Origin of the sequence: Lacinutrix sp. Hel_I_90 (genome assembly GCF_000934685.1) — a bacterium.
Taxonomy (GTDB): Bacteria; Bacteroidota; Bacteroidia; order Flavobacteriales; family Flavobacteriaceae; genus Lacinutrix.
In genome coordinates this window covers 288357-1035000 of record NZ_JYNQ01000001.1, presented here as the reverse complement: position 1 = coordinate 1035000, position 746644 = coordinate 288357, and the positions used below count along the sequence as shown (strand labels likewise).

Here is a 746644-nt window from a genome sequence, read left to right as displayed (position 1 = left end):
CCATGTCCGAGAGGGAAAGAACCCAGACCATCAGCTAAGGTCCCCAAATATATGTTAAGTTGAAAAAACGAGGTTGAACTGCTTTGACAGCTAGGATGTTGGCTTGGAAGCAGCCATTCATTTAAAGAGTGCGTAACAGCTCACTAGTCGAGCGGTTCGGCATGGATAATAATCGGGCATAAACATATTACCGAAGCTATGGACTTATTAATAAGTGGTAGGGGAGCATTGTAGTGGCGTTGAAGGTGTGCTGTGAGGCATGCTGGAGTAGCTACAAAAGAAAATGTAGGCATAAGTAACGATAATGCGGGCGAGAAACCCGCACTCCGAAAGACTAAGGTTTCCTCAGCTATGCTAATCAGCTGAGGGTTAGTCGGGACCTAACGCGAACCCGAAAGGGGTAGTGGATGGACAACAGGTTAATATTCCTGTACCTGCTCTCATTAAAAGTGACGGAGGCGAAAAGTTAGTGCGCACAGACGGAATTGTGCGTTGAAGAGAGTGGTAACACCTCGATAGTACACTAAGACTACGGTCGCGGTGATAATCTAGCAAATCGACTTCCAAGAAAAGCAAGAGAAGCAGCCCGTACCCTAAACCGACACAGGTAGTTGGGATGAGAATTCTAAGGAGCTCGAGAGATTCATGGCTAAGGAACTAGGCAAAATAGACCCGTAACTTCGGGAGAAGGGTCGCCCATCTTCGGATGGGCCGCAGTGAAAAGGTCCAGGCGACTGTTTATCAAAAACACAGGGCTATGCTAAATTGAAAGATGACGTATATGGCCTGACACCTGCCCGGTGCTGGAAGGTTAAGTGGAGTTGTTAGCTTCGGCGAAGCAATCAAATGAAGCCCCAGTAAACGGCGGCCGTAACTATAACGGTCCTAAGGTAGCGAAATTCCTTGTCGGGTAAGTTCCGACCTGCACGAATGGTGCAACGATCTGGACACTGTCTCAGCCATGAGCTCGGTGAAATTGTAGTATCGGTGAAGATGCCGATTACCCGCTGTGGGACGAAAAGACCCCGTGCACCTTTACTATAGCTTAGTATTGGTTTTGGATAAGTAATGTGTAGGATAGGTGGGAGACTTTGAAGCGGCGTCGCTAGGCGTTGTGGAGTCATTGTTGAAATACCACCCTTTGCTTATCTAGAGTCTAACCTTCAATGAAGGGACAGTGCTTGGTGGGTAGTTTGACTGGGGTGGTCGCCTCCAAAAGAGTAACGGAGGCTTCTAAAGGTTCCCTCAGCACGGTTGGTAATCGTGCGTAGAGTGCAATGGCATAAGGGAGCTTGACTGAGAGACCTACAAGTCGATCAGGTACGAAAGTAGAGCATAGTGATCCGGTGGTTCCGTATGGAAGGGCCATCGCTCAAAGGATAAAAGGTACGCCGGGGATAACAGGCTGATCTCCCCCAAGAGCTCACATCGACGGGGGGGTTTGGCACCTCGATGTCGGCTCGTCACATCCTGGGGCTGGAGAAGGTCCCAAGGGTTGGGCTGTTCGCCCATTAAAGTGGCACGCGAGCTGGGTTCAGAACGTCGTGAGACAGTTCGGTCTCTATCTACAGTGGGCGTTAGAAATTTGAGTGGATCTGACTCTAGTACGAGAGGACCGAGTTGGACTAACCTCTGGTGTATCTGTTGTTCCGCCAGGAGCATTGCAGAGTAGCTACGTTGGGAAGGGATAAGCGCTGAAAGCATATAAGCGCGAAACCCACCACAAGATGAGATTTCTTTAAAGGGTCGTAGGAGATTACTACGTTGATAGGTCATAGGTGTAAAGGCAGTAATGTCATAGCCGAGTGATACTAATAACCCATAGGCTTATTGTACGCCTGTTTTTTTATATACTTCGACAAGCTTAGTGCTAGGAAGTAGAGTGCAATACATTATTCTAGTTTTCATGTAAATCACGTATAACGTGCTTTTTTCAATATGTTATTTTATACGGTAAGTAGATTATTTAATATAACTACACACGCCGAAAGAGTTAAGGTGATTATAGCGATGGGGCTCACCTCTTACCATTTCGAACAGAGAAGTTAAGCCCATTTGCGCCGATGGTACTACATTTGTGGGAGAGTAGGTCGTCGCCTTTTTTAGAGAGTCCTAAACATTTAGTTGTTTAGGACTTTTTTTTTGTTTAAACCTTTTTTTTTGGAATCATATCACTAGTAGACGAATACTTATGTGTCCTAACGGTCCTGACAGAAAGAGTACTAAGCTGTTATATTAAAATAGATAATCTTTTTCTATAGTATAAACTGCTTTTAACTGTAAGGCGCTGTTTATATTTAGACTAATGACAAGATTCTTTTAATATTAAAGTTATTCTTTTTAAATTCGTTTTATGAACCGCATTCTCCAATCTACTATACAAACCCTTAATAAAACGCATAAATTATTATCTACGCTTTCTGATGATAAGTATAGTGACACCTCTGTTTCTCCATATTATTCTAGTATAGGTTCGCACATAAGACATATTTATGATTTTTATGATTGTGCTTTGAATGTAGAAGATGGACGTGTTGATTTAACAGCAAGGAAACGCATAGCTTGCATTGAGAACTCTTGTGATTCAGCAATAAAGTATTTTGATACTATTATTAGCCGTTTAAAGGCTGTGGATGTTTTAAATAATAAAGAACTAGTAGTTATTGACGATTTAGGAACAGGAAAGATAGAAATTAATTACACCTACGAGGCTTTATTAGCTCAGGGCAATAGCCACACCATTCATCATTATGCTATCATTAATTATATTTTAGACCGTTTGAACATTACTATTGATGATTCAGATTTTGGTTATAATCCGACAACACCAAAGAAAGTAACTAATCTAAATTAGTTTTATTGTTTTTAAACATGCTGTCAAGAATTGTATTTAGACCTTTAAAGGCAAAATATATGGCAAAGGCACAAGAGAGAATACCTAAAAGTAATAACGGTATATACAAGGGTTTTTCTTGGTTGCTAAAAGCAACATAGATTAAAGTTGGACCTAAAAACATTAATATCAAAGAAATCCCCATTTTTTTCAAGCCTTTTGTTAAGACTTCTTTGTCTGTTCGTTTAGTTTCCATCAGAATGATATGCTTTTATGGAGGCTCTGACATTGTGGTGTTCAGCTAGTAACTTTTTAGCTAATGTTTTATCAATATGTAATTCAGACATGAGCATTTTTACACCTCTGTCTACCAGTTTATGATTACTGAGCTGCATATCCACCATTTTGTTACCCTTAACCTTGCCCAATTGAATCATTACAGACGTTGTTATCATATTAAGTACTAATTTCTGGGCGGTACCTGCCTTCATTCTAGAGCTTCCTGTAACGAATTCTGGACCAACAACAACATCAATTGGGAAAGTAGCGGTTAGCGATAAAGGACTATGTTCGTTACAGCTTATAGAACCTGTTGTTATGTTTTTTGTATTACATGTTTTTAACGCATGTATAACGTAAGGTGTTGTGCCAGATGCGGCAATACCAACCACGACATCTTTATCTGTTATAGTATGGGCTAGTAGATCTTTCCAACCTTGAGTTGTCGAGTCTTCTGCAAATTCGACTGCTTTCCTAATAGCAGTATCTCCACCAGCAATTATACCAATAACTAAGTTATGTGAGACTCCAAATGTTGGAGGGCACTCAGACGCATCTACGATACCTAAACGGCCACTAGTACCGGCACCAATGTAAAACAACCTTCCGCCTGCTTTTAACTTGATTACAATTTGCTCTACCAGTTTTTCAATTTGTGGTAATGCTTTTTCTACCGCTAAAGGCACTATACTATCTTCCTTATTTATGTTTACAAGAAGTTCTTTTATGCTCATCTTTTCTAGATGATTATAATTTGATTCTTGTTCGGTAGTTTTTATAAAACTCATGTATCAAAAATAAGAATTAATCTACAGTTTTAATTATAAAGAATATCTTCAACCTCTATTTTTTTGTCATTTATAAAATCATAGAGAGTAAGTTGTCTTAATATGTAATAATCGCCCCAGAATTTTTCGAGAGAATTTAAATACTGAAGAATAGCTCGATCCCTTTCCTCTAAAGCAATATTTAAATCTGTAATGGTTATTTTATTTAGAATATATCTTTTTTTTGAAATCTCATAACGCTTCATTGAAACTTCTTTCGCTTTTTCAGAAGTGAACAAAAAATCTCTTTGGTTAGACCAGTTTAAAACATGCAAGTATATTTCTTGTTCAAACTCTTGTTTGTCTTGATTTATATTATTGTTAGTTAAATCTAAATTTGCCTCTGCCATTTTTCGTCTGGATTTTGATACACCCCAGTCAAATATTGGAATACCAACAGTAACTCTAACACTTTGTTGTTTGTTAAAGTTGTTGAATAGATTGTTGAAGTCATCTCCATTTTGAGAAATACCAAAATTAGCAGAGATGCCTAGCTCCAATCGATTATTTCCCTTTTGAAACGCTAATTCCTTTTCGGCCTCTAATCGTTTTCTTCTAAATTCGATAACTGCTTTTCTATTTGATTCAGCTTCATTCAATGCTTTGTCTGCATCTACATCAAAAAGTGGTAATTCTTCTGGAACATCAAGCACTATTTCTTCTGTGCTTAATTCTAAATACCGCGCCAAATTTTGAGAGGTTCTTTTTACCTCAATAGTATTTGTAGTCACTGCATTTTTTGAATTTAAAAAGCGCAATTCCATTTGCAATAACTCGTTTTCTGCAATCTTACCAACTTTATATCTGCCTTTTGAAATTTGAAATAAGGTATCTTGATTAGATAAATTAGTTTCGGCAATTTCTAATTGCATTTGTGCTTTAAGCAATTCAAAATAGCGACGGGAAGTACTCACTGATATTTGTTGCATATTTTCTATGAAGTCTCTTTTTGATTCTTCATAGATTAATGGTTCAATTTTCTTATCCCATTTAAACGGGTTATAGAGCATTGAATTTTGAAAATAATTAACCGTAAAAGGAATTACAGAATAGCCTACATTATCATTAAGTCCAAAAAGCTCAACGCGCTCTAGGTTTGTGTTTATAGATAAAGTACCTCCAGTGAAAGGTACGCTTTGTGATATAGATAATCCGCCTTCTATAAGTAATTGGTTTTGGTTTACAAAAATATCTTGTCCCGCATCATTTGTTATTCGTCTAACTGCATTTCTATATTCAGGTAAAACAGCGTTAAGTCTGAGCTCTGGTAGAAAACTGGCTTTGTACCGTTTGAATCTCCAATAATTGGCTTGATTTCTATTGAGATTAATTTTATAATCTGGTGATTTTTTCTTAGCTATTTCTATAGCTTCGGTAAGGGTTAACTTCTTTGACTGAGCATTATTGAATAATGGGAAAATTACAATAATAATGAGTAGAATTTTTTTCATAATTTATTATTCTGATCTTAAAGCTTGAATCGGTCTTTTTTTAGCTGCAGCTTTTGCTGGAAATATTCCAAATACGAGTCCAACAATTACGGCTATAAAGAAAGAAAGCATGATCGAGTTTAGGGTAAGTACGGTTTCTATTCCAGAAAATATTTCGATAAGATAAGCACCAATGATACCCAAAATAATACCTATTATGCCTCCACCAACGCTGATGAGCACAGATTCTGATAAGAATTGCAAAATAACATCTTCTTCTGTTGCTCCAATAGCGCGAATTATTCCTATTTCTTTGGTTCTTTCTAATACTGAAGCTAGCATGATATTCATAATACCGATACCGCCAATTAATAGTGATATTCCTGCAATAATAATTAAAACGATATTAAATATTTGTTTTGTTTTTTGCTGTTGTTTAAGAAGTTGAATAGGGATGGTTATTTCAAAATCTAACACATCATTATGTCTACGTCTAAGCATTTTGCTTAAAACTTCAGCCGTCGCTTTTAGTTCGTTGGTATTTGAAACTTGCACGGTCAGTTTATCTATTTGATGGTAATTACCTCTTGGAATCCTTTTTTTTGGACCATTTTCATTCCTATTTTGAACATCAACCTTATCACTAATTATTTTCCGATCTTTATAACGTACTAAGAAGGTGTTTATGGGGATGTAAACGTCTTCATTTAAGTCTCTTATGCCTAAATTTTCTTGTGATTTATCTGAAATTAATTTCTCTTCAATAACACCAATAACTTGGAGCCAAACGTCTTTAACTTTAATTTGTTTTCCTAGCGCACTTCCACCAGTAAATAGTTTTTTTTCAACTTTTTTCCCCACAATACATACAGGTAAAGCGTTTTTAATTTGATAGTCTGAAAAACTTTTACCACTTTCTAAGTTTATATTTGAAGACTCAAAAAAGGCGGGAGATATGCCAACGAGTTTAACAGAGTTTTGTCTACCATCATTAATAACATAAGTGTTTAAAATGATTTCTGGGCTAACAAGCTTTATACTAGGAATGTTTTTTTGAGCGCTAATAGCGTCTAATATATCAAGGCCTTTAGAAAATCGTTTAGATTCAGTGCTACTAGCGTTTTCATCATTCTCCTCGGCATCCTCATTTTCTTCATCTAATATAGGAGTAACAACAATGTTGTTGACACCTACTAATTCTAATTGTGCTAATATTTCTTTTTCTGCACCATTTCCTATAGCAAGCATCGTAATTACCGAAGCCACACCAAAAATAATTCCTAATGCTGTTAAAAAGGTTCTAACCTTATTGGTTTTAATAAACCAATAAGCTTCACTAAAATTAGATTTTAGTTTTTCTAAAAGTATTTTATCTATCATCTTTATTTTAATAGCTTTATACTTTTATCATCTGAATCTTCTGGTTTATTTAAATAAACAATATCCTCTTTTGCTAATCCTTTCTTTATAATAACAACTTCGTTATTAGATTGACCTAGCTCTACTTGTCTTTTATCGATTGATAATCCTGATTTCACATAGGCATAGCTAATGGAATCATTGGCGAAAACAGCTTCTAAAGGAATCATCAAAACGTCTTCTTGTTTATTGATTAGTATTCTGTTTGATGTCGTCATTCCTGGTCTGATATTCTGGTTGGTTTCATTCAATTTTATTAAAACTTGAAAGAGCTTAATATCAGAGCCTGCTTTAGTTTCTCCTACATTGGCTACATCAGTAACTATGCCATCAAGTTCTATATCAGGAAAGGCATCAAACCCAATTTTTGTAGTCAGTCCTTTTTTTATCTTTCTAATATCAACCTCATTACTGTAGGTTTTTGACTCCATTTTTGTTAAATCCGGTAAACTAGCAATTGCAGGTTCCCATGGCGATATTGTAGAGCCTACTTTCTTTTTAGTACCATTCCATTCTTTTACATAAGTCACCATACCGTCGTCGTCAGAATGAATCGTGAATTCTTTTTGCAAGGTAAATAACTCTTCTATCTGTTTACTAATTTTAGAAACTTCAGTACCTACCTCAATCATTTTGGCATTGGCTTGTCGCTTTTTTATAGAATAATCGGCCTTCTTTTCTCTTAAATCTCTCCCTGTTTTTTTTATTTTATTTTCTAGCGATCTAATAGTAGCGGGTGGTTCGTATATTGAACGCACGAGTTCTAAACTGTCCTCCTCAATATTAAACAACAAATCTTTAATAGAATTACGTTCTTGTTTAAGGGTTAAAGTAGTATCAAGTTGTTGTTGTGTATATTTTGATTGTGCTTTTTCTAGGTTTAATTGAGCTTCATTAATTTTTCCGTTAACTTCTGAAGCATCGAGTTTTCCAATGTAATCTCCTTTTTTTACAATAGTACCTTCAGCTACTAAATCCTGAATTTTTATTTGATAAATATTAAATCTTCTGGCGTTACTAGGACCGTTAATTTTTTTTGAACTTGTAGATTGGGCTTCACCAGAAATATAAACTTCATTTAAAAAGGTTCCTTTTACTACTTTAGCAGTAAGCGAAGCATCTTTTTCGCTGTTGGAATTAAAATAGGAATAAGCGATAATTATAACGACGATTACGCCTATTATATAGGTGATTCTTTTTTTACTCATGTGTTTTGCTTTTTGATTGATGGTCGTCAAAAGTAACCAAAAAAAATAATTGTAAGACGCTCTTTAAGTTAATATCCTCTTAATTATTATTAGTTTGCAATAATCATAATCTAGTATTGACCAGTATAGCATTGAACATTTAAATAAATCACTCAATGATATAGATGTATTCTGTGGCCTGTGATGCTCTAAAATAGCCAAACGGAAAATTATCAGGGTTCGTTACATTAATACAATTGCCGCGAACCGTTGCTGGCTGTACTTCAAAAGGACCACCTCCAGAATTTTCACTTTGCTGCAGTAATAAAAACATGTAGTCGTAGAACTGTTCTGAAATGCCGTAGTTTTTTATTGATAATTCGTGTCCTGATTCAGTATCTCCATTGGAATAGAAAGCAAAAATTTGGTTTCCATTAATGAATTCATCATCATAAACATTTAAGTAAGGATTAGTTTCATGTTCTTCTTTAAACTCAAAGAAATAATAATTCTCTTCATTTGCGGGGTCTGTATAATAGGCTTTTATTTCTATGTCTTCACCAGTAAAGCCACCCTCATTATTTTGTTCTATATAATCTATAGGCGTGACAGAAGTCATCGTTGTTGTTCCTCTATACGATTCGTTTTTATAAAGGATGTTCAATGTATAGGTTTCATTAAGTTCCGGAACAAAATTGAGACAGTCATAGCTACCATCTGAATTGTTATCCAAAAAGTTAAAAACCTGATTGGCTTGATTAGTAACTGTAACGATTGCTCCAGTAGCTGGAGGGATCTGGTTATTGAAAAAAGGGGCAGACTGTGTCAGTTTTATCGTTTGCGTTTCTCCTGAAGTGCCATCGAACCAGTTTAGTGAGGCTTCTATGACTAATCTTGGTAACGCACTAGGGACAGAGACTTCAATGACATCTTCACAAGAAAAAATGAAGACACTAAAGCTAAATATATAGAGTATTTTTTTCATTTTTTTAAAATTTAAAATTATAAGATAGTGATGGAATAATACCAAAAATTGCTAATCGCGTCGCTTCGTTACGACCGGTTTCTTCATTTTGTGCAAAAGAAATGGAGTTTGCATTTTTACGATTATAGAGGTTGTATATACTAAAGACCCAATGGCTTTGCCAGCCTTCTTTTTTTTCTGGTTTTGGGGTGTAAGTAGCAGACACATCTAAGCGATTATAACTTGTTAGTCGTGTAGAATTACGAGCACTATAATTTGGTATGACTATCCCATTATACTCATATTGACCATTTGGATACGTTGTAGGTTGGCCTGTTTGAAAAATAAAGTTCGTATTGGCTTTCCACTTTTTTGAGACATCATAGCTGCTGGTTATAGAAATATCGTGTGTTTTATCATAACCAGTATTGTACCAACTATTATTGTTAATGCCTGTTTCACTTGGGGTTCTCCCTGCTGTCTTTTGTTCAGATTTAGAGAGTGTGTACGCAAGCCAGCCTTTTAAACGGCCTTCATTTTTTCTAAATAATAATTCAAAACCATAAGCTCTTGCTTTTCCGTTTAAAATAACTTGTTCAATAGCATCATTGGCAATTAAATTCGCACCATCTATATAATCAATTCTGTTTTTTACTGTTTTATAATAACTTTCAACCTCTAACGAATAGTCTCCGTCTTTGAAATTTTTAAAATAACCAATAGCATATTGATCTAGCAATTGTGGTTTAATATACTTTCCGCTAGGCGTCCAAACGTCTAGTGGTGTTGGAGAACTTGTATTGGTTAATAAATGTAAGTATTGACTCATTCTGTTATAGCTTGCTTTTACAGAAGAATTTTCAGATAATTGATAAGCCGCTGAAAAGCGGGGTTCTAGATTTATAAATGATTTTATTGTTTCGTTCCTACTAAAGGACGCTGTTCCAATTGGATCTGCACTTTGATAAATTTGAAAATCTTCGTTGAAAAGAACGGCTTTATCATTTTCGTATATATTTAACTCTTTTTGACCTAATCTTAAAAACGAACTTAAGCGTAAACCGTAAGCTAAAGTCAGTTTTTCTGAAACCTTATGTTCTGCATCCACATAAATAGCATTTTCAAAAGCATATTTATCTATTAATTTTCTAGAATTAATTCCCGAAGTTGGAGTCGATGGTTCAATTTCTCCAGGATTAAATTTATAGTAAATGCTATTAAGACCATATTGTAATTTGAACGTGTCACTTAAATAATGTTTTAAATCGTATTTAAAATTGAAATTCTGTATGCCTGAATTCCAATTAAACTCTACGAAATCTAAACTTAAGCCATAGTAGTAATCAGAATAGATTAGTGACATATTTGAAAAGAGTTTGTTAGAAAATAAGTGATTCCATCTAAAATTCACAATGGTATTTCCGTAAGTATTTTTAAAGCTATCGGTTAAATTAAAGACATCACGACCAAAATAGCCAGATAAATAAATAGCATCTTTGTCATTGAGCTCATAGCTTAGTTTCGTGTTTAAATCATAAAAATAAGCGACATTATCTAGGTCAAAAAGGGGTAAGAATAGATGGGCATAACTACTTCTTCCTCCTAAAAGAAAAGCGCCTTTATCTTTTTTAATTGGACCCTCTGCTAATAGTCTGCTAGCGACTAGACCAATACCACCATTCATATGGAAGTCTTTACTATTACCTTCTTTTTGATAGATATCTAAAACAGAAGACACCCGGCCACCATAACGCGCAGGAATTCCGCCTTTATATAATTTTAAATCCTTTATAGCATCAGGATTAAACACTGAAAATAAGCCAAATAAATGTGATGAATTAAACACAGTCGCTTCATCTAACAAAATCAAATTTTGATCTGCAGCACCACCGCGAACATTAAAACCCGAAGAACTTTCGCCTGCGTTGGTAACACCCGGTAATAAAGTAATGGCTTTTATAACATCTGCTTCTCCAAGTACAACGGGAATTTCTTTTATAGTTGCAGAACTTAGCGCATTCACACTCATTTGAGGTTTTCTAATACTGAGTTTTTCGACGTTTTCGGTTAAAATGACTTCTTCTAAACTTTCTGCTGATACTACTAAAGTAAAGTCTTTTTTAGTGTCTTTATTTAGTACTATGGTTTCCGTTTTGGCACTGTATCCCACATAACTTAAAACAATAGTATAGGTGCCTTCAGGCAATGTGATAGAGTAGAAGCCGTATTCGTTAGTGATCGTTCCCGTTTTTTGATTTGGAAACAAAATATTAACACCAATTAACGTTTCGTTACTTTTTTCTTCTTGAATGGTTCCACTTAAAGTGAATTTATCCTGGGCGAAAAGGAAGGTATTACTCAAACAAAGAAAGATGAGCAATAGGAGTTTTGATTGATTCATTTATAGCAATTTTGCAGAGTAAAAATATAAAAAAAGCTCCCGCAATGGGAGCTTTTAACATAACCTTAATGATAAGACTATTAGTTGTTTAAAAGATTGTTTAACGTTGTACTAGGTCTCATGGCAGCATTTACTAACGCTTCTTTAGGTTCATAGTAGCCACCAATATCTACTGATTGACCTTGAATAGCGATTAGCTCACCAATAATTTTTGTTTCATTGTCTTCGAATTTTTTGGCGATTTTGGTAAATTCCGCTCTCAAATCTGCATCTTCATCTTGTTTTGCTAATTCCTGAGCCCAGTATAAACCTAAATAGAAATGGCTACCTCTATTGTCTAACTCACCCGCTTTACGTGAAGGCCCTTTGCTATTTTCTAATAATTTCTCAGTCGCTCTATCTAAAGCATCCCCTAAAATCTTGGCTTTTGGATTGTTATTTGCCTCACTGAAATGTTCTAAAGACACGGCTAGTGCTAAAAACTCACCTAAAGAATCCCAGCGTAAGTGGTTTTCTTGAGTAAACTGCTGTACATGTTTAGGAGCAGAACCACCAGCACCAGTTTCAAATAAACCACCACCATTCATTAATGGAACTATGGATAACATTTTAGCACTGGTTCCAACTTCTAAGATGGGAAATAAATCTGTCAAGTAATCACGTAATACATTACCAGAAACTGAAATGGTATCTTTTCCATCTTTAATACGTTCTAAAGTAAATTCAGTTGCTTTGATAGGAGATAAAATCCTGATATCTAAACCAGTAGTGTCGTGATCTTTTAAATAGGTGTTTACTTTTTTAATTAACTGTGCATCATGTGCTCTGTTTTTGTCTAACCAGAAAATTGCTGGTACTTGAGAAGCTTTAGCTCGTGATACGGCTAATTTTACCCAGTCTTGAATTGGTAAATCTTTTACCTGGCACATTCTCCAAATGTCTCCTGCTTCAACTGTATGTTTAATTAACGTTTTTCCGTTTTCATCTACGACTTCTACTTTTCCATTACCTGTGATCTCGAAGGTCTTATCGTGCGAACCATATTCTTCAGCTTTTTGAGCCATTAAACCAACATTAGGAACAGTTCCCATTGTCGTAGGATCGAAAGCACCGTGTTTTTTACAGAAGTTAATTGTTGCGGCATAAATACCAGCATAACTACTATCTGGAATAACCGCTTTTGTATCCTGAAGCTTTCCTTCGGCATTCCACATTTGTCCCGATGTGCGAATCATTGCTGGCATAGAGGCGTCAATGATAACATCACTTGGTACATGTAAATTTGTAATGCCTCTATCACTATTAACCATTGCTAATTCTGGACCATGCTCTAAAGCGTAGCGAATATCTTCTCTAACGACATCTCGTTTGTCTTCTGGTAAACTACTTAATTTACTTAATAGATTTCCAAAACCGTTTTTGACATCAACACCAATTTTTTCAAATGATTTTCCATGCTTTTCAAATAAATCAGCAAAGAAAACACGAACGGCATGACCAAAAATAATTGGATCACTCACCTTCATCATCGTGGCTTTCATGTGTAGTGAAAATAACACACCTTTATCTAAAGCATCTTCAACTTGTTCTTCTAAAAAGTCAATTAATGCCTTTTTACTCATTATAGTGGCATCTATAATTTCGCCTTCAAGTAAAGGAATTCCTTTTTTTAATAGAACAGTATTTCCTTTTTCGCTAGTAAATTTAATATCTACTGAAGTAGCAGCAGTTAGCGTCAATGACTTTTCATTATTAGCAAAGTCTCCAGCAGTCATCGTTGCCACGTGAGTTTTAGAATTGCTAGACCATTTCCCCATAGAGTGTGGGTGTTTTTTTGCGTAATTTTTTACGGCTTTTGGTGCACGACGGTCAGAGTTTCCTTCACGTAAAACTGGATTTACAGCACTACCTTTAATTTTTTCGTAACGTGTTTTGATATCCTTTTCAACATCATTTTTAGCATCATCTGGATAGTTCGGAATCCCGAAACCTTGTTTTTGTAATTCTTTAATAGCTGCTTTTAATTGCGGAATGGAAGCAGATATATTAGGTAGTTTTATAATGTTCGCCTCAGGTTTTTTCACAAGTTCGCCTAAAAAGGCTAAATCGTCTGATACCTGTTGGTCATCTTTCAAAAAATCTGGAAACGCAGCAAGTATTCTGGCAGCTAGAGAAATATCTTTTGTTTCAATATTAATTCCTGAAGATTCCACAAATGCTTTTACAATTGGCAAAAAAGAACGTGTTGCTAAAGCTGGAGCTTCATCAGTTTTTGTATAAATGATTTTTGGTGTTGTTGACATATGTAATTAGTGTATTTTAATTTGTAAAAACCGAAGCTTTTCGGGACTGCGAATATACAAAAATTCAATACCATATTAAAGCCTATTGCGGTTGTTTTGAAGTTTTGACAGAAGACTCAAGGATTAACTCGAAGTGCGTTTTTATTTTATAGTAATAAACTGATGGAGGGTAGACCAAGCGTGTTTTCTTGGTGAAATTTTAAACCTTTAAGCTGTTAGTTATAAAATTTATTCCCGTGTTTTTTCTGGAGTAAAGTGGGTGCTTTTTTTTAAACACAGGTCATCAATTTTTAAATACGATATAACTTTTGTGTTGCGCTAAAAACCTCCAATAAATAAAATCTAAGAAATCTTGCTAAAACAAAAGCCATAACATAATAGATTAAACTATTGATATTATGGCTTTCTTCGAATTAACATCCTCGTGACCTAGTTAGCTCTCGCTAACGCAATCTAAAACCGAAGTTTTACATCTTTTCAATTCAAGATTAGTTAAATCGATAGTACATTTGGTAACTTTCTAAATGTATAGAACTGATACTGCTACGTACTCTTTATTGTTTTTCTTGATGTTCTATTACGTTTAACTTCGCTTGCACGTTGTTTTTACAATAGAACATTGTTTCTTCGTTTCATAATCACTTTCGATCCTATTACTTTTTCCGAAACTTTCAGTTTTTCAAATTAAAATCTGCAACAGCATATCTTAATTCTACAAACATCATGATTTTACGATAGTCATATATACATATGATATTTCAAAATCTCAAAAAACAATTATTTTAAAGAACGAGTCTTTAAAAAATTAATACAAATCCGAAATTTAACTCGTAACCAACAAAAGTTGTTATTAATTCTTATACTAAGATACATTATAAGTTTCGAAAAACCTATGGTTTTAACATATTAGTTATCAACCGGTTATGAACTAGCATTATTAACAATTGTTGATAATGCCATAAATGTAAAAAGCCTGACTTATTTAAGTCAGGCTTTTCTAATCGTATAATAGCTAAGCGATTATTATCTTCTTGCTTCTTTAATTCTAGCTTTCTTACCAGTAAGACCTCTAAAGTAAAAGATTCTAGCGCGACGTACACTACCTTTCTTGTTTATTTCAATTTTTTGCAATGCAGGTAAATTAACAGGGAAGATACGTTCTACACCAACTGTTCCTGACATTTTTCTAATAGTAAAAGTTTCTGATGTTCCAGAGCCTCTTCTTTGTAATACTACACCTCTAAAGAACTGCACTCTACTTTTTTCACCTTCACGAATTTCGTAGTATACAGTAATTGTATCACCAGCCGAAAATGCTGGAAAGTCTTTTGTTGGTACAAATTCGTCTTGTACAAATTTTATTAAAGATTCCATCTTTATAATTTTTTAGTTTATTAATTCAGAATAACATTCACGTATATCGCCAGAGGTTAGTCCGAAATTGGGTGCAAATATAGTTAATAATGAATAATTAACAATTAATAAGTTCTCTTTTTTTGATGTTACTTGTTGTTTAGACCCACAAGGTATTAAAAACGGTGCTGTAGTATAAAAAGAGTGAGACTTTACTAACTTTTTTATTTCTTATAAGAACCTCGTGAATTTACATTCAGGAGTTGTTATTAATTAAATAAGAATAAGCGCGTAACTAACTCGTAACTATGCTCTTAGCGTCTGGAGCTTATTCTTTAATTCTAATGGGTATATACACTGTTTCCTCAGAGTCGGGAGAGTCCTTTTTGTAGTTATCTCCTAATACGTGAAAATGTGCTCTGTCGTCTAAAACATATTCAGATTTTGGAAACCATTCCCCAAAAATAAACTGCATGAGCTTTGGAAATGCTTCGGCCAACCCTTTATGCATGAAGACAGCATATAAACCACCTCGTAAATTGTAAGAGGTCATCGTTTCTGGAATAGACTCATAGTCTGAAACTTCAACGGTCGCCCATTTCTCAAAGGTTGTATTCGGATTAAATTGAGAAAAATAATTAATAGAATCATAGACTAACACTTCATAAATAGCTGTGTCAACCGTATTAGGAATCTGTCTTCTATTCGGCATAAAGCTAGAAAATAATTCAAAGGTTTTATTTTCGAGCAAAGACATTTCAACGGATTGTCCAACCAATTTCTTGTCTTGAAGTGTTATTATTTTTGGAGCTGAATAAGTATCCATAATTTTGCTAATCTTCGAGTAAATCTGGTCGCCGTTCTTGCGTTCTCTTATACGCTTGTTCTTCACGCCATTTTTCAATTTTAGCCGCATGCCCACTAAATAATACGTCTGGTACTTTGTATCCTTTATAGTCTCTTGGTTTCGTATAAATAGGGGGGGCGAGTAAATTGTCCTGAAAAGAATCGGTTAGGGCAGAGGTTTCATTACCTAAAACACCAGGAATTAATCGAATCACTGCATCACATAATACCGCAGCTCCCAATTCACCACCAGAAAGGACATAATCGCCAATAGAGATTTCTTTGGTGACAAACATATCGCGAACCCGCTGGTCTACCCCTTTATAATGTCCGCAAAGAATAATAATATTTTCTTTTAAAGAGAGCGTGTTAGCAATCCCTTGGTTTAAGGTTGCTCCGTCGGGTGTCATGTAGATCACTTCGTCGTAATCACGTTGTTCTTTTAAGTGAGAGATACATTTGTCTATGGGTTCACAGGTCATTACCATACCTGCACCACCACCAAATTGTGTATCGTCTACAGATTTATAATTATCTGTGGTATAATCCCGTAGGTTATGAAAGTGTACTGAAACTAAATTGGCCTCTATAGCACGCTTTAAAATTGAAGCTTCAAATGGGCTTTTTAATAATTCTGGTAATACCGTGATGATGTCAATTCTCATTATTCTTCTTATTATAAGCATGCAAAGATAATTGAATTGTTTTAAGCATTGTTGAATTCTATTTTTTAAAGGTTTGTTTGATGCTTGAACTAAATTGCTTTTCAATATTGTTTAGCTTCTTTTCGGTATCGTTATTTTGTTTTTCTTTCGCAATGCAATCAAACCCAAAATAGGACCTATCGCTAAAATGGTGTAGATGCCATTTGAGTCAGTAAGCGCTATTATTCTGGTTATAATTTGAATGCTAAATATTGTTATTGAGAAACCAAGGCAATTAACAATTGTAAGAGCAGTACCTTTTAGTTCTGCTGGTGCGTTTTGAGCCACCAGTGCTGATAAAAGGGGTGAGTCTGCAATAACTACCAAGCCCCAAAGCATAAGAAAACCAATAAACAAGCTTTCAAAGTCACTCGCAAATAAGACTGGTGAAATTAAGCAACACCCACATGATAAGAATAGTGCGATATATGCTGTTCGTTTGGTTCCCGCTGTTTGTGCAAGATAGCTTCCTAGTATGCAGGACAAACCACCGATTCCAATTATTAAGAACGATAACATGGGAATATTAAATAGGGTTTGAGGATGTTCAAGACTATATTTTTTTAGCATAAGGGGAACAAATGCCCAAAAGGCATACAGCTCCCACATGTGTCCAAAATAACCGAAAGCTACAGAGCGGAATTCTTGATTGTGAAATATGCTAAAAAAAGCAGATAGATTTGTACGCTGGCTCGATTTTCGGTAGGGACCATCAGGCACCATAATGAACATTAATAAGCCACCTAAAACTGCAAGAGACGAAGTTGCTATCAGTACAGATCTCCAAGGGTATTGGTAAGTCATTTCATTTAGTAAATGTGGAAATGCAGTGCCTAAAACCAATGCGCCAACTAAAAACCCTAGGGGTTTATTAAGTCCTTTCTGATAGTAATCTGCGGCTATTTTCATACCTACTGGGTAGATGCCCGCGAGAAAAAAACCTGTAAAAAAACGAAATAAAAGCAAGCTTATTAAACTGTTACTTTCCCATATTACTGCTAAATTAAATAATGATCCAAGCAGTGCACAGATTAAAAATACTTTTGAAGGTGAATACCGGTCGGCAATAGTGAAAATCGCAAAAATTAGTGTGCCAATAATAAAACCAAATTGTACGGCTGATGTTAAGTGTCCTAAAGCACTTAATTTAAGATTAAAATTTATGGTAAGATCGTTAATTACACCGTTTCCAGCAAACCATAAGGATGTGCAGCAGAATTGAGAGATTACAATTACAGGAACTATTAGCTTAAGGTGTTTCACTTATGGTGTTATTCAATGGTATCCAATGTTTTTTTTAAGTCTCGAAAGTTTGGGATTAAACCAGGTTCGTCTATTTTTTCTCTAGTAAAATAAATAATAAAGCTGCAACTATTCTTTTAATACCTCCAAGCGATTAGCCCGCAGATATAGAAAAAAAGGAAAGGTAAAAGCAATCGCCACTATAAAGGTCAGCGGAATAAGCATCCACCAATATTTAATTTTTAATTGGAGAGATTCGTAAGTCATCCAAACCAAAAAGGTAACAACAACCACAGTGAGGTCTGCCACTATAGATTGTGATGCAAAAGTGGTTTTAGTTTGTGCTATAAAGTTTAATATAGACGTATTGTCTTCCGTTAAATAAAATTGGATATTAAAGTACCAGGTATAAGCAATACCTAGAATAGCCAGAATAAGGTAAGCGTGTTTTAATTTCATAATTTAATAAATGTTTTTATTCCGTAATCAGATAATCTAACAGGGTCACCACTATTATCTAATTGCACTTGAGTATTAGTAAGACGTATAACTACTTGTAAAAAAGATAAATTAAAAAAAAAGAACCATTAACAGGAGAAAAAAGGGAGGCTTCATTTTGAATGATAAGCCTTGTTTTTTCTTTAATAAAACAAGGCTCCAATTAAGAGCCTTTTTTATCTTTGAAATTAAATTTAGAAGTGCCGAACTCCTTAAATAGTGATTTCTTTTTTTCAAGTGTGCATTTATTTTAGATAAAAAATCACAAAATAGATACTTAACACCTTTATTGATTACCACTATTCTTCTGTTTAATTATCTCATCCTGAAGTTGACGTCTCACTTTCTGTTCGCGTTCTAATGCGATGCGACGGTGTTCTTCAAATTCTTCCTCAGTATCTAATAATGTTTTTTTAGCATCACGTGTTATAGCATTGCTGTTTTTAAACTTATACATAAATAATAAAGTTAAAACTAAAAGACCAGCGATGATACTCCACATTAAGCCATTGTACCCCCCTTTGCTCATTTGCATTCCAAATAAAGACATGCTGTCTTTTTCTGTTTTGGTTTTTTCTAATGCACCTTGTGTAGCTGTTAAGCTCGATTTTAATTTTGAGATTTCTTCGTTTTGTTTTCTAACAACGGCTTTGGTCTCATTAAGTGTTTTGTGCACTGCTTTTAGAGAGTCCAGGGTGTTCGCTTTTATTTTTTCAACCCAATTGGCTTTAATAACTTCATAATTCTGACCACGTTCGTCTCTCCAATTTGAAGCCTTGGTCGTTAGATACTCAAACTGACTTTCTATCGAGCCACTATCTAATGATAGCTTGTCCTCTTCCGTTTGTGGGTTTGTTTGCGCTTGTAGTTGTAGCGAAAAAACGACTAAAAATAAAAGTAATGTAGCTTTAATAAAATTCATTTTTTAAAATTGGTTTGTTATCATTCACTGCTAAAGTAAAAAATATTGTTCAGTCTGAATGCATTATATGACAAAAGCCTTACTAAATGTAAGGCTTTTGTATATACGTATGAGATACTGTGTTTGGACTATACTCTAAAATAATTTGAAAAGACCTGCATTTTAGTGGCTATTTACTAAATCACGGCTTTTTAAAATGAGAAATCTTAGATCATTAATAATACGTAAAGCGTCTCACTTTAGCAATATATTTAGCTAATCGAATCACCTGGTGACTGTACCCATATTCATTATCGTACCACACATAAAGAATAGCGTTTTTACCATCTTTACGTACTATCGTTGCTTTACTATCATAAATAGAAGGCGCAGAACAACCAACAATATCGCTGGATACGAGCTCATCGCTCATTTCATATTTAATTTGCTCTACTAAATCCCCTTCTAAAGCATATTTTTTCATTGTTGCATTCATGCTATCAACACTTGCTGTAGACTCTAACTCTAAGTTTAAAATGGCCAAAGAACCATTAGGTACAGGAACACGAATGGCATTAGAGGTTAGTTTGCCTTCAAAAACAGGTAAGGCTTTTGATACGGCTGCGCCTGCTCCAGTTTCTGTAATAACCATGTTTAAAGCTGCAGCACGACCACGACGGTATTTACTATGGAAGTTATCTACCAGATTCTGGTCGTTCGTATAGGCATGAATGGTTTCTAAATGACCGCTTTTTACACCGTAAGTATCTTCAATAGCTTTTAAAACAGGTGTGATGGCATTAGTTGTACACGACGCTGCAGAGAAAATATCAATTTTGTCTGGGTCATTTTCTAAGTGGTTCACCCCGTGAACAATATTTGGAACTCCTTTTCCTGGCGCCGTTAATAACACTTTATGCGCGCCTTTAGAACTTAATAATCTGGTTAGTTCTTCTTTATCTCTAAACACACCAGTATTATCAATAATTAAAGCATTATGAATACCATATTTTGTGTAATCTATCTCTTCTGGCTGGTTTGCCGAAATGATATTTACGGTAGTCCCATTAATAATTAAGGCTTCGTTTTCAAGATCAATACCTACCGTTCCAGAAAAATCACCATGAACAGAATCATTACGTAATAAAGAGGCTCTTTTTTCTAAAACTTTCGCATCTACTTTACCACGGGTAACGATAGCACGTAAACGTAATTGGCTACCTTTTCCTGTACGTGTCATTAATTCACGAGCGACTAAACGACCAATACGACCGAAACCATATAACACCACATCTTTAGGTGTAATGTCCTCGTTTTTGCTTGCCCCTTTTAATTTGTCAGCAACAAAAGAGATGGCATTACTGTATTTTTCTTCTTCTAAATGATACTCGTAGGTTAATTTCCCAATATCCAGTTTTGCAGGTGGAATATCTAATGTTTTAATAGCTTGCGCTATTTCTACAGAGTCAAAAATAGAAATTGGTTTTTGAACAAAGGCACCAGCATATTCATGAAGATTTAAAATTTCGCTGACATTTCTATCAATTAATTGGTTTCTAAAAATTACCAATTCAATAGACTTATCATACCATAAGTCGCTTACAATTTTAATGAATTCAACAGTAGCACGACGTCTGTCGGCTTGAAAGGCTAATTCGCTTTCATAGGTTTCGTTAGTAGACATTTTAAATTATTTAGTGTGTTGTTTAAATTTTTGCAAAAGTATCGTTTTCAAACGTTTTCGTAAAATATTTTTACTAAAAAATAAAAGCACCTTAGATTTCTCTAAAGTGCTTTAGTACATTTTATGTTTTAATTATTACCTAAGTCCGTATCTGTTTACTTGTCCCCTAGAATTTACTAACTCAATACTCAACGGTTGGTACATGTCTCTGGATTTAATAATGTTCTGAACATCTTCAACAGAGTTTACTTTTTTACCGTTTATTGCAGTAATAATATCTCCAGCTTGTACACCTTCATTAGCAAAATACTCAGCGTACCCTCCAGTCAATGCTGTGATTTTTACGCCATTATCTACTTTGTATTTTCTTAAGTCTTTTGGCTTAGCGTTCTTAATAACACCTACATTAGGAAGTGTGAGTGTATTGTTCTTTAATAGAGTGACCTGTGCTTCTTTTTGCACACCATTTCTTAAAAAGTAAACGTTAATAACGTCATTAGGGCGTTTGGTATCGAGATAGCCCCGTAGATCTGAAAATTTGTTAATCGTTACATTATCAATTTTTTTAATAATGTCACCACGTTTTAAACCAGCAGCTTCAGCACCCATATCTTCTTCAACACCATCTACATAAAACCCTTCAGTTTCTCCAATACCTAATTGTTCTGCGAATGCACTGTTTAGAGACCCGCCTTGAACCCCAAGGATGCCATTCTGTACATTACCAAATTCCATAATGTCCTCAACCACTTTACGTGCAATATTACTTGGTACCGCAAAAGAATACCCAATATAAGAACCCGTTTGTGAACTAATCGCCGTATTAATACCTATTAAATCGCCATTAGTATTAACCAAAGCACCACCAGAATTACCTGGATTTACAGCAGCATCGGTTTGAATAAACGATTGGTTGCTTAAACCCGATAAATCTCTTGATTTTGCACTAATAATTCCTGCAGTCACAGTTGAGGTTAAGTTAAAAGGGTTGCCTACGGCTAATACCCATTCCCCAATTTTGGCTTGATCACTATCACCAAAGGTTGTATAGGGTAAATCAGTTTCAGACTCTATTTTTAATAAGGCAATATCCGTTTTTGTGTCTGTACCTATAATTTTAGCGTCTAATGTTCTGTTATCATTAAGAGTAATACTTAATTTGTCAGCCCCGTCAATGACATGGTTATTAGTAATGATGTAGCCATCAGGCGAAATAATCACACCACTTCCTGTGCCTAGTTGTCTGCGTTGTGGTACGCGTCCCATTAATAAATCTTGCATTGTTGGCTGGGCAGTACTTATAGATACATTTTTTACGTGTACTACTGCATCTAATGTTTTTTCTGCAGCTATGGTAAAATCAATACCTTCTGCCGCTGCTAGTGCTGTATGGGTTGTTTTTAAATTAACAGGGGTAAATACAGATTGCGTTTGTTGCTCATTAAAAACAATGGGATCGTCTTTTTCTAAAATGGTTTTATATGCTCCTAGAGTAATTGCTCCTCCTAAAACGGAAACGAAAACCAGCGTTGCTATTTTTTTCATTTAAAATCTTTTTTATATACCCTTACATAAGGGGATTATTAGTTTAGAATTTATAGATTAACTATAAAATTAATTTTTTTATTGCGTTGAAAATTCAACTTTAACGACCTTTTAACATCAAAAATAAACTGTGAAAACACTATATTTGTCCGAAGTAACTCCAAGCAAATGACACATACCTTTTATAAGTATCAAGGCACAGGGAACGACTTCGTTTTTGTAGATAATCGTCAAGGATTATTTAACAAAAAGGATGCCAAGTTAATTGCACATTTGTGTGACCGTCGCTTTGGCATTGGGGCAGATGGATTGATACTATTAGAAAATGACAAAATTGCAGATTTTAAAATGGTCTATTTTAATGCCGATGGCAATGAAAGCACCATGTGTGGTAATGGCGGTCGTTGTATTGTCGCTTTCGCGGAAAGGCTAAACATTATCTCAAAAAACACCACTTTTAACGCTATTGATGGGTTGCATGAAGCTTCGATTACTAACGGTTTTGTGACCCTGAAGATGCAAGATGTTGATAGTATAGAGGCGTTTGACAGTCATGTGTTTTTAAATACGGGTTCACCACATCACGTTACTTTAGTGAATAATTTAAAAGATTTTGATGTAAAAAGTGAAGGTTCAAAAATTAGAAATGGTGAGCGCTATAATGAAGCAGGAAGTAACGTTAATTTTGTACAACAAATGGATAGCGATACTTTTGCTGTTAGAACTTATGAAAGAGGAGTGGAAGATGAAACTTTGTCTTGCGGAACAGGCGTAACAGCAGTAGCATTAGCCATGCACCGTTTGAATAAAACAGAAGCCAAAGAAGTGAATTTAAAGGTTGAAGGCGGCCAATTGAAAGTGTCGTTCGAAGTATCTGAAAATGGCTATAAAAACATTTGGCTCCAAGGGCCAGCAACATTGGTTTTTAAAGGCGAAATAGAATGGTAACATTAAAGGGCGAACACATCTATTTAAGAGCGCTTGAACCTGAAGATTTGGAGTTTGTTTACAGCATTGAAAATGACGAATCCATTTGGGAGTTGAGTAGCACCCAGACCCCATATTCTAAATATCTTATTAAACAGTATTTAGAAAATGCACATGCAGATATTTATGAGGTCAAGCAATTGAGGTTGGTTATTTGTAGTTATGACCATGAGACCTTAGGTATGATTGATGTTTTCGATTTCGATGCAAAAAATAAACGCGCAGGTGTCGGGATCTTAGTAAAAGAAGATGAAAACAGAAATAAAGGGTATGGCCGCGAAGCATTAAAATTAGTTACGAACTATTGCTTTACTCACTTAAATTTACATCAGTTATATTGTAATATTTCTGAAGAGAATAATAACAGTATCAAATTGTTTTCTAATCAAGGTTTTAAATCCATCGGATTAAAAAAAGACTGGAATTTAAACAATGGAGCGTATAAAAACGAATATTTATTTCAACTTATTAAAAATGTACATTAAAAAAATACTTATAGGGATTGTTATTATAGGTCTCGCAGTTGCAGCTTATATTGCTTATTTTGTTTATGGCGCCATGTTAAAGCCTAACACGGCTTTTAATAACGATGAAGCTTACCTTTTAATTCCTACCCACGCTAATTACAGTGAAGTAAGAGGGCAATTGGAGCCTTTATTGATAGATATAGATAAATTTGATGCCTTAGCGGAGCAGAAAAAGTACACCACCAATGTTAAAGCAGGGCGTTACATTATAAAAAAAGGAATGAGTAATAATGATATTATTAATACCATTCGTAGTCAGAACAAACCCATTCGTATTGCTTTTAATAATCAGGAGACTCTAGCAAAATTAGCGGGTCGTATTGCCAGTCAAATAGAAGCAGATAGTGTGTCGCTTATAAAAGCGATGACAGATAAAACGTTTTTAAGTAAAAACGGATTTACAAAAAAAACAGCTTTAGGCATGTACGTTCCTAATAGTTATGAAGTGTACTGGAACACGTCTGCAGAAACTTTTCGTGATAAAATGTTAAAAGAATATGATCGGTTTTGGAATGCGTCACGACTAGCAAAAGCCAAGCAATTAAATTTAACACCAGATGAGGTAATGACCTTGGCGTCTATTGTTCATGAAGAATCTAAACAAGCAAGTGAACAACCTAGAATCGCAGGTGTTTACTTAAACAGAATAAGAATTGGCATGCCTTTGCAAGCAGATCCTACCATTCGTTATGCTGCTTACCAATTACCAAACTACGATGGTGAAATTATCAAAAGGGTATTAAATGTTCATAAAGAGATAGATTCACCTTACAATACCTATAAATACTTAGGCTTACCACCAGGCTTAATTGCCATGCCAGATGTTTCTGCTATTGATGCTGTCTTAAATGCCGAAAAGCATGACTATTTCTATTTTGTGGCAGATGCAAAAAACATAGGCTTTCACAAGTTCTCAAAAACCTTATCACAACATAATGCAAATGCTAGAGCCTACCATAGCTATTTGAATTCGCAAAACATCTATAACTAGGAGTGAAGCAACTTGCAGTATATCTTTTCTTCGGCTTTATTAGCCATGCTGCTTTAGCTCAGCATTCTTTTTTTAAACCAAGCGACACCTTAAATAGTAAGCGGAGAAATGCCGTTGTTATTTCTAAAGCGACCCTTGGTGGTTTAACGCTTTTAGCCTTGAATCAGTTTTGGTATACAGATTATGAGCGCTCTAAGTTTCATACTGTTAATGATAATAGTGACTGGTTACAACTGGATAAGTTAGGTCATACCTTCTCAGCGTATCAATTGGGTAGATTGGGAGCTCAAAGCTTAAGTTGGGCAGGTATAAGTAAAAAAGGCCAATTAATATATGGCGGAACATTAGGCTTTACTTTTTTAACCGCAGTTGAGGTTTTAGATGGTTTTTCAGAAGAATGGGGATTTAGTTGGGGCGATTTTACAGCGAATGCAGCTGGTTCAGGTTTATATATCGGACAAGAATTACTGTGGGAAGAACAGCGTATTGTTATGAAATATTCTTTCCACAGGACCAAATATGCTTCACAACGCCCAGATAAATTAGGTGATGGCTTTTTTGAAGAATTTTTAAAGGACTATAACGGGCAGACTTATTGGCTTTCTGCTAATATGCATGCGTTCTTTAAAAACAGTAAAATTCCTAAATGGCTAAATCTTGCGGTTGGATACGGAGGGGAAGGTTTACTGTCTGGTGAGGCGTCACTTATGATTAATAACGCATTGATAAAACAAAATAGGCAACGTCAATTCTATTTGAGTTTAGACGTAGATTTAACACGGATAAAAACCAATTCGATGTTCTTAAAATCCGTTTTTAGCGTTTTTAACACGATTAAAATACCGTTTCCAACGGTGGAGTTCAACGATAAAAACGGCATAAAGCTACACGCTATCTACTTTTAAGTGTAGTTAAACGATTGATTTTCAGTATTAATAAAATTGTTGTATATTTGCACGGCAAAATTTTAGGCACGCTTTTTGAATATGAGCAGCTTTAAAAAATTGAAAATTATGAACAAAAAGAGTATTGCAAGTTTTTTAGCTTTAGCGTGTACAATTTGTGTTTTAATTGTTGTATCGCTATCAACAAATAAATCTAAAGTGAGCTATGATTTTATGGCTAACTATTCAACTAAAGGTTTGGACTTAGACTATTCTATGTCTTTAGACAAAACTTACGATTTTAGTTTTGATGAAACTGAAACACCTTTTAATCTTCATTTAGGTAAAACCTTTCTAGGTTTTAAAGAGGAACTGGGATTTAAAGAATCTCAAAACAATTATTTCTCGGTTAATACTTATGGTTACTTAGGGAAATACCAATTTGGTAGAAGTACTTTAGAGCTCATTGGTATTAAGGATGCTAAATTATTTCTAAATACACCTGAATTACAAGAGAAAGCATTTGTAGCTAATGCAGAACGTAATAAGTGGGTGTTAAGAAGAGATATCAAGCGTTTTTCTGGAAAATATATTAATGGTATTAAAGTAACAGAGTCGGGTATTTTAGCCGCAGCGCATTTGGCAGGACCTGGTGGTGTGAAAAAATATTTGAGAAGTTATGGCGCGATTGGTTTTGAAGATGGTTATGGCACTTCTATTCGCTCGTACATGAAGCGTTTTTCAGGATTTGACACATCGAACATTAAGCCTAAAAGAAGAGCTAAAGTTTCTATGGACGCTTAATAAGCGTTTTAGTTCTTATGAATAATAAATAACGTTGGTCTTTTATGAAGGTCAACGTTATTTTTTTTCCATTCATTTGCGGTCATCGTCTTGATGTATTCTGTGGGTAACGTAATATCACAAGCTACACAAATTTCTGTATTGCCATTTAAAATACTACATAAATCTTCTAACATTTTATTATTTCTATACGGTGTTTCGATAAATAGTTGCGACTGGTTATAGTCTAATGATAACTTTTCTAAACGTTTTAATTCCTGTTTACGCTCACCTTTATCAATAGGTAAGTAGCCATTAAAAGCAAAACTCTGTCCGTTCATTCCGCTGCTCATCATTGCCATTAAAATGGAAGATGGCCCAACAAGAGGGACAACTTTAATATTGTTTTCATGCGCCAGTTTTACAATTTCTGCACCAGGATCTGCTATGCCTGGACAGCCCGCTTCAGAAATTAAACCAATATCAAAACCGTTCTTGCATGGTTCTAAATAACTCGGTAATTCGTTTGCATCTGTAAACTTATTCAAAGGAAATAGCTTCAATGCAGATTGTTTTTTACCAGAGCTTACTTTCTTGATAAAACGTCTTGCTGTTTTTTCATTTTCAACGATATACGTATCAATACGTTCAATCGTTTTTTTTACGCTTAACGGTAATACATTTAATGGCTCGGTATCTCCTAATGTTGTTGGGATAAGATAAAGCTTTCCAGAATGCTCGCTCATTTAGTTTATGATCAATTTTTTAATAGATTTTACGCCTGTTTTGTCTCGTATTTCAACGAAATATAAACCAGGAGCATAAGTTTTTGTTGCAATAGTAATATTTTCTGTTGAAATAGTATTAATTTTTTTTATTTGTTGTCCAATACTATTTATAATTGAAAGTGATTGTACAGTTTTGAAATTTGACCCAAAATGAATGGTAATTTTGCCATTAGAAGGATTGGGAAACAATTTAAAATGCTCAAGTTGTTCTTCAGCAACACTTAAATTAGGATCTGTTATTTTGTACACACTATTACCACCAACAGCATATAACTCACCATTGCTATCTTCGCCAAAACTTGTCCATGATGCTGTTATATTAGGTGTTTGCCATGCTAAAGACCAGCTGCTTCCCGTAGCTGTCAAGAGGCCTATCTCTTGAGAGCAAAAATCGGCAAAAAAGTATTTTCCAATAAATGCGGGATACATGGTTCCTCTATATAAATAGCCGCCGGTAATTGAACATCTGCCACCAGAATGATCGTACTCTGAAACAGGAGCTATAGTATTGTTAAATATAGGGCAGTTTCCTGAGCTTATATCATAAATATGGTTATCACCCTCATAGCATCTCCAACCGTAATTATCTCCAGGTGTTCCAGAGTTATTAACCCTATTTATTTCTTCATAAGCGTTTTGTCCCACGTCTGCAATCCATAAATCACCAGTCATTTTATCAAAAGAGAACTTCCATGGGTTTCTTAAACCGATGGCATAAATTTCAGGCAAACCTCCAGAACTCGCATAGGGATTATCTCCGGGAATAGTATAAGTAGCTCCGCTAACATCTATACGAAGTATTTTACCTAGTAGTGTATTGGAACTTTGAGCACGATTATTGGGGTCCCCGGCAGAACCGCCATCTCCAGTTGCGATATAGATATAACCATCAGGACCAAAAGCTATTTTGCCTCCATTGTGGTTCGAGAAAGGCTGACTAATAGTCAATAAAACAGTTCCCGTAGTATTCGATATATCTGGATTGGCACTAACCGTGTAACGTGCGATAATAGTATTTGGTTGGCTAGTACTCGTGTTGTCTGTATAACTAACATAAAAGCGTCCAGAGGTTGTATAATCTGGAGCAAAGGCAAGGCCTAACAAGCCGCGTTCTCCTCCAGAGCCTACAAGACCACTTATGTCAAGAAAAGGAGTAGGGTTTATAGAACCATCTGAATTAAGTATTTTAATTAATCCCGCTTGTTCAACAACAAACAATCTGGTGTCACCAGTAGTTCCTGTATTAACAATTTCGGTAGGACTATTTAAACCGACGGCAAAAGAAGTGAGTGCAATAGTTTGAGAAAAACTTAAAGATGTGAAAAGGGACAGTAATACTAAAGAATAGAGGGTTTTCATACTGTGTAGTTTTAGTAAAATTATTGAAAATCAGATATTATAGATACGAATTGATCTACTAATTTAGTTTTTTTGCAATAATAGTACAGGCTTCATCAAGCATTTTATAAACGCTATCAAAGCCAGAATAGCCACCGTGATAAGGGTCTGGCACTTCTAAATTTTTATTGGGATGACTTTCGTTAAGAATCAATTTTACTTTAGCGCTGTCTTCATCATTTCTAGCGAGTTTAACGATGTCTTTAAAGTTAGATTGATCCATAACATAGATGAAATCAAAACTATCGAAATCTTCAATTTGAAATTGTCTGCCGCGTTGCCCTGTAATATTTATGCCATTTTTTGTAGCAACCTCTATTGATCGCTTGTCTGGTAATTCTCCAATGTGATAGTTACTTGTTCCTGCGGAGTCCACTTCAAAACGGTCTTTAGGGAGTTTAGATTCTAAAATACCATGAGCTAGTGGAGAGCGACAGATGTTTCCGAGGCAAACCATGAGTATTTTAGTCATAATTAAAGTGTTTTAGACTGAAAGTTTTTTCGTTAAGTCTTCTACGTATTTTCTAAATTGCTTATCTGTAGAAGATAAGTTATCTACTGTTTTACAGGCGTGTAATACTGTTGCATGATCACGTTTGCCAATTTGAGAACCAATACTCGCTAAAGAAGCCTTTGTGAATTTCTTTGCAAAAAACATGGCTAACTGCCTAGCTTGAACAATATGACGTTTTCTTGTTTTAGATTGCAGCGTATCGACATCCATTTGGAAATAATCTGAAACGATTTTTTGAATATAATCGATAGATACTTCACGCTTGGTATTCTTTACAAACTTTTCTACGACCTGTTTTGCTAATTCAATATTGATTTCTTTTTTATTAAAAGAAGATTGCGCAATTAAAGAAATGATAGCGCCTTCAAGCTCACGAATATTCGTTTTAATATTCTTGGCAACATATTCTATAATATCGTCTGGCATTTCAACACCATCACGATAGAGTTTGTTTTTTAGTATAGAAACACGTGTTTCAAAATCTGGTGTTTGTAATTCGGCTGAAAGTCCCCATTTAAAGCGAGACAATAAGCGTTGTTCGATATCTTGCATATCAACAGGTGCTTTATCACTTGTTAAAATAACCTGCTTACCGTTTTGATGTAAGTGATTAAATATATGGAAGAATACATCTTGAGTACCAGATTTACCTGATAAAAATTGAACATCATCAATAACCAGAACATCAATTAATTGATAGAAATGGATAAAATCATTTCTGTTATTCTTTTTAACCGAATCTATATATTGTTGTGTGAATTTTTCAGCAGAAATATAAAGTACTGTTTTTTCTGGATACTTATCTTTAATATCAACACCAATAGCGTGTGCTAAATGTGTTTTTCCTAAACCGACACCTCCAAAAATTAATAACGGATTAAAAGAAGTACCGCCTGGTTTTGCTGAAACCGCTAAACCAGCACTACGTGCTAAACGGTTAGAGTCACCTTCTAAAAAGTTATCGAAATTATAATTCGGGTTCAGTTGAGATTCTATTTTTACATTGCGTATTCCTGGGATAATAAAAGGATTACGTAATTCTCTGTCTTTATTTTTTAAAGGAACATCAATGTCTTGAGCTTTAACTGAAGAACGATTTGAGCTAGGTATACGCTCTGTAAATGGCTGTTTGTTTCCATACGTGTTTTCCATTTTAATAATGTAAACAAGCTTGGCAGTTTCACCTAATTCTTTGGTAAGTGCAACTTTTAAAATTTTAACATAATGCTCTTCTAACCATTCATAAAAGAACTTGCTTGGTACCTGTACACTTAAAGCATTATCAGTAAGCTTAACTGCAATTATTGGCTCGAACCAGGTTTTGTATGCTTGAGGCTGGATATTGTCTTTTATAAAATTGAGACAGTTATTCCAGACCGATTGCGCAGTAATACTCATTGTTGAATTAAAGTGTTTATCTTAAAATTAGTTATTGTATGTTACATGGAAGCAACAATCATCTCTTTTATAGCGTGGCAAATATGTGAACAAAAAACTTAAAAAAAAAATCATTTACTATTGAATGTTTAGTTTTTTTTCCTCATAATAGATAGCTCAACGAAACTACAAAAAATAAATTAAACAGAACAATGAAAAGGGATGAAATTGAAATAAGAATACGATATGCAGAAACCGATCAGATGGGAGTAGTACATCATGCGAATTACGCATTATATCTGGAAATAGGACGTGTTGAATGGTTGCGTAAACTGGGGTTGTCTTACAAGAAAATGGAAGAAGAAGGGATCGCACTTCCTGTGATTTCACTTCGTGTAAATTATGTGAAACCAATACATTATGATGATCTTATTAAAGTAAAAACACAACTAAAGGAAAGGCCTAGGTCAGTGGTGGAATTTGACTATGAAATAGCGAATGATTTTGGAGAAATTCTGGCAACGGCAAATACTGTTTTGGCATTCATTAATATGAAAACAAATAAACCAACCAGACCACCTAAATATTTCTTAGACGTTTTAGATAGTTAATGCTCTGTTTCTTTAATTTCAACTTTATAAATAGATTCAAAAATATCATGAATGGCTTGAGCGTCGTTTTTTCTAACAGAAATAGTAATCTGGCAATCCAATTCTAATTTTTGGTTTACAATGTTTAGGTTTTTTTCCTTTACCACGCGCATCACTTTATTCATTAAATCGTATTCACAGGTAATTAAATAGTCAATATTTATAGTACGCTCTACAATTTTTGAAGCCTCCAAGGCTAGTTGAGCACCTGTTCTATACGCGTTAATTAATCCGCCAACCCCTAATTTTACGCCACCAAAATAACGAACAACCACGATAAGAATATTGGTAACTTCAAAAGATTGTATTTGGCCATAAATAGGCATGCCGGCACTGTTGCTTGGTTCGCCGTCATCATTGGCACGATAGGCGATGGTTTCTGTTCCTATTTGGTACGCATAACACCAATGCCTAGCCTGATGGTGTTGCTTTTTTAGCGCTTCGATATGCTCTTTTACAACGTCTTCGTTATCAATGGGGAAAGCATACCCAAAAAACTTTGAATTTTTATCTTTAAAAAGTACCTCTTCAGAAGGTTTTAAAATTGTTCTAAAACTATCTTCTTCCATTATGATAAAGTTATTAATACAATTGAAATTACAGCAGTGATAATACCAATCCAGTTTCTAATGCTTAATTTTTCTTTAAAAAAGGTGAGACCAACCAATGTCGACAGCATAACGATAGCAACATTATTTACAGTGAAAATGGTTGAACTTTCAAAATCTTTGATTTGTAAGGCTTTAAGTATCATGTAAATGGAATAGTAGTTTACAATGCCTAAAAGAAAACCTCCATAAACACTTCTTATATCAAATACAAACTCCTTTTGTATGGCTTTAGTGATAAGTATTAGAACGCCAATACAGCCCGCAATGAAAAAGATGGTTGCAGAAAATATAGGGATGCCATCATTGGAAATATAACTTGTTTGTAGATATTTTATAGTGGTATCTATGATTCCTGAGCCCAAGAACAGCAAAATAGGAAGCCATAAATTTTTCAAGCGGATTGTTCCTGTTCTTACTTTTATAGACGTCAAATAGACCGCAATTAAAGCCAGAAGAATTCCAATTCCTTTTTGCCAACCCAGATGCTCTTGGTAGGCATAAAGCCCAAAAACAATAGGAATCACAACACTCATTTTACTAGCGACTGATGCGACCGATAGGCCGCTGCGTTGCGCAGTTAATGCCATAACATTAAAGATCGCAATAAATAAAAAGCCTAAAAAAACAGCGCCAGAAAACCATTTTTGGTTGACTACTTCTAAGGCGTCGAACGTGGTATTTGTGTTTAAAAGACCCGCAATGCAAGCTGCGAAATAGTTGAATACAATAGCCTGTAAGGTGTTGATTCTATATTTGCCAAGAAGGTTAAAAATAACGAATATTAGCGTCGATGCTAGAATACTAAGGAGTAAATAAATCAAAAAAGTTCTTTTTTAATAGTAAATAAATCTATAATGTCTTCTGTTTTAGGATTGTTATTCCAAACATGGAAGTTTAGTTGCTGAGCAGCAAGAATGTTTTCTTTAGTATCATCAATAAATAAACATTCTTCAGGGTTGAGATTGTTTTGTTTTAACACAAACTCAAAAATAGGTGTATTCGGCTTTCTTAAATTAATTTCGTGAGATAAGTAGAATTGGTCAAAGCAATTTTTGAAAGCTTCATAAAACGAGACTTGTTTTTTAATGCAGTTGATGTGAAGCTCATTCGTATTGCTTAATAATATGAGTTTGTACTTTTTTTCTTTCGCTAATGTTTCAATAAAAGTCAGACGTTTTGACGGGAAATCACAAATGATATGATTCCAGGCTTCAATAATGTCTTTTTTTGAAAGTTTCGGGAAGTTGTCACAGTAGAATTCTAAAAATTCTTCGGTAGACAGCAAGCCTTGTTCGTATAATGCGTTTATAGCAACGAGTTCTTCAGAAAGTGCATCCATCTCAAACAAGGCTAAGGCATTTGCCATCGCGCCTTCTTTGTCTAAGTTGATGAATACATCGCCGAAATCGAATATTAGAGTTTTTATTTTTGTCATAGTTATTATTTTAGGATCACATGAAGTGCAGTGGAAGTGTGTTGCGATTTATTTTTCAAAAGCTTTCCACAGCACTCAGGTCGCCCCCTTAAAATCATTTTTATATATTCTTAGTGTATCGTTTAGTAAATGTTCTACAGAAATTAATGCTCCAGAAAATTTTGGTGCTTTAACACCATCTTTAAACTCAATAGAGCCAGAAAAAACTCGGGCTTCATCCCAAAAACCTTCATCTATAAATAGCTGTAATGTTTTTGCCCCACCTTCAATAATTACTGAAGTAATGTTTTTTTGATACAAAGCATTACAAATACTTCTTGCGGTGGTTTCTGTTAACACTATCGTTTGGGCATCATTATTAAAAACAGCAGCCGTTTTTGATAGCATTGCATTTTTGTCTAAAACCACGCGCATTGGGTTTTCTCCAGTCCAATCTCTAACCGTTAAACTGGGGTTGTCAGCCAAAACCGTATTAGTGCCCACTAAAATGGCCTGCTCTTCGGCACGCCATTTGTGAACCAATTGTCTGGAGCGCATATTGGTAATCCATACGGGACTTTGTTGTTCTTTTGTTTTTGGGGCGATAAAACCATCGTTACTTTCTGCCCATTTTAATATAATATAGGGACGTTGTTTATTATGAAACGTAAAAAAACGTTTGTGGAGTGCTTTGCATTCTGCTTCTAAAACGCCTACGGTAACTTTGCATCCAGAAGCGATTAGTTTTTTAATGCCTTTACCAGCGACTTCTGGATTATCATCAATGCAGCCAATAACCACATTTGGAATAGCATTCGCAACAATCAGGTCGCTACAAGGTGGTGTTTTACCATAATGCGAACAGGGTTCGAGGGTGACATAAAGGGTGCTTTTTTTTAAAACCGATTTATCTTTAATAGCATTTATGGCGTTAACTTCGGCATGATTTCCACCAAAAGCACTGGTGTAACCCTCGCTTATTATTTTTCCTTTATAAACAATCACAGCGCCAACCATAGGATTTGGTCGTGTGATCCCTAGGCCATTTTTAGCAATTTCTATGCAGCGCTTTATGTAGTGTTCGTGAGTTGTCAAGTTTATATTTTAATGTGCACCTCTTGAATTTCGTCGACCGTATAGCGATGTGAAAACCCTAAAACGGTATACTTTATTTCACCTATGTATTTTACCTGAACCGCTTTATTTAATACACTATTTAAAAGACTGCTCAAATTATTTAAGTTTAATAATTTTTTAGAAGGAATATGTGCTTGCAACGGAATAGAGAAGGCTTGTCTAGAGGGCACCTCAAAGGATTGTGATGAAACCGTGCCCATGTCAATATCATTAAAACTAACTTTTATGCCTTTAGTTTCTAATTTTCCGCCAATGCGATTCGGATTGTTAAAAAAAGCATCACCACTTATAATTATATAGTCTGAATTAGAGTCCACAACTTCTATATTTTCAATTCTTAAAAACTCTGGTTTTTCCTGAATCTTACAGCTCGTCATTGTAAGTAGAATTGTTGATAAGATTATGCGTATCTTCATCTTTAATTTTTTGGAATTAATGTATCTTCAGCCTCTAAATATGGTGTAAAAATAGTATAATAAAGTGAGTAATAATAATATCCAAATAAGAGAAATTCAAGCTGGTGACAATACGCAAATTGAGGCTGTAATAAGAGCTTGTTTTCCTGAATTTAATATTCCGTTAGAAGGTACTGCTTATGCAGATCCAGAAACGAAACGAATGTTCGAATCGTATCAAAACGATAATGAGGCCTATTTTGTGATTGATGACAACGGCACTCTTTTAGGCGGCGGCGGCGTTAAGGGCTTAACGGATTTTGAAACAAAGGAGGTGTGCGAGATTCAAAAAATGTATTTTTCTCCAAAAGTGAGAGGCCAAGGGTATGGTAAAGCGTTATTTCAAAAATGTATTGAAACTGCTAAAGCTTTGGGGTACAAAAAATGTTATTTAGAATCGGCACCACAGTTAAAAGCCGCCATTCATATTTACGAACAATTTGGCTTTAAACATCTTGATGCACCTTTGGGTAATACAGGACACACGTCTTGTTCGGTTTGGATGATTAAAGACTTATAAAACAAGACCTGTGTTACTAAAAGCGTTAGAACAACTATTTCACAAAGAACTGGATGCTATTTACAGTAAAGAAGAAGTGTCTAGTTTTTTCTTTTTGTGTACCGAGCATTACTATAATATTACGCGTTTACAGCTCGCTCTGGATATCGATTTATTAATTCCAAAAGAAGCGCAACAGCCCATTTTTGAAACATTGGATGCTTTAAAAAAAGAAAAGCCTATTCAGTATATTTTAGGGGAAACCGAATTTTATGGCCTGCCTTTTAAAGTGAATGAAAACACCCTAATACCAAGGCCAGAAACTGAGGAATTAGTAGAGCTCATTTTAGAAACGATAGATTTTGGCGTGTCCTCTATTTTAGACATTGGTACAGGAACAGGTTGCATTGCTATTGCATTAGCAAAACATTTGCCTAAAACTAAGGTTGCTGCTATTGATGTTTCTGCAGAAGCATTAAAAGTAGCAAAGCAAAATGCCGAAATTAACACTGTTGATATTAATTTTATCGAAGCAGATATTTTAAAAATTTGTCATTCTGCATTTGATAAGGAGGCTCCTTTCGATGTCATTGTATCCAATCCACCATACGTTCGAAACTTAGAAAAAGCAGAAATGAATACTAATGTTTTAGATAATGAACCACATTTGGCCTTATTTGTTGAAGATAGTAATCCGTTAATGTTTTACAAAGCAATAACCGAATTTGCAAAACACAATCTAAAACGGGAAGGCATACTGTTTTTTGAAATTAATGAATACCTTGGGAAAGAAACAAAGGGACTAGTAGAAAGCTATGGTTTTAAAAATGTTGAAGTGGTAAGAGATATGTTTGGAAAGGATAGAATGTTAAAAGCAGAGAGATAAAAGAGTGCTGTCTTCATCTAAGTGAAAAAAGCAGTTTTAATTAAAAGAGTAACGATATCGCGGAACCAGTATGAAAAGTATAGCAGTCTTTTGTGGAGCAAGTTTAGGAAATGATGCTTTAATTATTTCTGAAGCCTACCAATTAGGGAAAACTTTAGCCAAAGAAAATATAACGCTCGTTTATGGCGCAGCTAAAATTGGTGTTATGGGACGAGTTGCAGAGGGCACTTTAGATCATAATGGAAAAGTGATAGGTGTAATCCCAGATTTTTTGAAGACTAAAGAGATAGCCAGTAACCTACTTACAGAATTGATAGTGACCAAAAACATGCACGATCGTAAAGTCATTATGTATGAAAAAAGCGACGGGTTTATTATCATGCCCGGAGGGTTTGGAACCCTAGATGAATTTTTTGAAATCACGACTTGGGGACAATTAGGTTTGCATAGTAAACCTATAGGCATTTTAAATACAAATGGGTATTATGATGCTTTAATTGGGCAGAGTAAAGTTATGGTTGAACGTGGTTTTCTAAAACAAGAAAATTTAGAAGCTGTTGTTGTAGATACTACGATTGAAGGCGTGTTAGAGAAAATGAAAAACTTTGAACCACTACCAAAACCTAAGTGGTTGAATACAGAAAGAATATAAGATGAGTGTAAAAGAAACTATAAATAAACTTCGCCAAGAACTTCGTGAACACAACCACAACTATTACGTGCGTGATAATCCTACGATTAGTGATTATGACTTTGATATTAAACTAAAAGAGCTTCAGGCTTTAGAAGAAGCACACCCAGAATTTTACGATGCTAATTCACCAACCTTAAGAGTAGGAGGTGAGGTTACTAAAAACTTTAAAACAGTAGTGCATGAGCATCGCATGTACTCCTTAGATAATTCATATTCTCTGGAAGACTTAAAAGATTGGGAAATTAGAATTAAAAAACTAGTTGACGGCGAAGTTAACTATACTTGTGAGTTAAAATATGATGGGGCTTCCATAAGTTTAACTTATGAAAACGGACGCTTAGTTAGGGCAGTAACCCGTGGTGATGGTTTTCAAGGCGACGAGGTAACTGCAAATATAAAAACGATAAAATCTATTCCTTTGCAATTAAAAGGCGATTACCCACCAAAGTTTGAAATTAGAGGTGAAATTGTTTTGCCTTTTGAGGGGTTTAATAAAATGAACCAAACCCGACTTGCTAATGGAGAGGAACCTTATAAGAACCCAAGAAACACAGCGTCTGGAAGCTTAAAATTACAAGATAGTGCAGAGGTTGCTAAGCGCCCATTAGACTGTTTGTTATATGGATTGGTAGGCGGCGATTTTAAGTTTTCTACACAATTTGAAAGTCTTGAAAAAGCGCGAGAAATGGGTTTTAAAGCTCCAAGAGAAGCGCAATTATGTGGTTCTATTGATGTTGTTTTTCAGTTTATAAACCATTGGGATAAAGCACGGCACCACTTGCCTTATGAAACCGATGGGGTTGTTGTTAAAGTGAATAGTTTATTTCAACAGGAAGAGTTAGGATATACAGCAAAATCCCCACGTTGGGCAATGGCTTATAAATTTAAAGCAGAGCAGGTTTCTACCAAATTAAAAGAAATCACGTATCAGGTGGGGCGAACAGGAGCAATAACTCCTGTTGCCAATTTGGAACCTGTAGAATTGGCAGGAACGATTGTAAAACGGGCGTCTTTACACAATGCAGATCAAATTGAAAAGCTGGATATTAGAGTGAATGACGAAGTGTTTGTTGAAAAAGGAGGTGAGATTATCCCAAAAGTCATTGCGGTAGATTTATCCAAAAGACCAAGGGATTCTAAACCAACGCAATATATTACAGCATGTCCAGAATGCCATACGCCACTAGAACGTTTAGAGGGTGAAGCGAAACATTTTTGCCCGAATGTTAATGGCTGTAACCCGCAAGTTATTGGAAGAATTCAACATTTTATTTCACGTAAAGCTATGGATATTGAAGGTTTAGGAGGAGAAACCGTTGCGCTTTTAGTTAATGAAGGATTGATTACTAATTATGCCGATTTATATAGCCTTACCAAAGAACAGGTTATGCCACTTGAACGTATGGCAGAAAAGAGTGCCGATAATTTAATTCAAGGCATTGAAGCATCAAAACAGATTCCTTTTGAACGTGTTTTGTTTGCTATAGGTATTCGTTTTGTAGGTGAAACGGTTGCAAAGAAACTAGCTAAGCATTATAAAAGTATTGATGCTTTAGCCAATGCATCCGTTGAAAATTTAGAGAAAGTAGATGAGATTGGTGTTAAAATAGCAGAAAGTGTGGTGGCTTTCTTTTCCTTAGAAGCCCATCAATTAGCAATCCAACGTTTAAAAGACTATGGCTTGCAGTTAGCTGTTTCAGATGAAGTTTTAGCGAATCAAACCAATAAATTAGAAGGTAAATCGTTTGTGGTTTCTGGTGTTTTTGAAACAATTTCGCGTGATGAATTGAAAAAGCTAATTGAAAACAACGGCGGTAAAAACGTGGCGTCGATCTCTTCAAAAACTGATTTTGTAGTTGCTGGAGATAAAATAGGACCTAGTAAAAAGGAAAAAGCAGAAAAATTAAAGATACCATTAATTTCAGAAACTGATTTTTTGAAAATTATTACCTGATTTTTTTAACATAATACGATAATTAGACCCTAAAAATTATGTATTGTGTCGATTAAATACTTTTATTTGCGATAAAACGTAATTTTTTTGATTATTTTTACGTAATCCAAATCTAGTGTCTATGAGATTAACAAGTTTACGGTTAGTCACGTTTGTTATTATATTACTAAGTCTTAGCTATTTAATTACTGGTGTTTTATCTCTATATGATATTTCAGAATTAAGCTTTGCTTTAGTATTTCCATTTTTACTGCTGTACTATTTTATTAGAAAGCAATTAAAATTTTCTTTTTTTACAATATTCTTATTGTTTTATACATTGGCAGAAACAACTTTCTTCTATAAGAACTACGTGAGTTTTTCTTATTACTCGGAGATCTTCTATGGTATTTTAGCTTTTTTAGCTTTGCTTGTATTTGTGTTTTTGCAAATAAATTTTAAGGCGTTATTTAAAAAATTTTACGTTCAAATAATTATTCTCATACTATTGGGTGTTTATGTCTTTTATACTTTAGAGCGTATAATGGTATCACACTTTGCTTATGGTCTTAGTATGATAGACTTTGTTATTGATTCAATGTATAATTTGTCTTTTATTTTAGTCCTTATCTTTTCCTTATTAAACTATTTGCAAACAGACTCAAAAAAGAATTTGATTTTATTTCTGTCCTGTGGTTGTCTCGTTTTTTCAGAATTGGTACAGGTGATCTACTTTTTTGCTGATCAGAAAAAAATATTACATATCGTATATTCCTTTTTGTTGATTTCTGGATGCTGTTTAAGTTACTTATTTATTAATATCAAGGACGATAAGTATATCTTAGAATAAATTAGCGCCCTGGTGTGGTTTATGAATAAAACTGCTATAGAATACCAAGTATATTCTAAAAGTTATTAGAATGATGAAAAAAGAATTAAAATGTATACTCATTAGTACGGTAGTCAGCTTGATGATTGTGCTAAGCAGTGTTTTTGGTTTTGAAAAATTCTCAAATTCATTTGAGCTTTTAGTTGTACCAATAATTACAATAATTTATCTGTGGAAAGTAAGGCCGAAGGCGATTAATTTTACTTTTTTTATGGTGTTTTATACTCTAGGTGATTTGGTTTGGATATCAGGGATTGAAGCGAAATACGACTTTTTTTACTATGTAACTAACGGTTTGTTTATTCTAGGTTATGTTTTTTTACTTGTAGAAATCTTTAAAAATATCAATTTTAAAAGGGTGTTAATAGCTCATGGACTTGAGTTTTTTGTTCTTATAGTTCTTTTGATATACATGATGTATGTGTTGATTAAAATCGTTAAACCTGCAACTTTCGTAACAGATTATAAACTTGCTGTTCAAATTTTAGAATTGATTTACAATTCAATATTATTACTTCTTCTTACCAGTTCTGTTTTGTATTACATACAAGATACTACTAAAAAGAATTTAGTGTTTTTTCTTGGTTGTACCCTATTGGTGTTTTCAGAATTGGTGCTTATAGGCTATTACTATATGGTAGATGATATCCGGTTGAGTTATGTATCGACTTCACTCTATATCTTCGGTTTTTTGTTACTCTATTATCAAACACTAATGAAAAAAGAAACAGTACCTTTTGTCTCTAGTTGAATGTATAGGTATTAAAAGAGTGAAAACTGCAATTATAAATAGGAATGATGCTTGTTTTATGATACGCTTTATGGTCTTTTCTTTAAAACTATATTCAAAATAAGCGTGAGATATAGTTACTTTTATTTATTGCTTGTGCCATAATAAACTTGTTAGAGTTACCCCTTATTGGCTACTATTATATTAAAACTGAGCTATCTTCCAGCGGTGTTGTATGTTATCGTTTTTTTTTATTTGATCAATCTCAAATGAAGAATACTACAACACTTTTTCTTACCAAGTAAGTTATTAAAAGAAATGAGAGGATAAAGCTTGCTTTTTCTTGTTAATAAACGATTAAAAAGAGGATGAAAGCCGTTTTTTGACGATTAAATACGATTTTTATCGTTAAATAACATAATTTTAGTATATTTGTTATCCCAAATGTGCCAAATGAAAACGAATAAATTAAAAATAGTATCTGCTATTATAGCGGTATTATGCTGTATATTCTTATATGGTGTGCTCTTTGGTAAAGACACTTTGTCAAACTATTCAAGAGCTTTTATATTACCTTTTTTTGTATACCTCTATTTTTTGGAGTCTGAAACTAAGAGTCGATACTTTGCAGGGTTTCTAATAGCTTGGTCTATTGGGGAGTTAGCAAAAATTTTCGGAAGTTTTGATTACGCTTTATTTTCAAAAGTAAGTAATATGGCTTATATTTTTGGCTATATAAATTTGATAATATATATGTTGAGGAGCATGAAAATAACTGTGCTTTTAGAAAAATTCAAGACGCCAATGGTGGTTTTAGTTGGCTTTGTTTTATATACTATTTTCTTTCTAAATCAAATGATTCTAGCCGATTCGGCGATAGAAGTTTATACGTTCAATTTTTTACTTGAATGTACCTATAATGTCTGCATCTTATTAATATTATCCATTTCACTGCTTAATTATTTATATCATGATTCTAAAAGAGGCTTACTACTCTTTTTAGCCAGTGTTTGTATTGTTTTTTCAGAAATGGTGCAAGTGGCTTATATTTTTGTAGCGGCAGATTATTTACTTAATGTTGTTTATGCGCTATTGCTGGTTACTGGGTTTTACGTGGTGTACGTATACATAGTTTCTAAAATCAATGCGTATTATAAAATACTCTCCTAAAATACTATTCAACTTTTAACGGTCTATATCAAGTTCCAATAAAAACGTACTTGTACTTTATTGTGTGTTTACCAAAGATGTTATACGATTATAGACGTTCCATTTGCGGTTTTGTTTTTTTCAGCATCAAAATAAAAGTCAATACGACCTAAATTAATACCATAACAGCCTACTTGGTTTACTAACACATTGCCACCTTCACTATTTTGTGCAACGGTTGGTTTTGGTAAAAACGTATGCGTGTGTCCTCCAATAATTAAATCGATGTTTTTTGTGGCTTTAGCTAGAGATAAATCAGAGACCTTGTGAGGTGCCTTCTCATAGTTATAGCCGAGATGAGAGAGACAGATGATAAGGTCACAATGCTCTTCTTCTTTTAAGATACGCGTCATGTCTTGAGCTATTTCAATGGGGTCTAAATACTCAGTTTCTTTGTACATGTTCTTATCTACCAAACCATCTAATTTTATACCAAGACCGAAAACACCAATACGAATGCCTTCTTTTATAAATACTTTATAGGGTTTTACATGGGAGTCTAAAACGGTGTTTTTGAACTCGTAATTTGCTGATATAAAATCAAATGTTTTATGAGGAAACTGTGCATATAAGCCATTAATACCATTATCAAAATCATGATTACCAATCGTGGCTGCATCATATTTCATTTTAGACATTAACTTAAATTCCAGTTCACCACCATAATAATTAAAGTAAGGTGTGCCTTGAAAAATATCACCAGCATCTAATAATAAAGTATTAGGGCTTTCGTGGCGAATAGATTCAACCAACGAAGCCCGTCGGGCTACACCTCCTTGATTCGCATTTCGTGCATCATCGGGACCAAAAGGATCGATATGGCTATGCACATCGTTGGTATGTAAAATAGTTATTTTACGTGTTTTAGGATTCATTTCACACGACTGAAAGCCAAATCCGCCAAGGGTAACTAAGGCTGTGGCAGCTGTGGACTGTTGTATAAATATTCTGCGTTTCATCTTAAGAGTTATTTGGCTTTTGTGAATCTGTCGTCAATTTTTGGTCTAATAGTGTCTACTTTTTTAAAGTAATCTAACATGGCATTCCTTATCTTATAATCTAAGTAGTAAACACTGTCGTTTGGATTAAAAAAACGCATTCCGTCGCCGCCATTGTAGAGGTAATCGTTTGTTGCCACATAATAGGTCTTATTTTGATCAATAGGCTTATTGTTGACCAAAGCTTCTTTTATTTTATAGTCCTTATCTAATGTTAAGGTAATGCCTTGAACAGGATGTGGGCGTTTGGCTTCACTTAAATACTGCATCATACTATCTATTTGCTGTCCTTTTATAGCAACAACAACGATGCTGTTTTCAAAGGGCATAACTTCAAAAGCAGTCTTTGTCGTAATATTGCCTTTTGAAATGATAGCCCGAATACCCCCATGATTCAATATAACGGCATCAATGTTTTTGTTCGTTCTTATGTTAAAAATAGGGTTGCCTTCGGTATATACAATATCTGCCATTAAATTGCCTATCGCCGTATTTAAGTCACCATCACTTTTGCTGTAAGTTTTAGGCGCATAAGAAAGTATGGCATTCATATCTTCGTTCAAACGTGCTCTGTATGGCGCAATTATAGAATCATAGTCTTGATCAATTGCAATGGAGTCACTAATAGTGATTTGTTTGCCTTCAATAGCGGTTAGTGTTAACGGCTGCTGTTTACAAGCGTAAAAGCTCAATGCTATTAGGCAGGTAATAATATGATTGAATTTCATTAATTAAACTTATTGTTTTAACGCGTTGTATTTATTATGTTTTGCTACTTTTGTAGAAAGCATAAATATAAATGATTTTCAAAGGATTTAAAGAAAAATCTAATAAAAAGTACATCGATAAAAAATTAAAAAACCGTGTCATATCTCAAGATAACGCGAGGATTAAAAAAGTAGGTGTATTAATTAATAAAGATGAAGCAATAGATGTTAAGTGGTTTGACACTTTAGCGGGCGCTTTAAAAGTAACTCCAAATAATTTTCAATTGATTGTATTTACAAAAGAAAAGAGATCAGAAAATGTCTCTTTTAATAACACATACAATGAAAAAAATATCGGCTGGGGAGGCACAATAAAACACCCCGATTTAGAACGTTTTATTAATACTGCTTTTGATCTTCTCATTAGTTATTACACAGAAGAATCCATTCATTTAAAATTAATCACCACAGCATCAAATGCAAAATTTAAGGTTGGTGTTTTGCAGGAAGATGAGCGATTAAATGATTTGATTATAAAAACAGACTTGAAGGATTATAGCACGTTTGAAACAGAACTTTTAAAATATTTAAAGATTCTAAATAAATTGTAAAATAACGGTGGTCTATTTAAATTTGTTTATTATAAATTTGCCTGAATAACACCTCAATTTGAAAATAAAATAAAAACAAAAAAATGAATAACCCCTTTTTAGGAACAGGAATAGCTATCGTCACACCCTTTAAAAATGATGGAAGTGTTGATCACCATTCATTAGCAAATATTGTTGAATACAATATTGAAAATGGCACCAATTACATTGTTATTTCAGGTACAACTGGAGAAAGTGCAACGATAACAGCAAAAGAGAAAGAGGAGATTATTAAAACGATTTCAGAGACCAATAAGGGGCGTTTGCCATTAGTGTTAGGCATTGGAGGAAACGATACAGCTAAAGTCATACAAGAAATACAAAACACAGATTTGTCTGCGTTTACTGGCATATTATCTGTTTCACCTTACTATAGTAAGCCAACACAAGAGGGAGTGTATCAGCACTTTAAAGCTATAGCAGAGGCGTGCCCAATTTCTATTATACTCTATAATGTTCCAGGCAGAACAGCTTCAAACATGTCGCCAGAAACGACTTTGCGTTTAGCTAAGGATTTTGAAAATATAGTTGCTGTTAAAGAGGCAGGGAATAGCATGTCACAATATTTACATTTATTAAGAGATAAACCAGAAGGTTTTGGGATTATTTCTGGGGATGACGATTTAGTTTTAGGCGTTCTTTTAGCAGGGGGCGATGGTGTAATTTCAGTTATTGGTCAGGCATTACCAAAAGCTTTTTCTAAAATGATTGATTTAGGAAGAGCAGGAAAAGCAAAAGAGGCCTATGCCATTCATTTTAGTTTAATGGAAATTACCAGTTTAATTTTTTCTGAAAATAATCCGTCAGGTGTTAAAGCCGTCTTGCAAGGCTTAAATTTGTGTGGTGATACTGTGCGTTTACCTTTAGTTCCAGCGACTGATTCTCTAAAGGAAAAAATCAGAAGTTTTTTAACGGCGTTTAAAAACAAGTAGGCGAAACGCTTCTCAGGCAAAAAGCAATGTGCCGTTTAAGTTTTTATTAAAAAGTAATGTCTGTTTGTCTTTCAAATTATGTGCGACGTTAAATATTACTTAAAGCAGGCTGTAACTTCAGTGTAAGCTTTATTTTAGCCTGAAATTATATTTTTAATATCCATATTAATAGCGTATTTTTGCATCTTGTTAAAAAATTTATGAAGAAATTACTTATCATCCTTATTATAGCTTTAAGTTTTAGTTCTTGTAACGAATACCAGAAGGCATTGAAGTCTGAAGATGTTGGTCTCAAGTTTAAAAAAGGAGAAGAATTGTATAATGCTGGTAAATATTCGAAAGCAAACCGTTTGTTTGAGCAAATTATACCACAGTATAGAGGGAAGCCTCAGGCAGAAAAGTTAATGTACCTAAATGCTGATGCTACTTACAAGATGGAGCAGTATTATATCTCAGGGTATCATTTTGAACGTTTCGTATCTGCTTATCCAGAAAGTGAAAAGCAAGAAGAAGCACGATTTAAAAGTGCGAAAAGCTATTATCAATTATCACCCGTGTATTCAAAAGATCAGGCAGATACAGTAGTAGCTATAGAAAAGCTTCAGGAGTATATTAATTTATATTCTGAATCTACTAATGTTACGGAGGCTAATGCGTTGGTAAAAGAATTAGATTTTAAATTAGAAAAGAAAGCTTTTGAAATAGCAAAACAGTATAATAGAATTTCAGATTATCAAGCGGCAATGGCCTCAATCGATAATTTTATAATTGATTTTCCAGGAACATCGCTTCGTGAGGAAGCCATGTACATTAAGTTTGATTCTGCTTATCAATTAGCTTCTAAAAGTATAGCGTATAAACAGAAAGCGCGTATAGAAGCAGCAATAGCTTACTATAAAAAGTTTAAAACGTCTTACCCTAATTCTGAATTTTTAGAAGAAGCAACAAATAATTACGAAGACCTTTTAAAGCAATTAGAACAATACAGTACACAAAGTTAATAGTATAAATTATGGATTTAAAAAAGATTGATGCGCCGTTAACAACAACAACGTATAATAGAAATGCAATAGATGAACCAACTGGAAACATCTACGAAGCGATTTCAATTATATCGAGAAGAGCAGAGCAAATTAATTCAGAAATTAAAAAGGAATTAATTGAAAAGTTAGAGGAGTTTGCTACTTACAATGATTCTTTAGAAGAAGTTTTTGAGAACAAAGAGCAAATTGAAGTTTCTAAATTCTATGAAAAATTGCCTAAGCCACATGCTCTAGCAGTTAAAGAATGGTTAGATTCTAAAGTATATTACAGAAATACAGAGGAAGACAACCAAAAATAAGTCTATGTCTATAGTAAGCGGCAAAAATATACTTTTGGGCATTAGTGCTGGTATAGCTGCTTATAAAACAGCCTCATTAGTAAGAGCCTTTATAAAAGCAGGTGCACACGTAAAAGTGGTTATGACACCTGCTTCTAAAGACTTCGTTACACCGCTTACCTTATCTACACTTTCTAAAAATCCTGTGCATTCTTCATTTTATAATGAAGACGATGAAAATGCAGAATGGAACAATCATGTTGAATTAGGTTTATGGGCAGACTATTTAATAGTCGCTCCAGCTACAGCAAATACCTTGTCTAAAATGGCACATGGTACTTGTGATAATTTGTTGTTAGCAACGTATCTCTCAGCAAAATGCCCAGTGTATTTTGCACCAGCGATGGATTTAGACATGTATAAACATCCTTCAACATTACACACTTTTGAAAAGCTTAAAAGCTACGGCAATATCATGATTCCAGCAACCTCTGGTGAATTAGCAAGTGGTTTAGTTGGTGAAGGTCGTTTAGCTGAGCCTGAAGATATTTTGGCTTTCATGGAGGCCGATATTTTAGGTAAATTACCACTTCAAGGAAAAACAATACTTTTAACGGCTGGACCCACTTACGAAGCTATAGATCCAGTACGCTTTATTGGTAATCATTCTAGTGGGAAAATGGGCTTTGAGATTGCAAAAGCTGCCGCGAATTTAGGTGCTAAGGTTATTTTAATTACAGGGCCAACACATCAAAAAGTCAGTCACAGCTTGATTGAAACGATAGCAGTAATAAGTGCGCAAGACATGTATGAGGCAGCGCATCGGTTTTTTGAAAATGTAGATGTCGCTATTTTATCAGCAGCTGTAGCAGACTATAAACCAAAAGAAGTTGCAAGCAGTAAAATAAAAAAGGAGGACACGACGTTAACTTTAGAGCTAGAAAAAACAAAGGATATTCTGGCCTCACTGGGCGCAATAAAAAAACAGCAGCTGTTAGTCGGTTTTGCATTAGAAACCAATAATGAATTGGAATATGCAAAAGGAAAACTTAAAAAGAAGAATTTAGATTTAATTGTATTAAATTCGTTAAATGATAAAGGTGCCGGTTTTAAAACCGATACTAACAAAGTGACTATTATAGATAACAAAGGTAACATGACTGCTTACGAATTAAAATCTAAAACCGAAGTGGCTAAAGATCTGGTAGGCGTTATAATTCAGAAATTAAATGCGTAATACACTTGTACTTTTTCTTTTATTTTTTAGTGTTATTGGTTTCTCTCAGGAGCTAAACTGTAATGTAGTCGTAAACGCACAACTTACAGGTAATGAAAACCTGCAAATTTTTAAAACATTGGAAAACCAATTAACAGAGTTTGTTAATACTACCCAATGGACTAAAAGAAAGTTTAAGCAGCAAGAACGTATTGATTGTAATATTGTAATTAATGTTACTAATCAAAATGGTGAGAATTTTGAAGCGGGAATACAAGTGCAATCTTCAAGACCAGTCTATGGTTCAACTTATAATACTCCTATTTATAATATAAACGACAAAGACTTTAATTTTAGTTACTTAGAGTTTCAAACACTGGTTTACAATGAAAATCAGTTTGAATCTAACTTAATTTCAGTACTAGCTTATCATATTAATATGATATTAGGTATGGATGCTGAATCTTTTGCCCTAGAAGGTGGAGATGATTATTTCAAGCAGGCACAGCGTATTACAAATTACTCACAACAAGAAGGTTTTAAAGGCTGGAAATTAGAAGACGGCTTACAAAGTCGTTTTGCGTTAATCGACAATATTTTATCACCAACATTTGGAGACTTTAGAAAAGTAATGTACAATTACCACAGACGCGGTTTAGACATTATGAGTGAAAATACAAAAGACGGGAAAAACGAAATTGCTTTAGCGTTAGATTTCTTTAAAAAAATGAATGCCAATAGACCTAATTCTTATTTAACCAGAGTTTTTTTTGATGCTAAAGCAGAAGAGATCGAACAAATTTTTTCATCGGGACCTAATGTTGATGTTTCAAATTTAATTGAGTTATTAAATAGAGTGGCGCCAACATACGCTAGCAAATGGCGAAATATTAAATTTTAGGGATAATTAAGCTTTTATTCCGCTGCATACTAAAGACGGCTAATTCAAGGATTATTTTATGCTAACATCATTATCTATTAAAAACTACGCTTTAATCGACCACTTACATGTTGATTTTAATAATGGTTTTACCATAATTACAGGAGAAACTGGCGCGGGAAAGTCTATTTTACTTGGCGGTTTATCATTAATCTTAGGAAAACGTGCCGACTTAAGCAGTCTGCGTGACAAAGAGGCTAAATGTGTTATTGAAGCGCATTTTGACGTTACCAATTATAATTTAAAAGCACTTTTTGAAGCTAACGACATAGACTTTGAGACGCAAACGATTATTCGGCGAGAAATTTTACCTTCTGGAAAATCACGTGCTTTTGTAAATGATTCGCCAGCAAATTTATCAAGTTTACAGGCACTAGGTGAACGATTAATTGATATTCACTCGCAGCATGAAACGCTTCAACTGGTAGATGATGATTTTCAGTTTGAAGTTATTGATGCCTTAGCTGAAAATAACAACGAATTACAAGACTATGCCATTCAGCTTTCAGTTTATAAGAAATTAAAGGGTGAATTAAAGCATCTATTAGATTTCCGAAAAGATGCGATAAAAGAACACGAGTATCACTCTTTTTTACTAAATGAATTAACCCAAGCGAAGTTAAAAGAAGGGGAGCTCGAAGTGTTAGAAGAAGAATATGAGATGCTTAGTAATATTGAAACCATTCAAGAGAAATTAACAGCTTCAAACCAATTATTAAGCGACGAACAAATAGGCGTTATTAATGCATTAACTGAATTAAAAACCGTTTTAAAGCAGCTTGCTAACGTTTCAAATAAGTATGAAGAGCTTTACAATCGTGTCAATAGCAGTCTTATAGAATTAGACGATGTGTTTTCAGAGGTGGAGCGTTTTCAGGAAGATCTTGAGGTAAACCCCAATCGATTAGAAGAAGTAAATGCTAAATTAGCAACATTAAACAACCTTTTTCAAAAGCATGCCGTTACAGATATTTCAAGTCTTATAGAAATAAGAGCGCAATTGGAAGAAAAAGTTTCAGCAACCGAAAATGTGGATTCAGATATCGCTAAGAAAGAAGCAGAGATCAAGGGTGTTAAAGCCAAGCTTGATGCTGTCGCAGGAGCTATTCATACCAAAAGAACAAAAGCAGTTCCAGATTTAAAGCAACAATTAGAACATATTTTATCAAGTTTGGGAATGCCAAATGCACAGTTTGATATTAAATTATCTCTCGATGAAACCTATTATAAAAACGGAAAAGAAGCGTTGTCCTTTTTATTTTCAGCAAATAAAGGCGGTGACTTCAAAACATTAAAAAAAGCAGCCTCGGGAGGTGAGTTGTCTCGTATTATGTTAGCTATAAAATCGATACTCACGAGATACATCAATCTACCAACAATCATGTTCGATGAGATAGATACCGGTGTTTCAGGGGAGATTTCAAATAAAATGGCTGAAATCATGTCGCAAATGAGTACAACAATGCAGGTGTTTAGTATCACACACTTACCACAAATTGCTGCCAAAGGACATACTCATTATAAAGTCTACAAAGAAGATGTTAATAATATAACCACAACCAATCTAATACAATTAAACCATGATGAGCGTATTGTCGAAATTGCTCAAATGTTAGGAGGTATTGACCTTAGCAATTCTGCTTTAGCACATGCCAAGGAATTATTAAACTAAAAAAAATAAAGCTTAAAAGTTTTAAGTTTTATAACTTTGACTTTATAAAATAGTCTCTGTTTGCTATCTTAAAATGTAAATAAAATAAATCAACGAATCAACCAAAAACTATGTCATACAATTTACTAAAAGGAAAAAAAGGAATCATATTTGGAGCCTTAGATGAAAATTCAATTGCCTGGAAAACGGCAGAACGTGTTCACGAAGAGGGAGGAACTTTTGTTCTAACCAATGCACCAGTTGCCATGAGAATGGGACAAATTAATGCCTTAGCAGAAAAAACAGGGTCACAAATTATTCCTGCCGATGCAACGAGTGAAGAAGATATTCAAAACCTTATTGAGCAATCCATGGAAATTTTAGGTGGTAAAATAGATTTCGTTTTACACTCTATAGGGATGTCTATTAATGTTAGAAAAGGAAAGGCTTATACCGATCAAAATTATGCTTGGACTCAGAAAGGAACAGACGTTTCTGCAATGTCTTTCCACAAAGTGATGCAGACCTTATATAAGCAAGATGCTATGAATGAATGGGGAAGTATAGTGGCGCTGACTTATATGGCGGCACAGCGCGTATTTCCTGATTATAATGATATGGCAGATAACAAAGCCTATTTAGAAAGTATTGCACGTAGTTTTGGCTATTTCTTTGGAAGAGATAAAAAAGTAAGAGTGAATACTATTTCCCAATCGCCAACACCTACAACGGCAGGAAGTGGTGTTAAGGGATTTGATGGCTTTTTAGCGTATGCAGAACAAATGTCACCTTTAGGTAACGCTACCGCATTAGATTGTGCTAATTACACTGTGACGCTATTTAGTGATTTAACGAAGCGTGTTACTTTACAAAACTTATATAACGATGGTGGTTTTAGTAATATGGGAGTCAGCGATGCTGTAATGGATGCTTTTGTGGAGTCACAAGAAGGGAAGTAAAACTTAGAACATTAAATTTTAAAGCCTCATTAAGTTATTAATGAGGCTTTTTGTTTTATTGTTTTTTTCGATGTGATCTTTCACCACGGTGTCGCTCCTTAAATTCTTCTATTAATTTTCTTCTAAAAGAACGATCAGCATCCATGAGTTTCAATATTTTTTTTGCCGATAAAATTTCTTTTAGTTCTGTATAGTACTTTTTTTCAAGTTGCTGTTTAGCAAGCTCTAAACTAACTATACCCTCCAGATGCGTTTTGGCTTCAGCCTCCGTTAAGGCATCAATACTTTCAGGTCTTTTAAATTTTGAAGTCGCTCTTAGTTTTTCACGAGCGTCTTCATTAGCATTGTAAACGGGCCAAAATGCTTGTGCTTCTTTCGCCGTTAAATCTAACTGTTCTGTAATATGTGCGATTTTCAGCGCTTTTACTTTTTCTTTATCAGGTCTTTGCGAATAGGCGTTTACCGATATTAATAAAGTTATAATAGGGATAAGTAACTGTTTCATTGGTCTAATTTTTTATTCTGAAAATAGTTCATTTGCTTCTACAGATTCTAAATAAGAATCTAAAGTTTCATCACTAATACTATACTGTATGAATTGGGTTTCGTTTAATTCGCTTTCTGAAAATAAAGCGGCTAATTCACTGACTTCAATTTCATCTAAAATATAATTATCAACCGTTTCGGTATCTAAATCGCTAATAGAAAGTGACGCATTATTAAAAAGGTTAAGATTAAAGAAAAGGATAAGGGCTGCAGCTACACCAGAAAAAAGCAAAAGGTTTTTTTTGTTAAAAAGGGGAATCACTTTAGTGTCTTTCTTGTTTAATCCAAATGCCACGCTTTCAAAGGATTTGAAGTAATCATCTGGAGTTTTAAAGCCAGAATTTGGAGCTATGTCCTTTAGCTTTGCTTCGGCTAAACTAACGGCATCAAAATCTTTAAAGTAGTTTTTAGGTACTTTGAATCCTGAATTTTTATTGTTATGTAATATTTTGTTCTTCATATTTATTTCTCAATAAAGAGGGATACTATTATTAAGACTAAAATTATCTTAAATAGTTTAATTATTTGTTAAATAAGCTTGGATTTTTTTAGTCGCAATATTATAGGATGCTTTTAATGCGCCTTCACTGGTCTCTAAAATCTCAGACATCTCACGGTATTTTAAGTCTTGAAAGTATTTCATGTTAAAAACCAGTTGTTGCTTTTTAGGCAGTGTAGCTATAGCCAGCTGTAATTTTAATTGAATCGCGTCTCCTTCAAAGTACACATCGGCCTGCATATTGTTAATGGCTAGTTGCTGTGCTTCTTCATTTGAAATTTGTTGACGTTTTGCATTCTTATTTATTAAAGTAATCGCTTCATTTGTAGCAATGCGATAGAGCCAGGAATATATTTTACTATCCCCTTTAAACTTATTGATACTTCTGTAAGCTTTTATAAATGTGTTTTGTAATGCATCATCGGCATCATCATGTGATTTAACGATATGTCTTATGTGCCAGTATAAACGTTCTTTGTAAATAGACACAAGTTGGCTAAAGGCACTATCTTTTGTTCCTTTGGATTGTAATTCTTTTAAAAGTTTGGTTTCTGTAGTCACAAAATTAATTTCATATAAGACTCTTTAAATCGCAAAAAGTTTAACAAAGAAAGTTGTTTTTAGTGTTTTTTTTATTAACAGCATATTTTATTGATTATCAAGTCTTTATCTTATAAATAATCGATTAAGTGTTAATAACTACCGTTTAAAAACAATAAATAATTGTTTTATAGTCTTTTTTAGCTTAAGTTTACACCAACGTACATTACTTATGTTGTTAGTCGCCCCAAGTCTAGCAATGAACAAAAAAGGATAAACATAATTGTTTATTCTTTTTTATTTTGGAGTTTAATCAAAGCTTTGCATTTCGACTAGCTTTTTATATGTTCCATTTTTTGCCATAAGCTCATTATGTTTGCCTTGTTCGGCAATCTCACCTTTATGCATGACAATGATTTCATCTGCGTTTTGAATAGTAGATAATCTGTGCGCAATAACAATAGAGGTACGGTTTTTCATCATGTTCTCTAGTGCGATTTGAACTAAGCGTTCGCTTTCTGTATCCAATGCAGAGGTGGCTTCATCGAGCACCATGATTGGCGGGTTTTTAAGAACAGCTCGTGCGATGCTTAAACGTTGTTTTTGTCCTCCAGAAAAATTATTTCCAGCATCACCCACATTTGTTTCTATTCCTTTGGGTAAATCTTTTACAAATTCCCAGGCATTAGCAATTTTAAGTGCCTCGACGACCTCTTCTTCACTGGCCTCTTGCTTCCCAATGAGTAAATTGTTTTTTATTGTGTCATTAAATAGAATAGAGTCTTGGGTAACTAACCCCATAAGGTCACGGAGTGATTTTTTTGTAATATTTCTAATGTCGTTCCCATCAATAGCAATACTGCCTTCATTCACATCATAAAAGCGCGTAAGTAAATTGGCAATGGTGCTTTTTCCACTACCAGATTGCCCTACTAGCGCAACCGTTTTTCCTTTGGGTACTTTTATTGAAAAGTTTTTTAGTACTAAATCATCGTCATACTTAAATGAAATAGTATTGATAGTAATCTCGCTTTTAAATTCATTGAGTTCAAGGGCATTTGGTATGTCTGGCATTGTATCTGCTTCATGTAAAATTTCGAATACGCGATCTGCAGCGGCCATACCATTTTTTACTTTATATGAGGCTTTGCTTATTGCTTTAGCAGGAGTTAATATACCATAGGCAAGTAGCATAAAACCTATAAATGTTGTGCCTTCAATGGTTTTATCTACCAATACTAAAGTACCACCATACCATAATAATATCGCTATCGTTGTAATGCCTAAAAATTCACTAACAGGACCAGCAAGATTATTTCTTAGTCCTATGCTATTAGATAACTTCAATAATCTATCCGCTGAGTTTTTAAAATTATACTTAAAAACAGACTCTGCTGTATAGCTTTTTACTATTTTCAATCCTGTTAAGGTTTCTTCCACTATAGAAATTAGTCTTCCTGATTCTTGTTGGGCTGTTAAGGATTGACTTTTAAGCCTTTTGCCAATCCTAGAAATAACGAATCCAGCGGTAGGAATGAAAACTAAAACAAAAAGAGATAATCGCCAATTTATGTAAAACATCATACCAATAGCAAAAATTACATTTAAAGGCTCCCTCACTATCAATTCTAAAATAATAAATAAAGAGTTTTGCATTTCGCCAATATCTCCTAATATTCTTGCCATTATATCTCCTTTTTGTCTTTTAGAATAGAAGCGTAAGGGTAGATTAATAATGTTATCGTACATGTCATTTCTTAAGTCTGTTAATACGCCATTTTTTAAATACATAACATGTTGACTTGCGAAATACCCAAACAGGTTTTTTAATGCAAATGTGATAATTACCAAAGCGATTACTATAAGTAAAGCAATTTGCTCATCACCATTTTCTAAATAGCCACTTACTTTATAGTTTAGAAGGTCGTTACCATATTTCAGGAAATCTCCAATACCATTCCAAACGGGCTCTTTTTTAACTCTGTTTGTTTTGTCAAACAAAACATCAAGCATGGGGATTAGTGAAACCAAGGAAAGGGTTCCAAATAAAGCATTTAGGATATTGAAAATCACATTTAGAACAACGTGTTTTTTATATTTTTTAATAAAAGGTAGTAACTGAATTAATATTTTTTTCATTTAGTTGAGTTGCATATCTTTTAATATAGCATCAATTTTAGTTTCTAATTGTTGTTCCGTTTTCTCGAAATCTTCTGCAGCATTTAAGGCTGTATTAACACTAATATAGAATTTTATTTTAGGTTCTGTACCACTAGGTCTTAAAGCGATACGAGAACCATCTTCGGTTTCGTAAATTAATACGTTAGATCTTGGAATAGTTATGGTTTTAGTTGCTCCGGTCATTTGATTTTGAGCCGTGGATAATTGGTAGTCCTCAATGCTAATTACTTTAGAGCCATTAACAGTTTTTAAAGGGTTTTCACGGGCGTCTACCATCATTTGTTTAATTTCCTGAGCGCCTTCAATCCCTTTTTTAGTTATAGAAACCAAGCGTTCTTTATAGAGACCATGTTTTACATATAGAGCTATAAGTTCTTTATACATCGAGCTGCCCTTTGCTTTTGCTTGTGCTGCGATTTCGCATGCTAATAATGTGGCGGTATTCGCATCTTTATCACGTACAAAATCACCAACCATATAGCCAAAACTTTCTTCACCACCACCAATGAAATTTTGGTTTGGAAAATCTTTTATCATTTTAGCAATCCACTTAAAACCAGTGAGTCCTATTTTACATTCTACGTTATAGGCTTTAGCTAAAACGCTCATCATAGGGGTAGAAACTATTGTAGAAGCTATAAATTCGTTGTCTTTAATTTTTCCTTTGTCTTTCCATTGTTTTAAAAGAAAATCAGTCATTAATAACATGGTTTGATTTCCGTTTAAAATAATCAGTTCATTGTCCAGATTTCTTACGGCTACTCCTAAACGATCACTGTCAGGATCTGTGCCTATAACAATATCCCCATCTACTTTATTGGCTAAAGCGATAGCCATTTTAAGTGCTTCAGGTTCTTCAGGGTTAGGTGATTTTACTGTAGGAAAATCGCCATCAGGAAGCCGTTGCTCTTCAACAATATTAACGTTACTATATCCCGCACGTTTTAGCGTTTCAGGGATGGTGGTGATAGCCGTGCCGTGTAGAGAAGTAAAAACTACATTTAAATCTTTTCTTGCTTCGGGAGAGGTGTTAAAACTTCCATTTTTTACAGAAGCCTCAATGAAAGCAGTATCTATTTCTTTTCCTATTAAGTGGATTAGATTTTCATTGGCATTGAATTTAATTTCAGAATAATCTAAAGCATTAATTAGAGTAATAATTTCAGTGTCTTGAGGCGGAACAAGTTGACCACCATCTTGCCAATATACTTTATACCCATTATATTCTGGTGGATTGTGAGAAGCTGTTAGAACAATACCGCAATGACAATCTAAATATTTTAAAGCAAATGATAATTCTGGAGTAGGTCGTAGGTCTACAAAAAGATAGACCTCTATATTATTAGCAGAGAATACATCTGCAACGACTTTTGCTAAAGATTTACTATTATGTCTGCAATCGAAAGCTATGGCCACTTTCAGCGTTTGATTGGGAAATACCTGATGCATGTAATTGCTTATACCTTGTGTGTTTTTTCCTAAGGTATATTTATTAATCCTATTGGTACCAATACCCATAATCCCACGCATACCGCCTGTCCCAAATTCGAGATCTTTATAGAAACTTTCCTTTAAGGTGTCTGGATTGCTGCCTATTAACGCTTTTATGTGATCTTGAGTATTTTTATCAAACCCAGGGGTTAACCACGAGTTTACGCGTTCTAATAGTTTTGGTTCAATTTGTATCATAAGCTAATCTATAAAGTGCAAATTTACGTAATAATAAAAAGTGAGGATTATGACTGTGTTAATTTGATTAAAAGTTTAACTCGTCTTTAACCAAATACCGTTTTTTATCTTGTCTGCTGCGTAGAATAATTTCACCTAAAAAACCAGCGACAAAAAACTGTGATCCAATAATCATAGTCGTTAATGCAATATAAAATTGAGGTCTTTGGGTTATCAAGCGTCCCGATTGATGAAAGAAGGCTTTGTTTATACCTAAGTAAGTAGAAAACGCAAAACCGATAGCAAACATGATTACTCCTAAGGCACCAAATAAGTGCATGGGCCGTTTACCAAATCGCGAAATAAACCAAATGGTAATAAGATCTAAAAAGCCGTTTATAAAACGTTCCATTCCAAATTTAGTCTCACCATATTTTCTGGCCTGATGCTGTACAACTTGTTCGCCAATATTTATAAAACCAGCATTTTTTGCCAGTACAGGAATATAACGGTGCATTTCACCATTGACATCAATGTTTTTTACGACATTATTTCTGTAGGCTTTGAGTCCGCAATTAAAATCATTAAGCTTTACACCAGAGGTTTTACGAGCCGCCCAATTAAAGAGTTTAGAGGGGAGGTTTTTCGTGAACTTATTATCGTAGCGTTTCTTCTTCCAGCCAGAGACCAAATCGAAGTGCTCGGTGATGATTTTATTATAAAGCGATGGTATTTCCTCAGGATTATCTTGTAGATCACCATCCATGGTGATTACCACATCACCTTGAGCTTTAGCAAAACCGGCGTGCAAGGCTTGTGATTTTCCAAAATTCTTTAGTAAACGAATGCCTTTTACATTAATATCTTTTTGTGCTAAGGTTTCAATAGTTTTCCATGAGGCATCGGTAGAGCCATCATCAATAAAGATAATTTCATAAGAAAAACGATTGGATTGCATAACGTTTGCAATCCAATCGTGTAATTCTGTGAGTGATTCTTGTTCGTTAAGTAGTGGTATGACTACTGATATGTCCATAGATCTGTTTGAAAATAGATTTCAAATATAAAACTATTCTACGTTTTCTGGGTTTCTTTTCATAATTAAAGCTACGATAAGTCCAATAACTGCCTGTATAATAAGAAATATGGCATTAGATTGGAGTTGTGGTCCTATAGAAAACTGATTTTTTTGTGCTTCCATTTGTTCCAATGCATTTGCAACGGCTTCTTCAGGAGCATTAAAATTGCGCATCATTTGAATGGATGCCTCAATCGTTTTTTCTTTTAACACGATTGCAGCCTCAGGATCTATAAAGTTAAAAATAATAATACTAATAATCATGCTAATAATAATTCCAATGGCAACCGTAATAAAATATGAACTAAAGGCCTCTTTAAAAGTAATGATGCCATTTAAAAGCCTTTTAGATTTAACAGTAGAGATAATGCCAAACACTACAATAACCACAAACATAATAAGACCTAGCCACCATTTGGTTAGCAGTTCGAGATTTAAAGCATAGCCAGATATTGTGACTAATGCCAATAAAATACCTAAATAAAGACCGTAATTTAAAGCATTTGATTTAATTGAAGTTTCCATACTTTTTTTGTTTAGTTGTTTTTTTGGTTTATTTGTTAATTATAAAAGGTTAGTATTCAAATATAGTAAAACGTTACATGTTATTCCGACGAAAGTAGAAATCTTACTTAAAAGTAGGGCCTGAATCCTCTAAAATGAGAGGCAAAAAACAAGGAATCTAAAAAGAGTCTGTAAAAATTATTAAAAAAGTATTGTTGATTTATAAAATTTACTTAAATTTGCACCTCGAAAAACAGAATACAATTAAAGCATTTAGCGATGAAAAAAGATATACATCCAGAAAATTATAGAGTAGTAGCATTTAAAGACATGTCTAATGAAGACGTTTTTTTAACAAAATCTACTGCCAATACAAACGAAACTTTAGAAGTTGAAGGTGTAGAGTATCCATTAGTAAAAATGGAAATTTCAAGAACATCTCACCCGTTTTACACAGGTAAATCTAAATTAATTGATACTGCTGGACGTATTGATAAATTCAAAAACAAATACGCGAAATTCAAAAAATAATTTAGCGTTACATTATATTTTAAGCCTTTCAGTTCTTCTGAAAGGCTTTTTTATTTTCAGTAATTAAGTTACTTTTGAAAAGACAAAGTTTGCGTAAAAATTTTGAATCTTAAACTTTAAATTAAGTATGAATTATATTCTCTTCGATGGGCCATCACGAAACCAATTACTACCGTTCACCTATACAAGACCAGTAGCAGATATACGCGTAGGTATTTTAACCATTCGGGAAAAATGGGAGCGTTTTTTGCAGGCTACAACAACTACGGTTACAGAAGATTATTTAGCAGACAAATGGCCAATGGTAGAGTTAGAGGAGAACGTTATGATTAACGCTTCGTTTTGTCCTTCGGAACTCCTAGTGTCTAAAATTCAAGATTTAAAAGAGAATCAGGCTATTTTTAAAGCGGAAGAGGTTATTGCTTTTTATACTAAAGAATCACAAGAAGAGATTGATTTGTCAACCTATGAGGCTATTGAATTTGAACAGGATTTATTAACTATTGAACATACCTGGGATATATTTGCAAAAAATGGAGAAGCAATAACTCATGATTTTGAGTTGTTAACTAAAGAAAGAACGTCGCAGCCCATTCCAAAATCAAATAATATTATAGCAGGAGAAAATATTTTTTTAGAAGCAGGCGCAACGTTGGAATTTGTAACCCTTAATGCTAGTTCAGGTCCTATTTACATTGGTGCTGATGCTGAAATAATGGAAGGAAGCGTCATTCGCGGTCCTTTTGCATTATGTGAACATGCCACTGTTAAGTTGGCTTCAAAAATTTACGGACCAACAACGGTTGGTCCACATAGTAAAGTGGGCGGAGAGGTTAATAACTCGGTTATTTTTGGTTACTCTAATAAAGGGCACGATGGATTTCTAGGAAATTCGGTTATAGGTGAATGGTGTAATTTAGGGGCAGATACTAATAATTCAAATTTGAAAAATAATTATGCCGAAGTAAGGCTTTGGGATTATGAAACCGAAGGTTTTGCAAAAACAGGTTTGCAGTTTTGTGGCTTAATGATGGGGGATCACAGTAAATGTGGTATTAATACCATGTTTAATACAGGAACTGTTGTTGGTGTGATGGCTAATATTTTTGGTAGTGGTTTTCCACGAAATTTTGTACCAAGTTACAGTTGGGGCGGGAGCTCTGGTTTTACGACCTACCTTACAAAAAAAGCTTTTGAAGTAGTCGAAGTCGTGATGTCGAGACGAAATATGGTGTTTTCTGCTCAAGACAAAGCTATTTTAGAGTTCGTTTTTGAAGCGACTAAACGTTACAGAAGAGAATAGTTGTAACCTTAAAGAAATTAAAAAAACAAATTTGTATTGTAATTTACAGTATCCAAATCTATCTAAAAACTGTATTCATTAGCGGCGGTATTGTTGTTGAAAAATAAGTAAAAGCGGGTGTTAATAACAGCGACGCAGTGCTTGAAAACACTTTGTTAGCGCCAATTATTTTTGAGAGATTATAAGAATTAAAAAATACTCAAAAACTTACAATTATGTCATTTAGTTCTATAAATCAGCAATGCTTTCCTACCTATGTATGATACTAGCCTTATTTAAAAACAAAATAAACTTCGCGATATTATATTTTTCAATTCTATTTATTGATATTGTTGTGAAACTGTATTTAGAAGCAGTGCCATTTAGGTATTTGTCAAAACCTTTGGTAGTAGGTTTGTTGCTTATTTATTATACTTTAAATAATAATGAAACTTCTAAATGGCGTAAGCGTTACTTGTATAGCGCTTTGTTATGTTTTCTTATTGGAGATGTCTTATTCATTACTTACGAAATAACAACATTATACATCACAGCCATGGCACTATTTATAGTTGGAAAGATGTTTTATGCTTTTCGTTTTTCTAATCAACGAGATTTTAGAATAGTCACGCTTATACCCTTATTCAGTATTTGTTTTATATATATGATTGGCATAATGTTGCTTGTAATGAATAGTATAGGAGCTTTTTTTACGCCGATTTTAATCTATTTGTTTGCTAGTTTAATTGTGGTGTTGTTTGCATTTCTTAGAAAAGACGAAGTAATCTATAGAAGTTTTGTTTTAGTTTTAATAGGTGTGGTTATGGCAATTTTTTCAGAGACTATCGTTTTGCTAAAGTCTTTTTACAATCCGAATTTTACGTATCACAACACCTTAATAATGTTATTTTATGGAATATCACAGTATTTTGTTATTCATGGTCTTGTGGAAGAGGTAAAAGTAAAAAGAAAGATTATAACTTCTTAACATGCTTTAATTCTAATAAATTGATAGCGTTATTGCCTAAGCCTGACACCCCTTTTCGTGTAAACCTGACCACTTCATCGTAATATAAAGGTATGATAGGGGTTTCGCTCATAACCAAACTATCCATTTTTGTATAGAGTAGTACTCTTTTTTTTGTATTCGTTTCTGTAAAGGATTGTTTGTATAATGCGTCGTATAATTCATTTTTAAAGTGTGTGTAGTTTGGTCCGTTTGGAGCAAAATTCTCACTATAATATAGCGACAAATAATTTTGGGCATCGGGATAGTCTGCGACCCAACTGGCTCTAAACAAATCTAATTTCCCATTGGCTTTAGCACTTTTAAGCGTAGAAGGAGGGATAACATCTACGGTCACTGTTAAACCTTTTTTTTGAAGTTCACGTTGAATGTATTCACAAAAATTAAGATAATTGCTAGTCGTTGTTATCGTTAGTTCTGGAGTTGTGTTTCCAGATTCCGCTTTGTATTGTGCAATTAAGGCTTTTGCTTTTTCAGGGTCATAATCAAAACCAATAGAAGCATTATAACCTGGTAACCCCTTAGGAATAAAGCCGCCTGTCGCTGGACTGCCAATACCGTTTCTTAAATAGGTCATCATTTTTTGTCTGTCGAATCCATAATTTACAGCTTGTCTCAGTAATTTAGATTGAATTTCACTGGCTTCAGCATCCATAAAAAAAGCAAGGTATTCTGTATTTAAATATGGTCCACGAATCATGTTAATCGCTTTGGTGTATTTGGCACGTAACACACCCTGTGTTGTTAAAATATCATCCTGATAGGAGGCGTCCAAAGAGTTTAAAAAATCTAAGTTGCCTTGTATAAACTGTAAAAATTCGCTTTGTTTATCTGGTAAAAAAGTAATCGCAACAGCTTCTAAATAAGGTAAGGCTGTTCCGTTAGCATCAGTTTCGAAATAATTATGGTTTTTTCGAAGCACCAATTTAATGTTTTCTTCCCATCGTTTTAATTTAAAAGGGCCAGTACCAATAACCTGCGATCTAAAATCACTTCCGTAGTGTTCAACAATTTCTTGAGGTACTACTGAGCAGTATTTCATAGTTAGAAGCCCTAGAAAAGCAGGAAAGGGTTGTCTTAATTTTATATTGAAAACCGAATCATTTTCTGCTGAAAAACCTTCAACCCGATCCATTACCCAACGGCCAGGAGAAGCCACCTGTTTATCGATTAACCGATTCAAACTATAGTCGAAATCTGAAGCTTTTACTGTGCGTGTAGAATCTTTTCCAAATAATGAATGCTTATGAAAAAACACGTCATCTCTAAGGGTGAAAGAGTAGGTGAGTCCGTCTTCAGATATAGACCAGTCTTTTGCTATACAAGGCTGGACGTCTAGCGCTTCATCCATTTGCACTAAGCCATTGAATAGCTGATTAACGGCCCAAATATCTGCATTGTCCTTTGCGAAAGCAGGATCTAAAGAGCCAATATTTTTGTGTTCGTTATATCTAAAAACGTGGTTATCTTTAATTGAATTGTTATCGCTTCCACAAGAAAAAAGAAAAAGGAAACAACAAACTGTTGAAAAACAGTGTTTTAGGTGTTTGCGTTCGTTGTAATTCAATTTCACCATTTTATAATTAAGTTGTAAATTTGCCCTTCCGTAAGAAAATTATATTACGGTAAATATAAAGAGATTTCTGCCTATAGGGAAATGATAAAACTATAAAATGAATAAAAAAGTCGCCTTTTACACGCTGGGATGTAAACTTAATTTTTCTGAAACTTCAACGATTGCCAGAAGTTTTACAGCCGAAGGTTTTGATCGTGTAGATTTTTCTGAACCTGCAGATATTTATGTTATTAATACCTGTTCTGTAACAGAAAATGCCGATAAGCGTTTTAAAACTATAGTAAAGCACGCCCAAAAAGCTAACCCAGAAGCCTTTGTCGCTGCAGTAGGCTGCTATGCGCAATTAAAACCACAAGAGTTGGCAGATGTTAGTGGTGTAGACCTGGTGCTTGGAGCAACTGAAAAATTTAAACTTACGAGCTACCTGAACGATTTATCCAAAAACGATTTTGGTGAAGTACATTCCTGTGATATTGATGATGCCGATTTTTATGTTGGAAGTTATTCTATAGGCGATAGAACACGTGCCTTTTTAAAAGTACAAGATGGTTGCGATTACAAGTGTACCTATTGTACCATTCCATTAGCGCGCGGTATTTCAAGAAGTGATGCGTTAGAAAATGTATTGCAAAATGCCAAGGAAATTTCAGAAAAAGGAATTAAAGAAATTGTATTAACGGGGGTTAATATTGGTGATTATGGTAAAGGTGAATTTGGTAACAAAAAACATGAGCATACTTTTTATGAATTGGTACAGGCCTTAGATGAAGTTGAAGGTATTGAACGGTTACGTATTTCTTCGATAGAACCCAATTTACTAAAGAATGAAACCATCACTTTTGTTGCAAAAAGTAGAACCTTTGTACCACATTTTCATATTCCACTCCAAAGTGGGAGTAATGCTATTTTGAAATTGATGCGTCGTCGTTATATGAGCGAATTGTATGTGGATCGTGTTAATAAAATTAAAGAAGTTATGCCACATGCCTGTATTGGTGTGGATGTAATTGTAGGTTTTCCAGGAGAAACAGAGGACGAGTTTTTGAGGACTTACAATTTTTTAAACGACTTGGATATTTCATATTTGCATGTGTTTACTTATTCTGAAAGAGAAAATACAGCAGCGGCAGAAATGGAGCATGTCGTTCCTAAAAAAATTAGAGCGAAGCGGAGTAAAATGTTACGAGGGTTGAGCGCGAAAAAGCGTCGTGCCTTTTATGAGAATCAAATAGGAAGTTCGAGAACAGTACTTTTTGAAGCAGATAATAAAGAAGGCTATATTCATGGTTTTACAGAAAACTATGTCAAAGTTAAAACCCCATGGAACCCAGAATTAGTAAATACACTTCAAGAAGTCGAATTAACTAAGATTGATGATGATGGTATTGTGCGTTTTAACTTTACAAAAGTAATCGCATAAAAAACTGAATACAAAAGTATTCAGTTTGGTTTTCTTTTAAACTTAAATTCTTAAACCAACAGGCAATAAGCTTTTGTATTGCCTATTGCGTCTAATAAATTTAGCAATTTCTGGACTAGTAGGCACAACACTTAAGGTTTCTCCTTCTTTAATATGTTCTAAAACTAATTTAAGGAATTCTGCTGTGAAATTTTCGTCTTCAATACCTTCAGGGATGATAAGTTTTGTTAAGAAGATTTTTCGCTCTTGAAGAGAGTATTCAATTTTAGCGAAATGATCTTCGGTTTTTAATTCAAATTGACGTAAAAACTCATTGTCAACTAATTCTGCTGCATCAATCATATCATTTATTTTTATTTGTTATTGGCATTCAAAGATAATGCCAACTATTTTATAGCTTTACACTTTGTAAAAGTACGAAAAATTATTAGTTAGAACTTTAAAAACTCTGTTAAATACTTATGAATCAAGAGATAATACACGTTTATTTAATGCCGGGTATGGCCGCTAACCCTTCTATTTTCGATAATATTTCCTTACCAAAAAATCAGTTCCAGCTGCATAAATTACACTGGGAAATACCTATAAAGAACGAATCCTTAGGTGATTACGCCTTGAGAATGACAAAATACATTAAACATGAACAGGTTGTTTTATTAGGGGTTTCTTTTGGCGGGATACTCGTTCAGGAAATGAGTAAGCATATTAAATTACGTAAACTTATTGTTGTTTCAAGTGTAAAAACAAAATATGAATTGCCAAAGCGTTTTAAAATTTTAAAAGCTACTAAAGCCTATAAATTACTGCCAACACAATTAGCAAGTAATCTGGATTTGTTAGCAAAATTCGCTTTTGGAGTGACAATAAAGAAGCGCATTGAGTTATATAAAAAGTTTCTTTCGGTTAATGATAAATATTATTTAGATTGGTCTATTGAGCAAGTCGTTAATTGGAATCAAACCGAAATAATACCTGAAGCTATTCATATTCATGGTGAAAAAGATTTAGTGTTTCCGCATCACTGCTTAGGAGATTGCATCACAATTAAAGGTGGAACACACATTATGATAATAGACAGATTTAAATGGTTTAATAAGAATTTACCACAATTAATTTTAGATTAAATTTATTGACTTTCAGTAAATTATTTCTAATTTTATACAAAACTAGAGGATGATGAAAATTTTAAAGAAAGGATTGATGTTCATTGGCTTGCTTTGCTTGGCGGTCTTATTCATAAATGCGTTTCAACAAACGCCAACAAAAAATAAAATAAACGAAAATTCAGAAAAGACAAAAGAGAACGGTTATAATGTTTATGCACTTGAAGTACCAGATTATTTGAATTTTGCAGGTGAACCTGTGCCCTTAAAAAATCCAGATATTTTAGAACGTATGGATAAGGAATTGTTAGTAAATACGTATTGGCAATCTAATGGTTTATTAATGTTTAAACGTGCTCAAAAGTATTTTCCAATTATTGAACCTATTTTAGCAAAACACGGCATCCCAGATGATTTTAAGTATTTAGCGGTCATTGAAAGCGGACTCACAAATGCGAAATCTCCTGCAGGCGCAAGTGGTTTTTGGCAGATTATGAAGGCTACAGGGCAAGAAAATGGCTTAGAAGTCAATGATAATGTAGATGAACGTTATCATTTAGAAATGGCTACAGAAGTGGCCTGTAAATACCTTAAAAAATCTAAAGAAGAATTAGGCTCATGGACCCTAGCTGCTGCTGCCTATAACGCTGGTAATTATGGTATTTCAAGACGATTGGAAGCTCAAAAAGTAACAGGGTATTACGATTTGCTACTAGGAGAGGAAACCGGTCGCTATGTATTTAGAATTGTTGCTTTAAAAGAGATTTTAACGCACCCTAGTAAATATGGGTTTAACTATAGCGAGAAAGATTTATATTCAATAATACCAACCTACAAAGTACCTGTTGATACCGTAGTTTCTGATTTTGCACAATTTGCAAAAGACTTAGGGATTAATTATAAAATTTTAAAAATTCATAATCCATGGTTGCGAGAAAACGCGTTGAATAATCAATCTAGAAAGAAGTATTATATTGATATTCCTATAAAAGGACACTATCCTTCTCAAGATTAATGCTAGATTTTATACAAGAACATTGGTTTTATGCGGCCTTAATAATCAATTATTTGCTGTCTATCTCGGCAGTTATTACGATTTTATTTCGAAATTCTAATCCTACTAAAACATTAACCTATATTATTGTTTTGGTGTTTTTTCCTTTTTTAGGATTATTAGTTTATTATTTATTTGGACAAGAATATCGAAAGAATAAAATATTTAATAGAAAAAGCGTCTTAAATGAAAAGATTATTAAATCTCTAAATGATGAACTTGAGCTGGACGAAACAGAATTACAAGAATTAGAAGATGATTTTTTACTGGATAAAATAAGACTTGTAAAATTACTTCAGAAGAATGATAAATCGCCACTAACAAAATGTAACTATGTTGAGATTCTAAAAAATGGCGAGGTAAAATTCAAACGCTTGTTTGAAGATTTAAGAGCAGCAGAAAAACACATACATATAGAATACTACATTATAAAAGATGATGATATTGGTAGCGAATTATTAAATATACTCTGTGACAAAGCTAAAGAAGGACTTGAAGTACGTTTAAGTGTAGATGATGTTGGTACTAGTATTTCTGGTGGAATGAAGCGAAAGCTTAAAGATAGTGGTGTCCAGTTTAATTCATTTATGCCAGTGTTGTTTCCAAAGTTTACGGGTAAGATGAATTACCGTGACCATAGAAAAATAGTCGTAATAGATGGTACTGTTGGGTATGTTGGAGGTATTAATGTTTCTGATAATTACGTCAATAAGCCAAATAAAAAAGATTATTGGCGAGATACACATATTCGTCTTGAGGGTGAAGCAGTTATTACGTTGCAAGTTCAGTTTTTAATGAATTGGAATTTTGTTTCAGACTCAAAAACAAAAATTTCTAAAACATATTTTCCAAATAAACCCTGTAAAGGGAATGTTGCTGTACAAATAGCAGCCAGTGGTCCAGATACTGATTGGGCAAATATAATGGACATTATGTTTTCTGCAATTACCACAGCAGATGATTATATCTACATCACAACACCTTATTTTATTCCAAACGATGAAATGATAATGGCATTGCAAATCGCCTCTAAAAGCGGACTGGATGTGCGTGTGCTTATTCCAGACATTAGTGATTCCTGGATGGCTAAATACGCAACCAATTCTTATTTACAACGCTTATTTAACGCTAACATAAAAGTGTATCGCTATACCAAGGGCTTTATTCACGCAAAGACCATGGTTGTTGATGATGTGTTTTCAACGATCGGTACTTCTAACCTAGACTATAGAAGCTTTAACATTAACTTCGAAATTAACGCGGTTATTTATAACACTAAAGTGAGTAAAGATCTAAAAGCGATGTATCTTGAAGATCTTGAAAATGCTACTTTAATGGATCCTGACACTTGGCAGAATCGTTCACAAGTAGATAAAATGAAAGAAGCTTATGCTAAATTATGGGCGCCTTTATTATAATTAAATGAAAATAAAAATGGATTTATAGATGGCATTCCTACTAATAATTATTGGGTTATTCACAGCGTCAGTCACAAGGTACCAGTTTAGCATCCTATCCATTTTAAGTGTGCACTAGTTATAGTAGCCAGTTTTGTGATAGGCTAGGGGATTACTTAGGGATTGAGATTGCTGTTTCTATAAAAGAAACACTCTTAAAAAAAATTTTAGTGTGCTGCTGGCTGGGATAGCAGTAAAGGTGTTTTTTGGTAAATAAACATTACTCTTTATTTTTGTTTCTTACTTCAGGTAAATAATGAGATAGTTAAAAATAAAATCAGCATCAGTTAAGGTCAAATTTAAACAGTTCTATAAAATAAAAAAGCCCACAATAATGGGCTTTTAAAATTTGATGATAATTTCTGTGATTTTGCTTACTTACGAGCACCACGGCGTTGCGCACGCATAGAGCCTCCTTGACCGTAATGTTGGTTAGGCATTTGCGCGCGTTTCATGTTTGCTTTCATTTCTTTAATTTGCTCTTTCAGCATGCCTTGTTTGTCTAATTTTTCGGCATCTTTAATAAGTATCGTCGCTTCCTGCTTTCTGCGCTTAGAAAAAGCAATACCTGCTAAATTAAGTTTTGCCATGGCCATATCCTGATCCATGTTTAAACCAAGTGAAACTGCTTTTTTAAAGAATTTTTCTGCAGCATTCATATCGCTTTGAGAGACCATAATCCCTTGTAAATAATTATAGTAACCTTGTTGCTTGGTTACCAATGCCGTTTCTGGGCTTTTAATTTTATTCAACCATTTTTGTGCACCTGGAAAATCTTGCTTTCTCAATCTTAAAAAAGCGAGTAAAATAAATTCATTTTTAAAGTATAGAAACACAAAGATTAATGACAAGAAAATGAACATGATGCCATTACCTATATTGCCCTCGGTAAATTGCCAAACGGCAAGCGCTATAATTAAGCCAGCGATTATTAATTTAAATACTTTATTATACATTTTAAGACGTTTTTATTAATTATTGAAAACACTAAGTAGTAAATTAGCGTTTAATCAGTTATTTTAGAGTGCAAAGAAACTCATTTTTTCTGAAATAGCAATTGTCAACATCAGGTTTTGTAGTTTGATTTAACCATATTTTATAGTTAAAAGCGACAGTTTTAAGTAGGAAACGAATCAAAACCAAATATTTTTAAAATAAGGTTTGTGAAATAAAAAAGTCGTTGTATATTTGCGCTCAGTTTTAGGGAGTATACTTAAGACTAAAATATAGATAGATTTACAATTCAGATTTTAAAAACATAAGACAATGCCAAAAAGAACGTTTCAGCCATCAAAAAGAAAGAGAAGAAATAAACATGGTTTTAGAGAAAGAATGGCTTCTGCTAATGGTAGAAAAGTATTAGCGCGTAGAAGAGCAAAAGGAAGAAAGAAATTATCTGTTTCAACAGAAACTAGACATAAAAAATAATGATTAACAATTGTTAATATTTTAAAGGCGTTACTTAGGTGTAACGCCTTTTTTTGTATCCAAGATTGACTATTTTTGATAACCGAAAAAAACAAAGAAAAATGCCAAAAAATCCTAAATTAAAATCGATTCTTATTATTGGGTCAGGCCCTATTATTATTGGGCAAGCCTGCGAATTCGATTATTCGGGTACACAAGCTCTAAGATCCTTAAGAGAAGATGGAATTGAAACGATTTTAATCAATTCTAATCCAGCAACAATCATGACAGATCCTTCAATGGCAGATCATGTGTATTTGTTGCCACTTAACACAAAGTCTATTATTAAAATTTTAAAGGAGCATCCACAAATTGATGCCGTTTTGCCAACAATGGGAGGGCAGACTGCTTTAAATCTTTGTATTGAAGCAGATGAAAAAGGAATATGGAAAGACTTTGGTGTTGAAATTATTGGAGTTAATATAGACGCCATTAATATTACTGAAGACAGAGAGAAATTTAGAGAGTTGATGCTTGAAATAGGCATTCCAATGGCACCTCAAGCGACGGCGACTTCTTATTTAAAAGGTAAAGAGATTGCTCAGGAATTTGGATTTCCTTTAATTATTAGAGCGTCGTTTACTTTAGGCGGAGCAGGAGCTTCATTTGTGCATAAGGAAAAAGATTTTGATGAATTATTAACACGTGGATTAGAAATATCTCCTATTCACGAAGTAATGATTGATAAGGCTTTAATAGGCTGGAAAGAATATGAATTAGAGCTACTTAGAGATTCAAATGATAATGTGGTAATAATTTGCTCTATAGAAAATATGGATCCCATTGGAATTCATACAGGAGACTCTATTACCGTTGCTCCAGCGATGACATTAAGTGATACAACCTATCAAAGAATGCGTGATATGGCAATACACATGATGCGTAATATTGGTGATTTTGCAGGGGGGTGTAACGTCCAATTTGCCGTAAGTCCTGATGAAAAAGAAGATATCATTGCTATTGAAATTAATCCACGTGTATCACGCTCTTCGGCATTAGCAAGTAAAGCTACCGGGTATCCTATTGCAAAAATAGCGGCTAAGTTGGCCTTAGGGTATCACTTAGATGAATTACAGAACCAAATTACAAAATCGACTTCAGCTTTATTCGAGCCTACTTTAGATTATGTGATTGTTAAAATTCCACGCTGGAACTTTGATAAATTTGAAGGATCAGACAGAACTTTAGGATTACAAATGAAATCGGTAGGTGAAGTAATGGGAATTGGGCGTTCGTTTCAGGAAGCACTGCACAAAGCCACACAATCGTTGGAAATTAAGCGTAATGGTCTAGGTGCAGATGGAAAAGGCTACAAGAATTACGATCAGATTATTGAAAAACTAACCTATGCGAGCTGGGATCGTGTTTTTGTTATTTACGATGCTATACAAATGGGAATTCCATTAAGTCGTATTCATGAAATCACGAAAATTGACATGTGGTTTTTAAAGCAATATGAAGAGTTATATTTTTTAGAAAAAGAAATTTCAACCTTTAAAATAGATTCCATTCAAAAAGATTTATTGCTGGAAGCTAAGCAAAAAGGGTATGGAGACAGACAAATAGCACACATGTTGGGCTGTTTAGAAAGTCAAGTGTATAATAAAAGAGAAGAACTTGGTGTTAACCGGGTGTATAAACTGGTAGATACTTGTGCTGCAGAATTTGAGGCAAAAACACCGTACTATTATTCAACTTTTGAAAATGATGTTGAAACACCAGACGGTAAGCGCTATGCAGACAACGAAAGTATCGTTACCGATAAGAAAAAAATTATTGTTTTAGGCTCTGGTCCAAACCGAATTGGTCAAGGAATTGAGTTTGACTATTGTTGTGTCCACGGTATTTTAGCAGCTGCAGAATGTGGTTACGAAACCATCATGATTAACTGTAACCCTGAAACCGTTTCTACCGATTTTGATACTGCCGATAAGCTGTATTTTGAACCTGTATTCTGGGAACATATTTACGATATTATCAAGCATGAAAAACCAGAAGGTGTCATCGTACAACTTGGTGGACAAACCGCCCTTAAGTTAGCCGAAAAGCTATCACGCTACGGAATTAAGATTCTAGGGACCAGTTTTGAATCTTTAGATTTAGCTGAAGATAGAGGGAGTTTTTCGAACATATTGAAAGATATTAATATCCCTTATCCAGAATTTGACATTGCAGAAACAGCTGAAGAAGCTTTATTAGTTGCAGACAAATTAGATTTTCCAATTCTGGTTAGGCCCTCTTATGTTTTGGGTGGACAGGGCATGAAAATTGTCATCAATAAAAAAGAATTAGAAGAACATGTTGTCGATTTATTGCGCAGTATTCCAGGAAATAAATTATTGTTAGATCATTATCTAGATGGCGCTATTGAAGCAGAAGCAGATGCCATTTGTGATGGAGAGAACGTTTATATTATTGGTATCATGGAGCATATTGAGCCTTGCGGCATTCACTCTGGAGATAGTAATGCAACATTACCACCTTTTAACCTAGGTAATTTGGTGATGCAACAAATAAGAGACCATACAAAAAAGATTGCCTTAGCATTAAATACAGTCGGTTTAATTAATATACAATTCGCAATTAAAGATGATATTGTTTATATTATAGAAGCGAATCCAAGAGCATCGCGTACGGTACCATTTATTGCTAAAGCTTATGGCGAGCCTTATGTAAATTATGCAACAAAAGTTATGTTAGGCGAGATGAAAGTGACGGATTTTGATTTTAAACCTAAACTTAAGGGCTATGCTATTAAGCAACCGGTTTTCTCATTCGATAAGTTTCATAATGTGAATAAACAATTAGGGCCAGAGATGAAAAGTACTGGAGAGAGTATTTTATTTATAGACGATTTAAAAGACGATGAATTTTACAATCTATACTCACGTCGTAAGATGTATTTGAGTAAGTAAGGCATTAGTTATTAGTTATATAAAAAAGTACAAATGTTCATTTGAATGTTTGTGCTTTTTTTATGTTAAACTGTTAAAAAAGACAACACCACAAATTTTTTTCGTATTTTTATTGAAAACCTACTTATTATGATGAAAAAATTACTCTTTATTTTATTTGTGTTTTTAACATTAGATATGTCTGCGCAAACGATTACAATTGATGCTGAGGATGCTTCAAGTAAACCTCAATTGGATGTGCCCACAAAATTCTCAATATTCCCGAATCCAGGAAAAAATGAATTGAATATTAGCTTACCTTCATTAGCAATTGAAGGCTTGCAATTAGAAGTGTACGATGTTTTAGGTAAAAAGATATACGCAGAAGCATTAAATGCATTAACTTTTAAAATAAACATAGCAAAATGGAATAGTGGTTTTTATTTGGTAAGATTAACGTCATCAAACAAAGCGGTAACACTTACAAAACGTTTTGTAAAATTATAATAGGAAGTATTTAAAAATACACCTACTAAAAGCTACTCTAAAATGGGTGGCTTTTTTTATTGTTTTAGATTACATTTGTGTTATGCAAAGACACTTTTCTTTTATTATTCCTGTATTCAATCGTCCTAACGAAACAAAAGAGCTTTTAGAAAGTTTTGCTAATTTAAAAACGACTTTAGATTTTGAGATTGTTATCGTTGAAGATGGTTCGACCATAACTTCGAAAGCTGTTGTAGCGCAGTACCAGTCTCAATTAAACATTACGTATTATTTTAAAGCAAATTCTGGCCCGGGAAGTTCTAGAAATTATGGGATGCAACAAGCTAAAGGTAATTACTTTATTATTTTGGATAGTGATTGTATTTTGCCTGAAAACTATTTAGACGAAGTTAATAAAGCACTTAATAAAAAATATGTTGATTGCTTTGGTGGTCCAGATGCAGCGCACGACTCTTTTAGTAATCTGCAAAAAGCGATAAACTTTAGTATGACGTCGTTTATTACCACAGGAGGTATTCGAGGAAACAAAAAAAGTGTTGCCAAATTTCAACCACGAAGTTTTAATATGGGACTAAGTAAATTAGCTTTTACTACGACTGGTGGTTTTGGTCGTATTCATCCAGGCGAAGATCCAGATTTGTCCATTCGTTTATGGCGAGAAGGCTTTGAAACAGCAGTGTTTCCTGCGGCTTATGTTTATCATAAACGCCGTATTTCTTGGGCTAAATTTTATACGCAAGTTAATAAGTTCGGGATGGTAAGACCTATTTTAAACAAATGGCATCCAGAGACTAAAAAGCTAACGTATTGGTTTCCTACTTTATTTATTTTAGCAATAATTGCTTCAATTGTATTTGCTGCTTTTGGATATTTGCTGCCATTTTACGCTATAACATTGTACTATGGTATCACTTTTATTCTCGCCTTAATAAGTACTAAAAATATTAGTGTTGCTTTTCAGTCTTTAATAGCTTTATCCATTCAATTTTTAGGTTATGGCTACGGATTTTTGAAATCAACATTTTATATTCATATATTGAATAAAAATCCAGAAAATACTTTTCCAAAGTTATTCTTTAAAGAAAAATAATGAGCAGGCTTTCCAGTAAAATAAAATCACTTTTTAAAAGTAGAAAGATAAATGTTTTTGCATTGTTTTTTATTTTGGCTTTTGGTATTTTAATCTTATCTAAACTTACAGAAGTTTCTACTAATACAGCTAAATTTAAAGTCGATTTACAAAATATTCCAGATGAGTCCATACTGCTTAATGATTCATTAAACTCTTTGAATTTAACCTTGACGACTACTGGGTTTAAATGGCTAAAATATGCCTTTAAGCAACCTAAAGTGGCTATTGATTTTAATAAAGACCTTCGAAAAATTGACACCGGTTATATTTGGTCTAAAACTCAAGGATTTGCTGGAGTGTTAGAGCAGTTTAAAAAAGAGAGTAAAATTGTAAGTATAACACCAGATACTTTATTTTTTACATTTGACATAAATGCTGTAAAATACATTCCTGTAAAAAGTAATATTAATATTAATTTTAGTTTTGGTTATGATACTTTAGAAGGTTTGAAAATAACGCCAGACTCGATAAAAATAATTGGCCCCTCCACTGCACTGTATTATTTAGAAGCCATAGAAACTAAAGAATTCCAGCTAGAGGATGTTAATAAACCTTTTAATGTGACCGTAGGGTTACAAACAGACTCTATTAATTCAAAAATTAAAATAAAGACGAAAGAGGTTTCTGTTAGTGCTGTGGTAGAGAAGTTTAGTGAAGGCACTTTAAATATACCTGTTGAAGTTATAAATGTGCCAAAAAACACGACATTAAACTATTTTCCTAAAAGCGTGAATGTCTCCTTTTATACTAGTTTAAGTGCTTTTAATACTATTTCCGCTAATGATTTTAAAGTCGTATGCGATTATAAAGCCATAAATGAAGATAGTAAATATCTTGAACCAGAGTTGGTTAAAAGACCAGATAATGTTAAAACAACTCGATTGCATCAACAAAAAATTGAATTCATAATTATAGAATGATAACCGTCGCACTTACAGGAGGAATAGGTAGCGGAAAAACCACAGTTGCCAACGTGTTTGCAGCCTTAGGGGTACCCGTTTACATTGCAGATGAAGAAGCTAAAAAGCTGATGAATGCGTCTAAAACAATAAGAAGAAAACTTATCGAGCTGTTTGGGGAAAAAGCGTATGTAAATAACGAATTAAACAGACCTTTTTTAGCCCAAGCTATTTTTAGTAATAAAAATCTGCTTGAACAAATGAATGCCATTGTGCATCCTAAAGTAAAAAAGCACTTTATAAAGTGGAAGGCTAAACAACAAGGTCCCTATATTATTAGTGAGGTTGCTATAGTATTTGAAAATGACACCTATAAAAATTATGACTATATTATTACTGTAACTGCACCAGAAGAAGAAAGAATTGCGCGAGTAATTGCACGTGATCATTCTACTAAAGAAAAAGTTCAGGCTATTATAAATAACCAGTGGAAAGATGCTGAAAAAGTGCGACTTTCAGATTATGTTATTACGAACACCAATCTAGACTCTACAAAAAAACAAGTCCTTAAAATCCATAATCTACTCCTAAACAAAGTTGCTGACGTTTAAATTTTAACATTTTTGTTAATGTAAGGTTAAATGCTCACGCTACTAAATGTTAAAATCTTAATTTTGAACGATGAGTAAGAAAGTTTTTTTCGTACTGGTTATTCTAATGAGTTTATCTCTAATAGGTATTATTTTTGTGCAAGCCTATTACATTAAAAATTCTATAAGTACCAAAGAAGATCAATTTACATTTAACGTAAAAAAGACTTTAAGCTATGTTGCGGAGAATATAGAAAAGGAAGATTTTAGGGATCATGTTATAAAGTTGAAACGGGAAATAGAGTCAGGAAAGGTTATTAAGATTGATACCACTGCGATTTCTAGTTTATACATTAGAGAGTATAATAATGAAACCAACCAGACATCAACATATAGAAATGGTATTTTTGAAGAGAATTATAAAATATCATCAGCGCTCTTTGACATAGGTTTAGATACCACAAGCATTAAAAACATTATTAGGGAAAATGAGGCCAAGGTTTATAAATCGAACTCATTGGATGGGAAATCAGACACCCAACTTGTTGAGTTAGGAGACATTGGTCGTATAGAGGAACTTCAGTTTGAAGCACATTACGATAATTATGCTTTCTTAAACCCGATACACAAAAGGGTTAGTGTAGAAAGAATTAATCGGTTATTAAAGCTCAAATTAATACAGGATGATATTACTGTAGATTATGAATTTGCTATTTATAGTAACGATTTGGCAACAAAAATCAAAACAGAAGATTTTGATTTAAAAGATAAATTAACAGTTAGCGTGCCTTTGTTCCAAAGTAATAGAGATATAAATAATTATCTGTTGATGGTTAATTTTCCAGAAAGGAAACAATTTATTTGGTCTTCGGTTCTTGGGATGTTAACCTTATCATTTGTGTTTACATCAATAATTGTTATTGCTTTTGTTACAGCATTGCAACAAATTATGAAACAGCGTCAAATTTCTGAAATCAAAACAGATTTCATAAATAATATGACACATGAATTTAAAACACCAATAGCAACCATTAATCTCGCTTTAGATTCAATTGTAAATCCAAAAATAATTGATGACAAAGAAAAAGTGATGCGCTATTTGAATATGATACGCGAGGAAAATAAACGTATGCATGCACAAGTAGAAAATGTATTACGAATATCTAAACTTGAAAGAAACGAGCTAAACATTCGTAAGGATAGAGTGCGTTTACACGACTTAGTTGAAGATGCTATCTCTCATGTAGAGTTGATTGTTGAAGACCGGGGAGGACATATAGAAACCAATTTACAAGCCGCAAAGTCTTCTGTGTTAGCTAATGAAACGCATTTTACGAATGTGTTAGTAAATATTTTGGATAATGCTATTAAGTATTCGCCAGAACAACCCAAGATTACGGTTGAAACCTTAAATGTTGGGAACAATATTATCGTAAATATAAAAGATGAAGGTAGCGGCATGAGTAAAGCAGTTTCTAAACGTGTTTTTGAAAAATTTTATAGAGAGCACACAGGGAATGTGCATAACGTAAAAGGGCATGGTTTAGGCTTGGCCTATGTAAAAAGAATAGTAGATGACCATCATGGTCATATATCAGTAGAAAGTGAAAAAGACAAGGGAAGTACATTTACAATAACACTTCCATTAATATCATAAACATTATGGACGAACAACAAAAGAAGATATTATTAGTAGAAGACGATCCAAATTTCGGAACTGTTTTAAAAGATTATTTGATGATGAATGATTATGAAGTGGTGCATGCTAAGAATGGTATGGAAGGCTTCGAGAAGTTCAAAAAAGATGATTACGACTTATGCATCTTAGATGTTATGATGCCCTATAAAGATGGTTTTACGCTAGCAAAAGAAATAAGAGAGAAAAATGCCGATGTGCCTATAATTTTCTTAACGGCGAAAGCCATGAAGGAAGATGTGCTAAAAGGTTATAAAGTAGGAGCAGATGACTATTTAAATAAACCTTTTGATAGTGAAGTTTTATTGATGAAAATCAAAGCGATTATGCAGCGTAAAGCTACAGAAACTGTGGCAGATAGTAAGCAATTCGAATTTAAAATAGGCGGTTTCGACTTAAATTCTAAACTTCGTTTTTTAGTTTATAAAGGAGGTGAACCAACAAAGTTATCTCCAAAAGAAAACGAATTATTACGCTTATTAGCTTTACATGAAAATGACTTAATGCCTAGAGAATTAGCATTAACAAAAATATGGAGAGATGATAATTACTTTACGTCAAGGAGTATGGATGTCTACATTGCTAAACTGAGAAAGTACCTTAAAGTTGATGATAAAGTAGAAATACTTAATATTCACGGGGAAGGCTTTAGATTAGTGGTAAACCCAGAATAAAAAACCACGATTTAAATTGATATGAAAGCCACTGTTTTACAGTGGTTTTTTTATTCTAAACCATTAAATAATAGACTTGATATATTCGATATCACGTGTATTGGTTATGGCGCGCTCTGCATCTACAAGTAAACTTTCTATTTCAACTTCTACAATCTCCAGATAGTTTTTATTGTCGTCCTTGATTATACTTTTTAAATGAAATAGCATAATCAAAAGCTTTTCTACTATAATAACATCATGTTTACAATAGGTTCTTAATTCAGCCATTACTTGAAAAATTAAAACTTTAAAATTTACAGTAGCAACAGAGACATAAGGAATATCGTCTATATAGGCTTGACTTTTATCGTTTTTCTTAATACGTAAGGAAAACAATTGTGATAAATAATCAATCGCATTTAAAGCTGTTCCAGGATCGTTAATGCCAGGAGACATGGCTTTAATAGCCACTTCAGTAATCTGTTTAAAGGCCAAAACATAGTTGTCGGCAATAAGTTCGCTCTTAGAAAAATCAAAGTGCTCGGTTATTTTTTGAATCGTTTCACTGTCTAATTCTTTTTCACTTTTAAAGAGGGTATTGTGTTCAGAAATGAATAGGCCTTTGATAACAACGACATCAATTTTTGTTTCTTTGTCTTTTGCGATTTTAGCAATATTTCCCAAAGAAACATTTTGTAAATAACCAGATTTTTCAGATTTGTATTGGTGCCAAATTTTAGTGTCAGGGAAATCATCTTCACTATATTTTTCATTATCAATTAAATATAGCATTCTACGCTTCGAGATATTAAAAATTTTATCCATAATGTTATTAATTTGTATTTCCTGAGAAATAGAATGGATAAAATAAATAAAAGCAGCGAGGCAATTCACCATAAATAAAATGGCAAATAAGACTGAAAAGCCAGGTAATTGATATTTGTCTCCGTTGGGTTCAATATAAACTAAAATAAAAATACAGTAGAGTATAGTCGCAATATAGAAACCCAGAATGATCTGGTGTCTTCTATTGCTAATTAAACCGGGTAATAAACGTGGTGAGAAGTTGCTTGAGGCTTGATTAAGTAAAATCATTACCATAGAAAAACTAAAAACCATGATTGAGACTAAACCTCCAATAAATGTTGTTAAGAGGATTCGGGCTGTTTCTGTGTTGTTAATAACCAAAGCAGGAACAGTGTCTAAAAGATATTTAGAGACCCCCTTTTCCTCCAGAAAAATCATTATATAGGTAAAGACAAAACCTAAAATAGCTAATAGAGTAGGATAGAATGCAATGTTATCTGTAAGTCTGTATAGTTTTCTTAAAAGGAAAAGTAATTTGTCTTTCATCGTGTTGGTTTTACCACCTTAAAGATAAGATAGTTTAGCTGTAAATTTTAATTCAAAAACGAATTTATTTAGTAAAATGGTAGCTTAAACGATATGTTCTTGAATTTTTTTTATGATCATTTCGTCAGAAGATTCATAATCAAACCATAACGTGTTTTCGTTACGCTTAAACCACGTGAGCTGACGTTTAGCAAAACGGCGTGTATTTTTTTTAATCTCAGAAATCGCAAAATCGAGAGTCCATTTACCATCAAAATAGTTGAATAATTCTTTATAACCCACAGTGTTTAAGGCATTGCGTTCTTTTCTATTGTATAATGATTTTGCCTCTTCTAATTGTCCAGATTCTAACATTAAATCAACACGTTTTTCAATGCGTTCATAAATAATTGAGCGCTCAGCAGTTAGGCCAATCGTTAGTGTTTTAAAAGCTCTGTTATTTTTGTCCTTATTTAAAAAGGACGAATAAGGTAGGTGACTACCAATGCAAACCTCTAAAGCCCGAATAACACGTTGTGGATTGTCTAAAGCAATGGTATTGTATGTTGTAGGATCTAATTGTTTTAGTTGAAGTTGAAGGGCTTCTAAACCATTATTTTCCAATTGAAGATTTAACTGTTCTCTAATGTTTTTGTCGACCTCTGGGAAGTAATCAAGACCTTTTGTTACCGCATCTACGTATAAACCAGAACCGCCTACCATAATAACAATATTATGGGTTTTATGCAATGCTGTTATTTTTTGAACGGCTTCTTTTTCAAACGTGCCAACGTTATATTCCTCCTCAATAGATTTATGTTGAATAAAATGATGCTGTGCTTGAGCTAATTCTTCTGAACTTGGAGCAGCGGTCCCAATTTGCATTTCTTTAAAAAACTGTCTGGAGTCTGCCGAAAGGATTTCCGTATTAAAATGTTGCGCCAATTTTATACTCAAATTAGTTTTTCCAATAGCGGTTGGCCCAACTACAGCAATAAGATATTTATTAGCAGTATTCAAAGACAATTATTCAAGGTGTAGATTGTGGCCACAATTATAGCAATATTCAGCATTGTCTTTATGGTTTTCAGCCAAACAATTTTGACAAGACTGCGTATTAAGTTTTGCCTTTTCAGACTCTTTTTTCTTTGCAGAATCATTACTGCTTTTGGTGTATTCAGCCGATACAATTCCTGTTGGCACCGCAATAATACCATAACCCATAACCATAATTATAGCTGCTATTAATTGACCTAAAGGCGTTTGGGGAGCAATGTCTCCAAAACCCACAGTGGTTAATGTCACGATGCACCAGTAGACGCTTTTAGGAATGTTAGTAAACCCATTCTCTTCTCCTTCTATTAAGTACATTAGTGTTCCAAAAATAATAGCCGCAATAATAACTGCAAATAAAAACACAGAGATTTTTGCACGACTGGCTTTAATGGCGCTTGTTAAATGGTTAGATGCTCCTAAATAACGCGCCAACTTTAAAATTCTAAAAATACGCAGTAAACGCAAGGCTCTCAATGCAACAAGGGCATGAGTTCCCATAAATATTAACGATAAATATTTTGGAACTGTAGATAAGAAATCGACAATACCGTAAAAACTAAAAATGTATTTTAAAGGCTTTTTAACGGTGATTATTCGGGCGATATATTCGATAGTAAATAAAATGGTTACTATCCATTCACCAAGATTTAACCAATAGTGGTATTTTGCATCAATCCAGCTAACGCTTTCAAGCATCACCAATAAGATGCTGGCAAGAATAAAGACTAAAAGTACAATATCAAATAATTTACCTGCAGGCGTATCTGCTTCATAAATAATTTCATGCAGTTTAGATTTCCAGTCTCTTTTGTTATGGTTGTTCATTCTTTCAAAAATACTAAATATAGATTAGTTATTTTTTCTTTAATACAATTAATGCGTTTTTCTGGACTTCAACAATTTTGTTAAAATACGCTTTCAAGTAAGGGTAGAAATTCGAGTTATAAATGGCTTCTGTAAAATTAAATTTTAAAAAAACCATAGCGTGATCTGTGTTTTTAGTCGCATTTAAAATTAATGTACCAGTACCGCCTGGCAATTTGTAAGAGGCGCTTGTAGGAACTTCCGTAATTTCATAAACATCTGGATCAAAATTCAATTTGTAAGAATATAAATAGGTATCTGGGTAACCAAAATCTATAGGGTAAGTGCGTTCTTGTAATTTTAGTGGATTATTATCAAAAAATGTTACTAAAAACGGATTGATATACAAATTGTTTCCAACAAGCTCTGTCTCTTTCTCAAAATTAATTTTTTCTAAAAATGTGTTAGTGTTTTTACTTTCTATAGTAACCTCATGACTTATCATTTTTAGATCTAAGTGAGAGGCTTCATACTTTTTCTTGTATTCTATTGGGTTCTCAAAATAACTTGATTTTTTTTCTATAGAATGATAGCCATTGGTCTGGTAATCCAAATGTCCCGATATCTTGCCTTCATTGTCTAAATTTAGTTCAACAAGGTAGGCCTTAGAGGATTTGGTCGTTGGTTTAATGTCTACCCAATAGCTTCCATCTTCGAAATCAAGAAGTCTTCCATATTGATTAAGCGCTCTAAAGGGTACTTGACCAAAAGTTAAGTAGGGATCTACAGCATCTAATTGGTAGGTTTTACCAGCTATAGTCGCCTGAATTAAAATATAATTAAAGTCGGAAATAACAGGATATATTTTTGTGGGTAAGCCATTGGCTCGGGTAGATATTAATATAGGCGTAACAGCAATATCATTTTCCTTTAGCAAGTTATAAAGTAGAAAATTAATTTCTGAAACATTACCCGTTTTTGTTTTTATGAGGTTCTTAATTGAAATGTCTTTAAAAATCTGAAATTCTTCATTCCAGATATAGTTAGACTGGACAAAAGTATAGATGGCTTTTGCTTTTTCTAAAGGATTATTAATACGCAATATTTCATTGCTCAATAGTTTTTTAACGAGTGACCCTTTTTTTAATTTCTTACCAATATTATCATCATTTTTTAATTCTTTGTCTGTTGTCTTCCACGTTTTTGTAATGTTATTTACAGAGCCATCAAAGCCTTTAACAATTTTAAGCTCGTATTCTATGCGAGATAAGTAGTTGTCTCTGGTAGTCATATAATCTTCCTCAATAAAAGCGGGTAGATCTTTTATCGCATATCTGGCTAAAAGGCAATCTGCATAAGCGCCATTGCCACCATCTACACAATCTTCTTTAATGTCACTTTCGTTAACGACCAGTTTTAAATCACCAACTAATTTAATGTTATACTCATAATTGGCCGGGATACTCGTCTTGTATTCACTGTATAGCTTTGGAATATTGTCCTGAAAACGCCATGACTTGTATTTGTAAATGAAAGGAGAAACTACTTTATAGCTATAAGTAATAACCGAACCGACAGTTACATTAGGCATTGTGAATTTTATGATGGTGTAATTATCATTATAGCGTTCTTCAAAAATTTGGTCTTTGGTTAATTTAGTCTGAGTGGTCTCTCCATTTTTAGTATTGTAGGTTGTGGCTATAATGTCGGCAACGGTTTCTCTTTTAGAGTCACTTCTATAGAGAAAAATAGAAATGGTAGCTTTGTCAAACCCATTTCTATTTAAAATTTTTAGTTTTACTTTTTTCTTAAAAATTAAATCAAAACGATCACCGTCGATATGGCTTTCACCATATTCGTATAATACTAAAGCATTTGCAGTGCTGTCTTTTTCAAAGTGTGTTGTTTCTAAATCGCCTTTTGTAACGGTATAGGTTTCTGAATTGAAAGTGTCTTGACTGAAGCTTATATAGGTTAAAAAGAGTGTGATTAGGGCAAAATATCTTTTCATTATAATTGTATGATTTTTAAGCGTTTATTTTTACGCAAATAGCTTTGAATAATATGCTGTACATCTCTATTATTTTCCATTGGAGTAATAATAGATTTTAAAATTTCAATGTTGTTTAGTTGATAGTTTAAATTAAAAAAACCAAAGCCTTTAAAAATACCATTTTGTATTAATATGGCACTTCGTTCATCAACTTCTCGTCCCTTATCAATAATAACCATATTCTGGTTTTTATAGCTGTACTTGTCTATTAATTGCATAACACGTTGATTGTAGCTCTCAGGGGATTCTTCTTCTACGCATGCACCATAACACTTTTTTACATCGTAATGAAAGCAGCTCGTTTTGGTTTTATACAATCCAGATAATTTTTGACATAACTGGTAATCTTCTACTATTTTTTCAAGAAATTGACGCCCACTTTGTCTGTTACTAAAAGTTGTAATATTCGGTTTTCTTCCATCTGCTTTGTCGATGGTAAGATTTACGTAATTCTTATGGTCGGTAAAACTATACAAAGCATGTGTAAAAACAGACCTGCGTAAAGCCCTGTTAAGTAAAGGTTTGTTCTTCTTTATTTCTTCACTTTCTTTTAATAAGGCTAGTAATTCGTTTCCCGTAGACTCATAAGTTAAAGCGGCTACTTGAAGCTGAATTTTTTTAGATTTACGATCTGTACCCGTAAAATGCTGGTTGACACGTCTTTTTATATTTTTACTTTTGCCAATATAGATGATAGTTCCTTCGGCATTATGAATATAGTATACCCCAGTGATTGAAGGTGTTTCAGCGATTATATCAATTAATTTTGGCTCTAATTGGAGCTTAGGCATTTTCCGTATTGATTGCTGAACGATACTTTTTTCGGTGTCTTTAGAAAGTAATAATTTAAAGAGCTTTACAGTTGCTAAAGCATCACCAGAAGCCCGGTGCCTATCGGTTACAGGAATGCCAAGTGACCGCACTAGTTTACCCAAACTATAGGAGGGTAAATCAGGAATTAAAGCTTTTGAAAGTTCAACGGTACACAAGGTTTCTTTTTCAAATTCAAAACCCAAGCGTTTAAATTCTGTACGTAGAATTCGATTGTCAAATTGCGCATTATGTGCAACTAAAATACAGTCTTGGGTAATCTCTACGATGCGCTTGGCGACTTCATAAAATTTAGGCGCATTACGAAGCATGTGGCTATTAATACCTGTCAGGTTAACTACAAATGGTTGAATGTCGCGTTCCGGATTAACCAAACTGATAAATTGATCGACAACTTCATGACCATCATATTTATAGATTGCAATTTCAGTGATGCCTTCTTCATTATACTTACCACCTGTGGTTTCTATGTCTACAATTGCGTAAATAAATTATATAGTTTAAAAGTTTGTTCGTTTAAAGTTTTTTGTAGCCGAGTAAGGATTGTAAACGGCGACTTAATGTTTTGACTTATCTAGCGCCAAAGATACTACTTCCTAAACGAACCATAGTACTCCCACAAGCGATAGCCAATTTATAATCCCCACTCATGCCCATTGAAACGATTTCTAACTGACAATTGTGAGCGTTAAGTAGCTTTAATTCTTCAAAAACTGTTTTTAAACGCTTGAACTCTTGTGTTACTTGAGACGCATCATCAGTAAAAGTAGCCATGCCCATAACCCCCGTTACTTTTATGTTTTTTAATGCTGAAAAATCCTTTGATTGTAATATATCTGAAGCTTCCTGTGGTGACATTCCAAATTTAGAATCTTCTTCAGCAATTTTTATTTGCAGCAGGCAATCTATAGTTCTGTCATTTTTAAGGGCTTGTTTGTTAATTTCCTTTAGCACTTTAAAGCGCTCCACACCATGAATTAAACCCACAAAAGGCGCCATGTATTTTACCTTGTTGGTTTGTACATGACCAATCATGTGCCATTCAATATCTTTTGGCATAGTTTCGTGCTTCTCTGCCATTTCTTGAATCTTGTTTTCTCCAAAAATGCGCTGACCAGCATCGTAAGCTTCCATTAAGTCACTTACAGGTTTGGTTTTTGAAACGGCTACCAGAGCGACTTTTTCTGGGAGGTGGGATTTAATATTATTTAAATTATTTTTTATGCTCATTTCTTTTCTTCTTTTCTGGTTATTGCGTAATATATAACATAGAGCCAGCTAAATAGGCCATGGATAATGGCAAGTAAAATTGACTTATTTCTATCCCAGGAGGTCACGACTGCTACTACTGATCCTAGACCAACTCCATTTTTAATAATTGTGTTTTGAATGCTTGGAACTTCATTTTGTAGCGCAACACAATCGAAGGCTATTAGAAAAATGGTACAGAAGGATATAATTATTTTTTTCATAGCTAATTAAGTTTAATACGAGGGGTTAAAACTCATAAATAGTGACACCACTTCTTAACTTAGGTTCAATATAGGTGCTTTTTGGTGGCATTTTTAAGCCATCGTCTGCAATCTGTTTCATTTGGTCTATTGTTGCAGGAATCATACCAAAACCAACTTTATAGGCACCACTATCTATGGCGCTTTTTAAATTAACGATGTCTTTTTTGCCACTTAGATAGTGTATTCGTGTATCATTGCGTAGATCTATAATACCAAGAATTGGGTTTAAAATGGTTTGATAGAGTAGTTGCGCGTCCAATGCATCTAAAGAGGTTTTAAATTCATAATTGGTTTTACGCAAATACAACGAATAAAATTCGCCATCTAAATACATGCTAAAGTGATGCGGTTTTGTTGGCTTGTAGGGCATAGTTCCTCTATTTTCAATACGGTACATAGTGTCTAACTGAATAAGAAATTCCTCTTTTGTTAACCCATTTAAATCTTTAACTAAACGATTAAACTCATGAATGCGTAACTCTGTTTCACAAATGAGGTAACTCATAAAGTAGTTATAACTTTCACTACCCTTATGGTTTTTGTTTTCAGCTCTTAAATCGGCACATAATAACTGTGAGGATGAAGACCTGTGGTGACCATCTGCAATATAAAGCGTTTTCATTTTACTAAACGCTTCTGTAATCGTTTTAATATCATCGGGTTTATCAATTGGCCATAAATAGTGTGTGTCTCTATAAGTGGTTGTAAACTCAAATTCTGGTCGTTGTTGTTGCGTTTCCTTTAGAATTTTTGAAACCGTATCATTTTCAGGATAGGTTAGTAGTACAGGTTCCGCATTAAAACCAACCGTTTTGAGATAGTCTTTAAATACAATTTCACGGCTGGAAATCGTGTCTTCGTGTTTTTTAATAATGTCATTCTCATAATCTTCTACACTGGCAGCAGCAACAATACCATTAAAGACTTGATAATCCCGATCTACAATTTTATAAATATAAAAACTTGGTTTTTCATCTTGAGCAAAAATGCTATCCTCTTTAAATTCCTGATAACGGTTTTTTACCAGTTGGTAACGTGCTTCACCAGAAATCTCTTTAGCATATTTATAACCGGGATTAACGATATGCAAAAAGGAAAACGGATTATAATTTAATCGTGCTTCACGTTCCGCTTGCGTATAACTCTGGTAGGAGCGGGAAGCAACCAGACTTACTTTGTCTCGTGTTGGTTTTACCGCGCGAAATGGTTTTATTTGAGCCATATTTTAGTATTCAGTTAGCAGTACTAACGCGAATAGCATTGCTTTGGATTTAAAATCAGCTAATTAATTAGCGTTCCTACTGCAATACTTTCGTTAGTTAATGCTTTAAATTGATTTTCAGATTGAGGCTCAAAGGCAAAAGTGAGCCCTTTTTTATAAACCATAAATCTAGAAATCTTAATATTTTATATGAAATCGGGTTTTTAATGCATTATGAAATTAAAAACGTAATGAGCATTTTACACTATTTAAACTGCTGAGCAACAACCTCTGCTTTCCGACTTGCAGAATAATTATAAAAACCTTCACCAGATTTAACGCCTAATTTTCCAGCACGAACCATATTAACTAATAACGGACATGGTGCATATTTAGGGTTTTTAAAGCCATCGTACATCACGTTTAAAATAGATAAACAAACATCTAGTCCAATAAAATCGGCTAGCTGTAGTGGCCCCATAGGATGCGCCATTCCTAATTTCATTACGGTGTCAATTTCTTCAACCCCAGCAACGCCATTGTATAAGGTTTCAATAGATTCGTTTAGCATTGGCATTAAAATTCTATTCGCTACAAAACCGGGATAATCGTTGACTTCAGTAGGCGTTTTACCTAAGGTCTTAGAGAGTTCCATAATGGTATTGGTTACTTCATCGCTTGTATTGTAACCACGAATAATTTCTACCAATTTCATGATAGGTACAGGATTCATAAAGTGCATACCAATAACCTTATCTGGTCTTGACGTTACTGCGCCTATTTGTGTGATTGAAATAGATGAGGTGTTTGTTGCCAAAATGGTATCTTCTGGACATGCGTCATCTAATTGCTTGAAAATTTTTAGCTTTAAATCTAAATTTTCTGTTGCCGCTTCTACGACTAAACTCGCATATTCTACACCTTCACTTATACTGGTAAAGGTGGTTATATTACCTAAAGTTTTAGATTTATCAGCTTCAGTAATTTTTTCTTTTGAAACCATTCTATCTAAGTTCTTAGAAATAGTTGCGATGCCATTTTTTAACGACTCCTCGCTAATGTCTATAAGTTGTACTTTAAAACCTGATTGTGCAAAAGTATGAGCGATACCATTGCCCATTGTTCCTGCCCCAATTACTGCTACGTTTTTCATAAAATTATTTTTTTATCTGTCCCACGAAGGTGGGCGTCTAATTTTTAGTTCCGCGAAAGCGGAAATCTGTTTAATGTTTATTTTTTATAGAAGCTTTCCGTCTCTAATTTTCTCAGAAAAAAGAAAGCTACATTTCGTTAATTAAGACTGCAAACTGGAGCCTACTTGCTATTTTAAAACTGATCAATTATCATGGTCGCCACACGTAAGGCTTCAGTGCCATCATGAAGAGTTACCACTGGCTTTGTATTAGCATTAATAGCATCTGCAAAGGTTTCTAGCTCATCTAAAATGGCATTATTATCAGAAACCTCTGGATTGTCGAAATAAATTTGTTTTTTAATGCCTTCCGCATTTTGAAGAATCATATCAAAGTCTCCAGGGGTTTTGGGAGCGTCTTTCATTTTTACCACTTCACATTTCTTTTCTAAAAAATCTACAGAAATGTAGGCGTCTTTTTGAAAGAAACGTATTTTTCGCATATTTTTCAAAGAAATGCGACTCGCCGTTAAATTGGCAACACAGCCATTAACAAATTCTATACGTGCATTGGCGATATCTGGTGCATCACTAATTACAGAAACTCCGCTTGCTGAAACACTCTTAACTTTCGATTTAACTACGCTTAATATAATATCGATGTCGTGAATCATTAAATCTAAAACCACAGGAACGTCTGTACCACGTGGATTAAATTCTGCCAGGCGATGCGATTCTATAAACATTGGGCTGTCTAACTGGTCTTTAACCGCTATAAATGCTGGATTAAAACGTTCCACATGACCAACCTGGCCTTTAACGCCGTATTCGGCAACTAAAGTTCTCAAGGTTTCTGCCTCTTCAACCGTGTTTGTTATAGGTTTTTCAATAAAAATATGCTTGCCTTTAGCAATAGCCTGTCTAGCACAATCGTAGTGAGATAGCGTAGGTGTTACAATATCAACCATATCAACAGCTTCAATGAGTGCCTCGATAGAATTGAAGTATTTATAACCAAATTCGGCTTCTACTTTTTTACCATTGTCATCGTCAGCATCATAAAAGCCAACAAGATTATATTTTTCTGACTGGTTAAGCAGTCGTAAGTGAATTTTCCCAAGGTGTCCTGCACCTAAAACTCCAGCGTTTAGCATTTAAATTACGTTTTCAACAAAAATAAGATATTTAAGATAGGATTTTTATGAATTAACATGAATTTTTATATGTTTCTAGTTGAAAAATTAAATCTGAGATATTCCTTTTCAGCTTTAAAGCATTTCAGTATTTTTAACCCACTAAACTTCCTGAATTTTGAAAGACACTTTTAAGCATAAAGGCTTGCGGCAACAATTAGTAAACCTAATAAAAAACAAAGGTATTACCAATGCGAATGTACTTAGAGCTATTGGTAACATTCCACGGCACTTGTTTATGGATTCTGGTTTTTTAGATCATGCGTATCAAGATAAGGCATTTCCTATTGCTGCAGATCAAACCATTTCTCAGCCTTACACAGTGGCTTTTCAAAGCGAATTATTACAAGTTGAAAAAGGCGATAAAGTTTTAGAAATTGGTACGGGTAGTGGCTATCAAACTGCAGTGTTGTGTGAGTTGGGTGCTAAAGTATATAGTATAGAACGGCAACAAGAACTGTTTAAAAAAACAAGTCAATTTCTGCCCAAATTAGGGTACAGAGCAAAAAAACTTATTTTTGGTGATGGCTATAAGGGACTGAAAGAAGAAGCTCCTTTTAAAGGCATTATTGTTACTGCTGGTGCACCTTTTGTGCCAAAACCTTTATTAGCACAATTAGACATTGGTGGTCGTTTGGTCATTCCTGTTGGAGACGATTTACAGATAATGACTCTTTTTGTTAGAAAAGGACCCAAATCGTTTGAGAAAACGGAATTTGGGGAATTTCGTTTTGTGCCACTTTTAGAGGATAAGAATTAGTTTTAGGGCTCGTGCTTTAAAAGCTAAATCCAAACATAAACGCATCATTTAAAAACCCACTTTGGTAAGAGCGCACATAATCTATTCTTAAAAATCTCAATTTCCCCCAGCCAATATTATCTATTCCAACCGAGAACTCATTGTAAGGCTTATTCGTTTTCGTAGCCGCCACATTGGCACCAATAACCAGGTTGAAATTTAACTTGTTCAACAAGGGGATTTTATTCATAATATAGCCATTAAAGCTGTGTTCTAAATGTGCTTCAGCATAATTATTATTGGTGCTCAAACCGTAATAAGACAAGTTCTTAAAGCGCCCCAAATAATTACCATCTGTTGTTATATTGGTTTGATTACCATTAAAATGATGGAAATCCATAAAAGCAATGTTATCTGCATTTGCAAAGACCCCTGCTTTAGTATAATATTTGAAGTTGCCTTTAGTGCCAAGAGAGAGGCTTTGATATAAACGTACTTTAAATAAGTCGAAGTTATAATCACTGGTTGTTGCACCAAACCCTTTTTCGTACCCTAAATAAAGTGTTGGGTATTTGCTGCTGGGCATGTTAAATTTACCATTAGGATAACTAAGATAATCTTGAGCAAAATTTATACGAGACTCTACATTTAGTTTTAAAATATTATGGGTATTAAAAGGCGCTACATTGTAAGCGACAGGATTTAAAGGATTGTTACTTGTATATTGCCGATCTGCTTTCGGACTCCATGCCTGATCTGTAGTATTAAATAACGCTTTTCTACGCTCATAACTCAAATTAGAATACAAGTGAAAGCCATTAAATAATTCTTGAGAATAGTTTATTTTGGCGTAAGATTTGTCGTAGATTTTTAAGAAATTCTTTTCGGCTAATAACGAATAAAAGGAGTTTAGAAGTGGTAAATCACTTAAACTAGGATTAAATTGTTCCGTTTTTATTCCACCAGAAAGACTTAAAATAGGTCTCGTTTTATTGTTGAATTGATAACGTAATGAACCGTCAACGCGCAATCTATCGTCTGCTTCGCCATAATTTACGTTTGTATTTGCTGAAAAACTACGGCTGTAATTTTCATCATATCGTTTTCTGTAATTGAGTTCAACGGTGCTATTAAAACCTTGTACCGTATTAAAACTTGGTTGTGAAATTGGAGAGCTAATATTAAACTGTGTGTTTTTAGCGGAATTCTGGTAACTATAGCCACCTAAAATATTACCAAATTTAAATTTATTATTTGCCCGATCTACAGAATCCAAATAAGGCTGGGATTTTTTAACTAATTGAATACTATCTTTTTTTACATAATCAGTTACTTCCTCTTTAGTTAGTGGTACAGGTCGTTTTGTGTCCCAGTAGATCGAATCTTTTTTATTAGAAAGCTCTTCAAAAGATAAAATTTCTCGGGTAAAGTTTTTTTCTTCAAACTGTGGGTTGAAATCATACTCACTAAACACCCCCGTAAAACGACCGTTGGCTTTGATGCCAAAAATGGCCAGATTAAAATCTAAAGTTTGTGAAATTTTTGCCCAAAGACTATCCGTTTCAGAATACGAAAAGGTTTGTTTGATTGTGAATAAATCTACCGGCGGTACTTGTACTTGCAAGCCCGTAATATTGACATCGACAGCATATAAACTCCATTGGTCTTCTACGATGTAAATGTAACCGCTAAAGGCAGCATCATTTTTTCGTTTTGGTGTTAATTCAATTTTATTAATCAGGTTGCCTTTATCATCATAAAAAACACCATCCAGTTTGTAACGGTAGTAATTAAAGGCATTTGAAGCAATGGGTGATACCGCTTTACCTTCTAAATCAATAGTGTTTTCGTAGAAGTTGTAATTAACATCTCCAGCATTATTAAAGCTAAACCCATTATCATTACCACTTACTTTAGAGGCTATAATTTTTTCTTTTAAACGATTTGGTGCCTGGTGTTCAAGTTTAGAAATGGTTTCAGATAAATAGATGATTCCACTTCGTGTAGAGTCTAATGCGCCACCTAAATCGCCAACCTCTTGGCCCAATATTTTTTCTGGTGCATCTTTAATTTTAATTAAGCCACGCGAGTAGAAGTTTGCCCGAAAGTTTTCAGTTTTCTCTAAATGTTCCTCACGCTTAGCAATGGTGTTTTTTATAATTTGTATTGCTGGGTTTTCTTCAGAATTAATAACCACTTCTTGAAGCGAAATATCCTCTTCAACTAAGGTTGCATTTAAGATAAATGGGAAGCGATCAATACTTACTTTTTTTCGGAGTGTTTTATAGCCCAGGTATTGAAAAACAACAGTGTAATCACCAGTTTTAGTAATGTCTAAAGCGTAATTACCATCTTCATTAGTCGTTGTGCCTATATAGGTGTTGTCTAGATAAACACTAACAAATGGTAGGGCTTCTCCAGTTGTTGAGCTAACATTTCCATTAATTTGTGCAAAAGAAAAAGCGAAAAAAAAGAATACTGTGATTGATGATAAAACGTATTTCATTAGTTGGTTTATTGGTTGTATTATAATAGACGCATTTAATAGTTAAAGGGTTGCCTGCTATTTATCAAACATAAAAATAAATGGCGGTTGCTATTGTTATAACAATCATAAAATTTGTAAAACCCTTATTTTTCTTATGGAAGAAAGAAGCAGACGTTCTTATTTTACAGTAGGGGCTTTTTAGGGAACATTAGAAGTTTTTCTTAATTCTGTCTAAATCACGTTTACTGTCGCTATCTTTTATGCTTTCACGTTTATCGTAAAGTTTTTTTCCTTTTGCTAACGCAATATTAAGCTTGGCATAGCCTTTTTCATTAATAAACAAACGTGTTGGGATGATAGTAAGTCCAGTGTTTTGCACTTCGCGCTCTAGCTTTTTTAATTCCTTTTTATTGAGTAATAACTTGCGCTCTGCTTTTGGTGCGTGATTATAAATATTACCATACAAATATTCCTGAACCGTCATATTAATCACAAAGAGCTCTCCTTTCTCATTAAATTCGCAGAAACTCTCTGCAATAGAAGCTTTACTGGATCGAATGGATTTAATTTCGGTTCCAGTTAAAACAATTCCAGCGGTATAGCTATCTAATAGCTCGTATTGGAACTTTGCTTTCTTGTTAAGGATGTTAATTTTCTTTTGCATAAGTTCCAAAGGTAGATAATTTTGAATAATTTTTATAATAACACCTTGTTAATCCCGTATTTTTACGCTTCAAATTAAAAGTATTAGAATGAAATTGAATCACGCTTTAATCTTCCTGTTTTTAATAATGATTATATCTTGTAGAAATAGTGTGGAAAAACAGCTCACTGCTGAAGAAATAATTGATCAGGCCATTTTAGTTTCTGGTGGAGAAAGAATTGAAAATGCAACAATAAATTTCACTTTTAGAGATAAAACATATAAGGCCAATAGACACTTTGGGCGTTATGAATTAGACCGGTTGTTTTTAGATGAAAAAGATACAATAAGAGATGTTTTAAATAATAATACGTTTGAACGCTATGTAAATTCTAAAAAGGTTGCAGTTTCAGATTCTATTGCCAAGGGCTATAGCAGTTCAGTAAATTCGGTACACTATTTTTCGCTCCTTCCTTACGGTTTAAATGGGAAAGCTGTAAATAAAACGCTATTGGATACTGTTTCTGTTTTGAATAAAAAATACTATAAAATAAAAGTTACTTTTGATAAAGAAAGTGGGGGAGAAGATTTTGAAGACGTTTTTATTTATTGGATAAGCACAGATGCTTTTAACGTAGACTATTTGGCTTACGAATATGCTGTTAATGGTGGAGGAAAGCGTTTTAGAGCGGCTTATAATGCCCGTTTTATAGATAGTATTCGTTTTGTAGATTACAACAATTATAAACCTTTGAATACAGAGGTGAATTTACAAAGTCTGGATAGCCTTTTTGAAGCCAAGCAGTTAAAATTGTTATCAAAAATAGAATTGGAACGTATAAGTGTCACGCATTAATCTTGGCTTATTAACTCCTCTTCAATTACATTGTTTTTTATAGTAACAATGTATAGATTGCTGTATATACGCTCATCGATCTCTTTATATTTATTTTCACCAATAACTTTATTTACAAAGCCAGGGATAGTATTACTATGTCCAACGACTAAAACAGTTTTACCTTTGGTGTCATTTATAAACGCATCATAATCGAGCTTGGCAGGATCATAGATAATAGTTTTTAAGCCTTGAGCATTTGCTGTAGGTTTTGCGGTATTTAGTGTTCTGTTAAAATTAGTAGAATAAACGGCGTTCAGCGTTTTGTTTTTAAAATAATTAGCCAGTCTTTTTGAGCGTTGGTGCCCTTCTTTGGTTAACTTAGGATTGTTACCACCCTTTACGTTTTTTTCGGCATGACGTACAAAATAATAAGTTGTTTTTGTTATGTTCTCTTTTTTGTTCTTAGTTTCAGACTGCGCTTTTCCGCAAGAAAAAGATAATACAATGACGAGTGACAATACCAGTTTATTCATGATTTTTTGTAAGAAATTCTCGAATAAAGATATTAAAAACTTATGGGTTTGTTACCTTTAATGCGAACTTTAAGTTAATAACAAGTAACGATTTTGCTTATTTGGAAGCTTAAAATAGAGGTGCAATTATTTTTAAAAAAAAACTATAAAACACGCTGACAAAAACACTTCAGATTTTAAATTAATTCAGTGAAATTTTATCTTTTTCATTTTCTATATTAATAATGCTATGCACCCATATTATAGCGTCGGTTAAATTGTCAAAAATGTTATAGGGCCTATGGTAGAATTTTTTTTCAAATTCTGCATTCGCTCTCATAGTTTCTGTAGCGGGAATAATGGCCATAGCTACTAGATTATGTATTTTTTCGGCTTCTTTGTACACCATGGGATCAACGGTATAAGAAGCCACTCTGTTAGAGATGTAAGCGATGTTTTTATCTTTGAAATGTTTTGAAATAAGGGTTTTTAATTCTTTATTATGCTCGGGAGTAATCACAACACCTTCTTTAATTTGTTTGATTAAAAAATCATCAAAAATAAAGACTTCGGCATGATTGAGATCGTAATAATGAAACATTCCCATAGTTAATAGTTTTTGCATTAATTAAGGCATTTTATTGATTACTGATTTAAAATTTAAAGTAAATCGAGAATCGTGAAAAGGCTTAAGTTTTTAATTAAATATTTTCAACAACATTATTTTTTAGTGCGATAATATTATGTACCCAAATAATGGCAGCTGATAAATTATCGAAAATCTGATATGGCTTTTTATAGAATTGCCTTTCGTATTTGGCGCTATTACGCATCGCTTTCGTTTTAGGGATAATAGCCATTGCTACTAAATTGGGTATTTGCTCAGTTTCTTTATAAGTCATAGGATCAACAGAATAAGACATCACTCTATTTGAAATGTATGCGATATTTCGATCGTTGAAATGCTTATGGATTAGTGTCTTTAGTTCATCATTGTGATGAGACTTGATGATGGCACCTTCTTTTATTTGATTGATTAAAAAATCATCAAAAATAAAGACTTCTGAGACTTTTAGATTATAATAATGAAACATGCCCATAGTCACTAGCTTTAGTTCTAGTAAGATAATGAAAATAAAATAGATAAAAAAAAGCGACAGCATGTATTTCATTTACACTGTCGCTTTTTCAAACTAACTAACTAAACCTTAATTATGAAAACGTGTCAATTCATGGTTTATTTTGAATTAACAATACTTTATGATTCTTCTAATTTTTCGGTGACCATATCTCCTTGATTTCTAAAGACTAATTGGTTGTCAAACGCATCCAATAGAATAATACTATCTGTACTGACTTTTCCAGATAAAATTTCTTTACTCAACTGATTCAAAACTTCTTTTTGGATCACTCTTTTTACAGGTCTTGCACCATATTCTGGATGGTATCCTTTTTCTGCCAAATAATTTATGGCTTCTGGAGTAGCATCAAAAGTGATGCCTTGCTGTGCAATCATTTTAGTAATACCTTTTAACTGCAAGCCAACAATCTCTTTGATGTTTTCCTTTGTTAAAGGGGTGAACAAAATAGTATCATCTATTCTATTTAAAAACTCAGGTCTCACCGTTTGTTTTAACAGTCCTAAAACATCTACTTTAGCCGCTTCCATGGCGGTTTCAATATCTTTTATGGCGTCAAAACGCTCTTGGATAATTTGACTCCCCATGTTTGAAGTCATAATAATGATGGTGTTTTTAAAATCGGCAACACGTCCTTTATTATCTGTTAAATGGCCTTCATCTAATACTTGCAATAAGATATTGAAAGTATCTGGATGTGCTTTTTCAATTTCATCTAATAAGACTACTGAATAGGGTTTTCTCCTAACAGCCTCAGTTAATTGCCCACCTTCTTCATAGCCAACATATCCTGGAGGCGCGCCTACCAATCTACTTACAGCATGACGTTCTTGGTATTCACTCATGTCGATTCTGGTTAACGCGCTTTCATCGTCAAAAAGATATTCAGCCAATGCTTTCGCTAATTCGGTTTTACCAACGCCTGTAGTTCCTAAAAACAGAAAGGTGCCAATGGGTTTTTGAGGGTTTTGTAAACCGGCTCTAGAACGCCGTACAGCATCACTCACCGCAACAATAGCTTCTTCTTGCCCAACAACACGCTTGTGTAGCTGCGCTTCTAATTTTAAAAGTTTTTCACGGTCACTTTGTAACATTTTGGTCACTGGGATGCCGGTCCATTTTGCAACGACCTCTGCAATGTCCTCATAGGTTACTTCTTCTTTAATTAAAGAGCTTTCAGACTGATTTTCCTGTAGGTTTTTCTGCAGTTTTTCTAATGCTTCTTGGGCTTCTTTAATCTTGCCATAACGTAATTCTGCTACTTTACCATAATCACCATCACGCTCTGCTTTTTCGGCTTCTATTTTAAAGTCCTCAATAGCAGACTTTTTATTCTGAATGTTATCGACTACTTCTTTCTCGCTTTTCCATTTCGCATTTATTTCGTTTCGCTCTTCTTTTAAATTTGCCAAATCATTACGAAGGCTTTTTAATTTCGTTTCATCTTTTTCACGCTTGATTGCTTCAATTTCAATTTCAAGCTGCATGACCTTACGATCTAAGACGTCAAGCTCTTCTGGTTTAGAATTGATTTCCATACGTAATTTAGAAGCAGCTTCATCCATTAAATCAATCGCTTTATCTGGTAAAAAACGATTGGTAATATAACGTTGAGATAATTCTACGGCGCCAATAATTGCTTCGTCTTTAATACGAACTTTGTGGTGTGTTTCATACTTTTCTTTAATACCACGAAGAATAGAAATAGCACTTTCTGTATCTGGTTCATTTACCATTACTTTTTGAAAACGACGCTCAAGAGCTTTATCTTTTTCAAAGTATTTTTGGTATTCATCTAATGTTGTTGCTCCAATGGCACGTAATTCTCCTCTGGCTAGTGCTGGTTTTAAAATATTTGCAGCATCCATGGCGCCTTGTCCGCCACCAGCACCAACTAATGTGTGAATTTCATCAATAAATAGTACGATGTCCCCATCACTATTAGTCACCTCTTTAATGACTGCTTTTAGGCGTTCTTCAAATTCACCTTTAAATTTTGCGCCTGCAATTAAAGCGCCCATGTCGAGTGCGAAAATTTGTTTATCTACTAAGTTTTCTGGAATATCACCATCTACAATTCTATGTGCTAAACCTTCAGCAATAGCTGTTTTTCCAGTACCTGGTTCTCCTACCAAAATAGGATTGTTTTTTGTTCTACGTGATAAAATTTGAAGAATTCTTCTAATTTCCTCATCGCGACCTATAACAGGGTCTAACTTGCCATCTTTAGCTAATTGATTTAAATTCTTTGCATATTTATTAAGCGAATTGTACGTTTCTTCTTGGCTTTGTGAAGTTACACGATCCCCTTGTCTTAACTCGTCTATTGATGCTTTTAAGCCTTTTTCAGTGACACCTTGGTCTTTTAATACCTGAGCAATTTTACTTTTAGATTTGAAAATAGCTAATAGTAAATGTTCAATAGAAACATATTCATCATCCATCTTTTTAGCAAAACTGGAGGCTTCGTTTAAAGTTGTTCCTGTGTCACGAGAAATCATAATCTCTCCACCAGAAACCTTAGGGAAGCTTTCTATTTGTTTGTCTAAAATTTGTTGTAGCATCGGAATATTAACATTCATTTTTTTTAGAAGGAATGGTAATACGTTTTCATCAATTTCAAAAATAGCTTTAAAAAGATGCTCATTTTCTATTTGCTGATGCCCAAAGCCTTGCGCAATCTGTTGTGCGCGTTGTATGGCTTCCTGTGATTTAATTGTATAGTTATTAAAATTCATTTATTTATATTTTATGTATCCTGTTGCGCGAGATATGAATTCTTTTTAATGTTATAGAGTTCGCTTAAAGGGACACTTATTATTATCTTTGTTTGAAAGCTATAGTTCAATTATCTTACCAATACGAACGACAAGACAAAATGACACTTAACTACTAATTATTAGTGACTTTTCGTCAGTTTGTAATGTTTAGAAGAAGTTGCGACTATAAGATACGAATATGTTATTAGTCTTTACAGAAACGACGAATAGAATATATAATTAATTTCCCGCTTTCATGGGGCTAACAAATAAATCAATTTATGTTTAAAAAATTGTTTGGTTCCAAAGAGCCAAAAGAGGAAAAAATACTACCGTGGAAACAATTAACAACGGTAGACCAATTAAAAACTATAGAAGAATTATCAAAAGGCAGAACCCAACTTATTTTTAAACATTCTACGCGATGCGGCATTAGCCGGATGGTAATGAATCAATTTGAGGCGGCCTATGATTTAGATTTAAACGTAGACCTCTATTATTTAGATTTATTAAATTACAGGGACGTTTCTAACGAAAGTGGCTATAAATTTCAGGTCATGCATCAATCACCACAACTTATTGTTGTTAAAAATGGAGTAGTGGTGGCACATGCTAGTCATGGAGCTATAAATGAGTTGGATTTGGAACGGTATGTTTAGATAAAAAAATGCCCAAATTACTTTGGGCATTTTTTAACTAGCGCCTAAAACTGTGGCCTGTTATGATTTCTTTCAGTCTTAGTTTTAAATCTTCACCGGTATCATAAATCATTTGTTCGTTGCTAGGAAATTGAACGCTGCGATTATTTAAATAACCTAGTAAACTCGAGTCTAGAGCCCGTCTGTCTCCTCTTGAGGTCGCATAGAAATGTTCAAAAACATATTCGCTTTCTATCGGAAAGGCTTCAATTAATTGCTTAGTTGAATTGTTTTTAAATTCAACATTACCTAATATTCGGGACACTTTAAATTGACGCGTTTCATAATATTCGCAAGTTACTGTTTTGAATTTGTCGATTTTAATTTTATTACCTAAGCTGTCTTTTAAAACATTTCCATTAGTATCCAAGGCATATTTCCAGCCATCATTTACTTGTGTTTCTTTAAAGATCTCACGTTCCTTAATTTGCTCTGGTGAGATCGCTATGTCACGTAAATTAAAATCCATAGCAAAATCGTAGTTTATTTTACTGTCTTTATTGTTGTGGTATACCGTCCATAAATCGTTTAAACCGTAGGTGCTAAAATTTAATAAGTCATCTTCTAAGCGCTGTGGGATGGATTGTTGTGTTTGGTTTTTCATTGTGACCAGTACAAAATCAGTTCCTTTATCGTGAGCTTCTTGTATGCGATCACGCACATCTTTGTAATCTGCATTAATACGTTCTATATACTCAAAATCATTAAATGCTTTTCGGCAGTCTAACTTATTATTAGAGCTTAGCAACTGCATCGCATTATTATATAGATATTCTGAAGCCTTTATTTTCGCATTTATAATTTGCGACGAGTAGTCCTTAAAGCTTAATTTAACTTCTTTATTTCTAAGGTATAATGGCGTAATTGGTTTGATAGATTCTTGCCTTGCATTTAATTTTGAATACAATTCATAAATCTGCTCAAAATTTGCAGGATTGTTGTCTTTCTTTAAAAAGTTGATGCGCTCTGTGTCTCTTATGACTACTTTTTTATAAGCCTCTTGTAGTAGAATAATGTAATCCGTTTTACGTTTAGCCTCACGATTAACCTCTAATTTTTTTAATGCATTAGTAATGGCTAAGTCATAATTACCTGAACTGAGATTTCTTTCAATGCGTTTTGTACCGCTGCATGCGTTTAGAATTAAAACAGCAAGAAACAATAAAGTAATGTTTTTCATAATAAAGGGCTTTAGATTAGAGGATGTACGGTTCAATTACGATGCCAAAAGTAATATAATACTTCAAAAAAGACTAAAATTATGTTAAAAATATTGATTTTGAGCAGGTTAACATAATTACTGATCTGAAAGTTCTATATGAACTTCTTTATAAAAAGGAATACCACTAGCTGTTAAACCGTTAATAATAAGTTTTAAGCCGTTATGATATCTACGATTTATTGTCAATAAATTATCGGTATTTGGTGTTATCTCAAAATTGGGAATCCAATCGATAGTACTAAAATTATCAATCGCTTTTTGAGAGGTGAAATTAAGCTCAGGCATTTCATATTTATCTTTCTGTATGTTAAAACCAAAAGAGGTTTCATTTTCCTGAATATCTTTATTGTTAAAAGGTTTTGCACTGATATTAGTTTCTTTTTTTGTAACAATATGTAATACACCGTACGGATAAATTGATCCGTAACCCGCACCATTTATATTAAGAACAACGTATTCTATTTCACTGGCAAGTATGAATTGAATAAAAGATAAATCCTGTAAATTTGAACCGTTAAAAACAATAGCTACCGGAATGGTGCTAGGTCCATTAATGCTTTTCGGGCCTCTATCATTTCTTAATATTGGTGTACCATCAGAGGTATAGACAATTGTTGTGCTAGGTAAGGTTTGTAAATAGTCTATTAAATAGTTATTACTAAAACCAGAATCTTCTGGTTTAAATACTCTCGAAGCGTTTAAGCCCAGAATACCATTGTTTCTTATCTTCTGCTTTAGTTCTAATTCTTTTTTCTTTTTATAAACTTCTATATTAACTTCATCTAATGCTTCAGCTTCTGAATATTCAGGAAATGTAGCATTTACAAAATCATTATTAGGCTTTAATTTATTTATACTATCATTTTGTTTAACTAAAGTTTTAAATTCGTTTGTAATTTCAAGTTTTGTGTTAGCACTATAATTAGTATAGGTATTATAGATGAAGAAGGAGGCTTTGTCTGTTTTTCCTTTTTTATTAAGTAATGATAAAGAATACTTAGAAGGATGCATTAAAAGTAACTTATCAAATTTGAAATTGTTTTCAGAATTTATAGTGGTAAAGTCAGTAATGCTGTTTTCATTTGAAGAAAGCATGATTTTAAAGTTTTCTAAATCCTTCTCATCTGTTTGAATTTTTCCATTCAAGCTTAATCCAGACTCATTCTTAAAAGGTAGTGGTTTTCCAGATAAATATTGATATTTGAAAACATTATCTGGGGCTTTTAGCTGCGATAATTCATCAAGATTCTTTCCAAGGGTTGTTCTTTGTGCAATACTTATATCATTCTCTTTTAAATAGGGCTGTAATAGAAAATGAGATACGATATTACTACTATTTTTGTACATAATAGACGCTTCTGGAAGTACCGAAATGCTTAGGTTGGCTTTTTTAAAGGAGCCATATGCATTTAAATTAATAGTTAAAGAATCATCAGTAACTGCAGTATTTGTTATTCTGATATCTAAAGCATTAGGGCTAGGCGTATAAAAAAAGTTCGCTTGCGTTAGTGGTACATTGTTTTCGTTAAATAATGTAAGCGTATTTAAACCGTTAAAGATATTGTCTTTTGAAAAACTAAGTTTATAGCTTTTAGTTTCTTCTTTTAATTTAACCGGAGCAATAGATCTTAAAGAGCCTTCGCGGTGTACAACAGCAAAGGCAATAGTGTTATCTAAGTTTTGATTTGCAATGGCATTGCTATTAATGTTCAATTCAAAAATAACAGATTCATTATTAGAATTCTCTATTTTTTTAATATGAAAGGCTTCGCTTTGCGAAAGTGGTTCTGAAAAATCAAGTTTTTTTAGAGGGATTTCGCTATTTAGATTCACTCCATTTGCGTTTTTTAAATCTATTATCTGTATTGGAAAGACGGCTTGTCTTTTGAAATTATTGTTCCACTGTGTGTCTAATTGTAAATAATAATTCGAAGATTTTAAATCTTTGGGAAGTTCAATTTCTCCATAAGTCTTACCCTTTTCAGCATAGAAAAGCTGAGAAGTTACTAGTTCAAAATTTTCATTATATAAGTTTACGTATACATTTGTGGTTTCAATGAAAGCGGTGTTGCTATCGTCCTCAACAATATAAGCTTTAAACCAAATTTTCTCACCCGAAAAATACACAGTTTTATTAGTATGTAAAAAGAATTTTTCAATTTTAAAGGTGTGAAAATAATCACTATTTACAAGTGTTTCTGCTTTTTGTGTGATGCTTTGCTGGCTAAAACTTTGGCTAGCAAAAAGTACTATTAAAAATAATTTAAGAAATTTCAAAATTAATGATTTTGTATTAAATGTCTTTATTTGACTTTTTTAGGATTAAAAATAGGTAGTAACTTCGTTGAAACTTCTCCAAAACCTATACGTGTCCCGTCTTTTTCGCAGTAGCCTCTCATAATAACAGTATCATTGTCATTAATAAATTTACGCTCTGTGCCATCGGCCATTTTAAGTGGTTTTTCACCCCTCCATGTTAATTCGAGCATTGATCCATAAGAATCTGGTGTAGCACCCGAAATAGTACCACTACCCATCATGTCTCCAGAATTTACAGGACAACCGTTAACCGTGTGATGCGTTAATTGCTGTGCCATAGACCAATACATATATTTAAAGTTTGAGCGACTAACAATTGTTTCCTTGGCTTTTTTAGGCTGAATAGCAACCTCTAAATTTATGTCAAAACTCTTTTTTCCTTTTTGTTGCAGATAGTCTAATTGCTTTTTTAAAGGCTTAGGTCCGGCAACGCGATAAGGCTCTAAAGCATCTAAGGTTACAATCCATGGTGAGATACAAGAGGCAAAATTCTTAGCTAAAAAAGGACCTAAAGGTACGTATTCCCATTTTTGAATATCTCTAGCACTCCAGTCGTTAAACAAGACCAATCCAAAGATGTATTCTTCAGCTTCCTCAATAGGTATTGGTTCACCTATGTCGTTAGCATCGGTGGTAATAAACGCCATTTCTAATTCAAAATCTACTAATTTACTTGGGCCAAAAACGGGTTCTGTAGCATCAGCTGGAAGCGTTTGACCTTGTGGTCTATGCACTGGGATACCAGAAGGAATAATAGACGAACTTCTACCGTGGTACCCCACAGGTATATGCAGCCAATTTGGAAGCAATGCATTTTCAGGATCTCTAAACATGGTTCCTACATTAGTAGCATGCTCTATACTCGAATAAAAATCTGTATAATCACCAATTTGAACAGGCAATTGCATTTCTATTTCATCTAAACGAAATAAAACGACTTCTTTATGTTTTTTGTTACTTTGTAAGGTTTTATTGTCTTCATCAAAGATTTGTGCAATACGATTACGCACTAAGCGCCAAGTTTTACGACCGTCTGCAATGAAATCGTTAAGCGTGTCTTGAAGAAAAATATCATCTGTTAATGGGATGCCGTCAAAATAGCCTAACTGGTGTAAAGCACCTAGATCTATAGCGGTATCCCCAATTCTTGTTCCAATAGTTATAATGTCATCTCGTGTTAAAAAAACACCAAAAGGAATGTTTTGAATTGGGAAATCTGAGTATTTATCGACGTGTAGCCACGATTTTCTATCTGGATTATTTGCAGTTATAGGCATAATTTTTATTTTGATTTATTGTTTAAAGACTTATCAAACCTACATAATTTTTTTTTAAATGAATTGATTTTAAAATTAAATTATAGATAAAATGCTTTGTTTAAAACTAAGGTATAATAGTTAATAACAATTGGTTTAATTTTATTTTTTTTTGAAGAGTTTCATGCGCGTATTTATTATTTTTGAAGATAATTATTTCAATCCTTTATTTATGCAACGCGACGAACAAATATTTGAACTTATCCAAGCAGAAAAAGAACGACAACTTAATGGTTTAGAGCTCATAGCCTCAGAAAACTTTGTAAGTGAACAGGTTATGGAAGCTGCAGGCTCTGTTTTAACTAATAAATATGCTGAAGGTTATCCTGGAAAGCGCTATTATGGTGGCTGTGAAGTCGTTGATGAAGTAGAGCTAATAGCCATAGATCGAGCAAAAACATTGTTTGGTGCTGCTTATGCAAACGTACAACCACATTCAGGAAGTCAGGCAAACACGGCTGTTTATCATGCCTGTTTAAATCCGGGTGATAAAATTTTGGGATTTGACTTATCGCATGGCGGTCATTTAACTCATGGTTCGCCTGTTAATTTTTCGGGTAAATTATACAATCCCGTATTTTATGGCGTAGAAGAGGCAACTGGTGTTTTGAATTATGATAAAATTCAAGAAATTGCAACGCGAGAAAAACCTCAAATGATTATTGCGGGTGCCTCGGCATATTCTAGAGATATCGATTTTAAGCGTTTCCGTGAAATTGCAGATAGTGTTGGAGCCCTTTTATTAGGAGATGTTTCGCATCCTGCAGGATTAATTGCAAAAGGTATTTTAAATGACCCTATTCCGTATTGTCATATTGTGACGACGACGACGCATAAAACACTTCGTGGTCCTAGAGGGGGGATGATTTTAATGGGAAAAGATTTTGAAAACCCTTTCGGGCAAAAATTAAAGAACGGAAACCTAAAAATGATGTCTTCTTTATTAGATTCTGGCGTGTTTCCTGGAAATCAAGGTGGACCATTAGAACATATTATAGCTGCAAAAGCAATTGCTTTTGGTGAAGCATTAACCGATGAGTTCATGCATTACATGTTACAGGTAAAGAAAAATGCTGAAGCCATGGCAAATGCTTTTGTTGAAAAAGGGTATAAAATTATTTCTGGAGGTACAGATAACCATATGATGCTTATAGATTTAAGAAATAAAAAAATTACGGGAAAAGAAGCAGAGCAGGCTTTAGTAAAAGCAGATATTACGGTTAATAAAAACATGGTCCCTTTTGATGATAAATCACCATTTGTTACCTCTGGAATAAGAGTTGGAACGGCAGCAATTACAACACGCGGATTAAAAGAGCATGATATGCAAGGAATTGTTGATCTCATCGACGAAGTTATTACTAACCATGATAATAGTGATGTGTTAGAATCTGTTGCTGTTAAAGTTAACGCAATGATGAGTAATTTACCTCTATTCAACGGGTAATTAACAGTTTATAAGTTAAATTGTGATATTTTTGTTATAAAAATTGTTTTAAAATGTTAAGAATATTTACATTATTAGCGCTTTGCGTATTTACTTTTGGCCATACTCAATTGTCTTTTGAAGATAATGCTACAGCAAAAGGAGTTGGTTATGCTTATGGCGATTCCACTTACGGCGGAGGTGTCTCATTCTGTGACTTTAATGGTGATGGATGGGACGATTTGACCTATTCTACGACAGACGGAGAAACTTTAAAATTCTTCCAAAATAATAATGGGACATTTATGGAAGTAGATTTGGGGATTCCTAATACACATAGGGTAAAACAAGTCCTTTGGGTAGATTATGACAATGATGGCGATAAAGATTTTATGGCTACCAGTATTTCAGATGTCAACAAATATTACAGGAATAATGGTGATATGACTTTTACTGATGTAACTATAACTATAGGTTTTTTTACTGAAAATTTATTTACTTATGGTATTTCATTTGGTGATATAGACAATGATGGAGATTTAGATGCTTTCATTTCAAATCGGGATGATCAGACTTTAAATCAGTATAGTTATTTATACCGAAACAATGGTAATGGAACATTTACTGATATTAGCAGCACAGCAGGTATTTTCTTAGGGAATCAATTATCATTCTGTTCTGCATTTTTTGACTATGATAATGATGGAGATCAGGACATATATGTTGCAAATGATAAAACACCAAATAAAAACAGATTGTATCAAAATAATGGCTCTGGTGTTTTTACAGATGTTTCAGATGATAGTGGGGCAGGGGTAGCGATTGACGCGATGTCAACCACGATTGGCGATTATAATAATGACGGTTGGTTTGATATTTATGTGACGAATACAACAGCAGGAAACTATCATTTTCTTAATAACGGTGATGGTACCTTTACTAATGTAGCGCCAACCATTGGAACCGCTATGGAAAGCATTGCTTGGGGAGCTGTTTTTTTAGATGCAGATAACGATGCCGATTTAGATTTGTATGTAAGTAGCTCTATGACTGGTGCTGTTCCCAACAGACTACCTTCTGCATTTTATGAAAATGATGGCACAGGTAATTATGCGATTCCTTCAAGTGTTGGTTTTGCTAACGATAATAGAAAGAGTTTTTCTAATGCCATAGGTGATTTCAATAATGATGGATTACCAGATATTGTAGTCATGAATGACACAGATAACTACTTTTTATGGGAAAATAAGACTATAAATACTAATAATTACGTAAAGGTGAAATTAGTAGGAGTTGCTAGTAATAAAGATGGTATTGGTTCTAAAATTGAAGTTTCTATTAGTGGTAATAAACAATACAGATATACGCTTGCTGGCGAAGGTTATATTGCTCAAAATTCAGGAACAGAAATGATTGGATTGGGAAGCGCAACGACTTTAGATTATGTTAAAGTAACGTGGCCAAGCGGCACTGAGGATATCCTTAGTAATGTCACTGCTAACCAAACATTAACTATTGTCGAAGGGAGTACTTTGTCTGTAGACTCCTTTGAAAAAGGAAAACTAAGTCTATCTCCTAACCCAACCAATGGAGTAGTATCAATAAATAACTTATCTGATGATTTAAAATTAAAAATCTACACTGTTTTAGGTAAGCAATTAGCTGTTAAAAATTTATCTGCTTCAAGAACTACAGTTGATCTCAGTAGTTATCCAAAAGGTATTTATTTGTTTCAATTGGAAGATGCAAAAGGCAATACGACGACTAAGAAAGTAGTGTTGAAGTAATGCCTAATTTAAAATAGAATAAAAAAGCCCATTCATTTGAATGGGCTTTGTTTATATAGAAACTTTAAAACTATTCAAAAGTAATGTGCTGATAAGCGCCAGCATCAGAAGAAGTCGTTCTATTAACTCCTAAGAGGTCTTGTGGTACTTGAGTTGCGAAAGTTGAATTTCCAATGCCATTGGCATTAGAATTAGCTCCAATAATTAACTCGTTTTCAAAGGGTAATCTAAAATCAGGCCCTTGATTGAATACATTATTTTCGTAACGCGATATATTTGTGAAATCATAATTAGCACCAGTAAAATTATTGTTAGGATCTTCAAAACGCAGTAAACAATTGGTGAATTTGAAATTGAAAACAACGGCATCATCTTGAATCTCATCGATTAAAAACTCAGGATTATCATTGCCGTAAATAATGCAATTATTAAAATTGGCTTCGGTTAAATTGGCTAAAAAGGCAGTGCCTTCTGCATCCAAAACAAAGTTATTAACTAACAGTGCTGGGAATTGCCTAAAGCTACTGTTCCAATAATTTGCAATCGTTGAATGCGTCACATTATATTTACCTCCCAATGTGGCGGCAAAGGATACTTGGCCGGTATTATTAATGACTACATTTTCTGCAAGAATAGAGGTGTTTCTACCTAATATGCCATAGTTTGAAAAATTGTAGACTTGTGAATTTCTAACGGTCAATTTATCTACAGGAGCATCAGCATTACCATCACTTAAAAGACCGATAGTTCCATTTTTAATCGTGGTATAATTAATACTGTTATTGATACTATTTTCAAAAAGCCAAATGGTTCCCCATTGTCCAGGCACATTGGCAAAGGCAGGTTCTAGTCTGTCTCCTTCAAAAATCACTTCGTTTTCTAATAATTCTTGATTTGTACTTAAAGCCCCATTAACTTGTAATGAAGCGTTTTCTGATACTAGTAATCCTGAATTCGCATGAAAATGCACCCGAGCACCAGCCTCTACTGTTAATGTTTCTCCATTAGGTACTGCGGCATAACCATATATTACGTAGGGTTTTTCATTTGTAAAATTTAATTCTGAAGGCAACAATTCGCGCCCTTGAATTTCAGTTTCTACGACTTCTCCATTAATATTAAGCACGAGTGTTTCAATAACACCTGTGGTATTATCACGATCTGGATATATAAATATAGCATCTTTAATTAATGTCACCAATGCTACAGTTTGAAGGTTGCTACCAACATCAAAGTTAATGGTATCGGTATATAAAAATTCATTATTAATTGCCACTTCATCTTCAATATCTACGGTGGTCTCTACAAAAATGAACAGACTGTCTTTGGCTTGAATTTCTACGTTAGTAAACGATTGGCCTGCATTTCCATCTACATTTAGTCTATAACGCGAAGTTTCCCCTCGATTGAGACTAATATTAGGGATCGAGATGTCATTATCACTGCGATTGTATACTTTTAAGTTATAAGTGCTTGAGCCAATATTGGTGAACAACGTATCTAAATAAATGGTGTCTTTAGAAAACTCAAGACTACCTGTGCTTGGGGCAAAATCGAAATCTTTACGACAAGAACTCCATAATAAAAGTAAGGCAAAACAAGAGATAAAATAGAGAGTACGTTTCATATAGGTTATTAGTAAAATCGCTTTAAGCGACTAAAATATAACTTTTGAAAAACTATTTTAGTATGAATTCGAATTAATTCGTTTGAGACTCTTTTTTCGGAACTTTAAAATTTGAAACCATTTTTAAGAAAGAAGGAAGCTGTGTTAGGCTTTAAAAAGTAACCGATTTAAATCAATTTTACCAGGGTATTATAGTTGCTTTAACATTATGAAAAGAGAGCTTTAACTTCTTCTGTAATGCGGGTTGGTTTTTGAGTTTGACTACTCATAAAACACCAGTTCGTTTCTGAAGTCGCCAGAAGCCTGTTTGATGTTTTGTTATACATCTCTACTAGTCGTGTTGAAGTTGCACCATTAGATGAGACAACATATGTTTTTATGAGAATCTTGTCGTTTAAAACAGCGGCTCTTTTATACTGAATGGTATGCGAAACCAATACCCAGAAATAATTTGCTACTATGGTTGTTGAAGCACTTTGTAACCAGTGTGCTTTAGCAATGTCGTTAACCCATTGTACATAACGTACGTTATTGACATGATTGAGTTCGTCAAGATCATCTTTAGTAACGGTTATTGTTTTAGTGAATGTATGCAACTTGTGGTTTTAAATACTAAGATACAGTTTATTCCCTATTTCTAAAAATTGAAGTCATCTTAAAAAGAAGTTGGCCAAGCCTTGTTCTTTTAAGGTTTTTATTTCTAATTTTTTCTCTTTTATCATTTCGTTTTTGTGTTTTTAAGATTTTTTGTTCTTTTCTTTCGTCTTTTTTCTTCCAATTATTATGTCTTTCGGGATAACCAGCAACTATTACTACGCTATTACAATCATGCTCATTAATATTCATTTTAAAATTATATTCTCTTTTTTCTGTTACTGTAGTTTTTTCTGAATGATACCCAATATAAGAGGCCTTTAAAAAGGTGTTTTTACTTACTTTTAATTTAAAAAAACCATCAAAATCACTTTGCGTTTTTTTATCAGTTCCAATAATACAAATGGTCACACCGGGTAATGGTAGACCTGCTTCATCTAAAATAGTTCCAGAAATCACTTTTTCTTTTAAAATAGATTGTGCCATTTTTCCTTTTGCCGGATTAGGGCTAATAGAAGTTTCTTTAATAAGATTATTTTGTCCTTGAGCAGCAGCATTATTTGTTCCTAAAGCGACAAAAGCAAAGAGGGCAGAAGCAGCATATGAGAAATAGTGCCTACTTTCTTTGGCACTGTAAGCTAATTCTCTGTCGAGTTGCGTGCTTTTAAAACGACCACAAACCTGTCCGTTTTTCTTAAAGCTTTTTACAATATACTCGTCTGTTTTATTGGTAAAATCATAAACAGTTTTTTCACAAGCACAACAATATCTTCCTTTTTCATTTGGAGACATGTTATTCCAATCCTCATAGCAAGGCTTTGGTATAGATAAGTGTATGGATGTTCTCATAGTGTTTCGATTTAAAATGTCAAAGCACTTGAAAATAACGGTGAAAAAAAATTAAGGCTGAGTGAACATAGCTTTTGGGTGAGTGAATACTATTTTTCTATGATTTTGACCTCAAAAAGTTTATCCCAACGTTTTCCAGTTACAAAAATGGTTTGAGTCTCTGGATTATAGGCTATGCCATTTAAAACATCTAAGCCTTTATGTTGTGTCACTTCTTTTTTAAGTGGCGAGAAGTCAATTACTGCTTCGGTTGCACCATTTTCAGGATTAATAATAACCACACCATTTTTTTGGTAGATATTGGCGTAAATTTTACCATTAATCCATTCTAGCTCATTAAGCTGGCCTATTTTCCCTTTGTTAGTATAGACTTGAATATGTCCTGTTTCAACCAAACTTTCAGGGTTTAACGTCCAGATCTTTTCTGTTCCATCACTTTTATATAGCAGCCTCCCATCATTACAAATACCCCAGCCTTCTTTGCTTTCTCCATATTTGAAGGTGCTGGTACGCTCAAAAGTATTAGCATTATAAACAAAGCCTTTGCCACTTTGCCAGGTTAGTTGATATATTTTATTATTTAAAACCGTTAAACCTTCACCAAAATACTGACTGGCTAAAGCAACATTTTCTAGTACTTCACCTGTTTTATAATTTACTTTTCGGAGTTTTGATTCTCCTTTTTGTCCAGTGCTTTCATAGAGTTCACCATTGTAAAACTCCAAACCTTGGGTATAAGAAGTAATATCATGAGGATAGGTATTTATAATTTCGTAAGCGAATACTTTAGGAGCCTCATTATTTACAATAGAAATATTTTGAGTTACCGTTTCGGTTTCACCATCATAGTTTACAAGGGCTTTTATTTCTTGCTGTCCTAATTTCACATGGTCTAATGTTGTTGTTTCGGTAATGGTCTCCCCATTTAAAGTATAGGTAACAGATTCAATCTCTAAATCCTTCGGATTTGAAATAGAAAGTACTAATTGTTCATTTAAAGCAATGGTATTATTGGTCGTATTTGTTCTTATATTGAAATTTTTTTGCTTCGCTCCACTACCGCAGTTTGATAAAAAACTGGCTAAAAATATGAGTGTAAGGTATTTAAACATGTTCATGGTATTTACTGTAATTTAAGGCAAGATATTTATTAAAATTCAGTTTAAAAAATCATTGTGATAAATTTAAAACTTTGTATATTTGCACCGGCAAGTCCTACACAACCAGCTCCTGTTGAATCCTCCAGGTCGGGAACGAAGCAAAGGTAAATGGTCGTAGCGGTGTGATGTAGGTAGCTTGCCATTTTTTGTGCCTAAAAGTTAGATTTTAAATTCGAAATCTATTACTATATATTAAGGATTTGTTAGTGGAAACTGGCAAATCTTTTTTGTTTTAATACCTTTTAATGGATTTCATTTTTAATTTTACATTTTTAATTATTCATTTTTATTTATGTCTAAAGTTATTTTAATTACAGGAGGTTCTTCAGGAATTGGGAAATCTATTGGCGAGTATTTAACCAAGTATGGTTTTAAGGTGTATGGTACGAGCCGAAGTCCGGAAAAGTACACGAATCATCCATTTAAAATTGTTGGCTTAGATGTAAAAGATATGAAATCCATTAATAGCGCTGTCGCGGAAGTTATTGCGAAAGAAGGTCAGCTTGATGTTGTTATTAATAACGCCGGAGTAGGCATTACCGGACCAATTGAAGAAATTCCTGAAGCAGAAATTCAACATAACTTTGATACCAATCTTTTCGGACCTATAAAGGTTATAAAAGCTGTTTTACCTCAAATGAGAAAACAAAATTCTGGTTTGATTATTAATATCACCTCAATTGCAGGCTATATGGGCTTACCTTATCGTGGTATTTATAGTGCTAGTAAAGGTGCTTTGGAATTGCTCACAGAAGCCTTCAGAATAGAATTAAAAGATTTCAATATTAATATGACTAATATTGCGCCTGGTGATTTTGCTACAAATATTGCTGCTGGCCGTTTTCATGCACCTTTAAAAGAAGACTCGCCCTATAAAAAATATGGAAGTGTGTTGCAGGATATAGATGATCATGTGAATAAAAGTAGCGATCCTGTGCACGTTTCTAAAATGGTACTTAAAGTCATTAATACTAAAAGACCACGAACACATTATAAAGTAGGTGCTTTTATGCAGAAATTCTCGATTGTATTAAAATTTATATTACCAGATAGAGTGTATGAAAAAATGTTGATTAACCATTATAAACTGTAAGTGTTCACTTTATTGCGAAGAGACATCATGTGTTTTATAAATGTTAATATTATTTCATATCATTTTTTCAGGTAGCTCAAGTTTAATCGTAACTTTGTGCGGCGTGAAGTAAGGTGTTGTTTGTTTTAATGCCTTGTCTTTTTGCCATTAGGCAGGCGTAAAAAAAATAAAACACAACTAAATATAATTAAGATTTCCGTCTTTGCGGAAATTAAAAAACACATTCTTATGAAATTTTTTATTGACACAGCCAATCTTGCACAAATTAAGGAAGCCGAAGATATGGGCATCTTAGACGGTGTAACTACAAACCCATCGCTAATGGCGAAAGAAGGTATTACTGGTACTGATAATATTTTAAAACATTATGTTGCTATTTGCAACCTGGTAGCTGGTGATGTAAGTGCCGAAGTTATTGCTACCGATTTTGAAGGTATGGTTAAAGAAGGTGAAGCTTTAGCAGATTTGCACGAACAGATTGTTGTTAAATTACCAATGATTAAAGATGGTATAAAAGCGTGTAAGTACTTTAGTGATAAAGGAATTAAAACAAATGTGACTTTGGTGTTTTCTCCAGGTCAAGCTTTACTGGCAGCGAAAGCTGGGGCGACTTACGTTTCTCCTTTTATTGGTCGTCTTGATGATATTTCTACCGATGGTTTAAACCTTATTGCAGAAATTAGACACATCTATGATAATTACGCATTTGAAACTCAAATTTTGGCGGCTTCAGTACGTCATACCATGCACATTATCGATTGCGCTAAGTTAGGAGCAGATGTAATGACGGGACCTTTAAGCTCAATTGAAGGGCTGTTAAAGCATCCTTTAACAGATAGTGGCTTAGCTAAATTTTTAGAAGATTACAAGAAAGGTAATTAGGTAAATAAATAGTATAAAAAAAGCCTCAGTAATTTTAGTTACTGAGGCTTTTTTGTGTTTAGTTATTAATTGCGCCTAGTAATTCTTGCTCAAAACGAATATTAGACATCTCTGCTTTTGCATTAATAATATTTCCTTTTTTATCCAACAAAAACACTTTTATTATGGGTTTAATAGATAGTGTTTCTTTTGACTGCTCTGGGGCTACAAAACGGTATTCATTATGATTTCTAACCTCATAACGGTTTAATATTGAAACTTGTTCTTCATAAGTGATGTTATCCAAGTTAATGGAAATAAAATCAACTTCCGGATATTTAATATTTAACTCTTTAATGCGTTTATGAGAATTTATTATGCTGTATTTATTATCCTTAGACCAGAAATACAACACGGTTGGCTTGCTAATAAGATCATTTAAATAAATGTGGTTATCCTCTTTGTCAAGTAACTTAATTTCCGGCATGGCTTGCCCGGGCTTTAATCTTTTATAAGACTCAACAATTCGTGTAGCCTTACTAATATCGTTATTATTAGTGCTTTTTGCTTTGAAAGATTGCAGCATCTCGTCATAATCCTCTGTTTTATTAGAAACACTAATAAAGTGCATCATGGTATTATTTAAGAGAATGTTTTTTATACTTTCATTATTAATTTTCTCATCAATCAAAATCATTTTATCCAAATTATAATCTACCAGTAACTCATCGTAAATTTTATCATCAGAATGTTCAAAATGTTTTTGTAATGCAATGTTGTTAAAATGAAATAGTAGAAAGTTATAATAGATGCCGTAGCCTTTTAAAACGTCGCTATTATAGTCAATGTCTTTGCGATAATCATAAAAATTATCTGGTAAAAGATTAAAGATATCTTTATCAGAATGTCTGTAATTTACTAATGGATATAATTCTTTATGAGAATAGTAAAGATAATTAATATTTGCAGTGGCTATTTTATGAAACAATTTTGAAGTCTTATTTTTGATTTCAAAAGCTTTTAAGTCCCTCAATTTAGAATCTCTGATGGTTCCATATTTTTTATCAAAGGCAATTGGGTCTAAGTTTTTACATGAGCCTATAGTCGTTTTTTCTTCAATTTCATTAATAAGAAACAGATTCATTAAATAATTATTTTCCTTAGCGCCTGTGCCAGTATAAACCAAAGATTCATCAAACTCTAGTGTGTTTAAGCGCAGCATCAAACTATCTTTATCATGTATTAAAACAGATTGCGCTTCTTTTCCGTCAAAAAAATTATAAAGACCTGGTTCAAAATCTTCTAGCTTATATGAAAATTTGTTTTTTTTATCTAAAAAAAGCGTGTCAATAAGCTTTCTAGATTTTCTAAGGACAATATAATCTGAATTAGGATTTATCACTACTCCACCAAAATAGGCCTGATGATCTTGAATATTAGCTTCACTTTCACGTTTGCAGGACACCGTAAATAGGACTATAGAAAGAATGAGATAAATAGGTTTTAATTTCATAAGGAACAAAAGCACATAATTAATCTTAACAAATGTATGTTTTGAAATCATCTGTGCCTGTTAATGCGTTGTTAAATTGCTCATAACATGCGTTAAACTTTTATTTAGCAAGCGCTATACAGAGTTATATAACTGCTTTTGCTTTTGGTTATCAACATTATTTTTTACTTTTGCAAAAAATTAAAATTACGATTCATGTTATCAGTTTCAAACTTATCCGTACAGTTCGGTAAACGTATTCTTTTTGATGAAGTAAACACAACCTTTAATAATGGTAATTGTTACGGAATCATTGGTGCCAATGGTGCAGGGAAGTCTACGTTTTTAAACATTATTTCAGGAAAGCAGGAAGCAAATTCTGGTCACGTTCATTTAGAGCCAGGTAAACGTATGTCGGTTTTAGAACAAAATCACAACAAGCATGATGAAGACACTGTTTTAGAAACAGTTTTAAAAGGTAACCAGCCTTTACACAAATTAAAGACCCAAATTGATGCTCTCTATGCGGATTATACCGATGAAAATGCAGAAAAAATTGGAGAGTTACAAGTGCAATTTGAAGAAATGAATGGTTGGAATGCCGATAGTGATGCAGCAGCAATGTTGTCTAACTTAGGTATTAATGCTGATTTTCATTACACGTTAATGAAAGATTTAGATGGTAAACAAAAAGTACGTGTGCTTTTAGCGCAAGCGTTGTTTGGTAACCCAGACGTGTTAATTATGGATGAGCCTACCAACGATTTAGATTATGAAACGATTGGTTGGTTAGAAAACTTTTTAGCTAATTATGACAATTGTGTGATTGTGGTCTCTCACGACAGACACTTTTTAGATGCGGTTTGTACTCATATTAGTGATATCGATTTTAGTAAGATTACTCATTTTTCGGGTAACTATACGTTTTGGTATGAGTCTTCACAATTAGCAGCAAGACAACATGCGCAACAAAATAAGAAAGCTGAAGACAAGAAGAAAGAATTGGAAGAGTTTATTCGTCGTTTCTCTGCTAACGTAGCAAAAAGTAAACAGGCTACCAGTAGAAAAAAGATGATTGATAAACTTAATATTGAAGGTATTAGAAGAACAAGCCGTCGTTATCCAGCTATTATTTTTGAGCGTGACAGAGAAGCTGGTGATCAAATTTTAAATGTAGAGGGTTTGTCTGCGTCATTAGACGGTGAGGTGCTTTTTAAAGATATCGATTTGAACCTAAATAAAGGAGAAAAAGTAGTGTTGTTTTCTAGAGATTCTAGAGCAACTACAGCCTTCTACGAAATTTTAAATGGTAATATGAAACCAGATGCTGGTAAGTTTGCTTGGGGAGTAACAACAACACAATCCTACTTGCCATTAGATAATAGTAAATTCTTTGAGAATGATTTAACCTTAATCGATTGGTTACGTCAATGGGCACAAACAGAGGAAGAAAGAGAAGAAGTTAATATTCGTGGGTTTCTTGGAAAAATGATTTTTAGTGGAGAAGAAGCTTTTAAAAAATCATCTGTACTCTCTGGAGGAGAAAAAGTGCGTTGTATGTTATCAAGAATGATGATGACCAGAGCAAATGTCCTGCAGTTAGATGAGCCAACAAACCATTTAGATTTGGAAAGTATTACGGCATTTAATAACTCTTTAAAGAATTTTAAAGGAACCGTTTTGTTTACTACACATGATCATGAATTTGCCCAAACGGTAGGTGACAGAGTCGTGGAGCTAACGCCAAATGGTGTAGTAGACCGCCACACGACATTTGACGAGTATATGCAAGACTCAAAACTAAAAGAACTAAGAGATAAAATGTATGCGGTTACTGCGTAAAATAAGTAATTAGTTTTCAGTCACCGTTTACAGAAAAATAAAACCTCAAAAATCTAAGATTTTTGAGGTTTTATTTTTTTACTTAAGTAAGAGAATTGTTTACTTAATTTAAAGACTAAGTGCTAACTGGCTTCCATTTCAGCACGAACCGTCTCTACTATCTTAACAGCTTTGTCGAGCTCGTTTTTATGCACATAAATTTCAGGCATCCCCGCTAAGCTACCGCCAAAACCTGCTAAACGGCCTGATTCTGTTTCGTCCTTAATTATAGGGTTAATACCAATGTCTTGTAATCGTTGATCTATTAGCTGCACTAGAATCGTGTTTCCTGTGTAAATTTTTATATATTCTGAATGTGGCATAATTTTATAGTTTTAATTTATAAGTATTAAGATACGCATAATGTTAATAAAAGTATTCCCATTATCCTGTTAAATTTTATTTTTAAAACCATAGAGATTGGTTTTACGTATATCTGTTAAGTACTTTATTTTTATATAGGTATTATTGTAAGTACAAAACACTTTTGAGCATTGAACAGGTCCGTGGAAATGATTCGTTAATAGAAATGTAGATAAAAAGCAGAATAAAGATTAAGTACAAATTGTTGATACATTAATTCTCCCAAACTAAGCCTACGCCATAAATATGGTAATGAAAAGCGACCGTAACGGTCGCTTTTCTATTAAATGAATACGGCTAATATTATTTGTTGTATTTACTATTCCAAATGGCAGAATTGAAATTCTTACCTTGTGAGAAGGCATAAAAAATAATGACTCCAATCACCGATTTAAACATAAATAAGAACAGTATTAAAAATTTAGAACCGTCCATACTATCTATAAGCATAGAGGCATTAAAAATATAAGTGATAACAAAACTGACTATTACTGCAGTTAATATTAGTGTTTCAAAATTTTTAAACGGCCAAATGAGCCATTTTCTTAAAGGATGTAAATCATGACCCCATTTATGAATGAGGTAATAATAACCATTTCCTATAGGAGCAAACAATAAGGGGTCATCGGGATTTTTTAATTTAAATAACTTGGAAGGCGCCATAATTTTGAAGCCTTGTAGCGTCGTTTCATGTGTTTTTTCTAAAGTTTTAATTTTTGAAATGGCTTCCTGCGGAAAATCATTCTTAAAATATTTCGTGTCTAAAAAACGAAGACGGTAATCAATACATATCGTTTTTATGGTATCGATATGGTAGATGTTACCTGAAGCTAATAAGTCGAAAGTGAACGTGTTGGCCTTAGTTGTGTTTCCAAAAAGTAATTCGGATTCTATTTTAGAATTTTTTTCGTTTTCTAAAGCAAAAACGGCTTCAACCTGTTTTAAAATGGAATCTTCTTTAAAATCAAGTGACTTTCGACGCTTTAATTTTTCTTCAATGTTGGTAGCCTTTAAAATCATAGCCGTTCTTTTTTATAAAAATAAGACATAATGGTTTTAAAAACAAGTGCTTACGTGCTTCTAGTGTGTTCTTTTTTTATTTTGTTTAAAGTTGATTTCCGACCGAATCTCCAGGTTTTATTAGAGATCAATAGTTTCTAGCGAATTTCTAATTTTACAATCTTAAACAAAAAAAACCAACGTTGCAGTTGGCTTTTCCATGCGTTTATTTCAATAAGAACCCTTTAGTTGTTATTAAAATAAGTGTATAATCTATATAAGCCATAACCGATAAAGACTATTGCTAATAATAGTCTGAAATTATTAGATGACGTATCTGGTATAAAAAAATGATTGTAAACGCGATAGGAGCCAAGACCTACAAATGCTATTCCAGCGATTAAACTCCACGTATTTCTACTTTTTGGTTGGTTTTCTATGTTTTTGTTTTCCATAAGTTATCTCAATTCTGCACCTAATTTACTCTCAAAATTGCTTTGTAATTGATGCATCACTTTATCTACAACTTTATCCGTTAGTGTTTTATTTTTATCCTGAAATGTAAAACTTACGGCATAACTCTTTTTGCCAGCTGGTAAGTTTTTGCCTTGGTAGACATCAAAGAGGTTAACGTTTTTAAGCAGTTGTTTTTCAGTTTGCTCCGCAATTTTATTAATGTCATCAAAGGTTATCTTTTCGTCTATTAAAAGTGCAAAATCTCGGCGTACTTCAGGGTATTTAGGAATTGCAGTAAATTTAATTTTATTTCGTTTCGCAACTTCAATGATAGTATCCCAATTAAAATCTGCAAAAAAGACCTCTTGAGAAATACCAAAATGTTTCAAAACTTTTGGTTTTACAATGCCAAAATCGACTAAAACCATTTTTCCTTGTGATAACTGAATACCTTCAGAAAATAGATCATTCTTTACGGCCGCTTCTCTAAAACGATTAATACCTAAGCGTGCCAAAGCACTTTCAACAGTCCCTTTTAAATGGAAAAAAGAAGTGTTTTCACTTTGAGTCGTCCAGCGCTCTTCTGCTTTATTACCTGTAATAAATACCGTTAGGTGCTTATGCTCTTCACGGCTACCGTTATAATCATGATAGGTTTTGCCAAATTCAAAAAACTTTAAATCACTTTTTCTTCGGTTAATATTGTAAGAAATGGCTTCTAAACCTGAGAACAATAACGATTGACGCATCACTGATAAATCATTACTCAATGGGTTTAACATGGTCACATTGTGCGCTTCCTTTAATTGCTCACTTAAAGCAATGTAATTTGGAGTCGTTAATGAGTTCGCCATAATTTCATAGAACCCTTGAGCCACTAATTGATTACCAACAATGTTTTGTAATTTGTAGTCTTCAAACTTTGAAGCGTTAGATATAGAGGCATTTAATTTAGTATTGGTTTCAATATTATTGTAACCATATACACGAAGAATTTCTTCAATAACATCTGCTTCACGCTGTACGTCATTTCTATAGGCAGGTATGGTTAAACCTAAACCAGTTTCTGTGACGTTATTAACTTTAATTTCTAAAGACCATAAAATACTTTTAATGGTTTCTTTTGGTATTTCCTGACCTATAAGTTTAGCCACTTTATCAAATGAAATATGTACTTGAAAGTCTTCAATTTTTGTAGGATACGCATCAGAGATTTCACTGGTAATTTCTCCTCCAGCAACCTCCTGTATCAATAGTACTGCTCTTTTTAAAGCATATTCTGTTATGTTCGGGTCAATACCACGTTCAAATCTAAAAGAAGCATCTGTGTTTAAGGCATGACGTTTCGCTGTTTTACGAACACTTACTGGATTGAAATAAGCACTTTCTAAGAATATATTTATGGTGTTTTCTGAAACTCCCGAATGCATTCCACCAAAAACACCAGCAATACAAAGTGGTTTTTCGGCATCACAAATCATTAAATCATCTTCGTGCAATTCACGTTCAATCCCATCCAAAGTGGTAAATTTTGTACCGCTTTTAAGGGTCTTAACTTCTATTTTATTACCTGAAATTTTATGTGCGTCAAAAGCATGTAACGGCTGCCCTAATTCATGTAAAACATAATTAGTAATATCCACAATATTATTTTTTGGCGATAAGCCAATGGCTTTTAAACGGTGTTGAATCCATGCTGGGGATTCACCAACTTTAACACCTGAAATAGTGACACCACAATAGCGAGGCGCTAACGCTTTGTTTTCAACGTTCACGTCTATTTTTAATGTTCTGTTATTCACATTAAAGGAACTTACAGATGGTGTTATTAATTCTAAATTAATGTCTTTGTGAAGGAAACCTGCTTTTAAATCGCGTGCTACACCAAAATGACTCATGGCATCCGCTCTGTTTGGGGTTAAGCCAATTTCAAATACCTGGTCATTTTCTATTTTAAACAATTGGGCAGCAGGGGTTCCAACAATAGTGTCTTTTGGTAATACCATAATACCCTCGTGAGATTTTCCTAGACCTAACTCATCTTCAGCGCAAATCATACCATGGCTTTCTTCACCACGAATTTTACCTTTCTTTATGGTCCAGGCTTCACCTTCTTCAGTATACAGCGTGGTTCCTATAGTTGCAACAGGTACTTTTTGTCCCGCAGCCACATTTGGTGCACCACAAACAATTTGTACTGTTTCTGTTCCAATATTAACCGTTGTTACTTTTAGCCTGTCTGCATTTTCATGTGGCGTGCAAGTTAAAACTTCACCAACAACAACACCTTCTAATCCACCTTTAACACTTTGGTAGGTCTCTAAACCTTCGACTTCTAAACCTAAATCGGTTAATAATTCGCTGGTTTGTTCTGGTGTCCAATCTATCTTTAAAAACTGCTTGATCCAGTTATATGAAATCTTCATTTATAGCATAATTAAGAGCGCAAAGATAATAATAGTTAAGGGTTCATGAAATTTTAAAATTAGCTTTTATTTTAAAATTAGTTGTTAACAGCTTTTTTGTGTGTAAAACACTTGTTTACAAATAGTTAAGCTCTTGTTGTTATTAAGTTAAATAACACATAACATTAAAATAATAGTAGTCATAGAATATTGCAATATCTTGGTGCAAACAACTGATACACAACTATAACAATGAAAATCAAATTACTTATTTGCTGCCTGTTATTATCTGGAATAACATTCGCACAAGTCCCATCGTATTATAATGATGTAAATCTTTCGCAAAGTGGAACGGTTCTTAAAGACAATTTATCAGTTAAGATTACGAGCACGCACACCACCTTTTTAAGTTACACACCTGGTGTTTGGGAGGCGTTAAAGCAAGCTGATTTAGACCCAAATAATTCAAACAATGTTTTGTTAATTTATGGCTATAGTGATACTGATAATACGTTTAAGACAGATAGAACCAGAAGTAAAGACAGTAACGGGGGTAATATTGGATTATGGAATAGAGAACATAGCTATCCTAAATCCTTAGGGTTGCCAAACTTAGGAACCACTGGTCCTGGAAGTGATGCCCATCATTTACGTGCTAGTGACGTACAGATGAACGCTGACAGAGGCAATAGAAAATATGCAGATGGTAGCGGTAATGCTACAATTACAGCGCAAGGTTATTTTTATCCTGGAGATGAGTGGAAAGGTGATGTTGCACGTATGATGCTATTTATGTACTTGCGCTATGGCGATCGTTGCCTGCCTAAAAATGTTGGAGTAGGTACTGCGATATCTGGTGATGCTAATATGATTAATTTGTTTTTAGATTGGAATGTTGAAGATCCCGTAAATGCTTTCGAAGATCAAAGAAATCAGGTTATCGCAGGAATACAGGGTAACCGGAATCCGTTTATAGATAATCCTGCATTCGCCACTCAAATTTGGGGTGGTCCACAGGCCGAAAATCGATTTGGAACTGGAACTGATGGCGGAACTAGTACAGCTTCAGAATTATTCATTTCTGAATATGTAGAAGGGTCGTCAAATAATAAAGCGATTGAGATTGCTAACTTTACAGGAAATAGTGTTAACCTCTCGGCATATAGTTTAAGAAAACAAACAAATGGCTCTGGTGGTTGGAGTAGTGGTTATGCTTTAATTGGTTCTGTTTCCAATGGAAATGTTTTTGTAGTTGCAAATTCTTATGCTTCTACTGCACTAAAAAATAATGCAGAAGCAATAACGACCAATGCTGCTTTAACTTTTAATGGAAATGATCCTGTTGGACTCTTTAAAAATGGTGTTTTAATAGATATTATTGGAACCTTTAACGGTGGTAGTTCAAACTTTGCTATTAATACAACACTCAGACGAAAACCTAGTGTAGTCGCCCCAACACCGAATTATACCATTTCACAATGGACGCCTTATAATCAGGATACATTTTCAAATGTTGGTTCACATACTGTTGCTACTGGTTCAACAACTCCATCTCTGACTTATTGTAGTACAAAAGGCAATAGTGTTGCAGATGAATATATTGATTTTGTGAGTATTGGAGGCTTCTCAAATAGCTCTGGTGCTAACGGTGGTTATAAAGATAATACAAATTTGGTTGGTAATGTTAACTATGGCTCAAATACCATTGTATTTAGTACGGGATTTTCTGGTCAGGCCTATACTGAGTTTTGGAAAGTATGGATTGATTTCGATAAGAACGGTAGTTTTGAAAGTAGTGAAGCAGTGGTAAGCGGTTCGTCATCGAGTGCGAATAATTTATCTGCAAGCTTCACTATTCCTTCATCAGCACAATCTGGTAGAACACGCATGCGTGTGTCAATGAAATACAACGCAACACCTAGTCCTTGCGAAACCTTTAGTTATGGTGAAGTCGAAGATTATACTTTAAATATTGGTGCTAGTTCTAAAGTATTAGAAGTTATAAAAGGAGATTTAGAGTTGGAAGATGAAGCACCCTTATATGAGGTTAGTCTGTTAGATCAATTCAATGGGTTAGCGGTTAAATTGAAAGATAAAAGGGTAGTTAATTACAGCATTTACAGTGTAGCAGGACGTTTAGTCGCTAAAGGTGTATTTTCACAAAACTTAAAACTCAGTACCTTAGAATCTGGTTTGTATATCATTCTTATTCATGATGGACAGCGTACGATTCAAAAGAAATTTTTAAAGCGGTAAATCTTTTTAATTTAATATCTCACTTAATTGATAGAATAGAGCTTTTATTTAACTATCTTTAATTGTTATAGATATGTTAAAGTTTGATAGCAAAAGGCTAAAAAGAGAACGTAAACGTATCTATAAGGAACAGAATCATTAAAAAAAACTAACTATTTATGAAAAAATTAAATTATGTATTGTTTTTTGCATTAGGATTATTCTTTGCGGGAACTCAGATTGCAGTAGCTCAGGAAGAAGAAAAAGAAGAAACTGTAATTGAAACAGAATCTGTAGAAGTTAAAAAGGTTGTTGCTGCTGATGCTGACACCGAAACAGAAACTACTACAATAACGACAATTAAGACAGAAACTGAAGTTGAGGAAAAGTCTGAAACGCCAGAAAAAGTTAATGGCGAAGGCACCAAAGAAGATTTAGAGGATGATGAATTAGAAGATGATGACAACAACTAGTCAAAAAAGCATCCATTAAGAAAAAAAGATATTGTACCCTCACAATGTCTTTTTTTTTAAAACTTACTTTCCAAGAACTTAAGTTTATTGCTTAACATTATTAAGAATTCTATTGAAAATCAGTTACTTTAAACACTATTAAAACCTTAATATTTATGAAAACAATTTTTAAATTAGCATTAGTCTGCATACTTTTTACAGTAACGTCTTGTAAAGACACAAAACAAGAAGAAGCAGAAACAGAAGCCGCTGTAGAGCAAATTGAAGCCATTGAGGCAGAAACAGAAGAAATTATGGAATCTGTAGAGGAGAATGCCGAAGAACTAAAAGAAGAATTAAACGAACTTGACACCCAATAAATTATGAAAATTATAAACTATAAATTAATAGTGCTGGGACTTTTTGTTCTGGTAAGCTCAGTATCTTTTGCTCAAAATGATATGAAAGACAAAGCAAAAAAGGAAAAAGTTGAAAAAGCACAGAAAGAAGAGCTTAAGGATCTAAAGGAAGATATTAAAGAGGAACGCCAAGAGATCAAGGAAGAAAATAAAGAAATGCGCGAAGCTGTTAAAGAGGAACGCAAAGAAGAACTTGAAGCCATGAAGCAAGACCACAAGGAGGTGAAAGAAAAGATGAAGGATCAGTCTGATGATTATGGAGACGACCTTGATGATGATAATAATGGTAATGCCTATGGGAAGAATAAAGACGGTCTAAAAGGAAAGGAATTTGGGCAATACAGAGCGGCTGAAGCAAAACAAAAAATTGAGCGTGGTAAAGCTAAGATTGAAGACAATAGAAGGCTGATAGATAATGGTAGAAACAAATTGGCAGAAGCTATCGAGCGTTTTGAACTGCAAAAAGAAACTGAAAAGTTAACAGAAGAACAAATACAACAACGTGAAGAACGTTTTAAAAGAGTACAGCAATTATTAACCGAGCATGAGGCTAGAGTGAATAAAGCACAAGAAAAGTTAGTAGAAAAAAACGCGAAACTCTCTCAAGTGTATCAAGTAGAAGAAGAGTAGATTGGTTTATGATTAAACGAATAATAAAAAGACGTTGCGAAAGCAAGGTCTTTTTATTTATTATAGACTATTTATTATTGAGTTAAATTAAAAAAATAATAAAAAAAAATATAAATATAAATTGCGTGCTATTTGTGAGTAAAATAAAGTTAAATTAGTAGCTGTAAAAGGGTTATTACTAATAGTACTAAATATTTTAATTATGAATAAAAGTAGACTAATACAACTATTAATATTATTTTGTATAGCGCCATTTGTGCTTACAAATTGTAGTAAGGATGAAGATAGGACACTACAAATAGCACCAACTTCTAAAGTTTTTGATGGAAACGTCATCCTAAATTCTCAAGCGCAACTTGATGATTTTACTGCCGAAAACTATAATATTATTAGTGGTGACTTAACAATTGGTTTTGATGCCAGTTCTTCTCAAATGTCAGATATTACAAATTTAAGTCAATTTACAGCATTAACCGGAATTGGAGGCAAGTTAAATATATCAAACAATCCTTTGCTACCCAATCTTGAAGGGTTAAATAATTTAAATTTTGTAAGGGGTTTAGAGTTGAGAGTTAATAATATTATAACTTCAATTTTACCATTAAGCAATGTGTTAGCACTTCAATCTCTACAAGTTGAAGATAATGAAGCACTAAAAAACTTAGATGGATTAATTGGTGTTGAAACGATATGGGAGTATGCAGTAATTAGAAGAAATAATTCTATGTTAAACCTTAACGGTCTTGATAATTTAACGACAATTGAAGACGGTATATTGAATATTACAGAAAGTCCGGTTTTAACTAATATTAATGCCTTATCTAGTTTAGAAATGATAGCAGGAGATTTAATTATAAATTACACAGGTCTAACAAGTTTAAATGGACTAGAAAGTTTAGATGTTTTAGAAGGAGATATGTTTTTTCAATTTAATCCAGAATTAAATAATGTGTGTGCTTTAGAAAATTTAGTTATCCAAAATGGTTATTCAGGAGAAATATTTTCTATTGGAAACTTATATGTTGCAAGTGTGCAAGATATTATTGATGGAAATTGCACTAATTAACAATTGAAAGGTTTACAGTCAATAACTATAATTAATATTGAAGGGAGACAACATATACTTACAATTAGAAAAAAAGAATGGCGTCTTGTCGTACTTTTATTTTGCGTAAATTGTCGTTATTTCGACTACTATTTTAAAACAAAACCATGCGATTTATTTTTTTATTCAGTTTGGCAATGCTACTATTTTCTTGTCAAGAAAGAAACACCAAAAAATCTCTGTCTCTAGGTAACTATAGAGCTGAACTACAAGTTAATGATACCGTTGTATTGCCATTCATCTTTAAAGTAAAAGACGCCAATCATTTAACCGTTTTTAATGCTGAAGAACAGATTAAAGTCGATGAAATAACCTATAAAAACGATTCGGTATTCATAGAAATGCCCGTATTTGAAGCTTTATTAGCCGCAAAGATGGAAAACGAAACACTAAACGGAAATTTTATTATTGCGGGTAAAGAAAGAATAATACCTTTTGCAGCAGCGAAAAAAGACACCCGCTTTGATGTTACTTCAAAAGCGGAAGTGAATATTTCTGGAAACTGGGAAACTGTTTTCAGTCCTGACACAGAAGAAGATAAATATAGTGCCAAAGGCATCTTTAAACAAAATGGAAACCTGGTTACAGGTACCTTTAGAACTGAAACTGGTGATTACCGTTTTTTAGAAGGTGTAGTAAACGGAAACCAACTGAAACTCTCAACCTTTGATGGCGCACATGCCTTTTTATTTATTGGTACAGTCACCGATTCTACAATTAACGGCACCTTTTACTCAGGAAACCACTGGAAAGAACCTTTTGTAGCAAAGCGCAATGACACCTATGAATTAGCAAGTGCTGATGATTTAACGTATTTAAAAGAAGGTTACGATAGTTTGGCATTTACCTTTCCTGATGCAAATGGTAATCTGGTCTCATTAAGTGACGCGCGTTTTACAGATAAAGTGGTATTGGTACAAATTATGGGAACCTGGTGCCCTAACTGTTTAGATGAAAGCAAATATTATGCTGAGGTATATAAGCAGTATAAAGACCAAGGTTTAGAAATAGTAGGTTTAGCTTTTGAGTATGCTAGAACCAACGAAAAAGCCTTTGCAAGTATTAAACGTTTGCAAGATAGAGTAGGTATAGAATATCCAATTTTATTAGCGCAAACAGGAACCACTAGTAAAGTAAAAGCACAAGAGAAATTACCGATGTTGAATCATGTATTAAGTTACCCAACGACTGTTTTCGTAGACAAAACAGGAAAAGTGCGTAAGATTCATACTGGTTTTAATGGTCCGGCTACAGGTGAAAAGTTCGTGGAATTTAAGGAGGAATTGAAAAGCTTTGTTAGTACATTGTTAGATGAGTAGGTTTCTGGATAGCGCTTAGCGCTGCCTTGATAACAATCGTATTATTGCTATTTAATAAATGTTAAGTGACTTTAGCGAGCTTGTTTTCTGCCTTTTGGAGCTATTTATTAGGGTTTTAAATAATAAGTTTTGTGCTTGCGCAACATACTATACATGTTATAATTAGTATTAAATATAGTTAGTACTTCTCATTAAGATGCTTTGCCAAATAAGCACTCATACTAAAACAGCCTTGTAGTAAATAGCCCCCAGTTGGTGTGTCCCAATCCAGCATTTCACCAATGCAATATTGATTTTTAATGGATTTTAATTGAAAATACTTGTCTATGGCATTTAGGTGTACACCTCCTGTTGTAGAAATAGCGTCGTTTATTGGTGCTGTATCTGTAATTTCCAGATGAAGATTTTTAATGTGTTGCACAAGCAATGGAGAATTTAAGAACTCTTCTTTTGGTACATAATGTTTTAAAATTGCTATTTGCGTAGTACTTAATTTAAGTGATTTTCTTAATATTTCTGTAGTGTTTCTCAGCGTACTTGCTTGTATTTTTAAAAGTACTTCATCTGCATTTAAAGCGGGTTTTAAATCTATAAAAACAGATGCTTTTTGTTTGTCGTTTAATTCCTTTTTTATCTGCGGACTTAAAGCATAGATAGCATTGCCTTCTAAGCCAAATTGTGTTAGAACAACTTCGCCTTTTTGAGACTTGTTTTGGCAACTAATGGCTATGTTTTTTAACGGTGATCCTTCATGCTTTGAGATAAAATTGGAAGCCCAATTAATGCGATAGGCACAATTTGAAGCTTGAAATGGAACCGTATCAATGCCTTTTGTTTTAAAGGGCTTTAACCAACCACCATCAGAACCTGTGACTTTCCAGCTACTGCCACCAAGAGCAAAAATGATGAGATCAGATTGTATTTCTGTAGTTGTATTAAAAAGAAGCGTGTTGTTTTCGCGCCATCCAGTCCAGGTAAAATTATACTTAATAGTGATATCTTGCTTATTTAAAACTTCTAGTATGGCATTTAAAACTTGAATAGGTTTAATGCCTTTTTCGGGATAGACGCGTTTGCTACTGCCTACATAAGTTGGAATGCCAATTTTGGCGAGCCAATGGCGTAAATCGGTATTGTTAAAGAGGCATAAAGCCTCTTCAATAAAGGGATAAGGTGTATAGCGTTTAATGAGTTGGGTGATAGTTTCAGAATGGGTTAAATTGAAGCCGCCTTTTCCCGCAACCAGAAATTTCCGACCAACCGATTTGTTTTTTTCGTAGATGGTGATATCAAATTTTAAAGGGTCTAGAAAAGCTGCGAGTAGCAATGACGATGGACCACCTCCAATAATTGAAACAGATTTCTTCATAAGGTAATAATACCGATTATTATTTAAAATGAACCTAATAAATTTTTATTATCGTGTAAATACTAATTCAAAGCATAACATGAGATACGCTTTCTTTTATATTGAAATACGGGGGTAATAAAAGCAAACTTAATGCTGTGTTTTAGGCTGTTATTGAATACACTAGTTGGGTTTCATTTTTAATCACAAGTAATTTCACTAAAAGTGGTTGCTCCCGTGGCTTCATTTAGAGTGTACTCTGTTTCTTTAAATAGTATAAATTTATCAATAGCTTGACCAAACGAGCGACCAGAAACTGCCGTGTTATAGATTCCAGGAGCACTAAACACAACATAGATTTGGTGTGCATCATTATCTGAAGTACTTGATTGCCATTTAAAATCAAGGTCGGTACCACTTCTGTATATTTTAAACCAACCGGCAGTCGAAGCACCATTTGGTATAGGTGTTTTTCCTAGTCCTGCAGGATAAACAATACTACCGTTTTCTTTTTCACCGTAGAAATCGTCGGCATCAGGAAATCGTAACCAAGAGTCGTTAGATTCTGTTCCATTTGTACCTTCTTTAACGGCAGAGCGCCAGATAAATCTATAAGTACCTGGATTAGTGATTTTTAATTTAAAGGAAGCCAGTCCGTTTCCAGGAGCACCAAAACTATTAGCTCCAGACCACAACTTATAGCCATTCCCAGTAGCGTTAGAAAGTTCCTCAATTAATGCCCATTCGGTTTCAAATACGGTGTTTTCGAATTCGATAAGCAGTAACGCTTCTTGTTATGAGAACACAAAATTAATAGGCTCATTACTGGTTGCTAGATCTGGATCTGTTTCAGTATTAGTCCCCGTAGTTGTGTCCTTAGGTATGTTATTAGAAGAATCGCTACATGAAAGAATACAGATAAAAAATAAAACAAGGAATACGATTGGTAAGAAAGGCTTTTTCATTTAAAATTGGGGGTTAATTTGGGGATTGGGTATGCAGCTAATTTTATAAATTAAAACGTTACAATAAGATTTAAAGGTGTTATGAAAAAGAAATAGGCTCTGCATTACTGGTAAGGGTGGAGTGCTTATATACCGTTTAATTCTATTATCTCAATGGGATGGTAATTTGATTTTGTTTAGGGTAAAAGTCATCTCCGAAATAGCACCGGTAACCTCATTAATCCTGGAATTTGTAAAATACAGGTAATTCTCAAAAAGACTGAACGTATCTGCCCACTTAATCTCATTCCCTTCAACTAACGTATAAATAAGACCTTCAGGTGTTCTGTATTGTATTTTTTGCTGCTCTAAATCTGCAAAATATAACCGTCCGGTTTGGTCGAAAATCATGCCGTCGGGAGCTCCTGTTTTGGCTACAAAAGATACGTGTTCTTCGATATTGCTTTTATTTGCGGCGCTTAATACCTCTGTACTAATCGCATATAAACTATATCCTGTGAGCGCATGATAATACAGCCTATTGTTTTTAGTATCTAACGCTATACCATCAGAATGCACCGTGTTTTTCCAATTTTTATCACCAAACGTGAGATAGGACATTTCTGCACTGGTAGAGCTATGATCGTTTAATACCCTTTGAGATTTACCCGAATCCATTTCGAGTATTACTAAACCAGCGTGGCCAGAATCTGTAAAATAAATTTTATTATTTTTCTTATCGATACGAAGATCGTTTATATAGGAGTCAGGGTGGAAACTGTTTTTATCAAGAACGTAAGTTTTTATTAACGCGTCAGTACTCAAGTTAAAAACAAAAACCCGAGGCGCGTCTAGAACATTTTTAAATAAAGCACTTCTAGTATCCAAGACGTAAAGATTATTTTCAAAGGCAACAACCGATTGTACACCTACAAATTTATCAGCAAATACAGGTTGTCCAATCTCCCAAGAATTCCAATAGGCATTGGGGTAACTTTCTTTGGTTTTATCTGGTTTGATTTCAATAACAGAATTGGTAACCCCTTTTCTCCATCGTGGAAAGTTTACAAAAACACGTCCCGAATGAGACACAGTAACTCCAGTAACTTGTTGGCCTTTAAATGCAGCAACTTCTATAATTTTTTTAGCAACGCTGTCTGTTTGGGGAACAATGACCGCTTCAGGTTTAGTAGAATACCCTTGTCGGCAAGATCCAGTAAGTAATACTAATGTAAATAATAGGATAATCTGTTTCATGTCGTTGTTGATTATAATAATTAGTCATACGTATGGTATGCTGAGTTTCTATTGAGAATAGGCTCCAGAAGAATAGGTAAGTTCATAACTGTGGGTGTATATTTCAAATACAATTCCAAAAGGATCTTCCACATAACACATTTTAAAGGGCTTTTCATTTGGGTAGTATTCCCTAATAGGCATTCTTTGCTTGCCTCCATAAGAGACTATTTTATCAATTAATGCTTCAATATTAGGGTCTTGTATGCAAAAGTGAAAAAGGCCAGTATTAAAAGGATTGAATTCAGGAGCTTCTTTTACGCCATGAGGAAACGAAAATAATTCGACTCCAATTCCGTCTGAGGTCGAAAGATGTGCAATTTCAAAGCTGTCCCAAGCGTCTCCAAAAACGTCAATACACATTTGTCCGATAGCAGTCTCTTTTTCCTTTTTGACTAGTGATGGGGACATGATAATATACCATCCCATAACTTCTGAATAGAAATTTACAGCTTCTTTGATATTAGGAACAGTGATGCCTATATGTGAAAAAGATTTTGGATAATTTTTTTTAGTCGTCATAGATTTTTATTTAGATTACAAAATTAGGTTAGAGTTGTCCACATCGTAATAACTTACTAAAAAGTAATATACTTACCCAAAAGAGTTAAATTCTGATTTACAGTAAATTAAAAGTAATATTTTGAATAAAGAAATTAATTGTCCCTTAAATTATACGATGAATTTAATTGGTACTAAATGGAAACCATTGGTTTTGTTTCATTTATTAGACGGCGCTTTGCGTTCTGGGATATTACAGAAAAAAGTTCCAGAAATTTCCAATAAAATGTTTACACAAACAGTGAGAGAATTGGAGAAGGACGGTCTTATTTGTCGAAAGGTATATGCTGTTGTTCCACCCAAGGTAGAGTACGCCTTAAGTAAGAGAGGGGAGTCGCTAGAGACTATTTTAAGACGTATGGACCAGTGGGGGTTAGAAGATAATAGAAATTAATCCAATGAGTCGCTGTGCTCTTTAATAGCTTAAATCATTCCCTTGATTTCAAATCCTTTTATGCTCTGATAAACGGGGTCACACCTATTCTCTATTTTATTTCGTAATCATCAATTATATTTCTAATGCCTTCTTGATAAGAAGTCACTTCAAAATCGGGAAATCTATTCTTAAATTTTGATGAATCAAAAATGTTATCGATGGTATAACGCGGAAGTAGCTCTAGTGTTTCTTTGATGTTTTTACTAAAAAGCGACGCTATTTTTAATGTAAAGGAAGGTAATCGGTTATATTTTATAGGTCTACCTAATTGTTTTGAAATTTCTTTCATTATGCCTTTGTAAGTAAGGCGATGGTCGTCACAAGGAAGGTGCCAGGTTTGTCCATAGGTTTCTGGTGTATTTCCAATCAAAGCCATTGCTTTACTGGCATCAGGTGTGTAAATTAAAGTTCGCAACACATCATCTTTCAAAAGCACTTTTGGTTTTTTATCTGCTTTTAACTTTTCAAAAATGAGCGTATTAGTAATACTCTGTGTTTTGTCCGGTCCATAGAATTCAGGTGCTCTGCATATTACAGCCTTAATTTCTTTTGCTTCAATGGCATTCAATAACATTTGAGTAGCTATTTTTTTAGCTTTACCCTTTTTTCCTTCCGATGTTAAAGGTGTCTTTTCTTTTTGAATTTTGGTATCTTGAGGATAGGCATAAGTGTTGTCAAAGTAAACAAGTTTACAATGGTTTACTTTACATCCTGATATTACATTTTGCATAATTTTTGGCCAATCTCTTAGCCAAACTTTAGATTTATAAGGAAGTCCAACAGTTAAATATGCAATTTCAGAATTTTCCAAAGCTTTATTAACATCTTCGGGGTTTAGTAAGTCTCCTTTAAATAAAACATCGTCATGATTAACTTTTTTTGGATGTCGTCCAACTAACTTTATTTCACTTGTGTAATTGGTTCTTAATTCTTTTGCCAATCCTTCTCCAATAATCCCATTTGCTCCTAAAATAACCTGCATAGTCTGTTGTTTTTTTATAACTCCCACTAATCTACTGATAAAAAAGTGTTTCGTTAGTTTTATTCTGCATGAAGACAAGTTAATTTTTAGAATTTGAAATCTAATGATTGTGCGTATTGAATTGAATAGCACTTATTAACACCGTTTTTATTCATGAAAAGCTAGCCTAGATTAGGCTATTGAATTTGTATTAAAACAAACAGTGATATCATGGCTTTATGAGTACTAGTTATGGGCGAATGTCATCTTGGGAGTATTCTTATCCATTTATTAAGCTTATTTATTAATTGGAGCACTTCAGCTAATTTAATGTTTTCAGAAATTAATATTTCGATGAGTTTTTCTATAATCTGCTTAGGCTTGAAGAAAATCTTGATAGGATATTTTAATAAACATGATTTGCTCTGAAACTTGAGTAAAGACTTCATCTTTTGTTATTAGAATCAATTCCAATTATACAATGCCATGTTTTAAAACAGCATAATTTTAATCAATATAGTTGAGATGTAAAATGACTATTTGAGATAATAATTAACAGGACTTAGGTCTGTTTTAATACACCGTTCTTAAAATTTTCTTTTTCTCAATTATAAAAAACAATTCTTTTCCTAGTCTAGGTTTAATAGAATTGTGAGCTTCTTCCATAATTTTGGTATCAAAATAAGGCCTAAAATATTCTAAATACTCTTTTTTACAGCCTCCAAAAGGGGGATGTGTATCATTTAAAGGCACATTAAAAAGTAAGCCGACTACTTTTCCGTATAGATTTAACATTTCAAATGCTCTAGCTGCATAAGCTGGTCTTAGATTAGGATTAATAGCACAGAAAAAGGTTTGTTCTACAATTAAATCGAAAACCATGTCAACATTAAAAAAGTTGTTTTGGATAAGATGAGATGATGGAAATGAAGGGACTCGCGTTTTTAAATTTTCAAGTGCTGTTTTAGATAAGTCTACAACATACACGCTTTTAAAGCCTTTGTTATGAAGGTATTCTGCCTCATAACTATTACCACCTCCTGGAATTAAAATTTTAAGATTCTTATTAGATAATTGATCAAAATAGGCTTTTAAAGGCGGAGAAATCTCTCCTAAATCCCAACCGGTATCACTTGTTTTATATCTATTATCCCAAAAAGATTCGTTTAAATCCATTAGTAAGATCCTGTAATTATATTAATTAATTCGTCTTTTTGAAGTACTCCAGATGGTCTGTAAACTTGCTGTCCTTTTTTAAATAATAATAGTGTTGGTAAACCTTTTGCTTGATACTTTGCGGCTAGTGCTTGATTTAAAATGGGGTTCATCATTTTACATGGGCTACACCACTCACCAAAAAAATCTAATAAAACGGGAGTGTCTTGATTTATTATTTCTAAAAATTCATTCATGTTAGACTTAATTTTCCGGTTTAAAAGTACAGTTCCAAAAACCTTTAACCTCATTTACTTCATAGTCTATAGCTTGGTCTTAAGGATATAAATTATTAGTTTTTTTGTGGGATACCCGTGAGATCCTCAGTGCATTGTATTAGTCGTGATTGGATAATACAGTCTACTTTGATATCCAACGAGCCTACAATTGGTTTTGGTCCTTTGCTGTTTTTAATTATAGTTTAAAATGCCTCCTTTTAAATCATAGATTTCTATAAAACCCATTGCTGCTAATTTATTTGAAGCTTGTTTGCTTCGGCTTCCACTTCTGCAATAAATATAAACAGGTTTTTGTTTGTCTAATTTACTAAATTCTTCATTGAACTCTCCTGAAAAGAAGTCTATGTTTTTTGCGTTTTTTAGGTGTCCAGATTTAAATTCATCTGGCGTTCTAACATCTATTAAATGTGCCTTTTTATTTTCGATTTGTGTTTTAAATTCCATAGGATCTAAAACTTTAATTGCGCTACTTTGAGGTGTCTTAGCACCAAATAATGTTATAAATATTGACATGATTATTATGTATTTCATTTTAATTATTAAAAAATTATTAATGCAAAATTAAAGAATATAAAAATATTGTTTAGTAACCTATGTTACATGAGAAGTAGGTAAGGCTTCCTAAAATAGAGACAATAATAAATGAAGAAAAGAATAATTGATTGGCGTTTTAAAATCCACCAATTTTTAGTAATGCTTTTGAATAATTCTAGCTCATAAAGAATAACCAATAACCAATAATGCAAGTATTTATAATTAACGACCTATAGATTGTATGATTATTAAACCTCTTTCCCTTTTAACATTTTGTTCCAATATAAATAGGGAAGCATGTATTTCTTTAATAGCCATAGTCTCCAATGTTCCTTAGAGCTATCAAAAATCAATAGCTGTTTTAGTTTTGGATCTGGCGTAAATTTCTTAGTATAATCAAATTCTGCCAGAACCATTTTTCCATAACCAGTAATAAATGGACAAGAGGAATACCCATTATATTTCTTTGAGCTCAATTTTTGAAATTCAATTAAATTTATGATATTATTGACTACCACAGGTGCCTGTTTTCTAATGGCAGCTCCCGTTTTGGAAGTAGGAACATTACAAACGTCACCTAAACTAAATATATTCGGGTATTTTTTATGTTGTAGAGAATACGGGTTGACATCCACCCAGCCAGAATCATCCACTAAAGCGGATTTTTTTATAAAATCAGGAGCGGTGTTTGGTGGTACTAAATGAAGCATATCATACTTGATACCTACTAAACCGTCATTCTTAGAAGTCTCTAGCGTAATAGGGTTGTGTTCTTTTGATCTGGACTAACAGTGAACCAAGCTATTTGCTTATCACTTTCAATTTTTTTTAATTCCCAACTAAACCTAATATTGATTTCTTTTCGATCTACAACTTCCATTAGGGTTTTAGCAATTTCAGGAACTGGAAAAATACTGTCTCCTGAAGTTGCAAATACGACTTTAGTTTTACTTTTAACACCCGCTTTTTTGAAATGGTCGTCTGCCAGATACATGATTTTTTTGTGGCGCACCGCCGCATTTATAAGGTTTAGGTGGCTGTGTAAATAGTGCAACACCGCCTTTAAAATTTTTAATAACCTCCCAAGTGTGATTAGGGTTTGTATAGTTGCTACATACAATACCTTTGTCTATCGCTTCTGTTCATCCTTCAACTAGAGTGGTCTCTAATTTTAAACCAGGAGCCACTATCAAATAATCGTATGTAATAGTGTCATTTTCTGCAGTGATAACCGTATTATTCTCAGGCTCAAATGAAATTGCTTTGTCTTTTATCCAGTCTGCTGGAGCAGGGATGATCGCGGTCATGGGCCTTTTTGTTTTTATAGTCGTAAGTCCCTGCACCTACTAATGTCCATGCTGGCTGATACCAGTGCTCTGAAGAGGGTTCAATAATACCAACATGTAATTTTGGGTTTTTTTTGAGGAGACTGCTTGCGGTCATAATACCAGCTGTTCCACCACCGATGACTAGTATTTGATAATGATTTTTCATCTGTCTTTATTTTTATAGTAAGGTGCTTGGTTCTTTGTATTGCGAAAGATTGAATTTGCCTGTCTCTTTGATGGCTTTTATCCCCCCTTTTATATCAATTAAATTATGATACCCCATGGATGCTAGTATCGATGTAAATACCATAGAACGATAACCGCTTTTACAATGCACATAGTAAGTCTTGTTTTTATCTACTTTTTTTATACTATTTTTTAGATAATCTAAAGGAGTATTTATTGCATTATCAATATGTTCACTATTGTATTCGCTGGCTCTACGTACATCCAAGATATTAATGGCCTCGTTTTTTATTCTATTGGCCAAATCTTCGGCAGTTATAGATTTAATGGTTTTAATTTCTTTTCCTGCAGCTTTCCAAGCCTCAATACCGCCTTTTAAATAGCCCAAGGTATTATCAAACCCTATTCTGGCCAAGCGCGTGACCACTTCTTCCTCTTTTTCTTTATCTGAAACAATAAGGAGCGGTGTGGTAATGTCAATGATAGTAGTACCAACCCAATTAGCAAAACTTCCATCTATGCCTATGTTATAAGAGCCTTTGATAAAACCTTTGCTAAAGGTTTGTGCTTCACGAGTGTCTAGAATAATTGTTTTAGGGTCTGTAATGGCTTTTTCAAAAGCATCTATACTCAACGCTTTTGTGCCTTTTTCGACGATGTTATCAATACTCTCGTAGCCACGTATATTCATGAGTACATTTTGTGGAAAATACCCAGGAGGAGGTGTAAGACCAGTAAGAACAGCATCTATAAACTCTTCTTTAGTCATGTCGGCACGTAATGCATAATTTGTTCTTTTTTGATGTCCCAAGGTATCTGTTGTTTCATCACTCATCATTTTTCCACAAGCACTTCCTGCACCATGACCAGGATAAACGATAATAGCGTCATTTAAGGGCATTATTTTATTCCGAAGAGAATCAAACAAAAGAGCCGCCAATTTTTCTTGCGTGAGCTCTGCAATAACTTTCTGTGCAAGATCTGGACGACCAACATCTCCTATAAATAATGTGTCTCCAGAGAAAAGAGAGGTTGCTTCACCGTTTTCATCTATAAGTAAATAACAACTGCTTTCCATTGTATGACCGGGCGTATGGATGAGTTTAATTTTAGCATTACCCAACTTGAATTCCTGACCGTCTTTACCTGAAATAAAATCAAACCCAGTTTCCATTGTGGTTGGACCATAAACAATTTGGGCTCCAGTTTTTTTAGAAAGGTCTATATGGCCAGAAACAAAATCGGCATGAAAATGCGTTTCAAATACATATTTTATTTTTGCGTTTCGGTTGTTAGCCATTTCAATATAAGGAGCTACTTCACGCAATGGATCTATAATAGCAGCCTCACCATTACTTTCTATATAATAGGCACCCTGTGCCAAACAACCGGTATAAATTTGTTCTACTGTCATAATTATTAGTTTGAATTAATTTTACTTAAAGGTATGCCATACTAAAATAAGGCACAGTAACTTAGGTTACAAACCTCGTAAATACTATCACGAAAAAAAATGATAATAGTCAGTCAAAGATTTCATCTGTCTAGAAAGTTCTTGTGAAAAGTAAAAAACATAAAAGAACAGAAACGACCTAGGTTATTTTATGTCTCAACTTTTTAGAATAATTTTATCGTTCACTGTTAATCGATTGTGGAGCATTGCCAATTAGCGTTATCTCTTTAAATCTAGTGAGCAGAATGCAGGATGGCCTATCGCTTATTTTTAAGGATTAAATTTTTAGAGGATAAAATTAAAACGGGAAGCACCCTGTCAGACTATTTCTGACCGTTGTGCTATTGGTTTAGAAAATGATTTATAAAGAGACTATTCAAAAATTACTTAAGGAAGCTTTTCATAATGCTCACTTGTAATTGGCCTACTAACGAAAGCGCGACATCGGCGTTTAGTAAAACTAATCCATAGCCCATTTTAGTGAGTTTGCAATCGTTTATAACGTCATGGTTTCGCTGACTAAAGACAGGCATAAAATGCCTGCGTATTTCTAGACCGGATGATTTTGCTGCTTTGATGGCCTTGAGCACTGCTTTTGAAATCTGCTTGGGAGATAACCCATAATCTAATAAATCGCTGGCGAGATAATGCATTTGCATACTGTAGTAAACATCCCAAAAATTCTCAATAGAATCTATGGGGGTATAGCTGCTCTTATAAATTGAAATTTCCATATTAAGTAGTATTCAAATTATTGTTTAAAGCTTTTTTACGTTATAACAAACATTTTTTTTGAATTTGCTTTTGGGTTTAAAATTGCTTTATTTAAAATACCTGTTTGAAAAGCTTTCTTTTAGATTTTTTTTCACCTCTTTTAAAAGTTTTTCAACGTCCTGAACACTACTGCTTCTTATCTCAGCAATTTCTTCTAACGTAAACTGTTGATTAGTAAACAAATCAAAAATGGTGTGCATTGCTAATGGTAAGTGATGTAGTGCCATATTTATATGACGATTAATTTCTTCTTCACTTAATGTTTTGTCTAATTTTTCAGTCAATTCCTTTTCATTATCCTCTATAAAAACATGATTTAGCGTATAATCATGTTTTTGATATGAACGATCATCTAAGTCTTCGATCATAACAAAATCACCGTCACCATCTGTACTATAATTTTCAAGCATGGCATCCCATTCTGGTTTTGAGTAATCGTCTATGTTCTTAAAGAACAAATTATCAAATTCTTCTTCTACAATAACATCTTCTAATAATTCATTCGTTTTTTTGAATAACCATAAGTAGAAATCGTTTTCTTTTTTAATGGCGTCGATGTGGTCATAGACTTCAATAAAAAGCTGGTCTATAAATTCGTTAGGGTTGTGTTTTCCTTTTGAGAAATGCCCTTTTTTTATCGCTACATTTAACCTTCCGTTGACATACTTTCTAATTTCAGGTATTATTTCGAGGAATTTTTTATTAAAAGTCGCTTTATCATCAGCTTTTTTATGTGTAACAAGTTCCTGAAAGGTGTTTTCAACCAATAGGCGATACTCTTTTTGCTGTTGGTAATAGCTGATAGTGCTTTTCATTTGTTTTTTTATTAAAAGTTAACTTAAAGATGCAATTATCTTAGGCGTGATAAAATGACATTAGTCATAAAGTCTCCAGTTTTTTTAAAGTATTTAAAAGAATAAATAGCTGTAGCTTTTTTTATATGCGTTGCTAACAAAAAGTAGGGGGGTATCATTTCATATTTAATTAATATTTTCAGAATGCAGTCAGCAGATGGATATTGGGGTTGTCGTAGTATTCATAGGAGTTTTTCCTAACTACAGCAACAAACGAACTGCAATAAGCGCTGCACATAATCTTAGTGATGAAAAAAGCGGTTTCCGATTTTTGCACTCGTATTTAAAATTTTGGAAAACGACACTATGGGTCGCAGTTAGCATTGTAAGCACAGGAATAAATTAAAGAAACGTTTATCTAAAAATTGCTATCTTAGATTTTTTCCTAGTTAAACGATACCCTTTGAAAATAGCAGTCCAAACAACAGATCTTGAAAATCTAAAACAAAAAATTTTATCGTATACCCCGGTTGACGATGCTGTATTGCATAAGCAGATGCAATTCTACCAAAGATTAGATTTAAAAAAAGGTGATACCTTGGTAACTCCAGGGCAGTTGGTTCACAACTTTTATTATGTGGCGACAGGCTGTATTTACTATTATAAGCTGGATGAAGGTGAGCAAAAAGTATTGGAATTCTATACTGATGATATTTTTTTTACCGATTTGCCAGCCTATGTAAAGGGTACGCCTTCCAATTATTATCTAAAGGCTTCGGAGGCCACGGTAGTTTATGCTATAAAAAAGGCCGATGCCGAAAATTCCTTTAACAGGTCACACCAGTTGGAGCGTTTTGGACGGCTGTCTATGCAAGAAGCATTTATGAAAATTTTCACGAGGGTAGAACGCCTTAATAGTCGTACCAACGAAGAACGTTATTTGCGATTGTTAGAAAAACGTCCAGATCTTTTTCAGCGCGTGCCGCAATATTTGATAGCGTCCTATTTAGGGCTAACTCCAGTGGGTCTTTCAAAACTTCGGAAACGTTTGGGGAAGGGATAGTTTTTTACGTTTGTGATACTTATGCATAAGGCTTGAAAAACAGTGCCTACCTTTCTGTTGTGAAAGACAATATCCTTATCAGAGCTTGTCATTCCATTTTTATTAAACTAGTTTAATGAGATTCCTAGGAATAAATCCTAACTTGAACCTCATAAACCTTTAAAAGAAATTGTTATGGCCAATACCTATATAGAAATGGAGACCCTCAAGTTTTTATTGTTCAATGTTCACGATCTTAAAAGTGTATTAGAGCAGGAACGCTTTGCGGAATACGACGAGGAGTCTATTACCATGATGCTCGATTCCGTTAAGGATTTTTCAGATAAGGAACTCTATCCTTATTTTCGGGAGATGGATGAAAATCCAGCACACTTTAAGGACGGGGAAATTATTGTTCATCCACAGGTAAATAAGTACATGAAAGCAGGGGGTGAAATGGGGTTTATATCTGGTCCGTTCTCCTATGAAGCCGGTGGCATGCAAATGCCTTCGATGGCAGTAAATGCGTCTGCCTTTATTCAGGAAGCAGCTAATAATCACTTGCCTGGTTACATTGGTCTTACTGTAGGTGCAGCAGAATTGATTGCGCATTTTGGGAATCAATTTCTTAAGGATACCTATGTGCCTAAAATGATTTCCGGTGCTTGGGGAGGTACCATGTGCCTTACCGAACCGCAAGCTGGTAGTTCACTTTCAGATATTGTGACTACTGCCGTGCCTAATGGAGGTTCCTATAAAATAAACGGACAAAAAATATTCATCTCTGGAGGAGACTATAAAGGCGCTGAAAATATCGTGCATCTGGTTTTGGCACGTATCAAAGGAGCGCCGGCAGGAACCAAAGGGATTTCACTTTTTGTCGTGCCAAAGCATCGCCTCGATGACAGCGGTAATTTAGAAGATAACGACGTCACTACGGTTGGCGATTTTCAAAAAATGGGTCAAAAAGGATATTGTACCACACACCTGTTTTTTGGTGATAAAGAAGATTGTACCGGCTGGTTGGTTGGAGAACCCAACCAAGGTCTAAAATATATGTTCCTTATGATGAATGGAGCAAGAATCGCTGTGGGGCGTGGAGCGGCGGCAATTGCTACGGGAGCATATCATGCCTCGGTTAACTATGCTAAAGAAAGACCTCAGGGGCGGGAGCTACAGCAAACAGGTAAAAAAGATGCCTCCCAAGAACAAACCCTTATCATTAATCACCCCGATGTACGCCGCATGCTGCTTTTACAAAAAGTAATCACTGAAGGGGCTTTAAGTCTGGTCTTTCTAACGTCACGGTATCAGGACCTTTCGCAATCACTTCCAGATGTAGAAAGTAGAGCGAAATACAAATTATTGTTGGAAATATTAACGCCGGTAGTGAAAACTTACCCTTCTGAAATGGGGATTACTTCAGTAAATAATGGGGTGCAAGTACTAGGAGGTTATGGTTTTTGTTCCGATTATATTTTACAGCAATATTTAAGAGATATTCGAATATCAGCCATTTATGAAGGCACCACAGGCATACAGTCTCAAGATCTTTTGGGAAGGAAGGTTACCATGGAAAATGGGAAAGCACTGCAATTGCTCTCTGAGGAAATTATGAATACTATCAAAGAAAGTATGGCGTACGAAACGTTGAAACCCTTGGCAGAAAAATTAGAAAGTAAACTCGAGCTAACCCAAGAAGTGCTAAAATCGCTTATGACTTATGCCGCAAAGGGTGATTACCAGCGATTCTTAGCAGACGCAACGCCATTTATGGAATTTTTTAGTACCATTATCATGGCATGGCAGTGGTTAGATATTGGTCGCGAAGCACAAAAAGCATTGCTTTCTGAAGACACCATTTTTAGTACTGAATTCTACGAAAACAAGATTCACGCCATGCAGTTTTATTTTAAATATGAACTTCCAAAGACAACAGGACTTGCAGAACTATTAATGGATAAACAGGCCTTGACTTTAAATTCAGAGAAGCAGGTATTCGCTTGATTTAAAAGAAATTTATTTAACAACCAAGAACCAACATGAGTATAAAATCAAAATTTGACCTTACGGGAAAAGTAGCTATCGTCACGGGATCGAGCAAGGGTATCGGGCTTTCTATAGCCAGAGGGCTTGCCGAAAACGGGGCCAAAGTAGTTATTAGTAGTAGAAAGCAAGACGCTGTTGATGCGGTAGCGAAAGAATTTAAAGACGCTGGTTTGGAAGCCATAGGCATTGAATGTCATATTGGAGACGCTGCCCAAAGGCAACAACTCATAGCCAAAACGATGGAAGCCTATGGGCGAATAGACATCTTAGTTAACAACGCTGCTATAAATCCGTTTTACGGACCATTGGAAGCTGCAGAGGAAGCCGTGTTCGATAAAATCATGAACGTTAACGTTAAGGCGCCTTGGATACTTTCCAATTTAGCACAACCACATATGAAAGCTAATGGTGGTGGGAGTATTATCAATATTGCATCGGTAGAAGGTATTCATCCTGGATTTCGATTAGGACTTTATAGTATGACGAAATCTGCTGTGATCATGCTTTCAAAGAACCAGGCAAAAGAGTGGGGCCGCTATGGTATACGTTCTAATGTGGTCTGTCCCGGATTGATTAAAACAAAATTCAGCGAAAGTTTGTGGTCAGATGATAAATTGGTGACGCAATATACCAGTATAGTACCTTTAAAGAGAGTGGCCGAACCCGATGAAATGGCTGGAATCGTTATGTTACTGGCGTCCGATGCGGGGTCTTATATGACAGGCGGCGTGTATACTGCCGATGGCGGTTATTTAATTTCAGGTTAATAAAAAAGAATTATGAATTTTGACTACAGCGATAAATCGATAGCACTACAAGAAAAATTGAAGGATTTTATGGCAACTCATGTTCTCCCTATTGAAAAGGAGGTGGAGCTATTTCATAAAAATCCTAAAAATACTTGGAAACGTTGGCCTGGTTTGGAAAGCTTAAAACAAAAGGCTAAAGATGCTGGACTCTGGAATGTGTTTTTACCCAGTTCTTATGGCGCACTTAGTGCTGGGCTTTCGAATTTAGAATATGCCCCTTTGGCAGAAATCATGGGGCGTGTTTTATGGTCGTCCGAAATATTTAACTGTAACGCTCCCGACACTGGAAATATGGAGGTGCTTGCCAAATATGGAACTCCAGAACAACAAGAAAAATGGTTGAAGCCTTTAATGAACGGAGACATACGTTCGGCTTTTTTAATGACGGAGCCTGAAGTTGCTTCTTCTGATGCCACTAACATTGAAACCGCTATTGTTTCCGACGGAAATGATTACATCATCAACGGTCGAAAATGGTGGGCTTCTGGTGCTATGGATCCCAATTGTAAAATTGCCATCGTAATGGGTAAGACTGATTTTGATGCACCACGACATGTACAACAGAGTATGATTTTGGTGCCCATGGATACCCCTGGCCTCAAGATTGAAAGAGGGTTAAGTGTTTTTGGATATACAGATTCGCCGGAAGGTCACGCTGAAATCATTTTAAATAATGTTCGCGTCCCTAAAACGAATTTACTCTTAGGTGAGGGTAGCGGTTTTGAAATTGCACAAGGTCGTTTAGGCCCTGGGCGTATTCATCATTGTATGCGGTTGATTGGTATGGCGCAACGTGCTTTAGAAATTATGTCGGAACGCTCAGTACAAAGAAAACCCTTTGGTAGAACTTTGGATACTTATAGTAGTGTGCGACAGGATATCGCCCGTTCTGCTTGTGAGATACAGCAGGCACGTTTGTTAGTGTTATCTGCCGCTGATAAAATGGATAAAGTGGGGAATAAAGAGGCAAAAGATTTAATTGCCATGATAAAAATAGTGACCCCACAAATGGCTTTAAAAGTTATTGATAGAGCCATTCAAATTTTAGGCGGAAAGGGCGTTGGAAGCGATACCCCTTTGGCGCATTTCTTTGCCGCTGCAAGGGTGCTACGTTTGGCTGATGGACCTGATGAAGTTCATATGAGTCAACTGGGAAAAAGCACGATAAACAAGTATATACAAGCGTCTAATGTCTAGCGAAAAAAACTTAAAAGAGGTACGGGAAGGAGAGGAGCTTAATCAGGGTAAGCTTAAGACTTTTATGCTACAACATTCCCTAATCACACAGGAGAATTCAGAAATGACCGTGAAACAATTCACCAATGGCTATTCCAACCTAACCTATCTACTTCAAATTGAAAGCAAAGAATATGTCTTGAGGCGGCCTCCTTTTTCAGCGCCAAAACGCGGGCATGATATGGGACGCGAATTTAAGGTGTTACAGCATTTAAATCCTGTATATGATAAGAGTCCTAAAGTATTTGTCTTTAATGAAGATCCCAAAATTATAGGTGCTCCATTTTATATTATGGAGAAGGTTGACGGAGAGATTTTAACCGCTAAATCTGCGCTTGACAAGCAGGTTTCTCCCGAAGAATTTAAAACGATCTCTGATACTTGGGTTGCTGCTTTTGTAGAATTTCACAATATCGACTATAAGGCTGCGGGACTTTCTGAACTGGGCAGACCAGAAGGGTATGTGGAACGCCAGGTGCATAATTGGGGCAAGCAATATCTGGCCGCAGCAACCGATGAGGTACCAGCAGCACAAAAGGTAATGACATGGATGAGTGAAAATCAACCTAGAAAATATGATCACACCCTAATTCATAACGATTTTAAATATGACAATGTGGTTTTTAAAGATGAGCGCTGGAAGACCATTTCAGCTATTTTAGACTGGGAAATGTGTACGCTTGGAGATCCTATGATGGATTTGGGAACTTCATTGGGGTATTGGACAACGGCAGGTGATCCCGAGTTTATGAAACAGGGGCTGCCGTCTTCAACGATTATGAAAGGCAATCCTTCACGTACTGAAATTGTTCAGCAGTATGCTCTTAAAAGTGCTAGAAATATTGACAATCTCACCTTTTATTATGTTTACGGACTTTTTAAGATTGCGGTAATTGCTCAGCAGATTTATTACCGCTATAAAAATGGCCATACCAGTGATCCCAAGTTTGCGAATTTGAATAAGGCTTCTGCATTATGTTGTAATACCGCTTGGCAGGCCATCCAAAAAAATCAAATAGATAATTTGTACTAACTATGGACGAGCAATACTTTTTGAATATGAACCCAGGGCACGTATCAGACTTTGTAAAGAACACTCCTGAAACCCTTGTTGTCATGCTAAATATGGTAAAATATAAAGCTTTTGTGCCTGAAACGGGAATGACAGGAAAGGAGTCTTACACCGAATATATGCGTCAAGCAACGCCTTTTTTTCTTAAGGCGAATGCGGAAATAGTGTTCTACGGTTCACCCAAACACATGTTAATAGGTCCGGAAGCAGATCCCCTATGGGATGATGTACTCATCGTAAAGTACCATTCTGTTTCTGATTTTATGGCCATGATAAAGGCCGAAGGATATCCTTCAGAATTGAGGACGCAAGCGTTAACCGATTCACGATTAATTCATTGTGCACCTAATAAAAAGAAATAAATCAACCAAAAACGAAAAAATGAACTTTAAAGATAAAGTAGTAGTAATTACAGGTGCTGGTAGTGGTATCGGGGCAGCCACGGCAAAGCTTTTTGGAACGCATGAGGCCAATGTAGTGGTCTCTGATATCAATTTGGAAAATGCAGAAAAAGTAGCAAGTGAAATCCGAGACGCTGGTGGTAAGGCCTCGGCATTAGCAACAGATGTAACCCAGTTCGAGCAGGTGGAGGAATTACTACAAACTGTAATTAAAAAACAGGGTCGCCTGGACGTCATGGTGAACAATGCAGGAATAGGAGGTAAGCACCAAGCAAAGACAGCAGATCATTCCCTTGACGATTGGCATAATGTAATTGCGGTTAATCAAACAGGCGTATTTTATTGCATGAAATTGGCGCTAGAACAGATGCAGAAACAGGGCTATGGTAACATTGTGAATGTTGCTTCTTTAGCGGGCTTAAAGGCTTCAGGAAATAATTTGTCTTATTCCGCTAGTAAATTTGCAGTGGTGGGAATGACAAAATCAGCCGCTTTGGAGTATGGCAGAAAAAACATTCGAATCAATGCGGTGTGTCCCGGGTTTACCCATTCGGCTTTGTTGGAACAATTGCTTTCCGTGAGTCCCGATATGGATGATAAGTTAAAACGCTTTATACCTATGGGCAGGTTCGGGGAGGCGGACGAAATTGCTGAAGCTATTTGCTGGCTGGCCTCTGAAAATTCAAAATTTATCACGGGACAGACCATCACCTTAGACGGCGGAACTTCTTTATAATAATAAATAGAAAAATAAAACAAGATGAATAAACAACAGATATTTAAAAAAAGACCAGTAGGAGCCGCAGATGCGTCTACATGGTCCTTAGAAAAAAATCCTATTCCAGAACTAGAGGAAGGGCAAGTTTTAATAAAGAATCATTATATCTCTCTTGACCCCGCTATGCGTGGTTGGATGAATGAGGGGAAATCATATATAGCACCAGTAGAAATCGGGGCAGTCATGCGCGCAGGTTCAGTTGGCGAGGTTATAAAATCAAAAAATAATCCAACATTCAAGGATGGCGATTTCGTTTCAGGTCATGGCGGGGTTCAACAATATGTGGCGACAGATGGAAAAGGCTATTATAAAGTAGACCCAAAGTTAGCGCCACTTCCCACTTATATTGGCACCTTGGGGATGCCCGGAATGACCGCTTATTTCGGAATTTTGGAAGTAGGAAAAATTAAGGAAGGAGATGTTGTTGTGGTTTCTGGAGCAGCTGGTGCTGTAGGCAGTATTGTTGGACAAATAGCTAAGATAAAAGGATGTAAAGTAATTGGTATCGCAGGTGGTAAAGATAAATGTAAATATGTAGTCGAAGATTTAGGCTTTGATGCGTGCATAGATTATAAAAACGAAAAGGTAAAGGAGCGATTGAAACAAGAATGCCCTAAAGGATTGGATGTTTATTTTGATAATGTTGGAGGCGAGATTTTGGATGCCGCTTTAGGAAGATTACGAATGCACGCAAGAGTTGTTATTTGCGGGGCGATTTCTCAGTACAATAACAAGGAAAATATGAGAGGGCCAGCCAACTATCTTTCTTTATTGGTGAATAGAGCAACCATGCAGGGAATGGTTGTATTTGATTGGGCTGAACGCTATGGAGAAGCGGGTCAGCAAATGGGCAAATGGATGGCTGAAGGCAAGCTGAAAACGCGTGAGGATGTTTATGAGGGCATTGAGAACTTCCCAGAGACTTATAACCGATTGTTTTCTGGTGATAAACTGGGTAAATTGGTATTGAAAGTTATAGAAGATTAATGTCTTGTTAAAGCGTGAAGATTATTTCAAAAACAACAGTGCAAAATATAGAAAATGAGAGCAATACGATGTAATACTTACGGTCCACCGTCCAATTTGAAGTTAGAGGAAATAGCGTCCTTGCATGCTGGTCCAAAGGAAGTTTTGGTACAGGTAAAAGTCTGTGGATTAAATTTTCCGGATACACTAATCATTCAAGGCTTGTATCAATTTAAACCAGAGTTACCATTTACTCCAGGAAGCGATATAGCAGGTGTCGTAAAGGAAGTGGGCGATGGTGTGACCCATTTAAAGGTTGGCGATGCCGTTTTTGGTTTTGTAGCACATGGTGGCTTAGCTGAAGAAGTTATTGTACCAGGAAACGCTTGCTTTCCTAAACCCCCTCAAATGGAGTATCCAGTAGCCGCCTCTTTTATGATGGCTTACGGGACTTCTTATCACGCATTAAAAGATAGGGCAAAGCTAATGAAAGGGGAAACGCTTTTAGTTTTAGGAGCCTCAGGAGGGGTTGGTTTGGCCGCTGTTGAATTGGGCAAATTAATGGGAGCGAAGGTTATTGCGGCGGCGTCTACTCAAGAAAAGCTAGACCTCTGTAAGGCGTATGGTGCAGATGAACTAATCAACTATACCAAACAAGATTTGAAAGCCACTTTAAAAACGCTAACAGAAGGTAAAGGTGTAGATGTCGTTTATGATCCTGTTGGGAGCGATTTTTCTGAGCAGGCACTAAGAGGTATCGCATGGAACGGTCGCTTTTTAGTGGTAGGCTTTGCAGCAGGTACGATTCCTAAGATTCCGTTAAACCTTCCTTTACTGAAAGGCGCTTCGATAGTTGGTGTTTTCTGGGGTGGTTTCGCAATGAAATATCCTAAAGATAATATGGCCAATACCATGACTTTAATGCAATGGCATGCAGAAGGAAAGCTAAAACCACACATTCATAAAATAGTGTCCTTAGAAGCTACTGAAGTAGCTTTAGACGAAATGATGCATAGAAAGGTAAAAGGAAAAATGGTTGTTCAGATTTCATAAATAACAAGCAATAACACTAAAAACAAAAGATATGAGATTAAAAGATAAAATAGCAATCGTTACCGGAGGTTCTCGGGGCATTGGAAAGGCTATTTCCGAACTCTTCGCTAAAGAAGGCGCTACCGTTATTATCATGGATCTTCTTCCACAAGGTCAAGAAGTAGTCGATGGTATAAGTGAATCTGGTGGAACCGCAGAATTTCATAAGGTTTCAGTAACCGACAAATCGGCTGTTGAAAAACTTTTTGAACAGGTGAATTCTAAATACGGGAAAATTGATATCCTAATTAATAATGCTGGGATCACACGGGACCGTACCTTAGAAAAGATGAGTGAGGATGAATTTGATGCCGTTATTGCGGTAAACCTGAAAGGGGTATTTATTTGTACACAAGCGGTAGCGCCTTACATGAAGTCTAAAAATTATGGAAGAATTGTGAGTGCGGCTTCCAATGTGGGTCTACGAGGTAATTTTGGTCAAACCAATTATGCAGCAACCAAAGCAGGTGTGATTGCCATGTCCAAAACGTGGACCATGGAACTTGGTAAATACGGGATAACTGCCAATGCTATAGCACCTGGCTTTACGATGACCGATATGGTTGACAATATTCCAGAAGTACAGTTAGAGGCCATTAAGGCCAGTATCCCTTTAAAAACGGCTGCACAACCCATAGATATCGCCTATGGTTATTTATATCTAGCCTCTGACGAGGCGCGTTTTGTCTCAGGAATTTGTTTAACTATTGATGGCGGAACTTCACGATAAACACTAGAGAAAATGAATAAACTGGTTTTTAACGACTTAAAGGAATTTAGTACCTGCGAAGGGAAAGCACTTCCACCTGGAGCATGGGTTACCATAACCCAGGAAATGATAAATGATTTCGCCAAAGCGACATTGGATTTTCAATGGATACATGTAGATGTGGAAAAGGCAAGGCAACAGTCTCCATTTAAAAAGCCAGTGGCACATGGCTTTATGTCTGTATCCCTATTGTCCAAAATGTTGGGAGACCTTCTGGAAGTTAAATCGGTAAAAATGGGGGTGAATTATGGCTTGAATAATGTTCGTTTTCCAAATGCCGTCTTGGTGGATAGTAAGTTGCGACTGAACGGGAAAGTGACTGCTATTGAGACCTATGCTGAAAACGGTGTTAAAGTCACCTGTCACTGTTCAGTGGAAATTGAAGGTGCTGATAAACCAGCTTGTGTAGCAGAATTTATTAATCTTATGTTTGAATGACCTTTATTCTAATGTTTTAATCCCCTTATTAATTAGAACCCTTTATTTTGTATATTCAGGGTTGTCAAAATAAACCAAACCAATGACCAGACTCTTCGATTTACTAGACCATCAGTTAATAAATAATCCGTTAGAAGCTTCCATTAGTGGAAGAAATTCAAAAGGGCAATGGGAATCCTATAGTACCCAAAAATTAATGGACACTGCCGAAAAAGCGGCAGCAGGATTATTGAAACTAGGACTTGTGCCTGGCGATAAGGTCGCCATTGTAGCCTATAAAAATAGGCCAGAATGGATTGTAATAGACTATGCCATACAACTAGCCGGAATGATTAGTATTCCTTTATATCCTACAATTAGTGTCTCGGAATATGAATATATTTTAAATGAAGCTGAGGTAAAAGCCGCCTTCTGTGGCGGACTGGATTTGTATGCGAAACTATCGGAAACTCAAAAAGCAGTCGCTACATTAAAACACATTTACACCTTTGATGAGGTAAGCGGCAACCCTTTTTGGGAATCAATTTTTGACCCTCAAGGTATTTCAAGCTTAGAGCAGATAAAATCCAATATCAAAGGAGATGATTTGGTAACTATTATCTATACCTCAGGAACAACAGGGAACCCCAAAGGCGTTATGTTAAGCCATGCTAATATTATGCATGTTGTTAAAGCAACCGCGGCATTATTAGTAGCTAAACCCAATGAGAAAGTCCTAAGTTTTCTTCCGCTTTGCCACGTTTATGAACGCGCTGTGTCTTTTTGTTATTGCTATAAGGGTGTTTCGGTGTTTTTCTGTGGAACAGACAATCTTAGTGGACCCGATGGGGATTTGTTGGCAGTACGTCCAGTGGTTTTTACTACAGTGCCGCGATTATTGGAAAAGATTTATGAAGCTATTTACAACAAAGGTTTGGCTCTGGAAGGAACTAAGCGTAAACTATTTTTTTGGGCTTTGGATTTAACCGATGATTACGAGCTAGACCAGCAGTTATCTTTTGTTGAAAAGCTAAAGTGGAAACTGGCCGATACATTAATTTTTAGCAAATGGCGGGCTGCTTTAGGCGGTAATATAAGGCAAATTATTACTGGTGCCGCTCCATGTCCAGTTAAGATATTACGTGTTTTTTGTGCGGCAGGTATCCCTATTAGAGAAGCTTACGGATTAACGGAGACCTCGCCGACGTTAACAGGGAACAGCTTGGAGCCAAATGGGACCATGATGGGAACCGTTGGGTATACCATTGAAGGTGTTTCCTTATTTATTGATACAGAATCTGGCGAGTATAAAGAAGATGAAGGTGAAATTTTGGCTCACGGCCCCAATGTCATGCTCGGGTATTACAAAAAACCAGATAAAAACGACGAGGTATTCCAGATCATTGATGGTAAAAAATGGTTTCGTACAGGCGATATAGGAAAACTAATTAAAGGACCCGATGGCAGGGCGTTTCTTAAGATTACAGATAGGAAGAAAGAATTATTGAAAACCTCAGGCGGAAAGTACGTCGCTCCCGCACCCATTGAAAACCGTATTAAGGAAGAATTTTTGGTTGAACAGTTGATGGTTATAGGGGATAATCAAAAGTTTGTTTCCGCTTTAATTTTACCTTCAGAAGCAGCGCTAAAAAGTTGGTGCCTCCATAAGAAAATGGCGTGGACCACTTTGGAGGAAATGATACTAAATAAAAAGGTAATCCGTAAATATCAGAAAGTCATTGATAGCTATAACCCAGAATTTGGTCATATAGAACAAATAAAGAAATTTAAACTAATAGGCACGCCTTGGCTACCCATTCATGAAGATGGTGCTTTGGCAGAACTAACACCTACCTTAAAACTTAAAAGAAGAGTCATAAGAGAAAAATATAGTGCCGAAATTGCAGCTATTTATAAGGAGGCGTAAAAGCTGTTCGTTAAGGGACATGGTTTGTTGCGTGTTTAGGTAAATAATTTAGCTAAACAGTGTTTAAGTTCTACCCAATAACTTATTTTTTCTATTTCTTAGTAGTCTTATTCTTCAAAATCATGATACAGGGGGACGATAGGTTTTCTGATTCTTTCTCAAGTATGATATTTAAGAAAAATTCTAGCTCAGAAGACTCTGCTTCAGACCAGATGAGCAAATCTGTTTTTTCGCTAATCTTCTGAATAAAAGCTTCGGATGATGCTTTCTCTTTCTCGTAAACTTGATAATCGTGAACAGTAATGTTTACTAAACTCAATTGATTTTCTATGGCGTGTTTTAATTGGGCTTCATTGGAGGATTCGTCATCAGTTTCTGTAAAGAGGATGACTTTTATTCTTACTGATTTGTTAGCGTTAAGATTATAAATAATAGTACTAAGTTTTGTGTTTATCTGAGACAAGTCGAAAATGAGAATTACTAATCGGTGCAGTTCTGCAACTGGCTTTAGTGTCAATATAAACTGAAGTTTTTCTTCCGCAATGATCTGCTTAATTTGAGCTATTATTTCATTGCTGAATATCAGTTTCGAATGAAAAGTGATTTGTTTTTCTTCCAACTGATTTCGAATTTTATCCAACTTCTTTTCTCCTTCCTCTCCAAATTCTTCTTCAGATTGTTCTGAATCACTTTGTTCTGGAGTTTCTTTAAAGCCCAACAGTAGCAATTTGGAAATAGACATAGATTCTAAAATGCCATCTGGTAAATTTTTCTTTTCTTGAGTGATATCTAATGGAATTAGAATGCTTGGATGAAATATATCTGTATCAATATGAGGGGGTTCGGGTGTCTGTAGTTTAAGGTCTTTCTTTCTTACATATAAAAAGTAATAAGCCACAGCAAAAAGTAAAACACTCGAACTAATAAGCATAGATGTTTCTTGCATAAAGAAAATCAAAGTTAAACAACTTACAGCTCCTAATCCTGCCACTATTTTTGCTGCGGGAACGCGGAAAGTAGGAACATACCAAATTGGATTAGTGGTTCTTAATTTTAAAACCGAAAAGCATATTCCCGCATAAATCATGAGATGTAAAATGGAGGCGACTTCTGCAAACACCTCTAATTTACTTCTGATAAGTATAACAGCAATAGGCATTGTAACTAAAATTAAGGCAATGTGTGGTGTGCCAAATCGCTTATTAATTTTACTTGCTTTATGGCTAATTAATTTGTCCTTGCTCAAAGCAAAGACACTGCGCGAGGCACTAATCAGGGATGCGTTGGCACTAGATAGCGTAGCCAACAACCCAGCAAAAATAACTATGATGGCGCCCCAACCACCCAACATTTTTCGGGCGACCTCAATAGTTGCCGTTTCTCCGAATGTTTTTAATTCTTCTTGCGGAAAAGTAACCGTACAAACGATCATAATGAATATATACAAGCTCATGGCAATGAGTACACTGCCAATTAATGCGCGAGGTAAATTTTTACTTGGATTTTTTATTTCTGCTCCTATGTTTGTTACTTGTACAAAGCCGAGATAAGAAGTAAATATTAGGGCTGTTGTTGTAAATATAGAGAGTGTTCCCTCAGGAGCAATTTCTGAAAAAGCGGTAGTGTTGTCTTCTAATCCAAAAAAATCAATAAGACCATAAGTGAATATCAAAACCAAGATAATGGTAAGCGTAATGACCATTAGATTCTGAAGGCGCCCTACTTTTTTGGTTCCAATGATATTAATAAATAAAATAACTAGGGTAAAGCAAAATGCCAAAATTTTTGCACTGGTAGTCCAAGTGATGTTCAATTCTGAAAGGAAGCTTAAAGCATACTCGCCAAAACTTGCCAGATAAAAGGCACAAGCGAAAATCAGTCCAACCCATTGAGAAATTCCTACTATTGTTCCCCAAAAGTTGCCAAAAGACCTAGAAATAAAAAAATAGCCACCTCCACTCTGCGGCATTGCTGTCGCTAGTTCAGCGGTACAAGCTGCTGTAAATAGGGCAATAATTCCCCCTATTAAAAAAGAAATGATTGCTGCAAACCCAGCTTACCCACCCGCTAATCCGGGAAAAACAAAGATACCAGCACCTAACATCGCTCCCAAGCCGATAGAAGTAGCTGAGACTAGCCCAATGGTACGTTTTAATTTATTCGAGTTCAATTTTGATTAATTTTATACGACTTAAGTTAGCATTTTAATGAAAATACTAAATTAGGTTCTAAAAATTAGAAAAGGCAAAAGAGAGCGGACTAAGGTTCTTTAATACGCAGAGACTTTGATCGGGTTAATAGTATACATCTCCGCTTTTTTCTACACAGATTTCGTACAATTTTATGAGGCTTTTAGACCTGGCTTTTAAGTGAGTGAAACGCGTGTAGATTGTCCTTTAAAAAAAACATTTTCTTAGGAATAAAGATATTAAATATTTTGGGACTGACATTAGCTATTTAGTATTTACAGAGTCTAATGGTAATTAGCATCAGTTCAAAAACACGTACTTCAAGATCTGTTAACGCGTTTAGAAACCATTCCAATTAACATTCATGAGTTCTTCTTGTCTGGCCACATATTAGGCAATTCTCCACTAAAACCCATTTGTGGAAGGGCGTCAATACTATTCATCTCGGTTGGAGTTAATTTAAAATCGAACAAATTGCTATTTTCTTCTATTCTTTTGGGTGATTTTGATTTTGGAATGACAATTACTTGGTGTTGAATAATCCATTTTAAGCAAACTTGAGCCACCGTTTTGTGATGTTTTTTAGCAATTTTTTCTAACACGTCATTTCCAAATACTTTTCCTCTTGCCAAAGGAGACCAAGATTCAACGGTTATATTTTGATTTTTGCAGTATTGTACCAGCTCCTGTTGCCAATATCCGGGATGAAATTCAATTTGATTAACAGATGGAAGCACATTGGCCGTTTGAAATAATACTTCTAAATGTTCTTGAAAAAAATTACTTACGCCAATAGATTTTATTTTGCCGTCGGCTTGTAGTTTTTCCATTGCTTTCCAAGTATCAGCATTAGTTTTCTGCCAGTTATCATAATTCTTAGCATTTGCAGGCCAGTGTATTAAATATAAATCGATATAGTCTAGGTCAAGTCTTTTTAAAGAATTTTCAAATTCAACCAGAGTAGATTCGTAACCTAAATTCTCTCGCCATAACTTGGTAGTAATAAAAAGATGTTCTCTTACAACTCCACTAGCTTTGATTCCTTTGCCAACAGTTTCTTCATTTTCATAAACTGCAGCCGTGTCAATTAGAGAATAACCTTTAGAAATAGCAGATGCGACTGATTCTATTCCTTCTGGCCCTGTTAATTTGTAGGTTCCAAATCCTAATGTTGGTATTTTATGTCCGTCATTTAAGGTTAATTGTTGCATAATTTTCAATCCATTTCTTAAATTAATTATTTTTAGAATTGTACTCACGGTCTAGGCGATACTGTGTTTCCGTTACAATCTATACGATTCTTTCAATCCTAGCCTAAAGATAACGAACTACGTTAAATTATGAAAAATGTATACGATAAGGGATGTTGCAGGTCTGGTCTTAATTAATTTTTAAGCAAGGTTATATATTTTTTTTAATACTGTGAAATACCTCCAGACTGACAATCTAGAGCTTCATAACAGCTATAAGTGTACTTATTCGATTAGTTCAACATAGCCAGTTTTAAGCTCGGGGAGATTCGCTAATGAGATATTTACCGTGGCTGATAATTCGTTAAGTGACATTTTTTCGTTTTGCCATCCTAACAGCCCGATAAACAATGATTTCGATAGTTTATACAGTTTCGTCGCGCTCTTCTTGATACTTAATTACTGTTATAAACACCAAGTAAGTAATACAGAGAATACCCGCAAAAAATATAAATGCTGCACCTTAATATATAATGATAGTTATAAAAGCACGCTAAGGAAAAATTAATGAATTTTCACTTGTTTTATCACAGTATTTTATTGTGCTTTAGTGCTTTGCTTGTTCGTTTATTTCCTTAATTTCAAAATAACATCTTTCACAAGCTATTTTTATTCTAGCGAATTTCATAGAGTCGTTATTCCAACCCTCTGTTTTAATTCCCTCTTTTTTGCATTCAGAACACCAAGCTTGGAAATCACACAGCAAACTGAAAATCCGTTATCATTTTTAGAAGTAGGCGAGAACAAGCAATTGCTTATAGCCATTGTTGTGCTTTCGTTATTGTTCTATATCTAAAATATATCTTAATTATTTAAATTTAATCTATTCTATTCTTTTAGCTTTCATTTCTCGTCCTCCTTGAAAAAGGGTTACACTATCTATTTCGCCAGCCTCATTTTTATTAAAGGTTAATTGTGCATCAACGACTTTTAAATAAAATTTATTTTCAGATTTTGGAAATATATCAAATACTGGTTGACCAGTGGCCTGAGTTTTTAATTGATTTCCTTCTCTTGTAACTGTAATAATAAACCCCGGTTGGAGTTCGTATTTACCGACATACGTTTCTAAAACAGTAGGGGATACTTTTATCTCTTTTACCAAATCGCTTATATCATCTCCAAGGGTCTTTAAAGCATCGATAGCGTTTTGATTATTAGGGTTTAATGCTACCGATTTTCTGTAATTTATTATGGCTAGGTCATTGTTACCTAACTTCATTAAACTTTCTCCATAACTATCATAGGCATTCGCTGATTTTGGAAATTCTTTAATAATAAGTTGAAATACTATGTTGGCGTCTTCTACTTTATCAGAACCCATAAGTTGATAACCAATAGTGTTCATTTCACTTTCACTTAAGTAATAAGCATCAGAATCTTTTATGGTATTATATTTAGCTATTCCAGCATCAATACCTTTGTCTTCAATAACAACTAATAACGCATCGGCCACCGATTTTTTAGGCATGTCGTAGTCTTTTCCATGCAAGATGCCTCGAATAGCTCTTGTCATTTCGTTAAGGGGTGCACCACCAGTATTATTTAGAAGGACTACCAAAGATTTATTAGAGGTTGCTCTAGAAATATTAGTATTAAATCCGTTAATACCACCACCATGGCTTATGGTGTAAATACTATCTTTAGAGGCTCCTATTTTATCATATCCCACAACCCAACCATAAGCATAATGAGCTTTACCAAAAGCTGGCACGTAAGGTTTAAAATACAGGGTCATATATACTTCTGGTAAAAGGGTAGACGTATATAAGGCTTGATCCCATTTATAAAGATCTTCAACTGTCGAATACATAGATCCTGCTGCATAAGGAATTGTCATGTCTAAGTATCTCGAATTTATATAAGCACCACCTTGTTTTTCATAACCGGTGGCTCTATTTTTTAGGATGTCACCGTGATTATCATAACCTGTATTATTCATAGCCAGCGGTGTGAAAATTTTATCTTGAAGCATTTGTTCATATGTTTTTCCAGATAACTTTTCAATAATAGCCCCTAGAAGAAAATAGCCCGAATTACTATAACTAAATTTTTCACCAGGGGCAAAATCTAATTCTTTTTCATCAAACTTTTTTACAAACGCTTCAGGGCTATAGGGATTTCGACTTTCCTCTTCCATAAATTTAGGAAATGATGTGTAATTTGGTATTCCTGAAGTATGTGTAAGTAGGTGATGCGTGGTAATAATATCACCAGTTTTTTTGGGATAGTCAGGCAAGTACTTTGAAATAGGTTCTTGTAAATCTAATTTTCCTTCTGCTACTAGTTGTAAAATTAGTAGTGCGGTAAATTGTTTTGTAATAGAGCCTAAGCGATGTTTGGTATTGGGTTTGTTAGGGATATCCCATTCCATATTTGCCATACCAAAGCCTTTCTTATAGATGACTTTGCCTTGATCGGACACTAATACAGAACCATTAAATTTACCATACTCTTCATAAGTACTTAAAAGTTCTTCGATTTGCTCAACTTTCGTTTGAGCAAAACTTATATGGCTTATTAATACTAAAAGAAGTATGAAAAGGCCATTTCTGTGAGTTGGATAATTTAATTTCATAAATTTATTTTTGTTGCTTTTTGTAAGAATATAATGTTAGGGATCATAACTTTTTCATTTGTATCTGTTTTTAATATTACGTAGAATAGTCCAATATCGGACACTTGTCCTTTAATATCAAATTCCTTGTCAATAATAGTAACAGATTGTCCTAATTTAACGGGATGACTTATGAAAATAATTATGGCTGATGATATGTTTGAAAGTATTGACCATTGGGCAACTAATGCAATTCCTACAACGGTAAGAAATGAAGTGATAAAAGTCAAAATATTTGCTTGTTGAACACCCCATATTGCTATAATCACAGTGATGAGAGTCACAAAAATGAATAAATTAATAGACTTTTGTATCGGTCTTATTCTGTATTTTGAATAGTCGTATTTTCTTTGAATTCTTGCGAGTGATTTTATAGACCCAACTCTTAAAATAAAAAAGGAAGCAATTGCAATTATTGTTTCTAAAATTCTAATATCCATAGGGTGTTCTTTTTATTTTTTTAATTGCTGAAATTTCAATTTAGCACGACCGTGTTTCTTTAATGTAAGGCAACTTGGTATTTATGGTTGGTTGTGTTGTGTAGCAACTAAATTAGTAAACAAATACGAACTAGAGAAAAATACGTGAGCATTTCTAAGTAGGAGAGAACCAGGTATGAGAACCCGGTAATTAATTTTATATGGCTTAAGTATGCTACTGGCATTATTTTATTATTTGAGTCAGATAAACAACTCCAACTATCCAGCCAACATAGAGTAGCGTATAAGTTAGCGCGTAAAAAGCTGAAATTCCAATAGCTCCTTGAGTGTCTTTTGATTTATTAAAAACAAACTTCAAGGCTCTAAAGAAAACCCAATAAAGTATTGCTAAAATGATGAGCAGTGAAAACCAAAAAACAGCTTCTAGCACTATTAGTAAAATCACAAATAATATTGACATCGCAATCCATAGTACAATCGATAAGATCAGTCCGCCAATGCCATCTCCACCGTCAATCGAAGGCATATCGATAGGCGATGAAGCACTTCCCGTTAAATCATTAGTTTTAAAATTTCTAAACTTTGGAAAGTTATCAATCAGTCCAATTCCTGCGTAAAGGCCATAGGTCATAAACAAGAATACTGCTGTTGCGATAATTCCGAGTGAAAAATACAAGTTGGACGTCAAACTCCGATTATAATTTATTCCAGTTAGATAGACCGTCAGGATTGTAATTGCAATTACAAGTAATGAAACTATAAAAACAGATTTTCCTTTCAGATAAGTTTGTTTGGCTTTCAAATATGAGTGTTTTGTTTAGCTTGTTGGCAACGTGATGTATATGTTAACTTAAGCTACTAAATTAGTAAACAAATACGGACCAGAGAAAATTCCAAAGAAATTTTTTAAATGAGTACTAGAACTTGAATCAATAAGGGTAAGGAATACCTAAAAACAGTAAACCCACAAGAAAAAAATCTTGTGGGTTTTTATTAAAATGTTAGGTGGTTTGCCAACAACCTATTTAGGTTATAGGGCTCTTACCTGCATTTCGACTGCGTAGTCAGATTCTAATGTAGGAAAACCAGCCACTAGATCAGGAGTAACGACTTTTAACACTAGTGCGTAATAGGTGTTATTAAGCTCAAATACTATTTCATCTTCCAATCTAAGCATTGCTTCGTTATCAAATGGGCGATCTAATTCATCACAATCTCCTATACACATTGGAACTGTTGTTAAAGCTCCATTCGCCTCTGTAAAAGAAAGTTGTACTTTAGCACCCCCTTGTCTAATGCACTTAGCATTCACTGGACAACGACTATCGTTAATCCCAGTAAAAGCGATTCTTACGCTTTCTGTACTGTAACCGCTACGGCTTATGAGTACAACTTGCTTGTTATACCCCATGGTAAAGTAAATGCCTGTATTTGCATTTCTACTATTGGCTTGTTCCTGTGGCGCGTCAATAAGTATTTCTTGGACTTGTTCTTGTGAAACTTCAGTTGGTGATTGAATAGCAATTTCTGACTCTTCACAAGCGGTTAAACAAAGAGTTAAACCTACGATTGATAATAAACGGTTTTTCATGATAATTTTAAATGGTTTGTTTTTTTTAAAATGGTTTGTTTTTTTTAAATAAATCTCGAAATTTATAATATGCCAGTATCGCGCGCTACTAGTACTAAATTCCGCGTGCAAAACTAGAAAAAAAACATAAGATAAACCTAGTCGTTCAACTAAGTTAATGACAGTTTAACCCAGAATTAATCTTATAATAATCTGCTCTTTGTTTTTGGGCAATAGAAGAGATAAAATGTGACCCTCAGATTAGCCAAATAGTGTATGGTTAAAATTTTTTAATAAAACGGTCTTGTCCTTAAATACGGCTCCAGGTTAAAATTGAATTAAGCTAATAAATTACCCGCCTGCCGGACGGGCAGGTATATTCTATTTGGTGTTTTGTAATAGGAAGATAAGTGTAATCTTATTTCGTTTTATAAATTGATTGCATTTTCTTAGCCCTTCCCTTGTGCCACTTTTGAAGCGAGCAAAAAGCCCTAATTATAAGGATACTTTACCTATTTTTTTATATATTGTTGTAAGCTGTTATTTTTGAATGTAATGAAGAATTTTACAGAAAATAGAATAACTTTCTTTATTATATTGTTTTAAATAATGATGCGTACTATTTGTAGTTTTAATGAGATAAAACAGCTCTGATACGGTTTGCTTAATCCTAACAGCTATTAATAAATGGGTATAGATGCATACATAACGCTAGGGGTAATGCTCCTTGCTATGATTCTTTTTATCTCTGAAAGAGTTTCTGTTGATGTTATTTCCCTAGGAATAATAGTCGTACTCGTTTTTAGTGGAGTCATCTCTACTGAACAGGGGGTACATGGTTTTGCTAACGAAGCGGTACTTACCGTAATGGCCATGTTTGTGTTATCAGCCGCTATTATAAAAACCAATGTTATTGAAGGTATTAGTCCAGCAATCACCAGATTCTTGAAAAAGAGTTATGGTGTTTCCATTAGTGGGTTAGCTATTTTAGTGGGAACCATGTCTGCATTTGTAAACAATACACCTGTTGTAGCTACTTTTATTCCGGTAATTAGTAAGTCTGCTAAAAAAGCGGGTATTTCTCCATCGCGGTTTTTAATTCCGCTTTCTTTTGTAGCTATGTTTGGTGGTATGTCTACTCTTATAGGGACTTCCACAAATTTACTGGTAAGTGGAATTTCGGCAGAGAATGGATTGGGTGAATTCTCTATGTTTCTGTTAACACCTTTGGGAATGGTGTTTTCTTTTGTTGGAGTGGTTTATCTAATCCTATTTGGTAAAAAGTTGATACCTGAAAGAGAAGAGCTTGCAGAGGATACGTATCAGAACAAAATTGACAATTTCTTAACAGAAATACGATACACAGCTGCTGCAATTGATGAGAAGCCAACCATTGAAAATGTATTTAATCGGGAGAATAATTATTTAGAAATACTCAGTATAAAACGTGATTCCAATGAAACAGAAGCACCTCAAACAGATTTTGAATTAGAGGAAGGTGATGTCTTGTTGGTCAAGGGGGATATGGAAAAAATTAGGCGCATTCTTAAAAGCGATAATCTCTATATTGTAAATCGTTTTACCGAGAAAAAATTTCCTAATGAAGCGACTAAGCTAATCGAACTTATTCTTCAATCTAATTCTGATATTTTACGAAAAAAAATCAAGGATATTGAATTTTATAAACGATTCACTGCCAATATCTTGGCTATTAGACAACGCGGCGAATTAAAATTTAAAAATCTTGATGATATTGTTCTTAAATCGGGCGATGTACTATTAGTACAAACTGATGAAAAAGGCTACACTTCTTTAATGGAACACCAAAAGGCTGGGGGATCGCCTTTTCTTATTTTTAAAGAAACGCAAATGGGAAAACTCGAAATAAAGAATTTAGTGATTGCTTCACTAACTATTTTGAGTGTTATTTTTTGCGCTACATTAGGCATTGTATCTATTGTAATGGCGGGACTGGCGGGGATTGTTTTTTTAGCTGTAACCAAAGTGATTACGATGGAAGACGCTTATAAAAGTGTAGATTGGCAGGTGATTTTTTTACTAGCTGGGGCTTTAAGTTTGGAGAAAGCCATGAATGAAAGTGGTGTTTCTGAGCTTATAGGGCGTTTGATGGTTGAACATATAGGATCAGAATATGGCCCTTATGTGGTGGTGTCAGTACTTTATTTTCTCACATCTTTACTAACAGGTATTATATCCAATAATGCCGCTGCAGCCTTATTCGCCCCTATTGCAATCGCTATTTCTCAAGGCCTAAATGTTAGTGCCACTCCATTACTCGTAGCTATAGCATTTGCGGGTAGTGCCAGCTTCTATTCACCAATAGGGTATCAAACAAATACGATGGTTTATAGCGCAGGGAATTACAGATTTAGAGATTTTACGTTAATCGGATTGCCTTTAAATATCATATTCTGGATCATTGCAACTATTTTGATTCCAAAATTTTATCCTTTTTAGATTCTTCATTTTCGTTCTCCATATTATTATAATAAACCTCAAGCTTTCTTTTGAGTATTATAAAGCGTGTGGTTCCGAAAACAAATAAAATTAAACTAAAAAAAAATAGAATATAACTAAGCCATTCCAAATCCATGAATTGCTTTAATTCTAAAAAAGCAAATCCAGCGATTACCATATATATTCCTGAGCGCAGATACGCAAACAGTGTTCTTTCGTTTGCAAGTGTCGTTCTTTCTAGGGCTAAATAATCTCTTAAAATTATTGCTTCCCTTTTTTTGAAGCTAGACTTTAAGTGCTTTGTGCCTGTGACTTTTTTAAGTATTTCTTTTTTTGACATAATACGGTTCAATTTAAATCAGATTTTTTGGTTTCTAAATCTTGTTTTGTTCTGAAATTTTAATTTATAATTCCTATTTTTTTTGAATGTACAATGGCATCTTTACTGTCTTTAAAATATAAATACCTAACATTTAAGGTGGCGATATTATTTAATACCGTTTGAACTTTAACCTTGGGTTTTTTAGTGGTTTGACGTATATAAACGGCTTCAATATTCATGGGGAATACTTTGCATATTCGCTCATATAAATAAGGATCTCTTTGAGAATCATCACCGAGTAAAACGTACTTAAGTTCGGGATTGAATGAAATTATTTCTTTAATTTTTTCAAATTTATGATCATGATTGCCGCCTCCCGTAAACAGAAAATCACCGAGTCCCGTTTTAATTTTTTTTAATTTAATGACTGCTTTAGGGAGATTATATTTATTTGCTATAGCAACTATAAATGAATACAGATTCCATTCACTACTAGAGACATAAAAAAACGAATTGAAAAAATGTTCCTTTTTTTGTCCTGCCTTACTGAGTGCTTGATAGTGTTTAGGCACATCATCAAAAATTTTACGCTTGTCTATATTCTGGGTAAGCATCACATAAATTTTTTTAAAAATGTTAGAACTATGAGAGATAAGAAGTGTATCATCAATATCTGAAATAATACCATATCTTCCTGTATGCGGTTTTAAAATTTCACCAGACGAAGTAATATTAAAGTTCTCATGTTTACAAGTCACTGTACAAGGATGCCAACCGCTTTCCAATGGTTTATTGTACGGTATTCTGAAATTAAAGTAGCCATCTTTTAATGTCTTGGTAGTAACAGATAAATCCTGAAATTGTAAGGTTACTATTTCATTGCTTAATGGTTTTATGGTAAACATTTTCAATATAGAAAAAGCATGTTTATAAGCTCTTTTTTCAATACTATACTGGCTTGGAGCCAAGGACTTAAAAACGTGTCCAGAAAGTATTATTTCTGTATCGTTCATATACCCTCTGTAGATACTTATATCTATCTTCATAATAAAGTTTTACTAAAAAAATTGTAATTTTATATGACTAAATATATAGAATTATAGTGAAAAAAAATATTCTCTTAGTTTTAAATCCAACAGCAGGTTCTATTGATGTAGATAGTGTGCTTTCTAAAACCAAATCTTGGTCACAAAAACTTGGATGTAATCTTACAACCTATAAAACCACAGGAGAAAATGATGAGGATAAGATTGAGCAATTACTAAAAAAGGTAACTTATGAGCGCGTAATTGCTGCTGGAGGAGATGGCACCTTAAAAATGGTAGCTTCAGTACTTATAGAAACTCCAATTATACTGGGGATTTTAGCTTGTGGCTCTGCTAACGGATTGGCTACTTCTTTGGCCGTTCCAAAAGATCTGAATGAGCAATTGGAAATAGCGTTCCAGTCCCACCCTAAAACTATTGATACCATTGTAGTTAATGATACATTATGTATACATATTGCAGACGTTGGTATAAATGCAGAGTTAATTTATAATTATGAAAAGTCTAAATCCAGTGGGATGTTAGGATATGCAATACAAGCCATTCCTACTCTGTTTAAATCTCAAGGGCCATACGAGTTTAAAATTTCGCTAAAAGAGAATGTAATAAATAAAAAGGGGATCCTGCTAGCATTCACTAATGCTAAAAAATACGGTACTGGAGCTATGATTAATCCTGACGGAAAAATTAATGATGGTCATTTTGAAGTTATTATTTTTAATAAATTAAGTATTAAGGACATTTTAAAAACTTTTATAAGGCGTTTATCTATTCCAAAAACATCAGTCGAAATCTATACTGCAAAATCGGTTTCGGTGACCTGTAAGGAACCTGTTCCACTTCAAGTTGATGGCGAATTTATTGGCAAATTCAAAAAATTTTCTGCACATATAAAACCTGAGAGTTTAAAAATAGCAATGCATCCGTTTTAAAAACAAATTTTCACATTTAAGAATACAATTTGTTTTGTTAATCATGTCATCTTATGATAAATCACTTTTTTTTCTGATTTAAAATCTCTTGCATTACGCATACAGAGAATATCAGTTATTTTTTTAGATACTTACCTGTTTTTATGGATTCCTCAAAAGGCAATTCCGTGTTATTTCTCATGCCAATTTTTACATTAGTACGTTATAAAATTCGATAGAGTACTTAAAATATTGAGAGATCAAATTCAAGCAGTTATTGTTTCAAAAATATTGTTTTGAGAGGGAAAGATAAGAGCTTTAAAATGAGTAAAAGGTTCTAATATCTAGTATTAGAACCTTTTTTATGTTGTAATAATCAAATGATTAATTAAGTTTCCAAACTTGATTATCGGCCGATGTAACTTGGGAGGTTATGGTAGTTCCTCCTATAGCATATAAAGACCCACCTAATGCTACAAAATTATAATCTCTTGCAGCAATTGGTGTTGTTTGCATGGTTGCGGGAGTCCAATCTATACCATTTTCAGACTCATAATAAGTAGTAGCACTTGACAAATTACTTGGTGGGGGTGTGGCCAGAATTAATTTATCACCAAATTTTACAGTTTTAATAGAAGTGTATCCTCTCTCTGCTGTCATCCAAGTTGTTTCATTATTCCAAGTGATACCATCAGAACTTGTATACAATGTAATCGAATTATCACCACTATCAGCGGAAGGTTCTATAGCAATAAGGTTATTATTTATGGCGCTAACCACAAAACTGTATTTTGATTCAAAACCATGGTTAGCAGTTTCTAAGTCCCAATTTAAACCATCACTACTACTATAGGTTGCGCGTTCATCAGATAAAGGATCAATGCTTGCATTATATCCTGCCACCCTATAGAGTCTACCGTTATGAACAGTCATTTGTATATTGTTGTACTGACTGAATGGTGTTGTTTCAGTCTCTTCTATCCAAGTTACCCCATCAGCTGAGCTAAATATTTTGGAAGAAACAAAACCATCAAATATCCCTCCGTATAACCAGAGTTTATTATTGAAAGTTATTAACTCATGTCCATAAACAGTTCCAGAAAGTGCTCCTTCATAAGTCCAAGTAATACCGTCAGTACTCGACCAAATATCATCAAGGGCTATATCTCCAGCATCTTTTCCTCCAATGATCCAAAGTTTGTCATTAAAAGCAGCCGCAGATGCTTTAATTCTTTTTGGGTAGTCTGCATTTTCAGTTAACTGCATGGTCGTTATTAGTTCTGTAACAAAAGATTGCACTTCGCTTTCGGCTACTAGTGCTCCTTCAATATTTGCTTGTACCTTCCAGTAGTATGTGGTTGCATTCACTAGTGCGTTACTAACGTCAAGGGTAAAAGTTGGATTGGCGCTTTGTATTTCTGATGCTGCTAATGGTAGGTTATCTTGCTCAGTACCAATAAAAATAGAATAATTTACTGTCTGGTCACTGTCGTAGGTTTCCCAGGTAAATTCAGGTAGGAGTTGTACAAGGGTTTCATCTGCTTCCGGAGAGGTTAAGTTGATAGAATTTAAAGTTGGTACGTTTGCGACTTGGTCGTCATCCTTACTACAAGAAAGAATGAGTAAAAAACCAAATAAAATAGCTGTGAAATTTAAAAGTTTCATTTGAAATGAGTTAAGGGTTAATAGCTTAGTGTATTACAAAGCTAAGAAATTCTTATTAAAATCAAAATTTGAGAATGTGCAATATCTTTATTCATACAAATTGGATGTTTAGAATGAATTTTCGTTATAACTATAAACAAACTAAAATTTTGCGTGCTTTACCCACGTAAAAATCTCTTTGAAAGCCTAAACTAATAATGTCTAAAATTAATGAAGAAAAGTGTTGTTTTTTACCTCAGTTCTTTGTTGTAAACAGTGCTTATTAAAATTAGTTATTTAGTTCGTAAAGTAAATCTTCAGTTTTACCATTCTTTAATTTTCGTATTACACTTCCCAATTTATTTTTGAAATTCAAATTGTCCGTTACATAAACAGGACAGCTAATATGTATATTTTCCGTTGTAACATTTACAGGATATTCTTTATCAAATGTCGCATAGGTTATTTCATCCTGAAGCACACCTTCTAAAAATTGGTAACCAGTATCTTTAAACTTATATTCAAAATATATAGAATCAGGTGTATTCGACATAAACACATTGGATTTCGGGTCGTTTACAATCAAATCAGCTGAATCTTTGATGGCAGTTTTAGAATTCTTTAAAAAAAAAGCCAATAGTCTAATCGTGTCTTTTTCGTGTTCTAATTTGTCGGTAATAGAGTCTATTGCACTGCTGCTATCGTATAAAACTAATCCTCGATATGTCTTATTAACTTGAACAGTATCGGCAAAATAAAATTCAAAGTTCGATTTACTACTGTTGGTTATGAAGGCTTTATTTTTAGGTTCATTATTTTCATTGCACGCAAACATTAAAGCCAGAATTATGAATGTTAAATTGTTTAATATGTATTTGAGTTTTCGCATGTCTTGTCCTGAAATACGGCTACAGGTTAAAATTGATTTTTACGCTGATAATTGATATACCATATTAGGTGTTTTATAGTCTAAAGATAAATGTAATCTTATTTCGTTGTATAAATTAATTGCATTTTTTGCAGCTCTCTTTGCGTGAGCCACATTATCAAAGGTTTGGTCTAGGTAGAATTCATCTTTTAAGATCCCATTTACACGTTCTGCCATTGCATTTTCGTAGCAGTGATTTTCTTCAGTCATACTAATGCCTATCTTATTTCTTTTCAATATCTGTGTGTATACATTACTACAATACTGTATTCCTCTATCGGAATGATGTATGAGTCCATTAATACTTCGACTGCGCTCTGTACAGGTGTTTTTAGCCTGATATATGGCCTTATTAAGCGCTCTTACGCATCCTTTAAGTTCTAGGCTATCACTTAGGTCATAACCAACTATTTTTCTAGAGTACATATCTGTTATTAATGCTAGATAACAAAATCCTTTTACGGTTCTAATGTATGTGATATCAGATGCCCAAACTTGATTAGGTCTATTAATTTCTATATCTTTTATAATGTTTTTATACTTGTAAAAACGATGATAAGAGTTGGTTGTTCTAGCACTGGTTTTCTTTCTAAGTGTAAGCATATTGTGCTTTCTAAGGATATTAAATAGGGTGTCTCTGCCCACTTTGATTTTGGCTTTAGTAAACTCATCATCCAATGAAATTTTAAGTTTGCGCACGCCTTCTCTAGGAAGGGATTTACGTTTTTTACTGACTATATTTATAATCTGTTGTTCAAGTTTTAAACGCTTATCAGCTCTAGATTTGTATTTATAATACGCATCACGTTTAAGTCCAAAACAAAGAGTTATAGTCGTTAAAGAAGTAAATCCCTTAGATTTCTCTTTAGCTTTAATTAAGGCTTTATACTTATCTTTTTTTTTAACTCATTGACAGATTTATAGCCTAGGTCTTCAGCTGCTACTTCTAGGTAGGAGTCCAATACCATAGTGTCAAGATCCTTTTTAAGAAGTAGTTTTTTTAGTTGTTCTATTTCTTTTTGAAGTGCTTTAATTCTAGATATTTCGTCTTTAGTTTCCACTTTTACTCTGGTGTTCATTAAGTCTTTACGATTATACTTTTTAATCCACTCATTGACCGTTGTGGGAGCAATTGAGTAGAGTTTACAAAGTTCGCTCTTTGTGTGTTTTCCGATTGTAAGTTCGGCTAAAATTTTTAATTTGAAAGGTTCACTGTAACGTCTAATTACTTTGTCATTTTTGTACATAATGTTTAAAATTATGTAGCCTTTATTCAGGACGGGTCAGCATTGTTTACAACGTGTTTGTGTATGCTTAGTTGCGTGTTTCAGCAACTAATTTAGTAAACAAAAACGAACGCGAGAAAATTCCGAAGGAATTTTCCAAATAAGCACTTACCAAAGCAATTAATTATACACGGCTTAAGTTTACAATTCAATAAATTAGTTACAAAATCAGAAAGAACAAAAGAGAGAATTAAGGTTAATATATACGGTGAAGCTTTTGACTTCGACAACACTGATAATCCTCTCTCTTTTCTACTTTTATCACGTTCAGTTCTGTGAGACACTAGATCTCGTTTTCAAGTTGTTGTGAGTATAGTAGGCTGTTCTTTCATAAATCAGTTCTTATGAATAAATATAAAGAAACTTTTGGAATTGACATTAGTAAAGATGTCTTTGATTGTTATGGTAGTAAAGTTGGTCACTTACAGTTTAAAAACAATGCGGCAGGATTTAAGAAATTTCTTAAGGTATTACCTAAGGATAGTTTAGTGGTGATGGAAGCCACAGGTTACTACCATTGCCTGCTTGCTCAGTTTCTTTACAAAAAAGGAGTTACGGTGTCTGTAGTAAATCCGTTATCGGTAAAACGATTTATACAGATGAGACTCGCCAAAGTGAAAACCGATAGAAGTGATGCCAAAGCGATTTGTGAGTATGGTCAAATCAATGAAGTGCCCCTTTACAATGCCTTAACAGATGTTCAAAGTGAATGTTTGCAACTCTTTAGACTACTGGATAGTTATATAAAGAAGCGTACAGCGACAAAGAACAAGCTCCATGGCGAAGAAGTTCTTGGTATGCCATCAAAGCATGTCTATAGTTCATTAAAAAGAAATCTTAAGCATTTGGAAAAAGAGATTGCAGGAATCGATCAGAAACTGCTAAGCCTTGTAAAGGCAGACCAGCAAAGTCAATTAACTTTATTAACTAGTATTCCAGGAATTGGTCTAAAGACAGCCCTTTTTCTAATAGTAATTACGGATGGTTTTCAGAAGTTTGAGAATGCTTCTCAATTATGCAGTTATGCTGGGATTACACCAACCATAAGAGAGTCCGGCAGTAGTGTGAGAGGTCGCAGTAGGATTAGTAAAGTTGGAAATAGGAAGCTTCGGAATTTATTATTTTTATGTGCATTTAATGCCTGTAAGTGTAACAAAGCTTGCAGAGCGCTTTACGAGCGTATAGTGAACAAAGGGAAAAGCAAAAAACTGGCATTGATTGCTGTAGCCAACAAGTTGCTAAAACAAGCGTTTGCAATAGCTAAATCTGGCAGACCATACGATGAAACTTATGTTTCAGTAATATAGTTTTTGAATTAAAAACCGAGTGAAAAATAAGCGTAGTGGATCAATTAAATGAATCTCTAAGCCTAAACTAATAATGTCTAAAATTAATGAAGAAAAGTGTTGTTTTTTAACTCAGTTCTTTGTTACCTGCTGTTGTTTTTATTAATCTGTTATCAAATCTTCTGGGTAATAGCCGTATAGCATATAAACTTTACCTTTCTCAATTCTAAAATATGGTTCTTTGTAAATATCCTCTAATTTTCTATAGGAATTATAACCTGGGATGGTTATTGGTTCAGCCATTTCAACTTTATGCGGTTGCTTATCACTTTTTCTTTCTGTTAAATCATATTCCTCAAAAATTGGTGATGCCCATTTTCCGTTCTTCATTTTATAAACTGGATGATATTGATACTTTTGATGAATTAAACTGTCACAATATTTTCCAACAAATAAAAGAACATTTTGAAATTCATCATATTTCACTTTTGAAAAATGATCATAAGAAACAAAATTTATATTCTCAGCATTTAAATTATTGGTAAATTTCTCTAAGATTTTATATTTAGATTGAGATTTTGAATCTATCGAAACTGTGTTACAATAGTTTGGTTGGCTTGCAGGACTAACATCTAGTTTTTCTCCAATAAAAATATATAGTTCTGGATTAGTTTCATTACAAGGAATATATTCTACACAAGGTGTCGGTTCTAAAATTACATTAATTGAATCTTGTTGAGAAATAAGTTTAGATACTTTATGAGTTTGTGAAATATATCTATCTCTTGAAAAAACCAAACTGTCATTTAAATCTGCATTAATTGTAAAACTCCCATTACCATCTGAAAAGCATATTAAGTTTTTGTTTTTCCACATTTTTTGATATAAAGAATCAGGGAAATATTCTGGTAATTTCCTTAGAGTATCGTTCAACACAATCATTACGTGACCTCGATTTTCAGAAGTTTTAGCAATTCCTGTTAAATCCACTTTTTGCGAGTAGGTAATTTGAAAACAAAGTATTAAAATTAAGATAAGTGAGTTTTTCATTCGGTTTTTTTGGTAATTGCAGGTAACGGTCTAGTGTATGATTTCGTTGCGTGTTTAAGCACTAAAGTTAGCAAATAAATCACAGATAGAAAGTCCGCGAGGACTTTCGTAAGTAGGCTATAACTAGCAATGAATTATACACATTGTTAGCTACTGTGCTTTTTACGTATTATGGTTAATTTTTACTATCAATTTTCTATTCGGACAAATAATGTAAAAGTCGATATTTCCAACATAAACAGTTCCATCGCTAAAGTCGTGCATATAATATTCATATGCGTAATAATTTCCTTTTTCATTGAGTAAGTCCTCTAATTCGAATTTCAATTCGTCAAGTTCGCTGTGAGCAAAGTCTAAAAACTTTTGCTCTTCTTTATTCAATGGTGTTTTTTTCCAAAATTCCGTTTCCCATTTGTTTCTAAAATCAGAGTTTGGGTAGTTTGTAAAAAAATCAGCGTTTGGTTTTTTAAAATAATTGGCTGTTTTATCATCAATTTCATAAATCCAAATTGAGTATCCATCACCATTAAAATCTCTTTTCGATTCATATTCGTAAATCGATTCTCCAAAATTAAATTCAAAGCCAGTTAATTCAGTATTGTAGCCTTTTTCCTGTACTTTTTCAATTGGTTTCCAGACAAGGTCAGAACCTGGTAATATTCTCCAGAAAAATCCTGGGATTAAAATCAAAATCAGAAGTATTGCTGAAAGTCGATATAGTTTCCGTTTGTTTTTATTCCTAATCGACTTATATATTTTAAATCCGATTATTGGATATGAAATCAAAAAGATTAAGGTTAAAAACAGAAATAATAATATCATCTATGAAGTTTGTTTCAGCATTGTAGCTAACGTTGTTGTGTATGGTTAGTTGCGTGGTTAAGCAACTAATATAGTAAACAAATACGAACCCGAGAAAATTCCGTAGGAATTTTCCAAATAAGCACTTGTCAAAGCAATTAATTATACACGGTGTTATATAGAAACTTCATTAGGTTGCTTCCAATTTCATTGAATCCCTTTATTTATAGGCTTTTATGTGTTTTTATTAAAGTAAATTAATACAGCTAAATGCATCAAAATGCTTGTTTTGTTGTACCTATTGTTGTACCTTAGTACTCGGTTGCACCGCTTTGCATACCTTTAAAGCCAGTACTTTATGTCTTCAATAAAACTAATTTTAAGAAATAACAAAGTAGATAAAGCAGGAGAAGCACCTCTTTATTTAAGAGTTATCAAAGACCGCAAAACTAAATTCATTTCGTTAAGCCTAAAACTAAAGCCAAATGAATGGGATGAAGATAAGCAAAAAGTAAAGAAGAATCATAGTAATTCTACAAGGTTAAACGCTTACATATCTCAAAAGGTTGCGGATGCAAAAGGCGAAATTGCAGACCTTGAAAGAAGAAACCAATCCACAACTGCAAGAAAACTAAAAGAGGCCATTAAGGGTAAACCCTTAACGAACTTTTTTGACTACTCAGATAGCCTTTGTGAAAAGCGTAAAGATACTTTAGCCTATTCAACGTATAAGAATTACAAAACCTATTTAAAGAAATTTGAAAAGTTTGTAGGGCATCGTGAATTAATGTTTGAAGACATTACAGTTACCACCTTAAAAGATTTCGCATCTTATTGCAGTTCTACATTAGGTAATAATAATACAACCATAAATTTCTCTTTAAAAATTATGAAGATAATGTTTAAGGAAGCTCAGAAAGAAGATTTAATACCTTTAGACTTATTTCCTTTCAATAAGTTTACTGTAAAAAAAGATAAGAGCACAAAACGATATTTATCTGCTGAACAATTTCAGGACTTTATAAATTTAGAAGTTTCTAATAAAGACAAAGCACAAGTAATAAAAGATATGTTTATATTTTCAGTTTTTGCAGGTGGTCTAAGATTTGGGGATATGTTAGAACTTAAATGGAAAAATTACGATAAGAAAAGTGGAAGAATAACGAAAATTATCAGAAAAACAAATAGACAGCATAGTGTTAGAATAGGTCAAAAAGCAGTTGAGATATTAGAGAAGTACCGGCAAAAAGACCAGAAGCAAGAAGATATAATTTTCCCTTTTGCAAATATTGATAAAAACTATTTTACAGATAAAGAGCATAGAAATTTAATAACAGGTAGAGCAATAGCATTAAGCAATATGTATTTAAGAAAAATGGGGACACGTTTAGAATTACCTTTCAATTTAAGCTTTCATATTAGCAGACATACATTTGCTACCAGGGCATTAAATAATGGTATGAGAATAGAACACGTATCTAAACTAATGGACCATTCAGATATAGGTATTACTCAAGTCTATGCAAAAATAATAAGTAGTGAGTTAGATAATGCAGTCGATAAATACATCAATTAACTATAATGCTAAATAAACCAATTAACAACATCGTTAAAGAGCATTTTACTAAAATAAGAAATGCTGCAAAACAAAAGGCTAAAATAGATTTTAAACTTAATGTGCTTGAAAAAATTGAAGGATTAGATAACTATCAAAAGTTAGTGTTTTGTGCTAGAGAAGAAGATAGAATAGATAATCTAATAGAAAAAGACCCACATCCTTACTATATTAAAAATACTGATAGTTGGCTACTTTCCCAATTTGCTGCACGTCATTTTTTACTGAATGTAGATGAAACTGAAGAATTTATTCAATCAGTATATTTAGGTGATTATGATAAGTTGATTCATAATAAAATTAAAGTTCTAGGAGAAAAGATACCAAAAGTTACTTACGAAGACTTTTTAAAAGGTGTAAGATGCAAGTATTTTGAAAATTTTGATTCACAATTCAATATAGAAGAAAAAGACTATTACCAAATTGCTGATTGGCAAATGAAGACACTTTTGGATATTGTTGAATATGACACAACTAATATTATAAGAGCGTATCAAAAACATTGTGAAACTTTAGAAAATCCACTTGAATTTATTGAAAATGAATTAGCTATAATTGAGGAAGAATTATCTGAAAATCTAAATGATTCAAGAGTTTTAAAACAAATACTATCAAAACTCTATCTGTACAGAGACTTTGATTTCAGAACTTATGATGATAAATTGTTGTTAGTTAATTTTCCATTGTTTTACAATGATGACAATAATTTAAAAAAATTAAATCCTGTAACACTAAAAGAGCCTTTGCACAAAATGGCTTCTAATAATAAAAGTCTTATTGGTAACGAATATACTATTTTTTACACTTTAGATTTTTTACAGAAATGGATGCAAAAAATTATGAAAGGTCAGTCGTTAGGCACATCTTTCAGATTTATTGACACAGATAAAGAGTTGCAAAAAGCTATTCAAGAAGCAGAGGAAGAAAACCAAGAAATTATAGATGCTATAAATGACTATTGTTTTAATAATGAAGCCAAATCAGATAAACAAATTAAGAAATATTTGAGGGATAAGTTTCAAGAGCAAATAGATGCATACAACAAAGTGCAAGATGATAGAGTGTTTTTCCTTCTTCGTGATGAAAACAAAGAACTTCAAAAAGCAAATGTAAAATTCAATTATATAATAAATGATAAGTTAGAAGAAGTCATAAAGGAAATTAAAACAGCTTATAAAATCCAAAATACAAGTTGGGAGATTACGTTTATTTTTCAAGAACTATTCGACAGTCGGACTATGTATTTTAAAAACGATTCTGGTTCTCATATCATTATTCAATCGTTAATGAATAAAATGGTAGTAGATAAAGAATTATACAATGAGTTACAAGATTCAATGGATACGTTTTTTAAAAGATTCCATCGTGATTCTGTACCCTTAGATATACACTTCATAAATCATAGACAAACATATATTAGAGTGTTTGAGAAATGTATGTCTAGGTTTCAGGAGATATTAGATAATGCAGAACCAAGTAATAAAGTATTGTATATTCAATCAAGATTAAAAGAATTAAAACATCGTGAATTAGAGTTTAGAGCTTTAATTGAAAGACGTGATAATTTTAAAGGTAAAGAGGATAAATATCCAAAACTATTTAAAGACTTTTTATCCATAGAAGCCGAATTTATTAAGGAAACCGCCATCATTGCACCCTTAAACTATTTGCCTACAAACTCTAAAATATTACTTGATAAACCAAAGATTGAAAAATTTGAAGATTTATTATCAATCGAAAAACAAGAATATATACTTAGAATGTTAGAGGATTTAGCAATAACAGTCGATGGTAATTCTGTATTAACCCCAAAAAAGATAGGTGCTATTAGAGGTGTTGTAGAAGCTTTGAGAGAAAAGAAAATTATATCTCATATAGGACTTCATAAACTTTGTGTAATATTTGCCGAAAAAATAAATGCAACAATGAAATCAGAATTGGATGCCTCTAATACATCAGAAGATTATAAAAAGAGTGCAATAGAGTATATAAAAAACAATCCACTACACTAATTTTCGTTAAACATAAGGGTTTTATAAGGGGGTAACAAGGTTACCCTTTTTAGACCCTGTGTCATTTCTCAGATTTGTTGGAGTAATCTAAAAAATATTTCAGCAAATGGAAGCAATTATTTTATCAAAAAACCAGTACAACGAACTTCTAAAGAAAATTGATGAAGTTAAAATCTCATTAGATGAGAAACAAAAAAATCCTAAAGATGTTTTTGTAGACAATCAAGAGTTTTTACAGTTAATGAATATTAGCAAACGCACAGCACAAACTTGGAGAGATGAAGGCGTAGTATCTTTTTCGCAAATAGGCTCAAAAATATACTATCGTATGAGCGATGTAGAAAAACTACTTGAAAAAAACTACAACAAAGCATTCAAAAAAGTAAAAGGTTAATTGTTGTATGATACTATTAAAATAGTAAAGTATTTAGACAAGTTACCTGTAGAAGCCCTTACCAGAGTTCGAGATACATTTATATGGAAAAACTGTCTATGGAAACCACGTTTTAATAATTTTAACGAGGTGGTTTGTTATACTGCCGATTTAAAAAACCTAAAACTTAGGTTAAGGGGAGATGAATTAACCATTACAAACAGTTTGCAAAAGTTTTATATGGGTAATAACTATGAACCATTTACGTATTTACAAGCTGTTGAAGCAGTAAATACCTTAAATACTTGTTTTGGAAATGTATTGCTAGATGCCGAAGTTAAACGTTTAGCAATAGGTACAGTAATTTATGACGTGCCTGAAAACACGTTTCAAAAGTGGCAAGAATACAAAACAATCCAGCCTCAATTTATGTGTAATGGTACTAAAGTTTACGGTGTACATTTTAAAGCTACCAATTACAAAATAAAAGGCTACGATAAAACCTATCAAGTCAAACAAGAAGCAAGAATCGATATTACAAAAAATGTTATACGTTTTGAAATTGAAGCCAATTCAAGATTTATCAATCAAGGAAAAGATAGTGTAGGTATTTATAAGCTATCAGATTTAACCGATTTTTCTAAATTTCAGAAATTAGGGAATCAATTGTTATCTGTATATGGTAAAATCAAAAAAAGAAAACACATAGCTTTTGAAAGTTTAACGCCTGAGCAAATTAAATTAATGGCTACTTATGGAAGTCCTTTTTGGGTAAATGGCTTAAAAAAATACCACAAGCATACACATAAAAAAGAGCGTCAAGCATATTTAAAACTTTTAATAAAACTCAATGATTCTGAAAATGAAAACAATATTTATGAGAAACTTAAAACACAAGTAAATTTCTGTCTAAATAACTGAGTTTTTACAACTTGTAATATACCCTAAAAAAGGGGTAAAAAGTAATTACTGAAATCCTTATTATTAAGTCAGATTATTATTATATTTTTAACATTTTAAAATAGCAGTCTACATACCAATGACCAAAGAGCAACAAATAGAAAATGAATTAATTAGCAGGTTAAGCGATTTAAAATACATTTATCGACCAGATATTCGTGATAAAAATACATTAGAACAAAACTTCAGAGAAAAGTTTGAGAAATTAAACAGAGTAAACTTAACAGATTCAGAGTTTAAAAAACTTAGAGAAGAAATTGTAAATCCTGATGTTTTCAAAGCTTCAAATTATTTAAGAAACACTAATACATTTTCAAGAGAAGATGGGACACCTCTACATTACACACTTGTAAATATTAAAGATTGGTGTAAAAATGACTTTGAAGTTATTAATCAACTTAGAATAAATACAGATAATAGCAACCATCGGTATGATGTTATTTTATTGATAAATGGTGTTCCTGTTGTTCAAATAGAGTTAAAAACTTTGCAGATTAGCCCTAATAGAGCAATGCAACAAATAGTTGAGTATAAAAGTGACCCAGGTAATGGATATACCAACTCATTGATGTGTTTTATGCAACTATTTATAGTTAGTAATAAATCAAGAACGTTTTATTTTGCTAATAACAACCATCAACATTTTGCTTTTAATGCAGATGAACAATTCTTGCCTGTGTACGAATTAGCAAGTGAAGACAATAAAAAAATTAGTCATTTAGACGACTTTGCCGATAAGTTTTTAAAGAAGTGTACGCTTGGTCAAATGATAAGTCGCTATATGGTATTGGTAGCTAGTGAGCAAAAAATGTTAGTAATGCGACCTTACCAAATCTATGCAGTTAAAGCTATAGTAGATTGCATAGACCAAAATAGAGGTAACGGTTATATATGGCATACTACAGGTAGTGGTAAAACGTTAACATCTTTTAAAGCATCAACGTTATTAAAAGAAAATCCAAACATTGAAAAATGTTTATTTGTAGTTGATAGAAAAGATTTAGATAGGCAAACACGAGAGGAATTTAATAAGTTTCAGGAAGGTAGTGTTGAAGAAAATACTAATACAGAAACTTTAGTAAGAAGAATGCTATCAACTGATTATGCGGACAAAGTAATTGTAACAACCATTCAAAAATTAGGTTTAGCACTAAATCAGAATAGTAAACGTAACGTAAAACAAAGGGAAGAAAACAAAGAAACTTATTACGATAGGTTAGCACCTTTAAAAGATAAAAGAGTAGTGTTTATTTTCGATGAATGTCACCGTTCACAATTTGGAGACAATCACGATGCTATTAAAGAGTTTTTTCCAAAAGCACAATTGTTTGGCTTTACAGGAACACCAATTTTTGAAGACAATGCGACGTATAAAACAATTGAAGGTAACGAAGCTTCTTATAAAACTACCACGGATGTTTTTCAACAAGAACTACACTCATATACCATTACTCACGCTATAGAAGATAAAAATGTTTTACGTTTTCACATCGATTATTTCAAGCCTGATGGTGTTGTAAGTATTGGTAGCGATTTACATAAATTGGCAGTAGCAAATGCCATTATCAACAAACACGATAAAGCAACTAACGATAGAAGGTTCAATAGTGTTTTGGCAACTGCTTCAATTAATGATGCAATTCAATATTACGAAGTAATTAAAGAGTTACAAGCTGAATTAATTGCTGAAAACGAAGACTACAAACCGTTAAATATTGCTTGTGTATTCTCACCACCTGCCGAAGGCAATAAGGATATTAAACAATTACAAGAAGATTTAGAGCAAGAAAAGAAAGATAACGAGGTAGAACCAAATAAAAAGAAAGAAGCGTTAATTGCAATCATTTCAGATTATAACAAACAATACGATACAAATCATACCATAACAGAGTTCGATTTGTATTATCAAGATGTTCAGCAACGTATTAAAGACCAAAAGTATTCAAATAAAGACTATCCACATTCTAATAAAATTGATGTAATGATAGTAGTAGATATGCTTTTAACAGGTTTCGATTCTAAATACCTAAACACGCTTTACGTAGATAAAAATTTAAAATATCACGGTTTAATACAAGCCTTTTCACGTACCAATCGTGTAATCAATGATACCAAACCTTATGGTAATATTTTAGACTTTAGGCATCAAGAAGAAGCTGTAGATAAGGCAATGATATTATTCTCTGGAGAAAAAGTAGACAACCCTAAAGAAATTTGGTTAGTAGATGCAGCACCTAAAGTTATTGATAAATACCAAAAAGCAGTAGGTAACTTAAAAGAATTTATGCAATCCAAAGGTCTAGACTGTACACCTTCAGAAGTTACAAATTTAAGAGGAGACGAAGCAAGAGCGGAGTTTATCAATACTTTTAAAGAGGTACAACGTTTAAAAACACAATTAGACCAATATACAGACTTAGAAGAACAACAAACAGAAGTTATTGAAGACTTGTTGCCAATAGATGATTTACGTTCTTTTAAATCGGTGTATTTAGACACAGCAAAACGTTTAAAAGCACAACAAGATAAAGGTGGTGATAATGTACCACCAGAAGTTGAGCAATTGGATTTTGAGTTTGTACTGTTCTCTTCTGCTATCATAGATTACGATTATATCATTGGTTTAATTGCAAAATATACGCAAGACAAACCATCTAAACATAAAATGACACGAGGGCAATTAATTAACCTTTTAAGCTCTAGTGCTAATTTAATTGAGGAACGTGATGATATTATAGAGTACATTAATACGCTAGAAGTAGGTAACGGTTTAACCGAAAAACAAATACGAGAAGGGTATCAAAAATATAAAGATGAAAAGGCTGAAAAAGTTTTAAGAGCCATTTCTGAAAAGCACGGTATAACTACTCAAAGCTTAAAAAGCTTTATTGCTGAGATTATGAACCGTATGCTGTTTGATGGCGAAAAGTTAACCGACTTATTAGCACCTTTAGAATTAGGTTGGAAAGACCGTAGAATTAAAGAATTGGCTCTTATGGAAGACCTAGTGCCATTACTTAACAAATTAGCCCAAGGGCGTGAAATAGCAGGTTTAAACGCTTATGAATAGAAAAGAACAAGTATTACCAGAGATTCGTTTTCCTGAGTTTGAAAATGAGGATAAATGGGAAATTACAACCATCGGTCAAATGGGCACTTTTTATTATGGCAAAAGTGCACCAAAATGGTCTTTATCCAAGGATGCGCCAACACTATGCGTCAGGTATGGTGAGCTTTACACTAAATTTGGAACAATAATTAAAGAAGTATATTCTAGGACTAATATTGACCCAAAAACTTTAAGATTTAGCAAAGGTGGTGAAATTCTAGTGCCTCGTGTAGGAGAAGACCCTTTCGCATTTTCAAATTGTTCGTATTTACCTTTTGCAAACATAGCAATTGGTGAAATGATAAGTGTATATGAAACTGAACAGGATTCTATTTTTTATGCATATTATTTCAATACTTTAAGTAGTCAATTTGCTAAAGTTGTTGAAGGTCAAAATGTGAAAAATTTATATTATGTTAATCTTGAGCCAATAAAAATAGGTAAGCCAAACTCGATAAAGGAACAAAAAAAAATAGCTAGTTGCTTATCATCCCTAGATGAGGTGATTAATGCAGAAACAGAAAAGCTAGAGTTCCTAAGGGAGCATAAAAAAGGTTTATTGCAACAGCTATTTCCAAAAGAAGGAGAAACACAACCCAAATACCGCTTCCCAGAGTTTAAAAATGAAGGAGATTGGCAAGAAACAACATTAGATGCTATTGCAGATTATGCAAATGGTAAAGCTCACGAAAAGGAAATTTCTAAAACGGGAAAATATAAAGTAGTTAACTCTAAATTCATTTCAACAGAAGGAAAAGTTGTAAAATTTAGTGATTCTGTAAATTTAGAGACCAAAATAGGAGATACTTTAATGGTACTAAGCGATATACCAAATGGTAAAGCATTAGCAAAATGTTTTTATGTTGATAAAGATGATACATACACAGTAAATCAACGTATTTGCAAAATAACAACAACAGGTATAAATAACGTTTTTCTCTTTTATCAACTCAATAGAAATAAATACTTTTTACGCTTTGACGATGGTGCTAAACAAACAAATTTAAGAAAAGATGACGTGTTAAATTGTCCAATTTTAAAGCCTACAAACCCAAAAGAACAAGTTAAAATCGCAAATACACTTGTTTCTGCTAATGATTTAATAATAGAACAGAAACAAAAAATAGATAGCTTACAAACTCATAAAAAAGGCTTGTTGCAGCAATTATTTCCTAATATAAATGAAGTTGCGGTATGAGTAAAAAGTTTGAAAAAAACATAAGCGATATTGCCAATCAATTAGTTGGTCTAGAAAAAAATGTAAACCTCATTTATGCTTTTAATGGTACAGGTAAAACAAGGTTATCTGTTGCTTACAAAGATGTAACTAAAACCAATAATGGTGGCAATCATTCAGGTGTATATTATAATGCCTATAGTGAAGATTTATTTAATTGGGATAATGACGAAGATAATAGCGGTGCAGATATAAAGCTTAAAATTGCAAAAAGTAATCTAAATCAATTTCACCCTTTATTAGATGAAATTAACCTACAAGATAAATTAGCATCATATCAACCTAAATTCGATTATAGGTTTGAGTACTTTGAAGATTTAAATGATGGTATCAAATACATTAGGTTTTACAACAAAAAAGAAGATGAGGTTAAAGAAGAAGAAGTTGTAGAACAACCTGAAGACGAAGAACAAAAACCAGAAAAGAAAAAAGAAGAAAAAGAAATACCAATTAAAATTTCAAGAGGTGAAGAACAAATATTCGTTTGGTCATTCTTTTTAGCCTTATTTGAAGTAGAAGGTTGGACTGGCGATGATAACCAATCGACTCACTTTTTTATAGACGACCCTGTTTCCAGTCTTGACGACCATAATATTTTTGTAACAGTATCATCATTAATAGACTTAATTGACCAACATTTCAAAAAAAGAAAAATAATAATTACAACCCATCATATTGGTTTCTTTTCTGTATTGGCAGATTGGTTAACAAGAGGTGAAAAAGCATCACGATACCAACAGCAAGTTGATATTTATAAACTAAAAAACAATAACGGTACTATTGAATTAGTTGGCCCAAGAAAAGAAGTCTTTTTATACCATTTAGAATTATTAAGAGTAATAAAAGAAGCTAAAGATAAAGACGAAATATATGTATATCATTTTGCCTTGTTAAGGCAAATATTAGAAAATATAAGTTCTTTTCTAGGGGTCAGAAACTTTTCTCACGTTTTAAAAGAAGTTGGTTTTTCAGATGCAGAAAAACAAGCTCAAATAGTAAATATTATGGCTCACAATTCAGTTTTCAGATATAAACTTATAGAGCCTGTACCAGATAACAAAAAGCTAATAATAGAAATATTTGACGCTATACAAAAAAAATATAAATTCGTTTTACACGCATAAAATGACAGCACAACAAAAACAATTAGGTAAAACCCTTTGGGATATAGCAGATAATTTAAGAGGAGCAATGAATGCAGATTCCTTTCGCGATTATATGCTTTCATTTCTTTTTTTAAATTATCTATCCGATAATTATGAAACCTCAGTAAAGAAAGAATTAGGTTCAGATTATCCCAAACTAGAGGAAGAAGATAATCGTACACCATTATCCGTTTGGTATCAAGAAAATCCAGAGTTCATTAAAGACTTTGAAAAACAAATGCGTAGAAAAGTGCATTATGTAATTGAGCCAGATTATTTATGGAAAAGTATTGCAGAGTTAGCACGTACACAAGACAGCGAACTATTAATAACCTTACAAAATGGGTTTAAGTACATAGAAAACGAATCATTTGATAATTCTTTTAAAGGCTTATTCTCAGAAATAAATTTAGATTCAGAAAAGCTTGGTAAAAATTATGAAGCTCGTAATAAAAAGCTATGTACCATTATTCAAAAAATTGCTGAGGGTATAGAAGGGTTCGATACAGATACCGATAGTTTGGGTGATGCTTATGAGTATTTAATAGGTCAGTTTGCAGCAGGTTCAGGTAAAAAAGCAGGAGAATTTTATACACCACAACAATTATCCACCATTCTTTCTGAAATTGTAACTTTAGATAGTCAAAACCCAAAAGCAGGTAAAAAGAAAAAAATCAATAGAGTATTAGATTTTGCTTGTGGTTCAGGGTCATTGTTATTAAATGTAAAGAATAAAATAGAAAAAGAAGGCGGTACATTAAGTAGAATATATGGCCAAGAAAAAAATGTAACGACATATAACTTAGCACGTATGAATATGCTCTTGCACGGTGTTAAGGATTCTGAATTTGAAATATTTCACGGTGATACGTTAAAAAATGATTGGGATGTTTTAAATGAAATGAATCCAGCTAAAAAAGTAGAGTTCGATGCTATTGTAGCGAATCCACCTTTTAGTTTACGATGGACACCTAGTGAAACCACAGCAGAAGATTTTCGTTTTAAAAATTATGGTTTAGCACCTAAATCAGCGGCAGATTTTGCATTCTTATTACACGGCTTCCATTTTTTAAGTGATGAGGGAACAATGGCTATAATACTGCCTCACGGAGTTTTATTTAGAGGTGGTGCAGAACAACGTATTCGTACTAAACTATTGAAAGATGGTAATGTAGATACAGTTATTGGATTGCCATCAAATTTATTCTTTTCAACAGGTATTCCTGTGTGTATTTTAGTATTGAAAAAATGTAAAAAAGAAGACGATGTATTGTTTATTAACGCAAGTGGTGATGGGAATTTTGCAAAAGAAAAACGTCAAAACGTTTTACGTAAAAAAGATATAAAGCGTATAGTTGATACATATCAAAACAGACCAGAAATTGAAGAAAGATATGCGCGTAGCGTATCAATGGAAGAAATCGAGAAAAACGATTTTAATCTTAATATTTCTAGATACGTAAGTACAGCTAAACCAGAACCAATCATCAACTTAAAAGAAGTGAATACTAAAATAGTTGATGTAGAAAAAAGAATAAAAGCAAGTAGAGAAGAACATAATGCTTATTTAAAAGAATTAGGTTTAGATACTATTTAAGTTGTAAAATAAATACAGTTAATGTCATAAAATTAACTTAAAAGTGAAATATATTTGTAAATTAACTTATAAGTGAATAACTTTGCACGCATAAAACCATTGTTTAAATATAATAAAGTAGCATATTACTCTGTTGTATTAAACGATAATAAAGAGACCTTGTACGAAGAGTTTGTTAAAAAGCACGAGCTTAAAAACAAAAACAAACTATACCATATTTTAAAATGGTTACAAGTAATTGGGAAAAAGTATGGAGCACAAAATCGTTTTTTCAGAAATGAAGCTTTTACCGCAGATACTTCAGCATTACCACCTGTGGGCAAAGACAAAAAACCGTATTATATTGAAAATGGTAAAAAGAAAAACAACACTTTAAGATTGTATTGTCTACGAGCCAGTGAGGGCGTAGTCTTTTTGTTTAGTGGCGATATTAAAACGGCAAACAAAGCTCAAGACTGTCCAAATGTGATACCACATTTCCTATTGGCTAATCAACTTACAAAAGCAATTGATGAAGCATTTAAAAATAAAGATATAATTTGGAATGAAGATTGTACTTTAATTGAATGTGATAACAACTTTAAACTCTATTATTAATTATGGAATTTCCTAAAAACAACATATTAGACAATTGGTTAGAAACTAATCAAAATACTGAAATAGACAGATTCATTGAAAGAAATTTGGCTATAACAGAAAAGGTATGCGCTGTTTTAAAAGAGCGTGGTATCAAGAAAAAACAATTTGCAGAAATGTTAGGTAAATCACCTTCTGAAGTGTCTAAATGGTTATCTGGTCTGCATAACCTTACTTTAAAGAGTATTACCAAGATGGAAGAGGTTTTAGATATTAACCTTATTAATATTGACCCTATTAAAGAAATAGAATACGTTTATTTAGGCTCTATTCCAGGAGGTAGTATGGAAGATGCAATCAATGGTTATGAAGAAACAAATTATAGCGCAGCAAGTTAATGAGTAATGAAGTTAAAATAGACCCAGAAAAAATACACCTATTTCACATCAACATAGTGGAAAGCTCTATTAAAGACGTATCTCATAAAGGAGAAAACAACTTTAAAATAAATATTGCACAAACCACAATGCATAATTTAAAAGATGAAAGGGTTAAAATAGGGTTGTTTATAGATTTGATACACGATGAAGCATCTTCTAATGCTAAAGCACATTTTGTTTTTGATTTTCATTTTAGAATTGATGGATTAAATCAATATTATAAACTTAAAGAAGATAATTCACCAATATTTACAGGTGTTCTCATAGCAACGCTTTTAGGTGTTAGTTTTTCTACTGCAAGAGGTATAATTTTTGAAAGATTATCCAATACCAATATGCAAGGTATGATTCTACCTGTTGTAGCACCTCAAAAAATGTTATCACTACAAAAGAAAGTGGACTCTAAATAGTGAAAGATTGTGAAGAGTAGTTTGATTAACTTATTATTTGAAGAATACAAGCAAATTTGTTTGTTTGAAGAATTAGAACAGAAAGGTATCGATTTAACTAAAATTACAGTTAATGTATCTGATATAGTTTTTGATTTAATTGGCTTTCCAAAAGATAATACACGGGAGTATGATTTTAATGTACTTAATGGTTTAGAATATAATTCTAAAAACGGAAAATACCCAGATGATGATTTATGTTGCAGAGATTGGCTTTATGACGAGCACTTTGATACAATATCATCTATTGAAAAAAAACAAAAAATTGAGGTAACAGACAAGGGTTTAAAAATGGTAGAGTATGATGATGAAATTTTGATTAAAAAGAAATTAGAAGCATTTGTTGATTGGCTATATTTAGAATATTCAAAAATATAGATGTCTTAATAAATCAATAAATGATAATATATTGGACACAAAACTTATTACTCGTTTATCATATGAACATATCTTTAATGATAACGAATCTATTCAAAACTTAATAAAAAAGGCAGATGTTCTTAAATCATTAGAATTATTAGCTTTACTAAATAAGTACGAATATAAAATACATCGCAATCCAAATTCAGAGGTACGTTTCATTGTTCAAGAATGGTTAAAAGATGTTGATGAATCGATTAAAAAGAAAATTGTAGTATCATTTTTAAAGTTTTCGGAAAAAAATAAAAAAGGTATTGTAAATAATACTGATTTTACTTCCGTATCTATTATAAATCGCATTTCTACATTGCGCTTGTTAGAGATATTTTCATCAAATAGTCCTAACGATATTGTTATAAAAGATGAAAAGGATAATGCACTAATAGTATTCAAATTATATCTACTTGTTAGCGATGAAATATCTAAAAGGCAAGATAAAGTTTTTCGCAAGTACTTCGTTAATAAAAGAACGTCCATTGATGAGATTCATTTTCATTTATTTTTTGGGTTAACACACCCAATTATTAACTCATCACAATCTAAATGGTTAACACCAGAAATTTTTAAATTCTTACTATTTGAAAAATGGTTAAGAACTATGCCACATTACTATTCGATGTCGGAAGATTATTTAAAACAAATTGGTTTAAATAGTTGGTATGAATACTTTAGCGATGTATTTAGTTTAAGTAGAATTAACACGGAATCTCACCGGCTATCAATAAAAGACTATCCTGTTTTAAGTAAAATGTTAAATTATTTTACTTCAAAAAATGATTTTAGTCCGCAATGGTCGGAATTTTTAAACTTAAAGAAGCGGCCTATAATAAAGCTGAATGAAAATGATTATTTGATTTTAGATTTTGAATTTTTATTAAATAAGTTTTTTACAAGTTTATATCACGATTTACTTAATCATAGCAAATCAAAATTTGGTAATAAATTTAGTCAAGATTACAATAGTCTATTTATTGAAGATGTGTTGTTGCATAATACTTTCAAGTGTGCTTTTGGTAATTCTTATATTAAACACTCAGAAATAGAAATTAAGCAACACAATGTTAAAGGGATTCAAAGTTTAGGTTTGCCAGATTACTATATTAGGAATGGTAATAAAGTTTTTTTATTTGAATGTAAAAACTCGTTTATATCTCACGCTAATAAAATTGACCTGAACACTGAAGCGTTGTTAGAGGAAATTGAAACCAAATTTTATAGGATTTCTGAAAGTGAATCAAATAAAAAGAAAGATAAAGCAATTAAACAATTGGTAAAATACATTTTAAATTTACATCAAAATAAATATGCTTTTTTTGATAATATAAAAAACACAAATAATATTGTTTTTTACCCTATACTATTGGTTACCGATTACACTTTATGTTCTTTAGGTTTTAATAAATTATTAAATACTTATTTTGAAAAAGAGATTGAAAGTATAAATCATCAGCTTAAAGGCAAAATTAAATCGCTTACAATTATTCATATTGATGATTTTTTATTTCATAGAGATAGACTTAAAAAACTTGATGGTATAATAATTAAATATCACAATTATCTAAAAAATAAAAATGGTTTTGATGCAATGATTTCATTCACAGATTATTTAGATAATATACTTTTTGATGGTAATCCACCTTTGAAAAAAAAATCAGTTGAACATATTTTAGAAAATTCATTATTGCCTTCAGAATAAAGTCCCCACAACACAAAACCCAGTTTTATCGTACCTCAAAATCCTCTGTCTTTTGTGTTGTTCCGCGCGCCACCGCATAGTTGGTTTTATGTCACAATAGTTGTGTCCAATGCTATAATGGCACATTGCTTTTTTTATTTAAAAGCATCTATTTTAATAAATTAGTACAATAAAAAAGCAAAGAGCCATTGCCAACGCTCTAAACAACTATTCCGCCACAAAACCAACCCAAAGCTAAGTTACATAATAGAAGTTATAGGAGCAAAAATCCTTTCAATGGTTGCCTACGGCGTTTTATTATATTTTTGTCGCTATAACTGCTATTATGTAAAATATCCGCTCATCCAACGCTCACTTCCGAACTATTAACCACATTTTGAACAGGAATTAAAAAGTCGAACATTTAAATGGTTACGTTAATTGAAAGTAATATTAGTTATCTCATTCACCTGCACAAAACCATCGTTAAGTCCAAGTATTCCTTACCTCAAGTCTTTGTTTGTTTCATTTCGCTAAAAAATATTAAAGACCACTTTTCCCCACCACCCAAGAAATAGGATATAAAAAAATAGGTTTAGCATATGTAGTACTACGCCATAGCACATTACTTTTTATCGTACCTCAAAAAAGCAATAAGCTATTGTCTAAAAGTCCTGTATAAGTAGCTTGTTTAAATGCTGTTTTATCAAACAACTATTTAAAACGCTACCCATACAAACGCTTCATCCCACGCTCAAATACGAACTGAAACCTATTTTTTTAAGTGTTAATTCCCCAGAAAAGTTATATTTAGGGTATGAAAAAAATGATTGAAGATTTATTTGATTTATTCTTTCCTCACGATATTGATGATAACGGTAATAAAATTGAAAATCCAGAAGGCGATGATTCTTATTCTACAAAGGTCTTCACAATTATTATGATTATTATAATAGTAATATTAACAGGTATAGTATTAAAATAAAAAAAGGTAGCAAATATATGTGGCTACCTCTGCCAGCCGCACAAGGCAGTAAAGGTCAAGCCCTACGGGTTTTGAATAAAACTTTTTTCACAATATTTCTTCTATTTCATTAAACATTTTAACTCAAAAAACTTTTATCCAAAAACCTTGACAGCCTTACCCACGCCACAATAACTATGGCTATCTTTTTTTCTTTTCAAAAAAAATAATGGTGCGAAGCGTAGCGAAGCAATTTTAAATTGGATAGCTATGTCAACTTTTGAACTAAAAACACACAAATCTGGTCGCACTTACTCGAACCCTCATTTTTTCATCCTAAACAAAGGTCTAAACAGCGGAAAACCGCTCGCAAATCCTTGTCCCAATTGTTTTGTTGTAACCACAAAAACCGAAGAAGCAAAAAACACATTATTCCACCTGTCTATGATGTTGCAAATAGGCGGTTTTTACGCTTATTATTTAAAAGGTAGTGTTATTCCGTTTATCTCAATAGATGATTGCAGAAACACGCTTAAAAAAGGTTTAAAGCAAAATAAAAATTCGGGTTTTGAACTTCAAAAACAAATTAATTTAGTTTCTGTTATCAGTAAAAAAGAAAAAGAACTACAAAATTTCATTGATAAAATGTCAGTTTTAAAGGTGGCATATATTCGTAATTGTTTCAAAGTAATGCAAAGCAAAGAAGCCTAACGCAAAAGCATCATACAAGCCTAAAACAGTAACAAAATGGCATAATATTAGTTATATTAGTAACGAAAATAAGGTTTAAAAGCAATGTCAAATCCGTACCAAGTCCGAACGTGTAATTTTTAAATTGTTTTTATATTATGGGTAAAATAGCTCAAGGAATTTTAGGAGGCTTATCTGGAAAGGTAGGTAACATTGTAGGTGGTAGCTGGAAAGGTATCGACTACATTAGAATTAAGCCATCTAGCGTGGCGAATCCTCGAACAGAGGGACAAGTAAATCAGCGTAATAAATTTACCATTACATTGGAGTATTTGCAAGCGACTAAAGATTTTATCAAAATCGGTTATAAGTCATTTGCGACCAAGAAAACGGAATTTAATGCTGCTATGTCTTATGTGTTAAATAATGCAGTAGGAGGTATTGCACCCAACTTTACGATTGATTATTCTTTAGCTTTATTGAGTAGAGGTCCTTTGTCTGGCATTTTGAATCCTACAACCGATTTAACAACCGCAGGACAAGTAAGTTTTGATTGGGATGATAACTCGGCAGAAGGTAACGCAAATGTAACAGACAAGGCGATGGTATTGGTTTACAATCCAAGCAAAAAAGAATCAATTTCTATTCTTGATGGTGCTGATAGAACTGTAGGTTCGCAAGTGGTTACAATACCAAATACCTATGCAGGAGACACAGTAGAGCTATTTATGGCGTTTGTTTCGGCTGATGGTACACAAGTATCAAATAGTGTGTATTTAGGCTCTGGTACGGCAGCTTAATAACTTTAAGTTTAAATACATATTGAAAACCGTTTCTATTAATTTAGAAGCGGTTTTTTTATGCTTATAGATCACTTATTTATAAGGTTGAAAATGTTATACCTATGTTGTACCTATTTTAATAATATTTATTCAAAGTCAATAGATACAATACATACAGAAGTATATTAATATAACACGGTGTTACCCATCGTTTTTTATTTAAATATTTTTATAAATTGAAAACCTGTTTTTTCACCATCTTACTTGGTATGGATATGTTTCGTATATGGAATTGCCTTCAGATATTGTGTTTCCCATTTCTCCATCTAATTTTGCCTTGGCATATAAAGTTCTAAATTCTTCGATTTTATTTAAGCGTAATAAGCAAATGGATTTATAGTATTCTACATCAGAAAAATTAGGGTTTGATAATAAAGATTTATCGAATATAGCAATGGCTTCTTCCCATTTATTTTGCTCATATTTACTAATACCATAATAAAATAAATCTAAAAAATGTGCTTCTCCCCATTCTTTCTCTTGTTCTTCAATATCTATTTTAAAAATTTCCTCTGCTTTTTTATATTTATTTAGCTGTAAGTTACATAAAGCTATATGAAATTTATAAGTGTGGTCCATAACATATGAATTACCTTCGGTTTCGATGCATTTTTCAAAATCTTTAATAGCATCTTTATATGTTTTAGAAAATATACATTTGATAAAAGCACGGTAACTTAACCATCTTTCTGAATTATAAGTTACTGCTTTATCTAAATATTCCATACCTACTTCATATTTTTTCACTTTAAAATATGGCATTGCTTTTTGTTGCCAAAAATATGCAACAGTACTATCAATTTTTAATCCTTGATTCAAGCAGTTTTGCCATTCTTGCATTTCAAATCTATAATTATAGGTTTTAGCACAATTAGTTACATATTTTTCTATTAATGAGTCCTGTCTATTTTTTTTTGTATCACTAGTTTCTTTTATTGATTTATTTTGGTTCTTGCATTGAAGAAAAAATATGCATAGAAAAAGAATCAATATATTATTTAATTGAATTTTATAATGAGTAAGGAATTGATTCATCAATATTTTTAAAGGTTCAGGTTCAAATGTTGGGTAACGGTTCTGTATATGGTTTGTTGCGTGATTAAGCACCTAATTTAGCAAATAAAAACCGAATAGAAAATTCGCGAGAATTTTCGTAAGTAGGCTAGAACTAGCAATAAATTATATACTTTGTTGGCAGTAGTACTTATTCACTATTTAACCTTTTAAAAACAGAAATAACGACGCTTTGATTTTCGTTATCATCTTTCATAAATGATGTCAAAGCAGGCATTAAACCTAATAAACCACCAAGTATTCCAATTGGTGATGTAATTGTAGCAATAGTAGATAGTAGTGCAATAGTTCCACCACCTGCTCCAGCGATGTTTCCAGCTGATTTAACTGTTGACTTGATTAGTTTTTTATTTTGCTTTTCTATTGCTTCTTTAAGTTTAAGTCTAATAACGTCAATATTTCTGTCTCCTCTCAATGAACCACCTAAAGTTATTGTATTTAGATACTCTGTATAGAAATCTTTTTGTTCGTTTATTATGGAATAATATTCTGACAATGGCTTTTTAAGAGCTACTTTAAATTCCTCTTGATTTAATATTTTTTCAGACAACAATCCTCCCAAAATACCTTCATAAGCAAAAGTTCCTGCATCTTTTCCGATTATCATAGAACTATCAATTTGATTATCTATAATTCTTTTGAAACTTTCATCTGATTCAGCAATTGTATATGGTTGTAGCTTACAATTTTTGGTAATTGATAATATATTTAAAAGGCTAATTAATTCAGGTGTGACTATTGTTTTTTTAGCAACTTTCTTAATAAGTTTTTTGGAATTTTTATTCCAATAAAAAGGTGAAGGTATTATAACAAAGCGACCTTTTTTTGCTAGTTCTAGAGCTAATACAAGATTAGCAGAAGCTTTTCCAAGTAGAACTTTATTAATTTGACTAACTTTTTGGTCTTTTAATATTCTCTCAAATATGTAGTCAATAGCGACAACTCTATCTCCTAATAAATATCCCGTTTTTAATGCTACTTCAAAATTATCAATAAGTCCGAAAAGACCTGATTGAATATTAGAATCGTGACTATTTTGTAAAATCTTAATTGCTGAATCGGAATCTTTCCAAATTGCGGACAAATCATTTTTTAAATTGACTATATCGTCATCTACAACATAATCAGGGAAAAATAAAGCTTGATTATCAAATATTTCTATCTTAAGATGCTTTTTTATTAGCTCTATATAGTTAATTGTAAAATGATTATAGTTCATGAAATTGATATTGACACTCACTTTTAATTAAAGCTTTAATGTCTTTTTTAAACTGTTTTGAGTCTTCCAAATCGAATTTTTCTAAAATATTTTCAACATCTTTCCATCTTCCAAATGTTTTAATTTGAGCTTTTAAAACACAACTTATCAAATCAATATCATTTTCGTAAAAATCATCTGGCTTTTCTCTGAAATTTTTATAAAACAATAGTATTTTTTTTAAGACTTTCTTTGGGATTTTGTTATTGCACATTTTTGCGAAATGGTTCATGTGGTCGTTCCATAGTAAACCTGCCCTTTCATCTATGGATATATAAATGTGATGCCAATAAGACTTCTTACTAATGTCCCATAAATAGCGTAAATAGTCTGCAATATAATCTTCTTGGAATCTTCTAGCATTGACCTTTATTTCTATTTCATCATCGCTCATTGACTCAATTACCTGTTTCGCTACTTCAGGACCATATTCAGCTAGAGAATGGTGAAAATCTTCTGTCCATATTTCACCAATTATAGAATCCTTGATTTTAGAAATATCGTCTTTCATTTGCGGTTAGTTTGTATTACTGCCAACAAAGATATATGATTACTATTAACTATATATCTCTTATATGCGGACTAAGATAACAAATCTTTTATGTCTGTAAAGGAGTTTGTCGCAACATGGGTGTAAATTTCCGTAGTTTTAGTAGAGCTATGTCCTAATAATAACTGAATGTAGCGAATATCTGTGCCACTTTCTAGTAAATGCGTGGCGAAACTATGTCTTAACATGTGTGGTGTTACCCGTTCTCTAATTCCTGCATTTTTAGCTGCGTTAACAACAATTTGTAATACACTAGAGCTACTATATTGATGGTCAGAAATTGGACTTTCAAATAAATAGGTTTTAGGCTTGTACAATTTAAAATAGGTTCTCATGTCATTCAAGACACTTTGGTTAAGAACCGTATAACGGTCTTTGTTGCCTTTGGCGTGTTCGACCCTTATAACCATTCTTTTACTATTAATATCTTTTAGTTTTAATTGTAATAACTCGCTTCTGCGTAAACCAGAAGAATATAACAGACTTACAATACATCTGTGCTTTATGTTGTTCGTATGATTAATTATTGAAATTATTTCTTCCTTCGAAAGTACTTTAGGTAATTTTTTCTCCTTCCTGGGCCTTTCTATTTGATAAAACCTATTGGGCATACCAAGCACCGATTCGTAATAAAATTTAATACTGTTAATAGCGATGTTTATATAAGAATCAGATTTGTTGTCTTGGATCAATTTCAAAATATAATTGCGAACATCATTTTCATTAATTTGAATTAATGCTTTAGAGTAAAAATAGTTTATAAACGTTTCAAAGGCATGAATGTAACTTTTAACCGTATTGTTAGCGTATTTTTTTAATTGCAACTTATCTAAATAGGAGGTAGGACAATGACGAAAATGTTCTGGTACATCCCGTTTTCTAAACCATGTGATATCCATGGGTTCGTTGTTATCATGTATTGGTTTATTGTCAAAAAAGTAATTGCAATTTACCCAAGCAACACCACTAAAAATACTGAAAATCTTGTTAAGATTCTGCTCTGAGTTTATCACGTAAGCCATGTTAAACGCATCACTCCACCTTACGTTAGGAAGTTCTTTAACAAGGGCGTGAATGACCTTGTCTGTATTGAATTGTAGGCCGATATATCTTTTCTCTTTAATTAAAAGATGCTTTAAAGTCACATTTCTACCTTTTTCCATAACGGTTGTTTTGTGCAACTTACTGTATGTAAATGATTTAATCGTATCTTATGCGAATAGAATGCGTATATTATACTGGTAATCTAAAAAAAAAATGAGGATTCATAAAATGTGCCTGTATTGTAATACTGAGTTAACTGGAAGAACCGATAAAAAGTTTTGTGATCCACAATGTAAAAGCGCCTATCAATATCAACAAAGAAAAGAGCAGCCAGAAAACTTTTATAATCGTGTAGACAACCAACTCAAGCGCAATAGAAAAATATTAAAGGAATATAATAAAGGAGGAAAAGTTACCGTCAGAGCCAAAATCTTAAACGCATTAGGCTTCAACCCCAAATTCATCACCCATTATTGGAAAAATGGTAAAGGTGATACCTACCTGTTTGTCTACGAGTATGGGTTTTTAAAAAAGAAAGAACACCATATCGAAAAGTATGTTTTAATTAAATGGCAAGAATACATGGAATAATAGCCCTCTGCACTTTTATATTAAAAACGCATACTAGTCCTCACATTAAATACCCGCGGCATTAAATAATTAGGAATAGCATATTGGCGTTTACTATACACATCCCTTACCCATGTATTGGTTATGGAATTTTGCACATCGAAAACATTAAAAATCTCAAACCCTAGTGATAATGCTTTAAAGGGTTTTTTCCACCCAGAAGCATACTGCTTTTTATCATCTACCACTACAAATTGAAAACCAATATCGGCACGCTTATAATCTGGCAAACGCAATTGGTAATCGTAAGGATCTGCATAACTTGGTGAGCCACCAGGTAAGCCTGTGTTATACACTAAATTTAAATACATTTTAAAGTTAGGTAGGTTTGGCACATAATCTTGAAACAATGCTGCAAATTTTAAACGTTGATCTGTAGGTCTTGCAATATAACCACGGTTGTTTATATTTTCTTCGGTTTTAAGATACCCAAAGCTAAACCAGCTTTCGGTTCCCGGTACAAATTCGCCATTTAAGCGTAAGTCTAAGCCATAGGCATACGCTTCTGCCGAATTGTTGGCGCGATAGCGAATACGTACGTTTTCTACCGTGTACGGATTCACATCACTTAGCTTTTTATAATACGTCTCTGTCGTGAGTTTGAAGGGGCGGTCCCACATCTTAAAACTGTAATCATTGCCTAATACCAAATGAAACGACCGCTGTGCTTTAACATCAGGCTGAACCCTACCGTTAGCACCACGTAATTCTCTATAAAAAGGCGGTTGGTAATACAAACCACTACTAATACGAAACAACATGTCTTTTTCCCAATTGGGTTTTATAGCAAATTGTGCTCTTGGACTAACGACAGTTTGTGTGGCCCCAGTAACCGTAGCATCTTTTACCGTCCAGCTGTGCGATCGTACACCCGCGTTGTACCAAACCTCTGCATCGCCAAGGGTTGCACGCCTGCTCCATTGTAAATAGGCCTGTAAACGGTTTATTTGCGTGTTGTTTCGTGCTTGTACGTTTTGAAAAGCAGTGATAGGAAAACTGTCTGGCTCATAAGGTTCCTGGTTAAAACCTCCAGAGCCTGGCGGATTAATAGAAAATCCTGCCGAATCTATGACTTCCCATTCTATTAAACGATCACGAATGTCTTCATTCGTATATTTAACAGACCATTTTATTTCGTTGTCGTTAAGGTCTGCCGTTCCTTTATGTTCTACCGTTGTAATGAGCGCATCTAAATCGTTTCTTCCATGATTTAATTGGCCGCCAATGCCTTCAGAAAAGGCTACCGCTCCTAAATCTTCATCGCCAATATTACTGTTTACTTCCCCTAAACGGTATTGTGCTAAAATATCAAAATGCTCTTCTTCTGTGGTATGATATGTTGAGGCTACTAAATTAACAGTCACGTTATCATTTACTTGATAACTGCCTTGTAACGCACCAAATAAGGTTTGATAGCTGTCGCGTTCCTGACCGTCATAAAACACTAATAGGGCTAAGGGATTGTCTAACGTTCCAAAATTAGTTTGCCGCGTTTGCGGTTCATAATTATAAGTGTTTAGCGAAGCGTTTCCTAAAAAAGACAATTCAAACCTGTCTGTAAATTGATAGGTTAAATAACTTTGTGCATCTAAAAAACTAGGGTCGTAATTGGTTTCGGTTTCTTTAGCACTTACCAAAAGCGTATTATCACGATACCTTACGCCAGCGATTCCTGTAAACTTAGAATCGTTACTAACCGTTTCAACCGCTATGCTACCGCCAAGTAAGCTTAAATCTGCAGCAATACCAAAAGCGATTGGTTTTTTATAGCTAATGTCTAAAACAGAAGAGAGCTTATCGCCATATTTAGCCTGAAAACCACCAGCCGAGAAATCAACATTCGCAACCAAATCACTATTCACAAAACTCAAACCTTCTTGTTGCCCAGAACGTACTAAAAAGGGTCTGTAAACTTCAATGCCATTAACATACACCAGGTTTTCATCGTAATTTCCACCTCTAACAGAATATTGTGTGCTTAATTCGTTATTGTTATTAACCCCAGGAAGCGATAAAAGAATGTTTTCAACCCCTGGATTCGCGCTTGGAATTTTTCTTAACAGCTCTGGCTCTATAGTCACGATACCTTGAACATCTTTTCGCTTTCTGCCGTTAAGCACCACTGTAGACATTTGCTCGACAGCCATTTTCATTACAGGATTAAACTCAAAGGTTTCTCCGTTTTTTAAATTTACGGTAACACGCACATTTTTGTGCGCAATATGAGAATATACAAGGGTTACATTAGTATTGGCTTCAATAATAAGTTCATAAAAGCCATTCGTATTGGTTTGTGTACCATTAGTAGGCGTTTTTATGTTTACACCCTCTATTGGCAGCGTGTTTTCATCTAAAATAACACCATGTATCGTCGCCGTTTGCGCCAGTGTAAACAAAGGGATAAGGAAAATGAAGAGTTTTAGTGCGTTGGTTTTTGTAATCAATGTTTATCTTTTTAATCGGTGTCAGTCCCGAAATTTCGAGAGCGTATAATTGGAACTAAAATTCGGTTTAGGTAAAATACCTAGCGCAGCTTTCGAAAGCGTATCAATCTAAAAACGAGACCTATTGACTGCAAACCATTTAAAATTTAAGCGACTTATTTTCTGAAAAAAGTCGATTCAAATGTAGTACTATTTCCCACATGATCTGTAACAATTACTTTTAAATTATTTTTAGTAGCACTCACTATGCCATCATTAAAATCGTAAGTTAAGGTCTTTTCCTTATAGTCATATTCCATTAATATCCATTGCCCATTAACAGTAGCGCGATAGTTTGAAACCCCGGTGACGTCATCATCAATTTTCACTTTTAAGAAACGGTATTTACTTAACCAAGAACCGTCTTTAAAGTTCACAGGCACCACAGTTGGAGCCACCGTATCTCTTGCTAAAACGTAAGTTCCTAAATCTTTAGTATTTGTGAACAGTGTATTTCCTTTGCGTTTCGTAGTAGAGTAGCTTGGAAAATTATTCCAGCCCACTAATTCTGCTATATAAAACTGTTTTAAATCTGCCTCGGCATACTTACTAATGTCGTAGCTAATGGTAAAGGTTTTTTTTACTGGGAGCGTGGGTTTATGCAAAATCAAGGTGTCGTTGTTTACATTAAAATACATAAAGAAATTATCGTAAAACGTATCTTTAGGAAAATGAACAGTCACAGAGCCTTCAGCTAAATCTGTAATGTCACGATGTTCAATGTAGTACTGTGTTTTTATTTCTTCTTCAACATCATTTGGTGCCTGCTGGGTTCCTTTTATATTAATGTCAATGCGTGTTTCATTACCTTTAAAATCACCAATGTTTACTTGATATACAGAAGAAGTTCCATCAGTAATAGACAAATACCCCTGATTTATGGTATTGTTATATAGGCTTAACGGATTGTTTTTTTCGAGGAATAACTTCTGAAGCCGTTCTTTATGCTCCTTAAAATGTTCATAATCAATCAAACGATTTAAATGTTTGGTTTCTGCAAATGAAAATCGCCTGAAATCAATTTCAAAATTAGGAAGACCATTATAAAAGGTTGAAATGTTGTAAACGCCATTGTTATTAGCGGCCATATCTTGCCGGTCTACTGTTTCTACGGCAAAGCCAATAGTGCCAAAGGCTTTTAAATCTTCAATTTTATAATCGCCACCTTTTTGTGGAATAAGCCTTAATTTTTGCTTTTTATTCGAACCATTAACGTGAGACTGTTTTCCAATAGGATAGGCATAAACATTAGAAACAATAGGTTTTCTTGTGTCTTTAACGTCTATACCAAAGAGCATAGGGTTAATAGGCCGTTCTTCATTATCACGAATTTCAAAATGCAAATGCGGACCCGAAGAACTTCCGGTATTGCCAGAATAGGCGATAATGTCGTTTTTTTTGATTTTTAAGGCTTCTGTTGTGGGAAACAATTCAATAACAAAGGATTCTTTTTCGTATTGCTGGGCTTTTACATAGGCTTCAATTTCTGGGCTAAAATGTTGTAAATGAGCATAAACACTGGTGTATCCATTAGGGTGTGTTACGTAAAGCGCTTTTCCGTAGCCATAATGTGCCACTTTAATACGGCTCACATAACCATCGGCAATGCCATATACTTTTAAGCCTTCTACACCTTGTGTTTTAATATCTAAGCCAGAGTGAAAATGGTTAGACCGCAACTCAGCAAAGGTTCCGGCCAATACAACAGGAATGTCTAAAGGAGACCCAAAGTACTCCTGTGGATAGGGGTTTTGGGAAAAAAGAGAAGGGCTTAAAAATAAGAATAAAAGGAGTAATCTCATAAAATATAGCGTTATACCAGTTTGGATTTTAAATTTATAGTAATTATTTGAATTATTTTTTATTTAAATGCCATAGAAATCATGAACGTATGAACTCAATAGTAAGATGTCGTTAACTAAAATAGTAATATAGCAAGCGATTTACAGAGAAAAAAGTAACATAATTAGAGGTCCATTTAAAAGCTAAATTAGGATGAGTGCTAAAGTATGTAATTGGTAACAAATAGCAAAGCGAAATCAAATACTGAAGCCTATTTTTTATTTTAAATCAAACCCCTTAAAGTATTTCTCTTTTAATGCGAATGTTTTTATTGGTTATTTAGTGAAACAGGGGTGAGCTGCGCGCTTTGAGAAACAAGAAGGATGTTAACCACACTCGTCTGATTCTCAGAACACAAAAACTATTTTAAAACACACTTTAAATTTTATCAAAAAACAATTGTAAAATAGGTTGCGTTCTGTTAACTTTGTAAGATAAGTATTGATATTTGTAAATGAGTAATATAGAAGCAATTGTAGATGCTCTAGAGAATAAAATTAGTAAAGTATTACACAGTCAGCGTGTTTTAAAGCAAACTAATTTAAAATTAACAGAGGAATTGCAGCTATCCAAACGCACTATTCAAAATCAGGAATTAGCAATAGCGACCTGGCAAGAAAAGTACGAATCGCTCAAGATGGCCAATTCAATACTTGGCAGTGATAACGATAAACGAGAAACTAAACTCAAAATAAACGCGTTAATAAGAGACATAGACCATTGTATTGGTCAACTATCAGAATAACGTAACATAGCATTTATGGCTGAAACGCTTAAAATAAAGCTTTCAATAGCTAATCGGGTCTATCCTTTAAACATTCCTCCAAGCCAGGAAGAAGGATTACGAAAAGCAGCTAAGAAAATTGATGCGATGATAAAACAATTTGAGGAAAGTTATTCTGTGAGAGATAAACAAGATGTTTTAGCAATGTGCGCTTTACAGTTTGCCTCTCAAGTAGAACAGAAAACTATAGAGAAAGAGCAAGTGAGTGACCATGTTGAAGTGAAATTAAAAGCACTTAATGATATGATTCACGACCATTTAAGCTCTTAACATACGTTCTTATAAATAAATTAAAGGTTACTGCCTACATTAATTATTTTTTTTTGATAAACTCAACGTTAATTCTTTAAAAAGGGTGAGTTGAAGTTGTAAAAGCGGGCTGCTAGTGTTAGTTTATTCTAATATCTTGAGCAGATACTTGATCAGCTTGTTAGCCCTAAACTTGTTTTTAAGGAGTTTATACAAAACCAAAATTGATGTAGGCTTTTTTATATTCAAAACTAACTAAAATGGAGAACACAATTTTAATAATTGTTGGAAGTATAGCTATTGGCGCAATCATAGGTTTTATTATTGCTAAATTACTTGAGAGAAATCACGCTTCTAAACTAATAAAAAACGCAAAGAAATCTGCTTCAAATATTTTAAGAGATGCTAAAAATGAAGGAGAAAGTACTAAAAAAGATAAAATTTTACAGGCTAAAGAGAAATTCTTAGAGCTTAAAGCAGAACATGAAAAAGTGATCTTATCTCGTGATAAGAAAATGTCTGAGGCCGAAAAACGAACCCGTGATAAGGAATCTCAGGTGTCTAATGAGTTGGCTAAAAACAAAAAGCTTAATGATAGTCTTGAAGCTAAAGATAAAGATTATAATCACAGATTAGATATTCTGGATAAAAGGCAAGAAGAGTCTGACAGACTGCATAAAAGGCAAATAGAACAATTAGAAGTGATTTCTAGTTTGTCTGCCGAAGAAGCCAAAACACAATTAGTAGAGTCTTTAAAAAGTGAAGCGAAAAGCGATGCCATGTCCTACATTCAGGATACAATGGAAGAAGCAAAACTTACCGCACAACAGGATGCTAAGAAAATTATTATTAACACTATTCAACGTATTGGAACAGAGGAAGCAGTAGATAACTGTGTGTCTGTATTTAATATTGAAAGTGATGACGTTAAAGGGCGCATTATTGGACGTGAAGGAAGAAATATTCGCGCTATTGAGGCGGCAACAGGCGTTGAAATTATAGTGGATGATACTCCAGAAGCTATTATTTTATCCTGTTTCGATTCTGTAAGACGTGAGATTGCACGTTTGTCTTTACATAAATTAGTAACAGACGGAAGAATTCACCCTGCAAGAATTGAAGAGGTTGTAGAAAAAACAACAAAGCAAATTGAGCAAGAAATTATCGAAGTTGGTAAACGTACCGTTATAGATTTAGGAATTCACGGTTTAAACCCCGAACTCATAAAAATGGTAGGACGTATGAAATACCGTTCGTCTTACGGTCAAAACTTATTACAACACTCGCGTGAAGTTGCAAAACTTTGTGGTATTATGGCTGCAGAACTAGGTCTCAATCCAAAGTTAGCAAAACGCGCAGGATTACTACACGATATAGGTAAAGTGCCAGATGCAGAAGCAGATATGGAAACCCCGCATGCTATTTTAGGGATGCAGTGGGCTGAGAAATACGGTGAAAAACCTGAGGTGTGTAATGCTATTGGTGCCCACCACGATGAAATTGAAATGACTTCATTATTATCGCCAATCATTCAGGTTTGTGATGCCATCTCTGGAGCAAGACCAGGCGCAAGACGCCAGGTATTAGACTCTTATATTCAACGTTTAAAAGACCTTGAGGATGTTGCTTTTGGTTTTAACGGAGTAAAGAAAGCCTATGCTATTCAAGCCGGACGTGAATTGCGTGTTATCGTAGAAAGTGAAAAAGTGAATGACCAGAATGCTGCCGATTTATCGTTCAGCATTTCACAAAAAATTCAAACCGATATGACCTATCCTGGACAAGTAAAGGTTACCGTGATTCGTGAAACCAGAGCGGTGAATATAGCGAAGTAAAGCAGGAGATTAAAGAAGTAAATGATATATAAATGAAAGCGCAACGTTAAACCGTGGCGCTTTTTTTAGTTTATTTTATCTACTAAACGGCGTTAGGTCTTTCGCAAAGAATAGGGTAAACGTAGCGCCTACATTAACAGTGCTAGACACTTCTATTTTCCCTCCAAAGGCTTCCATTTGACTTTTTGTTAGATATAAACCAACACCTTCAGCATTCTCATTGTGATGGAAGGTTCTATAAAGCCCAAAAATGTCACTGCCGTATTTTTCTAAATCAATACCCAATCCGTTGTCTTCGATATTTAAAATAGAAAAATCAGTCGTTTCACGTGAGGTTATAGTTATGATTGGTTTTCTTTCCGGATGCCTGTATTTTATAGCATTAGACAATAAATTTTGTATAATACTTTCTAAGTAAGCTGGATTAAAAGATATAGATAAATGAGCGTCAACGCGATTATTTATAATCGCTTGATGTTCTTTAATATCCATATCCAGCAAACGAATGCCTTGTTCAATATACCTTTTAAGAAAAATGTTTTCTGTAGTTATTTTATCTTTAGATTCTACAGAAACAATTTTGGTAAGATTCAAAATGGTATTGCTTAAAGAGTCAGATAAAACATCTAAGACCGTCATGATTTCTTTCTTTTCACTGTCATTATCTGTTTCTCTATAAAAATTTAGTAAACTTTTAAAATTCCCAGAATGTTCTTTAAGATTATGCGTAACAATGTGTGCGAAATTTTTAAGCTTGTTGTTCTGTCCTGTTATTAAACTTAGCGTGTTGTTTATTTTAGTCTCCTTTTCAACAAGTTCTGTAATATCGGTATGGGTGCCAATAACTCTTACCGGAACTCCATTTGAATCACGTTCTATTATTTTACCTTTATCTTGAATCCATTTGTAGCTTCCATCATTACATAATACGCGATGCTTGTTTTGGTAGATAGGGCATAAACCATTTAGATGGTCTTGAAAATCCTGAAAATATTTTTCTTTATCATCTTTGTGAACCCTATCATTCCAATCCTGAGAGTTGGTACCAAAGGTGTTATCATCATCCAGGTAGCCAAGAATGAATTTAGACTCTTTAGAGTAGGAAACAATATCTTCATTGGTCGTATTATCCCAATGCCATACACCAACATTAAAATTCTCAAGTGCAAATTGCCATTTCAGAGTTTCAAAATCATCAATTCTGTTGTGTTTAACACTTGCATTTTTAGACTTCATTAGTGAGGTTATCTGTAAAAGTTTAAGCGGAAATTTTTAAAAGTTCGATAAGATAATATAAATAGCAATATAAAAAGTTTTTTTGTATTCATTATAAGCATGGGGCATCAAATGCTGTCATTTTATAATGGTTTTTTGATTAATTAGTGTGTTCAACCTCATTTAATTTTTTTATTGTCTATAACGATCGTAAATGTTGTTCCAACGTTCACTTCACTTGCAACAGAAATCGTACCACCAAAAGATTCAATTTGATTTTTAATAAGATACAAACCAACACCTTCTGCATCTTCGTTATGATGAAACGTTTTATAAAGCTCAAAAATGTCTTTGCCAAACTTCTTTAAATCGATACCTAAGCCATTATCGCTAAACTTAAATATAATATTGCCATTTGAAAACTGTGAGGTAATTTCCACCACGGGGTTTCTCTCTGGATGCTTATATTTAATGGCATTGGAGATTAAATTTTGAATGATGCTCTCCAAATAGGCCGAATTGTAATAAATGTAAAGCTTTGGGTTTATTTTATTAATAATAGTGGCATTGCTTTCTGTGATAACAACGTCTAATAACTTTAAGGTACTGTCTACAAACTCGCTAACGCAAAGCTTTTCTACATGGGTTTCCTTTTTTGATTGTACAGAAACAATGTGATTTAAATTTTGAATGGTTTTATTTAACGCCGCAGACACCTCTTTGAGATGTACAATTAAGTCTTCTTTTTCTGAATGGCTTTCGGCCTCATCATAAAATTCTAATAGGCTTTCAAAGTTCCCAGAATATTGTTTTAAGTTATGGGTAACAATGTGTGCAAAATTCTTTAACTTATTGTTTTGTTTGGTCGCTATCGTTAGGGCGTTTGCAACTTTAATTTCGTTTTCTATTTCATCTGTAATATCTGTGTGTGTCCCTACAAAATGTATGTAGCCTTCAGTGGTATGATCATTAATTACTTTTCCTTTGTCTAGAATCCATTTATAGGAACCGTTTTTGCACTTTATACGGTGTTTGTTAGTGTATATGGGGGTCAAACCGTTAATATGATCTTGGTAGTCCTGAAAGTATTTTTTACGATCGTCAGGATGTACCCGATCATTCCAATCGTCTAATGAGTCTCCAAAAGCGGGGTCGTCTTCAAAGCCAATAATAGATTTAGATGATTTTGAGAAATAGACGCTGTTGCGTCTTTCATTAAATTCCCAAACGCCAATTTTAGAAATCTCTAAAGCGGCTAGTAACTTTTCCATTTGATTTTGACCTGGTTTTTTCAAATTCGAACATAAAGTCTTCGTTTCACTCATAATTAGTATTATTGTGTGCTTGAAGGGATTCGAATTTTTTGATTAATAGCGCATACAATATACATAAAATATCTTTAAAAGATACATTGTCAACGCTATAAGATGTTGTTATTGCCTTGGATGAAAGTTTTGAATAACCTCCTTTAAGTGCCTTTTGTCTACGTGCATGTAGATTTCTGTAGTAGTGATGCTTTCATGGCCAAGCATGAGTTGTATGGCTCTTAAATCGGCACCATTTTCTAATAAATGTGTTGCAAAAGAATGCCTGAAGGTGTGAGGAGATATGGTTTTGTTTAGGTTTGTTTTTACAGCTAAAGTTTTAATAATAGTAAAAATCATGGCTCTGGTGAGCTGTTTTCCTCTTCTATTTAAAAATAAAGTGTCTTTAAAATCATTAGCTATCTGCATGTGATTTCTAATGTCTTTTCTATACAGGTTGATATATTTTTGAGTGCTTTCAACAATAGGTACAAAACGTTGTTTATCGCCTTTACCTGTGACTTTAATAAACCCTTCCTCAAAAAATAAATCGGAAATTTTTAAGCTTGTTAATTCGCTAACCCGCAAACCACAACCATATAATAGTTCTAAGATTGCACGGTTACGTTCGCCCTGTGGCGTGCTTAAATCGATAGCACTGATTAGTTGGTTGATTTCTGATTCTGATAAAGTATCGGGTAATTTTCGTCCAATTTTTGGCGAGTCTATGGTATCTAACGGATTACTCTCACGGTACACTTCAAAAATTAAGTAATTAAAAAAGCCTTTTAAACCAGATATTAATCGTGATTGCGAACGTGCATTTACCGTTTTAGCAATGGTATAGATAAACTGCTGCACTGTTTCTTTAGTAATAGCAATGGGCGATACGGTAATAGCGTTATCGTCTAGATACGTCATGAGCTTTTTAACGTCATAACTATAGTTATTTATCGAGTTTTCAGATAATCCGCGTTCTATCTTGAGATATAATTGGTAGTCTTTAAGTGCATGTTGCCATTTCATATGCTAAAAATAAAAAAGTCGCTTACAAAATAAGCGACTTTTTTCAATATTTTTAAATAGGCTTAATTTATAAACCAGGATAGTTTTCAGTGATGATATCGATACCATCAATAATCCACCAAACACCTAATCCGCCAAGAGTTAAGATAAAAAGAATGTTCCAACCAATTGGGCTTCCTAAATACCATCTGTGGGCAGCAAAGCCACCTAAAAACAGCCATAAAAGCAAAGCTATAAGCATTTTATCTGCTCGCTTAACCATCACTGCGGGAGAGGTCATTGCCTCGACATCTGAATCGTTAGTAGACACGGTAGTCGTAGATTCTACACTAGTTGTTGCTCTTTTTACGGGAAACGAAGCACTCGCTGTCGTTACAGCCATAAAAAACACTAAAAATGAGAGTAATAGTTTAATTTTCATAGTTAATTGGTTTAAGTTTGTTTATCAATATTAACAATTTAATTTCAGCTATGAAACATATCCTTTCCTTTTTTTTAGTCTTTTGTACTCTTTTATTCGCAACTGCTCAGGAATCTCATGAGTTTGTTGGGGTCATAAAATTAAATGACTCGTCATTAATTTCATTAAAAATAATGCTTAAAGCAGAAGAAGGTAAAATAAGTGGGTATACATTAACCGATCTGGGCGGTGAACATGAAACAAAATCAAGCATTACCGGGTTTTATAATGAAGACGATAACGTTTTAGTTTTTAAAGAACTAGCAACAGTATACACGAAGTCTCCAGTGTCTGAAGCCGATTTTTGTTATATGAATTTCACCTCAGATAACTACAGACTTGGCAAATCTAATAAGCTTACGGGGAAGTTTAAAGGGCTATTTCCAGACAATACCGTCTGTATTAATGGAGAACTCTTATTATCTACTGTAGAGAAATATAATCAACGTGTAGAAAAAGCGACCAAGATGATTGCTAAAACAAAGCGCATTCCAGACAGTGTAAAACAAAACATTAATCTAAGCAAAATGATGGACTCTGTTCAAATGAATGTTTTAAAAAGCAATCAGGTAATGAGTGTGTTTTCCAAATCTAAAACGGTTAGAATTGAAATTTATGACGGCGGTCAGTTAGATGGCGATCGCATTAGCTTGAAAGCAAATGACAAAACACTGTTAACTAATTTTGAAACGAAAGCCCAGCCCAAAGTCTTAAATCTAGAACTAAAAGAAAAGAAAACGGCTTTGGTTTTAACCGCTAACAATACCGGATCTATATCGACTAACACCGCTGTGATTGAAATTTTTGTTGATGGGCAAAAAATAAGGGCTTTATCAAACTTAAAAACCAATGAGTCTACACAAGTGGATTTATATCTTAAACAATAATGTGACAATAAAATAAAAATTGCGCTCTATAGCTAAAAATATGAGCTCATGTCTAAATTGTTTATCATATAAATTATTGATTATCAGATATTTAATTTGTTTTGGTCTTTTGTGCAGATGTTAATGTATTCAAAAGGGAAAACTTTAAATGCGTCATTTCTTCTATCTTTGAATCAAACTTAAAACAACTTATTTATTATGAAAAAATTAATTTTATGCGCAGCAGTAGCTATATTTGGTTTAACGAGTATACATGCGCAAGACAATAGCATGAATAATACGAATGATGGCATTGATTTTGGAATTAAAGCTGGGGTAAACTTCGCAAAACTTACGGGTGACGATGTAGAAGATGCCGATGGCAGAACAGGTATTCATTTTGGAATCGTGGCAGAAATCCCGGTATCAGATGTCTTTTCTATACAACCAGAGGTATTGTATTCACAACAAGGTTTGCAACAAGACTTTGAAGGTGGAGAAAGTAAATTAAAATTAGATTATATTAATGTTCCTGTATTTGCTAAGTTTTATGTGGCTGAAGGATTGGCATTCGAATTTGGACCTCAGTTTGGTTTTAATGTGAGTGCAAAATCTGAATTTCAAATAGAAGGGGCAAGTGGAGAAGAGACGGCATCAATAGAAAGCGATTTAGAAGATTCTGTTGAAGCTTTCGATTTTGGTGCAGGTGCTGGCGTATCTTACAAATTTGACGGCGGAATGTTTTTACAGGCCCGTTATGTTTTAGGATTAACCAGTGTTTATCAAGGCAGTAGCGAAGGTCTTTTTCAAGACGATTTAAATAACTCTAATTTAAGTGTGTCTTTAGGATATAAATTCTAATACTAGCTTAAATGAGTATCATCTAAAACCGAAACTTAATTGTTTCGGTTTTTTCATTACACTAACATCTTATTAGTCAGTGGTTTATCATCTAAAGTGCTATTTTTTTTTTTTTTTACTTGTTTAAAACAATTTTGAATGTTAGATTCGTTATTCAAATCAATAAATGAATTTAAATATGAAAAAATTATTGTTTACTGCTGCAATCGTAGCATTAGGATTTACAACTGTAAATGCACAAGAAGTAAAATTTGGAGTTAAAGCTGGTGTAAACTTAGCCTCTTTATCTGGTGATGACACTGATGATCTAGATGGTCGTACGTCTTTTCACGTTGGAGGTGTTGCAGAAATTATGATTTCTGAAAAATTCTCATTCCAACCAGAATTAATGTATTCATCACAAGGTGCTCAAACTAGCTTTGAAGACGAATTTGAAAAAGAAGAAGGTACAGTGAAACTAGATTACATCAATGTTCCATTAATGGGGAAGTTTTATGTTGCTGAAGGGTTCAGTATCGAAGCAGGTCCACAAATTGGTTTTTTAATGAACGCTGAAGCGGAAGTTGAATATACGAACAAAGAATTTCCTGAATTTAGTGCTTCTGGAACACAAGATATTAAAGATGAAGTTTCAGGAATTGATTTCGGAGTTAACTTTGGTCTTGGTTACAAACTAGAGTCTGGATTAAATTTTGGAGCACGTTATAACTTAGGTTTATCTAATGTTAACGATTATGAGGGATCTGATGATGATAAAGTAAATAATAGTGTGATTCAGGTTTCTGTAGGATTCATGTTCTAATTGAAATTATAAATACAAATAAAAACCGAAGCGCAATGCTTCGGTTTTTTTATGCTTATTTTTTTGCTTTTTTGATTAAATGTTAATTTTTCGTCAGAAGTATCTTATAGTCAGATTCCTATATAAAAGAGGTGTTTTTTTATCTCAATTTGTTTGTGAAATAGGTTTTAAGAGTATAATTTCGTCGCCTCAAATAAAAAAACAAATTTAAATAGTATGAAAAAATTAGTGTTTACAGCTGCAATCGCAGCATTAGGATTTACAAGTGTTAACGCACAAGAAGCGATGTCAACAGGTGGTTTTAATGAAGGAGATGTTTTTATCTCTGGAGCAGTTGGATTTGGTTCTAGTTCTCAAGGCGACAATAGTGAAAATACTTTTACGGTATCACCAAAAGTAGGGTTTTTTGTAAATGACAATATTGCTATTGGAGCTACTGTTGGTTACAGTTCTTACACTGATGAATACCAAACAGTTAATCCTGTTACTTTCGAGGACGTTACAGCTGAAGATAAATTTTCTGTTTTTTCTGCAGGAGTTTTTGGACGTTACTACTTTACACCAGGTAGCCAATTTTCTTTCTTTGGAGAATTAGCTGCTGGTATTACTAGCACTACAGAAGATGATGCCTTTGTTGAGGAAGATTTTAAATCTAATGGTGTAACAGCAGCATTTGCTCCTGGTATTAGCTATTTTGTTTCTGATAACTTCGCTATTGAAGCTGCAGTAGGTGTATTAGGTTACAATACTAATAAAGCTGATGTAGATGGTGCTGAAGCTAGAAATGATTTTAACATTGGTGCTGATTTTTCAAACATTAGCTTTGGTGTAGTATACAAATTCTAATTGGTATTTATACATAATTTAAAAAACCGAAGCCTAAGGCTTCGGTTTTTTTGTTTCTAGATTTAAATACTTTAAACTTAACGTCATAGCATTAGCCCTTTAAAGTGCTTCTTTATTTTCTAGGACAGGACGCATTTAAATCATAATTTCGTCGCCTCAAATAAAAAAACAAATTTAAATAGTATGAAAAAATTAGTATTTGCAGCTGCTATGACAGTATTAGGATTTACAAGTATAAACGCACAAGAAAGAGAAAAAGGTGACATAGAATTAGCACCTTATGTTCAATACACTTCGTCTTTCTTTAATGGAGACAATGCAAATTCAGAGAACTCAAGAAGTTCTGCAAGTTTCGGTGTGAAAGCAGATTATTTCTTTAATGACAGATGGAGTTTACGTTCTGGGATTAATTATGATAGTATGGGAGCTAAAGATAGTTTTGATGAAGCAGAATTAAATTATATTAATATTCCTTTAAATGCTAATTGGCATTTTGGATCTACTAGAAAATGGAATTTAAACTTTGGTGTTACTCCAGGTTTTTTAACAAAAGCTGAATTTAATGGAGTGGATATTAAGGAATTTCAGGAACCTTTTCAATTAGGAATTTCTTATGGTGTTGGTTATAAGTTAGAAGTTTCAAATAGTTTTAGTGTTTTATTTGATTTTCAAGGGTTAGTTGGAGTAACGAATATTAATAAAACAGTCAGCGACGTAACGACATTAAACGCAGGATCTGGTTTTGGAATTGGTGGCGTATTTAAACTTTAAATATTTTAACGGATAAAATATTTTAAAAACCGAAGCGCAATGCTTCGGTTTTTTTATACCATAACTTTTGTATTTTTACAGTATGAAAAAAATCATCATCATTAATGGTCCTAATTTAAATTTATTGGGAAAACGAGAACCAAACCTCTATGGGAACTTATCGTTCACCGATTTTTTTGATGCGGTAAAAGCAAAGTATCCTAAGGTCGCTTTAGAGCATTTTCAATCTAATATTGAAGGTGAGTTAATCACAAAGCTACAGGAAGTGGGGTTTACTTATGATGGCATTATTTTAAATGCGGCGGCCTATACACATACCTCAATAGGTATTGGTGATGCCGTAAAAGCCATTGAAACGCCAGTGGTAGAGGTGCACATCTCTAATACCTTTGGTCGGGAGGCCTTTAGACACGAATCGTTTATCTCTCCAAATGCCAAAGGCGTCATTTTAGGCTTTGGGTTACAGAGTTATGAATTGGCAATTCAAAGTTTCCTTTAGATATAGCTATTATAAAAAGGCTAAGTGTAGCTCCGAATGATCAAAAAAAATGCGATTCAATATTGAATCGCATTTTTTTATAATCTAAATCTAGACGTCGAGTAAGTAGCCCTTCTCTTTAAGAAGGCTTAAATGGGCTATAAGTGAATCACCTCACCATAAGCATCTGCCACGGCTTCCATAACCGCTTCGCTCATTGTTGGGTGCGGGTGTACCGCTTTTAATACTTCATGCCCAGTGGTTTCTAACTTACGTCCTAAAACCGCCTCAGCGATCATATCAGTTACACCAGCACCAATCATGTGGCAACCTAACCATTCGCCATATTTCGCATCAAAAATAACTTTTACAAAGCCATCTTTAGCACCAGAAGCACTTGCCTTTCCAGAAGCCGAGAATGGAAATTTCCCTACTTTAATATCTAAGCCTTGTTCTTTGGCCTGCTTTTCAGTTAATCCTACGCTGGCAATTTCAGGGGATGCATAGGTGCACCCTGGAATATTACCATAGTCTAAGGCTTCCACATGCTGCCCAGCAATTTTTTCTACACATAAAATACCTTCAGCACTCGCCACGTGAGCTAAAGCTTGTCCAGGGGTGACATCTCCAATAGCATAGTAGCCAGGAATGTTGGTTTGATAATAATCATTAACTAAGATTTTATCTCTGTCAACGGCAATACCAACATCTTCTAATCCTATACCTTCAATATTGGTTTTAATACCAACTGCAGATAACACCAAGTCAGCTTCTAATACTTCCTCACCTTTTTTAGTTTTTACAGTCGCTTTTACGCCTTTTCCAGAGGTGTCAACGCTAGTCACTTCTGCGTTAGTCATTATTTTTATACCACTTTTCTTAAAGGAGCGTTCTAATTGTTTAGAGACGTCTTCATCTTCAACAGGTACAATGTTTGGTAAATATTCTACAACGGTTACCTCTGTTCCCATGGCATTATAGAAATAAGCAAACTCCACACCAATAGCACCAGAGCCTACTACAATCATTTTCTTAGGTTGCGTTTTTAAGGTCATGGCTTCACGATAACCAATCACTTTTTCCCCATCTTGTGGTAAGTTAGGTAACTCACGTGAACGTGCACCTGTAGCAATAATAATATGGTCTGCACTATATTCTGTCCCGTCAACAGTAACCTTTTTTCCAGCTTTTAGTTTACCAAAACCATTAATAACGTCAATTTTATTTTTTTTCATTAAAAACTGAACGCCTTTACTCATACCATCGGCCACATTTCGGCTGCGATTAACCACGGCGTCAAAATCCTTATCGTACTCTTTAACTGTTAAACCATAATCGCTGGCATGCTTTAAGTATTCAAAAACCTGAGCAGATTTTAAAAGTGCTTTAGTGGGGATACAACCCCAATTAAGGCAAACACCACCTAAACTTTCTTTTTCAATAATAGCCGTTTTAAAACCTAATTGTGAAGCGCGAATAGCAGTAACATAGCCACCAGGACCACTACCAAGAACAATAATATCGTATTTACTCATTGTGTAATTTTTAGTCGTTTTTAAGAAGCTACGAATTTACGAAACAAAGCTGAAATAATAAATTGATGTTTACTTTTTTATTTGACCACCTGGCTTGGCGGCAGGTAGGAGAACTAAAGGCCCGACTTTCTATTCCCTTTTTTGTAAAGAAAAACAAGGGTTTTAAACAAACGACGCAATGGCGACTTACTACTAAGAGCGTTTCTATATAAAATGAACGCGACATCCTACACACATATTTGAGATCGATTTAATATTTTAAACAAAAATTAAACTTATTTTTGACACACCAAATACGCACTAAAATAGTAAACCATGAGATACATAAATGCTTTTGTTGTTATCCTACTCTTAATAACGTTTTCTTGTAAAGAAGATGCCAAAACCAAAAAATCTACTACCATTACCACTATTTTAAAAGGCGAAGTCATTTATAGACCAACAAGTGATACCCTACTGCTTTTAAAAGCTACCGCTGATGCTAGACAAGACAACCAAGTAGTTGAAATTCCTATAGTAGATGGTAAATTTAATTATAAATTTACTCCAGATGAAAACTTGGCCTATCAACTCATATTTAAGGAGGAACATGCCAAAGGAAGTTGGCAGCCTATTCTGTTTTTTCCTACCAATGGTCAGGTGAATTTTAAATTACATAGTTTAAAAGATTTTTCTAGTAATGCCATTCAAGGCGGAGCGTTAAATAGTATGTATAATGAATTTACGACCACTATTTTAAAACCATTTAATGCTAAAGTAAGAACCAGTAACGCGTCTTACAAAGATGTTCCTTTTAAAGACATGAGCTCTGATGCCTTTTATGCAATAGCCAGTAAATTAAGAAAGGCTTCGCCAGAAGAAAAAAAGGTGATTTATAAAGAAATGAATGCATTAAAAGCGAAAGGATTAGATCGTAGCAAAATAGGAAAAGAAGCCGATGCTAAGTACAATTCATTAGTTGAAAAATATGCTAAAGACAAGTATGATTTTATAACGAAGAACCCTACTATTGTTTCGTATTATTTAGTGATTGAAGATTTAATGAAGGGTATGCAAAGTAGAGCACTACAAAAAGAAACAGTCTATAGTGCCTTCAATACTCTAAAAGAAAAATTTCCAGACCATTCATATACTACTTTGGGAAATAACTTAATGAAAACTTTAAATGAAGTAAAGCCTAGCGGTCAGTAAATTGATTTTTTATGCTGTTTAAAGCTATTTACTTATTAGCGTCGTCAAAGGTCACACTTACCGAATTTACACAATAACGTGTGCCAGTCTCCGTAGGGCCATCGTTAAAAACATGACCTAAATGACCACCGCAATTGGAACACACAATTTCGGTTCTGGTCATGCCTTGCGTTTTATCTAAAACATATTTAACGGTTCCTTTAATGCTTTCATCAAAACTTGGCCAACCGCAATGGGCATCAAATTTACTTGAGCTTTCAAACAATTGCTGCTGGCAGCCTGCGCATTTGTAAATCCCTTCATCAAAATGCATATTATATTTTCCTGTGTGCGGCATTTCGGTGCCTTTCTGTCTCAGAATTCTATATTCTTCATCGGTAAGGAGCTCGCGCCATTCACCTTCAGATTTTTCTACGTTAAAATTACTCATCTTTTTTTGGTATAAAATTTAAAGCGACGCCATTCACACAATGTCTCTTTCCAGTCGTTTCACTTGGACCGTCATTAAACACATGTCCTAAATGTCCGCCACAAGTGCCGCAATGCTCTTCTGTTCGTGCACTGCCTAGATTATAATCTACAGCATAGTCCACATTGCCTTTAATGGCACGGTCAAAACTTGGCCATCCGGTTCCGGAATCAAATTTATGGGCGCTTTCAAATAATGGGGTTTCACAAGCAGCACAAACAAAGGTGCCAGGGCTATATTCTTTGTTTAGAGGGCTTGAAAAAGGCCTTTCGGTTCCCGCTTTTCTTAACACATAATATTCTTGGTCAGAAAGGGCTGCTTTCCACTCCGCATCAGTTTTGCTTACGTCATAAACTTTAGCTTCTTTTTTATCACCTTGAGCCGTTCCATTACAGCTAAATGCGAATGAAATAAGTAAGAGTAATGCAATTTTTTTCATGTTTTTATTTTTCATATTTATGAATATAAAGATAATTCTTTTTAATTTTTTATAGTATATAGGTCGTAACTTTATATGAAAAATAACAATTCGTTTGAAAAAAAAACAGATAAATATTCGTTTTAAAGTACAAAAATGTGTTCTATCGAATGAACACTATTTAATTGGTAAACCCTTAACAATATATTGCTGGAACTTTTTGTAAATTTAAACTCAGATTAATTAAAACCATAAAAAATGAAATTCAAATCAAGTATAACGCTAGTGCTAACTTTACTCGTGTTTTTTTCCTGTGCAACAAATCCGTTTACAGGGCAGTCAACACTAGCCATATTGCCAAATTCACAATTATTTCCAACAGCTTTTGCGCAATACAATCAATTTTTAAATGAAAATAAGGTGATTACTGGCACCACAGAATCAGAAATGATTACCAGAGTTGGGCAGCGTATCGCGGTAGCCTCAGAGCGTTGGTTAAATGCTAACGGTTACCAAGGCTATTTAAACGATTACAAGTGGGAGTATAATTTAGTTAAAGACGAAGCCGTAAATGCATGGTGTATGCCAGGTGGAAAAATTGTGTTTTATACGGGTATCTTACCAGTGGCACAAAATGAAGCGGCTATTGCAGCGATTATGGGTCATGAGGTAGCACACGCATTAGCAAATCACGGGCAGCAACGTATGAGTGCGGGAATGTTACAACAAGTGGCTGCAGTAGGAATGAATGTAGCATTAAAAGACGATAAAAATATAGCGCTCTATAATCAGGCTTTTGGGATAGGATCTCAGGTAGGTCTCATGTTGCCTTTTAGTAGAAGCCATGAAACTGAAGCAGATAGAATAGGGTTAATATTAACAGCTATTGCAGGTTATAATCCAGATGAAGCTGCTAATTTATGGCGACGCATGGGGCAGGCGAGTAACGGTCAAGCGCCACCAGAATTTCTAAGTACACACCCAGCGACAACAACACGTATTGCTAATTTGGAAACTTTGGCGCCAACAGCAAAAGCAGAAGCTAAAAAATATGGTGTTAAATCATTTAGACCAGTTTCTCCATTTTAATAAGGCGTTAACATAAAAATGCTTATTTTCGAAGCCACTCTTAATTAACGAGTGGCTTTTTTATGGAAAATATTCAAAAAGGAAGTAAGAAGCTTCTTAATGCCTGGGCCTTTTACGATTGGGCAAACTCGGTATACACACTTACCATTGCTTCTTCAATCTTTCCTATATTTTATTCTACTTTATTTGCTTCAAAAGAGGATATGGTTACCGCTTTTGGTTTTACTATGAAACCAACGGTTTTAATTTCTATTGTTACCGCTTTTACTTTTTTAGTGGTTGCTTTTTCATCACCAATACTCTCAGGAATTGCAGATTATGTAGGTAACAAAAAGAGTTTTATGAAATTCTTTTGCTACGTGGGCGGTTTTGGGTGCATAGGCTTGTACTGGTTCGATTTAAATCATATACATTTAAGTATTCTCTTTTATTTTATGGGGCTTATTGGGTATTGGGGAAGCCTCGTATTCTACAACTCCTATTTACCAGATATCGCTTTTCCCGAACAACAGGATGGTATTAGTGCTAAAGGCTTTTCTTTAGGCTATATTGGAAGCGTCCTTTTATTGATCTTGAACTTAGCGATGGTTATGAAACCAAATTGGTTTGGATTTGATTTAAGCATTTCCCAAAGTTTACTAGAAAACGGAAGCGAAGCTGAAATTTTAGCTGAAATAAAAAAAGTAAAGAATACAGCTTCTTTTGAAGCTATGAAACTATCTTTTATTACTGTAGGTTTATGGTGGATTCTCTTTAGCCAATACTCCTTTTATATTTTACCAAAAGGGGTTTCCAACGGACATAAGGTATCGAAAGCTGTTATTTTTAATGGTTTTAAAGAATTGAAGTTGGTGTGGAACGAACTGCAAAAAACGCTGCGTTTAAAAGCGTATTTAAAGGCCTTTTTCGTGTTTAGCATGGCGGTACAAACCATCATGCTGATGGCTGTTTATTTTGGTGAAAAAGAAATTTTGTGGGTAGATAATGACGAGAAAACACAAGGCTTGATTGTTAGTATCTTAGTGATTCAATTGGTCGCTATTGTTGGCGCTGTATTAACCTCAAAAGCTTCTGCTGTATTTGGAAACATTAAAACCTTGATTGTGGTCAATGCCGTGTGGATGTGTTTGTGTTTTTATGCTTATTTTATGGAGACACCAATACAATTTTATATTGCTGCTGGATTAGTAGGATTCGTCATGGGTGGCGTACAATCTTTAGCACGGTCAACCTACTCTAAATTTTTACCAGAAACAAAAGACACCACCTCTTACTTTAGTTTTTATGATGTGGCAGAAAAAATTGGTATTGTTATCGGGATGACCATTTTTGCAGTGGTAGACCAAATTAGTACGATGCGTTATGCTATTCTGTTCTTATTTGTTTTCTTTTTTGTGGGAATTATACTCCTTTTTAAGGTTCCAAAAGAAGAGATATCATTATAAAAATAGTATTTTTGGCACCCACCTATAATTAAAATAGTAACAAATGAATAAAATAAAAAATGTCTCACTATTAGTAGTATCACTACTATTAATTACTTTTTTTTCTTGTGAAAATGAGCCGTTAGAAGGTTTTGATTTGGATGCTAATACTACAGTACCCAACAATAGTAATGTTACACCAGTTGTAGGAGAAAATGTTGCTGTTGAAACTTCTACTGGAGACTATTGGCCAGCCCAAGTAGGCTATGTTTGGAACTATAACACCGTTTCTTTCGGAAATACAGAAAGTGAAATAATGGGGACAACAACTTTTGGAAATCAAAATTATTTCGAATACAATAACTTTATGGGGCAATCTGGTTTTTTTGTTAGAAAAGAAGGCAGTAATTATTACGTTGCACAGGACATTACCGGGACTAATATAAATGGCTATACCTTATCTGCTCCAGTAATTGTTATACTATTACTTAAAGATAATTTAGACGTTGGAGAGACTTTTACTCAAGATGTTAATTATACCGTTTCTTATACTCCAGATTCTGGAGTACCAGCTTTTCCAGATCAAAATGTTACAGCGACTTATATTACGGAAATGATAGAACGGGATTTTACTTATACTGTTGGAGGAGTAGATTATGAGGATGTTTTACACATAAACGTTCAATCACTATATTTAGGAAATATTGTTGCCACTTCAGATTATTACTTCGCTAAAGATATAGGTCCAATACATATAGATCAATCTGCTGGTCAAGGTGGTTTTTTAACGTCTTATCAATTTTAAGTTGCTATTAAATTGTTCAGACCTAGATTATTTTAGTTTAATAAAAAAGTAACAAAAAAAACAGAGACGTTAACGTTTCTGTTTTTTTTGTTAGGTAAAGTCTCTAACTAATTACCAATACTCCCAGAGCCTGTAACCTTGGTGTCTTCTCGTTTCGGGTTGCCTTTATATTCTATATCGCCAGAGCCTGTTACACGCGCCATTAAATCACCGTTACAAACCACAGCAACATCACCAGAGCCCGTAACTTTTGCTTCAACATCGTTCGCCTGTAAGTCAAAGCCATGAAAGTCTCCAGAACCGGTGACACTCGCTTTTAAGCTGTTCGTTCTCCCTTTTAAGGTGAGATCGCCAGAACCAGTTACTGAAGCTTCAATAGTACTAGCCTCAATTTCTAATACAATATCACCAGAACCAGAGACACGGGTTTCAAAACGATTAGCAGTTATTTTATCTTTAGTGATAACATCGCCAGAACCAGATAAGGAAACTTTGTTTATGTCTTTAAACGGAATAGTAATTGTAATCGTGTTGTTCCCACTCGGTTTTAAACTAATATTATTTTCGGTTTTTATACTCAATTCATCACCATTAACTTCAGTAGTAATGTATTCTAATAAATTCGCTTCGCCTTCAATAGTAATCTTTCCTTCTTGACCTGCTACTAAAATAAAGTCCATCCACCCCGCACATTTAATGGTATCGTAATCGTTTGTGTTTCTTGTGATGGTAGTCATTTCTCCATTGCCTTTTATTTTTTTATTACCCCAAAGTTGGGCATTTGAAAAAGAGAAGCTAAATAGCGTTATAACTAGAACTAATGTGATTTTAAAATTTTTACTCATAGTGTTTGAGTATTTCTTGTTTTTTGTTGAAGAGTTCATACTGTTTAAGTTTTTTGTTGATTGAAATTATTGATGATTTAATTTTTGTAAAAAGACACACTGCCATACTCTGAATTAATGCGTATCATATTTCCAGAGTTTTGAGTCTTATAATAGCCAGTATAATATTTGTCTGAAGATTCAATGCGTTTTTTGGTATATTCAAAACCGTCTTCATCATTAAGTGCCCCATATTCTAACGCAATATTAAAATCGAAAACCAAGGCAGGGTCGTAACCAATTTTAATGCCTACATAATCTGATTCTATGTTGACATTTTTCACGCCTTTATTTAGTCGGTCAATTTTTATAGAACCGTAGTCGGCATTAATAGCCACGTTTTTATAAATATCACCTAGTCTTAGCGTTAAATAATCACCATTGCCTTGAACGTCATTTGCTTTGTTTATAGTTATGCCGCCGTAATCACAATTATAAGTGATGTTTTCGGCTATTTCAACAACAGACTTTGTGTAATCTGCGATAATGTCTAAATTATTGGTTTTAGATACCGTGAAACCACTGTAATCGGCATTAATCTTTCCGCTTTTTATATATTCAAAATAACAGTTGTTCGAATAATCAAAATTCAAAATATTATTTTCTGCCATGAGTTCCTTAGTGGTAATCTTACCATAATCACAACTTATTTCTGCCCGGCCTTCTAATTTTGCTAAATTAATGTTACCATAATCATTATTTAAATTCACATGATTCGTCATAGGCATTTTTACAATGTAATTAATTTTCATAGTGACATTATTACTGCCACTAGTCCAGCTGCTCCACCAGGATTTGTCTTTGTTTTTAGAGAATTTTGTTACTGCAGAAACAAAGTCAGAAGCATTAGAAAAAGCCACATCAATTTCATCTAATTTTTGTTGTACTTTGTCTTCATCATTTCCGGTCGTCGTGATTTTTATTTCAAAAGCAATCGTATTTTTTTCCCAGGTAACAATATCTAAATTACCATAACTATTATTAATTTTTAAAGTCGCGTCGCTGTTAACATTAAACGCCTTTTTTATCGTTTTTTCTTTTTTGTATTTACCGTCATTTTTCTTAGGGTCAGTAGTATGAGCTACGAGTATTAAAGGTAAAATGAATAGTAATAACAAAACCTTATAGTGTAATGCTAGTTTCATTGTTGTTTTGTTTTAAATTTTTAGTTGTTTCTATGTTTTCAAGTACTGATTTTAGTACATTAATCCGATTCCAAAAGTTATCGATCATGGCGTGAATAACCCGTTTGTCGTTACCGCTTTCAGTAAGATCTGTTTTTAATAATGTGTATTCTTTTTCAAGTGTTTCCATGCGTTTTAAGGCGTCAAGGATAAGTACTTCGGTCCCTGGAGAACGGGCATTATTAATTTTCTCCAATTCTTCACTAATAACAGAAGCAAAAAAACTCTGTGTTTCTGCCATTTCTGGAGACACTCGCGCTAAACCTTCTGGTTGTTGCGTTTTATTGAAATTAAAAGCTAAGGTTACTAATAATAGGAGTGAAGCGGCAATACCAATAATGGGCAAAAAAATATTACGGGTGCTTTTAGTCACTGCTGGCTCATTTTTTTGAGCGGCTAGTTTTTCTAAAAATCGTTTTTCATGACCACTGCTTGGTACTTCAACATCAAAACGATGTTGGTGTTTTTTAAAAAGCTGATGTAATTTGTCGTCTTTCATCTTTAGTTCCGCGAAAGCGGTAATCTTTTAATTCGTATTTTTTTATTTCCGCGAAAGCGAAAAGCGTATTAATTTGATCAAACCATTGTAATAATAGCTGGTACAATAGCGGTCTTGCTTAGCAAACCAAGGTTTGCATTTTTTTTCTTAAACTGTCTTTAGCTCTTGAGATGGTTGTTCTACAATTCGCATTAGACCATTTTAGAATCTCGCTTATTTCTTCATAATCATAGCCTTCAATTAAATGCAAGGTTAAAGCCACACGATAGCTGTCTTTTAATGTTTTCATGGTGTCAATAACTTGTTTCGCCTGAATACTTTTAAATTCGTAATCTTCGGTAAAACCCTCGTGATCTTCTACTTTATAAAGCACATCGTCTAAAGGCACTTCATCAAATTTTGTGCTCTTATTGTAGTGATGGATACTTTTGTTTATCACAATACGTTTTAACCAGGCTCCAAAGGTTTTGATGTCTTTTAAAGCCTTCAATTTTGTAAAGGCTAACAAAAAAGCATCTTGCATCACATCTTCGGCTTCATAACGGTCTTTTACAATTCGCAATGCAGTATTATACATGGCTTTATAATACCTGTTGTAGATTTCCAATTGCGCAAATTGGTTACCTTCTAAACAGAGTGTTATTAATTGTTCGGTATTGTGGTTGGTTAGTGTCAAAAAAATTAATTTCTATTATAAAGATATAGCTTCAATTGATTTGTTACAGTTTTATGAAATTTTTTTTAAAAATTTAAGTTTAAAGCTACTTGTTAAAAGTAAAAAAGGGGGCATAAGCATTTGAAGCCATTATTTTAATTAGTAGCCAAATTCTAAAAACAACACACAATTACGGCTACATGAGAAATATTTCTACTTTTAACTTTTCCTTTTAACAATACAGCTTGGCATATTAATTGAACTTTTACTAATAACGAAAACAGCTTAATTGTTGATAAGGTTTTGTAAATCAATGGTTTTCGAAATAAAAACAGTTTAATTTTACTAAATAGTCTTTATGCACATTTAAAATAAATGACATAATGACGTAATAATATATATGAAGAAATCTAATTTAATTAGTCTAGACAGTTTGTCATTACAGGATTTTGATGAAAATTCAGAATTAATCCCCTTAATGACGCCAGAAGATGAAGAGGAAATAAACAAGGAAGAATTACCTGAGACCTTACCCATATTGTCTTTAAGAAATACCGTGTTGTTTCCAGGTGTGGTAATTCCAATTACTGCCGGGCGAGATAAATCGATCAAATTAATTAACGATGCGAATAATGGTTCTAAGGTTATAGGTGTTGTCTCTCAGAAGGATGAGTCTATAGAAGACCCAAAGGCAGGAGATATTAATACTATTGGTACTGTTGCCCGTATTTTAAAGGTGCTTAAAATGCCTGACGGTAATACAACGGTTATTATTCAAGGTAAGAAACGTTTTAGTGTTGCAGAAGTTATTACCGAAACGCCATACATGAACGCTACAGTACGCGAAGTAGCAGAAGCCAGACCAGCAAAAAAGAATAAAGAATTTAGTGCTATTATTGATTCTATTAAAGATTTAGCGCTTCAAATAATCAAAGATTCGCCTAACATTCCTAGTGAAGCTTCTTTTGCCATTAAGAATATCGAAAGTGATTCGTTTTTAATCAATTTTGTATCTTCTAATATGAATTTACCTGTTGCCGAAAAACAGAAATTATTAGAAACCAATGATTTAAAACAAAGAGCACTTCAAACTCTAAAATATATGAATATGGAGCTTCAAAAACTGGAGCTCAAAAATGATATTCAAAGTAAGGTTCAAACAGATATGAACCAGCAACAACGTGAATACTTTTTAAATCAGCAGCTTAAAACCATTCAAGAAGAATTAGGTAATGGTAATGCAGAGGAATTAGAGGAAATGAAAACGCGTGCAAAAACCAAAAAGTGGGACGATAAAGTTGCTGAACATTTTAAAAAGGAATTAGCAAAAATGCAACGTATGAATCCACAGGTTGCAGAATATTCTATTCAACGTAATTACTTGGATTTGTTTTTAGATTTGCCTTGGAATCAATTCAGTAAGGATAAGTTCGATTTAAAAAGAGCAAAGAGGATTCTTGATAAGGATCATTATGGTTTAGATGATGTGAAAAAGCGTATTATTGAGCATTTAGCAGTCTTAAAATTGCGTAATGACATGAAATCGCCAATCCTTTGTCTACATGGCCCTCCGGGTGTTGGTAAAACCTCTTTGGGTAAATCAATAGCTGAAGCCTTAGGGAGAGAGTATGTGCGTATGTCTTTAGGTGGTTTGCGTGACGAGGCTGAAATTCGCGGTCACCGTAAAACCTATATAGGCGCCATGCCAGGAAGAATTATTCAAAGCTTGAAAAAGGCAGGAACCTCAAACCCTGTTTTTGTTTTAGATGAGATTGATAAATTATCTAATTCTCATCAAGGGGATCCGTCTTCGGCCCTGTTAGAGGTTTTAGACCCTGAGCAAAACAGTGAATTCCATGATAATTTCTTAGAAATGGGCTACGATTTGTCTAAAGTCATGTTTATTGCAACAACTAATAGCTTAAACACCATTCAGCCAGCGTTACTAGATAGAATGGAAATTATTAATGTTACAGGATACACCATTGAAGAGAAAGTAGAGATTGGGAAACAACACCTATTACCAAAGCAATTAAGAGAACACGGATTAGAAGACAAGCATTTAAAATTAGGCAAACCACAAATTGAAAAAATAGTGGAAGGCTATACGCGAGAGTCTGGTGTGCGTAGTCTAGAAAAACAAATTGCTAAAGTCGTGCGTTATGCCGCAATGAATATTGCAATGGAAGAAGAATACAACATTAAAGTGAGTAATAAAGACGTTATAGAAATTTTGGGAAGACCAAGATTAGAACGGGATAAATATGAAAATAATAATGTTGCAGGTGTCGTTACAGGCTTAGCTTGGACACGAGTAGGTGGTGATATTTTATTTATAGAATCCATTCTTACTAAAGGGAAAGGTAATTTAACCATTACCGGTAACTTAGGTAAAGTCATGAAAGAATCTTCTACTATTGCTATGGAATACATAAAATCGAATGCAGAGGAGTTTGGTATTGATCCTAAGGTTTTCGATAATTATAATGTTCATATTCATGTGCCAGAAGGCGCAACACCAAAAGATGGACCAAGTGCAGGAGTCACCATGTTAACCTCTTTAGTCTCTTTATTTACTCAGAAAAAAATAAAGAAAAGTATTGCGATGACAGGAGAAATTACGCTTCGTGGAAAAGTCTTGCCTGTAGGTGGTATTAAAGAGAAAATTTTAGCGGCGAAACGCGCCAAAATTAAAGAGATTTTACTTTGTGAAGACAACCGTCGAGATATAGAAGAGATTAAACCAGAATACTTAAAAGGATTAACTTTTCACTATGTTAGTGATATGAAAGATGTGATCAAGTTTGCGGTAACAGACAAAAAAGTGCAAAACGCTAAAAAACTATAATAATGAAATACCTTTATGTCTTACTATTTAGTTTAACGCTGTGGTGTAGCAATGCTCAAAATACCGATAGCATGGAGGTTACTATAGATGACAGACCTGCAAAACTAAATACTAAAACAGGAAAATTTACATTTACAGATAAAGTGCCAGTTACGAGGCCAGTTGAAAAAACAAAGTCAGTGGCTAACACCAAATTAGTGAAAGGTAATTTACATACTGTTGTCAAAGGCGATACGTTTTATTCTATTTCCACTTTTTATGGTATTAGTATCGCACAATTAAAGTCTCTAAATAATATTACGGACAATAATTTAAAGCTTGGTCAGCAGTTAAAAATTGGCTACTCTCAAAAGGCGCTTATAAGTGATAATAAAACCTGTACTGTAAACAAAGAGGATACCCTCTATAGCATTGCAAAACGCAATAATATATCGGTTTCAGAATTGAAAACCTTAAACAACTTGGAATCAGATGCTATTCATATTGGACAGGTGTTAAAACTGAAATAGCAAGGCTTAAAAGGGTCGTTATAAAAATAAAAAAGGCAGATCTACGTTTTAAGATAGATTTAGTTACTTTTGCAACTTTATGCTAAAAAAAATTGTCCCATTCTGTTGTTTGTTTTTTAGTGCCTATTGCTTTGCGCAGTTAGGAGGACAGTCTACTTACCAATTTCTCAACTTAGTATCTTCTCCAAGGCAAGCCGCATTGGGAGGAAAGGTGTTAACCAATGTTGATTGGGACGTCACACAAGGGCTGTATAATCCCGCGACTATTAATGTGGCTATGGATAACCAATTCGCATTAAATTACACCAGTTATTTAGCAGGGATCTCCTACGGAACAGCAGCCTATGCCTATACCTTAGACCGTCGTAATCAAACCTTTCACACAGGAGTGACTTATATTAATTATGGCGATTTTGCGGGTTATGATGAGAATGGCGTGGCGACCAGCAATTTTTCTGGAGGTGAAGTGGCGCTATCTTTTGGTTATGCGGCACAAATTGGATATTCCGATTTCTATGCCGGCGCTAATTTAAAACTCATTAATTCGTCTTTAGAGCAGTATAATTCCTTTGGCGTTGCTACAGATTTGGCTCTGCTATATAGTAATGAAGCTCTGGATTTTCAAGGGACACTTGTGGTAAGAAATTTGGGAACACAAATCACGACGTATGCAGGACGACAAGAATCCTTACCGCTTGAAATAGATATAGGTCTGTCTCAAACGTTGGAGAATGTTCCCTTACGCTGGCATATAACTTTAGAAAATTTACAACAATGGCCGATAGGGAATCCTAATCCGGCACGCACAACAACCGATTTAGAAGGCAATCAAACCCAAGAAAAAGTGGGGTTTTTAGCCAATGTGGTGCGGCATACTATTTTAGGTGCGGAGCTCTTTCCTGAAAAAGGGTTTAATATTCGTTTAGGTTATAATTTTAGACGCGCTGAAGAGTTGCGTATTGTAGACCAACGTAATTTTTCTGGCCTCTCAGTAGGGTTTTCTGTAAAACTCAATAAAATGCGTTTTAGTTATACGCATGCTAAATACACCGCTGCAGCAAACGCTAACTTCTTTGGTGTTCAGGTGGATTTGAGGTAGGGTTACTCAGTCATTTGCTGAGACATATCATTCATTCATACTTTTCTTTTTTATCTTAACAGTAGTATTTTTGAATTTTATAACTAATGTAAAGTTGAAATGTTTAGTGGCGTTTCTATTTAGTTTTAGTTTGAACATATTCTTTATTCAAGAGGAGAATGAATCAAAACCAACATATGAAATAGTAATGAATGATATGTCTCAGCATATTGCTTTAACCGAATTAAGTGGTAAGAAATGTGTCGCTTTTACTGGGGGTATATAGCAAAGTCTTGTAAATATAGGCTTTATCACTATGGTGGTCTGGATAACTTTAAAAAGAATAACTGAAACAGCATGTTATGGAGAGGAAGAACAAAAACTTTTAGATATTATAATTAACTTTGCACCATAAATTACAGCATGCAAAAAATAACCATAGCCATAGACGGGTTTTCGTCAACAGGAAAAAGTACAGTAGCCAAGCAACTCGCAAAACAGTTAGGGTATATTTATGTAGATACTGGTGCCATGTATCGTGCGGTGACTTTGTTTACCATGCAACACGGGTTTATAGACAACGCGCATTTTGATGTTAATGGATTAGTTGGAAAATTAGGAGAAGTACACATAAGTTTTAAGTTTAATGCTACTTTGGGTTTTGCAGAAGTGTATTTAAACGGTGAAAACGTAGAAAAACAAATTAGAACATTAGAAGTGTCTAATTATGTGAGTAAAGTAGCAGCCATTCCAGAAGTGCGTTACCAGTTGGTAAAACAGCAACAACAAATGGGTAAAGACAAAGGTGTGGTTATGGATGGTCGTGATATTGGGACGGTCGTCTTTCCAAATGCAGAATTAAAAATCTTTATGACCGCCTCTGCAGAAAAGCGTGCTAAAAGACGTTATGATGAGTTGACAGAAAGAGGCGATGCGGTAAACTATGAAGATGTTTTAAAAAACATCCAAGAGCGCGATTATATCGATTCGCACAGAGCAGATTCACCATTAGTTCAGGCCGATGATGCTATCGCGATTGATAATTCCGATTTAACTCCTGAAGTACAATTTGAAAAAATATTACAATTAGTAGAAAAGACGTTTGAGGATTTGGAATAGTGTTCAGGCCTCAGTTTCTAGCCTAGAAAATTATTCGTCCTTACTAGAAACCACAAATAGGAGTCTCATGGTAATCTGTTTAATTCACTTGATAGTCATGAGATTGATCCGCTATGCTCGCCATGACGATTTCATTTTTAGCAACAAAAAAAAGCGAGCCAACCACAAGTCCACTCGCTTTCACAGAATTTCGCAATTTATCCCTACAAATTCGGGATTATTAATTCTTGATCTGGATGAATAACATCTGGGTTTTTTAAAATGTCTGTATTCGCCTTAAAAATTTCATTGTATTTTCCAGCACTACCATAATATTGCTTTGCAATAGCACCTAAAGTGTCGCCGCTTTTTACGGTATGCCTTGCAAAAACACTGGTATCAGCAACCTTAATATCGGCAACGATATCACTAGGTTTGTCTCCGCCAATAGCTTTTATCTTGTCCCAAAGTAAATTTTTTTCATATTGGTTTGCAGCAGTTCCTTTTATGGTTAACACACCATTAGCTTCAGAAACGTCTCCGTTTTTAATGTTTAATTTCTCTCCTAATTCGAGTACAGATTGGTATTTAGCTTTAATCATATTACTATTATTTTAATTTTTAACCTAGAGCTTAAAGATAATCATTAACTAAACAAGTTCACGATTTTGATATTCCAATTTTATAATGATTCGATTACAGATTAGATAAACGGTTAGTTAATATCGCTATAAACCATTTAGATAAGGCGCTAATAGTATTGTTTATCAGAAGTATAAGTTTTTTATATCAAATTAGGGAATATAGTTAAAAAGTAGTATTTTTGCACTCCTTTTTAGCGAATAGTAGGAAGATAAAAAGGGTTAAAACAAATCAAAATCTAACACTTCTGTGATGTTGTCGTTATCACTTCCTTAAAACATACAGAATACAAAACGTAATGTGTTACTGTTTCCATAAAGTGGAAATCTCAAACGGCATTGCTAGAATTATTTAAATGGCTGAAAAAGCAAAAAAAGCAGAAGTTGAAGCTACAGAAGCAACAACAGCAAAAACAAAAGAGGCTCCAGTAGTTTCTGAAGCGCAAGCAAATCCTGAAAAATTCTTAGAAGAATTTAACTGGCACAATTACCAAGAAGGTATTGATGAGGTTGAAGATTCTCAATTAAAAGAATTTGAAAAGCTAGTCTCTGAGAACTTTGTAGATACTTTAGATGACGAAGTTGTAGAAGGAGAAGTAGTACACATGTCAGATCGTGATGTTATTATTGACATCAACGCAAAATCTGAAGGTGTTATTTCTTTAAACGAGTTTCGTTACAATCCAGATTTAAAAGTAGGAGACAAAGTTGAGGTGTTAATTGATGTGCGTGAAGATGCAACAGGTCAATTAGTATTATCTCACCGTAAAGCACGTGTTATCAAGGCTTGGGATCGTGTTAATAATGCACACGATACAGGTGAAATCGTAAATGGTTTCGTTAAATGTAGAACAAAAGGGGGGATGATTGTAGATGTTTTCGGTATCGAAGCATTCTTACCAGGTTCTCAAATTGACGTTAAGCCAATTAGAGATTACGATGTATACGTAAACAAAACTATGGAATTTAAAGTGGTAAAAATTAACCACGAATTTAAAAACGTAGTAGTTTCTCATAAAGCTTTAATTGAAGCTGATATTGAAGAGCAAAAGAAAGAAATTATTGGTCAATTAGAAAAAGGTCAAGTATTAGAAGGTATTGTTAAAAACATTACTTCTTACGGTGTATTCATCGATCTTGGTGGTGTTGACGGATTAGTTCATATTACAGATTTATCTTGGTCAAGAATCAACCATCCAAATGAGATTGTTGAGTTAGATCAGAAATTAAATGTAGTAATCCTTGATTTTGATGAAAACAAATCAAGAATCCAATTGGGTCTTAAGCAATTATCTAAACATCCTTGGGATGCCTTAGGTGAAAACGTTGCTGTAGGAGATAAAGTAAAAGGTAAAGTTGTTGTAATCGCAGATTATGGCGCATTTATTGAAGTTGCAGAAGGTGTTGAAGGTTTAGTTCACGTTTCTGAAATGTCTTGGTCTACGCATTTACGCTCTGCTAATGATTTTGTAAAAGTTGGAGATGAAATCGAAGCACAAATCTTAACGCTAGATAGAGAAGATCGTAAAATGTCATTAGGTATCAAGCAATTATCTGCAGATCCTTGGACAGATATTACAAGTAAATATCCTGTAGGTTCTAAGCACACAGGTATTGTACGTAACTTCACAAACTTTGGTGTTTTTGTTGAATTAGAAGAAGGTATTGATGGCTTAATTTACATCTCAGATTTATCTTGGACTAAGAAAATCAAGCATCCTTCTGAGTTTTGTGCCGTTGGTGATAACTTAGAGGTTGTAGTACTTGAGTTAGATGTAGAAGGACGTAAATTATCTTTAGGTCATAAACAAACAACTGAGAATCCTTGGGATAAGTACGAAACTGAGTTCGCTTTAAATACAACGCACACTGCTGAAATTGCAGAGGTTGTAGACAAAGGCGCAACGATTGAATTTAATGAAGATATCGTAGCATTCGTACCTTCTCGTCACCTTGAAAAAGAAGACGGAAAGATGTTGAAGAAAGGAGATTCTGCAGAATTCAAAATAATTGAATTTAATAAAGAGTTTAAGAGAGTAGTTGCGTCGCATACTGCAATCTTTAAAGCTGAAGAAATGGCAAATGTAAAAGCCGCTGTTGCAAAACAAGCGTCTCAAGCTGCCGAAGCAAAACCAACTTTAGGTGATGCTAATGATGCTTTACAAGCGCTTAAAGATAAAATGGACGGGAAAAAATAATTCCTTAAATTTTTAAATATTGAAAAGCCTCTCAGAAATGAGAGGCTTTTTTGTTTCTAACAAATGTGATAATTTCTAATATTTTGCATTACCTTTGTTTCTCAAATACCCTTACCGCGTATATGAGTCAAAAAGTGTTACTTAATGCCACAGCCATCAATATCATTCTTCATCGTTTGGCTTGCCAATTAATTGAAAATCACAAAGACTTTTCCAACACCGTTTTAATAGGTTTACAGCCCAGAGGTAAGTATTTAGCTAATCGTTTAGCCGAAATGCTTAAAACGGAATACAACATTAAGAATTTACAGCTAGGTCATTTAGATATTACCTTTTATCGTGACGATTTTCGCCGTGGCGATAAAATTCATGAAGCGAATACTACAGAGATAAACTTTATTGTTGAAGATAAAAAAGTGGTGTTTATAGATGATGTTTTATATACAGGAAGAAGCATTCGTGCCGCATTAACAGCCATTCAATCGTTTGGACGACCTAATGAGATTGAATTGTTGACACTCATAGATCGAAGATTTAGTAGACATTTACCGATACAGCCAAATTATCGCGGCAGACAGGTAGATGCTATAAATGAAGAAAAAGTAAAAGTAAATTGGAAAGAAAATGAAGGTGAAGATGCTGTGTATTTAATTAATAGCTAAATGCCAGGTTAAAGAAAGAAAAGAGAAATAATCAATACCTTTAAGCTGTTATCTTGCGTATTACTGTAATAAAAAATGAGTAGCAAGGACAGCTTGTCAAAGTGCTTATAAAACGAATAGCAACAGGCAACTAAAGACTGCCAAAAGAAGACTAGAAAACCATGAGCGAATTAAGTGTCAATCACTTATTAGGAATAAAATACCTTCAAGAAAAAGACATTCAACTTATTTTTGAAACAGCAGATCATTTTAAAGAAGTCATTAACCGACCAATTAAAAAGGTGCCATCGCTTCGTGACATTACTATAGCTAATTTGTTTTTCGAAAATTCCACACGAACAAAACTGTCTTTCGAATTAGCAGAGAAACGCTTGTCTGCAGATGTGATAAACTTTTCAGCAGGACAGTCATCAGTTAAAAAAGGCGAAACCTTAATAGATACGGTAAATAATATCTTATCTATGAAAGTAGATATGGTGGTAATGCGCCACCCAAACCCAGGAGCAAGTGTGTTCTTGTCAAAACATGTGAGTGCAAATATTATTAATGCAGGTGATGGCGCACATGAGCATCCTACACAAGCCTTATTAGACTCCTATTCAATACGAGAACGATTGGGTGATGTTGCTGGAAAAAATGTCGTTATCGTTGGCGATATTTTGCATAGTCGCGTGGCATTGTCAAATATATATGCTTTAAAACTGCAAGGCGCCAATGTTATGGTTTGCGGACCAAAAACCTTATTGCCTAAACACATTGATAAATTAGGGGTTAAAGTTGAAACCAATTTACTTAAAGCCTTACAATGGTGTGATGTAGCCAATATGTTACGCGTTCAAAACGAACGTATGGAAATTAGTTATTTTCCATCAACACGAGAATATACACAACAATTCGGAGTTAATAAAGCACTCTTAGATTCTTTAGATAAAGAAATCACCATCATGCATCCAGGACCAATTAATAGAGGTGTTGAGATTACTAGTGATGTTGCAGATTCTAAACAAGCAATTATTTTAGATCAGGTACAAAATGGTGTAGCTGTTAGAATGGCTGTGATTTATTTATTAGCTTCAAAAATAAAACAATAGATTATGATATTAGATCAAGATGGAAATACTTCTATCATTACTCAGGAAAAAGCAACTATTATTGAATTAGTAAAAAAGATAGAGGCGCTATATCCAAAATTTCAAAAGCATAATATTATTGTGCAATTGTCTTCCTTAGAAAAGGTAGGTTTACAAGATATTATTGAATTTTTACGTCTTTCAAACACGCATCGGGCATCAAAACACTCTTTTGTTATTGTAACCAACACCATTAATGCAAATGAAACACCAGATGAGATTGTTGTAGTGCCAACACTTAAAGAAGCCTATGATATTATAGAAATGGATGAAATGGAGCGTGATTTAGGGTTTTAAAAGTAGCTATAGAAAAGGCTTCTGTTCTTCGTTTTTTTTGTGATTCGGATTAAGAGATATAAATCATTAAAAAACAAATTAACTTTATTTAATGAAACTTAATATTCTAGGTTGCTATAGTGCAACTCCAAGAACTTTTACTAATCCTACAGCTCAGGTATTAGAAATTAAAAATCACCAATTTCTAATCGATTGCGGCGAAGGCACGCAAGTGCAGTTGCGGAGACATAAGATAAAGTTTAATCGTATTAAACATATTTTTATTTCCCATTTACATGGCGATCATTGCTTTGGTTTAGTGGGATTGATTTCGACAATGCGCTTACTCACGCGTGAGGCCGATTTGCATATTTATGCACCAAAAGGTTTAAAAGAAGTGATTACACTTCAAATGAAACTCGCGAATTCATGGACCGATTATCAACTCATTTTTCATGAATTGACAAATACGGGGTCAGAACTTATTTTTGAAGATAATAAAGTAGAAGTATATACGATTCCATTAGATCATCGGGTGTACACAAATGGTTTTCTCTTTAAAGAAAAAGTAGGTGAGCGTAAATTAGACATGAATGCTGTATTAAATGCTGATATTGATGTTGCTTATTATAGAAAAATAAAACAAGGTTTTGATGTTCTAAATAATAAAGGTGAGCGCATTAAAAACGAAACGATTACTAGCCCTCCAGAAAAACCTAAAAGCTACGCGTTTTGTAGCGATACCGCTTATAAGGAAGATATCATTCCGCTCATAACCGGTGTAGATGCTTTATACCATGAATCTACTTTCCTAGAGCAACATGCACTATTGGCACCAAAAACAAAGCATAGCACGGCTAAAGAAGCGGCCAAAATTGCTAGTCAAGCAAATGTTGGAAAGCTAATATTAGGTCATTATTCTACACGTTATGATGATTTAAACCTGTTCAAAGTAGAAGCTAATGAATATTTTGAAAATGTCGAATTGGCTGATGATGGGAAAGTATTCGAATTCTAAAGTGGAAGCCTTAAAATGAATAGGTTTTTAAACCAATCAAGCTAATAATTATTAGAATAGAAACTATAATTGGTGTTCATCTCAATTACTATCATCAATTATTTTAATATAATTCCTCTAAAAAAAGTAAAATCACGTAAATTGTTATATGGAAAAAGACTTAGGGCATTATCGCAAATCATACGAAAAAGGAGAACTCTTACTAAATAATACACCTGATAACCCATTGGAGTTATTTAGAGATTGGTTTTTAGAGGTAGATGCTAGTTTTCCAGAAGATGAAATCAATGCGATGACTATTGCAACGATAGGCTTAGATGGTTTTCCAAAAAGTAGAGTAGTACTCCTTAAAAAATATACGTATGAGGGCTTTATTTTTTATACTAATTATGAAAGTGAAAAAGGTAAAGCCATACAAGCCAATCCCAATGTTTGTCTGTCTTTTTTTTGGGCTGCTGCCGAACGGCAAATCATTATAAAAGGTAAAGCAGAAAAAATAGCTAAGAATTTAAGTGACGGTTATTTTGAATCTCGGCCTAGAGGTAGTCAATTAGGAGCTATCGTTTCTATACAGAGTAGCGTTCTAAAAGATAGAGACGTATTAGAATCTAAATTGCTAATGCTTGAAAAGGAGTTTGAAGGAAAGGCGTTAAAAAGGCCAGAATTTTGGGGAGGCTATATTGTAAAGCCGGTAGAAATGGAATTTTGGCAGGGCAGACCCAACCGATTACATGATCGAATTGATTATAAACTCAATGCAGACTTTGAATGGGTAAAATCGCGATTATCTCCATAACTAAGAGGTTTCGATGAAATATAGTTTTAGCCTGTTCAAATACATATTTTTTTGACCACAAACCTTATTTAATCGATAAAAAGCACTTATTTTCGTTAAAATACATGTATTTCATCGATTTTAACATTTTGTTAACATTATTTTGGAGCTTGCTTGGGTATATTTAAGTCCCCAAACAATGTATCCCTTATGAAAAATGTACTTAACCTTGTGTTAGTTTTCTTTGTACTAATACTTTCGACTTCATGTTCAACCGATAGTGTTGAAGAACTACAGGACACTCCTGCAACCGTTTTTATTCCCGAATCTAAAGCTATTGAAATTGAGATTATAGCACTTATAAATGACTATAGAATGTCTCAAGGTCTTACTGCCTTAAGTGAGCATAATATTGTAAAGTCTCAAGCTTACAAGCATACGGAGTACATGGTTGAAGCAGATAGTGTATCGCATGCCAATTTTTATTCTCGTAAATCTTACTTGGAAAATAATGCTGGAGCCCAATTGGTGACAGAGAATGTTGCCTACGGATTTACAAGTGCGCAAGCTGTTGTAAATGCTTGGATAAATAGTGAAGGGCATAAGCAAAATATTGAAGGTGATTTTACCAATTTCGATGTATCTGCAGAGCAGAGCCCAGAGGGTAAATGGTACTTTACTAATATATTTATTAAAAAATAAAAGTGTGGTTGATTATATTAAAAAAAGCACTTCAATTTGAAGTGCTTTTTTTATAATGTTTTACTTGTACTAATTATAACCAGGATGATAAACGGAATAACAGGAATTATGATTATTCATTATAACCGCTAATGATTATAAATTTAGAACGCCTATTCATCTGATGTTCTTCTTCACTACATTTGACATCATTTTGACAATCATTTATAAGTTGTGATTCGCCATATCCTATGGCACTAACGACTCTATTAGCCAAAACACCTCGACTATATAGATAATCTCGGGTAGCTTTTGCTCTTCTATCTGAGAGTTTCATATTGTATGCGTCTCTTCCACGGCTGTCAGTATGAGATTCAATTTTGATGACCATATTTGGATGTTCTCGCATGACTGCTACAATATTTTCTAATTCGTAAGCAGCATCAGGCCTGATGGTAGATTTATCATAGTTAAAGAAAATAGGATTAATAACAATCTCACTGTCTATAATTAACGGCGTTAAAAATAATTCAAGTTGTATTTCATCACCATTATTTTTGGTGGTTGTCATCTCTCTTTGATCAGGTCTGTAATCCGTTTTCCCCGCTAATATGGTGTATTTTTTTTCACAACCTACGTCTTTAAACTCATAAAACCCATTGGCGTCAGAAGTTACAGTTTCTATAACTTTACCAGACTCATCCATTAATTTAACAGTCACGTCAGCTATAGTTTCAAGCGAGATTTTATCCTTTGTAATGCCTGTAATTAATTGCTTACATTCATATCTGCCAAAGGCATAGATGTCGTCACTACCTTTTCCGCCTTCACGATTAGATGAAAAATAACCGGTATTAGTGTCTGAATCTATGAAAAAGGCAAAATCATCAAAACCACTATTGTAAGGGGCCCCAAGATTTTTTAGGTAAACAGATGTGGTATCCTTTTTATTAATTTTAAGAATATTAGATTCAAAAATGTCTAATAGTCCTAGATTTAAATGCGCGTCTGAAGAAAAATAGAGCGTAGAATCTTTTGCGATAAACGGAAAATTTTCGCGGCCTTCAGTGTTAATTTCTCGACCTAAATTCGTCGGTGTTCCGAAGGTACCATCACTTTTTATGTTAACTTTAAAAATATCTGTTTGGCCAATACTTTCAGGTCTGTCTGAAACAAAATACAGGACCTTACCATCTGGACTTAAAGCTGGTGAGCCATTAGAAAAAGCATCATCGTTAAAAGGTAAATCTGTAATCTCGGTCCATTGACCATTTTTTAAAGTCGCTCGGTAAATTCGTAAATTTGACGTCCCGTCTTTATCATATGCCGCTTTATTCTTTTTATTAAAATTATCTCTTGTAAAATAAAGAGTATTACCGTCGTTACTAACGGTTACAGAGGCTTCATGTAAGTTTGAATTGATATGTTCAGAAACAAGTGAGTGCGCATCACTTACTATTTTTTTACCAGCAATGATTTCAACTTTAGCTTGATGAATGTCAAGAAAAGGTTCTTTATTCCACTGATATAACTTTTTAGGATCTGTTATGGTATCGTTAACTCGGGAAGTAGCGAAGTATAGGATTCCATCTTTTTCAAAACTCCCAAAATCTGCGTATACAGAATTAATCTCAAGGTTTTCAAAATCGACATACACGTGTTCTATAGATTCTAACGCTTCAAATTTTTCGATATCAAAACTATCTTCATCTTTAAAACGTTTGTCATTCTGTTTACGTTCTTTAAAAACTTGAGTCCAAATTTTTGCTTTCTCAAATTGATTTAAGCTGCGAAGTGTTTGTATGTATTTGTATAAATGCTCAGAATCAATATCATCATAATTACTTACTGCTTTCTCATACCAGTAACTCGCTAATTTCACGTTAGAATTATTATAGTAACAATCTCCTAATCTTGAAAGTACATGTGCTGTCGTGTCTCCTTTTTTGAGTACTTCCAAATACAATTCCGTCGCCTGATAATAAGCATAGTCTTTAAAAAACTGATCGGCAACTTTTACCTGTGCCTGAGAATGTACAGCACAAAACATAAAGGATAATATGAATAAAATATTTTTCATTTAGTAACTAAAAGTATCTAGGTGATTTAATTCGTTTTTGAGGTTTGAATATCTCGTACATTAACAGTATTTCGTGAGTACCGCTGGTATAAGGTCTTAAATCTGAGAGAAAATATTCATAGGTGTAACCAATTCGCAATTCTTGTGACACTTGAAAATCTATGAGCCCGCCTAGAGTGGTCGTGTCTTGATTGTATCTATAACCTCCACCTAACCAAAGTTTTTCAAAAAACAGAAAATTGGCATTAATATCAAAAGAGATCGGAGCGCCATTAGTCACTTTTGCTAAAACCGCAGGTTTAAATTTTGTATTTTCACTCAAATTAAAGACATATCCACCAGTTAGGTAATAACCAATACGCTCAAGCGCTAAATAATCTACATTTTCAACCCTGTTTGATAAATTATAATCGGTGTTTAATACTCTTGGTGCAGATAAGCCAACATACCACTTGTTTGTATGCCAAAATAAACCAAGACCTATATTAGGATTCCAACGGCTACTAACATCACTGAAAAAGGGGTCAGAATATACGGCATCATCATCTAAAAAACCAAAGTTGTCTAAATTATAATGAGTTAGACCAGCCTTTAAACCAAATGCTAGTTTTGTTTTTTCTCCGGTATTAATGGTATATGAGAAATCACCATATACAAATACAAAATTCTCGAAGCCAAGTTGATCATTTATAACAGAGAGTCCTAAACCGACTTTTTCGTTTCTCAAAGGGGAATGTATAGAAAGTGTTTGCGTTGTAGGGCCACCTTCTAAGCCAACCCATTGGCTCCTATGCAAGCCAACAACACTTAAGGTTTCTCTACTACCAGCATAAGCGGGGTTTATAGAGATGGTATTAAACATATATTGCGAAAACTGAGGGAGCTGTTGTGCATATGAAAAGGCACAACAAAACAATAGAAAGACAAATATGTAGGACGTGTTTTTTTTCATTAAATTTTATTTTGTTCCAAGATATAATGGTCCGGTCATAGGGTCTAAGCCGCTATCTTTCAAAACAATCACATAGTAATAGGTTCCGTTTGGTAATTTATCAGCACCTCCGAGAGAGGTTTTAATAGAAGAGCCATCCCAGTCGTTTTGATAGTTTTCGCTTTCAAAAATGATACCACCATATCTGTTAAATATTTTTAAATTAATAACGAATCCGCATTTGCTTAAACCTTGTACAGCGAAGAAATCATTATAACCGTCACCATTTGGTGTTATGGCTTTTGAAATTTTAAAGGCTTCAACGCCACAAGGTAAAACTACACAATCATCATTAATATCTATAGTAACTCTTGTTGTTTCTCGGCAAAAGTCCGTGGTCGATACGTAGCTAAATACATAAGCTCCTAATTCAGCCGCTAATGGATCGAAAATTCCATCTGTTATTGTAGTATTGCCTGAAACTATTTCCCAAGTACCAGTAGTATCTGTTTCAGCAGCTAAGTAATCAAATAAGTCAATATTACCATCATCTGTACAGCGCTCATCATTTACTTCTATGACAGTATTTTCATTACTAACATTTAATATTTGTGTATAAACAGCAGTATTCTCACAAGCATCACTTACTGTCCACTCTCTTATTATTTGATAGTCTTCACCATTTTCATTGAATCCATTTGTCTCTTCAAATACGACCAAAATATCTGCTGTACTAGAACAGTTGTCGCTAAACTCCACAGTAGGGATTTCTGGTATTTCAGAACAAACCACATTGATAGTCGTATCTATAGGACTTATTAATTCTGGCGCCGTAGTATCTTCAATAGTAATGGTTTGTACCGCAGTGGTGGTGTTATTACAATCATCAGTTAGTGTCCAAGTTCTGGTAATCACCGTGGTACAGGCATTATTAGCCGTACTATCTGAATAAGTAGCCTCTAAAGTGGTATCACAATTATCAGCTTCAGTAGTCACGTCGCCTGTTAGGCTTAAATCACTAGGATCTTGCTCACAGTTGATAGTAATATCAGCAGGCACCGTAAAGCTTGGCGCTGTAGTATCTTCAATAGTAATGGTTTGTACCGCAGTGGTGGTGTTATTACAATCATCAGTTAGTGTCCAAGTTCTGGTAATCACTGAGGCATTAGCACAAGAACCAGCAGCCGTTGTATCTGAATAAGTAGCCTCTAAAGTCGTATCACAATTATCAGCTTCAGTAGTCACATCACCTGTTAGGCTTAGATCAGTAGGATCTTGCTCACAGTTGATAGTAATATCAGCAGGCACCGTAAAGCTTGGCGCTGTAGTATCTTCAATAGTAATGGTTTGTACTGCAGTGGTGGTGTTATTACAATCATCAGTTAGTGTCCAAGTTCTGGTAATTACTGAGGCGTTAGCACAAGAACCAGCAGCCGTTGCATCTGAATAAGTAGCCTCTAAAGTGGTATCACAATTATCAGCTTCAGTAGTTACATCACCGGTTAGGCTTAAATCACTAGGATCTTGCTCACAGTTGATAGTTATATCAGCAGGCACCGTAAAGCTTGGCGCCGTAGTATCTTCAATAGTAATGGTTTGTACTGCAGTGGTGGTGTTATTACAGTCATCGCTTAGTGTCCAAGTTCTGGTAATCACTGAGGCATTAGCACAAGAACCAGCAGCCGTTGCATCTGAATAAGTAGCTTCTAAAGTGGTATCACAATTATCAGCTTCAGTAGTTACATCACCTGTTAGGCTTAAATCACTAGGATCTTGCTCACAGTTGATAGTAATATCAGCAGGTACCGTAAAGCTTGGCGCTGTAGTATCTTCAATAGTAATGGTTTGTACTGCAGTGGTGGTGTTATTACAGTCATCGCTTAGTGTCCAAGTTCTGGTAATTACTGAGGCATTAGCACAAGAACCAGCAGCTGTTGTATCTGAATAAGTAGCCTCTAAAGTCGTATCACAATTATCAGCTTCAGTAGTTACATCACCGGTTAGACTTAAATCACTAGGATCTTGCTCACAGTTGATTGTTATATCAGCAGGCACCGTAAAGCTTGGCGCCGTAGTATCTTCAATAGTAATGGTTTGTACCGCAGTGGTGGTGTTATTACAATCATCCGTTAGTGTCCAAGTTCTTGTAATCACTGAGGCATTAGCACAAGAACCAGCAGCTGTACTATCTGAATAAGTAGCTTCTAAAGTCGTATCACAATTATCAGCTTCAGTAGTCACGATCAGCCTGTTAGGCTTAAATCACTAGGATCTTGCTCACAGTTGATAGTTATATCAGCAGGCACCGTAAAGCTTGGCGCCGTAGTATCTTCAATAGTAATGGTTTGTACTGCAGTGGTGGTGTTATTACAGTCATCGCTTAGTGTCCAAGTTCTGGTAATTACTGAGGCGTTAGCACAAGAACCAGCAGCTGTACTATCTGAATAAGTAGCCTCTAAAGTGGTATCACAATTATCAGCTTCAGTAGTCACATCACCGGTTAGGCTTAAATCACTAGGATCTTGCTCACAGTTGATAGTAATATCAGCAGGCACCGTAAAGCTTGGCGCTGTAGTATCTTCAATAGTAATGGTTTGTACTGCAGTGGTGGTGTTATTACAATCATCGCTTAGTGTCCAAGTTCTGGTAATTACTGAGGCGTTAGCACAAGAACCAGAAGCTGTACTATCTGAATAAGTAGCCTCTAAAGTGGTATCACAATTATCAGCTTCAGTAGTCACGTCGCCTGTTAGGCTTAAATCACTAGGATCTTGCTCACAGTTGATAGTTATATCAGCAGGCACCGTAAAGCTTGGCGCCGTAGTATCTTCAATAGTAATGGTTTGTACTGCAGTGGTGGTGTTATTACAATCATCGCTTAGTGTCCAAGTTCTGGTAATCACTGAGGCGTTAGCACAAGAACCAGCAGCCGTACTATCTGAGTAAGTAGCCTCTAAAGTGGTATCACAATTATCAGCTTCAGTAGTTACATCACCAGTTAGGCTTAAATCACTAGGATCTTGCTCACAGTTGATAGTTATATCAGCAGGCACCGTAAAGCTTGGCGCCGTAGTATCTTCAATAGTAATGGTTTGTACTGCAGTGGTGGTGTTATTACAATCATCGCTTAGTGTCCAAGTTCTTGTAATTACTGAGGCATTAGCACAAGAACCAGCAGCTGTACTATCTGAATAAGTAGCCTCTAAAGTGGTATCACAATTATCAGCTTCAGTAGTCACGTCGCCTGTTAGGCTTAAATCACTAGGATCTTGCTCACAGTTGATAGTTATATCAGCAGGCACCGTAAAGCTTGGCGCCGTAGTATCTTCAATAGTAATGGTTTGTACCGCAGTGGTGGTGTTATTACAATCATCAGTTAGTGTCCAAGTTCTGGTAATCACTGAGGCATTAGCACAAGAACCAGCAGCTGTACTATCTGAATAAGTAGCCTCTAAAGTCGTATCACAATTATCAGCTTCAGTAGTTACATCACCGGTTAGGCTTAAATCACTAGGATCTTGCTCACAGTTGATAGTTATATCAGCAGGCACCGTAAAGCTTGGCGCCGTAGTATCTTCAATAGTAATGGTTTGTACTGCAGTGGTGGTGTTATTACAGTCATCGCTTAGTGTCCAAGTTCTGGTAATTACTGAGGCGTTAGCACAAGAACCAGCAGCTGTACTATCTGAATAAGTAGCCTCTAAAGTGGTATCACAATTATCAGCTTCAGTAGTCACATCACCGGTTAGGCTTAAATCACTAGGATCTTGCTCACAGTTGATAGTAATATCAGCAGGCACCGTAAAGCTTGGCGCTGTAGTATCTTCAATAGTAATGGTTTGTACTGCAGTGGTGGTGTTATTACAATCATCGCTTAGTGTCCAAGTTCTGGTAATTACTGAGGCGTTAGCACAAGAACCAGAAGCTGTACTATCTGAATAAGTAGCCTCTAAAGTGGTATCACAATTATCAGCTTCAGTAGTTACATCACCTGTTAGGCTTAAATCACTAGGATCTTGCTCACAGTTGATAGTAATATCAGCAGGTACCGTAAAGCTTGGCGCTGTAGTATCTTCAATAGTAATGGTTTGTACTGCAGTGGTGGTGTTATTACAGTCATCGCTTAGTGTCCAAGTTCTGGTAATTACTGAGGCATTAGCACAAGAACCAGCAGCTGTTGTATCTGAATAAGTAGCCTCTAAAGTCGTATCACAATTATCAGCTTCAGTAGTTACATCACCGGTTAGACTTAAATCACTAGGATCTTGCTCACAGTTGATTGTTATATCAGCAGGCACCGTAAAGCTTGGCGCCGTAGTATCTTCAATAGTAATGGTTTGTACCGCAGTGGTGGTGTTATTACAATCATCCGTTAGTGTCCAAGTTCTTGTAATTACTGAGGCACAGGCATTATTAGCCGTACTATCTGAATAAGTAGCTTCTAAAGTGGTATCACAATTATCAGCTTCAGTAGTCACGTCGCCTGTTAGGCTTAAATCACTAGGATCTTGCTCACAGTTGATAGTTATATCAGCAGGCACCGTAAAGCTTGGCGCTGTAGTATCTTCAATAGTAATGGTTTGTACCGCAGTGGTGGTGTTATTACAATCATCAGTTAGTGTCCAAGTTCTGGTAATCACTGAGGCATTAGCACAAGAACCAGCAGCTGTACTATCTGAATAAGTAGCCTCTAAAGTCGTATCACAATTATCAGCTTCAGTAGTTACATCACCGGTTAGGCTTAAATCACTAGGATCTTGCTCACAGTTGATAGTTATATCAGCAGGCACCGTAAAGCTTGGCGCCGTAGTATCTTCAATAGTAATGGTTTGTACTGCAGTGGTGGTGTTATTACAATCATCAGTTAGTGTCCAAGTTCTGGTAATCACTGAGGCATTAGCACAAGAACCAGCAGCCGTTGTATCTGAATAAGTAGCTTCTAAAGTGGTATCACAATTATCAGCTTCAGTAGTCACGTCGCCTGTTAGGCTTAAATCACTAGGATCTTGCTCACAGTTGATAGTTATATCAGCAGGCACCGTAAAGCTTGGCGCTGTAGTATCTTCAATAGTAATGGTTTGTACCGCAGTGGTGGTGTTATTACAATCATCGCTTAGTGTCCAAGTTCTTGTAATTACTGAGGCATTAGCACAAGAACCAGCAGCTGTACTATCTGAATAAGTAGCCTCTAAAGTGGTATCACAATTATCAGCTTCAGTAGTCACGTCGCCTGTTAGGCTTAAATCACTAGGATCTTGCTCACAGTTGATAGTTATATCAGCAGGCACCGTAAAGCTTGGCGCCGTAGTATCTTCAATAGTAATGGTTTGTACCGCAGTGGTGGTGTTATTACAATCATCAGTTAGTGTCCAAGTTCTGGTAATCACTGAGGCATTAGCACAAGAACCAGCAGCTGTACTATCTGAATAAGTAGCCTCTAAAGTCGTATCACAATTATCAGCTTCAGTAGTTACATCACCGGTTAGGCTTAAATCACTAGGATCTTGCTCACAGTTGATAGTTATATCAGCAGGCACCGTAAAGCTTGGCGCCGTAGTATCTTCAATAGTAATGGTTTGTACTGCAGTGGTGGTGTTATTACAGTCATCGCTTAGTGTCCAAGTTCTGGTAATTACTGAGGCGTTAGCACAAGAACCAGCAGCTGTACTATCTGAATAAGTAGCCTCTAAAGTGGTATCACAATTATCAGCTTCAGTAGTCACATCACCGGTTAGGCTTAAATCACTAGGATCTTGCTCACAGTTGATAGTAATATCAGCAGGCACCGTAAAGCTTGGCGCTGTAGTATCTTCAATAGTAATGGTTTGTACTGCAGTGGTGGTGTTATTACAATCATCGCTTAGTGTCCAAGTTCTGGTAATTACTGAGGCGTTAGCACAAGAACCAGAAGCTGTACTATCTGAATAAGTAGCCTCTAAAGTGGTATCACAATTATCAGCTTCAGTAGTCACGTCGCCTGTTAGGCTTAAATCACTAGGATCTTGCTCACAGTTGATAGTTATATCAGCAGGCACCGTAAAGCTTGGCGCCGTAGTATCTTCAATAGTAATGGTTTGTACCGCAGTGGTGGTGTTATTACAATCATCGCTTAGTGTCCAAGTTCTGGTAATCACTGAGGCGTTAGCACAAGAACCAGCAGCCGTACTATCTGAGTAAGTAGCCTCTAAAGTGGTATCACAATTATCAGCTTCAGTAGTTACATCACCAGTTAGGCTTAAATCACTAGGATCTTGCTCACAGTTGATAGTTATATCAGCAGGCACCGTAAAGCTTGGCGCCGTAGTATCTTCAATAGTAATGGTTTGTACTGCAGTGGTGGTGTTATTACAATCATCGCTTAGTGTCCAAGTTCTTGTAATTACTGAGGCACAGGCATTATTAGCCGTACTATCTGAATAAGTAGCCTCTAAAGTGGTATCACAATTATCAGCTTCAGTAGTCACATCACCTGTAAGGCTTAAATCACTAGGATCTTGCTCACAGTTGATAGTTATATCAGCAGGCACCGTAAAGCTTGGCGCTGTAGTATCTTCAATAGTAATGGTTTGTACTGCAGTGGTGGTGTTATTACAATCATCCGTTAGTGTCCAAGTTCTGGTAATCACTGAGGCATTAGCACAAGAACCAGCAGCCGTTGCATCTGAATAAGTAGCTTCTAAAGTGGTATCACAATTATCAGCTTCAGTAGTCACATCACCGGTTAGGCTTAAATCACTAGGATCTTGCTCACAGTTGATAGTAATATCAGCAGGCACCGTAAAGCTTGGCGCCGTAGTATCTTCAATAGTAATGGTTTGTACTGCAGTGGTGGTGTTATTACAGTCATCGCTTAGTGTCCAAGTTCTGGTAATTACTGAGGCATTAGCACAAGAACCAGCAGCTGTACTATCTGAATAAGTAGCCTCTAAAGTGGTATCACAATTATCAGCTTCAGTAGTCACGTCGCCTGTTAGGCTTAAATCACTAGGATCTTGCTCACAGTTGATAGTTATATCAGCAGGCACCGTAAAGCTTGGCGCCGTAGTATCTTCAATAGTAATGGTTTGTACTGCAGTGGTGGTGTTATTACAGTCATCGCTTAGTGTCCAAGTTCTGGTAATTACTGAGGCATTAGCACAAGAACCAGCAGCTGTACTATCTGAATAAGTAGCCTCTAAAGTGGTATCACAATTATCAGCTTCAGTAGTCACGTCGCCTGTTAGGCTTAAATCACTAGGATCTTGCTCACAGTTGATAGTTATATCAGCAGGCACCGTAAAGCTTGGCGCCGTAGTATCTTCAATAGTAATGGTTTGTACCGCAGTGGTGGTGTTATTACAATCATCGCTTAGTGTCCAAGTTCTGGTAATCACTGAGGCATTAGCACAAGAACCAGCAGCCGTTGTATCTGAATAAGTAGCTTCTAAAGTGGTATCACAATTATCAGCTTCAGTAGTCACATCACCTGTAAGGCTTAAATCACTAGGATCTTGCTCACAGTTGATTGTTATATCAGCAGGCACCGTAAAGCTTGGCGCTGTAGTATCTTCAATAGTAATGGTTTGTACTGCAGTGGTGGTGTTATTACAATCATCGCTTAGTGTCCAAGTTCTTGTAATTACTGAGGTACAGGCATTATTAGCCGTAGTATCTGAATAAGTAGCGTCTAAAGTAGTATCACAATTATCAGCTTCAGTAGTCACATCACCTGTTAGGCTTAGATCACTAGGATCTTGCTCACAGTTGATAGTAATATCAGCAGGCACCGTAAAGCTTGGCGCCGTAGTATCTTCGATAGTAATGGTTTGTACTGCAGTGGTGGTGTTATTACAGTCATCGCTTAGTGTCCAAGTTCTGGTAATTACTGAGGTGTTAGCACAAGAACCAGCAGCCGTACTATCTGAATAAGTAGCGTCTAAAGTGGTATCACAATTATCAGCTTCAGTAGTTACATCACCAGTTAGGCTTAAATCACTAGGATCTTGCTCACAGTTGATAGTTATATCAGCAGGCACCGTAAAGCTTGGCGCCGTAGTATCTTCAATAGTTATGGTTTGTACCGCAGTGGTGGTGTTATTACAATCATCGCTTAGTGTCCAAGTTCTGGTAATCACTGAGGCATTAGCACAAGAACCAGCAGCCGTTGCATCTGAATAAGTAGCCTCTAAAGTGGTATCACAATTATCAGCTTCAGTAGTTACATCACCGGTTAGACTTAAATCGCTAGGATCTTGCTCACAGTTGATTGTTATATCAGCAGGCACCGTAAAGCTTGGCGCCGTAGTATCTTCAATAGTAATGGTTTGTACCGCAGTGGTGGTGTTATTACAATCATCCGTTAGTGTCCAAGTTCTTGTAATTACTGAGGCACAGGCATTATTAGCCGTACTATCTGAATAAGTAGCCTCTAAAGTGGTATCACAATTATCAGCTTCAGTAGTCACGTCGCCGGTTAGGCTTAAATCACTAGGATCTTGCTCACAGTTGATAGTAATATCAGCCGGCACCGTAAAGCTTGGCGCCGTAGTATCTTCAATAGTAATGGTTTGTACCGCAGTGGTGGTGTTATTACAATCATCAGTTAGTGTCCAAGTTCTGGTAATCACTGAGGCATTAGCACAAGAACCAGCAGCCGTTGCATCTGAATAAGTAGCTTCTAAAGTGGTATCACAATTATCAGCTTCAGTAGTTACATCACCTGTTAGGCTTAAATCAGTAGGATCTTGCTCACAGTTGATAGTTATATCAGCAGGTACCGTAAAGCTTGGCGCTGTAGTATCTTCAATAGTAATGGTTTGTACCGCAGTGGTGGTGTTATTACAATCATCGCTTAGTGTCCAAGTTCTGGTAATCACTGAGGCACAGGCATTATTAGCCGTACTATCTGAATAAGTAGCCTCTAAAGTGGTATCACAATTATCAGCTTCAGTAGTCACGTCGCCGGTTAGGCTTAAATCACTAGGATCTTGCTCACAGTTGATAGTAATATCAGCCGGCACCGTAAAGCTTGGCGCCGTAGTATCTTCAATAGTAATGGTTTGTACCGCAGTGGTGGTGTTATTACAATCATCAGTTAGTGTCCAAGTTCTGGTAATCACTGAGGCATTAGCACAAGAACCAGCAGCCGTTGCATCTGAATAAGTAGCTTCTAAAGTGGTATCACAATTATCAGCTTCAGTAGTTACATCACCTGTTAGGCTTAAATCAGTAGGATCTTGCTCACAGTTGATAGTTATATCAGCAGGTACCGTAAAGCTTGGCGCTGTAGTATCTTCAATAGTAATGGTTTGTACCGCAGTGGTGGTGTTATTACAATCATCGCTTAGTGTCCAAGTTCTGGTAATCACTGAGGCATTAGCACAAGAACCAGCAGCTGTACTATCTGAATAAGTAGCCTCTAAAGTCGTATCACAATTATCAGCTTCAGTAGTTACATCACCGGTTAGGCTTAGATCAGTAGGATCTTGCTCACAGTTGATAGTAATATCAGCAGGCACCGTAAAGCTAGGCGCTGTAGTATCTTCAATAGTTATGGTTTGTACCGCAGTGGTGGTGTTATTACAATCATCGCTTAGTGTCCAGGTTCTGGTAATCACTGAGGCATTAGCACAAGAACCAGCAGCTGTACTATCTGAATAAGTAGCCTCTAAAGTGGTATCACAATTATCAGCTTCAGTAGTTACATCACCGGTTAGGCTTAAATCACTAGGATCTTGCTCACAGTTGATAGTAATATCAGCAGGTACCGTAAAGCTTGGCGCCGTAGTATCTTCAATAGTAATGGTTTGTACTGCAGTGGTGGTGTTATTACAGTCATCGCTTAGTGTCCAAGTTCTGGTAATTACTGAGGCGTTAGCACAAGAACCAGCAGCCGTACTATCTGAATAAGTAGCGTCTAAAGTGGTATCACAATTATCAGCTTCAGTAGTTACATCACCAGTTAGGCTTAAATCACTAGGATCTTGCTCACAGTTGATAGTTATATCAGCAGGCACCGTAAAGCTTGGCGCCGTAGTATCTTCAATAGTAATGGTTTGTGTATAGTCAGCGATGGTATTACCACAAGCATCAGTAAAGGTCCATGTGTTTGTATAGCTACCATTATTAGAACAAGAACCACTGTCAGGAACAAAAGAGCCTTGAGTTTTTATTGGGGTCAATCCAGAACATGAGGCTACAGGTACTAATGTTTGCGCATTATTTAATGCCGTGGCATCTGAACATTCTACAGTTACATCAAGCGCTCCAGGGGTTGTAATCCAATTTGCGGGAGAAGGATCATTAATTGTAATTACTGTTGGAAGATTGTTTCCAACCTGACAAGCATTTGAAGAATGAGAACTGTCAGTGGTTTGATAAATTGTATTAATTTCTCCATTATAGTATGCTTCAAATTGAAGACCAAACTCATCAATACATCCATTTTCTAAAAAATAGCATTTATCTTTTATTTGCGTTTGAAAATTAATATTTAGTTCTGGATTTCCTATATCAAATATACCATTATCAACATTAAATGTTAAAATATTAGTAAGCGCATCAAAAGTATAAGTTACACCAGAAGGCAGGCCTATAATTGGCTCCACTAATGTTGCCGCAGGATTTATGGTGGTGGTTAATACCACATTTTCGGCATTATCATTTCCAGAATTTGTGATTTCAAGATTGAAATCTAAATTTGTTGGACTTGTTTGTGGCGTTACAGAAGCCGGGGTTCCTGTAAGTATCATGTCTAACACCGGTTTGTATACTTCAACAGAGAGACCTAATAAGTATAGACCATATGTTTCTTGAGTGGATGTTATACGAAAAGTAGCAGAGGTTTGATTGTTACCTATAAGTGAATTGCCACCATTTGATAAAGGGAAAATTGCTGCATCAAATCCTAATGTATTTGTGCTGGCTGGATTTCTATCAGTGAAATTATTGTTACCGTTACTAGGACCTATTGTTATTCTACTGTTAAAAAAATTATCAGCATCTCTTAAAGGTGCATCTAGGTCTACGAAATTATTGGCAACGTTTCTTATTTGCAGTCTATCACCACTAATATCTCTATCACCTTCAAGAGCTCCCATTAAAATATTAGCTCTTACAGCACCATTTGCAACAGTTTGAAAACCATCAAAGAACACATCTACACTGGCAGTAACACTTCTAATATGTGCATAACCATCAAACACCGTTACATTTTTCGGTCTTAAAGAAGGGCTTTGATAAACAACTACCATTTGCCAACCACCTGATGTACCAGTATTAGAACTAGCATGAGAGTTTAAAGCCCCAGTTTTAGCTTCTACGTTTGCTACCTGATATTTCCCAAAGGGGTTGCTTAGATTCTGAACCGAATTAGTAATATCTTTTACACAGATATAGGGATCATTCATAAAATGCGGATTTTCATCACGGCCTCTATAAATAATGTCATCTGCTACTATCGTTGTGTATGCTGTTTGGTTAGGCAGCATTAATTTTACTTCGTTAAAATTCCAATTGGGTTGATTGTCAAGTTCATTACCATTTTGGACATCGCCTTTATCTGCTGCTGCCCAATAGAGAAATACTTTTTCTATAGTTAAACACTGAGCATTAGGTTTTGGATTAGATAAATTTGCGCTACTGGAATTAAATGTGCTGGGATCACTATCAATATCAACATAGACATTATCTGTAAAATCATGATTACCACCTTGTCCATTGTAATCTGTGGTAGCTGTTCTAGATAAAACATTATTAGCAATCATTGTAAAATCACCACTTATGTTTTCGTTGTAGCGCGGAGTGAATGTTGTTTTAACTTGAGCAGATGCAATATTAGCGACAAATGCAAAAAGTATAAATAAAACTAAACTCGAATAATTTTTGGATAAAATTTTCAAATCAATTACTTTTAGTTAATATTGTTATTATCTTGAGTAATTTTTAATGAAATAGCGCTAGGCTTTATTAATACTGAATAAAAAAGGTGTTCAATACGATTCAATAAGGCATAAAATACTAATAGCGAAAGTAATTTCATAACATACTCAATTTGTTTTATTTAATATGCTATTAAATAATTACAGCTTAATTATCTACATTGAAGGGAAGTACATTACATGAACTCAAGTAGGTTAATTTGTAGGGTTGTTAATAGCATTTACAAATGAAACAGTATTTACATATTAATTCAAAAAAAAGAGTTAAATAACTTAAATACTCGTTTAAACGTTTATAATCACACAAAAAACGATAAGATGCAATTAAATGCGACGAAAGGTGTTAAAACGGTCTATTTTGTTAGGCATGCAAAATCTTGTTGGAATAATAATCTACAAGACTTTGATAGACCTATAAAAAAAAGAGGGGTTAAAGATGCGCATTTGGTCTCTAAACATTTAGAAAGTAAAAATATTAAGCCAGAACTTATTTTATGTAGTTCTGCAAAAAGAACAAGGTTAACGGCTGAAATTTTTATAGAAAATTTAGAACTTGATGTAGTTAAAATAGAGTTTATGAAAGCTTTATATGACTTCTCTGGAGAAGGCTTGTTGAACGTTTTAAAATCCTGTGATAATTCAATCGATAAAGTGCTTGTTTTTGGTCATAATTATGCGCTGACGAACTTAGCGAATCAGTTGGGAAGTGTTGCTATAACTAATGTGACTACCTCAGGATTTGTTCAAATAGATTTTAATATAGACCGCTGGGAAAATTTAAAAAAAGGGGAAACAAAATTAATTGTTTTTCCTAAACATTTAAGGTAATACTAACATTCAGGATTTAATTTAATGAGAACAATAGAATATATTTGCTGTAAATATTGTTTTTAATGATTAAAAAATCTAAGGTTAATACCTATATAAATCGAGAGTTAAGTTGGTTACAGTTCAACGAACGTGTTCTTCAAGAAGCTTCAGATGAGACCGTTCCATTAATAGAACGGCTTCGGTTCTTAGGTATTTTTTCTAATAATTTAGATGAGTTTTTTAAAGTAAGATACGCCACAGTAAAGCGTATTGATGAAGCTGGAAGAGGAGGGAAAAGTGAACTTGGTGGTATAAAAGCATCTCAATTGTTAGAAATTATCACTCAGATCGCAATTAAACACCAATCGGCTAGTTTAAAGATTCTTAGCGGCATTCACTCGCAGCTAAAAAAAGAAAATATTTATATTATTAATGAGACTCAAATTTCAAAAAAGCAAAAAGATTTCATTAAGAATTATTTCATTCAAAACATTAGCCCTGCTTTAGTTACCATTATCTTAGATGACGAAATTTCTATTCCTAACCTTAAAGATAGTGCGGCCTATTTGGCAGTAAATATGGAGTTGAACTCTGGCAAAAATCGGTATGCCTTAGTTGAAATTTCTAAAAGTATGGAGCGCTTTGTTGTTTTACCAAAGGAGGATAATAAGCAGTATGTTATATTGGTTGACGACTTGCTACGATACTGTTTACATGACATTTTTAATATCTTCGACTACAAATCGATTACTGCTCATATGATTAAAATTACGCGTGATGCAGAATTGGATTTAGAAAGTGACTTGAGTAAGAGTTTCATGGAAAAAATAAGCGACAGCGTAAAAGATAGACAAGACGGTGAGCCTATTCGTTTTGTTTATGACAAAACCATTGATGAAAAGACGCTCAATTTTTTGATGAATAAAATGGGAATTGAATCTTCAGACAGTATCATTCCTGGAGGGCGATATCATAACCGTCGCGATTACATGAGTTTTCCAAGTTTAGGAAGAACAGATTTATTGTACGATAAAATTCAACCCTTGCCCATAAAAGGATTAAGTTTAGAAACAAGTATTTTTGAGGCTATTGCAAAAAAAGATTACCTGCAATACACACCATATCATACCTTCGCTTATACGGTTAAGTTTTTAAGAGAGGCTGCATTAGATCCCAAGGTAAAAACTATAAAAATCACAATCTATAGGTTGGCACAAATTTCTCAAGTGGCAAGTTCTCTTATTAACGCTGCAATTAATGGAAAGAAAGTAACAGTCTCTATGGAAATACAGGCACGTTTTGATGAGCAAGCTAATATAGAATATGCAGAGCAAATGCAACGGGAAGGTGTACAATTAATATTTGGGGTACAAGGTCTTAAAGTGCATAGTAAAATGTGTATTGTTGAACGCGAAGAAAATAATAGATTAGTGCGTTATGGTTTTATAAGTACAGGAAACTTCAACGAATCTACTGCTAAAGTATATACCGATTATACTCTTTTTACTGCGAATCAAAAAATACTAAAAGACATCAATAAAATTTTCAGTTTCTTCTCTGTAAATTATAAAATCTATAGATATAAGCATATTATTACTTCTCCTCACTATACAAGAAATGTGTTCTTTAATTTAATAGATCAAGAAATAGCAAATAAAATGGCAGGGAAACCCGCGTATATTCATTTAAAAATGAATAGTATCTCAAGCTATAAAATGATTGATAAGTTGTATGAAGCAAGTAGAGCAGGTGTAAAAATAAGAATGGTGGTTCGCGGTATTTGCTGCTTAGTTCCAGGTGTTCCAAATATGAGTGAGAATATAGAAGTGATAAGTATTATTGATAAGTTTTTAGAACATACTAGATTATATACTTTTTGTAACGATAATAAACCAAAAGTGTATATTTCGTCTGCAGATTGGATGACACGAAATATAGAAAACAGAGTAGAGGTGAGTTGCCCGATTTATGATGAAGAAATAAAAGCAGAATTGATAGATACTTTTGAAATTTGTTGGAATGATAATGTGAAAGCAAGAATCTTAGATAAAACTCAAAAAAACAATTACAAAAAGAATAATAAACCAAGAATAAGAACTCAATTTGAGACTTATGAATACTATAAAAACAAGCTAAACTAAATGCTTAAAATTTTAAAATATGCTGCTATAGATATTGGATCCAATGCTGTTAGATTATTGATTTCTAATATTATAGAAGAAAGAGATAAGCCAACTATATTTAGGAAAAGCTCATTAGTTCGCGTGCCTATTCGTTTAGGAGCTGATGTGTTTTTAAATTCTGAAATTTCAACAGAAAACACACAGCGTATGATTGATACCATGCAAGCTTTTGCCTTGTTGATGAAATCGCATCGTGTTGATAAATTTAAAGCCTGTGCCACTTCTGCCATGCGAGAAGCTAGTAATGGAAAGGAAGTGTCTAAGCTCATCTTAAAGAAAACAGGAATTCCTATAGATATCATTGAAGGAGAAGAAGAAGCTGCTATTATTGCGGCGACAGATTTACATGCTTTTATCGATAATAATAAAACCTACTTATATGTAGATGTTGGTGGCGGAAGCTCGGAGTTTAGTGTTATCCATAATGGAGAGAAAGTAGTGTCAAAATCTTTTAAAATAGGAACGGTGCGTTTGCTAAATGATATTGTAAAAAAAGAAACATGGCAAGAGTTAGAAGCATGGATAAAAATGCAAACAAAAGACTATGAAAAGGTTGATGTTATTGGTTCTGGTGGTAACATCAATAAAATTTTTAAAATTTCAGGAAAAGCTATTGGTAAGCCGTTAACCTATTTTTATTTAACGTCTTATTATAATATGCTGCAATCGTATTCCTACGAAGAGCGCATCACGCAGCTAGATTTGAATCAAGATAGAGCAGATGTTATCATTCCTGCGACACGCATTTATTTGTCTGCGATGAAATGGAGTGGCGCAAAGGATATTTATGTTCCAAAAATAGGGCTTGCAGATGGCATCATAAAAAGTGTCTATAATGATACTGTTTTGAGCCATACAAAGTTAAAATAATACACTTTATCTTTTTATTAATTCATTTTTATGAAAATAATATATATTAGCTTGTATTAATTGTCCTATTCTGGCATTAATTATAAATTTATTTTTTATGAAAAAAAATGTACTCATACTTACATTTATTTTATTTTCAATTTATAGCTTTTCCCAAAACGCTCTGTATGGCGTTCGTGCAGGATATAACATTTCTAATTTAGATTTTGAACCAGATGTGCCTGCAGGTATAGAAAACAGACACAGAAACGGAATTGCCGTTGGTTTTTTTTCAGAATACTATGTGTCTGAAAACGTATCTTTTGCTCCGGAAATTCAGTTTTCTGCTGAGGGCGCAAAAGCAGAGTTTCTGCGTATCAATTATATTCAAATGCCCTTATTTTTAAAATATAAAATCACTGAAGTTGTAGCCATAGGTGTTGGGCCGCAAGTGAGTGTAAAAGGTCACGATTATAAAGATGGACAGCAAAATTTGGCTTTTTCAGGTCTTGGCGGTCTAGAATATAGTCTTACTGATAATTTCTTTTTAGATGTTAGATATTCCTATGGATTCACAAATGTATTTGATGACGAAACCAACATAGAAGCTAAAAACACCAATATGCAAATAGGCTTTGGTGTGAAGTTTTAACCAAACCAATAATTACTAACTAAAAAAGCCAATACAACTGTATTGGCCTTTTTTTTGCTATGTATTATGTTTAACCATGAATCGTTTCACTTTTACTCAGATCTTTCATGATTTCTGCTTCAAAATCTAAGAGACTCTGCCATTTTTCGTCTACTTCTTTTCGTTCGCCATATTGTCTTGCAAAGCCTAAAAACATAGTGTAATGATTTGCTTCACTTACCATTAATTTTCTATAAAATTCTGCTAAGTCTTTATCTTCAAGTTCCTCAGACAGTAAACGAAACCGTTCACAGCTTCTGGCTTCAATTAAAGCTGCATATAATAATCTATGTACTAATTGTGTTGTCCTGCTACCACCTTTAGGAAAAAAAGTAATGAGCTTAGCAACATAAGCATCTTTGCGATCACGACCTAAAGTCCAGCCGTTTTCTATAATTAAATCATGAACCATTTTAAAGTGGCTTATTTCTTCTTTAACCAAAGCAACCATTTCCTGTACTAAATCTGTGTATTCAGGAAAGCTTACAATTAACGAAATAGCGGTACTGGTTGCTTTCTGCTCACAGAACGCATGATCTGTTAAAATATCTTCTATGTTTTTTTCTACGATGTTTACCCAACGTGGGTCTGTAGGTAGTTTTAGTCCTAGCATATTAATCTATTTCTGTTAATTGATACCGTCCGCCTCCAAGAGGAAATATTTCCATTATTTTATGTGATTTATGACTGGGTGCATAAAAATTTAAATAAATTACAGGTACGCCATTATAACGTTTGTTTTCCAGAGTTTCAATCCAGACATTCTTTAAATAATAGTTAGATAGTTGTAATCCTGAGGGTATTTTCTTTACCATAACGTCGGCCTTGCTCAATTTGAGATTGAGGATTTCTTCTTGATCTTTTGTAATTACGATTTCTACGTTATTGTCGCGATATATGGTTTTATGCTTTATGGAATCTTTTCTAGATTCCACAACCACATGTCTAGTCGCATCTGTGTACATTTTTAAAGAGACCTTATAGCCATTACTGAAAGTCGTATCATTAAATACTTCAGTATATTTTTCAGGTCTATATATAATTTTCTCAGAAAAAGAATCTAGTAATTTATGCGCCTTCAAAACTTCAGCATTAGTTTTATAGGCGCGATCTCTGCCATCGCAGCTAATAAAAGCAACAGAAAAAAGAAATAACAGGATTAGATATTTATACATAAGGCAAATGTAATACTATTTCGTCATGGCGGGGAGAAATGATGTTGCAAACTGTGTAATTGACCTCAAATTTTGAAGATGACCACGCTACGCTCGCGATGCCAGTTAGATTAATTGTTTTTTAATTGTTTAGTAAGACGCTGTGCCTTTGCGAGAAATAGAATTTATAAATCTAAATCAAATGTCTTGCGAAGCAATTCTATATTCGGATTCTTTTCTTTTAATTTCTCGTACTTTTCTTCTGGTGTATAAGCAAATTTCTTTTGCATTTCTTCATCAACTTCTATCTCAAGCGCGATGTCATAGTTTTTCAAATGCTTACGTAAATACTGAAGTAAATCGAAAGATTGGCGTTCTACTTCTACTTTATTTGTAGCGTTTGGAAAGGTTAAATGTATTGTTGTGCCTTTTAAAGTTGGCGTATCTATAGATAAAATAGCGGCTAGATTCATCTTACCCTCCGCTTCAATGCGCGTTACAAAAGTGCTCCAAACGTCTAAAAGTTCGTCTTGAGAAAAAGGTTCCCTTGGAAGATTTTCTTCGTCTGGTTCATTATCTTTTTGTTGAGCAATATGCTCTTTTTTGGCACGAATGCTACTTAAAGACAAGCCAGATCTTGGTTTTTTATCTGCAGATACAATAAGTTTTGGCTTAGGTTCTGCGGTTTTGGTTGCCGTTGCTAATTCAGGCTTTAGTTCTTTTTCTTCGGAAGGCTTTGCTGTTGTTGGAACCTCCTTTTCTGGACGCTTAACAGGAACTGGGGTGATGCCAATACGCTTAAAATAGGAAGGCGGAATTATGAACCGACTACTATTTTTTTTTTCTCCATCAAAAGTGATAGAGGCAAGCTGCATGAGGCAAAGTTCAACGAGTAAACGTTGGTTTTTACTGGTTTTGTATTTTAAATCGGTCTCATTGGCAAGTTCAATGCCTTTTAACAAAAAGTCCTGGGTGGCTTTTTTAGATTGCTCTAAATATTTTTCTTTGGTTTGTTCTCCAACTTCAAGTAATTCAATAGTTATAGGATTTTTACAAACCAATAAATCTCTAAAATGTGAGGCCAAGCCTGCAATAAAATGATGACCATCAAAACCTTTTGATAGCGTCTCATTAAATTGAATCAATAACTCCGGAATTTTATTTTCTAAGATATGGTCTGTACTCGTAAAGTATGTTTCGTAATCGAGTACATTTAAATTTTCTGTAACGGCTTGTCGCGTGAGCTCTTTTCCTGAAAAGCTAACCACACGATCAAAAATAGATAAGGCATCACGCATAGCGCCATCTGCTTTTTGAGCGATAATATGTAACGCGTCATCTTCAGCAGTAATCCCTTGCTCTTTTGCAATATACTTTAAGTAGTCTTTAGCGTCCTTAACGGTAATACGCTTAAAATCGAAAATCTGACAACGCGATAAAATGGTTGGGATGATTTTATGCTTTTCAGTAGTTGCCAGAATAAAGATACAATGTTTTGGTGGCTCTTCTAGCGTCTTTAAAAAAGCATTAAAGGCCGCTTGAGACAGCATGTGAACCTCATCAATAATATAGACTTTATATTTGCCAACTTGCGGCGGAATACGCACTTGATCTGTTAAACTCCTAATATCATCCACCGAGTTATTAGAAGCGGCATCTAATTCAAAAATGTTAAACGCAAAATCTTCATCACCAGTTTCACTGCCATCGCTATTAATCATTTTAGCGAGAATACGGGCGCAACTGGTTTTACCGACACCACGAGGTCCTGTAAAGAGTAAGGCCTGAGCTAGGTGGTTGTTTTCAATAGCATTCAATAAGGTATTTGTAATAGCCGTTTGCCCAACAACGTCTTTAAACGTTTGCGGGCGGTACTTTCTTGCCGATACTACAAAGTGTTCCAATGTTATTGAATTTATTTCAGCATCTTTTACCTGCTAATTTAATAAGTAACAAAGTTAAAAATTCAGCTTGAATATTTAAAGTATAACCTGTCAATTTATATAGAGTTATCAACATATTTTAAGTTTTTAAAATTTGGATTTATAAGGGTCTTAATTGTACCTTTGTTCTCAAGTAAATCGCCTTATCGCGTCTTATTTATAAGATGAGGAAAGTCCGGACACCGCAGTGCAATTATAGTGGTTAACAGCCACCAGTCGTGAGGCTAGGAAAAGTGCAACAGAAAGTATGTACAGGTCATGCTGTAGTGAAACCAGGTAAACTCTATATGGTGCAATGTCATGTATACTAACGTTTGAGCGTGCACGCGCGATTGTTAGAGGGTAGGCAGCTAAAGTGTGCTGGTAACAGTTCACGTAGATAAATGATAAGGGCTCGCAAGAGTACAGAATCCGGCTTATAGATTTACTTTATTATAGACAAACCCTTTTTGAATGTTCAAAAAGGGTTTTCTATTTCAAATAAGACCACCGTTTTATTCCGTTAATGCTGGTACCTCTTTGTAACCTAATTGTTGGTATAAGGCGAGTCTATCAAAATAAGCATCTTCTTGTACAGCCTTTCCTTCCTCATTAAAGGTCCAGATGCTAAGACCATATAGTTTTATGTTCTTCCCCGTGGCTGGATGCCCCCGATATTCACCTGTATTTATTCCCGTTACGGTCCAATTGGTGTAAACGATATTCCCTACGACTTCAGTATCTGTAATGGCGACATTAAAATTCGGAAAAGCATTTAAAAACGGTTGTCTGTTTGTGCTATCATATTCTTTTTGATTATTAGCAGCTCTTGTTCCATTGGTGTTCCTAATAATATCGGCCGTGGTATTACTATTGAATAACGTTGGGTCATTTGTGTTCCATGAGGCAGCAATGCTCTGTACCGTATTGCGCAGCTCCGTTTCATTTGATGGTTCTTGAATTTCTACCGAATGTTCTGTTTTAGACAAGGCATCTTCATCTCTTTGACAGGATACTATGACTGTGAAGGCGAGCAATAATAAAATTAAATGTTTCATAATATGTGGTTTTTTTAATTGATTTAATGCTAATCAAAACATATATGAAGTACGAAAAGTAAACAGATCACGGAAATTCCTATGTCTCTCTAAGTTAATGAAAATTAATGAATTAAAGTGTAATATTTTATGATTGTATTTCTTTTTAGTAGCGTGTCATGACACATGATTTGACTGTCTGCTCTAATGAAGAAACTATAAATAGAACCTAAAAAAAAGCCATCTAAAAATAGATGGCTTTTGAATCGTTATTAGTTTTAGGTTTAACTAAAATTTATTTGTGTACAGGTTTCAGAATAAACGCGTGACAACACGGCCTGAATCGCTTTGTCTGATGTTTCAGCATTACCAATAATGACACCGTTATCTAAAACGTCACCGTTATCTGCCCAATCAAAGGTTTTATCATCGTTTCCTCTATTAACAATAGTGCGTTTACCATCCTTAATACTTACTCTAAACGACTTATACTCTCTGTTGTACTCAACCCCAGCTGGATAATATGTTTCTGCATTAAAGAAAGAGTCTCCTTTTGAAAACAAGTAACAAACACAGTTACCTATGTCACTAGCTTCAGATACTCTTACCGTGTTATTAAGAATTATTTTCCATTCACCTTGAACCAAGGCAGTAACTAAATTCAATAAAATAGTGCCTTTTTCAGCAATCTTTCCGTCTATTTTTGACTCAAAGTTAATTAGCGCAGATATTGTTCCTGCTCTTTCCTTTTGTGACTCATAAATAATTTCCCCAACAGACATTGTGAAATTGTAATTTTGATTTTTTAAGTTTTCTTCTAATTGATTAGAAAATTGCTCAAAATTTATAGTTGATTTATTTACAACACCAGTCAATCCAACATAAGCAATATTATTTTTATAACTACTGTCAAATAATGATAATACATTGTTTACATCTTTTGTTGCTTCTAGTTCGTTAGAAGCATCAATGTAAGATTTTAATAAGTTTGTTACTTGGTTTTCTTGTGCGGATCCTGTAGAAAATGACAATAAAATTACTGCCATTACTAGCTTTAAAAGAGTAGGGTTTTTCATTTTAGGGAATATTAAGTTGTTTTTTTTTAACTATTAAAAAAGCTAATATATAAAAAGAAAGCTTAATGTGCTGATTAATTATCAGTTTCAAAAAAGCTAAACATATTACCGCCATAACTTTTTGAGTGTTTATAATTTGATAAATGAGATAAATTGGTGTGTTTAGAGTGTTCTATAATTAAAAGGCCTTCTTTTTCTAAAAGATTATTTTCGAAAACTAATTCTGGAATTTTAGAAAATTCCTCAACTGGAAACTCATAGGGAGGATCTGCAAAAATAATGGTGGCTTGCTGTTTTGCGTTTTCAAGAAATTTAAAAACATCACTTTTTATAGTTTGTATTGGCATCTCAAAACTTTCAGCAGTTTCATTAATAAATTTGATACAACCAAAATCTTCGTCAACACACGTGATTTGTTTTGTCCCACGAGAGGCAAATTCATAACTGATATTCCCGGAACCGGCGAACAACTCTAAAACAGAGATAGAATCAAAGTAGTATTGATTGTTTAAGATATTAAATAAGGCTTCCTTAGCCATGTCTGTTGTAGGGCGTATTGGCAGCTTTTTTGGAGCTGTAATTCTCCTACCTTTAAATTCTCCTGAGATGATGCGCATTATAAGCTTTTTAGTAAAGTAAAGTGTGAGTGATTTGCATTGGGTTTTTCCGCGAAAGCGAAAGGATCGTTTCTGTTGCCAAAAGAAATGTTTCTAATATACTTATAAGCTATTTTATATAAAGCATCTGTATCATTTATTTCTCCCAATAGTTGAACGTTAATAGTTTCTGGATTGAGCGACAACTGTTCGGTAGTAAATAGAAGATAGTAAATAAAATCTTCTGGAGTGTCGTATTCGAAAGTGTTGTATAACTTTAGTTCACTGTCTTTAACAGCTACAATCTCAAAATGAGACGGATTAACATGAATGTATAATTTAGATCCACTAGCGTTTTTTTCAGCCAGCATAACAGATTCAATTAAAATAGTAGAGTAGTGCTTATATGTAAAATCGCCAAAATGATCATAAATAAAATTATTAGCATTAACATAAGGCACATAGATATTTACACTATCGTTAAGGGCAATAGTATCATGTGTTATAAAATCTGTTTTTAAAATCTTTGCGTTTAATTTCAAATAATCGGCAATAATATCTTCGTTAAACAAGGGCTTCGGAACTAGAGTAGAAAGCTCGTTAACGTGAATGATGGTTACCGCATTAAAATCCTCATGAAGTATGTTTTCGGTATTAAAAACATGCTTTAAATGGTCTAATAATTCTTGAGGTGTTTGTTTTTTAGAGCTTGGAAAACTCTTGAGGTGTGTTATAGTATTTGATTCTGTATTTAGTATACAAAAAGAAAGTCCATTCAAACTCACTTGAATGGACAACTCTTTAGGATGTGTTTTTGTTTCTATTTTACTTTGGATCATATAATTTTGGCCAGTTGCCATTTATTTTCACTTCTTGCATAGAACCAACGCGAATAGCATCTCCACTAATTTCTTCAACAGAATAAGCTCTGTTTTCAATATTTACATAATCAGGATCCTGATCATGTAAGATGACTGCTTTCTTAACATAAGCTTCGAAAACAGGTAGTTTTTTGTTTCCTCCTTCTTCTTCTTGTATTTTCCCAGCGTTAAGAACAAATTCTGTACCTTCTTTAGCAAAAGGGACATATTGCATTGACTTATAGCGATTTGAGTCTTTAAATAAAGAATCTTTTACTGGAACAAAATTTAATGTGTCTGTAATAGTAATTTCCATTCTGTATTCTATGCCACGATATGCCTTAGTTTTCTCAACATCTATCACACTAGTATCTCTTCTTTCTAAAATTGCAAATTGCCCCTTTTCGATAAAATCAATTAAGCTATCATAGCTTTTGGTATACTTTCCATGGATTTCTTTGTATGCCAATTGAGAGTCTCTAATATCAACTAAATTCTCAATAACCTTCGCATAGCGCTTTTCTTTTTCTTGCTTAAAAAGAATTGGGTTATAAACAGACATAAATGTAAAATATCCTAAAGCTCCAATAAATATCCAAAGTACGATGGTTAAAAAAGGCTTTGCTTTTGAAGGAATAAACTTATCTATTACCCAAACGATACCAACTGTTAGTAGGATAACAACAACTGCAACAATAATTAGTGTAAACATATTTTAATTTTAGTTATATTATAATAAAAAATCTCTCGCAAATCTACACTTTTTTTTTATTCGTAAAAACCAATAAGAGTAAAAATCATCATATCTTTGAATAATTCTTAAATTTTTAAACGCTTTAATGACCTCATCTGAATTTTATTCTCTTATAAAACAGCATTTTCCGTTTGATCCAACCGCAAAACAAGATATATTATTATTACAACTTTCTGAATTTATTTTAGATAAGCGTGCGAATACTATTTTTCTTCTAAAAGGCTATGCAGGTACTGGAAAGACTACTATTATAGGCACTTTAGTTAATAATTTGTGGCAGGCTAAAATGAGTGCCGTATTAATGGCACCAACTGGTCGAGCAGCAAAAGTAATGGCTAATTATTCTAAAAAGGAAGCCTTTACCATTCATAAAAAAATATATTTTCCAAAAAAAGAGCAGGGTGGCGGTGTAAAATTTGTTTTGCAACCCAACAAACATAAAAACACCATTTTTATTGTTGATGAAGCGTCTATGATTCCTGATGCTCCAGGAGACTCTAAAATGTTTGCTAATGGATCGCTATTAGATGATTTAATGCAATACGTGTATCAAGGGCATCAATGTAAATTAATATTAATAGGTGATACCGCACAATTACCGCCAGTAAAATTAGAAATAAGCCCTGCTTTAGATGAAAATGTATTGAGTTTAACCTATAATAAAGAAGTCGCAAAAATGGAACTTGATGAAGTAATGCGACAACAGCAGGATTCAGGAATTTTGGAAAATGCGACACTACTGCGTGAAGCCATTTCTGGTGGTTTTTATGAAAGCTTTAAATTTAATCTTGCCAACTTTAAAGATATTGTACGTTTAATTGATGGAAATGATGTTTTGGATGCCATTAATGATGCGTATAGTACTTTGGGCAATGAAGAAATGGCGCTTATTGTTCGCAGTAACAAACGCGCAAACCTATATAATGAACAAATAAGAAGCCGCATTCTATTTAATGAAAATGAATTGTCTTCTGGCGACTATTTAATGGTCGTTAAAAACAATTATTTTTGGTTGAAACCAACAACAGAAGCTGGGTTTATTGCCAATGGTGATATTGTTGAAGTGCTTGAAATCTTTAGTATAAAGGAATTATATGGTTTTCGCTTTGCGGAAGTGAAGTTGCGCATGGTAGATTATCCTAAAATGACGCCTTTTGAAACCGTACTAATGTTAGATACCATATCTGCCGAAACCCCTTCGCTTCCCTACGAAGATTCCAATCGTTTGTATCAGGAAGTGCAAAAAGACTACGAAGACGAAAAAAGTAATTACAAGAAATTTCTTGCTACTAAAAACAATAAATATTTTAATGCACTACAAGTTAAATTCTCATACGCTATTACCTGTCACAAATCGCAAGGAGGACAGTGGAATACGGTGTTTGTGGAGCAGCCTTATTTACCAGATGGTATTACTAAAGAGTATTTACGTTGGTTGTATACAGCGGTTACAAGAGCAAAAGAGAAGCTTTATTTAATTGGTTTTAAAGATGATTATTTTGAAACGGATGTTTAGTCGTTAAATTACAGCCGTTCTTTTACTATGGTTTTCATATCTTTAGGTTTATTGATTTAAACCCATTAAATACTCTGGTAAACCAAATGACCACAGAAACCATTATTAGTATCTGCTTAGGAATAGGGCTCTCTGCGTCAGTTGGCTTTAGAGTATTTGTGCCTTTATTTGCTTTAAGTATTACCGCTTATTTAGGCGCTTGGGAATTAAACGAATCTTGGCAGTGGATAGGAAGCCTGTCGGCCTTAATTGTTCTTGGTGTAGCGACACTGTTGGAAATCTTCGCGTATTATATTCCATATGTAGATAATCTTTTAGATACTATAGCTATTCCGTTAGCAACGATTGCGGGAATAGCTGTTATGGTATCTACAGTTGCCGATTTAAGTCCCGTAGTCACCTGGGCTTTAGCTATTATCGCTGGAGGTGGAACAGCTGCTGCAGTTGCTGGAACTACTGGAGCCACACGTTTGGCATCAACGGCTTCAACCGGAGGCATAGCAAACCCTGTGGTTTCCACAGTAGAAACGGGGGCAGCAGTTGTAATGTCTGTAATTTCAATTATTCTTCCTTTTGTAGCCATAGTTTTAGTCTTCTTGATTTTATTTCTCTTTTTTAAGATTTATAAAAAGTTTAAAACCACTAAAGCTTAAATTCCTATTTATTATTTCTATTTTTGATACTTAATGTTTTAATTATTACATGAAAATAATCGCAATGATTCCTGCACGTTATAGTGCGTCACGTTTTCCTGGTAAACTTATGCAAGATTTAGGAGGAAAGCCTGTTATTACTCGTACTTACGAGGCAACTGTAGCAACCAATCTCTTTGATGAAGTGATTGTTGTGACCGATAGTGATATTATTTTTAAAGAGATAGCCTCTATAAACGGTAAAGTGATGATGAGCAAAAAAGCCCATGAATGTGGTAGCGATCGCATCGCTGAAGCTGTAGAATTCATGGATGTGGATGTTGTGGTGAATGTTCAAGGTGATGAGCCCTTTACAGAGGTTGATTCGTTAAGGAAACTCATTCGCGTATTTAAAGAAGACACTAAAAAAGAAGTGGATTTAGCCTCTTTAATGGTGCACATTAAAGATTGGGAAGAAATTGAAAACCCAAATACAGTAAAGGTGATTGTAGATCAAAAGAATTTCGCACTTTATTTTTCTCGTAGCCCAATCCCGTTTCCGCGCGATAAAGAAGTTGCTACTAAATATTACAAACATAAAGGTGTTTATGCCTTTAGAAAAGAGGCCTTGCTAGACTTTTACCATTTACCAATGCTTACTTTAGAAGCTTCAGAAAAAATTGAATGTATTCGCTATTTAGAATATGGTAAACGTATTAAAATGGTAGAAACTAATATACAGGGTGTAGAAATTGATACACCTGAAGACTTAGAACGTGCAAAGAAATTGTGGAAGTAAGCTATAAAAACATAAAGGTTATAGGCTTTGATGCAGACGATACCCTTTGGGTAAACGAGACCTATTTTCGTGATGCCGAAGAAGCGTTTGCCAAACTATTAAGCCAATTTGAAACGCCTAATAAAATAGATCAGGAATTGTTTAAAATGGAAATGGAAAACCTTCCAGTCTACGGTTATGGCGTAAAAGGTTTTATCTTGTCTATGGTAGAAATGGCTTTAGAATTGTCCAATAATACGGTTTCTAATTTAACCATAGCTAAGATTTTAGCGATAGGTAAAGACATGATAAACAAACCTGTGGAGTTATTGGATGGTGTAGAAGAGGTGCTGAAAACGTTTTCTAAAGATTACCGATTAATTTTGGTCACAAAAGGCGATTTACTTGACCAGGAACGTAAATTGGAAAAGTCAGGTTTAATTAATTATTTTCATCATATAGAAGTGTTGAGTGATAAAAAAGAAGCCAACTATTCTAAGCTTTTAAAGCATTTAGATATTAAGCCTTCAGAGTTCTTAATGATTGGCAACTCGCTCAAGTCTGATGTTTTGCCTTTAATAAATATTGGCGCAGAAGCAATTCATATTCCTTTTCACACCACTTGGGCACATGAAGAAGTTACAGTGAATAAACAGGACAATAAAACCTTTGCAACGGTTTCCAGTTTAAGAGACACCATACAATTAATCGCTTAAGATATTGAAAACAATTGACTTAAATATCTGGAGTAGAGCATTACATTTTCAGCATTTTAATGCCTTAGCTAGTCCTTACTTGAGGTTCAGCATTCCTTTTAACGTCACTGAGGTCTATGCTTTTGCAAAAAGAGAGGCGAAACGTTTTTTTGCAGCGTGTTTACATGCGGGGCAAAAAGCGATTATTAGCCTGGATAATTTAAGGTATAAAACGGAGAATAAAGAGGTTGTTGATTGTGCGCTGATTCATGCTTCAGCACCTTTATTGAGGGTTTATAAACCCTTTGGTTTTTCATTTACTGAATATGATAATGATCCAGACCAATTAAATTCAGAAAAAAATACAATTGAACGTTCAAACGATTTGTATCCACCACAAAATGGCTTAAATTGCGTGCATTGTTCGGCGATGCCTTGGTTTAAGTTTTCGGGACAAAAAGAATCGGTTTTAAAATCAGTATTTTCAAAATATGAAAAAGCTGAAGAACAATGGGTTATGACTGTTTCAATTAGTTTAAACCATGCATTAGTTGAGAGGTATTACGAGAGTTTATTTCCGGATGCTTTTCAAGAATTTTTAAATGCCAAAGCGCATAAATTTGATTAAATAAATGAGTTTTAGAAATTTTCCAATGGTGTCCAGAGTGATTTTTGGACGAGGTAGTTTTAATCAGCTAGGAGATATTATTTCACCCAAACGATTAAATACCAAAGCCCCATTTATATTTTTTGTTGATGATGTGTTTAAAGGAGATCCTTGGCTAACCTCAAGAATCCCGTTGTCTTATGAAGATAAACTTGTTTATGTCTCTGCAGCAGAAGAACCGAAAACAGATCAAATAGACCAGTTGGTAGAAGAGATTATTTTAAATTTTAAAGAACTCCCCTCTGGAATTATTGGTATTGGTGGCGGAAGCGTACTTGATGTTGCTAAAGCGGTTTCTATTATGCTTACCAATGATGGCGAGGCTAAAGATTATCAAGGTTGGGATCTGGTTAAAAATCCAGCCATTTATCATGTTGGCGTGCCTACTATTTCTGGAACAGGAGCAGAGGTCTCGCGCACAACCATACTTACTGGGCCAGAGCGCAAGCTAGGTATTAATAGTGATTACACCCCTTTTGATCAGGTCGTTTTAGATCCTGAATTAGCTAAAGATGTGCCAAAAGAACAATGGTTTTATACGGGCATGGATTGCTATATACATTGTATAGAGTCACTTAACGGGACCTATTTAAATGCGTTTAGTAAAAGCTATGGAGAAAAAGCATTTGAGTTGTGTAAAGACATTTTTATAGGTAATGGCCTATCAAATGAAGAGGCACAGGATAAACTGATGATGGCGAGTTGGCATGGCGGTATGAGTATCGCCTATTCGCAAGTGGGTGTTGCTCATGCATTAAGTTATGGTTTGGGTTACTTATTAGGAATAAAACACGGTATCGGGAATTGTATCGTTTTTGACCATTTAGAAGCGTATTACCCGGAGGGCGTTAGGCTTTTTAAAGAAATGAAAGCCAAACATGACATTCAATTACCGCTTGGTATTTGTGCCGATTTATCTGATAAAGAGTTTGACACCATGATTGATGTGGCTTTAAGTCTGGAGCCTCTTTGGGAAAATGCCATTGGTAAAAATTGGAAAAAGACCATAACACGTGAAGCTTTAAGAGAATTATACGAGAAAATGTAGTATGCAAAAAATAGCCAAATTTATATATTCTAAACTATTAGGTTGGAAAATTGTTGGCAATACCAATATGTCTATAGACGTCATTAAAAAAGCCGTCATTATTGCTGTGCCGCATACGAGCTGGCATGATTTTTATATTGGTGTTCTACTTCGGAAAGTGATAGGTATAAAAACAAATTTTGTAGGAAAAAAAGAATTGTTCACGTGGCCATTTGGCTATTATTTTAGAGCTATTGGCGGCGTCCCTTTAAATAGAACTAAAAATGAAAATAAAGTAGAAGCCATTGCTAAAGCGTTTGAAAAGCACGACGAATTTAGAATCACTTTTGCTCCTGAAGGTACAAGAAAGAAAGTAGAGCAATGGCGAACAGGCTTTTACTACATTGCGAAAGTTGCAAAAGTCCCGATCATCATGATGACTTTAGACTTTCAGAATAAACAGAATAGGATTTCTGAACCCTTTTACCCAACAGATGACATTGAAGCAGATTTTAGATTCATGTATAATTTCTATAAAGGGGTGGTGGGAAAGATCCCAAAATACAGTTAATCGATGATTTTTGCATTTTGTCGATGATTCACTGTTTTTTTTGAGGACTAAAAATCTACTATGTGTTTTGTCGAAAAATTTACGAAAACGTTGTATTACTTTAAAATTAATATTAAGTTAGTACTGTAATTGAGACAATTACGATGTAGTATCCGGATGAAACATAAAGTAAACTTTACGCCCTAAGTCCCTAAAAAGAAACATTCACCTACTGCGACATTAAAAAGCTATTTCACCTACGAAGTAGCTTTTTACTGTTTAATAACGCTAGTTAGACACAAAATAATAGCTATTCCTCAGTACTTTCCTCCATCGTGTGGTACACATTCTGAACATCGTCATTATCATCTAATTTTTCTAAAAGCTTTTCAACATCGGCTTGTTGTTCTACAGACAAGGCCTTTGTGACTTGCGGAATACGTTCAAATCCAGAAGATAATATTTCTATTTCACGTCTTTCTAATTCTGCCTGAATGGCTCCAAAACTCTCAAATGGGGCATAGATTAATATCCCATCATCGTCTGCAAAGACTTCTTCAGCGCCAAAATCTATAAATTCTAATTCGAGTTCTTCAGGATCCAAACCTTCTGCTTCAATTCTAAAATTACAGGTGTGGTCGAACATGAATACCACAGAACCAGAAACCCCTAGGCTACCGTCGCACTTATTAAAATAGCTACGTACATCTGCTACGGTTCGTGTATTATTATCTGTAGCTGTTTCTACTAAAACAGCAATACCATGCGGTGCATAACCTTCAAAAATGACCTCCTTAAAATCCCCTTGACCCTTTTCACTGGCTTTTTTAATGGCGCGTTCTACATTGTCTTTTGGCATGTTTACAGCCTTAGCATTTTGTATCACTGCACGCAAACGTGAGTTACTCGCTGGATCTGGACCGCCTTCTTTTACCGCCATTACAATGTCCTTTCCTATACGTGTAAAGGCCTTACTCATGGCAGACCAACGTTTCATTTTTCGTGCTTTACGGAATTCAAAAGCTCTTCCCATATATTAACTTATTTTTTTATTTCCGCGACAACGGAAAACGTATTAATTATTACGTCACAAATTTAAAAAAAATCTATGCGGTTTGAAAATGTAAATAACGACTAAAGCCCCTTAGTTTTTAAGTTAACGCATGCCAACATAAACCTTGGGGTAATCAATAGGCTACTCTTCTTCATCTTCTTCCTCAACAATACCTTCAATAGCAAGCGCCAACTTAATATCTTTTAAAGTCACACCACCAGCGTCGTGCGTACTTAAAGTAATGTTTAATACATTATAGGTATTAGACCAATCTGGGTGATGGTTTAAAGCTTCACATTCAAAAGCAATACGACTCATAGCGCTAAAACAATCTTTAAAATTGTTAAACTCATACTCAGTATGTATGGCGTTATCATTGTAATCCCATTCTGGTAATTTCTCTAAGTGTTTTATGATTTCTTTTTCTGATAGTTTAGACATAATAGTTGTTTTATTAATTAATACTTCATTACAAAAAGCGCGTACTCCCGAACGCTTTGGGACTCGCAAGCTGTTTAATTAGCTATAAAAATAAGAATAGTCCTGCTTATTCAAGAGCTTATCACGAATTTTTTTTTAAAATCTAGTGATGATGTAAGCTAAGCATTAAACCTCCAATTCTTTCAAAAGGTCACTACTTTCTAACTGTAAATGTTTAGGTAATTTGTTTTCTTTACTCATTACGGCCAAATAACGATCGTCGTTGGTCGTGTAGACATTTTTGAAAGAGGGTTTTAAAGCTCCTAACTGCGCTGTAATTTCTTTAATAAAATCATCATGATGTACTAAATCGTTACTTCCTAAATGATAAATTCCAGTTTTATTACGATTAATAATATAATGAATTTGCTGTGTTACTTTAGAATCTGTTGTGACGTTCATAATTAAATTAGGAAACACCTCAATAGGTAAGCCTTCTTTTAAAAACGCTTTGATTTCTTTTATTCTTGGCGATTGCGCTCCAAAAACCATAGGTAATCGTATGATGGTCACTAAGCGTTTTGGTAAGCGCAAAAGCATATTTTCTATTTTAATTTTAAAATGACCGTACATGCTGTGGCTTAGTGTTTTATCTAATTCGTAGCTCGGAAATTTACTGTAAGCATCAAAAACGTTTGCTGAGGATAAAAAAATAAGACGTGCATTATTGGCTACTAAATATTCTGTAATATGCGCATGAGCGATAACCTGAGCAGAGAAGTTACCACGAAGGGCAGAGACAATTACCGTAGGTTTTACAGCCTCAAGAATTTCGAAAATATCATCTTCTTCAACATTATATTGAAAATAATGCTGGTTCTTATCAAAGGTATAGTTATCAGTTCTATAGGTACCAAACGTTCGGAAATAGGAGCAGAGTTCTTTATAGATTGCTTCACCTAAAAAACCACTTGCTCCTAAAACGAGAATTCTATTTTTTTTGTCTACTCCTTTTTTCATTAAGTATTAAAACTAAAATAGTTTTAAACTATTGTCACCCTGAGAAACATTTAATGACAATCTAATATAAACCACTAATTCAGGTTTTGACTGTGCTTAAGCAGACCTCAAGATTTAATAGAAATGATTAGCCCTTATAAAAAGGTAATTTTACTACAGTTGCAGGGATAGCATTTTTTCTAATTTGGATGTTAATTTTACTGTTAACATCTGCAAAAACAGTTGGTACATAGCCCAAGCCTATGCCTTTACCTAGCATTGGAGACATGGTTCCAGAGGTTACCACACCAATTTTTTTGCCTTGACCATCTACAATATCATAACCATGACGTGGAATACCACGCGCGTCTATTTCAAAAGCGACTAATTTACGAGCAACACCCTGTGCTTTTTGTTTTGCTAAAGCTTCAGAATTTGTAAAATCTTTGGTGAATTTGGTTACCCAACCTAAACCAGCTTCTAATGGAGACGTTGTATCGTCAATATCGTTTCCGTAAAGACAGTAACCCATTTCCAGACGCAAGGTGTCACGAGCAGCTAAACCAATTGGCTTGGCGCCAGCTTCAGTCACTTTATCCCATATTTGTTTGACATCGCTGTTTTTACAATAGATTTCAAATCCGCCACTTCCGGTATAACCCGTAGCAGAAATAATAACATCTTCTATACCTGCAAAATCACCAACAATAAAGTTATAGAACTTAATTTCTGAGAGATCATGACTTGATAAGGGTTGCATTTTTGTAACGGCATTTGGTCCTTGAATTGCTAGCAAAGAATAGTCTTCAGAGATATCTTTAAGTACCGCACCAACATCATTTTTTGAGCTGATCCAGTTCCAATCCTTTTCAATATTACTGGCATTTACGACTAATAAATACTGTTCTTCATTTAATTTATAAATAAGTAAATCGTCTACAATACCCCCATCATCATTTGGTAAACAAGCATACTGTGCTTTTCCAATAGTTAATTTGGTAGCATCGTTACTAGATACTTTTTGGATTAACGCTAAAGCATGAGGGCCTTCAATTAAAAACTCGCCCATGTGCGATACATCAAAAACACCAACATCCTTTCTAACGGCTTCGTGTTCAATATTTACCCCATCGTATTGTACGGGCATATTATAGCCTGCAAAGGGCACCATTTTTGCACCAAGTGCCTCGTGAGTTGCTGTAAGCGCTGTGTTTTTCATTGAATCGTATTTTTTTTATTTCCGCGAAAGCGAAAAATTTTATAATTAATGTTTTTATACTTTTTTACTGCTGTGTTATTAGAAATCTTTAGAGTACTTCCTAAAATTCTAAAGCAAAAGTATCAAAAATTATCGGGTTGGTTTCAACAATAAAACGATTAAAAATTTGTTAATTTATTTAACGCTTGTGCCTAAACTTCAATTTAATGCTTAATTTTCAGCATCAAAAAATTTGAATCAAAATGAACACGAAATTTTTAGCGCTTATTTTTTTATTTACGGCAGTGGTCTTTGCTCAGGATGGCACACCTACAGATTATCTAAAACCAGAATTTCACAAGAATAGAAGGGCAGCGTTGCGTGCTAAAATACCAGCCAATAGTGTGGCTGTATTTTTTGCAAATCCGGTGAGAAATCGAGCCAATGATGTAGATTATATATACCACCAAGATCCAGATTTTTATTATCTAACCGGTTATAAAGAGCCCAATACGGCTTTAGTTGTTTTTTCTGAAACGCAAACGACTTCTGAGGGTGTAGCGTTTAATGAAATGCTCTTCGTTCAGGAAAAAGATAAACGTGCCGAACAGTGGACCGGTTACCGCTTAGGTATTGCAGGTGCCAAAGAACAACTTGGTTTTGAAATGGTTTTAAATGGAGAAGCTTTTTTAGATTCAGGAATCGATTACGCGAAGTTTGATACCGTTTTCTTTAATAATTTCAATGACGATTATAGAGATTCTGAACGAAATAAAGCCGATTTGTATGATTTGGTTAATACTTTTAAATCGCAAATAGGCTTTGATCCAGATGCACAAGAGTCTGAAATGGTACGACGGGTTAAAATGACCATAAAAGCTACCGATATTGAAAACAGTGCTAATGTCGCTCAAAAAATAGGAGAGATCTATACAGAATATCCAGAGCTGAAGGCCGATGAACATATTTCTAAATATGTGTCTGCCGAAACCAATGCCTTAAGAAAAGAGGTCAAAGAGACTATTATTAAAATAGCGGCAGAACCTAAAAAAAATAATTTAAACACTAGGGGCTTAGCGACTTTTATGGCAGAATTACGACAAGCAAAAACGCCAGAAGAACTGGTGTTGTTAACTAAAGCGGTTCGTATTTCGGCACAAGGTCAAATTGAAGTCATGAAAGCCATGCATCCTGGCATGTCTGAAACAGAAATTCAAGGCGTTCATGAGTTTGTTTACAAAAAGTATGGTAGTGAATATGAAGGCTACCCCAGTATTGTTGGTGCCGGAAATAATGGCTGTGTGTTACACTACATTGAAAACTCAAAAATGAAAGTAGCGAACGATTTGGTGTTAATGGATTTAGGGGCAGAATATCATGGGTATACGGCAGACGTTACGAGAACGATTCCTGCTAATGGGAAATTTAACAAAGAACAGCGCGCGATTTATGATATTGTTTTAGAAGCGCAAGATGCGGGTATTGAAGCTTGCAAAGTAGGTAATGCCTTTTGGGCCAGTAATCAGGCTGCGCAGCAAGTTGTTAATAAAGGCCTAGCAAAATTGGGTATTATTGAAAACGAAAACATGAAGCACAGTTATTTACCGCATGGGGTCTCACATCACATTGGCTTAGATGTCCATGACCCGGGAACTTACGGCCCTTTAGAAGCCAATCAAGTAATAACGGTTGAGCCGGGTATTTATATTCCAGAAGGCAGCCCTTGTGACAAAAAATGGTGGGGCATTGCGGTGCGTATAGAAGACGATATTTTAATTACAGAAAACGGCCCCGTAAATTTATCTGCGGAAGCCCCTCGTCATGCGGATGCTATAGAGGCATTAATGAAGCAAAAGAGTGCGCTAGATGATTTTGTATTGCCTGTTTTGGATTAAGGGATAAAAAATAGGTGGCCCAATCAAGTTTTAAAAGGAGTTGTTCTAATAACACGTAATGATTATTGCGTTGGGCTTTTTGCCACGGTACTATGTTAGCCACTGTTTTATTCTGATCTATTAATAGTATATAAATGAATATTAGAAGGAGCTAACAATTGAATATATAACTAAAGAAACTAAAGAAACAGCAAAACCACCAAAACAAAGAAACTCAATTATATTATATATTTTTGGTCTATAAATCCACTCTAATTCTATTATAGAATGTTCATCGTCCATTAATTTTTGTAAATATTCTTGTTTTTTTTGACGATATTTATCTAATATATGCATCTCGCTATAAAGCAGTATTGCGCCTGAGAAGATACCTAGTGCAAGAGTAGATATTGTTATTACAAAGTAAATCGCGTCGATTTCCGCATTAAATTTATCAGGTTTTAGAGAAACCAATATTCCAATTAATCCAACACTAATTGTTATTATATTTTTTAACCAACTAAAGTATTTAGATTGTCGGTCATCATTTATATCTTTAATCTCTAATAGTCGTTTTTTGATTTTTTCATGTTCCATAAGTGAAAATTTAAGTCAAAATTATAGTAAACAGTTTAGTTCGATTTAGAACGTGTTTTATTTGTGGCTAACGTTTTTGTGTATGATTAGTGGCGTGTTTAAGCACCTAATTTAGCAAACACGCAACTACCTTTTTTTTAGCACTAAACCACAATTATTTTTATACGGTTTTATAAACTGTTATTAATTACTATTCAGAGCATTTTCCAATTCAGACATTCTAAATTTCACTCCCTCGTTAGCTTTATTTGTGATTTCAAGGTCATTACGTAAATATTGTATTTCCGAAATGAGTAATTCTATCGTGTCTTTTAAAGAATTAATTTCATTCGCAAGTTGCCTGTTTTCCATATTTAGTTGTCTTTTTTATTTAAATAATCGTTAACATCATCTTTACCATAAAGAAAGCTAACATTCCTTATTAAATTATCATAGAATACTTGATTTTCGTCATAGTACATTGTCGGTACGTCTAAACTAAAAGTATAGGTGAGATTATTAATAAAAGTTTGATAAACAATAGAAGTATTGCTGTACTCAAAATCTAATTCACGTACTAAATAACTAAACTGTCTTTTTACTGTTTTTCTGTTCTTTATATATGTTTTACTCGCTTCAAAATCTTTTACAGTTGTGTTAAATTGTTTTGGGATTAAAACCTTATAAGGATAATCCATTTGTTCTTTTTGGCTTTGATAGAATTCCCAAACGTCAGGTGTTTTTTCCTTTTCAGAAACTTTAAGTTCAATTACATTTATAGCAAAAGTGATAGCTGAATCTGCTTGGAAAGTTCGAAAGATTGTATGTTCAGAAATACCAGAGTCTGAAGACCAATGGTTAGGTGCGTCAAATGCTACTTTGTATTTGTAGTTAGAATATAAATTATTTATAGAATCAAAATGTTCCGTATGCTCTGGCAATAAATCAGAATCCTTTTGTTCTTTGTATGATTTTTCAAAATCGTCAGTTACGTCAGTTTTCTTTTTATTCTCTTGACAAGAAGCTAATGTGATAGTAAAAAGCAATAGTAAAGTAATGTTTTTCATAGGTAGGTTTTAATGTTCGTTAAGGGACATCCTTTACACAAGTTAAAGATTAGACTTTACACTAAATTAGTTTCTAACCTTGTTGATGTTAACGTCTATGCTATGGATAGTGCGGGAATTAAAAGTAGTAAACTTTCGATTAAGCACTTAGCCAAAACTTTTTATTTTATCTTTTTTGTTCATAAAGCCAAATCAAAAGATTTGGCGGACTTAGTTTAAAGCTCTAAACTTTGGGTTAAGCACTGAAACTCGTATTAATTATAGCCATTGTTGTGCACTGGGTTATTCTTTTTTATCATCATTATCAAATAACTTAAATTGATTTTTTTCAGCCTCTTTTGTTTGTCTGTATTGTTTTCCTTGGGGTGTTTCAACAACTACATTCTCGTAATGCTTTTTAAGAACTGTTACAACAGAAAAAGATGAATTGAAAATTTCTCCAACTTCATTTATTTTTCTTGAAATCTCTAATACACAATCTATGAAAGTCCCATTTTTAAATTCTATACCTTCTGCAATTACAGACTGTTTAAAAACTTGATCTTTCATATAAAAGTCAATAACACCTTGTGCATTTTCATATATTCCTTTCCACTTGTATTTACCCTTTTTTAGAACAGGTGAAATAATTTCTATTGTGGCATTTTCATCAATAATTGATTCTAAATCGTCACTTTCAATTATGAATTTATAAAAGTCAGTTCTTTGAACAAAAATTGGTTCTTCCGCTTTCTGCTTATTTTTCTTAAGTTTTGTTGTTGATATTTTTTTAACCTTCGGGTAGCTATAAAGTTGTTTATAATAATTTGAGAGGTGTTTTAATATTTTAGGATTTGTGTCAATAATCAGATTCAGATTTTCAATAGTTATTTCACTTTGTCTTTCCTTTTCTTTCAGCTCTTTTTTTGCAGCCTTAATATTTAATTTTCTCTCCTCAATACTTAGTTTTAAATCCCGCTTTTCGAGTTTTGTTTTTCGTAATGGAATTCTAGAAAGTGCTTGTGACAATCCCGTTAATAGTAGTGTAATTGGCACTGCATTATCAGAAAGGAAAGTCCATAGTTCGGTCAACCCACCTTCTTCAAAGGCTTCCGTTTCTATCTTAACATCTGTTTCTAATTCTCTTTGAAGTTCATTATAAATTTGAAGCAATTCAAATTCACATCTATTTCTCACAAAAGCATTCATTGTATGAGAATCATCACTTTCATCAAAATAATAATGTAATTCAAGTTTGTTTATTAATGATTCTTCTTCCATTTAGTTTTTTCTGGCTGTGTACAACGTTAAATATATGGCAAGTAGGGCAGAAAACAAGCAATTATTTTCGGTTTAGCTACAAGCCAAATCTTTTTATTTTGTTTTAATTTTTCTTTTTTAATACCAAATTTATTTCATATTTCCCTATGGGGTAATCTAAAAAGATTTGGCGACTTTGTAAATTAAAACTGACCTTTCGATTAAACACTAATCGCCCAATCTGCTATATATAGCTTAAGTTTACAATTCAATAAATTAGTTACAAAATCAGAAAGAACAAAAGAGAGAATTAAGGTTAATATATACGGTGAAGCTTTTGACTTCGACAACACTGATAATCCTCTCTCTTTTCTACTTTTATCACGTTCAGTTCTGTGAGACACTAGATCTCGTTTTCAAGTTGTTGTGAGTATAGTAGGCTGTTCTTTCATAAATCAGTTCTTATGAATAAATATAAAGAAACTTTTGGAATTGACATTAGTAAAGATGTCTTTGATTGTTATGGTAGTAAAGTTGGTCACTTACAGTTTAAAAACAATGCGGCAGGATTTAAGAAATTTCTTAAGGTATTACCTAAGGATAGTTTAGTGGTGATGGAAGCCACAGGTTACTACCATTACCTGCTTGCTCAGTTTCTTTACAAAAAAGGAGTTACGGTGTCTGTAGTAAATCCGTTATCGGTAAAACGATTTATACAGATGAGACTCGCCAAAGTGAAAACCGATAGAAGTGATGCTAAAGCGATTTGTGAGTATGGTCAAATCAATGAAGTGCCCCTTTACAATGCCTTAACAGATGTTCAAAGTGAATGTTTGCAACTCTTTAGACTACTGGATAGTTATATAAAGAAGCGTACAGCGACAAAGAACAAGCTCCATGGCGAAGAAGTTCTTGGTATGCCATCAAAGCATGTCTATAGTTCATTAAAAAGAAATCTTAAGCATTTGGAAAAAGAGATTGCAGGAATCGATCAGAAACTGCTAAGCCTTGTAAAGGCAGACCAGCAAAGTCAATTAACTTTATTAACTAGTATTCCAGGAATTGGTCTAAAGACAGCCCTTTTTCTAATAGTAATTACGGATGGTTTTCAGAAGTTTGAGAATGCTTCTCAATTATGCAGTTATGCTGGGATTACACCAACCATAAGAGAGTCCGGCAGTAGCGTGAGAGGTCGCAGTAGGATTAGTAAAGTTGGAAATAGGAAGCTTCGGAATTTATTATTTTTATGTGCATTTAATGCCTGTAAGTGTAACAAAGCTTGCAGAGCGCTTTACGAGCGTATAGTGAACAAAGGGAAAAGCAAAAAACTGGCATTGATTGCTGTAGCCAACAAGTTGCTAAAACAAGCGTTTGCAATAGCTAAATCTGGCAGACCATACGATGAAACTTATGTTTCAGTAATATAGTTTTTGAATTAAAAACCGAGTGAAAAATAAGCGTAGTGGATCAATTAAATGAATCTCTAAGCCTAAACTAATAATGTCTAAAATTAATGAAGAAAAGTGTTGTTTTTTACCTCAGTTCTTTGTTAGGTGCTGGCCTTTTCCGTATGTTTCTTTCAAGCAAAAACATCCGTTATCAGTTTCTTTATTGTTAAATTTTCTAGTTTAGAAGCGATAGGTGAAACATTGTCTTGATTTAATCTCCAATGCATTCCTTCATTGTATATTATTCCCAAAAGATAATGTGATTCTGGCGATACAATTCCCATTTCTTCTGCTTTTTCTAGTTTACTCCTAGTTTTATGGACTCCAATAAATGCAGTTCTAGCCTCTGGGCTTTGAAGTTTATCATATGCGATTCTTTCAATTTTTAGACGTAATGCTCCGCATACCGCAAAAGGGTCGTAAGGAATATCGGTTAAATAATTTTGGACTTCGTTATTTACGTGGTTTTCAAAATTATCATTTTCTCCCCACAATTCTGGTATGGAAAGCGCTCTAAATTCAGCCCTTTTGTTTATCACTCCTGGGTCGTAATGAAGAAGATATTTAGATACGTCTGCTTTAATCGTTAAATCATCCCTATTTCTCAATAGATTGATTATTCCTTGGGCAACTTGAATATTTGATTTGTTGAGATAATAGACTTTTTGATTACTAAATGTGAAATTCTTAAAGTAATTAGGGTTTAAATGTGTTAAGATTAAAGGATAAATTCTCTTGTTCGCAAGTTTATAATCTTTTATAAATTGAGTAATGTAATATTGTGCAGCTGTAAGATTAGCATCATCTAAATAATCAAATACTTCGTCTATTATTAAAATATTAGCTCCTTTTTTTAAGTGTCTTTTTGCTCTAAATAACATTGATATAAAGGTCAAAATATCTCTTTGACCATTTGAAATATGGATTGCTTGGGGAAATTTTACTACGAGTTTACCAGCAGTTTGACTTGTACTAATATTTCTCCAAGTACAGTTGAAAGTCGTAAGAGTTTCATCAAAACGTTGCTTATCTAAACGATAATTACTAAAAGTACAAGCCGCTTTAAAAGTGTTTGAATTAGTATTATAAAGTGCGGCTATCTGAATGGCAGCTAAATAGCTTTTTGCCTCACAATTATAGCCTATATCAAATTCATTAATTAAATCTCCAATTGTATTAAGATAATTAATTTGTTTTAAGTCATTTAAACAGTTAAGAGAGACCCAGTTATTTAAAACGTTGGCTGTTGCTGTTTCATCTTGAACATTTATACGAGCTATTATTTCATTTAACCTTCTCTGAATTAATAATCCATTAGCACGCTCCAATGCTTGGTAATTTTCACTTAATTTTTCTACTAAAACTAGATTGTTCAAAACTGAGTTTGCGTTTGGAAGAACCTTACCGCAATTGCCAAAAGCATCTTTGCTATTTCTAAAAGAATATCCAAATGGTGTATTGGTTGGAATTCTATCTACTAAGACAACATCTTTTATTTCTAATCTAGCCGTTGCGTTTCCAAATCGAGAGCCGATCCCTTTTGGTTTAGTTAAATTATTTATTACAAAATAATCAAAATGTGAGCTGATTGTATTTGAATTAGTTGTTGCTTCTAAATTCAGAACTGTTTTGTCTTCTTGGACATATTCAATCGCTATTCTTGGCAAATTATTCATATTTTCAGAGTGGAAGTCGTCTTCTGCAAGAATAATCCGATTATTATTCATTGAATTAAATGCAGTAGCCAATGAACTTTTTCCAAATCCATTTGGCGCAACTAATAAGCTTGGTTTATTAGGATAAATTCCGAGGTCAAAGGTTTTTTGTGCAATGCCTTTTATGTTTTCAATTTCAATTATCCTAATCATAAATTTTAGCTGGTTGGTTTTTTCGTCTTGCACCTAACGATCACGGATATGAAAAGTAGCGCTGAAAAAAAGCGATAAATTTCGGATGATACACAAGCCGAATTTTTAAATTTTACTAATTATTTTATTTTTGGCAATTTGTCAAATTTAAAAATTTGGCGACTTCCCAAAAAATGCCCGAACCTTCGTATTAGCGACTACTCGCACTATGTTTTATATACGTTGTTGGCAAATCGTTTTTATTATTCATCCCAAGTTAAAAACCCAATAGAAAGTTTCTTGAATTTGGTATTGAATATAGCTCTTTCAGTTTTCGGGAATTCTGCTAATAGATAATCCAAAGACTCAATATATCTTTCATTGATAATATTATGTTTTACTTCAGCTATCATTTCTAATGCTTGCTCCATTCCAATGTTTCTGCTTATTTTTTGTTGAATGTCAAATTCACACAGTTGAGCTATAAACATTGGAATAAAATCATCTTTAAGCATATTAAATAATTGGATATAATACTCTTTTCCAGATGGTGAAACCCCTCTATTGTATGTCAATCCACGACCTATTCTGCATAGCATAACAGAATGAATAAGATTACGTGCAATTTGATTCGGAATATCAGTTGAATCCTCGAAGTATGTCATAATCTTTTTTATAACAGGTACTTCATTATAGAAATTGTCATATCCAAAATGAGCTTCTCTTAACTCATTTGATAGGTTTTCTAAATTTATTATTCTTTCCGATTTAGTTCTGTATTTATTGCCATTTGCGATTTCAAAAAATTCGCAACCTCTTTTATATTTTTCAGTATGAAGATTATTGTTGTAACCTTCTACCATAATGCCAATTTTGTACTTGATTTCATCTGATGATGCACCCCAAATTATTGGTGTTATTTTAGAAATATTTTTTCTTAAAGTTTGATTACTGTCAGTTGAAACATAAAGGCCAAAAATCGTTCTTAAAATTCTACTACAATGTTGCGATGAAAGGCTAGAAATTTGAGCTTGTATTTTTTGAACCTTTTCATCTTCTATTATTGTGTCTAATTTTTTTAAGTTTTCAATAAATGCTTTAACCTGAATTGCTGAATCAGATGGCATATCTTGCAAAACATCCTGAATACAGGTTTGAAACCAACCCATTAACTCAAAAGCGTTTATTGTATAGTTTGTTGGATGAGAAATCCCAATATCATTTCTCATATCCAAAATATGCGCGAGTTTTTTATAAGTGGTTTCTGTGATTAATTCTAGCTTTTTACACGTGTTCAGAAGAGTGTTATCTTTTAATCCACCTAAATCTTCTTCGGAATTATATAATTCTCTCATTTTTCCTCCAACAGAAGCGTCAAAGAAAATATCGAGACCGTATGTAATAGCCTTATTTCTTAACGCTAAAGTAACTTCGTTCCAAATCGAATTTAGAGCATAATCAAATAATCCAAAACCTGCACCAACTACAAATTTTGATAGATACCTTGCGTCTTTTTTCAAGTCCGCAGGAAGTTTTGATATGTAGTCAGGAAGTGTTTTATTTATTATTCCTCTTTCTTGGTTAGAGGCGATTATATTATCAGAAGGTAAACCTAAATCTGCTAAAAATCCAGTTATCATTTGAACTTGAGTTTCAATGATATTAGATTGGTTATCTGTTACAATTATTTCTTTTTTATCCATTTCGTTTAAATGTTTGCCAACAAAGCTATATAGTTACTATTAACTATACTGAAATATATAGTTAACTAAAAAAAGACAGTAGTGGTTTACAATACTTTTAGTTCTTGCACACACGCTAAGTATTACCAGGCAAAAGGGGGGTGTTTTTATACTCATGGGCTTTGGTATTCTTAATTAACGAAGCTACAGGATTATGCTTACATAACCTATACGTAGAATTACGTATTTTTTTGGGAAGTTATAAACGTGGGTTGATAATTTATTACGGGTAACCGTAATGGGTTGGAATAGGTGGGTAACTAAAAGACGCCTTTCAAGAAAAGCGGGTTTTCTATTAACTATTTGGAAAGCGGAAGCGGGTGTGTAATACGTTGTTAAAACTGGTTTTTGCCGTTGCTAGATTAGGCTTAATAAAAGTACGCTAGTGAAAAATTAATGCATTTTTACTTGTTTTTACTACAGGACTTTGTTGTATGCAGTTACTTTATCAGACGAAATGATTTCATAAACGGATCCACATTTTTATCATCCTTTCCCATATAAGTAACCGTATAAACTCTATTTTCTTTTCTAAATAGTGTTGCTTGAATATGACCTTTTATTCCTTTTTCAATTGCGTTTTGTTTAAGATTTAGGACAAAGTAATGACCACTCAATCCGTGCTGTTCAATTGATTTTTGAAATTCCAATTTAAAAGCTTTATCCATTTTGTTTGAGTAATTAGTTACTCCTTGCGAATAAATTTGCGCGTCAGTCATTGAATTAATCATATATTCAGGGTAATCTAAGTACTCAATAGTAAAAATTTTATTTGGACCTAATGTCGAGCGAAATAAATGGATCTGAAATTTATCAAGTCCGATCTGATTATCAATCGCAGAATAATTCGGTTCTGTAGGGAAGTCAGCTATAAAATTTCCTGGCTTAGAAGCAAATTCTCCGCCTTTTGTTTTATAAATCATTTTATCCTCTTCATTTCCACATGATAGGAAAGTCAGAATTGTTAAAATCAGAAGTAGGTTTTTTGTCATTATCTCATTTTTTAATGTTCGTTAAGATACATAGTTTACACAAGTTTAGTATAAAGTTAGTTGCCGTTGATTAGATCGCTAATTTAGCAAATAAAAACCCAATAGACCCGCGCGAAGCGAACTGGCGAAGCAAAATCTGCGAGACACGAGCAAAAAGGAATGGCACTACTAAAATATTTTTTTTACTCATTGCAATAGTTTTAAACAGTAAAACGTAATCTTCGAATGGTTTTTAAAAATCATTCTAATAGTTCATCTAAAATAACCTGTACATTTTCATTTGAATGACTTGGTGGTGCACAAAACCGGGTATTCAAAAGCATCATGGCAGTATTCCGGGCTTCTGTTTTTATGTTTTCTGGATCATATAGGCCATATTTAAATACCCACATCAGGTAAAGCGCAGCACTGGCATGACCACTACCATTTTCAAAATATGGATCCATATTACCCATGCCGTTGCAATTTACATGTCGAGCATCGGTGGACTCACTATGCCTTACCTCATGCATTAGAAGATATAATGGTTTTATATATTGTGATAAGGAACGAGTGTCAAAAGGAGTTTTACATGCTTCTGGATCTTCTAAAGTTCCACTTTTCCTGATATCCCATACACTAAAATTTCTATGCAACCTTACATCGCCCCCACCTCCAGTGTTGCTGGCACAATCAAGATATAAATAAATATCACTAATGTGCTGTTTTAAATGCTCGTAGAAAGAAATTCCAGATGTGAATGGACTATCCTCTGAAAATCTTTGATGCCTGAGTAAATCAATTTTAGCGATAGCAATAATCTTTGAAGGGTCAGTTGAACTTTGATCAAATGCGAATGTATTGTAAGCTGACCAGCTCTCATCTTCTCCAGGGCGATCTACAAAATGAAACTCAAAATCATTCATTACCCTGTCAATCTCTGCTTGGGAAGGCTCTGCTTGGTAAAGTTCCCATAAATCATTAAATATTCTAATCGAAACAGATTCTGATCTATTATATCCATTAACAGTTATTGTGTGATTTCCAACTGAAAGATGATTTAAAGATAAAGCCGCACTATTCCCCAGAACTCCATCGATACTGGAACTCCATTCCAATTGTGAATCAACTGTTGGATAATCACTGGTTAGAAACGCCTTTAATTCAATTGGTTCATCCTTAACAAATCGTTCATTTTCAATCGCCCCGGTTAACCAAAGTTTTGTTCCTTTATTGTGAAAAACGATATATTCGGTTCTATTTTCGTTTTCAACAGCGCAAATATCATAACCTTTAACACGATCCCCATATTCACCTGTCCCATTGAGAAACTGCATAACATCGTCAGGATCAAATGATTTTTTCCAAAGGAAATTGCTTATTGAATCCTCCGCTGAAGCAAATTGATAGAATATGTAGTATTCGGTATGGCTTCCTTTATGAATTGAGGCAATACGAGCCAATTTAACAGGTCTGGTATAGCTACTTTCCGCATTAAGAAAATTTTTAGCGTCATCCAGGTTAGTTGCCAGTTTCCAACCCCAATTGGTTTTTATTTGCCCTGTTTTATAAAAAATATAGTACTCAGGGTGATTGTTTTTCCAGACCCCACAAATCTTGAAATCCTTAATTTTAGTTGTGTAACGACCCCTAGTATTTACAAAATTATAAGCATCTTCAATAGTGGTTGCAAGTTTCCACCCCCAGCCAGGGTTTGACTCAGAATTTTCACCATTACTATAATGAATAATAAAATCGTAATAATTGTCTTTCCAAACTACACTAATTCGCGCATCCTTTACAGGTTTAGAATAAGCACCTTCGCCATTTAAAAAGTCCATAACATCGTTTGGATTTGGAGATCTTTTCCATCCCCAATGTTCTTCAACATCGCAATTAATTGTCAGAACCAATAGAAGTATAATCATAAGTTGATTGACAATAGATTTGGTTTTCATAATATCTAATTTTATGGATTTAAAATAAATTTACTTAATTTGTTAAACAGATACAACAGTAAAGGCATAGTTAATAAGCTTATTATTAAGTTGTTAACCAATACTTAGTCTCTGTTCCAAAAAGAATCAACGGTGAAATAAAACTACTGCAGGATGTAAATCATCCGTCTGTGGTAAAATGTATTCGCTTTTATCTCATGTCCTTGAGCAATTATATAAACGAATGCTTTTTTATTAGCAGCATCACCTTGTGAAAAGGATTGATGCGAAATATTCATTTCAAGCCGATTACTAATATTTTTATCTTCATTTTATGAGTTCCATTCATTGCAAGATGTTATTTTGCATGCGGCACAACAAAGCTATATAGTTACTATTAACGATATTGAAATATATAGTTAACTAAAAAAAGACAGTAGTGGTTTACAATACTTTTAGTTCTTGCACACACGCTAAGTATTACCAGGCAAAAAGAGGGCATTTTTATACTCATGGGCTTTACTATTCTTAATTAACGAAGCTACAGGATTATGCTTAGCTATCCTATACGTAGAATTACGTATTTTTTTGGGAAGTTATAAACGTGGGTTGATAATTTATTATGGGTAACCGTAATGGGTTGGAATAGGTGGGTAACTAAAAGACGCCTTTCAAGAAAAGCGGGTTTTCTATTAACTATTTGGAAAGCGGAAGCGGGTTTGTAATACGTTGTTAAAACGGGTTTTTGCCATGGCTAAATCAGGCTTACTATAGGATGCTAGTTATAACAGTACGCTAGTAGAAAATCAATGAATTGTTACTTGTTTTTAGCAGGGTAGTTTGTTGTAAGGCGTTTTTATCTGGTTAAAGTTTCCTTTAAAATACCTTCTCCTAAAATTTCAGATTCCCATGTCATAGAGTTGCTTGTTAATTCAGTAATATTATAAATATTTGTTCCCATGTCGGCATCATCAAAAACTATTGTTAATGTATTACCGTCCCTTGACCAATTACCCTGGAAAACTGTTAGTTCTAAATCACCTTCTCCAACAAGAATTAAATATCTAAATTCTGCTCTATTTTCGGCAGACAATAATCGAGTAATACTTTGATTAGTAATTATTTCTCCATTTAATGTAGTTGCACCTACAGTCCAACCTCCAACTACTGATAATTCAGTTTCATTATCGTCATCGTCATTCGAACAAGATGAGAAAATCAGAAGTCCAATAAATAAAGCTAAGAGTAAGTTAAGTTTTTTCATTTGGATAGTTTGGGTTAAATTGTTTACGTCTCGTATATGAAAAGTACCGCCGTACTGCGCTTATGAATTTCCGGATTAACACAAGGCGAATTTTTAAATTTCACTATTTATTTTATTTTTGGGAAATCGTCAAATTTAAAAATTTGGCGACTTCCTAAAAACGCCCTAGCCATAGTGTTAGAAACGACTTGCGCTATTTTTTATATACATTGTTACCACACGTTTTTTATCCGCCATATATTATTGCCAGAAAAATCGGTATGACAATTAGCACAGAAATTATTGCTGGCTTGACCCAACTTCTTTTTCGATATTTAAATTCCTTTCCAATGAATTTATTCCAAAAATATTCGGTTAAAATTCCTGCTCCTGCAAAATTAAATATCAAAGCAAGATTCGTTTTTATATTTAATAAATCTATTATTACAATAGTCGCAACTGTGTATAAAATTCCAAAAATCAAAACTTGAATTCTACCTTTTGAATTATCGGTTTGTTTCATATTATACATCAGCAATACAGCTCCGAAAATTGTAGAAAATATTGCAGAAAAAAGCATAATTACTTTCTTTGAATGCAATTCAGGTGTATTTGGGTCTTCTGTTAAGAAACTTTTCTTTTTTGTTTCTTCAACCACTTTTTTCTGCTGAACTATCTTTTTTTCTTTCGCAGCTTGTATTTCATTTTCAACCGTTTCTATTTTCGTTGTTTTTCCATTTCGTTCTGTCAAAACTTGGATGGATGCAGAAACCGCTTTTTCGTTATATTTTTCTTTATTTTTCAGAATATACTCTAATTCAGAGTTAGTTTTGGTCTGGAATTTTTCAATGTATCTATTCTCGTTCATTGGTTTTCTCAAATGTGTGGCAACAAAGATATATACTTAACTAACAAAAGACAGTAGTTGTTTCCATTAATTTTAGTTCTTGTACACGCGCTATATTACCAGGCAAAAGGAGGGTGTTTTTATACTCATGGGCTTTGCTATTCTATTTAAGGGAAGCTTATACGTTCTCTATGTCCACGAATGGCGATTTTACGACCTTCGTAAACCTATAGCCTGTCCTCCTTATTTGAAGTGACTAATGAATTCTTCCCTGCCACATGCTCTAATTTTCGTGCGCTATTGTCAATTGTGATATTTAAAAGGAAACTAAAAACAATTTATTGAAAATAGGGATAAACGCCATCATTCATTAAATTTTGTACTTTTTTCCGAAGTTTTCTCCGCTTTATCTGACTTATTTGCTCATCATAATCTTCCTGAATATTAATTTTATATGGAGGACTTGAAACGCTGGAAGCAGAAGGTACCCAAATAGAGTGAATGGTAAAAGCAAACTGCATGTTTTCATGGTGTAACTTTACTACAGGTCCTTTTTTTAAGTTGTTGGCATCAAAAAGCCAAATTTCTGAATAGTAAGAATCACCAGTGGACGCATTTGTGCTTTGTCCTACAACAGTGCAAAGAACATATCCATTTAAAGCTTCAGGAACACCCTCCTTAGGCTTGGAAGAAGGAATAAACTGCAAAGACCACATAAAAGTGTTTTCTGCGAAGGAGTAATAATCTGTTACTTCCATACCCGCTGTTTCCACTGTTTGTAATATAAAAGGAGCGCCTTTTTTTGTGAACTCCAGCATCTCTTCAGCTGAATAAATACGATTCCGTTCAGGGCATTCATATAATCGGTAGACAAATTCTGTGAGCATCTTGTCAGACAAACCATAAGCTTGCCAAAAGATATGGGAAATCTTATCTACATTGCAATCCGGAGAAAGCATATCGTGATAGGTATAAAGACCAATACCCCATGTATGAGGTCCCGGATCTTTTTCATCTAAGTTTCCTTCAAGGTGTAAAAACTTTGATTCTTTTTCCAGCACTGCTCTGTTTTTAACATCGATTTTCACCTTGCCTATCCTACTTATATCCATCGCTCCCACTGCTATCAAGCCTACTTTTTGCTCATCCACAGGCAGGCCGGTAGATTTACAGGTGTCATAGTGTCTTATCCATTCAGCAGGGCAGGCACTGCAGTTATGTGCTATATGAAGGGTAACAATATCATTGTCATTGTTATAATCTACTGAAAAATGAACGGTCTCAACAGGCAATATTACCTTATGGGCTTTTACTTCTTTTTTTTCATCAATAAGATCTTTTCTTGGGACTATGTATAAACTTGAATAGTCATTTTGCACCCCACTCAAAAGTTCTCTTAAGAAAGCGTTAAGCTTCTTATTATTAGCAAAGGCATTATTCATTATGACATTTAATGTGAATTTAAAATTGGTATCCGCTAATAATAAATAATCTTTACTGAATCCAATTTGATGCATGTTATGCTCAATTTCAATAGCCGAACCGTCTTCATTTATTATCTTAAATGCTTGAGGTGTGTCTTGACCTTTCCATTTAACAAGGTAAACAGCATCTTCATTGGACAACTTATGACCAACAGACTTTTTATAAATGGTTTTCAGCATTTTCTTGAGGCCTTTTTTCTGTTTAGCTTCGTGGGCATTATAGAAAAAATCATTTACTTCCTCTAGCGCTTTTTCTTTATTCTCATAATTTTTCCACTGGTCAATTCTTTCTTCCAGTTTTTTCTCAAATCCTTCCTTATCTTTCGCCAAAAGATCAAATATTTCAGTGGCGCTCAACAGTCTTTTTGTCGTTTTAGTGAAATTTACGCTAAAAACCTCCCTAGTTTCGGGATCATATACCGGGTGTGCAGTGGTAAGAAACATCGGAAAAGGGTCATATAAAAATGGAGGAGTACCTGATCTCCAAAATTTATTTTTACCTACTGGAGTAATAAGCTTGATGGTTTGCGCATCAAATTCAAAAGGACGCCCTGCATCAAAAGTAGCAAGTAGTCGCAATTGATCATCCTCCGGTGCTCGAAAGGCTGTAATTGCTGTGTTTAACTGATTTCTAGTTCCTAACTTTCTGGACATTCTAGCCAGCCCTTTATTCTTAAAAGCAATTTTAGCATAGGGGTTATCTTTTCCGTTAATTATAGGGCTGGAGGCCAGGTCTGCATAGTAGCAGGGTGGCTTCAATATATTAGTTTTCAGATTTACCTTGCCCTTTTGGGTCATATCAAAACGAAAAACATAACCATCCCCATTGATAACCGGGGAGCCAAATTCCTTATTTAAATCGCCATTAGGTAATTTCTTTTTGTAAGGCAGACCGCCAGAGTTAACTGTGCCAGCACCAGAATTGATAAATACAAAACCCGATAGATCATCAGGTATTTTCCCTTCTCTAACTTTCAAGTTAACATCTAATGATTCTCTAGTTGCTGTTAATAGGTTCTGGTAATTCATGACCTTTAATTTTTTGCTGTTTTAGTGTCTTTAATATTTTTGGCATACTTACGAAATTTTAGCGACTTTTTAGGTCATTCATTCCCCAAACTTAAAACATCCGTTTGCATTAAATCGTAATAGACTGATAGTGTTTGTTTAAATTCACTAACTATTAAATCGAGACAGTGATCAAGAGTGAAGCCAACTTTAATCACGGATGCTTTTTTAATTTTTCCTCGCTTCTGTTTGTCTTTAGCCCACTGCAAAGCGCTATCCTAATTGTTTTTCCAGATATAAAATACGTGACCTAGCCAACCGAAAGGCTTTTCACTAATTATGTTTAAAGACTTTTGACGTTAGCCTATTTTTGAGAACAGAACAGACTATTTCCATAAAGCAAAGTTAAAACTCTCCCAAATCCAAGTTAAATGAGGAAACAAAGCCTGTAATTGGTCTTTTTCTCCTTAACTTATTGTCATGGAAAATATATTAGTAGCAGGTGCAAATGGTACCACAGGAAAACAAATAATAACGCTTTTAATACAATCACAATATTTTAATCCGATTGCAATGGTGCGTGATGAAGCACAATTTAAATCTTTTGAAAACCAAAAGGTAGATGTTGTCATGGCAGATTTAGAAAAAGACGTGTCTCATGTCTTTGAAACAAATAGGATTGACAAAGTCATTTTTGCAGCAGGTTCAGGCGGTAAAAACGTAATAGAAGTAGATCAAAATGGAGCCAAACGCGTGATTCATTCTGCTAAGGAAGCTGGTGTTAAAAAGTTTGTCATGTTAAGTTCTATGGGAGCAGATAATCCTGAAGCTGCAGAGCAATTAGTCGACTATTTAAAAGCAAAACAGAACGCAGATGCCTATTTAAAAGACAGCGGTTTAAATTATACTATCGTGAGACCTGGGGCCCTAAATAATGAGAAGGCAACAGATAAGATTGCGTTAGAAATAAAATTAAACACGGAAGGTGAAATAAGTAGGGCAGACGTCGCACAAACTTTAGTAAGAAGTTTAAATGATGACACAGCCAATAGAAAAACCTTCGAAATTATAAGTGGAGAAACACTTATAGGTAAGGCACTGGATAAAGTTTCTGAGGTAGAAGCCTAAATTAATATCATTTTAAAGCCATTAAAAAAGGCTTAATACGCATAGCCACTTATTTTAGTGGCTATTTTTATGGCTAACACTTATTCTTTTTATTTATAACCCTTTTCGGACTATTTTACTCAACTTTTTAATTTCTCTAAATAGGTATTAATATTTTCAAAATAAAGATCAGGTTGATCTAACCATCCATAATGGCCGCACTTGTCAAGAATGACTAAGTTTGAATTTTGAAGTGCACTTTTTGCTACTTCTGCAGTTTCTCTATCAATGATATCTTGTTTGCCCTGAATGATGAGCACAGGAACTTTAATGTTTTTTAATCCTGCTGTGCAATCAAATGCAATTTCTCTCATGTTTTGCCATACCAGACCATTTATTGTTGCATTACCTTGTGTAAGTCTTTCGGCAACTACAGGAATATTAGATTTATCAAATAAATAGGCTGGAGCCAAAAATGTACCGCGTTTTAATCTTGCCACGTAGGTGGTGTCGCCATTTGCGATTCTACGATTCCAATAACTTAAAGAGTCCCTTTCAGTTTGTGTTAGTCTAGACCTAATATCGATTCTCGAAAAAAGAGCCATTTTGAGCCCCCCTGAAGACGATAAAATAAGCCCTTTTATGCGTTCTGGAAACTTAGAAGCATAATAGGATCCTAGCATGCCTCCAAATGAGTGGCCCAGAACAATCCATTGTTCTAGTTTCAAATGCTTTCTAATGACCTCAATGTCTTCTGCCATGGCATCCATGGTAATGGTTTGAGCATCTATTCTAGTCATTTTAGAACTGCCCGTGCCGCGCTGATCATAGATTATCGCTTTATTTGACTTACCAATAATTTTTGCTAAAGCTTTAAAACCTTCACTATTCATTCCGGGACCCCCATTAATAATTAATATAGGTTGCCCTTTACCGTAAGTCGTTAAATGAATGGTATTATCTCCCGATTTGATGAATTCTTCATGTTGAGAATATATAAAAAGTGACGAAAAAAGCGTCATCACTAGTACTACTGTCGTTTTAGTATTCATAGCATTGTTCTATTAGAACCCTGTGTAAGGCCTTAGTTTAAGCTCTAATTTAGCCTATTATTTTTACTGGCGCAAGTGCTTTTGTATTCTTAACTAACTCAGAACGCAGAAACCAGTTATTTAAGTAAAAACACTTTTAATTCCTCATAGCTACTAATTTTAGTCGCGACTTTGTCTTTACCCATAACGGCCTGAATTTGTGGCGGTAATGCCTGCTTTTCTTCAATCACGGCTTCAACCACTTCTAAAAATTTAGTGGGATGCGCCGTTTCTAGAAACACACAATGTGCCTTAGGATGTTCCTTTAAATAGGCTTTACAACCTAAGTAACCTACAGCGCCGTGTGGATCTGCAACATAATTAAAGGTGTCGTGAAGCTCTTTTAAAGCGGTCCGGGTGGCTTCATCACTAAAACTAAAAGAAGATAAGTTTTCTTTTAAGGCCTTAAAATCATTTTTATAAATTTCTCGAATGCGAATAAAATTACTTGGGTTCCCAACATCCATAGCATTACTAATGGTTTGCACGGATGGTTTTGGGTTGTACACTTCAGTTTTTAAATACTCTGTAACCACGTTATTGTCGTTATTAGAGGCAATAAAGTGCTTAATGGGTAATCCCAGTTGTTGTGCCATCATACCGGCGCACACGTTTCCGAAATTTCCACTTGGTACAGAAAACACGAGGTCTTTATGGGTGTTATGTAACTGCTTGTAAGCAAACATAAAATAAAAGAGTTGCGGTATCCAACGCGCCACATTAATAGAATTTGCAGAGGTGAGTTGCATTTTGCTGGTTAGCGCTTCATCTAAAAATGCACGTTTTACCATATCCTGACAATCGTCAAAGACACCGTCGACTTCTAATGCCGTGATATTTTGTCCTAAAGTGGTTAATTGCTTTTCCTGTATAGCACTCACCTTTCCGCTAGGGTAAAGAATAACGACATTAACCCCTTTTACACCAAGAAATCCGTTAGCAACAGCGCCACCAGTATCTCCAGAAGTCGCCACTAAAACAGTAATTTCGTTAGTGTTGTTTTTATTGAAATAGCCTAAACAACGCGCCATAAATCGGGCGCCAACATCTTTAAAGGCCATGGTTGGCCCGTGAAATAGTTCTAAAGTTGAAATACTGTCATTTAAGGTCACCACAGGAAAATCAAATGACAAGGTGTCTTCAACAATTGTTTTAAGTATGGCTTCAGGAATATCCGGACTCACAAATTGTTTGATTGCTTCAAATGCTATTTCCGAAGCGCTTAGCGTATTGATGTTTTCAAAAAACGATTCTGGTAAGGGTGTAATGCTTTCTGGAAAGTACAGCCCTTTATCTGGCGCTAATCCTTTTATAACAGCGTTTTTAAACGTTGTGTTTGGTGCTTGTTTGTTTAGACTGTAATAGTTCATGTTTGCTTGTGTCTAGCGACTGTGCTCAAGATACACTTGAGCGAAAATCTTTTAATATTATTTTATTTTTCTCGGTGTCATGCTGAGTGTGTCGAAGCCTCTTTTAAATAGTTGCCTCACGTTGTTTAAAATGTATAACGCACGCTTTTTAATCAGTTACATTTAATTACTCTAATCCCTTCCATATTAATCTTAGACACATACACATTAAACTGAATATCTGTTTGAGAATAGACTTTTTTCATTGCATGGGCAACAGCTTCTGCAGCAGCTTTCCCTTTTGATAAGGCAAAAATAGAAGGTCCTGAGCCCGAAATGCCCGCGCCTAAAGCACCAGACTTTATACTTTCGGTTTTTACTTCATTAAAATACGGAATTAATTGGCTTCTGTAAGGCTCAACAATAACATCATGTAAGGACTCACGAATTAAATCATAGTCATTGGTATGCATGGCATGTACTAAGCTCCCCACGTTTGCCCATTGTGTAATGGCGTTCTGTAAATCAACTTGTTTTGGCAGAATAGCTCTGGCTTCCGCTGTTTTTATTTCTATTTCTGGGTGAATGATTGTGGCATACAATGCGGAAGGCGTCGGAATTTCTAAAACCTTTAAAGGCGCGCAAGATTTCACTAAGGTAATTCCTCCAAATATTGCGGGCGCAATATTATCTGCATGTTCGCAGCCACTAGCGAGGGCTTCTCCTTTCATCGCAAAATTTGTGATTTGTGCTTTACTAAACGGTTTGCCTAATAACTCGTTAATGGCCCATACGCTACCCGCAGCACTGGCAGAACTACTGCCAATACCACTGCCGGGTTTTATTTTTTTATAAATTTCGATTTCGAATCCACAATCGGGTTTCGCTACTTCAATTAAGGCTAAAGCTGAGACACCAGCGACATTCTTTTCAGCTTCAAAGGGCAAATCATAACCTTCAATTTTGGTAATGCGAATCCCTTTTTCTTTAGTTTTTCGTATTAGCATTTCATCCCCAATAGTGTCTAAACAAAAACCGAGCACATCGAATCCGCAGGAGACGTTGGCTACCGTTGCTGGTGAAAATATTTTTATTACATTCATATTTATTTTCCGCGATAGCGGTAATCTTATTTTATTATTTTAGGTTTAAGAGATCGCCACCTCGTAAACGCCTCACAATAACCGTTTGTTTTTTGTAGTGAGCGAGGCCTGCCCACTGCGATTTTACACTTAATTATTTCCTACACGAATAATATCTGCAAATAATCCAGAAGCCGTAACATCTGCACCCGCACCAGCACCTTTAATAATCATGGGTTGTTCTGGATAACGCTGGGTATAAAACATGACAATATTATCTTTTCCTTCCAAATTATAAAACGGATGCCCTTGTGGGATTTCCTTTAATCCAACTTTGGCTTGTCCATTATTAAATTCTGCAACATATTTTAATTGGCAGTCTTTAGCTTTGGCAGAAGCATACAATTTTTGAAAATGTGCTTCATCTGAAATTAATGTGCTATAAAAATGAGCTACCGAGTCGCATTCTAAATTAGCTTTCGTTAAAAAGGAGTCGTTGGTAATGTCGTCCAGATTCATTGCTGTTCCACTTTCTCTGGCTAAAATGAGTATTTTTCTAGCCACATCAACACCGCTTAAATCTATTCTTGGATCTGGCTCGGTATACCCTTCAGCTTGTGCTTGCTTCACCACGTCGTGAAACTTTGTAGTATCATTAAAGTTATTAAAGACAAAGTTTAAACTACCAGATAAGACCGCTTGAATCGATGTTATTTTATCCCCAGAAGCCATTAAATTACTCAAGGTGTCGATAACAGGTAGTCCTGCGCCAACATTGGTTTCAAACAAGAAGGACGCATTGTATTCTAAAGCATGCGCTTTAAGGGCGACATAGTTTTCGTAAGTACTTGAACAGGCTATTTTATTACAGGCGACCACAGCAATACTTTCTTTTAAATATCTGGTATATAACTTAGATACTGCTTCATTGGCCGTCACGTCTACAAAAATACTGTTGCGAAGGTTTAAGGCTTTTGCACCATCAAAAAAGCCATCTAAAGTAGCCACTTCACCTTCTTTTAATGTAACTTTCCAGTCTTTTAAATCCAGACCTTCTTCATTAAAAACCATCGTTCGAGAATTAGACAATCCTGCAACACGTAAATTGATTTTTAAATGCTTTTTTAAATACTGTTGCTGTTGTTTTATTTGTTCTACTAAGCGTTCGCCTACATTTCCTACGCCGGTAATAAATACATTAAGTTGTTTGGTATCACTTTCAAAAAAACTTTCATGCAAGCTGTTTAGTGCTTTTTTTACATCTTTTTCTGTAATGACCGCAGAGATATTTCTTTCTGAGGCACCTTGCGCAATCGCACGGATATTAATATTGTTTTTCCCTAACGTACTAAACATTTTACCACTAATACCTTGGTGACTTTTCATTTTGTCACCAATTAAAGCGATAATAGAGAGCTCTTTTTCAACAATGATAGGGTCTATTTTATTTGTCGCTATTTCATATTCAAAGACTTGGTTAATAGCCAATTCGGCAAGGTTGGCATCTTGTACGTCTATACCAAAACAAATAGAATGCTCAGACGAGGCTTGTGTAATTAAAATAATATTAACTTTCTCTTGAGCCAATGTTTCAAACAAACGTTTTGAAAAACCAGGCACGCCCACCATACCATTACCTTGAAGGGTTAATAAAGCAATATTGTTAATATTTGTGATCCCCGTTGCTGTTGAGGATTTCCCATTGCCACCATCTGAAATCAGGGTTCCAACGGCTTTAGGGTCCATCGTGTTTTTAATTTGAATAGGGATTTTTAAATTGAGTACAGGTTGCACCGTTGGCGGATACAATACTTTAGCCCCAAAATGGGATAATTCCATAGCTTCTTGATAGCTAATGCGCTGAATAGGATAGGCCTGCTTTACAAGTTTCGGATTAGTAGTATACATGCCACTAACGTCGGTCCATATTTCCAGTTTCTCCACCTGTAATGCAGCCGCAACAATAGCCGCAGTATAGTCTGAGCCACCACGTCCTAAAGTGGTAATCTCGTTGTTTGTAGATTTTGAAATAAAACCAGGTAGAATGGTAATACTTTGATGGGCATCTTTAAAATACGTACGAATATTTGAGTTTGTAGGTTCAAATTTAACTTCAGCTTTTGTAAAATTTGAATTGGTAATAATAAGCTCTTGCGCATTTTTTCGCGCTGCGCTCATGCTTCTGCTTTTTAGCGTTTCAGCAATAATAAATGATGACAATAGTTCGCCAAAACTTAACAGACGATCAGAGGTTTGAGGTGATAATTCATTGATTAAAAAAATACCATCTAAAAGATTTTTTAATTGCTTGAGCTTTTCTTCTAGAGCATCTGCAACTTTAGTCTCGTTGGTAGGAATTAATTCAGAAAGCATAGTTAAATGTTTATTCTTAATGGCTTTATACTCCTTTTTATAGTCTTTGTTATTGTCCTTTGCTAATTGCCCAGCTTTTAATAACCTATCGGTAATGCCACCAACGGCAGACACCACACAGATCACCTTACTTTGTTTAGCATAGTCTTCTAAAATAGCGATAACTCTATTGATGTTTTTTGAAGAACCAACAGAGGTTCCTCCAAATTTTAATACTTGCATTTGTATTTTATTTTAATCGAAATTAATTTTGAAAAAGTAGCGTAAAAGCTAAAATAAGTGCGGAAGTGAATATAATTAAGAACCCAAAAGGGTCGTCGTAATTATCGTAATAAACGTAAAAACAGCAACGCGTACTTCAATAACTAAAGTTCTATTTAAGGGTGCTATTATCACGTTGTTATTCATTTTTTGTATGTATTACATAGTAAATGTATTACTTTTACGCTAATAACAAAACAAAACCAACATTTTTATAAGATTCTGAATTAAAATGGAATGTATTTCATAATCGAAATAAATAACGCATTAGAAATAAAGATTATTAAATTTTAAAATGAAAATATTCTCCAAAGAACAAATATACGCTGGCGATAAACTTACCGCCGAAAAACAAAAGATTTCTTCAACCGATTTAATGGAGCGTGCGGGAATACAAATTTTTAATTGGCTACACATGCGTATGCAAGGGGCTCAAGTGCCCATTCACGTATTTTGTGGTATTGGTAATAATGGTGGTGATGGACTGGTAGTTGCCAGGCATTTGATTTCGCATGGCTACAATGTAAAGACCTATGTTGTTAACTGCAGTACCAAGCGCTCAAAAGATTTTTTAATTAATTATGATCGGATTAAAAATGTCTCTAACGATTGGCCCAAATTATTAAGTTGTCAAGAAGATTTTGAAGAGATCGTAGTAGATGAAAAGGATATTATTATCGATGCTATTTTTGGAATTGGTATTAACAGACCTGTAGATGATTGGGTAAAGGCACTATTTAATCATTTTAAAACCACTAAGGCTTATACAGTATCTATAGATATTCCTTCTGGCTTGCACACAGATCAAGTACCAGAAGATAAGGAAGCTGTTGTGAATGCAGGGTATACCTTGAGTTTTCAAACACCGAAGTTAGTTTTCTTTTTACCAGAGACAGCGAGATATACCACCCAGTGGGAAGTGTTAGATATAGGTATTGATCCAGAATTTCTATTTACAACACCAACAGAAGCCCAATTGATTGGAAAAAATGAAGTACTTCCTATTTACAAACCACGAGAAAAGTATAGTCATAAAGGTATTTACGGACATAGTTTAGTCATTGGTGGCAGTTACGGAAAAATTGGGGCAGTCACTTTGGCAAGTAGGGCAGCCTTATCTATTGGTGCTGGGAAAGTGACAGCCTATGTTCCAAAATGTGGCTATACGGTGTTACAAACGGCTTTACCTGAAGTGATGGTTATTACTGATCCAGAGGAAGAAAAAATAACAAATATTAGTTTTGATATTGCACCAACCGTTATTGGTTTTGGGGTAGGAGTAGGAACGGATGCTAAAACGATCGCTGCTTTTGAAGCCTTTTTAAAAACCAACAAAACACCTTTAGTCATTGATGCCGATGGGTTAAATATTTTAGCCAAAAAGAAAGCGCTTTTAAAAGCCTTACCAGAACAGACTATTTTAACCCCACATCCTAAAGAGTTGGAGGGCTTAGTAGGTAAGTGGAAGGACGATTTTGATAAACTAAAAAAAACCAAAGCCTTTGCAAAAAAGTATAAACTAATTGTGGTTATAAAAGGCGCAAACACGATAACTATTTTTGAAGATAAACTGTATGTCAATACTACAGGTAATCCTGGTTTGGCAACAGCTGGAAGCGGAGACGTCTTAACGGGAATGATTACAGGAATGCTATCGCAAGGTTACGCCCCTCTAGCGGGTACTATTTTTGCTATTTATTTACATGGGCGGTCTGCCGATTTGTTAATTGAAAATCTAGGGTATCAAAGTTTAATAGCCAGCCACGTTATTGAAGGTATTGGTGAAGCCTACATTGATTTATTTAAACAACCTGAGCAGCCACAAGTAGAAGAAGTGGATGAGGACAGCGATAAAAAAACAAAAACGAGGACAAAGCATTGATCATAAAAAAGAGGCTGTCTAAAAAGACTTTTAAATTTACTTTGTCAGGTTGAGCTTGTCGAAACTAATATTGATTACCAGTAGGTTAAAATATTTCGACAGGCTCAATATGACAATGAACTCGTCTTTTTAGAAAGCCTCTTTTAAATGATAAGAGATGGAAGATTAAATATTTTCTAAACCATTTAATACGTCTCTTAATTTAGGACTAGAAGGTCTTGGTGCATCAGCATCTACAACATTTCCTGCTGGATCAATTAATATGAAACGCGGAATGCCTTGTATCTTAAATTCTTGAACAAAGTCTGATTGCCAACCTTTGTCTGATATAACCTGGATACCACCTAAGTCTTTTTCCTTAATCATGGTTTTCCAACCTTCTTTTGCAGCAGCAGCGTCACGGTCTTTATAACCTCTTCCATCATCGACAGACAGACTTACAAACGCAATGTTTTTATCATGAAATTCTTTTTCAACTTCTTTTAAAGCAGGTATTTCTCTAATACAAGGACCACACCAGGTTGCCCAAACATCTACATAGACGTATTTCCCTTTTAAATCTGACAAAGAGGTTGTGCCTCCTTTTGCATTTTCATAGTTCTCAAAAGTTGGTGCAGGTTGACCAATAAAATCGGCAAATTGCGCAGCTCTCGCTTCAGCAGCCGCTTTATTTCGCTTATAGGCATTAAAAATGCCCTCTTTAAAAGCGTCTAAATTTTTCTTCTCTAGAGAAAACAATGTAGAGTCGATAGTTTTGTTGTTGTCTAAAAACACGGTTAATTTGCTGTGTATTTCTGAAGTAGCCGATTTAAAGGCGTCTTCTTCAAAATCCCAAAGTCCTGGAGGATACAGTGTTTCTTCCATTAAAGCCTTTTTTACTAGATAGTTATTCGTTTCAGCGCCTAAACCTTCATAGGTAATACTTTCATCAAATGCTTTGGTGTCTAGAGTCATCGTCAAGTCATAGCCATTCTTTAAATATAAATTTGTGCTTTCTCCACCATCATAAAAATTATACATCCCAGCGTCTACCTTTAATGTATCTTTAAAAGTACCATCTTCATTTACCGGTATTGTTTTAGAATAGGTTTGTGTTCTTAAAACTATAGAATCACTGTTTTTATCTGTTATTTTTCCAGATAAAGTGACATAATCTTTAGGGGCTTCTTCACATGCTACTATAGCTAAAGCAGCTAGGCATATTAATAGTTTTTTCATCAATTAAAAATTTTTGGTTTGTTCAAAAATAATCGTTTATAATTATATTTATTATGATTTTCATAAATTATTAATATTTCTTGCATATCAATTTACGAATGTTGACTTTTGAGGCTGTATAAATTGATTTATGAATACTACACATTATATATCTTCTGAAGTTTTAGAATTGGCTACTGTTCATGCTATAATAACTGAGCAAAAGCAGTTACAATTATCTGAAGACGCGAAAGAACGTATTATCACTTGTTGCGCTTATTTAGATGAAAAATTAAAAGTCGAAACCAAGCCAATTTATGGCATTAATACAGGTTTTGGGTCTTTATATAATGTCAAAATTTCCAAGGAAAATTTAACAAAACTTCAGGAAAACTTAGTCATGTCTCACGCTTGTGGCACAGGAGATCAAGTGCCGCAAGAGATTGTGAAGCTCATGTTACTTTTAAAGATACAATCGCTTAATTATGGACACTCTGGAAGTCAGTTAGCAACGGTAGAACGTTTAATCGATTTTTACAATCATGATATTCTACCTGTGATTTATACACAAGGTTCACTTGGAGCCTCTGGAGATTTAGCACCTTTAGCGCATTTATCATTGCCTTTAATTGGTAAAGGAAAAGTAAATTATAAGGGCGCGGTTTTGCCTGCGGAAGACGTGCTAAAACAATTCAACTGGTCTCCTATTCAATTACAATCTAAAGAAGGATTAGCCTTATTGAATGGCACACAATTTATGAGTGCTTATGGTATTCACTTGTTATTAAAATCATTTAAACTGTCTTATTTGGCAGATTTGATAGGGAGTGTTTCTATTGATGCTTTTGATGGCAGAATAGAACCCTTTAATGAATTAGTACATTTGGTGCGACCACACAACGGACAACTAAAAACAGCCTCTAGAGTGCGTGAGTTTTTAGAAGGCAGCGAATTAATTACTCAAGAAAAACAACACGTTCAAGATCCGTATTCTTTTCGTTGTATTCCGCAAGTACATGGTGCCACAAAGGACACCTTGAATTTTGTGTTAAAGACCTTTAAAACTGAAATTAATTCGGTAACCGATAATCCTAATATTTTTTCAAAAGACGATGAAATTATCTCTGGTGGAAACTTCCATGGTCAACCCTTAGCATTAGCCTTAGATTATTTAAAAATTGCTATGGCCGAATTGGGTAATATTTCTGAGCGTCGTGTATTCCAACTAGTCTCTGGATTAAGAGGCTTGCCTGCTTTTCTGGTTAATAATCCAGGATTGAATTCTGGGCTTATGATTCCGCAATATACTGCAGCCAGTATTGTGAGTGCTAATAAGCAATTGGCGACACCAGCGAGTGTTGATAGTATTGTATCTAGTAATGGTCAAGAAGATCACGTAAGTATGGGAGCAAACGCCGCAACACAAGCCCATACTTTAATACATAATGTGGAACGTATTTTAGCTATAGAATTACTTAACGCATCACAAGCTTTGGCTTTTAGAGCGCCCTTAAAATCGTCAGTATTTATAGAACAGTTCATAAAAGCCTATAGAGTAGACGTTCCTTTTATTGAAGAAGATGAAGTGCTTCATGATGACATACAAGCGTCTATTGAATTCATTCAGCAACTTAATATAGACATTAAAGAGCTCTTAGATTAAACGGTTTTTAATAAATTTTTAGCCCAATGTTCTGCGGCAATAGTTTCATTAAAAATTTCAAATGGTTTTTCTAAGAAGTTTTTTTCATAATCAGCACTGCTAGCAGCAAAATAATTAAAAGCAACAACCGCAAAGCCTTTAAGCGTTTCAACTTTAGAAGAGTGACTATAAATTGAGGGGTCTACTGAATAAGAATGAATGCGTTCGGTAATGTATACAAACGGTTTGTTTTGAAAATGATTTAATAAAAAGACTGTAATCTCCTTATTTTTTTTGGTACATAAAGTAACACCTTCATTAACGTTACAGATTACATAATCATCAAAAAATCCAATTTTACAAAACTTTAAGTCTGCTATCATTTAACTCCAATTTGGACTACAAAATTAGAATTAAAAACGAGAGCGACATAACAGATGTATTAGTTTTAGACAATAGGTAAAAATCACCTGCCAAAAGATGCTTTTTTAGCTATTTTATAGGTTTAAGGAATAGGTAATGCGTAAAGCTATACACTCTAAATTTAATACCCCACCTTATAATGCTGTGAGATCATGAGCTGTGCTAGTTTTTACTTTGTCTTTCATTGGTTTCAGTGGAAGAATTTCTACAAAATAATAAACGATTGATCCAATGCCAGAGGTGAAGATTAGAACCAGAGTCCACATTAATTTTTTGTTACTGTCATTTTCTGCATTATTATTGGCATGAACAATATAATAGATAAGCAACCCAATAGAGAGCAAACTACTTAACATTATAAGTATAAAAAGTATTGCAAAACTGCTCATAAAAGCCTCAGGAAATACGGCGTCATGATTTTCTGCATTTTGAAATGTACTAAATAAAAAAGCAAAGAAAAAAATAAAATAAGCGATAAGAAAGAGCATAGGGAGGAAGGTGAGAATACCTAACCAGATTTTACGGGTTTTAGACATGGACATTTAATTTATTATTTGACTATAGATTTTTTTCATTGCTGTTGTTTTGGAGCATAAAAAAAGCTTCACTATGTAAATATAATGAAGCTTTTTAAAACGATGTGTTTTATTAATTACGATTCTGCTGGCTTTTCAGCCTTTTCAATAGTAATTTTTATTTCATCACTGTTCTTGTCTAAATCCATTTTAATAACATCACCATCACTAACTTGAGCATTTATAATTTCTTCTGCTAAAGCATCTTCAACATATTTTTGAATTGCTCTTTTTAAAGGGCGTGCACCATACTGCTTATCGAAACCTTTTTCTGCAATATAATCTTTTGCAGCTTTCGTTAATTTAAGAGTGTAGCCTAAACCTGAAATACGCTCTAATAATTTGTCTAACTCAATATCTATGATCTTGTTAATGTCTTCTTTTTCTAAGCTATTAAAAACAACAACGTCATCAATTCTGTTTAAAAATTCTGGTGCAAAAGATTTTTTCAATGCATTTTGAATCACTGCACGGGCATTCGCGTCTTCTTGCGATTTTTGCGAGGCAGTACCAAAGCCCATTCCGGTTCCAAAATCTTTTAGTCTCCTGGCACCAATATTAGAAGTCATTATAATAATGGTATTTCTAAAATCAATTTTTCTACCTAAAGAGTCCGTTAAATAACCATCATCTAAAACTTGTAGTAGCATATTGAATACATCGGGATGCGCTTTTTCAATTTCATCTAGAAGGACTACGGCATAGGGCTTGCGTCTTATTTTCTCTGTCAATTGTCCGCCTTCTTCATAGCCAACGTATCCTGGAGGGGCACCAACTAAACGGGAAATAGCAAATTTCTCCATGTATTCACTCATGTCTATACGAATAAGCGAATCTTCACTATCAAATAATTCACGAGACAGTACTTTGGCTAACTGCGTTTTACCAACACCTGTTTGCCCTAAAAAGATAAACGACCCGATTGGCTTGTTAGGATCTTTAAGTCCCGCACGATTACGCTGAATGGCTTTTACCACTTTAGCAACGGCTTCATCTTGACCAATTACTTTTCCTTTAATAAGTTCTGGTAGTTTAGCTAGTTTGTTGCTTTCGGTCTGTGCAATACGATTAACAGGAACACCGGTCATCATAGAAACAACATCGGCAACATTGTCTTCTGTAACGGTTACTTTATGCAACTTTGTGTCTTCTTCCCATTTTTCTTGGGCGATGGCTAGTTCTTTTTCTAAACGTTTTTCATCATCTCTTAAACGCGCAGCTTCCTCATATTTCTGTTTTTTAACCACAGAATTTTTGGTTGTTTTTACGTCTTCAAGCTTCTTTTCTAATTCTATGATTTGTTTTGGCACATCAATATTAGTAATGTGAACACGTGACCCTGCTTCATCTAAAGCATCAATAGCTTTGTCTGGAAGAAAACGCTCTGTCATGTAACGATTGGTTAGCTTTACGCACGCTTCGATCGCTTCGTCAGTATAAGACACATTGTGATGTTCTTCGTATTTGCTTTTTATATTATTTAATATTTCTATCGTTTCATCAACCGATGTTGGCTCTACAATTACTTTTTGAAAACGACGCTCTAAAGCACCATCTTTTTCTATGTACTGTCTGTACTCATCAAGTGTTGTTGCGCCTACACATTGTATTTCACCTCTGGCTAATGCCGGTTTAAACATGTTTGAGGCATCTAAACTTCCTGTGGCACCACCAGCACCAACAATAGTATGAATTTCATCTATAAAGAGAATCACATCGTCATTCTTTTCTAGTTCGTTCATAACTGCCTTCATACGCTCTTCAAACTGTCCGCGGTACTTGGTTCCTGCCACGAGGCTAGCTAAATCTAGGGTTACGACACGTTTATTGAATAAGATACGTGAAACCTTACGTTTCACGATTCGGTTCGCTAAGCCTTCGGCTATTGCCGATTTACCTACTCCTGGTTCACCAATTAATAAGGGGTTATTTTTCTTTCTACGGGATAGAATTTGAGACACGCGCTCAATTTCCTTGTCACGCCCAACCACAGGATCTAGTTTCCCTTCCTCTGCCATGGCCGTTAAATCGCGCCCAAAGTTATCTAAAACTGGTGTTTTAGACTTCTTATTGCCTTTTCCAGTGGGCGTATTAAAAATGTCTTTGGACTCGTTGCCTTCATTAGCTTGAGAATCATCATCTTGAAATGATTCCGCTTTAGGCTCTATGTAATTATCGTCGTTTGTAATCATAGACTTAAATTGTTCTTTTACGTTATCATAATCGACTTTTAGCTTATTTAAAAGCTTGGTAGTAGGGTCGTTTTCATTTCTTAAAATACATAATAACAAGTGTGCGGTGTTTATTGAAGTACTTTGAAATAATTTCGCTTCTAAAAAAGTAGTTTTTAACGCACGTTCTGCTTGTCTTGTTAAGTGTAAGTTTTTCTTTTCATTAGCGGTTATAGTGACATTAGGGTTTGCCGGACTTAATATTTCAACTTTACGCCTTAAATGATTTAAATCAATATCTAGGGCATTTAATATATTAATTGCTTTCCCATTACCATCTCTTAATAAACCAAGCATTAGGTGTTCAGTGCCAATAAAATCGTGACCTAACCTTAGCGCTTCCTCTTTGCTGTAAGCTATAACATCTTTAACTCTTGGTGAAAAATTATCATCCATAAATTGTTTTCCTTTCTACATTAAATTTACTAAATCATAACATCAATCGCAAAAACTATTCCTTAAATATTATGATTACAGCTAATAGACAAAAAAAACTTTATAAAATCAAAACAATTAACAAGATACTTATTAAGAGAGAACCGCTGTAATTGTTAATAAATACCTTTAAAAAATGAAGCTTAAAGTCCTGCCATCACTAAGAAATAATTATATTAGCACGTTTTGAAATACTTATAAAAACTAAATAATATTTTATATGGCAGAAGGAGAAAAACTGATTCCAATCAATATTGAAGATGAAATGAAATCGGCTTACATTGATTATTCAATGTCAGTCATTGTGTCACGTGCTTTACCAGACGTAAGAGATGGATTAAAGCCAGTTCACAGACGTGTACTTTACGGTATGCATGAACTGGGTGTTAGAGCAAATAGCGCACATAAAAAGTCTGCAAGAATTGTGGGTGAGGTTTTAGGTAAGTATCACCCACACGGTGATACTTCGGTTTATGATGCAATGGTACGTATGGCTCAGGAATGGAGTTTACGTTATATGTTAGTTGATGGTCAAGGTAACTTTGGTTCTGTAGATGGCGATAGTCCAGCAGCCATGCGTTATACAGAAGCAAGAATGCGTAAAATATCTGAGGATATGCTTGCAGATATTGACAAAGAAACTGTAGATCATAAATTAAATTTTGATGATACTTTAGAAGAACCAACCGTTTTACCAACTCGTATTCCTGGGTTGTTAGTGAATGGCGCCTCTGGAATTGCGGTAGGTATGGCTACTAATATGCCACCACATAACTTAACAGAAGTTGTAGATGGCACTATTGCCTATATAGAGAATACAGATATTGAGATAGATGAGCTAATGCAGCACATTAAAGCACCAGATTTTCCTACTGGAGGAACTATTTATGGCTATGATGGTGTAAAGGAAGCTTTTCATACAGGTCGTGGGCGTATTGTTATGAGAGCTAAAACAGTTCTTGAAGACGTTAATGGGCGCGAATGTATTATCGTAAATGAAATTCCATACCAGGTCAATAAAGCAGACATGATTAAAAAGACTGCAGATTTGGTTAATGATAAAAAAATAGAAGGTATTGCTACGATTCGTGATGAATCGGATAGAAACGGGATGCGAATTGTTTATGTGTTAAAGCGTGATGCCATTCCAAATATTGTTCTTAATAAATTATATAAATACACGGCATTACAATCGTCATTTAGTGTTAATAATATTGCCCTGGTTAATGGCCGTCCGCAGTTATTAAACTTAAAAGAACTCATTCATTATTTTGTTGAGCATAGACATGAAGTAGTGGTAAGAAGAACAACTTACGAATTACGTAAGGCGGAAGAACGCGCACACATCTTAGAAGGTTTAATTATTGCTTCAGATAACATAGATGAAGTTATTAAAATTATTAGAGCCTCTTCAAATGCAGATGAAGCACGTGCCAATTTAATAGAACGTTTCAAACTTTCTGAAATACAAGCCAAAGCCATTGTTGAAATGCGTCTACGTCAATTAACAGGACTGGAGCAAGACAAGCTAAGAGGCGAGTATGATGAAATTATGAAAACGATAATTGAATTAAAAGATATCCTCGACAAAAAAGAACGTCGTATGGCTATTATTAAGGAAGAGTTAGTGGTTGTAAGAGATAAATATGGAGACGATAGACGTTCAGTTATTGAATACGCAGGTGGTGATCTAAGTATTGAAGACATGATTCCAGATGAACAAGTCGTAATTACTATTTCTCATGCGGGTTATATTAAGCGTACCTCTTTAACAGAATACAAAACGCAGAATAGAGGAGGTGTAGGACAAAAAGCATCAACAACGCGTAATGAGGATTTCCTAGAACATTTATTTGTTGGAACAAATCACCAATACATGCTATTCTTTACACAAAAAGGAAAATGTTTCTGGATGCGGGTCTATGAAATTCCAGAAGGAAGTAAAACTTCTAAGGGAAGAGCAATTCAAAACCTGATTAATATCGAGCAAGACGATAAAGTGATGGCTTTTATATGTACTCAGGATCTTAAAGATGAAGACTACATTAATAGTCACTACGTTATTATGGCGACTAAGAAAGGTCAGGTTAAAAAGACCTCTTTAGAGCAATATTCTCGTCCAAGAACCAATGGTATTAATGCAATAACCATTAAAGAAGATGATGTTTTATTAGAAGCAAAGTTAACTACTGGTGAAAGTCAAGTGATGTTAGCCTTAAAATCTGGTAAAGCGATTCGTTTTGAAGAAGCAAAAACACGCCCAATGGGACGTAGTGCTTCCGGTGTTAGAGGCATTCGTTTGCAAAATGATAAAACCGATGAGGTTATTGGAATGATTGCTGTAGATGATATGCAGAGTGATATCCTTGTTGTTTCAGAGAATGGTTATGGTAAACGTTCTAGTTTAGAGGACTATAGAATTACTAATCGTGGAGGAAAAGGTGTAAAAACCATTTCAATTACAGAAAAAACAGGTAACTTAGTGTCTATTAAGAATGTAACAGATGAGGATGACTTAATGATCATCAATAAATCAGGTATAGCTATTAGAATGGCTGTTTCCAATTTACGCGTTATGGGTAGAGCGACACAAGGCGTTAAACTTATTAACTTAAAAGGAAAGGATTCTATTGCTGCTGTTGCAAAAGTAATGCATGATGAAGATGAGGTCATCGATGAAAGTCTTGAAGGAGTTGAAGGTGCCGAAAAGACTGATGATTTAGACACTGGCACGACTCTTGATTCTGAATCTGAAGAATAAAAATAAATCATACAAAACAAAAAATTATAATTTAACATGAAAAAACAATTAATTCTCTCACTAGCATTAATGGTAAGCCTTTTTTCTTTTGCTCAAAACAAAGAATTAAGAGTGCTTGAGAAAGCAGTAAAAAATAATAATTATGCTGAAGCTAAAACTGTAGTTTCAGAATTAGAGCCAATGCTTTCATCGATGGACGATAAAAGCAAAGCTAAATTTTATTTAAATAAAGGAAAAGCGTTTTTTGCTAATGGTGCTGGTTCAGCACAAGAGGTAATGGTAGCTGTAGAAAGTCTTGATAGTATATCAGGCAATTCTTATGCAGGTGAAGTAGCCGATTTGAAAAAATTAATGGAAAATGATTTGCTTCAAAAAGCAAATACGTTATTCACAAATAAAAATTTCAAAGAAGCAGAAATGGCCTTTGCTAATTTGTTTGAGGTGGTTCCAACGGATGCTGAATATTTATATTATGCTGCGGTAAGTGCTGTTAGCGGACAAGATTACGATGCGGCATTAAAGCACTATTTAAAACTTAAAGAAATAGGGTATACAGGTGTTAAAATGGAATACTTTGCGGTAAATAAAGAGACTGGTGAAGAAGAAGTAATGGATAAAGAAACAAGAGACTTATATGTTAAAACTGTAAAATCTCATATTACTCCAGGTGTGAGAGAAACAGAATCAAAAGTTCCTGAAATTACAAAAAACATCGCTTTTATATATCTTCAACAAAACAAAACGGAAGAGGCTTTAGCTGCCATTAAAGAAGCAAGAGTTATTGATCCTGATAACTCTGATTTAATTATAACAGAAGCGAATATTCAATACAAGTTAGGGAATACCGAAGAGTATGAGCGCTTAATTAAAGAAGCGACAACTAAAGATCCAAATAATATCGACTTATTATTTAATCTGGGCGTTTTATCTGCAACCTCTGGAAAAATAGAGGATGCAAAAAAATACTATTTAAAAGTGATTTCTTTAGATTCAAAAAATGTTAATGCCTTAACAAATTTAGCGGTTTTAATATTAGATGAAGATAAAGCCATTGTTAAAGAGATGAATGCATTGGGAAATTCTAATGCAGATAACAAACGTTATGATGAACTGATTGCGAAACGTCAAACGGTATACAAAGAAGCGATTCCTTTTTTAGAGGTAGTCGTTAGTAGTGGGAAGGCAGATGCCGATGTCGCAAGAACACTCATGAATATATATTCTGCTGTTGGAGAAGCTTCAAAAGCCAAAGAAATTAAAATAAATTTCGATCTTTAAGACTATTTCAAAAGATAAAAAAAAGCCACTTCAAATTGAAGTGGCTTTTTTTGTGGGGAAAAGCTAAGCAATAATAATAAATGATATATGTTTCGCTTTTAATAGTTTAAAGTTATTACAAAATTAGAACAATCAATTATTTAATTTTATTCTAATCATTTAAATCGTTAATTTTAAGGAAACAAATAACGAAACAGATAGATTATGGATAATAAAAATACTGAAACGTTTGAAATCAACGATTCATCGGCAAGTAAGTGTCCTTTTTTAGGGACTCAAAAGAGAACGGCTGGAGCTGGTGTGAAAAATCGCGATTGGTGGCCTAATGAATTAAAACTAAATATTTTACGTCAAAATGCTCCCAATTCTAATCCAATGGGAGAAGATTTTGATTATGCTAAAGCGTTTAATAGTTTAGATTTTAAAGCATTAAAACAAGATGTACTGAATTTAATGACAGATTCTCAGGATTGGTGGCCAGCAGATTATGGGCATTATGGCGGCTTTATGATTCGTATGGCTTGGCATAGTGCAGGAACCTATAGAATTGGAGATGGTAGAGGTGGAGCAGGGTCTGGAAACCAACGTTTTGCGCCTGTTAACAGTTGGCCTGACAATGGAAATTTGGATAAAGCACGACTACTACTGTGGCCAATAAAGCAAAAATATGGGCGTAATATTTCGTGGGCAGATTTAATGATTTTAGCAGGGAACTGCGCCATAGAATCTATGGGACTTAAAACCTTTGGTTATGCTGGAGGGCGTGAAGATGCTTGGGAACCTGAACAAGATATCTATTGGGGAAGTGAGACGCAATGGGGAGCGAATGAAGAAAGATATGATAATGGTGCATTAGAAAATCCGTTGGCAGCAGTAATGATGGGATGGATTTATGTAAACCCTGAAGGACCAAATGGCAATCCAGATCCAATGGGTTCAGCACATAATGTGAGGGAGACCTTTGGGCGTATGGCTATGAATGATGAAGAAACCGTTGCGCTTGTAGCGGGAGGGCATACCTTTGGTAAAGCGCATGGGGCTGCAGATCCAAATAAACATGTAGGACCAGAACCACACGGTGCACCAATCGAAGAAATGAGCATGGGATGGAAAAATTCATTTGGCTCAGGTGTCTTAGATGATGCTATTACTAGTGGTATTGAAGGTGCATGGACACCAAATCCAAAGCAATGGGATCATGATTATTTTGAGGTGTTATTAAATTACGACTGGGAGTTAACCAAAAGCCCAGCTGGTGCCCACCAATGGACGCCAACTGCCGCATCAAATGCTAGAATGGCACCTAAAGCGGGTGACGCCAATGGAAAACAAGCGTTAATGATGACCACTGCAGATATTGCTTTAAAGACGGATCCAGATTATTTAGAAATATCGAAGCGTTTTCATAAAGATCATAAAGCATTTGAAGATGCTTTTACTCGTGCTTGGTATAAATTAACGCATCGAGATATGGGACCAATTGATCGTTATTTAGGTCCTGAAGTACCAAAAGAAGAATTACTTTGGCAAGACCCAATTCCGAAAGTGAATTATCATCTTAGTGATTCTGATATAGATTCATTAAAGAAAATGATTTTAGCTTCTGGTCTTACTGTGTCTCAATTAGTAACCACAGCGTGGGCGTCTGCTTCTACCTTTAGAGGGTCAGATAAACGTGGAGGAGCTAATGGCGGACGTTTACGTTTAGAACCGCAAAGGAGTTGGGCCGTAAATAATCCAGATGAATTAAAGAGGGTTTTAACTATTTTAGAAGGTATTCAAAGTGAATTTACCGGAACCATTTCTATGGCCGACTTGATGGTCTTGGGTGGAGTTGCAGGAGTAGAAGAAGCTGCTAGCAAGGCAGGCCATTCTGTTAAAGTTCCTTTTACACAAGGTAGAGGTGATGCTTCACAAGAACAAACAGATATTGAAGCTTTTGGCTATTTAGAGCCTTTTGCAGATGGATTTAGAAATTATATCCAACCAGAGATAGACATTGCAGCTGAAGATTTCTTAATAGATCGGGCTAATTTATTAACCTTATCGGTGCCAGAAATGACCGTTTTATTGGGAGGACTACGTGTTCTAGGTGCAAATTATGATGGTTCCAGACATGGTGTGTTTACAGATACTGTTGGAAGTTTAACGAATGATTTCTTTACTAATGTTTTAGATATATCAATAACATGGAAAGCAGCAAACTCAGAAGAAAAGGAGTTTATTGGGCGGAATCGTAAAACGGGAGCTATGAAGTTTTCAGGCACACGAGCAGACTTAATCTTTGGTTCAAATACAGAATTAAGAGCAGTCGCAGAAGTTTATGGCGCAAATGACGGTCAAGACAAGTTTGTTAAGGATTTTGTTGCAGCTTGGACTAAGGTGATGAACTTGGATCGTTTTGATTTGAAATAAATCAAAAGAAGTAACTCAAAATAAATTAAGAAGACCTCACCTTTTTTTAAAGGTGAGGTCTCATAACAACAAAAAAACCACTTCAGTTGAAGTGGTTTTTTATTAAACTATATTTTAATTTATCTAATTTCTATTTATCAATAGCCCCTAATACACGTTTCATAAAATTATTAACGGCATCTTTTTTTGTAGCACCTTCCTTAATCATTTTATTGACTTCTATGGCACCGTACATGTTAGAGATTAGTTCTCCAATAACGTCGAGTTCTTCATCCTTTAAAGAAGGCACTTCTGTTAAAGCTTCCAAGGTTTCAATAGTCTCAACAAGGAAATCTTCGTCATTGTCTTCAATAAATTGTGTTAGGTGTTTTATTACTGGTAATTTCATTGATAAATAAATTTATAATTTCCGTTAAAACAAAAAGCATTTTTTTTATGCTACTTCGTCAACTAATGCTTTTAAAACGTCAAATTTGTTAGTCTGTGTTTGATTTACAAATTTCCCGCCTTTAAATGTTGCAAACGTTGGTAAATTATCAACGGTCGCTAATTGTCTTGATTCAGGAAATTTTTCCGCGTCAGCGATAACAAAGGTTATGTTTTCTAATTCGCCAGCTAATTTCTTAACTTTTGGTTTCATAATACGACAGTTACCACACCAAGTTGCAGAGTATTGCACGACAACAGTGTCGTTCGCAGCAATAATTTCTGATAAGTTGTCTTGACTTAATTCTTGAACCATGATAAATTAGTTTACGTGATTAGCCAAATATTCAGCAGTTCCTAATCTGTTAGCACTCATAGCATCTTTTCCTTCTTCCCAATTTGCAGGACAAACTTCACCTTTTTCTTGAACGTGTGTTAAGGCATCGATAATACGCAAAAACTCATTAACATTTCTACCAATTGGCATGTTGTTTACACCTTCGTGTTGTACAATACCATCTTCATCTATAACATAAGTTGCTCTGTAGGTTACATTGTCACCTTCAACAGTCACAACGCCTGTTTCATCATTGTATGTTTCGTTAGTAATATCTAAGATGCCTAAAGTAGAAGCCAAATTACGGTTAGAATCTGCTAAAATTGGGTAAGTAACACCTTCAATACCACCATTATCTTTTGGAGTGTTTAACCATGCAAAGTGCACTTCTGGTGTATCACAAGAGGCACCAATGACGATCGTATTTCTTTTTTCAAACTCTGCTTTGGCAGCTTCAAAAGCATGCAATTCTGTTGGACAAACAAAAGTGAAATCTTTGGGATACCAGAATAATAATACTTTTTTCTTGTTCTTTTTTGCTTCTTCAAGAACGTTTAATTTAAAGGTATCACCCATCTCGTTCATTGCATCCACATTTAAGTTTGGAAATTGTTTTCCTACTATTGCCATTTTTTAAAATTTTATAATTAATATTTTGTTTTGTAAGGGTACAAAAGTACAGCAGTCCTTAAATAAAATAAGCCTAATAAAATTTTAAAATTTTATTAGGCTATAAGTTTTGATTATAGTAAAATTATAAAGCTATAATTTACAATTATTTAGCTTTCAATTGTCTTATTTTAATATTAAGTGCAGCAAAAAATAATGTGGTAAACGGACTCAGCCAGTTAAAAATAGCATATATGAAATATTCGCCAACGCCAACGCCTAAAACACCACTTTGGTAAGCACCACAAGTATTCCAAGGAATTAAAACAGAGGTTACTGTTCCAGAATCTTCTAATGTACGACTTAGGTTTTCTGGGGCTAAACCGCGATCTTCGTATGCTTTTTTAAACATTTTCCCAGGAATTACTAAGGCTAAATATTGATCTGAAGCGATAACATTTAATCCCAAACAACTCACTACGGTACTGGCAAATAAGCCAAATACTGAGGTTGCTAATTTTAATAACTCTTTAGTAATTCTGGCTAAGGCACCAATAGCATCCATCACGCCGCCAAAAACCATAGCACAACAAATTAGAAAAATGGTCCAAAGCATGCCATTCATTCCGCCAGAACTAAATAAATCATTAAGTTTTTCGTTGTCTGTAATAATGCTCGTGTCTGTTAAAACAGCATTAGTAATTGCGCCTAATTTTGAATCAGCAATACTATTTAGAATATTTGGCTGAAAAACAAAGGCAAAAATAGCAGCTAAAATTACGCCCGTGGCTAAAGCGATTAGGGGCTTAGTTTTAAATAAAATAAGAACGATAACTACTGCAGGTACCGTAAATAGCCAAGGTGTTATATAAAAAGTAGAATCTATCGTCGCTAAAAAGTCACTAATATCAGCACTTCCTTTTGTGTCCACCGTCATACTCATAAACGTGAAAGCAATTAAAGTGATTATTATTGTTGGTACGGTTGTGATGGTCATATAACGAATATGCGTAAATAAATCTGTTCCAGCCATGGCAGGAGCTAAATTTGTAGTGTCACTTAATGGAGACATTTTATCTCCAAAATAAGCCCCAGAAATAACAGCACCAGCTATCATACCAGCTGGAATGCCCAACGCACTACCAATGCCAATTAAAGCTATACCAACGGTTGCAGAAGTTGTCCATGAGCTTCCAGTAGCAATAGAAATAATAGCAGCAATAATGACCGAAGCCGGTAAAAATATAGATGGATTTAATACTTGAAGCCCATAATACACCATTGCGGGTATGATACCACTAACCAACCAGGTTCCCGCTAATGCTCCCACTAAAAAAAGAATCATTATTGGAACAAAAACACTTCTTAAATTTTCCCAGATTTCTTTTAGCATCACACGAAAAGACACTTTGTTTAAAAATCCCCCAATCATGGCCACGCCACCTCCCAATAATAAAATAATTTGATTGGTGTAAGTACCAAACCATTCTTGACCGTCAACAAAAAAGATATTATACGCTAATAACCCCATTAAAATAATAACAGGAACCATAGCCTCCCAGATATTAAGTTCTTTATTATCTCTAATATTTTGGTCTTCAATATCAATTTTCGAAAGGTTTTCGTCTTGCATTTCGGTTTGTTTTTTTAGAATTGTAATGTTACGATTTTACAATAAGCTATGCAAATTCAATAGCTTACTGTAACTTAGCCTTTTATATGGATTCATTAACTCAAATTGTACTCGGGGCGGCTTGCGGTGAAGCGGTTTTAGGAAAAAAATAGGAAATAAGGCATTGCTCTTTGGAGCCATTGGAGGCACTATTCCAGATTTAGATGTTTTTATAGGGAACATTTTATACGGTAATAAAATTGATGCGATGCTTTTTCATCGTGGCTTTATGCATTCCATTTTGTTTTCGGTTTTAGGTGCGTTTCTCTTTGGGTGGCTGGTTTATAAGCTATATAATTCAGGTAAACGCCAAGAAACTACAACACTAAAAGAGTGGATTTTGTTATTCTTTTTAGCCTTATTTACACACCCAATTTTAGATTGTTTCACACCTTATGGTACGCAACTATTTGCTCCCTTTTCAAATTATCGGGTGGCGTTTAATAACATTGCTGTTCTAGACCCCTTGTATACTTTTCCCTTTTTGATTTGTATGTTAGTTTTAATGTGCTACAGAAGAACAGCGACAAAACGAAAACGTTTGCTGCGATTGGGGATAGGTATTAGTTCTGCATATCTGTTACTCACCATTGGAAATAAGTATTATGTAGATTCTGTTTTCGAAAAATCTTTAACTGAAAACTCTATAGAATATACACGCTATAGTGCACAACCTACGCTTTTAAATAATATTTTATGGTATGGTATTGCTGAAACGAAAACAGAGTATCACATCGCATTCTATTCCTTATTAGACGCAGAGCCTCGTTTTTCTGAATGGCAAAAAATTCCAAAAACACGATCGATTTCTAAAGTAGAATTTCAAGACATGAGAGACTTAGCATGGTTTAGTAAAGATTATTTTAATGTTCAGAGAACTTCAGAAAACGAGTACTTATATAATGACTTACGATATCCGTTATTGAAAACAGAAAAAGGTTATGAATCTGTATTTAGTTTTCAGCTTTTCAAAGAGAATGACAGACTTAATATGAAAGATTTTGAGCCCAGGATAGGCAGTTTTGGTGCTGCAATGTCTGAACTATGGCAGCGAATGAAAGGTGTTTAAAAAACAACATATCAAATAGTTATATTATTTTTATTTTACTATAAAGTAAAAATGAATTGACCACATAATTAAAAATTATTATATTGCAACCCTATTAACCCGAACGACCTACAATTATGCCATTCATCGATGAAAACGATCTAGTTGCTATGCATGAGCAAATAGATATTAGTAAAAAAGAACAAAAACAATTTGAAACTAACTTTTACAGAGAGCGCGAAAAAACGCAGACTCTAAAGGATCAACGCAATATTTTTATTGGAATTTCGTCAGTGTTTCTGCTTTTTTTAATTATTGGTATTGCCACATACTTTGCTAGTCCTGCTACTTTAATAAATGAAAGTGCGCTTAAAAAGGATGGATTTAAACTGTATGAAACGGTTAAAATTGACTCATTAGAAACACAACTTGGTAACTATGGCGAAAGTGAAGGCGACACAGCTCTTTTAGCATCTAATAACATTGAGCAGGAAGAGTCGCGAGCTTCGGTAGAAGGTGAGTTTGTTTATGCCGTACAAGTTGGCGCTTTTGAAGAGCGCATGGTATCTACCTATTCTGATTCTTTTTTAAATTTTAAGGAATTTGAAGAAGATGAATTCTACAAGTATTCTATTGGTAGTTTTGACAATCTAGATGAAGCACAACGTTTTAGAAAGGAACTCTTGAGAATAGGTTTTAGAGATGCCTTTATCGCGTCATACGAAAACGGTAAGCGCATCAAGATTGAAGAAGCTTGGTAAAACATTATGTTTATATATATAAAAGGCCAGAACTCTGAGTTCTGGCCTTTTTTATTTAGTTTATAGGAGCTTCTGTTTTTAATGCTCCTATCATTCTTACTTCGTTTTTAATGGTATTAAAGTTAGGGGAATGTTTCGTTACACGTTCAATAAGCTTATTATAAGCGTCTTGGGTGCCATTTCCGTTTACATGAAAAATGAATTTTAATTCCGGAAAACCTGGGTTTATTTTGTCATTTATTCCTAGAAACCCATTCAAATCTAACTCACCATCGATTTCAATTTTTAATTCGTTTATTTCAATATTCATAGCTGTAGCTCCAGCCATGAAAGTTACTGCCATGCAACCCGCTAAACCCCCAAGCATATATTCTGCTGGATTTGGAGCATGGTTAACCCCTAATAATTGAGAAGGCTCGTCTATCATAAACTCAAAATCTCTTATTATTTTATGATGACCTAAAACCATATTCTTGGTACTAACTTTTGTTTTTGTACCGCTTACCCAGTCAAGAGTAATACCATAAGAAGCTCTTCCTTCTGTAGGAATTTCTTTTACTTCATTAGTAAATTCGCTTAGTCCAGCGATGTTAATGTTGTTTAACATACAAGTTCCTTTTTAAATACGTTATTAATTGCTTGTTCAAAATCTAAAATGAGATCTTCAATATCTTCTATACCAACAGATAAACGAATAAGACCTTCGTTTATTCCTATGGTTTTTTGCTGTACTTTAGTTAATGAAGCTTGTGAAGTGTTATAAGGTAGCGAGATTAAACTTTCTACGCCTCCTAAACTAGTGGCTTCTTTTGGTAGTTTTAAGTAACTCAATAATTTATGAGCATTTTCGTTGCCTCCTTGAACCTCAAAGCTAATCATTCCGGAATATTTTCCTTTCATTTGAGATTGCGCCAACTCATATTGATTATGGGAAAGTAATCCAGGATAGTAGACTCTTTTTATGTTTTCATTTGCTTCCAAAAAATAGGCAAGTTGTAGTGCATTGTCATTATGAGTACGCATTCTAAGTGCAAAGGTCTTTAAACTACGCTCTAATAAAAAGCAGGCATGAGGATCCATAGAACCCCCGTTTTTAAGCATTTGAGGCCAAATACTGTCTATTAGTTTACGAGAACCAGAAACGGTTCCTCCAATTAAGTCAGAATGACCATTTAAATATTTTGTTGCAGAGTTAACGACTAAATCAACCCCTAATTCTAAAGGTTTTACATTGTAAGGCGTTAAAAAGGTGTTGTCTATAATTACTCTTAGGTTGTGTTTTTTACCTAAAGCAACTAAGTCCTTTAATGGGGTTATTTTTAGTAAAGGATTTGTTAGCGCTTCAAAATACAACACTTTGGTGTTTTCTTGTATTGCAGCTTCAATAGCCTCTATATTAGTAGGAGAGGTAAAAGTTACCGACATCCCATAACGGTATAGATCTTCATACAAAAAGTTATAGGTTCCTCCGTAAATATCTCTTGAAGAGACCACGTGACTGCCTTTATCTAATAGTGCTAATAGCGTAGACGAAATAGCTGCCATTCCTGAGGAAAATACAATTGAACTTTCGGCATTTTCTAATGAAGATAGTTTTTCTTGAACACTCCATTGTGAAGGGTTCCCGTATCTTGAATAAATCATTTCATCTCTCCCACGCCCTTCATCTATGGCTTTGTAAGACGCTTCATTTAAATAAAATGTAGAACATTGAAAAATGGGTGTCCCTAAGGCTCTGGTAGTTGGGTCGTTGTATTGTCCCGCATGAACAGATTTTGTAGAATCATTAAATTCAGAATAGGAAGCTTTGTGAAGTGTAGGGCCTTTTTCTCTTTTACGCTGTAAATCGTTTAGCCATAGGTTGTTTTTGTTATTCATTTTTTTGACTAGTTAGGTTGAGATTAATTCTTTTATCGTTTCTTTTTGTGCGGTATTTATAGACGGCATCGTTTTTAAAATGTACTGACTTAAATATTTGGCATCATTTTTTACACCGCCAAGTGTGGCGGAGCCTCTGGTATGTAACCATGGTAAGCCTAAATAATATAAGCCTTCTATAGTACTAACCCCTCTGTAGTTTTTTGGGTAGTTATCAGCATCCAATTGTTCATTTTCTATCCATTCAAAATTGGGTTTAAACCCAGTGGCCCAAATAATGTTTTTTATAGAAGAAATAGTTTTTTCTTCAAAAACAATATCATATTTATCGGTATCTAAGGTTCTGCCAACACAATGAATGTTTGGTTTTTTAAACAATTTTTTAACATTGGTTCCTATTACCGGTTGCCGTCCTGATACTAATTTTTTTCCAATCCAAGAATACTTAGTGACCGTTAAAAATCCTATTTTTTTAAACCACCACCATAATGTTTTTCCCAAGATTTCCTGTGGTAATGTTGCTATGTTAGTGGTTCCAGAAAAATAAACAGTTCTATTTGTTTCAGAAATATCTTTAAGAATTTGCACACCAGAATCCCCAGCACCAACCACTAAAGTATCACCATCTTGTAATTGATTCGCATTTTTGTAATACTCGCTGTGAATTTGAAAAATAGGATCGGCAATTTTTGAATGACACGCAGGTATAAATGGTGTATGGAAAGGACCAGTAGATACAATCACATTTTTTGCTTTGTATACGTTACCTTCACTTTTAAGAATAAAGTGACTGCCTTCTTTTTTTAAAGTTATTATTTTTTCATTAAATCTAATAGGAATATCGAAAGTGGAAACGTATTGTTTTAAATAATCTGCAACGTCATATTTGCTTGCATAATGTCCTTTTTTATGAGGAAAAGGGAATCCAGGTAAATTATTAAATTCTGATGGTGTAAATAATTTTAAAGAATCCCAACGCTTTAACCACGGTGCTCCGACTTCAGCATTGGCATCTACAACCAGAAAATCTTGACCTTGTTTTTTTAAATAATAAGCAATCGATAAGCCAGCTTGGCCGCCTCCTATGACAATAAAATCTTTCATTAAATTGATTAATTTTTATCAAAACTATGTTTTAATAGATTATTAGTCAACCATAATGATTAATTTAGGAAAATAAAACTACTATATTTGCTTAATTTAGTTTATTTTAAACTATAATTTGTATTTATTCACGCTTAACAGAAAATTTTTCAAGTATGCAGTTTGATCTTATTGATAAAAAACTAATTACATTATTACAAAAGGACAGTAAAAAAACGAATAAAGAATTGTCTCATGCTTTAGATTTATCAGTAACTGCTGTCTATGAACGTATCAAAAAACTAGAAAAACTAGGGGTTATAGACAAGTATGTGGCATTAGTTAAAAAAGAAAAGGTAAATAAATCATTTGTAGCCTTTTGCCATATTAAACTTACGCAGCATACTCATGATTATGTGGTTAAGTTTGAAAAGGAAGTTACTAATCTTGAAGAAGTTTCAGAATGTTATCATATAAGTGGTGATTATGATTACTTATTAAAGGTTTTAGTGAAAGATATGGAAGCGTTTAGAGACTTTATGGTTAGTAAATTAACAAGTATTAACCACATTGGTAGTACGCATAGCATGTTTATGATTAATGAAGTGAAACACACGACGGCTATTAGTGTATAAAAATAGTATCTTTAGAATATGCAATCAACCGCTTACAAACTCACAGAATTTTTTATACTATTTATTTTAATTCCTGTAAGTTTTGCTATTCCGTTCCCTGTTTGGATTAAAATAGCACTGAGTCTTTTTGGTTTTTTATATGTGGGTTATGTACTATTGCAAGTAGAAAAAATGAAATTTAGAATAGCTCAAGGTTTACACTGGAAATCATTTTTTAAAACAACCCTTATAAAATTGATAGCTATTGCTAGCATTACTACCGTTTTCGTTTATTTTTCAGATCAAGCCAGTCTCTTTCAGGTAGTTTTAAATAAACCAGTACTGTGGCTGGTTTTGCTTTTTATATATGCATTGTTTTCAGTATATCCGCAGGAATTAATTTATCGCACTTTTTATTTTCAGCGGTATGAATCATTATTTACAAACAAAAAATTGCTTATCTTCATTAATGCTACCATCTTTTGTTTAGCACATTTATTTTTTGCAAATATTTTGGTGATTATTCTCACTTTTTTCGGCGGATTATTATTTGCTTTTACGTTCTATAAAACGAAATCAACGCTTTTAGTCACCATCGAGCATGCTATTTATGGCTGCTGGTTATTTACTGTTGGAATGGGGGAGCTGCTTGGTTTTCCTTCTTAAGAAAGAATTTGGTTTTAACAATTTATTTTTTATAAATTTATAGTCCTATCGTTATCAATTTATGAAATATAACCAAATCAAAGATTTTTATAAGTCAATTTTCGAATCTTACGACAACCCTTCGCTTGAAACCCATATCAAAAAAGTAATTGAATTAGATGCCTACTTGCCTTACAGTTCTACTTTTTTTTGTGTGACTAATACACAGGACTTAAAATTTGAATACATCAGTAAAAATTTTAATTCTTGTTTAGGTCTAGACGTCAATGAGCTTAAAGCTAAAGGTATGCGTTATTTCTGGAGTCGAATTCATCCTGAAGATGTCGAATTATGGCTAAGTGCATTAAATGAATTAATGGAGTTTACACTCCATGAAATTCCGGAAAGTAAAAGACAAAATGCCAATTATACCTGGAACTTTAGATTAAAAGATGCAAATGACAATTATGTAAACATTATTCAGAATACCACACCTTTAGCTTTCGATTCAGATATGAAACCCATCATTGGTTTAGCACATTATACCGTTTTGGATGCAATGATTAAAATGCCAATAACAGCAACGGCAAAACTATTAAATGAACAAAAAGAATATGACACCGTCTATTTTAATAACTTTTCTCAAAAGTTATTAAATCATGGGATTAGCAATAGAGAGCGTGATATTGTGCGCTTATTGGTGTTAGATTACTCAAGTAAGGAGATTTCGGAAAAATTGAATATTAGTCCGCATACTGTGGATACACATAGAAGAAATATTTTAAAAAAACTAAAAATTTCCTCAACTGGAGAATTAATAGGTATGTTGAAAATGAACACCCGTTTTTTGTAAGAGTAAAATTACTCAATTTGAGTATTGTCTAGCATTAAGAATTTGGTGAAATTTATAATCGCTATTAATTAACTTTTTTTTATTAAAACAGCCTTTTCGAATAAACACGAGTAGTGTTTATGAATGGGCTGTTTTTTTATATACTTCAATTCTATCATCCTTTTAATAGGTAATAGATTTTCTATGTTTTGATAGGGCTAAAGCCCGTAGTTTTCTGTTTTTACTTCTTAATCAAAAATAAATAGAGTTAAATTTAAATTCTGGAAAGGGTTTAAATCTAAAGCTGGATTTTTAATTGGAATAAGTTATAATTTAGGACGAACTGATAGTAACGATTTAAAATTCATAGCCGATAAGAAGCATAATTCTATGAATCATAATTGTATATTGATGTTGTTTATTGCTGAGCTATTCAAAAAATAGTTAAGTGTCAGGCATTAATAAAAAATCAAAATCGTACTTTTGTAATCGTTTTTAAATTATCAATTTCCACAAAAGCGAAAAAAATATAACATTTATGAGTAAATATGATGTAGCCATTATTGGCTCTGGACCTGGAGGATACGTTGCAGCCATTCGTTGCGCTCAACTAGGCATGAAAACTGCCATTATAGAAAAATATGCGACACTAGGAGGAACCTGCCTTAACGTTGGTTGCATTCCAAGTAAAGCACTTTTAGCCTCTTCACACCATTATGAAGACGCTACTAAACATTTTGAAGAACATGGAATAGAAATTCCTGGTGATATTAAAGTGAATTTAGAAAAGATGATTGGTCGTAAGCAGGCTGTTGTTGATCAAACAACGGGCGGTATCGACTTCTTAATGAAGAAAAACAATATTGACGTATACCAAGGTTTAGGTAGCTTTAAAGATGCGACACATATTATTGTAAAAGGTGAGAAAACGACAGAAATTGAAGCTAAAAATATCATTATAGCAACAGGTTCTAAACCATCAAACTTACCGTTTATTACTTTAGACAAAGAACGTATTATAACGTCTACAGAAGCTTTAAAACTTAAAGAAATACCAAAACACATGATTGTGATTGGTGGCGGTGTTATTGGCCTAGAGTTAGGACAAGTATACAGACGTTTAGGGGCAGAAGTAACCGTAATAGAATATATGGATAGAATTATTCCTACTATGGATGCTGCGCTGTCTAAAGAATTAAATAAAGTCTTTAAGAAGGCAAAATGTAAGATGGAAGTGTCTCACAAGGTGAAATCTGTGGAACGTGTTGGAGATGAAGTTATCGTGAAAGCCGAGAATAAAAAAGGCGAAGTTGTTGAGTTTAAAGGCGATTATTGTTTAGTTTCTGTTGGTCGTCGTCCCTACACTGACGGTTTAAATGCGGAAGCCGCTGGAGTGAAATTAACAGATAAGGGGCAAATAGAAGTTAATGAGCATTTACAAACGAGTATTTCTAATATTTATGCCATTGGCGATGTTGTAAAAGGAGCAATGTTGGCTCATAAAGCAGAAGAAGAGGGTGTTTTTGTAGCTGAAACTTTAGCAGGCCAAAAACCTCATATCGATTATAACTTAATTCCTGGGGTTGTTTACACCTGGCCAGAAGTTGCCGCCGTTGGTAAAACCGAAGAAGAGCTTAAAGAAGCAGGAGCAGACTATAAAGTTGGACAGTTTCCATTTCGAGCTTTAGGTCGTGCCAGAGCAGGAGGCGATTTAGACGGCTTTGTGAAAATCCTAGCCGATAAAAAGACCGATGAAGTATTAGGTGTACATATGATTGGCGCACGTTGTGCAGATTTAATAGCCGAAGCTGTAGTAGCTATGGAATTTAGAGCCTCTGCTGAAGATATTTCACGAATGTCGCATGCACACCCAACCTTTGCTGAAGCCGTAAAAGAAGCCGCTTTAGCAGCAACTGAGGATCGTGCTTTGCATGTTTAAAATTAAAAAGAATTAAAAAATAAGGTTACACTGCACTTGTCGAAGTGTCTAAATACTATTAAAAAGCGAGCCTAATTTAGGCTCGCTTTTTTTAATTATCATTCCTGCATTGGCCGGAATAGTAAATTAATACCTTTCCAAAACCTTTAAAACCTCTTTTTTATAACTTCTACTAATTGGTAAGGCCTTTACTGTAATCGTAATATGTTCATTGGTAAAAGCTGTAATGTGTTTTATAGAAATAATATAGGACCGGTGAATACGCATAAATTGTTGTTTGGGTAATTTGGCTTCAAGGGCACTTATGGTTTCTCGCGTAACGATGGTCTCATTTGGTAAATGAATCTTTATATAATCGCTTAAGCTTTCAACATAAACGATAGCGTTAAAGTCCACTTTTAGCATGCGCCTCTCTGAGCGTACAAACATAAATTGGCTAGCGTCGTCCGTTTTGTTTTCTGTATTTTCATTCGTGTTGTAAACATCAAAATAGGTGTTTACAGCTTTCAATAAGCGGTGAAAGGCTATGGGTTTGAGTAAATAATCTACGGCTTGTAATTCGAAACCTTCTACAGCATAATCACGATACGCTGTTGTGAAAATAACTTTAATATCCTTATTTATTGATTTAGCAAAGGCGATTCCCGAAATCTCAGGCATATTAATATCAAGAAAAATCAAATCTATGCTATGAGCATTAATACAATTAAAAGCTTCAATAGCATTGCTGCAGCTTTTAACTATTTCTATAGTCTCTATTTTAGCCAAATGCGTTGCAATAATTTCTCTTGCTATTGTTTCATCATCAACAATAATACATTTTATTACATTAGACATTTGTTGCTATACTTTTAGTGTTTAAACGCAGAGTTACTTCAAAGAAAGTATCATTTTCTGCGATATTCAGTTTATAATTATCCTCATACAATAATTCGAGACGTTTTTTTATATTATCTAAACCAATACCATGTTGGCTATTTGTAGCCTTATACGAGGTGTTTTTTATGTTGAATAATAGGATCTCGTCGATACAGGATATAGTAATGTCTACCTTAAGTGCTCCATTTTTAATAGCGCCATGTTTAAAACTGTTTTCAACAAACGGCATGAGTAGCATTGGCGATATTTTAGTGGTTTCAGAGCTATGTTCTGAAGAAAAACAAACTTCCAACGTGTCATTAAAGCGTAATTGTTCTAGTGCTATATAGTCTTTTATATGGCTTATTTCTTCAGTTAAACTTACAAAAGGTTTATCTGCTTGATAAAGTAAATAATCTAATAAATTAGAAAGTTTTAATATCATTTCTGGCGTTTCATCAGCTTTCTTTAAGGCGAAACCATACATGGTATTTAAAGTATTGAATAAGAAATGTGGATGAATTTGCATCTTTAAATAATTCAGTTCTTGTTCTTTTAACTTTAACTGCGTTTGCAGAATTTTCTTTTCTAAAAGATTCGTTTTTGTGCTGTTTCTTAAATTTGCCTTTAATAATTTAAAAGCACTAACTATAACAACTATAAGATAAACACTAGTCATTACAAACACCAGGTTTTTAGTTATGGGATTCATTTGGTCGTACTTAAAGTTTGATAAGTATATCAAACTAAAAAAAATAGAGAGCATGATTAAATAAGCAGAAATAATAAGGGTATACACACTATATAACACAAAAAGAAAATACCGTTTAGTAACTAAATAATCGGGTATTAATTTATATATTGAAACGTAAGTAGTAGCAATAGTAATAGGCATTAAGAAAAGAGAAAAAGCGAGTACATTATTAAAATGCGTACTATCGGTTCCGAAAAAATAGGTAAAAAATATAAGCACAGCACACCAGAACAAAATATGCAGGAGTAGCTGACCAAGTTTTTTTAATAAGAATCTCTTTTCTAACATGGTTTGTAAAAGTCTTACAATAATAACATATTTTTGATGGTAATTAACGTTTTATAGACGAATGACCAGTTTAGCAATTGTTTTAGCATTTTGTTTAATCGGTTACTAAAGTGGTAGTCTGTCGCATTTCATTTTTTTGAAAAGCTATTCGGATTAAGTTTGAAGTATCTTAATCAAAACCCGTAACAATTATGAATGTATTATTAGTTTCAAATCGCTTCACAGAGGGTGGACCGTTATTTATGTCACTTATTTTAATCACACTTTTACTCTCTATTTTCTTTATCATTAGAGGTTTCTTAAATTTAAAGAAAGACGAAGTAGTATCCAAAAGAATGTTAAGCTTAGCAACAGATGCTAGTCTTTTGGGTTTAGCGCTTGGTTTTCTAGGCTCTGTATTAGGGCTTATTCAAGCTTTTGATGTCGTACAATCTCTAGGTGATATCGATTCTGGTGTCATGGCTGGAGGACTTAAAGTATCACTGTTAACAGCTACTTTTGGACTTTTTACTTTTGTGATCTCTAGAATTGGTATTTTAATTTTAAGGTGGATTCAAAAAGAATAATATTTTAAAAAAAAAACTAAAAAAAAACTAAAAAAAAAGCGAATCCAAATTTTAGATTCGCTTTTTGTGTATTATATATTTTCTGAAATAAAACAGTTTAAATAGCTTCAATTAAATCTTTAATACGTAACCTTTTACTATAATCAGCATCCTGAGGTTCACGAATAAAGCATTGTGCGCTAATGTTATCCTTTTCTGCCTTATCAATTAAGTGCTTTGCGGTAAACGGCCCATATTCTATAGATTTTTCAATATAATAATATTCATGATTGTGTATGATCGTTCTTGCTTTATTAATGTACTTATTGTGCAGAAATTCAGTTATCGCATGACGCGTGTTTAGTGGTGTTGTACTTTTACTTTCATTAATAAAAACAGCTAATTCGTTAGAACTCCTATCAATATCTAAGGTTAAAATATCATCGTCTCTAAAATTGATTTTGATGACGTTTATTTCATTATTACTTGTAATTCTAATATACTCCGGATTAACATAATGCCAATGGGCTTTGGCAACAGTACCATTTTTTGAAATTGTGAGTGAGTTGTCTAAGAAGAAATTATAAATGGTCTTGGTTTGTTTGATCTCATTTACAAGCACCCAATTATTATTTACCAAGCGACTAGTGAAATCAAAATCGTCTTGATATAAATTATTGTTAGAAAGTATGTTATGGACCGTTTGCATATTTAAATCTAATTAATTAGATTGAACTTTATGTATAAAACGGAAACTTTTAGATAAAGGTATTAAATCTACCGATATTATGCGTAAAAAGTTTAAATACTGGTAGTTATAAGCTTACTTTTTCTTATTTCTTTTATTATAATTCTTGTCACCTTTGGTTTTTGGCTTTTTATATTTAGCCGCAATTTTAAATTTATAAGAGCCCCCTAAATTTTCTTTTGAGTTTTTTTCTGATCGCTCATGAAAAGCAGCACCAGGCTCGTCATCATTTTTTATTCTCTTGTGTGGGTTGTTTCGCTCTCTAATGACTTCACGTTCTTCTTCAATCAATTCTTTCGAAACTTCAACAGATGAGGGGAAATCGAGTAACGGAATTTTCATATCCATTAATGATTCTATGTCTTCTAAAGCCTGTTGTTCTTTTTCAGTAGATAGTACCAAGGCACGACCTTCTCGTTCTGCACGACCTGTTCTACCAATACGGTGCATGTAATTTTCTGGATAGTCTGGTGTGTCAAAATTAATAACGTGCGATACATTATCAATATCTAGTCCACGAGCCATAACATCTGTAGCCACAAGGATTCTATTAAAGCCTTCGCGAAATTGTTCGATACTACGCAATCTATAATTTTGAGTTTTATTAGAGTGAATAACGCAGAGTTCTTCTTTAAATTCTTCCTCTAAAGCTTCAAATAGACGATCGGCCATTTTTTTATAAGCGACGAAAATCAACACTTTATTGTATGTTTCTTCGTCTTGAAGAATGTATTTTAATAAGTTTAGTTTCGTGTAAAAGTTTGGTGCATCATAACGTTCTTGCTTAATGTTTTCTAAAGGTGTCCCAGAAGTTGCAATCGATACTTTTTCTGGTGCGATAAAGAAATCATCTATTAAATACGCCACATCTTTAGTCATCGTTGCAGAGAACATAATATTTTGGCGACGTTCTGGCAGGATATCAAAAATATTAATAAGTTGATGTCTAAAGCCTAAATCTAGCATAACATCTACTTCATCGATAACCAGCTTTTGAATCGCTTTTAGTTGTAACACGCGGCTCAAAGCCAAATCGTATAAACGACCCGGTGTGGCCACTAAAATATCGACACCATTGGCAATAGCCTGTTTTTGTGTATTAATATTTGTGCCACCATAAACCCCTAATACACGGTTATTAATATACTTTGAGAGCTTTTCGATCTCATCAACCACTTGTACCACTAATTCACGGGTGGGTACTAAAACCAAGACCCGTGGGTTTTCCTGTTTAGAAAACGGTAAGTGTTTTAAAATAGGAAGCATATAGGCAAAGGTTTTTCCCGTGCCGGTTTGTGCAATACCAACCATATCCTTACCGCTGGCAACAACGCTAAACGCTTCGGCTTGAATAGGAGTAGGTGTTGTAAACCCTAAGTCGTCAAGCGCATTATATAATGGTGTGTTTAAATTTAAGTCTCTAAAATGAGCCATAACAAATTTTAATTTAGGCTTTAGTTTTGAATGCGAATTAAATCTGATTTATTTCATAAAAGAATAGATATCAGGTTAAAAATCACTGTGCCAATTTTCATGCAAAGGTAAATTTAAAAAACTTAATTCACTGTGTTTTCGTCTTTAAGTGCTACTAATTCTTTTGCCTGTGCTTTCCAATCCGTATTAACAACATCCCAATCACAGACTACTTTATATAAATTTAATTCATGCGCTTGTGTGACTTTGTAATCCACTCTAACTAAGGCCAGATAAGAAGTGTTATCTGCTAAATTTTCATACTCATACTTCAACTCATAAGCATAATACAGTACAGAATCTATTGTGAGTTTTCCTAAAAGAACTCTTTTGTCTGGGTATTCTTCTATAGCTTCTAAATATTGTTTTAGGGATACTCTGGAAAACTCATTTTCATCATAAAATTTCTCTGAAACTTCATTCAATCTATTTGCTTGATGGTAAGCTTTCATCAAATCAAACCTTGTATCTACGCTATCTAACAGAGTGTTTTTTAATTTTCCAGAAAGTTTTAAATGATGTAATACTCTTGTTTCTGCTGTTTTCAATGTCATCCATTTATTCGCATTTAATTTTAGCAATACTTTCGTAAAGTCAGCAATAGTTTTAACGTTTGTTGCTTTAGGAATTTCTTTAAAATATTCGAGATAACTATAGATTAATGAATGCTCACTATAATTGTACTCATCACTGTTTTTTTGTAATTGTATGTAGGATTGAAGATCGGTTTTTGAATCCTTGGTTATTTCATTAAAATAAGTAATAATATCATTTTTATGAGCCGTTTTTAGTATATACTGCGATAGGTCTAGTATTTGCTTGCGATATCTTTTAGACGTATTCAGTTCTGTTAAGGCTTTATAGTTTTCAATAGCCATTGGAATAGAATCGAAAAATGGAGAAAATGTGCTATAATTATAGTAGCTATCTTCTGCCTTTGGAGGATCGCTAAATAATAGTTTTTTGTAAACTTCTAAACTGTTTTTGTCTTTTAAATTTGGTATATTTTGAATGATGTTGCGTTTGGTTTCCTCATCTACACTATAATTAGTATAAATGTTTTCAAGAAGGGGAAGTGTATCAGTAGTGTCAATTCTAATTAACTCATTAACGATATTCTTAATGACAGTGATTCTATTTTCTTCTGAAGCATAGGTTTCATCTATAGCTTTGTAAAGCTGGCTGACGTCGTTTGGGTCAAATTCATAATAATTAAAAGCACCTATGGCCTGTTTAAAAATAATAGAATCCTTTGTTTTAAGGTCCTTTAATAAGCGCGTTGTTTTAGAACTGTAATAATCGAATTTTTTTGTATTGTCTTTAGGGGTATATCCATAAAGAATCTCATTAGTTAATTCACTATTAATGTTTTCTTTAGCGGCAAATACTCCTGTATAAAAAAAAGTATCATGGTCTAACCAAAGGAGATATTTGCTTAAAATACTGTCTTGGGTAGACATAATTGTAAATTCTATGCCATCACTATGCTTTACATTAATTTTTTTATAATCAATTATTGTATCTGTCCATTGCGTAAGTTCCTTTTTATATAAATCGTAAAAGTTATGTAGTGTATCAATTTTAAAATAAGGTTTCAATTTTGAATAACCAAACAAGTACACATCGCCTGTTGATTCATTTTTTGTGTAATGATCTACGGAATTATAAGTGTATTCATCACTGTTATCATAGTTCTCATCTCTTAAAGTACGGGTGTTTTTGAAACTCTTAAACACGAAATCTTCCTTTTCTTGTAAAACAACTTCCTCTTTAAGAAAATCCTTGAATTCAAAACTTTTTAAAAATTTATTATCAGGGTTTGTTTTTTCTCCCGTATCTATTTTTTGAGACAATAATAGATACGTTCTATTTCCTCTAAAAAAAACCTTACAGATACTATGATATAGACCACTAATAAGTAGCTCATATTGTTTGCCAATATAGCCTTCGTGGTAAATAGTTTTTGGTTTACCTATTAATTCTGCTTTACTAGTAAAACTCTCAGACATAGATGCGAAAGCAGCATCCAAATCATTTAGATAATACCCATTTGGTATATCATTATAGCGCATGAGGTACTTTGATCTGTTTTCTGGGTCATACGCCGTATACATTTTAAGGTAATACGGTTCTTCGGCATCTTCATAAGGACTATCAACTTCTTTAGACTTATCTATAGGAGTGTCAGGAAAATCTACAGAAAAGGCACCTTGTCCACTTTCAAAACGCAACCATTTCTTTTTAGTTAAAGGTTCTGGATTGTGAAGTTTGATAGAATTAAAAAACCGTACAGCATTTTCTGAATTTAATTTTTCGATTTTATCTAATACTATAAACTGGTAAAATATCCCGTTCTTGAAGGTGAAAACAAATTTTAATCCCGTTAGGTTAGGATCAGATACCTCTTTCATTTTTAGAATAACTTCGTAACTTTCTACTCCATCAATTGTTATTAATCTTTCTGTTAATACTTCTGCATTGTATCGCTCTGCGGAATTGTCTATGATTCTTTTAAAAAGTATGTCTTTGGTTAATTCTTTCTGTAATCTAAAATCTAAAGCAAAAAAGGAATAATTAGTTTTGGTTGTTAAGTCCGTAAAAACATAAATTTTCAAATTTTTATTTGTCGATTCTAAGCCACTAATTCCAGGGGTCTCAACAGTAAAGCCTAAATCTGTATCTGTAAAAGAATGCCATTTCATTTTACTGTTGTCTATATTATATGTTTTTGAAACACCTGTAAAATTAGCTTCTACAGGTGTTACAGTATAGCCTTTATCACGTAACATTTTAATTAATCCAACCTTACCGGGTAAATGTGCGGCTCCAACAGCAGAAAACACAGAACTGTCTTTCATTTCTTTAATAATACTATTGGTCATGACTATATTTCGTTCTTCCATCTCTTTACCATAACCATTGTAAGGCATAACCATGGTATTAATAGCATTTATATCGCCAGTGATATACACTTTTTTTAGGGCTTCTATTTCAGATAGATAAGTGGATGTATCGTAATGTAATGCCTCCAATAACATCTCACGCTGCCTATCTTCAGTAGCATTTTCAAAATAATTTATTTGTGAATCGATGTCTTCAAGTCCTATTATGTCCTTCTGCATTGTTTTTGCATGTCCCAGCAAATGCATGTCAACAAAAGTTGCTTTATCAGATGCTTTATCATCATCAGGGCTAAGCATCGATATTAATATGTTCGGATCTTTAATCGCTGAAGTTTCAATATCGTAGCCATTAACTTCCTTAAATCGCTTGGCTATTTTAGTGTAATTTTCAGTATTTAACAGTTTCTTAAATTGTAGATAAGCCTTTGTTTTTGTAGGCTTACTAAATAATTTAATCATTAATGAGTCTGGCTGAATTTCTAAAGCAAATTTTTCAGTATTTTCAATGGCGGGCAAAACCGCATCGCTAAAATCAAAAACACGTGCATCGTCAACGTGCATGGTGCCAAATAAATAAGAAGGTTTAAGCTGTTCTTTTCCTTCAATTTTCCACAACAAACTATAATTGGAGCGGTCTTGTGCATTTAGTTTAAAAGTGATAAAAAGAACTAAAGTGAGTATAAAAGTCTGCTTCTTAAGCATAGGTAAGTTTAGAGCCATAAGATTGGGGGTTGTGAAATGTTTCACGTATTAAATAGCTAAAATAATGAGATTCTTCATAAATTTGGACACTTTCAATAATTACTTTTAATTGAGAACACAGCAAACGCATATTTTAAAAAACAGTAAGAGCTTCAAGCAAAGTCTTTTAGCTTGGGCACAACAATTTGATGATGTGGCCTGGTTAGACTCTAATAATTATGCTCAAAATTACTCGAGCTATGATGCCGTTTTAGCTGTCGATGCGCTTACAGCCATAGAAACGGATTATTTTGAAGCTTTTAATAAATTAAAAGAATACCAAACACGTACTAAAGACTGGATTTTTGGTTACTTAACCTATGATTTAAAAAATGATGTTGAGGCTTTAGAATCACATAATTTTGACGGTTTGCATTTTCCAGATTTGTATTTCTTTCAACCTAAAAAGATTTTTTTAATTAAAGGCAATCAGGTTGAAATCTTGTATTTAAATGGTGTTGCAGATGAATTAGAAGGTGATTTAAAAAGTATTAAAAAATTTGAGTCTAATAGTCTTAATAACGACCAAAATTTTGAGAGAAAGGCTGTAGACAATCCTATAAAAATAAAGCTAAGAATTCATAAAGATCAGTATTTTGAAAAAGTGAATGCCATGCTGGCTAACATTCATAGAGGTGATATTTATGAAGCTAATTTTTGTCAGGAATTTTATGCTGAAAATACAACCATAGACCCTCTTGAAACATACAACAAACTCAATACAATTTCTAATACGCCCTTCGCCACATTTTTAAAAATAAGGGATAAATACTTACTATCTGCTTCGCCAGAACGATATATTAGAAAAGAGGGTACAAAAATTATTTCTCAACCTATAAAAGGGACAGCAAAACGTGAGACCGATAGTATTTTGGATAATTTGTTAAAACATGAATTGGCTTTTGATGAAAAAGAGCGTAGTGAAAACGTTATGATTGTTGATTTGGTGAGAAACGACCTGTCTCACACAGCTAAAAAAGGTAGTGTGACTGTTGAAGAACTTTGTAGCGTTTATACTTTCAACCAGGTACATCAAATGATTTCTACTGTCGTTTCAGAAGTGGAAGAAACCATTAATCCTATAGATATCATTAAAACCACATTTCCAATGGGAAGTATGACTGGTGCACCAAAAATTTCAGCCATGCAGATTATTGAAGCACTTGAGGAAACCAAACGTGGTCTCTATTCTGGAGCCGTTGGCTACATTTCTCCTGATAATAATTTTGATTTTAATGTGGTGATTAGAAGTATCTTGTATAACGAAAATGAAAAATATGTATCTTATTCAGTAGGTGGCGCCATTACGTCTAAAAGTGATCCCTTAAAAGAATATGAAGAATGTTTGGTTAAAGCCAAAGCCATGCGAGAGGTTTTGGAGAGTTAATAAGGTTTTGATTACATGGTAAAAGAAAAAGGCAGAAGATAAAAAAGTAACTATGAAAAACACATTCACTTTTAGTATTAGAAATGTAGAGTTATTTGGTCAATACTGGACTCCAGAAACGGCAAAAGGCGTCGTTGTTTTGGTGCATGGTATGGGCGAACACTCTGGCCGCTATGAGGATTCTGTCGTGCCTCATTTATTAAAAAATAACTATGCTGTTGTGGCTTATGATCAATTTGGTCATGGACAATCTCATGGTAAGCGAGGGCATTGCCCCAGCTATGAAGCACTTTTAGAAAGCTTTGAATACGTTATAAATAGAGCTAAATTATTGTTTTCTGATGTGCCAGCATTTCTTTATGGGCATAGTTTAGGTGGTAACGTTGTAATTAATTATGCGATAAGAAAACAACCAGAAGTAAAAGGAATTGTAGCTACAAGTCCGTTTCTACGTTTAGCATTCCAACCACCAAAATGGAAAGTGGCTCTGGGTAAATTAATGCTAAAAATACTACCTTCGATTACTTTACCTAGTGAAATTGAAGAAGCTGCAATTTCAAGTATTCCAAACGAAGTAAAGCGGTATCAAGAAGATCCTTTAATTCACGATAAAATAAGCCCAATGTATCTGTTTCCAGTTATGGAAGCCGGTAAATATGCCATACACAATGCACATAAAATAATGATTCCTACCTTGCTATTTCATGGAAAAGCAGATAGAATTATTGATTACAAAGGTTCTGTAGAGTTTCAAAATAATGCAAAATTGGGGGAAGTACAATTATTTGAAAATGGCTATCACGAATTGCATCACGATATTTATAAAGAAGAAATGCTCCAATCGGTAGTAAAATGGCTAGACAATCTTTAAATTTGCGACATGCAGGACGCTTTTAAAAAACAGATAAATACTAATTTACCATTTTTAAACAAGAGCAGATTGCTTATTGCTATTTCTGGCGGATTGGATAGCGTGGTGTTAGCACAGCTTTGCCATAACGCTAATTTGGATTTTGCTCTGGCGCATTGCAATTTTAATTTAAGAGGAAGTGAAAGCGATGCCGATGAAGCCTTCGTTTTAGACTTAGCTGAAGATTTGGATAGAGAAATCTTTATTCAACATTTTGAGACGGAAAGGTATGCAGAAACGCATAAATTATCCATTCAAATGGCAGCGCGTGAATTGCGATACGAGTGGTTTTATGATTTGGCAGAACAACTCAAATTTGATTACATTCTCACAGCACATCACGCAGATGATAATTTAGAAACCTTACTCATTAACCTAACGCGCGGTACGGGTATCGATGGTTTAACAGGTATCCCAGAGATTAATGGTAAAATTGCACGTCCCTTATTAAAATTTTCTAGAGAAACTTTAGCGTCTTACGCTAAAACCAAACATCTAAAATGGCGTGAAGACAGTAGTAATGCCTCCACTAAATATTTACGTAATAAACTCCGGCATGATGTGATTCCGTTGTTAAAGGAAATCAATCCGAAATTACTCCAAAACATAGACCATACTATTAGTCACCTCAATGATACTGCAGATATTGTTGAAGAGAGTGTGGGTGCAGTTTTAAAACGCGCCATAAAAAGTATGGATGAACACGCGGTAGTGTATGGCGTTCAGGAATTTATAAAACTGAATAACCCTAAAGCCTATTTGTTTGAAGTTTTTAAAAACTATGGATTCTCAGAATGGAATGATATCGAAAACTTATTAAAAGCCCAAAGCGGAAAACAGGTCTTTTCTGCCACTCACAAATTACTAAAAAACAGAGAAACCTTAATTTTAACAGCATTAGTTTCTGAAGCACCTCAGGACGCTATTGTCATTACTTCCGAAGACAAAACAGTAGAAACCACACAAGGGGTTTTAGTTATTGAAGCGGTTGAAACACTCTCGGAACAATCAAAAAATGTAGTCTACGTCGATGCCCAAAAGTTAAAATTTCCTTTAATAGTAAGACATTGGAAAAAAGGTGACTATTTTTGTCCGTTAGGCATGCAAGGCAAGAAGAAACTGAGTAAGTTCTTTAAGGACGAAAAACTATCTTTGTTAGATAAAGAAAAATGTCTGTTATTGTGTTCGCAAGAGGACATCGTTTGGGTTATTAATTATCGGGCAGACGACCGTTTTAAAGTAACCAAGCAAACCCATAAAATGTTAAAAATTAGTATTCAGTAATGAAGTATATCCTAACCTTAGTATTCGTTTTATTTTCTATCAGTTCAATTTCAGCACAAGTTTTAGAGCCTGTAAAATGGAATGTAGCTGTTGAAAAACTGTCTGATACAGAATACAATCTGATTTATACTGCCGATATAAAAGAACATTGGCATTTATATTCCCAAAACTTACCAGAAGGAGGTGCAATTCCAACTGAATTTATCTATGAGTCTTTATTAGAAAGCAACGATTTTAAATTAATAGGTAAAGCAAAAGAGAGTAAGAGTATTACCGAGTATGACATGGTGTTTCAAATGGATCTTACCTATTTTGACAGTGCAGCCACCTTTACCCAAAAAATTGAGCTTTTAAATAGAAGCATCACAGCTATTGAAGCAGAAATTTCTTATCAGGCCTGTGATGATAAAAAGTGTATTTTCGAGAGTGAATTGGTAACGTTTAATTTACCCGCGACGGCTCCTAAAAAACAATCTAACATTATAGATCCTGTAAAATGGACCTCTGAAGCTAAGAAAATTTCGGACACAGAATATGAAATTATTTACACGGGATTAATAGAGGATCATTGGCATTTTTACTCGCAAATAGAAGGAGAAGAGGTGGGGCCAATTCCTACAGCATTTACGTTTAAAGATTCTGAAGATTATGAACTTATAGGCAGTACTTCTGAGTCTAAAACAACCACCGTTTTTGAGCAGGCGTTTCAAATGGAAGTGAGGTATTTTGAAGACCAAGCTATTTTTAAACAACGGTTTAAAATTTTAAATCCGGAATTAAAGAATATTACTGCAGAAGTGTTCTATCAAGCCTGTGATGATGAAAAGTGTTTAGCACCAACAACCTTTGAATTTAATACGTCTTTAGACGGAAAAGCAGAACGCACAGAAATTATTGGTTTAGACGCAGAGAGTCAGGAAAAATCGGAAGCTTTAACCCTTGGCGTCACTGGATGGGATAATTATAAAAAGGAAGATGTTGCTAAGAAAAGTAATTTCACCATTTTCTTTTTAGGCTTTTTAGGAGGCTTAATCGCCTTGTTAACACCTTGTGTGTTTCCTATGATTCCATTAACAGTGTCGTTTTTTACTAAAAGTGCTAGCGATTCTAAAAAAGGCTTAGCCAATTCAATTCTCTATGGCTTCTTTATCTTTTTAATCTACGTTTTACTAAGCATACCCTTCCACGTTTTAGATTCTTTAGATCCAGAAATTCTAAACAATATCTCAACGAATGTCACTTTGAATATTATTTTCTTTGTTATTTTCATCGCCTTTGCCTTTTCGTTTTTTGGGTATTTCGAGCTTACCTTACCGCACTCCTGGAGTGCCGCTTTAGATAATAAAGCAAACAGTATTGGTGGTATTATAGGAATCTTTTTTATGGCAATGACGCTAGCTATTGTGTCGTTTTCTTGTACTGGGCCCATTTTAGGAACCCTATTAGGAAGCTCCCTAACTAGCGATGGTGGTGCGATGCAGTTAACGGCAGGAATGAGTGGCTTTGGTTTAGCACTGGCGTTACCCTTTACACTATTTGCGATGTTTCCAAAATGGTTAAATTCACTGCCAAAATCTGGGGGTTGGTTAAATACAGTAAAAGTAGTACTCGGTTTTATTGAGATTGCACTGGCTTTAAAATTCTTATCGAATGCCGACTTAGTAAAGCATTGGGGTATTTTGCCAAGAGAAGTCTTTATTGGACTGTGGATCATCATAGGAATCGGTTTATTGCTTTATTTATTAGGGAAAATCAAGTTTCCTCACGATGGGCCTTTCAAAAAAATAAGCTTTAGTAAAGGCGCATTTATCTTTTTGGTTTTTGCCTTTGTGGTGTATTTAATTCCAGGATTAACCAATACAAAGTATGCGAATTTGAAACTGTTGAGTGGTTTTCCACCACCCTTACCTTATAGTTTATATGAAAAGGATTCAGAATGTCCGCTAGGTCTAAACTGTTATAAGGATTTAGAGGAAGGTATTGCTGCTGCAAAAGAACAAAATAAACCTATTATGCTCGATTTTACGGGATATGCTTGTGTGAATTGCAGAAAGATGGAAGAGCAGGTTTGGAGTCAAGATAAAATCTATCAAGTTTTAAATGAAAACTATATTATTATCTCATTGTATGTAGATGATAGAAAAGAATTGCCCGAAACAGAGCAATTCAAATATTTAAAAGCGAATGGTTTAGTTAAGAAAATTAAAACTATTGGCGATAAATGGGCAACCTTACAAACGGTGAATTTCCAGAATAATTCGCAACCCTTTTATGTATTATTAAATCATGATATGGAATTGCTAAACCATACCGCAGCTTACACTCCAAATGAAGACGAGTATTTAGAGTGGTTGAAAAAAGGGTTGGAGCATTTTAAGAAGTAAAAATCAACGAATGATCCCCTTAAAATTGAAGACAAAAACGATGTCATTCAAAACGAAGTGGCACCCTTATAATAAAATATTTCGATGTTAACTTCATGATAAGGTGCACTAAAACTAATAATTAATGTCACACTGAGCTTGTCGAAGTGTAATGATATGAAAATCCAAGGCCAAATAGTAGACATACCAAACCAAAGAATATACAAAGGCGAATTAACCATTGCAAATGGTAAAATACAAGCTATTGTTGAAAAAGACCACGAGGTCACGCATTACATTTTGCCAGGTTTTGTAGATGCGCATATCCATATAGAAAGCTCCATGCTCGTACCAAGTGAATTTGCGAAATTAGCGGTGACTCATGGTACGGTTGCGACGGTTTCAGATCCGCACGAAATAGCCAATGTTCTCGGTGTAAAGGGGGTGGAGTTCATGATTGAAAATGGTAAACAAACACCCTTTAAATTCAATTTTGGTGCCCCTTCCTGTGTGCCAGCGACTAGCTTTGAATCAGCAGGAGCTGTCATTGATTCTGATGACATTAAAACCTTAATGGCAAATCCAGATATTAAATATCTGGCGGAGATGATGAATTATCCAGGGGTATTGTTTGATGACGAAGAAGTACTTAAAAAAATAGCATGGGCGAAACAGTATAATAAGCCCGTTGATGGTCATGCACCAGGTTTACGTGGTGCCGATATCACAAAGTACATAGCCGCTGGAATTTCTACAGATCACGAATGCTTTACTTATGAAGAAGCCTTAGAGAAACTTCAAAAAGGAATGAAAGTCATTATTCGCGAAGGTAGTGCAGCCAAAAATTTTGAAGCACTTATAGATTTACTACCAGAACATCACGAAAACATGATGTTTTGTAGTGACGATAAACACCCGGACGATTTGCTCATTGGTCACATTAATCAACTATGTGCGCGAGCAGTTTCAAAAGACATAGACATTTCTAAAATACTTCAAACAGCGTGCATCAATCCCGTGAAACATTATAATTTAGACGTTGGATTGTTGAACGTTGGTGATGCTGCGGACTTTATTATAGTCGAAGATTTAAAAGCCTTTAAAACCTTGCAAACGTATATTGATGGAACCTTGGTTTATGACTTCGGAATAGTAAACATGCCAGAGGTATCTTTCAAAAATCTTAATAATTTCAATTGCGATAAAAAAGACATTTCAGACTTTAGATTTGAATCTTCAGCTGAAAAAATAAGAGTTATTGAATGTCTTGATGGTGAATTGGTAACCAATGAAATTATTACCAACGCTTCCATTGAAAATGGAAACTTAGTTTCTAATACTGAAACCGATGTTCTTAAAATGGTAGTTGTTAACCGGTATAACAATGCACAGCCCGCGATTGCCTTCATCAAAAATTTCGGATTAAAAGAAGGTGCAATAGCTAGTTCTGTTGGTCATGATTCGCATAATATTATTGCCGTAGGAGTCAATGATGCTGCTATTTGTAAAGCGGTAAATGCTATTATCGCCGTTAAAGGAGGCATATGTGCAGTGAATACTTCCGAAGAAAAAACAGTACCATTACCTGTTGCTGGAATCATGAGCGATCAAGATGGTGAAACCATAGGTAGACAATATGCTGAATTGGATACCATGGCAAAACAATTGGGTTGTACGCTAAACGCCCCTTATATGTCGCTTTCTTTTATGGCCTTGTTGGTAATTCCGTCGCTTAAATTGAGTGACAAAGGTCTTTTTAATGGTCAAACATTTAAGTTTACTGCTTTAGAAATTGAATAAAGTAAGGACTAAACATTAAAAAAGTGTCGTAAACCAATTTGAAATAGCCGAGAGTACTTCAGAAACACTATTAATCACAGGAATATCATAGCGAATTCCTTTTCCTATAGAATATGCCACAAAAAGCACATACAAAAGGAGTAGCGCTCTCGCATGAATGCGTCTGATGCCTTTTTGAGCAAATACAAATATAAAAAACACGATTAAAGTCAAAATTAAAAGTAACACCCGCAGTTGACCAACATTTTCAACCGTTTCCGCATTCATTTCAATAGGGCCATAAATAAGCGTAAATAGAAAAAGCGGGAAGCCCAAAGCAAAACAAACATCAAAAATATTACTTCCTAAGGCATTGGCAACGGCATCATCATAATTACCTTTCATGGCATCCTTGTAAGACATAATAGTATCTGGAACACTGGTAGCCGCAGACGCTAATATTACAGACACAAAGTATATAGGCATATTAATGGCCTCACCAAAACTCTCACAAGCTTCTACAAGCCAAAAACAAGCCAAGCTAATAAAAAGTATGGATACAATTAATAAAAGGACTGCTTTTGGCCCATTAATTTTAGAATCCCCCAAGACCGTAGTCGATAAATCTCCTTTAAAAAAGGCCAACACCCGATCACCACCTTCCGCGGTTGCTTCATAATCATTTTCAACTTTACCAGGCCCTTTACTTAATAGCATGTATGCCACATAAACAAAATACAAACACATTAAAATTAAACCGTGCGTCCAATCTAAAGAGGTGCCAGTAATGACAAAAATTAAAGCCAGTTCAGCCAATATTAATGCGATACCATCTCGTAAAATAACTTTTAGCGACACTTCAATCTTAGAGCTGATGCCTTTACCAATGACTACTAAAATCACAACCGCAGGAATAATCATGGCATTAAAAACAGCACTTCCAGCCGTAGTGCCAATACCTCCAGCAAAGCCATCTTTATCTTTTAACACAAATAAAAAGAAGAGTGTGGTGAATAACTCTGGCAGACTACTTCCAACAGCATTAATAGTCGCCCCTTTAATGCCTTCTTTCATGTTGCGCCCCAAGTAATTGGAGGCCATTTCAAAACCATCACAGGCACGCCAAATGATAATACAGGTGATTAATATTAAACCTAAAGAAGAAATAATTGCCATAAATAACTATTTTGATTAACAAATCTAGAAATTTATAAATTAAATAGCGAGTTAAGGATTATTATATTTTTTTTATGAATTATTCAACGTCATGATCATATAAGAGGTGGAGCATAAGGTAAAAGCACTACTACTTTTTGAACATTAACTCCTGAGAGTCCTCAAGTTTTTGTGGCTTAAATGCTGTGAATTAAAAGGTTATCTTTTTAATTTCTCTAACATACCACATTAACTTTATCCTAGCCAGAAACAACCCGATGACCTTACCTAAAAGGGTCATCACAAGTATAAACACAAAGCCTTCCATAAGCGTTCTATAGGGGTGTTCTATAACGTGACCAAATCGCAAAACCAGGTAGAGTATTGACATTATAAAACTAGAAAACATAAATTGAAAACCTGTAGTGCAACCGCAAGCGTGATAGACTTTCTCAACTTTTTCTGACCAATACTGATTATAAGACGCCTTAAGGTTTGGGAAATTAAATGTGATGCGATCAAATGTCGAATTTGAAAGGAGTAACGAAAGCGCTTCTTTATTGGTAATGACGAGATTATTTTCCATTTTCTTGTTGATTAAAGAGTCATCTTATTTTAAATATACACACAGTGCTTACTCCAACGAATAACAGAAATTTGCCAGTTGGTTAGGGTCTGAGGGCTAGAACCTACTGTGGGAAACATTAAATTCGCGCGATTGTCTCTATGAAGTAGGATACAAGCATGGCCCATTTCGTGAGCAATCATGTTTGTAGAGGTACCGCTCTCTGTCATGATATAATTTGTAGAGGCAGCCATACTGCAGCCTCCTTTGCCATCGGGTGTTACATCGTCAACCACGAACACAATAATTTCAGCCCCATAACCTAAGACTCTGCGCCAACCATCTTCAAATTTGCAAAGTGATGTGGCAAGCTCATAAAAAGACCCTTGAATCCACCAGTCGCTAAAAAAGCCTTCAGCATTACAAGGATATTCTAAAGGATTATTCGGCGCGTTTATAGTAGAATTACAAGTACCGGTAAAAATTAAATTCACGTTACATAGCCTATCCATATGCTCAATAGCAGCGTCTAATTGAGGTTGTAGGTCTGCTTGGCTGGCAATAGGTTCCCCGTCGTGGGTAGGTATAATAAGACCAAAATACATTTTCTTTCGCGGTCGAATGCCTAATAGACTTCCAATAAAATCAAATAAGCCAACAATACGCCAAATTATTTCGGTGATCCAATTTAATAGGGTTCTAATGATACCTCCAATTATGGGGATGCTTAAAATAAGATTAACGACAAAAGCAATAACATCTAAAATTAAAGAAATAATTTCACAGATCACTCTAGTGACCCATTTGCCAACGATGACGACTACCCATTTTATGATTTTTACTAATAGAATTTCAATCCAGCAAAACCACTTATTGCAGCAGGCGCACCACCATTTACATCTTCTTCGACTACATCGTTCTTCTGCTCTTTCTTCCCACGTTTCAATAGGTTTTTGGATTTCTTCTTCGACCCATTCTTGTACTTCTCTACATACTCGTCCCATGATAAAAATGTTTTAGTTTAATAATTAATGGTACTAGATAAGTAAAGGTTAACATTGAAATTTGTTTTTAAAGACCTCATGACAAATCGTAATTTCCAAACAAAAAAGGGAAGCTTAAAGCCGTTTCCAGTATCGTTTAAGCTGTGTTGGGTATTCTTATTTATTAAACAGAAACTATTGATAACGCAAATAGGATGTAGTATAACACCTAACACGAATGCTCTTTATTTTAGTAGCTTCGAAGCAAACAGATGTAGAAGGCTATATTAGCGCCATCTTAAGGTTTGTGAATCTTATTTTTAATGGCATAAAGCACTAAGCCCGTTCTACTTCTTATTTTTAGTTTTTCAAATAAACAATCGCGATAACCATCAATTGTTTTTGGACTTCTACACATTTTTTTTGCGATCTGTTTATAGGTTAACTCCGAGCAAATATATTTTAAGAATTTTTTTTCTTGCTCTTTTAGTATTGTTCTTTTAGTACCAATAGCTTTTGTAAAAGAATTGACAAGGATATTAGAGACGCTACTGGTATGATAATAGCCATAAAGCATGACTTCTGTTAAGGCTGTTTCTAGGGTCTTGGTTTCAATTTCTTTAAACAAATAGCTTTTAATTCCCGATTGAAGCATGTCAATTATTGTGGATTCATTTTTTTCATCAGAGAGTGCTATTAAAGAAATAGAAGGATGTTGTTCCCGTATATATTTAACAATGTTAACGTTATAGGACACGGGTATAGGGAAATCAATCAATATTAAGTTGGGTAATGTTGATGAAAATTTCAGTTTATCTATAAGCTCTTTTTCGTTAGAGCAGGTATACATCACATTGAAATTTTTAAACGAATTTATTACGCCAGATAAGGCTTGAGAAAATAAGGTATGATTTTCAACGATAACAACAGAATACGAATCCATAAATAGATCTTAAATTAAAACAATTAATAAAACAAAGTGTTTAAGGAGACTTACTATGTCTTAAAATTAGTGTTTTCCCCCTAATAAAACAAGTTATTACACCATTAAAAACAGGTTATAACACTCTAATACAGGATGTTGATTATTCGTAGTTTTATTACAACGTATCAAGTTATTTTAAAATGGAAGGAGTTTTAATAAGGAAGCATTTGGTGTCAGACGCTACAGTAACGCGATTAACGCTGAGAACAGAATTTGTGGTGCTAGATATACTGCATATTGGCAGTATTCCATCCTGTCTAGAATCTTATATAACTAAAAATGACATCCAATACAAATCCTCTAGTATTCATAGAGACCAGACCGAAATGGATATTGTTTTGGTAAATAATGAAAGTTCTATTAATAATAAAATATTAAAGGCGCTTGATGAGCTTAACCTCATTGTAACCTATACAACTTCATTAAATATAAAAGCAGGGTCAGAGTTTATTCACTTTTCGCTCATTCCTATTTTATTAAAATATTTAGCCAAGATTAAAGGATCTATAAATGTGTTGAATAATAAGGTAAGCACAGATAGCGCGGATATATTTTTGAATAAAGTCACCAAAATTATAGATGAAAATATTGATAACGATACTTTAAACATGCAACAACTAAGCGAGTTGTTGTATATGAGCCGGAGCTCATTGAGTAAAAAGATAAAAAGGCATACCGGATTAAAACCAACAGCATTTATAAATAAATATAAATTAGAAAAGAGTAAACATTTACTCATCGTTACCAATTGGCAGATAAGTCGGATATCTGATGCGTTAGGGTTTAGTTCGCAACAGTATTACTGTCGCTTATTTAAAAAACATTTCCGTGATAATCCAACGCAATTTAGATTGTGCCATAAGGACCAATCGTATAAAGTTGACTCAATACCACAAAAACCATACACAATAATGCAAATCTAAAACCTAATAGATATCTAATTTTATAAAGATGAAATGAGTATAAAAGCATTATCACCAAAGAGAGTGATAAATAGCGAACAATAGGTGACCGTTGAAAATAAATTAATGTAACAGATGAAACCGCATCTTATAATAAAGCTAAATAATCAAGATGAAAACCCAAGGTATGACCATTGGGAGACCTTGATTAATGACAAAAGTAATTTAAGCAAAAGCTTTGTTCCAAATATAGATGCCATTATAAACAAGACCTATAAAATAGATTTTATAGCGTCTCAAAACTATAAATCAAAAAACAAAAAGTGGTCTCCAGAAGAAATAAGGTCGGGATTAGACAGAATTTACAGACTCATTCTTCTCACCAATAATACAACGATTCCTGAGCAGTTAATTGATGATATTTCCTTTTTACCTAATGTCGTTTATGTTAATGAAGGGCAAATTACAACCAGTGACATTCCAAGACAAGAATTAGCCGCCACTCAAAGTTTAAGCTCAAAATACAGCGATAACGCCATTTATTTAAAAGAGGGACATCTTTGGACAAAAGGACATCCAGAGATTAAAATCGCCATTTTAGATACCGGTATTGAAACCAGCCATTTTGAATTTGAAGTACAAGACAGTCAAAATCCAAAATTTAAAGACCACAAAGACTTTGTGAACATCATCGATGGCGCTCAACAGTTTGTTGGTGACTTTTTAGATATGGATGACATCCCAGACGACAAAGTTGGACATGGAACCCACGTCGCAGGAATTATTGGCTCTAAAGGCCATAAAATGCCCATTGGTGTGGCGCCCAATTGCACAATAATACCCATAAAAGTGCTGGGAGCACTAAATGCTAATGGTAAGGTAGTAGGAGCTGGACTCATAGACGATATCAACTCAGGGATTAAATATGCTGTAGATAAAGGAGCAGATGTGATTAATATGAGTTTAGGAATAAAGCATACAGGCGGAGGTTTACCACATAGGGATGTTATTAAATATGCCTTAGATAACGACGTTACCGTAGTCGCTGCTTCTGGAAACGATGGTAAAAAAGACAAATACTACCCGGGCGCTTTGGATTATGTGATTGCCGTAGGCGCATCAGACAATGTTGGTCACGTGGCTCCTTTTTCTACCTATGGCGGACACGTCTCAGTAACGGCACCAGGGGTCAATGTCTATAGCTCTTTCTTAAATAATGGGTATGCCTTGTCCTCTGGAACCTCTCAGGCGTCTCCCTATGTTAGTGGTACGGTAGCCTTATTAAAATCTTTTGCCCATCAAAAAGGGAAAAAAATAAAAAATGACTTAATACGAGACATCGTACAACGCACAACCGATAAATTTAGTAATCAATTTAAAGATGAAAAATCGGGATTTGGAAGAATCAATGTACTAGATGCATTAAAAATGTTAAACTATAACCTGTAAAAAATGTATTATGAATAAAAATGGAACATTATCAGAATCTAGGAGTAGTAAGCTTAAGCTACCAAGTATAAATAATCTAACGTACTACAATCAAATACCTAGAACCAGTGATTTACTAAAATCAAGCCAGTTTTCAATAGATGCTGCGGGCAGTTTATTAATTTCAAAATTCTTTATTTCTCCGGCAACAATGCGCTTTGACGATTTGGTTGAAGAATCATTATTTGAACTCAATAAAATAATAACGAACAAAATGAAGGTGCCTTCAAAAGAAGCATTTTTAAATAAATCTATTCAAGAACTTTTAGAAGAAGACGGCAGTCTTAGGACTAAAACAGATAACGAATTTAAACACTTTATTACCAGTCACGGCCATACGGGAGTGATGACCAAAGTAGCCTCAAGTATCAATAATTCTACAATAGATCAACTCTCGAGAGCCATTTTAACAGAGGAAGGAATTTTTCTGTTTCTAGCTTGTAGAGCCATTATTGGTTATGAAATTTTGGATTGCGAAGGGATTAGCGCAAACATGTTTGAGTCCTTAGACTTAGTAAAATCGTATGTAAACGTTCAATTGGTTGACAAAATCATCAAAAAAGAGAGTCTCGAAGTAAGCAAGAAAGAGGTGAAAATACTGAAAGACAAAATTGAGAATACACGCATTAGTTACTTTCCGGGAGTCCCAGAAAACACGATTGTAGAATTAATAGACGATTTAAAGTCAGGGGGAAAATTATATCAATTAGTCATGAACTTTCTAAATAGTGGTAAAGTGACTTTAGATAGAGCAACGAACAAAGAATCTTTAGCAAAAAAAATGGTGGATTACCTTTTAAAATTAGGGTATAATGAAGATTTTAATCACGAGGAAGAAGAGAGCACAACACAAGAAGAAAACCAATTAGTTCCAGATGAGTTTGAAGCTATAGAAGGGGTGGGGAGTGTTATTAAAAAAGAATTAATAGAAGTGGGGATCATGTCTTTTTCACATTTAGCTTCTTTTGATGAAACAAGCCTTAAAAAAAGATTGAAAAAAGTAAGAGCTAATATTAATTACGGTCAGATACTTGAACAGGCAAAATTTATTGCTAAAGGTCAATTTAGAGAACTACTGGCGTATCAAGATAAATTAAATAAAAGATAAAATTATGAGCACGGAAGCAATTTTATGGCACACGTTAAGTGAAGTTTTAGGTAGTTCTAGTGACGTTTCTAGAGACCCAGTAAAGAACGTTTACTATAATGAAGTTAATGACTTTGATCATGTTAATTCATTTCAATTTTTAGACCCACTTAATTTACCAGGAGGAACCATTAATGTGGTGAATATACAAAACGCAGCATCACTCTATGCTATTATGATTTTAGGTGATGAGATGGGCATTTTTAGAGTGGCAGATAGCATTTTAAAATATGTAACCATGGGTAGGGTTGATGTAGAATCTACAACAACAGCAACAAGACTCTATAATTACATGCAATTAAGAGATAACCGTACGTCTTTTGATGAACGCTCTATGTGGTATAAGCAAGTCTTTGATATTGGAAACGGGAATACGGTGTCAGATATGGTCACCAATGAAAACTTCTTGCCGCTTTGGGAAAATATGATGGGAGAAGTTATTAAATATATTGATAAATACGAAAGTGCAGACGACCCACTACGTGTTTCAAAATCTGGAATTCAACAAGTGATTACAGATCTGCAACACAACCTATCAAGAGCAGCCTCTGGTATGGTTAAGATATTCGTACCAGAGATGTATGCACATCTTGAGGATGCCATTCAAATTATTAATGCAGAAGAATTAAGAGATCAATTAGGTCACGGTATTTCAAGAGACCTCTGGAACATTGTAGAAAGCGTAAGTATGGAGGAGTTTAATTATTTCCCTAACACCTCTTCTTTAAGAACCATTGCCGATTCTGCTAGAAACATCATTTTAGATTTAGCCATCTACAACAAAGCAACATTTAGTGAGGATCAATTCCAAAAATTTGTAAGCAATGTTGAAACCTTTATTATCGCTCAACACCAGTTTCAAAAAAGTACTGAAAGTGGAGACGATGTCGGGCAAAACGGTGATTTTGAAGACACCGAAAAAGAATTTGAATCTATGGAAGAAAATTGGGATTTCTAAACACTAAAATATAAAATTCATGAATAATCCAAAACACATAAAAGAGGTAGCTCGTGATAAAGCTAGAGAAATCCTATCAGGGAACGACACCTTTAAAAACATGTCCATTGAGGACCAAAAAAGAATGTATGTTAATGTGGTAGAAGATCAAATAGATAAACTAAGAAAAAGCAATGGCCATTATCAAGACGACTTTTCTCAGGCTAAAGAGAACTTTCTTGAAAAAGCCACAAGACAGGCAAAAGCAAATCAAACCGCGAACAGGGCTTCTAATTTAATTGATGACTCGCGTCATGAAAAAGGCTTTGAAGAAGGGGTGGATGCTTTTGAAGATTTAGTAGATTCTGTAGATTTTCCAGCATTTGTAAGGGATTTACTTAAATCTGTTTTTGATGCCAACATTTCTGTTATGAAATCTCAAACCGATGATTACATTCGGTTAATGAAGGAAGCGACTTCAGGTTTAGCAAAATTTATTAAGCAAATCGATGACACCACAACCTTCGCTTACTTGGCAGAAAACAAACCAGACGAGTTTAATATTAGCATGGAAGAAGATCCCGAGGGTGGCGAGAAAATGAGTCTTACCGATCCTAAAGGAGAGGCTGTAGACATTGGTGATAATGAAGTTAAAGCCAAAATCATGGATGCCAAAATTAAAATGGCACAAGAGCATCGTGCGGCTTTGAGAGAAATGGTACTTATGGGCTTAACGCGTTTAGTGGTAGATAAAGGAGTGGTTGAAGCTGAGGTTAATTTCGAATTTAAAGGCCAACGTACTGGAGAGAAGAAAGACAAAGCCATAAACAAAACCACGTCTTCCACAGGAACCTCAGGAAGAGCAAGTACTGGTTTAATAGGTAAACTATTTGGAGGCGGCAGTGTAGGTAGCACTAGGAGTAGTCAAACCACGAAATTTAGCGTGTCTTCTGCAAAAAGTACTTCTGAAGATGAGCTGAAAGCAAAATTAAGAGGTTTTGTTAAAATAGAGTTTAAAACAGATTACTTTAAACTAGACAATTTTGCGCAAATGTACGCACCACCTTCAGCTGAAGAAAAACAAGCTGCTTTGCCTGCTGCAACGGCTTAATGATGAAAAAACGTAAAAATGGCATTAGCATTTTTAAAATTTCAAGGTAAAAATAATGGGAACTATACGTTTCAAGCAGATATAGGTACCGCTAAGTATTTTAAATATGTTACGGCATCAAAACAAAAAAAAATAAAAGTCGGAAAAAATGAATTCATTACAGTATTAGACGAAAATAAAAAAGTTTCAAAACTACTTCAGCTTAATGAAGCCATGCAGAAAATTAATAAAGGTAGTTTTCCTTTAACGATACCTGAAACCGAAATTGATGCTGATGCAAAATATGTGCAACTGTATAGCTTTTCAAATAGGCGAAGCAAAGCACCAACAATATCTAATATTATTAGGTTATATCCAATGGTAGGAAGAACCCATAATTTGACCTTTAGTAATTCAATTGAAACAACCATTAAAAACGAGTCTATCATGCAAGAAACGTTAGTTAGAAATAAAGCATTTAATTACCAAGAGCCTAAATTAAGCAAGGTGATGTTTTGGAATGCTATTATTAATGCATTACCAACTATAGTTGAACATGCGGCTCCTGTAATTGGGAGTCTGGTTGGCGGGTCAAATACTAATCAACCAGCAACAAATACCCAGAATAACACAGCAGAAAGCAACAAAACAAGTGAAGTGATAAGTAAGGTCGTTGAGGTTTTAGAAGCGATTTCAAATAATGCTAACCCAACGCCTGCTAATGCTACTTTAGCACCAGCCACAACAACAGAAACTAGTCAAACCTCACAACCAGCAACAAATGGAGCGGTACAACAACCAGCGCAATCCATAGCATCTAGTAGATTAAGCGTTACTTATAGTTTAGAACCAGAAACTGTAATTGGGTTAACGCCAATTTTAGAAAAATTATTTTCGCCAGAAGCCATTTTAGCAATTGGCGATGATCCACAAAAGTTATTTCTAGCCATTAAAGATGCCGTTCAAAAAACAGAAGGCACCAGTACCAGTAATGTTAATAATATAGCCGAAAAAGCACAGAATGGCATTGAAAAGAGCAAAGGGCAACAGTTTTCTGAAGCCAAAGTGGCTCCGGCATTATTAGCAGCATTGCCAGCATTAATGCCGGTAATTGAAAAAGCATTGGATCCCAAGTTAATAGAAGCCGTAGGTAACCAACCCGTAAAACTATTTAAAGCCATTGGAGATGCTGTCTTAAAAATGGATGAACAAGAAATCAAGCATTTAGAAGCGATAAACCCTGGAGTAGATACGGCTGATGATATTGCAAAAATGCTCATTGGGATGAGTATCAATTCATCAATGTATAAAGAAGATATTATAGAGTTTAAGCTATTAAAAAGTTTAAATCTAAATTTTAAAAATACCAAGACCGTTAATTTTAAAAATAAACAACGGGTGCTCTATGCTAAAAACCAACGTATCGCTATTCCTTTTGAAATTACAACCAGTAGTGGGCGGTTAAGTAAAATTCTAAAAAAATCAGTGATTCAAATCCTTATAAAAGATGCAGAAACGATGGCTTTGGTTTTCCGTAAAAACATTAAGTTGGTTAATGTCGATATAAGTATAGACGTTAATGAAGCCTATCTCACTGTAGAAGAAATTAAAGGAATCCCGTGTAATAAAGAACTAAAATTAGAAGTGTCTCATGTTTGGAAATCTAATGAGAATGAAAATATTGGTGTTTTTAAAAGCCATTACATTCATTTTATAGAGAGCTATATTTTTGACAGAATAGGAGAAGAAATTGGAGAACCTATACCATTAAATGATATAAATGTACATAGAAACTATTGGCATAAAATATGGGAAGGTGGTTTTTCTCAAAGTAACAGGTGGCATGTAGAATTTGATTTAAAATACTACTACTTATTAAACACGAAAGCGCAGGACCTTTCAAGACTTGAAACTAAAAAAAGAATTACAGAAGACAATGTAGAACCAGGCCAAGAGCATCCAGGCAGACGTAAAGTGAAAGCAAAATTAAAAAGCGGTACAGAGTTAGGAATGCATGCCATAAATGAGTTGCTGTCTTTGCTTAATCAACCCGTATTAGAGTCATCTATTCTTGAAGTATTAAGTAAAAGTGATATAGAAAAAGTATTCCAGCAAGTCTCGAGAATGAGATTAGAAATGAAAGGTCGCGAAGGGGACACAAGCACATTATGGTCGTATCCAGAAATGTCCTTGTATAAATTACACCTTTCTCAAATTGGGGATGTAGATGCCTATGGGCAGGTGGTTAGTTTAACCCCTATTGAAAAAGTCATTCCTAAACCAAATTTTATACATTTTATAGGAACAACATCAGAACGTTAATATTATGGAAACTAAATTACCAGATTTATCACAAATGTCCTCTAAAACATTAGAGTTGGAAACCGTTTTGGTCAACGGACAAAAATTGCTTTTTGATAAAAAAGTAAAATTAATGCCCGTAGACATAGAAAAACAAAAAGATAAAATAGATTAAAATGGACGATGAAGATTTTATAGCGTTGCATGAATTTATATTAGAAATGGCTAATGTCGATTTCTATCTAACCGAGCATTTTTTAGATGAAGAAATTGTATTAAAACCAAAAAAAATAGAGACCCAAACCCCCGTGCAATTAGCGATAGAGATTGACGAGAATAACGAAGTAAAAATTGGAGCCATTCCTCCAATGTATTATGTAGAAACCACATTTATGCCCGTTTTTCATAATATCAAATTAACTATAGAAACAGAATAATAATGGCTAACGCAAACAGAGCATGGAACTTAGAATCTTTTTTAGATTCGCTTATAGTAGAGCTAGATAAGGCTAGAGAAACGCTGTCTGTTAAAGCCATTAATAAACCATTAACCTATGCGGTGAAAGATGTCAATCTAGAAATGCAATTGTTTCCAAGTTTTGATGGTAATAATGTGAAGTTTGTTACCGCAGAACCTGGACAACAAGGCGCTTCTAAAATTGCCATTCAATTGGGGTCTATTACAGATCAACAAATAAGAAAAACGTCAAAAGAACCCACGAAGTCAGATGATATCTCCATCGATTTAATAGAAGAAATTGATGACGAAACAAAATCAACATTACGAAAAATAGGGGTCACCTCCGTCAATGATTTAGATCAAATTCAAAAAAGTAATGTCGACTTAGAGCAAATAAGTAACAAAAAAACCAATTATGGCAAGTTAGCGAACCTATTACAAAAAGCGAGACGTAATAATTTGCCACCAACCGTAAAAAATGTAAACTTTAATATTAGTAAAAGTGGCTCGTTTATAGTGGTCGAAGGCGATAATCTTGTGGTTGATAAAAAATATTCTCCCGTTGCTGTCTTTAATGGCAAGCTGGCAGAACTGGAAAATGCAGATAATGGAATACTTAATATAAAAGTAAACGAAGAACATATAAATGAAAACGATAATGAACTTATAATTGTCTCAGATCCTTTCACCATCTATAAAATGAAGCTTAATAATAAAAAATAATAGTCATGCTTAAACATAAAAGTTTTATAATTAAGAGTGCCAAAAACCCAAAAACAAGTGTGAGGGCTATGCGTACAGAAACGCCCCATCCATTGGAGCCAGAGCTTGCAACAAATCAACAGGAAAAAGGAACTTCTGGTCATTATGATAAAAACGAAAAAATAGAACTCGTCTTACCACAAAGTTTAAGTTATGACCACGATGATACTACCATGAGTCATGCGCATAGTTATGACTCCCAGCAACAAAAGCAGGCGCAAGAGTCGCCTTTAGATTATGAAGAAGTTTCAGATGAAAACAATGAAGACTACAGTGCGGCAAATGCCTATTTTGAAAAAGAAGATAATTTTGTAAAACAACAGTCTAATGAACAGGCAGATGCCTCTAAAAAGACAAATACGCCAGAGACAGCGACTTCCAATAATGAAGCGGTTGAAGCTCATGATGCGGTTGTGGTAAATTCAGAAGACCTCTTAGATGAGGAGGCCATTCGGGAACAAGATAAAAAATTTGAAGAGGATATTAAGTCGATTTTAACAGGCAAAAAACAATTTGATAAACAACGTGTCGCAAAAGATCCAGAGGAAGCTATAAAAGATAAAAATCATGGGCTATTTGATAAAAATGACAACCAGAAAATTGAAGATAAACTAAAAAATGATCATGCTATTTTTGATAAAATTGCTCAAAGTATGGAAATGGCTAGCTCATACGACTTGGGGTCGATCGCCATGGATAAAAAGTTCGACTTTCTAGAAAAAGAAACAGATAAAGAGTTCACCAAAAAAATTCATGAGTTGCTAGAAGAGGATAAGCCAAAAGACAAGGAGGCTACTGAAAGTAACGAGCGTGTAGTCCATAAGACCGAAAAAAAAGAGGAACCTCCTGAGGATAGTGACAAGATTGAAACTAAAGACTTTTTAAATGATTTAGATAAGTTAAACACCATTGAAGCCAATCATAAAAAAGAAGTTTTAGAGACTTTATCGTCTCAATCTAGTTTCAATAGTACCATAAGTATCAAGCACAGATATTTAAAGAGCAGAGTGTTTGCAGTAAGTGGCAGCACCGTTGAGGTTCAAATTGATTCCAGTTGGACGCCACTTAATTGTTCAACACTTAACGAGTTAAATGTGACATTAACGAGGTCGGTAGATTATTGGCCAGACGATGAAAAGGGCACAAAACAATTTAGAATAGGAGGTCCAGATACTAAAACATGGAATGATTTAGAGTCTGGAAATTATTATCTCACCTTCTTCTTTGTTAATAATACAAACCCTAATTGCGAATTAACTGGTACTATAGCGGTTAAAGCATAAAAAATGAAAGACGTTCAATTAAAATAAATACAGTCATGAGTAATAGATTTTTATTTTTAGAAAAAGAGTTAACAGGTTTCGATGCTAATAACACAAAAAAGAAAGGTTTTATGTCTAAAACCAAGTCTAAGTATTCCACTCAAAAAATTGCGCCTGCAGCAGCGGCAGCCGTGGTTGCAGCCGTTGGTGTTGGCTGGAAAATTTTTGAATTTGGTTGGGCGCAAACTGAAGGCGATATTGACGTTAAACTAGCAAGAATGGAAGGGTCTAAGTTACCTAGTGATGATACCTCCTTTCAAAACAAAGGGGTGTGGCAAAAGAAAACGATACGCGTTTATAAAAAATTCGAAAATTATGCTACTGATGAAATATCTGCAAAATTCGATTTGTCATTTAAATACAATGGCTATGGCGTAGGCTATATAGATATGGATCATGTTGAATCTAACGATGCAATAGGATGGGGTTTAAAAGTTGAAGCAAAATTAATGGCAGATCCTCAGAATTATACCTCAAATAATGGCGGGCAATCCATGTCTATGATTGAAGTGACCTTTAATTATCGTTTTTCTCGATCTATTGGAAGTGATGTAATAAAAATACAACGTTATAAACTATATGGTGACGGCACGGTAATATAAAGCATCGTATAATTTAATAAAAAAGCAATGAGCAATCGATTTCTTCAGTTAGACAAAGATATTAAAACGTTTAAAACGGGTAGTTTTTATGTAAAAACGAAAGCACTACCAACAGCGACTAAACGAAGAAGTCATTTTGAATCGGTGCGGCCAGAATACGCGAGAATGTACCAGCATTTAGTTTTTGGTCAAAATGCAGCAAGGGTAGACCCTAAAACTTTAAAAACAAGCGCTAAAGGCATAGCTTTTATTAAAGAGTGGGAGGGTTTTGTAGAAAACGCCTATAACGATGCACTGGGCTATTGTACCATTGGTTATGGCCATTTGATAGCTAAAAACAAATGTGAAGACATTACGCTGCCTTCCGAGTTTACAGGAGGCATAAGTAAAGTAAAAGCAGACGCGCTGTTTTTAAAACGTTTGCCAAATTTTGAAAAAGCAGTACAAAGAGACATCACTGTGCCCCTTTATCAATACGAGTTTGACGCTTTAGTCAGTCTGCTATTCAATACAGGGTCTAATTTCTTAAATGTTGGAGGCGCTGGAAAAGGAGAAACTAAAATTAAAAAGTACATCAATGCGGGGCACTATGCCAAAGGAGCAGATGAGATGAAAGATGTCACCAACGGAGGACTTTCGGGCTTAGTTAAAAGACGGCTTTCCGAAATCAAATTATTTAAAACAAATGTGTATGATGCCTCTCATTAATATGTAAATCAAAACGCTATGATACGTTATCAAAACATAAATAATTTTTCAAAATCAAAACCAAGACCTAAAGAAGTCATAAAAAAACCACGTCGAGAGAAAACGGCGCTTAATTTTTCGGGGCGAACCCATGCTTTTAATTATTTACCACCAGAAGTAGTTAGGCCGTTTTCTGAAATGGCCACCTATGCTACCCAGCAGTCACTGGGATCATCAGGATTAACATGGCCTGGTGCCACACCAGAACAACTAACGTTTTTAAAACGCGTGTACGACATTAATCTGGCACGGAAAGCCAATCAAACCTTCGTAAACGATGTGCCGGCAAATGAGTTGGCACCTGTAGAAGGCCGCTTTAAATTAAGAACCAATGCGGCACAAGCGGCAATTAATATGTTGCAAGCCATTCGAGCAGAAATCACAAGCGCTGGAAAAAATGTTGAGGTAGGCCTCTCCAGTGCGTACCGCTCAGCCTCCCATCAATTTACAATTTGGAACGACTTAGTTACCAATCAATATTATTCAGCGACAAGAACAGAGCGGGAAGCGCTGCAAGGCGGAGCACATGGTGATGCCGCAGCATCGCATTTAGCAGCATACACCAGAGCACGCATAGCAACACCGGGGTATAGTAATCACAACAATGGCTTAGCCATTGATATAAAAAACATCCAAGACGGGAAATTGTATAGGAATAAAACCAATACACAAGCCACTACGGCATGGAGAACCACCTGGGTGTGGGATTGGTTAGATGCCAATGCAGCGACCTATAACTTTTATCAAAATTTACAAATAGACGAACCTTGGCATTGGGTGTATAGACCAAGTAGTACCGATTTAAGTTTACCCGAAACTTTAAATTTAGGAGAACACGTTCCTAAGGAAAAAGAATTAGATGTCGTGGGACGTATTTCAGGAAAAATTTTAAGAGGAACCCCAGAATTTGATGCTCTGGTTAAAAATGATAATGCGAAAATCATTTTTAAAGATGAAGAGGGCACAGGTGCCGATCGTTACATGACAAGCAAAATGAATGAGAAGCTAAATGCTCTGGCAGATCTCGTGATACAAGAATGGGGTCCTGAAATAAAACTAAGACTTACCGAAGCTTGGGACGAAAATAATGAACATGCCACATCAAGCGTGCATTATGAAGGTCGAGGCGCAGATTTAACGACTAGTGATAGAGATGGTAATAAGTTAGGGCGGTTAGCAGGCCTGGCTGTTTTAGCAGGATTTGATTGGGTGCTGTATGAGGATAAATACCATGTACATGTGTCAATGAAAAAGTAAGGAGTTGTAGGTAACACTAAAGTAAAAAAGAGCTTCTGCACTGTATGTAATCGCATGACTATTAATTCATTGAATTTTCTTACATTTAAGGAAAACTATCAGTTCTATGCTCAAAAAAGTTTATGGCAGTGCTGTTTTTGGTGTCGATGCCACAACCATTACAGTAGAAGTTAATGTTGATTTTGGCATTGGTTATCATTTAGTAGGGCTTCCCGATAATGCCATTAAAGAAAGCAATTATCGCATTGCTGCGGCACTGCAAAATAATGGGTATAAAATTCCAGGAAAAAAGATTACGATTAATATGGCGCCTGCCGACTTAAGAAAAGAAGGCAGTGCGTACGATTTAACCTTAGCCGTTGGTATTTTAGCGGCTTCCAAACAAATTGAAGCAGAAAACATAGAAGACTACCTTATCATGGGCGAGTTGTCTTTAGATGGGAGTTTGCAGCCTATTCGTGGGGCACTACCCATTGCGGTTAAAGCCTTAGAAGAAGGCTATAAAGGCTTTATTTTACCTTCGCAAAATGCTAAAGAAGCTGCTATTGTAGAAGGCTTGAAAGTGTTTGGCATTGATAATATTAAACAAGTCATTAATTTTTTTGATAAAGGAGATCCTATTGAGCAAACCATTATCGACACCAAAGCAGAATTTGAAAAAAACCTCAATTACCCAGAATTTGATTTTAGTGATGTTAAAGGTCAAGAATCCATAAAACGCTGTATGGAAATCGCAGCTGCTGGCGGACATAATATAATATTAGTGGGCCCGCCAGGTGCCGGAAAAACCATGTTAGCGAAACGCTTACCAAGTATTTTACCACCCATGACCTTAGAAGAGGCTTTAGAAACGACAAAGATACATTCTGTAGTAGGGCGTGTAAAGGCCGATACGGGTATTATGGCGCAGCGTCCGTTTCGGTCGCCACACCATACGATTTCTAATGTAGCATTGGTTGGCGGCGGCAGTTACCCACAACCTGGGGAAATTTCTCTATGTCATAATGGGGTGTTGTTTTTAGACGAACTCCCCGAATTTAAGCGGGAAGTTTTAGAAGTTATGCGGCAACCGCTGGAAGATAGAGAAGTGACTATTTCTAGAGCTAAATTTACCGTCACCTATCCGTCCTCATTTATGCTAGTGGCTAGCATGAACCCCAGTCCGAGCGGTTATTTTAACGATCCAGATTCACCAATAACCTCAAGTCCTGCAGAAATGCAACGTTATTTGAGCAAAATTTCTGGCCCATTATTAGACCGTATTGATATTCATATTGAAGTTACCCCCGTGCCTTTCGATAAATTAAGTGAGACACGTAAAGGCGAATCTTCAGTAGAAATTAGACAGCGGGTCACCGCGGCTAGGGTATTGCAAACCGCACGTTTTAATGATTCGACCACCGTGCATTACAACGCGCAAATGAATACCAAACAAATTACAAAACACTGTGCTTTGGATGAGGCCTCTAAAGTTTTATTAAAAACAGCGATGGAACGTTTAAATTTATCGGCAAGAGCGTACGATAGAATTCTTAAGGTATCACGTACTATAGCAGATTTAGAACGGTCTGATGTTATTACCGGCAGTCATATTAGTGAGGCCATTCAATACCGAAGTTTGGATCGTGAGGGGTGGTTGGGGTAGTTTTTGGTTTGAATTAGCAGTAGGTAGTATTTAGTAGATAGTTTTTGTCTCAGTCTCGGTTCTTAGTAGCAGTCATAACCCCATTCAAAATGCAAAGCTTAGAGAAGCTTAACCATAATATTTTTCAATTTAGGAAGGCATATAAAAAGAAAAAAAGGCCAAACCCAACAAAAAGGGTAAGCAAGACATAATTTTAACATTTTTTTCCTACATTTAAAATCTAATTACTAATCAAATTATTCAAACTATGCCTGAACCAAAAGGAATTATTACGGCTGCCGAAGCCAAGAAATTAAGTGACAATTGGAAAAATTTAAGAGCCAGTGAAACCGATAGAGCTGCTGGTCAACCAGACAATTGTTCTTGTTGGTATTCTTTTCAAGATATGCAAGATTTTTTAGACCTAATAAAAGCAGAAAACCCTAATGTAAATGGTGTTCGTTTTTATATGGGGGTTAAAACGTCAGCTGGAGACCCTAAGGGATTAGCTAACATTTTTATGGTGCCAACAACAGAAAAGGATGGTATAAATAGAGATATTCCTAATGCCAGAGGCATGGATAGAGGGGATCTTGGAGATCCACCTCAGTCGGGATACCCTCAGTAAAATTTAAAATGCTAGAGTTTTTATACAAAAATAATAGTTTAATAACTCATGCTATAGAAGCATTAGCAGCAATTATCGGGCTTTTTTGTTTAAAAAAGTTTAAAGGTACTGCTGCTATTTTTTTTATATGGCTACTTGTTTATCTATTTGTAATAAGCACTATTGGTGGATATCCTAAATATTACAATTATTTTGAATTTTTAGAACCATTAAAGACCACTGAATTTAAATCTAATCTTTGGTGGTATACTATTTTTTTTGATGTTTTAGCAGTAATATTTTTCTCAATTATTTATCAAAAAATATTGATAAATAAAAAACAATTACTGCTCGTAAAATACAGCACAATAATTTTTTTAATTCTTTCCATTGGTTCCATTATGATGGAAACTGAAACTTTATTCATTAGTTGTTTTCCTTCCATTTATATTTTAGGGGCTATTATAATTATCTTTTGTTCTGGCTTTTATTTTATTCAAATATTGCAAAATGAATCAATACTTACTTTTTCGAAGTCTCTCTATTTTTATATTAGTGTAGCTATATTTCTATGGTGGTTAATAATAACGCCATTAGTGTTTTATGATAAATATTATATTTTAGAAGATAAAAATTTTATTTTGGTAAAAAGAAGTATTTATATATTCTCAAACATTTTTATGTACTCCACTTTCGCCATTGGTTTAATAGTTTCAAAACCAGAGCACATTAAGGAGTAGTTTTTTTTTAGTACATTTAAAAGGCTATTAATATAATTAACAAACCTTAAAACCAAAAACAAATGAAAAATTTAGGAAGCCTTTTATTGGGTCTTATTATCGGAGCCTTACTTATGTACTTTTTTTTCTGTAGTGGCGTAAAAGCCATGGAGCCAGAAATTATTAAACCCAAAGGGGTTATTACAGCAAAAGAAGCAATGGTGTTGGATGAAGCCTTTAACTCAAGACACACGCTTATTAGTGACTCAATCGTAAAACGTGCAGATAACCGTTCGGCGTGGTGGTCTTTAGAGGACATGCGTAACTATTTAAACTATGCCGAAAACCAAAGTAAAGAATTAGGGTATACTATGGATGGTGTACGCGTGTACTTAGGGGCTTATCCAGATACAACTGTAGATTCTACAACAACCGTGGGGTATACTACGCTATTTATAGCACCCACTTCAAGTGAGGTAGGACTTAAAGGTGGCGCTGGTGCTTCATTTAGAGAAAATGGCGGAGATGTGCCCGGAGGGGATCCTTTGAATGATGGTCACTCTGGTGTCCCACCAAGTGCTACTTATCCACAATAATTAATTTAATTGGAAGATTTTTTCAAAGAAAACTACTATACACTTACAAAAAGTGTAGAACTTATGGCAGTGATTATCGGCTTATTATTTTTTAATAAGTATAAAAGAACCACTGCCATATTCTTTATTTTATTTCTCTGTTATGTAGTAATTTGCGAATTCCTTGCTACTTATACTTTTTATTTAGATAATAAATATTTACATTTTTTAAAAGGAACCTTGTTAGAAAAAAACTTTTGGTGGTCAACTTTATATTGGAAAATAGGAGCTATACTATTTTTTTCTTTTTATTATTACAAAGTTTTAGAATTTCAAAAATTCAGAATTATATTAAAATATTCTTTCTTAATATTTTTAATTTTAGCGTTAACTAAGATAATTTTGAACTGGAATGATTTTTTTAATCGCTCTTTCCCCTTAATAAGCGTCATGGGAGCAATAATTATTATTTTATGTTCTATTTTCTACTTTATAGAAATTTTAAAAAGTGACAAAGTGTTAGATTTTTATAAATCTCTAAATTTTTATATTAGTCTTGCAATATTTATTTGGTGGTTGATTATAACACCTTTAGTATTTTATGACATGTATAATTCTGATAAAGACTGGAATTTTGTCATTCTAAAATGGCAAATTTACTTATTCGCCAACATCTTTATGTATACCACATTTACCATTGGGTTAATTGTGTCTAAACCAGAAAACTCAAATAATGACTAATTTTTTAATACTACTTCAAGAACCACAAGTGTCTACACCGGCAGAGCGTTACTTACTCATTTATATGATAGGAGTATTAGTGGTTGTCACCACACTCGTTATCTTATTTTTTATAGTGTTCCAGAAAAGAAAAAATAAGCTGTTAATAGATAAAATGAAACAGCAACAGGCGTTTGAAGAAGAACTCTCTAACGCACAAACCGAAATACAAGAACAAACCCTTAAAAATATTGGTTGGGAATTACATGATAATGTAGGCCAATTATTAGCTGCCGCCAGTATGCAACTTAATATTTTAAAGCCCCAAATTGGCGAAGAGGTTAAAGATAATTTTGCGGAAGCTTCAGAAACCGTAAAAGCAAGCCTTAAAGAAGTACGTATGTTGTCCCGTTCTTTAAATAATGAAGTGATTTTGAATATTGGTTTTGAGCAATCGATTACCAATGAACTCAACAGATTGAAAAGAATGAAATTTGCTTCTGCAGAATTACTGGTCAAAGGCGAAGTGATCCCGTTTAAGAATAAGAAACACGAAATCATCATCTTTAGAATTTTACAGGAGTTCTTTTCTAATGCCGTAAAGTATTCGCATGCTAAGAGCCTTTCGGTAACACTAAACTATCTAGAAGACACCCTTAATATTATAGCCACAGACGATGGCAAAGGCTTTGATATGGAAACTGTTGTAAAAGGTTCAGGATTATTAAATATGACAAGTCGTGCGGCACTTATAAACACCGCCTATCATTTAACTTCTAAAGTGGATGAAGGGACCCAATTGGAATTAACCTATCCTTTTACATTTGAAGAATAAGTCATCTCGTAACCTGCGCTCCTCTTTTTTTTAAGAGGAGAATGAATTTCAATTTTTTTAAACTGGAAGAAAAAGGCGTTAGTGTTAGTTTAAGCTACTAGTTAAAAATAGCTGGCGCATTTTAGGTTCAAACCATCCGAATGTCATAAATGACATCCACCTTCCTTTTTCTAAAGGAAGGAGCAGGTTGCTTTATGTTTTTGTAGTTAAGTGGTAAAATATGAGTTGACTTCATGTTTTTAGTGCGCACTCTGTTTAATAAAAGATAAGTTTAAGCTATGTCTTAAAATGCGCTTTAATGTCACTAAATACAATAACCAAATTTTCAAATACCATTTTGTTTTCAAACCGAATAACGGTATAGCCCAAAGCTTCCAGAAATTTTGTTCTTTCCAAGTCTCTCTGTTTACTAATACCGTTATTATGGACCTCTCCATCCAGTTCTATAATAAGCTTTTCTTTAGCACAATAGAAATCAACAATGTAATTTTTAATACTATGCTGTCTTGTAAATCTTCTGTTGTGAAATTGTCTTGCTTTTAGGTGTTTCCATAAAAAGGCTTCGGCTGGGGTAAGATTGGCTCGCAATGCAGCACGATAATCCTTTAAATATTTAAGGCTGTGGAGATTTTTGCCTTTCATTACTATTTGTGTATTATAATTTATCTTTAATATACGTTTAAATTCTAAAATAGCTCACGCATTTTAGGTTCAAACCATCCGAATGTCATAAATGACATCCACCTTCCTTTTTCTAAAGGAAGGAGCGGGTATGTTGATGATTATGTGCGAAGTGGTTAACTATAAGTTGATTTCATGTTTTTAGTAAGTGCTCTGATGTGTATTTTGGTTTTTAGTATCATTTGCGTAGTGTAGTTTGTTTTTACGCACATAAATTATAAAATAGCTGACGCATTTTAGGCTCAAAGCACCCACCTTAATTTTTCTAAAGGAAGGAGCAAATACGTTTGTATGTAATAGTAAATCAATGTCAAAGGGATAATCCCAATGTCACGGAGCAGGCGCTCCTCTTTTTTTTAAAGAGAAGAAAAGAGGAGTTAAAATAGTTACAACCACTTCAAAACAGTTCTTACCCATTTTAATTTACCATTATATGGCGCATAACGCACGGGTAAGTCTAACCAATTCGCTTTCTTAACGACAGCTTTTTTATGAGAAAACGTATCGAAAGATAATTTACCATGATAAGCCCCTATACCACTATTGCCAACACCTCCAAAGGGTAATCTGTGATTTACAAAATGAATAACCGTGTCATTAATACAGCCCCCTCCAAAAGAGAATTTGGTAATTAGTTTTTCTGCTTTTTTGTTGTCTGTACTAAAAACGTATAAAGACAAAGGTTTGGCATAGCTGTTTATAATAGCATCGATCTCACTAATATCATCGTAAGAAATAACAGGAAGAATAGGCCCAAAAATCTCGTCTTTCATCACTTCGCAATCTAACTTCGGTTCGTCTATAAGAGTAGGAGCGATGTAGTTGGTTTTTGCATCTGTTTCTCCTCCAATACAACAGTTTTCATTAACCAACATCTTTGCCAAACGGTCAAAATTATTCTGGTTTATAATGCGGGCAAAATCTTCAGAAGCTTTTGGATTATTAGAGTAAGCCTTTTTAATTTCCGTTCGCATGGCTTTATAGAAGGCTTCCTTTTTAGATTGGTGGATTAAAATATAATCTGGAGCAATACAAGTTTGTCCGGCATTCACGAATTTACCCCAAACAATGCGCTTGGCAGTCAGCTGTATATTAGCAGTAGCGTCAATAATACAGGGGTTTTTACCTCCTAACTCTAAAGTAACGGGTGTTAAATGCTTTGCAGCGGCTTTGGCTACTATTTTACCAACGTTTACACTGCCAGTAAAGAAAATATAATCCCATTTTTGAGCGAGGAGTTTTGTTGAGACGTCTACACCACCTTGCACAACGCTAACATGTTCTGGTTTAAATACAGATGTAATAATAGCATTCAATAAGTCTGCAGTATGTGTTGTTAATTCACTAGGTTTCAGAATAACAGTGTTTCCTGCAGCAATAGCCGCAATTAATGGTGCCATAGCCAGTTGGTACGGGTAGTTCCAAGGTGCTATAATGAGTACTGCTCCGTAAGGTTCAGAATACAATCGGTCTGTAGAAGGGAAATTCATTAAAGCCGGCATTACGCGCTTTGGCTTCGCCCAACTATTAATGTTTTTAATGCTAAACTCTAATTCAGATAATACGACTTGCGTCTCTGTTAACACCGATTCAAAAGCGGGTTTTTTGAAATCCTTCTCTAATGCAGAAATAATAGCAGTTTCACGTTTAATTAATTCAGCTTTTAAACGTTTTAAAGCTTGTTTTCTAAAAGAAACAGTTTTGGTTTCATCAGTATTAAAATAGTCTTTTTGCGATTGCAATAATTCAGGAATCATAGTATTAAATTTGGATAGTAAGTTACGATTTCCTGCAAGGTTTTTATAATGCTGTAGGGATTAAATTAGCAAATATTACAAGCAAGCGTCCCAAATAGGATCTTTTGGTAAAGGCGCTGTAATATTTAGAGCCTCATTAGATACCGGGTGAATGAATTGTATGTTTCTAGCGTGTAAACTAATACTGGCATCTTTATTACTACGATCGAAACCATATTTTAGATCTCCTTTTATGGGGCAACCAATACTAGAGAGTTGTGAACGAATTTGATGGTGCCGGCCAGTTTCAAGATTAACTTCCAAGACATAATAGTTATCTAAAGCTTTTAGTGTTTTATAATGCAGAATCGCCTTTTTACTTTCTGGCACTTCTTTACTGTAAGCTGTTGATTTGTTGTTTTTAGGATTCTTACGTAACCAATGTATTAAAGTATCACTGGTCTTCTCAGGCTCATTTTTAACCAAAGCCCAATAGGTTTTAGAAATGTCTTTAGACACAAATAATTTATTTAAACGCGGTAAGGCTTTACTGGTTTTAGAAAAAATAACCAAGCCTGTAGTGGGCCGGTCAAGCCTGTGAACCGTTCCTAAATACACATTCCCAGGTTTATTGTATTTCTCAGCAATGTACTCTTTTACCACATCACTCAAAGGCTTGTCGCCCGTTTTATCCCCTTGTACAATGTCTCCAGCACGCTTGTTTACTACGATGATGTGGTTGTCTTCGTAGATGACCTGAAGGTTGTCTTTAGTGGATAGTATTTTTGATTGCTGGATCACTAGAGGATTAGATTGTTAGATTTTTGAATTATTAAATGGGTGAAGCGCTTAGTTTTGATATGAATTTAGAAGTTACAGTATGAATTGCATAACAAAACAAGCTACTCTTTTTCAAAATTTGTAAACCTTTAAATCGCTGCATACTTTTTGTGTCTTATTCATTGGATTAAGTTCTGAAAACTTAACCAATCTATCGAATTTAACGAATCTAAAAAGCGAACGACTCCAAATTAATATTGTTCGGAGTCATTTGGAAAATCACCACTCTTAACATCTTTGCCATATTGGTTAAACGCCTGGGTCATGTCTTCGTATAAATTCATATAGCGACGTAAAAACCGCGGATTAAATTCGTGCGTCATTCCAATCATGTCATGAGTGACTAGTACTTGGCCGTCAACACCATTACCTGCTCCAATACCAATAACAGGAATAGAGACGCTTTTAGCGACTTCTTCCGCCAGTTTCGCAGGAATTTTTTCTAAAACGATAGCAAAACAACCCGCCCGTTCTAACATTAAGGCATCATCTTTAAGCTGTTGCGCTTCTTCGTCTTCCTTTGCTCTAACGGTATAAGTTCCAAATTTATAGATGGATTGTGGTGTTAAGCCTAAATGTCCCATAACAGGAATACCAGCATTTAAAATACGTTTAATAGAGTCTTTTACTTCACGGCCACCTTCCATTTTTACAGCATGTCCTCCAGATTCTTTCATAATACGAATGGCAGAACGCAAGGCTTCTTTAGGATCACTTTGGTAACTTCCAAAAGGTAAATCTACAACCACTAAAGCACGTTCCGTAGCACGAATAACAGAAGAGGCATGGTAAATCATTTGATCAAGCGTAATGGGTAAGGTGGTCTCGTGACCAGCCATAACGTTACTCGCAGAGTCACCAACTAAAATGACATCAATACCAGCACCATCAACAATTTTTGCCATCGTATAATCATAGGCGGTAAGCATGGAGATTTTTGTGCCTTTGGATTTCATATCGACCAAAGTTTTTACTGTAATTCTTTTATAATCGTTTTTAGCTACTGACATTTAGTTTATTTTAAAATAGAATGTAAAAATACTAAAATAAGAACATAACGAGGGCTTTTATTTGTTTCTAAAAATCAATACCTTACAATAAATTTCGCTTTATGAATTATTATATAACACTCTTATTTCTTGTTTTTTCTGGAAGTGTTTCTGCCCAAACAGTTGCTGAAACAGAAGTAAAACAAACCATTACTACTTTTTTTGAAGGGTTTCATAAACAAGATAGTACTATTATTAAACGTGTTGTTTTTAAAGACATCGTACTTCAGTCTATTGGAAACAACAAAGAAGGACTCCTGCAGCTAGAAACACAGGATTTTTCAGAATTTTTAAAAGCCATTGTTTCCATTCCGAAAGACCAAAAATTTGAAGAAAAACTTTTGAGTTATAACATTCAAATAGATGGAAGCATGGCGCATGTTTGGACTGCGTACGAATTTTGGTACAACGGACAGTTTAGTCATTGTGGCGTGAATTCATTTCATCTGATCAAAGAAAACGACCAGTGGCAGATTTTCTATTTAGTAGATACGCGAAGGCGGGAAGATTGTAAAAATTAATGTAAAGGCCTAGTTTCAGTATTGTTTTGGCAAGTATTGATTAGACCAAGCTACCACAACCGTATATAAGGTCTTGTTTTAACAATCCGACAAACTCACTCTAACGGCCAGACCACCTTCAGAGGTTTCCTTATACTTAGTATTCATATCTTTTGCAGTTTCCCACATGGTATCAATAACTTTGTCTAAAGGTACTTTTACATTCTTAGGATCTGTTCCCAAGGCTAATTCAGCAGCATTTATCGCTTTTATGGCGCCCATAGAGTTTCTTTCTATGCATGGAATCTGAACCAAACCAGCAATAGGATCGCAAGTTAACCCTAAGTGATGTTCCATAGCAATTTCGGCGGCAATCATAACCTGTTCAGGAGAGCCTCCTAATAATTCACATAGTGCGGCAGCTGCCATGGCTGATGATACGCCAATTTCGGCCTGACAGCCTCCCATTGCAGCGCTTATTGTGGCTCCCTTTTTAAAGAGACTCCCAATTTCACTAGCGACCAACAAGAATTTTTTAATATGACTAAAATCAGCGTCATGATTTTCAATCACGAGATAATACATTAAAACAGACGGAATAACACCTGCGCTACCGTTAGTAGGAGCAGTGACTACACGACCTAAAGCAGCATTTACTTCATTCACACTCAAAGCAAAACAACTTACCCATTTTAAAATTTGTCTGAATTTTACTTCGCTTTGTCTAATACTTAGTAGCCAATCTTGAGGGCTACTGTAAGGGGCTTCAATATTTAAACTTTTATGCATATCGAAAGCACGACGCCGTACATTTAAGCCTCCAGGTAAATTGCCTTCCGTATGACAGCCTATAAACATGCACTCTAACATGGTTTGCCAGATTCTGTTTAATTCAAAATCGATATTTTCTTCAGTACGAAGTGATTTTTCATTTTCGTAAACAATTTCAGAAATGGCTTTATTTTCAGCAATACAAAAGGCTAATAACTCAGACGCTTTATCAACGGGAAAGGGGAATTCCTTTTTCAATTCCTTATTTTCTTTATGTACTGTACGTTCTTCTTTTACAACAAAACCACCCCCAATAGAATAGAAGGTTGAACTATGTAAGCATTTTTCATCTGAAAAAGCTTGAAAAGTAAGGCCGTTGGCATGAAAGGGAAGAAATTCTCTATTGAATATTATATCCGTTTTCGGATTAAAACCTATTATTTTTTCGTTGTTTAAAACTAATTTTTGGGTATTATTAACCGAAGCAATAATAATATCAATCGTTTCTGTAGGAATGCGCTCTGGATCTGAGCCACTTAGCCCTAACATAAGTGCTAGGTCTGTCGCGTGTCCTTTTCCAGTTAATGACAATGAACCGTATAGATCAACAGTTACTCGATTAACATCGTTAAAAACGTCTGCATCTTTCAACTCATACAACCAGCGTTCAGCAGCACGCCATGGCCCTAAGGTATGTGAACTAGAAGGCCCTACACCTATCTTTAACATGTCGAAAACCGAAATACATTCCATAATTATTAAAACCTTTTATTGGGGCAAATATACTTTAAGATTTTGAATGATTGTCAATAACTACAAGGTCTTATTAAAGATATTTTAGAATAGAATAATGGGATTAAAAACTAAATTATAGAATCAGAAAAAGAAACTAAAAATAGTTTTATTGCCATACTTTTTTAAAGTTTTAAATGAACAATACAGAGAAATTAAGCCAGAGTATTGTGATCCTTACATCCGTTCTCATATAGCTAAATTTTATAGAATTCAAAGGGATGAAACATCAGACGATGAGTGCTTGCAATGAATTGATATTCTAAGGCCACATAATACAACACAAAAAAACCAGCGCAGTTAACTGTTCTGGTTTTTCTATGGGTATTAATAGTATATACTGCTAAAGTAAATAGCGCATAGCGACTTCATTTTATATTCAAGATAGCATTTATGTGTTATTTTTTCTTGAAACTTTCTACTTTTCTATAGGTCATAACCGATTCAATATCTGAAATATCCAGATTTTTTAATCCATCAACATTATCAGCAGGAACAACAACGATTCTAAAAATTTGATTTTGTGTGTAAGAAGGATCTAGGGTCGCAAAATCGATGGTGCCATCCAAAAACAGTCTAACATCACTTTGTGTGAAATCAAAATTATAGGTCAATATACCAGTATTAAAGAACACATTTTGTGGCGTTAATCTCCAGATGTCTTGGCCATCAATGGTATCCCATAGTATATAAACTAAAGTCACGTCCGAAGGGAAAACTTCAAATCCATATGGTTCGAAAATCTCATAATTGTTAGCGGCGTTAAAATTCACTTCTATTTCAAAAGCACTGGAAACAATAAGGCCGCCATCAGCACCATCAAAACCATCGAAACCATTAAAGCCATCCCTTCCCGGAGGGCCTTGAGGTCCTTCGCAAGACGTTAATAATAAGGCGACTACTGAGATTACTGTTAAAATTCGTTTCATATGAAAATAGTATAAATTGGTTCTAAGATCACATGGAGAATCCATATGATAGTTATAATTGATTTTTTATCTACTCAATTACTGTTTATAAATGTAAACTTATCAAAACTAATACCAAAGTAGCGAAGAGACATAAATAATTTATTAAAATCATAGCTGACATCATGTCACCTTTTTTCTAATGGCATAATCATTGACTTATTCCTACCGTAAATAATAACGAAATATACAGCTGCGAAAGCGGTAAACTAAAACAAATAAAAATTATGAGTAAGATTATTGGAATCGATTTAGGAACTACCAACTCTTGCGTTTCTGTAATGGAAGGTAACGAGCCAGTAGTTATCCCAAATGCAGAGGGGAAAAGAACAACACCATCGGTGATTGCCTTTGTAGAAGGTGGAGAAATTAAAGTTGGAGACCCAGCAAAAAGACAAGCGGTAACAAACCCAACTAAAACAGTTTATTCAATTAAACGTTTTATGGGTAACAAGTATTCTGAGTCTAAAAAAGAAGCAGAACGCGTACCTTATAAAGTAGTAAAAGGAGATAATGACACACCACGTGTTGATATTGATGGTCGTTTATATACGCCACAAGAATTATCTGCAATGATACTTCAAAAAATGAAAAAAACGGCTGAAGATTACTTAGGTACTTCAGTAACTGAAGCAGTAATTACTGTTCCTGCATACTTTAATGATGCACAACGTCAAGCGACTAAAGAAGCTGGTGAAATTGCAGGTTTAAAAGTACGTCGTATTATCAACGAGCCAACAGCTGCAGCTTTAGCTTATGGTATGGACAAAAAAGGAACAGACCAAAAAATCGTTGTATTTGATTTTGGTGGTGGAACACATGATGTTTCTATCCTAGAATTAGGTGATGGTGTTTTTGAAGTATTATCAACAGATGGTGATACGCACTTAGGTGGTGATGATGTTGACCAGAAAATTATTGATTGGTTAGCTGATGAGTTTAATAACGAAGAAGGAATGGATTTAAGAAAAGATCCAATGTCTTTACAACGTATTAAAGAAGCTGCAGAAAAAGCGAAGATTGAATTATCTTCTTCTGAGCAAACAGAAATCAATTTACCATATATCACAGCAACTGCAAGTGGACCAAAACACTTAGTACGCACATTAACACGTTCTAAATTTGAGCAGTTAATAGACGATTTAGTAAAAAGAACAATAGAGCCTTGTCAAACCGCTTTAAAAGCAGCAGGTTTATCAAAATCTGATATTGACCAGATTATATTAGTAGGTGGTTCTACACGTATTCCAGCAGTACAGGAAGCGGTAGAAAAATTCTTTGGAAAAGCACCAAGTAAAGGCGTAAACCCTGATGAAGTTGTTTCTTTAGGTGCAGCGATTCAAGGTGGAGTACTTACAGGAGATGTTAAAGATGTATTACTTTTAGATGTAACACCTTTATCATTAGGTATTGAAACAATGGGTAACGTTATGACGAAACTTATTGAAGCCAATACGACAATTCCAACAAAGAAATCACAAGTATTCTCAACGGCAGCAGACAATCAGCCTTCAGTAGAAATTCACGTATTACAAGGTGAAAGAGCTATGGCTGGCGATAACAAAACGATTGGACGTTTTCACTTAGACGGTATTCCACCAGCACAAAGAGGAACACCTCAAATTGAAGTAACTTTCGATATTGATGCCAACGGAATCATTAAGGTTTCAGCTACAGATAAAGCAACAAACAAGACACAAGATATTCGTATTGAAGCGTCTTCGGGTTTAACTGAAGAAGAAATTAAAGCGATGAAAGCTGATGCTGAAGCAAACGCAGATGCCGATGCAAAAGCAGCAGAAAATGCTAAGAAATTAAACGAAGCAGATTCTATGATTTTCCAAACGGAAAAGCAACTAACTGAATTTGGTGATAAATTATCTGATGATAAGAAAAAAACAATCGAAGATGCTTTAGCTGAATTAAAAACAGCATACGAAACTAAAGATATTGCAGTTATTGAGCCAGCGTTAGAAAAAATTAACGAAGCTTGGAAAGTAGCAAGTGAAGAAATGTACAAAGCACAAGCAGATGCACAAGGTGGAGCACCAGAAGAAGGTGGACCAACAGATGCAGGAGCTGGTGCTAAAGGTCAGGCAGCAAGCGAAAGCGATGTTGAAGACGTAGACTTCGAAGAAGTAAAGTAAGCAGAGAACCAATTTTTCAACAGAAAAATTGAATGAATCGCTTATACTCAGCTTGACTGAGTATCTGTGAAAGTGAAATAAATAATTTAGTGTTTTCATATTAAAAAACGCAATCATTCATTTGATTGCGTTTTTTTTTTGTTTAAACATTTTAGTTATAACTATTGCGTGTGGAAATGTAACAGCTGCTATAAAAGAAAATATAATTGCATATAGTAGTTTTTCTTCCTGGAAAACAAAAATGACTATTGCCATACCAATTAAAGATATTAACCAGTATGGAAAGGCTCTTTTTACGTAAGAAACAACATTTACCTTACTAAATCGCCCATATATAAAGCTAATTTGCTCAAAAAGGGAAGGAATACTATGCCATAGAATAAAATAAATTGCAAACCCCCAAATTAAAGTAGAGACTTTAAATATAAGGGTGAAAACCAACAGGTTAAATGATTCTCTTAGTGCTATAGCTTTAAAAGCTGAAGATTTATAAAAGAGGCGCACGGCGATAAATAATAAAATGTATGCGGTAGCTGCAAAGCTATAAATTATAGTATTATCATTTACAGTATATCTGGTTATCGCTTTAATAACTTCAATGACTTCTGTAGTATTAAATATAAATAATAGCATGAATAGAAACAATCCGTAAACAAAATAATAAGTGTGACTTATTGTTTTTGATACCCCTAACACTTTGCTTTCCCAATGTTGTTCTCCAAAATGATAGGCACTGAATAAAATAAACAAAATAAGGGCTACTAGCGGTATAAAATAAAACAGTGCTACAGCAGAGAATACAGTTAATAAGTAAACGATTAATACTTTTAAAAAGGAATCTTTTTTCTTGTGGTTTGATATCACATTAATTAATAATATGTCATTTGCACCATGTAAAATTCCAAAAGAAAAGATTAACATAAAACCAAGTAATATCTCAAACTCGGCCGGTACTATAGAAGTGATCCATAAACCTAGAAAACTCAGATAAATAAGAATACTGTACAGTTTACTCATTAAAGCTGTTAATTTCTCAAATATAATCCAAATAATTGTTAAGTGTTCATTTATTTTGTTTAATTATTTGTAGATTTGTTTAAACAAAATTAATATTAATTAAACAAAACGGTTATGACAAATTTATTGCTTTTCTTCGAGGGACCTTCAAAACTGGATCCAACAGATTATGTTGGCTTTACATTTTTCGTTGGTTGTATGGCCATGATGGCTGCTTCAGTATTTTTCTTTTTATCATTAAATCAGTTTAATAAAAAATGGAGAACGTCTGTATTAGTTTCGGGACTTATTACGTTTATTGCTGCTGTGCATTACTTTTACATGAGAGACTATTGGTTTGCAAATGTAGAATCTCCAACGTTCTTTAGATATGTAGATTGGATTTTAACCGTACCACTAATGTGTGTGGAATTTTACTTAATACTAAAGGTGGCAGGTGCAAAAACCGGTTTAATGTGGAGACTAATAGTGTTATCTGTTATCATGCTTATAACAGGTTATTTTGGTGAAGCCGTTTTCCCAGGACAAGCCGCACTTTGGGGTGCTATATCTGGAGTGGCCTATTTTGTAATTGTTTATGACATTTGGTTAGGTAGCGCAAAAAAACTTGCGGTTGCTGCTGGAGGAGATATTTTAAAAACACACAAGATCCTGTGTTGGTTTGTACTAGTAGGATGGGCAATCTATCCATTAGGTTATATGTTAGGAACAGAGGGCTGGTATACAAATATATTAGGTACCGGTAGCGTAGATGTTGTCTATAATATCGCGGATGCCATAAATAAAATTGGTTTCGGACTGGTTATTTATGCTCTTGCTGTCAAAAAGAATGAAGTCGTTTAGTTGGTTAGTTAATAGTTCATTCTTTCAAGCGCAATCATTAATTTGATTGCGTTTTTTTAATAGTACATAGGTTAATAAATTAAAGTCCAGATTATTATATGTAATGAGATTAAATTGAAGTAGAGCACTTCATATTACCTTTTTTTGTAAAAAACTATAAATTTATGGGTCTGATACCAATACAGGCTAGTAATTGGTGCATAAGGATATATAGCAAAAATAAAAGATGGGAAGTAATTGTAAACTTACTGTAGTTGATTAAGGTTATAAAAATATTATAATTATTTTGATTGTGCTTTGAATTATATTTCCTCTTTGCTTAAGACTTTTATTAAATAAGACCTATAGCTAGGACCATCAATATATTCATCTTTCAGTTTTTCACGTTTTATTAATATCCTATAAATAAAACCTTCTTGATAATCAAAGCCTTCAATACCATGATGATATGTCCATGCATTCTCCACAATAATGGCATTAGATTGAATACTCAAACATGGATATTCTTCACCTAAAAAATTTATACACGTTGAATATTGTGAGTCTACCCATAAAACTTCCATAGTATTTAAAGAATCATCATCTTTACTGCATGAAGACAATACTATAGATATAAATAATAAATGTATAATTTTTTTCATGTTCTACTTTTAAGAAGTAACTTGTAAGAGATGTGATGTAAATATACGGCATATTTTATTATGCTTGCATAATATTATTATATTTGTAATGTTGTTTTTAAAACTTATCAATAATTTAATCATTTCGTTTAATTAACAAAATTCCTGTTTGTACAGAGCATATATATGAATACTAAACTCACACAACTCCTAAATATTAAATACCCAATAATTCAAGCACCTATGTTTTTGGTCTCTAACGTAGCCATGGTTACCGAAGCTATGAAAGGCGGTATTGCAGGCTGTATTCCTGCCCTTAATTACAGAACATTAGAGGAGTTACGAGCAGCGATACAGGAGCTAAAAGCTAATAAAGTTGAAGGGGGAGCATTTGGTTTCAATTTAATCGTCAATAAATCAAACTTAAAATATAAGGGGCAATTAGAAGTTTTATGCGAAGAAGGTTGCGATTTTATCATAACCTCTTTAGGAAGTCCTGAAGAGACGATTAGACAGGCACATAAAGTAGGGATTAAAGTGTTTTGTGATGTTACCGATTTACGTTTTGCGGAAAAGGTACAGCAATTGGGGGCAGATGCTGCCATTGCGGTTAATAACGAAGCTGGTGGTCACAGAGGTGATTTATCTCCAGAAGAACTCACAAACTTATTGAGTAATAAATTAGATATTCCAGTTATTTCAGCTGGAGGTGTGGGGCATAAGGCCGATATTGACAAAATGTTAAGCTATGGTGCCGATGGGGTTTCAGTTGGAAGTCCTTTTATAGCTTCAATAGAAGCTGGTGTTACCGACGAATATAAACAAGCCTGTGTTGATTACGGTGCAGAAGACATTATTATGACACAACGTATCTCTGGTACGCCATGTACTGTAATAAACACCCCTTATGTTCAGAAAATTGGAACCAAGGAGTCTTGGTTGGAATCGGTACTAAATAAAAATAAAAAATTGAAAAAGTGGGTTAAAATGATTCGTTTTTCAATCGGTATGAAAGCGACAGAAAACGCAGCTAAAACAGCCACTTATAAAACCGTATGGGTTGCTGGACCAAGTATAGAGCACACAAAAGCTATTCTACCAGTTAAAGATATTATCGCTAAATTGGTACATTAAATAGGGTTGTGTAGTTATAAAGCCTATAAGAGTTCAGAGTTCTTAATGTAATGTACGCTACTTTATAATAATTCTTTTAGAGACCGCTTTATTTTCAGAAATAAGATGGACCACATATACTCCGCTCAATTGTGATACGTCAATAGTATTCGTGTTACTTTCAACGGTAGCGTACTTCACTTTTCTTCCAAGCATATCATAAATAGAGACTTCAGTTCTTGTTGTTAGTCCTCTAATATGTATAATAGCTACGGCAGGATTAGGGTAAATGCTAAGTGACGAATCAGTAAATGTAGGAAGGCCTAAAGTTTCTGCTTTAGACCAGATTACGCCTGTTTCTGTTCCCCAAAGATGTTCTGCTAATTCAGGATAGTCTATAAATGGATTTCTATTATTTTGATAAGAATAATAGATGATGTCATTTCTATTTTCTTCCCAGCCATCAACGGGGTCATTGCGGTGCCAATCCATTAGTGTGGACCAAACACCGTGAACGGGGTCATTATTTCCGTTTGGCAGCATCAATTCTGTAGGTTCTAAATCTGGGTAACCGTCCAGACCTTCATAACGAACTACCATATAAAACAACATTCTGGCCACATCGCCTTTAACGGCATCACGCGGCTCAAAAGACCAATCTGAAATATCTAATTGCGAGCCTGTAATAGTCCCCCATTTATCAGTAACATCTTGGCAATTTGTACAATTGTTAAAACTTCGATTGTTTCGTGTGCTATTAGTTGTGTTATCTAAAGGCCGTAAGGCATGAACATCTGTACCGGGTCCTCTGGTAGTTCCAAAGTCTCCACGTGATTTCGCCCAAACATGTTCTCGAGTCCAGCCATTACCAGAGTTATATTCTTGTGCGGCGTCTACTGATACTCCAGAGTAAATAAGTATTACATTATCTGAATTCTCCGGGTCTCTATCGGTGTCTTTTAAAATATCCCAAACATCTGTGTTTGAGCTGGTATAAGTGAACTCGATGTGGCTATCTATTATTTGATTTAATTCAAATTTGAGATTGGCATCGGCTAAATTTTCAGCACTTTCGTAATAGTCTATTGGAATTTGAGCAAAAATTAGGTGGGTAAACAGGAGCACTGTTACCAAAGGGTACTGTAATTTTAGAGTCATATTTGTAGGTTAAAGGGATAATACTCATATGTTTAACTTGGGATGGTAATTATAAGGTAATTTGTAGGGATATACTAAAAAAAATCAAATTATTTATTTCGTATAAGTTAAAAAGTAACTTTAATAGGCTTTCTCTTTTCATTTTTTACACCTTACTTTGTATAATCAACAAAAAAAAACAATGTTGAAAAAAATTGGGTTATTTATAGTTATTATTATTGCAGTGTTTCTTATACTTCTGTATTGGTCATTGTCAAGTACCGATAAAGCATTCAAGACTGTTGAAATTATTGGAATTGATAATATCAAAACGGTAGATTTTAGAGCTTTGGACTCTGTTTTACTTGCAGCAAGTACGCTTTATGAAGCCGGTGAGATTAAACGCCTCATGCAAGGTGAACAATACCGAGAAGCTTGGGAAACACCAATAAAAGTGCCAGTACTGTTTTTAGATTCTCTAAAAGGTGGAGTAGAAATATTAAAACAGGGCGGAGGTAAGCAAACACAGTCTTTGAGATTAAAGTCTGAAAAAGGCGTTGAATATACTATTAGAAGTATAAATAAGGATCCAAAAGCTTTAATACCAGATTTTGCAAAAACCTTAGGTTTAGAAAATATTATTGTAGATGGTATTTCTGCGCAGCACCCTTATGGAGCAGTATTAGCGGCAGAACTAGCAAAACACGCTAGCGTGTTAAGTACACATCCTAAAATCGTGTTTGTTCCAAAACAAAAAGCCCTTGGAAAACACAATAAAAAGTATGGAAACCGTTTGTTTCTTTTGGAGTATGAAACCAATAGCGACGAGAATTGGACAGATTTAAAAAATGTAACAGAGATTATTGCAACAGATGATTTGCAAAAGCTAAAACTAGAGTTTGGAAAAACTATTGCTATAGATACCGCTGCTTTAATTAGAGCCAGATTGTTTGATTTGCTTATTGGAGATTGGGATAGGCATGCCAAGCAATGGGGATGGATAATTCAAAAGCGGAATGGTAATTATTCTGCAATACCAATCCCAGGAGATCGTGATAATGCCTTTTTTAATACTGAAGGTATCATCCCTACACTACTAAGCAACGAAAATATAGTTCCAGAATTACGGCCTTTTACTAAAGAAATTAACTACATGCCGGGCTTAGTATATCCTTTTGATCGCTATTTTTTATATCATATTCCAGAGGTGTTATTTGTAAAAGAAGCTGAAATACTACAGCAGCGATTAACAGACAAAGTTTTAAATGATGCTCTAAAAGTCTGGCCAAAAGAAATTTCAGAATTGGATGGTAAAGCGATAATTGAAAAAATAAAAACAAGACGTGAGGCTCTTATTGAATATGCAAAAGCATTCAAAAAAATTATAGATAAAAAAGGGACTTTAAAGGAACCTTTAAAAGGCTCAAAAACACTTAATTTACCAGATTATCTAATCAGATGTTTTGAATGTGAATAAAGCTGTTACTGATTTTTATTTCTTGATTTAGGAATGTACCAGGCAAGAAATAAGATCAAAATCACAATAAAAATTAAGCCAACTGCAATTTTAAGAAATAGTTTGAAACCATTTTTAAAAGCATCCCCTATTTCAAAAGCATTAGTTGCATGTTTACCATTAGCAAGAGTGCCAGGTGTAAAAATTTGATACCCCAGAGTCTCGTTCATCTTTTTTACTTCTCTGGTATACTCCTTAAATTCCTTTACCGAAATATGATCTTTCTGAGTTTTTAAAAAATATCTTAAATCGATTTCCTTTTTCGTGCTATCGTAATCCACATTCCATTTGTATTGAAATCCAGAAAAATTTATTTCTAATTTTTCTCTTTTTATATCCCATGGCGATTGTAATTTTATTTTTATTCGGTGTTCTTTAGTTGAAGGGAAATACAAGCTTAGTGGGTCTTTTCGTTCTTCTTTAGTTGGTACATAAAGTAATCCCTCAATGGTTGAGGGAGAAAAGTGGGCTGAGATGTACCCTTTCTTTTCTGTCATTGGTCGCCAAAGACTATCAATTTTATAGGCTTCAGTAACTTGAAACTTATTGTCTTCTACATTATCTTGATATTCAGGTTTTTTTGTAGCTTCAATATTAAAGTAATAGTTTGAGTAATAATCAGCATATTCTTTTGCGATAGCGTTAATACTATTATTTTTAAAATAGCTTCTCATAGCGTCCGCTTCACTATCATAATAAGTCGAGGTGACTTTTAAAGTAGCACCTTTACCAATGGCTTCTAAACTATATTCATCATAGATTTCAATTTTATTTTCCGAATCACTAAAAATTTGATCAAAATCTGTGGTCTCTGGTGCTAAGACCAGACCATATTGGTAGTCTGGAAAATAAGTGGTTTTGTATGAACCTCCTTGATTTGTAATTGTAGGATCATAATACAATCCTTTACCAGCCACATCAATAACCTTTACCACACAATGGTCAAAGAAAACGGGAGAAGGTAAAAATTCTGTAATCGTTTCTTTTAATGTGGTATTCACTAACATGGGGTAGGCTTCAATACCCATATTGTTAAGCATCGTGGTCATAAGTAAGCTTTTGTCTTTACAATCTCCAAAACGCTGCTTAAACACCTTGTTTGGAGTGAATGGTTTGTAGGCGCCAATACCATCTTCTAGACCAAGATATCTAATGTCATTTTGTACAAAATTTAAAGTGGCCTTTATTTTTTCGCCTTTTGTCTTATTTTCAGAGACAATATTTTTAATTTTTTTTAGTAAATCGGCGCTTGGTTTTTCATTTATGGTGTAGGTTTTAATTCCCCAATTAACAACCGATTCCCAGGAGTCATAATTGCTAACAAAAACGGTTTGATAGTCTAATTTCCAAGACGGACTATAATCTTCAAATAACACTTTTTCCGTATTCTCATTAACCCACACATACTGATATAACCCATTCATCTTTTTGATGTTTGGCACTTCAGGATTATTAATCCCTTTGTAATTAAGTTCACTATCTGAAAAAATAGTGACTGCAATTTTTCCAACAGGCACATAACTGTCCAGATAGTACACATCAGAAAACTTACCCTTATGAATGGGGTTGAAACCGGCTATGGAGTAGCTATATTCTATAATATCATTGGTACGAACATCTGAAATATTTAGTACAGCAGACATAGAGCCATCGTACAAATGATTTTCAGCATTCGTCTCACGGCGCATCAATTGAAAGTTGTCAGACTGAAATTTATCTATAATTTCCCCATCTCTATTTATAGTTACACTATGAAATTTTAAGGTTTGATAACTGGGGTCGTAGTCAACACTAATACTTGAAGCCTCTTGTATGCCTACGTTATCAAATATTTTGGTTACAAATTGGGTATAACTTACAGCCTTTGGAACATGAACTTGATGATCGTACAATAAGGTAATTGTGCCTTGGGTTAAATCGTCTAAATTTACTTCTGGATCTAGACTGTATTCAATGGTTTCAACCCAGTTAGGAGCAGGTGCTTTTTTAACTTGTGCAATAACACTTTGACAGATAAATAATAGACTAAGAAATAGGGTGGTTTGTTTCACAAAAATGAAAATTTTATAGGATGCAAATGTAGTACTATAATTTTATATTGTTTTGAGGATAAACCTTAAAAGAAAAAACGCTAAAGAATCTATTAATGTAATAAGAGGTGCCGTTCTTTCTGTTATAAACTTTCTGTATTAAAGTAAGATAAAACACTATATTTGCTTCACTAAGGTCGCTTAATAAGCTTTAAAAGGGAATTGTGTTAAAATCACAAGCTGTCGCGCAACTGTAATTAATAATTTCTATTATTAAAAGCCAGATTACTTACCTTAATAAATGTATAGCAATAATGCTTTCGCAAGATGAAGCCTATTGATAGTTTTAGAAGTGTACTATATACCTAAGCTATTTGTGTTTCATGGCAACTGCATTTTAATATGAAACAAATGAAAGACACTTCACTTAGAGCACCACTTAAGAGCTGGGATTTTTATGCGCTATACCTTCAAAGGCAAGCAGAAGAATTTACTAGAAATACTGAAATTGAAATACTCAAAGAGTTTAAAGAAAAGTTTAATTGGTCTTTTGATGTTGAAAAAGCGCTGAAGGAAACGACTTTTGAAGCTATTGTATTAACAAATATAGATCAAGAGATTCAGTGGGTGAATAAAGGATTTATACAAATGACAGGTTATCCTGCCAATTTTTCAAAAGGCAAGCAGCCCAAGTTTTTACAAGGAGAGAATTCTTCAAAAGCCGCTTTAAAAGCAATAAGAGACAATATAAAAAAGGAACTTCATTTTAAAGAGCGTGTAATAAATTACAGAAAGAACGGAGAAGAGTATGTTTGTGATATCGAAATTTTCCCTTTAAAAAATAAAGCGGGCAAAGTCTCTCATTTGTTAGCTTTAGAAAATGAAGTCTACAATTAAGGTGATACCTTATAACAACAAAAAGATATGCTTAGGTTTTCATGGCCAAACTAATGTTAGATAAAACAGTTTCAACCATAGGGATTTTAGCCCATGTAGATGCCGGGAAAACGTCCATTACCGAGTGTCTGTTGCATCATTCAGGGGCAACTGCATCTCTGGGTAGTGTCGATAAAGGTTCAGCGATTACTGATGGGTTAGCAATGGAGAAAAGTAGAGGGATTTCTATCAAAGCGTCAGCCGTTAATTTCTCCTGGAAGCACAACGAGTTTCAGCTGGTAGATACACCAGGGCATGTTGATTTCTCTGCTGAAGTAGATCGATCGCTGTCCATCTTAGATGCTGTAATATTAGTAGTCTCGGCAAAAGAAGGCGTGCAAGCCCATACGCTTAACTTATGGGAGAACTTGAAAGCGCGTAAATTACCTGTCATCATTTTCTTTAATAAAATCGATCGGGAAGGTGTTGATGCGGCGCAGGTTTTTTTAGATTTTCAAAAAGAATTAGACGCTAGCCTTTTCGCTTTGAACGTTCCCGATCTATCTAATCCATACAAACCTGAATTGGTCCCGTTTTCAGCGTGTGCTAACAATTTAAACGCTAGGATTATTGATACATCCCTAGAGAATTTAGCGGACTGTGACGAGCCTTTTCTAGCGCGTTATCTGGAAGGAAACATTACTGATTTAACGCACATTTTAGAAAAAGCAACACAGTACATAAAAACGGGTGCGCTGCATGGGGCTCTCTTTGGAAGTGCTAAGCTAGGAATGGGGATAGCGGATTTGTTAAACAGCATGGAAACGCTAATACCCCAATCTAAAACCTACTTCTCAGCCGCTGCTGCTAAGGTTTTTAAAGTAGAGTACCATGAAAAATTAGGGAGATTGGTGTACATAAAATCTTACGGAGGTCTGCTTAAAACCAAAGACACCATTCGATCTCATCAGCTCGATAAGGACATTAAAATTAATCAGATCTTTAAACCGCAGCTAGGAAACTTAGAGCAATGTGCCGAACTGGGAAAAGGAGAAGTAGGGGTTATCACCACTTCTGATGTCATCCTTTCGGGAGATGTGTTAGGCACTGAAAATCTTGATGATGACTTTTCGAAGATTAGTAATGTGGTCTTGGGGGTAGAAGTAAAAGCAGCTGAAGATAAAAATTATCAAAAATTAGGCGAGGCTTTAGAGATCCTTAATATGGAGGATCCTATGTTAGATTTCAAATGGTATAAGGAAGAAAGAGAGTTTCACTTAAAAATTTTAGGACCCATTCAAACAGAGGTTTTAAAAGATAGCTTAGCCCAAAGATGGGCAATCACCGCAGAATTCCTTAAACCTAAAGTGATTTATAAAGAAACACCTACCGAGGCAGCAGAAGGCTATGTGCGTTACTGGATGCCAAAGCCATGCTGGGCCATTATGACCTTCTTGATAGCGCCGGCACCACTTGGAAGTGGTGTTTCATTTACCTCCAAGGTAAGGACGACTGACATTAGTAATAAATATATTAATGAGGTCAAGCGAGCCATTCCTTGGTCTTTAAAACAAGGCATTAAGGGGTATGAAGTCACTGATTTATCCATTACACTTATAGAAGGTTCTGAACATACGGTACACTCCAACCCTGGAGATTTTCTTTTGGCGACTCCAATGGGCGTGCTCAGAGGATTAAAAAATGCAGGAACAGATCTTTTAGAACCCATGTATGCTTTTGAAATCAAAGCCAATCAGGATTTATTAGGACCGATTTCTAGTGATTTAAACCAAATGAATGCTGAGATAGATGCTCCTGTTTTTGATAATGATTTTTTCATCATTAGTGGAAGAGTTTCGGTCGCTGCTGCCATGGATTATTCTATAAAATTTAACGCAATAACCTCGGGGAAAGGACGTCTTAAACTAACCCTTGATGGCTATAAAAAAACCATTACTACCAATGACAAAGTCAGGAGCTACAAAGGAGTTTCACCTTTAGATGAATCGCAATGGATACTGCATATGCGTGGTGCTTTTAAAGCAGATGAGCGCTAATCCAAATGAAAATGAAAATGCTGTTTCTAGGAAACAAAGTATTCAATTATAAAACAGGAAACTAAATATAGTACACATGGATTTCCCCGTTTCAACGAAGTTCTCAGTTATCTAAAAGACCGCCAAATATAAAATTGGGCGTCCTGCAAGCTAGCCGGTATTTAGACTCTATATCTCTGCTTATGGTGTATTAAGCGTTATGGAAAAACACTTAAAACCCACTAAAAACAGTATTTTTTATCGTATTCCATTCACTCTTCAAAATGCCATAACAACAGGTACTGCGCCTAAATCCATCTTGCATTAGGGTGTCTTTTCTTAAAATACCTTCTAATATTCCTCCAATCTTTTCAACTGCTTTTCTGGATTTAATATTACGTTCATCAATTCGAAATTCAACTTTTTCAAACGCAAGCGTTTCAAATGCGTAGTGCAGCATCAAAAATTTGATGTTTTTATTTAATCCTGTACCTTGAAAGTCTTTTCCCAACCAAGTCCAACCAATATGTAAGACTTTGTTTTTCTCGTTTATTAAGCCAAAACGTGTGCTGCCAGCATACGCTTGTTTTTCATTGTCATAGATTATAAAAGGTATGGTTGTTTTATGGTAATATCCGTCAGTAGCAATTTGTACATAAGCTTTTAGCTTTTCTGGTGTAGCAATTGTATTTGGAGAATAAAAAATAAGATCTTTTTCCTTTGCGATTTCAATGAGATGTTTGTAATTGCTTAAATCTAAAAGGGTGAGTGTTACGCGGTTGTTTTCTAATTGCATTTACCTCTTGGTTTTTAGGATAATTTATAAAAAAATAGTTTCACATTGTATTCAATCGTTCCAGAATTCAGAATTGCTAAATCCACTCTTTCCTTGGAAGAAAAAGGAATTCTAGGTTTGAAAAGTTTCGAAAAAGTCAAGGTCGTGTCTTTGCGATTTTGCGAGAAAATACTAAACCAAACCGTTTATAAAAGCCACATTAACGACGTGTTTTCCATCAAAAGGAATAATCTCTAGGTTTTTCCCAAACAGTTCTTCGGCGCGTTTTGTTTCATGGGTCGCACGTTCTTTATTTATATATTCGTCTTCGGTGCCATAAACCAAAGACACTTTTGCTTTTAAAAATGTAAAATCTTCAGGACGCAATTCTTTGGGAATACCACCAGAATGTAAAACCAAGTGATTACATTGTAATTGTCGTTTAGCAATATAGCGCGCAGCGACACTAACACCTTGAGAATAGCCTAAAACAATTAATGAAGCATTTTTTGGTATGTTTTCAGCCTCTAAAATAGCATCAAAATAATTAAAAATATTTTCAGTTTCTAGATGGGTGTTTTCTTTGGTTAACCAACTGGCACCAACATGTTTAAAATCTTTACCTTGATAATATAAACTTGGCGCTTGAGGGGCAATAACGTAATTTTCTTCAGTATTTAATTGGTTAAAATAACGTATAAAATATTTGCTTAAATAGCCCATGCCATGGCAAACAAGCCATATGTGTTTTGTTTTTTCAGTGCGTGTATTAAGCGTAGAATAGGTTTTTTTAGTAGTAAAAAATATTTCTTTTTGGGTAGAATGCATTGCGCGTATGTTTTGTATTTTTGCACCATAAAAATACAGTAAATACATGAGCATAACTAAAACGGAAGTCTTACAAAAAGCAAATGCAGCATCAAAAAACACCTTAATGGAAACATTAGATATAGAAATTGTGGATTATGGTCATGATTTTTTGGTAGCTAGAATGCCTGTAACACCTAAAGTACATCAGCCAGATGGTGTGTTGCACGGGGGAGCAACGGCAGCTTTGGCAGAAAGCGTAGGCAGTTTTGCCTCTCATATTTTTATTGATACTGAAAAAATGTTTGTTCGCGGACTCGAAATTACAGCCAACCATATAAAAAGTGTTTCAGAAGGGTTTGTATATGCAAAAGCAACCTTTTTACATAAAGGCAGAACCACTCAATTATTAGATATTAGAATTACGGATGCTGATGATAATTTGATTTCTATTTGCCGCTTATCTACTATTTCATTGCCTAAGAAAAAAGCATAGCATGGATTCAGATGATTTTTTTGAAATCGCTAGTGCTCATTTTGAGGATGCCTTACCTTTTGTACTCTACAGTAAACCCCAAACGAGTGTTGTTAAGGGGTTATTTCAAAACGATTCTACTGTGCATACGTCTACAGATCTTAGTGAAAGTGGATTCATATTTGCGCCTTTTAATTCTGACGCGCCAACAATTCTTATTCCTATAAATGAATCACATGCATTTGAAACTGAGTGTTTCACCTCAGACAAGTTAGGCAAGATAGAAACTTATAATAGCAAAGAAACCACAGCTTCAATTGAAGTTAAAGCGTTTCATGTGGAGTTGGTTTCTAAAGCCATTAAAACGATTCACGCTACCGATTTAAAAAAGGTTGTTATTTCAAGAAAGGAAACAGTAAGCCTTGCTAAAGTTAGTCCTATTCAGCTTTTTAAGCGTTTACTCGAAGTCTATACTTCTGCGTTTGTGTATTGCTGGTACCATCCTAAAATAGGGCTGTGGCTTGGTGCTACACCAGAAACGCTATTAAGTGTCGCTAGCAATCGTTTTAAAACGATGGCTTTAGCAGGAACACAAGAATATACCGGGAATGACAATCCACAATGGGGGGGCAAAGAAACTGAAGAACAACAATTGGTTACTGATTATATAGCTGAAAGTCTTAAGCTTTCAGTAAATAATTTAAGTATTGGCACTACTCAAACGATACGAGCGGGAAACCTTTTGCATTTACAAACCATGATTTCGGGGACAATTGATTCAAATTTAAAAACGATTGTGAATGCGTTACATCCCACGCCTGCCGTTTGCGGCTTACCAAAAATAGCGGCAAAGCAATTCATTATCAACAATGAAAATTACAAGCGTGAATTCTATACTGGTTTTTTAGGAGAATTGAATAGTAAAGAGAAAACGACTAGAAACACCAATAGACGTAATGTTGAAAACAGTGTCTATTCATCTGTAAAAACGGTCTCTAATTTATATGTAAACCTAAGGTGCATGCAACTTACAGATGTAAATGCCAGTATTTATGTTGGTGGCGGCATAACCAAAGATTCGAATCCTGAAAGCGAATGGGAGGAAACAGTGAGTAAGTCAGAAACCATGAAAAAAGTATTGTTTTAATTTCTTATATTTTGTGTATTAGAGCACGGTCGAAACCTATATTTTCATTAATTTTGTGTCTTGATGAAACACCCTAAAATCCCACTCGCACAAACGGTTATTCAGCTTTGCAAAGCTAAAAACATACAACATATTGTGCTGTCTCCAGGTAGCAGAAATGCCCCTTTAACCATTGGCTTTACACACGATTCTTTTTTTAACTGTTATAGTATTGTAGATGAACGTTGTGCTGCCTTTTTTGCTTTAGGAACTGCACAACAACTTCAAGAGCCGGTCGCTGTAGTTTGTACCTCAGGGAGTGCTTTACTTAATTATTATCCAGCAGTAGCTGAGGCGTATTACAGTAATATTTCATTGGTGGTTTTAAGTGCAGACCGACCAAAGCATTTAGTGGGTATTGGAGATGGACAAACCATTAACCAGGAGCATGTATATAAAAACCATATCCTGTATTCTGCAAACTTAAAGGAAGATTTAAGTGTTGACAATTGGACGGAAGATGAAGGGTCGGAAATGGAAAAAACGATTCAGCAGACTAATGAAGCACAAATTAATAAAGCGCTAAATATTTCAAGTTCACAAAAAGGCCCTGTTCATATAAATATTCCTTTAAATGAACCCTTGTATGAGCGGGTTGACGCCTTATCTGTCAATCCAAAAGTGATTCCTTTAGCAACAGAAGAAACGCCAGAAATTGATTATGCCCATTTGGCTAAAGACTGGAATGCATCAAAACGAAAGCTGGTTTTGGTAGGTGTTAACGAACCAAATAGGGTTGAACAAAAATATTTAGACCGTTTGGCCCATGACGAAAGTGTTTTGGTAATGACCGAAGCAACGTCTAATATTCACCACAAAAGATTTATTCCAAGCATCGATAAACTAATAGGCGCATTAAATGCTAGTGAGTTTAAAGCTCTTAAACCAGATATTGTCTTAACTTTTGGAGGTTTAATCGTTTCAAAAAAAATTAAAAAATTTTTACGCGAGTATCCGCCAATGCAGCATTGGCATGTGGGAACGCATACGGCGAATGATACTTTTTTCAAATTGAATAAGGTGTTTAAAATGCCTTTGAATACATTTTTTTCTGCGTTTTTACCAAAAACAGAATCCGTTAAGAGTGATTACACTAATTTTTGGCTAAATGAAATGGCGTCCAGACGTGAAAAACACGAAAAGTATATGGCTATGATTCCGTTTAGTGATTTTAAAGCTTTTGATGTTTTATTGAATAGTATGCCAAACGATGTCCAATGTCAAGTTGGTAACAGTTCGGCCATTCGTTATGTTCAGCTATTCGATTTAAATCCAATGGTACAAGTGTTTTGTAATCGTGGGACTAGTGGAATCGATGGCTCAACAAGTACGGCTATTGGCGCAGCATTGGCTTCAAAAAAGCAAACCGTATGTGTTACAGGAGATTTGAGTTTTTTTTACGACAGTAATGCCCTTTGGAATAATCATATTCCCAAAGATTTTAGAATAATAGTTGTTAATAATAATGGCGGCGGAATTTTTAGAATATTACCTGGACATAAAAACACAGAAAATTTCGATACCTATTTTGAGACAACGCACCATTTAAAAGCACAAAAATTATGTGAGTTGTATGATTTTGAATATAGTAGCGCAACTAACGAGAACGAATTAAAGTCTGCCTTCTCAGATTTTTACCACACTAGTAGTCGGCCAAAATTATTAGAGATTTTCACACCTAAAAATGAGAATGACCAGATTCTTCTAAACTACTTTAAATTTATCAAATAGTTGAAAACACACTTGTTGCCAAGTTGTTTTAATGTTAATATTTTCTAAGTATTGAATTTCTTTTTATCAAAAAAGTGTATCTTTAAAATAGATTATTAATTAAAAAACTAAAAATACTATGAGTAAGAGAGACGAGCTTATTGCAAAATATGCGGCAGATTTAAGGGATAAATGTGCTATGAATCCTGAAATGGATTTGTTAACAAAAGTCACTATTGGCTGTGGACCATCTATTTACAATAAAGATTCGGCTACGGTTTCTGGTACTGACCAGTCTGAACTAAATACAGTAAAAAATAATTTCTTAATCAAAAAACTAGGATTAGAGGACAGTGCTGATTTAGATAAGGCTATAGACTCAGTAATTGAAAAATATGGGCGTTCAAATAAAAATAAATACAGAGCAGTAGTATATTATTTACTAACTAAGCACTTTAAAAAAGAATCTGTTTACAAATAAAATAGTTAATTCATATATAAAAGCGTTACAATATAAAGTTGTAACGTTTTTTTTATATAACTACCTTTGTGGCATGATACAAATAGGACAATTCAATACATTAGAAATTCTTAGAGATACTGAACCTGGATTATTTTTGGGTGACCCCGAAGGCAATGAAGTGTTATTACCCAATCGTTATGTACCAGAGTCTTTTGAAATAGGGGATACCCTAGAGGTTTTTATCTATTTGGATAATGACGAGCGTTTGGTGGCCGTCACAGATGAGCCTTATATTATGAATGGTGAGTTTGCCGTATTGCGTTGCAATGAAGTTTCAAATATTGGAGCGTTTTTAGATTGGGGAATGGTAAAAGAATTGCTTTGTCCGTTTAAAGAACAGGCTTTCCCAATGAAAAAAGGAGGGTGGTATTTAGTGCGTTGTTATTTGGATGAAAAGTCAGAACGACTCGTGGCCTCTAGTAAAACAAATCAGTTTTTAGACAATACAGAGCTCACCGTGACAGAATTTGAAGAGGTTGATATTGTGGTTTCGCATCCAAGTGATTTTGGAATGAATGTTATTGTAAATAATTTGCATTCTGGATTGATTTATAAGGATAATATTTTTCAAGAGTTGAGTATAGGCGATAAAATGAAAGCTATCGTTAAAAAGATTAGACCTGGTAACAAGCTAGATATTGCACTTGGGCAAATTGGTTATAGAAACATAGAACCTAATGCAGAGAAAATCATGCAAGAATTAGATAATAATTCTGGATTCTTACCGCTACATGATAAATCGTCGCCTGAAGCAATTAAGGAGAGTCTTGAAATGAGCAAAAAGAACTTTAAAAAGGCGATTGGCTCTTTGTATAAACAAAAGATGATAACAATTGAAAGTGATGGTATTAGAAAAAGCTAATTTTATTTTGCTAAAGCTTTTTCGCTATTAACTTTTAGATTACGCTTTTTAGCCCATTTAATAGCTTGCTTTAAATCTGTAAAGTGTTCAACCTTAGTATTAAGAAATAATTTTTCTAGGGTTGCATTAATCCAACTTCTCTCTGTATAACTTACAATTGCATACCCATTTAATGAATGTTCCTGCTTAAAAAATTTAAGCCAATCTGCTGGATTGACAGAATATTTATTGACCCGATTAGTGATGTAGCAAACAGAAATATCATTTCCATAATGCTTATAAGCAGCTTCAATAACATCTTTAGCCGCTTCCCAATTGTAAGAAACACCTTGATTTATTTCTGCAACGATAAAGTCTTTGAAAAAATAATAATAACCGTATTCAGAAAGGTGAATGTCTTGTACTTCCTCGTTTAAGTTAGCGTCTTTAATTCGCATTAAAAAAATAGGTTTGGTGGTTCAACCAAGATACATACTTTTTGTTATTAATTAATTTTTTTTCGATGAAAGGTCTAAATTAAACTAATAATGTAAAGGCTATTCAATAAGGAGAGTAAGGTGTTTTATAAAAGATGAAGGATAGGTTGCGCTTTAAGCAGAATCCCGTTTTTTTAAAAGCGTATATGACATCCAGGTTTTAGCAGTGTACACATCTGTAAAATTCTCATACTGAACTTTGCAAAAGCGTTTTTCAAGATTCGCATTCATTGTATTAAGTTGACTATGACTCACGACACTATAAAGTTTAAGATTTGGAAGATGACCAAGAAGTTTTCCTAATTCTAAAGGAGAAAAGGAATAGTCATTAATTCTATTTGAAATATATCCGAAACTTTCAGAATCTATATAGAATAATTTTATGGCTTCAAAAAGGGTTTTAGCCGAAACATAATTTAAATGAATGCCTTCGTTTATTTCAGCAACAACTATATCTTTGAAAAAATATAGGGTTCCTATTTCATTTTGAAAGACATCTGATATTTCAGGAACTAAATACGACTCTTTTAAGCTTATTTTTAACATAGTATTACTCATACCATAAATAAAGCTACTTAATTGCTTGAAAAACAATGCTCTGTAACGTTTGCATTGATGTGTGTAATAAGTGGAATAATAGTTTTAAATCTAAAAAAGAACCTAGATTTTTAAAATATCAATCTTTAAAAAACTAATTTTCGGGTATATTTAGTTAACGCAGGCTACCATAATTAAAATGGCTAGGATATAATAAAAAGGAGTTAACAGTTTTATCATATTACATTTAATGAGTAACCCTTACGCACGTTATTGTATCTCTAAAATTTTTTCGTTCACACTAATAAAACCATCATGTAAAGAGTCAGATTTCTCGTATGTAATCGGACAAAATAGCTTTTCAACACCCGCATTCATTTCATCAGCATGTTTATAAGTTATCGTCAAAAATTCCTTTAAATTTTCTAGCATGCCTACAAAAACAGGAAAGTCTAGTGGTTCAATTGAAAAAGAGTTTACTCTGTTAGAGATATAACCAAACGGCTTTTTATTACCGTAAAACTCTGAAATTGCAATTAAATAATCATTAGCCGTTTCTAAACACAAATGTTTTCCTTCATGAATCTCAGAAATAACAAGGTTTTCAAAGAAATACAAATCTCCCATTTCGAAATGCTGCGCTTCTATAATGCTTGACTTAAGATTACTTTCTATCGTTTTCATTTTGAGAGGGCGCTAATTAATTACGTTGCAAATTTAAGAAGTGTTAAGATCAATTATATTATAATTTTATAAACAAATTACCGATTAAAAGTAAATGCGATCGACTAACCGATGTTAAAATTAATGAAACGTCTATTTTTATACTGTTTTTCTATTCCAATAGTTTTAAAATAAGGCTAATTTTAGTAATAAGCAAGACATTTTAATACGAGCTAATTTCCTTAAAATCATGTGGTTTTAAAACTCTTGTTTTTTTCACAAGACTTCTATCCGTCAGACTTAATTTTTATTAAGTTAAAAAATCATGAGATAATATAGAATGGATACAGCCAATTTGCTTATTTTTAACGCTGATTAATACATTTATATGAGTGAGATTAAATGGGTGAAAGCCAAAGACTACGAAGACATAACGTACAATAAGTGTAATGGCGTGGCTAGAATAGCATTTAACAGACCTAATGTTAGAAATGCTTTTAGACCAAAGACGACCAAAGAATTATATGATGCTTTTTACGATGCTCAAGAAGATACAACTATTGGCGCTGTTTTATTATCTGCTGAAGGCCCATCAACAAAAGACGGTGTCTATTCTTTTTGCTCTGGTGGCGATCAAAAAGCCAGAGGACATCAAGGGTATGTTGGAGACGATGGCTATCATAGACTAAATATTTTAGAGGTACAACGCTTAATTAGGTTTATGCCTAAAGCAGTTATTGCTGTTGTTCCGGGCTGGGCAGTTGGTGGCGGACATAGTTTACATGTTGTTTGTGACTTAACACTAGCGAGTAAAGAACATGCCATTTTTAAACAAACAGACGCAGATGTGACGAGTTTTGACGGTGGTTATGGTTCTGCTTATTTAGCAAAAATGGTAGGTCAGAAAAGAGCACGTGAGATTTTTTTCTTAGGAAGAAATTACTCTGCGCAAGAGGCTTATGAAATGGGTATGGTAAATGCGGTTATTCCTCACGACGACTTAGAAAGCACAGCCTATGAGTGGGCTCAGGAAATACTCGCTAAATCACCAACGTCAATAAGAATGTTGAAATTTGCAATGAATCTAACCGATGATGGTATGGTAGGACAACAAGTCTTTGCTGGTGAGGCAACGCGATTGGCTTATATGACAGATGAGGCGAAAGAAGGTCGTGATGCGTTTTTAGAAAAACGTAAACCGAATTTTCCAAAACAGTGGATTCCTTAATAGTGCCATGAATAAAAACGTTTCGAATTGGTTATCTGCAATACGCTTAAGAACCTTACCACTATCTATTTCAGGAATCATTATCGCCGCTTGTTTAGCCGAATATAATGGTGTTTTTAATTGGTTAATATTTGTGCTAGCCATAGCTGCAACTATAAGCTATCAAATATTATCAAACCTAGCTAATGATCTAGGTGATGCAGAAAAAGGAACAGATAACGAAGATAGAATAGGGCCTATGCGAGCCATACAGAGTGGCAATATCTCGCATAAAGAAATGTTGGATGCTATAAAAATTAATATTCTAATATGTATTGGTTTAACGATTGCACTTATACTTTCTGCTTTTGGATCTAAACACCTCTCTTTAGCCTTAGCCTTCTTTTTTATTGCTTTTTTATGTGTGATTGCAGCTTTAAAATATACCATGGGGAGTAATGCCTATGGCTACAAAGCCCATGGTGATTTTTACGTTTTTATTTTTTTTGGATTAGTAAGCGTTATAGGTTGTTATGTACTGTTTGCAAAGCAAGTTGATCATGTGGTGGTATTACCAGCCATAACCATTGGTTTATTAAGTACAGCAGTTCTTAACCTCAATAATATGAGGGATATTGAAGGGGATACTAAAGCAAATAAAATTACAATAGCTGTTAAATTAGGAAGGGCTAAAGCTAAAATATATCACTATTTTCTAGTGATTGCCGCAATAATTTGTTCTTTGCTTTTTGGTATGCTGTATTATGTGTCACCATATAACCTGTTATTTTTTATCGCTTATATTCCCTTAGTACTGCATTTAAAACGCGTCAAAGAGATTAAAAATTTAAAGGATTTTGATCCTGAATTAAAAAAATTAGCGCTATCAACAGTATTGTTAGCGCTATTATTAGGTATCGGACATATCCTTTAGGATTTGTTTTTAAGCCATTCATTTTTAAGGTCTTCAGACAGTTTACCTGTGCCGTCATGTTTCCAGCCTGGTGGTTTTATTAAGTATAGCATTCTGCTAGAGAGAGACTGTTTTCTAGAAAGAACGTCTTTGAACATGCTAAACCATTCGTAAAAAGCAATTTTAAAGAGGTTATAAGTTTTTATGTTTACGACTAAACCATAAACGACTTTTTCATTTTCTAATTCTTGTTGGAATGTTCTAAATAACTTATCCCAGATAATAAAAATGCCAGCATGATTTCTGTCTAAGTATATCGGGTTGCTGCCGTGATGTACGCGATGATGAGAGGGTGTATTCATAATAGCTTCAAACCATTTTGGCATCTTGTTTATGGTTTCTGTATGAATCCAAAATTGATAAATAAGACTTATAGACATTTGAAGTATAATCATGCCAGGATGAAATCCTAAAAAAGGTAACCATAACCAAAAGATAAAGGTGTAGAACCCACCAGACCAAGTTTGACGTAAAGCGGTACTTAAATTATAGCTTTCTGAGGAGTGGTGAACCACATGAGACGCCCAAAATAATCTGCATTCATGAGATATGCGGTGAAACCAATAATAACTAAAATCATCTAAAAAGAGAAGTAAAACAAAACTCCACCAAGTTATAGGAATAGTAAAAATTCTAAAATTAGTATAAATATAAAAAAAGGCAATTAATACGATTGTTTTCGTTAGAAAACCTAATAATACGTTGCCAATACCCATAGAAATTGAAGTAAAAGCATCTTTTGTTTTATACGTTTTTTGTTTACGCTTATACAACACGTAAATCTCTAAAACTATTGACGCCACAAAAAAGGGAATGGCGTATAAAATAATATTTGGTAACTCTTGCATTTTGGATATAAATTGAATCACAAATTACAAAATAAATTAAGTATTTTTGATAAAAATTTATGAAAGCCTACTATCACAAATATATTCTAGAATTTAAAAAGCCAAGCGGTACGTCTCGAGGCATTTTAAAAACAAAAGAAACGTGGTTTATTGTGCTAAATTTTGAAGGGAAAAGCGGCATAGGTGAGTGCGGTATTCTTAGAGGATTATCTATAGACGACAGACCCGATTACGAAAAACAACTGGCATATACATGTGAAAATATAGATAATGGATTAGTCTTCTTACTAGCTAAAAACATTGAATTTCCTAGCATACAAATAGGTCTTGAAATGGCTTTTAAGTCTTTAGAAGCTAAAGACGATTTTGTTTTATTCCCTTCTGAATTTACAACGGGAAATGATTTTATTCCTATTAATGGACTGATTTGGATGGGCACTGAAACCTACATGAAACAGCAGATTAAGGAAAAAATTGAAGCTGGTTTTAGATGCATAAAACTAAAAATAGGAGCTATAGATTTTGAAACAGAACTGAATTTACTAAAGGGCATTCGGAAGGAATTTAGTGAAAAAGATGTTGAATTACGGGTCGATGCCAATGGTGCTTTTAGCGCAGATAGTGCTTTAGAGAAGTTAAAGCGTTTAGCAGATTTTCAATTGCATTCTATTGAGCAGCCAATACATTCAAAACAACACGAAGCAATGGCTAAGTTATGTGATGCTACCCCTTTACCTATCGCTTTGGATGAAGAATTAATTGGTGTTTTTGCAGCCCATGAAAAGCAACAATTATTAGAGACCATAAAACCACAGTACATTATTTTAAAACCAAGCTTTATTGGTGGTTTTCACGGTAGTGATTGTTGGATAGACATTGCCGAAAAACAAAATATAAATTGGTGGATTACAAGTGCTTTAGAAAGTAATGTTGGCTTAAATGCAATAGCCCAATACACCTATTTAAAACAAAATAAAATGCCGCAAGGTCTGGGTACTGGTAGTTTATTTACCAATAATTTTGACTCACCTTTAGAAGTAAAAAATGGTGCGCTACAATACACTAAACAAAAATGGAATTTTAACTTATAAACTATGAATTACATACAACAGGCATTCAACTATAAACATGATTTTTGGCGTTATTTAGTGGGCTCTTTATTAGTGTTTATTGCTTCAGCTATCGGGCAAATCCCATTTACTATAGCTGTGTTTTATAAAGCATTTAAGGAAGGTAAAGAGTTAACGGCCCTGAATCCAAATGACATAATGGGAGTATTAGAGCCTAATTTAAACCTCTTCTTATTGCTTATTTCTTTTGCTTTTGGTTTGGCGGGCCTGTTTATCATTGTAAAAACGCTTCATAAGCAAACGATAGTCTCATTAACCACAGCTAGAACTAAAATTGATTGGAAACGCATTTGGTTTGCCTTCTTTTTTTGGGGGATTATTTCTTCAGGCTTGGTATTAGTAGACTATTTTTTGAACCCTGCAGGTTACGAATATAATTTTGAATTCAATAGATTTATCATTTTAGCTGTTATTGCTATTCTTTTAATACCTATACAAACCAGTTTAGAAGAATATATTTTTAGAGGGTATTTAATGCAAGGGTTTGGTATGCTTGCAAAGAATAGATGGTTTCCATTAATTCTAACCTCGCTTATTTTTGGAATGCTCCATATTGCAAATCCAGAAGTAGAAAAGCTAGGCTATTCAATAATGATCTACTACATAGGAACAGGCCTATTTCTAGGGGTTATTACACTTATGGATGAAGGCATGGAGTTAGCTCTAGGGTTTCATGCCGCAAACAACTTGTTTACGGCACTCTTAGTCACAGCAAACTGGACTGCGTTTCAAACCCATTCTATATTAAAAGATACGGCAGAACCTTCTTTAGAGTTTATTGATTTGGTTTTACCCGTATTTATTATTTTTCCATTATTACTTTTAATCTTTGGAAAAGTTTACAAATGGACCAACTGGAAAGATAAATTATTTGGGAAAATTGAAGACCCTGCAAGTAAAACGTATTAAACTGAAGATTATAAAATATTAGATTAGTGATACCAGCATTTAATAAAGTTCATAATAGATTTAAACTCAACGGAACTCATTTTAGTTTTGAACAACTAAAGGAAGTGGCTTACAGTTATGTTAAAGAAGGCCAGGATTTTGAACAACACATTGGTCAATTTTTATTGGACTGGCAAGACAACAATTCTGTTATACAGATTAAAACTTCTGGTTCAACGGGCACGCCAAAAACTATAGAAATGCCCAAACAAGCCATGGTCAATAGCGCGATTGCTACCGGTGATTATTTCAAATTACAACCAGGCGATACGGCTTTACTTTGTTTGCCAGCGCATTATATTGCTGGAAAAATGATGCTCGTTAGAGCCATGATCTTGGGTTTGGAAATAGACGCTATAGAACCAAAATCTAAATTAATCATAGATTTAGAAAAACAGTATGATTTTGCTGCCATGGTGCCACTACAACTAGAGCAAACGATAGAGCAGATTTATAATATTAAACAAATTATTATTGGTGGCGCAAAAGTTTCAAATGATTTACTACTTAAAACACAAAAACTTAAAACTAAGGTTTACGAAACTTATGGTATGACAGAAACCGTATCACATGTAGCAGTTAAACAAATCAATCATTTAGAAAAGAGAGAGGTCCCTTTGTTTAAAACCTTAGCTACTATTTCAATAAAACAGGATAAAAGAAATTGCCTGATTGTTGAAGCACCTCAGCTTACAAAAGAAAAAATAATAACCAATGATATTGTCAAATTACATTCAGGTACCACTTTTGAATGGCTTGGTAGAATTGATACTATTATTAATTCAGGAGGCGTTAAAGTACATCCAGAGCAAATAGAAAGTCAGTTAGCTTCTAAAATTAAGTCTCGGTTTTTTATTGCTTCAGAAACAGATAAAATACTGGGAGAACGTATTGTTCTTATAGTTGAAGGTGAGGAAGGCAGTGTTGATGCTTCAGTATTTACTCCATTAAGTAAGCATGAGCGACCGAAAGAAATTTACTATATAAAACCATTTTTTGAAACGGAATCAGGGAAGATTCAACGTAAAAAAACATTAGAACGACTTAAAAAGTAGTATTGAGGCATTAAAAATAGCTTTTACTCACCCAAACGACTCTTTTACTCAACGAAAGTCTACTTTCACTCATTTTTCGTACTTTTATAAGGAAGCGCTTTATACTTTTATGGGAACTTAAAAATCAAAAATTATGAAAACTATTTTACAATTATTACTTATTTCCAGCTTCACATTAAGCGGCTTGGCACAAAACCATGTATCTCAAGAAAAAGAGAGTATTTCGGGCATTGTAGTAGACGAGGATGGTAATCCCTTTCCAAATGTAAGTGTCGTGGTAAACGGTGAGGAGAATGGAACGGAAACAGGACCATTTGGGAATTATTCAATCAGCGCCAGTGTTGGGGAAACACTGGTATTTTCATTTAATGGTTACCAAAGTAGTACGGCTAAAATTTTAAGTGTTGAGCCCATAAACATAAACATGCAACGCGCTGCACCAAAAGAAGGAGAAGTGGTGTCTCTTGCCATGGGGCTAAATAAGAAAAAAGACAGAATTGGTTATGGTTATAAGGAAGTAAATAGCGAACTCATTACTCAAGCTAATAACCCAAGTGCATTACAAAGTTTAGATGGAAAGGTGAGTGGTGTAGATGTTATCTCATCAAATAATGGCGGAGCATCAAGTATACGATTTAGAGGTTCTCGTTCATTAAAAGGTAATAGTGACGCGCTAATTGTCATAGACGGAACTATTTCTAGTTATTCTTTTTTAGAGTCGTTAGATCCTAATTTAATTGAATCTATGACGGTTTTAAAAGGAGCAAGTGGTGCTGCTTTATACGGTAGTCAAGGTAGTAATGGTGTGGTGGTTGTAAAGACTAAAAAAGGGACGACAAGTGTTAAACAAACAAAAGCAATTTCAAAGCCTAAGCCACTGTATTATAAAGAAAAATTAAAAGTAGATATTAAAACTGTTAAACCAGATTACATAGAAGCACTATCTAATTCAAATTCAAATGATGCGGCTTTCACGATCTATGCTAAGCAAAGAGAAAACTATAAAAATAATGCCTCGTACTATATAGATGTTTATAATTATTTTAAAGCCCGCAAAGGAGAGGAGTACACAAGAAAAATTTTAGACGATGTAATAAAATTCGAAATGAATAATTTTGAAATGCTTAAAGGATTAGCATTTCAATTAGAGGCGAATAAAGAGTATAATTTAGCAAGTTCACTATACAAACGTTTAGTACTTTTAGAGCCAGAGGTAGCACAGTCTTATTTAGATTTAGCTAGTATTTATGAAAAAGTAGATAAACCACAAAAAGCTTTTGATATTTTAAATAGCCTTTTAATCTTAACTAAAAATGCGGACGATCTAAATGCTATTGTAAAGCATAATATCAATGGGTTAACACAAGCACAGCCAACAGTAAACACAGAAGAAATGGAGAGCTTCAATAGCATTAATACGACTTATGATTTAAGAGTTGTAGCTAGCTGGAATAGAGAGAATACTAATGTAAATCTACAAGTTGTAGAGCCATCTAGAGAGTTTGCTTCTAACGAAAATAGACAAACACAAACGGGAGGAGAATTAAAGGCTTCCTTTAATAGTTATGGGCCAGAGGAATATACTATTCGCAATGCAAAACCTGGAGACTATTTTGTTAGACTAATTTATAATGGTGATCATCACACCGAAGATGTTGACACTTATGTAAAGCTAAATATATATAAGAATTATGGTAAGAAAAATCAAAAAGAAGAGATTAAAATAATAAAGCTAGAGACCTCAAATGGAGAGGAAACAGTTGCTAACATTAAAATATAATTAAATAACACCTATTTATTTATAAAGGAACGCGAAAGCGTTCCTTTTCTTTTATATAGAAATAAAAGAAGCGTTTACTCACTTATAGGTACTGTTTACTCATTCTGTGTTTTTTAACATAGGCTTTGGTTATAGATTTACTCCAAACTTAAAAACCAAAGATTATGAAAACAGTTATCACACTTTTTGTAGCACTGTTAAGTTTAACAGTAATTCAAGCTCAAAACAACACCTTAGACACACAATCTGTAAGATTAGACGATCTTATTTCTTTTATAGCTAATTATTTCCCAGCAACTAATTCCAAATCAGCCAAAGCACATGGTGTTGAAGCTAAAGTATTTAATAGAAAAATTACTTTTCTTGTTGAAACGACAAAAAAGAACTTTTCAACTGAAGATAAAATCATTCTGCAGCAAGCCTTTAAATTTCTGACAAAACGATTAAGTAAATCGGATTTGGTTACAATAGTCGTTTACTCTGGGCAAAACGGATTGCTATTGGACAAAGCATCTGGTAAGAATATTAAGAAAATACTTCACGCTATTAGTAATGTTAGAAATAACATGACTCAAAAACAGAACGATGGTATCGCATTGGCTTACCAAATGGCACAAGATAAACTTGATAATCAATCACTAAATACTTTGGTAATGGTTAGAAACCCTAACGCGTCTTCATTTGATAAAATAGAGACAACCAATACTGAATCAGAATTGGTAAACACAGCAACAACAAAAAAAAGTAAAGGAAATAATGTTTTGCTATTAACTGCGATAGCTGTATTACCAGAACTCATCTCAATAATAAAAGACTAACATTTTAAATTAATCATTATGAAAAACGTATTAAAAATAATTATTGCACTATTTGCAACACTACAAATACAGGCGCAACAAATGACACTATCAGGAATTATTTCTGATGAATCAGGATTACCGTTACCAGGTGTGAATGTTGTCATTGAAGGATCAACTAAAGGAGCGCAGACCAATTTTGATGGTGAATATGAGATCATGGTGTATAAAGGTGATACAGTTGTGTTTAGTTATGTGGGCTACATTAAAGAAAAAAAAATAATCACCAACTTATCTACGCTTAGTTTTTCTATGAAATTAGATAAGGAAGCCATCGATGAAGTGGTCATTACAGCACTAGGAACTAAGAGAAAAAAAGATGAAGTGACCACTGCATATCAAACTGTAAAAGTAAGTGACAATTCGGCTTTAAAGAGGCGTAGAGGTAGTCCTAATTCTCGTAAACACCAAAAGGTGAGCAGGGTTAAAACAAAAGAATTAAAAAAAGCAAATTACCCGTCTGTTGTAAATTCTTTATCAGGCAAAGTGTCTGGTTTAACAATTTCTAATAGTCACAATGGTGTAAATGCAGGTACTAGAATCGTATTAAGAGGAAACCGCGCTTTATCTGGCACAAACCAAGCTTTAATTATAGTTGACGGAAAAATTTCGACTACAAAAGTATTAAACAAAATAAAACCTAATGAGATACAAACTATTAATGTGTTGAAGGGTGCTAGTGGAAGTGCGTTATATGGTTCTCAAGCTCATCAGGGTGTTATTGTGATACAAACAAAAACAGGTAATTATAAATTACCCAAGGAAGTTGAAGCCGCAATTAATAAACACAAAGCTCACAATATAAATAGTATGGAGACTAGTCAAGAGGTATACGTAGAAATCATAGAAAATGATTTTGAAAGGACTAAAAATTCTCCACTTTCAACTTTTTCTATCGATGTAGATAGAGCCTCTTACAGTAATATTAGACGCATGATTAATAATGGGCAAAGCATATCTCCAGACGCCGTAAAAATTGAAGAGATGGTTAATTATTTCGATTATAACTATCCACAACCAAAAGACGCGCATCCATTTTCTATTCATACAGAATTGGCAGTAACCCCATGGAATGCACAAACAAAAATTGTTAAGATTGGTTTACAAGGAAAAACGTTTGAAAACAAAGCGCTTCCAGCTTCTAATCTCACCTTTTTAATCGATGTTTCGGGTTCAATGAGTGCTCAAAATAAATTACCATTATTAAAAGCAGCTTTTAAATTATTAGTGAACCAACTTAGAGAACAAGATAAAGTGTCTATAGTTGTTTATGCCGGTGCAGCGGGTGTGGTTTTAGAACCTACATCTGGAGCTGAAAAAGAAAAAATTTTAAATGCCTTAGACAATTTACAATCTGGAGGATCCACGGCCGGTGGGGCAGGTATTAAACTAGCTTATAACTTAGCGGAAGAAAATTATAAATCTAAAGGAAACAATCGCGTAATCCTTGCTACAGATGGCGATTTTAATGTAGGTGCCTCTAGCGATAAGAGTATGAAGAAACTCATAGAAGAAAAACGTAAATCTGGCGTGTTTTTATCTGTTTTAGGTTTTGGTTATGGTAATTACCAAGATTCGAAATTAGAGATTTTGGCAGATCAAGGGAATGGGAATCACGCCTATATTGATACCATGCAAGAGGCACAAAAAGTTTTTGGCAAAGAATTTGGCGGAACACTTTATACAATTGCAAAAGATGTAAAAATTCAAGTAGAGTTTAACCCAAGAAAAGTTCAAGCCTATAGACTCATTGGTTATGAAAATAGACTTTTAGATGATGAAGACTTTATCGATGATACTAAAGATGCTGGCGAACTAGGCAGTGGCCACAAAGTAACAGCGCTATATGAAGTAATTCCTGTTGGAGTTGAGAGTGCCTATCTAAAGGATAACCCCGATTTAAAATATTTAAAAAGCGCTTTAACTAGAGGTTATGCAGATGAATTACTAACTGTTAAATTCAGATACAAAAAGCCAGAGGGAAAGCAAAGTATAGAAATGGTGCATGTTCAAAAAGATATCATGCAAGACATTTCTGAAGATTTGAAATTTGCCTCTGCTGTAGCATTATTTGGAATGCAACTAAGGCAATCGAGCTACCATAATAACACCACCATTGAAGACGTAAAACTATTAGCAGAAAGTGGAAGAGGCGCTGATAAATTTGGTTACAGGGCAGAATTTATTAGACTTATTTCTTCTATAAGTAACTAAATAATGATAACAAGGAGCAGAGATGTTCCTTGTTGCTCATAGTATTCTATTGCTGCATTTTAAGATAATAGTCGGCCGAGTGCTTGCCAGAACCATAAACTAAAAACCACAGGCAAACGACGAGGACTGCAATGGCTAGTATTAAATTGCTGCTATTCATTTCTCCAGTAAAGTTAATAATGACCGCACCAATTAAAATAGGGAGTTGAGCGATGATTACCCATCGGGTTAACAGTCCAAAAACTAAGAGAATACCTCCAATAAAATGTGCTGGAATAATGTAGTGCAATAAGAGCATGCCGCCAGGAATATTTTGTATCGGTTCAAAAAGCGCATTTAAGGTGCTAATATTTTGCATAAAGTGTAATCCCTTTATAAATAAAAAGAGACCTAAAGCAATGCGTACTATATCTATTGAAAAATGAGTATGCGCATTTGCCCACTTATTAAGTGATTTAATTGTTCCCATAATTTTAAATGTGTTGATTATCAGTGATTAAGGTACAAAAATAAATTGAGAGTTTTTAATTTGTGAAATCCTTAAATTTAATTTTTTACAATATGATAGGTGTTCTAATGAGAAGAGAAACTAATATCTAATTTATTCAACCTTGTTTAGTTTGCTTGTAAAAAGCAACTGACGCTAGTAAACCTACGAAGCAAAAGCCAGCCATAATCCCAAAAGCTATCTGATGTCCTGTTTCGCCAGTGTAAGTATCTAAAAAGTAACCATATACAAGACCCGCAAAAATATCGGGTGTATATCCCACTACAGAAATAAAGCCAACGGCAGTGCCTGTTATCGCTATAGGGATTTTTCCTTCTTCTAGAGTGGCAAAGTATAACACTCTTGCTGAATAAACCCCTAGAGCCATCGACCCAATGGATAAAACAAAAAATAAGGTCTGGCTATCATCAATAATTCCTGAGGCAAAAATAAGAGCTGTGATGGTCATTAATAAAAAACCAATGATAATCCATAGTGAAGCCTTTGTACGGTCTGCGAGTAATCCAATTGTGACACCAATAACCGGTCGCATATATAACAGATAAGTGCCTATTTTAGCAGATTCAATCTTATTGTATAGCATCACATCCTCAGCATACTGACTAAAAAGATCTGTCATTTTATAGGCATAATAGGCACATAAAATAATTAGCATCAGTAGCCAAACCGTTCTAAACTTTATGACTATTTTGAAGTTTTCTAATGTAAATACTTTAACTCTTTTAGTACTGCCCTGTTCAACCTCATGAAATCTTAAAAAGAAAAATACGAAAAGTGCAATCACAACAACCGCAAAAGAGAGGTATATAATAACCTGTTTAAATGCTTCCCGACGCTCTGCAATAGAGGTAAGTTCGATATCTTTAGTTATGAACAAGGAAAAAATCAAAACACCAATAGATCCAAAAATGGCAGCTACGAGTCCGCGACCTCCATCTAAGAAACCGAAAGCAATGCCTTGTTTATTGGTGCCTCCCCAAATTCTGGTTGCTTTTATCATCGCAGCCCAAAACAAAAAAATGGTTGTAAACCCCCAAAAACCATAAAGTAAGTGAAGATTAAAAAGTGTTGGATAGCTGGCTAAATAAAACCCGCCTAGAGCAGTTAGTGCTAATGCGACAGACATTAATAGGTGTGGTTTAAAGCGGTCGGCAAGAGGGCCTCCAAACAGATACGAAAAAAGCGCAACAGTACCATAAACCGAGAAACAGCTTCCTAATTCTGTTTGACTTAAAGTAAATGATTCTAAAAATGTAGATCTAAAAATGCGTTGTAAAACAAAAGGAAGTATAAAAACAGCCTCACCAGCTAAAATCAGTAAGATGATAATATAAACTGGTGATGAGGTTTTTGTCTTAGTCATTACACCTGTAAAATACCATACTAATAATCTTAATCATTAGTATGGAAAAAATTTATACGACTATTATTCTTTTTTAATTGTTCTTTCGCTTTTTCATGTTGATTTTCAAAAGTTTCAAGATCTGTACCTTTACAAATACCATAGGAATAATGGTATTTTAGTAATTCAAGATCTAATGGAGTTAACTGTTTGTTAGCAGAATGACAATTTGCAAAATAACTATTACAGCTAAAGTCATTTCTTAATTTAAAATGACCTAGGCTTTGTAAAACAAATTCTTTTAATTTGTTTATTCTCATCGCTTCATTAAAATATATTTTAGAATCTAATTTAATAGTATTCCTGTAAATCTGATTTTTGTTATTCCAATACATATAATAATCAGAATTTTTATTGTCAACCATTCTGGGTTCATATTCAAAATCACCAAAATAGTAAATAATAAAATTTGAATTTTCTACTTTTTTAACAACATTTATATCTAAAGAGTCTATTGGTTTTGTTATTGTTTTAGCAAAAGAAAGTAGCTTTTTTTTTGTTTTTCTTGATACACTTTTTGAAAAGAAAATACGAATATCGTCTTTCCAATATTTCATTGAAGTTTTTCTGTCAATACTGTCAGTTTTGTGATTGAAGGCTACTTTTTTGTAAAAGTATAAGAAGGTTGAATCTTTATATTCGTAAGGTATGCTCACGCCTTTTGGGCGTATGAAATTTTCTATTAGAACCAGAGTATCATTATCCCTGTAAAAAAATGAAGTAGAATCTTTAGCAGTTAAGGGTTTTTTGTATTTTAGTTTATAAGCCTTAATTGGCATATACATTCTTTTTATCGTATCAGTTTTAAAATTTTGTCCAATAAGGTTAAAGCTAATTAGAAGGCATATAATAAAATATAAGTACTTAAACATAAAATTAATTCGTTAAATTTATAAGTTTCTTAAAAGTGCTTCCGTATATTTTCTGATCGTAAATGACGGAATAGTGAATTTTAAGTATATCTAAATCAAATTGAGAAATTTTGTCTGAATTGTCATATTTTTTATGAAGTAAACTATTTTTGTCTTTATAATTATCTGCAATAAAATTACCTAGACTCTTAAAAAATACTTGTTTAAGTTTTTTTAATAAGTCGGTTTTAGTATTCATTTTTTCAGGATTTATTTGAAGTAGGCAACCATGAAACTTATTGTTACCATCTGTTACTAAATTATAAGTGATTCCGGTTAAAATACTATTTTCACGCTCTTCTACAGATTCAAATTCATAATTTTCATCATAGCCATTTATATCTTCATCTATTGTTTTTATATAATAATTGGCATTCTTTAACTTTTTTGAAAAGCTGATGTTTAAATTTATAATAGATTTTAAACGCTCACTACTAAAGAAAACCTTAAACTTATTGATTACATCTTTTGGTAATTTAGGATCTAAAAATATGACAATAGGTGAATTCCATTGGTATAATTGATATTTAATAGGTGGATTAGACGTAGTATAACAAAATACAATTCTTTCATAATACCTTAGCATTCTGGGGTATTCGTAAGATTTTTTTTTTAGAAAATCCAAATCAAAAGTTCTATAGGAATTATCATAAAGTGTATCATTATCCAAAATAACTATATCTGAAATATTTAAATCTAAAGGTTTTTCATATTTAAATTCTTTTCTAGAACTAACCACATCATTATAGCTGCTTTGTGCTATTAAAATGAGTGAGAAAAAAAAGAAGCTAATAAAAAGTATGTATCTCATAACTAAACCTGTAAAACCCCCATATTAAAAGGCTTCTCAATAGGAGCGTGGTTAGCAGCTTCAATACCCATACTTATCCAGGTTCTAGTTTCTAATGGATCGATAATAGCATCTGTCCATAAACGAGAAGCCGCATAATATGGAGAGACTTGATTGTCGTATCTATTTTTTATTTTATTAAATAGTTCTTCTTCTTTTTCTGGGGTGATTTTTTCACCTTTTTTTAGTAATGAGGCTTTTTCAATTTGTAACAATACTTTTGCAGCACTATTACCACTCATTACAGCCAATTCGGCACTAGGCCAAGCGACAATTAATCTCGGATCATATGCTTTTCCACACATGGCGTAATTTCCAGCACCATAACTATTACCAATAACAACAGTAAATTTAGGAACCACACTATTACTCACTGCGTTTACCATTTTAGCACCATCTTTAATTATGCCACCATGTTCACTTTTGCTTCCAACCATAAAACCAGTAACATCTTGTAAAAAGACTAATGGAATTTTCTTCTGATTGCAATTGGCTATAAATCGCGTGGCTTTATCCGCGCTGTCGTTATAAATAACACCACCAAATTGCATTTCGCCTTTTTTGGTTTTAACTAACTTTCTTTGATTAGCTACTATTCCAACGGCCCAACCATCAATTCTCGCATAGGCTGTAATGATGGTTTGTCCGTACCCTTTTTTATACTCATCATACTCACCATCATCCACCAAACGGGAAATTATTTCAAGCATATCATATTGATCTGCACGAGATTTTGGTAAAATACCATACATCTCTTCTGGGTTATCCTTTGGTTTTTTAGGTTCAGCTCTATTGTAGCCCGCTTTATCATGATCACCAATCTTGTCAACCAAACGGCGTATCGTGTCTAAAGCGTCTTGGTCATCTTTTGCTTTATAATCTGTAACACCAGAGATTTCACAGTGTGTCGTCGCGCCACCAAGCGTTTCATTGTCAATACTTTCTCCGATGGCCGCTTTAACTAAGTAACTTCCAGCTAAGAAAATACTGCCTGTTTTATCAACAATAAGTGCTTCATCGCTCATGATTGGCAGGTAAGCACCACCAGCAACACAACTTCCCATTACTGCTGCTATTTGGGTAATTCCCATACTGCTCATTATTGCGTTGTTTCTAAAGATGCGACCAAAATGTTCTTTGTCTGGAAATATTTCGTCTTGTAGCGGTAAATAAACGCCGGCACTATCCACTAAATAGATAATAGGTAATTTATTTTCTATGGCAATTTCCTGGGCACGTAAATTCTTTTTTGCAGTAATAGGAAACCAGGCACCTGCCTTAACTGTAGCATCATTTGCAACCACGATACATTGTTTTCCGCTAACGTATCCAATTTTAACAACAACGCCACCAGAGGGGCAGCCACCATGTTCTTCATACATGCCATCACCAACAAAAGCACCTATTTCAATACTCTTAGACTTTTCATCTAAAAGGTGATTAATACGTTCTCGGGCCGTTAATTTTCCTTTTTCATGATGTTTATCGATGCGTTTTTGACCGCCTCCTAATTTTACTTGTGCAAACCTGGTTTTTAAATCTGAAACCAGTAATTTATTATAGTCTTCGTTTTTATTGAAGTTAATATCCATGTAATGTAATTTTGGTGCTAAAATACAAAGATTTGTCAACAATAATAAAGTTAAATTTGTATTAAATCCTGTTGTAATATTTTCCTAGGAATATATTAGTATTATCTTTACTGAAAATTAAATTTATGAAGAAAATTATAGCCTTTGCAGGTAGCAACAGTAAAACATCCATTAATAAGCAACTAGCAACCTATGCCGCTAATTCAATAGAAGGCGTAGCGATTCAGGTGTTAGACTTAAATGATTTTAACTTGCCTTTATATAGTATTGATTTAGAAAAAGAAAAAGGAATTCCAGAAGCTGTTAACAAATTCCTCAAGTATATTAATGATTCTGATGGTATCGTATTATCATTAGCAGAACATAATGGCGCTTATTCTACTGCATTTAAAAATCTGTTTGATTGGTTATCTAGAAAAGAAGTAAAATTCTGGAATAAGAAACCAATGTTATTATTAGCAACATCTCCGGGTCAAAATGGAGCTAACTCATGTTTGAGTATAGCGAAAGACCGTTTTCCAAGACATGATTCAGAAATTATTGCTACTTTTTCTTTGCCATCATTCCATGAGAATTTTTCGGCAGAAGGCATAAAAGACACTGCTTTAAATAAAGAACTCAACGAAGCAATTACAAGTTTTAAAAAGGCACTATAATGGCTGATATTTCTAAAGATGTTAATGCAAAATTCAAGGACAATAGATTCAAAGCCTTTGTTAACATAATGTATACCGCAAATTGGTTATCTAACAAGCAGGTGCTTTTTTTTAAACCTTTTGATGTGTCACCACAACAGCATAATATTTTACGTATTCTACGCGGCTCAGGAAAACCATTAAAAGTACAAACGGTAAAGGAGAGGATGGTGGAGCGCGCACCAAACGTGACACGCTTAATGGATAAGCTCATATCTAAAGCGCTAATTGAACGTAAAGCATGTAAAGAAGACCGACGTGTCGTACACATCAACATCACTAAAAAAGGCCTCGAACTTTTAAAAGAAATCGATGTGGTGTTCAATTCAGATATCTTAGAGCAATTAACACAGGAAGAAGCTAAACAATTAAGTAATTTATTAGATAAAATAAGATGAAAACAATAATACATAAAGCTGCATCAAGAGGCTATGCTAATCACGGTTGGTTACAAGCCAATCACTCTTTTAGTTTTGCTAATTATTATGATTCAGAAAAATTACAGTTTGGAGCACTACGCGTATTAAACGACGATATTATAGCACCTAAAATGGGTTTTGGAACCCATCCTCATGATAACATGGAAATTATCACTATTCCCTTAAGTGGCGAATTAAAGCACAGAGATTCTATGGCAAATGCATGGTTATCTGTTAAGCCGGGGGAAGTGCAAGTGATGTCTGCAGGTTCTGGATTACAGCATTCAGAAATTAATGGTTCGCAAGAGCACTATCTTAGCTTGTTTCAAATTTGGATTATGCCAGATAAACATAATGTTGAACCTAGATACGATCAAATACGTTTTAATCCTGAAGACCGAAATAATAAATTTCAAACATTGGTATCTTCAATACAGACAGATGATGAAGGGTTAAAAATTTACCAAAATGCCAAAATTTCAAGAATTGATTTAACTAAAGATAACACCATCCAATACAACACCATATCAAAACACCATGGCGTGTATATTATGAATGTTAGCGGGAATGCTTCGGTAAATAATCAAACCTTTGAGTCTAGAGATGCAATAGGTGTTTCAGAAACGGATACGTTTTCAATTAAAGCAAATGAAAATTCGGATTTACTCTTGATAGAAGTGCCTATGTAATTTTTATTAAATACGCATTGAAAAAGCACACATTACAGTGTGTTTTTTCTTTTTAAAAACCGATATTTGTAATTCCCTTTTTAAAGAAAATAATTATGGCAATGAATAAAAATACCGTGTTAGCTTGGGCTACCACAATAATGATATTAGTAGGATTAGGTTTAATAGGCTTAGGAGCGTTTAGGTATGATGATGTCGCAGGTTGGGGCTTCGCAGCTGTGGGCGTTGGATTTTTTGCTGTTGCCTGGGTTTTTAATGCATTAAAAGGAAGAGTATAGTTATGAGTGATGATAAAAAGATAATATTTTCTATGTCTGGTGTGACTAAGTCATACCAAAGTGCAAATACACCAGTTCTAAAGAACATCTACCTCAGTTTCTTTTATGGCGCTAAAATTGGAATCTTAGGTCTTAATGGCTCGGGAAAATCAACTTTGCTAAAAATAATCGCTGGTGTAGATAAAAACTATCAGGGTGATGTGGTGTTTTCTCAGGACTATTCGGTTGGTTATTTAGAGCAAGAGCCAAAGTTAGACGAAGATAAAACGGTAATGGAAATCGTTCGTGAAGGTGCTGCTGAAACAGTGGCTATACTTGATGAGTATAATAAAATTAACGACCAGTTTGGTTTAGAAGAAGTCTATAGCGATTCAGATAAAATGGAAAAGCTAATGAACCGTCAAGCAGAACTTCAGGATCAAATAGACGCTTCAAATGCTTGGGAGCTAGACACAAAATTAGAAATCGCCATGGATGCGCTTAGAACGCCTGATGGAGATAAAAAAATAGCGGTGTTATCAGGTGGTGAACGCAGGCGTGTTGCATTGTGTCGTTTACTATTACAGGAACCCGATGTGCTCTTATTAGATGAGCCAACCAACCACTTAGATGCAGAGTCTGTGCATTGGTTAGAACAGCATTTAGCGCAATACAAAGGAACTGTTATTGCTGTAACACACGACCGGTACTTCTTAGATAATGTTGCAGGTTGGATTTTAGAATTAGATCGCGGAGAAGGCATCCCGTGGAAAGGTAACTATTCTTCATGGTTAGATCAAAAATCAACGCGTTTAGCGAAAGAAAGCAAGGTCGCTTCTAAAAGACAGAAAACCTTAGAGCGTGAGTTGGAGTGGGTAAGACAAGGAGCGAAAGGGCGCCAGACCAAACAAAAGGCGCGTTTAAATAATTACGATAAATTAATGAGTCAAGATCAAAAACAACTTGACGAAAAATTAGAAATCTATATTCCCAATGGACCACGTTTGGGTACAAACGTGATTGAAGCTGTAGGCGTAAGTAAAGCCTATGATGATAAGTTGCTATATGAGGATTTAAACTTTAATTTACCTCAAGCAGGAATTGTAGGTGTTATTGGACCAAATGGCGCCGGTAAAACCACTATTTTTAGGATGATAATGGGAGAAGAAACGCCAGACAAAGGAGCGTTTAAAGTTGGTGAAACAGCAAAAATAGCCTACGTTGATCAAGCACATTCAAATATAGATTTAGAGAAATCCATTTGGCAAAACTTTAGTGACGAGCAGGAATTAGTAATGATGGGAGGAAAGCAGGTGAATTCTCGTGCCTATTTAAGCCGTTTTAATTTTAGTGGAAGTGAGCAAAATAAGAAAGTTAAAATGCTTTCTGGTGGTGAACGCAACCGTTTACATTTAGCAATGACACTAAAAGAAGAAGGTAATGTATTGCTTTTAGATGAGCCAACTAACGATCTAGATGTTAATACATTACGCGCCTTAGAGGAAGGTTTGGAAAACTTTGCGGGTTGTGCTGTAGTCATTAGTCACGACCGTTGGTTTTTAGATAGAATTTGTACCCATATATTGGCTTTTGAGGGTAATAGTGAAGTCTATTTCTTTGAAGGCGGATTTAGTGAATATGAAGAAAATAAGAAGCAGAGATTGGGCGGTGATTTAATGCCGAAACGTATCAAGTATAAAAAGCTAGTTCGTTAAGAGTAATAAGAATAAAATAAATTTCATTAAAACAAAAGAGTCAGCGAAAGCTGACTCTTTTGTTTATTTATAAGACGTTAATAAATGTGACCTGAAGTAAAATCCTCATACGGTTGTTTTTCTCCGCTTTCTTCTTCCTTTTCTTTTTCTATAGCGAGTTTCGATAGTCTTTCACTTTCTTTTAGTAAACGTTTACTCTCCGCTTCAATTTTGTATTGTTTCACATACAAAAGAATACTAATGCACAAAAAAAATAAGAGTATAGAAATAATAATAATAGTAGATGTATTTAATACCGTGAGCGATTCCATAAATTTGGTTTATTAGACTGTGAAGCACAGAACGGGGTGTTTGTAAAAGTCTTTTAAACTTCTGTGTTTAAGCCTGAATGGCATACTAATATACTTAAAAAATCAAATAAAATCCAATTTTTTCGAGCAGCAATAGCATTCTTTTTCTTCTAGAAGCTGCCTTTAATTAGCGGGATACCAGTCCAGTTGTACCACTTTAATGTCTGGATTGCCTTCTTTAACTAGGGCCTTAAATCTTTCAACATCGCTTAAGCCTTCGGTGCCTCTATAATGGTAAGGATATACTTGTTTAGGCTTGAAATCTAAAACAGCACTTGCGGCGCTATCCACAGTCATCGTATAAGGTAAATTCATACATACAAAAGCTTTGTCAATAGCAGTCAGATTACGCATTTCTGGTATGTCTTCAGTATCTCCAGAAATGTAAATACGTTCATCTCCAATAGTTAAAACATAACCATTACCGCGTCCTTTTTCATGAAATTTCAAGGCTTCCTTTCTTAGATTATACATGGGTATAGCTTCAATCTTGAATGCCTCAAACTCTTTTATGTCTCCATTATTCATCACCATTGTGTTAGATTGTAATGCCTCTGGCAATTTATCAAAGACGGCTTTAGGGGCAATAATAAGTGACTCTTTTAGGTTTAAAGCCTCCAGAGTTTCAATATCCATGTGGTCTCCATGAATATCTGTGATAAGCACATAATCAGGCTCCTTATAGGGCATAAAGGCAGCGGATCCGCCGGTTGGATCAACATATACTATTAAATCGTCATGGCTTAAAACTAAGGTGGCATGCGAAATTGGATGGACCTCCAATTCCCCTTTAAGATTGATTTCAGTTGGGGTTTCCGCTTGTACAGTCTCTGATTTTTTTTCGTGCTTGCAGCTAAGTATAATTAAGCCTAAGCATAACGTAAGGTGTTTAATTGTTTTCATATTAAAAAGGTTTTAATAAATATACTTCACTTTCTGGGTAAAAAATAATTTGTAACAATTTTATAACATTTGCTACCTATAATGAGAAGCAAATTATTTAGAGAACTAATAAATTTTACCGAAATTGCTTTTTTAAAATACACAACCTTAAAACACCAAATAGATTATGTCTGATGATTTTGACTTATTAGAAACTAACTCAAGTGAGAAAACTGAAAAAGTAGATGTTAACTGGGGAAAGGCTATAGATACTATGAAGTCTAAGCTTGCTCAAGAAGACGATCCAGAAAGCCGTCAGAAAATCTTAAATGCCACCTTAGACGATGTTGTTCACATGGCCGAAAAAGACCGCTCAACACTTTTGGATGCGATTAAAGATTTAACCGATTATCAAGACGAAGTTGGTATTTTATTTGAGCGATTCTCGTCACTTAATGCGGAAGAACAAAAAATAATTGACGATGCTAAAAAAGCATTAGAGCGCGCAAAAGTAGAACTTGAAGATGCTCAAAACAAACCAGACACCTGGTGGAATAATCTTTGGGGACGTAAAAGCAAAATTGCTAAAGCAGAACAGGGGTTAAAGGACTCAGAAAAAGTACGTGCAGGAGCAGATAACAAAGCGAAAGCAATGTTTCAGGAACGTATAGAAAGTGCAGATATTCAAACCCTTTTAAATGAATTGTCATATAAATCTCAAGCAGCGGTAACACGTTTAAAAAACCGCGAAGTAGAGATTAAAGAAGTAGAAGAGAAATTGAAAGATGCGATTGTTGAAGCGTCTAAAAATCATACCAAAGCCTTAGAAAAGAAAAAAGAGACTGAAACTAAGCTAGATGAGCAATATGCGTTATTAAAACAGGCACGTCAGGCTTTAGAGGAAGTCGCAGATAAACAATCAACAGAGTATTCTGAGGCATTATCGAAAGTTACTACGGTTGAGCAAAAAGTAGAAGAATTAGAAGGTCTTAAAAACGCATATACCACGTTGGCGGCTTCAAAAGATAGTTTTGTACATAAACACAACTTAACCATTAAGGTATTAACGTCTTTACGTTCTAATTTACAAACACACAGAGCGAAATTAAAGAGTGATACAGATGAGCGTTTAAAATATTACGATGGTTATGTGGTGGCATTAAAAGCACGTACCGATCAGGAATTTGCTGCTATTTTAGAGCACTTAGGTGTTAAAACCGATGAGCATATTGGTGAAACCTTAGCATCTATGCATACTGCTAGTGCAAAAGCACGTCAGGAAATGATGGATAATATTCCAGTTCACGAAAAAGTAATGCAAGGGGTTTATAGCAGTTATGCAGAAGCTTTACAGGAGATTCGTGCAAAAGATGTGGACATTCAAAAGAATTTTGCTGAGCGTTATGGTATTGATATGAAAGAAATTTTTGAGGATTACTATAAGGCAGATGCTAATGCACCTTCAGGTGGCGCTGCAGCTCCAGTATCAAAACCGGAAACCAGCGACGACGATTTGCTGTCTTAACATAATGCGGGCGTTACCTACTTTTGCTTTTTATGGCAAAAGTAGGTCAGGCTTTCGGCAGTCGCTCTCTGCGAGGAGCTCCAACAAAGCCTCAATCCTTAACGCAAAGTGAATAGACTATTTACAGTAATTAGAATAATAGTTAGATTTTTCACTGTGTTATTTGGTATAATGGCTGTGTACACGCTTCCGGATTATATAGGGGGTAATAAACCTCAAATAACTAGAATTATAGTGTTCGTAACTTTTACATTATCAGTCCTGTTTTATCTTAGTTTCACTGAAGAAAAAAGTAAAAATTAAACTATTTATTGAATATTTAATAATAACAATCGACTAAATATAAAATGGCTATAAACCACATAGTAACCCCTTTAGATTCAGCAACACTGGACTCCAAAGAACAATATGTTTTTTATCATAAAATGGTTGATTTTGCTTTAAAAGAACTCATTGTAAGTGTGCAGGAACATAATTTGTGTACTCCACAGGAGATGACTTTTTTCAAGCAATATTGCGATTTATTATTGTATTCCATCGAAGCCATGCGTATCAAGTATATGTACGATGATGAGGATAATATGAAAGTCGATTTAACCGATTCTGGTTTCCCTAATTATTTAGAATTCAGATATCTCTTTAATGATTTGTCATTACGCGATAATTATTTAAATAAATTAAAAGACGTTAGCGAATTACAGAATGAGTTTTTAGACCAGTTAATGCGTAAAAAACAACCCGTTACTAAAGAAAAACTCTTTCAAGCGGCTTCTATCGTCTATTATACATCGGTAGAGCAACAATTTATTTTTAATCGTTTTTCGCAAGGTAAAATTAGTGATGCCCCGGCAGGAAGCCAAGCAGAATATATGGTGAGTTGGAGTTTTTATGATGTCTCACACAACAGACCATTTGTTTGTTTTATGTACTTCACTTATGATGGAAACCCAGTACAAGACAAGGAGGAAATCTACGATATATTAAAAACGGTTGCCGACCGTGACATGAATTTAGACACCATGGCTTATGGGATAGACAGACGTTTAAAAAACTTAAAGCCAAAACATATAAAAAGAATTGATTTGGGGCCATTTCATAATGTGTTTGCTAAAGACGAAAATATAATAACGCATACAATTCTGGAAAGTATTGCTAAGAAGGAAGTGCCTCTAGAATCTTATGCCTTGTCCCTTAAGGTAGATGAAGTCTTTTCTGGCAGTGAATTTAAAGAGGGAAGCTATTTTAGCAAGCAAATCCTACAAAAATGGCGTGATGTTATCACGCGAGACTATATTTTTGCACCACATCGTATCATCCAGTTATTATACAACAAGAATCCAGAAATTATGAATGGCTTGGCGAAACCGCCTTTTGAACTTTCAGATTTAAAAATAAAACATTAAAATAAAATGAAAAAATTATCACTTTTAATGCTATTCCTTTCTATATCGTTTATAGGTATTTCACAGGCACAGCCAAAGGCTGTTGCTGAACTTTTTTTTAAAGAATTTAAAGAAAAAGGTGCGTCAGTAGCGATTGATAATTTATATAGTCCTAATAAATGGATTTCACGCTCAGGAGATGCGGTAATCAATTTAAAAAACCAACTTGAGGGTTTAAATGTGGATTATGTTGGAGCATATTATGGACATGAATTAATGTTTGAAAAAAAATTAACTGACAGCTTTATTCTGTTAAGTTATTTGGTTAAATATGACAGACAGCCTATACGGTTTACTTTTCAATTTTATAAACCAAATGATAAATGGATTATTCACAGCTTTAAATACGATGGAAACATTGAAGATGAAATAGAGGAATCTGCAAAATTATACAATTTCAGACTTTAAAATTTGAGAGACATCATGACGAAGACTAGATATAAACAGCATTGATTACGACATTTTAAATTAGAAATGGTGTAAGCACTAAAAATGGCGTACTGAAGACAAAAAAACATGGAACACAATTCAACATTTCCTATAAAACAAAACGAACTCAACATGCTTCGCGATGAAGCCAGTGGTTACTTAAAAAGTATTCAATGGGAGCAAGGTGCAAGGGCTAAAAACAAAGATAAAGATGCAAAAGACGAGTCTATTTTACTCTATCTGTCTCGGGCCAATACTGGTAGTGCAGCTACAGAGGTTACTTCGGTCTCTAAAACTATTTTAGCTTTAAAAAAACGCTTGTTACCAGATTCTATTGCGATTCCTGTATACTTAAATCAGACATTATTTGCTGTACAAGAAGGGTTGGCATTAGGAATTTGGGTAAAGGATAGTTATTACGATGCCTCAGGACTATCGAGTTTAAATGAGCGCAAAGCAAGCTTAGATACTAATGGAAAGCGAGAATACGAAAGTAAAATGCATACGGCAACCGCATTCATGTTATTTGCAACCGCGTATAATATTCTGCACAATTTAAAACCGCAGGCTTCAGACGATTTGTCTGTGATGAAACAAAAGTTTGCTGGGTTGCCAGAAGTGTCTTTTATGTCGCCTCTAAAAGGTGTGGCTTGCGCGTTATTTTATTTCGATAAATATTTAGGACATCCCGATATTATTAAAAGTGATAAAGATGTTGTTGATTTTTCAGTGGTTTATTTCGAAGCTTTAATTGATGAAATTCAAATACGTAAAAGTAGTTTAGAATACACCGAAACCATTGTAGACCGCACGTATAAGCTTGAAAATTCTGAATTTGCCGTTTCAGGTTGGGACAATGTATTCGCGGGTACGGCGAAAAGTATAGAATTTAATAAAATTCAGTTTGAACAAATCGTAGGGAATAGAGATGCCAAGCATTTTGCACGACGATTAACTGAGCGTATGTTAAGTTATGATTTTGAAGCCAAGAAAAATCCGTTTCAGGAATTGGGTGGTTTCATGCCTGTTTTTATGGGTTACGGCATTCCAGGAACAGGAAAAAGTATGTTAATTGCTGCCATTGCTACACGATTAAAAGAGCATTGCGATAATTTGGACATTCCTTTTTTGTTCCATCCCATGCCAGATACGTTAATTAGTACCTTTCAAGGGGGGTCAGCTGAGAAAATGGTGGAGTGGATGAAACCCATGCAGGATCCTTCAAAATTAATTTTTGCGCCTATTGATGATGCCGAAAATAATTTACAAGAAAGAACCGCACAAGGTGTTTCGGCCGGTGTAAAAGAAGTTATTGGTGTTTTTCTGCGCTATACAGAAGGGGCTTATGCCGTTAATTATGGCAATAGTTCTATTGGTTTATTTACAAATTTACCAGAAATGTTAGATAAAGCGGTCATTTCTCGTGTACAAGGCCGTTTTAAAATTGATGGCGCACAAACAGAACATGATTTTTTAGATCAAGATCATTTATGGTGGCGAAAACTAGAGCAGACCATGCCTAATTTTGTAAATATGGCAAGCCCTTCAGATTACGAGTTTTTAAAAGATCAAGGGTTAGCAAAGAGTATGGGAGATATTTTAAATCGTGTTGAAAAGCCATCAGAAACACGTGTTTTAGAAGCTTATAATAAGGCTGAAAAGCTAAATAACGTGAGTGAGCATGAGTTTTTTGCTAATTTATATTTAGAAATTCAAAAGATTTTCCCCTTCTTCTCTTCAAGAGATGTACGTAATATTCAATCTGCGATTTCATTGCGTTTAACCGACTTCGATTTAGAACAAGATTGGTTTGATAATCCTGAAATTTATTTTAAGCAGAATTACGAAACCAAGTTTAATATGCTTCAGGAATTAATGAAGCAAAACATGAAAGGTTTAGATTTTTCAGAGATAAGACGACAAGAAGTGGTGCGCTATTTAGATAACGTCGCCACCATTGCAGATACAGATTTTAAACGTAAAGTAGATGCGAGAGTGAATCAAATGAATATTGATTTGAAAGCTAGAGAAACATTTAATCATGAGTAATAATAGAATTAAGAATTTAAAAAGTGAATTATTATCTAAATATCGGTATACCTTAAGCAAGCTAACGTTTGACTATCACTTAAATAATGGGGAATGGGTAACTCAAATTCGTGAATGCTATGCTCGTGGCAATGGTGCTGTGATACTTTTGTATAACATAGAAAAACAAACGGTAGTGTTAACACGACAGTTAAGAATTCCGTCTTATATGAACGGGAACACATCGGGTTTACTTATTGAGGCATGTGCTGGTTTGTTAGATGGTGACAACCCTGAAGATTGTATAAAAAAAGAGACAGAAGAAGAAACAGGGTATCGCTTGACAGAGGTAAAAAAAGTTCTGGAAGCTTATTCTTCGCCAGGCGTGCTTACAGAAGTACTACACTATTTTATAGCTGAATATTCTGCGGATATGAAAGTAAGTAAAGGTGGCGGCGCAGAAAATGAAACAGAAGACATTGAAGTACTTGAGATGCCTTTTAAGGAGGCAATAGAATTGATGAGTAACGGGAACATAAAAGATCTTAAAACGATTTGTCTTTTGCAATATGCACAGATAAATAACATTTTTAAGAATTAAAAGATACTGTTTGAGTTTAACTTAAGCGTAGCTGAAAGAGGAAAATAAAATGCAAAAACTAAAACAAGCGAATTTATATAGAAGCGAACTCATTCCTGTAAGTGGAAAACTCGTTGAGCGTTATAATAAATGCTTGATTAAACTAGGTTTCACACCAACAAAACTGGCTAATTTTTCGATTGATGGTATTGGCTGGAGCCCAGAAATAGCAGAAGAAAAAAAGAATCTTCATTACTTGAATAATGGAGAGGCCAATCCGCATGCCATATTAATTTCGCCTTTACAAAAAGGGATGCCGGTTTATGTACCCTTTCATTCTTTCGATCGCGAGATGATGCAACTGGTGTTTAGAACACACCGTCAGAAAATTAACGATATTACACGAGATAGCGCCATTTGTTTAGATTTTGACCAGAATATTGATGCCTTTTATGAGCCTTTAGACCTATTAAAATATGATAAGGTGACCATTCATTTTCATTTGATGGACAACTTAGATGCCGTTCAAAAAGAGCAATTGACCTTAATAGAAATCTTTAAACACGGTCATAATTTTATAGATGAAAACCTACATCAGCAATTACTAGAATCATCAAAGACCTATGGTGATTTAAGGGATCGGGATTTAGAGTTACATGAATTGCAATATAGTACCGATTCCTTTTATACAAAGGCGTTTGGTGGTGTTTATGTGCTGCGTGATTTTATTTCAGACATTCTTGTTTTCGAAGACCTGAAATGGTATAAAGAAGCTATTAAAGATACCACTCACGAGGTGCTAATTTATCATATTTCACAACCCGAATTAATGGAGAAACTTCGGGATCATATTATTATTGAATGTGATTTAGAGGCCATAGCTAAAACAGCCCGTTACGAACGCATTAAAAAGTTTGAATTTGCTTCAGATTTAAAAGAAACGCAGCACCCTATTAAAACTATTTTAAATGATAAGGTGTTGTTTAAGAGTTATTTAAATAAATTAGATATCGATTCAAGAAAACGAGTCATGAGCGTGGAGCGCTATTTAGAAAAATTGGAAGTAAGTAATCAGTTTAAGATTGCCGATATAGTAGATGCTAAGTTCTATGAAGCGCTGCATCAACCACATTCGTCTCTGTCGTCAAAGCATATCGATTTAATTTGGAAACTTTTAATTAATGTATCTGCTAAAGATGTTTTATTTTTATACTGGTACGATAAAGAACAGTTTTATAAAAGTTATGATACTTGGGATGCGTCACTAAAAGAATGGGTCATTCAGGAAATTCGTAACAATATTTGAAAAAAGGCTACTAATAGGTTAGAAGCTTGAAGTTAGGAGTTTGAGGTTTTGTTAAATGGATAATGGAAATTTAAAAAATGAGATGAAGTTTAAATTTGAAGATGTAATCCTTTGGCAAAAAGGAATGGATTTTGGTGAGAATATGAATATTTTATCTAAGACATTTCCCAAAGATGAAATATTTAATCTGTCATCTCAATTAAAACGAGCAGCAGATTCTATTGCATTAAATATGTCTGAGGGTTCAACTTTACAGTCTTGAAGAGAATATAAAAAATTTTAGGTTATTCAATAAGGGCTTTGGTAGCAGTTATTGCTTGTTTGCATAAGGTTGTCAGACGTAATTATTTAACAAAAGATAAGTGCGATGAATATTATAAAGAGTGTTTTAATTTAATGAATATGATGATAGCCTTTAGAAATAAAATTGAAGAATAAATGTATTCAATGCGCCTAAGAAACTTCAAGTTTCTAATTTAGTGCCTATAACAAAATAACCAGCTTGAGTAAGGACTTTCAAAGGTCTTACGTCGTGCTTCAAACTAAATAAAACCATGATGTCACTAGAAATAATACTCTTCATCGCCTCAATCCTTTTCGGAATTGTTTTGTATTGGCGAGAATCTAAAACAAATAAAGTCTATCGGTTTTTTAATAAACTCTTTTATTCAAAAGAATTACAAATGAAGTCTGATAGTAATAAAGGGTTTGTGTATCAGCAATCCTTTTTAATGAGACTGGTTTATATCGCTGTATTATTTTTACTAGGGATTGTCATTGTAAGATTTCTTATTCCAATTGATTTAGCCACTTTATCATTATTTGCTTCGGGTATTTTTGGAACGCTTGTAGGCACTTATTTAGCAAATTTGGTGTTTAAATCTTCTGAAGTTTTGGACGAGAAAGGGGATTCCTTTGTTGATGCTGTAAAAGATACCGTTGAAAAAGGAAAAGAGTACATCAAGGATTTGGAAGCTAAAGACACGAAGGCTTTAGAAGAAGCTAAAAAAGAAATTAAAAAAGAACCTGAGGTGCCTAAAAAGAGTGCACGGCAAAGGTTAAAGGATAAGGGGCATTTATAAAAACGTTGCATACAACGTCTAAACGCAATGCGAAGTATTAAATAAGTTAACGCAGCATATAGATATGATCAAAAACTACTGGAATAAAGGCGGAAAACAAAAGCGAATCGTTGTTATAATAGCGCTTATTCTTATTGCTTTACTCTTCTTTTTACGAGATGATTACCAACCGGCATTATTATTTGTACGTAAATTCATTTTTGTTATTTTACTGAGTGCTTTAATTCTATTCTTCGGATTACAGAAATTTAGACGTCAGGCTTCAACGGGCAAACGCATCTTCATTTTGGTGCTATTGGGTGTGTTTTTTGCCGCTTTTTATGTCGTAGGTTGGAAGTTAGAACTATATGATTATATGAAAACCTACAATGTATTTAATGACTTAAATCGTGTAGAAATAAATGAACTACCCCTAACGCAAAACGAACGGATTCAGCCATTAAATAACATTCATTCTATGGCTAATGAAAGTGTTGGTGAAACTAAAGATGTCTCATTGCCACATTTGGTAAGAGTAGACAATGAGAATAAATGGACGATGGCCATTCAGCCCACCGAGAAGTATTATTGGCAAGGCATGCGTGATAATATAGAAGAGGTGTTTTCTGTATCGAGTACGACACCGTTTCCGCGTTTTTCAAATGAAAATAGAATTCCAGTGACCTTTTCTATAGGAGAATCTCTAAAATTTAGTCGAAACACTTACAATGCAGTCGTGCAGCGTTTTAATCCGTGGATGTTATTAAACTATGAACCAAGCGACACCTATTATATGAAAAATGATACAGGACAATGGGTTGAAGTTGTGAGTTTGATAAAATGGAAAGGGTTCTTTTTTCCATATCCAACTTTTGGAGGGGTCATGATTATTGAAAATGGCGTACACTATTTTAAAGATTATCTTGAACGCATTACCATTGGGAAAGGGAAGTTTATTGCGCCAGAGGAATTAAAGAACTACCCGTTTTTAACACGACAGAACATCTTAGCCGAAAAAGTATCCCGCTTACAAGGCGAATCATTAAAATTTTTAGGTGGGTTTAGTGATCCTTTGCCATGGAATATGAAAACGGCGGTTAAAATTCCAGATTTAGCAGATGATCAAAATCAGCAACCTTTTGTCACCGATTTTAATTTTGAAGATACCCAGGTTCCAGCCTATAGCGGATTGTACCATTGGTTTGGTTTAGAACCAATAGGCGATGAGCGTTCCAGTTTAACCTATAGCGTTTTTGTGCCAGCTGATGGCTCAGATAAGCTGTTTTATTATGATCATGGGGCTAAAAAACAAGGGTACGCTGGTGTTTCTGCCATGCCTTTAAAAGTGATAGAATCCCGTAAAGAATTTGATTGGAGTGTGAATAAACCTGTAGAGTTTAGGCCCTATATTAAAAACATCGCAGGAAGAAAACGTTTGTTTTTCTTAGGAACTATTGCCGCAGTTAAAGACGGCTCTAAGAACTTTGATGGTGCGGCGACACCAGATTTAGCATTAATAGATAGTGAATACCGTGATGTGGTTTGGATAGATGTAAAGCATCCCAGCGGTTGGGAAAAGGAACTGTATGATCAATTAAATGAAGCCTGGAGCTCAAGCGAAGGTGAACGTATTAATGATTATTATATTAATGAAATTAAACCTATTGAAACGATAAGTGATTCTGCAGCTCATGTGATCGCTGTAGACACCACAAAATTTAGAAATAACATTAACAGCAATAGTAAAGCTATAGATAATTTGCAACGAAAATTAGATTCAATTACTAAAAAACGTGAAGACGATGAGATTTCACGATTACAGCGAAAAATTGATTCTTTAAAAGGCTTGTGATCAGTGTAAAATTTAATTTTAGGAGTAACAAATTTCACATAAAATAGACCTATAAGTAAACACTTATATGGGGTATTCTGGACTAGGCATGCAAAGTTGGATTTACAAACGTAAATTGCATCGGCCATTTTCTAAACGAGGTAAAGTACCTACCTTTGCTTCTTTACCCTCATATTCCAGAACATTTGCATTAAAGCCTAAATCAAAAGAGAATAGAAGAGCAGTAGGCTTTACTACAATAGCTATAATTTTACTGTTTTTTAGTGCTTTATATATACTGGGAAGTAAATGGCATCAATATGAATCGTCCCTTGAGAGAAAGAGGGTTATCGTGCATTCAGAATGTAATGAAACTGCATTTCAGTTTTTGCTGAACTCAGGCAAAAGCAGACTTTCAAAACATAATGTCTCTGGTGCGTATTCTGAATTTGTTTTAGCACATAAAATAGACCCTAAAAATGAAAACGTTGTAAATCTCCTTATCGAAACGACACACACACTTTGCATTGAGGATCAGAGATACTGTGATGCACTAGAGTATTATTTAGATTACAACTTTAAAAAATAACGCTTAGTTAGAGCTGCTTAATAAAGCTAGCTAAATTGCTTAAATAAATCTTCAACAACTGCTTCAATTTGTAAATTTTTTTGCTCTTTTTCTAATAGAACAGGAGGGACCATACGCTCTTTACAATCACTAATAGCACAACGTTCGCAAGTAACCCCCACGTTAAACCGCTTTATTGAGGGATCATCCCAAAAAGTAATCTTACGCTTTAATTGCTGATTAATTAATAAACCAACACTAACACTTCTGTATTGATCTGTTTTAAAAGGATCTCTAGTAGCCGAAGAAAAAATTAAATAAGAATGCTTGCTGTCTGGATAATGCGAAATTTGAATGTCAAAAACATGATTATCATTAGTCTTTACGATGTCTTGTAATACTTTTAGTGATACCCAGCGTCTACAATAATGTTCATCAGTTTCATTAGCATGAGGCGAATGTTGATGCGTTAAATGCAGTTCTTTATTTAGATAGAATTTTTTATCATCTTTTTTATGCACAAATCGTAAAAAGAATAAATTCTGAAGATTAAAATCTTTCGGTAAAATATTTGTTAACCGTTGATAAAAGGATTCAGGAGAGGCGTTAAAGGACTCAGCAATCGTAACAAAGGCATCACTGTCAAATGCTTTCTTATTAAAAAGTTTAGTGAGTTTCTTAGTCATAATAGTGCGCGGTAGTAATAAAGCACCAGCAAAATACGACGCATAGAAATTATTTAAAACCTGATCGAAATTTTCAAATTTAATCCAAGAGAAGGTGTACAAACGCGCTTTGTATTTAAGGATGTTATAGGCTAATTCTTTAGCGTAAATAAAGCTGCGTTGGGCATCATCGATGTGATTCGCTAATAATAGTGTTTTTGTTTTCGGGATAAATATAGAACGTAAGGTGTCTAACTCTTTATGTTTCTCTAAATCTTTATTATTTATAGTGTAACCATATTCTTCTATCAAAACCTCCTCTAATTCTGAAGATGAAATGGGTTTGTTTAAATCAATTTGATAGGCTTTAGCAAACTGGACAACACTTTGCTCTAAATCATCAAAATAATTATTGTTTGCTTGTTGAAAGGAACGAACAGAAGCTAAATAAAAACTTTCTTTACTAAAACTATAATGCTGGGCAATTTCAATAATGGTACTTATAAAGGCATTTACTTTTGCAGGTGCATTGGAAACGATGTCTATAAGTGTGCTTTCTTCAATGCCAAAAACCTCTAAAGGAATTTCTTTTAAGATTTTTGATTGTAGTATTTCGCCAATGGGAGCCAGATTTTTGTCTAATTTTAAGGATACGAAATGATCATAAGGAACATCTAATTTTTCAGCTAATAGTGCAATTTTATCTGGTTTAGGATATTTTTTGCCTTTTTCTATTTCGTTTAAATAGGACTTAGATAAACCGCTAAGTTTAGACAATCCGAATAAAGACAAATTCTTGTCAGTCCGTATCTGCTTTAGTTTTAAGCCAAAAATGAGTTTGATGTATTCTTCTTCCATTGACACAAAGATACGTTTTTTTGCGATTATTTATTTGTAGCGAACGTTCGCATTATGTTTATTTAAAATCCTATTTTAATAAGGCGCTTTAAACTAGAGTACAACCGTTGCTCAATTATAATTGAAAAGAATATCACATATAACAACAGCCGTTTTCTTTTGAATACATGTACTTAACAATAGTAAAAGCTCTAAGTTAAAACTTAGAGCTTTCTTCATGTGTTTATCTGTGAACTTTACGAATTATAATGACTACAACCTCATATTTTAAATTAGCAAAGACAATCTCAAATAAAGCACATAAAAGTATACCGTTTCAATGGCTTGAGATTGCAGGAGTTTATTCTAATCATCTATTGAAGATGTTGTTATGCCTAAGGCTATAGCAATATCTGTAAGGTCTCCTCTTTCAGGAGTGGTGATAGGAACGGCATTTCTAACAGTTGTTCTTGCAGTGTCCCAATAAAGATCAATCCAACCTTGTGGCAGTGCATTTTCAAAAATAGTTTCAAAGTCTGATTTAGTTTGAGATCTGTAAGACGTAAAATAGTCAGCAAATGCTAAAGGAAGCAAATATTTTTTTTCTGTTATACCGGATTGAGATTGTGATAAACTGGCTAGCGTTTCTCCTTCAGGAATACCTTCAATACACATGTTTTCGAAAAGTACGGCAACACCACTAGCACAAACTCTAAATAACTGATTGTTTGAATAGTGTAATGCAGAAATAAATCTACCAAGTGATATATGATGCGCATATTCAGAAAAAATCAGTGCTAAAATAAATTCATTGTGAACTATAAATTTAGGAGCTACGTCTCTAATTTTAAAGACCGCATATTGGTTTGTGCTTCCTGAAGGAACGTTTACAGTTCTTAACGAGGTTTCACCAGCATCCATCATAACGTTATATAGCCACGCATCAGGACTTGGGTGAGTAACATCAAGGCATCTGTGTACGTTTCCTGGACCTGTGCCTTCAGGATTGGGATTTATTTCTACAATAAGTGCTTCGTTGTCTTTAAACCAATTGAACATGTCTGAAGATTTTGTATTATCATAAAGTAAGGTAATTGTGTTTGCAATCCCTTCCTTGTAAGTCATCCCTAAATTAGGTACCGCTTCTATTCCATAATGATTGCCGTCTAATCCGTAGCGAAAATTTGATCCATTGACCCAGAACATATGCATTCTATTATCAGAGATATCTTGGGTATGCACCAATTCGTGAATAAAAGTGCCTTTGGTCCATATCACAGGATGTGCATTTAAATGATGCGCCCCCAAATGCATATAGCCTCCCCAGCGATCATCTGTTCTCCCGGGATCTGGATTTCCTAAACATCTGGCGATGTTTTGCGAAAAATCATCGGCCAAAGATTGGTTATTAGCACAAGGCCATGCTTTAGGGTTTGCACTATTAGGATCATCTGCACATAAACCCCATCTTTGAATTGAAGCTGATGTGAGAGTAACATTAGTATCATCATAGAGATACACCAGTACTGGTTTATCTACTATTTTAACAATTTTTGATGCAAAATATTGAAGTGTTTGATCACCACCATTTCCATTATCCCTAAGTAAAGCTCTTACTAAAGCTTGACTACGTCCCATATTACTGTTGGTCCAGAAAGTCCCCGTTTCGTTACCGCTATAAATTTGATTATTATTCAAAATTATGGAGCTGGTACTGTTTGGGTTGGCTATATAGATAAATCTAAATTTATCTTTTAATATAGAGCGGTCATTTTGCGCAAAACTATTTCCAATAAATAGTAAGCATAGCATTAAAAAACTGCTTTTTTGAATATATTTTAAAGTTTTCATTGTTTTATATTTTAATTTTCTGGAAGGTCATCAACAAAAAGCACACTCGATGTTGTCGCTAATTTTCCAGATGATACTGTTTTATTTCCTTTTAAATTCCAAACTATTTCATAGCCATATTCTTCAGTGTTTCTTGGAAGAATAATATGCTCTTCTTTTGAAAGTTCTCCTTTACCAACCAAGAAGGTTACATTTTTTAGCTGTTCTTTGTCTCCTATAGTATAAAATAGTTTTACATCTATAACTCGAATATCGCTTCCCTCAATGGAGCTAGGATCTATTTCAATCGCAATTTTTTTATTAAGTAGCGGTGGAGCAATGGCTATAGCGCCTTGGTCATTTTTAGTCCATTCTCCTTCAACTTTATGGCCACCGAAGAAGCTCCATGTTGTCTTATATTCATAATCCAACCATTTGCTTCTATCATCATCGCCTTGCCATCCATATAAGAGTTTGAAATTGTTACCTTCTTTATTAAAATTATTACGATCAATCCGCACCTCATCATTAGTAATCGCTCCACTTTGATGCTTTTTTTTCATAGCTAAAGTTGCAAAATTGATATAGCTTCCAAAGTCGGTCGCATTACTACCATCCACAAAAGCGACAAGCTCTCTTTGCTTAAATAGTGCATCGTCTAAATTCACTTCTTTAAAGCATTTGTCACAATTGATGTTGCCAAAATTTTTATCGAATCGCAATGTGAGATTGTCCGTTGTATATTTATTAAGATCAATTTTAAAAATACCACGTTGTTTAATTTCTTTCATTTGGAATGATACAGCCACAGCAAATGAAGGCACTGTTTCTTCCTGTTGTAGATTGGGTTCAGCAGGGGCGGAGTCAGAGGGGCTTGTTTCTCTGGCGTGCTGTGGCGTTGCCATAGGTGTTCTAGCAGCTCTAGCGGTTACCGGTCTAGTTGTTGTTGAATCTGTTGTAGTTGCCGCGCTGGTTTCGGTAGAGGGCGCTGCGGTACTACTATTGGTTGCACGGCTCTCATTCTCTCTGGCAACACGCTCTCTTTCTGTTTGATTGGCTGCTCTAATGCGTGTGTTTTCTGTTCTGGCATCTGTTCTAGCCGTATTTAACATCGTTGTTGCTCTATCTAATAAGCTTGGTGTATTACCAGTGGCACCAGAAGTTAATGACCCTAAACTGGGTGTACCTGTCCCTCCAACAGGATCAAACATCATTGCTAGAATTTTATTATACGCAGATTCCATGATTTTTTGGAGATCTTCGTCACTTCCAATCTGTGTTACTTTAATATCTCCTTTTTTTACTAAATCATCAAAAGCTAATTTAATTTCGGCAGCTAGTACTGGTGCAGAAATGCCAGCCTCAAAACTTTTATGTTTGTAGACTTGTTCAAAATCTGCTTCAATTAGCGCTCTTTTTGGAGAACGATAACCTGATAAATTCATCTCGAAAGAAATACTCATGTCTGGCGTTGGTGTTTTAAATGATTCCCAAAGAATCTTTGCACCTTGTTTAGTAAGTTGAATAGAGACTGCAGCCCGCTGACCATCTAAAATAGGCGCTTTTCCAATACCTAAAACTTGTTTTGTGAGTTCACCATCGGCTTTCGCAAAAGAAGAGATAATAGCTATTGTTCCATCATTATAAATAACAGGCCCTTTAATAACACCTTCAGGCACTAGGGTTTTTAATTCTCGTTGAGCATCTTTAATTTGATCTTTTGTGACACCAAGTTCTATCAGAGCATGTACGATGCCGCCACCATCTCCTTCCCTTAGCTCTGCTTCATCACTTCCAGAACGTACGTTGTCTACATATCTTAAAAAAGAGAATTTAGGTATCCCATTTTCGTCCTTAGCGATACTTGGTTTATCTATGATGTAATACCAAGATTTTGGGTTTCTTAACTCTTGAAACAAAGTTAACTCTCCGGCTCTAACAACCTTATCCAAATTTATTTGTTGGCCGTAACTAACATTTATCGCGCACATGACTAAAGCATATAATAGCCATTGCATTACTGTGTTTTTTCTGTTTTTAGTTTTCATCTCCTTTAATTAAATCTTTAAACTTATCTAAGACACTCTTTTTTACTGTTTCTAAAATTTCTGTCCCAGCCACTTTAGCTTCTTTAAATAACTCAGATTCATTGTCTTGAAATTCCTCAGGAACTGAAGCATAGATATAGTTGTCATTTATTTTTGTTTCCCAAGGCATGGCCAGTTTTCCTTCTTTTTTATGTGTATAAATTAGACGATAAGCATAGCCTTTAGTATTTCTATCTGTAAATATGGTTTCTGGCACCAGCATTTGTTCTTTAGAGACGGTTAATGGAATATTAGTTTCTTCTTCTTTACCAAAACGGTAATAGCGAATAGCCGCGGTAACTCTAACAATATCATTATCTTTAAGCTCATCGATATCTGCTTCTACTTCTATTAATCTTGGCGTTACAGGAGCTGCAAGTGTAACACCTTCCCAGTCTCCAACTGTCCAATTAGGATTTTCAGGATAGATATGGCCCCCTTTTAAACTCCATTGCATTTTGTATTCATAGGCTTCTGGATTTTTATCCTCACCACGCGCATAGGTTAGTGCCGCTCTAATGCCTTTTTCTTTTAAGTAGTTTCTGTCAATAGTAACCTGATCTTCAAAATCGTTGCCTTGATTTCTTTTTTTTCTAATATTTACCGTGACGTAATTCACTTCTTTTCCAAACATATCTTCTGCTTCTATGTCTAGAATAAGATTAATGTCTCTATGCTGGAAAAAGGGATCGTTTAAGTTAACTGACGCAATACATTTTGGGTTGTCTCTCACTCCATCGTACCAAGAACCAAGATTGCCCGTTAAAGGCATCATTTTTGGAATTGCGACGCGGTATTTTAATCTATAGACTTCTCTTAGCCGCTGAAATCTTTTCTCTGCTTTTGTACGGCTATAAGTATAACTTGCGCCATACTTTGCATTTGGGTTTGCTTCTAATTCTTCATCGCTAGGTGGTGCAGGAGGAGCAGTAGCATCCCTGTCTGTTAGCGCTTCAGTAAAGACATTCATAAAACTTTCTACAATTTGATTAGCGACTTCATCATCAGTCGTGTTTTTATCTATTTCGAAAATAACAGCTTTATTTTCTATTGCAGAATTGTAAATACTATCGACCTCTGCATAAGAGTAGGTGTCATCATTTCCTGTTTTAGTTTCTTTTCTGTCATGTGAATATTCCGAAGAAAAGGTTTCAAATGTTTCTTCAACTTTTTTCCAGTCTATTACAATTTTACCATCTACAGCTGGAAATAAGACATCATATTTAAAGCTAAGTTCTATAGAAACATCAGTAATTGACCTGTTTTCTTCAAATGTAGCCGCTAATAATTGTGCAGCATTTTTGTCGAGTTTTGCAGCAACAGCAATTTTATTACCTGGAATAGGAGAGGCGTTTCCAGAAGCAACAACTTTGGCCATGCCTTCATCGGTTAAAATTGAAGAGATTATTCTAAATGAATTACCATCTTCTACAGTAACATCTGCTGCTCCAAGGATAACAGGTGATTTTACTCTTCTGTATTTACTTCTTGAATTTTTATTTAATTCTGTAATTTTTTCCTTTAGTTTTTCTTGAGCTTCTGCTTCTTGCTCTGAGGTTAAGCCCCACTCCATTAAAAAATGCATCAGTCCACCTTGTGCGCCACCAGCATCTTCTCTTTCTTCTGTCGTATATTTTAAGAATAAAAACTCTGGAGTTCCATCTGGTCTTTTAGATAAATGCAGATTTGTTGGTAGATACACATACTCACTAGAAAAAGAATTACTTCTTGTAATCGCCTTACCATATAGCGTTACTTGAGTTCCATCGTCAAGTGAAATGTCGACTTTATTCTGAGAGTCCATTATCACTTGTGCCTCTAATCCTTGAAAAAGGAATAGGCTAAGTACTAATAGGAGAAAAGAATTCCTCAATAGTACAATTTTCAACTGTTTTTTAATTGTTTTCATTTTTATCTGTTTATTAAATGATTAATTACTGTTATTGGTTTCTTTTTAGTAAGCGTTCAGACGTAAACGCTCCTTTTGCTTTTTCACTAGCGTCTTTAATTATCTTTATATTCTTTAGTTTTGATACTTCCTGATAAATCCTGTTTGGTGTAGTAGACCTTTGTAATACTATAGATTCATCTGCTTTAATGTCACAGTGACATTGTTTTTCTATAATCAATTCAACAAAATCTGCACAATTAAAATCACGTACATTAAAGTCTTGATTTTTATTTATTAGAGCTGCTATGTATTTTTTAATTTCTAGGTCTTCTTTTACTGAAGATGTTATTTGTAATAATCCATCGACAGGATAGAATTCTTCATGCGGCAATCCTGTTTTTATAAGGCTAGCAATGGTTATATCATTCTCCCATGAGGCGGAGGGTAACTTAAAGTATTGAGCAGGTACATTTTTATCGACGTTAAAGGCATTGAAATCGTCTGTTTTTGGCCAAAGATCATAGTAAGATAAAGCACCATTTTTAATCGTGTCATAAACAGCTATTCTATTATTATTTTCATCAAAAGTATCTTTAACAATGACTTTGTAATTATCTACAGCAATGCCTACATGACCACTTTTACCATTTGCTGTCGCGTAGAAGACCAAATAGATGTCCTTAGTTTCTGCGGAAGCAGGCTGTATCAATAATAAACTAATTATGATGATTTTAATCTTGATGATATGTATTAGTGTTAGTCTCATTTTAAAACCAGTTTTGTAAATGACCTTCAAGACTTAGTTCATTCTTTTTAGCTAATGAAATTGAGCCTTTACAAGTATTTGTATTATATGAATAATTGATTTTTAAAAGTGTTTTACTAAATCCAGACTTGTTTTTTATGGCCTCCCTTATTAAGTTCACTTCTTCTTTTTTTAATCTGAAGGAGAGCGCCATCTTACCACTAGAAAGGGTAGGGGGAACACCTTTACTTTTAAGTGCGCTATTAAGTATTTGTCCTATTTTTGTGTTTGTGTTTATTGTAATTCCTGAGGCTTTATTATTTAAATAGAGAGCTCCAGATAAAGTGGCACTGTCACCATAGAGGTGTTTAATACACTGTCTTAATTCGCTAAGCTCCTTATTGTTCAATCCCCAGGTGATTAGCATATGTAGAATAGCCCCATCTGGTGTAACACTTCCTAGATTTTTATATTCTAGAAATGAATATTCTGGTTGTCCTTTGCGTTCAGAGAGATTAAGTTGCGTGGGAACATAAAAGTAAGTTGGTGAATCGGTTGTGTTTTTTTCTTGATAAACGTAAACCGAGTTGCCACTATTCAATGTTATTTTTTCTTTTGTTTCTTGACAGATTATTTGCGCATAACCGTTAATAGCTATAATAAGGCAACAACAAAACGCTATGTTTTTAGTACATTTTTTCATTAGTCCTTTGGTATTTCATCAATAAAAATTAAACCGTATTTATCTTTGGCTTGTTTGGTTATACTGGGTTGATCTTCAATAAACCAGGTTATGGTATAATTGACTTCTTCTTCAGTATTTGGTAAAGTGATGTCGAAATTCTTTTCTTCAAGGATGTCATTAGGCCTTAATGTTAAACGGTGTGTTTTTGTTTTATCAAAAAAGGGGTAATCCACTAAAACAGAAATCGCTTTTACAGATTGGGCTTCTAAAGCTTTCAAATTGCCATCTAGAATTATTTTTCGCCTTTTAAATGGGACATACAAGTTCACCATTGCACCGTTTTCGTCAAGCCATTCACTTTCATAACTTCCACCACCATTAAATTTCCAAACGGTTTTGTATTGGTAGTTTAGCCAATCTGTTTGTATAGTATCCCCTTGATTTAAATAGAACATTGATAAATTACCTTCGTAAGATTTAAAGCGCTCCTTATTTAAAAAGACTTCTTTAACTGTTTCACTACCATTTAAATGTTTTTTTCTGACTGAAAGGGTGACACTATTTAGCATGCTTTCAAACTCTTTTTCTAAATCACCATCAACACCAACAAATACTTCTCTTTGCTGAAATGCTGGATCCCATATTGGAACGTCCCTAAAAAAGCGTGTGTCGTTTCCATAATTTTGATATAAGTCACCAATATTAAAGGTTAGTATGTGATGGCGAAAAACGGTAGAACGTCCTTTAAAGAATAATCGTGATTGCCCTTCAGATCTTAGTTCTTTTCGTTGGAAAGATGCATTTAATCCAAAACCAGTAGTATTTCCACTAGATATAGGGCCGTCTTCACCTATTAAAGCGGTAACCGCATCCATAATACCGCCTTGTTGTTCTTCTGGAACAATTGCTGGCTCGACCGGCTTAAACATGAGTTCAAGAAGCTTGTCGTATACCGTTGTTAATAACGCTTCTAAATTAGCATCGCTTCCATTGGTAATGAGTCTTATACTATTGTCTTTGAATAATTCGTCTAAGCCAAATTCTACATCTGCACCAACAAAATAAATGGTTCCACCAGCGCCAAAACTGACACTCTTTTTAATTTCAGACCAGTCTATTTCCAGTGTGGCATCATAAGCTTCAGTAAGCCCAGAGAACGTTAAATCGAACATAATAGAGATGTCTGGAGTGTCCATTTTAAAACTTTCAAGCAATAGTTTTGAGTGCAAAGGATCTACATCAAAAGACAGGGCAATCTTACTATTTTCCATAACGGGAGCTTCCCCCATAGAAATAACTTTTTGTTCCCTTTCGTTGGTGACACCGTTAAGAATAGAAGACACCAAGGCATATTTTCCAGTTTCAAAAAGAATAGGACCCTTAATTTTAAATGTGTCATCTTCAAACCGTTCTTGTAATAAAAGTTCAGCGTCTTCAACTTGCGTTTTAGGGGTATCATATAAAATTAAAAAATGTAAGATGCCACCACCACCAGCTTCTTTAATACTACTAGTAGTATCTTCTGTTGTAGGACGCTCCGTTATATATCTCATAAATGAGAATTTAGGATGCTTGTCTTCATCTAAAGCTAATCGAGATCGCGTAGGAAGATATTGGTATTCTTTAGGATTGTTATGGGTGGGGAAACACCACAACCCATTAACTTGTATCCCTTGGTCTATATACACTTGTTGTGAATTTGCAACTTGAATACAGATACTAAATATGATGATATATATGAGTTTAAGTGTCATGATTTTAATCGTTAAAGTCTTCAGTAGACGGTGTGATTAGAAATAAATAGTCTTGATCTAACGCTTTAATTTTTTCTGAATACTTTCCCTTTTTACTATACCAAGTTATTTGATAAGCAATTGGTTCTCCTTCATCAAAAAACAAATTAACTTTAGACGTGTTTTCGGTATCTGTATCTCTAATTATTAGTGTTTTATGAGGAATTGCATCGCCATTAAGCACTGTGAAAAAACGTATAGAAGCAGAGCGTATTCCACTTTCTTTAAATCCAGATTTATCAGCATCTATTTCTACAGTTCTTTTTTTAAATGGCGGGGTTAATGTTGTTAATGAGGCATTTCCGGCTTTCCACAAATCAACTGCTTTGGGGATTAGTATTGGTTTTTCTTCTCCCTTTAGATTCCAGCTAATTTTATAGTCGTAATTCAACCACTCACTACTGGTTATTCCTAATCTCGGATAGATGAGCGCCTTAAAGTCTTTACCTTCAGAAACATCTTTTCCTGTAAAGATTAAGCTACCAGTGGCATCATCTGTATCACCACCATAGACTTTTTTGAAAGAAACCGATACAGAATTTAAGAGTTCATTAAAGGCATCTTTAAACTCGCCATCTATTTGAAAATGTACAGCCCTTTTTTGAAAATCTGAATCTGCAAGATTAATAACTTTAAAATAGCGGTCATCATTTTGCATTTCACTATATAAACCACCTAGGTTTCCCGAAGTATGAATAGGTACTTTTATTGTCGTCGTTTTAGAAAGGTTAAGGTAGAATTTGTTCATTCGAATATCTTCTCTTCTTTTAATTACATATTGGTTGTCTGAGTAATACTCTGTATTGTCCTTTCCACCAAAGATGTTATCAAACCAACCGCGATCTTGTCTCCCTTTAATTTGATTTAGTTCAACAGCAACTTCTTCAACAGGTTTTTGAGCCCAACCGGTCTGGGTGTCAAACATTAACTCTATGATGCGTTCGCTAACAATATCTAAAATACTTGTCATCGCTTTATTATCTATACCTAAGCCTTCAGACCTATCAAACACTTCTATGTTTAATACTTGGTCTTGAAGCATTTCATTTGTGATTTTTCGCATTTGCTCTCTTGTAAAACCTTCTTGAAAATTACTAAGTTTGCTGTAATGCTCGTAAATAGTACTCGCCTCAGCAGTGATGATAGCATTATATCCTTTTACCACAGCTTCATAATAGCCATGAACAGAGACCGAAACATCAGATGTTCCACCACCTACTAATGATTCCCACAATAGAGTTGCTCCATTAGGATTTAATTTTGCAGCAATAGCTGCTTTAGAGTTGGGTAATAACGGTGCAAATCCTGAGGTTAACACATTTCTAGTAAACGCTTTTTCTCCTTCGGTATCAGTTAAAATAGAAGAAACCACGTCAAACTTACCAATGCCTTTTTCTCCGTCTTTAGTATATTGTTGCATGGGTACAGGTCCTACTATTCTTGCATTTTCTCCTATTTGCGCTTTAAGCTTTGCCTGAACGGTATTAATAATGTCTTGAGGCAATGAAAACTCGACTAAAGCGTGAAACAACCCGCCGCTAGAATCTTCGTTTTCTCCAACATATTTAATGCAGAGTAATTCATAGCTGCCGTCTTCTTTTTGAGATAACCTTACAAATCTTGTGAGATAGTAATAAGCGTTATCATCTTCGCTATCTTGTAATAATTGAATGCCATCTATTTCTACTCTTCCTTCATCATATTTTACGGTTGCAAAAAGATGAAAACTCATTAAGAATAGTAAACCAAATGCTTTTAGTGTTTTTATAGTATTCATGATTTCTAATTTTATTAATGTTTTGGTTTTGTTGTTATGTCGAGAATTTCATTCCAGGATGCTTTAGCTATCCAATCTGTTTTGTGATAGCTTCCGTCATGAAAAACCTCGGTAATTCTGTATAGGTATGGCTCACTTAATTTTATAGCATTCATAAATTGAGTGGTTTGAGCATACACTTCAGGGGTATCATACTTAAATGTTTTTTTTATTTTCACCTCTTTTCCTCCAACGCCCGTCGCTTTTATTTCTATGCGTTTTGCATACAAATCAGCTCTTAATTCATTATTAAAATCATAACAGTAAATGTCTATTACAGCGTAATCAGGAGGTATTTGCTCATTTATATCAATTTGTTTAATAAGATCAGGCCAACGCTCTGTGTCTATAACTATTGGTATTGCACCAGCATTCACAATCACTTCTTTAAGATTAATACGCGTACTATCTTTTTCTGCTATACTCGCTATAATCGCGGTTTCAAATGCTTCACTACCATCTACTATTAGAGCGCTGTTATTATTACTAAAGACTTTAGCGTGAAAGCTGTAATCAACACTTATTGTTGGCTGATTACTTTTAAACCCTTCCCAGAATATTTGAGCATCTTTACTATTAAGTCGAATAGTAAAGTCACGCTCTTTCCAATTAGTGTTTTGAGCTGGCATAGTCGCTTCTTCAAAAAAGCCATTAGAAATTGTTTTTGTAGAATCTATAAAAGCATCTGCAGCATGAATTAATTTTGCATTTATATTACTTAACCCCATACTTTTAAAAGTTGTAACAGGGTATCCACGTTGCAATAAGACGTTTTTAATACTGTCTATCTTCGTTTTTTCTGGCACGTGTTGGGCGACTTTAAGACTTATGAGACTTTTAAAACGGAAATCCCCTTGATCTGTAGTGGCACGCGTTCCTGTGTAACGCATTTGTATAAATTTGAAACTAGGTTTCCCTGCTTTATCTACAACTAATTTTAAACCTTGAGGCGCATAATAGTAGACGCTAGCATCGTTATAATCTTGAAAAATGACAAGATCATCAATGACTTGTTTCGAGTCTAAATTTGCCTGCCCAAATGAGAAAGTAAATGAAGTAATCAATAATAAAACGAATAGGTTTCTATTAGAAATCATGATGAGGTTGTAGTATAAAGAGGTGAATAAAAATATTTAGTCTTCTGTAATTAGTGTATTTAACTCTGGAATTGCAGCTTTTAGATTTTGCATGCCTATAAAGACTTCTACATCGCTGGCAGGAATCCAATCTGCTGCATCGTACACAACACCATCATCCATAACTACAGATAAGTAATATTCAAAACTTGGTGCTTCTTCATCAGATAAGTATAAAGGTCCTGTCGAGAAGACAGATAAATCTTCTGTAACTCTAACAGGCGGTAGTTCTATTAAGCGTTCTTTTTTAGGATCTGCTTGTATAGCTCTTACTCTTATTTTTAAGAAAGCCGCGTTAGTAGCATCGAATATTTTGAAGCTTTCGAAAGAGATATTTTTCTCCTTACTTATTGTGCCATCAATAAGATTATCAATCACTTTATTAACACAAGAGGTGCAATCCACAATGTTATAATCAATCCAGATACGTTCTGTTTTATTTTCAGTTTCAATCCAACTTGGCATTTTGGATGTATTGAAGTTTACACTAGCTTTAGAGGGAACTTCAGTATCATTTAAATCCCAAGAATAAATTAATGGAATAGATTTATTGCCTTGCTTTTCAATAATCAACGCATGTATCTTCTTTAGTCTTAAAGGAAAATCTGTGGTATTTACCCAGTTTTCATTTCTCCATTGGTTTGGAGTTAAAGTAAAACGCCCAATAGTTCTAGGGTCTGATATTGTTATTCGTACTGGAATAAGCTGGCTAGGAACAGTTTCACTATCAGGTACTAAAGTCATTTCTCCATTAATACCAATACTTTGTGCTAATGAGACTTGCATTTCTTCTTTAGTATTGCTATCGGTTACCCAAGAAATATCAATAGGGTTTGTAATAGATGATGATACGGAGACGTTAATTTTATTTGCAGGAATATTGTAATGGCCTTCTAATCCCGCTGAAATTGAAATTGCAGGTACAGATTGTAAAGGCATTATTTTTAATTCTTTATACGTGTAAAGCGGATTGTCTTTTACATAAGATTCTAGTAGCGATTTCATTAAAGCCACTTCATTAGAGGTAATTCCAGGTGTTAGTGTCCCTGTCATTCTTACATCTCCAGTAGATTCAGCATTATCTGCTGTACCATAGGTCATTTTAAAATTATAGCCTTCATCTTTATTCCATCTTAAGTGATATGCTGTTGGCAAATAATAAAAAATACCAGAAGCTTTATTTTTATCTGGATAAATATCCATTCTTATATTTGTGATTTCATGAGGAAATTCAAAATCATTGTCTGCAACTAAATCTTCCCATAATGATATGGCTTGATTGTCTGGTCCTTGCGCTTGCATATCTGCTGGAGGAGTAGTTTCTGTTGTAGCAGTTGTACTTGTTGTCGTTAGAGAAGGATAATAAACTGCAGCTAATAACGGAGTAATTTGTTTTTTGAACGTACTGTTAGTCGTTTTTTTAGGTTTTGAAGCCAATTTATAGACTTTTGTATGTGTATTACTCATAACATTGTCTTTTATAGAAAAATTAAAAGAGGATGTGCCATTACTCAATTTAAAAGTGGCATAATAAGTACCTCTGCTCGATGATAATCTTGTCGTTCCCCAATCACAGTCTTTAGGAGAGCACTTACCAAAGGCTTGAATTTTTGTACCATTATTAGAAATAATAATTTTTGTAATACTTCTTGTGTTTTTATCGGTGTTTTCCCATGTACCATCGATAGTAGAAGTATTGGTTGAGGTAGGCGTTTCTGCTTTAAGAGTTCTAACATTGGTTACGGCCCTGCTTGGCTTATATAAAGCAACATTTTTAATTTTTGACCTGTCGTATTTTAATACAGGTTTTTTTATTGGTAAGACAATAGTTTTAATGTTTTCTTTTAAATTTGCGGCACTACCAATAGGTTCTAGCGTTATTGGTATGATAAGATTTTCAGGACTAATATCTTTCTTCCAGTTCTTGTTTAAAGCATATAAAAAGGTCTTTTTAACAAACTTATTTTTACTTTCGGATAATTTAATTTCAAGATAGGCAGAGGATAGCGCTGTACCTTCAGTGGCGTTTTCAGATAAAAAGAACTCTAGTTCTAATGGGCTAGATTTTCCTTCTAGTGAATATTCAATTTTAGAAATTTCACGCTGGCTGGTTTTATCGCCAGCTAATACATTGGCTATAAAATAGCCATCTTGGGTACCAGAAAAATGTACAGTTACTTTTAATGTTCGCTCACTGTCGTATGTTACAGTGGCCTTGTCAATTTTACCATTAAAATTGGAAAGAATATCACTAAGTACTCCTGTTACATCATCTATTTTATTTAAATCTTTATTCTGTAAGCCACTAAAGTTTTGTGCACATAGTGTTTGTGTGATAAAAGTTACTAAGAAGCATAGTACTAATTCTATTCTTATTTTTGAGGTTGTAGTTTTCATAAGATATGTATTCTTAAATTATGGTTCAAAAGTATAACTGAAACCAATAGTTTTCAAGAGTTCAATACCTATTATTGGGGGAGTGTAAAAACTAAATTATATACAGGAAAAACACCCTTTTATTTATTTTTAGGGCGGTTTAGAACGTATTCCATTTTAATATTACAACGCTCGTAAGGGCAGTTTGCTTCTACATTAATTTCAATAAAACCATGTTTCCTATAGATATAGATGGCGTTTTCGAGAATTGTGTTAGAATAGAGAAGTAGTCTGTTGAAGTTTTCTGTCTTTGCAAAATCAATACAATGTTGCATTAGTTTCTGACCAATTTTATGTCCGCGATGTTTGGGTGAGACGGCCATTTTAGTCAGTTCGAAAGCCTCTTGTTTTGGTAATGGCATTAAAGCAACTGTACCCACAACTTTATTATCTAGTAAAGCAAAAAAGATATAGCCCCCTTTGTTTATAATATAGGTTTCAGGTTTAGATAATACTTCTTCATCAAAAGGTTCGACGTAAAAAAAGGTTTTAAGCCATTCTGTATTTAAATTGTAAAATTCTTTCGAATATTCGTTTTTAAAGGGAACAATCTTCATCTTAATTCAAATATGAATTTGCAACAAACAATAAGGTAAATGTGAGCAATGTTATTAAAAGAGTAACAACGTATCTAGATGTGTTCTCGTTTTTGTTCCTGAAATTATCTATTAAAGCCCAAATAGGAATAGCAACTAAGCCTAACAGCGCAGGAATGGTCAATAACTCTCCAATAACTTTGACAATTTGTGTTTCAACTTTAAAATAGTATACACCAATAATAAAGCAGAAATAGACTAAAATACCTAGGTTAAGATTTAATCTTATCTTTTCTATTTTTATACGATTATTCATAGCTATTGGCCCTTATAAAGTCTGTTATGAGATACGTTATCAATTTACCAACTTGGTACTCTTGCTCGCTAGTGGGCGCCGCTTCACATAGGTGTAAATAGGCAACCTGTTTTTGTTTTCCAAAGTAATTTACAAACTGCCTTGCTCTGGTAGTTGAGAATCCACTTGGGGTTTGCGCGCTACTAGGAATATTTTCTATCGCATCACAATCAATTTCTAATCCAAATTCACCTTTAGCGATATGCTCTTTAGCGCGTTTCATTTCTGCTTTAAAAGCTAAATCCTTTCTAATTTCTATAGCCTCAAAAGTTGTGTACTGTAATTTTTTATTTTCTTTTAAAATTTCTAAAATAGTATCCGACGTATAGTTTTCATGTAAACCGAATACAAAATAATTGTTCAGAAACCCTTCTGCGAAAGCATAACTAAAACCATTACCACTGTGACGACCTTCCAGTGCTCTAAAATCTGAATGCGCATCGAAGTTAATAGCATTTATTTTATGCTTTAAAGCGAGAGAAGTTCCTTTAATATTTCCGTAGGCATTATTATGACCGCCTCCAATGAGAATGGGGATTTTACCCGCTTTTACAATAGTGTAAACGGCATCACAAACGCTTTTATCAATTTCGGCTACTACTTTCCTAGCTTTAACACTATATTTTTTAGTATCTTGTTGCCACTTGGATAGTTTTTCTATTTCGGCAGTAAAATCTAAATGGCCCAGAATAAGGACATTTTTAGCAGTATTAAAAGCGTTGTTTTGTGTGTTTAACAAAACTTTAATAGTAGCATCCCAAGTAGCGCAGGCGCCTGGTTTTCCGTAATTTGCAATCACACCAATGTCTTCAGGTAATCCTAAAATAACATACTTGACGTCTAAAAGGTTTAAGTCTTCGTATATATTCTTGGTTATAGAAGACAATACTTTTACGTGTTCACCAAATTTAGATTCTAAAGGACGTTTAGAAATTAAATTTTCAATTTTAGATTGGGTCATTAACACAAGTGTATCCATCACAATTATAAACGGTTATAAAAAAAAATAAATTTACATTTAAAAAAAGAACTAACAAACATTAAATTTAATAAAGAAAAACTTAAATTTCACACTTAAAAATTAACCCTTAAATTTAAATTTTACCTTAAAAACAAAACAATTATGGCAGACAACACAGTAAATACAGGATTAAAAGTCGCTTTAGGAATCGCTATCGCTCTCTTTATTGGAGTAGGGGTCTATTCGGCGTCTTTATATACTGAAAAAAAGGAAAATGAAAAAATATTAGTAGAAGAAAAAACTAAAGTACTGAACGAGTTGACCGAAATGCAAGCGCAATATGACGTAGCATTGAGCGAAAACACTGTAGCCAATCAAAATTTAATTGAAGCTAAGCAACGTATTGATGGTTTAATAGATTCATTAAAAGTATCTGAAACAAACTTAAAAAGTTTATGGAGCTATAAGAAAAAATATTTAGCGCTACAGAAAGAAATGACTGCTGTTTTAGCACAGAATGATCAATTAAAAGTTGAAAACCAATCATTAGCAACGAGTTTGGATAGCACTAAAATACAGTTAGATGAACGTAAAATGTTCACGGACTCCTTATTAGTACAAAACACGACTTTAGCTGATGTCGTTGAAAGCGCCTCTACTTTAAATACGAATACCTTAACAATAACAGGAGTTATTGAGCGTAGTTCTGGAAAACAAATCCCTACTGATCGCGCAAGACGTAGTGATAAACTTAAGATTTGTTTTACGGTTGCTAAAAATAAGTTAGTAGCAGCTGGAGATAAAGAATTGTATGTACAAGTTATTGACCCTAAAAACAACATTTTGGGAGCAAACGAGCAAATTACTTTTGGAGAAGAAACACTTAGCTATAGTGTGATTAGCAAGTTCAATTACGAAAATGAAAGCTTACCAATTTGTGAGTACGTTTCTAGAGCTAGTGAAGATTTTGAAGAAGGAAACTATAAAATTAATGTTTTCAATGGAAAAGAAATCGTTTCGAGTGCAATATATGAATTGAGATAACATTCTTAGATTTAATAAAATATTTAAAAAGACCTGAAGGTATATTTGCTTTCAGGTTTTTTTATGCGCTTAAATGAGATAATATAGGCCTCACGAATTTGCCAAATCGAGTTTAAAGAATGTCCTTTATGTTTGCTCCTTTCATTTTATAAATACCGATATACAAGGCACCTGCGTTTTGTTTATTTTAAAGCACGACAGTTTTTAGAAAAAATGTATGTTGCAGAATAAAACCCCCTTTTTTTTCATGAGAATAGAGTAGAAGTCATTGCTGTCAGTTGTTTTTCCATAAGGTAACAGCTTTAGATAATTACAAAGGATTTTAAAGTTAGTAGTATGAGTTTGTTTGCAAAATTGTATAAAGCGGAAATTACTTATAAAATTAAAGGCATAGTCCATTGATAATAACCTGCTCTATATGGTTTTCTCCAAAAGCATAAGGCAAAAAACTATAACTAGGGACTTCCTTTGTGATTATAATATTTGCTTTTTTTCCTTTGGTAATACTTCCACATACATTACTAATTCCCATGGCATAGGCACCATTTATAGTTGCTGCGTTAATCGCTTCTTCGGGAGTGAGTTTCATTTTAATACAGGCAGTACTCACTACAAAATTCATGTTCCCAGAGGGTGTAGAACCAGGGTTGTAATCAGTTGCCAAGGCTAATGGTAAACCAGCATCAATAATTCTACGACCCGGTGTATAAGGAATACTCAAAAAATAGGAACAGGATGGTAAGGCTACAGGCATGGTGTTACTGCCTTTTAAAGCATCAATGTCCTCCTGGTTTAATTCTTCTAAATGGTCTACACTTAATGCCTTGTATTTTACGGCTAAAGCAACACCACCAAACGCATTAAATTGATTCACATGTATTTTTGGTTGTAAATGAAACGCTTTTGAAGCGGCTAATATTTTTTCGGTATCTTCCAGTGAAAAATAGCCTTTTTCACAAAATACATCCACATAATTAGCTAAGTTTTCTTTTGCTATCTGCGGAAGCATCTCATTGATTATTAAATCTAAATACCCTTGTTTATCATTTTTATACTCTTTTGGTAGTGCATGCGCACCTAAAAAAGTGGCCTTTATTTTAATAGGAAAGTTTTTTTTGATTCGTTTGATAACCCGAAGCATTTTAAGTTCTGCGTCTATAGATAAGCCGTAACCTGATTTTATTTCAAGGGCTCCAGTTCCTAATTGCATCACTTGCTCAACACGCTTTGCGGATTGCTGATAAAGTGTTTCTTCCGAAGTATTTTGAAGGACTTCTGCACTATTTAAAATACCACCCCCGCGATTTGCTATTTCTTCATAGGACAGTCCATTAATTCTATCTACAAACTCTTGTTCTCTATTTCCTGCATATACGATATGTGTATGCGAATCACACCACGCTGGAAGCACTATTTTACCTTTAGCATCGATGGTTTCTGAAGGATTATAATTATGACAATCTTCCATTTTTCCAAAGTCAACAATCGTATCGTCTTCAATAAGAAGATAGGCGTTTTTTATAGTTGGAAGGGTTTTCATGTCATGACCTTCAACTTTTAAAATACCGTGATCACGAATTTGAAGTAACTCTTTAATGTTTTTTATTAGAATAGACATAGTGCACTTTGTAAGTATATTTTAAAGTATAAATTTAGGGACAATATCTTAGAAACAAGGGGTGTTGTATTGGATTAATTGAAGGAATCCGCTAGAATAGGCCACGGTAAGCTCTAAAATACTAGTTATTTGTAGTTTAGTTGAAATTTGTGAGATGAATATTAACAGCCACGCTTATTATAAGAATGATACCAATGAGCGTAATAATCCAATTATTCTTTTTAATGAATAGTGAGGAAACAAAATAAACAATAATAGTGAGGAGTCCAATGATAGCGGGAATCCATTTAATAATAATTGCTGACATTCCTGCGCCCGAATAATCTGCGGTAAAGGCAATAGTACTGCCAATAATTTCAAAAATAAAAATGAGTATTATATTAAATTTCGGATCATTTATTTTGTCTTTCATACTTCAAATATAGAATAAAATGTAAAAATTGAAAAGCTATTTTATTTTGTTTTACAGCGATGAATCTGGCCACCAAAACGAAATTTTAGTATCAAGTACTTGTTATTAATGACTTTCCACTAAATTTCTCAAGATAAACTAACTAACGAATTAGTAAAGCCCAATAGACGACATGTTTATTGGGCTTTTATCTTAATTTATTTCTCTAATTATTTTAAACCACCAACCATGTCTTCTGGTCTTACCCAAGCATCATAATCTTCAGCAGTCACATAGCCTAAATTTATCGCTTCTGTTTTTAAGGTTGTTCCATTTTTGTGAGCTGTATTTGCTATTTCAGCAGCTTTATAATAACCAATTTTGGTGTTTAAAGCAGTAACAAGCATTAAAGAGTTGTTTAGCAATTCTTTAATAACATCGTGATTTGGCTCAATACCAGCAGCACAATGTTCTTCAAAACTGGCACAGGCATCACCTAATAGTTGTGCAGATTGTAAAATGTTACTTGCCATCATAGGCTTAAATACATTTAATTCATAATGTCCTTGTGTGCCTCCAATAGTAATGGCCACATCATTACCCATAACTTGTGCGCATACCATGGTTAAGGCTTCGCATTGCGTTGGATTTACTTTTCCAGGCATAATTGAACTTCCAGGCTCATTCGCAGGAATAATGATCTCTCCAATACCAGAACGTGGTCCTGAAGCCATCATTCTAATGTCATTAGCTATTTTGTTAAGTGAGACTGCTAATTGTTTTAATGCTCCGTGAGATTCAACAATCGCATCATGAGCTGCTAGCGCTTCAAATTTATTTTCGGCAGTGATGAAAGGCAAGTTGGTGAATTTCGCAATGTATTTTGCAACCAATTCGTCGTAACCTTCGGGTGTGTTTAAACCGGTACCAACGGCAGTTCCTCCTAGAGCTAATTCAGCTAAATGTGGTAATGTATTATTTAAAGCTTTTAAGCCATGGTCGAGTTGTGATACATAACCCGAAAATTCCTGACCTAAAGTCAAAGGCGTAGCATCCATTAAATGCGTTCTACCAATTTTTACTACATCTTTAAAAGCTATTGTTTTATCATGTAAGGTGTTACGTAATTTAATAATATTTGGAATCGTGTTCTTAGCAATCTTATGATAGGCTGCAATATGCATACCCGTTGGAAACGTATCGTTAGAGGATTGCGATTTATTAACATCATCATTAGGCTGAATTGTTTTCTCTCCTTCACCCACCACTTTTCCAGCAATTTGATGTGCTCGGTTTGCAATCACCTCATTCACGTTCATATTAGATTGCGTACCAGAACCGGTTTGCCAGATGACTAATGGAAATTGGTCATCATGTTTACCTTCTAAAATCTCGTCACAGACCTGAGCGATTAAATCTCGTTTTTCTTCTGCTAAAACACCTAATTCACAATTGGTATAAGCGGCTGCTTTTTTAAGATAGGCAAAACCATAAACTACTTCTAAAGGCATAGAAGCTGGTGCCCCAATTTTAAAGTTATTTCTTGAACGCTCTGTTTGTGCGCCCCAAAGCTTATCTGCAGGCACTTGTACGTCACCCATCGTGTCTTTTTCTATTCTGTATTCCATGTGATTTTGGTTATTTAGAGTACAAATTTACAAAATTCAGACCTGTTTTTTGCCTCAAACTATAAAGTAAATCCAACTTTTATTCCTCCCCAATTGGCAGCGCTTACAGAATTGATTTCTCTAGTAATGGTAGTTCTGGTGTATTCAAAATACATTGTTTTTGTTTTTAAAACAATACCATAATTTAACTGACCAGTAAAACGTCTTAGGTCATTAGAGGCAATCGTGTAAGGACTATTCCTGTTAAAAAGACCACCTTGTAAAGAAGCGTCGTAGCCTACAAAAGCCCCTTTTATTTCTGAATAAAAATATAAGCGAAACGCTTTGTTTGACTTTTGAGGCTGATATACTGAATTTATAATGCCTATTTGCGTTGAAGCACCAATTGAAGCACTTGTAAAAAGAGTGCCTAGTTTTAAATTAGCATTAGCTTGCATAGAAAATAGTCTGTTATATTCAAACAGTTGTTTTTCTATGCCTAAGTCGTAATTTAAAACAAGATCATTTTTTATTTGATTTTTCCAACCTCTTGGAATTTTATTACCAGTAGCTTCATGAATACCAACTTGCATTTCTTCTCCAAAAGCACCGGGGCCAATAAGCCCTATATTAAATGATGATGTAACTCTTATTTTGGATGTAGTGTTCGTCGCTATATAAAATGATTTCAAGTAAATTGCAGCTGCAAACGGTCTATCCAAACGTTGAATGTTTGGACTCGCATAATTGTTTGGTGTAAAGCCAATGTGTTCTATAGCTAGACCATACTTCACTTTAGTGTTCACAGTATCACATTTGAAAAATAGTGCATTAATGGGATTCTTTTCAAAATGTGACGAAACCAGTTCAAAATTATAGCCTTGTGTATAATTCTCATCAGTAGCAGCAAAATAATCATTGTCGTAGTTGAATCTAAAATAATCTGTAGCATCAATGTCTCTGTAAGAAACCAAATGATCTATTTTTTGGGAGAACCCAAAAAATGGAACAAACAAAAGGACGAGTAAAGATAAAAGGTTTTTGTGCATGCAAAACATACGCGTTTTTACCCAAGTTGGTTTTTTTTTTAAGAAAGAATGCTGCTTCTTAACAACTCTGTTAATAATTACAAACTTTATATTGTGTAAAAAAACAGTTTAACTTATCTTTGCTGTAGATTTAAAACAAGACACTAGCAATTATGTTCGAATTTGACCAATATTTAGGCTTTTTAGCATTCTTAACCATCTTAACCATAGGTTTTTGGTTGATGATATTTTTATTAACTTTTGTTATTCCTTACTGGATTGGCGGCAGTTTAATTGAGCGTCTTAAAGAAATGAGAGAAGAAAAAAAAGCGAAGCGTAACGAGTAGTTAGCTTTATTTTACGATATAAAAAAGGGGAAATTCAAACTGAATTTCCCCTTTTATTTTTTTTACTCTTTGTACTAAGTGATTTTAAAACCTGGGCTGTTGGCTTTTTTTTTAATGAGTAAGCACTGCTTACTGTTGTAAACAAAAAATTTAGCCTTCAAAACCTTCATCACCACCTCCATAGTCACCACGGCGTTCTTGCTTCTTTTTCTGATTGAATCTATAAGTAAACGATAAATTAAAGCTACGTTCTCTCCATTGAAATTCGCTAAAGGCAGTAAATGTTGGAGTAGTGGTCGTTTGTTGACGTTTTCGACTATTAAACAAATCGTTAACATTAAACGCTATTGATGCACTTTCATTAAACAAATCCTTACTAAAGGCCATCGTTGTTGTAAAAATACCTTCGGTTTGACTTTGTGCATCAGCATTTGGTCCTCTATAATCAAGGTTAGTTTGCCAGTCTACAGCGCCAGGCAAAGTATATTTGTTACTTATTCTAGCAAACCAACTGTTATTAGTGTTGTCTAAGGACAGACCGTTTGGTGTCGTCCCTTTTGTTTCATTTTGGAAAAAGTTAAAGTTACCATTTACCCTCCATTTTCTTGATGGATTATAAGTTAACGTAAATTCAAAACCATAGCGATCTTCTGTAGCTAAATTAATTGGCGTGCGCACAATGATTGGCAATTGCTCTCCATCTACGTTTGCAAATTCACCAGTATCAAAGCTAACAAAGTTAAAACCATCTGTTGCATGTGAATAGTACGCAGAGGAGTTAAACGTGAATTTACCAAACCGCTTGATGTAGCCCAGATCAAATTGTCCAGAGTAGCTTGGATTCAAGTCTGGATTTCCCTGAAAGAAGTTTGTAGCACTGGAAAATGAACGAAACGGATTCAAAAAATAACCTCTTGCTCGTCTCAATCTTCTCGCATAACCTAAAGTTATACTTTCATCTTCTGTAAATTCATAGTTTAGATTTACAGTTGGAAACAAACCTGTAAAATTCTTTTTATTTAAAGATCCAGATGTAGGTTGATCTATTGTAATTCTTGTATTTTCTAATCTTAGCCCTAATAAAAAGGAAAAACTCCCAAATTTACTTCCATATTGGCTATATACAGCATTTACATATTGTTTAAAGTTTAATTGATTTGTTAATCCCGTATCAATCTCTAAGGTGCTAGTGTTCTCATCTAAAGTTTCAACGTCTAAATCAGTAGATGTTGTATCAAAATTCCCTCTATAGCCAGCTTCAAATTGACTATTTTCTCCAATTGGTAACACGTAATCAGATTGCAATAATATTTGACTTTGGTCTTCTAATGTCTTTATATCATTCGTTATAATATTATTTACCTGTATGAGGGAGTTTTGATCTTCCTGACTATCTTCATATTGAAAATCAAAAGTTAACGCATGACCACTATCGCTAAAGTTTTTTTGAAAATTCAACGCATATTGAATGGTTTTGTCTATTTCAGTCTCAGGATCCAGGCGGATTGTGGTAGATAGTAGATTCCGATTACTATCGTAACGTTTTAAAGTGTTTGTGTTTACGTCTTTGTCATCACCGTCTCTATAAAGAATAGAAGTTGTTAAAGATGCGGAATCATTAACATACCATTCTATTCCAAAATTAGAAGTTAATCCTTTTCTTTTTCTGTCATAGGTGTTATTTTCATCCAGAAATTCTCCGGTGGAATTGAATTGAGTGGAAGAGTTTGAGTTTCCAGGCACTTCCCTATAGCTATATCCTGTAGTACTGAAAATATTTAGGTCTCCGGTTCGGTAGTTAATGTTTCCGTTAATTCCTGCGGAAGGATTGTAACCTACATTTGTAGTTATCGCGCCATTAAGACCTTGTAACTTACTTCTACGTAAAATTATATTAATAATTCCCCCCGTTCCTTCTGCGTCATACCTGGCAGATGGAGAAGTGATGACTTCAACACGCTCAATAGATTCCGCAGGAAGTTGTCTTAATGCTTCAGTAGAATTTAAACCGACTAATCCCGAGGGTTTTCCGTTTATTAAAATACGTACGTTGTCATTTCCCCGTAAAGCAACATTACCTTCAACATCTACAGAAACTGACGGTACATTGTCTAAAACATCACTTACCGTACCACCACGAACGGTTAAGTCTTTACCAACATTATATATTTTTTTATCGAGTTTTATTTCTACTGTGGTCGTTTCGGCAATAAGTTCTACACCTTCTAATGCTTCAGCACTTTCTTCTAAATAAATTGTGCCGTAATTTTCATCTTTTGTAATACGCTTATCGCCTAGAGATACCGTTTTGTATCCAATATACTCTATGCTTACGCTATAGTTTCCCGTTTGTACTTGTATGGCGTATTCACCATTTCGATTTGTAATACCACCAGTTATTACTTTTGCATCATTTTTATTATCAAAAATGATGGTAGCGTATTCTAATGGTGCTTTTGATGATTCTTCAAGGATTTTACCAGAAATGGTGACTTCTTCTTGAGTATTTTGAGCAATTAAATTTAAAGAGAAAAATAAAAGAAAAGCGATTGTAATAGTTTTATACATATTTTAAGTTTTGCAATAAGACTGCAAAAATAAAGTATGGTTTAAACGGCTTTGGTTAAATGTATGTTAATTAACAAAGCTTAAAAAGTATTCAAGTCCGTGTTTTACTACAAAATATCAAATATCTTTTTAGGCGGTTTCCCAATTACTGCTCTTTCACCATTTATTATAATGGGACGCTCTATGAGCTGAGGGTGACTAATCATGATATCTATAAGTTCGTCATTTGAAAACTCAATACCAGCGATTATAAGGTGTTTAAATTTTTCAATCCAAAGTTTTTCTTCTGTCCTTATAAGTTCTAATGGAGAGATTTTAAGTAGATTAATTATTTTTATCAGTTTTTCCTTATCAAGTGCTTTGTCGTAATATTTAATGACTTGATGATTGTGTTTACTGGTTTCTAAAATTTCGATGCATTTGTTTGACTCTATAGAATCTGGATTGTGATATATCACTATCATTCGTTAGTTATTTTTATGGGGTTTTGCTAATAATCAGAGAAAGCTAGTTAAGGGTAGCTCTTATTTTTTTCATAGGTTTAAAATTTGTTTTATGGATTCTGGTGGGCGACCAATTACTGCTTTATCTTTATTAGTAACTATTGGTCTTTCAATAAGCTTTGGGTGCTTAACCATCGCATCAACAACCTCTTGAGGGGTTAAATTTAAATGTTTATACTCTTCTTTCCAAATACTTTCATTTTTTCTAACCAAATCAATCGGGTCTATTTCTAGTAGAGTAATGACCTCTGATAATGTTTTAGCTGTAAAATGGTCATTTAAATATTTTATGACTTCAAAGGTCTTGCCTGAGGCTTCTAAAATAGCTAAGCCTTCTCTAGACTTACTGCATCTTGGATTATGGTATATTTTTAACATATTTATTTCCCGAGAAAGCGGGGTGCTTTTTATTTCCATAAAATGGAAATCCTGTTATTACTAATTACAATTCGTTGTCTTTGTCTTGTTGTCCCATCATCATAAGATAGGCTTTCAAAAATGGCGTAATGTCGCCATCCATAACAGCATCTACATTACCAGTTTCATGTGATGAGCGCACATCTTTAACTAATTTATAAGGATGCATGACGTAATTACGAATTTGACTCCCCCATTCAATCTTCATTTTCTCAGCTTCTATATCCTCGCGTTGTGCTAATTGCTTTTGGAGTTCAATTTCATACAATTGCGATTTTAGCATTTGCATTGCACGCGATCTGTTATCATGTTGAGAGCGCGTTTCGCTGCATGATATTTGTATACCAGAAGGTTTGTGGGTTAATTGCACCTTAGTTTCTACTTTGTTTACATTTTGTCCACCAGCACCACTGGAACGTGCGGTAGTAATTTCAATATCAGCTGGATTAATATCTATTTCGATAGAATCGTCAACCAAAGGATACACATAAACAGAAGCAAAACTTGTGTGTCGTTTCGCATTACTATCAAAAGGCGAAATGCGGACTAAGCGATGCACCCCATTTTCACCTTTAAGCCAGCCAAATGCATACAGGCCTTCAATTTCTAAAGTTACTGTTTTTATTCCAGTAACATCGCCTTCTTGTAAGTTAAGCTCTTTGACTTTAAAGCCATTTTTTTCGGCATACATCAAATACATGCGCATAAGCATGCTCGCCCAATCACAGCTTTCTGTACCACCAGCACCAGCTGTAATTTGAAGTACAGCACTAAGTTTGTCGCCTTCATCAGACAGCATGTTTTTGAATTCTAAATCCTCAATGGCAGCAAACGCCTTTTTATAACGCGTTTCTACATCGCTAGCCGTAGCTTCGTCCTCTTTATAAAAGTCGTAAATAACCTCTAAATCTTCGACCAGTGTTTGGGCATTGTTATAATCTTCAACCCATTTTTTTTGCTCCCGTAACGATTTCATTATCGCTTCAGCAGCTTTCGAGTCATTCCAGAAATTGGGATCAAAGGTTTGCTCTTCTTCGTTCTGAATTTCTATACGTTTGGCATCAATGTCAAAGATATTGCCTTAGCTCAGTAAGGCGGTGTGAAAGATCTTTAATTTGATCTGATGTAATCATGGTGTTGTAGTTTAAAACAAAAATAGAATTAATAGCAAGATTTGAAAAGTATTAGGTAGTTATTTTATAGTTTTATGCTTAAATATTTGAATAGGATACGCACCTATTGAAACGGGTGTAAGGTAAAAGTTTGATTAGTAACCTTTAAGAAGTGATTTATAACGAAAAACAATAAAATAAATAGATGATAATAGATTTAAGAAGTGATACCGTAACAAAACCCTCGAAGGGAATGTTAGAAGCCATGCAGCAGGCCAAAGTAGGAGATGATGTTTATAAGGAAGACGCCACTGTAAATGCTTTAGAACAACGTTTAGCGAAGCTGTTTAATAAATCCCATGCCTTATTTTTTCCTAGCGGAACAATGGCTAATCAAACCGCAATTAAATTACATACTAACCCTGGAGATCAGGTGATTTGTGATAAATATGCTCATATTTTTAATTATGAAGGCGGTGGTGCTTCATTTAATAGCGGGGTCTCCTGTAAATTAATAGATGGAGACAGAGGGATGTTTACGGCAGCGCAGGTTGAAGCCGCTATAAATCCCCCGGATTTTTACCATAGCCCGCTAACCACCTTAGTGGAAGTGGAAAATACAACCAATAAAGGCGGGGGCGCCTGTTGGGATTTTAGTGAATTGGTAAAAATTCGTAAGGTTTGTGATACCCATAATTTGGGACTGCATTTAGATGGTGCGCGTTTTTGGAATGCTTTAGTTGCAAAAGAGGAAACGACCCACGATTATGGAAATCTTTTTGATACTATTTCTGTTTGTTTAAGTAAAGGATTAGGGTGTCCGGTAGGTTCTGTGTTGATTGGCGATGAGCCATTAATGAAAAATGCCATTAGAATTAGAAAAATTCTTGGTGGTGGTATGCGACAAGTTGGCTATTTGGCAGCCGCTGGTCTATACGCTTTAGACCATAATATTGAAATTCTAAAAGAGGATCATAAAAAGGCCAAGGAAATTGCATCTGCTATAAAAAATATACCTTATGTAAATAAAGTAGAACCTGTAGAAACAAACATTGTTATTTTTAGCTTGCATGCTGAAGCAAGTGAGAAAAAATTCCTTGAAACACTAAAAAGCAAGAATATTCTTATAAGTAATTTGGGACAAGGAAAACTTAGAATTGTTACACATTTGGATTATAATAATGAGATGCACAATGTCTTTTTAAACTTATTAAGTGCTCTATAAAACAACTTATTTGCTTTATAAATATCTGATTTTTAGGCATTAATGTTATTACTATATTTTTTAGCGTAATTATATGCGCTTCATCGAATTCTTGTCTGTATTTAGTTAATAAAAGGGTAACAGAGTTTGATTCCATCCAATTTTATGCGAAATTAGTAGGAGAGGCTTTAAGTCTCTTTTAGGGTCTTAAACGTTAAAATTAACCATTTAAATCTCAACTAAGATGAAAAAAGTATTACTAACATTATTGTCTTTTGTCATGTGCACTATTACATTTGCACAAGATTTACCAACAAATCCTGAACCAGGAAAATGTTACGTTCGATGTATAACACCAGACGTATGGGTGAATCAAGATGTGTCAATCCAGGTAGCTCCAGCATACAAAAAACTAAAGGTCGTACCTGCGCAATACAGGACAGAAAACGAAGAAGTAGTGGTTCAATCTGCGGGAACAGAATTATCAGTTATTCCTGCAAAATATGAAACTCAAACTTTTGAGGTTGAAGTAAAAGGACCAGCGCAAAGGCTTGAAAAAGTTGCTGGTACAATAGATATCACAACCGAAGAAATGGTAACAAAAGTAGGTTACCAAGAATTATCAGTTATTCCTGCTAAATATGCAACACAAATTTTTGAAGTGACGTCTGAAGATGCCGGACAAACACTATCAGTAGTGCCTGCTAAAATGGGAACTGAAATTTTTGAAGTTGTTGTTCAGGAAGCTAGTCAGCGTTTAGAAGTTGTGCCTGCACAATATGAAACAAGAACAGAGACTATTGTTGTTCAAGAAGCGTATCAAAAATTAGAACCAGTTCCTGCAAAATATGAAACCAGGGCCGAAGTAGTTGTTGTTACTGATGCTGGACAGCGTATGGAAGTTGTTCCTGCAAAATGGGGAACTGAAACTGTTGAAGTTGTTGTGCAACCAGCAACAACGAAATTAGAAATCGTTCCTGCTCAATATGGAACTGAAACTGTTGAAGTTGTGGTAGCCGACGCTGGTCAACGTTTAGAAGTTATTCCTGCAAAATGGGGAACGGAGACTTTGCCATATAAGAAAAGAGAATATGGCTCTGCGCTAACGATAGTGCCAGCAAAGTTTGCTACAGATTATCAGGTTGTTGAAGTTAAGCCAGCAACAGCTAAATGGGGAATGAGTGATACTCCTGCAGTAGATTGTGCGTCTAGTGATCCTAACGATTGTAGATATTGGTGTTACAAAAACGTACCCGCTCAAAATATTACCTTAAACACGACTGTTTTAGCTGCTGATGCACAAGTGCTTACTAGATCAGGTTGTGATATTGTTAATGCCAGTAGTGAAGATTGTGGCATGGAAACGTATACAAGAAAAGTAGTTATAACACCAGCTAAAACTAGGGTAATAGATATTCCTGCTGTAACTAAAATGGTTGAGAAAACGGTGATGACACAACCGGCAACAACTAAAATCATAGAAATTCCTGCGGTAACTAAAAGGGTTAAGAAAACGGTTTTAATTAGTCCAGCTACGACCAAGGTTATTGACATTCCTGCGGTAACCAAAGAAGTTATTAAAAGAGTAATGGTAACTCCACCCACAACTAGAGTTATAGAGGTACCAGCCGTAACTAAACAAGTTGAGAGAACAGTAATGGTAACACCGCCAACAACAAGAGTTGTTGAGATTCCAGCCGTAACCAAGACCATGAAACGAACTATTGTGGCGCAACCAGCGACTACTAAAGTTTTAGAAATTCCTGCTAAAACAGCAGCTATGAGGCGCACAGTAATGGTAAGTCCACCTAAGGCAATAGCTATTGATGTTCCTGCTGAGACTATAACAATTAAAAAAACAGTTTTATCACCCGAAACAACACGTGCAGTTGATATTCCAGCAGTAACGAAAACGATGAAACGTACTGTAATGGTCGCGCCTCCAACAACAGTAGAAATTGAAATACCCCAAAAAACAATGCCTTTAACACGCACGGTTTTAGCCAGTGATGCAAGAGTAGAAACAGAAATTATTCCTGCAATCAATAAAACGGTCACTAAGGAAGTGTTACAAACTAAGGGCGGTTTAACCACTTGGAAAGAAGTGAACTGCAAAATAGTAGAGTACAACGATCTTAATATAAATTGGAACTTAGGATCTGCAACGTTAACTCCTGCTGCTAAGGCAGAGATTGATGCCATATTATTACCAGTATTATCTAATGGTGTTTCTGTAGAGATTGCGTCTCACACAGACTCTAGAGGTTCTGCTGCGTCTAACAAATCATTATCAGAAAGAAGAGCACAAGCGGTAACGAATTATCTAATCGCGAAAGGTATTAATTCTTCTAGAATTGTTTCTAATGGTTATGGTGAATCGAGATTAGTGAATAGATGTTCAGATGGTGTTTCTTGTACAGAAAGAGATCACTTGGCAAATAGAAGAACTCAATTTAGAGTCATCGATGCTAATTAAGTAGTAAAATCTATATTTTATTTACATGAAAAAAAGGAAGCCACGCGGCTTCCTTTTTTTTGCTTATTTAAACGATGAAATACGTTAAAAACAGGATTAAATGTTAAATTTTAAGGATTAAATGCGTTTTTTGTCGTTAAAATGCATAATTTATTTGTTAGTATGGAAAATTCTAGTTATGTTAGCCACATGGATACAACGTTATGATAATCAGATAGTTGTTTTTAAAATATAAAAATACCCCAATAAAACCTATAATACCTATGAAGCGTGCCTACCTAACTTTATTTTTAACCTTCGTGTGGTTATTTGTTCTTAATGCTCAAAACGCCACTTACGAGCTCCCTGAGAGAATTTCGTCTTCTGATGTATTAAAAACAGATGGATTAATTCAGCCTCATTTAGACGATTTTATGCGATTATGCAAAGCCTATGATATTAACTGTACAGAAAAGCTATTTAAATTAAAAGAAATAGCGATTGTAGACTCTCTAAAAATGACAGCAAAAGGTGGAACCTTAGGTATGTTGGTAAGAAATGATAACCATGATGTTGAAAAAATAATCTTTAGTTGGATGACGCTTCTAGATAAAGAAATTTTAAAAGTGGTGGCTTTCCATGAATTTGGACACTACTTTTTAGGCTACAAACACACCTGTAAAGATTGTAATATTATCATGGCTGAAGTGAATACAAGTTATTTTGATATCGTTAGAGACTGGGATTACCAAGTAGAACAATTGTTTCTTAATTCACCTGAATATCTCAAAAAACAAAGCCTTATACCAAATTAGTCTGCTAAGGACTTATTTTTGATTAGTTGATGAAAAAATCCTGCTTGCTAACTAGGCAGGGTTTTTTATTTAAACATGTCCATTCCTGGAATATTTGGCATGCCATCTTTAGCAACAGCAGCTATTTCTGCTTCGTTAACATGAGTCGCATTCTCAATAGCCTTATTCAAAATCAATATTAAATAGTCCTCAAGTTGCTCCTTATCTTCTAAAAGAGAATCATCAATATCAATAGATTTGAGTGTCCTGTTCGCCGTGAGTGTGACTTTTAATAGGCCATCATTACTTTGCTCATCTATTAAAACCGAGTCTAACCGTGTTTTTGTTTCTTCTACTTTTTGTTGGGTTTCTTTTAATTTGCCCATCATTCCCATTAAATCTCCAAACATAATTTCTTTTTTTATTAATTCAATTTACAAATTTATTAAATTGGATGGTTAATAACCAATATAATATCTATTGAAAAATCTCATCATTTTATTCCTTATAAGTTTTACTTTTGTTTTATTGTGAACACAAAATTTAAATATGACAAAAAATAACGCTTCTTTTGAAGCTCCAATGGCAAAAAAAATTGAAAAGAAATTAGAAATCCACGATGACATCAGGGTTGATAACTACTTTTGGATGAATGACAGAGACAATCAAGACGTTATTGATCATTTGAATTCAGAAAACAAATATACTAAGGAAGGACTCAAGCATACTGACAACTTTCAAAAGGCATTGTTTGAAGAAATGAAAGGCAGGATTAAGGAAGATGATAGCTCTGTGCCCTACAAATTAAATGGGTATTGGTACATTACTAAATTCGAAAATGGTAAAGATTATCCCATTTATACAAGAAAAAAAGAAACTTTAGAAGCAGAAGAAGAGATTCTTTTCGACTGTAATGAAATGGCTAAAGCGTATTCTTATTTTAGATTAGCAGGAATTTCTATAAGCCCAGATAATACTATGGCGAGTTTTTCGGTTGATACAGTAAGTCGTAGACAGTATACACTTCAAATTAAAAATTTAAAAACAGGTGAGATTTTTTTAGATAAAATTGAAAATACAACGGGTAGCTCTACTTGGGCAAATGATAATAAGACTTTATTTTATGTAAAAAAAAATGAAGTTACGCTGCGTTCAGATAAAATCTATAAACATAAATTGTATACAGAAGTAGCAGAAGATACTTTGGTGTATCATGAAGAAGATGAAACATTCAATTCCTACGTATACAAATCAAAGTCTAAAAAATACATCATTATAGGATCTTCTAGCACACTCACAACAGAGTATCGCATTTTAAAGGCCGATACTCCAGATGGTGAATTTAAAATTTTCCAGCCAAGAGAACGTGAATTGGAATATTCAATTTCCCATTATGGTGATAGCTTCTACATCATAACTAATAAAGATAATGCAACCAATTTTAAACTTTTAAAAACACCCGAAACCCAAACAGAGAAAGAAAATTGGGAAGAGGTATTACCACATAGAAAAGAAGTGCTTTTAGAAGATATAGAGATATTTAAAGAATATCTTGTGGTTAGTGAGCGTGAAAATGGTTTAAATAAAATTCGTATTATAAATTGGAATGGGAGTGAAGACTACTATCTCCCATTTGGTAATGAAACCTATACTGCAAATATAGGCAATAACCCAGATTTTAACAGTGAAACATTACGTTATACTTATAACGCTTTGACTACCCCGAGTTCTGTTATTGACTACAACTTTAAAACAAAACGTAAAGAAGTAAAAAAAGAGCAGGAAGTTTTAGGCGGAACCTTTGATAAAAATAATTATGAATCTAAGCGTGTTTGGGCTACTGCAAGAGATGGTGTAAAAGTACCAATGTCAATTGTCTACAAAAAAGGCCTTGCATTAAATGGAGAAAGTCCTGTGCTACAATATGCCTATGGCTCTTATGGCGCAACCATAGATCCTTATTTTTCAACAATTAGATTAAGCCTTTTAGACCGTGGTTTTATATATGTGATTGCGCATATTCGTGGGGGTGAATATTTAGGTCGTGAATGGTACGAAAACGGTAAACTTTTATCTAAAATGAATACGTTCACAGATTTTGTAGACTGTTCAAAATATTTAATTGAAAACAATTATACGTCTAAAGAACATTTGTATGCTATGGGTGGAAGTGCTGGCGGTTTATTAATAGGTGCAGTTATAAATCTAAACCCTGAATTGTATAAAGGCGTCATTGCAGCTGTTCCTTTTGTAGATGTTGTAACCACGATGTTAGATGATAGTATTCCACTTACAACAGGTGAATATGATGAATGGGGAAACCCCAACGATAAGAAATATTACGACTATATGAAGTCGTATTCTCCTTATGACAATATTGAAGCAAAGTCTTATCCAAATATTTTGGTGACTACGGGATTACATGATTCTCAAGTACAATATTTTGAACCTGCAAAATGGGTTGCTAAATTGAGAGAATTTAAAACAGATAAAAATAAGTTATTATTTCATATAGATATGGAAGCGGGTCATGGTGGTGCTTCTGGACGATTTGAAAGTCTAAAAGAAGTGGCGTTGGAATATGCTTTTTTATTAGATTTAGAAGGAATTGACCATTAAAAATAAATTGCTTATTTTTGCGAGGTTTAAGGTTGCATTTCTAACTAATGGTAACCGATTAAATATTGTTTATGGCACACGACAAGCAAGTTTTTGACAATGTATTGGACTTAATTGGCAATACACCAATGATAAAACTAAAAAGAATGACATCTGAGTTTAAAGGTAACTTTTTAGCTAAAGTTGAAGCTTTTAATCCAGGGCACTCTTCTAAAGATAGAATTGCATTATATATTATAGAACAAGCAGAAAAGCAAGGTATTATTAAACCTGGCGACACAATTATTGAAACAACTTCTGGAAATACAGGTTTTAGTATTGCCATGGTTAGTGTTATTAAAGGGTACGATTGCATTTTAGCAGTGAGTTCTAAATCTTCAGCAGATAAAATTGACATGCTAAAAAACATGGGCGCTAAAGTCTATGTTTGTCCGGCAAATGTGAGCGCAGATGACCCGAGATCCTATTATCAGGTTGCAAAACGCTTACATGATGAAATTAAAGGATCGGTTTATATCAATCAATATTTCAATCAATTAAATATTGATGCTCATTATGCTTCTACAGGTCCAGAAATTTGGAAACAAACGGAAGGAAAAATCACTCATTTAGTAGCATGTAGCGGAACAGGAGGTACTATTTCTGGTACCGCAAAGTATTTAAAAGAGCAAAACCCAAATATTAAAATTATAGGAGTCGATGCTTTTGGATCAGTATTAAAAAAATATCACGAAACCAGAGAATTTGATGAAAAGGAAATTTATCCTTATAGAATTGAAGGTTTAGGTAAAAACTTAATACCAACGGCGACAGATTTTGATATCATAGATAAATTTGTAAAAGTAACGGATGAAGAAAGCGCACATACGGCACGTGAAATAACAAAAACGGAAGGCTTATTTGTTGGATACACATCAGGAGCTGCTATGCAAGCGGTAAAGCAATTAAGTGCAGAAGGTGAGTTTAAAGCAACAGATAATGTGGTTATTATTTTTCCAGATCACGGCTCGCGATATATGAGTAAGGTGTACAGCGACAAATGGATGAATGCTCAAGGCTTTTTTGATAGTAAAAACGAGGAGGCGGCACAAGCCATACAATACATTAAATAAAAGTAAAAATATTAAAATCAATGCTGGTGTTAAGCTGACATCAGCTTTTTTAATGTTAATAATAGAATGTAAAAAAATTATGCGAGAAACGGAGAATTATGTAATTTTGAAAATTCTAAACTAACTAGAACGTATACATGAAAGATTTATTTGCAAAAATATACAAGGATAAAGGGCCTTTAGGAAAATGGGCGGAGCAGGCAGAAGGTTACTTTGTGTTTCCTAAGTTGGAAGGACAAATTTCTAACCGAATGAAATTTCAAGGAAAAGATGTTATTACTTGGAGTATTAATGACTACTTAGGCTTAGCAAACCATCCGGAGGTGCGTAAAGTTGATGCACAAGCTGCTGCAGATTATGGTTCTGCTTATCCAATGGGAGCAAGAATGATGTCTGGACACACAGAATTGCACGACCAATTACAAAATGAATTAGCAGCGTTTGTAAGTAAAGAAGCTGCTTATTTATTAAACTTTGGTTATCAGGGCATCATGTCTACCATTGATGCATTAGTCGCAAAAGACGATATTATAGTGTATGATGTAGACGCGCACGCTTGTATTATAGATGGTGTACGTTTGCATATGGGTAAACGTTTTACATACAAACATAATGACGTAGAAAGTTTAGAAAAAAACTTAGAGCGCGCTACGAAAATGGCAGAACAAACCGGAGGTGGTATTTTAGTTATTTCTGAAGGTGTATTTGGAATGCGAGGAGAGCAAGGGCGTTTAAAAGAAATCGTAGCACTCAAAAAGAAATTCAATTTCAGATTGTTGGTTGACGACGCTCACGGTTTTGGAACACTAGGAAAGACAGGAGCAGGAGCAGGTGAGGAGCAAGGTGTGCAAGATGAAATTGATGTGTATTTCGCAACATTTGCAAAATCTTTAGCTAGTACTGGTGCTTTTATCGCTGGTGATAAAGAAATTATGGACTATCTAAAGTATAACTTGCGTTCACAAATGTTTGCAAAATCATTACAAATGCAGTTAGTTGTTGGTGCACTTAAACGTTTAGATATGTTACGTAGCATGCCTGAATTGAAAGAGAACTTATGGAAAATTGTTGATGCATTACAATCTGGTTTAAAAGATAGAGGATTTGATATTGGTACCACACAAAGTTGTGTTACGCCAGTTTACTTAAACGGAAGTATTCCTGAAGCAATGGCCTTAGTAAGAGATTTACGTGAGAATTATGGTATTTTCTGTTCTATAGTGGTATATCCAGTAATACCAAAAGGATTAATTTTATTACGAATGATTCCAACAGCAACGCATACATTACAAGATGTTTCTGATACGTTAGATGCTTTTGATGCTATTAGAACAAGATTGGAGAATGGAACATATAAACGCCTGTCTGCAGCTTTAATAAAAGCAATGGGCGAGTAACTTTGATTGACTTAAAGAGATAATACAAATAAAAAAATCCGATTCATTTGAATCGGATTTTTTTATGTTTAATTCTACGTGATATTTTTTCTATAGGTTTTTCTTCTTTTTATAACAACAGGATCAAAATGCTTCCAGATTTTGTGTATCGCTTCATTGTCTTCTAATTCAGGTGTTCTATAACAATCAATAATTCCTTTTTTAGTGAATGTCTCGTAATATTCATTAAAAATAACGGCATGTACACCTTTGTTTTGATAGTCGGGATGAACACCAATAAGATAAAAAACAGCATCTTTACTCGTTTTTTTAGCTTTTAATAATCTGGCAAAACCAAAAGGGAATAATTTACCATTCATGTCTTGTAATGCTTTGGCAAAGCGTGGCATTACAATAGCAAAGGCCACCATATTGTCTTGTTCGTCAACAACAAACTTAATGTATTCAGGATTAATAAAAGAGATGAATTTCTCTTTAAAATACTTTTTTTGAATCGTTGTAATCTCTACAAAAGAAGATAGAGAAGAATAGGAGGCATTAAATAAATCGAACATTTTATCCACATAAGGCATAACTTCAGATGTTGTGTTCAATTGCAATGCTTTTAACTTATAACGGCGTTTAATAAGCTCTTGTGCTTTTTTAAAAAACTCAGGCTTTACATTCTTAAAAGGAAACTTACTTTCAGAGTACGATTTTTCAACAGTATAGCCTAAAGTTTCATAATGCTTAATATAGTACGCGTGATTATACCAGGTAATCATATTGCCAATCTGGTCAAAACCTTCAGTCATCACACCAACCTTGTCTAAATTTGAGAAGCCAACGGGGCCTTCTGTATATTCTAAATTATTAGCTTTACCAATGAGATTGACTTCATTTAAAAGTGCAGTTGAAACAGCGATATCATCAATAAAATCAAACCAACCAAAACGCATTTTCTTTTGGTTTTTTTTGTCGACTTCCAGCCAGTTTATTATTGCGGCAACCCGGCCAACAATTTCACCATCTTTATAGGCAAGAAGAAATGTGGCTTCGGCATCTTTAAATATAGGGTTCTTTTCTTTGTCAAAAGTTGCCATTTCCTGACTAATAATAGGAGGAACCCAATATTTGGAGTTTTTATAAAGCGAAAAGGGAAAGGTTACAAAGGCTTTTAATTCCTTTTTGTTAGAGACCTCTTTAATTTTAATCATAGGCTAGTCTTCATCATCAAAATCAATACTGTTTGTTTTTTTTCTTCTATTAGTGTCACCTTCAGGTAAATCTAAATCATTCGTCTGTTTTCTTTTTTTATTAGCTTTTCGTTCTGCTTCTGCTTCAACAGATGTACCATTATCTATACCTGGGTCTTTATGAAAATCTAAACGGTAAGACACGCCAAGGTTAACTCCAAAAACAGAAGGCGTATCTTTTGTATTAAAAGTTAAAGCCGTATCTAATTGGAAATTTTCATTCCATAAATACGCACCACCAAAACGAAATAAATTATCGGCATAAAAATCACTTTGAATTCCTTGTGTCTCACCAAATAAAACCCACTGCTGACTTATAGCTTTCGTGAGCGTTAAAATATATTGAAAATCTGAATAATCTGTACCAATTCTATCTTTTGAAAAATTCATAATAAATACCCAACCACTTGAAAAATTATTTTGTGTTGCAATCATGACTTTCGGGCTAAAACCTTCTACGCCAGGAGCAGTGTAAGGGTTGTTTTCTAAATCATAGTTAGCACCACCATAAACGGCTACGGCAGGAATTAAATCAGACCATCTAAATTTTTTGTTTTCGTGATAGCTGTATATACTGACTTTGTCTTCGCGATTTTTATAGGGATCATAAATCAAATACTTCGCTCCTAAAGTGAGGTTTTTAAAATTAGCGCGTCCAAATTCACTTGATATTGCAGAACGAAAATCTGTTTTCGTGTCATTTTGATAAGTCCCTTCAATGTTAATTTCCAATTGCGGAAAAAGTAATCCATAACGCGCAGCAAAATCAACACCAAAACCTTTAACTTCATATTTTAAAGGGGTGTGCTCTTCTTTAACAGTAAAAGGTCCAGCTTCAAACTGCACAACATTAGTGCCAACAGAAAAGGCTGATCTTGAAACACCAGGGCGATTAGAGTTTATAACTTCGGTATATTGAGCATTCGCAGAAATGCAAGCCGCGAAAACCAGGAGTGGTAGATATTGTTTCCTTAAAAACATAAGTAAGTAGTTTAGCTCCAAATATAGAGATTTTATATATTTTTTAAGTATTTAAAACTGAAATTACAGGCTAAGTATTGTATTTTTGTATGAAACATAATTCTATTAAATAGTTGACATGCAATTATTACGAACGATACTTATAATTTTGGTGATTTTTTATGGCTTCAAAATTTTGTCGAGACTTTTTGCGCCATTATTTTTAAAGTATCTTAAAAAAAAGGCGAAACAACGTTTTGGCGGCCAATTTGGTGGTTTTCAAAATGAAAGACCACAGCAAAAGCCTCAAAATGAAGGCGAAATCACTATTGATAAGATGCCTGATAATAAAACCTCAAACAAAACTGTTGGTGAATATGTAGATTACGAAGAAATTGATTAATTTTCACTTTCAAAGTTTTCATCAATATTTATGCAATCAATCTTAAAAAAAATCCTGCCACATCTACTCGTATTTGCTGGCTTCATAATACTTTCATTAGCTTATTTTAGTCCTGTTTTGCAAGGTAAAGAAATCCTGCAAAGTGACATTGTGCAGTACAATGCCATGGCAAAGCAACAACGTGACTTCAAAGCCGAAACCGGAGAAGAAACGTATTGGACAAACAGTGCCTTCGGAGGTATGCCTACCTATCAGTTAGGAGCAAGATATCCGCATCATTACATCAAGAAATTAGATTTGGCATTACGATTCTTACCACGTCCGGCAGATTATCTTTTGCTTTATTTTGTAAGTTTTTACATTTTACTTTTGAGTTTAAAAGTGAATTTTAAACTGGCCGCTCTAGGGGCTTTGGCCTTTGGTTTTTCAACTTATTTAGTAATTATTCTGGGTGTTGGACACAATAGTAAAGCACATGCTATTGCTTATATGCCATTGGTTATAAGTGGGATACTACTCACCTTTCAACGAAAATATAGTCTCGGATTTATTGTTACTGCACTAGCCATGGGTCTGCAATTGGTGGCAAATCATTTTCAAATGACCTATTATTTAATGCTACTCGTCATAGTTATAGGTATTGTTTATTTGATAGATGCCTATAAAAAGAAAGTGTTGCCACACTTTTTTAAGTCTATTGGGATTCTAATGGTAGCAGTAATTCTTGCCGTTGGGATGAATGCGGCAAATATTTTAGCAACCCAAGAGTATGTAAAAGAAAGTACCCGAGGCCAAAGTGAAATTACTATAAATCCAGATGGTTCGCCAAAAGCTGCTGAAACTGGATTACCAAAAGAAAAGATTACAGAGTATAGTTACGGCGGGTTAGAAACATTTAACTTGTTTATTCCAAGACTATTAGGTGGTGGTATGAGTGAGAATGTTGGAGAAGATTCTGCATTTTACGATTTTTATTTAGCACAAGGGGCTTCGCCTGCACAAGCTAAAGAAGCCGCTGAAAGTGTGCCAACGTATTGGGGAGATCAACCCATTGTTGAGGCTCCTGCTTATGTGGGTGCCGTCATACTCTTTTTATTTGTCTTTGGGCTGTTTTTAGTTAAAGGACGATTAAAATGGTGGTTAGTAGCTGGAACTCTAATGTCTCTTTTATTGTCTTATGGAAAGAATTTTGGTTTTCTAACCGACTTTTTTATTGATTTTGTGCCACTTTACGATAAGTTTAGAGCAGTCACTTCGATACAAGTAATCCTAGAATTGTGTATTCCTGTACTGGCAATTTTTGCCTTAGTACGCTTGTTTAATGACTACGGAAAGGATGAAGACAAAATTAAAGCTTTGAAATTCTCAGTACTAATTACAGCCGGAATGGCTGTAATATTTCTCATAAGTAGATATACAGGAATTTTAGGTTTTAATTTTGAAGGTGCACGTGACGCTTCTTTTAAAGCCAATTATGGGAAACCGTTTTTAGATGCTATTGTGTCAGATAGAAAAATGATTTTCACAAAAGACACTTTAAGAAGTTTACTTTTAGTATTACTTTCAGCAATAACTATTTACTCGTTTTTAAAGAAGAAGTTATCTGAGGTAAAAGTGATTATTGTATTTGCGCTTTTAATTGTATTCGATCAGGTAGGTGTAGACAGACGTTATGTGAATACTGAAAATTTTGTAGCATCGAGATATGTTCAAAAGCCGTTTCAAACCAATAAGGCAGATAAAAAAATCTTTTCAGATAATGGACATTTCAGAGTTTACGATATAAGCTCAGGGGAAGGTAGAGCCAGCGCACAAAAAGTAAAAGAAATGACCTCTGGGTCACTGAGTGCGCCATATTTTCACAATACGCTTAATGGTTACCATGCAGCAAAATTGAAGCGCTTTGATGCACTTTATGATTTTTATATTTCAAGAAACAACATGAATGTATTGAATATGTTGAATACAAAATACATTATAGCAGAAGATGAGTCTCAAAAACCATATCCGTACCTCAATGAAGAGGCTAATGGTAATGCTTGGTTTATAGAAGTATTACAAAAAGTAGGGTCGGCTAACGATGAAATACTCGCTTTAGAAAAAATAGACAATAAAAAACTTGCGGTCTATACTTCAGATAACACATTACATCCTATATATAAACTAGACTCTTTAGCGTCTATAAAAGTCGTAGATTACGAACCAAACTATATTAAATATGAGTCTTTTAATAATAACGATGGTTTTGCTGTTTTTTCAGAAGTCTATTATGGCAACGGTTGGAAAGCTTCAATAGATGATAAATCTGTTCCAATTCAAAGAGTCAATTATATTTTAAGAGGTTTGGAAATACCAAAAGGAAAACATACCATAGTCTTTAAATTTGAACCAGAGGTTGTGAAGACTGGAAGTACAATAGCTTTAGCCAGTGTTGCAGTATTGTTTTTATTGCTATTGGGAGGGTTGTTTTATGAGTTTAAAAACAAAAAAGTTGAGTAAGAAAAAAGTTTTAGTCATTACCTATTATTGGCCACCAGCTGGAGGTCCAGGCGTACAACGTTGGCTAAAGTTTGTGAAATATTTACCTGAATTTGATATTCAACCCATAGTTTATTGCCCTTACAATCCCATTTACCCACAAAAAGATGAAAGTTTGTTAGCTGAAGTTTCAAAAGACTTAATTGTTTTAAAACAGCCTATTAATGAGCCTTACAAAATAGCTAACTTTTTATCAAAAGACAGCAAAACCATTAGTAAGGGCATTATTCCAGAAGAAAAGAAGCAGAGTTTGGCACAAAAAGCACTACTGTTTATTCGGGGTAATTTTTTTATTCCGGACGCTAGAAAGCATTGGGTGAAACCTTCAGTACGGTATTTGTCGACGTATATCAAGGACTTTGATATTGAAACGATTATTACGAGTGGCCCGCCACATAGTTTACACCTTATTGGTTTGCAATTAAAAGAAAAAACCGGCGTAGAGTGGCTGGCTGATTTTCGTGATCCATGGACAACGATAGGTTATCACAAGCAATTAAAATTAACTAATAAATCTAAAAGTAAGCACAAAGCATTAGAAGAAAAAGTGTTAAATACTGCTGATACTATTATAGTAACTAGTACGAATACCAAAAAAGAATTTTCTAAAATTACTAATAAGCCAATAGCGGTGATAACAAATGGCTACGATATAGAGAAAGCTGAAAAGACAATCATGGATTCTCGGTTTACAGTGTCGCATATCGGGTCATTATTATCAAAACGAAATCCTGAAATACTATGGAAAGCGCTCAGTGAATTAATTAAAGAAAACGATGATTTTGCTAAAAGTTTCAAATTGAACTTGGTTGGTTCTGTTGGAGTCGCCGTTCTAAAATCGATTGAAGATTATAATTTAAATAACCATCTAAATGTCGTAGGTTATGTGTCACATGAAGAGGCTGTTCATTTTCAAAAAAAATCACAAGTATTGTTACTCATCGAAATAGATTCTATAGAAACCAAAGCAATTATTCCTGGAAAATTATTTGAATATATGGTTTCGGAAAGACCTATTATAGCTATCGGACCACAAGGCACAGACGTCGAAAAAATAATTAAAGAAACAAACACAGGACATTATTTTAATTACGATGCTGCCACGGAGTTAAAACATCAAATTTTTGAACATTTTAACGCTTTTCAACAAAAGAATTTGAAAACAAACCCAATAGGCTTAAAAAAGTATAGTCGTAAAGACTTAACTAAATCATTAGCTCAGCTAATCGTTAAATAACGACCTGTAAGTTTATGGGAATAGTTATTAAACAATCAATACAGAATACGGTAACCACTTATATAGGTTTTGTAATAGGTGCTATTAATACCTTATTTCTATACACTTATTTTTTGACCAAAGAGTACTTTGGATTGGTCGGCTTTGTTTTGTCAACAGCTAATATAATGATGCCTATTTTTATGTTTGGCGTTAGTAATACATTAGTTAAGTTTTATTCTTCTTATAAAACAAAAAAGAAGCAAAACAGTTTTTTAACTTTGATGTTGTTTTTGCCTTTAATAATGATTATTCCTGTCGGATTGTTTGGCACATTAGGTTATGAATGGATTAGCAACTGGTTAGCTAATAAAAATACAATTATTAAAGACTACACTTGGTTAATTTATGTTATAGCTGTAGCAATGGCTTATTTTGAAATCTTTTTTGCCTGGAGTAAAATCCATTTTAAAAGTGCTTTTGGTAACCTCATGAAAGAGGTCTTTCATAGAGTATGTGTGCTGTTGTTACTTGTTAGTGTCTATTTTAAATGGATTACTGTTGAACAATTTATATATAGCTTAGGAGCTGTTTATGTTTTAAGAATGCTAATCATAAAAATCTACGCGTTTAGCTTGCGTTTCCCTAAGGTTGATTTTAATTTTAATTTTAATGTAGTCTCCGTTTTAAAATATAGTTTTCTAATAATAATCGCAGGTTCTGTGGCGATGCTAATGTTGGATTTGGATAAATTTATGCTGGGTAAGCTAGTAGAAATTGATAACATTGCCCCTTATAATGTAGCTATATTCATAGTAACGGTGATTGCTGTGCCATCCAGAGCAATGCATCAAATTACGTATCCAATAACCGCAAAATTAATGAATGAGAAAAACTTTAAAGCGCTTTCTCATTTGTATAAAAAAAGTGCGTTGAATCTTTTAGTTGTTGCCGGTTTGTTATTCATTTTAATAATAGCAAACATTAACGAATTGTATGTTATTTTACCTCAAGATTATAGTCAAGGTCTTTATGTGGTCATCATCATTGGGATTATTAAATTACTAGATAATCTTTCAGGTAATAACAACTCTATTATTTTTAATTCGGATTATTATAGAATTATTTTGTTTTTTGGATTACTCATTATTATGCTTGCCGTTGTTTTGAATTTTATATTCATACCAATTTATAATATAAATGGGGCAGCTACCGCTACTTTTATTTCGCTTTCGTTTTACGGCATTTTAAAGGTGTGGTATGTCCATAAGAAATTTAAGATGCACCCTTTTAGTGAAAAGACCCTGCCTGCTTTTTTATTAATTTTAATCACGACTTTACTGTTCTATTTTTGGGATTTCAATTTCAATCCTATTTTGAATATTGTTCTTAAGTCCATTTTAATTAGTATAAGCTATGGTGTTTTAGTACTACGCCTTAAACTTTCAAAAGATATTTCTGCGATTATTAGTAGACTGATAAAACGCTAGTTTATAAACTAAAAAATCCTGTTATTTTGCTTTCGTAAACAAAATAACAGGATTTAAATTTATTAAAACTCATAGGGGATGGGTATTAATTAAATTCATTATAGGTATGCAATGACTTCAAGGTTTCTTCGTAAAACAAGATGGCAGAGATTAAGTTAGACTTGTCTGAGTAGGGTAATATCTTGTTTTGAAACTCAAGCGTATTAGTAAAATAAGTGTCTGTAGCCTCATGCTGATCCTCCAATGCTTTTCTGTGATCTTTAGTGTCTGGAATACCTAAATTGGTCATGGTAACACCAGGCATAGTAGCAAAGGCTATGTTAGGTAAAATTTTAACAATCACTTCTATTCTTTCAATATACAAGGTTAATAATTTACCTTTATGTAACTGGTTCAGTTCATCGCGGTCGTGGTATTTTGAGATACCTACTTTTCCATGTATGATAGATAGCGGTTGATCTTTTTGAGCAAAGCATATGCTTGCCATTAGGAAAAAAGTAAGGACGAGTAAAGTAGGTTTTGTTTTCATTTTTATAAGATTTAAATAGTTGTTTTGAATTGAATTTTTTATTAAAAAGGTGTTTTTAAGTTTATATTATCTATCGCCTCTTCTAGATCTAGAAGTACGTGTTTTTGAAGCTTGAGAAACACTTGTGTTAGTTCTTGTACTTCTTGCTTTTGTATTTCTCGAAGGGGTTGATTTTGCAACTGTTCTATTATTTCTTGTATTAGAAGCGACACGTTTATTATTTGTTCTTGAAGTACTTGACTGTGTACGTGTTCTACTTTGATTAGGAGTAGCTACCGTTCTGTTAGATCGCGTGTTACGAGCTTCTGTACTAGGACGTGTTCGTGTAGGTGTTGTACTTCTAGTTCTAGGGGTATTCGATTGCTCTCTGGTATTTGGCGTGCTTGAATTACCTCTAGTTCTTGGTGTAGAAGTAGAGCTGTTTTCTCTAGTTCTTGGTGTAGAAGCAGAGCTATTTCCTCTAGTTCTTGGTGTAGAAGCAGAGCTATTTCCTCTAGTTCTAGGCGTAGCTGTTGTAGCATTACCTCGGGTTCTTGGTGTCGCATTTGATGCTGTACCACGAGTTCTAGTTGTTGCATTAGCTCTAGATCTCCCATTGGTATTAGAAGCATAACTTCTGTTTCTTGATATCGTATTACCTCTTCTACTAGCTACAGCTGTAGCTCTTCTATAGTTGTTAGCATACGGTCTATCATATCTATATCGAATAGGTACATAATGTTGTCTGTAAGGTCTATTATAAACGACACAATAGTTATAAGCTGGAATAGCATAGTATCTGTGCCAAGGTCTGTATACATAAGCTCTATTGTAAACGTTTATATATCCAGAACAGTAATCGAACCTATTATATCTATTGTAGTGTACATATAATCCACCAACTCTTGTAATGTATCCGCGATTATTATAATTGATATAAATGTCTCCTGCCTGAGTAATGCGACCATAGTGGTCATAATAAATAGGCGTGTTTTCAATTTGAATAATCGCACCATATTCATCGTATTGCACATAGGCGTTATAGTCATAACCAGAGTTAAAACTGATGTTCACATTAGGCGCACCTATTGAAACATTCACATCTGGTCCATAATTTGGCATGTAAAAATCGAATTGCCCATCTGCATAAACAGAAAATTCAATACCTTGTTCGTTAAAAATAAAAGACTTGCCATAACCTCGGTATGAGGTTGCTATAGATTCTGAAGTCTCTTTATTGTTATTTGCGTCTGCATTTACAGTAAAACTCGTAAGAAGTAAGGCTGATAAAAGATACATAAATTGTTTCATAATATTCGTTTTTAAGATTGAACACTAACAGAAATACAAGCATCGTGCCAAAACTATATTGCTGTAGTTTTGTAAGTCGGTAAATATCCGTTAACTTCGCAGTATACTTACAATAAGAAGAAAATCATGTCCTTAAAAAAATTAAATACTGAAATCAAAGAAGCCTTAGATAATAATAATATTACGCTGCTTACACCATTTCAAAAAGCAGTATTACCAAAAATAAAAGGAGGTGCAGATTTGTTTTGTATTGGCGATAAAGGCTGCGGAAAAACAACAGCAATAATTATTGCAACCATGCAAAAATTGAACAGTCAGGCTTTTGAAGATGCACCAAGAGCTCTAATTATTGTTGAAAACAAAGCGGAAGCATTAAGACTAAAAGAAGAATTTACTAAATTTTGTAAACGTACAGATTTAAGAGTCTATACGGCTTACGAAGAGCAAACGCTAGACCAACAAAAGGAAGAAATTTATTACGGACAAGATATATTAATTGCAACGCCTAAGCGTTTAAACAGGTTGTTTTTATTGAATTCGGTTAATGTGAGTCAGTTAAAACTATTCATCATTGAGGATGCGGTGTTTGCAGAAAAAGGGATGCATTTTGCAGATGTTAACCGTATACCAGAAAGCATGGAGAAGTGTCAATACCTCATTTTTGCTGAAAAATTAACACCACGACTAAAACGTTTTGAAGACACCTTCATGTTTAATGCTCAGATTATAAAAGGGTAGCATACCCTTTGACTAAGGATTAAAGAACACGATATAACAGATATTTAGGAGCCTGAGCGTTTGAAATATTTAGCTTAGTCCCATTATACAGAAGAAAAAAAAAAGCTTTAGAAGGGCTGCATCAAATATAGCTATAAAACTGAATTTGTAGAAATACTAGTTTTATAGACCATGTCTTCCTTGTTTATTTCATTTAACGCCACTATAACTCAACTTAATTACAAGTTTTTTAACAGAAATATGCTTTATCATGTTTTATCTTTAATAAAAGCGTAAAATATGAAAACAGCATTAATCACAGGAGGCAGTACTGGCATAGGTAAAAAGTTAGCTCAAATTCATGCAGAAAAAGGAGGGAACCTGGTTTTGGTGGCTAGGAGTGAAGATGCTTTGAAAGCCATAAAAAAAGAGTTGGAGACTAAATACAACATTAAAGTCTTTCTCATCGTTCAAGATTTAGTGAAACCAAACGCAGCGCAAGACGTTTATGATGCTGTGAAAAGAGAGCATATTACTATAGATTACTTAATTAACAATGCTGGTTTTGGTGGCATAGGAAAATTTCATGAAAGGGAATGGCAAGAAGACCACGACATGATTTTATTAAATATTTTAGCCTTGACTGCTTTAACGCGTTTGTTTTTACCTGATTTCGTAGCGAGAGATGAAGGGAGAGTTCTTAATGTGTCGTCAACAGCAAGTTTAATGGCCGGACCTTTACAAGCTGTTTATTTTGCTACAAAAGCTTATGTTACTTCTTTTAGTAATGCAATAGCAGAAGAACTACATGATACAAATATCACGGTTACCAATTTAATGCCTGGTGCAACAGAAACAAATTTTGGTAAAGTTTCTGGCATGAACAAAACAGAGCTGTTTAAAAGTACTGCAAGTGCAAGAAATGTTGCAGAAGATGCTTATAACGGAATGATTGCGGGTAAACTAGATGTGATGTCTGGTTTGACTTTTTCTCAGAAAACCATGCTGACGATGATTCCTGTAATACCAAAAAAATTCCTGCTCTCAAAAGTAAGAAAAATGCAAGAAGTGGATTAATAATAAAAAAAATCCCGCAAACCTCAATTTGTGGGATTCTATATTTTAAGATTCTAAGAATTTATTTCTTAAGTTTTTTCAACTTTTTTTGCTTCTTAACTTTACCATCTTTTTTATAATAGTAGTAATCGTCGTTATCGTTTTGATTATTCCAATCATCATCATGATTATTATGCGTTCCATAATGGCTTACTGAACAACCAGTAACACCGCAGAATCCACAACCTTGATTTCTAAAGTTAACGTGACCAAAACTATTGATAATCTGTCCACGGCGGTTATATCTTAAATGCAACCCTCCAACTTGCGTTAACCAGCCTTGTCTGTTATATTGTATGTAAACAGAGCCTAAACGCCTTACTTGTCCTATTCTATTGTAGTTTACAAAGACATTACCAATACGTCTTACTTTTCCATCGCTGTCATGTGTAATAATAACACCGCGGTCTCTTGGAGTAGAAAACCTCACTTGTGTTCCAGGTGCTCCAAAGGTGCCATTTACACTGGTACGTCTGGTATTCGATCTTCTGTAGTAACCGTCGTCATGATTATTATGGTTGTCTTCAATATTTGTATTAAAGTCAAATGAGCCATCGGGAAAAATTAAAAATTCTACACCACGCTCAATAAACTGGATTGGTTCATCAAAACGGTAGCGATTACTAGTCAAATCTTCACCTTGTGATGCAGATTCAACTTTTTCTGCTGCTGTTACAGTGGTTAATCCTATTAACAGTCCTGTAAATAATAGTACTAATTGTTTCATAGTATTAGGGTTTTAGATTCTGTGCCTACTCTTTAGCTTTTCGGCTTACGCTATTTGTGTAATTAGTTTTCAATATGCGTGCCAAAGTTGTTAGCCATTGTTTTTACTGGTGTTATGAGGTGTTTCTTTACTTAGTCTTCATATGGACTAGTAAGAAATTGTAGCATTAGTTCAAGTAATTTTTATAATTTAGTATCTTTAAAGGGTATAAGAGCTATTCAAATAATGACAAAGCAAATAAAAGCGTGTAAAAATTGTGAGCAACCATTCGACGAAACTTACGAATATTGCCCTTATTGCGGACAAAAAGATGACGAAGAGCTTACTCTAGGTTTGTTGTTTAATAATACCATTAGCAATTATTTTTCTGTGGATGCGCGATTTTTTAGAAGCTTTTTACCTTTAATGTTCAAGCCGGGGTATCTGGCAGCAAAGTTTATAGAAGGAAAACGTTTGTTATATCTTCATCCTGCACAACTCTATCTTTTTATCTCAGTAGTATTTTTCTTTTTATTTTCATTTAGTACACGAAAACAAGTGGAAAGTATTAATAATTCTATCGTAGATTCTTTTAAAAAATCAAAAATTATTAACGACACTATTAGCGACGCAAAAAAAAGGGATTCTATAGCTTTTGAAGTCCACAAAGCTAAAAAAGAAAAAGATTCTATAACAAAAGAAGAGATTAAAAAAGCATTGAAAGACAATGCTTTTTTAACAGAAATTTCTGAAAAGCAAATTGACTCTTTCGTTAATACGGATAAATTTAAGAACAATGACGCGCTAAATTTTAATTTTGATGAATTCAAAACAATAGATTCGTTAATAGAAGCACAAGCGACAGATGCCGAAATCCACAAGGCAATGGGCTTAAAAGATGATGCTGGTGCATTTAAAAGACGATTATATACTCAAGGATTAAAATTTTATAAATCTAAACAGGGTGGGAGTATTTTGCAGACATTTTATGATACCATGCCCATAGCCATGTTTTTCTTATTGCCAATTTTCGCATTAATATTAAAAGTTTTATACTTCAATAAAGGGCGCTATGCGCATCATTTAGTGTTTAGTTTTTACTATTTTGCTTTCTTGTTTACCGTTTTTACTATTATTCTTGGTACAAACTTTGCAATCGACATCCCGAATTGGCTGGATTTTTTAATTCTACTGTCAACCTTTATTTATTTACTAATTGCTCTAAAACGCTTTTATAAGCAAGATTGGTTTTTGAGTTTTATAAAAAGTGGATTAACAACATTCTTGTTTTTAGCCATAGTAATACCTATTACTGTAGTTGTTTTAGGGTTATTTGCCTTTATGTTTTATTAGACGCTGCATGCCATAGCGGAATATTCAAAAATGGGCATAACACTTTTGCATCATGGATTAAAATCTTTAATTATCTATGACCTACTACGTGAATTCTAGTAGTGTTACAAAAACTAAATTGCGCTCAATGCTTTTGTCTTAGGACGTAAGGTGTCTATAGAGTAGTTGGTTAGTTACACAAAATATTAGAGTTTCTCTTTTAAATATTTGCCGGTTTCTGAAGCGTTAACCTTAATAATCTCTTCTGGTGTCCCAGAAGCGACTAAATACCCTCCATTTTCGCCACCTGTTGGTCCTAAATCGATAATGTGATCGGCACATTTTATAAGCTCTAAATTATGTTCTACAACAATAATAGAGTGTCCTTTTTCAATTAAAGCGTTAAACGATTTTAATAACTTTTTAATATCGTGAAAGTGCAGGCCAGTGGTTGGTTCATCGAAGATAAACAGGGCCGTTTCTTTTGCATTTCCTTTTCCTAAAAACGAGGCTAGCTTAATACGTTGTGCTTCACCACCAGATAGTGTTGAAGAACTTTGGCCTAAAGTCACATAACCCAAGCCAACATCTTGTAACGGTTGTAATTTATTTTTTATTTTTGTAACGTGATTCTCATCAAAAAAAGCAATGGCATCGTCAATGGTCATGTTCAGAATAGCATCGATATTTTTATCAGCAAAAGTGACTTCTAGCACTTCTTTTTTAAAACGTTTGCCTTTACAGGTTTCACATTCTAAGTGCACATCTGCCATAAATTGCATTTCAATGGTGACTTCACCTTCACCTTTACAGGTTTCACAGCGTCCACCATCGACATTAAAACTAAAGTGTTTGGCAGCATAATTTCTAATAGTACTTAACTTTTGTTTGCTATAAAGTGCCCGAATATCATCATAGGCTTTAATGTAAGTCACCGGATTAGAACGCGACGAACGCCCAATGGGATTCTGATCCACAAATTCGATGTGTTTTACATTCGCATAGTTTCCTTTGAGTTCTGTAAACTGGCCAGGTTTGTCTCCAAAACCAGTGAGTTGTTTTTGTAGTGCAGGGTATACTATTTTTTTAACTAAGGTACTTTTTCCACTCCCAGAAACGCCAGTGATAACCGTTAGCATGCCTAGCGGAAAGCTAACATTTATATTTTTTAAATTGTTTTCTCGAGCGCCTATAACTTCAACATTATATTTTGAAGTACGCCGTTTTTTAGGAACTTCAATTTTAAGCGTTTCATTTAAGTACTGCGCCGTTAGAGAATCTGAAGCTAAAATATCCTTATAAGTACCGCTAGCAACAACATGGCCGCCTAAGGTTCCTGCTTCTGGTCCGATATCAATAATTTCATCAGCCTCTTTCATTATGTCTTCATCGTGTTCAACCACAATAACGGTGTTTCCTAAATCGCGTAGTGCTTTTAACACCAAAATAAGACGTTCTGTGTCTTTTGGATGTAAACCTATACTTGGTTCATCGAGAATATACATGGAGCCCACAAGACTACTACCCAGAGATGTCGCTAAATTGATACGCTGACTCTCACCGCCAGATAAGGTGTTGGATTTACGATTTAAAGTTAAATAATCTAAACCCACGTTGCTTAAGAAAGCTAGGCGGTTATTTATTTCGGTCAATAATCGTTTTGCAATCGTAGTATCGTGATCGTTTAATTCTAATTGTTTAAACCAGAGGCTTAGTTTATCTAGAGGCATTTCAACTAAGTCTGTTAATGTGGCGCCAGCTACTTTTACATAATTTGCTTCTGGTCGTAAGCGCTTTCCGTTACAAACTTTACATTTTGTTTTTCCGCGATAGCGTGATAACATCACACGGTTTTGAATTTTATAGGCTTTGCTTTCTAATTCAGCAAAAAAGGCGTGTAAGCCTTCGAAGTATTTATTACCGTTCCAAATGAGGCTTTTTTGAACAGTACTCAACTCGAAATAAGGCTTGTGAATTGGAAAATCAAAATGATGAGAGTTGTTTACTAATTGATCGCGATACCAGCTCATGCTTTCACCACGCCAAGGAAAAATAGCGTTTTCATATACAGAAAGTGCTGTATTTGGGATTACTAAGTCATCATCTATACCAATAACGTCTCCATAGCCTTCACATTTAGGGCAAGCACCATACGGGTTATTAAAACTGAATAAATGAACATTAGGTTCTAAAAAAGTAATGCCATCTAATTCAAATTTATTACTAAAATGACGCATCCCGTTACCTACAGCATCGCTAGAAAGCGATTCGATAAAGCATTCGCCTTTACCTTCAAAAAAAGCTGTTTGTATTGCATCTGCCAATCTATTAAAGAAATCTTCATCGTCTTTTGTCACGATTCTATCAATGACCAAAAAGAGGTCTTTTGTTTTCTCTGTGATGTTTTCAGCTGCATCTAAACGAATAATCTCACCTTCAGCTTTAATTCTTGCATACCCTTGGGCATTGAGTGCTTTTAATTTATCACTCATGGCTCTTCCTTCTTCTAAATGAATAGGAGCGAGGAGGAGCAGTTTTTCGCCTTGAGCAATACCTTTTATATAATTTAAAACATCTGTAACCGAATCTTTTTTCACTTCATCTCCCGAATGTGGGGAATAGGTTCTGCCAATTCTTGCGAATAATAATTTGAGGTAATCGTAAATTTCTGTTGTTGTACCAACAGTAGACCGCGGATTAGTAGAATTCACCTTTTGCTCAATAGCGATTGCAGGGGCGATGCCTTTAATGTAATCTACTTTAGGTTTGTTTAAACGTCCAAGAAACTGTCTGGCATAGCTGGAAAGGCTTTCAACATAACGTCTTTGCCCTTCTGCATACAAGGTATCGAATGCTAAACTTGACTTTCCTGAGCCTGACAAGCCTGTAATAACCACCAATTTATTTCTTGGAATAACCACATCAATATTTTTTAAATTGTGCAATTTAGCACCTTTAATGATGATGTTATGTTTGGGATTAACTTCGGAAAGCTTAGTGATCATAGGGTTTTGTAAATTTCAAAGTGTACAAAGATAAGACTTCTATTTCAGCTTAAAAACAGATTATTGTGCAATAAAATGTTAAAAATTTTAATTTTTTTTGTTTTTTCGGAATGATTGTTGTTATATTTACAACATTAATAATTATTCAATATTCAAGCCTATAGCATACGATTACTTTTTTATTTACAAACCTAAATCTAAAGCCGAAGTCCTACCTTCTGCTAAAAAAAAGTAATGACTATGCAAAAAGAACTTATAACAGATGCTACTTTAGTTAGTAGCTATATTAATGGCGATGAATCTTCACTAGAAATTTTAATAAAAAGACACAAGCAACGTATTTACAGTTTTATCTATTCTAAAGTTTATGATAGAGATGTGGCTGAAGATGTATTTCAAGATACGTTTATTAAAGTTATAAAAACCTTAAAAAGAGGCAAGTATAACGAAGAAGGTAAATTTTTACCTTGGGTGATGCGTATTGCTCATAATTTAGTTATTGATCATTTTCGAAAAAATAATCGCATGCCTAAGTTTGATAATAGTGGTGAGTTTAGCATCTTTTCTGTTTTATGTGATAGTAGTCTAAATGCTGAAAAAGCGATTATAAAAGACCAGGTTGAAAGTGATGTGAGACGCTTAATTGAAGAGCTGCCCGAAGATCAAAAAGAGGTTTTAGTGATGCGTATGTATCAGGATATGAGTTTTAAAGAGATTTCAGAACGCACCGGCGTTAGTATTAATACCGCTTTAGGACGTATGCGTTATGCTTTAATAAACATGCGAAAGGTCATAGAAAAGCACAATATTATTTTAACGAATTAGGACGATACAATATATGAGAAAAAATGCCGTTATTAATTTGAAACAACAAACAAATTACATGGCAAAACTTTACTCTGAGAACCCTAAAAAAGACAAAAAATTGAACCCAAAAGATGAAACAATTAGTTTTATTCTTAATTACTCCAAGGCTTTAAGTGTTATAAATTATAAAAACATAGAGTTTGAAGCACTCTTGAATTAGACTAAAAATCCTGATTTTTAAAAATCAGGATTTTTTAAATAATAATGGTAGGAGTTAGTAATCAAAAAACTATTTCTTTAATTTTTCATAGGCTTTCAAAACAGAAGCTCTTCCAATAGTTTTTGTTATGATGTCTTTGTCTAAATCCCAACCACGCGCTGGAGAGTACTCTCTTCCATACCAAATAATTTGCAGGTGTAAATCGTTCCATATTTCTTCTGGAAATAAACGTTTTGCATCTTTTTCGGTTTGCGTCACGCTTTTTCCATTGGTTAAACTCCAGCGGTACATGAGTCTGTGAATGTGCGTATCTACAGGAAATGCAGGAATATCAAAAGCTTGTGACATTACAACACTTGCCGTTTTATGGCCAACGGCAGGTAAAGCTTCTAAAGCTTCAAAACTTTGTGGTACTTCTCCATCATGCTTGTCTAATAAAATATGAGATAGACCATGAATGCCTTTACTTTTCATTGGTGATAATCCACAAGGCCTTATGATGTCTTTTATTTCATCAACACTCATTTTAACCATGTCGTAGGGATTATCTGCTTTTGCAAATAATAAAGGTGTAATCTTGTTCACGCGTACATCTGTACATTGTGCAGAAAGCAAAACAGCAATCAATAAAGTATAAGGGTCTTTATGGTCTAATGGAATAGGAATTTGTGGATAGAGCGTATTTAACGTATTTATAACAAAATCTACCTTTTCTTGCTTGGTCATTAGTTGTATTTTTGAAGGGACACGAATTTAATTCAAAATTACAACTATGAATACATTAAAACAAGGCGATAAAGTTCCAAATTTTACTGTTAATGATCAAGATGGGAATGCCATATCTTTAAGTGACTATAATGGAAAAAAATTAGTGGTATTCTTTTACCCTAAAGCAAATACTCCTGGTTGTACAGCAGAGGCTTGCAATTTAAGTGATAATTATAAAGCCTTACAAGATCAGGGGTATTCTATTTTGGGTGTAAGTGCTGACACTGAAAAAAAACAGGCTAACTTTAAAAATAAGTTTAAGTTTCCTTATCCTTTATTGGCTGATACAGATAAAGAAGTTATTGAAGCTTTTGGGGTTTGGGGAGAAAAAAAGTTTATGGGTAGAACCTTTGATGGCATTCACCGTAAAACGTTTTTAATTGATGAAAAGGGGGTGGTAGCTCATGTCATTGATAAAGTTAAAACTAAGGACCACGCGGCTCAAATATTAGATTTGATTTAGAATTAGCTTACTGGTTTTTTGAAATATTTCAGATAGTGGATTAACTGAACCCTGGTGCTTTCGTTTAGAATGCTTTTTCAACCAATGTTATACGTTTAGCAGCTGTGTTGGAGATAAGTTCAAAATCTATAACGCCTAGCACTAGTTCTTCTTCTTCTGTGATGACTTGAACCTTCCATAAGCCTGGTTTTATATTGTTTTTAAAAGTATAACCCCGAAATCCGCCATCTCGTCCTCCGGTAATGTTATAGCCGATATCTTCAACAATCTCCCATTCTTTATTGGTATCGTTATACCAATTCCAGCGATGTAATATGTTTTTATTCAAATCTGTTGGTGCAAAAACTGATGAAAAAACATAGACGTTTTCGTTGGGTTGATGCATGAATTTTAGCTTGTGACTTCTCCAGAAAATATACCATTCATCTGTTTCATAGGTAACCATGTAATTATTGCCTTCCATTTCAATATTATGTGCTACAATACCAGTATCCATAGCTAGAGGAACAGGAGGGATAAGATTAAAAACATAAAAGGTATTGATTAAAAGATAGATAGAAAAAACAAGTCCTATTAGTTTACCCAGGCTTATTTCTGCTCGTGTGCTCGGACTTACCCCGTAAATAATACTAATTAAAAGGAGTGTGCAAACTAAACTCACTAAACCTGAAAAAATGAAAATAGTAGTACTCATTTCTTTGATCAAAACCGGTATCATGAAAGCAAAAAAGGTGAAGCTTATAAAAAAGTAGACACTAAACTGTAGGTATTTATTAGAGATTCTTTTTTTTAGAAATTCATTAGCAAAGAGTAAAGCGACTAAAATGATAAAGAAGGCTATTGTTTTAGAAAGTGAAACACTTCTTGAAAAATAAATAACATAGGCACTTGAAAGCCCACCAAAGAAAAACTGAATGGCTAAAGGCAGATATGTTTCATAACGACCAAGTAAAGTGTTTTCCCACCTACCATCATCAGCTAAGTTATAGAGATAAATAGTAATTGTAAGCGCGGTCATGTGAAGGCATAACACAACAATGTCGTACGTGCGATCAATGCGTCCAAGAGTCAGGGTGTCAAAAACAAAACCAGCGATAAAAAAAATGATAGGCATATATTTTTTATGCCGAGACACGAAGTTTTTAAGCTTACTGTTTTTAGATTGGGCTAATGTTCTATTCATATTATTTTATAGAGGTGTTTTGATACAAAATAAATGAATCTATTTGTCATTTGTTGTTTAAGCATTACAAATCAGAAATAGCCCGATAATTAGCTATAATACATAATTTTATTGGAGAAAATAAAACAAATGCTATTCGCGCTTGTGAATTTCTTCAGTTTCATAACCAAACAAACTCTTTTCCATAATTAAGCTAGATACACCTTCCGGCAGCATACTTTGCCAACCTTCTTCACCAGAGGCAATCATACTTAATACTTTTCGAGAGAATACATTGAGTGTTGTTGGATCGTAGTCTGTAATATCGATTACTTTTCCATTATATTTAAAGAATTTGTATAATTCTTTCATTCTTGGGTGTACCTTTAAATTGTCGCTGGTGGTTAATGTACCATCTTCATTTTCCACTGGGTATAGATACACACGTAAATCTTTAAAAAACAATTTACCAAAGGCTTCTAAAATACCTCCACTTAAATGGCGGTAGTATTTTTCATCAAAAATATCTACTAAATTATTAACGCCCATTGCCAAGGCCATTCTTGCTTTAGTGTATTGCGAGAAGTATTCCACTAGTTTATAGTATTCCTGGAAATTTGAAATCAAAACGGTTTGACCAAGTGAACACAACAGTTTTGCTCTATCCATAAAATCCTGCTCATCTATTTCTCCTTCAGCACGAAGATTAGATAAGGTAATTTCAAAAATAACCTGTGTTTGGTCTTCGTCTACTTTATTTTCTTTTAAAAACATGTCTAAGGATTTCTCATACATGTCCATATTTACTTTAGTTACAGGTCTAAAACTTCCGCGAAGTGCTAATATATTTCGCTTGTACAATACACGTGCTGGGAGTACGTTGTTTCCGTCTGGTGCGAACATGACTGCATCTGTCATTCCATTTTTAACCAGTTGCAAACTCATTAAGCGGTTATCAACTTCTGCAAAAACTGGACCTGAGAAATTGATGGTATCAATTTCTAATTGATCTTTGTCTAAATGATCATAGAGATAACGCAGTAACTTTCTGGGCGTATTGTACTTATAAAAAGCACCATAAATAAGGTTTGTACCCAGCTTTCCTAGCGTTTCTTGTTGTAAGCGAGCATCATTTTCTTTAAAACGAATATGCAGTACAATTTCATTATACTCCTGTTCTGGATCAACCTGATATTTTATACCTACCCATCCATGCCCTTTGTATTTTTTAGCAAAATCTATAGTCGCTACAGTATTGGCGTAGCTAAAAAACATTTTATGAGGATGCTTGTCACGTGTTATACGCTGTTCGATTAAATTTATTTCATGATCTAACATCTTACGTAATCGCGCCTCTGTTACATAACGTTTATCATTTTCAATCCCATAAATAGCATCACTAAAGTCTTTATCGTAAGCAGACATCGCCTTTGCAATAGTTCCAGAACCACCACCTGCTCTAAAAAACTGGCGCACAGTTTCTTGTCCAGCACCTATTTCAGAAAACGTTCCGTATATATTTTCGTTTAGATTAATACGTAATGCTTTATCTTTTAACGACGGAATAGTTTCTATGTCTTTATCTCCTCTTAGCGTGATTTCCATAATAAATAGGCAATGATTTGTGTTACCGACAAAGGTATCAAATAAGTGTAGCAAACAAAAAAAATAACTTATTTTTGTGAGAAACAATTTCTCTCTTGAAAATCACTTTTTTAGGCACAGGAACTTCGCAAGGTATTCCCGTTATTGGGAGTACACATCCCGTTTGCTTAAGTAATAATCCGAAAGATAAACGGCTACGTGTTTCAGTTTTAATCGAATGGAATGGCTATGTTTTTGTCATTGATTGTGGTCCAGATTTTAGACAGCAGATGCTACGTGCCAATTGTACAAAATTAGATGGTGTTTTATTTACGCATGAACATGCAGACCATACCGCTGGACTTGATGATATTAGACCATTCTTTTTTAGACAAGGTGATATTGATATTTATGCGCACAGTCGTGTTTTAGGAGAGTTGCGAAAACGTTTCGACTATATATTTACTACAGAAAACAAATATCCAGGCGCGCCTAGTGTTAGGTCTCACACCATTAAAAATGAGGTGTTCACACTTAAAGATCAAGAAGTCATTCCTATTGAAGGATTTCATCATAAATTACAAGTATTTGGCTTTAGATTTGGTGATTTTGCCTACCTCACAGATATGAAGACGATTGCAGAGCCTGAAATAGAAAAACTTAAACATTTAGATGTTTTAGTATTGAATGCGCTGAGAGAAGAAACACATATTTCGCATTTTAATCTGGCTGAAGCACTCGCTCTTATTAAAAGACTTAAACCTAAACGCGCTTATTTAACGCATATTAGTCATCAATTAGGGTTTCACGATGAAGTACAACAACATTTACCAAAAAACGTTTTTTTAGCGTACGATCAATTAACTATTCAAATTCCAAATCATTAACTTTATTTTAAAAATTATACTTATGAAGAGTCGCATATTTATGTATTTATTTATTTTTTCTTTATTGCTGTTAATCTTTCAGTATATGAATTCGAAGAAAATATTTGACGACAGTAATAAAAAGGTTGCTAATACAGAACTACAGATTAAGAAATATCAAGATTCTATACTTCAATTAAATCAAGAGATTACAGATTTGTCTTATTTTAATTTTGATAGTAATGAAAAATCCTATTTCTATTTTGCCGATAGAGGTTACGACATGTCTAAGCTACTTCCAGCCATTCAAGATGGTTTGTATACTCAAAACGAGTTTAAAGGAGAAGAACATCCTTTAGTGCCTTATGGTTCGAGTGAAGGCAATAGAATGCAAATAAATATTGTGCGTATTTTAAATCATAAATGGATTATTGCCGATTTTACAGACGGCCAATTTGAAGGCGAGCTTTTTTTAACGTATGAAATTGATGATAAAGGCGATTTGAAGTACAAAGTTGTTGAGTCTTTCTTGTATCCGTTATGAGTATATTAATCAACCTCAAAGTACTGATTAGCGTTTATATATTCTCCGTCCTTCGTATAACCTTCAAATATTATTTCATAGGTGCCTTTGTCATCAGAGGTGTAAGTTTTAAAGGTTTCAGAATTAGATGCTAAGGTTACATTTGGGTCCCAAAGCAACTGTTGTCTGTAATCTGGAACGTATTTTAATTTATCTGTGTCTTCATAGTCTGGTTGATAATAAATTTTGGTGTTTTTATAAATATTTAAATTTGTATTGATAATGAAATCACCTTTAGACGATGTTTTAAAATCTTGTAAAAAAGTTGATACAGCTATAACTCCTTGAAATAAATTTGCACCATAAATATAATTCCCTTTTACTATAGTAATAGATTCTATTTTTTTAGGGTTATAATTGACTAAGTCATTATTATCTTGTATCATCAATCCATCTACAACTATTAATGGTTTTAAGTTTGTTAATGTATTGTTCTCTCGTGCGGCATCATCTTCATAGACTATTATGCGGTAATTATCTGCTTCTTTTCTTAAACCAGCTTCGGGAATAAGCTCTATAAATGTTTCTCTAACGGTTTTAAACCTTGTATAATCATCTAGAATATAAGTACGACCTGTGTTATAGAAAAATGGATCAGACTTTACTTTTTCTCGAATGTTAACCGGTTTGTTTTCAAAATAAGCATTTTCTATTTGCGTTTTAATATTTCTTTGTTCCAGAGCATGTTTTAGCCCACTATCGATATCAAGATCTTTAAAGACCAAATCCTTATAGTTTGTAGTTTCAGTATTACTTAATTCTATTTTAAAATCGGCATTATTCTCTTCAACTACCTGTAATGTTATCTCCTGATCGTTTAATACACTATCAATATTGAAAAAAAATTGCCCGGATGCATTGGTTTGCGCTATTTTAAAAATGTAGTTTTTATTTGCAATGGAAAGTGCTACACTTTTATTATTTACATCAGATTTATCCTTTAAATTACTCAATTTTCCCACTATAAGTTTACCTCTCATTTCAGGAATATAAATACTACTAGAGGTATCTGGAAATGCATAGGCTTGAGACGAATTATTTTCGATTATAATAGAATCCAATTTTTTAATAGAAAGACTATAATTTCCATTCTTAATTTTATCGTTGCCTAAAATATCCAGAGTTAAAACTTCTCTAGTACTGTAATTTTTCTTTGAAGTTTTTATGGTAACATTGTCGTTTTTTGAATGCTTTTGGTTCAATGCATTAGCTTTGATTATATTGATTGTTTTTGAGGAGTCCTTAAGGCTTTGAAAAGTTGAAGAGAATGGATTAACAACACAAATATCCTTTACAAAGAGACCTCTTTTAGTATCGTTCTTTGACCAATTTGTATAAGCTAATAATTTGTAATTACCAGTTTTTAGTTCTGAAGGAATGAAAATATTATTATTGGCACTATTATTTTTAATTTGTAATTCGTGTTTGATAATTGCAGTATTGTCTGCATCTATCAATTCTACATACGCTATTTGACTTATACTACTTGGTTTATCTTCACTAAAAATAAATAGCTTGTAATACAAATACTCACCAACTAAAACAAGCTCTGTATTGGTATGCAGAACAGCATGCTCGTTAGGGATTAATGATAGCTGATTAACATTTGTTGTAGCTTGTTCTATCTGCCCATTAATAGTATAAGAGAATAGAAACGTAAATAATAATATGGTTATTTTTTTCATAATTAATCTTGCCAAAAAACTGGCTGTATATGTGATGAAAACGATGTGCAATTGCCACACTCTGGTCTTACAATTTTATATCCAGAATTAGAATGTGAAACATACTTTAACTCATTTGTAATGGTGGCTTTTAGAACCAAAACACTTTCAAAATCTTTAGTTTCTAAGGTAAGTTCTTCTATACAATTAAATACAAAAAGTATTACCAGTATTGAAATAGACTTTATATTTCTGTAAAGTAGCATAGTTAATCTATCCAGAAATCTGGTTGTATATTGTTACCCGCACTGGTACAGTTTACGCATTCTTGTTTTGCAATTGAATAAAGACCACTAAACTCGTCATAATTAAACAGTTTATAATTTTCTCTTGTAACTAAAATATATAAAAGATTTCTTTCGTTAGCATCAAGTTCTTCACAAGGGAAGTCGACATTGTCATTAAAATCGAGTATTTGTTGGTCACAGTCATATAAATATTCTGGAAGAGGAATATTAACATCTGTATAATCAAAAAAGATTCTTTTTTCAGATACTGATGATACTTCAAAGAAACCAACAATACGTTCACTGTCATTAGCTCCAGAAACTAAATTCCCTTGTACAAAACCAGGCTGACTTCCAGATAAAATACTTTCATTATTTCCCAATTGAGCAATTATTTTATAGTAAGTATAAGCTTCTAAACTTTGTACATATTGCCTAACATTTATCGAATATCTATCTCTTAATACGCTAGTATCTATAATTCCTAATCCATTATCAGCAGCAAGAAAACGAATGGGTAATCGTGAAATGTTATTTTCATTTAAATTAGTGGTAGAGGTTTGTATAATTTCCAAATTTCTATTTGTACTAAAACAGGTTTGCTCTTCTTGTTCTTTTAAAAAGATATCTACGTCATAAAACACCTTAATACCGCAATTTTGATCTGTGAATACAGTATAGTTTGAAAACGAAACGCCATAAGAATAATTTAAAGGCACAATAAGTTTATAGGTTTCTTCATATTCATATCTAAAATATTTTGATGCAGCATCATTATTTTGGCTGTCAAGTAAGATTTGGACTCCAGGTCCTTTGTTATCATCATTAACATATTCCGGATATATATTATCTATTTGTGAAACAGCTGTAAGCTTCGTGTTTGTAGATGTATATTCTTTACCTGCACTAGTGGTAATGTGTAAATTATAAATGTTCTCTGGTACTGCTTCAAACTCTGTATTTGAGATATATACACCTGCTTCATTCTGAGAAAAAGTAAAGGTATTCCCAAGATTGTCTATCACTTTAATGTCTGCATTATTTTCTAAGACTTGTTCACTCGCTTCAAGTAAACTTGTTCTGGATAACTTTATTTTCTGGTGTTTAAATTCATTGGTAATCGTCGCTTCAACAACTAAAACACTTTCGAAATCTTTAGTTTCAATGGCAAATTCTTCAGTACAGTTAAATACAATAAGTATCAACAATACTGAAATCACTTTTATTTTTCTGTATAACATCATAATTAATCTATCCAAAAATCTGGTTGTATGTTGGAACCTACCGCAGTACAATCGGTACATTCGGGATTAGCAATCATCCAACTTTGTCCAGGATAATCGGTAATTTGATAATTCATATTATAATCCTGAAAACTATTGATGAGTCTGTAAATATCGTTTTTATAGGTATCAAAATCCAGATTACGTACATCACACTGGTATATATATTCTGGTTTTGGGATATTAACATCAACATAATTAAAAAATATACGCTTTTTTGAAACTGATGACACACTAAAAAAGCCAACTATTTTTTCATTTTCATCAGCGCCTTTTATGTTCCCATTTATATACCCTGGTTGGTTTTCGAATAATATATCTTCATTATTACCTAATGTATTGATTTTTTCATAGTACGTGTGCGATGCTATGTTTTGGACATATTGACTAACAATAATACTGTATCGATCTCTTAATATACTAACATCGTTAATTCTCTTAAATTCATCTATGATTACACCTATTTGCTCTGCGCCAGGATGTTCTCTAATGAAACGAATTGGAAAACGTTGCACAATGTTTTCGTTTAAATTATTAGTCGTTGCCAGTAATATATTTTGACTACGATAGGTTTTATAACATGTTTCTTCTTCTTGGGTTCTGGCAATTATATCTACATCAAAAGAAGCACTACCTGTCTCAGGAAAATAGACATAATTTGAAAAGACCGCCTGAAGCGCAAAGTAGTAAGGTGCTATTATTTGATATGTTTCTTCATATTCGTATCTAAAATATTTAGCATCACTATTGCTATTATTACTATCTACAAAAACCTGAACTCCAGGTCCATTTACGTCATCATTAACAAATTCAGCATATAAATTATCTATTTGAGATATAGATGTTAATGTTTGAACTGTCGAATTGTATGTTTTCCCATTACTTGTATTTATTATTAATGTGTATTCTTTATTTTCAACAGCTTCAAATTCTATTTCAGATATATAAGTTCCGTTATCATCTTGTGAAAAATTATAACTATTACCAGTGTCATCAACAACTTTAATATCTGCATTATTTTCAATAATCTGTTCGTTTTGCTCAAGTAAAAAAGTTCTCGATAACTTTACTTCTTGATATTTTAATTCATTAGTAATCGTAGCTTCTACAACCAAAACACTCTCGAAATCTTGAGTTTCAATTATGAATTCTTCTTTGCAACTTAAACTAAATAAAAAGAAGCAAATAAAGATATGTTTTATGATTCTTTTCATAATTTCTAAAATTTAAAATTATAAGTTATCGTTGGCACTGGAATAGCAAAAATGGATGTTTTAAAGGCTTGAATTTTGCCATCATTATTTACAAAAAAAACAGAATATGGATTGTTTCGCCCAAGCACGTTGTATACCGAAATATTCCAGAAACTATGCGCTAGTTTTTTAAGTTTATGAGTGCCTTCAATATTAAAGCCTACATCTAAACGATAGTAATCAGGAATACGAAATTGGTTTCTGTCGCTATATAATACCTGTTCGCTATCTGCAAATACAAATTTCCCAACAGGATAAGTGATAGGTCTCCCTGTTTGATAAATAAAGTTAGTAGATAGGCTATAGCGTTTTGTTATTCTATAATTAGCAACTACGCTAAAATCGTGCGGTTTGTCGTAATTTGCAGGAAAAAAGTCGCCGTTATTTATTTGTTCCTGCGGAATATCACTTTTTAATTTCAATAGCGCTCTGGAATAGCTGTAACCTATCCATCCATTTAGAGGTCCTTTTTTCTTTTTTAGTAATAGTTCAACACCGTAAGCTTTACCTTCTCCTTGAAGTAATTCCTGCTCTAGAGTTTCATTTAAAATTAATTCGGCGCCAATCTTATAGTCTAAAATGTCCTTCATTGTTTTGTAGTAGCCTTCTACGCTAATTTCAATATCACTTTGATTAAAGTTCTTATAAAAACCTAAGGAGTACTGATTAGCACGTTGAGGCTTGGTATTTAAATCTGAAAGCTTCCAAGTGTCTGTTGGAGAAATGGTTGTATTGTTAGAGAGTAAATGAATGTACTGTATGGTTTTGTTGTAACTGGCTTTTACAGATAAACTTTCTGTTAATAGGTAGCGCAGTGACATCCTGTATTCCAAGCCGCCGTAGTTCTTTATACTTTCGTAATTACCATAAGTATTCACAGCGGAAATAGTCGATTCATCTCTTGGTTGTCCTGCTTCATAAGTATTTTGAGTGCTTGGTCCAAGGGCTGAAAATCTGGAATAACGCAAACCAATATTGAAAAGTAATTTATCATTAACTTCAAATAAATCTGACACAAAAACGGCCGATTCTAAACCTTTTTCTTTATTTAAATTCTTAGAAATAATTATAGAATTATCCCCCAATGGTTTTATGTTCCCAGGCTCAACCTGATACAGTTTTGTGCTAATTCCATAGTCGAATTTATGTTTATCACTATGGAAATATTTTAAATTTAGTTTAAGTTGCGTTTCGTTAATCTTGTAATCAAATTCAAAATTACTATTAGATTCGCCATCGTAACCAATACCATATTTGTATTGACTGTTTACTGCGATTACTTCACTTTGATGTTTTTCATTTTTAAAATTATGGTTCCATTTTAATGAGGCTAAAGCATTGTTGTAACTAAAAATAGAATCTGAGGTGATACTAAATTTATCTTTGCTAAAGTATCCGGTGGCCTGAAATTTATTATTATCATTAATTTTATGATTGTATTTTACTAATCCATCGTAAAAAGAAGCTTGACTGTTTTTAAGGGATTCTTCGTCAAGCGATCTTAAAATCCAATTTGAATAGGTTGCCCTTGCTGCAGCTGTAAGCGCTATTTCATCTTTTTTAATTGGTGTTTGTATGCTTAAACTACCAGTAATTGGTCCAATAGCCCCTTCTCCTGAGAATTTTTCATAATTTGGCTCTTTAGACTTAATATCGAATACAGAAGAAAGTCTACCACCAAATTCTGCAGGAATACTGGCTTTATATATATCCAGTGATCCAGTTACAAAAGGGTTAATAGCAGAAAAGAAGCCTAAAAAATGTGAGGGACTATAGATAACAGCATCGTCTAAGAGAATGAGATTTTGATCTGCACGACCACCACGAACATTAAAACCAGCTGAGCCTTCACCAGCAGTTTTTATACCAGGAAGTGTAGTAGCTACCTTTAAAATATCTCGTTCTCCTAAAATTACAGGAACTGTTTTTAATCCTTCTATATCAATAGAGGTAACACCAACCACAGCTTCTTTAACATTGTTATTAGCTTTAGACTCTAAAACAACTTCTTCTAAAGTCTCTGTAGCTTCTGCCAGATAAAATTTAAAAAAACCCGCGCTATATACCAAAAGCTGTTTTGAAAATCCGGTATAACCTAAAAGTTTCGCTTCTATACTATTAAGTCCTACAGGAAGTCTAATAGAAAAACGACCATTCTCATTTGTAGTAGTATTTCTGTTTATTTTTTCTGCAATTATTGCTACACCCTGTATAGGCTCACCAGTGATTTCATTAATAACTAATCCAGATACTATAACTTCGTTTTTAAAAGAATTCTCATCTTGTTTACCAATGGTAACTAAATTTCTGTTATTATATTCATTATAAAAAACGCTTTCATTTTCTGAAGCATGATTAGGCTCTCCATCTTTAAAAAAATCCGCAGGTAATGATTTAAAAACCATGCTGCTATTTGTTAAAATAACTTTATTGTCATAAATAAGAAAGTTTATAGAGCGATTCTCGAATAAATCATTAAGAATAGACTCTAAGGATTTATTAGAATAGGTTTTGGATATTTTATCATCATCCAGCCATTGGTCTAGATAATAAAAAGGCAGATTTGTTTTTTCTTCTAATGATAATAAAGCTTGTTTTAAACTAATATTTTCAAATGTAACTGTAACAACATCATTTTGTGCATGCATTGCATAAGTAGAAAGTAGCAATAAAGTGTAAATAAAAAGTTTCTTCATAAAGTTTAGTTAGCTTTATTGGTATTTAGCCTGAAGTTGATAAAAGTAATTAGGTAGAGGTACAAGTCTTCATCATTATTTCTGAATCTTTCTTTATTTTCTTTACTCGTCTTTTTTATTTCTTTACGTAGGGTTAGAAATATTTTTCCAAAATCTTTTGAGCTATTTATTTCATACAAAATACTGTTATAGGATAAAAAATAAAGATCTTCTGTATAGAATGTATAAGTTAATCGTGTTTGTTTTATTCTTTCAGAAACAGTTTTCCTTCTTTTAGCATACAATTGCATTAACGGAGAGGTATATATAACTTCGAGGAAACCGGAAAGGAAGTCTTCATTTTCTTGTAAAATTGCTGAATTAATAAACTTATGATTTTGAAAACTAAAGGAATCTATCTTGTTCTTAATAAGCTCTATATTTAAATAGCTTTTCTCACCAACTGGCTTGAATATTAATTTATCAACAAATAAATCATATTTAAGGTCAACATTTATAAAATATTGTCCGTCATAAAACACGTCACCCTTTTGATAGTTAGGTTGCTTAAAAAAATTATGATTATTTAAAGTAGATTTATAGAGGTTATAATAGCGTTTGCCATTGTATAGCTTTGTATTCTCAGGACCAATTATCTTGTCAAAAATTTCAAGATTCTCTTTATTATTTTCTTGTGCCTTAGTAAAGGTTACAGTTGTGACTAAGAAAGTAATAAATAGACTTGTTTTTAAAAGGGTAGATTTTGGTTTCTTCATTGGTTAATAGCGGTTAGCACTTATTAATAAGCAAACTAGTAAAATACTGTACTCGCTTATTTTTGTTGAAACATTTTAATGCATAAAGTAAATTATATACTCAAAATACCTATTCAAAAAAAAATAATAGATCACCTCTAAAAAAAGGTTTTCTGGGGAGAAACAACATCATTAGCACTACCGAAGTTACTTAAAAATTGTATTCAAACTGATTTTTAGTTAAAAAAACTTAATTATTACCTAATTAACACTTAACGACTATAAAAATTATTTAATTTTTAGTCTATTCTTTAGCCAATCTCTTAATTCGTAAAAATTTTGCGGTGCAACACCATGACCAACGGGGAATTCGCTGTATTGGTATTTAATATCTAAAGACTCTAAAAATTTTGGTGCTTGTCTTGCCCAATCAACCGGAATAACCTGATCTACAGAACCATGTGAACAATAGAAATTTAAATGGGTGTATTTTTCTTTAGCCTGTACTTCAAATAAGTCTGTATTTATGTACCCGCTTAAAGCAATAACATTTTTAATTTTTTCCGGATAGCTGAGTGCGACAGCATAGCTTAAAATGGTGCCTTGGCTAAATCCTAATAAAGAAACGTTGTCTTTATCAACAGGGTAATTTGCGAGCGCCTCATCTATAAAACGGGCAATCTTATCACGAGACTCTTTTGCTTGCACGTTATCGCTCCATTTACCTTTATCGGCATCAAAGTTTATAGCATACCAAGCGTTACCATAAGGTTGCATGGCGTAAGGTGCTTTTACAGAGATGATAAATAGTTCTTCTGGCAATTCTTCAGCAAAAGAAAATAAGTCGTTTTCGTCACTGCCATAACCATGAAACAATAGGAGTAAAGGGGCGTTCTCTTTTATTGAAGACTCGCGAACGATGTGGTGTAAAGATAATGCTGCCATTAGTTACCTAAATTTATAAACCATTCTTGAAATTTTTCACCTAATACGGGAATAAGCTTCATTTCACCTTTAATAGCATAGATTAACGCATATAGCCAGCATGAGAATGTGATAATCCATAAAATTGTTCCAGCCCAACTGTTTACAAACCGCTCTACTACATTTGAAACAATAAGCATGATAATTAAGCCTATCATTTGCCTAATATGAAAATTGGTAAAAGGGTTTTTCCGTTCAAGATTCATAAACAGCGCTATTAGTGTGCCTATAAAAGTAAAATAACTAAGTATGGCTAACGATTTGCCTTCCTCTATAGTGTGTTGATTCATAAATTATAATTCTATTTTATTATTGGCTATAATGCCGTATACTTTTCCTTTTAATTCCCGATCTAAAAAGATGCTATTTTTAGATTTTGATACTATTCTATCCGCTGTAAACGTATATTTCCCATCAGGGTTAAATAAGGTCATATTAGCCAATGCACCTTCTTTAATAATACTGTTTTCTAGCGAAAACCGTGCTTTACCGTTAGTCAGTAATTTAATCGTTTTTTTCGTGGTAAATAGGTTTTGCAAGGCGCCAAAAGCACTTTCCAAACCAATGGTGCCATAAGTAGCATAATCAAACTCTATCTTTTTATCTTCAATCGTTAATGGATTGTGATCACTGGTTACCATATCTATAGTGCCGTCATTTACCCCTTCAATGAGTGCTTCAATATCGTTTTGAGTTCGCAATGGCGGCAATACCTTAAAACGGGTATCAAATTCTTTTAATTCCGTATCATCCATAAATAAATTATGAATCGCTACACTACAGGTGATATCTAACTTCTTTTGCTTAGCGGCTCTTATTAAATCTACAGCTTCTACTGTTGAAATTGTTGGAATGTGTAATTTCCCTCCAGTATATTCTAATATATATAAGTCTCTGGCGACCTGTAAAGCTTCGGCTAAATTAGGATTACCTTTTAAACCCAAGTTAGTACTCGTAACGTGCTCATTCATTACGCCGTTTCCTGCAATTTTATTTTCTTGTGGAAAAGAGCACACCAATCCTCCAAAATTGCTAGCATATTGTAAGGCAATCTTTAATAAATTGGGATTAATTATTGGTCTTTTATAATCTGAAAAAGCCACGGCACCAGCATTTTGCATATCAAAAAGTTCGGCTAAAGCAACACCTTCACTATTTTTAGTTAATGCCCCAACTGGCATTAAGCTTACCGCATGGTGTTGGGCTTTAGATTTAATGAAAGACACATCAGAATTACAATCAATTACTGGACAAGTATTAGCCTGTAACGCCACTGATGTAAAACCTGATTTTGCCGCTGTTTTTAATCCATTTATAATGGTTTCCCGGTCTTCAAAACCAGGCTCTCCAAAACATACACTACTGTCAAACCAGCCTTGAGATACATGCAGGTTATCCAGTTTTATTTCTTTATAGTTTTTTGGGTTTTTAATGCTTTTGGCTATTTTAGAAATAGCGCCTTTTTCGATTAAAATATCGTGAGTTGCATTATGAAAATCGCTCTTAGCATCAATGATGGTTGCAGATTTTATGAGTACGTTCATTTAAAATATTTTAAGATGAGCATTTCAATAATTAAAAGCGCTAGCGCAAAAATAACAAACCATTTCCATAGCGCATTCACTTTATTATCATTTTTTATCGTATCAAAAACCTGTTCGATGGTGTTTGAAATGCTACTATTATCTATGTTTGAAAACTGCTGATACACTAAGGTACTCTCATCACGATTGTAATTATAACTGACGTTTTGTATGATTTCAGCTTTGTTTTGAACGTGATATATTCCAGCTGTTTCAGGAGTTTCATTCGTGGTGATCGTTACTTTATTATTAAAATAGTGTTGTTGCGGAATTACTTTTTTGTCGCCATTTACTAAAGTGAGTACAGCATCTTGCTGTAACGCTGTAGCAATATCAAAGTTGTTTTCTTTACCAATGGTATAAAACAAGTTAGACTGCTGTAAACTCTGTTTGGAAATATTATAAAAAGTAGGCACTATTAAATTAACTTCTTGAAAATTAGAGTTCTTTGTATTTAAAGTAGACGTAAAAACAAACAGATTATTTTTTTCAGATAAAAAAGGCTTTCCATCTTCAAACTGAAGAACGGCAGAAGCATTTCCTAAACCCTGTGGAAAATAGGAATTGCTCTTTGGATACTGAAAGTTAGTTACCCGTTTTTCAAAGACACCATCATTATAAATAGGGTGTGAATAATTAATCGTGGTCAGCCGTTTTTCGCTATCAGAAATAGCTTGATATTGTTTAAAATTATTGTCCTTTAAAAATGAATTATAAGATTGTAAATCACTAATTTTTGAAGGAATCAAAATCACAACACCACCGTTGTTTGTAAAGGCTTTTAATGCGGTGTTTAAAGAAGAAGGCATGCTTGGTAATTCATTTAAAACAATTAAATTCTGATTGGTAATATCGCTATAATTTAGTTGAGAAAGCTTGGTGTTTTTATACTCAAATTCGTTTGAAGTATAAATACGCTTTAAAAAAGAATCACTCACTTCACTAATGGCCAGCACATTAATTTTAGTGGTCTCATTAATATTAAAGAATAAGGTGTTATCAAACTGTAAACCTGAATCTTCAATCGTGATTGTGCCATTAATACGCACATTATTGGGTAGTGTAAATATGGTATTGGCCTTATCTGCAATGCGTACAGAGGTCTTACTTAGTAAATTGACATCATTGTAAAGGGAAACAGGTAAGTTTTCTATTGTAGAGCCCTTGTTTTCTAATAAAACGGTAAGTTCTAAATTATTAGCATTACGCTTAGAAATATAAATACTATCAATGGCTACATTGTTTGTGTTCATTGGTTTTAGCTGCACTAAATGCGTTTCTATAAGCGTATCATTTAAAACTTTAAAAGCTGTTTCTTTTTGTTGAAAATCACTTATAAAAACTAAGTTTTTAATCGTATTTCTGTTTTTTGAGAAATATTTTTTACTTTTTAAGAGCGCAGCTTCATAAGGGATTTGATTTGGGGCATACTTTACTTGCAACAAATCATTGGCCATTGCTTTTATGCTTGTTTTTCGGTAAATATTATCATTTGTAATAAGTGATATGTTTTCACCTTCTGGAACATGACTTATTAAATCTTGTACAGCACGTTTTAAAAGTTCTCCTTTTTCTCCTTTGGCTTGCATGCTAAAGGAGTTATCTAAATAAATAACAGTCTCACTTTTGCTATTTAGTATTTTGTTTTTTGAAGTAAAAGGTTGTGCAAAAGCAATAACAATAGCCGCAAGAATACCCATTCTTATAAATAAAGTTAACCACTTTTTAATTTGCGAGCTTTTACGCGTTTGTAAGGTTACTTGTTTTAAAAAGGCAACATTGGTAAAGGATTCCTTTTGGAATTTACGCAACTGAAACAAGTGAATGATTATAGGGATTAGCAGTAAGAATAGACCGTAAAGAAGTTCTGGATGTTTAAACTGCATTGTTCATTTTAATTAATCAAATATAAAAACTTAAACTTAAATACGAATGGCTTTAACAAAAGAAAAAATAATCTTTCATTGATAACATGTTCTGGTGAGCTAAATACGTCTTAATAATCTGCTGTTGCTCTGTATTTGCTACGCTAATGATACTTTGTGGTTTCTCTAAAGTTTCCAGATACTGAAAGGGTTTCATCTCCTGATCATAAATATGTTTCCCAATTTTCTTTGGGTTATCGCAAATCCAGTGAAACGAAACATTTAGATCTATTAACTTTTTTGCAATCGTTTTTCCTTTTTTTCCTGCACCCCAAATAACCAATGGTCTTAACCCATTATAATTTAGTTTTAAAAAGTAGAAGAGTTTAAGGTCTATAAAACTATTTTCGGCATAATTTGCATCGGTTCTGGACGCTCGCGTACCATAATCTCTCCAATAATGTAGTACGGTATTACAGGGGATGACTTTGTAATTGGCTTCATAAAAGCGAAAAGTTAAATCATAATCTTCAGGGTAACGCAAAGGGTTAAAAGCATTTATGGTCTCTAAATCTGTACGATTAATCATCCAACAAGGTGAAGGAATAACACATTCTTTATAAATTTCGGAGTAATTACTTCCGTTTTTTGTTAATCCATTCAACCAGGTTTCATAGTTGCGGTAGCCATCACTAATACCTTCTGCAGAAAAATAGCTAACTAAACCTGTAGCAATATGGTGTTTTCCATTTTCTAGAAGCTTATTTAATAAGGTTTCAAGTTTTAAATGAGGCATGATATCATCACTGTCCATTCGCGTAATATAATTTCCTTTTGAATGTGTAAAAGCTAATTTTAAGGCCGCAATAATTCCGGAGCCCTCATTTTTTAATAGTTGAATCCTACTATCCTTTCTCGCGTAGCTATGTACTAGATTAAAGCTTTTGTCTGTAGAATGATCGTCAACAATTAGCAATTCCCAATGTGTGTAGGATTGATTAATAATGGAGTCTATGCATTCCGCAAGATAGGCTTGTGTATTTTTAAAAGGAATTAATATGCTAATTAAAGGCTCTTGCATGCGTGCAAGATACTAAGTGGAATTCCGTTAATTAACATTAATTAACAAAATTTTTTAACTCAAATAAGTAACAAGATGTACTTTTGAGCGTCTTAATGGAAATAAGACAATCAATAAAACTATTAAAAATGAGAAAACATGTATTATCTGCACTTTTTGCAGGATTAATTTTAGTGGGCTGTAACTCTACAAAAACAGCAACTGGAACGAATGATTTAGCAACTGTAAATCCTATTGAAGCGCATTTAGATTTAACAAAAGTAATCGATGATAAAGCACCAGTGGTTATAAATCCAGGACGTTTTACTGAAGACGTAGTTACCTATAGATTACCACGAGTAGTACAAGGGACTTATTCTGTAAGTGATTTTGGGAAATATATTGATGATTTAAAAGCCATTGATTACAAAGGGAATGCATTAGTGGTTACTAAAACAGACACCAATACATGGACTATTACTAATGCTAAACAATTAGATAAGATTAGCTATTATGTTAATGACACCTTTGACATGGAAATTAGCGGCGGTGGAATAGGAGGAGACGTGCCTTTTTCTCCAGCAGGAACAAATATTGAAGACACTAATTTTGTTTTAAATCTTCATGGTTTTATTGGTTATTTTGATTCTTTAAAGAATGCCCAGTATAAATTAGAGATTGTATCACCAACGGCAATGACAAAAACTTCTGCATTACAGGAAACTAATGAGATTTTAACTGATGGCAACAAAACGATAACAACTTATTTTGCACCAAGGTATTTTGACATTACAGATAACCCAATGTTTTATGGGAATTTAGATGTTGAAGAATTTAAAGTGGGTGATATTAAGATTGTCTTAAGTGTTTATTCACCAAACAAAGTGCATACAGCAGCTAAAGTAAAAGAAACAGTGGAGAAAATGATGCAGGCACAAAAAGCCTACTTAGGTGATGTAAATAGTACACCAAGATATGATATCTATTTGTATTTATCTGAAGGGAAATCAGAATCCCCAAAGGGTTTTGGAGCTTTAGAGCACCACACCTCTACGGTTGTCGTATTACCTGAATCTATGCCAGAAGATGCCTTAGCAAGCAGTATGGTAGATGTAGTTTCACATGAGTTTTTTCATATTGTAACCCCATTAAGTGTGCACTCAGAAGATGTTCATTATTTTGACTATGATCAACCCACCTTTTCAAAGCATTTATGGATGTATGAAGGGGTTACTGAATATTTTGCAACATTATTTCAAGTAGATCAAGGTTTAGTTACTGAAGATGAATTCTATACTAAAGTCATGGGTAAAATAAAATCAGCATCAAGCATGAATGATGCGATGAGCTTTACCACAATGAGTGAAAATATTTTAGAAGAGCCTTATGCAGCTCAATATACTAATGTATATCAAAAAGGTGCATTAATTGGGATGTGTATCGATATTTTAATGCGTGAAGAAAGTAATGGCAACAGAGGTATTTTATCTTTAATGAAAGAATTATCACTTAAATACGGAAATAACAAACCCTTTGTAGATGATAATTTAATCGCTGAAATAACCGAAATGACCTACCCAAGTGTTGGTGCATTTTTGCAAACTCATGTTGTTGGTGACACCCCTATTGATTATAATGATTTCTTTAATAAAGTAGGATTAAAAATAAAAGAAGGAAAAGTAGCAACCAATTACATTCAAAATGATGGCGTTTTAATTTTTGCGCCTGATATGGCTACAATGACAATTCCTTTCTCGGAAGCAGTAAAAGACAATAGTTTTTGGGCACAAAATGGTGTACTACCAGGTGATGTGATTAAAACCATAGATGGTAAAGCATTAACCCTACAAAATGCAAACGAAATGTTGACAGAGGTTTTTATGTGGAAACCAGGAAGAGCGGTAGACGTGCGTTTAGATAGACAAGGAGAAGAAATAATAGTTAAAACAGAGCTCACGCAGTCTTACACTATGGGTTCTGAACTAACGGTAGATGAAAACGCTACTGAAGCGCAAAATAAATTGAGAGAAGCCTGGTTAAAAGGGTAATCAATAGAATAAATAGACAGTAATAAAAAGACCGATTCAAAGATGAATCGGTCTTTTTATTTATTGTTATAAAACCAGTTTTTTTAATGTTCTATTGCGGCTATTGAAAATTCAAAGGTGGTGCTTTTCCCTTCTACTGAAGATACAGAAATATTACCTCCCAATGATTTTATTAATTTTTGTACTGTTGATAAACCAATACCATGTCCTTTGTTACCATTTCTATCTATAGTGCCAATAGTAGTAAATAAATCAAAAATCTCTTTTTGCTTGTTTTTGGGAATGCCAACACCATTATCTGTAATGGTAAAATTATAAAAGGCCTCTTTTTTCTGGCAGTCTATAGTTATAATAACTTCCTCTTTATCATTGTATTTTAGACTATTACCTATAAGATTTAAAAAAACCTGTTCTAATGCTGCACGGTTGCAAAAGAGTTCTTCATTTTTTTCTGGTAAATTAATTTCACAATCTAAGTTTATATTTAATAAATCAACAATCTCCTCTAATAATTGATGTATATCGAAACGCTCGTAATTATCTTCAATCTTATCACTTTCATAATGTGCCAATAACCCGCTTATATACTCACTTAAAGTAAAAGAGGCACTTTTTAAATAATTAAGATATTCCAGGCCTTTTTTATCTAATTTTGAACCGTATTTCATCTTTAAAATATCTGAAGTCACAATTAGATTTGCTAAAGGCATTTTCATGTCGTGCGATACTGTACCAGCAAAGGTTTTTAATTCTGCATTTTTATCCTTAAGAATTTTTTTCGTCTCGGTAAGCTCTTTGTTCTTTTTTCGTAATTCGAATAAATTAACCACCTGACTGGCTAAAGAAACCATGGATTTTATTTGTAGCTCTGTAATTTTTCTCGGTTTAGTGTCGAATACACAAAGAGTTCCCAGTTTATAACCTTCAGCATTCACTAAAGGAGCGCCAGCATAAAAAATCGCATTGTGATCTTTAACTAATGGGTTATCACAAAACCGTTTATCTTTACGTGAATCTTCAACAATAAATATATCTTCATCGGTTAAAATCGCATGTCCACAAAATGAAATGCTTCTAGGTGAATCGTTAAAGGGAACACCATAATGAGATTTTAAAAAGTTTCTATCTACGTCTAATAAGGTGACTAAAGCTATTGGAACTTCAAATAGTGCCGCAATAAGAGACGTAATATTATCAAAATCTCTTTCCGGAAGCGTATCTATGAGGTTATAGCTTTCTACTGCTTTTAAACGTTCTGCTTCATTAAGAGGAATTTGAGGACTTATCACTAGGCTGTATTTTTAAGAATATTTCAAATATAATATTATATCGTTATGGATTAGCGATGTGGGTTGTAAAGTGTTAAAATTTTAACGAATTGAGCATTAAAAACGTTCAAACACGCCTAAACCGAAGAGTGCAAAATCATATTTAACTGGATCTTTTGGATCTAGCTGCCTTAACGCGTTGTCTAATTCAGCAAGGGCTTTACCATCATTTTGTTTCCGTTTTAATAGTCCAAGCTTTCGGGCTACATTTCCAGAATGCACGTCTAACGGACAAGATAATTGAGCAGGTGAGAGGCTTTTCCAAATCCCAAAATCAACACCTCGTTTATCGTTGCGCACCATCCAACGCAAAAACATATTGATACGTTTTGCTGCTGAATTTTTAAGGGGATCACTAACATGTTTTTGAGTGCGCTGGAGATGTTCAATTTCAAAAAACGTGCGTTTAAATTCATGTATAGTCCTTTGTAAAGTGTCCGTTTCAGCATGTTTTGCAAATACAGCTTCCAATCCGTTATGATTTTTATACACGTGTTGAAGTGCTTTTACAAAGGTTATAAAATCAATGCCGTTAAAGGTTCTATGAACAAACGTCTCGAGTTTTTCCAAATCACTGTCTTGATGGTTTATTATAAAATCATGAGGCGCCTGTTCTAATAGTTCCATCATCTTATTTGCATTATTAATAATGCTTTTTCTGTTTCCCCAGGCAATAGTGGCCGATAAAAATCCAGCGATTTCAATATCTTCTTTTTTGCTGAATAAGTGAGGGATTTGTACAGGATCACTTTCAATAAACGCTAAGGTATTGTATTGTTCAACCTTACTGTCTAGAAATTCTTTAAGTTCCGTTTTAGTCATCTGTAATAGGTGCAGAATAAAATCTGTTTTTTAAATCATTAGCATATTGTTGCCGTATCACATAAAATAAATGCATCAAGCGTCTAATGGCTTTGCATTTCTCAGGTCTTAAAAATGCTTTCGCTAGGCTATACAATCTTCCCATCTACCATCGTTAGCTTTCTATCTGCTAAATTGGCTAGTTCTTCATTATGTGTAACGATTACAAAAGTTTGCCCAAATTGGTCCCTAAGTTTAAAAAAGAGGTTGTGCAGGTTTTCGGCACTCTCACTGTCTAGGTTTCCAGAAGGTTCATCGGCAAAAATTAAACTGGGATTATTGATTAAGGCTCTGGCTACAGCAACGCGCTGTTGCTCTCCTCCAGACAATTCGTTTGGCTTGTGATCATAACGATGTGAAAGTCCTAAGAAATCAAGTAATTCTTTAGCACGTGTAGTCGCTTCTGCTCTAGGTGTTTTTTTTATGAATGCAGGAATACAAACATTCTCTAAAGCTGTGAATTCTGGTAATAATTGGTGAAATTGAAAAATAAAGCCAATATGTTCATTTCTAAATTTAGCCAGTGCTTTTTCAGACAAGTTACTAATAGCAACGCCGTCTATAATTAAAGTCGCTTTTTTGCTTTTATCAATGTAGTCTAAGGTACCTAAAATTTGAAGTAATGTCGTCTTTCCAGCACCAGATGCGCCAACAATAGATACAATTTCTCCTTTTTTAATATGAACATTTACACCTTTTAAAACATGTAAATCATCGTAATATTTGTGAATATTTTCAGCTTTTATCATCTAACATTTTATAAAAAATGAAAATACTACTTTACAAGCTAATGCGCAACTTTAAATGGCTTTAGAACTCTTTTTGAACACGTTTTTTAAATCGTTATAATCGATAAAGTACACCATGCGTAAAGAAAATGTATTCCGTTGTTCTTGTTTGAACAAATCGTCTATACTGTCAAAGAATCCAGCTTCAGAATTATTAGAAAAATTAAAAATCTGGTTTCTATATAATGCGGTTAGTTGACTTCCAGGAGCAAACTGCCAAGTATAGCTCAAATCTAAATTCCAGGTGTTAAAATTAATGTCTGGTGAGAAATTGGGATCACTGCTTATGTTGTTTTTAGTATAGATTTCAGATGCTTTTAAATAACCGTTGTCTTGAAGCACATACATACTGTTGTCATAAGTAACCGTACTCAAGTAGTTTCTAAAACTTAGTGTTAACGCATTAAAAGAATCAAAGTTATAGCTCCCAGAAATGCTGGCCTCAATATCAACACGATCGCGTTGACCAAAAATAATACGATCGTCAATTTCTTGGCCGTTTACATAACCTCTGTCTGCTGAATAATCATCATAATCAAATCCAAGAACTAAAAGAAAATTATCGTTAAATTTAAATCTTGGGTTTAATCCAAACCACCAGTTGTTAAAGTTTTTTCTGTCATCATCTAAGAAACGACCATAACCAAAGTTTGCATCTAAGGCAAAAAACAAGTTGTAGTTACTTGACATCCAGGTATTGGCTTGCGCATAATCTTCGGTTATAAAATAGCTGTCAAAACCATTTCTTGGTTCAAAATAATCGTATTGTTTACCGATGTTCCAGTTTGAATTAATTCCGAAATTATGTAATTTTTTGGTTTGGCCATTAAAATTAAACCCTGTATTTGCTCCAGTAAACGTGTTTGGATTTGCTAATTGGTTGTAATTAAACCAACTTCCAAGATACATGTCATTAAAAAACGTGGTTGGTTCAAAAATACGATAGCTAACATCTGCTGAAAAATTACTGTAATTATTTCTAAATAGAATCCCTAAATCATTGATATCATAATTTTCATCTGCGTAGTCATAAGCAAAACTATAACGTATTTTCCCACTGTTTTTTCCTACTCCCAATTTCGCTGTATAGCCACTTTCTTTGTTTGGTACATCATTAAAAGCACTTCTTTTAACTTCTGCTATAGCGCCATAGGTGTTTTTCTTGTTTATTAAATCAAAGAGTAAACCTGTAACATTAGCATCTCTAAAATCGCCATCTCTTGTTACATTAGTATTTATTAAAGTGACAGAGGAGTTTTTGTTGAACTGTTGGTCTAATACCATGATATTGTAGTTCGAAAGCGGCTCTACTAATTCTTGTCGTCTGGAGAAATAAGTTTCTTCTAAACTAGTCACCGAATTTATTTTGGTCTCCTCAACCTGTATGTCTGCATACGTTTTTTTGGTTATTGCATTAAAAAAACCAATGCCTAAACCTTTTTTTGTTCTTCCAGAAACTTTAACAGCATTTAGGAGCTGTACTTTATCTGGATATTCCGTAACAGATTCATTACTCTTTAAGTTTACACTGCCAGAAGGCGCATCACCAACACGTCTGGAATAGAACAAATTGCCTTTATTAAATAGGTCTACACCTTCTTTAAAAAATTGTCTTTGTTCGGAGAATTGTTGCTCGAACGGGCCTAAGTTCAATTCTACATTATCAAAACCTGCCTGACTAAAATCGGGTATTAAAGTAGCATCTAAGGTTAGGTTTTCTGTAATGCCATACTTTACATCTAATCCAGCAGCAAAATCAGTTTCTGCTTCTCCATCAAAAGAGCTTACTAATGCAGAAGCATAAGGGAAAAAGCTTAATCGTGTGGGTGGTGTAATGTTCTTTATCCCTTCTAATTCTGCATTGTACAAACCGATGCTTCCTTTGGTAACATCGATAGCATTCCAGGTCATTTGTTCACGTGTTTTTCTATAGTGCCTGTGAAATTGAACCCCCCAGACAGGAGCTTCTTGTTGGGTAAAACGTAAGGCTCTGTATGGGATTTTAATTTCTACAATCCAACCATCCTGTACTAATTGAACACTACTTTCCCAAACCGCATTCCAACCAAAATCCTCTCCAATACTAGGGCTTTCCACAGCATCTGCTTGAGTTCCAGAGCTAAAAACAAAAAATTCAGTATTGTTTTGTGCATCGTTATTTGGGTTGAAAATTAATCCGAAAAAATCCGATTGTCCAAAGTTGTCTCTTTGTGTGAATTGACGCATGATATCTTTGGGGTCGTCATAGCAATACGCCGAAACATAAATACCCGAGTCATCATAAGTCATGCGCACTTTAGTCGTTTTATTTTCTGGTGCTTTATCACCAACTTCTGGTCTAAATTCAGTAAAATCTGTAGCAACTTGAGCGTCATTCCAAGCAGCATCATCAAGGATGCCATCGATCTTTGGAGGTGTATCTGTACGTTGTATTTGATATGTTTTTTTATCTTGAGCTGTAACACTCAGGGTCAATAGAATAGCGATAGTGAAAAACAAAAATTGTTTCATTTGTAGTTAGATTGTTTACTGATTGATAGTCTAAAGACTCTCAAGATTTGGGATTGTTACATTTTATTACTGCAAAACTACTTTTGTACTTGGCTTTTATTCCTAATTAAAAGTTAAAAAACAGACTGTCTAGGCCCTTGTACTGTTAAAATGAACAATTTTAATTAACTTTAGATGTATGGAAAATAAAAATTTAGAAATCGCCACATTCGCTGGTGGCTGCTTTTGGTGTACAGAAGCCGTTTTTAATAGGGTAGAAGGAGTGGAGCAAGTTATTTCTGGGTATACTGGCGGACAAATAAAAAATCCAGCGTATCGCGAAATTACGACAGGACGTACGGGACATGCTGAAGGGATTCAGCTGCATTATAACCCTGAGGTCATATCCTATGTAGAATTATTGGAAATTTTCTTCGCGACACACGACCCGACAACCTTAAATAGACAAGGTCACGATATTGGTACGCAATACCGTTCGGCTATTTTCTATGCTTCTGAAACTCAAAAAAATCAAGCAGAAGCCTTTATAGCTCACTTAGATGGTGAACAGGTTTTTAATTCTGAAATAGTAACAGAAGTGACGCCTTTAGATGCATTCTATACAGCCGGAAAAGAACACCAAGCGTTTTATGAGCGAAATACGGATGCCTCTTATTGTCAATTTGTTATTCATCCAAAAATTAAAAAGCTGGCGACATTTTATAGTGATAAATTAAAGACCATCAAAAAATAACATGCGTTTGAATAAAAATAGTAATCAATAGGTTGCTAAAATTAATAAACTTTGGTTATTTTCTTAAATTTTCCGTAACAAAGGAGTGCTTTTTCGTACCCATATGGTATGGGAATCCTAAAATAAGTTTGGAACACTATTTGTTGAAACATGAATATAATACAATTTTTATAAGATGAATTTAGAGCACACAACCAAATACAAAAAACTAGCAGCAAGCCTCCTTTTTGACGCTATAGGTTATGCCAGCTTTATTATTCCTGGTTTAGGTGAAATTACTGACTTAGCTTGGGCTCCAGCTTCTGCATGGTTAATGACCAAAATGTACAAAGGTAATTCTGGTAAAGTTGGTGCCGCAGTTTCTTTTATTGAAGAAATTATGCCAGGTTTAGATATCGTACCGACCTTTACGTTGATGTGGTTATATACTTATGTATTTCAATCACAAGGGAAAGAAGAAGCAGAAGAACAAGTCATAAAAGTTAAATAAATACAACTATTTTATAAACAGAGGCGCACGTTAAAGTGCGCTTTTTTTTTAATACATGAGCTTTCTTATTGCTATAAATATAAGAATGAGCCCTGAGTAGTAAATAAAAAAGGGGATGATGACTGCTTTATAGCCCAATACTAATAATACAGCAATAATTAATAATTGAAATCCTAAACCAAAGGTAGAAATAGCAGTCATTAACCAATTTGGAACCGTTTTTCCCTTTGCCGCATGCCGATCTAAAAGATAGATTACTTTATCAAAAGCGCCATAAAGCAACTTATATAAACCAAACAAAATATTAACATGGCGTTGTGTTTCTCCTTTCAGGGCTATAGGTGTTTTGTCTTCAAAAATGCGACTTGTTGTGTCACCATCGAATTTATTTCTTAAAATCACATAGTAGTAATTGTAAAGTGTTCCCTGTAATTGGAGCCCAAAAAATGCCATTAGGGTGACCCAAATGTTGTAATCGGTAATGTGCCAGACCGCCAATAATATAAAAAAATTAAGAATAATATCTGCAACGGAATCCATATAGCGACCCGTATAAGATGGTGTTTTTTTAAGCCGCGCTAATTCGCCATCTGCTGCATCAAGGATAGATTTTAAAATTAAAAAGAAAGCGGCATACCAATAATAGCCGTAAAGAATACAGGCGATGGCTATTATTCCCGAGATAATAAAACCTATAGTTACGTGAATAGGTGTAAATCTTGTGTTTTTTAATACTGCTGCAATGATTTTGGCAATCGGTCTTCCGTAGTCTGATACATCCACAAATTTGTGGGCTTTCGGTAATTTTGACATTTATAGTTTATACGCACTCTAAATTTTGTGGAATATACCTCACTAGCATTAAAAACTAGCTAAATCTGCTTTAATGTGAATAAGTAACAAAGATACTACAACTTATTTTGATGTGCTTAGCTGTTTTGTTAATTCTTACAAATACCTAAAAGTGATTTTGTTAGAGCTGTTGTCCTATTATAAATACGCAGAAACCGTCATGACTATTAAAGTGAAAACAACCAAAATAATAAACAAAGGCATGATGAATTTTAACCATTTATTGAATCCTACTTTTACTATGGCTAACGATGCTAGAATTAAACCTGTTGGATTAATTAAATAAAATAAGCCCATACCATATTGGTAAGCATTTACCACAATTTCCCTGCCAACACCAACCGTATCTGCTAAGGGAGACATAATAGGCATCGTTAACACCGCCATGCCAGAGGAACTTGGGATAAAAAAGGATAGCAGGGCGTAAATACCTGTCATTGCGCTAGCAAATAAGCCCTTATTCATACCACTGGTAACATTACTTGCGTAATATAACATCGTATCGCTAATCAAGCCGTCTGCCATGATAACTGTAATCCCTCTTGCTATACCAATTATGAGAGCAACACCTAACAAATCGCCTGCACCTTTTACAAACGTATCAACGAAATCTGATTCTTTAATTTGAGTAATCACACCTATAACAATAGCCCCTACTAAAAAAGTAGCTGTCATTTCTACAAACCACCAGTCTAAGAATACCACGCCAAAAATCATAATAGCAAAACACATCGCGAATACAAAAAGTGCTAAGCGCAAACGTGTTGTGAATGTCACAGTTTCTGTGCTTGTATTTCCAAACAATGCAGCAATTTGTTGCTGTTGCTCGTAAATAATAGAAGTTGTTGGATCGCGTTGCACACGTTTTGCATAACGCATAATGTAGGCTATACTTATTGTCAAGCACGCTAAAAGCATTAAAATACGCCCAACTAAACCTGTGGTCCAATTAATACCTGCAGAATCACTAGCTATAATAGTACTAAATGGATTAATAGTGGAGCACATAGTACCAATAGAAGACCCTGCAAAAATGCAAGCAACACCAACCAAAGCATCATACTTAGCGGCCAAGAAAACGGGAATTAAAATAGGATAGAAGGCGATGGTCTCTTCTGCAAAACCAAACGTTGTTCCTCCTGCAGCAACTAAAACAGTTACTAAAATTATTAATAAAAATTCGTTACCCTTTAAAAGGCTAGCTAAAGAAGCAATACCCGCATCAAAGGCGCCAGTGCTATTAATAATCCCAATTAAACCACCAATAATTAGTACTAAGAAAATAATATCGGCTGCCGCTATTATTCCTTTTATTGGTGATTTAATAAACTCTAAAACCCCTTGCGGTTTAGCTTCTAGCTTTTTGTAAGTGTTTGGAATGTTTATGGCTTTATAAATATCACCATTAGTAAATTTTTCCAATGGAATTTTAATAGCCAAAGCATCTAAGGTTCCCTGAGTTGCAGGTAATTTTTTAGTCTCCGCCGTGCTGGTTTGTATGAAAAGATGTTCTGTTTTATTATAGATTAACATGTCGTATTTTCCTGCCGGAATAAACCAGGTTAATAAGGTCACTAATGCAGCGATAATTAGTAAAATAGACTGTGCAGATGGAAATTTAATGTTCTTCATGGGTGTTATTCCTGCAAAGACAGAAAACTGTATTTAATAGTTATTCGTAAATTTATTTTAGACTAGTATAAGCTAAATCGTCGAGGACTTACCTTTTTAGGGGTACAAAATCGTGAAATTTCTTTAACAAGACTAAAGATAGTCTTATTTTTAATCTGAATAATTAAAACGATGATAGCAGACCTACACGACAGTTGGAAAATACATTTACAATCTGAATTTGAAAAGCCTTATTTTAAAGCGCTTATGCAGTTTGTTACTTCTGAATATGACACGACACAGTGCTTTCCACCAAGCCAACTAATTTTTAATGCGTTCGAAAAATGTCATTTTGATGATTTAAAGATAGTGGTTATTGGGCAAGACCCTTACCATAATAGTAACCAGGCGAATGGTTTGTGTTTTAGTGTAAACGAAGGGGTAACACATCCACCGTCATTAATCAATATTTTTAAGGAAATCGCCAGTGATTTAGGAACCGCTTATCCAGAAAACGGAAATTTAGAACGTTGGGCCAAACAAGGTGTCTTTTTACTCAACGCTACCTTAACGGTTAGAGCACACAATCCAGGAAGTCACCAGAATAGGGGGTGGGAAACTTTTACTGATGCCGTTATTAGAACGATAAGCAATGAAAAAGAAGGTGTTATTTTCTTGCTTTGGGGTGGATTTGCTAAGAAAAAAATAAAACTCATTGATGAAGAAAAACATCATATTTTAACTTCAGGACATCCTTCGCCATTGAGTGCTAATCGCGGGTATTGGTTTGGTAATAAGCATTTTAGTGAAACGAATAACATTTTAAAAAAGAAAAATTTAAAAACAATAGCGTGGTAGCTTAGTTTACAGTAAATGCATAAGCACCATTTGCATTAGCACCTACCATAGTTGAACTTATAGTTATTAATGCTTTTTCGTAAATACCGCCATCCATTCTTAGTTTACCATCATTATCTGTTAAAAATCTACTTCCAGCTAAGTAAAATATTCCAGATTCTGGTAAAAGGATACTGAATTTGTTTTTGTATGAGGTGCCATCAAAGATACTACGAGCAGTTATAGTTTGATTTTCAACTAGTGTTTCACCTTCAATATTAGTAATGTTATCTGAAGTTAGTGGAATTTCAGCAATAGTACCAAACGATGTTAGTTTGTAAAGGGTAAGCGTATGATAATATCCTGACTGTCCAGCCTCTGCATAATCATAATCTGTTAATAGAATATTTTGTCCGGTAGAAGTAATCTGCTCATTCAAAATATTGGTTTCTATGATAATACTTTCGTTTATGTTAAGAGTAGTTTCATTATTTTCAATGTGAACAACAGTATTGTTAATTATATCAATTTGAGTAGGGAAGAAGTCATCATCCTCACATTGTGTATTTGTAAAACATAACGTAATAACAATAAAAAAACTAAAAAATTTGAACGCTTTCATATTAATGCCATTTATTCTTTAGATGAAAGAATAGTGAAGTGGTTGCGTGGAAACGACTAAAGTTTTTCGACCAAATCCTCATAGTCCCATTTTTCATGAATTATATTTAATGCAAATAATTGATTCTGAACGTTCTCTACAGTTTCTCTAGAAATATTTTTTTGAGACCAATGTGTTAAACTTAACCATTCCTGCACGTCTTCCAATTCTTGCTCATAACGATTAGCAATCATTTTATCGATACTTGGAATCTCCTTAAACTGCGAAGTGGTCTTATTTACAATGTCTAAAATTGTTTTTACAGCATCTTTATTCGATTGTAAAAATTCCTCACGAACGGCAATAACAAAACAAGGCCAAGGGCTAGGGCAATTACCAACACGTCTAAAGGTACCATTATCGACCAAAGGTTTCGTTGTAAATTTTTCCCATAGGAAATAATCGGCACTCCCCTCTGTTAAACCTTCTACAGCACCCTCTAAATTTTTTATAACTTCAAAGTCCAGATCTTTTTCTAGATCCCAATTATTATTTTTAGCATTTATGTAGGCCATTAAGTGAGATCCCGAGCCATAACGACTAATGGCTGCTTTTGTACCTTTAAGGTCTTTGATGGTTTGGTATGGTGAATCACTAGCAACATGAATGCCCCATATAAGTGGTGATTCTACAAATACCTGAACAATTTTACTTTTATTTCCTTCAATGATGTCTTTGATAATGCCTTCAGTTAAAATAACAGCCATATCTATGTCACCATTACGTAAGCCTTTACACATGGCACCAGTACCATCAAAATAGTCTTTCCAACGAAAATTTATGTCTGCTCCTTTGTACTCACCGTTTTTAAGTCCTAAGTACCAAGCCAGATTAAAATGTTCGGGCACACCGCCAATATTAATTGTCTTCATCAATTATTCAACTATTTTATTTAATGTATATTCAATCAATCTATTGACTGTTTCTGTTGGGTTTTCACTGAATTCTCCTGTTGCACGATTGGCAATGATGGCATTCATGGATAATGCGCGATGTCCTAAAAGTTTCGAAAGACCATATATACCTGCTGTTTCCATTTCCAAATTGGTAATGCTTTTACCTTCAAAATTGAAGCTTGCTAATTTGTCGTTTAAATCCTTATCCTGAAGCGCTAAACGCAATACACGCCCCTGCGGGCCGTAAAAGCCAACGTTAGTGGCAGTAAAACCTAAATGCGTTTTATTAGAAGATAGTTTTTCCATGAGTTGCGCATCACCTTTTACCACATACGGACTAGATTTAGCTTCAAACCAGTTGGTATGTTCCATCAGGGCCTTTGAAATGTCTTTATACTGAAAGGCTTCACTATCATAGAAATGTAATAAACTGTCAAAACCCGAGGCATATTCACTAATTAAAAAAGCATCTAAAGGAATAGCTTTTTGAATGGATCCAGAAGTCCCAATACGAATAATATCAAGGCTTTTTAAAGTTTTGTTGATTTCTCTGGTCTTCAAATTAATATTAACTAGAGCATCTAGTTCATTAAAAACAATATCAATATTATCTGTACCAATTCCTGTGGATAGTACTGTTATTCTTTTGCCTTTGTAAAGTCCCGTTTGCGTATGAAACTCACGTTTTTGTGTTTGAAACTCAACAGAGTCAAAGTGCTTTGTTACACTGGCCACCCGATCTGGATCACCAACCGTAATAATGGTATTTGAAATCTGTTCTGGATGTAAATTTAAATGATAAACACTACCATCTGGATTTAGGATGAGTTCTGATGCTTTAATGGGCATTTACTATTGTTTTTATAAGTTTATTTTCTTTTTTGTTATACTGAAAATCTGTTCTATTGACCCCTCCAAATTGAAAATCAAATGCTAATTCTTTAATGAAATTCTTTTGATGTTCTATAGCCAAATGACCATTTCTATTGAGTATTAAGGTGTCTTCAGTTTCAGCATAAAACAAGGATAACTCATTAATCATGCGTTCTAGTTGAAGCTCTACAAAGCCATAATAGCCTTGATAATGCAAACAATATCCAAGCAATTGATGCCGTGATTTTATTTGATGTTTTTGAATGAGTTTTAAGGTGTTGAATTCTAGTGTGCTTAATCCGCTACGTGTATCGGGAAAGCGTCTCATGTGTGCTTTCAGGCAATTACTTAAGTATTTAAAACTTGAAGGTCTTACAATTAACTCTGTGAATAGGTTATGGTCATCTTCACAATAAATACGCCAAGCCTTTTGAGCGGTAGCAATATCGTCTACGTTAAGCTTAATCTTATTTTCATAATGATTAAATAATTGTTTTTCTGTTAATTGTGCCAGAGCTTTTAATTCTTTTTCACCTTCAACCCGACCACTACAAACCAAAAATAATGGCAGTTTAATGTTTTTTTGTTTAATTAAACAAATGGCAGCAATTAAATTAATGTGGCTAAATAAATTGTATTCAAACCATAAAACAATCTCTGAATAGTTTGAGGTGTTCTTTAGTTTATCAAACTCATTTTTAATTTTTTCTACATCATATTCAACGTTATACACACGCTCTAGAAACTTTTTTCTTAATTTAAAAAACGCTGGAGTATTTATTTCTTTTAACGTAGGGCCTTCACAAAGTATTTCATGCCAAGTTAGAATGTCTCCTTCAAATTTTAATTTTGTGAGATAGTCAGTTATGCTTAAACCATTAACGATATGAAGTGTTGTATTTGACATGATTAGCCTCCAACTCGTTTTACATTAAATCCTTTTTCTTTTAAGATTGCCATGATTTTGTCACGATAATCCCCTTGAATGATTATTTTATCCTCTTTAAAACTCCCCCCGACACTCAATTTTTGTTTTAACTCTTTTGCAAGTGCTTTAAAATCTTCGGTAGCACCTGTATAGCCTTCCAAAATAGTAATGGGTTTGCCTTTACGTTTTTCATATTTACAAATAATAGGATCGTCTTGTAACCATAAAGAAGTGGTTTCTTTACTTGGCTCAACTTCCTTTTCGTGGTGCTCTGGAAAGAGATTTTTTAGTTGATCTTTTAAATCCATTGTCTTTAGTGTGCAATTGATAGTCTTCAGTCTACAGTGTATGCGTTAAAAAAAATCACCTCATGTAACCTGCGTACTGTTTACTTTTTTAAACCCAATTCAATCAAACGTTCATCTAGAAACTCACCAGCGGTGATGTCTTCAAATTGTTTTGGGTGCTCTTTATCGATACAACTCTCCAAAACATCTAGGTTCATTTCACTAATGGGGTGCATAAAGAAAGGAATAGAGTAGCGGCTGGTTCCCCAAAGCTCTCGTGGTGGATTAATCACTCTGTGAATCGTAGATTTTAATTTATTGTTGGTATGTCGTGATAACATATCACCAACATTTATCATGAGCTCGTCTGGCTCAGCGATAGCGTCAATCCACTCTCCTTTATGGTTTTGTACTTGTAAACCACGCCCTTGTGCGCCCATCAAAAGCGTAATTAGATTAATGTCACCGTGAGCAGCAGCACGTTCGGCAGCTTTAGGTTCTTCGCTAATTGGTGGGTAATGAATAGGTCTTAAAATAGAGTTGCCATTATGAATATAGTCGTCAAAATAGGTTTCTTCCAAATCTAAATGCAAAGCCAATGCACGAAGGACATATTTTGCTGTTTTTTCAAGCATTTGGTACGCTTCTTTTCCTACCTTATTAAACGCAGGAAGCTCTTTAACTTCAACGTTTTCAGGGTATTCTTTTGCGCGTTCTGGATCATCTTCAACATATTGACCAAAATGCCAAAACTCTTTTAAATCACCTTCTTTTTTACCTTTAGCGCTTTCCTTTCCGAAAGACACATAACCGCGTTGCCCTCCAATACCTGGTATTTCATAGTTTTGTTTTGTTTCAACAGGAAGCGAAAAAAAGTTTTTTATTTCACTATATAAGCTATCTACTAAAGCTTCGTCTAAAAAGTGTCCTTTTAAAGCCACAAACCCTATGTCTTGATAGGCTTTACCAATTTGATCTATAAATTTTTGCTTTCTTACGGGATCTTCAGATAGAAAGTCTTGTAAATTAACACTTGGAATACTTGTCATTATCATACCTTTTAATAATCTTCTACTACAAATGTAGCGAAAAACAAGCAAATTATATAATTGATAATTCTTATTGTTAATAATTGATTTTTCTGCAATAATCTTATATTTGACAAACTTTTTTTATGAAGTCTAAGATACTTATGGAATCAAATATTGCTTACAAGAAACATAAACTTTCTAACGAAATTTTAATTGCATTGTACAAGAATATGCTTAAACCTCGGCTAATCGAGGAGAAGATGCTTATTTTATTAAGACAGGGAAAGATTAGTAAATGGTTTTCTGGTATTGGCCAAGAAGCGATTTCTATAGGGGTTACTATGGCAATGCACCCTGAAGAATATATCCTTCCAATGCACAGAAATTTAGGTGTTTTTACGACTCGTGAGATTCCTTTGCATCGTTTATTTAGTCAATGGCAAGGTAAAGCCAATGGTTTTACTAAAGGTCGTGATCGTTCCTTTCATTTTGGAACACAAGAGTACAATATTGTTGGTATGATTTCGCACTTGGGACCACAATTTGGTGTTGCCGATGGTATTGCATTAGCGAGTAAATTAAAAAATAAAAATCAAGTGACTGCTGTATTTACAGGAGAAGGTGGAACCAGCGAAGGGGATATTCATGAAGCTTTAAATGTGGCATCGGTTTGGCAATTACCAGTCTTATTTTGTATTGAAAATAATGGCTACGGACTATCAACACCAACACAAGAACAATACAATTGTAAGGATTTAGCCGATCGTGCTTTAGGTTACGGTATGGAATCTCATATTATTGATGGCAACAATATTATTGAAGTGTATTCTAAAATTTCAGAAATTACCGCTAGTATGCGTGAAAATCCGCATCCTGTTTTAATCGAATTTAAAACCTTTAGAATGCGTGGTCATGAAGAAGCGAGTGGAACAAAATATGTACCTCAAGAACTCTTGGATGAATGGGCTGCTAAAGATCCGATAGATAATTTTCGTTCTTATTTGATAGAAAAAGAAATACTTTCAGAAAAGCAAGACACCATTTTTAAAGCACAATATAAAGCTGAAATTGATACCGATTTGGTGGCTACAAATGCAGAAGCTATTATCACTCCCTCTGAAACTGAAGAGTTAAATGATGTCTTTCAAGATTTTGAATACCAAGAGGTTAAAGAAAATAGTGAGACAAAAGAATTACGTTTAATAGATGCCATATCGGAAGGGCTAAAACAGGCAATGGAACAACATGATGACCTTATAATTATGGGGCAGGATGTTGCAGAATATGGTGGTGTTTTTAAAATCACAGATGGTTTTGTAGAGCAGTTTGGTAAAGATCGTGTGCGTAACACACCCATTTGTGAATCGGCGATTATTGAAGCAGCTATGGGCTTGAGTATTTCTGGTATTAAGAGTGTTGTAGAATTGCAGTTTGGCGATTTTATAACTTCAGGGTTTAATCCTGTGGTTAACTATTTAGCCAAGTCTCATTACCGCTGGAATCAGAATGCAGACATTGTTTTGCGTATGCCTTGCGGTGCAGGAGTCGCCGCGGGACCTTTTCACTCTCAAACGAATGAAGCGTGGTTTACTAAAACACCGGGCTTGAAAGTTGTGTATCCAGCATTTCCAAAAGACGCTAAAGGGCTTTTAGCGACCGCTATTAATGACCCAAATCCAGTATTGTTTTTTGAGCATAAGGCCTTGTATAGAAGTATTCGTCAAGAGGTGCCAACAGATTATTTTACGATTCCTTTTGGGAAAGCAGCAAAGCTTAGAGAAGGCGAGGATATTACTGTTATTGCTTACGGTGCCGCTGTGCATTGGGCTTTAAATGCCTTAGATAAACATCCAAACATCTCTGCAGACATGATTGATTTAAGATCATTGCAGCCTCTAGATACGGAAACCATTTATGCCTCTGCTAAAAAAACAGGGAAGGTAATCATACTTCAGGAAGATTCTTTATTTGGTGGTATCGCGAGTGACATTTCGGCATTACTTATGGAGCATTGTTTTGAATATTTAGATGCGCCTGTAAAACGTGTAGCAAGTATGGAAACTCCAATTCCATTTATTAATCAATTAGAAGACCAGTATTTATCGCGTGATAAGTTTGAAGGTGAGTTACTTGCATTAATAGCATATTAAGAACGCTATACATTTATCAGATTACTAAAATTACATACCAACATGTTAATGAAAACAAGTATTTATTCATTGTTAGCACTTCTCTTTATTGTAACGAGCTGCAAAACAGAAAAAAAGGAAGCTGCTTATAAATCGGTGGAAATTCCTGTGGCAAAAAAGATAGCGACAGAATTAAGGATTCATAATGACATAAGAATAGACGACTATTTCTGGATGCGCCTAAGTGATGCACAAAAAAACGCTGATACTTCAGATGCACAAACACAAGATGTATTAGATTATTTAGAGACTGAAAACACATATTTAGAAAAAGCCATGGGGCATACAAAAGGGTTGCAAAGTATATTGTATGACGAAATTGTAGGCCGTATTAAAAAAGATGATCAATCAGTACCAGTGAGTAATAGAGGGTATTCTTATTATACACGTTATGTTGAAGGGGATGACTACCCATTGTATTGTAGAAAAAAGGTGGATGGCACGGGTAATGAAGAAATCATGTTAAATGTTCCTGAGTTAGCTAAAGGACACGCATATTATGGTGTTGGAAGCCGCACAATTAGTCCGAATAACACTCTAATGGCATTTGGTATAGACACCTTGTCAAGGCGAAAGTATGATGTTTATTTTAAGGATTTAGATACGGGCGAACTCCTCGAAGATGTTCTTACTAATACCACAGGAAGTGCTGTTTGGGCAAATGACAACAAAACGGTTTTTTATTCGACAAAAGATCCCGTAACGTTAAGAGCAAACAAAATTTTTAAGCATGTTCTAGGGACTAAGCAAGCTAAGGATGTTTTAGTTTTTGAAGAGAAAGACGAAACGTATAGCACGGGTGTTTATAAGTCAAAATCTGAAGCTTATTTAATGCTATATAGCTCTCAAACACTCTCTACTGAACATCAATATTTAGATGCCAACACTCCTAATGGTGAATGGAAAGTCATTCAGCCTAGAAAAAGAAATTTAGAGTATAGTGTTGGTCATTTTGGCGATTATTTTTATATCCGAACAAATTTAGATGCTAAGAACTTTAAAATAGTAAAAACACCAATTACTGCAACGGCTAAAGAAAACTGGGAAGATATAATACCTCATAGAGCAGATGTTTTAGTTACTGGTATTGATATTTTTAATGATTACCTAGTTCTAGAAGAGCGCATTAATGGCTTAAGCACTATTAGAATTAAACCTTGGAGTGGTGTAGAGCACTACATTGCGTTTAATGACCCGGCATATGTAGCACTTCCAACAGCTAACCCAGATTTTAATACAAAAATGCTTCGCTATGTTTATACTTCTTTAACAACACCTCTAAGCACCTTTAATTATAATATGGCTACCAGAGAACAATCCTTGTTAAAACAGGAAGCGGTATTAGATCCCAATTTTTCTCCAGCGAATTATAGTTCTGAGCGACTCACCGTAACAGCTAGAGACGGTGCTAAAGTACCACTGTCTATTGTATACAAGAAAGGAACTAAAAAAAGTGATACTACCCCTTTACTCCTTTATTCTTATGGTTCTTATGGCAGTAATTCTGAACCTTTTTTTAGTTCAGATAGATTAAGTTTACTTGATAGAGGGTTTATATATGCTGTTGCCCACATTCGTGGTGGTCAAGAAATGGGTAGAGATTGGTATGAAGACGGAAAATTACTAAACAAGAAAAATACCTTTACAGATTTTATCGATTGTGGTGAGTATTTGGTTAAAGAAGGCTACACGAGTAGTGATCACTTATATGCATTAGGAGGAAGCGCAGGAGGCTTGTTAATGGGAGCTGTAGTTAATATGAAGCCAGAACTATGGAATGGCGTCATTGCTGCTGTACCATTTGTAGATGTGGTTTCAACCATGCTAGATGAAACCATTCCGCTAACTACTTTTGAATTTGATGAATGGGGTAACCCGAAAGAAAAAGAATACTACGATTATATGAAATCGTATTCGCCTTACGATAATGTTGTTGCTAAAGACTATCCCAATATTATGATTACTACTGGTTATTGGGATAGTCAAGTGCAGTATTGGGAACCAGCAAAATGGATAGCTAAACTAAGAGCTTTAAAAACGGATGATCATTTGTTAGTTATGGATTGTAATATGGAAACTGGTCATGGTGGTGCCTCAGGGCGTTTTGAAAGATATAAACGTACCGCACTTAATTATGCCTTTATGCTAGATTTAGAAAATATTTCAGAATAAAAAAATAAGAGCCTGTAAATTATTTACAGGCTCTTTAATGGTGAAAACCGATTTGCAAAAACTAATGTGCATAACGTGTTACGCCTCTCCATAGACCATCTTTTGTATTCCTAAACTTATAAACGCCTTTAATAGTACATAAGCGGTCGTTAGTGATTCTTTGAGATGTTCTTAAGGTATTAATTATGGCTTTCATGATTTCCAGGTTTTTGATTGATTGATTGATGATTTCAGATATTATCTGTGACGTCGTTTTGAATTCCAAGTATTACTTTTTGTGCCTTGTAATCTTCCTGACAGTTGGTTGTTGTTTAAAGTTCTCATGATATTAAGTTTTTAATTGATTGATTGATGATTTCAGATATTATCTGTGACGTCGTTTTGAATTCCAAGCATTACTTTTTGTACCTTGTAATCTTCCTGTTAATTGGTTGTTGTTTAAAGTTCTCATACTATTAAGTTTTTAATTGATTGATAATTATTGATTTATACTATATAGACGACAAACATTTAATTTTGTTACAGTACTATGTAAAACCAAGTACTTTTTTAACACATTTTAACAATTAAACGGAGTCATAGTTTAACTAAAACAGGGTGGGACTGGATGATTTCATGAAAAGTTTAAAAAAGTTAAATAGATTAATAAAATTTTAGCATTTAGGTATGGTTTTTGGTTTATTTTCGACAAACCATTGTATAAGAGATGAAATTAAAATTGTTTTTCATAGTCACTTTTCTTTTTACACTTCATATAAGTGCACAAATAGATAGTGAAAATAAGTCAATAGCTATACCAGCTGAAGAAGTTGAAGATCCAAAGGAAGACAACGAATTAATTGTTAGACCGGCAGAGATGGATAGTCCTAAGCCTGATGAAACCTCCGAAAATGAAGTGGTTTTGCCAGAAACAGAAGCACTTCCAGTTGCCAAAAGAAAAGAATTTTCGATAACTAAGGACAATGAATTTAGAAATCCTGCAGAGCTCTTCCAAAAGCAATTAAAGAATGCACTTAAATTAAAAGAAGATAGAGAACGTAAACATAACGGCAGTGAAGTTACCCAATATCTGGGAGAGTTTAGTACCAAAACAAAGCGCGTCAATATTATTTACAGAGACCATCAGGCACCTGATGGTGATTTAATACGTGTTTATGTGAATGATGATGTTGTTCAAACGCGCGTTTTATTAGAGACTCACAGTAAAGGTTTCTTTCTGAATTTAACACCAGGGAACAATATTATAGATTTTGAAGCTTTAAATCAAGGGACAAGCGGACCTAATACAGCAGAATTTCAAGTGTTAGATGCCCAAGGAAAAGTAATTGTTTCTAATCAATGGAACCTGGCTACGGGTGTTAAAGCAACGATTACTATAGTCCAGGAAAAAGAATAATAAAAGTAAACTTTAATATTTTCTTTAAAATATCAATCAAAATCCGTATTTTTACAAAAATTTTTGCTAATTCCGGCAACAATTAAATTATACACTTAAAAAAGAATGGCAAAGTCGCAACAGACATTTAACAAATTAGAAAAAGAAAAAAAGCGTCTTAAGAAGAAGGAGGACAAGAGAAAGAAGATGGAGGCTCGTAAGGCTGAAAGAGAAGAAAACGGAACAGATGGCATTCAGTTTGCCTATGTAGACTATAATGGCAATTTGGTAGATACTCCGCCAGATCCAGAAGATAAAATCAAAGTTAAAGCAGACAATATCGTTTTAGGCGTGCCTAAAAAAGAAGATCTGCCAGAACAAGACCCTATTAGAAAAGGAAAAGTTTCTTTTTACGATTCTTCTAAAGGTTTCGGTTTTATCATTGATGCAGAAGATTCAGAAAAATACTTTTGTCACGTGAGTGGTTTAATAGATGAAATCACAGAAAATGACAAAGTACAGTTTGAACTGGAAAAAGGGATGAAAGGCTTAAATGCCGTTCGTGTTAAGAAAATATAAACTCACTTTTAATTTGTAAGAAAAACCTCAATTATAGTCTAATTGAGGTTTTTTTTGTTTTATACTAATAATAAACGAGGCGTTCGTGAACTTAATCTTAACATAAATACCGTTATTTTTTTTATTTAAAGACATAAAAAAACAACAAGCGTATCATTATGAGATGGCGTTTTTTATGGGTTTAATTTTTAATTATTGGTTCAGAGAGGCCTAACACATTATATAAGCTAGCAATAGCGCTTAACTGTTTTGCTATAAGTGCATTTTCCTTGAGCTGTGTATCAATTAATTTTTGTTCTCGAGCATTTATTAAAAACAATGAACTTTCTCCTAGGAAAAACTTACGGTCCTCTGCATTAACCAGTGTTTTATAATCTTCTATAATCTCATTTATAAGTTTAGTTTGTACTTCTAATGAAAGTATTTCGGTATTTACTGCGTTTATTTTATTTTTCAGGTTGAGTGTTATGGCGGTACGTTCAAAATTAGCCTCCTGTAATTTTAGATTCGCCAGCTTTAAATCACCACGTTCCTTTCGTAATAAAACTGGAAAGCTGAAGTTTACAAAGGCCTTATAGTTTGCTGTATTAAAGGTGTTAATTTGATCGAATTCTGGTGATAAAAAGTTGTACTGAAGCGCTAGCTTTGGCAATAATTTATTTTGTTTGAGCGCGCGGTTTATTGATAAACCACCAATTTTAGCCGCTATACTTAATAATTTAGGATGACTTTCTAACATCGCATTAGTGTCTGTAATTCCTTCCAATACTAAAGCCATTTCTAGATTTTGCTTTTCGGGACGTACAGGTAGCACATTATCCTGTATTTCCAGAGGCACATTATTTAACCATAAATAGTTGCTTACTTTTAAGGTTGCTTTTCTTCTTTTTAAAGATGCTTCTTCCAGATTAAGTTGTCTGTTTTTTAAGACAATACGGGCTTCAGTGACATCAATCATTGCTTTTTCGCCGACGGCGGCACTGCGTTCCACCGCGTTAAATCTCGTAGATGCATTTTTAAGAAATTCCGTGTAAATACCTTGCTCGTTTGTCGCTTCAAGCCATTCAAAATAGGCGATACTTGCCTCAAAAATCAGGTTGTTTACAATTAAATCCCGATCTGCTTTTGTTTGCTCTCTAAAAAAACGCGCTTCTTTTAATGCTGCCATGCGTTCATTAATTAAAAAGCCTTGTGCTAATGAAAATGAAACACCCGCACTATATAATCCGCCATCAGGCACCGTTAGGTTTGGATTCAAGAATGCCCCGGTGTTCTCTTCAAAATTGGCTTTAAATTCAATACCATACCAAGTAGGGATTTTAAAGGTGGCATTAAGTTGGTCAAAATACTCTGTGTTTTTGAATTTTTTTCTGTCATAATCTACTTCAATTTTTGGATCGAAACCACCACGTGCTTTTAGCAAACTGGCTTCACCTACATTTAGAGTTAAGTTCGCTTGCTTCATTAGTGGGTGATGCAATTTTACGTAACCCAAATATTCCTCTAAAGACAACTCTTGTTTAAGCTCAAGACTTTCTGATTGCCCAAAAGTAACGGTTATGCTAAGTAACAATAAGAAAAGAATACTATGATTAAATGTAGTCATTTACTTCTGGTCTTTTTTTAGTTCATTCTTAGGTTCATAGTAATTAGGCGGGAAGCCATTGACTTTACGCCATAGTTCAAACCAAATGGGTACATCTTCTAATAAACCGAGTGCTTTTACTCCAGATCCTACGCGAATAGCTTTCGGCCATGGATAATCTTCGGGATCTGGTGCCAATAGGATTCTAAATTTTCCATTATCACTAATAAAACTTTCTATGGCTACTACCTTTGCTCCATAGGTTCCGTATGACACGTTGGGCCAACCACTAAAAACAATTGCTGGCCAGCCATCAAACTGCACTCTAAACGTTTCGCCAAGGTGTACTAATGGTAGATCTATAGGTTTAATGTAAGTTTCTACGGCGACATCATAATTAGCGGGCATAATACCAACCAAACGTTCTCCCTCTTTAAAGCTTTCTCCAATACCAGTTTTTATGGCTTTGTTTATATAGCCGTCCAATGGGGCTCTAATGTAATACATCGCATTACGCATGGCGTAATTTGTATAATCATTTTCTAGTTTTGAGACTTGCGCTTCAGTATCAAACTGATTTGATTTAGCAGTGAATTTATCACTTTGTGCTTTTGATATTTTGTCAATATATTCAGCTTGAATGCGGTTTATTTCTACTTCTGCATTTAATACTTCATTTTTAGCGGCTAAATATTTGTTTTCTAGGGAAATAAGTTTAGCCTGTGTTTCTTGAAGTTTGAGACGTTTCTCTTCAACCTCTGTTACCGATTTTAAGCCTTCATTTTGTAGGGTTTCAATTCGTGCAAATTGTTTTTCGGCAATGTTTAAATTGGTTTTAGACGCTTCATAATCTATGCTATCACTCTTAACTTTAAGTTTGCTCTGTAACAATTTATTTTTCGCTTGTTCCAACTTTAAAACGCGTTCTGTAGCTAAAGCACCAATTTGGTTGTTTAACGCATTTACTTTTGAACCGTAACTTTCTACAGAAAAGTTTTTGGATTGAATTTGCTCTCCTGTTCGTTTTACGAGATCAGGATTGAAATACTCATTCTTAACTTCAGAAACAAAAAGAATTGTATCTCCTTTTTTTACAAAATCACCTTCTTTTACGTACCACTTTTCAATACGCCCTGGAATTGGCGATTGAATACTTTGTGGTCTTTGATCAGGTGTTAAGGTCGTTACAGCTCCATTTGCAGTTATGTTTTGTGTCCAGGGTAAAAACAAAGTAATAATGCACAGTACGGCAAAAATTAGTAACAGTCTATTAAAATTTTTAAAGTGCTGTTTCCCAAAAGCCTTTTTTGAAGACTCGAAATGTGAAATATCAACTTTAGTATTTAATCTATTCTCTGAAATATTTAACATGCTATTTTGTGTTAATTATTTGACCCTCTTTTAATATTATTGTCTTATTTGCTTTGTGTTTCCATTGGTCATTTTGGCTAACAACTACAAGTGTCCAGTCATGCGATTCATCTGTTAAAAAATCAATGATTCGTTTGGCTTCATTGCTTTCAAACTGATCTAAAGGTTCTTTTAGTAATAGCAGTTTTGGCGTTCTAATAATACTTCTTGCCAACATTATTTTTTTTGAAATTGTATAAGAGATCTCTTTCCCTTCAGGATATAAAACGGTGTGTAGTCCTAGAGCCATTTCCTTTACAAAATCCTTTAAGCCAACATTTTTAATTACGGCGTTCACTTGATCTGTTGTTATGGTTTTATCACCAAAAGTAATGTTATCCAATAGGGTGCCTTCAAAAGGTGTTTCTTCAGTTAATGTTTGCCCTAATTGTGACCGATAAGAATTTAAATTAATGCCTAGTAATGATTTATTGTTGACATAAATTTTTCCTTTAGTTGGCATTATTAAACCTGCAATAAGTTTTAGTAAGGTTGATTTCCCAGAACCACTTTCACCTGTAATTAGCACGACTTGCTTTGGTTCTAGGGTTAAGGAAACAGTGTTTATAATTGGCGAATCTCGATTAGGAGCAGTAAAAGAAACATCATCTAATTCAATAGTAAAAGGTTCGCTATCAAATGCTAAAACCTCACCACTTTGAGATTCTAATGGCATATCTACAACTTTGCCTAATTTTTCTATAGACGTTAAAACATCATAAATAGTTTCAAGGCCAAGAATTAATTTTTCTACTGAAGCAATGACTAAAAGAATGATGATTTCGGCAGCTACAAATTGACCAATGTTCATTCTCTGGTTTAAAACTAATAAGCCACCAATAATTAAAAGTCCAGCTGTTACCAGCACCTTAAAACCAATAAGCTGAATGAATTGAATCACTAAAATTCTAAAATGATTTTCGCGTGCTTCTAAGTATTTAGCGACTAACTTGTCATTCTTATCCATTGCCAGATTGGTTTTTCCAGAGAGTTTAAAGCTTAAAATAGAGCGGGCAATTTCCTGAATCCAATGGGCAACTTTATATTTATTGTTAGATTCTTCCAAGCTAGTTTCAAGGCCTTTTTGAGCGGTAAATTTGAAAACAATATACATTAGTGTTAGTAAGAAAAAACCATAGATAATAAAGAATGGATGATAAAAGGATAGTAATATTAATCCGAAAATAATTTGTAATAAGGCCGCTGGAAAATCGATTAAAACTTTAGATAATCCTTTTTGAATGGTTAAGGTATCGAAAAACCGATTGGCTAATTCTGGAGGGTAGTAGCCACTTAGTCCGCTCATTTTCATTTTTGGAAAACGATAAGAAAATTCAAACGAGGCTCGGGTAAAAATCTTTTGTTGCACATTTTCTATAATGCGTATTTGCATGAGCTGTAAAACACCAACAAACACGACCCCCAATGTTACCAGCCCCACAAGAACAATCCAAGAGGTACTAATTTGTGCGCTTTGCAATAAGTTTATAATCGCTTGAATTCCTAAAGGAAGTGATAAGCTTACCACCCCTGCAAAAATGGCATAAAAGAAAATTTGACGGATGTCTTTTCTATCTAATTTTAGCAAGCCTATTAAACGTTGCCAGGCATTAATTACATTTTTGGGCATTTATTTAGTCTTTAGAACGTTAAATATTAAATCTTTAAAAAAGTCTTTAGGTGGTAATGCGGGACTACATTCTGTTATGGATTGAAAGTGATCCTTTAAAAAATGTTGATGCATAGCGCCTTCAATAATGGTGCTTGATAAGGTTAATGGGTACTTGTATGAAGCATCCACTTCAATAATCATATCTTTTAGTCTATTCACTAAACGTTTATAAACAGAAAAATAACCCTCTTTATTTTCAGTATCGACTTCTTTTGTTAAGTATGATTTTGAGTATTCATTGATAACAATACGCTTTAATACAATTTCATCAACATGACCAAAAGACGAATCAATAGTCGTTGTTTGGGTTAATACATCTATCCCTTTTTCTAATTTTGATACTTTGTTTTCAATACTATTAGTAGACAATACTAATTGGTACTCTAGCCAAGTCCAATACCAAGAGGTTAAATAGAGTAGTAGCTTATGTTTGCTTTCAAAATAACGATACACCGAACTTTCATTAGATCCGATTTTTATGCCTAACTTTTTAAAGGTAAACAAATCAAAGCCAATATCATCAATGAGCAGAATGCTATGTTGAATGATGCGTTTTCCTAAATCTGAAGACTCAGGGTCTTTCAAATATATTTTTTCGTTAATACTAATGTTTAAATTTGAAAGCAAGTATTTCATAGTAATTAAATTCAATTGCAAATATAATAGTAATACTATTAAAACAGAAATCAAATTAACTATAAATTAACTTTTCTAAAAAAAAGAAGGCTTAATCGGTATGACTTATGGCGTTTTGTAATTCAAAAAGTTCCAAGTCAAAATAGGGTACTGCGGCTAAGAAGTGATCAAATAGATCGCTCATAACGTACTCATAATTCTCCCAACGTTTGTCTCTACTAAAACAATAGATCTCCAGAGGAATACCATGGGCTGTTGGCTGTAGTTGTCTGGCCATGAGTAGCATACTGTCATTAATTGCCGAATGTTGCTCTAAATAGGTTTGAATAAATTTTCTAAACACACCAATATTAGTCATGTTTTTACCATTAATAAGTAGCGATTTATTTACTTTAAGAGCACTATTTTGCTTTTTTATTTTGTTTTGCATGGTGGTTAGATAATCAGAAATAACTTCAATTTCTTTTAATCTTTCCACATCTTCAGGGGTTAGGTATTTAATAGAAGATTGTTTAATAAGCATGTGTCTTTTAATACGTCGCCCATCAGAATTGGTCATCCCACGCCAATTCTTAAACGAATCTGAAATCATGGCATAGGTAGGAATGGTTGTAATGGTGTTATCAAAGTTCTGAACTTTTACTGTCGCCAGATTAATTTCAATAACATCACCATCGGCACCATATTTTTCAAAGGTAATCCAATCGCCAATACGTACCATATCGTTAATAGATACTTGTATACTAGCGACAAAGCCAAGAATAGTATCTTTAAAAATAAGTAAAATAATAGCCGAAGCAGCACCAAAACCAGTGACAAATTTCCAAATGGAAACATTGCTAAAAACAGCAACAGCAGCAAACATTCCAGCCACCCAAGCAAAGATCATAAATACCTGAATATAACTGTCTATAGGTTTGTCTCGTAATCGTGGTAAAGTTTTAAAGTAATCTTCCAGTGTGTGCAAAACACTACGTACAATCCAAAGCGTTAGAATTATAAAAAGGACTTGTAATGTTTTACGAAAAGGGCTTTCTATGTATTCAAAATGCACAAAAACAATAGGCAGCAATTGTAAGGCTATAATTAGAGGAATAATATGAGCGATATTTCTCGGTACTTTATTAGCCAATAATAAATCATCAAAAGGTGATTTAGTATGTTTTGCGACGCGAACAGAAATAGCACGCAAAATTTTTGTGATAATTCGGTCTAATATAAATATAACAATAATGGATATGAGTAATAATGTCAGCATATTTAGACCTTTAGCTGAAAACTCTGTAAAGCCGAAACTTATATAGTAGTCATAAAAAAAGCAGGCTATTTGTTCTTCCATAATTATTTCGATTTGGTGCAAAATTACTCAGATTTATTGATTTGCGACCCTTTAAACCCATAAAATCCTCTTAAATATTAATGGCTATAGCTTCAACAGCACCAACCGGCATATCCTTTAATTGAATCGTTCCTACACGCACCCGTACTAATCGTAATGTGGGACAACCTACAGCAGAAGTCATTTTGCGAACTTGCCTAAATTTACCTTCAGTTAATGTGATTGAAACCCAGGATACTGGTCCGTGACGTGCATCCCGAATTTTTTTTGAGCGCTCAGGAAATTGCGGATCGGTTTTCAGTTTAAACACCTTACAAGGTTTTGTCTGGTACTTTTTACCATCAAAACCAATTTCTACACCGTCTTGTAATGTCTTTATTTTTTCTTCGGAAATAGCGCCATCTACTAAAGCGTAATATTCTTTTTCTATTCCGCTGGAATTAATGTAATCACTTATTTTACCGTCTGTCGTTAATAGGAGCAACCCTTCACTTTTTTCGTCTAATCTTCCAATAGGCATAATTCCTTTTGGGAATTCACCAAGCTCACCTAGAAATCGTTTTCTTTGCTGCTGAGTAGAATTGCTCGCAAACTGACTAAGCATGCCATAAGGTTTATAGCTTTTGTAGTGATGGTGTATTGGTTCTTTCAATTTTTCAATTTAGTTATAGTGTTCGCGCAATAATCTCTAATGCTTCGGAATTATACGAAGTGATACTAGCGATTTATAGAGCAACAAAAGGTGTTTTTAGTTTTTGTAAGCCTATTACAATCACTATATAAGCGAAGCTTTATTACCTGTATCGCCTACAGTTTATTGTCCATTTAAAATGGCATACACCAAATCCTTTGTAAGCTGTTGTCCGTTAGCTTTAGCACGAATAGCATCGTAACTAAATCTAAAATCACAGCCGTTTTTATAGTCACTACAGCCATAGGCTGTTTTTCCTTTTATAATAATACCGGTGTTACATTTTGGACACGGATTGTTTTCAGAAGTGCTTTTCGTTTTTGTTTTGCCTTTTTTTGGTTCAAACTTTAATTTAAAATGGGCATCGAATCTTACTAATCCTTCTGCAGGAGCACTATTGATTTTAAACCCTTTTAGATTTACTGTCGAGCCTTTTTGTAATAATCTGAGGTATTGTTTTTCGGAAATCGATTTTCCTTCAAATTTAAAAGGCATCACAAAATCACAGGTTTTATTAAATTCTGAACAGCCGTATGCCGATTTCCCTTTAATAATTGAACCGGTTTTGCATTTCGGACACGCTTCAGAAGTAATTCCAGCAGCTTTAGCAGTTGCTTTTTTCTTTGCAGCAGCAGGGGCATTATTTACAGATGAAATATTCGCTTTTGTCGTTTCACTTCTTACTTCATAAACCAAACGATCGACCATTTGCTTCATTTGTTTAATAAAACTTGCCGCACTAAACTCGCCTTTCTCAATGTCTTTTAATTGTTTTTCCCATTTCCCGGTTAATTCAGCAGATTTCAATAATTCATTTTGAATGGTATCAATGAGTTGAATCCCCGTAGCTGTTGGGAGTACTTGTTTTTTATTACGCTTAATGTATTTTCTTCGGAATAAGGTTTCAATAATATTAGCCCGTGTTGAGGGTCTCCCAATACCGTTTTCTTTCATTATTTCACGCAGCTCATCGTCATCTACCTGCTTTCCAGCGGTTTCCATAGCGCGTAGGAGGGATGCTTCGGTAAATTGATTAGGTGGTTTGGTTTGTTTTTCTAAAAAGGAGGGCTCATGTGGTCCTTTTTCGCCTTTAACGAAGGTTGGTAGTATTCCTGTTTCCTTTTTACTTGCAGTCTCTTTAGTTTCAAAAACAACACGCCAGCCTTTCTCTAAAATCTCTTTGCCAGTGGTTTTAAAGTTCACCTTTTCGGCTTTACCAATCACTGTTGTATTAGACACTTTACAGTCGTCATAAAAAACAGCAATAAAGCGCCGTGTAATAATATCGAAAACCTGTTGCTGATTGTATTGTAAATTCATTTGCACCCCCGTAGGTATAATCGCGTGGTGATCCGTGACTTTACTGTCGTCAAATACTTTTTTAGATTTTTTTATTTTCTTAGCTAAAACAGGAGCGGTTAAGCTTGCATAATTCGTTAGATTTTTTAAAATACCTGATACTTTAGGATACACATCATTAGGCAAGAAGGTCGTATCTACTCTGGGGTAGGTGACTACTTTCTGTTCGTATAATTTCTGAACAATCTTAAGTGTATCATCTGCTGAAAACCCGAATTTGGTATTGCAATACACTTGCAAGCCTGTTAAATCAAAGAGTTTTGGGGCATATTCATTGCCTTTCTTTTTTGTAGTCGATACAATCTCAAAATCGTGTTCTTTAACAATAGCAGCTAGTTTTTCACCATCCTCCATTTTTAAAAATCGCCCTTCTTCGTAACTAAATAGGGTGTCGCGATATAAGGTTTGTAATTCCCAGTAGGGTTGTGGTACAAAGTCTTCGATTTCTTTAAAGCGATTGACTAACATGGCTAATGTTGGTGTTTGCACCCGACCAACAGACAATACTTGTTTGTAGCCGCCATGTTTTACCGTATACAAACGGGTCGCATTCATGCCTAACAACCAATCGCCAATGGCACGAGAAAAACCGGCGTAATAGAGATTGTCGTAATTAGCAGACGGTTTTAAATTATTAAACCCTTCTTTAATGGCCTCTGTTGTTAAAGAAGAAATCCAAAGGCGCTGGACTTCACCTTTGTAATTCGCCTGGTTAAGCACCCAGCGCTGTATAAGCTCTCCTTCTTGACCAGCATCACCACAGTTTATAACCACTGTTGCTTTATCAAATAAACTTTTTACAATCTTAAATTGTTTTTGTATTCCAGAATCTTTGGACACTTTAGTCTCAAAGCGTTCGGGAAGCATGGGTAAATTGTTTAAATCCCAACTTTTCCAATACGGTTTATAGTCGTTAGGTTCTTTTAGCGTGCACAAGTGCCCAAAAGTATAGGTTACTGCATAGCCGTTACCCTCATAGTAGCCATCCCGTTTGGTGTTGGCTCCTAAAACGGCTGCAATTTCTCTTGCTACAGATGGTTTTTCGGCAATACAAACTTTCATGTGTACTATTATTTTCTTTTAAATCTTATTATCTGCGGCATTCATTTAATCCAGCTTATAAATTATAAAAACTCAAGGATAAAAGTGGCGCTTTTTAGGGCTTAAATTAGCAGTGCAAAATAGGAATTTAGACCGGACTGTTTATAGGAAGTTCTTAGTAGTTATTAACGATTGGTTTTTTTTGGGTTTTTTAGCAAAGGCTTGTTTTTAATGCGTGAAGACTTGAATGGTATTTGTTTTTTCTGATTTGTAATAGCAAACGCTCGTTTTAGATACTGGGTAGATGAGAATTTTAAAGCAATTGGACTATTAAAATGCGCTATAAAAAGAAATTGAAAATAAAAGCAATACAATGACGTGCACACAAAGAGCACCTTCGTTCCAGGATTTATTCCTCCCTATAACAATACATATTGAATTATAAAATAGTGAAACAGCCAAAAGAAACACTATCACAAGAAGCCATAGAATGCTTAGGCCTGGTCCATGTCGTGGTTGTTTCAAAAAAAAGTTAATCACAATAAAAACCACTACCGTAATTACGTAATATATAGTCGTTTGTGTTATTCCTTTTTTCAATGACGCAATGGGGATTTGTAGCTAATCGTAGGCCTTAATTGGATTGTTTTTTAAAACTACAAAACAAAAAGTTTTGTGTGGTATCAAAAGGTGTTTTATGATTTTCTGTTATACAGTTGATTTTTTCAAACCCGTTTGCAAAGTCTGACGTCATTTTCTCTTCACTGTATTGTTGTATTTCCAAGCCACTACATTTTGTTGGTCCGTTTTCAGAAAAAGTCCCAATAATTAAATAGCCTGTGACACAATTTTTAGCAATGGTCTTATATTTTTCAAGGTGTTCCTCTGTTGTTAAAAAATGAAATGTTGCTCTGTCATGCCAGATATCATACGTTGTTTCAGGTTTAAAATCTGTGATATCACTCACCACCCAATTCACTTTTTTTGCTTTAGGACCAAGACGCTGTTTTGATTTTTCCAGTGCCTGTAATGAAATATCCAGCACCGTGATATTTTCATACCCCGCTTCAAGTAAGTAATCCACAAGCTTACTGTCGCCACCGCCTACATCGATAATTCGGGCTGTTTTAGACAGGCCAAATGATGTAATAAAATCCAATGCTGTTTTTGGTGTTTCTTGGGTCCAACTGACTTGGTCTGGGGTTTTAGTTTCATAAACGGTTTCCCAGTGTTTCTTTCTATTTAATGCCATGTTATATGGGTTTTTATCGTGCTGCTAATACTACAATGATAAGGAATTGTTTTAATATGTTTTGTTAGCCATTTTTACTTAACGACAATAAAACACTTAAAAATCTCACCATTTTCAAACTTTAACCACACGAGAGGCGCATAGCCTTCAGCTTCAAAACCGTTGAGCTCTGGTAAAATAGATTGATAGGTTTGCCAATTTACCTGAGGCGTAACATCCAGCAACCAATCTGTTTTTTTAGGTTTGTAAAACTTACAGGCTTTAAATTGAGGTAAATCAGCATATTTAAAATAAAACCCATAAATACACTCCGGATTTAATGTTTTCAATGTAATTGTTTTGCCGTAAGGTATAAATAGCTGTGCTTTAAAATAGAGTTGTTGTATAAAATCTTCTGCCCCAAAATTTAAGCGCTCTAACAATGGCTTGGTTTCTGAGCGGTAGAGTAGTGGTAATTGCTTGTCTCTAAGTTTTCTTAGCTTTTCGTTTAAAGTATCGCGTCGCATGGGACCAATGCAATGGTCGATTTCATTTTCACCTAAGGATTCATCATATAAATAATATTTAAACTGAATTTCTAAATGTACCGGCTGCTCATTATCTAAAAGTAAACAGTCTAACTCACCAACGGTATGTTTCGTTTCCGTTTGAATTTGATTATTTTCAGAAAGGATTTTAATGGTTTCCAGATGAGAAATTTCACAAGTAACAAAACGCTCCACCCGCTGCCCAAGCCTAATATTTACAGGCATGGCTCCTGAGAAAACAGGCATATTACTCAATGTTTTTAGAAAAGGCTGCATCCCAAAAACAGGGTGTAAAAACAAATGGGGGGTATTAAAAAAGCCACTAAATTGTGGTTGTAAATCTTCTTGTTTGTCGTTCATATTTCGGTTTAAAAGTAAGCATTTTTATTTTTTTTTTAATATTATTCGTGTAAAGCCTTTAAATCGTTGTATTTTTGCACATCGCAAAATCTTAAAAAAATTATTTTCAGTCCATGGCAGTTACTACCTTAGAATTAGAAGAACGCAAAGAAGGCAAAAGTTTATATAGCTATCAAAAAGGGGCTATAGACAAGATTTTCAAGTGTTTTGAAGAAGCAGAAGAAGATTACCATCTGCTTTACCAATTGCCTACAGGTGGTGGGAAAACGGTTATTTTCTCTGAAATTGTCAGACAGTATTTAAAGCATCATAAAAAGCAAGTGCTAGTGATGACTCACCGTATCGAGTTGTGTAAACAAACCTCGAACATGCTCTCGGAATTTGGTGTTACTAATAAAATTGTAGATTCTAAAGCCGATTTGAGCGATCAAGGCGATTATAATTGTTTCGTTGCCATGGTTGAAACGCTTAATAATCGCTTGAATGATGACAAGCTGGATATTTCAGACATCGGTTTAGTAATTATTGATGAAGCGCACTACAATTCTTTTACTAAGTTATTTAAATTCTTTGAAAAATCTTTCATTTTAGGAGTTACTGCAACGCCTTTGAGTAGTAATATTAATCTACCCATGAAAGACAATTACAATGAGTTAATTGTTGGTGAAACCATTCACTCTTTAATAGAAAATGAGTTTCTGGCGCGTGCAGAAGTGTATTCTTACAATGTGGGGCTAACCTCATTAATTGTTGGTGCCAATGGTGATTACACTGTAAAGTCTTCAGAAGATTTATATACCAATACAGACATGCTAACGAAGCTTATTCAAGCTTACGAAGAGCGTTGTAAAGGTAAGAAGACCCTAATATTCAATAATGGTATCAACACCTCGCTGCATGTTTACGATACGTTTAGACGTGCAGGTTATCCTGTAGCTCATTTAGATAATAACAATACAAAAAAAGAGCGTAAAGCCATTTTAAAATGGTTTAAAGAGACACCAGATGCTATTCTCACCTCGGTTAGTATTTTAACCACAGGTTTTGATGAGCCTACGGTAGATGCGATTATTCTTAATCGTGCTACAAAATCACTAACGCTATATTACCAGATGATTGGTCGTGGTTCGCGTATTTTAAAGAATAAAAACAAATTTACGGTTATCGATTTAGGAAACAACCTGCACCGTTTTGGACCGTGGGGAAGCGACTTAGATTGGCATAAAATTTTTAGATCGCCAAACTTCTATTTAGATGGCATTTTAAGTGACGAAGACTTAGAGAGTAACTTTAGGTATGAAATGCCTGACGAATTGCGTGCTGAATTCGCAAAATCTAAAGATGTGTATTTTGATATTAAGGCGATGTACATTCAATCGGTTAGAGAAGGCGACTCTTCTAAAGTTATTTTAGAGCGCTCTATTCATCATCACGCCTACATTTGTACAGAGAACAGTGAGGATTTATGGGATGCGTTGGCATTAGCGAAGTTGCTTAAAGATGACATTGACTATCGTATTCAGCGGTATACAAAATGTATTAGTAAAAGTACTTTTAACTTTGTAGAATGGCTAAAAGACGACTACAAAAAGAAATTAAACGCCTATTTGCGTACTAATTTTGATACTCTTTTTGAAGAAATCAATGGGTTTCCACCAGAGGATTAGTCTTTAGCTTACAATTGCAATAAGCGTTTTTAGTTTTAATCGCATGTGATTACTCAGATTTTAATTTTACTATCAATTCATGTCTAACGACGATAAACTACAGGCCACATGTCAACTTTCAAAGATTTAGGAATCCACAAAAACTACGTTAAGTCCTTACACGAATTAGGCATTAAAACACCTACTGCCATTCAGCAGCAAGCCATTCCTATCTTAATTAATGCAAAAACCGATTTTATAGGTTTAGCACAAACAGGCACTGGAAAAACGGCGGCTTATGGTTTGCCCGTGTTACACAAGGTCGACCCTAATAAAAAAGCGGTACAAGGCTTAATTATAGCACCTACGCGCGAGTTAGTGCAGCAAATAAAAAAGCAGCTTTTTAAATTCACCAAATACAACGATAAAAAGATTTTTATTGAAGGGGTTTATGGGGGTGAGAAAATAGACATGCAGATTGCAAATTTACGTCGTGTGACGCATATAATTGTGGCAACACCTGGGCGTTTAGTAGATTTGCTGGATAAAAATATAATCGATTTAAATCACATTAACACTGTGGTTTTAGATGAAGCGGACGAAATGCTTAGTATGGGATTCAAAAAAGATTTAACGACTATTTTGAGCGCCACTAATAAAAGCGCACGTAAGACCTGGCTATTTTCGGCGACCATGCCAGAAGATTTAAAAGTTATTGTAAAACGTTATATCTCTAAAGACGCCGCTAGTATTGAAATTGATAGAGAAAGTATTGTAAATGCTAATATCTCCCACCACTTTGTGCAAACAACAATAGGTAACAAGCCAGAGACTTTAATTAAGCTTTTAGAGGATAGAGAAGAAGCGCGTGGTATTATTTTTTGCAGAACGAAAGCAGGAACACAAGCTTTAAAGCAGCAGTTACAAAAAGAAGGCTTTAATGTCGATGCGCTGGAAGGTGATATGACACAGAAAGAACGCGATAAAGTGATGCGCGCTTTTAAGAATACCAATCTTCAGATTTTAATTTCTACAGATGTCTCTGCCCGTGGTATTGATGTTAATAATCTTGGTTTTGTTATGCACCATCAATTACCAGAACATTTAGAATATTACACACACAGAAGCGGTAGAACGGCAAGAGCGGGTAAAAAAGGAGAATCTATTGCTTTGGTATTACCAAACGAGTTACAACGCGTTAATGACATAGAGAAAGCTTTAGGCATTAAAATCAAAGAATTAACGGTATAATTTTATGACTTTATTTTCTGAAAGTATTACTTCAAATTACACTCCTAAACGGCTGGCAGTCAAGTTAAATTCTAAAGGAGAGCAGGTGGTGTTACAAGGGCATCCTTGGGTGTTTTCAAATAATATCACGAAAATAAATGAAGAGGCGAAAACGGGTGATCTAGCAATCATTTTTGGAAAAAATAAAAATAAAGTCATTGGTCTTGGGTTGTATGATGCCAACTCACCGATACAAATTAAAATGCTGTATAGCGGAAGTGTTGCTGTAACCATTAATGCTGACTTTTTCCAGAATAGAATTCAAGAGGCTTTTGCTAAGCGGGAAACATTACTAAAAACAAATACGACCAGTTACCGATTACTATTTGGGGAAAATGATGGTTTTCCGGGGTTGATAGCAGATGTTTATGCAAACGTTCTGGTGGTTAAACTATATTCTGAAATATGGATGCCTTATTTAGAACCCATCCTTAACAGCTTACAAGCCGTATCTCAAGTGGAAACTATTGTGATACGCCTGAGCCGTGGCTTAGAACAGTCGAAATTACACAAACTAACTAATGGCGAAGTGGTTTATGGCGTTTTAGAAAATGAAGTGGTACACTTTGTTGAGCATGACGTGCATTTTTCGGCTAATGTTATTAAAGGCCATAAAACAGGCTACTTTTTAGACCACAGGCACAACAGAAAGCAAGTAGGCGAGTGGAGTACCGGCAAAACCGTTTTAGATGTGTTTTCGTATGCCGGCGGATTTTCAGTTCATGCTTTAGCCAATGGGGCGAAAGAAGTAACAAGTTTAGATATTAGCAAGCAAGCGCTTCAAATCGCTTATCAAAACGGCAAACTAAATACGTATTCTGGTACTCACAAAACCATTGCAGACGATGCCTTTGCAGCGATGAAACGTATGATTGCTAATAAAGAAACTTTTGATGTGGTGGTTATTGATCCGCCGAGTTTTGCTAAACAACAGTCGGAAATCGATTTGGCTAAAAAGAAGTATGCACAACTCGCCGATTTAGGCATTAAATTAACCGCTAAAAATGGCTTATTGGTTTTAGCCTCTTGTTCTTCACGCGTTTTAGCACAAACCTTTTTTGATATTAACGCGCAGGTTTTAAGAGAAAGCAAACGGTTTTCTGAGACTATTTTAAAAACCTACCACGATAGTGATCATCCTATAGGGTTTACAGAAGGGGCATATTTAAAGTGTGGGTATTACCGGTTTATAGGTTAGCCTTCAGTTAAAGGAAAGTTTTCTAAGTACTTGGCTCTATGATCTTCTCTTTTTTAAACAAAAAAAAACGACCCTTTTTGAGTCGTTTTCCTAGTACTTTTAAACTATAAATTTTTGTATAATTAATACGTCTGCATAGACCCTTTTCGTTTGTCTAATTGCTTCAATAAGGAGTTTACTGTTTCTGTTGCACTTTTATGAAACGAATCCGTAGCGGTTTCTGCAAATAATCGTGGTCCTGGAGCACTTAAACGGATGGAGGTTTTCATTTTTCCATCTCTATCATTGGTGTTTTCCGTTTTAAAAAAAACATCAGCACGGATTACAAATTCATATTTACTAAATAATTTTTCTAGTTTTTTGTTTACATAATCCTCTAATTCTGGGCTTGCTGTTACGCCATCATATTCATAATTCACTGTCATAGTTTTTCGTTTTTTAGTTATACTTAAAGGTAATAAAAACCGCGATAGCATTTATCAATTTAACCTAAAATTATGAATTTTATCTGGAACTTTCAACACGAATCGTTAGGCTTTTTTTTCGTACTTTTAACTACTAATTCGCTTAGCTTTAAACCAGTAATGGACACTAAACCAATTTCAGATCTTCACAATCATCCCAGTTTAAAGCCGTATGGCAATGCAACAGGTATTAAATCGATCTGGGATTTTTTCAAGACTAAAAAACCCAAAGACTATTTAAAGCAAATTAGTATTCGCAAATGGATCATTACCATTGTTTTAAAGAAAATGGACACTTATTCCCAGTCGAATTTAGACAGTTGTTTTGAAGACCATAATAACCGTTTACTGTTTTGTTCTGTTTATCCTATTGAGAAGCCCTTTTTAAAACCCAACCGTCCGTTTAAAGACAGTACGGCGCTACATCGCTTTATTCTACAAATTATATTTAGGAAAAAGCGCGACTCAAAAAGTATCGGTATCGACAAAAAGATTGTGTCTCTATTGGCTGGTATTTAGGACAGGAAGAAACGATTCTTAAGGACTAAATAGGGTCTTATAAGAGTAAGTCTGCGGCAGAGGTGTTGTTGCTATTTAAAATTAACGTCTCATATTAGCATTAGAGTACAATTCTATCTTTTTAATGATATTATTAAAGTTATGAGGATTAATTTTAATGTAAGACACATTAAAGCTAGTGCCTATATAATCTCCATTTTCTAAGGCTGTTTTAATTGAAGTGTCTCCCATAATGTCATCAAATGACATGGCTTCATTGTTAATATCGGTAAAGAAATAATGACCGCCTTCGAAAGCATCAAAAGTTAGGAGGACTGTGGCATTATTTTCTAACTCAGATGGGGTTAACTCCATATTGGAAGTGGAAAAAAAAGATACTGAAACGAGTGCTATAAGGAGGGTGAGGGTTTTCATAATGTTTAAATTAAATGAGTAGGGAACCTTGTTAAAAAAAAAGTTTTGCCCTATATAAATTTACTGAATTAGTCGATGAGAAACCGAGAAAAAAGACACTTTAAGACTAATTTAGTAGGAATAGTCTTCAATTTAGTCATACGTCTTAAATTTGATGCACATTATCGTTTTTAATAATATAAATACATTAAAATTTTAACACCTATTGCTTAAAATTTATATTAAAACCGTTTTTAAACCCATTATTTTTTAGTTAAAAACGGTTTTTGCCTTGATATGTGTATTGGCTGTTTTACATAAAGCTATTTAATATAAAAGGTGGGAGGCTAGCCTTCAAGCAGGCTCTTAAAATCTGTTAATTTTTGAATAAAAACTGCTAAAATTTATTTAAAGCCCTTGGGAGCAGCTGTTTTTATTAGTATATTGAAGCAAACACTATTTTTATGAAAACAATACTACTAAGTTTAGCAATCGTGTTTAGCAGTTTATTATCTGCACAAGACATATACACGCAAAAAAATACAGAAATTCATGATGCCGAGGCGCAACGCATAACCAATGACTACAATACACAGCTGGCATTGGATGCGAATCAGTTTTTGATTTTTGAAAAAAAGATTGAAGAGTTTTTAATCAAACGCGCTAAAATCGAGGAATTATACGAAGGAAAAGACAAGCTCGATATGTTATATAAAATGCAGGCACGCGAAACTGAAGAAATGAAAGACATATTAACACGACCGCAACTAGCCGTATACAAACGTATTAAAAGTGAAATACAGCCCATAGCTGTTGTAGATTAGTAATTTATAAAACAAAAACAGAACCATACACTTAACAGCATATTTAAAAAGAATTAGTCACGCGATTAATTCTTTTTTGTATTTTAAGGTATTCCTTATTAAAGCAGTAATAAAAATGAAAAATAATATTATTTTAATAATAGTCACCGTCTTTTGTTTGGGGTGTTCCACAACAAAAAACGCCACAGATATGGCGACTTCTAAACAATTAGAACGTCTTGTGGCGCTTAAGACTTTTGAAATTGAAAACAACTGGGCACAACCGCAAGTTATTGGTGCTATGAGCCAGATTCAGAATTCTGGACTTTTACCTCCAGGCAGCTCTGCGAGCAGTATTGACCTCACTAACCATACTAATTACTTCAGAATGAAAGAAGACAGTGTGTTTGCCTATTTGCCTTATTATGGAGAGCAGCGTATTGCAGGCCGTTACACGAATAATGAGATGGGAATAGCCTTTGAAGGTGTTCCAGAAGCTCTTACGATAGGAAAAGGAAAAAAAAGTAGCTACCTCATTACCTTTACTATAAATGGTAAGAATAAAACGTCTGAAAACTATGCGGTCACCCTAAAACTATTTAGTAATCTAACGAGTACCATGAGCATTAATAGCTCTCACAGAACGTCTATCACTTACACAGGACGTGTTATCGCCCTAGACAGCACCAAAGTATCCTTATAAACCCCAAGGGCCTTATACGCGCTTATTTGGAGGCGTTAAAGTGTGGCTTTCTGAATTTTTATAGGATAAAATTGTAATTTAGCTTTAGGTTTTAAACGCCAAAAATAGCGCTAAACATGGACAGTACTTCGAAGCATATACATATAATAGGCGCTGGTATCAGCGGATTGATAACGGCTATTGCATTAGAGAAGGCAGGATTTAAACCAACACTCATTGAAGCCAGTGCCACTGTTGGCGGTCGTGTAAAAACGGATGTTGTGGACGGTTATGTTTTAGATCGTGGCTTTCAAGTCTTATTAGAAGCCTATCCGCAGGCCATGAAGTATTTAGATTACGAGGGTTTAGCCTTGCAAAAGTTAATACCGGGAGCCGTTATCTATAAAAACGGGAAGCAACATACTATTGGAGATCCCTTACGCAATCTATCGTTATTGCTACCCACCATAACGTCTTCTATTGGCTCTATAAAAGACAAATTAGCCATTTTTAAATTGAATTTAGCCTTAAAAAAGAAATCGGTTGCTGCTATTTTTAATGAAGGGTCCAATACAACAACATTAGAATACTTAAGAGCCAAAGGCTTTTCGGAAGCCATTATCAGTGATTTTTTTAAGCCTTTTTTTTCCGGGATATTTTTAGAAACCGAGCTACAAACACCAAGTAAAATGTTTGCGTTTATTTACAAAATGTTTGGTGAAGGCTTAGCAGTACTGCCCAAAGACGGGATTGGTGCAATCCCAAACCAGTTACAAGCCCAGTTAAAAAACACCAGGTTTCTTTTCAATACAGCAGTTAAAGCAGTAGAGGAGAAGGGCATTATATTAGAAGACGGTACCAGGTTAACAACAGATATTACGGTAATAGCCACGGAAAGCGCTAAACTACTCAACAAAAAGCAGTTGGTTGCATGGAAGTCTTGTGATACGTTATACTTTACGGTAGAAAAAGACAGCTTAAAGCGACCAATTATTGGTTTGGTAGCAGATGAAGGCGCTTTAATTAATAATTTGTTTTTCACGACGAGTATTCAAAACAATAACAGGAGTACAGGGGCGGTGTTATCGGTTACGGTGGTTAAAGCACATGGGTTGACTGAAGAAGCGCTTATACAAAAGGTAGCACAAGAACTAGAGACGCTATGTGGTATAAAAACGCTGCAATGTATTAAGCGTTACCAGATTAAACGCGCATTACCAAAGTTAAACGCGGTAAAGCACGTGGCTACTGTTGCCGATATAAAATATTCCGAGACTATTTATTTGGCTGGCGATCATACTTTAAACGGCTCGTTAAACGCAGCGATGACGAGTGGTGAGTTGGTGGCGAAGCAAATAATTTCAGATTTGGCCTAGATAGCGTATTGTTTTAAAAGTGCTAAGGGCACGTATTTTAAAGCCATTTTGTGGGTGGCTTTTAAATCTACTTTAGGCGCTGCATGAGCTTTTTCGGCTTCTTTCCAGCGCGAGACACAAAGACACCATTTATCGCCAGGTTTTAGTCCTGGGAAATCCCAATGTGGTATGGGCGTTATTAAATCGTTGCCTTTAGAAAGGGAATACTTTAAAAAAACCTCAGAAACAATGGCGCAGACTACATGTGTGCCAATATCTTCAGCAGTGGTATTACAAAAGCCATCACGTAAATAACCCGTTGTAGGATTACAAGAACAGTTTTCTAGTGGTTCATCAAAAACGTTTAAGCTTGTTTTTAGGGTTGACGGTGTTATTGACATGGAGATAAAAGTTTAATAGCGTGCAAAGATAAGGGTAATACTAAAGTAATTCAAGACCGTTGTTAGTAGATTCTGTTTTAGATTCCGTTTTGTGGTTTGATTAAAGACTGGGAGTTCACAAGGAGAAGTTAGGTTTTCAGAAGTTCTATTTTACATAATATTAATTATAGTACATTTCATAACAATTAGCGTAATAGCGCTTTTTAGCGCTATTTGACATACTATTACATATAATGATCCTGTGGATGATTATATGTAATACAAACAAAAGCACTAAATATTATTAAGTACTAATATATGTACAAGCTAATTGTGGCTTCGTTAGAATAATTTAGTGGCTTCGTTAGAATAATTTAGAGGTCGAATTGGATTCCAATAAATTTAATGTACCATCACCATAAATGCGTATTCCATTTCTTATAACTGAAAGAACGTTTGCTATTTGGATTTTAGTAGCTCTTCCTTTTGCTTTGTCTTTCATTAAGGTAATTCTACGTTTATCAAAACTTAACCGTAATTGTATCGCTAGTTGATTAAAAGTATAATTATTTTCTATTGCGAGACTTAAATTGTAAGTTACTATTTGCTCTAAATTTTCCTTTACTAATGACGATATTAAATCTTCTTTAAAATTTTCTTTTAAATAGAATGGAATGCCATCAAATCCAAGATAAACCAAAGCTCCATTTTCTAACGCATATTTACCTAAATCATTTGAATTACAAGCTAAACAAAAAACTGATTTCCCATTAAACACTTTAATGTTTTTAGTTGGAGAAATCCAGGAACCATAAACAAAATCTTTATGTTCAGTTCCTCTTGCAGAACCCATGATTTGACAACCTCTAATACTTTTATCTAACGCATGACAAAAAAACAAAACTAAACCTTCATTGGCATCAATAAGGCTTTTCGCTATTATTTCATGACTATGATAGTTCTTTTCTAATTTTAAATACCTAAATTTTTCATTAAATTTTTCAGAAAGTTCTCTAATTGTTCGCTTTAAAAATTTTAAATTTTTATCCTCTGGATGTACACCATAAATATTCATACGTAATTAATTATTCATTTCAATTAAATTACTCAAACTTAATTGTAACAATAAATTAGTAAAATATTTACCTTCTTTTGTCTGTTTTCTAATTTCTGAAGCTACATCATGAAAAGATTTACCATTTAAAGCTTCAAGACCATCATTAAAGATTACATCACCATGTAATAGTAATTCGTGTTCAATAGACAATAGTAATGAAGGTTTTGTTATCAGTTCAATAGCTTTATCTTCGTGAATTTTTCTAGAAACAATTTCTGATATATCAGAACTAACAGCTTTCCGTAATAAATCTTCTGCGGGAGTTTCATTTTTTCTTATTTCCTCCAGTTTTGAAGTTAAAGAAATTATTTCTGCATCCTTATTTTCTTCATTAATATGTTGTGAAATACTTTTAGCTAAATCACTATTATTCATTCTAATTAATTCCTTTAAAGGAGAACCAGAAAATAAAATGACAGAGCAGGATTTATTTCGCTTTCTTATATGGTCAATTATATGAAAAGACATGTGTTTATGATCAACATGCATGTTAAAATCGCACATTACTAAATCCAAAGACTTATTTAAAAATTTTTCATCCAAAAAGCTAAAAAACGTATTGAAATCAATTGGTTCTTTAGTAAAATCTATATAATCATTTGGTATTATCGGACTTACTTTTACCTTAAAACTATTAGTTGCATTATGTTCATTTACTACAACTTCTAATTCTTCCTGAAACGCATCTAAAGCCCTTTTGTCAGGTTGGTCATCAATATATAATACGTTTCTCGTCATCTAAAAAATCATTTTAAATGATGCTCCTTTAAGAACTTTGTTATTTCCAATAAATTCTATATCACCATCTAAACTTTTCATTATGTCTTTTACCATATAAAGACCTATTCCAGAACCTCTAGTAGTTGTATAACCGATATCAAAAATATGCTCTGATATTTCATCTGAGATTCCAATTCCATTATCAGAAAACACTACTACAAGTCTATTGTCAGATTTTGTTATGTCAATTTGAACTTTATCATTTTTAAATGCTGATTTTGAGGCATTAGAAATTAAGTTATCCAAAATAATAGATATTTCTAAAATACTGAAATCTGTTTGAAAATTTACCTTATTGGAGTTTACTTTAAATTTAAGGTCTTTATAACTCGGTTTAATTTCTGCTATATATTCTGTGATAAATTTAACCATATCTCCATTATGCTTAGCATATTTAAAGTTTAAGTCGGAATAGGTTACAATCTCACTTAATTTCTGAATTTTATCTGAATACTTTTGAATTTCATGTAAAATTTCTAAAGTTTTTTCTTTATTAATTTTATCGTTAACAACATCTTTAGTAAGTATTTTTATTCTAGTATTAAATGCTCTTGAAGTTAATTTAATATGATGAATTAACCCAGATGTAGCTTTATTAGCATCTTTACCATTAGCATTAAAAAACAAATTCTTTTTACGCTCTCTATCATAAGCGCTTTCAGCTTTTTTTCTCTTTTCTTCCTCCTCTTTTGCCTTTTTTTCAGCTTTTAATTTTGCTACTTCTGCTTCTGCTCTTTCCTTTTCTTTTTTTAATGTAGCTAATTCAGCTTTTTTTCGCCTTTCTTCTTCTTTTTTTTGTTTAGCCTCAGCTTCTTTTCTAGCTTTTTCTTCCTCTTCTGCTTTTTTTTCAGCTTCAATTCTCTTTTTTTCTTCTTCTTCTGCTTTTTGTTCTGCTTGTTCTTTAGCCTTTAATAATTCTTGATATTTTTTTTCAGCATCAATGATTTTATTTTTTATTTCAGAATTTTCAGTTTGTTCAGCAATTTTTTCTAAATCTGAAATAAATTTTTCTTGAACTTCATCTAATCTATCATTAACTAAATCAATAAATTCTTTATTAAAGTCAACTATTTTGATCTCCTTGTTAGTTGCTAAACTCTTTATTATTTGAGTAAAATCTATTTTACTTCCAAGATTGGATGTAGCTACGGATATATTTTCAGAAACCTTATCATTGTCAAGAAGAGCTTTTCTGTAATTTTCTGCGATCTTAATGGACTCACTATCTTCACCAAAGTATTTTCGTTTCTTAAAACCTTCACCCCAAAGTACTCCAACCACATATCGTTCTAATCTAACAAGTCCTTTATTTTTAAAGGCATCCATTAATTGATGATAACCTTGAGTTTCTACTAAACCACCATCTCTACTTGATACCTCTTTAAATTGATTTGCATTTTCTGTTAATACTTCTACTCTACCAAATAAATCCCTAGTACCTAAAAACCTATTGTATCCTTGTTGTTTTCTCTGGTCTAATTCCCAACTGTCATCCCCAAATTCGCCAAAAGGTTGAACCCTAAATCCATTTTTAAAAAGGAAAACTGAACCAAAGTTTACTACTGGTATTCCCATCTTATTTTTAAAATTGATTTTAGCTGAATGATTTAAAAAATATAAGTCAATTTTAACTTCAGTTAATAAAGGATAATCATTATTAGGTTCTTCTATATGATAAATGGATGAGCCTCTATCATATATTTTTGTAGTGATTAATTTAGAGTTAATTACAACACTTATTTGGGTTGTTTTGAGTTCAAGTATTTGAAGAATTGAGTTTTTAATTGGACCATTTACTTTATCTCTATCTAATGTTTTTTTGCCATTTAAATCTTCATCTAAATCTGATTTAGATATAATTTCAATATTAAAATCCCTAGTTTCTGAAAAAGGGTTGATTAATTTTTCTAAAGAGTGTTTTAAATCTATTTTCTTATCTCGAGACCAATTTCCAATATTTATAATCTCTAATATAACTCCAGAATCTCCATCATTTGGAAACTTAATTTCATAATTCAAAAGAGTTTTATGATCAATATCAATTGTATTAAATTCAATTAATTGGTCATTAAAGAGATTCCAATCGACAGAAATTTGTTCAATCGATTTAGAGTTTTTAGTTTTTGTAGTTAGGACTAGTTTGTCTCCAAGTCTATCTGCTGAAAAACGTCCAATTCCTTTCGATCCAGCATAATGTTTTCTTAATTGAATATTATCTCTATAAGATTTTTCTTTTTTATCAACATCATAATCTTCATCTTCCGATCCATCTTTTTTTGCAGAAAAAGCTAGATACAACCACTTCAGTTTAATATCATCTAAGGACATTCCTTTCCCATCGTCAGCAATTGTGATTCTATTTTCTTCGAAAGTTATAAATACGTTTTGAGCATTTGCATCAAATGAGTTTTTGACTATTTCAAATACAGCAATGAAATCATCGGTAATCAAATCCCTACCTACAATATCTTTAATACCAGAACTAACTCTAAATTTTAGTTTATCTGACATTAGCAATAATTTGATTTAAAATATTTCCAGCTTGTTCTCCAAAAAGTGGTGGTATCGCATTCCCTATTTGAGAATATCTAGGAACTTCCTGAGTTCTTCTCTTTCCTCCTGTTGTGTATTTTCCTTTAAACTGATAATTATCAGGAAATGTTTGAATACGAGCATATTCTCTTACAGTCATTATTCTTGGTTCACAATAATGAATGTAATCATCAGGGAGTGTAGTTATAGTTGGTGTTGGTTTATTTTTTTCTAGTATTTTAGTACTACTTTTCTTTAGTTTAAATCTTTCTCTATACTCATTACTTTTCAAACCTTCTTTTAAGGCAATTTCAAATCTATTTTTAACAGTATCTGTATGTTTAGCAAATCGATGACTATCTACAGTACTATCCATTTTTCTGTATTTGCGAACGTATTCTTGAAATTTTGAATTTATTTTCCCATAAACACCTTCTCGAAATTTTGGTGTTTCAGATTCTTTTGTTCCGTTCTTTCTTAATAAATCTGAAATTGCATCTTCAAGAGTTGGATTCAATTCCAAACCTTTATTTATTAAGAATTTACTTTTGTTTTCTTCTAAATTATTAAAAAAAGTTTCTTTATTAAGATTTAAGTTATTTTCAACTATTTCTTTCTTAATACCAACCAAAATGAACCTTGTTCTTTTTTGTGGTATTCCATATTTTGAAAAATCAATTAATTGTCCTTTAACGTCATAACCAAGTTCTTTAAGTTTATCTACAACATAAGTAGAGTACGCTCTACCTCTTTTATTATTGTTTTTAAAACCAGTTGTAAAACCTCTTACATTTTCAAAAAATATAGTTTTAGGTTCTACCAATTCTATAAATCTTATATAGGAATTAATTAAATCATTCCTAGAATCATTTTCAACTCGTCTTCCTGCCATAGAAAATCCTTGGCATGGTGGTCCACCTGCAACTAAATCGACTTTTCCTCTTAAATTTATTAGACTTGAAGAATGTTTCTCTAAAACATCATTTATATCATGAAAAGTTTGATCTAACCAATTTGGCCAATCAAAATGTTTTTTCTTTTTTATTAAGTTATGTTCTAAAGTTTTAAAAGCATCTTCACTTTTTTCAATAGCAAATAATCCTTTCCATTTCCCAGAATTATATAATCCTAAAGAAAGTCCGCCACATCCAGCAAATAAATCTATGTAGGTTGATTTTTTTTCGTTCATTTATTAGTTACGTACTTAACTAACAAATTTAAAAAAAATATATGACAATATAACGTATCTTAAAAAATATTAATAACCTGATAATCAGTATTTTATAGTTGTTTATTCAATTCCACACATATTTACTTATTATATATTTTATAATTTCGTAATTCAACTTCCAAATTTACCTTATCAGGTAATTTGTCTCTTTTCAATCTGTTTTTTGGCTCAAGTGCTTTAATTTTTATAAACATTTCTTTTATTGGATTATCCATATTGGATCCAATATCTGCTTGTGATTCTATAAGTTGGTGCCAAGAACTCCAAGCAACTGTATCATCTAATTCAACTCCAGTAAAATTCATTTGATTACGGGAAATTACGAAAATGTAAACTTCATTTATTCCATCTGAAGCCTTATATTGTTTATTAATTTGTAGTGAACTAATGATTGATTTATCAGAATTATTCTCAACCCAATACTTAATTTTTCCAATCCATTCGTTAGCCTTTTCAAATAAATTACTGATGCGGCTGAACCTTTCTTTCATTGAGTGTTGATATCTGTCCTGCCATTTTAATTGAAAAAGACCTAATGTTTTTGTTTTAGTATCAAAAGCTATAGCATCAATATCAGTGTGGATTCCTTTAAAAGAAATATTTACACCTCTTGAAACCTTAATGATACTTTTATCCTGAAAAAACATAAATAGTTCATTTCTAAATCTGTTTTCTCTATTATTAACAGCCTTATCGTAATCTTTTTTATATTTTCTTTTTAATTCTTTATTTAATAAGATAATTGGATTTGTTAAACACCCAGCTATTGAGGTAATTAATAAATTATCTGCTACTTGAAAAAACATTGGTGGAGGTGCTGAAGGGTAATCAAGATAATACTCATAATTATCCTTTGTTAATGAAAGACAGGACATTATCTGTTCAATAACCTCTGAAGTTAAATCAAGGTAATTTGAATACATTTGAACAATTTTATCTTTATAATAGGTGTATGATAAAGTATTGTGCAAATCAATTGTTTTCACCTCTTTTTTCAATTCCAAACACGCATCAACCCTCATTAGAGCTGTGCCCATAAATAACTCAATCAAGTCAATATATCTCCAATATTCAATACCTCCAAAAGAGTCTTTAGTATCAAACTCATCATATCCTTGTGTTCTTAACATATGGAAATGGCCTTGTTGATTATAAAAATCATCTATTTCCTCAGTAGTATGATAAACAATCATGTTACCATCTGGACTGCTAACAATATTTTTTACTTTTTCTTTAATTAGGTTTTCATCAAATGGTTTTTCTTTTTTCTTTAATTCTATTACCTTTTCAACAATACGATTTTTGTAAAAATTGAAACTCTTATTATCAAATTGTTCTATACCAGTATTTTCATGTAAAAAGGTAAATGAAAAAGAATTTTCATTTTCTCTATTTATTTTTATTAAATCAGCTTTTTCATAATTCAGCAATTGTTTACAAAATTCTATTTTTCCACTGTATGAAATACTTGTATCACATAGAGTAATTAATTCTTGAGTCATTAGTGTGAAAGGAAGATTATCTTTCAAATTGATTTTTGAATAATAGTGTTTAATTAGTGGTAACCAACCATAGTCAAAAAAAGCTCTAAATTCTGAATAATCTTCTTGTTGACTTTTAGAGTTCCTGGATGTAAACGGAATTACTACATCCATTCTTCTAACTAAATTATGAATAGCTAAATAACTTGGATAATCGAAAAGCTTTTTAAGACTTTTTGATTCCTCGATTAATATGTTTTTTAATGATTCGGATGGTTTCATGAATTTGGAGTGTAGTTATAAATATAGAAAAAATTACAAGTATCATTTTGTGGCATTCCGTAATTAATTGAAAAATAGAAATATTAATCCATTCGACACACATTCCACTACTCTCCTATCGTCATCTCGACTACGCTCGATGCAGGCTAGCATAAAAAGTGTTTACTCGCGCCTTTCCTATTTAATAAATAGGAGCTCGTGAGCCGCAAGCGGTTTATTCACAAGGTTACTATTGTTTTAGAGGAGTTCATGAACCTCCTTCGTCATCTCGACTACGCTCGATGCAGGCTAGCATAAAAAGTGTTCCATTAACAGTGTAGAAGAAACATTTGAGAATAAAAAAATAAGAAAATGTAGTTTGCCAAAGCGCCAGCTGGCTCATGCGCTAAAAAGGGCTACTACACCTTTTCTTAACGCGCTGCCCTCGATGATTCCTAATTAAAACAAACAAAAACACGGCATATGATTAGAGTCTGATTCTGAATCGAATTAGTAATTTCTGTATCGCCGTTTTCAGGCTATTTACACATAATTGTAGCTATAGTGCCTTTAGGTCTATATCTACAATTATTGTGTTAAAAGTAATACGAAGTATTCGTGAGCTAAATTACGGCTCATTAACTTGTAGGATTATTTGGTAGCTATAATTCTCTACTATTTAAAAACTGAAACTCTTAAGAAAATTTACATAATCCCTTCTAATTTGTATTGTGTTACAAATTCATCATTTATATCCTTGAAACTATTTGTGCAGTAAATATGATTAATAGTGTCTTTTAACTCTTCAAAACCATAATTAAACTGTGCATGTGTAACATATAAAAATACTTTTGAGGCGCCTTGTTCTTTTAGAGCTTGTGCTAGGAATTTGAAAGTTCTTCCTCCATCTGCTAAATCATCTACAATTAAACATTCTTTTCCTTTTACATTTCCTTGAATACTAATTACAGGAACTCCATCTATTCTAACTTTATTAGACGGCACTAAATCTGCCTCTAGTTTTTCTGCAATTTCATGTGTTGTTTTATAAGCTCCAGCATCGGGACTTACCAACACTGGTTTGCCTATTTTATTATATGCTTTTTCTACAAAATCTATATGTGATATTTTCTCAGAGTTATTAATTAGCGCTAATGAAATTGGGCTATGAGGATGCAAAACAAAAACCTTATCAAACCCCATATCATTAATAAATTTACAAATGACTTTTAAATCAAACGATTCTCCCTTATTAAAACGCCTATCTGAACGTTGTCCAATTAAGCAAAATAGCGTGAGTTGCGCTATAGTTTTTTTATTTAAGGCGTTTTCAGTATTCCAAGCGTCTTTAATTGCTGCCGCTGCAAATAAATCTTCGTAACTATTTCCTCTTAGTTTAATATGGATATCACCGCTTTCATTAATTTTAGCGGTTACTTGTCCGTCATTAAATTTCTTTATTTCGTATTTCATCTGTCAGTCTTTTTAAAGTATTATACGAATCTTTTAATCCTGCTCTATCGTCTAATAATATATTATAGTAAGGCTTTCTCGTTTTCATTAGGGGATTCTCGTTTATTAAATCGAACGGTATATTTCGTTTTAATAAGTCTTTTTTAATCACCTCTAAGTTTTCACCTTCATTTCCTGTAAATAATATTAATGTAAATCCGTAACTTTTACAGGTGCGTAACAAGTCTATTATTTTATCATAATTAATACCTTGATTGTGAAAATCAAACACTGTATTATCATAATCAAAAGCAACAAATAAACTTTTATGAATTAAATAATCTTGTTTTAATCGTTCGTAAAAATCAAATTCTAATACATTCATAACCTTATATATTATAGATTAAATGTTGGTATTAATACGGTCTCTTATTTCTTGCAAAGTAACTTGATTAAGAAATTTACCGTTTTCATAAATCACCTGCAATTCTCCTTTATTTTCTTGTTCAGGGCTTACTTGGTCTACTAAAACATATTCACCATTAACCAAGTCTACTTTAATTAACCCTTTTGCAGATTTTTTAACGCCGTCATCTGTAATTGGATCTTTAAAAATTTCTCTTCGTTCACCATTTACCACAACTGAAGTTGCTTTCATTGCAAATCCAAAGGTATCTCTTGTATTGAATTGATAAGTAAAAGAACCTATTCCTAAAACCACATTAGTCGTTGCAAAACCTTTATCACTCAAACGTTGACAGATATCCTCTGCTCTTTCTGTAGTGATACTATCACCATATATAGCACCAATATGGCTATCTAGAACTTTAAAACCTTGTGCGTTAACTGTACCTCCAAAAATATCCCAAAGTAACTCCACCACGCCTTTGTCTTTAGGTTTATTGCCTCCAAGCGTTCTAGTTTCACCACAAATAATAGCAACAGGGTCTCCACTATCTGGACGTATTACCAACTTACCATCTCTTGCTAAAACCTCTTCTTTTAACTGGGGTAAATAGTTAGTAAGTACTTTCCATAAATCCCATGTATCACTAACAACAGATAGGATTCCGCTAGGATATGTATTCATTAATGCTCTAAAAGTCCCTATTTCATCATGTTTTGTTCCAGCACACATTACAGAGTGTTCTGTAGCATTGACTGAACCTACCACAAAACCTTCAGCCTTGTAATATTTGCGCAAACTACTAATTACTGGTAGTGTATCAGAGCCTAAAAAAACAGCACCGTGTCCCATGCCAGAAGATATTGCACTTTGTAAACCACCCATTCCACGCATTGAAAAGTCATGTCCTTGAAAATCAATAAAGGCTAGATTTTCTTTATCAGTTGCTAAAACCCATTCTTTGAATATCCTTTTATATCTTAAAGCTATAGAGGCTGATGTCATGGGTTGCCATAACATGGTAGATAAAATGGTCTCTAAAAAATTAGTAATCCAATAGAATTTTTTATCTGTATTTACTACAGTAACCATTGGGACTCTCATAGGCACTTCTACTCCCTCTGGTAAGGTCTTTACTTTTATTGGTAGGTATTGTAAATCGTGTAATTCTTCATAATGAGTTACATCATAGTCTGTACCTAAATACATAGATAATTCCTCTTTAAGTTCATTACAAACTTCCTCTTTTGGTTTAGAAAAGAAATTATCTTGAAAATAATCATGTAACCATTTAAACACATATTGTTGTCCAAATGAAACCACTTTATCACAACCTTTGGGCGCATATTTATTACTTCTTGGTGTCCAGTTAGAGTAGACCTCTTCTGTTCTCTTAGGGTATTGCTGGTGGTGTCCTGTTTTGTAGCCGTCTGTTAATAGTAATCCGTTCATAATTTTGTTTTTTTGCGTAATTATGACACAAATATATATTAAATGATAGTGTTAATCTAATTTATTTGTGTATTTTTTACACAAATTGAATTATATTTCAAAAATAATACCTTCCTTTTTCAATTTAAAATATCTCTTGTTATTAAATTTAAATAAGTTCGCAGGTCTACCAGAGCCTTTAGAAACCTTTTCATTAAGTTCATCTAGTATATTTAAGCTAAGTAGTTTTTTTCTAAAATTACGCCTATCAATTTCTCTTCCTAAAAGTGTTGTATATAACTTTTCTAAATCCGAAAAAGGAAACTTATTATCTAATAATTCAAAACCTATAGGTTCGTAAGTAATTTTTCCTTGTAATCTGGTTATAGCTAACTTGAGTATTTCATCATGGTCAAATGAAAGTGCAGGCAGCTCATTAATTTTAAACCACGCGACCTCTTCTGCATCTGTAGCTGCTAATATTTTAAATGCACTGGGTTTAATTAATCCAAAATAAGCAACAGACACTACTCTACTTCTAGGGTCTCTTTTTGGATTACCAAAGGTGTACAGTTGTTCTAAATAATTAATTTTAATACCCGTTTCTTCCTTAAGCTCTCTTTCTACAGCCTCTTCTAATGATTCATTGTCTAAAACAAATCCTCCTGGAATAGCCCATTTGCCCTTAAAAGGTTCATATTTTCTTTTAATGAGCAACACAGAAATTGTTTCAGATTCATAACCAAATACCACGGCATCCACAGAAAGTTTGATTGATTGTTTCATTCTATGCGTATTTTTTACGCTAATATATGAAATAATATTTGTAGCGTTAATTCCATTCCACACACATTACTCACGCCTATCTATAGTTTTAAGAACTCGTGAATCTCACGAGTTTGATTGCCACTACGCTCCTAGCCTTCGATAAGCTCAGGACCGCTTCGGGCAAAGTGGTAAAGGAGATTCGCGATCACTGCTAAATCAATATTAACGGGGTGAGCAAAGCTCAAGTTACCCTTCGCCAAATGCTCAGGACAGGCGCCACGCAGAACATTATAGAACATTTTATAACACTTAGCGCTATTTGACATAATTAATGATATAAGGACTTTAGACTTATATCGAGTAAGTAACAATCAATAAAGCTGCTGGTTAAGAATGCTTTGAAATCCCATTTATATTTGAAACTCTTAAGAGACTGTTCAACTAAATAATTTACCTGAGATTTTAAAAACTCAAAGTTTATGAGATATTGCTACTATAGGCTAAAACATAAACTTACCCGTTTTAGTATCTTCCTTAGATATTGTTTTTATGATATATAAACCTGAAAATTCATATTTTAAATCAATAATTTTCTTATCGTAATATACTTTTACTAATCCACCAAACATATTATATACTTTGATTTCTTTATATACTGATGAAGTATAAATTTCATCTAGAATATTAATATTTCTATTTTGGTTATTAAGCTCATCAATATATATTTTATAAGGCATATCATTGATATTATATTTTACATATAAGTAATTAGTGCCATAAGATGCCAATGAAGAAAAGAAGCTTATATCATTTGTGATATTACGTCTTTCTTGAACAGCAAATTCGTTGTCCGAACCACTATTAATGTTTTTAAGTTTTAGGTCTCTAGTATCTGGAACAAAATATTTTTCATAGTTTTCATCAATAAAACCTGGATCATTTAAATCTGGGTTATCATTAGGTTTTCCTATTGAAGATTGTCTGTAATTCCATATGTCAACAGATAATTTTGCTAAATCTGAATTATATATGCCTAATCTTGCAAAGCCTCCAGCTATAAATGCTCCCGATTTTTGATATGGACTAAATCCATATCTTTCACTATCGTCATAATTAACCCTATACCAACCGTTATAATCGCTATTAAAATAATTTTTAAATCTAGGCACTGTTCCTTCAGAAGTTATCTGCGGATCGTATAAAGAATAAACAACTTGATTTGCTAATTTTTTCATAAAATCTACATTAAAATAATCAAGTTCTGTAATGTTACTTAATGTATTGTTTCTTTTAAAAGATTCAAAAACATCAACAAATCGATATGCGTGAGCAAAATCATAAGATATATTACTATTATCTCCTATATCTACTCCTTGAGTCACATAAAATTCATCATTATCATCTAATTCTAATATCCCATCATAATCACCATATTTAGAATCTGGATGATCTTTCCATTTACCTATATCGAATTTAATTCCTACTTTACCTCCTGTATTATCAATCGTGTATTCATCAATTCTTGATTTCACTAAAGCTAAAGCTTGATTTAAATAATTTTTATAACTCTCTAGTTTTTCTACATCTAACTTATTGTCATCATTAACACCTAATCCTTCGTTATAAGATAAATATTCTACTAAAGAAGCCATAATCCATAAATCTCTATCCTTAATAGCAGATGTATGTGCTTTAAAAGGTTCACCAGAAGACTGAGTTAGCGGCGCATAAATTGGATCTGGATTATAGTCTGCATCATCCTCTTGTAATTGCTGATATTTCACCAGTGTTTTGTGTGTATAATAAGTTCCTCTGTCATTCCATTGATCTAATGAGGATTGAGGAAATTCCAAAATCCATTTATTTAAATACCTTTCTAATACTTTAGCTTTATTACCAGTTTCATTTGTGATATTTAAATATCTTGATACTAAAAACATAAATTGTGATAATGACAAAACGCCTTCATTCTCTCTTTTGTCATCTGAAAATTGAGGTAGAGTAGTGATTTTTTTATAAGGCATATAAGGCATTTTACCCACTCTATTTAAATTAGTAATAATCCTATTAGGAGTTAGGTTTATAAGATCTAGTTTATTATTGTCATTAAGATCAGCTAGTACGATGGGCAAAGAATAGTCTGTAATGTTATCAATATTACCAACATTACTAAAATCAATAATGTTCCTTATAAAAGTTTCAGGAAAAGTGCCATCTAAATTCGATAATCTAATTCTTACTTCTGTTCCCATAGGAGATTTAATTCTATAAACTAAATCTCCATTACCATCATTATTAATATCAATTATTTGGATTTTATTTTTAATGTGTACACCATCAATATTTTGAATAAAAGCAGCATTGCCATCAGGGAAATTTTGTTGAGAAGTATCGTTAAATGTGCCATCTCCGTTAGATAATTTAACTCTTACTTTTAATCCATTGTCATGATGCATATATACCAAATCTGGAAATTGATCATTATTTACATCTGAAAAATAAAAATCATGAGGAATAAATTGACTGTCTAAAGTTTGTCCAAAGACAATAGTTCCATCGTTAAAAGTATCTTCTTCTAAATCATGAAATCCACCACTACCGTTCGATAACCTCACTCTCACTCTTAGATTACCATTATCTGAGTTTACATAAGCTAAATCAGGATAACTATCATTATTAATATCTAAAATGTTCATTTTATGGTTGATTTTTTGCCCACCAATATTTTGAACCATTACACCATTTCCATCTGTAAATGATTCATTTACATCTAAAGTATTAGAAAACTTACCATTACCATTACCATTACCATCAAAAAGCCCATGACGTACTCGTATTCTTAAGCCGCCACTATAATTAACATATACCATGTCTAATATATCATCATTATTCATATCAATAAATCTAATGTCATGTTCTACATTTAATCCATTAATTGATTGCGCTAAAACTCCAAAACCATCAGTAAATTGAGTATCAATTGGAAGTTCACTAAATTTTCCCCTTCCATCAGATAATCTTACTCTAACTTTCAAGCCATTATCATGATATACAAAAATAATATCGTTGTTATCATCTCCATTAACATCATGTAAATAAAATGGATTTTGCCTAGTAACAGAGCCGAGTGTTTGATAAAAGGTTTTTGATGAGTCATTACTTGTAATAGTTGGTATACGATCTCCAAAAGAACCATCTCCATAAGATATACGAGAAACAATTTTGGCTAGACCGTTTTCAATGTATCTTGTAACAAAATCATCGTATCCATCTCCATTAATATCAGCATAAGATATTTGATTACTAATTTGTTCTCCCTCAACAAAAAAACTTTTTTTATTTGTATCAACATCATTTATTATTTCAGGAGTAAATGTTCCTTTTATATCTACTACATTTGCAAAAACAGCATCAATAACTCTTGATATATAGTCATTATCAACTCCAACTATATCTGAAGCATCCAGAACTTCTTTAAGAAGAATTTGAAGGTCGTATAATTTATTGTTAGCTAGTTGTTCATAACAGCGTATTTTTTCTTCTGTTGTATCTTTTTCTTCACACTCAGGAACTGTACCCGTCGCATTATTATTAGTTCCATTTAGAAAATTTGAGACACTAGAAGCAACATTTTCGTAATATAACTTGTTGTTTCCTGCATTTAAATAACTATTTAATACTTGTTCATAATTGCCAATACTATTATTAGGTGTTGGAATTTGAGTTTCAAGAAAAACATCTTGTGCATATAGATTTGTTGTCAATAAAAATAATGTCAAAAAATATTTCATTTAAATATAAAGTTTATTAATTATCTATCAAATATAATATAATTTGTAGCATCAATAACATTCCACACACATTACTCACGCCTATCTATTGTTTTAAGAACTCGTGAATCTCACGAGTTTGATTGCCACTACGCTCCTAGCCTTGGATAAGCTCAGGACCGCTTCGGGCAAAGTGGTAAAGGAGATTCGCGATCACTGCTAAATCAATATTAACGGGGTGAGCAAAGCTCAAGTTGCCCTTGGCCTAATGCTCAGGACAGGCGCCACGTAGAACAATACAGTACATTTTATAACACTTAGCGTAATAGCGCTTTTTAGGGTTGTTTGACCTAATCAAGCTATAGCCAAACACGACAGTGTTTTATATATGTATCGAGAATCTGTTTTATATAACATGTAGGATTCTAATATATTACGTAACCTTTAAATTCATTAAATAATGAAATGTTCGATTCTTTAACAATTCATTTTTCTCTTGACGTCAATAAAAAATGCAGCACTATTTTTTATATGATATACAAAACTTTAACAGTTTAATAAACGCTTACGTTTAATAAATAATTTAAATTTGTTTTATAAACGATAACGTTTAATAATATGCCTAAAATAGTCGCACAAAAAATAGATTGGTTAAAGCTTGGTTATAAAACATTTTCTGAAAAAGGGTTTTCTGGAATTGTGGTTGAAAAAATGTCAAAAACATTAAACTGTAATAAATCCAGTTTTTATTGGCATTTCAAAACCAAAAAGGAATTTATAAGAGAAATGGTTAATTATTGGGTGGAAAATAAAACAAAAAAAATCATTGAAATCACAAGTATTGAAGAAAACCCAACACAAAAAATAAACAAACTTATAGATTTAACATACCGCAAGCTGCCGTATTCAGACTTTATTTTTTATTTAAAAAGATATGCTGTTAAAGACAAATCGATTTCAAATATTATTGATGATGTTGATAACCAAAGAATTGATTATGTCAAAAGACTATTGATAGAAAACGGCTATAAGGATAATGAGGCACAGATTAAAGCATCGTTGCTCTATAAACATTTAATTGGTTTTTATGAAATGACGCGATATAAGGAACTTGATGGCCATTATATGGCAGAAGTGAAAAAAGAGATACTGCAAATTATAGATATAAAACCCATAAAAAACTAAACATTTATGATTGTGATTGCTAAATATTTATGGATAATTGGCGCCTTCATTTTTAGTGTTCTTGGAAGTATTCATTTATTCTATACCTTCTTTACTAACACGTTTTCCTCTAGAAATACTCATGTTATTTCTGAAATGAAATCATCTCACCCAATATTGACCAAGCGCACAACCATGTGGAAAGCTTGGATTGGCTTTAATGCAAGTCATAGTATGGGCCTTCTCTTTTTTGGAATTATAAATCTTTATCTATCTATCAACCATTCTGATACATTTCAAGCAGATCATTTTCTATTGACCCTGAACATTCTTGTTGCTGGCTTTTATGTTTGTTTGGGCAAAAAATACTGGTTTAATATACCATTTACAGGCGCATTGGTCACCTTGATTTGTTACCTGTTGTCATATACTTTAATCTTAAAATATATAATTAAAACCAATGAAATACTTTAATATTCTAACACTTATTGCTTTTACACTCTTAAGTACTTCTTGTACCGAAGCGAAAACAAAAAAAGATACTCAAGCAAATGACCAAATCGAAAGTAAACTATTAACTTCTTCAGAATTTGTGCAACAAAAAATAAGCGATAATCTATATGTTTTAAAGCATCAAAACTACAACACCAATATAGGCGTTTTTATTGGTGCTAAAAGTTTGCTATTAATAGACCCTATGTCTGGCAACAATAATCAACAAGCCCTACTGAATGCTATAAAACAACTTTCTGGGAAACCTATCAAATATGTCATTAACACGCACAACCACATGGACCACAGTGGTGCGAATGGTTTTTTTAAGGAGCTTGGAGCTACTATTATTTCACAGGAAAATGTAAAATATTCAAATGCTATGTTTGCTGTGACATTTAAGAATTCTTATACCATAGATATGGGAAATGAAACCGTAGCATTGTACCACAGTATTGCTCACACCTTTGATGATGTTTTGGTGTACTTTAAAACCAATAATGCGCTATTTATGGGAGACACGTTTATGACCAATTCTTTTCCACATTTTTATTATGGTGGTGGCAGCAAAGGGCATTTAGATTTTATTGATAAAGCTCTAGCATTAGGTGATACCAATACTATTATTGTGCCTGCTCATGGGACGTTGTCATCAAATAAAAAAACACTTACGGTATATAAAGAGCATTCTATAAAATGGATAAACAGAATCAAACAGCTTCATAATGAAGGGAAAACGTCTGAAGACATGGTTAATGATGAGCAAATCAATCAATTAAGTTTGTTTTTTAATGATGGTAAAAGTGTCTCAAAACAAAGCATTCAACGAACGCTTGACAAAACCATCTCGGTAGATTTAGTGGCAAGCGTTACCATTCCTGAAAACATACTAAAAAGCTATGAAGGCACCTATCTATATAAAAATGGACAGATAGATGAGATTATCTATCAAAACGGCAAATTGCTATTTCGAAGTAAAGGCCAATACATTTACGAAATTGTACCACTTTCTGAAACCAGATTCCATATAAATGGGGAGTTTCCAAACAAGCACCTAACCTTTAAGAATTCTGGTCATGAGTTTGAATTTTTTAACGGTAAAGAAACTATAGTCGCCAGGAAACAGTCATAGCATAAAATTTTCCTGTTATCAGATCATCATCAAAAAACAAATCATCAATCATGAAAAATAAATTATCTCCTATACTAGAAATTACTATAGTGTTGTCCATCATGCATATTGTTAAAGCTGTAGCTGATCATTTCAAAATTAATGGCGCTGGTTCAATAGCTATCTGGTGTGCTATTTTTATAGCAACCCTTTTTATGAAACGAAGAAAAGCTATGTGGCGCGATTTGGGGTTGCTTTTACCTAAAGAGAAACGCCAATGGTTCATTAACATAGGATTAGCCCTAGCAACAGTATTAGTGGTCTTTTTGCTTATGGGACTCATTTTAGATCCTATTCTATCGCATTTCGGATTGGAAAAACCAGCAGAGGTGGCCAATAGGTTTCAATTTTTTCTTGGAAAGCCGATACTATTTATTACTTATCTCATAACTGTGGTTTGGATTGGAGCTGCTTTGGGTGAAGAATTATTGATGCGTGGATATTTGCTAAACCGTTTGACCGATGTTTTTGGTACAAATAAAATAGGTTGGATTGTAGCCATGCTAATACATGCAATTATATTTGGAATGCTTCATGTTTATCAAGGGTTGGCAGGCATCATTACAACTACCTTTATTGCACTTATTTTTGGAACAGTTTATCTAGTAGCTAAAAAAAGATTGTTTCCGGTAATTTTGGCACATTTAATAATAAACACAATTAGTTTAACAGCTTTTTATCTTACTGGAGGGGCTGTGAATTAAGAGCAATCCAAAAACTATAGCTAAATGAACACATACTTTTTTATTGGTGGAATTTTGTGCTTCCTATTGGGAATAGCACATTCTATTTTGGGTGAATACCTAATTTTCAATAGCAAAAGAATTAAGGGAAAATGGATTCCTACAAAAGCTAATGAATCTTTAAAAGAACGCCATTTACGTATCCTTTGGGCAACATGGCATTTGGCAACGGTTTTTGGTTGGTGTATTGGAATCCTTTTGTTGAAAATTTCAGTTTTAGAAAAATCACAACTCATTAACTTTATGGTCAAGTCCATTAGCACCACTATGATTTTATCCTCGTTATTGGTTTTCATTGGAAATAAAGGAAAACACCCAGGTTGGCTTGTACTTTTAGCCATAGGAATAGTATTGATAATTGGAACTTAAAACAGTTTAAAATGAACATAAAAAAACTACATTACTTCACTGGAATTACCCTATCCATTTTTGTTGGCTTTCACTTATTCAATCATTTGTACAGTCTATTTGGTCCAAACGCTCATATTGAATTGATGCAGAAATTAAGATTTGTTTATAGAAATGTAATTACTGAAGCCATATTGCTTTTAGCTGTTGCTGTTCAAATAGTTTCAGGGCTAAAACTGTTCTCAAGAAAACGTAAAACCGCTTCCTCTTTTTTTGAAAAATTGCATATCTCTTCAGGGCTTTATATGGCATTCTTTCTTGTTGTTCATGTTGGCGCAGTATTGTCAGGTAGATTTATTTTAAATTTAGACACTAACTTCTATTTTGGAGCTGCTGGGCTAAACATTTTTCCGTTAAATTTGTTTTTTGTTCCATATTACGGTCTAGCAATAATTTCATTTTTCGGACATATTGCTGCTGTACATTTTAAAAAAATGAAGTACAGCCCACTTGGTATTAGGCCCCATAGGCAATCCTTTTTCATCTTAATATTTGGTATCCTGTTAAGCATGATTATACTTTATGGACTTACAAATGGATTTAAAGGAGTAGAAATTCCAAAAGAATATAATTTATTTACTTCAATAATGTAGCAATAAATAAGAGTGTAAGATGCCTACCATTAAAGGACTATCCTAAAATCTCATTCCTTTTCAGGTTTTTTCGCCTTCTCCATTGACACTTTAAAATCATCTACATTTCCATGTAATTTTATATTGAGGTAACGTACTTTCTTATTAGGGTCGCGTTCTATAATTTCATCATCTTCAATTTCTGCTTCATTACCGTTGTTATTTTTATTAGCAAATAGTTTGTAACGTGCTGCCTTTTTTACGGTTTTCCAAGGGATTCTTAAGTAATATTCAATATTATGATCGCTATCTTGTGTGCCTGACAACTCCAAATGTCCTAGCGTAGACTCAATAGTCATGTTAGGTATTGTTATGCGTCCATTAGTAATATCTAGATGATTTCTGAGTGTATCAAATTTTATGTTTTTAAGATTTTTATCGCCCATATAATCAGATAACATTGATATGGGATCATAATTTTGTAATTTACCATTAAGTACTTCGACATCCATATGAATTTCTGATTGATCCAAGTCTGGAACAAAATCTGGATATACCCTAATTTTTCCATTAATACGAGAGGAAACTGTACCTTTTAAATTTTCAGACACTAAATAATCTTGTCCAAAGTTTTCAAACTTAAACAGTAGTTTGTCTATATCTACATGCTCTGCAACTAAATCTGGCTTCATGTAAATATGTTTTGGGTCACTACCATTAAAATAGCCGGACATTTTAAAGTTACCTCCAGCCGCATTCATAGAAAATGTATCAACATGGATATAATGATTTTGTGTAGTACGCAAATTGGCATTAATATTTTGCAAATCAATACGATGGTATATAAAATGACCAACAGTTACATCAAATTTCATATCTGTAAATGGTAGTTCATAGAGATTAAAAGCTTCTGCGTGCTCTTTAACATCTGCAGTTTCTGCTCCTATTTTAGCTTTTGTTACTTGAGTCGCTGGTGAAGGTGACCCATTAAAATTAAAAAGTTGATCAAAATCTATGTAATTTGCTTTCAATGCAAGGTAATTGTCACGTTTTTTTATAGCCTCATCATCGCCTAGATAATAGTTAAGGTCTACACCAAAAACAGTTCTACCTATTTTACCATTAAATTTTTGAATGACGAGGTGATCGTCTTCATAATGAAAATGACCTTTAAAATTTTCGAATCGTAAAGGATGCAAATGCATTTTAGTATTAAGCTTATCAAGATCTAGATCTATGGAATGTAATGCTGAATCTTTGTAATGCATACTAGAATTAAGGTGTAAGACTAGTTTTTCAAACTCTTCGTGACGATAGTCTTTAGGTACATAATTCTCTCCTTGGTATGAAAATATATCTTCTAAGCGTAATAAATTTGATGTTAACGTCATGTCCAAATCTACATCTCCATTAAGTTGGTCTTGCATCCAAAAGCCATAATTATATACTTGTCCATTAAAATGAAAATCTGAATCATCAATAAAACCGGTAAAATCTACAATTTTGAGGTCTTTATCGCCAATAAGAACATCAACATGAAAATCATGTAATTCATGTGGATAATGTTTAAGTTGAGCATAAAGACTATCTATAAAAAATTCTCCTTCTGGTAAGTATTGCGACTCTGTAAAGGCCTTAGCCGATGATTTAAACGAGAAGCCAGTACTTAAATTTTTAATTTGTTCATCTATACCTGTACTGTCTATTACAGAATAACGGGTTATTTCTGAAATATCAAGTACATTCGATTTAATCTCCAAATGCGCAACTACAGGAGTGTTGGTATGATGTATAATAGCAGGAAGATCAGATATGTATCCTGTTATGGATACATCAGAGTTACCCAATAACATATCAAATTGATCAAGAGTTGCTTTTTTACCATTCATTATAAGGTGCGCATTGAGTTGTTTTAATGACGCAGGAAGATTTGCAGAAGATACACTTAGATTTGTTACTTTCAACTCTGTGAAATAGGCTTGATTAAGTGTATTGAGTGCAAGTTCAGGTTGATCTAGATCAATAATATCGTGAAAATTCATTTCTAATGAAACATTTCCAGAGGTGTTTTCTATGTCTGTGAGATTGAGAAAACTGGCCATAAAGTCTAGATTAAAATCAACATTTAATTGCATATTCACTTCAGGTTCTTCAAAATTTTCAACAACAAGATTACCTGAAAACGTCCCTGTTTCTAGTTTGGCAGTCATATCTGTTAACGAGAATTTCATTGTGCGTAAATTGCGGTCTTCTCCATTGGTAAAATGGCCACTAAAGCCCATATCGTCAACGCGTTTACCTTTATCTGTATTTTCGAGAAAAGCTTCACTTGCACCAAAATGTACATCAAAAAAGGGTGTTTTTTGGTTGCGTGTAGGTCCTTTAATCAGAGCATTGAAATAGATTTTCCCTGCATTACTGTAGCGTTCCAGAACAGGAATAACATCTTCTGGAGCAAAAGCAATGAGCATATCAAAGTTTGGCTTTGTGCCTTTTATCGAAAGGTCAAGGTCTAGCTCATTTTTAGTATCTATAGATCCTTCGATCTCAAAATCACCGTGTTCCATTTTAATACCTGAAGGTTTAACGGTAAGCAGTCCCGTATTTTGATTGAGTGTGAGGTCTGTATGAAGTTCAAAATGTTTGTGACGGACATAGGTGGTGTCTCCATTATTAATCAAATTCATTTCAAATTTGGTATCTATATGAGCAGAAATTAGTTCACTATTTATATTGAACCCACCTTTACCTTCATAAATAAAAGTTTCTAGATCTGTATTTTCCTTTTCATCTTTTTTATGAATATCTAGATTATGTAACTTAATACTCTTTAGTTGGATATTTACAAAGGCGTCACTTTTTGTTTCTGTTTCCTCGAAAGATTCTAGAGCATTTTGAAGATTGATTGTTCCATCTTTATGTAGCACAATATCAAAGAAGCCTTCTTCGATAATAAGTGACCGAATACTATAGTTTCCATTCATAATATCCCATATATTGAAACCCGTATAGATATCAGCAACATCTAGGATTGCTGCTGCATTAGCATCTTTAGTTTCATAGATCTTTACATCATCTACCTTAAAAGAAATATCAGGAAAGTTCTTAAAAAGTGACAAATGGGTGTCACCAATCGTAATCAAACCTTGGTGTTGCTTATTTAAAACAGCAATTTCATTTTGAATAATGTGGTCTTGTTCTGAATAAATATATAATACTACGGCACTAAAAAATAGTATTGGTAGTAATACCATAACAACAATAAAGCGCCACCAGAACTTTCGTTTGTTTAAGAATTTTAATTTCATACTATTTTATTGGGACTATTTAGCTCTAACGTATTTATTTATGACTTTAGATATCACGTCAATATCTCATTTTTAGTTTTAATACTTGTTAGTAAATCAGTTTTACCTAACATTTTATGTAAGTCTATTTCTATCACCTCCTCATGATATCATAATATAGATCCAACCTATTAATGCAGTTAATTGTAATAAAGATCAAAATACTCCAATTTTATAATTCTAATAACTCTGGTATTAACCTAAAAGGCAGTAATATAATAAATATACTCACGAAAAAACGACTCATATTTTAATTATTCAAGCAGTGGTTGAGCCTCTCTAGCGCGTCTTTATCTGTAAGAAGTCCAAAAGTAATAGTTTGCGCATGCTTTATTTTAAAAACAAATGTAGAAAACAATAGCACTAACGTTTTTTCATTGTAGCTGTTAATTATCCCTAAACATAAGATAAAATACCTAAACAGGTAATAAGTATTTAGTTATAAGAAGTATAGAATAACTTCATGGTTTTTATTCAAAATTAGTGAGCGTAATTCCATTCCACACACATTACTTACGCCTATTTATTGTTTTAAGAATTCGTGAATCTTACGAGTTGATAGCCACTACGCTCCTGGCCTTCGACTACGCTCCTGCTTCGGGCAAAGCGTATTTACGCTAACCTCTTCTATTTTATAAAATAGGAGTTCGTGAACCGCAAGCGGTTTATTCGCAAGGATTTTATTGTTTTTTAGAGGAACTTATGAACCTCCTTCGTCATCTCGACTACGCTCGATGCAGGCTAGCCGAATAAAAAGCGTGTTTACTCGCTCCTTTCCTATTTAATACATAGGAGCTCAAGAATCTCATTAAATAACTCGATTTCATTAACATTGTAGAAGAAGCTTTTGAAAAGAAAAAAATAAAAGAAAATATCTAATTTATCAAATATAAAAGGGTGAATAAAATTTTCTGAGGCCGTTTTGTCAACGCTTCATCTATGTAAAAACACACTACTTCTAATTTACATAATATCAAAAACTAAGATTTAGCTTATTCGCCATACTTTCCTAACGAGTATTTTGCTAATTATGGAACTTTAATAGTAACTTTTAATAATCATTTAATACAATCATGTATGGCTTCATCCAACATCGTAATGCCTAAATCTATTTCTTTTTTACTTATGGTTAATGGAGGAGCAATTCTAAAAACACTTCCATACTCTTTCATTCTTACTATATTCATATTTAAACCCAACTCGAGGCATCTACTACATATACTTTGACCCAAACTGTCATCGGCAATTTTTGTTTCTCGATCTTTTACAATTTCTACACCCAATAAAAGCCCACTCCCTCTCACATCACCTATACATTCGTACTTCTCTTGTAACTGTATCAATTTTCCTTTTAAGTACAGACCTTTTTCCGAAGCACTTTTTGCTAATTCTTGTTCATAAAGTATTTCAAAGGCAGCTAATCCAAAAGATGCACAAAAGGGATCTGATACATGGGAAGTCATATATACAAAACCTCTTTTATGGCATTCTTCTTCAATTTCTGTAGTTGTAACCATTGCAGCTAGAGGAAGGCCTCCTCCCAACGTTTTTGATAAAGTTAAGAAATCGGGAACTACATCGAACCGTTCAAAAGCAAAGGTTGTCCCAAGTCGACCCATTGCAGTTTGGGCTTCATCAAATATTAATAATAAGCCTCGTTCATCACATAGCTCTTTTAACCTTTTAACATAATTTGGCTTTAATTCAATAATGCCTGCCGCACTCAACAAAGGCTCAGCGATTAATGCAGCATATGCTCCAACCGATTGTTGGTCTACCATTTTCATACCAACTTCAAGACAAGTATTATCACAGCTACCATTGCAATGTTTTATTGGGCAACGATACTCGTAAGGCGCAGGTATCATTAAACTGCCAGACATAGTTGGCCCATACCCCTTTCTTGTTTTTGAATAGGTATAGGATTGTGCACCAGCAGTCATACCGTGCCAAGAACCTGAAAAACCTATGATTTCAAAACCTCCAGTAACCAGTTTTGCCATTCGTATGGCAACTTCATTAGACTCAGACCCTGTATTTAATAAGATACATTTGGTTAGACTATCGGGCAGTTCGCTTGTTAATTTTTTGGCAAGATTAATAACTGGAGGTGATAGGATAGAGCTTAATAAGTGAATAGCACTATCACCCGCTTTCTCTAGTATTTCTATAAACTTTGGATGATTATGACCAAATACGGAACACATTTGACCAGAGGTGAAATCTAGGATTGCATTGCCTTTCTTATCATAAATATAACTTCCAGAGGCTTTTTCAGCAATAAAGGGAGAAAACTCACCACAATAGCGTATCAATGATTCTTGGGCTTCTTTTACTTCTTCAGGGTTTAAATATTGCATGACTTAAGTTTTATATGCAAGTTCTGCTAATTTTAAACCTTAAAATTGTATAATTCAATCATTTTTAACCAAATCTGCATATCGTTTAGGAATCATCCCTACATTAATCTTAAAGTATTTGTTGAAATGACTTTGATCAAAAAAGCCAGTATCATAGGCGATATCTGTAAAACCGTTTCTAACCTTAATATACTCTTTGGCCTTTTCAATGCGAAGATTTTGTAGATAACGCATAGGCGAGATTCCTATATTTGCTTTAAAAAGACGTTGAAAATGACTTTCGCTTAAATGTGTTAAATCAGATAATTCTTCAACTGGTATTGGTCTATTAAAATTATTCTCTAAATGTATTAATGCTTCTTTTAAAAGAACTTTTGATTTAGTTAAATCGAAAGTTTGATTATTCAAAAAAGGCTCAAATACATGCGGTATTTTGATTTTTTCATTATCATTAGTTCTAATCAGATCAAACCACTGATTATATTGAAAATTATATAAGCTGTCATCTTTTATTATAGTCAAACCTAATTGGCTGCGATTTAAACTTACGAAAGAATGGAGTTTTGGTACTCTAATGACTTTATAATGAAAAAAATGTTCTATTAATGTTTGATGAGCAACAAAGGGCGGAATTATAACTAAATCTCCTGGTTTTAAAATAAACATGGAGTTATTGCATATTAGATTCGCACTTCCATTTAAAATGTATGAAAACGTATAACGATCTGGATGCAAATGCATCGGGAAATAGTGTTCTTTATCATAAAAGATTGTGGCACATTCCATTACTAGCAAAAATTATTCGTTCAAAGTTAGAAAATAATCTTAACCATTCCACACACATTACTCATACATTTCTATTGTTTTAAGAATTCGTGAATCTCACAAGTTCGATTTATGCTTCCCTCCTATGCTTCGACTACGCTCAGCACAGGCTAGTCGCATAAAAAGTGTTTACTAGCTCCACCCTTAGTTTGATAAATAGGAGCTCGTAAATCTTGTATGAGTTTGGCTATCGCCCAACCTCCTCCTTCGATTTCATTAACATTGTAGAGAACGTTTTTAGAATAAAAAAATAATAAAATGTAGTTTGCCAAAGCGCCAGCTAGCTCATTTGTTAAAATAGTCCACTGGACTATTTCTTAACGCGCTGCTCTGCTTTTAACCAAATCGACCAAGGAGATTCGCGATCTTTGGGGCTAATCTGAAAAGCAAAGCCTCCGTTTTTAACGGCGGTTTTTAATTGTTAGAAAATAATTTAACGCTTGTTATTTACTAAAATCTTTTTATGCAAAATAGATTCTGAAGCATATACTTTTAAAAAGTAAGTTCCTGTTGAAAAAGAAGAAACATCTATAGTATAGTTTGTAGCTTCTATTTCTTTTGAATGTAATAAAGACCCCATCATATTGTAGAGTTCAACTTTTTTAATAGCCTCATTATTTGCATTTAAGAAAAGCGTTTCAGAAGTAGGATTAGGATAAACAATAATACGTTTTTCGGCAACCTCGTTATTACTAACACTCAAAGACGAATCTGTTACTCCTGTTCTTGAGTAATTGGTCACGACATCCCAAATCATGGTTTGCAAGTATAGTGCTAATTCTGGACTCGGAATTACAAATCCAGAGGAACCATCATTGGATAAATCATTAGTTAAACCTATTGGACTTTCATTATATATACAGGCATAATGTATCATGGCTATAGCATAAGCTCCAATAGTGTTTGGGTGAATGGTATCACTAAAAAACTCATCTATAGTAGTAATACCTGGAACATTATTAAGTTGAATATCGTCATAGAGTCTAGCCATCATTCTGTGTCCTGGAATAATATAAACGGGTGTTGCGCCCACTGGTTTATTATCGTTGGCATAATCCATCATTTCTTCCCAATGTTGTTCATAGGTGTCTAAAGTCGCTCGCCAAGGCCCATCGCTATCATCAATATTGGTCCATGTGGTCCAAAGTAACGTAGGTGCTCCATTGTTTTGGTTTCCGTTATTCCAAGCGTTATTTACATAAAGCGATAAGTATTCATTGGCTGGCGTTATTAGTGGTGGCGTTCCACCGTCTGTAGGGATTGGGATGCCCTCGGTAATCACCAATAATTCCCAATCTTCAATATCGTGTCTTGCAGAAGGTGCACCATAATTATTAGCACTACTATCATTGTCCCAACGCCAAAATATTGGTGAACCTGGTATGGTGGATTTTCCAATAGCATCACCTGCCCAAGTGCCTCTTAAATCGGTCATAAGATTAACATATTGCCCTGGCCATGGCTCACCAAATAATGGATCTGTTAGGCTATGACCACTATGGATTTGTTTAATGTTATAGGAATAAGCAGCTTTTGGAGGTAGCTCTTGAGCCTGTAAATTATGAGCGACTAAAAACCCTAAAAGTATGGGTGTTATCAACACTTTTTTTGATAGTTGTTGGACGTTAAAGTCTATCGTATTAAATAACAATGCAACTGTGGCAGTTACCAAAGAAATAATTTTCATGAGATTATAGGTTAAGTGTTGGCAATCATAAAGTTAATAAAAAAAATAAGAACTAAAATATGTTTTAATAGAGAGAACAGAAAAGACCTTTAAAGCTTTGTAAATAGCGGCTGTTGCTACATGATTTAAAAAAGAGGGTATGTAGTACTGCGGGGATTACATTTTTTAAAGTCTTCATCGTATTTATTCTAATTGTTTTTCTTTTAATGTTTGAGAAATTAAAAGGTTAACATTTTTAGATTAAAAAAAATCTAATTTAACAACTTTACCCTCTAAATTAGTAGGGTTTCTGGGTTAACGGCCTTGGTGTCACCTGCTCATGCTAAACCATCATAAACATTTTATTAAAACGGCCAACGTTGAAGGGAGATGAAGAACGCATGAAAACAGGTGTGCACTATTTTTCTTCAATGCTTATGGAAAGGCTTAATGATTAATAGCTATTTTTTGTAGAGTCCTATAGCATTCTGGTTTTATGAGACTCTGCATTATAAGACCGTATATAATCTGTTTGTAACCTTCAAAATCACTATTCAATCTAGTCAACATTAACTGCGTTTCAGTTAACCTGATAAGCATTCCTATCTTATATTGATTTCAGTAAGTAATCTAAAAAAAACCACTATGGAATTGAAAGACAAAGTAATAATAATAACTGGCGCGTCAAGCGGTATTGGAGAAGCCACAGCAAAAAAATTAGCTAAAAACGGCGCGAAAGTGGTTCTTATGGCACGAAGTGAAGACCAATTGAACGCACTTAAAAAAGTTATCGAAAAAGACCATGGACAGGCCTTAGTGGCTGTTGGTGATGTGACTAAAAGTAATGATTTTAAAACGGCTTTAGAGAAAACAGTGAAAGCTTATGGTAAAGTGGATGGCTTGATTAACAATGCAGGATTAATGCCTTTATCTTTTGTAGAAAAATTAAAAACAGAGGAATGGGACCAAATGGTTGATGTGAATTTAAAAGGGGTTCTTAATGGCGTAGCTTCTGTGTTACCAGAATTAATTAGAAGTAAAGGCGGCGCTATAATTAATGTTTCGTCTATGGCGGCACACCGTTATTTCCCTGGTGGCGCTGTTTACTGTGCTACGAAATCGGCTGTAAAAATGTTTTCTGAAGGTTTGCGTCAAGAATTAACGCCAAAATATGGTATTAATGTGACTTCTATTGAGCCAGGGGCTGTTGATACGAATCTTGCGGATACCATTACAGATGAAGATATTAAAGAAAAAATGGAGGACATGCAAAAAATGACCACCTTAGAATCTGAAGATATTGCCAATGCGATACTTTATACGCTTACACAACCTAAGCGGGTTAATATTAACGATCTTTATATTGTACCCAGCGAACAAAAGTAGTAGAAAGCGACGCTATGCTTAACGACCATTAACATTCTAACTTATACCCTACACCATGCACGTTAGTCAGTTTAATGGAATCATCGTCTTGTAACAGTTTGCGCAGTTTAGAAATATACGTGTCTAAACTCCGGCCAACAATTACTCCTTTATCTTCCCAAACCTTTTTTGTTAATGTATCACGGGTGACAATTTGGTTTGGGTGCGCAATAAAGATGGCTAGTAACTCACACTCCTTTTTAGACAAACTAATTTCAAGCGCTTCTTTAATGAGTTTGTTCTGTTCTGGGTAAAATTTGTAGTGTCCTATAACTTCGTAGTTCTCGTTGGTCGGTGTATGCGTTGTCTTTGCGTTTTTTTTATACAGGACAACGGCTAACAATACAAAACCCGCAGCTAAAACCCAAAGTAATGAATCCCTAGCGGTTACCATTGGTTTTGGAGCTTTAGTAAATTTTACAGTAATGGTATAACACCCCTTCTCTAAAACTCTACCAATACAGGGCACCATGCCTTTTTCAATAGTAGCCTTCATTTGATAGCTGTAAGCCACTTGCGGATCTTTACATTGCAAAACTTCAGTCAAATAATGTTGTGATACGTTTGCTTTTTTAAAGCTATTTGTCATGATGCGCACTAAACTATCGGGATGGATGATTAGGTGGTTTTCAAACGCTATTTGGTATTTGAATTCTTCTAAAGCAATAATTGGTTTAACTCGTGATGTTGAGTCTTGATTATTTAGTAATAGTTGATGGCCAACATCACGTAGCGCCACTTTTATAATATCGGCATTTTTGCTATTGGTCTGTGTTGTACACGATTGTATTAGAGTGCCTAATACAAGTATTAACAAGCCTTTAAATAAATAAGTGTTACGTTTCATCATAATTACTTGTAAATAACATACAATTTTAGCACATTTTATATAAGTTGACACTTCTTTTACATTCTTTTGACACTTTTTGAGTGAAGTAACTCTAGTTTTACTTGAACACTAAAAATAACAGTTATGAAAAAAGAAATTAAACTTTTAAGCTTGGTAATGATTACATCGAGTCTTATGGTTTTGAGTTGTGACCAATGGCGCAGTGCAGAAGTAAAAGTACAAGTAGAAGAAACGGCACTTAACGTAGTGAATTTGCCTGCTAACCCTTTAAATATTAAGGAAACTAACAGTAATCTCTTTAGCGATTTTATTTATGATGTTGGCCCAAGGTTTCAACCTATGACGGTAAGTGATTTAAAAAAAGCGACTTCCATTCGTGATTTTATGTCTCCAGAAACGTTTCATTCTATAATTGATTTAAAGTCTGTAGCGGTTGTTGCCATAAAAGAGGATAAAACATCCAACCAACAAGAATTAGGGTATACCACAGACTTAACGCCTAAACAACTAGCACTTTTAAAAACTCCAAATGCTACTTTAGATTTTTATATAAGAATAGAATTTACAGCCATAAACTTACAAACGGGGCAGATAGAAGATACTTTTGATTCGCCACATTATTCTGTTGTACCAGATACACAAGCCACTTATGTTAATGGAAAAAAAGCGCTGCTTGCGTTTTTAAGAACAAGAGGCAAAGAAGCCGTTATTATTGAAAAGGTTGAAGCTAGAAAATTACAACCGGCGAAGCTTCATTTTACAGTGACTAAGCATGGAACGCTTGATCATATTCGGTTGGACAGATCCTCAAATTATCCAAAGATTGACCAACTCATGATCGATTTAATTCAGCAAACACCAGATCATTGGATTCCTGCTAAAAATATAAAGGGTGAACAAGTGAATCAAGAACTCGTGGTCTCTTTTGGGTTATTGGGGTGTTAATTACGCTCAGGACAACTGCCTATTATACGCGTCGCGAAGGCACTAATCTCCCATTGGAGAAAAGGACACATTTAAGCCCGTTAACACAAAAGTTAACGGGCTTGTAATGAGTATTAGATTAATTCCTCTCAGGGTAAAAATTAGTCTTATGGTTCTAGTGCAAAAGCCGCATTTTTACTGGCGTCATGCTTTACACGACTTTGACCATCGGTAGCCATAGTATATACATGTAAATTTTGACCGAAAGCCGCCTTACCTATACCACTGTTATAACAGGACCCTAGTAAGGCTTCTGGTGTGAACTCCTGGCTATAAATTCCAGTAGCCGTATCTAAGTCATACACTGCGGTAGACGCGATCACCATACCGTTGCTATTAGCATTAGATACAGCGCCACAAGTCCCTTTTACCACACCAAAACTAAACACCGCAAAATTGTTTGGATGCCTGGCCTCAAAAGTGATTTCAAGGTCCTCTTCTGCCCCATTTGGTTTGTATTTCACAAAGCCACAACAATCTACAGCAGCAGGAGCACCATCAACATTTATGGTGAATATATCGGCAACACAACTTTCATTGTCAAACCTCATGACCATCTTAAATGCATCTGCGGTACCACCAGTAATGGCATTTCCTGTAGGGTCATCCAACAAAATATCTGGTGCGTTTTCACTAAGGCCTGCATTGTCATATTTAGGGACCTTAAGAATATCCCTTTGAATATTGTTGAGCAGATTTCCAGCCTTGTCAAACAGTTCTAATTTAAATTCATATAAGCCATCACCACCAGGTAACTGAGTCGTATCAAAACTAATCGTACTCATATTATAGGTTTGCTGATGCCATTGTGGTTCTGACGATTGCGCCACATTAAAAGGGGCCTCACTAGGCGATTGTGGTGGAATGATATACAGGTTGTCGTTATCTCCAACAGAAAAAGGACCCAATTTTACACTATCTGGCCCGATTTGAAGGTCACCATTAGAATCTAAATATTCATAATCATAGCCTTTTCTCACTTCACCACCAGACGGAATCAAGGGTTTAAAGGAATCGGCTACTGCCGATAAATCTGCAGACCTTAGCTGACGGTAACTCCATCTATAATGATAAATACCAGTATTAGGAAGGTCACTACCAAAGCCCATATAAAATGAAGGTTTCCCTCCAAACGGACGTTTATAATCGCCCACAACTGATTCTAATATGCCGGGGTCACCAGTAGCACCAGCATCGGTTAAACCAATACGGTTATAAGCTGTTGCTTGATTTGGTGGTGACTGAAAGTGGTCTGTTTGCTGAATATGTCGCACACTAGTATGGTGACTTATCGTTCTTAAAAAAACCAAATCACCTCCTATAGGACAGTTACAACAGCAATCTCCTGGTACCCGAGGATCGGTAATTGTTATGTTGATATTTGTACCACAGGCGTAATTCCAATGGGTATGACATGGAATTGGTGGCTTGTACACCGTTGTCCATTCGCCATTAATGAAATATTCTACCCAGATATAAATGTCTGGTTTATCACCAAAGCATGAATAGGTCACGCTGGTATCAAATCTTCCATTGGCATCTGTTTTAACGACTGCCAGTTCTTTACAACGGTAAAAATAAGGCCACCACCAAGGCCATAAACAAAACCACGGATGGAATAAAGTGTAATTGTTTACAATAGATTCTCTAATAGTGTTGAGATTCCCCGAGGCGAGTTGTTGTTTTATATCAGACCCCAATTCTGGTAATTGTGCTGTTATTTCTTGACGCTTCATTCCTGCCGATTTCGTGTCAAAGATATTCACAGCTTGGGTTTGCCCTATTACAGCGGGATCCAAACGCTCAAATGGCGGTGGATCTGGAAAAGGTCTTGGTACTGGTTTTATGAGTTCAGGCTTTAATATGGCATCTGGGATTTTTGCAATAATATGGTCTGGAATCCTATGGATCCAAAACCGTAGGTGATCAATCTCACAAATATGTACTCTGGCATTACAAACAGCCTTATTTTCCCAAACAAAGCCACTGTTAAACCACTTTGATAATTTTCCTGTGATACGACATTTACAATACAGCCAAAATTGAGAGAGGCTCTCTGGTATGGGTTGTATTTCAACGGTACCACTTTTTATAGTGCTCAGAATAGGTTCGTAAGCTTTATAGCTTTCCATTTCCTGAAGATTCGTCACCTTTAAAATGCGTTTATCGGTTGCCGGAGCAATAAATAATCGCAACTGATCTAAATTAGGGGGGGCTTTTCCCTTATCAGAATTGCGTGTTTCCAGTATATTAAAAACAAGTGTATTGTTTTCAGCTATTTGCTGCTGAAGCAATAGCCCTCTACAGTTAAAAAGAAAGCCTATGAGGTCTATTTTCTCATTGGGTTTCTGCTCATAGTTCAAAGGTACCTTGAACCAAGGTTTCTGTTCTTTTGATTTTTTTTTCATAATAACGTGTTTTAAGATAAGCTGCACTATTTGAAGTCGCCAAAGGCATACTGAAGTGACAGCGTTATAGCGTGTTTACTAAATAAATACACATTAAAATTATGAGTTATAACTAGGGTAAACAAGGGGGAATTCACCCTTTTTCATGGGGTATTATTCTTGTATTTAGAAACAAAAATTGGTTTTATATGGCGGAATAAAGGGCGTAGCCAGTAGCTAATTCCCAACAAAAAAGTTACGTATGGGGCGTGATGCTAAGCTATAGAAAGCTTATGTTCTCGCCTACAGCCTAGTGAGCCGGCTAGCAATTCCATTCTTAGGGTCAGTTTTTTAATAAGCGCTCCAACTCCAGGTGAAATAAGGTCCCTTTTACAAGGTCTTGAATGTCTTTTAACTCTTTATAAGTCATCGAAAAACTGGTTTGCGGGTTTGGCGCTTCTAAGAGTAATAATTTACTACACTTCTTTTTTTTACAGTCATGACATAAACGGGAGCTGTTTAAGGTGTTCTCGATATGCTTAGAAAATTGAATAAGCTCCTTTTGGGTTAAAAACAACCCGGTGTTTCTAAAGACGATTTGAATCTTTCTAAAATCTTTAGCAGTACACCTTTTCCATTGAAAAGCAATCCCAAATGTGTTATAATAAATCGTGTTTATATCTTCCATAATGCAAAAGGTGTCCTGTTATAAGGGTATTTATTAATTTAAAAAACTAGTGATGATCGCTCTTATTTCTTTGTTACTGGCCGTATTATCTAAGGCAAATAAGTGTTGATACAAGCGTTTGCCCTCTACTTTTTCTTTCAGTTGTACAACCTTGTTTTCTGCAAAAACGAGATCCCATTCTTGTCTTATTTTTTTCCAGACGCTGTTGTTTTCTTTCCACCAGTCTCTGGCAATTTTGCATTTTTCGTCTGCCACTTTAGTATAACTATTATAGCCTTTCTCCTGAGCTAATACCTGTTCTTCTTTACCGTTTTCTCTGATCACTTTGTCGTTATCCTGTTCATGCAACCAACCATAATTTGTTAGCTCAACCGTGTTGCCTCTCAGCATGATGTTATAATCATCGCGTTTGGTGTATTCTCGTCTTGGTAATGGCGCCGCTGTTTTATTTTTCCAATAGTGTTTGCCGTCTACATGAACCCAGGTTCCTGAACCAGAATATCTTGGACTATCATCTACTTGATATACTTTTTGAGCCCACTGCCCTTCTACCGCTGCTTCAGGGCGTTCATTTACATGCCACGTATTTTTAGAGTCGTAAGTAAATAGCTTTTGGTTTTGAAACTCCCAGTCTTGGCGCCAATGCTTAATAACCATGGTATCATTAACCACTAATAAGTGCTGAATACCTATTTTATCGTCTTTATCAGTTACCAATTCCGCCCATTCTAAGGCATGCGCCCTGTAATTTTTGGCTTTTAAATAGGTTGAATCTGGGGAGAATGTTTCGGCATATTTAAAGGTAATATCATAACAACCACACAGGTCTTTTATGGCGTTTTGGTCTTTGGTTTTTTTAGTTTGGGCATTTCCAATTCCTGAAAATGTTAAAGTTACTAGGGCTAAAATGGCTAATTGTTTCATTTTTAATGGGTTTGTTTTTATTAATTTAAAAAGGTTTAAAATTTACTTATTCTTATTTAGACTGAATTAAAATAAGCTATATATTTGTCGCAAATTTAATTAAGAATGAATCTAAATAACAAACATTTCACAGTTTATTTTTCGCTTTTTTTTATAGCCCATTTATTTTCTCAGGAAACTAAAGTGCTCGTAAAGGATTCCACTAAAACTGAAACTTTAGATGAAGTTATTATTACAGCAACACGAACGGTAAGGCAATTATCTTCTTTACCGCTTCCTGCTCAAATTGTTTCTAAAAAGGACATTGAGCGTGCTAACGCCATGCGGCTAAACGACATTCTTAATGAACAAACAGGATTAATAACGATCCCAGATTTTGGTGGCGGACAAGGGATTCAGCTGCAAGGATTAGATGCGCAATACACCTTAATTCTTGTAGATGGCGTTCCTCTTATTGGTCGTTCAGCGGGTACTTTAGACATTAGCAGAATAACGGTTGGCAACATCAAACAGATAGAAATTGTTAAAGGCGCCTCGTCTAGTCTTTATGGCAGTGAAGCGCTTGGCGGGGTGATTAACATCATTACAGAAACCCCAAAAAACGGTTTTAAAGGGAACGCTAGTTATAGGTTTGGGACATTTAACACGCACGATTTAAGTACTACAATTAATTATAAAAAAAAGATGCTTGGCGTGAGTGCTTTTTTAGATAGAAATTGCAGTGATGGTTATGATTTAAATAAAACGGATGCCCTAAATACAGTAGAGCCTTTTAACAATTACACACTAAATACAAAAGTGACTTATGACCTTTCTGATGCGACAGACCTCTTTATTTCGGCTAAGTATTATACCCAAAACCAAGACTATATTGCCACAGCAGCTCTAAAAGGAGAAAGCGCCATTACAGAATGGAATACCCATTTAAAATTCAGTCATAAGTATACAAAAAAATGGAGCAGCTACTTTGAGTTTTACGCCACAAGATATAAAGCAAAAGACTATTTAGATCATGAAGATGGAAGCCGGTTTAGTAACGGGTATTACAATCAGTTATTAATCCGCCCTGAAATTCGTGGCACTTTTAATCCTGACGCCAAAAATGCCTTTATTGGCGGCTTAGGGTTTAATAGGGAGACTTTAGACAGAACAGATTTTACTGTTGAACCAGAATTTAATTCCCCTTACGTCTACCTGCAATATGAGGGTCATTTTACACAAAAACTGAATGTGATTATTGGTGCTCGTTTTGATAGTCACAACAAATACAAATCACAGTTTAGTCCTAAAGTAGCCCTCAGATATGAACTGAATAATCAATTCGCGATTAAAGGCTCAGTGGGGTACGGCTTTAAAGCTCCCGATTTTAGACAGCTTTATTTTGATTTTAGCAATGCCACGGTTGGCTATACTGTTTTAGGCTATAATGCGGTTGCAACTGCTATTCCAAAATTAGAAGCTCAAGGAGAAATAGCCCATAGCATTGTTCCTATCTCACAGTTTGACGATGTCTTACATCCTGAACATTCAGTAAGTATCAATATTGGCTTTGATTATACGTTTTTATCTGATTTTAAACTGATTTTAAACCTCTTTAAAAATAGCATTACTGATTTAATCGACACAAGAATTATTGCGAATAAAACCAATGGTCAAAATGTGTTTAGCTATTACAATGTAAATAAAGTGTATACACAAGGTTTAGAACTTAATGCCACCTGGAAACCTACAAACCAACTTCAAGTATCTGGCGGCTATCAATTATTATATGCCAAAGATAACGATGCAGAAAATGCTTTTGAAAACGGCGACGTATTTGCCAGGAAAAACGCCAGATCACCATCCTTTCAACTCAAAGAATCTGAGTATTTCGGCTTGTTCAACAGGTCCCGCCACTTGGCAAACTTAAAAGTCTTTTATACCCTTCCTAAATGGAAGATGGATACTAATATCAGAGCCACCTATCGCAGTAAATATGGTTTGCTTGATAGTAATGGAAACAGCTATTTAGATACTTATGACGCCTTCGTTAGCGCCTACACCATTATTGATTTCGCCCTAAATAAAACCCTCTATAAAGACGTTCAATTGGGTTTCGGCATTGATAATGTATTTGATTTTACAGACACACAAAACATCAGCAATATTGTAGGTCGCCTGCTATACGGAAAAATTAATATTCAACTTTAACACTTTAATAACTAATCAAAATGAACACAATTAAAACAATTCAATTATTAACTTTAGTCTCATTATTTATGGGGTTTACTTCCTGTAGTAGTGATGATAATGACACCACCACCACTTTATTACAAATAGAGTCTGAGACCATTTCAAACTTACATGCACCACAATCGGGAGGTCAAGGGCAACCCATTTCTGGAGATTTTACAAAGTTTGATTTTTCAACAGGTCAAACAACCACTAGTGCTACCGATTGGGATGTTGCTTTTAGAGGAACGTCCATTATAATAAATGGTGGTACCACGTTAGGAACAACCGATGAGCCTAACAGAACAGGAGAAGCTGCTGTTTATATTGCTAATGGAACAATGACCGCTGTAACCACTATTGATACCTCGTTATTTTTACAAGATTCTAACACCAGTTATGCGATAACTAGTGGGAGTGATAATGGTTGGTATCATTATGCTGGAGCACCCAGTCATTTAATTACACCAATACCCGGCAAGATCTTGGTTTTTAAAACACATGATGGAAAATATGCCAAAGTTGAAATTTTAAGCTACTATGAAAATGCGCCCGATAACCCGGATGCTTTTGCAGACGCAACGCCATATTACACGTTTAATTTTGTATATCAGCCCAATGCAGGCGTAAGCTCTTTTTAATATGAAAAAATCAATAAGTATACTGTTTATTATATTCCGACTTGTGTTAGGCGGATTTATGATCTACGGCGGCGTTCACAAGTTTCAAAGTCCAATTCCTGAGCCTATAGAAGTGGTTGAAAAAGCACTGCAGTTTTCATCACCTGAACAAGAAAGCACCTTGCAAAAGATACTTTATATAAGTGGTGCAAAGCAAACAGGTTATTTTTGGCAAGTTTTAGGCATTTGTGAATTAGCCTTTGGCTTACTTTTAGTTTTACAAGGCACGAGTTTTATTGCTGCCGTATTCCTGCTACCAATAACCTTACATATTTTACTCTTTCATTTGTTTTTGGAAGCTGATGAGATTGGAGAATTAATACAAACTGGCGCTTTATTCTTTATTAATATTGCTTTGGTAGTACGCGAAAAAGAAAGGTGGAAACCGCTACTTTGGATTAAACCTATTTAAATTTTTTAAACCCTTGCTTCATCGTGAGGGTTTATTTTTTTAAGCCCATTCCAGATACCTTATGCCTTTTACTATTTTTTTAAGACATCAAGTAGCTCTCCCGTAGTCTCAGAATCGCTTTTGCTGCTCCTCTCCTGTCTCTTCTCTTGTGCAGAAAAAAAGCTATTGTGTTGGAATTAATATGTTTAAATAAAAAAATCCTTGTATTTGCTGGTGGTTAGTTTGCTTCTCAGTGTTTATAGTACATTTGTAATTGGTCGTTATGTTACCACTGCTATTTGGCACGCTTGTTTTTTAAAATCAAATGGCTTTGGCTTTCATTTTAAAGACTACTTATCAAAATCATCTTCCCAAAAGAGGTTATTCAAATTAAAGAATTCTGTTTTATCCTCTTGAAGGTTACCAGTAGGTTCAGGAAACTGATAGCCTTTTTTCTCATAACAAGTTTTTTCCTCTAAAACATCTTTTATTGCATCTACTACCTCCTTCTTAAGATTGGAGTCTTTTTCTTTATCTAAATGGTTATTTAAAAATGAGATATAACTGTAGGCTCTAAATATCCAAAAGGTTATTAGGTACTCATTCACGTTACCAAAGGTTGCATCTATCCCTCTTTTAAAATTAGTGTATTTGAAGACAGGATCATCATTAGAATTTCGATATACCCTATTGGGAAAAATACAAAAATGATGGGCAAACAGCTCTCTTATGCTTCTTCTATAATGTATATAGTTATGCCGCTTCAAACCGTATTCCTTCGCCTTCTTTTCGGCTAGTTCTGTACGTAAATCTCCAATGTCTCTACCACCTTGGAGCACGGGATCCAAACAATGTTGTAATGCATGAATGTATTCATGAGTTATCACTAGCTCAAGCTCATTTAAGTAATGTAAATGAGGGTAAGGATGCGTTTTATTCGTTTTGTCACTTAGTCTAATGAGTGTCCCATTATTATTTCCTGGAAACCCAATGAGATGACCCGCTTCGAAATACGAATAATTTATTTTTGTGATTTGATTGAATATAAAGATGGGAGATAATTCTTCATTATACATCGCTTTATGTTGCTTTTGAAATTGAGTATACTCCTCTTTCGAAATGGAGGTATTACGTACAAATCCAGCTCCTTTTTTTACATAAACATCTCCAATAGGTACTTGAAATGGGGTCTTTTTGAAATCTCCATCGACGTAAATTCGTTCTATATTGTCATCGGTTTGCTCAAGGTTAAATATTAGCTTTAAATTTTTCTCTTTATATATAATATCAAATATCTTCTGGGCGTGCATCTCATGACTTTGTTTTTCATTTTCAGGGGTCTTATGATAATAACGCATCTCTTCATCCAGTTTGTAATATAACCTGAGTTGTTTTGACTTTACTACAAACACTTCGTGGACATAGAGTTTTTTTTCGCCAATCGATTCTCCTTTTTTATTAAATGCCTCACCTTTAAGTAGAATGAAGAAGTTTTTTTCTTTGAGAATCCTGCCTGATATTGGCTTCTTACTATCAGAATCTAATTGAAGATGTTCTGAGCATTCAATATATTTATAATCAGTATCAAAATTAAAGTATGCATCAAATGATTTTATGTCTTCTTTGTACGGATCATAATTACTTTTTAGGTGAAAAGGTTCATGAAACCCTCCAATTTTAAGCAAATTTTGACCTAATGATTTATTTACTGACTTTAGATAAATACCTGCTCTGGTACAGTTGGCATTAGGATACTCATAACCGAGATGTATGTGTGTCTCAGTCTGTGTAATCACTGATTGATTTTTGCTTGAAGCTAAAACAGGACTATCTTCAGTTTGGTTTTTTAATAGCTGCTTAATATTAAATTTATCTTTGAAATAGAACATAATTTATGGTGATTAATTAGTGACTTAGTTGTCTTCTGTTAATGCTTTATATCGCGATAGAAAACGATTAAAATAATCTTCTAGTTCTTTTTTATCCGTTTTTGAAACTGTAGCATTATGCACTTTTTTGGCATAGTTTACAATAAGTTTGTTTCCACCAGCTTTTTCTGCTGTTAAGCCAACCATACTTAGCGTAAACAAGTCTTTATCGTTAAGTTTAGAATCATATTCTTTGAGCATTTTTTGAATGTCATCAAAAAAATCTACTTGCATCACATAATGTTGCTTGTCTAAACCAACGATTGTAAGAAAGTCTTCTTGATTGTAATGTAAACTTGCATGTACTCCTTCATGAATAAGGTTTATAGCTCTACCTAAATCATTCAACTTTTTATTTCTCTCGTTGTCAAAAAAATCTGAAATGATATGAAGTTTTACAGTTGCCTTATTGTTGCTCTTAAAATAGTTGAATAAATCATCAAATAGTAACTTATGAGTTGGAGCATTTTTGTATTTTGATAGATTTACTTGTGTACTTGCCGTAGCACTAAGTGAATGCCCTCTTCCGTTTGTTGACTTAAATATATAGCTGTATTTTTCATCGTGCTCATAAGGTGTAATAAACTCCAGATACGTTTTGCTTTTTTGTCTTAAGACTTTATAGACCTTTTCCCAAGAAGAATTCTTCCAACCTTCTCCACTTTCTATTTTATAATAACTAGTAGTCGGGTAATCCTCAAAAGTTATTTTTTTCTCTTTTTCTTGCTCAAAAAGACTTTTGACATCAAATTTGTCGCTAAATTGAAACATGTGATATATATTAATATATTAAGACACCCTTACAAATAAAGCAAGGGTATCTTAATAATGTGAGTTGATTACTTATCCTTTCTTTAGATCATTATTTTCATCGTCTTTTCCTTCTAACCGATTATCACTAGGTTTTATACCAGTGCCTTCACTTATATCATCACAGCATGGTAAACCTTGATTTTCTAAGAAAACCGAGCCACCTTGAATAAGCGTAAGTGAAGATGGTACATTCGTATTCCAAGGCTCTCCCACTAGCGTTCCATTTGGCTTACTAAGCTCCTGAACAATAGAAATGTATAATGGGTCGTCAATGACTGGTGGCTCACCATCAAACCATGGCTGACCAGTAGCAAGGTAATAGGCTACAACTTTTTCAAAACCTTCCCTAACCGGTACTAATACTCTTGCCATTCCAGATTTTAAAAACTTTTGAAACTCGTTATCGGGCGTATCTTCATTATGAAGCATATCGGCCCAGTCGCATTGACCACTCCAATAATAAGGGTAGAAATTGTGAGAACTTAATGACCAATTAAAGGACTGTTCCATAAATTTAACTAAAGAACTGTATTTATCTAAGGCATCTAGGTTGGTAAGCATTGGTATTTCTTCGCAATCGTCTGATTCACTACACTTAGTTGTTTTGTAAAACTCTTGACATCGATCGAGATTAGTGCCTTGTAATAATAACTCCATACAAAGACGCTTGAGTTCTGTATTAATGATTTCTTGATAAAGTCCGGGATGCTTATACTTATTGGCATCATATAGAGCAGCATCTGAAGCGTTCGTAATGTCAACTTGTTGTGCTGCTAACGCATCATTGTAAGTATCTAATTGCGTTTGATAAGCAGTCATTATAGCATTATATGTATCTTGTTGCCATTGTTGATAGGAAGATTCTTTAAGCTTAAATCTAAAATTGAGATTTAAATAATACAGCCATCTTACATGAGATCCATAGATGCGAACATCCACATTATTTTCGAAGTATAGTCCTTGTTTATTATCGACGTCTCCAGCAACATCTTCTTCGTGCACTATTCTGGAAGCAAATGAACTATCATTTACTATAGTTACCTGATTACTACTATTTTTAAGGAAAACCTGGAATTTAGCATAGTGCTTCCAAAAGGGATTATGCGTTCTAATTTTCCAGTCAGTTGTGTTCGCTAAAGAATTTGGAAAAACGCCTTCAAGAAAATAATCAACAGCTAAGACAGAATTGAAATTATATGTTCTGGTAACCTCATTTTTATTCTCATTTGCCCAATCAAATGGTTCATTAATTGTCCCTATTTGCATGTTATCATACTTAATGTTCGCTTTAGGAAGTTGATAATTTGCAACATTATAAGTATTAATATAAGTCATGAAATTATCTCTTGTTACATCTTGCCATGAGTTTAAATTAGGAGCAATAGGTGCTTCTGGTGCTTCTTGGTCATCACTTTTATCGTCAGACAATGTTTCGACATATAATTCTGACGGTTTGGGTATCATAAATTCATATAACATGCCTGTTCCATAATTGACAATTCTATTATTATAAATTTTATCAATCCATCTAAAAACTCCTGAAACATGACTGCCTCCATTTCTATTATCAAAACCATGTTTATTTTCTTCTTTGAATTGTTTAATCAACGATGTTGTTCTTTTTTCAAAACTTCGTGTTCTTATAGATTCAGATGCACTTTCAGTAATATCTTTTGAATAAGATTGAGCGTTTGTAGAAGATTGTGATTGTGAGTTGGCAATACTCAAATCGGCCTTTATACTCGCAGACCACGGCCCTTTCTCACTTCCATAAGATACAGTAGTTCCCAAACCAAAATCAAAACTCCTTTCTAATGTTTTACTCACTTCTTTGTTCCAATCGTTTTTTTCAACCGAAGTAGTATCATTTTTCGCTATCGTTTCTGTTTCATTTTCTTCTACAATAGTATTTTCACTTCTTTCAAGATACTCGGTACTTTTTTCTTTGTATTCTCGTGCCATTATATTTTCAATATGAGACACTTCACCTGGCAAATAACAACATAGTTTTTGCTCAACTCTCATCAAGTCTGCCCAACCAAGTCTAAGTATTCCATTTAGTTCTTTTATAGGCTTTCCTCCTTTTGTTCTTAAATTTCCTGTAACATGGGAATTAACTAAATACTGCCCTACCCAAATATCATTATGGTTAGAAACTGTTTCCTTTATCTCTATCTTTTCTTTTGAATCTAATTCAATAACAACCTTAAACGTGAATGGTTGTATACTATCTAATTCTGGTAATTGATCAAAAGCGCTTTCTAAAAAAAGCTTACGAGTGCTATTGTCTACAATCTTAGTATTAATAGACTTAAAGGTTTTACCATTAACCGCTACTGAAAAATCTGCTTTGGTAAAATAACTTTTAGCCTTTGTAGTGATTACACTAAGGTGTAAAAGGTTGTTACGTTTATTAATGGACAGTACATAACCATTTTTATACCTGTTTTTTAATACGATTGAAGATCCGCCTACAGCTACTTTTTTCCTCCATTTGAGATTACAAAAAGAAGCCACATTTCGCTTTGCTTCAATGAGGTCATTTAAACCTTTTTTTAGCGCAGAAGCATCTATGTTTAAAAGGTGGTTTTGTTCTAAAAATGTAAGCTCTCGAGGGGTTAACCTATCTTTAAAAAATACTGTGGAAGCAAACGCAGTATAATTAAATGCTAAAGAAGGGAATAAAGAGGAGGGATATAAAGCTTCTAAACTATTTTGAGTATGCTCTGTATTACACAATTCATTCTTTTCAAAAGCTTTCTTTTTTTCATCAAATACTGTTTTCTCTTCTTTTATTAGAGTTGCCTCATAATTCTTAATGTTTCTCTGAATCAATTCGTTATATTCCTTTGTAGCGTCTTTTAGTGCTTCTTGCTTACTCGTATTGTAATCATTAACAAGATTTTCTAATTTATTAGATAACTCTTGTGCAAATTGAATGTTCTCTTTTGCCAAGGAAGCTACGTGTGCCTTTTCTAATTCATTAAGTTCAGTTTTACTAAGTCCTCTTGCTTTAATCTCTGTAGTTGTATTTCCTTCTTCAATAGTTTTAATTTTTGAAGATTTTGTGGCTGGTATTTTAGCACCGTGATAACGAAGAGAAGCAAACCTAAATAGTGGTTCGTATAAATCTTTAGATGACGACTGACTAGCACTTTCAAAAACAGCAACGAGCTCATTAAATTTATCAATCCCAAAACCTTTGATATCACTTAATTCTGATAAATCATTAAAACCACCCAATTGGTCTCTTTTGTCTAAGATTCTCTGGGCAACCAGTTCTCCAATATAATAATCCTTTACTACTGCAGTAGTACCTAAAGAATTAATTTCTTCGGCGTATTTTACGCCGTTTAAAAATTTGAGTATGCTTTGTAAAACATCAGGAGCTATTCCTTTACTTGTAAATTTAACCATAACTTATTTAGTTGTTAATTGTTTAATAATGTTTAAAAAAATGGAGTAATTTTTCCATCCTTTCTAACTTCTTTTGGATAGTATTCTTTATCACTTAGGGCTGTTTTTAAGCCAATAAGAATACTACGGTACAATTTTATTACATTTTAGAAAATATTCATGAGGCCAAAGAACCCTTAAAGCCAAGGGTTTTTTAACCCTTTTTTAATAACTAAGGCATTGTTAATTGAAGAAAAAGAGGGGTTAAGGAAGGAAAAGGCTTTTATACTTTTACACAAAAAAAATGAGGTGTAATGCTTTCTATCGCTACCTATTTTGATTACAACTAGTGGGGATATACATGTGATATTCAGGATTAAATGGAATCAAAATATTTAAAAACATGGTAGGAAGATTTTTACGAATTGATTGAAGTATACTGATAACATGTAAGCGTTGTTTACAGATCTAAAATCGCAAGATGCTTATAGCTGTAACCGTTTTGAATCAAATATATAAGGGAAACAACGAGGCGTAGATGCATAATGTAACAGATGGGTTTGATTAACCTACAACATTTAAAACACTTTACTATAAATTAAATGTGTTCCTCGGAACCCGATAAAGCATTTGAGAGGTGCGCTGTCTTATCAGATAAACATAAGTAATAAAGCAGTGAATAGTATTGGGGTAACTATTATTATAGTATCGTTCATGAATTTTATTTGAAATAGTTTGATTTCGTTGAGAAATACCCAATATTAAATTTCGATGCCATTAGTATTGTAATGGAAACGTTTGAAGTTTAGCTATAACTTAATCCAACTTAATAACTTCACTCTTTAAAATCCACTTCCCATTAACCTGCTCACTGCGTGTTACTGTAATCTTACTGGGACCTGTTTTTTTAAAAACATCGATAAGATCGAGGTTTTTATGAACGCTGGTATTTATTACAATAGGTTCGGTAAGTAAAGCTCCATTGGTGACATTAAAAACATAGAGGGTCTTGGTAGTGGGTTTCAAATCCCAAAAACCAATCTCGTCTGCGCCGTCGTTATTAAGGTCTTTTAAATTTTCCAATTGTGATTGGTACGCCCCTTGGATTGTGATGGACTCTAAGTTTTTAGCACTAAAAGTAATCACGCTGTTACACACCCCTTTACACGAAATCAGGGCGTCGCTTCCAGCCTCCGTTTTTGTAGTAGTGTTTATTTCTGGAGAGATCACCGTTGCATAGTCTGATATAGCATCGCCATTAAAATCACCGAAGAGCTGCCTGTTCTCAGATTGAAAAGCCATATTTTCACGTGCACTGGGAAAAATGGGAGCATCAAGATCTTTAGCATTTTTAGCAACCCCTTCTCTTATTATTTGGAAAGCACCATTTCTAAACATTACAGAAAGATAAGCGGGATAGTCTGCTTCTATTCCGTTATAGTTAACGCGTTTGGTGAAGGCTACTAAATAGCTTCCTGCCTCTTTCGTGATAACAAGGTCATCATTTAAAATACGCTGTGTATAGTCTGGAAACTGTTGAAACAGTAAATTCTTATCGCGTTGCACTTGGGGCCTGGTGCGCTCTTTGCCATAATAGTTTACCCTAGCCATATAGTCGCGTCCTAGATATGGTGCCTTGAGTTGTGTATGGGCTTCGTTCCATTTTTTTACAAATTGACGCACTTCTTTTTCACCTTCAGGATTGATCTCATTGCAACCAAGTAATAGTAAGACAAACAGGCAGGACATCAACGGGAAATACTTCATAGATTTAATGGAATTTTAGCTTTAAAATTGAATCATAAAGATACATGATTTTTTGTTGACTTTAGGTTTCATGTGTTTACATAAAAGCACTAATTTGATCATGCCTTTATGAAATCATTTAGGATGGACGCCCAATTCCCCTATCCCGGTACTGTAAAAATACTGTTTGAGTCCTGGAAAACAGCAGCTTATGCATCTAGATCCGTTTCTTTTGGTTTTTGAAAGCGGCCAGGCCTATAAAATAAAAAATCACCAAGGTTTGCCAGCCCAACAAAACACCTCTCTTTAAGGTTTTATTGTTTTCTATTACAGAAAGGTTTTATGGCAGGGTAAGAATGGTGAGAAAATAAAGTATATTGCCTAAAAACAGAATTAGAAACTAATTACTCCTAAATAAACCCTTATTTAAAACAACTACTCAATTTTAAAACAACTATTAAATGGATTTTACAAACCCTTTGGTTTATGCCGTTCCTTGTTTTCTTGGCTTTATAGCAATAGAGCTTACCTACAGTAAAAATTTTGATAATAAACAACTCTATAAATGGAAAGATTTGTTATCAAGTCTATCACTTGGTATAGGATCTGTAATAGTCGGTGCGCTCGTGAAAACAGTAGCCGTAATCTTGGTTTTTAATTTTGCTTATGAACTATTCAATCCTATGGTAGATGGCGTTCGTACAAATATAATGGGCTATGAGTCTTTTGGATATGCCTGGTACCTGTGGTTGATTTGTATGCTTTTAGATGATTATTCTTACTACTGGTTCCATAGACAAAATCATATGATCCGCTTTTTATGGGCAGCACATATTGTACATCATTCTTCAGACAATTTTAATTTAGGCACGGCTGTACGTAACGGTTGGTTCACTATTTTTTATAAACCTTTTTTTTATGTTTGGATTGTAATCATTGGTTTTCCACCAGAAATGCTTGTTGTTTGTATGGGTATTGAAGCCATATGGCAATTTCAACTGCATACGCAGTATATAAAGAAAATGGGGTTTATAGAAAAATTCATCAATACTCACACCATGCACCAGGTGCACCACGCGCGAAATATTGAATATATGGACAAAAACCATGGCGGTATCCTCAATATTTTCGATAGGATTTTTGGCACGTGGAAAGAATTAGACGATTCCATTGCTATAGAATACGGGGTTTCTATACCTCCAGATTCTTATAACCCTTTTGTGATTTTAACCCACGAATACAAAAATATTTGGGACGACATCGGGAAGTCAAGTAACTGGTATCATAAGTTTATGTATGTTTTTGGACCTCCTGGTTGGAGCCATGATGGCAGTACGCATACCATAAAGCAAATAAGGAGCGCAATGGTAAAAGCAGCCTTGTAAAGACTGCTTAATTTTAAAGCTATAAGTTTATCAACACAGTAAAAAAAAGAATCCTTCTGATTCGCTTATAAGAGGCATATTTGCAACTAATTTAATTATATTTGATACCACCAATAACTGTTTACACACTATTAAATGATACACAAAGAACTTGTTCTTAATTTTTTAAAAAACAAGTCTTTTTTAGATGTTTTATTTTACTTGTCGTTCTTTGCTTCAGTAATGGTTAGCCTATTTTTAGACAAAAAGTATCTGTTATATTGTCTCCCCGTTGTTATTTTTATCATCCTTTTAAATTATATTAGTCTTACCAAAAAGAAAGCAAATCTTGTTTTTGTTTTTGCCTTGTTTGCTGTAGTCGCCTCAGATAGTTTATCCTTTTACTGTTTTGAAGATTGTTTTATGTGGATTACTCTCTTAACCTCTACTTATTTAGTGTGTTCTACGATCCTACTCATAAAATATTTAGATAAGCGTAAATTAAAATCATTATTATCTATATCCTTGCTTATCGGTTTTTTATTAGTGGCTTACCTATTGTATGCTATCCTTGAATTGCTAATAAACTATATTCCAGATCATTTACTGTTCTTCACTTTTTTATGTGCCTCTAGCCTCGCCGTTTATCTCATCACCATATCAATGGTTTATGTCAATGATAATTACGACAATGGTGTTTTGCTACTCATATCTGGGATTTTCTATTTTTTCCAGTTTGCTTTAAGCCCTATTAATGAGTTTTTATTTTATAACAGGACGTTTACCGTTTTAATAATAATAGCTCATATTTTGTCCATCTATCTTTTTATGAAATTTATAGCTCAAACTAAGGTTATTACTTCCCGAGATATAAAAGAAAACTATTTTTAGAGAATTATGTGTTTCTGTTTTTATAGCCATTTCAGGGCCTCTTAAAGCGGATATTTAAAAAAGTGAGGTCATAATTACTTTGAGAAACTGGTATAAAAGACCTGCTTCCCTATTAGTCCTCATTTTGCGATAAAAGTGATTTGGCTAAGCCGTTAAAGGGACTCTTTTGATCTTCAGCCAATGCATTAAGTAATTTTTTAGATGTATCAGTGTTTAGGTAACTTAACCCTGTTAATGCCCGTGTTCTCCAGCCGTTTATTATGCTTTTTTTAATTTGAACTCTGGCGGCATCAGGAGATGTCTCGGTTAAAATCTGTAGGTCTTCTTTAGTTAAACCAGTTTCGATTTTTTGTTCAGAAACTAGCTTTTGGTTAAGACGCATCCGATTCAATTCTGATTGTGTTGTATTTTCGAGATATTCAGCTGGAGGCCCTTCCTGAAAACCATTAAGTAAGAGGGGTTCCAGATTAGAAACGTTTTCCAATAATAGTTTGATAAGCGCTTTATCTTCATTGATTCCACAGTTTGAAGTCTGCCATTCTGTATATATTCTGTTCACATTTGCATTGCTTTGTGCCTGAGAAAAAAGGCTCATAATCAAAAAACCTGTGATACAAATTATATGTTTTGTTTTAAATAAATACATGATTTTTAATATTAAATTGATTCTAAAATTAATTTGCAGGAAACGTACCATCTGCCCAAATACGCTTATCAATATTTAAACAAGTTGCAGAAGATGCAGTATGACCACAACTTCTGGTAGGGGCCCCAGGTCTTGCGTTGTAAATGTTATTTATAGCCGAATTAGATAACACATGTGCCCGAAAAAGCTGTCCTTCAGTAATAAACTCCCTAGTGCTACTGGCAGAATGCATAATTCCCGTTTGATTAAAATTTGCATTGCTATTGGTGTGAAACAATCCAAAATCATGTCCTAATTCATGCACCAGCAAATCTGAAAGTGTGTTTTCTCCCATGGCCACAAAATCACTTCCAATAGAACAGGCTTGCCCTCTGGAGCTTCCTCCATCTACAGTGCCCACGTAATAAATATTGATTTTATTGGCATCCTTACCTATATCGTTTTCAATCCCTGATTGAAGCGCACAGGTATAATTATAATACGTTGAAGCATCTGGATCGCCTGTAGCATCTACAATTTCAAAAGGACTAAACTGTACTCCCATTCTTTCTGTACTCCAAACATTGGCAGTATAAACACAATGACTGATAGCAAGCGCGCGTTGCGTTGCAAAATTGCCTTTTACAATCCATACTTTTACAGGAATCTTAATGATATTGTTAAAATTTAAATCGGGTTCATCACGATTAGTTGTCCAGTTTACTGGCGTTGTAATAGCCACAGGACGTTCACTATTAAACCCGATGATTTCACCATTGGTACCTGGTGCTGTGAAGCTTCCTATATTTCTCAAAGTAGACGAAGCAGTAAAGCTATTATCATTTTGCTGTACCCCTCCCTTGATACCATCAACTAAAATCCCTGTTTCACTGGAGGAAGCGTTATTGATTTTTACTAAATCATCATCTGGAGCACAGCTTAGCAGAAAAAAGAAAAGCGGCAATAGGATATAGTGCACCCTTTTAATTTTTTTATTTTGATATAATGTATGCATAGTTTTACAAATTAAATTAACTGATTTTACTAATTACAACCAAATTTAAGAGATTGAAAATCAGATAGCAACGGGCATTACCCCTTTTTTTATGGGGCATTTTCCCCTTTTATTGAATTTTGGAGATCTAAGTTATTACTCACAGCTCCTTCTGGCCGTTTAACATTAGGCTTTCAGGATTTCAAACGCCTTGCCAACACTCAAAAACGTGTGAACTATGTAACTCTTTTCTTTTTACATGTAACAAGTATACCCACAAATAAAATGATCTTTACAGGATAATAAAAACATAGATAACATGATGATGAAAATTTTTAAAAAATTTCAAATACTAGCAATAATCCCTTTAGTATTGATAGCGAGTTGCTCCAACGATGATGATGGTTCAACTCCTGTTTTAGCACCAACAGTAGTTGGTACTAGTCCTGTGGCAAACGAATTAGATGTGGCAATTAATACCACCATTATAATTAATTTTAACAAAGCAATGGATGCTTCGACCATTAACACGACAAGCTTTACGGTGTTAGCAGGAACTACACCTGTAGTTGGTACGGTGACTTATGCCAATGAAACTGCTGTTTTCACTCCTATAAGCAACTTGGAAGTGAGTACCTTATATACGGCGACTATGAGCAGTGGTGCTAAAGACTTGGTTGGTATCTCATTAGCAGCTGATTATTCTTTTAGCTTTACTACTGGCGTACAGATTGATGTTATTGCACCAACAGTTGTTTCAACTGATCCGCTTGACAATGCTGTTGCTGTTGCTTTAAACAAAGCCATTGGAATTACTTTTGATGAGACGATGAATTCAGCTACATTTACAGCTACCTCATTTACACTAGTACAAGGAGCAAACACAATAAGTGGCGCAATAGAATACGCGAATAAAACAGCGCGTTTCATTCCTGATACTATTTTAGATGCTGGGTTGACGTATACCGCTACCGTTAGTACAGATGTAACAGATTTGGCTGGTAATCCATTAGAAGTTAGTAAAACATGGACATTTATTACTGGTACTACTTCTGGTTTATCGGTTGTAAATCTAGGAGCTTCTGGGAACTATGTTATTTTGGCGAAATCAGCTGTAAATAACGCTCCTACGTCGGCTATTACAGGTCACATAGGTTTAAGTCCTGCGGCTACTTCTTTTATAACAGGTTTTGGATTAACCGATGCTACAGGTTATGCAACATCTCCACAAGTTACGGGTAATGTATATGCGGCTGATATGGCCTCACCTACTAATACTAATTTAACTACAGCTGTTGAAAATATGATTACTGCTTATAATGACGCAGCTGGTCGTCCAACACCTGATTTTTCAGAGTTAGGTACTGGAAATATTGGCGGAATGACTTTAGAAGCTGGTCTTTACAAATGGACGAATACGGTAACTATGCCTTCTGATGTTACGATATCAGGGAGTGCAGATGACGTTTGGATTTTCCAAATATCTGGTGACATGACTATGAGTGCATCAGTTAACATCACCTTAACTGGTGGTGCTCAAGCAAAAAATATTTTCTGGCAAGTAGCTGGTGAAGTTGTTTTAGGTACTACTTCTCATTTTGAGGGGATAATTTTAAGTATGACTGGAATAACATTGCAAACGGGAGCATCAATGAATGGACGATTATTAGCACAAACTGCTGTTATTCTTGATTCGAATGTTGTAACTAAACCATAGTTAACCCCTATATAATTAACACATTAAAAAGGCCATCTTGCATTTGTAGGATGGCCTTTTTATATAACTTCAATATTTCGCTAAGACTTGTTCTCAGCGCTTTTATAAGGTGTTTATTGTTTTTCTCTGGCTTTCATTTGTTGAAACAATTCTTTATACAACCCACGAGCAATCAATACTTTCATGATTTCATTGGTGCCAGCATAAATTCTGGCGACCCTATTATCTGCATACATGCGAGCAATTGGGTAGTCCCACATATAACCATAACCCCCAAATAATTGCAGGCATTCGTCTACTACTTTACTGTGCATTTCTGTGGTTGAATACTTCGCCATTGAAGCACTCTCAGCAGTGAGTTGATGACTAGATAATAATTGTGTGCAACGATCTAAAAATGCTTGATGCACCTGTAATTGGGTAGCACATTCGGCAAGTTTGAATTGGGTGTTTTGGAATGCAGCTATGGGTTGCTTAAAAGCGGTTCTGGTCGCTGTATACTCAAGCGTGTTTTCTATGGCGCCTTCTGCCCCACCGATAGCATTAAGCGCTACTGTTAAGCGCTCTCTGGGCAATTCGGTCATCATAATTTTAAATCCTAAACCTTCTTCTCCTAATAAATTTTCTTTCGGAACCTTTACATTATCAAAAAATAATTCGCAGGTATCCTGAGCTTTCATACCTATTTTATTGAAAGGGACTCCCTTTTCAAATCCTTCAAAATCACTTTCTATTATTAATAAAGACACGCCTTCTTTCGCTGTTCCGGTATTCGTTTTTACGGCTACTATCGCCATATCACTCATATACCCATTAGTGATAAAGGTTTTCTGTCCGTTTACTAAATAATGGTCCCCTTTATCTACCGCGGTTGTTGTAATAGCTTGTAAATCACTACCACAGTTTGGCTCTGTCATACCAAGGGAGGTAATCATTTTTCCGGTTGCCATTATGGGCAGGTATTTTTGCTTTTGAGCTTCGGTGCCATACTTTAAGAGATAGGGTGCAATAATGTCTGAATGCAATGAAAACCCGGGACCACTAACTCCTTTTTTTGCCAATTCTTCAATGAATAAAGCACTAAAGCTAAAATCCAAACCACTGCCGCCATACGCTTCAGGCATATCAATACATAGTAAACCCAATGCTCCGGCACGTTCCCAGATCTCTCGGGAAACCATACCTTTTTTTTCCCATTCATCTGTTTGTACAATAATTTCATTGTTAATGAAATCCTGAATCATTTGTTGCATCATTTTATGTTCTTCTGATGCATATATTTCACGTGCTAATAAAACATTTTGTAACATGATAATCACTTTTATAATCCTCCGTGGAATAGCATTTTTTAACGCTATTAGAGATACTATGTATTTAGAAATACAAATTACTATTTAATTACAAGCTAATGGTCGCTTCCTTAGAATACTTTATTGATTTCGCTGTAGTAATTTAAAAATAAAGATGCTTCAATTATAGAACTGAAGCATCTTTTGGCGACTAATTACTGGTTAATTAAATTCCTATTCAATAATTAATTTTTTTACAACTGCTTTATCACCTTCAGATTGGATTTTTACAACGTAAATTCCAGAACTAAGGGCTAAGTTATTAGCAGAGAGATTATTGACACCAGGATTTAATCTTCCTTCGTATTTTTTCTGTCCTAATATAGTATAAATGCTAACCCTTATATCTTTAGTGCTTTTCGAGCTTACAGTAAGAGAAAATTGATCTCTTGTTGGGTTAGGAATCATTTCAATAACACCAATCCCTTCGTCTTCATTGCCTATTAAAGCTATTTTATTGTCTAATTTAGCAATAACGTCTTTGGCAGATAATAAACCATCACAAGCGCCTTCATAAATGCGAACATTAGAGAACAACGAATTGTTTCCAGATCCCACATCATTATCATTAATAAATACAAGTCTATCTGCATTTCCAGAGTAGAAGTTTCCTACTGGTATCGTATACGTTTTCGTTCCACTACCAGAATAGTTGTCAAAGTTAGTCACCCCATAATTTTGCGTGCCATAAACTTTAAAGTAACGAGAAGGCGTTAAGGTATTGTCGTTTTCAAACCCAACACCATGAATTTCACCTTCAGAAGTACTATTAAAATCAAAAGAGATAACAGTATTTGCTGTAACTGTGTAATTAAGAGCAATGTATTTCCATGTATTATTCTGTAGCGATAATGTCGTTCCGCTTGCTGTGAAATTCCCTGCTGCATCTTGATTAGAAAAACCGATGATTTGGAAATTATCAAAATTAATAGTTGCACATGTAGATGGAGGATCTACAGTACCATTTTGAATGCTAACAGCATCAATAGCGATATCACTTTGCCAACCGCTACTACCCGAGCCAGTAACTGCATTAAAGCGCAACTGTACACTTCCCTCTCCTGCATAAGACGAAAGCTCTAAATTTGCCTGGTTCCAACCTGTTCCTTGTGCTCCTGTTTTATTAAAAACACTAGTCCATTCACCACTATTATTGATTCTAGCTTCGACATCTAATGTTTTTATTGCGCTGCCCACCATATGATATTGGAATGCCAGTGTTGGCGAATCTAATGCACTAAAATCTAAACAAGGAGAGTTTAAGATTGCTCTTTTATTAGGAAAACCTGTTCCATCACCCGAAGCTTCCACATAAAGGTAGAAGTTACCGTCTGCTCCACTACTTGGGCCTGTACCTGTAGAAGGTGTTCCGCCAGAATCTCTTGTCCAGTCAAGATCATCCACTGAGGTCTCTTGAGCCCAATCTCCTATATTAGTTTCAAAACTTTCTGTATTAGGGAAATTAGAAATATCTCCAGTACATTCAGCAGTAACTGGCCCGTCAATAGCAGCACCAATTTGAATGGCATCAATAGCTACATCCCCAGTATAATTACTTCCAGTAACCGTATTAATTCTTAATTGTACGCTATCATTGCCTGCATAAGCATCAAGGTCAATAATTATAGCATTCCAATCACTACCTTGTGCTCCAGATTTGCTAAAGATAGTTTCCCAATCACCCGCATTATTTGTTCGTGCTTCCACTGATAATGTGCCAATGGTAGCACCTAGCATGTGGTATTGAAAGCCTAGTTTAGCAGTAGATAAGCTACTTAAATCTAAACATGGTGAATTTAGAATCGCTCTTTTTGTTGGGTATCCTGTTCCATTTCCTGAGGCTTCCACATAAATATAGGAAGTTCCATCAATAGCACTATTGGGTCCAGTACCAGTAGAAGGTGTTCCACCTGCATTGACCGTCCAATTTAAATCATCAGCTGTTGCTTGTTCCCATGCGCCTATAGTTCCTTCAAAACTTTCGCTGTAAGGGAAAGAAGAGACATTTCCAGAACAAGTCTCACCAGTAGGAGGAGATGGATCTAATGCGCCATCAATATCAAATCGAGAGAAGAAGTTCCAAATTTCTTGAGAAGTGTTTACGTTTCCACCATTCCAGCTATGTCCTTTGCCTTGAACTGTAATAAATTCTGCCGTTACACCATTATCACCATTATCCCAAATAGCACGTGTAGACCCACCTCCTAATTGAATAATTTCAGGGGTAGCATCTGCATTGTTGTAATTTGCCCAATATTCCATAACATCCAGGATGGGTTTATTAGAGCCGTTACCATTTATAGAAATAGTACCATCATTTGTACCTGTTATTTGTAAAACAGCAGTTGGATGTTGTGGTTGGCATTGGTTATTATCTATCCAACTTCTGGTCATACTTCCTGCTACAGAAGCCACAGCGGCAATTCTGGAGCTTAATTCGCAGGCTAGCCGATAGCTAAAAAAGCCTCCATTAGAAAATCCAGTCGCATAAATACGTTTTTCATTAATATTAAAATCTGATTGAATTTTATTGATTAAAGCGTCTGAAAACCCCAAATCATCTTCGTTGCCACCAAAACTATTGTTTATCGCCCATCCTGAGAAAAACCCGCCCAAACCTTGAGGGGTAACAAATATAAATTGATTGTCTTCTGCTAATTGCTGAAAATCACTTTGGTTATATTGAATATTAATTGTGTTTGTAAAACCATGGAAATTTAAAATGAGTGGCGCTGGTGTATTAGAATCGTAACTTTGAGGGATATAGAGGCGGTATTGTCTTGTTTTTCCATCGTGTTGTAGTGTCGTATTAATAACTTGCTGTGCATAGACAGAGACCGTAGTTATAAATGTAATGGCCAAAAGCAATAAAGCTCTATTGGTAAAGGTAATTTTTCTGTTCATTTTAATGGTTTTAAAATTAATTAATTAATCTAAAAACAACAAAACGCACAATTTACCTGACTAATATAGTTAATATTTTGAGTTAATTGTAATTTTTCAAGCCATTTTTTATTGAATTAATAAAAGAAAGCCTTTTCAAAAATCAGAGACAAGGTTTTAAGAATCAACAAGTACCGTCTTTCTTTTTAAATCGTTTTAAGTGCTTAAAGCGTGAGGATAAAGAAAGCATTTACTAGCAGACTTTATTTAATAATTAGGGACTAATAGCACTCATTTTTCAAAAGGGTACTATAAAAACAAAAACAGCATCTAAAAAAAATTAGATGCTGTTCTTAATGAGATTTAGAAGAATACTGTTATTTCAAAGATTTCATATCAATTACAAACCGATATTTAACATCATTATTGGTAACACGCTCATAAGCTGCGTTTATATCTTGCATGTCTATAAGCTCAATATCACTTGTAATATTATGTTCTCCACAAAAATCTAACATCTCTTGTGTTTCTTTAATACCGCCAATTAAAGAGCCCGCAATTCGCTTACGTCCCATAATGATGCTTCCACCATGAAATGGTTTTAAAGGCTCCACTGCCCCAACTAAAACCATGGTTGCATCAATTTTAAGTAATCCTAAGTAGGGATCCATTTCATGACCTACAGGAATGGTATTTAAAATGAAATCGAAACTTCCTTTGTGTTTTTTCATTTCATCTTGATCTTTAGAGACTAAAACGTCATGAGCGCCTAAACGTTTAGCATCTTGTCCTTTTTCTGGCGATGTTGTAATCATTACTACATGTGCACCTAATGCATTGGCAAATTTAACGCCCATATGCCCTAATCCGCCTAAACCAATCACGCCTACTTTGTCTCCTTTTTTCACTTTCCAGTGACTTAATGGTGACCAGGTTGTCACACCTGCACATAATAAAGGAGCCGTTGCTGCTTCATCTAAATGTTCTGGAATACGGAGTACAAATTTTTCATCTACAACGACTGACGTTGAATAGCCACCATACGTTTGTATGCCTTCAATATGTTTATCCGGACTATTATACGTAAATGTGGCTCCTTTTTCGCAAAATTGTTCTAAATCTTGCTCGCAAGAGGAACAGGTTTGGCAAGAATCTACCATACACCCTACGCCTACTACATCGCCTACTTTGTAGTTATTGACCCCATTACCAACTTCTACTACGCGACCAATAATTTCGTGTCCTGGGACCACTGGATAGTTTGATCCTTTCCAGTCATTTCTCACAGTATGTATATCACTATGACACACACCACAATAGGTAATATCAATTTTGACATCGCCAGTCCCTACTGCTCTTCTTTGTATGTCTAAAGGTTTTAAATCGGCTGTTGCTGCTGTTGCACCATATGCTTTTATTGTTGTCGTTGCCATAATTATCTGTTTTTTAAGGTTACTTATCATTCAATGCTGTATTTAATACTTTAGATACAGACATACTTCTTTAGCTGTATGTGCTATTTGCTGAAATTGTTCTGCATCAATATTTTGTATCGCTCCTTCTAGGTTTAAGCTAAATTTTGTGATGGTACCGTCTTCAAAAGTAACGCTTTATCAACCTCTAAACCTGTTGCTGTAAAATCAGCTTCGTTTAGCAAGATTATGAATTGCATAGCAATACAACTGGCATGTGCTGCCCCAATTAATTCTTAAGGATTGGCTCCTTGCGCTCCACCTTTAATCCGTGTGAAACAAATACTGTGTTTTATTGAGAACTTTACTTCCAGTAGTGAGCCTTCCTTGTCCTGCTTTACCACTGCCTTTCCATTCTGCATTTGCTTTTCTTGTAAAGGTCATCCTGTGTTTTTAAGTTAAACAGTTTCTTTAGAGGCTTTTGGATAATCTGTATACCCTTTAGCTCCTGTGGTGTAGAACGTATCGTCATCCCATTCTGCAAGACCCAAGTTATTTTCAAAGCGTTCCACTAAATCCGGGTTAGAGATGTACGGCTTACCGTAGGCGACTAAATCGGCATGGCCTTCCTGGATAACTTTATTTCCTTTTTCTTGATCAAAGGCGGTGTTAATCATTAATGTTCCGTTGTATAACGGACGGAAATGTTTAGCGATTTCCCTCACAGCATAGGGTATTTCTGAAACATCTGAAAAGGGTTCAGAAAGATGCACATAGGCTAAATTATAATCGTTTAATTTTTTTATAAGGTATTCAAAGGTGGGGATAGTGTCTTCATCCATAGTCATACCAAATAAACCATCTAACGAGGGATTAAAGCGAGCGCCTATTTTTTCCTGTGGAATGACTTCTTTCATGGCATCTAGGACTTCAAAGAAGAAACGCGTTTTGTTTTCAATGCTTCCGCCGTAGTCATCTGTTCGCTTATTAGAGGAACCATTAAAAAATTGATGGAACAAATAGCCATTAGAAGAATGTATTTCTACGCCGTCAAAACCTGCTTCTACTGCATTTGCAGCTGCTTTTTGAAAATCTTTAACCGTTGTTTTAATCTCTTCAACAGTCATTTCTTTAGGTGTAACCGTATCTTTAAACCCTTCTGGAGTATAGGATTTAGCGTTTGGGTTTATAGCTGAAGCCGATAATGGTAACGTGCCGTTATGAAAATCAGGGTGAGACATGCGTCCAACATGCCATAATTGAATAAAGATTTTTCCACCTTTATCATGGACCCGTTTGGTTACTTTTTTCCAACCTTCAACTTGCTGGTCTGAATAAATACCTGGTGTATTTATATATCCTACAGCTTGGGTAGACACTTGCGAGCCTTCTGTAATAATTAAACCTGCCGATGCGCGTTGCTCGTAATACAAACCATGTAAATCATCTGTTGGTATGTGACCCGCATTATCTGCTCTACTGCGCGTCATAGGTGCCATAACGACTCTGTTGTTTAGGGAAATGTTTTTGTTATATGGGGTTAATAAATGTTGTTTGCTCATGTCTTAATTTATAATTTGTGAATACAAACAAATGTACAGCACTAAAACAGCAATAGTATTGATCTAAATCAATTAGGATAGCTTTAACTTTTTTCTAACCCTACTTAAGTTTTCTGGAGTGACCCCTAAATAGTTCGCAATGTCATAATTTGTTACTCTGTCTTCTATATTAGGATAGGTGGTACAGAACTCGAGATAACGTTCTTGTGTGTTTTTTTCTTGTGCAGACAAAATTCGTTTCCGTTGAGCAATGAAAGCACTAGTGATTAAAATTCTAAAATAACGCTCAAAAATAGGGGCTTCCGCGTAAATTTTTTGAAGGCTATCATAATTAATGGATAGTAATTGAGCGTCTTCTATTGCTTCAATATATATTTTTGAAGGACCTTGATTGTAAAAGGCATCAAAATCACCAATCCACCAATTTTCTTCAGCAAATTGAATGATGTGTCTATTCCCTTTATCATCTATATAATAAGCCTTTAAACATCCTTTTACAACAAAATATTCGTGCTTTACAGAAGTCTCTGGTTTTAGTAAAAAAGCACCTTTTTTAACTAAAACTTCATTTAACGCCGAAGTAAATAGCCTTATGGCAGGCGCTGTTGGACTAATATGATTAGTAATGTGCTTGGTGATTGAAGGATGCATACTACAAAGATGGTAAATTGATTGGCTTTTCGCAATACGAAAGGTAATGAATGACTGCCTTTTTTTTAGAGTGCAAAATTAAACTATAGAAAGCAGTTAATTATTTAAAAATTGACCTTGCCATGTAATTTCATCTGTGTGCTATAATTAGGTAAAATTAAGAATAGAAAAAGAAGACATTAAACCTTTTTCCTTAGTATAATTAAATTTTCAAATTGTACTAAAACCCTTTTAGAATTAAAAAGGGACCCCTGCAGTCTAAAGGTGGATTTGAGATTTTTAAAGCAATTTTCAGAAAGAAAAAAACCACAACGCATTTGGAGTAAGAACTAGGCCAATAGCTGTTTTTTAGGAATAGTTGACATCATTAAGTTATAATGGTTTTAGTCTTTAAAATGTTAAAAAAATGAATTATTCTACACTAAAATAGCGTAATGATAAGGTTAATTTAGCTATACTTGCAAAAATAAATAAAATTTTAAAATCATCGCTAATGTTTAAAAACTACCGCTCCTACCTAGTGCTTTTAGCACTTTTCAATTTTTGTTTCGTGTTTTCACAAAACGATTTAAAATCGTCACCTCATGGCGATCAAATTCTAGATTATTTAAAACAAAAACAATTTAGTTTAAACGACAAAGATCTCAGTGGCCTTTTTGTAGATTATGAGTATATCGCCAAAAATACAGGTATTACACATGTCTATTTAGGCCAGAAAATACAGGGTGTTCCTGTAAGGAATGCCATTTCAAGTATGGCTGTTAAAAACAATAAGATTGCCTATTTTAGTAATACGTTAATTACTCGTACTTCAGAAAAGGTGAACACGGTGACCCCTGCTTTATCGTCAAGTCAAGCCGTTTTTAATGTCTTGTCTTATTTGAAGCTCAACACAAATAAAACCTTAAAAACTAAAAGTCAGGATGGTAATAATTATGTGTTTTCCAATGAAGCTATTTCAAGAGAAGACATTCCTGTTAAGCTAGTTTTTACTAAGCATGAGAGTAAAAAATTACTACTCGCTTGGGAAGTAATTATAGCTACTTTAGACACTAAACATATATGGAATCTTAAAGTAGATGCCGTTACTGGCGGAATATTATCAGTTTCTGATCAAGTTATAAGCTGTAATTTCGATACCAACCATGAATCAAATAAATCACTACGGGCTCATAAACATGAAGGCGAAACATCACACTTCAATTTATTCAAAACCAACACAGCAAGTACCAGTTTAGCTTCTGGGTACAATGTGTTTCCTATGCCAACAGAGAGTCCTAATCATGGTACACGCGTTTTGGTTACTGACCCTGAAAATATAACGGCCTCTCCTTACGGGTGGCATGATACCAATGGTATCACTGGGGCCGAATATACAATTACCAGAGGTAATAATGTATACGCACAGGAAGATGTTGATGCCAATAACGGTTTTGGCTATGCTCCAGATGGTGGAGCAAGTTTAATCTTTGACTTCCCTTACAGCCCGACCAACGAACCACTGGCGCAACAAGACGCCGCAATAACCAATTTGTTTTATTGGAACAATATTATGCATGATGTTTATTATCAGTATGGATTTGATGAGCCTGCTGGAAATTTCCAAGAAAACAACTACGGAAAAGGTGGTGTTGGAGGTGATTATGTGATTGCCGATGCTCAAGATGGTAATGGAACAAATAACGCCAATTTTTCTACGCCAGCAGACGGTGGTAACGGTCGTATGCAAATGTACTTATGGACTGGTGGTGGTACTTCAACCAGTTTTAGTGTGAATAGCCCTTCAGTAATTGCTGGGACATATGGTTCTGCTAGTGCGCAATTTGGAGCCAGTTCATATAATGTAACCGGTAATTTAGTGCTCGTAAATCCTAATGAGGGTTGTAGTGCTTTGGTTAATGGTGCTGCTATTAGTGGAAATATTGCGGTTGTAGATCGTGGTAGTTGTGAATTTGGATTAAAAGCATTGAATGCTCAAAATGCAGGAGCTATTGCTGTTGTGGTTGTAAATAATACAACAGGCGTAATTAATATGGGGCCTGGTGCTAATGGCGCTTCTGTTACCATTCCTGTAATTATGATTAGTCAAGCAGACGGCGCGACCATTAAAGCACAACTACCTGGTGTGTCTGTGACACTTCAAGCTTTTTCGCAACCAGCTTTGGATGGTGATTTTGATAATGGTATTGTAGCCCATGAATACGGCCACGGTATTTCGACACGTTTGGCTGGTGGGCCAGGAAATTCAGGATGTTTACAAAATGAAGAGCAAATGGGCGAAGGTTGGTCAGATTGGTTTGGATTAATGCTAACTATTGAATTAGGAGATACTGGCGCAGATTCTCGTGGAATTGGAACTTATGCTGGTGGTGAACCAACCTCTGGTACTGGTATTCGTAGCTTCCCATACTCGAATGATATGACTATAAATCCGCACACCTACGATGCTATTAAAACAGAATCAATACCACATGGTGTAGGCTCCGTTTGGTCTGCAATGATTTGGGACCTTACCTGGACTCTTATAGATTTAGAAGGTTATGATGCCGATGTGTACAACGGAACAGGTGGTAACAATATCGCTTTACACTTAGTGCTTCAAGGCTTAAAATTACAACCTTGTAGCCCTGGTTTTGTTGATGGAAGAGATGCTATTTTAGCAGCTGACGAATTACTATATGATGGGGCTTATCGTTGTGCTATTTGGGAAGTTTTTGCAAGACGAGGTCTTGGATTTAGTGCTTCTCAAGGTAGTTCTGCTTCAAGAGCAGATGGCGCCGAAGCTTACGATTTACCTACAGACTTAGGGGTTAGAGTATCAAATGCATCCGATGTGAACATTGCAAATGAGGGAGATACTGTTGCTTTTTCTATATTTATCGACAATTGTAATGAAGATACAGATGTTAACGTAGCAAGTAATTTTAGTAATGTAACTCTAGATTATGTCGCTAACTCTGCAAGTAATAGCGGAGCCTTTAATGCGAATGCGGTGAGCTATCCTACAATTGCTAACTTGGCAACTGGAAGCAGTTTAACGTATACCTATGAAGCTCGAATAAAAAACGGAAGCTACTATGCTCCAATGAGTGTATTTCAAGATAATATGGATGCCGCTGCAAACTGGACGGAGTCTGGTTCTGGCCCAAATGCTTGGACCATTACCAATGATCCTATTTGCGGAAGCTCGTCTTACTATTGCAGTGATATCGCTTCAAACTCTCTACGATATATTACGCTGAACCCCTTTATTCTTAATGGTGTAGCCGTTTTATCCTTCAATCATAGTTTTAACACTGAAGAGAATTGGGATGGTGGTTTTGTTGAAATCACTAATGATGGTGGTGCCACATGGACCGATTTAGCTGCTTATTTTGATTCAAACGGTTATAATGGTTATGTAAATGATAATCCTTCAACACCTGCTTTTTCTGGAAATAGTAATGGTTGCATTACAACAAGTACTATACCATTAACAGATTTTCCTGGGACCATACAAATTAGATTTAAATTTGAAACGGATGCAGCAGTTGGTGGCGATGGTTGGTACATTGATAATGTTTCTTTAACAGATCATGCTGCAGCAGTAATTGAAAATACAGTGACTGGTAATAGCTTCTCAGACAGTAAAAAACAGGCTGTACTTATTAGTCCGTCTCTATCGGTAAAAGATATGAATATTGAAGGCTTTTCAATCTATCCAAACCCAACAAGTGATGTTGTTTTTATTCAAGCTTCTCAAGCTTTAGATAATGCTAATGTCTCGGTTTATGATGTTTTAGGTAGAAATTTCTCTAAAGAAATAGCTGTTAAAACAATGGAGTCTACTAAAATAAGTGTTGATTTAAGTCAACTAGCTTCTGGTCTTTATTTTGTTTCTGTTGAAAACAATGGTTTACAAAGCACTAAACGAATTATTAAGAACTAGAGTGCTTTAATTTTTAATAAAAAAGGGATTGGTAAAATAAACCAATCCCTTTTTTATTTTTAAAAACTTCCAGATTGAAACTCAATCGTATGGTGTTTTTTGTTTTTCTTCTATCAGTACTTTTCACGAGGGTTTAAGTATACTATTAATTATTCTTTACTCAAGAAGAAAGTCAGTCAATCAGAACAAACACCAGCGTCCTTCTTGGAACAACTAAGCCCAGAGCGTTTTTTACCAATATATATTGAGGTGTTTTTTAGTTTCATTTAAAATCAAGTACATGAGAAAATGTACGTTGAAGAAATCAGATGAGACTTGTGAGTTTGTTACCAGTGCATAAAACATAAGAAAAAAAAGTATACATTCGCCAATTATTTAGAGCTATTTATGAAACCTAAAAAGGTATTGATTGTTCATGACGATTATGGGATTTCTTATTTGTTAAAAAAAATACTAGAGAGGCCAGACGTTACTTATGAAGTTGCTAACACCTATATGGATGTAGAGCAATTATTGTTAGAGACTATTTTTGATTTGGTCATAACAGATGTGACCATTCAGGGTGCTTTTACCAATGACTATTTACAATTTTTGAAAAACAAACTACAAAATGTCTTTATTATAATTGTTTCTGAAATGAATCAAATTGAAATCAAAAAGGAAGTAGAATTACTGGGTATCGATACCTTTATAGATCTTCCCATTGCTGTAAATGAATTGAAAAATAAGGTTAATGCTTTCTTTTAATGGCACTGCAAGATCTTATTTCGCTTATTAGCCTACTCCTTATTATTCTTATAGTCCTTTGGGCTTTTATTGCGTATAGTATTGTTTACAGAGTGCTTAAAACGAAACAGCAGTCTAATCTTAAAATAAAAACAATAGACGCTATTGCGCTTCATTTTTTAAATCCAAACGCGGTTCATATAACCGAAAATAAAAAGTGGTTAAAACAAAAACAGGCTAAAAACCATTACTGGCTTATTGCTAGTGTTTTTTTGAAGGTTAATAACGTACTACTTACTGCAGAGGCTAATAGTTTAAAAACGATGGCTACAGATTCTGGTGTTATACCATTGATCTCTAAAGATTTAAAAAGTGTACTTTGGTACAAAAAAGCAAAAGCTATTATGTTTTGTTATGAATTTGGACTTAACGAGTATATAAATAGTATTACACCCTATAGAAATCATAAAAACGTATTAGTACGCAGAGAAGCACAAATTGCCCTTGTTGTGCTGTTAGGCTGGAAGAGCTTAAAACTGTTTCCCTATATAGAATATCCAATTTCGTTATGGCAGCAAATACGTATTATTGAAAAGCTAAAGCAATATCATCCTATCGCTCAAGAAAAATATTTACAAAAAGCTTTAATGACCAAGAACCCATATGTTAAAGAACTTTTAATTAGAATTATACGCACTTTTAAATTAGAAGTCTATAAATATTATATCATCAAACAATTATATACAAAGGATGTATTTTTAGTTGAAAGTGCTTTAGTAACACTATCATCTTTTCAATTGAATAAATATGAAATTGAAGAAATTGCAACTTCTGCTTCTAATATTATAGCAACTAAACTACGGATTAAGACTTTAAGTTTTTTAAATAACCAACGTATAGCATTAACTCAAAGCCTTTAATTTTATGAATGACATTGTGAAAAGTGGTTTTGATTATTTCTTCTTAATCTATGGTATTGCTTTATTCTCATGCTATTTTGGATTTGTAATTTTAGCTATTAGGGCTATTAAAGCGAATGCGAAACGCGTTACTTTTTTAAACATAAATGATATTAAAGGAGCTGATGATTTACCCACGGTAAGCTTAATTGCGCCGGCTTACAATGAAGCAAAATCTATTGTTATTAATGTAAATTCTTTACTTGCTATACAATATCCTTTTTACGAGCTTATTGTTGTTAATGATGGTAGTAAAGACAATACTTTAGAACAATTAATTAAAGAGTTTGAGTTAGTAATCACTCCAATAACTAAAGACTCTGATGAGATACTTCATACAGAAGTCGTTGCGGTTTATAAAAGTAAAAATGTAAAATATAGCCATTTAACAGTGGTTGATAAAAAAAACGGTGGTCGTGCAGATGCTATAAATTGCGGTATTTCTTATGCGACGACAGCTCTTGTTTTATGTACAGACGCAGATTGTATTATAGAACAGGACGCACTTTTAAAAATGGTAAGACCGTATTTGGAATCTGTAGACAAAGAAGTTATAGCTTGTGGTGGTGCTATAGGAATTGCTAACGATTCTATAATTAAAAACGGTATATTAAAAGAACTAAAACTACCTAAAAGTATTATTGCTAGAATACAAGTTGTAGAATACATAAGGGCTTTTTTATTAGGTAGAATGGCTTGGGGCCAGATAGATGGTTTGATGTTGGTTTCTGGTGCTTTTGGACTATATCCTAGGCAACGTGTGTTAGAAGTTGGTGGTTTTGATGTTACAACGGTTGGTGAAGATCTTGAACTGTGTATTAGATTAAGAGCGCATATGGAACGTTTGAAACAACCTTATGCTGTGGTATATATTCCAGAAACACTTTGCTGGACAGAAGCACCTTCTAATTACAAAGTTTACATAACACAGAGAGACCGTTGGGCTAGAGGTTTATGGGAAACATTAAAGAAACATCGTTATTTACTGTACAATACTAAATATGGTATGATGGGAACCATTTTCTTTCCATATTGGTGTTTTTTTGAATTTGGAGCGCCAATAGTTGAGCTTTTAGGGGTTATTTATATTATTATTTGTGGCCTTTTGGGTATTATTAATTGGCCTATATGTTTTGCCTTATTTATTGTGGTTTATTTAATTGGTTGTCTTTTTTCTACCCTATCCATTTTATTATATACTATAAATTTCAAACATTATGTAAAACCCTCGATGCTTGTTAAACTCTTATTAGCTGCTTATTTAGAGCCTTTTGTAACGCATCCAGCCATGTTATATGCCGAAATAAAAGGCTATTACAAAAAGATTTTTGGGATTCAATCGTCTTGGGGAACAATGACTAGAAAAGGATTTACAACTATGAAATAAAATAGACCTAAGTTAAAACCGATACTTTAGTCCTACATTACATACTATTTGGTTTCCCTTTAAACCATTCGCTAAGTCTTCGTTTAAATAGCCTGTACTAAGCGTAATACCATAGCTTTTAATCCATTTATTTACTCCCAAATTTATGTATTTAGCAACTAGATCTGGATTATTAGCAATCTGTGTAAACCTAGACCTATCATCTGGAGAGATACCAGTGCCTAGTCTTAAAAAAAGGTAATCTCCAGGGGTTTTCAAATAAAACCGGGTGTTTAATTGATAGTTCTGTATTAGCTTTCCATCTTTTTCTGGACCTATAAATGCACGACCATTAATATAAAACTGACCAACATATTTTGTGGCGCCTATTACTGGAGTGAAAAAAGACTGAGTCTCAAACTCTAAATATCTAAAACCAGCTTCAATCTCGATTATATTTTCTATTGAATAATAGACTGAAAGGCTGCCGCCAAAATTTTGAAAAAAATCAGCATCAGAGGTGTTTAAACTGATATAAGAATACCATTTTTTAGAAAAGACAGGATAAGCATCAATTTCATACAACATCCCCTCGTTAGTACCTCTGTCATTATAAATAACCCGTGCTGTTACGGCCTGTTTACCAAAATAGCGCATATAATCTAAACCTACCACATGCCATGATTCATAGCTTGGGTAGTCTTTTGAAAATGAAATTAATTCATAATTTAAGCTTATTTGATTAACACTTATTTGTTTTTTAAGGTCTTGTAGTCTATAGTTTTGAATACTATTTAAAGATTTGTCTTTTAAGTTTTGAAGACTACTTTTGGCTGTTTTTTTGTCGTTTAGGTTTAAAAACGCCTCTGCTTTTGTTAATACAAAATCAATAGTGTTGTCTAAAAAACCACTAATGGTATTTCTGTAGTCATTCAAATCTGTGATGCGTTCATAAAGCAGCATTTGCCTGAGGGCTAATGGTGTACATTCTGTCTTTGAATTATTCAACAAATAAAGAATGTCCTTTTCAGAAGCTTCTAATTGGTTTGTTTCTTGTTCTATACGTATTTGTAACAGTCTTATGTCGGTATACTCTGGTGCTATTAAAATAGCGTTGTTGGTTAATTCTAAAGCAGGTATATAGTGTTTATCCTTATACAATTGTTGTGCTTCGTTAAATAAAGAGTCTACATCAATTTTATTGTTTTGAGCAAATAAAAAGAGTGGGAAAAGTATTGAAATTATAAAAAAAGCATTTGATTTAATCATGTTTTTTTGTGGTGTAAATAATAAGTAAATGAACAAATTAAAATCTAATTTTAGATAAAAAAGTCTAACTATTTCAAGACATAAATAGTTAGTTATAGCGGCTTAGTTTTATTAAAAAATACAATACGTTTTACAGCCCTTCTAAGTCTTAGATTTATCAATTATAATATTAAGCTAAGTCTTATTTTAATATGTGCTAAAAGCGTACTGTGGACTAAAAACGATGTAAAACACAGTTAATCCATAATTCTAGGATTTGATTTGATTTTAAGTTTTCTACTTTTGGAAATAATCATGCTACAGAAACCAAATTTCTGGGTAATAGTCCCAAGACACTTATAGACACCTAACCCATTTATTGGGTATTTATAAACGACTTCTGTAAAATGTACCGCATCAAAGTACTGGCCCTTTTTGTCTACAAAAGTACTAAGCCTCATGAGTTTGCCTTGCGCCGTCTTGTTGTGTCTTGTGTTTACCAAATTGCCATAAATAAGGACTTCTTTATTTACATGATGGCACATATGGTCAGCGGTAATGTCATTTTGCATCGTTTCATCTATTAAATCAAAATAACCACATAATGGAAAGCCTAATAATTCCATTTCGTCAAAAGCATCTTCAACGGCATTTGTTTTTAAAACCGGTAACTCGAAGTGTTTGTGTTGAGGTTTAAATAGTTTAGGCTGCTTATTCTTAGATTTTGTAGCGTTAAGCTTAAAAATGGCATGCCATAACAATTCTGTTTTCGATTTCTTAGTAAACCTAAAACAGCCTATTCGTACTAAAATGGACAATTGTTCTATGCTAATCGTTACACGATCTATAAAATCTTCTAAAGACCTATAGTTGCCCTGTAATTGGCGCTCACTTAGAAAGCGCTGAACGACCAATTTTTCTAAATGGCGTAAATAGCCAAAACCTAAATAAATGTCTGTCCCTACTACTCTATTTGGATGATCACTGTTATTAATGCATGGTAAATTTATAGTTGCACCTTGCATTTTAGCTTCATGCAAATAGTGCTCTGCACTGTAAAATCCACCGCCATTATTTAAAACGGCTACCATGAATTCTATTGGAAAATAACATTTTAAAAACAGACTTTGGTAGCTTTCTACGGCATAGGACGCCGAATGGCCTTTTGCAAAGGCATAGCCCGCAAAGCTTTTAATTTGATTCCAGACTTCGAATAACAATTGGTCTGAATAGCCTTTTTTTCTGCAGTTTGCTATGAATTTTTTCTCAACACCCAGAAACTCTGCTCTTGAGCGAAACTTTCCGCTCATACCGCGTCGCAATATATCTGCTTCACCCAATGTTAAATCGGCAAATTGATTTGCCACTTTTAAAACATCTTCCTGGTACACCATAACGCCATAAGTATCAGGCATTATTTCCAAAAGTATGGGGTGCGCATTTTTTCTATACTCAGGAAACCGGTGCCGTTTTATATACTCTTCTTTCATTCCTGAGCCAGAAACGCCTGGTCTAATAATTGAGCTAGCTGCTACCAAACCCAAATAATCCTGAGTTTGTAATTTTGTCATTAAGCCACGCATGGCCGGAGATTCAACATAGTAAGCGCCTATGGCTCCACCGCTTTTTAGTAAGGCATTAATATTCTTATCTGTTTTAAAACGTTCTAAATCATGAATGTCTATTGGTGGTAATTCTGGTCTGTTTTCTGCTATGATTTGTAAGGTGTCTTTTATTTTTGCTAAACCTCTTTGTCCTAAAATATCGAATTTAAAAATACCCACATCTTCTGCGATTAGCATATCAAATTGAACAGTAGAAAACCCCTTTGGTGGTAAAAAAGTTGCTGAATAGTTATGAATAGGTTTATCGAGAATTAATATCCCTGCTGAATGAACACTTATATAATTAGGAAAACCGTCAATTAACTTTCCGTATTTTAAGACTAATTGACCAACCGCGTCTATTTGATTGTGCGGTAATTTGCCTTTACTTAATTTGTCAATGTCTTCTTTTGGTAAACCGAAAACCTTACCCAGCTCTCTAACAACAGCTCTATATTTAAAGGTATTGTAGGTTGCTAGAAGCGCTGTGTTTTTAAACCTATTAAAGATATATTGTGTTACATCGTCTCTGTCTTTCCAAGAGAAATCGATATCAAAATCTGGTGGCGACGCTCTAAAGGGATTTATAAATCTTTCAAAATACAAATCCAGTTCTATTGGGTCTACATCAGTAATACCAATAAGATAGGCTACAATACTATTGGCGCCACTTCCTCGCCCAACATGAAAATACCCTTTATCTTTAGCGTAAGACACAATAGCATGATTGATTAAAAAGAAACTTACAAAGTTTAAAGTCTTTATCGTTTCTAATTCTCTGTTTAAACGGTCATAAACTTTATCTGTTGGGTTTTTATAACGCTTTGGCAAGCCTTCGTCACATAATTGCTGTAAGCACGCTACATCGTCTTCAAAAGAACTAGAATACACACTTAAATTTTGAGAGGTTCTTTCACTACCAAACCCAAAATTAATATCACATTGTGCCATGAGTTTCTGCGTGTTTTTTAGCAGCTGTGGGAAATCTGAAAAGGCCAATACCAGCTCTTCTCTGGAGACCATCTTTTCTTGCGGATTGCATTCTTCAGCTGTAGCCAATTTACTCAACAAACAATTGTTATCAATGGCTCTAAGTAAGCGGTGGGCATTAAAATCACGCTTGTTTCTAATCGTAACGGGTTGTTGTATCACCAACTTATCTTTAAATTGATTGAGTTTAGAAAAGCGAAGCTTCCTAATGTCATCAATGGAGATGCCTATAAATTCATTAGCTTCAAATACTGAAAGCTCTAATTCTAATGCCTTTTCAAAAGGATAAATTATAAACGCATGCTTAAGTTTTGGTGCTTTATCCTCAATTTTAATTTTAGGTTCTAAGTGCTGAGATAATAACCCATTTAATTCATGGAAGCCTTTATTATTCTTAGCAATCCCAATAAATTGTTGTTTTGCACCATTCCTAAAATCGATACCTACTATTGGCTTGACACCTTGTGCTTTAGCGTGTTTAATAAAACTTAAGCAAGCAGAGGTGTTATTAATATCTGTTAAAGCCAAACAAGAGATGTTGTTTTCTTTGGCTAATGCTAACAAATCAATTTCAGAAAATGTGCCATAGCGCAGCGAATAATAAGAGTGACAATTTAAATACATTATTGTTTTCTATGTGCTAATAAAATAGGTGGTTCGCCATTAAAAGGGTTTTGAAAGCGCCCGATGGTTTTTGCGCCTATAGAAGAGGCGCGCATCACGCTCAATTCGCCATACTTCTCTCTTACACCATCCATCGCTTTGTATAAATTTAGCAGTTCTTCAGTATCATCAAACAGATTTATTTGATAGTTACCACTCACAATATCTGTCATTTTCACACCAACTAAGCGTACCAGTAATCTACGATTGTACAACTTTTCGAATAGTTCTATCGCCGTTGGAATAATAATATGGTCTGCGCTTGAATACGACAGTTTCACCTGTTTACTATACGTATTAAAATCTGAATATCTAATTTTAATACTTAGTGTTCCGGCTAATTTATTGGCTCTTCGCAATTGAAACGCAAGGTTTTCGGCCATCGCAAAAATGGTGGTTCGCAATTGGGAAATATCAATGGTATCCTTAGTAAAAGTGCGCTCTGTAGAAATAGATTTCCGTTCGTGAAAAGGAATTAACGGCGCATTATCAATTCCATGGGCGCGTTTCCAAATAGTCACCCCATTAACGCCTAAAGCACTCATCATCATCTCCACAGGCATTTGTTGTACAACACGCACGGTATCGACGCCCAAATTTCTTAGAATTTGATAGGTTTTTTCTCCTACCGATGGAATTTTACGAATCGATAAAGGCGCTAGAAAAGACCTTTCAAAACCAGGATCAATTTTTAGCTGATTGTTGGGTTTCGCTTCTCCTGTGGCGACTTTAGAAACAATTTTATTTCCAGACAAACCAAATGAAATGGGAAGACCAGACTCTTTTATAATTTTCTGTCGTAATTCAGACGCGTATTTATAAGTTCCATAAAACTTATCCATGCCCGTTAAATCCACATAAAACTCATCGACACTTGCTTTCTCAAAAATGGGGGCTTTGTCTTTAATAATTTCGGTAACCAAGTGCGAATACTTTGTATATATCCCAGAATTACCTTTAATGACGACTGCTTCCGGACACAAGCGTCTAGCCACTTTCATAGACATTCCTGAATGAACACCAAAGGTTCTTGTTTCGTAGCTACAGGCCGCAACAACGCCTCTATCGCCTATTCCACCAACTAATAAAGGTCTGTTTTGCAGACGGCTATCAATCAAGCGTTCACAAGAGACAAAAAAGGTGTCTAAGTCCAGATGTAATATCGTATTTTGCACTTGGCAAAGTTAACTTAAAATTGTAGTTTTGTTAACTCAAAATTTTAGTTTTATGTCAATCATTCAAAAAAATATCAAATTTATAAGAAGCGACCGCGGGTTTTCGCAAGGGCAGTTTGCAGAGGTGCTAAATTGGTCTAAATCGCAAGTGGGTGCTTATGAAGAAGGTAGAGCATCACCGCCCATTGAAAAATTGATCCAACTGTCTGATTATTCAAAAATCCCTGTTGATATTTTGATTCGGCACGATTTAAAAAAATCGGGCAGCACCTCTTTTATAGACATTGGAAACCAAAGAGTCTTGTTTCCTATTTTGGTTGATAGTGATAATGAAAATCTAATAGAAGTGGTGCCTGTTAAAGCAACCGCAGGCTATTTAGCGGGTTATGATGACCCCGAATACATAGAACAGCTTCAAAAAATAAAGTTACCCTTTTTACCTACAGGAAAACACAGAGCATTTCCTATTAAAGGCGATTCCATGTTACCCATGAAGGATGGCGCGTTTGTGATTGGTCGTTTTATTGAAGATCGAAGTGACATTAAAAGTGGGAGAACTTACGTTTTAGTAACTCTTAACGATGGGATGGTTTACAAACGGGTTTTAAATAACATTGGTTTAGATGGGTCTTTATTACTCGTATCAGACAACAAGAGCTATGACGCGTACAGTGTCCCTATCGACGAAGTGCTGGAACTTTGGGAGTTTACCTGCAGTATTAACACACAAGAATATAACGAAGAAGACTTAAAATTAAGTAGTATTCTGACACTGTTTAACGAGCTTGGTGTAGAATTGAAAGCTTTAGAGAAGATGATTAAGTAGGCGCTGGTGTTGTCTTTAGACTGAAGGTTTATGAGTGTTTTTGTGAAACGTATGAATAAAGTTTTCTGAACTCGCGTTTCAGGCTCTATTTAACATCGTCTATATGGTTTCAACTTTCGTCATAATATTCGGTTTTAATCATTAAAAACATAAAAGTACAGCAAAACACCTATAACTCCTTACGGGTTTTCCATCGATACTTACAGAGGTTAGGTTTAGCCCTACAGAAGGAATTGGAAAACCCGTGCCCTTTTTATCCAATCTTATTCTTAATTCCACAGACAAAACTATATTAATATCTCCAGTAAAATCAAAAGGTCTAACTTTATGTTCATTAACATCTACTTGGTTGCCTGCTATTTTACTTGTCGGCTTAATTTCCGTCTATGAAGCGCCACATCTGGCGCAGAAAGGCTTCCCCAAGTGGCTTCCATTTGTTTTAGTTTCTCTTCTGCCCCATTTTGCTTTAAAATATTTAAAACCGCATTGTAGGCAGAGTCTAAAGCGCCAACAATCCAACCGTGATGTACAGAGCAACATTCGCCTGCAAGTTGTAAAGACCCATTAAATTCTGGTGTTAATAAGGTAGGATACAAACTTTTAAATTGCCCAGGGTTAAATAAGGCAAAGGCACCACCATTAGCATGATTGTCCCAAAACCATGTTTTAGTAGTTTCTTCTGGCTTATAGCCTGCAAAATGCTCATAAATATCCACTTCGGGATAGAGGTATTGAATGCCTTTTAAACACTCGTTTACACGTGCTTCATCAGATAAGGCTCCAATGCGCTCTGCATCTTGTGCCCAGCAATAAATTTGTAACACACCGCCTTTAGCATCATAGCCATACGACGGATAAACAATTTGTCGGTTAGATTTATCTGAAACCGCCACGCCTAAACCTTGATCTTGGCGTTCACCTAAAGTTGCCCAAAACTGGGTTTTAAACGTAATAAAGGCTTTAAAAGAAGGCATATAATTAGATTCACGAATGGCACGTGCTTTAGGAAACGATAAGTTATCGAAAAAATTAGTTTTTAAATCGCCGCTCAAATACGCCCCATTGGGTAAGGTGCTTATAACATAGGGATACTGTTTTTCAATAGTTTTTGAATCGTTTTTAATGCTCATGGTCATACCGCCGTGGCCATGATATAAGCTTTCATCATATTTAACGCCTGTTACTCTATGATTCATAAACACCCGTTCTTTTTTATGAGATTTCTCACCGGGGATTGGCTTTTTGGGATCTGCTGGTGGTACTGAAGCCGGTGGTTTGGCCGCTGGGGTTAGGTTTTCTGGCGAATAGCCATAACCGCCATTAACCCCCGGAAGCATGCCAACGAGTACTTGTGCGCGATTGCCATCAGACGGGAGTACACCAGTCTCTAAGTTTAACACGGCTTTACAGGCGTCTGGGAAATGTTGCATGCCCTTATCCATCGTCACCATATAAATATTCTCGTCTGTTTTATCGTAAGAATTCTTACTTCCATCCCAATCATACGTCGCAAGCACCATTTCTACAAAAGACACCGAATACATGCCTGTGCCTACATTTAAAGTTTCTAAATAACTGGTAACATTATACGACAAATGCTCATCTTTATTACCCATTTCTGGGTTGTAATACGCTCCTAAATCACCTAGTGTAAACACATTGGTTAAATAGGCCCACATAGAATAGTTATCGTACTTCATCAGTAATTTAAAACCTTCAGAAAAAGATTTATTAATCGCCGTAATAAAAGGCGCATTGACTTTATCCAGTATTTTATTAATAGGCAAATAGGCTTCACCTGTAGCTGGTTGTACTTCTGTAACCCAAACCATGGGAATATCGCCTCCTGTATTGGTGCCAAAATTTAGAGAATTTAAAGCTGCATTTTCAGCAAGAATGGGCGCTTCCATATTATTATAACGCAGGCGCTGCACGGGAGAGTTATAATAAAATTTTCGCCAAGTAAGAGTTTTATCTTTTAGATCATTCCGTTCTAGAACAGCATTTACCGATAAGGCTAATTGTTGTACAGGAAGCATGTCTTCTGAAAACTGCGGAATACGCATACCACCTACCTCGCCATACAAACCAGCTGTATCTTTGGTATTGGCATCGTATTTCGTAGAATACCAAGTATCTATTCTACCCCCAACTCTATTTGAACTTTCAAAGATTTCAAATTCAATACCCAAAGACTGCAAAATAAGTCCGGCGTATAAGCCTGCAAATCCGCCGCCAACAATACCAACAAGCGGTTGTTCTACTGCTTTAGAAGTAATTGAAGCTTTAAGGTTCGTTGCATTTTTTCGAGCGCGTTGTGCATTAATACTTTTTTCATAGTCTCCTCCGTAGGTTTCTAGTAACCACTCTGAAAAGGCTTTACGGGCAGTACCTGCTTTTTTTCTTAGTATTTTAGACGGTTGTTGTTGGGGCTGAAATGACAGGAAACTCATAAGATATCAAAATTTAGAAAATAGTATAGACACAAAGCTAAACAATTAGCAAGTAGTTGTAACGCGTATAAATACCTGTTTATAGTATTTTATAAATTGAAATAACCTAGTAATGGATAGTCCTTTTAAAACCTTTTATATTGCTTGCGTATGCAAAAAAGAAGTTGATGTCTTAATTAATACGCTGCTTAATAGTCTATAAATGAAGTGCTGTGACGCATCAGATTAAGCCTGAACTGCATCTAAAAAAATTAAAGAAAGCAAAAGGATTGATTAAAGTGGTAAGACATTAAAAAAAAGAGGTGCTTTCTAAAAAAAAATAAGGCAGTATTAGTTGTTTTAGAAGTATTTTACCTAAATGATACTGAATGCGTTACCAAGGAAGAGACCTGAGTTTCTTTAAACGGTAGTAAAAAAGGGCCGTTTAAATAATTTTATGCGTTTATAATTATGCCGCATAGAAAAGTTGCTGAGTACAATTAAAAACAAAACGAGATACAGCCACCAGGTTTCGTCCATGTTTAAACAATAGGTTAAGAGTAAAAGAGACATCCCTAAGCCATATAGGACGATGCTGAGCCATGATTTATTCAAGTAATGTTTCCGTAACAAGAAAAAGCTCCCTAAAGCAAATATTCCGAGAATGACATAACTCCAGTCAGAGTTATAACGCATGTGCTCCACGCCTAAAAAGCTAAAAAGTGAAGCATAGGCGGCCCAACAAAGCGGGCATTTAGGAAAGAGAAATAATAACACTCCAGATAGCATATTTAAAACACTCATTTTTCCACCCCCTTTTGTGGCTGATTTTTTTAATGGGTTTTGTGTACTGCAAGAACACGACGTTTTTTTTGAATTTTCCATCTGGAGTGGTATTAAGTTATTCTTATTGATTCTTAGGCGTTGGTTTTGGCACGTCTTTATCCCAGGCTGCTCTTTTTAACAACCAACTAAAATCGCCAGACAACTGCGACCCTTGTCCTAAATGGGGTTCGCCATTTTTAAGGCTATAATTATCAAATAAATACGCACTAGAATGACAACCAATACAACTTTCTGTTCCAAAAATGGTGATATCAGATGTTGAATTCTCCATAAGTCCTGCGATTTGGTTACCGCCTTGAAAAAAGGTTTCCATAGAAATATTGGTAAGAAAGGCGAGATTAGGCTTGCCTCCAGACTTGTTAACCACACTTTCTGGTATAGCGTATAAGGAATCTGTACTTATGGCTGGTTTCGCATTTTGATCTACAGGATATTGTGTATCTATTAATTGATAATATTGCCAAACACTACCTTCTTGTTTTAAGTAGTTCTGCATTGCAGTATTAATACGTTTAACACGAACAGGAATAGCGATCATTCGCTTAGCTTGCGTTTTCATTAGCGTGGTATCGGCATAATAATTTAAAGTATCATTGCTGATTTTCCAGTAATTACCATGTTCACCTTTATGAAATGAATAGGTGTTTCCGCCATTTGTAGCATCCACATTTATTGGGCATATTTCGCAGTCTGGATCTGTAAGCGTAGGATGGATAATCTTAGTCTCTCCGCCTTTCTCGGTTACATTTTGATCTAAATTGTCTATATGCTCAAAGGTAGACCACACCCATTGCTTTCCTGTTGGTGTTTTTTGACTAATATGAAAACCAATTAGTCCGAGTTCAACTTTTTCAGGTTTCTGAGTTGTTTCATTAATAATATAGCCCTCATCGGTAAAATACCGTTCTTTATAATCGGAATCTTTTAATATTTTCCAAGCGAATTTAATCTCTGTGGCGCCAAGTTTTTGTTGTGCATAGTTTCCTTTAGGGAAATCAGCTTCAGTATTTGTCTTTGAGAACTCTAGCTGTCCGTTAATATTATAAAGCTTATTGTCTACAACATAATCAAACTCTTCCTTGTTCATCAATACTTCATAAACGACAACGTTGCCGTTTTGATCAAATAATTTACCAGCAAACGCTTGGTCCGTTTCATCGGCAATATTCATAGAATGACTTGTATTTGTTGGTGTATGCGCGTTTAATATTATTCTAGAATCGCGATCTCCTAATACTGTTGGTTTAAGTCCTAAACCGGTATCTGTTCTAGGGCTATCCCAAGGCGCTGGTGCTTTACCATCGGCCCGATAGACTTGAAAGGCTTCTTTCCATTTTAGCCAAGCAGGCGCTCCTTTATCTGTGAACTTTTTACGTGCAACCCCCGTCTCATCTAAAGGCCAATTTATCGCAATAAGTGCTTGCCAGCTATAAAGATTATAAACCTCATTAAGTTGATAGAGGTCGCCCGCTTTTTTTAGCGCTTCTTGTAAAGCCGGATCTACATCCACTGGTATATTTGGAGTAAATGCTGCTGGGGCTGTAAACGCTTCATAGTTATTGGTTGTTTTTTGTTCACAACAAAAACTAAGTAAGACTAGATATAGTGTACCCGTTTTTAGAAGGGTTTGTTTGAAAAAAAGTAATTTATTTAGTATCATAAAGATTCTGTTTTTGAGGGTTATGTGGACTATAGTGAGAAACATGCGCTATTCTTTCCTTAATAATAATCTTACATTAATTGTCGGATTATCCATCATTTTATGAGGGAAATGATCCCCAAATGGTTCATGATCTAAAGGTTCTACCCAGGTTTCTAGTTTTCCAGATTTAATGGTGTCCATGGGTAATCTAAAATCGAAATTAACCACTGGATTTTCAACACAATTTGGGCATTTATCCACTTCTGAAGGTTGAAAAAAGGCCTTTGAAGCAATAACTTTACCGTCTTTTAGTAGGTGTACACTAAAACTTCCTGGAATTTTAACTCTATTCACGCCTTTCACACGTACATTTACCATGTCTGTATTCACGTTAAATTTTTCTGAAGCTAATACAGCGCCTCTTTCTTTTGTAGCAAAATCAGTCATAGCTAATGTTTTAGTATCGTCATCTATTGGCGTATCATATTCTACATCTAGATTGCTTGCGGAGTCTATAATGTTAATTGTCGTTAATTCAGGATTACTCTTTGTAAATGGTGCTAAGCGTTCTAATGCTGGAATTGTAAAATAATTTTTGCTCGCGTCAGTTGTTATCGTCGTTATTAAGCCATTGAGATCTGTAGCCTGCATCTTTTTTTGCCATTCCCATAACATCCGGTCTATGTTGCAATGGTAGAACCAGAAAATAGGATCAAAAGCAGCAACCTCTTGATTACCCATTGTTGCTCCTATAGAGACATGACCACCATCATGTGCACTTATAGAAGCTGTATTTGGCGCATTAAATGCTTTACCGCCGTGATAGTCTTCCCAATCTTTTTGGGTTAAAGCATATTTAAAATCAGTAATTACATCATAGGTTTGAAATAAACCTTTCATAACTGAAGCCGAATTACGTTCTGTTTTATAACCTTTATCATAATTAGCATTCAGTTTTACAGGAAGCGTATAAGTATCAAATGGCGCTTCTCTAAATAGCTCAGGGACATCAGAATAAATGTCCCAATAAGGTAATGTTACCGCTTCACAACCTTCAATACTTCTTAAGGCATTTTCGAACACAACTAAATAGGCACGATGCCAAGGATTGTATGGTGGTACGTGATGCATGCAGTAGGCATTTGGTAAACCATGGTAGCCTGCTAATTTAAAATAACTGTTGTCATTATTGTCATCCAAAAGCATAATACCATTAAACGCCTTTTTAAGGAGTGCTTTCTCGTCAGACGACAGACTTTTTACATCTTTACGAATACGTGAAGTAACCGTTGTTGATTGCTTAGACATGGCTACTGCTATTTGTTTTGGAGGGTTACCTTTTGGATAATCATTTTTCATCCATTCTAAAAACAAATTCGCTTGAGTGGCATTCCATGGGTTACTTGGAGGCATATTCCCTGAAGCAACTTGACCATAAATATCTGTCGCGTGGTTTTTAACAGCATCATAATCATTTAAATGAATGCCGTGTGGAGACATGTGTGCAATATCCATAGCCGTGAAAAGGTCTCTAATCCCGCCATACCAAGTTGGTGCTGCAGTTGAATTACTCATAATTTATGTGTTTATTAATTGGTTATTTTTTATAAACTAAAGTTACAGATAGTATTTAACTTAGCGCTAGGTATAAATACCTGTTTTCATATATTTGACTTTTTAATATTATAAATCAATTAAGTGTAATGGATTCAACCTATACAAACATTATTAAAAACGCCTATCGGGAGATCAGTTTACTTGAGAATAAAGGAAAAGTAGCGACTTATATACCAGAACTTGCCAATGTAGATGATGCGATGTTTGGTGTTCACATTACAAGGTTAGATGGCGCTGAGTTTGGAATGGGTAATAATTTAGAAAAATTTTCAATTCAGAGTATTGCCAAAGTACTATCGCTCACTATGGCTTACAAAATCATGGGAGAGCGTATTTGGTCGCGAGTAGATGTAGAACCCTCAGGAACCAAGTTTGACTCTCTTTTATTATTGGAGACTTATCATGGTATTCCACGTAATCCCTTTATAAACTCAGGCGCCCTTGTGGTTTGTGATATATTGATTTCTCATTTAGACAATGCTCGTGAAGAATTCCTTGATTTTGTTAGAGCGTTAAGTGATATGCCACATCTTAATTATTCAGACAAAATAGCTGATTCTGAAAAAGCACATGGCTACAGAAATACAGCGCTCTGTAATTTTATAAAATCATTTGGAAACATAGAAAACGAACCCGCAGAAGTGCTTGACTTTTATTTTGATATGTGTTCTCTAGAAATGAATTGCCAACAGCTCTCTAAAACATTTACCTTTTTAGCTAATGGTGGCCATAAAATAATAGATAACAAAAAAATTATATCAAAAAGTAACTCTAAACGAATCAATGCACTTATGCTAACCTGTGGATTTTATGATGAATCTGGTGAATTTGCGTTTAAAGTGGGATTACCTGGAAAAAGTGGTGTTGGAGGTGGAATTGTTGCATTATATCCTGGTAATTATGCCATCGCTGTCTGGAGTCCAAAGTTAAACCCAAACGGAAACTCTTTTAAAGGGATGAAATTGCTTGAGACGATTACCACCCATTCTGAATTGAGTATTTTTTAGCGTTGAAATTTTTATAACAAACCGTTTATTGATAAATAACTTCTGTTAATTATCTGGAGCACCTGTTTTATATTAGTTTTGTATTGCATCAGTAATATTGGTTCACTGTTCTCAAAAGTTTTAAATATTATCTATGTTGCTAACAATACATTAGTATAAACGAGCGTTCTGTTTTTTTAAATACTAGTAATTAAAAAATAACATCCCTAATAGTTTATGAAATTAGTTGTTTCTTGTCTTCTTTTGGTTAGCTTTTCTTTAGGTGTAACGGCTCAAAATAAACCGGAGCTTACCACTAAGGCATCTGCATTAAACTTAGAAACCATTCTGGATTCCGTAAACCCCAAAATCATAGCAATAAAAGACGCTTTACTTCCTATAGATCTAAAAGCTGAGTATTGGGACCCTACGGTTTGTAACCCTTATAAGGCTAATGATGTTACATTTCCGGTGCAACTTCAATTTAAAGATTCGACTTACCACTCTCCTATTTTTAAAGACAAAATAGTGACTTCACGTTATGGTTGGCGAAACGGGAGACCGCACCGCGGGATTGATATTGATCTAGCTACTGGTGACAGTATTTTCGCCATGCTTGAGGGTATTGTTAGACTATCCAGAGCTAGTAAAGGATATGGCAAAACAGTTATTATAAGACATTATAACGGCTTAGAAACCGTTTATGCGCATCTTTCTGAATTAGGCGTGAAAGAAAACGATACGATAGCCAAAGGAAACTTTATAGGAAAAGGTGGCGTTTCAGGAAACGCAAGGGGAAGTCATTTACATTTAGAGGTTAATTACAAGGGCGTTTCTATCAATCCAGAATATGTATTTGAGTTTGAAAATAACACCATAAGGGCTAAAGAATTTTGGGTTACTAGCAATTGGACGCGACCTATTGAGCATAATTCAAATCGTCAAAGTGAGATAACCCTTTTATTAACCGAAGAAGAGGCGCTTGCTAGTTTGATAAAGCAAAAATTTATATATGTTGTCAAGTCTGGAGATACCTTGTCAATGATATCCAAACAAAATAATGTCTCTATCGCTTCTCTATGCAAAACCAACGCCTTAAAAAGTAATTCTATAATTAAGATTGGACAAAAGTTACTTATTGAAAATTAGTAATCCAAATAAAAGTCTCTTTACCACCGCATCTATAATTCAAATCTTGTATATGATCTTAATGTTGCTACTTTTTTTTACAATAATCAGGTTACCACAGTTTTCTTTTCTGTGATACTGCAGTTCACTTTTCGTGCTTCTAGGTAAAAAGCAATTCAGCACCTTTTAGCGTATTATATTTTGGGATTTAAACGCGCAATAGAAATATTTTTATCACCTTTAAGCTTTTCAAAGCTATTAAAAAAAATAGAAAAGGATACTGTAATGAATAATGAAGGAAAATAAGAAACAAGAAACCCTGGAAGTAAAAGAAAGTCCGGAAAGAGCGATACAGTCTCTTTTTTCAGTCGTAATAAAAAACCATATTCATTTAAGTAGGATAGCCGATAAAAAAGCGAATTTAATTCTGGTCATTTGCTCTTTGTTATTGTCTATTATATTAACAAACTCCTATCGCTATATTGTTCAGGATGATAGCAATAGTAATAGCGTGCTGTGGATTCCTACAGCAATATTTATAGCTTTCATGTTAATGACCATTGTTTTATCTATTATTACAACGATACCATCGGTTACAAAAAATAGGCTGACAAAAGAAGAAATCGTTGCTAAGAAAATAAACTTAGCATTCTTCGGGAATTTTTATCATATGCCTTTAGATAATTATGAATGGGCTGTTAAGGAAACATTCAAAGACAATACCACCATATATACAAACCTAACTAAGGACTTGTATTTCTTAGGTATTGTATTGAATAAAAAATTCAAACTATTGAATGTGACCTACAATCTTTTTATAATTGGCTTAATAGTTAGTGCTATTGCATTTGCCATTGTTTTAAAGTTCTTCTAGAAAATAGTAATCACACAAGATCGACTTTATATTTTCTCTATCTTGCCAGTTCTGTCCTGAAACTTTTATACTTGAAAATAAATTTTAAGTAGAAAAAAAAATAAAAAAAGGGGTAATAAAAAAGCCCATCTTAAAAGATGGGCTTTTTGTAAAACTTGGAAGTATATGTATTAGATAACTTTTACGTTTACTGCGTTTAATCCTTTGTTACCTTCTTGTAAATCAAATTCAACTTGGTCGCCTTCGCGAATTTCGTCAACTAATCCTGAAATGTGTACAAAATGATCTTTGTCAACTCCTTCTTCAGTGATAAAACCGAAACCTTTTGCGTCGTTGAAAAATTTTACTGTTCCTTTACTCATTGTAATGTAATTTTAATATATTATTTATAATACAAAGATGGCACCATTAATTTAATAAACAGCAATTTAATTCATTAATTTTCAACTAAATAATTATTTTTTTGCTTAAACCTTCTATTTAAAACCAATAAAAAAGAACTTTTAAATCTGTTAACGTCCTTTATAACTGACGTTAATCCTAAAATTATGCCAAATAAAACAAAATCATTCGGTTTAGTTCTATCTTGTAAGAAAACGACAAATCATGAATAAAAAAACAATTTTAATAACAGGTGCGGGATCAGGGTTAGGAAAAGGCACAGCATTAGGTCTTGCTGCTAAAGGACACCATGTTATTGCTGGTGTTCATAAATGGGAACAAAAATCAAGATTAATTGAAGACGCACAAAAAGCGGGTGTTACGGATACTCTTGAAATTATAAAATTAAATATTTTAGATTTAATGGACTGTCAGAAGGCTTGGCACTATGACATAGACATCCTAGTAAGTAATGCCGGAATAGGGCATTCTGGGCCAGTGTCTGAGATGCCAGTAGGATTAATACGCGAAGTTATGGAAACCAATGTGTTTTCAAATTTAGAATTTGCTCAACCTTTTATAAGAAAAATGGTCGCAAAAGGTAGTGGGAAATTAGTCTTTGTTTCTTCTGTTGCTGGACTGTCTACAACCCCTTATTTAGGCGCTTATAATGCTTCTAAACATGCGCTTGAAGCTATTGTACAATCGCTACGAGATGAATTAACGCCAATGGGTCTCACCGTTGCGACTATTAATCCTGGGCCTTTTGATACTGGATTTAACGACAGAATGTATGATAACTACGCACAGTGGTTTAATGAAGCGACGCACTTCACACCAATAAAAAAGATTGAAGCTGCCGCGAAAGTCATGGCAGAAAATCAGTTTGATCCTCAAGCAATGATTGACAAGATGATAGACATCATTCCTCAAGAATCTCACGATTTCAGAACGATATTACCTGATAATTTTGTAGCCATGTGCAAAAAGTATCAAGACCATCAATATACCATACAATCGGACGCTTTAGATCCTTCAAAAAAATAGAGTTTTAAGCATGTATGTAATACTCTCAAGATTAAAATTCTTGGGAGTATTTTTTTTATAAGGTATTCTTGATAAGCATTACTGCTATAAAAGTGAGTGGTATAAATATTACAGAGCATACCGTTAAAAACTTCATGATTTCAAATAATAAGCTAAAGAGTTAAATAACACTGGTCATCAAATGAAAGCTAAGTATAACAGTGCTACTTCATAAACCACTCCAGTCCTAACTCTTTTTTTAAAGTGGGTTAGCTATCAAAACTTACAGGAGCGCACTCTCTTTTAGGTTAGTCGTTTCCGACTGGCAATAAAGTAAACACCTGTTAACAACACTGCAGCGGCGATTATAGATTGCAAACTTAGTGTTTCATCCAAAATATACCATCCTAAAAATAGAGCAATTACAGGATTCACGTAAGCCGAAGTTGACACTTTTTCTGTGGAGACTTCTTTTAATAAATAATTAAAAGCCGTAAAGGCCACAACACTACCAAAAGTTATAAGTAAAATCATAGACCATTTCACTTCTGCACTCCATTCTAAGGGCGAAACCCAAACTTCATTAAAAGATAAACTAGCACCTGTAAGCATCACACTGGCAATTAACATTTGGTAACCCGTGCTCACCAAATAACTTTTAGGCAAGTTGGCCTTTGAAACAAAAACACTACCATAGCTCCAACCAAAAACACAAGTAAAAATCATAAAAATGCCGAGCAAGGTGTTTTTATTAGTGATTAATTCATGCTGACTCACCAATAAATACATACCAATGATACCTAGAGAAACTCCTATTAATGATTTTTTTTGCATTCTTTTATTATCCATTAATCGCATTAATAACAAAACAAATAAGGGTTGCGTTGAAGCCAATAAGGCTCCAAAGCCACTATCGACATATTTTAGTGCCCAAACAAAAACACCGTTACCATACACTAAAAATAAAAAACCAACCAAAACAGAATTAATAAATTGCCGTTTGGTAATTGATAAATCGAGCTTCATTAATTTAGCGATTCCGAAGATTAAGAGGCTCGCACAAAAAAACCGAATCGCTCCCAGAAATAATGGCGGTAATGCAGTCACTGCAATTTTATTAAGCAAATAAGTGGAACCCCAAATAACATAAATAGCAATGAATGCTAATATGATTAAAGCTTTTGTAGTGAGTTTTGGCATAGTTAATCGTTAGGTAAAGAAAAGTTCCACTCCATTTTTAAGTTGATACTATAATAATTACCAATCAATTGGAAAATAATCTTTTAAAAATTTTCCACTCCAATGTTTCCCGGTATTAATCCCGTCAATAAGTGGATCCATTACACGAGCTGCACCATCAACAATATCTAATGGGGGTTGAAAATCATGTACTTCTACTTTCTTCTTTGATAATTCCGCTGGATCTTCGTCGGTTACCCATCCGGTATCGACCGCATTCATATAAATACCAGATTTAGCAAAGGTTGCAGACGATGTATGTGTTAACATATTTAAAGCTGCTTTCGCCATATTGGTATGTGGATGGCGGTCTTCTTTTTTAAACCTATGAAACTTCCCTTCCATTGCCGAAACGTTAATAATGTGCTTCTTGCCTGTGTTTTCTTTCATCATTAAATTTGATAAACGATTGCATAACACAAATGGCGCTACTGCATTTACCAACTGGACTTCTACCATTTCTGTGGTTTCAATTTCACCTAATTTTAAACGCCAGCTGTTGGTTTTTCTTAAATCGACTTGTTGTAAATCGGCATCTAATTCTCCTACTGGAAATACCTCTTCCGCTTTTAAAGAATTATCAAAACTATAAGGGATTTGTGAGAGTTCAGCCGAATTTCGCAATCCTATTCCTGGTTCTGGTCCATGCCAGGTAACAGGTAAGACATTGTTTTTACTTGTTTTTGAAGTACTAACACTTAACGCTGCCAATTCTTCTAAACACAAATGATGTTCCTTCAATAGTTCTCTAGCTAAAACAGGCAACTCATCTACAGGGCGTAATTCATTTTCCATCATGTGTTTATAAAAACCCGATGGCCGTCTTACCGTTTGTGCTGCATTATTAATTAGAATATCTAAGCGGTCGTATTTCTGCTCTATATAATTACAAAAAATCTCGACACTTGGTATGTGACGTAAATCTAGTCCATGAATATGTAATCGATGTGCCCAATCATGATAGTCGTCTTCTTTTGCAAAACGAATTGCCGAATCTGCAGGAAAACGTGTAGTAGCTACTACCGTGGCTCCAGCGCGCAACAACATTAGGGTAATGTGATAGCCTATTTTTAATCGAGACCCTGTAATTACAGCCACTTGATCTGTTAAATCTGTAGTTTGAAAGCGCTTGGCATAATTTAAATCGCCACAAGCGGTACACATGGTGTCATAAAAATGATGCAATTGGGTATATACCGTTTTACACACATAGCAGTTTCTTGGTGATTCTAATTCCTGTGGTTCTTCGGTAAGTATAGCAGCAGATAGTAATTTAGGCGCTACAAAAATGGAAGCTTCTCTGGCAGAGCGAATACCTGTTGCTTTTCGAGCATGTACATCGCGAGCAATCATTTTACGCTTTGCTGCTTTTTTAGCGTCTTTTCTTCTACGCTGAAATTCATCGCGATTTGGTCGTGTTAATTCGCCTGCTACTTTAAAAAGCGCCACCCGTTGTGCTTCTGGTAATTCAAAAAGCAAATTGGTGTCTTCTAATAACTTTTGAAGTGTAGCAATACAAGAGTGGATGTCTTGATTTGGGATGTTTTGACTCATAAATTATTTTCTTAATAAAGAAATATCAAGGTCTTTCTTAAAAAAAAACTTGACATACAATAGTCCTGCAAAATTACTACTATTATCAAATAATTACACGATACTGTTTACAGTTTATTTTTTTTTAATTAAAGCTCCTTTCCAATCACCAAATAAGAAAAACTCATGTTTAAAAAACTAAAAGACAATTAATTAAAAGTGTCATCTACTTTTTGGCATGACTATTGAACATACTAAGTTAAAACAAATGAAAATGGAACAGACAACCCTACTTATCATTGTGTCAGCACTATTTTTAATAACATTAAGTGCTGTACACATTAAAATAAATTTTTTAACGATGAAAAACGTTACTAAGAAAATAGTACTAAGTGCTACGCTTTTATTTATGGGCACGATGTATGCACAGCAAGAGAAAGGCATTACAGGAAACGAAAATTGGCTAGACTCTTGGACAGAATTTCAACCTAAAACAGAGGATTATAGTGCCCCTACACAAATCTTAACGGGTAACATTACCAAGGATACTAAATTAACCAAAAAAGACACCTACTTATTATTAGGTAGTGTTTTTGTTACTGATAGCACCACGCTTACTATAGAGCCTGGCACCGTGATTATAGGTGATTTTCAAACAAATGGTTCTTTAACAATAAGTAAAGGTTCAACTTTACTAGCGGAAGGTTCAGAAACAGACCCTATAATTTTCACTTCTAACAGAAGTGTGAAAAAAGAAGGTGATTGGGGTGGCTTGTTTATTCTTGGGGATGCGCCTATAAATAAATTTGGAAATGCATCAGCAGTAGACTTTGGCTTAAAGCCTTCGTCTTTTCAGTATACGAGTTACGGTGGCGATAATGTTGAAAGTAATTCTGGTATTTTAAAATATGTAAGAATAGAATACGCAGGAAAAAGAACAAAAGATCACGGATATTTCAATGGGCTTACTTTAGCAGGTGTAGGAAAAGCAACGATTTTAGAAAATATAATGATAAGTTATTCTGGTGGAAATTCATTTAATATATTGGGTGGAGAAGTGAATTTAAACAAGATGGTTTCCTATAAATCAAAAGGTAACGACTACACGTTTAATTATGGAACACAGTGTAATATAAAGAATTCATTAGCGGTTAGATCACCATATGTATCTGGCGTTAACGGTTCAAGATCTTTGTCTGTTTCTTCTTATGAAGAAAAAGGAGAAGTTGATTTTACGAAGAAGGGAACTGCTGTAAAAGCACAAAACTTAACCTTAGTAAACCTTAGTAAAGATTTACAAGGAGACATCAAAATAGGCTTAGTAGACGAAGCGATATACATAGCTAATCATGCGTCATTAGATATTACTCAAAGTGTTGTTTCGGGTTATAACCCAGCCGTATTATTGGAGAGAAGCATCATTATAAATAATGAAAATTTAGAAAAAATAAAATTTAGTAAAATGTATTTCAATAATTGTAATGGAAATATTTTTACCGAAGGCAACACTAATAATGAAGACTTAGAGAATTGGTATGGTAGTAGCGCCTTTTTTAATGTGTATTCAAAAACGTCTGATTCGGAAACATTTATTGATTCTAAAAACAAGAAGTACCCAGATTTTAGATTACGAATTAATAAAATAGTGGCGTCTACAGAAGATTAAATAAAGTTTAAATGCACTTAGGCACTTCTTTATGAAAGCCTAAAGTAAGCACGCTTATAAACGCAGAATCCCATAAATTGTATAAGTATTAAAATCTCAGATTAAAATTATCTGAGATTTTATATTTTATAAATCCGCACTTTTTTCTTTTTCAATTTTGTATTATTTGTTTTTGAGATAATCAGCTCTGCTTTATCTTTTGGTACAGAAACAAAGGCACAATCTTGTTTTAATTCAATAACACCCAATTCGTTTTTTTCTAAGCCGCCTTGTTTAAACAATAAGCCCGCAATATCCCCTTTAGAAATCTTATCTTTTCGTCCGCCAGAAATAAATAAGGTAGACCATAGAGATACTATTTTTGTAGGTTTCGATTGTAGTTTTTCTATGTTTGGTATTTTAATAAAGTCTGGCAAATACTCCCCTTCCCATTGCAATACATAAGCCGTTCCTTGGGCATTCATTCTTGCTGTTCTACCGTTTCTATGCGTGAATTCTTCAGCTTTTAGTGGTAATTGGTAGTGTATGATATAATTCAACTCTGGAATGTCTAAACCACGGGCAGCTAAATCTGTAGCAATGATAATTTGATGTGAGCCATTTCGAAACTTAATGAGTGCGCGTTCTCTATCTATTTGCTCCATACCTCCTTGAAAACAGCCATGCGGAATATTATTTTCGTTTAAGAAATCACTCACATACTGAATAGTATCTTTAAAATTACAGAAAATAATACCTGGTTTATTGCCTATATGATGTAGTAAATCGACTAAGGTTTGCAACTTGTTTTTATCTGGAGACACTACTTTTTTAAGTTCCAGTTGTGACGATTTTGTGTGCAGATAATCAATGATTATTTCATCTTTTAAGCCAACAAAGCGCGGAATTTCCATATCCTGTGTTGCCGAGGTTAAAATACGTTTTTTTATATGGGGTAATCGTGATAGAATTTCGCTCATTTCCTTTTCAAAACCAACCTCTAACGATTTATCAAACTCATCTAAAACTAAGGTTTTAATATCCTCGGTTAAAAATGTTTCTCTACGCAAATGATCGGCTACACGCCCTGGTGTTCCAATAAGAATGGCTGGTGCGTGCGCTAATTCTATTTTATCTTTGGTAAATGGTCTGCCACCATAAACCGCATTTGCTTTGTAACCAGAACCCATTTCACGAATCACCTGCTCTATTTGAATCGCTAATTCACGTGAGGGCACTAAAATAAGTAGTTGTACATTTTCGCATGTTCTATCCAACGCTTCCATGGTAGGCAATAAAAAAGCCACCGTTTTCCCTGATCCTGTTGGCGATAATAAAACCGTGTTGTTTACTGAAGTAATAGATAAAAGCGCCTCTTCCTGCATTGGATTAAGTGCTTCGATATTCAGTTTTGCTAAGATCTCTTTCTGAGCTTTTATAATATTAGCCATAGATTTAGTGTTTCTTTTTCTTTTTAGAAATGACAGGCTTTTCAGTAATGGTTTTTGTTTCAGCAATATAATTGGCCAAAATTTTATCAACCAATTCGTCTTTCGTTAAATGGTGGAAAATTGTTTTTATTTTCGATTTAAAATCTTCAGAAATGGCACGATTTGGTTTTGCTTTAAAAATCTTTTTTGCCCAGAGTAAACCGTTGTTTTCTTCAATACTTTGTGCATCTGCTTTTTCGTAACGTTTGAAAGAAATACCTAATTCTGCTTCAAACTCAGGAATGTCAACTACTTCCTCTTCTTGAATGACACTCAAGGCTAAACCGGTTGCTCCTGCTCTTGCGGTACGTCCGCTACGGTGCACATAAGCATCATAAGTGTCTGGTAAGTGGTAATTAACGACATAAGACACCTCTTTAACATCAATACCACGTGCGGCCAAATCTGTAGCCACCAAAATATCAATATGCCCTTCTCTAAACTGTGTCATGATACGATCGCGAATGCCTTGGGTAAGACTACCGTGAATTGCACCAGACGAGAATTTATTTATCGCTAAATTTTTAGCCAATTTATTAACGGCTGCTTTTGTTTTACAAAAAATAATACCGCGTTCGCCTACTCTAGCATTTAAAAAATGCATTAAAACATTTAGTTTTTCTATAGGTTCAACGACTACATATTGATGGTCAATCCCTAGATGACCAACAGTAGCCATTTCAACTTCAATCTGTACGACGTGTTTAGACAGGTTATTTTGAATCAATTGCTTTACTGTTCCTGGCAGGGTTGCTGTAAACAGCAAGGTTCTTCTGGTTTTTGGAATCGCTTTAACAATGCGTTCTAGGCTTTCTTTTAAAGCGCTCACCATTTCATCTGCCTCATCCAATACTAAATAAGCGCAATTTTTAATATTGATGGCGTCGCGCGCTATTAAATCTACCAAACGACCAGGTGTCGCTACAATTATATGCGTGTCGGTTTTTAAACGCTCTATTTGAGGTTTTATGGGTGTACCTCCACAGATGCTGGCTATAGAAATTTCTGGGCTATGGGCCGCAAAGCTCAATAAGTTATTATAAATCTGCTGGCCTAACTCTCTGGTTGGTGCTAATATTACTGACTGAATGTCAGTGTTGTCAACATCAATTAATTGTAATAACGGTAAGCCAAAAGCTGCCGTTTTACCCGTTCCTGTTTTTGCTAAAGCAACCACATCTTCTTTCTGGTTTAAAATCACAGGAATCACTTTCGTCTGAATAACTGTAGGTTCAGTAATATTTAAAGCTTCTAAGCTTTGTTGTAATGCTGTATTGATCCCAAGCTTGGAAAATGGTGTTGCCATAAAAAATAATTTTAGGCAAAGATAAGTACAGTTGTGGCAGTATTAAACAAAAAAGCCCACCAAAATGAATTGGTGGGCTTTTACTAAAAAGTAACTTATATGTTATAAAACTTTTACGTTTACTGCATTTAATCCTTTTTTACCTTCCTGTAAATCAAACTCAACGTCATCGCCTTCACGAATTTCGTCTATTAATCCAGAAATGTGTACAAAATGTTCTTCGTTTGAACCTTCTTCTGTGATGAATCCAAAACCTTTGGCGTCATTGAAGAACTTTACTGTTCCTTTACTCATTGTAATATATTTTAATTTAATAATTATTATATATAGGGCAATTAGCGTGCCACGATTCTGTTCTATATCAAATTCATCATTAAAACTAAAGAGGATCTAAAACTTAAATTTATAGCTCTCGATGTAGTACTTTCTTTTTCTCCACTAGCAACTCCAAAGTAGTTCTTTTAGAACCTGTTAACAAGATTATAAACTAATGTTAAAAAAAGAATGAACGTTCATTTTTATCGTATATTTGCACACTAATTAATTGTTATGCACGTATTAAGTAAAAGTGAGATTAAACGGGAAGCCTTGGTTAAAGCAACAATAACCTTAGTAAACAATAACGGGTTTCACGCTACACCAATGTCTAAAATTGCAAAAATGGCTAAGGTTTCACCTGCCACTATTTATTTGTATTTTGAAAACAAACAAGATTTAGTTAATAAAGTCTATATACAGGTAAAGGCTGCTTTCACTGCTTATGCTTTTGATGCGTACACGACTGATATGCCCGTGAAAGAAGGGTTTGAACTCATTTGGAAGCGCATAGCCAACTTTAAATTAAAAGAAGTTGAAGAAGCTTTGTTTTTAGCACAATGCGATAACACACCTGTTATAGATGAAGCTAGTACACAGGAAGGGATAAAACACTTACAACCCCTACTCGACTTGTGGGAACGCGGGAGACAAGAGAGCTTAATTAAACCACTCTCAGATTACATCTTGTATGCCTATACAATTAATCCCCTTTCATTTTTAATGATGATGCAAGAACGCGGTAGTTTTAAAATTAATAAAAACACCATAGAGGAAGCCTATCAAGCGGCTTGGGATAGCATAAAACAATAAATAAAAACATTAAGTATTAGAATATAAAATATGGAATTATTAGAAAAATTAAATTGGAGATACGCTACAAAAGCGATGAATGGTGAAACTGTACCACAAGAAAAAGTAGATAAAATTATTGAAGCGGCCCGTTTAGCACCAACCTCCAGTGGCTTACAACCCTTTGAAATTATCGTGATAACTAACGCAAAAGTAAAACAACAAATTAGACCTGTTGCTTGGGACCAATCGGTCATTACAGAATGTTCTCATCTTTTGGTATTTGCTGCTTGGGACACGTATACTGCAGAGCGTATTAATTATATGTTCGATTTAACGAACAACATCCGTGGCTTTAAAAATGAAGGTTGGGAAAATTACAGACAACAACTCCTAAATTCTTATCCACAAAAAGATACCGAAGAAAACTTTAATCACGCTGCGAAACAAGCATACATCGCTTTAGGCATAGCTATGGTAGCCGCAGCATACGAAAAAGTAGATACAACCCCTATGGAAGGCTTTGATGCAGAAGCTGTAGATAAAATATTAGGGCTAAAAGAAAAAGGGTTACGCAGTACTGTTATGCTTACATTGGGTTATCGTGCTCCAAAAGAAGACTGGTTGGATGACTTAGAGAAAGTGAGAAAGCCCATAGAGGATTTAATAACACTAATCGATTAAAAACAATTCTTATGACACAATCCATTTTATTCAAAAATAGACCGATAGGTAAACCAAAATTATCAGATTTTGAGTTTATAAAAGAAGACAATGATTTCAATATTAAGCAGGATGAATTACTTTTAGAAACTACTTATGTGTCTGTCGATCCCTATTTAAGAGGAAGAATGAACGATGCAAAATCCTACATCCCTCCTTTCGAGCTAGGCAAACCCATATCTTCTGGTATCATTGCAAAGGTTATGGCTTCAAAAGATGAAAAATTTAAAGTTGGAGATTTTGTCTCTGGACGCTTAGATTGGAAAACTCGACAAATTTCAAAAGGCGATGGTTTACTAAAGGTCGATGAAGAAAAAGCGAAATTAAGTGCCTATCTTGGTGTTTTAGGTCTCACTGGATTAACAGCCTATTTAGGTCTGAACGAAATAGGAAAGCCAAAGCAAGGAGAGACTTTGGTCGTTTCGGGTGCTGCAGGTGCTGTGGGAAGTGTTGTTGGGCAAATTGGAAAAATCCTAGGCCTTACCGTTATTGGAATTGCTGGAACAGACGAAAAAATAAAAATGTTAACTTCTGAATTTGGTTTTGACCATGCGATAAACTACAAGACCACTAAAGATATGAAAGCTGCGATAAAAACAGCAGCACCAAATGGTGTTGATGTGTATTTTGATAATGTTGGTGGTCCTATATCTGATGCAGTTTTGTTTAATATCAATCAATTTGCGAGACTGGTTATCTGTGGGGCTATTTCGGTATACAACAGTACAGAAATTCCTCATAGTGTAAGTGTTCAGCCCTTTTTAATAAAAAATAGCGCCCTAATGCAAGGCTTTATTGTCTCTAATTATACTGAAAAATTTCCGGAAGCAATCAACCAACTAGCGCGTTGGTTACAAGAAGGCAAACTCACCTATACAGAAACCATTGTTGAAGGTTTTGAAAATATTCCACAAGCTTTTTTAGACTTATTAGAAGGGAAAAAGAAAGGCAAAATGCTTGTTGAAATATAAATTTTAAAGCACTAAAAAATAATAAAATGAACAATTTTGAATTTAAAAATCCTACCAAAATTATTTTTGGAAAGGATACCATAGACAAATTAGCAAATGAAATTCCTAACGATGCTAAAGTCTTATTACTTTATGGTGGAGGAAGCATTAAGAAAAACGGCATTTACGACCAAGTAAAAATGGCTTTATCTAAAGTAGCGGTTATTGAGTTTGGCGGTATTCCTGCAAATCCAGAGTATGCCGTATTAATGGATGCTTTAAAAGTCATTAAACACGAAAATATTACGTATTTATTAGCCGTTGGTGGCGGGTCTGTCATTGATGGTACTAAATTTTTATCTTCAGCTGCCGTTTATGAAGGTGAAACACCATGGGATATTTTAAGCAAAAACATTAGAACCGAGAAAGGAATGCCGTTTGGTGTTGTGTTAACACTTCCAGCAACCGGATCTGAAATGAATTCTGGTGCTGTCATTACAAGAAAGGAAACCAAGGAAAAACTAGCAATGGGCGGACCTGGTTTATTTCCTGAGTTCTCAATATTGGATCCTCAAGTTATTACGTCTATTCCAGAACGTCAATTAGCAAATGGTTTAACAGATGCTTTTACTCATGTTTTAGAGCAGTATATGACCTACCCAATAGGCGCCATATTGCAAGATCGTTTTGCTGAAAGCATTTTACAAACCTTAATTGAAGTCGCTCCTAAGGTATTAAAAGATCCAACAGATTATAAGGCGGCTTCCAATTTTATGTGGAGTTGCACCATGGCTTTAAACGGATTAATACAAAAAGGGGTGCCAACAGATTGGGCTGTTCATGCCATGGGGCACGAGTTGACTGCTTTATTTGGAATTGATCACGCCCGTACTTTAGCCGTAATTACTCCAAGTCATTACAAGTTTAATTTTGAAGCCAAAAAAGAAAAGTTGTCACAATATGGCGAACGTGTTTGGAATATAACGGAAGGAAGCATAGACGATAAAGCGTATGCTGCCATTGAAAAAACAGAAGCATTTTTCCATGAATTAGGAATTGACACTAAGTTATCTGATTACACTAAAGATTACGAAGGGACTGCCGAAAAAATAGCACAACGTTTTACAGATCGTGGCTGGTTAGGATTAGGTGAGCATCAATCGCTATCACCAGATAACGTAGAAAAAATAGTAAAAATGGCTTATTAATTTAAAATTATGAAAATAGTAAAAACATTAGCCTTGGCGCTAACAATCATTACAGCTTCAAGTTGTAATGAGACTAAAAAAGAGGAACCTTCTGAAAGCGTTTCGGAAGAAAAAACAGAACTTAAAAAAGATAAAGAAATGAACGTATTATTTGTATTAACCTCTCACGATAAATTAGGAGACACAGGAAAAAAAACAGGGTTTTGGGTTGAAGAATTTGCAAATCCATATTACACATTAACAGACAAAGGTGTTAACGTAACACTGGCAACTCCAAAAGGCGGAAAAGCGCCCATTGACCCAAGCAGTACTGCAGCAGATGCTACCACCGAAGCAACTGAGCGTTATAATAAAGATACACAAGCTCAGAATAAAATTAACAACACAAAGGTTTTAGCTGAAGTCAACCCTAAAGATTATGACGCTGTATTTTATCCAGGAGGTCATGGACCATTATGGGATTTAGCAAATGACAAACACTCAATAACCTTAATAGAAACTTTTAATAAGCAAAACAAGCCTATTGCCTTTGTTTGTCATGCACCAGCAGCTTTAAAAGGGGTTAAAAATGAAGATGGTTCTGCTTTAGTAAAAGGCAAAAAAGTGACTGGGTTTACAAATTCTGAAGAAAAAGCAGTGGGTTTAACAGATGTTGTACCTTTTTTAGTTGAAGACATGTTAAAAGAAAATGGTGGTATCTACTCGAAAGGTGATGATTGGAGCGTACATGTTTTACAAGACGGTAATTTAATTACAGGACAAAATCCTGCATCGTCTGAATTGGTTGCCGAAAAATTATTAGAAGCGATTAAATAAGCATCTTAGTAGACAAATTAAAAAAGCCTGTAAACATTAAGTTTACAGGCTTTTTTTAAGTTATAACTAAAAGTCCGCTTCTAATTCTTATTTAGCAGAATAGATTTTGTGTTCACGAACTCCCGAATACCAAATCCGCCATGTTCCCTGCCATAGCCTGAATCTTTAACTCCCCCAAAAGGCATATTAGGATGTGCTAATCCGTAAGAATTAATATTAATCATACCAGTATCGAAATGCATTTTAGCTAAGGCTATGGCTTTATCTTCATCTTTACTAAAAATGCCACCACCCAAGCCAAAACGACTATCGTTAGCAATGCGCATGGCATCTGTATCATCTTTTGCTTTAATTAATGAGGCTACCGGTCCAAAAAGCTCTTCATCGTAAGCCGGTTGCCCCGGTTTCACGTTTCCTAATATTGAGGCAGGATAAAAATAACCAGTACCATCGGGCATTTCTCCACCACATAAAATTTCTGCGCCTTTTTTGAGGCTCTCCACGACCTGTTCGTGAATAGTATCCCTTAAATCTTTTCTTGCTATAGGCCCCAATTTTGAATCTGAATCCTTAGGGTTTCCATAGTTTATTTTTTGCATGCCTTCCACAAAAGCGTTTTTGAATGCGTCATAGACCTTTTCTACAACAATAAAACGCTTTGCCGCTACACATGTTTCTCCATTATTATAAACACGTCCCTGAATACAGGTTTTTACTGCCAAAGCTATATCTGCATCCTCTAAAACTAGATAAGCATCATTACTTCCTAATTCTAATACCGTTTTCTTTAGTGCTTCACCAGCAATTTTAGCAATGTGTTGTCCGGCACCTGAACTGCCTGTAAGTGTAACGCCACGAACTAAATCATGGGTTATAATCTTATCAGACAAATCGTGATCTAAAATTAAAACAGTAAAAATGTTTTTTGGCACACCTGCCTTTTCAAAAATGGTCTTTAGCCTTAAAGCTGTACCAGTAACGTTTTGTGCATGTTTTAATAACACGCCATTTCCAGCCATAAGATTAACAATGGCGTAACGCACCACTTGATAGGTAGGGAAATTCCAAGGTTGAATACCGTAAATAACACCTATTGGTGCCTGTTGAATAATCCCCTTACCTCCATTGGGTAGTGTACGCTCTTCATCTTGTAACTGTTTCATACCTTCTGTTGCGGTGTATTCACAAATACCAGAACACAGCTCTATTTCCTGATAACCATGCGTAATGAGTTTGCCCATTTCCTCAGTCATAAGCTCTGCTAATTCCTCCTTATTGTTGTCTAAGGCTTTGCCAATGGCTTTAATGATTTTTGCGCGCTCCTCTAAGGGTTTTATTTTCCAATTTAGAAAAGCTTCATGACATGATTTAACAGCAGCGAAGGCTTGTTCTTCAGTCATAAAATCATAGTGTTTAATAGATTTTTCAGTTGTTGGGTTTATGGTTTCAAATCCTTTTTCTTTTTTATCGTTACTCATAACTTTCTTTTTTATTGATTAATAATCTGTATAACCTTCAGCTCCAGAAGTATAAAACAAGGCTTCTTTTGGCTTCGTTAACGCTTTACCGTGTTTTAGTTTTTCTACTAAATCGGGGTTACTTATAAATGATCTGCCTATGTAGGCTAAATCAAAACCATGAGCTAACACCTCTTGCGCTTTTTCTTTAGAATCGATTTCACCACCAGTAATAACAGTACCCGCAAAAGCTCCTTTTATAGTTTCTTTAATATCAGTTTTAAATTGGGGAGCTCCCATTTCCCCTCTGTGGTCTACAATATGAATATACGCGATGCCTAAGGCTTTAAGTTCAGTCGCTAGGTACACATAAAGCGAAACTAAATCATCGTAATCTGATTGCATATCATTCATTTCTCCATAGGGAGAGAAACGTATTCCTACGTTTTCTGCTCCAATAGCAGCAACCACTTTCTTCACTGTTTCTATAACAAATCGTGCTCTGTTTTTAAAATTGCCCCCATAATCATCTGTTCTTAAATTTGATTTCGGATTTAAAAATTGTTCCATTAAATAGCCATTCGCCGAATGTAATTCAACGCCATCTACTCCTACTCTTATAAGATTCTGAGCACAATTCACATACTCCTGCTGGGTGGCTTCAATATCTTCGTGAGTCATTTTTTTCGGTGTTTCATGTGCTACTAATCCCTTTGTGTCTGTCATCATTTCACCAGCAGCTTTTACTGCACTTGGCGCTATTGTTTCACCCATTTCTGGTAAGTTCTCTGAAGAAGTTACACGTCCACAATGCATTAACTGTAAGAAAAACACACTTCCTTTTTCATGTATCGCATCAGCGATAGCTTTCCAACCTTCTATTTGAGCTGGCGAATACGCGCCAGGAATTCTAGGATAACCTAAACCATTAACAGAAGGCGAAGTCCCCTCTGAAATAATTAAACCTGCTCCAGCGCGCTGTCTGTAATAGTTTGCCATAAGGGCATTTGGAATATTATCGACTGCTCTGGAACGCGTCATTGGCGCCATGACAATTCTATTTTTTAATTTTTTATTCTTTAGATCGAAAGGTTCAAATAGTTTCATATGTTTTTTTTTGTTCTTTCCTAAAGTTAATATTCATAATTTCTAATACCAATCATTTAAGAATATCTTATGAGTAGAAAACCAAATGAGCTCTAAATAATATGATATGTGCTAGTTACGCAATAAGCTGTTTGAGGATTAATGCTTTTTGCTTTACCTAAAAATCAAACTATCAGACAAATAATTATACTATCGTATAAGCAAATGAATTAATTTTTTATTTTTTTAAAGTAAGGTCTCTCTTAGTTTTATAATACATTATTAGTGTTTTTAATGGAATTAAAAACCTGTTATTTATTAATTTAAAACTTGAACTATGAAAGCAAAAGATAAAAAAGAGTACAACTCAGAAGTAACCAAAGACGACTTACAGGCATTAAGAGAGCGAAAAGAAAATACGAGATCAGATGGTGGTGATGATCGTTTACTTAACAACGAAAGAAAAAAAGCAGTTGATTTTTCTGGAAAGGATTTAGATATCCCTGGTCGTGACTCGCCTAAGACTAAAAAGTCTGCCACTTTAAAAGATGAGGAAAATGAATTATATAGTCAAGGAGGAGACGGTAATGAAGACTTGGAGCGTAATACAGACCATTTAACATAGTAAAATACATCAGTCATACTTTAGAAAAGAGCCTGCAAAATTGAATTCAATTTCGCAGGCTTTTTTTTATTTAACTTCTTATCCATGAATAGAGACACTTCGTCTTTTAATCGAAAAAAGTAAAACCTATAGCCAAAAGTTTTGGATACAATCATTTTAATACCGAATTTCGCCTCGTAAACAAAACCCAAATATTAATATTAAAATTCCTATGGAAGCCAACTTATCTTTATTTAATCAAATTAACAGTTTGTCCTATTGGTTCTTACTAGAAAGCAATTACAAGAGTTCTATTGTTTTTGATGCAGAAAAGGACACCTATTATGTTAGTATTAAGAAAAACGGACAACCATTATACTCGCACCACATTAGCCATTTCAGCTCTAAAAACAAGCGTTTTTTACAATTTGAACTGGTAGCTATCGTTAATAGTTTATTACACATAAAAGAAACGGTAATGATTCGCCTTAGAAAAAGCAGTTAAATCCGTACTATATTATTTTATAAAGAACGCCACATGTGTGGCGTTTTTTATTTGTTATATTTTATAGCTTTAGGTACTTCTAACTTTCTAAAGTCACCACTAAGGTGATTTCAGCTTTTAATAATTTAGATACCGGACAAACGTCTTTAGCCTTGTTGCTAATCTCTTTAAATTCTTTTTCGCTAATTCCTGGCACTTTTCCTTTAAGATCTAAATCTATAGTGGTAATTTCTCCGTCTTTAAAAGTGACTTTGGCGTCTGTATGCAAATGCTCTGCTGTATAGTTATTTTCATTCAATAAAAAACTCAATTGCATCGTGTAACATCCAGCATGAGCAGCTCCAATAAGTTCTTCTGGGTTTGTGCCAATCCCATTTTCAAAACGGGTTCCAAAATTATATTGCGCTTCATCTAAAACACCGCTCCCAGTATTTATTTGTCCTTTTCCTTCTTTGCCTGTTCCTTGCCAGCTCGCTGAAGCTTCTCTTGTAAATTTCATAATTTATGGTTTTTTTGTTGGTTAATTTTTTAAGCTCTTCATATCGATCACAAAACGATATTTTACATCACTGTCTTGTACTCTTTCAAAAGCCTTATTGATGTCTTTCATATCTATCATTTCTACCTCCGACACAATATTATGTTCACCACAAAAATCCAACATCTCTTGAGTTTCCTTAATACCTCCTATTAGTGATCCCGCTACTCGTTTTCTTCCCATAATTAAGTTTCCACCATTCATAGGCTCTAAAGGCTCTATGGCGCCAACCATTACCATGGTTGCATCACGTTTTAATAAGTTCAAATAGGGATTAATATCATGTTTTACCGGAACAGTATTCAAAAGAAAATCGAAACTATTTTTATGCTTTTTCATGGCTTCATCATTTTTGGAGATTAAAACGGCATCTGCCCCTAGTTTTTTAGCATCCTCTGCTTTTTCTGGTGAGGTCGTTATCATGTACGTTTCTGCCCCCATAGCATGCGCGAATTTAATTCCCATATGCCCTAAACCGCCAAGACCAATAACGCCTACTTTATCTCCTTTTTTAATCTTCCAGTGATTTAGAGGTGAAAATGTAGTAATACCAGCACATAATAATGGTGCAACGGCTTCGATATCTAAATTTTCAGGAATACTGAGTACGAATTCTTCTCTAACAACGATACTTGTTGAATAGCCTCCAAAAGTTCGTTTGCCTGTATGTATATCTTTACCATTATAAGTGGCCACCATGCCTTCTTCGCAAAATTGCTCTAAATCCTCTTTACAAGCACTGCATTCTAAGCAGGAATCCACCATACATCCTACTCCAACTAAATCGCCAGACTTGTAGTTTTTAACATTATCTCCTACTTGTATTACTTTACCTATAATTTCATGCCCTGGAACTAATGGGAATTTGGAATTTCCCCAATCATTTTTAGCGGCGTGAATATCACTATGACACACACCGCAATATAAAATATCAATTTCAACATCATTCTCTAAAATATCACGGCGTTCAATTGACATTTGCCCTAGATCTGCGCTTTTACTTTCTGTTCCGTATGCTTTAACTTCTTTCATTTATTCTGTTTTAGTTTAGTATTATGCTTCACCTCTTGCTGGGTAATCTTTTTCAACAACAAAATCAATAGCTTTTAAAATAGCATCAAATTCTGGTCTTGCAAATGGCATTGATTGTAATGATACAGCGTACAAGGTCTGATCTGGTTTAATTAAAAATAAGCCAGGCTCGATAAAGGTGTCTGGTTCTGCTTTAATGCCTTTTGAAATATATAAACCTAATGTTCTTGCCGCTTCTATAGAAAAATTATAACCCACAGGTATGTCTGCTATGTTCCAATCTTTATAGGTTTGCTTCGCTATTTCTTCAGTATCGCTACTTATTGCGATGACGTTTACTCCTTTTTCTATAAATTTACGCAATTTACTTTGTAATTCTTCTAAATATTTTTTGCAGACAGGACAATGCATTCCTCTATATAAAACTACCATTGTAAATTGTTCTGGCATTTGCTCACTAAGTTTCCATTGTGTGTCATTAACTAAATCAATAGCTAACTCGGGCATTTTCTCTCTTGGTTTAATCATCGTTTTTTTTTAATATTTAATTTTCCTTCTTCTCCAATTCTTGGTTGATCACCAGTAGCAGTAGCCACTCCCATTTTAAATAATGTTACTAATTTATTGTGTTTTGATTCCCAGTAATGTGCTTCCTTAGGTTTGAATTGATTAGTTGGCATCATTCTGAAATCAATAGCTTAAGCAAATGCTTTGACTTTATCTTTTGCTTCATCATGATCTAAATTATTTGTGCTCATAATTATTGTCTTGTTTTTATCAAAGTTATGAATCACAAATTATTGACCTTATCTCATATACTTGTTATGTTAGCCTTATTAATTAGCTAAAGTTAAATATTTATTAAATTCAAATGGATTATGAAGTGCTCAGAAGGTTTTAGTAAATCTTTGAATAGAAAATACGCCTCATTCAAAAGAAACTATCACTAACAGCAAAACACAGGCATATTTTTTAAATGCCTCATCGTATTACCAAGAAAACCGCATTTAAGTTGCTGCATTTTTACTTTAAATATTTTAGCTATTTTTTAATAAAACAGGACTCATTTCTGAATGCTCACCAGATAGAGAGGCAACTACTAGAGCATTTAGCTAAATGTTATAAAACTTAGCGTTTAATTATTTTTTAGGGGGCTTTTTCAAAGCTTGATTTTTTACATTTAAAACATATTTATCTGAATAGACTTTTGTGAAATGTGCCCCATAAAAAAGAATTAAACTAGAATAGGAAACCCATAACATAATAAGAATAATTGAACCCGCTGCCCCATAAGTAGAACCTGGCTGCATGGTACTAAAATAAATACCTAACAGATATTTTCCAATAACGAATAGTATTGAGGTTAATGCCGCACCAACTCTAACTGATCTCCATGAAAGTGTATTGCTTGGTAGGTATTTGAACATCGCTGCAAACAATAAGTAAATAAAGCCTAAAGAAATAATGATATCAAAAATGTACAGAAAATCTATAAAATTATCAGGGAATAAGGAGTGTAGCCTTTTGCTAAATGTATTTAACAAGGAGGTCATCACAAAACTAATGAGCAGTAAAAAACCAATAATTAAAATGAATCCGAAACTTTTCAATCTACTATAGATTAAAGCTAAAAAGCCATTGGCATAGGTTTGCTTGGATTCCCAAATTTTATCAAAAGCTTCTTGTAACTGAAAAAAAACACCTGTAGAACCATAAATTAGAGTCCCTATACCAACTATTGTAGCGAAAACTGAAGTCGTTTCGCTACCCTGATCTACAAGCATCATCCTTATAGACTCGGCGGTTTCGCTCCCTACAGCCGCGGAGATTTCGTCTAAAATTTCTCCTTGAACAATTTTACGCCCCCAAATAGCTCCAACAATATTAAAAATGATAATCATTAAAGCAGGGAGTGATAATATAGCATAATAAGCTATAATAGCACTAAACTGAAACGGATTGCTATTATACCATGCTTTTGCTGCTTTTACAATAAGTGAAATGGCATTTTTTATTTTAAACACTGGTATATATTATTTTTTTATTCTAACATTCTAAATTTTCATCCTAAATAAGATAATCATTTTACCTCTTCTCCTGAAGCTCGAAACTCAACATCTTTGTTTTTGCCTTTTCGCTTAAATTCTACGTCGTAGAATAAACCTTTAGTAGCCGATTCGACTTTTTCAATTTCAGTAATAAATTCGCTACCATAATTCTCTTTAAGAGCTGTAACAATAGGCTCTGGCAAATCCTCTTTTTTAATATTGGTTTCTGTTTCTATCCAATTCCCTGTTGGAGAGAAATCTGCACGGTATTTTATACCATCAATTTTAAAATGAGATTCATAATTGCCATGAGAATCTATTTCCCAATCTGGATCATTTTCCCCAGGATATTTAGTTTGAAAAGCTTCTTTAACTTCTTTTGGCGTCTGACTTTTTACTGTATGATGACAAGCAAAAAAAGTCATTATAACAGTTGTAAACAATACAATCCCGTTCCTTTTCATTATTTCAAGTTTTATATTTTTTCTTTTAGAATCTCTCACAAAGCTAAAGACTGAAAATTAAAAGTTTAACAAATTTATCTTAAAATAGAGAAGAAAATAGTCCATAAAGTGCATTTGGGTTAATATTTGATAGGGTTTGCGATAAACAAAGCGCTAATGTTATTATAAAACACAAGGTAATTGTGGTATTTTTAAGATAATTTTGTACGCACTAACAATATAAATATGCATAAAACGATACTTTCAATTTTAATGGTATTTTTTGCCTGTAATCTTTCAATTCAAGCACAGCAAAAATCTACTAAACATATACAAGAACTCATTGAGGCTTATAAAAAAGATCCTCGCGGGCCCTACCACCGCATTAAATGGTTTTGTAAAAATGGAACGGAACGCGAACCAAAGGATCCCTGTCCAGATAGTATTGGAGGAGGCATTCAACATGCTAGCTTTAAAACAGCTGTTCTTGATTTAAGAAAATCCAATCACTTGTTTTTTGGTGAAATTCTTGCAGGTGCTAAAAAACCTGAATTTCTTAATAAAGAAGACAATTTCAGTCGCCTAAAACAATACCAATTAGGTAAGTACCTTGCCAGTGTTGATGATGGGTGGATATTACGAAAAGCACAGTTTTACAGAGGTGCTATACAAAGTGAAGATGAAGAGATTTGGGGAAAAGATTTTTTTGAGTGGCTGCTTAAAGATGAGCAATTTATCCGTGCTAATTATTATTTCATTCGTCAGGCACTAAAAGATATTCCACATAATGGCGACGACAATGTTGCGCAGTTAATGCGTAGTCAAAGTAAAACGATTTCTGAAGACCTAAGTAAATTTATGGATATCCGCACTAAAATTCATGGGCAACCTGAAATTACAGATATTAATCTTGTAAAGGATTTTATGGTTGAAAATAAAATTCCTTCAAATTTAAAGCAGGACTTTGATGATTTAATTGCGACGATGAAAAAATTCTATGAACCTATTGATTTTGTAGTTCTAGAAAAGGAAATGAAACGTTTGCCTGCTTCCAATACAACGACAACAAAAATTCAGACTTTTATTGCTGATAATAAAGTTAAGCCATCGGCGGCGGCTTTTGTTTCAAATCTTGCTACTATTTTAGTTGAAGTTCGCCAGAACATTAATACCTACAGTAGCAGTAAGCACAGGCTGTTACTTCTTGATTTTTCGAATCAATTAGAGCATACTTTACTAACAGAGACTCAAAAATGGGAAACGACTACTCTAGGTGAAAACGTAGACAAAATCAACAGTCTAATCTGTGCTGCCATGGGCACAGGATTAATTGAACCTTGGGAATACGATGCTATTGAAAGCGAGATTTCTAATAAAATAGCTAAAGATGCCTTAAGTATTGCCCAATTAAATGAATTACTCACCACTAGCAGGAGCGTAGTAGAATGGAGTGTCGCTATGGTCAAAGCAACCTATCAAGAAGAAGTTAATAACTATGCAGTTTTTGAGCCTTTAGCTTATGGATTTATTGATGATCGTGTACGCAGTAGTATTGCTTTGAGTTTAGGAGAAACGGTTAGTGCTCTTGGTGCCTTCATTTCAAAAACATCAAATTTAAATAACAATGTCATGAACATTGAAAGCCAAAGTGCTATTCGCGGGTTAAATCCCGGCTATGCTTACGGTGAGTTGGTTGTTGTTGATGGTAATCCAGATGCGGTTGACGTAAACAGCAATAAGATTTATATTTTTGAAAAACCACCTTCAGACTTAAAACCAGTTGCAGGTATTATGACGGTCTCTGAGGGCAATTTAGTCTCTCACGTTCAGTTATTGGCAAGAAATTTAGGCATTCCAAATGCTGCTTTATCTTATGATAATTTAAAAGCGTTAAAAAAACATAACGGTAAAAATGTATTTTATGCTGTTTCTAATAAAGGCAATGTTATTTTAAAGGCTGAAGACGCAATGTCTTCCGAAGAAAAAGAGCTCTTCAGCAAAAAAGAGCGCAATAAAAATGTTATTGCGGTACCAGTAGATCAAATTAGGTTAGATGTTTCTAAGGTCATTACTATGCGTGATGTTGATGCGACAGATTCTGGTAAACTGTGTGGACCTAAAGCAGCAAACCTTGGTGAGTTGAAGCAATTATTTCCTGATCAAGTTGTTGATGGCTTAATTATTCCTTTCGGGATTTTTAGATCACATATGAATCAACAAATGCCAAATACAGGAAAGACCTATTGGGAGTACTTAAATGACACTTTTGCAAAAGCTAAAATATTAGCCGAACGCGGTGAAAGTGACTATGAGGTTGAGAAATTTCAGTTGGAGGCTTTAGATAAATTACATAAAGCTATTCTTAATATACCCTTATCTATAGCATTTACTTCTGATTTAAAACAAAATTTCATAACGACATTTGGAGGTCCTATTGGTAATGTGCCTGTGTTTTTGCGTAGCGATACGAATATGGAAGATTTAAAGGAGTTCACAGGTGCCGGTCTTAACCTAACGCTATTCAATATTAAAGATGAGGACGAAATTATTAAAGGTATTAAACGGGTTTGGGCTTCGGCCTATACTGAACGTAGCTTTAAATGGCGCCAAAAATACCTAAGTAATCCAGAAAATGTTTTTCCTTCTATTTTAATCATTCCTAGTGTAGATGTAGACTATTCTGGGGTGATGATCACAAAAGGCATTAATTCCGGAAATGATAATGATTTAACCGTTGCTTTTAGTCGCGGCGCTGGCGGTGCTGTAGATGGCCAAAGTGCAGAAACACGATTAATTACATCACAAACAAACGTTTTATTAGCGCCCGCAAGACAGTCTGATTATATTAGGTTGCCAGAAACAGGAGGTACAAAGCAGTATATAACCACTTTTGACAGCCCCATCTTAAATGAGCAAAACATCGCAGACATTAGAAAATTGGCAGCAAAAATAAGAACAACTATCGCTAAAGATTCTGAGAATAAAAATCAAGCCTATGATGTAGAGTTTGGTTTTAAAGACAATAAATTGTGGTTGTTTCAAATACGACCATTTGTAGAGAATAAACAAGCGAAAAGTTCGGACTACTTAGCCTCTATTTCACCTAAAATTGAAGAAAATAAAATGATCAAACTTTCAGAAAAAATATAATTATGAAAAAAATATTCTATATCACTATTGGATTGTGTATTGTACTCTCTTTTGGTTTTATCTCCTATCCTATTGATGGTTATGAGCGTACAGGCATAAAGCGTTTGTATCAACTACAAAAAATGCAAATAGACAGTGTGCCCTACAATCGTATTCCTTTTGGAGCCTATAAAAAGCTTGATGAAATCAAGTTGAATTTAGCGTCTCGTACTGAGGATAGTATTAACGATTTATTAGTTTCTGATTCAGACTTTCAAAAACGAATAAACCGCTTAATCCCGAGTGGCGCGTATTCGGTATCTGTTTTAGACATGACAAACCCAGACGCCCTAAAATACGCCGGACATCGTGAAAATGTTGGCTACCAACCAGGAAGTGTGGGGAAGTTAGCAGTACTCAATGCCGTATTTACACAAATGGCAAAGGTTTGTCCGGATTCTTGGGAGGACCGCATTATGTATTTGAAGGACATTCAAGTATCTGCCCGTTATTGGGGAACTGGTGACCACCATACGATTCCAATTTATGATATTGAAAAAGATAAGCTAATTAAACGACAGGTTATTGCTTCTGATAAATTTTCATTATTTGAGTGGCTGGATCATATGGTTTCTGTGAGTAATAATGGAGCGGCAAGCGTCATGTATCGTGAAGCGATGTTGATGGCTGCATTTGGCTCTGACTATGTAAATTTAACAGAAGAACAAGGTGAAAACTATTTCAAAGAAACGCCTAGAGATTCACTCACTAATTTGGCAAATACGGTAGTAAACCAACCTCTAAGAGATTTAGGAATCTCTGAAGATGAATGGAGACTTGGTGGTTTCTTTACACGGCCTCCTGGAAAATATGTTGGCAGAAAAGGTGGAAGTATTGGTTCTCCAAAAGGCTTAATGAAATGGTTAGTGAAGTTAGAACAAGGTAAAGTTGTTGATGAAAATTCAAGCTTAGAAATGAAGCGTTTAATGTATTCTACAGACAGACGTATTCGTTATGCCAGATCTAGTCGTTTAGATAGTGCTGCTGTGTATTTTAAATCTGGAAGCTATTACAAATGTGATCGTGTTAAAGATCCTAATTGTCGAGACTATGCTGGGAATGTGTTTAATTATATGAATTCGGTAATCATTGTTGAACACCCTAACGGCATCAAGTACATTGTATGTTTGATGACGAATGTGCTGAATAAAAATTCAGCTGGCGCTCACATGTATTTAGCAAGTAAAATAGACGATCTCATTACAAATGACAATGAAAAACCAGAAGAGCAATTAAATGAGAATTATAAAGACACAGAAGACCAAGGCGGTGGTGATAATTAACGCCTAACATCTGTTAAACTTTCAATAGTATCATGAGCAAAATATTTAACCTCTTTATTAAGGTGATTTTTTAAAGGGGTTATTAAAGCCACATAGCTTTTATCGTCCAGAACTTTTATAAGGTGTAAAAGTTCTAATTTAATACGTTTACCACGCTTTCTGAGGAGTCTAGAAATATAGACTTTCTCAGGGAGCGTTTTTATTTTCAGTACAGCGGAAAGCAAATCTTCTTCTTCCATTATAGCATACTCAATTAAGGGTAAAACTTTTGTTTTAAGCTGACTTTTTAACAAGTTATCTAAAAACTCTAAGGCATTCACTTTAGCTTCACTTACATCACTTAACACTCCTGAATAGCTTACTTTAATATCTGCTTCATCATAAATAATGCTCAGTAATTTAAAGATACAATTTAAGCTTGTTTCTAATTGTTCTTCAAGAACATCTGTTAAGCTTTCTCTCGCTATAAGCACTTCTATATCGTTGTCATTTTTGGGCTTAAGAGCCGTGTTTTTTATATCTTTTTGTATAGAAAATATAGCATCAATTGTGTCTTTATAGTATTTACTTTCTTTTATTATTTCTCTTTTTAAAATCCGTTTATTAAAGTATAAATTCTCATTTCTAGCTTTTAGCTTTAATAAAGAGCGAGACACTTGCAACCTAATAATTACATCGTTACTGTTTAATAACTGCAATAGCACCTGAACTGCATTTTGAGTTCTAAAAGACTGAACAACTTTAGGGAGTTGTTGTTTTACATTATCTCGGAGTACTTCAGATTTATCATAAACTAAAATGTTTTTTGTTATACTAGAACCATAATGCTTAAGTGCTTTTATCGCTGCTCTTCTATACTCCTTATCGGCTAGGTACTCTAATAAATTTTCAATAAAACGCTCATTTGCAGTAATACCAGCTGCTTTGATAGCATGCTTTACAATATAAGGATCACGGTTATTCAAATGAACCGTTATAAACGTGTAATATTTTTGAATTCCTGAATAAGCAATAGTGATTAACAACTCTGCCACAGCTTCTTTTCTACTAAACCCTTCGGGAGTGTTAAGTGCACGAACCCGATCATCAATTCTTTTATTAAGATCGTATTTTTCACTAAGTTTTGTGTTTTGTTCTGCCTCTTTAGCTAAACATAAAAGTGCTGCATTCGAAATATAATCAATGTCATGATTTAAATATTTATCAAAAAAATGATTGGCATTACTGTCAGAATGATGAATAATATAATCTAACGCTGTATAAACTAAGTCATCGTCTTTTTCATAAACTAAAGCTTCTACTTTTTCAATTGCTGTACCTCTATCGTATTTAAATAATTGCTTAATGGCTTCCGCTTTAACTTGATGTGAAGGGTGTTCCAGTAAATTAATAATACTCGATTTTAAAGCCATGAGTTTATAATCACTCAATTGCTCCAGCAAACTTAAAATATCTTGAGATTTTTCAGCATTTAATATTCGCCTCGCAGCTACTATAGTTGTTTCGTAACTTTTATTTCGCTTGACATTATCATCCTTAGAAACTAAGGTACGCTGAATATTCGTTCTAAATGAATTAAAATAAGCCTCTCTTAATCTATATATTAGAACTATCCAAATGAAGACAAAAAGAATAACAATTACTGTAATATAAGACGTGCTTAATTCTAATTTTTTTATTAAAAAAATCAACATAAAACCTGCTATACCAGTAGCCACACTATCTACAGCTACGTCTATAAATGATTTTGCCTGATTTTTTATATTATATGGTATTGGCATTATAGACAATTCCACTGCCGCTTTATTCAAGGATTGTTTAAAACTACCATCAATACCTTTTATAATCACTAAAACCCATAATTCTGGGAAAGTTAAAAACAGTAAACAGCCTAAAGCAATGCCCAATGGAAGCACCAATAATGTTGTAGACACACCAAAACGACTTAAAAATCTATTGGTAATGAATAACTGTAAAGCCAAAGCAATAACATTAAATGTTGAAAACCAAAAACCAAAAAACGAGGCTAACTCGTTGGTGTCTTGGATTGCTTTATTTGCAAAATCACTAAATTGAAAATCAACTAATTTAGCTACAATCACACTAATTCCTGTAATGAGTGCTAAATACGTTAAATGCTTAGATTGTGAAATTATTTTTATTGAAGAGGACTGTGCATTATTATCATTATATTTTCGTTGTCTTCTTATAAAAATATTCATTTTAAGAATACGTAATTTCCATATTTTTCTAAGTATTGGAATACAACAAATTATTAGTAGTGCTGCTGTAAACATAGCGGCTTTATTCCCATAAGAAGACACTATAATACTGGTTAAATACCCACCAAATATGCCACCCGCTATCGCTCCTGCACCAATAAATCCAAATAACCGTTTAGCTTCACGTGCGTTAAATACCATGTTAGCCAGAATCCAGAATTGTGACGTCGCTATCACGGCAAATAAGGAAATTCCTAAATAATATAAATACAGTACCCAATTACTTAAGACGTTAAAATGAAGTACAGCGCTTAACGCTAAAAAACCTAAACTAAAAAAAACCAATGTGGTAATTGTTACTTTAAGAAGCGAAAACTCTCTTATCGCTTTATTATAGAGAAAGGTTGTTAATACAGCAACTAAAGCGACCAGCAAGTAGCCGTATGGTAATTGCTCTGCCCCCAATCTATTTAGAAACAACGCGTTAACGGTAGGTTTAACAATAAGTAATACAGATATAATTATAAAGATATATAACTGCATTAAAAAAGAGATGTATATTTCACCATCTCTTAGTCCAAATGTTTTATTTATTATCCTTTTTAACAAGTCTTAATTATCTACTACTCTGTTTTTTAATGTCCGTGATTTTTTTAATACTTTTTCTATAGGAACTATTAAATTTCGAATGATTTGCTCTCCTAAATTATCGTCTAGTAAAGCAACAATAATGTAACGTCTTTCTGGACCCCAAACTAAAGCAGAATCTGCATGAAAATTCTTCCAAGATCCAGACTTTCTATAAATAGTTGCTTTAGGAGCCACTTTGTCTAAAGTATTTACAAATTTATGATGTAATGCTGGATCTTTCATAATTTCCAACATTTCTTTAGAGCGCTCGGTACTAATTAGATTCCCTAGCACCAATTGATAGTAAAAACTACAAACCTGCTTTGTGGTGGCTGCATGACTCAAGCCTTTCATAGGCTCTGGATATCTTCTTCCTCCAGCAGCATAGCGTTTTCCAACCCAGAGACCACCGCCAACTTCCTCATCATATAATTTATTACCAGGTGCTCTTAAAACCGCTTCTATTTTCTCGTAACCAACACGGTCAATCATTCTTGTAGACGCAGCATTGTTAGATTTACTAATCATTAAACTCAAGTCATTCCTAATCTCTTTTGAATCCTTCAACTCGCCTTTGTCTATGGCATCCATAGCAGCAAGTAATATGGCGATTTTGGGCAGGCTAGCCGCATACATCATGTTCTCGTCGTTAAGCCCTGCATACCTAATATCCTTCAGGTCACTTAAGTCTACAATGCCTATAGACATTTTCTTATTTGAAACTAATTTTTTAAACTGTGAATTAGAATTTATCTGAGTCTCAAGTAGGGTTTGCAGTTCTTTATTTTGCAACTCCATTAAAGGATCAATTTCAATCCCAGTTACGATTGGCAGTGTTTGCTGTCCAAAACCTAAGAAAGCTAAAAGTAAAAATACTATTGTTATTTTTAATTTGGGGATGTTATACATATAGTTCTTTTTTTTATAATTCTTAATATATTATAAATATTCCGTAAATGTAAATGAATATCCATAATTTAGTGTTAAATTCTATAAAATTTTTCACAACTTAAAACATTGATTTTCAAAAGATAGAATCACCTATTCTATTGGATTTCCAAAAATATCTAACACAACAATTTCTTTGCCAAAGTTCTTTATTTCTTCAAATTGTGTTCCTTTATCTCCTACTACAACATATATCATATCTTTTTCATCCAAAAACGTAGTTATCGTTTTCTTGTAATCTTCTAGCGTCATTGAAACCAATTCTTTTTGATCTTCCTCTGTAAATGTAGTAGATAAATTATATTTACTAATGTTTTGAAGCATCCATAATTGCGCTCCCAAGCTCTCATAGGCTCTGGTATTGCCTTTTAAAATTTTGCTTTTTGTTAAATCAACTTCTTTTTCTGAAAAATCTTTAGCATAGTTTGAAACCATGTCTTTAATAATCTCCAGAGATTTTAGTGTTGCATTAGCCCTAACACTTGTTCTAATGGTAAAAGGTGCTATTTCTTTACTATTATCAATGCCAGAATAAGCACCATAAGTATACCCTTTTCCTATTCTTAAGGTTTGAAAGAGTTTTCCGCTGGAGCCGCCTCCCAGAACTTCATTTGCAAAACCTAACTTATTAGCATTTTCATTGGTTCTTGCCAAAGCTAACCGTCCAATTTGGATTACCGATTGTTTTGCTCCTGGGAAATCAATAAAATAAACGGTGTTAGCCTTTGGAGTTTCTGGTATGCTAAATTCAGGAATAGTTGTAGCTTCAACGGACCAATCTTCTAAAGTTACTAAGGTTTCTTCTACTTCACTTTTAGAAATGGCACCAGCAATATGAAAATTGGCGTTTTGAGGCGACAAGTTTTTATAATAATTCCTGAGGTCTTTAATTGTGATATCCTGCGTTGTTTGCTGTGTTCCAGAATCTGGAATAGACAAAATATGCTGGTCGCCATATAACAACTTATTATAAACCGAAGACGCAATAAAATTAGGATTAGCTTCTCTTCCTTTAATGCTCGTCGCTAATGCTTGCTTTAGTCTATCAAATTCCTTCTCATCCCAACGGGGTTCTAAAATAATTTCTTTTACCAAAGCTATCGTTTCTTTAAAGTTCTTAGCTAAGCAAGAACCCGTAATATGAAAATCTTCGCTTGTAGAATAGGTGCTAATATTGGCTCCCAATAAGCCAATAGCTTCTTCTAATCCAGCGGGTGTTTTGCTAGCAGTCCCTTCCATCATTATATCCCCTAATAAATTAGCTACACCAGATTTACCTTTAGGATCTAAAAGGTGTCCGCCAGGAATCGTTATATCAAATTGTATTAAAGGGACCTCGTTATTCTCAATACCATAAACAGCCATTCCATTATTTAATGCACTGGTCCAAACCACTGGAGATTTAAATAATGGCAACTGACCAAATTTAGGCTCGCTCCTATCATATTTAGAGGGTGTTTTCTTGTAGACAGCCTCTAAACCTTGACTAACCTCCTCGTTTGCCACGTCTTTTTTTACTTCTTCAATCCATACTTGCGCTTCATTTGCTTCTGCTACCGCTAAATTTAATTGTCCTTTAGGGACTACACTGGTCATAACATAGTGTTTTCCTTTAATGTATTTTTCGTAGACCGCCATGACCTCTTTAGCCGTTACAGCATCCATTAGTTTAGCAGTTTCTGTAATATAACTAGGATCCCCCTTAAACTCATTGTCCTCTACTAATTGAAATGCTTTATTTAAAACAGTGCTAATACCACGATACAAATTCGTTTCTAACTTTGCCTTGATGCGTTTTAAATCTTTCTCATTAACACCTTCTGTTTCAAAACGATTTAATCCTTTAGCTATAGCCTCATTTACGGTATCTAGGTCCGTACTATCATTTGCACGTACCACAAAAATAAATTCTCCTGCCAACTCACTACTACTTTGATAGGTTTGTACATTGGGAGCTAATTTTTGATCTTCAACAATCACCTTATATAATGGTGCATTTTTACTTCCACTCAACAATTGTCCTAATATTTCTAGTGCATATTTGTCTTTATGATACGTTTCGACCGTTGGATAAGTCATTCGTAATTCTGGGAGTTTTGCAAATCCATCTTCGTAGTATAACGATTTTGTTTCACTTAAGGTAACAGGCATTGGCGGAATCACTTCTACCTCTGGTCCGCTTGGTATTTCTCCAAACCATTGCTTTACTAATTTTTTAGTTTCTTCAATATCAATATCACCTGCAATGACTAACGAAGCATTACTAGCGCCATAATACTTAGTATAAAACGCCTTAACGTCATCTATAGTTGCTGCTTGTAAATCTGGTAAAGCACCAATAACCGTCCAGTTATATGGGTGCCCTTCTGGATAAAGGTTTTTACGTTTAATTTCATCTGTATAGCCATAAGCAGCATTATCAACACGTTGTCGCTTTTCATTTTTAACCACTTGTTTTTCGCGCTCTAAAGCTTCTTTGGTTACTGTATTAATCATATAGCCAAAGCGATCAGAATCGATCCACAGTATTTTTTCGAAAGCGTCTTTTGGCACCACCTCATAATAGACTGTATAGTCATTTGATGTACCTCCATTACGGCTACCTCCCCATTCTGGTATCATTTTTCTATTCGCTCCAACCGGAACATTTTCGCTGTCGTTAAAACTCATGTGTTCAAAAAAGTGAGCAAAACCAGTCTTTCCAGGTTTTTCTCTATTGGAACCAACGTGCATCATTGTGGCTACTGCAACAATTGGATCACTATGGTCCTCATGTAGAATAACTTCTAAACCATTATCTAAAGTGAATTTCTCATAGTCTATTTTAAAATCTTTTTCTGGTGTTTCACGAGACTCAGAAGCACATGAGACCAGAAGTATAAGACTTAGTAGAATGCTTAATTTTAACAAACGCATAGGGCATATTAATTTTAAATGAGCTTTAAAGGTAATTATTAAAATGAAATTGCTTTCTATTTCTAAGCAGTTTTTATTATGTTTACACATTCTATGAAAGAAAACTTATGAAAAATTTACTACTGGCTTGTGTTGTTTTCGCTGCAACATTTAGCAATCTTACAGCTCAACAATCTGTCGCCCGAGAATGGAATGAAGAACTACTTAGTGCTATTCGTTTAGATTTTGCTAGACCAACGGTACATGCCCGTAATTTATTTCACAGTTCGGTCGCGATGTACGATGCTTGGGCCCTTTTTGATTCACAGGCAGAAACCGTGTTTCTAGGTAAAAATTACAAAGGGTACGATTTTGTTTTTAATGGTATTGCTACTCCAGGTAATATTGATGCTGCAAGAGCAGAAATGATGAGTTATACCATGTTTAGGCTGTTAAGCCATCGTTTTGCTAATGCTCCCAATGCTGGTGCGATATTAACCGCTATTAGCACGCATTTCACCAATTTGGGATACGATCCAAATTTTACTTCTATAGATTACAGTACTGATTCTTATGCTGCTTTAGGCAATTATTTTGCTGCCGAAATTATAAACTTTGGAATGCAAGATGGCTCCAATGAACAAAATAATTATGCCAACCAGTATTATACTGCGACTAATGCGCCTTTAATATTACAGTTATATGAAGACAATACCACCATCGATCCCAACAAATGGCAGCCACTAGCTTTTGATGTTTTTGTAGATCAGAGTGGGAATACCTTCCCTAGTAACACTCCAGATTTTTTAAGTCCAGAATGGGGAGAGGTTATTCCTTTTTCATTAAAAAATGAAGATTTAGCTATCATTAATAATGGTTTTGATTGTTATGTTTATAATGATCCTGGTCCTCCAGCTTATATTCAGAATTCTAACGAAGACGGTATTGATGACCCATACAAATGGTATTTTGCTTTAGTAATTGCTTGGTCATCGCATTTAGACCCAGATGACAGCACTATGATTGACATTTCACCAGCTTCATTGGGTAACGTTGATATTGCTAATTTTCCAGAAACATTTCAGGAATACCAAGCCTTTTATGATTTCACTAATGGTGGCGATCCAGGAACGGGTTATGCCTCAAACCCTAAAACAGGATTACCTTACACACCACAATTAATTAAAAGAGGTGATTATGCCAGAGTTTTAGCAGAGTTTTGGGCAGATGGACCAGATTCTGAAACACCTCCTGGTCATTGGTTCACGATTTTAAATTATGTCAGTGATCATCCTGATACTGTAAAACAATTTAATGGTCAAGGTACCGTTTTAAGTGATCTTGAATGGGATGTTAAAAGTTATTTAGCGCTTGGCGGAGCCATGCATGATTCGGCCGTTGATACATGGGGAATCAAAGGGTATTATGACTTTATTCGACCGGTTTCTGCGATTCGCTACATGGCAGGAAAGGGACAAAGTACAAATACCAGTTTAGCTAGTTACGACCCACACGGCTTACCTCTTATTACTGGTTTAATCGAATTAATTAATACTGGCGATCCATTAGCTGGTTCTGGAGATGAAAATGTTGGAAAAATTAAAGTTAAATCATGGAAAGGCCCTGATTTTATTACTAATCCAGATACAGACGTTGCTGGGGTAGATTGGATTTTAGGAGAACATTGGTGGCCCTACCAACGTCCTACGTTTGTTACTCCTCCATTTGCAGGCTATTTATCTGGCCACTCTACCTTTTCTCGTGCAGCCGCCGAAGTATTGACTTTGTTAACAGGTGACGCTTTCTTCCCAGGAGGAATGGGGACTTTTGACGTGATACAAAATGATTTTTTAGTCTTTGAAGAAGGCCCAACCGAAAGCTTTACACTACAATGGGCTACTTATCGGGATGCCTCAGATCAAACGAGTTTATCTCGTATTTGGGGCGGTATTCATCCCCCTATTGATGATATTCGTGGTCGACAAATTGGTGAACAAATTGGTGTAGATGCATTTAATTTAGCTGTAAACTATTTTAATGCGACACTTTCTGTTCCAGAAAACACTTTAAATGTCCTTAGTTTTGATTTATTTCCAAATCCTGTTGTTGACAATTTGAATTTTCAGACGGAAAATAGTTCAATCACTTCAATAGAAATTTATTCGTTAAATGGAGTAAAATTACTATCGCAGGAGATTTCAAATAACAACTCTATAAATCTCTCTTTTTTACAAAGCGGTTTATATTTCGTATCCCTTTTAAATCAAAATGACAATATTTTAACTACAAAAAAAATAGTAAAACAATAAGCGAATACTATGCTCAGAGCCTTTAGAATTATAGCCTTTTTAGAAGGTGTTTCGTATCTTTTGTTAATGGGAGCAGCTGTTTATAAACGTATGCCTTCAGGACATGATGAATACGTTAAACTATTAGGTATGCCACATGGTTTGCTATTTGTTGCGTACATTGCATTAGCCATTTTTTTAAGATCAACTTACCAATGGAACACTAAAACTTTTAGTCTCATCTTTTTAGGGTCTCTCATTCCTTTTGGGACCTTTTATGTTGACTATAAATATTTGAGACCGCTGGCTTAGAAAAAAGGCGATTATAAAAATAACAGGCTATTTCAACCGATCTTTAATGTATTCTATTTTTATTTTACCATGAGGCTTTACGTTACCTTCACCATCTAAATTTACCATTACAATTTTCTCTAAAGTAATAATGGCTTCACGCGTCATCATATTACGTACTTCACAACGCAAGGTTAAAGAGGCTCTACCAAATTTTACAACCTCAATTCCAATTTCTATAATATCACCCGTTTTAGCAGAACTTTTAAAATCTATTTCCGCAATATATTTTGTAACCACATGCGCATTTTCAAGTTGAACGACAGCATATAATGCTGCCTCCTCATCAATCCAGGCTAATAGTCTTCCACCAAACAGCGTTCCATTTGGGTTTAGGTCTTCTGGTTTTACCCACTTTCTAGTGTGAAATCTCATATCTTAAATAGGTTTTATTTTACATTACATGAATCGTCATTCGGAATTCGGAATTGTTGAGGAACAACCTAATTCCGCATTAAGTTTTTTACAAAATAAAGTGTTTTATGATACCATTTAGCAAACTGCTCCGCAGGAAAGATTCTGTAAAATGTAGCTTTTAACTCCAAAGCATTAAACTGAGTTGAATAGTAAGCCAGTTCATCTTTCATACCTCTAGGGTAAAAACCTTTAAGGTCTGCCCTGTTCCATTTTGCACAACCTAAACAAACCTTTGGCACAGCATCCGCTTTCGTTAAATTTAAAACACGTTTGGTCGTCTTTTGGTCTTCTGGTAGCGTAAAATCTACCAGTCCTGGATGGTCTACACTTCCAAATTTTATTTTGGTTTCATTTTAATGCTAAAGATAATTGTTCATAACACGGTTAACAAGAAAAACCTTGATCAAAATATAAACACGTCTTTATTGATATTTTTATACAAACTTATAATTATGATGACATCCAGAGATCAACAATTATTAGCCATAAGACCAATAATTTCTTCAATAATAATTACTGACAAGATGAGTAATGAAGAACATTTTCAAAATATTACATTAAGACCAGTAATTAAATTACAAAACGATTTATTGATTGAAGTCTTTAAAAACTATATTACAAAACATAAAAATGTCTTTTATCAATTGACTTTAGAAAGGCGTCTGCATTATATAGAAAATGCCATACAAAAAGATATTAAATTTAGAAACGCATTAAAAGGCATGGTGATCGGCCAGTTTACTACTGATGAATACCTTAAGTACATTGAAAACTCTTCTGCTTTAAATAAACGAATGATGAATATTGTTAAGCAAAGACTCCAAAACAATATTCAATTATTTGAAAAGACAGAAATATTAAAAGCCGTATAACTATAGTAATCAATGACAACGAAACAAAAGCTTTTACACTATTGTAATACTTATGTAGAACAGCGTATTACAGATTATAAAAATGAAATTGAGTTAATTAAAGACGCTATTGAGAGCAATCAAGGTAGCGCAGAGGATGAAGACCATGGAAATGGCAAACTCTTGAATGATTTAGAGAAAAATTCAGGTTATCTTAACGAAGCCAGAAAAACGCAAGAATACCTTAAGCAGGTAAAAATAAATTTATTATCTCCAAATGTAGCTTTAGGTAGTTTGGTGAAAACGAATACCTTGCATTTCTTTATCTCAATTAGCTTAGGGAAAATTGATTTAGAAGATGAAAGCTATTATGCAATTTCATTAGAGTCTCCAATTGGTCAGCTTTTAAAACAAAAAACAAAAGGGGATACCTTCGAATTTAAAAACAATAAATACACCGTTGTAGAGGTGATTTAACACTTGCTTTTGATAGCACTTGAACAATACGTTTGTTCCTTATTTTTCTTAATCCTTAATCGTTGAAACCCCATTAAGGTCCGTGGTTAAAATAGCGCTCATATAATTAAAAAAAGGACGAATCGTTTTAAAATTAGCACTCACGGTTTCAGCAAAATCAGGAGCCATAACCTCTTTATTAGTAAGTTTTTTGACAAAAATAAACTGCTTATGCCGAATCAAATCTATAGCAGCATGTTCTTTGTCAAAACCTTTTGGCGCCGTTTTTAATTCCTCACCCACTAAGTCCCCCCAAACAGATTTTAGTGCGTTATCATTTATTATATCACGAATATCACTGGCATCCACTTCCAGTTCCTTTCTAATTCTCAATAAATCTTCTTTGTCTGGGTTCCAAAAACCAGTAGCGATAAAATTATTATCGGGCTGAATTTGCAGGTAATACCCTCCTCTTAATTTTGGTTTTGTTCTGTGAAACGCAACGCCAAAATTGTTTTTATAAGGTTGTTTGTTTTTAGAAAACCGAACATCTCTATAAATTCTAAAGAGTTTCATTTTCTCAAAAGCATCATGAGCCTGCATTTGCTTATAAATAGCATTAGATGCCGTCTTAACTTCTTTTAATGCTTGTTCATATTCAGCCTTATTATCTGCAAACCACTCACGATTATTATTTTTTTCTAATTTTTTTAAAAAATCTAAAGCTATTTTTATGCTCATTCTAAATGTTATTTGGCGGCTGAAAGTACAAAAGTCCCGATTACTATCGAGACTTTTTTTTATAATATAAACTTTTTTTAATCTACTGCATCTTCGATATCGTCTGCGACGTCTTCTACAGCATCTTCTGCTTTACTCTCTTCTCTACAAGATGATAATACTGTTGAAAGAGAAAATAACACTAAAAATAAATAAGATAATTTTTTCATATTGATTTAATTTTTAAAGGTTGATTATGTATTAAAAATAGTAATAAATGAGCGTTATTTTTGCTTCTAAACTAAATAAATTCAAGCTCATTTATCACTAAGAGTATTTACTATTTTTTTAACCCGCCTCTCAACAAGGACAGAATAAAAAGTACAATAAAAATAAAGAAAAGTATTTTAGCAATGCTTGCTGCTCCACCAGCAATTCCACCAAATCCTAGTATTCCTGCAATGATTGCAATAATAATAAATGTAATAGTCCAACGTAACATAGTTTTAATTTTTTAAGGGTTAGTAATTGTATTTAAATTGTATTCAATAATTTAGCTTATACCTCATGTGATTCTTTCTCTGGTTTAGACACGCTTAATTCATTATTAAATTGTAACGTCCTAATTGGAAATGGTATATTAATATTTTCCTTATCAAAAGCCTTCTTAATCTCTAAAATAGCGGTGCTTTTCGCTTTTATTTCTTCTATAACACTTTGGGCATCAATCCAAAATCTACATAAAAAATTAATTGAACTTCCTCCAAACTCTTCATAGAAAAACTCCACCTTATCCGGAGAATCAATATGACTAAACGTCTTAGATATGGTTTCTTTAGTTATGGTTTTTACCAATTCTAAATCCGACTCATAGCCTACACCGCATCTGATCACAACTCTCATTTTTGACGTTAACGCGTAATTTTTTATTGGATTTTGAAGTATCGACGTGTTCGGTATCAGGACCATGTTGTTATCTGCCTCTTTAAGGACAAAGTTCTTTAAACTGATTTCTACTACTTCACCAGAAAATCCATTGGTTTCAACCCAATGCCCTATCTCTATACTTTTTCTAAAGCTCAAAACAACACCAGCAAATGTATTACTAAGTGTTCCTTGCAACGCTAGGCCAATAACTAAACCAGAAACGCCAGCTGCTCCTATTAACGTTTCAAGTGTTTTACTTAAATTTAAAACACCTAAAGCTAAGAAGAAACCAACAGCAACAACTAAAACAGCAGCTATTTTAGTGATAATGTTTACCAATGAATCTTGATTAATTTTCTTTGATACCAATCTACCAACAAATCGAGAAATATATCTTGAGATGTAATAGAAAACAACTAATACTATTATTGCAATTATAAGGTTTGGTATGCTTTTAATAAAAGCATTAAACCATCCTAATAATTTATCTGATAAAAGTGCTAGCGCTTTGCTGAATTCGTCTGACATAATAATTTTAGAAGTATAAAGTTAGAAGTAATGAAAAGTATGTTTTGCTTCAAAAACATTAACTTTTAACTCCATCCCTTTCAAGTTGTTCATTAGTGCTTTTAGACCAAGCATTTAGCATCCAACTTGTTTTTTCTAACTCCCTAATGTATGCTCCAATCAAGTCTATAGTACCCTCATCTCCTGCCTCATTTGCTTTCTCTATTATGGCACTCATTTGTTTCAGCACTTTTTTGTGATCGCTTAGGAGCTCTAAAATCATTTCCTGATCTGTAATCAAGCCTGATGTTTCTTGTAATGATGTTATTCTTAAATAATCGCTTAAGGTACTTACTGGATGGTGTCTTAAGGTCAATATGCGTTCTGCTATTTCATCTATTTTAAGTCTCGCATCATTGTACATGTTTTCAAATTGGATATGTAAGTCGAAGAAGTTTTTCCCTAATATATTCCAATGAAAATTTCTTAGTTTTTGATAATATATATGATAGTCAGATAGTAACGTATTCAACTCCATTACTACCGGAATTAGTTTTTCGTCTTTAATATTTAGGTAACTCATATGTTGGTTATTGTTTTAAATTGCTTTCAATATAACCGTGAGAGCCAACTTATCAAACCATTTAACAGGCTTTAACAGTGTTCGGTTTTTATTAACCTAATTTATGTTAATGAGAATACTATTTTACTAAAAAAATTAACAATCAAATTTTAACTATTCGAATGAAATTTGTTTTAAAATTAATCCTGAAGCCGGAGCTATGTAGTCCATTTTAATGGTGTTATCAGGTTCTAAAGAGGCCTTTATATCCTCTAATGTATGTTTTCCTTTACCAAGATCAATTAAGGTACCCATCATGAGACGAATTTGATTTCTCATAAAACCCTGACCTCTAACGCGTAATAAATAGCTTTGCTTTGGGAAAAAATTCGCGGTATAAATGCTGTTCTGTACAATCTCACAAGTTAAAATTTCACGATTATAAATTCCTGTATCTGAGGGTTTGTAACAATACGTTTTTAAATAATGTTGCCCTTCAAATAGTTTTGCACCTCTTTTCATACTATCAATATCCAAATCATCAAGTATGGTTGTGAGTATTGCCGCACAGAACGGATGGAATTTATCACCAAAAGCAAATAGATATAAATACTCTTTTACTTTAGGCGTATTTATAATATTAAAATCGGCATCCACTTCTTTAATAGTTAAAGCACGAATGTCTTGCGGTAAATTAGTATTAAACAGCCTTAAAAACTCTTCTAAATCTTCTAGTGGTTCATAAAGAAAGAGCTCGATAGCTGTTTCTTCAGCTGAAACCATGGCATCTGTTCTACCAGACGCTAAACTTTTAAAACGCTTCCCTTCTAAGATGAAATTAAACGTTCGGTCTACCATAAGATGCAGGGTTTTCACATCTGGTTGCTTTTGCCAACCGTGGAAACGGTAGCCTAGATATTGAATGGTAATAAGGTAGAAAAATTTTTTATTAAATGAATTCATAGAAGCAGCAAGTAACCTATTTTAAGAGATATGACAAAATTTTTATACCTTGTATTATATTAACTAAGTAAAAAAAATAAATTATGGCAGAAATATCAAGAGTTAAACCGCCCATATGGTTTTGGATAGTGTGCGTTATAGCACTGGTTTGGAATATTTTAGGTATTGGTGCTTATTTTGCTCAAGTAAGTATGACATCAGAGATTATAGCAGCTTTACCACAAGAGCAGCAAGACATGTATGCCAACCTCCCTGTATGGTACATGATCGTATTTGCATTAGCTGTATTTGGCGGGACTTTGGGTTGTATGGGGTTGTTATTAAGAAAAAAATGGGCTTACCTTATCTTGCTCATTAGTGCTGTTGCTGTTGTTATACAAATGAGTTATGTCGTTTTTGGTATTAAAATGCCTAATCCTATGACGCCATTGGTAATTATAGTCTCTTTTGCATTAGTATATTTTTCAAAATCTGCCACAAAAAAGGGCTGGTTAAATTAAAACGTTCTTTAAAAAGCATCAGAAAATTTCTGGTGCTTTTATCTGGTGTTCTTTATTTTTCTCTTCCTTTTAAAACGTCAACGACAGCGTTCAATTTAAACCCTTTTGCTTGCAGCAACATTAAATAATGAAATAATAAATCTGCACTTTCGTTTAAGAATAAGTTGTCATCATTATCTTTAGCTTCTATAACGACTTCTACTGCTTCCTCTCCTACTTTCTGAGCAATCTTATTGATTCCTTTTTCAAACAAAGAAGCAACGTATGATTTTTCACCAGTAGCATTAGTTCTCCTGTCTTCTATGGTGCTTTCGAGTTTAGAGATAAATCCGAAATTTTCAGTATTTGTTTCATTCCAGCACGTATCAGTGCCTTTGTGACAGGTTGGGCCTTTTGGGTTCACGTTAATTAAAAGCGTATCATTATCGCAATCCAACTTAATAGCCACTAAATTTAATACGTTTCCGCTTTCTTCTCCTTTAGTCCATAAACGCTGCTTACTTCTACTAAAGAACGTTACCAATTTAGTGTCTTGTGTTTTCTTTAATGCTTCAGCATTCATATACCCTAACATCAAAACGTTTTTTGTGGTTGCGTCTTGAATGATCGCAGGAATTAATCCGTCCTTATTTTTATTAAAATCTATGTCCATTTTATTTTATTTGTCATTGCGAATCCATGTTTTTGGTTTGACATGGTACTCTTCTTATAGTAAGATTCCGTTGTTTTTCCTCGTTCTCGGTGGCGTCAAACTACAATCTAACGTTTATATTATTATTCTTTAATGCTTCTTTTAAATCTGAAATAGGTATTTCTCCAAAATGAAACACACTGGCAGCCAACGCTGCATCTGCTTTTCCTATTTCAAATGTGTCTATAAAATGCTGAATGGTTCCTGCTCCACCAGAAGCTATTATAGGAATGTTTAATTCTTTTGAAAGTTTCGCTAAAGCGTCATTTGCAAAACCAGCTTTTGTACCATCATTATTCATAGAGGTAAATAAAATCTCACCAGCACCTCTGCTCTCAACTTCTTTTGCCCAATCGAATAAATTTAATGTTGTAGGAATGCTTCCTCCAGCTAAATGTACTATCCATTCTCCTTCAATCTGCTTGGCATCAATAGCAACGGTAATGCATTGGTTACCAAACTTATTAGCCAATTCATTAATGAGTTCCGGTCTCTTAATTGCTGAAGAGTTAATAGACACCTTGTCTGCGCCTGCCTTTAGTAACCGGTCTACATCATCTATAGATGAAATACCGCCACCAACCGTAAATGGAATATTCACTTGCTCAGCCACAGATAACACCATTTCTAAAGTCGTATTTCGCCCTTCTAATGTTGCTGAAATGTCAAGAAAAACGAGTTCATCTGCCCCTTTTTCAGCATATTGTTTGGCTAAAGCCACAGGATCTCCTGCATCAATTAAATTAACGAAATTGACACCTTTAACAGTTCTGCCATTTTTAATATCCAGGCATGGGATGATTCGTTTTGTAAGCATATTATAAATAGCGTTGTAATTGTTGTAAGCTGATTTTGTTTTCGTAAATAGCTTTACCAATAATCACTCCTTCACAACCCATTTCTTTTAATATTGGCAACTCGTCAATATTTGAAATCCCTCCTGAAGCGACCAACTTTATGGTTTGACCGTCACTATGACTACACTCCGCAATAATCTTTTGATACAAGTCAAATGAAGGCCCTTCGAGCATACCATCCTTAGCAATATCTGTACAGATGACGTATTTAATCGCTTTCTTTTGATAGTTTTTTATGAATGGAATCACATCTAAATTACTTTCCGTCTGCCAGCCACTAATGGCTATTTTTTCGTTATTACAGTCGGCTCCCAAAATTATTTTTTGCGCACCATATTTAGAAATCCATCCTTCAAAGGTTTCTCTATCATTAACGGCAATACTCCCTCCTGTAATTTGTTTTGCGCCAGAATTAAATGCGATGTGCAAATCTTCATTAGTTTTTAATCCGCCACCAAAATCGATTTTAAGATCGGTTTTACTAGCAATTTGTTCTAAAACACGATGATTAACAATGTGTTTTGCTTTTGCACCATCTAAATCTACTAAATGTAAATATTGGACACCTGCCGCTTCAAATTCTTTAGCAACCTCTAGCGGATTCTCATTGTATACTTTTTTGGTATCGTAATCCCCTTTTGTGAGTCTTACACATTTACCATCTATTATATCTATTGCTGGTATTATTCTCATTGTCTACGTTCCCTTATCTACGGGAATCTTTTTATAATTAATATATTACTTCTCTATTTTCAAGATATACAAAATCTTGCAGATACTGCTGTTTTATTTTTAAACCTACACCGTTTTCAAAACCGTGCAAGACTAAGCAAAAGTTACAGCATCAGAAAATTTTTCAAAATTTGCGCGCCTGCAATACTACTCTTTTCCGGGTGAAATTGTACCCCGTAAAAATTATCTTTTTGTAAGGCAGATGCATAATCAAATTCATAATGTGTTGTGGCAATTTCCTCTTTACATTGTTCTGCGTAAAAGCTATGCACGAGATACATAAAAGCCCCGTCTTCTATGCCCCTAAATAATTCTGATTTTAAATTTGAAATGGTATTCCAGCCCATCTGTGGTACTTTAACAACATTAGAAAACCGTTTTATATCGACATCAAAAATACCTAATCCCTTGGTATTCCCTTCTTCAGAGTGATTACACATGAGTTGCATGCCCAAACAAATACCTAAAACGGGCTGTTTTAGATTAGGAATTAATGCATCTAATCCCGAGTTTTTTAACATCTGCATCGCGTTACTGGCTTCTCCAACACCTGGAAAAATGATTCTATCTGCTGCCATTATTTCTTCAGGACTGTTAGATAAAACAGCATCAATCCCTAACCTTTTAAAAGCAAATTGTATGCTTTTAATATTGCCTGCACCATAATCTATTATTACTAATTTCATTGGAAAATTTTTATTTTCATTTCCGTACAAACGGAACCTTTAAACCTTTTATATTAATCCTAGACTCCTCTTCAAGAGCGGAATGAGTACATCACTTATAACATTCCTTTAGTGCTTGGCAAGATCATTTTTTCAACATCTCGTTTTACAGCCATTTTAATCGCTTTTGCAAACGCTTTAAAAATAGCTTCAATTTTATGATGCTCATTAGTCCCTTCTGCTTTTATATTCAGATTGCATTTTGCGCCGTCAGTAAAGGATTTAAAGAAATGAAAAAACATTTCTGTTGGCATTTTACCTATCATTTCTCTATTAAATTCGGTTTCCCAAACCAACCAATTTCTACCTCCAAAATCAATAGCTACTTGAGATAAACAGTCGTCCATAGGTAAACAAAAGCCATAACGTTCGATACCCAATTTATTACCTAAAGTGCTAGCAAATACTTCTCCTAAGGCAATAGCAGTGTCTTCAATAGTATGATGCTCATCGACTTCTAAATCACCAGCTACTTTTATCTTTAAATCTAATTGGCCGTGACGTGCTATTTGGTCTAACATGTGGTCGAAAAAGGCAATACCTGTATCTATTTCACTTTTCCCTGTTCCGTCTAGATTTAAATCTATCTGTATTTTGGTTTCGTTGGTGTTTCGGGTAATATTTCCTGTACGTTCTTCAGCTTTTAAAAAGGTGTAAATGGCTTCCCAATCGTTACTTTCCAAAGCGATAAAGTCATTTAAGGCTTCATGTTTTACAGTGATTTCATCTGTACCTAAATTGGTGTTATCGTTTATAAAGATGCCTTTTGAACCCAAATTTTTAGCCAGTTCTATATCTGTTAAACGATCACCAATTACGAAAGAGTTTGCCAAATCATAATCTTCTGAAAAGTACTTGGTCAACAACCCCGTGTTGGGTTTACGCGTTGGTGCATTGTCTTTTGCGAAGGTTCTGTCAATAAATTGTTCTTTAAAAACAACACCTTCAGCTTCAAAAGCTTTTAAAATAAAGTTATGCACTGGCCAAAACGTGTTTTCAGGATAAACGGCAGTCCCTAAACCATCTTGATTGGTAATCATTACAATTTCAAAGTTTAAATCTTTAGCAATTTTACTTAAATATTGAAATACTTTTGGGTAGAATTCTAGTTTTTCAAACGCGTCAATTTGTTCGTCTGCTGGCTCTTTTATTATTGTTCCGTCTCTGTCTATAAATAGTACGCGTTTCATTTAAAGTTCTTTTAATGTTTTAATCAATTTATTATTTTCAGTACTCGTTCCTACAGTAAATCGCAAACAATTTTCACATAATGGCTGGTTTGTTCTATTACGAATTACAATCCCTTTTGCTATTAATCCGTCATAGCGTTTATTAGCGTCATCTACTTTTACCAATAAAAAATTAGCATCTGAAGGGTATATTTTTTCAATAAAGTCAATGCCAGAAAGTTCTAATATGAGTTTTTCTCGCTCTTCTTTTAATATTTCAATTTCGTTTTTTACCTCAGTAAGATTACTTAAGCGTTGCATTGCTTTTTGCTGGGTCAACTCATTAACATTATAAGGTGGCTTTATTTTTTTTAAAGTCTCAATGATTTGAACTGAAGCATAACAAATACCGAGTCTAATACCTGCCAAACCATAGGCTTTTGAAAGAGTTTGAGTCACAATTAAATTTGGAAACTCGCCTAATTTACTTATCCAGCTTTCTTCATTTGAAAAATCGATATATGCTTCATCAATGACTACAACACCGTTAAATTCTTTTAAAAGTTTTTCTATTGTTGAAGCTTCAAAACTATTGGCCGTTGGGTTGTTTGGCGAACATAAAAACAAGATTTTAGAGTTTTTATTTGAAGCCTCTAAAATAGCATCGACTTTAGGCTGAAATGTATTGGATAGTTCAACTTTTATAACTTCAATAGCGTTGGTATTCGCCAAGACCTCATACATCCCGTAAGTTGGTGGCAAGGTAATGACATTGTCCTCCTTAGGTTCGCAAAAGGCTCTAAAAACGAGGTCTAAAACTTCATCACTCCCATTCCCAAGCAGCATCTTTTTTCCTGAAACGCCTTTGATTTTTGACAGTAATTCTTTTAGTTTTAATTGCTGTGGATCTGGATACCGATTCACGCCATTATTGAACGGGTTTTCATTAGCATCTAAAAATACCATGTCTTTGATTTCACTATTGTATTCATCACGTGCTGAAGAATAGGGTTTTAGTGCTTTAATATTATCTCTTATTAAGCTATTTAGATTAAATTCACCGCTCTGGCCTGAGGACATCTCTCCAGCAGCGAGGGCATTATTCGATGTCTTATTAATCATTTTTTAAATCTTTTAAACGAATTGATACTGCGTTTTTGTGAGCTTGTAAGCCTTCGGCTTCAGCCATTAATTCGATGGTATTTCCTATATTAAGTAAGCCTTCTTTTGAGATTTTTTGAAAGGTAATACTCTTTGTAAAACTATCTAAGTTCACTCCTGAATACGCTTTACTAAACCCATTAGTTGGTAAGGTATGATTGGTTCCCGAAGCATAATCTCCTGCGCTTTCTGGCGTGTAATTACCAATAAACACTGATCCTGCGTTGCTAATGTTATTGATGAAGAGGTCTTCATTTTTACAACATATTATAAAATGCTCTGGGCCATATTCATTAATTAATTCTAAAGCGGTATTATCATCTTCAACATAAATAAGTTTAGAATTGGCAATCGCCTTTACCGCAATTGCTTTTCTTGGCAAAAGCGCTATTTGTTTTTCTACTTCAGAGGACACATCTTCTATAAATTGTCTGGAAGTTGAGACTAAAATCACTTGACTATCGCTACCATGTTCTGCCTGACTTAGTAAATCTGAAGCCACATAAGCAGCATTTGCCGAGTCATCTGCTACCACCAATAATTCACTTGGACCTGCCGGCATATCTATAGCCACGCCAAACTTGGTTGCTAGTTGTTTTGCGACAGTAACAAACTGATTTCCTGGCCCGAAAATTTTATTAACCTGAGGCATATTCTCAGTACCAAAAGTCATTCCTGCAATCGCTTGAATACCACCAACCTTTATGATTTTTGTCACACCACATAATTGAGCCGTGTACAAAATTTCATTCGCGATTTTACCTTCTTTATTTGGTGGAGAACATAATACTAGTTCTTTGCACCCAGCAATATTTGCTGGTATAGCCAACATTAAAACCGTAGAGAATAGAGGCGCTGTACCCCCTGGAATATACAAACCTACTTTTTCAATCGGTCTTTTTTCCTGCCAACATTGAATACCTGGCATGGTTTCTACAAAAACTTTATCTGTTATTTGCGCTTTATGGAAGGCTTCTATGTTTGATTTAGCTTGCTGAATGGCTTGTTTTAATGCTTCTGAAACATTTTTTACTGCGTCTTCTATCTCTTCTGTTGTAACCACGTTGGCGTTTAAATTTACACCATCAAATAATTCTGTATACTTTGAAACGGCAACATCTCCATTTCTTTTGACATCATCAAAGATTTGATTTACCGTTGTTTCGATATCATCAACTGATTGTGTTGGACGCTTTAAAATGTTTGTCCAATCTTTCTTTTTAGGATTATTTATAATATTCATTAGAGTACCATTTTTTCTATTGGACAAACTAAAATACCTTGTGCACCTTTTTCTTTCAACTCATCGATAACCTCCCAGAATTCATTTTTATCAATTACTGAGTGTACCGAGCTCCAACCCTTTTCTGCTAAGGGTAAAACTGTTGGGCTTTTCATGCCTGGCAGGACACTTATAATCTCTTCAAGTTTGTCATTTGGCGCATTTAATAATACGTATTTAGAATTTTGACCTCTTAAAACCGATTGAATTCTAAATTGCAATTTTTCTAAAAGCTTTTGGTTGTCTTTTGAAATACTAGGTGAAACCGCTAAAACAGCTTCTGACTTTAAAAGCACTTCTACTTCTTTTAATCCATTTTTGAATAAGGTGCTTCCACTTGAAACGATATCACAGATACCATCTGCTAAGCCAATGTTTGGAGCTATTTCTACAGAACCGTTGATAATGTGTAGTTGTGCAGTTATGCCGTTTTGCTCTAAAAACTGATTCACCGTATTGGGATAGGAAGTCGCGATGCGCTGTCCTTGTAAATCTTTTAAGCACTTTGCTTTAGAGGCTTTTGGGACCGCAATAGAAACACGACATTTTGAAAATCCTAGTCGCTCTGCAATAACTAACTCTTGTCCTTTTTCAATTAAAACATTTTCACCAATAATAGCGATATCAACAACGCCATCTCTTAGATACTGGGGAATATCGCCATTTCTAAGATAAAAAACCTCTAGAGGGAAATTAGCTGCTGATGCTTTTAATTGATCTTTACCATTGTCTATTGAGATGCCAATGTCTTTTAGAAGCGCCATGGAATCTTCGTTTAAACGCCCTGATTTTTGAACTGCAATTTTTAGTTTACTCATAATAACCTCCCGAGGAAGCGGGGTCTTTTATTAAATTTGAGCAAAATCAAAAAGGTTAGAAATACAAAAACCCGCTTGATTCGCTCAAACGGGTTTAAAAATATGTTGATTTTATTCAATACACTTTCAGCTCGCTTGATGGCAAGTATGAAAATGATGATGATGAGATTGAATAAAGGTCATTTCTGTTTTTGTTCTTTGCAAAGATTGTAAAATAATTATTACAAATCCTAATCTTTTATAAAAATTTTATTGGTTCCCTAATATAATAGGTAATCCAGAGTCTCCAGAACCAATAACAATAACTTTACTGTTTGGTGATTCTGCTAATTTCATAGTGGCATCAATACCTTTATCCTGTAAAATTTTATCTGTTAAAGAAGCACTTAAAATTCTATTTGATTCTGCTTTTCCTTCAGCTTCAATAATTACTTTTTCAGCCTCTTTAGCTGCGGTTACCAATCTGAATTCGTATTCTAAAGATTCTTGTTCTTGCTTTAATTTACGCTCAATAGCATCTTTAATTGTTGGAGGTAAGGTAACATCTCTAACTAAGACATCATTCAATATAATGTATTGATCATCCAGAATTTTTTTTGTTTCATCAAAAATTTCATTTTGAATAATATCTCTTTTACTAGAATACAGTTGCTCTGGCGTATAACGACCAACCACACTTCTCGCTGCAGATCTCAATGCTGGTTTAATAATTCTATCCAAATAATCTGCCCCTTTTTCTTGATGTAATTTCCCTAAATCTACTGGATTTGGCATGTACCAAGCAGTGGTTTCTAATATAATATCTAAACCATTTGATGACAATACTTTCATTTTCTCAAAAAGTTCTTGCTGACGCACTTCGTAAATAATTACTTCGTTCCAAGGTGCTACAATATGAAATCCTTCACCTAAAGGCGGTTTATCTGTTACAACACCATTGTCAAATGTTTTATAAAGCACCCCTGCTTGACCAGAGTCTATAGTTACAGCTGATTTTGCTAAAATAATGATGAGTATAATTACTCCTATAATAATTGGTATTCCTATTTTTGGTAATCTTTCCATTTCTATTAAATTATTTAATTATATTAATCCGTTATATTTTCTCAGAAACCACTCGATAGCTAAGGCTAAGGCTATTAGACCTAGCAAGTATTTCCAATCGATTAAAGGTACAATATTTTTACTGCTTTTTTGTATTGGTTTGAAACGATTATCGTTTACTAAATTTTCAAAAAGCGACGTGTAATTGTTAACAAAATAGCTTTGTCCCTGACTTTGAGATGCTAACCGCTTTAACTTTGCAACATCAGCATTCAAAAACTGTTGCTCCACATTATATTCTAAAATTTTAAAATTTCCAGACTTTGAAATGTTCTCGCTTGTTGCCTTTACAGTAAAACTATAATCTGAAGCAGGTAAGCTACTTAAATCTACTTGATAATTATTATTTTTAAGTATTAATGGGATGGTTCGCGATTGTTTTGACTCCTTATCTCTTAAGGTAATAGTAAGGTTTTCATTGGCATCAAATTCATAGTTCTTATTGAAAAACTGTGCCGAAAGTATCACATTATTATTCCCTTGATAAAACGATTCATAATCTAGGTTCAATCTGTTTTTTCGTTTGTTAGAAGCCAAATACTGAATCAATTTACCTAAAAAATCATCAAACGCATTAAAGTTCTTTTCGTTTACAAAACTCTGTGCTCTCCATTTCCAAATATTTTCTCCCAACAGAATAGCTTCACGGCTGCCATTGGTTTCAAAAGTCGCTAGTAGTGGCTGTTCAGTATCTAAACTCCCTAACTTTTTATAAAGAATCGTTTCTATTGGCACAGAAAATTCAAGATCTCCAAATGAGGCCTTTAGCGGCGGAAAGGATTCAAAGTCTAAATCATCAACAATAAAAGTGTTATAATTGGTATTTAAAACCGGTTGATACTCTTCTTTTTCATTGTTGATATCTTGTTTGTAATGCGCATTTACTGAATTTAGAAAACGCCAATCCGTTTTTGGTCCAGCAATGATAAATTTATTCTTGTTTTGAAGTTTCATGGCTTCAAACAAATTCTTAAATGAATTGTTTGGCTGATACAATATAACCAATTGAAAATCATTTAGTTTATTTATTACTTCTTGCGGCTTTAATAATGATACGTTACGCTGTTCATTACTTTCGATACTCTTTTTTAAAGCCCCCAAATCTGGATGTAAAATACTACTTACAATCGCGACATTTGTTTTTTCATCAATGACTTCTACTGCGAAATTTCGACTATTATTACTCTTGTTTTTTTCACTTGTACTTGGCAAAATAGTTGCACGATATGTTTTTACTCCAACAGCATTTGCTGGTAAAGTAAAATTAATTACCTGCGAATTATCTGTTTTACTTAATGTTACCGGTTTTGAAAATACTGTTGTGTTCCCAGAAGTGACTACAAATGTCGTGTTCACTGTTTCTTCCCCATTATAAACTACAATAGTTTCAATGGGAAATCTGTTTTTTAAAAAGGCGTATTTATTAACGTTTAGTTGCTTAATTTTTAAATCGGTATAAGCAGTGGTATCGCCTAAAACTATTGGGTAAACAGGCTGCTTGTATTGTTTTGCAGAATACTCATAGTCATTACCATAGGTTTGATTACCATCGGTTATTAAAAGAGTTGGCGCTATGGTGTTTTTATAAATCTGATTCAGCCCATTAAAGACTTTATCTATGCTTGTTTGTTCTTCAGTAAAACTCAAGGAATCAGTTGCATTCAGGGTGCTTCCAAAGGAAAACACATCAATATTGAAGGCTTTATTTAAGATTTTGTTTTTTTTAATAGCCGCAACAATGTCTGACACATTTTCTGTCTGATTTAAATGTGGAATAGACTTAGAGTTATCTACTGCTACAACCAAATTTGGTTTTTCATTATAAACCGTAACTTGTTCAAATTTGGGGTTAATAAGTAGTAATAAAACCCCAAAAACGCTTATAAAACGTAACAAAGCAAAAAGCCCATTCTTTTTAGAATTTCCTTTTGCTTTGTATTTATATTGGAATAGCGCTAATAAAAGCGCTATTATTCCAGCTAATATGATATATAGAATGACTTGTGTAGACAATGATTATTCTACTTTATTTAATTTAAAAGAATCAAAAAACTTGTTAATGTCGTCATTGTCGTCATTTTCAACTAAACAAATGGTCTGTACAGCATATAAAGCACTATCCTTTAAATACATATTCATATACATAAAAGCCCCTTGAACTTCTATTTTAGCCGCTCTACCAGGACTACCGTTTAGTTCAATTTTATTTGCATAAACAAGTTTTCCTTGTACATTGCCAACCGCTCCATCTACAGAACCATCTAACATGGTTTCAATCTTACTGTCATCAACTTCATCCTGATTTATAGGGTATTTAGTATGAATTACCATGTATATTAAGTTTTCACTACTCCCCTCTGCAGTAGATGCATCAACCATAAACATATTCATCGTTAAATCTCCAACTTCTGTTGGCACCTCTTGATTCACCATTTTTGGCTCACCAGGTAAATCAACACTAAAATTGAAGTCTTTATTCTCATAGGTCGTCCAGTCTTGAGCTAAAACTGTAGAACTTACTATTAAGCTGAGTACTATTAATATCTTTTTCATATATTTTCTATAAAGTTTAAGTTAACATTCCGCCGTCTACGTTTATGGTTTGCCCAGTAACATAAGCAGACATGTCGCTCGCTAAGAACACACAAACATTTGCAATATCTTCTGGCGTCCCGCCACGTTTTAAAGGAATGGCATTTCTCCAGTTTTTTACTGTTTCTTCATCTAATTTCGCAGTCATTTCTGTCTCAATAAACCCAGGAGCAATCACATTACTTCTAATATTTCTTGACCCCAATTCTAAAGCAACAGATTTTGAAAACCCTATAATTCCAGCTTTAGACGCCGCATAATTGGTTTGCCCTGCATTTCCTTTAACCCCTACAACCGAACTCATATTAATAATTGAGCCTTTACGTTGCTTTAACATCGTACGTTGTACCGCCTTCGTCATATTGAAAACAGATTTTAAGTTCACTTCAATTACTTTATCAAAGTCTTCCTCACCCATTCTCATTAAAAGGTTGTCTTTTGTAATCCCTGCATTATTTACTAACACATCGATACTTCCAAACTCTTTTAGCACTACTTCTGCTAATTCCTGAGCTTCATCAAAACTTGCAGCGTTACTCTTATATCCTTTAGCTTTTACACCTAAAGCGTTTAATTCTTTTTCTAATTCATTAGCTGCTTCAACCGAAGAACTATATGTAAAGGCTACATTTGCACCTTGTTGTGCAAAAACTTCCGCTATACCTTTACCAATGCCACGGCTTGCGCCTGTGATTATTGCTGTTTTACCGTCTAAAAGTTTCATTAATTTTTTTTAATTTATTAGTCATTCAAATATAGTAATTACAATGAGTATTAAATAAAAAACCTCATAATTTGTTTTCAATTATGAGGTTCTATTACAAATTCCCGCCTTGTAAATAGCGTTACAATAGTTATAGTTTCACTGCTTCGGGCTTTTCATAATTAAATAAATAATCGACGTCCATTTCTTGAACCTCTCCTAGTTTTTTCAGTGCCTTAAAGTCAATATCTTTTTTGTTACCAACAACCATTACGTTATAGTTTTCACCTTTAATATTTTTATTGAAAAACGCTAGTAAATCATTCAGAGTCATACTTTTAATTGTATTGTACATTTTCTCACGATGATCTTCATTGATTCCTAATTTCTGAAGTCTTTCGTAAGACCAAAAAACATCAGCTTTCGTAATACGTTCTGCCGCTATTTTCTTTAATGTCGCTTCTTTTGCTGCATTAAATTGCTCCTCTGCTTTTGGCATGTTACTCATTAAAGCCATCATTGCATCAACAGCTTCAGGCATCTTATTTGCCTGCGTCCCAATATATGCCATGACATAATTCGCATCTTCTTGTTTGCGTGCTGTTGCGTAATTTGACCAAGCAGAATACGCTAAGGATTTAGACTCGCGAATTTCCTGAAAAACGATTGATGATAAACCACCACCAAAATAGGTGTTAAATAAAGTAGATGCCGCCATGTTTTCCGGCTTAAAAGGCTCCCCTTTTGCTAAAAACATCATCTCACTTTGCACCATATCATAGTCTACAAAATACACATTACCTCCTGTTTCTTTTTCAACATAAGTAACAGCTTCTGGATACGTCTTAAGGTCGTCAGTAATTTCATGATAATCATTTAAAGCTTCAACAGCGGCACCTACATTTTTTCCATAATAGAATACACGTTGTTTATAATCTTTTAAGCCTTTTATAATGTCTACCAATTCCTGTGGATTAATATCTTGCATTTCAATAACAGAAAGAATATTACGCAATTTTGAGTTTTCGCCATACTTTGCATAATTCAACAAACCAGAACGCAAAATACTGCCTTTGTTAGTTTTATTGTTTTGTCTGTCTTTAGCAATTGACTCTACATACTTATTATAGGCCTTTTGATCTGGAATTGCGTTTTTCCATAAATGCTCTAACAACTCTAAGCCTTTAGGAAGGTTTTCTTTTAATCCGCTTAAACCTACAAATGTTTGTTCGCCACCGGCGTTAACAGAATAGTCAATCCCTAATTTGTAGAATTCTTTTTTTAATGCTTCAGCTGAATATTTATCGGTTCCTAAATACGTTAAATAATCGACTGCAAAACCTAATTTTTTATCGTTATCGCTACCCATATCGAAAATAATATTCAAATTGAATAAATCATTCGTTTCATTTTCAATATACGAGACTTCTAAACCGCTATCAGTCTCTGTTTTTTTAATTTCGGAAGCATAATCCACATAGACCGGCTCTAAAGGCTTAGATTCCTTAGCATTAAAATTTTTGATGTATTCTGATGCATTGTCTCTATTTAAATTTACTGGTGTTATCCCTGGATTAGACACTTTTACGATGCTATTATCAACACCTTTTCGTTTATAGGTTACCACATAATTGTCGTTATAAAACGCATTTGCAAAATCGACTACCTCTTGCTTTGAAACCGCTTTTAAGTCCTCTAAAAACTTTACTTTATTTACCCAGTCTTCATGATGAATAAAGGCGTTGAAGTAGGCTGAAGCCAAAGCTGTACTGTTTTCATACCGCTTCAATTGTGTTTTTTTTAAATCATTAACGACTGCTTCAATCATCCAATCTTCAAACGCTCCTTTTTTTAGTTTTTCTACTTGCTCTAAAATCAAGGTTTTTACCTCGTCTAGGGATTGTCCTTCTTTTGGAGCGCCATTAAAACTATGATAACCATAATCATTTAAAAAAGTAGTTGAACAGCTTGCATTTTGCACGAGTTGCTCTTGATTTAAATTTAAATCTATTAACCCTGCGTTACCGTTTGCCAAAATCATATCACAGAGGGTTACCATTATTTCATCATTAGTATTAACGCCTCCAGCCCTATAAGCAATGGAAACACTCTCTGCTGTTGGACCAAAGACTTCGTTTGTAACTACGCTTGTAATGGGTTGTTCTTTGGGTAATGTTGGATGTGTTACTTCTTTTCGTTTCAGGTTTCCAAAGGTTTTATTTACCATTTTAATCGTTTCATCAAACTCTAAGTCACCAACTAATACCATAGCCATATTGTTTGGCACATAATATTTATTGAAATAATTATTGATATCTACTAATGATGGGTTTTTTAAATGCTCGGCTGTGCCTATAGTTTTCTGTTGGCCATACGGGTGATTTGGAAATAAGCCTTCTAACATGGCTGAGTACCTTTTTCTTCCATCACTATCCTGTCCGCGATTAAATTCTTCAAAAACGGCTTCTAGTTCGGTATGAAATAAACGCAATACCAATTGACCAAAACGCTCTTCTTCCAATTCTAACCATTTCTCTAATTCATTCGCCGGAATTTTATTTTTATAAACGGTTTCTTCAAACCAAGTGTGCGCATTAGTACCTGTGGCACCAAGTGAACTCGTCATTTTATCATATTCATTGGCTACAGAATAATTTGAAGCTTCCAAAGAGATGCTATCAATTTTCTTATACAGTGCCAATTTTATATCAGGATTAGTTTCAGCTCTATGTTGTTCGTATAATTCTGAAATTTGGTCTAAATAGACTTTTTCTTTTTCCCAATCAACAGTACCAATTTCATCGGTTCCTTTAAAAACCATATGCTCTAAATAGTGTGCAAGACCTGTAGATTCTTGAGGGTCATAGTTAGAACCCGCTCTTACAGCAATATAAGTTTGTATTTTAGGTTCATCTGTGTTTTTACTTAAGTAAACTTTAAGGCCGTTATCTAAAGTATACAAACGCAATCCTGTAGGATCATTAGCTACTGTTTCATAATTAAAGCCGTTAGCATCGACTTGCTGTTCGGTTTTATAAGCCATTGTTTTGCCGCTCTCCTCTTTGCAACTGTACATAGCGGTAACAAATAGGAAGAGTACAACAAATTTTAAATGTTTCATTTTTGGTTGTTTTTTGATTAAAAAAAAGTTCGTTGACTAAATTACAGCCAACGAACTAATAACGTTTCTTAATTATAAATATTTTAACAGTAACAACTGCTGTTCTTTACATTCTATCCTAGAACTTCTGCTACTTTTTTACCAATTTCAGCAGGTGAGTCTACTACGTGAATACCACAAGCTCTCATAATTTCTTTTTTAGCTTGTGCTGTATCATCGCTTCCGCCAACTATAGCTCCAGCATGTCCCATTGTACGTCCTGCCGGTGCTGTTTCTCCAGCAATGAAACCAATAATTGGTTTTTTGCTTCCACTTGCTTTGTACCAATTGGCCGCATCGGCTTCTAATTGACCTCCAATTTCACCAATCATGACTACACACTCGGTTTCAGGATCATTAATTAGTAACTCAACAGCTTCTTTAGTCGTTGTTCCGATAATTGGATCTCCTCCAATACCTATAGCTGTAGTAATTCCTAAGCCTTGCTTTACTACTTGATCTGCAGCTTCATAAGTTAACGTTCCTGATTTCGAAACGATACCTACTTTTCCTTTTTTGAAAACAAAACCTGGCATAATACCTACTTTTGCTTCACCAGGAGTAATAACACCCGGACAATTAGGTCCTACCAAGCGGCAATCTTTTCCTTTTATATAATCTGCAGCTTTAATCATATCTGAAACAGGAATCCCTTCTGTAATACAAATGATTACTTTTATCCCAGCATCTGCAGCTTCCATAATAGCATCTGCAGCAAAAGCAGGTGGTACAAAAATAATGCTTGTGTCTGCGCCCTCTTTCTGTACAGCCTCTTCAACAGTGTTGAAAACTGGTCTATTTAAATGTGATTGCCCTCCTTTTCCCGGAGTAACACCACCTACAACATTTGTTCCATACTCAATCATTTGTTCAGCGTGAAAAGTCCCTTCACTACCTGTAAAACCTTGAACTATTATTTTTGAATCTTTGTTTACTAAAACGCTCATTTGTTTAATTTTTGTTCCATTGTCTTTCAGACCTTTCCTAAAAGGAAATTATAATGGAGTTGTTTTTATTTAATTCGCCACAAAAGTAAGTTTTTGATGGCTATTTTTTTAATCTATTTAAATTTTTATTTCTGAATATGAAGATATGTTTTTAGGATTGTCGTCTACCAACTGACTTACTTCCCAACCCTTATATAATTTATTATTTTTAACTTCCCAAATAGAAATAAAATGTGCTAAAGCATCTTCTTTAAACGGTGTCTCAATATTTGTAGTATATACTGTATATCTGGCAGTTACAGTATTCCCATCTTCCAACAAATGACTTAATTTGTACTTAAATGACAAAAATGATTCACGAATGTTTAGCAGCATAGCACTAATCTCATTATAATTCATTTCAGTAAAGCCCTTACTACTGTTCCAATGTAACACACAGTCTTTATGCACCATTTTTATCGCATTACTTTCTTTAGCTAAATCTAAATCGTAAAAGGCTTTAACTATTTCTTTTGCAGACATTTATTTGTTTTTTAACTGATCAATAATATTCGGAATCTGTTTAACGTAAGCCAATTCCTTTAATTTAACTCTTGATTCTTCTATTGGAGTCCCAAAATAACTTTTACCTCCTGCTACAGATTTAGTTACTCCTGTTTGACCAAGAATAACAGCTTTTTTTCCAATCGTGATACCGCTATTTGTTCCCACCTGTCCCCAAATAGTAACTTCGTCTTCAATGATACAGCACCCTGCAATCCCAACTTGCGAGGCTATCAAACATTTTTTACCAATAACTGTATCGTGCCCAACTTGAATTTGATTGTCTAGTTTAGAACCAGCACCAATAGTTGTATCTCCAGTAACCCCTTTATCAATAGTACATAAGGCCCCAATATCAACATGGTCTTCAATCACTACGCGACCACCAGAAAATAATTGATCGAAACCAGTAGGTCTGTTTTTATAATAAAAAGCACTAGCTCCTAGAATAGTGCCTGAATGGATTGTTACATGGTTTCCAATAACAGCATCATCATAAATAGTAACATTGGCATGTATTACACAATCATCACCAATAGTCACATTATTTCCAATAAAACAGTTAGGCTGTATTATTGTGTTTTTTCCAATTTTTGCCGAAGGTGAAATACTCACATTTACAGTTTGAAACGGTTTAAAATGACGTGTTAATGTGTTGAAATCCCTAAATGGATCATCACTAATTAATAATGCCTTGCCTTCAGGACAGGTTACTTCTTTATTAATTAAAATAACAGTTGCTGCAGATTGCAATGCTTTATCGTAATATTTAGGGTGATCAACAAAAACAATATCTCCGGTTTCGACGACATGAATTTCGTTCATTCCAAAAACCTGAAAATCGTCTGCTCCAACATAATTACAATTAATAATTTGAGCTATCTCTTTGAGATTATATGATTTAGAGAATTTCAATTAAAACTATTCTTTAACACGTTCTTTATAGGTTCCTTTATCGGTTTCGATTTTAATTTTGTCTCCTTCATTAATAAATAAAGGGACATTAACCTCTGCTCCTGTTTCTACTGTTGCTGGTTTAGTTGCGTTAGTTGCCGTGTTACCTTTAACACCTGGCTCTGTAGCAGTGACTTCTAAAACGACATTTGCCGGCAAGTCAACAGAAAGCGGCATGTTATCTTCGGTATTAATTAATACCGTAACAACCTCTCCTTCTTTCATTAGTTCTGGCTTGTCTAGCGCAGCTTCTAATAAACTAATTTGTGTAAAATCTTCCTGATTCATAAAATGATAGAATTCTCCGTCATGATATAAAAACTGAAATTTATGTGTTTCTACGCGAACATCTTCAATTTTGTGTCCTGCAGAAAAGGTGTTATCTAAAACTTTTCCGTTGGTAACACTTTTCATTTTTGTTCTTACAAACGCTGGACCTTTTCCAGGCTTAACATGTAAAAACTCAATTATTTTATAAATATCATTATTATATTTGATACATAATCCGTTTCTAATATCTGAAGTACTAGCCATAATTTTTATTTTATTTAATTTGATTTGAAGTAACCCTTCATAATGCCGCGATGCGAGTTCTTTATGAACTGTAGAATTTCATCTCGCTCTGTAGTTGCTTCCATTTCCGCTTCAATAATATTTGAAGCTTGAGTAGTGTTATAGTTTTTTTGGTATAATATTCTAAAAATTTCCTGAATCTCTGTTATCTTTTCTGTAGTGTATCCTCTTCGTCTTAAACCAACAGAATTGATTCCTACATAAGACAATGGCTCACGACCAGCTTTTACAAATGGCGGCACATCTTTTCGCACCAAAGAACCACCAGTAACAAAGGCGTGACTACCTATAGAGCAAAATTGATGTACAGCTGTCATTCCAGCTAATACAACATAATCTCCAACATTAATATGCCCAGCTAATGTACTGTTATTTGAAAAAATACAATTATTACCAACAATACAATCGTGTGCAATATGGCTATAGGCCATAATCAAACAATTATTACCAATAACCGTTTTCATTCGGTCTGTCGTGCCGCGGTTAATTGTTACACACTCCCGAATAGTAACGTTGTCTCCAATCTCGGTTGTTGTGTCTTCATCATTATATTTTAAATCCTGAGGTACAGCAGAAATAACTGCTCCTGGAAAAATATTACAATTCTTGCCAATGCGAGCACCTTCCATAATTGTAACATTACTTCCAATCCATGAGCCTTCGCCAATGGTTACATTATTAGAAATTGTTGTAAAGGGCTCAATCACTACATTTTTAGCAATTTTAGCTCCTGGGTGTATGTATGCTAGGGGTTGGTTCATTTTTGTAATACTATTTTATTAAATGGTAAAAATGTGTTCGCAATTTAGTGTTTTCGATAAAATGAAAAACTAGTGTTATGCTCGGTTCATTTTTATAATACTATTTTATTAAATGGTAAAAATGTGTTCGCAATTTAGTGTTTTCGATAAAATGAAAAACTTTGTTATGCTCGGTTCATTTTTGTAATACTATTTTATTAAATGGTAAAAATGTGTTCGCAATTTAGTGTTTTCGATAAAATGAAAAACTAGTGTTATGCTCGGTTCATTTTTGTAATACTATTTTTATTAAATGGTAAAAATGTGTTCGCAATTTAGTGTTTTACTCTTAAAGAATACAATTTGATGACTTTGCTTTTTTTAAGACTCTTTTACTTTAGTGATTTTCGCCATTAACTCCGCTTCTGCACAAAGTTTGCCGTTAGCGTAAGCATAGCCCTGCATGTGGCAAATACCACGTCTTATCGGCGTGATTAAAGAACAGTTAAAAATCAAAGTATCGCCAGGCACTACTTTTTGTTTGAACTTTACTTTGTCTATTTTCATGAAAAAAGTTAAATAATTCTCAGGATCAGGAACAGTGCTTAACACCAATATTCCTCCTGTTTGTGCCATAGCTTCAACTATTAATACCCCTGGCATAACTGGAGCTCCTGGAAAGTGTCCTGCGAAAAACGGCTCATTCATAGTCACGTTTTTCATCCCAACAACCTTATTCTCCGATAGCTCAAAAATCTTATCTATTAATAGAAAGGGTTGCCTATGAGGCAACATATCCATAATTTGATTCACATCCATGACAGGTGTTTGATTTAAATCAACTTCAGGAACATTATTTCTTCTTTCGTTTTTTATGATCTTTGAAAGTTTTTTCGCAAACTGTGTATTTATATAATGTCCGGGTTTATTTGCAATCACTTTTCCACGAATACGCGTCCCAATAAGTGCTAAATCACCAATAACATCTAATAACTTATGTCTTGCTGCTTCATTAGGGTAGTGCAACGTTAAATTATCTAGAATCCCATTAGGTTTTACCGAAATACTGTCTTTGCCAAAGGCGATTTTTAGTTTCTCCATTGTTTCAGGAGACAATTCCTTATCTACATAAACAATAGCATTATTTAAATCTCCCCCTTTAATCAAACCATGCTCTAAAAGCGACTCTAATTCATGTAAAAAACTAAATGTTCTGGAATCTGAAATATGTTCTTTAAATTCTGATAAATGATTTAGTGTCGCATTTTGAGTGCCTAAAACTTTAGTACCAAAGTCTACCATAGTAGTCACTTGATACTCTTTTGATGGCATTACCAAGATTTCGCTTCCACTTTCATCATCTGTGTAAGAAATAACATCTTTTACAACATACTCTTCACGATAATTCTCCTGCTCCACTACTCCTGCTTTTTCAATAGCCTCTACAAAAAACTTTGAAGAGCCATCCATTATTGGTGGTTCTGCATTATCTAGTTCGATTATTGCGTTATCAATATCCATACCTATAAACGCCGCAAGCACATGTTCACAAGTTTGAATAATGACTCCGTTTTTTTCTAAACAAGTACCACGCAGTGTATTTGTTACATAATTAGCATCTGCTTCAATTACTGGACTACCTTCTAAATCTATACGTTTAAAAGCAAAACCTGTATTAACAGGTGCTGGCTTAAATGTTAGTGTTACATCATTTCCAGTGTGTAAACCAACCCCCTTTAAAGAGACTTCTTTGTCTATGGTTTTTTGTTTTATGTCTGAATTAACTATTGCCATTTCCTTTTTTTTCTAAATCGTTTATGGTTTTTGCCATTTTAGGCAAGTTTTTAAAATATACATAAGACTTATTCCAATCACCATAACTAAATGCAGGTGAGCCTTGCAAAATTTCATTATCCTTTATGTTTCTACCAACTCCAGATTGCGCTTGTATTTTTACATTATTACCAATGGTAATATGTCCAGCAAAACCAACTTGCCCACCTATCTGGCAGTTATCTCCTATTTTGGTAGAGCCAGCAACACCCGTTTGCGCTGCAATTACTGTGTTCTTTCCTATTTCAACGTTATGAGCAATTTGAATTTGATTATCTAATTTAGCGCCACGACGTATTATTGTCGACCCTAAAGTAGCCCTGTCTATAGTCGTCGCAGCCCCTATATCTACAAAGTCCTCTAAAATAACATTACCAATTTGTGGTATTTTACTATATTCTCCAGCTGCATTAGGCGCAAAACCAAATCCATCTGCTCCTATAATAGCTCCTGAATTGATGACGCAATTTTTACCAATTATAGATTCTGAATAAATCTTAGCTCCCGCAAAAACAACAGTATCATTATCAATAGTTACATTATCACCTATATAACTACTTGGGAAAATTTTAACATTATCCCCAATTTTCACATTCTCTCCAATATAGGTAAAAGCACCTACATAAACATCTTTCCCCAGTGTTGCTGATGTTGAAATAGATACAGGTTGTTCTATCCCAAATTTATTTAACTTAACCTGGTTATAATATTCCAATAACTTAGAAAACGATTTATAAGCATCGTCAACCTTTATCAAAGTTACTGAAATTGCCTGTTCTGGTTTAAAATCTTTACCAACAATAGCAATCGTAGCTTTAGTCGTATAAATATAAGGTGTGTACTTAGGATTTGCCAAAAAGGTTAAGGCTCCTTCAATACCTTCTTCTATTTTTGATAGTTTAGAAACTTCGGCTAATGGGTCACCCACAACCTCCCCTTCTAAAATACCTGCTATTTGTTCTGCTGTAAACTTCATCTCACGCAAAAATAGAAAAAATAATCACAATTTTTCCTTTGGATAACAGATATAATATTTGGTTACAGTTTTTGAAAGCGCTTTTAAATTTAATTGGTCTGAAGCTTTAACGATATCTTCAATCTTTCCGTTTTTATGTAAAATGCTTATTCCTTGTTTTTTCAGTGTATACGCCTGATTTGAAATTTCGCCAGTAAACACGAAGTAATCAGCCTCAGCTTCAGAAATATTAAATTTTTTAATTAAGTCTTTTTTATGTTGAAGTAATAAAGAAGGTTTGATCGCTTTCTTCTTAATTTTTACTTTCAACAAATCTCTATTAATAATCATACTGCAAAGGTTTTTCAATACAAAATCGTCATGATATTGCCAGTCTTTCATTGCCGAGATAATATCGTAATCATCTAGCTTTGAAAAAGTTTCAAGACTTTCTAAAGTAAAATCCTTTAACTCAATTTCGTTCTGAAGAAAATACAACAAAGGCTTACTAGCCGATAATACTACTCCTTTTTTAGTTAATTCTTTAGCGCGCTTTAAAACACGAATCAATAATTGCTCTGCAGATAAACTTGTTTTATGTAAATAGACTTGCCAGTACATTAATCGTCTCGCTACTAGAAACTTTTCAACAGAATAAATGCCTTTATTCTCAACAACTAATTCGTCATTTCTGACATTAAGCATCGTGATAAGACGCTCGCTATTAATATTACCCTCAGCAACACCAGTATAAAAACTGTCCCGTTTTAGATAATCTGCTCTGTCCATATCTATCTGGCTGGATATTAACTGACACATAAACTTACGCGGATAGTCGCCCTTAAAAATCTTAATAGCTAACGTTAAATCGTTGTTAAATTCGGTATTTAATTCTTCCATAAAGAGCATCGAAATATGCTCATGAGAGACCCCATTTACAATACTATGTTCCATGGCATGTGAGAATGGCCCGTGACCTATATCATGTAAAAGAATGGCAATTAATAAAGCGTTCTGTTCATCATAATTAATTTCAACACCTTTAAAACGAAGTACTTGTATTGCTTTTTGCATTAGATGCATGCAACCTATCGCATGATGAAAACGGGTATGGTGGGCTCCTGGATATACTAAATAACTCATCCCCATTTGGGTGATTCGGCGTAAACGTTGAAAATATTTATGCTCGATCAAATCGAAAATTAAAGAATTAGGGATAGTAATAAATCCGTAAATTGGGTCGTTTAATATTTTGAGCTTGTTACTTAGTTGCAAGGCGATTTTTTTTAATGATTTAGATAAACAAATATACATGGATAAAATAAAAGTACTTTGGGTTGACGATGAAATTGATTTATTAAAACCACACATCCTGTTTTTAGAACAAAAAAACTATACGGTTACCACTTGTAATAGCGGCACTGAAGCATTAGAAATACTTGAGGATCAGAAATTCGATATTGTTTTTTTAGATGAGAACATGCCTGGTTTAACAGGCTTAGAGACCCTTAATGAAATTAAAGAGAAACAAAATGAGCTACCTGTAGTCATGATTACTAAAAGTGAAGAAGAGTATATTATGGAGGAAGCGATTGGAAATAAGATTGCCGATTATCTCATAAAACCAGTAAACCCGCATCAAATTTTATTAAGCTTAAAAAAGAATTTAGATCATTCTCGTTTGGTTTCAGAAAAAACAACTTCAAACTACCAGCAGGAATTCAGAAAAATTGCTATGGATATGGCAATGGTAAACTCTTATGAAGAATGGGTTTCTCTCTATCAAAAACTGGTTTATTGGGAAATGCGCTTAGAAGACATTGAAGATTCTGGAATGTTTGAGATTTTAGAATCGCAAAAAAACGAAGCAAATATTCAATTTGGAAAATTTATAGATAAAAACTATCCTACTTGGTTTGACGCACACACTGACGCCCCTACCTTATCGCACGTTTTATTTAAAGATAAAATTGTTCCAGAATTAAGTAAAGAACAACCAACACTATTGGTCGTAATAGATAATTTACGCTATGACCAATGGAAAGCCTTTGAGCCTACTGTGGCAAACCACTATAAAAAAGTAAGTGAAGAAGCTTTCTATAGTATTTTACCAACAGCAACACAATATGCAAGAAATGCCATTTTTTCTGGGCTAATGCCTAGTGATATGGAAAAACTCCATCCTGAATATTGGAAAAACGATACTGATGAGGGTGGAAAAAACATGCATGAGCATGATTTTTTAAATGCTCAAATGAAACGTTTAGGCTTAACACACTTAAAACATGAGTATTACAAGATCACCAATTTAAAAGATGGAAAGAAGTTAGCCGATAATTTCAAGGGTCTTAAGGACAATGACTTAACCGTTGTAGTTTACAACTTTGTAGATATGCTTTCGCATTCTAAAACCGAAATGGATGTGGTAAAAGAATTAGCATCTAACGATAAAGCCTACCGATCACTCACACAAAGCTGGTTTAAAAATTCGCCTTTATTTGAAATGATTCAGCAAGCACAGCAAATGGATTTCAAATTAATTATCACTACAGATCATGGAACCATTAATGTTAAGAATCCGTCAAAAGTTATTGGAGATCGTGATACAAGTTTAAACTTGCGGTATAAAACGGGTCGCAGTTTAAGTTATGAAGACAAAGATGTATTGGCCGCAAAGGATCCTAAAACAATTCATTTGCCTGCGATATCTATGAATAGTTCTTTTATTTTTGCGAAAAGTGATTTGTTTTTTGCTTACCCTAACAATTATAACCATTATGTCAGTTATTTTAGAAATACCTATCAGCATGGTGGCGTCTCATTAGAAGAAATGATTATTCCCTTTGTGGTTTTAAATCCCAAATAAAAATACTAGAACAATACCCTTTTAGCTATAAATTTAGGGCTTGATATTAAGATTTATATTAAAGCAATTTTCTTATTTTCGTAACAAAATAAAAACCGTGCAAATTACTTATACACTAGACGAATTAAATCAAGTAGCTAAGAAAATTATTGAAAAATCAACTTCTAAAGTTTTATTATTCGATGCAGAAATGGGTATGGGAAAAACCACGCTTATAAAAGCTATTGTCAAGACTTTAGGAAGTAATGATACTGTAAGTAGTCCAACATTTTCATTGGTAAATGAATATCGGGTAGATGAAACTATTATTTATCATTTTGATTTATACAGAGTAGAAACAGAAGAAGAATTATATGATTTTGGTATTGAAGACTACCTAAATAGAGATGCCTGGCTACTAATTGAATGGCCAGAAATCATTACCCCTCTTTTATTAGAAGATTATCATATTATAAAAATCACTTCAGAAAAAACAGAAGAAAGAAATCTTACACTTACAGGTTAAATATGTTTTTGTACCTGCTCTTTTTTTAAGGTAAAAAAGTGTATTTTTAACGCGAATACGGTTTTGTCCGTAATGAGAACTTAAAAAAAAGACGTTTTTAACTTTTTTTTAACGTTAAGTCATAATACGTTTTAAGGATTTAAATATATTTAATTAAATAACTAATTATTTAAAATCCCTATTATTATGAAGACAAAAAAGTATGTAATCGCATTAGCCATTTTCGGTGGACTAATATTTACTGCAAATGCAACCAACATTATTGATTTAAATGACCAAACAGAAACCGGAGTCGATAGGAAAAGTATTAAAATTCCAACTAACGGATAAAAAAATCTTTACCAGAAATATTATTATAGGGAGTCTTCTTGCCACATTTATTAGCATGACTCCCTTTATTTTTTACCTCTATGAATTAGTTCCTCAGTCTGATATATGGGAAACATGGTTGTTCACATTTAAAGGTGGTTTTTACGGTAGTGCTCAAGTCGCGGCCTGGACCTTAATGATGAAAGTAATCCCCTTGGCTTTACTAATTATATGGTTTTTTACTTGTCGTCATTGGTGGTATCACTCCATTTTAGTACCAATTGCTATGTATACCTATCAAATATTTGGTGCTATAAATCAAGAAATAGATTATGTCGATGAATTCCAACTCATTCATTTACTACCTATTATGGCAATAGTAATACCTTCAATTTACCTTATAAGAGCTAAGATTTTTAACAGTATTAATACTATTAACAAAACCACGCAGCAATTAGAAGATGAATTAGCTTACAAGCCAAAAGATATCTGGGAAAAAATTAAGCAGTATTTTTAATATCAATCTCACATTTAAATATTTAATTCGTAATTTAATTACCTATAAAATCGAATAACCAACAATGTCTAAATCCATTACACCTTTTTCTAAAGCGCAATTACTCCCGCAAGAAGAGACCCTTGAAATTTTAAAGCACAGAAGCTCATTATTTATAGGTATTCCTAAAGAAACGGCCTTTCAAGAAAAAAGAGTCTGCCTCACACCAGATGCTGTTTCAGCTATTGTAAACAATGGACATCGGGTGCTTATAGAATCTGGTGCAGGAGAAGATTCCAAATTTAGTGACAGAGAGTATAGTGAGAATGGGGCAGAAATCACAAATGACCCAGCAAAAGTATATGCTTGCCCAATGATTTTAAAAGTAGAACCCCCTACTATTGAAGAATTAAAATTAATCAATCCGCAAACCATACTCATTTCTGCATTACAGATTAAAACGCAAAGCAAAAAATATTTTGAAACCTTAGCCTCTAAACGCATTACTGCTTTAGCCTTTGAATTTATTCGTGACGATGATGGCGCTTATCCTGCGGTGCGCGCATTAAGTGAAATTGCTGGTACAGCTTCTGTTTTAATTGCCGCAGAACTATTAAGTCACTCAAGTGAAGGTAATGGATTAATGTTTGGAAACATTAGTGGGGTACCCCCTGTTGAAGTGGTTATTTTAGGCGCAGGCACTGTTGGAGAATTTGCTGCCAGAAGCGCTATTGGATTAGGCGCAAATGTTAAAATATTTGATAATTCTATTACTAAGCTACGTTGCGTACAAACAAACCTAGGGAGAACATTATACACCTCTACTATTCAGCCTAAATATTTAAACAAAGCACTCAAACGCTGTGATGTTGTTATTGGTGCTGTTCGCGGTAAAGAACGCTCACCTATTCTTGTCACTGAAGTTATGGTTGAGCAAATGAAAAAAGGAGCTGTGGTAATCGATGTTAGTATTGACATGGGGGGCTGTTTTGAAACCAGCGAAGTAACGACTCATAAAAAACCAACCTTTAAAAAACATGGTGTCATTCATTATTGTGTACCCAATATTCCTGCACGCTATTCACGCACCGCTTCGGCTTCATTAAGCAACATCTTCACCCCCTATTTATTGAAAATTGCTGAAGATGGCGGACTTGAAAACTCTTTAAGAATGGATCGCGGACTAAAAAGCGGTCTTTACTTCTATCATGGCATTTTAACAAATCGTGCCGTTGGAGAATGGTTTGATTTAAAATATAGCGATCCCAATCTTTTAATTTTTTAATTTTCTTTACACAGAAAAAATTTACTCCAATTTGTATTTAAATGTCCTCGCAAAGTCATAATAAATGACGAGTTTTGCTTTTTGAATTAGAGTCTCATTTTCATGGGAATGAATAATAAAATTTTTCAATGAGTTTACTAAAAAGATTTGGGTATTATTTTGGCGGATTCGCTATTGGTTTAGTGATTTTAGCATTCTTTTTAAATGGAAAAAGAGTCTCTTGTGATTATGGACCAGATGCACGTGTACTAAAAAACATAAACACAAAACCAATGGTGTTTTCTCAAGACGTCATTACTTTTATGTCTGCCAAACAAATTGACACTACTCAGGTTAATTATATTCTATATAGAGGTGACGTTAATTTCTCAATGAGTAATACAAACAAGACCCCTTGCAAAGAGTACTATATTGAAGGTAAACTCCATGACAAAGCTGCTGCTTTAATAATAGAAAACTGTGAAAAGAAAGCCCTTTTAAAAAGTATTAAATTTTTAGATTAATCCAATTTACGTCTCTCTAGCTCTTTTTTAATGAGCGCCAATTCTCGTCCTGTTTGTCCAGCGACACTTGTGTTTTCTTCAGCTCTACGAATCAAATAAGGCATCACGTCTTTAACGGGCCCAAAAGGCAAGTATTTAGCAACATTATACCCTAGTTCAGATAAGTTAAAGCTAATATGGTCACTCATACCAAAAAGTTGTCCGAACCAAACTCTAGTATCATTAATCGCAATGTTTAAGTCTTTCATCATTTTCAAAGCGATATAGGTACTGTCTTCATTATGAGTACCAATAAAAATAGAAATATCATCCAGATTAGATAATATGTATTTTAAACAGGCATTAAAATTCTCATCAGTAATAACTTTGGATTCGCAAATTGGAGATTTATAATCTTTTTCTTCTGCACGATCACGCTCTTTTTCCATATACGCACCACGAACAATTTTCATACCTAAATTAAAACCTTCTGCTTTGGCACGTTTGTGGGAGGCCTTTAAGAAATCTAATCTGTCCCATCTGTACGTCTGTAAGGTATTATACACCACAACCGTATCGGTGTTATATTTCCGCATCATATCTTCAACCAACTCATCTGCTGCATCTTGCATCCAGCTTTCCTCTGCATCAATAAGTACTTCTACTCCTTTTTCTTTAGCTAATTTACATACCACATCAAAACGAGCAACAATTCTATTCCATTCCTCCTGCTCTTTCTCTGTAAATAAACGCCCTTCTCCTTTTTTTTGATAGAGCGCAAAACGTCCAAAACCTGTTGGTTTAAAGACGACGATCGGAATAGCCTCTTTTTCGTCTGTAAAATGAATAATTTCAATAATTTTATCTTTTGCAGCATCAAAATAAGCCTCTGTCTCTTTTCCTTCTACTGAAAAATCCAAAACAGAACTCACGCCTTTAGAATACATTTTATCAATAACCGATTCACAATCGGCCTCATTAACTCCTCCACAAAAATGATTAAAAACCGTAACCTTAATTAAACCTTCAACAGGTAATCGTGCGTTTAACGCAAAACTTGTTAAAGACGAACCAATACGAACCAAAGTTGGTTTTGAGATCATTTTGAATAAAAAATAGGCGCGTCCGAGTTCAGAATCACTTTTTAAAGCGAATGCAATCTCTGTATTATCAAATATGTTTTGTTGACTCATTCAGTATGAAAAAAAATTTACGCAAATATAATCTAAGTATATCATATTTTTTTTGAAAAGTCTTTCTATTTTTACATCTAAAATACACTGTTTTAATGACATCAATTTCTACACAAGACTACACCATTCATTTTAATAAAACTGGCTACAAAGCACTAAATGAACATCTTAAAGCTACTAATTATTCTAAAGTCTTTATTTTGGCCGATGAAAACACAAATACTGATTGTGTACCCTTTGTTTTAGCAAATATTGATACTGATATTGAATATGATATTTTAGAAATTGAGCCCGGTGAAGAGCAGAAAAATCTTGATATTTGTTTAGGTCTTTGGGAGGCTTTGTCTGAATATGGTGCAGATAGAAAAAGTGTCATTATTAATATAGGAGGAGGCGTTATTACAGACTTAGGGGGTTTTGTTGCTTCTACCTATAAACGTGGCATTCCTTTTATAAACATCCCGACCTCTTTACTAGCAATGGTTGATGCTTCCATTGGTGGAAAAACAGGTGTCGACCTAGGGCATTTAAAAAATCAAATTGGCGTTATCAACACGCCTGAACTTATTGTAGTAGACACTTCATTTTTAGCTACATTACCACAATTAGAAATGCGTTCCGGACTTGCTGAAATGCTTAAACATGGATTAATATTTGATGAAGACTATTGGCATAGACTTCAAAATTTAAGCGCTTCAACTATAGCGGATTTAGATGGATTAATATACGAATCTATCATAATTAAAAAAGACATTGTTGCTCAGGATCCAACAGAACAAGGGATAAGAAAAACTTTAAATTACGGCCATACTATAGGCCATGCTATCGAATCTTATTTTCTTGAACATTCAGAATACAAACGTCTTTTACACGGAGAAGCCATTGCGATAGGCATGATAATGGAAACCTATTTGTCAATGAAATACTTGGACTTTTCAGAAAAAGAAGGCGAAAAAATCAAATCTGTTTTTAAATCTATTTATGGTCATGTAAACATTTTAGGCAGTGACTACGCTCCTATTATAGAACTCCTTAAGTATGACAAGAAAAATGAGCATGGCAATATAAATTTTGTCTTATTAGAAGCTATTGGCCAACCAAAAGTAAATTGTATTGTTGAAAATGATAGTATTTTAGAGGCTTTTGCATTTTATAATTAAGACTCAAAAAGGAATAGCCCACTTGCCCTTTTCAAAATTAACACATATGAAATAGAAATTCAACAGTTATAATCCATTTTGAATTAAAAAAAAATTGTAATTTTATAATACTAACTATTAACACCTTGTACCTAAGCTAATTACTAACATTTTAATTTTTTTTAGTTATGCGAAGAGTTATTGTTGATTATAAAAAACTTACACCAGAAGTACTAAGTCTGTTAACACAAAAATATCCTGATGGATATAGTGATAAGGATATTATCATTTTTGACAACCATAAAAATGAGACCATAGAAGCGGTTGAAGTTAAAACTGAAGACACTATTTATTTAGTTAAAGTGAGCAGTAAACTACATTACACCATGACTAACTTTGATGAGGATGAAGAACTCGAACTTAATGATTTAGGTCATATTATTGTAGACTTTGACTTTGGTGAGGAAGAAATTACAGATAGCGCTGTTTGATAATATTTTCATGATGCTTTTCGTGACCTATAATAAGAAAACCTAGCGCTCTAACTGAAACCGCTCCTCCACCTGCGACTCCCTTAGACTTAAGCATGTTATCGTTAAAACTTTTAAACAGGCTAATTGTAGATTGCCTTTGCGCAGAAAACTCTTCAACTAAATCTCTTACGGTTCTATTATTTGCCAAGCTTGACGGTACATATTTATTTTCGTCAAAACCCAAAACAGGCGTTTTATCTTCTCTTGCAAAACGTAAGGCACGATAACAAAATATGCGTTCAGTGTCTAATAAATGACTTATTATTTCCTTTATAGTCCATTTACTTTCTGCATAGCGATAGTCTAATTTACTTTCTGGAATGGATTGAAAAAAATCGCTCATTTGTGCCAATCCTTTTTCCAATCCTTCCATAAGTTCAATGCTTCCTGCTTGATCGATGTAATTTTTAAAATAAGGTATGTATTCGCTTTGGTCCAGTTGTTTTGCATTCATAAAAGGCGCTTTTTTGAGATCATAAAAAAAGTCCTTTAGTTTGCACCAAAGGACTTTGTGTGTGTTATTAGTTTTCTTATAAAGAATTGAAAATATCGTGCATCAGTCGTCTTTTATCATTGATGCTCTCTTCTAAAGAAATCATCGTTTCTGTCCTGTACACACCTTCAATATCATCTAATCTAAAAATAATTTCCTTTGCATGTTCGGTATTCTTTGCTCTAATTTTACAGAAAACATTAAATTTTCCTGTGGTAACATGAGCTACCGTTACATAAGGGATTTCATTTATGCGCTCTAACACAAACTTAGTTTGCGAAGTATTCTGAAGAAAAACTCCAACATAAGCGATAAAAGAATATCCTAATTTTTTGTAATCTAGAGTTAAAGAAGAGCCTTTAATTATACCCGCATCTTCCATTTTTTTTACTCTTACATGCACTGTACCCGCAGAAATCAATAATTTTTTTGCAATATCTGTGAAAGGTACCCTCGTATTATCAATCAACATATCAAGGATTTGATGATCAATTTCGTCTAATTTAAATTTTGCCATTTACACTAATTAATTAAATATAAATCAAAAATAATACAATTTCGCTGAATTATCCATATTTATAATTGAGTTTATTCAATATTTAATGAAAACTTTACATTAGAAATGTTTACGAAATCGATTTCGTTTCCCAGAACAAGCTGCTGCCCATTTAATGTTAACACTTCATTATAATTGGCTTTCAAGGTTTTATGTGCGTAAAAACCCTTTAATTTTTCTATTTTTTCAATTTGTGGAATAAAATGCACAATATTATCAACTAAACGTTCTTGGTACTGAATAGCAATATCAACTATTTCATTATTATATTTTGCATCCTTAATGATAATGTCGTAAAAACACTTTTCATTTTGAGGGATTTTCGAATACTCCGAATAGCTATTGGTATTAATTTCATTAGATGCTACCAATTGAATAGCGCGTAGTAACGACTGAAACATAAAACGCCTTACCTCTTCTCTATTGTAGTCGTTTTTATAGTGTCCAGCTTCAAATAAAATCGTTGGCACATTTAATGTTTGAAACGTGTCACCTACACAATTAATGTTGTAAGCATCATCGTAAATACCCACCTGATTTGGAATTTCAAGTTGAAGCATACTATTCATATCGTTAATTAAAGACATAGCAACCTGCCTGTTATCTGTTACATTACGCGCCTGGTCTTGTGTTGGTGATAAGAAAGAGATTGTAGCACTATTATTTGTTTTACCTGCACCAAAAATAGTACGCTGGCCGTGTAAATTGAAACAAAAATGTGGTTTAAACGCATTAAAGAAATCCCGTAAGACTCTACTTTCTGGTTGAGATAAGTCTTTAGCATCACGATTTAGGTCTATAGCATTAGCATTTAATCTTGTATAGGCCTTTGCGCCATCTGGATTTAATAGCGGAATAATAGCAATAGTACACGCTTTCAAAATAGCCAGAGTAAGCGCGTTTGACTCATTAAAAAGGTTTAATAAATCGAAGATTGCTTTTGTCGTAGTTGATTCATTGCCGTGCATTTGAGACCACATAAGTATTCTTTTTGGACCATTACCAATGCTAATGGAATGAATAGCTTCACCTAGAACCGAATGACCAATAGGTTCAATCGTAAAATTATTTTTATGTTTTATAAGAAGTGGTTTAATATGTTCAGCATGAATATAACGCCCAGAGAGCGTTTCTTCTTTATGTGTTTCAAAAAGTGTTTTAAGTGTGTTTGTGTCCATTAGGCATTATTGTGTTACAAATGTAAACATTATCTTATTCACAAATGTAAACAATTAAATTTACAATTGTAATTTACAGATGTAACCAATAATAAGCTTTTAAGTACTAAACAAAGCACCTTAAATAGCTAATAAACATGAGCTTACCTAAATATGCTTATATTATTGTATTTCAGTAAGTTATATCACACCACTTAAAGTGTTTAATTAATAAAAACAAGATGTTTTAGGGACTTATTTTATACTTTTACGCATAAAATTTACAATTGTAAACACTGTATTTCAATCTATTTGTTTACATTTGTATAGCAATGATAAACAACGAAGATTTTACGAATAGACTCAAAAAAGTCATTGATTACTATAGCGAAAGTGCCTCTTCCTTTGCCGAAGAAATTGGTGTACAGCGCTCAAGTATTTCTCATATACTCTCTGGTAGAAATAAACCCAGTTTAGAATTTGTACTTAAAGTACTCTCTTCTTTTCCTGAGGTTGAATTGTATTGGTTGATGAACGGGAAAGGAACATTTCCTTCAGAAAAAAACACTTCAGTTAATCTTGAAGAAAAAGTTGAATCTAAAAACCAAGATTTATTTTCTGAACCAATTTCTCAAAATTCAAATTCAGAAACACCTGAATTGCAAAAACCAATAGATGCTTCCAAAAAAGAAATTGATCGTATCGTCATTTTTTATAAAGATGGTAGTTTTTCAAATTTTGAGAATTCGTAAGTCAGTCCATGACATTTTCAAATACGCGATGTATAAGCAAGTGGTTTAAATGAACATAATTTTAAAAAAATTAAATCGATATCTAAAAAGCTATATTAAGAAACACCATCATTTCAAAAACCAATAGCTGCTTCCAAAAAAGAAATTAATTGTACCGTCTTTTTTTATAAAGCTAGTACTTCTCAAATTTTGAGAATTCGTAAGTCAGTCCATAAAATTTTCAAATACGCGATTTATAAGCAAGTCGTATATATGAACAAAATTCAAAAAAAATCTGAACCGTTTTCTAAAAAGCTATATTAAGAAACACCACTATTTCAAAAACCAATAGCTGCTTCCAAAAAAGAAATTGATTGTACCGTCTTTTTTTATAAAGCTAGTACTTCTCATATTTTGAGAATTCGTAAGTCAGTCCATAAAATTTTCAAATACGCGATTTATAAGCACGTGATATAAATGAAAATAATTGAATACTTTTTGCGATAAACCACGTACTCAATTCTTTCATTTTGTAATTTTGCTGTAAATTCAAATTTATGAGAGTATTACTCTTTTTATTATTAGTCACAAGCTTTTATAATTGTAATCAACCCGAACGTCAATGTAAAGACTACAAGACTGGAAGCTTTCAGTTTGAGTATTCACAAAATGGTAAAACTAAAATTGGTTATATTGAGAGAACTGAAAATCTTCAGATAGAAAGATATGACAATACAATAGATTCCTCAGAGGTGCGATGGATTAATGATTGTGAAGTTATTTTTAAAACCATTAATCCTAAACGTATGATTGATAAAAATGACATTCATTTAAAAATTATAGCAACTACTGATTCAAGTTATACTTTTGAATACAATTATGTTGGAAAAAATATAAAACAAAAAGGAACTGCTTTCGTTAGCAAGCCGGCACCACAAATTACTATTGAAGACCACTCCAATTTTTACAGAATTACAGACAACACTTTAATTCGTGATAACGATACGCTTACAAGTCTAAAAACCGAAGACGGAAAAATTACTCTGTATTATAAAGGAGAAAATAACACTACAGAAGAGGGTTATGATTACAAAATAATTTCTCAAAAAAACACAATAACACATAAAACGAATCAATTTTTAGAACTCACCAATATTAAAGACACACTCAAATATGAGATTTTACTAAATTCTAAAACATCCTTATCACTTATGTATTTGCCTACTGGCAAAATGTATCACTTTACATCTACAAAATAATTACTTATGCTTGACTTTCTACTAACCTCAGATGCTATTTTCGCATTACTAACTTTAACTTTTTTGGAGATAATATTAGGAATAGATAATATTGTTTTTATTTCTATTGCGGCTAATAAACTACCTAAAGAACAACGTGGTAAAGTGACAAATATTGGTTTATTATTAGCCATGGTACAACGCATTATTTTGTTGTTTTTTGTATCGTTTTTAGTCGGTTTATCGAAACCATTTTTTATTGTAGAAAAAGATTGGTTGCACCTCGAGATTAGTTGGCAAGCCATCATTTTATTTGTAGGTGGATTATTTTTAATTTATAAATCGACTTCAGAAATTAGAGAGAAGGTTGAAGCGCCTAGTCATGATGAAGATGAAATAAAAGGTAAAGTGATAAAGTCTCTTCAACAAGCGATTGTTCAGATTCTAATTATTGATTTTATATTTTCTATCGATTCCATATTAACAGCCGTTGGGATGACTAATGGATTATCTAATAATCAAAATCACAATTTAGTATTAATGATTATTGCTGTTGTAATTTCTATAGTCGTCATGATTGCTTTTGCAAATAAAATTAGACGTTTTATAGACGAAAATCCTAGTGTTCAAATTTTAGGTTTGTCGTTTTTAATCCTCATTGGTTTTATGCTAATTACCGAAGCTGGCCATTTATCGCACACGTCTGTCTTTGGAAATACAGTTGGTGCTATACCAAAAGGATATTTATATTTTGCTATTGCGTTTTCTTTGTTTGTGGAATTTTTAAATCAGAAAATTGGGAAAACAAAAACAGACGAGAAGAAAAACACTTTATAAGAAAATCTTAAACTGTGTCTGCTCCGTATATGAAGTTAGAACAATTACTGATGAAAAACTTAGCCATCCGCCTAAAAATTTATTTTTTTTTAGTTTTATCCTGTATAGCATTTAGTTGTACTCAAAGTAATGACGTTGATGTAACATCCCCCGCTACAGAACTGGAGAACCCCTTGGAGAATCCTCAAAATGGACCAGCTGCCGGCAACCCCAATGGGAATGCAGCTATTCCTATTGTCGCTGGTTTAGAAGATGTATCGGAACCTGACGTTATAATTGGAAATGGCACTCCTGAAAGTTGTACTTGTGAAGCTGTTGTTGATGCAGTATCCCAAGGAGGAAAGATAATTTTTAACTGTGGTTCTGACCCTCACACCATTATTATGAATCAACCTGCTAAAGTATTTAACAATGCTAATCCCAATATAGTTATTGATGGTGGTGGATTGATTACTTTGAGTGGTGGTGATACAACTCGTATTTTATATATGAACACCTGTGACCCAGATCAAGTATGGACAACCAATCAATGTCAGAATCAAGACCATCCAAAGCTCACTGTTCAAAACATAACATTTATAAATGGTAACTCAACTTCAGAAACTCAGTATACTGGTGGAGGAGCAATTTGGGTTCGTGGAGGTCGTTTTAAAGTAGTGAATTCTCGCTTTTTTAATAATGTTTGTGAAAGTACTGGTCCTGATGTAGGAGGTGGAGCCATAAGAGTTTTTAGTCAATACAACAATCAACCCGTTTATGTAGTTAACACGACCTTTGGGGGTGGTGAAGGCTATGGAAATAGGGGTTCAAATGGTGGAGGCATTAGTAGTATTGGGGTCTCTTGGACAATTATAAACAGTCTTTTTTCTCATAACAATGCTATAGGAAATGGGGGGAACCCGGCAGAATCAGGAACTCCAGGTGGCGGTAGTGGTGGTGCCATTTATAATGATGGGAATACCATGACGCTAACTCTACTTGGTTCTCTTTTAGAAGAAAACGAAGTAAATGCTTATGGTTCATCTATTTTCTTTGTTAGTAATGACCACTCTGGTACTATTAATATAGATCATTCTGTAATTAGAAATAATCACGGAGGGTCTTGGTATCCTGTATACCCAAGTATTTCTATGCATAGTGACACCAATATTGTGGTCACTAATTCTACAATAGAATAAATGCGTAACTTACAGCTAGTCTTTTTTCAATCACTTACAATAATATTACTCTAAAACATACTAGCCTGTCCTTTTTCGTCGGTATCTAAATCTTCAGCTTTATCATTTGTTTTAGCGCTATTAGTTTTTGTATTGCTGTTTTCAGAAACATCAACTTCATCTACCACTTCCAAATCTTCTGCATGTACTTCTTCGGGCGCTTCGTACGGCAAAGGATCAAGCAAATCGATAGTCTTAATTTTCTCTTTGGTTAACTGATTTCCTAAAGCTGAAATTCCTTTAACCGTAATGAATTCCTCAAGATTTACTTCTAAATCATCTTTACGGTCTTTACCTCTTTCCTTCGCAAAAACAACCTGTGCCATTGGTTTCCAATCGGTAGAAACAATCTCCAATTGTGATTTTGGATGCTCTGTGATGAATAATTCTTCCTTGTTTTCGTTTTCAATTAAAAAACGCTTAACAAAATATTTCTCTTTTTCACCATCAAAATAAATCGCAGAGATAGGTTTTTTCGGAATCCATTTTTCCATTACAATCATATCATCATCAAAATGCGTTGTCACTTCGGGAATAATAGTTTTTGCAATTCCTTTTTGATTAATCACTAAAATGCGATCTTCTCCTCTAAATTCACCAACTAACTCACCACGACCGTCAACATTTAATCGTCGTACAGTATCATCAAACCATATTTTACGGGGCTTTAAAGTTGAAATCCCTTTTTCTTTTAATTCAATTGATTTAATGGCATATTTAGTGACAACATTTCCTTTAGAAGCGCGACCTTTAATTAAAATCTCCGCAAAATCAACATCCCATTTTAGTTTTTTAATACTACCAACCTGACGTAAGTAAATGGTAATCACTTCTGCTTCACCGTTTGGATTTGCCGAGAAATACCAAAGTTTTGATCCTTTATTACCATTGGTTAAATCGTATTCTTTATCTCTTGTAATTGAAGTGACTGCAAAACGTTTTATATACGATGCCCCTTTCGCACCATCACGATAGATTAGATTATAAATAGTCCGTTTGTCTTTCTTTTTAAAGACCGCTACATGAATAATATCTTTCCCTATAAAGGTTTTAGAATCTACTTTAGTGACCATCATTTTACCCTCTGCCGTAAAGGTAATAATATCATCAATATCACTACAATCACACACGTATTCATCACGTTTTAAAGAGGTTCCAATAAAACCTTCTTCTTTGTTTACGTAGAGTTTGGTGTTACGTATTACCACTTTAGTCGCATCAACATCATCAAAAGCCCTTAACTCAGTTTTACGTTCTTTACCTTCACTATATTCTTTTTTAAGTCTGGTAAAATAAGTGACTGCGTAAGCTATAAGGTTTGCTAAATGGTGTTTTACTTCAGCAATTTGTTCTTCTAAAGCGTCTATTTTTTGTTGTGCTTTATCGATATCAAATTTAGAAATACGCTTGATTCGAATTTCGGTTAAGCGGGTAATATCTTCTTCGGTAATGGCCCGTTTCAAGTGCTTGATATGTGGTTGCAACCCTTTGTCGATAGCGGCAATAACTCCTTCCCAAGTTTCTTCTTCTTCAATATCGCGATAGACTCTATTCTCGATGAAAATACGCTCTAAACTTGCAAAATGCCACTGTTCTTCATGCTCACCGAGCCTAATTTCGAGTTCCTGGCGTAATAAATCTACCGTATTGTCTGTACTGCGACGTAACATTTCGGTCACGCCAACAAACAAAGGTTTATTGTCTTCAATCACACAGCCTAAAGGCGAAATCGAATTCTCACAAGCGGTAAATGCATAGAGTGCATCAATGGTTTTGTCTGGCGACAACCCCGAAGGTAAATGAATAAGAATCTCTACGTTAGCAGCCGTATTATCGTCTATTTTTTTGATTTTAATTTTTCCTTTCTCATTCGCTTTAAGAATAGAATCTATAAGCGTTGTTGTCGTTGTACCAAAAGGAATTTCGGTAATGACTAAGGTGTTTTTATCGAGCTGAGAAATTTTAGCACGAACACGTACTTTACCACCCCGTAAACCATCATTATACCCAGAACAATCTGCAATCCCACCAGTTGCAAAATCGGGTAAAATGGTAAACCGTTTTCCTTGAAGATGCTTAATAGAGGCATCAATAAGTTCTATAAAATTATGGGATAGTATTTTAGTAGATAGTCCCACTGCAATTCCTTCTCCGCCTTGTGCCAGCAGTAATGGAAACATTACCGGAAGATTAACAGGCTCTTTACGACGCCCATCATAACTCTGTTGCCACTCGGTAATTTTCGGATTAAACACCACATCTAAACCAAACTTAGAAATACGTGCTTCGATATAACGTGCAGCTGCTGCTCTATCTCCTGTTAAAATATTCCCCCAGTTTCCCTGAGTATCTATTAACAGGTCTTTTTGCCCTATCTGCACCATGGCATCTGCAATACTAGCATCCCCATGTGGATGGTATTGCATGGTATGCCCAACAATGTTTGCTACTTTATTATAGCGACCATCATCCAAGTCTTTCATAGAGTGCATGATACGGCGTTGTACAGGCTTAAAACCATCTTCTATTGCTGGTACTGCACGTTCTAAAATGACATAGGAAGCATAATCTAAAAACCACTCCTTATACATACCAGTAATTCTGGTTATTGTTTCTTGTGGTTCTTGGTTGTCTAAATTTTCGTTAGTTAGGTCGTCGTTTTCTTCTATCATATTTTTCTGTCATTCCTAGAAATAGGGGGCTTATTTTTTTGTGGATTCCGCATCAAATGCGGAATGACAAACATTTCATAATATCTCTTTTATTTTTTAATCCGTTTTTTACACGTTTATTTACTTGTTGTTCAGCTCGCTAAGACTACTCTACTTACATTCCCTCAAACTCCTAAATCGCCCGTATAGATTTTATAAAACTACTAACCAAAAAGTAAAATAAAACATACTATTTTAAATAATTTCAGTTCGAATACACTAATTCTTTTCTATTTACTTAGCAGTTTCTGCCTTCAATGGAACATCAGCCTCTATCAAATCCAGCTCCACTTTCAAATTATCAATAATAAACTCTTGTCGTGTTGGTGTATTTTTACCCATATAAAAAGACAATAAATCTTCAATAGACATATTATCGTCTAACATTACTGGGTCTAAGCGAATATCATCACCTATAAAATGTACAAACTCATCTGGTGATATTTCACCTAATCCTTTAAATCGGGTAATTTCTGGTTTTGGTTTTAGTTTTTCTAAGGCATCACGACGCTCTTCCTCTGAATAACAATAAATGGTTTCCTTTTTATTTCTAACTCTAAATAATGGCGTTTGCAAGATGTATAAATGGCCTTCTTTTATCACTTCTGGAAAAAACTGAAGAAAAAACGTTATTAACAATAAACGAATGTGCATACCATCAACATCGGCATCTGTTGCAATAACCACGTTATTATAGCGCAGATCTTCAAGTGATTCTTCAATATTTAAAGCAGCCTGTAATAAGTTAAACTCCTCGTTTTCATACACGATTTTCTTTGTGAGTCCGTAGCAATTTAAAGGCTTTCCTTTCAAACTAAAAACAGCTTGCGTATTAACATCACGTGATTTCGTAATACTTCCAGAAGCCGAATCTCCCTCGGTAATAAATAAGGTAGATTCTAAGTTACGTTCATTTTTAATGTCGCCAAAATGCACACGACAATCCCGCAATTTCTTATTGTGAAGACTGGCTTTTTTAGCTCTGTCTTTAGCTAATTTTCGAATCCCTGAAAGCTCTTTACGTTCGCGCTCTGCTTGCATGATCTTGCGCTGAATTTTATCGGCTGTTTCTGGATTTTTATGTAAATAATTATCTAACTGCGTTTTTAAGAAGTCTGAAATGTAGGTTCTCACCGTTGGTAAATCGCCACCCATATCTGTAGAGCCTAACTTCGTTTTGGTCTGACTCTCAAAAACGGGCTCCATAACTTTGATGGCCACTGCAGAAACCACAGATTTCCTAATATCTGAGGCATCATATTGTTTACCAAAAAACTCCCGAATGGTTTTTACTAAACCTTCTCTAAACGCATTTAAGTGCGTCCCTCCTTGCGTTGTGTTTTGGCCATTAACAAAACTATTATACTCTTCGCTATACTGGGTTTTACTATGAGTGAGCGCTACTTCAATATCATTCCCACGAAGGTGAATGATTGGGTACAGTAAGTCGCTTTCTGCTATCTTTTCAGCTAAAAGATCTTTTAAACCATTCTCACTGTAGAATTTTTCACCATTAAAAACTATCGTTAAACCTGGATTTAGGTACACATAGTTTTTAATCATCTTAACTATATATTCATTTCTGTATTTATAGTTTTTAAAAATCACCTCGTCAGGAATGAAAGATACTTTGGTTCCTTTACGTCTTGAGGTATCGTCTAGTAAATCTTGATTGGTAAGATTACCTTGTTCAAATTCTGCTGAAGCGCTTTTATTATCACGGGTAGATTCTACTCTAAAAAAAGACGATAATGCATTCACTGCTTTGGTACCAACACCATTTAATCCTACTGATTTTTTAAAGGCCTTTGAGTCATATTTTCCTCCCGTATTCATCTTAGAAACCACATCTACTACTTTTCCTAAAGGAATTCCACGACCATAATCACGAACAATAACCTTGCTACCTTGAATAGAAATCTCAATGGTTTTACCTGCGCCCATAACATACTCATCAATAGAGTTGTCTAGGACTTCTTTTAGCAGAATATAGATACCATCGTCTGGAGAAGAACCATCTCCCAATTTTCCAATATACATTCCCGGACGCATGCGAATATGCTCTTTCCAGTCAAGCGAGCGTATATTATCTTCGGTATATTTGGTTTCTTCAGACATAGATTTGAGTAAGATTTCGTGATAGTGTGCTAATATAATATAACGCTATAAAAAATGAAACACTGCATTGATAAAGTAATTAACAATGTTTTTTGATAAGTATCGTTAATCGTTTTGTCAGGTATTAATCTGTCTACATTTGAGCTTTATAAGTTAAACTATTACTAAAAATACAATAAAATGTTTACTATTAATTAATCTCGATTATTTTTGATAAATTCCTTAAACTTATGAAAAAGACTTTATTCATTCTACTTCTTTTACCTTTACTTGTTATAAAGACATACGCTCAAAAAAACACCTCTCCCTATGAGTGGGATTGGACGAGGGATGGTATATGGACAGGTACTGCTTTAGCAGGAAGTGTTGGTGGTTTATTAATTATTGCAGATAAAGACCCTTTTACCGTTAACGAATTAGCAGCCTTTCAAACCAAAGTCGATAACATTAATTTTGTAGATCGCTGGGCTGCTGGGAATTACTCTGAAGAAGCCAGTAAGTTTAGTGATATCCCTTTTGCATTATCTTTTGCAGCTCCCTTTGTGTTGCTTTTAGATGATGAAGCCAACAATCATTCGGGACAGTTATTTGGTATTTATATTGAAAGTTTGGCTACAACCTCTGCCCTATTCTCAATAACCGCTGGTTTGACTAAGAGAGCTAGACCATATGTATATGGTAGTGATGCGCCGCTAGATAAAGTTGAAAGCACCTCTGCTACCCGATCGTTCTATTCTGGACATGTGGCAGCTACTACAACAGCGACCTTTTTTGCCGCTAAAGTATATCAGGATTTCAATCCAGATTCTCCAGCAATACCTTATGTGTGGGCTGGAGCAGCAACTTTGCCTGCTTTAGTAGGGTATTTTAGAATGCAAGCTGGACAACATTTTTTGTCAGACGTCGTATTAGGGTATAGTTTAGGTGCTCTTGCGGGCTATTATATTCCTGAACTACATAAAAGAAAAGACGAAACAGCTATTGGCTTCACTCCTATTATGGGGCAAACGCGATTTGGAGATAACTACCAAGGCTTTTGCCTAAGTTATACGTTTTAGCGGCTTTCTATCTGCTCTTTTAAAAACTGATTTCTGGTTTTCAATAGATTTATCATATACTGTTTTAAGAACAGTCTGTTTGCGAGTTTCCCAAAGATTCCAAAAGGCGATTCAAATTGAAACCGATCAGTCATGATTGTTTGGTTGTTTTCCTGTTTGAAAATATGTTCATGTTTAAAACTCTTAAACGCGCCAGAAACCATTTCATCTACAAAATACTTTGGCGCATCAAATGCTATGATTTTTGAGGTCAGCTGTTGTTTGATACCAAAATGAAACGCTTCCCAGGTGACCCATTCATTTAAACCAATTAAACCAGAGGTTTTACCTGCAACTGCCTTTTCTTTAGAATGTACTAATGACGCTTTATGAAAATCAATATCGCGAGATAAATCAAAACAGGTTTGAATGTCTGCGTTTAGTATGGTTTTAATCTCTATTAGTGGCATATTTAACTATACTTAAATAAAAACGAGATGACATCGCATCTCGTTTAAATCTTCATTGTTTTAGCTTTAAGAGTAAGAATCTTGGTTCTGTTTACACATTAAATAAGAAATGCATCACATCACCATCTTTAACAACATACGTCTTACCTTCTACTCTCATTTTACCTGCTTCTTTAACTTTAGCTTCGCTACCAAACTGAACATAATCATCATAAGCAATAACCTCTGCACGAATGAATCCTTTTTCAAAATCGGTATGAATAACGCCGGCTGCTTGCGGTGCTGTAGCCCCTACATTAACGGTCCAGGCACGTACTTCTTTTACACCTGCGGTAAAATACGTTTGTTGGTTTAATAACTTATAAGCTGAACGTATTAATTTAGCCGACCCTGGCTCATCTAATCCAATATCTGCTAAGAACATTTGACGTTCTTCATAATCGTCTAACTCTGTAATATCAGCTTCTGTACCAACAGCTAATACTAATACTTCAGCATTTTCATCTTTGACAGCTTCTCTTACTTTATCTACATAAGCATTCCCTGAGACTGCTGAACCTTCATCTACATTACAAACGTACATTACTGGTTTTTCTGTGATTAATTGTGCAGGTTTAACAAAATCAGCATACTCATCGTCGGAAAATTCTAATGCGCGAACAGATATTCCTGCCTCTAAACCATTCTTAATTTTCAAGAGCACAGCTTCCTCTTTCTGTGCCTCTTTATTTCCAGTTTTTGCAGCACGCTTAACCTTATCTAACTTTTTCTCTACAGTATCTAAATCTTTTAACTGCAATTCAATATCTATAGTCTCTTTATCTCTTATGGGATTAACATTACCATCAACATGCACAATGTTATCATTATCAAAACAACGTAGTACGTGTAAAATCGCATCGGTTTCACGAATATTCGCTAAGAATTGATTTCCTAAACCTTCCCCTTTACTGGCTCCTTTTACTAAACCAGCAATATCAACAATCTCTACAGTTGCTGGTAAAACACGCTCAGGGTTTACTAACTCTTCTAACTTCTTAAGCCTGGCATCGGGAACATTTACTACGCCAATATTAGGCTCTATTGTACAAAATGGAAAGTTTGCGCTTTGTGCTTTTGCATTAGACAAACAATTAAATAACGTGGATTTCCCTACATTAGGTAAGCCTACAATTCCTGCTTTCATTGATTACTTTTTTTGTCATCCTCGCAAAAGGCGGGGACCTATTTATTTTTCATTCCCACAGAAGCAGGAATCTCGTTTAGTATATTTTTTTCGCTACAAAATATTTGGAACGAAACGCTGTTTTTTTCGTCTGCAAATATACTACTATATTAAACAAAATCAGCATTTATAAGATTACCATATTTTTAACAGTTATTAACATATTATTCCTTGTAATAGTTAATTAAATATAAAAATTATTTAAAAATGTGCTTGATTAATAATTATATTTGGTAAATGACAGACAATCAATTTGAAAAATCTATTTGGGATTCTTTTTTAGAAGGTGACAAGAGTGCTTTTTCTACACTTTTTAAATTGCATTATGCCGGGCTTCATAACTATGGTTTAAAAATTTCGGGAAATGCCTATCTTACTGAAGATTGTCTTCAAGATTTTTTTGTTTATTTGTTTGAAAACAGAACCCACATTGGTACTGTTAATTCCATCAAGTCCTATTTATTTATATCTTTTAGACGCGCCCTTTTAAAAACGTTAAAGAAAGAAAGAACCTATGTAGCTTCTAATACCCCTTTAGAACTATTATTAAATTTTGAGTTTTCATCTGAAGAAGTTGCCATTAAACAAGAATTTACCATTATAAAATCTAGCGTGTTAACGACCCTACTAAATGCGTTAAGTGTTAGAGAGCGGGAAGCTATTTATTTAAAATACTATGGCAACTTAAAACTCTCTGAAATTGCTTTGATAATGAATATTTCTTATCAAAGTGTTTTAAACACCATTCAAAAAGCCTTCATTAAACTTCGTAATAACATAGAAACAAAGGCACTTGAAGACGTTTTGAAAAATTAATTAAAAAAAGTAGGGTATAAAATCTCGCTTACTGTCTCTTTATTAATAACGGGTATCTTAAGGACTAATACCATTTTAATGAGAAAAACGAACAAGCCTTTTATAGAAAAACTTTTAAATGATGATTCATTTATTAATTGGGCTAAAGAAACCAATACTAATGACATTTCTTTTTGGAATGCCTGGATAGCCAAAAACCCGGAGCATATAGATGACATCTTTACAGCAAAAGCCATGTTACTAGGGGTTGTTTTTAATATAAAACCACTAGACAAAAATAAAATTAATTCAGAATTAGTAACGGTCTTAAATCGAATTGATAAGCCACAAAAAACAAATAATAATAATGCGCAAAGGTATTTTAAATTAAGGCGATTTAGTAGATACGCCGCTGTGGTAGCTATTGCCTTATTTGTTTCCATTTTTGGTATAACGACTATCTACAGCTCTAAAACAGTTACACACCAAACGTCTTTTGGAGAAATTATTGACCTTAAACTTCCTGATGGTACTACTGTAGTCTTAAATGGTAACTCGACAATTAAATACAATAAAGACGAACCAAGAACGGTTTATTTAAAAGGTGAAGCTTATTTTAAAGTAAAATCTATTCCCGCCACAAAAGCCAAGTTTTGGGTTAACACACAGGACTTAACCGTTGAAGTCTATGGCACACAATTTAACGTAAACACACGACAAGAAAAAACCAGTGTCCTCTTAGATGAAGGCTCCATTCATTTATTGCTTAAAAATGGTGAATCTAAAATCATGAATCCTGGTGAAATTGCTTCCTATTCCAAAGAAAACAAAAAAGGATCACATAAAAAAATAACAAAAAAAACCTCCTATGCGTCATGGAAAGAAGGCACCTATATATTCAATAATATTACTTTAAATGAGGTCATGCTGCATATAGAAAACACCTATGGCACTTCATATGAATTTGTAGACCCGTCCTTAAAAACAAAATTAGTGTCAGGAGGTATTCCAAATGAAAATCTGGACATCTGCTTATTGGCTATTCAAAAATCGACTGAGGTTAAAATTATAACCAAGGAAGATAAACTCTATATATATAATTCAGAAGACAACTAACAAGAAAATCAAAAATTAATCCATTATGACATTTAAACAAACCCCTCGACTGTTTTTATTGTTATTCCTATTCTTAGGAATAACAAATACGTATGCAAATACAAAAAACACAGAAACCACTAGAGAGGACAAGTCTATTCCTCTAGCAGAATTTTTAGACAAACTAAGTGAAGAGTACAATGTATTTTTTACTTATAACCCAGAGTTAGTCTCTGGAACTATTCTTGATCCAGAAAAATATGATTACAACAAATTGGAAAGAATCATTCGAAAACTGGAAAACAAAACCAGATTAGGTTTCGAATATTTAGGAAACAAGTATTATGTAATCTATAATAAGAAAAGTGATACACTAGAAGTAAAAGGGCTTATCGCTAATCTTAACACCTCTAATATTACAGTCGACAATATTCTTGATAACCTTCAAGAAACAGTCTCTGGTAAAGTTACAGATGCAGACGGTTACGGTCTTGCAGGAGTTAATATCGTAGAAAAAGGAACCAATAATGGAACCGCTTCAGATTTTGATGGTAACTATTCGTTAACAGTAAATAGCTCTAGTACACTAGTTTTTAGCTCGATAGGCTATTCTAAAAAAGAAGTCGCCGTTAATGGCCAGTCGATCATTAATGTCACCTTATCTGACGGTGAAGCCTTAGAAGAAATTATCTTGGTAGGATCTCGTACCGCACCAAGAAGTAGTGTCGATACGCCACTGCCAGTAGACGTTGTCTCTTCTAACGATTTAATATCTACGGGACAAGCCTCTTTTGATAAAGCATTACAATATAGAATTCCATCATTTAATACGGTACAAACACCTGTTAATGATGCAACATCCCTTTTAGACCCTTATGAAATTAGAAATATGGGACCTTCTAGAACCTTAATCCTTATTAACGGTAAGCGTAAAAATTTAAGTGCCTTATTATATACACAAACGTCTCCAGGACGAGGTGAAACGGGTGCAGATATCTCAGCCATTCCTACAGATGCTATAGAGCGTGTAGAAATACTTCGTGATGGTGCTTCTGCTCAATACGGATCGGATGCGATTGCCGGTGTAATGAATATTATTTTAAAAGACGATGTTAACTTAGGTTCTGCGACATTAAGATCGGGAATTACTTCTGAAGGCGATGGTGAAATGGTAGGAATAGCTGTAAATAATGGTTCTGAAATTGGAGACGGTAAAGGTTTTATAAATTATACTATAGATTTATCTAAAGTAAATTTGGCTAACAGACCTGGAACTGTTGATGCTTCTGGTGAAGTTGCAGATTTTACAGGAGGAACTCCTGCTGATATTGCATTTGTTAATGAATTTTTAGGACGTCGTCCAGATGCAGGAAACATAAATGGCTCTCCTGAAACGGCTGCCTCTAAATTCTTAATTAACGGTGGCTTTGATTTAAGCGAGAATACCGAGCTGTATTTTAATACGGCTTATGTCTATAAAAAAGTAAACAGTTTTGCTAATTATAGAACACCGTATTGGAGAACAGTTGATGATATGCCTTACTTAGCAGACTTCTTTCCAGGGGAAAATCCAAATACGGCTGGTGGCTATGACGGTTACGTACCAACGTTTGAAGGCTTATTAAATGATTATAATGGTACCGTTGGTATTAAAACAAAAATAAATGACTGGAATGTCGATTTAAGTTATACTACTGGTGGCAACACACAAACGTATAAGGTGAATCAGTCTCATAATCCAAATGATGTTGCCTCTGATCCTGTCTGGACTGATACTGATGGGGATCATGTTATTGATGATGGTGAAATAAGTTTTTCGCCTTTATATAGAGAAAACAGTCCGCAATCATTTGATCCTGGCGGAACACGATTTACTCATAATGTGGGAAATATCGATATCTCAAGATTACTATCTGATAAAGTAAGTATTGGTTTTGGTGCCGAGTTTCGAAATGAGGTCTTTGAAGTAATTGAAGGTGGCTTAGCCTCTTATGATGGTGGTGGCGCCGATTCTTTTGCTGGTAATGCTCCTCAAAATTCCGGTAAATTTAACCGCTATAACTTTGGGGGTTACTTCTCTTTAGATTTTGATGTGAGTGACGCCTTCTTAGTGAGTGGAACCATTAGAACGGAAAACTATTCAGATTTTGGGAATACCTTTGTTTATAAATTAAGTTCTCGTTTAAAAATAAATGAACAATTAACAGCAAGAGCTTCTGTATCATCGGGCTTTAGAGCACCTACATTACATCAAATTTACACACAAAAAGCGCAGTATAGCTTTATTGCTGGTTCTGGCATACAAGTTGGTGGCTTAATAAACAATGTTTCTACTCAGGCAAAATTACTAGGAATTCCAGAATTGGATGCAGAAACCTCAAACAACTTTACCGTTGGTGTAGGCGGTAAATTTGATAACAACCTAAGTTTTACTCTAGATTATTATAACATAGCAGTTAAAGATCGTATTGTTTTAGGGGCAGAAATTGGACCTAGTGGAGATCCAACAAACCCATTAGATATCCTTTTAGACGAAAACAACTTAAGTGACATTAGTTTTTTCTCTAATGCCATAGACACCAGAACTTCTGGTATTGATGTTGTTTTATCAAAAAGAAACATTGGATTAGGTAGTGGTCAATTAGATCTTAATTTATCTGGAAACTACACCATTCAAAATGAGAGAGATGGCGCTGTGAAAGACATTCCTTTAGTAGCCAATTCTGGCCAATCTGTAGTTAACGACACACAGGAAGCCTTATTCTTTACTTCAAGACCAGTAACAAAATGGATCTTAGGAGCTAATTATGATATTAATAAATTTGGGTTCTCTTTAAACAACACGTACTTTGGAAAAACAACCTTTAAACAACAAGGTATGAGTAACGATTTAAGAACGGAATTTATTCCTAAGATTGTTACAGATTTAGGTATTAACTATAATGCTACCGAAAAACTAACCATCGCATTAAACGTCAATAATTTACTAAACGTTTTACCAGAATGGGAGTTTAAAGCAGAGAATGCAGCAGGAGAAGCCATTTTAGCCGATCCAGCGCAAACTAAAAACCAGTCTAACCTTATTACCTTTAACCAACGTTATTCTCAAATGACTTACGATGGGTACCACTTTAGTCAATTAGGAACGATGTTTAATTTATCGTTAAACTATAAATTCTAAATCACTAATTTATTGTGATTATTTAAAATGCTACTCCAATTTGAGTAGCATTTTTTTTATCTTTAAAACATGCAAAGTCTCTACACAAACGGATTGGAACACCTCTATGATGCCATGTATCAAACCTTCATAAACTATGAGGAAGAATACCTGTTTTATAGTACGCTATTAAATAAGTATAAAAAAAATCAGGTTTTAGAAATGGGTTCAGGTACGGGCAACCTCGCAAAATATTTTGTAGCAAATGGTTTTGACTACCACGGTTTAGATTATAGTGCAGATATGGTGGCCCTCGCAAGCCAAAAGCTTTCTAAAAAGCATTTTATACAAGGTGACATGCGTGATTTCAAATTAAATCAAACCACGCAAAGTATTATTATTACTGGTAGAACTTCAAGCTACTTACTTTCAAATAAAAATGTTCATAACGCGTTACATGCTATTTATAACAATTTAGAAAATCAAGGGATTCTGTGTTTCGATTTCATTGATGCGAATCGGTTTATTAAGTCTATTAAAGGGGGTGTTAACATGGAACATGCTGCTACTTACAAACAAAAAACATACTATAGAGAAAGCTTTTTAACACCGACGACCTCAAATAATATCATGTTTAATTGGAATGCAAAGTATTATGAAGTAACTGAGGACAGTAAGAAACTAATTACACAAGATGATTCTGAAGTACGTGCTTTCACTAAAAACGAATGGGAATTATTTTTATATCTAAATGATTTTGAACTCATTGAATGTATAGACAAACCGTCGTATATGTTTGATACGTACGTTATGGTCGCCAGAAAAATGGCACAAAAAAATCCTAACGTTGTGTAGGATTTTTTTATTAATTGATAATACCGTATAAATTAATCTTCAGGATGCATGAATTTTTGCTTTCCTAATAAGACTGCTTCAGTCTCTACATGATCGTCATCTGGGACACAACAATCTACAGGACAAACTGCAGCACATTGTGGTTCATCATGAAATCCTTTACACTCAGTACATTTGTCTGGGACGATATAATATATTTCATCACTTATTGGTTCCTGAGCTTCCTCGGCATCCACAGCTTTACCATTAGGTAAAACAACACTACCTTCTAAGCTTGTTCCGTCTTTATATCTCCAGTCGTCAGCACCTTCATAAATAGCAGTATTTGGGCATTCTGGCTCACAAGCACCACAGTTTATACATTCGTCTGTTATAATAATCGCCATATAGCTTATTTTTATCTAAATTTGCATTGCAAAAATAATGACAAAACAAGTCTTACGCAAATAGCTGATGGAATTACAACAAAGAATTAACGCTTTCTCAAAATTAGGTGCTTTTATAAAGCAATTCACTAGTGAAGATTTTCAAAAAAATGAAACTGTTTTACATAACGATTTGTTCTTTGAAGGCTTTAAACACCAGATTAAATTAGCACAAGAACATAATGGCTGGTTTACGAAAAAGAATATCGTTTTTGCTTTAAACGGATGGGCGAATGAACTTACTGACAGTCAATTGAGCCAATGGACGTCAAAATATGATTTTACTAATGTCCATCCGCAAAATGTTGCGATTATCATGGCAGGAAACATCCCCTTAGTTGGCTTTCATGACTTCTTAGCGGTATTAATTTCGGGACATAGCGTTGTGGTTAAGCAATCTTCAAATGACAAAAATTTACTTCCTTTTTTAGCCAAGTATTTAGAATACATTGCGCCTGAATTTAAAGGAAAAATACAATTTACAGAAGAAAAACTCAGTGATTTTGATGCGGTAATCGCTACAGGAAGCAATAATACAGCACGCTATTTTGAATACTATTTCAAAGGCAAACCTTCAATTATAAGAAAAAACAGAAACTCTGTTGCTGTTTTAAATGGCAAGGAAACCAAAGAAGAACTGGAAAACCTCTCTGATGATATCTTTAGATACTATGGATTAGGTTGCCGAAATGTGTCCAAATTGTTTCTTCCAAGAGGCTATGCTTTCGATGCTTTTTTTGAAGCCATGTACAAGTGGCATCCCATCATTAACGAATCTAAATATGCTAATAATTACGATTATAACAAAGCCGTTTATTTAATGAGTGAATTTGAGATGTTGGAAAACGGATTTCTCATGATTAAGGAAGATGAGAGTTTCGCATCTCCTATTGCTACTGTGTTTTATGAATATTATGATACTAAAGTAGCGCTTCAGGAAAAACTAAAAAACCACGCAGATAATGTCCAATGTATTGTTGCTGAAGGCTTCTCTTCCCAAGAGATCACATTTGGAAACACACAAAAACCAGCGCTTTGGGATTATGCAGATGAAGTGGATACCATTGCGTTTTTGTTAAAATTATAGCGGATAATTTATCATTTTAATAACAAAAAATCATAGATTATTTAGCACCTTTGTAACGCTAAAAACAACACTATTTAATTATGATGAGACATAACTTTAGCGCAGGTCCTTGCGTGTTGCCAAAAGAAGTAATTTTAAAAGCCTCAGAAGCTTTATTAGATTTTGATAACGGATTATCCTTGATAGAAATTTCGCATAGAAGTAAAGCTTTCGTTGATGTGATGGAAAAAGCCAGAGCGCTAGCATTAGAACTTCTAGGCTTAGAAGGCAAAGGTTATAAAGCGTTGTTTTTACAAGGTGGCGCGAGCACGCAGTTTTTAATGGTGGCACTTAATCTATTAGAAAAAAGAGCCGGTTATTTAAATACAGGAACCTGGGCAGATAAAGCGATGAAAGAAGCCCAAATTTATGATGATGTCTATGAGGTCGCTTCTTCTAAGGCGTCTAATTATAACTACATTCCAAAAGGCTACGATGTGCCTTCAGATTATGATTATTTGCATGTCACTTCAAATAATACCATTTTTGGAACCCAAATGAAAAGCTTTCCAAAAGTAGACATTCCTTTGGTATGCGATATGAGCAGTGATATTTTCTCTCGTACACTTGATTTTTCCCAGTTTGATTTAATTTATGCAGGGGCTCAAAAAAATATGGGACCAGCAGGTACGACTTTAGTTGTAGTGAAAGAAGAGGTTCTAGGAAAAGTATCGCGTAAAATTCCATCAATGATGGATTATAAAGTACATATTTCTAAAAACAGTATGTTCAATACGCCACCTGTTTTCGCCGTTTATACTTCGATGTTAACGCTGGAATGGTTAAAAAACCTTGGAGGTATTAAAGCCATTGAAGAAGTGAATGAAATGAAAGCGCGTATTATGTATTCGGAAATTGACTTAAACCCACTATTTAAAGGGTTTACAGCAAAAGAAGACCGTTCGAATATGAATGCTACGTTTACTCTGGAAAGTGAAAACTTAAAAGAAACATTTGAAACAATGGTTAAAGAGGCAGGAATTAACGGCATTAATGGACATAGAAGTGTTGGAGGCTACAGAGCATCAATGTACAATGCATTATCGATTGATAGCGTTAAGGCTTTAGTGGAGGTTATGAGTGAATTGGAAGCTAAAGCATAAAAATATTCAAGTTGCCGTCGCCGGTATTAGTGCGACTAGAACTTAACATAAATAAAATAGTAATAGACTCCTTCTCCCTCGATAATTATCGAAAATGTAGGAATTAAAAATAAAGTATTGCAATGAAAGTATTAGCAAACGATGGTGTTTCTCAAAGCGGAATTAACGCTTTAGAAGCCGCAGGATTTGAAGTGATTACTACAACAGTAGCACAAGAGCAATTAATTAATTTTATCAATGAGAATGAGGTGACTGTCCTTCTAGTAAGAAGTGCAACAACCGTTCGCAAACCGTTAATCGATGCCTGTCCTAGTTTAAAGATTATAGGTCGTGGTGGCGTTGGTATGGATAATATTGATGTTGAGTACGCTCGCGATAAAGGTTTAAAGGTCATCAATACACCTGCTGCTTCTTCACAATCTGTTGCAGAACTAGTGTTCGCTCACCTTTATGGCGGCGTCCGTTTCTTACACGATTCTAATAGAAACATGCCCTTAGATGGAGATTCTCAATTTAATAAGTTAAAGAAAAACTACGCTAAAGGTGTTGAACTAAGAGGTAAAACACTAGGTATTATAGGCTTTGGTCGTATTGGACAGGAAGTTGCTAAAATTGGATTAGGTGTTGGAATGAAAGTAATAGCAGCTGATATGTTTATTGATGGTGCCGAAGTAACTGTTGATTTTTTTGACGGCCAAGCGGTAAGCTTCAATATTAAAACGCAACCTATGGAAACCGTTTTAAAAGAATCTGATTTTGTAACACTTCACGTACCAGCTCAAAAAGACTATGTTATTGGTAAAGCAGAATTTGATTTAATGAAAAAGGGTTCTGTGATCATAAACGCTGCCCGTGGTGGAGTCGTTAATGAAGTGGAATTAGTTAATGCGTTAGAAAGCGGTAAATTAGCCTTTGCAGGTTTAGATACCTTTCAAAATGAACCCACTCCCGCTGTACAGTTATTAATGAATGGAAGAATTTCATTAACACCACATATTGGAGCTGCAACTAATGAAGCACAAGATAGAATAGGTACCGAATTAGCAACACAAATTAAAGACATACTACTTTAACTAAATAAAACGTTTTATCCATAAAACAATTAGTTTTTAATATAATTAAAGCCGCAAACTATAACGTTGCGGCTTTTTTTATGTATCTTTTTTCCATCAAATTTTAACTTAAACAAGAACATAATGGCAGGAATTTTAGATGTATTAGATAGTGAGTTAGGAAAAACTATCGTTAGTGGCGTTGCAAGATCAACAGGAAATGACACAAAAGAAACAAGTAGTGTTTTAACGATGGCTTTACCTGTATTAATGGCTGCAATGAAACGTAATGCAGCCACACCTGAAGGTGCCGAAGGCTTAATGAGTGCAATTCAAGGCAAACATGATGGTAGCATTTTAGACCACCTTGGCAGTCTATTTGGCGGAGGTGTTGATGATGAAGTGAAGCAAGATGGCGCTAAAATTTTAGATCATGTTTTAGGCTCGAAAAAGGTAGGTGTTGAAAGGGTAATAGGTCAAAAATCTGGATTAGACGCAAGCACAGTAGCAAACATTTTAAAAGTTGCAGCACCAATTTTGATGGGCATTCTGGGGAAACAAGCTAAACAGGAAAATGTAAATTCTTCTAATGATATTGGCGGCTTATTAGGTGGTTTATTAAGTGGTTCCTCAAATCAAAAAGAACAAAGTTTTTTAGAATCCATTCTTGACGCAGATGGTGACGGGAGCATTGTAGATGATGTCGCCGGTATGGTATTAGGTAGCTCTAAGAAAAAAGGTGGCCTTGGGGGGCTACTAGGTGGTCTTTTTGGAGGAAAATAATAATTTGACTCACGCTAAAATAAACATAGTATTATCAATAGCCAAACACTTGTTTGGCTCTTCTCGCTTTTATTGATCCACCTTTATTTGTATCTTTATTCAAAATTAAACTATGAAAAATTTAATATTAGTAGTATCAATATTGACTATTGCTTTTGGATGTCACTCATCAAAAGAAACGACAGATACAAATACAGTTGAAAAGCCTGAAGCGCAAGTTGGTGATACCTTGAAAATTTCGAGTGATCAATTAGAATACGACATCATCATTATAGAGCCTGGTTTTAACACGTGGTTAATAACTATTGCAAAGCCAGAAGGTTTTTACACACAAAACTATTTAGAAACTAAGAATATTCGTTATGTGCAAGAATGGAATTCCAGAGTATTACAACCAGGACGTTTTAACGACAATTTATATGAACTTCAAATAAACTATAGGCAAGGCGTCGATTATGGCTACGATGTAAATTATAAGCTCTATAATTATTTTATTTACTTTCAAAACACCTATAATCAAAATCTTTTAGGTGGCAGAGTTCCTCAAAATTAATTTATATTTGCACCCATAAAATTTTACTATGGAGCAATTTAAACAGCGTTGGGAAATTCAGAAAAATTGGCAGCTACTCTTTCCTGTTTTAGGGCTTTTAGGCCTTTTTTACTCCGCTTACAAAATCACTGGTTTATTTCGTGAAGAATACCATATTGGTTTTAAAATTGCTTTTGCGTTTCTCATAACCTTTTTTTTATTAAGACTTTGCCTACTTATTTTTAAAAAATTAGAACAAAAATGGGTGGTTAAATACCGTTGGGAAATGATTCGCATTTTTATTGTTTTTGCGATTACAGGATCTTCCTCTCTTTTTGTTGGTAGGCCTGTAATTAAACTCCTAGGAATTACTAAAGAAAACTTAAATATATATGTTTATTGGATATTATATATTATTATTGGACTCATTTTCTACCAAATCCTGTTGGTATGCTTTGGTTATATTTTAGGCCAAGGTAAATTTTTCTGGGAGTTCGAAAAGAAAATGATACGCCGTTTTGGATTAGGGCGTTTTGTAGATTAAATGCAACATATAAAGCAACATATCATCATTAAATCACTCGCTATAATACTCGTTTTAGCCGTGATGTTGCCTGCTGCTGTTAAGTTTAATCATATTTTTGAGAATCACAAACATGAGGTTTGTGACAATCCACAGGATACCCATTTTCATAATATCGATTTAGAATGCGAATTTTATAAATTCAATTTAAATACGGTTTATACTGTTACTTTTAAAGAAATCGCATTTGGTTTTACAGAAGATAATCACAACATATTAAGCTCTCAATACGAATTTGTTAGCGCCTTTCAAAAACTTCCGTTTTCACTTCGTGGTCCGCCACAATTAGTTTAATACTTTATTTTTTTCTTTGTTGAAATGGCAGCATTTCAATTTTATTAAACTAAACTTTATTTAAATGAAATATCTATTCACGATAGTACTGTGTACAGTACTATCAAGTGCTTTGGCACAAAATACCATAAATGGCCTTATTACAAACAATGAAACGAACGAGGCTTTAGAATTTGTTTCCGTTTACATTCCGCAATTAGACAAAGGCACAGTAACTGACGAAAACGGTACTTTTTCTTTAACCGAAATACCTCAAGGCACTCAAACATTAATCATTTCTATCATTGGCTTTGAGACGGTTTCAAAAAAAATTACAATCCCAACAACCGAAACCTTAGCCATCCCACTAAATCCTTCTGCTATAGAAATGGAAGAGCTTATTATTTCTACTCCATTTCATAAATTACAATCTGAAAATGTAATGAAGGTTGAACGAGAAGCCCTTTCAGAATTGCAAAGACAAGGTGCAGTAACCTTATCTGATGGTTTAACCACTATTGCAGGCGTAGAGAGCGTCTCAACTGGTGTAAGCATAGGGAAACCTGTTATTCGCGGACTTTCGGCCAATCGCGTTTTGGTTTACACCCAAGGCATTCGATTAGAAAATCAACAATTTGGAGACGAACATGGCTTAGGAATTAATAGCGCTGGTATTGAAAGTGTAGAAGTTATAAAAGGCCCCGCTTCTCTACTCTATGGTAGTGATGCTCTGGGTGGTGTGTTGTATTTTAATCCTGAGAAATATGCTTTAAAAAACACTAGTGAAGGTGAAATTGGTGGGAATTATTTCAGTAATACCCAAGGCTATAATTCATCGGCAGCTTTTAAAGCTTCCGCAGAAAAAGTAAAATTCCTTTTTAGAGCGGGTCTTTCAGAACATTCAGATTATGATACTGAAAATTACCAGGTGACTAATACGCGTTTTAGAGAGCAAGATTTTAAGGCAGGTATTGGATATCAAACTGTTGGATTTAAGACAGATTTCCGCTATAATGTTAACCGTTCAAAATTAGGTATTCCTGAAGCTATTGGCGAGCAATCGACAGCCCGAACCCCTTTATTACCTTATCAAGATTTAACCAATCATATCTTTAGTTTGAAGTCTAAAGTATTTCTCAATAATTCTAGTTTTGATGTTAATCTAGGATTTACTTATAATGATCGAAAGGAATTTGAAGAACATCACGATCATGAGGAAGAGGAAGAAGAAACAGCAGAAATGCATGAAGAAGAAGAAGAAGAAATAGGCGAAGCTGCATTGCAAATGAAGCTAAAAACGGCGAGTTATGATGTAAAATATAATCTACCAACCTTAGGTAAATTTGAAACGATTGTTGGATTGCAGGGCATGCATCAAGTCAATACCAATTACGGTGAAGAAACGTTGATTCCAGATGCAACGACTAATGATATTGGTGTTTTAGCGACCGCACACATACATTTTAATAAAGTCGATGTGCAATTAGGTGCCAGGTTTGATACTAGAGCTATTAGAGTTTTAGAGGGTGTAAATCGTGATTTTAGCAGTTTTAATGGGGCTTTGGGAGCAAAGACAGCGATCACACCAAACATCATAGCCAGACTGAATTTAGCCTCTGGCTATCGCGCACCAAACTTAGCCGAGCTTACCAGTTTTGGAACACATGAAGGGACTAACCGTTTTGAAATAGGTAATAACAATTTAGAAAACGAACAAAACTTTCAAACCGATCTGTCTTTAGAGTTTAAAAATGAGCATGTAGAACTTTTCGTTAATGGCTTTTACAACAGCATTTCCAATTATATTTACCTCTCACCTACTGGCGATGTGATAGACGCTGCACCTGTTTATGATTATTTGCAACAGAATGCTAATTTATATGGTGGTGAAGTTGGCTTACATATCCATCCGCACCCTTTAGACTGGTTGCATTTTGAAGCCAGTTTTGAAACCGTAACTGGAAAACAAAATAACGGTGCTTTTTTACCTTTAATTCCAGCAAACAGTATAACCAATACCATTAGAATAGAATTTGAAAAAGCTTGGATTAACAATGGCTATACCTTTGTTAAATTACGAAACACTTTTAAGCAAACCAACGTGAGTGTCTTTGAAACACTAACCGATGGTTATGCCTTATTAAGTGCTGGTTTTGGTGGTGATTTTAAACTATTTGATAACATACTTTCTTTTACGCTTTCTGCAAATAATATAACGAATAAGAGCTATGTGCATCATTTATCACGTTTAAAAGCCGATGGCATTGCTAATATAGGACGTAATATTAGTCTAGGTTTTATCTATAAAATATAAATTATTTTATTTAATAACAGTTTGAGTCTGTGAGCTAAAACTTTATATTAGAGATTACATAAACCATTATTAAAAGTATTAAGAAAAGCACAAACCTTTTTGTTTGTGCTTTTATCATTTATAACCTTTGGTAACTTTCACTTCATGCTGATTCAATTAAAACCTAACTTCTCTAAGTTTTTAATAATCATCTTTGTTAACACCAACATATTTTTAAACCCTTTTTTTAATAATGGAGCAATAAAAACCAATACTTCAATGCTTTAGAGCACACTAAAAATGTGTAACTTAGCTTAGCGCTGATTAATAGTCTATTAATTAATACCATAGTACCAATGAAAAAACCAGACTTTAGCCATCTAAAAGCAGTTTATGTAAACTGCACCTTAAAAAAATCACCAGCTACTAGTCATACCTCGAAACTTATGGATATTTCTAGGCAGATTATGAAAAATGAACAGGTAGCCATCGAAAATATTAGGTTAATTGATCACAATGTTGCCAGTGGTGTTTATCCAGACATGACCAATTACGGCTGGAAAACAGATGAATGGCCTGAACTCTTCAAAAAAATAATTTCTGCCGATATTTTAATTGTTGGCACCCCAATTTGGTTGGGAGAGAAATCGTCTGAAACACAAAAACTCATTGAACGCCTTTATGCGATGAGTGGAAAAACCAACGACAAAGGCCAATATATATTCTACGGCAAAGTAGGAGGCTGCGTCATTACTGGTAATGAAGATGGTGTAAAGCATTGTGCGATGGGTATTTTATATGCTTTACAACATGTGGGCTACTCTATTCCACCACAAGCCGACTGCGGTTGGATAGGTGAAGTAGGTCCCGGACCAAGTTATGGCGACACCGAATGGAAAGATAAAAAAATTAATCCACCCGTTGGTTTTGAGTCTAATTTCACAAACAGAAATACTACATTTATGACCTATAACCTACTCCATCTTGCGGCTATGCTTAAAAACCAAGGGGGCTACCCTGCTTATGGCAATTCTCGAAGTAAATGGAATGATGGTGACCGTTGGGAGTTTGAAAACCCTGAGTTTCGTTAAGGGTTTATAATGATTACTATAAAAAAAATGAGAAACGTAGTGGATTTCGCTTTTTTTCACCCTTTGATAACTTTTATTTCAGAGTAGAAGTACCCATGAATTCTAAAAATTAGAAAAACGGAAACTGACTTGACTATTGATATAGAACCATGAATAAAACAAGCCTACTCTTATTATGCCTTTTCATTTTTGGTTGCAAATCTGAATTAAAACATAAAAAAATTGATTGTAAGCTTCCCCTTAAACCGAACGGTTTAAAAGTAGCATAAAATAAAATCCCCTTCTTTTAGTACTAAATACTACTAAGATCACTTCTCAAAAATTCAATTTACAAACCTTTTCCTTAACTTTGTTCTGCTAAGAAAAAGAACAAATTTATAAGGTTCCCGTTTTCACGGGAAATGCTATGATTAACATCCACAAAAAAACATTACAAGATTTAGAATTCGCCACTGTTTTAGAACAGGTTAGTGAGTATTGTGTAACACATTTAGGTCATCTTAAAGCACAAGACATTGCTCCGTTCCAAGACAAAGAGACCTTACTTAATGCCTTACAGTTAACCAACGAATACGTGTCGTCTTTTTATAACGACAACCGTTTACCAAATCATGGCTTTGAGGCGATTACCAAGGAATTACAATTACTACGCATAGAAAACACCTATTTAGAAACACACAGTTTAAAAAAGATTGTTTCTATTTCACTAACGGCTAATGAGATTGTTAAAGCTCTAAATAAGTTTGAAGACTATTATCCCAACTTAAAACAGTATGCACAACGCATAGAGGTCACAACAGCAATCATCGAGAAGATTGACAGTGTCGTCGACCGTTTTGGCGATGTAAAAGACAATGCTTCTACGCTACTCTATGACATTAGGCAACAAATAAATAAACTTAAAGGTAAAATAAATTCCAGTTTCACCTCGGCTTTAAACCAATACCACAACTTAGAATATTTAGATGATATCCGGGAGTCTGTGGTAGAAAATAAACGCGTTTTGGCAGTAAAAGCCATGTACAGACGTAAGGTTAAAGGTGCCATAATGGGCGGAAGCAAGACTGGAAGTATTGTTTATATTGAACCAGAAACCACGTTACAGCACTCTCGAGAACTTAATAATTTACATTACGAAGAGGGCGAAGAGGTCGTTCGTATCTTAAAAGAAGTCACTAACTTTTTACGTGAGTTCTTACCACTAATCGCAAACTATCAGGAATTTTTAACTGAAATAGATGTGATTGCTGCAAAAGCAAAATATGCCAAATCAATGAACGCTATTTTACCAGAAATTAGCGATGAAAAACATTTGTTTTTGCGAGATGCGTATCACCCACTACTATACCTAACCAATCTTAAGAATAAAGAAAAAACCTTTCCGCAAACCATCGAGCTCAATAAGACTAGCCGAATTATCGTGATTTCTGGACCAAATGCGGGTGGAAAATCGATTACCCTAAAAACGGTAGGTTTACTACAGTTAATGTTGCAAAGTGGGATGCTAATTCCTGTTCACGAACGCAGCATCGTGAGTGTTTTTGATAGAATCCTTACCGATATTGGCGATAACCAATCCATAGAAAACCATTTAAGTACTTATAGTTACCGACTAAAACAAATGAATTACTTTTTAAAGAAGTGCAATAAAAACACTCTCTTTTTAATTGATGAATTTGGTACAGGATCTGACCCTGAATTAGGTGGTGCTTTAGCCGAAACCTTTTTAGAAGAGTTTTATGCGCGGGATGCTTTTGGTATTATTACCACACATTATGCGAACTTAAAAATGTTAGCTAACGAAAAGGACGACATGATTAATGCTAACATGATGTTCGATGAACGTACGTTAGAACCCATGTACAAACTGGCATTAGGTCAGGCTGGTAGTAGTTTCACCTTTGAAGTGGCTCAAAAAAATGGCATTCCCTATAGTTTAATCAATCGTGCTAAAAAGAAAATTGAACGCTCTAAAATACGCTTTGATGCCACCATTGCTAAGCTTCAAAAAGAGCGTGCAAAGTTGGAAAAAACAGGGGAATCACTTAAAATAAACGAAAAGAAAAAACAATCTGAAGCTGATAAGCTTGAAGAAATCAACGGGAAGATTCAAAAGAAACTAGAAAGCTATCAGGAATTATACGATAGTAATCAGCGTTTAATTTATCTCGGACAGAAAGTTAATGACATTTCAGAAAAGTTCTTTAACGATAAGAAAAAGGGTGAACTAATGGCAGAGCTATTCCGTTTAGTACAAATAGAAAATTCTAAACGTAAAAAAGTATCAGCAAAACAAGCGAAAGTTGAAAAAACGAAAGAGAAACAAGTAAAACAAGAAGCTGAAAAAAAGGTAGAAGTTATTCGTAAAAAGAAAAAAGAAGCTAAACTAAAAGCTATTCCTGTAGAAAAACCAAAACCAGTATTAAAAATTGGTGATCGTGTGAGAATGCATGACGGCAAGGCCATTGGAAGTATTGATACGCTAGAAAAAGGCAAAGCCATTGTGAATTATGGTATTTTTACCACAAATGTAAATGTGGATTTATTGGAGTTGGTTGACCCGTTGAAGTAAGTGTTAAGGCACAGTATTCAGTCTTTACGCGAACAGCTGCTTCTAAAATTTATAAAAAGTAAAATCGTATTTTTGTAGTGTATGGTGATAAAAGAACTTCCAAAACATAAAAAACTAATCCTATTCGATGGGGTTTGCAACCTATGTAACGCTTCTGTACAATACGTCATTAAACATGATACAAAGCATCAATTCCTATTTACGGCACTGCAAAGTGAGATTGGACAAAAAATCATCTCGCATTTTAATATAGATCCTTCAAAAACAGATTCTATACTGCTTTATTCTGAAGAAAATGGCATAAAAGTAAAATCTTCAGCAGCACTTCATATTGCCAAAGCACTTGGTTTTCCAAGAAATCTAATGGCTGTATTTTTTATGGTTCCCACATTTATAAGAAATTGGGTGTACGATTACGTCGCTAAAAATCGTTACAAATGGTATGGTAAACAAGAATCTTGCTGGATTCCTACTCCAGAATTAAAAGCTAAGTTTTTAGACTAATCGCTTGCTCTATTTGCAATAATGCCATATCAATACTTTGCGCATTATTGGGTTCTGAATTGATGACAGATAATTCAGTACAACAAATTATTACCGTAGAATTCGCTTTATAAGTCTCTAATAAACGTCTAAAACCAAGCAGATCTCCCTCGGTTTCTTGGCTATTATAAACCTTTTTTCTCAAAGCATCAATTACGTTTTGATCTTTAAGCGTTGGTCTTTCGACTGTGATCTGTTCTTTCTCGAATGCTTTGAATAGATAATTGGCATTCATTGTATACTGAGAACCAATAAGTGTTACTTTATTCTTTTTGTAAAAGTGTAGTCTTTCAATACACAGCGTTACTGGATGAATAATTCTAGTAGGCATTGTTATATGTTCTAATGTTTCATGGAGCGTTAGGTTTGGAACTACTAAATGGTCTATAGCTAAGCTTTCCAAGTCTTTAATGACTGGTTTTAAATTATGAAGCAAGTCTGAAGTTTTATCAGGTAAATAGGGATTAATGCTATTAAAATCTATATTTAATACAAGGCAGGGAAAAGTACTGTACCCTTTATTCAACTCCTGATACAAAGCATTCAGTTTTTCTAAATAGAATACTGTGCTTCTACTCCCTAAACCTAAAAGACCTACAGTCGTTTTACGAGTCATGAAGCTGATTTATTAAAAATATAGTTTGCGAAGAACTGTTTTGAATCCGTAAGCTTTTTAAGCCTTTTAAAACCTGAATTTACAATCAATTTATCGACAATAGCATCATTGTATTTACGAGAAATTTCAACATTTATAGCTTCCTCTTTTTTAAAATTAAATGTTTTGTTTAAACGTGCAATGCTTACCGTCTGTTCTACTTTGCTAACAATATAACTTCTGGCAATACCTGTCTGTTCTGAATAAATTGCTCTATGATCGAAGGTTTCTATATTAAAATCTGCTAATAATTCTTTATTAATACGTGATAATAAATTAAGATTAAACGCTTTAGTTATACCTGCCTGATCATTATACGCAGGCAAAACAATAGCTTCAGACTTTATTAAATCTAATCCCACTAACAATTTATCGTTTATCTCTAATGCGTCGCTTAATGTTTCTATAAATACCTGTGCTTTTTCATCTTCCATGTTACCCATATTAGACCCTAAAAACAACACAACTTTAGGTTTCTTATTGGCTTTAATTTCTTTTAAAACTTCGAAATAGTCCCCTTGTTTTTTAGCGATATTCAAGGTTTTAAATTCTGCTCTTAAGCTGTTCTCTAAAAGATTTAAAACATTACTTGAAATATCTATAGGAACATAATTAAAATTATAGTCATGTTTTATTAGATAGCGCAATAACTCTTTGGTTTTCTTACCATCTCCTGCGCCTAACTCCACTAAATCGAATGGCTTGTTTTTAGTCAGACCCAAATTATTTACAATAGTTTCTGTTTGTTGACTTAAAATTTCAAATTCAGAATTGGTTAAGTAATATTCTGGCATCTGCATTATTTTTATAAACAAAGCATCTCCGATGGCATCATAAAAATATTTTGAAGATAAGATTTTCGGATTAGCACTGAGCCCGTTATCCACATCTTTCATAAAGGTATTGTTCATTTTTTTTAAATCTATTTTACTAAGCGAATTCCAGAGAGTTGCCATTGCATTTCTGGACTAAAAAAGTTTCTGTACGTATTACGACTATGATTTGGTGCGGTCGCTGTCGAGGCCCCTCGAAGGACCATTAAATTGACCATAAATTTACCATTATACTCGCCTACAGCACCTTTTGAAATTTTAAATTTTGGATACGGTAAGTAAGCAGAGTTAGTCCACTCCCATCGTGTTCCCCAAACAAACTGTTTGGATGCTATTTCCCATTCATATTCGGTAGGCAATCTATGTCCAGACCAAAACGCAAATGCATGCGCTTCATAAAATGAAACATGACTTAATATGGCCTTTTTATCTATTGGTTTAAGTCCTGAAACCGTATAATGGAACCATTTACCCTCAATTTTTTTCCAGTATAAAGGTTTTGATATAGCGTTACTATTAATCCAAGCCCAGCCGTCGTCTAACCAGTATTTTGGATCGCTGTAAGCGCCTGATTCTAAAAACTTAATATAGTCACCGTTAGTAACTAAATCTTTAGAAATTTCAAAAGGTTCTAAAAACACGCGATGTACTCCTAATTCATTATCAAAAGAGAAGTCTTTACTTTGATGCCCAATAGTATAAACACCTTCTGCTATAGCTATCCAAGCGTCATCTGTTGTGTTTTTAGTATTTTGATCTGAAATAAAATTTGTATTGGATAGTTCTGGATAGGTAGGATTATGAGAAAAAGAATATTTTAAATCTGTAATTAATAATTCTTGGTGTTGTTGCTCGTGGTTAATGCCTAAAATAATGAGTGTTTCTAATGCAGTATTTAAATCACTTTCCAATAGTTTTTCTATATGCTTATCCACATAATCTCTGTACTTGAAAATGGTATTACTAGTTGGCCTGGTTATTAACCCTCTTTCGTGACGTCCAATACGTTCTCCTAAACTGTTGTAATAACTATTAAACAAAAAAGCATAAGTATCATTATATGTTTTATAATCCTTACTGAATTGCTTTAGAACCATTTCTTCAAAAAACCAGGTGGTGTGTGCCAAATGCCATTTAGGCGGACTCACAAAAGAAGCGGCTTGTATTGAAAAATCTTCAGGTTGAAGCCCTTCACAAAGCTTTACCGTTTGGGATCTTGTTTCAATGTATTTCTTAAAAAGTCTGTTTTTTTCTTCCATTCATTTTTTATTTCCGATGACTATCCGTTAGCTGATTTACTATAAAACGTGGAATAATCATTAGGTAAGAACATGTGTTTTTAATTACTTACTAATTTAGTTATAATCAAAAACATATACACAGAAAACCGATGTATTTAAGAATTATATAACATTCTTGTTTAAGTAAAAGTCCTAGAAAATTGTAAACCTTAAAAACTAAAGGTATTAGCATAAAAAAAGTCTGAATTGAGACATTCAGACTTTAACTAATACGTTTGTATTCTTGGATTAATTCAATTAATATGCTTATTAGCACATTTCTGGTTCTTGCTTTTTATTAGCAATAAGGTTTAGGTAGCTTGTTTTATTGTAATTTTCAATATCGATTTCATCCATTGTTTTAATGCCTTTGACACTAATAACAACCTCTTGATTCAGATCAATTGATGGCGCTTCGATAGTAGGTATAATAATGTTTATTTCTTTTTTATCTTCTTGAGCAGAAGCAAAAAACACAGTAAATAGTAAAAGTATTGTTATCAACAATTTCATAGGTTTGGGAGTATTTATTCGTAATAGCACTGCTAATATAAATGGGATATTTTATTGTGCAGTAAAAAATCGATGAACGACCTAATTATTTGATTTACAACCTATTTTTGTAAAAATTACCGATGAATGACATAAAAAGACACTTAACTCATTTAAAAGTAGTATTCACTCGTAGAAACCAGCACTTTACTCATTATCGTTTTTATAAAGCCTATCTCTTTGCTAATTTTATAGCTGTTGAGATTGGTTAGAGTCTCAAAGCACATAATAATTAATTTACCCTAAATCACGATGAGTTAGGAATGAGTACGTTCTTTTAAGGTTTATAGTCTACACTTTAAAAGCTTCAGTTTTAGCTACTGAATGGATTATATATGGCTTTGAGACTTTTTTTATTATTACATTCTCAACAAGCCATACAATGAAAGCAGTCTAAAATATTACACTTGAAGGAAATCTAGTATTTCTAAAGATAATTTTTGAACCCGTTGATTTTTAATTAAATACTTATTTCTCTAAAATTTTCCTTAAGTACATAAATACGGTTTCTTCCATCTCCTCTGCTTCACCATGCGCGTATAACATTGATTTAATATCTGCAAACAATTCGGCATAGTCATTCCTAAAATAATCATGTGATTCTACACTTTTAATTATTTTTTGAAGACATTGGTAATCATTATCCTTGTCGAATTCTGCATGAACACTTGCAAAAGTTTCTCTATCGACTTTAGACATGATAAAATCTTTTTCATCGTTGCTTTCATTAAGATCTGAATTAGCGACATAAAGCAAAATGTAAGCTATTAATTCCTGTTTTGTCCAATCTTTAGGTGTCTCCATAATTAATTTGTTTTTAAGGTGCCGTATTCTGTCCATGAGCCATCGTAAACACTATTCTTGTATCCCGCAATAGTTGCAGCTAAACTTAATACAGAAGCCGTAATACCAGAGCCACAAGAAAACACCAAATGCTGATTTTCATTCGCTAGCGTTTTAAAAATTAATCTTAATTCTGGTTCTGGTTTTAGTGTTGTTCCATTAAGGACCTGGTGGTATGGTAAATTTACTGAATTAGAAATCGTTCCGCTTCGTAATCCTGCCCTTGGTTCTGCTACTAAACCATTAAACCGATCACTTGAGCGCGCATCGATAATTTTAAATTTTGAGTCTTTTGAAAGTGCCTCTAAATGATCATAATACACCACATGTTTTGCATTATATTTGGCTTCAAAATCTCCAATAGGTTTGTTATTTTCTTGTTTCGCTTCCGTTTTATAACCTTGATTAATCCATTCTGGTAAACCACCGTCTAAAACGGCTACATTATCGTGCCCAAATATTTTAAATAGCCACCAGACACGTGCACTTGAATACAGGCCTAAATCGTCGTAAGCAATAATAGTACTGTCCTGATTAACACCCAATTTTCTTGCTTCCTCTTGAAATTGCTTTTCAGATGGCATCGTATTTGGAAACCGAGCTTCTGTGTCACTAAATTTATTTTTAATATCGAAAAATTGTGTGTTAGGAATTTGTACATCCCTGTCATCACTCTTGTCTGCCGTAACTTTAGGTATACTGGCGTCGAAAACAAGACTATTCTCATCTTGTAAATGATCGTGTAACCATTGTACTGAAACCGAGTGACTATTGCGCGTGATTTTTGACATGGTATTGTGGTCTAAAAAATACGATTCCTTACCGAGACACGTCTAGGATGACTAATAGAACCAGACCATGTCTGTTTCTAATAGTCATTTTAAAATGCGATAAGCCCAGACAACTCTTTTGAATTTTCATTAAGAAAACAGTTATCGTCTGGATTCGTTTCTATAAATTTAATAAGAATATTCTATTTTTTGAAATTATTTTACTGCTTCATAATTATCATCCCACTCTTTTGGTCTTGGCTCATGCAATTTATCTAATGACTTTGCGACCATCATAGATACGGTAGCATCTCCAGTAACGTTAACTACAGTTCTGCACATATCTAATGGTCTGTCTACAGCAAAAATTAAGGCTAAACCAATTGGTAGTAATTCCGCAGGAAAACCAATAGATTCTAAAACGATAACCAGCATAACCATACCTGCACTTGGTACTGCGGCACTTCCTATAGAGGCTAATAATGCTGTTGCAATAATAACCAATTGATTAGTAAATGTTAAGCCTTCTGGCCAAATCACCTGCATGATAAATACCGCTGCAATACCTTGATATAAACTCGTACCATCCATATTCACGGTTGCACCCACTGGTAAAACAAAACCCGAGACTTCTTTATCTACACCTAAATGTTCTTCTACACGCTCCATAGTAACTGGTAATGTCGCTGCACTTGAACTTGTTGAAAAAGCCAATAATTGTGCGGGACTTATTTGCTTTAAAAACCAAAGTGGCGATTTTTTAGTGTATACTTTAACTAAAACAAGATAGAAACCTATCATTAAGGCTAAGCCTCCTACAACACATAGCGCGTAGTTTAATAACTTTAATAGAATTTCGGTATCGTCAAAAGCAATAATCACATTTGCCATTAAAGCAAATACAGCATAGGGTGCAAATAGCATTATTAAATCAACCATTTTCATGACGACTTCGTTGAGCGAGTCGAAAAAATCAATTAATGGTTTTGCCTTTTTCTCAGGAATAAGCAATAAACAGATCCCTACAAATAAAGCAAAGAAAATAACTTGCAGCATACTGGCATCTCCCAAAGATTGAAAGATATTGCTTGGAAAAATATCCACCAAAGCTTGCAAAGGTCCAGCATCTTTTTGAGCTGATGCTTTCATTAGCTTATCGCTAACATCGGCATCATTCTCGTATTTTAATTTGATTTTCTCAATCGTATCCTGAGGCATTCCTGCGCCGGGCTTTATAACATTAACAATTGATAGCCCTATTACAATCGCGATTAAAGTTGTACCTACATAAATAATAATGGTACGTAATCCCATCGATTTAATCTTAGAAATGTCTTTTAAATCCGAGATACCTTTAATTAAAGAAGCTAAAATTAATGGTACAGCGATAAGTTTTAAAAGGTTGATAAAGATTGTTCCAAAGGGTGCAATCCAATCGGTAACAAAGCCTTTTCCGCCACCTACAGCGTTCATTAGGAATCCAAAGAGGATTCCTAATACCATGCCTATTATAATTTTCCAGTGTAATTCTAGTTTTTTCATATTTATTTCCCGAGAAAGCGGGAATCTTTTATTAGTTAGTTTTTAATTTTAACTACGTATGTTGTAATAACAATATCGATTAATATATAATAAGTGAAATAGAGATAAAAGTAATCAAAGCATAAAAAATATAACCGTATTTACACGCTAAAAAAGACTCTTTTTACTTTGTTTCAAACCCAAATTTTTCAAATCTATTTTCTTCAATTTATAAAATTTCTGCCTGCGTTGGAATTGTTTAATACAACTTATTCAACAACCAAAAATCGGCAATAACCAAAGCTGCCATTGCTTCAACAATAGGCACTGCTCTTGGTAAGACACAAGGGTCATGACGCCCTTTACCTTGCATCTTAACGGTATTCCCGTCTTTATCTATGGTTTCATAATTTTGAATCAACGTTGCTACAGGTTTAAAAGCTACTCTAAAGTAAATGTCCATACCATTACTTATACCGCCTTGAATTCCTCCTGAAAAGTTGGTTTTTGTAGTACCGTCATTATTAAAGGGGTCATTATGTTCGCTACCTTTCATTTTAGCACCACAAAAGCCGCTACCATATTCAAAACCTTTTACTGCATTTATAGACAACATGGCTTTACCCAAATCGGCATGTAATTTATCGAAAACAGGTTCTCCTAAACCAACGGGTACATTTTGAATGACACAGGTAATCGTACCGCCAATAGTATCTCCCGCTTTTCTTATTTCTTTTACTTTGGCAATCATTTTTTCTGCAGTAGCCGTATCTGGGCACCTAATGTCGTTAGATTCAATTTTACTAAAATCTAATTCCTGATAGGGTTTATCTATAAAAATCTCACCTACTGAAGAGGTGAATGCATTAATCTTAATGTCTTTTAAAAGTTGTTTTGCAATCGCTCCAGCGACTACTCTGCTTGCTGTTTCGCGTGCAGAACTTCGTCCGCCGCCACGGTAGTCGCGGTGTCCGTATTTTTTATCATACACATAATCGGCGTGACTTGGACGATATGAATCTTTTATATGCGAATAATCTTGTGATTTCTGATTTGCATTTTCAATAATAAAACCAATAGGTGTCCCCGTGGTTTTGCCCTCAAAAATACCAGATAAAAATTTAACTTCGTCTGGTTCTTTACGTTGCGTAACAATAGTTGATTGTCCCGGCTTACGTCTGTTCATTTCTTGTTGAATCGCATCAAAATCTAATGCGATATTGGGTGGGCAACCATCGATAACACCACCAATGGCTACGCCATGAGATTCTCCAAATGTGGTGAGATTAAAGATTTTTCCAAATGAATTTCCAGCCATATATCCCTATTTTGTATGCTAATGTAAACGTTATTATAGAAAAAGAAAAATTGTGCTTCCATTTTCTAATTTTAAGTTTAAAATCTCTAAGTTTACATCTTAAGTTTTCAGAATTATGAAAGGATACAAAAAAATTATTATACTTTCTTTTTTAGCTATTTTCGCCCTATCGTGTTCAGACGAAGGTGTGCAAAACCCTCACAATACTAATGAGACCGCTGCTGATGGTAATTATTTTCCCAGTACAGAAAATGATTTCTGGAACTATAGTGTGTCAAACACAGATAATACCACGTCAGAAAATATTACCAGCAATGATAGTTTGTACGTAGTCTCTGAAACCGCGAATACTTTTATGCTGGACGTTAATGAGGGCATGCCAGCCAATGGCACCATGACTAGTTTTTTGTCTTCTGGCAGTCTAACACGAACAAACACAGCTTTACTCTTTAATGGTACACTAGAATTGCCTGAAGAAATAGCCTCTCTTTTTAATTTTGACATTACTTTAAATGATTTCATTTTATTTGATGCATCAGCCGGAACTAATACTGAGTTATCAGCAAATACCAATACCATTTCTCAGGATTTTAACGGATTACCTGTAACAATTACTTATATATTGTCTACGAAAGCCTTGGGTAATTCTGAAAATATTATGCTCAATAATACCGTATATAACAGGGTTACTGCTTCACAATTAACACTTAACATCTCTGTGTCTACCATTGTTTCTTTTGGCGGTTTTCCTATAACAATCACTATTTTAGACCCTCAAGATATTTTAGTGTCTACTAATTATTTTGCGGATACTATTGGTTTGGTTCAGGCCACCTCACAAAGCAACTATCAAATAAGTGATACTGCTATTGCTGCATTAGAAGCTGCAGGTCAAACCTTGGCCATTCCTGCTTCAGGATCTTCAACAAACATTCAGAATTTAACTACATTTTCTGTAACTGAATAATACGCTGTTAACATTGTAATCATTCTAATAATAGTTAATTAACTTAAACCTATTACTTTAATAATTTTAGCTTCACCTTTAGTTAATACTACATCATTTAATTTGTAGAGAATTAAATACGCAGTTTTTTGAACCTAAAACGAAAAGTAGAAGTAGCAGTAATATCAGATGTTCATCTTGGAACCTACGGCTGTCATGCTAAGCAATTGCTTACTTATTTGAATAGTATTACTCCTAAAACGCTCATTCTTAATGGCGATATTGTAGATATCTGGCAGTTTAGCAAGCGTTACTTTCCAAAATCACATTTACAGGTGATCAAGAAAATAATGGATTTTGCTGCAGATGGTGTAGACGTTATATACATTACAGGAAATCATGATGAAATGCTGAGAAAATTCAGCGGTACAAAAATTGGTAATATTTCTATTGTCGATAAAAAAGTCATGACTTTAGATGGTAAAAAAGCCTGGTTCTTTCACGGTGATGTTTTTGATGCTTCCATTCAAAATGCCAAATGGTTAGCAAAATTAGGTGGCTATGGTTACGATTTACTAATTCTTTTTAATCGCTTTATAAACTGGATATTAGTTACGATGGGAAAAGAACGCTATTCGCTTTCTAAAAAAATAAAGAACAGTGTAAAAAGAGCTATAAAATACATTAGTGATTTTGAGGAAGTTGCAACAGACTTAGCCATTGAAAACGGCTATGATTATGTAATTTGCGGTCACATCCACCAACCAAAAATGATTGTAAAAAAGAACAAAAAAGGGGAAACGATGTATTTAAACTCTGGTGACTGGATAGAAAATTTTACTGCATTAGAGTATCAGTTTAAGCGTTGGAAAATATACAATTACAATACCGATAAACGTTCCGCTTTTTTTGCAGATGAAGATATTAAAACCATGGACATCCAGGATTTAATTTCGGCAATCACAATTTTTAATCCTAAAGCGGTTAAACGGCAATAATCTTTAGTATTTAGTCACTAAAACCCCCAACAATAGCGTATATTTATATCAAATACACTACTATTTGATAGTCTTTAAAATCATCTTACTATTTACCAGTTTTGCATTTGCCTATTATGGGTACAATTGCTTGCGAAACAATCTCATGATTAGTGAATTCAAACGTTTTGGACTTACAAAAAAACAAAGACAACTTACTGGTGTTCTACAAATTATGGGCGCTACAGGATTAGTACTAGGCTTATTTCATTTATGGATTGGTCTTTTTGCTTCGGGTGGACTAGCCGTGTTAATGCTTTTAGGTTTTGGTGTAAGACTAAAAATAAAAGACAGTTTTTTGCAGGCCATACCCTCATTCGTATTTATCCTTATTAATGTCTATTTATTATATGTTTTCTTACAGCTTATTTAAATCCAGATGATTACAAGAGATAAGACTAGAAAGATAAAAGCAGGCATAGATTTTTTTAGGGAATCTCCTATTTTTAAATGCATCCCTATAGCACCTAGCATTAAAATAGCAATACCTCCTGCTGCAAAGTCTTCGATACTCCTATAAAATATTGAAATTAATAATACTAGAGATAGTAAAACCTTTAAAGAACCTATAATTTTCATTACCCATTCTGGTAAACCATAGGCTGTAAATTCTTCTTTTATTGTTTCTGCATCGCCTCCTCGATAAGGTGATGACTTGTTATAGCGCAATAGCCATACATTAAGAACACTAAGTGCAATAATGATTTTAATTACAATATTTAAATAGAGCATAAGCTGTTTTTTTACTAAAGATAAAAAAAAACAAATGAAACATTCTATCGCACCTAGCGAGAAAAAGATTTTTATCACTTATTTATATAAGTGCTTGACGAAGTATACTAACGGGGTGTAATGCGTCACGCTGTGTTCCATCTTTAATTTGATGTCTACAACTCGTTCCATTTGCAGCAATAATTGTGTCTTCTGAAGCTTTTCTCACCGCAGGAAAAAGGGTTTGCTCACCAACTTGCATGCTCACCTCGTAATGCTCTTTTTCGTAACCAAAACTTCCTGCCATACCACAACAACCGCTTGGAATTATAGTGACCTTATAGTTTTTAGGCAGATTTAAGATATTAAAACTGTGGATTTGATTGCCCATTGCTTTTTGATGACAATGGCCATGAAACTTTATGGTTTTAGTTTCTGCGGTAAATTGAGTCGTTTTTATATTACCAATCGCGATTTCAGCGCTTAGAAACTCTTCAATTAAAAAGGTGTTTTTAGCTAGTGCTTTCGCGGCCGTTTGATCATTAGCTAATTTTAAGTATTCATCTTTAAACGTTAATATTGCTGAAGGTTCAATCCCTATTAAAGGTGTTTCCTTTGTGATCCAATCTTTATAAATATTGACATTTGCATTGGCTACTTTTTTAGCTTGTTCCAATAGGCCTTTTGACAAAAAGGCACGACCCGATTCAAAATTATTAATCAGTTTTACTTCGTAACTTAAAGCTTGTAATAAGGTGATAGCATCAACTCCTATTGTTGTGTCTAAATGGTTCGTAAACTCATCATTAAATAAATACAGTGTTTTTATAATACTATCGCTGTCTCGCTTTTTTTCAATCGTTTGAAAGCCTTTGCTTAAGCTTTTCTTTGAAATTAAAGGTAAACGTCTCTGTTTCGCTATTCCGAATGTTTTTTTAATGATTGAAGACGTAAAGCCATTAGAAAACATAAAATTTGAAAGGTTTGGGAACTGACTTCCCAAGGCATTCAACCTATTATTATAAGCAAAAAGCTTTGTTCTTAATGAGACCCCATTTGTCTTTTGATACTGATATTGAAATTCTGCTTTTAATGCAGCCACGTCAACACTACTTGGACATTCTGTAGCACAGGCTTTACAACTTAAACATAAATCGAAAACCGCTTTGAGTTCCTTGTGATCAAATTTATTTGCTTTTTCAGAGGTCGTTAAAAACTCTCTAAGTGTATTTGCTCTGGCCCTTGTCGTATCTTTCTCATTACGAGTCACACGATAACTTGGGCACATCGTACCACCAAATTCTGGCAACTTTCTACAATCGCCTGAACCATTACATTTTTCTGCTTCACGCAAAATGCCTTGGGAGGCAGAGAAATCTAATAGTGTTTTTATTTCGGGTACGACTCTATCGGTTTCATAACGTAGATTTTTATCCATAGGAAAAGCGTCTACAATTTTTCCTGGATTAAAAATGTTTTGAGAATCAAAAACTGATTTTATACGTTTTAAAAGTTGGTAATTTGCTTCACCAATCATAAAAGGAATAAACTCGGCTCTAACAATTCCATCACCATGCTCTCCACTAAACGAGCCTTTATATTTTTTAACTAAGATAGCGACATCTCTAGTTATTTTTCTAAATAACACCACATCGTCCTGCTGCTTTAAATCCAAAATGGGTCTTAAATGTAATTCACCAGCACCAGCATGTGCATAATAAACAGCGTCTTGTTTATAAGCATTCATTAACGCTGTGAATTCCGTTATATAATCTGCTAAATCAGACAATGCCACTGCGGTATCTTCAATACAGGCAACGGCTTTTTTATCGCCTATAATATTACCTAACAAGCCTAAACCCGCTTTGCGCAACTCGTTAGCATTATCTATGGCATCACCCTCTAATACCACATTAGCATAGCTTAAACGTAAAAGCTCTAAGGTTTTAATAAGTGCTTGCGCTTGAAAATTTAAACCTGCTAATGTGTCTGATTTGATTTCAAGCATTAAAATGGCTTGCGGATCACCTGCGATAAACTGTCGGTTTTCATGTTGCTGTTTATTTTGCTTTGTACAATCTAAGATGGTTTTATCCATCATTTCACAAGTATATAAATCATGTAACATTACCGGTTCAACAGCTTTTAGGCAGCTTTCTATACTGTCAAAATGCGCCGCAACCATCAGTCTTTTTTCTGGAGGTAATGCATCTAATTGCAGTGTGATTTCTGTAGTAAATGCCAACGTGCCTTCACTTCCTGCCAGCAATTTACAGAGATTAAAAGTCTCAGTCGTTTTTGAAAAAACTTCGGTATTTAAAAGCGTATCTACCGCGTAACCCGTATTTCTTCTGTGTATTTCAGGTTTAGGAAATTCGTTTTTTATGTTGTTTTGAATACTTTCCGAAGATAACTCATCAATAATTGTTTTATAAATAGCGCCCTCTAAAGTATTTTGTTTCAGCTTATCTTGAAGTGCTTCTAAGGATAATGCAGAAAACACCACGTCACTGCCATCACTTAAAATAGTATGTAACGCAATCACTTTGTCTCGGGTTACACCATATTTTATTGAGGTTGTACCCGATGAATTATTACCAACCATACCGCCAATCATACACCGGTTTGATGTTGATGTATTTGGCCCAAAAAACAAACCAAAAGGCTTTAAATAATTATTGAGTTCATCACGTACTACACCAGGTTGCACAGTCACAGTTTTTTGTGTTTCGTTGATGTTTAAAATTTTGGTGAAATGCTTAGAGACATCTACAACAATACCATTTCCAACACATTGTCCAGCTAAAGAAGTTCCTGCTGTTCTAGGAATTAAAGAGGTGTTATGCGTTTTAGCAAAAGCAATTAAACGCTTAATATCTACTTTTGATTTAGGGTATGCTACAGCCAAAGGCAACATACGATATACGGAAGCATCTGTAGCGTATAAGGTTCGCATTAAATCATCAAAATGAAGCGTGCCTTCAAGTGTTTTTTGAAGTTCTAAAAGTTGCGAAGTGTTAATTATTGAAGTCATTTATTAACTGTAAATTTAAGGCATCTTTTCAAATATTAACTAAAAATTAGCGTTATAATTCGTACATAAATCAATCTAAATTGTATTTTTATCACACTTAAAAACTTAAAATTTATGAAAAAATTATTTTTATTAGGCATAGCTGTTATTGGATTTTCAGCTACTGTGATGGCTCAGAACATTTCAAAAAACGCTATTGGTTTAAGAATTGGAGATAATGACGGTTTGGGTGCAGAAATATCTTACCAAAGCGGATTAGGTGACAACAACCGATTAGAGCTTGATTTGGGTTTTCGCTCGAACAACAATTATGATGCTTTTAAATTAACCGGGTTATACCAATGGGTATGGAATATTGAGGGCGGCTTTAACTGGTACGCCGGACTTGGTGGTGGTGTTGGGAGCTACAGTGCAGACAATAGATTTGGAGATGATTTTGACGAAACTTATGTATTTGCAGCTGGAGATATTGGAATAGAATACAATTTTGACATTCCATTATTAGTGTCTTTAGACTTTAGACCAGAATTTGGTTTTGGTAAATTTAATGATGATACCGATTTTGATATTGCATTAGGTTTAAGATACCAATTTTAAGATTTAAATAAAAGAAATATTCAAAAACCGTTTCACAATTGAAGCGGTTTTTTGTTTTTTTAAACTTTATAAATTTCACTTTAAATGAAAAAAGCCGAAATAGTTTTTGCCGTTTTTATAGGTATTGGATTCCTATTAAAACTAATACACTGGCCTTATGCTTCTGAAACAATAACATTTGCATCGCTTTTTCTAGCGATACTCTATTTTTGGTTCGGTTTTGCCTTATTAAATAATATAAGATTAAGAGCTATTTTTAAATCCGCATCTTATAAAGGAATGTCTAAGCTTAGACTTTTTGGTGGCATTGGAACAGGTTTTGTGTTTTCTATATTGGTAGTATACTGTTTATTCAAATTGCAGTTTTGGCCTTTTGCAGATATGGGATTAAGTCAAGGCCTTATATTGTTTGGTATAATTTTGGGAATCGTTTTAATTTTTCATTTTATAAACAGAAAGCAATTTCTAAGGCATAATTATATTCGGTTTATAATAATTGGTAGTGTAAGCTTACTGATTTTTTCTGTTTCAAATGAGCAACTCGTAAATGTATACTATGGTAGTGACCCTGATTATGCAGAGGAATACAAAGCCTATATAAAAGCGGATAGTACAAACACAAAACCTCTCTCGAGAACATTTAAAAACGAGTAATTACATTATAACTTTTGCGTAAATAAGCAAGTCTTAAGTGTTTGTTCATACAAAGCTTCATATTGCGGTACTATCGTATCAATAGTAAATTTATGAGCCTGTATTTTAGCATTGGTCTTAAACTGTTTCAGGAGTGCTTCATCTTTAAGTATCCGCAATGCATTTTTGCTCATTTCATCAACATTACCAACATCACTTAAATAGCCTGAAAAACCATTTACATTAACTTCGGGAATACCTCCGGTATTACTTGAAATAACAGGCACACTCGAAGCCATCGCTTCTAATGCAGACAATCCAAAACTCTCTGTTTCACTTGGCAACAAAAATAAATCACTAAAACACAGAATACGGTCTATTTCGTTACTATTGCCGAAGAAAACCACTTTTTCCGTTATACCAAGTTCACGACAAAGACGCTCTGCTGGTTCACGTTCTGGCCCTTCTCCAACCATCATTAGTTTTGCAGGTATTTCTTTTTGAATGTTATAAAACGTTTTAATCACATCTGGAATGCGCTTTACCTCTCTAAAGTTACTAATGTGTGTGATTATTTTTTCGGCTTTAGTAGCCATCATATCGCGCTGGCAATCTGTAAAATCATGTTTAAATTTCTTAACATCTATAAAATTGGTGATCACATGAATTTCTTTTTTAATATCAAAAAGACGTAAGGTGTCATCTTTTAAGCTTTGTGAAACAGCCGTCACTGCGTCTGATTTATTGATACTAAAAGTAACTGCGGGTTTGTAGAAAGGGTGATTGCCAACCAGTGTAATATCTGTACCGTGCAATGTGGTCACTATAGGAATATAAATATCTTCCTCACGTAGCATTTTTTGAGCCATATAAGCTGCATAAGCATGTGGAATAGCATAATGCACATGTAACAACTCTATTTTATGTAGTTTCACCATATCGACTAATTTACTAGATAAAGCAAGTTCATACGGTTGATAATGGAATAAGGGGTATTCTGGCACATTGACTTCATGGTAATGTACATTATTACCTAACAGCGCCAAACGAACAGGTTGATTGTAAGTTATAAAATGAATATTGTGTCCGCGTTTAGACAGCTCTATACCTAGTTCTGTCGCTACCACGCCACTGCCTCCAAAGGTTGGATAACATACGATACCTATTGTCATAATTAACTACTTAAAATTACAAGTTAAAAGGGCCTTGAGTGGGCGTGCTTAAAAACTCATTGGGTTTTGATTAATCATTAAGTCTATAAAAATAAGGATACTTTACAAAAAGGACTTAAAGTATACGTTAAAAATGAACTAAATAATAAAGCCTAGCGAATAATGGCCTCATAAATAGCCTCTTGAATATTAGTTCTAATATCTTCCCGAAGCAACATATTATTACCTTGTGAGCTTGGATAGGTCCTATTGGCTAAAAACACATATACTAATTCCTCATCTGGATCAGCCCAAGCATAAGTTCCTGTAAATCCCGAATGCCCAAAACTCGTCATAGACACACAACCACAAGTGGGCCCAGCATCTCCTAATTGAGGCTTATCGAAACCAATACCACGACGCACATTATTTTCGCAGAAATAACAAGTATTAAACTTGTCTATCGTTTCAGGTTTTAAGTAGCGCACACCACCATAAAAGCCTTTTTGTAAGTACATTTGCATAATTTTAGCGATGTCATTAGCATTACTAAAAACACCGGCATGGCCACCAACACCATCTTGCATTGCAGCTCCCATATCATGAACATAACCTTGTACTTTCTGGTAACGGTAATAATCGTCTTCCTCTGTAGGCACTATATTTTTGTTACTGATGGTCTTGTAAGGATTGTAAATCGTATAATTAGCGCCTAAAGACTTGTAAAAATGGTCTTGTGCTAGTTCATCTAGGGTTTTATTGTAATGCTTTTCTATATACTCTTTTAAAATATAATAAGGTAAATCGCTATAGCGGTATCTTAATCGATCTAAGAGTTCTGTTTCTTTAATTATATTAGGAATCGAATCCATATAATCACTGCGCATATAGAGATCATTGGCTACTTTTATATTAAACTTTCCGCTGGGTGACTGTCGATAGTATTTTGATGACGGTTGCTTTGTTAAAGAATCTAAAGTCGCATAATAAAAAGGAATCCATGGTTTTAATTGTGCGTAATGCGACAACATTTTTTTTATAGTAATATTCTTTTTATTAGATTTTTTATAGCCAGGTAAAATTTCGGACAATTTAGTATCAAGTGACACTAGGCCTTGCTCTTCCAGTTCCATAAGTAAAGGTAATGTCGCCACAATTTTTGTAAGTGATGCGATATCATAAATATCTGCATCTTTTACATTTTCATCGCCATCATAGGTATGTTTCCCAAAGTTTTTACTATAAATCACCTTTCCTTTTCTAGCAATTAATAACTGAATACCAGGCGTCATTTTTTCATTCACTGCATAATTAGCTATGGAATCAATTTTTTTCAATTTCTCTGAAGAAATGCCCACATTTTCTGGATAAGAATACCCTAAGCGCTCTAAGCTATTTGTTCTTATTCCATCACCTTCTTTAAAATATTGCCCAGCAGAAACGGGTAGTGTTCCTTTAGCGCCTATGGCACCAAAAAGAACTTCAGCAGAGGTTTCTTGAGCAATGGCACTATTTTGATAGCTTACTACTATGGCGTTAATATTTGAAATGGATTTTAAATCCAGTAACGCATAGGGTTTAGCAAAAATATCTAAAATCACTGTATTGGTTCTGGCTATTTCATAGAGCCATGTTAATTCCTGATCTGAAAATTGATAGCTTTTCCATGGGCTTTCATTAGACTTATGGAGTCCAACAATAACAGTATTATAATTTTGAAGTTTCTCAATTAAACTAGTTAAATTATCTGCTTTTACTTCATGCACTTTTGCATACTTCATTAGTGTGTTATAAAAGGGAGTTCCATCATCATCACCTAATTGCACATAAGCTATTCTCTTTGTTTCGAGATGCCTTATCGGGAGTATATTAGAAGGATCATGTGCAATGGTTATCGCTTCTTCCATTAATTTTTCATATAAAATATCGTCATGCAATCGGTTTAAATCATCAACTAAATTATAAGTCCCTATCGGGACATAATGGTTTAAACCTACTTTGTATTTTGCCTGTAGCACCTTTTTAACAGATAATGCCAAACGTGCTTCGGTTATCATTCCCAGGTTATAGGCTTTAGATAATTTAGCAATGCCTGCTTCAACATTTTCAGACATTAGCATCACATCGTTTCCAGCCAGAAACGCAGCTAAATCAATATTTCCTGCTGTATTAGTATTAACCTCAGATACGCCTTCAAGACCTTCAAATTTGAAATCGGCAGCGCCTTTCATTGTCAGAGCATCTGTAAAAATAAGGCCTTTAAAACCTAGTTTTTCTTTCAGAATATTAGTAACTACATTTTCTGAAAGCGATGATGGATACCCTTGACGAGGCTCTAAGCTGGGAATATTCAAGTGCGCAACCATGACACTGGATAAGCCTTCTTTAATCAGTTTTTTATAAGGATATAATTCTATTGAATCAATACGTTTTTCATCAAAAGCCACAGTTGGTAAAGTTAAATGCGAATCGGTTTCTGTATCGCCATGACCTGGAAAATGTTTAGCATTAGCTAAAACACCTGCACTCTGCATCCCTCTCATAAATGCTGAAGCTTTTTCGGTAACATTATCACGATCTTCTCCAAAAGAACGATTACCTATAATAGGGTTGTTTGGATTTGTATTAATGTCAACCACTGGTGCAAAATTAAAATGTACCCCTAATCGTTTACAGTGTTCACCTAATTGTTTACCTGTTTGCTCTATTAGCGCATTATCTCTAATTGCACCAAGGGTCATGTTCCAAGGAAAAGAGTACGTCGAATCTAAGCGCATACTCAATCCCCACTCAGCATCCATACCTATTAACAAAGGGGTTTTTGAAGCAGCCTGTAATTCATTATTTAATTTGGCTTGTTTTACTGGTCCGCCTTTAGAATAGATAATTCCCCCAATTTTATAATCTCTAATTAATTCGATAATTTTAGTCTTTTCAGCTGGTGTTTGACTAGAAAAAACCTGTACCATATAAAGCTGCGCAATCTTTTCATTTAAACTTAAGGACTGGTATACACTATCTACCCATTTTTGTTGACTAGCCACATCTTTTGCTAATAATGGATTACTTGTATTTTGCGCCTGAAGCGTTATAGAAATAAGTGAAAAAATGAAAAAATAAAAGATATTGCGCATGTAGTGTTCTCTTTTTTGAAGTGTTATGTTATATAACAACTAAAAACTATGCCAAGTTATTATTTTCCTCACTATTATTAAAGCCTTTATGATAGATTTATAAGGAATGTTGTAAACAATTTTTACAGCAGTCTAATCCATCAAATCTATATGCTTGTCATGGTAACCTAACAAATATAGCACCCCATCTAATCCAATGCTTGATATAGAACTATGCGCATTGTCTTTTACCGTGGGTTTGGCATGAAAAGCAATCCCTAATCCTGCAAGATTAAGCATTGGTAAATCGTTAGCGCCATCGCCAACAGCAATAGTTTGACTAATATTCAACCCTTCTTTTTCTGCAATTTCTTTGAGATATTCTGCTTTCTTATTACCATCAACAATCTCTCCAAGATACCCCCCCGTTAAAACACCATCTATAATTTCAAGCTGATTTGCATAGACGTAATCTATTCCCAATTCTTTTTGTAAATAATGACCAAAATAAGTGAATCCCCCAGAAAGAATAGCGGTTTTAAATCCATAACTTTGTAATGCATCCATGAGTCTTCTCACACCTTTAGTAAGTGGTAGATTAATAGCAACATCATGAAGCACGTCTTCACGCAATCCTTTTAGTAGTTTCATGCGACTGATAAAACTTTCATTAAAGTCTATTTCTCCTTGCATTGCAGCTTCTGTTATTGCTTTTACTTCATCGCCAACACCAGCCAATTCAGCCAATTTATCAATCACTTCGGCTTGTATTAACGTAGAATCCATATCGAAGCAAACCAAACGTCTGTTTCGTCTGTAAATATTGTCTTCCTGAAAGGCAATATCAACATCCAAATCTCTGGAAACCTGCATGAATTTTTTAGTGATATCGGCTTTATCTTCTATTTTACCTCTTATAGACAACTCTATTGAGGCTCTGGGATAGTCTTCTTTTTTTATAAGCGATGTACGACCAGTCAATCGTTTTATCGCATCTATATTCAAATTCTTTTCTGAAATTATTTCAGTGACTTTTGATATTTGCTCTGCCGATAATTTTTCACCTAAAATAGTAACGATATAACGGTCTTTACCTTGGAGCGTGACCCAGTGTTCGTAATCATCTAGTGTAATAGGTGTAAACTTAGCTTTGATTCCAAGTTCGTAAGACTTAAATAGCAACTCTTTTAAAACGGGAGCTGAACTTTCTCCAGATTCGATTTCAAATAATATTCCTAATGATAATGTTTCATGTATGTTTGCCTGTCCAATATCTAATATTTTTGCATCGTACTGTGCTAAAACAGCTGTTAAACTTGAGGTAAGTCCTGGTTTGTCTTGTCCAGAGATGTTTAATAAAATAATTTCATTAGTCATAAAGTGATGATTCTATTGGAAAGAAGAGATGTTTTTAAGGGGATATTAAATGGAAAATAATTTAATTAATAAATCTATTGTGCCAGCTCTCACTCGCCGGTACTTCCCAATTTTCATTAAACTCTGCAATATTAGTCACCAAATTATTAAAAACAATTGTGTTTTTAGACACGGCCTTTTGTTTTGCCATGATTCTAAAATCAGTCAAGGTTTTATAAGCCACGTATTCACCTTGTTTATAGGATACATTCATTTTATCCATTAAATCCACATCATACTCTTTTTCTAATTGTTGTATAAAATGTACAGAAGCGTCAATACTACAGCCCGTTGCGGCCTGAGACTCCTGATTTATGGCTAATATGATAAACCGTTTGTAGCGAATCTCGTATCCTGCTTCTAAATCGCTTCCGTGCGCGGTCCAGTTTGCAATAAAAGTATTGAGTTTCTCCTTTATTTGCTCAAGCTCAATTTCAGAAAATGAACGATTAGCCTGATAGATCCAGATTTTTGATTCTTCTGGTAAAGTATTAAATTCTACTAGCACGATTTGTTTTTTTAGTCATTAATGATATTGCAAAAATACAGTTTTACATCCAATCTTTTTGCTGCGATTCTACTTGATATAATAAATAATTAGTTATAGCATTTGCGGCATCTTCTTTAACATACAGTATATCAGTTACTTTTGATGCTGTAAATACTTGCACTGTAGCTATTCTTCTCATTTTTTGAAATATGCTTTGCTTGGTAGCTACAGCTTGAATTTTATGTGTTTCTAATACTTGCGTAATGGTAGAAACAGCACCACTACCAACAACCAAAATAGCCGCATCTATACTGTAATATGCTTTTTTGTATCGCCAATAAATAAGTACTAAAATTACTGGAACCAAAATTAAGTTTACCACCCAAAAACTGGTATTAAAAACTAGAAAGCTTAAGCTATTAAAGAAAAGAAAAGGGAAAAGCGCTTTAAAAAATAGAATACGGATATAATATTTTTCAGGTTTTGCTTTTTCTTGAATGACTTTAAAACGTTTAATTAATTTCTGAGATAAATAAGTCACTTGCGAAGCACTCAATCCTACTATAGAAAAGTGCTTATGTAACTTTTTATCAACCATAGCTTGTTTTATTACCAGTGTATTTAATCCAAAATACTGCTTCAGTCTATTCGTTACAATTTCAATATTCTGAATTCTAGAGGGTGATAAATTAATAGCTACTTTATTAAATAATCCTTTTTTTATTTCAACTGTTTTTTTGTGTTCAATGACTTGCAAATCAAAGTTGAGCAAAAAGGTGTTTACCAGTGAAAAGAGTACTGAAATTAGTAATGCAATTATTAGAACAATAAAAGACAAGACGATAAGAAAACCAATAGAATCTTCATTTTGAGTCATAAACTTTTCAAAGGTCTCTCCTATTTTTAGTGTGTCTAAAAAATCTTCGTAAGTTGAGTACAGACCTCCTATAAATCCAGCGATTAGTAGAAAACTTTTAATATGATTTTGACTCAAACCTTCCAAAAGCAGTTTTCTAATGGATGCTTTATAGTAGATATTGTCTTCTTCTTCTTCTTTTATAGATTCAGTAGATTCTATTGCTACTTGCTTATTACTATCCGATAGCAATGTTTCTTTTAAAGCTATCGCCTTTTCTCTACTTAAAGCTGTAATCTTAACTTCTGCTTTTGAGTCACCTGCGGTTTCTATATCTAATTGAACAACATTAATAATCTGCTGTAACACATTCTGTTTGATGTAGATATTTTGAATTTTAGATTTTGAAACTGTTATTTTTTCTTTGTTGATAATCCCTTTTGAAAGGAAAAAATCATCGCTGGAAACATGAAATTTAAAATTTAAATATTGAAGAATTGATCTTGTTAAGACCATCAGTACTATTAAAGCAAAGATGAGCAATACTGTATTTATTGACACACCAAACACAGCACCGTTACTAATTAAACTATAAGAAAACGCTGCAATTAATACAAAAAGACTTTTAATTATTTTGTAACCATTTAATCCAAAAAGTACAGCAATTCCTTTTACGGATTGTCTTGAAGGCTCTTGAAAGTTAAACGCGCTCATTAATCTTACGGGTTAAGAGCGCGTTAATGCTATCAGCTTCGTCCATAGGCAGACCGTTAATAGATAAATCTCCACCAGATTCGCCTGCAGTGTAAACGTGCAGTGAAGCTAACTTCAATTTCTTGGCAATAAAACTTTGCTTGGTTTCTAAATGTTGAATTCTAATAAACGGAACTGTTGTTCTTTTATAATTTAACACGCCTTTTGCATAAATAATGTCTTGTGTCCTTAGCGCATAACCTCGCTTTTTAAAGCCTAAATAACTAATAGTGCTTTGAAACACAAATAAAAATACCAAAACAGACAAGACATACCAAAAAACATTAATCACCCACGCTTCTTTTAAAAAAACGCGTGCCAGAATTATAAATCCAAATAAAATACCATATTGAATAAAAATATTAATAAACAGAATGGTTAAATAACTTTTAGAAATTGGGTTTAAAATAACTTCTTCCGCTTTGGGTAGTGTCTCAATGTTTAGTTCTGAATTGGTAAACATGTATGTCTTATAAATCTTGGGCGTTAGCGATTAACTCCGCAATATCCATAACTGCTATTTCACTTTCTTTTTCTTTGCCTTTAACACCGTCTGTCATCATGGTGTTACAAAAAGGGCAACCCGCAGCGATAATTTGAGGCTTGGTTTCCAAGGCTTGTTCTGTACGTTCAATATTAACTTCCTTATCACCTGGCTCTGCATCCTTAAACATCTGTGCACCTCCAGCACCACAGCATAATCCGCGAGATTTGCAGCTTTTCATTTCTACCAACTCTGCATCCAATTTTCTAATTAAATCTCTTGGTGCTTCATATACATTATTTGCACGACCTAAATAACAAGGATCATGAAATGTAATACGTTTGCCTTTAAATTGTCCCCCTTCTATGGTTAAGCGTCCTGCATCTAATAAATCTTTTAAAAACTGTGTGTGGTGAACCACATCATAAGTACCACCTAAACCGGGATATTCGTTTTTAAGTGTATTAAAACAATGTGGACAAGCCGTTACAATTTTTCTAATTTCGTAAGCATTCATTACTTCAATATTAGTAACGGCCTGCATTTGAAACAAAAATTCATTCCCTGCTCTTTTTGCAGGATCACCAGTACAGCTTTCCTCTGCTCCTAAAACGGCAAAAGAGACATTAGCTCTGTTAAGCAGTTTTACAAAAGCTTTGGTTATTTTTTTTGCTCTATCATCAAAGCTTCCAGCACAACCCACCCAGAATAATACTTCTGGTTGTTTACCTTCTGCCATCATTTCTGCCATAGTTGGCACTATTAATTGTTCGCTCATGCTAATTATTCTTTTTGCTTTCTAACATTAAGTTTTGTTTATATTCTTTGGCTTTTTCAATAATATCCGTTGATAATAGTTGAAATAATAATGGGGAGTCTGCATCGTAATTTAACATATACCAATTGTTATCTGTCTTCTT

At 34.2% G+C, this 746644-nt stretch carries 657 protein-coding genes, 2 rRNA genes, 3 other RNA genes, 2 pseudogenes and 1 riboswitch (2 of these 665 only partly in view); of the genes and pseudogenes, 302 read left to right on the top strand and 362 right to left on the bottom strand.

From position 1 onward, the window contains the following. From GQ46_RS04545 to GQ46_RS04535, 3 genes are all read left to right on the top strand, one after another. A 23S ribosomal RNA gene (locus GQ46_RS04545) occupies nucleotides 1-1835 on the top strand; it begins 988 nt to the left of the window's first position. Between the two features lie 159 nt (nucleotides 1836-1994). Then, a 5S ribosomal RNA gene (gene rrf, locus GQ46_RS04540) occupies nucleotides 1995-2102 on the top strand. 251 nt (nucleotides 2103-2353) lie between these two features. Beyond that, the gene (locus GQ46_RS04535; RefSeq protein ID WP_044398757.1) at nucleotides 2354-2854 is read left to right on the top strand and encodes a DinB family protein; all 501 of its coding nucleotides are present in this window, start codon (nucleotides 2354-2356) and stop codon (nucleotides 2852-2854) included. On the opposite strand, the gene GQ46_RS04530 is transcribed toward GQ46_RS04535, so the two are convergent. The 16 genes from GQ46_RS04530 to GQ46_RS04455 all read right to left on the bottom strand — a co-directional run bounded on the left by GQ46_RS04530 (nucleotide 2841) and on the right by GQ46_RS04455 (nucleotide 22416). Next, a complete protein-coding gene (locus GQ46_RS04530) occupies nucleotides 2841-3089 on the bottom strand; it encodes a DUF6095 family protein (protein ID WP_044398755.1) in 249 nt (82 codons plus the stop codon). The genes GQ46_RS04535 and GQ46_RS04530 overlap by 14 nt on opposite strands. Continuing rightward, nucleotides 3079-3900 (bottom strand): N-acetylmuramic acid 6-phosphate etherase, encoded by an 822-nt coding sequence (gene murQ, locus GQ46_RS04525; protein WP_044398753.1) that lies wholly within the window; start codon nucleotides 3898-3900, stop codon nucleotides 3079-3081. The genes GQ46_RS04530 and murQ overlap by 11 nt, the downstream gene beginning before the upstream one ends. Before the next feature lie 29 nt (nucleotides 3901-3929). After that, nucleotides 3930-5390, bottom strand: a complete 1461-nt coding sequence (locus tag GQ46_RS04520) for a TolC family protein (RefSeq protein ID WP_044398751.1) — start codon at nucleotides 5388-5390, stop codon at nucleotides 3930-3932. Nucleotides 5391-5396: 6 nt separating this feature from the next. Beyond that, complete coding sequence (locus GQ46_RS04515; protein WP_044398749.1) at nucleotides 5397-6749, bottom strand: ABC transporter permease; 1353 nt, start codon at nucleotides 6747-6749, stop codon at nucleotides 5397-5399. A gap of 2 nt (nucleotides 6750-6751) precedes the next feature. After that, nucleotides 6752-7996, bottom strand: coding sequence for an efflux RND transporter periplasmic adaptor subunit (locus GQ46_RS04510; RefSeq protein WP_044398747.1), 1245 nt, complete (start codon nucleotides 7994-7996; stop codon nucleotides 6752-6754). Between the two features lie 148 nt (nucleotides 7997-8144). Further along, nucleotides 8145-8960: a DUF4249 domain-containing protein gene (locus GQ46_RS04505; protein ID WP_044404547.1), complete on the bottom strand. Its 816-nt coding sequence runs from the start codon at nucleotides 8958-8960 to the stop codon at nucleotides 8145-8147. Between the two features lie 4 nt (nucleotides 8961-8964). Continuing rightward, nucleotides 8965-11340, bottom strand: a complete 2376-nt coding sequence (locus GQ46_RS04500) for a TonB-dependent receptor (protein WP_044398745.1) — start codon at nucleotides 11338-11340, stop codon at nucleotides 8965-8967. Between the two features lie 80 nt (nucleotides 11341-11420). Then, nucleotides 11421-13643: an NADP-dependent isocitrate dehydrogenase gene (locus GQ46_RS04495; protein WP_044398743.1), complete on the bottom strand. Its 2223-nt coding sequence runs from the start codon at nucleotides 13641-13643 to the stop codon at nucleotides 11421-11423. Between the two features lie 1023 nt (nucleotides 13644-14666). After that, nucleotides 14667-15017 carry a 50S ribosomal protein L19 gene (gene rplS / locus GQ46_RS04490; RefSeq protein WP_044398741.1) on the bottom strand — a complete coding sequence of 117 codons (351 nt, stop codon included), beginning with the start codon at nucleotides 15015-15017 and terminating at the stop codon, nucleotides 14667-14669. A 307-nt stretch (nucleotides 15018-15324) separates the two neighbouring features. Further along, nucleotides 15325-15822, bottom strand: a complete 498-nt coding sequence (locus GQ46_RS04485; RefSeq protein ID WP_044398739.1) for a GyrI-like domain-containing protein — start codon at nucleotides 15820-15822, stop codon at nucleotides 15325-15327. Nucleotides 15823-15829: 7 nt separating this feature from the next. Further along, nucleotides 15830-16507, bottom strand: a complete 678-nt coding sequence (gene trmD / locus GQ46_RS04480) for a tRNA (guanosine(37)-N1)-methyltransferase TrmD (protein ID WP_044398737.1) — start codon at nucleotides 16505-16507, stop codon at nucleotides 15830-15832. A gap of 111 nt (nucleotides 16508-16618) precedes the next feature. Beyond that, the gene (locus GQ46_RS04475; RefSeq protein WP_044398735.1) at nucleotides 16619-17809 is read right to left on the bottom strand and encodes an MFS transporter; all 1191 of its coding nucleotides are present in this window, start codon (nucleotides 17807-17809) and stop codon (nucleotides 16619-16621) included. 108 nt (nucleotides 17810-17917) lie between these two features. Beyond that, entirely contained in the window at nucleotides 17918-18247 is a 330-nt protein-coding gene (locus GQ46_RS04470; protein ID WP_044398733.1) for a DUF2834 domain-containing protein, read from the bottom strand. Between the two features lie 325 nt (nucleotides 18248-18572). Next, on the bottom strand, nucleotides 18573-19208 hold the full coding sequence (locus tag GQ46_RS04465; RefSeq protein WP_044398731.1) for a hypothetical protein: 636 nt from the start codon (nucleotides 19206-19208) through the stop codon (nucleotides 18573-18575). A gap of 214 nt (nucleotides 19209-19422) precedes the next feature. Then, entirely contained in the window at nucleotides 19423-20871 is a 1449-nt protein-coding gene (locus GQ46_RS04460; RefSeq protein ID WP_044398730.1) for a glyceraldehyde-3-phosphate dehydrogenase, read from the bottom strand. A gap of 135 nt (nucleotides 20872-21006) precedes the next feature. After that, a complete protein-coding gene (locus GQ46_RS04455) occupies nucleotides 21007-22416 on the bottom strand; it encodes a trypsin-like peptidase domain-containing protein (protein ID WP_044398728.1) in 1410 nt (469 codons plus the stop codon). Nucleotides 22417-22584: 168 nt separating this feature from the next. Between GQ46_RS04455 and dapF the strand changes: the two genes are divergently transcribed. The 5 genes from dapF to GQ46_RS04430 all read left to right on the top strand — a co-directional run bounded on the left by dapF (nucleotide 22585) and on the right by GQ46_RS04430 (nucleotide 26609). Then, complete coding sequence (gene dapF, locus GQ46_RS04450) at nucleotides 22585-23364, top strand: diaminopimelate epimerase (protein WP_044398726.1); 780 nt, start codon at nucleotides 22585-22587, stop codon at nucleotides 23362-23364. Beyond that, entirely contained in the window at nucleotides 23358-23888 is a 531-nt protein-coding gene (locus GQ46_RS04445) for a GNAT family N-acetyltransferase (protein WP_044398724.1), read from the top strand. The genes dapF and GQ46_RS04445 overlap by 7 nt, the downstream gene beginning before the upstream one ends. Continuing rightward, a complete protein-coding gene (gene mltG / locus GQ46_RS04440; protein WP_044404544.1) occupies nucleotides 23878-24921 on the top strand; it encodes an endolytic transglycosylase MltG in 1044 nt (347 codons plus the stop codon). The genes GQ46_RS04445 and mltG overlap by 11 nt, the downstream gene beginning before the upstream one ends. A 2-nt stretch (nucleotides 24922-24923) precedes the next feature. Further along, nucleotides 24924-25826: a DUF2279 domain-containing protein gene (locus GQ46_RS04435; RefSeq protein ID WP_044398722.1), complete on the top strand. Its 903-nt coding sequence runs from the start codon at nucleotides 24924-24926 to the stop codon at nucleotides 25824-25826. A 108-nt stretch (nucleotides 25827-25934) separates the two neighbouring features. Then, nucleotides 25935-26609, top strand: a complete 675-nt coding sequence (locus GQ46_RS04430; RefSeq protein WP_044404541.1) for a hypothetical protein — start codon at nucleotides 25935-25937, stop codon at nucleotides 26607-26609. 8 nt (nucleotides 26610-26617) lie between these two features. On the opposite strand, the gene GQ46_RS04425 is transcribed toward GQ46_RS04430, so the two are convergent. From GQ46_RS04425 to dnaA, 4 genes are read right to left on the bottom strand one after another with little or no spacing between them, the layout of a single operon-like run. Continuing rightward, nucleotides 26618-27334, bottom strand: coding sequence for an SAM-dependent methyltransferase (locus GQ46_RS04425; RefSeq protein ID WP_044398720.1), 717 nt, complete (start codon nucleotides 27332-27334; stop codon nucleotides 26618-26620). After that, on the bottom strand, nucleotides 27335-28735 hold the full coding sequence (locus GQ46_RS04420; protein WP_044398717.1) for a PQQ-dependent sugar dehydrogenase: 1401 nt from the start codon (nucleotides 28733-28735) through the stop codon (nucleotides 27335-27337). 58 nt (nucleotides 28736-28793) lie between these two features. Further along, complete coding sequence (locus GQ46_RS04415) at nucleotides 28794-29246, bottom strand: low molecular weight protein-tyrosine-phosphatase (protein WP_197077333.1); 453 nt, start codon at nucleotides 29244-29246, stop codon at nucleotides 28794-28796. Nucleotides 29247-29258: 12 nt separating this feature from the next. Then, nucleotides 29259-30686 carry a chromosomal replication initiator protein DnaA gene (dnaA, locus tag GQ46_RS04410; RefSeq protein ID WP_044398713.1) on the bottom strand — a complete coding sequence of 476 codons (1428 nt, stop codon included), beginning with the start codon at nucleotides 30684-30686 and terminating at the stop codon, nucleotides 29259-29261. 191 nt (nucleotides 30687-30877) lie between these two features. Between dnaA and GQ46_RS04405 the strand changes: the two genes are divergently transcribed. Continuing rightward, nucleotides 30878-31276, top strand: a complete 399-nt coding sequence (locus tag GQ46_RS04405; protein ID WP_044398711.1) for a thioesterase family protein — start codon at nucleotides 30878-30880, stop codon at nucleotides 31274-31276. Here the strand turns inward: GQ46_RS04405 and GQ46_RS04400 are convergent. From GQ46_RS04400 to GQ46_RS04380, 5 genes are all read right to left on the bottom strand, one after another. Beyond that, nucleotides 31273-31884: a YigZ family protein gene (locus GQ46_RS04400; protein ID WP_044398709.1), complete on the bottom strand. Its 612-nt coding sequence runs from the start codon at nucleotides 31882-31884 to the stop codon at nucleotides 31273-31275. The genes GQ46_RS04405 and GQ46_RS04400 overlap by 4 nt on opposite strands. Further along, nucleotides 31884-32747: a DMT family transporter gene (locus GQ46_RS04395; RefSeq protein ID WP_044398708.1), complete on the bottom strand. Its 864-nt coding sequence runs from the start codon at nucleotides 32745-32747 to the stop codon at nucleotides 31884-31886. The genes GQ46_RS04400 and GQ46_RS04395 overlap by 1 nt, the downstream gene beginning before the upstream one ends. Next, nucleotides 32744-33361 (bottom strand): HAD family phosphatase, encoded by a 618-nt coding sequence (locus GQ46_RS04390; RefSeq protein WP_044398707.1) that lies wholly within the window; start codon nucleotides 33359-33361, stop codon nucleotides 32744-32746. The genes GQ46_RS04395 and GQ46_RS04390 overlap by 4 nt, the downstream gene beginning before the upstream one ends. 75 nt (nucleotides 33362-33436) lie before the next feature. Next, a complete protein-coding gene (gene ribD, locus GQ46_RS04385; protein WP_044398706.1) occupies nucleotides 33437-34435 on the bottom strand; it encodes a bifunctional diaminohydroxyphosphoribosylaminopyrimidine deaminase/5-amino-6-(5-phosphoribosylamino)uracil reductase RibD in 999 nt (332 codons plus the stop codon). Between the two features lie 2 nt (nucleotides 34436-34437). Continuing rightward, nucleotides 34438-34893: an LEA type 2 family protein gene (locus GQ46_RS04380; RefSeq protein WP_044398705.1), complete on the bottom strand. Its 456-nt coding sequence runs from the start codon at nucleotides 34891-34893 to the stop codon at nucleotides 34438-34440. A 64-nt stretch (nucleotides 34894-34957) separates the two neighbouring features. Here GQ46_RS04380 and GQ46_RS04375 point away from each other — a divergent pair, with 64 nt between their 5' ends. From GQ46_RS04375 to GQ46_RS04345, 6 genes are all read left to right on the top strand, one after another. Beyond that, entirely contained in the window at nucleotides 34958-35452 is a 495-nt protein-coding gene (locus GQ46_RS04375; protein WP_044398703.1) for a GNAT family N-acetyltransferase, read from the top strand. A 10-nt stretch (nucleotides 35453-35462) separates the two neighbouring features. Beyond that, complete coding sequence (gene prmC / locus GQ46_RS04370; RefSeq protein ID WP_044398701.1) at nucleotides 35463-36317, top strand: peptide chain release factor N(5)-glutamine methyltransferase; 855 nt, start codon at nucleotides 35463-35465, stop codon at nucleotides 36315-36317. 70 nt (nucleotides 36318-36387) lie between these two features. After that, nucleotides 36388-36969 (top strand): TIGR00730 family Rossman fold protein, encoded by a 582-nt coding sequence (locus GQ46_RS04365; RefSeq protein ID WP_044398699.1) that lies wholly within the window; start codon nucleotides 36388-36390, stop codon nucleotides 36967-36969. Nucleotide 36970: 1 nt separating this feature from the next. After that, nucleotides 36971-38965 carry an NAD-dependent DNA ligase LigA gene (gene ligA, locus GQ46_RS04360; RefSeq protein ID WP_044398697.1) on the top strand — a complete coding sequence of 665 codons (1995 nt, stop codon included), beginning with the start codon at nucleotides 36971-36973 and terminating at the stop codon, nucleotides 38963-38965. Between the two features lie 899 nt (nucleotides 38966-39864). Continuing rightward, complete coding sequence (locus GQ46_RS04350; protein ID WP_044398693.1) at nucleotides 39865-40584, top strand: hypothetical protein; 720 nt, start codon at nucleotides 39865-39867, stop codon at nucleotides 40582-40584. A 432-nt stretch (nucleotides 40585-41016) separates the two neighbouring features. Beyond that, on the top strand, nucleotides 41017-41733 hold the full coding sequence (locus tag GQ46_RS04345; RefSeq protein WP_044398691.1) for a hypothetical protein: 717 nt from the start codon (nucleotides 41017-41019) through the stop codon (nucleotides 41731-41733). Between the two features lie 80 nt (nucleotides 41734-41813). Here GQ46_RS04345 and GQ46_RS04340 read toward each other — a convergent pair whose 3' ends face one another. Then, entirely contained in the window at nucleotides 41814-42731 is a 918-nt protein-coding gene (locus tag GQ46_RS04340) for a bifunctional UDP-sugar hydrolase/5'-nucleotidase (protein ID WP_044398690.1), read from the bottom strand. Nucleotides 42732-42739: 8 nt separating this feature from the next. Beyond that, a complete protein-coding gene (locus GQ46_RS04335) occupies nucleotides 42740-43498 on the bottom strand; it encodes a 5'-nucleotidase C-terminal domain-containing protein (protein WP_044398688.1) in 759 nt (252 codons plus the stop codon). 71 nt (nucleotides 43499-43569) lie between these two features. On the opposite strand from GQ46_RS04335, the gene GQ46_RS04330 reads away from it, so the two are divergent. The 8 genes from GQ46_RS04330 (at nucleotide 43570) to GQ46_RS04295 (ending at nucleotide 51146) form a co-directional block, all read left to right on the top strand. After that, the gene (locus GQ46_RS04330) at nucleotides 43570-44088 is read left to right on the top strand and encodes a hypothetical protein (protein WP_044398686.1); all 519 of its coding nucleotides are present in this window, start codon (nucleotides 43570-43572) and stop codon (nucleotides 44086-44088) included. A gap of 83 nt (nucleotides 44089-44171) precedes the next feature. After that, a complete protein-coding gene (dapA, locus tag GQ46_RS04325) occupies nucleotides 44172-45059 on the top strand; it encodes a 4-hydroxy-tetrahydrodipicolinate synthase (RefSeq protein WP_044398684.1) in 888 nt (295 codons plus the stop codon). Between the two features lie 200 nt (nucleotides 45060-45259). Next, a complete protein-coding gene (locus tag GQ46_RS04320) occupies nucleotides 45260-46060 on the top strand; it encodes an outer membrane protein assembly factor BamD (RefSeq protein WP_044398682.1) in 801 nt (266 codons plus the stop codon). Nucleotides 46061-46071: 11 nt separating this feature from the next. After that, nucleotides 46072-46401 (top strand): DNA-directed RNA polymerase subunit omega, encoded by a 330-nt coding sequence (locus GQ46_RS04315; protein ID WP_044398680.1) that lies wholly within the window; start codon nucleotides 46072-46074, stop codon nucleotides 46399-46401. A 4-nt stretch (nucleotides 46402-46405) separates the two neighbouring features. After that, nucleotides 46406-47617, top strand: coding sequence for a bifunctional phosphopantothenoylcysteine decarboxylase/phosphopantothenate--cysteine ligase CoaBC (coaBC, locus tag GQ46_RS04310; RefSeq protein WP_044398678.1), 1212 nt, complete (start codon nucleotides 46406-46408; stop codon nucleotides 47615-47617). Further along, the gene (locus GQ46_RS04305; RefSeq protein WP_044398676.1) at nucleotides 47610-48497 is read left to right on the top strand and encodes a DUF4835 family protein; all 888 of its coding nucleotides are present in this window, start codon (nucleotides 47610-47612) and stop codon (nucleotides 48495-48497) included. Before coaBC ends, GQ46_RS04305 begins: the two co-directional genes overlap by 8 nt. Before the next feature lie 58 nt (nucleotides 48498-48555). Then, nucleotides 48556-50208, top strand: a complete 1653-nt coding sequence (gene recN / locus GQ46_RS04300; RefSeq protein ID WP_044398674.1) for a DNA repair protein RecN — start codon at nucleotides 48556-48558, stop codon at nucleotides 50206-50208. A gap of 110 nt (nucleotides 50209-50318) precedes the next feature. Further along, nucleotides 50319-51146: an enoyl-ACP reductase gene (locus GQ46_RS04295; protein WP_044398672.1), complete on the top strand. Its 828-nt coding sequence runs from the start codon at nucleotides 50319-50321 to the stop codon at nucleotides 51144-51146. A gap of 55 nt (nucleotides 51147-51201) precedes the next feature. Here GQ46_RS04295 and GQ46_RS04290 read toward each other — a convergent pair whose 3' ends face one another. The 7 genes from GQ46_RS04290 to GQ46_RS04260 all read right to left on the bottom strand — a co-directional run bounded on the left by GQ46_RS04290 (nucleotide 51202) and on the right by GQ46_RS04260 (nucleotide 58183). Continuing rightward, a complete protein-coding gene (locus tag GQ46_RS04290) occupies nucleotides 51202-51651 on the bottom strand; it encodes a hypothetical protein (protein WP_044398670.1) in 450 nt (149 codons plus the stop codon). A 12-nt stretch (nucleotides 51652-51663) separates the two neighbouring features. Then, the gene (locus GQ46_RS17055) at nucleotides 51664-52152 is read right to left on the bottom strand and encodes a hypothetical protein (RefSeq protein WP_052503401.1); all 489 of its coding nucleotides are present in this window, start codon (nucleotides 52150-52152) and stop codon (nucleotides 51664-51666) included. A gap of 57 nt (nucleotides 52153-52209) precedes the next feature. Beyond that, nucleotides 52210-52752 (bottom strand): RNA polymerase sigma factor, encoded by a 543-nt coding sequence (locus GQ46_RS04280; RefSeq protein ID WP_044398668.1) that lies wholly within the window; start codon nucleotides 52750-52752, stop codon nucleotides 52210-52212. A 288-nt stretch (nucleotides 52753-53040) separates the two neighbouring features. Further along, complete coding sequence (locus tag GQ46_RS04275) at nucleotides 53041-54870, bottom strand: ABC transporter ATP-binding protein (RefSeq protein WP_044398666.1); 1830 nt, start codon at nucleotides 54868-54870, stop codon at nucleotides 53041-53043. Next, on the bottom strand, nucleotides 54871-56601 hold the full coding sequence (locus GQ46_RS04270; RefSeq protein ID WP_197077332.1) for a phospho-sugar mutase: 1731 nt from the start codon (nucleotides 56599-56601) through the stop codon (nucleotides 54871-54873). It abuts the gene before it with no gap. 67 nt (nucleotides 56602-56668) lie between these two features. After that, nucleotides 56669-57616: a glycosyltransferase family 2 protein gene (locus GQ46_RS04265; RefSeq protein WP_044398664.1), complete on the bottom strand. Its 948-nt coding sequence runs from the start codon at nucleotides 57614-57616 to the stop codon at nucleotides 56669-56671. Between the two features lie 33 nt (nucleotides 57617-57649). Beyond that, nucleotides 57650-58183 carry a DUF4199 domain-containing protein gene (locus tag GQ46_RS04260; protein WP_044398662.1) on the bottom strand — a complete coding sequence of 178 codons (534 nt, stop codon included), beginning with the start codon at nucleotides 58181-58183 and terminating at the stop codon, nucleotides 57650-57652. A 258-nt stretch (nucleotides 58184-58441) separates the two neighbouring features. On the opposite strand from GQ46_RS04260, the gene GQ46_RS04255 reads away from it, so the two are divergent. The 3 genes from GQ46_RS04255 to GQ46_RS04245 all read left to right on the top strand — a co-directional run bounded on the left by GQ46_RS04255 (nucleotide 58442) and on the right by GQ46_RS04245 (nucleotide 60963). Continuing rightward, on the top strand, nucleotides 58442-58693 hold the full coding sequence (locus GQ46_RS04255; RefSeq protein WP_044398660.1) for a type B 50S ribosomal protein L31: 252 nt from the start codon (nucleotides 58442-58444) through the stop codon (nucleotides 58691-58693). Nucleotides 58694-58820: 127 nt separating this feature from the next. Then, the gene (locus tag GQ46_RS04250) at nucleotides 58821-59996 is read left to right on the top strand and encodes a GlmU family protein (protein WP_044398658.1); all 1176 of its coding nucleotides are present in this window, start codon (nucleotides 58821-58823) and stop codon (nucleotides 59994-59996) included. Nucleotides 59997-60237: 241 nt separating this feature from the next. Further along, nucleotides 60238-60963: a lysoplasmalogenase family protein gene (locus GQ46_RS04245; protein WP_082041704.1), complete on the top strand. Its 726-nt coding sequence runs from the start codon at nucleotides 60238-60240 to the stop codon at nucleotides 60961-60963. On the opposite strand, the gene GQ46_RS04240 is transcribed toward GQ46_RS04245, so the two are convergent. Then, nucleotides 60950-62578: an ABC transporter substrate-binding protein gene (locus GQ46_RS04240; protein WP_044398654.1), complete on the bottom strand. Its 1629-nt coding sequence runs from the start codon at nucleotides 62576-62578 to the stop codon at nucleotides 60950-60952. The genes GQ46_RS04245 and GQ46_RS04240 overlap by 14 nt on opposite strands. 97 nt (nucleotides 62579-62675) lie before the next feature. On the opposite strand from GQ46_RS04240, the gene mtaB reads away from it, so the two are divergent. Beyond that, nucleotides 62676-63998 (top strand): tRNA (N(6)-L-threonylcarbamoyladenosine(37)-C(2))-methylthiotransferase MtaB, encoded by a 1323-nt coding sequence (mtaB, locus tag GQ46_RS04235; RefSeq protein WP_044398652.1) that lies wholly within the window; start codon nucleotides 62676-62678, stop codon nucleotides 63996-63998. Between the two features lie 42 nt (nucleotides 63999-64040). On the opposite strand, the gene GQ46_RS04230 is transcribed toward mtaB, so the two are convergent. Beyond that, nucleotides 64041-64340: an N-acetyltransferase gene (locus GQ46_RS04230; RefSeq protein ID WP_197077331.1), complete on the bottom strand. Its 300-nt coding sequence runs from the start codon at nucleotides 64338-64340 to the stop codon at nucleotides 64041-64043. A gap of 119 nt (nucleotides 64341-64459) precedes the next feature. Between GQ46_RS04230 and GQ46_RS04225 the strand changes: the two genes are divergently transcribed. The 3 genes from GQ46_RS04225 to cls are packed head-to-tail and all read left to right on the top strand — an operon-like array spanning nucleotide 64460 to nucleotide 67573. Continuing rightward, nucleotides 64460-65122, top strand: a complete 663-nt coding sequence (locus GQ46_RS04225; RefSeq protein WP_044398650.1) for an alpha/beta hydrolase — start codon at nucleotides 64460-64462, stop codon at nucleotides 65120-65122. Nucleotides 65123-65174: 52 nt separating this feature from the next. Beyond that, on the top strand, nucleotides 65175-66116 hold the full coding sequence (locus GQ46_RS04220) for a lytic transglycosylase domain-containing protein (protein WP_044398648.1): 942 nt from the start codon (nucleotides 65175-65177) through the stop codon (nucleotides 66114-66116). Continuing rightward, nucleotides 66116-67573 (top strand): cardiolipin synthase, encoded by a 1458-nt coding sequence (gene cls, locus GQ46_RS04215; protein WP_044398646.1) that lies wholly within the window; start codon nucleotides 66116-66118, stop codon nucleotides 67571-67573. Before GQ46_RS04220 ends, cls begins: the two co-directional genes overlap by 1 nt. Nucleotides 67574-67986: 413 nt before the next feature. On the opposite strand, the gene GQ46_RS04210 is transcribed toward cls, so the two are convergent. Further along, nucleotides 67987-68568 carry a hypothetical protein gene (locus GQ46_RS04210; RefSeq protein WP_044398644.1) on the bottom strand — a complete coding sequence of 194 codons (582 nt, stop codon included), beginning with the start codon at nucleotides 68566-68568 and terminating at the stop codon, nucleotides 67987-67989. Between the two features lie 310 nt (nucleotides 68569-68878). On the opposite strand from GQ46_RS04210, the gene rpmH reads away from it, so the two are divergent. The 8 genes from rpmH (at nucleotide 68879) to GQ46_RS04170 (ending at nucleotide 77471) form a co-directional block, all read left to right on the top strand. Then, nucleotides 68879-69040, top strand: coding sequence for a 50S ribosomal protein L34 (rpmH, locus tag GQ46_RS04205; protein WP_034059443.1), 162 nt, complete (start codon nucleotides 68879-68881; stop codon nucleotides 69038-69040). A 101-nt stretch (nucleotides 69041-69141) separates the two neighbouring features. Next, on the top strand, nucleotides 69142-71994 hold the full coding sequence (gene carB, locus GQ46_RS04200) for a carbamoyl-phosphate synthase large subunit (RefSeq protein WP_044404529.1): 2853 nt from the start codon (nucleotides 69142-69144) through the stop codon (nucleotides 71992-71994). A 129-nt stretch (nucleotides 71995-72123) separates the two neighbouring features. Next, nucleotides 72124-72480, top strand: coding sequence for a T9SS type A sorting domain-containing protein (locus GQ46_RS04195; RefSeq protein ID WP_082041703.1), 357 nt, complete (start codon nucleotides 72124-72126; stop codon nucleotides 72478-72480). An 82-nt stretch (nucleotides 72481-72562) separates the two neighbouring features. After that, nucleotides 72563-73570, top strand: coding sequence for a glycosyltransferase family 2 protein (locus tag GQ46_RS04190; RefSeq protein ID WP_044404527.1), 1008 nt, complete (start codon nucleotides 72563-72565; stop codon nucleotides 73568-73570). After that, on the top strand, nucleotides 73570-74532 hold the full coding sequence (locus tag GQ46_RS04185; protein ID WP_044398639.1) for a CdaR family protein: 963 nt from the start codon (nucleotides 73570-73572) through the stop codon (nucleotides 74530-74532). Before GQ46_RS04190 ends, GQ46_RS04185 begins: the two co-directional genes overlap by 1 nt. After that, the gene (coaE, locus tag GQ46_RS04180; protein WP_044398637.1) at nucleotides 74529-75122 is read left to right on the top strand and encodes a dephospho-CoA kinase; all 594 of its coding nucleotides are present in this window, start codon (nucleotides 74529-74531) and stop codon (nucleotides 75120-75122) included. The genes GQ46_RS04185 and coaE overlap by 4 nt, the downstream gene beginning before the upstream one ends. 70 nt (nucleotides 75123-75192) lie before the next feature. Then, nucleotides 75193-76758, top strand: a complete 1566-nt coding sequence (locus GQ46_RS04175; protein WP_044398634.1) for a sensor histidine kinase KdpD — start codon at nucleotides 75193-75195, stop codon at nucleotides 76756-76758. Nucleotides 76759-76763: 5 nt separating this feature from the next. Further along, nucleotides 76764-77471 (top strand): response regulator transcription factor, encoded by a 708-nt coding sequence (locus GQ46_RS04170; RefSeq protein WP_044398632.1) that lies wholly within the window; start codon nucleotides 76764-76766, stop codon nucleotides 77469-77471. A gap of 63 nt (nucleotides 77472-77534) precedes the next feature. On the opposite strand, the gene GQ46_RS04165 is transcribed toward GQ46_RS04170, so the two are convergent. The 9 genes from GQ46_RS04165 to GQ46_RS04120 all read right to left on the bottom strand — a co-directional run bounded on the left by GQ46_RS04165 (nucleotide 77535) and on the right by GQ46_RS04120 (nucleotide 88530). Continuing rightward, nucleotides 77535-78806: a DUF2254 domain-containing protein gene (locus tag GQ46_RS04165; RefSeq protein ID WP_044398630.1), complete on the bottom strand. Its 1272-nt coding sequence runs from the start codon at nucleotides 78804-78806 to the stop codon at nucleotides 77535-77537. An 84-nt stretch (nucleotides 78807-78890) separates the two neighbouring features. Continuing rightward, nucleotides 78891-79811, bottom strand: a complete 921-nt coding sequence (gene miaA, locus GQ46_RS04160) for a tRNA (adenosine(37)-N6)-dimethylallyltransferase MiaA (protein ID WP_044398628.1) — start codon at nucleotides 79809-79811, stop codon at nucleotides 78891-78893. After that, on the bottom strand, nucleotides 79812-80666 hold the full coding sequence (locus GQ46_RS04155; protein WP_044398626.1) for an ion transporter: 855 nt from the start codon (nucleotides 80664-80666) through the stop codon (nucleotides 79812-79814). Between the two features lie 28 nt (nucleotides 80667-80694). Further along, nucleotides 80695-82656, bottom strand: a complete 1962-nt coding sequence (locus tag GQ46_RS04150; protein WP_044398624.1) for a DUF3857 domain-containing protein — start codon at nucleotides 82654-82656, stop codon at nucleotides 80695-80697. After that, on the bottom strand, nucleotides 82656-84017 hold the full coding sequence (locus tag GQ46_RS04145; RefSeq protein WP_044398621.1) for an exonuclease domain-containing protein: 1362 nt from the start codon (nucleotides 84015-84017) through the stop codon (nucleotides 82656-82658). The genes GQ46_RS04150 and GQ46_RS04145 overlap by 1 nt, the downstream gene beginning before the upstream one ends. Before the next feature lie 82 nt (nucleotides 84018-84099). Continuing rightward, nucleotides 84100-84759: a YggS family pyridoxal phosphate-dependent enzyme gene (locus GQ46_RS04140; RefSeq protein ID WP_044398619.1), complete on the bottom strand. Its 660-nt coding sequence runs from the start codon at nucleotides 84757-84759 to the stop codon at nucleotides 84100-84102. A 267-nt stretch (nucleotides 84760-85026) separates the two neighbouring features. After that, on the bottom strand, nucleotides 85027-86265 hold the full coding sequence (locus GQ46_RS04130; protein WP_044398615.1) for a DUF1015 domain-containing protein: 1239 nt from the start codon (nucleotides 86263-86265) through the stop codon (nucleotides 85027-85029). Nucleotides 86266-86509: 244 nt separating this feature from the next. After that, nucleotides 86510-87397 (bottom strand): 3-hydroxybutyryl-CoA dehydrogenase, encoded by an 888-nt coding sequence (locus GQ46_RS04125; protein WP_044398613.1) that lies wholly within the window; start codon nucleotides 87395-87397, stop codon nucleotides 86510-86512. Nucleotides 87398-87570: 173 nt separating this feature from the next. Next, a complete protein-coding gene (locus tag GQ46_RS04120) occupies nucleotides 87571-88530 on the bottom strand; it encodes a Gfo/Idh/MocA family protein (RefSeq protein ID WP_044398611.1) in 960 nt (319 codons plus the stop codon). 157 nt (nucleotides 88531-88687) lie between these two features. Here GQ46_RS04120 and GQ46_RS04115 point away from each other — a divergent pair, with 157 nt between their 5' ends. Further along, nucleotides 88688-89329 carry a protein-L-isoaspartate(D-aspartate) O-methyltransferase gene (locus GQ46_RS04115; RefSeq protein WP_044398609.1) on the top strand — a complete coding sequence of 214 codons (642 nt, stop codon included), beginning with the start codon at nucleotides 88688-88690 and terminating at the stop codon, nucleotides 89327-89329. A gap of 16 nt (nucleotides 89330-89345) precedes the next feature. On the opposite strand, the gene GQ46_RS04110 is transcribed toward GQ46_RS04115, so the two are convergent. After that, a complete protein-coding gene (locus GQ46_RS04110) occupies nucleotides 89346-91814 on the bottom strand; it encodes a DUF5686 and carboxypeptidase regulatory-like domain-containing protein (RefSeq protein ID WP_044398607.1) in 2469 nt (822 codons plus the stop codon). Nucleotides 91815-92004: 190 nt separating this feature from the next. Beyond that, nucleotides 92005-92460, bottom strand: a complete 456-nt coding sequence (gene smpB, locus GQ46_RS04105; RefSeq protein ID WP_044398604.1) for an SsrA-binding protein SmpB — start codon at nucleotides 92458-92460, stop codon at nucleotides 92005-92007. Between the two features lie 88 nt (nucleotides 92461-92548). Between smpB and GQ46_RS04100 the strand changes: the two genes are divergently transcribed. After that, a complete protein-coding gene (locus GQ46_RS04100; protein ID WP_044398602.1) occupies nucleotides 92549-93295 on the top strand; it encodes a DUF6503 family protein in 747 nt (248 codons plus the stop codon). On the opposite strand, the gene GQ46_RS04095 is transcribed toward GQ46_RS04100, so the two are convergent. The 4 genes from GQ46_RS04095 to clpB form a co-directional block, all read right to left on the bottom strand. Next, on the bottom strand, nucleotides 93292-93810 hold the full coding sequence (locus GQ46_RS04095; protein ID WP_044398600.1) for a phosphoglycerate mutase family protein: 519 nt from the start codon (nucleotides 93808-93810) through the stop codon (nucleotides 93292-93294). The two genes, GQ46_RS04100 and GQ46_RS04095, sit on opposite strands and share 4 nt — an antisense overlap. 181 nt (nucleotides 93811-93991) lie before the next feature. Beyond that, nucleotides 93992-94414 carry a hypothetical protein gene (locus GQ46_RS04090; RefSeq protein ID WP_231567323.1) on the bottom strand — a complete coding sequence of 141 codons (423 nt, stop codon included), beginning with the start codon at nucleotides 94412-94414 and terminating at the stop codon, nucleotides 93992-93994. Nucleotides 94415-94490: 76 nt separating this feature from the next. Further along, nucleotides 94491-94961 carry a hypothetical protein gene (locus tag GQ46_RS04085; RefSeq protein WP_231567322.1) on the bottom strand — a complete coding sequence of 157 codons (471 nt, stop codon included), beginning with the start codon at nucleotides 94959-94961 and terminating at the stop codon, nucleotides 94491-94493. A gap of 86 nt (nucleotides 94962-95047) precedes the next feature. Beyond that, nucleotides 95048-97666 (bottom strand): ATP-dependent chaperone ClpB, encoded by a 2619-nt coding sequence (gene clpB, locus GQ46_RS04080; RefSeq protein ID WP_044398598.1) that lies wholly within the window; start codon nucleotides 97664-97666, stop codon nucleotides 95048-95050. A 302-nt stretch (nucleotides 97667-97968) separates the two neighbouring features. Here clpB and ytxJ point away from each other — a divergent pair, with 302 nt between their 5' ends. After that, nucleotides 97969-98346: a bacillithiol system redox-active protein YtxJ gene (gene ytxJ / locus GQ46_RS04075; protein ID WP_044398596.1), complete on the top strand. Its 378-nt coding sequence runs from the start codon at nucleotides 97969-97971 to the stop codon at nucleotides 98344-98346. A 37-nt stretch (nucleotides 98347-98383) separates the two neighbouring features. Here ytxJ and GQ46_RS04070 read toward each other — a convergent pair whose 3' ends face one another. The 3 genes from GQ46_RS04070 to fahA form a co-directional block, all read right to left on the bottom strand. Then, complete coding sequence (locus GQ46_RS04070) at nucleotides 98384-99565, bottom strand: hypothetical protein (RefSeq protein ID WP_044398594.1); 1182 nt, start codon at nucleotides 99563-99565, stop codon at nucleotides 98384-98386. Between the two features lie 117 nt (nucleotides 99566-99682). Further along, nucleotides 99683-101884: a hypothetical protein gene (locus tag GQ46_RS04065; protein ID WP_044398592.1), complete on the bottom strand. Its 2202-nt coding sequence runs from the start codon at nucleotides 101882-101884 to the stop codon at nucleotides 99683-99685. A 26-nt stretch (nucleotides 101885-101910) separates the two neighbouring features. Further along, nucleotides 101911-103203, bottom strand: coding sequence for a fumarylacetoacetase (fahA, locus tag GQ46_RS04060; RefSeq protein ID WP_044398590.1), 1293 nt, complete (start codon nucleotides 103201-103203; stop codon nucleotides 101911-101913). Nucleotides 103204-103414: 211 nt separating this feature from the next. Here fahA and glyA point away from each other — a divergent pair, with 211 nt between their 5' ends. Further along, nucleotides 103415-104689 (top strand): serine hydroxymethyltransferase, encoded by a 1275-nt coding sequence (gene glyA / locus GQ46_RS04055; protein WP_044404520.1) that lies wholly within the window; start codon nucleotides 103415-103417, stop codon nucleotides 104687-104689. Between the two features lie 53 nt (nucleotides 104690-104742). Continuing rightward, nucleotides 104743-106455, top strand: a complete 1713-nt coding sequence (locus GQ46_RS04050) for an FG-GAP-like repeat-containing protein (RefSeq protein ID WP_044398589.1) — start codon at nucleotides 104743-104745, stop codon at nucleotides 106453-106455. Between the two features lie 70 nt (nucleotides 106456-106525). Here the strand turns inward: GQ46_RS04050 and GQ46_RS04045 are convergent, their stop codons facing one another. From GQ46_RS04045 to GQ46_RS04030, 4 genes are all read right to left on the bottom strand, one after another. After that, on the bottom strand, nucleotides 106526-108082 hold the full coding sequence (locus tag GQ46_RS04045) for a hypothetical protein (RefSeq protein ID WP_044398587.1): 1557 nt from the start codon (nucleotides 108080-108082) through the stop codon (nucleotides 106526-106528). 206 nt (nucleotides 108083-108288) lie between these two features. Continuing rightward, nucleotides 108289-108678, bottom strand: coding sequence for a thioesterase family protein (locus GQ46_RS04040; RefSeq protein WP_044398585.1), 390 nt, complete (start codon nucleotides 108676-108678; stop codon nucleotides 108289-108291). Between the two features lie 28 nt (nucleotides 108679-108706). Then, entirely contained in the window at nucleotides 108707-109525 is an 819-nt protein-coding gene (locus GQ46_RS04035) for a carboxypeptidase-like regulatory domain-containing protein (protein ID WP_044398583.1), read from the bottom strand. A gap of 89 nt (nucleotides 109526-109614) precedes the next feature. Further along, the gene (locus tag GQ46_RS04030) at nucleotides 109615-110643 is read right to left on the bottom strand and encodes a glutaminyl-peptide cyclotransferase (RefSeq protein ID WP_044398581.1); all 1029 of its coding nucleotides are present in this window, start codon (nucleotides 110641-110643) and stop codon (nucleotides 109615-109617) included. Between the two features lie 88 nt (nucleotides 110644-110731). Between GQ46_RS04030 and ffs the strand changes: the two genes are divergently transcribed. The 3 genes from ffs to fsa all read left to right on the top strand — a co-directional run bounded on the left by ffs (nucleotide 110732) and on the right by fsa (nucleotide 112660). Continuing rightward, nucleotides 110732-110830, top strand: an RNA gene (gene ffs / locus GQ46_RS17365) — signal recognition particle sRNA small type. Nucleotides 110831-110977: 147 nt separating this feature from the next. Beyond that, entirely contained in the window at nucleotides 110978-111778 is an 801-nt protein-coding gene (locus GQ46_RS04025) for an SDR family oxidoreductase (RefSeq protein WP_044398579.1), read from the top strand. A gap of 228 nt (nucleotides 111779-112006) precedes the next feature. After that, nucleotides 112007-112660, top strand: a complete 654-nt coding sequence (fsa, locus tag GQ46_RS04020; RefSeq protein ID WP_044404516.1) for a fructose-6-phosphate aldolase — start codon at nucleotides 112007-112009, stop codon at nucleotides 112658-112660. Nucleotides 112661-112718: 58 nt separating this feature from the next. Here fsa and GQ46_RS04015 read toward each other — a convergent pair whose 3' ends face one another. After that, nucleotides 112719-114203, bottom strand: coding sequence for a hypothetical protein (locus tag GQ46_RS04015; RefSeq protein ID WP_156133097.1), 1485 nt, complete (start codon nucleotides 114201-114203; stop codon nucleotides 112719-112721). A gap of 144 nt (nucleotides 114204-114347) precedes the next feature. Here GQ46_RS04015 and GQ46_RS04010 point away from each other — a divergent pair, with 144 nt between their 5' ends. Next, entirely contained in the window at nucleotides 114348-115973 is a 1626-nt protein-coding gene (locus tag GQ46_RS04010) for an ABC-F family ATP-binding cassette domain-containing protein (protein ID WP_044398575.1), read from the top strand. A 122-nt stretch (nucleotides 115974-116095) separates the two neighbouring features. On the opposite strand, the gene GQ46_RS04005 is transcribed toward GQ46_RS04010, so the two are convergent. The 4 genes from GQ46_RS04005 to pheT all read right to left on the bottom strand — a co-directional run bounded on the left by GQ46_RS04005 (nucleotide 116096) and on the right by pheT (nucleotide 120256). Then, on the bottom strand, nucleotides 116096-116335 hold the full coding sequence (locus GQ46_RS04005; protein WP_044398573.1) for a putative signal transducing protein: 240 nt from the start codon (nucleotides 116333-116335) through the stop codon (nucleotides 116096-116098). Nucleotides 116336-116678: 343 nt separating this feature from the next. Then, nucleotides 116679-117395 carry a hypothetical protein gene (locus tag GQ46_RS04000; RefSeq protein ID WP_044398571.1) on the bottom strand — a complete coding sequence of 239 codons (717 nt, stop codon included), beginning with the start codon at nucleotides 117393-117395 and terminating at the stop codon, nucleotides 116679-116681. Nucleotides 117396-117619: 224 nt separating this feature from the next. Beyond that, complete coding sequence (locus tag GQ46_RS03995) at nucleotides 117620-117829, bottom strand: hypothetical protein (RefSeq protein WP_044398569.1); 210 nt, start codon at nucleotides 117827-117829, stop codon at nucleotides 117620-117622. Between the two features lie 3 nt (nucleotides 117830-117832). Beyond that, complete coding sequence (pheT, locus tag GQ46_RS03990; RefSeq protein ID WP_044398567.1) at nucleotides 117833-120256, bottom strand: phenylalanine--tRNA ligase subunit beta; 2424 nt, start codon at nucleotides 120254-120256, stop codon at nucleotides 117833-117835. Nucleotides 120257-120487: 231 nt separating this feature from the next. On the opposite strand from pheT, the gene GQ46_RS17050 reads away from it, so the two are divergent. The 6 genes from GQ46_RS17050 to GQ46_RS03955 all read left to right on the top strand — a co-directional run bounded on the left by GQ46_RS17050 (nucleotide 120488) and on the right by GQ46_RS03955 (nucleotide 126395). Then, nucleotides 120488-122491, top strand: a complete 2004-nt coding sequence (locus GQ46_RS17050; RefSeq protein WP_052503400.1) for an endonuclease — start codon at nucleotides 120488-120490, stop codon at nucleotides 122489-122491. A gap of 158 nt (nucleotides 122492-122649) precedes the next feature. Beyond that, a complete protein-coding gene (locus GQ46_RS03975) occupies nucleotides 122650-122943 on the top strand; it encodes a hypothetical protein (protein ID WP_044398565.1) in 294 nt (97 codons plus the stop codon). 155 nt (nucleotides 122944-123098) lie between these two features. After that, entirely contained in the window at nucleotides 123099-123302 is a 204-nt protein-coding gene (locus GQ46_RS03970) for a hypothetical protein (protein ID WP_044398564.1), read from the top strand. A 3-nt stretch (nucleotides 123303-123305) separates the two neighbouring features. After that, nucleotides 123306-123971 carry a hypothetical protein gene (locus tag GQ46_RS03965; protein WP_156133096.1) on the top strand — a complete coding sequence of 222 codons (666 nt, stop codon included), beginning with the start codon at nucleotides 123306-123308 and terminating at the stop codon, nucleotides 123969-123971. Between the two features lie 202 nt (nucleotides 123972-124173). Continuing rightward, complete coding sequence (locus GQ46_RS03960; protein WP_044398562.1) at nucleotides 124174-125037, top strand: hypothetical protein; 864 nt, start codon at nucleotides 124174-124176, stop codon at nucleotides 125035-125037. A 146-nt stretch (nucleotides 125038-125183) separates the two neighbouring features. Then, on the top strand, nucleotides 125184-126395 hold the full coding sequence (locus GQ46_RS03955; protein ID WP_044398561.1) for a peroxiredoxin: 1212 nt from the start codon (nucleotides 125184-125186) through the stop codon (nucleotides 126393-126395). A gap of 178 nt (nucleotides 126396-126573) precedes the next feature. Here GQ46_RS03955 and GQ46_RS03950 read toward each other — a convergent pair whose 3' ends face one another. From GQ46_RS03950 to GQ46_RS03935, 5 genes are all read right to left on the bottom strand, one after another. Next, complete coding sequence (locus tag GQ46_RS03950; protein ID WP_044398560.1) at nucleotides 126574-127764, bottom strand: aminoacetone oxidase family FAD-binding enzyme; 1191 nt, start codon at nucleotides 127762-127764, stop codon at nucleotides 126574-126576. Nucleotides 127765-127943: 179 nt separating this feature from the next. Continuing rightward, a complete protein-coding gene (locus GQ46_RS03945; protein ID WP_044398559.1) occupies nucleotides 127944-128438 on the bottom strand; it encodes a hypothetical protein in 495 nt (164 codons plus the stop codon). Nucleotides 128439-128537: 99 nt separating this feature from the next. Next, a complete protein-coding gene (locus GQ46_RS17545) occupies nucleotides 128538-128708 on the bottom strand; it encodes a hypothetical protein (RefSeq protein ID WP_156133095.1) in 171 nt (56 codons plus the stop codon). A 150-nt stretch (nucleotides 128709-128858) separates the two neighbouring features. Next, nucleotides 128859-129944 carry an L-dopachrome tautomerase-related protein gene (locus tag GQ46_RS03940; RefSeq protein ID WP_044398558.1) on the bottom strand — a complete coding sequence of 362 codons (1086 nt, stop codon included), beginning with the start codon at nucleotides 129942-129944 and terminating at the stop codon, nucleotides 128859-128861. Nucleotides 129945-129992: 48 nt separating this feature from the next. Next, nucleotides 129993-130505 (bottom strand): VOC family protein, encoded by a 513-nt coding sequence (locus GQ46_RS03935; protein ID WP_044398556.1) that lies wholly within the window; start codon nucleotides 130503-130505, stop codon nucleotides 129993-129995. Between the two features lie 157 nt (nucleotides 130506-130662). On the opposite strand from GQ46_RS03935, the gene GQ46_RS03930 reads away from it, so the two are divergent. Next, on the top strand, nucleotides 130663-130938 hold the full coding sequence (locus tag GQ46_RS03930; protein WP_044398554.1) for a helix-turn-helix domain-containing protein: 276 nt from the start codon (nucleotides 130663-130665) through the stop codon (nucleotides 130936-130938). A 91-nt stretch (nucleotides 130939-131029) separates the two neighbouring features. Here the strand turns inward: GQ46_RS03930 and GQ46_RS03925 are convergent, their stop codons facing one another. The 11 genes from GQ46_RS03925 to GQ46_RS03885 form a co-directional block, all read right to left on the bottom strand. Next, on the bottom strand, nucleotides 131030-131962 hold the full coding sequence (locus GQ46_RS03925) for an NAD-dependent epimerase/dehydratase family protein (protein ID WP_044404508.1): 933 nt from the start codon (nucleotides 131960-131962) through the stop codon (nucleotides 131030-131032). A gap of 552 nt (nucleotides 131963-132514) precedes the next feature. Next, entirely contained in the window at nucleotides 132515-133117 is a 603-nt protein-coding gene (locus tag GQ46_RS03915) for an SAM-dependent methyltransferase (protein ID WP_044398550.1), read from the bottom strand. After that, nucleotides 133117-133353: a co-chaperone YbbN gene (locus tag GQ46_RS03910; protein ID WP_044404504.1), complete on the bottom strand. Its 237-nt coding sequence runs from the start codon at nucleotides 133351-133353 to the stop codon at nucleotides 133117-133119. Before GQ46_RS03910 ends, GQ46_RS03915 begins: the two co-directional genes overlap by 1 nt. Nucleotides 133354-133566: 213 nt before the next feature. Then, nucleotides 133567-133926: a rhodanese-like domain-containing protein gene (locus GQ46_RS03905; RefSeq protein WP_231567321.1), complete on the bottom strand. Its 360-nt coding sequence runs from the start codon at nucleotides 133924-133926 to the stop codon at nucleotides 133567-133569. A 251-nt stretch (nucleotides 133927-134177) separates the two neighbouring features. After that, entirely contained in the window at nucleotides 134178-134639 is a 462-nt protein-coding gene (locus GQ46_RS18105) for an FAD/NAD(P)-binding oxidoreductase (RefSeq protein WP_304413374.1), read from the bottom strand. A gap of 41 nt (nucleotides 134640-134680) precedes the next feature. Then, complete coding sequence (locus tag GQ46_RS18100) at nucleotides 134681-134941, bottom strand: hypothetical protein (RefSeq protein WP_304413373.1); 261 nt, start codon at nucleotides 134939-134941, stop codon at nucleotides 134681-134683. 130 nt (nucleotides 134942-135071) lie between these two features. After that, the gene (locus GQ46_RS18095; protein ID WP_304413379.1) at nucleotides 135072-135236 is read right to left on the bottom strand and encodes a hypothetical protein; all 165 of its coding nucleotides are present in this window, start codon (nucleotides 135234-135236) and stop codon (nucleotides 135072-135074) included. Further along, nucleotides 135178-135372: a hypothetical protein gene (locus GQ46_RS18090; RefSeq protein ID WP_304413378.1), complete on the bottom strand. Its 195-nt coding sequence runs from the start codon at nucleotides 135370-135372 to the stop codon at nucleotides 135178-135180. The genes GQ46_RS18095 and GQ46_RS18090 overlap by 59 nt, the downstream gene beginning before the upstream one ends. 63 nt (nucleotides 135373-135435) lie before the next feature. After that, a complete protein-coding gene (locus GQ46_RS03895; RefSeq protein WP_044398546.1) occupies nucleotides 135436-136857 on the bottom strand; it encodes a rhodanese-like domain-containing protein in 1422 nt (473 codons plus the stop codon). Nucleotides 136858-137279: 422 nt separating this feature from the next. Next, entirely contained in the window at nucleotides 137280-137630 is a 351-nt protein-coding gene (locus GQ46_RS03890; protein WP_044398544.1) for a hypothetical protein, read from the bottom strand. A gap of 87 nt (nucleotides 137631-137717) precedes the next feature. Then, nucleotides 137718-138485, bottom strand: coding sequence for a sigma-70 family RNA polymerase sigma factor (locus GQ46_RS03885; protein WP_044398542.1), 768 nt, complete (start codon nucleotides 138483-138485; stop codon nucleotides 137718-137720). 442 nt (nucleotides 138486-138927) lie between these two features. Here GQ46_RS03885 and GQ46_RS03875 point away from each other — a divergent pair, with 442 nt between their 5' ends. The 12 genes from GQ46_RS03875 (at nucleotide 138928) to GQ46_RS03820 (ending at nucleotide 151022) form a co-directional block, all read left to right on the top strand. Next, nucleotides 138928-139527, top strand: coding sequence for a Crp/Fnr family transcriptional regulator (locus tag GQ46_RS03875; RefSeq protein ID WP_052503399.1), 600 nt, complete (start codon nucleotides 138928-138930; stop codon nucleotides 139525-139527). Nucleotides 139528-139818: 291 nt separating this feature from the next. Beyond that, a complete protein-coding gene (locus GQ46_RS03870; RefSeq protein ID WP_231567320.1) occupies nucleotides 139819-141513 on the top strand; it encodes an acyl-CoA dehydrogenase in 1695 nt (564 codons plus the stop codon). A gap of 35 nt (nucleotides 141514-141548) precedes the next feature. Next, nucleotides 141549-142322 (top strand): glucose 1-dehydrogenase, encoded by a 774-nt coding sequence (locus GQ46_RS03865; RefSeq protein ID WP_044398535.1) that lies wholly within the window; start codon nucleotides 141549-141551, stop codon nucleotides 142320-142322. Between the two features lie 12 nt (nucleotides 142323-142334). After that, the gene (locus GQ46_RS03860) at nucleotides 142335-143561 is read left to right on the top strand and encodes an acyl-CoA dehydrogenase family protein (RefSeq protein ID WP_044398534.1); all 1227 of its coding nucleotides are present in this window, start codon (nucleotides 142335-142337) and stop codon (nucleotides 143559-143561) included. After that, nucleotides 143554-144633, top strand: coding sequence for a phosphotransferase family protein (locus GQ46_RS03855; protein ID WP_044398533.1), 1080 nt, complete (start codon nucleotides 143554-143556; stop codon nucleotides 144631-144633). The genes GQ46_RS03860 and GQ46_RS03855 overlap by 8 nt, the downstream gene beginning before the upstream one ends. A gap of 2 nt (nucleotides 144634-144635) precedes the next feature. Further along, nucleotides 144636-145034, top strand: a complete 399-nt coding sequence (locus GQ46_RS03850) for a hypothetical protein (protein WP_052503398.1) — start codon at nucleotides 144636-144638, stop codon at nucleotides 145032-145034. 19 nt (nucleotides 145035-145053) lie between these two features. Next, nucleotides 145054-145809 (top strand): SDR family NAD(P)-dependent oxidoreductase, encoded by a 756-nt coding sequence (locus tag GQ46_RS03845; protein ID WP_044404496.1) that lies wholly within the window; start codon nucleotides 145054-145056, stop codon nucleotides 145807-145809. A gap of 24 nt (nucleotides 145810-145833) precedes the next feature. Then, nucleotides 145834-146838 carry an NADP-dependent oxidoreductase gene (locus tag GQ46_RS03840; protein WP_044398532.1) on the top strand — a complete coding sequence of 335 codons (1005 nt, stop codon included), beginning with the start codon at nucleotides 145834-145836 and terminating at the stop codon, nucleotides 146836-146838. A 54-nt stretch (nucleotides 146839-146892) separates the two neighbouring features. Further along, entirely contained in the window at nucleotides 146893-147870 is a 978-nt protein-coding gene (locus tag GQ46_RS03835) for an NADPH:quinone oxidoreductase family protein (protein WP_044398531.1), read from the top strand. Between the two features lie 31 nt (nucleotides 147871-147901). Continuing rightward, nucleotides 147902-148639, top strand: coding sequence for a 3-oxoacyl-ACP reductase FabG (fabG, locus tag GQ46_RS03830; protein WP_044398530.1), 738 nt, complete (start codon nucleotides 147902-147904; stop codon nucleotides 148637-148639). Between the two features lie 12 nt (nucleotides 148640-148651). Beyond that, nucleotides 148652-149116 (top strand): MaoC family dehydratase, encoded by a 465-nt coding sequence (locus GQ46_RS03825; protein ID WP_044398529.1) that lies wholly within the window; start codon nucleotides 148652-148654, stop codon nucleotides 149114-149116. A gap of 82 nt (nucleotides 149117-149198) precedes the next feature. Continuing rightward, complete coding sequence (locus tag GQ46_RS03820) at nucleotides 149199-151022, top strand: long-chain fatty acid--CoA ligase (protein WP_044398528.1); 1824 nt, start codon at nucleotides 149199-149201, stop codon at nucleotides 151020-151022. A 91-nt stretch (nucleotides 151023-151113) separates the two neighbouring features. On the opposite strand, the pseudogene GQ46_RS17045 reads toward GQ46_RS03820, so the two are convergent. The 6 genes and pseudogenes from GQ46_RS17045 to GQ46_RS03790 all read right to left on the bottom strand — a co-directional run. After that, nucleotides 151114-153066: pseudogene (locus tag GQ46_RS17045) on the bottom strand (APC family permease); the annotation flags it as partial. Nucleotides 153067-153573: 507 nt separating this feature from the next. Then, nucleotides 153574-154422 (bottom strand): aldo/keto reductase, encoded by an 849-nt coding sequence (locus tag GQ46_RS03810; RefSeq protein ID WP_044398527.1) that lies wholly within the window; start codon nucleotides 154420-154422, stop codon nucleotides 153574-153576. Nucleotides 154423-155284: 862 nt separating this feature from the next. Next, nucleotides 155285-157039, bottom strand: a complete 1755-nt coding sequence (locus GQ46_RS03805; protein ID WP_052503396.1) for a serine hydrolase — start codon at nucleotides 157037-157039, stop codon at nucleotides 155285-155287. Further along, on the bottom strand, nucleotides 157036-157518 hold the full coding sequence (locus GQ46_RS03800) for a mechanosensitive ion channel domain-containing protein (protein WP_044398526.1): 483 nt from the start codon (nucleotides 157516-157518) through the stop codon (nucleotides 157036-157038). Before GQ46_RS03800 ends, GQ46_RS03805 begins: the two co-directional genes overlap by 4 nt. Nucleotides 157519-157741: 223 nt before the next feature. Continuing rightward, a complete protein-coding gene (locus GQ46_RS03795; RefSeq protein WP_044398525.1) occupies nucleotides 157742-158320 on the bottom strand; it encodes a hypothetical protein in 579 nt (192 codons plus the stop codon). Nucleotides 158321-158548: 228 nt separating this feature from the next. Beyond that, nucleotides 158549-159109 carry a hypothetical protein gene (locus GQ46_RS03790; RefSeq protein WP_156133093.1) on the bottom strand — a complete coding sequence of 187 codons (561 nt, stop codon included), beginning with the start codon at nucleotides 159107-159109 and terminating at the stop codon, nucleotides 158549-158551. Between the two features lie 666 nt (nucleotides 159110-159775). Here GQ46_RS03790 and GQ46_RS03785 point away from each other — a divergent pair. After that, nucleotides 159776-161566, top strand: coding sequence for an SLC13 family permease (locus tag GQ46_RS03785; RefSeq protein ID WP_044398523.1), 1791 nt, complete (start codon nucleotides 159776-159778; stop codon nucleotides 161564-161566). On the opposite strand, the gene GQ46_RS03780 is transcribed toward GQ46_RS03785, so the two are convergent. Both GQ46_RS03780 and GQ46_RS03775 read right to left on the bottom strand, forming a co-directional pair. Beyond that, nucleotides 161535-161906, bottom strand: coding sequence for a DUF202 domain-containing protein (locus GQ46_RS03780; protein ID WP_044398521.1), 372 nt, complete (start codon nucleotides 161904-161906; stop codon nucleotides 161535-161537). The genes GQ46_RS03785 and GQ46_RS03780 overlap by 32 nt on opposite strands. A gap of 59 nt (nucleotides 161907-161965) precedes the next feature. Further along, nucleotides 161966-162934, bottom strand: a complete 969-nt coding sequence (locus GQ46_RS03775) for an App1 family protein (RefSeq protein ID WP_044398519.1) — start codon at nucleotides 162932-162934, stop codon at nucleotides 161966-161968. Between the two features lie 56 nt (nucleotides 162935-162990). Between GQ46_RS03775 and GQ46_RS03770 the strand changes: the two genes are divergently transcribed. Next, nucleotides 162991-163866 (top strand): diacylglycerol kinase family protein, encoded by an 876-nt coding sequence (locus tag GQ46_RS03770; RefSeq protein WP_197077330.1) that lies wholly within the window; start codon nucleotides 162991-162993, stop codon nucleotides 163864-163866. Nucleotides 163867-164229: 363 nt separating this feature from the next. On the opposite strand, the gene GQ46_RS03765 is transcribed toward GQ46_RS03770, so the two are convergent. From GQ46_RS03765 to GQ46_RS03750, 4 genes are all read right to left on the bottom strand, one after another. Beyond that, nucleotides 164230-165510 (bottom strand): hypothetical protein, encoded by a 1281-nt coding sequence (locus tag GQ46_RS03765; protein ID WP_044398517.1) that lies wholly within the window; start codon nucleotides 165508-165510, stop codon nucleotides 164230-164232. 268 nt (nucleotides 165511-165778) lie between these two features. Beyond that, on the bottom strand, nucleotides 165779-166324 hold the full coding sequence (locus tag GQ46_RS03760; protein ID WP_156133092.1) for a hypothetical protein: 546 nt from the start codon (nucleotides 166322-166324) through the stop codon (nucleotides 165779-165781). Nucleotides 166325-166417: 93 nt separating this feature from the next. Next, the gene (locus GQ46_RS03755) at nucleotides 166418-167293 is read right to left on the bottom strand and encodes an IS3 family transposase (RefSeq protein ID WP_052503394.1); all 876 of its coding nucleotides are present in this window, start codon (nucleotides 167291-167293) and stop codon (nucleotides 166418-166420) included. Further along, nucleotides 167293-167664 carry a transposase gene (locus tag GQ46_RS03750; RefSeq protein WP_044398512.1) on the bottom strand — a complete coding sequence of 124 codons (372 nt, stop codon included), beginning with the start codon at nucleotides 167662-167664 and terminating at the stop codon, nucleotides 167293-167295. Before GQ46_RS03750 ends, GQ46_RS03755 begins: the two co-directional genes overlap by 1 nt. Before the next feature lie 383 nt (nucleotides 167665-168047). Between GQ46_RS03750 and GQ46_RS03745 the strand changes: the two genes are divergently transcribed. Further along, nucleotides 168048-169010, top strand: coding sequence for an IS110 family transposase (locus GQ46_RS03745; RefSeq protein ID WP_044398510.1), 963 nt, complete (start codon nucleotides 168048-168050; stop codon nucleotides 169008-169010). Nucleotides 169011-169151: 141 nt separating this feature from the next. Here GQ46_RS03745 and GQ46_RS03740 read toward each other — a convergent pair whose 3' ends face one another. Continuing rightward, complete coding sequence (locus GQ46_RS03740; protein WP_156133091.1) at nucleotides 169152-170039, bottom strand: hypothetical protein; 888 nt, start codon at nucleotides 170037-170039, stop codon at nucleotides 169152-169154. Nucleotides 170040-170201: 162 nt separating this feature from the next. Then, a complete protein-coding gene (locus tag GQ46_RS03735) occupies nucleotides 170202-170729 on the bottom strand; it encodes a hypothetical protein (RefSeq protein ID WP_044398506.1) in 528 nt (175 codons plus the stop codon). 469 nt (nucleotides 170730-171198) lie between these two features. Here GQ46_RS03735 and GQ46_RS03730 point away from each other — a divergent pair, with 469 nt between their 5' ends. The 16 genes from GQ46_RS03730 (at nucleotide 171199) to GQ46_RS03660 (ending at nucleotide 188902) form a co-directional block, all read left to right on the top strand. Next, nucleotides 171199-172416 (top strand): site-specific integrase, encoded by a 1218-nt coding sequence (locus tag GQ46_RS03730; RefSeq protein WP_044398505.1) that lies wholly within the window; start codon nucleotides 171199-171201, stop codon nucleotides 172414-172416. Nucleotides 172417-172421: 5 nt separating this feature from the next. Continuing rightward, nucleotides 172422-174467, top strand: a complete 2046-nt coding sequence (locus GQ46_RS03725; protein WP_044398504.1) for a hypothetical protein — start codon at nucleotides 172422-172424, stop codon at nucleotides 174465-174467. A gap of 106 nt (nucleotides 174468-174573) precedes the next feature. Further along, nucleotides 174574-174861 (top strand): helix-turn-helix domain-containing protein, encoded by a 288-nt coding sequence (locus GQ46_RS03720; RefSeq protein WP_044398503.1) that lies wholly within the window; start codon nucleotides 174574-174576, stop codon nucleotides 174859-174861. Nucleotides 174862-174864: 3 nt separating this feature from the next. Next, entirely contained in the window at nucleotides 174865-175761 is an 897-nt protein-coding gene (locus GQ46_RS03715) for a hypothetical protein (protein ID WP_156133090.1), read from the top strand. A 118-nt stretch (nucleotides 175762-175879) separates the two neighbouring features. Beyond that, complete coding sequence (locus GQ46_RS03710) at nucleotides 175880-178870, top strand: type I restriction endonuclease subunit R (protein ID WP_044398501.1); 2991 nt, start codon at nucleotides 175880-175882, stop codon at nucleotides 178868-178870. Beyond that, nucleotides 178863-180107 carry a restriction endonuclease subunit S gene (locus tag GQ46_RS17360; protein WP_044398499.1) on the top strand — a complete coding sequence of 415 codons (1245 nt, stop codon included), beginning with the start codon at nucleotides 178863-178865 and terminating at the stop codon, nucleotides 180105-180107. Before GQ46_RS03710 ends, GQ46_RS17360 begins: the two co-directional genes overlap by 8 nt. Beyond that, complete coding sequence (locus GQ46_RS03700) at nucleotides 180104-181270, top strand: AAA family ATPase (RefSeq protein ID WP_044398497.1); 1167 nt, start codon at nucleotides 180104-180106, stop codon at nucleotides 181268-181270. Before GQ46_RS17360 ends, GQ46_RS03700 begins: the two co-directional genes overlap by 4 nt. A 1-nt stretch (nucleotide 181271) precedes the next feature. After that, nucleotides 181272-182888, top strand: coding sequence for a type I restriction-modification system subunit M (locus GQ46_RS03695; protein WP_044398495.1), 1617 nt, complete (start codon nucleotides 181272-181274; stop codon nucleotides 182886-182888). Between the two features lie 99 nt (nucleotides 182889-182987). Beyond that, complete coding sequence (locus GQ46_RS03690; RefSeq protein WP_156133089.1) at nucleotides 182988-183485, top strand: hypothetical protein; 498 nt, start codon at nucleotides 182988-182990, stop codon at nucleotides 183483-183485. Between the two features lie 2 nt (nucleotides 183486-183487). Next, entirely contained in the window at nucleotides 183488-183862 is a 375-nt protein-coding gene (locus GQ46_RS03685) for a helix-turn-helix transcriptional regulator (RefSeq protein WP_052503393.1), read from the top strand. Further along, on the top strand, nucleotides 183862-184314 hold the full coding sequence (locus tag GQ46_RS03680; protein ID WP_044398493.1) for a hypothetical protein: 453 nt from the start codon (nucleotides 183862-183864) through the stop codon (nucleotides 184312-184314). The genes GQ46_RS03685 and GQ46_RS03680 overlap by 1 nt, the downstream gene beginning before the upstream one ends. Before the next feature lie 9 nt (nucleotides 184315-184323). Then, a complete protein-coding gene (locus GQ46_RS03675; protein WP_156133088.1) occupies nucleotides 184324-184731 on the top strand; it encodes a hypothetical protein in 408 nt (135 codons plus the stop codon). A 31-nt stretch (nucleotides 184732-184762) separates the two neighbouring features. After that, nucleotides 184763-186469 (top strand): hypothetical protein, encoded by a 1707-nt coding sequence (locus GQ46_RS03670; RefSeq protein WP_044398490.1) that lies wholly within the window; start codon nucleotides 184763-184765, stop codon nucleotides 186467-186469. Nucleotides 186470-187274: 805 nt separating this feature from the next. Continuing rightward, nucleotides 187275-187433 (top strand): hypothetical protein, encoded by a 159-nt coding sequence (locus GQ46_RS17540; protein ID WP_156133087.1) that lies wholly within the window; start codon nucleotides 187275-187277, stop codon nucleotides 187431-187433. A 249-nt stretch (nucleotides 187434-187682) separates the two neighbouring features. Then, entirely contained in the window at nucleotides 187683-188123 is a 441-nt protein-coding gene (locus GQ46_RS03665) for a hypothetical protein (protein WP_044398488.1), read from the top strand. A 137-nt stretch (nucleotides 188124-188260) separates the two neighbouring features. Continuing rightward, on the top strand, nucleotides 188261-188902 hold the full coding sequence (locus GQ46_RS03660; protein WP_044398485.1) for a DUF6266 family protein: 642 nt from the start codon (nucleotides 188261-188263) through the stop codon (nucleotides 188900-188902). Nucleotides 188903-189136: 234 nt separating this feature from the next. On the opposite strand, the gene GQ46_RS03655 is transcribed toward GQ46_RS03660, so the two are convergent. From GQ46_RS03655 to xerA, 4 genes are all read right to left on the bottom strand, one after another. Further along, nucleotides 189137-189979, bottom strand: coding sequence for a tetratricopeptide repeat protein (locus GQ46_RS03655; RefSeq protein WP_231567319.1), 843 nt, complete (start codon nucleotides 189977-189979; stop codon nucleotides 189137-189139). Between the two features lie 169 nt (nucleotides 189980-190148). Continuing rightward, on the bottom strand, nucleotides 190149-191237 hold the full coding sequence (locus tag GQ46_RS03650) for a hypothetical protein (RefSeq protein ID WP_044398483.1): 1089 nt from the start codon (nucleotides 191235-191237) through the stop codon (nucleotides 190149-190151). Then, nucleotides 191227-191787 (bottom strand): hypothetical protein, encoded by a 561-nt coding sequence (locus GQ46_RS03645; RefSeq protein ID WP_044398481.1) that lies wholly within the window; start codon nucleotides 191785-191787, stop codon nucleotides 191227-191229. Before GQ46_RS03645 ends, GQ46_RS03650 begins: the two co-directional genes overlap by 11 nt. A 71-nt stretch (nucleotides 191788-191858) precedes the next feature. Then, complete coding sequence (gene xerA / locus GQ46_RS03640; RefSeq protein WP_044398479.1) at nucleotides 191859-192989, bottom strand: site-specific tyrosine recombinase/integron integrase; 1131 nt, start codon at nucleotides 192987-192989, stop codon at nucleotides 191859-191861. Nucleotides 192990-193083: 94 nt separating this feature from the next. Between xerA and GQ46_RS03635 the strand changes: the two genes are divergently transcribed. After that, the gene (locus tag GQ46_RS03635; protein ID WP_044398477.1) at nucleotides 193084-193461 is read left to right on the top strand and encodes a hypothetical protein; all 378 of its coding nucleotides are present in this window, start codon (nucleotides 193084-193086) and stop codon (nucleotides 193459-193461) included. 20 nt (nucleotides 193462-193481) lie between these two features. On the opposite strand, the gene GQ46_RS03630 is transcribed toward GQ46_RS03635, so the two are convergent. Together GQ46_RS03630 and GQ46_RS03625 are read right to left on the bottom strand one after the other, a co-directional pair. Beyond that, nucleotides 193482-195941, bottom strand: coding sequence for a carboxypeptidase-like regulatory domain-containing protein (locus GQ46_RS03630; protein WP_044404484.1), 2460 nt, complete (start codon nucleotides 195939-195941; stop codon nucleotides 193482-193484). 158 nt (nucleotides 195942-196099) lie between these two features. Then, on the bottom strand, nucleotides 196100-197785 hold the full coding sequence (locus tag GQ46_RS03625; RefSeq protein ID WP_044398475.1) for a M23 family metallopeptidase: 1686 nt from the start codon (nucleotides 197783-197785) through the stop codon (nucleotides 196100-196102). Between the two features lie 494 nt (nucleotides 197786-198279). Between GQ46_RS03625 and GQ46_RS03620 the strand changes: the two genes are divergently transcribed. The 4 genes from GQ46_RS03620 (at nucleotide 198280) to rny (ending at nucleotide 200693) form a co-directional block, all read left to right on the top strand. Beyond that, nucleotides 198280-198570, top strand: coding sequence for a hypothetical protein (locus GQ46_RS03620; RefSeq protein WP_044398473.1), 291 nt, complete (start codon nucleotides 198280-198282; stop codon nucleotides 198568-198570). Nucleotides 198571-198585: 15 nt separating this feature from the next. Next, a complete protein-coding gene (locus GQ46_RS03615) occupies nucleotides 198586-198879 on the top strand; it encodes a cell division protein ZapA (RefSeq protein WP_044398471.1) in 294 nt (97 codons plus the stop codon). Between the two features lie 60 nt (nucleotides 198880-198939). After that, nucleotides 198940-199068: non-coding RNA, 6S RNA (gene ssrS, locus GQ46_RS17355), on the top strand. Between the two features lie 50 nt (nucleotides 199069-199118). Beyond that, nucleotides 199119-200693 carry a ribonuclease Y gene (gene rny / locus GQ46_RS03610; RefSeq protein ID WP_044398469.1) on the top strand — a complete coding sequence of 525 codons (1575 nt, stop codon included), beginning with the start codon at nucleotides 199119-199121 and terminating at the stop codon, nucleotides 200691-200693. A 75-nt stretch (nucleotides 200694-200768) separates the two neighbouring features. Here rny and GQ46_RS03605 read toward each other — a convergent pair whose 3' ends face one another. The 4 genes from GQ46_RS03605 to GQ46_RS03590 all read right to left on the bottom strand — a co-directional run bounded on the left by GQ46_RS03605 (nucleotide 200769) and on the right by GQ46_RS03590 (nucleotide 204659). Then, nucleotides 200769-201929 (bottom strand): PAS domain-containing sensor histidine kinase, encoded by a 1161-nt coding sequence (locus tag GQ46_RS03605; RefSeq protein ID WP_044398467.1) that lies wholly within the window; start codon nucleotides 201927-201929, stop codon nucleotides 200769-200771. A 158-nt stretch (nucleotides 201930-202087) separates the two neighbouring features. Further along, nucleotides 202088-203179, bottom strand: coding sequence for an ATP-binding protein (locus GQ46_RS03600; protein WP_231567317.1), 1092 nt, complete (start codon nucleotides 203177-203179; stop codon nucleotides 202088-202090). 162 nt (nucleotides 203180-203341) lie between these two features. Continuing rightward, on the bottom strand, nucleotides 203342-204238 hold the full coding sequence (xerD, locus tag GQ46_RS03595; RefSeq protein ID WP_044398463.1) for a site-specific tyrosine recombinase XerD: 897 nt from the start codon (nucleotides 204236-204238) through the stop codon (nucleotides 203342-203344). A 67-nt stretch (nucleotides 204239-204305) separates the two neighbouring features. Continuing rightward, the gene (locus GQ46_RS03590; protein WP_044398461.1) at nucleotides 204306-204659 is read right to left on the bottom strand and encodes an NINE protein; all 354 of its coding nucleotides are present in this window, start codon (nucleotides 204657-204659) and stop codon (nucleotides 204306-204308) included. Between the two features lie 50 nt (nucleotides 204660-204709). Here GQ46_RS03590 and GQ46_RS03585 point away from each other — a divergent pair, with 50 nt between their 5' ends. From GQ46_RS03585 to GQ46_RS03560, 6 genes are all read left to right on the top strand, one after another. Continuing rightward, complete coding sequence (locus tag GQ46_RS03585; protein ID WP_044398459.1) at nucleotides 204710-205585, top strand: hypothetical protein; 876 nt, start codon at nucleotides 204710-204712, stop codon at nucleotides 205583-205585. 198 nt (nucleotides 205586-205783) lie between these two features. Continuing rightward, entirely contained in the window at nucleotides 205784-206425 is a 642-nt protein-coding gene (locus tag GQ46_RS03580; protein WP_044398457.1) for a porin family protein, read from the top strand. Nucleotides 206426-206603: 178 nt separating this feature from the next. Continuing rightward, a complete protein-coding gene (locus GQ46_RS03575) occupies nucleotides 206604-207227 on the top strand; it encodes a porin family protein (protein WP_044404482.1) in 624 nt (207 codons plus the stop codon). Nucleotides 207228-207443: 216 nt separating this feature from the next. Then, the gene (locus tag GQ46_RS03570) at nucleotides 207444-208073 is read left to right on the top strand and encodes an outer membrane beta-barrel protein (protein WP_044398455.1); all 630 of its coding nucleotides are present in this window, start codon (nucleotides 207444-207446) and stop codon (nucleotides 208071-208073) included. A 183-nt stretch (nucleotides 208074-208256) separates the two neighbouring features. Then, nucleotides 208257-208844 carry an outer membrane beta-barrel protein gene (locus GQ46_RS03565; RefSeq protein ID WP_044398453.1) on the top strand — a complete coding sequence of 196 codons (588 nt, stop codon included), beginning with the start codon at nucleotides 208257-208259 and terminating at the stop codon, nucleotides 208842-208844. An 82-nt stretch (nucleotides 208845-208926) separates the two neighbouring features. Further along, nucleotides 208927-209343: a type II 3-dehydroquinate dehydratase gene (locus GQ46_RS03560; protein WP_044398451.1), complete on the top strand. Its 417-nt coding sequence runs from the start codon at nucleotides 208927-208929 to the stop codon at nucleotides 209341-209343. Between the two features lie 137 nt (nucleotides 209344-209480). Here GQ46_RS03560 and lpdA (GQ46_RS03555) read toward each other — a convergent pair whose 3' ends face one another. After that, on the bottom strand, nucleotides 209481-210857 hold the full coding sequence (lpdA, locus tag GQ46_RS03555; protein ID WP_044398449.1) for a dihydrolipoyl dehydrogenase: 1377 nt from the start codon (nucleotides 210855-210857) through the stop codon (nucleotides 209481-209483). A gap of 315 nt (nucleotides 210858-211172) precedes the next feature. On the opposite strand from lpdA (GQ46_RS03555), the gene GQ46_RS03550 reads away from it, so the two are divergent. Next, nucleotides 211173-212048 (top strand): hypothetical protein, encoded by an 876-nt coding sequence (locus tag GQ46_RS03550; protein WP_044398447.1) that lies wholly within the window; start codon nucleotides 211173-211175, stop codon nucleotides 212046-212048. Between the two features lie 28 nt (nucleotides 212049-212076). Here the strand turns inward: GQ46_RS03550 and msrB (GQ46_RS03545) are convergent, their stop codons facing one another. After that, entirely contained in the window at nucleotides 212077-212478 is a 402-nt protein-coding gene (gene msrB, locus GQ46_RS03545; RefSeq protein WP_044398445.1) for a peptide-methionine (R)-S-oxide reductase MsrB, read from the bottom strand. Then, complete coding sequence (msrB, locus tag GQ46_RS03540) at nucleotides 212471-212956, bottom strand: peptide-methionine (R)-S-oxide reductase MsrB (protein ID WP_044404480.1); 486 nt, start codon at nucleotides 212954-212956, stop codon at nucleotides 212471-212473. Before msrB (GQ46_RS03540) ends, msrB (GQ46_RS03545) begins: the two co-directional genes overlap by 8 nt. A gap of 237 nt (nucleotides 212957-213193) precedes the next feature. Here msrB (GQ46_RS03540) and GQ46_RS03535 point away from each other — a divergent pair, with 237 nt between their 5' ends. The 3 genes from GQ46_RS03535 to GQ46_RS03525 all read left to right on the top strand — a co-directional run bounded on the left by GQ46_RS03535 (nucleotide 213194) and on the right by GQ46_RS03525 (nucleotide 216253). Further along, nucleotides 213194-214024 carry a M48 family metallopeptidase gene (locus tag GQ46_RS03535; protein ID WP_044398443.1) on the top strand — a complete coding sequence of 277 codons (831 nt, stop codon included), beginning with the start codon at nucleotides 213194-213196 and terminating at the stop codon, nucleotides 214022-214024. 62 nt (nucleotides 214025-214086) lie between these two features. Then, nucleotides 214087-215469: an MFS transporter gene (locus GQ46_RS03530; RefSeq protein WP_044398442.1), complete on the top strand. Its 1383-nt coding sequence runs from the start codon at nucleotides 214087-214089 to the stop codon at nucleotides 215467-215469. 43 nt (nucleotides 215470-215512) lie between these two features. Further along, nucleotides 215513-216253 carry a hypothetical protein gene (locus tag GQ46_RS03525; RefSeq protein WP_044398440.1) on the top strand — a complete coding sequence of 247 codons (741 nt, stop codon included), beginning with the start codon at nucleotides 215513-215515 and terminating at the stop codon, nucleotides 216251-216253. Nucleotides 216254-216360: 107 nt separating this feature from the next. Here GQ46_RS03525 and GQ46_RS03520 read toward each other — a convergent pair whose 3' ends face one another. The 4 genes from GQ46_RS03520 to GQ46_RS03505 form a co-directional block, all read right to left on the bottom strand. Further along, complete coding sequence (locus GQ46_RS03520; protein WP_231567316.1) at nucleotides 216361-217137, bottom strand: head GIN domain-containing protein; 777 nt, start codon at nucleotides 217135-217137, stop codon at nucleotides 216361-216363. A 38-nt stretch (nucleotides 217138-217175) separates the two neighbouring features. Beyond that, nucleotides 217176-218282 carry a hypothetical protein gene (locus GQ46_RS03515; RefSeq protein ID WP_044398438.1) on the bottom strand — a complete coding sequence of 369 codons (1107 nt, stop codon included), beginning with the start codon at nucleotides 218280-218282 and terminating at the stop codon, nucleotides 217176-217178. Then, nucleotides 218260-218820 (bottom strand): hypothetical protein, encoded by a 561-nt coding sequence (locus GQ46_RS03510; RefSeq protein ID WP_044398436.1) that lies wholly within the window; start codon nucleotides 218818-218820, stop codon nucleotides 218260-218262. The genes GQ46_RS03515 and GQ46_RS03510 overlap by 23 nt, the downstream gene beginning before the upstream one ends. Nucleotides 218821-218938: 118 nt before the next feature. After that, nucleotides 218939-219496, bottom strand: a complete 558-nt coding sequence (locus GQ46_RS03505; protein WP_044398434.1) for an RNA polymerase sigma factor — start codon at nucleotides 219494-219496, stop codon at nucleotides 218939-218941. Nucleotides 219497-219875: 379 nt separating this feature from the next. On the opposite strand from GQ46_RS03505, the gene lon reads away from it, so the two are divergent. The 4 genes from lon (at nucleotide 219876) to cmk (ending at nucleotide 225029) form a co-directional block, all read left to right on the top strand. Continuing rightward, nucleotides 219876-222323, top strand: coding sequence for an endopeptidase La (gene lon, locus GQ46_RS03500; protein WP_044398432.1), 2448 nt, complete (start codon nucleotides 219876-219878; stop codon nucleotides 222321-222323). Nucleotides 222324-222325: 2 nt separating this feature from the next. After that, the gene (locus GQ46_RS03495; protein ID WP_082041700.1) at nucleotides 222326-222832 is read left to right on the top strand and encodes a LysM peptidoglycan-binding domain-containing protein; all 507 of its coding nucleotides are present in this window, start codon (nucleotides 222326-222328) and stop codon (nucleotides 222830-222832) included. A gap of 79 nt (nucleotides 222833-222911) precedes the next feature. Next, nucleotides 222912-223931, top strand: coding sequence for a type IX secretion system protein PorQ (porQ, locus tag GQ46_RS03490; protein ID WP_044398430.1), 1020 nt, complete (start codon nucleotides 222912-222914; stop codon nucleotides 223929-223931). A 402-nt stretch (nucleotides 223932-224333) separates the two neighbouring features. Next, nucleotides 224334-225029 carry a (d)CMP kinase gene (gene cmk / locus GQ46_RS03480; RefSeq protein ID WP_044398426.1) on the top strand — a complete coding sequence of 232 codons (696 nt, stop codon included), beginning with the start codon at nucleotides 224334-224336 and terminating at the stop codon, nucleotides 225027-225029. A gap of 203 nt (nucleotides 225030-225232) precedes the next feature. On the opposite strand, the gene GQ46_RS03475 is transcribed toward cmk, so the two are convergent. After that, nucleotides 225233-225610, bottom strand: a complete 378-nt coding sequence (locus tag GQ46_RS03475; RefSeq protein ID WP_044398424.1) for a LysM peptidoglycan-binding domain-containing protein — start codon at nucleotides 225608-225610, stop codon at nucleotides 225233-225235. A gap of 395 nt (nucleotides 225611-226005) precedes the next feature. On the opposite strand from GQ46_RS03475, the gene rpsA reads away from it, so the two are divergent. The 7 genes from rpsA (at nucleotide 226006) to GQ46_RS03440 (ending at nucleotide 232410) form a co-directional block, all read left to right on the top strand. Then, nucleotides 226006-227847: a 30S ribosomal protein S1 gene (gene rpsA / locus GQ46_RS03470; RefSeq protein WP_044398422.1), complete on the top strand. Its 1842-nt coding sequence runs from the start codon at nucleotides 226006-226008 to the stop codon at nucleotides 227845-227847. 122 nt (nucleotides 227848-227969) lie between these two features. After that, nucleotides 227970-228509: a bifunctional pyr operon transcriptional regulator/uracil phosphoribosyltransferase PyrR gene (gene pyrR / locus GQ46_RS03465; protein WP_044398420.1), complete on the top strand. Its 540-nt coding sequence runs from the start codon at nucleotides 227970-227972 to the stop codon at nucleotides 228507-228509. Between the two features lie 161 nt (nucleotides 228510-228670). Then, on the top strand, nucleotides 228671-229600 hold the full coding sequence (locus tag GQ46_RS03460; protein WP_044398418.1) for an aspartate carbamoyltransferase catalytic subunit: 930 nt from the start codon (nucleotides 228671-228673) through the stop codon (nucleotides 229598-229600). 3 nt (nucleotides 229601-229603) lie between these two features. Then, nucleotides 229604-229936, top strand: coding sequence for a hypothetical protein (locus tag GQ46_RS03455; RefSeq protein ID WP_044398416.1), 333 nt, complete (start codon nucleotides 229604-229606; stop codon nucleotides 229934-229936). 91 nt (nucleotides 229937-230027) lie between these two features. After that, nucleotides 230028-230933, top strand: coding sequence for a ribonuclease Z (locus tag GQ46_RS03450; RefSeq protein WP_044398414.1), 906 nt, complete (start codon nucleotides 230028-230030; stop codon nucleotides 230931-230933). Nucleotides 230934-231081: 148 nt separating this feature from the next. Continuing rightward, nucleotides 231082-231729, top strand: a complete 648-nt coding sequence (pdxH, locus tag GQ46_RS03445; protein WP_044398412.1) for a pyridoxamine 5'-phosphate oxidase — start codon at nucleotides 231082-231084, stop codon at nucleotides 231727-231729. Between the two features lie 189 nt (nucleotides 231730-231918). Then, nucleotides 231919-232410 (top strand): CAP domain-containing protein, encoded by a 492-nt coding sequence (locus GQ46_RS03440; RefSeq protein ID WP_044398410.1) that lies wholly within the window; start codon nucleotides 231919-231921, stop codon nucleotides 232408-232410. A gap of 112 nt (nucleotides 232411-232522) precedes the next feature. Here the strand turns inward: GQ46_RS03440 and GQ46_RS03435 are convergent, their stop codons facing one another. The 4 genes from GQ46_RS03435 to GQ46_RS17855 are packed head-to-tail and all read right to left on the bottom strand — an operon-like array spanning nucleotide 232523 to nucleotide 247279. Beyond that, nucleotides 232523-234469, bottom strand: coding sequence for an OmpA family protein (locus GQ46_RS03435; protein ID WP_044398408.1), 1947 nt, complete (start codon nucleotides 234467-234469; stop codon nucleotides 232523-232525). A 7-nt stretch (nucleotides 234470-234476) separates the two neighbouring features. Beyond that, the gene (locus tag GQ46_RS03430) at nucleotides 234477-235421 is read right to left on the bottom strand and encodes a type IX secretion system membrane protein PorP/SprF (RefSeq protein ID WP_044398406.1); all 945 of its coding nucleotides are present in this window, start codon (nucleotides 235419-235421) and stop codon (nucleotides 234477-234479) included. Nucleotides 235422-235427: 6 nt separating this feature from the next. Then, the gene (locus tag GQ46_RS03425) at nucleotides 235428-237641 is read right to left on the bottom strand and encodes a gliding motility-associated C-terminal domain-containing protein (protein ID WP_044398404.1); all 2214 of its coding nucleotides are present in this window, start codon (nucleotides 237639-237641) and stop codon (nucleotides 235428-235430) included. A gap of 2 nt (nucleotides 237642-237643) precedes the next feature. Next, nucleotides 237644-247279, bottom strand: coding sequence for a hypothetical protein (locus tag GQ46_RS17855; RefSeq protein WP_044398402.1), 9636 nt, complete (start codon nucleotides 247277-247279; stop codon nucleotides 237644-237646). Between the two features lie 357 nt (nucleotides 247280-247636). Here GQ46_RS17855 and GQ46_RS03415 point away from each other — a divergent pair, with 357 nt between their 5' ends. From GQ46_RS03415 to GQ46_RS03400, 4 genes are all read left to right on the top strand, one after another. Next, complete coding sequence (locus GQ46_RS03415) at nucleotides 247637-248146, top strand: histidine phosphatase family protein (RefSeq protein WP_044398400.1); 510 nt, start codon at nucleotides 247637-247639, stop codon at nucleotides 248144-248146. Between the two features lie 65 nt (nucleotides 248147-248211). Then, nucleotides 248212-250269 carry a polyphosphate kinase 1 gene (ppk1, locus tag GQ46_RS03410; RefSeq protein ID WP_044398398.1) on the top strand — a complete coding sequence of 686 codons (2058 nt, stop codon included), beginning with the start codon at nucleotides 248212-248214 and terminating at the stop codon, nucleotides 250267-250269. Beyond that, complete coding sequence (locus GQ46_RS03405) at nucleotides 250270-251181, top strand: Ppx/GppA phosphatase family protein (protein WP_044398396.1); 912 nt, start codon at nucleotides 250270-250272, stop codon at nucleotides 251179-251181. It begins immediately after the preceding gene. A 97-nt stretch (nucleotides 251182-251278) separates the two neighbouring features. Continuing rightward, nucleotides 251279-251812 (top strand): porin family protein, encoded by a 534-nt coding sequence (locus GQ46_RS03400; protein ID WP_044398395.1) that lies wholly within the window; start codon nucleotides 251279-251281, stop codon nucleotides 251810-251812. A 70-nt stretch (nucleotides 251813-251882) separates the two neighbouring features. Here the strand turns inward: GQ46_RS03400 and GQ46_RS03395 are convergent, their stop codons facing one another. The 3 genes from GQ46_RS03395 to dnaX form a co-directional block, all read right to left on the bottom strand. Next, nucleotides 251883-252464: a tRNA-(ms[2]io[6]A)-hydroxylase gene (locus GQ46_RS03395; protein ID WP_044398394.1), complete on the bottom strand. Its 582-nt coding sequence runs from the start codon at nucleotides 252462-252464 to the stop codon at nucleotides 251883-251885. A 1-nt stretch (nucleotide 252465) separates the two neighbouring features. After that, entirely contained in the window at nucleotides 252466-253026 is a 561-nt protein-coding gene (locus tag GQ46_RS03390) for a hypothetical protein (RefSeq protein ID WP_044398393.1), read from the bottom strand. A 164-nt stretch (nucleotides 253027-253190) separates the two neighbouring features. Continuing rightward, a complete protein-coding gene (gene dnaX / locus GQ46_RS03385) occupies nucleotides 253191-254909 on the bottom strand; it encodes a DNA polymerase III subunit gamma/tau (RefSeq protein WP_044398392.1) in 1719 nt (572 codons plus the stop codon). Nucleotides 254910-255078: 169 nt separating this feature from the next. On the opposite strand from dnaX, the gene rnpB reads away from it, so the two are divergent. Continuing rightward, an RNA gene (rnpB, locus tag GQ46_RS17300) (RNase P RNA component class A) lies at nucleotides 255079-255383 on the top strand. 59 nt (nucleotides 255384-255442) lie between these two features. On the opposite strand, the gene GQ46_RS17035 is transcribed toward rnpB, so the two are convergent. From GQ46_RS17035 to GQ46_RS03360, 5 genes are all read right to left on the bottom strand, one after another. Beyond that, a complete protein-coding gene (locus GQ46_RS17035; RefSeq protein WP_052503390.1) occupies nucleotides 255443-255985 on the bottom strand; it encodes an ester cyclase in 543 nt (180 codons plus the stop codon). A gap of 263 nt (nucleotides 255986-256248) precedes the next feature. Further along, nucleotides 256249-257010 (bottom strand): hypothetical protein, encoded by a 762-nt coding sequence (locus GQ46_RS03375; RefSeq protein ID WP_156133086.1) that lies wholly within the window; start codon nucleotides 257008-257010, stop codon nucleotides 256249-256251. A gap of 104 nt (nucleotides 257011-257114) precedes the next feature. Continuing rightward, nucleotides 257115-257657 (bottom strand): RsmD family RNA methyltransferase, encoded by a 543-nt coding sequence (locus tag GQ46_RS03370; RefSeq protein ID WP_044398390.1) that lies wholly within the window; start codon nucleotides 257655-257657, stop codon nucleotides 257115-257117. Then, nucleotides 257657-258496, bottom strand: coding sequence for a DUF3822 family protein (locus tag GQ46_RS03365; RefSeq protein WP_231567315.1), 840 nt, complete (start codon nucleotides 258494-258496; stop codon nucleotides 257657-257659). Before GQ46_RS03365 ends, GQ46_RS03370 begins: the two co-directional genes overlap by 1 nt. Beyond that, on the bottom strand, nucleotides 258462-259208 hold the full coding sequence (locus GQ46_RS03360) for a hypothetical protein (RefSeq protein WP_044398388.1): 747 nt from the start codon (nucleotides 259206-259208) through the stop codon (nucleotides 258462-258464). The genes GQ46_RS03365 and GQ46_RS03360 overlap by 35 nt, the downstream gene beginning before the upstream one ends. 127 nt (nucleotides 259209-259335) lie before the next feature. Here GQ46_RS03360 and GQ46_RS03355 point away from each other — a divergent pair, with 127 nt between their 5' ends. From GQ46_RS03355 to GQ46_RS03325, 7 genes are all read left to right on the top strand, one after another. Then, a complete protein-coding gene (locus GQ46_RS03355) occupies nucleotides 259336-260766 on the top strand; it encodes an ATP-dependent RecD-like DNA helicase (RefSeq protein ID WP_044398386.1) in 1431 nt (476 codons plus the stop codon). Between the two features lie 86 nt (nucleotides 260767-260852). Next, on the top strand, nucleotides 260853-261419 hold the full coding sequence (locus GQ46_RS03350) for a DUF4126 domain-containing protein (RefSeq protein WP_044398384.1): 567 nt from the start codon (nucleotides 260853-260855) through the stop codon (nucleotides 261417-261419). A 49-nt stretch (nucleotides 261420-261468) separates the two neighbouring features. Continuing rightward, entirely contained in the window at nucleotides 261469-262197 is a 729-nt protein-coding gene (gene kdsB / locus GQ46_RS03345; protein ID WP_044398382.1) for a 3-deoxy-manno-octulosonate cytidylyltransferase, read from the top strand. After that, a complete protein-coding gene (locus GQ46_RS03340) occupies nucleotides 262188-262892 on the top strand; it encodes an HAD family hydrolase (protein WP_044398380.1) in 705 nt (234 codons plus the stop codon). The genes kdsB and GQ46_RS03340 overlap by 10 nt, the downstream gene beginning before the upstream one ends. A gap of 4 nt (nucleotides 262893-262896) precedes the next feature. Continuing rightward, nucleotides 262897-263499, top strand: a complete 603-nt coding sequence (locus GQ46_RS03335) for a CatA-like O-acetyltransferase (protein WP_044398378.1) — start codon at nucleotides 262897-262899, stop codon at nucleotides 263497-263499. 4 nt (nucleotides 263500-263503) lie between these two features. Continuing rightward, the gene (locus tag GQ46_RS03330; RefSeq protein ID WP_044398376.1) at nucleotides 263504-264586 is read left to right on the top strand and encodes an iron-containing alcohol dehydrogenase family protein; all 1083 of its coding nucleotides are present in this window, start codon (nucleotides 263504-263506) and stop codon (nucleotides 264584-264586) included. A 1-nt stretch (nucleotide 264587) separates the two neighbouring features. After that, nucleotides 264588-265136 carry a 1-acyl-sn-glycerol-3-phosphate acyltransferase gene (locus GQ46_RS03325; RefSeq protein ID WP_044398374.1) on the top strand — a complete coding sequence of 183 codons (549 nt, stop codon included), beginning with the start codon at nucleotides 264588-264590 and terminating at the stop codon, nucleotides 265134-265136. A 289-nt stretch (nucleotides 265137-265425) separates the two neighbouring features. On the opposite strand, the gene GQ46_RS03320 is transcribed toward GQ46_RS03325, so the two are convergent. The 4 genes from GQ46_RS03320 to gcvT all read right to left on the bottom strand — a co-directional run bounded on the left by GQ46_RS03320 (nucleotide 265426) and on the right by gcvT (nucleotide 268807). Continuing rightward, on the bottom strand, nucleotides 265426-266148 hold the full coding sequence (locus tag GQ46_RS03320; RefSeq protein ID WP_044398372.1) for a YebC/PmpR family DNA-binding transcriptional regulator: 723 nt from the start codon (nucleotides 266146-266148) through the stop codon (nucleotides 265426-265428). A 162-nt stretch (nucleotides 266149-266310) separates the two neighbouring features. Beyond that, a complete protein-coding gene (locus GQ46_RS03315) occupies nucleotides 266311-266610 on the bottom strand; it encodes a 4a-hydroxytetrahydrobiopterin dehydratase (protein WP_044398370.1) in 300 nt (99 codons plus the stop codon). A gap of 165 nt (nucleotides 266611-266775) precedes the next feature. Beyond that, nucleotides 266776-267609 carry a sugar nucleotide-binding protein gene (locus tag GQ46_RS03310; protein ID WP_044398368.1) on the bottom strand — a complete coding sequence of 278 codons (834 nt, stop codon included), beginning with the start codon at nucleotides 267607-267609 and terminating at the stop codon, nucleotides 266776-266778. A gap of 127 nt (nucleotides 267610-267736) precedes the next feature. Beyond that, nucleotides 267737-268807, bottom strand: coding sequence for a glycine cleavage system aminomethyltransferase GcvT (gcvT, locus tag GQ46_RS03305; RefSeq protein WP_044398366.1), 1071 nt, complete (start codon nucleotides 268805-268807; stop codon nucleotides 267737-267739). Nucleotides 268808-269049: 242 nt separating this feature from the next. Here gcvT and GQ46_RS03300 point away from each other — a divergent pair, with 242 nt between their 5' ends. Then, nucleotides 269050-270681, top strand: coding sequence for an aminopeptidase P N-terminal domain-containing protein (locus tag GQ46_RS03300; protein WP_156133085.1), 1632 nt, complete (start codon nucleotides 269050-269052; stop codon nucleotides 270679-270681). Between the two features lie 141 nt (nucleotides 270682-270822). Here the strand turns inward: GQ46_RS03300 and GQ46_RS03295 are convergent, their stop codons facing one another. The 4 genes from GQ46_RS03295 to GQ46_RS03280 form a co-directional block, all read right to left on the bottom strand. Further along, nucleotides 270823-271257 carry a hypothetical protein gene (locus tag GQ46_RS03295; protein ID WP_044398362.1) on the bottom strand — a complete coding sequence of 145 codons (435 nt, stop codon included), beginning with the start codon at nucleotides 271255-271257 and terminating at the stop codon, nucleotides 270823-270825. A gap of 183 nt (nucleotides 271258-271440) precedes the next feature. After that, complete coding sequence (locus GQ46_RS17535) at nucleotides 271441-271608, bottom strand: hypothetical protein (RefSeq protein ID WP_156133084.1); 168 nt, start codon at nucleotides 271606-271608, stop codon at nucleotides 271441-271443. A gap of 2 nt (nucleotides 271609-271610) precedes the next feature. Next, on the bottom strand, nucleotides 271611-272303 hold the full coding sequence (locus GQ46_RS03290; RefSeq protein WP_044398360.1) for a hypothetical protein: 693 nt from the start codon (nucleotides 272301-272303) through the stop codon (nucleotides 271611-271613). Between the two features lie 282 nt (nucleotides 272304-272585). Further along, complete coding sequence (locus tag GQ46_RS03280) at nucleotides 272586-273563, bottom strand: hypothetical protein (protein WP_044398356.1); 978 nt, start codon at nucleotides 273561-273563, stop codon at nucleotides 272586-272588. 443 nt (nucleotides 273564-274006) lie between these two features. Here GQ46_RS03280 and GQ46_RS03275 point away from each other — a divergent pair, with 443 nt between their 5' ends. Beyond that, nucleotides 274007-274969: an IS110 family transposase gene (locus GQ46_RS03275; RefSeq protein WP_044398354.1), complete on the top strand. Its 963-nt coding sequence runs from the start codon at nucleotides 274007-274009 to the stop codon at nucleotides 274967-274969. Between the two features lie 152 nt (nucleotides 274970-275121). Here GQ46_RS03275 and GQ46_RS03270 read toward each other — a convergent pair whose 3' ends face one another. From GQ46_RS03270 to GQ46_RS03240, 8 genes are all read right to left on the bottom strand, one after another. After that, entirely contained in the window at nucleotides 275122-276858 is a 1737-nt protein-coding gene (locus GQ46_RS03270) for a hypothetical protein (protein ID WP_156133083.1), read from the bottom strand. A gap of 242 nt (nucleotides 276859-277100) precedes the next feature. After that, nucleotides 277101-278540 (bottom strand): hypothetical protein, encoded by a 1440-nt coding sequence (locus GQ46_RS03265; protein ID WP_052503389.1) that lies wholly within the window; start codon nucleotides 278538-278540, stop codon nucleotides 277101-277103. Nucleotides 278541-279019: 479 nt separating this feature from the next. Then, complete coding sequence (locus GQ46_RS03260) at nucleotides 279020-279571, bottom strand: hypothetical protein (protein WP_044398350.1); 552 nt, start codon at nucleotides 279569-279571, stop codon at nucleotides 279020-279022. 239 nt (nucleotides 279572-279810) lie between these two features. Continuing rightward, nucleotides 279811-281508: a hypothetical protein gene (locus GQ46_RS03255; RefSeq protein ID WP_044398348.1), complete on the bottom strand. Its 1698-nt coding sequence runs from the start codon at nucleotides 281506-281508 to the stop codon at nucleotides 279811-279813. A 143-nt stretch (nucleotides 281509-281651) separates the two neighbouring features. Next, nucleotides 281652-281786 carry a hypothetical protein gene (locus GQ46_RS18040; protein ID WP_255350625.1) on the bottom strand — a complete coding sequence of 45 codons (135 nt, stop codon included), beginning with the start codon at nucleotides 281784-281786 and terminating at the stop codon, nucleotides 281652-281654. Between the two features lie 557 nt (nucleotides 281787-282343). Next, complete coding sequence (locus tag GQ46_RS03250) at nucleotides 282344-282751, bottom strand: lipocalin family protein (protein WP_044398346.1); 408 nt, start codon at nucleotides 282749-282751, stop codon at nucleotides 282344-282346. A 226-nt stretch (nucleotides 282752-282977) separates the two neighbouring features. Further along, nucleotides 282978-283598, bottom strand: a complete 621-nt coding sequence (locus tag GQ46_RS03245) for a hypothetical protein (RefSeq protein ID WP_044398344.1) — start codon at nucleotides 283596-283598, stop codon at nucleotides 282978-282980. A gap of 317 nt (nucleotides 283599-283915) precedes the next feature. Beyond that, nucleotides 283916-286090, bottom strand: coding sequence for a carotenoid oxygenase family protein (locus tag GQ46_RS03240; protein ID WP_044398342.1), 2175 nt, complete (start codon nucleotides 286088-286090; stop codon nucleotides 283916-283918). A 459-nt stretch (nucleotides 286091-286549) separates the two neighbouring features. Between GQ46_RS03240 and GQ46_RS03235 the strand changes: the two genes are divergently transcribed. Next, on the top strand, nucleotides 286550-287197 hold the full coding sequence (locus GQ46_RS03235; RefSeq protein ID WP_044398340.1) for an SDR family oxidoreductase: 648 nt from the start codon (nucleotides 286550-286552) through the stop codon (nucleotides 287195-287197). A 119-nt stretch (nucleotides 287198-287316) separates the two neighbouring features. Here the strand turns inward: GQ46_RS03235 and GQ46_RS03230 are convergent, their stop codons facing one another. From GQ46_RS03230 to thrA, 4 genes are all read right to left on the bottom strand, one after another. Continuing rightward, on the bottom strand, nucleotides 287317-288228 hold the full coding sequence (locus GQ46_RS03230; protein ID WP_052503388.1) for an alpha/beta fold hydrolase: 912 nt from the start codon (nucleotides 288226-288228) through the stop codon (nucleotides 287317-287319). Between the two features lie 116 nt (nucleotides 288229-288344). Further along, a complete protein-coding gene (thrC, locus tag GQ46_RS03225; protein WP_044398338.1) occupies nucleotides 288345-289637 on the bottom strand; it encodes a threonine synthase in 1293 nt (430 codons plus the stop codon). A 152-nt stretch (nucleotides 289638-289789) separates the two neighbouring features. Then, a complete protein-coding gene (locus tag GQ46_RS03220) occupies nucleotides 289790-290719 on the bottom strand; it encodes a homoserine kinase (protein WP_044398336.1) in 930 nt (309 codons plus the stop codon). A gap of 129 nt (nucleotides 290720-290848) precedes the next feature. Continuing rightward, nucleotides 290849-293293: a bifunctional aspartate kinase/homoserine dehydrogenase I gene (thrA, locus tag GQ46_RS03215; protein ID WP_044398334.1), complete on the bottom strand. Its 2445-nt coding sequence runs from the start codon at nucleotides 293291-293293 to the stop codon at nucleotides 290849-290851. Nucleotides 293294-293627: 334 nt separating this feature from the next. On the opposite strand from thrA, the gene GQ46_RS03210 reads away from it, so the two are divergent. Next, on the top strand, nucleotides 293628-295214 hold the full coding sequence (locus GQ46_RS03210; RefSeq protein WP_044398332.1) for a bifunctional ADP-dependent NAD(P)H-hydrate dehydratase/NAD(P)H-hydrate epimerase: 1587 nt from the start codon (nucleotides 293628-293630) through the stop codon (nucleotides 295212-295214). A gap of 165 nt (nucleotides 295215-295379) precedes the next feature. Here GQ46_RS03210 and GQ46_RS03205 read toward each other — a convergent pair whose 3' ends face one another. Then, complete coding sequence (locus GQ46_RS03205; RefSeq protein WP_044398330.1) at nucleotides 295380-296432, bottom strand: TlpA disulfide reductase family protein; 1053 nt, start codon at nucleotides 296430-296432, stop codon at nucleotides 295380-295382. Between the two features lie 130 nt (nucleotides 296433-296562). Between GQ46_RS03205 and hutH the strand changes: the two genes are divergently transcribed. Further along, entirely contained in the window at nucleotides 296563-298074 is a 1512-nt protein-coding gene (hutH, locus tag GQ46_RS03200) for a histidine ammonia-lyase (RefSeq protein ID WP_044398329.1), read from the top strand. On the opposite strand, the gene GQ46_RS03195 is transcribed toward hutH, so the two are convergent. The 3 genes from GQ46_RS03195 to GQ46_RS03185 form a co-directional block, all read right to left on the bottom strand. Then, a complete protein-coding gene (locus GQ46_RS03195) occupies nucleotides 298071-298436 on the bottom strand; it encodes a hypothetical protein (RefSeq protein ID WP_044398327.1) in 366 nt (121 codons plus the stop codon). The two genes, hutH and GQ46_RS03195, sit on opposite strands and share 4 nt — an antisense overlap. Nucleotides 298437-298610: 174 nt before the next feature. Continuing rightward, nucleotides 298611-299012: a PLDc N-terminal domain-containing protein gene (locus tag GQ46_RS03190; protein WP_044398325.1), complete on the bottom strand. Its 402-nt coding sequence runs from the start codon at nucleotides 299010-299012 to the stop codon at nucleotides 298611-298613. A 116-nt stretch (nucleotides 299013-299128) separates the two neighbouring features. Next, nucleotides 299129-301678, bottom strand: a complete 2550-nt coding sequence (locus GQ46_RS03185) for an ATP-dependent Clp protease ATP-binding subunit (protein ID WP_044398323.1) — start codon at nucleotides 301676-301678, stop codon at nucleotides 299129-299131. Nucleotides 301679-301937: 259 nt separating this feature from the next. Here GQ46_RS03185 and gyrA point away from each other — a divergent pair, with 259 nt between their 5' ends. From gyrA to katG, 3 genes are all read left to right on the top strand, one after another. Next, nucleotides 301938-304478: a DNA gyrase subunit A gene (gene gyrA, locus GQ46_RS03180; RefSeq protein ID WP_044398321.1), complete on the top strand. Its 2541-nt coding sequence runs from the start codon at nucleotides 301938-301940 to the stop codon at nucleotides 304476-304478. A gap of 36 nt (nucleotides 304479-304514) precedes the next feature. Beyond that, on the top strand, nucleotides 304515-305756 hold the full coding sequence (locus tag GQ46_RS03175; RefSeq protein WP_044398319.1) for a tetratricopeptide repeat protein: 1242 nt from the start codon (nucleotides 304515-304517) through the stop codon (nucleotides 305754-305756). Nucleotides 305757-305960: 204 nt separating this feature from the next. Further along, nucleotides 305961-308171, top strand: a complete 2211-nt coding sequence (katG, locus tag GQ46_RS03170) for a catalase/peroxidase HPI (protein ID WP_044398317.1) — start codon at nucleotides 305961-305963, stop codon at nucleotides 308169-308171. Between the two features lie 130 nt (nucleotides 308172-308301). Here katG and GQ46_RS03165 read toward each other — a convergent pair whose 3' ends face one another. From GQ46_RS03165 to nhaC, 4 genes are all read right to left on the bottom strand, one after another. Next, nucleotides 308302-308559: a hypothetical protein gene (locus GQ46_RS03165; protein WP_044398315.1), complete on the bottom strand. Its 258-nt coding sequence runs from the start codon at nucleotides 308557-308559 to the stop codon at nucleotides 308302-308304. A 45-nt stretch (nucleotides 308560-308604) separates the two neighbouring features. After that, nucleotides 308605-308913, bottom strand: coding sequence for a co-chaperone YbbN (locus GQ46_RS03160; RefSeq protein WP_044398313.1), 309 nt, complete (start codon nucleotides 308911-308913; stop codon nucleotides 308605-308607). A 6-nt stretch (nucleotides 308914-308919) separates the two neighbouring features. Then, entirely contained in the window at nucleotides 308920-309564 is a 645-nt protein-coding gene (locus GQ46_RS03155; RefSeq protein WP_044398311.1) for a peroxiredoxin, read from the bottom strand. Between the two features lie 145 nt (nucleotides 309565-309709). Further along, a complete protein-coding gene (gene nhaC / locus GQ46_RS03150; RefSeq protein WP_044398310.1) occupies nucleotides 309710-311176 on the bottom strand; it encodes a Na+/H+ antiporter NhaC in 1467 nt (488 codons plus the stop codon). Between the two features lie 163 nt (nucleotides 311177-311339). On the opposite strand from nhaC, the gene GQ46_RS03145 reads away from it, so the two are divergent. Further along, nucleotides 311340-312284: a metal-dependent hydrolase gene (locus GQ46_RS03145; RefSeq protein WP_231567314.1), complete on the top strand. Its 945-nt coding sequence runs from the start codon at nucleotides 311340-311342 to the stop codon at nucleotides 312282-312284. 116 nt (nucleotides 312285-312400) lie between these two features. Beyond that, nucleotides 312401-313024 (top strand): SPOR domain-containing protein, encoded by a 624-nt coding sequence (locus GQ46_RS03140; protein WP_052503387.1) that lies wholly within the window; start codon nucleotides 312401-312403, stop codon nucleotides 313022-313024. A gap of 55 nt (nucleotides 313025-313079) precedes the next feature. Here the strand turns inward: GQ46_RS03140 and GQ46_RS03135 are convergent, their stop codons facing one another. Genes GQ46_RS03135 through GQ46_RS03125 form a run of 3 tightly spaced genes read right to left on the bottom strand, consistent with a single transcriptional unit; the run spans nucleotide 313080 to nucleotide 316006 of the window. Then, the gene (locus tag GQ46_RS03135; RefSeq protein ID WP_044398308.1) at nucleotides 313080-313631 is read right to left on the bottom strand and encodes an OsmC family protein; all 552 of its coding nucleotides are present in this window, start codon (nucleotides 313629-313631) and stop codon (nucleotides 313080-313082) included. Continuing rightward, nucleotides 313625-314902, bottom strand: a complete 1278-nt coding sequence (locus tag GQ46_RS03130; RefSeq protein WP_044398306.1) for a PLP-dependent aspartate aminotransferase family protein — start codon at nucleotides 314900-314902, stop codon at nucleotides 313625-313627. The genes GQ46_RS03135 and GQ46_RS03130 overlap by 7 nt, the downstream gene beginning before the upstream one ends. 12 nt (nucleotides 314903-314914) lie before the next feature. Then, nucleotides 314915-316006, bottom strand: a complete 1092-nt coding sequence (locus GQ46_RS03125) for an NAD(P)/FAD-dependent oxidoreductase (protein WP_044398304.1) — start codon at nucleotides 316004-316006, stop codon at nucleotides 314915-314917. Between the two features lie 155 nt (nucleotides 316007-316161). On the opposite strand from GQ46_RS03125, the gene GQ46_RS03120 reads away from it, so the two are divergent. From GQ46_RS03120 to lpdA (GQ46_RS03105), 4 genes are all read left to right on the top strand, one after another. Continuing rightward, nucleotides 316162-316620 carry an Lrp/AsnC family transcriptional regulator gene (locus GQ46_RS03120; RefSeq protein WP_044398302.1) on the top strand — a complete coding sequence of 153 codons (459 nt, stop codon included), beginning with the start codon at nucleotides 316162-316164 and terminating at the stop codon, nucleotides 316618-316620. An 18-nt stretch (nucleotides 316621-316638) separates the two neighbouring features. Then, a complete protein-coding gene (locus GQ46_RS03115) occupies nucleotides 316639-317265 on the top strand; it encodes a CPBP family intramembrane glutamic endopeptidase (protein ID WP_044398300.1) in 627 nt (208 codons plus the stop codon). Between the two features lie 61 nt (nucleotides 317266-317326). After that, on the top strand, nucleotides 317327-318097 hold the full coding sequence (locus tag GQ46_RS03110) for a LuxR C-terminal-related transcriptional regulator (RefSeq protein ID WP_044398299.1): 771 nt from the start codon (nucleotides 317327-317329) through the stop codon (nucleotides 318095-318097). 517 nt (nucleotides 318098-318614) lie between these two features. Further along, on the top strand, nucleotides 318615-320015 hold the full coding sequence (lpdA, locus tag GQ46_RS03105; RefSeq protein WP_044398297.1) for a dihydrolipoyl dehydrogenase: 1401 nt from the start codon (nucleotides 318615-318617) through the stop codon (nucleotides 320013-320015). Between the two features lie 126 nt (nucleotides 320016-320141). Here the strand turns inward: lpdA (GQ46_RS03105) and GQ46_RS03100 are convergent, their stop codons facing one another. Both GQ46_RS03100 and GQ46_RS03095 read right to left on the bottom strand, forming a co-directional pair. Further along, complete coding sequence (locus tag GQ46_RS03100; RefSeq protein WP_044398295.1) at nucleotides 320142-320852, bottom strand: LytTR family DNA-binding domain-containing protein; 711 nt, start codon at nucleotides 320850-320852, stop codon at nucleotides 320142-320144. Continuing rightward, the gene (locus tag GQ46_RS03095) at nucleotides 320845-321915 is read right to left on the bottom strand and encodes a sensor histidine kinase (protein ID WP_044398293.1); all 1071 of its coding nucleotides are present in this window, start codon (nucleotides 321913-321915) and stop codon (nucleotides 320845-320847) included. The genes GQ46_RS03100 and GQ46_RS03095 overlap by 8 nt, the downstream gene beginning before the upstream one ends. Before the next feature lie 191 nt (nucleotides 321916-322106). Between GQ46_RS03095 and GQ46_RS03090 the strand changes: the two genes are divergently transcribed. Further along, entirely contained in the window at nucleotides 322107-322481 is a 375-nt protein-coding gene (locus tag GQ46_RS03090; RefSeq protein WP_044398291.1) for a MotA/TolQ/ExbB proton channel family protein, read from the top strand. A gap of 97 nt (nucleotides 322482-322578) precedes the next feature. On the opposite strand, the gene GQ46_RS03085 is transcribed toward GQ46_RS03090, so the two are convergent. From GQ46_RS03085 to GQ46_RS03075, 3 genes are all read right to left on the bottom strand, one after another. Next, the gene (locus GQ46_RS03085; RefSeq protein ID WP_044398289.1) at nucleotides 322579-323169 is read right to left on the bottom strand and encodes a hypothetical protein; all 591 of its coding nucleotides are present in this window, start codon (nucleotides 323167-323169) and stop codon (nucleotides 322579-322581) included. Between the two features lie 114 nt (nucleotides 323170-323283). Further along, nucleotides 323284-324642, bottom strand: a complete 1359-nt coding sequence (locus GQ46_RS03080; protein ID WP_044398287.1) for a DEAD/DEAH box helicase — start codon at nucleotides 324640-324642, stop codon at nucleotides 323284-323286. Between the two features lie 122 nt (nucleotides 324643-324764). Then, a complete protein-coding gene (locus GQ46_RS03075) occupies nucleotides 324765-328304 on the bottom strand; it encodes a TraB/GumN family protein (RefSeq protein ID WP_044398285.1) in 3540 nt (1179 codons plus the stop codon). Between the two features lie 91 nt (nucleotides 328305-328395). On the opposite strand from GQ46_RS03075, the gene GQ46_RS03070 reads away from it, so the two are divergent. The 5 genes from GQ46_RS03070 to ade all read left to right on the top strand — a co-directional run bounded on the left by GQ46_RS03070 (nucleotide 328396) and on the right by ade (nucleotide 336069). Further along, nucleotides 328396-329712 carry an anthranilate synthase component I family protein gene (locus GQ46_RS03070; protein ID WP_044398283.1) on the top strand — a complete coding sequence of 439 codons (1317 nt, stop codon included), beginning with the start codon at nucleotides 328396-328398 and terminating at the stop codon, nucleotides 329710-329712. A gap of 52 nt (nucleotides 329713-329764) precedes the next feature. After that, entirely contained in the window at nucleotides 329765-330583 is an 819-nt protein-coding gene (locus GQ46_RS03065) for an alpha/beta hydrolase (protein WP_044398280.1), read from the top strand. A gap of 9 nt (nucleotides 330584-330592) precedes the next feature. Beyond that, a complete protein-coding gene (tilS, locus tag GQ46_RS03060; RefSeq protein ID WP_044398278.1) occupies nucleotides 330593-331906 on the top strand; it encodes a tRNA lysidine(34) synthetase TilS in 1314 nt (437 codons plus the stop codon). Next, entirely contained in the window at nucleotides 331906-334290 is a 2385-nt protein-coding gene (locus GQ46_RS03055; protein ID WP_082041697.1) for a protein-disulfide reductase DsbD, read from the top strand. Before tilS ends, GQ46_RS03055 begins: the two co-directional genes overlap by 1 nt. 156 nt (nucleotides 334291-334446) lie before the next feature. After that, complete coding sequence (gene ade, locus GQ46_RS03050) at nucleotides 334447-336069, top strand: adenine deaminase (RefSeq protein WP_044398275.1); 1623 nt, start codon at nucleotides 334447-334449, stop codon at nucleotides 336067-336069. Between the two features lie 15 nt (nucleotides 336070-336084). Here ade and GQ46_RS03045 read toward each other — a convergent pair whose 3' ends face one another. The 4 genes from GQ46_RS03045 to GQ46_RS03030 form a co-directional block, all read right to left on the bottom strand. Further along, the gene (locus GQ46_RS03045; RefSeq protein ID WP_044398273.1) at nucleotides 336085-337224 is read right to left on the bottom strand and encodes a sodium:calcium antiporter; all 1140 of its coding nucleotides are present in this window, start codon (nucleotides 337222-337224) and stop codon (nucleotides 336085-336087) included. A 190-nt stretch (nucleotides 337225-337414) separates the two neighbouring features. Beyond that, on the bottom strand, nucleotides 337415-337789 hold the full coding sequence (locus tag GQ46_RS03040) for a hypothetical protein (protein ID WP_044398271.1): 375 nt from the start codon (nucleotides 337787-337789) through the stop codon (nucleotides 337415-337417). 29 nt (nucleotides 337790-337818) lie between these two features. Next, entirely contained in the window at nucleotides 337819-338772 is a 954-nt protein-coding gene (locus GQ46_RS03035) for a hypothetical protein (protein ID WP_044398269.1), read from the bottom strand. A 277-nt stretch (nucleotides 338773-339049) separates the two neighbouring features. Beyond that, on the bottom strand, nucleotides 339050-339694 hold the full coding sequence (locus GQ46_RS03030) for a response regulator transcription factor (protein ID WP_044398268.1): 645 nt from the start codon (nucleotides 339692-339694) through the stop codon (nucleotides 339050-339052). 182 nt (nucleotides 339695-339876) lie between these two features. Here GQ46_RS03030 and GQ46_RS03025 point away from each other — a divergent pair, with 182 nt between their 5' ends. From GQ46_RS03025 to GQ46_RS02940, 18 genes are all read left to right on the top strand, one after another. Next, the gene (locus GQ46_RS03025) at nucleotides 339877-340659 is read left to right on the top strand and encodes an AraC family transcriptional regulator (RefSeq protein WP_044398266.1); all 783 of its coding nucleotides are present in this window, start codon (nucleotides 339877-339879) and stop codon (nucleotides 340657-340659) included. Nucleotides 340660-340773: 114 nt separating this feature from the next. Beyond that, nucleotides 340774-342087 (top strand): S8 family serine peptidase, encoded by a 1314-nt coding sequence (locus GQ46_RS03020; RefSeq protein WP_044398265.1) that lies wholly within the window; start codon nucleotides 340774-340776, stop codon nucleotides 342085-342087. 10 nt (nucleotides 342088-342097) lie between these two features. Beyond that, on the top strand, nucleotides 342098-343234 hold the full coding sequence (locus tag GQ46_RS03015) for a hypothetical protein (RefSeq protein ID WP_044398263.1): 1137 nt from the start codon (nucleotides 342098-342100) through the stop codon (nucleotides 343232-343234). 4 nt (nucleotides 343235-343238) lie between these two features. Then, nucleotides 343239-344231: a hypothetical protein gene (locus GQ46_RS03010; RefSeq protein ID WP_052503386.1), complete on the top strand. Its 993-nt coding sequence runs from the start codon at nucleotides 343239-343241 to the stop codon at nucleotides 344229-344231. Between the two features lie 19 nt (nucleotides 344232-344250). Next, a complete protein-coding gene (locus GQ46_RS03005) occupies nucleotides 344251-345321 on the top strand; it encodes a hypothetical protein (protein WP_044398261.1) in 1071 nt (356 codons plus the stop codon). Between the two features lie 18 nt (nucleotides 345322-345339). After that, the gene (locus GQ46_RS03000) at nucleotides 345340-347622 is read left to right on the top strand and encodes a hypothetical protein (RefSeq protein ID WP_044398259.1); all 2283 of its coding nucleotides are present in this window, start codon (nucleotides 345340-345342) and stop codon (nucleotides 347620-347622) included. A 4-nt stretch (nucleotides 347623-347626) separates the two neighbouring features. Continuing rightward, entirely contained in the window at nucleotides 347627-347776 is a 150-nt protein-coding gene (locus GQ46_RS17530) for a hypothetical protein (protein ID WP_156133082.1), read from the top strand. 1 nt (nucleotide 347777) lies between these two features. Then, nucleotides 347778-348038: a hypothetical protein gene (locus GQ46_RS02995; protein WP_044398256.1), complete on the top strand. Its 261-nt coding sequence runs from the start codon at nucleotides 347778-347780 to the stop codon at nucleotides 348036-348038. Nucleotides 348039-348040: 2 nt separating this feature from the next. Continuing rightward, complete coding sequence (locus GQ46_RS02990; protein ID WP_044398254.1) at nucleotides 348041-348784, top strand: hypothetical protein; 744 nt, start codon at nucleotides 348041-348043, stop codon at nucleotides 348782-348784. A gap of 5 nt (nucleotides 348785-348789) precedes the next feature. After that, complete coding sequence (locus GQ46_RS02985; protein WP_044398252.1) at nucleotides 348790-350106, top strand: hypothetical protein; 1317 nt, start codon at nucleotides 348790-348792, stop codon at nucleotides 350104-350106. A gap of 35 nt (nucleotides 350107-350141) precedes the next feature. Further along, entirely contained in the window at nucleotides 350142-350747 is a 606-nt protein-coding gene (locus GQ46_RS02980; protein WP_044398250.1) for a hypothetical protein, read from the top strand. Between the two features lie 27 nt (nucleotides 350748-350774). Next, complete coding sequence (locus GQ46_RS17030; protein ID WP_052503385.1) at nucleotides 350775-351455, top strand: lysozyme; 681 nt, start codon at nucleotides 350775-350777, stop codon at nucleotides 351453-351455. An 18-nt stretch (nucleotides 351456-351473) separates the two neighbouring features. Beyond that, nucleotides 351474-352751 (top strand): D-alanyl-D-alanine carboxypeptidase family protein, encoded by a 1278-nt coding sequence (locus GQ46_RS02970; protein ID WP_044398248.1) that lies wholly within the window; start codon nucleotides 351474-351476, stop codon nucleotides 352749-352751. Nucleotides 352752-352857: 106 nt separating this feature from the next. Beyond that, nucleotides 352858-354396, top strand: a complete 1539-nt coding sequence (locus GQ46_RS02965) for a YifB family Mg chelatase-like AAA ATPase (RefSeq protein WP_044398246.1) — start codon at nucleotides 352858-352860, stop codon at nucleotides 354394-354396. Nucleotides 354397-354643: 247 nt separating this feature from the next. Further along, entirely contained in the window at nucleotides 354644-355003 is a 360-nt protein-coding gene (locus tag GQ46_RS02960; RefSeq protein ID WP_044398244.1) for a hypothetical protein, read from the top strand. Nucleotides 355004-355784: 781 nt separating this feature from the next. Further along, nucleotides 355785-356297, top strand: a complete 513-nt coding sequence (locus GQ46_RS02950) for a hypothetical protein (RefSeq protein WP_044398240.1) — start codon at nucleotides 355785-355787, stop codon at nucleotides 356295-356297. A gap of 9 nt (nucleotides 356298-356306) precedes the next feature. Continuing rightward, complete coding sequence (locus GQ46_RS02945; protein WP_044398238.1) at nucleotides 356307-357017, top strand: hypothetical protein; 711 nt, start codon at nucleotides 356307-356309, stop codon at nucleotides 357015-357017. Continuing rightward, nucleotides 357010-357831, top strand: coding sequence for a sensor histidine kinase (locus GQ46_RS02940; protein WP_044398236.1), 822 nt, complete (start codon nucleotides 357010-357012; stop codon nucleotides 357829-357831). The genes GQ46_RS02945 and GQ46_RS02940 overlap by 8 nt, the downstream gene beginning before the upstream one ends. Before the next feature lie 276 nt (nucleotides 357832-358107). On the opposite strand, the gene GQ46_RS02935 is transcribed toward GQ46_RS02940, so the two are convergent. The 4 genes from GQ46_RS02935 to panB form a co-directional block, all read right to left on the bottom strand. Beyond that, on the bottom strand, nucleotides 358108-358473 hold the full coding sequence (locus GQ46_RS02935) for an endonuclease domain-containing protein (RefSeq protein WP_044398234.1): 366 nt from the start codon (nucleotides 358471-358473) through the stop codon (nucleotides 358108-358110). Between the two features lie 425 nt (nucleotides 358474-358898). Next, entirely contained in the window at nucleotides 358899-360269 is a 1371-nt protein-coding gene (locus tag GQ46_RS02930; RefSeq protein WP_044398232.1) for an aldehyde dehydrogenase, read from the bottom strand. Between the two features lie 75 nt (nucleotides 360270-360344). After that, nucleotides 360345-361049, bottom strand: a complete 705-nt coding sequence (locus tag GQ46_RS02925) for an RluA family pseudouridine synthase (RefSeq protein ID WP_369793422.1) — start codon at nucleotides 361047-361049, stop codon at nucleotides 360345-360347. Nucleotides 361050-361279: 230 nt separating this feature from the next. After that, a complete protein-coding gene (panB, locus tag GQ46_RS02920; RefSeq protein WP_044398230.1) occupies nucleotides 361280-362098 on the bottom strand; it encodes a 3-methyl-2-oxobutanoate hydroxymethyltransferase in 819 nt (272 codons plus the stop codon). A gap of 101 nt (nucleotides 362099-362199) precedes the next feature. Between panB and GQ46_RS02915 the strand changes: the two genes are divergently transcribed. Further along, nucleotides 362200-362658 (top strand): nuclear transport factor 2 family protein, encoded by a 459-nt coding sequence (locus GQ46_RS02915; protein WP_044398228.1) that lies wholly within the window; start codon nucleotides 362200-362202, stop codon nucleotides 362656-362658. A 78-nt stretch (nucleotides 362659-362736) separates the two neighbouring features. On the opposite strand, the gene GQ46_RS02910 is transcribed toward GQ46_RS02915, so the two are convergent. Together GQ46_RS02910 and GQ46_RS02905 are read right to left on the bottom strand one after the other, a co-directional pair. After that, the gene (locus GQ46_RS02910; RefSeq protein WP_044398225.1) at nucleotides 362737-364161 is read right to left on the bottom strand and encodes an L-serine ammonia-lyase; all 1425 of its coding nucleotides are present in this window, start codon (nucleotides 364159-364161) and stop codon (nucleotides 362737-362739) included. Nucleotides 364162-364598: 437 nt separating this feature from the next. Beyond that, nucleotides 364599-365129: a collagen-like protein gene (locus GQ46_RS02905; protein ID WP_044398223.1), complete on the bottom strand. Its 531-nt coding sequence runs from the start codon at nucleotides 365127-365129 to the stop codon at nucleotides 364599-364601. Between the two features lie 266 nt (nucleotides 365130-365395). Here GQ46_RS02905 and dnaK point away from each other — a divergent pair, with 266 nt between their 5' ends. Further along, nucleotides 365396-367315, top strand: a complete 1920-nt coding sequence (gene dnaK / locus GQ46_RS02900; protein ID WP_044398221.1) for a molecular chaperone DnaK — start codon at nucleotides 365396-365398, stop codon at nucleotides 367313-367315. Nucleotides 367316-367432: 117 nt separating this feature from the next. Here dnaK and GQ46_RS02895 read toward each other — a convergent pair whose 3' ends face one another. Beyond that, nucleotides 367433-368332 (bottom strand): Brp/Blh family beta-carotene 15,15'-dioxygenase, encoded by a 900-nt coding sequence (locus tag GQ46_RS02895; RefSeq protein ID WP_044398219.1) that lies wholly within the window; start codon nucleotides 368330-368332, stop codon nucleotides 367433-367435. Nucleotides 368333-368446: 114 nt separating this feature from the next. On the opposite strand from GQ46_RS02895, the gene GQ46_RS02890 reads away from it, so the two are divergent. Next, nucleotides 368447-369175, top strand: coding sequence for a bacteriorhodopsin-like (locus GQ46_RS02890; RefSeq protein ID WP_044398217.1), 729 nt, complete (start codon nucleotides 368447-368449; stop codon nucleotides 369173-369175). 302 nt (nucleotides 369176-369477) lie between these two features. Here GQ46_RS02890 and GQ46_RS02885 read toward each other — a convergent pair whose 3' ends face one another. After that, nucleotides 369478-369816, bottom strand: coding sequence for a DUF4377 domain-containing protein (locus GQ46_RS02885; protein WP_044398215.1), 339 nt, complete (start codon nucleotides 369814-369816; stop codon nucleotides 369478-369480). Nucleotides 369817-369981: 165 nt separating this feature from the next. Here GQ46_RS02885 and GQ46_RS02880 point away from each other — a divergent pair, with 165 nt between their 5' ends. Further along, a complete protein-coding gene (locus GQ46_RS02880) occupies nucleotides 369982-370929 on the top strand; it encodes a nitronate monooxygenase family protein (RefSeq protein WP_044398213.1) in 948 nt (315 codons plus the stop codon). A 57-nt stretch (nucleotides 370930-370986) separates the two neighbouring features. Here the strand turns inward: GQ46_RS02880 and GQ46_RS02875 are convergent, their stop codons facing one another. Further along, a complete protein-coding gene (locus GQ46_RS02875; protein ID WP_052503384.1) occupies nucleotides 370987-372066 on the bottom strand; it encodes an endonuclease in 1080 nt (359 codons plus the stop codon). 181 nt (nucleotides 372067-372247) lie between these two features. On the opposite strand from GQ46_RS02875, the gene GQ46_RS02870 reads away from it, so the two are divergent. Next, nucleotides 372248-373522 carry a membrane protein gene (locus GQ46_RS02870; RefSeq protein WP_044398211.1) on the top strand — a complete coding sequence of 425 codons (1275 nt, stop codon included), beginning with the start codon at nucleotides 372248-372250 and terminating at the stop codon, nucleotides 373520-373522. 5 nt (nucleotides 373523-373527) lie between these two features. On the opposite strand, the gene GQ46_RS02865 is transcribed toward GQ46_RS02870, so the two are convergent. After that, entirely contained in the window at nucleotides 373528-375612 is a 2085-nt protein-coding gene (locus GQ46_RS02865; RefSeq protein ID WP_044398209.1) for a DUF3857 domain-containing transglutaminase family protein, read from the bottom strand. Between the two features lie 156 nt (nucleotides 375613-375768). Beyond that, a riboswitch (cobalamin riboswitch) is annotated at nucleotides 375769-375903 on the top strand. Nucleotides 375904-376002: 99 nt separating this feature from the next. Between GQ46_RS02865 and GQ46_RS02860 the strand changes: the two genes are divergently transcribed. Continuing rightward, nucleotides 376003-376488 carry a PAS domain-containing protein gene (locus GQ46_RS02860; protein WP_044404443.1) on the top strand — a complete coding sequence of 162 codons (486 nt, stop codon included), beginning with the start codon at nucleotides 376003-376005 and terminating at the stop codon, nucleotides 376486-376488. A gap of 53 nt (nucleotides 376489-376541) precedes the next feature. Then, nucleotides 376542-378524 carry a GTP-binding protein gene (locus tag GQ46_RS02855; RefSeq protein ID WP_044398207.1) on the top strand — a complete coding sequence of 661 codons (1983 nt, stop codon included), beginning with the start codon at nucleotides 376542-376544 and terminating at the stop codon, nucleotides 378522-378524. 211 nt (nucleotides 378525-378735) lie between these two features. Here GQ46_RS02855 and GQ46_RS02850 read toward each other — a convergent pair whose 3' ends face one another. After that, on the bottom strand, nucleotides 378736-379299 hold the full coding sequence (locus GQ46_RS02850; protein ID WP_044398205.1) for a GNAT family N-acetyltransferase: 564 nt from the start codon (nucleotides 379297-379299) through the stop codon (nucleotides 378736-378738). A gap of 171 nt (nucleotides 379300-379470) precedes the next feature. Then, a complete protein-coding gene (locus tag GQ46_RS02845; RefSeq protein ID WP_044404440.1) occupies nucleotides 379471-380106 on the bottom strand; it encodes an alpha/beta hydrolase in 636 nt (211 codons plus the stop codon). Between the two features lie 46 nt (nucleotides 380107-380152). On the opposite strand from GQ46_RS02845, the gene GQ46_RS02840 reads away from it, so the two are divergent. The 5 genes from GQ46_RS02840 (at nucleotide 380153) to GQ46_RS02820 (ending at nucleotide 384841) form a co-directional block, all read left to right on the top strand. Continuing rightward, nucleotides 380153-380581, top strand: a complete 429-nt coding sequence (locus GQ46_RS02840; protein WP_044398203.1) for a PaaI family thioesterase — start codon at nucleotides 380153-380155, stop codon at nucleotides 380579-380581. A 1-nt stretch (nucleotide 380582) separates the two neighbouring features. After that, nucleotides 380583-381707 carry a chorismate-binding protein gene (locus tag GQ46_RS02835; RefSeq protein WP_044398201.1) on the top strand — a complete coding sequence of 375 codons (1125 nt, stop codon included), beginning with the start codon at nucleotides 380583-380585 and terminating at the stop codon, nucleotides 381705-381707. A gap of 63 nt (nucleotides 381708-381770) precedes the next feature. Next, on the top strand, nucleotides 381771-383477 hold the full coding sequence (gene menD / locus GQ46_RS02830; RefSeq protein ID WP_044398199.1) for a 2-succinyl-5-enolpyruvyl-6-hydroxy-3-cyclohexene-1-carboxylic-acid synthase: 1707 nt from the start codon (nucleotides 381771-381773) through the stop codon (nucleotides 383475-383477). 118 nt (nucleotides 383478-383595) lie between these two features. Continuing rightward, entirely contained in the window at nucleotides 383596-383937 is a 342-nt protein-coding gene (locus GQ46_RS02825; RefSeq protein ID WP_044398197.1) for a DUF2853 family protein, read from the top strand. Between the two features lie 73 nt (nucleotides 383938-384010). Then, nucleotides 384011-384841: a S1 RNA-binding domain-containing protein gene (locus GQ46_RS02820; protein ID WP_044398195.1), complete on the top strand. Its 831-nt coding sequence runs from the start codon at nucleotides 384011-384013 to the stop codon at nucleotides 384839-384841. Nucleotides 384842-384843: 2 nt separating this feature from the next. On the opposite strand, the gene GQ46_RS02815 is transcribed toward GQ46_RS02820, so the two are convergent. The 3 genes from GQ46_RS02815 to GQ46_RS17025 all read right to left on the bottom strand — a co-directional run bounded on the left by GQ46_RS02815 (nucleotide 384844) and on the right by GQ46_RS17025 (nucleotide 386538). Then, the gene (locus GQ46_RS02815) at nucleotides 384844-385278 is read right to left on the bottom strand and encodes a hypothetical protein (protein ID WP_044398193.1); all 435 of its coding nucleotides are present in this window, start codon (nucleotides 385276-385278) and stop codon (nucleotides 384844-384846) included. 153 nt (nucleotides 385279-385431) lie between these two features. After that, a complete protein-coding gene (locus tag GQ46_RS02810) occupies nucleotides 385432-385863 on the bottom strand; it encodes a hypothetical protein (protein ID WP_156133080.1) in 432 nt (143 codons plus the stop codon). Between the two features lie 261 nt (nucleotides 385864-386124). Beyond that, on the bottom strand, nucleotides 386125-386538 hold the full coding sequence (locus tag GQ46_RS17025) for a hypothetical protein (protein WP_052503382.1): 414 nt from the start codon (nucleotides 386536-386538) through the stop codon (nucleotides 386125-386127). Between the two features lie 367 nt (nucleotides 386539-386905). Between GQ46_RS17025 and GQ46_RS02800 the strand changes: the two genes are divergently transcribed. Both GQ46_RS02800 and menA read left to right on the top strand, forming a co-directional pair. Further along, entirely contained in the window at nucleotides 386906-387745 is an 840-nt protein-coding gene (locus GQ46_RS02800; RefSeq protein WP_044398189.1) for a 1,4-dihydroxy-2-naphthoyl-CoA synthase, read from the top strand. Nucleotides 387746-387752: 7 nt separating this feature from the next. Further along, a complete protein-coding gene (gene menA / locus GQ46_RS02795) occupies nucleotides 387753-388658 on the top strand; it encodes a 1,4-dihydroxy-2-naphthoate octaprenyltransferase (RefSeq protein ID WP_044398187.1) in 906 nt (301 codons plus the stop codon). Here menA and GQ46_RS02790 read toward each other — a convergent pair. Then, nucleotides 388655-389545: a sterol desaturase family protein gene (locus GQ46_RS02790; RefSeq protein WP_044398185.1), complete on the bottom strand. Its 891-nt coding sequence runs from the start codon at nucleotides 389543-389545 to the stop codon at nucleotides 388655-388657. The genes menA and GQ46_RS02790 overlap by 4 nt on opposite strands. Nucleotides 389546-389604: 59 nt before the next feature. Between GQ46_RS02790 and GQ46_RS02785 the strand changes: the two genes are divergently transcribed. The 6 genes from GQ46_RS02785 (at nucleotide 389605) to GQ46_RS02760 (ending at nucleotide 397529) form a co-directional block, all read left to right on the top strand. Next, the gene (locus tag GQ46_RS02785) at nucleotides 389605-390636 is read left to right on the top strand and encodes an o-succinylbenzoate synthase (protein WP_044398183.1); all 1032 of its coding nucleotides are present in this window, start codon (nucleotides 389605-389607) and stop codon (nucleotides 390634-390636) included. A 3-nt stretch (nucleotides 390637-390639) separates the two neighbouring features. Further along, the gene (locus GQ46_RS02780; RefSeq protein WP_044398181.1) at nucleotides 390640-391584 is read left to right on the top strand and encodes a CPBP family intramembrane glutamic endopeptidase; all 945 of its coding nucleotides are present in this window, start codon (nucleotides 390640-390642) and stop codon (nucleotides 391582-391584) included. 26 nt (nucleotides 391585-391610) lie between these two features. Beyond that, on the top strand, nucleotides 391611-392678 hold the full coding sequence (locus tag GQ46_RS02775; RefSeq protein ID WP_044398178.1) for an AMP-binding protein: 1068 nt from the start codon (nucleotides 391611-391613) through the stop codon (nucleotides 392676-392678). A gap of 133 nt (nucleotides 392679-392811) precedes the next feature. Continuing rightward, nucleotides 392812-394458 (top strand): TonB-dependent receptor plug domain-containing protein, encoded by a 1647-nt coding sequence (locus GQ46_RS02770; RefSeq protein WP_044398176.1) that lies wholly within the window; start codon nucleotides 392812-392814, stop codon nucleotides 394456-394458. A 164-nt stretch (nucleotides 394459-394622) separates the two neighbouring features. Further along, complete coding sequence (locus tag GQ46_RS02765; RefSeq protein ID WP_044398174.1) at nucleotides 394623-395276, top strand: hypothetical protein; 654 nt, start codon at nucleotides 394623-394625, stop codon at nucleotides 395274-395276. An 18-nt stretch (nucleotides 395277-395294) separates the two neighbouring features. Further along, nucleotides 395295-397529, top strand: coding sequence for a VWA domain-containing protein (locus GQ46_RS02760; RefSeq protein ID WP_044398172.1), 2235 nt, complete (start codon nucleotides 395295-395297; stop codon nucleotides 397527-397529). 46 nt (nucleotides 397530-397575) lie between these two features. Here GQ46_RS02760 and GQ46_RS02755 read toward each other — a convergent pair whose 3' ends face one another. The 5 genes from GQ46_RS02755 to GQ46_RS02735 all read right to left on the bottom strand — a co-directional run bounded on the left by GQ46_RS02755 (nucleotide 397576) and on the right by GQ46_RS02735 (nucleotide 402792). Next, nucleotides 397576-397998 (bottom strand): DoxX family protein, encoded by a 423-nt coding sequence (locus tag GQ46_RS02755; protein WP_044398170.1) that lies wholly within the window; start codon nucleotides 397996-397998, stop codon nucleotides 397576-397578. 136 nt (nucleotides 397999-398134) lie between these two features. Continuing rightward, complete coding sequence (locus GQ46_RS02750) at nucleotides 398135-399400, bottom strand: nitrate/nitrite transporter (RefSeq protein ID WP_044398168.1); 1266 nt, start codon at nucleotides 399398-399400, stop codon at nucleotides 398135-398137. Nucleotides 399401-399429: 29 nt separating this feature from the next. After that, nucleotides 399430-400218, bottom strand: a complete 789-nt coding sequence (locus tag GQ46_RS02745) for a hypothetical protein (protein ID WP_156133079.1) — start codon at nucleotides 400216-400218, stop codon at nucleotides 399430-399432. A 97-nt stretch (nucleotides 400219-400315) separates the two neighbouring features. Continuing rightward, nucleotides 400316-401161 carry a hypothetical protein gene (locus tag GQ46_RS02740; protein WP_044398164.1) on the bottom strand — a complete coding sequence of 282 codons (846 nt, stop codon included), beginning with the start codon at nucleotides 401159-401161 and terminating at the stop codon, nucleotides 400316-400318. Between the two features lie 2 nt (nucleotides 401162-401163). Then, complete coding sequence (locus tag GQ46_RS02735; RefSeq protein ID WP_044398162.1) at nucleotides 401164-402792, bottom strand: acyl-CoA carboxylase subunit beta; 1629 nt, start codon at nucleotides 402790-402792, stop codon at nucleotides 401164-401166. A gap of 125 nt (nucleotides 402793-402917) precedes the next feature. Between GQ46_RS02735 and GQ46_RS02730 the strand changes: the two genes are divergently transcribed. From GQ46_RS02730 to ettA, 5 genes are all read left to right on the top strand, one after another. Next, complete coding sequence (locus GQ46_RS02730) at nucleotides 402918-403448, top strand: NADPH-dependent FMN reductase (protein ID WP_044398159.1); 531 nt, start codon at nucleotides 402918-402920, stop codon at nucleotides 403446-403448. Continuing rightward, entirely contained in the window at nucleotides 403448-403885 is a 438-nt protein-coding gene (locus tag GQ46_RS02725) for a MarR family winged helix-turn-helix transcriptional regulator (protein WP_044398157.1), read from the top strand. Before GQ46_RS02730 ends, GQ46_RS02725 begins: the two co-directional genes overlap by 1 nt. Further along, complete coding sequence (locus GQ46_RS02720) at nucleotides 403882-404595, top strand: pirin family protein (RefSeq protein ID WP_044398155.1); 714 nt, start codon at nucleotides 403882-403884, stop codon at nucleotides 404593-404595. Before GQ46_RS02725 ends, GQ46_RS02720 begins: the two co-directional genes overlap by 4 nt. Nucleotides 404596-404690: 95 nt before the next feature. Beyond that, nucleotides 404691-404873, top strand: coding sequence for a CAL67264 family membrane protein (locus GQ46_RS02715; RefSeq protein WP_044398153.1), 183 nt, complete (start codon nucleotides 404691-404693; stop codon nucleotides 404871-404873). A gap of 2 nt (nucleotides 404874-404875) precedes the next feature. Further along, nucleotides 404876-406567, top strand: a complete 1692-nt coding sequence (gene ettA, locus GQ46_RS02710) for an energy-dependent translational throttle protein EttA (protein WP_044398151.1) — start codon at nucleotides 404876-404878, stop codon at nucleotides 406565-406567. A gap of 77 nt (nucleotides 406568-406644) precedes the next feature. On the opposite strand, the gene GQ46_RS17525 is transcribed toward ettA, so the two are convergent. Next, complete coding sequence (locus tag GQ46_RS17525; protein ID WP_156133078.1) at nucleotides 406645-406878, bottom strand: hypothetical protein; 234 nt, start codon at nucleotides 406876-406878, stop codon at nucleotides 406645-406647. A gap of 162 nt (nucleotides 406879-407040) precedes the next feature. After that, nucleotides 407041-407820, bottom strand: coding sequence for an MBL fold metallo-hydrolase (locus tag GQ46_RS02705; protein WP_044398149.1), 780 nt, complete (start codon nucleotides 407818-407820; stop codon nucleotides 407041-407043). Between the two features lie 166 nt (nucleotides 407821-407986). Here GQ46_RS02705 and GQ46_RS02700 point away from each other — a divergent pair, with 166 nt between their 5' ends. From GQ46_RS02700 to GQ46_RS02655, 10 genes are all read left to right on the top strand, one after another. After that, nucleotides 407987-409324 carry a hypothetical protein gene (locus GQ46_RS02700; RefSeq protein ID WP_044398147.1) on the top strand — a complete coding sequence of 446 codons (1338 nt, stop codon included), beginning with the start codon at nucleotides 407987-407989 and terminating at the stop codon, nucleotides 409322-409324. Between the two features lie 347 nt (nucleotides 409325-409671). After that, the gene (locus tag GQ46_RS02695) at nucleotides 409672-410727 is read left to right on the top strand and encodes a hypothetical protein (protein WP_044398145.1); all 1056 of its coding nucleotides are present in this window, start codon (nucleotides 409672-409674) and stop codon (nucleotides 410725-410727) included. Nucleotides 410728-410733: 6 nt separating this feature from the next. Next, nucleotides 410734-411174 (top strand): hypothetical protein, encoded by a 441-nt coding sequence (locus GQ46_RS02690; RefSeq protein WP_044398143.1) that lies wholly within the window; start codon nucleotides 410734-410736, stop codon nucleotides 411172-411174. A gap of 108 nt (nucleotides 411175-411282) precedes the next feature. Continuing rightward, nucleotides 411283-413244, top strand: a complete 1962-nt coding sequence (locus tag GQ46_RS02685) for an AAA family ATPase (protein ID WP_044398141.1) — start codon at nucleotides 411283-411285, stop codon at nucleotides 413242-413244. Further along, on the top strand, nucleotides 413237-413824 hold the full coding sequence (locus GQ46_RS02680) for an NUDIX domain-containing protein (RefSeq protein ID WP_044398139.1): 588 nt from the start codon (nucleotides 413237-413239) through the stop codon (nucleotides 413822-413824). The genes GQ46_RS02685 and GQ46_RS02680 overlap by 8 nt, the downstream gene beginning before the upstream one ends. 49 nt (nucleotides 413825-413873) lie before the next feature. Next, nucleotides 413874-415109 carry a DUF6638 family protein gene (locus GQ46_RS02675; protein ID WP_044398137.1) on the top strand — a complete coding sequence of 412 codons (1236 nt, stop codon included), beginning with the start codon at nucleotides 413874-413876 and terminating at the stop codon, nucleotides 415107-415109. 55 nt (nucleotides 415110-415164) lie between these two features. Then, nucleotides 415165-415371: a four helix bundle protein gene (locus GQ46_RS17340; RefSeq protein ID WP_231567313.1), complete on the top strand. Its 207-nt coding sequence runs from the start codon at nucleotides 415165-415167 to the stop codon at nucleotides 415369-415371. Nucleotides 415372-415663: 292 nt separating this feature from the next. After that, nucleotides 415664-416191, top strand: a complete 528-nt coding sequence (locus GQ46_RS02665; protein ID WP_231567312.1) for a hypothetical protein — start codon at nucleotides 415664-415666, stop codon at nucleotides 416189-416191. A gap of 64 nt (nucleotides 416192-416255) precedes the next feature. Beyond that, the gene (locus tag GQ46_RS02660; protein WP_044398135.1) at nucleotides 416256-418022 is read left to right on the top strand and encodes a hypothetical protein; all 1767 of its coding nucleotides are present in this window, start codon (nucleotides 416256-416258) and stop codon (nucleotides 418020-418022) included. Nucleotides 418023-418089: 67 nt separating this feature from the next. Continuing rightward, nucleotides 418090-418590, top strand: a complete 501-nt coding sequence (locus GQ46_RS02655; protein WP_044398133.1) for a hypothetical protein — start codon at nucleotides 418090-418092, stop codon at nucleotides 418588-418590. Between the two features lie 26 nt (nucleotides 418591-418616). Here GQ46_RS02655 and GQ46_RS02650 read toward each other — a convergent pair whose 3' ends face one another. The 13 genes from GQ46_RS02650 to GQ46_RS02590 form a co-directional block, all read right to left on the bottom strand. After that, nucleotides 418617-420092 (bottom strand): helix-turn-helix domain-containing protein, encoded by a 1476-nt coding sequence (locus GQ46_RS02650; protein WP_044398131.1) that lies wholly within the window; start codon nucleotides 420090-420092, stop codon nucleotides 418617-418619. A gap of 345 nt (nucleotides 420093-420437) precedes the next feature. After that, complete coding sequence (locus GQ46_RS02645; protein WP_044398129.1) at nucleotides 420438-421922, bottom strand: hypothetical protein; 1485 nt, start codon at nucleotides 421920-421922, stop codon at nucleotides 420438-420440. Between the two features lie 11 nt (nucleotides 421923-421933). Further along, nucleotides 421934-423949, bottom strand: a complete 2016-nt coding sequence (locus GQ46_RS02640; protein WP_044398127.1) for a hypothetical protein — start codon at nucleotides 423947-423949, stop codon at nucleotides 421934-421936. Next, nucleotides 423939-425897 (bottom strand): hypothetical protein, encoded by a 1959-nt coding sequence (locus GQ46_RS02635; protein WP_156133077.1) that lies wholly within the window; start codon nucleotides 425895-425897, stop codon nucleotides 423939-423941. The genes GQ46_RS02640 and GQ46_RS02635 overlap by 11 nt, the downstream gene beginning before the upstream one ends. A gap of 31 nt (nucleotides 425898-425928) precedes the next feature. Next, entirely contained in the window at nucleotides 425929-426645 is a 717-nt protein-coding gene (locus GQ46_RS02630) for a hypothetical protein (protein ID WP_044398122.1), read from the bottom strand. A gap of 1 nt (nucleotide 426646) precedes the next feature. Beyond that, nucleotides 426647-427327 (bottom strand): hypothetical protein, encoded by a 681-nt coding sequence (locus GQ46_RS02625; RefSeq protein ID WP_044398120.1) that lies wholly within the window; start codon nucleotides 427325-427327, stop codon nucleotides 426647-426649. After that, complete coding sequence (locus tag GQ46_RS02620; RefSeq protein WP_156133076.1) at nucleotides 427327-429063, bottom strand: hypothetical protein; 1737 nt, start codon at nucleotides 429061-429063, stop codon at nucleotides 427327-427329. The genes GQ46_RS02625 and GQ46_RS02620 overlap by 1 nt, the downstream gene beginning before the upstream one ends. A gap of 4 nt (nucleotides 429064-429067) precedes the next feature. Beyond that, nucleotides 429068-430879: a hypothetical protein gene (locus tag GQ46_RS02615; protein ID WP_044398117.1), complete on the bottom strand. Its 1812-nt coding sequence runs from the start codon at nucleotides 430877-430879 to the stop codon at nucleotides 429068-429070. Between the two features lie 14 nt (nucleotides 430880-430893). Further along, nucleotides 430894-432015, bottom strand: a complete 1122-nt coding sequence (locus tag GQ46_RS02610; RefSeq protein ID WP_044398114.1) for a hypothetical protein — start codon at nucleotides 432013-432015, stop codon at nucleotides 430894-430896. 36 nt (nucleotides 432016-432051) lie between these two features. Beyond that, on the bottom strand, nucleotides 432052-434451 hold the full coding sequence (locus GQ46_RS02605) for a hypothetical protein (protein ID WP_044398112.1): 2400 nt from the start codon (nucleotides 434449-434451) through the stop codon (nucleotides 432052-432054). Nucleotides 434452-434570: 119 nt separating this feature from the next. Beyond that, a complete protein-coding gene (locus GQ46_RS02600) occupies nucleotides 434571-435047 on the bottom strand; it encodes a GNAT family N-acetyltransferase (protein ID WP_197077329.1) in 477 nt (158 codons plus the stop codon). A 1-nt stretch (nucleotide 435048) separates the two neighbouring features. Beyond that, entirely contained in the window at nucleotides 435049-435342 is a 294-nt protein-coding gene (locus tag GQ46_RS02595; protein WP_044398108.1) for a hypothetical protein, read from the bottom strand. Continuing rightward, on the bottom strand, nucleotides 435335-436360 hold the full coding sequence (locus GQ46_RS02590; RefSeq protein WP_044398106.1) for a formimidoylglutamase: 1026 nt from the start codon (nucleotides 436358-436360) through the stop codon (nucleotides 435335-435337). The genes GQ46_RS02595 and GQ46_RS02590 overlap by 8 nt, the downstream gene beginning before the upstream one ends. A gap of 144 nt (nucleotides 436361-436504) precedes the next feature. Between GQ46_RS02590 and GQ46_RS02585 the strand changes: the two genes are divergently transcribed. Further along, entirely contained in the window at nucleotides 436505-437386 is an 882-nt protein-coding gene (locus tag GQ46_RS02585; RefSeq protein WP_044398104.1) for a hypothetical protein, read from the top strand. Between the two features lie 382 nt (nucleotides 437387-437768). Here GQ46_RS02585 and hutI read toward each other — a convergent pair whose 3' ends face one another. The 4 genes from hutI to GQ46_RS02565 form a co-directional block, all read right to left on the bottom strand. Next, nucleotides 437769-439004 (bottom strand): imidazolonepropionase, encoded by a 1236-nt coding sequence (hutI, locus tag GQ46_RS02580; protein WP_044398102.1) that lies wholly within the window; start codon nucleotides 439002-439004, stop codon nucleotides 437769-437771. Nucleotides 439005-439140: 136 nt separating this feature from the next. Beyond that, nucleotides 439141-439416 carry a hypothetical protein gene (locus tag GQ46_RS02575; RefSeq protein ID WP_044398100.1) on the bottom strand — a complete coding sequence of 92 codons (276 nt, stop codon included), beginning with the start codon at nucleotides 439414-439416 and terminating at the stop codon, nucleotides 439141-439143. Between the two features lie 209 nt (nucleotides 439417-439625). After that, nucleotides 439626-441023: a class II fumarate hydratase gene (gene fumC, locus GQ46_RS02570; protein ID WP_044398098.1), complete on the bottom strand. Its 1398-nt coding sequence runs from the start codon at nucleotides 441021-441023 to the stop codon at nucleotides 439626-439628. A gap of 59 nt (nucleotides 441024-441082) precedes the next feature. Further along, nucleotides 441083-442051 carry a lipid A deacylase LpxR family protein gene (locus GQ46_RS02565; RefSeq protein ID WP_044398097.1) on the bottom strand — a complete coding sequence of 323 codons (969 nt, stop codon included), beginning with the start codon at nucleotides 442049-442051 and terminating at the stop codon, nucleotides 441083-441085. Between the two features lie 152 nt (nucleotides 442052-442203). Between GQ46_RS02565 and GQ46_RS17850 the strand changes: the two genes are divergently transcribed. After that, complete coding sequence (locus GQ46_RS17850) at nucleotides 442204-442377, top strand: hypothetical protein (RefSeq protein ID WP_197077328.1); 174 nt, start codon at nucleotides 442204-442206, stop codon at nucleotides 442375-442377. Nucleotides 442378-442527: 150 nt separating this feature from the next. Here the strand turns inward: GQ46_RS17850 and GQ46_RS02560 are convergent, their stop codons facing one another. The 4 genes from GQ46_RS02560 to prfB all read right to left on the bottom strand — a co-directional run bounded on the left by GQ46_RS02560 (nucleotide 442528) and on the right by prfB (nucleotide 446998). Next, nucleotides 442528-444945: a TonB-dependent receptor domain-containing protein gene (locus GQ46_RS02560; RefSeq protein WP_044398096.1), complete on the bottom strand. Its 2418-nt coding sequence runs from the start codon at nucleotides 444943-444945 to the stop codon at nucleotides 442528-442530. Nucleotides 444946-445052: 107 nt separating this feature from the next. Continuing rightward, entirely contained in the window at nucleotides 445053-445409 is a 357-nt protein-coding gene (locus GQ46_RS02555) for an ArsC/Spx/MgsR family protein (protein WP_044398095.1), read from the bottom strand. A gap of 69 nt (nucleotides 445410-445478) precedes the next feature. Further along, the gene (gene arsC, locus GQ46_RS02550; protein ID WP_044404430.1) at nucleotides 445479-445826 is read right to left on the bottom strand and encodes an arsenate reductase (glutaredoxin); all 348 of its coding nucleotides are present in this window, start codon (nucleotides 445824-445826) and stop codon (nucleotides 445479-445481) included. A 64-nt stretch (nucleotides 445827-445890) separates the two neighbouring features. After that, nucleotides 445891-446998, bottom strand: a protein-coding gene (gene prfB, locus GQ46_RS02545) for a peptide chain release factor 2 (RefSeq protein WP_156133075.1) whose coding sequence is annotated in 2 segments (ribosomal slippage) — nucleotides 445891-446934 and nucleotides 446936-446998 — 1107 coding nt in all. Because the reading frame shifts where the segments join, the coding sequence is not laid out codon by codon here. Between the two features lie 184 nt (nucleotides 446999-447182). Here prfB and GQ46_RS02540 point away from each other — a divergent pair. From GQ46_RS02540 to GQ46_RS02530, 3 genes are all read left to right on the top strand, one after another. Next, entirely contained in the window at nucleotides 447183-448202 is a 1020-nt protein-coding gene (locus GQ46_RS02540) for a low specificity L-threonine aldolase (RefSeq protein ID WP_044398093.1), read from the top strand. A 223-nt stretch (nucleotides 448203-448425) separates the two neighbouring features. Further along, nucleotides 448426-450657, top strand: coding sequence for an OmpA family protein (locus GQ46_RS02535; RefSeq protein ID WP_044398092.1), 2232 nt, complete (start codon nucleotides 448426-448428; stop codon nucleotides 450655-450657). A gap of 263 nt (nucleotides 450658-450920) precedes the next feature. Beyond that, nucleotides 450921-451451 carry a hypothetical protein gene (locus GQ46_RS02530; RefSeq protein WP_044398090.1) on the top strand — a complete coding sequence of 177 codons (531 nt, stop codon included), beginning with the start codon at nucleotides 450921-450923 and terminating at the stop codon, nucleotides 451449-451451. Nucleotides 451452-451516: 65 nt separating this feature from the next. Here GQ46_RS02530 and GQ46_RS02525 read toward each other — a convergent pair whose 3' ends face one another. Next, complete coding sequence (locus tag GQ46_RS02525; RefSeq protein ID WP_044398088.1) at nucleotides 451517-451840, bottom strand: YbaB/EbfC family nucleoid-associated protein; 324 nt, start codon at nucleotides 451838-451840, stop codon at nucleotides 451517-451519. A 139-nt stretch (nucleotides 451841-451979) separates the two neighbouring features. Here GQ46_RS02525 and GQ46_RS02520 point away from each other — a divergent pair, with 139 nt between their 5' ends. From GQ46_RS02520 to GQ46_RS02510, 3 genes are all read left to right on the top strand, one after another. Continuing rightward, the gene (locus GQ46_RS02520; protein ID WP_044398085.1) at nucleotides 451980-454049 is read left to right on the top strand and encodes an oligopeptidase B; all 2070 of its coding nucleotides are present in this window, start codon (nucleotides 451980-451982) and stop codon (nucleotides 454047-454049) included. Nucleotides 454050-454120: 71 nt separating this feature from the next. Continuing rightward, a complete protein-coding gene (locus tag GQ46_RS02515) occupies nucleotides 454121-455161 on the top strand; it encodes a PLP-dependent cysteine synthase family protein (protein ID WP_044398083.1) in 1041 nt (346 codons plus the stop codon). Nucleotides 455162-455298: 137 nt separating this feature from the next. Continuing rightward, the gene (locus tag GQ46_RS02510; RefSeq protein WP_044398081.1) at nucleotides 455299-456558 is read left to right on the top strand and encodes an aminotransferase class I/II-fold pyridoxal phosphate-dependent enzyme; all 1260 of its coding nucleotides are present in this window, start codon (nucleotides 455299-455301) and stop codon (nucleotides 456556-456558) included. Nucleotides 456559-456632: 74 nt separating this feature from the next. Here the strand turns inward: GQ46_RS02510 and GQ46_RS02505 are convergent, their stop codons facing one another. Next, a complete protein-coding gene (locus GQ46_RS02505; RefSeq protein WP_044398078.1) occupies nucleotides 456633-457754 on the bottom strand; it encodes a hypothetical protein in 1122 nt (373 codons plus the stop codon). 3 nt (nucleotides 457755-457757) lie between these two features. Then, the gene (locus tag GQ46_RS02500; protein WP_044398076.1) at nucleotides 457758-458774 is read right to left on the bottom strand and encodes a transporter; all 1017 of its coding nucleotides are present in this window, start codon (nucleotides 458772-458774) and stop codon (nucleotides 457758-457760) included. Between the two features lie 118 nt (nucleotides 458775-458892). Here GQ46_RS02500 and GQ46_RS02495 point away from each other — a divergent pair, with 118 nt between their 5' ends. The 4 genes from GQ46_RS02495 to GQ46_RS02480 are packed head-to-tail and all read left to right on the top strand — an operon-like array spanning nucleotide 458893 to nucleotide 464400. Then, nucleotides 458893-459156: a DUF4834 family protein gene (locus GQ46_RS02495; RefSeq protein ID WP_044398074.1), complete on the top strand. Its 264-nt coding sequence runs from the start codon at nucleotides 458893-458895 to the stop codon at nucleotides 459154-459156. 30 nt (nucleotides 459157-459186) lie between these two features. Continuing rightward, nucleotides 459187-461655, top strand: a complete 2469-nt coding sequence (locus tag GQ46_RS02490) for a YfhO family protein (protein WP_044398072.1) — start codon at nucleotides 459187-459189, stop codon at nucleotides 461653-461655. Beyond that, nucleotides 461648-462931, top strand: coding sequence for a glycosyltransferase family 4 protein (locus GQ46_RS02485; RefSeq protein ID WP_044404426.1), 1284 nt, complete (start codon nucleotides 461648-461650; stop codon nucleotides 462929-462931). Before GQ46_RS02490 ends, GQ46_RS02485 begins: the two co-directional genes overlap by 8 nt. Before the next feature lie 14 nt (nucleotides 462932-462945). Beyond that, nucleotides 462946-464400: a lipopolysaccharide biosynthesis protein gene (locus tag GQ46_RS02480; RefSeq protein ID WP_044398070.1), complete on the top strand. Its 1455-nt coding sequence runs from the start codon at nucleotides 462946-462948 to the stop codon at nucleotides 464398-464400. A gap of 85 nt (nucleotides 464401-464485) precedes the next feature. Here GQ46_RS02480 and GQ46_RS02475 read toward each other — a convergent pair whose 3' ends face one another. Next, the gene (locus GQ46_RS02475; protein ID WP_044398068.1) at nucleotides 464486-464929 is read right to left on the bottom strand and encodes a hypothetical protein; all 444 of its coding nucleotides are present in this window, start codon (nucleotides 464927-464929) and stop codon (nucleotides 464486-464488) included. A 66-nt stretch (nucleotides 464930-464995) separates the two neighbouring features. Next, nucleotides 464996-466219, bottom strand: a complete 1224-nt coding sequence (locus tag GQ46_RS02470; RefSeq protein WP_044398066.1) for a hypothetical protein — start codon at nucleotides 466217-466219, stop codon at nucleotides 464996-464998. A gap of 126 nt (nucleotides 466220-466345) precedes the next feature. On the opposite strand from GQ46_RS02470, the gene GQ46_RS02465 reads away from it, so the two are divergent. After that, on the top strand, nucleotides 466346-466957 hold the full coding sequence (locus GQ46_RS02465; RefSeq protein WP_044398064.1) for a DEAD/DEAH box helicase: 612 nt from the start codon (nucleotides 466346-466348) through the stop codon (nucleotides 466955-466957). Between the two features lie 279 nt (nucleotides 466958-467236). Further along, on the top strand, nucleotides 467237-468013 hold the full coding sequence (locus tag GQ46_RS02460; protein ID WP_044398062.1) for an SDR family oxidoreductase: 777 nt from the start codon (nucleotides 467237-467239) through the stop codon (nucleotides 468011-468013). A gap of 61 nt (nucleotides 468014-468074) precedes the next feature. Here the strand turns inward: GQ46_RS02460 and GQ46_RS02455 are convergent, their stop codons facing one another. After that, nucleotides 468075-468779, bottom strand: coding sequence for a hypothetical protein (locus tag GQ46_RS02455; RefSeq protein WP_044398060.1), 705 nt, complete (start codon nucleotides 468777-468779; stop codon nucleotides 468075-468077). 225 nt (nucleotides 468780-469004) lie between these two features. On the opposite strand from GQ46_RS02455, the gene GQ46_RS02450 reads away from it, so the two are divergent. Beyond that, the gene (locus GQ46_RS02450; protein WP_044398058.1) at nucleotides 469005-470111 is read left to right on the top strand and encodes a DUF3667 domain-containing protein; all 1107 of its coding nucleotides are present in this window, start codon (nucleotides 469005-469007) and stop codon (nucleotides 470109-470111) included. Between the two features lie 185 nt (nucleotides 470112-470296). Here the strand turns inward: GQ46_RS02450 and uvrA are convergent, their stop codons facing one another. Next, nucleotides 470297-473095 carry an excinuclease ABC subunit UvrA gene (gene uvrA, locus GQ46_RS02445; protein WP_044398056.1) on the bottom strand — a complete coding sequence of 933 codons (2799 nt, stop codon included), beginning with the start codon at nucleotides 473093-473095 and terminating at the stop codon, nucleotides 470297-470299. A 240-nt stretch (nucleotides 473096-473335) separates the two neighbouring features. Between uvrA and GQ46_RS02440 the strand changes: the two genes are divergently transcribed. Together GQ46_RS02440 and GQ46_RS17845 are read left to right on the top strand one after the other, a co-directional pair. After that, on the top strand, nucleotides 473336-473920 hold the full coding sequence (locus GQ46_RS02440) for an RNA polymerase sigma factor (RefSeq protein ID WP_044398054.1): 585 nt from the start codon (nucleotides 473336-473338) through the stop codon (nucleotides 473918-473920). Nucleotides 473921-473978: 58 nt separating this feature from the next. Further along, nucleotides 473979-474122, top strand: a complete 144-nt coding sequence (locus GQ46_RS17845) for a hypothetical protein (RefSeq protein WP_197077327.1) — start codon at nucleotides 473979-473981, stop codon at nucleotides 474120-474122. A 69-nt stretch (nucleotides 474123-474191) separates the two neighbouring features. On the opposite strand, the gene nth is transcribed toward GQ46_RS17845, so the two are convergent. Further along, nucleotides 474192-474848 (bottom strand): endonuclease III, encoded by a 657-nt coding sequence (gene nth, locus GQ46_RS02430; RefSeq protein WP_044398050.1) that lies wholly within the window; start codon nucleotides 474846-474848, stop codon nucleotides 474192-474194. 46 nt (nucleotides 474849-474894) lie between these two features. On the opposite strand from nth, the gene bcp reads away from it, so the two are divergent. Then, nucleotides 474895-475353 (top strand): thioredoxin-dependent thiol peroxidase, encoded by a 459-nt coding sequence (bcp, locus tag GQ46_RS02425; protein ID WP_044398047.1) that lies wholly within the window; start codon nucleotides 474895-474897, stop codon nucleotides 475351-475353. 64 nt (nucleotides 475354-475417) lie between these two features. Here bcp and GQ46_RS02420 read toward each other — a convergent pair whose 3' ends face one another. Both GQ46_RS02420 and GQ46_RS02415 read right to left on the bottom strand, forming a co-directional pair. Next, nucleotides 475418-476536, bottom strand: coding sequence for a DUF2914 domain-containing protein (locus GQ46_RS02420; protein WP_044398045.1), 1119 nt, complete (start codon nucleotides 476534-476536; stop codon nucleotides 475418-475420). A 132-nt stretch (nucleotides 476537-476668) separates the two neighbouring features. Next, nucleotides 476669-478120 carry a hypothetical protein gene (locus tag GQ46_RS02415; protein ID WP_044398043.1) on the bottom strand — a complete coding sequence of 484 codons (1452 nt, stop codon included), beginning with the start codon at nucleotides 478118-478120 and terminating at the stop codon, nucleotides 476669-476671. Nucleotides 478121-478215: 95 nt separating this feature from the next. Here GQ46_RS02415 and GQ46_RS02410 point away from each other — a divergent pair, with 95 nt between their 5' ends. Next, nucleotides 478216-478986 carry an MBL fold metallo-hydrolase gene (locus tag GQ46_RS02410; protein WP_044398041.1) on the top strand — a complete coding sequence of 257 codons (771 nt, stop codon included), beginning with the start codon at nucleotides 478216-478218 and terminating at the stop codon, nucleotides 478984-478986. An 85-nt stretch (nucleotides 478987-479071) separates the two neighbouring features. Further along, the gene (locus GQ46_RS02405; RefSeq protein ID WP_231567311.1) at nucleotides 479072-479509 is read left to right on the top strand and encodes a hydrolase; all 438 of its coding nucleotides are present in this window, start codon (nucleotides 479072-479074) and stop codon (nucleotides 479507-479509) included. Between the two features lie 5 nt (nucleotides 479510-479514). Here the strand turns inward: GQ46_RS02405 and GQ46_RS02400 are convergent, their stop codons facing one another. From GQ46_RS02400 to GQ46_RS02350, 10 genes are all read right to left on the bottom strand, one after another. Then, nucleotides 479515-481233, bottom strand: coding sequence for a hypothetical protein (locus GQ46_RS02400; protein ID WP_044398037.1), 1719 nt, complete (start codon nucleotides 481231-481233; stop codon nucleotides 479515-479517). 247 nt (nucleotides 481234-481480) lie between these two features. Beyond that, nucleotides 481481-482758 carry a DUF4249 domain-containing protein gene (locus tag GQ46_RS02390; protein ID WP_197077326.1) on the bottom strand — a complete coding sequence of 426 codons (1278 nt, stop codon included), beginning with the start codon at nucleotides 482756-482758 and terminating at the stop codon, nucleotides 481481-481483. Beyond that, complete coding sequence (locus GQ46_RS02385) at nucleotides 482746-483996, bottom strand: DUF4249 domain-containing protein (RefSeq protein WP_044398030.1); 1251 nt, start codon at nucleotides 483994-483996, stop codon at nucleotides 482746-482748. The genes GQ46_RS02390 and GQ46_RS02385 overlap by 13 nt, the downstream gene beginning before the upstream one ends. 5 nt (nucleotides 483997-484001) lie before the next feature. Continuing rightward, nucleotides 484002-486731, bottom strand: a complete 2730-nt coding sequence (locus GQ46_RS02380) for a TonB-dependent receptor domain-containing protein (protein ID WP_044398028.1) — start codon at nucleotides 486729-486731, stop codon at nucleotides 484002-484004. Nucleotides 486732-486736: 5 nt separating this feature from the next. After that, nucleotides 486737-487486, bottom strand: a complete 750-nt coding sequence (locus GQ46_RS02375) for a hypothetical protein (protein WP_044398026.1) — start codon at nucleotides 487484-487486, stop codon at nucleotides 486737-486739. 267 nt (nucleotides 487487-487753) lie between these two features. Continuing rightward, complete coding sequence (locus GQ46_RS02370) at nucleotides 487754-488410, bottom strand: alpha/beta hydrolase (RefSeq protein WP_044398024.1); 657 nt, start codon at nucleotides 488408-488410, stop codon at nucleotides 487754-487756. Further along, a complete protein-coding gene (locus GQ46_RS02365) occupies nucleotides 488410-488739 on the bottom strand; it encodes a hypothetical protein (protein WP_044398021.1) in 330 nt (109 codons plus the stop codon). The genes GQ46_RS02370 and GQ46_RS02365 overlap by 1 nt, the downstream gene beginning before the upstream one ends. A gap of 3 nt (nucleotides 488740-488742) precedes the next feature. Further along, nucleotides 488743-489993, bottom strand: a complete 1251-nt coding sequence (locus GQ46_RS02360; RefSeq protein ID WP_044398019.1) for a dihydroorotase family protein — start codon at nucleotides 489991-489993, stop codon at nucleotides 488743-488745. Continuing rightward, nucleotides 489990-491918, bottom strand: a complete 1929-nt coding sequence (locus GQ46_RS02355; protein ID WP_044398017.1) for a BatA and WFA domain-containing protein — start codon at nucleotides 491916-491918, stop codon at nucleotides 489990-489992. The genes GQ46_RS02360 and GQ46_RS02355 overlap by 4 nt, the downstream gene beginning before the upstream one ends. Nucleotides 491919-491970: 52 nt before the next feature. Further along, the gene (locus GQ46_RS02350; protein WP_044398015.1) at nucleotides 491971-492978 is read right to left on the bottom strand and encodes a glycosyltransferase family 2 protein; all 1008 of its coding nucleotides are present in this window, start codon (nucleotides 492976-492978) and stop codon (nucleotides 491971-491973) included. A gap of 128 nt (nucleotides 492979-493106) precedes the next feature. On the opposite strand from GQ46_RS02350, the gene GQ46_RS02345 reads away from it, so the two are divergent. Further along, nucleotides 493107-495005, top strand: a complete 1899-nt coding sequence (locus GQ46_RS02345) for a peptidase M61 (RefSeq protein WP_044404424.1) — start codon at nucleotides 493107-493109, stop codon at nucleotides 495003-495005. Nucleotides 495006-495088: 83 nt separating this feature from the next. Here the strand turns inward: GQ46_RS02345 and GQ46_RS02340 are convergent, their stop codons facing one another. From GQ46_RS02340 to GQ46_RS02325, 4 genes are all read right to left on the bottom strand, one after another. Next, nucleotides 495089-496294 carry an ATP-binding protein gene (locus GQ46_RS02340; RefSeq protein WP_044398013.1) on the bottom strand — a complete coding sequence of 402 codons (1206 nt, stop codon included), beginning with the start codon at nucleotides 496292-496294 and terminating at the stop codon, nucleotides 495089-495091. A gap of 96 nt (nucleotides 496295-496390) precedes the next feature. Beyond that, a complete protein-coding gene (locus GQ46_RS02335) occupies nucleotides 496391-497155 on the bottom strand; it encodes a TIGR02757 family protein (RefSeq protein ID WP_044398011.1) in 765 nt (254 codons plus the stop codon). 128 nt (nucleotides 497156-497283) lie between these two features. After that, nucleotides 497284-497943 (bottom strand): ABC transporter ATP-binding protein, encoded by a 660-nt coding sequence (locus GQ46_RS02330; RefSeq protein ID WP_044398009.1) that lies wholly within the window; start codon nucleotides 497941-497943, stop codon nucleotides 497284-497286. A 51-nt stretch (nucleotides 497944-497994) separates the two neighbouring features. Beyond that, nucleotides 497995-500493 (bottom strand): DUF5916 domain-containing protein, encoded by a 2499-nt coding sequence (locus tag GQ46_RS02325; RefSeq protein ID WP_044398008.1) that lies wholly within the window; start codon nucleotides 500491-500493, stop codon nucleotides 497995-497997. A 178-nt stretch (nucleotides 500494-500671) separates the two neighbouring features. Between GQ46_RS02325 and msrA the strand changes: the two genes are divergently transcribed. Beyond that, a complete protein-coding gene (gene msrA, locus GQ46_RS02320) occupies nucleotides 500672-501226 on the top strand; it encodes a peptide-methionine (S)-S-oxide reductase MsrA (protein ID WP_044398006.1) in 555 nt (184 codons plus the stop codon). 175 nt (nucleotides 501227-501401) lie between these two features. After that, entirely contained in the window at nucleotides 501402-501716 is a 315-nt protein-coding gene (locus tag GQ46_RS02315) for a hypothetical protein (RefSeq protein ID WP_044398004.1), read from the top strand. 48 nt (nucleotides 501717-501764) lie between these two features. Here the strand turns inward: GQ46_RS02315 and GQ46_RS02310 are convergent, their stop codons facing one another. Then, the gene (locus tag GQ46_RS02310) at nucleotides 501765-502529 is read right to left on the bottom strand and encodes a CDP-alcohol phosphatidyltransferase family protein (protein ID WP_044398002.1); all 765 of its coding nucleotides are present in this window, start codon (nucleotides 502527-502529) and stop codon (nucleotides 501765-501767) included. A gap of 177 nt (nucleotides 502530-502706) precedes the next feature. Next, nucleotides 502707-504200: a YfcC family protein gene (locus tag GQ46_RS02305; protein ID WP_044398000.1), complete on the bottom strand. Its 1494-nt coding sequence runs from the start codon at nucleotides 504198-504200 to the stop codon at nucleotides 502707-502709. Between the two features lie 171 nt (nucleotides 504201-504371). Between GQ46_RS02305 and ung the strand changes: the two genes are divergently transcribed. After that, nucleotides 504372-505037 carry a uracil-DNA glycosylase gene (ung, locus tag GQ46_RS02300; RefSeq protein ID WP_044397998.1) on the top strand — a complete coding sequence of 222 codons (666 nt, stop codon included), beginning with the start codon at nucleotides 504372-504374 and terminating at the stop codon, nucleotides 505035-505037. A gap of 1 nt (nucleotide 505038) precedes the next feature. On the opposite strand, the gene GQ46_RS02295 is transcribed toward ung, so the two are convergent. The 6 genes from GQ46_RS02295 to GQ46_RS02270 all read right to left on the bottom strand — a co-directional run bounded on the left by GQ46_RS02295 (nucleotide 505039) and on the right by GQ46_RS02270 (nucleotide 509710). Then, nucleotides 505039-505638: a hypothetical protein gene (locus GQ46_RS02295; RefSeq protein WP_044397996.1), complete on the bottom strand. Its 600-nt coding sequence runs from the start codon at nucleotides 505636-505638 to the stop codon at nucleotides 505039-505041. 56 nt (nucleotides 505639-505694) lie between these two features. Next, on the bottom strand, nucleotides 505695-506549 hold the full coding sequence (locus GQ46_RS02290; RefSeq protein ID WP_044397994.1) for a substrate-binding domain-containing protein: 855 nt from the start codon (nucleotides 506547-506549) through the stop codon (nucleotides 505695-505697). 3 nt (nucleotides 506550-506552) lie between these two features. Continuing rightward, nucleotides 506553-507422, bottom strand: a complete 870-nt coding sequence (locus GQ46_RS02285) for a nucleoside phosphorylase (protein WP_044397992.1) — start codon at nucleotides 507420-507422, stop codon at nucleotides 506553-506555. Beyond that, on the bottom strand, nucleotides 507412-508353 hold the full coding sequence (locus GQ46_RS02280; RefSeq protein WP_044397990.1) for a DUF1835 domain-containing protein: 942 nt from the start codon (nucleotides 508351-508353) through the stop codon (nucleotides 507412-507414). Before GQ46_RS02280 ends, GQ46_RS02285 begins: the two co-directional genes overlap by 11 nt. 2 nt (nucleotides 508354-508355) lie before the next feature. Continuing rightward, a complete protein-coding gene (locus tag GQ46_RS02275; protein WP_044397988.1) occupies nucleotides 508356-508682 on the bottom strand; it encodes a translation initiation factor in 327 nt (108 codons plus the stop codon). Nucleotides 508683-508762: 80 nt separating this feature from the next. After that, entirely contained in the window at nucleotides 508763-509710 is a 948-nt protein-coding gene (locus GQ46_RS02270) for an isopenicillin N synthase family oxygenase (RefSeq protein ID WP_044397986.1), read from the bottom strand. A gap of 143 nt (nucleotides 509711-509853) precedes the next feature. On the opposite strand from GQ46_RS02270, the gene GQ46_RS02265 reads away from it, so the two are divergent. After that, the gene (locus tag GQ46_RS02265; protein ID WP_044397984.1) at nucleotides 509854-511842 is read left to right on the top strand and encodes a dehydrogenase E1 component subunit alpha/beta; all 1989 of its coding nucleotides are present in this window, start codon (nucleotides 509854-509856) and stop codon (nucleotides 511840-511842) included. Between the two features lie 48 nt (nucleotides 511843-511890). Then, a complete protein-coding gene (locus tag GQ46_RS02260; protein WP_044404421.1) occupies nucleotides 511891-514053 on the top strand; it encodes an oligopeptidase B in 2163 nt (720 codons plus the stop codon). A gap of 61 nt (nucleotides 514054-514114) precedes the next feature. Here the strand turns inward: GQ46_RS02260 and GQ46_RS18035 are convergent, their stop codons facing one another. Beyond that, on the bottom strand, nucleotides 514115-514249 hold the full coding sequence (locus GQ46_RS18035; RefSeq protein ID WP_255350624.1) for a hypothetical protein: 135 nt from the start codon (nucleotides 514247-514249) through the stop codon (nucleotides 514115-514117). 510 nt (nucleotides 514250-514759) lie between these two features. Here GQ46_RS18035 and GQ46_RS02255 point away from each other — a divergent pair. Beyond that, nucleotides 514760-515449, top strand: coding sequence for a hypothetical protein (locus GQ46_RS02255; protein WP_044397982.1), 690 nt, complete (start codon nucleotides 514760-514762; stop codon nucleotides 515447-515449). A 105-nt stretch (nucleotides 515450-515554) separates the two neighbouring features. Then, a complete protein-coding gene (locus GQ46_RS02250) occupies nucleotides 515555-516007 on the top strand; it encodes a cold-shock protein (RefSeq protein ID WP_044397980.1) in 453 nt (150 codons plus the stop codon). A gap of 181 nt (nucleotides 516008-516188) precedes the next feature. Here GQ46_RS02250 and GQ46_RS02245 read toward each other — a convergent pair whose 3' ends face one another. The 9 genes from GQ46_RS02245 to GQ46_RS02205 form a co-directional block, all read right to left on the bottom strand. Continuing rightward, nucleotides 516189-517613: a TolC family protein gene (locus tag GQ46_RS02245; protein ID WP_044397978.1), complete on the bottom strand. Its 1425-nt coding sequence runs from the start codon at nucleotides 517611-517613 to the stop codon at nucleotides 516189-516191. After that, a complete protein-coding gene (locus GQ46_RS02240; RefSeq protein WP_044397976.1) occupies nucleotides 517614-518963 on the bottom strand; it encodes an HlyD family secretion protein in 1350 nt (449 codons plus the stop codon). It abuts the gene before it with no gap. 1 nt (nucleotide 518964) lies between these two features. Continuing rightward, nucleotides 518965-520632 carry a peptidase domain-containing ABC transporter gene (locus tag GQ46_RS02235; RefSeq protein ID WP_044397974.1) on the bottom strand — a complete coding sequence of 556 codons (1668 nt, stop codon included), beginning with the start codon at nucleotides 520630-520632 and terminating at the stop codon, nucleotides 518965-518967. After that, on the bottom strand, nucleotides 520633-521310 hold the full coding sequence (locus tag GQ46_RS02230; RefSeq protein ID WP_044397972.1) for a TetR/AcrR family transcriptional regulator: 678 nt from the start codon (nucleotides 521308-521310) through the stop codon (nucleotides 520633-520635). It lies immediately after the preceding gene. A 91-nt stretch (nucleotides 521311-521401) separates the two neighbouring features. After that, nucleotides 521402-522649 carry a mechanosensitive ion channel family protein gene (locus tag GQ46_RS02225; RefSeq protein ID WP_044397970.1) on the bottom strand — a complete coding sequence of 416 codons (1248 nt, stop codon included), beginning with the start codon at nucleotides 522647-522649 and terminating at the stop codon, nucleotides 521402-521404. Between the two features lie 70 nt (nucleotides 522650-522719). Beyond that, complete coding sequence (locus GQ46_RS02220; RefSeq protein ID WP_255350623.1) at nucleotides 522720-523301, bottom strand: pseudouridine synthase; 582 nt, start codon at nucleotides 523299-523301, stop codon at nucleotides 522720-522722. 162 nt (nucleotides 523302-523463) lie between these two features. Beyond that, nucleotides 523464-525761, bottom strand: a complete 2298-nt coding sequence (locus GQ46_RS02215; RefSeq protein WP_044397968.1) for a DNA topoisomerase 3 — start codon at nucleotides 525759-525761, stop codon at nucleotides 523464-523466. 613 nt (nucleotides 525762-526374) lie between these two features. Then, nucleotides 526375-526992 carry a class I SAM-dependent methyltransferase gene (locus tag GQ46_RS02210; protein WP_044397966.1) on the bottom strand — a complete coding sequence of 206 codons (618 nt, stop codon included), beginning with the start codon at nucleotides 526990-526992 and terminating at the stop codon, nucleotides 526375-526377. 74 nt (nucleotides 526993-527066) lie between these two features. After that, on the bottom strand, nucleotides 527067-527879 hold the full coding sequence (locus GQ46_RS02205) for a DUF1853 family protein (RefSeq protein WP_044397964.1): 813 nt from the start codon (nucleotides 527877-527879) through the stop codon (nucleotides 527067-527069). Between the two features lie 113 nt (nucleotides 527880-527992). Between GQ46_RS02205 and GQ46_RS02200 the strand changes: the two genes are divergently transcribed. From GQ46_RS02200 to GQ46_RS02190, 3 genes are all read left to right on the top strand, one after another. Beyond that, complete coding sequence (locus tag GQ46_RS02200; RefSeq protein WP_044397962.1) at nucleotides 527993-529546, top strand: DEAD/DEAH box helicase; 1554 nt, start codon at nucleotides 527993-527995, stop codon at nucleotides 529544-529546. Between the two features lie 108 nt (nucleotides 529547-529654). Further along, complete coding sequence (locus GQ46_RS02195) at nucleotides 529655-530776, top strand: DEAD/DEAH box helicase (protein ID WP_044397960.1); 1122 nt, start codon at nucleotides 529655-529657, stop codon at nucleotides 530774-530776. Nucleotides 530777-530780: 4 nt separating this feature from the next. Continuing rightward, entirely contained in the window at nucleotides 530781-532013 is a 1233-nt protein-coding gene (locus GQ46_RS02190; RefSeq protein ID WP_044397958.1) for a class I SAM-dependent rRNA methyltransferase, read from the top strand. 122 nt (nucleotides 532014-532135) lie between these two features. Here the strand turns inward: GQ46_RS02190 and GQ46_RS02185 are convergent, their stop codons facing one another. Further along, nucleotides 532136-532438 (bottom strand): HPF/RaiA family ribosome-associated protein, encoded by a 303-nt coding sequence (locus GQ46_RS02185; protein WP_044397956.1) that lies wholly within the window; start codon nucleotides 532436-532438, stop codon nucleotides 532136-532138. Nucleotides 532439-532597: 159 nt separating this feature from the next. Between GQ46_RS02185 and GQ46_RS02180 the strand changes: the two genes are divergently transcribed. Next, nucleotides 532598-532996: a hypothetical protein gene (locus GQ46_RS02180; protein ID WP_156133071.1), complete on the top strand. Its 399-nt coding sequence runs from the start codon at nucleotides 532598-532600 to the stop codon at nucleotides 532994-532996. Between the two features lie 81 nt (nucleotides 532997-533077). Here the strand turns inward: GQ46_RS02180 and GQ46_RS02175 are convergent, their stop codons facing one another. Beyond that, nucleotides 533078-533410, bottom strand: coding sequence for a hypothetical protein (locus GQ46_RS02175; protein ID WP_156133070.1), 333 nt, complete (start codon nucleotides 533408-533410; stop codon nucleotides 533078-533080). Between the two features lie 443 nt (nucleotides 533411-533853). Between GQ46_RS02175 and GQ46_RS02170 the strand changes: the two genes are divergently transcribed. The 3 genes from GQ46_RS02170 to GQ46_RS02160 all read left to right on the top strand — a co-directional run bounded on the left by GQ46_RS02170 (nucleotide 533854) and on the right by GQ46_RS02160 (nucleotide 536250). Continuing rightward, on the top strand, nucleotides 533854-534213 hold the full coding sequence (locus GQ46_RS02170) for a hypothetical protein (protein ID WP_044397950.1): 360 nt from the start codon (nucleotides 533854-533856) through the stop codon (nucleotides 534211-534213). A 115-nt stretch (nucleotides 534214-534328) separates the two neighbouring features. Then, complete coding sequence (locus GQ46_RS02165; RefSeq protein WP_052503381.1) at nucleotides 534329-534895, top strand: DUF4251 domain-containing protein; 567 nt, start codon at nucleotides 534329-534331, stop codon at nucleotides 534893-534895. Nucleotides 534896-535011: 116 nt separating this feature from the next. After that, a complete protein-coding gene (locus GQ46_RS02160; protein ID WP_044397947.1) occupies nucleotides 535012-536250 on the top strand; it encodes an NAD(P)/FAD-dependent oxidoreductase in 1239 nt (412 codons plus the stop codon). Here the strand turns inward: GQ46_RS02160 and GQ46_RS02155 are convergent. From GQ46_RS02155 to GQ46_RS02105, 11 genes are all read right to left on the bottom strand, one after another. Further along, nucleotides 536247-536630 (bottom strand): DUF2237 family protein, encoded by a 384-nt coding sequence (locus GQ46_RS02155; RefSeq protein ID WP_044397945.1) that lies wholly within the window; start codon nucleotides 536628-536630, stop codon nucleotides 536247-536249. The two genes, GQ46_RS02160 and GQ46_RS02155, sit on opposite strands and share 4 nt — an antisense overlap. A gap of 343 nt (nucleotides 536631-536973) precedes the next feature. Next, on the bottom strand, nucleotides 536974-537684 hold the full coding sequence (locus GQ46_RS02150; protein WP_044397943.1) for a hypothetical protein: 711 nt from the start codon (nucleotides 537682-537684) through the stop codon (nucleotides 536974-536976). Nucleotides 537685-537690: 6 nt separating this feature from the next. Further along, complete coding sequence (locus GQ46_RS02145; RefSeq protein ID WP_044397942.1) at nucleotides 537691-538464, bottom strand: hypothetical protein; 774 nt, start codon at nucleotides 538462-538464, stop codon at nucleotides 537691-537693. After that, a complete protein-coding gene (locus GQ46_RS02140) occupies nucleotides 538465-541017 on the bottom strand; it encodes an ATP-binding protein (RefSeq protein WP_044397940.1) in 2553 nt (850 codons plus the stop codon). Further along, nucleotides 541007-542227 carry a DNA cytosine methyltransferase gene (locus GQ46_RS02135; protein WP_044397938.1) on the bottom strand — a complete coding sequence of 407 codons (1221 nt, stop codon included), beginning with the start codon at nucleotides 542225-542227 and terminating at the stop codon, nucleotides 541007-541009. Before GQ46_RS02135 ends, GQ46_RS02140 begins: the two co-directional genes overlap by 11 nt. Nucleotides 542228-542349: 122 nt before the next feature. Beyond that, nucleotides 542350-544032: a hypothetical protein gene (locus tag GQ46_RS02130; protein ID WP_044397936.1), complete on the bottom strand. Its 1683-nt coding sequence runs from the start codon at nucleotides 544030-544032 to the stop codon at nucleotides 542350-542352. 684 nt (nucleotides 544033-544716) lie between these two features. Further along, on the bottom strand, nucleotides 544717-545484 hold the full coding sequence (locus GQ46_RS02125) for a phosphoribosyltransferase family protein (protein WP_044397934.1): 768 nt from the start codon (nucleotides 545482-545484) through the stop codon (nucleotides 544717-544719). Continuing rightward, complete coding sequence (locus GQ46_RS02120; RefSeq protein ID WP_044397932.1) at nucleotides 545459-545848, bottom strand: hypothetical protein; 390 nt, start codon at nucleotides 545846-545848, stop codon at nucleotides 545459-545461. The genes GQ46_RS02125 and GQ46_RS02120 overlap by 26 nt, the downstream gene beginning before the upstream one ends. Nucleotides 545849-545866: 18 nt before the next feature. Continuing rightward, nucleotides 545867-547321, bottom strand: a complete 1455-nt coding sequence (locus GQ46_RS02115) for a nicotinate phosphoribosyltransferase (RefSeq protein ID WP_044397930.1) — start codon at nucleotides 547319-547321, stop codon at nucleotides 545867-545869. Between the two features lie 90 nt (nucleotides 547322-547411). After that, nucleotides 547412-548086 (bottom strand): NUDIX domain-containing protein, encoded by a 675-nt coding sequence (locus GQ46_RS02110; RefSeq protein ID WP_044397929.1) that lies wholly within the window; start codon nucleotides 548084-548086, stop codon nucleotides 547412-547414. Between the two features lie 482 nt (nucleotides 548087-548568). Beyond that, nucleotides 548569-551859, bottom strand: coding sequence for a VCBS repeat-containing protein (locus tag GQ46_RS02105; RefSeq protein WP_044397927.1), 3291 nt, complete (start codon nucleotides 551857-551859; stop codon nucleotides 548569-548571). Nucleotides 551860-552456: 597 nt separating this feature from the next. Between GQ46_RS02105 and GQ46_RS02100 the strand changes: the two genes are divergently transcribed. From GQ46_RS02100 to GQ46_RS02075, 6 genes are read left to right on the top strand one after another with little or no spacing between them, the layout of a single operon-like run. Next, a complete protein-coding gene (locus tag GQ46_RS02100) occupies nucleotides 552457-553023 on the top strand; it encodes a TetR/AcrR family transcriptional regulator (RefSeq protein ID WP_044397926.1) in 567 nt (188 codons plus the stop codon). Nucleotides 553024-553029: 6 nt separating this feature from the next. Continuing rightward, a complete protein-coding gene (locus tag GQ46_RS02095) occupies nucleotides 553030-553476 on the top strand; it encodes a hypothetical protein (protein WP_044397925.1) in 447 nt (148 codons plus the stop codon). Continuing rightward, the gene (locus GQ46_RS02090) at nucleotides 553463-554626 is read left to right on the top strand and encodes an MBL fold metallo-hydrolase (protein ID WP_044397924.1); all 1164 of its coding nucleotides are present in this window, start codon (nucleotides 553463-553465) and stop codon (nucleotides 554624-554626) included. The genes GQ46_RS02095 and GQ46_RS02090 overlap by 14 nt, the downstream gene beginning before the upstream one ends. Before the next feature lie 50 nt (nucleotides 554627-554676). Beyond that, nucleotides 554677-555369, top strand: coding sequence for a CPBP family intramembrane glutamic endopeptidase (locus GQ46_RS17020; protein WP_052503380.1), 693 nt, complete (start codon nucleotides 554677-554679; stop codon nucleotides 555367-555369). Nucleotides 555370-555393: 24 nt separating this feature from the next. Next, nucleotides 555394-555777 (top strand): hypothetical protein, encoded by a 384-nt coding sequence (locus GQ46_RS02080; protein ID WP_044397923.1) that lies wholly within the window; start codon nucleotides 555394-555396, stop codon nucleotides 555775-555777. Nucleotides 555778-555788: 11 nt separating this feature from the next. Beyond that, nucleotides 555789-556409 carry a hypothetical protein gene (locus GQ46_RS02075; RefSeq protein ID WP_044397921.1) on the top strand — a complete coding sequence of 207 codons (621 nt, stop codon included), beginning with the start codon at nucleotides 555789-555791 and terminating at the stop codon, nucleotides 556407-556409. A 50-nt stretch (nucleotides 556410-556459) separates the two neighbouring features. Here GQ46_RS02075 and GQ46_RS02070 read toward each other — a convergent pair whose 3' ends face one another. From GQ46_RS02070 to GQ46_RS17010, 4 genes are all read right to left on the bottom strand, one after another. Beyond that, a complete protein-coding gene (locus tag GQ46_RS02070) occupies nucleotides 556460-559696 on the bottom strand; it encodes an AsmA-like C-terminal region-containing protein (protein ID WP_044397916.1) in 3237 nt (1078 codons plus the stop codon). Between the two features lie 1097 nt (nucleotides 559697-560793). After that, complete coding sequence (locus tag GQ46_RS02065) at nucleotides 560794-562095, bottom strand: aspartate aminotransferase family protein (RefSeq protein ID WP_044397914.1); 1302 nt, start codon at nucleotides 562093-562095, stop codon at nucleotides 560794-560796. A gap of 54 nt (nucleotides 562096-562149) precedes the next feature. After that, nucleotides 562150-562881, bottom strand: coding sequence for an AraC family transcriptional regulator (locus GQ46_RS17015; protein ID WP_082041693.1), 732 nt, complete (start codon nucleotides 562879-562881; stop codon nucleotides 562150-562152). 472 nt (nucleotides 562882-563353) lie between these two features. Further along, a complete protein-coding gene (locus GQ46_RS17010) occupies nucleotides 563354-564607 on the bottom strand; it encodes a T9SS type A sorting domain-containing protein (RefSeq protein WP_052503377.1) in 1254 nt (417 codons plus the stop codon). A 624-nt stretch (nucleotides 564608-565231) separates the two neighbouring features. On the opposite strand from GQ46_RS17010, the gene GQ46_RS02050 reads away from it, so the two are divergent. Then, nucleotides 565232-565972: an SDR family oxidoreductase gene (locus tag GQ46_RS02050; RefSeq protein ID WP_044397912.1), complete on the top strand. Its 741-nt coding sequence runs from the start codon at nucleotides 565232-565234 to the stop codon at nucleotides 565970-565972. Nucleotides 565973-566000: 28 nt separating this feature from the next. On the opposite strand, the gene GQ46_RS02045 is transcribed toward GQ46_RS02050, so the two are convergent. Beyond that, nucleotides 566001-566861: a helix-turn-helix domain-containing protein gene (locus GQ46_RS02045; RefSeq protein ID WP_044397910.1), complete on the bottom strand. Its 861-nt coding sequence runs from the start codon at nucleotides 566859-566861 to the stop codon at nucleotides 566001-566003. Between the two features lie 123 nt (nucleotides 566862-566984). Here GQ46_RS02045 and GQ46_RS02040 point away from each other — a divergent pair, with 123 nt between their 5' ends. Further along, complete coding sequence (locus tag GQ46_RS02040) at nucleotides 566985-567806, top strand: energy transducer TonB (RefSeq protein WP_044397909.1); 822 nt, start codon at nucleotides 566985-566987, stop codon at nucleotides 567804-567806. Between the two features lie 146 nt (nucleotides 567807-567952). On the opposite strand, the gene GQ46_RS02035 is transcribed toward GQ46_RS02040, so the two are convergent. The 3 genes from GQ46_RS02035 to GQ46_RS02025 all read right to left on the bottom strand — a co-directional run bounded on the left by GQ46_RS02035 (nucleotide 567953) and on the right by GQ46_RS02025 (nucleotide 571844). Beyond that, a complete protein-coding gene (locus GQ46_RS02035; protein WP_044397906.1) occupies nucleotides 567953-570253 on the bottom strand; it encodes a hypothetical protein in 2301 nt (766 codons plus the stop codon). 322 nt (nucleotides 570254-570575) lie between these two features. Further along, complete coding sequence (locus tag GQ46_RS02030; protein ID WP_044397904.1) at nucleotides 570576-570920, bottom strand: hypothetical protein; 345 nt, start codon at nucleotides 570918-570920, stop codon at nucleotides 570576-570578. Between the two features lie 33 nt (nucleotides 570921-570953). Beyond that, nucleotides 570954-571844 carry a DUF6607 family protein gene (locus GQ46_RS02025; protein WP_044397902.1) on the bottom strand — a complete coding sequence of 297 codons (891 nt, stop codon included), beginning with the start codon at nucleotides 571842-571844 and terminating at the stop codon, nucleotides 570954-570956. A gap of 105 nt (nucleotides 571845-571949) precedes the next feature. Between GQ46_RS02025 and GQ46_RS02020 the strand changes: the two genes are divergently transcribed. From GQ46_RS02020 to GQ46_RS02010, 3 genes are read left to right on the top strand one after another with little or no spacing between them, the layout of a single operon-like run. Beyond that, entirely contained in the window at nucleotides 571950-574034 is a 2085-nt protein-coding gene (locus tag GQ46_RS02020; protein ID WP_044397901.1) for a TonB-dependent siderophore receptor, read from the top strand. Nucleotides 574035-574054: 20 nt separating this feature from the next. Beyond that, the gene (locus GQ46_RS02015; RefSeq protein WP_044397900.1) at nucleotides 574055-574696 is read left to right on the top strand and encodes an HmuY family protein; all 642 of its coding nucleotides are present in this window, start codon (nucleotides 574055-574057) and stop codon (nucleotides 574694-574696) included. A 1-nt stretch (nucleotide 574697) separates the two neighbouring features. Further along, on the top strand, nucleotides 574698-575147 hold the full coding sequence (locus GQ46_RS02010) for a DoxX family membrane protein (RefSeq protein WP_044397899.1): 450 nt from the start codon (nucleotides 574698-574700) through the stop codon (nucleotides 575145-575147). 329 nt (nucleotides 575148-575476) lie between these two features. Here the strand turns inward: GQ46_RS02010 and GQ46_RS02005 are convergent, their stop codons facing one another. The 4 genes from GQ46_RS02005 to GQ46_RS01990 form a co-directional block, all read right to left on the bottom strand. Continuing rightward, complete coding sequence (locus GQ46_RS02005) at nucleotides 575477-577015, bottom strand: hypothetical protein (RefSeq protein ID WP_044397893.1); 1539 nt, start codon at nucleotides 577013-577015, stop codon at nucleotides 575477-575479. A gap of 24 nt (nucleotides 577016-577039) precedes the next feature. Next, on the bottom strand, nucleotides 577040-577825 hold the full coding sequence (locus tag GQ46_RS02000) for a hypothetical protein (RefSeq protein WP_044397879.1): 786 nt from the start codon (nucleotides 577823-577825) through the stop codon (nucleotides 577040-577042). Between the two features lie 72 nt (nucleotides 577826-577897). Further along, nucleotides 577898-581284 carry a hypothetical protein gene (locus GQ46_RS17005; RefSeq protein ID WP_052503375.1) on the bottom strand — a complete coding sequence of 1129 codons (3387 nt, stop codon included), beginning with the start codon at nucleotides 581282-581284 and terminating at the stop codon, nucleotides 577898-577900. 795 nt (nucleotides 581285-582079) lie between these two features. After that, on the bottom strand, nucleotides 582080-583030 hold the full coding sequence (locus GQ46_RS01990; protein ID WP_044397877.1) for a hypothetical protein: 951 nt from the start codon (nucleotides 583028-583030) through the stop codon (nucleotides 582080-582082). A 440-nt stretch (nucleotides 583031-583470) separates the two neighbouring features. Between GQ46_RS01990 and GQ46_RS01985 the strand changes: the two genes are divergently transcribed. After that, on the top strand, nucleotides 583471-584394 hold the full coding sequence (locus tag GQ46_RS01985; protein WP_044397875.1) for a sterol desaturase family protein: 924 nt from the start codon (nucleotides 583471-583473) through the stop codon (nucleotides 584392-584394). A 135-nt stretch (nucleotides 584395-584529) separates the two neighbouring features. Beyond that, the gene (locus GQ46_RS01980; RefSeq protein WP_044397873.1) at nucleotides 584530-585264 is read left to right on the top strand and encodes a hypothetical protein; all 735 of its coding nucleotides are present in this window, start codon (nucleotides 584530-584532) and stop codon (nucleotides 585262-585264) included. Nucleotides 585265-585376: 112 nt separating this feature from the next. Here GQ46_RS01980 and GQ46_RS01975 read toward each other — a convergent pair whose 3' ends face one another. Together GQ46_RS01975 and GQ46_RS01970 are read right to left on the bottom strand one after the other, a co-directional pair. Further along, nucleotides 585377-585910 carry a hypothetical protein gene (locus GQ46_RS01975; protein WP_156133069.1) on the bottom strand — a complete coding sequence of 178 codons (534 nt, stop codon included), beginning with the start codon at nucleotides 585908-585910 and terminating at the stop codon, nucleotides 585377-585379. A gap of 28 nt (nucleotides 585911-585938) precedes the next feature. After that, the gene (locus tag GQ46_RS01970; RefSeq protein ID WP_044397869.1) at nucleotides 585939-586904 is read right to left on the bottom strand and encodes a M66 family metalloprotease; all 966 of its coding nucleotides are present in this window, start codon (nucleotides 586902-586904) and stop codon (nucleotides 585939-585941) included. A 298-nt stretch (nucleotides 586905-587202) separates the two neighbouring features. Here GQ46_RS01970 and GQ46_RS17000 point away from each other — a divergent pair, with 298 nt between their 5' ends. Next, complete coding sequence (locus GQ46_RS17000; RefSeq protein ID WP_197077325.1) at nucleotides 587203-588600, top strand: ice-binding family protein; 1398 nt, start codon at nucleotides 587203-587205, stop codon at nucleotides 588598-588600. A gap of 113 nt (nucleotides 588601-588713) precedes the next feature. On the opposite strand, the gene GQ46_RS01960 is transcribed toward GQ46_RS17000, so the two are convergent. The 5 genes from GQ46_RS01960 to GQ46_RS01940 all read right to left on the bottom strand — a co-directional run bounded on the left by GQ46_RS01960 (nucleotide 588714) and on the right by GQ46_RS01940 (nucleotide 596457). Next, complete coding sequence (locus tag GQ46_RS01960) at nucleotides 588714-589910, bottom strand: acyl-CoA dehydrogenase family protein (protein WP_044397867.1); 1197 nt, start codon at nucleotides 589908-589910, stop codon at nucleotides 588714-588716. A gap of 213 nt (nucleotides 589911-590123) precedes the next feature. After that, nucleotides 590124-592853, bottom strand: coding sequence for a T9SS type A sorting domain-containing protein (locus GQ46_RS01955; protein WP_044397865.1), 2730 nt, complete (start codon nucleotides 592851-592853; stop codon nucleotides 590124-590126). Nucleotides 592854-593209: 356 nt separating this feature from the next. Continuing rightward, complete coding sequence (locus GQ46_RS01950) at nucleotides 593210-594265, bottom strand: NAD(P)-dependent alcohol dehydrogenase (protein WP_044397863.1); 1056 nt, start codon at nucleotides 594263-594265, stop codon at nucleotides 593210-593212. A 437-nt stretch (nucleotides 594266-594702) separates the two neighbouring features. Continuing rightward, nucleotides 594703-595806, bottom strand: coding sequence for an alkene reductase (locus GQ46_RS01945; RefSeq protein WP_044397862.1), 1104 nt, complete (start codon nucleotides 595804-595806; stop codon nucleotides 594703-594705). Nucleotides 595807-595878: 72 nt separating this feature from the next. Next, nucleotides 595879-596457 carry a Crp/Fnr family transcriptional regulator gene (locus tag GQ46_RS01940; RefSeq protein WP_044397857.1) on the bottom strand — a complete coding sequence of 193 codons (579 nt, stop codon included), beginning with the start codon at nucleotides 596455-596457 and terminating at the stop codon, nucleotides 595879-595881. A gap of 493 nt (nucleotides 596458-596950) precedes the next feature. On the opposite strand from GQ46_RS01940, the gene GQ46_RS01935 reads away from it, so the two are divergent. The 4 genes from GQ46_RS01935 (at nucleotide 596951) to GQ46_RS01920 (ending at nucleotide 603457) form a co-directional block, all read left to right on the top strand. Further along, nucleotides 596951-600385 (top strand): T9SS-dependent M36 family metallopeptidase, encoded by a 3435-nt coding sequence (locus GQ46_RS01935; RefSeq protein ID WP_052503374.1) that lies wholly within the window; start codon nucleotides 596951-596953, stop codon nucleotides 600383-600385. A gap of 387 nt (nucleotides 600386-600772) precedes the next feature. Beyond that, nucleotides 600773-601132: a response regulator gene (locus GQ46_RS01930; RefSeq protein ID WP_044397855.1), complete on the top strand. Its 360-nt coding sequence runs from the start codon at nucleotides 600773-600775 to the stop codon at nucleotides 601130-601132. After that, entirely contained in the window at nucleotides 601132-602031 is a 900-nt protein-coding gene (locus tag GQ46_RS01925) for a hypothetical protein (RefSeq protein ID WP_044397853.1), read from the top strand. Before GQ46_RS01930 ends, GQ46_RS01925 begins: the two co-directional genes overlap by 1 nt. Nucleotides 602032-602035: 4 nt before the next feature. Continuing rightward, nucleotides 602036-603457 (top strand): glycosyltransferase, encoded by a 1422-nt coding sequence (locus GQ46_RS01920; RefSeq protein WP_052503373.1) that lies wholly within the window; start codon nucleotides 602036-602038, stop codon nucleotides 603455-603457. Nucleotides 603458-603469: 12 nt separating this feature from the next. On the opposite strand, the gene GQ46_RS01915 is transcribed toward GQ46_RS01920, so the two are convergent. From GQ46_RS01915 to dinB, 3 genes are all read right to left on the bottom strand, one after another. Next, nucleotides 603470-604705, bottom strand: coding sequence for a YaiO family outer membrane beta-barrel protein (locus GQ46_RS01915; RefSeq protein ID WP_044397851.1), 1236 nt, complete (start codon nucleotides 604703-604705; stop codon nucleotides 603470-603472). 236 nt (nucleotides 604706-604941) lie between these two features. Continuing rightward, the gene (locus tag GQ46_RS01910) at nucleotides 604942-607902 is read right to left on the bottom strand and encodes a DNA polymerase III subunit alpha (RefSeq protein WP_044397849.1); all 2961 of its coding nucleotides are present in this window, start codon (nucleotides 607900-607902) and stop codon (nucleotides 604942-604944) included. Continuing rightward, nucleotides 607902-609116 (bottom strand): DNA polymerase IV, encoded by a 1215-nt coding sequence (dinB, locus tag GQ46_RS01905; RefSeq protein WP_044397847.1) that lies wholly within the window; start codon nucleotides 609114-609116, stop codon nucleotides 607902-607904. The genes GQ46_RS01910 and dinB overlap by 1 nt, the downstream gene beginning before the upstream one ends. 52 nt (nucleotides 609117-609168) lie before the next feature. On the opposite strand from dinB, the gene GQ46_RS01900 reads away from it, so the two are divergent. Beyond that, the gene (locus GQ46_RS01900; RefSeq protein ID WP_044397845.1) at nucleotides 609169-609942 is read left to right on the top strand and encodes a LexA family transcriptional regulator; all 774 of its coding nucleotides are present in this window, start codon (nucleotides 609169-609171) and stop codon (nucleotides 609940-609942) included. Between the two features lie 356 nt (nucleotides 609943-610298). Here GQ46_RS01900 and GQ46_RS01895 read toward each other — a convergent pair whose 3' ends face one another. From GQ46_RS01895 to GQ46_RS01880, 4 genes are all read right to left on the bottom strand, one after another. Further along, complete coding sequence (locus GQ46_RS01895) at nucleotides 610299-612395, bottom strand: FAD-dependent oxidoreductase (protein ID WP_044397843.1); 2097 nt, start codon at nucleotides 612393-612395, stop codon at nucleotides 610299-610301. Nucleotides 612396-612794: 399 nt separating this feature from the next. Then, nucleotides 612795-613259 carry a hypothetical protein gene (locus GQ46_RS01890; protein ID WP_044397841.1) on the bottom strand — a complete coding sequence of 155 codons (465 nt, stop codon included), beginning with the start codon at nucleotides 613257-613259 and terminating at the stop codon, nucleotides 612795-612797. A gap of 22 nt (nucleotides 613260-613281) precedes the next feature. Beyond that, nucleotides 613282-614880, bottom strand: a complete 1599-nt coding sequence (locus tag GQ46_RS01885; RefSeq protein ID WP_044397839.1) for a hypothetical protein — start codon at nucleotides 614878-614880, stop codon at nucleotides 613282-613284. A gap of 48 nt (nucleotides 614881-614928) precedes the next feature. Continuing rightward, the gene (locus tag GQ46_RS01880; RefSeq protein WP_044397838.1) at nucleotides 614929-616437 is read right to left on the bottom strand and encodes a tyrosinase family protein; all 1509 of its coding nucleotides are present in this window, start codon (nucleotides 616435-616437) and stop codon (nucleotides 614929-614931) included. Between the two features lie 128 nt (nucleotides 616438-616565). Between GQ46_RS01880 and GQ46_RS01875 the strand changes: the two genes are divergently transcribed. From GQ46_RS01875 to GQ46_RS01865, 3 genes are all read left to right on the top strand, one after another. After that, nucleotides 616566-617486 (top strand): glutaminase, encoded by a 921-nt coding sequence (locus tag GQ46_RS01875; RefSeq protein WP_044397837.1) that lies wholly within the window; start codon nucleotides 616566-616568, stop codon nucleotides 617484-617486. A gap of 216 nt (nucleotides 617487-617702) precedes the next feature. Then, on the top strand, nucleotides 617703-618614 hold the full coding sequence (locus GQ46_RS01870; RefSeq protein ID WP_044397836.1) for a M23 family metallopeptidase: 912 nt from the start codon (nucleotides 617703-617705) through the stop codon (nucleotides 618612-618614). Nucleotides 618615-618885: 271 nt separating this feature from the next. Beyond that, nucleotides 618886-619467, top strand: a complete 582-nt coding sequence (locus tag GQ46_RS01865) for a Pycsar system effector family protein (protein ID WP_052503372.1) — start codon at nucleotides 618886-618888, stop codon at nucleotides 619465-619467. Nucleotides 619468-619637: 170 nt separating this feature from the next. Here the strand turns inward: GQ46_RS01865 and GQ46_RS01860 are convergent, their stop codons facing one another. Next, the gene (locus GQ46_RS01860; protein ID WP_033958492.1) at nucleotides 619638-619829 is read right to left on the bottom strand and encodes a cold-shock protein; all 192 of its coding nucleotides are present in this window, start codon (nucleotides 619827-619829) and stop codon (nucleotides 619638-619640) included. A 244-nt stretch (nucleotides 619830-620073) separates the two neighbouring features. Between GQ46_RS01860 and GQ46_RS01855 the strand changes: the two genes are divergently transcribed. Continuing rightward, on the top strand, nucleotides 620074-620895 hold the full coding sequence (locus GQ46_RS01855) for an SDR family oxidoreductase (protein ID WP_044397833.1): 822 nt from the start codon (nucleotides 620074-620076) through the stop codon (nucleotides 620893-620895). Nucleotides 620896-621177: 282 nt separating this feature from the next. Here GQ46_RS01855 and GQ46_RS01850 read toward each other — a convergent pair whose 3' ends face one another. Both GQ46_RS01850 and GQ46_RS01845 read right to left on the bottom strand, forming a co-directional pair. Beyond that, nucleotides 621178-622074: an EamA family transporter gene (locus GQ46_RS01850; protein WP_044397832.1), complete on the bottom strand. Its 897-nt coding sequence runs from the start codon at nucleotides 622072-622074 to the stop codon at nucleotides 621178-621180. Nucleotides 622075-622131: 57 nt separating this feature from the next. Next, on the bottom strand, nucleotides 622132-623667 hold the full coding sequence (locus tag GQ46_RS01845) for an SDR family NAD(P)-dependent oxidoreductase (RefSeq protein ID WP_044397831.1): 1536 nt from the start codon (nucleotides 623665-623667) through the stop codon (nucleotides 622132-622134). A gap of 340 nt (nucleotides 623668-624007) precedes the next feature. On the opposite strand from GQ46_RS01845, the gene GQ46_RS01840 reads away from it, so the two are divergent. Beyond that, nucleotides 624008-625312, top strand: a complete 1305-nt coding sequence (locus GQ46_RS01840) for a hypothetical protein (RefSeq protein WP_044404396.1) — start codon at nucleotides 624008-624010, stop codon at nucleotides 625310-625312. Nucleotides 625313-625431: 119 nt separating this feature from the next. Here the strand turns inward: GQ46_RS01840 and GQ46_RS01835 are convergent, their stop codons facing one another. The 3 genes from GQ46_RS01835 to GQ46_RS01825 all read right to left on the bottom strand — a co-directional run bounded on the left by GQ46_RS01835 (nucleotide 625432) and on the right by GQ46_RS01825 (nucleotide 628381). Beyond that, nucleotides 625432-626742 (bottom strand): DEAD/DEAH box helicase, encoded by a 1311-nt coding sequence (locus GQ46_RS01835; RefSeq protein WP_044397829.1) that lies wholly within the window; start codon nucleotides 626740-626742, stop codon nucleotides 625432-625434. A 4-nt stretch (nucleotides 626743-626746) separates the two neighbouring features. Further along, entirely contained in the window at nucleotides 626747-628087 is a 1341-nt protein-coding gene (locus tag GQ46_RS01830; RefSeq protein WP_044397827.1) for a DEAD/DEAH box helicase, read from the bottom strand. Nucleotides 628088-628189: 102 nt separating this feature from the next. Further along, complete coding sequence (locus GQ46_RS01825; RefSeq protein WP_044397825.1) at nucleotides 628190-628381, bottom strand: cold-shock protein; 192 nt, start codon at nucleotides 628379-628381, stop codon at nucleotides 628190-628192. Nucleotides 628382-628636: 255 nt separating this feature from the next. Between GQ46_RS01825 and GQ46_RS01820 the strand changes: the two genes are divergently transcribed. Genes GQ46_RS01820 through GQ46_RS01800 form a run of 5 tightly spaced genes read left to right on the top strand, consistent with a single transcriptional unit; the run spans nucleotide 628637 to nucleotide 632891 of the window. Further along, on the top strand, nucleotides 628637-629215 hold the full coding sequence (locus GQ46_RS01820) for a TetR/AcrR family transcriptional regulator (RefSeq protein WP_044397823.1): 579 nt from the start codon (nucleotides 628637-628639) through the stop codon (nucleotides 629213-629215). Nucleotides 629216-629245: 30 nt separating this feature from the next. Continuing rightward, nucleotides 629246-629878 carry an NAD(P)H-dependent oxidoreductase gene (locus GQ46_RS01815; RefSeq protein ID WP_044397821.1) on the top strand — a complete coding sequence of 211 codons (633 nt, stop codon included), beginning with the start codon at nucleotides 629246-629248 and terminating at the stop codon, nucleotides 629876-629878. An 11-nt stretch (nucleotides 629879-629889) separates the two neighbouring features. Then, on the top strand, nucleotides 629890-630888 hold the full coding sequence (locus tag GQ46_RS01810; RefSeq protein ID WP_044397819.1) for an NADP-dependent oxidoreductase: 999 nt from the start codon (nucleotides 629890-629892) through the stop codon (nucleotides 630886-630888). Between the two features lie 26 nt (nucleotides 630889-630914). After that, a complete protein-coding gene (locus GQ46_RS01805; RefSeq protein ID WP_044397817.1) occupies nucleotides 630915-632075 on the top strand; it encodes an iron-containing alcohol dehydrogenase in 1161 nt (386 codons plus the stop codon). Between the two features lie 9 nt (nucleotides 632076-632084). After that, entirely contained in the window at nucleotides 632085-632891 is an 807-nt protein-coding gene (locus GQ46_RS01800; RefSeq protein ID WP_044397815.1) for a type 1 glutamine amidotransferase domain-containing protein, read from the top strand. Between the two features lie 80 nt (nucleotides 632892-632971). On the opposite strand, the gene GQ46_RS01795 is transcribed toward GQ46_RS01800, so the two are convergent. Continuing rightward, a complete protein-coding gene (locus GQ46_RS01795; protein WP_044397813.1) occupies nucleotides 632972-634369 on the bottom strand; it encodes an NAD-dependent succinate-semialdehyde dehydrogenase in 1398 nt (465 codons plus the stop codon). 18 nt (nucleotides 634370-634387) lie between these two features. Beyond that, a complete protein-coding gene (locus tag GQ46_RS01790) occupies nucleotides 634388-635455 on the bottom strand; it encodes an alkene reductase (RefSeq protein ID WP_044397811.1) in 1068 nt (355 codons plus the stop codon). Nucleotides 635456-635771: 316 nt separating this feature from the next. Here GQ46_RS01790 and GQ46_RS01785 point away from each other — a divergent pair, with 316 nt between their 5' ends. Together GQ46_RS01785 and GQ46_RS01780 are read left to right on the top strand one after the other, a co-directional pair. Then, nucleotides 635772-636059 (top strand): hypothetical protein, encoded by a 288-nt coding sequence (locus GQ46_RS01785; protein WP_044397809.1) that lies wholly within the window; start codon nucleotides 635772-635774, stop codon nucleotides 636057-636059. A 211-nt stretch (nucleotides 636060-636270) separates the two neighbouring features. Beyond that, nucleotides 636271-636543 (top strand): hypothetical protein, encoded by a 273-nt coding sequence (locus GQ46_RS01780; RefSeq protein ID WP_044397807.1) that lies wholly within the window; start codon nucleotides 636271-636273, stop codon nucleotides 636541-636543. A gap of 79 nt (nucleotides 636544-636622) precedes the next feature. Here GQ46_RS01780 and GQ46_RS01775 read toward each other — a convergent pair whose 3' ends face one another. The 6 genes from GQ46_RS01775 to GQ46_RS01755 all read right to left on the bottom strand — a co-directional run bounded on the left by GQ46_RS01775 (nucleotide 636623) and on the right by GQ46_RS01755 (nucleotide 640625). Then, entirely contained in the window at nucleotides 636623-637042 is a 420-nt protein-coding gene (locus GQ46_RS01775; RefSeq protein ID WP_044397805.1) for an OsmC family protein, read from the bottom strand. 21 nt (nucleotides 637043-637063) lie between these two features. Beyond that, nucleotides 637064-638113 carry an NAD(P)-dependent alcohol dehydrogenase gene (locus GQ46_RS01770; protein WP_044397803.1) on the bottom strand — a complete coding sequence of 350 codons (1050 nt, stop codon included), beginning with the start codon at nucleotides 638111-638113 and terminating at the stop codon, nucleotides 637064-637066. Between the two features lie 21 nt (nucleotides 638114-638134). Beyond that, a complete protein-coding gene (locus tag GQ46_RS01765) occupies nucleotides 638135-638641 on the bottom strand; it encodes a peroxiredoxin-like family protein (RefSeq protein ID WP_044397801.1) in 507 nt (168 codons plus the stop codon). Beyond that, entirely contained in the window at nucleotides 638638-638796 is a 159-nt protein-coding gene (locus tag GQ46_RS17520; protein ID WP_156133067.1) for a hypothetical protein, read from the bottom strand. The genes GQ46_RS01765 and GQ46_RS17520 overlap by 4 nt, the downstream gene beginning before the upstream one ends. A gap of 456 nt (nucleotides 638797-639252) precedes the next feature. Next, complete coding sequence (locus GQ46_RS01760) at nucleotides 639253-640137, bottom strand: YihY/virulence factor BrkB family protein (protein ID WP_231567310.1); 885 nt, start codon at nucleotides 640135-640137, stop codon at nucleotides 639253-639255. 56 nt (nucleotides 640138-640193) lie between these two features. Next, nucleotides 640194-640625, bottom strand: a complete 432-nt coding sequence (locus GQ46_RS01755; RefSeq protein ID WP_052503520.1) for a PepSY-like domain-containing protein — start codon at nucleotides 640623-640625, stop codon at nucleotides 640194-640196. Between the two features lie 225 nt (nucleotides 640626-640850). Here GQ46_RS01755 and GQ46_RS01750 point away from each other — a divergent pair, with 225 nt between their 5' ends. Both GQ46_RS01750 and GQ46_RS01745 read left to right on the top strand, forming a co-directional pair. Next, entirely contained in the window at nucleotides 640851-643754 is a 2904-nt protein-coding gene (locus GQ46_RS01750) for a PEP/pyruvate-binding domain-containing protein (protein ID WP_044397797.1), read from the top strand. Between the two features lie 2 nt (nucleotides 643755-643756). Further along, on the top strand, nucleotides 643757-645076 hold the full coding sequence (locus GQ46_RS01745; RefSeq protein WP_044397795.1) for a serine hydrolase: 1320 nt from the start codon (nucleotides 643757-643759) through the stop codon (nucleotides 645074-645076). On the opposite strand, the gene GQ46_RS01740 is transcribed toward GQ46_RS01745, so the two are convergent. The 3 genes from GQ46_RS01740 to GQ46_RS01730 all read right to left on the bottom strand — a co-directional run bounded on the left by GQ46_RS01740 (nucleotide 645073) and on the right by GQ46_RS01730 (nucleotide 651792). Then, a complete protein-coding gene (locus GQ46_RS01740; RefSeq protein ID WP_231567309.1) occupies nucleotides 645073-647841 on the bottom strand; it encodes an Npt1/Npt2 family nucleotide transporter in 2769 nt (922 codons plus the stop codon). The genes GQ46_RS01745 and GQ46_RS01740 overlap by 4 nt on opposite strands. Nucleotides 647842-647910: 69 nt before the next feature. Continuing rightward, entirely contained in the window at nucleotides 647911-648837 is a 927-nt protein-coding gene (locus tag GQ46_RS01735; RefSeq protein ID WP_044397791.1) for a serine hydrolase, read from the bottom strand. A 132-nt stretch (nucleotides 648838-648969) separates the two neighbouring features. Then, nucleotides 648970-651792 (bottom strand): pitrilysin family protein, encoded by a 2823-nt coding sequence (locus GQ46_RS01730; protein WP_044404390.1) that lies wholly within the window; start codon nucleotides 651790-651792, stop codon nucleotides 648970-648972. Nucleotides 651793-651899: 107 nt separating this feature from the next. On the opposite strand from GQ46_RS01730, the gene GQ46_RS01725 reads away from it, so the two are divergent. Both GQ46_RS01725 and GQ46_RS01720 read left to right on the top strand, forming a co-directional pair. After that, nucleotides 651900-654080, top strand: coding sequence for a T9SS type A sorting domain-containing protein (locus GQ46_RS01725; RefSeq protein WP_044397789.1), 2181 nt, complete (start codon nucleotides 651900-651902; stop codon nucleotides 654078-654080). Between the two features lie 9 nt (nucleotides 654081-654089). Beyond that, a complete protein-coding gene (locus GQ46_RS01720) occupies nucleotides 654090-654371 on the top strand; it encodes a DUF3817 domain-containing protein (RefSeq protein WP_044397787.1) in 282 nt (93 codons plus the stop codon). 27 nt (nucleotides 654372-654398) lie between these two features. Here the strand turns inward: GQ46_RS01720 and GQ46_RS01715 are convergent, their stop codons facing one another. Together GQ46_RS01715 and GQ46_RS01710 are read right to left on the bottom strand one after the other, a co-directional pair. Beyond that, nucleotides 654399-654785: an acyl-CoA thioesterase gene (locus tag GQ46_RS01715; RefSeq protein ID WP_044397785.1), complete on the bottom strand. Its 387-nt coding sequence runs from the start codon at nucleotides 654783-654785 to the stop codon at nucleotides 654399-654401. 101 nt (nucleotides 654786-654886) lie between these two features. Next, a pseudogene (locus tag GQ46_RS01710) lies at nucleotides 654887-655168 on the bottom strand (DUF72 domain-containing protein); the annotation flags it as partial. A 114-nt stretch (nucleotides 655169-655282) separates the two neighbouring features. Between GQ46_RS01710 and GQ46_RS01705 the strand changes: the two are divergent. Both GQ46_RS01705 and GQ46_RS01700 read left to right on the top strand, forming a co-directional pair. Continuing rightward, entirely contained in the window at nucleotides 655283-655699 is a 417-nt protein-coding gene (locus GQ46_RS01705; RefSeq protein WP_044404387.1) for a hypothetical protein, read from the top strand. Nucleotides 655700-655711: 12 nt separating this feature from the next. Continuing rightward, complete coding sequence (locus GQ46_RS01700) at nucleotides 655712-656155, top strand: hypothetical protein (RefSeq protein ID WP_044397780.1); 444 nt, start codon at nucleotides 655712-655714, stop codon at nucleotides 656153-656155. A 48-nt stretch (nucleotides 656156-656203) separates the two neighbouring features. Here GQ46_RS01700 and GQ46_RS01695 read toward each other — a convergent pair whose 3' ends face one another. The 6 genes from GQ46_RS01695 to GQ46_RS01675 all read right to left on the bottom strand — a co-directional run bounded on the left by GQ46_RS01695 (nucleotide 656204) and on the right by GQ46_RS01675 (nucleotide 659813). After that, nucleotides 656204-656875, bottom strand: coding sequence for a DUF2461 domain-containing protein (locus tag GQ46_RS01695; protein WP_044397778.1), 672 nt, complete (start codon nucleotides 656873-656875; stop codon nucleotides 656204-656206). 77 nt (nucleotides 656876-656952) lie between these two features. After that, entirely contained in the window at nucleotides 656953-657084 is a 132-nt protein-coding gene (locus tag GQ46_RS18030) for a hypothetical protein (protein ID WP_255350622.1), read from the bottom strand. A 110-nt stretch (nucleotides 657085-657194) separates the two neighbouring features. Continuing rightward, a complete protein-coding gene (locus tag GQ46_RS17330) occupies nucleotides 657195-657356 on the bottom strand; it encodes a DUF1328 family protein (protein ID WP_044397776.1) in 162 nt (53 codons plus the stop codon). Between the two features lie 56 nt (nucleotides 657357-657412). After that, nucleotides 657413-658309, bottom strand: a complete 897-nt coding sequence (locus GQ46_RS01685) for a mechanosensitive ion channel family protein (RefSeq protein WP_044397774.1) — start codon at nucleotides 658307-658309, stop codon at nucleotides 657413-657415. A 58-nt stretch (nucleotides 658310-658367) separates the two neighbouring features. Continuing rightward, complete coding sequence (locus tag GQ46_RS01680) at nucleotides 658368-658871, bottom strand: Dps family protein (RefSeq protein WP_044397772.1); 504 nt, start codon at nucleotides 658869-658871, stop codon at nucleotides 658368-658370. 153 nt (nucleotides 658872-659024) lie between these two features. After that, a complete protein-coding gene (locus GQ46_RS01675) occupies nucleotides 659025-659813 on the bottom strand; it encodes a tRNA pseudouridine(38-40) synthase TruA (RefSeq protein ID WP_044397770.1) in 789 nt (262 codons plus the stop codon). Between the two features lie 83 nt (nucleotides 659814-659896). Here GQ46_RS01675 and GQ46_RS01670 point away from each other — a divergent pair, with 83 nt between their 5' ends. Continuing rightward, on the top strand, nucleotides 659897-660313 hold the full coding sequence (locus tag GQ46_RS01670; RefSeq protein WP_044397768.1) for a hypothetical protein: 417 nt from the start codon (nucleotides 659897-659899) through the stop codon (nucleotides 660311-660313). Nucleotides 660314-660365: 52 nt separating this feature from the next. Here GQ46_RS01670 and hisIE read toward each other — a convergent pair whose 3' ends face one another. The 21 genes from hisIE to GQ46_RS01565 form a co-directional block, all read right to left on the bottom strand. After that, entirely contained in the window at nucleotides 660366-660965 is a 600-nt protein-coding gene (hisIE, locus tag GQ46_RS01665; protein WP_044397766.1) for a bifunctional phosphoribosyl-AMP cyclohydrolase/phosphoribosyl-ATP diphosphatase HisIE, read from the bottom strand. A 100-nt stretch (nucleotides 660966-661065) separates the two neighbouring features. Continuing rightward, nucleotides 661066-661821 (bottom strand): imidazole glycerol phosphate synthase subunit HisF, encoded by a 756-nt coding sequence (gene hisF, locus GQ46_RS01660; protein WP_044397764.1) that lies wholly within the window; start codon nucleotides 661819-661821, stop codon nucleotides 661066-661068. A gap of 1 nt (nucleotide 661822) precedes the next feature. Continuing rightward, nucleotides 661823-662554: a 1-(5-phosphoribosyl)-5-[(5-phosphoribosylamino)methylideneamino]imidazole-4-carboxamide isomerase gene (gene hisA, locus GQ46_RS01655; protein WP_044397762.1), complete on the bottom strand. Its 732-nt coding sequence runs from the start codon at nucleotides 662552-662554 to the stop codon at nucleotides 661823-661825. A gap of 143 nt (nucleotides 662555-662697) precedes the next feature. After that, nucleotides 662698-663279, bottom strand: a complete 582-nt coding sequence (gene hisH, locus GQ46_RS01650; RefSeq protein ID WP_044397761.1) for an imidazole glycerol phosphate synthase subunit HisH — start codon at nucleotides 663277-663279, stop codon at nucleotides 662698-662700. 95 nt (nucleotides 663280-663374) lie between these two features. Then, nucleotides 663375-664508: a bifunctional histidinol-phosphatase/imidazoleglycerol-phosphate dehydratase HisB gene (gene hisB / locus GQ46_RS01645; protein ID WP_044397760.1), complete on the bottom strand. Its 1134-nt coding sequence runs from the start codon at nucleotides 664506-664508 to the stop codon at nucleotides 663375-663377. Next, nucleotides 664509-665567 (bottom strand): histidinol-phosphate transaminase, encoded by a 1059-nt coding sequence (gene hisC / locus GQ46_RS01640; RefSeq protein ID WP_044404384.1) that lies wholly within the window; start codon nucleotides 665565-665567, stop codon nucleotides 664509-664511. A 34-nt stretch (nucleotides 665568-665601) separates the two neighbouring features. Continuing rightward, on the bottom strand, nucleotides 665602-666891 hold the full coding sequence (hisD, locus tag GQ46_RS01635) for a histidinol dehydrogenase (RefSeq protein ID WP_044397759.1): 1290 nt from the start codon (nucleotides 666889-666891) through the stop codon (nucleotides 665602-665604). Continuing rightward, nucleotides 666891-667748: an ATP phosphoribosyltransferase gene (hisG, locus tag GQ46_RS01630; protein WP_044397757.1), complete on the bottom strand. Its 858-nt coding sequence runs from the start codon at nucleotides 667746-667748 to the stop codon at nucleotides 666891-666893. Before hisG ends, hisD begins: the two co-directional genes overlap by 1 nt. 249 nt (nucleotides 667749-667997) lie before the next feature. After that, nucleotides 667998-668813, bottom strand: a complete 816-nt coding sequence (locus GQ46_RS01625; RefSeq protein WP_044397755.1) for a prohibitin family protein — start codon at nucleotides 668811-668813, stop codon at nucleotides 667998-668000. Between the two features lie 18 nt (nucleotides 668814-668831). After that, nucleotides 668832-670865: a hypothetical protein gene (locus tag GQ46_RS01620; protein WP_044397752.1), complete on the bottom strand. Its 2034-nt coding sequence runs from the start codon at nucleotides 670863-670865 to the stop codon at nucleotides 668832-668834. Nucleotides 670866-670868: 3 nt separating this feature from the next. Further along, nucleotides 670869-671405 (bottom strand): hypothetical protein, encoded by a 537-nt coding sequence (locus GQ46_RS01615; RefSeq protein WP_044397750.1) that lies wholly within the window; start codon nucleotides 671403-671405, stop codon nucleotides 670869-670871. 16 nt (nucleotides 671406-671421) lie between these two features. After that, nucleotides 671422-672168, bottom strand: coding sequence for a 3-oxoacyl-[acyl-carrier-protein] reductase (gene fabG, locus GQ46_RS01610; protein WP_044397747.1), 747 nt, complete (start codon nucleotides 672166-672168; stop codon nucleotides 671422-671424). Nucleotides 672169-672298: 130 nt separating this feature from the next. Further along, a complete protein-coding gene (locus GQ46_RS01605; RefSeq protein ID WP_044397745.1) occupies nucleotides 672299-675268 on the bottom strand; it encodes a pitrilysin family protein in 2970 nt (989 codons plus the stop codon). A gap of 113 nt (nucleotides 675269-675381) precedes the next feature. Continuing rightward, nucleotides 675382-676254, bottom strand: a complete 873-nt coding sequence (sucD, locus tag GQ46_RS01600) for a succinate--CoA ligase subunit alpha (RefSeq protein ID WP_044397743.1) — start codon at nucleotides 676252-676254, stop codon at nucleotides 675382-675384. A 117-nt stretch (nucleotides 676255-676371) separates the two neighbouring features. Next, nucleotides 676372-676776 (bottom strand): nuclear transport factor 2 family protein, encoded by a 405-nt coding sequence (locus GQ46_RS01595; protein ID WP_044397741.1) that lies wholly within the window; start codon nucleotides 676774-676776, stop codon nucleotides 676372-676374. Next, nucleotides 676777-677712 (bottom strand): UDP-3-O-(3-hydroxymyristoyl)glucosamine N-acyltransferase, encoded by a 936-nt coding sequence (locus GQ46_RS01590; RefSeq protein ID WP_044397738.1) that lies wholly within the window; start codon nucleotides 677710-677712, stop codon nucleotides 676777-676779. A gap of 6 nt (nucleotides 677713-677718) precedes the next feature. Continuing rightward, nucleotides 677719-678285, bottom strand: a complete 567-nt coding sequence (gene efp, locus GQ46_RS01585) for an elongation factor P (RefSeq protein ID WP_044397736.1) — start codon at nucleotides 678283-678285, stop codon at nucleotides 677719-677721. A gap of 14 nt (nucleotides 678286-678299) precedes the next feature. Further along, on the bottom strand, nucleotides 678300-679085 hold the full coding sequence (gene lpxA, locus GQ46_RS01580) for an acyl-ACP--UDP-N-acetylglucosamine O-acyltransferase (RefSeq protein ID WP_044397733.1): 786 nt from the start codon (nucleotides 679083-679085) through the stop codon (nucleotides 678300-678302). 360 nt (nucleotides 679086-679445) lie between these two features. Next, nucleotides 679446-680858, bottom strand: a complete 1413-nt coding sequence (locus tag GQ46_RS01575; RefSeq protein WP_044397731.1) for a bifunctional UDP-3-O-[3-hydroxymyristoyl] N-acetylglucosamine deacetylase/3-hydroxyacyl-ACP dehydratase — start codon at nucleotides 680856-680858, stop codon at nucleotides 679446-679448. After that, entirely contained in the window at nucleotides 680845-681873 is a 1029-nt protein-coding gene (gene lpxD / locus GQ46_RS01570) for a UDP-3-O-(3-hydroxymyristoyl)glucosamine N-acyltransferase (protein ID WP_044397729.1), read from the bottom strand. The genes GQ46_RS01575 and lpxD overlap by 14 nt, the downstream gene beginning before the upstream one ends. Nucleotides 681874-681897: 24 nt before the next feature. Beyond that, a complete protein-coding gene (locus GQ46_RS01565) occupies nucleotides 681898-683127 on the bottom strand; it encodes an HD domain-containing protein (RefSeq protein ID WP_197077324.1) in 1230 nt (409 codons plus the stop codon). Between the two features lie 37 nt (nucleotides 683128-683164). Between GQ46_RS01565 and GQ46_RS01560 the strand changes: the two genes are divergently transcribed. From GQ46_RS01560 to GQ46_RS01540, 6 genes are all read left to right on the top strand, one after another. Beyond that, on the top strand, nucleotides 683165-684718 hold the full coding sequence (locus tag GQ46_RS01560; RefSeq protein WP_044397724.1) for a bifunctional response regulator/alkaline phosphatase family protein: 1554 nt from the start codon (nucleotides 683165-683167) through the stop codon (nucleotides 684716-684718). A 97-nt stretch (nucleotides 684719-684815) separates the two neighbouring features. Continuing rightward, nucleotides 684816-685223 carry a tRNA (adenosine(37)-N6)-threonylcarbamoyltransferase complex ATPase subunit type 1 TsaE gene (gene tsaE / locus GQ46_RS01555; RefSeq protein ID WP_044404382.1) on the top strand — a complete coding sequence of 136 codons (408 nt, stop codon included), beginning with the start codon at nucleotides 684816-684818 and terminating at the stop codon, nucleotides 685221-685223. Between the two features lie 186 nt (nucleotides 685224-685409). After that, nucleotides 685410-685553 (top strand): hypothetical protein, encoded by a 144-nt coding sequence (locus GQ46_RS17840; protein WP_197077323.1) that lies wholly within the window; start codon nucleotides 685410-685412, stop codon nucleotides 685551-685553. A 55-nt stretch (nucleotides 685554-685608) separates the two neighbouring features. After that, nucleotides 685609-686049, top strand: coding sequence for a hypothetical protein (locus GQ46_RS01550; RefSeq protein ID WP_231567308.1), 441 nt, complete (start codon nucleotides 685609-685611; stop codon nucleotides 686047-686049). 64 nt (nucleotides 686050-686113) lie between these two features. Continuing rightward, complete coding sequence (locus GQ46_RS01545) at nucleotides 686114-687313, top strand: alanine dehydrogenase (protein ID WP_044397720.1); 1200 nt, start codon at nucleotides 686114-686116, stop codon at nucleotides 687311-687313. Nucleotides 687314-687441: 128 nt separating this feature from the next. Further along, nucleotides 687442-687816, top strand: a complete 375-nt coding sequence (locus GQ46_RS01540; RefSeq protein ID WP_044397718.1) for a DUF4258 domain-containing protein — start codon at nucleotides 687442-687444, stop codon at nucleotides 687814-687816. Here GQ46_RS01540 and GQ46_RS01535 read toward each other — a convergent pair. Further along, nucleotides 687813-688988, bottom strand: coding sequence for a proline dehydrogenase family protein (locus GQ46_RS01535; protein WP_044397716.1), 1176 nt, complete (start codon nucleotides 688986-688988; stop codon nucleotides 687813-687815). The two genes, GQ46_RS01540 and GQ46_RS01535, sit on opposite strands and share 4 nt — an antisense overlap. Before the next feature lie 95 nt (nucleotides 688989-689083). Between GQ46_RS01535 and aroB the strand changes: the two genes are divergently transcribed. Further along, nucleotides 689084-690148 carry a 3-dehydroquinate synthase gene (gene aroB, locus GQ46_RS01530; RefSeq protein ID WP_044397713.1) on the top strand — a complete coding sequence of 355 codons (1065 nt, stop codon included), beginning with the start codon at nucleotides 689084-689086 and terminating at the stop codon, nucleotides 690146-690148. A gap of 167 nt (nucleotides 690149-690315) precedes the next feature. Further along, nucleotides 690316-690618, top strand: a complete 303-nt coding sequence (locus tag GQ46_RS01525; RefSeq protein WP_044397711.1) for a hypothetical protein — start codon at nucleotides 690316-690318, stop codon at nucleotides 690616-690618. Here the strand turns inward: GQ46_RS01525 and GQ46_RS01520 are convergent. From GQ46_RS01520 to GQ46_RS01510, 3 genes are all read right to left on the bottom strand, one after another. Further along, nucleotides 690599-691114 (bottom strand): DinB family protein, encoded by a 516-nt coding sequence (locus GQ46_RS01520; protein WP_044397709.1) that lies wholly within the window; start codon nucleotides 691112-691114, stop codon nucleotides 690599-690601. The two genes, GQ46_RS01525 and GQ46_RS01520, sit on opposite strands and share 20 nt — an antisense overlap. 76 nt (nucleotides 691115-691190) lie before the next feature. Continuing rightward, the gene (locus tag GQ46_RS01515) at nucleotides 691191-691670 is read right to left on the bottom strand and encodes an Lrp/AsnC family transcriptional regulator (RefSeq protein ID WP_044397707.1); all 480 of its coding nucleotides are present in this window, start codon (nucleotides 691668-691670) and stop codon (nucleotides 691191-691193) included. 71 nt (nucleotides 691671-691741) lie between these two features. After that, nucleotides 691742-692887, bottom strand: coding sequence for a M14 family zinc carboxypeptidase (locus tag GQ46_RS01510; RefSeq protein ID WP_044397705.1), 1146 nt, complete (start codon nucleotides 692885-692887; stop codon nucleotides 691742-691744). A gap of 311 nt (nucleotides 692888-693198) precedes the next feature. On the opposite strand from GQ46_RS01510, the gene GQ46_RS01505 reads away from it, so the two are divergent. The 4 genes from GQ46_RS01505 to GQ46_RS01490 all read left to right on the top strand — a co-directional run bounded on the left by GQ46_RS01505 (nucleotide 693199) and on the right by GQ46_RS01490 (nucleotide 696850). Continuing rightward, nucleotides 693199-693618: a helix-turn-helix transcriptional regulator gene (locus GQ46_RS01505; RefSeq protein WP_044397703.1), complete on the top strand. Its 420-nt coding sequence runs from the start codon at nucleotides 693199-693201 to the stop codon at nucleotides 693616-693618. A 536-nt stretch (nucleotides 693619-694154) separates the two neighbouring features. Beyond that, nucleotides 694155-694856: a hypothetical protein gene (locus tag GQ46_RS17835; protein WP_197077322.1), complete on the top strand. Its 702-nt coding sequence runs from the start codon at nucleotides 694155-694157 to the stop codon at nucleotides 694854-694856. 6 nt (nucleotides 694857-694862) lie between these two features. Next, a complete protein-coding gene (locus tag GQ46_RS01495; RefSeq protein WP_044397700.1) occupies nucleotides 694863-695672 on the top strand; it encodes a TerC family protein in 810 nt (269 codons plus the stop codon). A gap of 50 nt (nucleotides 695673-695722) precedes the next feature. Next, nucleotides 695723-696850, top strand: coding sequence for a hypothetical protein (locus GQ46_RS01490; RefSeq protein WP_044404376.1), 1128 nt, complete (start codon nucleotides 695723-695725; stop codon nucleotides 696848-696850). A gap of 50 nt (nucleotides 696851-696900) precedes the next feature. On the opposite strand, the gene GQ46_RS01485 is transcribed toward GQ46_RS01490, so the two are convergent. Together GQ46_RS01485 and GQ46_RS01480 are read right to left on the bottom strand one after the other, a co-directional pair. Further along, nucleotides 696901-699561, bottom strand: a complete 2661-nt coding sequence (locus tag GQ46_RS01485; protein WP_044397699.1) for a DNA gyrase/topoisomerase IV subunit A — start codon at nucleotides 699559-699561, stop codon at nucleotides 696901-696903. Nucleotides 699562-699834: 273 nt separating this feature from the next. Continuing rightward, on the bottom strand, nucleotides 699835-701718 hold the full coding sequence (locus GQ46_RS01480; RefSeq protein WP_044397698.1) for a DNA topoisomerase IV subunit B: 1884 nt from the start codon (nucleotides 701716-701718) through the stop codon (nucleotides 699835-699837). A gap of 230 nt (nucleotides 701719-701948) precedes the next feature. Between GQ46_RS01480 and GQ46_RS01475 the strand changes: the two genes are divergently transcribed. Beyond that, on the top strand, nucleotides 701949-702776 hold the full coding sequence (locus tag GQ46_RS01475) for a phosphatase PAP2 family protein (protein WP_044397696.1): 828 nt from the start codon (nucleotides 701949-701951) through the stop codon (nucleotides 702774-702776). Here the strand turns inward: GQ46_RS01475 and GQ46_RS01470 are convergent. Beyond that, nucleotides 702773-703225: an SRPBCC family protein gene (locus GQ46_RS01470; RefSeq protein ID WP_044397693.1), complete on the bottom strand. Its 453-nt coding sequence runs from the start codon at nucleotides 703223-703225 to the stop codon at nucleotides 702773-702775. The genes GQ46_RS01475 and GQ46_RS01470 overlap by 4 nt on opposite strands. A gap of 91 nt (nucleotides 703226-703316) precedes the next feature. Then, on the bottom strand, nucleotides 703317-704411 hold the full coding sequence (ychF, locus tag GQ46_RS01465) for a redox-regulated ATPase YchF (RefSeq protein WP_044397691.1): 1095 nt from the start codon (nucleotides 704409-704411) through the stop codon (nucleotides 703317-703319). Between the two features lie 276 nt (nucleotides 704412-704687). Between ychF and GQ46_RS01460 the strand changes: the two genes are divergently transcribed. The 4 genes from GQ46_RS01460 to GQ46_RS01445 all read left to right on the top strand — a co-directional run bounded on the left by GQ46_RS01460 (nucleotide 704688) and on the right by GQ46_RS01445 (nucleotide 710355). Further along, nucleotides 704688-705266 (top strand): RNA polymerase sigma factor, encoded by a 579-nt coding sequence (locus GQ46_RS01460; protein WP_044397689.1) that lies wholly within the window; start codon nucleotides 704688-704690, stop codon nucleotides 705264-705266. 78 nt (nucleotides 705267-705344) lie between these two features. After that, a complete protein-coding gene (locus GQ46_RS01455; protein WP_044397688.1) occupies nucleotides 705345-706361 on the top strand; it encodes a FecR family protein in 1017 nt (338 codons plus the stop codon). 25 nt (nucleotides 706362-706386) lie between these two features. Beyond that, complete coding sequence (locus tag GQ46_RS01450; RefSeq protein ID WP_082041690.1) at nucleotides 706387-709521, top strand: TonB-dependent receptor; 3135 nt, start codon at nucleotides 706387-706389, stop codon at nucleotides 709519-709521. Between the two features lie 69 nt (nucleotides 709522-709590). Beyond that, on the top strand, nucleotides 709591-710355 hold the full coding sequence (locus tag GQ46_RS01445) for a class I SAM-dependent methyltransferase (RefSeq protein WP_044397687.1): 765 nt from the start codon (nucleotides 709591-709593) through the stop codon (nucleotides 710353-710355). Between the two features lie 32 nt (nucleotides 710356-710387). Here the strand turns inward: GQ46_RS01445 and GQ46_RS01440 are convergent, their stop codons facing one another. Continuing rightward, nucleotides 710388-710741 (bottom strand): 4Fe-4S dicluster domain-containing protein, encoded by a 354-nt coding sequence (locus tag GQ46_RS01440; RefSeq protein WP_044397685.1) that lies wholly within the window; start codon nucleotides 710739-710741, stop codon nucleotides 710388-710390. 67 nt (nucleotides 710742-710808) lie between these two features. Here GQ46_RS01440 and GQ46_RS01435 point away from each other — a divergent pair, with 67 nt between their 5' ends. The 11 genes from GQ46_RS01435 to GQ46_RS01385 all read left to right on the top strand — a co-directional run bounded on the left by GQ46_RS01435 (nucleotide 710809) and on the right by GQ46_RS01385 (nucleotide 722692). Continuing rightward, the gene (locus GQ46_RS01435; RefSeq protein ID WP_044397683.1) at nucleotides 710809-711867 is read left to right on the top strand and encodes an acyl-CoA reductase; all 1059 of its coding nucleotides are present in this window, start codon (nucleotides 710809-710811) and stop codon (nucleotides 711865-711867) included. 80 nt (nucleotides 711868-711947) lie between these two features. Further along, a complete protein-coding gene (gene serC / locus GQ46_RS01430) occupies nucleotides 711948-713009 on the top strand; it encodes a 3-phosphoserine/phosphohydroxythreonine transaminase (RefSeq protein ID WP_044397681.1) in 1062 nt (353 codons plus the stop codon). A 122-nt stretch (nucleotides 713010-713131) separates the two neighbouring features. Beyond that, nucleotides 713132-714082 carry a D-2-hydroxyacid dehydrogenase gene (locus GQ46_RS01425; protein ID WP_044397678.1) on the top strand — a complete coding sequence of 317 codons (951 nt, stop codon included), beginning with the start codon at nucleotides 713132-713134 and terminating at the stop codon, nucleotides 714080-714082. Between the two features lie 123 nt (nucleotides 714083-714205). Continuing rightward, a complete protein-coding gene (locus tag GQ46_RS01420) occupies nucleotides 714206-714844 on the top strand; it encodes a DUF937 domain-containing protein (RefSeq protein WP_044397676.1) in 639 nt (212 codons plus the stop codon). A 112-nt stretch (nucleotides 714845-714956) separates the two neighbouring features. After that, on the top strand, nucleotides 714957-715397 hold the full coding sequence (locus GQ46_RS01415) for a DUF6146 family protein (protein ID WP_044397675.1): 441 nt from the start codon (nucleotides 714957-714959) through the stop codon (nucleotides 715395-715397). A 28-nt stretch (nucleotides 715398-715425) separates the two neighbouring features. Further along, a complete protein-coding gene (locus GQ46_RS01410; protein ID WP_044397674.1) occupies nucleotides 715426-715920 on the top strand; it encodes a DUF6787 family protein in 495 nt (164 codons plus the stop codon). Continuing rightward, a complete protein-coding gene (locus GQ46_RS01405; protein WP_044397672.1) occupies nucleotides 715921-716253 on the top strand; it encodes a hypothetical protein in 333 nt (110 codons plus the stop codon). Between the two features lie 64 nt (nucleotides 716254-716317). After that, nucleotides 716318-718546, top strand: a complete 2229-nt coding sequence (locus GQ46_RS01400; protein ID WP_044397670.1) for a TonB-dependent receptor — start codon at nucleotides 716318-716320, stop codon at nucleotides 718544-718546. Between the two features lie 335 nt (nucleotides 718547-718881). After that, complete coding sequence (locus GQ46_RS01395; protein WP_044397669.1) at nucleotides 718882-719616, top strand: flavodoxin family protein; 735 nt, start codon at nucleotides 718882-718884, stop codon at nucleotides 719614-719616. Nucleotides 719617-720022: 406 nt separating this feature from the next. Further along, a complete protein-coding gene (locus GQ46_RS01390; protein WP_044397667.1) occupies nucleotides 720023-722188 on the top strand; it encodes a DNA mismatch repair protein MutS in 2166 nt (721 codons plus the stop codon). An 81-nt stretch (nucleotides 722189-722269) separates the two neighbouring features. Next, nucleotides 722270-722692, top strand: a complete 423-nt coding sequence (locus GQ46_RS01385; RefSeq protein WP_044397665.1) for a DUF393 domain-containing protein — start codon at nucleotides 722270-722272, stop codon at nucleotides 722690-722692. On the opposite strand, the gene GQ46_RS01380 is transcribed toward GQ46_RS01385, so the two are convergent. The 8 genes from GQ46_RS01380 to aroC all read right to left on the bottom strand — a co-directional run bounded on the left by GQ46_RS01380 (nucleotide 722676) and on the right by aroC (nucleotide 730503). Continuing rightward, nucleotides 722676-723347, bottom strand: a complete 672-nt coding sequence (locus GQ46_RS01380) for an aspartate/glutamate racemase family protein (protein ID WP_044397664.1) — start codon at nucleotides 723345-723347, stop codon at nucleotides 722676-722678. The genes GQ46_RS01385 and GQ46_RS01380 overlap by 17 nt on opposite strands. Beyond that, the gene (locus tag GQ46_RS01375; RefSeq protein ID WP_044404371.1) at nucleotides 723344-724297 is read right to left on the bottom strand and encodes an L-histidine N(alpha)-methyltransferase; all 954 of its coding nucleotides are present in this window, start codon (nucleotides 724295-724297) and stop codon (nucleotides 723344-723346) included. Before GQ46_RS01375 ends, GQ46_RS01380 begins: the two co-directional genes overlap by 4 nt. 11 nt (nucleotides 724298-724308) lie before the next feature. Continuing rightward, nucleotides 724309-725478, bottom strand: coding sequence for an ergothioneine biosynthesis protein EgtB (gene egtB / locus GQ46_RS01370; protein ID WP_044397662.1), 1170 nt, complete (start codon nucleotides 725476-725478; stop codon nucleotides 724309-724311). A 291-nt stretch (nucleotides 725479-725769) separates the two neighbouring features. Then, complete coding sequence (locus GQ46_RS01365) at nucleotides 725770-726012, bottom strand: hypothetical protein (protein WP_044397660.1); 243 nt, start codon at nucleotides 726010-726012, stop codon at nucleotides 725770-725772. Nucleotides 726013-726519: 507 nt separating this feature from the next. Beyond that, nucleotides 726520-726855 (bottom strand): hypothetical protein, encoded by a 336-nt coding sequence (locus GQ46_RS16995; RefSeq protein ID WP_052503371.1) that lies wholly within the window; start codon nucleotides 726853-726855, stop codon nucleotides 726520-726522. A gap of 2 nt (nucleotides 726856-726857) precedes the next feature. Next, entirely contained in the window at nucleotides 726858-727685 is an 828-nt protein-coding gene (locus GQ46_RS01355) for a sulfurtransferase (RefSeq protein WP_044397658.1), read from the bottom strand. A gap of 195 nt (nucleotides 727686-727880) precedes the next feature. Continuing rightward, nucleotides 727881-729206, bottom strand: a complete 1326-nt coding sequence (locus GQ46_RS01350; RefSeq protein WP_044397656.1) for a dicarboxylate/amino acid:cation symporter — start codon at nucleotides 729204-729206, stop codon at nucleotides 727881-727883. Nucleotides 729207-729444: 238 nt separating this feature from the next. Continuing rightward, nucleotides 729445-730503: a chorismate synthase gene (aroC, locus tag GQ46_RS01345; RefSeq protein WP_044397655.1), complete on the bottom strand. Its 1059-nt coding sequence runs from the start codon at nucleotides 730501-730503 to the stop codon at nucleotides 729445-729447. A 115-nt stretch (nucleotides 730504-730618) separates the two neighbouring features. Here aroC and GQ46_RS01340 point away from each other — a divergent pair, with 115 nt between their 5' ends. The 3 genes from GQ46_RS01340 (at nucleotide 730619) to GQ46_RS01330 (ending at nucleotide 732859) form a co-directional block, all read left to right on the top strand. Next, entirely contained in the window at nucleotides 730619-731470 is an 852-nt protein-coding gene (locus tag GQ46_RS01340) for a hypothetical protein (protein ID WP_044397653.1), read from the top strand. A 128-nt stretch (nucleotides 731471-731598) separates the two neighbouring features. Beyond that, nucleotides 731599-732447 (top strand): UDP-2,3-diacylglucosamine diphosphatase, encoded by an 849-nt coding sequence (locus tag GQ46_RS01335; protein WP_044397650.1) that lies wholly within the window; start codon nucleotides 731599-731601, stop codon nucleotides 732445-732447. A 64-nt stretch (nucleotides 732448-732511) separates the two neighbouring features. Continuing rightward, entirely contained in the window at nucleotides 732512-732859 is a 348-nt protein-coding gene (locus GQ46_RS01330; RefSeq protein WP_044397648.1) for a DoxX family protein, read from the top strand. Here the strand turns inward: GQ46_RS01330 and GQ46_RS01325 are convergent. Continuing rightward, nucleotides 732856-733218 carry a DoxX family protein gene (locus tag GQ46_RS01325; RefSeq protein ID WP_044397646.1) on the bottom strand — a complete coding sequence of 121 codons (363 nt, stop codon included), beginning with the start codon at nucleotides 733216-733218 and terminating at the stop codon, nucleotides 732856-732858. The genes GQ46_RS01330 and GQ46_RS01325 overlap by 4 nt on opposite strands. Nucleotides 733219-733300: 82 nt before the next feature. Then, a complete protein-coding gene (locus tag GQ46_RS01320; RefSeq protein WP_044397644.1) occupies nucleotides 733301-736231 on the bottom strand; it encodes an FAD-binding and (Fe-S)-binding domain-containing protein in 2931 nt (976 codons plus the stop codon). A gap of 114 nt (nucleotides 736232-736345) precedes the next feature. On the opposite strand from GQ46_RS01320, the gene GQ46_RS01315 reads away from it, so the two are divergent. Together GQ46_RS01315 and GQ46_RS01310 are read left to right on the top strand one after the other, a co-directional pair. Next, on the top strand, nucleotides 736346-736828 hold the full coding sequence (locus GQ46_RS01315; protein WP_044397642.1) for a hypothetical protein: 483 nt from the start codon (nucleotides 736346-736348) through the stop codon (nucleotides 736826-736828). 84 nt (nucleotides 736829-736912) lie between these two features. Continuing rightward, nucleotides 736913-737482, top strand: a complete 570-nt coding sequence (locus GQ46_RS01310) for a hypothetical protein (protein WP_044397640.1) — start codon at nucleotides 736913-736915, stop codon at nucleotides 737480-737482. Nucleotides 737483-737487: 5 nt separating this feature from the next. On the opposite strand, the gene bshA is transcribed toward GQ46_RS01310, so the two are convergent. The 8 genes from bshA to GQ46_RS01270 all read right to left on the bottom strand — a co-directional run. Beyond that, complete coding sequence (gene bshA, locus GQ46_RS01305) at nucleotides 737488-738633, bottom strand: N-acetyl-alpha-D-glucosaminyl L-malate synthase BshA (protein WP_044397638.1); 1146 nt, start codon at nucleotides 738631-738633, stop codon at nucleotides 737488-737490. 152 nt (nucleotides 738634-738785) lie between these two features. Beyond that, nucleotides 738786-741746 carry a glycoside hydrolase family 3 N-terminal domain-containing protein gene (locus GQ46_RS01300; RefSeq protein WP_044404365.1) on the bottom strand — a complete coding sequence of 987 codons (2961 nt, stop codon included), beginning with the start codon at nucleotides 741744-741746 and terminating at the stop codon, nucleotides 738786-738788. A 132-nt stretch (nucleotides 741747-741878) separates the two neighbouring features. Continuing rightward, entirely contained in the window at nucleotides 741879-743102 is a 1224-nt protein-coding gene (serB, locus tag GQ46_RS01295) for a phosphoserine phosphatase SerB (RefSeq protein WP_044397636.1), read from the bottom strand. Between the two features lie 61 nt (nucleotides 743103-743163). Then, nucleotides 743164-743649: a hypothetical protein gene (locus GQ46_RS01290; RefSeq protein ID WP_044397634.1), complete on the bottom strand. Its 486-nt coding sequence runs from the start codon at nucleotides 743647-743649 to the stop codon at nucleotides 743164-743166. A gap of 43 nt (nucleotides 743650-743692) precedes the next feature. Continuing rightward, nucleotides 743693-745201, bottom strand: a complete 1509-nt coding sequence (locus tag GQ46_RS01285; RefSeq protein ID WP_044397633.1) for a PH domain-containing protein — start codon at nucleotides 745199-745201, stop codon at nucleotides 743693-743695. Continuing rightward, on the bottom strand, nucleotides 745188-745703 hold the full coding sequence (locus GQ46_RS01280) for a PH domain-containing protein (RefSeq protein WP_052503370.1): 516 nt from the start codon (nucleotides 745701-745703) through the stop codon (nucleotides 745188-745190). The genes GQ46_RS01285 and GQ46_RS01280 overlap by 14 nt, the downstream gene beginning before the upstream one ends. Nucleotides 745704-745710: 7 nt before the next feature. Continuing rightward, the gene (locus GQ46_RS01275) at nucleotides 745711-746502 is read right to left on the bottom strand and encodes a (Fe-S)-binding protein (RefSeq protein WP_044397632.1); all 792 of its coding nucleotides are present in this window, start codon (nucleotides 746500-746502) and stop codon (nucleotides 745711-745713) included. A gap of 1 nt (nucleotide 746503) precedes the next feature. Next, nucleotides 746504-746644, bottom strand: the 3' portion of a protein-coding gene (locus tag GQ46_RS01270; protein WP_044397631.1) for a hypothetical protein. It continues 510 nt past the right edge of the window; 141 of the gene's 651 nt are visible here — the last part of the coding sequence; its start codon lies off the right edge, out of view — the gene reads right to left on this strand; its stop codon occupies nucleotides 746504-746506.

Bases quoted from the DNA above. Each gene is read 5' to 3' on its own strand.
- GQ46_RS02730 (WP_044398159.1), top strand. From the start codon at position 402,918: ATGAAGAAAATTATAGCCTTTGCAGGTAGCAACAGTAAAACATCCATT.
- GQ46_RS03820 (WP_044398528.1), top strand. From the start codon at position 149,199: ATGACCAGACTCTTCGATTTACTAGACCATCAGTTAATAAATAATCCG.
- lpdA (WP_044398449.1), bottom strand. From the start codon at position 210,857: ATGAGTAAATACGATATTATTGTTCTTGGTAGTGGTCCTGGTGGCTAT.
- GQ46_RS02090 (WP_044397924.1), top strand. From the start codon at position 553,463: ATGAAATACTTTAATATTCTAACACTTATTGCTTTTACACTCTTAAGT.
- serB (WP_044397636.1), bottom strand. From the start codon at position 743,102: ATGACTAATGAAATTATTTTATTAAACATCTCTGGACAAGACAAACCA.
- GQ46_RS03535 (WP_044398443.1), top strand. From the start codon at position 213,194: ATGAAATTCAAATCAAGTATAACGCTAGTGCTAACTTTACTCGTGTTT.
- GQ46_RS02745 (WP_156133079.1), bottom strand. From the start codon at position 400,218: ATGCCAATTAAGGCTTATAAACTAAAATACAAAAAACCCTTAACTGCT.
- GQ46_RS01390 (WP_044397667.1), top strand. From the start codon at position 720,023: ATGATTAACATCCACAAAAAAACATTACAAGATTTAGAATTCGCCACT.
- GQ46_RS02010 (WP_044397899.1), top strand. From the start codon at position 574,698: ATGAAAAAATCAATAAGTATACTGTTTATTATATTCCGACTTGTGTTA.
- GQ46_RS04510 (WP_044398747.1), bottom strand. From the start codon at position 7,996: ATGAGTAAAAAAAGAATCACCTATATAATAGGCGTAATCGTCGTTATA.
- GQ46_RS18030 (WP_255350622.1), bottom strand. From the start codon at position 657,084: ATGAAAAAATTATCTTATTTATTTTTAGTGTTATTTTCTCTTTCAACA.
- GQ46_RS17030 (WP_052503385.1), top strand. From the start codon at position 350,775: ATGAGCAATCGATTTCTTCAGTTAGACAAAGATATTAAAACGTTTAAA.
- GQ46_RS03710 (WP_044398501.1), top strand. From the start codon at position 175,880: ATGACCAAAGAGCAACAAATAGAAAATGAATTAATTAGCAGGTTAAGC.
- GQ46_RS03925 (WP_044404508.1), bottom strand. From the start codon at position 131,962: ATGCAGGTTATTTTAGGAGCAAATGGGATTATTGGAGAAGGATTGGCA.
- hisA (WP_044397762.1), bottom strand. From the start codon at position 662,554: ATGAGAATAATACCAGCAATAGATATAATAGATGGTAAATGTGTAAGA.
- GQ46_RS03475 (WP_044398424.1), bottom strand. From the start codon at position 225,610: ATGATTAAAGCTAAATACCAATCTGTACTCGAATTAGGAGAGAAATTA.
- GQ46_RS01920 (WP_052503373.1), top strand. From the start codon at position 602,036: ATGAATGACATTGTGAAAAGTGGTTTTGATTATTTCTTCTTAATCTAT.
- GQ46_RS01280 (WP_052503370.1), bottom strand. From the start codon at position 745,703: ATGTTTACCAATTCAGAACTAAACATTGAGACACTACCCAAAGCGGAA.
- GQ46_RS17055 (WP_052503401.1), bottom strand. From the start codon at position 52,152: ATGAAGAACAAAATATTACATAACAATAAAAATTCAGGATTCAAAGTA.
- GQ46_RS02965 (WP_044398246.1), top strand. From the start codon at position 352,858: ATGCTCAAAAAAGTTTATGGCAGTGCTGTTTTTGGTGTCGATGCCACA.
- GQ46_RS01745 (WP_044397795.1), top strand. From the start codon at position 643,757: ATGAAAAAAATATTCTATATCACTATTGGATTGTGTATTGTACTCTCT.
- GQ46_RS03780 (WP_044398521.1), bottom strand. From the start codon at position 161,906: ATGTCAAAAAAAGAAATACTTAAAAAAGTCACAGGCACAAAGCACTTA.
- GQ46_RS01475 (WP_044397696.1), top strand. From the start codon at position 701,949: ATGAAAAAGACTTTATTCATTCTACTTCTTTTACCTTTACTTGTTATA.
- GQ46_RS02120 (WP_044397932.1), bottom strand. From the start codon at position 545,848: ATGAATGTATTAGAATTTGATTTTTACGAACGATTAAAACAAGATTAT.
- GQ46_RS17535 (WP_156133084.1), bottom strand. From the start codon at position 271,608: ATGGAAAACAGGCAACTTGCGAATGAAATTAATTCTTTAAAAGACACG.
- GQ46_RS01510 (WP_044397705.1), bottom strand. From the start codon at position 692,887: ATGGACACAAACACACTTAAAACACTTTTTGAAACACATAAAGAAGAA.
- GQ46_RS03030 (WP_044398268.1), bottom strand. From the start codon at position 339,694: ATGGATTCGTATTCTGTTGTTATCGTTGAAAATCATACCTTATTTTCT.
- GQ46_RS01375 (WP_044404371.1), bottom strand. From the start codon at position 724,297: ATGAACAATACCTTTATGAAAGATGTGGATAACGGGCTCAGTGCTAAT.
- GQ46_RS03495 (WP_082041700.1), top strand. From the start codon at position 222,326: ATGAAATACCTTTATGTCTTACTATTTAGTTTAACGCTGTGGTGTAGC.
- GQ46_RS03140 (WP_052503387.1), top strand. From the start codon at position 312,401: ATGCCATTCATCGATGAAAACGATCTAGTTGCTATGCATGAGCAAATA.
- GQ46_RS02250 (WP_044397980.1), top strand. From the start codon at position 515,555: ATGGCAAAGTCGCAACAGACATTTAACAAATTAGAAAAAGAAAAAAAG.
- GQ46_RS02110 (WP_044397929.1), bottom strand. From the start codon at position 548,086: ATGAAACAATCAATCAAACTTTCTGTGGATGCCGTGGTATTTGGTTAT.
- GQ46_RS04025 (WP_044398579.1), top strand. From the start codon at position 110,978: ATGTCTAAAGTTATTTTAATTACAGGAGGTTCTTCAGGAATTGGGAAA.
- GQ46_RS02565 (WP_044398097.1), bottom strand. From the start codon at position 442,051: ATGCACAAAAACCTTTTATCTTTACTCGTCCTTTTGTTTGTTCCATTT.
- GQ46_RS02820 (WP_044398195.1), top strand. From the start codon at position 384,011: ATGATACAAATAGGACAATTCAATACATTAGAAATTCTTAGAGATACT.
- GQ46_RS02235 (WP_044397974.1), bottom strand. From the start codon at position 520,632: ATGCCCAAAAATGTAATTAATGCCTGGCAACGTTTAATAGGCTTGCTA.
- GQ46_RS03995 (WP_044398569.1), bottom strand. From the start codon at position 117,829: ATGGAAAACAAAAACATAGAAAACCAACCAAAAAGTAGAAATACGTGG.
- egtB (WP_044397662.1), bottom strand. From the start codon at position 725,478: ATGGAAGAAAAAAACAGACTTTTTAAGAAATACATTGAAACAAGATCC.
- GQ46_RS04320 (WP_044398682.1), top strand. From the start codon at position 45,260: ATGAAGAAATTACTTATCATCCTTATTATAGCTTTAAGTTTTAGTTCT.
- GQ46_RS02490 (WP_044398072.1), top strand. From the start codon at position 459,187: ATGCAATCAATCTTAAAAAAAATCCTGCCACATCTACTCGTATTTGCT.
- GQ46_RS03435 (WP_044398408.1), bottom strand. From the start codon at position 234,469: ATGAAAAATATTTTATTCATATTATCCTTTATGTTTTGTGCTGTACAT.
- msrA (WP_044398006.1), top strand. From the start codon at position 500,672: ATGGAAAATAAAAATTTAGAAATCGCCACATTCGCTGGTGGCTGCTTT.
- GQ46_RS17025 (WP_052503382.1), bottom strand. From the start codon at position 386,538: ATGAAAACGATAGAAAGTAATCTTAAGTCAAGCATTATAGAAGCGCAG.
- GQ46_RS04125 (WP_044398613.1), bottom strand. From the start codon at position 87,397: ATGAAAAACGTAGCAGTAATTGGGGCAGGAACAATGGGCAATGGTATC.
- GQ46_RS03720 (WP_044398503.1), top strand. From the start codon at position 174,574: ATGGAAGCAATTATTTTATCAAAAAACCAGTACAACGAACTTCTAAAG.
- GQ46_RS02660 (WP_044398135.1), top strand. From the start codon at position 416,256: ATGATCAAAAACTACTGGAATAAAGGCGGAAAACAAAAGCGAATCGTT.
- GQ46_RS01325 (WP_044397646.1), bottom strand. From the start codon at position 733,218: ATGCTCTATTTAAATATTGTAATTAAAATCATTATTGCACTTAGTGTT.
- GQ46_RS02595 (WP_044398108.1), bottom strand. From the start codon at position 435,342: ATGAATAATCGTATAAAAATAGAAAAGATAAGATTAAATCTTAACCTA.
- GQ46_RS03970 (WP_044398564.1), top strand. From the start codon at position 123,099: ATGAAAACAATTTTTAAATTAGCATTAGTCTGCATACTTTTTACAGTA.
- GQ46_RS01365 (WP_044397660.1), bottom strand. From the start codon at position 726,012: ATGAAATTGTTGATAACAATACTTTTACTATTTACTGTGTTTTTTGCT.
- GQ46_RS01825 (WP_044397825.1), bottom strand. From the start codon at position 628,381: ATGAGTAAAGGAACAGTAAAGTTCTTCAATGACGCCAAAGGTTTTGGA.
- GQ46_RS02575 (WP_044398100.1), bottom strand. From the start codon at position 439,416: ATGAAAGACAAAATAAATGATCCGAAATTTAATATAATACTCATTTTT.
- GQ46_RS03005 (WP_044398261.1), top strand. From the start codon at position 344,251: ATGAATAATCCAAAACACATAAAAGAGGTAGCTCGTGATAAAGCTAGA.
- GQ46_RS01720 (WP_044397787.1), top strand. From the start codon at position 654,090: ATGCTCAGAGCCTTTAGAATTATAGCCTTTTTAGAAGGTGTTTCGTAT.
- GQ46_RS01900 (WP_044397845.1), top strand. From the start codon at position 609,169: ATGTCAATCATTCAAAAAAATATCAAATTTATAAGAAGCGACCGCGGG.
- GQ46_RS03590 (WP_044398461.1), bottom strand. From the start codon at position 204,659: ATGAAAATTAAACTATTACTCTCATTTTTAGTGTTTTTTATGGCTGTA.
- GQ46_RS04500 (WP_044398745.1), bottom strand. From the start codon at position 11,340: ATGAATCAATCAAAACTCCTATTGCTCATCTTTCTTTGTTTGAGTAAT.
- GQ46_RS03165 (WP_044398315.1), bottom strand. From the start codon at position 308,559: ATGAAATTACCAGTAATAAAACACCTAACACAATTTATTGAAGACAAT.
- GQ46_RS02910 (WP_044398225.1), bottom strand. From the start codon at position 364,161: ATGGAATGTATTTCGGTTTTCGACATGTTAAAGATAGGTGTAGGGCCT.
- GQ46_RS01970 (WP_044397869.1), bottom strand. From the start codon at position 586,904: ATGCATACATTATATCAAAATAAAAAAATTAAAAGGGTGCACTATATC.
- GQ46_RS02020 (WP_044397901.1), top strand. From the start codon at position 571,950: ATGAATCTAAATAACAAACATTTCACAGTTTATTTTTCGCTTTTTTTT.
- GQ46_RS03355 (WP_044398386.1), top strand. From the start codon at position 259,336: ATGACCTCATCTGAATTTTATTCTCTTATAAAACAGCATTTTCCGTTT.
- GQ46_RS02190 (WP_044397958.1), top strand. From the start codon at position 530,781: ATGACTTTATTTTCTGAAAGTATTACTTCAAATTACACTCCTAAACGG.
- hisD (WP_044397759.1), bottom strand. From the start codon at position 666,891: ATGAATATTATAAATAATCCTAAAAAGAAAGATTGGACAAACATTTTA.
- murQ (WP_044398753.1), bottom strand. From the start codon at position 3,900: ATGAGTTTTATAAAAACTACCGAACAAGAATCAAATTATAATCATCTA.
- GQ46_RS01415 (WP_044397675.1), top strand. From the start codon at position 714,957: ATGAAAAATTTAATATTAGTAGTATCAATATTGACTATTGCTTTTGGA.
- GQ46_RS04425 (WP_044398720.1), bottom strand. From the start codon at position 27,334: ATGAGCGAGCATTCTGGAAAGCTTTATCTTATCCCAACAACATTAGGA.
- GQ46_RS02065 (WP_044397914.1), bottom strand. From the start codon at position 562,095: ATGCAATATTTAAACCCTGAAGAAGTAAAAGAAGCCCAAGAATCATTG.
- GQ46_RS04170 (WP_044398632.1), top strand. From the start codon at position 76,764: ATGGACGAACAACAAAAGAAGATATTATTAGTAGAAGACGATCCAAAT.
- GQ46_RS17850 (WP_197077328.1), top strand. From the start codon at position 442,204: ATGTTCGAATTTGACCAATATTTAGGCTTTTTAGCATTCTTAACCATC.
- GQ46_RS02265 (WP_044397984.1), top strand. From the start codon at position 509,854: ATGGAATCAAATATTGCTTACAAGAAACATAAACTTTCTAACGAAATT.
- GQ46_RS03040 (WP_044398271.1), bottom strand. From the start codon at position 337,789: ATGGAAAATAATCTCGTCATTACCAATAAAGAAGCGCTTTCGTTACTC.
- msrB (WP_044398445.1), bottom strand. From the start codon at position 212,478: ATGAGTAATTTTAACGTAGAAAAATCTGAAGGTGAATGGCGCGAGCTC.
- GQ46_RS04495 (WP_044398743.1), bottom strand. From the start codon at position 13,643: ATGTCAACAACACCAAAAATCATTTATACAAAAACTGATGAAGCTCCA.
- GQ46_RS03905 (WP_231567321.1), bottom strand. From the start codon at position 133,926: ATGAAATACATAATAATCATGTCAATATTTATAACATTATTTGGTGCT.
- GQ46_RS01520 (WP_044397709.1), bottom strand. From the start codon at position 691,114: ATGAATGCAAAACAACTGGACCAAAGCGAATACATACCTTATTTTAAA.
- GQ46_RS02960 (WP_044398244.1), top strand. From the start codon at position 354,644: ATGCCTGAACCAAAAGGAATTATTACGGCTGCCGAAGCCAAGAAATTA.
- GQ46_RS02325 (WP_044398008.1), bottom strand. From the start codon at position 500,493: ATGAAACAATTTTTGTTTTTCACTATCGCTATTCTATTGACCCTGAGT.
- GQ46_RS17540 (WP_156133087.1), top strand. From the start codon at position 187,275: ATGATTGAAGATTTATTTGATTTATTCTTTCCTCACGATATTGATGAT.
- GQ46_RS04140 (WP_044398619.1), bottom strand. From the start codon at position 84,759: ATGAGCATAAAAAATAATTTAAATAATATTAAATCCCACCTCCCAGAA.
- GQ46_RS02995 (WP_044398256.1), top strand. From the start codon at position 347,778: ATGGACGATGAAGATTTTATAGCGTTGCATGAATTTATATTAGAAATG.
- GQ46_RS01740 (WP_231567309.1), bottom strand. From the start codon at position 647,841: ATGCAGTTATATATCTTTATAATTATATCTGTATTACTTATTGTTAAA.
- gyrA (WP_044398321.1), top strand. From the start codon at position 301,938: ATGGCAGAAGGAGAAAAACTGATTCCAATCAATATTGAAGATGAAATG.
- hisH (WP_044397761.1), bottom strand. From the start codon at position 663,279: ATGAAATTAGTAATAATAGATTATGGTGCAGGCAATATTAAAAGCATA.
- GQ46_RS03390 (WP_044398393.1), bottom strand. From the start codon at position 253,026: ATGTATAAATATCTAATCCTGTTATTTCTTTTTTCTGTTGCTTTTATT.
- GQ46_RS02155 (WP_044397945.1), bottom strand. From the start codon at position 536,630: ATGTCAATAACACCGTCAACCCTAAAAACAAGCTTAAACGTTTTTGAT.
- trmD (WP_044398737.1), bottom strand. From the start codon at position 16,507: ATGAGAATTGACATCATCACGGTATTACCAGAATTATTAAAAAGCCCA.
- GQ46_RS03570 (WP_044398455.1), top strand. From the start codon at position 207,444: ATGAAAAAATTAGTGTTTACAGCTGCAATCGCAGCATTAGGATTTACA.
- GQ46_RS02640 (WP_044398127.1), bottom strand. From the start codon at position 423,949: ATGAAAACTAAAAACAGAAAAAACACAGTAATGCAATGGCTATTATAT.
- thrC (WP_044398338.1), bottom strand. From the start codon at position 289,637: ATGAACTATTACAGTCTAAACAAACAAGCACCAAACACAACGTTTAAA.
- GQ46_RS01850 (WP_044397832.1), bottom strand. From the start codon at position 622,074: ATGCCAAAACTCACTACAAAAGCTTTAATCATATTAGCATTCATTGCT.
- GQ46_RS04245 (WP_082041704.1), top strand. From the start codon at position 60,238: ATGCTTTCCTACCTATGTATGATACTAGCCTTATTTAAAAACAAAATA.
- GQ46_RS01950 (WP_044397863.1), bottom strand. From the start codon at position 594,265: ATGGCAACGACAACAATAAAAGCATATGGTGCAACAGCAGCAACAGCC.
- GQ46_RS04340 (WP_044398690.1), bottom strand. From the start codon at position 42,731: ATGAAACGCAGAATATTTATACAACAGTCCACAGCTGCCACAGCCTTA.
- GQ46_RS03110 (WP_044398299.1), top strand. From the start codon at position 317,327: ATGAAATATAACCAAATCAAAGATTTTTATAAGTCAATTTTCGAATCT.
- GQ46_RS02075 (WP_044397921.1), top strand. From the start codon at position 555,789: ATGAACATAAAAAAACTACATTACTTCACTGGAATTACCCTATCCATT.
- GQ46_RS04230 (WP_197077331.1), bottom strand. From the start codon at position 64,340: ATGATTGATGCAGCAGAATTAGTTGACAATGAGTTTTTACGTCAATTT.
- GQ46_RS02470 (WP_044398066.1), bottom strand. From the start codon at position 466,219: ATGAAACAATTTATGTATCTTTTATCAGCCTTACTTCTTACGAGTTTT.
- GQ46_RS03885 (WP_044398542.1), bottom strand. From the start codon at position 138,485: ATGAAAAGCACTATCAGCTATTACCAACAGCAAAAAGAGTATCGCCTA.
- GQ46_RS03620 (WP_044398473.1), top strand. From the start codon at position 198,280: ATGAGTAATATAGAAGCAATTGTAGATGCTCTAGAGAATAAAATTAGT.
- GQ46_RS02360 (WP_044398019.1), bottom strand. From the start codon at position 489,993: ATGAACGTACTCATAAAATCTGCAACCATCATTGATGCTAAGAGCGAT.
- GQ46_RS01285 (WP_044397633.1), bottom strand. From the start codon at position 745,201: ATGAGCGCGTTTAACTTTCAAGAGCCTTCAAGACAATCCGTAAAAGGA.
- GQ46_RS02125 (WP_044397934.1), bottom strand. From the start codon at position 545,484: ATGAAATACGAAATAAAGAAATTTAATGACGGACAAGTAACCGCTAAA.
- GQ46_RS01840 (WP_044404396.1), top strand. From the start codon at position 624,008: ATGAAAAACGTTACTAAGAAAATAGTACTAAGTGCTACGCTTTTATTT.
- pdxH (WP_044398412.1), top strand. From the start codon at position 231,082: ATGGAAAAAGACTTAGGGCATTATCGCAAATCATACGAAAAAGGAGAA.
- GQ46_RS02275 (WP_044397988.1), bottom strand. From the start codon at position 508,682: ATGGATTTAAAAGATCAACTAAAAAATCTCTTTCCAGAGCACCACGAA.
- coaE (WP_044398637.1), top strand. From the start codon at position 74,529: ATGATAACCGTCGCACTTACAGGAGGAATAGGTAGCGGAAAAACCACA.
- GQ46_RS03415 (WP_044398400.1), top strand. From the start codon at position 247,637: ATGCAATTAAATGCGACGAAAGGTGTTAAAACGGTCTATTTTGTTAGG.
- pyrR (WP_044398420.1), top strand. From the start codon at position 227,970: ATGAGTCAAAAAGTGTTACTTAATGCCACAGCCATCAATATCATTCTT.
- GQ46_RS01695 (WP_044397778.1), bottom strand. From the start codon at position 656,875: ATGAGCATAAAAATAGCTTTAGATTTTTTAAAAAAATTAGAAAAAAAT.
- GQ46_RS03600 (WP_231567317.1), bottom strand. From the start codon at position 203,179: ATGGAAAAGTTACTAGCCGCTTTAGAGATTTCTAAAATTGGCGTTTGG.
- GQ46_RS03665 (WP_044398488.1), top strand. From the start codon at position 187,683: ATGTCAACTTTTGAACTAAAAACACACAAATCTGGTCGCACTTACTCG.
- GQ46_RS03020 (WP_044398265.1), top strand. From the start codon at position 340,774: ATGAAACCGCATCTTATAATAAAGCTAAATAATCAAGATGAAAACCCA.
- GQ46_RS04100 (WP_044398602.1), top strand. From the start codon at position 92,549: ATGAAATTGAATCACGCTTTAATCTTCCTGTTTTTAATAATGATTATA.
- GQ46_RS02530 (WP_044398090.1), top strand. From the start codon at position 450,921: ATGAAGCGTGCCTACCTAACTTTATTTTTAACCTTCGTGTGGTTATTT.
- GQ46_RS01835 (WP_044397829.1), bottom strand. From the start codon at position 626,742: ATGGCTAATATTATAAAAGCTCAGAAAGAGATCTTAGCAAAACTGAAT.
- GQ46_RS02370 (WP_044398024.1), bottom strand. From the start codon at position 488,410: ATGGCAGCATTATCTTTACACCACATCGTTCGCGAGTCTTCAATAAAA.
- GQ46_RS02630 (WP_044398122.1), bottom strand. From the start codon at position 426,645: ATGAGACTAACACTAATACATATCATCAAGATTAAAATCATCATAATT.
- GQ46_RS04070 (WP_044398594.1), bottom strand. From the start codon at position 99,565: ATGAAAAACATTACTTTATTGTTTCTTGCTGTTTTAATTCTAAACGCA.
- xerA (WP_044398479.1), bottom strand. From the start codon at position 192,989: ATGGAAAAAGGTAGAAATGTGACTTTAAAGCATCTTTTAATTAAAGAG.
- GQ46_RS04240 (WP_044398654.1), bottom strand. From the start codon at position 62,578: ATGGTGAAATTGAATTACAACGAACGCAAACACCTAAAACACTGTTTT.
- GQ46_RS01685 (WP_044397774.1), bottom strand. From the start codon at position 658,309: ATGTCAGACGAATTCAGCAAAGCGCTAGCACTTTTATCAGATAAATTA.
- GQ46_RS02735 (WP_044398162.1), bottom strand. From the start codon at position 402,792: ATGGATATTAACTTCAATAAAAACGAAGACTATAATAAATTACTGGTT.
- GQ46_RS01435 (WP_044397683.1), top strand. From the start codon at position 710,809: ATGGAATTACAACAAAGAATTAACGCTTTCTCAAAATTAGGTGCTTTT.
- GQ46_RS02070 (WP_044397916.1), bottom strand. From the start codon at position 559,696: ATGAAATTAAAATTCTTAAACAAACGAAAGTTCTGGTGGCGCTTTATT.
- GQ46_RS01480 (WP_044397698.1), bottom strand. From the start codon at position 701,718: ATGTCTGAAGAAACCAAATATACCGAAGATAATATACGCTCGCTTGAC.
- GQ46_RS03585 (WP_044398459.1), top strand. From the start codon at position 204,710: ATGAAACATATCCTTTCCTTTTTTTTAGTCTTTTGTACTCTTTTATTC.
- GQ46_RS02315 (WP_044398004.1), top strand. From the start codon at position 501,402: ATGAATTTAGAGCACACAACCAAATACAAAAAACTAGCAGCAAGCCTC.
- GQ46_RS03135 (WP_044398308.1), bottom strand. From the start codon at position 313,631: ATGTTAAACAACATTAACATCGCTGGACTAAGCGAATTTACTAATGAA.
- GQ46_RS04400 (WP_044398709.1), bottom strand. From the start codon at position 31,884: ATGGAAGAAGATAGTTTTAGAACAATTTTAAAACCTTCTGAAGAGGTA.
- GQ46_RS01350 (WP_044397656.1), bottom strand. From the start codon at position 729,206: ATGAAAAAACTAGAATTACACTGGAAAATTATAATAGGCATGGTATTA.
- hisIE (WP_044397766.1), bottom strand. From the start codon at position 660,965: ATGGACATAGATTTTAATAAAAATAAGGACGGATTAATTCCTGCGATC.
- GQ46_RS01935 (WP_052503374.1), top strand. From the start codon at position 596,951: ATGTTTAAAAACTACCGCTCCTACCTAGTGCTTTTAGCACTTTTCAAT.
- GQ46_RS01545 (WP_044397720.1), top strand. From the start codon at position 686,114: ATGTCTAAATCCATTACACCTTTTTCTAAAGCGCAATTACTCCCGCAA.
- GQ46_RS04315 (WP_044398680.1), top strand. From the start codon at position 46,072: ATGGATTTAAAAAAGATTGATGCGCCGTTAACAACAACAACGTATAAT.
- GQ46_RS01855 (WP_044397833.1), top strand. From the start codon at position 620,074: ATGAATAAAAAAACAATTTTAATAACAGGTGCGGGATCAGGGTTAGGA.
- GQ46_RS03400 (WP_044398395.1), top strand. From the start codon at position 251,279: ATGAAAAAAAATGTACTCATACTTACATTTATTTTATTTTCAATTTAT.
- GQ46_RS17000 (WP_197077325.1), top strand. From the start codon at position 587,203: ATGATGATGAAAATTTTTAAAAAATTTCAAATACTAGCAATAATCCCT.
- ade (WP_044398275.1), top strand. From the start codon at position 334,447: ATGAAAATCCAAGGCCAAATAGTAGACATACCAAACCAAAGAATATAC.
- GQ46_RS02160 (WP_044397947.1), top strand. From the start codon at position 535,012: ATGGACAGTACTTCGAAGCATATACATATAATAGGCGCTGGTATCAGC.
- GQ46_RS01705 (WP_044404387.1), top strand. From the start codon at position 655,283: ATGACATCCAGAGATCAACAATTATTAGCCATAAGACCAATAATTTCT.
- GQ46_RS01675 (WP_044397770.1), bottom strand. From the start codon at position 659,813: ATGAATTCATTTAATAAAAAATTTTTCTACCTTATTACCATTCAATAT.
- GQ46_RS17035 (WP_052503390.1), bottom strand. From the start codon at position 255,985: ATGAAACATTTAATTTTATTATTGCTCGCCTTCACAGTCATAGTATCC.
- GQ46_RS03320 (WP_044398372.1), bottom strand. From the start codon at position 266,148: ATGGGAAGAGCTTTTGAATTCCGTAAAGCACGAAAAATGAAACGTTGG.
- GQ46_RS03660 (WP_044398485.1), top strand. From the start codon at position 188,261: ATGGGTAAAATAGCTCAAGGAATTTTAGGAGGCTTATCTGGAAAGGTA.
- GQ46_RS02790 (WP_044398185.1), bottom strand. From the start codon at position 389,545: ATGCAAGAGTTACCAAATATTATTTTATACGCCATTCCCTTTTTTGTG.
- GQ46_RS18090 (WP_304413378.1), bottom strand. From the start codon at position 135,372: ATGACCGCAAGCAGTCTCCTCAAAAAAAACCCAAAATTACATGTTGGT.
- GQ46_RS01780 (WP_044397807.1), top strand. From the start codon at position 636,271: ATGGAAGCCAACTTATCTTTATTTAATCAAATTAACAGTTTGTCCTAT.
- GQ46_RS03800 (WP_044398526.1), bottom strand. From the start codon at position 157,518: ATGGATATTAGAATTTTAGAAACAATAATTGCAATTGCTTCCTTTTTT.
- GQ46_RS03605 (WP_044398467.1), bottom strand. From the start codon at position 201,929: ATGAAGTCTAAAAATGCAAGTGTTAAACACAACAGAATTGATGATTTT.
- GQ46_RS04110 (WP_044398607.1), bottom strand. From the start codon at position 91,814: ATGAAATACGTTTTATCATCAATCACAGTATTCTTTTTTTTCGCTTTT.
- GQ46_RS02230 (WP_044397972.1), bottom strand. From the start codon at position 521,310: ATGAAATACTTGCTTTCAAATTTAAACATTAGTATTAACGAAAAAATA.
- GQ46_RS02525 (WP_044398088.1), bottom strand. From the start codon at position 451,840: ATGTTTGGAGATTTAATGGGAATGATGGGCAAATTAAAAGAAACCCAA.
- GQ46_RS01845 (WP_044397831.1), bottom strand. From the start codon at position 623,667: ATGAGTCAAAACATCCCAAATCAAGACATCCACTCTTGTATTGCTACA.
- GQ46_RS03065 (WP_044398280.1), top strand. From the start codon at position 329,765: ATGAAAAACACATTCACTTTTAGTATTAGAAATGTAGAGTTATTTGGT.
- GQ46_RS03085 (WP_044398289.1), bottom strand. From the start codon at position 323,169: ATGCAAACGGTCCATAACATACTTTCTAACAATAATTTATATCAAGAC.
- GQ46_RS01830 (WP_044397827.1), bottom strand. From the start codon at position 628,087: ATGGCAACACCATTTTCCAAGCTTGGGATCAATACAGCATTACAACAA.
- GQ46_RS03865 (WP_044398535.1), top strand. From the start codon at position 141,549: ATGAGTATAAAATCAAAATTTGACCTTACGGGAAAAGTAGCTATCGTC.
- GQ46_RS02940 (WP_044398236.1), top strand. From the start codon at position 357,010: ATGACTAATTTTTTAATACTACTTCAAGAACCACAAGTGTCTACACCG.
- hutH (WP_044398329.1), top strand. From the start codon at position 296,563: ATGAATACTACACATTATATATCTTCTGAAGTTTTAGAATTGGCTACT.
- GQ46_RS04165 (WP_044398630.1), bottom strand. From the start codon at position 78,806: ATGAAAGACAAATTACTTTTCCTTTTAAGAAAACTATACAGACTTACA.
- GQ46_RS01990 (WP_044397877.1), bottom strand. From the start codon at position 583,030: ATGAAGTATTTCCCGTTGATGTCCTGCCTGTTTGTCTTACTATTACTT.
- GQ46_RS02355 (WP_044398017.1), bottom strand. From the start codon at position 491,918: ATGCAGTTTAAACATCCAGAACTTCTTTACGGTCTATTCTTACTGCTA.
- GQ46_RS04485 (WP_044398739.1), bottom strand. From the start codon at position 15,822: ATGGATACTTATTCAGCTCCAAAAATAATAACACTTCAAGACAAGAAA.
- GQ46_RS01810 (WP_044397819.1), top strand. From the start codon at position 629,890: ATGACACAATCCATTTTATTCAAAAATAGACCGATAGGTAAACCAAAA.
- GQ46_RS03350 (WP_044398384.1), top strand. From the start codon at position 260,853: ATGACCACAGAAACCATTATTAGTATCTGCTTAGGAATAGGGCTCTCT.
- GQ46_RS03455 (WP_044398416.1), top strand. From the start codon at position 229,604: ATGATATTAGATCAAGATGGAAATACTTCTATCATTACTCAGGAAAAA.
- GQ46_RS04000 (WP_044398571.1), bottom strand. From the start codon at position 117,395: ATGATTTTAAAGGCTACCAACATTGAAGAAAAATTAAAGCGTCGAAAG.
- GQ46_RS02400 (WP_044398037.1), bottom strand. From the start codon at position 481,233: ATGAAAAAAATAACCATATTATTATTTACGTTTCTATTCTCTTATACT.
- GQ46_RS03395 (WP_044398394.1), bottom strand. From the start codon at position 252,464: ATGCTAGGACTAAAACTACCTACAGACCCACGTTGGGTAAACATCGTA.
- GQ46_RS03725 (WP_044398504.1), top strand. From the start codon at position 172,422: ATGCTAAATAAACCAATTAACAACATCGTTAAAGAGCATTTTACTAAA.
- rpmH (WP_034059443.1), top strand. From the start codon at position 68,879: ATGCCAAAAAGAACGTTTCAGCCATCAAAAAGAAAGAGAAGAAATAAA.
- GQ46_RS02140 (WP_044397940.1), bottom strand. From the start codon at position 541,017: ATGTCAGATAAACTAAAATTTAGAGTTAGTTCTGGTATTAAAGATATT.
- fabG (WP_044397747.1), bottom strand. From the start codon at position 672,168: ATGAAACTTTTAGACGGTAAAACAGCAATAATCACAGGCGCAAGCCGT.
- GQ46_RS02450 (WP_044398058.1), top strand. From the start codon at position 469,005: ATGACAAAGCAAATAAAAGCGTGTAAAAATTGTGAGCAACCATTCGAC.
- kdsB (WP_044398382.1), top strand. From the start codon at position 261,469: ATGAAAATAATCGCAATGATTCCTGCACGTTATAGTGCGTCACGTTTT.
- GQ46_RS02700 (WP_044398147.1), top strand. From the start codon at position 407,987: ATGTCTGATGATTTTGACTTATTAGAAACTAACTCAAGTGAGAAAACT.
- GQ46_RS02685 (WP_044398141.1), top strand. From the start codon at position 411,283: ATGGAACACAATTCAACATTTCCTATAAAACAAAACGAACTCAACATG.
- GQ46_RS03280 (WP_044398356.1), bottom strand. From the start codon at position 273,563: ATGGAAGAAGAATCATTAATAAACAAACTTGAATTACATTATTATTTT.
- GQ46_RS03195 (WP_044398327.1), bottom strand. From the start codon at position 298,436: ATGATAGCAGACTTAAAGTTTTGTAAAATTGGATTTTTTGATGATTAT.
- GQ46_RS02170 (WP_044397950.1), top strand. From the start codon at position 533,854: ATGAAAACAATACTACTAAGTTTAGCAATCGTGTTTAGCAGTTTATTA.
- GQ46_RS04030 (WP_044398581.1), bottom strand. From the start codon at position 110,643: ATGAACATGTTTAAATACCTTACACTCATATTTTTAGCCAGTTTTTTA.
- GQ46_RS03440 (WP_044398410.1), top strand. From the start codon at position 231,919: ATGAAAAATGTACTTAACCTTGTGTTAGTTTTCTTTGTACTAATACTT.
- GQ46_RS04010 (WP_044398575.1), top strand. From the start codon at position 114,348: ATGTTATCAGTTTCAAACTTATCCGTACAGTTCGGTAAACGTATTCTT.
- GQ46_RS02765 (WP_044398174.1), top strand. From the start codon at position 394,623: ATGAAAACAGTTATCACACTTTTTGTAGCACTGTTAAGTTTAACAGTA.
- ytxJ (WP_044398596.1), top strand. From the start codon at position 97,969: ATGTTTAAAAAATTGTTTGGTTCCAAAGAGCCAAAAGAGGAAAAAATA.
- GQ46_RS04250 (WP_044398658.1), top strand. From the start codon at position 58,821: ATGAATTATATTCTCTTCGATGGGCCATCACGAAACCAATTACTACCG.
- GQ46_RS04330 (WP_044398686.1), top strand. From the start codon at position 43,570: ATGATTTTCAAAGGATTTAAAGAAAAATCTAATAAAAAGTACATCGAT.
- GQ46_RS03035 (WP_044398269.1), bottom strand. From the start codon at position 338,772: ATGGGACGAGTATGTAGAGAAGTACAAGAATGGGTCGAAGAAGAAATC.
- GQ46_RS03935 (WP_044398556.1), bottom strand. From the start codon at position 130,505: ATGACGACTAAAAAAAATTATCCAAAATCTTTTTCACATATAGGCATC.
- GQ46_RS04120 (WP_044398611.1), bottom strand. From the start codon at position 88,530: ATGCTAAACGCTGGAGTTTTAGGTGCAGGACACCTTGGGAAAATTCAC.
- GQ46_RS01795 (WP_044397813.1), bottom strand. From the start codon at position 634,369: ATGAGTAACGATAAAAAAGAAAAAGGATTTGAAACCATAAACCCAACA.
- GQ46_RS02810 (WP_156133080.1), bottom strand. From the start codon at position 385,863: ATGTTAAAAATAAGCTTAAAAGAGTCGTATTTAGTTCCTGAAATATCA.
- hisC (WP_044404384.1), bottom strand. From the start codon at position 665,567: ATGTCCTCAGGCCAGAGCGGTGAATTTAATCTAAATAGCTTAATAAGA.
- GQ46_RS03645 (WP_044398481.1), bottom strand. From the start codon at position 191,787: ATGAAAGACGATATTTCTAAAATCAAGGATTCTATAATTGGTGAAATA.
- GQ46_RS01915 (WP_044397851.1), bottom strand. From the start codon at position 604,705: ATGATTAAATCAAATGCTTTTTTTATAATTTCAATACTTTTCCCACTC.
- arsC (WP_044404430.1), bottom strand. From the start codon at position 445,826: ATGTTAAAAATATACCATAATCCAAGATGCAGTAAGTCTAGAGAAGGC.
- GQ46_RS01700 (WP_044397780.1), top strand. From the start codon at position 655,712: ATGACAACGAAACAAAAGCTTTTACACTATTGTAATACTTATGTAGAA.
- GQ46_RS17015 (WP_082041693.1), bottom strand. From the start codon at position 562,881: ATGGAATGTGCCACAATCTTTTATGATAAAGAACACTATTTCCCGATG.
- GQ46_RS02205 (WP_044397964.1), bottom strand. From the start codon at position 527,879: ATGAACGACAAACAAGAAGATTTACAACCACAATTTAGTGGCTTTTTT.
- GQ46_RS03810 (WP_044398527.1), bottom strand. From the start codon at position 154,422: ATGCAACAATTAACCTTAAATGACGGACATAAAATACCAACATTAGGA.
- GQ46_RS02785 (WP_044398183.1), top strand. From the start codon at position 389,605: ATGAAAGCCTACTATCACAAATATATTCTAGAATTTAAAAAGCCAAGC.
- GQ46_RS02725 (WP_044398157.1), top strand. From the start codon at position 403,448: ATGGCTGATATTTCTAAAGATGTTAATGCAAAATTCAAGGACAATAGA.
- ettA (WP_044398151.1), top strand. From the start codon at position 404,876: ATGAGTGATGATAAAAAGATAATATTTTCTATGTCTGGTGTGACTAAG.
- GQ46_RS01625 (WP_044397755.1), bottom strand. From the start codon at position 668,813: ATGGAAAGATTACCAAAAATAGGAATACCAATTATTATAGGAGTAATT.
- GQ46_RS03130 (WP_044398306.1), bottom strand. From the start codon at position 314,902: ATGAATAACAAAAACAACCTATGGCTAAACGATTTACAGCGTAAAAGA.
- GQ46_RS01725 (WP_044397789.1), top strand. From the start codon at position 651,900: ATGAAAAATTTACTACTGGCTTGTGTTGTTTTCGCTGCAACATTTAGC.
- GQ46_RS01525 (WP_044397711.1), top strand. From the start codon at position 690,316: ATGCGAAGAGTTATTGTTGATTATAAAAAACTTACACCAGAAGTACTA.
- GQ46_RS01615 (WP_044397750.1), bottom strand. From the start codon at position 671,405: ATGAAAAAGATATTAATAGTACTCAGCTTAATAGTAAGTTCTACAGTT.
- GQ46_RS04050 (WP_044398589.1), top strand. From the start codon at position 104,743: ATGTTAAGAATATTTACATTATTAGCGCTTTGCGTATTTACTTTTGGC.
- GQ46_RS01355 (WP_044397658.1), bottom strand. From the start codon at position 727,685: ATGTCAAAAATCACGCGCAATAGTCACTCGGTTTCAGTACAATGGTTA.
- GQ46_RS01470 (WP_044397693.1), bottom strand. From the start codon at position 703,225: ATGCCACTAATAGAGATTAAAACCATACTAAACGCAGACATTCAAACC.
- GQ46_RS04290 (WP_044398670.1), bottom strand. From the start codon at position 51,651: ATGAAACAGTTACTTATCCCTATTATAACTTTATTAATATCGGTAAAC.
- GQ46_RS04270 (WP_197077332.1), bottom strand. From the start codon at position 56,601: ATGATACAAATTGAACCAAAACTATTAGAACGCGTAAACTCGTGGTTA.
- GQ46_RS02100 (WP_044397926.1), top strand. From the start codon at position 552,457: ATGCCTAAAATAGTCGCACAAAAAATAGATTGGTTAAAGCTTGGTTAT.
- cmk (WP_044398426.1), top strand. From the start codon at position 224,334: ATGCAAAAAATAACCATAGCCATAGACGGGTTTTCGTCAACAGGAAAA.
- GQ46_RS03740 (WP_156133091.1), bottom strand. From the start codon at position 170,039: ATGAAAAACTCACTTATCTTAATTTTAATACTTTGTTTTCAAATTACC.
- GQ46_RS03850 (WP_052503398.1), top strand. From the start codon at position 144,636: ATGGACGAGCAATACTTTTTGAATATGAACCCAGGGCACGTATCAGAC.
- GQ46_RS17010 (WP_052503377.1), bottom strand. From the start codon at position 564,607: ATGAAAATTATTTCTTTGGTAACTGCCACAGTTGCATTGTTATTTAAT.
- GQ46_RS02420 (WP_044398045.1), bottom strand. From the start codon at position 476,536: ATGAATAGAACATTAGCCCAATCTAAAAACAGTAAGCTTAAAAACTTC.
- GQ46_RS17020 (WP_052503380.1), top strand. From the start codon at position 554,677: ATGAAAAATAAATTATCTCCTATACTAGAAATTACTATAGTGTTGTCC.
- GQ46_RS04095 (WP_044398600.1), bottom strand. From the start codon at position 93,810: ATGAATAAACTGGTATTGTCACTCGTCATTGTATTATCTTTTTCTTGC.
- GQ46_RS03955 (WP_044398561.1), top strand. From the start codon at position 125,184: ATGCGATTTATTTTTTTATTCAGTTTGGCAATGCTACTATTTTCTTGT.
- GQ46_RS02890 (WP_044398217.1), top strand. From the start codon at position 368,447: ATGACAAATTTATTGCTTTTCTTCGAGGGACCTTCAAAACTGGATCCA.
- GQ46_RS03870 (WP_231567320.1), top strand. From the start codon at position 139,819: ATGATGCTCGATTCCGTTAAGGATTTTTCAGATAAGGAACTCTATCCT.
- bcp (WP_044398047.1), top strand. From the start codon at position 474,895: ATGAATACATTAAAACAAGGCGATAAAGTTCCAAATTTTACTGTTAAT.
- GQ46_RS04530 (WP_044398755.1), bottom strand. From the start codon at position 3,089: ATGGAAACTAAACGAACAGACAAAGAAGTCTTAACAAAAGGCTTGAAA.
- GQ46_RS03515 (WP_044398438.1), bottom strand. From the start codon at position 218,282: ATGAAACTAGCATTACACTATAAGGTTTTGTTATTACTATTCATTTTA.
- GQ46_RS03950 (WP_044398560.1), bottom strand. From the start codon at position 127,764: ATGAAGAAATCTGTTTCAATTATTGGAGGTGGTCCATCGTCATTGCTA.
- GQ46_RS03750 (WP_044398512.1), bottom strand. From the start codon at position 167,664: ATGTACAAAAATGACAAAGTAATTAGACGTTACAGTGAACCTTTCAAA.
- GQ46_RS03695 (WP_044398495.1), top strand. From the start codon at position 181,272: ATGACAGCACAACAAAAACAATTAGGTAAAACCCTTTGGGATATAGCA.
- GQ46_RS02505 (WP_044398078.1), bottom strand. From the start codon at position 457,754: ATGATTAAAATTAAAGAGGTCTCTAACAAAAAGGAATTAAAAGCCTTT.
- GQ46_RS03745 (WP_044398510.1), top strand. From the start codon at position 168,048: ATGAATAAATATAAAGAAACTTTTGGAATTGACATTAGTAAAGATGTC.
- GQ46_RS03405 (WP_044398396.1), top strand. From the start codon at position 250,270: ATGCTTAAAATTTTAAAATATGCTGCTATAGATATTGGATCCAATGCT.
- hisB (WP_044397760.1), bottom strand. From the start codon at position 664,508: ATGAAACGCGTACTATTTATAGACAGAGACGGAACAATAATAAAAGAG.
- GQ46_RS03250 (WP_044398346.1), bottom strand. From the start codon at position 282,751: ATGAAAAAACTTAACTTACTCTTAGCTTTATTTATTGGACTTCTGATT.
- sucD (WP_044397743.1), bottom strand. From the start codon at position 676,254: ATGAGCGTTTTAGTAAACAAAGATTCAAAAATAATAGTTCAAGGTTTT.
- GQ46_RS03360 (WP_044398388.1), bottom strand. From the start codon at position 259,208: ATGTTTACACTAATTATTGTTGCAGTTGTTGTTATCCTACTAACAGTT.
- GQ46_RS02225 (WP_044397970.1), bottom strand. From the start codon at position 522,649: ATGGAAGAACAAATAGCCTGCTTTTTTTATGACTACTATATAAGTTTC.
- GQ46_RS03000 (WP_044398259.1), top strand. From the start codon at position 345,340: ATGGCATTAGCATTTTTAAAATTTCAAGGTAAAAATAATGGGAACTAT.
- GQ46_RS01715 (WP_044397785.1), bottom strand. From the start codon at position 654,785: ATGAGATTTCACACTAGAAAGTGGGTAAAACCAGAAGACCTAAACCCA.
- bshA (WP_044397638.1), bottom strand. From the start codon at position 738,633: ATGACAATAGGTATCGTATGTTATCCAACCTTTGGAGGCAGTGGCGTG.
- aroB (WP_044397713.1), top strand. From the start codon at position 689,084: ATGACATCAATTTCTACACAAGACTACACCATTCATTTTAATAAAACT.
- GQ46_RS02905 (WP_044398223.1), bottom strand. From the start codon at position 365,129: ATGAAACGAATTTTAACAGTAATCTCAGTAGTCGCCTTATTATTAACG.
- GQ46_RS03090 (WP_044398291.1), top strand. From the start codon at position 322,107: ATGAATGTATTATTAGTTTCAAATCGCTTCACAGAGGGTGGACCGTTA.
- GQ46_RS17840 (WP_197077323.1), top strand. From the start codon at position 685,410: ATGAAGACAAAAAAGTATGTAATCGCATTAGCCATTTTCGGTGGACTA.
- GQ46_RS01940 (WP_044397857.1), bottom strand. From the start codon at position 596,457: ATGCATCCTTCAATCACCAAGCACATTACTAATCATATTAGTCCAACA.
- GQ46_RS02680 (WP_044398139.1), top strand. From the start codon at position 413,237: ATGAGTAATAATAGAATTAAGAATTTAAAAAGTGAATTATTATCTAAA.
- GQ46_RS02705 (WP_044398149.1), bottom strand. From the start codon at position 407,820: ATGAAAACAATTAAACACCTTACGTTATGCTTAGGCTTAATTATACTT.
- GQ46_RS17050 (WP_052503400.1), top strand. From the start codon at position 120,488: ATGAAAATCAAATTACTTATTTGCTGCCTGTTATTATCTGGAATAACA.
- GQ46_RS16995 (WP_052503371.1), bottom strand. From the start codon at position 726,855: ATGGAGACACCTAAAGATTGGACAAAACAGGAATTAATAGCTTACATT.
- GQ46_RS03255 (WP_044398348.1), bottom strand. From the start codon at position 281,508: ATGAAAACCAAATCTATTGTCAATCAACTTATGATTATACTTCTATTG.
- GQ46_RS02985 (WP_044398252.1), top strand. From the start codon at position 348,790: ATGCTTAAACATAAAAGTTTTATAATTAAGAGTGCCAAAAACCCAAAA.
- GQ46_RS04255 (WP_044398660.1), top strand. From the start codon at position 58,442: ATGAAAAAAGATATACATCCAGAAAATTATAGAGTAGTAGCATTTAAA.
- GQ46_RS03785 (WP_044398523.1), top strand. From the start codon at position 159,776: ATGGGTATAGATGCATACATAACGCTAGGGGTAATGCTCCTTGCTATG.
- GQ46_RS02720 (WP_044398155.1), top strand. From the start codon at position 403,882: ATGAAAACAATAATACATAAAGCTGCATCAAGAGGCTATGCTAATCAC.
- GQ46_RS01790 (WP_044397811.1), bottom strand. From the start codon at position 635,455: ATGAAACTATTTGAACCTTTCGATCTAAAGAATAAAAAATTAAAAAAT.
- GQ46_RS02165 (WP_052503381.1), top strand. From the start codon at position 534,329: ATGAAAAATAATATTATTTTAATAATAGTCACCGTCTTTTGTTTGGGG.
- GQ46_RS02260 (WP_044404421.1), top strand. From the start codon at position 511,891: ATGAAAACAAGTATTTATTCATTGTTAGCACTTCTCTTTATTGTAACG.
- GQ46_RS02050 (WP_044397912.1), top strand. From the start codon at position 565,232: ATGGAATTGAAAGACAAAGTAATAATAATAACTGGCGCGTCAAGCGGT.
- GQ46_RS02625 (WP_044398120.1), bottom strand. From the start codon at position 427,327: ATGAAAAAATGTACTAAAAACATAGCGTTTTGTTGTTGCCTTATTATA.
- GQ46_RS17545 (WP_156133095.1), bottom strand. From the start codon at position 128,708: ATGAAAAAGCCTTTCTTACCAATCGTATTCCTTGTTTTATTTTTTATC.
- GQ46_RS01925 (WP_044397853.1), top strand. From the start codon at position 601,132: ATGGCACTGCAAGATCTTATTTCGCTTATTAGCCTACTCCTTATTATT.
- GQ46_RS02285 (WP_044397992.1), bottom strand. From the start codon at position 507,422: ATGCCCATTAAAGCATCAGAACTCATCCTAAATCCAGATGGTAGTGTT.
- GQ46_RS02855 (WP_044398207.1), top strand. From the start codon at position 376,542: ATGTTAGATAAAACAGTTTCAACCATAGGGATTTTAGCCCATGTAGAT.
- GQ46_RS04275 (WP_044398666.1), bottom strand. From the start codon at position 54,870: ATGAAAAAAATATTAATTCAGTTACTACCTTTTATTAAAAAATATAAA.
- GQ46_RS04035 (WP_044398583.1), bottom strand. From the start codon at position 109,525: ATGAGAACATCCATACACTTATCTATACCAAAGCCTTGCTATGAGGAT.
- GQ46_RS17005 (WP_052503375.1), bottom strand. From the start codon at position 581,284: ATGGTTAAATTTACAAGTAAAGGAATAGCTCCTGATGTTTTACAAAGC.
- GQ46_RS03975 (WP_044398565.1), top strand. From the start codon at position 122,650: ATGAAAAAATTAAATTATGTATTGTTTTTTGCATTAGGATTATTCTTT.
- GQ46_RS01315 (WP_044397642.1), top strand. From the start codon at position 736,346: ATGAAAAAATTATTTTTATTAGGCATAGCTGTTATTGGATTTTCAGCT.
- GQ46_RS02860 (WP_044404443.1), top strand. From the start codon at position 376,003: ATGAAAGACACTTCACTTAGAGCACCACTTAAGAGCTGGGATTTTTAT.
- GQ46_RS01505 (WP_044397703.1), top strand. From the start codon at position 693,199: ATGATAAACAACGAAGATTTTACGAATAGACTCAAAAAAGTCATTGAT.
- GQ46_RS03910 (WP_044404504.1), bottom strand. From the start codon at position 133,353: ATGAATGAATTTTTAGAAATAATAAATCAAGACACTCCCGTTTTATTA.
- GQ46_RS03550 (WP_044398447.1), top strand. From the start codon at position 211,173: ATGAGATACATAAATGCTTTTGTTGTTATCCTACTCTTAATAACGTTT.
- GQ46_RS04085 (WP_231567322.1), bottom strand. From the start codon at position 94,961: ATGAAATACATGCTGTCGCTTTTTTTTATCTATTTTATTTTCATTATC.
- GQ46_RS01895 (WP_044397843.1), bottom strand. From the start codon at position 612,395: ATGAGTTTCCTGTCATTTCAGCCCCAACAACAACCGTCTAAAATACTA.
- GQ46_RS01455 (WP_044397688.1), top strand. From the start codon at position 705,345: ATGAGAAAAACGAACAAGCCTTTTATAGAAAAACTTTTAAATGATGAT.
- GQ46_RS03260 (WP_044398350.1), bottom strand. From the start codon at position 279,571: ATGACAAAAAACCTACTTCTGATTTTAACAATTCTGACTTTCCTATCA.
- GQ46_RS04365 (WP_044398699.1), top strand. From the start codon at position 36,388: ATGAAAAGTATAGCAGTCTTTTGTGGAGCAAGTTTAGGAAATGATGCT.
- GQ46_RS02665 (WP_231567312.1), top strand. From the start codon at position 415,664: ATGATGTCACTAGAAATAATACTCTTCATCGCCTCAATCCTTTTCGGA.
- katG (WP_044398317.1), top strand. From the start codon at position 305,961: ATGGATAATAAAAATACTGAAACGTTTGAAATCAACGATTCATCGGCA.
- GQ46_RS02690 (WP_044398143.1), top strand. From the start codon at position 410,734: ATGAAAAAATTATCACTTTTAATGCTATTCCTTTCTATATCGTTTATA.
- GQ46_RS02115 (WP_044397930.1), bottom strand. From the start codon at position 547,321: ATGAACGGATTACTATTAACAGACGGCTACAAAACAGGACACCACCAG.
- GQ46_RS01515 (WP_044397707.1), bottom strand. From the start codon at position 691,670: ATGGCAAAATTTAAATTAGACGAAATTGATCATCAAATCCTTGATATG.
- hisF (WP_044397764.1), bottom strand. From the start codon at position 661,821: ATGCTTACAAAACGAATCATCCCATGCCTGGATATTAAAAATGGCAGA.
- GQ46_RS01595 (WP_044397741.1), bottom strand. From the start codon at position 676,776: ATGTCTGCAAAAGAAATAGTTAAAGCCTTTTACGATTTAGATTTAGCT.
- GQ46_RS01880 (WP_044397838.1), bottom strand. From the start codon at position 616,437: ATGAGTAATTCAACTGCAGCACCAACTTGGTATGGCGGGATTAGAGAC.
- GQ46_RS03290 (WP_044398360.1), bottom strand. From the start codon at position 272,303: ATGAAAAACATTACTTTACTATTGCTTTTTACTATCACATTAGCTTCT.
- GQ46_RS04455 (WP_044398728.1), bottom strand. From the start codon at position 22,416: ATGAAAAAAATAGCAACGCTGGTTTTCGTTTCCGTTTTAGGAGGAGCA.
- GQ46_RS04460 (WP_044398730.1), bottom strand. From the start codon at position 20,871: ATGTCTACTAACGAAACCTATGAAAGCGAATTAGCCTTTCAAGCCGAC.
- GQ46_RS03365 (WP_231567315.1), bottom strand. From the start codon at position 258,496: ATGGCAACTGGCCAAAATTATATGATCCAAAGTAAAATAGAAACAAAA.
- GQ46_RS03115 (WP_044398300.1), top strand. From the start codon at position 316,639: ATGCAATCAACCGCTTACAAACTCACAGAATTTTTTATACTATTTATT.
- hutI (WP_044398102.1), bottom strand. From the start codon at position 439,004: ATGTCTATTCTAATAAAAAACATTAAAGAGTTACTTCAAATTCGTGAT.
- GQ46_RS03240 (WP_044398342.1), bottom strand. From the start codon at position 286,090: ATGAATTACCAGAACCTATTAACAGCAACTAGAGAATCATTAGATGTT.
- GQ46_RS01410 (WP_044397674.1), top strand. From the start codon at position 715,426: ATGGAGCAATTTAAACAGCGTTGGGAAATTCAGAAAAATTGGCAGCTA.
- GQ46_RS03835 (WP_044398531.1), top strand. From the start codon at position 146,893: ATGAGAGCAATACGATGTAATACTTACGGTCCACCGTCCAATTTGAAG.
- GQ46_RS01405 (WP_044397672.1), top strand. From the start codon at position 715,921: ATGCAACATATAAAGCAACATATCATCATTAAATCACTCGCTATAATA.
- aroC (WP_044397655.1), bottom strand. From the start codon at position 730,503: ATGGCTGGAAATTCATTTGGAAAAATCTTTAATCTCACCACATTTGGA.
- GQ46_RS03915 (WP_044398550.1), bottom strand. From the start codon at position 133,117: ATGGATTTAAACGAATCTTTTTGGGATAATAGATATAAAACAAGTGAT.
- GQ46_RS01445 (WP_044397687.1), top strand. From the start codon at position 709,591: ATGCAAAGTCTCTACACAAACGGATTGGAACACCTCTATGATGCCATG.
- ligA (WP_044398697.1), top strand. From the start codon at position 36,971: ATGAGTGTAAAAGAAACTATAAATAAACTTCGCCAAGAACTTCGTGAA.
- GQ46_RS01535 (WP_044397716.1), bottom strand. From the start codon at position 688,988: ATGAGTCAACAAAACATATTTGATAATACAGAGATTGCATTCGCTTTA.
- GQ46_RS01960 (WP_044397867.1), bottom strand. From the start codon at position 589,910: ATGTTACAAAATGTTTTATTAGCACGTGAAATATATGCATCAGAAGAA.
- GQ46_RS02875 (WP_052503384.1), bottom strand. From the start codon at position 372,066: ATGACTCTAAAATTACAGTACCCTTTGGTAACAGTGCTCCTGTTTACC.
- GQ46_RS02335 (WP_044398011.1), bottom strand. From the start codon at position 497,155: ATGACTAAAACGGAACTTAAAGAATTTCTAGACAGTAAGGTTGAACAA.
- GQ46_RS03580 (WP_044398457.1), top strand. From the start codon at position 205,784: ATGAAAAAATTAATTTTATGCGCAGCAGTAGCTATATTTGGTTTAACG.
- GQ46_RS03625 (WP_044398475.1), bottom strand. From the start codon at position 197,785: ATGAGATTACTCCTTTTATTCTTATTTTTAAGCCCTTCTCTTTTTTCC.
- GQ46_RS04380 (WP_044398705.1), bottom strand. From the start codon at position 34,893: ATGAAGATACGCATAATCTTATCAACAATTCTACTTACAATGACGAGC.
- GQ46_RS17360 (WP_044398499.1), top strand. From the start codon at position 178,863: ATGAATAGAAAAGAACAAGTATTACCAGAGATTCGTTTTCCTGAGTTT.
- GQ46_RS03510 (WP_044398436.1), bottom strand. From the start codon at position 218,820: ATGAAAGACGACAAATTACATCAGCTTTTTAAAAAACACCAACATCGT.
- coaBC (WP_044398678.1), top strand. From the start codon at position 46,406: ATGTCTATAGTAAGCGGCAAAAATATACTTTTGGGCATTAGTGCTGGT.
- GQ46_RS04130 (WP_044398615.1), bottom strand. From the start codon at position 86,265: ATGGCTCAAATAAAACCATTTCGCGCGGTAAAACCAACACGAGACAAA.
- GQ46_RS02615 (WP_044398117.1), bottom strand. From the start codon at position 430,879: ATGAATACTATAAAAACACTAAAAGCATTTGGTTTACTATTCTTAATG.
- GQ46_RS03680 (WP_044398493.1), top strand. From the start codon at position 183,862: ATGAGTAATGAAGTTAAAATAGACCCAGAAAAAATACACCTATTTCAC.
- GQ46_RS02970 (WP_044398248.1), top strand. From the start codon at position 351,474: ATGATACGTTATCAAAACATAAATAATTTTTCAAAATCAAAACCAAGA.
- GQ46_RS04535 (WP_044398757.1), top strand. From the start codon at position 2,354: ATGAACCGCATTCTCCAATCTACTATACAAACCCTTAATAAAACGCAT.
- GQ46_RS01450 (WP_082041690.1), top strand. From the start codon at position 706,387: ATGACATTTAAACAAACCCCTCGACTGTTTTTATTGTTATTCCTATTC.
- GQ46_RS02145 (WP_044397942.1), bottom strand. From the start codon at position 538,464: ATGACGAGAAACGTATTATATATTGATGACCAACCTGACAAAAGGGCT.
- rplS (WP_044398741.1), bottom strand. From the start codon at position 15,017: ATGGAATCTTTAATAAAATTTGTACAAGACGAATTTGTACCAACAAAA.
- GQ46_RS03560 (WP_044398451.1), top strand. From the start codon at position 208,927: ATGAAAAAAATCATCATCATTAATGGTCCTAATTTAAATTTATTGGGA.
- GQ46_RS01395 (WP_044397669.1), top strand. From the start codon at position 718,882: ATGAAAAAACCAGACTTTAGCCATCTAAAAGCAGTTTATGTAAACTGC.
- GQ46_RS01865 (WP_052503372.1), top strand. From the start codon at position 618,886: ATGAAGGAAAATAAGAAACAAGAAACCCTGGAAGTAAAAGAAAGTCCG.
- GQ46_RS04220 (WP_044398648.1), top strand. From the start codon at position 65,175: ATGAAAATTTTAAAGAAAGGATTGATGTTCATTGGCTTGCTTTGCTTG.
- ung (WP_044397998.1), top strand. From the start codon at position 504,372: ATGATAGCAGACCTACACGACAGTTGGAAAATACATTTACAATCTGAA.
- GQ46_RS03655 (WP_231567319.1), bottom strand. From the start codon at position 189,979: ATGAATCAATTCCTTACTCATTATAAAATTCAATTAAATAATATATTG.
- carB (WP_044404529.1), top strand. From the start codon at position 69,142: ATGCCAAAAAATCCTAAATTAAAATCGATTCTTATTATTGGGTCAGGC.
- GQ46_RS02130 (WP_044397936.1), bottom strand. From the start codon at position 544,032: ATGAAACCATCCGAATCATTAAAAAACATATTAATCGAGGAATCAAAA.
- GQ46_RS02950 (WP_044398240.1), top strand. From the start codon at position 355,785: ATGAAAAATTTAGGAAGCCTTTTATTGGGTCTTATTATCGGAGCCTTA.
- GQ46_RS02440 (WP_044398054.1), top strand. From the start codon at position 473,336: ATGCAAAAAGAACTTATAACAGATGCTACTTTAGTTAGTAGCTATATT.
- GQ46_RS01800 (WP_044397815.1), top strand. From the start codon at position 632,085: ATGAAAATAGTAAAAACATTAGCCTTGGCGCTAACAATCATTACAGCT.
- GQ46_RS04155 (WP_044398626.1), bottom strand. From the start codon at position 80,666: ATGAACAACCATAACAAAAGAGACTGGAAATCTAAACTGCATGAAATT.
- GQ46_RS03565 (WP_044398453.1), top strand. From the start codon at position 208,257: ATGAAAAAATTAGTATTTGCAGCTGCTATGACAGTATTAGGATTTACA.
- GQ46_RS03245 (WP_044398344.1), bottom strand. From the start codon at position 283,598: ATGAACGAGAATAGATACATTGAAAAATTCCAGACCAAAACTAACTCT.
- GQ46_RS04515 (WP_044398749.1), bottom strand. From the start codon at position 6,749: ATGATAGATAAAATACTTTTAGAAAAACTAAAATCTAATTTTAGTGAA.
- thrA (WP_044398334.1), bottom strand. From the start codon at position 293,293: ATGCAAGTATTAAAATTTGGAGGAACCTCTGTTGGTTCTTCAAAAAAC.
- nth (WP_044398050.1), bottom strand. From the start codon at position 474,848: ATGACCAAGCAAGAAAAGGTAGATTTTGTTATAAATACGTTAAATACG.
- GQ46_RS01560 (WP_044397724.1), top strand. From the start codon at position 683,165: ATGGATAAAATAAAAGTACTTTGGGTTGACGATGAAATTGATTTATTA.
- dapA (WP_044398684.1), top strand. From the start codon at position 44,172: ATGAATAACCCCTTTTTAGGAACAGGAATAGCTATCGTCACACCCTTT.
- GQ46_RS02915 (WP_044398228.1), top strand. From the start codon at position 362,200: ATGAATTATTATATAACACTCTTATTTCTTGTTTTTTCTGGAAGTGTT.
- GQ46_RS03125 (WP_044398304.1), bottom strand. From the start codon at position 316,006: ATGAAAGATTTTATTGTCATAGGAGGCGGCCAAGCTGGCTTATCGATT.
- GQ46_RS03575 (WP_044404482.1), top strand. From the start codon at position 206,604: ATGAAAAAATTATTGTTTACTGCTGCAATCGTAGCATTAGGATTTACA.
- GQ46_RS03205 (WP_044398330.1), bottom strand. From the start codon at position 296,432: ATGAAAAAACTATTAATATGCCTAGCTGCTTTAGCTATAGTAGCATGT.
- GQ46_RS02715 (WP_044398153.1), top strand. From the start codon at position 404,691: ATGGCAATGAATAAAAATACCGTGTTAGCTTGGGCTACCACAATAATG.
- GQ46_RS02180 (WP_156133071.1), top strand. From the start codon at position 532,598: ATGGACACTAAACCAATTTCAGATCTTCACAATCATCCCAGTTTAAAG.
- GQ46_RS03120 (WP_044398302.1), top strand. From the start codon at position 316,162: ATGCAGTTTGATCTTATTGATAAAAAACTAATTACATTATTACAAAAG.
- GQ46_RS02095 (WP_044397925.1), top strand. From the start codon at position 553,030: ATGATTGTGATTGCTAAATATTTATGGATAATTGGCGCCTTCATTTTT.
- GQ46_RS02460 (WP_044398062.1), top strand. From the start codon at position 467,237: ATGAAAACAGCATTAATCACAGGAGGCAGTACTGGCATAGGTAAAAAG.
- GQ46_RS01875 (WP_044397837.1), top strand. From the start codon at position 616,566: ATGGATTCAACCTATACAAACATTATTAAAAACGCCTATCGGGAGATC.
- GQ46_RS02815 (WP_044398193.1), bottom strand. From the start codon at position 385,278: ATGCGAATTAAAGACGCTAACTTAAACGAGGAAGTACAAGACATTCAC.
- GQ46_RS03080 (WP_044398287.1), bottom strand. From the start codon at position 324,642: ATGGCTCATTTTAGAGACTTAAATTTAAACACACCATTATATAATGCG.
- GQ46_RS04520 (WP_044398751.1), bottom strand. From the start codon at position 5,390: ATGAAAAAAATTCTACTCATTATTATTGTAATTTTCCCATTATTCAAT.
- GQ46_RS17845 (WP_197077327.1), top strand. From the start codon at position 473,979: ATGGCAAAACTTTACTCTGAGAACCCTAAAAAAGACAAAAAATTGAAC.
- GQ46_RS02780 (WP_044398181.1), top strand. From the start codon at position 390,640: ATGAATTACATACAACAGGCATTCAACTATAAACATGATTTTTGGCGT.
- GQ46_RS18035 (WP_255350624.1), bottom strand. From the start codon at position 514,249: ATGAAAGCCATAATTAATACCTTAAGAACATCTCAAAGAATCACTAAC.
- pheT (WP_044398567.1), bottom strand. From the start codon at position 120,256: ATGAAGATTTCATATAACTGGATCAAGCAGTTTTTAAAGATAGATTGG.
- GQ46_RS02415 (WP_044398043.1), bottom strand. From the start codon at position 478,120: ATGGAAATCACGCTAAGAGGAGATAAAGACATAGAAACTATTCCGTCG.
- lpxA (WP_044397733.1), bottom strand. From the start codon at position 679,085: ATGAACCAACCCCTAGCATACATACACCCAGGAGCTAAAATTGCTAAA.
- GQ46_RS01980 (WP_044397873.1), top strand. From the start codon at position 584,530: ATGATACACAAAGAACTTGTTCTTAATTTTTTAAAAAACAAGTCTTTT.
- GQ46_RS04090 (WP_231567323.1), bottom strand. From the start codon at position 94,414: ATGCAAAAACTATTAACTATGGGAATGTTTCATTATTACGATCTCAAT.
- GQ46_RS03965 (WP_156133096.1), top strand. From the start codon at position 123,306: ATGAAAATTATAAACTATAAATTAATAGTGCTGGGACTTTTTGTTCTG.
- ychF (WP_044397691.1), bottom strand. From the start codon at position 704,411: ATGAAAGCAGGAATTGTAGGCTTACCTAATGTAGGGAAATCCACGTTA.
- GQ46_RS04415 (WP_197077333.1), bottom strand. From the start codon at position 29,246: ATGACTAAAATACTCATGGTTTGCCTCGGAAACATCTGTCGCTCTCCA.
- GQ46_RS02105 (WP_044397927.1), bottom strand. From the start codon at position 551,859: ATGAAATATTTTTTGACATTATTTTTATTGACAACAAATCTATATGCA.
- recN (WP_044398674.1), top strand. From the start codon at position 48,556: ATGCTAACATCATTATCTATTAAAAACTACGCTTTAATCGACCACTTA.
- GQ46_RS02295 (WP_044397996.1), bottom strand. From the start codon at position 505,638: ATGAAAGCGTTCAAATTTTTTAGTTTTTTTATTGTTATTACGTTATGT.
- GQ46_RS03855 (WP_044398533.1), top strand. From the start codon at position 143,554: ATGTCTAGCGAAAAAAACTTAAAAGAGGTACGGGAAGGAGAGGAGCTT.
- GQ46_RS03700 (WP_044398497.1), top strand. From the start codon at position 180,104: ATGAGTAAAAAGTTTGAAAAAAACATAAGCGATATTGCCAATCAATTA.
- GQ46_RS03760 (WP_156133092.1), bottom strand. From the start codon at position 166,324: ATGTTTGCGTGCAATGAAAATAATGAACCTAAAAATAAAGCCTTCATA.
- GQ46_RS02255 (WP_044397982.1), top strand. From the start codon at position 514,760: ATGAAATTAAAATTGTTTTTCATAGTCACTTTTCTTTTTACACTTCAT.
- fsa (WP_044404516.1), top strand. From the start codon at position 112,007: ATGAAATTTTTTATTGACACAGCCAATCTTGCACAAATTAAGGAAGCC.
- GQ46_RS02800 (WP_044398189.1), top strand. From the start codon at position 386,906: ATGAGTGAGATTAAATGGGTGAAAGCCAAAGACTACGAAGACATAACG.
- GQ46_RS01910 (WP_044397849.1), bottom strand. From the start codon at position 607,902: ATGTATTTAAATTGTCACTCTTATTATTCGCTGCGCTATGGCACATTT.
- GQ46_RS02560 (WP_044398096.1), bottom strand. From the start codon at position 444,945: ATGTATAAAACTATTACAATCGCTTTTCTTTTATTTTTCTCTTTAAAT.
- msrB (WP_044404480.1), bottom strand. From the start codon at position 212,956: ATGAAAAAAATTGCATTACTCTTACTTATTTCATTCGCATTTAGCTGT.
- GQ46_RS03190 (WP_044398325.1), bottom strand. From the start codon at position 299,012: ATGTCTAAAACCCGTAAAATCTGGTTAGGTATTCTCACCTTCCTCCCT.
- mtaB (WP_044398652.1), top strand. From the start codon at position 62,676: ATGAATAAAAAAGTCGCCTTTTACACGCTGGGATGTAAACTTAATTTT.
- GQ46_RS01670 (WP_044397768.1), top strand. From the start codon at position 659,897: ATGGCAGAAATATCAAGAGTTAAACCGCCCATATGGTTTTGGATAGTG.
- GQ46_RS01820 (WP_044397823.1), top strand. From the start codon at position 628,637: ATGCACGTATTAAGTAAAAGTGAGATTAAACGGGAAGCCTTGGTTAAA.
- GQ46_RS03010 (WP_052503386.1), top strand. From the start codon at position 343,239: ATGAGCACGGAAGCAATTTTATGGCACACGTTAAGTGAAGTTTTAGGT.
- GQ46_RS01805 (WP_044397817.1), top strand. From the start codon at position 630,915: ATGAACAATTTTGAATTTAAAAATCCTACCAAAATTATTTTTGGAAAG.
- GQ46_RS03635 (WP_044398477.1), top strand. From the start codon at position 193,084: ATGAGGATTCATAAAATGTGCCTGTATTGTAATACTGAGTTAACTGGA.
- GQ46_RS01730 (WP_044404390.1), bottom strand. From the start codon at position 651,792: ATGCGTTTGTTAAAATTAAGCATTCTACTAAGTCTTATACTTCTGGTC.
- GQ46_RS01300 (WP_044404365.1), bottom strand. From the start codon at position 741,746: ATGCGCAATATCTTTTATTTTTTCATTTTTTCACTTATTTCTATAACG.
- GQ46_RS01975 (WP_156133069.1), bottom strand. From the start codon at position 585,910: ATGTATTTATTTAAAACAAAACATATAATTTGTATCACAGGTTTTTTG.
- GQ46_RS02620 (WP_156133076.1), bottom strand. From the start codon at position 429,063: ATGACACTTAAACTCATATATATCATCATATTTAGTATCTGTATTCAA.
- GQ46_RS04045 (WP_044398587.1), bottom strand. From the start codon at position 108,082: ATGAAACGTACTCTCTATTTTATCTCTTGTTTTGCCTTACTTTTATTA.
- GQ46_RS03685 (WP_052503393.1), top strand. From the start codon at position 183,488: ATGGAATTTCCTAAAAACAACATATTAGACAATTGGTTAGAAACTAAT.
- GQ46_RS02270 (WP_044397986.1), bottom strand. From the start codon at position 509,710: ATGACAAGTATTCCAAGTGTTAATTTACAAGACTTTCTATCTGAAGAT.
- GQ46_RS02895 (WP_044398219.1), bottom strand. From the start codon at position 368,332: ATGAGTAAACTGTACAGTATTCTTATTTATCTGAGTTTTCTAGGTTTA.
- ppk1 (WP_044398398.1), top strand. From the start codon at position 248,212: ATGATTAAAAAATCTAAGGTTAATACCTATATAAATCGAGAGTTAAGT.
- menA (WP_044398187.1), top strand. From the start codon at position 387,753: ATGAATAAAAACGTTTCGAATTGGTTATCTGCAATACGCTTAAGAACC.
- GQ46_RS01400 (WP_044397670.1), top strand. From the start codon at position 716,318: ATGAAATATCTATTCACGATAGTACTGTGTACAGTACTATCAAGTGCT.
- GQ46_RS02290 (WP_044397994.1), bottom strand. From the start codon at position 506,549: ATGAAGACAATTAATATTGGCGGTGTGCCCGAACATTTTAATCTGGCT.
- GQ46_RS03325 (WP_044398374.1), top strand. From the start codon at position 264,588: ATGCAAAAAATAGCCAAATTTATATATTCTAAACTATTAGGTTGGAAA.
- GQ46_RS03275 (WP_044398354.1), top strand. From the start codon at position 274,007: ATGAATAAATATAAAGAAACTTTTGGAATTGACATTAGTAAAGATGTC.
- GQ46_RS02185 (WP_044397956.1), bottom strand. From the start codon at position 532,438: ATGACAGTGAATTATGAATATGATGGCGTAACAGCAAGCCCAGAATTA.
- GQ46_RS03840 (WP_044398532.1), top strand. From the start codon at position 145,834: ATGAATAAACAACAGATATTTAAAAAAAGACCAGTAGGAGCCGCAGAT.
- dnaA (WP_044398713.1), bottom strand. From the start codon at position 30,686: ATGAGTATTACTGCGCAATCGGTCTGGAATAACTGTCTCAATTTTATA.
- GQ46_RS02210 (WP_044397966.1), bottom strand. From the start codon at position 526,992: ATGGCATTAAATAGAAAGAAACACTGGGAAACCGTTTATGAAACTAAA.
- GQ46_RS02515 (WP_044398083.1), top strand. From the start codon at position 454,121: ATGGCACACGACAAGCAAGTTTTTGACAATGTATTGGACTTAATTGGC.
- GQ46_RS01860 (WP_033958492.1), bottom strand. From the start codon at position 619,829: ATGAGTAAAGGAACAGTAAAATTTTTCAACGACGCAAAAGGTTTCGGT.
- clpB (WP_044398598.1), bottom strand. From the start codon at position 97,666: ATGAATTTTAATAACTATACAATTAAATCACAGGAAGCCATACAACGC.
- GQ46_RS02195 (WP_044397960.1), top strand. From the start codon at position 529,655: ATGTCAACTTTCAAAGATTTAGGAATCCACAAAAACTACGTTAAGTCC.
- GQ46_RS04445 (WP_044398724.1), top strand. From the start codon at position 23,358: ATGGTAACATTAAAGGGCGAACACATCTATTTAAGAGCGCTTGAACCT.
- GQ46_RS02480 (WP_044398070.1), top strand. From the start codon at position 462,946: ATGGGAATAGTTATTAAACAATCAATACAGAATACGGTAACCACTTAT.
- GQ46_RS01885 (WP_044397839.1), bottom strand. From the start codon at position 614,880: ATGATACTAAATAAATTACTTTTTTTCAAACAAACCCTTCTAAAAACG.
- GQ46_RS03805 (WP_052503396.1), bottom strand. From the start codon at position 157,039: ATGAAATTAAATTATCCAACTCACAGAAATGGCCTTTTCATACTTCTT.
- GQ46_RS03845 (WP_044404496.1), top strand. From the start codon at position 145,054: ATGAACTTTAAAGATAAAGTAGTAGTAATTACAGGTGCTGGTAGTGGT.
- GQ46_RS02655 (WP_044398133.1), top strand. From the start codon at position 418,090: ATGGGGTATTCTGGACTAGGCATGCAAAGTTGGATTTACAAACGTAAA.
- GQ46_RS03055 (WP_082041697.1), top strand. From the start codon at position 331,906: ATGAAGTATATCCTAACCTTAGTATTCGTTTTATTTTCTATCAGTTCA.
- GQ46_RS02850 (WP_044398205.1), bottom strand. From the start codon at position 379,299: ATGCAATTAGAAAACAACCGCGTAACACTCACCCTTTTAGATTTAAGC.
- GQ46_RS03430 (WP_044398406.1), bottom strand. From the start codon at position 235,421: ATGAAAAAAAACACGTCCTACATATTTGTCTTTCTATTGTTTTGTTGT.
- GQ46_RS03015 (WP_044398263.1), top strand. From the start codon at position 342,098: ATGAATAAAAATGGAACATTATCAGAATCTAGGAGTAGTAAGCTTAAG.
- GQ46_RS02240 (WP_044397976.1), bottom strand. From the start codon at position 518,963: ATGTTAAATATTTCAGAGAATAGATTAAATACTAAAGTTGATATTTCA.
- GQ46_RS03185 (WP_044398323.1), bottom strand. From the start codon at position 301,678: ATGGATGATAATTTTTCACCAAGAGTTAAAGATGTTATAGCTTACAGC.
- GQ46_RS01750 (WP_044397797.1), top strand. From the start codon at position 640,851: ATGCATAAAACGATACTTTCAATTTTAATGGTATTTTTTGCCTGTAAT.
- GQ46_RS02405 (WP_231567311.1), top strand. From the start codon at position 479,072: ATGAATTCGAAGAAAATATTTGACGACAGTAATAAAAAGGTTGCTAAT.
- GQ46_RS02555 (WP_044398095.1), bottom strand. From the start codon at position 445,409: ATGATAGTGATATATCACAATCCAGATTCTATAGAGTCAAACAAATGC.
- GQ46_RS02840 (WP_044398203.1), top strand. From the start codon at position 380,153: ATGAGCATAACTAAAACGGAAGTCTTACAAAAAGCAAATGCAGCATCA.
- GQ46_RS04345 (WP_044398691.1), top strand. From the start codon at position 41,017: ATGAAAACGAATAAATTAAAAATAGTATCTGCTATTATAGCGGTATTA.
- GQ46_RS04465 (WP_044398731.1), bottom strand. From the start codon at position 19,208: ATGAATTTTATTAAAGCTACATTACTTTTATTTTTAGTCGTTTTTTCG.
- GQ46_RS01385 (WP_044397665.1), top strand. From the start codon at position 722,270: ATGGTGATAAAAGAACTTCCAAAACATAAAAAACTAATCCTATTCGAT.
- GQ46_RS03045 (WP_044398273.1), bottom strand. From the start codon at position 337,224: ATGGCAATTATTTCTTCTTTAGGTTTAATATTAATCACCTGTATTATC.
- GQ46_RS02030 (WP_044397904.1), bottom strand. From the start codon at position 570,920: ATGGAAGATATAAACACGATTTATTATAACACATTTGGGATTGCTTTT.
- GQ46_RS01955 (WP_044397865.1), bottom strand. From the start codon at position 592,853: ATGAACAGAAAAATTACCTTTACCAATAGAGCTTTATTGCTTTTGGCC.
- GQ46_RS17520 (WP_156133067.1), bottom strand. From the start codon at position 638,796: ATGATGCCAACTAATCAATTCAAACCTAAGGAAGCACATTACTGGGAA.
- GQ46_RS02365 (WP_044398021.1), bottom strand. From the start codon at position 488,739: ATGAATCAACACACTATAGAGGAAGGCAAATCGTTAGCCATACTTAGT.
- GQ46_RS03230 (WP_052503388.1), bottom strand. From the start codon at position 288,228: ATGAATACTAAAACGACAGTAGTACTAGTGATGACGCTTTTTTCGTCA.
- GQ46_RS04405 (WP_044398711.1), top strand. From the start codon at position 30,878: ATGAAAAGGGATGAAATTGAAATAAGAATACGATATGCAGAAACCGAT.
- GQ46_RS02455 (WP_044398060.1), bottom strand. From the start codon at position 468,779: ATGAAACAATTAGTACTATTATTTACAGGACTGTTAATAGGATTAACC.
- GQ46_RS17525 (WP_156133078.1), bottom strand. From the start codon at position 406,878: ATGGAATCGCTCACGGTATTAAATACATCTACTATTATTATTATTTCT.
- gcvT (WP_044398366.1), bottom strand. From the start codon at position 268,807: ATGAAAAACACAGCGCTTACAGCAACTCACGAGGCACTTGGTGCAAAA.
- GQ46_RS03330 (WP_044398376.1), top strand. From the start codon at position 263,504: ATGAGTTTTAGAAATTTTCCAATGGTGTCCAGAGTGATTTTTGGACGA.
- GQ46_RS01425 (WP_044397678.1), top strand. From the start codon at position 713,132: ATGAAAGTATTAGCAAACGATGGTGTTTCTCAAAGCGGAATTAACGCT.
- serC (WP_044397681.1), top strand. From the start codon at position 711,948: ATGATGAGACATAACTTTAGCGCAGGTCCTTGCGTGTTGCCAAAAGAA.
- GQ46_RS17340 (WP_231567313.1), top strand. From the start codon at position 415,165: ATGGATAATGGAAATTTAAAAAATGAGATGAAGTTTAAATTTGAAGAT.
- rpsA (WP_044398422.1), top strand. From the start codon at position 226,006: ATGGCTGAAAAAGCAAAAAAAGCAGAAGTTGAAGCTACAGAAGCAACA.
- GQ46_RS02600 (WP_197077329.1), bottom strand. From the start codon at position 435,047: ATGAAGATTGTTCCCTTTAAAAACGAATATTCGAAAGAATTTTACAAT.
- tilS (WP_044398278.1), top strand. From the start codon at position 330,593: ATGCAGGACGCTTTTAAAAAACAGATAAATACTAATTTACCATTTTTA.
- GQ46_RS03155 (WP_044398311.1), bottom strand. From the start codon at position 309,564: ATGGCAATAGTAGGAAAACAATTTCCAAACTTAAATGTGGATGCAATG.
- GQ46_RS02930 (WP_044398232.1), bottom strand. From the start codon at position 360,269: ATGATTCCTGAATTATTGCAATCGCAAAAAGACTATTTTAATACTGAT.
- GQ46_RS01340 (WP_044397653.1), top strand. From the start codon at position 730,619: ATGAAAGGATACAAAAAAATTATTATACTTTCTTTTTTAGCTATTTTC.
- GQ46_RS02475 (WP_044398068.1), bottom strand. From the start codon at position 464,929: ATGAAAACAAAACCTACTTTACTCGTCCTTACTTTTTTCCTAATGGCA.
- GQ46_RS02200 (WP_044397962.1), top strand. From the start codon at position 527,993: ATGGCAGTTACTACCTTAGAATTAGAAGAACGCAAAGAAGGCAAAAGT.
- GQ46_RS02510 (WP_044398081.1), top strand. From the start codon at position 455,299: ATGAAAGATTTATTTGCAAAAATATACAAGGATAAAGGGCCTTTAGGA.
- GQ46_RS03100 (WP_044398295.1), bottom strand. From the start codon at position 320,852: ATGTCTAATGTAATAAAATGTATTATTGTTGATGATGAAACAATAGCA.
- GQ46_RS01275 (WP_044397632.1), bottom strand. From the start codon at position 746,502: ATGAGCGAACAATTAATAGTGCCAACTATGGCAGAAATGATGGCAGAA.
- GQ46_RS02740 (WP_044398164.1), bottom strand. From the start codon at position 401,161: ATGAGATACATACTTTTTATTAGCTTCTTTTTTTTCTCACTCATTTTA.
- GQ46_RS02345 (WP_044404424.1), top strand. From the start codon at position 493,107: ATGAGAAAACATGTATTATCTGCACTTTTTGCAGGATTAATTTTAGTG.
- GQ46_RS04390 (WP_044398707.1), bottom strand. From the start codon at position 33,361: ATGACAAAAATAAAAACTCTAATATTCGATTTCGGCGATGTATTCATC.
- GQ46_RS01320 (WP_044397644.1), bottom strand. From the start codon at position 736,231: ATGACTTCAATAATTAACACTTCGCAACTTTTAGAACTTCAAAAAACA.
- GQ46_RS03210 (WP_044398332.1), top strand. From the start codon at position 293,628: ATGAAAATATTCTCCAAAGAACAAATATACGCTGGCGATAAACTTACC.
- lon (WP_044398432.1), top strand. From the start codon at position 219,876: ATGAAGAAATCTAATTTAATTAGTCTAGACAGTTTGTCATTACAGGAT.
- GQ46_RS01420 (WP_044397676.1), top strand. From the start codon at position 714,206: ATGGCAGGAATTTTAGATGTATTAGATAGTGAGTTAGGAAAAACTATC.
- GQ46_RS03860 (WP_044398534.1), top strand. From the start codon at position 142,335: ATGAATTTTGACTACAGCGATAAATCGATAGCACTACAAGAAAAATTG.
- mltG (WP_044404544.1), top strand. From the start codon at position 23,878: ATGTACATTAAAAAAATACTTATAGGGATTGTTATTATAGGTCTCGCA.
- GQ46_RS03075 (WP_044398285.1), bottom strand. From the start codon at position 328,304: ATGGCTCTAAACTTACCTATGCTTAAGAAGCAGACTTTTATACTCACT.
- GQ46_RS03300 (WP_156133085.1), top strand. From the start codon at position 269,050: ATGAACACGAAATTTTTAGCGCTTATTTTTTTATTTACGGCAGTGGTC.
- GQ46_RS03765 (WP_044398517.1), bottom strand. From the start codon at position 165,510: ATGAAACTTTTAAATTTCACAGCTATTTTATTTGGTTTTTTACTCATT.
- GQ46_RS02990 (WP_044398254.1), top strand. From the start codon at position 348,041: ATGGCTAACGCAAACAGAGCATGGAACTTAGAATCTTTTTTAGATTCG.
- GQ46_RS02380 (WP_044398028.1), bottom strand. From the start codon at position 486,731: ATGAAGAAACTTTTTATTTACACTTTATTGCTACTTTCTACTTATGCA.
- GQ46_RS01460 (WP_044397689.1), top strand. From the start codon at position 704,688: ATGACAGACAATCAATTTGAAAAATCTATTTGGGATTCTTTTTTAGAA.
- GQ46_RS04430 (WP_044404541.1), top strand. From the start codon at position 25,935: ATGAACAAAAAGAGTATTGCAAGTTTTTTAGCTTTAGCGTGTACAATT.
- GQ46_RS02135 (WP_044397938.1), bottom strand. From the start codon at position 542,227: ATGAACGAAAAAAAATCAACCTACATAGATTTATTTGCTGGATGTGGC.
- GQ46_RS03310 (WP_044398368.1), bottom strand. From the start codon at position 267,609: ATGAAAAAAGGAGTAGACAAAAAAAATAGAATTCTCGTTTTAGGAGCA.
- GQ46_RS02645 (WP_044398129.1), bottom strand. From the start codon at position 421,922: ATGAAAACTTTAAAATATATTCAAAAAAGCAGTTTTTTAATGCTATGC.
- GQ46_RS04470 (WP_044398733.1), bottom strand. From the start codon at position 18,247: ATGAAATTAAAACACGCTTACCTTATTCTGGCTATTCTAGGTATTGCT.
- GQ46_RS02870 (WP_044398211.1), top strand. From the start codon at position 372,248: ATGTTGAAAAAAATTGGGTTATTTATAGTTATTATTATTGCAGTGTTT.
- GQ46_RS02845 (WP_044404440.1), bottom strand. From the start codon at position 380,106: ATGCATTCTACCCAAAAAGAAATATTTTTTACTACTAAAAAAACCTAT.
- cls (WP_044398646.1), top strand. From the start codon at position 66,116: ATGCTAGATTTTATACAAGAACATTGGTTTTATGCGGCCTTAATAATC.
- GQ46_RS04005 (WP_044398573.1), bottom strand. From the start codon at position 116,335: ATGCCACATTCAGAATATATAAAAATTTACACAGGAAACACGATTCTA.
- GQ46_RS01550 (WP_231567308.1), top strand. From the start codon at position 685,609: ATGACTCCCTTTATTTTTTACCTCTATGAATTAGTTCCTCAGTCTGAT.
- GQ46_RS03520 (WP_231567316.1), bottom strand. From the start codon at position 217,137: ATGAACTCTTCAACAAAAAACAAGAAATACTCAAACACTATGAGTAAA.
- GQ46_RS01930 (WP_044397855.1), top strand. From the start codon at position 600,773: ATGAAACCTAAAAAGGTATTGATTGTTCATGACGATTATGGGATTTCT.
- GQ46_RS03220 (WP_044398336.1), bottom strand. From the start codon at position 290,719: ATGAATGTAATAAAAATATTTTCACCAGCAACGGTAGCCAACGTCTCC.
- GQ46_RS01870 (WP_044397836.1), top strand. From the start codon at position 617,703: ATGAAATTAGTTGTTTCTTGTCTTCTTTTGGTTAGCTTTTCTTTAGGT.
- GQ46_RS01680 (WP_044397772.1), bottom strand. From the start codon at position 658,871: ATGAGTTACCTAAATATTAAAGACGAAAAACTAATTCCGGTAGTAATG.
- GQ46_RS01755 (WP_052503520.1), bottom strand. From the start codon at position 640,625: ATGAAAAGGAACGGGATTGTATTGTTTACAACTGTTATAATGACTTTT.
- GQ46_RS04190 (WP_044404527.1), top strand. From the start codon at position 72,563: ATGCAAAGACACTTTTCTTTTATTATTCCTGTATTCAATCGTCCTAAC.
- GQ46_RS03025 (WP_044398266.1), top strand. From the start codon at position 339,877: ATGGAAGGAGTTTTAATAAGGAAGCATTTGGTGTCAGACGCTACAGTA.
- GQ46_RS03460 (WP_044398418.1), top strand. From the start codon at position 228,671: ATGAGCGAATTAAGTGTCAATCACTTATTAGGAATAAAATACCTTCAA.
- GQ46_RS02590 (WP_044398106.1), bottom strand. From the start codon at position 436,360: ATGGATACACTTGTGTTAATGACCCAATCTAAAATTGAAAATTTAATT.
- GQ46_RS02605 (WP_044398112.1), bottom strand. From the start codon at position 434,451: ATGAAAACTACAACCTCAAAAATAAGAATAGAATTAGTACTATGCTTC.
- lpdA (WP_044398297.1), top strand. From the start codon at position 318,615: ATGAGTAAATATGATGTAGCCATTATTGGCTCTGGACCTGGAGGATAC.
- GQ46_RS03890 (WP_044398544.1), bottom strand. From the start codon at position 137,630: ATGGAAATTTCAATTTATAAGAGCAGCTATACCCCCATAGATTCTATT.
- GQ46_RS02495 (WP_044398074.1), top strand. From the start codon at position 458,893: ATGCAATTATTACGAACGATACTTATAATTTTGGTGATTTTTTATGGC.
- GQ46_RS02150 (WP_044397943.1), bottom strand. From the start codon at position 537,684: ATGAATATTTATGGTGTACATCCAGAGGATAAAAATTTAAAATTTTTA.
- GQ46_RS02770 (WP_044398176.1), top strand. From the start codon at position 392,812: ATGAAAACTATTTTACAATTATTACTTATTTCCAGCTTCACATTAAGC.
- GQ46_RS03270 (WP_156133083.1), bottom strand. From the start codon at position 276,858: ATGATTAGGATAATTGAAATTGAAAACATAAAAGGCATTGCACAAAAA.
- GQ46_RS01945 (WP_044397862.1), bottom strand. From the start codon at position 595,806: ATGAGCAAACAACATTTATTAACCCCATATAACAAAAACATTTCCCTA.
- GQ46_RS02040 (WP_044397909.1), top strand. From the start codon at position 566,985: ATGAAAAAAGAAATTAAACTTTTAAGCTTGGTAATGATTACATCGAGT.
- GQ46_RS02885 (WP_044398215.1), bottom strand. From the start codon at position 369,816: ATGAAAAAAATTATACATTTATTATTTATATCTATAGTATTGTCTTCA.
- lpxD (WP_044397729.1), bottom strand. From the start codon at position 681,873: ATGAAGTTTACAGCAGAACAAATAGCAGGTATTTTAGAAGGGGAGGTT.
- GQ46_RS03235 (WP_044398340.1), top strand. From the start codon at position 286,550: ATGGAAAATATATTAGTAGCAGGTGCAAATGGTACCACAGGAAAACAA.
- GQ46_RS04265 (WP_044398664.1), bottom strand. From the start codon at position 57,616: ATGGACATATCAGTAGTCATACCACTACTTAACGAACAAGAATCACTC.
- GQ46_RS02280 (WP_044397990.1), bottom strand. From the start codon at position 508,353: ATGTCAAATACAACACTTCATATCGTTAATGGTTTAAGCATAACTGAC.
- GQ46_RS04195 (WP_082041703.1), top strand. From the start codon at position 72,124: ATGATGAAAAAATTACTCTTTATTTTATTTGTGTTTTTAACATTAGAT.
- GQ46_RS01765 (WP_044397801.1), bottom strand. From the start codon at position 638,641: ATGATTAAACCAAGAGAGAAAATGCCCGAGTTAGCTATTGATTTAGTT.
- hisG (WP_044397757.1), bottom strand. From the start codon at position 667,748: ATGAGTAAACTAAAAATTGCAGTTCAAAAATCAGGGCGTTTAAACGAA.
- GQ46_RS02880 (WP_044398213.1), top strand. From the start codon at position 369,982: ATGAATACTAAACTCACACAACTCCTAAATATTAAATACCCAATAATT.
- GQ46_RS01380 (WP_044397664.1), bottom strand. From the start codon at position 723,347: ATGACTCGTAAAACGACTGTAGGTCTTTTAGGTTTAGGGAGTAGAAGC.
- GQ46_RS02045 (WP_044397910.1), bottom strand. From the start codon at position 566,861: ATGATGAAACGTAACACTTATTTATTTAAAGGCTTGTTAATACTTGTA.
- GQ46_RS02610 (WP_044398114.1), bottom strand. From the start codon at position 432,015: ATGATTTCTAATAGAAACCTATTCGTTTTATTATTGATTACTTCATTT.
- GQ46_RS03940 (WP_044398558.1), bottom strand. From the start codon at position 129,944: ATGAAACAGATTATCCTATTATTTACATTAGTATTACTTACTGGATCT.
- GQ46_RS02080 (WP_044397923.1), top strand. From the start codon at position 555,394: ATGAACACATACTTTTTTATTGGTGGAATTTTGTGCTTCCTATTGGGA.
- GQ46_RS02755 (WP_044398170.1), bottom strand. From the start codon at position 397,998: ATGGGAACAATTAAATCACTTAATAAGTGGGCAAATGCGCATACTCAT.
- GQ46_RS02635 (WP_156133077.1), bottom strand. From the start codon at position 425,897: ATGAAAACAATTAAAAAACAGTTGAAAATTGTACTATTGAGGAATTCT.
- GQ46_RS04175 (WP_044398634.1), top strand. From the start codon at position 75,193: ATGAGTAAGAAAGTTTTTTTCGTACTGGTTATTCTAATGAGTTTATCT.
- GQ46_RS02535 (WP_044398092.1), top strand. From the start codon at position 448,426: ATGAAAAAAGTATTACTAACATTATTGTCTTTTGTCATGTGCACTATT.
- uvrA (WP_044398056.1), bottom strand. From the start codon at position 473,095: ATGATCACTAAGCTTTCCGAAGTTAATCCCAAACATAACATCATCATT.
- GQ46_RS18105 (WP_304413374.1), bottom strand. From the start codon at position 134,639: ATGCTTCATTTAGTACCACCAAACACCGCTCCTGATTTTATAAAAAAA.
- GQ46_RS02005 (WP_044397893.1), bottom strand. From the start codon at position 577,015: ATGTTCTATTTCAAAGATAAATTTAATATTAAGCAGCTATTAAAAAAC.
- GQ46_RS02375 (WP_044398026.1), bottom strand. From the start codon at position 487,486: ATGAAGAAACCAAAATCTACCCTTTTAAAAACAAGTCTATTTATTACT.
- GQ46_RS02015 (WP_044397900.1), top strand. From the start codon at position 574,055: ATGAACACAATTAAAACAATTCAATTATTAACTTTAGTCTCATTATTT.
- GQ46_RS02760 (WP_044398172.1), top strand. From the start codon at position 395,295: ATGAAAAACGTATTAAAAATAATTATTGCACTATTTGCAACACTACAA.
- GQ46_RS18095 (WP_304413379.1), bottom strand. From the start codon at position 135,236: ATGACCGCGATCATCCCTGCTCCAGCAGACTGGATAAAAGACAAAGCA.
- GQ46_RS01735 (WP_044397791.1), bottom strand. From the start codon at position 648,837: ATGTATAACATCCCCAAATTAAAAATAACAATAGTATTTTTACTTTTA.
- GQ46_RS01440 (WP_044397685.1), bottom strand. From the start codon at position 710,741: ATGGCGATTATTATAACAGACGAATGTATAAACTGTGGTGCTTGTGAG.
- GQ46_RS04210 (WP_044398644.1), bottom strand. From the start codon at position 68,568: ATGTATAATAAAGTATTTAAATTAATAATCGCTGGCTTAATTATAGCG.
- GQ46_RS17530 (WP_156133082.1), top strand. From the start codon at position 347,627: ATGGAAACTAAATTACCAGATTTATCACAAATGTCCTCTAAAACATTA.
- GQ46_RS02750 (WP_044398168.1), bottom strand. From the start codon at position 399,400: ATGACTAAGACAAAAACCTCATCACCAGTTTATATTATCATCTTACTG.
- GQ46_RS02675 (WP_044398137.1), top strand. From the start codon at position 413,874: ATGCAAAAACTAAAACAAGCGAATTTATATAGAAGCGAACTCATTCCT.
- GQ46_RS01490 (WP_044404376.1), top strand. From the start codon at position 695,723: ATGAAAAACTTAGCCATCCGCCTAAAAATTTATTTTTTTTTAGTTTTA.
- GQ46_RS04295 (WP_044398672.1), top strand. From the start codon at position 50,319: ATGTCATACAATTTACTAAAAGGAAAAAAAGGAATCATATTTGGAGCC.
- GQ46_RS03730 (WP_044398505.1), top strand. From the start codon at position 171,199: ATGTCTTCAATAAAACTAATTTTAAGAAATAACAAAGTAGATAAAGCA.
- GQ46_RS01540 (WP_044397718.1), top strand. From the start codon at position 687,442: ATGAGTTTACTAAAAAGATTTGGGTATTATTTTGGCGGATTCGCTATT.
- GQ46_RS01985 (WP_044397875.1), top strand. From the start codon at position 583,471: ATGGATTTTACAAACCCTTTGGTTTATGCCGTTCCTTGTTTTCTTGGC.
- fumC (WP_044398098.1), bottom strand. From the start codon at position 441,023: ATGGAATACAGAATAGAAAAAGACACGATGGGTGACGTACAAGTGCCT.
- GQ46_RS02695 (WP_044398145.1), top strand. From the start codon at position 409,672: ATGGCTATAAACCACATAGTAACCCCTTTAGATTCAGCAACACTGGAC.
- GQ46_RS03775 (WP_044398519.1), bottom strand. From the start codon at position 162,934: ATGAAGATAGATATAAGTATCTACAGAGGGTATATGAACGATACAGAA.
- panB (WP_044398230.1), bottom strand. From the start codon at position 362,098: ATGTCAGTAGCTAAAAACGATTATAAAAGAATTACAGTAAAAACTTTG.
- GQ46_RS02935 (WP_044398234.1), bottom strand. From the start codon at position 358,473: ATGAAAGGCAAAAATCTCCACAGCCTTAAATATTTAAAGGATTATCGT.
- GQ46_RS02310 (WP_044398002.1), bottom strand. From the start codon at position 502,529: ATGTCAAAATTACCGAAAGCCCACAAATTTGTGGATGTATCAGACTAC.
- GQ46_RS18040 (WP_255350625.1), bottom strand. From the start codon at position 281,786: ATGAATATTTCGCATCAATCCTTTTCACAAGGTGATGCTGCTAATAAA.
- porQ (WP_044398430.1), top strand. From the start codon at position 222,912: ATGCTAAAAAAAATTGTCCCATTCTGTTGTTTGTTTTTTAGTGCCTAT.
- GQ46_RS02025 (WP_044397902.1), bottom strand. From the start codon at position 571,844: ATGAAACAATTAGCCATTTTAGCCCTAGTAACTTTAACATTTTCAGGA.
- GQ46_RS01310 (WP_044397640.1), top strand. From the start codon at position 736,913: ATGAAAAAAGCCGAAATAGTTTTTGCCGTTTTTATAGGTATTGGATTC.
- GQ46_RS03825 (WP_044398529.1), top strand. From the start codon at position 148,652: ATGAATAAACTGGTTTTTAACGACTTAAAGGAATTTAGTACCTGCGAA.
- GQ46_RS03265 (WP_052503389.1), bottom strand. From the start codon at position 278,540: ATGGATAAAAAAGAAATAATTGTAACAGATAACCAATCTAATATCATT.
- GQ46_RS03650 (WP_044398483.1), bottom strand. From the start codon at position 191,237: ATGAACTATAATCATTTTACAATTAACTATATAGAGCTAATAAAAAAG.
- menD (WP_044398199.1), top strand. From the start codon at position 381,771: ATGAAACACCCTAAAATCCCACTCGCACAAACGGTTATTCAGCTTTGC.
- GQ46_RS01575 (WP_044397731.1), bottom strand. From the start codon at position 680,858: ATGGCAATAGTTAATTCAGACATAAAACAAAAAACCATAGACAAAGAA.
- GQ46_RS02000 (WP_044397879.1), bottom strand. From the start codon at position 577,825: ATGTTTCAATTTAGCGACAAATTTGATGTCAAAAGTCTTTTTGAGCAA.
- GQ46_RS03790 (WP_156133093.1), bottom strand. From the start codon at position 159,109: ATGAAAAACCGTTTATTATCAATCGTAGGTTTAACTCTTTGTTTAACC.
- GQ46_RS03160 (WP_044398313.1), bottom strand. From the start codon at position 308,913: ATGGTTCAAGAATTAAGTCAAGACAACTTATCAGAAATTATTGCTGCG.
- GQ46_RS01485 (WP_044397699.1), bottom strand. From the start codon at position 699,561: ATGATAGAAGAAAACGACGACCTAACTAACGAAAATTTAGACAACCAA.
- GQ46_RS02540 (WP_044398093.1), top strand. From the start codon at position 447,183: ATGATAATAGATTTAAGAAGTGATACCGTAACAAAACCCTCGAAGGGA.
- glyA (WP_044404520.1), top strand. From the start codon at position 103,415: ATGCAACGCGACGAACAAATATTTGAACTTATCCAAGCAGAAAAAGAA.
- GQ46_RS03930 (WP_044398554.1), top strand. From the start codon at position 130,663: ATGAATTTAATTGGTACTAAATGGAAACCATTGGTTTTGTTTCATTTA.
- efp (WP_044397736.1), bottom strand. From the start codon at position 678,285: ATGGCTAGTACTTCAGATATTAGAAACGGATTATGTATCAAATATAAT.
- GQ46_RS02520 (WP_044398085.1), top strand. From the start codon at position 451,980: ATGACAAAAAATAACGCTTCTTTTGAAGCTCCAATGGCAAAAAAAATT.
- GQ46_RS01815 (WP_044397821.1), top strand. From the start codon at position 629,246: ATGGAATTATTAGAAAAATTAAATTGGAGATACGCTACAAAAGCGATG.
- GQ46_RS02305 (WP_044398000.1), bottom strand. From the start codon at position 504,200: ATGAAGAACATTAAATTTCCATCTGCACAGTCTATTTTACTAATTATC.
- GQ46_RS03375 (WP_156133086.1), bottom strand. From the start codon at position 257,010: ATGGCAGTAATTTTATTGTCATTTTCTACAGGATCCGCACAAGAAAAC.
- GQ46_RS02650 (WP_044398131.1), bottom strand. From the start codon at position 420,092: ATGGAAGAAGAATACATCAAACTCATTTTTGGCTTAAAACTAAAGCAG.
- GQ46_RS01495 (WP_044397700.1), top strand. From the start codon at position 694,863: ATGCTTGACTTTCTACTAACCTCAGATGCTATTTTCGCATTACTAACT.
- GQ46_RS02350 (WP_044398015.1), bottom strand. From the start codon at position 492,978: ATGCAAGAGCCTTTAATTAGCATATTAATTCCTTTTAAAAATACACAA.
- GQ46_RS01605 (WP_044397745.1), bottom strand. From the start codon at position 675,268: ATGAAACATTTAAAATTTGTTGTACTCTTCCTATTTGTTACCGCTATG.
- GQ46_RS04305 (WP_044398676.1), top strand. From the start codon at position 47,610: ATGCGTAATACACTTGTACTTTTTCTTTTATTTTTTAGTGTTATTGGT.
- GQ46_RS02500 (WP_044398076.1), bottom strand. From the start codon at position 458,774: ATGTTTTTAAGGAAACAATATCTACCACTCCTGGTTTTCGCGGCTTGC.
- GQ46_RS03095 (WP_044398293.1), bottom strand. From the start codon at position 321,915: ATGTTAGAAAAGAGATTCTTATTAAAAAAACTTGGTCAGCTACTCCTG.
- GQ46_RS02980 (WP_044398250.1), top strand. From the start codon at position 350,142: ATGAGTAATAGATTTTTATTTTTAGAAAAAGAGTTAACAGGTTTCGAT.
- fabG (WP_044398530.1), top strand. From the start codon at position 147,902: ATGAGATTAAAAGATAAAATAGCAATCGTTACCGGAGGTTCTCGGGGC.
- GQ46_RS03525 (WP_044398440.1), top strand. From the start codon at position 215,513: ATGAATAAAATAAAAAATGTCTCACTATTAGTAGTATCACTACTATTA.
- GQ46_RS17835 (WP_197077322.1), top strand. From the start codon at position 694,155: ATGAGAGTATTACTCTTTTTATTATTAGTCACAAGCTTTTATAATTGT.
- GQ46_RS03615 (WP_044398471.1), top strand. From the start codon at position 198,586: ATGGCTGAAACGCTTAAAATAAAGCTTTCAATAGCTAATCGGGTCTAT.
- GQ46_RS17330 (WP_044397776.1), bottom strand. From the start codon at position 657,356: ATGTTACGTTGGACTATTACATTTATTATTATTGCAATCATTGCAGGA.
- xerD (WP_044398463.1), bottom strand. From the start codon at position 204,238: ATGAAATGGCAACATGCACTTAAAGACTACCAATTATATCTCAAGATA.
- GQ46_RS03370 (WP_044398390.1), bottom strand. From the start codon at position 257,657: ATGCGCATCATCTCAGGAGAATTTAAAGGTAGGAGAATTACAGCTCCA.
- GQ46_RS04260 (WP_044398662.1), bottom strand. From the start codon at position 58,183: ATGGAAACTTCAATTAAATCAAATGCTTTAAATTACGGTCTTTATTTA.
- GQ46_RS01775 (WP_044397805.1), bottom strand. From the start codon at position 637,042: ATGAAATTTACAAGAGAAGCTTCAGCGAGCTGGCAAGGAACAGGCAAA.
- fahA (WP_044398590.1), bottom strand. From the start codon at position 103,203: ATGCCTATAACTGCAAATAATCCAGATAGAAAATCGTGGCTACACGTC.
- GQ46_RS02385 (WP_044398030.1), bottom strand. From the start codon at position 483,996: ATGAAAAGAATCATAAAACATATCTTTATTTGCTTCTTTTTATTTAGT.
- GQ46_RS03315 (WP_044398370.1), bottom strand. From the start codon at position 266,610: ATGTCTAAACTATCAGAAAAAGAAATCATAAAACACTTAGAGAAATTA.
- GQ46_RS01770 (WP_044397803.1), bottom strand. From the start codon at position 638,113: ATGAAAGAAGTTAAAGCATACGGAACAGAAAGTAAAAGCGCAGATCTA.
- GQ46_RS02835 (WP_044398201.1), top strand. From the start codon at position 380,583: ATGGATTCAGATGATTTTTTTGAAATCGCTAGTGCTCATTTTGAGGAT.
- GQ46_RS02245 (WP_044397978.1), bottom strand. From the start codon at position 517,613: ATGACTACATTTAATCATAGTATTCTTTTCTTATTGTTACTTAGCATA.
- GQ46_RS04335 (WP_044398688.1), bottom strand. From the start codon at position 43,498: ATGAAATTCAATCATATTATTACCTGCCTAATAGCATTGAGCTTTTAC.
- GQ46_RS04185 (WP_044398639.1), top strand. From the start codon at position 73,570: ATGAGCAGGCTTTCCAGTAAAATAAAATCACTTTTTAAAAGTAGAAAG.
- GQ46_RS02825 (WP_044398197.1), top strand. From the start codon at position 383,596: ATGAGTAAGAGAGACGAGCTTATTGCAAAATATGCGGCAGATTTAAGG.
- GQ46_RS03895 (WP_044398546.1), bottom strand. From the start codon at position 136,857: ATGACAGTAGAACAAATTTATACCGGTTGTTTGGCACAGGGTGCCTAT.
- GQ46_RS01785 (WP_044397809.1), top strand. From the start codon at position 635,772: ATGAAAGCAAAAGATAAAAAAGAGTACAACTCAGAAGTAACCAAAGAC.
- smpB (WP_044398604.1), bottom strand. From the start codon at position 92,460: ATGCAAAAGAAAATTAACATCCTTAACAAGAAAGCAAAGTTCCAATAC.
- GQ46_RS03175 (WP_044398319.1), top strand. From the start codon at position 304,515: ATGAAAAAACAATTAATTCTCTCACTAGCATTAATGGTAAGCCTTTTT.
- GQ46_RS02175 (WP_156133070.1), bottom strand. From the start codon at position 533,410: ATGAAAACCCTCACCCTCCTTATAGCACTCGTTTCAGTATCTTTTTTT.
- GQ46_RS02465 (WP_044398064.1), top strand. From the start codon at position 466,346: ATGTCCTTAAAAAAATTAAATACTGAAATCAAAGAAGCCTTAGATAAT.
- GQ46_RS03295 (WP_044398362.1), bottom strand. From the start codon at position 271,257: ATGGAACATGAAAAAATCAAAAAACGACTATTAGAGATTAAAGATATA.
- GQ46_RS02330 (WP_044398009.1), bottom strand. From the start codon at position 497,943: ATGATAAAAGCTGAAAATATTCACAAATATTACGATGATTTACATGTT.
- dnaK (WP_044398221.1), top strand. From the start codon at position 365,396: ATGAGTAAGATTATTGGAATCGATTTAGGAACTACCAACTCTTGCGTT.
- dapF (WP_044398726.1), top strand. From the start codon at position 22,585: ATGACACATACCTTTTATAAGTATCAAGGCACAGGGAACGACTTCGTT.
- GQ46_RS04505 (WP_044404547.1), bottom strand. From the start codon at position 8,960: ATGAAAAAAATACTCTATATATTTAGCTTTAGTGTCTTCATTTTTTCT.
- GQ46_RS04225 (WP_044398650.1), top strand. From the start codon at position 64,460: ATGAATCAAGAGATAATACACGTTTATTTAATGCCGGGTATGGCCGCT.
- GQ46_RS02585 (WP_044398104.1), top strand. From the start codon at position 436,505: ATGGCAGACAACACAGTAAATACAGGATTAAAAGTCGCTTTAGGAATC.
- GQ46_RS02215 (WP_044397968.1), bottom strand. From the start codon at position 525,761: ATGAAAGTTTGTATTGCCGAAAAACCATCTGTAGCAAGAGAAATTGCA.
- nhaC (WP_044398310.1), bottom strand. From the start codon at position 311,176: ATGCAAGACGAAAACCTTTCGAAAATTGATATTGAAGACCAAAATATT.
- GQ46_RS04150 (WP_044398624.1), bottom strand. From the start codon at position 82,656: ATGAAAAGATATTTTGCCCTAATCACACTCTTTTTAACCTATATAAGC.
- GQ46_RS04015 (WP_156133097.1), bottom strand. From the start codon at position 114,203: ATGATTTCAAAACATACATTTGTTAAGATTAATTATGTGCTTTTGTTC.
- GQ46_RS03450 (WP_044398414.1), top strand. From the start codon at position 230,028: ATGAAACTTAATATTCTAGGTTGCTATAGTGCAACTCCAAGAACTTTT.
- rny (WP_044398469.1), top strand. From the start codon at position 199,119: ATGGAGAACACAATTTTAATAATTGTTGGAAGTATAGCTATTGGCGCA.
- GQ46_RS03530 (WP_044398442.1), top strand. From the start codon at position 214,087: ATGGAAAATATTCAAAAAGGAAGTAAGAAGCTTCTTAATGCCTGGGCC.
- GQ46_RS04420 (WP_044398717.1), bottom strand. From the start codon at position 28,735: ATGAAAACCCTCTATTCTTTAGTATTACTGTCCCTTTTCACATCTTTA.
- GQ46_RS02035 (WP_044397906.1), bottom strand. From the start codon at position 570,253: ATGAAAAAAAAATCAAAAGAACAGAAACCTTGGTTCAAGGTACCTTTG.
- GQ46_RS01890 (WP_044397841.1), bottom strand. From the start codon at position 613,259: ATGGAAAATTCAAAAAAAACGTCGTGTTCTTGCAGTACACAAAACCCA.
- GQ46_RS04350 (WP_044398693.1), top strand. From the start codon at position 39,865: ATGATGAAAAAAGAATTAAAATGTATACTCATTAGTACGGTAGTCAGC.
- GQ46_RS03960 (WP_044398562.1), top strand. From the start codon at position 124,174: ATGAATAAAAGTAGACTAATACAACTATTAATATTATTTTGTATAGCG.